Annotated in this window: 868 protein-coding genes, 9 tRNA genes, 21 pseudogenes and 2 riboswitches (1 of these 900 running past the window's edge); of the genes and pseudogenes, 423 read left to right on the top strand and 475 right to left on the bottom strand. The window is 67.2% G+C overall.

The window, feature by feature from the left end:
- The 3 genes from LPB142_RS04405 to LPB142_RS04395 all read left to right on the top strand — a co-directional run.
- A protein-coding gene (locus LPB142_RS04405) for a BMP family ABC transporter substrate-binding protein (protein ID WP_071165632.1) crosses the window boundary here: on the top strand, positions 1 to 279 show its 3' end. 804 nt of this gene lie to the left of the window's left edge; only the last 279 of its 1,083 coding nucleotides appear in the window; the start codon falls outside the window, past its left edge; the stop codon is at positions 277 to 279.
- A gap of 164 nt (positions 280 to 443) precedes the next feature.
- The gene (locus LPB142_RS04400; RefSeq protein WP_071165631.1) at positions 444 to 2,198 is read left to right on the top strand and encodes an OmpA family protein; all 1,755 of its coding nucleotides are present in this window, start codon (positions 444 to 446) and stop codon (positions 2,196 to 2,198) included.
- Between the two features lie 213 nt (positions 2,199 to 2,411).
- Positions 2,412 to 3,695, top strand: coding sequence for an NAD(P)/FAD-dependent oxidoreductase (locus LPB142_RS04395; protein WP_071165630.1), 1,284 nt, complete (start codon positions 2,412 to 2,414; stop codon positions 3,693 to 3,695).
- Between the two features lie 184 nt (positions 3,696 to 3,879).
- Here the strand turns inward: LPB142_RS04395 and LPB142_RS04390 are convergent, their stop codons facing one another.
- Positions 3,880 to 5,397, bottom strand: coding sequence for a pyruvate kinase (locus LPB142_RS04390; protein WP_071165629.1), 1,518 nt, complete (start codon positions 5,395 to 5,397; stop codon positions 3,880 to 3,882).
- Between the two features lie 189 nt (positions 5,398 to 5,586).
- On the opposite strand from LPB142_RS04390, the gene LPB142_RS04385 reads away from it, so the two are divergent.
- Both LPB142_RS04385 and ptsP read left to right on the top strand, forming a co-directional pair.
- Entirely contained in the window at positions 5,587 to 6,849 is a 1,263-nt protein-coding gene (locus tag LPB142_RS04385; RefSeq protein WP_071167122.1) for an aspartate kinase, read from the top strand.
- Positions 6,850 to 6,888: 39 nt separating this feature from the next.
- Entirely contained in the window at positions 6,889 to 9,129 is a 2,241-nt protein-coding gene (gene ptsP, locus LPB142_RS04380) for a phosphoenolpyruvate--protein phosphotransferase (RefSeq protein ID WP_071165628.1), read from the top strand.
- Between the two features lie 123 nt (positions 9,130 to 9,252).
- Here ptsP and LPB142_RS04375 read toward each other — a convergent pair whose 3' ends face one another.
- Both LPB142_RS04375 and LPB142_RS04370 read right to left on the bottom strand, forming a co-directional pair.
- Entirely contained in the window at positions 9,253 to 10,005 is a 753-nt protein-coding gene (locus tag LPB142_RS04375) for an EcsC family protein (RefSeq protein WP_068766017.1), read from the bottom strand.
- A gap of 32 nt (positions 10,006 to 10,037) precedes the next feature.
- Complete coding sequence (locus LPB142_RS04370; RefSeq protein ID WP_068766018.1) at positions 10,038 to 10,523, bottom strand: GNAT family N-acetyltransferase; 486 nt, start codon at positions 10,521 to 10,523, stop codon at positions 10,038 to 10,040.
- A 76-nt stretch (positions 10,524 to 10,599) separates the two neighbouring features.
- Between LPB142_RS04370 and LPB142_RS04365 the strand changes: the two genes are divergently transcribed.
- The 3 genes from LPB142_RS04365 to LPB142_RS04355 all read left to right on the top strand — a co-directional run bounded on the left by LPB142_RS04365 (position 10,600) and on the right by LPB142_RS04355 (position 12,671).
- A complete protein-coding gene (locus tag LPB142_RS04365) occupies positions 10,600 to 11,199 on the top strand; it encodes a flavin reductase family protein (RefSeq protein ID WP_068766019.1) in 600 nt (199 codons plus the stop codon).
- A gap of 64 nt (positions 11,200 to 11,263) precedes the next feature.
- Positions 11,264 to 12,136: an S-methyl-5'-thioadenosine phosphorylase gene (locus LPB142_RS04360; protein WP_068766020.1), complete on the top strand. Its 873-nt coding sequence runs from the start codon at positions 11,264 to 11,266 to the stop codon at positions 12,134 to 12,136.
- 4 nt (positions 12,137 to 12,140) lie between these two features.
- The gene (locus tag LPB142_RS04355; protein ID WP_071165627.1) at positions 12,141 to 12,671 is read left to right on the top strand and encodes an adenine phosphoribosyltransferase; all 531 of its coding nucleotides are present in this window, start codon (positions 12,141 to 12,143) and stop codon (positions 12,669 to 12,671) included.
- A 147-nt stretch (positions 12,672 to 12,818) separates the two neighbouring features.
- Here the strand turns inward: LPB142_RS04355 and LPB142_RS04350 are convergent, their stop codons facing one another.
- Genes LPB142_RS04350 through thrC form a run of 4 tightly spaced genes read right to left on the bottom strand, consistent with a single transcriptional unit; the run spans position 12,819 to position 17,514 of the window.
- Positions 12,819 to 14,222: an FAD-binding oxidoreductase gene (locus LPB142_RS04350; protein WP_071165626.1), complete on the bottom strand. Its 1,404-nt coding sequence runs from the start codon at positions 14,220 to 14,222 to the stop codon at positions 12,819 to 12,821.
- A gap of 60 nt (positions 14,223 to 14,282) precedes the next feature.
- On the bottom strand, positions 14,283 to 14,867 hold the full coding sequence (locus LPB142_RS04345; RefSeq protein WP_068766023.1) for a GNAT family N-acetyltransferase: 585 nt from the start codon (positions 14,865 to 14,867) through the stop codon (positions 14,283 to 14,285).
- Positions 14,867 to 16,075, bottom strand: a complete 1,209-nt coding sequence (locus tag LPB142_RS04340; protein WP_068766050.1) for a M16 family metallopeptidase — start codon at positions 16,073 to 16,075, stop codon at positions 14,867 to 14,869. The genes LPB142_RS04345 and LPB142_RS04340 overlap by 1 nt, the downstream gene beginning before the upstream one ends.
- A gap of 47 nt (positions 16,076 to 16,122) precedes the next feature.
- Entirely contained in the window at positions 16,123 to 17,514 is a 1,392-nt protein-coding gene (gene thrC, locus LPB142_RS04335) for a threonine synthase (protein WP_071165625.1), read from the bottom strand.
- 147 nt (positions 17,515 to 17,661) lie between these two features.
- Between thrC and tldD the strand changes: the two genes are divergently transcribed.
- The 8 genes from tldD to LPB142_RS04295 all read left to right on the top strand — a co-directional run bounded on the left by tldD (position 17,662) and on the right by LPB142_RS04295 (position 27,847).
- Positions 17,662 to 19,083 (top strand): metalloprotease TldD, encoded by a 1,422-nt coding sequence (gene tldD, locus LPB142_RS04330; RefSeq protein ID WP_071165624.1) that lies wholly within the window; start codon positions 17,662 to 17,664, stop codon positions 19,081 to 19,083.
- A gap of 204 nt (positions 19,084 to 19,287) precedes the next feature.
- Positions 19,288 to 20,427 (top strand): DNA-processing protein DprA, encoded by a 1,140-nt coding sequence (dprA, locus tag LPB142_RS04325; protein ID WP_071167121.1) that lies wholly within the window; start codon positions 19,288 to 19,290, stop codon positions 20,425 to 20,427.
- An 86-nt stretch (positions 20,428 to 20,513) separates the two neighbouring features.
- Positions 20,514 to 23,132 (top strand): type I DNA topoisomerase, encoded by a 2,619-nt coding sequence (gene topA, locus LPB142_RS04320; protein ID WP_071167120.1) that lies wholly within the window; start codon positions 20,514 to 20,516, stop codon positions 23,130 to 23,132.
- 152 nt (positions 23,133 to 23,284) lie between these two features.
- Positions 23,285 to 23,989, top strand: a complete 705-nt coding sequence (locus LPB142_RS04315) for a CoA transferase subunit A (RefSeq protein WP_071165623.1) — start codon at positions 23,285 to 23,287, stop codon at positions 23,987 to 23,989.
- Positions 23,989 to 24,633 carry a 3-oxoacid CoA-transferase subunit B gene (locus LPB142_RS04310; protein WP_068766028.1) on the top strand — a complete coding sequence of 215 codons (645 nt, stop codon included), beginning with the start codon at positions 23,989 to 23,991 and terminating at the stop codon, positions 24,631 to 24,633. The genes LPB142_RS04315 and LPB142_RS04310 overlap by 1 nt, the downstream gene beginning before the upstream one ends.
- A gap of 186 nt (positions 24,634 to 24,819) precedes the next feature.
- Positions 24,820 to 25,821, top strand: coding sequence for a lysylphosphatidylglycerol synthase transmembrane domain-containing protein (locus tag LPB142_RS04305; protein WP_071165622.1), 1,002 nt, complete (start codon positions 24,820 to 24,822; stop codon positions 25,819 to 25,821).
- A complete protein-coding gene (locus tag LPB142_RS04300; RefSeq protein ID WP_071165621.1) occupies positions 25,818 to 27,113 on the top strand; it encodes an FAD-binding oxidoreductase in 1,296 nt (431 codons plus the stop codon). Before LPB142_RS04305 ends, LPB142_RS04300 begins: the two co-directional genes overlap by 4 nt.
- Positions 27,113 to 27,847 carry an SDR family NAD(P)-dependent oxidoreductase gene (locus LPB142_RS04295; RefSeq protein WP_071167119.1) on the top strand — a complete coding sequence of 245 codons (735 nt, stop codon included), beginning with the start codon at positions 27,113 to 27,115 and terminating at the stop codon, positions 27,845 to 27,847. The genes LPB142_RS04300 and LPB142_RS04295 overlap by 1 nt, the downstream gene beginning before the upstream one ends.
- 83 nt (positions 27,848 to 27,930) lie before the next feature.
- Here the strand turns inward: LPB142_RS04295 and LPB142_RS04290 are convergent, their stop codons facing one another.
- Both LPB142_RS04290 and LPB142_RS04285 read right to left on the bottom strand, forming a co-directional pair.
- Positions 27,931 to 29,361: a UbiA family prenyltransferase gene (locus LPB142_RS04290; protein ID WP_071165620.1), complete on the bottom strand. Its 1,431-nt coding sequence runs from the start codon at positions 29,359 to 29,361 to the stop codon at positions 27,931 to 27,933.
- Between the two features lie 2 nt (positions 29,362 to 29,363).
- Positions 29,364 to 30,245 (bottom strand): lytic transglycosylase domain-containing protein, encoded by an 882-nt coding sequence (locus LPB142_RS04285; RefSeq protein WP_071165619.1) that lies wholly within the window; start codon positions 30,243 to 30,245, stop codon positions 29,364 to 29,366.
- Positions 30,246 to 30,591: 346 nt separating this feature from the next.
- Between LPB142_RS04285 and LPB142_RS04280 the strand changes: the two genes are divergently transcribed.
- From LPB142_RS04280 to LPB142_RS04230, 12 genes are all read left to right on the top strand, one after another.
- A complete protein-coding gene (locus tag LPB142_RS04280; RefSeq protein WP_068766033.1) occupies positions 30,592 to 30,783 on the top strand; it encodes a hypothetical protein in 192 nt (63 codons plus the stop codon).
- Between the two features lie 241 nt (positions 30,784 to 31,024).
- On the top strand, positions 31,025 to 31,225 hold the full coding sequence (locus LPB142_RS19320) for a hypothetical protein (protein ID WP_156506821.1): 201 nt from the start codon (positions 31,025 to 31,027) through the stop codon (positions 31,223 to 31,225).
- A gap of 80 nt (positions 31,226 to 31,305) precedes the next feature.
- The gene (cpaB, locus tag LPB142_RS04275; RefSeq protein WP_071165618.1) at positions 31,306 to 32,175 is read left to right on the top strand and encodes a Flp pilus assembly protein CpaB; all 870 of its coding nucleotides are present in this window, start codon (positions 31,306 to 31,308) and stop codon (positions 32,173 to 32,175) included.
- A gap of 174 nt (positions 32,176 to 32,349) precedes the next feature.
- Positions 32,350 to 33,774, top strand: a complete 1,425-nt coding sequence (locus tag LPB142_RS04270; RefSeq protein WP_068766035.1) for a type II and III secretion system protein family protein — start codon at positions 32,350 to 32,352, stop codon at positions 33,772 to 33,774.
- A 14-nt stretch (positions 33,775 to 33,788) separates the two neighbouring features.
- Positions 33,789 to 34,436, top strand: a complete 648-nt coding sequence (locus LPB142_RS04265; protein WP_068766053.1) for an OmpA family protein — start codon at positions 33,789 to 33,791, stop codon at positions 34,434 to 34,436.
- A gap of 237 nt (positions 34,437 to 34,673) precedes the next feature.
- A complete protein-coding gene (locus tag LPB142_RS04260) occupies positions 34,674 to 35,936 on the top strand; it encodes an AAA family ATPase (protein ID WP_071165617.1) in 1,263 nt (420 codons plus the stop codon).
- Positions 35,937 to 35,956: 20 nt separating this feature from the next.
- On the top strand, positions 35,957 to 37,408 hold the full coding sequence (locus LPB142_RS04255) for a CpaF family protein (protein WP_071165616.1): 1,452 nt from the start codon (positions 35,957 to 35,959) through the stop codon (positions 37,406 to 37,408).
- 8 nt (positions 37,409 to 37,416) lie between these two features.
- Positions 37,417 to 38,382: a type II secretion system F family protein gene (locus LPB142_RS04250; RefSeq protein ID WP_156506822.1), complete on the top strand. Its 966-nt coding sequence runs from the start codon at positions 37,417 to 37,419 to the stop codon at positions 38,380 to 38,382.
- 9 nt (positions 38,383 to 38,391) lie between these two features.
- Positions 38,392 to 39,402 (top strand): type II secretion system F family protein, encoded by a 1,011-nt coding sequence (locus LPB142_RS04245; RefSeq protein ID WP_068766038.1) that lies wholly within the window; start codon positions 38,392 to 38,394, stop codon positions 39,400 to 39,402.
- Between the two features lie 9 nt (positions 39,403 to 39,411).
- Positions 39,412 to 39,996 carry a tetratricopeptide repeat protein gene (locus tag LPB142_RS04240; RefSeq protein WP_071165615.1) on the top strand — a complete coding sequence of 195 codons (585 nt, stop codon included), beginning with the start codon at positions 39,412 to 39,414 and terminating at the stop codon, positions 39,994 to 39,996.
- Between the two features lie 22 nt (positions 39,997 to 40,018).
- The gene (locus tag LPB142_RS04235) at positions 40,019 to 40,879 is read left to right on the top strand and encodes a tetratricopeptide repeat protein (RefSeq protein WP_071165614.1); all 861 of its coding nucleotides are present in this window, start codon (positions 40,019 to 40,021) and stop codon (positions 40,877 to 40,879) included.
- Between the two features lie 3 nt (positions 40,880 to 40,882).
- Complete coding sequence (locus LPB142_RS04230; RefSeq protein ID WP_071165613.1) at positions 40,883 to 41,386, top strand: prepilin peptidase; 504 nt, start codon at positions 40,883 to 40,885, stop codon at positions 41,384 to 41,386.
- 9 nt (positions 41,387 to 41,395) lie between these two features.
- Here the strand turns inward: LPB142_RS04230 and LPB142_RS04225 are convergent, their stop codons facing one another.
- On the bottom strand, positions 41,396 to 43,063 hold the full coding sequence (locus LPB142_RS04225; RefSeq protein ID WP_156894317.1) for a hypothetical protein: 1,668 nt from the start codon (positions 43,061 to 43,063) through the stop codon (positions 41,396 to 41,398).
- Between the two features lie 157 nt (positions 43,064 to 43,220).
- On the opposite strand from LPB142_RS04225, the gene LPB142_RS04220 reads away from it, so the two are divergent.
- Entirely contained in the window at positions 43,221 to 44,531 is a 1,311-nt protein-coding gene (locus LPB142_RS04220) for an ATPase (protein WP_071167118.1), read from the top strand.
- A gap of 6 nt (positions 44,532 to 44,537) precedes the next feature.
- On the opposite strand, the gene LPB142_RS04215 is transcribed toward LPB142_RS04220, so the two are convergent.
- The 17 genes from LPB142_RS04215 to LPB142_RS04135 form a co-directional block, all read right to left on the bottom strand.
- Positions 44,538 to 45,323, bottom strand: coding sequence for a LytTR family DNA-binding domain-containing protein (locus LPB142_RS04215; protein WP_198037865.1), 786 nt, complete (start codon positions 45,321 to 45,323; stop codon positions 44,538 to 44,540).
- 131 nt (positions 45,324 to 45,454) lie between these two features.
- Positions 45,455 to 46,345, bottom strand: coding sequence for a bifunctional methylenetetrahydrofolate dehydrogenase/methenyltetrahydrofolate cyclohydrolase FolD (folD, locus tag LPB142_RS04210; RefSeq protein ID WP_071165610.1), 891 nt, complete (start codon positions 46,343 to 46,345; stop codon positions 45,455 to 45,457).
- A complete protein-coding gene (locus tag LPB142_RS04205; protein ID WP_068767114.1) occupies positions 46,342 to 46,647 on the bottom strand; it encodes a chorismate mutase in 306 nt (101 codons plus the stop codon). The genes folD and LPB142_RS04205 overlap by 4 nt, the downstream gene beginning before the upstream one ends.
- Before the next feature lie 40 nt (positions 46,648 to 46,687).
- Positions 46,688 to 48,370 (bottom strand): formate--tetrahydrofolate ligase, encoded by a 1,683-nt coding sequence (locus LPB142_RS04200; RefSeq protein WP_068767251.1) that lies wholly within the window; start codon positions 48,368 to 48,370, stop codon positions 46,688 to 46,690.
- A 97-nt stretch (positions 48,371 to 48,467) separates the two neighbouring features.
- Positions 48,468 to 49,055: an MOSC domain-containing protein gene (locus LPB142_RS04195; protein ID WP_071165609.1), complete on the bottom strand. Its 588-nt coding sequence runs from the start codon at positions 49,053 to 49,055 to the stop codon at positions 48,468 to 48,470.
- Complete coding sequence (locus LPB142_RS04190) at positions 49,055 to 49,849, bottom strand: methyltransferase domain-containing protein (RefSeq protein WP_071165608.1); 795 nt, start codon at positions 49,847 to 49,849, stop codon at positions 49,055 to 49,057. Before LPB142_RS04190 ends, LPB142_RS04195 begins: the two co-directional genes overlap by 1 nt.
- A gap of 51 nt (positions 49,850 to 49,900) precedes the next feature.
- Entirely contained in the window at positions 49,901 to 51,781 is a 1,881-nt protein-coding gene (gene ftsH, locus LPB142_RS04185; protein ID WP_068767117.1) for an ATP-dependent zinc metalloprotease FtsH, read from the bottom strand.
- A gap of 78 nt (positions 51,782 to 51,859) precedes the next feature.
- Positions 51,860 to 53,077: a tRNA lysidine(34) synthetase TilS gene (tilS, locus tag LPB142_RS04180; RefSeq protein WP_071165607.1), complete on the bottom strand. Its 1,218-nt coding sequence runs from the start codon at positions 53,075 to 53,077 to the stop codon at positions 51,860 to 51,862.
- On the bottom strand, positions 53,074 to 53,916 hold the full coding sequence (ybgF, locus tag LPB142_RS04175; RefSeq protein ID WP_071165606.1) for a tol-pal system protein YbgF: 843 nt from the start codon (positions 53,914 to 53,916) through the stop codon (positions 53,074 to 53,076). Before ybgF ends, tilS begins: the two co-directional genes overlap by 4 nt.
- 4 nt (positions 53,917 to 53,920) lie before the next feature.
- Entirely contained in the window at positions 53,921 to 54,442 is a 522-nt protein-coding gene (pal, locus tag LPB142_RS04170; RefSeq protein ID WP_068767120.1) for a peptidoglycan-associated lipoprotein Pal, read from the bottom strand.
- 62 nt (positions 54,443 to 54,504) lie between these two features.
- Positions 54,505 to 55,824, bottom strand: a complete 1,320-nt coding sequence (gene tolB, locus LPB142_RS04165; RefSeq protein ID WP_156894316.1) for a Tol-Pal system beta propeller repeat protein TolB — start codon at positions 55,822 to 55,824, stop codon at positions 54,505 to 54,507.
- Positions 55,825 to 55,934: 110 nt separating this feature from the next.
- Positions 55,935 to 57,197 carry a hypothetical protein gene (locus LPB142_RS04160; RefSeq protein WP_071165605.1) on the bottom strand — a complete coding sequence of 421 codons (1,263 nt, stop codon included), beginning with the start codon at positions 57,195 to 57,197 and terminating at the stop codon, positions 55,935 to 55,937.
- 21 nt (positions 57,198 to 57,218) lie between these two features.
- On the bottom strand, positions 57,219 to 57,728 hold the full coding sequence (locus tag LPB142_RS04155; RefSeq protein WP_068767122.1) for an ExbD/TolR family protein: 510 nt from the start codon (positions 57,726 to 57,728) through the stop codon (positions 57,219 to 57,221).
- A 3-nt stretch (positions 57,729 to 57,731) separates the two neighbouring features.
- Positions 57,732 to 58,427 carry a protein TolQ gene (tolQ, locus tag LPB142_RS04150; RefSeq protein WP_068767123.1) on the bottom strand — a complete coding sequence of 232 codons (696 nt, stop codon included), beginning with the start codon at positions 58,425 to 58,427 and terminating at the stop codon, positions 57,732 to 57,734.
- A gap of 114 nt (positions 58,428 to 58,541) precedes the next feature.
- The gene (gene ybgC / locus LPB142_RS04145; RefSeq protein WP_068767124.1) at positions 58,542 to 58,943 is read right to left on the bottom strand and encodes a tol-pal system-associated acyl-CoA thioesterase; all 402 of its coding nucleotides are present in this window, start codon (positions 58,941 to 58,943) and stop codon (positions 58,542 to 58,544) included.
- Positions 58,940 to 59,572: a hypothetical protein gene (locus LPB142_RS04140; RefSeq protein WP_068767125.1), complete on the bottom strand. Its 633-nt coding sequence runs from the start codon at positions 59,570 to 59,572 to the stop codon at positions 58,940 to 58,942. Before LPB142_RS04140 ends, ybgC begins: the two co-directional genes overlap by 4 nt.
- 28 nt (positions 59,573 to 59,600) lie before the next feature.
- Positions 59,601 to 60,188: a TetR family transcriptional regulator gene (locus tag LPB142_RS04135; RefSeq protein ID WP_068767126.1), complete on the bottom strand. Its 588-nt coding sequence runs from the start codon at positions 60,186 to 60,188 to the stop codon at positions 59,601 to 59,603.
- Positions 60,189 to 60,320: 132 nt separating this feature from the next.
- On the opposite strand from LPB142_RS04135, the gene LPB142_RS04130 reads away from it, so the two are divergent.
- From LPB142_RS04130 to LPB142_RS04045, 18 genes are all read left to right on the top strand, one after another.
- On the top strand, positions 60,321 to 60,536 hold the full coding sequence (locus tag LPB142_RS04130; protein WP_071165604.1) for a hypothetical protein: 216 nt from the start codon (positions 60,321 to 60,323) through the stop codon (positions 60,534 to 60,536).
- A gap of 92 nt (positions 60,537 to 60,628) precedes the next feature.
- Positions 60,629 to 61,930 (top strand): homoserine dehydrogenase, encoded by a 1,302-nt coding sequence (locus tag LPB142_RS04125; RefSeq protein ID WP_068767128.1) that lies wholly within the window; start codon positions 60,629 to 60,631, stop codon positions 61,928 to 61,930.
- Positions 61,931 to 62,046: 116 nt separating this feature from the next.
- Entirely contained in the window at positions 62,047 to 63,012 is a 966-nt protein-coding gene (glpX, locus tag LPB142_RS04120) for a class II fructose-bisphosphatase (RefSeq protein WP_068767129.1), read from the top strand.
- Between the two features lie 189 nt (positions 63,013 to 63,201).
- Positions 63,202 to 64,947, top strand: coding sequence for a single-stranded-DNA-specific exonuclease RecJ (recJ, locus tag LPB142_RS04115; RefSeq protein ID WP_068767130.1), 1,746 nt, complete (start codon positions 63,202 to 63,204; stop codon positions 64,945 to 64,947).
- 124 nt (positions 64,948 to 65,071) lie between these two features.
- A tRNA-Glu gene (locus LPB142_RS04110) sits at positions 65,072 to 65,146 on the top strand.
- 20 nt (positions 65,147 to 65,166) lie between these two features.
- Positions 65,167 to 65,241, top strand: a tRNA-Glu gene (locus LPB142_RS04105).
- Positions 65,242 to 65,446: 205 nt separating this feature from the next.
- Entirely contained in the window at positions 65,447 to 66,016 is a 570-nt protein-coding gene (locus tag LPB142_RS04100) for a hypothetical protein (protein WP_071165603.1), read from the top strand.
- A 3-nt stretch (positions 66,017 to 66,019) separates the two neighbouring features.
- Complete coding sequence (locus LPB142_RS04095; RefSeq protein ID WP_156894315.1) at positions 66,020 to 66,472, top strand: hypothetical protein; 453 nt, start codon at positions 66,020 to 66,022, stop codon at positions 66,470 to 66,472.
- A 2-nt stretch (positions 66,473 to 66,474) separates the two neighbouring features.
- On the top strand, positions 66,475 to 66,726 hold the full coding sequence (locus LPB142_RS04090; RefSeq protein WP_071165601.1) for a hypothetical protein: 252 nt from the start codon (positions 66,475 to 66,477) through the stop codon (positions 66,724 to 66,726).
- Between the two features lies 1 nt (position 66,727).
- The gene (locus LPB142_RS04085; protein ID WP_071165600.1) at positions 66,728 to 67,219 is read left to right on the top strand and encodes a terminase small subunit; all 492 of its coding nucleotides are present in this window, start codon (positions 66,728 to 66,730) and stop codon (positions 67,217 to 67,219) included.
- On the top strand, positions 67,216 to 67,743 hold the full coding sequence (locus LPB142_RS04080; RefSeq protein ID WP_071165599.1) for a hypothetical protein: 528 nt from the start codon (positions 67,216 to 67,218) through the stop codon (positions 67,741 to 67,743). The genes LPB142_RS04085 and LPB142_RS04080 overlap by 4 nt, the downstream gene beginning before the upstream one ends.
- On the top strand, positions 67,740 to 68,093 hold the full coding sequence (locus tag LPB142_RS04075; protein WP_156894314.1) for a hypothetical protein: 354 nt from the start codon (positions 67,740 to 67,742) through the stop codon (positions 68,091 to 68,093). The genes LPB142_RS04080 and LPB142_RS04075 overlap by 4 nt, the downstream gene beginning before the upstream one ends.
- Before the next feature lie 133 nt (positions 68,094 to 68,226).
- Positions 68,227 to 68,478 carry a hypothetical protein gene (locus LPB142_RS04070; protein WP_071165597.1) on the top strand — a complete coding sequence of 84 codons (252 nt, stop codon included), beginning with the start codon at positions 68,227 to 68,229 and terminating at the stop codon, positions 68,476 to 68,478.
- A 24-nt stretch (positions 68,479 to 68,502) separates the two neighbouring features.
- Positions 68,503 to 68,721, top strand: coding sequence for a hypothetical protein (locus tag LPB142_RS04065; protein ID WP_071165596.1), 219 nt, complete (start codon positions 68,503 to 68,505; stop codon positions 68,719 to 68,721).
- Positions 68,722 to 68,758: 37 nt separating this feature from the next.
- Positions 68,759 to 69,124: a hypothetical protein gene (locus LPB142_RS04060; protein WP_071165595.1), complete on the top strand. Its 366-nt coding sequence runs from the start codon at positions 68,759 to 68,761 to the stop codon at positions 69,122 to 69,124.
- Complete coding sequence (locus LPB142_RS04055; RefSeq protein WP_071165594.1) at positions 69,124 to 69,432, top strand: hypothetical protein; 309 nt, start codon at positions 69,124 to 69,126, stop codon at positions 69,430 to 69,432. Before LPB142_RS04060 ends, LPB142_RS04055 begins: the two co-directional genes overlap by 1 nt.
- A 207-nt stretch (positions 69,433 to 69,639) precedes the next feature.
- Entirely contained in the window at positions 69,640 to 70,053 is a 414-nt protein-coding gene (locus LPB142_RS04050) for a hypothetical protein (RefSeq protein ID WP_156894313.1), read from the top strand.
- Complete coding sequence (locus LPB142_RS04045) at positions 70,050 to 73,160, top strand: bifunctional DNA primase/polymerase (protein ID WP_071165592.1); 3,111 nt, start codon at positions 70,050 to 70,052, stop codon at positions 73,158 to 73,160. The genes LPB142_RS04050 and LPB142_RS04045 overlap by 4 nt, the downstream gene beginning before the upstream one ends.
- Before the next feature lie 359 nt (positions 73,161 to 73,519).
- Here the strand turns inward: LPB142_RS04045 and LPB142_RS04040 are convergent, their stop codons facing one another.
- Positions 73,520 to 74,254, bottom strand: a complete 735-nt coding sequence (locus tag LPB142_RS04040; protein WP_198037864.1) for a hypothetical protein — start codon at positions 74,252 to 74,254, stop codon at positions 73,520 to 73,522.
- Positions 74,255 to 74,256: 2 nt separating this feature from the next.
- Positions 74,257 to 75,444 (bottom strand): DNA cytosine methyltransferase, encoded by a 1,188-nt coding sequence (locus LPB142_RS04035; protein WP_198037863.1) that lies wholly within the window; start codon positions 75,442 to 75,444, stop codon positions 74,257 to 74,259.
- A gap of 136 nt (positions 75,445 to 75,580) precedes the next feature.
- Here LPB142_RS04035 and LPB142_RS04030 point away from each other — a divergent pair, with 136 nt between their 5' ends.
- Positions 75,581 to 75,964 (top strand): hypothetical protein, encoded by a 384-nt coding sequence (locus LPB142_RS04030; RefSeq protein WP_071165590.1) that lies wholly within the window; start codon positions 75,581 to 75,583, stop codon positions 75,962 to 75,964.
- A gap of 1,635 nt (positions 75,965 to 77,599) precedes the next feature.
- Positions 77,600 to 77,962 carry a hypothetical protein gene (locus tag LPB142_RS04025; protein WP_071165589.1) on the top strand — a complete coding sequence of 121 codons (363 nt, stop codon included), beginning with the start codon at positions 77,600 to 77,602 and terminating at the stop codon, positions 77,960 to 77,962.
- Positions 77,963 to 78,119: 157 nt separating this feature from the next.
- Here LPB142_RS04025 and LPB142_RS04020 read toward each other — a convergent pair whose 3' ends face one another.
- The 5 genes from LPB142_RS04020 to LPB142_RS04000 all read right to left on the bottom strand — a co-directional run bounded on the left by LPB142_RS04020 (position 78,120) and on the right by LPB142_RS04000 (position 81,952).
- Positions 78,120 to 78,509: a hypothetical protein gene (locus LPB142_RS04020; protein ID WP_071165588.1), complete on the bottom strand. Its 390-nt coding sequence runs from the start codon at positions 78,507 to 78,509 to the stop codon at positions 78,120 to 78,122.
- 93 nt (positions 78,510 to 78,602) lie between these two features.
- On the bottom strand, positions 78,603 to 79,946 hold the full coding sequence (locus tag LPB142_RS04015; RefSeq protein WP_071165587.1) for a tyrosine-type recombinase/integrase: 1,344 nt from the start codon (positions 79,944 to 79,946) through the stop codon (positions 78,603 to 78,605).
- A gap of 548 nt (positions 79,947 to 80,494) precedes the next feature.
- A complete protein-coding gene (locus LPB142_RS04010; RefSeq protein WP_068767131.1) occupies positions 80,495 to 80,749 on the bottom strand; it encodes a DUF6455 family protein in 255 nt (84 codons plus the stop codon).
- Complete coding sequence (locus LPB142_RS04005; RefSeq protein WP_068767132.1) at positions 80,749 to 81,060, bottom strand: DUF6455 family protein; 312 nt, start codon at positions 81,058 to 81,060, stop codon at positions 80,749 to 80,751. The genes LPB142_RS04010 and LPB142_RS04005 overlap by 1 nt, the downstream gene beginning before the upstream one ends.
- Before the next feature lie 157 nt (positions 81,061 to 81,217).
- Positions 81,218 to 81,952: a M48 family metallopeptidase gene (locus tag LPB142_RS04000; RefSeq protein ID WP_068767133.1), complete on the bottom strand. Its 735-nt coding sequence runs from the start codon at positions 81,950 to 81,952 to the stop codon at positions 81,218 to 81,220.
- A gap of 132 nt (positions 81,953 to 82,084) precedes the next feature.
- On the opposite strand from LPB142_RS04000, the gene LPB142_RS03995 reads away from it, so the two are divergent.
- Entirely contained in the window at positions 82,085 to 82,336 is a 252-nt protein-coding gene (locus LPB142_RS03995) for a hypothetical protein (RefSeq protein WP_071165586.1), read from the top strand.
- Between the two features lie 39 nt (positions 82,337 to 82,375).
- Here the strand turns inward: LPB142_RS03995 and LPB142_RS03990 are convergent, their stop codons facing one another.
- Together LPB142_RS03990 and LPB142_RS03985 are read right to left on the bottom strand one after the other, a co-directional pair.
- Positions 82,376 to 82,936: a CHAP domain-containing protein gene (locus LPB142_RS03990; protein WP_068767135.1), complete on the bottom strand. Its 561-nt coding sequence runs from the start codon at positions 82,934 to 82,936 to the stop codon at positions 82,376 to 82,378.
- Positions 82,937 to 83,153: 217 nt separating this feature from the next.
- A complete protein-coding gene (locus LPB142_RS03985) occupies positions 83,154 to 83,402 on the bottom strand; it encodes a DUF167 domain-containing protein (RefSeq protein ID WP_068767136.1) in 249 nt (82 codons plus the stop codon).
- A 42-nt stretch (positions 83,403 to 83,444) separates the two neighbouring features.
- Here LPB142_RS03985 and LPB142_RS03980 point away from each other — a divergent pair, with 42 nt between their 5' ends.
- The 3 genes from LPB142_RS03980 to LPB142_RS03970 are packed head-to-tail and all read left to right on the top strand — an operon-like array spanning position 83,445 to position 85,886.
- Positions 83,445 to 84,536 (top strand): class II histone deacetylase, encoded by a 1,092-nt coding sequence (locus LPB142_RS03980; protein WP_071165585.1) that lies wholly within the window; start codon positions 83,445 to 83,447, stop codon positions 84,534 to 84,536.
- A gap of 58 nt (positions 84,537 to 84,594) precedes the next feature.
- Entirely contained in the window at positions 84,595 to 85,200 is a 606-nt protein-coding gene (locus tag LPB142_RS03975) for a nitroreductase family protein (RefSeq protein ID WP_068767138.1), read from the top strand.
- On the top strand, positions 85,197 to 85,886 hold the full coding sequence (locus LPB142_RS03970) for an EI24 domain-containing protein (RefSeq protein WP_071165584.1): 690 nt from the start codon (positions 85,197 to 85,199) through the stop codon (positions 85,884 to 85,886). The genes LPB142_RS03975 and LPB142_RS03970 overlap by 4 nt, the downstream gene beginning before the upstream one ends.
- 76 nt (positions 85,887 to 85,962) lie before the next feature.
- Here the strand turns inward: LPB142_RS03970 and mce are convergent, their stop codons facing one another.
- Complete coding sequence (gene mce, locus LPB142_RS03965) at positions 85,963 to 86,367, bottom strand: methylmalonyl-CoA epimerase (RefSeq protein WP_068767140.1); 405 nt, start codon at positions 86,365 to 86,367, stop codon at positions 85,963 to 85,965.
- Positions 86,368 to 86,510: 143 nt separating this feature from the next.
- Between mce and LPB142_RS03960 the strand changes: the two genes are divergently transcribed.
- On the top strand, positions 86,511 to 87,218 hold the full coding sequence (locus LPB142_RS03960; protein WP_068767141.1) for a response regulator: 708 nt from the start codon (positions 86,511 to 86,513) through the stop codon (positions 87,216 to 87,218).
- A 2-nt stretch (positions 87,219 to 87,220) separates the two neighbouring features.
- Here the strand turns inward: LPB142_RS03960 and LPB142_RS03955 are convergent, their stop codons facing one another.
- On the bottom strand, positions 87,221 to 87,931 hold the full coding sequence (locus LPB142_RS03955) for a GNAT family N-acetyltransferase (RefSeq protein ID WP_068767142.1): 711 nt from the start codon (positions 87,929 to 87,931) through the stop codon (positions 87,221 to 87,223).
- A 138-nt stretch (positions 87,932 to 88,069) separates the two neighbouring features.
- Between LPB142_RS03955 and LPB142_RS19765 the strand changes: the two genes are divergently transcribed.
- Positions 88,070 to 88,204, top strand: coding sequence for a hypothetical protein (locus LPB142_RS19765; protein ID WP_269635427.1), 135 nt, complete (start codon positions 88,070 to 88,072; stop codon positions 88,202 to 88,204).
- A gap of 50 nt (positions 88,205 to 88,254) precedes the next feature.
- On the opposite strand, the gene aspS is transcribed toward LPB142_RS19765, so the two are convergent.
- A complete protein-coding gene (aspS, locus tag LPB142_RS03950) occupies positions 88,255 to 90,036 on the bottom strand; it encodes an aspartate--tRNA ligase (RefSeq protein ID WP_068767143.1) in 1,782 nt (593 codons plus the stop codon).
- 192 nt (positions 90,037 to 90,228) lie between these two features.
- Here aspS and LPB142_RS03945 point away from each other — a divergent pair, with 192 nt between their 5' ends.
- Together LPB142_RS03945 and carB are read left to right on the top strand one after the other, a co-directional pair.
- Positions 90,229 to 91,506 (top strand): glycosyltransferase family 87 protein, encoded by a 1,278-nt coding sequence (locus LPB142_RS03945; RefSeq protein ID WP_198037862.1) that lies wholly within the window; start codon positions 90,229 to 90,231, stop codon positions 91,504 to 91,506.
- A 129-nt stretch (positions 91,507 to 91,635) separates the two neighbouring features.
- Complete coding sequence (gene carB / locus LPB142_RS03940) at positions 91,636 to 94,968, top strand: carbamoyl-phosphate synthase large subunit (RefSeq protein ID WP_071165582.1); 3,333 nt, start codon at positions 91,636 to 91,638, stop codon at positions 94,966 to 94,968.
- A gap of 50 nt (positions 94,969 to 95,018) precedes the next feature.
- On the opposite strand, the gene LPB142_RS19760 is transcribed toward carB, so the two are convergent.
- The gene (locus LPB142_RS19760; RefSeq protein ID WP_269635426.1) at positions 95,019 to 95,147 is read right to left on the bottom strand and encodes a hypothetical protein; all 129 of its coding nucleotides are present in this window, start codon (positions 95,145 to 95,147) and stop codon (positions 95,019 to 95,021) included.
- Positions 95,148 to 95,188: 41 nt separating this feature from the next.
- Here LPB142_RS19760 and LPB142_RS03935 point away from each other — a divergent pair, with 41 nt between their 5' ends.
- From LPB142_RS03935 to LPB142_RS03920, 4 genes are all read left to right on the top strand, one after another.
- A complete protein-coding gene (locus LPB142_RS03935) occupies positions 95,189 to 96,262 on the top strand; it encodes an NAD(P)/FAD-dependent oxidoreductase (RefSeq protein WP_071165581.1) in 1,074 nt (357 codons plus the stop codon).
- A gap of 91 nt (positions 96,263 to 96,353) precedes the next feature.
- The gene (locus LPB142_RS03930; protein ID WP_068767253.1) at positions 96,354 to 96,698 is read left to right on the top strand and encodes a carboxymuconolactone decarboxylase family protein; all 345 of its coding nucleotides are present in this window, start codon (positions 96,354 to 96,356) and stop codon (positions 96,696 to 96,698) included.
- 89 nt (positions 96,699 to 96,787) lie between these two features.
- Positions 96,788 to 97,327, top strand: coding sequence for an EF-hand domain-containing protein (locus tag LPB142_RS03925; protein WP_071165580.1), 540 nt, complete (start codon positions 96,788 to 96,790; stop codon positions 97,325 to 97,327).
- A gap of 98 nt (positions 97,328 to 97,425) precedes the next feature.
- Entirely contained in the window at positions 97,426 to 98,259 is an 834-nt protein-coding gene (locus LPB142_RS03920; RefSeq protein WP_394328606.1) for a GH25 family lysozyme, read from the top strand.
- Between the two features lie 193 nt (positions 98,260 to 98,452).
- On the opposite strand, the gene LPB142_RS03915 is transcribed toward LPB142_RS03920, so the two are convergent.
- A complete protein-coding gene (locus tag LPB142_RS03915; protein WP_071165579.1) occupies positions 98,453 to 100,954 on the bottom strand; it encodes a GcvT family protein in 2,502 nt (833 codons plus the stop codon).
- A gap of 220 nt (positions 100,955 to 101,174) precedes the next feature.
- On the opposite strand from LPB142_RS03915, the gene LPB142_RS03910 reads away from it, so the two are divergent.
- The gene (locus LPB142_RS03910; protein ID WP_071165578.1) at positions 101,175 to 101,987 is read left to right on the top strand and encodes a hypothetical protein; all 813 of its coding nucleotides are present in this window, start codon (positions 101,175 to 101,177) and stop codon (positions 101,985 to 101,987) included.
- A gap of 56 nt (positions 101,988 to 102,043) precedes the next feature.
- Here LPB142_RS03910 and LPB142_RS03905 read toward each other — a convergent pair whose 3' ends face one another.
- Entirely contained in the window at positions 102,044 to 103,030 is a 987-nt protein-coding gene (locus LPB142_RS03905) for a 2-hydroxyacid dehydrogenase (RefSeq protein WP_156894311.1), read from the bottom strand.
- 170 nt (positions 103,031 to 103,200) lie between these two features.
- Between LPB142_RS03905 and LPB142_RS03900 the strand changes: the two genes are divergently transcribed.
- Entirely contained in the window at positions 103,201 to 103,797 is a 597-nt protein-coding gene (locus tag LPB142_RS03900) for an SH3 domain-containing protein (protein WP_068767151.1), read from the top strand.
- 49 nt (positions 103,798 to 103,846) lie between these two features.
- The gene (locus LPB142_RS03895; protein ID WP_071165576.1) at positions 103,847 to 104,734 is read left to right on the top strand and encodes a cation diffusion facilitator family transporter; all 888 of its coding nucleotides are present in this window, start codon (positions 103,847 to 103,849) and stop codon (positions 104,732 to 104,734) included.
- A 108-nt stretch (positions 104,735 to 104,842) separates the two neighbouring features.
- Here the strand turns inward: LPB142_RS03895 and LPB142_RS03890 are convergent, their stop codons facing one another.
- From LPB142_RS03890 to LPB142_RS03865, 6 genes are all read right to left on the bottom strand, one after another.
- Positions 104,843 to 106,861: a M3 family metallopeptidase gene (locus LPB142_RS03890; protein WP_071165575.1), complete on the bottom strand. Its 2,019-nt coding sequence runs from the start codon at positions 106,859 to 106,861 to the stop codon at positions 104,843 to 104,845.
- Positions 106,862 to 106,915: 54 nt separating this feature from the next.
- The gene (locus LPB142_RS03885) at positions 106,916 to 107,950 is read right to left on the bottom strand and encodes a HesA/MoeB/ThiF family protein (protein ID WP_071165574.1); all 1,035 of its coding nucleotides are present in this window, start codon (positions 107,948 to 107,950) and stop codon (positions 106,916 to 106,918) included.
- 3 nt (positions 107,951 to 107,953) lie between these two features.
- Entirely contained in the window at positions 107,954 to 108,421 is a 468-nt protein-coding gene (gene dut, locus LPB142_RS03880; protein WP_197474257.1) for a dUTP diphosphatase, read from the bottom strand.
- A gap of 110 nt (positions 108,422 to 108,531) precedes the next feature.
- Positions 108,532 to 109,734, bottom strand: coding sequence for a bifunctional phosphopantothenoylcysteine decarboxylase/phosphopantothenate--cysteine ligase CoaBC (coaBC, locus tag LPB142_RS03875; protein WP_071165573.1), 1,203 nt, complete (start codon positions 109,732 to 109,734; stop codon positions 108,532 to 108,534).
- Between the two features lie 51 nt (positions 109,735 to 109,785).
- Positions 109,786 to 110,610, bottom strand: coding sequence for a ChaN family lipoprotein (locus LPB142_RS03870; protein WP_071165572.1), 825 nt, complete (start codon positions 110,608 to 110,610; stop codon positions 109,786 to 109,788).
- A complete protein-coding gene (locus tag LPB142_RS03865) occupies positions 110,607 to 111,485 on the bottom strand; it encodes an RNA polymerase factor sigma-32 (RefSeq protein ID WP_071165571.1) in 879 nt (292 codons plus the stop codon). The genes LPB142_RS03870 and LPB142_RS03865 overlap by 4 nt, the downstream gene beginning before the upstream one ends.
- Positions 111,486 to 111,665: 180 nt before the next feature.
- On the opposite strand from LPB142_RS03865, the gene LPB142_RS03860 reads away from it, so the two are divergent.
- Complete coding sequence (locus tag LPB142_RS03860) at positions 111,666 to 112,550, top strand: glutathione S-transferase N-terminal domain-containing protein (RefSeq protein ID WP_071167114.1); 885 nt, start codon at positions 111,666 to 111,668, stop codon at positions 112,548 to 112,550.
- A 39-nt stretch (positions 112,551 to 112,589) separates the two neighbouring features.
- The gene (locus tag LPB142_RS03855) at positions 112,590 to 114,101 is read left to right on the top strand and encodes a YifB family Mg chelatase-like AAA ATPase (RefSeq protein ID WP_071165570.1); all 1,512 of its coding nucleotides are present in this window, start codon (positions 112,590 to 112,592) and stop codon (positions 114,099 to 114,101) included.
- Here the strand turns inward: LPB142_RS03855 and LPB142_RS03850 are convergent.
- The 4 genes from LPB142_RS03850 to rsmI are packed head-to-tail and all read right to left on the bottom strand — an operon-like array spanning position 114,082 to position 117,258.
- Entirely contained in the window at positions 114,082 to 114,993 is a 912-nt protein-coding gene (locus tag LPB142_RS03850) for an alpha/beta hydrolase (protein WP_071165569.1), read from the bottom strand. The two genes, LPB142_RS03855 and LPB142_RS03850, sit on opposite strands and share 20 nt — an antisense overlap.
- Entirely contained in the window at positions 114,990 to 115,937 is a 948-nt protein-coding gene (gene gshB, locus LPB142_RS03845; RefSeq protein WP_068767160.1) for a glutathione synthase, read from the bottom strand. The genes LPB142_RS03850 and gshB overlap by 4 nt, the downstream gene beginning before the upstream one ends.
- Before the next feature lie 59 nt (positions 115,938 to 115,996).
- Entirely contained in the window at positions 115,997 to 116,356 is a 360-nt protein-coding gene (locus LPB142_RS03840) for a YraN family protein (RefSeq protein WP_071165568.1), read from the bottom strand.
- A complete protein-coding gene (rsmI, locus tag LPB142_RS03835) occupies positions 116,353 to 117,258 on the bottom strand; it encodes a 16S rRNA (cytidine(1402)-2'-O)-methyltransferase (protein ID WP_071165567.1) in 906 nt (301 codons plus the stop codon). The genes LPB142_RS03840 and rsmI overlap by 4 nt, the downstream gene beginning before the upstream one ends.
- Before the next feature lie 100 nt (positions 117,259 to 117,358).
- Between rsmI and LPB142_RS03830 the strand changes: the two genes are divergently transcribed.
- The 3 genes from LPB142_RS03830 to murJ all read left to right on the top strand — a co-directional run bounded on the left by LPB142_RS03830 (position 117,359) and on the right by murJ (position 122,930).
- Positions 117,359 to 118,540 carry a penicillin-binding protein activator gene (locus LPB142_RS03830; RefSeq protein WP_071165566.1) on the top strand — a complete coding sequence of 394 codons (1,182 nt, stop codon included), beginning with the start codon at positions 117,359 to 117,361 and terminating at the stop codon, positions 118,538 to 118,540.
- A 79-nt stretch (positions 118,541 to 118,619) separates the two neighbouring features.
- Positions 118,620 to 121,382: a [protein-PII] uridylyltransferase gene (locus LPB142_RS03825; RefSeq protein ID WP_071165565.1), complete on the top strand. Its 2,763-nt coding sequence runs from the start codon at positions 118,620 to 118,622 to the stop codon at positions 121,380 to 121,382.
- Positions 121,383 to 122,930, top strand: a complete 1,548-nt coding sequence (gene murJ, locus LPB142_RS03820; protein WP_071165564.1) for a murein biosynthesis integral membrane protein MurJ — start codon at positions 121,383 to 121,385, stop codon at positions 122,928 to 122,930.
- On the opposite strand, the gene LPB142_RS03815 is transcribed toward murJ, so the two are convergent.
- A complete protein-coding gene (locus LPB142_RS03815) occupies positions 122,931 to 123,614 on the bottom strand; it encodes a rhomboid family intramembrane serine protease (protein ID WP_071165563.1) in 684 nt (227 codons plus the stop codon).
- Positions 123,615 to 123,708: 94 nt separating this feature from the next.
- On the opposite strand from LPB142_RS03815, the gene trpS reads away from it, so the two are divergent.
- The gene (trpS, locus tag LPB142_RS03810; RefSeq protein WP_071165562.1) at positions 123,709 to 124,749 is read left to right on the top strand and encodes a tryptophan--tRNA ligase; all 1,041 of its coding nucleotides are present in this window, start codon (positions 123,709 to 123,711) and stop codon (positions 124,747 to 124,749) included.
- A 106-nt stretch (positions 124,750 to 124,855) separates the two neighbouring features.
- On the opposite strand, the gene LPB142_RS03805 is transcribed toward trpS, so the two are convergent.
- From LPB142_RS03805 to LPB142_RS03795, 3 genes are read right to left on the bottom strand one after another with little or no spacing between them, the layout of a single operon-like run.
- A complete protein-coding gene (locus LPB142_RS03805; protein ID WP_071165561.1) occupies positions 124,856 to 126,184 on the bottom strand; it encodes an MATE family efflux transporter in 1,329 nt (442 codons plus the stop codon).
- A 1-nt stretch (position 126,185) separates the two neighbouring features.
- On the bottom strand, positions 126,186 to 126,698 hold the full coding sequence (locus tag LPB142_RS03800; RefSeq protein WP_068767169.1) for a PaaI family thioesterase: 513 nt from the start codon (positions 126,696 to 126,698) through the stop codon (positions 126,186 to 126,188).
- Positions 126,695 to 127,165, bottom strand: a complete 471-nt coding sequence (locus LPB142_RS03795; protein WP_231879067.1) for a PaaI family thioesterase — start codon at positions 127,163 to 127,165, stop codon at positions 126,695 to 126,697. The genes LPB142_RS03800 and LPB142_RS03795 overlap by 4 nt, the downstream gene beginning before the upstream one ends.
- A gap of 201 nt (positions 127,166 to 127,366) precedes the next feature.
- Here LPB142_RS03795 and LPB142_RS03790 point away from each other — a divergent pair, with 201 nt between their 5' ends.
- The 3 genes from LPB142_RS03790 (at position 127,367) to LPB142_RS03780 (ending at position 130,180) form a co-directional block, all read left to right on the top strand.
- Positions 127,367 to 127,735 (top strand): MerR family transcriptional regulator, encoded by a 369-nt coding sequence (locus LPB142_RS03790; RefSeq protein WP_068767170.1) that lies wholly within the window; start codon positions 127,367 to 127,369, stop codon positions 127,733 to 127,735.
- A 249-nt stretch (positions 127,736 to 127,984) separates the two neighbouring features.
- Complete coding sequence (locus LPB142_RS03785) at positions 127,985 to 128,383, top strand: MerR family transcriptional regulator (RefSeq protein ID WP_071165560.1); 399 nt, start codon at positions 127,985 to 127,987, stop codon at positions 128,381 to 128,383.
- Between the two features lie 21 nt (positions 128,384 to 128,404).
- Positions 128,405 to 130,180 carry an acyl-CoA dehydrogenase C-terminal domain-containing protein gene (locus tag LPB142_RS03780; RefSeq protein WP_071165559.1) on the top strand — a complete coding sequence of 592 codons (1,776 nt, stop codon included), beginning with the start codon at positions 128,405 to 128,407 and terminating at the stop codon, positions 130,178 to 130,180.
- A gap of 185 nt (positions 130,181 to 130,365) precedes the next feature.
- Here the strand turns inward: LPB142_RS03780 and LPB142_RS18940 are convergent, their stop codons facing one another.
- Both LPB142_RS18940 and LPB142_RS03770 read right to left on the bottom strand, forming a co-directional pair.
- Positions 130,366 to 130,680 carry a hypothetical protein gene (locus LPB142_RS18940; RefSeq protein WP_156506903.1) on the bottom strand — a complete coding sequence of 105 codons (315 nt, stop codon included), beginning with the start codon at positions 130,678 to 130,680 and terminating at the stop codon, positions 130,366 to 130,368.
- A gap of 142 nt (positions 130,681 to 130,822) precedes the next feature.
- Complete coding sequence (locus LPB142_RS03770; RefSeq protein ID WP_068767258.1) at positions 130,823 to 131,191, bottom strand: hypothetical protein; 369 nt, start codon at positions 131,189 to 131,191, stop codon at positions 130,823 to 130,825.
- A gap of 129 nt (positions 131,192 to 131,320) precedes the next feature.
- On the opposite strand from LPB142_RS03770, the gene LPB142_RS03765 reads away from it, so the two are divergent.
- The 5 genes from LPB142_RS03765 (at position 131,321) to LPB142_RS03745 (ending at position 136,395) form a co-directional block, all read left to right on the top strand.
- Positions 131,321 to 131,761, top strand: a complete 441-nt coding sequence (locus LPB142_RS03765; RefSeq protein ID WP_068767174.1) for a GFA family protein — start codon at positions 131,321 to 131,323, stop codon at positions 131,759 to 131,761.
- The gene (locus LPB142_RS03760) at positions 131,761 to 131,973 is read left to right on the top strand and encodes a hypothetical protein (protein ID WP_068767175.1); all 213 of its coding nucleotides are present in this window, start codon (positions 131,761 to 131,763) and stop codon (positions 131,971 to 131,973) included. The genes LPB142_RS03765 and LPB142_RS03760 overlap by 1 nt, the downstream gene beginning before the upstream one ends.
- 362 nt (positions 131,974 to 132,335) lie before the next feature.
- Positions 132,336 to 132,968, top strand: a complete 633-nt coding sequence (locus LPB142_RS03755; protein ID WP_071165558.1) for a glutathione S-transferase family protein — start codon at positions 132,336 to 132,338, stop codon at positions 132,966 to 132,968.
- Between the two features lie 9 nt (positions 132,969 to 132,977).
- The gene (locus LPB142_RS03750) at positions 132,978 to 134,189 is read left to right on the top strand and encodes an acetyl-CoA C-acetyltransferase (RefSeq protein WP_071165557.1); all 1,212 of its coding nucleotides are present in this window, start codon (positions 132,978 to 132,980) and stop codon (positions 134,187 to 134,189) included.
- 16 nt (positions 134,190 to 134,205) lie between these two features.
- The gene (locus tag LPB142_RS03745; RefSeq protein ID WP_071165556.1) at positions 134,206 to 136,395 is read left to right on the top strand and encodes a 3-hydroxyacyl-CoA dehydrogenase NAD-binding domain-containing protein; all 2,190 of its coding nucleotides are present in this window, start codon (positions 134,206 to 134,208) and stop codon (positions 136,393 to 136,395) included.
- A 78-nt stretch (positions 136,396 to 136,473) separates the two neighbouring features.
- Here the strand turns inward: LPB142_RS03745 and LPB142_RS03740 are convergent, their stop codons facing one another.
- The 3 genes from LPB142_RS03740 to LPB142_RS03730 all read right to left on the bottom strand — a co-directional run bounded on the left by LPB142_RS03740 (position 136,474) and on the right by LPB142_RS03730 (position 138,872).
- Positions 136,474 to 137,133, bottom strand: a complete 660-nt coding sequence (locus LPB142_RS03740) for a Hint domain-containing protein (RefSeq protein WP_071165555.1) — start codon at positions 137,131 to 137,133, stop codon at positions 136,474 to 136,476.
- Positions 137,134 to 137,327: 194 nt separating this feature from the next.
- Positions 137,328 to 137,972, bottom strand: coding sequence for a sulfotransferase family 2 domain-containing protein (locus LPB142_RS03735; RefSeq protein WP_071165554.1), 645 nt, complete (start codon positions 137,970 to 137,972; stop codon positions 137,328 to 137,330).
- A 9-nt stretch (positions 137,973 to 137,981) separates the two neighbouring features.
- Entirely contained in the window at positions 137,982 to 138,872 is an 891-nt protein-coding gene (locus tag LPB142_RS03730) for a DMT family transporter (protein WP_232230959.1), read from the bottom strand.
- A 128-nt stretch (positions 138,873 to 139,000) separates the two neighbouring features.
- Here LPB142_RS03730 and LPB142_RS03725 point away from each other — a divergent pair, with 128 nt between their 5' ends.
- Positions 139,001 to 140,626 carry an AMP-binding protein gene (locus LPB142_RS03725; protein ID WP_071165553.1) on the top strand — a complete coding sequence of 542 codons (1,626 nt, stop codon included), beginning with the start codon at positions 139,001 to 139,003 and terminating at the stop codon, positions 140,624 to 140,626.
- A 121-nt stretch (positions 140,627 to 140,747) separates the two neighbouring features.
- Positions 140,748 to 141,764 (top strand): hypothetical protein, encoded by a 1,017-nt coding sequence (locus LPB142_RS03720; protein WP_071165552.1) that lies wholly within the window; start codon positions 140,748 to 140,750, stop codon positions 141,762 to 141,764.
- A 2-nt stretch (positions 141,765 to 141,766) separates the two neighbouring features.
- Here the strand turns inward: LPB142_RS03720 and LPB142_RS03715 are convergent, their stop codons facing one another.
- The 5 genes from LPB142_RS03715 to LPB142_RS03695 all read right to left on the bottom strand — a co-directional run bounded on the left by LPB142_RS03715 (position 141,767) and on the right by LPB142_RS03695 (position 146,943).
- Positions 141,767 to 143,296: an SPOR domain-containing protein gene (locus LPB142_RS03715; RefSeq protein ID WP_071165551.1), complete on the bottom strand. Its 1,530-nt coding sequence runs from the start codon at positions 143,294 to 143,296 to the stop codon at positions 141,767 to 141,769.
- 65 nt (positions 143,297 to 143,361) lie between these two features.
- A complete protein-coding gene (gene upp / locus LPB142_RS03710; protein ID WP_068767185.1) occupies positions 143,362 to 143,994 on the bottom strand; it encodes a uracil phosphoribosyltransferase in 633 nt (210 codons plus the stop codon).
- A 23-nt stretch (positions 143,995 to 144,017) separates the two neighbouring features.
- Positions 144,018 to 145,232, bottom strand: a complete 1,215-nt coding sequence (locus tag LPB142_RS03705) for a phosphopentomutase (RefSeq protein WP_068767186.1) — start codon at positions 145,230 to 145,232, stop codon at positions 144,018 to 144,020.
- On the bottom strand, positions 145,229 to 146,551 hold the full coding sequence (locus tag LPB142_RS03700; protein ID WP_071165550.1) for a thymidine phosphorylase: 1,323 nt from the start codon (positions 146,549 to 146,551) through the stop codon (positions 145,229 to 145,231). Before LPB142_RS03700 ends, LPB142_RS03705 begins: the two co-directional genes overlap by 4 nt.
- Positions 146,551 to 146,943, bottom strand: a complete 393-nt coding sequence (locus tag LPB142_RS03695) for a cytidine deaminase (protein ID WP_071165549.1) — start codon at positions 146,941 to 146,943, stop codon at positions 146,551 to 146,553. Before LPB142_RS03695 ends, LPB142_RS03700 begins: the two co-directional genes overlap by 1 nt.
- Positions 146,944 to 147,143: 200 nt before the next feature.
- Between LPB142_RS03695 and LPB142_RS03690 the strand changes: the two genes are divergently transcribed.
- The 4 genes from LPB142_RS03690 (at position 147,144) to LPB142_RS03675 (ending at position 154,673) form a co-directional block, all read left to right on the top strand.
- Positions 147,144 to 149,423: an NADP-dependent malic enzyme gene (locus LPB142_RS03690; RefSeq protein WP_071165548.1), complete on the top strand. Its 2,280-nt coding sequence runs from the start codon at positions 147,144 to 147,146 to the stop codon at positions 149,421 to 149,423.
- Between the two features lie 233 nt (positions 149,424 to 149,656).
- Positions 149,657 to 151,552 (top strand): propionate-CoA ligase PrpE, encoded by a 1,896-nt coding sequence (gene prpE, locus LPB142_RS03685; protein WP_071165547.1) that lies wholly within the window; start codon positions 149,657 to 149,659, stop codon positions 151,550 to 151,552.
- A gap of 146 nt (positions 151,553 to 151,698) precedes the next feature.
- On the top strand, positions 151,699 to 153,288 hold the full coding sequence (locus LPB142_RS03680) for a hybrid sensor histidine kinase/response regulator (protein ID WP_071165546.1): 1,590 nt from the start codon (positions 151,699 to 151,701) through the stop codon (positions 153,286 to 153,288).
- Positions 153,285 to 154,673, top strand: coding sequence for a sigma-54-dependent transcriptional regulator (locus LPB142_RS03675; protein ID WP_071165545.1), 1,389 nt, complete (start codon positions 153,285 to 153,287; stop codon positions 154,671 to 154,673). Before LPB142_RS03680 ends, LPB142_RS03675 begins: the two co-directional genes overlap by 4 nt.
- Positions 154,674 to 154,676: 3 nt before the next feature.
- On the opposite strand, the gene LPB142_RS03670 is transcribed toward LPB142_RS03675, so the two are convergent.
- On the bottom strand, positions 154,677 to 155,438 hold the full coding sequence (locus LPB142_RS03670) for an NAD kinase (RefSeq protein ID WP_071167112.1): 762 nt from the start codon (positions 155,436 to 155,438) through the stop codon (positions 154,677 to 154,679).
- A gap of 169 nt (positions 155,439 to 155,607) precedes the next feature.
- Between LPB142_RS03670 and glyA the strand changes: the two genes are divergently transcribed.
- Positions 155,608 to 156,900, top strand: coding sequence for a serine hydroxymethyltransferase (glyA, locus tag LPB142_RS03665; protein WP_068767193.1), 1,293 nt, complete (start codon positions 155,608 to 155,610; stop codon positions 156,898 to 156,900).
- 47 nt (positions 156,901 to 156,947) lie between these two features.
- On the opposite strand, the gene LPB142_RS03660 is transcribed toward glyA, so the two are convergent.
- Complete coding sequence (locus LPB142_RS03660; RefSeq protein ID WP_071165544.1) at positions 156,948 to 157,319, bottom strand: hypothetical protein; 372 nt, start codon at positions 157,317 to 157,319, stop codon at positions 156,948 to 156,950.
- 65 nt (positions 157,320 to 157,384) lie between these two features.
- On the opposite strand from LPB142_RS03660, the gene LPB142_RS03655 reads away from it, so the two are divergent.
- On the top strand, positions 157,385 to 158,152 hold the full coding sequence (locus tag LPB142_RS03655) for an alpha/beta fold hydrolase (protein ID WP_071165543.1): 768 nt from the start codon (positions 157,385 to 157,387) through the stop codon (positions 158,150 to 158,152).
- Positions 158,153 to 158,167: 15 nt separating this feature from the next.
- Here LPB142_RS03655 and LPB142_RS03650 read toward each other — a convergent pair whose 3' ends face one another.
- From LPB142_RS03650 to LPB142_RS03635, 4 genes are all read right to left on the bottom strand, one after another.
- Positions 158,168 to 158,659: a cytochrome b gene (locus tag LPB142_RS03650; RefSeq protein WP_197474256.1), complete on the bottom strand. Its 492-nt coding sequence runs from the start codon at positions 158,657 to 158,659 to the stop codon at positions 158,168 to 158,170.
- 75 nt (positions 158,660 to 158,734) lie between these two features.
- On the bottom strand, positions 158,735 to 158,920 hold the full coding sequence (locus tag LPB142_RS03645) for a hypothetical protein (RefSeq protein WP_068767260.1): 186 nt from the start codon (positions 158,918 to 158,920) through the stop codon (positions 158,735 to 158,737).
- 131 nt (positions 158,921 to 159,051) lie between these two features.
- Positions 159,052 to 159,414, bottom strand: coding sequence for a hypothetical protein (locus tag LPB142_RS03640; protein WP_068767197.1), 363 nt, complete (start codon positions 159,412 to 159,414; stop codon positions 159,052 to 159,054).
- Between the two features lie 65 nt (positions 159,415 to 159,479).
- Positions 159,480 to 159,806, bottom strand: coding sequence for a hypothetical protein (locus LPB142_RS03635; RefSeq protein WP_156894309.1), 327 nt, complete (start codon positions 159,804 to 159,806; stop codon positions 159,480 to 159,482).
- A 336-nt stretch (positions 159,807 to 160,142) separates the two neighbouring features.
- On the opposite strand from LPB142_RS03635, the gene LPB142_RS03630 reads away from it, so the two are divergent.
- The 7 genes from LPB142_RS03630 (at position 160,143) to metG (ending at position 169,288) form a co-directional block, all read left to right on the top strand.
- Entirely contained in the window at positions 160,143 to 161,249 is a 1,107-nt protein-coding gene (locus LPB142_RS03630; protein ID WP_071165541.1) for an efflux RND transporter periplasmic adaptor subunit, read from the top strand.
- Positions 161,250 to 161,258: 9 nt separating this feature from the next.
- The gene (locus LPB142_RS03625) at positions 161,259 to 164,327 is read left to right on the top strand and encodes an efflux RND transporter permease subunit (protein ID WP_068767200.1); all 3,069 of its coding nucleotides are present in this window, start codon (positions 161,259 to 161,261) and stop codon (positions 164,325 to 164,327) included.
- A gap of 164 nt (positions 164,328 to 164,491) precedes the next feature.
- Positions 164,492 to 165,712, top strand: coding sequence for a 3-deoxy-D-manno-octulosonic acid transferase (locus LPB142_RS03620; protein ID WP_083392739.1), 1,221 nt, complete (start codon positions 164,492 to 164,494; stop codon positions 165,710 to 165,712).
- Positions 165,713 to 165,838: 126 nt separating this feature from the next.
- Entirely contained in the window at positions 165,839 to 166,282 is a 444-nt protein-coding gene (locus LPB142_RS03615; protein WP_232230958.1) for an NUDIX hydrolase, read from the top strand.
- 58 nt (positions 166,283 to 166,340) lie between these two features.
- Positions 166,341 to 166,760: a DUF1178 family protein gene (locus tag LPB142_RS03610; RefSeq protein WP_068767202.1), complete on the top strand. Its 420-nt coding sequence runs from the start codon at positions 166,341 to 166,343 to the stop codon at positions 166,758 to 166,760.
- 77 nt (positions 166,761 to 166,837) lie between these two features.
- On the top strand, positions 166,838 to 167,482 hold the full coding sequence (locus LPB142_RS03605) for an SDR family NAD(P)-dependent oxidoreductase (RefSeq protein ID WP_068767203.1): 645 nt from the start codon (positions 166,838 to 166,840) through the stop codon (positions 167,480 to 167,482).
- A gap of 84 nt (positions 167,483 to 167,566) precedes the next feature.
- On the top strand, positions 167,567 to 169,288 hold the full coding sequence (metG, locus tag LPB142_RS03600; protein WP_071165539.1) for a methionine--tRNA ligase: 1,722 nt from the start codon (positions 167,567 to 167,569) through the stop codon (positions 169,286 to 169,288).
- Between the two features lie 137 nt (positions 169,289 to 169,425).
- Here metG and LPB142_RS03595 read toward each other — a convergent pair whose 3' ends face one another.
- The 5 genes from LPB142_RS03595 to LPB142_RS03575 form a co-directional block, all read right to left on the bottom strand.
- Complete coding sequence (locus tag LPB142_RS03595) at positions 169,426 to 169,911, bottom strand: holin family protein (RefSeq protein WP_068767205.1); 486 nt, start codon at positions 169,909 to 169,911, stop codon at positions 169,426 to 169,428.
- Positions 169,902 to 170,513, bottom strand: a complete 612-nt coding sequence (locus tag LPB142_RS03590) for a holin-associated N-acetylmuramidase (protein ID WP_071165538.1) — start codon at positions 170,511 to 170,513, stop codon at positions 169,902 to 169,904. Before LPB142_RS03590 ends, LPB142_RS03595 begins: the two co-directional genes overlap by 10 nt.
- Before the next feature lie 72 nt (positions 170,514 to 170,585).
- Complete coding sequence (ccmE, locus tag LPB142_RS03585; RefSeq protein WP_068767207.1) at positions 170,586 to 171,029, bottom strand: cytochrome c maturation protein CcmE; 444 nt, start codon at positions 171,027 to 171,029, stop codon at positions 170,586 to 170,588.
- Between the two features lie 68 nt (positions 171,030 to 171,097).
- Positions 171,098 to 172,126 (bottom strand): N-acetyl-gamma-glutamyl-phosphate reductase, encoded by a 1,029-nt coding sequence (gene argC, locus LPB142_RS03580; protein WP_071165537.1) that lies wholly within the window; start codon positions 172,124 to 172,126, stop codon positions 171,098 to 171,100.
- A gap of 24 nt (positions 172,127 to 172,150) precedes the next feature.
- A complete protein-coding gene (locus LPB142_RS03575; protein ID WP_071165536.1) occupies positions 172,151 to 172,963 on the bottom strand; it encodes a glutamate racemase in 813 nt (270 codons plus the stop codon).
- Between the two features lie 260 nt (positions 172,964 to 173,223).
- Between LPB142_RS03575 and LPB142_RS03570 the strand changes: the two genes are divergently transcribed.
- The 5 genes from LPB142_RS03570 (at position 173,224) to grxD (ending at position 178,207) form a co-directional block, all read left to right on the top strand.
- A complete protein-coding gene (locus tag LPB142_RS03570) occupies positions 173,224 to 174,132 on the top strand; it encodes a LysR family transcriptional regulator (RefSeq protein ID WP_068767210.1) in 909 nt (302 codons plus the stop codon).
- A gap of 341 nt (positions 174,133 to 174,473) precedes the next feature.
- Entirely contained in the window at positions 174,474 to 175,043 is a 570-nt protein-coding gene (locus tag LPB142_RS03565; protein ID WP_071165535.1) for a hypothetical protein, read from the top strand.
- 134 nt (positions 175,044 to 175,177) lie between these two features.
- A complete protein-coding gene (gene purL, locus LPB142_RS03560) occupies positions 175,178 to 177,340 on the top strand; it encodes a phosphoribosylformylglycinamidine synthase subunit PurL (RefSeq protein ID WP_068767212.1) in 2,163 nt (720 codons plus the stop codon).
- 232 nt (positions 177,341 to 177,572) lie between these two features.
- On the top strand, positions 177,573 to 177,812 hold the full coding sequence (locus tag LPB142_RS03555) for a BolA/IbaG family iron-sulfur metabolism protein (protein ID WP_068767213.1): 240 nt from the start codon (positions 177,573 to 177,575) through the stop codon (positions 177,810 to 177,812).
- Between the two features lie 35 nt (positions 177,813 to 177,847).
- Entirely contained in the window at positions 177,848 to 178,207 is a 360-nt protein-coding gene (grxD, locus tag LPB142_RS03550; RefSeq protein ID WP_068767214.1) for a Grx4 family monothiol glutaredoxin, read from the top strand.
- A 46-nt stretch (positions 178,208 to 178,253) separates the two neighbouring features.
- Here grxD and LPB142_RS03545 read toward each other — a convergent pair whose 3' ends face one another.
- Positions 178,254 to 178,586 (bottom strand): hypothetical protein, encoded by a 333-nt coding sequence (locus tag LPB142_RS03545; protein ID WP_156506906.1) that lies wholly within the window; start codon positions 178,584 to 178,586, stop codon positions 178,254 to 178,256.
- A gap of 131 nt (positions 178,587 to 178,717) precedes the next feature.
- Here LPB142_RS03545 and deoC point away from each other — a divergent pair, with 131 nt between their 5' ends.
- Both deoC and LPB142_RS03535 read left to right on the top strand, forming a co-directional pair.
- Positions 178,718 to 179,677, top strand: coding sequence for a deoxyribose-phosphate aldolase (deoC, locus tag LPB142_RS03540; protein WP_068767216.1), 960 nt, complete (start codon positions 178,718 to 178,720; stop codon positions 179,675 to 179,677).
- A gap of 7 nt (positions 179,678 to 179,684) precedes the next feature.
- Positions 179,685 to 181,427, top strand: coding sequence for an aldehyde dehydrogenase family protein (locus LPB142_RS03535; RefSeq protein WP_071165534.1), 1,743 nt, complete (start codon positions 179,685 to 179,687; stop codon positions 181,425 to 181,427).
- Here LPB142_RS03535 and LPB142_RS03530 read toward each other — a convergent pair whose 3' ends face one another.
- The 5 genes from LPB142_RS03530 to nth all read right to left on the bottom strand — a co-directional run bounded on the left by LPB142_RS03530 (position 181,428) and on the right by nth (position 184,500).
- Entirely contained in the window at positions 181,428 to 182,087 is a 660-nt protein-coding gene (locus tag LPB142_RS03530; protein ID WP_071165533.1) for a DUF1523 family protein, read from the bottom strand.
- A gap of 7 nt (positions 182,088 to 182,094) precedes the next feature.
- Positions 182,095 to 182,370 (bottom strand): hypothetical protein, encoded by a 276-nt coding sequence (locus LPB142_RS03525; RefSeq protein WP_083392586.1) that lies wholly within the window; start codon positions 182,368 to 182,370, stop codon positions 182,095 to 182,097.
- Positions 182,367 to 182,666, bottom strand: coding sequence for a hypothetical protein (locus LPB142_RS03520; protein ID WP_068767219.1), 300 nt, complete (start codon positions 182,664 to 182,666; stop codon positions 182,367 to 182,369). Before LPB142_RS03520 ends, LPB142_RS03525 begins: the two co-directional genes overlap by 4 nt.
- A 209-nt stretch (positions 182,667 to 182,875) precedes the next feature.
- Positions 182,876 to 183,859, bottom strand: a complete 984-nt coding sequence (locus LPB142_RS03515) for an adenosine kinase (protein WP_071165532.1) — start codon at positions 183,857 to 183,859, stop codon at positions 182,876 to 182,878.
- The gene (nth, locus tag LPB142_RS03510) at positions 183,856 to 184,500 is read right to left on the bottom strand and encodes an endonuclease III (protein WP_071165531.1); all 645 of its coding nucleotides are present in this window, start codon (positions 184,498 to 184,500) and stop codon (positions 183,856 to 183,858) included. Before nth ends, LPB142_RS03515 begins: the two co-directional genes overlap by 4 nt.
- 152 nt (positions 184,501 to 184,652) lie before the next feature.
- Here nth and LPB142_RS03505 point away from each other — a divergent pair, with 152 nt between their 5' ends.
- The 4 genes from LPB142_RS03505 (at position 184,653) to LPB142_RS03490 (ending at position 188,182) form a co-directional block, all read left to right on the top strand.
- On the top strand, positions 184,653 to 185,588 hold the full coding sequence (locus tag LPB142_RS03505) for a Hint domain-containing protein (protein WP_071165530.1): 936 nt from the start codon (positions 184,653 to 184,655) through the stop codon (positions 185,586 to 185,588).
- Between the two features lie 70 nt (positions 185,589 to 185,658).
- The gene (locus LPB142_RS03500) at positions 185,659 to 186,528 is read left to right on the top strand and encodes a methylated-DNA--[protein]-cysteine S-methyltransferase (RefSeq protein ID WP_071165529.1); all 870 of its coding nucleotides are present in this window, start codon (positions 185,659 to 185,661) and stop codon (positions 186,526 to 186,528) included.
- A gap of 105 nt (positions 186,529 to 186,633) precedes the next feature.
- Positions 186,634 to 187,302, top strand: a complete 669-nt coding sequence (locus LPB142_RS03495; RefSeq protein WP_068767224.1) for an OmpA family protein — start codon at positions 186,634 to 186,636, stop codon at positions 187,300 to 187,302.
- Between the two features lie 112 nt (positions 187,303 to 187,414).
- The gene (locus tag LPB142_RS03490; RefSeq protein WP_068767225.1) at positions 187,415 to 188,182 is read left to right on the top strand and encodes a FadR/GntR family transcriptional regulator; all 768 of its coding nucleotides are present in this window, start codon (positions 187,415 to 187,417) and stop codon (positions 188,180 to 188,182) included.
- Positions 188,183 to 188,228: 46 nt separating this feature from the next.
- On the opposite strand, the gene LPB142_RS03485 is transcribed toward LPB142_RS03490, so the two are convergent.
- The 5 genes from LPB142_RS03485 to LPB142_RS03465 all read right to left on the bottom strand — a co-directional run bounded on the left by LPB142_RS03485 (position 188,229) and on the right by LPB142_RS03465 (position 190,854).
- A complete protein-coding gene (locus tag LPB142_RS03485; protein ID WP_068767226.1) occupies positions 188,229 to 188,789 on the bottom strand; it encodes a F0F1 ATP synthase subunit B in 561 nt (186 codons plus the stop codon).
- 1 nt (position 188,790) lies between these two features.
- Entirely contained in the window at positions 188,791 to 189,351 is a 561-nt protein-coding gene (locus LPB142_RS03480; RefSeq protein WP_068767227.1) for a F0F1 ATP synthase subunit B', read from the bottom strand.
- A gap of 92 nt (positions 189,352 to 189,443) precedes the next feature.
- A complete protein-coding gene (locus tag LPB142_RS03475) occupies positions 189,444 to 189,680 on the bottom strand; it encodes a F0F1 ATP synthase subunit C (RefSeq protein ID WP_009157477.1) in 237 nt (78 codons plus the stop codon).
- 59 nt (positions 189,681 to 189,739) lie between these two features.
- Entirely contained in the window at positions 189,740 to 190,507 is a 768-nt protein-coding gene (locus LPB142_RS03470; protein ID WP_071165528.1) for a F0F1 ATP synthase subunit A, read from the bottom strand.
- A 2-nt stretch (positions 190,508 to 190,509) separates the two neighbouring features.
- Positions 190,510 to 190,854, bottom strand: coding sequence for an AtpZ/AtpI family protein (locus LPB142_RS03465; protein WP_068767229.1), 345 nt, complete (start codon positions 190,852 to 190,854; stop codon positions 190,510 to 190,512).
- Positions 190,855 to 191,068: 214 nt separating this feature from the next.
- On the opposite strand from LPB142_RS03465, the gene LPB142_RS03460 reads away from it, so the two are divergent.
- The gene (locus LPB142_RS03460) at positions 191,069 to 191,419 is read left to right on the top strand and encodes an ArsR/SmtB family transcription factor (RefSeq protein ID WP_071165527.1); all 351 of its coding nucleotides are present in this window, start codon (positions 191,069 to 191,071) and stop codon (positions 191,417 to 191,419) included.
- 7 nt (positions 191,420 to 191,426) lie between these two features.
- Here LPB142_RS03460 and LPB142_RS03455 read toward each other — a convergent pair whose 3' ends face one another.
- From LPB142_RS03455 to LPB142_RS03410, 11 genes are all read right to left on the bottom strand, one after another.
- Complete coding sequence (locus tag LPB142_RS03455; RefSeq protein WP_071167109.1) at positions 191,427 to 192,284, bottom strand: urea carboxylase-associated family protein; 858 nt, start codon at positions 192,282 to 192,284, stop codon at positions 191,427 to 191,429.
- Between the two features lie 99 nt (positions 192,285 to 192,383).
- Complete coding sequence (locus LPB142_RS18935; protein WP_156894307.1) at positions 192,384 to 192,560, bottom strand: hypothetical protein; 177 nt, start codon at positions 192,558 to 192,560, stop codon at positions 192,384 to 192,386.
- A gap of 170 nt (positions 192,561 to 192,730) precedes the next feature.
- Positions 192,731 to 193,507: a succinate dehydrogenase iron-sulfur subunit gene (locus LPB142_RS03450; protein WP_068767231.1), complete on the bottom strand. Its 777-nt coding sequence runs from the start codon at positions 193,505 to 193,507 to the stop codon at positions 192,731 to 192,733.
- 3 nt (positions 193,508 to 193,510) lie between these two features.
- Positions 193,511 to 193,822, bottom strand: coding sequence for a hypothetical protein (locus LPB142_RS03445; protein ID WP_071165526.1), 312 nt, complete (start codon positions 193,820 to 193,822; stop codon positions 193,511 to 193,513).
- Positions 193,822 to 195,627 carry a succinate dehydrogenase flavoprotein subunit gene (sdhA, locus tag LPB142_RS03440; RefSeq protein ID WP_068767233.1) on the bottom strand — a complete coding sequence of 602 codons (1,806 nt, stop codon included), beginning with the start codon at positions 195,625 to 195,627 and terminating at the stop codon, positions 193,822 to 193,824. The genes LPB142_RS03445 and sdhA overlap by 1 nt, the downstream gene beginning before the upstream one ends.
- Positions 195,628 to 195,642: 15 nt before the next feature.
- Positions 195,643 to 196,044, bottom strand: a complete 402-nt coding sequence (locus LPB142_RS03435) for a succinate dehydrogenase, hydrophobic membrane anchor protein (RefSeq protein ID WP_071165525.1) — start codon at positions 196,042 to 196,044, stop codon at positions 195,643 to 195,645.
- 10 nt (positions 196,045 to 196,054) lie between these two features.
- Positions 196,055 to 196,438 (bottom strand): succinate dehydrogenase, cytochrome b556 subunit, encoded by a 384-nt coding sequence (sdhC, locus tag LPB142_RS03430; RefSeq protein WP_071165524.1) that lies wholly within the window; start codon positions 196,436 to 196,438, stop codon positions 196,055 to 196,057.
- 359 nt (positions 196,439 to 196,797) lie between these two features.
- On the bottom strand, positions 196,798 to 197,838 hold the full coding sequence (locus LPB142_RS03425; protein ID WP_068767264.1) for a MaoC family dehydratase: 1,041 nt from the start codon (positions 197,836 to 197,838) through the stop codon (positions 196,798 to 196,800).
- Entirely contained in the window at positions 197,838 to 198,041 is a 204-nt protein-coding gene (locus LPB142_RS03420; RefSeq protein WP_068767236.1) for a DUF1737 domain-containing protein, read from the bottom strand. Before LPB142_RS03420 ends, LPB142_RS03425 begins: the two co-directional genes overlap by 1 nt.
- Before the next feature lie 3 nt (positions 198,042 to 198,044).
- Complete coding sequence (locus LPB142_RS03415; protein WP_071165523.1) at positions 198,045 to 198,590, bottom strand: NnrU family protein; 546 nt, start codon at positions 198,588 to 198,590, stop codon at positions 198,045 to 198,047.
- A gap of 10 nt (positions 198,591 to 198,600) precedes the next feature.
- Positions 198,601 to 199,464 (bottom strand): HpcH/HpaI aldolase/citrate lyase family protein, encoded by an 864-nt coding sequence (locus LPB142_RS03410; protein WP_071165522.1) that lies wholly within the window; start codon positions 199,462 to 199,464, stop codon positions 198,601 to 198,603.
- Between the two features lie 269 nt (positions 199,465 to 199,733).
- On the opposite strand from LPB142_RS03410, the gene LPB142_RS03405 reads away from it, so the two are divergent.
- Together LPB142_RS03405 and mdh are read left to right on the top strand one after the other, a co-directional pair.
- A complete protein-coding gene (locus LPB142_RS03405; RefSeq protein ID WP_068767239.1) occupies positions 199,734 to 200,060 on the top strand; it encodes a hypothetical protein in 327 nt (108 codons plus the stop codon).
- Between the two features lie 203 nt (positions 200,061 to 200,263).
- On the top strand, positions 200,264 to 201,226 hold the full coding sequence (mdh, locus tag LPB142_RS03400) for a malate dehydrogenase (RefSeq protein WP_071165521.1): 963 nt from the start codon (positions 200,264 to 200,266) through the stop codon (positions 201,224 to 201,226).
- 49 nt (positions 201,227 to 201,275) lie between these two features.
- On the opposite strand, the gene LPB142_RS03395 is transcribed toward mdh, so the two are convergent.
- The gene (locus LPB142_RS03395; RefSeq protein ID WP_071165520.1) at positions 201,276 to 202,331 is read right to left on the bottom strand and encodes a glycosyltransferase family 2 protein; all 1,056 of its coding nucleotides are present in this window, start codon (positions 202,329 to 202,331) and stop codon (positions 201,276 to 201,278) included.
- A 239-nt stretch (positions 202,332 to 202,570) separates the two neighbouring features.
- Between LPB142_RS03395 and sucC the strand changes: the two genes are divergently transcribed.
- The 8 genes from sucC (at position 202,571) to lpdA (ending at position 212,044) form a co-directional block, all read left to right on the top strand.
- A complete protein-coding gene (sucC, locus tag LPB142_RS03390) occupies positions 202,571 to 203,764 on the top strand; it encodes an ADP-forming succinate--CoA ligase subunit beta (RefSeq protein WP_068767242.1) in 1,194 nt (397 codons plus the stop codon).
- Positions 203,764 to 204,222 (top strand): hypothetical protein, encoded by a 459-nt coding sequence (locus tag LPB142_RS03385; protein ID WP_068767243.1) that lies wholly within the window; start codon positions 203,764 to 203,766, stop codon positions 204,220 to 204,222. The genes sucC and LPB142_RS03385 overlap by 1 nt, the downstream gene beginning before the upstream one ends.
- 11 nt (positions 204,223 to 204,233) lie before the next feature.
- Positions 204,234 to 205,121, top strand: coding sequence for a succinate--CoA ligase subunit alpha (gene sucD / locus LPB142_RS03380; protein ID WP_068767244.1), 888 nt, complete (start codon positions 204,234 to 204,236; stop codon positions 205,119 to 205,121).
- A gap of 124 nt (positions 205,122 to 205,245) precedes the next feature.
- Positions 205,246 to 205,602: a hypothetical protein gene (locus LPB142_RS03375; protein ID WP_071165519.1), complete on the top strand. Its 357-nt coding sequence runs from the start codon at positions 205,246 to 205,248 to the stop codon at positions 205,600 to 205,602.
- An 8-nt stretch (positions 205,603 to 205,610) separates the two neighbouring features.
- Positions 205,611 to 205,982, top strand: coding sequence for a hypothetical protein (locus LPB142_RS03370; RefSeq protein ID WP_071165518.1), 372 nt, complete (start codon positions 205,611 to 205,613; stop codon positions 205,980 to 205,982).
- 49 nt (positions 205,983 to 206,031) lie between these two features.
- The gene (locus LPB142_RS03365; RefSeq protein ID WP_071165517.1) at positions 206,032 to 209,001 is read left to right on the top strand and encodes a 2-oxoglutarate dehydrogenase E1 component; all 2,970 of its coding nucleotides are present in this window, start codon (positions 206,032 to 206,034) and stop codon (positions 208,999 to 209,001) included.
- Between the two features lie 3 nt (positions 209,002 to 209,004).
- A complete protein-coding gene (odhB, locus tag LPB142_RS03360) occupies positions 209,005 to 210,534 on the top strand; it encodes a 2-oxoglutarate dehydrogenase complex dihydrolipoyllysine-residue succinyltransferase (protein ID WP_071165516.1) in 1,530 nt (509 codons plus the stop codon).
- A gap of 121 nt (positions 210,535 to 210,655) precedes the next feature.
- Entirely contained in the window at positions 210,656 to 212,044 is a 1,389-nt protein-coding gene (lpdA, locus tag LPB142_RS03355) for a dihydrolipoyl dehydrogenase (protein ID WP_071165515.1), read from the top strand.
- Between the two features lie 178 nt (positions 212,045 to 212,222).
- Here the strand turns inward: lpdA and LPB142_RS03350 are convergent, their stop codons facing one another.
- The 4 genes from LPB142_RS03350 to LPB142_RS03330 form a co-directional block, all read right to left on the bottom strand.
- Positions 212,223 to 212,723: an acyl-CoA thioesterase gene (locus tag LPB142_RS03350; RefSeq protein WP_156894306.1), complete on the bottom strand. Its 501-nt coding sequence runs from the start codon at positions 212,721 to 212,723 to the stop codon at positions 212,223 to 212,225.
- Positions 212,724 to 212,732: 9 nt separating this feature from the next.
- Positions 212,733 to 213,380, bottom strand: a complete 648-nt coding sequence (locus LPB142_RS03345; RefSeq protein ID WP_068767250.1) for a GntR family transcriptional regulator — start codon at positions 213,378 to 213,380, stop codon at positions 212,733 to 212,735.
- A 67-nt stretch (positions 213,381 to 213,447) separates the two neighbouring features.
- Positions 213,448 to 214,601, bottom strand: a protein-coding gene (locus LPB142_RS03340) for an IS3 family transposase (RefSeq protein WP_156894286.1) whose coding sequence is annotated in 2 segments (ribosomal slippage) — positions 213,448 to 214,355 and positions 214,355 to 214,601 — 1,155 coding nt in all. Because the reading frame shifts where the segments join, the coding sequence is not laid out codon by codon here.
- Positions 214,602 to 214,685: 84 nt separating this feature from the next.
- Positions 214,686 to 215,378: a M48 family metallopeptidase gene (locus LPB142_RS03330; RefSeq protein ID WP_068768114.1), complete on the bottom strand. Its 693-nt coding sequence runs from the start codon at positions 215,376 to 215,378 to the stop codon at positions 214,686 to 214,688.
- A gap of 134 nt (positions 215,379 to 215,512) precedes the next feature.
- On the opposite strand from LPB142_RS03330, the gene LPB142_RS03325 reads away from it, so the two are divergent.
- Positions 215,513 to 215,839 (top strand): TIGR02300 family protein, encoded by a 327-nt coding sequence (locus LPB142_RS03325; RefSeq protein WP_071165514.1) that lies wholly within the window; start codon positions 215,513 to 215,515, stop codon positions 215,837 to 215,839.
- 188 nt (positions 215,840 to 216,027) lie between these two features.
- Positions 216,028 to 216,103: transfer RNA gene (locus LPB142_RS03320), tRNA-Ala, on the top strand.
- 81 nt (positions 216,104 to 216,184) lie between these two features.
- Here LPB142_RS03320 and LPB142_RS18930 read toward each other — a convergent pair.
- The 3 genes from LPB142_RS18930 to LPB142_RS03305 all read right to left on the bottom strand — a co-directional run bounded on the left by LPB142_RS18930 (position 216,185) and on the right by LPB142_RS03305 (position 218,233).
- Positions 216,185 to 216,598 (bottom strand): hypothetical protein, encoded by a 414-nt coding sequence (locus tag LPB142_RS18930; protein ID WP_197474306.1) that lies wholly within the window; start codon positions 216,596 to 216,598, stop codon positions 216,185 to 216,187.
- Positions 216,599 to 216,679: 81 nt separating this feature from the next.
- Positions 216,680 to 217,437 (bottom strand): IS5 family transposase gene (locus LPB142_RS18350; RefSeq protein WP_156894305.1). Its coding sequence is split into 2 segments (ribosomal slippage): positions 216,680 to 217,116 and positions 217,116 to 217,437, totalling 759 coding nucleotides; the frame shifts between segments, so codons are not numbered across the junction.
- Between the two features lie 151 nt (positions 217,438 to 217,588).
- Entirely contained in the window at positions 217,589 to 218,233 is a 645-nt protein-coding gene (locus LPB142_RS03305; RefSeq protein ID WP_083392584.1) for a hypothetical protein, read from the bottom strand.
- Positions 218,234 to 218,417: 184 nt separating this feature from the next.
- Between LPB142_RS03305 and istA (LPB142_RS03300) the strand changes: the two genes are divergently transcribed.
- From istA (LPB142_RS03300) to LPB142_RS03260, 9 genes and pseudogenes are all read left to right on the top strand, one after another.
- The gene (gene istA, locus LPB142_RS03300) at positions 218,418 to 219,905 is read left to right on the top strand and encodes an IS21 family transposase (protein WP_071165182.1); all 1,488 of its coding nucleotides are present in this window, start codon (positions 218,418 to 218,420) and stop codon (positions 219,903 to 219,905) included.
- A complete protein-coding gene (gene istB / locus LPB142_RS03295) occupies positions 219,902 to 220,666 on the top strand; it encodes an IS21-like element helper ATPase IstB (RefSeq protein ID WP_071165181.1) in 765 nt (254 codons plus the stop codon). Before istA (LPB142_RS03300) ends, istB (LPB142_RS03295) begins: the two co-directional genes overlap by 4 nt.
- A 341-nt stretch (positions 220,667 to 221,007) precedes the next feature.
- A complete protein-coding gene (locus LPB142_RS03290; protein ID WP_068767994.1) occupies positions 221,008 to 221,880 on the top strand; it encodes a LysR family transcriptional regulator in 873 nt (290 codons plus the stop codon).
- Positions 221,881 to 221,947: 67 nt separating this feature from the next.
- Positions 221,948 to 222,055, top strand: a pseudogene (locus LPB142_RS18345) (transposase); the annotation flags it as partial.
- A 68-nt stretch (positions 222,056 to 222,123) separates the two neighbouring features.
- A protein-coding gene (locus tag LPB142_RS03280; protein ID WP_156894304.1) for an IS3 family transposase occupies positions 222,124 to 223,277 on the top strand; the annotation gives its coding sequence in 2 pieces (ribosomal slippage) (positions 222,124 to 222,370 and positions 222,370 to 223,277; 1,155 coding nt in all).
- 35 nt (positions 223,278 to 223,312) lie between these two features.
- Entirely contained in the window at positions 223,313 to 223,771 is a 459-nt protein-coding gene (locus LPB142_RS03275; protein WP_071165511.1) for a helix-turn-helix transcriptional regulator, read from the top strand.
- Positions 223,705 to 224,208: a hypothetical protein gene (locus tag LPB142_RS03270; protein WP_198037861.1), complete on the top strand. Its 504-nt coding sequence runs from the start codon at positions 223,705 to 223,707 to the stop codon at positions 224,206 to 224,208. Before LPB142_RS03275 ends, LPB142_RS03270 begins: the two co-directional genes overlap by 67 nt.
- A 52-nt stretch (positions 224,209 to 224,260) precedes the next feature.
- On the top strand, positions 224,261 to 224,812 hold the full coding sequence (locus LPB142_RS03265; RefSeq protein ID WP_156894303.1) for a hypothetical protein: 552 nt from the start codon (positions 224,261 to 224,263) through the stop codon (positions 224,810 to 224,812).
- A 126-nt stretch (positions 224,813 to 224,938) separates the two neighbouring features.
- Positions 224,939 to 226,177 (top strand): TMEM43 family protein, encoded by a 1,239-nt coding sequence (locus LPB142_RS03260; RefSeq protein WP_071165508.1) that lies wholly within the window; start codon positions 224,939 to 224,941, stop codon positions 226,175 to 226,177.
- 45 nt (positions 226,178 to 226,222) lie between these two features.
- Here LPB142_RS03260 and LPB142_RS03255 read toward each other — a convergent pair whose 3' ends face one another.
- From LPB142_RS03255 to LPB142_RS03180, 16 genes are all read right to left on the bottom strand, one after another.
- Entirely contained in the window at positions 226,223 to 227,275 is a 1,053-nt protein-coding gene (locus tag LPB142_RS03255; RefSeq protein ID WP_071165507.1) for a 2,3-butanediol dehydrogenase, read from the bottom strand.
- 63 nt (positions 227,276 to 227,338) lie between these two features.
- Complete coding sequence (locus LPB142_RS03250; protein ID WP_071165506.1) at positions 227,339 to 229,138, bottom strand: NAD(P)/FAD-dependent oxidoreductase; 1,800 nt, start codon at positions 229,136 to 229,138, stop codon at positions 227,339 to 227,341.
- Between the two features lie 139 nt (positions 229,139 to 229,277).
- Complete coding sequence (locus LPB142_RS03245) at positions 229,278 to 231,047, bottom strand: sigma-54-dependent Fis family transcriptional regulator (protein ID WP_071165505.1); 1,770 nt, start codon at positions 231,045 to 231,047, stop codon at positions 229,278 to 229,280.
- 87 nt (positions 231,048 to 231,134) lie between these two features.
- Positions 231,135 to 234,443: an error-prone DNA polymerase gene (locus tag LPB142_RS03240; protein ID WP_068766076.1), complete on the bottom strand. Its 3,309-nt coding sequence runs from the start codon at positions 234,441 to 234,443 to the stop codon at positions 231,135 to 231,137.
- On the bottom strand, positions 234,440 to 235,894 hold the full coding sequence (locus LPB142_RS03235; RefSeq protein WP_071165504.1) for a Y-family DNA polymerase: 1,455 nt from the start codon (positions 235,892 to 235,894) through the stop codon (positions 234,440 to 234,442). Before LPB142_RS03235 ends, LPB142_RS03240 begins: the two co-directional genes overlap by 4 nt.
- Positions 235,836 to 236,390 carry an ImuA family protein gene (locus tag LPB142_RS03230; protein WP_071165503.1) on the bottom strand — a complete coding sequence of 185 codons (555 nt, stop codon included), beginning with the start codon at positions 236,388 to 236,390 and terminating at the stop codon, positions 235,836 to 235,838. Before LPB142_RS03230 ends, LPB142_RS03235 begins: the two co-directional genes overlap by 59 nt.
- Positions 236,391 to 236,428: 38 nt before the next feature.
- A complete protein-coding gene (locus tag LPB142_RS03225) occupies positions 236,429 to 239,542 on the bottom strand; it encodes an efflux RND transporter permease subunit (protein WP_071165502.1) in 3,114 nt (1,037 codons plus the stop codon).
- Positions 239,539 to 240,888 carry an efflux RND transporter periplasmic adaptor subunit gene (locus LPB142_RS03220; protein ID WP_083392583.1) on the bottom strand — a complete coding sequence of 450 codons (1,350 nt, stop codon included), beginning with the start codon at positions 240,886 to 240,888 and terminating at the stop codon, positions 239,539 to 239,541. Before LPB142_RS03220 ends, LPB142_RS03225 begins: the two co-directional genes overlap by 4 nt.
- 127 nt (positions 240,889 to 241,015) lie before the next feature.
- Positions 241,016 to 241,942 (bottom strand): carbohydrate kinase family protein, encoded by a 927-nt coding sequence (locus LPB142_RS03215; RefSeq protein ID WP_071165500.1) that lies wholly within the window; start codon positions 241,940 to 241,942, stop codon positions 241,016 to 241,018.
- Between the two features lie 11 nt (positions 241,943 to 241,953).
- Positions 241,954 to 243,429: a mannitol dehydrogenase family protein gene (locus LPB142_RS03210; RefSeq protein ID WP_071165499.1), complete on the bottom strand. Its 1,476-nt coding sequence runs from the start codon at positions 243,427 to 243,429 to the stop codon at positions 241,954 to 241,956.
- Between the two features lie 2 nt (positions 243,430 to 243,431).
- Positions 243,432 to 244,205 (bottom strand): L-iditol 2-dehydrogenase, encoded by a 774-nt coding sequence (locus LPB142_RS03205; protein ID WP_071165498.1) that lies wholly within the window; start codon positions 244,203 to 244,205, stop codon positions 243,432 to 243,434.
- Positions 244,202 to 245,206, bottom strand: coding sequence for an ABC transporter ATP-binding protein (locus LPB142_RS03200; RefSeq protein WP_071165497.1), 1,005 nt, complete (start codon positions 245,204 to 245,206; stop codon positions 244,202 to 244,204). Before LPB142_RS03200 ends, LPB142_RS03205 begins: the two co-directional genes overlap by 4 nt.
- Positions 245,207 to 245,216: 10 nt before the next feature.
- The gene (locus tag LPB142_RS03195) at positions 245,217 to 246,047 is read right to left on the bottom strand and encodes a carbohydrate ABC transporter permease (RefSeq protein WP_071165496.1); all 831 of its coding nucleotides are present in this window, start codon (positions 246,045 to 246,047) and stop codon (positions 245,217 to 245,219) included.
- 9 nt (positions 246,048 to 246,056) lie between these two features.
- A complete protein-coding gene (locus LPB142_RS03190) occupies positions 246,057 to 246,926 on the bottom strand; it encodes a carbohydrate ABC transporter permease (RefSeq protein ID WP_071165495.1) in 870 nt (289 codons plus the stop codon).
- A 78-nt stretch (positions 246,927 to 247,004) separates the two neighbouring features.
- The gene (locus LPB142_RS03185) at positions 247,005 to 248,309 is read right to left on the bottom strand and encodes an ABC transporter substrate-binding protein (protein ID WP_071165494.1); all 1,305 of its coding nucleotides are present in this window, start codon (positions 248,307 to 248,309) and stop codon (positions 247,005 to 247,007) included.
- 106 nt (positions 248,310 to 248,415) lie between these two features.
- Positions 248,416 to 249,441 carry a LacI family DNA-binding transcriptional regulator gene (locus LPB142_RS03180; RefSeq protein WP_071165493.1) on the bottom strand — a complete coding sequence of 342 codons (1,026 nt, stop codon included), beginning with the start codon at positions 249,439 to 249,441 and terminating at the stop codon, positions 248,416 to 248,418.
- A 190-nt stretch (positions 249,442 to 249,631) separates the two neighbouring features.
- Here LPB142_RS03180 and LPB142_RS03175 point away from each other — a divergent pair, with 190 nt between their 5' ends.
- The 4 genes from LPB142_RS03175 to LPB142_RS03160 all read left to right on the top strand — a co-directional run bounded on the left by LPB142_RS03175 (position 249,632) and on the right by LPB142_RS03160 (position 253,088).
- Positions 249,632 to 251,593: a heme lyase CcmF/NrfE family subunit gene (locus LPB142_RS03175; protein WP_071165492.1), complete on the top strand. Its 1,962-nt coding sequence runs from the start codon at positions 249,632 to 249,634 to the stop codon at positions 251,591 to 251,593.
- 3 nt (positions 251,594 to 251,596) lie between these two features.
- Positions 251,597 to 252,058, top strand: coding sequence for a cytochrome c-type biogenesis protein (locus LPB142_RS03170; RefSeq protein WP_068766089.1), 462 nt, complete (start codon positions 251,597 to 251,599; stop codon positions 252,056 to 252,058).
- Between the two features lie 128 nt (positions 252,059 to 252,186).
- Positions 252,187 to 252,963, top strand: a complete 777-nt coding sequence (locus LPB142_RS03165) for an enoyl-CoA hydratase-related protein (RefSeq protein WP_071165491.1) — start codon at positions 252,187 to 252,189, stop codon at positions 252,961 to 252,963.
- A gap of 41 nt (positions 252,964 to 253,004) precedes the next feature.
- A tRNA-Leu gene (locus LPB142_RS03160) sits at positions 253,005 to 253,088 on the top strand.
- Positions 253,089 to 253,579: 491 nt separating this feature from the next.
- Here the strand turns inward: LPB142_RS03160 and ettA are convergent.
- Complete coding sequence (gene ettA, locus LPB142_RS03155) at positions 253,580 to 255,235, bottom strand: energy-dependent translational throttle protein EttA (RefSeq protein ID WP_068766493.1); 1,656 nt, start codon at positions 255,233 to 255,235, stop codon at positions 253,580 to 253,582.
- A gap of 276 nt (positions 255,236 to 255,511) precedes the next feature.
- On the opposite strand from ettA, the gene LPB142_RS03150 reads away from it, so the two are divergent.
- The 3 genes from LPB142_RS03150 (at position 255,512) to LPB142_RS03140 (ending at position 257,262) form a co-directional block, all read left to right on the top strand.
- On the top strand, positions 255,512 to 255,937 hold the full coding sequence (locus LPB142_RS03150; RefSeq protein ID WP_156894302.1) for a hypothetical protein: 426 nt from the start codon (positions 255,512 to 255,514) through the stop codon (positions 255,935 to 255,937).
- Positions 255,938 to 256,038: 101 nt separating this feature from the next.
- Positions 256,039 to 256,614 carry a hypothetical protein gene (locus LPB142_RS03145; protein ID WP_156894301.1) on the top strand — a complete coding sequence of 192 codons (576 nt, stop codon included), beginning with the start codon at positions 256,039 to 256,041 and terminating at the stop codon, positions 256,612 to 256,614.
- Between the two features lie 228 nt (positions 256,615 to 256,842).
- Complete coding sequence (locus LPB142_RS03140; protein ID WP_071165488.1) at positions 256,843 to 257,262, top strand: hypothetical protein; 420 nt, start codon at positions 256,843 to 256,845, stop codon at positions 257,260 to 257,262.
- Between the two features lie 51 nt (positions 257,263 to 257,313).
- On the opposite strand, the gene rimO is transcribed toward LPB142_RS03140, so the two are convergent.
- Positions 257,314 to 258,708 (bottom strand): 30S ribosomal protein S12 methylthiotransferase RimO, encoded by a 1,395-nt coding sequence (gene rimO / locus LPB142_RS03135; protein ID WP_071167106.1) that lies wholly within the window; start codon positions 258,706 to 258,708, stop codon positions 257,314 to 257,316.
- Positions 258,709 to 258,807: 99 nt separating this feature from the next.
- A complete protein-coding gene (locus LPB142_RS03130; protein ID WP_068766094.1) occupies positions 258,808 to 259,476 on the bottom strand; it encodes a GcrA family cell cycle regulator in 669 nt (222 codons plus the stop codon).
- A 431-nt stretch (positions 259,477 to 259,907) separates the two neighbouring features.
- On the opposite strand from LPB142_RS03130, the gene LPB142_RS03125 reads away from it, so the two are divergent.
- Positions 259,908 to 261,089 carry an aspartate aminotransferase family protein gene (locus LPB142_RS03125; protein ID WP_068766095.1) on the top strand — a complete coding sequence of 394 codons (1,182 nt, stop codon included), beginning with the start codon at positions 259,908 to 259,910 and terminating at the stop codon, positions 261,087 to 261,089.
- A gap of 70 nt (positions 261,090 to 261,159) precedes the next feature.
- Positions 261,160 to 262,086 (top strand): ornithine carbamoyltransferase, encoded by a 927-nt coding sequence (argF, locus tag LPB142_RS03120; protein ID WP_068766096.1) that lies wholly within the window; start codon positions 261,160 to 261,162, stop codon positions 262,084 to 262,086.
- A gap of 145 nt (positions 262,087 to 262,231) precedes the next feature.
- On the opposite strand, the gene hrpB is transcribed toward argF, so the two are convergent.
- Together hrpB and LPB142_RS03110 are read right to left on the bottom strand one after the other, a co-directional pair.
- Positions 262,232 to 264,670 carry an ATP-dependent helicase HrpB gene (gene hrpB, locus LPB142_RS03115; protein ID WP_071165487.1) on the bottom strand — a complete coding sequence of 813 codons (2,439 nt, stop codon included), beginning with the start codon at positions 264,668 to 264,670 and terminating at the stop codon, positions 262,232 to 262,234.
- A 6-nt stretch (positions 264,671 to 264,676) separates the two neighbouring features.
- The gene (locus LPB142_RS03110) at positions 264,677 to 265,420 is read right to left on the bottom strand and encodes a DUF3108 domain-containing protein (RefSeq protein ID WP_232230957.1); all 744 of its coding nucleotides are present in this window, start codon (positions 265,418 to 265,420) and stop codon (positions 264,677 to 264,679) included.
- 119 nt (positions 265,421 to 265,539) lie between these two features.
- On the opposite strand from LPB142_RS03110, the gene meaB reads away from it, so the two are divergent.
- Positions 265,540 to 266,526, top strand: coding sequence for a methylmalonyl Co-A mutase-associated GTPase MeaB (gene meaB / locus LPB142_RS03105; RefSeq protein WP_068766098.1), 987 nt, complete (start codon positions 265,540 to 265,542; stop codon positions 266,524 to 266,526).
- 300 nt (positions 266,527 to 266,826) lie between these two features.
- Here meaB and LPB142_RS03100 read toward each other — a convergent pair whose 3' ends face one another.
- The 3 genes from LPB142_RS03100 to LPB142_RS03090 form a co-directional block, all read right to left on the bottom strand.
- The gene (locus LPB142_RS03100) at positions 266,827 to 267,180 is read right to left on the bottom strand and encodes a hypothetical protein (RefSeq protein ID WP_068766099.1); all 354 of its coding nucleotides are present in this window, start codon (positions 267,178 to 267,180) and stop codon (positions 266,827 to 266,829) included.
- A 128-nt stretch (positions 267,181 to 267,308) separates the two neighbouring features.
- Positions 267,309 to 267,596 carry a 50S ribosomal protein L28 gene (gene rpmB / locus LPB142_RS03095; protein ID WP_068766100.1) on the bottom strand — a complete coding sequence of 96 codons (288 nt, stop codon included), beginning with the start codon at positions 267,594 to 267,596 and terminating at the stop codon, positions 267,309 to 267,311.
- Between the two features lie 147 nt (positions 267,597 to 267,743).
- Positions 267,744 to 268,433 (bottom strand): NAD-dependent deacylase, encoded by a 690-nt coding sequence (locus LPB142_RS03090; RefSeq protein WP_068766101.1) that lies wholly within the window; start codon positions 268,431 to 268,433, stop codon positions 267,744 to 267,746.
- A 27-nt stretch (positions 268,434 to 268,460) separates the two neighbouring features.
- Between LPB142_RS03090 and LPB142_RS03085 the strand changes: the two genes are divergently transcribed.
- Positions 268,461 to 268,910, top strand: a complete 450-nt coding sequence (locus LPB142_RS03085; RefSeq protein ID WP_068766102.1) for a low molecular weight protein-tyrosine-phosphatase — start codon at positions 268,461 to 268,463, stop codon at positions 268,908 to 268,910.
- Here LPB142_RS03085 and LPB142_RS03080 read toward each other — a convergent pair.
- The 4 genes from LPB142_RS03080 to LPB142_RS03065 form a co-directional block, all read right to left on the bottom strand.
- Positions 268,895 to 269,197, bottom strand: coding sequence for a hypothetical protein (locus tag LPB142_RS03080; protein WP_071165486.1), 303 nt, complete (start codon positions 269,195 to 269,197; stop codon positions 268,895 to 268,897). The two genes, LPB142_RS03085 and LPB142_RS03080, sit on opposite strands and share 16 nt — an antisense overlap.
- A 181-nt stretch (positions 269,198 to 269,378) precedes the next feature.
- Complete coding sequence (locus LPB142_RS03075; protein WP_068766496.1) at positions 269,379 to 269,567, bottom strand: heavy-metal-associated domain-containing protein; 189 nt, start codon at positions 269,565 to 269,567, stop codon at positions 269,379 to 269,381.
- Positions 269,568 to 269,636: 69 nt separating this feature from the next.
- The gene (locus tag LPB142_RS03070) at positions 269,637 to 270,077 is read right to left on the bottom strand and encodes an Lrp/AsnC family transcriptional regulator (protein ID WP_156894299.1); all 441 of its coding nucleotides are present in this window, start codon (positions 270,075 to 270,077) and stop codon (positions 269,637 to 269,639) included.
- 39 nt (positions 270,078 to 270,116) lie between these two features.
- Complete coding sequence (locus LPB142_RS03065; protein ID WP_071167104.1) at positions 270,117 to 271,400, bottom strand: 4-aminobutyrate--2-oxoglutarate transaminase; 1,284 nt, start codon at positions 271,398 to 271,400, stop codon at positions 270,117 to 270,119.
- Positions 271,401 to 271,510: 110 nt separating this feature from the next.
- On the opposite strand from LPB142_RS03065, the gene LPB142_RS03060 reads away from it, so the two are divergent.
- From LPB142_RS03060 to LPB142_RS03050, 3 genes are all read left to right on the top strand, one after another.
- Complete coding sequence (locus LPB142_RS03060) at positions 271,511 to 272,329, top strand: MerR family transcriptional regulator (protein WP_071165484.1); 819 nt, start codon at positions 271,511 to 271,513, stop codon at positions 272,327 to 272,329.
- 71 nt (positions 272,330 to 272,400) lie between these two features.
- Positions 272,401 to 272,808 carry an META domain-containing protein gene (locus LPB142_RS03055; RefSeq protein WP_198037859.1) on the top strand — a complete coding sequence of 136 codons (408 nt, stop codon included), beginning with the start codon at positions 272,401 to 272,403 and terminating at the stop codon, positions 272,806 to 272,808.
- A gap of 39 nt (positions 272,809 to 272,847) precedes the next feature.
- On the top strand, positions 272,848 to 273,579 hold the full coding sequence (locus LPB142_RS03050) for a rhomboid family intramembrane serine protease (RefSeq protein ID WP_071165482.1): 732 nt from the start codon (positions 272,848 to 272,850) through the stop codon (positions 273,577 to 273,579).
- On the opposite strand, the gene LPB142_RS03045 is transcribed toward LPB142_RS03050, so the two are convergent.
- The 8 genes from LPB142_RS03045 to pyk form a co-directional block, all read right to left on the bottom strand.
- A complete protein-coding gene (locus LPB142_RS03045; RefSeq protein WP_071165481.1) occupies positions 273,576 to 275,180 on the bottom strand; it encodes a GMC family oxidoreductase in 1,605 nt (534 codons plus the stop codon). The genes LPB142_RS03050 and LPB142_RS03045 overlap by 4 nt on opposite strands.
- A 63-nt stretch (positions 275,181 to 275,243) precedes the next feature.
- On the bottom strand, positions 275,244 to 277,667 hold the full coding sequence (gene pheT / locus LPB142_RS03040) for a phenylalanine--tRNA ligase subunit beta (RefSeq protein WP_071167103.1): 2,424 nt from the start codon (positions 277,665 to 277,667) through the stop codon (positions 275,244 to 275,246).
- A complete protein-coding gene (locus tag LPB142_RS03035; protein ID WP_156894298.1) occupies positions 277,664 to 278,302 on the bottom strand; it encodes a hypothetical protein in 639 nt (212 codons plus the stop codon). The genes pheT and LPB142_RS03035 overlap by 4 nt, the downstream gene beginning before the upstream one ends.
- The gene (pheS, locus tag LPB142_RS03030; RefSeq protein WP_449314191.1) at positions 278,299 to 279,363 is read right to left on the bottom strand and encodes a phenylalanine--tRNA ligase subunit alpha; all 1,065 of its coding nucleotides are present in this window, start codon (positions 279,361 to 279,363) and stop codon (positions 278,299 to 278,301) included. Before pheS ends, LPB142_RS03035 begins: the two co-directional genes overlap by 4 nt.
- A 144-nt stretch (positions 279,364 to 279,507) precedes the next feature.
- Positions 279,508 to 279,873 (bottom strand): 50S ribosomal protein L20, encoded by a 366-nt coding sequence (rplT, locus tag LPB142_RS03025; RefSeq protein ID WP_071165478.1) that lies wholly within the window; start codon positions 279,871 to 279,873, stop codon positions 279,508 to 279,510.
- A 16-nt stretch (positions 279,874 to 279,889) separates the two neighbouring features.
- A complete protein-coding gene (gene rpmI / locus LPB142_RS03020; RefSeq protein ID WP_068766498.1) occupies positions 279,890 to 280,090 on the bottom strand; it encodes a 50S ribosomal protein L35 in 201 nt (66 codons plus the stop codon).
- 148 nt (positions 280,091 to 280,238) lie between these two features.
- Positions 280,239 to 280,463: a hypothetical protein gene (locus LPB142_RS03015; protein WP_068766112.1), complete on the bottom strand. Its 225-nt coding sequence runs from the start codon at positions 280,461 to 280,463 to the stop codon at positions 280,239 to 280,241.
- 33 nt (positions 280,464 to 280,496) lie between these two features.
- Positions 280,497 to 281,942 carry a pyruvate kinase gene (gene pyk / locus LPB142_RS03010; protein ID WP_068766113.1) on the bottom strand — a complete coding sequence of 482 codons (1,446 nt, stop codon included), beginning with the start codon at positions 281,940 to 281,942 and terminating at the stop codon, positions 280,497 to 280,499.
- A 130-nt stretch (positions 281,943 to 282,072) separates the two neighbouring features.
- On the opposite strand from pyk, the gene LPB142_RS03005 reads away from it, so the two are divergent.
- From LPB142_RS03005 to LPB142_RS02995, 3 genes are all read left to right on the top strand, one after another.
- Positions 282,073 to 282,816 carry an N-formylglutamate amidohydrolase gene (locus LPB142_RS03005; RefSeq protein ID WP_071165477.1) on the top strand — a complete coding sequence of 248 codons (744 nt, stop codon included), beginning with the start codon at positions 282,073 to 282,075 and terminating at the stop codon, positions 282,814 to 282,816.
- A gap of 113 nt (positions 282,817 to 282,929) precedes the next feature.
- Positions 282,930 to 283,856, top strand: a complete 927-nt coding sequence (locus LPB142_RS03000; protein WP_071165476.1) for a calcium-binding protein — start codon at positions 282,930 to 282,932, stop codon at positions 283,854 to 283,856.
- 179 nt (positions 283,857 to 284,035) lie between these two features.
- Complete coding sequence (locus LPB142_RS02995) at positions 284,036 to 284,461, top strand: hypothetical protein (protein ID WP_156894297.1); 426 nt, start codon at positions 284,036 to 284,038, stop codon at positions 284,459 to 284,461.
- A 68-nt stretch (positions 284,462 to 284,529) separates the two neighbouring features.
- Here the strand turns inward: LPB142_RS02995 and LPB142_RS02990 are convergent, their stop codons facing one another.
- The 3 genes from LPB142_RS02990 to dgcN all read right to left on the bottom strand — a co-directional run bounded on the left by LPB142_RS02990 (position 284,530) and on the right by dgcN (position 287,442).
- A complete protein-coding gene (locus LPB142_RS02990; protein ID WP_071165474.1) occupies positions 284,530 to 285,390 on the bottom strand; it encodes a D-amino-acid transaminase in 861 nt (286 codons plus the stop codon).
- Between the two features lie 13 nt (positions 285,391 to 285,403).
- The gene (dgcA, locus tag LPB142_RS02985) at positions 285,404 to 286,366 is read right to left on the bottom strand and encodes an N-acetyl-D-Glu racemase DgcA (RefSeq protein ID WP_071165473.1); all 963 of its coding nucleotides are present in this window, start codon (positions 286,364 to 286,366) and stop codon (positions 285,404 to 285,406) included.
- Between the two features lie 74 nt (positions 286,367 to 286,440).
- Positions 286,441 to 287,442, bottom strand: a complete 1,002-nt coding sequence (dgcN, locus tag LPB142_RS02980; RefSeq protein WP_071167102.1) for an N-acetyltransferase DgcN — start codon at positions 287,440 to 287,442, stop codon at positions 286,441 to 286,443.
- Positions 287,443 to 287,729: 287 nt separating this feature from the next.
- Between dgcN and LPB142_RS02975 the strand changes: the two genes are divergently transcribed.
- From LPB142_RS02975 to LPB142_RS02965, 3 genes are all read left to right on the top strand, one after another.
- Positions 287,730 to 288,686, top strand: coding sequence for an L-malyl-CoA/beta-methylmalyl-CoA lyase (locus LPB142_RS02975; RefSeq protein ID WP_068766119.1), 957 nt, complete (start codon positions 287,730 to 287,732; stop codon positions 288,684 to 288,686).
- A 190-nt stretch (positions 288,687 to 288,876) separates the two neighbouring features.
- Positions 288,877 to 289,839, top strand: a complete 963-nt coding sequence (locus LPB142_RS02970) for an acetyl-CoA carboxylase carboxyltransferase subunit alpha (RefSeq protein ID WP_071165472.1) — start codon at positions 288,877 to 288,879, stop codon at positions 289,837 to 289,839.
- Complete coding sequence (locus LPB142_RS02965; RefSeq protein WP_068766121.1) at positions 289,836 to 290,150, top strand: DMT family transporter; 315 nt, start codon at positions 289,836 to 289,838, stop codon at positions 290,148 to 290,150. The genes LPB142_RS02970 and LPB142_RS02965 overlap by 4 nt, the downstream gene beginning before the upstream one ends.
- Here LPB142_RS02965 and LPB142_RS02960 read toward each other — a convergent pair.
- Genes LPB142_RS02960 through LPB142_RS02950 form a run of 3 tightly spaced genes read right to left on the bottom strand, consistent with a single transcriptional unit; the run spans position 290,137 to position 292,478 of the window.
- The gene (locus LPB142_RS02960) at positions 290,137 to 290,904 is read right to left on the bottom strand and encodes a lysophospholipid acyltransferase family protein (RefSeq protein WP_071165471.1); all 768 of its coding nucleotides are present in this window, start codon (positions 290,902 to 290,904) and stop codon (positions 290,137 to 290,139) included. The genes LPB142_RS02965 and LPB142_RS02960 overlap by 14 nt on opposite strands.
- A 9-nt stretch (positions 290,905 to 290,913) precedes the next feature.
- Positions 290,914 to 291,807 (bottom strand): cell division protein FtsX, encoded by an 894-nt coding sequence (locus LPB142_RS02955; RefSeq protein WP_068766123.1) that lies wholly within the window; start codon positions 291,805 to 291,807, stop codon positions 290,914 to 290,916.
- Positions 291,807 to 292,478, bottom strand: a complete 672-nt coding sequence (locus tag LPB142_RS02950) for a cell division ATP-binding protein FtsE (protein WP_068766124.1) — start codon at positions 292,476 to 292,478, stop codon at positions 291,807 to 291,809. The genes LPB142_RS02955 and LPB142_RS02950 overlap by 1 nt, the downstream gene beginning before the upstream one ends.
- Positions 292,479 to 292,622: 144 nt before the next feature.
- Here LPB142_RS02950 and LPB142_RS02945 point away from each other — a divergent pair, with 144 nt between their 5' ends.
- Positions 292,623 to 293,639, top strand: a complete 1,017-nt coding sequence (locus LPB142_RS02945) for a zinc-ribbon domain-containing protein (protein ID WP_071165470.1) — start codon at positions 292,623 to 292,625, stop codon at positions 293,637 to 293,639.
- Here LPB142_RS02945 and LPB142_RS02940 read toward each other — a convergent pair whose 3' ends face one another.
- From LPB142_RS02940 to argH, 4 genes are all read right to left on the bottom strand, one after another.
- Positions 293,640 to 296,153: a DUF4175 domain-containing protein gene (locus LPB142_RS02940; protein WP_071165469.1), complete on the bottom strand. Its 2,514-nt coding sequence runs from the start codon at positions 296,151 to 296,153 to the stop codon at positions 293,640 to 293,642. It lies immediately after the preceding gene.
- Positions 296,154 to 296,177: 24 nt separating this feature from the next.
- On the bottom strand, positions 296,178 to 297,443 hold the full coding sequence (gene lysA, locus LPB142_RS02935; RefSeq protein WP_071165468.1) for a diaminopimelate decarboxylase: 1,266 nt from the start codon (positions 297,441 to 297,443) through the stop codon (positions 296,178 to 296,180).
- A complete protein-coding gene (locus LPB142_RS02930; protein ID WP_071165467.1) occupies positions 297,443 to 297,697 on the bottom strand; it encodes a DUF2834 domain-containing protein in 255 nt (84 codons plus the stop codon). Before LPB142_RS02930 ends, lysA begins: the two co-directional genes overlap by 1 nt.
- 96 nt (positions 297,698 to 297,793) lie before the next feature.
- Entirely contained in the window at positions 297,794 to 299,194 is a 1,401-nt protein-coding gene (gene argH, locus LPB142_RS02925) for an argininosuccinate lyase (protein WP_071165466.1), read from the bottom strand.
- A gap of 25 nt (positions 299,195 to 299,219) precedes the next feature.
- On the opposite strand from argH, the gene LPB142_RS02920 reads away from it, so the two are divergent.
- The gene (locus tag LPB142_RS02920) at positions 299,220 to 299,762 is read left to right on the top strand and encodes a TlpA disulfide reductase family protein (RefSeq protein ID WP_156894296.1); all 543 of its coding nucleotides are present in this window, start codon (positions 299,220 to 299,222) and stop codon (positions 299,760 to 299,762) included.
- A 3-nt stretch (positions 299,763 to 299,765) separates the two neighbouring features.
- Here the strand turns inward: LPB142_RS02920 and LPB142_RS02915 are convergent, their stop codons facing one another.
- The gene (locus LPB142_RS02915) at positions 299,766 to 301,001 is read right to left on the bottom strand and encodes a PAS domain-containing protein (RefSeq protein WP_071165464.1); all 1,236 of its coding nucleotides are present in this window, start codon (positions 300,999 to 301,001) and stop codon (positions 299,766 to 299,768) included.
- Between the two features lie 165 nt (positions 301,002 to 301,166).
- Between LPB142_RS02915 and LPB142_RS02910 the strand changes: the two genes are divergently transcribed.
- From LPB142_RS02910 to yddG, 4 genes are all read left to right on the top strand, one after another.
- Positions 301,167 to 302,006 (top strand): EAL domain-containing protein, encoded by an 840-nt coding sequence (locus LPB142_RS02910; RefSeq protein ID WP_071165463.1) that lies wholly within the window; start codon positions 301,167 to 301,169, stop codon positions 302,004 to 302,006.
- Positions 302,007 to 302,188: 182 nt separating this feature from the next.
- Positions 302,189 to 303,364: an acetyl-CoA C-acetyltransferase gene (locus tag LPB142_RS02905; RefSeq protein WP_068766133.1), complete on the top strand. Its 1,176-nt coding sequence runs from the start codon at positions 302,189 to 302,191 to the stop codon at positions 303,362 to 303,364.
- A 107-nt stretch (positions 303,365 to 303,471) separates the two neighbouring features.
- Positions 303,472 to 304,194, top strand: coding sequence for a beta-ketoacyl-ACP reductase (phbB, locus tag LPB142_RS02900; RefSeq protein ID WP_068766134.1), 723 nt, complete (start codon positions 303,472 to 303,474; stop codon positions 304,192 to 304,194).
- Between the two features lie 63 nt (positions 304,195 to 304,257).
- Positions 304,258 to 305,121, top strand: a complete 864-nt coding sequence (gene yddG, locus LPB142_RS02895; RefSeq protein ID WP_071165462.1) for an aromatic amino acid exporter YddG — start codon at positions 304,258 to 304,260, stop codon at positions 305,119 to 305,121.
- Positions 305,122 to 305,156: 35 nt separating this feature from the next.
- On the opposite strand, the gene LPB142_RS02890 is transcribed toward yddG, so the two are convergent.
- The 3 genes from LPB142_RS02890 to LPB142_RS02880 all read right to left on the bottom strand — a co-directional run bounded on the left by LPB142_RS02890 (position 305,157) and on the right by LPB142_RS02880 (position 306,415).
- On the bottom strand, positions 305,157 to 305,324 hold the full coding sequence (locus LPB142_RS02890) for a YdcH family protein (RefSeq protein ID WP_071165461.1): 168 nt from the start codon (positions 305,322 to 305,324) through the stop codon (positions 305,157 to 305,159).
- Between the two features lie 117 nt (positions 305,325 to 305,441).
- On the bottom strand, positions 305,442 to 306,203 hold the full coding sequence (locus tag LPB142_RS02885; protein WP_071165460.1) for a tRNA1(Val) (adenine(37)-N6)-methyltransferase: 762 nt from the start codon (positions 306,201 to 306,203) through the stop codon (positions 305,442 to 305,444).
- Positions 306,203 to 306,415 carry a putative signal transducing protein gene (locus tag LPB142_RS02880; RefSeq protein ID WP_071165459.1) on the bottom strand — a complete coding sequence of 71 codons (213 nt, stop codon included), beginning with the start codon at positions 306,413 to 306,415 and terminating at the stop codon, positions 306,203 to 306,205. The genes LPB142_RS02885 and LPB142_RS02880 overlap by 1 nt, the downstream gene beginning before the upstream one ends.
- 74 nt (positions 306,416 to 306,489) lie before the next feature.
- Between LPB142_RS02880 and LPB142_RS02875 the strand changes: the two genes are divergently transcribed.
- Positions 306,490 to 307,491, top strand: coding sequence for a polyprenyl synthetase family protein (locus LPB142_RS02875; RefSeq protein WP_068766500.1), 1,002 nt, complete (start codon positions 306,490 to 306,492; stop codon positions 307,489 to 307,491).
- 66 nt (positions 307,492 to 307,557) lie between these two features.
- On the opposite strand, the gene LPB142_RS02870 is transcribed toward LPB142_RS02875, so the two are convergent.
- The 4 genes from LPB142_RS02870 to LPB142_RS02855 all read right to left on the bottom strand — a co-directional run bounded on the left by LPB142_RS02870 (position 307,558) and on the right by LPB142_RS02855 (position 312,961).
- Positions 307,558 to 308,448, bottom strand: a complete 891-nt coding sequence (locus LPB142_RS02870) for a 4-(cytidine 5'-diphospho)-2-C-methyl-D-erythritol kinase (protein WP_071165458.1) — start codon at positions 308,446 to 308,448, stop codon at positions 307,558 to 307,560.
- Positions 308,445 to 310,145, bottom strand: coding sequence for a tetratricopeptide repeat protein (locus LPB142_RS02865; RefSeq protein ID WP_071165457.1), 1,701 nt, complete (start codon positions 310,143 to 310,145; stop codon positions 308,445 to 308,447). The genes LPB142_RS02870 and LPB142_RS02865 overlap by 4 nt, the downstream gene beginning before the upstream one ends.
- Positions 310,146 to 310,261: 116 nt before the next feature.
- Positions 310,262 to 311,908, bottom strand: a complete 1,647-nt coding sequence (locus LPB142_RS02860) for an electron transfer flavoprotein-ubiquinone oxidoreductase (RefSeq protein WP_071165456.1) — start codon at positions 311,906 to 311,908, stop codon at positions 310,262 to 310,264.
- Positions 311,909 to 311,959: 51 nt separating this feature from the next.
- The gene (locus LPB142_RS02855; protein WP_082872917.1) at positions 311,960 to 312,961 is read right to left on the bottom strand and encodes a phosphatase PAP2 family protein; all 1,002 of its coding nucleotides are present in this window, start codon (positions 312,959 to 312,961) and stop codon (positions 311,960 to 311,962) included.
- A gap of 140 nt (positions 312,962 to 313,101) precedes the next feature.
- On the opposite strand from LPB142_RS02855, the gene greA reads away from it, so the two are divergent.
- Both greA and LPB142_RS02845 read left to right on the top strand, forming a co-directional pair.
- Positions 313,102 to 313,572: a transcription elongation factor GreA gene (gene greA, locus LPB142_RS02850; protein ID WP_068766142.1), complete on the top strand. Its 471-nt coding sequence runs from the start codon at positions 313,102 to 313,104 to the stop codon at positions 313,570 to 313,572.
- 27 nt (positions 313,573 to 313,599) lie between these two features.
- Positions 313,600 to 314,643, top strand: coding sequence for a hypothetical protein (locus tag LPB142_RS02845; protein ID WP_156894295.1), 1,044 nt, complete (start codon positions 313,600 to 313,602; stop codon positions 314,641 to 314,643).
- 2 nt (positions 314,644 to 314,645) lie between these two features.
- On the opposite strand, the gene LPB142_RS02840 is transcribed toward LPB142_RS02845, so the two are convergent.
- A complete protein-coding gene (locus LPB142_RS02840) occupies positions 314,646 to 315,236 on the bottom strand; it encodes a GNAT family N-acetyltransferase (protein WP_068766144.1) in 591 nt (196 codons plus the stop codon).
- Complete coding sequence (gene mobA / locus LPB142_RS02835; RefSeq protein ID WP_071167101.1) at positions 315,233 to 315,775, bottom strand: molybdenum cofactor guanylyltransferase MobA; 543 nt, start codon at positions 315,773 to 315,775, stop codon at positions 315,233 to 315,235. The genes LPB142_RS02840 and mobA overlap by 4 nt, the downstream gene beginning before the upstream one ends.
- 143 nt (positions 315,776 to 315,918) lie before the next feature.
- Here mobA and LPB142_RS02830 point away from each other — a divergent pair, with 143 nt between their 5' ends.
- The gene (locus LPB142_RS02830; protein WP_071165454.1) at positions 315,919 to 316,632 is read left to right on the top strand and encodes an AzlC family ABC transporter permease; all 714 of its coding nucleotides are present in this window, start codon (positions 315,919 to 315,921) and stop codon (positions 316,630 to 316,632) included.
- Positions 316,629 to 316,961, top strand: a complete 333-nt coding sequence (locus LPB142_RS02825) for an AzlD domain-containing protein (RefSeq protein WP_071165453.1) — start codon at positions 316,629 to 316,631, stop codon at positions 316,959 to 316,961. The genes LPB142_RS02830 and LPB142_RS02825 overlap by 4 nt, the downstream gene beginning before the upstream one ends.
- A 3-nt stretch (positions 316,962 to 316,964) precedes the next feature.
- Here LPB142_RS02825 and LPB142_RS02820 read toward each other — a convergent pair whose 3' ends face one another.
- The 3 genes from LPB142_RS02820 to LPB142_RS02810 form a co-directional block, all read right to left on the bottom strand.
- Entirely contained in the window at positions 316,965 to 317,594 is a 630-nt protein-coding gene (locus LPB142_RS02820; RefSeq protein WP_071165452.1) for a hypothetical protein, read from the bottom strand.
- 136 nt (positions 317,595 to 317,730) lie between these two features.
- Positions 317,731 to 318,777: an MBL fold metallo-hydrolase gene (locus tag LPB142_RS02815; protein ID WP_232230956.1), complete on the bottom strand. Its 1,047-nt coding sequence runs from the start codon at positions 318,775 to 318,777 to the stop codon at positions 317,731 to 317,733.
- A complete protein-coding gene (locus LPB142_RS02810) occupies positions 318,774 to 320,465 on the bottom strand; it encodes an acyl-CoA dehydrogenase (RefSeq protein WP_071165451.1) in 1,692 nt (563 codons plus the stop codon). Before LPB142_RS02810 ends, LPB142_RS02815 begins: the two co-directional genes overlap by 4 nt.
- Before the next feature lie 121 nt (positions 320,466 to 320,586).
- On the opposite strand from LPB142_RS02810, the gene LPB142_RS02805 reads away from it, so the two are divergent.
- The gene (locus LPB142_RS02805) at positions 320,587 to 321,546 is read left to right on the top strand and encodes an L-threonylcarbamoyladenylate synthase (protein ID WP_068766149.1); all 960 of its coding nucleotides are present in this window, start codon (positions 320,587 to 320,589) and stop codon (positions 321,544 to 321,546) included.
- A gap of 122 nt (positions 321,547 to 321,668) precedes the next feature.
- On the opposite strand, the gene LPB142_RS02800 is transcribed toward LPB142_RS02805, so the two are convergent.
- The gene (locus tag LPB142_RS02800) at positions 321,669 to 322,229 is read right to left on the bottom strand and encodes a YqgE/AlgH family protein (RefSeq protein WP_068766503.1); all 561 of its coding nucleotides are present in this window, start codon (positions 322,227 to 322,229) and stop codon (positions 321,669 to 321,671) included.
- A 155-nt stretch (positions 322,230 to 322,384) separates the two neighbouring features.
- On the opposite strand from LPB142_RS02800, the gene LPB142_RS02795 reads away from it, so the two are divergent.
- Complete coding sequence (locus LPB142_RS02795) at positions 322,385 to 323,173, top strand: protein-disulfide reductase DsbD domain-containing protein (RefSeq protein WP_071165450.1); 789 nt, start codon at positions 322,385 to 322,387, stop codon at positions 323,171 to 323,173.
- Here LPB142_RS02795 and LPB142_RS02790 read toward each other — a convergent pair.
- The 3 genes from LPB142_RS02790 to LPB142_RS02780 form a co-directional block, all read right to left on the bottom strand.
- Positions 323,154 to 326,582, bottom strand: coding sequence for an efflux RND transporter permease subunit (locus LPB142_RS02790; protein WP_083392578.1), 3,429 nt, complete (start codon positions 326,580 to 326,582; stop codon positions 323,154 to 323,156). The two genes, LPB142_RS02795 and LPB142_RS02790, sit on opposite strands and share 20 nt — an antisense overlap.
- A 1-nt stretch (position 326,583) precedes the next feature.
- Positions 326,584 to 327,876 (bottom strand): efflux RND transporter periplasmic adaptor subunit, encoded by a 1,293-nt coding sequence (locus LPB142_RS02785; RefSeq protein WP_071165449.1) that lies wholly within the window; start codon positions 327,874 to 327,876, stop codon positions 326,584 to 326,586.
- Between the two features lie 108 nt (positions 327,877 to 327,984).
- On the bottom strand, positions 327,985 to 328,806 hold the full coding sequence (locus tag LPB142_RS02780; RefSeq protein WP_071165448.1) for a uracil-DNA glycosylase: 822 nt from the start codon (positions 328,804 to 328,806) through the stop codon (positions 327,985 to 327,987).
- Positions 328,807 to 328,914: 108 nt separating this feature from the next.
- Between LPB142_RS02780 and LPB142_RS02775 the strand changes: the two genes are divergently transcribed.
- Genes LPB142_RS02775 through plsY form a run of 5 tightly spaced genes read left to right on the top strand, consistent with a single transcriptional unit; the run spans position 328,915 to position 332,814 of the window.
- Entirely contained in the window at positions 328,915 to 329,880 is a 966-nt protein-coding gene (locus tag LPB142_RS02775) for an aspartate carbamoyltransferase catalytic subunit (protein ID WP_068766153.1), read from the top strand.
- A complete protein-coding gene (locus tag LPB142_RS02770) occupies positions 329,873 to 330,358 on the top strand; it encodes a hypothetical protein (RefSeq protein ID WP_071165447.1) in 486 nt (161 codons plus the stop codon). Before LPB142_RS02775 ends, LPB142_RS02770 begins: the two co-directional genes overlap by 8 nt.
- Entirely contained in the window at positions 330,355 to 330,912 is a 558-nt protein-coding gene (locus tag LPB142_RS02765) for a hypothetical protein (protein ID WP_071165446.1), read from the top strand. Before LPB142_RS02770 ends, LPB142_RS02765 begins: the two co-directional genes overlap by 4 nt.
- A 30-nt stretch (positions 330,913 to 330,942) precedes the next feature.
- Positions 330,943 to 332,220, top strand: coding sequence for a dihydroorotase (gene pyrC, locus LPB142_RS02760; RefSeq protein WP_071167098.1), 1,278 nt, complete (start codon positions 330,943 to 330,945; stop codon positions 332,218 to 332,220).
- 3 nt (positions 332,221 to 332,223) lie between these two features.
- On the top strand, positions 332,224 to 332,814 hold the full coding sequence (plsY, locus tag LPB142_RS02755; RefSeq protein ID WP_068766157.1) for a glycerol-3-phosphate 1-O-acyltransferase PlsY: 591 nt from the start codon (positions 332,224 to 332,226) through the stop codon (positions 332,812 to 332,814).
- Here plsY and LPB142_RS02750 read toward each other — a convergent pair whose 3' ends face one another.
- The 9 genes from LPB142_RS02750 to LPB142_RS02710 all read right to left on the bottom strand — a co-directional run bounded on the left by LPB142_RS02750 (position 332,815) and on the right by LPB142_RS02710 (position 340,221).
- On the bottom strand, positions 332,815 to 333,258 hold the full coding sequence (locus LPB142_RS02750; protein WP_071165445.1) for a molybdenum cofactor biosynthesis protein MoaE: 444 nt from the start codon (positions 333,256 to 333,258) through the stop codon (positions 332,815 to 332,817).
- Position 333,259: 1 nt separating this feature from the next.
- The gene (moaD, locus tag LPB142_RS02745) at positions 333,260 to 333,508 is read right to left on the bottom strand and encodes a molybdopterin converting factor subunit 1 (RefSeq protein WP_071165444.1); all 249 of its coding nucleotides are present in this window, start codon (positions 333,506 to 333,508) and stop codon (positions 333,260 to 333,262) included.
- Complete coding sequence (pgsA, locus tag LPB142_RS02740; RefSeq protein ID WP_071165443.1) at positions 333,501 to 334,130, bottom strand: CDP-diacylglycerol--glycerol-3-phosphate 3-phosphatidyltransferase; 630 nt, start codon at positions 334,128 to 334,130, stop codon at positions 333,501 to 333,503. The genes moaD and pgsA overlap by 8 nt, the downstream gene beginning before the upstream one ends.
- Positions 334,131 to 334,175: 45 nt before the next feature.
- Complete coding sequence (locus LPB142_RS02735; RefSeq protein ID WP_071165442.1) at positions 334,176 to 335,228, bottom strand: lysine-2,3-aminomutase-like protein; 1,053 nt, start codon at positions 335,226 to 335,228, stop codon at positions 334,176 to 334,178.
- Positions 335,229 to 335,261: 33 nt separating this feature from the next.
- Entirely contained in the window at positions 335,262 to 337,136 is a 1,875-nt protein-coding gene (gene uvrC / locus LPB142_RS02730; RefSeq protein ID WP_071167097.1) for an excinuclease ABC subunit UvrC, read from the bottom strand.
- Between the two features lie 330 nt (positions 337,137 to 337,466).
- A complete protein-coding gene (locus LPB142_RS02725) occupies positions 337,467 to 338,243 on the bottom strand; it encodes an SDR family oxidoreductase (RefSeq protein ID WP_071165441.1) in 777 nt (258 codons plus the stop codon).
- A 10-nt stretch (positions 338,244 to 338,253) separates the two neighbouring features.
- The gene (locus LPB142_RS02720) at positions 338,254 to 339,207 is read right to left on the bottom strand and encodes a calcium/sodium antiporter (protein ID WP_071165440.1); all 954 of its coding nucleotides are present in this window, start codon (positions 339,205 to 339,207) and stop codon (positions 338,254 to 338,256) included.
- Complete coding sequence (locus LPB142_RS02715) at positions 339,208 to 339,387, bottom strand: hypothetical protein (RefSeq protein WP_071165439.1); 180 nt, start codon at positions 339,385 to 339,387, stop codon at positions 339,208 to 339,210.
- Positions 339,388 to 340,221, bottom strand: coding sequence for a S49 family peptidase (locus tag LPB142_RS02710; protein ID WP_232230955.1), 834 nt, complete (start codon positions 340,219 to 340,221; stop codon positions 339,388 to 339,390).
- Between the two features lie 96 nt (positions 340,222 to 340,317).
- On the opposite strand from LPB142_RS02710, the gene LPB142_RS02705 reads away from it, so the two are divergent.
- The 6 genes from LPB142_RS02705 (at position 340,318) to LPB142_RS02680 (ending at position 347,087) form a co-directional block, all read left to right on the top strand.
- Positions 340,318 to 341,190: a LysR family transcriptional regulator gene (locus tag LPB142_RS02705; RefSeq protein ID WP_071165438.1), complete on the top strand. Its 873-nt coding sequence runs from the start codon at positions 340,318 to 340,320 to the stop codon at positions 341,188 to 341,190.
- An 87-nt stretch (positions 341,191 to 341,277) separates the two neighbouring features.
- Positions 341,278 to 341,730: an NAD(P)H-dependent oxidoreductase subunit E gene (locus LPB142_RS02700; protein ID WP_068766166.1), complete on the top strand. Its 453-nt coding sequence runs from the start codon at positions 341,278 to 341,280 to the stop codon at positions 341,728 to 341,730.
- Complete coding sequence (locus LPB142_RS02695; RefSeq protein WP_071165437.1) at positions 341,727 to 343,253, top strand: formate dehydrogenase beta subunit; 1,527 nt, start codon at positions 341,727 to 341,729, stop codon at positions 343,251 to 343,253. The genes LPB142_RS02700 and LPB142_RS02695 overlap by 4 nt, the downstream gene beginning before the upstream one ends.
- Complete coding sequence (gene fdhF, locus LPB142_RS02690) at positions 343,250 to 346,114, top strand: formate dehydrogenase subunit alpha (protein ID WP_071165436.1); 2,865 nt, start codon at positions 343,250 to 343,252, stop codon at positions 346,112 to 346,114. The genes LPB142_RS02695 and fdhF overlap by 4 nt, the downstream gene beginning before the upstream one ends.
- Positions 346,111 to 346,869 carry a formate dehydrogenase accessory sulfurtransferase FdhD gene (gene fdhD / locus LPB142_RS02685; RefSeq protein ID WP_071165435.1) on the top strand — a complete coding sequence of 253 codons (759 nt, stop codon included), beginning with the start codon at positions 346,111 to 346,113 and terminating at the stop codon, positions 346,867 to 346,869. The genes fdhF and fdhD overlap by 4 nt, the downstream gene beginning before the upstream one ends.
- On the top strand, positions 346,866 to 347,087 hold the full coding sequence (locus tag LPB142_RS02680; protein ID WP_068766170.1) for a formate dehydrogenase subunit delta: 222 nt from the start codon (positions 346,866 to 346,868) through the stop codon (positions 347,085 to 347,087). Before fdhD ends, LPB142_RS02680 begins: the two co-directional genes overlap by 4 nt.
- A 7-nt stretch (positions 347,088 to 347,094) precedes the next feature.
- Here the strand turns inward: LPB142_RS02680 and LPB142_RS02675 are convergent, their stop codons facing one another.
- From LPB142_RS02675 to ubiA, 3 genes are all read right to left on the bottom strand, one after another.
- Entirely contained in the window at positions 347,095 to 347,424 is a 330-nt protein-coding gene (locus LPB142_RS02675) for a hypothetical protein (protein ID WP_068766171.1), read from the bottom strand.
- An 18-nt stretch (positions 347,425 to 347,442) separates the two neighbouring features.
- The gene (locus LPB142_RS02670) at positions 347,443 to 349,650 is read right to left on the bottom strand and encodes an OmpA family protein (RefSeq protein WP_071165434.1); all 2,208 of its coding nucleotides are present in this window, start codon (positions 349,648 to 349,650) and stop codon (positions 347,443 to 347,445) included.
- Between the two features lie 61 nt (positions 349,651 to 349,711).
- The gene (ubiA, locus tag LPB142_RS02665; protein ID WP_071165433.1) at positions 349,712 to 350,677 is read right to left on the bottom strand and encodes a 4-hydroxybenzoate octaprenyltransferase; all 966 of its coding nucleotides are present in this window, start codon (positions 350,675 to 350,677) and stop codon (positions 349,712 to 349,714) included.
- Between the two features lie 12 nt (positions 350,678 to 350,689).
- Between ubiA and LPB142_RS02660 the strand changes: the two genes are divergently transcribed.
- From LPB142_RS02660 to LPB142_RS02650, 3 genes are all read left to right on the top strand, one after another.
- Positions 350,690 to 351,424, top strand: coding sequence for a 16S rRNA (uracil(1498)-N(3))-methyltransferase (locus LPB142_RS02660; RefSeq protein WP_071165432.1), 735 nt, complete (start codon positions 350,690 to 350,692; stop codon positions 351,422 to 351,424).
- Positions 351,421 to 351,915, top strand: a complete 495-nt coding sequence (locus LPB142_RS02655) for a hypothetical protein (RefSeq protein WP_071167095.1) — start codon at positions 351,421 to 351,423, stop codon at positions 351,913 to 351,915. The genes LPB142_RS02660 and LPB142_RS02655 overlap by 4 nt, the downstream gene beginning before the upstream one ends.
- A 69-nt stretch (positions 351,916 to 351,984) precedes the next feature.
- Positions 351,985 to 353,355 carry a glutamate--cysteine ligase gene (locus tag LPB142_RS02650; protein ID WP_071165431.1) on the top strand — a complete coding sequence of 457 codons (1,371 nt, stop codon included), beginning with the start codon at positions 351,985 to 351,987 and terminating at the stop codon, positions 353,353 to 353,355.
- 103 nt (positions 353,356 to 353,458) lie between these two features.
- On the opposite strand, the gene LPB142_RS02645 is transcribed toward LPB142_RS02650, so the two are convergent.
- Both LPB142_RS02645 and LPB142_RS02640 read right to left on the bottom strand, forming a co-directional pair.
- A complete protein-coding gene (locus LPB142_RS02645) occupies positions 353,459 to 353,905 on the bottom strand; it encodes a DUF805 domain-containing protein (protein ID WP_068766176.1) in 447 nt (148 codons plus the stop codon).
- Between the two features lie 55 nt (positions 353,906 to 353,960).
- Entirely contained in the window at positions 353,961 to 355,004 is a 1,044-nt protein-coding gene (locus LPB142_RS02640) for an NAD(P)/FAD-dependent oxidoreductase (RefSeq protein WP_068766177.1), read from the bottom strand.
- Positions 355,005 to 355,057: 53 nt separating this feature from the next.
- On the opposite strand from LPB142_RS02640, the gene mnmD reads away from it, so the two are divergent.
- Together mnmD and LPB142_RS02630 are read left to right on the top strand one after the other, a co-directional pair.
- Complete coding sequence (gene mnmD / locus LPB142_RS02635) at positions 355,058 to 355,726, top strand: tRNA (5-methylaminomethyl-2-thiouridine)(34)-methyltransferase MnmD (protein WP_068766178.1); 669 nt, start codon at positions 355,058 to 355,060, stop codon at positions 355,724 to 355,726.
- A complete protein-coding gene (locus LPB142_RS02630; protein WP_071165430.1) occupies positions 355,723 to 356,592 on the top strand; it encodes a DMT family transporter in 870 nt (289 codons plus the stop codon). The genes mnmD and LPB142_RS02630 overlap by 4 nt, the downstream gene beginning before the upstream one ends.
- Here LPB142_RS02630 and LPB142_RS02625 read toward each other — a convergent pair.
- Positions 356,589 to 358,526, bottom strand: coding sequence for a lytic transglycosylase domain-containing protein (locus LPB142_RS02625; RefSeq protein WP_156894294.1), 1,938 nt, complete (start codon positions 358,524 to 358,526; stop codon positions 356,589 to 356,591). The two genes, LPB142_RS02630 and LPB142_RS02625, sit on opposite strands and share 4 nt — an antisense overlap.
- 139 nt (positions 358,527 to 358,665) lie before the next feature.
- On the opposite strand from LPB142_RS02625, the gene dapA reads away from it, so the two are divergent.
- Positions 358,666 to 359,538: a 4-hydroxy-tetrahydrodipicolinate synthase gene (gene dapA / locus LPB142_RS02620; protein WP_071165428.1), complete on the top strand. Its 873-nt coding sequence runs from the start codon at positions 358,666 to 358,668 to the stop codon at positions 359,536 to 359,538.
- 128 nt (positions 359,539 to 359,666) lie between these two features.
- Here the strand turns inward: dapA and LPB142_RS02615 are convergent, their stop codons facing one another.
- The gene (locus LPB142_RS02615) at positions 359,667 to 360,239 is read right to left on the bottom strand and encodes an FMN-dependent NADH-azoreductase (RefSeq protein ID WP_068766182.1); all 573 of its coding nucleotides are present in this window, start codon (positions 360,237 to 360,239) and stop codon (positions 359,667 to 359,669) included.
- Between the two features lie 105 nt (positions 360,240 to 360,344).
- Here LPB142_RS02615 and LPB142_RS02610 point away from each other — a divergent pair, with 105 nt between their 5' ends.
- The gene (locus LPB142_RS02610) at positions 360,345 to 361,229 is read left to right on the top strand and encodes a LysR family transcriptional regulator (RefSeq protein ID WP_068766183.1); all 885 of its coding nucleotides are present in this window, start codon (positions 360,345 to 360,347) and stop codon (positions 361,227 to 361,229) included.
- Here LPB142_RS02610 and LPB142_RS02605 read toward each other — a convergent pair whose 3' ends face one another.
- From LPB142_RS02605 to LPB142_RS02590, 4 genes are read right to left on the bottom strand one after another with little or no spacing between them, the layout of a single operon-like run.
- Complete coding sequence (locus LPB142_RS02605; RefSeq protein ID WP_071167094.1) at positions 361,230 to 362,483, bottom strand: OpgC family protein; 1,254 nt, start codon at positions 362,481 to 362,483, stop codon at positions 361,230 to 361,232.
- Positions 362,476 to 364,266: a glucans biosynthesis glucosyltransferase MdoH gene (gene mdoH, locus LPB142_RS02600; protein ID WP_068766185.1), complete on the bottom strand. Its 1,791-nt coding sequence runs from the start codon at positions 364,264 to 364,266 to the stop codon at positions 362,476 to 362,478. The genes LPB142_RS02605 and mdoH overlap by 8 nt, the downstream gene beginning before the upstream one ends.
- 4 nt (positions 364,267 to 364,270) lie before the next feature.
- Positions 364,271 to 364,477, bottom strand: a complete 207-nt coding sequence (locus tag LPB142_RS02595; RefSeq protein WP_068766186.1) for a hypothetical protein — start codon at positions 364,475 to 364,477, stop codon at positions 364,271 to 364,273.
- The gene (locus tag LPB142_RS02590) at positions 364,474 to 366,117 is read right to left on the bottom strand and encodes a glucan biosynthesis protein (protein WP_071165427.1); all 1,644 of its coding nucleotides are present in this window, start codon (positions 366,115 to 366,117) and stop codon (positions 364,474 to 364,476) included. The genes LPB142_RS02595 and LPB142_RS02590 overlap by 4 nt, the downstream gene beginning before the upstream one ends.
- Before the next feature lie 470 nt (positions 366,118 to 366,587).
- On the opposite strand from LPB142_RS02590, the gene LPB142_RS02585 reads away from it, so the two are divergent.
- The 11 genes from LPB142_RS02585 (at position 366,588) to LPB142_RS02535 (ending at position 378,416) form a co-directional block, all read left to right on the top strand.
- On the top strand, positions 366,588 to 369,515 hold the full coding sequence (locus LPB142_RS02585) for a monovalent cation/H+ antiporter subunit A (protein WP_083392575.1): 2,928 nt from the start codon (positions 366,588 to 366,590) through the stop codon (positions 369,513 to 369,515).
- Positions 369,515 to 369,862 carry a Na+/H+ antiporter subunit C gene (locus tag LPB142_RS02580; RefSeq protein WP_068766188.1) on the top strand — a complete coding sequence of 116 codons (348 nt, stop codon included), beginning with the start codon at positions 369,515 to 369,517 and terminating at the stop codon, positions 369,860 to 369,862. Before LPB142_RS02585 ends, LPB142_RS02580 begins: the two co-directional genes overlap by 1 nt.
- Positions 369,863 to 369,864: 2 nt before the next feature.
- Entirely contained in the window at positions 369,865 to 371,463 is a 1,599-nt protein-coding gene (locus LPB142_RS02575; protein WP_071165426.1) for a monovalent cation/H+ antiporter subunit D, read from the top strand.
- An 11-nt stretch (positions 371,464 to 371,474) separates the two neighbouring features.
- The gene (locus LPB142_RS02570) at positions 371,475 to 371,966 is read left to right on the top strand and encodes a Na+/H+ antiporter subunit E (RefSeq protein ID WP_068766190.1); all 492 of its coding nucleotides are present in this window, start codon (positions 371,475 to 371,477) and stop codon (positions 371,964 to 371,966) included.
- Complete coding sequence (locus LPB142_RS02565) at positions 371,963 to 372,232, top strand: K+/H+ antiporter subunit F (protein WP_068766191.1); 270 nt, start codon at positions 371,963 to 371,965, stop codon at positions 372,230 to 372,232. Before LPB142_RS02570 ends, LPB142_RS02565 begins: the two co-directional genes overlap by 4 nt.
- 7 nt (positions 372,233 to 372,239) lie before the next feature.
- The gene (locus LPB142_RS02560; RefSeq protein ID WP_068766508.1) at positions 372,240 to 372,653 is read left to right on the top strand and encodes a Na+/H+ antiporter subunit G; all 414 of its coding nucleotides are present in this window, start codon (positions 372,240 to 372,242) and stop codon (positions 372,651 to 372,653) included.
- A 49-nt stretch (positions 372,654 to 372,702) separates the two neighbouring features.
- Positions 372,703 to 374,073 (top strand): aspartate aminotransferase family protein, encoded by a 1,371-nt coding sequence (locus LPB142_RS02555; RefSeq protein WP_071165425.1) that lies wholly within the window; start codon positions 372,703 to 372,705, stop codon positions 374,071 to 374,073.
- 1 nt (position 374,074) lies between these two features.
- Entirely contained in the window at positions 374,075 to 375,457 is a 1,383-nt protein-coding gene (locus LPB142_RS02550) for a glutamine synthetase family protein (RefSeq protein ID WP_071165424.1), read from the top strand.
- A gap of 127 nt (positions 375,458 to 375,584) precedes the next feature.
- Complete coding sequence (locus tag LPB142_RS02545; protein WP_071165423.1) at positions 375,585 to 376,199, top strand: helix-turn-helix domain-containing protein; 615 nt, start codon at positions 375,585 to 375,587, stop codon at positions 376,197 to 376,199.
- A 10-nt stretch (positions 376,200 to 376,209) separates the two neighbouring features.
- Complete coding sequence (locus LPB142_RS02540) at positions 376,210 to 377,466, top strand: FAD-dependent oxidoreductase (RefSeq protein WP_071165422.1); 1,257 nt, start codon at positions 376,210 to 376,212, stop codon at positions 377,464 to 377,466.
- Positions 377,467 to 377,477: 11 nt separating this feature from the next.
- Positions 377,478 to 378,416 carry an ornithine cyclodeaminase family protein gene (locus tag LPB142_RS02535; protein ID WP_156894293.1) on the top strand — a complete coding sequence of 313 codons (939 nt, stop codon included), beginning with the start codon at positions 377,478 to 377,480 and terminating at the stop codon, positions 378,414 to 378,416.
- A 3-nt stretch (positions 378,417 to 378,419) separates the two neighbouring features.
- Here LPB142_RS02535 and LPB142_RS02530 read toward each other — a convergent pair whose 3' ends face one another.
- The 5 genes from LPB142_RS02530 to LPB142_RS02510 all read right to left on the bottom strand — a co-directional run bounded on the left by LPB142_RS02530 (position 378,420) and on the right by LPB142_RS02510 (position 382,424).
- Positions 378,420 to 379,328: a LysR family transcriptional regulator gene (locus LPB142_RS02530; RefSeq protein ID WP_068766197.1), complete on the bottom strand. Its 909-nt coding sequence runs from the start codon at positions 379,326 to 379,328 to the stop codon at positions 378,420 to 378,422.
- Positions 379,329 to 379,406: 78 nt separating this feature from the next.
- Positions 379,407 to 380,075 carry an amino acid ABC transporter permease gene (locus LPB142_RS02525; RefSeq protein WP_198037857.1) on the bottom strand — a complete coding sequence of 223 codons (669 nt, stop codon included), beginning with the start codon at positions 380,073 to 380,075 and terminating at the stop codon, positions 379,407 to 379,409.
- Between the two features lie 12 nt (positions 380,076 to 380,087).
- A complete protein-coding gene (locus LPB142_RS02520) occupies positions 380,088 to 380,756 on the bottom strand; it encodes an amino acid ABC transporter permease (protein WP_071165420.1) in 669 nt (222 codons plus the stop codon).
- Between the two features lie 3 nt (positions 380,757 to 380,759).
- The gene (locus tag LPB142_RS02515; RefSeq protein ID WP_068766199.1) at positions 380,760 to 381,521 is read right to left on the bottom strand and encodes an amino acid ABC transporter ATP-binding protein; all 762 of its coding nucleotides are present in this window, start codon (positions 381,519 to 381,521) and stop codon (positions 380,760 to 380,762) included.
- A gap of 57 nt (positions 381,522 to 381,578) precedes the next feature.
- A complete protein-coding gene (locus LPB142_RS02510; protein WP_071165419.1) occupies positions 381,579 to 382,424 on the bottom strand; it encodes a substrate-binding periplasmic protein in 846 nt (281 codons plus the stop codon).
- 478 nt (positions 382,425 to 382,902) lie between these two features.
- Here LPB142_RS02510 and LPB142_RS02505 point away from each other — a divergent pair, with 478 nt between their 5' ends.
- The 4 genes from LPB142_RS02505 to LPB142_RS02490 are packed head-to-tail and all read left to right on the top strand — an operon-like array spanning position 382,903 to position 388,374.
- On the top strand, positions 382,903 to 384,186 hold the full coding sequence (locus LPB142_RS02505; protein ID WP_071165418.1) for an NAD(P)/FAD-dependent oxidoreductase: 1,284 nt from the start codon (positions 382,903 to 382,905) through the stop codon (positions 384,184 to 384,186).
- 3 nt (positions 384,187 to 384,189) lie between these two features.
- On the top strand, positions 384,190 to 385,602 hold the full coding sequence (locus LPB142_RS02500) for a hypothetical protein (protein ID WP_232230954.1): 1,413 nt from the start codon (positions 384,190 to 384,192) through the stop codon (positions 385,600 to 385,602).
- A 20-nt stretch (positions 385,603 to 385,622) separates the two neighbouring features.
- Positions 385,623 to 387,134, top strand: a complete 1,512-nt coding sequence (gene amaB, locus LPB142_RS02495) for an L-piperidine-6-carboxylate dehydrogenase (RefSeq protein ID WP_071165417.1) — start codon at positions 385,623 to 385,625, stop codon at positions 387,132 to 387,134.
- A gap of 7 nt (positions 387,135 to 387,141) precedes the next feature.
- Entirely contained in the window at positions 387,142 to 388,374 is a 1,233-nt protein-coding gene (locus LPB142_RS02490) for a pyridoxal phosphate-dependent aminotransferase (protein ID WP_071165416.1), read from the top strand.
- Positions 388,375 to 388,404: 30 nt separating this feature from the next.
- Here the strand turns inward: LPB142_RS02490 and LPB142_RS02485 are convergent, their stop codons facing one another.
- From LPB142_RS02485 to LPB142_RS02465, 5 genes are all read right to left on the bottom strand, one after another.
- A complete protein-coding gene (locus tag LPB142_RS02485) occupies positions 388,405 to 389,502 on the bottom strand; it encodes a flagellar basal body P-ring protein FlgI (RefSeq protein ID WP_071165415.1) in 1,098 nt (365 codons plus the stop codon).
- A complete protein-coding gene (locus LPB142_RS02480) occupies positions 389,502 to 390,515 on the bottom strand; it encodes a flagellin (RefSeq protein WP_071165414.1) in 1,014 nt (337 codons plus the stop codon). Before LPB142_RS02480 ends, LPB142_RS02485 begins: the two co-directional genes overlap by 1 nt.
- Position 390,516: 1 nt before the next feature.
- Positions 390,517 to 391,971: a flagellar hook-associated protein FlgK gene (gene flgK, locus LPB142_RS02475; protein ID WP_071165413.1), complete on the bottom strand. Its 1,455-nt coding sequence runs from the start codon at positions 391,969 to 391,971 to the stop codon at positions 390,517 to 390,519.
- Positions 391,972 to 391,998: 27 nt separating this feature from the next.
- A complete protein-coding gene (locus tag LPB142_RS02470) occupies positions 391,999 to 393,339 on the bottom strand; it encodes a flagellar hook protein FlgE (protein WP_068766207.1) in 1,341 nt (446 codons plus the stop codon).
- A gap of 99 nt (positions 393,340 to 393,438) precedes the next feature.
- Complete coding sequence (locus LPB142_RS02465) at positions 393,439 to 394,308, bottom strand: flagellar motor protein MotB (protein ID WP_071165412.1); 870 nt, start codon at positions 394,306 to 394,308, stop codon at positions 393,439 to 393,441.
- Between the two features lie 125 nt (positions 394,309 to 394,433).
- On the opposite strand from LPB142_RS02465, the gene LPB142_RS02460 reads away from it, so the two are divergent.
- From LPB142_RS02460 to LPB142_RS02445, 4 genes are read left to right on the top strand one after another with little or no spacing between them, the layout of a single operon-like run.
- Positions 394,434 to 395,054 (top strand): paraquat-inducible protein A, encoded by a 621-nt coding sequence (locus LPB142_RS02460; RefSeq protein ID WP_071165411.1) that lies wholly within the window; start codon positions 394,434 to 394,436, stop codon positions 395,052 to 395,054.
- A complete protein-coding gene (locus LPB142_RS02455) occupies positions 395,021 to 395,668 on the top strand; it encodes a paraquat-inducible protein A (RefSeq protein WP_071165410.1) in 648 nt (215 codons plus the stop codon). Before LPB142_RS02460 ends, LPB142_RS02455 begins: the two co-directional genes overlap by 34 nt.
- Positions 395,665 to 397,695, top strand: coding sequence for a PqiB family protein (locus tag LPB142_RS02450; protein WP_083392573.1), 2,031 nt, complete (start codon positions 395,665 to 395,667; stop codon positions 397,693 to 397,695). Before LPB142_RS02455 ends, LPB142_RS02450 begins: the two co-directional genes overlap by 4 nt.
- A gap of 11 nt (positions 397,696 to 397,706) precedes the next feature.
- Complete coding sequence (locus LPB142_RS02445; protein ID WP_068766211.1) at positions 397,707 to 398,282, top strand: PqiC family protein; 576 nt, start codon at positions 397,707 to 397,709, stop codon at positions 398,280 to 398,282.
- On the opposite strand, the gene LPB142_RS02440 is transcribed toward LPB142_RS02445, so the two are convergent.
- Complete coding sequence (locus tag LPB142_RS02440) at positions 398,279 to 398,827, bottom strand: flavin reductase family protein (protein WP_071165409.1); 549 nt, start codon at positions 398,825 to 398,827, stop codon at positions 398,279 to 398,281. The two genes, LPB142_RS02445 and LPB142_RS02440, sit on opposite strands and share 4 nt — an antisense overlap.
- Before the next feature lie 156 nt (positions 398,828 to 398,983).
- Between LPB142_RS02440 and LPB142_RS02435 the strand changes: the two genes are divergently transcribed.
- Positions 398,984 to 399,532, top strand: a complete 549-nt coding sequence (locus LPB142_RS02435; protein WP_198037856.1) for a GNAT family N-acetyltransferase — start codon at positions 398,984 to 398,986, stop codon at positions 399,530 to 399,532.
- Here LPB142_RS02435 and cobF read toward each other — a convergent pair.
- From cobF to cbiE, 7 genes are all read right to left on the bottom strand, one after another.
- The gene (cobF, locus tag LPB142_RS02430; RefSeq protein ID WP_068766213.1) at positions 399,514 to 400,281 is read right to left on the bottom strand and encodes a precorrin-6A synthase (deacetylating); all 768 of its coding nucleotides are present in this window, start codon (positions 400,279 to 400,281) and stop codon (positions 399,514 to 399,516) included. The genes LPB142_RS02435 and cobF overlap by 19 nt on opposite strands.
- Before the next feature lie 63 nt (positions 400,282 to 400,344).
- Entirely contained in the window at positions 400,345 to 401,010 is a 666-nt protein-coding gene (locus tag LPB142_RS02425; RefSeq protein WP_068766214.1) for an energy-coupling factor ABC transporter permease, read from the bottom strand.
- Between the two features lie 31 nt (positions 401,011 to 401,041).
- A riboswitch (cobalamin riboswitch) is annotated at positions 401,042 to 401,257 on the bottom strand.
- Positions 401,258 to 401,275: 18 nt separating this feature from the next.
- The gene (gene cobA / locus LPB142_RS02420; RefSeq protein WP_068766215.1) at positions 401,276 to 401,998 is read right to left on the bottom strand and encodes a uroporphyrinogen-III C-methyltransferase; all 723 of its coding nucleotides are present in this window, start codon (positions 401,996 to 401,998) and stop codon (positions 401,276 to 401,278) included.
- Positions 401,995 to 403,299, bottom strand: coding sequence for a cobyrinate a,c-diamide synthase (locus tag LPB142_RS02415; RefSeq protein WP_071165407.1), 1,305 nt, complete (start codon positions 403,297 to 403,299; stop codon positions 401,995 to 401,997). The genes cobA and LPB142_RS02415 overlap by 4 nt, the downstream gene beginning before the upstream one ends.
- The gene (cobM, locus tag LPB142_RS02410; RefSeq protein WP_071165406.1) at positions 403,296 to 404,084 is read right to left on the bottom strand and encodes a precorrin-4 C(11)-methyltransferase; all 789 of its coding nucleotides are present in this window, start codon (positions 404,082 to 404,084) and stop codon (positions 403,296 to 403,298) included. Before cobM ends, LPB142_RS02415 begins: the two co-directional genes overlap by 4 nt.
- The gene (locus LPB142_RS02405; protein ID WP_156894292.1) at positions 404,081 to 404,461 is read right to left on the bottom strand and encodes a cobalamin biosynthesis protein; all 381 of its coding nucleotides are present in this window, start codon (positions 404,459 to 404,461) and stop codon (positions 404,081 to 404,083) included. The genes cobM and LPB142_RS02405 overlap by 4 nt, the downstream gene beginning before the upstream one ends.
- On the bottom strand, positions 404,443 to 405,633 hold the full coding sequence (gene cbiE / locus LPB142_RS02400; RefSeq protein ID WP_071165404.1) for a precorrin-6y C5,15-methyltransferase (decarboxylating) subunit CbiE: 1,191 nt from the start codon (positions 405,631 to 405,633) through the stop codon (positions 404,443 to 404,445). The genes LPB142_RS02405 and cbiE overlap by 19 nt, the downstream gene beginning before the upstream one ends.
- Here cbiE and LPB142_RS02395 point away from each other — a divergent pair.
- Complete coding sequence (locus LPB142_RS02395) at positions 405,632 to 406,387, top strand: cobalt-precorrin-6A reductase (protein WP_071165403.1); 756 nt, start codon at positions 405,632 to 405,634, stop codon at positions 406,385 to 406,387. The genes cbiE and LPB142_RS02395 overlap by 2 nt on opposite strands.
- On the opposite strand, the gene cobJ is transcribed toward LPB142_RS02395, so the two are convergent.
- The 7 genes from cobJ to LPB142_RS02360 are packed head-to-tail and all read right to left on the bottom strand — an operon-like array spanning position 406,360 to position 414,281.
- Positions 406,360 to 407,097, bottom strand: coding sequence for a precorrin-3B C(17)-methyltransferase (gene cobJ / locus LPB142_RS02390; protein ID WP_071165402.1), 738 nt, complete (start codon positions 407,095 to 407,097; stop codon positions 406,360 to 406,362). The two genes, LPB142_RS02395 and cobJ, sit on opposite strands and share 28 nt — an antisense overlap.
- Complete coding sequence (locus tag LPB142_RS02385; protein ID WP_071165401.1) at positions 407,094 to 407,834, bottom strand: precorrin-2 C(20)-methyltransferase; 741 nt, start codon at positions 407,832 to 407,834, stop codon at positions 407,094 to 407,096. Before LPB142_RS02385 ends, cobJ begins: the two co-directional genes overlap by 4 nt.
- Positions 407,835 to 407,837: 3 nt before the next feature.
- Positions 407,838 to 408,467, bottom strand: a complete 630-nt coding sequence (locus tag LPB142_RS02380) for a precorrin-8X methylmutase (protein WP_068766222.1) — start codon at positions 408,465 to 408,467, stop codon at positions 407,838 to 407,840.
- Entirely contained in the window at positions 408,467 to 409,594 is a 1,128-nt protein-coding gene (gene cobG / locus LPB142_RS02375; protein WP_071165400.1) for a precorrin-3B synthase, read from the bottom strand. Before cobG ends, LPB142_RS02380 begins: the two co-directional genes overlap by 1 nt.
- On the bottom strand, positions 409,591 to 412,815 hold the full coding sequence (gene cobN / locus LPB142_RS02370) for a cobaltochelatase subunit CobN (protein WP_071165399.1): 3,225 nt from the start codon (positions 412,813 to 412,815) through the stop codon (positions 409,591 to 409,593). The genes cobG and cobN overlap by 4 nt, the downstream gene beginning before the upstream one ends.
- Positions 412,815 to 413,861 (bottom strand): cobalamin biosynthesis protein CobW, encoded by a 1,047-nt coding sequence (cobW, locus tag LPB142_RS02365; RefSeq protein WP_071165398.1) that lies wholly within the window; start codon positions 413,859 to 413,861, stop codon positions 412,815 to 412,817. The genes cobN and cobW overlap by 1 nt, the downstream gene beginning before the upstream one ends.
- A 3-nt stretch (positions 413,862 to 413,864) precedes the next feature.
- Positions 413,865 to 414,281 (bottom strand): DUF1636 family protein, encoded by a 417-nt coding sequence (locus LPB142_RS02360; RefSeq protein WP_082872927.1) that lies wholly within the window; start codon positions 414,279 to 414,281, stop codon positions 413,865 to 413,867.
- An 83-nt stretch (positions 414,282 to 414,364) separates the two neighbouring features.
- Positions 414,365 to 414,594, bottom strand: a riboswitch (cobalamin riboswitch).
- 39 nt (positions 414,595 to 414,633) lie between these two features.
- On the opposite strand from LPB142_RS02360, the gene cobO reads away from it, so the two are divergent.
- Both cobO and LPB142_RS02350 read left to right on the top strand, forming a co-directional pair.
- On the top strand, positions 414,634 to 415,260 hold the full coding sequence (gene cobO / locus LPB142_RS02355; RefSeq protein WP_071165397.1) for a cob(I)yrinic acid a,c-diamide adenosyltransferase: 627 nt from the start codon (positions 414,634 to 414,636) through the stop codon (positions 415,258 to 415,260).
- Between the two features lie 274 nt (positions 415,261 to 415,534).
- Complete coding sequence (locus tag LPB142_RS02350; protein WP_071165396.1) at positions 415,535 to 416,980, top strand: cobyric acid synthase; 1,446 nt, start codon at positions 415,535 to 415,537, stop codon at positions 416,978 to 416,980.
- Here LPB142_RS02350 and bluB read toward each other — a convergent pair.
- From bluB to LPB142_RS02325, 5 genes are read right to left on the bottom strand one after another with little or no spacing between them, the layout of a single operon-like run.
- Positions 416,977 to 417,600: a 5,6-dimethylbenzimidazole synthase gene (gene bluB, locus LPB142_RS02345; RefSeq protein WP_071165395.1), complete on the bottom strand. Its 624-nt coding sequence runs from the start codon at positions 417,598 to 417,600 to the stop codon at positions 416,977 to 416,979. The two genes, LPB142_RS02350 and bluB, sit on opposite strands and share 4 nt — an antisense overlap.
- Positions 417,600 to 418,550: a threonine-phosphate decarboxylase CobD gene (gene cobD, locus LPB142_RS02340; protein WP_071165394.1), complete on the bottom strand. Its 951-nt coding sequence runs from the start codon at positions 418,548 to 418,550 to the stop codon at positions 417,600 to 417,602. The genes bluB and cobD overlap by 1 nt, the downstream gene beginning before the upstream one ends.
- The gene (gene cbiB, locus LPB142_RS02335) at positions 418,550 to 419,488 is read right to left on the bottom strand and encodes an adenosylcobinamide-phosphate synthase CbiB (RefSeq protein WP_071165393.1); all 939 of its coding nucleotides are present in this window, start codon (positions 419,486 to 419,488) and stop codon (positions 418,550 to 418,552) included. The genes cobD and cbiB overlap by 1 nt, the downstream gene beginning before the upstream one ends.
- Complete coding sequence (locus tag LPB142_RS02330) at positions 419,485 to 420,279, bottom strand: hypothetical protein (RefSeq protein ID WP_071165392.1); 795 nt, start codon at positions 420,277 to 420,279, stop codon at positions 419,485 to 419,487. The genes cbiB and LPB142_RS02330 overlap by 4 nt, the downstream gene beginning before the upstream one ends.
- A complete protein-coding gene (locus tag LPB142_RS02325; RefSeq protein WP_071165391.1) occupies positions 420,270 to 420,845 on the bottom strand; it encodes a histidine phosphatase family protein in 576 nt (191 codons plus the stop codon). The genes LPB142_RS02330 and LPB142_RS02325 overlap by 10 nt, the downstream gene beginning before the upstream one ends.
- A gap of 67 nt (positions 420,846 to 420,912) precedes the next feature.
- Here LPB142_RS02325 and cobU point away from each other — a divergent pair, with 67 nt between their 5' ends.
- From cobU to cobS, 3 genes are read left to right on the top strand one after another with little or no spacing between them, the layout of a single operon-like run.
- Positions 420,913 to 421,416 (top strand): bifunctional adenosylcobinamide kinase/adenosylcobinamide-phosphate guanylyltransferase, encoded by a 504-nt coding sequence (gene cobU, locus LPB142_RS02320; protein ID WP_068766232.1) that lies wholly within the window; start codon positions 420,913 to 420,915, stop codon positions 421,414 to 421,416.
- Complete coding sequence (gene cobT, locus LPB142_RS02315) at positions 421,413 to 422,420, top strand: nicotinate-nucleotide--dimethylbenzimidazole phosphoribosyltransferase (RefSeq protein WP_071165390.1); 1,008 nt, start codon at positions 421,413 to 421,415, stop codon at positions 422,418 to 422,420. Before cobU ends, cobT begins: the two co-directional genes overlap by 4 nt.
- Complete coding sequence (gene cobS / locus LPB142_RS02310; protein WP_071165389.1) at positions 422,417 to 423,157, top strand: adenosylcobinamide-GDP ribazoletransferase; 741 nt, start codon at positions 422,417 to 422,419, stop codon at positions 423,155 to 423,157. Before cobT ends, cobS begins: the two co-directional genes overlap by 4 nt.
- On the opposite strand, the gene LPB142_RS02305 is transcribed toward cobS, so the two are convergent.
- The gene (locus tag LPB142_RS02305) at positions 423,154 to 425,478 is read right to left on the bottom strand and encodes a Tex family protein (protein ID WP_071165388.1); all 2,325 of its coding nucleotides are present in this window, start codon (positions 425,476 to 425,478) and stop codon (positions 423,154 to 423,156) included. The genes cobS and LPB142_RS02305 overlap by 4 nt on opposite strands.
- Before the next feature lie 117 nt (positions 425,479 to 425,595).
- Between LPB142_RS02305 and LPB142_RS02300 the strand changes: the two genes are divergently transcribed.
- The 5 genes from LPB142_RS02300 to LPB142_RS18920 all read left to right on the top strand — a co-directional run bounded on the left by LPB142_RS02300 (position 425,596) and on the right by LPB142_RS18920 (position 427,400).
- Positions 425,596 to 425,832, top strand: coding sequence for a GlsB/YeaQ/YmgE family stress response membrane protein (locus tag LPB142_RS02300; RefSeq protein ID WP_068766236.1), 237 nt, complete (start codon positions 425,596 to 425,598; stop codon positions 425,830 to 425,832).
- Entirely contained in the window at positions 425,832 to 425,984 is a 153-nt protein-coding gene (locus tag LPB142_RS18925; RefSeq protein WP_156506840.1) for a hypothetical protein, read from the top strand. Before LPB142_RS02300 ends, LPB142_RS18925 begins: the two co-directional genes overlap by 1 nt.
- A gap of 19 nt (positions 425,985 to 426,003) precedes the next feature.
- Entirely contained in the window at positions 426,004 to 426,885 is an 882-nt protein-coding gene (locus LPB142_RS02295; RefSeq protein ID WP_068766237.1) for an SPFH domain-containing protein, read from the top strand.
- Complete coding sequence (locus LPB142_RS02290; RefSeq protein WP_071165387.1) at positions 426,885 to 427,157, top strand: NfeD family protein; 273 nt, start codon at positions 426,885 to 426,887, stop codon at positions 427,155 to 427,157. Before LPB142_RS02295 ends, LPB142_RS02290 begins: the two co-directional genes overlap by 1 nt.
- 75 nt (positions 427,158 to 427,232) lie before the next feature.
- A complete protein-coding gene (locus tag LPB142_RS18920; RefSeq protein WP_156506841.1) occupies positions 427,233 to 427,400 on the top strand; it encodes a hypothetical protein in 168 nt (55 codons plus the stop codon).
- Positions 427,401 to 427,451: 51 nt separating this feature from the next.
- On the opposite strand, the gene pyrF is transcribed toward LPB142_RS18920, so the two are convergent.
- Positions 427,452 to 428,162, bottom strand: a complete 711-nt coding sequence (gene pyrF / locus LPB142_RS02285; protein WP_071165386.1) for an orotidine-5'-phosphate decarboxylase — start codon at positions 428,160 to 428,162, stop codon at positions 427,452 to 427,454.
- Between the two features lie 291 nt (positions 428,163 to 428,453).
- On the bottom strand, positions 428,454 to 428,663 hold the full coding sequence (locus tag LPB142_RS02280; RefSeq protein WP_071165385.1) for a hypothetical protein: 210 nt from the start codon (positions 428,661 to 428,663) through the stop codon (positions 428,454 to 428,456).
- 205 nt (positions 428,664 to 428,868) lie between these two features.
- Here LPB142_RS02280 and clpB point away from each other — a divergent pair, with 205 nt between their 5' ends.
- Positions 428,869 to 431,484, top strand: a complete 2,616-nt coding sequence (gene clpB / locus LPB142_RS02275; protein ID WP_071165384.1) for an ATP-dependent chaperone ClpB — start codon at positions 428,869 to 428,871, stop codon at positions 431,482 to 431,484.
- 170 nt (positions 431,485 to 431,654) lie between these two features.
- The gene (locus LPB142_RS02270; RefSeq protein ID WP_068766242.1) at positions 431,655 to 432,920 is read left to right on the top strand and encodes a DNA polymerase IV; all 1,266 of its coding nucleotides are present in this window, start codon (positions 431,655 to 431,657) and stop codon (positions 432,918 to 432,920) included.
- On the opposite strand, the gene LPB142_RS02265 is transcribed toward LPB142_RS02270, so the two are convergent.
- Entirely contained in the window at positions 432,921 to 433,790 is an 870-nt protein-coding gene (locus LPB142_RS02265; RefSeq protein WP_156506842.1) for an N-formylglutamate amidohydrolase, read from the bottom strand. It lies immediately after the preceding gene.
- Positions 433,791 to 433,949: 159 nt separating this feature from the next.
- Between LPB142_RS02265 and LPB142_RS02260 the strand changes: the two genes are divergently transcribed.
- Both LPB142_RS02260 and ykgO read left to right on the top strand, forming a co-directional pair.
- Positions 433,950 to 434,024, top strand: a tRNA-Val gene (locus LPB142_RS02260).
- Between the two features lie 64 nt (positions 434,025 to 434,088).
- A complete protein-coding gene (ykgO, locus tag LPB142_RS02255; RefSeq protein ID WP_013069105.1) occupies positions 434,089 to 434,214 on the top strand; it encodes a type B 50S ribosomal protein L36 in 126 nt (41 codons plus the stop codon).
- Between the two features lie 134 nt (positions 434,215 to 434,348).
- Here the strand turns inward: ykgO and LPB142_RS02250 are convergent, their stop codons facing one another.
- The 7 genes from LPB142_RS02250 to LPB142_RS02220 all read right to left on the bottom strand — a co-directional run bounded on the left by LPB142_RS02250 (position 434,349) and on the right by LPB142_RS02220 (position 442,816).
- Entirely contained in the window at positions 434,349 to 435,569 is a 1,221-nt protein-coding gene (locus LPB142_RS02250) for a phenylacetate--CoA ligase family protein (RefSeq protein ID WP_071165383.1), read from the bottom strand.
- Positions 435,570 to 435,640: 71 nt separating this feature from the next.
- A complete protein-coding gene (locus LPB142_RS02245; protein ID WP_068766244.1) occupies positions 435,641 to 436,462 on the bottom strand; it encodes an ABC transporter ATP-binding protein in 822 nt (273 codons plus the stop codon).
- A 56-nt stretch (positions 436,463 to 436,518) separates the two neighbouring features.
- Entirely contained in the window at positions 436,519 to 437,805 is a 1,287-nt protein-coding gene (locus tag LPB142_RS02240; protein ID WP_071165382.1) for an ABC transporter substrate-binding protein, read from the bottom strand.
- A 78-nt stretch (positions 437,806 to 437,883) separates the two neighbouring features.
- Positions 437,884 to 438,960, bottom strand: coding sequence for a branched-chain amino acid ABC transporter permease (locus tag LPB142_RS02235; RefSeq protein ID WP_068766246.1), 1,077 nt, complete (start codon positions 438,958 to 438,960; stop codon positions 437,884 to 437,886).
- Between the two features lie 57 nt (positions 438,961 to 439,017).
- Positions 439,018 to 440,004: a branched-chain amino acid ABC transporter permease gene (locus LPB142_RS02230; protein ID WP_071165381.1), complete on the bottom strand. Its 987-nt coding sequence runs from the start codon at positions 440,002 to 440,004 to the stop codon at positions 439,018 to 439,020.
- Between the two features lie 29 nt (positions 440,005 to 440,033).
- Complete coding sequence (locus LPB142_RS02225; protein ID WP_068766248.1) at positions 440,034 to 440,852, bottom strand: ABC transporter ATP-binding protein; 819 nt, start codon at positions 440,850 to 440,852, stop codon at positions 440,034 to 440,036.
- Positions 440,849 to 442,816 carry a long-chain fatty acid--CoA ligase gene (locus LPB142_RS02220; RefSeq protein WP_071165380.1) on the bottom strand — a complete coding sequence of 656 codons (1,968 nt, stop codon included), beginning with the start codon at positions 442,814 to 442,816 and terminating at the stop codon, positions 440,849 to 440,851. Before LPB142_RS02220 ends, LPB142_RS02225 begins: the two co-directional genes overlap by 4 nt.
- Positions 442,817 to 443,010: 194 nt before the next feature.
- Here LPB142_RS02220 and LPB142_RS02215 point away from each other — a divergent pair, with 194 nt between their 5' ends.
- From LPB142_RS02215 to LPB142_RS02200, 4 genes are read left to right on the top strand one after another with little or no spacing between them, the layout of a single operon-like run.
- A complete protein-coding gene (locus LPB142_RS02215) occupies positions 443,011 to 444,921 on the top strand; it encodes a hybrid sensor histidine kinase/response regulator (protein WP_071167090.1) in 1,911 nt (636 codons plus the stop codon).
- Positions 444,918 to 445,622, top strand: a complete 705-nt coding sequence (locus tag LPB142_RS02210) for a response regulator transcription factor (RefSeq protein WP_071165379.1) — start codon at positions 444,918 to 444,920, stop codon at positions 445,620 to 445,622. Before LPB142_RS02215 ends, LPB142_RS02210 begins: the two co-directional genes overlap by 4 nt.
- 55 nt (positions 445,623 to 445,677) lie before the next feature.
- Positions 445,678 to 445,914 carry a WGR domain-containing protein gene (locus LPB142_RS02205; protein WP_071165378.1) on the top strand — a complete coding sequence of 79 codons (237 nt, stop codon included), beginning with the start codon at positions 445,678 to 445,680 and terminating at the stop codon, positions 445,912 to 445,914.
- A gap of 11 nt (positions 445,915 to 445,925) precedes the next feature.
- Entirely contained in the window at positions 445,926 to 447,065 is a 1,140-nt protein-coding gene (locus tag LPB142_RS02200) for a saccharopine dehydrogenase C-terminal domain-containing protein (protein ID WP_071167089.1), read from the top strand.
- Between the two features lie 133 nt (positions 447,066 to 447,198).
- Here the strand turns inward: LPB142_RS02200 and LPB142_RS02195 are convergent, their stop codons facing one another.
- Genes LPB142_RS02195 through LPB142_RS02185 form a run of 3 tightly spaced genes read right to left on the bottom strand, consistent with a single transcriptional unit; the run spans position 447,199 to position 448,936 of the window.
- On the bottom strand, positions 447,199 to 447,852 hold the full coding sequence (locus LPB142_RS02195; protein WP_071165377.1) for a pseudouridine synthase: 654 nt from the start codon (positions 447,850 to 447,852) through the stop codon (positions 447,199 to 447,201).
- 36 nt (positions 447,853 to 447,888) lie between these two features.
- Positions 447,889 to 448,515: a LysE family translocator gene (locus LPB142_RS02190; RefSeq protein ID WP_082872928.1), complete on the bottom strand. Its 627-nt coding sequence runs from the start codon at positions 448,513 to 448,515 to the stop codon at positions 447,889 to 447,891.
- Positions 448,516 to 448,546: 31 nt separating this feature from the next.
- Positions 448,547 to 448,936 (bottom strand): RidA family protein, encoded by a 390-nt coding sequence (locus LPB142_RS02185; protein ID WP_071167088.1) that lies wholly within the window; start codon positions 448,934 to 448,936, stop codon positions 448,547 to 448,549.
- Between the two features lie 232 nt (positions 448,937 to 449,168).
- Here LPB142_RS02185 and LPB142_RS02180 point away from each other — a divergent pair, with 232 nt between their 5' ends.
- The 10 genes from LPB142_RS02180 to LPB142_RS02135 all read left to right on the top strand — a co-directional run bounded on the left by LPB142_RS02180 (position 449,169) and on the right by LPB142_RS02135 (position 457,516).
- On the top strand, positions 449,169 to 450,155 hold the full coding sequence (locus LPB142_RS02180) for an ABC transporter substrate-binding protein (protein ID WP_071165376.1): 987 nt from the start codon (positions 449,169 to 449,171) through the stop codon (positions 450,153 to 450,155).
- A 51-nt stretch (positions 450,156 to 450,206) separates the two neighbouring features.
- On the top strand, positions 450,207 to 450,995 hold the full coding sequence (locus LPB142_RS02175) for an ABC transporter ATP-binding protein (protein ID WP_071165375.1): 789 nt from the start codon (positions 450,207 to 450,209) through the stop codon (positions 450,993 to 450,995).
- Complete coding sequence (locus tag LPB142_RS02170) at positions 450,992 to 451,834, top strand: ABC transporter permease (RefSeq protein WP_071165374.1); 843 nt, start codon at positions 450,992 to 450,994, stop codon at positions 451,832 to 451,834. Before LPB142_RS02175 ends, LPB142_RS02170 begins: the two co-directional genes overlap by 4 nt.
- Positions 451,834 to 453,099, top strand: a complete 1,266-nt coding sequence (locus LPB142_RS02165) for a cytosine deaminase (RefSeq protein ID WP_071165373.1) — start codon at positions 451,834 to 451,836, stop codon at positions 453,097 to 453,099. Before LPB142_RS02170 ends, LPB142_RS02165 begins: the two co-directional genes overlap by 1 nt.
- Positions 453,096 to 454,490: an FAD-binding oxidoreductase gene (locus LPB142_RS02160; RefSeq protein ID WP_071165372.1), complete on the top strand. Its 1,395-nt coding sequence runs from the start codon at positions 453,096 to 453,098 to the stop codon at positions 454,488 to 454,490. Before LPB142_RS02165 ends, LPB142_RS02160 begins: the two co-directional genes overlap by 4 nt.
- Before the next feature lie 118 nt (positions 454,491 to 454,608).
- Positions 454,609 to 455,190, top strand: a complete 582-nt coding sequence (locus LPB142_RS02155; RefSeq protein ID WP_071165371.1) for an NAD(P)H-dependent oxidoreductase — start codon at positions 454,609 to 454,611, stop codon at positions 455,188 to 455,190.
- Complete coding sequence (locus LPB142_RS02150) at positions 455,190 to 455,810, top strand: NAD(P)H-dependent oxidoreductase (protein ID WP_071165370.1); 621 nt, start codon at positions 455,190 to 455,192, stop codon at positions 455,808 to 455,810. Before LPB142_RS02155 ends, LPB142_RS02150 begins: the two co-directional genes overlap by 1 nt.
- Entirely contained in the window at positions 455,807 to 456,598 is a 792-nt protein-coding gene (locus LPB142_RS02145; protein WP_068766263.1) for a creatininase family protein, read from the top strand. The genes LPB142_RS02150 and LPB142_RS02145 overlap by 4 nt, the downstream gene beginning before the upstream one ends.
- Positions 456,599 to 456,681: 83 nt before the next feature.
- Positions 456,682 to 457,029 (top strand): STAS domain-containing protein, encoded by a 348-nt coding sequence (locus tag LPB142_RS02140; RefSeq protein WP_068766264.1) that lies wholly within the window; start codon positions 456,682 to 456,684, stop codon positions 457,027 to 457,029.
- A complete protein-coding gene (locus LPB142_RS02135; RefSeq protein ID WP_082872929.1) occupies positions 457,019 to 457,516 on the top strand; it encodes an ATP-binding protein in 498 nt (165 codons plus the stop codon). Before LPB142_RS02140 ends, LPB142_RS02135 begins: the two co-directional genes overlap by 11 nt.
- Positions 457,517 to 457,522: 6 nt before the next feature.
- On the opposite strand, the gene hspQ is transcribed toward LPB142_RS02135, so the two are convergent.
- The gene (gene hspQ, locus LPB142_RS02130) at positions 457,523 to 457,849 is read right to left on the bottom strand and encodes a heat shock protein HspQ (RefSeq protein ID WP_068766519.1); all 327 of its coding nucleotides are present in this window, start codon (positions 457,847 to 457,849) and stop codon (positions 457,523 to 457,525) included.
- A gap of 179 nt (positions 457,850 to 458,028) precedes the next feature.
- On the opposite strand from hspQ, the gene LPB142_RS02125 reads away from it, so the two are divergent.
- Positions 458,029 to 458,607 carry a transglycosylase SLT domain-containing protein gene (locus LPB142_RS02125; protein ID WP_071165369.1) on the top strand — a complete coding sequence of 193 codons (579 nt, stop codon included), beginning with the start codon at positions 458,029 to 458,031 and terminating at the stop codon, positions 458,605 to 458,607.
- Here the strand turns inward: LPB142_RS02125 and LPB142_RS02120 are convergent, their stop codons facing one another.
- From LPB142_RS02120 to LPB142_RS02105, 4 genes are all read right to left on the bottom strand, one after another.
- Positions 458,608 to 459,204, bottom strand: coding sequence for a LolA family protein (locus tag LPB142_RS02120; RefSeq protein ID WP_068766266.1), 597 nt, complete (start codon positions 459,202 to 459,204; stop codon positions 458,608 to 458,610).
- A gap of 83 nt (positions 459,205 to 459,287) precedes the next feature.
- The gene (locus LPB142_RS02115; RefSeq protein ID WP_071165368.1) at positions 459,288 to 462,434 is read right to left on the bottom strand and encodes a DNA translocase FtsK; all 3,147 of its coding nucleotides are present in this window, start codon (positions 462,432 to 462,434) and stop codon (positions 459,288 to 459,290) included.
- A gap of 10 nt (positions 462,435 to 462,444) precedes the next feature.
- Complete coding sequence (locus LPB142_RS02110) at positions 462,445 to 463,623, bottom strand: aminotransferase class I/II-fold pyridoxal phosphate-dependent enzyme (RefSeq protein WP_071165367.1); 1,179 nt, start codon at positions 463,621 to 463,623, stop codon at positions 462,445 to 462,447.
- A gap of 117 nt (positions 463,624 to 463,740) precedes the next feature.
- Entirely contained in the window at positions 463,741 to 465,054 is a 1,314-nt protein-coding gene (locus LPB142_RS02105) for an amidase (protein WP_071165366.1), read from the bottom strand.
- A gap of 80 nt (positions 465,055 to 465,134) precedes the next feature.
- Here LPB142_RS02105 and LPB142_RS02100 point away from each other — a divergent pair, with 80 nt between their 5' ends.
- Positions 465,135 to 466,361: an FAD-dependent monooxygenase gene (locus tag LPB142_RS02100; RefSeq protein WP_071165365.1), complete on the top strand. Its 1,227-nt coding sequence runs from the start codon at positions 465,135 to 465,137 to the stop codon at positions 466,359 to 466,361.
- Here LPB142_RS02100 and LPB142_RS02095 read toward each other — a convergent pair.
- The 5 genes from LPB142_RS02095 to LPB142_RS02075 form a co-directional block, all read right to left on the bottom strand.
- A complete protein-coding gene (locus LPB142_RS02095) occupies positions 466,358 to 466,543 on the bottom strand; it encodes a Trm112 family protein (protein ID WP_068766271.1) in 186 nt (61 codons plus the stop codon). The genes LPB142_RS02100 and LPB142_RS02095 overlap by 4 nt on opposite strands.
- Positions 466,540 to 467,178, bottom strand: a complete 639-nt coding sequence (locus LPB142_RS02090) for an LON peptidase substrate-binding domain-containing protein (RefSeq protein WP_071165364.1) — start codon at positions 467,176 to 467,178, stop codon at positions 466,540 to 466,542. Before LPB142_RS02090 ends, LPB142_RS02095 begins: the two co-directional genes overlap by 4 nt.
- Positions 467,179 to 467,205: 27 nt before the next feature.
- Positions 467,206 to 468,105, bottom strand: a complete 900-nt coding sequence (trxA, locus tag LPB142_RS02085; RefSeq protein ID WP_071165363.1) for a thioredoxin — start codon at positions 468,103 to 468,105, stop codon at positions 467,206 to 467,208.
- A gap of 79 nt (positions 468,106 to 468,184) precedes the next feature.
- A complete protein-coding gene (locus tag LPB142_RS02080) occupies positions 468,185 to 468,973 on the bottom strand; it encodes an exodeoxyribonuclease III (RefSeq protein WP_071165362.1) in 789 nt (262 codons plus the stop codon).
- A gap of 167 nt (positions 468,974 to 469,140) precedes the next feature.
- Complete coding sequence (locus tag LPB142_RS02075; protein WP_068766275.1) at positions 469,141 to 470,577, bottom strand: aldehyde dehydrogenase family protein; 1,437 nt, start codon at positions 470,575 to 470,577, stop codon at positions 469,141 to 469,143.
- A 186-nt stretch (positions 470,578 to 470,763) separates the two neighbouring features.
- Between LPB142_RS02075 and LPB142_RS02070 the strand changes: the two genes are divergently transcribed.
- Positions 470,764 to 471,417 (top strand): peroxiredoxin, encoded by a 654-nt coding sequence (locus tag LPB142_RS02070; protein WP_068766276.1) that lies wholly within the window; start codon positions 470,764 to 470,766, stop codon positions 471,415 to 471,417.
- Here LPB142_RS02070 and LPB142_RS02065 read toward each other — a convergent pair whose 3' ends face one another.
- From LPB142_RS02065 to rbfA, 10 genes are all read right to left on the bottom strand, one after another.
- On the bottom strand, positions 471,418 to 472,179 hold the full coding sequence (locus LPB142_RS02065; protein ID WP_071165361.1) for a glycosyltransferase family 25 protein: 762 nt from the start codon (positions 472,177 to 472,179) through the stop codon (positions 471,418 to 471,420).
- Positions 472,180 to 472,926, bottom strand: a complete 747-nt coding sequence (locus LPB142_RS02060; RefSeq protein ID WP_071165360.1) for an FkbM family methyltransferase — start codon at positions 472,924 to 472,926, stop codon at positions 472,180 to 472,182.
- A complete protein-coding gene (locus LPB142_RS02055; RefSeq protein WP_071165359.1) occupies positions 472,923 to 473,798 on the bottom strand; it encodes a glycosyltransferase family 2 protein in 876 nt (291 codons plus the stop codon). The genes LPB142_RS02060 and LPB142_RS02055 overlap by 4 nt, the downstream gene beginning before the upstream one ends.
- Positions 473,799 to 473,860: 62 nt before the next feature.
- Complete coding sequence (pnp, locus tag LPB142_RS02050; protein WP_071165358.1) at positions 473,861 to 476,005, bottom strand: polyribonucleotide nucleotidyltransferase; 2,145 nt, start codon at positions 476,003 to 476,005, stop codon at positions 473,861 to 473,863.
- A gap of 169 nt (positions 476,006 to 476,174) precedes the next feature.
- Positions 476,175 to 476,501: a YnfA family protein gene (locus LPB142_RS02045; RefSeq protein ID WP_068766281.1), complete on the bottom strand. Its 327-nt coding sequence runs from the start codon at positions 476,499 to 476,501 to the stop codon at positions 476,175 to 476,177.
- Positions 476,502 to 476,604: 103 nt separating this feature from the next.
- On the bottom strand, positions 476,605 to 476,874 hold the full coding sequence (gene rpsO / locus LPB142_RS02040; RefSeq protein ID WP_068766282.1) for a 30S ribosomal protein S15: 270 nt from the start codon (positions 476,872 to 476,874) through the stop codon (positions 476,605 to 476,607).
- A gap of 148 nt (positions 476,875 to 477,022) precedes the next feature.
- Positions 477,023 to 478,147 (bottom strand): calcium-binding protein, encoded by a 1,125-nt coding sequence (locus LPB142_RS02035; RefSeq protein ID WP_068766520.1) that lies wholly within the window; start codon positions 478,145 to 478,147, stop codon positions 477,023 to 477,025.
- A 105-nt stretch (positions 478,148 to 478,252) separates the two neighbouring features.
- Positions 478,253 to 478,771, bottom strand: a complete 519-nt coding sequence (locus LPB142_RS02030; protein ID WP_071165357.1) for a DUF1643 domain-containing protein — start codon at positions 478,769 to 478,771, stop codon at positions 478,253 to 478,255.
- 7 nt (positions 478,772 to 478,778) lie between these two features.
- Positions 478,779 to 479,678: a tRNA pseudouridine(55) synthase TruB gene (truB, locus tag LPB142_RS02025; protein WP_071165356.1), complete on the bottom strand. Its 900-nt coding sequence runs from the start codon at positions 479,676 to 479,678 to the stop codon at positions 478,779 to 478,781.
- Positions 479,679 to 479,703: 25 nt separating this feature from the next.
- Positions 479,704 to 480,135, bottom strand: a complete 432-nt coding sequence (gene rbfA / locus LPB142_RS02020; protein WP_068766285.1) for a 30S ribosome-binding factor RbfA — start codon at positions 480,133 to 480,135, stop codon at positions 479,704 to 479,706.
- Positions 480,136 to 480,231: 96 nt separating this feature from the next.
- On the opposite strand from rbfA, the gene dapB reads away from it, so the two are divergent.
- Positions 480,232 to 481,041 (top strand): 4-hydroxy-tetrahydrodipicolinate reductase, encoded by an 810-nt coding sequence (dapB, locus tag LPB142_RS02015; protein WP_068766286.1) that lies wholly within the window; start codon positions 480,232 to 480,234, stop codon positions 481,039 to 481,041.
- 60 nt (positions 481,042 to 481,101) lie between these two features.
- Here dapB and LPB142_RS02010 read toward each other — a convergent pair whose 3' ends face one another.
- Positions 481,102 to 481,281 (bottom strand): DUF1674 domain-containing protein, encoded by a 180-nt coding sequence (locus tag LPB142_RS02010; RefSeq protein ID WP_068766287.1) that lies wholly within the window; start codon positions 481,279 to 481,281, stop codon positions 481,102 to 481,104.
- 74 nt (positions 481,282 to 481,355) lie between these two features.
- Here LPB142_RS02010 and LPB142_RS02005 point away from each other — a divergent pair, with 74 nt between their 5' ends.
- The 10 genes from LPB142_RS02005 (at position 481,356) to LPB142_RS01960 (ending at position 493,392) form a co-directional block, all read left to right on the top strand.
- The gene (locus tag LPB142_RS02005; RefSeq protein ID WP_071165355.1) at positions 481,356 to 482,627 is read left to right on the top strand and encodes an RsmB/NOP family class I SAM-dependent RNA methyltransferase; all 1,272 of its coding nucleotides are present in this window, start codon (positions 481,356 to 481,358) and stop codon (positions 482,625 to 482,627) included.
- Between the two features lie 71 nt (positions 482,628 to 482,698).
- The gene (locus LPB142_RS02000; protein WP_071165354.1) at positions 482,699 to 484,447 is read left to right on the top strand and encodes a heparinase II/III family protein; all 1,749 of its coding nucleotides are present in this window, start codon (positions 482,699 to 482,701) and stop codon (positions 484,445 to 484,447) included.
- Between the two features lie 17 nt (positions 484,448 to 484,464).
- Positions 484,465 to 486,051, top strand: coding sequence for a bifunctional phosphoribosylaminoimidazolecarboxamide formyltransferase/IMP cyclohydrolase (purH, locus tag LPB142_RS01995; RefSeq protein ID WP_071165353.1), 1,587 nt, complete (start codon positions 484,465 to 484,467; stop codon positions 486,049 to 486,051).
- Between the two features lie 50 nt (positions 486,052 to 486,101).
- On the top strand, positions 486,102 to 486,578 hold the full coding sequence (gene lspA / locus LPB142_RS01990) for a signal peptidase II (RefSeq protein WP_071165352.1): 477 nt from the start codon (positions 486,102 to 486,104) through the stop codon (positions 486,576 to 486,578).
- A 53-nt stretch (positions 486,579 to 486,631) separates the two neighbouring features.
- The gene (locus LPB142_RS01985; protein WP_071165351.1) at positions 486,632 to 487,192 is read left to right on the top strand and encodes a DUF3035 domain-containing protein; all 561 of its coding nucleotides are present in this window, start codon (positions 486,632 to 486,634) and stop codon (positions 487,190 to 487,192) included.
- 70 nt (positions 487,193 to 487,262) lie between these two features.
- Complete coding sequence (locus LPB142_RS01980; protein ID WP_071165350.1) at positions 487,263 to 488,627, top strand: M16 family metallopeptidase; 1,365 nt, start codon at positions 487,263 to 487,265, stop codon at positions 488,625 to 488,627.
- Positions 488,624 to 489,934: a M16 family metallopeptidase gene (locus LPB142_RS01975; RefSeq protein WP_071165349.1), complete on the top strand. Its 1,311-nt coding sequence runs from the start codon at positions 488,624 to 488,626 to the stop codon at positions 489,932 to 489,934. The genes LPB142_RS01980 and LPB142_RS01975 overlap by 4 nt, the downstream gene beginning before the upstream one ends.
- A 48-nt stretch (positions 489,935 to 489,982) precedes the next feature.
- A complete protein-coding gene (gene mutL / locus LPB142_RS01970; RefSeq protein WP_071165348.1) occupies positions 489,983 to 491,839 on the top strand; it encodes a DNA mismatch repair endonuclease MutL in 1,857 nt (618 codons plus the stop codon).
- On the top strand, positions 491,836 to 492,987 hold the full coding sequence (locus tag LPB142_RS01965) for a DNA recombination protein RmuC (RefSeq protein WP_071165347.1): 1,152 nt from the start codon (positions 491,836 to 491,838) through the stop codon (positions 492,985 to 492,987). Before mutL ends, LPB142_RS01965 begins: the two co-directional genes overlap by 4 nt.
- 60 nt (positions 492,988 to 493,047) lie before the next feature.
- The gene (locus tag LPB142_RS01960) at positions 493,048 to 493,392 is read left to right on the top strand and encodes a DUF3775 domain-containing protein (RefSeq protein ID WP_071165346.1); all 345 of its coding nucleotides are present in this window, start codon (positions 493,048 to 493,050) and stop codon (positions 493,390 to 493,392) included.
- 28 nt (positions 493,393 to 493,420) lie between these two features.
- Here LPB142_RS01960 and LPB142_RS01955 read toward each other — a convergent pair whose 3' ends face one another.
- Positions 493,421 to 494,107 (bottom strand): response regulator transcription factor, encoded by a 687-nt coding sequence (locus LPB142_RS01955; RefSeq protein ID WP_068766298.1) that lies wholly within the window; start codon positions 494,105 to 494,107, stop codon positions 493,421 to 493,423.
- 151 nt (positions 494,108 to 494,258) lie between these two features.
- Here LPB142_RS01955 and ribA point away from each other — a divergent pair, with 151 nt between their 5' ends.
- On the top strand, positions 494,259 to 495,338 hold the full coding sequence (gene ribA, locus LPB142_RS01950; RefSeq protein ID WP_071165345.1) for a GTP cyclohydrolase II: 1,080 nt from the start codon (positions 494,259 to 494,261) through the stop codon (positions 495,336 to 495,338).
- Positions 495,335 to 495,901, top strand: a complete 567-nt coding sequence (locus LPB142_RS01945) for a L,D-transpeptidase family protein (protein ID WP_071165344.1) — start codon at positions 495,335 to 495,337, stop codon at positions 495,899 to 495,901. The genes ribA and LPB142_RS01945 overlap by 4 nt, the downstream gene beginning before the upstream one ends.
- Positions 495,902 to 495,904: 3 nt before the next feature.
- On the opposite strand, the gene LPB142_RS01940 is transcribed toward LPB142_RS01945, so the two are convergent.
- Positions 495,905 to 496,564, bottom strand: a complete 660-nt coding sequence (locus tag LPB142_RS01940) for a YggS family pyridoxal phosphate-dependent enzyme (protein ID WP_071165343.1) — start codon at positions 496,562 to 496,564, stop codon at positions 495,905 to 495,907.
- A 94-nt stretch (positions 496,565 to 496,658) separates the two neighbouring features.
- Positions 496,659 to 497,588, bottom strand: a complete 930-nt coding sequence (locus LPB142_RS01935) for a porin (protein WP_071165342.1) — start codon at positions 497,586 to 497,588, stop codon at positions 496,659 to 496,661.
- 305 nt (positions 497,589 to 497,893) lie between these two features.
- Here LPB142_RS01935 and LPB142_RS01930 point away from each other — a divergent pair, with 305 nt between their 5' ends.
- From LPB142_RS01930 to LPB142_RS01900, 7 genes are all read left to right on the top strand, one after another.
- Positions 497,894 to 498,409, top strand: a complete 516-nt coding sequence (locus tag LPB142_RS01930; RefSeq protein WP_071165341.1) for a DUF3576 domain-containing protein — start codon at positions 497,894 to 497,896, stop codon at positions 498,407 to 498,409.
- A 114-nt stretch (positions 498,410 to 498,523) separates the two neighbouring features.
- A complete protein-coding gene (gene leuS, locus LPB142_RS01925; RefSeq protein ID WP_071165340.1) occupies positions 498,524 to 501,085 on the top strand; it encodes a leucine--tRNA ligase in 2,562 nt (853 codons plus the stop codon).
- Entirely contained in the window at positions 501,072 to 501,566 is a 495-nt protein-coding gene (gene lptE / locus LPB142_RS01920; protein WP_071165339.1) for an LPS assembly lipoprotein LptE, read from the top strand. The genes leuS and lptE overlap by 14 nt, the downstream gene beginning before the upstream one ends.
- Positions 501,563 to 502,585, top strand: coding sequence for a DNA polymerase III subunit delta (gene holA, locus LPB142_RS01915; protein ID WP_068766305.1), 1,023 nt, complete (start codon positions 501,563 to 501,565; stop codon positions 502,583 to 502,585). Before lptE ends, holA begins: the two co-directional genes overlap by 4 nt.
- A 54-nt stretch (positions 502,586 to 502,639) precedes the next feature.
- Complete coding sequence (locus LPB142_RS01910) at positions 502,640 to 503,953, top strand: mechanosensitive ion channel family protein (protein ID WP_068766306.1); 1,314 nt, start codon at positions 502,640 to 502,642, stop codon at positions 503,951 to 503,953.
- The gene (locus LPB142_RS01905) at positions 503,950 to 505,104 is read left to right on the top strand and encodes a TIGR03862 family flavoprotein (protein WP_068766307.1); all 1,155 of its coding nucleotides are present in this window, start codon (positions 503,950 to 503,952) and stop codon (positions 505,102 to 505,104) included. Before LPB142_RS01910 ends, LPB142_RS01905 begins: the two co-directional genes overlap by 4 nt.
- Before the next feature lie 71 nt (positions 505,105 to 505,175).
- A complete protein-coding gene (locus LPB142_RS01900) occupies positions 505,176 to 506,303 on the top strand; it encodes an NAD(P)/FAD-dependent oxidoreductase (protein WP_071165338.1) in 1,128 nt (375 codons plus the stop codon).
- Here the strand turns inward: LPB142_RS01900 and LPB142_RS01895 are convergent, their stop codons facing one another.
- Complete coding sequence (locus LPB142_RS01895) at positions 506,304 to 506,891, bottom strand: glutathione S-transferase family protein (RefSeq protein WP_071167087.1); 588 nt, start codon at positions 506,889 to 506,891, stop codon at positions 506,304 to 506,306.
- Positions 506,892 to 507,024: 133 nt separating this feature from the next.
- Between LPB142_RS01895 and LPB142_RS01890 the strand changes: the two genes are divergently transcribed.
- On the top strand, positions 507,025 to 508,284 hold the full coding sequence (locus tag LPB142_RS01890; protein ID WP_071167086.1) for an MFS transporter: 1,260 nt from the start codon (positions 507,025 to 507,027) through the stop codon (positions 508,282 to 508,284).
- Here LPB142_RS01890 and LPB142_RS01885 read toward each other — a convergent pair.
- The gene (locus LPB142_RS01885; RefSeq protein WP_071165337.1) at positions 508,245 to 509,081 is read right to left on the bottom strand and encodes an SDR family oxidoreductase; all 837 of its coding nucleotides are present in this window, start codon (positions 509,079 to 509,081) and stop codon (positions 508,245 to 508,247) included. The two genes, LPB142_RS01890 and LPB142_RS01885, sit on opposite strands and share 40 nt — an antisense overlap.
- Complete coding sequence (locus tag LPB142_RS01880; protein WP_071167085.1) at positions 509,078 to 509,380, bottom strand: SelT/SelW/SelH family protein; 303 nt, start codon at positions 509,378 to 509,380, stop codon at positions 509,078 to 509,080. The genes LPB142_RS01885 and LPB142_RS01880 overlap by 4 nt, the downstream gene beginning before the upstream one ends.
- Before the next feature lie 75 nt (positions 509,381 to 509,455).
- Here LPB142_RS01880 and LPB142_RS01875 point away from each other — a divergent pair, with 75 nt between their 5' ends.
- From LPB142_RS01875 to LPB142_RS01860, 4 genes are all read left to right on the top strand, one after another.
- Positions 509,456 to 511,258 (top strand): adenine deaminase, encoded by a 1,803-nt coding sequence (locus LPB142_RS01875; protein ID WP_071165336.1) that lies wholly within the window; start codon positions 509,456 to 509,458, stop codon positions 511,256 to 511,258.
- Positions 511,255 to 512,730 carry an AMP nucleosidase gene (locus LPB142_RS01870; protein ID WP_071165335.1) on the top strand — a complete coding sequence of 492 codons (1,476 nt, stop codon included), beginning with the start codon at positions 511,255 to 511,257 and terminating at the stop codon, positions 512,728 to 512,730. The genes LPB142_RS01875 and LPB142_RS01870 overlap by 4 nt, the downstream gene beginning before the upstream one ends.
- Positions 512,731 to 512,884: 154 nt before the next feature.
- Positions 512,885 to 513,172, top strand: a complete 288-nt coding sequence (locus LPB142_RS01865; protein WP_068766312.1) for an HU family DNA-binding protein — start codon at positions 512,885 to 512,887, stop codon at positions 513,170 to 513,172.
- 92 nt (positions 513,173 to 513,264) lie between these two features.
- Positions 513,265 to 514,128, top strand: a complete 864-nt coding sequence (locus LPB142_RS01860) for a DMT family transporter (RefSeq protein WP_071165334.1) — start codon at positions 513,265 to 513,267, stop codon at positions 514,126 to 514,128.
- Here the strand turns inward: LPB142_RS01860 and LPB142_RS01855 are convergent.
- Positions 514,125 to 514,688 (bottom strand): DUF4202 domain-containing protein, encoded by a 564-nt coding sequence (locus LPB142_RS01855; RefSeq protein ID WP_071165333.1) that lies wholly within the window; start codon positions 514,686 to 514,688, stop codon positions 514,125 to 514,127. The two genes, LPB142_RS01860 and LPB142_RS01855, sit on opposite strands and share 4 nt — an antisense overlap.
- Before the next feature lie 81 nt (positions 514,689 to 514,769).
- On the opposite strand from LPB142_RS01855, the gene LPB142_RS01850 reads away from it, so the two are divergent.
- On the top strand, positions 514,770 to 515,453 hold the full coding sequence (locus LPB142_RS01850; RefSeq protein ID WP_071165332.1) for an NnrU family protein: 684 nt from the start codon (positions 514,770 to 514,772) through the stop codon (positions 515,451 to 515,453).
- On the opposite strand, the gene LPB142_RS01845 is transcribed toward LPB142_RS01850, so the two are convergent.
- A complete protein-coding gene (locus tag LPB142_RS01845; RefSeq protein WP_068766316.1) occupies positions 515,450 to 516,709 on the bottom strand; it encodes a lytic murein transglycosylase in 1,260 nt (419 codons plus the stop codon). The two genes, LPB142_RS01850 and LPB142_RS01845, sit on opposite strands and share 4 nt — an antisense overlap.
- Positions 516,710 to 516,783: 74 nt before the next feature.
- Positions 516,784 to 517,137: a hypothetical protein gene (locus LPB142_RS01840; protein WP_068766525.1), complete on the bottom strand. Its 354-nt coding sequence runs from the start codon at positions 517,135 to 517,137 to the stop codon at positions 516,784 to 516,786.
- Between the two features lie 104 nt (positions 517,138 to 517,241).
- Here LPB142_RS01840 and LPB142_RS01835 point away from each other — a divergent pair, with 104 nt between their 5' ends.
- On the top strand, positions 517,242 to 517,874 hold the full coding sequence (locus LPB142_RS01835; RefSeq protein WP_068766317.1) for a hypothetical protein: 633 nt from the start codon (positions 517,242 to 517,244) through the stop codon (positions 517,872 to 517,874).
- Positions 517,875 to 517,927: 53 nt separating this feature from the next.
- Here LPB142_RS01835 and dapD read toward each other — a convergent pair whose 3' ends face one another.
- The gene (gene dapD / locus LPB142_RS01830; protein WP_068766318.1) at positions 517,928 to 518,755 is read right to left on the bottom strand and encodes a 2,3,4,5-tetrahydropyridine-2,6-dicarboxylate N-succinyltransferase; all 828 of its coding nucleotides are present in this window, start codon (positions 518,753 to 518,755) and stop codon (positions 517,928 to 517,930) included.
- Between the two features lie 89 nt (positions 518,756 to 518,844).
- Here dapD and LPB142_RS01825 point away from each other — a divergent pair, with 89 nt between their 5' ends.
- Both LPB142_RS01825 and LPB142_RS01820 read left to right on the top strand, forming a co-directional pair.
- Positions 518,845 to 519,669 (top strand): LOG family protein, encoded by an 825-nt coding sequence (locus LPB142_RS01825; protein ID WP_071165331.1) that lies wholly within the window; start codon positions 518,845 to 518,847, stop codon positions 519,667 to 519,669.
- A complete protein-coding gene (locus LPB142_RS01820; protein ID WP_071165330.1) occupies positions 519,666 to 521,219 on the top strand; it encodes an ArnT family glycosyltransferase in 1,554 nt (517 codons plus the stop codon). The genes LPB142_RS01825 and LPB142_RS01820 overlap by 4 nt, the downstream gene beginning before the upstream one ends.
- Before the next feature lie 59 nt (positions 521,220 to 521,278).
- On the opposite strand, the gene rlmN is transcribed toward LPB142_RS01820, so the two are convergent.
- Together rlmN and LPB142_RS01810 are read right to left on the bottom strand one after the other, a co-directional pair.
- A complete protein-coding gene (gene rlmN, locus LPB142_RS01815) occupies positions 521,279 to 522,460 on the bottom strand; it encodes a 23S rRNA (adenine(2503)-C(2))-methyltransferase RlmN (RefSeq protein ID WP_071165329.1) in 1,182 nt (393 codons plus the stop codon).
- A gap of 112 nt (positions 522,461 to 522,572) precedes the next feature.
- Positions 522,573 to 523,097 (bottom strand): invasion associated locus B family protein, encoded by a 525-nt coding sequence (locus LPB142_RS01810; protein WP_068766322.1) that lies wholly within the window; start codon positions 523,095 to 523,097, stop codon positions 522,573 to 522,575.
- Between the two features lie 166 nt (positions 523,098 to 523,263).
- Here LPB142_RS01810 and LPB142_RS01805 point away from each other — a divergent pair, with 166 nt between their 5' ends.
- Positions 523,264 to 524,253, top strand: coding sequence for an asparaginase (locus tag LPB142_RS01805; RefSeq protein ID WP_071165328.1), 990 nt, complete (start codon positions 523,264 to 523,266; stop codon positions 524,251 to 524,253).
- 68 nt (positions 524,254 to 524,321) lie between these two features.
- Here LPB142_RS01805 and LPB142_RS01800 read toward each other — a convergent pair whose 3' ends face one another.
- Positions 524,322 to 525,080 (bottom strand): TSUP family transporter, encoded by a 759-nt coding sequence (locus tag LPB142_RS01800; protein ID WP_068766324.1) that lies wholly within the window; start codon positions 525,078 to 525,080, stop codon positions 524,322 to 524,324.
- 112 nt (positions 525,081 to 525,192) lie between these two features.
- Between LPB142_RS01800 and LPB142_RS01795 the strand changes: the two genes are divergently transcribed.
- The 4 genes from LPB142_RS01795 (at position 525,193) to LPB142_RS01780 (ending at position 529,534) form a co-directional block, all read left to right on the top strand.
- Entirely contained in the window at positions 525,193 to 526,071 is an 879-nt protein-coding gene (locus LPB142_RS01795; RefSeq protein ID WP_071165327.1) for a CPBP family intramembrane glutamic endopeptidase, read from the top strand.
- A 68-nt stretch (positions 526,072 to 526,139) separates the two neighbouring features.
- Entirely contained in the window at positions 526,140 to 527,051 is a 912-nt protein-coding gene (gene accD, locus LPB142_RS01790) for an acetyl-CoA carboxylase, carboxyltransferase subunit beta (protein ID WP_071165326.1), read from the top strand.
- Positions 527,052 to 527,123: 72 nt separating this feature from the next.
- On the top strand, positions 527,124 to 528,404 hold the full coding sequence (locus LPB142_RS01785) for a bifunctional folylpolyglutamate synthase/dihydrofolate synthase (RefSeq protein ID WP_071165325.1): 1,281 nt from the start codon (positions 527,124 to 527,126) through the stop codon (positions 528,402 to 528,404).
- Positions 528,405 to 528,502: 98 nt separating this feature from the next.
- Positions 528,503 to 529,534: an LLM class flavin-dependent oxidoreductase gene (locus tag LPB142_RS01780; protein ID WP_071165324.1), complete on the top strand. Its 1,032-nt coding sequence runs from the start codon at positions 528,503 to 528,505 to the stop codon at positions 529,532 to 529,534.
- Here LPB142_RS01780 and zapE read toward each other — a convergent pair whose 3' ends face one another.
- Entirely contained in the window at positions 529,535 to 530,614 is a 1,080-nt protein-coding gene (gene zapE, locus LPB142_RS01775) for a cell division protein ZapE (protein WP_071165323.1), read from the bottom strand.
- Between the two features lie 126 nt (positions 530,615 to 530,740).
- Between zapE and LPB142_RS01770 the strand changes: the two genes are divergently transcribed.
- The 3 genes from LPB142_RS01770 to lpxK are packed head-to-tail and all read left to right on the top strand — an operon-like array spanning position 530,741 to position 533,205.
- On the top strand, positions 530,741 to 530,992 hold the full coding sequence (locus LPB142_RS01770; protein WP_071165322.1) for a DUF4170 domain-containing protein: 252 nt from the start codon (positions 530,741 to 530,743) through the stop codon (positions 530,990 to 530,992).
- A gap of 9 nt (positions 530,993 to 531,001) precedes the next feature.
- Complete coding sequence (locus tag LPB142_RS01765) at positions 531,002 to 532,225, top strand: 3-deoxy-D-manno-octulosonic acid transferase (protein WP_071165321.1); 1,224 nt, start codon at positions 531,002 to 531,004, stop codon at positions 532,223 to 532,225.
- On the top strand, positions 532,225 to 533,205 hold the full coding sequence (gene lpxK / locus LPB142_RS01760) for a tetraacyldisaccharide 4'-kinase (protein WP_071165320.1): 981 nt from the start codon (positions 532,225 to 532,227) through the stop codon (positions 533,203 to 533,205). Before LPB142_RS01765 ends, lpxK begins: the two co-directional genes overlap by 1 nt.
- A gap of 69 nt (positions 533,206 to 533,274) precedes the next feature.
- On the opposite strand, the gene LPB142_RS01755 is transcribed toward lpxK, so the two are convergent.
- Genes LPB142_RS01755 through LPB142_RS01745 form a run of 3 tightly spaced genes read right to left on the bottom strand, consistent with a single transcriptional unit; the run spans position 533,275 to position 535,634 of the window.
- Positions 533,275 to 534,420: a CaiB/BaiF CoA transferase family protein gene (locus LPB142_RS01755; protein WP_156894420.1), complete on the bottom strand. Its 1,146-nt coding sequence runs from the start codon at positions 534,418 to 534,420 to the stop codon at positions 533,275 to 533,277.
- Positions 534,417 to 535,073, bottom strand: coding sequence for a DsbA family protein (locus LPB142_RS01750; protein WP_071165318.1), 657 nt, complete (start codon positions 535,071 to 535,073; stop codon positions 534,417 to 534,419). The genes LPB142_RS01755 and LPB142_RS01750 overlap by 4 nt, the downstream gene beginning before the upstream one ends.
- Positions 535,074 to 535,076: 3 nt before the next feature.
- Positions 535,077 to 535,634: a DUF721 domain-containing protein gene (locus tag LPB142_RS01745; protein ID WP_068766335.1), complete on the bottom strand. Its 558-nt coding sequence runs from the start codon at positions 535,632 to 535,634 to the stop codon at positions 535,077 to 535,079.
- Positions 535,635 to 535,734: 100 nt separating this feature from the next.
- On the opposite strand from LPB142_RS01745, the gene LPB142_RS01740 reads away from it, so the two are divergent.
- Both LPB142_RS01740 and LPB142_RS01735 read left to right on the top strand, forming a co-directional pair.
- Complete coding sequence (locus tag LPB142_RS01740; RefSeq protein ID WP_071165317.1) at positions 535,735 to 536,790, top strand: A/G-specific adenine glycosylase; 1,056 nt, start codon at positions 535,735 to 535,737, stop codon at positions 536,788 to 536,790.
- Positions 536,791 to 536,842: 52 nt separating this feature from the next.
- The gene (locus tag LPB142_RS01735; RefSeq protein ID WP_071165316.1) at positions 536,843 to 537,985 is read left to right on the top strand and encodes an alkane 1-monooxygenase; all 1,143 of its coding nucleotides are present in this window, start codon (positions 536,843 to 536,845) and stop codon (positions 537,983 to 537,985) included.
- A 72-nt stretch (positions 537,986 to 538,057) separates the two neighbouring features.
- Here the strand turns inward: LPB142_RS01735 and LPB142_RS01730 are convergent, their stop codons facing one another.
- On the bottom strand, positions 538,058 to 538,693 hold the full coding sequence (locus LPB142_RS01730; RefSeq protein ID WP_071165315.1) for an alpha-ketoglutarate-dependent dioxygenase AlkB family protein: 636 nt from the start codon (positions 538,691 to 538,693) through the stop codon (positions 538,058 to 538,060).
- A gap of 172 nt (positions 538,694 to 538,865) precedes the next feature.
- Between LPB142_RS01730 and dnaK the strand changes: the two genes are divergently transcribed.
- The 3 genes from dnaK (at position 538,866) to radC (ending at position 542,851) form a co-directional block, all read left to right on the top strand.
- Positions 538,866 to 540,776 carry a molecular chaperone DnaK gene (gene dnaK / locus LPB142_RS01725; protein WP_071165314.1) on the top strand — a complete coding sequence of 637 codons (1,911 nt, stop codon included), beginning with the start codon at positions 538,866 to 538,868 and terminating at the stop codon, positions 540,774 to 540,776.
- 67 nt (positions 540,777 to 540,843) lie between these two features.
- Positions 540,844 to 541,995 (top strand): molecular chaperone DnaJ, encoded by a 1,152-nt coding sequence (dnaJ, locus tag LPB142_RS01720; protein ID WP_071165313.1) that lies wholly within the window; start codon positions 540,844 to 540,846, stop codon positions 541,993 to 541,995.
- An 88-nt stretch (positions 541,996 to 542,083) separates the two neighbouring features.
- Positions 542,084 to 542,851 (top strand): RadC family protein, encoded by a 768-nt coding sequence (gene radC, locus LPB142_RS01715; RefSeq protein WP_071165312.1) that lies wholly within the window; start codon positions 542,084 to 542,086, stop codon positions 542,849 to 542,851.
- A 3-nt stretch (positions 542,852 to 542,854) separates the two neighbouring features.
- Here the strand turns inward: radC and LPB142_RS01710 are convergent, their stop codons facing one another.
- Both LPB142_RS01710 and secA read right to left on the bottom strand, forming a co-directional pair.
- Positions 542,855 to 543,790, bottom strand: a complete 936-nt coding sequence (locus tag LPB142_RS01710; RefSeq protein WP_071165311.1) for a hypothetical protein — start codon at positions 543,788 to 543,790, stop codon at positions 542,855 to 542,857.
- 202 nt (positions 543,791 to 543,992) lie between these two features.
- Complete coding sequence (gene secA / locus LPB142_RS01705) at positions 543,993 to 546,704, bottom strand: preprotein translocase subunit SecA (protein WP_071165310.1); 2,712 nt, start codon at positions 546,702 to 546,704, stop codon at positions 543,993 to 543,995.
- 184 nt (positions 546,705 to 546,888) lie between these two features.
- On the opposite strand from secA, the gene LPB142_RS01700 reads away from it, so the two are divergent.
- The 3 genes from LPB142_RS01700 to LPB142_RS01690 all read left to right on the top strand — a co-directional run bounded on the left by LPB142_RS01700 (position 546,889) and on the right by LPB142_RS01690 (position 549,570).
- Positions 546,889 to 547,734, top strand: coding sequence for a peptidylprolyl isomerase (locus tag LPB142_RS01700; RefSeq protein ID WP_068766344.1), 846 nt, complete (start codon positions 546,889 to 546,891; stop codon positions 547,732 to 547,734).
- Positions 547,735 to 547,867: 133 nt separating this feature from the next.
- Entirely contained in the window at positions 547,868 to 549,127 is a 1,260-nt protein-coding gene (gene argJ / locus LPB142_RS01695) for a bifunctional glutamate N-acetyltransferase/amino-acid acetyltransferase ArgJ (RefSeq protein ID WP_068766526.1), read from the top strand.
- Complete coding sequence (locus tag LPB142_RS01690) at positions 549,124 to 549,570, top strand: (deoxy)nucleoside triphosphate pyrophosphohydrolase (RefSeq protein WP_071165309.1); 447 nt, start codon at positions 549,124 to 549,126, stop codon at positions 549,568 to 549,570. The genes argJ and LPB142_RS01690 overlap by 4 nt, the downstream gene beginning before the upstream one ends.
- 322 nt (positions 549,571 to 549,892) lie before the next feature.
- Here LPB142_RS01690 and infB read toward each other — a convergent pair whose 3' ends face one another.
- The 5 genes from infB to pip form a co-directional block, all read right to left on the bottom strand.
- A complete protein-coding gene (infB, locus tag LPB142_RS01685; RefSeq protein ID WP_068766346.1) occupies positions 549,893 to 552,421 on the bottom strand; it encodes a translation initiation factor IF-2 in 2,529 nt (842 codons plus the stop codon).
- Positions 552,418 to 553,047, bottom strand: a complete 630-nt coding sequence (locus tag LPB142_RS01680; protein ID WP_068766347.1) for an RNA-binding protein — start codon at positions 553,045 to 553,047, stop codon at positions 552,418 to 552,420. Before LPB142_RS01680 ends, infB begins: the two co-directional genes overlap by 4 nt.
- A 1-nt stretch (position 553,048) precedes the next feature.
- On the bottom strand, positions 553,049 to 554,653 hold the full coding sequence (nusA, locus tag LPB142_RS01675) for a transcription termination factor NusA (protein WP_071165308.1): 1,605 nt from the start codon (positions 554,651 to 554,653) through the stop codon (positions 553,049 to 553,051).
- A gap of 3 nt (positions 554,654 to 554,656) precedes the next feature.
- The gene (gene rimP / locus LPB142_RS01670) at positions 554,657 to 555,256 is read right to left on the bottom strand and encodes a ribosome maturation factor RimP (protein ID WP_068766349.1); all 600 of its coding nucleotides are present in this window, start codon (positions 555,254 to 555,256) and stop codon (positions 554,657 to 554,659) included.
- Between the two features lie 147 nt (positions 555,257 to 555,403).
- On the bottom strand, positions 555,404 to 556,375 hold the full coding sequence (gene pip, locus LPB142_RS01665; RefSeq protein WP_068766350.1) for a prolyl aminopeptidase: 972 nt from the start codon (positions 556,373 to 556,375) through the stop codon (positions 555,404 to 555,406).
- A 68-nt stretch (positions 556,376 to 556,443) separates the two neighbouring features.
- Here pip and ubiG point away from each other — a divergent pair, with 68 nt between their 5' ends.
- Complete coding sequence (gene ubiG / locus LPB142_RS01660; RefSeq protein WP_071165307.1) at positions 556,444 to 557,184, top strand: bifunctional 2-polyprenyl-6-hydroxyphenol methylase/3-demethylubiquinol 3-O-methyltransferase UbiG; 741 nt, start codon at positions 556,444 to 556,446, stop codon at positions 557,182 to 557,184.
- A 23-nt stretch (positions 557,185 to 557,207) separates the two neighbouring features.
- Here ubiG and LPB142_RS01655 read toward each other — a convergent pair whose 3' ends face one another.
- Positions 557,208 to 557,816 (bottom strand): L,D-transpeptidase, encoded by a 609-nt coding sequence (locus LPB142_RS01655; RefSeq protein ID WP_068766352.1) that lies wholly within the window; start codon positions 557,814 to 557,816, stop codon positions 557,208 to 557,210.
- A 170-nt stretch (positions 557,817 to 557,986) separates the two neighbouring features.
- Between LPB142_RS01655 and LPB142_RS01650 the strand changes: the two genes are divergently transcribed.
- Complete coding sequence (locus LPB142_RS01650; protein WP_068766353.1) at positions 557,987 to 558,496, top strand: CAP domain-containing protein; 510 nt, start codon at positions 557,987 to 557,989, stop codon at positions 558,494 to 558,496.
- A gap of 50 nt (positions 558,497 to 558,546) precedes the next feature.
- Here LPB142_RS01650 and LPB142_RS01645 read toward each other — a convergent pair whose 3' ends face one another.
- The 6 genes from LPB142_RS01645 to hslO form a co-directional block, all read right to left on the bottom strand.
- Positions 558,547 to 559,059, bottom strand: coding sequence for a L,D-transpeptidase family protein (locus LPB142_RS01645; protein WP_071165306.1), 513 nt, complete (start codon positions 559,057 to 559,059; stop codon positions 558,547 to 558,549).
- 65 nt (positions 559,060 to 559,124) lie between these two features.
- The gene (locus LPB142_RS01640) at positions 559,125 to 560,348 is read right to left on the bottom strand and encodes a class I SAM-dependent RNA methyltransferase (protein WP_071165305.1); all 1,224 of its coding nucleotides are present in this window, start codon (positions 560,346 to 560,348) and stop codon (positions 559,125 to 559,127) included.
- Between the two features lie 54 nt (positions 560,349 to 560,402).
- Complete coding sequence (locus LPB142_RS01635) at positions 560,403 to 562,223, bottom strand: ABC transporter ATP-binding protein (protein ID WP_071165304.1); 1,821 nt, start codon at positions 562,221 to 562,223, stop codon at positions 560,403 to 560,405.
- Between the two features lie 42 nt (positions 562,224 to 562,265).
- Complete coding sequence (locus tag LPB142_RS01630; protein WP_071165303.1) at positions 562,266 to 563,420, bottom strand: CCA tRNA nucleotidyltransferase; 1,155 nt, start codon at positions 563,418 to 563,420, stop codon at positions 562,266 to 562,268.
- Positions 563,417 to 564,010, bottom strand: coding sequence for a CoA pyrophosphatase (locus LPB142_RS01625; RefSeq protein WP_071165302.1), 594 nt, complete (start codon positions 564,008 to 564,010; stop codon positions 563,417 to 563,419). Before LPB142_RS01625 ends, LPB142_RS01630 begins: the two co-directional genes overlap by 4 nt.
- Positions 564,003 to 565,019: an Hsp33 family molecular chaperone HslO gene (hslO, locus tag LPB142_RS01620; protein ID WP_071165301.1), complete on the bottom strand. Its 1,017-nt coding sequence runs from the start codon at positions 565,017 to 565,019 to the stop codon at positions 564,003 to 564,005. The genes LPB142_RS01625 and hslO overlap by 8 nt, the downstream gene beginning before the upstream one ends.
- 96 nt (positions 565,020 to 565,115) lie before the next feature.
- On the opposite strand from hslO, the gene LPB142_RS01615 reads away from it, so the two are divergent.
- From LPB142_RS01615 to LPB142_RS01595, 5 genes are all read left to right on the top strand, one after another.
- Positions 565,116 to 565,559, top strand: coding sequence for an NUDIX hydrolase (locus LPB142_RS01615; protein ID WP_068766360.1), 444 nt, complete (start codon positions 565,116 to 565,118; stop codon positions 565,557 to 565,559).
- 313 nt (positions 565,560 to 565,872) lie between these two features.
- Entirely contained in the window at positions 565,873 to 569,343 is a 3,471-nt protein-coding gene (locus tag LPB142_RS01610; protein ID WP_071165300.1) for a beta strand repeat-containing protein, read from the top strand.
- Between the two features lie 10 nt (positions 569,344 to 569,353).
- On the top strand, positions 569,354 to 570,691 hold the full coding sequence (locus LPB142_RS01605; RefSeq protein WP_071167084.1) for a TolC family protein: 1,338 nt from the start codon (positions 569,354 to 569,356) through the stop codon (positions 570,689 to 570,691).
- Positions 570,692 to 570,720: 29 nt separating this feature from the next.
- Positions 570,721 to 572,952: an ATP-binding cassette domain-containing protein gene (locus tag LPB142_RS01600; RefSeq protein ID WP_232230953.1), complete on the top strand. Its 2,232-nt coding sequence runs from the start codon at positions 570,721 to 570,723 to the stop codon at positions 572,950 to 572,952.
- On the top strand, positions 572,949 to 574,121 hold the full coding sequence (locus LPB142_RS01595) for an HlyD family type I secretion periplasmic adaptor subunit (RefSeq protein ID WP_071165298.1): 1,173 nt from the start codon (positions 572,949 to 572,951) through the stop codon (positions 574,119 to 574,121). Before LPB142_RS01600 ends, LPB142_RS01595 begins: the two co-directional genes overlap by 4 nt.
- Here LPB142_RS01595 and LPB142_RS01590 read toward each other — a convergent pair.
- Positions 574,118 to 575,404 carry a PP2C family protein-serine/threonine phosphatase gene (locus LPB142_RS01590; protein WP_082872933.1) on the bottom strand — a complete coding sequence of 429 codons (1,287 nt, stop codon included), beginning with the start codon at positions 575,402 to 575,404 and terminating at the stop codon, positions 574,118 to 574,120. The two genes, LPB142_RS01595 and LPB142_RS01590, sit on opposite strands and share 4 nt — an antisense overlap.
- A gap of 144 nt (positions 575,405 to 575,548) precedes the next feature.
- On the opposite strand from LPB142_RS01590, the gene LPB142_RS01585 reads away from it, so the two are divergent.
- On the top strand, positions 575,549 to 575,878 hold the full coding sequence (locus LPB142_RS01585) for an Hpt domain-containing protein (RefSeq protein WP_068766529.1): 330 nt from the start codon (positions 575,549 to 575,551) through the stop codon (positions 575,876 to 575,878).
- Here LPB142_RS01585 and ilvA read toward each other — a convergent pair whose 3' ends face one another.
- Entirely contained in the window at positions 575,879 to 577,126 is a 1,248-nt protein-coding gene (ilvA, locus tag LPB142_RS01580) for a threonine ammonia-lyase IlvA (protein ID WP_068766364.1), read from the bottom strand.
- A 151-nt stretch (positions 577,127 to 577,277) separates the two neighbouring features.
- Between ilvA and LPB142_RS01575 the strand changes: the two genes are divergently transcribed.
- Positions 577,278 to 578,504: an argininosuccinate synthase gene (locus LPB142_RS01575; RefSeq protein ID WP_071165297.1), complete on the top strand. Its 1,227-nt coding sequence runs from the start codon at positions 577,278 to 577,280 to the stop codon at positions 578,502 to 578,504.
- A complete protein-coding gene (gene mog / locus LPB142_RS01570) occupies positions 578,501 to 579,028 on the top strand; it encodes a molybdopterin adenylyltransferase (protein WP_068766366.1) in 528 nt (175 codons plus the stop codon). The genes LPB142_RS01575 and mog overlap by 4 nt, the downstream gene beginning before the upstream one ends.
- 57 nt (positions 579,029 to 579,085) lie before the next feature.
- Here the strand turns inward: mog and hemH are convergent, their stop codons facing one another.
- Complete coding sequence (gene hemH, locus LPB142_RS01565; protein ID WP_083392568.1) at positions 579,086 to 580,135, bottom strand: ferrochelatase; 1,050 nt, start codon at positions 580,133 to 580,135, stop codon at positions 579,086 to 579,088.
- Between the two features lie 96 nt (positions 580,136 to 580,231).
- Here hemH and otsB point away from each other — a divergent pair, with 96 nt between their 5' ends.
- Both otsB and LPB142_RS01555 read left to right on the top strand, forming a co-directional pair.
- A complete protein-coding gene (otsB, locus tag LPB142_RS01560) occupies positions 580,232 to 580,969 on the top strand; it encodes a trehalose-phosphatase (RefSeq protein WP_071165296.1) in 738 nt (245 codons plus the stop codon).
- Positions 580,969 to 582,315, top strand: a complete 1,347-nt coding sequence (locus LPB142_RS01555) for an alpha,alpha-trehalose-phosphate synthase (UDP-forming) (RefSeq protein ID WP_071165295.1) — start codon at positions 580,969 to 580,971, stop codon at positions 582,313 to 582,315. Before otsB ends, LPB142_RS01555 begins: the two co-directional genes overlap by 1 nt.
- An 8-nt stretch (positions 582,316 to 582,323) precedes the next feature.
- Here the strand turns inward: LPB142_RS01555 and LPB142_RS01550 are convergent, their stop codons facing one another.
- Positions 582,324 to 583,157: a methyltransferase domain-containing protein gene (locus tag LPB142_RS01550; RefSeq protein WP_071165294.1), complete on the bottom strand. Its 834-nt coding sequence runs from the start codon at positions 583,155 to 583,157 to the stop codon at positions 582,324 to 582,326.
- Positions 583,158 to 583,191: 34 nt separating this feature from the next.
- Between LPB142_RS01550 and LPB142_RS01545 the strand changes: the two genes are divergently transcribed.
- From LPB142_RS01545 to LPB142_RS01530, 4 genes are read left to right on the top strand one after another with little or no spacing between them, the layout of a single operon-like run.
- Positions 583,192 to 583,929 (top strand): ComF family protein, encoded by a 738-nt coding sequence (locus LPB142_RS01545; protein WP_071167082.1) that lies wholly within the window; start codon positions 583,192 to 583,194, stop codon positions 583,927 to 583,929.
- A 33-nt stretch (positions 583,930 to 583,962) separates the two neighbouring features.
- Positions 583,963 to 584,220, top strand: a complete 258-nt coding sequence (grxC, locus tag LPB142_RS01540; protein ID WP_068766370.1) for a glutaredoxin 3 — start codon at positions 583,963 to 583,965, stop codon at positions 584,218 to 584,220.
- Positions 584,220 to 585,050, top strand: a complete 831-nt coding sequence (locus tag LPB142_RS01535) for a carbon-nitrogen hydrolase family protein (RefSeq protein WP_071165293.1) — start codon at positions 584,220 to 584,222, stop codon at positions 585,048 to 585,050. The genes grxC and LPB142_RS01535 overlap by 1 nt, the downstream gene beginning before the upstream one ends.
- The gene (locus LPB142_RS01530; protein WP_071165292.1) at positions 585,047 to 585,487 is read left to right on the top strand and encodes a MarR family winged helix-turn-helix transcriptional regulator; all 441 of its coding nucleotides are present in this window, start codon (positions 585,047 to 585,049) and stop codon (positions 585,485 to 585,487) included. The genes LPB142_RS01535 and LPB142_RS01530 overlap by 4 nt, the downstream gene beginning before the upstream one ends.
- A 205-nt stretch (positions 585,488 to 585,692) precedes the next feature.
- On the opposite strand, the gene LPB142_RS01525 is transcribed toward LPB142_RS01530, so the two are convergent.
- The 3 genes from LPB142_RS01525 to LPB142_RS01515 form a co-directional block, all read right to left on the bottom strand.
- Positions 585,693 to 586,808: a site-specific DNA-methyltransferase gene (locus tag LPB142_RS01525; RefSeq protein WP_071165291.1), complete on the bottom strand. Its 1,116-nt coding sequence runs from the start codon at positions 586,806 to 586,808 to the stop codon at positions 585,693 to 585,695.
- Positions 586,809 to 586,908: 100 nt separating this feature from the next.
- Positions 586,909 to 587,544, bottom strand: coding sequence for a ribonuclease HII (locus tag LPB142_RS01520; protein ID WP_068766374.1), 636 nt, complete (start codon positions 587,542 to 587,544; stop codon positions 586,909 to 586,911).
- A gap of 87 nt (positions 587,545 to 587,631) precedes the next feature.
- A complete protein-coding gene (locus LPB142_RS01515) occupies positions 587,632 to 588,072 on the bottom strand; it encodes a hypothetical protein (protein WP_068766375.1) in 441 nt (146 codons plus the stop codon).
- A 152-nt stretch (positions 588,073 to 588,224) separates the two neighbouring features.
- Between LPB142_RS01515 and LPB142_RS01510 the strand changes: the two genes are divergently transcribed.
- From LPB142_RS01510 to LPB142_RS01490, 5 genes are all read left to right on the top strand, one after another.
- Positions 588,225 to 588,506, top strand: coding sequence for a hypothetical protein (locus LPB142_RS01510; protein ID WP_394328603.1), 282 nt, complete (start codon positions 588,225 to 588,227; stop codon positions 588,504 to 588,506).
- Entirely contained in the window at positions 588,478 to 589,182 is a 705-nt protein-coding gene (locus tag LPB142_RS01505) for a winged helix-turn-helix domain-containing protein (protein WP_083392567.1), read from the top strand. The genes LPB142_RS01510 and LPB142_RS01505 overlap by 29 nt, the downstream gene beginning before the upstream one ends.
- A gap of 72 nt (positions 589,183 to 589,254) precedes the next feature.
- Positions 589,255 to 590,355 (top strand): carboxynorspermidine decarboxylase, encoded by a 1,101-nt coding sequence (locus LPB142_RS01500; RefSeq protein ID WP_071165290.1) that lies wholly within the window; start codon positions 589,255 to 589,257, stop codon positions 590,353 to 590,355.
- Positions 590,356 to 590,424: 69 nt separating this feature from the next.
- Complete coding sequence (locus LPB142_RS01495; protein WP_068766378.1) at positions 590,425 to 591,669, top strand: saccharopine dehydrogenase family protein; 1,245 nt, start codon at positions 590,425 to 590,427, stop codon at positions 591,667 to 591,669.
- Positions 591,670 to 591,918: 249 nt separating this feature from the next.
- The gene (locus tag LPB142_RS01490; protein WP_071165289.1) at positions 591,919 to 593,931 is read left to right on the top strand and encodes an acyltransferase family protein; all 2,013 of its coding nucleotides are present in this window, start codon (positions 591,919 to 591,921) and stop codon (positions 593,929 to 593,931) included.
- Between the two features lie 23 nt (positions 593,932 to 593,954).
- Here LPB142_RS01490 and LPB142_RS01485 read toward each other — a convergent pair.
- Positions 593,955 to 594,031: transfer RNA gene (locus LPB142_RS01485), tRNA-Arg, on the bottom strand.
- A 344-nt stretch (positions 594,032 to 594,375) separates the two neighbouring features.
- Between LPB142_RS01485 and LPB142_RS01480 the strand changes: the two genes are divergently transcribed.
- Positions 594,376 to 595,332, top strand: coding sequence for a LacI family DNA-binding transcriptional regulator (locus LPB142_RS01480; RefSeq protein WP_071165288.1), 957 nt, complete (start codon positions 594,376 to 594,378; stop codon positions 595,330 to 595,332).
- Positions 595,333 to 595,356: 24 nt separating this feature from the next.
- Here LPB142_RS01480 and LPB142_RS01475 read toward each other — a convergent pair whose 3' ends face one another.
- Complete coding sequence (locus LPB142_RS01475) at positions 595,357 to 596,178, bottom strand: ABC transporter permease (RefSeq protein WP_068766381.1); 822 nt, start codon at positions 596,176 to 596,178, stop codon at positions 595,357 to 595,359.
- 126 nt (positions 596,179 to 596,304) lie between these two features.
- Here LPB142_RS01475 and cysQ point away from each other — a divergent pair, with 126 nt between their 5' ends.
- The 9 genes from cysQ (at position 596,305) to LPB142_RS01430 (ending at position 606,564) form a co-directional block, all read left to right on the top strand.
- Positions 596,305 to 597,099, top strand: coding sequence for a 3'(2'),5'-bisphosphate nucleotidase CysQ (gene cysQ, locus LPB142_RS01470; RefSeq protein ID WP_068766382.1), 795 nt, complete (start codon positions 596,305 to 596,307; stop codon positions 597,097 to 597,099).
- Positions 597,099 to 597,899: a 3-deoxy-manno-octulosonate cytidylyltransferase gene (locus LPB142_RS01465; protein WP_068766383.1), complete on the top strand. Its 801-nt coding sequence runs from the start codon at positions 597,099 to 597,101 to the stop codon at positions 597,897 to 597,899. Before cysQ ends, LPB142_RS01465 begins: the two co-directional genes overlap by 1 nt.
- Complete coding sequence (locus LPB142_RS01460) at positions 597,896 to 599,122, top strand: glycosyltransferase family 2 protein (protein WP_071165287.1); 1,227 nt, start codon at positions 597,896 to 597,898, stop codon at positions 599,120 to 599,122. The genes LPB142_RS01465 and LPB142_RS01460 overlap by 4 nt, the downstream gene beginning before the upstream one ends.
- Positions 599,123 to 599,287: 165 nt before the next feature.
- Complete coding sequence (galU, locus tag LPB142_RS01455; protein ID WP_071165286.1) at positions 599,288 to 600,181, top strand: UTP--glucose-1-phosphate uridylyltransferase GalU; 894 nt, start codon at positions 599,288 to 599,290, stop codon at positions 600,179 to 600,181.
- A gap of 3 nt (positions 600,182 to 600,184) precedes the next feature.
- Positions 600,185 to 601,171: a UDP-glucose 4-epimerase GalE gene (gene galE, locus LPB142_RS01450; protein ID WP_071165285.1), complete on the top strand. Its 987-nt coding sequence runs from the start codon at positions 600,185 to 600,187 to the stop codon at positions 601,169 to 601,171.
- Entirely contained in the window at positions 601,161 to 602,396 is a 1,236-nt protein-coding gene (locus LPB142_RS01445; protein WP_156894291.1) for a glycosyltransferase family 4 protein, read from the top strand. The genes galE and LPB142_RS01445 overlap by 11 nt, the downstream gene beginning before the upstream one ends.
- Before the next feature lie 47 nt (positions 602,397 to 602,443).
- Positions 602,444 to 603,454 carry a glycosyltransferase family 2 protein gene (locus tag LPB142_RS01440; RefSeq protein WP_197474231.1) on the top strand — a complete coding sequence of 337 codons (1,011 nt, stop codon included), beginning with the start codon at positions 602,444 to 602,446 and terminating at the stop codon, positions 603,452 to 603,454.
- Between the two features lie 10 nt (positions 603,455 to 603,464).
- Positions 603,465 to 605,165, top strand: a complete 1,701-nt coding sequence (locus LPB142_RS01435) for a DUF5927 domain-containing protein (RefSeq protein ID WP_071165284.1) — start codon at positions 603,465 to 603,467, stop codon at positions 605,163 to 605,165.
- 1 nt (position 605,166) lies between these two features.
- Positions 605,167 to 606,564, top strand: coding sequence for a nodulation protein NodH (locus LPB142_RS01430; RefSeq protein ID WP_071165283.1), 1,398 nt, complete (start codon positions 605,167 to 605,169; stop codon positions 606,562 to 606,564).
- Here LPB142_RS01430 and LPB142_RS01425 read toward each other — a convergent pair whose 3' ends face one another.
- The 8 genes from LPB142_RS01425 to LPB142_RS01390 all read right to left on the bottom strand — a co-directional run bounded on the left by LPB142_RS01425 (position 606,565) and on the right by LPB142_RS01390 (position 611,497).
- The gene (locus LPB142_RS01425; protein ID WP_068766389.1) at positions 606,565 to 607,032 is read right to left on the bottom strand and encodes a PTS sugar transporter subunit IIA; all 468 of its coding nucleotides are present in this window, start codon (positions 607,030 to 607,032) and stop codon (positions 606,565 to 606,567) included.
- A gap of 33 nt (positions 607,033 to 607,065) precedes the next feature.
- Positions 607,066 to 607,638, bottom strand: coding sequence for a ribosome hibernation-promoting factor, HPF/YfiA family (hpf, locus tag LPB142_RS01420; RefSeq protein WP_068766390.1), 573 nt, complete (start codon positions 607,636 to 607,638; stop codon positions 607,066 to 607,068).
- Positions 607,639 to 607,862: 224 nt separating this feature from the next.
- On the bottom strand, positions 607,863 to 608,615 hold the full coding sequence (lptB, locus tag LPB142_RS01415; RefSeq protein WP_068766391.1) for an LPS export ABC transporter ATP-binding protein: 753 nt from the start codon (positions 608,613 to 608,615) through the stop codon (positions 607,863 to 607,865).
- Positions 608,615 to 609,097 (bottom strand): lipopolysaccharide transport periplasmic protein LptA, encoded by a 483-nt coding sequence (gene lptA / locus LPB142_RS01410; RefSeq protein WP_071165282.1) that lies wholly within the window; start codon positions 609,095 to 609,097, stop codon positions 608,615 to 608,617. Before lptA ends, lptB begins: the two co-directional genes overlap by 1 nt.
- 7 nt (positions 609,098 to 609,104) lie before the next feature.
- On the bottom strand, positions 609,105 to 609,701 hold the full coding sequence (gene lptC / locus LPB142_RS01405; protein WP_071165281.1) for an LPS export ABC transporter periplasmic protein LptC: 597 nt from the start codon (positions 609,699 to 609,701) through the stop codon (positions 609,105 to 609,107).
- The gene (locus LPB142_RS01400; protein ID WP_071165280.1) at positions 609,701 to 610,657 is read right to left on the bottom strand and encodes a KpsF/GutQ family sugar-phosphate isomerase; all 957 of its coding nucleotides are present in this window, start codon (positions 610,655 to 610,657) and stop codon (positions 609,701 to 609,703) included. Before LPB142_RS01400 ends, lptC begins: the two co-directional genes overlap by 1 nt.
- A complete protein-coding gene (locus tag LPB142_RS01395; RefSeq protein ID WP_071165279.1) occupies positions 610,638 to 611,252 on the bottom strand; it encodes a ribonuclease D in 615 nt (204 codons plus the stop codon). The genes LPB142_RS01400 and LPB142_RS01395 overlap by 20 nt, the downstream gene beginning before the upstream one ends.
- A 160-nt stretch (positions 611,253 to 611,412) precedes the next feature.
- Positions 611,413 to 611,497 (bottom strand) — tRNA-Leu (locus tag LPB142_RS01390).
- 169 nt (positions 611,498 to 611,666) lie between these two features.
- On the opposite strand from LPB142_RS01390, the gene LPB142_RS01385 reads away from it, so the two are divergent.
- The 7 genes and pseudogenes from LPB142_RS01385 (at position 611,667) to mtgA (ending at position 621,848) form a co-directional block, all read left to right on the top strand.
- A complete protein-coding gene (locus tag LPB142_RS01385) occupies positions 611,667 to 612,653 on the top strand; it encodes a complex I NDUFA9 subunit family protein (RefSeq protein ID WP_071165278.1) in 987 nt (328 codons plus the stop codon).
- Entirely contained in the window at positions 612,653 to 613,453 is an 801-nt protein-coding gene (locus LPB142_RS01380) for an undecaprenyl-diphosphate phosphatase (protein ID WP_068766397.1), read from the top strand. The genes LPB142_RS01385 and LPB142_RS01380 overlap by 1 nt, the downstream gene beginning before the upstream one ends.
- A gap of 162 nt (positions 613,454 to 613,615) precedes the next feature.
- Positions 613,616 to 615,049, top strand: coding sequence for an NAD(P)-dependent oxidoreductase (locus tag LPB142_RS01375; protein ID WP_068766398.1), 1,434 nt, complete (start codon positions 613,616 to 613,618; stop codon positions 615,047 to 615,049).
- Positions 615,050 to 615,079: 30 nt separating this feature from the next.
- The gene (locus LPB142_RS01370) at positions 615,080 to 615,793 is read left to right on the top strand and encodes a hypothetical protein (RefSeq protein WP_156894290.1); all 714 of its coding nucleotides are present in this window, start codon (positions 615,080 to 615,082) and stop codon (positions 615,791 to 615,793) included.
- 12 nt (positions 615,794 to 615,805) lie between these two features.
- Positions 615,806 to 620,344: a glutamate synthase large subunit gene (gltB, locus tag LPB142_RS01365; RefSeq protein ID WP_071165277.1), complete on the top strand. Its 4,539-nt coding sequence runs from the start codon at positions 615,806 to 615,808 to the stop codon at positions 620,342 to 620,344.
- Positions 620,345 to 620,447: 103 nt separating this feature from the next.
- Positions 620,448 to 621,026: a DUF1269 domain-containing protein gene (locus tag LPB142_RS01360; RefSeq protein ID WP_068766400.1), complete on the top strand. Its 579-nt coding sequence runs from the start codon at positions 620,448 to 620,450 to the stop codon at positions 621,024 to 621,026.
- Between the two features lie 79 nt (positions 621,027 to 621,105).
- Positions 621,106 to 621,848: pseudogene (gene mtgA / locus LPB142_RS01355) on the top strand (monofunctional biosynthetic peptidoglycan transglycosylase).
- Here the strand turns inward: mtgA and LPB142_RS01350 are convergent.
- A complete protein-coding gene (locus LPB142_RS01350) occupies positions 621,849 to 622,787 on the bottom strand; it encodes a glycosyltransferase (protein WP_071165276.1) in 939 nt (312 codons plus the stop codon).
- A gap of 154 nt (positions 622,788 to 622,941) precedes the next feature.
- Between LPB142_RS01350 and LPB142_RS01345 the strand changes: the two genes are divergently transcribed.
- Complete coding sequence (locus LPB142_RS01345) at positions 622,942 to 624,009, top strand: DUF2793 domain-containing protein (protein ID WP_068766403.1); 1,068 nt, start codon at positions 622,942 to 622,944, stop codon at positions 624,007 to 624,009.
- A gap of 128 nt (positions 624,010 to 624,137) precedes the next feature.
- Positions 624,138 to 625,109 (top strand): KpsF/GutQ family sugar-phosphate isomerase, encoded by a 972-nt coding sequence (locus LPB142_RS01340; protein WP_071165275.1) that lies wholly within the window; start codon positions 624,138 to 624,140, stop codon positions 625,107 to 625,109.
- Positions 625,110 to 625,112: 3 nt separating this feature from the next.
- On the opposite strand, the gene LPB142_RS01335 is transcribed toward LPB142_RS01340, so the two are convergent.
- From LPB142_RS01335 to LPB142_RS01290, 10 genes are all read right to left on the bottom strand, one after another.
- Positions 625,113 to 627,329, bottom strand: a complete 2,217-nt coding sequence (locus tag LPB142_RS01335; RefSeq protein ID WP_068766405.1) for a hypothetical protein — start codon at positions 627,327 to 627,329, stop codon at positions 625,113 to 625,115.
- Positions 627,330 to 627,375: 46 nt separating this feature from the next.
- On the bottom strand, positions 627,376 to 628,278 hold the full coding sequence (locus tag LPB142_RS01330) for a hypothetical protein (protein ID WP_156506847.1): 903 nt from the start codon (positions 628,276 to 628,278) through the stop codon (positions 627,376 to 627,378).
- Complete coding sequence (locus tag LPB142_RS01325) at positions 628,275 to 629,630, bottom strand: capsular polysaccharide export protein, LipB/KpsS family (protein ID WP_068766407.1); 1,356 nt, start codon at positions 629,628 to 629,630, stop codon at positions 628,275 to 628,277. Before LPB142_RS01325 ends, LPB142_RS01330 begins: the two co-directional genes overlap by 4 nt.
- 15 nt (positions 629,631 to 629,645) lie before the next feature.
- Positions 629,646 to 630,695 carry a glycosyltransferase family protein gene (locus LPB142_RS01320; protein ID WP_071165274.1) on the bottom strand — a complete coding sequence of 350 codons (1,050 nt, stop codon included), beginning with the start codon at positions 630,693 to 630,695 and terminating at the stop codon, positions 629,646 to 629,648.
- A gap of 78 nt (positions 630,696 to 630,773) precedes the next feature.
- Positions 630,774 to 631,655 (bottom strand): glucose-1-phosphate thymidylyltransferase RfbA, encoded by an 882-nt coding sequence (rfbA, locus tag LPB142_RS01315; protein ID WP_071165273.1) that lies wholly within the window; start codon positions 631,653 to 631,655, stop codon positions 630,774 to 630,776.
- Entirely contained in the window at positions 631,652 to 632,503 is an 852-nt protein-coding gene (gene rfbD, locus LPB142_RS01310) for a dTDP-4-dehydrorhamnose reductase (protein WP_071165272.1), read from the bottom strand. The genes rfbA and rfbD overlap by 4 nt, the downstream gene beginning before the upstream one ends.
- A complete protein-coding gene (gene rfbB / locus LPB142_RS01305) occupies positions 632,500 to 633,546 on the bottom strand; it encodes a dTDP-glucose 4,6-dehydratase (protein ID WP_071165271.1) in 1,047 nt (348 codons plus the stop codon). The genes rfbD and rfbB overlap by 4 nt, the downstream gene beginning before the upstream one ends.
- Before the next feature lie 2 nt (positions 633,547 to 633,548).
- Positions 633,549 to 634,109, bottom strand: coding sequence for a dTDP-4-dehydrorhamnose 3,5-epimerase (gene rfbC / locus LPB142_RS01300; RefSeq protein ID WP_068766412.1), 561 nt, complete (start codon positions 634,107 to 634,109; stop codon positions 633,549 to 633,551).
- 114 nt (positions 634,110 to 634,223) lie between these two features.
- The gene (locus LPB142_RS01295; RefSeq protein WP_071165270.1) at positions 634,224 to 635,120 is read right to left on the bottom strand and encodes a LysR family transcriptional regulator; all 897 of its coding nucleotides are present in this window, start codon (positions 635,118 to 635,120) and stop codon (positions 634,224 to 634,226) included.
- Between the two features lie 77 nt (positions 635,121 to 635,197).
- A complete protein-coding gene (locus tag LPB142_RS01290; RefSeq protein ID WP_232230952.1) occupies positions 635,198 to 636,109 on the bottom strand; it encodes a helix-turn-helix transcriptional regulator in 912 nt (303 codons plus the stop codon).
- A gap of 169 nt (positions 636,110 to 636,278) precedes the next feature.
- On the opposite strand from LPB142_RS01290, the gene LPB142_RS01285 reads away from it, so the two are divergent.
- Positions 636,279 to 636,899, top strand: coding sequence for a WYL domain-containing protein (locus tag LPB142_RS01285; protein ID WP_071165269.1), 621 nt, complete (start codon positions 636,279 to 636,281; stop codon positions 636,897 to 636,899).
- Here LPB142_RS01285 and LPB142_RS01280 read toward each other — a convergent pair.
- The 10 genes from LPB142_RS01280 to leuC all read right to left on the bottom strand — a co-directional run bounded on the left by LPB142_RS01280 (position 636,835) and on the right by leuC (position 645,998).
- Positions 636,835 to 637,581, bottom strand: coding sequence for a dimethylsulfonioproprionate lyase family protein (locus tag LPB142_RS01280; RefSeq protein WP_083392734.1), 747 nt, complete (start codon positions 637,579 to 637,581; stop codon positions 636,835 to 636,837). The genes LPB142_RS01285 and LPB142_RS01280 overlap by 65 nt on opposite strands.
- A complete protein-coding gene (gene acuI, locus LPB142_RS01275; protein ID WP_071165268.1) occupies positions 637,578 to 638,558 on the bottom strand; it encodes an acrylyl-CoA reductase (NADPH) in 981 nt (326 codons plus the stop codon). The genes LPB142_RS01280 and acuI overlap by 4 nt, the downstream gene beginning before the upstream one ends.
- 15 nt (positions 638,559 to 638,573) lie before the next feature.
- Positions 638,574 to 639,224, bottom strand: a complete 651-nt coding sequence (acuR, locus tag LPB142_RS01270; RefSeq protein WP_071165267.1) for an acrylate utilization transcriptional regulator AcuR — start codon at positions 639,222 to 639,224, stop codon at positions 638,574 to 638,576.
- A gap of 160 nt (positions 639,225 to 639,384) precedes the next feature.
- Positions 639,385 to 639,461: transfer RNA gene (locus LPB142_RS01265), tRNA-Pro, on the bottom strand.
- Between the two features lie 60 nt (positions 639,462 to 639,521).
- Positions 639,522 to 640,502: a DMT family transporter gene (locus LPB142_RS01260; protein ID WP_068766427.1), complete on the bottom strand. Its 981-nt coding sequence runs from the start codon at positions 640,500 to 640,502 to the stop codon at positions 639,522 to 639,524.
- A 107-nt stretch (positions 640,503 to 640,609) separates the two neighbouring features.
- Positions 640,610 to 641,713 (bottom strand): 3-isopropylmalate dehydrogenase, encoded by a 1,104-nt coding sequence (gene leuB / locus LPB142_RS01255; RefSeq protein WP_071165266.1) that lies wholly within the window; start codon positions 641,711 to 641,713, stop codon positions 640,610 to 640,612.
- A 92-nt stretch (positions 641,714 to 641,805) separates the two neighbouring features.
- Positions 641,806 to 642,819 (bottom strand): endonuclease/exonuclease/phosphatase family protein, encoded by a 1,014-nt coding sequence (locus LPB142_RS01250; RefSeq protein WP_232230949.1) that lies wholly within the window; start codon positions 642,817 to 642,819, stop codon positions 641,806 to 641,808.
- Positions 642,820 to 642,854: 35 nt separating this feature from the next.
- The gene (locus tag LPB142_RS01245) at positions 642,855 to 643,658 is read right to left on the bottom strand and encodes a hypothetical protein (protein WP_232230947.1); all 804 of its coding nucleotides are present in this window, start codon (positions 643,656 to 643,658) and stop codon (positions 642,855 to 642,857) included.
- 294 nt (positions 643,659 to 643,952) lie between these two features.
- A complete protein-coding gene (gene leuD, locus LPB142_RS01240; RefSeq protein WP_068766430.1) occupies positions 643,953 to 644,558 on the bottom strand; it encodes a 3-isopropylmalate dehydratase small subunit in 606 nt (201 codons plus the stop codon).
- A gap of 12 nt (positions 644,559 to 644,570) precedes the next feature.
- Positions 644,571 to 645,998 (bottom strand): 3-isopropylmalate dehydratase large subunit, encoded by a 1,428-nt coding sequence (leuC, locus tag LPB142_RS01235; RefSeq protein WP_068766431.1) that lies wholly within the window; start codon positions 645,996 to 645,998, stop codon positions 644,571 to 644,573.
- A 450-nt stretch (positions 645,999 to 646,448) separates the two neighbouring features.
- Between leuC and rsfS the strand changes: the two genes are divergently transcribed.
- The 6 genes from rsfS (at position 646,449) to LPB142_RS01205 (ending at position 654,683) form a co-directional block, all read left to right on the top strand.
- Positions 646,449 to 646,811 (top strand): ribosome silencing factor, encoded by a 363-nt coding sequence (gene rsfS / locus LPB142_RS01230; protein WP_068766540.1) that lies wholly within the window; start codon positions 646,449 to 646,451, stop codon positions 646,809 to 646,811.
- A gap of 3 nt (positions 646,812 to 646,814) precedes the next feature.
- Positions 646,815 to 647,282, top strand: coding sequence for a 23S rRNA (pseudouridine(1915)-N(3))-methyltransferase RlmH (gene rlmH, locus LPB142_RS01225; protein ID WP_071165264.1), 468 nt, complete (start codon positions 646,815 to 646,817; stop codon positions 647,280 to 647,282).
- A gap of 57 nt (positions 647,283 to 647,339) precedes the next feature.
- Entirely contained in the window at positions 647,340 to 647,729 is a 390-nt protein-coding gene (locus tag LPB142_RS01220) for a hypothetical protein (protein WP_071165263.1), read from the top strand.
- A 139-nt stretch (positions 647,730 to 647,868) separates the two neighbouring features.
- Entirely contained in the window at positions 647,869 to 650,337 is a 2,469-nt protein-coding gene (locus LPB142_RS01215) for a calcium-binding protein (RefSeq protein WP_156894289.1), read from the top strand.
- Between the two features lie 78 nt (positions 650,338 to 650,415).
- A complete protein-coding gene (locus LPB142_RS01210) occupies positions 650,416 to 653,430 on the top strand; it encodes a M10 family metallopeptidase C-terminal domain-containing protein (protein WP_198037855.1) in 3,015 nt (1,004 codons plus the stop codon).
- A gap of 140 nt (positions 653,431 to 653,570) precedes the next feature.
- Positions 653,571 to 654,683, top strand: a complete 1,113-nt coding sequence (locus tag LPB142_RS01205) for a polysaccharide biosynthesis/export family protein (protein ID WP_068766437.1) — start codon at positions 653,571 to 653,573, stop codon at positions 654,681 to 654,683.
- 21 nt (positions 654,684 to 654,704) lie between these two features.
- Here the strand turns inward: LPB142_RS01205 and LPB142_RS01200 are convergent, their stop codons facing one another.
- Positions 654,705 to 655,472, bottom strand: a complete 768-nt coding sequence (locus LPB142_RS01200) for a sulfotransferase family 2 domain-containing protein (RefSeq protein WP_068766438.1) — start codon at positions 655,470 to 655,472, stop codon at positions 654,705 to 654,707.
- A gap of 61 nt (positions 655,473 to 655,533) precedes the next feature.
- On the bottom strand, positions 655,534 to 656,349 hold the full coding sequence (locus LPB142_RS01195; RefSeq protein ID WP_082872941.1) for an ABC transporter permease: 816 nt from the start codon (positions 656,347 to 656,349) through the stop codon (positions 655,534 to 655,536).
- Between the two features lie 84 nt (positions 656,350 to 656,433).
- On the opposite strand from LPB142_RS01195, the gene LPB142_RS01190 reads away from it, so the two are divergent.
- Both LPB142_RS01190 and LPB142_RS01185 read left to right on the top strand, forming a co-directional pair.
- A complete protein-coding gene (locus LPB142_RS01190) occupies positions 656,434 to 657,621 on the top strand; it encodes a sugar transporter (RefSeq protein ID WP_231879010.1) in 1,188 nt (395 codons plus the stop codon).
- A gap of 25 nt (positions 657,622 to 657,646) precedes the next feature.
- Entirely contained in the window at positions 657,647 to 658,321 is a 675-nt protein-coding gene (locus LPB142_RS01185) for an ABC transporter ATP-binding protein (protein WP_068766543.1), read from the top strand.
- Here the strand turns inward: LPB142_RS01185 and LPB142_RS01180 are convergent, their stop codons facing one another.
- The 3 genes from LPB142_RS01180 to kdsA are packed head-to-tail and all read right to left on the bottom strand — an operon-like array spanning position 658,322 to position 662,329.
- Complete coding sequence (locus LPB142_RS01180) at positions 658,322 to 659,143, bottom strand: hypothetical protein (protein WP_071167075.1); 822 nt, start codon at positions 659,141 to 659,143, stop codon at positions 658,322 to 658,324.
- A 4-nt stretch (positions 659,144 to 659,147) separates the two neighbouring features.
- Positions 659,148 to 661,460 (bottom strand): rhamnosyltransferase WsaF family glycosyltransferase, encoded by a 2,313-nt coding sequence (locus LPB142_RS01175; protein WP_071165260.1) that lies wholly within the window; start codon positions 661,458 to 661,460, stop codon positions 659,148 to 659,150.
- A 38-nt stretch (positions 661,461 to 661,498) separates the two neighbouring features.
- Positions 661,499 to 662,329 (bottom strand): 3-deoxy-8-phosphooctulonate synthase, encoded by an 831-nt coding sequence (gene kdsA, locus LPB142_RS01170; protein WP_071165259.1) that lies wholly within the window; start codon positions 662,327 to 662,329, stop codon positions 661,499 to 661,501.
- A 161-nt stretch (positions 662,330 to 662,490) separates the two neighbouring features.
- Here kdsA and gpmI point away from each other — a divergent pair, with 161 nt between their 5' ends.
- From gpmI to LPB142_RS01150, 4 genes are read left to right on the top strand one after another with little or no spacing between them, the layout of a single operon-like run.
- Complete coding sequence (gpmI, locus tag LPB142_RS01165; protein WP_071167074.1) at positions 662,491 to 664,011, top strand: 2,3-bisphosphoglycerate-independent phosphoglycerate mutase; 1,521 nt, start codon at positions 662,491 to 662,493, stop codon at positions 664,009 to 664,011.
- A complete protein-coding gene (locus tag LPB142_RS01160; RefSeq protein ID WP_071165258.1) occupies positions 664,008 to 665,153 on the top strand; it encodes a murein hydrolase activator EnvC family protein in 1,146 nt (381 codons plus the stop codon). Before gpmI ends, LPB142_RS01160 begins: the two co-directional genes overlap by 4 nt.
- 2 nt (positions 665,154 to 665,155) lie before the next feature.
- Positions 665,156 to 666,529, top strand: a complete 1,374-nt coding sequence (locus LPB142_RS01155) for a S41 family peptidase (RefSeq protein ID WP_068766442.1) — start codon at positions 665,156 to 665,158, stop codon at positions 666,527 to 666,529.
- 42 nt (positions 666,530 to 666,571) lie between these two features.
- Positions 666,572 to 667,057: an RNA pyrophosphohydrolase gene (locus LPB142_RS01150; RefSeq protein WP_068766443.1), complete on the top strand. Its 486-nt coding sequence runs from the start codon at positions 666,572 to 666,574 to the stop codon at positions 667,055 to 667,057.
- A 6-nt stretch (positions 667,058 to 667,063) separates the two neighbouring features.
- Here LPB142_RS01150 and nadC read toward each other — a convergent pair whose 3' ends face one another.
- The 7 genes from nadC to LPB142_RS01115 form a co-directional block, all read right to left on the bottom strand.
- Entirely contained in the window at positions 667,064 to 667,906 is an 843-nt protein-coding gene (gene nadC, locus LPB142_RS01145; RefSeq protein ID WP_071165257.1) for a carboxylating nicotinate-nucleotide diphosphorylase, read from the bottom strand.
- The gene (locus LPB142_RS01140; protein WP_071165256.1) at positions 667,903 to 669,456 is read right to left on the bottom strand and encodes an L-aspartate oxidase; all 1,554 of its coding nucleotides are present in this window, start codon (positions 669,454 to 669,456) and stop codon (positions 667,903 to 667,905) included. Before LPB142_RS01140 ends, nadC begins: the two co-directional genes overlap by 4 nt.
- The gene (nadA, locus tag LPB142_RS01135) at positions 669,453 to 670,505 is read right to left on the bottom strand and encodes a quinolinate synthase NadA (protein ID WP_071165255.1); all 1,053 of its coding nucleotides are present in this window, start codon (positions 670,503 to 670,505) and stop codon (positions 669,453 to 669,455) included. The genes LPB142_RS01140 and nadA overlap by 4 nt, the downstream gene beginning before the upstream one ends.
- 107 nt (positions 670,506 to 670,612) lie before the next feature.
- The gene (dnaQ, locus tag LPB142_RS01130; RefSeq protein WP_071165254.1) at positions 670,613 to 671,302 is read right to left on the bottom strand and encodes a DNA polymerase III subunit epsilon; all 690 of its coding nucleotides are present in this window, start codon (positions 671,300 to 671,302) and stop codon (positions 670,613 to 670,615) included.
- The gene (coaE, locus tag LPB142_RS01125; RefSeq protein WP_071165253.1) at positions 671,295 to 671,891 is read right to left on the bottom strand and encodes a dephospho-CoA kinase; all 597 of its coding nucleotides are present in this window, start codon (positions 671,889 to 671,891) and stop codon (positions 671,295 to 671,297) included. Before coaE ends, dnaQ begins: the two co-directional genes overlap by 8 nt.
- A complete protein-coding gene (locus LPB142_RS01120; RefSeq protein ID WP_071165252.1) occupies positions 671,888 to 672,727 on the bottom strand; it encodes a shikimate dehydrogenase in 840 nt (279 codons plus the stop codon). Before LPB142_RS01120 ends, coaE begins: the two co-directional genes overlap by 4 nt.
- Positions 672,724 to 673,323: a Maf family protein gene (locus tag LPB142_RS01115; protein WP_071165251.1), complete on the bottom strand. Its 600-nt coding sequence runs from the start codon at positions 673,321 to 673,323 to the stop codon at positions 672,724 to 672,726. The genes LPB142_RS01120 and LPB142_RS01115 overlap by 4 nt, the downstream gene beginning before the upstream one ends.
- 399 nt (positions 673,324 to 673,722) lie before the next feature.
- Between LPB142_RS01115 and LPB142_RS01110 the strand changes: the two genes are divergently transcribed.
- From LPB142_RS01110 to LPB142_RS01080, 7 genes are all read left to right on the top strand, one after another.
- Positions 673,723 to 674,187, top strand: coding sequence for a CopD family protein (locus tag LPB142_RS01110; protein WP_071165250.1), 465 nt, complete (start codon positions 673,723 to 673,725; stop codon positions 674,185 to 674,187).
- A gap of 137 nt (positions 674,188 to 674,324) precedes the next feature.
- Positions 674,325 to 675,596 (top strand): transcription termination factor Rho, encoded by a 1,272-nt coding sequence (rho, locus tag LPB142_RS01105; RefSeq protein ID WP_068766452.1) that lies wholly within the window; start codon positions 674,325 to 674,327, stop codon positions 675,594 to 675,596.
- A gap of 15 nt (positions 675,597 to 675,611) precedes the next feature.
- On the top strand, positions 675,612 to 676,895 hold the full coding sequence (mnmE, locus tag LPB142_RS01100) for a tRNA uridine-5-carboxymethylaminomethyl(34) synthesis GTPase MnmE (protein ID WP_071165249.1): 1,284 nt from the start codon (positions 675,612 to 675,614) through the stop codon (positions 676,893 to 676,895).
- Positions 676,896 to 676,907: 12 nt separating this feature from the next.
- Positions 676,908 to 678,767, top strand: coding sequence for a tRNA uridine-5-carboxymethylaminomethyl(34) synthesis enzyme MnmG (gene mnmG, locus LPB142_RS01095; RefSeq protein ID WP_071167073.1), 1,860 nt, complete (start codon positions 676,908 to 676,910; stop codon positions 678,765 to 678,767).
- On the top strand, positions 678,764 to 679,393 hold the full coding sequence (gene rsmG / locus LPB142_RS01090) for a 16S rRNA (guanine(527)-N(7))-methyltransferase RsmG (protein WP_156506854.1): 630 nt from the start codon (positions 678,764 to 678,766) through the stop codon (positions 679,391 to 679,393). The genes mnmG and rsmG overlap by 4 nt, the downstream gene beginning before the upstream one ends.
- A complete protein-coding gene (locus tag LPB142_RS01085) occupies positions 679,386 to 680,198 on the top strand; it encodes a ParA family protein (RefSeq protein WP_068766454.1) in 813 nt (270 codons plus the stop codon). The genes rsmG and LPB142_RS01085 overlap by 8 nt, the downstream gene beginning before the upstream one ends.
- A 3-nt stretch (positions 680,199 to 680,201) precedes the next feature.
- Entirely contained in the window at positions 680,202 to 681,092 is an 891-nt protein-coding gene (locus LPB142_RS01080; protein WP_071165248.1) for a ParB/RepB/Spo0J family partition protein, read from the top strand.
- On the opposite strand, the gene hemW is transcribed toward LPB142_RS01080, so the two are convergent.
- Genes hemW through rph form a run of 4 tightly spaced genes read right to left on the bottom strand, consistent with a single transcriptional unit; the run spans position 681,089 to position 683,940 of the window.
- Positions 681,089 to 682,246, bottom strand: coding sequence for a radical SAM family heme chaperone HemW (gene hemW / locus LPB142_RS01075; RefSeq protein ID WP_071165247.1), 1,158 nt, complete (start codon positions 682,244 to 682,246; stop codon positions 681,089 to 681,091). The genes LPB142_RS01080 and hemW overlap by 4 nt on opposite strands.
- On the bottom strand, positions 682,243 to 682,620 hold the full coding sequence (locus LPB142_RS01070) for a RidA family protein (protein WP_071165246.1): 378 nt from the start codon (positions 682,618 to 682,620) through the stop codon (positions 682,243 to 682,245). Before LPB142_RS01070 ends, hemW begins: the two co-directional genes overlap by 4 nt.
- 1 nt (position 682,621) lies before the next feature.
- Positions 682,622 to 683,230 carry an RdgB/HAM1 family non-canonical purine NTP pyrophosphatase gene (gene rdgB, locus LPB142_RS01065; RefSeq protein WP_068766458.1) on the bottom strand — a complete coding sequence of 203 codons (609 nt, stop codon included), beginning with the start codon at positions 683,228 to 683,230 and terminating at the stop codon, positions 682,622 to 682,624.
- Positions 683,227 to 683,940 (bottom strand): ribonuclease PH, encoded by a 714-nt coding sequence (gene rph / locus LPB142_RS01060; RefSeq protein ID WP_068766459.1) that lies wholly within the window; start codon positions 683,938 to 683,940, stop codon positions 683,227 to 683,229. The genes rdgB and rph overlap by 4 nt, the downstream gene beginning before the upstream one ends.
- A gap of 115 nt (positions 683,941 to 684,055) precedes the next feature.
- Between rph and hrcA the strand changes: the two genes are divergently transcribed.
- Together hrcA and LPB142_RS01050 are read left to right on the top strand one after the other, a co-directional pair.
- A complete protein-coding gene (hrcA, locus tag LPB142_RS01055) occupies positions 684,056 to 685,117 on the top strand; it encodes a heat-inducible transcriptional repressor HrcA (RefSeq protein WP_068766460.1) in 1,062 nt (353 codons plus the stop codon).
- Positions 685,118 to 685,122: 5 nt separating this feature from the next.
- The gene (locus LPB142_RS01050) at positions 685,123 to 685,671 is read left to right on the top strand and encodes a nucleotide exchange factor GrpE (protein ID WP_071165245.1); all 549 of its coding nucleotides are present in this window, start codon (positions 685,123 to 685,125) and stop codon (positions 685,669 to 685,671) included.
- A gap of 65 nt (positions 685,672 to 685,736) precedes the next feature.
- Here the strand turns inward: LPB142_RS01050 and mutS are convergent, their stop codons facing one another.
- The gene (gene mutS, locus LPB142_RS01045; RefSeq protein WP_071165244.1) at positions 685,737 to 688,376 is read right to left on the bottom strand and encodes a DNA mismatch repair protein MutS; all 2,640 of its coding nucleotides are present in this window, start codon (positions 688,374 to 688,376) and stop codon (positions 685,737 to 685,739) included.
- A gap of 112 nt (positions 688,377 to 688,488) precedes the next feature.
- On the opposite strand from mutS, the gene LPB142_RS01040 reads away from it, so the two are divergent.
- Entirely contained in the window at positions 688,489 to 690,756 is a 2,268-nt protein-coding gene (locus LPB142_RS01040) for an NADP-dependent malic enzyme (RefSeq protein ID WP_071165243.1), read from the top strand.
- Between the two features lie 21 nt (positions 690,757 to 690,777).
- On the top strand, positions 690,778 to 691,665 hold the full coding sequence (locus tag LPB142_RS01035) for a ribokinase (RefSeq protein WP_071167072.1): 888 nt from the start codon (positions 690,778 to 690,780) through the stop codon (positions 691,663 to 691,665).
- Here the strand turns inward: LPB142_RS01035 and phoB are convergent.
- From phoB to tsaD, 11 genes and pseudogenes are all read right to left on the bottom strand, one after another.
- Positions 691,650 to 692,342 carry a phosphate regulon transcriptional regulator PhoB gene (gene phoB / locus LPB142_RS01030; protein ID WP_068766465.1) on the bottom strand — a complete coding sequence of 231 codons (693 nt, stop codon included), beginning with the start codon at positions 692,340 to 692,342 and terminating at the stop codon, positions 691,650 to 691,652. The genes LPB142_RS01035 and phoB overlap by 16 nt on opposite strands.
- A 3-nt stretch (positions 692,343 to 692,345) precedes the next feature.
- Positions 692,346 to 693,056 carry a phosphate signaling complex protein PhoU gene (gene phoU, locus LPB142_RS01025; RefSeq protein ID WP_071165242.1) on the bottom strand — a complete coding sequence of 237 codons (711 nt, stop codon included), beginning with the start codon at positions 693,054 to 693,056 and terminating at the stop codon, positions 692,346 to 692,348.
- Between the two features lie 11 nt (positions 693,057 to 693,067).
- A complete protein-coding gene (gene pstB, locus LPB142_RS01020; protein ID WP_068766467.1) occupies positions 693,068 to 693,865 on the bottom strand; it encodes a phosphate ABC transporter ATP-binding protein PstB in 798 nt (265 codons plus the stop codon).
- A 12-nt stretch (positions 693,866 to 693,877) separates the two neighbouring features.
- On the bottom strand, positions 693,878 to 695,212 hold the full coding sequence (pstA, locus tag LPB142_RS01015) for a phosphate ABC transporter permease PstA (RefSeq protein ID WP_071165241.1): 1,335 nt from the start codon (positions 695,210 to 695,212) through the stop codon (positions 693,878 to 693,880).
- Positions 695,209 to 696,669, bottom strand: a complete 1,461-nt coding sequence (pstC, locus tag LPB142_RS01010) for a phosphate ABC transporter permease subunit PstC (RefSeq protein ID WP_071167071.1) — start codon at positions 696,667 to 696,669, stop codon at positions 695,209 to 695,211. Before pstC ends, pstA begins: the two co-directional genes overlap by 4 nt.
- Before the next feature lie 52 nt (positions 696,670 to 696,721).
- Entirely contained in the window at positions 696,722 to 697,762 is a 1,041-nt protein-coding gene (locus LPB142_RS01005; protein WP_071165240.1) for a substrate-binding domain-containing protein, read from the bottom strand.
- A gap of 109 nt (positions 697,763 to 697,871) precedes the next feature.
- Positions 697,872 to 698,567 carry a CbiX/SirB N-terminal domain-containing protein gene (locus tag LPB142_RS01000; RefSeq protein ID WP_071165239.1) on the bottom strand — a complete coding sequence of 232 codons (696 nt, stop codon included), beginning with the start codon at positions 698,565 to 698,567 and terminating at the stop codon, positions 697,872 to 697,874.
- 266 nt (positions 698,568 to 698,833) lie between these two features.
- Positions 698,834 to 699,253: an EVE domain-containing protein gene (locus tag LPB142_RS00995; protein WP_068766471.1), complete on the bottom strand. Its 420-nt coding sequence runs from the start codon at positions 699,251 to 699,253 to the stop codon at positions 698,834 to 698,836.
- Positions 699,253 to 699,522 carry a YciI family protein gene (locus LPB142_RS00990; RefSeq protein ID WP_068766472.1) on the bottom strand — a complete coding sequence of 90 codons (270 nt, stop codon included), beginning with the start codon at positions 699,520 to 699,522 and terminating at the stop codon, positions 699,253 to 699,255. The genes LPB142_RS00995 and LPB142_RS00990 overlap by 1 nt, the downstream gene beginning before the upstream one ends.
- Before the next feature lies 1 nt (position 699,523).
- A pseudogene (locus LPB142_RS00985) lies at positions 699,524 to 700,478 on the bottom strand (NAD(P)H-dependent glycerol-3-phosphate dehydrogenase).
- Positions 700,475 to 701,569 (bottom strand): tRNA (adenosine(37)-N6)-threonylcarbamoyltransferase complex transferase subunit TsaD, encoded by a 1,095-nt coding sequence (gene tsaD / locus LPB142_RS00980; protein WP_071167070.1) that lies wholly within the window; start codon positions 701,567 to 701,569, stop codon positions 700,475 to 700,477. Before tsaD ends, LPB142_RS00985 begins: the two are co-directional and overlap by 4 nt.
- 72 nt (positions 701,570 to 701,641) lie before the next feature.
- On the opposite strand from tsaD, the gene LPB142_RS00975 reads away from it, so the two are divergent.
- The 6 genes from LPB142_RS00975 (at position 701,642) to LPB142_RS00950 (ending at position 706,734) form a co-directional block, all read left to right on the top strand.
- On the top strand, positions 701,642 to 702,367 hold the full coding sequence (locus LPB142_RS00975; protein ID WP_082872942.1) for a uroporphyrinogen-III synthase: 726 nt from the start codon (positions 701,642 to 701,644) through the stop codon (positions 702,365 to 702,367).
- Between the two features lie 64 nt (positions 702,368 to 702,431).
- A complete protein-coding gene (locus tag LPB142_RS00970) occupies positions 702,432 to 703,646 on the top strand; it encodes a COG4223 family protein (RefSeq protein ID WP_071165238.1) in 1,215 nt (404 codons plus the stop codon).
- Positions 703,647 to 703,656: 10 nt separating this feature from the next.
- The gene (locus LPB142_RS00965; protein ID WP_071165237.1) at positions 703,657 to 705,099 is read left to right on the top strand and encodes a heme biosynthesis protein HemY; all 1,443 of its coding nucleotides are present in this window, start codon (positions 703,657 to 703,659) and stop codon (positions 705,097 to 705,099) included.
- Between the two features lie 61 nt (positions 705,100 to 705,160).
- Positions 705,161 to 705,236 (top strand) — tRNA-Thr (locus LPB142_RS00960).
- A gap of 87 nt (positions 705,237 to 705,323) precedes the next feature.
- Positions 705,324 to 706,457: a tyrosine-type recombinase/integrase gene (locus tag LPB142_RS00955; protein WP_071165236.1), complete on the top strand. Its 1,134-nt coding sequence runs from the start codon at positions 705,324 to 705,326 to the stop codon at positions 706,455 to 706,457.
- A gap of 31 nt (positions 706,458 to 706,488) precedes the next feature.
- A complete protein-coding gene (locus LPB142_RS00950; RefSeq protein WP_068766477.1) occupies positions 706,489 to 706,734 on the top strand; it encodes a site-specific integrase in 246 nt (81 codons plus the stop codon).
- Positions 706,735 to 707,061: 327 nt separating this feature from the next.
- Here the strand turns inward: LPB142_RS00950 and LPB142_RS19925 are convergent, their stop codons facing one another.
- Positions 707,062 to 707,559 (bottom strand): phage antirepressor KilAC domain-containing protein, encoded by a 498-nt coding sequence (locus tag LPB142_RS19925; RefSeq protein ID WP_231879011.1) that lies wholly within the window; start codon positions 707,557 to 707,559, stop codon positions 707,062 to 707,064.
- Positions 707,557 to 707,772: pseudogene (locus LPB142_RS19510) on the bottom strand (IS66 family transposase); the annotation flags it as partial. The gene LPB142_RS19925 and the pseudogene LPB142_RS19510, both read right to left, overlap by 3 nt.
- On the opposite strand from LPB142_RS19510, the pseudogene LPB142_RS19505 reads away from it, so the two are divergent.
- Positions 707,749 to 708,105 (top strand): annotated as a pseudogene (locus LPB142_RS19505) (type IV secretion system protein); the annotation flags it as partial. The pseudogenes LPB142_RS19510 and LPB142_RS19505 sit on opposite strands and share 24 nt — an antisense overlap.
- Before the next feature lie 199 nt (positions 708,106 to 708,304).
- On the opposite strand, the gene iolB reads toward LPB142_RS19505, so the two are convergent.
- The 11 genes from iolB to LPB142_RS00885 form a co-directional block, all read right to left on the bottom strand.
- Complete coding sequence (gene iolB / locus LPB142_RS00935; RefSeq protein WP_068766480.1) at positions 708,305 to 709,114, bottom strand: 5-deoxy-glucuronate isomerase; 810 nt, start codon at positions 709,112 to 709,114, stop codon at positions 708,305 to 708,307.
- An 11-nt stretch (positions 709,115 to 709,125) separates the two neighbouring features.
- The gene (gene iolD, locus LPB142_RS00930; protein WP_068766481.1) at positions 709,126 to 710,979 is read right to left on the bottom strand and encodes a 3D-(3,5/4)-trihydroxycyclohexane-1,2-dione acylhydrolase (decyclizing); all 1,854 of its coding nucleotides are present in this window, start codon (positions 710,977 to 710,979) and stop codon (positions 709,126 to 709,128) included.
- Positions 710,979 to 712,904: a bifunctional 5-dehydro-2-deoxygluconokinase/5-dehydro-2-deoxyphosphogluconate aldolase gene (locus LPB142_RS00925; protein WP_068766482.1), complete on the bottom strand. Its 1,926-nt coding sequence runs from the start codon at positions 712,902 to 712,904 to the stop codon at positions 710,979 to 710,981. The genes iolD and LPB142_RS00925 overlap by 1 nt, the downstream gene beginning before the upstream one ends.
- A gap of 55 nt (positions 712,905 to 712,959) precedes the next feature.
- Entirely contained in the window at positions 712,960 to 713,244 is a 285-nt protein-coding gene (locus tag LPB142_RS00920; RefSeq protein WP_068766483.1) for a putative quinol monooxygenase, read from the bottom strand.
- Between the two features lie 72 nt (positions 713,245 to 713,316).
- Complete coding sequence (locus LPB142_RS00915; RefSeq protein ID WP_071165234.1) at positions 713,317 to 714,258, bottom strand: sugar phosphate isomerase/epimerase family protein; 942 nt, start codon at positions 714,256 to 714,258, stop codon at positions 713,317 to 713,319.
- Between the two features lie 20 nt (positions 714,259 to 714,278).
- Positions 714,279 to 715,280: a Gfo/Idh/MocA family oxidoreductase gene (locus LPB142_RS00910; RefSeq protein WP_068766485.1), complete on the bottom strand. Its 1,002-nt coding sequence runs from the start codon at positions 715,278 to 715,280 to the stop codon at positions 714,279 to 714,281.
- An 11-nt stretch (positions 715,281 to 715,291) separates the two neighbouring features.
- Entirely contained in the window at positions 715,292 to 716,188 is an 897-nt protein-coding gene (locus tag LPB142_RS00905) for a sugar phosphate isomerase/epimerase family protein (RefSeq protein ID WP_068766486.1), read from the bottom strand.
- 63 nt (positions 716,189 to 716,251) lie between these two features.
- Positions 716,252 to 717,064: an ATP-binding cassette domain-containing protein gene (locus LPB142_RS00900; protein ID WP_071165233.1), complete on the bottom strand. Its 813-nt coding sequence runs from the start codon at positions 717,062 to 717,064 to the stop codon at positions 716,252 to 716,254.
- Positions 717,065 to 717,075: 11 nt separating this feature from the next.
- The gene (locus LPB142_RS00895) at positions 717,076 to 718,071 is read right to left on the bottom strand and encodes an ABC transporter permease (protein ID WP_068766488.1); all 996 of its coding nucleotides are present in this window, start codon (positions 718,069 to 718,071) and stop codon (positions 717,076 to 717,078) included.
- 11 nt (positions 718,072 to 718,082) lie between these two features.
- The gene (locus tag LPB142_RS00890) at positions 718,083 to 719,051 is read right to left on the bottom strand and encodes an ABC transporter permease (RefSeq protein WP_068766551.1); all 969 of its coding nucleotides are present in this window, start codon (positions 719,049 to 719,051) and stop codon (positions 718,083 to 718,085) included.
- Between the two features lie 204 nt (positions 719,052 to 719,255).
- A complete protein-coding gene (locus tag LPB142_RS00885) occupies positions 719,256 to 720,230 on the bottom strand; it encodes a sugar ABC transporter substrate-binding protein (RefSeq protein WP_068766489.1) in 975 nt (324 codons plus the stop codon).
- Between the two features lie 157 nt (positions 720,231 to 720,387).
- Between LPB142_RS00885 and LPB142_RS00880 the strand changes: the two genes are divergently transcribed.
- The 3 genes and pseudogenes from LPB142_RS00880 to LPB142_RS00870 all read left to right on the top strand — a co-directional run.
- Positions 720,388 to 721,422: a LacI family DNA-binding transcriptional regulator gene (locus LPB142_RS00880; RefSeq protein WP_071165232.1), complete on the top strand. Its 1,035-nt coding sequence runs from the start codon at positions 720,388 to 720,390 to the stop codon at positions 721,420 to 721,422.
- 465 nt (positions 721,423 to 721,887) lie between these two features.
- On the top strand, positions 721,888 to 723,471 hold the full coding sequence (locus tag LPB142_RS00875; RefSeq protein WP_071165231.1) for an ABC-F family ATP-binding cassette domain-containing protein: 1,584 nt from the start codon (positions 721,888 to 721,890) through the stop codon (positions 723,469 to 723,471).
- Positions 723,472 to 723,995: 524 nt separating this feature from the next.
- Positions 723,996 to 725,000: pseudogene (locus LPB142_RS00870) on the top strand (IS256 family transposase); the annotation flags it as partial.
- Between the two features lie 45 nt (positions 725,001 to 725,045).
- On the opposite strand, the pseudogene LPB142_RS00865 reads toward LPB142_RS00870, so the two are convergent.
- Positions 725,046 to 725,255 (bottom strand): annotated as a pseudogene (locus LPB142_RS00865) (transposase); the annotation flags it as partial.
- A 130-nt stretch (positions 725,256 to 725,385) separates the two neighbouring features.
- On the opposite strand from LPB142_RS00865, the pseudogene LPB142_RS18330 reads away from it, so the two are divergent.
- Both LPB142_RS18330 and LPB142_RS00855 read left to right on the top strand, forming a co-directional pair.
- Positions 725,386 to 726,117, top strand: a pseudogene (locus tag LPB142_RS18330) (ISKra4 family transposase); the annotation flags it as partial.
- A 67-nt stretch (positions 726,118 to 726,184) separates the two neighbouring features.
- Positions 726,185 to 727,338, top strand: a protein-coding gene (locus LPB142_RS00855; protein WP_156894287.1) for an IS3 family transposase whose coding sequence is annotated in 2 segments (ribosomal slippage) — positions 726,185 to 726,431 and positions 726,431 to 727,338 — 1,155 coding nt in all. Because the reading frame shifts where the segments join, the coding sequence is not laid out codon by codon here.
- Here LPB142_RS00855 and LPB142_RS18325 read toward each other — a convergent pair.
- The 5 genes from LPB142_RS18325 to lhpI form a co-directional block, all read right to left on the bottom strand.
- On the bottom strand, positions 727,333 to 727,791 hold the full coding sequence (locus LPB142_RS18325; RefSeq protein ID WP_198037854.1) for a transposase family protein: 459 nt from the start codon (positions 727,789 to 727,791) through the stop codon (positions 727,333 to 727,335). The two genes, LPB142_RS00855 and LPB142_RS18325, sit on opposite strands and share 6 nt — an antisense overlap.
- 138 nt (positions 727,792 to 727,929) lie before the next feature.
- Positions 727,930 to 729,180 carry an NAD(P)/FAD-dependent oxidoreductase gene (locus LPB142_RS00850; RefSeq protein WP_068767886.1) on the bottom strand — a complete coding sequence of 417 codons (1,251 nt, stop codon included), beginning with the start codon at positions 729,178 to 729,180 and terminating at the stop codon, positions 727,930 to 727,932.
- A 61-nt stretch (positions 729,181 to 729,241) separates the two neighbouring features.
- Entirely contained in the window at positions 729,242 to 730,174 is a 933-nt protein-coding gene (locus LPB142_RS00845) for a 4-hydroxyproline epimerase (protein WP_068767887.1), read from the bottom strand.
- On the bottom strand, positions 730,165 to 731,124 hold the full coding sequence (locus tag LPB142_RS00840; protein ID WP_068767888.1) for a dihydrodipicolinate synthase family protein: 960 nt from the start codon (positions 731,122 to 731,124) through the stop codon (positions 730,165 to 730,167). Before LPB142_RS00840 ends, LPB142_RS00845 begins: the two co-directional genes overlap by 10 nt.
- Positions 731,125 to 731,190: 66 nt before the next feature.
- Positions 731,191 to 732,882, bottom strand: coding sequence for a cis-3-hydroxy-L-proline dehydratase (gene lhpI / locus LPB142_RS00835; RefSeq protein ID WP_071165228.1), 1,692 nt, complete (start codon positions 732,880 to 732,882; stop codon positions 731,191 to 731,193).
- A 173-nt stretch (positions 732,883 to 733,055) separates the two neighbouring features.
- On the opposite strand from lhpI, the gene LPB142_RS00830 reads away from it, so the two are divergent.
- Both LPB142_RS00830 and LPB142_RS00825 read left to right on the top strand, forming a co-directional pair.
- Positions 733,056 to 733,718, top strand: coding sequence for a helix-turn-helix domain-containing protein (locus LPB142_RS00830; protein WP_231879145.1), 663 nt, complete (start codon positions 733,056 to 733,058; stop codon positions 733,716 to 733,718).
- 34 nt (positions 733,719 to 733,752) lie between these two features.
- A complete protein-coding gene (locus tag LPB142_RS00825) occupies positions 733,753 to 734,790 on the top strand; it encodes an Ldh family oxidoreductase (RefSeq protein WP_068767891.1) in 1,038 nt (345 codons plus the stop codon).
- A gap of 87 nt (positions 734,791 to 734,877) precedes the next feature.
- Here the strand turns inward: LPB142_RS00825 and LPB142_RS00820 are convergent, their stop codons facing one another.
- The 4 genes from LPB142_RS00820 to LPB142_RS00805 form a co-directional block, all read right to left on the bottom strand.
- Positions 734,878 to 735,600 carry an amino acid ABC transporter ATP-binding protein gene (locus tag LPB142_RS00820; RefSeq protein WP_068767892.1) on the bottom strand — a complete coding sequence of 241 codons (723 nt, stop codon included), beginning with the start codon at positions 735,598 to 735,600 and terminating at the stop codon, positions 734,878 to 734,880.
- Positions 735,593 to 736,246, bottom strand: coding sequence for an amino acid ABC transporter permease (locus tag LPB142_RS00815; protein WP_068767893.1), 654 nt, complete (start codon positions 736,244 to 736,246; stop codon positions 735,593 to 735,595). The genes LPB142_RS00820 and LPB142_RS00815 overlap by 8 nt, the downstream gene beginning before the upstream one ends.
- A gap of 13 nt (positions 736,247 to 736,259) precedes the next feature.
- Positions 736,260 to 736,925 carry an amino acid ABC transporter permease gene (locus LPB142_RS00810; RefSeq protein ID WP_068767894.1) on the bottom strand — a complete coding sequence of 222 codons (666 nt, stop codon included), beginning with the start codon at positions 736,923 to 736,925 and terminating at the stop codon, positions 736,260 to 736,262.
- 78 nt (positions 736,926 to 737,003) lie between these two features.
- Positions 737,004 to 737,810, bottom strand: a complete 807-nt coding sequence (locus LPB142_RS00805) for an ABC transporter substrate-binding protein (protein WP_068767895.1) — start codon at positions 737,808 to 737,810, stop codon at positions 737,004 to 737,006.
- Positions 737,811 to 738,056: 246 nt separating this feature from the next.
- Here LPB142_RS00805 and LPB142_RS00800 point away from each other — a divergent pair, with 246 nt between their 5' ends.
- Complete coding sequence (locus LPB142_RS00800; RefSeq protein ID WP_071165227.1) at positions 738,057 to 739,571, top strand: aldehyde dehydrogenase (NADP(+)); 1,515 nt, start codon at positions 738,057 to 738,059, stop codon at positions 739,569 to 739,571.
- Positions 739,572 to 739,717: 146 nt separating this feature from the next.
- On the opposite strand, the gene LPB142_RS00795 is transcribed toward LPB142_RS00800, so the two are convergent.
- Positions 739,718 to 740,830, bottom strand: a complete 1,113-nt coding sequence (locus tag LPB142_RS00795) for a TRAP transporter large permease (RefSeq protein WP_071165226.1) — start codon at positions 740,828 to 740,830, stop codon at positions 739,718 to 739,720.
- 4 nt (positions 740,831 to 740,834) lie between these two features.
- Positions 740,835 to 741,356 (bottom strand): TRAP transporter small permease subunit, encoded by a 522-nt coding sequence (locus LPB142_RS00790; RefSeq protein WP_068767898.1) that lies wholly within the window; start codon positions 741,354 to 741,356, stop codon positions 740,835 to 740,837.
- Positions 741,357 to 741,582: 226 nt separating this feature from the next.
- Here LPB142_RS00790 and LPB142_RS18900 point away from each other — a divergent pair.
- Positions 741,583 to 741,705: pseudogene (locus LPB142_RS18900) on the top strand (IS256 family transposase); the annotation flags it as partial.
- Positions 741,706 to 742,078: 373 nt separating this feature from the next.
- Here LPB142_RS18900 and LPB142_RS00780 read toward each other — a convergent pair.
- Positions 742,079 to 742,441: a DUF5368 domain-containing protein gene (locus LPB142_RS00780; protein ID WP_068767900.1), complete on the bottom strand. Its 363-nt coding sequence runs from the start codon at positions 742,439 to 742,441 to the stop codon at positions 742,079 to 742,081.
- Between the two features lie 10 nt (positions 742,442 to 742,451).
- Positions 742,452 to 742,829, bottom strand: a complete 378-nt coding sequence (locus LPB142_RS00775; RefSeq protein WP_071165225.1) for a hypothetical protein — start codon at positions 742,827 to 742,829, stop codon at positions 742,452 to 742,454.
- On the opposite strand from LPB142_RS00775, the pseudogene LPB142_RS18895 reads away from it, so the two are divergent.
- Positions 742,813 to 742,959 (top strand): annotated as a pseudogene (locus LPB142_RS18895) (IS256 family transposase); the annotation flags it as partial. The gene LPB142_RS00775 and the pseudogene LPB142_RS18895 sit on opposite strands and share 17 nt — an antisense overlap.
- On the opposite strand, the gene LPB142_RS19920 reads toward LPB142_RS18895, so the two are convergent.
- The 4 genes and pseudogenes from LPB142_RS19920 to LPB142_RS00760 form a co-directional block, all read right to left on the bottom strand.
- Positions 742,960 to 743,307: a transposase gene (locus LPB142_RS19920; protein ID WP_394328612.1), complete on the bottom strand. Its 348-nt coding sequence runs from the start codon at positions 743,305 to 743,307 to the stop codon at positions 742,960 to 742,962.
- 195 nt (positions 743,308 to 743,502) lie between these two features.
- Positions 743,503 to 743,679, bottom strand: a pseudogene (locus LPB142_RS19915) (hypothetical protein); the annotation flags it as partial.
- 287 nt (positions 743,680 to 743,966) lie between these two features.
- Positions 743,967 to 744,905: an SDR family oxidoreductase gene (locus tag LPB142_RS00765; RefSeq protein ID WP_068768078.1), complete on the bottom strand. Its 939-nt coding sequence runs from the start codon at positions 744,903 to 744,905 to the stop codon at positions 743,967 to 743,969.
- A gap of 15 nt (positions 744,906 to 744,920) precedes the next feature.
- Positions 744,921 to 745,658: an SDR family oxidoreductase gene (locus tag LPB142_RS00760; protein WP_068768077.1), complete on the bottom strand. Its 738-nt coding sequence runs from the start codon at positions 745,656 to 745,658 to the stop codon at positions 744,921 to 744,923.
- Positions 745,659 to 745,773: 115 nt separating this feature from the next.
- On the opposite strand from LPB142_RS00760, the gene LPB142_RS00755 reads away from it, so the two are divergent.
- Positions 745,774 to 746,652, top strand: a complete 879-nt coding sequence (locus tag LPB142_RS00755) for a LysR family transcriptional regulator (RefSeq protein WP_068768076.1) — start codon at positions 745,774 to 745,776, stop codon at positions 746,650 to 746,652.
- 31 nt (positions 746,653 to 746,683) lie between these two features.
- Here the strand turns inward: LPB142_RS00755 and LPB142_RS00750 are convergent, their stop codons facing one another.
- On the bottom strand, positions 746,684 to 747,379 hold the full coding sequence (locus LPB142_RS00750; RefSeq protein WP_071165224.1) for a FadR/GntR family transcriptional regulator: 696 nt from the start codon (positions 747,377 to 747,379) through the stop codon (positions 746,684 to 746,686).
- 76 nt (positions 747,380 to 747,455) lie between these two features.
- Between LPB142_RS00750 and LPB142_RS00745 the strand changes: the two genes are divergently transcribed.
- Both LPB142_RS00745 and LPB142_RS00740 read left to right on the top strand, forming a co-directional pair.
- The gene (locus LPB142_RS00745) at positions 747,456 to 748,211 is read left to right on the top strand and encodes a sulfite exporter TauE/SafE family protein (RefSeq protein WP_068768074.1); all 756 of its coding nucleotides are present in this window, start codon (positions 747,456 to 747,458) and stop codon (positions 748,209 to 748,211) included.
- A 53-nt stretch (positions 748,212 to 748,264) separates the two neighbouring features.
- Positions 748,265 to 749,416, top strand: coding sequence for an HPP family protein (locus LPB142_RS00740; RefSeq protein ID WP_068768073.1), 1,152 nt, complete (start codon positions 748,265 to 748,267; stop codon positions 749,414 to 749,416).
- 27 nt (positions 749,417 to 749,443) lie between these two features.
- Here LPB142_RS00740 and LPB142_RS00735 read toward each other — a convergent pair whose 3' ends face one another.
- Genes LPB142_RS00735 through LPB142_RS00710 form a run of 6 tightly spaced genes read right to left on the bottom strand, consistent with a single transcriptional unit; the run spans position 749,444 to position 752,870 of the window.
- On the bottom strand, positions 749,444 to 750,151 hold the full coding sequence (locus tag LPB142_RS00735; protein ID WP_068768072.1) for a 5-formyltetrahydrofolate cyclo-ligase: 708 nt from the start codon (positions 750,149 to 750,151) through the stop codon (positions 749,444 to 749,446).
- Complete coding sequence (locus LPB142_RS00730; protein WP_232230938.1) at positions 750,148 to 751,125, bottom strand: NAD(P)H-dependent flavin oxidoreductase; 978 nt, start codon at positions 751,123 to 751,125, stop codon at positions 750,148 to 750,150. Before LPB142_RS00730 ends, LPB142_RS00735 begins: the two co-directional genes overlap by 4 nt.
- A 59-nt stretch (positions 751,126 to 751,184) precedes the next feature.
- Positions 751,185 to 751,589 (bottom strand): DUF488 domain-containing protein, encoded by a 405-nt coding sequence (locus tag LPB142_RS00725; RefSeq protein ID WP_068768070.1) that lies wholly within the window; start codon positions 751,587 to 751,589, stop codon positions 751,185 to 751,187.
- Entirely contained in the window at positions 751,589 to 751,933 is a 345-nt protein-coding gene (locus tag LPB142_RS00720) for a carboxymuconolactone decarboxylase family protein (RefSeq protein WP_068768069.1), read from the bottom strand. Before LPB142_RS00720 ends, LPB142_RS00725 begins: the two co-directional genes overlap by 1 nt.
- Positions 751,926 to 752,411, bottom strand: coding sequence for a hemerythrin domain-containing protein (locus LPB142_RS00715; protein ID WP_068768068.1), 486 nt, complete (start codon positions 752,409 to 752,411; stop codon positions 751,926 to 751,928). The genes LPB142_RS00720 and LPB142_RS00715 overlap by 8 nt, the downstream gene beginning before the upstream one ends.
- A 15-nt stretch (positions 752,412 to 752,426) precedes the next feature.
- On the bottom strand, positions 752,427 to 752,870 hold the full coding sequence (locus LPB142_RS00710; protein ID WP_068768067.1) for a group III truncated hemoglobin: 444 nt from the start codon (positions 752,868 to 752,870) through the stop codon (positions 752,427 to 752,429).
- 84 nt (positions 752,871 to 752,954) lie between these two features.
- Here LPB142_RS00710 and LPB142_RS00705 point away from each other — a divergent pair, with 84 nt between their 5' ends.
- Together LPB142_RS00705 and LPB142_RS00700 are read left to right on the top strand one after the other, a co-directional pair.
- A complete protein-coding gene (locus LPB142_RS00705) occupies positions 752,955 to 753,371 on the top strand; it encodes an RrF2 family transcriptional regulator (RefSeq protein WP_068768066.1) in 417 nt (138 codons plus the stop codon).
- Between the two features lie 160 nt (positions 753,372 to 753,531).
- Positions 753,532 to 754,516: pseudogene (locus tag LPB142_RS00700) on the top strand (IS5 family transposase).
- Positions 754,517 to 754,647: 131 nt separating this feature from the next.
- On the opposite strand, the gene LPB142_RS00695 reads toward LPB142_RS00700, so the two are convergent.
- The gene (locus LPB142_RS00695) at positions 754,648 to 755,061 is read right to left on the bottom strand and encodes an Rrf2 family transcriptional regulator (protein ID WP_068768065.1); all 414 of its coding nucleotides are present in this window, start codon (positions 755,059 to 755,061) and stop codon (positions 754,648 to 754,650) included.
- Between the two features lie 104 nt (positions 755,062 to 755,165).
- Between LPB142_RS00695 and LPB142_RS18315 the strand changes: the two genes are divergently transcribed.
- The 4 genes from LPB142_RS18315 to ubiV all read left to right on the top strand — a co-directional run bounded on the left by LPB142_RS18315 (position 755,166) and on the right by ubiV (position 758,078).
- Positions 755,166 to 755,468 carry a hemerythrin domain-containing protein gene (locus LPB142_RS18315; protein ID WP_083392559.1) on the top strand — a complete coding sequence of 101 codons (303 nt, stop codon included), beginning with the start codon at positions 755,166 to 755,168 and terminating at the stop codon, positions 755,466 to 755,468.
- 168 nt (positions 755,469 to 755,636) lie between these two features.
- Complete coding sequence (gene ubiT / locus LPB142_RS00690) at positions 755,637 to 756,143, top strand: ubiquinone anaerobic biosynthesis accessory factor UbiT (protein ID WP_071165222.1); 507 nt, start codon at positions 755,637 to 755,639, stop codon at positions 756,141 to 756,143.
- Positions 756,144 to 756,162: 19 nt separating this feature from the next.
- Positions 756,163 to 757,161: a ubiquinone anaerobic biosynthesis protein UbiU gene (gene ubiU / locus LPB142_RS00685; protein ID WP_068768063.1), complete on the top strand. Its 999-nt coding sequence runs from the start codon at positions 756,163 to 756,165 to the stop codon at positions 757,159 to 757,161.
- A gap of 5 nt (positions 757,162 to 757,166) precedes the next feature.
- Entirely contained in the window at positions 757,167 to 758,078 is a 912-nt protein-coding gene (gene ubiV, locus LPB142_RS00680; protein WP_231879178.1) for a ubiquinone anaerobic biosynthesis protein UbiV, read from the top strand.
- 97 nt (positions 758,079 to 758,175) lie between these two features.
- On the opposite strand, the gene LPB142_RS00675 is transcribed toward ubiV, so the two are convergent.
- The 9 genes and pseudogenes from LPB142_RS00675 to LPB142_RS19500 all read right to left on the bottom strand — a co-directional run.
- Positions 758,176 to 758,697 carry a DUF2478 domain-containing protein gene (locus LPB142_RS00675; RefSeq protein ID WP_068768061.1) on the bottom strand — a complete coding sequence of 174 codons (522 nt, stop codon included), beginning with the start codon at positions 758,695 to 758,697 and terminating at the stop codon, positions 758,176 to 758,178.
- A 7-nt stretch (positions 758,698 to 758,704) separates the two neighbouring features.
- Positions 758,705 to 759,910, bottom strand: coding sequence for a molybdopterin molybdotransferase MoeA (locus LPB142_RS00670; protein ID WP_083392557.1), 1,206 nt, complete (start codon positions 759,908 to 759,910; stop codon positions 758,705 to 758,707).
- 71 nt (positions 759,911 to 759,981) lie between these two features.
- The gene (locus tag LPB142_RS00665) at positions 759,982 to 760,599 is read right to left on the bottom strand and encodes a carbonic anhydrase (RefSeq protein WP_068768060.1); all 618 of its coding nucleotides are present in this window, start codon (positions 760,597 to 760,599) and stop codon (positions 759,982 to 759,984) included.
- Between the two features lie 4 nt (positions 760,600 to 760,603).
- Complete coding sequence (locus LPB142_RS00660) at positions 760,604 to 761,161, bottom strand: hemerythrin domain-containing protein (RefSeq protein WP_068768059.1); 558 nt, start codon at positions 761,159 to 761,161, stop codon at positions 760,604 to 760,606.
- A complete protein-coding gene (locus tag LPB142_RS00655; RefSeq protein ID WP_068768058.1) occupies positions 761,158 to 761,973 on the bottom strand; it encodes a peptidylprolyl isomerase in 816 nt (271 codons plus the stop codon). The genes LPB142_RS00660 and LPB142_RS00655 overlap by 4 nt, the downstream gene beginning before the upstream one ends.
- Before the next feature lie 5 nt (positions 761,974 to 761,978).
- Positions 761,979 to 762,689: a respiratory nitrate reductase subunit gamma gene (narI, locus tag LPB142_RS00650; RefSeq protein WP_071165221.1), complete on the bottom strand. Its 711-nt coding sequence runs from the start codon at positions 762,687 to 762,689 to the stop codon at positions 761,979 to 761,981.
- Positions 762,690 to 762,700: 11 nt separating this feature from the next.
- Entirely contained in the window at positions 762,701 to 763,420 is a 720-nt protein-coding gene (narJ, locus tag LPB142_RS00645; protein ID WP_068768056.1) for a nitrate reductase molybdenum cofactor assembly chaperone, read from the bottom strand.
- On the bottom strand, positions 763,420 to 764,130 hold the full coding sequence (locus tag LPB142_RS00640) for a nitrate reductase subunit beta (protein ID WP_231879186.1): 711 nt from the start codon (positions 764,128 to 764,130) through the stop codon (positions 763,420 to 763,422). Before LPB142_RS00640 ends, narJ begins: the two co-directional genes overlap by 1 nt.
- A gap of 60 nt (positions 764,131 to 764,190) precedes the next feature.
- Positions 764,191 to 764,430, bottom strand: a pseudogene (locus LPB142_RS19500) (4Fe-4S dicluster domain-containing protein); the annotation flags it as partial.
- On the opposite strand from LPB142_RS19500, the gene LPB142_RS00630 reads away from it, so the two are divergent.
- Positions 764,338 to 765,491, top strand: a protein-coding gene (locus tag LPB142_RS00630; RefSeq protein WP_156894286.1) for an IS3 family transposase whose coding sequence is annotated in 2 segments (ribosomal slippage) — positions 764,338 to 764,584 and positions 764,584 to 765,491 — 1,155 coding nt in all. Because the reading frame shifts where the segments join, the coding sequence is not laid out codon by codon here. The pseudogene LPB142_RS19500 and the gene LPB142_RS00630 sit on opposite strands and share 93 nt — an antisense overlap.
- A gap of 23 nt (positions 765,492 to 765,514) precedes the next feature.
- On the opposite strand, the gene LPB142_RS18890 is transcribed toward LPB142_RS00630, so the two are convergent.
- The 8 genes and pseudogenes from LPB142_RS18890 to LPB142_RS00605 all read right to left on the bottom strand — a co-directional run.
- Entirely contained in the window at positions 765,515 to 765,664 is a 150-nt protein-coding gene (locus LPB142_RS18890; protein WP_231879175.1) for an NnrS family protein, read from the bottom strand.
- A gap of 508 nt (positions 765,665 to 766,172) precedes the next feature.
- Positions 766,173 to 766,760: pseudogene (locus LPB142_RS19495) on the bottom strand (transposase); the annotation flags it as partial.
- 89 nt (positions 766,761 to 766,849) lie between these two features.
- Positions 766,850 to 767,542: an ABC transporter ATP-binding protein gene (locus LPB142_RS00625; protein WP_068768049.1), complete on the bottom strand. Its 693-nt coding sequence runs from the start codon at positions 767,540 to 767,542 to the stop codon at positions 766,850 to 766,852.
- Position 767,543: 1 nt separating this feature from the next.
- Positions 767,544 to 768,677, bottom strand: a complete 1,134-nt coding sequence (locus tag LPB142_RS00620) for an ABC transporter permease (RefSeq protein ID WP_068768050.1) — start codon at positions 768,675 to 768,677, stop codon at positions 767,544 to 767,546.
- The gene (locus LPB142_RS00615; protein ID WP_232230937.1) at positions 768,674 to 769,735 is read right to left on the bottom strand and encodes an efflux RND transporter periplasmic adaptor subunit; all 1,062 of its coding nucleotides are present in this window, start codon (positions 769,733 to 769,735) and stop codon (positions 768,674 to 768,676) included. Before LPB142_RS00615 ends, LPB142_RS00620 begins: the two co-directional genes overlap by 4 nt.
- A 76-nt stretch (positions 769,736 to 769,811) precedes the next feature.
- Positions 769,812 to 770,405 carry a TetR/AcrR family transcriptional regulator gene (locus LPB142_RS00610; RefSeq protein ID WP_068768052.1) on the bottom strand — a complete coding sequence of 198 codons (594 nt, stop codon included), beginning with the start codon at positions 770,403 to 770,405 and terminating at the stop codon, positions 769,812 to 769,814.
- Between the two features lie 180 nt (positions 770,406 to 770,585).
- Positions 770,586 to 770,756 (bottom strand): hypothetical protein, encoded by a 171-nt coding sequence (locus LPB142_RS18310; protein WP_231879176.1) that lies wholly within the window; start codon positions 770,754 to 770,756, stop codon positions 770,586 to 770,588.
- 627 nt (positions 770,757 to 771,383) lie between these two features.
- A pseudogene (locus LPB142_RS00605) lies at positions 771,384 to 772,163 on the bottom strand (IS3 family transposase); the annotation flags it as partial.
- 102 nt (positions 772,164 to 772,265) lie between these two features.
- On the opposite strand from LPB142_RS00605, the pseudogene LPB142_RS00600 reads away from it, so the two are divergent.
- A pseudogene (locus LPB142_RS00600) lies at positions 772,266 to 773,234 on the top strand (IS5 family transposase).
- A gap of 196 nt (positions 773,235 to 773,430) precedes the next feature.
- Here LPB142_RS00600 and LPB142_RS00595 read toward each other — a convergent pair.
- The gene (locus tag LPB142_RS00595) at positions 773,431 to 774,084 is read right to left on the bottom strand and encodes a hypothetical protein (protein WP_231879173.1); all 654 of its coding nucleotides are present in this window, start codon (positions 774,082 to 774,084) and stop codon (positions 773,431 to 773,433) included.
- 473 nt (positions 774,085 to 774,557) lie between these two features.
- Here LPB142_RS00595 and LPB142_RS00590 point away from each other — a divergent pair, with 473 nt between their 5' ends.
- On the top strand, positions 774,558 to 774,800 hold the full coding sequence (locus tag LPB142_RS00590) for a type II toxin-antitoxin system ParD family antitoxin (RefSeq protein WP_008336111.1): 243 nt from the start codon (positions 774,558 to 774,560) through the stop codon (positions 774,798 to 774,800).
- Between the two features lie 5 nt (positions 774,801 to 774,805).
- A complete protein-coding gene (locus tag LPB142_RS00585) occupies positions 774,806 to 775,126 on the top strand; it encodes a type II toxin-antitoxin system RelE/ParE family toxin (protein ID WP_068768148.1) in 321 nt (106 codons plus the stop codon).
- A gap of 14 nt (positions 775,127 to 775,140) precedes the next feature.
- Here the strand turns inward: LPB142_RS00585 and LPB142_RS00580 are convergent, their stop codons facing one another.
- Positions 775,141 to 775,368: a hypothetical protein gene (locus LPB142_RS00580; protein ID WP_068768149.1), complete on the bottom strand. Its 228-nt coding sequence runs from the start codon at positions 775,366 to 775,368 to the stop codon at positions 775,141 to 775,143.
- A 245-nt stretch (positions 775,369 to 775,613) separates the two neighbouring features.
- On the opposite strand from LPB142_RS00580, the gene LPB142_RS00575 reads away from it, so the two are divergent.
- The 6 genes and pseudogenes from LPB142_RS00575 to cydX all read left to right on the top strand — a co-directional run bounded on the left by LPB142_RS00575 (position 775,614) and on the right by cydX (position 778,533).
- The gene (locus LPB142_RS00575) at positions 775,614 to 775,940 is read left to right on the top strand and encodes a hypothetical protein (RefSeq protein ID WP_068765675.1); all 327 of its coding nucleotides are present in this window, start codon (positions 775,614 to 775,616) and stop codon (positions 775,938 to 775,940) included.
- The gene (locus LPB142_RS00570) at positions 775,897 to 776,580 is read left to right on the top strand and encodes a lytic transglycosylase domain-containing protein (protein WP_071165220.1); all 684 of its coding nucleotides are present in this window, start codon (positions 775,897 to 775,899) and stop codon (positions 776,578 to 776,580) included. Before LPB142_RS00575 ends, LPB142_RS00570 begins: the two co-directional genes overlap by 44 nt.
- On the top strand, positions 776,577 to 776,867 hold the full coding sequence (locus LPB142_RS00565) for a TrbC/VirB2 family protein (RefSeq protein ID WP_054540759.1): 291 nt from the start codon (positions 776,577 to 776,579) through the stop codon (positions 776,865 to 776,867). Before LPB142_RS00570 ends, LPB142_RS00565 begins: the two co-directional genes overlap by 4 nt.
- Positions 776,868 to 776,934: 67 nt before the next feature.
- Positions 776,935 to 777,992 (top strand): annotated as a pseudogene (locus LPB142_RS00560) (VirB4 family type IV secretion/conjugal transfer ATPase); the annotation flags it as partial.
- A gap of 55 nt (positions 777,993 to 778,047) precedes the next feature.
- Positions 778,048 to 778,362: pseudogene (locus LPB142_RS00555) on the top strand (DDE-type integrase/transposase/recombinase); the annotation flags it as partial.
- A 66-nt stretch (positions 778,363 to 778,428) separates the two neighbouring features.
- Positions 778,429 to 778,533, top strand: a complete 105-nt coding sequence (cydX, locus tag LPB142_RS18305; protein ID WP_082872876.1) for a cytochrome bd-I oxidase subunit CydX — start codon at positions 778,429 to 778,431, stop codon at positions 778,531 to 778,533.
- 6 nt (positions 778,534 to 778,539) lie between these two features.
- On the opposite strand, the gene LPB142_RS00550 is transcribed toward cydX, so the two are convergent.
- Positions 778,540 to 779,301: a DeoR/GlpR family DNA-binding transcription regulator gene (locus tag LPB142_RS00550; RefSeq protein ID WP_068765673.1), complete on the bottom strand. Its 762-nt coding sequence runs from the start codon at positions 779,299 to 779,301 to the stop codon at positions 778,540 to 778,542.
- 193 nt (positions 779,302 to 779,494) lie between these two features.
- Here LPB142_RS00550 and glpD point away from each other — a divergent pair, with 193 nt between their 5' ends.
- From glpD to LPB142_RS00500, 10 genes are all read left to right on the top strand, one after another.
- A complete protein-coding gene (gene glpD / locus LPB142_RS00545; RefSeq protein WP_068765672.1) occupies positions 779,495 to 781,063 on the top strand; it encodes a glycerol-3-phosphate dehydrogenase in 1,569 nt (522 codons plus the stop codon).
- 30 nt (positions 781,064 to 781,093) lie between these two features.
- On the top strand, positions 781,094 to 782,185 hold the full coding sequence (locus tag LPB142_RS00540) for an ABC transporter ATP-binding protein (protein WP_068765671.1): 1,092 nt from the start codon (positions 781,094 to 781,096) through the stop codon (positions 782,183 to 782,185).
- A gap of 8 nt (positions 782,186 to 782,193) precedes the next feature.
- Positions 782,194 to 783,273, top strand: coding sequence for an ABC transporter ATP-binding protein (locus tag LPB142_RS00535; RefSeq protein WP_068765670.1), 1,080 nt, complete (start codon positions 782,194 to 782,196; stop codon positions 783,271 to 783,273).
- Positions 783,273 to 784,145 (top strand): carbohydrate ABC transporter permease, encoded by an 873-nt coding sequence (locus tag LPB142_RS00530; protein WP_068765669.1) that lies wholly within the window; start codon positions 783,273 to 783,275, stop codon positions 784,143 to 784,145. The genes LPB142_RS00535 and LPB142_RS00530 overlap by 1 nt, the downstream gene beginning before the upstream one ends.
- On the top strand, positions 784,145 to 784,948 hold the full coding sequence (locus LPB142_RS00525) for a carbohydrate ABC transporter permease (protein ID WP_068765668.1): 804 nt from the start codon (positions 784,145 to 784,147) through the stop codon (positions 784,946 to 784,948). The genes LPB142_RS00530 and LPB142_RS00525 overlap by 1 nt, the downstream gene beginning before the upstream one ends.
- 12 nt (positions 784,949 to 784,960) lie before the next feature.
- A complete protein-coding gene (locus LPB142_RS00520; protein WP_068765667.1) occupies positions 784,961 to 785,233 on the top strand; it encodes a DUF2160 domain-containing protein in 273 nt (90 codons plus the stop codon).
- 46 nt (positions 785,234 to 785,279) lie between these two features.
- Positions 785,280 to 786,992, top strand: coding sequence for an ABC transporter substrate-binding protein (locus tag LPB142_RS00515; protein ID WP_156506793.1), 1,713 nt, complete (start codon positions 785,280 to 785,282; stop codon positions 786,990 to 786,992).
- Positions 786,993 to 787,070: 78 nt separating this feature from the next.
- Positions 787,071 to 788,570, top strand: a complete 1,500-nt coding sequence (glpK, locus tag LPB142_RS00510; RefSeq protein ID WP_071165219.1) for a glycerol kinase GlpK — start codon at positions 787,071 to 787,073, stop codon at positions 788,568 to 788,570.
- Between the two features lie 3 nt (positions 788,571 to 788,573).
- Complete coding sequence (locus LPB142_RS00505; protein ID WP_071165218.1) at positions 788,574 to 789,725, top strand: iron-containing alcohol dehydrogenase; 1,152 nt, start codon at positions 788,574 to 788,576, stop codon at positions 789,723 to 789,725.
- Between the two features lie 62 nt (positions 789,726 to 789,787).
- Positions 789,788 to 790,039 carry a LacI family DNA-binding transcriptional regulator gene (locus LPB142_RS00500; protein ID WP_068765664.1) on the top strand — a complete coding sequence of 84 codons (252 nt, stop codon included), beginning with the start codon at positions 789,788 to 789,790 and terminating at the stop codon, positions 790,037 to 790,039.
- A gap of 128 nt (positions 790,040 to 790,167) precedes the next feature.
- On the opposite strand, the gene LPB142_RS00495 is transcribed toward LPB142_RS00500, so the two are convergent.
- The 3 genes from LPB142_RS00495 to LPB142_RS00490 form a co-directional block, all read right to left on the bottom strand.
- Positions 790,168 to 790,641, bottom strand: a complete 474-nt coding sequence (locus LPB142_RS00495) for a HipA domain-containing protein (protein ID WP_068765663.1) — start codon at positions 790,639 to 790,641, stop codon at positions 790,168 to 790,170.
- 99 nt (positions 790,642 to 790,740) lie between these two features.
- Entirely contained in the window at positions 790,741 to 790,875 is a 135-nt protein-coding gene (locus tag LPB142_RS19750; RefSeq protein ID WP_269635393.1) for a hypothetical protein, read from the bottom strand.
- Positions 790,876 to 791,084: 209 nt separating this feature from the next.
- Entirely contained in the window at positions 791,085 to 791,750 is a 666-nt protein-coding gene (locus tag LPB142_RS00490; protein ID WP_068765662.1) for a recombinase family protein, read from the bottom strand.
- A gap of 613 nt (positions 791,751 to 792,363) precedes the next feature.
- Between LPB142_RS00490 and LPB142_RS00485 the strand changes: the two genes are divergently transcribed.
- The 4 genes from LPB142_RS00485 to LPB142_RS00470 are packed head-to-tail and all read left to right on the top strand — an operon-like array spanning position 792,364 to position 796,014.
- The gene (locus LPB142_RS00485) at positions 792,364 to 793,017 is read left to right on the top strand and encodes a CerR family C-terminal domain-containing protein (RefSeq protein ID WP_071165217.1); all 654 of its coding nucleotides are present in this window, start codon (positions 792,364 to 792,366) and stop codon (positions 793,015 to 793,017) included.
- Positions 793,014 to 793,964 (top strand): HlyD family secretion protein, encoded by a 951-nt coding sequence (locus tag LPB142_RS00480; RefSeq protein ID WP_071165216.1) that lies wholly within the window; start codon positions 793,014 to 793,016, stop codon positions 793,962 to 793,964. Before LPB142_RS00485 ends, LPB142_RS00480 begins: the two co-directional genes overlap by 4 nt.
- The gene (locus LPB142_RS00475; RefSeq protein ID WP_071165215.1) at positions 793,961 to 794,881 is read left to right on the top strand and encodes an ABC transporter ATP-binding protein; all 921 of its coding nucleotides are present in this window, start codon (positions 793,961 to 793,963) and stop codon (positions 794,879 to 794,881) included. Before LPB142_RS00480 ends, LPB142_RS00475 begins: the two co-directional genes overlap by 4 nt.
- A complete protein-coding gene (locus LPB142_RS00470; RefSeq protein WP_068765658.1) occupies positions 794,878 to 796,014 on the top strand; it encodes an ABC transporter permease in 1,137 nt (378 codons plus the stop codon). The genes LPB142_RS00475 and LPB142_RS00470 overlap by 4 nt, the downstream gene beginning before the upstream one ends.
- Here the strand turns inward: LPB142_RS00470 and LPB142_RS00465 are convergent, their stop codons facing one another.
- Both LPB142_RS00465 and LPB142_RS00460 read right to left on the bottom strand, forming a co-directional pair.
- Entirely contained in the window at positions 796,015 to 796,863 is an 849-nt protein-coding gene (locus LPB142_RS00465) for a universal stress protein (RefSeq protein WP_071165214.1), read from the bottom strand.
- Between the two features lie 9 nt (positions 796,864 to 796,872).
- On the bottom strand, positions 796,873 to 798,366 hold the full coding sequence (locus LPB142_RS00460; protein ID WP_232230935.1) for a SulP family inorganic anion transporter: 1,494 nt from the start codon (positions 798,364 to 798,366) through the stop codon (positions 796,873 to 796,875).
- A 173-nt stretch (positions 798,367 to 798,539) separates the two neighbouring features.
- On the opposite strand from LPB142_RS00460, the gene LPB142_RS00455 reads away from it, so the two are divergent.
- Entirely contained in the window at positions 798,540 to 799,394 is an 855-nt protein-coding gene (locus LPB142_RS00455; RefSeq protein WP_071165213.1) for a YihY/virulence factor BrkB family protein, read from the top strand.
- Here LPB142_RS00455 and LPB142_RS00450 read toward each other — a convergent pair.
- Positions 799,379 to 800,587 (bottom strand): acyl-CoA dehydrogenase, encoded by a 1,209-nt coding sequence (locus LPB142_RS00450; RefSeq protein WP_071165212.1) that lies wholly within the window; start codon positions 800,585 to 800,587, stop codon positions 799,379 to 799,381. The genes LPB142_RS00455 and LPB142_RS00450 overlap by 16 nt on opposite strands.
- A 90-nt stretch (positions 800,588 to 800,677) precedes the next feature.
- On the opposite strand from LPB142_RS00450, the gene LPB142_RS00445 reads away from it, so the two are divergent.
- Complete coding sequence (locus tag LPB142_RS00445) at positions 800,678 to 801,565, top strand: LysR family transcriptional regulator (RefSeq protein ID WP_068765654.1); 888 nt, start codon at positions 800,678 to 800,680, stop codon at positions 801,563 to 801,565.
- Here LPB142_RS00445 and LPB142_RS00440 read toward each other — a convergent pair.
- The 5 genes from LPB142_RS00440 to LPB142_RS00420 all read right to left on the bottom strand — a co-directional run bounded on the left by LPB142_RS00440 (position 801,559) and on the right by LPB142_RS00420 (position 808,706).
- A complete protein-coding gene (locus LPB142_RS00440) occupies positions 801,559 to 805,140 on the bottom strand; it encodes a translocation/assembly module TamB domain-containing protein (protein WP_071165211.1) in 3,582 nt (1,193 codons plus the stop codon). The genes LPB142_RS00445 and LPB142_RS00440 overlap by 7 nt on opposite strands.
- On the bottom strand, positions 805,140 to 806,933 hold the full coding sequence (locus LPB142_RS00435) for an autotransporter assembly complex protein TamA (protein WP_232230934.1): 1,794 nt from the start codon (positions 806,931 to 806,933) through the stop codon (positions 805,140 to 805,142). Before LPB142_RS00435 ends, LPB142_RS00440 begins: the two co-directional genes overlap by 1 nt.
- Before the next feature lie 98 nt (positions 806,934 to 807,031).
- Positions 807,032 to 807,562, bottom strand: coding sequence for an isopentenyl-diphosphate Delta-isomerase (gene idi, locus LPB142_RS00430; protein ID WP_071165209.1), 531 nt, complete (start codon positions 807,560 to 807,562; stop codon positions 807,032 to 807,034).
- Positions 807,563 to 807,668: 106 nt separating this feature from the next.
- Entirely contained in the window at positions 807,669 to 808,166 is a 498-nt protein-coding gene (gene secB / locus LPB142_RS00425; protein ID WP_068765650.1) for a protein-export chaperone SecB, read from the bottom strand.
- Positions 808,167 to 808,220: 54 nt separating this feature from the next.
- Positions 808,221 to 808,706, bottom strand: a complete 486-nt coding sequence (locus LPB142_RS00420) for an FxsA family protein (RefSeq protein ID WP_068765649.1) — start codon at positions 808,704 to 808,706, stop codon at positions 808,221 to 808,223.
- 112 nt (positions 808,707 to 808,818) lie between these two features.
- Between LPB142_RS00420 and LPB142_RS00415 the strand changes: the two genes are divergently transcribed.
- From LPB142_RS00415 to LPB142_RS00405, 3 genes are read left to right on the top strand one after another with little or no spacing between them, the layout of a single operon-like run.
- Positions 808,819 to 809,478, top strand: coding sequence for a Tim44/TimA family putative adaptor protein (locus LPB142_RS00415; RefSeq protein ID WP_068765648.1), 660 nt, complete (start codon positions 808,819 to 808,821; stop codon positions 809,476 to 809,478).
- A gap of 3 nt (positions 809,479 to 809,481) precedes the next feature.
- Positions 809,482 to 810,378, top strand: a complete 897-nt coding sequence (gene mltA, locus LPB142_RS00410) for a murein transglycosylase A (RefSeq protein ID WP_071165208.1) — start codon at positions 809,482 to 809,484, stop codon at positions 810,376 to 810,378.
- Positions 810,375 to 810,968, top strand: coding sequence for a Smr/MutS family protein (locus tag LPB142_RS00405; RefSeq protein WP_068765646.1), 594 nt, complete (start codon positions 810,375 to 810,377; stop codon positions 810,966 to 810,968). The genes mltA and LPB142_RS00405 overlap by 4 nt, the downstream gene beginning before the upstream one ends.
- Here the strand turns inward: LPB142_RS00405 and LPB142_RS00400 are convergent.
- Genes LPB142_RS00400 through hslV form a run of 3 tightly spaced genes read right to left on the bottom strand, consistent with a single transcriptional unit; the run spans position 810,965 to position 813,972 of the window.
- Complete coding sequence (locus tag LPB142_RS00400) at positions 810,965 to 812,056, bottom strand: alpha/beta hydrolase (protein WP_198037853.1); 1,092 nt, start codon at positions 812,054 to 812,056, stop codon at positions 810,965 to 810,967. The two genes, LPB142_RS00405 and LPB142_RS00400, sit on opposite strands and share 4 nt — an antisense overlap.
- Before the next feature lie 57 nt (positions 812,057 to 812,113).
- Positions 812,114 to 813,418 (bottom strand): ATP-dependent protease ATPase subunit HslU, encoded by a 1,305-nt coding sequence (gene hslU / locus LPB142_RS00395; RefSeq protein ID WP_071165206.1) that lies wholly within the window; start codon positions 813,416 to 813,418, stop codon positions 812,114 to 812,116.
- Positions 813,415 to 813,972, bottom strand: coding sequence for an ATP-dependent protease subunit HslV (gene hslV / locus LPB142_RS00390; protein ID WP_068765688.1), 558 nt, complete (start codon positions 813,970 to 813,972; stop codon positions 813,415 to 813,417). Before hslV ends, hslU begins: the two co-directional genes overlap by 4 nt.
- Before the next feature lie 87 nt (positions 813,973 to 814,059).
- Between hslV and LPB142_RS00385 the strand changes: the two genes are divergently transcribed.
- Positions 814,060 to 814,962 carry a hypothetical protein gene (locus tag LPB142_RS00385; RefSeq protein WP_068765643.1) on the top strand — a complete coding sequence of 301 codons (903 nt, stop codon included), beginning with the start codon at positions 814,060 to 814,062 and terminating at the stop codon, positions 814,960 to 814,962.
- Positions 814,963 to 815,004: 42 nt separating this feature from the next.
- Here the strand turns inward: LPB142_RS00385 and trxA (LPB142_RS00380) are convergent, their stop codons facing one another.
- The 8 genes from trxA (LPB142_RS00380) to regB all read right to left on the bottom strand — a co-directional run bounded on the left by trxA (LPB142_RS00380) (position 815,005) and on the right by regB (position 826,928).
- On the bottom strand, positions 815,005 to 815,325 hold the full coding sequence (gene trxA, locus LPB142_RS00380) for a thioredoxin (protein WP_068765642.1): 321 nt from the start codon (positions 815,323 to 815,325) through the stop codon (positions 815,005 to 815,007).
- 60 nt (positions 815,326 to 815,385) lie between these two features.
- Positions 815,386 to 818,760: a double-strand break repair helicase AddA gene (gene addA, locus LPB142_RS00375; protein ID WP_071165205.1), complete on the bottom strand. Its 3,375-nt coding sequence runs from the start codon at positions 818,758 to 818,760 to the stop codon at positions 815,386 to 815,388.
- Complete coding sequence (addB, locus tag LPB142_RS00370; RefSeq protein ID WP_071165204.1) at positions 818,757 to 821,690, bottom strand: double-strand break repair protein AddB; 2,934 nt, start codon at positions 821,688 to 821,690, stop codon at positions 818,757 to 818,759. The genes addA and addB overlap by 4 nt, the downstream gene beginning before the upstream one ends.
- Entirely contained in the window at positions 821,683 to 822,369 is a 687-nt protein-coding gene (locus tag LPB142_RS00365) for a nucleotidyltransferase family protein (RefSeq protein ID WP_071165203.1), read from the bottom strand. The genes addB and LPB142_RS00365 overlap by 8 nt, the downstream gene beginning before the upstream one ends.
- A complete protein-coding gene (locus LPB142_RS00360; RefSeq protein ID WP_068765638.1) occupies positions 822,366 to 823,346 on the bottom strand; it encodes an aminoglycoside phosphotransferase family protein in 981 nt (326 codons plus the stop codon). The genes LPB142_RS00365 and LPB142_RS00360 overlap by 4 nt, the downstream gene beginning before the upstream one ends.
- The gene (gene tsaE / locus LPB142_RS00355; RefSeq protein WP_082872874.1) at positions 823,339 to 823,827 is read right to left on the bottom strand and encodes a tRNA (adenosine(37)-N6)-threonylcarbamoyltransferase complex ATPase subunit type 1 TsaE; all 489 of its coding nucleotides are present in this window, start codon (positions 823,825 to 823,827) and stop codon (positions 823,339 to 823,341) included. The genes LPB142_RS00360 and tsaE overlap by 8 nt, the downstream gene beginning before the upstream one ends.
- Before the next feature lie 41 nt (positions 823,828 to 823,868).
- The gene (locus tag LPB142_RS00350) at positions 823,869 to 825,461 is read right to left on the bottom strand and encodes a PAS-domain containing protein (protein WP_071165202.1); all 1,593 of its coding nucleotides are present in this window, start codon (positions 825,459 to 825,461) and stop codon (positions 823,869 to 823,871) included.
- A 90-nt stretch (positions 825,462 to 825,551) separates the two neighbouring features.
- Positions 825,552 to 826,928 (bottom strand): sensor histidine kinase RegB, encoded by a 1,377-nt coding sequence (gene regB / locus LPB142_RS00345; protein WP_071167066.1) that lies wholly within the window; start codon positions 826,926 to 826,928, stop codon positions 825,552 to 825,554.
- Positions 826,929 to 827,045: 117 nt separating this feature from the next.
- Between regB and LPB142_RS00340 the strand changes: the two genes are divergently transcribed.
- The 3 genes from LPB142_RS00340 to LPB142_RS00330 all read left to right on the top strand — a co-directional run bounded on the left by LPB142_RS00340 (position 827,046) and on the right by LPB142_RS00330 (position 828,678).
- Positions 827,046 to 827,681 (top strand): SCO family protein, encoded by a 636-nt coding sequence (locus LPB142_RS00340; protein ID WP_071165201.1) that lies wholly within the window; start codon positions 827,046 to 827,048, stop codon positions 827,679 to 827,681.
- 65 nt (positions 827,682 to 827,746) lie between these two features.
- Positions 827,747 to 828,301 carry an ActR/PrrA/RegA family redox response regulator transcription factor gene (locus tag LPB142_RS00335; protein WP_071165200.1) on the top strand — a complete coding sequence of 185 codons (555 nt, stop codon included), beginning with the start codon at positions 827,747 to 827,749 and terminating at the stop codon, positions 828,299 to 828,301.
- 65 nt (positions 828,302 to 828,366) lie between these two features.
- A complete protein-coding gene (locus LPB142_RS00330; protein ID WP_071165199.1) occupies positions 828,367 to 828,678 on the top strand; it encodes an H-NS histone family protein in 312 nt (103 codons plus the stop codon).
- On the opposite strand, the gene LPB142_RS00325 is transcribed toward LPB142_RS00330, so the two are convergent.
- Positions 828,679 to 829,557, bottom strand: coding sequence for a LysR family transcriptional regulator (locus LPB142_RS00325; RefSeq protein ID WP_083392554.1), 879 nt, complete (start codon positions 829,555 to 829,557; stop codon positions 828,679 to 828,681).
- Positions 829,558 to 829,738: 181 nt separating this feature from the next.
- Entirely contained in the window at positions 829,739 to 830,329 is a 591-nt protein-coding gene (locus tag LPB142_RS00320; RefSeq protein ID WP_068765632.1) for an HD domain-containing protein, read from the bottom strand.
- Between the two features lie 114 nt (positions 830,330 to 830,443).
- On the opposite strand from LPB142_RS00320, the gene LPB142_RS00315 reads away from it, so the two are divergent.
- From LPB142_RS00315 to LPB142_RS00305, 3 genes are all read left to right on the top strand, one after another.
- Positions 830,444 to 830,920: a hypothetical protein gene (locus tag LPB142_RS00315; RefSeq protein WP_068765631.1), complete on the top strand. Its 477-nt coding sequence runs from the start codon at positions 830,444 to 830,446 to the stop codon at positions 830,918 to 830,920.
- Positions 830,921 to 830,987: 67 nt separating this feature from the next.
- The gene (gene ahcY / locus LPB142_RS00310) at positions 830,988 to 832,385 is read left to right on the top strand and encodes an adenosylhomocysteinase (protein WP_068765630.1); all 1,398 of its coding nucleotides are present in this window, start codon (positions 830,988 to 830,990) and stop codon (positions 832,383 to 832,385) included.
- A gap of 165 nt (positions 832,386 to 832,550) precedes the next feature.
- On the top strand, positions 832,551 to 832,892 hold the full coding sequence (locus LPB142_RS00305) for a DUF2853 family protein (RefSeq protein WP_068765629.1): 342 nt from the start codon (positions 832,551 to 832,553) through the stop codon (positions 832,890 to 832,892).
- A gap of 38 nt (positions 832,893 to 832,930) precedes the next feature.
- Here the strand turns inward: LPB142_RS00305 and LPB142_RS00300 are convergent, their stop codons facing one another.
- The gene (locus LPB142_RS00300; RefSeq protein ID WP_071165198.1) at positions 832,931 to 833,542 is read right to left on the bottom strand and encodes an enoyl-CoA hydratase/isomerase family protein; all 612 of its coding nucleotides are present in this window, start codon (positions 833,540 to 833,542) and stop codon (positions 832,931 to 832,933) included.
- Positions 833,543 to 833,652: 110 nt separating this feature from the next.
- Between LPB142_RS00300 and LPB142_RS00295 the strand changes: the two genes are divergently transcribed.
- The 8 genes from LPB142_RS00295 to LPB142_RS00260 all read left to right on the top strand — a co-directional run bounded on the left by LPB142_RS00295 (position 833,653) and on the right by LPB142_RS00260 (position 842,477).
- Positions 833,653 to 835,125: a DUF2125 domain-containing protein gene (locus LPB142_RS00295; RefSeq protein ID WP_156894285.1), complete on the top strand. Its 1,473-nt coding sequence runs from the start codon at positions 833,653 to 833,655 to the stop codon at positions 835,123 to 835,125.
- 59 nt (positions 835,126 to 835,184) lie between these two features.
- Positions 835,185 to 836,534, top strand: a complete 1,350-nt coding sequence (locus LPB142_RS00290) for a TldD/PmbA family protein (protein WP_071165196.1) — start codon at positions 835,185 to 835,187, stop codon at positions 836,532 to 836,534.
- Entirely contained in the window at positions 836,521 to 837,318 is a 798-nt protein-coding gene (locus LPB142_RS00285) for a 3'(2'),5'-bisphosphate nucleotidase CysQ (RefSeq protein WP_071165195.1), read from the top strand. The genes LPB142_RS00290 and LPB142_RS00285 overlap by 14 nt, the downstream gene beginning before the upstream one ends.
- A 78-nt stretch (positions 837,319 to 837,396) precedes the next feature.
- Positions 837,397 to 838,170, top strand: coding sequence for a transglycosylase SLT domain-containing protein (locus LPB142_RS00280; protein WP_071165194.1), 774 nt, complete (start codon positions 837,397 to 837,399; stop codon positions 838,168 to 838,170).
- Positions 838,170 to 840,257 (top strand): flagellar biosynthesis protein FlhA, encoded by a 2,088-nt coding sequence (gene flhA / locus LPB142_RS00275; RefSeq protein WP_071165193.1) that lies wholly within the window; start codon positions 838,170 to 838,172, stop codon positions 840,255 to 840,257. The genes LPB142_RS00280 and flhA overlap by 1 nt, the downstream gene beginning before the upstream one ends.
- Entirely contained in the window at positions 840,254 to 841,027 is a 774-nt protein-coding gene (locus LPB142_RS00270) for a flagellar biosynthetic protein FliR (RefSeq protein WP_068765622.1), read from the top strand. The genes flhA and LPB142_RS00270 overlap by 4 nt, the downstream gene beginning before the upstream one ends.
- Positions 841,024 to 842,109 carry an EscU/YscU/HrcU family type III secretion system export apparatus switch protein gene (locus LPB142_RS00265; RefSeq protein WP_068765621.1) on the top strand — a complete coding sequence of 362 codons (1,086 nt, stop codon included), beginning with the start codon at positions 841,024 to 841,026 and terminating at the stop codon, positions 842,107 to 842,109. The genes LPB142_RS00270 and LPB142_RS00265 overlap by 4 nt, the downstream gene beginning before the upstream one ends.
- A complete protein-coding gene (locus LPB142_RS00260; RefSeq protein ID WP_068765620.1) occupies positions 842,106 to 842,477 on the top strand; it encodes a hypothetical protein in 372 nt (123 codons plus the stop codon). Before LPB142_RS00265 ends, LPB142_RS00260 begins: the two co-directional genes overlap by 4 nt.
- A gap of 3 nt (positions 842,478 to 842,480) precedes the next feature.
- On the opposite strand, the gene LPB142_RS00255 is transcribed toward LPB142_RS00260, so the two are convergent.
- From LPB142_RS00255 to LPB142_RS00215, 9 genes are read right to left on the bottom strand one after another with little or no spacing between them, the layout of a single operon-like run.
- Entirely contained in the window at positions 842,481 to 842,981 is a 501-nt protein-coding gene (locus tag LPB142_RS00255) for a flagellar basal body-associated FliL family protein (RefSeq protein WP_068765619.1), read from the bottom strand.
- A 5-nt stretch (positions 842,982 to 842,986) separates the two neighbouring features.
- Positions 842,987 to 843,715 carry a flagellar basal body L-ring protein FlgH gene (flgH, locus tag LPB142_RS00250; RefSeq protein ID WP_071167064.1) on the bottom strand — a complete coding sequence of 243 codons (729 nt, stop codon included), beginning with the start codon at positions 843,713 to 843,715 and terminating at the stop codon, positions 842,987 to 842,989.
- Positions 843,716 to 843,732: 17 nt separating this feature from the next.
- Positions 843,733 to 844,152, bottom strand: coding sequence for a flagellar basal body P-ring formation chaperone FlgA (gene flgA, locus LPB142_RS00245; protein ID WP_068765618.1), 420 nt, complete (start codon positions 844,150 to 844,152; stop codon positions 843,733 to 843,735).
- Positions 844,152 to 844,937, bottom strand: a complete 786-nt coding sequence (gene flgG / locus LPB142_RS00240) for a flagellar basal-body rod protein FlgG (protein WP_068765617.1) — start codon at positions 844,935 to 844,937, stop codon at positions 844,152 to 844,154. Before flgG ends, flgA begins: the two co-directional genes overlap by 1 nt.
- Positions 844,938 to 844,949: 12 nt before the next feature.
- Positions 844,950 to 845,666 carry a flagellar hook-basal body complex protein gene (locus LPB142_RS00235; RefSeq protein ID WP_071165192.1) on the bottom strand — a complete coding sequence of 239 codons (717 nt, stop codon included), beginning with the start codon at positions 845,664 to 845,666 and terminating at the stop codon, positions 844,950 to 844,952.
- 3 nt (positions 845,667 to 845,669) lie between these two features.
- Positions 845,670 to 845,936: a flagellar biosynthetic protein FliQ gene (locus LPB142_RS00230; RefSeq protein WP_068765615.1), complete on the bottom strand. Its 267-nt coding sequence runs from the start codon at positions 845,934 to 845,936 to the stop codon at positions 845,670 to 845,672.
- Positions 845,937 to 845,939: 3 nt separating this feature from the next.
- Positions 845,940 to 846,233, bottom strand: coding sequence for a flagellar hook-basal body complex protein FliE (gene fliE / locus LPB142_RS00225; RefSeq protein ID WP_068765614.1), 294 nt, complete (start codon positions 846,231 to 846,233; stop codon positions 845,940 to 845,942).
- Between the two features lie 16 nt (positions 846,234 to 846,249).
- On the bottom strand, positions 846,250 to 846,642 hold the full coding sequence (flgC, locus tag LPB142_RS00220; RefSeq protein ID WP_071165191.1) for a flagellar basal body rod protein FlgC: 393 nt from the start codon (positions 846,640 to 846,642) through the stop codon (positions 846,250 to 846,252).
- Between the two features lie 2 nt (positions 846,643 to 846,644).
- Positions 846,645 to 847,031 (bottom strand): FlgB family protein, encoded by a 387-nt coding sequence (locus LPB142_RS00215; protein WP_071165190.1) that lies wholly within the window; start codon positions 847,029 to 847,031, stop codon positions 846,645 to 846,647.
- Positions 847,032 to 847,111: 80 nt separating this feature from the next.
- On the opposite strand from LPB142_RS00215, the gene LPB142_RS00210 reads away from it, so the two are divergent.
- Both LPB142_RS00210 and LPB142_RS00205 read left to right on the top strand, forming a co-directional pair.
- Complete coding sequence (locus tag LPB142_RS00210) at positions 847,112 to 848,428, top strand: FliI/YscN family ATPase (RefSeq protein WP_071165189.1); 1,317 nt, start codon at positions 847,112 to 847,114, stop codon at positions 848,426 to 848,428.
- A 31-nt stretch (positions 848,429 to 848,459) separates the two neighbouring features.
- Positions 848,460 to 849,263 (top strand): arsenate reductase/protein-tyrosine-phosphatase family protein, encoded by an 804-nt coding sequence (locus tag LPB142_RS00205; protein WP_071165188.1) that lies wholly within the window; start codon positions 848,460 to 848,462, stop codon positions 849,261 to 849,263.
- Here LPB142_RS00205 and LPB142_RS00200 read toward each other — a convergent pair.
- Positions 849,260 to 849,808, bottom strand: a complete 549-nt coding sequence (locus tag LPB142_RS00200; RefSeq protein ID WP_071167063.1) for a cupin domain-containing protein — start codon at positions 849,806 to 849,808, stop codon at positions 849,260 to 849,262. The two genes, LPB142_RS00205 and LPB142_RS00200, sit on opposite strands and share 4 nt — an antisense overlap.
- Before the next feature lie 163 nt (positions 849,809 to 849,971).
- Between LPB142_RS00200 and LPB142_RS00195 the strand changes: the two genes are divergently transcribed.
- Positions 849,972 to 851,345 (top strand): aminotransferase family protein, encoded by a 1,374-nt coding sequence (locus LPB142_RS00195; RefSeq protein WP_071165187.1) that lies wholly within the window; start codon positions 849,972 to 849,974, stop codon positions 851,343 to 851,345.
- A gap of 186 nt (positions 851,346 to 851,531) precedes the next feature.
- Positions 851,532 to 851,690 carry a hypothetical protein gene (locus LPB142_RS18880; protein WP_156506791.1) on the top strand — a complete coding sequence of 53 codons (159 nt, stop codon included), beginning with the start codon at positions 851,532 to 851,534 and terminating at the stop codon, positions 851,688 to 851,690.
- Between the two features lie 6 nt (positions 851,691 to 851,696).
- On the opposite strand, the gene LPB142_RS00190 is transcribed toward LPB142_RS18880, so the two are convergent.
- The 16 genes and pseudogenes from LPB142_RS00190 to LPB142_RS00115 form a co-directional block, all read right to left on the bottom strand.
- Positions 851,697 to 852,506 (bottom strand): division plane positioning ATPase MipZ, encoded by an 810-nt coding sequence (locus LPB142_RS00190; RefSeq protein WP_068765607.1) that lies wholly within the window; start codon positions 852,504 to 852,506, stop codon positions 851,697 to 851,699.
- A gap of 174 nt (positions 852,507 to 852,680) precedes the next feature.
- Positions 852,681 to 852,902 carry a 50S ribosomal protein L31 gene (gene rpmE / locus LPB142_RS00185; RefSeq protein WP_068765606.1) on the bottom strand — a complete coding sequence of 74 codons (222 nt, stop codon included), beginning with the start codon at positions 852,900 to 852,902 and terminating at the stop codon, positions 852,681 to 852,683.
- Positions 852,903 to 852,913: 11 nt separating this feature from the next.
- Positions 852,914 to 853,285 carry a 50S ribosomal protein L19 gene (gene rplS, locus LPB142_RS00180; RefSeq protein ID WP_068765605.1) on the bottom strand — a complete coding sequence of 124 codons (372 nt, stop codon included), beginning with the start codon at positions 853,283 to 853,285 and terminating at the stop codon, positions 852,914 to 852,916.
- Positions 853,286 to 853,516: 231 nt separating this feature from the next.
- Positions 853,517 to 854,386 carry a tRNA (guanosine(37)-N1)-methyltransferase TrmD gene (gene trmD / locus LPB142_RS00175; protein WP_082872872.1) on the bottom strand — a complete coding sequence of 290 codons (870 nt, stop codon included), beginning with the start codon at positions 854,384 to 854,386 and terminating at the stop codon, positions 853,517 to 853,519.
- Positions 854,379 to 855,185, bottom strand: a complete 807-nt coding sequence (locus tag LPB142_RS00170) for a hypothetical protein (protein WP_071165186.1) — start codon at positions 855,183 to 855,185, stop codon at positions 854,379 to 854,381. Before LPB142_RS00170 ends, trmD begins: the two co-directional genes overlap by 8 nt.
- A complete protein-coding gene (rimM, locus tag LPB142_RS00165; protein WP_068765603.1) occupies positions 855,182 to 855,691 on the bottom strand; it encodes a ribosome maturation factor RimM in 510 nt (169 codons plus the stop codon). The genes LPB142_RS00170 and rimM overlap by 4 nt, the downstream gene beginning before the upstream one ends.
- A gap of 77 nt (positions 855,692 to 855,768) precedes the next feature.
- Positions 855,769 to 856,122, bottom strand: a complete 354-nt coding sequence (rpsP, locus tag LPB142_RS00160; protein WP_068765602.1) for a 30S ribosomal protein S16 — start codon at positions 856,120 to 856,122, stop codon at positions 855,769 to 855,771.
- Positions 856,123 to 856,164: 42 nt separating this feature from the next.
- The gene (locus tag LPB142_RS00155) at positions 856,165 to 856,461 is read right to left on the bottom strand and encodes a chorismate mutase (protein WP_068765601.1); all 297 of its coding nucleotides are present in this window, start codon (positions 856,459 to 856,461) and stop codon (positions 856,165 to 856,167) included.
- Positions 856,458 to 856,997 (bottom strand): GNAT family N-acetyltransferase, encoded by a 540-nt coding sequence (locus tag LPB142_RS00150; RefSeq protein WP_068765600.1) that lies wholly within the window; start codon positions 856,995 to 856,997, stop codon positions 856,458 to 856,460. The genes LPB142_RS00155 and LPB142_RS00150 overlap by 4 nt, the downstream gene beginning before the upstream one ends.
- On the bottom strand, positions 856,994 to 857,536 hold the full coding sequence (locus LPB142_RS00145) for a GNAT family N-acetyltransferase (RefSeq protein WP_068765599.1): 543 nt from the start codon (positions 857,534 to 857,536) through the stop codon (positions 856,994 to 856,996). The genes LPB142_RS00150 and LPB142_RS00145 overlap by 4 nt, the downstream gene beginning before the upstream one ends.
- Complete coding sequence (gene ffh / locus LPB142_RS00140) at positions 857,533 to 859,044, bottom strand: signal recognition particle protein (RefSeq protein ID WP_071165185.1); 1,512 nt, start codon at positions 859,042 to 859,044, stop codon at positions 857,533 to 857,535. Before ffh ends, LPB142_RS00145 begins: the two co-directional genes overlap by 4 nt.
- Positions 859,045 to 859,262: 218 nt before the next feature.
- Entirely contained in the window at positions 859,263 to 861,527 is a 2,265-nt protein-coding gene (locus LPB142_RS00135) for a hypothetical protein (RefSeq protein ID WP_071165184.1), read from the bottom strand.
- Positions 861,524 to 862,393, bottom strand: coding sequence for a flagellar motor stator protein MotA (gene motA, locus LPB142_RS00130; RefSeq protein WP_068765596.1), 870 nt, complete (start codon positions 862,391 to 862,393; stop codon positions 861,524 to 861,526). Before motA ends, LPB142_RS00135 begins: the two co-directional genes overlap by 4 nt.
- A 61-nt stretch (positions 862,394 to 862,454) precedes the next feature.
- Positions 862,455 to 863,066 (bottom strand): MotE family protein, encoded by a 612-nt coding sequence (locus LPB142_RS00125; protein ID WP_068765595.1) that lies wholly within the window; start codon positions 863,064 to 863,066, stop codon positions 862,455 to 862,457.
- A complete protein-coding gene (locus LPB142_RS00120; protein WP_068765594.1) occupies positions 863,063 to 863,422 on the bottom strand; it encodes a hypothetical protein in 360 nt (119 codons plus the stop codon). The genes LPB142_RS00125 and LPB142_RS00120 overlap by 4 nt, the downstream gene beginning before the upstream one ends.
- Positions 863,423 to 863,433: 11 nt before the next feature.
- Positions 863,434 to 863,858 (bottom strand): annotated as a pseudogene (locus tag LPB142_RS00115) (flagellar basal body-associated FliL family protein).
- On the opposite strand from LPB142_RS00115, the gene LPB142_RS19490 reads away from it, so the two are divergent.
- From LPB142_RS19490 to LPB142_RS00080, 8 genes and pseudogenes are all read left to right on the top strand, one after another.
- On the top strand, positions 863,775 to 863,948 hold the full coding sequence (locus LPB142_RS19490; RefSeq protein WP_232231019.1) for a hypothetical protein: 174 nt from the start codon (positions 863,775 to 863,777) through the stop codon (positions 863,946 to 863,948). The pseudogene LPB142_RS00115 and the gene LPB142_RS19490 sit on opposite strands and share 84 nt — an antisense overlap.
- Positions 863,949 to 863,998: 50 nt before the next feature.
- Positions 863,999 to 865,669, top strand: a complete 1,671-nt coding sequence (gene fliF, locus LPB142_RS00110; RefSeq protein ID WP_071167062.1) for a flagellar basal-body MS-ring/collar protein FliF — start codon at positions 863,999 to 864,001, stop codon at positions 865,667 to 865,669.
- Positions 865,666 to 866,265 carry a FliH/SctL family protein gene (locus tag LPB142_RS00105; RefSeq protein ID WP_083392552.1) on the top strand — a complete coding sequence of 200 codons (600 nt, stop codon included), beginning with the start codon at positions 865,666 to 865,668 and terminating at the stop codon, positions 866,263 to 866,265. Before fliF ends, LPB142_RS00105 begins: the two co-directional genes overlap by 4 nt.
- Positions 866,258 to 866,539 carry a FliM/FliN family flagellar motor switch protein gene (locus LPB142_RS00100; RefSeq protein WP_068765592.1) on the top strand — a complete coding sequence of 94 codons (282 nt, stop codon included), beginning with the start codon at positions 866,258 to 866,260 and terminating at the stop codon, positions 866,537 to 866,539. Before LPB142_RS00105 ends, LPB142_RS00100 begins: the two co-directional genes overlap by 8 nt.
- Position 866,540: 1 nt before the next feature.
- Positions 866,541 to 866,756 (top strand): annotated as a pseudogene (locus LPB142_RS00095) (flagellar type III secretion system pore protein FliP); the annotation flags it as partial.
- A gap of 120 nt (positions 866,757 to 866,876) precedes the next feature.
- Positions 866,877 to 868,364, top strand: coding sequence for an IS21 family transposase (gene istA, locus LPB142_RS00090; RefSeq protein WP_071165182.1), 1,488 nt, complete (start codon positions 866,877 to 866,879; stop codon positions 868,362 to 868,364).
- On the top strand, positions 868,361 to 869,125 hold the full coding sequence (gene istB / locus LPB142_RS00085) for an IS21-like element helper ATPase IstB (protein WP_071165181.1): 765 nt from the start codon (positions 868,361 to 868,363) through the stop codon (positions 869,123 to 869,125). Before istA (LPB142_RS00090) ends, istB (LPB142_RS00085) begins: the two co-directional genes overlap by 4 nt.
- Before the next feature lie 166 nt (positions 869,126 to 869,291).
- Positions 869,292 to 869,798, top strand: a pseudogene (locus LPB142_RS00080) (flagellar type III secretion system pore protein FliP); the annotation flags it as partial.
- A gap of 25 nt (positions 869,799 to 869,823) precedes the next feature.
- Here the strand turns inward: LPB142_RS00080 and LPB142_RS00075 are convergent.
- The 8 genes from LPB142_RS00075 to LPB142_RS00040 form a co-directional block, all read right to left on the bottom strand.
- On the bottom strand, positions 869,824 to 872,484 hold the full coding sequence (locus tag LPB142_RS00075) for a nitrate reductase (RefSeq protein ID WP_232230931.1): 2,661 nt from the start codon (positions 872,482 to 872,484) through the stop codon (positions 869,824 to 869,826).
- On the bottom strand, positions 872,484 to 872,816 hold the full coding sequence (gene nirD, locus LPB142_RS00070; RefSeq protein ID WP_071165178.1) for a nitrite reductase small subunit NirD: 333 nt from the start codon (positions 872,814 to 872,816) through the stop codon (positions 872,484 to 872,486). The genes LPB142_RS00075 and nirD overlap by 1 nt, the downstream gene beginning before the upstream one ends.
- Positions 872,813 to 875,257, bottom strand: a complete 2,445-nt coding sequence (gene nirB / locus LPB142_RS00065; RefSeq protein ID WP_071165177.1) for a nitrite reductase large subunit NirB — start codon at positions 875,255 to 875,257, stop codon at positions 872,813 to 872,815. The genes nirD and nirB overlap by 4 nt, the downstream gene beginning before the upstream one ends.
- Positions 875,257 to 876,921 carry an ABC transporter ATP-binding protein gene (locus tag LPB142_RS00060; protein ID WP_071165176.1) on the bottom strand — a complete coding sequence of 555 codons (1,665 nt, stop codon included), beginning with the start codon at positions 876,919 to 876,921 and terminating at the stop codon, positions 875,257 to 875,259. The genes nirB and LPB142_RS00060 overlap by 1 nt, the downstream gene beginning before the upstream one ends.
- Positions 876,922 to 876,930: 9 nt before the next feature.
- Positions 876,931 to 878,022 carry an ABC transporter permease gene (locus tag LPB142_RS00055; RefSeq protein WP_071165175.1) on the bottom strand — a complete coding sequence of 364 codons (1,092 nt, stop codon included), beginning with the start codon at positions 878,020 to 878,022 and terminating at the stop codon, positions 876,931 to 876,933.
- A 58-nt stretch (positions 878,023 to 878,080) separates the two neighbouring features.
- The gene (locus LPB142_RS00050; RefSeq protein ID WP_071165174.1) at positions 878,081 to 879,445 is read right to left on the bottom strand and encodes a CmpA/NrtA family ABC transporter substrate-binding protein; all 1,365 of its coding nucleotides are present in this window, start codon (positions 879,443 to 879,445) and stop codon (positions 878,081 to 878,083) included.
- Between the two features lie 242 nt (positions 879,446 to 879,687).
- Positions 879,688 to 880,869, bottom strand: a complete 1,182-nt coding sequence (locus LPB142_RS00045) for an ABC transporter substrate-binding protein (RefSeq protein ID WP_071165173.1) — start codon at positions 880,867 to 880,869, stop codon at positions 879,688 to 879,690.
- A complete protein-coding gene (locus LPB142_RS00040) occupies positions 880,866 to 881,450 on the bottom strand; it encodes an ANTAR domain-containing response regulator (RefSeq protein ID WP_068765583.1) in 585 nt (194 codons plus the stop codon). The genes LPB142_RS00045 and LPB142_RS00040 overlap by 4 nt, the downstream gene beginning before the upstream one ends.
- Positions 881,451 to 881,639: 189 nt before the next feature.
- On the opposite strand from LPB142_RS00040, the gene LPB142_RS00035 reads away from it, so the two are divergent.
- From LPB142_RS00035 to LPB142_RS00025, 3 genes are read left to right on the top strand one after another with little or no spacing between them, the layout of a single operon-like run.
- Complete coding sequence (locus tag LPB142_RS00035; protein WP_071165172.1) at positions 881,640 to 882,896, top strand: efflux RND transporter periplasmic adaptor subunit; 1,257 nt, start codon at positions 881,640 to 881,642, stop codon at positions 882,894 to 882,896.
- Positions 882,893 to 883,597, top strand: a complete 705-nt coding sequence (locus LPB142_RS00030; RefSeq protein ID WP_068765581.1) for an ABC transporter ATP-binding protein — start codon at positions 882,893 to 882,895, stop codon at positions 883,595 to 883,597. Before LPB142_RS00035 ends, LPB142_RS00030 begins: the two co-directional genes overlap by 4 nt.
- Positions 883,587 to 884,792 (top strand): ABC transporter permease, encoded by a 1,206-nt coding sequence (locus LPB142_RS00025; protein WP_071165171.1) that lies wholly within the window; start codon positions 883,587 to 883,589, stop codon positions 884,790 to 884,792. Before LPB142_RS00030 ends, LPB142_RS00025 begins: the two co-directional genes overlap by 11 nt.
- Before the next feature lie 26 nt (positions 884,793 to 884,818).
- Here LPB142_RS00025 and gyrB read toward each other — a convergent pair whose 3' ends face one another.
- The 4 genes from gyrB to dnaA all read right to left on the bottom strand — a co-directional run bounded on the left by gyrB (position 884,819) and on the right by dnaA (position 891,047).
- Positions 884,819 to 887,269 carry a DNA topoisomerase (ATP-hydrolyzing) subunit B gene (gyrB, locus tag LPB142_RS00020; RefSeq protein WP_071165170.1) on the bottom strand — a complete coding sequence of 817 codons (2,451 nt, stop codon included), beginning with the start codon at positions 887,267 to 887,269 and terminating at the stop codon, positions 884,819 to 884,821.
- 80 nt (positions 887,270 to 887,349) lie between these two features.
- Positions 887,350 to 888,411: a DNA replication/repair protein RecF gene (recF, locus tag LPB142_RS00015; protein ID WP_071165169.1), complete on the bottom strand. Its 1,062-nt coding sequence runs from the start codon at positions 888,409 to 888,411 to the stop codon at positions 887,350 to 887,352.
- Positions 888,412 to 888,473: 62 nt separating this feature from the next.
- Complete coding sequence (dnaN, locus tag LPB142_RS00010; RefSeq protein WP_068765682.1) at positions 888,474 to 889,592, bottom strand: DNA polymerase III subunit beta; 1,119 nt, start codon at positions 889,590 to 889,592, stop codon at positions 888,474 to 888,476.
- A 93-nt stretch (positions 889,593 to 889,685) separates the two neighbouring features.
- Positions 889,686 to 891,047 carry a chromosomal replication initiator protein DnaA gene (gene dnaA / locus LPB142_RS00005; RefSeq protein ID WP_071167060.1) on the bottom strand — a complete coding sequence of 454 codons (1,362 nt, stop codon included), beginning with the start codon at positions 891,045 to 891,047 and terminating at the stop codon, positions 889,686 to 889,688.
- Positions 891,048 to 891,059: the final 12 nt, after the last annotated feature.

Raw genomic sequence — 891,059 nt, 5'->3', positions numbered from 1 at the left:
GCGCTCGATGGCAGCTGGAAGACGCAAGCGACCTGGGGCGGCATCGGCACCGGCATGGTCGGCATCGGCGAGATCACCTCGGAAGTGCCCGAAGAGGTCAAGGCCGAGGCGATGGCGCTCAAGGACAAGATCGGCGCGGGCGAGTATCACCCCTTCACCGGCCCGCTCAACAAGCAAGACGGCTCGGCCTGGCTTGCCGCGGGCGAGACCCCGGAGGATGGCGTGCTGGCGGGGATGAATTTCTTCGTCGAAGGGATCTCGGCCGAACTGCCGAAGTAATCGCGCAGCCTGCGGGCGGCGGAAGGCGGGCCCTCGGGCCCGCCTTTTTGGTTCGGCGGAAGCGCGCCGAGGCCCGCCCCCTCGCCGGGATGTGAGGAACCGCCCGCGCCCGGGCGCGTTACTCTCCCGATGTGCGGCACCGCGCCGCCAAGAGGGAGACCCCGATGAAACGCTTCAAGACCACCACCGCGCTCGTGGCGGGCCTTGCCACCCTGGCGCCGAGCTTTGCCCCCGCCCAGGGGCTGGCCACGGCCGCCTGCATCACCCAGAAAACCGCCGCGGGCGCGAGCCCCGAGGAGGCACGCGCCGCCTGCATGGGGGGCGGCGGGGCGGGCGGCGGGGCGGCCGAGACGGGCCGCGCCAAGGCCCCCGCGGCGTCCGAAGCCGCGCCTGCCCCCGAAGCCGCGCCCGAGGCGCAGCCCGAGAGCCCCGCGCGGAAGGTGAAAGAGCCGAAACCCGCGAAGACCGCCCCGGAAGCGGCCCCCACCCTCGCCCCCGAGGCCGCCCCCGCAGCCGGGGCTGAGCCCACGGTGGAGAGCGCCCCGGCCCCCGAGGCCGCGCCCGCGCAGGCGCCCGCCGCCGAGGAGCCCAAGCCCAAGAAGAAACCGAAGGCCGAGCCTGCCGCCGAGCCGGTGACCGCCGCGCCGACCGCGCCCGAGGCGCCGGCCGCGACCGCCGAACCCGCCCCCGAGGCAGCCCCCGCCCCGCAGACCGATGTCGAGGCGCTGCGCGCCCGTCTGGGCGGCGGCGAGGCGGCCCCCGCCCCGACCCGCAGCCCCGCTGAGGCCGAGAGCGTCCAGCAGCTCGAGACCGCGATCGAGGCCGCGGGCGCGGCCGAGACCGGCGCACCGGTGGCCAATGCCGCGCTCGAGGCCGGCACCGAGGCGGGCGCCGAGGCCCCCGCCGGCGCCACCGTCACCGAGGAGGTGATCACCGAGGAGACCGCGCGCAGCTCGGGCGAGGATTTCGGCTCGACGATCGCCACCACCGCGGCGCCCGCCGTCCCCGCGCCCCAACCCACCGCCAAGACCAAGGACAAGGGCCTCTCCGATGTCGAGAAGCTCGCGATCCTCGGGCTCGGCGCGCTCGCGGTCGGCACGCTTTTGACCAACGGCAGCGAGGTCGCGGCGAATTCGGGCGACCGGATCGTGGTGCAAAACCCCGACGGCACCTATCAGGTGATCAAGGACGACAATGCGCTCCTGCGTCAGCCGGGCTCGACGATGAGCACGCAGACCTTCCCCGATGGCTCGAGCCGCACGGTCTCGACCAAGGCCGATGGCACGCAGATCATCACCGTCTATGACGCCCAGCGCCGGATCGTGCAGCGCACGCGCATCGACCCGGACGGGCGGCGTTATGTCCTGATCGACGATGCGCAAGGCGCGGCGCCCGTGCAGGTCTCGACGCTGCCGCGCGCGAGCCTTGTCGCAGAGAGCACCGATGCCGAGGCGCTGGCGGCGGCGCTGGCGCGCGAGAGCGGCGCGGATCGGCGCTTCACGCTGGCGCAGGTGCGCCAGATCGCCCAGGTGCGCGCGCTCGCGCCGGCGGTGGCGGTGGAGAATGTGACCTTCGCCACCGGCTCCGCGGCGATCGCGCCCGAACAGGCGCGCCGCCTCGCCGCCCTTGGCGACACGATCCGCGCCGAGATCGCCCGCAACCCGCGCGAGATCTTCCTGATCGAGGGCCATACCGATGCGGTGGGCGATGCCGCCTACAACCTCGCGCTCTCGGACCGGCGGGCGGAATCGCTCGCGCTCGCGCTGAGCGAATATTTCGCGGTGCCGGCGGAGAACCTCGTCGTGCAGGGCTATGGCGAGCAGTTCCTCAAGGTCGACACCCAGGGCGCCTCGGAGGCCAACCGCCGGGTGAGCGTGCGCCGGATCACCGATCTGCTGCAGACGGCCTCGGCGCAGTAATCGCCCCCTCCCCGCTCTCGAAAGGCGCCCCCCCGGGGCGCCTTTTTGCGTTGGGCGCTTTTTTATTCGCTCTCACGGGAAATGACCTGAATCATTGTGCTTGACACAAGGCGCCTTCATATTCAGCTATGCGAATGAATACTGTCTGGTATGCAGACGTATACGAGACCGGAGGCGACCCACAATCGGGGCGACAGGGAGAGGGAGAGAGGAATGGCACATATCGTGGTGATCGGCGCGGGCCTTGGCGGCGCCATCATGGCTTACGAGCTGCGGGATTCGGTCCGCAAGGAAGACAAGATCACCGTCATCACCAAGGATCCGAAGTATCACTTCGTGCCGTCGAACCCCTGGGTCGCCGTCGGCTGGCGGGACCGGGAGGATATCACCGTCGACCTCGCGCCGACGATGAAGAAGAAGGGGATCGAGTTCATCCCGGTCGCGGCCGAGAAGCTCTACCCGGAGGAAAACCGCGTCCAGCTCGTCGATGGCCAGTCGATCAGCTATGATTATGCGGTGATCGCGACCGGCCCCGAGCTCGCCTTCGACGAGATCGAGGGCTTTGGCCCGGAGGGCTATACCCAGTCGATCTGCCACGTCGATCACGCCGAACATGCGCGCGATGTGTTCGAGAAATTCTGCAAGAACCCCGGCCCGATCATCATCGGCGCGGTGCAGGGCGCGAGCTGCTACGGCCCGGCCTATGAATTCACCTTCATCCTCGACACCGCGCTGCGCCGGCTCAAGATCCGCGATCAGGTGCCTATGACCTTCGTGACCTCGGAGCCCTATGTGGGCCATCTCGGGCTCGACGGGGTGGGCGACACCAAGGGCTTGCTCGAATCGAACATGCGCAACCGGCATATCAAGTTCATGACCTCCTGCCGGGTGAAGAAGGTCGAGGACGGCAAGATGGTCGTCGAGGAGATCGCCGAGGATGGCTCGGTGAAGGCCGAGAAGGAGCTGCCCTTCGGCTATGCGATGATGCTGCCGGCGTTCCGCGGCATTCCGGCGGTGTCGGGGATCGAGGGGCTGTCGAACCCGCGCGGCTTCACCATCGTCGACAAATATCAGCGCAACCCGAAGTATCAAAACATCTTCGCGGTCGGGGTCTGTGTCGCGATCCCGCCGATGGCGCCGACGCCGGTGCCCTGTGGCGTGCCCAAGACCGGCTTCATGATCGAGAGCATGGTGACCGCGACCGCCCATAACATCGGCAACCTCGTGCGCGGCGGCCAGCCCGACGAGGTCGGCACCTGGAACGCGGTCTGTCTGGCCGATTTCGGCGATCAGGGCATCGCGTTCGTCGCCCAGCCGCAGATCCCGCCGCGCAATGTCAACTGGTCGGCGCAGGGCAAATGGGTGCATTGGGCCAAGGAGGGGTTCGAGCGCTACTTCATGCACAAGCTGCGCAAGGGCACCTCGGAGACCTTCTACGAGCGGATCGCGATGAAAGCGCTCGGCATCGACAAGCTGAAGGCCACGAAAAAGGGCTGATCCCCGGGAGAGGAGGCGCGCGGGCCACGCGCGCTTGCGGGGACAGGTCCGCTGCGGCGGGCCGGGGCGGGCGCAAGCCCGCCTTTCCTTTTGGTGCCCGCCCGCCGGCCCCCAAAGGGAAAGGGCGGCCCCCCGGACCGCCCCCGGCGCCCCCTCAGGCCGCGCCCCCTCGCCCGATCCCCCCTCAGAGATCGTGCCAGAGCCCGAGCGCCCCGAGCCGGGGCGATTTCTTGTTGGAATGGCGGTCCATCCGCATCAGCACATCGCGCAGCACCGCCACCCCCTCGGCCAGATGCGGGCCCTTGTTGAGCATCACGCATTCCGCCCGCTGGCTCATCGCGGCATCGGTCATCTCGGCGCGGCTCGCCTGCCCCTCCTTGACCAGCCCCTCGAGCACCTGCGTCGCCCAGACCACCGGCACCTCGGCCGCCTCGCAGAGCCACAAGATCTCCTCCTGGATCTCGGTGAGCCGCTCGAAGCCGATCTCGACGGCGAGATCGCCGCGCGCGATCATCACGCCGACCGGCATCCGCCCGCCCGCCTCGACGATCAGCCCCGGCAGGTTGCGCAGGCCGAGCGGCGTCTCGATCTTGAGCATCAGCGCGGGCCAGTCCTGCGGCGGCCGGCCCGGCATCCGCTCCTCGATCGCGGCGAAGAGCGCGCGCAGATCAGCGCCGCTCTGCACGAAGCTGAAGCCGATGATATCGGCATGGCGCAGCGCGAAATCGAGCGCGCCGAGGTCGTCCTCGGTCAGCGCGGGCACCCGCAGATCGACGCCGGGCAGGTTCACGCCCTTCTCGGGGCGGATCCGCGCGCCCTTGCCGGGCGTCGAGGTCACCTCGCAGCTCACCCGCCCCGGCACGACCTCGGTCACGCGCGCGCGCAGCTTGCCGTCGTTGATCCAGACCGCCGCCCCCTCGGCCATCGCCGCCATCAGCGCCGGGTGGCTCAGCGTCGCCTGCACCCGGTCGTGCTTGCGCGCCTTCTTGCGGCCCGGCGCGAGCGTCTCGACGAAATCGAAGCTCTCGCCGACCTGCAGGCGCACATCCGCGCCATGCGCCGCCTCGATGCGCAGCTTCGGGCCCGCCAGATCGACCTGCACCGGCACCCGCCGGCCGAGCTCGGCGCCGATCCGGCGCGCATGCCCGATCATCGCGGCCCAGGCCTCGGGGCCGTCATGGGCGGAGTTGATGCGGAGACAATCGGCCCCCGCGGCGAGCAGCGCGCCGATCAACTCGGGCCCCTCGGCCGCGTCGGAGGGCAGCGTCACCATGACGCGGGTCGCCGGCGCGCCGCGGCGCGCGCCGAAGAGATGATCGCGCCGCGCCGCAAGCCGCGCGGGCCCGGCGGCGAAGATCTCGACGGGCGGATATTCCGCCGCGCCCTCGCCCCCGATCAGCGCGAGCGAGGCCAGAACCGCATCGACCGAGGCGCGCACATGGCTTTCCGCGCGGCCCAGCGAGCTCAACCCCAGCGAGGCCAAGGGCGCCTGAAACGGCACCAGATCGCCCCGCCGCAGCGCCAGATAATCGGCCAGATTGCGCGCCGAGGCCATGAACTCGGGCCGCAGGATCAGCGCATCCCAATGTTCGAGCGTCTCGCCCGCGCGCCGCGCCATATCGCCCCGCAACACCTCGAGCGCCCGATACAGCCCCCGCGCCTGCGCCCGCCGCTCGCGGGCCTCCACCTCGGCCAGACTCATTCGCTCCTCCCTGCGCGCAACCCATGCGCGACCGCTACGCGGCCCATGCAACATAAACGTGACGCGCCCGTGACAGCGAGGTTACGTTCCGTCGCACCCCGCCCGCCGCGCCCTCTTGCATGCGCGCCCCCCTTGCGTTAGCTGGGGCAGGATTTTGGCCGGCTTGGCCGGCGCTTCAGGGGGGGTATGATGCCGCTTCTCGTCATGAAATTCGGCGGCACTTCGGTTGCCGATCTCGACCGCATCAAGAACGCGGCCGAGAAGGTCAAACGCGAGGTTGAACGGGGCTATGACGTGATCGTCATCGTCTCGGCCATGTCGGGCAAGACCAATGAGCTCGTCGGCTGGGTCGAACAGACCTCGCCGCTCTATGACGCGCGCGAATATGACGCGGTCGTGGCCTCGGGCGAGAATGTCACCGCCGGGCTGATGGCGCTGCGCCTGCAGGAGATGGATGTCCCCGCGCGCAGCTGGCAGGGCTGGCAAGTGCCGATCAACACCACCTCGGCGCATAGCTCGGCGCGGTTCGTCTCGATCCCGCGCACCAATATCGACGCGAAATTCGCCGAAGGGATGAAGGTCGCGGTGGTTGCGGGCTTCCAGGGACTCTCGGCCGAGGGCCGGATCACCACGCTCGGCCGCGGCGGCTCGGACACGACCGCGGTGGCCTTCGCCGCCGCCTTCGGCGCGGAGCGCTGCGACATCTACACCGATGTGGACGGCGTCTACACCACCGACCCGCGGATCTCGTCGAAAGCGCGCAAGCTCGACAAGATCGCGTTTGAGGAAATGCTCGAACTCGCCTCGCTCGGCGCGAAAGTGCTGCAAACCCGCTCGGTCGAGCTGGCGATGCGTTACAATGTGCGCCTGCGGGTGCTGTCGTCCTTCGAGGACACCGACGAAAATTCTGGCACGCTTGTGTGCGGGGAGGAAGAAATCATGGAATCGAAAGTCGTCTCGGGCGTCGCCTATTCGCGCGATGAAGCCAAGATCACCCTCTTCACCATCGAAGACCGCCCCGGCGTCGCGCAGGCGATCTTCGGGCCGCTCTCGGATGCGGGCGTGAATGTCGACATGATCGTGCAGAACATCTCCGAGAAGGATTATGACGACAGCCACCCGGGCGCCGTCACCGACATGACCTTCTCCTGCCCGATCAACCAGGTCGCCCGCGCCAAGAAGGCGCTCGAGGAGGCCAAGGCCGCCGGGCTGATCAAATATGACGAGCTGATCATCGACACCGAGGTCGCCAAGGTCTCGGTCGTGGGGATCGGCATGCGCAGCCATGCCGGTGTCGCAGCGACCATGTTCAAGGCGCTCGCGGCCGAAAACGTCAATATCAAGGTCATCTCGACGTCGGAGATCAAGATTTCGGTGCTGATCGACCGGAAATATATGGAACTGGCCGTGCAGGCCCTCCATGATGCCTTTGAGCTGGAAAAATCGGCCTGATCCTGTCAGGCCCAGAGGGAGCGAGGCTGGGCAAGCGCGATGGGACTCCGCCGTGACAGCGACAGCCGCAGCCTGCTGCGGCGTCTGCGCGATACTCTGGCCACCCCGGGCGGTGGCCAGGATCGGCTCGACAAGATCACCCATCTGATCGCGGATTCGATGGGCACCCAGGTGTGCTCGATCTATCTGTTCCGCGACCGCGAGACGCTCGAACTTTGCGCCACCGAGGGGCTCAACCCCGAATCGGTCCACCAGACGCGGATGCGGCTCGGTGAGGGCCTCGTCGGGCGCGTGGCGCGGGCGGGCGCGCCGGTCAACACCGGCAACGCCCCCGCCGAGCCCGGCTTCCGCTACATGCCCGAGACCGGCGAAGAGATCTATTCGAGCTTCCTCGGCGTGCCGATTCAACGGGTTGGCGAGAAGCTCGGCGTGCTCGTCGTGCAGTCGCGCGAGGCGCGCGAATTCTCCGACGACGAGGTCTACGGGCTCGAGGTCGTTGCGATGGTGCTCGCCGAGATGACCGAACTGGGCGCCTTCACCGGCGAGGGCAACGGCATCGGCGCGACGCATCGCTTCCCGGTCCTGTTCCGCGGCGCGACCGGCCAGGAGGGCGCGGCGGAGGGGCATGTCTGGCTCCATGAGCCGCGGGTGGTGGTGACCAACCCGGTCGGCGACGACCCGGAGACCGAGACGCGGCGCCTCGAGGAGGCGGTGGTGCAGCTGCAGGCGCAGATCGACGAGATGCTCGAGACCGCCGCGACCGCCGACAAGGAACAGCGCCAGGTTCTCGAGACCTACAAGATGTTCGCCCATTCGCGCGGCTGGCTGCGGCGGATGCAGGAAGATATCGGGCTCGGGCTCTCGGCCGAGGCCGCGGTCGAGAAGGAGCAATCCACCGCCCGCGCGCGGCTCGAGCAATCGCCCGACCCTTACCTGCGCGAGCGGCTCAACGACCTCGACGACCTGTCGAACCGGCTGTTGCGGCTCCTGACCGGCCAGGGCAAGGATACCGGCGCCGAGCTGCCGCCCGACCCGGTGCTGGTGGCGCGCAATATCGGCCCGGCGGAGCTTCTGGAATATGGCCGCGCGCTCAAGGGCGTGGTGCTCGAGGAAGGCTCGGTGGGCAGCCATGCCGCGATCGTGGCGCGCGCGCTGTCGATCCCGCTGGTGATCCATGCGAGCCGGATCACCGCCGAGGCGCTCAACGGCGATCCGATCCTCGTCGACGGCGATCAGGGGATCGTGCACCTGCGCCCCGAGGATACCGTGGCCGCGGCCTTCCGCGACAAGATCGCGATGCAGGCCGAGGCGCAAAAGCGCTACGCCGATCTGCGCGAGCTGCCGGCCGAGGACCGCTCGGGGCGGGTGATCCGGCTGATGATGAACGCCGGGCTGATGGCCGATCTACCCTCGCTCACCGGGTCGGGCGCCGATGGCGTGGGCCTCTTCCGCACCGAGCTGCAATTCCTGATCCGCTCGCGGGTGCCGCGCCGGGCCGAGCTCGCCGCGCTTTACAAACGCGTCATGGATGCGGCGGGCGAAAAGCGCGTGCAGTTCCGCACCCTCGACATCGGCTCGGACAAGGTCCTGCCCTATATGAAGCCGCAAGACGAGCCGAACCCGGCGATGGGCTGGCGCGCGATCCGGGTCGGGCTCGACAAGCCGGGCGTGCTTCGGATGCAACTCCAGGCGCTGGTGCGCGCCGCCGAGGGCCGGCCGCTCTCGGTGATGTTCCCGTTCATCGCGACGCCGGAGGAGTTCTACACCGCCCGCGAGAGCCTCTTGCACGAGGTCGAGCGCGAGGCGAGCATGGGCCGCCCGGTGCCTGCGGATCTCAAGATCGGCGCGATGCTCGAGACCCCCTCGCTCGCCTTCGCGCCCGACAGTTTCTTCGAGACCTGCGATTTCATCTCGATCGGCGGCAATGACCTCAAGCAGTTCTTCTTCGCGGCCGACCGCGAGAATGAGCGCGTGCGGCGCCGCTATGACACGCTCGACACCTCGTTTTTGACCTTCATCGAGAAGATCGTGGCGCGCTGTGCGGCGCATGACACGCAGCTGAGCTTTTGCGGCGAGGATGCCGGGCGGCCGGTCGAGGCGCTGACCTTCGCGGCGCTCGGGCTCAAGACGCTGAGCATGCGCCCGGCCTCGATCGGGCCGGTCAAGCATCTGATCCGGCGGGCAAATCTCGCGGAACTGCGGGAGGTGATCCTGGCGGAGCGATCGGCTGGGGCGCAAAGCGTGCGGCCAGCGGTGATGCATTATCTCGCGGGCCTCTGAACCCGCCGCCCGCCCGGCCCAAGCGTCGGATTCGCGTATTTGTGCCAAGAAGAAGCGACAGGGGTTTCTTCTTGGTAAAAATACGCAAGCAACCGTGCCGCGGGCGCCGCGCCGGGCAGGGGCTCAGCCGAGCCGGGCGACGAGTTCCTCGCGCAGCATCCCCTCATCGAGGGCGCGATCGCGCGCGAGCGCCTTCAGCCCGAAATGGACATGGGCGATTTCCTGATAATAGCTGGTGAAGGCGTAGTTCACCGCCGCCCCCGCCACCGCGCCGAGGATCGGGGCCGCTTGCGCTGCGAGTTTCTGGCCGAGCACCGCGGCGAACCGTGGCGCGACCTTGGAGATCAGCCCGTGCAGCGCCGGCCCGGTCAGCGTCACCCGCGCCGAGAGGAAGCCCAGATCGGTGCCGTCATCGCGGCTCAGCGGCCCCGCCGAGGCGAAGACGCGCAGACATTCGAGCCGGATCTCGTCGCTTGCCGGGTCGAAGCCATGCTCGGCGGCGATGCCCTGGATCGCGCGCAGGAGCATCGTGACGGTGAAGGGCAGCTCGGCCAGCGCACCAGGCAGGCCGCCGACGCCCCCCGCCACGCCCATCGCAACGGTCAGCGTGCGGTTCACCCAATCGGGGCGGTCGGCGACCGCGCCGCGCGAGCGATGCGCTGCGTCGAAGGCAAGTTCGAGCGCGCGCGCCGTGGCGCCTTCGAGCCCGTCGCGCACCGGCCCGGGCAGTTTCGCGACCAGCCCCTCGGCCGAGCCGCCGACCAGCGCGATCACCTGCATGCCCACGCCCCCCGCCGCACGGTGGCGCCGCGCGAGCGCGTCGATCTCCGAGAGGGCGAGCGGGTCTTTCAGCGGCGGCAGGATCTCGGGGGTCATCGGTGTCTCCGGGTTACCCGCCCCATATGGGGTCAGGGAACGGCTTTTTCCACAGGGCCGCGCACGCCCTCCCAGGCGCCCGGTTGCAGCTCGAGCGCGAGCACCCGGTCGGGGTTGGTGGGCGGCGGCATGATCACGCCCTCGATCTTGGTGAAGCCAAAGCGGCGGTAATAGGGCTCGTCGCCGACGAGCAGCACCCGCTCCCAGCCGAGCTTGCGCGCCTCGCTCAGGCTTTCATGCATCAAGATCCCGCCGAGGCCCTCGCCCTGCCGCGTCGGGTGCACCGCGACGGGCCCGAGCAGTAGCACCCGCCGCCCGCCGACCTTCACCGGCCAGTAGCGGATCACCGCCGCCAGCACCCCATCTTCGCGCAGCGTCAGGCACAGCGGATGGACCTTCTCCACCCCGTCGCGCAGCCGGTAGGAGGAGAGCGCCGTGCGCCCGGGCGCGAAGCAAAGGTCGTAAAGCGCCTCCACCTCCCACCAATCGGCCTCGGTCTCTTCCTCGAGCTGATACACGCGCGCGCCTTTCCGAATCTCTCTTCAAACGCGCCTAACACGCGATAATGTCAGGTTCAAATCAAAGGAATGACCGATGTTCTATCGTCCGGCCGAGGGCCATGGCCTGCCCCATAACCCGTTCAACGCGATCGTCGCGCCGCGGCCGATCGCCTGGGTCGGCACGCGCGGCGCGCAGGGCGACAACCTCGCGCCCTATTCGTTTTTCAACGCCGTCGCCTATACCCCGCCGCAGGTGATCTTCGCCTCGACCTCGGCCAAACCCGACCGCGCCGGCACCAAGGATTCGGTCGCGCAGATCCGCGAAAGCGGGGTGTTTTCGATCTCGCTGGTGCCGCTTGCGATGATCGGGGCGATGAACGCGACGAGCGCGCCGCTCGCGGCGGGGGAGGATGAATTCGCCGCCGCCGGGGTCGCGAAGGCCGCCTGCGAGACGATCGATTGCCCTCGCGTGGCGGAGAGCTACGCGAGCCTCGAGTGCCGGCTCGTGCAGATCACGCCGCTTCTGGGGGAGGCGAATTTTCTCGTCCATGGCGAGGTGACGGGAGTGCATATCCGCCCCGATTGCCTGACTGAGGGGCGTTTTGCGCCGCCCGAACGGCTGGCGCGGCTGGGGTATCGCGATTATGGCGCGCTCACCGATCTCTTCGAGCTCGAGCGCCCGCCCGGCGGCTGAGCCCCCTTTCCTCCCCCGCCCCGCGGGCCTAAGCTCGGCCCCGCAACAGCGGTGGAGCGCACAGATGGACCGGATGATCGGGGTGATTGGCGGCTCGGGGATCTATGAGATCGCGGGGCTTTCGGAGGCGAGCTGGCAGCGGCTCGAGACACCCTTCGGCGCGCCTTCGGATGAGATCCTGACGGGCTTTCTCGACGGGATCCGCATGGCCTTCCTGCCCCGCCACGGCCGCGGCCATGTCCATACCCCGACAACCGTGCCCTACCGCGCCAATATCGCCGCGATGAAGATGATCGGGGTGACCGATCTGGTCGCGGTCTCGGCGGTGGGCTCGCTCAGGGAGGCCTATGCGCCGGGCGATTTTGTCGTTGTCGATCAATACATTGACCGCACCTTCGCGCGGGAGAAGACGTTCTTTGGCGAGGGGATGGTGGGCCATGTGCCCTTCGCCCACCCGACCTGCGCGCGCCTCTCCGAGGTCTGCACGGCGGCGGGGCGGGGGCTGGGGCTCACGCTGCACACGGGCGGCACCTATGTCGCGATGGAGGGGCCGCAGTTCTCGACGCTGGCCGAGAGCCGGCTTTACCGGAGCTGGGGGGCGGATGTGATCGGCATGACCGGCATGCCCGAGGCCAAGCTCGCCCGCGAGGCGGAGCTTTGCTATGCCTGCGTCGCGATGGTCACCGATTATGATTGCTGGCACCCCGATCATGACGCGGTTGACGTCGCGCAAGTCGTTGCCACGGCGATGAAAAATGCCGACAAGGCGCGGGCTTTGGTGGCGGCTCTGCCGGGGCTCTTGCAAGACGGGGCGGCGCCCTGCCCCTGCGGCTGTTCGCGCGCGCTCGATGGCGCGATCATGACCGCGCCGGGCAAGCGCTCGGCCGAGATGGCCGCCCGCCTCGCCCCCATCATGGCCCGCGTTCTAAAAGGCTAAGCCCATGAAAACCGTAAAAGATTACATCCGCACCATTGCCGATTTCCCGCATGAGGGGATCTTGTTTCGCGATGTGACCACGCTCTTTGCCGACCCGCGCGGCTTCCGCATGGCGGTCGATCAGATGCTGCACCCCTGGGCGGGGGCGCAGATCGACAAGATCGTCGGCCTCGAGGCGCGCGGCTTCATCCTCGGCGGCGCGATCGCGCATCAGCTCTCGAAGGGCTTCGTGCCGATCCGCAAGAAGGGCAAGCTGCCGGGGCAGACGATCAGCCAGGCCTACAAGCTCGAATATGGCGAGGCGATCATGGAGATGCATGAGGATGCGATCCAGCCGGGCGAGAAGGTGTTGATCGTCGATGATCTGCTGGCCACCGGGGGCACCTGCGGCGCGGGGATCAAGCTGATCGAGCGGCTGGGCGGCGAGATCGTCGGCTGCTCCTTCATCGTCGACCTGCCCGAGCTTGGCGGGCGCAAGTTGCTGGCGGAGATGGGCGTGCCGGTCTCGGTCCTGTGCGAATTCGAGGGGCTTTGAGACAATTCCGCGCAATTGGTTAGCGGCGGTAACCTGATCTTAACCCGACTCAGCGCATACCGGGCGGGCAAGATGGTTCGGCTGCTTGCAAACACGTGAACCAGATGCAAGGCGCCTCGCCCCGTCCCGGGCGGGGCGCCTTCCCATTCAGCCCCGCAAGACCGCGCCCGGGTTCAGAATCCCCCGCGGGTCCAGCGCGGCTTTCACCGCGCGCATCATGCTCAGCTTGGCCGGGTCCGCGTAGCGCTCCAGATCGCCGGTCTTGAGCCGCCCGATGCCATGCTCGGCCGAGACCGAGCCGTTGAAGCCCCCCACCACGAGATCATGCACCGCGCGCTTCACCGCCTCGCGCCGGTCGTCATACTCCGCGCGCGCCCGCCCCGGCGCGGGGAAGACGTTGTAATGCAGATTGCCGTCGCCGACATGGCCGAAACAGTTGATCCGAAAATCCCCCATCTCGCGCAGCATCTCGGTCGCCTCGGCTACAAATTGCGGGATATCGGCGACCGGCACCGAGATATCGTGGCTCGAGATCGCGCCGATCCGCCGGTTGGCGACCGGCAGGCTCTCGCGCAGCGCCCAGATCTGCGCCGCCTGCGCCCCCGATTGCGCGACCACCGCGTCGCTCACAAGCTCCCCCGCCGCCGCGAACAGATCGGCAAAAGCGGCCTCGACCGCCATCCCCGCAGGCAGGCCGAGCTCGATCAGCACCATCCAGTCGGGGTCCACGGCGAAGGGGAAATGCACCTCCGGCCCAACCTCGCGCAAGAACCCGAGCCCCTGCCGCGCGATCAACTCGAAGGCCGAGACGCAGCCCGCGAACCGCTCCTGCGCGAGGCCAAGGAGCGCCACCGCCGCCGCCGGGCTCGGCACCGCAAAAACCGCCACCCCCTCGACCGCGGGCGGCTCGAAAAGCCGCAACGCGGCCGCGGTGATCACGCCCAGCGTCCCCTCCGCCCCGATCAAAAGGTCGCGCAGATCATAGCCGGTGTTGTCCTTCCTGAGCCGCGTCAGCCCGTTCCAGACCGTGCCATCGGCCAGCACCGCCTCCACCCCCAGACACAGCGCGCGCGCATTGCCATAGCGCAGCACATGCACGCCCCCCGCATTCGTCGCCAGACAGCCGCCGATCTGCGCCGTGCCCTGGCTCGCGAGCGTCAGCGGAAACCGCCGCCCGACCGCGGCCGCATGGTCCTGCACCGCCTGCAAGCTCGCCCCCGCCCCGATCACCAGGCTCTGCGCATCAATCGCGCGCAGCCCCGCCATCCGCTCGAGGCTCAGGATCACCGGCGCCGGCCCCTCGGGCGCGATCTGCCCGCTGACGAGCCCGGTGCCGCCGCCATAGGGCACCACCCCCACCCCCGCCCCGTGACAGGCGCGCAACAGCCCCGCCACCTGCGCCGTCTCGGAGGGCTTCGCCAAGACCCCGCCCTGGCCGAAAAACCGCCCCCGCGGCTCCTCGAGATAGCGCGCCTCGACCGGCCCGAGCCAGAGCCCCGGCACCGCCGCCGCGAGCTCCGCCCCAAACTCCGCATCCGCCGCTCTCAGCATCCCGCTCTCCTTCAACGATGTCCAAATATCCCGGGGGAGGCGCAGCCGGGGGCGGAGCCCCTAACCCGCATCGGTCCGGCCGCGCCGGTCGGCCCGCAGATTGGAATAGAGCACATGATTGCGCCACCGCCCGTTGATCTGCAAATAGGCCTGCGCCACGCCCTCGTATTTGAAGCCGGATTTCTCCAAAACCCCACGCGAGGCGGCGTTTTCGGGCAGGCAGGCGGCCTCCAGCCGGCTCAGATCGAGCGCGCCGAACGCATGGGTCACCACCGCGCCGATCGCCTCGCGCATGAACCCCTGGCGGGCGTAACGCGCGCCGATCCAATAGCCCAGCGTGCCGGCCTGCGCCGGGCCGCGGCGGATCGAATCGAGCGTGATCGCGCCGATCACCCGCCCCTCGGCCTTCGAGATCAGAAACAGCGGCAGCGCCGTGCCCGCGGCCTCGGCGCGCGCGGCCCAATAGACGCGGTTGGTGAAGGCCTTGCGGCTGAGATGATCCGCCGACCAGGCGGGCTCCCAGGGCACCAGAAAGGCGCGGCTTTCGTCGCGCAGCACCGCCCAATCGCGGTAATCGGCGTGCTGCGGCAGCCGCAGCACCATCCGCGCGGTCTCGAGCTGCGGCTTGCGGCGCCGCCCGAGCATCAGGCCGCGAGCCTCGCGCGCAACGCCTCGAGCTCGGGCGCGGCCCCGACCGGCCCGTAAAGCGCGAGCGCCGTCTTCGCGCCCCCCGCCAGCCGCCCGGCATAATCGCGCACCGCCTCGCGGGTCACCGCATCGATGCGCGCCGACACTTCCTCGAGCCCCGGCACCCGGCCATAGATCGCAAGGTTGCGCGCCATCCGCTCGGCGCGGCTCGAGGCGCCCTCGAGCCCCATCAGCATCCCCGCCTTCATCTGCGCGCGCGCCCGCGCGACCTCGGCCTCGCTCATGTCATCGGCGGCGCGTTTGAGCTCGTCGATGGTCAGCCCCGCGAGCGCGGCGATCTCATCCTCGGAGGTGCCGGCATAGACCGTGACCATGCCGGTATCCTCATAGGCGCCGGCCTGCGCGAAGATCGTGTAGCACAGCCCCCGCTCCTCGCGGATCTTCTGGAACAGCCGCGAGGACATGCCGCCGCCCATCGCGGTCGCATAGACCTGCGCGGTATAGAGATCGGCGTCGCCATAGGCCGGCCCTTCGAGCGCGAGCGCAAAATGCGCCTGTTCGAGATCCTTGATCTCGCGCCGCTCCGAGCCCGACCAGAGCGCGCCCTCCTGCCCCGGCTGGATCACCGCCGAGAGCCCGCCGAAGATCGCCTCGGCCTGGCGCACGATCGTGTCGTGATCGACCGCGCCGGCCGCGGCGAGGATCATCTGGCCCGGCCCGTAATGCTCGCCCACGAAGCGCGACAGATCCTCGCGCCCGAACCTCGCGACCTTTTCCGAGGGGCCGAGGATCGTCCGCCCCATCGGCTGATCGGGATAGGCGGCCTCTTGCAGCCAGTCGAAGATGATGTCGTCGGGCGTGTCGAGCGCCTGGCCGATCTCTTGCAAGATCACGCCGCGTTCGACCTCGATCTCGCGCTGATCGAAGACCGGGTTGAGCACGATATCGGAGATCACATCGAGCGCGAGCGGCACATCGGCGCCCAGAACCCGCGCGTAATAGGCGGTCATCTCGCGCGAGGTATAGGCGTTGATATAGCCGCCGACATCCTCGATCGCCTCGGCGATCTGCAGCGCGCTGCGGGTCTTGGTGCCCTTGAAGGCCATATGTTCGAGGAAATGCGCGATGCCGTTTTGCTCGGGGCGCTCATTGCGCCCGCCGGCCATCACCCAGACCCCGATGGTGGCCGAGGCAAGCCCCGGCATGTTTTCGGTAATGATCCGCAGCCCGTTCGAGAGCGTCGTGATTTCAATCACTTGCGGCGCCTTTCCTGAATCAGCGCTTCGAGAGCGGCAAGGTCGTTGGGCACCCGCGTCACGCGTTCGGGGCGCTCGAAAAGGTCGGCCATCCGCGGCGGCAGGCCGGGGCGCAGCCCGGTCGCGGCCTCGACCGCATCGGGGAATTTCGCCGGATGCGCGGTGGCGAGCGTGATCATCGGCACCGGCGGCGCCGCATGGGCCGCGCCCACCCGCACGCCCACCGCCGAATGGGGGCACAAAAGCTCGCCCGAGCGGGCAAGCTCATCCGTGATGGTGGCCGAGGTCTCCTCCTCCGAAACGCGGCCCGAGGCATAGGTCTCGCGCAGGGCCTCCAGCGCGCCCTGGCTGACCGCGAAGCCGCCCTTGGTCTTGAGCTCGTCCATGAGCTGCGCGACCGCCGCCCCGTCGCGGCCATAGGCCCAAAACAGCGCGCGCTCGAAATTCGAGGAGATCTGGATATCCATCGAGGGCGAGATCGAGGGTTTCACCCCGTCCATCTCATAGCGCCCCGTGGTCAGGCAGCGGTGCAAGATGTCGTTCTGGTTGGTCGCGATCACCAGCCGCTCGATCGGCAGGCCCATTTCGCGCGCGATGAAGCCCGCGAAGATATCGCCGAAATTGCCGGTGGGCACGGTGAAGCTGACCTTGCGATGGGGCGCGCCGAGCGCCACCGCGGCGGTGAAATAATAGACCACCTGCGCCAGCACCCGCGCCCAGTTGATCGAATTGACCCCGGCGAGGCCCACGTCATCGCGGAACTCGAAGTGGTTGAACATGTCCTTCAGGCGGTTCTGGCAATCGTCGAAGGTGCCGTCGAGGGCGAGCGCATGGACGTTCGCCTCGGCGGGCGTGGTCATCTGGCGGCGCTGCACCTCGCTCACGCGGCCATGCGGGAACAGGATGAAGACATCGACGTTCTCGAGCCCGCGGAAGGCCTCGATCGCGGCCGAGCCGGTATCGCCCGAGGTCGCGCCGACGATGGTGATCCGCCGCCCCTCGCGCGCCAGCGCGATCTGGAAGAGCTGGCCGATGATCTGCATCGCGAAATCCTTGAACGCGAGCGTCGGGCCGTGGAAGAGCTCGAGGAGGAAGTGCCCCGCGTCGAGCTCGACGAGGGGGGCGCGGGCGATATGGCCAAAGCCCTCATAGGCGCGCGCGATGGCGCCGCGCAGCTCGGTCTCGGTGAAGCTTTCCGCCACAAAAGGCGCCATCACCCGATAGGCGACCTCTTCATAGCTCAGCCCCGCGAGGCCCGCGATCTCGTCCACGGTGAGGGTCGGCACGGTCTGGGGCACATAGAGCCCGCCATCACGGGCGAGGCCCGTCAGCATCGCCTCGGCGAAGGTCAGCTCGGGGGCCTGGCCCCGGGTCGAGATATAGCGCATCGGTCATCCTCGGAACTTTTGCCCCCCTCTACGCCATCGCCCGGGCGCTGTCACCCCACCGCGGGGGGCCGCGCGCGCGAAAAGCCGTGCTTTCCTTCGCCACCGGGCGCGTTATGTTCTGCGCCAAGCCACAGGAAAGGAACCGCCATGTCCGAAGACCGTTTCGCCCCCTTCGAGACCCAGATCGACGAGCAAGCCGCGCTCGCCACGTTGCGCGCGGCGACGGCGGGGGCGGAGGATGGCGAGCTCTTCCTCGAGCGGCGCCGCTCGGAGGCGCTGGTCTTCGATGACGGGCGGGTGAAGACGGCGTCTTACGACGCGGCGGAGGGCTTTGGCCTGCGCGCGGTGAAGGGCGAGGTCGCGGGCTATGCCCATTCGACCGAGATCTCGGAAAGCGCGCTCAAACGCGCGGCGGAGACCGCGCGGCTTGCGGTGGGCGATGGCGGCGGGGTGATGGCGCCGCCCCCGCCCGGCACCAACCGCCATCTCTATACCGACGCCGATCCGATGACCGACGCGCCCTTCGCGGCCAAGATCGACATCCTGCGCGAGATCGACGCCTTCGCGCGCGGCCTCGACAAGCGCGTGGTGCAGGTCGCGGCCTCGATGGCGGCGAGCCTGCAGGAGGTGTTCATCCTGCGCCCCGAGGGCGGGCTTGTCAGCGATATCCGCCCGATGGCGCGGCTCAACATCTCGGTCATCGTCGAGGAAAACGGCCGGCGCGAAAGCGGCAGCCATGGCGGCGGCGGGCGGTTCGGGCTCGCGGGGCTGATCGAGCCCGCCCATTGGCAGCCCGTCGCGCGCGAGGCGCTGCGCATCGCGCTCGTCAATCTCGTGGCCGAGCCCTGCCCCGCGGGGCAGTTCGATGTGGTGCTCGGGCCGGGCTGGCCGGGCGTGCTCCTCCATGAGGCGGTGGGCCACGGGCTCGAGGGCGATTTCAACCGCAAGAAAACCTCCGCCTTCGCCGGGCTGATGGGGCAACAGGTCGCCGCGAAGGGCGTCACCGTGCTCGATGACGGCACGATCCCCGACCGGCGCGGCTCGATCACCATCGACGACGAGGGCACACCCTCGGGGCGCAATGTGCTGATCGAGGACGGGGTGCTGGTGGGCTACATGCAAGACCGCCAGAACGCCCGGCTGATGGGCGTGGCGCCCACCGGCAACGGTCGGCGCGAGAGCTACGCCCATGCGCCGATGCCGCGGATGACCAACACCTACATGCTGGGCGGCGAGACCGACCCGAAGGCGATCCTCGCCGATCTCGCCGACGGGATCTATGCGGTGGGCTTTGGCGGCGGCCAGGTCGATATCACCAACGGCAAGTTCGTCTTCAACTGCACCGAGGCCTATCGGGTGAAGAACGGCCTCGTCGGCGCGCCGGTGAAGGGCGCCACGCTGATCGGCGACGGGCCGACCGCGATGCGCCAGATCCGCGCGATCGGCAATGACATGGCGCTCGACCCGGGCGTGGGCAATTGCGGCAAGGCGGGGCAATGGGTGCCGGTGGGGGTCGGCCAGCCGACGCTTCTGATCGGCGGGCTGACGGTCGGCGGCGCCGCCGCCTGAGCCCGTTTCAACGATGTCAAAATATCCCGGGGAGGCCGAGGCACAGCCTCGGCCGGGGCGGAGCCCCCGCGCCCGCGGAAAGACCTGCGCTTTTTCATCGAATTTCTCGAAAATTTTTGGAAATAGCCCACGAATCTCGGATTCGGTAACCACTTATTAACGTTAAGGGTGCAAAACAAAGGGGCGATTGAGGCGGAGGACTGGATGAAAACGCGTTTGTTTTCTTACCCCACCCCCTTCACCCCACCCACCACGGAAGAAGATGAACTCTCCGTCCTCCGCCTCTTTCGCTCCCGACGCGTCGGGCCCACCACCTTCCACAAATTGATCGCGGACCATGGCACGCCCGAGGCGGCGCTCGCCGCGCTGCCCGCGCTCGCCGCGGCGTCAGGCGCGCGCGATTACGCGCCCTGCCCCGAGGGCGTCGCGCGGGCCGAGCTCGCCGCAGGCCGCCGCGCCGGGGCGCGGCTGATCACCTGCCTCGACCCCGATTACCCCGCCGAGCTCGCCGATCTGGCCGATGCGCCGCCGGTGCTCTGGGCGCTCGGCCAGCGCGCGCTGCTCGCCCGCCCCCGCCTCGCCATCGTCGGCACCCGCAACGCCTCCTCGCTCGGGCTGCGCATGACCCGCAGCCTCGCCGCCGAGCTCGGCGCGCTCGGCTTTGTCATCGTCTCGGGCCTCGCCCGCGGCATCGACGCCGAGGCCCATCGCGCGGCCCTCGCCACCGGCACGATCGGCGTGCAGGCGGGCGGGATCGATGTCGTTTACCCGGCCGAAAACGCCGATCTGCACGCCGCGATGGCCGAGCGCGGGCTGCGGCTCTCCGAACTCCCCCCCGGCTTCGAGCCGCGCGCGCCGCATTTCCCGCAGCGCAATCGGATCATCGCGGGCCTCTCGCGCGCCACGATCGTGATCGAGGCCGCGCCGCGCTCGGGCAGCTTGCAGACCGCGCGGCTCGCCGCCGAACAGGGGCGCGAGGTGATGGCGGTGCCGGGTCACCCGCTCGACCCGCGCGCGAGCGGCTGCAACATGCTCCTGCGCGACGGTGCGACGCTCGTGCGCGGCGCGGAAGATGTCTGCGAGGCGCTGGGGATCGACTGGGCCCCGGCGCCTGCGGCCGCGCCCGCCCCCCCTGCCGAGCGCCCCGCCCCCGCCGCGCCGCCGCCGGGCACGAGCCTGCGCACCCTGATCCTCGCCGCCCTCGGCCCGAGCCCCACCCCCGAGGACGCGCTGATCCGCGCGCTGGCCGCGCCCACCGACCGCTTTCTCGCCGAAATCACCGCGCTCGAACTCGAGGGCCAGGTCCAGCGCCACCCCGGCGGCCAGCTCAGCCGCGTTTTCTGAGCCCGCGAGAGCGTCATTGACATTCCCCCCGCAAGGCCCACATCTTCCGCCCCCAAACAGAGCACCCGTGTATTGAAGAGGGCATGATGGCCGTCGTTGTCGTTGAATCTCCGGCTAAGGCCAAGACAATCAACAAATATCTTGGTTCCGATTACACGGTTCTGGCCTCGTTCGGGCATGTGCGCGACCTGCCGCCCAAGGATGGTTCGGTCGACCCCGAGCAGGATTTCGCGATGAAATGGGAGATCGCGAGCGATTCGAAGAAACACATCAAGGCGATTACCGATGCGCTGGCCGATGACGATGAGTTGATCCTCGCCACCGACCCTGATCGCGAGGGGGAGGCGATTTCGTGGCACCTCGAGCAGGCGCTCGAGAAGAAATTGAAGGGCAAGAAGGTCAGCCGCGTGACCTTCAACGCGATCACCAAATCGGCGATCACCGAGGCGATGAAACACCCGCGCAAGGTCGACGGCCCGCTCGTCGAGGCTTATCTCGCGCGCCGCGCGCTCGATTATCTGGTGGGGTTCAACCTCTCGCCGGTGCTCTGGCGCAAGCTGCCGGGGGCGAAATCGGCGGGGCGGGTGCAATCGGTCTGCCTGCGGCTGATCGTCGAGCGCGAGATGGAGATCGAGGCCTTCAGGGCGCGCGAATACTGGACGGTGACGGCCGAGCTCACCACGCCCCGCGGCCAGGTCTTCACCGCGCGGCTGACGGTTCTGGGCGGCAAGAAGCTCGACAAGTTCGACCTCGCGACCGCGACCGACGCCGAGCTCGCGGTGCAGGCGGTCTCCTCGCGCGCGCTCACCGTGAAATCGGTCGAGGCGAAACCCGCCACCCGCAACCCCTACCCGCCGTTCATGACCTCGACCCTGCAACAGGAGGCGAGCCGCAAGTTCGGCATGGGCGCCAAGGCCTGCATGTCGGCCGCGCAACGGCTCTACGAGGCGGGCTACATCACCTATATGCGGACCGACGGCATCGACATGGCGCCCGAGGCGGTGATGGCCGCGCGCGACGCGATCAAGGCGCGGTTCGGCGCGAATTACGTCCCCGCCTCGCCGCGGATGTACAAGAACAAGGCCAAGAACGCGCAGGAAGCGCACGAATGTATCCGCCCGACCGACATGAATCTCGGGCCGGAGAAGCTCAAGCTCGCCGATGATCAATGGAAGCTCTATGATCTGATCTGGAAGCGCACGATCGCGAGCCAGATGGCGGCGGCGGTGATGGAGCGCACGACGGTCGATGTGGGCTCCGCCGATGGGGAGGTCGAGCTGCGCGCGACCGGCCAGGTGGTCACTTTCGACGGCTTCCTCAAGGTCTATGATCAGGGCCGCGACGACGACGAGGGCGAGGACGGCGCGCGCCTGCCGCAGATCATGCAGGGCGAGGCGGCCGACAAACGCGCCATCACCCCCGAGCAGCATTTCACCCAGCCGCCGCCGCGCTACACCGAGGCGACGCTCGTCAAGCGCATGGAAGAGCTCGGCATCGGGCGCCCCTCGACCTATGCCTCGATCGTCACCACGATCCAGGACCGCGGCTATGTCCGCAAGGACAAGAACCGGCTGATCCCCGAGGATACCGGGCGGCTCGTCACCGCCTTCCTGAGCAATTATTTCCGCCGCTATGTGGAATATGATTTCACCGCCGATCTCGAGGATCAGCTCGATGACATCTCGGCGGGCGACCGCGATTACAAGGAAGTTCTCGCCCGGTTCTGGCGCGATTTCTCCGCAGCGCTCGGCGAGACCGCCGATCTGCGCATCGGCGAAGTCCTTGACAAGATTGATGAAGTTCTCTCGCCCCATCTCTACCCCGCGCGCCCCGATGGCGCGGACCCGCGCGAATGCCCGGTCTGCCACGCCGGCCGGCTGCATCTGAAGACCGCGCGCTCGGGCGGGGCCTTCATCGGCTGCGGCAACTACCCCGAATGCCGCTACACCCGCCCGCTCTCGGCGCCCGGCGATGACGAGACCGCCGCGCTCGACGGCAAGGTGCTCGGCCATGACGAGGGCCAGGCGATCACGCTGCGCATCGGCCGCTTCGGCCCCTATGTGCAAAAGGGCGAGCCCACCGAGGCGGTGCCGAAACCGCCGCGCTCGAGCCTGCCGAAGGGCTGGGCGCCGGAGTCGATCGACCTTGAGCGCGCGCTGCAACTCCTGAGCCTGCCGCGCCAGATCGGCCCCCACCCCGAGGATGGCGAACCCGTCGAGACCAACCTCGGCCGCTTCGGCCCCTATGTGAAATGGGGCAAGACCTATGCCAACCTCCCCGATGCCGAGGAGGTCTTCACCATCGGCATGAACCGCGCAGTGGAGCTTCTGGCGCTCAAACTCGCCCGCGGGCCCGGGCGCGGGGCGGCCACGCAACCGCTCAAGGAGCTCGGCGAGCACCCCGAGGGCGGCGCGGTGCAGGTGATGCCCGGCCGCTACGGGCCCTATGTCAAATGGGGCAAGGTGAATGCGACGCTGCCGAAGGACCTCGCCCCCGAGGAGGTGACGCTCGAAGCCGCGCTGCCGCTTCTCGAGGCCAAGGCCACCAAGGGCGGCAAGAAGAAAGCCGCGCCGAAGAAGGCCGCCGCCAAGCCCGCTGCCGAGAAGACGGCCGCGAAGAAACCGGCGGCGAAAAAGGCACCGGCCAAGAAGCCGGCCGCGAAGAAAGCCCCCGCCAAGAAGGCCGCCCCCGACGCCGAGGGCTGAGCCCTTCAACGATGCGCAAATATCCCCCGCGGAGCGTCCGCCCTCTCCCGGCGCGCCGCCCGCGGGGGCTTTGCGCTGCGCTGCCGCGCGGGCGCGATTGACAGCCCGCCCCCCCTTCGTCACAAATTCCCCGACGGAAACGGGAGGACTCTATGAAGAAGGTTTACGGTTCGGCGAAGGAGGCCCTCGACGGGCTCTTGTTCGACGGCATGTTCATCGCCGCGGGGGGCTTTGGGCTGTGCGGCATCCCCGAGCTGCTGATCGACGCGCTCGTTGAAAACGGGGTGAAGGATCTCACCATCGCCTCGAACAACTGCGGCGTCGACGGGTTCGGCCTCGGCAAGCTGCTCGACACGCGCCAGATCAAGAAGATGATCTCGTCCTATGTCGGCGAGAACGCGGAATTCATGCGCCAGTATCTCTCGGGCGAGCTCGAGCTCGAGTTCAACCCGCAAGGCACCTTGGCCGAGCGGATGCGCGCCGGCGGCGCCGGGATCCCGGGTTTCTACACCAAGACCGGCGTCGGCACCGTTGTCGCCGAGGGCAAGGAGCTCAAGGAGTTCGACGGCGAGACCTATGTGCTCGAGCGCGGCATCGTCGCCGATGTCTCGATCGTGAAGGCCTGGAAGGCCGATGAAAGCGGCAATGCGATCTTCCGCAAGACCGCGCGCAACTTCAACCCGCCGGCCGCGATGTGCGGCAAGGTCTGCGTGATGGAGGTCGAGGAGATCGTGCCCACCGGCTCGCTCGACCCCGATCTGATCCACCTGCCGGGGATCTATGTGCATCGCCTGATTCAGGGCACCCACGAAAAACGCATCGAACAGCGCACCGTGCGCAAGCGGGAGGCAGTGTGATGGCCGAATTCATCAAGGGCTGGGACCGCAACCAGATGGCCGCGCGCGCCGCGCAAGAGCTGCGCGACGGCACCTATGTGAACCTCGGGATCGGGATCCCGACTCTGGTGCCGAATTTCATCCCCGAGGGTGTGAACGTCACGCTGCAATCGGAAAACGGCATGCTCGGCATGGGCCCCTTCCCCTTTGAGGGCGAGGAAGACCCCGATCTGATCAATGCCGGCAAGCAGACGATCACCGAGCTGCCGCAGACCGCCTATTTCGACAGCGCGACCTCGTTTGGCATGATCCGCGGCGGCAAGATCGCGATGGCGATCCTCGGCGCAATGGAGGTCTCCGAGAAGGGGGATCTGGCGAACTGGATGATCCCGGGCAAGCTCGTCAAGGGCATGGGCGGCGCGATGGATCTCGTCGCGGGCGTCAAGCGCGTGGTGGTGGTGATGGATCACACCAACAAGCATGGCGAGTCGAAGGTGCTCAAGGACTGCACGCTGCCGCTGACCGGCAAGGGCGTCGTCGACCGGATCATCACCAATCTCGGCGTGCTCGATGTGACCCACAAGGGGCTGCATATCGTCGAGCTGGCCGAGGGCGTCACCGAGGCGCAGCTGCGCGCGGCGACCGAGGCGACGATCGTCGACTGAGCGGAGTGACGCGGATTGATGGGGGGCCCTGCCGGCGCGGCGGGGCCTCTTTTTTGGCTGTTGCTTGCGTATTTTTGCCAAGAAGAAACGGCAAGCTGGCGCCGGGCGGGGCCCGCGCGCGAGAATTGTTCACGAATTTTCAACAGCTCCATATTCCTGCCCGATTCTGTCGCTATGAGAGGGCCAATGATGAGCCTGACCTCCGATAAACCGGCGCCCCGGCGCGCCGCGTCCCGCCGCTGGCGGGATCGTCTGCTTCTGGCGGCGCTGCTCGTGCTGGTGGGGGCGGGGCTCGCGGGGCTGGCGGGCGCGACCGGCTGGGCGGAGAGCTGGGCGCAGATACGCGGGCTCTCGAATGCGCAGGTGGCGGGGCTTTTGGGCCTCTCGGCGCTCAATTATCTGCTGCGCGCGGGGCGGTGGCATCTTCTGGCGCGCCGGCTCGGGGTTCCGGTCGGGCCGGGGCAGAGCCTGCGCCATTATCTCGGAGGGTTTGCGATGTCGGTGACGCCGGGGCGGGTGGGCGAATTCGTGCGGATGCGCTGGATCGCGCGGGAGACGGGCTGGGCGGCCGAGCGCGCGGCGCCGCTCGCGCTGATGGACCGGGCCGGCGATCTCGCGGCGATGGCGGGGCTGATGGGGCTTTCGGTGGCGCTGGCCGCCGGGGGGGTGCGCGGGGCGGTGCCGGTGGCGGCCCTTGGCTTTGCGCTTGCGGTGATGGCGACGCGGCCGCGGCTTCTGGCGGGGGCGATCACGCTTGCGCATCGGGCTTTGGGGCGGGCGCCGCGGCTCTTTGCGCGCGCGCGGGGGGCGGCGCGTTTGCTCACGCGGTTCTCGCATGGTCCGACGCTCACGGTTGCGCTTTTGCTCGGGCTCGCGGGCTGGTTCGCCGAGGGCGTGGCCTTTCATCTTCTCCTCGGCTGGATGGGCGCCGAGATCCCGCTGTGGCGGGCGGTCGCGATCTTTCTCTTCGCGACGCTCGCGGGCGGGCTGACCGGCGCGCCGGGCGGCCTTGGCGGGGCCGAGGCGGCGATGGTGGCGCTCCTCTCGCTCGAGGGGGTGGGCTTGGAGATTTCGGTGCCGGCGACGGCGGTGATCCGGCTCACGACGCTCTGGTTCGCGATCGCGATCGGGCTCGTGGCCTTTCCGCTGGCCGAGCGCGCGGCCGGGAAAGCACAGGTGAGCCGATGAAATGGGTTGCACGAGATTATGCCGGTTGGGGCCGCGCCTTGCGCGCGCGCGGCGAGGTCGCCCGCCCCGAGACCCGCGCCGAGATCCTGGCCGAGGGCCCCGCCCCCGCTTTCGGGATGCGCCGGTCTTATGGCGATGCGGCGCTCAATTCCGGCGGGCGCGCGCTCGACATGAGCCGCCTCGACGCTTTCCTCGAGTTTGACGCGGAGACCGGCGTGCTCCATGTCGAGGCCGGCGCCCGGATCGGCGAGATCGCCGCCGCCTTCGCGCCCCGCGGCTGGATGCCCGCCGTGATGCCGGGCACGGGCTTTGCCACGGTGGGCGGCTGTATCGGCCAGGATATCCACGGCAAGAACCACCATCACGCGGGCACGTTCTGCGCCCATCTGACGGAAATCACGCTCCTGCAGGCGGGCGGGGTCGTCACCGCGACCCCGGGCACGGCGCTCTTCCGCGCCACCGCCGGCGGGCTCGGCCAGACCGGCACGATCCTCTCGGCCCGGCTGCGGCTGAAGCCCTGCGCGGGCGATGTGATGATCGTGACCGAGCGGCGCGCGCCCGATTGGGCGAGCCATCTCGCGATGCTCGACGCCTCGCAGGCGAGCTACACGGTGGGCTGGATCGACGCGACCGCGACGGGCGCGGCGCTCGGGCGCGGGATCGTCGAGGAGGGCGAGAACGGCCGGGGGCTGGCGCGCGGCGGCACCGGGCGGCTGACCGTGCCGCTCGAGGCGCCGCAGTTTGCGCTCGCCAAACCCGTCGTGCGCGCCTTCAACGAGGCCTATTTCCGGCGCGTGCCGGCGCGCGGGCGCACGGTGGTGCGGCCGATGGAGGTGTTCTTCTTCCCGCTCGACAAGATCCTCGACTGGAACCGCCTCTACGGCCGGCGCGGCTTTCATCAGTTCCAATGCGTCGTGCCCCTGGGCGCCGCGGGCGCGCTCAAGGGCATGCTCGAGGAGATCGCGGGCGCGGGGCTCGCCTCGCCGCTGGCGGTGCTCAAACGCATGGGGCCGGGGCGCGCGGGCTATCTGAGCTTCCCGATGGAGGGCTATACGCTGGCCATCGATTTCCCCAACCGCGATGCCGCGCGCGCGCTGATCAAGCGGCTCGAGGCACGCACCGCCGAGGCCGGCGGGCGGCTTTATTTCGCCAAGGACAGCCTCGCCGAGGGCGCGCAGATCCGCGCCATGTATCCCGAACTCGCCGATTGGCAGGCGGAGGTGGCGCGTGCCGACCCCGAGGGCCGCCTCACCACCGATCTCGTCCGTCGACTTCATCTGAGGACCGCATGATGACCCCTACCTGGATCGTTCTGGGCGCCGGCTCCGGCATGGCGCGCCCGCTTCTGCGCCGCTTCGCCGCGCAAGGCGCGCAGCTCTACCTGCTTGGCCGCCGGCCCGAGGCGCTGGAAGACATTGCCGAGGATTGCCGGCTGCGCGGGGCGCGCGCGGTCACCTGCCTTGCCTTCGATGCGCGCGAGACGGCGCCCTATGCGGCGCTTGTCGAGCGGCTCGCAGCCGAGGAGGGCGAGCTCAACGCGATCTCCTTCACCGGCTCGATGCCCGAACAGGCCGCAATCGACGCCGACCCCGATCTCATCGCCGGGGTGATCGCCGACAATTTCACCGGCCCGGCGATCTTCCTGCAACGCCTCGTGCCGGTGCTCGAGGCGCGCGGGCGCGGCACGGTGGTGGCAATCTCCTCGGTCGCGGGCGATCGCGGGCGGCTCGGAAATTATGTCTACGGCGCCGCCAAATCCGCGTTCTCGACCTGGGCCTCGGGGCTGCGCAACCGCGCGGCGCGCAAGGGCGTGCATGTGATGACAGTGAAGCCCGGCCCGGTCGACACGCCGATGACCTATGGGATGAAGCTGCCGTTCATGACCTCGCCCGAGGCGGTGGCGCAGGCGATCGAGACCGGCATCGCGCGGCGGCGCAACGTGATCTATGTCGCGCCGATCTGGCGGGTGATCATGACGGTGATCGCCCATATCCCCGAGGCGGTGTTCAAGAAGATGTCCTTCTGACTTCTTCTTGGCTCAAATACGCCCTTGCGCCGCCGGCCAAGGGCGGAATTTTGCGTATTTGGGCCAAGAAGAAACCAAGCGCCTCAGCCCCCGAACCACTGCGCCCAGAGCCCCGCCGCCCAGAACATCAGGCTCAGCGTCAGCATCGCGATGCCGAGGCCGAATTTGTCGCGCAGGGCGAAGACGATCGGGTCGTAATCCTGTTTGCCGAACCAGCCGAGCGCGACCATCCGCGCCAGCCACCAGCCCATCGGCACCATCGCCACCCAAAGCAGCCAGGTATCGGGGTAGAGCGCGCGGGCCTGCGGCGAGACCGAGTAGAGAAAGAAGATCACCAGCGCGCCGGTGACGCCGATCCCGGCGACGTTCAGCAGATCGCCGCGATCGGTGCGCCCGTAGCCGCGCCCGGGCAGGGGCGCGTCATCGGTGGCCAGCGTGAGCTCGGTCAGGCGTTTGACGCAGCCCAGCGCGATGAACACCGGGAAGATGAAGATCAGCATGTAGATCGAGACATCGACCTGCCCCGCCGCCGCGCCCGCCACCACGCGGATCGTATAGAGCGTGGCCAGCATCGCGATATCGACCCAGCGCATCCGCTTGAGTTTGAGCGAATAGGCGAGCGAGAGCCCCATATAGAGCGCCACGATCGCGAGGAAGCCGCCGTTGAGCGCCCCCGCGAGCCCGAGCGCAAGCGCCATCAGCCCCGCGCAGGCGATCATCCCCACCTTGATCGGCACCGCGCCCGAGGCGAAGGGGCGGCGGTTTTTCGTCGGGTGGAGCCGGTCGGCCTCGAGGTCGAGCAGATCGTTGACGATATAGATCGCGGAGGCCGCGGCCGAGAAGGCCACGATGCCGAGCAAGATCGGCACCAGCGTCGCCATGTCGAAGCGATGCGCCGCGATCAACGGCAAGAGCAGCAGCACGTTCTTGACCCATTGGTGCGGCCGCATCGCCTTGAGCAGCGCCGCCGGGCGCCAGCCGCCGGGGAGCTGTTGCACCGAGCGCCCGCGCGCGGGCAGCGCGCGCGCCGCCGGCACCTCGCCGACCACGAGGACGTTTTGCGCAACCTCCCAGACCGGCATGTCGGTGGCCTCGTTGCCCGCGTAATCGAACCCCTCGACGCCGAAGGCCTCGCAAAGCGCCTCGGCCTTGCGCGCGCCCTTGAGGTTCGTCACCCCATCCGAGGCGAAGACCCGCGCCGAGAGGCCGTAGGTCTCGGCGAGCGCCTGCACCTGACGGCGATCGGAGGCCGAGGCGAGGATCACCTCGCGCCCCTCCCCCGCCGAGGCGAGCGCAAGCTCGACCACCGCCGGGTTGACCGGCATCAGATCGAGCCGCATCGCGACCAGCCCCGCGAGCTCGGCCTTGAGCCGCGCCGGATCGCGCACAAACCGCAGCGCCCGCAGCGTGCCCAGCGGATCGCGCCCGAGCCCCGCCCAGAACGCCTCGAAGAGAAGATCCGTCTTCAGGAACGTCCCGTCGACGTCCAGCACCAGCGGCTTCGGATCGGACATGCTTACCCTTTCACGGCGAAAACGCAGCCGTCACTCACCAATTCGGGCGGCGACAGGCAGAGCCCGCGCGCCACCTGCCAGGCGGCCAGCACCTTGGGCACATAATCGCGCGTCTCGGCATAGGGCGGCACGCCGCCGTTGTTCTTCACCGCATTCTCGCCCGCGTTATAGGCGGCGATCACCATCAGCGGATCGTTGTCAAATTCTTTCATCAGCCAGTTGAGATAGGCCACGCCGCCCTTGATGTTCTGGGCCGGGTCGAGGCTGTCGCCGACGCGGAAGCGATCGGCCGTGGCGGGGATCAGCTGCATCAGCCCGACCGCCCCCGAGCGCGAGACCGCATCATGGCGCCCGCCCGATTCGGTCGAGATCACCGCGAGCACGAGCGCGGGCGAGACCTGCGTGCCGATCGTGGCGGAGAGGATCGCGCGACCATGGGCCTCGGCGATCTGTTGCAGATGCGCAAGGCGCGGCGCGCGCACGCTTTGCCCCGCGGGGCCGGTGCTGAGCGCCTCGATCGCCTTCGAGAACCGCCCCGAGCGGTCGCCGAGCGCGGGCGAGACCTGATCCCAATACCAGGCATAGGAGGCGGCCGCGGGGTTGGCGGTGCGCCCGCCGCCGGTCGCGGCGCCGATCGTCGCGGCGCCGGGGCCGACGGTCTCGGGGGTCAGCGGCGCAAAGGGGCGCGCGGCGGCCACCTCGAGCGCGCGGCGCTGCTCTTCGGGGTCGATCTGGATATTGATGAATCGCGTCGTGCCCGCTTTCGGCGGCAAGACGCGCTTGGCTTGATAATGATGGACCGTCGGAGAGGTGGTCTCCGCCGTCGAGGGCGCAGCCAAAACGGCTGCGCAGATCGCCAATGTCGCTGCCCGTATCTTGCGCATCTGCGCTTCCTGCTCTGCCCGGGGTTTTCCCCTTTTGGCGCAGTATCCCGGAATCAGCGGGAAAAATCCAGCAAAAGCCGGGAATCGGGGAACGATTCGCCCTCGGCGGGCCAGCGTGGAGGCCCGGAAAGCGAAGAGTCTGCACGGATCGTTAAAATTAATTATCTTTTACTTCAAATGGTTAGGTTAAATTTCCGAAGAAGATTAACACTTCCCAAAAACACCAAACCCTCGCCCCAATCCCGCCACGATCCGGGGGCCATATATACCCATACCGCGAGACAACGGACCAAGTTCAGAGGTGGTTCAGGGTAGCGCGGAGAAACCCAACCCAAGGAGAGACACCATGAAATTCTTCAAAATCACCCGCAAGTTCCACAACGAAGAAGACGGCGCTGTGACCGTTGACTGGGTCGTGCTGACCGCCGCCGTTGTGGGCATGGGTGCGATCGCTCTGACCGCGATCAAGACGCAAACCTCGGCCCTCTCGGGCAAGGTCGCTTCCTACATGTCGACCATCGAGATCAAGACCCAATAATCGGGTCGCTCAGGACTTGCACAGGGTTCTCCTGTGGGGGCCGCTCCGAAAGGGGCGGCCTTTCCCGTTTCCGGGCCCGGTTGTTGGCCCGGCTCCGGCGCCCCGCACCGCCTTGCGCCCAGCGCGCGTGAGCCTTGCGAATACCGAATACCGACCATCTATGCGCCCTAATTTCGCCGCGAACAGGGGCTAAACATGGCTTGAATACGGGGGAATTGTCATTAATGGGCAGGAGCGCAGTTTGAAAAGGCTTCGTATCATTGAGAAAATCACGCGCCGGATGCGCTCGGAAGACGGTGCGGTCACCGTCGACTGGGTGGTTCTCACGGCGGCGATCGTCGGCGTGGGCATGGCTTTCGGCTCGATGATCAGCGACCAGGCGATCGGGGTCGGCGACAAGGTCGCCAATCACATCTCGACCATCGAGGTCGTCACGGAGTAAGGAGGACCCGGCCCGCAGGGTCGGATCTGCCAGCCCGGCCCGTTTGGGACATGATCGGGCGTTTGTGAAAGGACGTGGGAATGCGGCTGATTGTCGTTTTGGTTCTTGCCCTGGGCATCGGGCTCGCGGGCCTCGCTGTCTACATGGCGCAAGGGCAGATCGCCCAGTTCCAGCACGAACGCGACATGCTGCTCGCCGCCCAGGCCAATGCGCCGCAGCTGGCGAGCATGGTCGTGGCGAAGAAGAAGCTCGAATACGGCCAGCGCTTCACGCAGGCCGATCTCGAGGTCATCCAGGTGCAGGCCGACAAGCGCCCCGAGGGGGCCTTCACGCGCGTCTCGGCGGCGCAGGGCACCCCGGAGGCGCAACACGCCGCCTTCCTCGAGGGCGAGACGCGGCCGCGCGCGGCGCTGCGCTCGATCGAGATCAATGAGCCGGTTCTGGCCTCGAAGGTCACCGAGCCGGGCGTCGATGCCGGGATCATGGCCAATCTGGCGCCCAACATGCGCGCCTTCACGATCCAGGTCGATGTCGCCTCGGGCGTGTCGGGCTTCTTGCGGCCGGGCAACATGGTCGATGTCTACTGGTCCGGCGCGATCGACAACACCCCGGTCACCAAGCTGATCCAGCCCAACCTGCGGCTGATCGCGATCGACCAGAGCGCGGACGCCGACCGCTCCGAGGAGACCAAGATCGCCCGCACGGTGACCGCCGAGGTCACCCCCGAGCAGGTCGCGGCCCTCACCCTCGCGCAATCGACCGGGCGGCTGACGCTCTCGCTCGTGGGCATGCAAGACACCACCCAGGTCGGCGCGATCGAGATCAACCGCGACAGCCTGCTCGGCATTCAGGCCGCCGAAGTGGTCAAGACCGAGGCGCCCAAGGTCTGCACGATCAAGACCCGCAAGGGCGGCGAGCTCGTCGAGACCGAGATCCCCTGCGCGCAGTGAGCCCTGAGCGGCGCCCGCCCCCGGCCGGCGCCGTTTCCTCAACTTCGGCTCCCAAGCGGTTGATTCTTGCAAAAATTTCTCTTTTCCGCCAAAGTGGTTGGCAATCAGGTATAAGTTCCCCCCAACGGACGGAAGATCCGGGGTGAGGCGCGTGATCAAAGAGGCAGGATCACAATGAAAATAAAGGCTTTCTTGCGAGCGCTGCTGCTCGGCGTCGCGTTGGGGACGATGAGCTTCGCGCCGGTTTCGGCCGAGACGCTGCGGGTGATGGCCGGCTCCTCCTCGAGCCCGCTCAACGTGCCGATGAACCGCGCGGTGGTGGTCGAAAGCGATCAGCCCTTTGCCGAACTCTCGATCGCGAACCCCGGCATCGCCGATATCACCACCCTCTCCGATCGCACGATCTACGTTCTGGGCAAGCTGCCCGGCCGCACGACGATGACCATCCTCGGCGCCGACGGCAAGCTGATCTCCAACGTCGAGGTGCAGGTCACCCCCGACATCGCCGAGTTCAAGGAACGCCTCAAACAGATCCTGCCCGGCGAGACGATCGAGGTGCGCACCGCCAATGACGGGATCGTGCTCTCGGGCACCGTGTCCTCGACCGCGAAACTCGACCGCGCGCTCGATCTGGCCAAACGCTATGCCGGCGACCGGGTCTCGAACCTGATGACGGTGGGCGGCACCCAGCAGGTCATGCTCAAGGTCCGCTTCGCCGAGATGCAGCGCTCGGTCTCGAAGAACCTGTCCTCCTCGCTCGGCGTGCGCGGCACGGTGGGCGGCGGCTCGGCGCAGACCGGCGTCGTCTCGGGCACCGGCAATTTCACCGGCGCCGGCGCGATCGACAACGCCTTCGATGGCGGCACGATGCCGATCAAAGCCTCCTCGGCCGGCGCGCTCGGGCTCGGCTTTACCGCGGGCAATCTCGAATTCGCGGTGCTGCTCGAGGCGCTCGAGGCGAAAGGCATGGTCCGCACGCTGGCCGAGCCGAACCTGACCGCGCTGTCCGGCCAGCAGGCGAAATTCCTCGCCGGCGGCGAATATCCGATCCCGGTGGTCGATAACGACTCCGTCTCGATCCAGTACAAACCCTTCGGCGTCGAGATGGCCTTCGTGCCGCGCGTCGTCGACGGCGATCTGATCAACCTCGAGATCTCGGCCGCCGTTTCGGCGATCGACACCACGGTGACGATGTCCTCGGGCGGCTTCTCGGTCAACGCGTTCAAGCGCCGCGAGACCTCGACCACGGTCGAGATGCGCGACGGCGAGAGCTTCGCGATCGCGGGGCTGTTGCAGGACGATTTCAACGATCTCAACAGCCAGATCCCGTGGCTTGGCGATGTGCCGGTGCTCGGCGCGCTGTTCCGCTCGGCCGAATATGAGCGCAAGCAATCCGAACTCGTGATCATCGTCACGCCGCATCTCGTCACGCCGACGCGGGGCGAGGCGCTGGCGCTGCCGACCGACCGGGTCCGCCCGCCGACCGAATCCGAGCTCTTCCTCTTTGGCAAGACCGCCGGCAGCAAGGCGCCCACCGGCGCGGCGGCCGAAGTGGCCAAGCAGGATTTCTCGGGCTCCTACGGCTATGTGATGGAGTGAGCGCGATGGCCAAGATGCGGTATGCGGTGCTTCTGACCACGGCGCTCGCGCTCGGCGCCTGCGCCAATGGCGGGCGGCAATTCGTCAGCGAGGCGGGCGCGGAGTTCGACACCGCGGGCTTTGGCAACGCGACGATGAACAACACGCTGGTGATGAGCGGCCAGCGCGATTTCGCGATCTCGCTGACCCGGAAATTCGCGGGCGATGTGCAGAACACGGTGAATTTCGCCTTCAACTCCGCGGTTCTCGACGGCCCCTCACAGGCGGTCTTGCGCCGTCAGGCGGACTGGATCCGCCAGTTCCCCGAAGTGCGTTTCCGCGTCTATGGCCACACCGATCTCGTCGGCTCGAACGCCTATAACAAGGCGCTCGGCCTGAAACGCGCCCAAGCGGTCGTGGCCTATCTCTCGAGCCAGGGGATCTCGCGCAGCCGTCTCGAGGCGGTTGTTTCCTTCGGCGAAACGCAGCCGCTGGTCTATACCGAGGCCCCGAACGAGAAGAACCGCCGCACCGTGACCGAGGTTTCGGGCCTGGTCAAACGCGGCCCGGCGCCGCTCAACGGCAAATATGCCGAGCTGATCTTCCGCGATTACGTGCAAAGCGCCGCGCCGGTGGCGCAGGTCGCGGCGCCGCAAATGGGCGGGGCTCCGGCGGGCGGCTGAGACGTTTCACATCCTCACCCCAATTGAGGGCGGGCTTTGGGAACAAAGCCCGCCCTTCGCTTTGATCGTCTCGCATTACCCCACAATTGGACCAGAGCGGCCCCAATCTCGCCAAGATTACCCGCGACTTTGGAGACAGTCAGAGAAGGCACGGCCGTGAGTCGTGCCCGGACCTGAGGCGCGACCCGACAGAAGTCGGTCAGGGCGCCCGGGCCGAGCAACAAAGGACGTGAGGCTATGAGTGCAGCAGTTAGTCTTTCCCCCGATCCCGCGCCGATTCTGGCGTGCACGGTCTCGCGCGACGTCTCGAATTTCGACCTCCTGATCGAGGATATGGAGAGCGAACTCGGCGAAAGCTGGGGCGATCTGAGCTTCGAGGATGCGGCGGTCTTTCTGACGCAGCCCGACGCGCAAAACCTTGAATTCATTGCGATTGCCATTGATGGCGAGGATGAGGGCGACATCAACCGGATCGCGGCGATCATCACCGGCGCGAAGGAGCGCGGGGTGCGCGTGATCTTGATCGCCGAGGAGGTCAGCCCGATCGCGCTGCACCAGCTGCTGCGGCTCGGCGCGGATGATTTCGTGCCCTATCCGCTGCCCGAAGGCGCGCTGCATGAAGCGATCGAGCGCCTCGGCCAAGGCGATGCGCCGCAGCTCCCGCCCCATGCCGAATCGCCCACCTTCAAGGTCAGCGGCGGGCGCGATGGCGCGGTCTTGGCGGTCCATGGGCTCGCCGGCGGCGTCGGCGCCACCACCTTCGCGGTCAACCTCGCCTGGGAGCTCGCGAGCGCCGGCGAGGGCAACAAGAAGGCCGCCTCCCCGCCGCCGCGGGTCTGCCTGCTCGATTTCGATTTCCAATATGGCTCGGCCTCGACCTATCTCGACCTGCCCCGCCGCGAGGTGGTCTTCGAGATGCTGACCGACACCGCGCATATGGATGCCGAGAGCTTCCAGGCCGCGCTTGTGACCTTCAACGACCGGCTCCACGTTCTGACCGCGCCGGCCGACATGCTGCCGCTCGACATTGTTTCGGGCGAGGATATCGAGCGCATCCTGGCGATGGCGCGGGCGCATTACGATTTTGTCGTGATCGACATGCCCACGACGGTGGTGAGCTGGACCGAGACCGTGCTGCATCAGGCGCATGTCTATTTCGGGCTGATCGAGCTCGACATGCGCTCGGCGCAAAACGCGCTGCGGATGATCCGGGCGCTCAAGGCCGAGGGGCTGCCGCTCGAGAAGATGCGCTATGTGCTCAACCGGGCGCCGAAATTTACCGATCTGACCGGCAAGAGCCGGATCAAGCGGCTGGCAGAAAGCCTTGATATCTCGATCGAATTGCAGCTCTCGGACGGCGGGCGCCCGGTCACGCAGGCCAATGACCATGGCCTGCCGCTCGCGGTGACCACGCCGAAACTGCCGCTGCGCAAGGAAATCCAGAAGCTCGCCCTGTCGCTGGCCGAGCTCGCCCAGAGCGCGGAAGCCGCGCAGGGGTAATTCAGCTTTCGGAGTTCGCCATGTTCTCGCGCTACAAAAAGACTGCTCCGGCCCCGAAGATCACCCCCGTTCAGGGGGCGACCCCGGCGCCGGCCGCGCCGCACCCTGCGCCCGCGGCCGCGCAGCCCACCGTCGCGCGCCGCGTGGCGCCGCCGCCGGCCACGGCCGCGCAGGCGGTGAGCTCTGACAAGGAGAAAAAGCGCAAGGAACGTCTGGGCGAGCTCAAGGTCGAGCTGCACAAGCGCCTGCTCGAAGATCTCAACCTCGCCGCGCTCGAACATGCCGCCGAGGCCGATCTGAAAGCCGAGATCGCCGCGATTTCCGCCGAGGCGATGAACGAGATGTCGGTCGCGCTCAACGCCACCGAACGCGCGCAGATCAACCAGGAGCTTTACGACGAGGTGATGGGCCTTGGCCCGCTCGAGCCGCTGCTCAAGGACGAGACGATCTCGGATATCCTCGTCAACGGGCCCCAGCAGATCTTCGTCGAACGCTCCGGCAAGCTGCAACTCTCGGATGTGACCTTCAAGGACGAGAAACACCTGCAGCGGATCATCGACAAGATCGTGTCGGCCGTGGGCCGGCGCGTCGATGAAAGCAACCCCTATGTCGACGCCCGTCTGGCGGATGGCTCGCGTTTCAACGCGATGGTGCCGCCGGTCGCGGTCGATGGTTCGCTCGTCTCGATCCGGAAATTCAAGAAGGACAAGCTCGGGATCGACGATCTCGTGCGCTTTGGCGCCTTCACCGAGGAAATGGCGGCCTACCTTCAGGCCGCCGTCTCGACCCGGCTCAATGTGATCGTCTCGGGCGGCACGGGCTCGGGCAAGACCACCACGCTGAACGCGCTCTCCTCCTTCATCGACAATTCCGAGCGGATCCTGACGATCGAAGACACCGCCGAACTTCAGCTCCAGCAGATCCACGTCGGCCGGATGGAAAGCCGCCCGCCCAACGTCGAGGGCAAGGGCGCGGTCACCCAGCGCGACTGTTTGCGCAACGCGCTGCGGATGCGCCCCGACCGGATCATCGTCGGCGAAACCCGCGGCGAGGAAGTCATCGACATGTTGCAGGCGATGAACACCGGCCACGACGGCTCGATGACCACGATCCACGCGAACTCCGCGCGCGACGGGGTCTCGCGTCTGGAGAACATGATCGCGATGTCGGGGATCGAGATGCCGATCAAGGCGGTGCGCTCGCAGATCGCCAGCGCGGTCAACCTGATCGTGCAGGCCTCGCGTCTGCAAGACGGCTCGCGGCGGATGACCTCGATCACCGAGATCACCGGCATGGAAGGCGAGGTGATCTCGATGCAGGAGATCTTCAAATACGAACGTCTCGGGCTCGCCCCCGATGGCAAGATCATCGGCCGCTTCACCGCGACCGGCGTGCGCTCGCATTTCTCCGACCGCTTCCGGCAGTGGGGCTATGACCTGCCCGCGTCGATCTACGAACCCGTTCAGGACTGAGGCCCGCCATGATTTCCGCAACCCCCGTCATCTACGGCCTGATCTTCGTCGCGGTGCTTTTGCTCGTCGAGGGGATCTATCTGCTGGTCTTCGGCAAGTCGATTTCGCTCAACAACCGGGTGAACCGGCGCCTCGAGATGCTCGAGAAGGGCACGCGGCGCGAAGAGGTGCTCGAACAGCTCCGCAAGGAAGCGACCCAGCACCTCAAGGTGCGCTCGGTGCCGCTCTATTCGATCCTCGCCAGCAAGGCGCAAAAGGCCAATATCGCGTTCTCGCCGCTCGCGCTCGTCGCGGTGATGGCGCTTTTGTGCTTCGTGGCCTTCCTCGGGCTGACGGTGGCCACGCAGGCGGCGCTCGCGATGCGGGTGATCCTCGCCACCGCGATGGGGGTCGGCGCGGTCTATTTCTGGGTCTCCTCGAAGGCCGCCAAACGCACCAAGATGGCCGAGGAGCAGCTCTCCGACGCGGTCGAGCTGATGGTGCGCAGCCTGCGGGTGGGGCACCCGTTCAGCTCGGCGATTCAGGCCGTGGCGAAGGAGATCCCCGATCCGCTCGGCACCGAATTCGGCATCATCGCCGATGAGGCGGCCTATGGGCGCAACGTGGCCGATGCGCTGCGCGAGATGGCCGAGCGGATGGACATGCAGGATTTGCGCTTCCTCGCCGTCGCGGTCTCGATCCAGCAACAATCGGGCGGCAACCTCGCCGAGGTGCTCGAGGGGCTCTCGAAGGTGATCCGCTCGCGGTTCCGGCTGATGCGGCGGGTGAAGGCGATCACCGCCGAGCCGAAATGGTCGGGGATGTTCCTGTCGGGCTTCCCGCTCGCGATCCTGGTGATCATTCAGGTCGCCGCGCCGAACTATTACGACAACGTCAAGGACACGCCCGCCTTCGTCCCTGCCGCGCTGATCGTCTTCGCGCTTTTGGGGGTGAACATGATGTTCATGAAGATCATGACCACGATCAAGGTCTGAGGTGCCGCCATGGATTTCTCCGCTCTCTCGCAACTGCTGACCGACAGGCTCGGGCCGATGGGGCCGATGCTGGCGCTGGTCGGGGTCGCGGCGCTCCTGATCCTCGCGGTGCTGCCGGTGCTGCTGAAAAAGCGCGACGACCCGTTCGCGAAGCTGCAGGCGCAGACCCGCGCCGCCGCGCGCGGGCCGGGCGGCGAGGGCGGCGCGAAAAAGCCCAAGGAGCAGCGGCTGCGCTATGATTCGGGCTCGGACAAGCTCGACAAATTCGCAGGTTTCCTCGAGCCGAAGACCCAGGAGGAGATGTCGGAGTCGAAGAAATGGCTCCAGCGCGCGGGCTATCGCGGCAAGAACGCGGTGCGCACCTTCCATGCGGTGCAAGTGATCCTCGGGCTCGGCCTGATGGCGGCGGGCGCGCTTTATGTGCTGATCTACAACGCCACCAACGAAGTGCCCTATGCGGGCAATATCGCCATCGCGATCGTGCTGATGCCGGGGGTGTTGGGCTATTACGCGCCCAAACGCTGGGTCGACAAACGGATCGCGGCGCGCACCGCCGAGATCCAGAACGGCTTTCCCGATGCGCTCGACATGCTGCTTGTCTGCGTCGAGGCGGGGCAATCGCTCGATCAGGGGATCATCCGCGTGGCCAAGGAGCTCGCCAGCTCCTACCCGGCGATGTCGGAGGAATTCGAGATGGTCGCCCATGAGATCAAGGCCGGCAAGGACAAGCCCTCGGTGCTGCGCGCCTTTGGCGAGCGCACCGGCGTGCCCGATGTGCAGAGCTTCGTGACGGTGATGATCCAGAGCCAGCAATTCGGCACCTCGATCGCCGAGGCGCTGCGCCTTTACGCGGCCGACATGCGCGACAAGCGCGTGATGCGCGCCGAGGAGGCGGCCAACAAGATCCCCACCAAGATGACGCTCGGCACGATGATGTTCACGGTGCCGCCGCTCCTGATCATCCTTGTCGGCCCCTCGGTCCATGATATGATCGAGAACTTCAAGAACATGAATCCCTGACGGGAGCCGATGCGCCCTGCCCTTTCGATCCTGCCGCCGGCCCTGCGGGCCGTGCTCGCCCTCGGCCTCGTGCTGGGGGCTTCGGCTTGCCTGCAAAGCCCGCTCAAGGGCGACCCGGCGAGCCCCTATGCGCCGGGGGCGGCGCGCGGCGAGGGGGTGGACGGGCTGATCGTCGGGCACCGGCTGATGGCGGCGGGGGAATATGAGCTCGCGCTTAAGGCCTATTACCGGGCGGCGGCGGAACATGGCACCTCGGTCGATGTGCTCTCCGCGATCGGCTCGGCCGATCTCAAGCTCGGCCGGCTCGGCCAGGCCGAACAGATCCTGCGCCGCGCGGTCGAGACCGACGAGACCTTCGTGCCGGCCTGGAACAACCTCGGCGTCGTGTTGATGGAGCGCGGCAAGGCCGCCGAGGCCGCGCGGGTGTTCCAGACCGCCTATGCGCTTGATAGTGGCGAATCGGACGCGATCCGGCAAAACCTGCGCCTTGCGCTCGCAAAAATGGAAAAACCGGATTATGCTCCGCCCGAGGACAAGAGTTTCTCGCTGGTCCGGCGGGGGGTGGGCGAATACCTCCTGCTGACCAAGCAATGAGGCACGAGCAAAAGGACGCAAAATGCGCCACCCTGTCATTCTCGCCGCCCTTTGCGGGGCGATGGCCCTGTCGGGCTGCATGGGCCGCGACGACGCCGAGGTGAGCCGCGCGCTCAAGAGCGTCAACGCGATCGACGAAAGCAACCTCTCCGATATCATGCTGACGGTCGGCGACCCGCGCGAGGCGGTGGCCTATTTCCAGCGCTCCTCAGCCGAGAACCCCGACCGGATCGACCTCAAGCGGGGCCTGGCGAAATCGCTGGTGCGGGCGAACCGCCCGGCCGAGGCGGTGACCGCCTGGTCGGAGGTGATCAAGATGCCGGGCACCAATTACGACGACAATGTCGCGCTCGCCGAGGCGCAGATCCGCGCCAATGAATGGCCCGCGGCCGAGGCCACGCTGAACACGATCCCGCCGACCCATGAGACCTTCGAGCGCTACAAGCTCGAGGCGATGGTGGCGGATTCGAAGAAGGACTGGAAGAAGGCCGACAGTTTCTACGAGACCGCCGCCGGGCTGACCACGCGGCCGAGCGGGGTGTTCAACAACTGGGGCTACTCAAAACTGACGCGGGGCGATGCCAAGGGCGCCGAGAAGCTCTTTGCTCAGGCGCTGACCTATGATCCGGGCTCGTTCACGACCAAGAACAACCTCGTTCTGGCCCGCGCGGCGCAGCGCAAATACGATCTGCCGGTCGTCGACATGACCCAGACCGAGCGCGCGCAGCTGCTTTACACGGCGGCGCTCTCGGCGATCAAACAGGGCGATGTGACGATCGGCAAGGGCCTGTTGCAGGACGCGATCGACACCCATCCGCAGTATTTCGAGGAGGCCGCGCGCGCGCTCGCGGCGCTCGACGCCAAGCCGCAGAAAAAGGCCTGAGCGATGCTGGGCCTCTCCGGTCAGACCGCCTCGCTCATCTTTCTGGTGCTGATCACGCCGATCTGCCTGTGGGTGGTGTTCACCGATCTGAAATACATGAAGATCCGCAACACGGCGGTGCTCGCGATGCTGGCGGTTTTCGCGGTGGGGGGGCTTTTCTTGATGCCCTTCGAGCTCTGGGCCTGGCGGTGGGTGAATTTCGCGGTGGTGCTGGGGGTCGGGTTCGTGCTCAACCTGATCGCGCATTTCGGCGCGGGGGATGCGAAATTCGCCGCCGCCGCCGCGCCTTTGGTGGCGGTCGAGCCGGATCATTTGCGGCTCGTGATGCTGCTTCTGTGCGCCTTTCTGCTCGCGGCTTTCACCGCGCACCGGCTGTTGCGCAAGATCCCCGCGGTGCGCGCGATGGCGCCCGATTGGGTGAGCTGGCAGCGCGCCGATTTCCCGATGGGGCTCGCGCTCGTCGGCACGATCTGGACCTATCTGGCGGTGCTGGCGGGGCTCATCTGACCCCCGCCGTTATCGCACCGGGCGCAGGAGCACCCAGCTCGCGCCGCGGGCCTCTTCCTCGAGCCGCCATCCCGCCTGCGCCACCGCCTCGAGCGCGGCGGCGCGCGCCGCGGCGCTGAGCGGGCAGAGCGGCACGAGCACATGCTCGGCCCCCGCAAGGCCCGGCGTGCCGCCGTAATACCAGGGCGTGCCCCCGGCAAGCGGCGGGAAATCCCCGTAAAGCCAGAGCGAGGAGAAGAGATCCGCAACGAAGATCTGTGCCCCGCCAAAGCCCGCCGCGCCGAGATCCTTCGCCCAAGTGTCAAAGACCGCGCCATAGCCCTGCCCGACCTCGCAGTCAGGCAGCGCCGCGCCGTTGAGCTCGGCCACCGCCTCGGTTTCCTGCGCCTCGGGGCGGATGTCTTGCGCCTTGAGAAGCGCGGCATAGGCGGCATAGGGCTGGCCGGGGCCGTCCGCCGGCCGGATCTCGGTCACATGATAGGCGCGCGCGCCCGAGACGAGCAGATCGGCATCCGCGGCGCGCTTGCCGATCATCGGCACGAGGCGGTCGGTCGGCGTGTTGAAATGGCGCAGCGGGCTCCAGAACAGGTTGATCGCCGAGGGCGCGCCGGCGGTCGCAAGCACCAGCGCCACCGCGCCGAGCCCCGCCGCGAGCGGCCAGCCCTCCGGGCTGCGCGCGCCCGGATCGGGGCGCAGCGTGATCGCGAAAGCGGCGAGCAGGATCAGCCATTGCGGGTCATTGCCCCAGTTCTGATAGGTGATATAGGCGAGCCCCGGCAGCGCAACGAGAAGCGCAAGCCCCTCGGTCTTGAACCCCGACTGACGCCAGTAGATCACCAGCGCGAGCGCGCCGAGCGAGCCCAGAAGATAGGGCGGCGCGGTGATGATCTCGGCATAATCGGCGCCGGGCGCGCCCCGGATCGTCGAGCGCGAGACCGCGAGCAGGTCGTGGACATAGGCCAGCCAATAGTCAAAGCCGAAGCCCGCCGTCATCGCCGCCGCGACCAAAAGCCCCGCGCCCAGCGCCAGCCCCAGCCGCGCCCAATCGCGCCGCAGCGCGAGCGCAAGGAAGATCGCGGGCGCGAGCGCCACGAAATAGGTCACCTTGGTGAGCGCAAGCCCCGCCAGCGCAAGCCCGATCACCGCCCCCTCGAGCGCGGGCCGCCCCCCCACCCCCGGCAGGGGCCGCAAGATCGCCAGCGGCAGCGCGAGATAGGCCAGCGCCCAGGCCCAGCGGTTGTAATGCATCGAGGGCGAGATCACCGCATTGGCCTCGCCATGGACGAGCGCGAGGCAGAGCCCCATCACATAGGCGCCAAAGGCGAGCCCGACCCAGCCCGGAAACCGGCTCCGCGCGACGAGGAGCGTGGGCAGCAAGAGCCCCAGCGCCACCGCGATCTGCGCGGCGAAGAAGGCGTGGCCGACGCCAAAGCCCGCCGCGACGAAAGCCGCGATCGGCCAGGTCGCGCCGATGCCGATCGGCGTCATGAAATCGAGATGCGGCACCTGCCCCGCGAGGCCCATCCGCAGCACCATATCGACAAGGTGCAGCGTATCGCCCTCATGCTTGCCGACCAGGAACGCGCCCTTGGCGAGCGCGAGCCCGCCGAGCACCGCCACCACGAGCCCCAGCACCGCCGCCAGCCGCCCCATGCCCACCGGCTCCATTCTGCTCATCCGTCCCAGCCTCTCCGCCGTTTTTCCCATTTTTGGCCACAATAGCCGCGCATCTTCGGCCTGTGAATTCAGTTAGGGGACAATTGCGCCGATGCTGCGGCGCCCCCGCGACAAAGTCACGACCGCCGCCAAAGGCCAAGAGCAGACAGGATCGAGCATGAACGAAATGGCCGCGAATGTGATGGCCCCGCCGCCGCCGAAGACCCTCGCGGAGGTCGGGATCAACATGGTGATGATGCGCGATCTGCTGCTCAAGACCATGTTCCGCACCAATGTCGATACCGTGACCGCGATCGGCAAGCTGATCGCGCTGCCGGTGACGCTCACGCAGGAGCTGATCGACCTCGCCCGCGGCCAGCGGCTGATCGAGGCGACCGGCACGCTGCATGCCAATTCCGGCGGCGAAATGGGCTTCCAGCTCACCGATGGCGGCAAGGCGCGCGCGCTCGATGCGCTCTCGCAATCGGAATATTACGGCGCCATGCCGGTGCCGCTCGAGATCTACCGCGAGCAGGTCAAACGCCAGTCGATCCGCAATATCCAGCTCACCCGCGGCCAGCTCACCTCGGCGATGGGCCATCTGATCTTGCCGCCCGATCTGATCAACCAGCTCGGGCCGGCGGTCTCCTCGGGGCGCTCGATCCTGATGTATGGCCCGCCCGGCAACGGCAAGAGCTCGATCTCGAACGGTATCCGCGACGCGCTCGGCGACAAGATCTATGTGCCGCGCGCGATCGAATATGCGGGCCAGGTTATCACCGTCTATGACCCGATCGTGCACTCCGCCGCGGAGGAATTCGAGGAAGACCGCGCCTCGCTGCGCCGCTCGGGCAACCGCTTCGACAGCCGCTATGTGCTCTGCGAGCGGCCGACGGTCATCACCGGGGGCGAGCTTTCGCTCGACATGCTCGATCTGACCTACAACCCCACCGCGCGCACCTATACCGCCCCCTTGCAGCTGAAAAGCTCCGGCGGCGTCTTCATCGTCGACGACCTTGGCCGCCAGGCCGAACCGCCGCAAAAGCTCGTCAACCGCTGGATCGTGCCGCTCGAGGAGAGCCGCGATATTCTCGCGCTGCAATCGGGCGAGAAATTCGAGGTGCCCTTCGACACGCTGGTGATCTTCTCGACCAACTTCCACCCCAACGAGATCTTCGACAAGGCGGCGCTGCGGCGGATCTTCTTCAAGATCAAGATCGACGGCCCGAACCAGGCCGATTTTCTCAAGATCTTCTCGCTGGTCGCGAAAAAGCGGAAGATGCCGCTCGATGAAAAGGCGCTGATCCACCTTTTGAAGGTGAAATACCCCACGATCAACAACGTCTATGCGAACTACCAGCCGATCTTCCTGATCGACCAGATGATCGCGATCTGTGAATTCGAGGGGATCCCCTATCAGATGACGCCCGAGCTGATCGACCGGGCCTGGTCGAACATGTTCGTACGCGACGAGGCGATCGAGCACTGAGGCCGCTCAGGCCTGATCGCCCTCGATCAGCCCGCGCGCGATCACCTGCGGCAGATAGGTCTTGGAGACCGGGATCTCGGCGCCGTCGCGCGTCTCGAGGATATGTTTGCCGCGCTCGCGCCGCACCCGCGCGACGGCGGCGTCGGCAACCCAATGCGAGCGGTGCACCTGCAGCCCCGGCACACCGTCGAGCTCGGCCATCGCATCGGCAAAGCGCATCAGCAGGCTCGCCTGACCGCGCTCGGTCACCACATCGACGTAATGATCGCGCACCTGCAGCCGCAGGAGCGGCGCCTGCACCCCGGGCTCAAGCCGCGCGAAGAGCCGCGGCCCGGGCGCACGCGCCGCGGGCGGCAGCAGGCGCGCCGGAACCAGCAGCCCGCCGGGCCGCAGAGAATGCCGCAACGCAGAAACCGACACCGAGACGAGGAACACATAGAGCGCCACCGTCCACAGGCTCGCGAGCCGCGCATCGGGGGGATCGATCAGCCGGTCGAGAAGCCAGATCGCGGGCGCCGAGAGGATCGCCGAGGCGAGAACCGCGATCAGCGCGATCTCGAGAAATATGTTGGTCACGCACAGGATCTGTTGCACGAGGACCCGCAAAGCGGCGCCGACGAGCACCCCCGCGCCGATCATCAGCGGCCAGAAAATCGCGCGCGCCCCGAGGGTTAGCCCGTCGGCCGTGCCAAAAGGCGCCGCCACGATGCTGAACACCGACATCACCGCCCAGATGATCGGCACAAACGGAACGAAGAGCGCCCGCTTGTGGGCTTCCCACAAAAAGGTCATCACAGCGACCCCCATTACCACTTACGGGGATGTGCTACAAAATCCGCACAAGGCACGCAATGCCGTGGCGTCAGGGAATGGCGTGACCTTGCGGCAGCCGCAGCATTTTCATGCCGCGGCGCAGCACAGGCTCAGGCGGTGAGGCCCTGCGGCTCGGGCAGGCCGTTGGCGCGGCAGAAGGCGGTGAGCGTATTGGCCAGAAGGCAGGCGATGGTCATCGGCCCGACGCCGCCCGGCACCGGCGTGATCGCGCCGGCGACCTCGACGGCGGAGGCGAAATCGACATCGCCCACCAGCTTCGTCTTGCCGTCGCGCTCGATGCGGTTGATGCCGACATCGATCACCGTCGCGCCCGGCTTGACCCAATCGCCCGGGATCATCTCGGGCCGGCCCACCGCCGCCACCAGAATATCCGCACCGCGGCACACCGAGGCGAGGTCCTTGGTGCGCGAATGCGCAATCGTCACCGTGCAGCTCTCGCCCAGCAAAAGCTGCGCCATCGGCTTGCCGACGATGTTCGAGCGCCCCACCACGACCGCGTTGAGCCCCGAGAGCGAGCCCAGATGGTCGCGCAGCATCATCAGGCAGCCCAGCGGCGTGCAGGGCACCATCGCCTTCTGCCCGGTGCCGAGCAGCCCGACGTTCGAGATATGAAACCCGTCGACATCCTTGGCCGGATCGATCGCATTGATCACCAGATCGGCGTCGAGATGGCCGGGCAGCGGCAGCTGCACCAGGATCCCGTGCACCGCCGGATCGGCGTTGAGTTTGCCAATCAGATCAAGGAGTTCCGCCTCCGAGGTGGTGGCGTCGAGCTTGTGCTCGAAGCTCGCCATCCCGGCCTCGCGGGTCTGGATGCCCTTGTTGCGGACGTAAACTTCCGAGGCCGGGTCCTCGCCCACCAGAACCACCGCAAGCCCCGGCGTCAGCCCCTGTTCCTCCTTCAGCCGCGTCACATGGCCCGCCACCTGCGCGCGCACATTGGCCGCAAAAGCCTTCCCGTCGATGATCGTTGCGGTCATTCCGCCTCTCCCTTGCCCAAAACCTTCTCCTCGCGCGCGATCGACCATTCGATCAGCCCGCGCCAGATCCCTTCCACCAGCGCCGGGTCGAGCCCGCGCGCCTGAGCCTCGGCCCGCACATTGTCGAGCACGGCATTCACGCGTGCGGTGATCCGCGCGGGCATTCCCTCGGCGGGCTTGAGCTCGGCGGCACGGTCGATCAGGCGCGCCCGGTCGGCGAGCATGGCGACGATCTTGGCATCATGCGCGTCGATTTCGGCGCGCAATTCGGCCATGGAGGCGATCTCACGGGGGTCTTTCATGGGCATCTCCTTCTCCCCCGCTCCTATCGCAGCCGCGCCCTCAGAACAAGCCGGCGATCCGCCCCTCCGCATCGAGCCCGATCGCCTTTGCCGCCGGATGGCGCGGCAGGCCGGGCATGGTCATGATCTCGCCGCAGATCGCGACGACAAACCCCGCGCCGGCCGAGAGCCGCACCTCGCGGATCGGCAGGGTATGGCCCTGCGGCGCGCCGGCGAGCCCCGGGTCGGAGCTGAAGGAATAGGGCGTTTTCGCCATGCAGACGGGCAGATCGCGATAGCCCGCCGCCTCCCAGGCGTGGAGCTGGGCGCGCACCGATTTGTCGGCCATCACCTCGCCCGCGTGGTAGATCCGCCGCGCGATCGTGTCGATCTTCTCGAAAAGCCCGAGATCGGCGGGGTAGAGCGGCGCGAAGGCCGCGCCCGCCTCGGCCAGCGCCACCACCTTGCGCGCCAGATCCTCGGCGCCTGCGCCGCCCTCGGCCCAGTGGCGCGCGACGATCGCCTCGACGCCCTGCTCGGCGGCAAAGGCCTGAATTTGCGCGATTTCTTCGGGCCGGTCGGCGCTGAAGGCGTTGATCGCCACCACCACCGGCACGCCAAAGCCCTTGGTATTGGCGATATGGCGGCCGAGATTGGCGCAGCCGCGGCGCAGCGCCTCGGGCGCCGGGGCGGAGAGCTCGGCCTTCGCCACCCCGCCCGCCGATTTCAGCGCCCGGATCGTCGCCACGATCACCGCCGCGGCCGGTTTCAGCCCGCCGATCCGGCATTTGATATCGAAGAATTTCTCCGCCCCGAGATCGGCGCCAAAGCCCGCCTCGGTGACCACATAATCGGCCAGCCCCAGCGCCGTGCGCGTCGCGATCAGCGTGTTGCAGCCATGCGCGATATTGGCAAAGGGCCCGCCATGGACGAAGGCGGGCGTGCCCTCGAGCGTCTGCACGAGATTGGGCAGGAGCGCGTCCTTCAGGAGCACCGTCATCGCCCCCGCCGCGCCCACCTCGGCGCAGGTCACCGGCGCGCGGTCGGGGCCATAGCCCACCACGATCCGCCCGAGCCGCGCCTCGAGATCTGCCAGATCGGTCGCGAGACAGAGGCAGGCCATCACCTCCGAAGCCGCGGTGATATCGAACCCCGCCTCATGGGCATAGCCGTTCGCCACGCCCCCAAGCCCCACGACAATCTCGCGCAGCGCCCGGTCGTTGACATCGAGCACGCGCCGCCACGTCACCCGGCGCGGGTCGATCGCGGGGGTGTTGCCCCAATAGATATGGTTGTCGACCATCGCCGCGAGCAGGTTATGCGCCGCCGTCACGGCATGAAAATCGCCGGTGAAATGCAGGTTCATCGCCTCCATCGGCACCACCTGCGCGCGCCCGCCGCCCGCCGCGCCGCCCTTCATGCCGAAATTCGGGCCAAGGCTCGCCTCGCGGATGCAGATCGCCGTGCGTTTGCCGATCCGCGCGAGCCCGTCGCCGAGGCCGACGGTGGTCGTGGTCTTGCCCTCGCCCGCGGCGGTGGGCGTGATCGCGGTGACGAGGATGAGCCGCCCCTCGCGCCCGCGCGGGGCGAGCGCGCCCGGGTCGACCTTGGCCTTGTCGCGCCCGAAGGGGATCAGCGCGGCCTCCGGGATGCCGAGTTTCGCCGCGATCTCGGGCATCGGCGCGAGGCGGGCGGCGCGGGCGATCTCGAGATCGCTTTGCGGGGCTTGAGGCGTGGCGGTCATGGGCTCCTCCTTGCGCAAGAGCCTAATCCATTCGCAAGCTGCTCAAAAAGCGGGAAACGACCGGCGCGCGCGCATTTCCGGCGCGCAGGCACCGGGCTCAGGCGTCGCGCAGGAATTCCCAGGCGCGCTGATCGGGGATGTGCAACGTCAGGCTCTGGCCGAGCTCGAGCACGCCCGGGCGCTCGACCCAGGCCACGACCCCGCGCCGGCCCGTCGCCGCGGGTTTGTAGCGCGCGCCGGTGCCGGGGTGATGATGCTCGATCACCTTGCCGGGCAGGACGCAGGCGCGGTTCTCCATATCGACGACGAGGGTCGCGCCATCGGGACCCTGCAGGCGCGAGGAGGGCGGCAGGTGGCTCAGATCGGGCAGCCCGCGCAGCACGATCGAAGCGCCGACCCATTCCGGCGCGACGCGGGGGATATGCAGCGCGAAGGCGGTTTCGGCGAGCTCTTCCTCGGAGAGGATCGAGATCTGGCGGGTGTTGGCGATCTCGGTGCCGAGCGGGTGTTGCGAGGTCACGCGCGAGCAGCTCGCCCGGGTGCGCCCGGCATGGCTCTCGCCCGCGGCGCCCTCGAAGCCGAGCTCCATCCGCTCGATCGGTTGCGAGGCGAGCCCCTGCCCCGCCGGCACGATGCCGAGGAACACGATCTCGCCGGAAAAGCGGGTGGCTTTGAGCGCCGGCATCAGGATACCTTCAACGTGAAGAACACCCGTCGGAACGGGAACAGGACCGAGCCGTCGGGCTCGGCGGGGTAAGCGGCGCCGAGCGCCTCGTCATAGCGGGCGAGAAGCCGCGCAAGCTCGGCCGGGTCGAGCTTTTCGGCAAAGGGGCGCAGCGTGGTCGATTCGGTGAAGCGGCGCACCGGGTGCCCGCCCTCCGCGGGGGCGAGGCGCTGGAGGTAATCGGTCTGCCAGACCTCGGCCGCGCCGAGCGGGGCGAGCAGGCGCGCGTAATCGGCAGGTTCGGCCACCGGGGGCGCCCAGGCCGCGAGATCGAAGCGGTCGGAGAACATCTCGGCGGCGAATTCGCGCAAGAACCGGTGCGAGGGGGCGAAATCCTGCCGCGGCATCTGCACCGCGAGCGTGCCGCCGGGCGCCAGACACCCCGCGAGGCGCGCGATCAGCCCGGCGTGATCGGGCAGCCAATGCAGCACGGCATTCGAGAAGATCAGCGCGGCGGGTTTGCGCGGCGCCCAAGTGGCGATATCGGCAAGGTCGCAGCGCCGATAGGCCCCGCAGGCCGCCGCCTCGACGAGCATCGCGGGCGAGGCATCGACGCCGAGGAGCTTGCGCGCAGGCCAGCGCGCCTTGAGCGCGGGCGCCACCGCCCCGGCCCCGCAGCCCAGATCGACCACCGCCCCCTTCTCGGGGAGCGCGCCAACCCGGGCCAGAAGATCGAGCGCCGGCCGGAGCCGGAGCCCGCCAAAGCGCGCATAAGCGGCCGGGTTCCAATCCCCATCTGCCTTGGCCTTGCCCATGCGCCCCCCTGCGTGACGGCCCGAAGCTGCGCCTCAGGCCCGTTCCCCGGATCAGACCGCCGGGCCGGCCTCATCCTGGGTCGATTTCGGCTTCGAGGAAACCGAGGGCAGGCTCACCGCGCTCACATCCTCGCCGCCATGGATCGGCTCGCCCGCCATCACCTTGCGGATCTCCTCGCCGGTCAGCGTCTCATATTCCAAGAGGCCCTGCGCCAGCCGCTCCCATTCCTCGCGGTTCTCCTCGAGGATCCGGCGTGCCTCGAGATAGCCGGTCTCGATCAGCCCGCGCACCTCGTCCTCGATCAGCTCCTTGGTCTTGGTCGAGACCGAGAACCCGCCGGTATTGCCCTGATAGCCCTCATGCGCCTCGGAGTAATCGATATTGCCGACCTTGTCCGACATCCCCCAGCGCATCACCATCGCCCGCGCAATCGCGCTGGCTTGCATGATATCGCCCGCCGGGCCGTTCGAGACATGCTCCTCGCCCCATTTCAGGATCTCGGCCGCCTTGCCCGCCATGGTCATGGCGATCTTCTGCTTGGCCTCGTCCTTGTGGTAGTTGAGCTTGTCCATCTCGGGCAGCGAGACCACCATGCCGAGCGCCTGCCCGCGCGGGATGATCGTCGCCTTGTAGACCGGGTCGCATTTCGGGAGTTTCAGCCCGACGAGCGCGTGGCCGGCCTCGTGATAGGCGGTCATTTCCTTCTGCTCGGGGGTCAGCACCATCGAGCGGCGCTCGACGCCGAGCATCACCTTGTCCTTGGCGTTCTCGAAATCTTCCATCGTCACGAACCGCCGCCCGACGCGCGCCGCCATCAGGGCGGCCTCGTTGACGAGGTTGGCGAGATCGGCGCCCGAGAAGCCCGGCGTGCCGCGCGCGATCACGCGCAGATCGACATCGGGCCCGGTCGGCACCTTGCGGGCGTGCACCGAGAGGATCTTCTCGCGGCCCTTGATATCGGGGTTGGGCACATGGATCTGGCGGTCGAAGCGGCCCGGGCGCAGCAGCGCGGGGTCGAGCACGTCGCGGCGGTTGGTCGCGGCGACGATGATGATGCCTTCATTCGCCTCGAAGCCGTCCATCTCGACGAGGAGTTGGTTGAGCGTCTGTTCGCGCTCGTCATTGCCGCCGCCGATGCCGACGCCGCGGGCGCGGCCCACCGCGTCGATCTCGTCGATGAAGACGATGCAAGGCGCGTTTTTCTTCGCCTGTTCGAACATGTCGCGCACGCGGCTCGCGCCGACGCCGACGAACATCTCGACGAAATCCGAGCCCGAGATGGTGAAGAACGGCACCCCCGCCTCGCCCGCGATGGCGCGCGCGAGCAGCGTCTTGCCGGTGCCGGGCGGGCCGACGAGCAGCGCGCCTTTCGGGATCTTGCCGCCGAGGCGCGAGAATTTCTGCGGGTTGCGCAGGAATTCGACGATTTCCTCGAGCTCCTCCTTGGCCTCGTCGATACCGGCCACATCGTCAAAGGTCACGCGGCCCTGCTTTTCGGTCAGCAGCTTGGCCTTCGATTTGCCAAAGCCCATCGCGCCGCCTTTGCCGCCGCCCTGCATGCGGTTCATGAAGAACACCCAGACGCCGATCAGCACGATGAACGGCACCCACATGCCCAGCAGCGACATGAAGCCCGACTGCGCCTGTTTCGTGACCCGCACCTGAATGCCCTTGTCGATCAAGGTCTTGGCGATCTCGTCGGCCTCGGGTTTCACGGTCGAGAAGGTCGAGCCATCGGCAACCTGATAGCGCACGTCCTCTCCATCGAGCTGCACCGACTTGACCTCGCCCTTGTCGACCTGCGCGATGAAATCCGAATAGGCCACCTGTTTCGAGTTCATCGACGTCTGGCCGTCGCCGAACAGGTTGAACAACGCCAGGATCAGCACGAAAAGCACGATCCAGAAGGCGAAATTGCGAGCATTGCCCAAGGGGGACCTCCAAAATTACGCTGGCCGCAGGCGGGGCTTGCAGCCGTTTTGTAGAAAATAGGGATTACGCGCGCAGGTTCAACGTCTGATTAGCGTTGCGTGAAAAGAGCCGCAGGCGGGCGTGGCGCGCCAGTCGCCCTCGGGGCGGGCGAGCGGCGCCGCGATGAGCGTCTCGCCGGCCCAGATCGCGGGGCTCGCGAGCAGGCTCGGGCGGGGCAGCGGGCCCGCGCGCCAGTCAGTGATCCGCGCAAGCCCCGCGGCGCCGAGCGGCCCGATCTCGAGCCCCGGCGCGGCCGGTCCGGCAAGGCGCCAGCGGTCCCAAAGCCCGGCCGCGGCGGGGGCGCGCGGCGCGCTGGCCGCGGCCTCGCGGGTGATCCGCAAGAGCCCGCGCGCGGCGGTGATCCGGCAGCCATGGAGCGTGGCGGGCCCGGGCGCCGCGACGATCCGCGCCAGCGCCGCGGCGCGCGGGCCATACGCCGCCCCCGCCACCCAGCGCAGCGCCGCGTTCAGAAGCCGACGCCGCCGCTCGGGCGCAAGCGCGGCAAGCGCAGCGCCGGCCACGACCAGATCGCCCGCCTCCTCGCGCAGGTTTTGCGCCGCCCAGCGGTAGAGATCCTCGGCAATCAGCGCCTCGGCGGCGGCCAGATGGGCGGTGACCTCGGCCAGCCCCTCGGCGGTGATCCCCACCGCCCCGAGCCCCGCCAGCGCCGCGCGCGCCCGCACCCGCGCAAACCGCGGGTCGCTGTTCGAGGGGTCTTCGACCCATGCGATGCCCTCGGCGGTCAGATGGGCGCGCAGCGCAGCGCGAGGGGCAGTCAGAAACGGCCGGTGCCAGAGCACCCCCTCCGCCACGAAGCGCCTGCGCATCCCCGCGAGCCCTTCGAGCCCCGCCCGACGGCCCAGCCGCATCAGAAAGGTCTCGGCCTGATCATCGGCGGTATGGCCGAGCGCGACATCGGTAATCCCCCGCCCGCGCGCCCAGCCGCCGATCAGCGACAGCCGCGCGCGCCTCGCCTGATCCATCAGATTGCCGGCCGGCGCGGGCCCCTCCCATCGCAAGATCTCGTGGGGGATACCGCGCGCCCCACAATAGGCGGCGACACCCGCGGCCTCTTGCGCGGCCTCGGGGCGCAGCCCGTGATCGACCGTCACCGCCGCCACGCGGTAATGGCGGGCGAGAAGCGACAGCGTCGCGAGCGAATCCGAGCCCCCCGAAACGGCAACCCCGACGCAGGCAGGCGCCGCGTCGGGGTCAAAGGCCGCACGGGCCAGAGCGTCGAGATCGGGCCCGCTCACGGGCAGCCGAGGCCCTGCATCGCGGTTTGCGCCTGCGTGGCGGCGGGCGCCGCGGGGAAGCGCACCGGCACCTGGCCGAGCGTGGCGCAGGCCTCGCTCTTCTGGCCAAGCGCGCCGAGCGACTGGCCAAGGCCGAGCAGGTTGTCGGGCGCGCGCGTGCCGGTCGGATCGGCCGAGAACGCATCGAGCCAGGCGCGCGCGGCGCCCGCGGTATCGCCTGCCTGACGCAGCGCATCGCCGCGCAGATACATCGCCTCGCCCGTCAGGGGGCCACCCGGATAGGTTTCGGCAAAGGTCGCAAACTGGTCAGCGGCGCCGCGAAAGTCACCCTGACCGAGCACCCCCTTGGCCCGGTCGAAATCGCTTTGCTCATTCATCGCGAGGGAGGAGGTGGCGGGCGCAGGCGCGGGCGTCGCGCCGGCCGCAGGCGCGGTCACCGGCGCCGAGGCCGGCGCGCCGCCGAGCGGCGTCTGGCCGATCGTCGAGACATCGCAGCCCTCTTCGAGCTCGCAGAGCCGGAACTCGAGATCGCCCAGCCGGTTCGAGCCATCCGAGACCACCCGGTCGATGCGGTTGCCGAGCTCTTCGGTGCGCGAGGTGAGCTGCGACAGCTCCGCCTCCATCGCATCCATCCGCTGCAGCGCCGAGGCGCCGCCGGCGGCCTGCATCCCCTGCGCGCCGGAGGCGACAAGCTCCTGACGCAGACCCTGGATCTCCCCCGCGAGGCTTTGCAGCTCCGCGCGGATATCGGCCAGCGTCTGCGCATCCGCCGCCATCGCCGGCGCGACCGGCGCGGCCAGCGCCAGCGCCAGCGCGCCCAGCTTCAGACCACGCCGCATCGGATCAGCTCCCCGCGCCGAGCGAGATCACGGTGACCGCGCGCCGGTTCTTGTAGTAGCATTCCTCGGTCGAGCAGACCGCGAGCGGGCGCTCCTTGCCATAGGAGACGGTGCGCAGACGGTTCGGCGCAACCCCTTGCGAGATCAGGAATTCCTGCGCGGCATTGGCGCGGCGCGCACCGAGCGCGAGGTTGTATTCGCGCGTGCCCTGTTCGTCGGCATGGCCTTCGATGATCGCGTTGTAATTGGTGTGGCCGTTGAGCCATTGCGCCTGCTGGGTCAGCGTCGCGCGCGCCTCGTCGGAGAGCGTCGACTGGTCGACCATGAAGTTCACCATATCGCCGATCTTCTGGTTGAAATAGGCCGGCGAGTTCGGGTCATTGATCGAACCCTGCGACACGCCGCCGTCGCCATAGGCGCCGCCCGGGTCCACAACGCCATTGCCGGCGCCGTATTTGTCGGGGTTGTTACAGGCCGCGAGGCCCAGCACGGTCAGCAGGAGCAGTGCTTTCGGAGCAAACGTCATTTCATTACCGCCTTTGTCTTGCCCATTTCGGGCATCGTATCAGGTTCAGACTGGATTGGGAATCAGGGCAGAAGCGGCGACCAGGCCGGGTCCGAGGCCCCGCCGATGCCATCGACCTTCTTGAGGTTGCGCCCCGAGATATCGACCGTATAGAGCCCCGCGCCGCCGCCCGCACCGGGGCTTTCGCGGGTGAACATGATCACCCGGCCGTTGGGCGACCAGGTCGGGCCCTCGTCGAGGAAGGAGGCGGTCAGGAGCCGCTCCTCCGAGCCATCGGTGCGCATCACGCCGATATGGAAGCGCCCGCCGGCCTGTTTGGTGAAGGCGATCAGATCGCCGCGCGGCGACCAGACCGGCGTGCCGTAGCGGCCGTCGCCAAACGAGATCCGGGTCGGCTCGCCGCCCGACGCGCTCATGATGTAGAGCTGCTGGGTGCCCGAGCGGTCGCTCTCGAAGACGATCCGCGACCCGTCGGGGCTATAGGAGGGCGCGGTTTCGATCGCGGGGGAATTCGTCAGCCGCACCGGCGCGCCGCCCGAGACCGACATCTTGTAAAGGTCGGTATTGCCGCCCTGCTCCATCGAATAGACGATCGAGGCGCCATCGGGCGAGAAGCGCGGCGCGAAGGTCATCGTGCCGGGCACTTCGGGCAGAAGCGTGCCCGCGACATTGCCGACATTGAGCAGCTTGATCCGCGGGAAGCCGGTCTCGAAAGTCGTGTAGAGCACCTTGTCCCCCGCCGGCGAGAACCGCGGCGCGAGCACGATCGCGCTCGAATCGGTGAGGTAATTCAGGTTCGCGCCGTCATAATCGGCCAGAGCGAGGCGTTTCTGGCGTTTATCCTTCGGGCCGGTTTCCGAGACGAAAACCACGCGGCTGTCGAAATAGCCACCCTCGCCGGTGATCCGGCTGTAGATCACGTCGGCGACCTTGTGCGCGAGGCGCCGCCAGCTTGCCGGCGAGGCGGCGAGTTGCTGGCCATCGCCGAGCTGTTGGCCCGAGTAGATGTCGAAGAGGCGGAATTTCACCACCACCTTGCCACCCTGCATCGACACCCCGCCGACGATCAGCGCCTGGGCGTTGATCGCCTGCCAGTCGGGGTAGCTCACCGGCGTCTCGAAGGCCGAGAAGCGCTGGATATGGGCGCTCTCGGGGATCTCGCGGAAGAGGCCGGTGCCGCTCAGATCGGCCGCGATCACCCGGGTGATGTCGCTCGCCATCTGCCCCGCATCGCCGGTTTCGGCCACGAAAGTCGGCAGCGCATAGGGCATCGGCTCGATCACCCCGTCGGTGATCTCGATATGCAGCGGGCCCTGTTGCGCCGCCGCGAGCCCCGGGCCGATCATCAGAGCGGCCAGCGCCGCCAGTGCAATCCGCATCATTCTTTTCTGTCCTCGAACGGGCGTTTCGCCCTTCTTACCTGTTTTCTGCACTGCGGCGCATCACATCCGCCGGAGCGCCTGCACTTTTCCCGAAAACCGCGGCGCGCGGGTCACTTCATCCGCATCTTCTCGGGGTTGAACACGATCTCGATCTGCTGCCACTGGCCGTATTTCTCGGCCGGCAGCGGGAAGCCATCCGAGCCGCAGCGCACGATCGCGCGGCGCCCGGCCTCATAGGCCTGTTTCGCCGCGGCCTCGGAGCCGCCCTCGAAGCCCACCATCTTGATCGTCGAGATGATCGGCTTGCCGTCCTCGGTCATGTCGACGCGCACGGTGACCGAGGTCCGCAGCGCCTCGGAGCTCAGCGCGCCGACGTTCCAGCAGGCCTTCACATCGACGATCAGCGCCTCTTTCTCGCCCGAGGTGATCGGCGGGCCCATCGCGGCGCGCCCCACCCCCCCGGTGCCGGTGGCCTCGGGGGCCTCGGTGGCGAGCGCCTCGCTGAGCGCGTCGGAGACCGAATCCTTCGCGCCGGTCTTGCTCGCGGCGGCGGGCTTCGTGCTCGGCGTCGCTTTCGCCGGGCTGTCCTGCGCGCCCTCGGCGGCGGCGGTCTTGGTCGCGGGTTTTTCCGGCGCGGGCGCGGGTTTGGCGGGTTTGGTGCGCGGGCGCGGCGAGGCGGCGGGCGCCGAGGTCTGCGGTTTTTCCTCGGTCGGCGTCGCTTCGGTCACGATCTCGGTGGCGGCCTCGGGGGGCGCCTCTTCCTGCTTCGGCTCGGGCTTTTTCTCGACCGGCTGCGGGGTTTCCTCGGGGCGCTCGGCGGGTTTGGCGAGCTCGGAGACCTTGGTATCGGGCTCGGGCGCCTCGGCGGCCACCGGCGCCACGCGCGGCGCGGGTTTGGGGCGCGGACGCGGCGACATATCGGGCGAGAGCGTGTCTTGCGGCTCCTCGACCGGCGGCATCATCGTCGGCGGAATTTCGGTGACCTGGGTCGGCTCGGGCGGCGCCAGATCGGTCAGATCGGGCTGCGGCTCGGGCTCGGGCGCGGGCTCGGCGGGCGCTTCGGGGGCGGGTTTGGCCTCCGGCGGCGGGCTTTGCTCGGGCGCGGTCTCGGCGGGCGCTTCGGGTTGCGCCTCGGCGGGCGCCTCGGTGGCGGGCTGTGCGGGGGCCTGCGGCTCGGACGGCGTGTCGGCCGCTTTCGGCGCGGCCGCCATCATCGCCTGGAAATCGCTCTCCGACATGACCGAAACCTCGGTCATCTGCACCGGCTCATTGGGATGGGGCTTGAACCATTCACCGCCCAGGATCACCCAGGCGATCACCCCGATATGGAGCGCCGCCGAGATCCCGGTCCCGATCTTGTCTGCCCTGTCCATGCGCATCTCGCGCCCCTGACCTCAGTTCGCCGCCGGCGCAGCCCCGGCCGGCGCAGGCGCCTGACCGCTGCCGAGGCTCGGCCCGCCCGGATCGGTGACCAGAACGATATTGTTGAACCCGCCGGCATTGAGCGCGCCCATCACCTGCACCACGCGGGCATATTCGATCCCGCCATCGGCGCGCAGATAGACCTTGTCGCTCTCGCGCTGGCCCGCAACGGCGGCGAGCCGGGTGACGAGCTCTTCCTCGGGCACCGGCTCGTTCATCAGCGAGATCGAGCCATCGAGCTGCAACGAGATCGTCAGCGGCTCTTCCTGCTCCGTCGGCACCGCCTTGGCGGCGGTCTTCGGCAGCTCGAGCGGCACGCCCACCGTCATCATCGGCGCGGCGACCATGAAGATGATCAGCAAAACCAGCATCACGTCGACCATCGGCGTGACGTTGATCTCGCTCATCGCGCCCTGGCCCGCGCGACCGCGCCGGCCCCGCCGTCCGCCGCCGCCCGATTTTTTCATCACCCCCGCGCCCATGGCTCAGGCGTCCAGCTGGCGCGAGAGGATGGTGGCGAACTCATCGGCGAAGGCGTCATAGCCCGCGAGGATCTTGTCGGCGTCGGCCGAGAGCTTGTTGTAGAAGATCACCGCCGGGATCGCGGCGAGAAGGCCGATCGCGGTGGCGACGAGCGCCTCCGAGATGCCCGGCGCCACGACCGCGAGCGAGGTATTTTGCGAAATCGCGATTTCCTCGAAGGCGACCTTGATCCCCCAGACCGTGCCGAACAGACCGACGAAAGGCGCGGTCGAGCCGACGGTGGCGAGGAAGGAGAGCCCCGAGTTCAGCGTCTCGGTTTCCTTGGCGATGGCGACGTTCATCGAGCGGTCGATGCGCGCCTGGGCGCCGGCGATCAGCTCGCCGTCCTGACGGTGGCTGCGGCGCCATTCGAGCATGCCGGCGGCGAAGATGCGCTGGCTCGGGCCATCGGGGTTCGGGCCGATCTGGTCGAAGAGCTCATCAAGCGGCTCGCCCGACCAGAAGGCGCGGTCGAAGGCGTCGGCCTCATGGCGCGCGGCGCGGAAGGTGATGAACTTGCGCACGATGATCGACCACGACCAGAAACTGGCGAAAGTCAGGAGCATCATCACGATCTTCACCGTGAAAGAGGCACGCAGAAAAAGGGCCAGCAGAGAAAAATCCATCTGCGGCGCCATGGTGAGGGCTTCGGTTTCCATATTCACTGCTCGCGAGTTGCGGCCACGTTTTGAGCGGCTCTTAGCAGTGATTCTATCCGAGGTTCAGGGGGGAAGCCAACACAACCACGTTATTTTGATGTCGCAAAAGCGGCTTCAATGCACGGGCGGCGCAAACTTTCGGCGCACATCCGCCGGAAGCCGGGTCGGCGCGCCGGTTTCGCTCAGGCAAACGATGGTCACGGTGGCGGTGAAAAGCTTCTCGGCGCCGCGCCAGACCGATTGATCGAGCACCAGCCGCGCGCCGGTTTCGGCGACCAGATCGGTCTTCACGGTGAGCTCGTCGTCATATTTCGCCGGGCGCAGGTAATCGGCCTCGACGCGGCGCACCGCGAAGACGATGCCGTGACCGCGTTTGAGCGCGGCCTGATCGATGCCGAGCGCGCGGACATATTCCGAGCGGCCGCGCTCGATAAATTTCAGGTAATTGGCGTAATAGACGATGCCGGCGAGGTCGGTATCCTCGTAATAGACCCGGATCGCGAGCTCATGGGTCATTGCGCGTCCTCCACCGGCTTGAGCCGCGCGGCAAGGCGCAGCGCATGGCTCGGGTCGCGCGCCGAGGCCGGCAGGACCCCATCATAGCCCGCCGCGATCAGCGCCGCGATCTCGGGGCGCAGCACCGTCACGCCCCGCGCCGAGGCGAGCGGCGCATGCTCAAGAAACGCCCGGTCGGACCAGAGCAGGATCATCTGCACCGCCTGATTGAGCGCGATCGTCTCGGCGGGCACCTCGTCGAGCGCGCCATCCATGCGGATGAAGCTGAAACAGGCCCGAATCGCGCCCTCGGCATCGAAGCGGAACACGCGATACTGGTTCGCGCCCGCATCATCGAGCCGCGCGACGAGATCGGAGAGCCCGTCGATCAGCTGATCGAGGTTGGGCACCTCGAGAAGCTCCTGCCAGTCGCGGAAGAAGAAGATCATCAGGTTCGCGCCGAGTTCGGGGTCGGTCTCGGCCATCTTGTGGCCCGCGAGCGTCACCACCGCCTCGACCGCGCCCTTGACGGTGGCGAGCGTGGCCGCATCGACGCCAAACACCACCGGCACGATCGGCCGCCCCCAGCGCGCGAAGAGATACTCGCCCCCGCCGCGGGTGAAGAGCGCCGCCACGGCCTCGGCTGTCATCAATGCTGCCATGTCTGTCCTCCCGCGCTCAGGCGCCGACCGCCTTGCGCACCATATCCCAATAGATATCCTCGACGGCGGCGCGGCCAAGGCGCCCGCCCTCGCGGAACCATGTATTCACCCCGGTCAGCATCGCGATGATCGCCATCGTGGCGAGTTTGGTATCGGGCACGAGGATCATCCCCGCCGCCTGCCCCGCCTTCAGGATCGTCTCGAGCTCGGTCTCATAGGCGCGCCGCAGGGCCTCGATCGCGGCGAAATTCTCCGGCCCGAGGTTGCGCAGCTCCATGTAGCTCAGGAACACCACCTCCGGGCGCTCGCCGTTGTAGCGGATGTGAAAGCGCACGAAAGCCTCGAGCGCCTCGAGCGGGCCCTGGCCGCGCGGCTCGGCCTGCCAGGCGGCGAGCAGCTCCTTCATATGCGTCTCGAGAAGCTGGAAGAGCAGCGTCTCCTTGTCGGGGGTGTAGAGGTAGAGCGCGCCCGCCTGCACCCCCACCGCCGCCGCGATCTGGCGCATCGAGACCGCCGCGAAGCCGTGGCGCGCGAAGAGCCGTTGCGCCTCGGCGCGGACCCTCGGGCCGGTGATTTCGGAATGTGAGCCGGTTTTGCGTGCCATGATGCGACGCTAGCCCAAGCGCGCGCCGGGTTCAAACGCTTCCGCTGCGGCGCGGCAATCGGGCGGGGGCGGGCTTGGCTCTGGCGCATCGGCGCGCGCCGCCCTATCTTGGCGCAAACTCCGAGGTGCCCCATGACGATCCGCCCTGCCCTTCTTTGCGCCGCGCTGGCCTGCGCGTCTCTCGCGGGCTGTTCGGCGGGCGACCCGGCCGCCTTTCCCGCGCTGATGCCCACCGCGCAGATCGAGGCGGAGGCCGCGGCCGAGCTCACCCCCCATCCCGCGCCGGGGCTCGAGGCGCGCGCGGCCAGCCTGCGCACCCGCGCGGCCTGGCTGCGCACCCAGAACTGAGCCGCCCAACCTGTCGCGCCACCTGCCGCGTTGCACGCGCGCCGCTTTCCCGCTAACAGGGCCGAAAGCCCTTAAACCAGACGAGGTTTCCCATGTCCGCGCCCGCTCAAGCCACTCCGCTCCGTCTCGGGATCGCGGGCCTCGGCACTGTCGGTATCGGCGTGGTGAAGATCGTGCAGCGTCACGCCGATCTGCTCGCCGCGCGGTCCGGGCGGCCGGTGGTGATCACCGCCGTCTGCGCGCGCGACCGCACCAAGAACCGCGACGCCGATCTGTCGGGCTATGCCTGGGAAACGGATGCGGTGGCGCTGGCCGGCCGCGACGATGTCGATGTTTTCGTCGAGCTGATGGGCGGCCATGAGGGCGCGGCGCGCCACGCGACCGAGGCCGCGCTGCGGGCGGGCAAGAATGTCGTGACCGCGAACAAGGCGCTGCTCGCCCATCACGGGCAGGAGCTGGCCGAAATGGCCGAGGCCGCGGGTGCGGTGATCCGCTTCGAGGCGGCGGTCGCGGGCGGGATCCCGGTGATCAAGGCGCTGACCGAGGGCCTCGCGGGCAACCAGATCCGCCGGGTGATGGGCGTCATGAACGGCACCTGCAACTATATCCTGACGCGGATGGAAACCGCGGGCCTGCCCTATGACACGGTCTTCGAGGAGGCCCGCCAGCTGGGCTATCTCGAGGCCGATCCGAACCTCGACGTTGGGGGGATCGACGCGGGCCACAAACTCGCCATCCTCGCCGCGATCGCCTTCGGCACGCGGGTGAGCTTCGAGGCGGTGAAGCTCGAGGGCATCGGCCGGATCTCGATCGACGATATCCGCCGCGCGGGCGACATGGGCTACAAGATCAAGCTCCTTGGCGTGGCGCAGATGACCGGGCGCGGGCTCGAGCAGCGCATGACGCCCTGCCTCGTGCCGGCGAGCTCGCCGCTCGGCCAGCTCCACGGCGGCACAAACATGGTGGTGATCGAGGGCGATTCGGTCGGCCAGATCGTGCTGCGCGGCGCGGGCGCGGGCGAGGGCCCGACGGCCAGCGCGGTGATGGGCGATGTGATGGATCTCGCGCGCGGGCTGAAGCTGCCGACCTTCGGGATGCCGGCGGCGCAACTGGCCGCGCCGACGCCCGCGGTGACCTCGGCGCCCGCCTCCTATTACCTGCGCCTGCACCTGCTCGACAAACCCGGCGCGCTCGCCAAGGTCGCGACCGTGCTCGGCGAGGCCGGCGTCTCGATCAGCCGGATGCGCCAATACGGCCATGACGACAGCGCCGCGCCGGTGCTGATCGTCACCCACAAGACCACCCCCGAGGCGATTTCCCTCGCGATCGCGGGCTTCCCGGCGACCGGCGTGGTCGAGGGCGAGCCCGTCGCGCTGCGCATCGAAGAGCTCTGAGCCCGAGAGCCGCGGGCGGCGCCGATTCCCGCCGCCCGTTAGCGTTTTCAGGGTTGTCACCCTGGAGGCAACGGGCTTAGCTGTGGCCAACCTGCTTTTGGACACAGGACGCCAAGATGACCCCCCCCACCGATTTCAATGACCGTATGCTCTCGCTGGGCCTCGCCCGCGTCTCCGAGGCGGCCGCCCATGCCTCCGCCCGGCTGATCGGCCGCGGCGATGAGAAAGCCGCCGACCAGGCGGCCGTCAACGCCATGCGCGACCAGCTCAACCAGCTCGACATCAAGGGCGTCGTGGTGATCGGCGAGGGCGAACGCGACGAGGCGCCGATGCTCTATATCGGCGAGGAAGTCGGCACCGGCCAGGGCCCGGCGGTGGATATCGCGCTCGACCCGCTCGAAGGCACCACGCTGACGGCGAAAGACATGCCCAACGCGCTGACCGTCGTCGCCATGGCGCCGCGCGGCACGCTTCTGCACGCGCCCGATGTCTACATGGACAAGCTCGCGATCGGCCCGGGCTATGCGAAAGATATCGTCTCGCTCGAAATGACCCCGACCGAGCGCGTGCTCGCGCTGGCCAAGGCGCAGGGCGTGAAGCCCGAGGATATCACCTGCTGCATCCTCGAACGCCCGCGCCACGAGGACCTGATCCGCGAAGTGCGCGAAACCGGCGCCGCGATCCGGCTGATCACCGATGGCGACGTGGCCGGCGTGATCCACTGCGCCGAACCCGATTTCACCGGGATCGACATGTATATGGGCTCGGGCGGCGCGCCGGAGGGCGTGCTGGCGGCCTCGGCGCTCAAATGCATGGGCGGCCAGATGTGGGGACGGCTCCTGTTCCGCAACGACGACGAACGCGGCCGCGCCGCCAAGGCCGGGATCACCGATCTCGACAAGATTTACACCCGCGACGAGTTGGTGAAATCGGACGTGATCTTCGCCGCGACCGGCGTGACCAACGGCTCGATCGTGCGCGGCGTCAAGCGCGAGCCGACCTATATCGAGACCGAAACGATCCTGATGCGCTCGAAAACCGGCTCGGTGCGGCGCGTGCTCTATCGCAACCCGGTCAAGTAAGACCGCCGCCGGGGGCGTACGCCGCCCCCGGACCCCCTGCGGGATATTTGGACATCACTGAAGGGGCGGCTCCCTGTTTTCAATGATGCCGAAATATCCCGGGGGGCTGCCTGCAAGGCAGCGGGGGCAGCGCCCCCTCGCCGCCCATCGGCTCTTCCCCCTCCTCCAGATTTGGCGTATTCCAAGGGCATGACCGCATTCCTTGGTGTAGAGAGAAGCCTCACTGACCGGCATTGGGTCGGCCCTTCGGCCGAGGCCGATCGGCTGGCCGAAGCGATGGCGCGCGATACGCGCCTGCCGTTGCCGCTCGCGCGGATCCTGGTGGCGCGCGGGGTTGGCCCCGGCGAGGCGGCGGGGTTTCTCGAGCCGACGTTGCGCGAGCTCCTGCCCGATCCGCGTGCGCTCAAGGATATGGAGGCGGCGGCGGCGCGGTTTCTCGCGGCGGTGAAATCGCGCGAGAAGATCGCGGTCTTTGCCGATTACGATGTCGATGGCGGGTCATCGGCGGCGCTTTTGCTGAGCTGGCTGCGGGCGATGGGGCGCGAGGCGACGCTCTATATCCCCGACCGGATCGACGAGGGCTATGGGCCCAATGTCCCCGCGATGGCGGGGCTCGCGCGCGAGCATGGGCTGATCGTCTGTGTCGATTGCGGCACGCTCAGCCATGAGCCGGTGGCGGCGGCGAAGGGCGCGGATGTGGTGATCCTCGACCACCACCTCGGGGCCGAGACGCTGCCGCCCGCGCTCGCCTGTGTGAACCCGAACCGGCAGGATGAAAGCGGCGATCTTGGTCATCTCTGCGCGGCCTCGGTGGTTTTCCTGATGCTCGTCGAGGCGAACCGGCAGCTGCGCGCCGACGGGGTGCAAGGCCCTGATCTGATGGCGCTTCTCGATCTCGTGGCGCTGGCGACGGTGGCCGATGTGGCGCCCCTGATCGGGGTCAACCGGGCCTTGGTGCGGCAGGGGCTGAAGGTGATGGCGCGGCGCGAGCGGCCGGGGCTTGTCGCGCTCGCCGATGTGGCGCGGATGGACCGCGCGCCGAGCGCCTATCATCTGGGCTTCCTGCTCGGGCCGCGGGTGAATGCGGGCGGGCGGATCGGCGCGGCCGATCTTGGCGCGCGGCTTCTGGCCACCACCGACCCCGCCGAGGCCGAGGCGCTGGCCGCGCGGCTCGACGCGCTCAACACCGAGCGGCGCGAGATCGAGAATCGGGTGCGCGAGGCGGCTCTGGCGCAGGCCGAGGCGCGCGGGCTCGAGGGGCCGCTCGTCTGGGCGGCGGGCGAGGGCTGGCACCCGGGCGTGGTCGGCATCGTCGCGGCGCGGCTCAAGGAGGCCACGAACCGCCCCGCGGTGGTGATCGGGCTCGAGGGCGGCGTCGGCAAGGGCTCGGCGCGCTCGGTCGCGGGGGTGGATCTTGGCGCGGCGGTGCAGCGGGTGGCGGCCGAGGGGCTTTTGCTGAAGGGCGGCGGGCACAAGATGGCGGCGGGGCTCACCGTCGCCGAGGATCAGCTCGAGCCCGCGATGGCGCGGCTCGCGGAGCTTCTGGCGCGGCAGGGCGCGGGCGCGGGCGGGCCGCGCGATCTGCGGCTCGACGGGATGCTCCTGCCCGGGGCCGCGACGCCCGCGCTGATCGAGGATCTCGAGCGCGCCGGCCCCTTCGGCCAGGGCGCGCCGGCGCCGCGATTCGCCTTCCCCGCGATGGAGATCCGCGCCCCCCGCCCGATCGGCGAGAGCCACCTGCGCTTCACCTTTTCCGACGGCATGGGCGCGCGGATCGACGCGGTGGCCTTCGGCGCCTTCGACGGCCCGCTCGGGCCCGCGCTCGCGAGCCCCGGCGCGGGGCGGTTCCACCTCGCGGGGCGGCTCGAAATCAACACCTGGGGCGGGCGCGCCAAGGTCCAGCTGCGCCTCGAAGACGCCGCCCGCGCGATTTGAGCGCGGCCAAACCCCTTGCGCCACAGCGCTTTCCGGCGTGGCGCGGGCGGTTTGAAAAAATTACGAAAAAACCTCTTGCGCGGTCCGGGCGGCTGCCGTATGAACCGCCCCACGCTGCAAGGCTGGCCCGTTCGTCTATCGGTTAGGACACCAGGTTTTCAACCTGGGAAGAGGGGTTCGACTCCCCTACGGGCTGCCACCTTGCAACGCGGTCGAAGTGGCCCGTTCGTCTATCGGTTAGGACACCAGGTTTTCAACCTGGGAAGAGGGGTTCGACTCCCCTACGGGCTGCCACTTACCTTCCCCAAGATGTTGATCTGAAAAGCCTTCCGCCCGAACGGGCTGGGGCCATGTACGTTTTGGTGTACACCTGCACGGTCGACTGACCGTAATCGCGCTCCCTCCCATCCAACCGCCCATCCATGAACCGTTCTGTTGGTCACCTTGACATTTTCAGCCATATGGTGTAATTTTATGCTACAGTAAATCAGGGAAGACCATGACCCACGAACGCATGACCATTAGCCTCTACGACGTGGCATCTGCGCTGAACGTCAGCGAAGCTGCTGCGCGCGGCTGGTTGCTGCGCAGCGGTGCCATCCCCCACTTCGCGCGGAGCCGCTATCCGGCCCTCATGCGGCCCGATGAGATTATTGTGAGGCTCCGGGGCGCGCGTAAGCGCGGCTGCACCAGCAACGAAGCCTTCGCCATTCTCCAGATCGACGCCCAACGTCGTGATGCCGAGCCGGGCATTCCGTTTGGGGCCGACTGTGAACGCCGCGCAGCCGAGCTGCGGGCCTGCCTGACCGAGCTTGAGCTTTCCCGGTACCTCGCGGTGCGCGGTGCACTGCACGCGGGGCTGATCGGTGCGCTCTGGGCCGAAGCATTCAAAGCCGACGTTGGCGTGCTGCTCGACCTCGCTCTGATCCATCCGAGCGTCATGCTTTACGTCTTCGGCGGCGACCATTCCGAACTGCCGCAATCCGCCGACGCGTGGCGGCATTGGGGCCACGCCTTCGCCGTCCCCCAGCTCGCCACCCTCCGCCACCTCCAGAAAGAAGCAGCCTGAACAATGACCAGCCAGTCTATTCAAACCATTGTCGAAGTACTCGGGCCGTCCAGCGTGACCGCCCTCGTCGAGGCCACGAACAAGATCGCCGTCGTCGCGGCCCATGAGCTGGGGCTGAACGACCTCACGCCTGACGAAATTGTGCAGATCGAAAGCGTGAAGCTCCACGTGCTGGCAGATATGGATGTCGACCTTTCGAAGGCCGTGAACGAGCTGCGGGCGATCCCCTCGGTCGCCGCCCGCCTCAAGGCGAAGGAAGACGCTGCCCGCGTTGCGCGGGGGCACGAGGATGCAATCGCCAACTTGCGCCCGTCCGAACGCATGACCTACGCGCGGCAGCACGGCCTGACCGGCACGTCGCCCGAGAAGCTGGTGGCCTCCGACCATGTGAATGTCCTGTCCAAGCTCGAAGGCAAGGCAAAACTCGATTACGCGCGGAAGCACGGGCTGGCCTGACCATGCACGCTATCGACGCCCTTCGCCGTCTGGCTCTCAGCTCTCATCACGCCTGCCGGGTCCTCGCCCGCGAGAATGACGTCGCTGCCGCGTTGGGCGACGGTGACAAGCTCGTCCGTGCCCTGCGCGCCGCGCGCCTGACCAGCACCGAGGTGCGGGACCTGATCGCGCCTCTCACGACGCCGGATTGCAATCCCACGCCTGTCACCGAGAACGAGGTCCAGACGGTCCTCATGCGCGCGGAGTTTGGCTGAAATGGCTCCGCGTGGGATCGACGTAGACTCGTACCGGGGCGAGACGCCCCTGCCGAACGAAAAGCACGAGAAGTTCTGTCAGGCCATGGCGACCGGGGCCGTGACCCAGTCGCGGGCAATTCAGGCAGCCTTTGGCGCGCGAAAATCTGCCGCGCAGATGGGGAACAACCTCCTGCGCCAGCCGCACGTCAAGGCCCGGATCGACTACCTGAAACGGGAGCGGGCCAGTCGGTGGGATGATTTCGAAGACGATGTCTTCGACGGCTTCGAAGAGCTGCTCAACGGCGTTCTGGACAATGTGGCTGAGCTGGTTCGGGCCTGTGACGGAAATGGCCTCGCCCGCGAAGCTGCGCAGGCCCGCGATGTGCTCACGACGATCTCCAGCCGCGTGCTGGCCCAACTGCACTCCCTGCGGGCGGCGGACAAACAGCGGGCGGTCCGAACCGACAACCTGATCCAGACTCTTGAATCGTTCTCGGTGGTGAAACAATGACCGGTAAGACCGTCCTCCAAAGCCGCCCGGCGTTGAAGCACTTGATGTCGACCGTTGCGCAGTCGTCGCGCGCTCTCAAGCGGCTTATGGCAGAGGCAAGGGCATCCGGCGATCCGGCGTCGGTGCTGCGCACCGCCCTGTCGGAAGCCTCGGTGGTGTCAAAGTCTGCCGTGCGCCTCGCCATCGAGATCGGGCGGATCGCAGACGAGAGTCCCGCCGAACTGGCCCGTCGCGGCCCGCCTGCTCACGCCTCTGCCGACATCCTTCCCCGCATCGAGGCGATCCTCGAATACCCCGCGCGTGTCGTGAACGACGTGATCTGGAACGATCTAGTCAACATGTTCGACGAAGCCGCAGCCGATCTGGAAGACCCGCGTGAGGCCTTTGCCGCCGCCGACAGCGTCTATCTGCTGGGAGGTCGGCACCCCGTGACGCGGCTGGAGCGACTGGAGCTGCTCGCGCTCGCCACGCCCCTGACCACCGCCGAAGCCGCCGATCTCCGCAACCTCAAGAATTCCGCATGACTGTCGAAAAGCCCCCGACTCCCGCCCTGCTCGACACCCTCCTGAACGACCCGCGAGCTTGCACGATCTTTGCGCATCGCGCGCTGATCTCCGCGAAAAAAGGTGACCGACCTCCGATGGATGTGCTGCTCGGCTGGCTCCGCCGCGAGGTGAAGGTCAAGGAAGCGCTCAACGCTGCCGAAGGGCTGCGCATGCGCGAGGTCGCAGAACTGGTCGAGGATGAAGTCCGCTTGAACGAGCAGGCAGCGGCTCGGGGCGCGCGTGAGCGCGCTATGCGTGAAGAAGCCGCAGCAAAGCTGCTGGAGGCTGCAGGGGGCGTTCTGCCCGATCTGCGCGAACGCTTCGCCTGACGCCAGCACAAGAACACGAGGTGGGCGAAACGCCCCTTCGTTGGGCCGCACCCTTGTTGGGGTCTTCTGGGGGTGCGGCCCACCCCGACATCTCGCGCCCAGAGACCCACCAACCACATCCAGTAGTACCACCATGACCCGTATTGAAGCAGTCCGCCACCTCATCATCAAATACCCGCAGGCCAGCCACTGGATGGCAGTCCGTTTTCCCGAGGATCGCGTCCTCAAGGACCGCCTGAACTGCATGAACTCGATGTTCCGGGCGCTCGTCGAAGGGCCGAAGCTCCGCGCCAGCCAGATTGCCCGCGAAATCGACGCCCTCAAGACCCGCGCGGGCTTCAAATCCGCCACGGACGAGCACGTGAAACTCGTCCGGTTCGCCTGACACACCTTAAAGGAGAAATTCGCCATGAGCGGATACGTCTACGCCGGTCGCCCCAACGTGCGCGGCATGTTCAATCACCCCGAGATCGAGGCCAAGGCCGACAAGGCCAAGGCGCTGTTTGACGCCGGAATCCCGGTGGTCTCGACCAACGACGGATTGGACTTCTACGCGACGAAGTCCCGCCCGCGCCCTCCGGCAGAACCCGTCGACGATGCCCCGCCCGACGAACCCACCATCGCCTGACCTTCCACCTCCAACCCAACCAGAACAGAGCAGAACTATGACGCTTGACCCGCACATTGCCGCCACCATGACGGCGGTCACCGAACAGCAGATCATCAAGGAGCTGACCGCCCTCGTCGGTGACGCCCTCCGCGAAATTCAGAGTCCGACGCGCCGGATCACGGTCAACGTCGATCAGGCCGAGTTGATCGAACTCATCGGCGCGAAGTACGCCCACATCGTCGCCCGCGCGGTCGGGTTCCAGCTTCGCGGTGGCGTTTGGACCAAGACCGCGCCCTTCCCCGAGGCCGAAGAGGAACTCGATCTCGACCTTCTGGCGGGTGACTTCCGCTCCGCCTTCAAGGCCATCGACCCGCTTGGACTGCTGCATCCCTTCGTCGCAGGGCGCGTGGGGACGTACTGATGGCCCGCGCACTTCACCTGATCGAACTTAACAAGCGCACCAAGGAGGCCGCGCTCGCCAAGAAGGAGCGAGACATGGCTCGCCGCCGTGGGGCCGCGATCCGCGAACTGTACTGGTCGGACGAAGAGATCGCCGCCGAGAACGAACGCCTCCGCGCCGAGATCGACCAGTGGATCGCTGAGGGGCGCGTGACCGTCTGCCCGGCTTTTGGCTTGAAGGGCGACCGTGCCGATCTGAAATCCGCCGCCGATGTCGCTCACGTGATGAAGAACTGGGTGATCACGGACGAAACCGACGCGGCGGCGTAAGCCTTAAAGTCGGCTTGAAGCCGAAAAACTGTTGTTTTTCAATAGCTTCTGGACAGAACGCCTGACATCGGGTAGAAAAAAGAAACCCCGACCTGCTGATGGACAGGCCGGGGGTGCAACGCAGAAGGAGCTACCGCGTTTGCGGTCTTGACGCTTGCATAAGGTAACACATTCCACCACGAAGACGCAACCCTAAAGGAGCAAATGATGCCGGAAACCAACACCACCACCACCACCAATCAGGGCAACCGCGCTCGCCGTGAGCGCCGTGGGCCGCGCGCGCCGGTTGCCGCCCCCGATCCTGCTGATCGGCGCACTGGTATTGACGCGATTTGTGTCGCGAATGAAAAGTTTCGCGACTACGTGACGGCGCGCGGTGGCGAAAAACCGAAGTCCAGCCTTTTCGATAGCGGACGTCTGGGTGAGCCGTTCAACGACTTCGAGGAAGGCGAACTTATCCGCCTCACGGCGGAACTCCATCGCAGCGCGTTGATGACGGTGGAAGACCACGATGAAGAGATCGCCCGTCTCGTAGGTATGATCTCCATGGCCGAGGAAATCGACAAGATGGCCTGTCGCATCCTCGGGCGGAACATTCGTGCCGTGGAGGTCAAGCAGTGACCACCGCTTTCAACTTCACCGATGAAATCCTCGCCGCGCTGGAAGCGGTCGAAGACGTCGACGACGGCGTCGAGCCTTCGCGCGAGATCAGCAGGAAGGTCGTCCAGAAGCCGAAGATTCCTGAGGACCGGCTTCCCTTGCCGCCCGGTGTTGGCGCTTTCGGGCTGCCCCCCAAGGCGTCTCTGTATCACACTGAACGGGCCGAGAACGCGCGTCAGCGCGCTGCCGTAGAAGTGTCGGACCAGCTCGACTTTGCTCGGGAGACCCTGATCCGCGCCGGTCTCAAGCGTGTGCATGTGGATATTCCCGACGCAGCCGACCACAATGTCATGACGTTGGCCTATGCGCTTCGGTATGCCGAGTGCGACCTGCACGTCGCGGATGCGTATGCAATCCACCCGGTCACGGGTCGCGGTATGAGCATCGCTGGCGATGCCAAGTCCCCTCTTGGCGCTGGTTGGCAGTCGCGTGCCAGCTCGGACCCCGACCAGATCGTCGCGTTCTGGACTGGTAAGGGCCGCTATCCCCCGAGCAAGAATGCCGACAAGGGGCGGCTCTACAAGCACGTCAACTTTGTGCGCAACGTGTCCATCGTGCTCCCCGAGGGCTGCGGCCTGTTCGTCCTCGACCTCGACGGCGAGAGCGGCGCGGCGGCTCTGGCTGAGCTGGTTGCACGCCACGGCGAACTGCCCCCGACCCCGCACAGCATCAGCGGCTCCGGCGGCGCGCATTACATCTTCCGGTCTTCCCGGACGATCCGCAACACCGCGTCCAAGATCGCACCCGGCGTCGACATTCGCGGTGAAGGCGGGCAGATCATCGCCGCGCCCTCGATCCACCATACCGGCAATTTCTATCGTTGGGCGGCAGGCCGCGCTCCGTGGGAATGCGAAATCGCGGATGCCCCGGAATGGTTGGAAGACCTCGCCTACGCGGCAATGAAGGAGACGACGGCGCGCGTGAAGAAGGAGCGTCGGGCTGAACGTGTCGCGCTCGGCAACGGCACGGCAACCGGTTTCGGCTTCGAAGCGTGGTGCGAGTTGATCGGCGACGGCGATGGCAAGCGCGGGTTCGACGACACGATCAACCGTGCGGCTTGCTCGTGGTGGCGCGAGAACCCCGATGGCGACGAGACCGAACTGATCGAAACCCTGCGCGACGTCATCCTTGCCGCTCCCTGCAAGGACGACCGCGTGGAACGGCGGTATGCAACCGACGACTACCTGATCGACCGCGTGGTGCGGGCGCGCGAGTACATCGAGGATCGGCGCGCGGCGGAAGAGGAAGCCGCGCGCGAAGAAGAAGCGGCTATCGAAGCCGCGCGTGCTATTCTGCGACAGCATCTGGTGACCGCCGACGGGAAGACGACCATCGCCGCTGACGCGGCCCAGGTCGCAATTTCCAAGCTGGTCGACGATGGCATCGACGCCGAAGATGCCGAGGCCTTCGTTGCAGAGGCAGCCGAGGACGTCATTCGTCAGCTCGAAGAGCGCGTTCGGGATCGGCAGGTCGACCCTGTGAAGGAAGAGAGCAAGGAGAGCATCCTTGCGCCGCTCTACGATGAGCGCCTCGTCGATGCTGACGGCTTCATGGTTCGACCCGCTGACAGCCCCAAGCTGTACAAGCACTACGGCATCGACCCCAAGATGAACAATGCCGAGGCGGTTATGCGGACGACCATCCGCGACCAGATCGTCGCCAACCTGAACCGGCGCGCCAGCTATGTCGTGATCGACGGGGAAGCCAAGTGGGCGATCCGGTCCGGTCGCGGCGAGCCTGTCCGTCTCTGGAAGGAGGCAACGCTGGGCAAGCTCTACATCAACCGTGGCGTCACGTACTGGGAGGGTGAAGGCGAAAAGGCAAAGTCCAAGACGATCAAGCCTGCGGAAGTGTTCGTGTACACGCGTCAGCGTGCGACCTACTTCGACACCTGCTTTGAGCCTGATCCCGTGAAGGCGAAGGCAGCAGAGGCTCGCGGCGCGTACAACCTGTGGACTGGCTTCGCCGTGCTGCCCAAGCCGGGCGACTGGTCGCTCTTGCGCGATCACATCCGCGATCAGCTCTGTGGCGGTGACAAGAACCTGTTCAACTGGGTCATGACGTGGCTCGCGTCCCTGTTTGCTCGTCCGGGTGTGAAGATTCCCAGCGCGATTGCGGTGCAGGGTGAACAGGGTACTGGCAAGAGCAAGGTCTTTGACTGGGTTCGCCGCGCCATCGGTGCATCCGCGATCAAGATCAGCAACGGGCGGCACCTGACCGGGAACTTCAACGCACACATGGATGGAAAGATTTTTATGGTGTGCGAGGAATCGTTCTGGGGCGGCGCGAAGAGTGACGCTGGAGTGATCAAGGACCTGATCAGCTCGGACACGCTGCAGATCGAGGGCAAGTTCGCCAACGTGGTTGAACGACCCAACTACGTGAACCTCGTGTTCATCTCGAACGATGAATGGATGATCCCGACCGACGCAGAGGATGCGCGCCGGTTCCTCGTGCTGACTTGTCTGCCGACGCGCAAGCAGGACGCCGCGTTCTTCGGGGCCATCGACGATCAGATGGAAAATGGCGGTCTCGAAGCCATGGTTCATGAGCTGACGAACTGGAACCCTGAGGCGGTGGATTTGACGTGGGACAGCCTTCGCAGTCCGATTGTTACTGAGGGCCTGCGTCAGCAGGTCGGGATGGGTCTCCGTGGTCCGATGGCGCGCCTTGCCGCCATTCTGGAAAGCGGGGAACTGGCAGGTCGGGAGACGGGTGGAGCGGAATTCTACTATCGGTTCCACGAGGACGAACCGACCTACGTTGCCCGGAGCCACCTTGTCTCGATCCTCCACCCGGAAACGGAAAAGGGCAACCTGAGCGCGGAGGTCAAGACGGCTATGGCGAAGCTGCTCGGCCCCGAGGCAAACGGCGGCGACAACAAGCGGCTGATCACCTACTTCGGCGGGTATCGGCGCGATGCCGGTCAGGACGCGGATGCTCTGTGCCGCGACGACCAGTTCGACGTGATCGACCTGCGCGTGCCCCTGCAGAAGAAGGATCGGTATGTCAAGATTCCGGCCCTGAAGGATGTACAGGAGACCCTCGCCGCGTTCGGGCGGGGGTAGAGACCCAGCTAGCGACCCAGCGACCCAGATGGCTGGGTCGCTGCTATCTTATTGGTTTTATTGATTTTTCAGGCCGGAAACCCAGCCAAACCCACGCGACCCACCCACCCGAAAATTCCTTGGGCTGGCGCGCGTGAGACCCAGAGACCCGACCCACCCAGCCGGATTTTACCCGCTGACCGCGCGGGAGGAGGACCCCTACGCCCCCTTCTTCCCTATATTACTTCTCTCTTTTCTATAAGAAGAAGAAAACTTGGGTCTCTTGGGTCTCTGGCTGTTTTTGCCAATGGAATAAGGGGTTCGGGGCGACCCAACCACGCGCGCAAAGCTGGGTCGCGGCTGGGTCGGCTGGGTCGCGGTCAGGTCGCCAACGGTGGCACCGTCGCGGCGTTCCCAAACGTCGGATCGAGTTGCCACGTCGCAAGCACCCGGCAGACGCTCTTGTTGATGTTCGCCAGCGTCACCTTGGCGTCAGACCGGTCGAGCTTCAGCGTGAAGTCGGGCGGGTTCTTTCCAACCGGGATGCCGATGGATGGACCATCCGGGGCGAACTCAGCTCGTGGAACGTCCGCCACCTGCGCCAAGAGCGCTGATGGAATTTCGACCAGTTCGTAGAAGGCGCGGTCCTTGAAGAGGCGGAGCTGGATGATGCTGTCGACGGCGGACGTGTAATCCGAGAACAGCCGCTTGGTGGCGTCCTCGCGCTGAGCCGCACCACGCATGTCCTGAATCCATGCAGCTTCGCACAGCTTCGAGATGTGGAGCGTGCCCACCCGAAGGTTGGCCGCAGCGGTGGACTTGAGGCTGATCTTCTGCCCGCCGATCTCGACATCCCAGAACCGATACCCATCAGGGGCGGGAGACACCGCGTGGCCCGCAGCTCTCGCGGCACGGATGAACGCAGCATCGAAGGACGACGTCGAAAGCGGCGCGCCGAGGAAGTAGTGGTTGATCAGCAGGGACGCCTGAAACTCTCTCGCGAACACATCCGAGATCAGCGCTGAAGCATGCGGAAACGCGGCCTGACATGGACCCCGCATGGCTGTCAGAAGTTCGTCGACGTAGCGCTGTTCGGTGGCATTCGGTGGTAACAACGTCAGGCAGCCTCACGGATAAGGTCGGTCGACCTGAGGCTGGTACTGGGAAGTACAAGCTCCTGCATGCCGGGCTGCTCGTTGGTGAGCATCCAGCGGCACAGGTGCGCCAACTGGTAAGAGATCATCGGAGGAACGGCGTCACCGATGTGGCGATAGACGTTTGACAGGGCCACCCCCCGGAAGTTGTAGTCGTACGGGAACCCGTTCAACACCGCCATCTCTGCGATGCTGCAGAGCCTGTCCTCGACCGGGTGGGCGTACCGACCATTGCCGATGTGCGCGCATTCCCGCTTGATGGTCGGTGCCGGGCGATCCCACGCCATGCGACCGTAGACATCTGGGTACGATCCGAACTTCCCGGCAGCAGCGATGCGCTTCATCGAACCGGTCATCAGCTCGTCAGCCTCCGGGTGTTCGAGAAGGTCCATCCACGATCCGCCGTCCTTGGGGATCGCGGCCAACCTGCGGCGCACCTCGTCCGATGAGAACCCCGGAAACCGCTTGTCGGCCTTGCGGGCTTTCGCCACTACCCCGAGCGCGCGACGGACGGTCATGGCTTCGCCCTTCACCGTCCAGCCGTCCCACATGCTTTCCAGCGTGTAGAGCGGCAGGCGTTCCTTTGCAGCGATCACGATGGACCGTTCACGTACCTGAGGCAGTCCGAACCGGTTCAGCATGTAGCTGCGTCCGAAGACGTTGTAGCCGCTTTCCTCCAAGCGCTGCCGGAAAGCCCGGTAGTGATGGACGAAGTTCCCCCGGATCAGCTCGCGGGCATTCTCCATGACCACGATGTCAGCATCGAGTGCCACAGCGAAATCCGCCGCCCGCGATACCAGACTGTTGCGGGCGTCGTCGCGCAGATGGTTGTCCGGGTTCGCACGGCTGAACCCAGTGCACGGCGGGCAGACGCTCAGGACATTGACCGCCTTGTCACCAATACCCAGAACCGAGCGGAGGTCTTCCGCCACAACCTCTGCGAGGTTAACCCGCGTCGGCGCGATGCCGATGTTGTTCTGGTAGGTCGAGTTGCACTGCAGCCGCCCGTCCCCAGCCGTGGGCTTCCCGATCTCCGCGTCGGCAGCCCCGATCATGTTGAACGCCCCATGCGCCTTGAAGCCATAGGACATACCCCCGGCTCCCGAGAACAGGTCGACGACATTCATCGAAACAGGCGTGCTACTGGTCATTTGATCTCCTTTCGTGTTGGTATCTGGATCGCGGGAAGGTGGCAACAATTTCCCCGATCCGGCGGCTTGCATACGCGTCGAAAGGCTATCATGATAATTGAAAATGACACGATGATTCGATTCTAAGGAGACCCACATGCCCGTCCACGAAATGCCAACCCCGTTCGGAGACCCGTCCCGTCCTGATACCGCCGTCCTGCTTGAAGTCAGCGTCTACGGCCCTTTGGTCAGTGAAGGCTTCCGTGACGATCTGTGCCAGATTCTGGAGCAAGATGGCTTCAAGCTGACGACTGGAGCCGAGCGCCCACTGGACCAATTCGACGACGGTCCCAGCTTCATGGTCATGATCAAGGTCGACCGCGCCATCGACGCCCTCATGCAAGCCGTCCGAAAGGTTTGCCCGCGTGGCGCGCTGCTCGACTTCAGGCTGATCGTGGAATGGAACCACAATGAAGAGGATGGCAGCATGGATTGGCAGGAGGTTTGCCTCGTGACCGAACCGGTGCCGGGCCTCATCTGACCTCCCAGAACCTCAGCCGACCTCCACGAACCTCACGCTACCGGCAGCCGCCTCCCTCGGGGCGGCTTCTCTGTGCGCCGCTGCACCAATTCTGGAAATTTGATCAAATTTCCGCAGAGACGCACACATCGGGGACCCATTGCAGTTTCGGACCAGCCCCCACCCTCCGCCAGACACATAGGTCACCCTTCCTGACCCATCGCGCTACCAGATGTGACGATTTGCCGGAGCGAGATGTGCCGATTTCAGCACCCAATTTGCTGCATCGCAGCATCGCATTCAACCGCTTGATTCTATTGGCCCGACCGCTGCATTTCGTCACATTGTACGTGACCTATTCAGGGAAATGGCACATCCGGGGCCGAGGGACCCCCTAGATTCAGGAGGGGGTAGGGCATTCCCAGCCAATCGAGGGACCCTTTCGGCAGAGGCCGGGACCCTCGGGGATTCCGATAGGCCCCCCTCGATTCCCCAGAAAATGCCCCCTTCCGCCACCCCCACATCTAGCCAGATTCACCCCGAATCGCCACCATCCCTAGTGCCGAATCAGACATTCGCCGCATTCAACGGGATCACTACACACTATCATGTAGTCGGTAGGCCTAGATACACATAATCTGGTAAGCCCCGCTGACGCGGGCCAACACCATCACCCCACCTTCCGAAGTCGCCCACGTCACCGGCCCAGCCCATCCATACCCATCCCAAATCACAGGCTTACTGCCATCCCGCCTGACCAGATCACCGACTTGGTCCGTGCCTGCCTAGCCGCCTTGGCGACATGGTCAGTCTGCCCGCGTCAGCGGGCCATGCCTTGCCCGTAGCACCTACCTACCCGGATCGTCAGCCAACCATTCCAGCCACCACACCCGCCTAACGGCGGGCCACCGGCAAGCCCGCAATGCCCGCTGACGCGGGGCCAGCAGCAAGTCCGCTGCTATCCAAGTCGCACAGCTCAAACCACGCAGACATGCCGCGCAGACGCGCTCAGAGCACGTGCTGGAAGGCCCTCAGGGGCGCTGTGGCGGTCAGTCGTCACGGATGGCGGCACAGGCCTGAGTGGGCGTCTGTGGCGCGCTGTGCGATGCTCTGGGACCAATCCTGTGCCCGAGGCAACGCTGGCAATGTGGCTGGGTGACTTGGTGGCGTGGTCGTGGCCCGCGTCAGCGGGCCTTGCCAATCTGCCCATATGGCCTCTCAGCATCGAGGCTCACGCCGTCGCCGTGCTCGTGCTCGGGTCACGACTGTCTGCAGCCCGCGCTCGAACTGGCGCGCAGTCGTTTTGGTGATCGCCCATTTTTTGTTTTGACGATCAGCCATTTTTGTTTTGGCGCTCGACCGTTTTTGATTCGACGCGCGACTGTTTTGACGGGAACCAGTTTTTACGGGAGTCCATTTTTATATTCCGGTTTTGACGAATCCGAATTTGCCCCCGCGCTGAGGTGCCCGGCTGGGCGCTGGCGCGCGCGGTCGTGCTCTGAGCACCTCGCCTCCGGCCCTGCCGCCCGACCGTCTGGCGCGCCGTCTGTAGCGTGCCGACCGGCTAGCGTTGAATCCGGCTATCCCATTGAATTAGATAGCGAATCATTCTGGTATTGTGTAGTATCGTGACACGATCAACAGAAGGAGTCAGTCATGATCGGTGACATCCAAGCCATGCTGAAAGAGGTGAAGGCGCTGGAACGGCGCGGCATATCCTGCCCGCGCGTCAACATGGCGGCACGCGCGGCAAAGGACGCCTTGCGCCACGCGACAATCGGGCAGGACGTTGAAAAGCTGACGGCCCAGCTCATGGACAAGGCGCAAGAGCTTGCCCGTCTGGAACGTCTTCAGGACCTTGCCAGCGCGCGCCGTCGCCTTGCCATCGCCCGCGCGTCTATCTGGAGTCCTGCCAGCACCACGGCGGCAATCGACTCCGCCGGGCACGCGCTGAAAGCGGCGCTGGATGACCTGAAAGAGCGCAAGGGAATCCGCCACGTGTTCCCCGCAATGGCCTAGCAAGGCGCGCGCGGGCGAGTCGACCTGACCCGCCCGCGCGACCCTTGACCGATACCGTTGCAAAAATAGCACAACGGGACCCTTGACGGGGTACCGGGAGGGGGCGGGTCGGGCGCGTAGGTACTGGAAATATGGGCTAGAAATCCGAAAGTGAATCTCAACTGCGGCGGGGCAGGACGTCGAAGAGGTGAGGGTCGCCCTTCCGATATTGCACGAGGAACCGCTCGACGGCGAACGTGAACCATCTGCTGAACGCCGCGAACTCAGACAGCGCGAAGACCTGCTCGTCCATCGCCGGAGGAAGCGCCAACCGGGGCGTCACGCGATCTCGATCCCGCTCTCTCGTCACTTCGGAGGGGACCTCAAGAAACGTCGCGGTCCATTGGCGCTGGAGGGCGATGCGAGCCACTTGCCGCAGCACGAATGCTTCATTCTCGCCTGCAGCGACAGCCGCATCCACGATTGGCTGCAGGCGCTCGTACAGATCGAGGGGCAAGGACACGGTCCTGACCTTGAGCTTTTCATTATCCGCCTTGGTCTTCGCCATCGGGCACCTCCACCGATGGCACCATAGCGGGCACAACGTGCCTTTTTCAACCACCCAGCCGCCCGCTTGCTCAGAGCACAACGTGGGCCACAATCAATCATCCGCAGGCTGACTGGCGTCGACCTCGCCCTCCAACCCATCGTATCGCGCCCATTCCTCGGCCTCGCGGAGCGTGCGCCCGTCTGCCAGCACGACCTCGTCCAGCCGGTCCAGAGCGCGCTGACGCGCGCCCGCAGCCATCCTCTGCGCCACCTCCTTCCCGACCACGAAATCGTTCCACGCCATCATCAGCTCAGCCCGATCCTCCAGCCGATCCTCTCGCCAGTATGCGCGCTCGACCTTCGTCCCTTTCGCAGAGACGTGCTGGATGCTGTGCTCCGCCAGATCGCGCGCCCAGCCATGTTTCGCAGCCCAGTCTCGGAAGGTGGAACGGAAGCCATGGGCAGTGGCAGGTCGCCCATCGGCATCCTTCCAACCGTTCTCTTCTAGCCACTTGTTCCACGTGTTCTCGCTGATGAAGCCCTTCTTCCAAGCGGTCGGGCTGTGGAAGATGTGCTTCTGCGTGCCGGTGGCCTTCTGTACGCGCTTTAGGACATCGGTCATTGGCCGCGTCAGCGGCACCCGGAAGCCTGCATTCCAGCCTTTCACGCGGCCCCGAGGCACGGTCCAGACGCCCGCATCGAAATCCACTTCACTCCACTCAGCCTTCGTCACGCAAGCAACCCTCAGCCCCGTCAGAATGATCATGCGCAGCCCCTCTCCCGCCACGCTGTCGAGCATGGAAACCCAAAGGTCGGGAGCCTGCGCCCATGGCAGCGACGGGTGGTGTTCTTCTTCCCATTCGACCTTGGGCAGCGCCTCGCGGGCCACGTCGATGATAAACGGATCGACGCGAGGGTCCTTGAACTTGGCGTGCGTCAGCACGAGCCGCAGCCGGGTCAGGATGCGCTTTGCCGTGGGGTATCCGGTTTCACCATCTCCAACGGCGTCCTTGCTCTTCCAGAGCGGCTTGAGTACCCGCACGACGTCCTCAGACGTCAGATCGGCTACGCCTTTGCTGCCGATCTTGGGAAAGGCGTGAATCTCGAACATTCTGATCCAGCCTTCCGCCTTGGCAAGGCCAGTGCATTTCAGCTTCCAGTACTCGCGAACCGCCTCTTCCACGGTGATCGACTGGCGCGCGGCTTGGCGCTTGGCCTTCACTGGATCGACGCCCGTAGACTTGAGGCCCCGCTTCTCGGCGGCGAGTTCACGGGCGCGGCTGAGGGAGACCTCAGGGTACGCCCCGAGGCTCATCCAGTTCGCCCGACCGTTGACGGTGTACCGGTAGAGCCAGCTCCCAGTTCCGCCCTTGCGCAGTTCGATGTAGAGTCCACCGCCATCACTGTGCCGCTTCCCGATGTCGAGGTTCGCGATCTGGTTTGCCTTGAGTTTCATGCCTGAAATCCATGTACGCCAAAATGTACAACCACATATGGTGTACAATGGCGAAATCAGCGAGAAAACCCCATATTTTGGGCCACTGTGACGGCGGTGGCTCCCCTACGGGCTGCCACGACTGAGCTGAAAAGCGGCGCTTCGGCGCCGCTTTTTGCATTTCTGCGCCGCGAGGGCGGCTCGCCTTGGCCGGGGCGATTTTGGTGATGGCCGTGATTCGGTTGCTGGCGCTCCGGCTTTATCGACACAAACGCGGCGCATGACCGAGACCCAGGCACTGACCTGGGCGAACCGAAGACGCGCGACAAGGATGTGCTGTCGAGGGTCGCAAGGCGCTTGCGCCGCGCGACCGCGGGCGGGCGTTGGCGCCGCCGGCGGGGCGCGATTTCGCCTCGAACGATCATCTCGGGCTGGCGGGCGGCGCGGGGCAGGTCTGGCTCGGGGGCGAGAGCGTCTCTTCGATGGGGGGCGACCGCGCGCCCCTGACAGGGTTACGCGCGGGCCGTGCGGCCCCTCACGCGGCGTCCCCCGGCAAGACGCGCCTTGGCTCAGCTCAACGCGCTGAGCTCGCGCAGGACGGCGGCGTTGGAGCACCAATCGGGCGCGGCGCCGCGGCCTTCCTCGGCGAGATAGGCGAGGCAGCCTTGCGACTTGTCGCAGTTGCGGCAGCGGTTCACCATCTGGGCGAAATCGGCCTGCGAGAGCAGCCCCTCATGCATCGCCTCGGAGAGGTTCACGCCGAGCCGGCGCGCCATGCCGCGCGTGATCCAGAAATGCAAATCCACATTGCCCTGAAAGCCCATCAGACACGTCCTCCAGCATCGGTTTCGGCCAGCCCCAACTCCTCGCGCAGGCGGGCCATCATCAGCTTGTTGTTGCAATAATGCGGCGCCTCGTCGACCGCGCCCGCCTGATCCTCGGGGGCCGGCTGTTCGGAGAGCCAATGCAGGCAGGCGCTCGGGTCATCGCAGCCCGCGCAGCGCACCACCGCCTCGCGCCAGCCCTCGCTCGAGAGCCGGCCCTTGGCCATCGCCTCGGTCAGATCGACGCCGAGCGTTTCCGCCATCCGGTTCATCAGCGCCGCATGGCGATTCAGCGTTCTGGCTCCGAACATCCCGTCCTCCTGTCGCAGTGGGTCCAAGATCCCCCTGCGTCAGGTCAGAAGCCATGATTCAGATCAAAACCCCGCCCCGCTTGCGGATTTGCGCCGCGCCGGGGCGGGTTTCGCGCTCAGGTTGCATGTATTTTGGGCGCCCGGCGAAGGGCCGGGCTCAGATCGTGCCGGCCTTGAGCTGCGCGACCGTGCGGCGCACGATATCGAGCCGGAGCCCGTTGGCCGGGTGGGTGCCGAGGAAGACATTGCCCGGGTCCGGCAGGCGGCGGAAGAATTCCGCGCCCTTGAGCGGGTCATAGCCCGCATCCCAGGTGATGATCGTGCCGAGCCGGTCGGCCTCGAGCTCGTAATCCTTGGAATAGGCGCGCCCGCCGACCTCGGCGCCGATGTCTTGCGCCTGCGAGATGCCCCGCGCATCGGCGCCCGAGGCCGCCGCCAGCACCCCCATGATCACCGCGCCCGCCGCCGCGTCCTGCGCCTTCGCGTCGAGATGGCCCATGATGAAATGCGCCGCCTCATGGCCCATCACGAAGGCGAGCTCGTCTTGATTGCGCACCGAGGCGATCAGCGCGAGGTTGAAGGCGAGGATCGGCCGGCCCTGACGGTCCTCGGTCTGGAAGGCGTTGGGCTCCTGACCGGGGCGGTCATCGACCATGATCTGATAATCGCAGCTGCGCCCCCTGGTGCGGGCCTGACATTCGCGCTCGATCTCGGGCTCCATATGCTGGGCGACCGAGATGAAATTCTGCGCGGCCTCGGCCGGGGTGAGCTCGGTCTCGACGCGCGCAGCGCTCGGGCCGGGGGCGGCGGCGCCCTGCGTCTGAGGGACCGAACAGGCCGCAAGCAGCACGAGAGAGAGAACCGCGCTGAGGCGGGTAACGGGGCGGGTCATCGATCCTCCGGGGAAGCTGGGCGCAGTTTAACGCGGCCCTTGGCGCCCGCAAGGGCTCGTCCGCCCGCGCGCCCCGGCCTCACCGAAATGTTTGCTCTTCCGCCGCCCGCCGGGCCGCGCTAGCCTGAGGGCATGTTTACCATCGAACACGAATTCGACGCCACCGTGATCACCCTCGTCGACGAGGGCGCCGATCCGCGCGACTATCTGCAAGAAGACATCACCATCCAATCCTTCGAGGATTGTGTCGTGGTCGAGCAGGTCGACGACCAGACCGAGAACGTGCAGCGCATCGTCTTCTCGCCCGCGCAGCTGCGCGAGCTGGCGGCGGCGCTCAACCTGCCCGAGGGGGTGTATCGGCTGCGGCAGGTCGAAAAGAAATAAGCCCGCCGAAGCGGGCTTTGTCGGGCGGCGCGCCCGGGCTTATTTCGAGATGAAGCCCGCGACCGGATAGGTGCGCGCGCCGGTGTTGGTGACCTTCACCTGGCTCCAGTCATTGGCTTTCGACACGTCGATCACCTTCATGCCGAGCGAGATCTGGTTGCGGCGCCAGTTCGCGTGATCGATCAGGATCTCGCGATCCGAAACCACCTTGGAGACCACCGCGACATGGCCGAGCGGCATCTTGCGGGTCGCCGAGAAGGCCATGACCGCGCCGACCTTGGGGGTATGGCTGCGCTGGTAGACGCCGGCGGCCTGCGACCACCAGGTCTTGGCATTGCCGCGCAGGTCGATGCCCGAGGCGTTGCGCGCGAAGGGCACGCACCAGACCCGCTGGCCGCGCGCGCGCAGTTCTTTCGCGATCGCCACCGCGCGGTCGCGGCGGGCCGGGTCGATCTGCTGGTGGGAGGAGGTCTCGGCGCGGGCGAAGTTCATCGCCTCCGCGCGCTCCGGCGCTTTCATCCCGCAAGCGCCCAGCGCGATCATCAGCGTCAGCATCAGCGGCAGGCGAAGGCGGCGGTTCGAAGCGGTGTCGGTGGTCATCAGTCCCAAAACTCGTATGGTTATTTTTGTGCTCGTTGGGCGGGTTTGTAACGGCGAATCCCGGCGCGCTTGAACCCCTTAGATCACGCGCCCCGCCCGAACCGGCGGATTCTTGCCACTTTGCCCGCCGCGCCGGGAACCGTCGCGCGGCGAAATGCGTTCGCGCCCGCGTTGCGCGGGGGCCGACAATCCTTCGTAAAATAAAGGGATTATCGCCTCAATCGAGACGAAACACCTTGTCGCGCGCGGTCTGCCCGCGGATCAGCGTGAGCCGGCTCTTGGCCACGCCCAGCGCCTTGGCGAGAAGCTTCACCACCTCGGCATTGGCCTTGCCATCCTCGGGAATCACCGTGACATAGACGCGCAACTGCCCGTCCTCGAGCACGATGCGGTTGCGCGAGGCCTTCGGCGTGACACGCAGCGCGATCTCGGCGCCGCTCTTGGCAAGGTGGCTCAGCTCGGTCATGGTCCCCCTTACCGCGCCCCCGCGCGGGGCGAAAGGAAAACCATGCGGACCGCCTTTTTTCACGATGAGCGCAGTTTTTGGCATGGCGGCGGCAATTACGCGCTGACGCTGCCGGTGGGGGGCTTCGTGCAGCCTGGCGGCGGCCTGCCGGAGAGCCCGGAGACGAAGCGGCGGCTGGTGAACCTGTTGCGCGTCTCGGGGTTGATGGCGGAGATCGACGCGGGCTCGGCGCCCGAGGCGACGCGCGCGGACCTCGCGCTCGTGCATCCGGTGAGCTATCTCGACGCGTTCAAGGCGGCCTCGGATGCGGGGGGCGGCGAGCTCGGGCTGCGCACGCCCTTCGGGCCGGGCGGTTATGAGCTCGCGGCGCTCTCGGCGGGGCTGGCGAAGGCGGCGGTCTTTGCGGTGCTCGAGGGGCGCGCGCAAAACGCCTATGCGCTGGCGCGTCCGCCGGGGCATCATTGTCTGCCCGATTGGCCGAACGGTTTTTGTCTGCTCAACAATATCGCGGTGGCGATCCGCGCGGCGCAGGCGGCGGGGCTGGTGCGGCGGGTGGCGGTGGTCGATTGGGATGTGCATCACGGCAATGGCACCGAGGCGATTTTCCTCGACGACCACGAGGTTCTGACGATCTCGCTGCATCAGGAATGGAACTATCCGCTCGACACCGGCGGGGCCGAGGTGCGCGGCGCGGGCGGCGCCAATCTCAACGTGCCGCTGCCGCCGGGCTGCGGCGAGGCGAGCTATCTCGAGGCCTGGGACCGGATCGTGGCGCCGGCGCTCGCGCGTCATGCGCCCGAGCTGATCGTGGTGGCCTGTGGCTATGACGCCTCGGCGATGGACCCGCTCGGGCGGATGCTGATGGGGGCGGAGGGGTTCCGGGCGCTGACGCTGCGGGCGATGGCCGCGGCCGAGGCGCTCTGTGGCGGGCGGCTCGCGATGACCCATGAGGGTGGCTATTCCGAGGTGCATGTGCCGTTTTGCGGCCATGCGGTGCTCGAGGCGCTGTCGGGGAGCCGGGTCGCCGCGCCCGACCCGCTCGCGCGCACCATCGCCGCGCGTCAGCCGGGCGCGCGCTGGGTTGCGCAGGTCTCCGGCTATCTGGCGGAACTCGCGGCGGATTTCGGGCTTTGAGCCGTTGCAATCGCCTGACCCCGCCCCGATATCAGGGGCGCAATTGAAGGAGAGTGCCATGGAGATTGCCCCCGGGGCCGTGAACCCCGCGATCCGCAATGAGGAGGCGCTGCGGTTCCTGCTAACCCGCCGCTCGCGCCCGCCCAAGACCCTCGCCGCGCCGGCGCCGGGGCGCGCGGAGATCCTCGAGATCCTGACCGCGGCGGCGCGGGTGCCCGATCATGGCAAGCTCGAGCCCTGGCGGTTCGTGGTGCTCGAGGGCGGCGCGCTCGCGCGGCTGGCGGGGGAGGCTGCGGCCTTTGCGCAGGCGCGCGGGCTGGCCGAGGATGTGGCGGCGAAGGGCGTGGGGCAATTCGCGCAAAGCCCGCTGTGCATCGCGGTGATCGCGGTGCCGCGGCCGACCGAGAAGGTGCCGACGGTGGAGCAGGAGCTCTCTGTCGGCGCGGCCTGCATGCAGCTTGTCAACGCCGCGCTCGCGGCCGGTTGGGGGGCGGGCTGGCTCACCGGCTGGGTCGCGCATGAGCGCGATTTCGCGGCCCCCGCCTTTGGGCTGGCGCCGGGCGAATGGGTCGCGGGGCTTGTGCATATCGGCACCGAGACCGCCGCCCCGCCGGAGCGCCCGCGCCCCGATCTCGAGGCCATCGTCAGCTGGAGAGACGCATGATTTTCAACGCTTTGTTCCTCGGCTGGGCGGATCTTTTCCGGCCCGGATCGGCGAAGGTTCTGGCCAAGGGGGTGGCGCTCGCGCTCGGGCTTCTGGTGGCGCTCTGGCTCGGGATGGTGCAGCTGATCGGGGCGTTCGTGCCCGATACGCTCAGCCTGCCCTGGATCGGGCCGATCGGCGGCATCGACGCGGTGCTGAGCTTTGCCTCGATCGGGGTGATGATCGTGGCCTCGATGTTCCTGATGGTGCCGGTGGCCTCGATCTTCACCGGGTTTTTCCTCGAGGATGTCGCCGAGATGGTCGAGGGGGCGCATTACCCCGGGCTCGCGCCGGTGCGCAAGCTGACGCTGGCGGAGACCTTTGGCGATTCGCTGCGGTTTTTTGGCGTGGTGGTGGGGGCGAACCTCGCGGCGCTGATCGTTTACCCCTTCGTGATCCCGCTGGCGCCGGTGTTGTTTTTCGGGCTGAACGGCTATCTGCTCGGGCGGGAATATTTCCAGATGGCGGCGGCGCGGCGGATGCATCGCGACGAGGTGCGCGCGCTTTATCAGCGCAACAAGATGACGATCTGGCTGGCGGGGGCGGCGATGGCGGTGCCGCTGTCGGTGCCGCTTCTGAACCTGACGGTGCCGGTGGTGGGGGCGGCGGCGTTCACGCATCTCTTTCACGCGCTGCGCGGGCGGTGAGCGCCGGGGCCCTGCCCCGGACCCCGGGATATTTCTGGCAAGATGAAGGGGCGCCGGGTGAGGCGCCCCTTGTCATTCAGACCTGTTCGAGTTCGATCAGGCAGCCGTTGAAATCCTTGGGGTGCAGGAACAGCACGGGTTTGCCATGGGCGCCGATCTTCGGCTCGCCGGTGCCGAGCACGCGCGCGCCTTCGGCCTTGAGTTTATCGCGCGCGGCGAGGATGTCTTCGACCTCGAAGCACATGTGGTGGATGCCGCCCGAGGGGTTTTTCTCGAGGAAGCCGTTGATCGGCGAGTTTTCCCCCAGCGGGTAGAGCAGCTCGATCTTGGTGTTGGGCAGCTCGATGAAGACGACGGTCACGCCGTGATCGGGCTCGTCTTGCGGGGCGCCGACCTTGGCGCCAAGCGTGTTGCGGTATTGCGCCGATGCGGCCTCGAGGTCGGGCACGGCGATGGCGACATGGTTCAAACGTCCGATCATGGGGGCCTCCTAAACTCCTGTGCCCTGATTAGGCGGCGCGCGGGTGCGACGCAAGCGCCGCGAACGCCGGGCTTAACGCTTCGTTAGGCAAATAGGGTCTTAACTCGGGAAACGATGCGAATCCCTCTGCCAAGGTGACGCCCATGACCGACGAACTCTCCGCCTTTCTGGCCGCCCGCCCGGCGACCGCGCAGCGCCCGCTTCTGGGTGTCACGGTGCTTGTGGTTGAAGACAGCCGTTTCGCCTCGGAGGCGATGCGCTTGCTCTGTTTGCGCTCCGGCGCGCGGATCCGGCGGGCGGATTGTCTGCGCTCGGCGCATCGGCATCTGACGACCTATCGCCCGGGGGTGGTGATCGTCGATCTCGGACTGCCCGATGGCTCGGGGGCGGATCTGATCCGCGAGATCAAGGCGATGAGCGCGCCGGTGCCGGCGGTGCTCGGGATTTCGGGCGACCCGGAGGTCGAGGCGGAGGCGATGGCGGCGGGGGCGGATGGGTTCCTCTCGAAGCCGGTCGAGAGTCTCGCGGTGTTCCAGCAGGCGGTTCTGGCGGTCTTGCCCGCGGAGATGCATGCGTTCGGGCCCCATGCCCTGCCCGATGAGCGGATCGCGCCTGACCCGATCGCGTTGCGCGACGATCTGAGCCATATCGCGGAGGTGCTCTCGAGCGGCTGCGAGCGGCCCGATTTCGGCTATGTCTCGCAATTCCTCGCCGGCGTGGCGCGTTCGGCGCATGATCCGGCGCTCGAGGATGCGGCGGTGGCGCTCGGCGCGGCGGAGCCGAGCGCGGCGGCGATCTCGCGCCTCAACGGGCTTGTGCAGGAGCGGCTCGCCGCGGGCTCGGGCTTTTGAGATCAGCCGCCGAGCGCGGGGTCGGAGGCGGCGCGCACGAGCCGGGTGAGGTCGGAGAGCCGTTCGATCTGCTGGCCCTCGGCGTCGAAATTCTCGGGCGCGAGCCAAGCCGCATAGGCCTCGCGCAGGGCGGGCCATTCGCGGTCGATGGCGGCGAACCAGGCGGTATCGCGGTTGCGGCCCTTGACCACGGTCGCTTGGCGGAAGATGCCCTCATAGCTCAGCCCGAGCCGCTCGGCCGCGCGCCGCGAGGGCAGGTTGAGCGCATCGCATTTCCATTCGAAGCGCCGATAGCCCGCGTCAAAGGCCCAGCCGATCAGCAGCATCATCGCCTCGCTCGCGGCGGGCGTGCGCTGCATCCGCGGGGCGAGGCAGATATGGCCCAGCTCGATCGAGCCCGAGGCCGGGGTGACGCGCAGATAGGCCATCACACCGCCGAGCTGCCCCGTCGCCTGATCGCGCAGCGCGAAGAAATACGGGTCCGCCTGCCCCGCCATCTCGCGCGCCCAGCGGATATAGGCGACCTCGGAGGCAAAGGGCCCGTAGGGCAGATAATCGAAGATCGCGTCATCCTCGGCATTGGCCCGGAAGAGCGCATGGGCATGGCCCTCCTCGAGCCGCTCGAGGCGCACATAACGCCCCTCGAGCTCGGAAAAATCGGGCGCGCGCGGGGGCACCCAGCCTGGCAGCTCTTCGCCGAAAGTCTTGTCCATGAAGGCACCTCCTTGGCGCCCACGCTAGCGCCCGGCGCGGGGCGGCGCAATTGCCTCCAAAGCGCACGATTGCGTTCCAAAACCTGCCGCAATTGCGCGCCAGTCTGGTCGGGATCCATGCTGCCACAAGGATGCAAGATGAAAGACCACGCGCTTCGCCTGATCAACAACCAGCGCCTGATCGAGGCCACCCACTGGACGGTGTTCACCCTCGGCGCGCTCAGCCTTGCGGTCTCGGTGACCGCGACGGCCGTCAACGTGCTGTTCTCGTAACTCTTTGAGCAGCAACGAAAAGGGCGCCCCGCGGGGCGCCCTTTCGCATCTCAGGCCTCTTTCGGCAGAACCCGCAGCCGCAGCTCGCGCAGCTGTTCGTTGGTGGGCTCGGAGGGCGCGTTCATCATCAGATCCTCGGCGCGCTGGTTCATCGGGAACATGATGACCTCGCGGATGTTGATCTCATCGGCGAGCAGCATCACGATCCGGTCGATGCCGGCCGCGCAGCCGCCGTGGGGCGGCGCGCCATATTTGAACGCTTTGACCATGCCGCCAAACCGCTTCTCGACCTCTTCCTTCGGATAGCCCGCGAGCTCGAAAGCCTTGTACATGATCGCCAGATCATGGTTGCGGATCGCGCCCGAGACCAGTTCATAGCCGTTGCAGGCGAGGTCGTATTGATAGCCGAGCACGTCGAGCGGGTTGCCGCTGAGCGCCTCGAGCCCGCCTTGCGGCATCGAGAAGGGGTTGTGCGAGAAGTCGATCTTGCCCTCGTCGGTCTTCTCATACATCGGGAAATCGACGATCCAGGCGAATTTGAACACGCCCTCTTCGGTCAGGCCAAGCTCGCGGCCGATCTCGTTGCGCGCGCGCCCCGCGACCGCCTCGAAGGTCTCGGGCTTGCCGCCGAGGAAGAAGGCCGCATCGCCCTCGCCGAGGCCGAGCTGCAGCCGGATCGCCTCGGTGCGTTCCGGCCCGATGTTCTTGGCCAGCGGCCCGGCGGCTTCCATCGCCCCGTCATCGCCCTTGCGCCAGAAGATATAGCCCATGCCCGGCAGGCCCTGCGATTGCGCAAAGGCGTTCATCCGGTCGCAGAACTTGCGCGAGCCGCCCGTCGGCGCCGGGATCGCGCGGATCTCGGTGCCCTCTTGTTCGAGCAGTTTGGCGAAGATCGCAAAGCCCGAGCCGGCGAAATGTTCGCTCACCACCTGCATCTTGATCGGGTTGCGCAGGTCGGGCTTGTCCGAGCCGTACCACAAGAGCGAGTCGCGGTAGGCGATGCGCGGCCACTCCGGGTCGACGCGCTTGCCGGCGCCGAATTCCTCGAACAGGCCCTGGATCACCGGCTGCACCGCGGCGAAGACATCTTCTTGCTCGATGAAGCTCATCTCGAGGTCGAGCTGGTAGAAATCGGTCGGCGAGCGGTCGGCGCGCGGGTCTTCGTCGCGGAAGCAGGGCGCGATCTGGAAGTAGCGGTCAAACCCCGCGACCATGATCAGCTGTTTGAACTGCTGCGGCGCCTGCGGCAGCGCGTAGAATTTGCCCGGGTGCAGACGCGAGGGCACGAGGAAGTCGCGCGCGCCTTCGGGCGAGGAGGCGGTGATGATCGGGGTCTGGAATTCGTTGAAGCCCGCATCCCACATCCGGTTGCGGATCGAGCGCACCACGTTCGAGCGCAACATCATCTTGTTGTGCAGCCCCTCGCGGCGCAGGTCGAGGAAGCGGTAGGTCAGGCGGGTTTCCTCGGGGTAGTCCTGCTCGCCGAAGACCGGCAGCGGCAGATCGCCCTCGACCGCGCCGAGCACCTCGACCGCGCGGGCGTAGACCTCGATCTCGCCGGTCGGGATCTTCGGGTTGATCAGGCTTTCGTCGCGCAGCTTCACGGTGCCGTCGATGCGGATCACCCATTCGGCGCGCACCTTTTCCAGCGCGGCAAAGGCGGCCGAGTCGCCGTCGCAGAGCACCTGGGTGATGCCGTAATGGTCGCGCAGGTCGATGAACAGCACGCCCCCGTGATCTCGCACGCGATGGACCCAGCCCGACAGACGGACGGTTTGCCCGGCATTGGCGGCGGTCAGTTCAGCGCAGGTATGGCTGCGATAGGCGTGCATCGGGCTCCCCTTTCAACGGGCTTGGGCGTCAGTCGGCCCGATACACCGCGCCCGCGCGGCAAAGTCAAGCGCAACAGGGGCCCGGCGGGCGGGGCGCGCGCAAAGCCGCGCGAGCTTTGGCGCCGCGGCGGGTTGCGCTCGGCGCCCAAGCCCGGCACCCTGCCCCAACCAAGCAGCCGCCCGACGAGCCCGATGACGCCCTCCGCCCCCCTCTCCTCTCGCGCCCGCGCGCTCGGTCTCCTTCTGTTGGCGCTCTGGGCGGCCTGGGCCTGGGCCTGGGCGAGCGGGATCTGGCACGCCGATCTCGCCGCGATCTGGTTTGCGGGCCATCTGCATGCCACCGGCGCCGACGATCTGATCTATGCCGCGCCCGATCTCTTCTTCGGCGGCACCCCGCCGGCCTGGGCGCCCTTGCAAGAGAGCCTCGGCGCGGATGCGCAAAACATCGCCTTTCCTTATATCTATCCGCCGCTCTGGGCCGGGATCGTGGCGCCCTTTGCCGAGGCGCTGAGCCCGCGGGGCTATTTCCGGCTGGTTCTGGCGGTTCATATCGCGATGCTGGCGGGCTCGGTGCTGATGGCCGAGCGGCTGGCGCGGCCCGGCTGGATGCCGCCTTTGGTCTTCATCGGCTGGGGCGTCGCGGGCCTGAGCGTGACCACGGTGGGCGACACGCTCTTGCTGCTCAACCAGCCCTCGATCACGGTGGCCTTTCTGACGCTCGCCGCGCTCAGCCTGATCGAGGCGCGCCCGCGTCTGGCGGGGCTCGCGCTGGCGGGGGCGGCGGCGATCAAGATCACCCCGATCGCCTTTGCCGCGCTCTTCGTGCAGGCGCGCCGGCCGGCGGCGCTCCTGCCCTTCGCGCTGGGGGTCGGCGCGCTGGCCATGGCGTCGGTCGCGCTGATGGGCTGGCCGCTGCACCGCGCCTTTCTCGAGCAGCTTGCGCGGGCGGGCGAGACCAGCGTGCTGATCAAGGTCAACCCCTCGCTGCGGGTGCTTGCGCTCGCGGCGGCCGATGGGCTCGGCCTCGCGCCGATGCAGATCCTGCTCGAGGATCGCGCGGGGGCGACGGTTCTGGTGGCGATGCCGGCCTGGCCGGGGCGGCTCGCGGCGGGGCTGGCGCTCGCGCTCGGCGTGCCGGCGCTCGCGCTCGCGGCGCGCCGGCATGGGCGGGCGGCGCGCACGCTCACCGCGCTCGGGCTTGCGCTCGGGATCTTTCTCTTCGGGCCGCTGTCGTGGCTGCATTACCTGCTGATCCCGATGCTCTTGCTGCCCGCGCTCGGCGCCACGCTCGGGCCGCGGCCGACCGGGGCGGTGATGCTCGCCGCGCTCGCGGTGCACAGCCGCGATCTGATGGCGCTTTACGGGCGCGGCGCGGAGGGCAGCCTCGCGCATGGCGCGGTGGTCTGCGGGTTCTGGCTGCTGGTGCTCGGCGCCACGCTGGTGGCCCTCTCCCGCTGCCCGCGCGACTGAAGAGACCCCCAAAAACCGAGTCTTTCACCCTTGCGCCGCGCGCCTCACTGACTATAACCCCCATCAATTTGCGCGGCCCCCAGCGGAGCCGCGCCGAGTGCTGCCGAACACATGACAAGGGGTCCCGCCATGCCGAAGAGAACCGACATCAAGTCCATCCTCATCATCGGCGCAGGGCCTATCGTGATCGGGCAAGCCTGCGAATTCGACTATTCGGGCGCCCAGGCCTGCAAGGCGCTGCGCGAAGAGGGCTACCGGGTGATCCTGGTGAACTCGAACCCCGCGACGATCATGACCGACCCGGAAATGGCCGATGCGACCTATATCGAGCCGATCACCCCCGAGGTCGTCGCCAAGATCATCGAGAAGGAACGCCCCGACGCGCTCCTGCCGACGATGGGCGGGCAGACCGGCCTGAACACCTCGCTTGCGCTGGCCGACATGGGGGTGCTGGAGAAATTCGGTGTCGAGCTGATCGGCGCGAACCGCGAAGCCATCGAAATGGCCGAGGACCGCAAGCTGTTCCGCGAGGCGATGGACCGGATCGGCCTCGAGAACCCGAAGGCCACGATCGTCGCCGCGCCGAAGCTCGAAAACGGCAAATATGACATCAACGCCGGGGTCGCCCAGGCGCTCGCCGATCTCGACCATATCGGCCTGCCGGCGATCATCCGCCCCGCCTTCACGCTCGGCGGCACCGGCGGCGGCGTCGCCTATAACCGCGACGATTACGAGCGCATCTGCCGCTCGGGCCTCGATGCCTCGCCGGTGGCGCAGATCCTCGTCGACGAGAGCCTGCTGGGCTGGAAAGAATATGAGATGGAGGTCGTGCGCGACCGCGCCGACAACGCGATCATCGTCTGTTCGATCGAGAACATCGACCCGATGGGCGTGCACACGGGCGACAGCATCACCGTCGCGCCGGCGCTGACGCTGACCGACAAGGAATATCAGATCATGCGCAACGGCTCGATCGCCGTTCTGCGCGAGATCGGCGTCGAGACCGGCGGCTCGAACGTGCAATGGGCGATCAACCCGGTCGACGGGCGGATGGTCGTGATCGAGATGAATCCGCGCGTCAGCCGCTCCTCGGCGCTGGCCTCGAAGGCGACCGGCTTCCCGATCGCCAAGATCGCGGCGAAGCTCGCGGTGGGCTATACGCTCGACGAGCTCGACAACGACATCACCAAGGTCACGCCGGCGAGCTTCGAGCCGACGATCGACTATGTCGTGACCAAGATCCCGCGCTTTGCCTTCGAGAAATTCCCGGGCTCGAAAGCCGAGCTGACCACCGCGATGAAATCGGTGGGCGAGGCGATGGCGATCGGGCGCAGCTTCCACGAATCGGTGCAAAAGGCGCTCGCCTCGATGGAAACCGGCCTGACCGGCTTTGACGAGATCGCGATCGAGGGCGCGCCGGACAAGGCCGCGGTGATCAAGGCGATCTCGAGCCAGACGCCCGACCGGCTGCGGCTGATCGCGCAGGCGATGCGCCACGGGCTGACCGATGACGAGATCGTCGCCGCGACCGCGTTCGATCCGTGGTTCCTCGCGCGGATCCGCGAGATCATCGACGCCGAGGCGGCTGTGCGCAAATCCGGCCTGCCGCTCGATGAAAAGGGGCTGCGCGCGCTCAAGATGATGGGCTTCACCGATGCCCGTCTCGCCAAGCTCACCGGCCGCGACGAGGCGCAGGTGCGCCGCGCGCGCCGCAACCTCGGCGTGAAGGCGGTGTTCAAGCGCATCGACACCTGCGCGGCCGAGTTCGAGGCGCAGACGCCCTACATGTATTCGACCTACGAAGCCCCCGCGATGGGCGATGTGGAATGCGAGGCCCGCCCGAGCGACCGCAAGAAGGTCGTGATCCTCGGCGGCGGCCCGAACCGGATCGGCCAGGGCATCGAGTTCGATTATTGCTGCTGCCACGCGTGCTTCTCGCTCTCGAAGGCGGGCTATGAGACGATCATGGTCAACTGCAACCCCGAGACCGTCTCGACCGACTATGACACCTCGGACCGGCTTTATTTCGAGCCGCTGACGCTCGAAAACGTGCTCGAGATCCTGCGTGTCGAGCAAGACAATGGCACGCTGCACGGCGTGATCGTGCAATTCGGCGGCCAGACGCCGCTCAAGCTCGCCAATGCGCTCGAGGCCGAGGGGATCCCGATCCTCGGCACCACGCCCGACGCGATCGACCTCGCCGAGGACCGCGAGCGCTTCCAGCGGCTCCTCAATGAGCTCGGCCTGAAACAGCCGGTCAACGGCATCGCGCATAGCGAGGCCGAGGCCTATGAGATCGCCGGCCGCGTCGGCTATCCGCTGGTGATCCGCCCCTCCTATGTGCTCGGCGGGCGCGCGATGGAAATCGTGCGCGATCTCGACCAGCTCAAGCGCTACATCAACACCGCGGTGGTGGTCTCGGGCTCGAGCCCGGTCCTGCTCGACAGCTATCTCTCCGGCGCGGTCGAGATCGACGTCGATGCGCTCTGCGACGGCAGCAATGTCCATGTCGCGGGGATCATGCAGCATATCGAGGAAGCGGGCGTCCACTCGGGCGACTCGGCCTGCTCGCTGCCGCCCTATTCGCTCTCGCGCGAGACGATCGCCGAGCTGAAGGCGCAGACGGTGAAGCTCGCGCTCGGGCTGAACGTCGTCGGCCTGATGAACGTGCAATTCGCGATCAAGGATGGCGTGATCTACGTTCTCGAGGTCAACCCGCGCGCCTCGCGCACCGTGCCCTTCGTCGCCAAGGCCACCGACAGCGCCATCGCCTCGATCGCGGCGCGGCTGATGGCGGGCGAGCCGCTCTCGAACTTCCCCGAGCGCGCGGCCTATCCCGAAGGCGTCGGCCCGGAAACGCCGCTGCCCTTCGCCGATCCGCTGACGCTGGCCGACCCGAACACGCCGTGGTTCTCGGTCAAGGAAGCGGTGCTGCCGTTTGCGCGCTTCCCGGGCGTCGATACGCTGCTCGGGCCGGAAATGCGCTCGACCGGCGAGGTGATGGGCTGGGATCGCAACTTCCCGCGCGCCTTCCTCAAGGCGCAGCTCGGCGCGGGCACCAAGCTGCCCGAAGAGGGCCGGGTGTTCCTCTCGATCAAGGATCCCGACAAATCGGCCGATCTCGCCGGCGCGGCGCGTGATCTGGTGAAGATGGGCTTTGCCCTCGTCGCCACGCGCGGCACGGCGGCCTGGCTCAAGGAGCATGGCGTCGAGGCCGAGGCGGTCAACAAGGTCTATGAGGGCCGCCCGAATATCGTCGACCGGCTGAAGAACGGCGATATTCAGCTGGTGATGAACACCACCGAGGGCAACCAGTCGATCTCCGACAGCCGCGAGATCCGCGCCGTCGCGCTTTACGACCACATCCCCTATTTCACCACCGCCGCCGCCTCGATCGCGGCCGTCGCGGCGATGAAATCGCGCGGTGAGGGCGAGATCTCGGTGCGGCCGCTGCAGGCCTGAGCCGGGGGGAAATGACAAGGGGCGCGCCCGCCGGCGCGCCCTTTTGCCTGTCAGATGAGCGGCACGAGCGGCACGCCGCCACAGGCCGCGAGCGCGAGCACCATCATCAGAGCCACCGTCACTTTCATGAAAACCTCCTGTCTCTCCCCCTGATCTGGGGCGCGGGGCGGCGCTGTCAACGCCCCTTCCCTTCCGGGGGGCTGGGGCGTAACCTGCCGCCATGACACATGATTTCCTGATCATCGGGGGTGGCGTCGCGGGGCTTTCCGCGGCCGCCCGGTTGGCGCCCGAGGGCGCGCTCGCGCTCTTGGAGGCCGAAGAGGCGCTGGGGTATCACGCCTCGGGCCGCTCGGCCGCGCTTTATGAGCCCCATTACGGCAACCCGGCGGTGGTCGCGCTGTCGCTGGCCTCGGGCGAGTATTACCACGGCTCGGGGCTGCTTTCGCCGCGGGGGGTGATGTTCCTCGATGGCCCCGATCAGGGCGCGCGGTTTCGCACCCATGTCGCGGAATTCGCGCTGACCGAGCTCAGCCTCGCGGAGGCGCGCGGCCTCTTCCCGATCCTCAACCCCGAGACAGTGGGCTTTGCCGCCCATGCGCCCTCGGCCTGGGATATCGACACCGACGCCTATCTGCAGCGCCTCGCGCGCGAGACCCGCGCCGCGGGCGGCGAGATCATCACCCGCGCCCGCGTCGAGCGGATCACCCGGCTGCCCGGCGGCTGGGAGATCGCCGCGGGCGAGCGGGTATTCCGCGCGCGGGTCTTGATCAACGCCGCCGGCGCCTGGGTCGACCGGGTCGCGGCGCTCGCCGGGGTGGCGCCTTTGGGCTTCACGCCGCTGCGCCGCTCGATGGCGCGGATCTCCCTGCCCGCGGGGCTCGACCCCGCCACCTGGCCGATGGTGATCGGCGGCGCGGAGGAATGGTATTGCAAGCCCGATGCCGGGGCGCTGATCGTCTCGCCCGCCGAGGAGGACCCGGCCGAGCCGCATGACGCTTTCGCCGACGATATGGTGCTCGCCGAGGGGCTTGCGCGCTATGAGGCGATGGTCAGCGCGCCGGTCACGCGGATGATCGCGAATTGGGCGGGGCTGCGCACCTTCTCGCCCGACCGCGCGCCGGTGATCGGCTTTGCGCCCGCCGAGCCCGGGTTCTTCTGGCTCGCCGGGCAAGGCGGCTATGGGTTCCAATCGGCGCCCGCGGCCTCGGCCTTGGCGGCGGCGCTTTTGTGCGGGCGCGCGCCGGATCTGGCGCCCGAGATCGTTGCGTCGGTTGCGCCGGGGCGTCTTACATAAACATTCAGATCACCCTATATGTTTGACGCAGGTCAATGCCGCGATGCGGCGGCGGTGCCACGAAAAGCGGATCAAGCATCAGGAGATGTCCATGAGCTATAAGGGTAAAATCGACGATATGCGCGGCGAGCTGCGCGTGATGAGCAAGCTGATTCCGGATGCCATGCAGGGCTTCGGCGTGCTCTCGAAAGCGGTGAAGGAAAACGGCCCGCTCGACGTGAAGGCGAAGGAATTCGTGGCCCTCGGCATGGCGGTCGTGCTGCGCTGCGAGCCCTGCATCAACTTCCATGTCGAGGCGCTGATGAAGGCGGGCGCCACCCGCGAGGAGCTTGGCGATGTGCTCGCCATGGCGATCCAGATGGGCGGCGGCCCGGGCGTGATGTATGCGGGCCATGCGCTCGCCTGCTGGGATGAGCTCGCCGCCGCGCAGGCCTGAGCCCCTCCCCTGCGACACGTTGTCAGGCCCTCGGCGGAAGTCGGGGGCCTTTCCGTTTCATATTCAGATGTCATCGAAAGGACTTCCCGATGAAACGCCTTCTCCCCCTCGCCGCCGCCGCCCTCGCCCTCAGCGCGGGGCTCGCGCAGGCGCAAACCTTTGTTCCGGGCGAGCAATTCATAGCCGTCTGGGATCTCGACAGCGATGGCAAGGTGACCCTCGCCGAGGCGCGCGAACAGCGCGGCAATATCTTCGCGATGTTCGACGAGAACGGCGACGGCAAATTCGAGGCCGCCGAATATGCGCTGATCGACGAGCACAAGGCGATGGAGGCCGAGGCCGGCATGGGCCCGGGCCACAACATGCCCGAAGGCATGACCCCGCCCGCCGGGCGCGGCCCGGGGCAAGGCATGGGCCAGGGAAAGGGCCAGGGCCGCGGCATGGCGCCGATCGACCCGCAGACCGGCTTTGACCGCCCCGCCGCCGAGATGATGGGCATGTTCGACGCCAACCGCGACGGCACCGTCACCCAGGAAGAATTCGTCGCGGGCACCGACGGCTGGTTCGCGATGCGCGACCGCGACGGCGACAGCGTGCTCACCACCGCCGATTTCGGCCCGGGGCGCTGAGCCCTCGCGCATCCGTGAGCCCGAACCGCCCGGCTGCCGCGTGACAGCCGGGCGTTTTTCCGCTCCCCTGAGGAAAACGGGGGCAGATGATGCGAAACATGATTCGGTGGGCAGGCGCGGCGCTTGTGGTGGCGGCGGTTCTGGCGGGCTGCGGCGGTGGGCGCCACGATGCGGGGCCGCGCAAGGGCGCGCTGATGGCGCCCGAGGCGCTGGATGCGGCGAGCTATCGCGCGCCCGGCATCCCCGCGCGCTTTGGCGATATCTCGCCCCATGACTGGACCGGCCTGACCCCGGCCAATTACCCGATCCACGGCATCGACGCCTCGCGCTATCAAGGCGCGATCGATTTCGCCACGGCGCGGCGCGCAGGCGTCAGCTTCGCCTGGTTGAAGGGCACCGAGGGCGGCGACCGGGTCGACCCGGGCTACGAGATGAACGCCGCCGCCGCGCGCGCGGCCGGGGTGCCGGTCGGCGCCTATCACTTCTATTATTTCTGCCGCCCGGCGTCGGAGCAGGCCGATTGGTTCATCCGCAACATCCCGAAACAGAAGGGCGATTTGCCCCCGGTTCTCGATATCGAGTGGAATTCGACCTCGCCGAGCTGTCAGCTGCGCCCGCCGGCGGAAACCGTGCGCGCGGAGATGGCGGTGTTTCTCAACGCGCTCGCGCGGCATTACGGCACCCGGCCGGTGGTCTATACCACCCCCGATTTCTACGCCGAGAATGACCTGGGCCAGATGTCGGGCGTCGAGTTCTGGCTGCGCTCGGTCGCGGGGCACCCGACCGACCGCTACCCGGGCGAGCGCTGGTCGTTTTGGCAATATTCCGGCACCGGCGTCGTGCCCGGGGTCGGCGGCACGAGCGATCTCAACGCGTTTGCGGGCTCGGCCGAGGCCTGGGCGGGCTGGCTCGCCGAGCGCCGCCAGCGCTGAGCGCCGCGGGGGGAAGGCAGACCCGCTGGCGCCCGCTCACAGAGACCTGCGGGATCGCGATGATCGAGGGCGAACCGCCGCATGTCGTCACCGATGAGCGGTTTCGCCGCGTCGGCACGCGCGGGGTCACCGGGCGGCTCTGAACGCAAAAGGCCCCGCGCGATGCGGGGCCTTTCGGGTTTGAGGGGCGGCCTCAGCCGTCGATGCGGATGCGCGCGTTGGTCGGGTCATGCGGGCTGTCTTCGGCGACGACCGCATCCCATTCCTGCAGCTGCATCTTGACCTTGAGCTTGGTGCCGACCTCGGCGAGATCGGGGCGGACATAGCCCATGCCGATCTGCTTGCCGAAGGCCACCGAATAGCCGCCCGAGGTCAGGCGCCCGATCTTCTCGCCGTTGAGCAGGAGCGCTTCCTTGCCCCAGGGGTCGGCATCCGCCGGCCCGTCGATCAGCAGCGTGACGCATTTCGCGCGGATGCCGGTGTCGAGCATCGCCTGCTTGCCGCGGAACTCCTTCTCGAGGTCGACGAAGCGATCGAGACCGGCTTCGAGCGGGGTCGCGTCACGGCCGAGCTCCGAGCCGAAGGCGCGGTAGCTCTTCTCCTGACGCAGCCAGTTCTGCGCGCGCGCGCCGACCGGCTTGAGCCCGTGTTTCTCGCCCGCTTTCATCAAGAGATCCCAGAGGTAGCGGCCGAATTCGATCGGGTAGTGCAGCTCCCAGCCGAGCTCGCCCGTATAGGCCACGCGCACCGCGCGCACCGGGCACATGCCGAGCTCGATGTCGCGGTAGCTCAGCCAGGGGAAGCGCTTGTTCGACAGAACCGTCGCCGCCTCGGCATCGCAAACCACTTCGTTGAGGATCGACCGCGCCGTCGGCCCGGCGAGCGCGAAGACGCCCCATTGCGTGGTGACATCGTGGCAATCAATGTAACCGCCGCCCGCCGCCATGAAATCCTCGATGGATTTCTTCAGGAAATCAGCGTCATACGAGGTCCAGGCGCCGGCCGAGATCAGGTAATATTCGTTCTCCTTGAGGCGCACGATCGTGTATTCGGTGCGGGTGGTGCCGGCATCGGTGAGCGCATAGGTCAGGTTGATGCGGCCGACCTTCGGCAGCTTGTTGCAGGTGAAATGGTCGAGGAAGGCGGTCGCGCCGGGGCCACGCACGAGGTGCTTGGTAAAGGCCGAGGCGTCGATGATGCCGCAGGTCGAGCGCACGGCCTCGGCTTCGGCCTTGGCGAATTCCCACCACGCGCCGCGACGGAAGCTGCGCGCGTTGTGGTCGAAATCGGCGGGCGCGCCGACGGGGCCGTAGTAGTTCGGGCGTTCCCAGCCGTTCACCTGACCCATTTGCGCGCCGAGCGCGATCTGGCGGTCATAGGCGGGGGCGGTGCGCAGCGGGCGCGCGGCCTCGCGCTCCTCATCGGGGTGGTGCAGGATGAAGACGTGCTCATAGCACTCTTCGTTCTTCTTCACCGCATATTCCGAGGTCATCCAGTCGCCGTAGCGTTTCGGGTCGAGCGAGGCCATGTCGATCTCGGCTTCGCCATTGACCATCATCTGCGCGAGATAATAGCCGGTGCCGCCCGCGGCGGTGATCCCGAAGGAGAAGCCCTCCGCGAGCCACATGTTGCGCAGCCCCGGCGCCGGGCCGACGAGCGGGTTGCCGTCGGGGGTGTAGCAGATCGGGCCGTTGAAATCGTCCTTGAGGCCCGCGACTTCCGAGCTCGGGATACGGTGGAGCATCGACATGTATTCGGCCTCGATGCGCTCGAGATCGAGCGGGAAGAGGTCGGCGCGGAAGCTGTCGGGCACGCCATAGCGGAAGCAGGCGGGCGCGTTGCGCTCATAGGGGCCGAGGATCCAGCCGCCGCGCTCTTCGCGGACATACCATTTCGCATCGGCATCGCGCAGAACCGGGTGCTCGGGGTTGCCCGCCGCACGCCAGGCGACGAGCGCCGGATCGGGCTCGGTCACGATATATTGGTGCTCGACCGGGATCGCGGGGATCTTGATGCCCAGCAGTTTCGCGGTGCGCTGCGCGTGGTTGCCGGTCGCGGTGACGACATGTTCGGCATGAACCTCGATCAGCTCGCCCGAGCCGACCAGGTTGCCGCCCTTTTCGACCATCTGCTCGAGGGTGACGACCCATTCCGAGCCGGTCCAGCGGTAGGCGTTGACCTGCATCTTGCGGACCACCTCGACGCCGAGCTGGCGGGCGCCCTTGGCCATCGCCTGGGTCACGTCGGCGGGGTTGATGTAGCCATCTTGCGGGTGGAAGAGCGCGCCCTTGAGATCCTCGGTGCGCACCAGCGGCCAGCGCTCCTTGATCTGCGCGGGGGTGAGGAATTCATGATAGACCCCCGCGGTCTCGGCGACCGAGGAGTAGAGCATGTATTCGTCCATCCGCTCCTGGGTCTGCGCCATGCGCAGGTTGCCGCAGATCGAGAAGCCCGCGTTCAGCCCGGTTTCGGCCTCCAGCGTCTTGTAGAAATCCACCGAGTATTTGTGGATATGGGTGGTCGCGTAGCTCATGTTGAAGAGCGGCAGCAGGCCCGCGGCGTGCCAAGTCGAGCCCGAGGTCAGCTCGTCGCGCTCGACTTGCAAAACCTCCCAGCCGGCCTTGGCGAGGTGATAGGCGATCGAGCAGCCGACGGCACCGCCGCCGACGACAAGCGCTTTGACATGGGTTTTCATGAAGCAGGACTCCGCAGATGTTTTCCCCGTTGTGACAGAGTGACACGGCCTAGCGGCCCCGCGCCCGACTTTTTCGCGACAAAAACGACATGCGGGCGGTCGTCGCGCTCTCGTGAGGTTTACCAATGATTCAGGATTCGCGTGATTGTGCCGCTGTCCGGGGGTATGACGAGATTGAATAAAATTCGCGTAAAACGCGCGGCGTAGCACCGAGGTTGAGATGTTGCTCGCCAGCTATCTTCTGGCCCTGTTTCGGGCCATCCTGACCCCGCCCGCGTCGCAAACCTCGACGAGCGGCGCCCAGCCGAGCGCGCAGCCGAGCCCGCAGACCACCCCCGGCACCACCGCGCAGGGCACGCCCGCGCCGGTCACCACCGCGCCCACCGAGACCGGCCAGATCGGGCTGGTGATCGAATCGGCGCTCGGCGGTGGCGAGACGCAGACCACCGGCTCGAGCACCCAGACCCCGGCGCAGATCGCCGTGGCGATCACCCCGCCCGGCCCCGCCGCCCAGAGCCAAGCAACGGCAGGCCAGGCAACAGCGGGCCAGGCCGCAACGCCTGGCGCCAATGCGAACGCTTCCGCAGGCCCCGCCGCCGCCGCAAACGCATCCGCAAACGCCGGCTCCGCCGCGCTGACCGGCACCCAGAAGGCCGCCTCGAAGGTTTCAAACGCCACCGCCGCCGCGATCTTGCAAGCGCGCCTGCAAGCGCTCGCCGAGGCGCAGGCCGCCGCCCAGACCGCCGGCACGCCGATGGGCGAGGACGAGATCACCAGCTCGCTCGCGCAGATCCTTGGCGATCTGCCGGGGCTGAACGAAGCCGGCGCGCGCGCCTATGCCGAGGCGGGCGTGCAGCGGGCGCGGCGGGAGCAGTTGCTCTCGCGGATCGGCGCGGCGGCCTCGAGTGGCGCGGGCCCGCTCGAGGCGCTGATGATGGGCAACGAGACCCCGGCCGCGCAGGCCGCCTACAAGCTCATTTCGCAGATCCCCGGCGCGGCGAGCGCGCTCGACATGCCGCTCGGCCGGCGCTGAGCGAAAAAGGCGCGGCGCCTCCCCGCGCCGCGCCTCCCCCTGCCCTGCAAGCCCTCTCAGACCATCGCGGGCACGACCAGATCCGGCGGCCGGTGGCCATCGGCGAAGGTCTTGATATTGATGATGACTTTCTCGCCCATCTCGGCGCGGCCCTCGACCGTGGCCGAGCCCATATGCGGCAACAGCACGACATTGGGCAGGGTGCGCAGCTCGGGGTTGAGCTCGGCGCCGCGCTCGAAGACATCGAGCCCCGCGCCCGCGATCTCGCCCGCCTTCAGCCCCCGCACCAGCGCGTTCTCGTCGATCACCTCGCCGCGCGAGGTGTTCACGATCACCGCGGTCGGCTTGAGCATCTTCAGCCGGCGCGCGTTGAGCAGGTGGAAGGTCGAGGGCGTGTGCGGGCAGTTGACCGAGATCACATCCATCCGCGCGACCATCTGGTCGATGCTCTCCCAATAGGTCGCCTCGAATTCGGCCTCGGTCTCGGGGCGCAGGCGGCGACGGTTGTGGTAGTGGATCTGCATCCCGAAGGCGCGGGCGCGGCGCGCCACGGCCTGGCCGATACGGCCCATGCCGAGGATGCCGAGCCGCTTGCCGCCGATCCGCCCGCCCAGGAACGCGGTGGGCGACCAGCCCGTCCAGCTGCCCGATTGCATCGCCGCGAGCCCTTCCGGGATCCGCCGGGTGACGCCCAGGATCAGCCCCATCACCATATCGGCGGTGTCCTCGGTCACCACGCCCGGCGTGTTGGAGACCAGCACGCCGCGCTGGCGCGCCGAGGCCACGTCGATATGGTCGACGCCGGCGCCGTAATTGGCGATCAGCCGCAGCCGGTCGCCCGCCTGCGCGAGCATGTTTGCATCGATATGATCGGTCAGGGTGGGGACCAGAACATCGGCGCGCGCCATCGCCGCGACCAGCTCCTCACGGGTCATCGGCGTATCTTCGGCGCGCAGTTCGACATCGAACAGTTCCTTCATCCGGGTCTCGACGACCTCGGGCAACCGTCGCGTCACGACAACACTCAGCCGCGGTGCGGGCATGGTTGGATCTCCTCTCTTCCAAACGCCTGTGCTTGGGTGCAAACTGCCCATCAACGGGGCAAGACACAAGGCCCTGAGAGAGCGGAAATGGCGTTTTTTATCGTTTTGACGCAATTTTGTTGCGCGAACGATTCTTGCGCGGCTCAAAACCGAGGCAGATCGAGGCGGAAATGACACAGCGGACGGCATCGCGCGGCAAGCATTGGGGCGCGGCACTGGCAGGGGCGGGAGTCGCGCTTGCGCTGGCGCTCGGGGCAGCGCGGGCGCAGGAGGCCGAGGACGAGAGCGCGCCGCCCGATGATCTCGCCGTGGCGCAGGCGGTGGCGGCGCAAAAGGCCGGGCGCGGGCCGGTGACGAACCTGCCCCTGCCGCGGTTTGTCTCGCTCAAGGGCTCGGAGGGCAATGCGCGCCGCGGCCCCTCGCTCAGCCACCGGATCGACTGGGTCTTCACCCATGCCGGGATGCCGCTCAAGGTCACCGCCGAATTCGGCCATTGGCGCCGCGTCGAGGACCGCGACGGCGCGGGCGGCTGGGTGCATTACTCGCTGATCTCCGGGGTGCGCACGGTGATCGTGCAAAAGGACATGGCCGAGCTCCATGCCCGCCCCGATGCGCGTTCGGCGGTTACCGCGCTGGCCGAGGATGGCGCGATCGCCAAGCTCGGCGAATGCCAGATCGACTGGTGCGAGATCCAGTCCGAAGAGGCCGAGGGCTGGATCACCAAGGCCGAAATCTGGGGCGTGGGGCCCGAGGAAATCCGTGACTAAGCGCGCGTGAGGCGTTAGGCAGGGGCCCCGGTATCGAATCTCCCCCGCCATGGCCGCCCCACAAGATCACACCCGTCTGAACCTCTCCGCAGGGCTCGCCTCCGTCACGGTGGCGGGGTTCCTCGTCGCGCTCAAGCTCTGGGCGCTGTGGACCACCGGCGCGCTCTCGATCGCGGCCTCGCTCGCGGATTCGGCGATGGATCTGCTGATCTCGGCCGCCGGGCTCGGCGCGATCATCTATGCCGCGCGGCCGGCCGATGAGGACCACGCCTTCGGCCACAGCTCGGTCGAGGATCTCGTCTCGCTCGGCCAGGCGCTGTTCGTGGCGGGCTCGGCGGGCGCGATTGCGGTGGCGGCGGTCTCGCGGCTCGTCTCGCCCGCCCCGCAGGCGCTCGCGCAAGAGGGCGCGGGGATCGCGGTGATGGCGGCCTCGGCGGCGGTGACGCTGTTTCTGGTGGGCTGGCAAAGCCGCGTCGCCAAGCGCACCGGCAACAAGGTCGTGGCGGCCGACATGCTTCATTATGTCGGCGATCTGATCCCGACGATCGGGGCGATGGTCGCGCTGTGGGTCTCGGAGCGGTTCGGCTGGACGCGGGTCGACAGCATCGTCGCGCTGGTCGCGGCGGCGATCATGCTGCGCGGGGCGGCGGAGATCGGGCTCGGGGCGTGGCACGCGCTGATGGACCGCGCGGCCTCGCCCGAGATCATCGCAGGGATCGCCGAGATCGCCCAGATCTGGCCCGGCGTGCGCGGTTTCCACGACCTCAAGACCCGCACCGCCGGCGCGCGGCTCTTCGTGCAGATCCATATCGAGCTCGATGGCGAGCAGAGCCTCGAGGCCGCGCATGAGATCGCCGCGAGCCTCAAGCGCGCGATCCTCGAGGCCTATCCGCAAGCGGATGTGATCATCCATATGGATGTCTGGAAACATCTCTGAGGCCGGGGGCGCCGCCCCCGGACCCCCGGGATATTTTTGGCAAGATGAAGGGAGGAGGTTCCCCTTCTTCTTGGCCCAAATACGCTCTTTGCGACAGCGGGGCCGGGATCAGGCCTCTTCAAGGAGGCCCCGGCCGCGCAGCAGCGCCTCGACGCCCGGCATCTTGCCGCGAAACGCGGTGTAGAGCTCGTCGGCCGGGCGCGAGCCGCCGGCCGAGAGGATGAATTCCTCCAGTTTTTGCGCGACTTCCGGGTTGAAGGCATCGCCGGTTTCCTCGAAGGCGGCGAAGGCATCGGCATCCATCACTTCCGACCACATGTAGCTGTAATAGCCCGCGGAATAGCCGTCGCCCGAGAAGACATGGGCGAAATGCGGTGTCGCGTGGCGCATGCGGATCGCTTTCGGCAGGCCGATCGCGGCGAGGATCTCGGCCTGTTTCGCCATCGGGTCTTGCGGCGCGGGGCCGTCGTGGAACTCGAGATCGACGAGCGCCGAGGCGATATATTCGACCGTCGCGAAGCCCTGATCATAGGTGCTCGCGGCGAGAAGTTTCTCGCGCAGCGCGGCGGGCATCGGCGCGCCGGTCTCGTAATGGCGGGCGTGGCGTTCGAGCACCTCGGGCACCTCGAGCCAATGTTCGTAAAGCTGGCTCGGGAGCTCGACGAAATCGCGCGCGACCGAGGTGCCGGAGATGAACTGATAGGTCACGTTCGAGAGCATCTGGTGGAGCGCATGGCCAAATTCATGGAAGAGCGTGCGCGCATCGTCATAGCTCAGGAGCGCCGGCGCGCCCTTGGTGAAGTTGCACACATTGACCACGATCGGCGCGACCTCGCCCGCGAGCCGGCTTTGCGAGCGCATCGCCGAGCACCAGGCGCCCGAGCGTTTCGAGCCGCGCGCGAAATAATCGCCAAAGAAAACAGCGATATGGCGGCCCTTGCGGGTGACCTCCCAGCCGCGGACATCGGGGTGGTAGAAGGGCCCCTCGAGCGGGCGGAACTCGAGCCCGAAGAGGCGCTGCGCGGTGTCGAAGGCCGCGCCGATCATCGCATCGAGCGAGAGATAGGGCTTGAGCGCGGCCTCGTCGAAATCATGTTCCGCGACGCGGCGTTTTTCCGAGTAATAGCGCCAATCCCAGGCCTCGAGATCGCCGTTGATGCCATCGGCATGCATCATCTGGGTGAGCTTGGCCGCATCGGCCTCGGCCTTGGCCTTGGCGGGCGCCCAGACGCGCATCAGAAGCGCGCGGACCTGATCGGGGCTTTTCGCCATCTCGGTTTCGAGCTTGTAGGCGGCGAAATTCGCATAGCCGAGGAGCTTGGCGCGCTCCTCGCGCAGCGCGAGGATCTCGGCGGCATTCGCGCGGTTGTCGCTCGCACCGCCGTTCGCGCCGCGCGCAACCCAGGCCTCATAGGCGATCTCGCGCAGCTCGCGGCGCGGCGAGAATTGCAGGAAGGGCACGATCAGCGAGCGGTTGAGGGTGAGGACCGGGCCGGGCTGGCCGCGCTCCTCGCCCGCGGCGCGCGCGGCCGCCACGACGAACTCGGGCAGGCCCTCGAGATCGGCCTCGGCAAGCGGGCGGAACCAGTCGCGTTCATCGGCGAGCAGGTTTTGCGAGAACGCGGTCGAGAGGACGGCGAGGCGCTCCTTGATCTCGGCCATGCGGGTGGCGGCGGCGCCCTTCAGCCCGGCGCCCGAGCGCACGAACATCTGGTGGTAGAGCTCGAGCACGCGCGCCTGTTCGGGGCTAAGGCCGAGGCTTTCGCGGGTATCCCAGAGCGTCGCGATGCGCGCATAAAGCGGGCCGTTCATCGTGACCTCGGAGGCGAAAGCCGCCATTTTCGGCGCCAGATCGCGCATCAGTGCCTCGCGCGCGGGCGTGCTGTCGGCGCCGGCGAGGTTGTAGAAAACGCCCGAAACCCGGTCGAGCAGCGCCTCGGCGCGCTCCATCGCCTCGATCGTATTGGCAAAGCTCGGCGCTTCGGGGTTGGCGGCGATCGCGGCGATATTGGCGCGCGCCTGCGCCAAGGCGGCGTCGAACGCGGGGCCGAAATCCTCATCCTTGAGCGCGGCGAAGGGCGGCAGGGCGAAGGGGCCGGTCCAGTCGGCCAGAAGCGGGTTGGTCATCGCGAGATCTCCTTTGCGGCCAAGCTAGGGCGGCGCGCGGCCGAGGGGAAGGGCTCACGCGGGGTTTTGATGGGCGCCGCAGACCGGGCAGCCCGCGCGCGGATGCACCGCGATCTGCCGGCTCTCGCCCCAGAGCGCGTCATAGATCATCAGCCGCCCCCGCGCCGAGGCGCCCGCGCGGGTGATCTCCTTGATCGCCTCGGTGGCCATCATCGCGCCGACAACGCCGGGCAGCGCGCCGACCACCCCCGCCTCGGCGCAAGAGGGCGCGAGCCCCAGCGCCGGCGCCTGCGGGAAGACACAGGCATAGCAGGGCGCACCCCGCGCCGGGTCATAGACTGAAAGCTGCCCCTCCCATTGCGCAATTGCGCCGGAAATCAAGGGCTTGCCCGCCGCGACACAGGCCGCGTTGACCAGATAGCGGGTCTCGAAATTGTCACAGCCGTCGATCACGAGATCATACTCCGCGATCAGTTCGGCCGCATCCGCCGGCCCGAGGCGGCGCCGGTAGGGGCGGATCTCGATGAACGGGTTGAGCGCGCGCAGCGCGGCCTCGGCCGAAAACACCTTCGGCACGCCGATATCGGCGTCGCGGTGCAGGACCTGGCGTTGCAGGTTCGAATTCGAGACCGTGTCATCATCGACGACGCCGATCACGCCCACCCCGGCCGCGGCGAGATAAAGCAGCACCGGCGAGCCGAGCCCCCCCGCGCCGATCACCAGAACCCGCGCCGCTTTCAGCCGCTTTTGCCCGGCGCCGCCGATCTCGCGCAACAGGATATGGCGCGCGTAACGGTCGAGCTCGGTCTCGGAGAAGGGGCCCTTCGCGGCCTCGGGCGCGGGGCGCGCCCGCGCGCGCAGCCGCCCGAGGCCCCAGCCATAAAGCCCGCCCAGCCCCGCCACGACACCAAGCGCCAGCCAGCCCGCGCGCGTGCCGCCGCCGATCTCGCGTAGAGGCCCCGCGGGCAGGAAGCTCGCCACGACAAAGCCGAGCCAGAGCGCCCCCGCCAAGGCCCAGAGCGCCCGCCGCCCGCGCCGCCAGAGCCCGCCCGCCACGCCAAGCCCGATCAGGAGCCAGAGCCCCCCCACCCTTCAGCCCCGCCCGGTCGAGCCGAAACCGCCCGCCCCGCGCGCGGTCTCGCCCAGGCCCTCGGCGATCTCGTAGCGCGCCTGAATGACCGGCGCGATCACCGCCTGCGCGATCCGCTCGCCATGGGTGATCAGGAAGGGCTCACTGCCGTAATTGATCAGCAAGACCCCCAGCGGCCCGCGATAATCGCAATCGATCGTGCCGGGCGTGTTGGGCAGGCTGATGCCGTGCTTGAGCGCAAGCCCCGAGCGCGGGCGGATCTGCATCTCGAAGCCCTCCGGGATCTCGACGCGCAGCCCCGTCGGGATCACCGCGCGCTGCATCGGGTAAAGCGTGAAGCCCGAAGCGCGATCCTCGGGCGCGAGATTGGCGCGCAGATCGGCCCCCGCCGCCCCCGCCGTTTCATAGCGCGGCAGAGCGACCTCCGGGTCCGCCCAATCCTCGCGCACAACCTTGATCACCGGCTCAATCATCTCGCCCTCCACCAGCCGCCCGCCCCGCCGTGCGGTCGGAATTTGCGTATTTGGGCCAAGAAGAAACCCGCAGCTTCTTCTTGGAAAAAATACGCAAAATCAACATCTCAATCCGCCGCCAGCGCCGCGGCGATGCGCGCGGCGAGCCGCCGGGCCACCTCATCCTTGCCCATCCGCGGCCAGGCCTCGGCGCCCGCGGCATCAATGATCGTCACCGCGTTTTCCGCCCCGCCCATGATCCCGGTCGCCGGGCTCACATCATTGGCCACGATCCAGTCGCAGCCCTTGCGCGCGCGCTTGGCCGCGGCATGGGCCTCGACGGTCTCGGTCTCGGCGGCGAAACCCACCACAAGCCGCGGTCGTCCGGCGGCCATTTTCGACACGGTGGCGAGAATATCGGGGTTTTCCGCGAAGTCGAGCGCGGGGGCGCGGCCCGAGCCATCCTTCTTCATCTTCTGCCCGGCGGCGTTTTCCACCCGCCAATCGGCCACCGCCGCGGCAAAGATCGCGGCCTCGGCGGGCAGCGCGGCCTCGACGGCGGCGAGCATCTCGCGCGCGGTCTCGACGCGGATCACCCGCACGCCTGCGGGCGGGGGCACGCTCGCCGGGCCGGTGACGAAGCTCACCTCGGCGCCCAGATCGCGCAGCGCGGCGGCGATCGCGGTGCCCTGCGCGCCCGAGGAGCGGTTCGCGATATAGCGCACCGGGTCGATCGGCTCATGGGTCGGGCCGGAGGTCACGAGGATGTGACGCCCCTTCAGCGGCCCCTCGGCCAGCGCTGCGGAAATCGCCGCGAGGATCTCGGCGGGCTCGGCCATCCGCCCCTCACCAAACTCGCCGCAGGCCATCGCGCCCGCGTTCGGCCCGACACAGCGCACCCCGTCGGCGGCAAGCTGGGCGCGGTTGCGGCGCGTCGCGGCATGCTCCCACATTCGCACATTCATCGCCGGCGCGATCAGCACCGGCTTGTCGGTCGCCAGAAGCAGCGTCGAGGCGAGATCATTGGCGAGCCCCGCCGCCATCTTCGCCATCAGATCCGCCGTCGCCGGCGCCACCACCACGAGATCGGCCGCGCGCGAGAGTTGGATATGGCCCATCTCGGCCTCGGTGGTGAGGTCGAAGAGCTCGGAATGGACCGGCGCACCGGCCAGCGCCGCGAGCGAGAGCGGCGTGACAAACTCGGCCCCCGCGCGGGTCAGAACCGGCGTGACCGAGGCCCCCGCGCCGCGCAGGCCCCGGATCAGCTCGGGCACCTTGATGGCCGCGATGCCGCCGCCGATGATCAGAAGAATTCGCTTACCCGCCAGCATCCGCCCCTCCGTTTGCCACAGCTTTAGGCGCGGGGGGCCGGGCGCGCAAGCTCACTGGAAGGCCTTGCAGGGGTCTTCGCGGGGCGTGGGGGGCGTCACGATCCACCAATCATAGGGCAGATCGGGGCCAACCGCCTCACCCGGCGCGGCCTCGAGCTGACCGAGCGAGACGACCCGCAGGCTCGGCACCGCCCGCGCGATCATCGCGGGCACGGCGCGGTCGTTCCTCGCATGGCCCGAGCCCGTGATCACCGCCACCGGCCCGCTCACCGCCTTCAGCGTGCGCACCGCGGTGCGGGCAAAGGCCGCGTCGCGCAGCCGCTGCGCCGCGACCATCCCGGGCAGGATCTCCTCAGGCAGCGCGCCGCAATGATCGGCCTGGGTCTCGGCCTCGAGCGCGGCCTGCTCCGCCGCCGGATAGGGCTGATCGAGCCCATAGCGCGCGGCATCCGGGCCAAAGACCCGCTCGAGCGGCTCGGCCATCGCGCGCCGCACCTCCTCGCGCGGGAGCGCCGCGCCGACGATCAGCGCCTCGGGCGCGGCGGCAAAGATCGGCGCGTAAATCGCGAAATCGGGCCAGCCCGCCTCCTCCCAGCCGAGCGCCTTGCCCAGCGCCGCCGGATCGCGCCGCAGCTCGGGCGTGACCTTGGCCGCCTGATCGGGGGTCAACATCTCGAAGACGAGCGCGCGCGGGCGCATCGCGGCCACCGCCGCGGCCTGGGCGAGATGATGCGCGGGGTTGTCATGGATCTCGCCGAGGACGGCAATCTCCGGCCGCGCCTCGGCGAGTTTCGCGGGCAGATCCGCGGGGGTGATTTCTTCGGCCGCCGCAGGCAGCGCGGCAAGGAAGGTTAACAGAGAGGCAAGCTTTTTCATGCGAAGAAGCTTGCAACCTCCTGCCCATGGGTTTCAAGGCTCTTGCGCATCTTGCCGAAGGCCTGCGCCTCGAGCTGACGCACGCGTTCCTTCGACAGACCGAGCTCCTGGCCCAAGCTTTCAAGGGTGCGCGGCTCCTCGATCAGGCGCCGTTCCGTGACAATATACCGCTCCCGATCGCTCAGCCGGCCCATCGCCTCGCCGAGCCAGCCGCGCATCAGCGCGCCGTCATGGCTGCCGGTGACCCGCTCCTCGGGGGTCTCGCCGTCGTCGGCCAGCGTCTCGACCCATTCGCGGCTCTCCTCCTCACCGCCCTGGGGCGTGTTGAGCGAGAAATCCGAGCCCGCAAGCCGGCCCTCCATCATCTCGACATCGGCGAGCGGCACGCCGATCAGCTCGGCGATGCGCTGGCGCACCTGCGCGCCATCGAGCGCCACGCCCTCGGCATCGGCCTCGCGCTCGACCTGCGCCTGAACCCGTTTCATGTTGAAAAACAATGACTTCTGCGAAGAGGTCGAGCCCGTGCGCACCATCGACCAGTTGCGCATGACGAATTCCTGGATCGAGGCCTTGATCCACCAGACCGCATAGGTCGAGAAGCGCACGCCGCGGTCGGGGTCGAACTTGTCGGCCGCCTTCATCAGCCCGAGCGAGGCCTCCTGGATCAGGTCGTTCATCGGCGCGCCATAGCGGCGGAATTTGGCCGCCATCGACACCGCAAGCCGCATGTAGGCCATCACGAGGCGATGCAGCGCCGCCTCATCGCGCCGGTCACGCCAGGCGCGCGCCAGTTCCGCCTCGGTCTCGGCGTCGAGAAATTCCGCACGCATCGCCTCGCGCGGCAGGCTTTCATCGGTCATTCCTTCGAGTGCCATCTCAGTCTCCCGGGTCTCCCAACCCACTTGTGGCGTGCTCAGCGCTAACATCATGGCGCAGAGCGGGCGGCTTGTCTTCCAGTTTAGAATGATTCTCACAAAAAAATGTTCCGCTGAAATGTGCGTTTCGGCGCTCACAAATCGGTGTTAGCCTGTCGGGATCGGTGTTGAGGGGTGATCATGGGCTATCAACTGGCGATCGGGGATCGGAGCTATTCGAGCTGGTCGCTGCGGGGCTGGCTGTTGTTTGCGCGCACGGGGATCCCGGTCACGGTCCTGACCGGGCGGCTTTACTCCCCTGATTTCAATGACTTGCTGAGCCGGTTCGCGCCCGCGCGGCTGGTGCCGGCGCTGCGGCTGCCCGATGGCACGATCATCGGCGAGACGCTCGCGATCGCCGAGACGCTGGCCGAGCGGCACCCCGAGGTCGGGCTCTGGCCCGCGGACCCGAGCGCGCGGGCGGTGGCGCGCTGGCTTGCGGCGGAGATGCATTCGGGCTTTTCGGCGCTGCGCAGCCATTGCCCGATGAACCTGCGGGTGAGCTATGTCGATTGCGCACCCCCCGATGAGGTGCTGCTCGATCTCGCGCGGATCAAGACGCTGTGGTCGATGGCGCGGGCGCGGTTCGGCGCCGGCGGGCCGTGGCTCTTTGGCCAATGGTGCGCGGCGGATGCGTTCTTTGCGCCGGTCGCGGCGCGGATCGCGGGGTATAACCTGCCGATCGGCGCGGAATTCGACAGCTATATCGAGGCGCAACTGACCGAGCCGAATTTCCGCCGCTGGCGCGCGATGGGGCTGGCGGAGGGGCAAGATCAGCCCTTCTACCGCCGCGACTGGCAGGCCCGGCCCTGGCCCGGCCCCGCGCCGCTCCCCGCGCGCGCGACCGAGGGCCCCTCGGTCAACACCGCCTGCCCTTATTCCGGCAAACCGGTCAGCGACTTTCTCGAATTCGACGGGCGGGTCTACGGCTTTTGCAACCCGTTTTGCCGCGACAAGACGCTCGCCGACCCCGCCGCCTGGCCGCAATTCATGGCGCTCGTGCGCGACAGCGTTAACCATTCTTAAAGAAGCCGCCGCTACGGTTAACCAAAACCGGGGGCAGGCATGGTCGCGAAAACCTATACCGTAGCGTTCGAAGGCGTCGAGGCGCGCCTCGTCGAGGTGCAATGCGCGCTCTCGCACGGGATGCCGGGCTTTGCCATCGTCGGGCTGCCCGACAAGGCGGTCTCCGAAGCGCGCGAGCGGGTGCGCGCGGCGCTTGGCGCGCTCGCCATCGCGCTGCCGATGAAGAAGATCACGGTCAATCTCTCGCCCGCCGATCTGCCGAAGGAAGGCTCGCATTTCGACCTGCCGATCGCGCTGGCGGTGCTTGCCGCGATCGAGATCCTGCCGCGCGAGGAGGTCGAAACGGTGGTCTCGATCGGCGAGCTCGCGCTCGACGGGCGGCTGATCGCGGTGGCGGGCGCGCTGCCCGCGGCGATGGCCGCGGCCGAGGAGGAGCGCGCGCTGATCTGCCCGAAATCTTGCGGGGCGGAGGCGGCCTGGGTCGCCGCGACCTCGGTGTTCGCGCCCGCGACCCTCAATGACGCGATCCGCCATCTGAGCCAGAAAGCCCCCCTGCCCCGCGCCCGCCCGGGCGAGGTCGCAGCCCCCGAGACCCTGCGCGACCTGCGCGACATCAAGGGCCAGGAGCGTGCCAAACGCGCGCTCGAGGTGGCCGCGGCGGGGCGCCACCACCTGATGATGATCGGCCCGCCGGGCGCCGGAAAATCCATGCTCGCAGCGCGCCTGCCCGGGATCTTGCCGCCGCTCAGCCCCGCCGAGGCGCTCGAAACCTCGATGATCCAGTCGCTCTCGGGGCTTTTGGCCGAGGGCGGGATCTCGCGCCAGCGCCCGTTCCGCGAGCCCCACCACACCGCCTCGATGGCGGCGATGATCGGCGGCGGGCGCGGCGCGCGGCCGGGCGAGGTCAGCCTGGCGCATAACGGCGTCTTGTTCATGGACGAATTCCCCGAATATCCGCGCGCCGTGCTCGAGACGCTGCGCCAGCCGCTCGAGACCGGCGAGGTGGTGGTGGCGCGCGCCAATGCCCATGTGCGCTACCCCTGCCGGTTCCTGCTGGTGGCGGCGGCAAATCCCTGTCGTTGCGGGCATTTGGGTGATGCGGCGCAGGCCTGTTCGCGCGCGCCCAACTGCGGGGCGGAGTATCTCGGGCGGATCTCCGGGCCGCTGATGGATCGGTTCGATCTGCGCATCGAGGTGCCGGCGGTGAGCCTCTCGGCCTTCGAGACGCCGCCCGCGGGTGACAGCTCGGCCACGGTGGCGCAGCGGGTGGCGCGGGCGCGCGCGGTGCAGGCGGCGCGGTTTGCGCAGGCGCCGGGCGTGCGGGTCAATGCCGAGGCCGAGGGCGCGCTTTTGGAAGAGATCGCCGCGCCCGATGCCGAGGGGCGCGCGCTGATGATGCGCGCGGCCGAGCGGATCGGGCTGACCGCGCGCGGCTATCACCGGATCTTGCGGGTCGCGCGCACGATCGCCGATCTCGACGGCTCGGAGGCGGTGCGCGTGCCCCATCTCGCCGAGGCGATCGGCTATCGGCTCAGCGGGGTGGCAGGCTGAGCATCTTGCGCGCCGCCGCGCCGGCCTCGGCCAGCGCCGCGCGGGCCTCGGGGATCCAGCCGTCGAACATCTGCCAGACATGCGGCGCGCCCGGCCAGACCTGGAGCGTGACCTCGGCGCCAAAGGAGCGCAGATGCGCCGCCATGCGCAGCGTGTCATCGCGCAAGATCTCGCTGTCGGAGCATTGCAGGAAAACCGGCGGGCAAGCGGGGAAGGCGGCGAAAAGGGGCGAGGCGGTGGCGGTGCGGGCCGGCGCCCCCTGCAAGTAGAATTGCGCGGCCTCCTCGAAGCGATGGGCCGGCAACATCGGGTCGCGGCCGGCGTTTTGCGCCAAAGACGCGCCCGCGCCCGACAGATCGGTCCAGGGCGAAAAGGCGATCAGCCCCGCCGGGGCTTCGCCCGTCTCGCACAGCCGCGCAAGAAGCGCGAGCGCCAGCCCGCCCCCCGCGCTATCGCCGCCGATCACGATATCGCGCCGCCCATAGCCCCGCGCCCGCAGGTCCCGCCAGGCCGCGATCGCATCCTCGAAGGCGGCTGGATGGGGCGCCTCGGGCGCCAACCGATAGCGCGGCACGACACATTCGACCCGCGCCAGCCGCGAAAGACGCGCAACCATTGGGGTATGGGTCTGCGGCGAGCCCGATATATAGCCGCCCCCATGAAAATAGAGACAGATCTTGCCCGAGGCCTGCCCCCGCCCGGAGCGGATCGACACCGCCCCGCCCGGCCCGATCGGCACCGCGACGACCACCGTACCCGGCGGGGCGCGCAACATCCGCGCACAGGCGCGCTCCATATCAAGGCGCGCCTGCCGCGGATCGGTCACCCGGGCGAAATAGCGCTTCGCGGTCAGCCGCAGCAGACCGTTGAGAAGCGCCTGCCGCCGGCTCACATCGCGGCCCGCTTGGCTTCGATCACCTGCCAGATCTTCTCGGCGATGTTGACGCCATCGAAGCGCTCAAGCTCCTGAATGCCGGTGGGCGAGGTCACGTTGATCTCGGTCAGCCAGTCGCCGATCACATCGATGCCGACAAAGATCTGTCCCTTTTCGCGCAAGACCGGCCCGATCGCTGCGCAGATCTCGCGATCCCGCGCGCTCAGGCCGACCTTCTCGGGCCGCCCGCCGACATGCATGTTGGAGCGCGTCTCCCCCGCCGCCGGCACCCGGTTGATCGCGCCAACCGGCTCGCCATCGACCAAGATGATCCGCTTGTCGCCCTGCACCACCGCCGGAACATATTTCTGCGCGATCAAAGGCTCGCGGTTGATGCCGGTAAAAAGCTCGTGCAACGAGGCGAGATTGCGGTCGTTCGGATCGAGCCGGAACACACCCGCCCCGCCATTGCCGTAAAGCGGCTTGAGGATGATGTCGCCATGCTCCGCCTTGAAGGCGCGAATCGCCTCGAGATCGCGCGCGATCAGGGTCGGCGGCGTCAGATCGGGAAAATTCAGAACGAGCAGCTTCTCGGGCGAGTTGCGCACCCAGAACGGGTCATTGACGACCAACGTCTGCGGATGGATCCGCTCGAGCACATGCGTCGTCGTGATATAGCCCATGTCGAAGGGCGGATCCTGCCGCAACCACACGACATCGAACCCCGCCAGATCCACCTCGGCTTCGTCACCCAGCGTGAAATGATCGCCAATCTTGCGACGCACCGTCAGCGGCCAGCCCCGCGCCAGAACCTTGCCCTCGCGGTAGATGAGCTTGTCCGGCGTGTAGTAAAAGAGCTCGTGCCCCCGCGCCTGCGCTTCCTCCGCCAGGCGGAAGGTGCTGTCGGCGTTGATATTGATGGATGCGATCGGATCCATCTGGATTGCAACTTTCAAGGCCATGGGCGCCCCCTTTCGTTGCGTCCTTGATGCCCGGTTCGGCACAGCGATGCAATCGCGCCTCAGTTGCCGTGATACGCGTTCTCGAGAATTTCAATTCGGCCCATCTCATCGACGAGCGCGAGATCGAACCGCACATTGATGTTTGCCGCGCCAAATTCCCGCGCGATGAACTCTTCGGCCGACAGGCAGATCCGCTGCATCTGCCGCTGCGAGAGGCGTTCGGCCGCCCAGGCGTGGGTCTTGGCTTGCTTCACTTCGACGAAGATCACCGTGTCTCCGTCGCGCGCGATCAGATCGATTTCGCCGCCGTATCTCCCACGCCAGCGATGTGCCGCGATTCGGTGGCCGGCACGCTCATAGAGATTGGCCACCTGCCCTTCGGCGGCGAGGCCGGCGTAGTAGGATCGTGCTCCGCTCATTCGTCCTTCTCCATCGCCAAAGCGGCCTGGTAGATCTCGCGCCGGGGCAGACCCAACGCTTCGGCCACCTCTGCCGCCGCATCTTTCACACTCATCCGCGCCAGTCTTTCCCGCAGCGCGGCCTCCACATCCTCTGGCCCGGCCTGTCGCCCGCGGGGGCGATCGATCAGCACCACGAACTCGCCCTTCGGGCTTTGCCCCGCGAATGCCTCTGCCAGTTCCGACAGCGTCCCGCGGCGCACCTCTTCAAATTTCTTCGTCAACTCGCGGCAGACCGCCGCCTGTCGATCTGTTCCGAAGGTTGTCACAAGATCGGTTAACATTTCACTGACGCGCTTGGGCGATTCATAAAAGATCAGCGTTGCCGGGATCGCCGCGAACTCCTTGAGCCATTTGCGCCGCGCACTCGCGGTGTTTGGCGGGAAGCCCGCGAAGAGGAAGCGATCCGAGGGCAGGCCCGAGACGGTCAGCGCCGCCAGCACTGCGGAGGGGCCGGGCGCGGCAAAGACCGGCACACCCGCCTCGATCGCCGCGCGGCCGAGCTGATAGCCCGGATCCGCAACGAGCGGCGTGCCCGCCTCGGAGGCATAGACGACCGAGCGGCCCTCCTCCAGCGCGCGCAGGATCCGCGGGCGGGCGGTGGCGCCGTTATGATCGTGATAGGAGACGAGCGGACGATCCCCCAAGGCGATGCCGTGGATCTCCATCAGATGGCGCAGGGTGCGGGTATCTTCGGCCGCGATCATCTCCGCCGAGGCGAGAATATCGAGCGCGCGCAAGGTGATGTCGCGCGCGGCCCCGATCGGGGTCGCAATGAAGTAGAGCCCCGGCCCGAGCGGCTTTCGCCCCGCGCCCGGCCCCGGTTGCGGCAAAGACCTGCCGGCCTCGTGCGTTTCGCTCATTGTCGTGCCTTTCGCTTTACCTGCCGCGTTTACTTCGCGCCGCGAAGCGCTTAGGGTTCGCGGGTATTTTACCCCAGCCCCCGGATCAGAGGCCTCGGTCATGTTTGCCACTTTACGTAAGCCCCGCAACCCGCTCTTGAGAATCGGCGCGCTTCTGTCTGCCGCATGGCTGGCGGCTTGCCAACCGATGGCGAGCGGGGGCTCGAACGGCGGGCAGACGATCGACACGGGCGCGCCGGTGCCGGTGGCGCTTCTGGTGCCGTCGGGCTCGGGCAATTCGGGCGATGAAACGCTCGCGGCCTCGCTCAAACAGGCCGCCGAGCTCGCGATCTCGGATCTCGAGGGCGTCAAGATCGACCTGCGCGTCTACAGCACCGCCGGCAATGCGGGCAAGGCCGCCGAGATGGCCTCGAAAGCCGTCGATGACGGCGCCAAGATCATCCTCGGGCCGGTCTTCGCCGAGGAGGCCAACGCCGCCGCCGTGGCCGTCGCGAGCCGCGATGTCAACGTGCTCTCCTTCTCGAACAACACCGATATCGCGGGGGGCAACCTCTTCGTGCTCGGCCTGACCTTCCCGAACACCGCCAACCGGCTGGCGAGCTATGCGGTCTCGCAGGGCAAGAAACGGGTGATGATCGTCAACGAGCAGACCACCGCCGGCGAGATCGGCGCGCGCGCCATTCAGGCGGCGGTGTCGCGCTCGGGCGGGCAGATCGTGGGCACCGCGACCTATCCGTTCTCGCAACAAGGCGTGGTCGATGCGGTCCCGGGGATCGCGGCGCGCGTCAAGGCGGGCGATGTCGATGCGCTGTTCATGACCGCGCGGACCGCGGGCGCGCTGCCGTTGCTGACGCAGCTTCTGCCTGAGCAGGGCGTCGACCCGGCGAAGACCAAGTTCCTCGGCCTGACGCGCTGGGATATCCCGACCGCGACGCTCTCGCTGCCGGGCACCCAGGGCGGCTGGTTCGCGCTGCCCGATCCGGCGCTCAACCAACAGTTCCAGTCGCGCTTCCAGGCCGCGTTCGGCGCTGCGCCGCATTCGATCGCCGGGCTCTCCTATGACGGCATCGCCGCGATCGGCGCGCTGGTCAAATCGGGCAATCAGAGCGCGCTGACCCGCTCGGCGCTGACCCAGGGCGCGGGCTTTGTGGGCGTCAACGGCATCTTCCGGCTGCGCCCCGATGGCACCAACGAGCGTGGCCTCGCCATCGCCGAGGTCCGCGCGGGCCAGGCCGTGGTGATCGACCCCGCCCCCCGCTCCTTTGGCGGCGCGGGGTTCTGACCCCGCCCCCCCCTTGCGGCGGCGCGGGCGGCCCCCGCGCTGACCGCGCTCCCGAGGCTTCTCAGCGAATGGCAAGACCGTGACCGATACGCCCCTTTCCGCCCCGGCAATCGCCGGGGCGCCGTTGCTTCTGTCTCATGACGCGCTGATCGCAACGCTCGAGACCGCGCTGAGCCCCGAGGCCGATGCGCGCGCGCTGCGCGCCGAAACGGTCGCTTTCCTGAACCGCGCCCGCGAGGAGGCCACCGCCTGGATCGAGGCCGATTTCCGCGGCCATCCGCGCTCGGCGCGCGAGACCGTCGCCCACTATGCGCTGATGACCGACGGGATCGTGCGCGCGGTGATGCATGTGGCGCGCACGAAGCTGCATCCGCTCGCCAACCCGACCGAGGCCGAGCGCCTCGCGGTGCTGGCGGTGGGGGGCTATGGCCGCGCCGAAATGGCGCCAGCCTCCGATGTCGATCTGCTGTTTCTGACGCCCTGGAAGATCACCCCCTGGGCCGAGGCGCTGATCGAATCGATGCTCTACATGCTGTGGGATCTCAAGCTCAAGGTCGGCCATGCCTCGCGCACGATCGACGATTGCCTGCGGCTCGGGCGCGAGGACATCACGATCCGCACCGCGCTTCTCGAGCAACGCCTCGTCGGCGGCGACAGCGCGCTCGCGGCCCAGCTCGAGGACCGGCTGCGCAACGATCTCTTCCGCACCACCGGGCCGGAATTCATCGAGGCGAAACTCGAGGAGCGCGCCCAGCGCCATCGCCGCCAGGGCGGCCAGCGCTATGTGCTCGAGCCCAATGTCAAGGAGGGCAAGGGCGGGCTGCGCGACCTGCAAACCCTCTACTGGATCGCGAAATACATCCACGGCGTGCACAAGGCGGCCGAGCTCGTGCCGCTCGGGGTCTTCACCGCCGAGGAATATCAGCGCTTCCGCGACGCGGAGGATTTCCTCTGGGCGGTGCGCTGCCATCTGCACCTGATCGCGCATCGCGCCGCCGATCAGCTCACCTTCGACATGCAGGTCGAGGTGGCCGCGCGGATGGGCTATGCCGATACCGCCGGGCGCCGCGCGGTCGAGGTCTTCATGCAGGCCTATTTCCGCCACGCGACGGTGGTGGGCGAGGTGACGCGGATCTTCCTCACCGCGCTCGAGGCCCAGCACGTCAAGCGCCCGCCGGTGCTCAAGCGGCTCTTCCGCCGCCGCAAGCCGCTCAAGGCGCCGTTTCTGGACGATAACGGCCGGATCAGCGTCTCCGACAAGCGCGCCTTCCTCGCCGATCCGCTCAACCTGCTGCGCATCTTCGAGGAGGCGCTGCGCACCGGCATGTTGATCCACCCCGATGCGATGCGGATCATCTCGGCCCATCTCGATCTGATCGACGACGAAGTGCGCGAGAACCGCGAGGCGCAGCGGATCTTCCTCGATCTGCTGCTCAAGCACGGCAACCCCGAGCGCAGCCTGCGCCGGATGAACGAGCTTGGCGTGCTCTCGGCCTTCATCCCCGAATTCGAGCCGATCGTGGCGATGATGCAGTTCAACATGTATCACAGCTACACGGTGGACGAACACACGATCCAGGTGGTCTCGACGCTCGCGCAAATCGAGCGCGGCGAGCTGGTCGAAGAGCTGCCGCTGAGCTCGCATATCCTGAAAGAGGGCGTCAGCCGGCGGGTGCTTTATGTGGCGCTCCTGCTCCATGATATCGGCAAGGGCCGGCCGGAGGATCACTCGATCCTCGGCGCGCAGATCTCGCGCAAGATCACCCCGCGGCTCGGGCTGAACGCCGAGGAATGTGAGACGGTGGAATGGCTGATCCGCCATCACCTCCTGATGTCCGATGTGGCGCAAAAACGCGATCTCTCCGACCCGCGCACGATCCGCGATTTCGCCAAGCTGGTGAAATCGAAGCGCCGGCTCGATCTGCTGACGGTGCTGACGGTGTGCGATATCCGCGGCGTCGGGCCCGATGTCTGGAACAACTGGAAGGCCACGCTGATCCGGCGGCTGCATTCCGATACCGCGCGCGCGCTCGAACATGGGCTCGAGGCGGTCAACCGCGAGCAACGCTCGAACGACGCCAAGCGCGCGCTGCGCGAGGCGCTCGGGGCCTGGGAGGCGAAGGATCTGCGCGCCGAGGCTGCGCGCCATTACGACCCCTATTGGCAGGGGCTCTCGACCGAGACCCATGTGATCTTTGCCGAGCTCTTGCGCGATCTGGGCGATAACGAGATCCGCATCGACCTGCACCCCGACCCCGACCATGACGCGACCCGCGCGGCCTTTGCGCTGGCCGATCACCCGGGGATCTTCTCGCGGCTCGCCGGGGCGCTGGCGCTCGTGGGCGCCAACGTGGTCGATGCGCGCACCTATACCTCGAAGGACGGCTATGCGACCGCGGTCTTCTGGATCCAGGATGCCGAGGGCCACCCCTATGAGGCCGCCCGCCTGCCGCGGCTGCGCCAGATGATCGACAAGACGCTGAAGGGCGAGGTGGTGGCGCGCGACGCGCTCAAGGACCGCGACAAGCTCAAGAAGCGCGAGCGCGAGTTCCGCTTCCCGACCCATGTCACCTTCGACAACGAGGGTTCGGATATCTACACGATCGTCGAGGTAGATACCCGCGACCGGCCCGGCCTGCTCTATGACCTGACCCGCGCGCTCGCGACCTCGAACATCTATATCGCCTCGGCCGTGATCGCGACCTATGGCGCGCAGGTGGTCGACACCTTCTACGTCAAGGACATGTTCGGCCTGAAGTTGCACGCGAAATCGAAGCAAGAGGCGCTCGACAAGCGCCTGCGCGAGGCGATCACCTCGGGCGCGAAACGGGCGGGCAACTGAATGCAGCCGATCCGCTTGCTGCGCGGCTTCCTGACGGTGGGGCTGTGGACGCTGGGGAGCCGCTTCCTCGGCTTTGCCCGCGACATGATGATCGCGGCCTATCTCGGCTCGGGCCCGGTGGCCGAGGCCTTCCTGGTGGCGTTTTCGCTGCCCAACATGTTCCGCCGGTTTTTCGCCGAGGGCGCCTTCAACATGGCCTTCGTGCCGATGTTCGCCAAGAAGCTCGAGGCGGGCGACGACCCGCAGGGCTTTGCGAAAGACGCCTTCAAGGGGCTTTCGGCGGTTTTGATGATCTTCACCGTGATCGGCACGCTGGCGATGCCCTGGCTGGTCTGGGCGATGGCGGCGGGGTTTGCGGGCGATGAGCGGTTCGGGCTGGCGGTCCTCTATGGCCAGATCGGCTTTTCCTATATCCTCTTCATCTCGCTCGTGGCGCTCCTCTCCGGGGTCTTGAACGCCTTTGGCCATTTCACCGAGGCCTCGCTGGTGCCGGTGCTGATGAACCTGCTGTTCATCCTCGCGATGTGGCTGGCGGCGGTCTTTGGCTGGGATATGGGGCTCACGCTCGCCTGGACGGTGCCGGTCACCGGGGTGGCGCAATTCGCCTTCACCTGGGTCTCGGCGCATAGGCTCGGCTATACGCTGCTGCCGGGCATTCCGCGGATGACCCCGGATCTGCGGCGCTTGCTGATCATTGCGGGGCCCGCGGTTCTGGCCGGGGGGGTGGTGCAGATCAACCTTCTCGTCGGGCGCCAGGTCGCCTCCTTCACCGAGGGCGCGGTCGCCTGGCTGAGCTACGCCGACCGGCTCTATCAGCTCCCCCTCGGCGTCGTGGGCATCGCGATCGGCACGGTGCTTCTGCCCGCGCTCTCGCGGCAATTGCGCGCGGGCGATCACGCCGCCGGGCGCGAGAGCTTCTCGCGCGGGGCGGAGTTTGCGCTCTTCCTGACGCTGCCCTCGGCGGTGGCGCTGGTGGTGATCTCGCAAGAGCTGATCTCGGTGCTCTACGACCGCGGCGCGTGGCGGGCGGAGGATACCACCGCCACGGCGCTCGCGCTCGCGGCCTATGGGCTCGGGCTGCCGGCTTTCGTGCTGCAAAAGGTGCTCCAGCCGCTCTACTACGCGCGCGAGGATACCCGCCGGCCGTTCTATTTCGCGGTGGTGTCGATGATCGTGAACGCGGGCTTTGCGGTGGGCATGATGCCGGTGATGGGCTTCATGGCGGCGGCTCTGGCCACCACCGTCTCGGGCTGGGTGATGGTCGGCCAGCTCTGGTGGGGGGCGCGCCACATGGGCGAGGCCGCGCGGCCCGATGCGCGGTTCTGGGCGCGGCTGTGGCGGATCGTGGCGGCCTCGGCCGCGATGGGGGCGCAGCTCTGGATGACCGCCGATTGGCTCGCGCCGATGCTGGCCGAGCGCGGCGCGCGCTGGGGCGCGCTCGGGCTGCTCTGCGGCTCGGGGATCGCGGTCTATTTCGGCCTCGGCGCGCTCATTGGCGCCTATCGCACGGGCGATCTGCGCCGGTTCCTGCGCCGCAAGGCGGGCTGATCAGCGCGCGCGCAGCTTCGCCAGCAGGTGCCGCCATCCGCCCGGCGCCACCACGAAGCTGAGCCCGAAGCCCGCCGCGAAACCGGAGAAATCGGCGATCCAGTCCGGGCGGCCGCCGAAGATCAGCCCGAAGAGAAGCTGGATCCCCATCAGCGCCGCGATCAGCGAAAACGCCCGCCCCGTCGGCGCGCGCGATTGCGCCAGCCGCATCCACAGGAGCCAGGTGAAGGCGCCCACCAGCCCATAGGCGCCCGGGTAGCCGCCAAAGAGCGCGCCCTGCGCGAAGGGCACCGCCGTGTAGACCAGCGCGCCCACCACGCTCGCGCCGAGGAACACCGCCGCCACCGCCCAGCCCGCGAAGATCTCGCCCACCATCTTGCCCAGCGCCAGGATGAACACGAGCACCATCAGCGCATGGGTCACCGAGCCATGAACGAACGGATAGGTCACAAAGCGCATCACATGCCACCACGGGTAGACGCCCTGCTCGACCATCGCCCGCGCGATATCGGGGTCGAAGGCGAAACGCTGCACCAGATCCATCCGCAGACCGATCGCGGAGGGGCCCAGAAGCCCCGCCTGCGCCGCCCCGAAGGCAAGCTCGCCCAAAAGGATCGGCATCGCCAGCAGCCAGACCACCGGCGGCAGGGGGTTGATCGGATGTTCGTCATAACCGTCGCGCATGGGGTCTCCCTTCCCGGGCGGGCGGCTTCGGTTGCCTCCCGCGCGCTTTAGCGATAAGCCCTCGGCATCCGATTTTCCAGCCCGGAGCCAAACCATGACCGACCAGCCTGCCGATCTCAACGCCAAGTTCAAACCGCGGATCTTTTCCGGGATCCAGCCCTCGGGCAACCTGACGCTGGGCAATTACCTCGGCGCCCTCAAGCGGTTCGCGCAAAAGCAAGATGAGGGGATCGAGACGATCTATTGCCTCGTCGATCTGCATGCGATCACGGTCTGGCAAGACCCCGAAGACCTCAAGCGCCAGACCCGCGAGGCGGCGGCGGCCTTCATCGCCTCGGGCGTCGACCCGACGCGCTCGGTGCTTTTCAATCAGAGCCAGGTCAGCGCGCATGCCGAGATGGGCTGGCTTCTCAACTGTGTCGCGCGGATGGGCTGGATGAACCGCATGACGCAGTGGAAGGACAAGGCCGGCAAGAGCGCGGAGAAACAATCGCTCGGGCTCTTCGCCTATCCCGCGCTGATGGCGGCCGATATCCTGACCTATCACGCGACGATGGTGCCGGTGGGCGAGGATCAGAAACAGCATGTCGAGCTGACCCGCGATATCGCGGCGAAGTTCAACCATGACTACAAGACCGATTTCTTCCCCTCGCCCGAGCCGCTGATCGAGGGGGTGGCGACGCGGGTGATGAGCCTGCGCGACGGCTCGAAGAAGATGTCGAAATCCGACCCGTCGGATGCGAGCCGGATCAACCTCACCGATGATGCCGACACGATCGCGAAGAAGTTCCGCAAGGCGGTGACCGACCCGGCCGAGCTGCCCTTCGAAATGGAAGGCCTCGAGGCGCGCCCCGAAGCGCGCAACCTCGTCAATATCTACGCCGCGCTCGCGGACATGAGCCCGGAGGCGGTGCTGGGCGAGTTTGGCGGCAAGGGCTTTGGCACGTTCAAACCCGCACTCGCCGATCTCGCGGTGGCGAAGCTCGAGCCGATCTCGCGCGAGATGGGGCGGCTGATGGCGGACCCGGCCGAGATCGACCGCACGCTCAGCGAGGGCGCCGCGCGCGCCCGCGCGATCGCGCAGCCGATCCTCGAGGAGACGCTCGACATCATGGGAATGATCCGCGGGCGGTAACGGCGGCGGGGGCGCCGCCCCCGCCCGTTCCGGGCCCCCCGGGATATTTCGACATCGTTGAAGGGGGGCCGCGCGCTCCCCTTCTTCTTGGCCCAAATACGCAAATTCAACGGCGGGCCTTGGCCTCGGCGCGGGGGTAGAGCGCGGCCATGGTCGCGGCACGGGCGATGTTGAGGCCCATCAGCGCGGCCCAGAGGCCGTGATTGCCAAAAAGCGGGATCAGCGCGGCGGCGAGCGCGGCATAGAGCGCGACCGAGGCGAGCATGGTGTTGCGCATCTCGCGGGTCAGGGTTGCGCCGATGAAGATGCCGTCGAACATCCAGCTTGCGACGCCGATCACCGGCGCGGCGACGAGCCAGGGAAGGTAAAGGCGCGCGGTATCGCGGATCTCGGGGGCGGGGGTCATCGCGTCGATGATCGCGGGGCCGGCCAGCGCGAAGAGCGCGGCAAGCAGGAGGGCGCCGCCCGCACCCCATTGGCTTGTCGCGATCGCCGCGCGGCGCGCCCGGGCCGGGGCGCGCGCGCCCACCGCCTGGCCGACGAGGCTTTCGGCGGCGAAGGCGAAGCCGTCGAGCGCATAGGCGGTGATCGACAGGAACTGGAGCAGGATCTGGTTTGCCGCGAGGGTGCGGTCGCCCTGCCCCGCGCCGAGGAAGGTGAACGCGGTGAAGGCGCCCTGCAGCGCCACCGAGCGGATCATGATATCGGTGTTGACCCGCGCCATCTGGCCGAGCCGCGCGCGGTCGAGAAGCGTGGCGAGGCGCATCGCACCCGGGCGCAGCGCCGCGCGCGCGAGCCAGAAGGCCAGAGCCAGCCCGCTGATCTCGGAGAGCAGCGTCGCCACCGCCACCCCCTTCACCCCGAGCCCGAGCCCCAGCACGAACCACAGATCGAGCGCGACATTCATGCCGTTCATCACCAGTTGCAGCGCAAGCACCGCGCGGGTGCGCTCCACCGCGATCAGCCAGCCGGTGAAGGCGTAAAGCGAGATCGTGGCGGGCGCGCCCCAGATCCGGATGGTGAGGTAATCGCGGGCGAGCGCCTCGACCTCGGGGCTCGCCGGCGCGAGGCGGAACGCCGCCCAGAAGAGCGGGCCTTGCAGCGCGATGAGCGCCATCGCGGCGAGAAAGGCCACGATCAGCGCGCGCCAGAGCCCGGCGGAGACCTCGGCCGCGTCGGCCTCGCCCGCGGCCTGGGCCACGAGGCCGGTCGTGCCCATCCGCAGGAAGCCGAAGACCCAGTAGAGCGCCGAGAGGATCACCGCGCCGACCCCCACCGCGCCGATCGGCGCCGCGGCGCCGAGTTGGCCCACGGTGCCGGTATCGACGAGGCCGAGCAGCGGCACCGTCGCATTCGAGAGCACGATCGGCGCCGCGATCTTGAGGATCCGGCGGTGGCTGAGCGGCGCCTCGGGCGACGGTCCGGGCGGGCTCACCTCAGCCCTCTTCGGGGGCGGGCATCAGGAAATGCCCGGTCGCCTGGGCGAAGGGCCGAGTGCGGTTATCCTGCCAGGCCTCGACATGAACCGAGGCATAGCGGCGCCCCGAGCGGTTCACCCGCGCCCGGGCATAGGCATCGCGCGGCAGCCCAGAGCGCAGATAATCCACAGAGAAATCAATGGTTTTCGGCATCCGCGGCAGATGCGCGGGATCGAGCTTGGTGAGATCGAAGCGCCCGGCCTCGAGATCTTCCCACAGCATCGACCAGCTCAGCTCCACCAGCGCCGCGACCTCGAGAAAGGCCGCCGTCACCCCGCCATGGAGCGCCGGCAGCATCGGGTTGCCGATCAGCTTCTCGTCAAAGGGCAAGGTCGCGGTCAGCTCGTCGCCGCGGCGGTCGAACTCGATACCGAGGAACCGGATATAGGGCACGCCGGAGACCAGCATCTTGAGCGCATTATCGCGGCGTTGCTTCACCACTTGCACGGGTTCGGGCTTCGGACGGCTCATTTCGCGCCCCCTTTGACACGTTCGACGGTGAAGGCGCCGGTGGCGGTCGCGACCGGCAGGCCGGCCTCCTCGTCGATGGCGGTGGCGCGCAGGAAGGCGACCGAGCGGGTGATATGATAGACCTCGGCGCGGGCGGTGATGCGCTGGCGGGGGGTGGCGGCGCGCATGTAATCGATGCGCAGGTCGATCGTCGCGGTGCCGGCGGGCGCGGCCGGGTGGCTCATCACCGCCGCCCCGCAGCAGGTATCCATCAAGGCCGAGATCGCGCCGCCCGAGATCACCCCGGTGCGCGGATCGCCGACGAGCCGCTCATCCCAGGGCATCGAGATCACCGCCTTGCCGCCGCCGATCTCCTCGAGCAGCATGCCCAGCGCATGGCTGTGCGGGATCGACTGGATGAACTGACGCGCAAGATCGAGTTTGGCGGCGTTTTCGGGGCTCATCGAGACCCCGCTGGAATCGGTCATGCTGTCTTCTCCGCTCCGGCCCGTGACCGGGCGACTATCCCGCGCGGGCGCCGGACGGGCAAGGGGCCGCCGCGCGCGCGGGGCGAGATTCCGTTGCGGCATATGCGAACGGGATCTGAACCGAAACGTCTGCCCATGCGGAAAGCATGTTGAAGCCCGCGCGACCAAGGTCTAGCTTGCACGCCAGGATGGAGGCGCAAGATGGCGGATGTTCTGAGCTTCAAGGAGATGTGCGCGCGGTTCGATGTCACGCCGCGCACGCTGCGCTATTACGAATATATCGAGCTTCTCTCGCCGCAAAAGGAGGGCCGATCGCGCTTCTACGGCCCGCGCGAGATCGCCCGGATGACGCTGATCCTGCGCGGGCGGCGGTTCGGATTCTCGCTCGAGGAGCTGCGCCAATGGCTGCTGATCTATGATCAGAAGGGCACCGACGAGCAAAACCGCGTCTGGGTCGAGCTCGCCGACCGGCAGCTTGGCGTGTTGATGGAGCAGCGCAACGAGCTCGACGTGGCGATCGCCGACCTCAAGGCGCTGCGCGACAATGTTGCGAAAATGGTGTCCTCCTGACGCCCAAAGCGGTTCGAATCAGCTTTGGCGCAGGGTTAAGCGGGGGCTCGGGCCCCCGTTTTGTTTTCGGAGCGGGGCGTCATTTCCCGATTGAAAATTGCTTTACCCCAAGGTCAATTTTTCCTGACATTACGTCAGCGTCACTGTGACGCCACGTTACGCTGACGCAAACGTCAACTTAGCTTGTAATGTGTCTGCGGAAACTGTGTCTGCCGCATCGCGTTACGTCGGGACAAGAGAGGCAGAGCGATGACTGAAGAGGTGATGACGATCCGCGAGATGTGCGACGCGTTCGATGTGACGCCGCGCACCTTGCGGTTTTACGAAAGCAAGGAACTGTTGTTCCCGATCCGCGAGGGCCAGAAGCGGCTCTTCACCCGGCGCGACCGGGCGCGGCTGAAACTGATCTTGCGCGGCAAGCGCTTCGGCTTCAGCCTCGAGGATATCCGCCAGCTGCTCGATCTCTACACGATGGGGGATCAGCAGAAGACCCAGCTCGCCGAGACGCTGAAAGTGGCGCGGCGGCGGATGGAGGAGATGGAGCAGCAGCGCGAGGAGCTTGGCCAGGCGATTGCCGAGCTGGCCGACCAGATCGATTGGGGCGAGCGCACGCTGGCGGGGGAGAGCCCGGAGCGCAGCGCGCTGTGAGACTGACTTAGGGAGGAAGACATGCCCGTTTATAACGCCAATACCAAGGACATGCAGTTCGTTCTGCATGAGGTTCTGAAAGTGTCCGAGGCCGGTGTGCCCGGCTATGAGGAGATGGACCGCGAGTTCACCGAGGCTGTCCTCGATGCCGCGGCGAAGGTTTCGGCCGAAGTGCTCGCGCCGCTCAATATCGTGGGCGATACCGAGGGCTGTGTGCTCGAAAACGGCGTCGTGCGCACGCCGACGGGCTTTGACGCCGCTTTCGAGGCGATGAAGGAGGGCGGCTGGACCGCGCTCGATTGCGACCCGGAATATGGCGGGCAGGGCATGCCCTATGTGCTCAACTGCGCGGTGGGCGAGATGTTCGTCTCGGCCAACATGGCGTTCAACATGTATCAGGGCCTGACGCATGGCGCCTATTCGGCGATCCACGCGCATGGCACGCCCGAGCAGAAGGCGAAATATCTGCCGAAGATGGTCTCGTGCGAATGGACCGGGACGATGAACCTGACCGAGCCGCATTGCGGCACCGACCTTGGGATGATGCGCACCAAGGCCGAGCCGCAGGACGACGGCTCCTACAAGATCACCGGCCAGAAGATCTTCATCTCGGCGGGCGACCATGATCTGGCCGAGAACATCATCCATCTGGTGCTCGCCAAGGCGCCCGGCGGCGGCGAAGGCACCAAGGGGATCTCGCTCTTCATCGTGCCGAAGTTCCTCGTCAACGAGGATGGCTCGCTTGGCGCGCGCAACGCGGTCTCGGTCGGCAAGATCGAGGAGAAGATGGGCATCCACGGCAACTCGACCTGCGTGCTGAACTATGACGGCGCGACGGGCTGGCTCTTGGGCGATCTGCACAAGGGCATGCGCGCGATGTTCACGATGATGAACGAGGCGCGTCTGGGCGTGGGCCTGCAAGGCTATGCGGTGGCCGAGGCCGCCTATCAGAACGCGCTCGCCTATGCCAAGGACCGTCTGCAGGGCCGCGCCGTGACCGGCACCGAGAACCCCGCGGGCCCGGCCGATCCGCTGATCGTGCACCCCGATATCCGCCGCTCGCTGATGGATCAGAAATCGTTCCTCGAGGGCGCGCGCGCCTTCACCTTCTGGGGCGCCTCGCTGATCGACCGCGCGCACAAGGCCGATGACGCGGCGGCCGAGGGGCTGATCTCGCTGATGACGCCGGTGCTCAAGGGCTTCCTGACCGACAAGGGCTTCGAGACCGCGGTGCTCGCCCAGCAGGTCTATGGCGGGCACGGCTACATCGAGGAATGGGGCATGTCGCAATTCGCGCGCGATGCGCGGATCACGATGATCTATGAGGGCGCGAACGGCGTGCAGGCGCTCGACCTCGTGGGCCGCAAGCTCGCGCAGGATGGCGGCAAGCATGTCATGGCCTTCTTCGAGATGGTCAAGGCCGAGTGCAAGGCCCATGACGCCGACGCGCGGATGGCGCCCTTCACCGATGCGCTGAAGACGGCCTCGAAGCAGCTTCAGGCGGCGGGGATGTTCTTCATGCAAAACGGCATGAAGAACCCGAATGCGGCGCTCTCGGGCAGCTATGACTTCATGCATCTGATGGGCCATGTCTGCCTCGGGCTGATGTGGACGCGGATGGCGAAGGCGGCTTATGCGGCGCTCGACACCGGCGCGAGCGATACCGCCTTCTACGAGGGCAAGATCGCCACCGGCCGCTATTACATGGCGCGGCAGATGCCGGCCTGCGCGATGCACCTGGCGCGGATCGAAAGCGGCGCGGACCCGGTCATGGCGCTGAGCGTCGATCAGTTCTGATCGGATCGACAGAGACGACAGCGGCGCCCCAAGGGGCGCCGTTTGCGTTTTTTGGGGGGGAATGACCGCTCCGAGCCCAGAGTACAGAATGCTGCGGAGTGCACGAATGGCTGTTTCGGAAGGCCCCCTGTTGAAACAACAATTCACCTAATTTCAAATTCAGCCTTTTTTGCTTCGATGTTCTCTCAATCCTCGTAGTATTCCGCAATCTCTTCAGCGGTCATTTCTCGGACGTTCCAACTCTCCGTTTGTGCATCGAGTTCTGCAATATGGTTGGCAGGCAACTCTTGCACTTTGAGTGGCAAGAGATAGCCAGTCATTGCACAGCTCTTACAAACCACAACTGCCGCATCTATTGCTTCTTGAGTATCGTGGTCATGCTCACCGCACATGAAGTCCCATTGACCCTCTGGACCATGTTCGATCAGTCTAAGGGGGCGTTCGTTGGTGTGCACGTGTCCGCACATAATTCCATGAACTTCGTGCTTATGATCGTTCATCACTGGCCTCAAAACATCTTCACAGTCATCCTCTTAATACAGGTCTCGGGCAAGATTACGGCAGCCAGTGTAGCCTCGAGACGCTCGTAAGCGGACATCTAGACAGAGATGCCCAGCGGCGGCTTCGTCCCGCACAGCCCCTTCAAAAATGCGCCTTCGCCTCATCCGGCTTGCCCGCCGCAATCGCGAGCACCCCGCCGAGCAGGCAAAATCCGATCGGGAACATGGTGAAGGCGCCAAAGCCGAAGGCATACCAGACAAGCGCCCCGCCCGCGAGCATCAGCCCCCCGCCCCAGAGCGCGCGGATCTTCGCCATCGCGCCCCCCGCGATCGCCATCATCGGCGCCAGAAAGCTCGCCGCGCGGATCAGGCCCGGGTTCTGCACCTGGCCGAACATCTCGCCCACCTCGGCATGGCTGCGCACGACCTCGGTGTAGCCGTAGCCGAAAAACCCCACCAGCATGGCCACCAGCCCTCCGATGATCCCCAGAACGAGGGCCGCGTTGCGCATCACACTCTCCCCGGGCCGGCGCGGCCCTGCCCCAGAGATAGGCGCGCGGGCGGGGCGGTTTCAAGGGCCGCTTTCGCGCTGGCATCGGCGCCGCGCAGGCCCTAGGCTCAGGCCAGAACGGAGAGCGAAATGGACCCAGACGAGAGCGAGTTTCCCGCCGTCCGCGGAGGCTGCCAATGCGGCGCGGTGCGCTATGAGCTCGCGGCCGGGCCCGCGCTTGCCTCGATCTGCCATTGCCGGATGTGCCAGCGCGCGACCGGCGGCCCCTTCGCAGCCCTCCTCAAGGTCGCCGCCGCCCGCGTCACCTGGCACGGCCCCCCCGCGGTCTTCCGCAGCTCCGATCTCGCCGAGCGCGGCTTTTGCGCAGCCTGCGGGACGCCACTCTTCTACCGCCAGATCGGCTCGGATGCGATCGAGCTGACCTCGGGCTCGCTGCCCGCCTCGGCGCCCTTCACCCCGGTGCAGCAATGGGGCATCGAGGGCCGCCACGGCTGGCTCTCGGGCCTCGCGATCCCGGGCGCGCAAACCACCGAGCGCGTGCGCGTCTCCCACCAATCCCCGGAGGACTGATGCCCAAACGCCTGCGCATGACCCGCCGCTTTCCGGTCTCGATGACCAATGACGCCTACCGCACGCTGCAACGCTTTGCCGCCGAGGCGGGGCTGAGCGCGGATGAGGCGCTCGTGTTCCTCTTCGAGCATTTCAACTCGGTCACCCATCACGAGAACCTGACCGCGCGGCTGCGGCTGTTCAAGGCCGAGCTCGAGGATCGCAAGGCCTGAGCGCCCGCCTGCCCCGGCGTCGAATTTGCGTATTTTTGCCAAGAAGAAACCAGGCGGGTTTTCTTCGGGGCAAAGGTGCGCCCCGGCCGAGGGGGTCGGTCCAACCCCAATATGAGAGCTTCACTCCCGACCGGGGCGGCTTCTCCTTGGGCGGTCATCGGCGCGCCCGCCTGTACCGCGCCCCCAGCTTCGCCAAACTTGGTTAACAAAGCCCTACGCTGCGTTTCTTCTTGGCAAAAATACGCAAATCCCCAGACTGGACGCAGCGACACGCCGATATGACGTTGCGCCATCTCGGGCGCGGGGGCCTTACGTTCGCGTCAGTTCGTGGCAATATGCCCGGGATCTTGGGAGGGATCAGCATGACCGCCAAACTTTATTGCTTCGGGGAATCGGGCAACGCCTACAAGGCCGCGCTGACGATGACGCTTGCGGGCTACCCCTGGGAGCCGGTCTTTGTCGATTTCTTCGGCGGCGAGACGCGGCGGCCCGACTATCTCGCGCTCAACGAGATGGGCGAGGCGCCGGTCTTCGTCGAGGGCGATCTGGTGCTCAGCCAATCGGCCGTGATTCAGCTCCATGTCGCCGAGGCGACCGGCAAGCTGATGGGCGCGCCGGGCGAGCGCGCCGAGGTGATGCGCTGGCTCTTCTGGGATAACCACAAGGGCAGCTCGCAGTTCGGCGCGCAGCGCTTCATGATGAATTTCCTGCCCGAGGCGAAGCGCCCCGAAGGCGCGATCGCTTGGCTCGGCGGGCGGGTGAAGGCCGCGCTCGCCACGCTCGAGACCCATCTCGCGACCCGCGACTGGATGGTCGGCGCGGGCCCGACGCTCGCCGATTGCGCCTGCTGTTCCTATCTCTACTACCCCGAGCCCTTCGGGTTCGCGCGGCAAGATTTCCCCGCCATCTCGGCCTGGCTCGACCGCATCGCGGCGCTGCCGGGCTGGCAACACCCTTATGACATGATGCCCGGCAACCCTGCGGACCGGGCCTGAGGAGGAAAGATGACCGAAGCCTATATCTATGACGCGTGCCGCACGCCGCGCGGCAAGGGCCGCCCGGATGGAAGCCTGCATGAAGTCACCTCGGTGGCGCTCTCGGCGCGGCTTCTGAACGCGGTCAAGGAACGCAACGGCCTCGAGGGCCATGCGGTCGAAGACGTGATCTGGGGCAATGTCACCCAGGTCGGCGAACAGGGCGGGTGCCTCGCGCGCTCGGCGGTGCTGCTCTCCGATCTCGATGAGCGGATCCCCGGCCTCGCGATCAACCGGTTCTGCGCCTCGGGCATGGAGGCGGTGAACCTTGCCGCCAACCAGGTCAAGGGCGGCGCGGGCCAGGCCTATATCGCCGGCGGCGTCGAGATGATGGGCCGGGTCGCGATGGGCTCGGATGGCGCGGCGATCGCCGTCGACCCTTCGCTCGCGATGAAGACCTATTTCGTTCCGCAGGGCATTTCGGCCGATATCATCGCGACCGAATACGGCTTCACCCGCGAGCAGGCCGATGCGCTCTCCGTGGAAAGCCAGCGCCGCGCGGCGGAGGCCTGGGCCGACAACCGGTTTGCCAAGTCGATCGTGCCGGTTCTCGACCAGAACGGCCTCGTGATCCTCGACCGCGATGAATACATGCGCCCCGGCACCCAGGTCGAAGACCTCGCCAAGCTCAAGCCCTCGTTCAAGGACATGGGCGAGATGATGCCCGGTTTCGACAAGGTGGCGATGCTGAAATACCCGCATCTGAAGGCGGTCAACCACATCCACCACGCCGGCAACTCCTCGGGGATCGTCGATGGCGCGGCGGCGGTGCTGATCGGCTCGAAGGAATTCGGCGAGGCCCACGGGCTCAAGCCGCGCGCGCGGATCCGCGCCACCGCCAAGATCGGCACCGACCCGACGATCATGCTCACCGGCCCGGTGCCGGTCACCGAGAAGATCCTCAAGGACTCGGGCCTCTCGATCAAGGATCTCGATCTCTTCGAGGTCAACGAGGCCTTCGCCTCGGTGGTGCTGCGCTTCATGCAGGCCTTCGACGTTTCGCCCGACAAGGTGAACGTGAACGGCGGCGCGATGGCGATGGGCCACCCGCTCGGCGCCACCGGCGCGATCATCATCGGCACGCTGCTCGATGAGCTCGAGCGGCGCGACCTGTCGATGGGCCTCGCCACGCTGTGCATCGCGTCCGGGATGGGCGCCGCCACGATCATTGAACGCGTCTGAGTCTGGGGAGAGACAAATGGCTGATTTTACCTACGAACTCGGCGCCGATGGCGTGGCCGTCATCACCTGGGACGTGCCCGGCAAATCGATGAACGTGATGAGCCTCGAGGGCTTTGCGCTCCTTGACAGCTTCATCGATCAGGCGCTGGCCGATGCGGCCGTGAAGGGCGTCGTGATCACCTCCGGCAAGAAGGATTTCGCCGGCGGCATGGATCTCAACGTCATCGCGCAGATGCGCGAAGGCGGCGCCGAGGCGATCTTCGCGGGCGTGATGCAGATGCACAAGGTGCTGCGCAAGATCGAGCGCGCGGGCATGGACCCGAAGACGCTGAAAGGGGGCAAGCCGATCGCGGCGGCGCTGCCGGGCACCGCGCTCGGCATCGGGCTCGAGCTGCCGCTCTCCACCCATCGGATCTTCGCCGCCGACAACCCGAAGGCCAAGATCGGCCTGCCGGAGATCATGGTCGGGATCTTCCCGGGCGCCGGGGGCACCACGCGGCTCGTGCGCAAGATGGGCGCGATGGTCGCGGCGCCGTTCCTGCTCGAGGGCAAGCTCTCCGACCCGAAGAAGGCCCGCGCGGCGGGGATCGTCGACGAGGTGGTCGAGGATCCGGTGGCGGCGGCCAAGGCCTGGGTTCTGGGCGCCTCGGACGCGGATCTCGTCAAGCCGTGGGACGCGAAGGGCTACAAGATGCCCGGCGGCGCGCCCTATCATCCGGCGGGGTTCATGACCTTCGTCGGCGCCAGCGCCATGGTCCATGGCAAGACCATGGGCGTCTATCCGGCGGCCAAGGCGCTCCTCTCGGCGGTCTATGAAGGCGCGCTCGTGCCCTTCGATCAGGCGCTCAAGATCGAGGCGCGCTGGTTCACCAAGGTTCTGATGAACCCCTCCTCGACGGCGATGATCCGCTCGCTCTTCATCAACAAGGAAGCGCTGGAGAAGGGCGCGAACCGCCCCGCCGTCGCCGATCAGACGGTGAAGAAGGTGGGCATCCTCGGCGCCGGCATGATGGGCGCGGGCATCGCCTATGTCTCGGCCAAGGCCGGCATCGAGGTGGTGCTGATCGACGCGGCTCAGGAGGCGGCGGACCGCGGCAAGGCCTATTCGACCGGGCTGATGGACAAGGCGATCAGCCGCAAGAAGGCCACCGAGGAGCAGAAGGAAGCCCTGCTCGCCAAGATCACCGCGACCACCGATTACGCCGCGCTCGCGGGCTGTGATCTGATCGTCGAGGCGGTGTTCGAGGACCCGACCGTGAAAGCCGGCGTCACCGCGCAGGCCGAAGCCGTGATCCCCGCCGATGCGGTCTTCGCGACCAACACCTCGACCCTGCCGATCTCGATGCTCGCCAAGGCCTCGGCCCGCCCCGAGCAATTCATCGGCATCCACTTCTTCTCGCCGGTCGACAAGATGCTCCTTGTCGAGATCATCAAGGGCGAGCAGACCGGGCCGGTCGCGGTCGCCAAGGCGCTCGATTTCGTGCGCCAGATCAAGAAGACCCCGATCGTGGTCAACGACGCGCGCTTCTTCTACGCCAACCGCTGCATCATCCCCTATATCAACGAGGGGATCCGCATGGTCGCCGAGGGCGTCTCGCCGACCTTGATCGAGAATGCGGCGAAGCTTCTGGGCATGCCGCTCGGGCCGCTGCAACTCGTCGATGAAACCTCGATCGACCTCGGCGTGAAGATCGCCAAGGCGACCAAGGCGGCGATGGGCGAGGCCTACCCGGATGCGGCGGTCGATGAGGTGCTGTTCTGGATGGCCGGCGAAGGCCGCCTCGGGCGCAAGAACAAGGCGGGCTTCTACACCTATGACGAGGCCGGCAAGCGCGGCGATTTCTGGGAGGGGCTTGCCGCCCAATACCCCGAGGCCGCCGAGCAGCCCGAGCTTGCGCAGGTGCAGCACCGTCTGATGATGGCGCAGGTGCTCGAGGCGGTGCGCGCGTTTGAACAAGGCGTGCTCGAGGATATCCGCGAAGGCGATGTCGGCGCGATCCTGGGCTGGGGCTTCGCGCCCTGGTCGGGCGGCCCGTTCTCCTGGCTCGATATCCTGGGTGCCGCGCGCGCGGTCGAGATCTGCGACGATCTCACCGCGGGCTTCGGGGCGCGGTTCGAGACGCCGGCGCTCTTGCGCGATCTGGCGGCGACGGGCGAGAGCTTCTACGGCCGCTATGGCGCGGGTCAGGCTGCGAAAGCGGCCTGAGCCCCCCCCCTTTTGAACGCTGAAAGCCGGGCCCCTGGGCCCGGCTTTTCATTTGGTCTCGCGCGTTTGGCGGGGCGCTCAGACGAGCGCGCCCTCCGCCTCGCCCAGCGATTTGACGATCGCGCGCGCCATGTCGAGCGGCAGCGCCGAGTAGAGCGCGCTGTCATCGAAGAGGTTGGTGACGGTGGTGCCATGGACCGAGCCGCAATGGATCATCCCAGTGCCATTGGCGTAGATCACTTCATCTTCCTCGAAGTGCAGCACGATCACTTCGACGCGCTGGTGCGGCGTGATCCGGTCGATGCCGCGGAAGCCTTCGAGCGCGGCAGCGGGGATCAGCGCGAAGGGGTCGCCAAAGACGCTCTCGGCGAGATCGCTTTCGACCAGCACATTCTGTTCGGGCAGGAGCAGCATCGGCGAGCCGTTGCCCAGCGCGCCGGTCGGCACCGCGAGCGGCATCAGATGGCGCGGGCAAGGGCTGGTGCCGGTCCAGAGCTGGCAGCGCGTGACCGAAACCACCGGGCGCAGGCCGTGATCGAAGGTCATCACCCTATCGCCCGCGGCCATCGCCTCGACCGGGCGCCAGCCCATCGCGGTGGCGATCCGGGTGCCGGCGACGAGGCCCTCGGCCTGACCCAGCCCCGAGGCGGCCCCGATCCATTGCTCGGCGATGAACCCGTCGAAAGCGGCGTCGTCTTCCCAGATACGGGCGCGTTTGGCAGCAGACAGTCCGAACATCGCTTGTTTCCCTCGTTGGTCCCGGGCGGCCCCGGCGCGTTTCCTGATGGGGCCATTTCGGGTGATTCAAAGGGATTTTTCGCGGCTTGATTAAGGCGCAATTCAGGCACTGTCGCCCCTGCCCCGCGCAATTTTGGCCGATCGGCGCGATTGTTGCGCGGCGCGCGCGCAATCCCCGGGAGCGCGGTAACCAGTCAGAAAGAATACTTAAAACGCGCGATATCTTCGGCACAGATCTCGGCCAGCAGCGCCGCATCCGCGTCGCTGTAATAGCGGCGCCAGTCGCGCGCGCGCGCCGACGCATTGGCGCGCCGCAGTGGCGTCACCCGAAAGCCCAGATGCGCCTCGAGCGCGGCGGCATCCTCCTCGAGATGCTCAAGGCGCAGAAACTGCCCCGCCTCCGGCCCGCCCGGCAGGCGCAGGTAGCTCCCGTAAGGCGCGGCGGCAAAGCTCGCCCGCGTCAGCGGCGCGGCGAGAAAGGCCGGGAACTCGGTCTCCTTGGCGAGCGCGACCGCCGGGTGGACGAAACTCTGCGCGCGCAGCCAATGGTAATAGCTCACCATCCGGTCCCAGGGGTTGCGCACCAGCGTGAAGGTGAACCAGGCCCGCGCCTCGGCTTCGGTATAAAGGCCAAGCGCATCGGCGAGCGTGCTGTGTTTCCAAAGCCGCCCGGCGGTTTGCGCGCCCGCAATCCGCGCCCGACGGCGGCGCGCTTTTGGGGTATCGCCGATCAGGATGTCATCGGCCATCGCCCGCGCCTCGAGCGCAAGGCTGAGCGCCGTGCCCCCGGTTTTCGGGATATGGACAAAGATGAAGCGGCGCCCGCGCGAGATGATCATGGCGCGACCTTAGCGCCCGCGCAGCACGATGAGGAGCCCCGCCAGCCAGATCAGCCCCATTCCGAGCCATTCGCGCGCCAGCGGCGCCTCGCCAAAGAGCACCCAGCCCCAGAGCGCCGCCGCCGGCAGCGCGACATATTCGAAGATCGAGGCGCGCGAGGGTTCGGTGAGCTGATAGCCGCGCACCATCAGCCCCACCGCGACGAGCGAGCCCACCGCCTGCACCGCGATCCACCACAGCGCCGTGCCCGAGGGCCAGGCCGGCCCGCGTAGGAGATACCCCGCCTCGAAGGGCATGTTAAAGGCCGCGGTCAGGCCCATGCCGATCAGCCCGAAAACCCCCATCGCGGCGAAGAACCCCGCCGTCATGGTCGTCGCGCTTTCCTGCGGGCACCATTCGCGCAGCGCGATATTGCCCAGCGCATAAAGCGCGCCGCCCAGAACCGGCACCGCCGCCGCCGGGCCGATGTTCATCACCTGCGGCCCGAGGATCATCAGCACCCCGGCAAAGCCGAGGCCCACCGCGATCATCCGCACCGGCCCGATCTGCGCGCCATAGACGAAGCGCGAAATCAGCAGCACGAAGATCGGCGCGGTGAAGAGCCCGGCCGAGACCTGCGGCACCGGCAAGAAGCCCAGCGCGCCGAAATAGCACATCATCGCCACGCCATGCACCGCCGAGCGCGCCGCCACCGCCCGCGCGTTCACCGGCCGCAGCCGCAAACCCAGGATCGGCGCCGCGAGCGCCAGCGCCACCGCCGCCATCGCGGTCCGCATGAGGTGAAATTGCCATAGCCCGATTTCGTTAGCGATAACGCGGACATGGTTGTCGGTATAGCCGATGATGACCGCATAAAGCCCGATCAGCAGCGCCGCTTTGAGAGTATGATTATCGTTCACGATGACGTAGCGTAATTTTCTTTCAGCGGCCCGGTGCCCCCCCTTCCCTTTCGCCGCGCCGCGCTCAATTATCTCCCCCGGAAACGACATTTTTTCCGACATCTGCGGATTACCTTGGGAGGATAGCGATGGGATGGTTGGCCGATGAAACCGGGCTGGAGAAATGCGCGGCAAACTTCGTGCCGCTCACGCCGCTCTCGCATCTGAACCGCGCGCTCGAGGTCTTCCCCGAACGCACCGCGATGATCTATGGCTCGATCCAGCGCAATTATGTGGAATTCCACGCGCGGGTAAGCCAGCTCGCCTCGGCGCTGAAGGAACGCGGCATCGCCTCGGGCGATGTGGTCGCCTCGATCTTGCCGAACTCCGGCCCGCAGCTTGAGGCGCATTTCGGCGTGCCGGCCTGTGGCGCGATCCTCAATGCGATCAACACGCGGCTCGATGTCGATACCGTCACCTATATCTTCGAACATTCCGGCGCGAAGATGGCGCTGGTGGACACCCAGTTCCTCAAGCTCGCCGAGGCCGCCTGCAAACAGATGCACGGCACGCCGCCGCAGATCATCGAGGTGGCCGACCCCGAGCATGGCTTCGAGCCCGGCGGGCATTACCTCGAATATGAAGAGCTCGTCGCGATGGGCGACCCGATGTTCGACTGGATCATGCCCGAGGATGAATGGGAATCGATCGCGCTGAACTATACCTCGGGCACCACCGGCAAGCCCAAGGGCGTGGTCTATCACCATCGCGGCGCCTATCTCGCGACGATGGGCAACGCGCTGTCGTGGCAGATGCAGATGTATCCGGTGCTGCTCACGATCGTGCCGCTCTTCCATTGCAACAGCTGGACCCATCCGTGGATGATGCCGATGCTCGGCGGCACGACCGTGTGCTGCCGCGATGTGACGGCGAAGGCGATCTATGACGCGATCGCCGATCATGGCGTGACCCATTTCGCCGGCGCGCCGATCGTTCTGAACACGATCATCAACTGCAAGGACAGCGACCGCCGCCCCTTCGACCATATCGTCGAAGTCTTCACCGCGGGCGCCCCGCCGCCGGCCGCGACGCTCGCCGCGATCGAGCCGCTGGGCTTCAACGTCACCCAGGTCTACGGCCTCACCGAGGTCTATGGCCCGGCGACCGCCTGCTACTGGAAACCGGCCTGGAACGGCATCGAGGGCCAGGAACGCGCCGATATCAAGGCCCGCACCGGGGTTCTGATGCCGATGGTCGAGACCGTCTCGGTCCATGACCACGGCCACGAGGTCGCCCGCGATGGCGTGCATCTGGGCGAGATCGTGATCCGCGGCAACTCGGTCATGAAGGGCTATTTCAAGAACCCGCAGGCGACGCAGGAGGCTTTCGAGGGCGGCTATTTCCGCTCGGGCGACATCGCCTTCATGCATGATGACGGCTACGTCAAGATCACCGACCGCGCCAAGGACATCATCATCTCGGGCGGCGAGAACGTCTCCTCGGTCGAGGTCGAGGGCGTGATCGCGGCGCACCCGGCGGTGTCGCTGTGCTCGGTGGTGGCCAAGCCCGACGAGAAATGGGGCGAGGTGCCCTGCGCCTTTGTCGAGCTCAAGGACGGCGCCGAGGTCACCGACAAGGAGATCATGGCCTTCTGCCGCGAGCGTCTGGCGGGCTTCAAGACCCCCAAACGCGTCGTCTTCGCCGATCTGCCGAAGACCTCGACCGGCAAGATCCAGAAGTTCGAGCTGCGCGCGGTGGCGAAGCTGCTCGACTGAGCCGATCTTGCGGCGGAAATCCGAGGGGGGCCCGGCGGCCCCCCTTTTCTTTCGGCCCGGCGCATTGACCCCGGGGCGGGTTCGTCTATCCTGCACGAAACGAGAGCAGATATAGGGCCGGATGACCGCACTCCCGCAATATGAACGGCTGGAAGCCCCCGCGATCTGGCGCGAGGGCCCGCTCGCGCAGCGCCGCGAGGTGATCGTCGTGTTCGGCGATGCGACGCTGATGATCGCGGACGGGCGCTCGGCGCGGGCGCTGACGCATTGGTCCTTGCCGGCGATGGTGCGGCGCAACCCGGGCAAGCGGCCGGCGATCTATGCGCCCTCCGAGGAAGAGGGCGAAGAGGTCGAGATCGACGATCCGGTGATGATCGGCGCGATCGAGAAGGTCCATGCGGTGCTCGAGGCGCGGCGCCCGCATCCGGGGCGGCTGCGCGGCTGGCTTGGCGGCGGGGCGGCGGCGGCGGCGCTGGCGCTGGCGGTGTTCTGGCTGCCCGGCGCGCTGATCGCGCAGGCCGCGCGGGTCGCGCCGGAGGCCAAACGTGTCGAGATCGGCCAGCAGGTTCTGGGCGAGTTGACCAAGCTCACCGGCCAGCCCTGTGCGAGCCGGGCGGGCACCCGCGCGCTCACCGCGCTCGCCGAGCGGATCGCCGGGCCGAGCGCGATCGCCGTTCTCCCCGAGGGGCTCAAGGGCGCGCGGCTTTTGCCGGGCAAGCTCGTGGTGATCGGGCGCGAGACGGTCGAGGGCCCTGATACGCCCGAGGTCGCGGCGGGCGAGATCATCGCGGCGAGCCTCGGCGCGGCGCAAGAGGACCCGCTCCTGCGGCTGCTGCGCTATGAGGGGGCGCGCGCGGCGTTCTGGCTGCTGACGACCGGCGATTTGCCCGAGACGGCGCTCGCGGGTTATGGCGAGGAGGTGCTCGCCAACCCGGCCCCGCCCCCCGCCGATGAGCCGCTGCTCGCAGCTTTTGCGGCGGCCGGGGTGTCCTCGACGCCCTATGCTTTCGCGCGCGACCCTTCGGGCGAGAGCGTGCTCGGGCTGATCGAGGCGGACCCGTTCAAGGGCCAGCCCGCGCCGCGGCCGGTGCTCGAAGATGCGCAATGGGTCGCCCTGCAGGGGATCTGCAGCGACTGATCTCAGCGGATGAAGGCGTCGGCAAAGCCCGAGGCCCGCGCCGAGGCGAGCGCCTGCGGCAGCGCCGCGCCGGTCAGCGGCCCGGCATAGACGATCGTGAGCTTGCCCGCCCGCGCTGTTGAGACCGGCAGACCGAGCGCCCGCAGCCGCGCTTTCGCGCCCTCGGCATTGCCGGGTTGGCCAAAACTGCCGACCTGCACGAAGCCGGTGGCGGCGATGGCGGGCGCGGCGGCCTTCACGACCGGCGCCGGCGGGGCGATGCGCGGGGCCGATTTGCTCGAGATCCGCGCCTCGGGGATCAGCGGCTGGGTCAGCGCTTGCGGCTGCGCGCCGGGGATCAGCTTGGCGGGCACGGTGTCGGTCCAGATCTGGCCCTGCATCGCATCGCCCGCCGCCGTGCGCGCGCCGCGATAGGGGTTCAGGCGGCCGTCATCGAAGGCCGGGCGGTAGCCGCTGAGCGATTTCGTCGAGACCTGCACCGGCGCGAGCGGGGCGACGTTGCTGGCGGCGTGGTTGACGTAAACACTGTCGGGAAGGGCATAGGGGCTGACATAGGCCGCGCGGCTCGGCGCGGGGGCCGGGGCGGCGGGGGCCGTCGGGGCGGCGGCGTAAACCGGCGCCGGGGCGGCCGCGACGGCGCCCGAGAGGCCCGCGACCTGCAGACCCGGCAGATTGGCGCGGTTGATGAAGGCGACCGGGTCGCCCCGCTCCGGCCCGCAGCGCAGCACGCGCCGGCCATCGGAGAGGAAATAGCGTTGCGCGACGGGCGCGCCGTTCGGGCAGGCGGCGGGGGCGGTCACGGTTTCCGAGCCGATGATGGTCACCGGGGTCGCGGCGGCGATGGCGACCGGGCTCGGCGCGGGCTGCGGCGCGACGACCGGCCTGGGCGCGGCGACGGTGGCCTGCGGCGTCGCGGCGATGCTGATCGCATAGGGAGAGACATAGCGGCCCGGCGCCGGCGCGGCGGCGGCCACCGGGGCGGGCGCGGGCGCGGGCACGACAGGTTTGGGCGGCGCAACCGCCATCTCGACCGGCGCAGCGGCTTTGCCGATCGTCGGCGGGGTGGTTTTCAGCGCGATCGTCGCCATCGGCGCGCCGACGCCCGGGGTGGGCGTGAAGGGCGAAACCGGGCGGGTCTGGGCCGGGGCGGGCGCGGGTTTGGCCGGGGCGGGCGCGGCCGCGATCACCGGCTTTGCGGGCGCGGCGGCCGGGGCCGGGGCGGGGGTCGGGGCGGGGGTCGGCGCCGGGGCGGGCGCCGATTTCGCGACGTCGATCACCGGCGCGCCGGGCGCGAGCGTGGGCTTGTAGCCGCACAGCTGCTTGCGATCGCGCGTCACCCGCGGCACCCAGCTCACCGAGGTGCCAAAGCCTGCGCGGACGAAGACACAGCCCGCGCTATCGACATATTGGCGGCCCTTGAAGCTCGGCGGCGGCACCTCGGTCGGCCCGTTGAGGTCCATGTCCGAGGCCAAAGCCGCCCCGCCCATCACCGCCAACACCATCGCCGAAGAGAGAAACCGCCCGAACCGCATTATCGCCCCCATGTCACCTATGGGCAAAATGCCGGAAGATTGTCGCTGAGTAAAGGAGAAAGGCTTTATTTAGTGCCGAACATGCGGTCGCCCGCATCCCCTAGCCCGGGGACAATATATCCATGATCGTTGAGATATTTGTCCACAGATGCTGTGACGATCGGCACATCCGGGTGGGCCTCTTTCATCCGCGCAACGCCCTCGGGCGCCGCCAGCAGGCACAGGAAGCGGATGTTCTTCGCGCCCTTCTCCTTCAAGAGGTCGATCGCCGCGACCGAGCTGTTGCCGGTGGCGAGCATCGGGTCGACGACGATGGTCAGGCGATCCTCGAGCTCGGCGGGCACCTTGCAGTAATATTGCACCGGCTTGAGCGTCTCGGGGTCGCGGTAGAGGCCGACAAAACCCACCCGCGCCGCCGGGATCAGCTCGAGGATGCCGTCGAGCAGGCCATTGCCCGCCCGCAGGATCGAGATCAGCGCGAGCTTCTTGCCATCAAGGATCGGCGCCTCCATCGGCTCGAGCGGCGTCTCGATCGATTTGGTGGTCAGCTCGAGCCCGCGGGTGACCTCATAGGCCAAGAGCAGGCTGATCTCGCGCAGGAGCCGCCGGAACGAGGCGGTGGAGGTGTCTTTCTCGCGCATCAGCGTCAGCTTGTGCTGCACGAGCGGGTGGTCCACAACGGTCAGATGTTCGGTCATATCCCTGTCCTTTGTCTTTGTTTTCATTCGATAAACGAGCGGCCCGGCCCCTCGGCCCCGAGCCCCAGATGCGCCGCCACCGAGGCCGCCACATCGACGTAACCCACCTGCCCCACGGCGCGCGCGCCATAGCCCCAGCCGAGCACCGGCACCCGCTCGCGGGTGTGGTCGGTGCCGGTCCAGCTCGGGTCGTTGCCATGGTCGGCGGTGAAGATCGCGAGATCGCCGTGGCCGAGACGCGCCAAAAATTCGCCCGCCCGCGCGTCGAACCACTCGAGCGCGCGGGCATAGCCCGAGATATCGCGGCGATGGCCGTAGAGGCTGTCGAATTCGACGAAATTGGCGAAGGTCAGGCTGCCCTCCTCGGCCTCGGTGGCGAGGCGGATCAGGTGATCCATCAGGTCGGCGTCGGATTTGCCCTTGTGCAGATGGCTGACGCCGCGGTGGCTGAAGATATCGCCGATCTTGCCGATCGCATGGGTGGTGCGGCCAGCGCGGGTGGCCCAATCGAGGAGCGTCGGCGCCGGCGGCGCGATGGCGAAATCGCGCCGGTTGGGGGTGCGGGTGAAGGCGCCGGGCGCGCCCACGAAGGGGCGCGCGATGACGCGGCCGACGCGCATCCCGTGCAGGATCGGCGCGACATCCTCGCAAAGCTTCAAAAGCCGCGCGAGGCCGAAGCTCTCCTCATGCGCGGCGATCTGGAAGACGCTGTCGGCGGAGGTGTAGCAGATCGGCCAGCCGGTGCGCAGATGCTCCGCGCCGAGGCGCTCGATGATCGCGGTGCCCGGCGCGTGGCAATTGCCCAAGATCCCCTCGGTGCCCGCCGCGCGGGCGACAGCGGCGACGAGATCGGGCGGGAAGCTGTTGGTAACGCTCGGGAAATAATGCCACTCCCAGGGCACGGGCACGCCGGCGAGCTCCCAGTGCCCCGACGGCGTATCCTTGCCTTTCGAGACCTCGTTGGCCGCGCCCCAGAGGCCCTGCGGCGCCGCATCGAGCCCCGCCGGGCGGGTGCCGGAGGCGAGTTCCGCCGCCGCGCCAAAGCCGAGCCGATCGAGCACCGGCAGCCGCAAGGGGCCCGTGCGGCCCTCCTCGGCGCGGCCCGCGGCGCAGGCCTCGGCGATATGGCCGAGCGTATTGGCGCCGGTATCGGGGCGGCCGTCGTTGAAGAAGCGCTCCGCGTCGCGCGCGCCGCCGATGCCGACGCTGTCCATCACGATCAGAAAGGCGCGGCTCATGCGACATCCTCCGGGCCGATGCGGTCATGGATCAGCGCGGGCTCCTCGGGCAGATCTTCGGCGAGTTCATAGGCCGCGAGCACCGCGCGCACCGCCTCCTCGGCCTTGGCCTCGGTGCTCGCATGGATCATCGCAAGCGGCTCGCCCGGCGCCATTTCCTCGCCGATCACCGCCAGCCCCGAGAGGCCGACCGCGGGGTTCACCTTGTCGGTGCCCACCAGCCGTCCGCCGCCCAGCCGCACCACCGCCTCGCCCAGCGCCCGCGCATTGACCCGCGCGACAAAGCCCGCGCGCGGGCTCGTCACCATGCGAAACACCGGCGCCGAGGGCAGCCGATCGGGGTAGCGCTCGACGAAATCGAGCGGCCCGCCGAGTGCCGCGACCATCCGCCCGAAGATCTCGGCCGCGCGCCCGCTCTCGAGCGCGGCGTCGATCATCGCGGCGCCTGCGTCGAGATCGGCGGCCTTGCCCGCCAGCACCAGCGCCTCGCCGCCAAGCGCCGCGGTGACATCCCAAAGCGCCTCGTTCACCGCCGAGCCGGTGAGACATTCCATCACCTCAAGCACCTCGAGCGCATTGCCCGCCGAATGCCCAAGGCTTTGATTCATATCGGTGATCAGCGCCGATGTCTTGCAGCCCGCGTCATTTGCGGTGCGCACCAGGCTCTCGGCCAGGGCGCGGGCCTCCTCGGCGCGCGCCATGAAGGCGCCCGAGCCCACCTTGACGTCGAGCACCAGCCCCCCGAGCCCCGCCGCGAGCTTTTTCGACAGGATCGAGGCGGTGATCAGGTCGATGCTCTCGACCGTGCCGGAGATATCGCGGATGCCGTAGAGGCGCTTGTCGGCCGGGGCGATCTCCTCGGTCGCGCCGACGATCGCGCAGCCGACCTCGGCCACCACCTTGCGCAGCGCCTCGACGCCGGGCAGCGCGCGATAGCCCGGGATCGCCTCCATCTTGTCAAGCGTGCCGCCGGTATGGCCCAGCCCGCGCCCCGAGATCATCGGCACGAAGACCCCGCAGGCCGCCAGCGCCGGCGCGAGCAGCAGCGAGACGGAATCGCCGATGCCGCCGGTCGAATGTTTGTCGATCACCGGGCCGGGCAGATCCCAGGCGAGCACCTGACCGGAATCGCGCATCGCGCGGGTCAGCGCGACGCGCCCCGCGGGGCCGATGCCCTTGAGCAGCACCGCCATCGCGAAGGCGCCCGCCTGCGCATCCGAGACCGCGCCGCTCGCAAGCCCTTGGGCGAACCAGCGCGCGGCCTCGGGCGCAAGCCCCGCGCCATCGCGCACCGCCATGATCACCGAACGCGCATCCATCAGCAATTTTCCATATGGCTCTGATCGAACCGGCCGGGCAAGAGATCGCCCACCGTGGTGTCGAGCCGCGCGCCCGAGAGGGTCGCGAGCGTCACCGGCACCTCGGCGCGGGCGAATTCGGCGAGCTTCTGGCGGCAGCCCCCGCAGGGCGGCACCGGGCTCGGGCTGTCGGCGATCACCGCGACCTCGGTGATCTCGGTCTCGCCCGCCGCCACCATCGCCGCGATCGCGCCGGCCTCGGCGCAGGTGCCCTCCGGGTAGGCCACGTTCTCGACATTCACGCCGCGATAGACCGCCCCCGAGGCCGCGCGCACCGCCGCGCCGACCTTGAAGCGCGAATAGGGCGCATAGGCATTTTCGCGCACCGCGCGGGCCTCTTCGAGAAGCGACATGGGCAGACCCCCTTGATTTGTCCAACCGTGATTTGTCCAAAAGGTTCATTTCCGACTCTGCGCCGGGCCGAGCGCCGATGCAAGCGCTGCCGCGTCGGCAGCCCCGCCCGCGCAAGGCCGCCTTGCGCGCCGGGCCGATCGCGCCTATTCCCCCGCGCAGGGAAATAGTTTAAGGCTAAACCAGTTTCTGGGAGGCAAACATGGAAGAGGCACGGCACGACGCCGCGCGCCACGCGGCGCTCGAGTATCACGAATTCCCCAAACCCGGGAAGCTGGAGATCCGGGCGACGAAGCCGCTCGCGAACGGGCGCGACCTGAGCCGCGCCTACAGCCCCGGGGTTGCGGAGGCCTGTCTCGAGATCAAGGCCGACCCTGCGACCGCGGCGCGCTATACCGCGCGGGGCAATCTTGTCGCGGTGGTCACCAACGGCACCGCCGTGCTGGGCCTTGGCAATATCGGCGCGCTGGCGGCCAAGCCCGTGATGGAGGGCAAGGCCGTGCTCTTCAAGAAATTCGCCAATATCGACGCCTTCGACATCGAGCTGAACCAGCCCGACCCGGAAAAGCTCGCCGAGATCGTCTGCGCGCTCGAGCCCTCCTTCGGGGCGATCAACCTCGAGGATATCAAGGCGCCCGATTGCTTCATCGTCGAGAAGATCTGCCGCGAGCGGATGAATATCCCGGTGTTCCACGATGACCAGCACGGCACCGCGATCGTGGTCGGGGCGGCGGCGACCAATGCGATGCATATCTCGGGCAAGCGTTTCGACGAGATCAAGATCGTCTCGACGGGCGGCGGCGCCGCCGGGATCGCCTGCCTCAACATGCTGCTCAAGCTCGGGGTGAAGCGCGAGAACGTCTGGCTGTGCGATATCCATGGCCTCGTCTACGAGGGCCGCACGGAGGATATGAACCCGCAAAAGGCGGCCTATGCGCAGGCCACCGACAAGCGCACGCTCGATGAGGTGATCGACGGGGCGGACATGTTCCTCGGGCTCTCGGGGCCGGGCGTGCTCAAGCCCGAGATGGTGGCGCGTATGGCGCCGCGGCCGGTGATCTTTGCGCTGGCGAACCCGACGCCGGAGATCCTGCCCGATGCGGTGCGCGCGGTCGCGCCCGAGGCGATCATCGCGACGGGGCGGTCGGATTTCCCCAATCAGGTCAACAACGTGCTCTGTTTCCCGTTCATCTTCCGCGGCGCGCTCGATGTCGGCGCCACGACGATCAACGACGAGATGCAGCTCGCCTGTATCGAGGGGATCGCGGCGCTGGCGCGGGCCACGACCTCGGCCGAGGCGGCGGCGGCCTATCGCGGCGAGCGGATGACCTTCGGGCCCGATTACCTGATCCCGAAACCTTTTGACCCGCGGCTGATCGGGGTGGTCTCCTCGGCGGTTGCGAAGGCCGCGATGGAGACCGGCGTCGCCACCCGCCCGATCGAGGATCTGGGCGCCTACAAGCGCGCGCTCGAGGGCTCGGTGTTCAAATCCGCCCTGCTGATGCGGCCGGTCTTCGAGGCCGCGGCCACCGTCAGCCGGCGGATCATCTTCGCCGAGGGCGAGAACGAGCGCGTGCTGCGCGCGGCCAATGCGATGCTCGAGGAAACCACCGACCGGCCGATCCTGATCGGGCGGCCCGAGGTGATCGCGGCGCGCTGCGAACGCGCGGGCCTGCCGATCCGGCCGGAGGCGGATTTCGAGATCGTGAACCCGGAAAACGACCCGCGCTACCGCGAGTATTGGGGCACCTATCACGAGCTGATGGCGCGCCGCGGCGTGACGCCGGACCTCGCCCGCGCGATCATGCGCACCAACACCACCGCGATCGCGGCGGTCGCGGTCTATCGGGGCGATGCCGACAGCATGATCTGCGGCACCTTCGGGCAATATCTGTGGCATCTCAACTACATCCGCCAGGTGCTCGCGCGCGACGGGCTGCACCCGGTCGGCGCGCTCAGCCTGATGATCCTCGAGGACGGGCCGCTCTTCATCGCCGATACCCATGTCCACCATGAGCCGACCCCGGCCGAGATCACCGCCACGGTGATCGGCGCGGCGCGGCATGTGCGCCGCTTCGGGCTCACGCCGAAGGTGGCGCTGTGCTCGCATAGCCAGTTCGGCAATCTCGACACCGATTCGGGGCGTCGGATGCGCGCCGCCCTCGAGATGCTCGACGCGCGCGAGCCCGATTTCGCCTATGAGGGCGAGATGCATATCGACGCGGCCCTCGACCCCGAGATCCGCGCGCGGCTGATGCCGGAGGCGCGGTTCGAGGGCTCGGCCAATGTGCTGATCTTCGCCAATACCGATGCGGCTTCGGGGGTGCGCAACATCCTCAAGGCGAAGGCCGGCGGGCTCGAGGTCGGGCCGATCCTGATGGGGATGGGCAACAAGGCCCATATCGTCACCCCCTCGATCACCACGCGGGGGCTGTTGAACATGTCGGCGCTGGCGGGCACGCCGGTGGCGCATTACGGCTGACGGCAGGTGGGGCGGCTTGCGGGCCGCCCCATGTTGCAAATCGTGGAAAATTTGCAAATCCGATATTCACGAAGCGTAACCCTGCATAGTGACGCAGGGTTTGCATAGATTTGCGGAGAGCTTCGGCGTAATTCTGCAAATATTTCGTATCAAAATGCCTCGGGGCCCTGCAACAATCTTGCGGGAATCTTTCCGCCTGCCTAACAAGCGTTCAAGCTTGGAGGAGGCACGCTATGGGATACACGGACGTCTACGCCAACTGGAAAGCCGACCCGAACGGGTTCTGGATGCAGGCAGCCGAAGCGATCGACTGGAATGAGAAGCCCTCGAAGGCGCTCTTCGACGACAACGCCCCGCTCTATGAATGGTTCTCGGACGGCATGGTCAACACCTGCTGGAACGCGGTCGACCGCCATGTTCTGGCCGGTCGCGGCGACCAGATCGCGATCATGCACGAAAGCCCGATCACCCATTCGACCAAGGGCATCACCTACAAGGAGCTGCAACAGCGCGTGGCCTCGCTCGCCGGCGCGCTGCGGATGCGCGGCGTCGAGAAGGGCGACCGGGTCATCATCTACATGCCGATGATCCCCGAGGCGCTCGAGGCGATGCTGGCCTGTGCGCGGCTTGGCGCGATCCATTCGGTGGTGTTCGGCGGCTTTGCGGCCCATGAGCTCGCGGTGCGGATCGACGATTGCCAGCCCAAGGCGATCATCGCGGCGTCGTGCGGGCTCGAGCCGAACCGCGTCGTGCATTACAAGCCGCTCCTCGATGCCGCCATCGACCAGGCCGAGCACAAGCCCGAGTTCTGCGTTATTTTCCAGCGCGAACAAGAGGTTGCCAAGCTCGTCGAGGGCCGCGATTTCTCCTGGCACGGGTTCCAGTATGGCGTGAAACCGGCCGATTGCGTGCCGGTCGAGGGCAACCACCCGGCCTATATCCTCTACACCTCGGGCACCACCGGCCAGCCGAAGGGCGTCGTGCGCCACACCGGCGGCCATCTCGTCGCGCTGAGCTGGACGATGAAGGCGATCTACAACATCGAGGCGGGGGATCGGTTCTGGGCCGCCTCCGACGTGGGTTGGGTCGTGGGCCACAGCTATATCTGCTACGGGCCGCTGATCGCGGGGGCGACCACGGTCGTCTTCGAGGGCAAGCCGGTCGGCACGCCGCATCCGGGCGTGTTCTGGCGGGTGATCCAGAACAACCGGATCAAGAGCTTCTTCACCGCGCCGACCGCGCTGCGCGCGATCAAGCGCGAAGACCCGACGGGCGAGTGGATCAAGCGCTACAAGCTGCATGACCTGCAAGCGCTGTTCCTCGCCGGCGAGCGGGCGGACCCGGACACCGTGAAATGGGCGCAGGAGCATCTGGGCGTGCCGGTCGTCGATCACTGGTGGCAGACCGAGACCGGCTGGGCGATCGCGGCGAACCCGATCGGCATCGAAGAGCTGCCGACCAAGATCGGCTCGCCCTCGGTGGCGATGCCGGGCTATGACGTGCAGGTGCTCGATGAGGGCGGCCATCCGCTCAAGCCGGGCGAGCTCGGCGCGATCGCGATCAAGCTGCCGCTGCCGCCCGGCACGCTGCCCACGCTCTGGAACGCCGAGGCGCGCTACAAGAAGAGCTATCTCGAGCATTTCCCGGGCTATTACGAGACCGGCGACGCGGGCTACATGGATGAGGACGGCTATCTCTACATCATGGCGCGCACCGATGACGTGATCAACGTCGCGGGCCACCGGCTCTCGACCGGGGCGATGGAGGAGGTTCTCGCCTCGCATCCCGATGTCGCCGAATGCGCGGTGATCGGCATTTCCGATGACCTCAAGGGCCAACAGCCGCTCGGGTTCCTGTGCCTCAACAAGGGCTGCGAGCGCGATCACAAGACGATCGTGAAGGAATGTGTGGGCCTCGTGCGCGATCAGATCGGCCCGGTTGCGGCCTTCAAGCTCGCCACCGTGGTCGACCGGCTGCCGAAGACGCGCTCGGGCAAGATCCTGCGCGGCACGATGGTCAAGATCGCCGATGGCGAGGCCTACAAGATGCCCGCCACCATCGACGACCCGGCGATTCTCGACGAGATCACCGAGGCGCTGAAGGCGATGGGCTTCCCCGCGGCCAAATAAATCAGCGGCGGGAACCGGAGTGCCCGGTTTCCGCCACATTTCCGCCCGATTTTTGCCGGGAACGGAAACAGAGATTTTCCCCCTATCTATTGCGTGGCGCTTGCAATGAATCCTTGAGGTCGGGATGATCCGCCAAAGGTTTCATCATGAATATAAACTCCGAAGCGCGTCGACAGAGCCCCGGCTCCCCCGAAGATCAAGCGCAACTGGCCCGCCTGCGGCTGATCGGCCATGATCTGCGCGCCGCTCTTTGCGATATTCTCGGCGGGCTTCGGCTCGTCTCGCACGATCGTCTCGATGATCCGACGCGGTTGCAGCTCGAGCGCGTGCGCGCCTCGGGCGAGCTTTTGGCGCGGCTGCTCGAGGAGGGGCTGACGCTTGTGGCCGAGCAGACCGGGATCGGCTCGGGCCCGGCGGTCGAGATTGCGGGGCTGCTTTACGATCTCGAGATGCGCTGGAAGGGCGCGGCGCGGGAAAAGGGGCTCGAGTTCCAGATCGCGCTGGCGCCCGATGTGCCCTCGCTGGTGCGGGTCGACCGGCTGGCGCTCGACCGTGCGCTCGGCAATATCCTGTCCAATGCGATCAAGTTCACCGATGCCGGTGCGGTGCGGGTGACGGTGGTGCTCGAGGGCGAGGAGGCCTTGCGGTTTTGCGTGGTCGATGACGGGCCGGGCTTTGGCGCGGAGCTCGCGCAGCTTGGCACCGCGGGGGCGCGCGGGGCGGCGGCGGACAAGCCGGGCGAAGGGCTTGGGCTGTTCATCGCCAAGGGGTTGGCGGCGCGGATGGGCGGGGCGCTTGAACTGGCCAACCGGGCGGAGGGCGGGGCCTGGGTCAGCCTGCGCGTGCCGATGTTGCGCCCGGTGCCGATGGCGCTCGCGCCGAGCACGCCGCTCCCCGATCTCGCCGGGCGGCGCATTCTCGTCGCCGAGGACAGCGAGACCAACCAGATCGTGCTCAGCCACATGCTCGCCGCGATGGGCACGCGCTGCGTGCTCGTCTCCGATGGCGAGGAGGCGCTCGCCGCGCTCGAGGCGGCGCCCTTCGACCTGGCGATCGTCGATATCGAGATGCCGCGGCTCTCGGGGATCGAGCTGATGCGGCTGGTGCGCGGGGGCGTGGTGGCGGGGGCCGAGGGCCTGCCGATCGTGGCCTGCACGGCCTATGTGCTGCGCGCCAACCGCGATGCGATCTATGCCGCCGGGGCGGATGCGATCATGGCCAAGCCGTTGATCGGGATGAGCCAGCTCTCCGCCGCGATCGACGAGGCGATGACGCGGGCGGGCCGGCGCGGCGGGCCCGGGGCGGCGGGGCCAGGCGGGGCGCCGGCGCAGGCCGCGGCCGAGGCGGGCGCGCAGGCGACGGGGGCGGCCGAGGCGGACGAGCTCGACACGGGCGAGCTCGAGCAACTTCTGGTCCTCGCCGGGCCGAGCGGCGCGCGCGAGCTTCTCAGCCGGCTGATCGCCGATCTCAAGCGCGTCGAGGGCGGGCTCGATATCGCCCTGCCCCACCCCGACATCGCCGCGATCCGCGCGCAGACCCATGTCCTGAGCTCGGTCGCGGGGGCGGTCGGCGCGATGGCGCTTTACCGCGCGACCGAGCGGCTCAACAGCGCCGCCCATGATGGCGAGGCCGAGGCGATCCGCATCGCGGGCCGGGCCGCGCTCGTGCAGATCGACCGGCTGATCCATTATGCCCAGCAGCAGGCCGCCGCGCGCCGCGAGGAGCCGCAGTCATGATCGCCCCGCTCGCTCCGACCGCGCTCGACGGCGGCCCGCCGGCCGATATCCTGCTCATCGAGGATACCGCGAGCCTGCGGATCATCTACGAAACCCACCTGCGCGCGGCGGGGCTCACCGTGCTTTCGGCGGGCAGCGCGGGCGAAGGGCTCGGGCTCTTTCGCAGCCCGGGCGCGGGGGTGGTGCTGCTGGATCTGATGCTGCCCGACCGCGACGGAATCTCGGTGCTGCAGGAGATGCTCGCGATCTGCCCGCAGGCGGCGGTGGTGGTGATCACCGCCGATCGCTCGATCGACCGGGCGGTGGCGGCGATGCGGGCGGGGGCGCAGGATTTCCTCGTCAAGCCGGTGAACGAGGCGCGGCTGATGGCGGCGATCCAGAATGCGCGCCACACGGCCGCGCTCGCGCTGCCGCCCGGCGCGCAGGAGATGCGCACCCCGGCGCCGGGCTTCATCGGCCAATCCGAGACGATGCAGCAGGTCTATGCGCGGATGCGCTCCTCGGCGCGCTCGATGGCGCCGGTGTTCATCACTGGCGAGAGCGGCACCGGCAAGGAGCTTTGCGCGCAGGCGATCCATGCGCTTTCGCCGCGCGGCGGCGCCGGCGCTTTCGTGCCGCTCGATTGCGGCGTGATCCCGCTCGACCGGCTCGAGATCGAGGTCTTCGGCCAGAGCCGCGGCGCGGGCGGGGCCGACAAGCCGGGCGCGGCGGAGCTCGCCGATGGCGGCACGCTGTTTCTCGACGAGATCTGCGAGCTCGATCTGAGCTTGCAAAGCAAGCTCCTGCGGTTCTTGCAAAGCGGCACGATCCGGCCGCTCGGCGCCGCCGAGGCGCGCAAGGTCGATGTGCGGGTGATCGCGGCCTCGACGCGCGATCCGCTGGTGGCGCTGCGCGAGGGGCGGCTGCGCGAGGATCTCTATTATCGGCTCCATGTGGTGCCGATCGCGCTGCCGCCGCTGCGGGCGCGGCGCGAGGATATCCCCGAGCTCGCGCGCGCGGCGCTGCGCCATTTCGCGAGCCTCGAGGGGCGCGGTTTCACCCGGCTGAGCGCGGGCGCCGAGGCGGCGCTTTGCGCGCAGGACTGGCCGGGCAATGTGCGCCAGCTGATGAATGTGATGCGCTCGGCGGCGGTGATGCATGACGGGCCGGAGCTGACCGAGGCGATGCTGCCGGCCGATCTGGCGCAGACCGCGGCGCCTCTCGAGCGCGCGCCCACCGACGCGCTGCGCGCCGATCTGGCGGGGCTCACGCTGGCCGAGATCGAGCGTTACGCGATCGAGGAGGCGCTGGCGCGCCACGACGGCTCGGTGCCGCGGGCCGCGCGCGAGCTCGGTGTGGCGCCCTCGACGCTTTACCGCAAGCTCGAGGCCTGGAAAGCGGGCTGAGCCTCAGGCGAATTGCTCGCGCATCAGCCGCTCCTCGAGGCCGTGGCCCGGGTCGAAGAGGATGCGGTGCTCGATCGCGGGTTCGGAGCAGACCTCGACCCATTCGACAGGCGCCACCGAGCGGCTGTCGGCATCGGCCATCACCGGGCGTTTCTCGGCCTCGAGCACGTCAAAGCGCACCACCGCGGTGGCCGGCAGAATCGCGCCGCGCCAGCGCCGGGGCCGGAAACTCGCGATGCCGGTGAGCGCGAGCACGCCCGAGCCGATCGGCAGGATCGGGCCATAGGCGGAGTAGTTGTAGGCGGTCGAGCCCGCCGGCGTGGAGACGATCGCGCCGTCGCAGATCAGCTCCTCCATCCGCACCTTGCCGTTGATCGAGATCCTGAGCTTGGCGGCCTGTGGCCCCGCGCGCAAGAGCGCCACCTCGTTGATCGCGAGCGCCTGATGCTGCGCCCCGCCGATGGTTTGCGCGCGCATCCGCAGCGGGTTGATCACCGCCTCCTCGGCCGCGGCGAGGCGCTCGGGCAGGCTCTCGGCGGCAAAATCGTTCATCAGGAAGCCGACCGAGCCGCGGTTCATCCCGTAGACCGGCAGCTCGGAGCCCTCATGGAGGCATTGCAGCATGAACCCGTCGCCGCCCAGCGCCACGATGACATCGGCCCGCGCGCGCGGCACCTGCCCGTAAAGCGCGGTGAGCTCGGCCAGCGCCGCCTGCGCCGTCTCGCTCGAGGAGGCCGCGAAATGGATGTGGTTGGGCCTGTTCACCTGCGCCTCCCCCGTTTCCCCCAAGGTGTGACAAGCGCCGATCGGAAACACAAGCGCGAATGGGCGCGCATTATGCCGCGCCAAAATGGCTTTATGTCGTTTTGAGCGCTTTCGGCGCCCAAGTTTCTGCGATAAACGGACGGCGAAAAATCCTTGTCTGGAGACGCCCATGACCGCCCAACGCGACGCTGGCTTCTTTACCGAAAGCCTTTCCACCCGTGACCCGGAGCTCTTCGGCTCGATCACCAACGAGCTCGGCCGCCAGCGCGACGAGATCGAGTTGATCGCCTCCGAAAACATCGTCTCGAAGGCGGTGATGGAGGCTCAGGGCTCGGTGATGACCAACAAATACGCCGAGGGCTACCCGGGCAAGCGCTACTACGGCGGCTGCCAGTTCGTCGACGTGGCCGAAAACCTCGCGATCGACCGCGCCAAGGCGCTGTTTGGCTGTGAGTTTGCCAACGTGCAGCCGAACTCGGGCAGCCAGGCCAACCAGGGCGTGTTCACCGCGCTGCTGAAGCCCGGCGACACCATCCTCGGCATGAACCTCGCCTCGGGCGGCCACCTGACCCACGGCGCGGCGCCGAACCAATCGGGCAAATGGTTCAACGCGGTGCAATACGGCGTGCGCAAGCAAGACAACCGGATCGATTACGACGAGGTCCGCGCGCTGGCCAAGGAGCACCAGCCGAAGCTGATCATCGCCGGCGGCTCGGCGATCCCGCGGCAGATCGATTTCGCCAAGTTCCGCGAGATCGCGGATGAGGTCGGCGCCTGGCTGATGGTCGACATGGCGCATTTCGCGGGCCTCGTGGCCGGCGGCCAGCACCCCTCGCCCTTCCCCTATGCGGATGTCGCGACCACCACCACCCACAAGACCCTGCGCGGCCCGCGTGGCGGCATGATCCTCACCAACAACGAGGAGATCGCCAAGAAAGTGAACTCGGCGATCTTCCCGGGGATCCAGGGCGGCCCGCTGATGCATGTGATCGCGGCGAAGGCGGTGGCCTTCGGCGAGGCGCTGCGCCCCGAGTTCAAGGCCTATGCCGAACAGGTCGTCAAGAACGCGCAAGCGCTCGCCGACGAGCTGATGAAGGGCGGCCTCGATATCGTCACCGGCGGCACCGACACCCATGTGATGCTCGTCGACCTGCGCCCGAAAGGCGTGAAGGGCAACGCCACCGAGAAGGCGCTCGGCCGCGCGCATATCACCTGCAACAAGAACGGCATCCCGTTCGACCCGGAAAAGCCGACCGTCACCTCGGGCGTGCGTCTGGGCACCCCGGCGGGCACCACCCGCGGCTTCGGCGAGGCGGAGTTCCGCGAAATCGGCCGTCTGATCGTCGAAGTGGTCGACGGGCTGGCCGCCAATGGCGAGGATGACAACGGCGCGGTCGAAGCGGCGGTGAAGGCCAAGGTCGAGGCGCTGTGCAAGCGCTTCCCGATCTACCCGACGCTCTGAGCGACGCGACAGACTGAGCGAAGGGCCCCCGCGGGGGCCCTTTTGCGTCAAAGCGCGCCGCGCAGGCTTTGCACCAGCAAGAGCATCGCGCCAAGCGCCAGCAGCCCGAGCGCGAGGCTCGCCAGCGCACCGAGGACGAGCCGCCCCACCCGCGCGCCGCCGTCGAGCGGCTGCAAATAGCGCAGCGCGATATCGTAAGCCGCTGAAATCGCGCCCATATCGCTTTGTTTGAGCAGCTTCGGCGAGGCCGCCATCGCCTCGGCCTGCGCCAAGAGCGCCACCGCCTTGCGCACCCGGCGGGGCAGCACGCGCGTGCGGCTCGCGAGCCGTTCGTCGAGCGTGCGCCCCTTCGCGCCCAGCCGTTCGGCCATGAGCTGCGAGATCCGGGCGGTCATCTGATGCACTGTGGTCGGGTTCATGGCCCCAGCCTAGCGCGCACGCGAACGGACTGGAAGAGCGCGCGCGCCCGCGTTAGGGTCGCGCCATGTTGAACATCGTCCTTCATGGCTCGCCCAGCGAGCACCCGCCGCTTGTGATCGTGCATGGGCTCTACGGCTCGGCGCGCAACTGGAATGTGATCGCCAAGCGCCTCTCGGCCGACCGCGAGGTGATCGCGGTCGATCAGCGCAACCATGGCGACAGCCCTTGGGCGCCGAGCCACAGCTATGCCGATATGGCCGCCGACTTGGCCGAGGTGATCGCGGCGCATGGCGGGCGGGCGGATGTGCTCGGCCATTCGATGGGCGGCAAGGCGGCGATGGTGCTGGCGCTCACGCGGCCCGAGATGGTGCGCCGGCTGGTGGTGGCGGATATGGCGCCCGTCGCCTATAGCCACGGGCCCGCGCATCTGGCGCTGCAACGCGCGATGCAGGTGCTTGATCTCGAGAATCTCACCCTGCGCTCGGAGGCGGATCGGCGGCTCGCGCAGGCGATCGACGACCCGGCGACGCGGGCGTTTTTGCTGCAATCGCTCGATCTGAAGGCGACCCCGCCGCGCTGGAAGCTCAATCTCGAGGTTCTGGGCGCCGAGATGGAGCAGATCCTCGGCTGGCCCGGCACGCCCGGCGTTTTCGAGGGGCCGGCGCTCTTCGTCTACGGGGCGCTGTCGAATTATCTGCGGGAAGAGGTCAAACCCGCGATTCTCGACCAGTTTCCGCAGGCGGAATTTGCCCGGATCGAGGGCGCCGGGCATTGGCTGCATGCCGAACGCCCGCGCGAATTCGAGGCGGAGGTGGCGGCCTTCATCGCCTGAAAGCCGCCGCTTGCGTCAATCGAGCGGGCGTTTCATCCGCTCCATGATGTTCGTTTTCAGCACGAACTGGTGGTAGAGCGCGCCGACGACATGCAGCCCGATCAGGATCAGCAGCGCGCCGGTCATGCCCTCATGGAGCTCGCCCGCCGCGCCGATCTTGCCAAACCACGCCAGCCCGCCGGAGATCACCAGCGCGATGGTCACGAGATAGAGCAGCCCGTGGGTGACTTTCGCGACGAGCTGGAGCGGCGGCGCCTCTTCGGCGGGCGGCAGCGGCGCGCCGCGGCTCATCCGCAGCTTCAGCCGCCAGGCCATCAGCGCGAGAATCAGGATGCCGCCGAAAACGTGCTGCGGCACGAGCGGGCCGGTGACCGCCTCCTCGCCGCGCATCACCGCGCGAAACGCCGTCCCGATCGCGTCGTTGAGACCGAATTGCAGCGCGATCAGCACCGCAACGATCCAATGCAGTGCGATTTGGGTCGCACTATACCCTTTGACTTGCGGCATGGGTCCCTCACTCATTGCGCAGGGGCAGCTTACCCCCGCGCGTGAGCTGAGGCCAGCCGCCCCGAGCGGGCTTGCTCAGACGTTTTCGTTGATCTGTTTGGCGACGATCCACGAGACGGGCAGCGCCGCCACGAAGCCGATCGCGGCTGCATAGATCATCGACATCGTGTCGAACTTGTTCATCGTCAGCGCGGCGGTGATCAAAATCCCCGCGAGCGTCGGGCCGGCGAGGGCGTAGATAATGCCGAAAAGGCGGATCATGGGGGCCTCCATCTGGGCGCGTTTCATGTATCGATGAATCACTTTTTATGAATGCCGATCTTTGATCTGCGTCAGATCCGGCGTCGCGCGCTTGCGACAGGAGGTCGCAGGCCCTACGCAAAATCAATCACTTAGCATTTCAGACGGAACCGCGCCTCGCCGGTATCGCCCGGCAGCGAGGGCGAGCGCTTCACCGCCTCGACCCGCAGCGTATAGGTATCGAGCGTCGCGACCACGCCGACCTCGTTGCCCACGACCTTGCAGCCCGTGGTCTGCTCCACCGCCGCCACCATCAGCCGTGGCACCGGGCCGTGCTGGTCGCGGCGCAGGTAATTCATGCGGATCACCTCGGCGAGCTCGTCCTTGTGGAAGACCACGAAGCGATAGCCCTCGAGGGTGATCTCATGGCGCTTTGCGCCGAAGAACTGCGGCGCGGGCGAGGCGCCGCAGGCCGCGAGTGCCAAGGTGACGATGATCCAGGCGAACCGATGCATGACCCTCTCCGTTTTTCGAGAGGGTGCGCGATCAAGGTTAATCTGCGGTTAACGGAGCTTGGCCGTCACTGCGCCGCTTGCTCGGCGCCAAAGCTCGGGCCCATCTGGCTCAGGCGCGCGAAATTGCCCGCCGTGTGGCGGCCGATCTCGCGCAGGCCCGCGTGCATAACCTCATCGGCGCTGCCACCGCGGATCGCGGCGAGCGTCGCGGCCTCGACAGCCTCCACCGCGGCTTGCGGCTTTTCGGCCACCATGCGCACGAATTCGGAGGGCGGCGTTTCCCAAAAACCGGCCATCCCGGCCAAACGCATCGCGATCACGGCTTGGGCTTCCATGCCGATCCGCGCCACTTCCAGCGTCAGGGACAGCGGCGCCAGAGGATCTACCAGCATCCTTATCACCCCTTCTCTTGTCGCCCCGAGGCGACGTTACCTGCTCAGGATGCGCCTAAAACATTAATTCGGCCTTATGAGGTCATTCTTCAGGCAAGGAAAGATCCTGACCGGGGTGACGCTACGAAAGTCGAAGGCCGGCTGCGCAAATTCACCGAGTCCTTGCGCCTATTGTGCGCACAAGAACATATTTTGCACGCGCAGAAATCTTGCCTTCAGCAGATTGTGAGCCAATTCTCACAGCACAGTGATTGACAGCCCCCGGCAATTATGAACCGAGTGGTTCAAATTTTGGCGGCGCCGCTCGCCTGCCCCTTGACCGCCCCTGGAGTGCCCATGTTCAAGCGTCTTCTCATCGCCATCATCCTGCTCGTCGTTGTGGGCGGCGGGATCGTCGGTTTCAACCTGTTCCGCTCGAAGATGATCGCGCAGTTCTTCGCCACGATGAAACCCGCCCCGGTGGTGGTGTCGGTGAGCGAGGCCAAGCCGGGCCCCTGGACGCCGGGGCTCGAGGCGATCGGCACCGCGACCGCCGCGCAGGGCGCCGATCTCTCCGTCGAGGCCGCCGGGATCGTCCGCGAGATCCTGTTCAAGGCGGGCGACACGGTCGAGAAGGGCCAGCTTCTGGTGCAAATCGACGACCGCCAGGAGCGCGCCGACCTCGCCGCTGCGCAGGCCGCGCTCGAGCTCGCCGAGACCACCCTCAAGCGCGCGCGCGAGCTGCGCGAACGCGGCGTTTCGGCCACCAGCGCGCTCGACAGCGCCGAGGCCGAGGCGGTCTCGGCCCGCTCGACGGTCGCCAAGCTGCAAGCCGCGCTCGAGACCAAGCAGCTCACCGCGCCCTTCGCCGGCACGGTCGGGATCCCGAAGATCGAGGTCGGCCAATATGTGACCCCCGGCACCGAATTCGCCACCCTGCAGGACCGCACCAAGATGCGCGTCGATTTCTCGCTGACCGAACAGGATGCGAGCCTCGCGACGCCCGGCCTGCCGGTGACGGTGACCTCGGAGGTGGGCGATGTGACGCTCACCGGCACGGTTTCCGGCCTCGACCCGAAGATCGACCCGAATTCGCGCCTCGTCACGATCCGCGCCGAGGTGCCCGATGCTGAGGGCAAGCTCACCCCCGGCCAGTTCCTGCGCCTGCGCGTCTCGCTGCCCGAGGAGCAGGATATCATCGCGCTGCCGCAGACCGTGGTCAGCTCGACCCTCTATGGCGATTCGGTCTTCGTGGTGCGCAGCGAAAAGGCCGAGGACGGCACCGAAACGCTGATCGCCAAGCAGGTCTTCGTCAAACTCGGCCGCCGCGCCGCCGATCTCATCGAGGTGCGCGAGGGGCTCGTGGCGGGCGACAAGGTCGTCAACGCCGGCCAGAACCGGCTCAGCTCGGGCGCCGCGGTGACCCTCGAGGGCGCCCCCGCCCCGGCTCCGGCCGCGAACTGAGGACCCGACATGCATTTCACCGAACTCTTCATCCGCCGCCCGGTGCTCTCGACGGTGCTCGGCGCCTTCATGTTGCTCCTCGGCATTCAGGCGTTCTTCAACCTGCCGGTGCGCCAATACCCCGAGGTCGACGAGACCGTGGTGACGATCACCACGACCTATCCGGGCGCCGCGCCTGACCTCATTCAGGGCTTCATCACCGCGCCGATCGCGGCGGCGGTCGCGACGACCGAGAATATCGACTATGTGACCTCGTCGTCGCGGCCCTCGGCCTCGGTGGTGTCGGTCAACATGCGGCTCGGCGCCGACCCCGATGTCGCGCTCACCGATGTGCTGGCCAAGGTCCAGCAGGTGCGCTCGACCCTGCCCTCCGACGCCAAGGATCCGGTGATCGTCAAGGGCACGGGGCGGACCTTCGCGCTGCTCTATCTCGCCGCGCTCAACCCCAACATGACGCCCGAGCAGCTCACCGAATATCTCGAGCGGGTGATCCGGCCGCGGATGTCGACGATCCCCGGCGTGGCCGAGATCTCGATCATCGGCGCCTCGAATTACGCGATGCGCGTCTGGCTCGACCCCGACAAGCTCGCCGCGCGCGGCGTGACGGCGGCGGAGGTCTATGCCGCGATCTCGGCCTCGAACTTCCTCTCGGCGCCGGGCTCGACGGAAAATGATTTCTACGCCCAGTCGATCACGCTGAAATCCACCTTGCAAACCCCGGAGGCCTTCGGCGCGATGCCGCTGCGGGCGGAGGGCGATGCGGTGGTGCGGCTGCGCGATGTCGCCCGCGTCGAGCTCGCCTCGGACGAATCGGGCGAGATCGTGACCTTCAACGGCCAGACCGGCACCTTCATCGGCGTCTCGCCCACCCCTTCGGCGAACCCGCTCGACGTGGCGGCGGCCGTGGTCGCGGAGCTCCCCGCGATCAACTCCGCACTGCCCGAGGGGATGACGATCGAGCTCGTCTACGATTCGACCGAGACGATCTCGGCCTCGATCAACGAAGTGTTCCACACCATCGCCGAAGCGGTCGCGATCGTGGTCGTGGTGATCTTGCTCTTCCTCGGCTCGCTGCGCTCGGTGCTGATGCCGCTCGTCACGATCCCGCTCTCGCTGATCGGGGTGATGGCGGTTCTGCTGGCGCTTGGCTATTCGATCAACCTGCTGACGCTTCTGGCCATGGTGCTCGCGATCGGCCTCGTGGTCGATGACGCGATCGTGGTGGTGGAGAACATCCACCGCCATATCGAGGACGGGATGAAGCCGATCCCGGCCGCGGTGCAGGGGATGAAGGAGATCACCGGCCCGGTCATCGCGATGACGATCACGCTCGCCGCGGTGCTCTCGCCGCTGGGCTTCACCGGCGGGCTGACCGGCGCGCTCTTCAAGGAGTTCGCCTTCACCCTGGCGGGCTCGGTGATCCTGTCGGGGATCATCGCGCTCACCATCACGCCGATGATGTCGGGGCGGATCCTGATCGAGGGCCACAGCTCGGGCTTCCAGGCCTGGGTCGACCGCACCTTCGACAAGATCGCGGGCTTCTATGAGCGGCGCGTCGATGGCTCGCTCGATTACCGGATCATCACCGGCCTCGTGATCGTGGTTCTGGTCGGCGTGATGGGCTTCATGTTCACCCGCACCTCGACCGAGCTCGCCCCCGAGGAAGATCAGGGCGCGCTCTTCGCGATCCTGAACGGGCCGCGCTATGCGACCTCGGATTATACCGCGAAATATATCGAGCAGATCAGCGCCGCGACGGACGACATCTCCGAGGTGCGCACGAAATTCTCGATCGCGGGCTTTGGCGGCGATGACAGCCAGGGCATCCATATCTGGGCGCTCAAGGACTGGGCCGATCGCGACCGCAGCCAGAAGGAGATCCAGACCGAGATCCAGGGCGCGCTCGACAAATCGACCGGGCTGAAGGGCTTTGCCTTCGCGCCGCCCACCCTGCCGGGCACCGGCGGCGGGCTGCCGATCTCGGTGGTGCTGCAGTCGATCCACTCCGCCGACCGCGTCTCCGAGGTCGCCGAGGAGATCCGCCTGAAGGCGCAGCGCTCGGGCAAGTTCATCGTGGTGCAGAACTCGCTCAACTTCGACGCCCCCGAGGCGCGGGTCACGATCGACCGCGACCGGGCCGCGACGCTGAACGTGCCGGTCTCCGATATCGGCACGACGCTCGGCCTGCTCGTCGGCGGCGCCTCGATCGCGCAGTTCGACCGCGATTCGAACAGCTACGACATCATCACCCAGGTGCCGCAGAGCTTCCGCGCCAACCCCGAACAGCTCGGCTCCTATTTCGTGCGCGCCGCGACCGGCGACATGGTGCCGCTCTCCTCGGTGGTGAAGATCGAGACCGGCGTGCGCGCCGCCGCGATCGAGCAGTTCAACCAGCTCAACTCCGCCACCATCTCGGCGCTGCCGCTGCCCGGCCAATCGACCGGCGACGGGCTCGCGGAGATCGTCAAGATCGCGCAGGAGACGATGCCCGAGGGATTCTTCCTCGATTATTCGGGCCAGTCGCGCCTCGAGGTGAGCCAGGGCAACACGATCCTGATCGCCTTCGGCGCCGCCGTGCTGGTGATCTATCTCGTGCTCGCCGCGCAATTCGAGAGCTTCCGCGACCCGTTCATCATCATGATGACGGTGCCGCTGACGATCTTCGGCGCGATCTTGCCGCTCAACCTCGGGCTCGGCACGCTCAACATCTATAGCCAGGTGGGGCTGATCACGCTCGTCGGGCTGATCACCAAACACGGGATCCTGATGGTGGAATTCGCCAATCAGCAGCGCGAGGAACACGGCAAGACCCGCCGCGAGGCGATCGTGATCGCGGCGCGCACGCGACTGCGGCCGATCCTGATGACCACGGCGGCGATGGCGCTCGCGGTGATCCCGCTGGTGATCGCCGAAGGCGCGGGCGCGGCGGCGCGCGAGGCGATGGGGATCGTGATGTTCTCGGGCCTGATCATCGGCACGATGTTCACCCTCTTCGTGGTGCCGATGTTCTATACGCTGATCGCGCCCTCCGACAAAGCGATGCGGATCGCGCGCGAAAAACGGCTGGCGGCGGGCTGATCCCGGCGTTGAAAGAGGCGTATTTGAGCCAAGAAGAAGCCCATTGCGTTTCTTCTTGGCCAAAATACGCCGGGGGGTTCGGGGGGCAGCGCCCCCCGCCTTTTCGCCCTTGCATCCCCCGCGGCGCGCCGGTTTGATGGCGCCACTTCTCCCCCGGCCCGATGATGCTCCCCTATCGCCTTCTCCTCGCCCTTGCTTTGCCCCTTCTGCTGATGCGGCTCGTCTGGCGCGTCCTGCGCGGGGTGGAGAGCCGCGCCGATCTGGCCGAGCGGCTCGGCGGCGGGGCGGCGAGTGCGCCGGGCGCGCTTTGGCTCCATGCCGCCTCGAATGGTGAGCTGGCCTCGGCGCGGCCCTTGATCGAGGCGCTCTTGCGGCGCGCGCCCGGGCGGCGGCTCTTGATCACCACCAACACCCTCACCGCCCGCGCGCTGGCGCAAGGCTGGGCCGAGCTGCGGATCGAGGCACGGCTCGCGCCGCTCGATGCGCGCTGGATGCTCACGCGGTTTCTTGCCCGCCACCGGCCCGCGGCGCTGATCGTGGTCGAGAATGAGCTCTGGCCGAACCGGCTCGTGATGGCGCAGGCGCGGGGCGTGCCGGTCTTTGCGGTCGGCGCGCGGATCTCGGCGCGTTCGGCGCGGCGCTGGCGCAAGATCGGGCTCGGGCGGCGGATGATGCGGGCGCTCACCGCGCTTTCCGCCCAAGACCCGGCCTCGGAGGCCGAGTTCCGCGCACTCGGCCTGCCCGCGAAGCGCTGCCTGCCGCGGCTCAACCTCAAGACCGCCGTAGCGGCGCCCGCGCCCGCCGAGGTGCTGGAGTGGCCGCGCGCCGCGACGGTGCTCGCGGCGTCGACCCATGCGGGCGAGGAGGTGCTGATCCTGCGCGCCTTCGCCCGCGCCCGCGCCGCACGGCCGGGGCTGCGGCTGATCCTCGCGCCGCGCCACCCGCGCCGCGCCGCCGAGGTCGCGGGCGCGATTCGTGCGGCGGGGCTCGCCTTTGCGCAGCGCTCCGCCGGCGAGCCCCCCGAGGCGCCGGTCTATCTCGCCGATACGATGGGCGAGATGGCGAATTGGTATGCCTCGGCCGGGATCTGCATCATCGGCGGCACCTTTGCCCCCAAAGGCGGGCACACGCCCTTCGAGCCCGCCGCCTATGGCTGCGCGCTCGTCCACGGCCCCTCGGTCGAGAACCACGCCGAGGCCTTTGGCGCGCTCGATGCGGCGGGCGGGGCCTGGGCGGTGGCGCCCGAGGCGCTCGGGCCGCGGCTGATCGAGCTCGACGCGCGCCAGCAGGCGACGCTTGCCCGCGCGGCCTCGGCGGCGCTCGCCGCGCTTGGCTCGCACGACGGGCCGAACGCGCTCGCGCGCGAGATTCTCGAAAAGATCTGACAAATCCGGCGAAACCGTCATGCGGACGTTACGGAAAGGGGCTAGAAGCAGCGCCCAATCGCCTTATATTGAAGGGCGAACAAGGGCGCTTAAGCGCTGATTTGCCCAACAGGCACCGACATGAAGATGGAGCACAAACTTGCTCTTCTGCGCGCCGCAGAAGGGGCCGAGCCGGTTCAATTCGGCGCGCTCTGCACCCGCCGCAAGGCGGGCGCGGTGGAGGTCTTGCTGATCACCTCGCGCGATACCGGGCGCTGGGTGGTGCCGAAGGGCTGGGCGATGCCGGGGCGATCGGGCGCCGAAGCGGCGGTGATCGAGGCCTGGGAGGAAGCGGGCGTGGTCGGCGCGCTTGGCGGCCCCTCGACGGGCAGTTTCGTCTATCAGAAGATGCTCGGGATCGGGCTTTCCATGCCCTGCCGGGTGCAGCTCTACCCGGTGCGCGTCGAGCGGCTCGCCGCCGATTGGCCGGAAAAGGGCCAGCGGCGGCGCAAATGGTTCCGCGTGCAGAAGGCCGCCAAGCTCGTGCGCGAGCCCGAGCTCGCGGCGCTCTTGCGCGCGCTGGCGCGTTGAGCGCCTTGCAATCGGGCTGATTTCGCCTATCTCTTGGGCAGTTCCCCGCAGGTGCCCGATGATCCGTTACACGCTGAAATGCGATGCCGGCCACAGTTTCGAGAGCTGGTTCAAATCCGCCGACGCCTATGAGGCGCTCTCGGCGGAGGGGTTGGTGAGCTGTGCGGTTTGCGGCTCGGGGCGGGTCGAGAAGGCGCTGATGACCCCGCAGCTGCGCCCGCAAGGCGCCGCCACCGAGGCGCCGCTTGCGCCGAAAACCGAGGTCGAGGAGGCGCTCGCCGCGATGCGCCGCGAGATCGAGGCGAACTCCGATTATGTCGGGCTGAACTTCGCCGCCGAGGCGCGCGCGATGCATTCCGGCGCGGCGCCCGAGCGCGCGATCCATGGCGAGGCCCGCCCCGAGGAGGCGCGCGCGCTTCTGGAGGAGGGGGTGCCGGTCCTGCCGCTGCCGTTTTTGCCCACCCGCAAGGTGAATTAAACCAAGCCGCTGATTTCGCTTGAACTTCCTGCGGCGAAGCGCATCCTGAGAGGGTGCCACAGGCAGGGGAGGACGCCATGACCATTCTGATCACCGGGGCCAACCGCGGCATCGGCGAGGCCCTTTACGCGCATTACCGTGACGCCGGCGCGGCCGTTTTCGGCACCGCGCGCGCCCCGCAGGGCGAACTTTTGCCGCTCGATGTGACCGAGCCCGCCTCGGCCAAGGCGCTGGCGCGGCGGCTCAACGGGCTGCCGATCGGGCTTTTGGTGTGCAACGCCGGGATCTACCCCGACAAGGGCCAGACGCTCGACGAGGGCTATCGCGCCGCGCTCTGGGCGCAGGGCTTTGCCACCAATGTCACCGGCGTCTTCCTGACCATTCAGGCGCTCTTGCCGAACCTGCGCGCCGCGAAGGGCAAGATCGCGATCATCTCCTCGGCGATGGCCTCGGATGCGAACGCCCCGGGCGGCAGCTATATCTACCGCGCCTCGAAGGCGGCGGCGCTGAACCTTGGGCGCAACCTCGCGCGTGATCTGGCGGCCGACGGGATCTCGGTCGGCATCTATCACCCCGGCTGGGTGCAGACCGCGATGGGCGGGCCCGGCGCCGAGATCACCCCCGAACAATCGGCCGCGGGGCTCGCCGCACGGTTTGCCGCGCTCAGCCCGGCCACGAGCGGCTGCTTCGAGGGCTATGACGGCGCGCCCTGCCCGTTCTGAACCCTGCGCCAGAGGCCGCGAAGCCTCTGGCCATGCGGCCGCAAGCGCGCTAAACCCCCGGAAAATAGGATGAAGGACGGGACAATGGCGCGGCATCTGATCACTTCGGCAATCCCCTATATCAACGGCATCAAGCACCTGGGCAACCTCGTCGGCTCGCAGCTCCCCGCCGACCTCTTCGCGCGCTACCTGCGCGGGCGCGGCCATGAGGTGATGTTCATCTGCGCGACCGATGAGCACGGCACCCCCGCCGAGCTCGCCGCCGCCAAGGCCGGCAAGCCCGTCGCCGACTATTGCGCCGAAATGCATGACGTTCAGGCCCGGATCGCGCGCGGCTTCCGGCTCTCCTTCGACCATTTCGGCCGCTCCTCCTCGGCGCAGAACCGGGTGCTGACCCAACATTTCGCCAAGGTGCTCGCCGATCAGGGGCTGATCCGCGAAGTCGTTGAAAAACAGATGTATTCCATCGCGGATGGGCGCTTCCTGCCGGATCGCTACATCGAGGGCACCTGCCCGAACTGCGGCTATGACTCGGCCCGCGGCGACCAATGCGACAATTGCACCAAGCAGCTCGACCCGGTCGATCTGATCAACCCGCGCTCGGTGATCTCGGGCTCGACCGAGCTCGAGATGCGCGACACCAAACACCTGTTCCTGCGCCAATCGGCGATGAAGGAGAAGCTCGCCGCCTGGATCGACAGCAAGGCCGACTGGCCGGTGCTGACCACCTCGATCGCGAAGAAATGGCTCAACGACGGCGACGGGCTGCAAGACCGCGGCATCACCCGCGACCTCGCCTGGGGCGTACCCGCGCAATTCGAGGGCGCGCCCTGGGAGGGCATGGAGGGCAAGGTCTTCTACGTCTGGTTCGATGCGCCGATCGAATATATCGCCGCGACGCAGGAATGGGCCGACAAGACGGGCGGCGACTGGGCGCGCTGGTGGCGCACCGACAAGGGTGCGGACGAGGTGACCTACACCCAGTTCATGGGCAAGGACAACGTGCCCTTCCACACGATCGGCTTCCCCGCGACGATCCTCGGCGTCAATCAGGCCGAGGGCGAGGCCTGGAAGCTCGTCGATTACATCAAGTCGTTCAACTACCTGAACTATGATGGCGGCCAGTTCTCGACCTCGCGCGGGCGCGGCGTTTTCATGGATCAGGCGCTCGAGATCCTGCCCTCGGATTACTGGCGCTGGTGGCTGCTCAGCCATGCGCCGGAAAGCTCGGATGCCGAGTTCACCTGGGAGAATTTCCAGAGCTCGGTGAACAAGGATCTGGCCGATGTGCTGGGCAATTTCGTGAGCCGCATCACCAAATTCACCCGCTCGAAATTCGGCGAAGCGCTGCCCGAGGGCGGCGCCTGGGGTGAGCGGGAGGAGGCTCTCCTGGCCGAACTGACCGCGCGGCTGGCGGATTACGAGCGCTACATGGATGAAAAAGAGGTCCGCAAGGCGGCGGCGGAGCTGCGCGCGATCTGGGTCGCGGGGAATGAATATCTGCAATCGGCCGCGCCCTGGACGGTGTTCAAGACCGACCCGGCCCAGGCGGCCGCGCAGGCCCGCCTCGCCCTCAACCTCGTTCGGATCTACGCGATCCTGTCGGCGCCCTTCATTCCCGACGCGACCGAGATCATGCTGGAGGCGATGCAAACCGAGGATCGCAGCTGGCCCACCGACCTGCGCGCCGCGCTCACCGCCCTCCCCCCGGGCCATGCCTTCACCACGCCCGAGGTGCTCTTCCGCAAGGTCTCCGACGAAGAGCGCGAGGAGTGGCAAACCCGTTTCGCCGGCATCCGCACCTGACTGGGGGCTTTGCCCGCGCCCCTTCGGGGCTCCCCCGGGATCTTTGCACATCGTTGAATGCAGGGCGATATTCCCTTCAACGATGGACAAATATCCCGGGGGTGAGGGCGCAGCCCGAGGGGGCGGCGCCCTCTGCCTCAGCTTGCCGCCTGGCGCGCGCCGAGTTCGATCAGCGCGGCATTCTCCTCAGCCCCGGCGCTTGCGGTAGCCGGGGCGCCCGGAACGGGCTTGGTGCGAAAGTAATGCGCTTCGCGGGCCCCGAAATAGAAGCTCACGATCGCGCCGAGTAGCCACCAGAGCGGCTCGGGCACATAGTTGAGCCCGATCATCCGCTCCGAGAACCCCGCCGGATCGACCATCGCATAGATGAAGAGCGAGAGCGTGCCGAGCGCGAGCATCGGTCGGGGCATCCGGTTCAAGCCATTGACGAAGCGGTCGAAAAACCCGGGGCGGATATGTTGGAACTCGGCGCCATGCTCATCGAGCGCGGCCCGGTAGGCCGCCTGCGAGGCCTCCATCGTCTTCGTCGCATTGGGCACGAAGACCTCGGCCACCGCGGTCGCCGCATTGCCGAGCGCGGTCGTCGCCGCCGCACCGCCAAACACCTTGCTGATCAGCCCCATTTCGCCACCCTCGCCTTGTGCTGCGCCTCGGTCAGATGAAACCGCGGCGCGATGAATTCCTCGGCGCGGGTGATCCAGCCGCCCTTGCCGCCCTTTTTCGTCGTCGCGAATTTGCGGCTCGCGGGGCGGGCGTCGGCGAGGCTGTAGTAGTAGTTGCGCCGCTCGATCCCATAGGCATCGGCGATCAGATCGGGCGCGGCCTCCGCCGCCGCCTGCGCCGCCGCGATCGTCTGCGGCCCGATCACGCCATCCACAGCGACGCTCTGGCCCATCCGGTTCAGCAGCCTTTGCAGGATCTTGATCGCGTTCGCGCCGGCGTTGACATACATGTCGAAGACGCTCGCCTGCAGCGCCTCGGGCAGCGCGCCGATCTTCGGCGCCTCGAAGTAATGGCTCACAAAGATCTGCACCGCCTGCGCGCGGCTCAGCGCGCTGACATCGCGCGCGGTGATCTTGCCGTCATGGTTGAGGTCGAGCCCGAGACGCTGCATCGTGGCCAGCGTCACGCCATATTTCGTGGCCCCGCCCGGGTCGTCGGGGTCGTCGACAAAGCCGCCCTCGCGAGCGACGATCTCCTGCGCGATTTCTCTGACTGATTTCATGATCCAATTCCCCAAGCTCCCCCGGGAAACTGTCTCAAGCGGCGGTTAACGGCCCCGGAACGGGCCGCGCGCTCAGGAGTTCGGGTCCTTGTAGACGCCCTGTTCCTTCAGCGCATCGACGACTTCCTTGGGCATGTAGCTCTCGTCGTGCTTGGCGAGGATCTCCTTGGCGACGAAAGTATCGCCCTCCATCGAGCCGGTGCCGATCATGCCCTGATTCTCGCCGAAGAGATCGGGCAGCACGCCGGTGAAGCGCACCGGCACCGTCGCGCCGCCATCGGTGACCGCGAAGGTCACCGTCTCGCCCGCGCCGCGCTTGATCGAGCCCTTCTCGACCAACCCGCCGAGGCGGAAGACCTCGCCGGGTTTGGGCGGGTTCTCCGAGAGCTGCGAGGGCGCGCGGAAGAAATTGATCCCGTCGCGCATCGCGTAACCGATCATCGCGGTCGAGAGCGCCAGCGCCACCGCCGCCACCGCCAGAACCTGGATCCGACGTTTCTTCTTGAGGCTTTTCATTCGCGTTCCCTCCTCAATGCGGCGCTTATCGCGCCGCCCGTCCCTTGTTTCCCTGACTTAAATCAAGCTCACGGGAAGACCGGCGCGAGCATCAGCCCCGCGGTTTCCGGCAGCCCGAGCATCAGGTTGGCGTTCTGGATCGCCTGCCCCGAGGAGCCCTTGGTCAGGTTGTCGAGCGCCACCATGACGACGGCCCGGCCCGGGATCCGGTCGCCGATGACACCGACATGGACGAAATTGGAGCCTGCGATCGAGCGTGTCGAGGGGAGTGCGCCGAAAGGTAGCACCTCGAGGAAGGTCTCCTCGGCATAGCGCGCCGCCAGCGCCGCATGGATCGCCTCCGGCTCGCCGCGCACATAGGCGTCGACGAGGATGCCGCGGTTGAAGGGCATCAGGTGCGGCGTGAACTGGATCCGCACCGGGCGGCCCGCCAAGAGGCTGAATTCCTGATCGAATTCGCCCAGGTGGCGGTGCTTGCCGCCGGCCGAATAGGGCATCGTGCCGCCCGCGAGCTCGGCGTGGAGCAGGTTTTCCTTCAGCGAGCGCCCGGCGCCCGAAACGCCCGCCTTGAGGTCGATCACGATCTCGTCAAGATCGATCACCCCCGCCTCGATCAGCGGCCGGATCGCATATTGCCCGGCGGCCGCGTTGCAGCCGGTGCCCGCGCAAAGCCGCGCGCCGCGGATCTCGTCGCGGTAGAATTCGGTCAGCCCGTAAACTGCCTCTTTCTGCAGCTCGACCGCCGAATGCGGCTTGCCATACCATTTTTCATATTCCGCCGGGTCGCGCAGCCGGAAATCGGCCGAGAGATCGACGACCTTGAGGTCGCGCGGCAGCTCGGCGATCACCGCCTGGCTCGTCGCATGCGGCAGCGCGCAAAACGCCAGATCGACGGCGGAAAAATCGATCTCCTCGATTTTCACCAGATCGGGCAGGCCGAGATGGCGCAGATGCGGGAACACCTCGCCCATCGACATCCCCGCCTTGCGATCGCCCGAAAGCGCGACGATCTCCATTTCGGGATGGGTGGCGATGATCCGGGCGAGCTCTGCGCCGGTGTAGCCCGAGGCGCCGAGAATGGCGATTTTCTTGGTCATGTCGCGCTCCGTTCTGGGAGGGTTTCAGGCGGCTTCGAACCGGATCGGCCGGCGCAGGAACTGCGTCGCATGGGCCGAGACCGAGGCCGGATCGCCGGTGGTGAGGAATTTCGAGACGGTGCCCGGGCCGACGAATTCAGGCCGGCGGGTGAGGTAATCGGCAAGGCTCTCGGCGACCAGATTGGCCTGGCTATAGACCGTGACATTGGGGCCCAGCGCCTGCTGAAAGGTGTTTTGCATCAAGGGGTAATGCGTGCAGCCGAGGATTGCGGCCTCGGGGTGCGGCATCCGGCGCTTGAGCGCCTCGACATGGCTTTTCACCAGCGCCTCGGCCAGGATCTCATCGCCCGCCTCGATCGCATCGACGACGCCGCCGCAGGGTTGCGCCTCGACATCGACCCCGATCGCGCGGAAGGCAAGCTCGCGCTGGAAGGCGCGCGAGGCCACCGTCGCGGGGGTGGCGAACAGCGCCACATGTTTCACCGCAACCTCGCGCGGCGGCGAGTTGTCGCCCCATTTGCGCTCGGTCAGCGCCTCGATCATCGGCACGAAGACGCCCAGCACGCGCTTGTCTTTCGGGATCCAGCTTTCCTGCATGCGCTTGAGCGCGGCCGCCGAGGCGGTGTTGCACGCGAGGATCACCAGATCACAGCCCTCCGCCCAGAGCCGCTCGACCCCCGCGCAGGTCAGGTTGAAGATATCCTCGGCGTCGCGCACGCCGTAGGGCGCATGGGCGTTGTCGCCGTAATAGACGAAGGCCATCTCGGGCAGCCGCTGCGCGACCGCCGCATAGACCGTCAGCCCGCCCAGCCCGCTATCGAAAATCCCAACCGCCATGCCTGCCTCCCCGAGCCTCGCCGCCGGTCGCATCGCCGGGGCGGATGGCCCCTTCTAAGCCTCTCGCGGTGGGAAATAAACGCCCGAAATGCGTTCTGCCTGCGGTTTGGGCGGTTTGTGAACGCGCCCGGCGCCAAGGGCCGGGAAATGCCGAAATATCTTGGCCTCACAAGGATTTCAGACGAAACATGTTTGTTAATCCACGCTGGGTTAGGATAGAACTCGCGCGCCTGCCGCGTACCAGTATCGAGAGAGCCGCCATGGATTGGGACAAGCTGAGAATTTTTCACGCCGTGGCGGATGCCGGCTCGCTGACGCATGCGGGCGATGCGCTGCACCTGTCGCAATCGGCCGTCAGCCGGCAGATCCGGGCGCTCGAGGAGGCGCTTGGCACGACGCTCTTTCACCGCCATGCGCGCGGGCTGATCCTGACCGAACAGGGCGAACTGCTCTTCGAGGCGACCTCGACGATGGCGAAAAAGCTCGACAGCGCCGCGGCGCGGATCCGCGATTCCGAGGAGGAGGTCTTTGGCGAGCTGCGGGTGACGACGACGGTGGGCTTTGGCACGCTGTGGCTCGCGCCGCGGCTGGTGAAGCTCTACGAGCGCTACCCCGAGCTGAAGATCGACCTGCTGCTCGAGGAGCGTGTGCTCGATCTGCCGATGCGCGAGGCCGATGTCGCGATCCGCATGAAGGAGCCCGCGCAGGCGGATCTGATCCGCAAGCGGCTTCTCAACATCAAGATGCGCCTTTACGCCTCGCCCCAATATCTTGAGCGCGCAGGCCGCCCGCACCGGCTCGAAGATCTCGCCAAACATCGGCTGATCTGCCAGAACCCCGCGACCCCGCAGGTCTCCGCCGGCGCCCAGCTCGTGCAGCAGATCCTCGCGCAGGAGGTGCATTCGACGCTGACGGTGAACAACTATTTCGGCGTCTTGCAGGGCGTGTTGAACCATATCGGCATCGGCGTCCTGCCCGATTATCTCACCGTCGATTTCCCCGCGCTCGAACGCGTCCTGCCAGAGATCGAGTCGATCGAGGTGCCGGTGTTCCTCGCCTATCCCGAAGAGCTGCGCCAATCGCGCCGCGTCACCGCCTTCCGCGATTTCGTGCAGGAGGAAATCTCCGCCTACCGGCGCCAGCAAACCGGCGATCTGATCGGCGATTAACCAGCCATGCCGCAGCCGCATGGCTGATATGCTGCATGCGCAGCACGATTCTCCTTGAACGATTCACAAACCGCCCATAAATGCAGCATCGAAGCCGCTGATCAGAGGAAACTCTCAGCAGCTTCTACCTCCCTGTTGGACTAAGGCCGAGCTTCGTCTCGGCCATTTTTTTTGCCCAAGGCCCGGCGCAGCCCGGCCGGGGCGTTCCATCACGGTTTCTCACCTCTCGCTCACGCAAGCGTTTGCCCCCACGGCGGACCCATTTCCCGCCCGGCACGTTGGTGAGGCATCTGCGCCACCGATGGCGCTTCCCGATCGCAAGATTGCAAAGGAGAGAGACCATGAAACGTTCGACCCTTCTGATGAGCTCGATGATCACCGCCGGCGCCCTTGCCCTGCCCTTCGCCGCGCAGGCCAGTGACGCCGATGGCCAACACGGCCTGATCGATTACAAGATGGGCATCGCCTCGCAGCCGATGGCCGAGGCCCCGCAAAACGCCGGCGTCGTGGCGCCCAACCCCTCGCTCGGCTCGGATGCCGCGCTCTCGCAATACGGCATCGCCGATGTGAAGACCGGCGCCGCCGCCTCGGTCAAGACCTCGGACAACACCGCCGCGCTGCCGGTGAGCGAAGTGCTCGACGATCAGGCGGGCCTTGCCAAGAATGACGCCGATGCCGGCCAGCCCGGCGCGGTGGTGACCGCCGACGGCGGCGCGATCGGCTCGATCGAGCGCATCGTCCCGGGTGAGGCCGCCGATACCGTCTATATCCGCGTCTCGGACAATATCGAGAACCGCAAGGCCTCGGTCTTCAAGATCGACGTGCCGAAGGGCTCGGCGAGCCCCCAAGGCGTGCTGACCCTCGGCTATACGATGTCGGGTCTTCTCGAGATCCTCGACGCGCAGGTCTGAGCCGCGTCCGACCGGCTCGAAAGGGGTGGCGCAAGCCGCCCCTTTTCCTGTGGCGCCCCCTTTCCCAGCAAGGCGGTTTGGCCTAAAGAAAGCCAAACCCGGCACCCGCCGCGCCCGCGCTTTCGGAGGATTCCATGAACGAGCCGCAAATCACCCCAGACCTGATTGCCGCCCACGGCCTGAAGCCCGACGAATATCAGAGCCTGCTCGAGATCATGGGCCGCGAGCCGACCTTCACCGAGCTCGGCATCTTCTCGGCGATGTGGAACGAGCATTGCTCCTACAAGAGCTCGAAGAAATGGCTGCGCACGCTGCATACCACCGGCGATCAGGTGATCTGCGGCCCGGGCGAGAACGCGGGCGTGGTCGATATCGGCGACGGGCAGGCGGTGATCTTCAAGATGGAGAGCCACAACCACCCCTCCTATATCGAGCCCCATCAGGGCGCGGCGACCGGGGTGGGCGGCATCCTGCGCGATGTCTTCACGATGGGCGCGCGGCCGATCGCGGCGATGGACAGCCTCAGCTTCGGCCTGCCCTCGCATCCGAAAACCCCCCATCTCGTCAAGGGCGTGGTCGAGGGCGTGGGCTCCTACGGCAACTGCTTCGGCGTGCCGAACGTCGGCGGCGAAGTGCGCTTCCATGCCGCCTATAACGGCAACTGCCTCGTGAACGCCTTCGCCGCGGGCCTCGCCGATACCGACAAGATCTTCTACTGCGCGGCCTCGGGTGTGGGCATGCCGGTGGTTTATCTCGGCGCAAAGACCGGCCGCGATGGCGTCGGCGGCGCGACCATGGCCTCGGCCGAATTCGACGAGACGATCGAGGAGAAACGCCCGACCGTGCAAGTCGGCGACCCCTTCACCGAGAAATGCCTGATGGAAGCCTGCATGGAGCTGATGCGCACCGATGCGGTGATCTCGATCCAGGACATGGGCGCCGCGGGTCTGACCTGCTCGGCGGTCGAGATGGGCGACAAGGGGGGCCTCGGCATCAAGCTGCAACTCGACGCCGTGCCGCAGCGCGAAGCCAACATGACCGCCTATGAGATGATGCTCTCGGAAAGCCAGGAGCGGATGCTCATGGTGCTCAAGCCCGAGAAAGAGGATGTCGCCCGCGCGATCTTCGAGAAATGGGATCTCGATTTCGCCATCGTCGGCGAGACCATCGCCGAGGACCGCTTCCTGATCCTGCACGGCAATGATGTGAAGGCGGATATCCCGCTTTCGAAACTCTCCTCCGCCGCGCCCGAATATGACCGCCCTTGGGTCGAGACCCCGGCCGCCGCGCCGCTCACCGCGCTGCCCGAGATCGGCCCGATCGAGGCGCTCAAGGCGCTGATCGGCTCGCCGAACTATGCCGCGAAGAACTGGGTCTTCGAGCAATATGACACTCAGGTCATGGCCGATACCGTGCGCCGCCCGGGGATGGGCGCGGGCGTGGTGCGCGTGCATGGCACCGACAAGGCCGTGGCCTTCACCTCGGACGTGACCCCGCGCTACGTCAAGGCCAACCCCTATGAGGGCGGCAAACAGGCCGTCGCCGAGGCCTATCGCAACCTCTCCGCCGTCGGCGCGCTGCCCTTGGCCACCACCGACAACCTGAACTTCGGCAACCCCGAAAAGCCCGAGATCATGGGCCAGTTCGTCGGCGCGATCAAAGGCATCGGCGAGGCCTGCAAGGCGCTCGATTTCCCGATCGTCTCGGGTAACGTCTCGCTCTACAACGAGACCGACGGCTCGGGCATCTTGCCGACGCCGACGATCGGCGCGGTGGGCCTGCTGAAATCGCTCGACGATCTGATCGCCGGGCAGCCGGAGGCGGGCGATATCGCGCTGGTGATCGGCGTGAGCCACGGCCATCTCGGCCAATCGGCGCTGGCCTATGAGGCCTTCGGGATCGAAGCGGGCGATGCGCCGCATGTCGATCTGGCCGATGAGCGCAAGCATGGCGAATTCCTGCGCGCCAATGGCAAGCTCGTGAAAGCCGCGACCGATCTCGCCGATGGCGGGCTTGCCCTCGCGGCCTTCGAGATGGCCGAAGGCGCCGGCATCGGCGTGCAGCTCGACGCCGCCGATATCGGCACGCTCTTTGGCGAGGATCAGGCGCGCTATCTCGTCGCCTGCGACGCGGCCGGCGCCGATGCGCTCGAGGCGGCGGCGCGCGCGGCGGGCGTGCCGCTCGACCGCGTTGGCACCTTTGGCGGCGCCACCGTCGCCTTCGGTGCGGCCTCGGCGCCGCTCAAGGATCTCTCGACGCTCTACCGCAGCGCCTTTGCCGCCGCCGTCGAGGGCTGAGACCGCGGACGGGGGGCTTGCCGCCCCCCGCACCCCCCGCGCGTATTTTCGCCAAGAAGAAATGCAGAGCCCCGCCCTGGTTTCTTCTTGGTCCAAATACGCCCTTTCGCCGCCCGCCAGAGCCGCCGCGCCCGAGCGGCAGAGCGCCGCTCCCCCTTGCCGCCTCCTGCCCCAGAGCCTAGATTGGCCCCAAAGGACGCCAAGACGCCGTCCCGAGGACGAGGAGACGCCCATGCCGATGGAAGCCCATGATATCGAAGCCCTGATCCGCGAGGGGTTTCCCAATGCCAAGATCACCATCACCGATCTTGCCGGAGACGGGAATCACTGGGCGGCCGAGGTGATCGACGCTTCCTTCGCGGGCCTCAACCGCGTGCAACAGCAGCGTGCCGTCTTTGCCGCGCTGAAAGGCGCGATGGACGGGCCGAGCGCGCCGCTCCATGCGCTCGCGCTGACCACCAAGGCGCCGTAAGCGCCTCCCGAAGTTTCAAAGGAAGGACCTCCCCGATGACCGCGATCGACCAGATCAAGCAGGATATCGAAACCAACGACGTGGTGCTCTACATGAAGGGCACCAAGGAAATGCCGCAATGCGGGTTTTCCTCGCGCGTCGCGGGTGTGCTGAATTTCATGGGCGTGACCTACAAGGACGTGAACGTCCTCGCCGATGCCGACATCCGTCAGGGCATCAAGGATTTCTCCGACTGGCCGACGATCCCGCAGCTCTATGTGAAGGGCGAATTCGTCGGCGGCTGCGATATCGTCACCGAGATGACCCTCTCGGGCGAGCTCGACCAGCTCTTCGAGGCGAAGGGCGTGGCGTTCAACAAGGACGCCGCCGATCAGATCCGCGCCGCGAACGCCTGATCATTGCGAGAGTGCCTGAAAGCCCCGCCCCGGCGGGGCTTTTGCGTCAGAGCCGGGCGAAGAACGGATCCTGCTCCCAATAGGCGAGAAAATCCGCCGCGCGGGTGCGCGCAAGGCCGAGAAGCTGCATCGCGTAGAAATCGACACTGACGAGCGCGGCCAGCCGATAGCCGATCTCGGCGCCTTCGCGGGCGGGGCTTTCGGCGCTGAAATTCGCCTCGATCGCGGCGGCCGCGGCCACCAGCGAGAACCCGATCTCGAGCGGCGCCACATCGGGCCAGTGCGCGACCATCTCGCGCACCAGCGCCCGCCAGCCCTCGCCGGGCTCCATCAACCGTTCGATCGCGAAATTGACCCGATCGTCACCATTACCCACCATGCGCTGCCCCAAGGCCTCGTCTCTGCCCTGAGGTGACCGATCCCTTGCGTCAAGGCAATGAAAATCTCGCCCCGTTGCGGCGGCGTGCCGGGCGGGGTAGCCTGCGGGCCAGATGTCCCCGGAGCAGACCCATGGCCCATCCCCCCTCCGACAGCCGCAACCCCGGCATGCCGCTCGACCCGAGCTGGTTTCAGCGCGCCGCGGTGAACACCCCCGCCGTCGAGGCCCGCGCGGCCGAGCTTGGCGCGCGCCGCCCGCTTGTGGGCGCGCATCGGGCGGCCTGGCTCGTCAATGCGATCCGCTGCATGGATCTCACCACGCTTGCGGGCGATGATACCGAGGACCGCGTGGCGCGGCTGTGCGCCAAGGCGCGCGCACCGCTTGCGCCGGAGGTGGCCGAGGGGCTGGGCGTGGCCGGGCTGACGACCGGGGCGGTCTGTGTCTATCCGACGATGGTGGGCGCGGCGGTGCGGGCGCTGGCGGGCTCGGGCGTGCCGGTCGCCTCGGTGGCGACGGGCTTTCCCGCCGGGCTGATGCCGCTCGCGCTGCGCCTCGCCGAGATCCGCTATGCGGTCGAGGAGGGCGCCGCCGAGATCGACATCGTGATCACTCGCGCCCATGTGCTGCGCGCCGATTGGGCCGCGCTTTACGATGAGATCGCGGCGATGCGCGAGGCCTGCGGGGCGGCGCATCTCAAGGCGATTCTCGCGACCGGCGATCTGCAGACGCTGTCGAATGTCTACAAGGCCTCGATGGTGGCGATGCAGGCGGGCGCCGATTTCATCAAGACCTCGACCGGCAAGGAAGCGGTGAACGCGACGCTGCCGGTTTCGCTCACCATGGTGCGGGCGGCGCGCGATTATGGCGCGCGCACGGGCCATGCGGTGGGGTTCAAACCGGCCGGCGGCATGCGCAGCGCGGCCGATGCGATCGCCTGGCAGGTGCTGATGCGCGAGGAGCTGGGCGCGCGCTGGCTCCGCCCCGATCTCTTCCGCCTCGGCGCCTCCTCGATGCTCGCCGATATCGAAGCCGCACTCACCGCTTATGTCACCGGGCGCCCCGTCGCGCCCCAGAGCCTTGCACGCGCCTGAGGGAAAGATGCCGAACGTGACCGAACTTCTCGCCGAGATGGATTATGGCCCCGCCCCCGAAAGCGTCGCGGCCGCCCAAGACTGGATTGCCGCCGCCGGGCGGCTTGGCGGGGCGGGGGCGCCGGTCGCGCTCGTCTCGCCTGCGACCGGCGCGGCCTGGGCCGAAGTGGGCCTCGCCGATGCGGGCGAGATCGCCGCCGCCCTGACCCGCGCGCGCGCGGCGCAGCCCGGCTGGGCGGGGCGCGCCGACGCCGACCGCGCCGAGGCGCTGCGCCGCGCGGCGCTTGCGCTGGGCGCGCAAAGCCGGCTCCTGACCGAGCTCGAAACCCTCGGCACGGGCCGGGCGCTGCGCGAGATCGCGCGGGTGGATCTGCCGGCGGCGGAGGCCGCGCTTCTGGCCGCGGCGCGGCACGCCGAGGCGGGTGCGCCGCTTGCCCCGCGCGGCGCGATTTGCGCCACGCTCGCGCCCGCCGCACCGCTCCTGAGCCTTGTCGAGACGCTGGCCGAGACCTTGGCCGCGGGCGAGACGCTGGTCGCGCTCTGCCCGCCCGAGGCCGCGCCCGCGGCGCTCGCGCTCGCGCAAACGCTTGAAAACGCGGGGCTTCCCGAGGGGGCCCTCACCGTCCTGCCGGTTGCGGCTGCGCCCGTCTGCCCCGCCGATGCGCAGCTCAGCCCCCCTGAGGGCGCGGCGCGCCCGGCGCTGATCGTGCTGGCCGATGCCGATCTCGACGCCGCGGTCGAGGGGGTCGCGCGCGCGGTCTGGTCCGGCCTCGGGCAACTGCCCACCGCCTTTGGCCGGGTTCTGGTCGCCGAAGCCGTCGCCGAGGCGCTGACCGCGCGCCTCGCCCGCCGCCTCGCCACGCTGCGCTTGGGCGACCCGCTCGATGGCACGACCGACCTCGGCCCGCTCCGCTCCGCCGAGGCGCTCGAGGCGCTGCAATCTGCCCTCGAGGCCGCCGTCGCGGCGGGCGCCGCGCTGATCGAGGCCGAGGCCCCCACCCTGCCCGCGGGCGCCTATGCGCGCCCCGCGCTGCTCACCGGCGTTGCCCCCGCAAACCGCGCCTTCGGGCGCCCGCTCCTCGGCCCGGTCGCGACGCTCACCACCTTCCGCACCCCCGACGAGGCGGTCGATCTCGCCAACAACCTCGCCGAGGGCCGCGCCGTCTCGATCTGGAGCGAATCGCTCACCACCGTGCTCGACCTCGCCACCCGGGTCGCCGCGCGGCAGGTGTTCATCAATGAGATCGGCCTTGTCGGCCTCGCCGCCGAGGAGGCCAGCCCCCCCGAGACCGCCGACAAGGCGCTGCGCGCCGCCCTCGCCGCCGCCGAAAAAGCCGCGAGCTGGAGCGCGCTGTCGGGCGCCGAGCGGGCCGCGCGGCTGCGCGGCTTCGGCCCGGCACCGCTCGCCGAGGCGCCAAGCGGCGCGGCCGCGATCCCCGCGAAGGGGCGGATGGAAATTGACCTGCGCGCCCCCTTTGGCGTGGTCGCGCTCGAGGCGGCAAGCCTCGATCAGGCGCTCGCCGCCGTGGCGCTCGGCAATCGGGTGATCTGGGCGAGCGAGGCGCCGGAGGCGCGCGAGGCCGCCGCGCGGCTGCCCGCCGGGGTTCTGACCCTTCTGCCCGCAGGCACGCCGAGCCTCGGCGCGCCGGGGATCGCCGCCTGCCTGCGGCTCGCGCCCGGGCTCGCGGGGGGCGCGCTGGCCCGCGCGCTGACCCGCGCGCGGCGCATCACCCTGCCCTTCGGCGCCTGATCAGCGCCGCCCGAGCATCCAGTCGCGCAGCCGCCCAAGCACCCCCTTGGCGCGGCTGCCCGCGGCATCGGCCGCCTCCTCGACATCGTCCCAGGCCTCCTCGACATCCTCGAGAACCGGGTCGATCGAGCGCTCCTTGAACTGCAGCCACATCGCCCGAATGGTGAGCAAAATCAGCACCATGACGGTCAAAATCACGATATTGACCCAAGGGATGATCCGCACATCTGGCCCCGCGACCGCCTTGATCGAGACCGCATTGGGGAAGATCGACAGGAGCTCATTTCGCCAGCCGTAATGGGTGATCACCGCCCATTTCGGGTTCTCCGGCGAGGATTTCAGATCCTCGGCTTCCGCCAGAAGGCTCGCGGTATCGAATTTGAAATAGGGCGGCCAGTGCCAGCCGGTATCCTCATTGCGATAGACCATCGGCTTGCCGTTGGTGCGGATCGTCGAGATGAACTGCACATCGCGGTTGGTCAGCGTGCCCGACTGGTCATCCGGGGTCGACCAGAAGATGCTCGTCCAATCGCCGAGATCCTGCCGCTCCTGATAGGTGTTCACCACCCGCACGATGTCATGCTGGGGCAGCGTGTAATGCAAAAACCCGCCGATGATCAGCGCAACCAGCGCCCAGAACGTCCATTTCATATAGCGCATCTCACCCTCACGCGTAATTCACGAGATAAATCAAAAGCCCGATCACGACCGCCGGCAGGACAAGCACGCCCCACAGGAGCTTGCGGCGCAGGCTGTGCTCATAGTCCGCCATCCCCGCCTCGATGAAACGGTCGCGCGCAGCCGGCCCCTCGGCTTGCGGCGCCGTGTCCCAGTCCTTCTCGAGCGCCTCCCGGCGCAGCGAGCAGAAATAGATCAGGAGCGCCCAATAAGCCCCCCCCGCCAGCGCCGCCGCAAAAACCGCAAGGCGCAGGAAGCCGATCATCGCCGCGCCGCCACGATCCGCAGAAGCTTCACGAGAAGCGTGCCGACCAGAACCGGCGCCAGCGCGATGACATAAAGCGCCGCGAAAACCGCGCGCGGGGCGTGGCCGCCCTCGCAGGCGCCCGGCCCGAAGAAGTCGAGCGCAAAGCCGAGCCCGCAGTTCACCGCCGCACCGTAAAACGCCGGCACCAGCGCCCCGACCGGCACCAAAGCGATCGCCTTGGCCCATTGGAACCGCGACAGCCACACCGCCATGGCAAGCGCGATCACCCCGAAAAAGATCATGAACTGGCTCATCTGGCGTCTCCGTTACCCTTGCCTCGATCTGGGCTGCGCAGGGGGCAATGTCCAGCCCCCACGGCGTCGCGCCTGTGAAATCCCGTGCAGGGGGCGCTGCCCCCGGCTACGCCTCCCCCGGGATATTTATGCATCATTGAAACAAGCCCCCTGCCCTTCAATGATGCCCAAATATCCCGGGGGTCCGGGGGCCGCGCCCCCGGGGCCTGTCACAGCCCCTGCGCGCGGAAGAGGGCGCCGATATCGGTCTCGGGTCGGGCGCCGAAATGGCTGATCACCTCGGCCGCGGCGATGCAGCCCATCCGGCCTGCGACCTCGAGCGGGCGCCCCGTGGCACAGCCATAGAGGAAGCCCGCGGCGAATTGATCGCCCGCGCCGGTGGTGTCGACCGGGGTCACGCGATGCACCGGCACCTCGACGCGCTCGGCGCCGCGGATCAGCACGACATCGGTGCCGCCACGAGTGCAGACCACGAGGTCGCACTCCGCCGCCGCTTGTGCCAGCGCGCTGTCCAGATCGGTCTGGTAGAGCGATTCCCACTCACGTTCATTGCCGATCACATAATTCATCTCGTCGCGCAGGAGCCGGCGGAAGCTGTCGCGGTGGCGGTCCACGCAGAACGGATCGGAGAGCGAGATGCCCGCCTGACCGCCGGTGCGGCGCACCGCCTGGGCGGCCTTCAGGAACGCCGCCTTGCCGTGATCCTTGTCGAAGAGATAGCCCTCGAGGAACAGAAACTCGCAGCTCTCCACCACCTCGAGCGGCACATCCTCGGTCGAGACCTCGGCCGAGATGCCGAGATAGGTGTTCATCGAGCGCTCGCCGTCGGGGGTGACGAAGATCATCGAGCGCGAGGTCGGCAGATCGGCCGCGGCGACCGGCTTGTTGGGGAAATCCGTCCCCTCGCCCGCCAGAGCCGCATCATAGAACCGCCCGAGCACATCATCGCGCACCCGCCCGATATAGGCCGTGCGCAGGCCGAGATTGCCGATCCCCGCGATCGTGTTGCCGACCGAACCGCCCGCGGCCTGGGTGCGCTCGCCCATCGCGGCGTAAAGCTCCTCGGCGCGCTCGCGCTCGATGAGCTGCATGATCCCCTTCTCGATCCCCATCCGGGCGAGAAACGCGTCATCACATTGGGCGATCACATCGACGATGGCATTGCCGATGCCCACGACTTGATAGGTCTTCACGCGGTTTTCTCCTCGAATTGGCAGATATCACGGATCAGGCAGTCCGCGCAGCGCGGCTTGCGCGCGGTGCAGATATACCGCCCGTGCAGGATAAGCCAGTGGTGGGCGTGGCCCTGGTATTGCACCGGCACATTGTCCTCGATGGCGCGCTCGACCGCCTCGACGTCGCGGCCCGGGCAGAGGCCGGTGCGGTTGCCGATCCGGAAGATATGGGTGTCGACGGCCTGGGCGGGGTAATGAAACCAGATGTTGAGCACGACATTGGCGGTCTTGCGGCCGACGCCGGGCAGGCTCATCAGCGCCGCGCGCGAGGACGGCACCTCGCCGCCGAAGCGCTCGACGAGGATCTCGCTCAGCCGGATCACGTTCTTGGCCTTCTGGCGGAACAGGCCGATCGTCTTGATCTGCTCGGTCAGCCCATCGAGCCCGAGATCGAGCATCTTCTGCGGCGTGTCGGCGATCGCGAAGAGCCCGCGCGTGGCCTTGTTCACCCCCGCATCGGTCGCCTGCGCCGAGAGCGCGACCGCGACCAGAAGCGTGAAGGCGTTGGTATGGTCGAGCTCGCCCTTCGGCTCGGGCTCGGCGGCGGCAAACCGCGCGAAGACCTCGCTCATCCTTGCGTAATCGAGTTGTTTCATCATGGCCAAGCTATGCCCGCCCCCCGCGCGCCGGGCAAGAGCGCCGCGCCGATCTGCGGAATTTTGCACAAATTGCAGACAATCTTTCGGCGATCTTAACCCGTTGTTTCCCGAGTCGCGGCAAAACTGCCTCAGAAGCAAGGGCGGAGGCTTTGATGACACTCGGCTACCCGGTAGATGCGCTGGAGCAGGACCGCGAGGCGGGGCTGTGGCAGCTCGATGACCATTTCGACCACGAGATCGAAATGCTCGACCTTGTGCATGACAGCGGCGGTAGCCGGCTCGTCGATGTGACGGGCTGTGTCCGCGTCGCGGGGGTGCTGACGGCGGATATCCCGGTGCTGCTCGAACGCGCGGGCGGCGGCACGATCCGCCTCGACCGGATCGAGATCGATGGCCGGCTGGTGATGTTCCTGCCCAGCGAATACCTCACCCCGGGCGAGCTCTATCGCGAGGCCGCGCCGCTGGGCACCGGCGCGCGCCCGGCGAGCCCCGAGGAGATCGCGCTGATGCCCGCCTTCGGCGCCGGCACGATGATCGCCACCGATGACGGCCCGCAACCGATCGACTGGCTGCGCCCGGGCGACCGGGTGCTGACCCGCGACAACGGCTACCGCCCGCTTTTGTGGCTCGGCACCCACAACATGCCCCGCCGCGCGCCCGAGGCGACGCGCCCGCGCGCCGTCGCCGCCGAGGCCTTTGGCCCGCTGCAGCCCGAGCGCGATCTGCTGCTGAGCCCGCAAACCGGGATCTTGCTCGCGGGCGCCGATCTCGAGCTGTGGTTCGGGGAGAGCGAAATGTTTGCCGCCGCCGAGCATCTCGCGCCGCAGGCCGCGCCGGCGGAGGGCCATCGGACGCTCTACACGCTCCTCTTCGACACGCCCGAGGTGGTGCTCGCCGAGGGGCTCTGGGTGGCCTCCGTCCATGCCGATGCGAGTTTCGCGCAATTCCTGCCCGATCGGGTGCGCGCGGCGCTGATGGCGCGGCTCAAGACGGGCCACAAACTCGCCGCCCGCGCCACGCTCGCGGATTGGGAGGTCGCGATGTTCCGCCATGAGCGCACCGCCCGCAGCCAGCGCCTCGCCGCCTGAGGATTGCGCAGCTTTCGGGTCGCCGCCCGCGCGCGCGGGCGCTACTCTCCCCTGAAACCGGAGAGATGCGATGACAGAGGCCGAACAGAGCTACCATTACGCCGTGATCGCCCGGGCGATTGCCGAGATCGACGCGGCGCAGGCCGAGGGCCGCGCGCTCTCGCTCGAGGAGCTCGCCGCGCGGCTCGCGATGAGCCCGGCGCATTTTCAGCGCCTGTTCAGCGCCTGGGCCGGGGTTTCGCCGAAACGCTATCAGCAATATCTGACGCTCTCGCTCGCGCGGGAGTTGCTCGCGCGCAGCACGCCGGTAAGCGACACCGCCGCCCGGCTCGGCCTCTCGGGCAGCGCGCGGCTCCATGACCTGCTCCTGCGCTGGGAGGCGATGACGCCGGGCGAATTTGCCGCCGGGGCGGCGGGGCTCACCCTGCGCTGGGGCCGCTTCGCCTCGCCCTTCGGCGAGGCGCTGGCCGTGGCCACCCCGCGCGGGCTTTGCGGGCTCGCTTTCACCGCCGAAACCGGCTTCGAACCCGCCTTCGCTGATCTCACCGCGCGCTGGCCCAACGCCCGCCTCGTCGAAGACCCGGACTCGATCCGCCTCTGGGTCGAGGCCGCCCTTGGCGCGCGCGGCGAGGCGCCGATGGTGCTGATCGGCGCGCCCTTCCAGATCAAGGTCTGGGAGGCGCTGCTTGCGATTCCCTCGGGCGAGGTCACCACCTATTCCGCGCTCGCGGCGCGGATCGGCGCGCCCCGCGCCACCCGCGCAGTCGGCACCGCGGTCGGGCGCAACCCGCTCGCGCTCCTGATCCCCTGCCACCGCGCCTTGCGCAAATCGGGCGCGCTTGGCGGCTATCACTGGGGGCTCGGGGTCAAACGCGCGCTGCTGGCGCGCGAGGCCGCCCGCGCCGAGGCCGGCGCTCACGCCGCTCTCCCCGAGAAGTGATGCGCAATTTTCTGCCACCCGCATCGAATGGATAGAACAACCGCCGCGCGATCGGATAATGTAGCCCCGACGCCCCGGGGGTGGGGCCAATGTCATGAGGCAAAAATGTTCAAATCCAAAACCCTGATGCTCAGCGCCGCCGGTCTGATCGCGCTTGGCGCCTGCACGACCGGCACCATGAACACGGGCTATTCGAACACCGATCCGAACGCGAATCGCAACTCCGGCGCGATCACCGGCGCGCTGATCGGCGGCGTTTTCGGCGCCACCCGCAAGGGCGACGACAAGCTCGCCAAGGCCGCGGCCGGCGCCGTCGTCGGCGGGCTGATCGGCGGCGCGATCGGCTCTTCGCTCGACAAACAGGCGCAGGAGCTCCGTCGCGATCTCGATTCGAACGGCGTTTCGGTCGTGAACACCGGCGACCGCCTCGTCGTGACCATGCCGCAAGACGTGCTCTTCGCGACCGACAGCGCCGCGGTGCGCCCCGATCTGCAGCGCGATCTCTACACCCTCGCGGGCAGCCTCAACCGCTACCCCGACACCACCGTCGAGGTCGTCGGCCATACCGACAACACCGGCGACGCGGCCTATAACCAGCGCCTGTCGCAATCGCGCGCGACTTCGGTCTCCGAGATCCTGATCGGTGCGGGCGTGCCGCGCGGGCGCGTCGTGGCCTATGGCCGCGGTGAGGATCAGCCGATCGCGACCAACCTCACCCCGGAGGGGCGTGCGCAGAACCGGCGCGTGGAATTCATCATCCGCCCGAACACCTGACGCAACGCAGCCGCGGTTCAGACCGGCCGGGCCCGCGCCTGGCCGGTTTTTTCGTGGAATCGCGTTGGCAAAGCCCGCGACCGGTCATATTTCTGAACCGGAGGGGGACATTATGCCATTTCAGAAGATCGAATCGGAAAAGCTCGCCGCCGCCGTCGTTCGTCAGATCGAGGGGCTGATCTTGCAGGGCATCTTGCGCCCGGGCGAGCGCCTGCCCTCGGAGCGCGAGCTCTCCGAGCGGCTCGACGTCTCGCGTCCGAGCCTGCGCGAAGCGGTGGCCGAGCTGCAGGAGGCGGGGCTTTTGACCACCCGCGCGGGCTCGGGGATCTTCGTCGCCGATGTGCTCGGCTCGGCCTTTTCGCCCGCGCTGATCCGGCTCTTCGCCCATAATGACGACGCAGTTTTCGACTATCTCTCGTTTCGCCGCGATATCGAGGGGCTCGCCGCCGAACGCGCCGCGCGGCTCGGCTCGGACACCGATCTCGAGGTGATCGACACGCTTTTCCGGCGCATGGAGGCCGCGCATTCCAAGCGAAACCCCTCCGACGAGGCCGAGCTCGACGCGCAGTTCCACATGGCGATCGTCGAGGCGAGCCATAATGTCATCATGCTGCACATGATGCGCGCGATGTTCGATCTGTTGCAGGAGGGCGTGTTCTACAACCGCCAGGTGATGTTCCGCAATCGGCCGACGCGCGACGCGCTCCTCGAGCAGCACCGCGCCATCAATGCCGCGATCCAGACCCGCGACGGGGCGGCCGCGCGCGCGGCGGTCTCGGCGCATATGGATTTCGTCGAGCAGGCGCTCGGCGATCAGCGCAAGGCCGAGCGGCACGAGGCGCTGGCGCGGCTTCGGCTCCGCCACCAGAGCGACAAATGAAAAAACCCGGCCGAAAGGCCGGGTTTTCTCGATCTCGGGGTGCAGCTCAGTGCAGCCGGGTCTCGACTTCGGCAATCGCCGCGTCGATCAGCCCGGCCTGTTCGGCGGCGCCCATCTGCTTGGCAAGCACTTCACCCGCCGCAGCCACGGCCACCTGAACGGCGCGATCCTTGACCTCTTTCAGAGCCGAGGCCTCGGCCGAAGCGATCTGATCTTCCGCCGCCTTCAGACGCCGCGCGATCGAGTCGCGCAGATCGGCCTTGGCCTGCTCGGCCGCCGCCATCGCATCACGCTTCGCCGCCACGACGATCTCGTCGGCCTGCGCCTGCACGTCGCGCGCCTTGCGCTCGTAGCTGGCGAGGATCGACTGAGCCTCTTCGCGCAGTTCCCGGGCTTCTTCGAGGTCCGATTTGATCCCGGCAGCGCGTTTGTCGAGCTGCGCGCCGATCATGCCCGGCACCTTGAATTTGAAGAGCAGCCCGATGAACACCAGGAAGGCGATCAGGATGACGAAATACGGGTTGCGCAGCGACAGGAACGGGCCTTCGCTCGCAGCCAGAGCGGGCTGAGCGGCGAGAATGAGGAGGAATGCGAGTTTCTTCATCATCTTACCCTTTCAGCCGCGCACCGATGGCCGAAGCCAGCGCATCCGCATCGGCCTTGCCGCCCAGCACCGAGACGATCTCGGCGGCGGTGTCCTTGGCCACGGTTTCAACCGCAGCAAGAGCGCCCGCACGGATCTCGCCGATCCGGGCTTCCGACTCGGCGGCGCGCGCCGAGATTTCGGCATCGGCCTTGACCGTCGCCGCATCGAGCTCTTTCTGGATCTCGGCGCGGGTTTCAGCCACGATTTTCTGAGCCTGGGCGCGGGCATCGGCGAGGGCCTTTTCATAGGCGGCCTCGGCGTCCTTCGCCTTCAGCTTGTAGTCTTCGGCGGCGGCAATATCACCGGCGATGGTGCCCTGACGGTCCGCCAGCACGCCGGCAATGCGCGGCAGGGCGATACGCGAAAGCACCCAGTAGATCACGACCAGCGTCACCACGAGCCAGAAGATCTGGTTCGGGAAGGTCGAGAAATCGAGCTGCGGCATCCCGGCGGATTCAGCCGCGTGGCCAGCAGCCTCCGCAGCCCCGTGCGCCAGTTCGGCCGCTTCTTGTTCAGTTGCCATGTCGTCCCCCTCGGACCCTAAGTTCACGGACCCTTTGAGTTACCGGGTGGGCCCTGAGGAGCCCACCCGACCGCAAGGATTGCGAAAAGGGATCAGACGGCGAACATCAGCAGAAGCGCGACGAGGAACGAGAAGATCCCCAGAGCTTCGGCGAACGCGATGCCGATGAACAGCGTGGCGGTCTGGCCAGCGGCGGCCGACGGGTTGCGCAGCGCGCCCGACAGGAAGTTGCCGGCAACGTTGCCCACACCGACCGCAGCCCCGCCCATGCCCATGCAGGCCAGGCCAGCGCCGATGTAAGCACCCATTTGAACGATATCGCCTTCCATGTTCGTCACTCCTTGAGGTTGGAATTGGCTGAATTGTTAGATCGTCGAGCCTGAACCGCTTAGTGGTGCGGATGCAGAGCGTCTTTCAGATAGACGCAGGTCAGGATCGTGAAGACATAGGCCTGAATGAAGGCCACCAGCATCTCGAGACCATACATCGCGGTGATCGCGAGGATCGAGAGCGGGGTCACGGCGATACCGATCGCCGACATCAGGATGAGCGGCGCGAAGCCCGCGAACACTTCGATCACCGCGTGGCCGGCCATCATGTTGCCAGCAAGACGGATCGAGTGGCTGACGGGGCGCACGAAGTAGGAGATCACCTCGATGATCGCGAGGATCGGGCGCAGCGGCAGCGGCGCCGAGGACACCCAGAAGAGGCCAAGGAAGCCCGCGCCGTTCTTGACGAATCCGACCACGGTCACCGTCACGAAGACCAGCATCGCGAGAACCGCGGTCACCGCGATATGCGAGGTGGGGGTGAAGGCCATCGGGATCAGGCCGAGGAAGTTCGAGAACACGATGAAGAGGAACAGCGTGAAGATATAGGGGAAGAACTTCAGGCCATCCTTGCCCGCCACGTCCTCAACCATCTTGTGGATGAAGCCATAGGCCAGTTCCGCGATCGACTGGATCCGCGAGGGGACAACCGCGCGGCCACGGGTGCCGACAACGAGCAGCAGGATGATCGCGATGACACCGATCGCCATCCAGAGCGTGGCGTTGGTGGGCGTGTACCAATGGATCGGACCATCCCCGAACAGGGGGTGGATCTTGAACGGTTCCATCGGGTGGAACATCAGGCCTTCGCTCGCTTCTTCCGCCACGTCTATTTTCCCTCTTCATCGGCCACGCTTGCGGCCGGCCGTTCCTTGTTCATCTCTTGCGCCGTGCGCAGCATCACCCGCACCCCGGCAATCAGCCCGAGGATCGTGAACAGCATCATCAACCACGGCTTCGTCCCCAAAGTGACGTCGAGCCCGTATCCGATACCGAAGCCGATCCCCAGCCCCGAAACCATCTCGATCACCATGCGCCAGGCCATATTCGCCTGATCAAACTTGGCATCGACCCGCGGCTTGGGCGCCTCGACCGTCTTGCGCACCTTTGCGAGCTTACGTTCCAGCGCTTCGAGGCGTTCGGAATGAGGCTCGTCAGAGGGACGATCGGACATAGGCAGCCCCCGCGTTCAGTTGGCCCCGTGATAGTCGTCGCGAGACCGTGAGTCAACGCCGTTAGCGCCAGCTTAATCCGCGCCAAACCGTTGATTTGGCTATGTTTTGCAAATCACCTCGGCGAGAGCTCCCGCCCCTGCCCCCGATTCCGCCCGAAATTGGATATTCAACCGATCGGTTGATGTTTTTTCCGTGCTCTGCCAAGACTTGGCGATGACCCACGCGCCCGCCTCCCCGCTCGATGCGATTTTCGCCGCCCTCGCCGACCCGACCCGGCGCGCGATCCTGACGATGCTGCTCGAGGATGACATGGCGGTCACCGATGTCGCCGAGCCCTTCGAGATGTCGCTCGCGGCGATCTCGAAACATCTCGCGATCCTCGCAGAAGCCGGGCTGATCACCCAGGAAAAGCGCGGGCGGGTGAAATGGTGCAAGCTCGAGCCGCAGGCGCTGCGCGATGCGACCGTCTGGATCCAGAGCTTTGGTCAGTTCGAGCCCGTCGATCTGGACGCCTTCGAGCGGTTTCTCGAAAGCGAGCTGATCTCCGGGCTCGGGGGCGAGTAACCGCCGCTCAGCGCCCGTGGCTGCGGTCGTAGCCGCTCACCGCGGGCGCGACCCAACCCGCGGGCGGTGCCGCCGGGCGGTAGACCTCGACGAGGAGCGGATGGCAGGCGGCGGCGTCCGAGCTGTGCTCGGCCGAGCAATCGCCCCCCGGGCAGGCCGAGAGCACGCCGAGGAGGTCAATCTCGGCGAAGAACTCGAGAAAATCCCCCGGCCGCACCGGCGAGGCCTTCATGAAATACTGCCCGGTGTCGCGGCTGAAGCCGGTGCACATGAAGACGTTGAGCACATCATGCACGAGCGGCTCCGCCTCGACGAGCGTGAGGCCGCGCGCATCGGCCAGGGCCCGGGTCAGGTTCGAATGGCAGCAATGGTGATACTGCCCGCCCTGCGAGAGCAGACAATGGGTATAGGGGTCGCAGCGCGTGCCGATCACGTCATGGACCGCGCCGCCAAAGGCATCGAACCCATACCAATCGAGCGTATCCTCCGTGATCGTCGCCATCGGCCGCAGCGTCGGGAAGCCCGACCACATCCGGTCACCGGTGGACAGATGCGTGCCATGCAGCGCGCGGGTCTTGCCGGAATAGAACCGCTCCGCGAGATCGGCCGAGAACAGGTTGAGATCGCCGACCTGCGGCCCCTCGACCGAGACGATGCGGAAGAAATGCCCCGCGGGCACCTCGAAGGCGCCGGCCTCGCGCGCGGGCACCAGCGTTTCGGAGACCTTCTCCCACCCCGCCCGCGCGGCGCGCAGCGCGGCCAGATCGGGCTTCGGCAGCGTTTCGACCGGGTAGCAGATCACCGGCGCAATCGCCTTGCGGGCGGCGCCATCCACCGGGGCGGCATGTTCGGGGGCAGGTTTCATCGGGGGCTCCATCTGAGTCGCGCCCCCATCCTGCCGATTGGCTCAAAAAGGAAAAGGCCCCGGGGAGCGCCCGAGGCCTCATCTTGCGCGTTTTCGCACTCAGGCCGCGTAATATTGATACATCTGCTCGAGCGCCGAACGCTCTTCGGTCTCGACCGACACCGTCACCGCCGGCTCTTCCGGGGTGTAATAGGCATAGGCTTCCTCGAGCACACGCAGCGCGTCAATCGCCTTCTGGCGCAGATCCTTGGTCTGGAACGTGACGACTTTGGTCATTGGAACTCTCCTTTGATCGAGTTCCTCCCTGCGGGGCATATAGGGCCGCGGAGCCAATGGAGAAAGGGGAAAGTGCGAATTTTTCTGCGCCGCAGCATTTTCTGCCGCAACGTCACAAGGAAAAAGCCCCGAGCGATGCCCGGGGCCCAAATCTTGCGCGTCTCGCCCGCTCAATGGGCGCGGTTGACCTGCATCTTCTTGATCTCGGCGATCGCTTTGGCCGGGTTCAGGCCCTTCGGGCAGGTCTTGGTGCAGTTCATGATCGTGTGGCAGCGATAGAGCTTGAACGGGTCTTCGAGCGCGTCGAGACGCTCGCCGGTGGCTTCGTCGCGGCTGTCGATGATCCAGCGGTAGGCATGCAGGAGCGCCGCCGGCCCGAGATATTTGTCGCTGTTCCACCAGTAGCTCGGGCAGGAGGTCGAGCAGCTGGCGCACATCACGCATTCATAAAGACCGTCAAGTTTCTTGCGATCCTCGATCGACTGGCGCCATTCCTTCGCCGGCCGGTTGGTCTTGGTTTCGAGCCAGGGCATGATCGAGGCATGCTGGGCGTAGAAATGCGTCAGATCGGGCACGAGGTCCTTGACGACGGGCATGTGCGGCAGCGGGTAGATCTTCACATCGCCCTTGATCTCGTCGAGACCGTAGATGCAGGCGAGGTGGTTGCCGCCGTCGATGTTCATCGCGCAGGAGCCGCAGATGCCTTCGCGGCAGGAGCGGCGGAAGGTCAGCGTCGGGTCGATCTCGTTCTTGATCTTGATCAGCGCGTCGAGAACCATCGGGCCGCACTTGTCCATATCAAGGAAATAGGTGTCGACCCGCGGGTTTTCGCCGGTGTCCGGGTCCCAGCGGTAGATCTGGAACTTGCGGATGTTTTTCCCTTCCGGTTTCGGCCAGGTCTTGCCGACGCGGATTTTCGAGTTCTTGGGAAGCGTGAACTGAACCATGGTTTATCCCTTCCAGTCGGTTCGGGCGTAAAGCGGCCGCGTCGGCATGCGGCCGGATTTGTTGTAAACGCAGCGGTCGAAGGCCGCCGAGGGGTCGCCGTTGCCACCGATCGGCACGCCGATGTTGAGGCCGACCGAGGCGGTGGTCCGCGGACCACCCGAGGTCACCCCCAACCCGATCTCGCCGCTGATCGGCGCGCGCGGCCCAACGAGGCGGGCGCATTGCGCCTCGGCCTCCTGCACGGGGATGGGCGCGCAGGCCGCGAGCGCAACCGCGCCCGCCGCCAGGAGCCCATATGCCCGCGCAGCCCGCATCAGAAGGTCCGGGCCTTCGGCGCGATCGTGGCCAGCGAGATGCCGCCTTCGGCCTCGCTGGTCAGCGGGTCGGTGATCACCGGGCGATAGGTCAGATCGACCTGATTGCCCTCGACACGCATCACCGAGTGGATCCGCCAGTTCGCGTCGTCGCGGGTCGGGTAATCCTCGTGAGCATGGGCGCCGCGGCTCTCCTTGCGCGCCTCGGCGCCGACGATCGTCGCGAGCGCGTTGGGCATCAGGTTGGTGAGTTCGAGCGTCTCCATGAGATCCGAGTTCCAGATCAGCGAGCGGTCGGTGACCTTCAGATCGCCGAGCTTGGCGGCGATCGCCGTCATCTTCTCGACACCCTCTTTCAGCGTCTTGTCGGTGCGGAAGACGGCCGCGTCGGCCTGCATGGTCTTCTGCATCTCGAGGCGCAGATCGGCGGTCGCGATCGAGCCCTTGGCGTTGCGCAGCGCGTCGAACCGGTCGAAGGCCTTGTCGACCGAGGCCTGGTTCAGCACCGGGTTGGCCGAGGCCTTGTCGACGACCTGGCCGGCGCGGATCGCGGCGGCGCGGCCGAAGACCACGAGGTCGATCAGCGAGTTCGAGCCCAGACGGTTCGCGCCATGCACCGAGGCACAGCCCGCTTCGCCCACGGCCATCAGGCCCGGGACGACCGCGGTCGGGTTTTCCGGCGTCGGGTTGAGCACTTCGCCCCAATAGTTCGTCGGGATGCCGCCCATGTTGTAGTGGACCGTCGGCAGAACCGGGATCGGCTCCTTGGTGACATCGACGCCGGCGAAGATCTTCGCCGATTCCGAGATCCCCGGCAGACGCTCGGCCAGCGCCTCGGCGGGCAGGTGGCTGAGGTTGAGGAAGATGTGGTCCTTGCCCTCGCCCACGCCACGGCCCTCACGGATCTCCATGGTCATGCAGCGCGAGACATAGTCACGCGGCGCGAGGTCTTTGTAATGGGGCGCGTAACGCTCCATGAAGCGCTCGCCTTCGGAGTTGGTGAGATAGCCACCCTCGCCGCGCGCGCCTTCGGTGATCAGGCAGCCCGAGCCGTAGATCCCGGTCGGGTGGAACTGCACGAATTCCATGTCCTGCAGCGCGAGGCCTGCGCGCGCCACCATGCCGCCGCCGTCGCCGGTGCAGGTATGCGCCGAGGTCGCGGAGAAATAGGCGCGGCCGTAGCCGCCGGTCGCCAGAACCACCATCTTCGCGTTGAAGACGTGGAAGGTGCCGTCATCGAGTTTCCAGCACACGACGCCCTGGCACTGACCGTCTTCCGACATGATCAGGTCGATCGCGAAATATTCGATGAAGAATTCCGCGTTGTTCTTGAGCGACTGGCCGTAGAGCGTGTGCAGGATCGCGTGGCCGGTGCGGTCGGCGGCGGCGCAGGTGCGCTGCACCGGCGGGCCTTCGCCGAATTCGGTGGTGTGGCCGCCGAAGGGGCGCTGGTAGATCTTGCCCTCTTCGGTGCGCGAGAACGGCACGCCGTAATGCTCGAGCTCATAGACCGCGGCCGGGGCGGAGCGGGCGAGATATTCCATCGCGTCGGTGTCGCCGAGCCAGTCGGAGCCCTTCACGGTGTCATACATGTGCCACTGCCAGCTGTCCGGGCCCATGTTGCCGAGGCTGGCGGCGATGCCGCCCTGCGCCGCGACGGTGTGCGAGCGGGTCGGGAAGACCTTGGTCACGCAAGCGGTGCGCAGGCCCTGCTCGGCCATGCCGAGGGTCGCGCGGAGGCCCGCGCCGCCCGCGCCCACGACCACGACGTCATATTCATGCGTCTCGTAAGTGTAAGCTGCCATTTGTCAGGTCCTGTCTCAGTGCGGCATCAGTTCGAAGACGAAGCCGATCATGGTGAGTTTCGCGAGCGCGTAGAGCGCGCAGGCGATCACCGCGTAGGAAAGCGAATGCACGAAGATCACGAGGCCCTTGCGGGCGGTGCCGCGGGCGTAATCCTCGATCATCATCGTCGCGCCCTTGGCGAAGTGGCGCATGCCGACGACGACCACGAGCGCGGTCAGGATCGCCGGGAAGGGGCGCGAGAAGGTCGCGACGACGCCCTCGAGCGGCTGGCCCAGCGCGCGGCCGAAGACGATCAGGAAGGTCGGGACCAGGAAGGCCAGCGCGACCGCCGAGGCGGTCATGTACCAATGAGCTTCGGTGCCGGAATGCGCGGCGCCCTTGCCTTCGGCGCGTTTACGGTCGGTCAGGTAACGCATCGTCGCCTCCTCAGACCAGAATGATGGTGATGACGGTCAGCACGACCGAACCGATGATGCAGCCCCAGCCGAGCATCTCGGCGGTCTTGATGTCGAGGCCCTTGCCCGCATCGAAGTAGAGGTGCCGCAGACCGGCGAGATAATGATACCAGATCGCCCAGAGCGAGCCGGTGAAGACGAGATCGCCGAACCACGAGGTCGCCACCGCGTCCGCGACGCGGAAATAGGCGGGGCTCGTCGCCGCGGCGAGCAGCCACCACACCGCAAGGATCACGCCGACGATCAGCGCGTTGCCGGTGATCCGCGTGAGGATCGAGCTCACCGAGGTCATTTGCGGGCGGTAAATCTGCAGATGGGGGGAAAGGGGCCGTTCAACCCGTTTCACTTCAGCCATTTTGGGTCCCTCTGTCGCTAGGCCCCGATCAAGGATCGCGCGCGACGGATGCGGCGGGTCGGGGTTGGCCGGAATTGCGTCCCCTTAATACCGCCAAATTCGGCCAAGTCACGCATGGAGTAAGGCCAAATCGACAGTTTGATGACGCGGAAGGTGGAAAATACCCCTTTGTGATCACAAATTTTCGGCGTGTGATCACAGTTTTCGCCGCAGGACGCCCGATCCGGGGAGAAAGTGAGTCTCCCCTGCCCGAGGCTCCGGCTCGGTGGCCCGCGCCGGATTTTGCGTATTTTCACCAAGAAGAAGCGACGGGGTTTCTTCTTGGCCCAAATACGCAAATCCGGCGCCGGGCCCTGCGATCAGACCGGCATCAGCGCCCAATAATCGAGGTCGAGAAGCACCTCGGGGGCGTATTTGCCATCCTCGCCCTTGTAGGCGAAGGGCGCCGCGCCCTGTTTGGTGGCAACGAGCCTCAGCCGGATCGCGCCGACGCCCGGTGCCGCGGTCTCGGCCACGTCGAGCACCTCGGACCAGGCCTTCACCGTATCGCCCGCAAAACAGGGGTTGGCATGCGCGCCGCCGTTCAGCGCCACGATCATCTGCGCATTGGCCAGCCCGTTGAACGACAGCGCCCGCGCCATCGAGATCACATGGCCGCCGTAGATCAGCCGCTTGCCATCCTCGCGGAAGGTCGCGTCGAAATGGACCTTGGCGGTGTTCTGCCACAGCCGCGTCGCGATCATGTGCTCGGCTTCCTCGATCGTCACGCCGTCGACATGGTCGATCTTCTCGCCGATCTGGTAATCGCCCAGCCGATGCGGCTCGCCCGCGAGGGTGAAATCGTAGTTCGAGAAATCGAGCCCGGTCGGCACGACGAGATCCTTCGGATCGACGACCTTGGCGAGCGCGGGCACCACGGCCTCGGGCGCGGGGGCCGCGAGATCGCCTTTGCGCACCATCACCCAGCGGACGTACTCCATGACCTTGTGGTCATATTGGTTGAGCCCGGTGGTGCGGACGTAAACCACGCCCGATTTGCCGTTCGAGTTCTCCTTGAGGCCGATCACCTCGCTCTCCGAGCGCAGCGTATCGCCCGGATAGACGGGTTTGAGCCAGCGCCCCTCGGCGTAGCCAAGGTTCGCGACCGCATTGAGCGAGACATCGGGCACGGTCTTGCCGAAGACGACATGGAAGGCCGCCAGATCATCGATCGGCGCCGAGGGCAGGCCCGCCACGCGCGCGAATTCGTCGCTCGAGTAAAGCGCGCCGCGCGCGGGGTAGAGCGCGTGATACATCGCCCGCTCGCCGCCCGAAACGGTGCGCGGCACGGCATGGCGGATCACCTGGCCGACCTTGTAATCCTCGAAAAAGCGGCCCGGGTTGGTCTTGGCCTTGGTCATCATTGGTCTCCCAGTTTGAGGTCGGGGTGATAGTCACCCGGCACGACCTTGGTCACCGCCTGCGCACAGCGCATCACGCCCTTGGTTGCGTCAAAGGCATAGGACGGGTCGCCGTAAAGCTCCCAACCCTTTGAAAGTGCGAGCGAAACCTTATGGCAGAAGGCGGAGGTGTCATCCTCGGTCAGCAGTCGATAGAGTTTCATTTGTCACCCGAATGCAGGATAGCCGAGCGCGTAATGCACCCCGGCGATGGCGCCGTAGACGGCAAGCGTGCCGACCAGGGCGATGAGTTCCTTGCGCGCGCCGGCGGGAGCGGGCGGGGTCCAGCGCGCCTTCGAGCGGTTGATCAGGACGATCTCGGCCAGCGCCCAGAGCCCCATGCCCCCAAAGAGGACAAAGCTCGGCACATCGCCGTTCACCAAGAGATGCGCCCCCGCCCAGATCAGCACCGCAAGCAGCATCGGGTGGCGCAGCCGCCGCGCCAGCGCCGTCTTCATCCCCGCCGCGGCGAAGAAATAGACCGAGACCAGCATCGCGAGGTTCATCACCCCCACCGTCGGCGGCGTGCGCCCCCAGAAGACCGCGCCCTCCGCCATCCGATAGCCGAGCACCATCAGCACGAGCCCGGTAACGACGAGCCCGGCGACCATCGGCCGCTCGGCGCCCTGCAGCGCGCGGTGAAAGCCCGGCACCAGCCGTTTGGCGAGATGGGCGCCCGCCCAAAGGGCGACGCCGAGGATCAGAAGGAACATGGACAGCCTCTCAATTTGCCAGAGCGGCGATCGCCTCCGCCTTGGCGAGGATCTGCCGCGCGGTCACGATATGCAGATTTTCGACGATCCGGCCATCCACAACCGCGACACCGAGCCCCTGTTTCTCGGCCTCCTCGAAAGCCGCGATCTGGCGGCGCGCGAGGTCGATCTCGGCCTCCGACGGCGCGAAAGCGGCATTGGCGATCTCGAGCTGAGCGGGGTGGATCAGCGTCTTGCCGTCAAAGCCCATGTCGCGGCCCTGATCGCATTCGATCTTCAGCCCGTCCTCGTCCTTGAAAGCGTTGTAGACGCCGTCGACGATCACCTTGCCATAGGCCTTGGCCGCCAGAACGCAGGCGCCGAGCCCCGCCATCAGCGGCAGACGGTCGGCGCGGAAGCGGCATTGCAGCTCCTTGGCGAGGTCGTTGGTGCCCATCACCATCCCCTCGAGGCGCGGATGCGCGGCGATGTCCTGCGCGTTGAGCATACCGAGCGCGGTCTCCATCATCGCCCAGAGCGGCACGCTCGGGATCAGATCCGCCACCGCGTCGAGATCGGCGGTTTTCGAGACCTTCGGGATCAGGATCGCATCGACCTTTGCGCCCTCGCGGATCGCGGCGGCAAAGGCGAGCACGTCATCGCGGCCCCATTCGGTATCGAGCCCGTTGATCCGCACGATCCGCGCGCGGCCGCCGTAATCGGCCTCCTTCAGCGCCTTGGCGAGGATCCCGCGCGCATTGACCTTCTCGTCAATCGCCACCGCGTCCTCGAGGTCGAAGATGATCGCGTCACACACGAGGCCCGTCGCCTTCTCCAGCGCGCGCTCCTTCGAGCCGGGAATATACAGAACCGAACGGTAGGGGCGGGCAGTCATGATTCTCTCCTCGCAACAATCTTTCGCCAAAGATCACATCAGGGACAGAATCGGCAAGGGCTGATTTGCCGCGATGCAGAATTCCGCCCGGCTGTGCGGGAGGGATGGGCCGGATTTTGCGTATTTTTGCCAAGAAGAAGGAGATGCGTTTCTTCTTGGCTCAAATACGCAAATCCGGCGCCGGGGCAAAGCCGGAACGCCCGAGATGTTAACCAATTTTTGCGAGCTTCGGGCGCAGCCTGATCGGGCCTTCATCCCGGAGCCCCGCCATGCTGAAAGAATTCTACGCCCTCTCCTTCGGCTTCGCCGCGCTCATCTTGCTGCAGGCCCAGGGCGCCCATTCGCAACCTGCCGGGCAAATCCCCTGCGGCGCCCGCGCGGAGATCCTTGCGCAACTGGCCGATCGCTACCATGAGACGCGCCGCGCGATCGGGCTGGCGGCGAACAACACGCTGCTCGAGATCTTCGCCTCCGAGGAGAGTGGCAGCTTCACGATCCTCGCGACCGTGCCGGGCGGGCCGACCTGCCTGATCGCGGCGGGCGAGAATTTCGAGACCGTCGCCGAGCGGCTGCAACTCTCGGGCAAGACCACCTGAGCGAATCACCTCCGCGGCGCCATGGTCGCGGCGGTAGCGCGGTCACGCGCGCGCCCGCGCGCGGCATACAATTGCATACAACTCGCGACATTCCGGCGCCTCCCGGCCAGAGCCGCGCGGCCAGACCCTTGCCAGACTGGTCGCAAAGGGCTAACCCACTCCCGTCAGTTTCAACCCACCCATCCTGACTTTGGAGGAATTCCATGGCCCGACCCAAGATCGCCCTCATCGGCGCCGGCCAGATCGGCGGCACGCTCGCCCATCTCGCCGCGATCAAAGAACTCGGCGACGTCATCCTGTTCGACATCGCGGAAGGCACGCCTCAGGGCAAAGCTCTCGACATCGCCGAGTCGGGCCCGTCGGAAGGCTTCGACGCCGTGATGAAAGGCACCAACGACTACGCCGATATCGCGGGCGCCGACGTCTGCATCGTCACCGCCGGTGTGCCGCGCAAGCCCGGCATGTCGCGTGATGACCTGCTCGGCATCAACCTCAAGGTCATGAAATCGGTCGGCGAAGGCATCGGCAAACACGCCCCCAACGCCTTCGTGATCTGCATCACCAACCCGCTCGACGCGATGGTCTGGGCGCTGCAGCAATTCTCGGGCCTGCCGGTCGAGAAAGTCGTCGGCATGGCCGGCGTGCTCGATTCGGCGCGCTTCCGTCACTTCCTGTCGGTCGAGTTCAACGTCTCGATGAAAGACGTCACCGCCTTCGTGCTCGGCGGCCACGGCGACACCATGGTCCCGCTGTCGCGCTACTCGACCGTCGCCGGCATCCCGCTGCCGGATCTGGTCGAAATGGGCTGGACCACGCAAGAGAAGCTCGACGCGATCATCCAGCGCACCCGTGACGGCGGCGCCGAGATCGTTGGCCTGCTGAAAACCGGCTCGGCCTTCTATGCGCCCGCGACCTCGGCGATCGAGATGGCGGAAGCCTATCTCAAGGACCAAAAGCGCCTCCTGCCCTGCGCGGCCTATGTCAAGGGCGCCTTCGGCCTCGACGGCATGTATGTCGGCGTGCCGACGATCATCGGCGCCGGCGGCATCGAGAAAGTCGTCGACATCAAGCTGAACAAGGACGAGCAAGTCATGTTCGACAAGTCGGTCGACGCGGTCAAAGGCCTCGTCGAAGCCTGCAAGGGCATCGACCCGACGCTGGTCTGATCTCGATCCGAGACGATCTTCGGGGGGGCGTGGCGCGAGCCGCGCCCCTTTACTTTCGCATCAGGCTGAGCGCCGAAAAGCCCCAAAGCTCGCGCGCTTTCTCGATCAGGGCCGCCTCATGGCGCACCAGCGCCCGGTCGAAGGCCGCGGGCGAGAGATCCACCCGGTCGCCAAAGCGCGCCGCCACCACCGCCTCGACCCCGGTGTCGGTGCGGGTCAGGAGATCGCGCGCCTCGAGCGCCTTGGCCTCGGCCGGGCGCAGGCCCTGCACCTTCCACCAGAGCTTCTCGAGCGCCTCCGGATCGGCCGCGAGCTTCGCCGCATCCTCGAATTGCGCCGAGCGCGACCCGCCGTAGGAGGTCGGCTTGCCCCGCTCCTCGCGCGAGGCGCGGCGCAGCATCTTGAGGATGTAATGCAGCGGCGTCATCCCGTCGAAATGGCGCAGCCGGGCGTTATAGGAGGGCCGATAGGGCAACAGGCTCCGGCTCTCGTCCCAGTCGGGCAGCGGGTAATGCACGCCCACCGTATAGCCCTGCCCCGCCCGGGTGCAGCTCTTGCCCGCGATATGGCCGGCAAGGCCGCGGGTGAGATAGCGCGCGCGCTTGCCATAGACCGCCTCGCCCTCCTCCTCGAAGCCCTTCCAGGGGCTGCGGAAGGCGCCCTCGAACAGGCTTTTCGGCTTGCGGCGCAGGAAACAACGCTCCTCGACCTCGAGCTTGATCCAGGCCTTGCCCTCGCCCGCGGTGGCCAGATCGGCGGCAAAGGGCCGGCGCGGATGGACGAATTCATCGGCGTCGCAATGCACGAGCCAGTCCATCCCGGTCTCGGCCAGCGCGCGCGTGGCGTTATATTTCTGCCGCGCCTGATGGCGATCGGGGCGCTTGGCCTTCCAGCCGCGCGCCCAGCCGTCATCGCCCGAATGGCGCAGCCGCACCCCCTCCACCCCCGCCAGAAGCGCCTCGGCCTCGGGGTTCGGACGGTCGAGGAAGACGTTGATCTCCTCGGCGCCGACCGCCAGATGATGCGCGACAAAAGCCGCAACCAGCGCCGCCGGCTCGTCGATCGTCGCCACCACACCCCAGCGCGGCGCCCCGCTCTCCACCATGCTCGACCCCTCCAACCCTCTCGCCGAACTCTCGCAAAGCCCCCGCCGCGCCGCAAGTCGAGTCGTCTTCGCCCCCCGCTTTTCGCCGCGACGCAGCATTTGTGATCACACTTTTTCAGGCTGTGATCACAAACCGCAGATTTATCGCCGCCAACCCCCATTCGGGCGATTTATCGTTTTGATGCCCCGCGCGGATGTGCCACTACGGCTGCCAAATCGCACCAGCATGGGAAACAGCCATGAACATTCATGAATATCAGGCGAAGCAGCTCCTCAAGGGCTACGGCTGCCCCGTTTCGGACGGCGTCGCCGTTCTGAAAGCGGAAGACGCGAAAGCGGCGGCGGAGCAGCTTCCGGGCCCGCTCTGGGTCGTCAAGGCGCAAATCCACGCCGGCGGCCGCGGCAAAGGCAAGTTCAAGGAAGCCGATGCCGGCGAAAAAGGCGGCGTCCGCCTCGCGTTCTCGGCTGAGGAAGCCGCGGCTCTGACCCAGCAAATGCTCGGCAAGACCCTCGTGACCCACCAGACCGGCCCGGCCGGCAAACAGGTCAACCGCATCTATATCGAAGCCGGTTCGGACATCTCGCGCGAACTCTATCTCGCGCTGCTCGTCGACCGCTCGACCTCGCGCATCTCGGTCGTCTGCTCGACCGAAGGCGGCATGGACATCGAAGAAGTCGCGGCCTCGACCCCCGAGAAGATCCTGACCATCACGATCGACCCGGCGACCGGCTACATGCCGTTCCATGGCCGCCGTGTGGCCTTCGCGCTCGGCCTCGACGCCAACCAGACCAAGCAAATGGTCGGCCTCCTTGGCAAGCTCTACCAAGCCTTCGTCGAGAAGGACATGGAGATGCTCGAGATCAACCCGCTGATCGTCATGGAAGACGGCAATCTCAAGCTGCTCGACGCCAAGCTCGGCTTCGACGGCAACGCGATCTACCGCCACAAGGACGTGGCCGCGCTGCGCGACGAAACCGAAGAAGACCCCAAGGAGCTCGAAGCCTCGAAGTTCGACCTGAACTACATCGCGCTCGACGGTGAAATCGGCTGCATGGTGAACGGCGCGGGCCTCGCGATGGCCACCATGGACATCATCAAGCTCTACGGCGCGGAGCCGGCGAACTTCCTCGACGTGGGCGGCGGCGCCACCAAGGAGAAGGTCACCGAGGCGTTCAAGATCATCACCTCGGACCCGAACGTCAAAGGCATCCTGGTCAACATCTTCGGCGGCATCATGCGCTGCGACATCATCGCCGATGGCGTCATCGCCGCGGTGAAGGAAGTCGGGCTGCAGGTTCCGCTGGTGGTGCGCCTCGAGGGCACCAACGTCGAGCTGGGCAAGGAAATCATCAAGAATTCGGGCCTGAACGTGATCGCGGCGGACAACCTCGCCGACGGCGCGCAGAAAATCGTGAAAGCGGTGAAGGGCTGATGATGCGGGCCTTCGCCCCTCTTTGTATCGCCGCAGCGATGCTGGGCCTGAGTGGCCCGGCACTTGCGGAAGCGAGCACCGGCGCAAACATTGCTCACTTCCGCAAGGTTTGTCTGGCCAACGCGCCGGCCTTCGACAGCGCGGCGATCGAGGCGGCCGCCCAGAAAGAGATCTATCGGGCTGGTGATGCGACCGCGAGCGCTTCGGTGCATTGGAAGCAGGGCAAGTCTTGCTCCCTGCGGGCCCGCGTGGGCGCGTCACTCGCTCCGGTCGTCTCTGCGGTCGAAGCCGATCCGATTGTCCTCGAGACAATGAAGCGGCTCGGTGGTGGCGAGATCACCATGAAGAGGGTGAAGACGAAAGGCCTTCAATATCGTTTCACGACACCTGCCGGCAGGTTCGAGATGTCATTCACCTCGGACTACGCCAACCAGTCATTCAACTTCTCAAAACTCTAAGGGAGCCAGACATGGCGGTCCTCGTCAACAAATCCACCAAGGTCATCTGCCAGGGCTTCACCGGCTCGCAAGGCACCTTCCACTCGGAACAGGCGATCGCCTACGGCACCAAGATGGTCGGCGGCGTCACCCCGGGCAAGGGCGGCACCACCCACCTGAACCTGCCGGTGTTCAACTCGGTCCACGAAGCGAAAGCCGTGACCGGCGCGAACGCCACCGCGATCTACGTTCCGCCGCCGTTCGCCGCCGACTCGATCCTCGAGGCGATCGACGCCGAGATGGAACTGATCGTCTGCATCACCGAGGGGATCCCGGTCCTCGACATGATGAAGGTGAAGCGCGCGCTCGTGGACAGCAAATCGCGCCTGATCGGGCCGAACTGCCCGGGCGTGATCACCCCCGACGCCTGCAAGATCGGCATCATGCCGGGCCACATCCACCGCCGCGGGTCGGTCGGTGTCGTGTCGCGCTCGGGCACGCTGACCTATGAAGCCGTGAAACAGACCTCGGATCTCGGCCTCGGCCAATCCTCGGCCGTCGGCATCGGTGGCGACCCGATCAAGGGCACCGAGCATATCGACGTGCTCGACATGTTCCTCGACGACCCGGAAACCACCTCGATCATCATGATCGGCGAGATCGGTGGCTCGGCCGAAGAAGAAGCCGCGGAGTTCCTCAAGGAGCAGCGCAAGAAGGGCCGCTGGAAGCCGACCGCCGGCTTCATCGCGGGCCGCACCGCGCCTCCCGGCCGCCGGATGGGCCACGCCGGGGCGATCGTCTCGGGCGGCAAGGGCGATGCCGAGAGCAAGATCGAAGCGATGAAATCGGCCGGGATCGTCGTGGCGGAAAGCCCCGCGCATCTGGGCGAAGCCGTGATGAAAGCCATCAAGGGCGAATGATCTTCCGGGGAGGTCGCGGGCAACCGCGGCCTCCCATCCACTCACAAGTGCCGAGGGGGTCTCGGGCCCCCTTCGCCCTTCTGAGTGCACTCAAAGGCCGGTCGATCCGGGATGGGAGGATGTTATGACGTTTTCGATGACCACGAAGCTGATCGCGGTTGCGGCGCTGCCGCTGCTGGCGGCCTGCGGCGGCGGCGGCGATATCGCCGGGCCGGTTGCGCTCTCCGAACAATCGCTGGTCGCCCCCACCCCCGGCCCGATCACCACCCATCCGATCGTCGGGCGCTACAAGGTCCCCGCCGGCACCACGCCGACCGGCGACACCGGCTATGCGATGGCCAACACCACCCGCACCAACGCGACCATCGTCGATGGCACCGCGGCGCAATGCGGCCCGGCCAATTCGCCCGCCTATTCCGACGGTTGCGCCCATGCGGCGGGCCTGCCGGCGGCCTCGACCCCCTATCTGCCGGCGAACTGAGGCCCCCGATGTCGGTCATCCGCTTTAGCCTGAGCCTCGCCCTTGCGGGGCTGCTCGGGGCCTGCATGGCCCCGGGTGCCGGCCCCGCGACCCCCGGCGCCGAGGGCGATCTCGCCCCCGCCGTGCCGGTTGACCAACGCTCGCACGGCTATTTCGAGCAAGTCACCGGGATCAACGGCGATGCCGTCTCGGCGCTCTCGGGCGATGCCGGCCGCAGCTACATCTATTTCGACTTCTTCGCCGCCAACAAGGCCGCCGTTGCCGCCGCCCCCGCCAAGGTCTGCGCGGGCTACGGGCGCGGCCTGAAAGCCTCCCGCATGACCCTGCCCGCCGACCGCGAGCCGGGGATCAAGGTTCTCGTGGTGGACTGCGCAAGCTGATCCGCCCCCCGCCCCTCACTGGCCCCTCAGCCGCTTCAAGGATACCGTCATGAACGATCAATCCCCCAACGATCAGCTCCACGCCTCCAGCTTCCTGCAGGGCGCGAATGCCGATTACGTCGAGCAACTCTACGCCAATTACGCCGCCGATCCGTCCTCGGTCGATGCGAGCTGGGCGGCGTTCTTCGCTTCGCTCGGTGACGCCGAACTGGATGTGAAACACGCCGCTCAGGGCGCCTCCTGGGCGCGCGCCGACTGGCCGCTCGAGCCCGCGGGCGATCTGATGGGCGCGCTCACCGGCGAATGGCCTGCCGCCCCCGCCAAGGAAGGCAAGGCCGCCGGCGACAAGATCAAGGCCGCCGCCAAATCGCAAGGCGTCGAGCTCTCCGAAGAGGCCGTCAAACGCGCCGTGCTCGACAGCATCCGCGCGCTGATGATCATCCGCGCCTACCGGATCCGCGGCCACCTGATCGCCGACATCGACCCGCTCGGCATGCGCGACAAAACCCCGCATCCGGAACTCGACCCGCGCTCCTACGGCTTCACCGAGGCCGACATGGACCGCCCGATCTTCATCGACAACGTGCTGGGCATGGTCCATGCCTCGATGCGCCAGATCATCGACGTGCTGATCCGCACCTATTGCGGCACTTTCGCGCTGCAATACATGCATATCTCGAACCCCGAGGAAGCCGCCTGGCTGAAGGAGCGGATCGAGGGCTACGGCAAGGAAATCGCCTTCACCCGCGAAGGGCGCCGCGCGATCCTCAACAAGCTGGTCGAGGCCGAGGGCTTCGAAAAGTTCCTCCATGTCAAATACATGGGCACCAAGCGGTTCGGCCTCGACGGCGGTGAAGCGCTGATCCCGGCGATGGAACAGATCATCAAGCGCGGCGGCAATCTCGGCCTCAAGGAGGTCGTGATCGGCATGCCGCACCGCGGGCGTCTGAACATCCTCGCCAACGTGCTCTCCAAACCCTACCGCGCGATCTTCCACGAATTCCAGGGCGGCTCCTACAAGCCCGATGACGTGGATGGCTCGGGCGACGTGAAATACCACCTCGGCGCCTCGGCCGACCGCACCTTCGACGGCCATACCGTCCACCTCAGCCTGACCGCCAACCCCTCGCACCTCGAGGCGGTGAACCCGGTCGTGCTCGGCAAGGTCCGCGCCAAGCAGGACCAGCTCGCCGATGAGGACCGCACCCAGGTGCTGCCGATCCTGCTCCACGGCGACGCGGCGTTCGCCGGCCAGGGCGTTGTGGCGGAATGTCTCCAGCTCTCGGGGATCAAGGGCCATCGCACCGGCGGCTGCATCCATATCGTGGTGAACAACCAGATCGGCTTCACCACCGCGCCGCATTTCTCGCGCACCTCGCCCTATCCGACCGATATCGCGCTGATGGTGGAAGCGCCGATCTTCCACGTCAACGGCGATGACCCGGAGGCGGTCGTGCACGCCGCCAAGGTCGCGACCGAGTTCCGCCAGAAGTTCCACAAGGATGTCGTCATCGACATCTTCTGCTATCGCCGCTTCGGTCACAACGAAGGCGACGAGCCGATGTTCACCAACCCGCAGATGTATAAAAACATCAAGGGCCACAAGACGACGCTGCAACTCTACACCGAGCGGCTGGTCGCCGACGGGCTGATCCCGGAAGGCGAGATCGAGGACATGAAGGCGGCCTTCCAGGCCAAGCTCAACGAAGATTTCGAGGCCGGCAAGCAGTTCAAGCCGAACAAGGCCGACTGGCTCGATGGCCGCTGGAAACACCTCGACCGCGAGAAGGCCGATTACGACGCGGGCGTCACGCCGGTCTCGCCCGAGACCTTCGCCGAAGTGGGCGCGGCGCTGACCTCCTATCCGTCGGATTTCGACATCCACAAGACCGTCGCGCGCCAGCTCGACGCGAAGAAGAAGATGTTCGAGACCGGCGCGGGCTTCGATTGGGCGACCGGCGAAGCGCTCGCCTTCGGCACGCTGCTCTCGGAGGGCTTCGCCGTCCGTCTCTCGGGCCAGGACTGCACCCGCGGCACCTTCTCGCAGCGCCATTCGGGGCTGATCGACCAGGCGACCGAAGAGCGCTACTACCCGCTCAACCACATCAAGCCCGGCCAGGCGCGCTATGAGGTCATCGACTCGATGCTCTCGGAATATGCGGTGCTCGGGTTCGAATATGGCTATTCGCTCGCGGAACCGAACGCGCTGACCCTCTGGGAGGCCCAGTTCGGCGATTTCGCCAACGGCGCGCAGATCATGTTCGACCAGTTCATCAACTCGGGCGAGCGCAAATGGCTGCGGATGTCGGGGCTTGTGTGCCTCTTGCCGCATGGCTTCGAGGGCCAGGGCCCCGAGCACAGCTCGGCGCGCCTCGAGCGCTTCTTGCAGCTCTCGGCCGAGGATAACTGGATCGTCGCCAATGTCTCGACCCCGGCGAACTACTTCCACATCCTGCGCCGCCAGATCCATCGCAACTTCCGCAAGCCCTTGATCCTGATGACGCCGAAATCGCTCCTGCGTCACCCGCTGTGCGTGTCGAAGGCCGAGGAATTCACCACCGGCTCGTTCTTCCGCCGGGTGATGTGGGATGACGCCGACGTGCAGCAAAAGCACGGCAATTCGGAGTTCCGCGTGAAGCCCGATGCCGAGATCAAGCGCGTCGTGATCTGCTCGGGCAAGGTCTATTACGACCTGCTGGCCGAGCGCGACAAGCGCGGCCTCGAGGATGTCTACATCCTGCGCCTCGAACAGTTCTACCCGTTCCCGGCGCATTCGATGGTCACCGAACTCTCGCGCTTCAAGGATGCCGAGGTGATCTGGTGCCAGGAAGAGCCGAAGAACCAGGGCGCCTGGACCTTCGTCGAGCCGAACATCGAATGGGTGCTCTCGAAGATCGACGCCAAGCACAGCCGCGCGCGTTATGCCGGCCGTGCGGCCTCGGCCTCGCCCGCGACGGGTCTCGCCTCGCGCCACAAGGCCGAGCAGGAGGCGCTCGTCCACGACGCGCTGGAGGGCTGATCGATGGCGATCGAGGTTCGCGTTCCCACGCTCGGCGAAAGCGTCTCGGAGGCGACCGTGGCCACCTGGTTCAAGAAACCGGGGGATGCGGTCGCGGCCGACGAGATGCTGTGCGAGCTCGAGACCGACAAGGTGACGGTCGAGGTCCCCGCCCCGGCGGCGGGGGTGCTCGGCGAGATCGTTGCCGCCGAGGGCGAGACGGTGGGCGTGAACGCCCTGCTCGCCGTGCTGACCGAAGCGGGCGCCGCGGCTGCGGCCCCTGCCCAACCCAAATCCGAAGGCGCGAGCCCCTCTGCAAGCGCGCCGCAATCCAATGAGGTCAAAATGACGGACGTGATGGTGCCCGCCCTGGGCGAAAGCGTGTCGGAAGCCACGGTTTCCACCTGGTTCAAGAAAGTGGGCGATGTGGTCGCGCAAGACGAGATGCTGTGCGAGCTCGAAACCGACAAGGTGTCGGTCGAGGTTCCCTCGCCGGTCGCGGGCGTCCTGACCGAGATCCTCGCGCCGGAAGGCACCACCGTGGATGCCGCGGCGAAACTCGCCGTGGTGGCCGAAGGCGCCTCGGCGGGCGCCGCGGCTCCGGCGGCGGCCCCTGCGGCGGCGCCCGCCCCGGCGGCCCCGCCCGCGGGCAAGGATGTCGAGGATGCGCCCTCGGCCAAGAAGGCGATGGCGGAAGCCGGCCTGACGCCCGCGCAGGTGCAAGGCTCGGGCCGCGATGGCCGGATCATGAAGGAAGACGTGGCCGCGGCCGCGGCGAAACCCGCCGCCCCCGCCGTCTCGATCGCGCCCGCCCCGGCCTCGGCGCCGCGCGCCCCGGTTCTGGCCGATGACGCCGCCCGCGAAGAGCGCGTCAAGATGACCCGCCTGCGCGCCACCATCGCGCGCCGCCTGAAGGACGCGCAAAACACCGCCGCGATGCTGACGACCTACAACGAGGTCGACATGTCGGGCGTCATGGCGCTGCGCAACGAATACAAGGACGCCTTCGAGAAGAAACACGGCGTGCGCATGGGCTTCATGTCGTTCTTCACCAAGGCCTGCTGCCACGCGCTCAAGGAGGTGCCGGAAGTCAACGCCGAGATCGACGGCGGCGATATCGTCTACAAGCACTACGTCCACATGGGCGTCGCTGCGGGCACGCCCACGGGCCTCGTCGTTCCGGTCATCCGCGACGCCGACCAGATGTCCTTCGCCGACATCGAGAAGGCGATCGCCGACAAGGGCAAGCGCGCCCGTGACGGCAAGCTGACCATGGCGGAAATGCAAGGCGGCACCTTCACGATCTCGAACGGCGGCGTCTATGGCTCGCTGATGTCCTCGCCGATCCTCAACCCGCCGCAATCGGGCATCCTCGGCATGCACAAGATCCAGGATCGCCCGGTCGTCGTGAACGGCCAGATCGTCATCCGCCCGATGATGTATCTCGCCCTCTCCTACGATCACCGGATCGTCGACGGCAAAGGCGCGGTGACCTTCCTCGTCCGCGTCAAGGAAGCGCTGGAAGACCCGCGCCGCCTGCTGCTCGACCTCTGATCGAACCCCGGGGCGGCCGCTGCGCCGCCCCTTTCCTCTCTCCGCTCCCCTTTCATCTTGCATGAAATATCCCGGGGGGCGCGGGGGGCAGCGCCCCCCGCCCTGCCAAAGGATCAAAACAATGGCTGAATTTGATGTGATCGTGATCGGCGGCGGCCCGGGCGGCTATGTCTGCGCGATCCGCTGCGCCCAACTCGGGCTGAAAACCGCCTGTGTCGAGGGCCGTGGCGCGCTCGGCGGCACCTGCCTCAACGTCGGCTGCATCCCCTCCAAGGCGCTGCTGAACGCCACCCATCACCTGCACGAGGTTCACGAGAACTTCGAGAAAATGGGCCTGATGGGCGCCAAGGTCAAAGTCGACTGGGCGAAGATGCAGGACTACAAGCAAGACGTCATCACCGGCAACACCAAGGGCATCGAGTTCCTCTTCAAGAAGAATAAGGTCACCTATCTGCAAGGCTGGGGCTCGATCCCGGCCGCGGGCCAGGTCAAGGTCGGCGACGAGATCCACACCGCCAAGTCGATCGTCATCGCCACCGGCTCCGAGCCCGCCTCGCTGCCCGGCATCGAGATCGACGAGGAAACCGTGGTGACCTCGACCGGCGCGCTCTCGCTGCCGAAGATCCCGAAATCGATGGTGGTGATCGGCGCCGGCGTGATCGGCCTCGAGATGGGCTCGGTCTATGCGCGCCTCGGCGCCGAGGTGACGGTCGTCGAATATCTCGACGCGATCACCCCCGGCATGGACGGCGAGGTCGCCAAATCCTTCCAGAAGATCCTCGCCAAACAGGGGATCAAATTCGTGCTCGGCGCCGCGGTGCAGGGCGTCGAGAAGGCCAAGGGCAAGAACATCGTGCGCTACAAGCTGCGCAAGGATGAGAGCGAAGCCGCGCTCGAGGCCGAGGTCGTGCTCGTCGCGACCGGCCGCAAGCCCTATACCGCGGGCCTCGGGCTCGAGGCGGTGGGCGTCGAGATGCTGCCGCGCGGCCAGGTGAAGACCGATGCGCATTGGGCGACCAATGTGAAGGGCATCTACGCGATCGGCGATGCGATCGTCGGCCCGATGCTCGCCCACAAGGCCGAGGACGAGGGCATGGCCGTCGCCGAGGTGATCGCGGGCAAACATGGCCACGTCAATTACGACGTGATCCCCGGCGTGATCTACACCACCCCCGAGGTCGCCTCGGTCGGCAAGACCGAAGAGGTGCTCAAGCAGGAAGGCCGCGCCTACAAGGTCGGCAAGTTCTCCTTCATGGGCAACGGCCGCGCGAAGGCCGTGTTCCAGGCCGATGGCTTCGTCAAGATGATCGTCGATGCCGCCACCGACCGGATCCTCGGCTGCCACATCATCGGGCCGGGCGCGGGCGACATGATCCACGAGATCTGCGTCGCGATGGAATTCGGCGCCTCGGCGCAGGATGTCGCGCTGACCTGCCACGCCCACCCGACCTATTCGGAAGCGGTGCGCGAAGCGGCGCTCGCCTGCGGCGACGGTGCGATCCACGCCTGATCGGGCGCTCTCGATGCGGAAAAGGCGGCCTCCGGGCCGCCTTTTTCATGCGCCTCGCGCGAGGGAACCCCGGCGACATTGGGGGAACATCGCCGGGGCCTATCCGCGCGGCACGCGAGGCGCCGCCAGGGTTTGTGCGGATCCTCGTCCTACGCGGCCCAAAGCGCTTTCTGTCGCGTCATTTCGCTTCGCGCGCGGCTTTTTCCATCCGCTCGGCAAAGTCGCGCCGCAGGCTCTTGCGCACCTCGGCCGCGCGCCAGCGGTGGTGCTCGATCTCGGTCTCGGGCGCAAGGCGCGGCACCTCGACGGGGCGGCCCTCCTCATCCACGGCGACCATGGTGAAATAACAGCTGTTGGTATGCCGGCGCAGCCCGGTGCGGATATTCTCCGCCTCGACGCGGATGCCGATCTCCATCGAGGAGCGCCCGGTGTGGTTCACGGTGGCGGCAAAGCGCACCAACTCGCCCACATGGATCGGCTGCTTGAACGTCACCTGATCGACCGAGAGCGTCACCGCATAGCGCCCCGAATAGCGCGAGGCGAGCGAGAAAGCGACCCGGTCGAGCCAGTTCAAGAGCGCCCCGCCATGCACCTTGCCCGAGAAATTCGCGAGGTCGGGCGTCATCAGCACCGTCATCTCGAGCGTCTTGCGCTCGTCCTCGCTCAGCGACTCACCCATTTTGCCCCCTCAGGTTGCCAGATGCCGCAGGCCCTGCGTGACATCGGTGCGCACCGCCAGCCGCAGCGAGGGCTCATCCCCCGCCCGCAGCGCGGCGAGAATCATCCGGTGGTGGCGCGGCGGCTCGTTGCGCTGCATCCGCCCGTAAAGCGCGCGCATCGTCGGCCCGAGCTGGAGCCAAACGGTCTCGATCACCGCGAGCATGGCGGGCGCCTGAGCGCGCAGGTAAAGCGTGCGGTGGAACTCGAGATTGGTGCGGATATAGGCCACCGCATCATGTTTCGCGACCGCCTCGGCATTGGCGGTATTGATCGCCGAGAGCCGGTCGATCAGCGCCAGATGCGCCCGCGGCAAGGCCCGCGAGGCGAGCTCCGGCTCGATCAGCGCGCGCAGCGCGGCGAGCTCCTCGATCCGCTCGTTGGAGAGCTCGGGCGTCGTCACCCGCCCCGAGGAGGACAGCATCAGCGCCCCCTCCGCCACCAGCCGCCGCAGCGCCTCGCGCGCGGGCGTCATCGACACGCCGAATTGCTTGGCCAACCCCCGCAGCGTCAGCGGCTGCCCCGGCATCAGCTCGCCATGCATGATCTGCTGGCGCAGCTGGCGGTAGAGCCGGTCATGGGCGGCGGTCTCGATCGGGCGAGTGGTGAGCGTGGTCATGCGGATATGTGATCACAAATCCGCGCCCCGTCAATGCCCCCTGACCTGCCCCCCGGTCGTCCCTCGTTCATGACGAGAGTCCTTGGGGATGATATTGGTTGGTTTCGGGTGTGGCAAGCGCGCCGGGCGCGGAGCCCTCAGATTGCTCAAGCGCCCGGCGCGCTTCTGCCGGGGTCTTGTTGGCCAGCGAGGAATGCGGCCTGACGTTGTTGTAGTCGTAGCGCCAGAGTGCCAGCTTGCGGCGGGCATCGGCCAGGCTGTCGAAGATCTCCTCGTTCAGGCATTCGTCGCGCAGGCTGCCGTTGAAGCTCTCGATGAATCCGTTCTGCTGCGGCTTGCCCGGATCGATGTAGTGCCATTCGACGCCGTTCTCGTTAGCCCATTTCAGGATGGCCTTGCTGGTGAACTCGGTGCCATTGTCAGAAACGATGCAAGCGGGTTTGCCGTAAATCCTGACCAGCGCATCGAGTTCCCGCGCCACTCTGGCCCCCGAGATGCTGGTGTCGGCAATCAGGGCAAGGTTCTCGCGGCAGCGATCGTCGTTGACGGCCAGGATGCGGAACTTGCGGCAGGCCCCGAACGTGTCGGATAGGAAGTCCAAAGACCACCGCTGGTTCGGGCGCAATGGCACCGGCATCGGCGTTCGGCTGCCGCGCGCCCGTTTGCGGCCACGGCGTCGACGCACCGACAGGCCCTCTTCCCGGTAGATGCGGTAGAGCTTCTTTTCGTTCATGATCATGCCCTTGCGCTCCAGCAGGATACCCACGCGCCGGTAGCCGAAGCGACGGCGCTTCTCGACGATCTTGTGCATCGCCTCACGGATTTCCGGGTTATCGGGCGGCCTGTCACGCCGCACCGTCTTCGGATCGACACCGATCAGGACGCAGGCCCGGCGTTGAGAGATCGGATGATCCCTCATCGCCCGCAGCACCGCGTCCCGCCGTTGCACCGGTGTCGTCAGGGCTTTCCCAAGAGATCCTTCAGAACCACGTTGTCCAGCATCGCATCCGCCAGAAGGCGCTTCAGCTTCGCGTTCTCGTCCTCGAGCTGCTTCAGCCGCTTGGCGTCCGACAGGTCCATCCCGCCATACTTCGCCTTGAGCTTGTAGAACGTCGCGGGGCTCAACCCGTGCTTCCGGCAAAGCTCGGAAGTCGGCAAACCCGCCTCCTGCTCCTTGATCATCCCGATAATCTGCGCCTCGGTGAACCGGCTTTTCCTCATGTCGTCTGCTCCTTCTCAGGTTGGGCAGACTCTACATCACAGCGAGGGAACTTCCGGGGGGCAGGTCACCCCGTCAATGCCCCCTCAGTCGCGGAAGCGCACCGCATGCAGCGCCGCCCCCTCGCGCTTGAGCCAGCCGCGCTCGGCCTCGTATCCCGGGCGCAGCCGCGCCACCACCGCCCAGAAATCGGGCGAGTGGTTCATCTCGGCCAGATGCGCGACCTCATGCGCGGCGACGTAATCGAGCACCCCGGGCGGCGCCATGATCAGCCGCCAGCTATAGCTGAGCGAGCCATCGACCGCGCAGGAACCCCAGCGCGAGCGCGTATCGCGCAGCGTGATGCGCCGGAAGGGGCGGCCCAGGCGCGCGGCGTAATGCTCGCTCGCCGCCTGCAAGCGCAGCCGCGCGGCATGTTTGAAATAGGCCTCGAGGCGGGCGCCGAGCCGCTCCTCCCCCGGCGGGGCGATGATCTCGCGCGCCTCGATCCGCACCGCCCGCACCGCGCCCTCGACGATTTGCCGCGCAACCCCCTCGAAGGGGATCTCCGCGCCAAAGCCCACCCCTTGCCGCGCCGGCATCCGCGCCAGCGCCGCGGCGAGCCAATCGGCCTGCTCCCGCGCGAAAGCCAGCGCCTCGACCTCGCGCGCACGGGCCGGCAGCGTCAGCGTCACCGCGCCATCGACGCGCGAGACGCGCAGGCTGAAACGCCGCGCCCGCGCCGAGCGACGCAGCGTCAGCTCGATCACACGCGCATCGGGCAAGATCAGACGGGTCATTCCGGGCTCCGGGCGGCGTGGGCGGGCCTTCGGCGGCGGCGCGCCGGATTTGCCGCGAAAAGGCTTTGACACCCCGCCGCCATTGTGGCAGGTGGCTTCGACTCTCAATATCAGAGCGATGCCAGGAGAATTCCATGCCGAAAGAGGAATGGGGCGTCAAGCGCCTCTGCCCGCATTGCGCGAGCCGGTTCTACGATCTGGGCAAAGACCCGATGACCTGCCCGGTCTGCACCAACAGCTTCACGCTGGACAGCCTCACCGCGGGCCGCGGTCGCACGCTCGTCGCCGACAAGAGCGCGAGCCGCGAGCGCGAGATCGACGTGGACGATCTGGCCGATGAGGATCTCGACGACGACGCCGCCGATGTGGAACTCGACGATGATCTGCTCGAGGACGATGACGATGACAACGTCTCGCTCGACGATATCGCCGATGTGAGCGCCGGCGAAGAAGACAACTAATCCCCTCGAAACAGGGGAAAAAGCCGGGCGCGGACGCCAGTTCCGCGCCCGGCTTTTTGCTGCGCCCGAGGCGCGCCGGGGCCCCGAAATATTTTCACCGCCCCACGAATTTTCCTCTTGCGCCCCCCGCGGCCGGGCCGTATACGACCCCCCACGCAGGGACGGCAACGCCCTTGCAGACCTCCGGTGGGGCCATAGCTCAGTTGGGAGAGCGCTTGAATGGCATTCAAGAGGTCAGGGGTTCGACCCCCCTTGGCTCCACCAATAAAAACAAAGACTTGCGAAGCAAAAAGCCCCGCCACTTCGGCGGGGTTTTGCTTTGGGGGTAACATCTGGGGTAACAGGTCAGCCCTTGCCCCGCCCCGGTGGCAGGGTCATCGTTCCCGCCGTCCAGCGCGCCGCCGTGGCGCAGGCTTTGCCGCAGAATCTTTGCCCCTGCCTTCCCTTGAACATCGCGCCGCAATGAGCGCAGGGCTTGGGCTCGATCGGTGCGGCCTTGTGACCGCATTGCACCGAACAGAACCTTTGCGCGTCGCGGTGAGCAAAGAACGGTTTGCCGCAATGCGCGCACGTCTTCTCGCGTTTGCCGCGCGCATAAGCCCTGCTCGCCCGTCTCTGGCAAAGCTTGCTGCAATAGATCTTGTCGGCGCGAACGTCATCGGATACCGGCCCGCCACACATCGGGCAAATGCGCCCCTTGCGCGCCTCGGCCCGCGCCTGCCTGACAAGGGCATGGGTTGCCGCGTTCTTGCACTTCATCGAGCAATACATCCGCCGCGCCGTCGCGCCCTCGGGGAGAGGTCCGCCGCACCATTCACATTCGGCGCCTAGGGTCAGGACTCATAACCAATAGATGACGGTTGTTGCGAGGGCGATGGCAGACAGGAAGACCTTCGGACACCTGTCGTATCGTGTCGCAACGCGTCGCCAATCCTTTAGCCTGCCGAACATGATCTCGATCCGGTTCCGGCGTTTGTAGCGGCGCTTGTCGTATTTCACCGCCTTCTTGCGCTGCTTACGGCCAGGGATGCAGGCGCGTATCCCCTTGTCTTTCAATGCTTCTCTGAACCAGTCGGCATCATACCCCCGATCGCCGAGCAGCCAATCGACCTTCGGCAGGCTGCTGAGCAGCGCTCGCGCGCCGATGTAGTCGCTGACTTGTCCGGCGGTGGCGAAGAGGTTGAGCGGCCGGCCCTGGCTGTCGCAGATAGCGTGCAGTTTAGTGTTCATGCCGCCCTTCGTCCGACCGATCAGGCGTCCACGCCCCCCTTTTTCACGCCCAAACTGGTCGCTGTTCGGTGGGCCCTGAGGTAGGTCGCGTCGATCATCACGGTCTTCGTCTCGCTGTGCTCGGCAGCCAGACCGGCCATCATTCGCGCGAAGATGCCCTTGTCGCTCCATCGTTTCCAACGGTTGTAGAGCGTCTTGTGTGGACCGTAGGCGATGGGGGCATCCCGCCACCGCAAGCCGTTGCGATTGATGAAGATAATCCCACTCAGCACACGTCGGTCATCGACGCGTGGCCTGCCGTGTGACTTGGGAAAGAAGGGCTCAAGACGCGCCATCTGGGCGTCGGTCAGCCAAAACAGATCAGACATGTTCACCGCTCGTTTTCGAACCGTGAATCATGCCATCCCTTGGAAATCAATGGGTCCTGACCCTAGTCGGCCGCTTTGGCATGATCTCAATGAAAACAGCGAAGCGCCCGATGGGTTGCACCGGGCACTTCTTTCTCAGAGCAACTCAAGATTACTTGGCAGCGAGGATGTCGAAATTGCGGACGTTTGCCACAACACCATCGTCCCATCCGCCTGAGACCAACTCTGAAGCCTTTGCATTCAGGAGTCCGGCGACCTGTCCGGCAAAATGCGCTTCGCGGCCAGAGTTGTCGGCAAAGATGTCGAAGATGGCAAAGTTGCTCTCGTCAATTTGCAGCGCCGCCCAGAACAATGTCTTGGGTTCGGTATCTGCGACGATGGGGCCGGCGGCGGTCAGCAAAGCTGCCAATTCTGGACCTTTACCTGGAGCAGCTTCGAGCTTGATGTACGTTGCGGTCGTTGCCGTGTAGAGATCAACCGGCGCCTTTACCGACAGGACATCGGAGTTGTTGATATTCGCCACAACACCGTCTTCCCATCCTCCGTTGACCAAGGCGTCGGCATTTTGGTTCAAAGCCGCAGCAACCGCTCCTGAAAAGTGAGCATCGCGTGCGTCTTCGTCTACGAAGATGTCAAAGATTGCGAGCGTATCATCGGCTTGCAGAGCGAACCACAGTACAGTGCCCGGCTCTGTTTCTCGCACGATAGGTGCAGCACCAGCCAAAAACTCCGCGAAGGCTCCGGTCTGGCCTTCGGCGGCCGGCATGGCGATGTAGCTGGCAGCATGATTTTCCATTGGATTGTCCTGTGCAGTTGCAGAAGTTGTGATCAGAGCCAGTGCGGCGAATATCGGAAGGATTTTGGAAACGGCGGTGCAAAATTAGGCCACGGTAGCGGCGGGATCGTCTCGCTGCGGGCGGAGTAAAATCCTGCCACTTTTCCCTTCTTGCGGCAGCAGGGAGGGTGGGGAGATTTATACCGTGGAACTTTACAAGAAGGTTCGCTTGGCGTGTGCCGAGGGCATGAGCGCGCGGGCGGCGGCGAAGCATTTCAACATTTCGCGCGGGACGGTTGAGAAGATGTTGGCCTTCTCGGTGCCGCCTGGCTACCGGCGGGACAAGCCGATCAGGCGGCCGAAGCTGGACGGGTTCACCGAGTTCATTGACGCCTGGCTTGAAGCCGACAAGGCGGTGCATCGCAAGCAGCGTCATACGGCCAAGCGGATATGGGAACGGCTTCAGGCCGAGCATGGCTTCACCGGCGGCTATACGATCGTCAAGGATTACGTGCGTGAGCGTGAGCGGCGGACACGGGAGATGTTCGTGCCACTGGCCCATCCGCCGGGCCATGCTCAGGCCGATTTTGGCGAAGCGGTCGTCGTCATCGCCGGTGTCGAGCAGAAGGCGCATTTCTTTGTCATCGACCTGCCGCACAGCGATGCCTATTTCGTCCGGGCCTATCCGGCGGCGACGGCGGAGGCCTGGATAGACGGGCATGTCCGCGCCTTTGCCTTCTTCGGCGGGGTGCCGCAGTCGGTGCTCTACGATAACGACCGCTGCCTGGTCTCGAAGATCCAGCCAGATGGCACGCGCATCCGCGCCACGCTGTTCAGCGGCTTGCAGTCGCATTACCTGTTTCGGGATCGCTATGGTCGGCCCGGGAAGGGGAACGACAAGGGCGCTGTCGAGGGGATGGTCGGCTACGCCCGCCGCAACCACATGGTGCCGATCCCCCACTTTGCCAGTTGGGACGCCTTCAACGCCGACCTTGAAGGGCAGTGCTGCGCACGCCTCACGCGCATTCTTCGGGGTCACAAGGAGACGATCGGCGAGAGGCTGCAGCGCGATCTGGCGGCGATGCGCCCATTGCCTACTGCCCCGTTCGACGCCTGCGACCAAGCGAGCGGCAGGGTCAGCTCGCAGTCGCTCGTGCGCTATGACACCAACGATTACTCGGTCCCGGTCGCCTATGGCCATCAGGATGTCTGGATCCGCGGCTATGTCGATGAGGTCGTGATCGGCTGTCGCGGGGAGGTGATCGCCCGACACCCGCGCTGTTACGATCGCGAGGACATGATCTTCGACCCGGTTCACTACCTCCCGCTGATCGAGCGCAAGATCAATGCCTTGGACCAGGCTGCGCCTCTGGCGGAATGGGACCTGCCCGAAGAGTTCCAGACTTTGCGCCGCCTGATGGAGGCGCGCATGCTCAAGATGGGGCGCCGCGAGTATGTGCAGGTGCTGCGGCTGCTTGAGACCTTTGGCATGGATGACCTGCATGCCGCCGTGAAGAAGGCCCTGAAGCTGGGCGCGGTCGGCTTTGACGCCGTGAAGCACCTCGTGCTTTGCCAGGTCGAGAAGCGCCCCCCAAGGCTTGATCTCGATGTCTACCCCTACCTGCCGCGGGCGAACGTCGAGACGACGCGTGCGGCCAGCTACATGGCCTTGATGTCGGAGGCGGCGGAATGAGCGAGGCTCCGAAGATCCTGCTTGCCCACCATCTGAAGACGCTGAAGCTGCCCACCTTCCTGCGGGAACACGAGAAGGTTGCGCGCCAATGCGCCGCCGAAGGGTTGGACCATGTCCAATTCCTGTCGCGCCTCGTTGAACTGGAACTCATTGACCGCGAGCGGCGGATGGTCGAGCGCCGCATCAAGGCTGCGAAGTTCCCGGCCACCAAAAGCCTCGACAGCTTCGACTTCAAGGCGATCCCGAAGCTGAACAAGATGCAGGTGCTGGAACTGGCGCGCTGCGAATGGATCGAACGGCGTGAGAACGTGATCGCCCTTGGCCCCAGCGGAACCGGCAAGACCCACATTGCCTTGGGCCTCGGGTTGGCGGCCTGCCAGAAGGGCATGTCTGTCAGCTTCACCACCGCCGCCGCGCTGGTCAACGAGCTGATGGAGGCGCGAGACGAACGTCGGCTGCTGCGCGTCCAGAAGCAGATGGCTGCCGTCAAGCTGCTGATCATCGACGAGCTCGGGTTCGTGCCCCTGTCAAAGACCGGCGCCGAGCTGCTTTTTGAGATGATCTCCCAGCGCTACGAGCGCGGTGCCACGCTGATCACCAGCAATCTGCCCTTCGATGAATGGACCGAGACCTTCGGCACCGAGCGGCTGACCGGCGCGCTCCTCGACCGGTTGACCCACCACGTCAACATCCTCGAGATGAACGGCGAAAGCTATCGCCTCGCGCAAAGTCGCGCGCGCAAGACCGGCGACAACACCTGATCCAAAGTATCAGACTTGGACCTGACGGTCCAAGGCGGCCAGTCACCCGCAAGCTATATGGAGAGCGCGGCTGACTGGCCGCCGCCCATCAGCCGCGTCTCGCGCAAACCCAAAGTGGCCCAATTTTGCGCCGCCCCGTGGCCCAATTTTACTCCGCCGTTGACAGGATTTTCATGTTCATGGTCGTCCCCTGACTTGAAGTTCGTCGTGTTTGGTTTCGATGCACTCTTGTCCCATGGCGGATGGGTCGGACTCCAATTCCGAAGTTCTATTTTTTGATAGACATGGACTATGGAGGTTGCTTTGATGGCCTGCGTTGGAATCTGGTGGAGAATGCGGCGATGGAAATGAACCAGATCAGGTATTTTCTCGCTGTCTGCGAGCACCGAAACTTCACCCACGCAGCCAGTGCCTCCAATGTGTCCCAACCTTCCTTGACGACTGCGATCAAGAAGCTTGAAGACGAGCTTGGAGGTGAGCTGTTTGTCAGGGACCGTGCAGGATGCAGGCTTACAGCCCTCGGGAAACTCATGCAGCCAAGGCTGCAGAGGATTTACGATGAGACGCGCCAGGCGAAGGCTGAGGCGGTCCGTCACATGCGTTTGGAGCGGGTTCCAATCTCTGTCGGTGTCGGCGAAACGATTGGCCACAACCTGATATCGGCAGCTATGGAGCGTACGCGTAAGCGATTACCGCAAGCCGAGATCGAATTGATTGTTGCATCATCCTCCGAGCTTCTTGCCGGGTTGCGAGACGGAAAACTTGACGTTGTCGTCACCGCAGAGAAGGTCAGTGAAGACCTCTATCGCATAGACCGTCTCTATGAAGAGGACTACAAGGTCGTAATGTCGAAGTCGCATCCGTTGTCTGAACAAGATGCAATTTCTCTTTCGGCTCTCGCAAAAACCGACATGCTCGACCGACTAAATTGCGAAATGCGGGACGCTTTGCATGGGACTTGCGCAGATCATGGTCATGAACTCTACGCGGCGTATCGGTCCAACCGCGTGGATTGGTTAGTTGAACTTGCTCGGCAAGGGTCAGGTGCGCTGATCTTGCCGGCCACTGCTATTCCTGCGGACATGGGACTGGTGTCGAAGCCCATCGAGGGCCTTCAATTATCGAGAACTGTTCTGGCCCTCCGATATCGGCATCAAACGTCGAGACCAGAGACAAATGATCTGATCCGCGAGATGATGCGGACGCCGATGTAGTGAGGTCGGCAGTCGACATTCGCCCATGGTGCAGCATTCGTCACGTTGGGCTCAGACTAGGGTCGCCGACTTGATGGACGCAAGCGAAGACGACGTGCTCGCCTACATGGCCTTCCCCCGGCAGCACCGCACCAAGCTGCACAGCACGAACCCGATCGAGCGCCTGAACAAGGAGTGACCTGCCCCCCGGAAGTTCCCTCGCTGTGATGTAGAGTCTGCCCAACCTGAGAAGGAGCAGACGACATGAGGAAAAGCCGGTTCACCGAGGCGCAGATTATCGGGATGATCAAGGAGCAGGAGGCGGGTTTGCCGACTTCCGAGCTTTGCCGGAAGCACGGGTTGAGCCCCGCGACGTTCTACAAGCTCAAGGCGAAGTATGGCGGGATGGACCTGTCGGACGCCAAGCGGCTGAAGCAGCTCGAGGACGAGAACGCGAAGCTGAAGCGCCTTCTGGCGGATGCGATGCTGGACAACGTGGTTCTGAAGGATCTCTTGGGAAAGCCCTGACGACACCGGTGCAACGGCGGGAGGCGGTGCTGCGGGCGATGAGGGATCATCCGATCTCTCAACGCCGGGCCTGCGTCCTGATCGGTGTCGATCCGAAGACGGTGCGGCGTGACAGGCCGCTCGATAACCCGGAAATCCGTGAGGCGATGCACAAGATCGTCGAGAAGCGCCGTCGCTTCGGCTACCGGCGCGTGGGTATCCTGCTGGAGCGCAAGGGCATGATCATGAACGAAAAGAAGCTCTACCGCATCTACCGGGAAGAGGGCCTGTCGGTGCGTCGACGCCGTGGCCGCAAACGGGCGCGCGGCAGCCGAACGCCGATGCCGGTGCCATTGCGCCCGAACCAGCGGTGGTCTTTGGACTTCCTATCCGACACGTTCGGGGCCTGCCGCAAGTTCCGCATCCTGGCCGTCAACGACGATCGCTGCCGCGAGAACCTTGCCCTGATTGCCGACACCAGCATCTCGGGGGCCAGAGTGGCGCGGGAACTCGATGCGCTGGTCAGGATTTACGGCAAACCCGCTTGCATCGTTTCTGACAATGGCACCGAGTTCACCAGCAAGGCCATTCTGAAATGGGCTAACGAGAACGGCGTCGAATGGCACTACATCGATCCGGGCAAGCCGCAGCAGAACGGATTCATCGAGAGCTTCAACGGCAGCCTGCGCGACGAATGCCTGAACGAGGAGATCTTCGACAGCCTGGCCGATGCCCGCCGCAAGCTGGCACTCTGGCGCTACGACTACAACAACGTCAGGCCGCATTCCTCGCTGGCCAACAAGACCCCGGCAGAAGCGCGCCGGGCGCTTGAGCAATCTGAGGGCTCCGCGCCCGGCGCGCTTGCCACACCCGAAACCAACCAATATCAACCCCAAGGACTCTCGTCATGAACGAGGGACGACCGGGGGCAGGTCACTGATTCGGGATGGTGGAGCTCGGTTGGCGGCTGACGCCGCAAGAGGCGCGGGTCGCGCTCGAGGTGATGCATGGCCACACCCCGCAGCAGATCGCCGGGAAGCTCGGGCTCTCGATCAACACCGTGCGCAGCCATCTCGCGCAGGCCTGTGCCAAGACCGAAACCGCCGGCAAGGCCGAGCTCGCCGCGGCGCTGCATCGCTCGCCGCTGGGCTGGCTGGTCGCCTCGGAGAGCACCGGCCCGGGTGGGAGCGCAGGTGGGGCGCGGGTGGGGGCGCGGAGCCCGCGCTCGCCGCCGCCGCCGCCCCCACGCCGCTGCGGCGGCTTCATTCAAACGGATGAGGGCGGCGCGGGCCTGAGCGGGCAGGCTGGGCGGACCCGATCCGCAGCCAGAGGCCCCCGATGTCGCTCCCGCCCTTTCGCCGCCGCCGCTTTCCGGTGCTGCTCGTTCTGCTGTGCGCCGTCCTGACGCTCGCCTTCGGGGGCGCGGCCGGGGGGCTTCTCGTCTCCGGCGCGCCGCCCGCGCAGGCGGGGCTGTTCGGCGGGTTCTTCGCGATCGCGCTCGCGGGGTTTCTGTGGCTGGCCGATCTCGAGCGGTTCAGCCTCGATGCGACCACCGGCGAAGCCCGCGTCGCCCGGCGCAGCCTGATCCGGCGGCGCGAGATCGTGGTGCCCCTGGCGCAGGTGGCGCGGGTCGCGACCCAGTCGCGCAGCGTGCATTCCCAGCGCAACGACGCCGACATGGTGCATTGGAACCGGATCGACCGGCCGGTTCTGATCACCCCCGACGGGCGCCGCCATCCGATCTTCAACGCCCATCGGGGCGGCGAGAGCGCCGCCGATCTGGCGCAGCAGGCGAACGCCTGGCTCGCCGAGGAGCGCGCGCGCGGCGCCTCATCCAAATGAATGACCGCCCCCGGGCGCGCCGGCGCTAGCCTGAGCGAAAGGAGATCCGACCATGAACTGTCCCGCTTTGCCCGCCCTTGCCCTGCTGAGCCTGAGCGCCGGGCTTGCCGCCGCGCAGACCCCGCCCGAGGCGATCGTCGCGCCCGGGATCTATGCCGCGATGCAGGCGCCCGTCGATGTGACCGCCCTGCCGCCCGCCGCCCTCGAGCAGGGCGCGAAGCTGTGCAAGAACACCCCGTCGCTGGTCTACGCCGACGGGCTGATGCGGGCGCTGAAACCCGCCGACATGGAGGCCGCGGTGGCGGGCGGGCCGTTCTTTGTGCGCGCGGGCGGGATGCGCTGCCCGCAGATGGGCGGCACCGAGGTCGCCTGCCGCTCGATCGAGGGCGCGCAGGACCGCCCCGGCGAGATGCTCAGCGTCACCTTCACCGCGCTCGAGGCGGGGGCCTATCGGCTCGGCCTCGCCGGGCGCAGCTTTGCCATCGTGCTCATGCCCTGTGAAGCGCAGCTTTTCGATATCGAGGGGCCGGGCGGGCGCAATGTGCTCGATGACCTGCTCAAACGCGATGATGGCGGCCCCGCCATCCCGCGCCCGACCCCGTGAGCCCCCCAGACCCCGACCCCCAGACCCGACCGAAAGGACAGCCCATGACCCGTTGTGAAGCGCCCCCCCAGCCCCGTCCCGCGCCCGCCCGCGCGCCGCGCCACCTTGCCGCAGCGGAGGCGCGCCATGGCTGATCAGGTGACGCGCGTCACGACCCACTCCTGGGGGTCGCGGCTTGGCAAGGCGGTGGGCGGCACCCTCGCGGGCATCGGGCTGGTCCTCGGCGCGATCGGCGCGCTCGCCTGGAACGAGAACCGCGCGGTGATGACCGAGCGGGCGCTGAACGAGGGCGCGGGTGCGGTGATCTCGCTCGACGAGAACGGCTATGCGCCGCCGCCCTACCCCGATGATTTCCTCACCACCGGGCAGCTGATCCATGCCACCGGCCGGCTCGAGGTGTTCAACAACCTCTATCTGACCGACGATTTCACCCTGCCCGGCGGCGTGCCGCAGACCGCGACCCGGCTCGACCGGGTGGTGGAGATGTATCAATGGCAGGAGAGCCAGAAATCCGAGACCCGCACCCTGCTCGGCGGCGGCACCGAAACGGTGACCACCTACAGCTATGGCAAGGGCTGGTCGGAGCGCGCGGCGGAGTCGGGCGCTTTCGCCGAGCCGACCGGGCATCAGAACCCGCCGATGCCCTTCGAGAGCGAGAGCTACAGCCATGACCGCAAGCTCGTGGTGGGCGAGAGCGAATGGTATCTGCCCGCCGCGCAGGTCTCGCAGATCGGCGAGGTGGCGCCGGTGACCCTGAGCGAGGCCGATGCCGAGAGCCTGGCGGGCTCGCTGCAGACCGCCAAGCCGGTGCGGCTGTCGCAAAACGCGCTCTATGTCGGGCGCGATCCGCTGCGCCCCGAGATCGGCGATCTGCGCATCAGCTACCGCGCGGCGCGCGCCGACACCGCCTCGGTGGTGGCCAAGGATACCGGCGCGATGATGCTGGAGCCGTTCGAGACCTCGAACGGGCGCGAGATCTTCCTGGTGCGGGCGGGCGCGGTCAGCGCTGCGGCGATGTTCGATCAGGCGCAGGCCGACAACCGCACGCTGAGCTGGCTGTGGCGCGGGGGTGGCGTGTTTGCGATGTTCGTGGGCTTCGGGATGGTGTTCGGGCTCTTGGGCGTGATCGGCGATGTGATCCCGGTGCTGGGCAGTGTGCTGCGCGCGGGGACGGGGTTGCTGGCCGGGGCGCTGACGCTGATCCTCGCGCCGCTCGTGATCGGGCTGAGCTGGATCGCGGTGCGGCCGATGCTGGCGGCGGGGCTGATCGGCGCGGGGGTGGTGCTCGGCGGGGTGCTGCTGTGGCTCTCGCGGCGCAAGGCGGCCAAGGCGGCCGCGGCGCAGGCCGAGCCCGCCCAGGCCTGAGCCGCACCTAGGCGCGAGGCGGCGGACCGCCTCGCGCGATATTGCTCAATCGGGCGCCTTGACCAGAATTTTCACCTGCGATTTTTCCGCCACCAGCGCCTCGAAGCCCTGCGCGACGATCTCGTCGAGCGGGATGCGCTTGGTGACGAGCTTTTCGGCGCTGAAATAGCCCTGCCCCATCAGCTCCATCACCGCCGGGTAGATGTGGCGATAGGCGATGGTGCCTTGCAGCTGGCGCTCCTTGAGCACGACCGTATTGGGGTGGAAGGCCGCGTCGCCCTCCCAGATCGAGACGATCAGGGTCTGCCCCTCGTGGCGGGTGCACTCGATGCATTGCGGCAAGACCCGCGGCACCCCGGTCACCTCGAAGGCGACCTGCACGCCGCCGGTCGCGGCGCGGATCTGCGCGACCGGGTCTTCCGTCATCGGGTCGATCACCCGCGTCGCGCCGAGTTCGAGCGCCTTTTGCCGCCGCTCGGGCGAGGGTTCGACGACATGGATCTGCGCCGCCCCCGCCACCCGCAGCGCCTCGACGACCAAAAGCCCGATCGGCCCGGCGCCGAACACCGCCGCGCTATCGCCCGGCTTGATCTTCGACATCCGCACCGCATGGAGCGCCACCGCCGCGGGTTCGACCAGCGCGCCCTGCTCCATCGAGAGCCCGTCGGGCATCTTGTGGACCATCCGCGCGGGCACCACCGAGGTCGCGGCGAACCCGCCATGCCCGCCCGAGAGGCCGACGAAGCCGAGGCTGTCGCAGAGATTGTATTTGCCCTCGAGGCAGGCCGGGCAGGTGCCGCAGGCGAAGATCGGCTCGATCGCGACGCGGTCGCCGAGGGCGAGCCCGGTGACGCCCTCGCCGAGGCCGGAGACGGTGCCGCAATATTCATGGCCCATGGTGATCGGCGCCTGATCGGCGCTGAGCGGATGGGGCGCGCCCACCGGGATGAAGATCGGCCCGGCGAGATATTCATGCAGGTCGCTGCCGCAGATCCCGGTCCAGGCGACCTTGATCGCGACCTCGCCGGGGCCGGGGGTGGGGGTCTCGATCTCTTCGACGCGAATGTCCTTCACGCCATGCCAACGCGCGGCTTTCATCGCAAAACTCCTGTGGTGTGGGGAAAGGGCCCCCGGCCGCGCGGGCCGGGGGCGGAAGCGGCATCAGGACAGGTGATGGACTTCTTGCAGCCCATAGACCGGGGTCTCGAGCCCCTCCATCCGCGCCTTGAGTTGCAGCGCGAGATAGAGCGAATAGTGCCGCGACTGATGCAGGTTGCCGCCGTGGAACCAGAGGTTCTCCTGCTGGGTCGGCTTCCACATGTTGCGCTGTTCGCCCTCCCAGGGGCCGGGGTCCTTGGTGGTATCGGAGCCGAGCCCCCAGACCTTGCCGACCTTGTCGGCGACCTCCTGGCTGATCAGATCCGCCGCCCAGCCGTTCATCGAGCCGAACCCCGTCGCCAGCACCACCAGATCGGCGGGCAGGCGCGTGCCATCGGCGAGCACCACCGCATCTTCCTCGAAATGGTCGATGCCGCCCTTGGCGAGCTTGACCTCGCCGTCGATGATCAGCTGGCTGGCGCCGACGTCGATGTAATAGCCCGAGCCGCGGCGCAGGTATTTCATGAACAGCCCCGAGCCATCATCGCCCCAGTCGAGCTCGAAGCCCGCCTTTTCCAGCCCGGCGTAGAAGTCGGCATCGCGCGCGCGCATCTGGTCATAAAGCGGGATCTGGAATTCATGCATGATCTTGTAGGGCAGCGAGGCGAAGATCATATCGGCTTTCTCGGTGGTCACGCCATTGGCGAGCGCCTCCTCGGAGTAGAGCGCGCCCAGCCCGATCTCCATCAGGCTGTCGGAGCGCACGATATGGGTGGAGGAGCGCTGCACCATGGTCACATCCGCCTCCCCCTCCCAAAGCGCGGCGCAGATGTCATGGGCGGAGTTGTTCGAGCCGATCACCACCGCTTTCTTGCCCGCCCAGCCATCGGGGCCGCGGTGCTGCGAGGAATGCTGGATCGTGCCCTTGAAGCGCTCCATGCCGGGGAAGCGCGGCAGGTTCGGCTTGCCCGACATGCCGGTGGCCAGCACGAGCTGCGTCGGGCGCAGCGTCACCGCCTCGCCATCGCGGTTGACCTCGACCGTCCAGGTTTTCGTGGCCTCGTCATAGCGCGCCCGCGTCACCTCCGAGCGCGACCAATAGGGGATCTCCATCACCTTGGTATACATCTCGAGCCAGTCGCCGACCTTGTCCTTGGGGGTGAACACCGGCCAGTTGTCGGGGAATTTGATATAGGGCAGGTGGTCATACCAGATCGGGTCATGCAGGCAGAGCGACTTGTAGCGGCTCCGCCACTGATCGCCGGGGCGGTCATGCTTGTCGAGCACGAGCGCGGGCACGCCGAGCTGGCGCAGCCGCGCGCCAAGCGCGATGCCGCCCTGCCCGCCGCCGATGATCACCACATAGGGCTGGGTGGTATAGCCAAGCGCCGCCTCCTCCTCCGCGCGCCGTTCGGCCCAGGAGCTGCGGTTCTTCTGCGCGCCATGTTCGGCGCCCATCGGCCGGCGCTTGCCGCGCGGCTCCTCGAAGCCCTTGAGCTCCTGCAGCGCGGTGAGCAGCGTCCAGATCCGGCCGTCGCGCAGCCGCAGCAGGCCCCAGCCGCGGCCGACCCTGGTCTCGAAGGTGATCCAGGCGGTGACCACGCCGCCCTCCTCGGCGGGCAGCTCGCCGGTCTGGATCTGGAAATTGCCGATCCGGGTCTGGGCGAGCTGGTGGCCCAGCATGTCGGCAACGCCGCCCGGGCCCTCGACGGTCTTCAGGTTCCAGCTCACCGCAACGAGGTCGCGCCAATAGCTGTCGGTGGCAAAGAGCGCCGCGGCGCGGTCGATATCGCCGCTCTCCAGCGCGGCATTCAGGCTGTCGAGGACCTCCTGGGTCTGATGGGTCGCAGTCAGATCAAGCATCGCGTCTCCTCCCTTGCGCGTGTCTCAGGAGGGATATCAGCGGCGAAAAAGGCCCCGATCCATGGGCTTTGCGTGCAAGCGGGGCGAAAAACCCGGCGCCGCGGCGCGGCATGTTGCGCGCGCAACCGGGGCGCAACGTTCAGCCGGGCGGCTGCAACCCGGCGGCGCGGATCCGGCGCAGGATCGTCGAGCGGTTGACCCCGAGCCGGCGGGCGGCGCGCGCCATGTTCCACTCGCAGGCGGCGAGCACCTGTTCGAGCGACTCGCCCGCCGCAGCGGCCGGCGGCGCCAGGGGGCCAGACGCCAAGGGCCCGGGCGCCAAGGGGCTGGGCGCGACCGGCGCGGGCAGGTCATGCAGGTCGATCACCGGCCCGTCGCACAGCGCCGCGGCGACATCGAGCACCTGCTCGAGCTCGCGGATATTGCCCGGCCAGCTGCGCGCCATCAGCTCGGCCCGCGCCGAGGGCGAGAGGCGGACCGCATCGGCGGCGTGGCGGCGCAGGTGGCGCTCCATCAGCCAGCCCAGATCGCGCCGCATCCGCAAGGGCGGCACGCTGAGCACCGCCCCCGCGAGCCGGTGAAACAGCGTCCGCGGCAGCGCCACCCGCGCGGGCTCGAGGCAACAGGTGGAGAGCGGGCGCAGATCGGGCTGACGGTCGAGCAGCCCGGCGAGCGCGGTGGCGGTCTCGGGGGCGAGATCCTCGATCCGGCGCAGCAGGAGCGTGCTCGGCCCCGCCAGCGCCTGACAGGCCGCGCCCAGCGCCGCCGCGCTCAGCCCGGCGCAATCGAGGCTGAGAAAGCCCTGCGCCTTGCTGGTCATGTGGATGGCGCGCGCGAGGCGGGTCTTGCCGGTGCCGGTCTCCCCCGCGATCAGCAGCGGCACCGTGCCGGGCGCGAGCCGCTCGGCCTGATCGAGCAGCCGCGCCATCGCCGGATCGCCGCCCGAGAGCCCCGCGAGCGCGCCGCCCGAGCGCATCCGCGGCAAAGCCTGGCGCGGCGCCTTCGGCGCGATCGCATGACCAAAGAGCGCGCCGCCGTCGCGGGTTTCGATCACGCGCTCCTCGGTGGGGCGGTCGCGCATCAGATCGGGCAGGTCATCGACGCTGACGCCGAGCACCTCGTCGATGCGGTGGCCGAGGATCGCGCCGCCCTCGGGGAACAGCCGCCGCGCGGCGCTGGTATAGCCGAGCACCCGCCCCGAGCCGTCGAGGCGCACCGCGACCTCCGGGTCGACATCGAGAAATTCGGGGCTCGAGGAGAGCCGCAAGACCCAGTCGCGCGGGCTCTCGGCCATCAGATTGGCCATCTCGACGCGGCGCGCGGCGGTGGTCACGAGGCTCATCGCGAGGCTCTGGCTGGTCTTGGGCGCGGGCGAGCGCAAAAGCGAGATATCGAGCACCGCGGCGAGCTGGCCGAGGCTGTCGAAGATCGGCGCGGCGGTGCAGGAGAGCGCGGTATGGGCATTGCCGAAATGGTCGTCCTGATGGACGGTCACCGGCGCCTGGGTGATGATGCAGGCGCCAACCCCGCAGGTGCCGGCGAGATCCTCCGACCAGTTCGAGCCCAGATAGAGCCCCGCCGAGCGCAGATCCTCGGTGAAGAGATCATCGCCGAAGAAATCGACGCAGACGCCCTTGGCATCGGTCAGCAGCAAGACGTAATTCTGCCCCGCCACCTGCCGAAACAGCGATTGCAGCCCCGAGCGCGCCGCGGCGATCATCCATTCGGCCTGTTTGCGGTGCTCGCGCAGCTCGGCCTCGGTGACGATATGGGCCGGGTCGGCGCGCATCGGGTCCATGCCGTAAAGCTCGACACAGCGCCGCCAGGAGGCGGAGACAAAGCTGTCCCGCCCCGTCGGGTTGCCCTCCAGAACCCGCTCGATCTCCTCGACATGCCGTGCGTGCTTCATCGCGCGCAGCCTCCCTGGCGCGACTGTAGCACGAGATTTCCGCCGCGCAGCCCAGACGATGGTCGCAAGCGCGGGATCCCGCCGGGCTCAGCGGAAATCGCGGCTCGGGAACAGGCGTTTGGCCTGTTCGCGCGGGTGGCGGGCGCGCGGGGCGGGCCGCGGCGGGCGCGGCGCGTCATCGGCCTGCGGGCCGGTCAGGCCGATCACCTCGGGCAGCGGGTGGCCCAGATCGGCGAGGCGATGGGAGAGATCCTCGATCTCCTCGGCGATCAGATGCACGACGATCCCCTCGCGCTCCAGCCGGCCGGTGACGCGCAGGAGCCGCCCGCCCATCACCGCGCGGCGAAACCGGGCGAAGACCTTTTTCCAGATCACGATATTGCTGACGCCGGTTTCATCTTCGAGGGTGAGAAACACCACCCCCGAGGCGGTGCCGGGGCGCTGGCGGGTGATGACGAGGCCGCAGACCGTGGTGCGGCGCAAGGGCGCCGTGGCCAGCGCATCATGGCGGGTCAGGCCGGGCATCGAGGGGCGCAACAGCTCCATCGGATGGGCGCGCAGGGTCAGCCGCGTGGCGATGTAATCCTCGACCACCTCCTCGCCCAGATGCATCTGCGGCAGGCTGACCGCGGGCTCATGGATCGCCTCGCCGTCGAGCGGGTCGTTGAACAGCGGCAGTTGCGCGGGCGCCCGGATCGCGCGCACCTGCCAGAGCGCATCGCGCCGGGTCAAGCCCATCGCCGCGAAAGCATCGGCCTCGGCGAGCCGTTCGAGCGCAGCCGGCGCCACCTGCGCGCGCAGCCAGACGCTCTCGGGGTCGCGGTAGCCGTTGGCGCGCGCCGCGGCGATGCGGGCGGCGTCCTCCTGCCGGAAGCCCTTGATCTGGCGAAACCCGAGCCGCAGCGCCAGCGCGCCATCGGCGCGGCGCTCGAGCGTATTGTCCCAGGCGCTGTGGTTGACGCAGATCGGGCGGACCTCGACCTGATGCTCGCGCGCGTCGCGCACGATCTGGGCGGGGGCGTAAAAGCCCATCGGCTGGGCATTGAGCAGCGCGCAGGCGAAGATCGCCGGGTGGTGGCATTTCAGCCAGGCCGAGACATAGACCAGAAGCGCGAAGGCCGCGGCATGGCTCTCGGGGAAGCCGTAATCGGCAAAGCCCTCGATCTGGCCAAAACAGCGCGCCGCGACCTCGGGGCTGTAGCCATTCGCCAGCATCCCGGCGATGAACGTGTCGCGGTGCTCGCCGATCGTGCCCATCCGGCGGAAGCTGGCCAGCGAGCGGCGCAGATGGTCGGCCGCTTCGGCGCTGTAGCCCGCGCCCACCACCGCGATCTGCAACGCCTGTTCCTGAAAGAGCGGCACGCCGAGGGTGCGGCGGGTGACCTCCTCGAGCGCGGGGCCGAAGGGTTCGGGCGCCTCGAGGCCCTGGCGGCGGCGGATATAGGGCTGGACCATGCCGCCCTGAATGGGCCCGGGGCGCACGATCGCCACCTCGATCACGAGGTCGTAAAACTCGCGCGGCTTCATCCGCGGCAGGAAATTCATCTGCGCGCGGCTTTCCACCTGAAAGACGCCGACCGCATCGGCGCGCTGCAACATGCGGTAGGTCTCGGGGTCTTCGGGCGGCACGGTGGCGAGCGTGAGCGCGCGCCGCTCATGCTGGGCGAGCAGCGCGAAGGCCTTGCGGATGCAGCTGAGCATGCCGAGCGCCAGAATATCGACCTTGAGGATGCCCAGCGTGTCGATGTCGTCCTTGTCCCATTCGATCAAGGTGCGATCGGCCATCGCGGCATTCTCGATCGGGCAGAGCTCATCGAGCCGGCCGCGGGTGATCACGAAACCGCCGACATGTTGCGACAGGTGGCGCGGAAAGCCGATGATCTCGCCGATCAGGCGCAGGGTCTGGGCGAGCCGCCGGTCGCCCGGGTCGAGGCCGAGCTCGCGGATCCGCTCGGGGGCGGGGCCCGCGGAGGACGAGCCCCAGATCTGGCCCGAGAGGCCCGCCGTCACGTCCTGGCTCAGCCCCATCACCTTGCCCACCTCGCGGATCGCGGCGCGGGTGCGGAAATGGATCACGGTCGCGCAGAGCCCGGCGCGGTGGCGGCCGTAGCGGGCGTAGATCCACTGGATCACCTCCTCGCGCCGCTCATGTTCGAAATCGACGTCGATATCGGGCGGCTCGCCGCGGTGGCGCGAGATGAAACGCTCGAAGACCATGCCGATCATCTCGGGGGCGACATCGGTGATGCCGAGCAGGTAGCACAGGATCGAATTGGCCGCCGAGCCGCGGCCCTGACACAGGATCCCGCGCGAGCGGGCGAACTGCACGATATCGTGGACGGTCAGGAAATAGGCCGGGTAGTTCAGCTCCGCGACGACGGCGAGCTCCTTGGCGAGCAGCCTGCGCGCCTTTTCGGTCGGGCCGGCGGGGTAGCGCCGCGCGAGGCCCTCCTGCGCGAGCCGGGTCAGCCGCGCCATCGGGGTCTCGCCGCCCTCGGCGGTCTCGTCGGGGTATTGGTAGCTCAGCTCGGAGAGATCGAAGCCGCAGCGGGTGGCGATCTCGAGCGTGCGGCGCAGCGCGGCGGGGTGGTCGTGGAAGAGGCGCTGCATGTCGGGCGCGCCTTTCAGGCGGCGCTCGGCATTGGGCAGGGCGCGGGTGCCGATCGTGTCGATCGTGCAGCCCTCGCGCAGGCAGGTCAGCACATCGGCGAGCTGGCGGCGCGCGGCGCGGTGCATCAGCACATCGCCCACCGCCACCATCGGCGTGGCGCAGCGCAGCGCGAGCGCCGCACAGGCCGCGAGCCAGGCCTGATCCGAGCCATCATAGCGCGGCGCGGCGCCGAGATAGACATCGCCCGGAAACCGCCGCCGCAGGGTCTGAAGATCGGCGCCGGCCTGCGTCAGATCGCGGGGCAGCCCGATCAGGATCAGCCCGGCGCCGCCCTCCAGCAGATCGGCGAGATCGAGGTGGCAGCCGCCCTTCTCCGCGCGCCGCTTGCCCAGCGTCAGGAGCCGGCAGAGCCGCTGATAGGCCGCCAGATCGGTCGGCAGCGCGAGCCAATCGAGCGCGCTGTCGCGCAGCACGAGGCGGGTGCCCACGATCAGCCGCGGCAGGCGCGGCGCGGCCGGGCGGGGGATATCCTGCGGCGCGCCGATCTCCTGGCGCGAGCAGCTGTCGAGGCGGTGCTGCGAGCGGATCCGCACCGCCTCGGCGGCCTCGTCGCGCAGGATCTGAAGCGCGCGGAAGGCCCGCACCACCCCCGCGAGCGAGTTGCGATCGGTGATCGCGATCGCCTCGAGGCCGAGCTCGGCGGCGCGGGTGACCAGCTCCTCGGGGTGCGAGGCGCCGGTCAGGAAGGTGAAATTCGAGGTGACACAAAGCTCGGCGTAGCTCATGCGAATTCCCCCTGCACGAACCAGCCGGGGGCTTGCGGCGTGTAGAACATCCACAGCCGCCGCCCCTCTTCGGTCTCGACCTGCCAGTAATCGCGCAGCCCGCCCCGCCAGGCGTCATCGGGCAGCCACCATTCCGGCGCGATCCGCTCCGGGCCGGTGGCGCGGCCGGTGGTGAGCGCCATGCGCCGCCAGCGGAACCGGCGCGGCGGGCGCGGGCCGGTGGCGTCGACGGGCTCGGGCGCAAACAGCCACAGCGGCCGCGGGCGCGCCGGAGCCCAGCCCCCCTCGGGGGTGGAAAACGCCGCCGGGGCGAGGGTGAAGCTGCGCTCGGGGATATGGCTGTCGGCAGGCAGGAAGCGCAGCACATTCTCCAGCCCGATGCGGGTGCCGATCCGGGTGATCAGATCCTCGAGCCGGCCGGGGTCATGGCGGCGCTCGGCGCCCAGCTGCTCGGGGGGGAGCGGCTCGACCTGCACCGCCTCGAGGCGCATCTGCTCGATGCCGAACCCCGCATCGACCCCCTCCACCGCGCGCTGAAACAGCGGCGCGATCCGCGCCGGGTCGCGCAGCGGGCGCGCCAGACGCAGCTCCACCTCGCGCGCATCGCCATCGACCCGGCGCAGGGTCAGGCACAGAACCCGCGCCCCGGCCTGATGCGCCTGCAACTTGTCGCACAGCCGCCCGAGCAGCCGCCCGAGCCCGGCCATGACATCGTCCACCAGCCCGATCGGCTCGGGCAGGCTCAGGCGCACGGCGTAATGGGGCGGCTCGGCCTCGGGGCAGATCTGCTCGGGCTGGCGGCCGAGCGCCTGATCGAGCCGCGCCAGCAGCCCCGGCCCGAAGCGGCGCGCGAGCGGGGCGCGCGGGCTCTCGGCGAGCTGACCGATGCGGCGCAGGCCCATCCGTTGCAACCCCGTCACCGTCTCGGGCTCCAGCCGCAGCGCCGCCACCGGCAGCCCCTCGAGCGCCGCCCCCTCGCCGTAATGGGCCCGCGCCCAGGCCGCGCCGCGCGTCGCGCCCAGACCGATGCGCACCGCAAGGCCCGCCCGCTCCAGCCGCGCGCGCAGCGTCGCGATCAGCGCCGCCTCGCCGCCCCACAGATGGGCCGAGCCGGTGATGTCGAGCACCAACCCGTCGGGGGTTTCGGGCCCGACCCAGGGGCACCAGCGCGTCGCCCAGCGCCGCAGCAAGACCGCGAATCGCTGATCGGCGAGCGGATCGGCCGGGCGGCTGGCGAGATCGGGGCAAAAGGCGCGCGCATCGGCAAACGGCATCCCGCGCGCGAGCCCGCAGCCGAGCGCCGCCTCGTTCAGGCAATAGACCCGCTCCGCGCCGCCCTGGCGCAGGGTCAGGACGAACGGCCCCTCGAGCGGGCGCGCGCGCAGAGCCCGGTCACTCGCGAACCGGGGAAACCACAGCGACACGATGCGCCTGCGGGTCCCATCGAACATGCCAGGCTCCAGTTGTTCCTGATTTGTTCTTGATAAGCCGCCAGAGCTGACGAGTCGAGTCCTGCGCATCGAAACTGGGGGTGCACTGCCAGCGCGTCTCGGCGGCGTTCGAGCCCATGCCCTCGGGGATCAGGCACAGCCCGGTCGCGCGCCCTGCCCCCGCGGCGAGTTGCAGCCGCCGCCCCTCGCGCAGGTCGAGCGCGCGCGTCACCTCGAGCACGACGAGGGGCACCGCGCCATCCTTGAGCGCCTCCTCCGCCACGCCAAGCGCATCGGCCTGATCGGCGGGGCGGGCGAGCAGGACCCGCCCGGGGTCGAGGACCGGGGCGAGGCCCACGGGGTTCAGGATCTCGGGGCGCCAGGCCTCGCGGATCCAGAGCACGGGGCCCTCCGCCATCGACGCCGCAATCGCGGCAAAGCCCGCGGCGCCGGGGCCGAAGGCCTCATGCACGCGGCCGGCGCGCAGCGGCAGGGAGGGGAGCGAGGGCATAAACATTGCACGAACATACCCCAGCCGCGCCGCGTTTCAAAGGCTCATCCCGCGGCGGGGCTCGCCGCCTCGCGATCGGCGACCGAGACCCCGAAATCCTCGAGAATCGCGAGGATCGCGGGGGTGACGACCAGCGACAGGAGCGTCGCCGAGGTCAGCCCGAAGGCGAGGCTCGCCACGATCGGGCGCAGGAATTGCGCCTGAGTCGATTGCTCGAAGAGGAGCGGGCCGAGCCCCACGACCGTGGTCAGCGAGGTCAGGAAGATCGCGCGGAAGCGGTCGCGCACCGCCTCGGTGCCCGCCTCGAGGATCGAGGCCCCCGCCGCGCGGCGCTCGCCGATGAAAGCGTCGAGCAGGATCGAGTTGTTGACCACCACGCCCGCGAGCGTGGCCAGCCCGACGAGGCTCGGCAACGAGATCTGCAACCCGAGCGCCAGATGCCCCCACATCACCCCGATCAGGCTGAGCGGCACCGCCGCGATCACCGCGAGCGGGCGGATGAAGCTCGACAGCGTGAAGGCGAGCAGCAGATAGACGCCGAGCGCCCCGGCCGCCATGTTGCGCGCAAGCGAGGCGCCGGTGGTCGCGGTATCTTGCTCCTCGCCCAGCACGACGACCTTCACGCCGGGGCGCTTCTCGGCCAGACCGGGCAGATACTCGGCCCGCATCGCCGCCATCAGCTCGCGCGCATTGGCCCGCGCGGGGTCGATCGTGCCCTGCACCGAAACCGCGCGCACGCCGTCGACATGGGTGATGGTGCTGTAGCCGCGGGTCTCCTCGACCGTGGCCACCGCCGAGAGCGGCACCAGCGCGCCGCCCGCCCCCGGCACCCGCAGCGCCAGCACATCGCCGATATCGCGCCGCTCGCGTGCCGCGAGGCGGGCGACGACATCGATCTGGCCATGGGCATCGGCGAAGCTGTAGGCGCTGTCGCCGCGGAAGGCCGCGCGCAGCTCGCCCGCGAGCGCGGCGGGCGTCACGCCAAGCAGGTTCGCGGCATCGGGTTTCATCCGCACCACGAGCTCGGGCTTGCCCGCCTGCAGATCGAAGGCGACATCGCGCACCCCGTCAAAGCCGCGGAAGAACTTGCGCAGCTCGCGCGCGGTCTGGGCCAGCTCCTCGAGGTTCTCGCCCTCGATGAGCAGGTCGATCGGCTTGCCGCCGGCGCCGCGCTCCTTGTCGGTGATGCGGAAGGCGTCCATGTCGGGCATCTGGCCGACGAGCTTCTTCCAATCGTCGAGCACGGTGCCCACCGCGGTGGTGCGCACCCCTGCGGGCAGGAGCGCGGCGCTGACGGTGGCCATGTTCGGCCCGCTCGAGGGGCTGTCGGCGTTCATCCCATAGGTGATGGTATAGGAGAGCACGAGCGGCTGGCCGTCGGGCTGCTCGGGGGACCAATCGGCGTTGAGCTGCTCGAGCGCCTTGACGACCCGTGCCACCCGCGCCTCGGTGCGCGCGAGCGGCGCGCCCTCGGCGAGCAGAAGCCGCGCCTCGACGGTATCGCTCTCGAGCGTCGGGAAGCTCTGGAACTTGATGAACCCGCCGGTGAAGGGCGCGACCGAGAGCGCCACCAGCGCCGCCGCGAGGCCAAGCGTGAGATAGCGCCCGCGGATCGCGCGCGCGGCGAGCGGCACGACGACCCCGTCGCGGAAGCGCTCGAACGCGCCGTTCACCGCCCGCCCCACCGGCCCCGGGCGCAGGTCATGGCCGAGCGAATGGCGCATATGCGCGGGCAGGATCAGGAAGGCCTCGATCAGCGAGACGGTGAGCGTGATCAGAAGCACGATCGGGATATATTTCAAAAGCGCGCCGATCGTGCCGGTCAGGAAGCTCAAGGGCCCGATCACCATCGCGGTGGTCAGGAACGAGGCAAACACCCCCGGCCCGACCTGTTTGACGCCGTTGATCGCGGCCAGGGCGGCGCTCTCGCCCGCCTGCCGGCGGCGCACGATGTTTTCCGAGATGACGATGGCGTCATCCATCAACAGCCCCGTCGCCACCAGCAGCGCGACCATGGTCATCATGTTGACGGTATAGCCCAGCAGCTGCATCGCGAAGATCGCGCCGAGGAAGCTCACCGGCAGGCCCATCGCCACCCAAAACGACATCCGCAGCCCGAAGAAGAGCCACATCGCGACGAAGACGAGGATCAGCCCCTGCACGCCGTTGGTGCCGATGATCCGCAGCCGCTCGACGATGTTCGAGGTCGAATCCTGCGAGATCGCGAGGGCGATGCCGGCGGGGGCCTCGGCCTGGGCGCGGGCGATTTGCGCATCGAGCGCGGCGCGCACCTTCAGCGCATCCTGCGCGGCGGTTTTCGAGACAGCGACGATCGCGGCGCGCTGGCCGTTGAAGAAGCTCGCCTGCGAGGGGTCGTCGAAGCCCGGGGTGAGGGTGGCGACATCGCCGAGCCGCACCTGGCCGCCCGAGGCGGCGCCGGCGAGCGGGATCTGCGCGAGCTCGCGCGGCGTGCGTTTCTCGCCCAGGAAGCGGATCGCGGTGTCGCCCGCGGCGCCCTCGAGGGTGCCCGCGGGCATGTCGAGGCTGTAGCGGGCGAGCGCGCTCGCTATGCTCGTCATGTCGAGCCCGTAGCGCTCCAGCGCGGCGCGGTCGAATTCCACCGCGATTTCCCGGTCGGAAAAGCCGTTCACATCGACCAGCGCGATGCCCGGATCGGCGCGCAGCCGGTCGGCGAGCTCTTGGGCATAGGCGTAGAGAACGGCCGGGTCCTCGGCGCCGGTGACGGCCACCGAGGCGACCGAGGCGGTGCGCTCCACGACCTGCACGAGCGGCGCATCGGCCTTCTCGGGGAAGCTGGTGATCGCGTCGATGCTGTCCTTTATGTCATTGTAAAAGCGCGTCATATCCGCGCCCTCGATAATCTCGGCGGTGATCTGGGCGGCGTTTTCGCGCGCCAGGCAGGTGAGCTTGGCGAGGTTCTCGACCTTCATCAGCTGCGGGTCGGCGACGGTGCAGATCCCGGTCTCGACCTCGGCGGGCGCGGCGCCGGGGTAGGGGATGCGCACCGAGACCTCGGCGGGGGGCGTCGCGGGGAAGGTGTCGCGTTGCAGGCCGGGCAGCGCGAGCAACCCGAGCCCCCCGATCGCGATCATCAGGATATTGGCGGCGGTTCGATGGCCGGCGAAGAGGCGGATCATTGGGTCGCCCCCTCAGCCGCTTTCTTGCCCGCGCCCGTGCCCGCGCCCGTCGGAGCGGCGCCCGGCGCCTGGCCCAGCGCCTCGGCCTGCAGCGCGGCCTTGCGCGCGGCATCCTCGACCGGCTTGACCGCCATCCCCGGCACCGCGATCGAGGGGTCGGTGATGACGAGCTGCTCGCCCTCGGCCAGCCCCGCGCTCACCACCGCCAGATCGCCCGAGGCGAAGCTCGTCTTGACCGGGCGTTTCTCGAGCACCCCGTCCTTGACCACGAGCGCCGCACCGTTGACCACGGCCTCCGCCGGCACCACGAGCGCGGGGCGCTTGGGCGCGAAGAGCTCGACCTCGACAACCATGTTGCGCCGCAGCGGCGGGCGCTCGCCCGCGACGCTCTGGCCGAGCGGATCGGTCACGCGCACCACGACCGGCGCGCTTTGCGTCGTCGCGTCGATCGCATCGCCCATCCGCACCACCTCGGCCTTCCAGAACACCGGATGCTCGGCGCCCGGCAGCGTGACGCGCGCCTTGAGATCGGACACCTGCGTGCCCTCGCCCACCAGCCGCAGCAGCGGCCCGATCCGGCCGATCGGGAATTGCGCCGCGATTTCAACGGCCTCCACCCCTTCGCCCGAGAGCAGAACCTGCCCGCGGCTGACATATTGGCCGAGATCGGCGGCAAGCTCGGTCACCCGCAGATCATAGGGCGCGGTGATCTGCGCAAAGCCGATCGCGCGGCGGATCGTCTCGGCCTGAGTGGCCAGAACCTCGCGCTCGGCGGCGTTCAGGGCGAGCTGGCTCTCGAGCTCGATCACCTTGGTGCGGGTGCTGAGCTCCTGCCGGCGGGTCGTCTCGAGGGTCGCCTGCGTCACAACGCCCTGCGCGGCGAGCTTGTCCTGGCGCGCCAGATCCTGCTGGGCGAGATCGAGATCGGAGCGCGCGAGCGCAAGGCTCGCCTCGACGGTCTGATCCTTGACCCGCGAGGCGGCGAGCTGGGCGTCGATATTGGCCAGATCGAGCTTGAGATCGCTGTCATCGAGGGTGAAGAGCGCAGCGCCCGCCTTGACGACATCGCCCGCCGCCAGCGGCGCCGCGATCTGCACGATTTCGCCCTCGACCCGCGCCACCGCGCGCCATTCGCGCACCGGCGCCACCGTGCCATAGCCCGAGACCCGCGCCATCAGATCGAGCGGCGCAAGCGTCATCACCCGCACCAGAACGGGCGGCCGGCTGGCCGCGACGGGCTCCGGCAAGGTTCTGAGTTTGCCCGCAAAAATCACCGCGCCCACGCCGATTGCCAGCGGCACCGCGACCATCAGCGCGCGCCCGACCCCTTGGCCAAATCGTGCCATTTCCGTCTCCTCTGCCCCGTTCAACCGGAAGCATACATTCGCATTTGTGTATGCGATACCTTTGAGACGCGGTTTCCCGTCGCGCCGGCCGCTGCGCCGGATCGCCGCAGGCCGCGCGGGAGGAGGATCAGAGCTCGTGCACCCAGGGCGGGTTGGCGCCCGCGCGCGCCACCGTCACCGCCGCGACCCGCGCACCAAAGCGCAGCGCCGCCTCGGCCGCCGCGGGCGCAAGCGTCGCGAGGCGGGATTTTTCGAGCAAGCCTTGCCGGGCGAGCTCGGCCAGAACGCCCGCGTTGAACGTATCGCCCGCGCCGACGGTATCGACCACGGTGGCGGGGCGCGCAGGCACCGCGACCTCGGCGCCGCCGGGCAGGACCGCCACCGCCCCCGCCGCGCCGCGCGTGACGATCACCACCGCCGGGCCCGCCGCCTGCAGCGCGCGGGCCTTTTCGACGAGCGGCGCCGCGCCCGGTTCGAGCCAGTCGAGATCCTCATCGGAGACCTTGAGGATATCGGCGCGCGCGATCATGGCCCCGAGCCGGGCGCGGTAGCGCGGCGCATCCGCGATGAACCCGGGACGGATGTTGGGGTCGATCATCACCGCGCGCCCGGCGCCCTCGCGCGCGAGGAGCGCGGCATAGGCCTCGGCGCCGGGCTCGCAAGCGAGGCTGATCCCGCCGAAAAAGAGCGCGGTGACCTCGGGGCCGAGGGCGGGCATATCCTCGGGCTCGATCATCCGCCCGGCGGAATTTTCATCGTAAAACCGGTAACTTGCCTGGCCGTTGGTGAGCTGTACGAAGGCGAGCGTGGTGGGCCGGTCGCTCAGGATCGCATGGCGCGTCTCGACATGCGACGCGGCAAGCGCCGCCGCGAGGCGCGCGCCGAACATGTCGCGCGAGAGCCCGGTCAGGAGCCCCGCCGCCGCGCCGAGCCGGCCGAGCGCGATGGCCGTGTTGAACACCGCCCCGCCGGGGTAGGGCACGAAGCCCTCGCCCCCCGCGACCGTCGGCTCGGGGATCATGTCGATCAGCGCTTCACCACAGCACAGGATCATCGGCGGTCCTTTCACGGGGCAAGATAGGCGTCGAGCGCGGCCTCGGTGCCCCGATCCCAGATCAGCCGCAGCCAGCGCGCGAAAGCCTCGGCGAAACGCGGCTGATCCGCAAGATCGCCGTAGATCTGGGGCATCGCGAGCCAGGCCTGCGGGTCGGCCTTGGCCGCCGCCGCGCGGGCGGTCAGATCGGCCCAGAGCGGGTCATTGGGCAGGATCACCGAGCCATCCTCGCGGGTGCCCGCGCACATCCGCGCCCAGAGCGCCTCGACGAGCGCGAGCCCTTCGATGGGCGTGCCGGCCGCGAGGCCTGCGCGCAGGATCGGGTGCAGAAAGCCGGTGTGGCGGGCGCTGCCGTCAAAGGCCACGCGGCGGGTGGTGTCGAGGATGCGCGGGTTGGAAAACCGCCGCTCGATCAGATCGACATAGGCTTCCGGGGTGCGGCCGGGCACCGCGCGCACATGCGGCACGATTTCCTCGATCTCGAGCTTGCGGAAGAGGCCGTGGATCTTCGGATGCGCCATGCAGCCCGAGATCGTCTCGATGGACATGAGCTCGCCCGGGGTCGCGATCACCTGATGGCCCGCGTTCAGGATGCGGATCTTCATCGCCTCATAGGCGTGGACATCGGCCGAGAAGGTCGCGCCCGCGCGGTCCCAATCGGGGCGGCCGGCGCAGAAATCGTCCTCGATCACCCATTGGCGGAAGGTCTCATGGGTGACCGGCGCGGCGTCCTCGATGCCGAGGCGGGCGGCCAGCGCGAGCTCGGCCGGGCCGGTGGCGGGCACGATGCAATCGACCATGGAATTCGGGAAGCTGGCGTTTGCCGCGATCCAGTCGGCGAGCCCCGGGTCGGAGAGCCGCGCGAGCGAGACCACCGTCTGGCGCAAGATCGCGCCGTTGCCTTGCAGGTTGTCGCAGCTTTGCCCGGTGAAGGGGCCGAGCCCGCGCGCGCGGCGCAGCGCGAGCGCCGCGACCATCGCGCCGAAGGCGGTGCGCGGGGTCTCGGGGTGGGCGGCGTCGTGGAGGATATCGGGGTGGGTCGCGTCGAAGCCCTTGGTCGCGGGGTCGATGTAATAGCCGCCCTCGGTGACGGTCAGCGCGACGATGCGGATATCGGGCGCGGCCATCCGCGCGATCAGCGGCCCGTTGCCCTCGACCACGGGCAGGTAGTCGATCATCGCGCCGACGACCTCGGCCGAGACCCCGGCGGGGTCGAGCGCGATCAGCGTGGTGAGGTAATCCTGCGCGGCGAGGCGCAGGCGCATCGCCTCGTCATAGGGGCGCACGCCCGCGCCGATGATCGCCCAATCCTGCGCAAGGCCTTGTTGCATGAGCCGGTGCAGATACCAGGCCTGGTGGGCGCGGTGAAAATTGCCCAGCCCGATATGCACGATCCCGGCGCCGAGCCGGGCGCGGTCATAGGTGGGGCGCGCGACCCCTTCGGGCAGCGCCGCGAGCGTCGCGTTCGAGAGTTTCATCGGGCTCATCCTCAGCTCATCCATTGTCCGCCGTCCACGTTGTAGGTCTGCGCGACGATGTAATCGGCCTCCGCCGTCGCGAGGAAAATCGCCATGCCGGTGAGATCGGCGGGGCGGCCCATCCGGCCGAAGGGCACGCCTGCGCCGACCTCGCGCTTCTTCTGGCCAAGCGGCTTGTTTTCATATTTCGCGAAGAAGGCGTCGACGCCGTCCCAATGCTCGCCCTCGACCACGCCCGGCGCGATCGCGTTGACGTTGATGCCGTGGCGGATCAGGTCGAGCCCGGCCGATTGGGTCAGGCTGATCACCGCGGCCTTGGTGGCGCAATAGGCGGCGACGAGCGCCTCGCCGCGCCGGCCGGCCTGGCTCGCCATGTTGATGATCTTGCCGCCCTGCCCGCGCGCGATCATGCCCCGCGCGACCGCTTGCAGGGTGAAGAACGTGCCCGCGACATTGATCGCGAAGACGCGCTCGAAATCGGCGCGGGTGATCTCGACGATCGGGGCGGCGGTGAAGATCGCGGCGTTGTTGATCAAGATGTCAATGCCGCCGAGCGTGGCCTCGGCCTCGGCGACGGCGGCGGCGATGCTCGCCTCGCGCGTCACATCCATCTCGATCGCGACCGCGCCGGGGCCGAGCTCGGCGGCGCTCTGGCGCGCGCGGGCGATGTCGATATCGGCGAGCGCGACGCGCGCGCCCTCGGCCAGATAGGCGCGCGCGAAATCGCGCCCGATGCCGCGCGCAGCCCCGGTGATCAGGGCGGTTTTTCCCGCAAGCCGCCTCATTCGATCCGCCCCCCCGCGGCATCGAAGCGGTGCAGATGCTCGGTGCGCGGGCTCAGATAGACCCGCGCGCCATAGGCGAAGGCGCGCTCGCCAGGGGCGCGCACGGTGATCGGCGCCTCGAAGGCCGGGCAATGCAGGTGGAAGAACGTATCCGAGCCGAGATGTTCGGAGACGCCGACGGTGCCCTCCCACAGGCCCGCGGCCTCGGAAATCTCGAGATGTTCGGGGCGGATGCCGATCGTGGCTGCGCCGAATTTCGCGGCCTCCGGGCCCGAGATCAGGTTCATCTTCGGCGAGCCGATGAAGCCCGCGACGAAGGTGTTGCAGGGGCGGCGGTAGAGCTCGAGGGGCGAGCCCACCTGTTCGATCCGGCCGGCCTGCAAGACCACGATCTTGTCGGCCATGGTCATCGCCTCGACCTGATCATGGGTGACATAGATCATCGTTGTTTTCAGGCGTTTGTGCAGCTCGGAGATCTCGAGGCGCATGCCCACGCGCAGCGCCGCATCGAGGTTCGAGAGCGGCTCGTCGAAGAGAAAGGCCTGCGGCTCGCGCACGATCGCGCGGCCGATGGCGACGCGCTGGCGCTGGCCGCCCGAAAGCTGGCCGGGGCGGCGGTCGAGATAGGAAGTGAGGTTGAGCACCTCGGCGGCCTGGGCCACGCGGCGCTCCTGCTCGGCCTTGTCGAGCCCGGCCATCTTCAGCGGGAAGGCGATGTTCTTGCGCACAGACATATGGGGGTAGAGCGCGTAGCTTTGAAACACCATCGCCAGGCCGCGCTTGGCGGGCGGGATCGTGGTGGCATCGGCGCCGTCGATCAAGACCTCGCCGCCCGAGACATCCTCGAGCCCCGCGATCAGCCGCAGGAGCGTCGATTTCCCGCAGCCCGAGGGGCCGACGAAGACCGTGAACTCGCCATCTTCGATGGTCAGATCGAGCGGCGGGATCACATGGACATTGCCGAAGGATTTGGCGACCCGGTTGAGTTGTATCCGTCCCATCTCGGTTCCTTTATTTCACCGCGCCGAAGGTCAGGCCGCGGACGAGTTGTTTCTGGCTGAACCAGCCCATGACGAGGATCGGCGCGATCGCCATCACGGAAGCCGCCGAAAGTTTTGCGTAGAAGAGCCCCTCGGGCGAGGAATAGGAGGCGATGAAGGCGGTCAGCGGCCCGGCCTTGGCGGCGGTGAGCTTGAGCGTCCAGAAGGCCTCGTTCCAGGCGAGGATGACGTTGAGAAGCACCGTCGAGGCGAGCCCGGGCAGCGCCATCGGGGTGAGCACATGGAGCACCTCCTCGCGCAGGCCCGCGCCATCCATCCGCGCGGCCTCGAGGATCTCGCCGGGGATCTCGCGGAAATAGGTGTAGAGCATCCAGATGATGATCGGCAGGTTGATCAGCATCAGCACGATCACGAGGCCGATGCGGGTATCGAGCAGGTGCAGGCTGATGAACATCAGATAGATCGGGTAGAGCACCCCCACCGCCGGCAGCATCTTGGTCGAGAGCATCCACATCAGGATGTCTTTGGTGCGCGCCGAGGGCACGAAGGCCATCGCCCAGGCCGCCGGCACCGCGACCAGAAGGCCCAGCAGCGTCGAGCCGAGCGAGATCACCACCGAATTGGTGAAATGGCCGAAGTAATCCGAGCGGCCCTGCACGATCTGATAGCTCTCGAGCGTCCAGGGCGCGCGCAGCACCTCGAGCGGGGAGAGGATCGCGGCGCCCTCGGATTTGAACGACAGGATGAAGATCCACAGGATCGGGAAGAAGAGGATCAGCCCGATCGTCCAGGCGATCAGCGTGTTGAGAGCCTTGCGGCGGGGGGTGACAGCGCGGGCCATGGTCTCTCCTCAGGCGTCGAGGTTCTTGCCGACGATGCGCATCAGGAACATCGCGACGATATTGGCGAGGATGATCGCATAGACGCCGCCGGCCGAGCCGAGGCCGACATTCTGGCTCTCCAGCACGCGCTGGTAGATCAGATAGGTCAGCGTCTTCGAGCCGAAGGAGCCCTGCGTGGTGACGAAGATCTCGGCGAAGATGCCCAACAGGAAAATCGTCTGGATCAAGAGCACGACGGTCATCGCGCGGCTCAGATGCGGCAAGATGATATGGACGAACCGCGAGGGCCAGCGCGCGCCATCCATCTCGGCGGCTTCGAGCTGTTCCTGATCGAGCGACTGGATCGCGGTGAGCAGGATCAGCGTCGCGAAGGGCAGCCACTCCCACGAGACGATGGTGATGATCGAGCCGAGCGAATGCTGGCTGAGGAATTCGATCGGCGCGAGGCCGAGCGCGCGCAGCACATGGGCGAAAAAGCCGTTCACCGGGTCCATGAACATGTTCTTCCACAGAAGCGCCGAGACGGTGGGCATCACGAAGAAGGGCGCGATCACCAGCACCCGCACCGCGCCCTGCCCCCACATCGGCTGATCGAGGATCAGCGCGAGCCCGACGCCGAGGATCAGCGTGATCGCGAGCACGCCGCCGACGATGATCAGCGTCACCTGCACCGCCGGCCAGAAGGCATCCGAGGTGACGAAGCGGATGTAATTGTCGAAGCCCACCCAATCTTGCGCGACATCGGGGCGCAGCGGCAGGTATTTGCGGAAGGAGAAGTAGAGCGTCATCACGAGCGGCACGAGCATCCAGCCCAGCAGCAACGTGACGGCCGGCGCCATCATCAGACGGGCGGCGGAGCGGGAATGTTGGGTGGCCATGGCGAAGGCTCCTGGACGGGGCTGTCGGGTCGGGGCGGTCGGATCGGGGGGCGCGCGCGGCGCCCCCCGCCTTGGGGCTCAGTAGCCCGCGGCTTCCATCGCGTCGGTGGTCAGCGCCTGGGCCTTGGCCAGGGCCTCCTCCACCGATTGCTGCCCGGCATAGGCGGCGGCGAATTCCTGGCTGACCTCGGTCGCGATCCCGGCAAATTCGGGGATCGCGGCGAATTGCACGCCGACATAGGGCACCGGCTCGACGGTCGGGTGCGCCGGGTCGGCCGTCAGGATCGACTCGAGCGTCATCTTCGCGAAGGGCACCTTCATGTATTCGGGGTTTTCATAAAGCGAGCTGCGCGCGCCGGGCGGCACATTGGCCCAGCCCTCTTTCGCCGCGACCTGCTCGATATAGCCCTTCGAGGTGGCCCATTCGATGAACTGCTTGGCGGCATCGGCCTTTTGCGTGCCCGCCGGGATCGCCAGCGCCCAGGCCCAGAGCCAGTTGCCGTTCTTCTCCACGCCCTCCTTATGCGGCGCGAGCGCGAAGCCCACATGGTCGGCCACGGTCGATTCCTTCGGGTTGGTCACGAAAGAGGCCGCGACCGTCGCGTCGATCCACATGCCGCATTTGCCCTGCTGGAAGAGCGACAGGTTCTCGTTGAAGCCGTTGGTGGCGTAACCCTGCGGCCCCGAGGCATCCATCATCCCCTTGAAGAAGTTGATCGTTTCGGCCCATTGCGGGGTGTCGAACTGCGCTTTCCACTCCATGTCGAACCAGCGCGCGCCAAAGGAATTGGCCATCGCGGTGATGAAGGCGCCGCCCTCGCCCCAGCCCGCCTTGCCGCGCAGACAGATGCCGTTCACATCCGCGCCGCGGTCGGTCATCTTGGCCGCGGCCTCGCGGATGAACTCCCAGGTCGGGCTCTCAGGCATGGTGAGCCCCGCCTTCTCCATCAGGTCGGCGCGATACATGATCATCGAGCTTTCGCCGTAGAAGGGCGCGGCATAAAGCGTGCCGTCATAGGAAAGCCCGCCCGCCATCGCCGGCAGGATATCGGCCGCGTCATACTCCGCCGAGAGGTCGTTGAGCGGCACCAGCCAGCCGTTCTTGCCCCAGATCGGCGTCTCGTACATGCCGATCGTCATGATGTCGAACTGGCCGCCCTTGGTGGTGATATCGGTCGTAACCCGCTCGCGCAGGACGTTTTCCTCGAGCGTGACCCATTCGACCTCGATGCCGGTCGCTTTGGTGAATTCGGCCGTGTAGCCCTGCATCCGGATCATGTCGCCGTTGTTGACGGTCGCGACGGTGATCTTTTCGGCCTGCGCCGCGCCGGCGGTGATCAGCGTGAGCGCCGTCGCCGCACGAAATGCGTTCTTCAGATACATCTCTTTCCTCCCAAGACGTTGATGTATGTCTCCTCAACGCAAAACCTAGGAGGTAATCGGGCGCGCCGTCAATTGTATTTTTACGCGCGGAAATTTTAAACGTGACTCACGCAGAGTCGCGCATCACCAACCGCCCCTCGAAGAGCAGCGTTTCGCGAGGCTTTTCAGCACCTTCGATGGCCCGGAACAGGATCTCCGCCGCCGAGCGCGAGATCGCGTCGTAATCCTGCGCGATGGTGGTCAGCGGCGGGCAGGTGTAGCGCGAGAACGGGTGATCGTCCTGCCCGGCGACCCGGATCCGACTGCCCGAATCGCGCCCGACCTGAATCTTGCTCTCATAACAGGCGGTCAGAAAGCCGATCGCGAGCCGGTCGTTCGAGCACAGGACGGTGTTGGTGGTGAACTGCCCCGCGGCGAGCGCCTTGAGCCCGCCGCGCCGGCCGATCTCCTCGAAGGACCAGCCCTCGCCCTCGACCTGCACGACCCGCGGCTCCTGGCCGAAGCGCTCCATCGCCTGGATATAGCCCAGCCGCCGGCGGTTCGCGTTCGGGTTGGCGGGGTTTTTCATCTCGAAAAAACAAGGCGGTTCGCCGGTCCGGCAGAGATAATCGACGATCAGCATCGCGAATTGGCGGTTGTCCGAGCCGACGAAGGCGAGACCGAGATCGGCGGGCGCATTGTCGAACAGCACCGTCGGCACGTCGCGGCAAAAGCTCTCGATCGCGGCGCGATCCGAGCCGCGCCCGAGCGGCGCGAGCAACACCCCGGCCGGCTTCATCGCCCGCAGCGTCTCGAGGATCTCGTTCTCCAAAGCCCGCGAGCCATGCGCGCTGAACAGCGTCGGCCGATAGCCCGCCGCGATGCAATGCTGCTCGGCCTTGCGCGCCAGTTCGGCGAAAAACGGGTCGGCCAGATAGGGCACCACGATGCCGACATTCTTCGTCAGCTTGCGGTTCTGGTTCACCGCGAAGATATTCGGGCGATAGTCATAGCGCTCGAGCGCCTTCTCGATGCGCGCCCGCGTCGAGGGCCGCACGCTCTCCGGGTCGTTGAAATATTTCGAGACCGTCGGGCGGGAAATGCCGACGCGGGCGGCGAATTCTTCCATGTTGCGGACCTTGGTGGTTCCCATCGCTTCCCCCGATCTTTCCCCTCACTTTACATCATCTTACCGCGCGAAAATTTCAAATGCGACCTTTTCTTGCGCCGCCCGAGGGGCCCGATAACCAGATCGTGCCCGCGCCGGCGCGACAATCGCGCGCATCCTCCTTGGCCCCGGGGCGCGGGGCCTCTATGATCGCCCGCGCGAACAGGAGGTTCCCATGATTGCTGAGCTCGGCCACTTTGCCCTGATCCTCGCCTTTTGCGTTGCGATCGTGCAGGCACTCGTTCCCCTCATCGGGGCCCAGAAGAACTGGTCGGGCTGGATGGCCGTGGCCGAGCCCGCGGCCTCGGCGCAGTTTCTGCTGATCGCGCTCGCCTTCGGGGCGCTGACGCATGGCTTCGTGACCTCGGATTTCTCGCTGCGGCTGGTCTATGAGAACTCCCATACCGACAAGCCGATGCTCTATAAAATCTCCGGCGTCTGGGGCAACCATGAGGGCTCGATGCTGCTGTGGGTGCTGACGCTGGCGCTCTTCGGGGCGGCGGCGGCCTGGTTTGGCGGCGCGCTGCCGCCGCGGCTCAAGGCGCGGGTGCTGGCGGTTCAGGCCTGGATCGGGGTGGCCTTCCTCGGCTTCATCCTGTTCACCTCGAACCCGTTTCTGCGCCTGCCCGAGGCGCCGTTCAACGGCCGCGATCTCAACCCGCTCCTGCAAGACCCGGGCCTCGCCTTCCATCCGCCCTTCCTCTATCTCGGCTATGTCGGGCTCTCGATGGCGTTTTCCTTCGCGGTGGCCGCGCTGATCGAGGGGCGGGTCGATGCCGCCTGGGCGCGCTGGGTGCGGCCCTGGACGCTCGCCGCCTGGATCTTCCTGACGATCGGCATCGCGCTGGGCTCGTGGTGGGCCTATTACGAGCTCGGCTGGGGCGGCTTCTGGTTCTGGGATCCGGTCGAGAACGCCTCCTTCATGCCCTGGCTGCTGGCGGCGGCGCTCCTGCATTCCGCGATCGTGGTGGAGAAACGCGAGGCGCTGAAGAGCTGGACGATTCTCCTCGCGATCATGGCCTTCGGCTTCTCGCTGATCGGCACGTTCATCGTGCGCTCAGGCGTCATCACCTCGGTCCACAGCTTCGCCAACGACCCCGAGCGCGGGGTGTTCATCCTCGGCATCCTCGCCTTCTTCGTCGGCGGCGCGCTCACCCTTTACGCCGCGCGGGCGAGCGAGATGCAGGCCAAGGGCGTGTTCTCGATGGTCTCGCGCGAGACGGCGCTGGTGATCAACAACATCCTGCTCGCGGTCTCGGCGCTTGTCGTCTTCGTCGGCACGGTCTGGCCGCTGGTGGCGGAAATGGCCTGGGGGCGCAAGCTCTCGGTCGGCGCGCCGTTCTTTGAAAAGGCCTTCACGCCCTTCATGATCGCGCTGGCGATCGTGCTGCCCCTGGGCGCGATGATGCCATGGAAACGCGCGCGGCTGGGCAAGCTCGTGCGCCCGCTGGCGCCGGCTTTCGTGCTGGCGCTCGCCTGTGCGGGGCTTGCGTGGTCGCTCGAGACGGGGCGGACGCTCCTTGCGATGGTGGCGACGGGGCTCGGCTCCTGGATCATCTTCGGCGCGATGGCCGATCTTTGGGTGCGCGCCGGGCGCAAGGCTGCGCGGCTGATGCGTCTGCCGCGCGCCGATTGGGGCAAGGCCGCCGCGCATTCGGGGCTCGGCATCGTGTTCACCGGGATCGGGCTTTTGATGGCGGGTCAGGTCGAGGATATCCGCGTGGCGCAGATCGGCCAGCCCTTCGTGGTTGCGGGCTATCAGATCACCCTCGACAAGGTCGAGGAGGTCGAGGGCCCGAACTATACCTCGCATACCGCGACGCTGCGCGTCGAGCAGGACGGGCGGCTGATCACCACGCTGCACCCGGAAAAGCGCGCCTACCCGGTGCAGGCGATGCCGACCACCGAGGCCGATATCGACAACGGCTTCCTGCGCGACATCTATCTGGTGATCGGCGATCCGCAGGACGGCGGCGGCTGGGCGGTGCGCACCTATATCAAGCCTTTCGCCAACTGGATCTGGGCGGGCTGTCTGATGATGGCGTTTGGCGGGCTTTTGAGCCTCTCTGACCGGCGCTACCGCGTGGCGGCCGGGGCGCGCAAATCGGCCCCTCTGGCCGCAACCCCGGCGGAGTGAGCCATGCTGAAGACCCTGCTTCTGAGTTCCGTCCTGGCGCTGTCGGTCCTGCCGGCCTTTGCGGTGCAGCCCGATGAGGTGCTGCCCGATGCCGCGCTCGAGAAACGCGCGCGGGTGATCAGCCAGGTGCTGCGCTGCCCGGTCTGTCAGGGCGAGAACATCGACGAATCGAACGCCGAGGTCTCGCGCGATCTGCGGGTTCTGGTGCGCGAGCGGCTCGTCGCGGGCGACAGCGACAGCGAGGTGCTCGATTACATCACCGACCGCTATGGCGAATATGTGCTTTTCGAGCCGGAGAAGACCGGCGCGAACCTGATCCTCTATTATGCGGGGCCGGCGGTTTTGCTGATCGCGCTGGGCGGGGCGTTTGTCTATCTGCGCGGGCGGCGCACGGGCAGCGAGGCGCCGGTCGAGGCGCTCTCCGAGGAGGAAAAGGCGCGGATCGACGAGCTTATGAAAAGCTGAAGATTGCGTATTTTTGCCAAGAAGAAGCCGCAGCGGAGGCGCGCGGACGGGGCGGCGTGACGCAGGGTTTGGCTTTTCGCGCGGGCGCGGGCGCGGCATCTTGTGGTGCACAGGCAAGGGAGGAGCCAATGCCCTATCAGGCGATCCGATACGAGGTTTCGGAGGGGATGGCGGTGATCACGCTCAACCGCCCCGAGGTGATGAATGCGCTCAACACGCAGATGCGGGTCGAGCTGCTCGAGGCGCTCAAGCGCGCGGCGGATGAGGCGCGGGTGATCGTGCTGACCGGCGCGGGGCGGGCGTTTTGCTCGGGGCAGGATCTCGGCGATGGCGCGGCGGTGGCGGGGCTCGGGCTCGAGCGGGTGCTGCGCGAGGAATATGAGCCGGTTCTGAAGGCGATCTATTCTTGCCCGGTGCCGGTGATCTCGGCGGTGAATGGCGCGGCGGCGGGGGCTGGGGCGAACCTTGCGCTCGCGGCCGATGTGGTGATCGCGGCGCAATCGGCGGTGTTCTTGCAGGCTTTCACGCGGATCGGGCTGATGCCGGATGCGGGCGGCACCTATTGGCTGCCGCGCCAGGCGGGGTTCGCGCGCGCGATGGGGATGGCGCTCTTTGCCGAACCGGTGAGCGCGGAGAAGGCGGTGTCCTGGGGGATGATCTGGGAGGCGGTGCCCGATGTCGATTTCGAGCACCATTGGCGCGCGCGGGCGGCGCATCTGGCCAAGGGGCCGACGGCGGCTTATGGGGCGGTGAAGGCCGCGCTGCGCGAGAGCTATTCCGCGACGCTTTCCGAGCAGCTCGACCGCGAGGCGGAGCTGCAGGGTCAGCTCGGCGTGACGCGCGATTTCCGCGAGGGGGTGCAGGCCTTCCTCGAGAAGCGCGCGCCGAAGTTCGAGGGCCGCTGAGGCTTTTCAAGGCCTGCGCCGCGGGGTAAGCCTTGCCCCGTGGCGGCGTGGTGGAATGGTAGACACCGGCGACTTAAAATCGCCTTCCCTCTGGAGTGCGGGTTCGAGTCCCGCCGCCGCCACCAGAGCGCCCCTTGAAATCGCGGGGCCCGGCCCCCAGCTATGGATCAGCGCAAGACGCGCGAACCGCCCTTGGGCGGTTTTTTCTTTTGATCAGGTGTTTGAGATGACTTTTAAAGGCAGAATTGAAGTAAAATTGTCGCGGCAAGAGCTCTCCGCGTGGCTGGATGTCGCCGTCAGCCCGCGCGCGGTATCGGTCACGGACCCAATGCATGCGCAGAACAATCCCGCGATCTACTCAGGCGGGGAGTGGGAGCGCCCGCTCGATCTCGTCTTTGGCGGGGCCTATTGTGTGCTTTGCGCTCCGGTTCAGGAGTGTCTGCAGAACATGTTGGAGGCGTGCCAAGAGGGGCTGATGACCCAACAGGCGTTGGACCGGCGCTGCGCGGAGATCTCGAGGGTCACGCAAGCCGTCACGCGCGCCCTTGAACGGAATCGGCTCTTGGACCCCTAACTCTGACAAGAAAAAGGGGCGCCCTGCGGCGCCCCCCTGACCTTATCGCGTGAACTTCTTGTATTTCACGCGCTTGGGTTCGACCGCATCCGGGCCAAGCCGGCGGATCTTGTCGTTCTCGTAATCCTCGAAGTTGCCCTCGAAGAATTCGACATGCGCATCGCCCTCGAAGGCGAGGATATGGGTGCACAGGCGGTCGAGGAAGAAGCGGTCGTGCGAGATGATCACCGCGCAGCCCGCGAAATCTTCGATCGCCGCTTCCAGCGCCTGCAGCGTTTCCACGTCGAGGTCGTTGGTCGGTTCGTCGAGAAGCAGCACGTTGCCGCCCGATTTCAGCAGTTTCGCCATGTGCACGCGGTTGCGTTCCCCGCCCGAGAGCAGGCCGACCTTCTTCTGCTGGTCGGCGCCCTTGAAGTTGAACGCGCCGACATAGCTGCGGCTCGCCACGGTCGCATCGCCGAGCTGGATCAGCTCCGCCCCGCCCGAGATCTCTTCCCAGACGTTCTTCTCCGGGTCGAGCGCGTCGCGCGACTGGTCGACATAGGCGAGCTTGACGGTATCGCCCACGGTGATCGTGCCCTCATCGGGCTGCTCGGCGCCGACGATCATCTTGATCAGCGTCGATTTGCCCGCGCCGTTCGGCCCGATCACGCCCAGGATCCCGCCCGGCGGCAGGCTGAACGACAGGTTCTCGATCAGGAGCTTGTCGCCCATGTGCTTTTTCAGGTTCTCGACCTCGATCACCTTCGAGCCAAGCCGCGGGCCGTTCGGGATGATGATCTGCGCCTTGCCGACGCGGTCCTTGACGCCCTCGTCGGCCATCTTCTCATAGGCCGCGATCCGGGCTTTCGACTTGGCCTGACGGGCCTTGGCGCCGGCGCGGATCCACTCGAGCTCCTTCTCCATGACCTTCTGCTTGGCCTTGTCCTCGCGGGCTTCCTGCTCGAGGCGCTTGGCCTTCTGCTCGAGCCAGCTCGAATAATTGCCCTCATAGGGGATGCCGCGGCCGCGTTCGAGCTCGAGGATCCAGGAGGTGATGTCGTCGAGGAAATAGCGGTCGTGGGTCACGCACAGGATCGTGCCCTTGTACTCGATCAGGTGCTTTTGCAGCCAGGCGATGGTCTCGGCGTCGAGGTGGTTGGTCGGCTCGTCGAGCAGCAGCATGTCGGGCGCCTCGAGCAGCAGCTTGCACAGCGCCACGCGGCGTTTCTCGCCGCCCGAGAGGCTCGCGACATTGGCGTCATCGGGCGGGCAGCGCAGCGCCTCGAGGGCGATATCGACCTGGCTGTCGAGATCCCACAGGTTCTCGGCGTCGATCTCGTCTTGCAGGCGCGCCATTTCCTCGGCGGTCTCGTCCGAGTAATTCATCGCGAGTTCATTGTAGCGCTCGAGCTTGGCGGTCTTCTCCGCGACGCCTTCCATGACGTTTTCGCGCACGGTCTTCGACTCGTCGAGCTGCGGCTCCTGCGCGAGATAGCCGACCTTGGCGCCTTTCGCGGCCCAGGCCTCGCCCTGAAAATCCTTGTCCATGCCGGCCATGATCTTGAGCAGCGTGGATTTCCCCGCGCCGTTGACGCCGACCACGCCGATCTTCACCCCGGGCAGGAAGTTCAGACGGATGTTCTCAAAGCATTTCTTGCCGCCCGGATAGGTCTTCGAGACGCCATCCATGTGGTAGACATATTGATACGAAGCCATTTCGCGCACCTTTCGGGGTATTTCGGGTTACCCGCTAGATAGGGGAAAGCCGCCCGCGAGGGAAGGGGCGAGCGCGCCGCGGCACGCGCGTCTAGAGGGCTGTGCCGGCGCGCCAAGGGCGGCTGACGAAAGCGTTACACCGCAAATTTGCACAACTGTTGGCATTTTGCGGCAGTTTTCAGCGCTGACGAACGGATATATCTCCATCCCCACAGAGCGAACGAACCCGCTCGGACATCATAACCGGCTGAAAAGCCTGAAAGAATGGAGACTGAAATGAAACGCAACGTGACCCTCTCGGCGATTGCCCTCGTGTTCTCGGCGGGCTTGGCTTCGGCGGCGGAAATCAACCCGGGCGTGGCCCAACTCGCCGCCCAACTGGGCGTCAGCGCCTCGGAGTATACGGTGGTGGAGCTCAACCAACTCGCCGCGGCGAAACGCGATGGCGACCAGAGCACTGTCGATTTCCTCCTCTCGCACTTCAACCGCGCCGCTGAGGGTGCGGCTTCGGTGAACCCCGGCAAGGCGCAATTCGCCGCCCAGCTCGGGGTGGATGCCTCGCAATATACCGGCGCCGAGCTGCAACAGATCCTGAATGCGCGCCGCGATGGCGATCTGCAGGCGGAAGCCTTCGTGCGCTCGCACACCAACCGTCAGACCTATGATATCGCCCCGCAACCGGCCCGTGGCCGCGACGCGTGAGATCTGACGCCAACTCTGGCGAGGCGGCCCCTTCGGGGGCCGTTTTGCTTTTCGGGGCGCGCGCGCCTATGATCCTCGCCGATTCTGGTGAGGATTTTTCTATGACTCGATTGATGGCGAGCTGTCTGGCGCTGATGCTCGGCGCGACGATGGCCGGGGCGCAGGTCAGCGTTCAGAACTACGAAGCCCCCGGCAACCTCGCGCCGACTCAGAACCGCGGCTGTATCACGCTGGCGCAGGCCGACCCGGGGCTGAGCCCGCCCGATCTGGCGCTGAGCGTGCTCGCCTGCGCGCGCAAGAACCGCCCCGCCGATGCCGCCGCGCTGTGGGATCTGATGATCGCGCGCGGGATGTTCGACACCGAGCGGGTGACCGACAAGACCGCCCATCAGGCGGTCGATGTGCTCGCGATGCAAACCAGCGCCGAACTCAGCCCGGCCCAGCTCAGCAAGATCTCCGCCGAGCAGAAACGCCTGGTGCCGCCCGGCCGCCCCGCCGAGGCCGCCTTTTGCGCCCAGCTGCAGGCCCTCGGCGCCCCGCGCCACGACCCGACCTGGATGACAGCGCATGGCATGCAGGCGTTTCGCGCGCCCGGCAAGCCCGCCCTCGCGCGCAATTTCAACGCCGAGAAGGCCTGGAAAACCGCCTTGAACAGCGTCCTGCGCTGCGCCAACTGAAGCCCACGCCGCGCGACCTCGGGGCCCCTTCGGGGGCCTTTTTCATGCCGCGCGGGGCACGGCTCCGTCGCTCACATTCGCGTTCACTTGGTTCGTATTTGCACATTACATTGGTCAAACATTGCCGTTTTCCGCATCAGCGATCAGATCTATCTCAGTGTCACGAAGCGAAACGAACCGCTCCAGCAAGTTAACCGCCTGATATGGCAACAGAATTGGAGACAGACCATGAAACGCAATCTGACGCTCAGCGCCCTCGCCCTGATCCTGACCGCCGGCGTCGCCGGCGCCGCCGAAGTGACCCCCGGCGTGGCGCAAATCGCCGCTCAGCTCGGCGTGAACGCGGCCGATTACACCGCCCCCGAGCTGGGCGCGATGATCGCGGCGAAGGAAAACGGCCAACAAGGCACCTATGCCTATTTCCTCAACCATGTGAACCGTGAGCCCGAAGCGACCGTCAACGCCGGCAAGGCGCAATTCGCGGCGCAGCTCGGCGTCAACCCGGCCGATTACACCGGCGCCGAGCTGCAAATGATCTCGGATGCGAAACGCGCCGGCGACACGCAAGCGCTCGACTATGTGCTCTCGCACACCAACCGCAAGACCTACGATATCGCCCCGCAACCGGCGATGGGCCGCGACGCCTGATCGCCTGCGCCTGCCCCTCAGAGAGCGGCCCCTTCGGGGGCCGTTGTCTTGTCAGACGAGACGCCCCCAGAGGTCGTATTCGCTGGCTTCCTCGACCTCGACGGTGACCATGTCGCCCGGGGCGAGCCCCTCGAACCCCTCGTCGATGAAGAGATTGCCGTCGATTTCCGGCGCATCGGCCCGGGTGCGGCAGGTCGCGCCCTCGCCGTCCACCGCATCGACGATCACCTGCTCGGTCGCGCCCACGCGCGCCTCGAGCTTGGCGGCGGAAATCTCCTGCGCCTTCTCCATGAACCGCTCCCACCGCTCCTGCTTGAGCTCGGGCGCGATATGGCCGGGCAGCTCGCTCGAGCGCGCGCCCGCGACATTTTCATACTGGAAACAGCCGACGCGATCGAGCTGGGCCTCGTCCATCCAGTCGAGGAGATACTGGAACTCCTCTTCCGTCTCGCCCGGATAGCCCACGATGAAGGTCGAACGCAGGATGATCTCCGGGCAATCGCGCCGCCAGGCCGCGATCTCGTCGAGCGTCTTCGCCGAAGCCGCGGGCCGCGCCATGCGCTTGAGCACCTCCGGGTGGGCATGCTGGAACGGAATGTCGAGATAGGGCAGCGCCAACCCCTCCGCCATCAGCGGCACGAGATCGCGCACATGCGGATAGGGATAGACATAATGGAGCCGCAGCCAGGCCCCCGCATCGCGCGCCATCTTGCCCATCTCGCGGGTCAGATCGGTGATATGCGTGCGCACCTCGCCGCCCTTCCAGGGCGCCAAATCATGTTTGCGATCAACCCCATAGGCCGACGTATCCTGGCTGATCACCAACAGCTCGCGCACGCCCGCGTCGAGAAGCTTCTCTGCCTCGCGCAACACCGCATGCGCCGGCCGCGACACGAGCCGCCCCCGCATGTCCGGGATGATGCAGAACTTGCAATGGTGGTTGCAGCCCTCGGAAATCTTGAGATAGCTGTAATGGCGCGGCGTGAGCTTGACGCCGGTGGGCGGCAACAGGTCGATGAACGGGTCGGGCGCCGGCGGCACCGCCCCATGCACCGCGTCGAGCACCTGCTCGAACTGCTCGGGCCCGGTGACGGCCAACACCTTCGGATGCACCCCGGTGATGAACTCCGGATCCGCGCCCAGACAGCCGGTCACGATCACCTTGCCGTTTTCCTTCAGCGCCTCACCAATCGCCTCGAGGCTCTCGGCCTTGGCCGAATCAAGAAACCCGCAGGTATTGACGATCACCGCCTCGGCGCCGGTGTAATCGGGCGAGATCGCATAACCCTCGGCGCGCAGCCGCGTCAGGATCCGCTCGCTGTCGACCAAAGCCTTCGGACAGCCGAGCGAGACCATCCCGATCGTCGGCTGACCCGGGCGCGGCGCCTCGTCGATCCGCGCTTTCGGCGCAAGATCAGGGCGCAGGTTCGGGGGGTTCTGGCTCATCGCTTCCCTCTCAAAGGCAAAGGCGAGCCGCGCGACCCGCCCTTTCATCTTGCCACAAATATCCCGGGGGTCCGGGGGCGGCGCCCCCGGCACCCTGGTTCAGCGCCGACGGTCGCGCCGCGCGCTCATCGGCTGGAAGGCCACGCCCACATGCGCCTCGCAATAGGGCTTGCCCGGCTGCGACGGCAGCCCGCAGAAATAGAAATTATCCGTCGCCGGGTCGCCGATCGGCCATTTGCAGGTCCGCTCGGTGAGCTCCATCAGCCCGAGCTTGCGGGCCCGTTTCTCGACCTCGCCAACCTTGGCCAGCGCCTCGGGGCTGATCTCATTGGCCGAGGGCTGCGGCGGCAGGGGCTGGCCCGCCGGGATGATCGGCTTGCGCAGCGCAGGCGTCATCGCGGGCGCGGCGGCCACCGGCTCGGGGCGGGCCGCGCTGTTGGCGGGCGCGGGCTGCGGCGCAGGCTGGGCCGCGGCGGGCGCGGGCGCAGGCGCCGCCGGGGCGGCCGCGGCCGGCTGCGGCGCGGGTTTGGGCGCGGGCTCGGGGCGGCGCGCCTCGGGCGCAGGTTTGGGCGCGGGCGGCGCCACGGGGGCGGCGGGCGCGGGCGCGGCGGGCGCATCCCCCACCCGGTTCGACAGCCCCAGACGGTGCACCTTGCCGATCACGGCATTGCGGGTCACCCCGCCCAGCTCTTTGGCGATCTGGCTGGCCGATTGGCCCTCGGACCACATCTTCTTGAGGAGTTCGACGCGCTCATCGGTCCAGGACATGGTCACCCTTTCGCTCTCTTTGCCAACCCGACACGGGCAGACCCTACGGCTTTCGCCATTCTAATGCGGACGCAGTGAGATACAAGCGCCGCCCCCGGATTTCAACCCCGCGGCGGATTGCCCTTTGACAAAAGCGCCGCCCGGGGCTACCCCACGGCCATGATCAAACGGACCGCCCTCCTTGCCCGTCCCCGACGTCGCGCCCGCGCCTGACGTCCGATCCCCCGTGGCCGCAGGCCACAAACCTTCAGCAGAGCCGTGGCCGCAGGCCACAAACCTTCAGAAGACCCGTGGCCGCAGGCCACAAACCCCGCAAGGATCCCGTGGCCAAAGGCCACACAGCCTTCAAAACAAGCGCAAATCCCGGCCAAAGCCGTTGACAGCCCATCGGGGCTCAGGCACCCCTTGGCCTTCCCTACCGGAGACATCCCATGATTTCCTCGATCCTGCCGACCTATAACCGCGCGCCGCTTGCCTTCGTCAAAGGCGCTGGCTCCTGGCTGGAGGCCGCGGACGGCAGCCGATATCTCGACATGGGCGCCGGGATCGCGGTGAACGCGCTCGGCCATGCTGCGCCCGAACTGGTCGCGGCGCTCGGCGAACAGGCGCAAAAACTCTGGCATGTCTCGAACCTCTACCAGATCCCCGAGCAACAACGCCTCGCCGACCAGCTCGTGGCCGCGACCTTCGCCGATACCGTGTTCTTCACCAATTCGGGCACTGAGGCCTGCGAGCTCGCCGTCAAGATGGCGCGCAAATACTGGTATGAGAAAGGCGCCCCCGAGCGGGTCGAGATCCTGACCTTCGCGGGCGCCTTCCATGGCCGCTCCTCGGCGGCGATCGCGGCGGCGGGCTCGGAGAAAATGGTCAAGGGCTTCGGCCCGCTCCTGCCCGGCTTTGTCCACCTGCCCTGGGATGACCTCGAGGCGGTGAAAGCCGCGATGGGCCCCAACACCGCCGCGATCCTGATCGAGCCGGTGCAGGGCGAGGGCGGCATCCGCCCGGCCTCCGACGCCTTCCTGAAAGCGCTCAAGGACATCTCCGCCGAAACCGGCACGCTTCTGATCTTCGACGAGGTGCAATGCGGCATGGGCCGCACGGGGCGGCTCTTCGCGCATGAATGGGCCGGCATCACCCCCGATATCATGATGGTCGCCAAAGGCATCGGCGGCGGCTTCCCGCTCGGCGCGGTGCTGGCCACCGAAGCGGCGGCCTCGGGCATGGTCGCGGGCACCCATGGCTCGACCTATGGCGGCAACCCGCTCGGCTGCGCGGTCGGCGCGAAGGTGATGGAGATCGTCTCCACCCCCGAATTCCTCGCCGAGGTGAACGCGCGCGCGGGCTTCCTGCGCCAAAAGCTCGAGGCGCTGGTCGCCGCGCACCCCGGCGTCTTCTCCGAGGTCCGCGGCCAGGGGCTGATGCTCGGGCTGAAATGCCTGCCCGCGCCGGGCGATGTCGTGGCCGCGGCCTATGCCCAGAACCTGCTCACCGTGCCCGCCGCCGATAACGTGCTGCGGCTCCTGCCCGCGCTCAATATCTCCGAGGCGGACATGGCCGAAGCCGTCGCCCGCCTCGACGCCGCCGCCACCGCACTTGAACAGAAACCGGCCTGATTTCTTCTTGGCCCCAATACGCCGGGGGTCCGGGGGCAGCGCCCCCGGCGCCGCCGGGAAAGCAAAGCACATGACCCATTTTCTCGATATCCACACCACCAGCCCCGAAGACCTGCGCAAGATGATCGACTCGGCGCGCGCCATGAAGGACGCCCGCCAGGGCCTCCCGAAAGGCGCCCCCGATGAGGATGCGCCGCTCAAAGGCCATATGGTCGCGCTGATCTTCGAGAAACCCTCGACCCGAACCCGGGTGAGCTTCGATGTGGGCGTGCGCCAGATGGGCGGCCAGACGATGGTGCTCTCGGGCAAGGAAATGCAACTCGGCCATGGCGAGACGATCGCCGATACCGCGCGGGTGCTCTCGCGCTATGTCGATCTGATCATGATCCGCACCTTCGAGGAGGCAACGCTGCTCGAGATGGCCGAATATGCCTCCGTGCCGGTGATCAACGGGCTGACGAACCGCACCCACCCCTGCCAGATCATGGCCGATATCATGACCTATGAAGAACACCGCGGCCCGATCGCCGGGCGCAAGGTGGTCTGGTCGGGCGACGGCAACAACGTCTGCGCCTCTTTCCTGCAGGCGGCCGGGCAATTCGGCTTCGACCTCACCTTCACCGGCCCGCAAACCCTTGACCCGGAACGCGAATGGGTCGACTTCGCGCGCGCCAAAGGGGTCAATGTCGAGATCGAGCGCGATCCGGCGAAAGCGGTGTCCGGCGCCGATCTCGTCGTCACCGATACCTGGGTGTCGATGCATGACCCGGAATCGGCGAAAGAGCGGCGCCACAATCAGCTCCGCCCCTATCAGGTCAACGAAGAGCTGATGGCCAAGGCCAAACCCGACGCGCTCTTCATGCATTGCCTGCCCGCGCATCGCAACGATGAGGCCACCTCGGCGGTGATGGACGGGCCCCATTCGGTGATTTTCGACGAAGCGGAAAACCGGCTCCATGCGCAAAAGGCGATCATGCGCTGGTGCTTGGGCAAGTGATCTGACCCAGCGTGGAGGGGGGCGCTGCCCCCCGCCCGTTCCGGGCTCCCCCCGGGATATTTCTGGCAAGATGAAGTGTGGTCCTTTCATCTTGCCAGAAATATCCCGGGGGTGAATGCCGAAGGCAGAGGGGGCAGCGCCCCCTTCAGGTGCCGCGCGGCTTGGCGCGGGTCGTCGGATCGGCTTCGCGCGGGTTTTCCGGCCAGGGGTGGCGGGGGTAGCGGCCGCGCATCTCCTTGCGGACCTCGGCATAGGAGCCCTCCCAGAACCCGGGTAGATCCATCGTCACCTGAATGGGCTTCATCCCCGGCGAGAGGAGCGAGATCCTGAGCGGGTGGCGCTTCGGGCCGACCGTCGGATGCGTGGTCACGCCATACATCTCGGGCAGTTTCACCTCGATCGCGGGCGCCTCGCCGGAATAATCGATCGGCACGCGCCGGCCGAGCGGCGTGGTGAAATGGCTCGGCGCGAGGCGGTCGAGGAGCGCGGTCTGATCCCAGTCGAGTTGCGCTTTCAGCGCCTCGGTCAGGTCAAGCGCCCGCAGATCGGCCTCGGTGCGTTTGCCGGAAAGGAAGGGCAGGAGCGCCTCGCCCGCGAGCAGCGCTTCGTCCGACAGATCCGGCAGATCGGCACCATCGGCGCGCAGAATCTCGACCCGCGCGCGCAGCCGCGCCGCCGCCGGGCTGAGCGTCAGCCCGATCTGGCGCAGCCCCTCGAGCGCGCCGCGCGCCAGCGCCGCGGGCGGCGCCTCGGGCCAGTGGCGATCATCGAGCACCAGCGCGCCGAAGCGCTCCTGTTTGCGCGCGATCACCCGGCCCTCGCGCTTCGACCATTCGCAGACCTCGACCCAGGCGATCTGATCGGCGTAAAGCCCGCGCAGCTCGGCCTCGGAGAGCGCCGTGCCCTGGCGCAGCCGCGCCTCGCGCGGGTCGCCGTCGAGATCGGTCGCCACGATCAGCCGCGCGCGGCCCAGCGCCTCGCCCTCCGCCGCGATCGCGCCCTTGCCGCCCGAGAGAACATAGCGCGGCGCATCGCCCTTGCGGCGCAGCCCGATCCGGTCGGGATAGGCCAGCGCGGCCATCTCGGCGGGGGAATAGCCACCCGCGCCGGTCACCAGTTTCGCCAGCCGCCTGGCCTCGGTGCGGGCGCGCTCGAGCGTGCTGCGGTGCACGGGCCAGGGGTGCTCGGCCTCAAATTTCCTCGCGTTTTCAAAGGCCGAGAGCCGCAGGGTGAGCTCGGCGGGCGCGCCCTTGAGCAAATCGCGCTCGGCCAGAAGGGCCGCGAGCGGCGCGGCCTCCGGGCCTGCGGTCACGAGCATATGCCCCAGCCGCGGATGCAGCGGCAAGCGCGCGAGCGCGCGGCCATGGGCGGTGATCCGGCCGCCCGGATCGAGCGCGCCGAGCCCCGCGAGCAGCGCGCGCGCCTCGGCGAGCGCGGGCCCTGGCGGCGGGGTGAGAAAGGCCAGATCGGAGCCATCCGAGCCCCAGAGCGCGAGCTCGAGCGCGAGGCCCGCGAGATCGGCCACCGCGATTTCGGGCGGCGCAAAGCCCGGCAGCGCGCCCTCCTCGCCCTTCGTCCAGAGCCGGTAGCAGACCCCTTCGGCCACCCGCCCCGCCCGACCGTGCCGCTGCTCGGCCTCGGCGCGCGAGGCGCGCTCCGTCACCAGCCGCGCCATGCCCGAGGCCGGGTCGAACCGGAGCCGCCGCGCGCGCCCGGCATCGACCACGACGCGGATATCCTCGATGGTGAGCGAGGTTTCCGCGATCGAGGTGGCGAGCACGACCTTGCGCCCCGCGGCCACCGGCGCGATCGCGGCGCGCTGGCGGGCGAACTCCATCGCGCCGAAGAGCGGGCGCAGCACGACCTCGGGGCCGAGCCGCGGGGCGAGCAGCGCCTCGACGCGGCGGATCTCGCCCTCGCCGGGCAGAAACACGAGCACGCCGCCCGTGGTCTCGGCGAGCGCCTCCTCGACCAGCCCCGCCACCGCCGCCTCGAGCCGCAGCCCCGCGGCGAGCGGCCGCCCGAGCCAGCGCGTTTCGACCGGGAAGGCGCGCCCCTCGGAGACCACGATCGGCGCCCCCTCGAGCAGCGCCGCCACCGGCTCGGCATCGAGCGTCGCCGACATCACCACGATCGCGAGATCGGGGCGCAGCGCGCCGCGCGCCTCCCAGGTCAGCGCGAGGCCAAGATCGGCGTTGAGCGAGCGTTCATGGAATTCGTCGAAGATCACGCAGCCGATGCCGGAGAGCTCCGGGTCCGATTGCAGCATCCTCGTCAAGATCCCCTCGGTGACGACCTCGATGCGCGTCGCGCGCGAGGTTTTCGCCTCGCCGCGGATCCGGTAGCCGACCGTCTCGCCCACCGCCTCGCCCAGGGTCTCGGCCATCCGCTCGGCGGCCGCGCGCGCAGCGAGGCGGCGCGGCTCGAGCATGACGATCTTGCCGGTGATCTGACCGAGGAGCGCGAGCGGCACCCGCGTCGTCTTGCCCGCGCCGGGCGGCGCCATCAAAACAGCCCGCCCCGCCCGCGCAAGCGCGTCGGTCAGCGCAGGCAGCGCATCATCTATCGGCAAACGGTCGGTCACGCCGCCTTATCGCCGTTTCAGACGGCCTTGTCCAAGGATCGTATCGGTCGAAATCTCGATCACCTGCAGCCGCGCGCCATCGGGGGTCGGCGCATAGGTCAGCGTGAAGGGGAAGCGGCTCTTCTCGGCCATATCCTCGGGCGAGAACCCCTCAAGCCGGCGATATTCGCCCTTGCAGACGACACCCTCGCCCGCGGCCTGCGGCGCCTCGAGGCGGACCTGGCTGCGCTTCGAGCCGTCATACATCTTCACGTCGAGCTTGCAGGCCTCGGCGCGGTCGACATCGCGCAGGACGGCGTAAAGCGCGGTCAGCGGGTCGATGGTGCCGCCCTGATTTGCGGGCTCGACATCGAGCGCGCCGGGGGTGCGCGGCGGGTTGCGGGTCACCGAGACCGGCGTGCCGGCCTTGTAGATGATCCCGTGGTCGATCACCTTGCCGTTGCGCTGCGCGGTTTCGGAATATTTGAGCGGCGTGAAGCGGCCCGCGCGGAAGCTGCCCGAGACCGCGGCGTCATGGCGCAGCTTTTTCAGCATGCCGACGAGGCCGGTGGTTTGCAGCGTGCCGGTCGCGCCATAGCTCGCGCCCTCGATCTTGCCGTTGATCGACAGCTGGCCCGCCGTAACCCCTTTCAAGATCACATCAAAAACGATGCGATCGGTCTGATCGGCCTGCGCGGGCAAGCTCAGCGCCAGAAGCCCGGCGAGGCTCAGCGCGGCGGTTTTGCGGATCAGGGTGCGAACGGTCGACACGGGCGTTCCTCCGGCAAATCGGTGTTCGGTCTGGACATACACCGCCCGGAAGAGGCAAGAAACGGCAAACCGCCTCACTCTTCCTGACGGTTTCGTGACCCCATGACCGAAGGCCTCCGATGACCGCATCTCTCCTGCCCGACTTCGCCGCCAAGATCCTCGCCGGGGACCGCCGCGCGCTGGCCCGCGCGATCACGCTGGTCGAATCGGCCCGCGCCGATCATCGCGCGCAGGCCGCCGCGCTCTTGGAGGCGCTGGCGCCAGCCGGGCGGCAGGCGCTGCGCATCGGGCTGTCGGGCACGCCGGGGGTGGGCAAATCGACCTTCATCGAGAGCTTCGGCACGATGCTGATCGGCCAGGGGCTGAAGGTTGCGGTGCTCGCGGTCGACCCGAGCTCGGCGCGCTCGGGCGGCTCGATCCTCGGCGACAAGACCCGGATGGAGCGGCTCTCGCGCGAGCCCAACGCCTTCATCCGCCCCTCGCCGAGCCAGGCGCATCTGGGGGGCGTCGCGCGGCGCACCCGCGAGGCGGTCAGCCTGTGTGAGGCGGCGGGGTTCGATGTGGTGTTGATCGAGACGGTCGGCGTCGGCCAGTCGGAGACGCTGGTCGCGGAGATGACCGATCTCTTCATCCTGCTGATGGCGCCGGCGGGGGGCGACGAGCTGCAGGGCGTGAAGCGCGGGATCATGGAAATGGCGGATATGATCCTCGTGAACAAGGCCGATGGCGATCTCAAGCCCGCCGCGATGCGCACCGTGGGCGATTATGCCGGCGCGCTGCGGCTCTTGCGCAAGCGCGGGCAAGACCCGGAGGGCTTCCCCAAGGCGCTGCCGGTCTCGGCGCTCGAGGAGCAGGGGCTGATCAAGGCCTGGGAGGAGATGCGGACGCTTGCCGACTGGCGCCGCGAGAACGGCCATTTCGAGCGCCGCCGGGCGGCGCAGGCGCGGCACTGGTTCGAGAGCGAAGTGCGCGAGGGGTTGCTCGCGCGGCTCCATACCGACCCGGAGATCCGCGCGCGGATGCAGGCGCTCGGCGCCGCCGTGTCGGCGGGAGAGGCCGCGCCCGCGACCGCCGCGGCCGAGATGCTCTCCACGCTCGGCCTCTGACAAGAGCTTGATCGCAAAGCAAAAGCCCCGTGGCCGGCCCGCGGGGCTTTGCGCATCTCCCCGTTGCGACGAAGGGCATAGGCGCAACGGGGAGGCCGATCTGACGCCCTCGGGAAAAGGCGTTGCTCGCAAGGGGCTCGTCGGGAACCGAGCCCCGGGCGCCCCGCGGCACGGGGCCGCCGGGCGGGTGTCTTGGGGCCAGAGCCGGGCATCGGGACAAATGCCGGACCGGGCCGCGGCTCGGGAAAGCCGCCTCAGACTGGCAAGGGGAAACGCACACTTGCCGGGCGCAAACGCGCCTCAGGCGGCGGTGGGCGGGTCGCGCGCCCGCGGCTGGGGCGCCGCCAGACCGGCACTGAGCACCACGGCAAGCGGCTCGAGACGCAGGCCCTGACCCTCGGGACGCGTGAGCGTCGGGGCCGGCGTGTCGAGCGCCGCCATGAGCCCCAGAACCATGTCGGGGCACAGATGAACCGGGCCCACGGGCTCGCCATTCTCATCGACCTGGATCGTGGTAATTCCATAGCCGGTGCAGATGACGAACTCGCCCGCGACGCGTGTCTGCCCCCGGGCCACCGCCATCGTGAGGCTGGTGACCGAGAGGATTGCCGACAGCAGGATCGCTAGGGCGCTCTGGGCAAATCTGCGGTTCATGGCGCCACTTTAGCGCGCGCGGCCCCCGCGTTCCATGCGCAAAGTCAAGAAACCCGCCTTGCGGCTGCGGCAAAAAAGCAAAAGCCGCGCCATGAGGCGGGGCTTTCGGATCGGCACGGTCGTGCGACTCAGGCGGCGGCCTGAGCCTTCACGATGGCTTTCTTGATCTTCAGCGCGTTGACCGAGAGCTCGGTGTCGTCGGCTTTCATCAGGAAGGCGTCGAGGCCCCCGCGATGGTCGACCGAGCGCAGGCCGGCGGCCGAAATGCGCAGTTTGAACGACTGGCCCAGAACGTCAGAGATCAGGGTGACATCGTTGAGGTTCGGCAGGAAGCGGCGACGCGTCTTGTTGTTCGCGTGGCTCACGTTGTTGCCCGTGGTCGGGCCCTTGCCGGTCAGTTCGCAGACGCGCGACATGGCATCAATCCTTCGTTTCACGGGGCGCGTGTCCGCCCGTTTCTCAACACAAACGAGCACCGCAAAGGCGGCGCCCGGAAATCCGTTTGGGGGGCATAAGAGGAAAGCCGCGGCGCGTCAAGCGATTCATGGCGCCTGCGCGCGGTTTCAGGCCAGAATCCCGGCAACCCAGGCCGGAACGATCCGCGTCGCCGGGCCGTGGAGCGCGTGATCGAAATAGGCGCTGCCCGCGGAGGGCTCGAGATTGAGCTCGAGCGTGGCGATACCGGCGTGGCGCGCATCGGCCACGAAGCCCGCCGCCGGGTAGACATTGCCCGAAGTGCCGATCGACACGAAGAGATCTGCCGCGCGCAAGGCCGTCCAGATTTCCTCCATCTGGTAGGGCATCTCGCCGAACCACACAATATCCGGGCGTTCCGCCGTCGCGCCACAGGCGGGGCAACAATCGCCCCGCGCCATCACCGCCGGGCTCGGCCAACGGTGCCCGCAGGCCGCGCAGAGCGCGCCGGTCAGCGTGCCATGCATATGGATGACGTTGCGCGAGCCGCCGCGCTCATGCAGGTCGTCGACGTTTTGCGTGACGATCAGAACCTCGTGGCGGCCATCCGATTCGAGCGCGGCCAGCGCGCGATGCGCGGCGTTGGGCTCGGCCGCGGCCGCCGCCGCGCGGCGCTCATTGTAGAACCGCAGCACGAGATCGGGGTCGCGCGCAAAGCCCTCCGGCGTCGCGACATCCTCGACGTGATGCTCCTCCCAAAGCCCGTCCGAGGCGCGAAAGGTGCGAATCCCGCTCTCCGCCGAAATCCCCGCCCCGGTCAGAATCACGATCTTGGCCATCCGCCCCTCCTCCGTTAACCTTTCCCTATGCGTATCCTGTTTCTCTGCCTTGGCAATATCTGCCGCTCCCCCGCCGCCGAAGGCGTGTTTCGCAAACTGGCCGCCGAGGCGGGCCTTGCGGTCAAGGCCGACAGCGCCGGAACCGGCGATTGGCACGCGGGCGAGCCGCCCTATGGCCCGATGCAGGCCGCGGCGCGGGCGCGCGGCTATGACCTCGCGGCCCTGCGCGCGCGCCAGATCCGCGCCGCGGATTTCGCGGAATTCGAGCTGATTCTCGCGATGGACAGCCAGAACCTGCGCGATGCGCGCCGGATCGCGCCCAAGGGCGCACGGGCCGAGCTGCGGCTTTTCTTGCAAAATGAAAAGGGGTCGCAGGATGTCCCCGACCCCTATTACACGCGCGATTTCGACGGCTGCCTCGATCTGATCGAGGCCGGCGCGCGGCGGCTGATCGCCGAGCTTCAGTTGCTGCAGTAGTTCTCGGCGGCGCCGGCGAACTGCTTGTAGCGCGCCCAGAAGGCCTCGTCCGAGGCGCTGTCCGACATCCGCACCTGCTGCGCCATGTCGGGGTCTTTGAAGAACTTGGCCGCGCGGCGTTGGTCGGATTTGCTCAGCGTCATATCCGCGACGCGCTGCACGCAGCCGCACAGCTCGCGGTTGGCGGCGGAGCGGCCGGTTTTCAGGCAGGCGCTGTCGATGGCGCCGGCAAGCGCCTGGCTCGTGCCCAGAGCGACGAAAGCCGCCGCAAGGAGGGAAATTTTCATGGTTCTGTCCCGTTACTGCCTCGGAGGGGCGAGGGTTGATCCCTGCCCGCGATTGCGCGTTATTTTACGCGGTTTTGCAACAATTCTCAATCTCTTGCGCGGATTTTTGCCGACCCCGCGCAACGGCCACAGGCGCCGCAATCCCTTGCGGCGCCCGGGCGTTTCGCCCCCAGATCAGGGGTTATTCGACGATTTCGGCCTCATAGCCCGCCGCCTTCAGCGCGGCCAGAACGGTCGCCTCGGGCAGGCCGTTGACCTCGACCTCGCGGTCTTCGAGACTCACCACGGCCTTGCCGCCGACCTCGGTGATCGCGGCCTCGACGGCGGCCTTGCAATGGCCGCAGGTCATGTTCGGAACGGAAAGGATCATCTGCGCCTCCAAAGTTGCGCCCAAGATCTGCGCCCGCCGGGGGCGCAGGTCAAGAGCCCCGCGCATGGTTCAGAGCCGCGCGGCGGGTTTGCGGGTCGAGAGTTGCAGGTTGGTCTCCGAGCGCGACACCCCCTCGATCCGGCGGATCGCAAGCAGCGTCTCGTCGAGCTCGGGCAGGCCGCGCGCGCCGATTTCCACGATCAGATCCCACTGGCCGTTGGTGGTATGCACCGCCTGAACCTGCGGCAGGCCGAGCAGGCGGCTCATCACCCGCTCGGTGCCGCGGCCTTCGATGGCGAGCATCATCAGCCCCCGCACCGGCGCCAGAGCGGCGTCGGAGCGGGTCTGAACGGTGAAGCCCTCGATCTCGCCACGGGCGACGAGCCGCTCGATCCGCGCGCGGACGGTGGCCCGCGAGAGGCCGAGCTGAACGGCGAGATCCGAGACCGCCGCGCGGCCGTCACGCCGCAGGGCGGCGATCAGGCGCTGGTCGGTTTCGTCGAGTCGCATCGGCGCAATCTCGGCGCGCGGCCCCTCGCCCCACATGGCTCAGCCCTTCGCCGCGAGGATCGACGCCTCGAGGATCTCGAGGGCTTCCTCGAAGACCGGCTCGGGGATGGTGAGCGGCGCGAGGAAGCGGATCACGTTGCCGTAAACGCCGCACGACAGCAGGATCAGCCCGCGGTCGAGCGCCTCGGCCAGAACGCGTTTGACGAAATCCGGGTTCGGAGTGTCGGTGCCCGCGACGTTGAATTCGACCGCGTTCATGAAGCCCGGGCCGCGGATCTCGACGATTTCCGGCACTTGATCGGCGATCGCGGCGAGGCGCTGCTTGAGGCGCGCGCCGAGGCGTTCGGCGCGGGCGGGCAGGTCTTCTTCCTCGATCACGTCGAGCACGGCATTGGCCGCGGCGACGCCGAGCGGGTTGCCGGCATAGGTGCCGCCGAGGCCGCCCGGCTGGGCGTGATCCATGATTTCGGCGCGCCCGGTGACCGCCGAGATCGGCAGACCGCCGCCGAGGCCCTTGGCCATGGTGGTGATATCGGCGGCGACGCCGTGGTGCTCCATCGCGAAGAGCTTGCCGGTGCGGGCAAAGCCGGTCTGCACTTCATCGGCGATCATCACGATGCCATGTTTGTCGCAGATCTCGCGGATCTTCTTCATGAAGCCTTCGGGTGCGGGCACGAAGCCGCCCTCGCCCTGCACCGGCTCGAGGATGATCGCGGCAACGCGCGAGGGCTCGACATCGGCCTTGAAGAGGCGCTCGAGCGAGGCGATCGCGTCCTCCATCGACACGCCATGCAGCGCGTTCGGGTAGGGCAGGTGCCAGACATCGTTCATCATCGGGCCGAAACCGGCCTTGTAGGGCTGGACCTTGCCGGTCAGCGTCATGGTCATGAAGGTCCGGCCATGGAAGCCGCCGGCGAAGGCGATGACGCCCGCGCGGCCGGTGTAGTGACGCGCGATCTTGATCGCGTTTTCAACGGCTTCGGCGCCGGTGGTGGTGAAGATCGTCTTCTTGGTGAAATCGCCCGGAACCTTGGCGTTCAGCCGTTCGGCGAGCACGACGTAGTTCTCATAGGGCACGACCTGGTGGCAGGTGTGGGTGAAGGCGTCGAGCTGGGCCTTGACGGCTTCGATCACCTTCGGGTGGCGGTGGCCGGTGTTCACCACCGCGATGCCGGCGGCGAAATCGATGAAACGGGTGCCGTTCTTGTCCCAGATCTCGGCATTTTCCGCGCGGGCGGCGTAGATCTGGGTGGACATGCCGACGCCTTTGGCGATGGCGGCGTCCTTGCGGGCGGAAAGTTCGGGCGAGGTCTGGACAGTCATGGGAAGCTCCGATTCGAGATGCCCCACCATCTCACTTTACATTTTTTCTGCAAGAAATTTCTTGCAGCTTTCCGTGGCGCGGCGCATCCTTGCCTTGTAAGGCTGAAAAAATGACCGACTCGACCCTCGATCCCCATGATGAGCCGACCTTCCGCGTGACCGAAGCGGCGCGCGCGGCGGGCGTTGCGCCCTCGACGCTGCGGCTGTGGGAGACGCAGGGCCTTGTCGCGCCCGCGCGCCGGGCCTCGGGGCAGCGGCTCTATTCGGCAGCCGATGTCGCGCGGTTGCAGCGGATCTCGTTTTTGCGCCGCGAGGCGGGGCTGAACCCGGCCGCGATCCGCGCCACCCTCGAGGCCGAGGCCACCCCCGCCGCCGAGCCCGCGATCACCAATGAGCCGATGGGCGCCGCGCTGCGCCAGCTGCGCCAAAGCCGCGGCGAGACCCTCGAGGCGGTGGCGCAGGCGCTCGGCGTCTCGGCCTCCGCGCTCTCCACGCTCGAGCGCACCGGCGCGGGGGTGAGCTTCAAGACCCTCGCCGATCTCGCGCAATATTACGGCACCACGGTCTCGGCGCTCTCGGGCCAGGATGCGCCGGGCGGCGCGGTGGTGCGCGCGCAGGCCGCGCGGATCTGGCCGATGCCGGTCGAGGGGGTGCGCGTCGAGGTGCTGGCCGAGGGCCGCCGCCAGATGGATTGTCACCGCTTCATCCTCGCCCCCGGCGCCACCTCGCAGGGCGGCTATGACCACGAGGGCGAGGAATTCATCACCGTGATCGAGGGGCGTTTCCGCATCACCCTCGACGCGAGCGAGCATTATGAGCTCGGCCCCGGCGATTCGATCTATTTCGAGAGCCGCCGCCCGCATGAATGGTCGAACGCCGCCGATGGCCAAACGGTGCTGATCTGGATCAACACGCCGCCGACCTTCTGACACGGTTGCGTGAGGCCCTTGCGGCGCCCGGCCCCGGCGCGCATGGTCGGCCAAAGCCCGAAGGCCCGATGATGAAACTTGCTCCCGCCCTAGCGTTCGCGCTTCTCGCCCTTGCCGCCTGCCGCGAGGAGGCGCCCGCCGACCCGCTCGCCGCGCTGCCGGTGGGGGGCGAATGGCGGGTGACCGAGCTTGCGGGCGCGCCGGTGCCCGCGGGCGTTCCGGTCACGCTCGGCCGCCCCGAGGCGGGGCTGATCGCGGGCTCCTCGGGCTGCAACCGCTATAACGCGCGCATCGAGCCGCGCGAGGGCAAGCTGCATTTCGGCGCGCTCGCCGGCACGCGGATGATGTGCCCGCCCGAGGTGATGGCGGTCGAACAGGCCTTCCACTCGACCTTCACCCGCATCGATGGCGCGCGGATGGCGGGCGAGGTGCTCGAGCTGACCCGCGGCGAGACGGTGGTTTTGCGCGCGCTGCGCTGAGCCGCTTGACGGCGCGGCGCCGATCGCCACACTCGGCCCATGTTCCCGATCCGCGATCATAACCCCTCGACGCGCACGCCCTGGGTCACCCGGGCAATCATCCTGCTCAACATCGCGATCTTCGCGCTGACCTCGCCCGCGCTTGGCGACATGACCGACCTGTGGGCCGAAGGCGCGCTCTACCCCGCCGCGATCATGCAGGGCGTCTACCTGCAGGGGCTGGTGACCCATATGTTCCTGCATGCGGGGCTGATGCATATCGCGGGCAACATGCTCTTCCTGTGGGTCTTTGGCGACAACCTCGAGGATCAGCTCGGCCATGGCCGGTTTCTCGCCTTCTACCTCGCCTGCGGGCTGGCGGCGGCGGGCGCGCAGATCGCGATCGAGCCCTTGAGCGCGGTGCCGATGGTCGGCGCCTCGGGGGCGATCGCGGGGGTGATGGGCGGCTATCTGCTCCTCTTCCCGCGCGCGCGGGTCGATGTGATCTTCATTTTCATCATCTTTTTCAAGATCTTCCCGATCCCGGCCTGGGTGATCCTCGGGATCTGGTTCGGGATGCAGCTGCTCAACGGCACCGCGATGACGGCGGGCGACGGGGTCGCCTATTGGGCCCATATCGGCGGGTTCGTGGCGGGGGTCGTGCTGATCTGGCCGTTCTGGGCGGCGCGCGGCGGGCGGGCGTTCTGGGCCGAGAATGCCGGGCGCCCGCCGCATCCGCATCTCGATTATGCCCGCACGCGGATCCCCGTCGTGCCGCGCCGGCGCCGTTAACGGGCCCGCGCGATCATGTCGGCGGCGCGTTCCGCGATCATGATCGTCGGCGCGTTGGTATTGCCGCCGATCAGCCGCGGCATCACCGAGGCATCGACCACCCGCAGCCCCGCCACCCCCCGCACCCGCAGCTCCGGGTCCACCACCGCGCCGCTGTCGGTGCCCATCCGGCAGGTGCCGACCGGGTGATAGATCGTGTCGGCGCGGGCGCGGATATCGGCCATCAGCGCCGCCTCCGAGCCATCATGCCGGTAAAGCCGCCGCCCCCGCCAGGGCGCGAGCGGCGCCGCCGTGCAGATCCGCTCGAGCGCCCGCGCCGCGCCCAGCATCGCGGCGCCGTCGCGCGGGTCGGAGAGGAAGGCCGGGTCGATGCGCGGCGCGGCGCGCGGGTCGGCCGAGCCAAGCCCCACCGTGCCGCGCGAGAACGGCCGCAGCTGACAGATATGGCACGACCAACCGTCGGCGAGATGGGGTTTGCGCATATGCTGATCGACGATGCCGACGACGAAATGGAGCTGCAGATCGGGCCGCGCGAGGCCGGGATCGGAGCGCAGAAACGCCGCGCCCTCGGCCATCGGCGAGGCAAAGAGCCCCTCGCCCTCGCGCCGCCAGAGCCCCGCCGCCCGCGCGAGCCGCATCAGCCCCGCGGGGTTGAGCCCGACGACATCGGGCCGCGGCGAGGTGTAGGAGATCGTATAATCGAGGTGGTCTTGCAGGTTCTGCCCGACGCCGGGCAGCACCTGCACCGGCGCGATGCCATGGGCGCGCAGCTCCTCCTCCGGGCCGATGCCGGAGAGCATCAGGAGCTGCGGCGAGCCAAAGGCGCCGGCCGCGAGGATCACCTCGCGCCGCGCCTCGAGCCGGATCCGCCGCCCGCCCCGCCGCACCAACGCCCCCACCGCGCGACCGCCCTCGACCAAGACCCGCTCGGCGCGGGTTTGGGTCATCACGGTGAGGTTCGCCCGCCCGAGCACCGGGTGCAGATAGGCCGCCGCCGCGGAACAGCGCTCGCCCTTGCGGGGGCCGTCCCAGAATTGCGTGACCTGATAGAGCCCGGCGCCCTCCTGCTCGGCCCCGTTGAAATCGGCGTTCGGCGCGAGGCCCACTTCGGCGCAGGCCTCGATGAAGGCGCGCGTCGCGGGGCGCGGGCGGCGCTGATCGCCGACCTGCAGGGGCCCGGCATCGCCATGATAGGCGTCGGCGCCGCGCATGTTGCGCTCGGCGCGCTTGAAATAGGGCAGACAGGCGGCCCAATCCCAGCCTTCTGCGCCAAGCTCGGCCCATTCGTCATAATCGGCGGGCAGGCCGCGAATATAGAGCATCGCGTTGATCGCCGAAGAGCCGCCCAAGCCCCGCCCGCGCGGCTGAAAGCCCCGCCGCCCGTTCAGCCCCGGCTGCGGCACCGTCTTGAGCGCCCAGTTGTGGATCGGCGGCCGCCCCGGCACCATCGCCGCCACCAAGGCCGGCGCGCGCACGAAAATATCGCGCGCCCGCGTGCCCGCCTCTACGAGGCACACGCTCACCCCCGCATCCTCGCTCAGACGCGCGGCCAAAGTGGCGCCGGCCGAACCGCCGCCCAGGATCACATAGTCGAAAATCATGAGGCTCCTCCCCTCGGGGAAGAGCCTATCGCCTTTTTGCGCCCCGCAAAGCGTGACGTGCAGTTACTTGCGCAGCGCGCCGCCGGTGGCCTTGGTGACCTTCTCGACGATCTTGGCGGAGACCGCCTCGATCTCGGCATCGGTCAGGCTCTTGTCCTTGGGCTGGATCCGCACCGCGAGCGCGATCGACTTCTTGCCCGCGCCCATCTGCTCCTCGGCTTTCGGGCCGGTGAACTGGTCGAAGACCGAAACCTCGGCGATCAGCGCCTTGTCCGCGCCGAGCGCCGCGTTGACCGCGGTCAGCGCCTCGGTGCCGGCATCGACGACGAAGGCGAAATCGCGCTCGACCGCGTGCAGATCCGAGATCGCGAGCGCCGGCCGCGTGGGCGTCTTGGCTTTCGGGAAGGGCACCGCCTCGAGCCGGATCGTGAAGGCAACCGCCGCCCCCTTCACGCCCATCTCGCGCAGAACCTTCGGATGAACCTCGCCAAAGGTCGCGAGCACATTCGGCCCGAGCGCGACATTGCCGGCGCGGCCCGGGTGCCACCAGCCCTCGAGCTTGCGGTTGATCTGCACCCGCGCGGGCGCGCCGATCGCGGCCAGAACCGCCTCGGCATCGGCCTTGGCATCATAGAGATCGACCGGCCGACGCGAGCCCCAGGGGTCGCGCGGCGCCGCGGCGCCGACCAGAAGCCCGGTCGCATAGATCGCCTGATCGCCCGGCTCGCCGCCCGAGAACGCCGGCCCCACCTCGAAGAGCGCAAGATCAGCAAAGCCGCGCGCCTGGTTGCGCGCCGCCGCCGCCAGAAGGCCCGGCAGCAGATCGGGGCGCATATGGGTCATTTCCGACGAAATCGGGTTCTCGATCCGCGTGGCCTCGGCGCCGCCCCCAAAGAGCGCGGCCGATTTCGCATCGATGAAGCTGTAGGTCACGCATTCATTGTAGCCCAGCGCCGCGATCGTGCGCCGCGCGGTCTTCTCGCGGACCTGCGCAGGCGTCAGGATCGGCCCCGGCACGCCCGAGGTCTCGCGCGCCATCGGGATGCCCTTGAGCTTGGTCAGCGAGGCGATCCGCGCGACTTCCTCGACGAGATCGGCCTCGCCGAGGATATCGGGGCGCCAGCTCGGCGGCGTGACCATCTCGCCCGCAAGCGTGAAGCCCAGCGCCTCAAGCGTCGCGCGTTGCTCCTCGGCGGGGATCTCCATGCCGACGAGGCTGATCACGCGCGCCGGGTCGAGCTTGTAGGCGCGGGTCACATCGGGCACCGCGCCATCGCTGACCACCTCGGAGGCCTCGCCGCCGCACAGATCCAGCACCATCTGCGTCGCGAGCTCGAGCCCCGCGGCGGTGAAGGCCGGGTCCACGCCGCGCTCGAAGCGATAGCGCGCATCCGAGTTGATCTTCAGCGCGCGGCCGGTCGCGGCGATGGTGATCGGGTCCCAATAGGCGCTTTCGAGGAAGACATCGACGGTCTCCTCGCCGGCGCCGGAAAGCTCGCCCCCCATGATCCCGGCGAGGCTCTCGACGCCCGCCGCATCCTTGATCACCATCATGCCCGCGCGCAGGCCATAGGTCTTGCCGTCGAGCGCGAGGAACTCCTCGCCGCCCTGCGCGGGCTCGATGCGCAGCACGCCGCCCTTCACCTTCGCCGCGTCGAAGACATGCAGCGGGCGGTTCAGGTCATAGGTGAAGAAGTTGGTGATATCGACCAGCGCCGAGATCGGGCGCAGCCCGATCGACAGCAGCCGCGCCTGCAGCCAGGCCGGGCTCGGGCCGTTCTTCACGCCGCGGATCACCCGGCCGGCAAAGAACGGGCAGCCCTTTTCCTTCAGCTCGGGCGCGATTTCCACCGCGATCGGCGAGGCAAAGCCGCCCGGCACCGGCTCGACCGCAAGCGGCTTGAGCCGCCCCACGCCCCGCGCCGCGAGATCGCGCGCAACCCCGCGCACGCCCAGCGCATCGGGGCGGTTCGGGGTGATCTTGATATGGATCATCGGGTCGACCGCCTCGGGGCGGTTCTCGGCGAGCCAGTCGATGAACCGGCTGCCGACCTCGGAATTGAGGCTGTCCTCGGGCAGCTCGATGATGCCGTTATGCTCGTCGGAGAGCTCGAGCTCGCGCTCGGAGCACATCATCCCGTGGCTCTCGACGCCGCGGATCTTGCCGACGCCGAGCGTGACATCGATGCCGGGCACATAATCGCCGGGCTTGGCCAAGACGACGGTGATCCCCGCCCGCGCATTCGGCGCGCCGCAGACGATGGTCTTCTCGCCCTCATCGGTCAGCACGGTGCAGACCCGCAGCTTGTCGGCATCGGGGTGTTTCTCGGCGTGGAGCACCTTGGCGATGGTGAAGGGGGCGAGCTTCGCGCCCGGGTTCACGACCTCCTCGACCTCGAGCCCGAGATCGGTGAGCGCCTCGGCGATCTCGTCCACGGTGGCCGAGGTGTCGAGATGGTCTTTCAGCCAGGAGAGGGTGAATTTCATTTGGTTCTCCATTCGAGGCGCATGAGCGGAATCAGCAGCTCACGCAATTCTTGGTCATGTTCCGTTATCTTCTTGGCAGGCGCCGGGCCGAGGGTGCCGATGCCAAGCTGCCCCGTCACAAAACCGCGAATCTCGGGGGGGGCGCTTTCCCAACGGGTCGAAATTTGGACTGCTATTTTAGCCGCGCCCTCAAGCTCACTCAGAAGCTGCTTAATCGCCTCAATTGATGCTCGCATCTGCGGCGTAGCTGCGCCCAACGCCTGCAACCTTACGTGCTCGATATCAATTTCACGCCTCTGAGGGCCAATACGGTTTACGCATTCCAAGGCATGCTGCCCGATCACATTGACCGCTGTGCCAGTGGGTGTGCCCTCGCCAACCACGTGGGTTAACGCCAGCCGAACAAGCCATTCAATTTCTTGAGAGGCGGCCGAGATTCTATCTGCGACCTCAGCCACTCGATTTTTAAGCACCTGGTCACGCCACGACATCCATTGCCGGTAGGTCACGACCGCGGCAAAAACCGCAACCAACGCAGTTGCCACGGATGCAAGTTCAGCCCACCAAGACATCTCAGTGAACTGTGGCCCAAAATCGCGGCACACGTTTTCACATGCCGTGATCGTCTCACTCACTTACTCAACCCCCCGAACACCGTCGGCAGGTCCAGCGCCTGGAACCCGTAGTGACGCAGCCAGCGCAGGTCGGATTCAAAGAAGGCCCGCAGGTCCGGGATCCCGTATTTCAGCATCGCGAGGCGGTCGATCCCCATGCCGAAGGCAAAGCCCTGCCATTCGGTCGGGTCGATCCCGCCCGCGGCCAGAACCTTCGGCTGCATCATGCCCGAGCCCAGGATCTCCATCCAGGAATTGCCCTCGCCGATCTTCAGCTGGCCGCCTTCCCACGAACAGCGGATATCGACCTCGGCCGAGGGTTCGGTGAAGGGGAAATGCGAGGCGCGGAAGCGCAGCTCGACCGAGGGCACCTCGAAGAAGGTCTTGCAGAACTCTTCCAGCACCCATTTCAGGTTCGCCATCGAGATATCGCGGCCGATCGCCATGCCCTCGACCTGGTGGAACATCGGCGCATGGGTCTGGTCCATGTCCATCCGGTAGACGCGGCCCGGCGCGATCACCCGCACCGGCGCGCCGCGTTCCTGCATCGCGCGGATCTGCACGGGGCTCGTATGGGTGCGCAGCACATGCGGCGGGCGCGGGTCGGCGGGGTCGCGCGCCATGAAGAAGGTGTCGTGCTCTTGCCGGGCGGGGTGTTCGGGCGCGATGTTGAGCGCGTCGAAATTATACCAATCGCTCTCGATCTGCGGCCCCTCGGCCACCGCAAAGCCCATATCGGCGAAGATCGCGGTGACCTCGTCCATCACCTGGCTGACCGGGTGGATGGTGCCGGTGCGGCGCGGCCGGCCCGGCAGGGTGACATCGAGCCACTCGCCCTTGAGACGCGCATCGAGCGCGGCATCGGCCAGCGCCTCTTTCTTGGCGCGCAGCGCCGCGTCGATCTCGGTCTTGAGCAGGTTGAGGCCTGCGCCGACGGTCTGGCGCTCCTCCGGGCTCATCTGGCCGAGCTCGCGCATCTTCAGGCTGATCTCGCCCTTCTTGCCGAGCGCGGCGAGACGCAGCTCCTCGAGGCTCGCCTCATCGGCGGCCTGCGCGATCCCGTCGAGATATTTGGCCTTCATCAGCTCGAGCGCGGTCATCAGATCTCTCCTTCGGTGGTCGGGGGAGTGCTAGCCCCGCCCCGGCCCGATTTCAAGCGTGGGAACGAAAAACCCCGCGACGGCGAAGCGCCGCGCGGGGTCCGATTTGCAAATCCCGTGAGGGAATTACGCAGCCGCGGCAGCCTTCGCCTTTTCGACGATGGCGCCAAAGGCTTCCGGCTCGTGGATCGCGAGATCGGCGAGGACTTTGCGGTCCACTTCGATGCCGGCGAGCGCGAGGCCGTTGATGAAGCGCGAGTAGGTCATCTCGGCGTCGAAGGCGCGGACAGCGGCGTTGATCCGCTGGATCCACAGAGCGCGGAAGTTGCGCTTGCGGGCCTTGCGGTCGCGGGTCGCGTACTGGTTGGCCTTGTCGACGGCCTGGGTGGCGGTGCGGAAGTTGCGCGAACGGGCCGAGTAGTAGCCTTTCGCCTTCTTCAGAACTTTCTTGTGCGAGGCGTGGGTAACCTTGCCGGATTTAACGCGGGACATGTTTCAAGCCTCCAGTTCAGCGATTGTAGGGCATGTATTTCTTGACGATCTTGGCGTCGCAATCCGCCAGAACCATCGTGCCCGCGGTGTCGCGGATGAACTTGGTGGAGCGCTTGATCATGCCGTGGCGCTTACCCGCCGGGCCGACCTTCACTTTGCCAGTCGCAGTGAATTTGAACCGCTTTTTCGCAGCGGATTTCGTCTTCATCTTGGGCATTTCCATCTCCTCTTTCGAGTGGATTTTCACGCGACTCGGCATGCCACTCTGGCCGGACGCGCGGGTTCATAGGGGGGTGCGCATACAGGGGGCGCGGGGCTTTGGCAAGGGGGCCCGGGCGAAAAGCGCGCGAAATACGCCAAAAGGCTCAGCGCAGCCAGCCCGCGACCACCCGCGCCACGACATCGGGGATCTGCCCGGGCGCATAGCCGCCCGGCTTGGTGAGCATCGCAAAGACGATCAGCCCGCCGCCGACCATGAAGCCCACCGTCGCCGCGCGCGGCGGGCGGCCCTCCGCCATCGCCGAGATCACCGCCGGGATCGCGATCACCGCAACCATCAGGCCGAGAACGAGCAGGCTGTCGGGGCCCATGACATAACCTCTTTGACCGATAATCCGGCGAGGTTACTCCGGGTCGGTGCGGAAGATCAACCGCTCGTCACAGGGCGCCACGCGCAAGATGTTGGTGGTGCCCTGCACGTTGAAGGGCACGCCCGCGATCACGACGATCTGGTTCGTCTCATCGGCAAAGCCGAAATCGCGCGCCGCGCGGGCGGCGTTGACCACCGCCATCTTGAAGCGCTCCACCTCCTCGCAGCGCACCGCATGCACCCCCCACCACAGGCAGGTCTTGCGCAGCGTCTTGACGATCGGCGAAAGCGCGATGATCGGCACGCGAGGGCGTTCGCGCGCGATCAGATGCACGGTCTTGCCCGATTGGGTGTAGCAGCAGATCGCGGAAATATCGGTCGTCTCGGCGATCTCGCGGGCGGCGGCGACGATACCATCGGCGATGGTCTGGCGCGCGGCGGTGCGCGAGGCCTCGATGATCTCGCGGAAGGTCGGGTCGCTCTCGACGCTCTGCGCGACGGCGTTCATCGTCGAGACCGCATCGACGGGGTAGCGCCCGGCGGCGGATTCGGCCGAGAGCATCACCGCATCGGCGCCCTCATAGATCGCGGTGGCGACATCGGAGACCTCGGCGCGGGTCGGCATCGGGCTCTCGATCATGCTCTCCAGCATCTGCGTGGCCACGATCACGGGCTTGGCCGCCGCGCGGCATTTGCGCACGAGGCGTTTCTGGATCGGCGGCACCGCCTGCACCGGCAGCTCGACGCCAAGATCGCCGCGCGCGACCATGATCCCGTCGGAGACCTTGAGGATCTCGTCAAAGGCCTTCTCGGCGGCGGGTTTTTCGATCTTCGAGAGCACGGCGGCGCGGCCGCGGGCGAGCTCCTTGGCCTCGATCACGTCCTCGGGGCGCTGCACGAAGCTCAGCGCCAGCCAGTCGACCCCCATCTCGCAGGCGAATTCGAGATCGGCGCGGTCCTTGTCGGACAGCGCCGCGAGCGGCAGCACCACATCGGGCACGTTCACGCCCTTGCGGTTCGAGATCGTGCCGCCGACGGTCACGGTGCAATCGGCGAAATCGGGGCCGCAGCGTTCGACCCGCATGCGGATCTTGCCGTCATTGACCAAAAGCCGCGTGCCGGGCACGAGGGCCGCGAAAATCTCCGGATGGGGCAGGCAGACGCGGTGGCCATCGCCCTCGGTCGGGTCGAGATCGAAGCGGAAGAGATCGCCCTCCTCGAGATCGGCCGCGCCGGCGGAGAAGGTGCCGACCCGCAGCTTCGGCCCCTGCAAATCGGCCAGAACCGCGATCGGGCGGCCGAGATCGGTCTCGATCTTGCGGATGATGTCATAGCGCACGCGGTGCTCGGCGTGGCTGCCGTGGCTCATGTTGAGCCGGAACACATCGGCGCCGGCCTCGAAGAGCGCCCGGATCGTCTTGTAATCGGCCGAGGCCGGGCCCAGCGTGGCCACGATCTTCACATTGCGCAGACGTCTCATGCTCTTCGGCTCCCTGCCATCTCGTCGAATTTTACCGCTAACATCTATGTCCAAGAAAAGTGTGAAGCGCAACTGGCCCCCTCGGGCGTTCTGACGTAAACCCTTCGTGACAGAACCGGACGACAGAGCGATGACGCCCCATCCCGCCTTTCATATCCTCGGGCCCGAGCGCCCCTCGCGCTGGCTGGTGACGGTCGATCATGCCACCAACCGCGTGCCCGATTGGGTGGCGGGCGGCGATCTCGGCATCGCGCCCGAGGATATGGCGCGCCATATCGCCTATGATCCGGGCGCGCTGGGGGTCGGGCGCGCGCTGGCCGAGGCGCTCGATGCGCCGCTGATCTGGAGCGATTTCTCCCGCCTCGTGATCGACCCGAACCGCGGCGAGGATGACCCGACGCTGGTCATGCAGCTCTACGACGGCACGGTGATCCCGGCCAACCGGGGGATCGCGGCGGGGGCCGTCGAGGCGCGGCTCGCGCGGCTCCATCGCCCCTATCACGCGGCGCTCGCCGATCTCGCCGGGCGGCGCCCCGATACCGCGATCTGCGCGATCCACAGCTTCACGCCCTGCCTGCGCGGGCGCGCGCCGCGGCCCTGGCAGGTGGGGGTGCTGTCCTCGCATCGCGACCGGCGCCTCGCGGTGCCGCTGATCGCGGCCTTGCGCGCGCAGGGGCTCTGCGTGGGCGACAACGAGCCCTATGACGGCCATCTCGACGGCGACAGCATCGACCGCCACGCGCTCTCGCCGGGGCGGCCGAATGTGCTGATCGAGGTCCGCAACGACCTGATCGCCGATGCGGCCAGCCAGCTCGACTGGGGCCTGCGGCTGGCGCCGGTGGTGGCCAAGGTGCTCGCCGACAGCGGCCTCTGAGAAACGATCCGCGCGCGCGGGCGCGATTGTTTCCGCCGCAGGCCGGTACGCGCCATCATGGTTGACAAAACCCTGATTTCGGCCCCTGTCTGAGCCATTCTTTGGGGGATTTCATGGGCTTCATCCTTTTGATGTCGCTGCTGCCGATGGCGCTTGTCGCCTGGGCGGTGGATGCGAGCAACGACGACGACGAGACCAGCGAGCCGGAAACTCCGGGCGAGGAGATCGTGGCCAATCAGGGCACGCTGACGACCGGCACCGCGGGCGATGACACGATCACCGGCGAGGTCGGGCGCGGCGCCGTTACCGGCCTTGGCGGCGATGACGAGATCCGCCTCGGCGCGACCGATGACGGCAACGCCAATTCGGTCGCCGATGAGGCGCTGAGCGATCTGATCGCGAGTTTCTCGGTCGATGAGGCGGGCGATGTGATGGAGGCGCTGCGCGATCTTTCCGTCTTCGGCGCCGACGGCGGCGCGGGCGACGATTACATCGACGCGGGCCATGGCGCCGATACGGTGACCGGCGGCGCGGGCGATGACACGCTGCGCGGCAATCTCGGCGACGATCTGCTGGTCGATGCCTATGGCGCGGACAGCCTCTCGGGCGGCTATGGCGACGATCTGCTGGTGGCGGTCGATGCGCAGGCGCAGGCGGGGGCCGATGTGCTCGACGGCGGCGCGAATGACGATCTGCTCTGGGGTGATGCGGGCGATACGATGACCGGCGGCACGGGCGATGATACGTTCATGGTGCCCTGGACCTCGGGCGATGCGCCGGTGACGATCACCGATTTCGCCCCCGGCTATCTCTCCGGCACCGACGAGCCCGCCGAGAACGTGCTGATCGCCCTCGACAGCTGGTCCGACACGCAGAGCTTCACCGTCGTGCCCACCGAGACCGGCATGGCGGTCAAGATCGACGGCGAGGTGGTGGCGCAGCTCACCGGCGTCGTGTTTTCGGATTGGACCGGGCAGGATGTCTTCGCGCTCGACATGTCGACGGGCGCTGTGCTTTCGCCGATCTATGTGAACGTCTGATCGCGGACGGGGGACAATCCGGCGCAGAGCCGGGATTGTCCCCCGCCGAGCCCATAATGCAAGGTTTCATTGACCAAAAATGCCTTGCCGCAGGGCCGCCCGGCGCGCATCTTTGCGTTGAAATCATGGGGTTTCGGATGTTTTCGCTCTTTCTCGCACTCACTTTTGCGGTTGTTTTGATGACCTGGGCCGAGCTTTCCGCGCCTGACCGCCCGGCGCGGCGCGCCGCGGCGCCTGCCCCCGGCCCCACGCCCGCGCCCGAGATGACCGCCGTGCCCGCCTGGCCCGGCGCGTCCGCCCCGCCCCCCGCGCCCATCGACGAGACCGAGGCGCTGATCGCCCGGCTGACCGCCGCGCTCGCCGCCGCCCCCGAGGCCCCCGCCGAGGATCTGCCCCGCGTCGGCGATTTCGCCCCCGGCGACCGGATCGAGCTCGAACTGCCCGCCGGCGTGCCCGCGCCCCGCGCGATCCGCTTCGCGCCGAGCCCCTGCGGGCGCGATTCGATCGCGCTTTTCGACGAGACCGCCGAACTCGTGATCGAGAACACCCGCCCTGAGACCCTCACCCCCGCGATCTTCGAGTTCCGCAGCCTGCAGGCCGCCTGAGCGGCCAAGCAGGCACGAAAAAGCCCCGGTCAGGGCTGTGACCGGGGCTTTTCTCGTCTCTTGCGATCTCAGATCGCGGTTTTCGCGCTTTCCTCGAGATAGATCTCGCGCAGCCGTTTCGACACCGGGCCGGGCTTGCCCGTGCCAAGCTCGACCCCGTCGACCTCGACGATCGGCATCACGAAAGCCGAGGCCGAGGTGTAGAAAGCCTCATCAGCGGCCTGCGCCTCGGCGATGGTGAAGGGGCGCTCGACCACCTCCATCTGCGCCTCGGCGGCCATTTTCAGAACCGAAGCCCGGGTGATCCCGTGCAGGATGTCGTTCGAGAGCTGGCGGGTGATGATCTTGCCATCCTTGACGATATAGCAGTTGTTCGACGAGCCCTCGGTGACGAAGCCATCCTCGACGAACCAGGCGTCTTCCTTGCCGGCCTTCTCGGCGGCCATCTTGGCCATCGACGCGTAGAGGAGTTGCACGGTCTTGATATCGCGGCGGTGCCAGCGCAGATCGGGGACCGAGATCACGCGGATGCCCTTCTCGGCCTTCGGGTCGTTCGCAAGGCCCGGCTTCGACTGGGTGTAGAGCACGACGGTCGGCGGGGTGCCGGCCGGCGGATAATGGAAATCGCGGTCGCCCGCATTGCCGCGGGTGACCTGCAGATAGATCCCGCCATCGACGAGCTCATTGCGCTTGAGCAGCTCCCGGTGGATCGCGAGCCATTCCTCGCGGCTGATCTCGCACACCATCTCCAGCTCGCGCAGCGACCGCTCGAGCCGCGTCATGTGGCCCTCGAACTCGAGCAGCTTGCCACCGAGCACCGAGGTCACCTCATAGACCGCATCGCCCATCACGAAGCCGCGGTCGAAGATCGAAACCTGCGCCTCTTCCTCGGGCAGATATTCCCCATTGAGATAGACAATCCGGCTCATGCGTCTCTCCTTGTCAGCCCCAGAGCGCCGCGTCCGGGGGGTAAACCTTGCCCGCCTCGTAGGTGAGGGGGTTTTCCCGGTCTTCTGCCAGAAGCAGCGGCCCGTCAAGGTCCACGATCTGCGCACCCTGCGCCACCAGCACCGCCGGCGCCATCGCAAGGCTCGATCCGACCATGCAGCCGACCATCACCCCATAGCCCTCGGCGCGCGCCAGATCGCGCAGCGCCAGCGCCTCGGTCAGCCCGCCGGTCTTGTCGAGCTTGATGTTGATCATGTCATATTTGCCCGCCAGATGGCCGAGCGAGGCCCGGTCATGGCAGCTCTCATCGGCACAAACCGGCACCGGCCGCGCGAGCCCGAGAAGCGCCCCATCCGCCGCCGCCGGCAAGGGCTGCTCGACCAGCGCGACGCCAAGCCGCAACAGATGCGGCGCCAGATCGCGGTAGACCTCCGCCGTCCAGCCCTCATTGGCGTCAACGATGATCCGCGCCCCCGGCGCCCCCGCCCGCACCGCCTCGAGACGGGGCATGTCATCGGGCGTGCCGAGCTTGATCTTCAAAAGCGGACGATGCGCATGGCGCGCCGCGGCCGCGCGCATGTTCTCCGGCGTGTCGAGCGAAAGCGTATAGGCACAGGTCTCCGGCCCCGGCGCGGCCAGCCCGGCCAGCTCCCAGACCCGCCGCCCCGCCGCCTTCGCCTCGAGATCCCACAGCGCACAATCGACCGCATTGCGCGCCGCCCCGGGCGGCAAAGCCTCTTGCAACGCGGCGCGGCCGATCCCCTCGGGCAGCCCCTCGATCTGCGCCGCCACGCTCTCGAGGCTCTCGCCATAGCGCGCATAGGGCACACATTCGCCCCAGCCCGTCAGCCCCCCGCGCGTCACCCGCACGGTCAGAACCTTCGCCTCGGTCCGCGAGCCGCGCGAGATCGTGAAAACCTCGGCCAGCCGGAACACATCCGCCGTCACAGAGAGCATGCCCCCCCCCCCTTTCATCTTGCCCCAAATATCCCCGCCGGAGGCTCCCGCCCCCGGCCCCGGGCGCGACCCTCTCAGATCGCGGCGAGCGCGTCCACGAGCTTCTCGGCGCCAAAACGGAACGGGTCGGTCGCGGGCAGGCCCATCTCCGCCTCGAGCCCGGCGAGATAGGCGCGCGCCTCATCCTCGGCCATATGCTGGGTGTTTACCGAGATCCCCACCACCTGACAGGCCGGGTTCGCCACCCGCGCGAGCGCCAGCGCCGTATCCCGCAGCGCCGGCAGCGACGGCAGCGTGTAGCCCGGCAGCCCCCGCATATGCGGCCGCGTCGGCTCATGGCAGAGCACCAGCGCATCGGGCTGCCCGCCATGCACCAAGGCCATCGTCACCCCCGAATAGCTGACGTGGAAGAGGCTCCCCTGCCCCTCGATCAGATCCCAGTGATCGGCGTCATTGTCGGGCGTCAGCCATTCGACCGACCCCGCCATGAAATCCGCGATCACCGCATCGAGCGGCACGCCATCGCCGGTGATCAGGATGCCGGTCTGCCCCGTCGCGCGGAAACTCGCCTTCATCCCCCGCGCGCGCATCTCCTTCTCCATGCAGAGCGCCGTATACATCTTGCCCACCGAACAATCGGTGCCCACCGCCAGCATCCGCTTGCCCGAGCGTTTGATGCCATTGGCGATCTGATAGGCGACCGAAGGCACCCGCACGTCATGCAGCTCGCGCCCGCAGGCCTTCGCCACCGCCACGAGCTCGGGCTCGTCGCGCAGCAGGTTATGCAGCCCTGAGGCCAGATCGAACCCCTCCTCGAGCGCCTGCACCAGAACCTTCTTCCACGCCGGCGAGATCACGCCGCCGCGGTTGGCCACGCCAATCACCAGCGTCTTCGCCCCCGCGGCCTTGGCGGTGGCGAGGTTCATGTCCGGCAGGCCCATATCGGCCTTGCAGCCCTCCATCCGGTATTGGCCGAGCGCATATTCCGGGCGCCAATCCTTGATCCCCTGCGCGACCTTCGCCGCGAGCTGGTCGGGCGCATCGCCCAGAAACAGGAGATAGGGGGTCTCGATCAGCGACATTTCGGGCTCCGTGTTGGCAAATCGTTGGGTGTCCTTTGCCGAAAGGATAGCGCGCCGGGGCGGAATTTTCTGGGAAATCCAAACCTCTGGCCGGCCAATGAACGAAGATTTCCCCGCAAACCCCGCCCCGCGCCGAAGATTTGTGCGCCCGACGCCGCAAGCGCAGCAGAACCGCCTTCGCGCGCGCAGCGATTCTGCACCCGCGAAGGGCGCTTGAAATCTCGCGCGCAACAATATATCACGCCGACAACAAAACCCGAAACATCATTGCGAGAGACCCCATGAGCTTCCGCGTTCAACCCGCCGCCCCCGCCCGTCCGAACCGCTGCCAACTCTTCGGGCCCGGCTCGCGCCCCGCGATCTTCGAGAAAATGGCGCAATCGGCCGCCGATGTGATCAACCTCGATCTCGAGGATTCGGTCGCCCCGGACGACAAGGCCCAGGCGCGGCGCAACATCATCGCGGCGTCCCATGACATCGACTGGAACACCAAATACCTCTCGGTGCGGATCAACGGCCTCGACACGCCCTATTGGTATCGCGATGTCGTCGAGCTGCTCGAAGAGGGCTCGGAGCGGATCGACCAGATCATGATCCCGAAGGTCGGCTGCGCGGCCGATGTCTATGCGGTCGACGCGCTCGTCACCGCGATCGAGGCCGCCAAGGGCCGCAAGAAGCGGATCTCGCTCGAGGTGATCATCGAGAGCGCCGCGGGCATCGCCCATGTCGAGGAAATCGCGGCCTCCTCGCCGCGGCTGCAGGCGATGAGCCTCGGCGCGGCCGATTTCGCCGCCTCGATGGGCATGGCCACCACCGGCATCGGCGGCACCCAGGAAAACTACTATATGCTGCGCGAGGGCGCGAAATACTGGTCGGACCCGTGGCATTGGGCGCAGGCCGCGATCGTCGCCGCCTGCCGCACCCATGGCATCCTGCCGGTCGACGGCCCGTTTGGCGATTTCTCCGATGACGAGGGCTTCCGCGCGCAGGCGCTGCGCTCGGCGACGCTCGGCATGGTCGGCAAATGGGCGATCCACCCGAAACAGGTCGCGCTCTCCAACGAGGTCTTCACCCCCTCCGAGGCGGCGGTGACCGAAGCGCGCGAGATCCTCGCCGCGATGGAGAAAGCCAAGGCCGAAGGCGCCGGCGCCACGGTTTACAAGGGCCGTCTCGTCGATATCGCCTCGATCCGGCAAGCAGAGGTTATTGTCAGACAGTCGGAAATGATCAAAGGTTAAATTCCTGCGAATCACGCATCCCGGAGCAGTGGGGAGGGGAGGCCCTGCTGCATGAGGGAACAGGGGCGCCCCGGTCGAGGACCGGGGCGTTTCCGTCTGATCGGCGGCGCGGCGGCGCGATTCCCCTTGCGTCAGTTGCAATTCTCGCCCGCGGCCTTCATATAGGCGCAAAGCTGACCGGAGGGATCCGATGACGACCTATCTCGAGTTCGAAAAACCGCTCGCGGAAATGGAGGGCAAGGCGGAAGAGCTGCGCGCTCTGGCCCGGCAAAGCGAGGGAATGGATGTCGAGAAAGAGGCCGCCGCGCTCGACAAGAAGGCGCAGCAGGTGCTCAAGGATCTCTACAAGGATCTCTCGCCCTGGCGCAAATGTCAGGTCGCGCGCCACCCCGACCGGCCGCATTGCAAGGATTACATCGACGCGCTCTTCACCGAATACACGCCGCTCGCGGGCGACCGCAATTTCGCCGATGACCATGCGGTGATGGGCGGCCTTGCGCGGTTCAACGACCAGCCGGTGATGGTGATCGGCCATGAGAAGGGCCACGACACGACCAGCCGCATCGCGCGCAATTTCGGCATGGCGCGTCCGGAGGGCTATCGCAAGGCGATCCGGCTGATGGATATGGCGGACCGCTTCGGGCTGCCCGTCGTGACGCTGATCGACACGCCCGGCGCCTACCCCGGCAAGGGCGCCGAGGAGCGCGGCCAATCCGAGGCGATCGCGCGCTCGACGGAGAAATGTCTGCAAATCGGCGTGCCGCTCGTTTCGGTGATCATCGGCGAGGGCGGCTCGGGCGGCGCGGTGGCTTTCGCGACCGCCGACCGGATCGCGATGCTCGAACATTCGGTCTATTCGGTGATCTCGCCGGAGGGCTGCGCCTCGATCCTGTGGAAGGATGCCGAGAAGATGCGCGAGGCCGCCGAGGCGCTGCGCCTGACCGCGCAGGATCTCAAGAAGCTCGCGGTGATCGACCGGATCATCAAGGAGCCGCTCGGCGGCGCGCAGCGCGACCGCGCCGCGGCGATCGGGGCGGTGGGCTCGGAGCTCGCGCTGATGCTGGGCGAGCTGGCTGGCAAGAAACGCGCCGAGCTGATCAAGGAACGGCGGCGCAAGTTCCTCGACATGGGCTCGAAAGGGCTCGCGGCGTGAACCCCTGGGTCCTGCTGACGCTCGCGGGGCTTCTGGAATGCGCCTGGGCGCTCGGGCTGAAATATTCTGATGGCTTCACCCGGCCGATCCCCTCGGCGCTGACGCTGATCGGCGCGACGGCGAGCTTTTTCATGCTGGCGCAGGCGATGAAGGCGCTGCCGGTGGGCACGGCCTATGCGGTCTGGACGGGCATCGGCGCGCTCGGCACGGCGATCCTCGCGGTCTATCTCTTCTCCGAGCCGGTGAACGCGCTGCGGGTGCTTGGCGTCGGGCTGATCGTGGCGGGGATCGCGGCGCTCAAGCTCGCGTAAAGCCCGCCTCGGCCATCAGCCGGTCGGACGCGCCCTCGACCTCGGCCTCGAGCCGCGCGACGAGCTCGGCCGGGCTCAGCCCGGGCGCGATCGGCGCGAGATATTCCACCACCGCGCAGCCCGACAGGATCGGGAAGCCGCGTTTCGACCAGAAGAGCCCGACATTCGTCGCCACCGGCACCACCGGCAGGCCCGTCGCCTCGTAAAGCGCGCCGATCCCGGGCTTGTAGCGGCGTTTCTCGCCCGGGCGGGTGCGGGTGCCCTCAGGGTAGACGATGAGCTGGCCGAGGCCACGCGCCTGCGCCGCCTTGACGCCCTCGAGCATCACCTTGAGCGCCTCGGAGCCGCGCGAGCGGTCGATCGGGATACAGCCCGCCTGATGCGCGAACCAGCCCATCACCGGCACATTCAGGATCTGTTTCTTCATGATGAAGGCGCGCCGCGGGGCGTGCTGCGCGATGATCAGAATATCGAAGAAAGACTGATGCTTGGCGCCGATCAGGCAATCCTGTTGCGGCGGCGTGCCGCGCAGCTCATAGCGCAGCCCGCACCACAGCCGCGCCGCGAAGAGGAGCTGCGCCGACCAGATATCCGCCACCCGGTGCACGCCGTCGCGGCCGCGCTGCGGCACCTGGAAGAGGATCCCCCAAAGCCCGATGAGCAGCGTCGCGAGCACGATATGGAGGTAGAAGATCACCGTCCGCGGATAGCTCAGAAGCGTGACCTTGCCCGGTTTGGAAGCCTGTTGCGCCATCTCGTCTCCTCAACGCACGTTTCTGAGCATGCGGAACGCCGCATGGCGCGTCGCGCCCCAGGCCACCGCCGCCGCCAACCCCGGCAGCACGAGCGGCCAGAGCCAACCCCAGCCCGCAAAGCCGAGCCCGGTCAGGAAGCCCCCCGCCTCATCCGTCGCGGGCAGCGCCGCGACCGCGAGCATACCGAGCGCCGTGCCCGCCGCCGCGCCCATCAGCCCGCGCGCGGTAAAGCGGCGCACGAAAGCCCGCGCGATATAGGCATCGCGCGCGCCGACGAGCCGCAGCGTGCGGATCACCTGAGCATTGGCGGCGAGCGCCGCCTGCGCGGCGAGCGTGATCATCCCCGCCATCGCCGCCCCGATCAGCAAAAGCGAGAGAAGCCCGAAGAGCCGCAGCCGCTCCGCCGCGGCCACCAGCGGGCGGCGCCAGCGGGTATGGTCATCGAGCACCGCGCCGGGCGCCTCCGCCGCAAGCCGCAGCCGCAGCCCCTCGGCATCCATCCCGCTCGCGGTCTCGGTCAGCTCGACGAGCTTGGGCAGAGGCAGGCTCGCCACCGGCAGATCGGGCCCGAACCACGGGTCGAGCAGGGTCTTCATCTCGCCGTCGTCGAGCGCGCGGAAACTCTCCACCCCCGGCGTCGTCGCCAGCGTGTCGAGCACCGCCTTGAGCTGGGTCTCCATCTGTTCGGGCGGCGCCGAGAGCCGGATCGTGGCAGACCGCGCGAGCGCCTCGGACCAGCGGTCCGCGAGCCGCCCGGTGGCAAGCGACAGCGCCAGCGCGAAGACCGCCAGAAACGCCATCGCCGCGGCGGTCAGCACGGTCAGCCGCGCGGTGAAGCCGGTCGGCGGCACGACCCGGTCGGCGGCCGCGATCTCGGCGCGCAAAAGCGTCAGCACCCGCATCACAGATCCGCCCCCGCCAGTTGCAGCCGCCGGTTCGCGATCCGCAGCACCCGCGCCGCGACCTGGCTTTTCGCGGTGCGGATCAGGTTGAGATCATGGGTGGCGATCACCACGGTCTTGCCCATCCGGTTGAGCTCCATGAGCAGCGACAAAAGCCGCAGCGACATCTCCCAGTCGAGGTTGCCGGTCGGCTCGTCGGCGAGGATGACCTCGGGCGACATCATCACCGCGCGCGCGAGCGCGGCGCGCTGGCGCTCGCCGCCGGAGAGCTGCGGCGGCAGCGCGCCCGCCTGCGCCTTCAGCCCGACCCAGGACAGAAGCTCGCGCAGCTCGGCCGGATCGGCGCTCTTGCCCGCCACGGTCAGCGGCAGCGCGACGTTTTCCGCAAGCGGCAGGTGGTCGAGAAACTGGCAATCCTGATGCACGACGCCAATGCGCTGGCGGATCGCGGCGGTCGCGTCGCGGCTCATCACCCGGGCGTCCTGGCCAAAGAGGGTGAGCTGGCCCGCGGAGGGGGTCAGCTCGGCATAGCAGAGCTTGAGGAAGGTGGTCTTGCCCGAGCCCGAGGGCCCGGTCAGGAAATGGAACGACCCCGGCACGAGCTTGAGCGTCATGTCGGAGAGCAGCTCGCTCCCCCCGTAACTCATCGCCACATTTTGCAGCTCGATCACTGCCCCGCCCCTTCTGATTGTGCCTTCGCGGCAATCCGGGCCCGCTAAGGTCGCGCAAAGCCTTGGAGAACCGATTTGTGCTTGCTACAACAAGTGAAATTGGATTGCCAGAATGGCGATCAGAGGGCGTGAGGTGGAATTCGCATGCGGCTGATCTGCCCGAACTGCGGGGCACAATACGAAGTCGAGGCCAGCGTGATCCCGGAGGCGGGGCGCGATGTGCAATGTTCGGCCTGCGGCAAGGTCTGGTTCCAGCCCGGCGCAGAGGCGCTCGCGGCGGCCACGGTCGAGCCCTCGCTCGCGCCGGAGCCGGAGGACTGGGAGGCGCCGGAGGAGGCGGAGGCGGAAGTCTGGGAGGCGGAGCCAGAGCCCGAGGCAGAGCCTGAAGCGGAGCCCGAAGCGGAGCCGGAGCCCGAAGAGCCCGAAGCCGCCCCGAGCGCCGAAGCCGATGCGGTCGACGAAGCGGTGAGCGCGCTCTTGAGCGAGGAGACCCCAGACGAGCCCGCAGAAGACACCGAAGCGCCCGAGCTCACCCCCGCGCCGGTGCCCGGCCAGACCCCGCGCCGCGCGCTCGATGACAGTTTGCTCGCGATCTTGCGCGAGGAGGCCGAACGCGAGGCCGCCGCGCGCCGCGATGAGGGCACCGCGCTCGTCGAGACGCAAGAAGAGATGAACCTCGAGCCGCTCGCCGCCCGCGCCGCGAGCCGCGCGGCGGCGAAACTCGCCGAGAGCGCGCGCCCCGCGACGCCCGCCCCTGCCCCCGTCGAGAGCGAGGAGCGCTACGCCGAGCTCTTCGAGGAGGAGGCGGGCGAGGACGCGCAGGCCCATACCTCGCGCCGCGAGCGCCTGCCCGATATCGAGGAAATCAACTCGACCCTGCGCGCCACCTCGGACCGCGCGGGCGAGGCCGCCGCGATCGACGCGCCGCAGACCCGCGCCGAGCGCAACCGCGCGGGCTTCCGCACCGGGTTCAGCTCGGTTCTCGCGCTCGGCTGTGCGGCGGCGCTGCTTTACGTCTTCTCGGCGCAGATCGGGCGCCTCGTGCCGCCGCTCGCGCCGATGCTGGCGGGCTATAGCGCGACGGTCGATCAAGGGCGGATCTGGCTCGACGGCCAGTTGCGCGCCGCCATCGAGCAGATGCAGGACAAGCCCGCGAACTGATCAGAAGGCCTCGAGGAGGCGGCGCAGGTAGTCGCGCTCCTCCTCCGGGCGCAGCCGCTCGCCGGTGCGCCGACGGATCTCGTCGAGCAGATCGCGCGCGCGGCGATAGACATCCTCGGCGCCGAGCATCTCGTCTTGCGCGCCGAACTGGTTGCCATCGCCGAGGTTGCGCCCGAGCGGGTCGCGCGGCATCTCGCGCGCGCCCGCGCCGCCCGTCGCATCGCCAAGCTGCTGGCCGCCGGGCTCGCCCGCCTGCCGGCCCTGCTCCTCGGCCATCGCCTCGCCATAGCGGCGCATCCCCTCGCGCAGGGCCTCGATTGCATCGGCCTGACGGTCGATCGCGGTGCTGTCATCGCCCTGACGCAAGGCCTCCTCGGCCTCCTCCATCGCGCGCCCGGCCTCGTCGAGACGCTGCCGCGCAGCCTCGCCCGCCTCGGAGCCGAGCCGCGGCATCAGCCCCTGTTGCTGGCCAAGCTCGCGGCGCAAGGCGCGCTGGCGGCTGGCGAGATCGCCCTGGCCCTGACCTTCCGCGCCCTGGCCTTCGGCGCCCTCGCCCTGCGGCCCCGGCTCGGCACCCTCGGGCGCGAAGGGCTGGCCAAAGCCCTCCTGCATCTGCTTGAAGGCCTCGTCGGAGAGCTCCTGCTGGTTGCGCAGCGTCTCGCTCAGACCCTTCATCGTCGGGTCCGCCTGCCCCTCGCCGCCCTGCTGACGGCTGACCTCGAGGTTCTCGAGCATCCGCGAGAGCTGCTCGAGCATCTCCTGCGCCTCGGCCATCTTGCCCTCCTCCATCAGCTTCTGGATCTGGTCCATCATCTGCTGGATCTGGTCGCCGGTGATCTGCTGGCTCGGCGCCTCGCGGCCAAATTGCGGGCCCTCCTCGGGCTTGGCGCGCTCGGCCAACATCTCGATATAGCGGTCGGTCGCCTCCTTCAGCTCCTGCATGAGCTTGGCGATCTCGTCCTTCGAGGCGCCGTTGCGGATCGCCTCGGAAAGCCGCGCCTGCGCCTGCTGCATCGCGGCGAGCGCATCGGCGAGCCCGCCGTCCTCGAGCTCCTCGGCGAGCGTCCAGAGCGCCTCGGCGATCTCGTCGCGCGCGGCCTCCTCGAGCGGCCCCGCCTCGAGCCGCAGCGCGATGAGCCGCACCGTGCCGGCCTGCGCGGGGCTCGGGAACAGCGTCTCGGGCCGGTGCGAGACCGCCCGCAGCGCGCCCGCCACCGCCCGCGCATTCGCCCGCGACCACAGAAGATCGCGCCGCGCCTCGATCAGCGCCGCCGCGAGCGGGTCGAAAAACCGCCGCCCGGGCAGATCGAGCGCCTGCGGCCCCGAGCTGCCCGCCTGCCCGCGACCGTCCTCGACCTCGAGTTCCATCACCACCGGCAGGTTCGCCCAAGGGTGCTTCGCGGCATCCTCGACCAGCGTCTGAATGAAATCGGCGCGGCTCCCCGAGATCGGCAGAGGCAGATCGAAGACGAGATCGGCGCGCAGCTCGGGCGCGGCGGCAAGGCCATAGCGACGGCTCACCCCGCCGAGATCGAGCGTGATCCGCGCCCGCCCGGCGGTCACGGCGTAATCGTCAAAGGCGTGAAAGGCCTGCGCGAGCTTGCCATCGGCGCGCCGCTCGGCGAGGTTCACCAGCTCGACCGCGGGCGCGGCATCGGGCACAACCGTGACCGTGAGCGACCGCCCCGCCGCACCGCCGATCTCGATCGCGCCGGAGCGCTCGGCCTCGAATTCGCGCTTTTGCAGCGCCGCCTGATCCTCGGCCTGGGCGGGCGCGGCCGGGTTCGAGACGCTTTCCGAAAACGGCACCGCCCCCGGCGCGCCATAGAAGCGGAACGCGAAGCGGCTGCCCTCGGGCACGGAAATTTCGTTTTCTGTCAGACTGTTGAGATAGATCCCGGGCTTGCCCGTATAGCGCGGCGGCGAGACCCAGCCCTCCCAGCTCGGGCCCATCGCCGCCTCGACCGCGCCGGGGCCGAAGGGCGCGGAAGGGTCGAGCATCCGCGCGGGCGCGCCGAAGATCAGCGCAAGCGCGAGCGCGGTGAGCGCGGTGAGGCGCAGCGCGAACGGGTCGCGCGGCGCGAGATCGGGCGCGGGCGCGGGCGCGCGGGCGCCCGCCGCGGCCGCGGCCATCCGCGCGCGATGCGCCGCCCAAAGCGCGCGCGCCGCCGGGTCTGCCCCGCCCAAAGCCATGACATCGCTCAGCGCCGCGATCGGCCGCCCGGGCAGGCGCGCATCGAGCCGCGCGAGACCCTCGGCGCGAGACGGCCAGCGAAACCGCCAAAGCCCCCAGCCCGCCGCGAGAGCCGCCGCCGCGAGCACACCCCAGAGCGCCGGCGCCCAAAGCCCGAAGGCGCCAAAACCCGCCGCAGCAAACCCCGCCGCCACGATCGAGACAAACGGCCAGAACGCCCGCGCCGCCCGCTCGGCCACCATCGCCGCGCGGGTCATCGCAAGCGGGCGCGCCAGCGCGGTCAACGGATCGTCAGGCGAAAGATCGGGGCGCGGCACCATCGGTCCTTTCCGGCCCCGCGATGCTCAGAGCCACTCGGGGATGCTATCGCGCGCGAGCATTTCCTCAAAGCTCGGTCTGCGCCGGATGACAGCGAAGTGATCCCCCTGCACCAGAACCTCGGGGATCAGCGGGCGCGAGTTATACTCCGACGACATCACCGCCCCGTAAGCCCCCGCGGAGCGGAAGGCCACGAGATCGCCCGGCGCGAGCGGCGTCAGATCGCGGCCCTTGGCGAAGGTATCCCCCGTCTCGCAGACCGGCCCGACCACGTCGAAGGCCGCGGGCTCGGTGCCCGGCGCGGGCTCGATCACCGGCACGATATCGTGCCAGGCATCATACATCGAGGGCCGCACGAGATCGTTCATCGCCGCATCGACGATCAGAAAATCGCGCCCCTCGCCCTCCTTGAGATAGATCACCGAGGCGACCATGATCCCGGCATTGCCCGAGATCAGCCGCCCGGGCTCGATCTCGATCTCGCAGCCCAGATCGCCGAGCACGCGCTTGACGAGCGCGCCATATTCGACCGGCAAGGGCGGCGCGGTGTTCGAGCGCTCATAGGGGATGCCAAGCCCGCCGCCCAGATCGAGCCGCGTGATCGCATGACCATCTTCGCGCAGCGCAAGGGTGAGCTCGCGCACCTTCTCGAAGGCCGCCTCGAAGGGCGCGAGATCGGTGAGCTGCGAGCCGATATGGACATCGACACCGACGACGCGGATGCCCGGCAGCGCGGCCGCCTGCGCGTAAACCGCGCGCGCCTTGGCGATCGGGATGCCGAATTTGTTCTCGGATTTGCCGGTGGCGATCTTCGCATGGGTCTTGGCGTCGACATCGGGGTTCACGCGGAGCGCGATCGGCGCCTCGAGGCCCATGCCGGCGGCGATCTCCGAGATCGCGAGGAGCTCGGGCTCGCTTTCCACGTTGAACTGGCGGATGCCGCCCTCGAGCACGAGGCGGATCTCCTCGCGGGTCTTGCCGACGCCGGAAAAGACGATCCGCTCGCCGGGCACGCCGGCGGCCCGCGCGCGCCGATATTCGCCGCCCGAGACCACATCCATCCCCGCGCCGAGATCGCCCAGAAGCTTCAGCACCGCGAGGTTCGAATTCGACTTGATCGCGAAACAGACGAGGTGGTCGGTGCCCGCCAAAGCCTCGTCGAAGAGCCGGAAATGGCGCGTCAGCGTCGCCGCCGAATAGACGTAGAACGGCGTTCCGACCGCGGCCGCGATCTCCGGCAGGGCCACGTCTTCGGCGTGCAACACACCGTCTTTATAGAGGAAATGATCCATCAGCTGATCTTCCGGGTGCGAAGGAAAAGATAGAGCGGCAAAGCGGGTGCGAGGCCAAATAACAGCCCGAGCGGCAAGACGACAAGCGCAATCCAGTTGCGCCGCACCATCACCTCGGCGCCGACCCAGAGCGCCGCGGCGAGGGCGGCCAGCGTCTCGGGCCCCAGCGCCCAGCGCCCGAGCCCCCAGCCCGGCGCCGCGAGCCAGAACGCGCCGAGGGCCGCCGCGAGGTAGATCAGCCGCAGCCCCGACATCTCAGCGCGCCCGCTCGATCTGCGAGGGTGGCACCGGCGGGCCATCGACCCCGCAACCGGCCAGCGCCGCGAGCGCCAGCGCGAGCAGGACCGCCCTCACGCGAGGCGCTCCTTCCAGCGGGCGATCTGCGCGCGGACCTGATCGGGGGCGGTGCCGCCGTAGGATTGCCGCGAGGCGACCGAATTATGCACGCCAAGGACGCCGAAGATCCGCTCATCGATCGCCGGGTTGACCGAGCGCATCTCCTCGAGGCTGAGGTCGGGCAGATCGCAGCCCTTGGCCTCGGCCATGGCGACGAGGGTGCCGGTGACGTGGTGTGCGTCGCGGAACGGCAGGCCCGCCTCGCGCACCAGCCAATCGGCCAGATCGGTCGCGGTCGAGAAGCCCGACGAGGCCGCGGCCTCGAGCTTGGCGCGGTTCACGGTAAGATCCGAGATCATCCCGGTCATCGCGGCGAGCGCGAGCATCAAGTTGTCGGCGGCGTCGAAGACCTGCTCCTTGTCCTCCTGCATGTCCTTCGAATAGGCGAGCGGCAGCCCCTTCATCACCGTGAAGAGCGCCACCGTCGCGCCCATGATCCGGCCGATTTTCGCGCGGATCAGCTCGGCGGCGTCGGGGTTGCGCTTTTGCGGCATGATCGAGGAGCCGGTCGACCATTTGTCCGACATCGCGACGAAGCGGAACTGCGCCGAGGACCAGATCACCAGCTCCTCGGCGAGGCGCGACAGGTGCACCGAGGCGATGGTGGCCGCCGAGAGGAATTCGAGCGCGAAATCGCGGTCCGAGACGGCGTCGAGCGAATTCGCCATCGGCCGGTCGAAGCCCAGCGCCTCGGCGGTCATGTGGCGGTCGATCGCAAAGCCCGTGCCGGCCAGCGCGGCGGCGCCCAGGGGGCTCTCGTTCATCCGTTTGCGGGCGTCGGCAAAGCGGTTCTGATCGCGGGCGAACATCTCGACATAGGCCATCATGTGGTGGCCCCAGGTCACCGGCTGGGCGGTTTGCAGGTGGGTGAAGCCCGGCATCACCCAATCGGCGCCCGCCTCGGCCTGCGCCAGAAGCGCCCGGATCAGCCCGTCGAAGGCGGCGATCGCGGCATCGGCCTGATCGCGGACCCAGAGGCGGAAATCGGTCGCGACCTGATCATTGCGCGAACGCGCGGTATGGAGCCGGCCGGCGGGCTCGCCGATCAGCGCCTTGAGGCGCGATTCGACATTCATGTGGATGTCTTCGAGCGCGGTCGAGAACGGGAAATCGCCCGCTTCGATCTCTGACAAGACCGTGAGCAGGCCTTCCCGGATCGCCTCGGCATCGCTAGAAGTGAGGATGCCCGTCGCCGCAAGCATGGCGGCATGGGCCCGGCTGCCACGGATATCTTGCGCGTAGAGCCGCTTGTCGAAGCCGATCGAGGCGTTGATCGCCTCCATGATCGCGTCCGGCCCTGCGGCGAAACGCCCGCCCCACATCGCGTTGGAGGCTTTATCCTTGCTGTCGGTCATGGTCTGGCCCTTTGTCGGAGGCAAAATGCTGCGGTTTCTCGTCCTTTATCTCGCCCTGAGCCTGGGTGCAAACGCTGCCCTCGCCGCCGACCTCGCGCCGCTCAAGCAGGGCGAGATGAAGAAGCTCGTGACCTATGAGGAGCCGATTGCGACCTCGGAGGTGCCGTTTGTCGACCCGCAAGGCGCCGAGCACAGCCTCGCGGAGTATCGGGGCAAGGTGGTGGTGCTGAATTTCTGGGCGACCTGGTGCGCGCCCTGCCGCGAGGAAATGCCCTCGCTCGACCGCCTTCAAGCGCGGCTTGGCGGTGCGGATATGCAGGTCGTGACCGTGGCGACGGGGCGTAACTCCCTGCCGCAGATCGAGAAATTCTTCGCAGAGGCCGGGGTGAGCCAGCTGCCGGTGCTGCTCGATGACCGGCAGGCGCTGGCGCGGTCGATGGGCGTGCTGGGGCTGCCGGTGACGGTGCTGATCGACCGCGACGGGCGCGAGGTCGCGCGGCTGATCGGCGGCGCGGAATGGGACTCGCCGGAGGCCCTTGCGGTGATCGACGCCCTCACCGCGCGCTGAGGGTCACTCGCGCGTGGTGCGCAGATAGGTGCTCATCGTGTTTTCGATGGTCTCCGAGAGTTGCATGATGCTTTCGAGTCGTTCCTTGATATCGGCGTGGAAGCTGTCGAGCTGATCGATGGTGGCGGAGAGGCCGCCGTTGAGATCGCGCATCCGGCCGCATTCGACGCGACCCAGCACCCGGATCGTATCGAGGCCGAGCATCTGGCGGCGGATCTCGGCGCTGGAGCGGTTGAGCGCCCGCGCGAGTTCGGTCGCCTTTTCCATGGCCTGACGACCATCCGAGGTGCAGGTCCGCTCGAGCCCCTCCAGCTCCTCGCGCTCGAATACCCAATCGACCCCCTCGACCGGCTCGGCCGCAACGAAGGTCCGGTTCAGCTCCGAAAGCACCCGGTTGCAGCCCATCAGAAACAGCGCGCGCGCCACTTCGCGGGACATCTTGTCACAGAGATTGCCGTCGCCCGCGACGAAGCTGCGCAGCCGCTCCGAGATCACCACCGATGAGGCGCGATAATTCTCCGAGATTGCCGAGACCGGCCCGCCCGAGGGCTCGAGCCGCGAGGCGACGATGCGCATGTTGTTCGGGATCGACTGCAACGCCTCGAAACTGCGCAGCAGCTTGACCTGTTGCGCGGTGGAGCGCTCCAGCGCCTCGTTCATTTCGAGAAGGATCTGCGTGCGCCCATCCTTTTCGCGGCGCAGCGCGGCATCGCGCGCGGCGAGTTCCTGACCGAGGGCGAAGGCCATGAAGCTCGTGTAGCTCGAGAACCCGCTCATCTGCGCGACCTGGCGCAGATTGGCCGCCGAGGTCTCGATGTCGATGTTTTCGGCGCGCTCGCGCTGCGAATAGCTCTCATACCAGCTGCGGACCTTCTCGAACGTCTCGCTCGAGGGCTTCAGGCGCACCGAGATATAGCCATCGTTCAGCGGCATGACGACCGCGAAGACCCAGTAGAACTCCCCGCTTTTGGTGCGATTCTTGACATAGGCGCCCATCGGGTTGCCCTTCTGGATGGCGTCCCACAGGATGCGGAACACCGCGCGCGGGGTATCGGGGTGGCGCACGATCCGATGCGGCGCGCCGATCAGTTCCGGCCACTCGAATCCGCTGATTCTCTGGAAGACATCATTGCCCGAGCGGATCACCCCTCGCGGATCCGTGCGCGAATAAAACAGCTCCTCGAAGGCGAAACTGGCCTCACCGATCTGCTGCCGGATGACAGTGGTATGCGCGTTCATGGATCCTCCGCGAGCAAAGACGCAGGGGCACCGTAGCGCGACAGAGTTACCGGCGAGTTTACATCCGCGGATCTGCGCAATTAACCAAAGCGGAAATTAATCATGGGGCTTTACCTGTTCTTAGAGGGTTTGCGCGAAGGTGGGGGAGCCGTGATGGAGTAACAGATGTCGAAACGCGAATTTCCTCAGGGTGAACCTCTCGACCCCGGGTTGGTCAGCCCGCTGGATTTTGCCGTCGCGCAACGCGATCGCGAAACCCTGACGATGGTGCGTGAGGCGGTTGAGCGTCGAGACGTTCTGCTTGCCTTTCAACCGGTTGTGCAAACCAAACGCCCTGACCGGCCGGCCTTTTACGAAGGGCTGATCCGGGTTCTCGACCGCAATGGCCGGGTGATTCCCGCCAAGGATTTCATCGACACTGTCGAAACCACCGAATTGGGCCGCAAGATCGACTGTCTGGCGTTGGAGATGGGGCTCTATTCGCTCACGCAAGACCCGAATCTGCGCCTCGCGGTCAACATGTCGGCGCGCTCGATCGGCTATCCGGAGTGGATGAAGACCCTCAACAAGGGCCTCGCGTTGGACGAAACCGCCGCCGAACGGCTGATCCTCGAGATCACCGAGAGCTCGGCGATGCGGATGCCCGAGCTCGTGACCGTCTTCATGCAGGATCTGCAGGCGCGCGGGGTCAGCTTTGCGCTCGATGACTTCGGGGCGGGCTATACCTCCTTCCGCTATCTGCGTGAGTTCTATTTCGACATCCTCAAGATCGACGGGCAGTTCATTCAGGATATCGCCTCGAACCCCGACAACCGGGTGCTGACCGAGGCGCTGATCTCGGTGGCGCAGCATTTCGACATGTTCACCGTCGCCGAGGGGGTCGAAAAGGCCGAAGATGCGGCGCTTTTGACCGAGCTCGGGATCGACTGCATGCAGGGCTATTATTTCGGCGCGCCGACGATCATGCCGCCCTGGAGAACCGCCGAAACCGCCATGCGGGCCTGATTTGGCCCCTGATCGCGCGCGAGGGCAATGTTGTGCTCCGGGCGCGACACTATCGCGCAATATAATTGCCAAAGCGCGGCCGATTTTCCCGCAATTTTCCTTGACCTACCCTCTCCTTAGGGCATCCTGCACCGCGGCACAGGGGGGAATTCGCCCCCTGAATTCCTATGAGGAGAGGATTCATGACCAATGTCGTCATCGTCTCGGCGGGCCGCACCGCCGTGGGCAGTTTCAATGGTTCGTTCGCCAACACCCCCGCGCATGAGCTCGGCGCGGCGGTGATCGAGGCGGTCGTCGCCCGCGCCGGCATCGACAAATCCGAGGTCTCGGAAACCATCCTCGGCCAAGTGCTCACCGCCGGCCAAGGCCAGAACCCCGCCCGTCAGGCCCATATCAAGGCCGGCCTGCCGATCGAATCCGCCGCCTGGAGCATCAACCAGGTCTGCGGCTCGGGCCTGCGCTCGGTCGCGCTCGCGGCGCAACACATCATCTGCGGCGATGCGGGCATCGTGATCGCCGGCGGTCAGGAAAGCATGTCGCTGAGCCCCCATGTCGCGCATCTGCGCACGGGCCAGAAGATGGGCGACATGAAAATGATCGACTCGATGATCAAGGACGGCCTGTGGGATGCCTTCAACGGCTACCACATGGGCATCACCGCCGAGAACGTCGCCGCGCAATGGGGCATCTCGCGCGAGATGCAGGACGAATTCGCCCTCGCCTCGCAAAACAAGGCCGAAGCCGCTCAAAAGGCTGGCAAATTCGTCGACGAGATCATCCCCTTCACGATCAAGACCCGCAAGGGCGACATCGTCGTCGATGCCGATGAATACATCCGCCACGGCGCCACGATCGAATCGATGCAGAAGCTCAAGCCCGCCTTCACCAAGGAAGGCACCGTGACCGCCGGCAACGCCTCGGGGATCAACGACGGCGCCGCCGCCGTGCTCTTGATGAGCGAAGAGGAAGCGGCGAAGCGCGGCCTGACGCCGCTCGCGCGGATCGCCTCCTACGCGACCGCCGGGCTCGACCCCTCGATCATGGGCTGCGGCCCGATCCCGTCGTCGCGCAAGGCGCTCGAGAAGGCCGGCTGGAAGGCCAGCGATCTCGACCTGATCGAGGCGAACGAGGCCTTCGCGGCACAGGCCTGCGCGGTCAACAAGGACATGGGCTGGGATGTCTCGAAGGTGAACGTGAACGGCGGCGCGATCGCGATCGGCCACCCGATCGGCGCCTCGGGCGCGCGGATCCTGAACACGCTGCTGTTCGAAATGAAGCGTTCGGGCGCCAAGAAGGGCCTCGCGACGCTGTGCATCGGCGGCGGCATGGGCGTGGCGATGTGTCTCGAGGGCCTCTGATCCGACTTTAGTCGCGATATTTGAAAATCGGTCGCGCAAGAATGTTGCGCGACCAGTTCAGTTTCGGTAACAGCGTTTCAACGGCATTCGATCCAGGAGGAGGAATCATGTCTCGAGTAGCTCTGGTCACCGGTGGCTCGCGCGGTATTGGCGCGGCAATTTCGATGGCGCTCAAGGAAGCTGGTTACACCGTGGCGGCGAACTACGCCGGCAACGATGAAGCGGCGGCGAAATTCACCGCGGAAACCGGCATCAAGACCTACAAATGGTCGGTCGCCGATTACGACGCTTGCGCGGCCGGCATCGCGCAGGTGGAGGCCGATCTCGGCCCGATCGACGTTCTGGTGAACAATGCGGGCATCACCCGCGACGCGCCCTTCCACAAGATGACCCGCGATCAGTGGAAAGAGGTGATGGACACGAACCTCTCGGGCGTGTTCAACATGACCCACCCGCTCTGGAACGGCATGCGCGAGCGCAAATTCGGCCGGATCGTCAATATCTCGTCGATCAACGGGCAGAAGGGCCAGTTCGGCCAAGCCAACTATTCGGCGGCGAAGGCGGGCGACATCGGCTTCACCAAGGCCCTGGCGCAGGAAGGCGCGCGCGCCGGCATCACCGTGAACGTGATCTGCCCGGGCTATATCGCCACCGAGATGGTGATGGCGGTGCCGGAAAAGGTCCGCGAATCGATCATCGCGACGATCCCGGTCGGCCGTCTCGGCTCGCCGGAGGATATCGCGCGCTGCGTGGTGTTCCTGGCCTCGGATGACGCGGGTTTCATCACCGGCTCGACGATTACCGCGAACGGCGGTCAATATCTGACCTGAGCCCCTTGGCAAATCCGCGAGAGGCCCGCATCTTGCGGGCCTCTTTGCATTTCAGGAGCCCCCATGTCGCGCCCGCAAGCCACGCTCATCGGTTTTTCCGCCGTCGCGCTCTGGGCGCTGCTCGCGCTCTTTACCGTCGGCTCGGCGCCGGTGCCGCCTTTGCAGCTCAACGCGATCTGCTTCGCGATCGGGGGCGCGATCGGGCTCGTCTGGGTCGGGGTGAGCGAAGGGTTCGGGGTGCTGCGGCAGATCTCCTGGAAGGTCTATGCCTTTGGAACGGCGGCGCTTTTTGGCTACCATCTGCTCTATTTCTCGGCCCTGCGCCTCGCGCCCCCGGCCGAGGCGAGCCTGATCGCCTATCTCTGGCCGCTGCTGATCGTGCTGTTTTCCGGCTTGCTGCCGGGTGAGCGGCTCCGCCCGCTGCATATCCTCGGCGCGCTGATCGCCTTCGCGGGCGCAGCGCTGATCGTGGCGCGCGGCGGGGTCTCGGCCTCGGCCAGCGCGCTGCCCGGCTATGGGCTTGCGCTGCTCTGCGCGCTCACCTGGTCGAGCTATTCGCTGATTTCGCGCCGCCTCGGCTCGGTGCCCACGGCGGCGGTCGCGGTCTATTGCCTCGCGACGGCGGTGCTGTCGGCGGGCGCGCATCTTGCGCTCGAGGAAACGATCTGGCCCAGCACGGCGCTCGGCTGGGGCTCGGTGCTCGCTCTGGGGATCGGGCCGGTGGGGCTGGCCTTCTACACCTGGGATATCGGCGTGAAACGCGGCGATATCCAGTTGCTCGGCACGGCCTCTTACGCCGCACCGCTGCTTTCAACCCTGGTCTTGGTGAGTTTCGGCGTTGCGGCCGCCAGCGTCATCCTTGTTCTGGCGGCCGCAATGATCGCTGCCGGGGCCCTTCTCGCCGCCATGGCAAGCAGATCTCGGTAGCCCGACCGCGGGGGCCGGGGAAAATTCTGTCGCGCTTACGCCTGTTCGAGCCGGGCGATTTCTTCCTTGATGCGGAGTTTCTGCTTCTTCAGCGCCGAGACGTGAAGATCACTGATGCCGGGGCTGCGGGTCGCCTTTTCGACCTCGGCCGACAATGCCTCATGTTTCCTGCGAAGTTCGGTAATATGCGAACCCAGCGACATGGCAGTCTCCTCTCCTGTTGACGTAACTTGATTGCAGCATAGAATTTGAGTCGTGTCACGCGGTTGTCGTAGAGCTGCGACACAATTGCAGATTTGCGGCGAAATATTGCGAAAGCCTTAAGGCGTTATGCGCAATTCTTCGCCGCGCCGCAGCACGCTCCGCGCAATACTCGTCAAATCTTCGGCATCTGCGGCGTGATGCGCCGCCTCATGCAGCACGAGCGGCGCCAAGAGCCGCAGCGGCCCGCGCCCGCCCTTGCGCGCCTGCACGATGACCCGCCCGGCCGGCCGCCCCACCCGCGGCGCGATCGGCAGCACCGTGACCGAGCCCGCCCCCGCCCCGAGCGCCGCGAGCAGATCGGCCAGCCGGTCGGCATTCTGGATCAGGGTGATCGTGCCGCCGGGGTGCAGCCGTTTCAGCCCCTGCCGCACCCAATCCGCGAGCGGCGTCTCCTCGCGCTGCGCGCGCTCGCGCCCGGCGTTGCGCGCCGCGGTGCCCGAGGCGGGCGCGAAATAGGGCGGGTTGGCGATCACATGATCGAAGCTCTGCGCGCGCAGCGCCGCGGGCATCCGCGCCAGATCCCCCTCGAAGACATCAAACCCCACGCCGTTGCGCGCGGCATTCTCGCGGGCAAGCTGCGCATAGGCCGGTTGCAGCTCGAGCCCGACGAGCCGCGCCCCCGCCACCCGCCAGCCCAGGCACAGGCTCGCCACCCCCGCCCCGCAGCCGAGCTCCAGCACCCCCTGCCCCGCCTTTGCCGGACAAGCCGCCGCGAGCAGCACCGGATCCATCGCCGCGCGGTAGCCCGCCCGCGGCTGGGCGATCGTCAGCCGGCCATCGAGAAAGCGGTCGAGCGTGAGATCCTCGGGCGCGAACATCAATCCGCCCCGATGTCATTGTCGCGCAAGATCGCGCAGGCGCGGAAGTGGTCGCGCGGGTGCACCATCAGCCGGCGCGGCAATATGCCGAGCCCCCCTTCGAGCACGCTCATATGGACGTCCCATTCAAAGGTCGTTATACCCTCGCCCTCAAGAAGGGCGCTCGCCATGGCCAGTTTGACAGGATCCGTGCTGCGCAAAAGCTCTTTCATATCCCTTCACTTAGGGGCAAGCTCACGCCCTGTCGAGACAGGGTTTGCGACACGGGAGACCGGAAGGAAGAATGATGAGCCTCGATGAAAAGGCCACGAAACCGCATGATCGGCTGGCGCTTGCGCTCTCCGAGGATATGGCGGCGGTCAATGCCCTGATCCGTGACCGGATGGCCTCGGAACATGCGCCGCGGATCCCCGAGATCACCGCGCATCTGGTCGAGGCGGGGGGCAAGCGGCTGCGCCCGATGCTGACGCTCGCGGCGGCGCGGATCTTCGGTTACGAGGGGCCGTTCCATGTCCATCTGGCGGCGACGGTCGAGTTCATCCATACCGCGACGCTTCTGCATGACGATGTGGTCGACGAGAGCAAGCAGCGCCGTGGCCGGCCGACGGCGAACCTGTTGTGGGATAACAAAAGCTCGGTTCTGGTGGGGGATTATCTGCTCGCCCGCGCGTTCCAGCTGATGACCGACACGAACAATATCCGCGTGCTTGCGATCCTCGCCAATGCTTCGGCGGTGATCTCCGAGGGCGAGGTGTTGCAGCTTTCGGCGGCGCAGGATCTGGCCACCGATGAGGCGATCTATCTGCAGGTGATCCGCGGCAAGACGGCGGCGCTGTTCTCGGCGGCGACCGAGGTGGGCGGCGTGATCGCGGGGGCGAGCGAGGCGCAGGTGAAGGCGCTCTTCGAGTTTGGCGATGCGCTTGGCGTGGCGTTCCAGATGGTCGATGATCTTCTCGATTACGGCGGGGCGAGCGAGACGATCGGCAAGAATGTCGGCGACGATTTCCGCGAGGGCAAGATCACGCTGCCGGTGATCAAGGCGGTGGCGGCGGCCGATGCCGAGGAGCGGGCGTTCTGGGTGCGGGTCATCGAGAAGGGCAAGCAGGAAGACGGCGATCTCGAGCAGGCGCTCGGGTTGATGGCCAAGCATGGCGCGCTCGAGGCGACCAAGGCGGCGGCGCTGGAATGGGCGGCGAAGGCGAAGGCGGCGCTGGCCGAGCTGCCGGCGCATGAGCTGCGCGACATGCTCGCCGATCTCACCGATTACGTCGTGGCTCGGCTGCGCTGAGGGAGAGGGGGCGCCGCCCCCGCTGCCCTTTGGGCAGCCCCCCGGGATATTTTTGGCAAGATGAAATCAGAGGGGCTGCGGGCGCGCGGCCTCTTCCTGGTTGCCGAGCGTGCCGGAGGCGCTCCACCAGGCGGGATGCGCGGCGGCGAGGCGGGCCTCGGCGGCCTTGGCCTCGGCCAGCGTTTCAAAGAGCGCAAAGCAGGTTGCCCCGGAGCCCGACATCCGCGCGAGGCGCGCGCCGGGGAGCGCCTCGAGCGCGGCGAGCACGTCGGCGATGACCGGGGCGGCGGCGATGGCGGGGGGTTCGAGATCATTGCGCTGGGTGGCGAGCCAGGCGATGCAGGCGCGGGTATCGGCGAAGGCGGGGATCGGGTCGATCGGCGGATTGTCCTTCCGCGTCAGGGCTTTGAAGACTGTGGGCGTGGGCACTTCGACGCGCGGATTGACGAGGAGCGCGGGCAGGGGTGGCAGGGTGACCGGCGCCAGATGCTCGCCGATGCCGGTGGCGCGGGCGGGGTGCGGGGCGAAGCACATCGGCAGATCGGCGCCGAGCGCGGCGAGATCGAGATCGAGCGCGCCCGCCCGGAGCCGCCCCGCCGCGAGCTGCCCCGAGAGCCCCGCGAGCGCCAGCGCGCCGCGGATCGCCGCCGTCGCATCGGAGGAGCCGCCGCCGATCCCCGAGGCCGCCGGGAGATGTTTGACAAGCCGCATCCGCGCCGCGCCGAGCCCGGTCGCCGCCAGCGCCTTCCAGACGAGGTTGCGCGCATCGGCGGGCACGCCGGCCGCCTCCGGCCCCGCGACGGTGAGCGAGATTTCCTCGGCCGGTGCGATCTCCAGCCGGTCGCCGAAGGGCGCGAAGCTCACCAGGCTATCGAGCAGGTGATAGCCATCGGCGCGCTGCCCCGTCACATGCAGCGCGAGATTGACCTTGGCGGGCGCGAGGACGGCGAGGCTCATTTCGCCGGGTGCAGCGGCGCCGCGCCTTCCTCGGCGAGCACCTTGTCGAGGCCGACCTCGAGTTTGCGGCGCACGCGGTCCATGTCGAGCTCCTCGCCCGGGCCGAAGCTGAGCGCGCGTTTCCATTGGAACTCGGCTTCGCGCTTGCGACCCACGGCCCAGTAGACATCGCCGAGGTGATCATTCACCAGCGGGTCGACCGCCTCGAGCTCGACCGCGCGTTCCATCTGCGCGACCGCCTCGTCATAGCGGCCGAGCCGGTAGAGCGCCCAGCCGAGGCTGTCGACGATATAGCCCTCATCGGGGCGCGCCTTCACCGCGCGCTCGATCATGCCGAGCGCCTCGTCGAGGTTTTCCTTCTTCTCGACGTAGGAATAGCCCAGATAGTTGAGCACCGCCGGCTGATCGGGGCTGAGCTCCAGCGCCTTGCGGAAATCGGCCTCGGCCTTGTCCCAGGCGTCGGAGCGCTCCTCGGAGATCCCGCGCGCGTAGAAGGTGAACCAGTCGCCCTCGCTCGGGCTCTCGATCAGCGCGATCGCCTTGTCATAGGCGGGCACGGCCTCCTTGAAGCGCTTCTCGCGGCGCAGCGTATCGCCGAGCGTGAGCCAGGCGCCGCCAAGGTCGGGGTTGGTGCGGGTCAGCTTCTCGAGCACCTCGATCGCGGCCTCGGTGCGTTCGTCGCGCACCATCGCATCGGCCCGGCCAAGCTCGGCCGCGGGGAAGGCGGGGCTCGTCGTCGGGATCTGCGCATAGGTCTCGATCGCCATGTCATAGCGCCCCTGCGCCTGAAAGAGCGAGGCGGTGAGCAAGATCGCATCGGTATGATCGGCGCGCAGATATGTGGCGAGCCGCGCCTGCACGAGGGTGAACGGGTCGGGCGCGTCCGAGGCGAGCACCGAGGCGAGCGAATAGAACACTTCCGCCATGCCATCGCGCGCGGAGGAGACGACCGTGAAGGGCAGCGCCTCGCCCGCCGCGAGGCGCGCGCGGATCTCGGTCAGCTCGGGGTCGAGATCGGGGCCGAAGACCGCGTCGATCAGCGCCACCGCATCGGGCGCGCGTTCGATCTGCGAGAGGATCTGCACATGGGCGAGCACGCCGCGGCGCGAGGAGCGGATCGCATCGCCCTCCGGGCCCGCGAAGATCGCGTCGGCGCCCTCGAAATCGCCCACCGAGGCGAGCGCGAGCGCCTTGTGATATTGGGCGAAGGCGGCAAGGCCCTGCTCCTTGGCAAGCGCGTCGAACTCCTTGGTGGCCTCCGACATCTGCCCCGCCCCGGCCAGGCCCCAGGCGCGCAACAGCCCCGCGACGAGCTTGCCCGGATCGGCGCCGGCCTCGAGCAGGGCCACCACGCCCGCGAAATCCTCGCGCTGGCCGGCCTCGGCGAGAAGCATCATCGCGGCGATCTGGCTGCCCTCCTTGGGCGCGCCCATCGCCTGCGCGAGCGGCACCGCGGCCGCGTAATCGCCCAGGATAATCTGGTTCATCAGCGCCACTTCGGCGAATTCCGGGCTCTTCGGATCGGCCTGGAGGAGCCGCGCGTAATAGCCCGCCGCCGCGCGGTAATCATTGTCCGCCCCCGCCAGCCGCGCCGCGAGATAGGCGCCTGCCGGGGCCTCCGCCGCGGCCGGCACAGCGAGAGCCGAGCCAAGGAGCGCGAGGATCAGGGCGGAGCGGAGCTTCGAGAAATCAGGCACAGCGGTTCCTTCAGGTGATTTGGTCCGAGGGTAACGACCCCACCGGCGCAAAGCAATCGGGGGGCGCGATCCGCACCCCCCGCAAAGCGGCGACACACGCCGAAGTGACGACCCGGTTACATGTTCGGGTAGTTCGGGCCATCGCCGCCCTGCGGCGTGGTCCAGGTGATGTTCTGCGACGGATCCTTGATGTCGCAGGTCTTGCAGTGCACGCAGTTCTGGAAGTTGATCTGGAAGCGCGGGCCATTCTCGCCCTCGAGCACCTCATAGACGCCCGCCGGGCAGTAGCGCTGCGCGGGCTCGGCGTATTTCGCGAGGTTGACCGAGATCGGGACCTGCGGATCCTTGAGCTTCAGGTGGCAGGGCTGGCTTTCTTCATGGTTGGTGAAGGAATAGGCCACGTTGGTCAGCCGGTCGAAGCTGATCTTGCCATCGGGCTTGGGGTAGTCGATCGGCTTGAAGTTCTTCGCCTCGCCGGTATGGGCGGCGTCGTTCTTGCCGTGTTTGAGCGTGCCGAAGAACGAGAAGCCGAAGAGGTTGTTCGTCCACATGTCGAGCCCGCCCAGCACGAGCGAGGGCAGCATCCCCCAATGCGACCACATCGGTTTGATGTTGCGCACTTTCTTGAGGTCATCCGCGATCGGGCCGGAGCGCAGGTCGGTTTCATATTCGACCAGCTCGTCGCCCTCGCGCCCGGCCTTGATCGCCGCCGCCGCCGCTTCGGCCGCCGCGATGCCCGAGAGCATGGCGTTGTGGTTGCCCTTGATGCGCGGCACGTTGACGAGCCCCGCCGCACAGCCCAAGAGCACCGCCCCCGGCGCGGTCAGTTTCGGGATCGACTGCCAGCCGCCCTCCGAGATCGCCCGCGCGCCGTAAGCCACGCGCTTGCCGCCCTCGAGAAGCTCGGCCACCATCGGGTGATGCTTGAAGCGCTGGAACTCCATATAGGGGAAGAGATAGGGGTTTTCGTAGTTCAGGTGCACCACGAAGCCGATGAAGACCTGATTGTTTTCAAGGTGATAGATGAACGACCCGCCGCCCGCGTTGGAGCCCAGCGGCCAGCCCATCGTATGGGTGACGGTGCCCTCGCGGTGCTTCTTCGGGTCGATTTCCCAGATCTCTTTCATGCCGAGGCCGAATTTCTGCGGGCATTTGCCCTTCGAGAGATCGAACTTCGCCATGACTTCCTTGGTCAGCGAGCCGCGCACGCCTTCCGAGAGGAACACATATTTGCCGCGCAGCTCCATGCCCGGCTCATAGCTCGGCCCCGGCGTGCCATCGGCCTCGAGGCCCATCTCGCCCGCGACGACGCCGGCCACCCGGTCGCCCTCCCAGACGATCTCGCTCGCCGCCATGCCCGGGAAGATCTCGACGCCGAGCTCTTCGGCCTGCTCGGCCATCCAGCGGCAGACATTCGCCATCGAGACGATGTATTTGCCGTGGTTCGACATCAGGGGCGGCATCGGCCAGTTCGGGATCCGCATCTCGCCGGCCGGCCCGAGGATGTAGAAATTGTCGTGCTTGACCTCGGTCTTGATCGGCGCGCCCTTTTCGCGCCAATCGGGGATCAGCTTGTCGAGGCCGCAGGTGTCGAGCACCGCGCCCGACAGGATATGCGCGCCGACCTCCGAGCCCTTCTCGAGCACGACGACGTTCAGCTCGGGGTCGATCTGCTTCAGCCGGATCGCCGCAGAGAGGCCCGAGGGGCCCCCGCCAACGATCACCACATCATATTCCATCGACTCGCGTTCGATCTCGGCCATACCTCGGCTCCTTCGGCTTGCTTTCAGCGTGCTCTCGCGCCCGTTGCTAACTTACCTGACGGAACGAAGCAATTGTGACGCTGCGAAGCCGCGCAACTTTGTTTCGCTTTTAGGGCGCGCGAGACGGTGCGCGAGACGGTTGCCGACCCAAACGACACCAATCGCGGCATAGGCATCGAGCGCGTAGTGATAGCCCGAATAGATCGAGATCACGAAGATCGCCGCGAGGAAGGCCGCCCCGAAGGGCGCGAGCCAGCGGCTGCGCTCGGCGGCGTAAAGCGCGACGAGGGTCGCGAGCGCGACATGCATCGAGGGGAAGGCCGAGATCCCGAGGCCGAGATCGAGCCCGCCGCCCTCCCAGCGCGCCCAGAGCATGTCCTGCAAATGCCCGAGCGCGGTCGCGGCGAAGCCCGAGCTTGCCAGCGCCGCATCGAGCCCGGCGAAGCGCTCCGAGCCGAGCAGCCGGTCGTAATAGACCGGCCCGACCGAGGCGCCGAGCGTGGCGAGCAGATTGCCGACCACCAGCCAGGCCGCGAAATAGAGCCAGATATAGCGCCGCGCGCGGCCCGCGTCGGGGTCGGTCGCGTAGACGAGGATCGGGAAGGTGGTCGCGAAGAAGCCCCAGAGCTTGAAATAGACAAAGGGCATCGCGCCAGTGAGCCCCGGCCCGATCAGCCGATGCGCGATCTCCCAGGGGTCGTGGCCGAAATGCAGCCAGCGGTCGAACGCGGCGAGCGCCGGGTCCGCGTAATAGGGGATCATCGCCGGGATCGCGTTCTTGAAGAAGGAAAAGCCGAGCTGCAACACCACCGCCGCAACGAGAAGCGCCCCGATCCCGGCCAGCCGCGCCCGCGCCTGCCGCCAGCCGAGCGCGAGCACCACCCCGAGCATCAGCGGCGCGATCAGCAGGCTGCGCCCGAGCACCCGGTCGGACGCGTTCCAGAGCCAGCTGAGGGATTCGCCGATCAGCCGAGCCGCGTCGTCATAAAGCCAGCCGGTGAGCGCCACCGCCCCCGCCGCGTAGATCAGCACCGCCGCCAAAACCGTTCTCATGCCTGCGCCACCCTTGCCCTGCCCCGAGCCTAGCCCCCCGATGGGGCGAAATTTGGGCGCGGGCCTTGACTCCGGCCCGTCTTGGCGGATTTACACTCGACCTCAAAGCAATTTGCCAGCAGCTCAGAGCAGGGGCTCCCATGGAAAAGATTCCGATGACGCGCGCCGGGTACGACGTGCTCGACGACGAACTCAAAGGCCTGAAAACGGTCGAACGCCCCGCGGTGATCAAGGCGATCGCCGAGGCGCGCGAACATGGCGATCTGTCGGAAAACGCCGAATATCATGCCGCGCGCGAGCGTCAGAGCTTTGTCGAGGGCCGGATCAAGGAGCTCGAGTCGATCCTCGGCCGCGCCGAGGTGATCGACACCGCCAAGCTCTCGGGCTCGGTGAAATTCGGCGCGACGGTGGCCCTCGTGGACGAAGACACCGGCGAGGAGCGCACCTATCAGATCGTCGGCGAGGCCGAGGCAGATCTCGAGCGCGGGCTTTTGAACATCAAATCGCCCCTCGCGCGGGCGCTGATCGGCAAGGACGAGGGCGACAGCGTCGAAGTTCGCACCCCGGGCGGCGCGAAGGCTTACGAAATCCTCTCGGTTCGGTATATTTGACCGATCCAAGCTGAAAGGCTGTCCGGCATGAGCGAGCCTGCCCCGGAACGGACCGGTGAGACCGCCCCGATCGCGGGCGTGCCGGCGCGGCTTGAGGCGGCGCCGAAGCTGATCTCGCGCAGCGAGGTGATCGCGCTTGCGCTCAGCGCGGGCTGGCTGGCGCTGGTCGGGCTCTTCTGGCTGACGCTGCCCGAGCCGCCGCCCGGGCAGGAAACCGATGCGCTCTCGCTGGTGATGACGCTCGTTGCGATCGGGCTGCCGATCGTGATGATCTGGGTCGCGGCGGTCACCGCGCGCACCGCGCGCGAGATGCGCGCCGAGGCGCAGGCGCTGAAGGCCACCGTCGAGGCGATGCGCGCGGCCTGGCTGGCGCAGAACCAGTCGCGCGCGGGCCAGCGGGTGGAGAAGAAGCTCGACGAGATCGCCGCCGCCGCGCGTCAGGCCGAGACCGCGATCGTCACCTTCACCTCGCGCCGCGACACCCATGTCACCCAGCCCTCCGCCGACCGCAAGGCCGCGCTGACCGCGCCGCGCATGCCCGCGCCGGGCGAGGATCAGCCCGCGCTCGCGCTCGGCACGCCGGCCGATGCGCTGGCGCAGCCGGTGTCGGTGGCCGATTTCATCTGTGCGCTGAATTTCCCCGATAACGCCGAGGATCGCGAGGGCTTCCGCGCGCTGCGCCGCGCGCTCGAGGACCGCACGATGGCGAAGCTGATCCGCGCGGCGCAAGATGTGCTCAACCTGCTCTCGCAAGACGGCATCTACATGGATGACCTCAAGCCCGACCGTGCCCGCCCGGAACTCTGGCGCCGCTTTGCCCATGGCGAGCGCGGCCGCGAGATGGCGGCGCTCGGCGGGGTGCGCGACCGCTCGTCGCTGGCGCTCACGGCCGGGCGGATGCGCGGCGACACGATCTTCCGCGACGCGGCGCATCACTTCCTGCGCCAGTTCGACCGCACCTTCTCCGAATTCGAGCAAAACGCCTCGGATCAGGAGATCGCCGAGCTGGCCGAGACCCGCACCGCGCGCGCCTTCATGCTGCTTGGCCGGGTGACCGGCACGTTTGACTGAGATCAGAGCGCGCGGACCATCACGAAAGCGGTGTGGAAATCGAAGATCGCCTGGGTCAGGCGGCTCTCGCTGCGCTCGGTGACGCGAAAGCCGAGGCGCTCGTAAAGCGCGCGGGCGCGCAGGTTTTCGCCCACCACATCGAGGCGCAGCTCGGCAAAACCGCGGGTGCGGGCCTCGCGCGCGAGCGCCTCGATCAGCGCCGCGCCGACCCCCACCCCGCGCCAGCCCTCCGCCACCGCGAGCCCGTCGACGATCATCGCGCGCGGCGGCAGCGCGGTGGCGAGCACGCCCAGCGCCAGCGCCCGCCAGGCCGCGCCGAACCTCCCGTAGACCGCCCGCAGATCGCCCCGCGTGCCGCCCACGAACGAGCCCGAGCGCGTGCGATAGCCGATCACGCCGACGATATTGCCCGCCGCATCCGAGGCCGAGATCACATGGTTTTCGCTCATCACCCGCTCGATGAAGGTCAGCGCGGCGCGCTCGGGGCCCATCACGCGGCCGAGTTTCGGGCCGAAGGCCTGCCAGTAGAGCTGCGCGGCCTGCATCCTCTGGGCGGGGGCGACGCCGTGGCGCAGCGTGAACTCCCGGCTCATCGGGCGCCCTCCGCGGCCAGGCGCGCGGCGGCGGCGGCGAGGTCTTCGGGGGTGTTGAGGTTGGCAAACGGGTCCGGCGGGGCGGCAAATTCGACCGGATGCGCGCCGGAAAGGGCGGCCCGCATCCGCCGCTCGCCGCCCGCAAAGCGCGCCGCAAGCGCGCCCCGTGCCGCGCAGGGCCAAAGCGCCGCGGTCGGGTGATCGCGCCCGCCCGCGCGGGCATAGGCGCCGCCCGGATGCGCCGCGAGCCGCGCGACCAGATCCTCGGGCAGGAAAGGCGTATCGCAGGCCACCGTCACCAGAGCCTCGGCGCCAATGTCCTCGGCCCAAGCCAGCCCCGCGAGCACGCCCGAGAGCGGCCCCTCGCCCCGCGTGCCGGGCGCATCGGCCAGAACCGGCAAGCCCAGCCCCGCATAGACCCCCGCCGGGCCATTGGCCGAGAGCGCCAGCGCCCCCACCTGAGGCCCGAGCCGGCCCGCGACATGCGCGGCAAGCGGGCGCCCGCCGAGATCGAGCAGCGCCTTCTCGACGCCGCCCATCCGCCGCCCCTGCCCACCGGCCAGTATCAGACCCGCGATCACCGCCGCCCCCCGGCCGAATTGAACCCGTTACAATAGGGCGCTTGGCGCGCCCTGCTCTCGCGCCTAGAACTGCCGTAACCCGCTGCGCGAGACAAGTCCGAATGAGCTCCTCCAACCTCTCCGCCGCCTATTGGCGCGGTTTCCGCCATGGCCTGCCGTTTTTGCTCGTCATCGTGCCTTTCGGCGTGCTTTTCGGCGTGGCCGGCACCGAGGCCGGGCTCAACCTCGCCGAGGTGATGGGCTTTTCGATCCTGGTGATCGCGGGGGCCTCGCAATTCACCGCGGTGCAGCTGATGAGCGATCATGCGCCGGTGATCCTCGTGCTTCTGACCTCGCTCGCGGTGAACCTGCGCATGGCGATGTATTCGGCCTCGCTCGCGCCGCATCTGGGGGCGGCGAGCCGCTGGCATAAATCTCTGGTGGCCTATTTCATGGTCGATCAGGCCTATGCGATGGCGATCGCCGATTATGAGCGCGCGCCCGAGCAGAGCCTCGCGGAGAAGCTCGCCTATTACGCGGGGGTCTGCACGCCGATCTGCCCGCAATGGTATGTCTCGACGCTGGCGGGCGCGGTTCTGGGCGCGGCGATCCCGGCGGAATTCGCGCTCGATTTCGCGGCGCCGATCACCTTCCTCGCGATGCTGGGCCCGGCGCTGCGCAGCTTCGCCCATGTCGCGGCGGCGGCGGTCTCGGTGGGGGTGGCGCTCGCGCTCGCCTTCCTGCCCTCGGGGCTCGGGCTCCTGATCGCGGCGGTGGCGGCGATGGGGACGGGCGCGCAGGTCGAGCTCTGGATGGCGCGGGGGGCCGCGCGATGACCGGCTACAGCCCGCTCGAGATCTGGACGATCATCATCGTGATGGGGATCGGCACGTTTTTCCTGCGCTATTCCTTCCTTGGCCTCGCGGGTAAGCGGCCGCTGCCGGCCTGGGCGCTGCGCTATCTGCGCTATACGCCGGTCGCGGTGCTGCCGGGGCTGGTCGCGCCGCTGGTCATCTGGCCGACCGCGACGGGCGGCGCCTTCGACCCCGCGCGGCTGATCGCGGCGGTGGTCACGATCGCGGTGGGCGTGCTCAGCCGCAACACCCTCGCCGCGATCCTCGGCGGGCTCGCGGCGCTTTATCTCGGGCTCTGGCTGATCGGCTGAGGCTCAGAACCGCTCCGGCGCGCCGTGTTTGGCGATTTCCTGCTCGACCATCAGAACCCCCGAATTGTCATCGGGGTCGTTGTCGTAATGGTCGTCGGTGGTCACGCCGGGCAGCTTGCCGAAGGCGGCGGAGAGTTTGAGCGGCATCATCGTGCGCGGGATGCTCTCGAAGCCCGGCACATCATGCAAGATCCCCGAGACGGAGGAGGCGCAGAACATCTGGCCGACCGGCCCCGCGGCCTCGGCGCGCGCGCGGATCAGCTCGGCCTGTTCGAGCGTCACCGGCACCTTCTGCTCGCGCACGAACCAGGTCTCGCGGGCGTGGTAATCGATGTAGAATTTGTACATCCGCTCGGTGATGCCGTAATCGACATCGTTGCGCTCGGGCACCCAGGGGTGATACCAGCTGCCCGCCGGGTCGAAGATCACCCGCTGCGTGCCGTCGATCATCAGCGCCGAATGGCCGCCGCCGCCGGTGGTCGTGCCGATCACGGTGAAGAGCGTCACCGAGGGCGGCTCGCCGCTGACGAAGGCCGCCTCACGCACCGCCTCGTCGGAGGCCCAGACATGTTTGCCGCCCTCGCAAGCGGCCAGAAACAGCGGCAAAGCCAAACAGATGATAAGTCGGCGCATCTGCCTGACCTCCTCGTGAACCCGGTGACATGTCGGCGCGCCGACCCGCCCTGAAAACACCAGATCGGGCGCGGGTTCAACCGCTGCGCGGCGGCGCGGGCGAGAAAGCCGCGCGCTGTTCTCTCGGCGCAACGCCTCAGACGAGGCGCCAGAGCCAGGGCCCCGCGGCGCTCTCCTCGCGCGTGACCTCGCCGCGGTGCATCAGATGGTTGAGATGCGCCACCGCCTCGACCAGCGCGAGCCCATATTCCGCCTCGCCGATCGGGCGTTTGAAGAGCGCGGGGAAACAGCCGGTCGCCGCGCGCGGCCCCTCGGCCAGCAGCCCGCGCAGCCGGGCGAGCGCGCCCTCGTGGTTCTCGATCATCTGCCGCAGCCGCAGCGGCAACCCGGTGAAGGGCAGCTTGTGGCCGGGCAAAACGAGGTGCCGCGCCTCGGCGAGCGGCTGAAAACGGCGGCAGCTTTCGAGCCAATCGGCCACCGGGTCGGCCAGCGGCTCGGTCGCATAGACGCCCAGATTGGCCGAGATCGAGGGCATAAGCTGATCGCCGCCGAGGATCAGATCATCGTCCTCGGACCAGAGCGTCGCATGGTCGGGCGCATGGCCTTCGCCCACCCGCACCCGCCAGCGCCGCCCCGCCGCCGCGATCACATCGCCCTCGACGATCCGGGTGAAGCCCAAGGGCAGCGGGTGCACGCAATCGGCGAAGTTGAAGGGCCGCTCGGCCGCGCGGCGGGCGTGGATTTCCGGGTCCATCCCGGCGCGGCGCCAGAACTCGAGCGTTTCGGCGACCGGCAGCGGGTGCACATCGAGCGTCAGCATCCGCGCGAAGAGCCAGGAGGTGCGGGTGGTGAGGAGTTCGGCGCCGCGCGCCTGCAACCAGCCCGCGAGGCCGATATGATCGGGGTGGTAATGGGTGACGATGACGCGGCCCACGGGCCGCCCGCCCAAGGGCCCGGCGATCAGCGCCTCGAGCGCGGCGCGCCCGGCGCGGGTATCCATCCCGGGGTCGACGAGCGTCCAGCTCTCGCCCTCGTCGAGCGCGAAAGCGTTGACGTGATCGAGCGCCATCGGCAAAGGCAGACGCGCCCAGAGAACTCCGGGCGCGATCTCGAGGGCCTCACCAAAGGCCGGCGGCTCGGGGAAGGGGTAGCTCAGCCCCCCTCGCCCGGGCGCCTTGCTCACAGGCCGAGATCTTCGGCGCTCAGAGCATAGAGCCCCGCCGCGCCTTCCTTGGCCTCGGCCAGCGCCGCGGCATATTGCGGCAGCAGGCGCTTGATATAAACCGCGGCGAGCTTGGCATAGGCCGAGCCCTCGCCGCCGGCGAGCGCCGCACGCAGGTGGTAATGCGCGCCCAGAACCCGCGCGAAGGCGCGCAAGTAAGCGACCGAGCCGGCGAAGCGGTCCTGGATATCCTGGCCCAGCAGGAATTCGGTATGCTCGCGCAGCGATTCCGCCGCCTCCCAGACCGCCTCGGCGAGATCCGGCATGGTCTCGCGCGCGGCCTTGGCCTCGTCCTCAACCTCTTGCAGGAGCCGGAACGCCGCCTTGCCCTCATCCATCATCTTGCGGCCGACGAGGTCCATCGACTGGATGCCGTTGGTGCCCTCATAGATCGCGGTGACGCGCACGTCGCGGTAGAATTGCGCCGCGCCGGTCTCCTCGATGAAGCCCATGCCGCCATGAACCTGGATCCCTTGGTCGGACACCCACATGCCGACATCGGTGCCATAGGCTTTGGCGATCGGCGTCAGCAGCGCCGCGCGCGCCGCCCAATGCGCGTCCTTCAGCGCATGGCCAAGGTCGATCGAAACCGCGCAAGCCAGTGCGATCGAGCGCGCGGCGAACACCTCGGCCTTCATCTCGGCGAGCATCCGGCGCACATCGGCATGCTCGATGATCGGCTTGAACTGCACCCGGTCGCGGGCATATTCGAGCGCCTTCTGATAGGCGCCCTCGGCCACCCCGATCCCCTGCACGCCGACGTTCAGCCGCGCGTTGTTCATCATCGTGAACATCGCGGCCATGCCCTTGTTCGGCCCGTCGATCATCCAGCCCTTCGCGCCCTCGAAGCTCATCACGCAGGTCGGCGAGCCATGCAGACCCATCTTGTGCTCGAGCGACACGACCTTGAGCGAGTTCGCAACCCCCGGGTTGCCGTTCTCGTCGGGGATATATTTCGGCACCATGAAGAGCGAGATCCCCTTCGTGCCCGGCGCGCCATCGGGCAGACGGGCGAGCACCAGGTGGCAGACGTTCTCGGTGAGATCCGAATCACCCCAGGAGATGAAGATCTTCTGGCCGGTCACCGCATAGGTGCCATCGCCCAGCGGCTCGGCCTTCGAGCGCAGTGCGCCCACATCGGAACCCGCCTGCGGCTCGGTCAGGTTCATCGTGCCCGACCAGACCCCCGAGGCGAGCTTCGGCATGTAAAGCGCCTTGATCTCGTCCGAGGCGTGATGCTCGAGCGCGTCGAGCTGGCCCTGGGTCAGAAGCGGGTTGAGCTGGAGCGCGAGGTTCGCCCCCGACATCATGTCATTGACCGCGATCGAGAGCGTCAGCGGCAGGCCCATGCCGCCAAATTCCTCCGGCGCCGCGATACCGACCCAGCCGCCCTCGGCGATCTGCTCATAGGCCTCCTTGAAGCCCGGCGAGGACCGCACGACCCCGTTTTCCAGCTTGGCCGGGTGCAGATCGCCATTGCGCAGAAGCGGCGCCATCACCTCGTCACAGAGCTTGGCGGCCTCCGTCAGGATCGCCTCGACCGTCTCGCCGGTGGCCTCGGCGAATTTCTCGGTGGCGCTCAAGGACTCCATCGGCACGACCTTGTCGAGAATGAAACGCAATTCGGCGACGGGCGAACGGTACGGCATTGGCTACTCCCCTGCGCGCGGCTTGGCAAAAGGCGGCGGCGCGCGTATGTCCTAAAATCACGGGGCCAAGTTACCGCAAGGTCAGGCCCCTTCAACCGCAACGCAGCGTCACGAACCGCCGATGTCTCTGATAACCCAACGTCTCGCGGCCGATGCGCCGGGCCTGGCCGCCGCGGCGGTGGCGCTGCGTGCGGGCGATCTCGTCGCCTTCCCGACCGAAACGGTCTATGGCTTGGGCGGCGATGCGCGCTCGGGCGCGGCGGTCGCGCGCATTTACGAGGCCAAGGGCCGGCCCCGGTTCAACCCGCTGATCGCCCATCTGCCCTCGCTCGAAGCGGCGGAAAAGATTGCGGTTTTCTCCGATGAGGCGCGCGCGCTGGCCCGCGCCTTCTGGCCCGGGCCGCTGACGCTGGTGCTGCCGCTGCGCGCCGAGGCCGGGATCTCCGATCTCGTCACCGCCGGGCTCGAAACGGTCGCGATCCGGGTGCCCGCCCATCCGGTCGCGCGCGCGCTCCTCGAGGCCTTCGGCGGCCCGCTCGCCGCGCCCTCCGCCAACCCCTCGGGCAAGGTCAGCCCGACCACCGCCGATCATGTCCTCGAAGGCCTCTCGGGCAGGATCGCGGCGGTGGTCGATGGCGGGCCCTGCGCGGTGGGGGTCGAGTCGACGATCCTGTCGCTCGCGCCGCCCCGGCTGCTGCGACCCGGCGGGCTGCCGGCCGAGGCACTCGAGGCCGCGCTGGGCCAGCCGCTCGAAGCCGGCGGCGATGCCGCCAAACCAAATGCGCCCGGCCAGCTCACCTCGCATTACGCGCCCGGCGCTGCGGTGCGCCTCGCGGCCGCGGAAAAACGCCTCGGCGAGATCTATCTCGGCTTCGGCCCCGGCCCCGCGGCCGATCTGACGCTCTCCGCCTCGGGCGATCTCGTCGAGGCCGCCGCCGCCCTCTTCGGCGCCCTGCGCGAGGCCGACAAACTCGCCCGCACGCGCGGCGCCCAAACCATCGCCGTCGCCCCCGTCCCCGATCACGGACTTGGCCGCGCGATCAACGACCGGCTCCGCCGCGCCGCCGCGCCGCGCCCCTGAGCGCACGGCGTCCTTTCATCTTGCCAAAAATATCCCGGGGGGTCCGCAGGACGGGGGCAGAGCCCCCTCCCCGCTCGAAATTGGCCCCGCTCGAAATTGGCCCCGCTCAGACAAGCCCCCGCTCAGGCATGCCCCGCCGCCGCCGAGAGCGTGCGCGGATCAATCCCCATCCCGGCCAGCGCGCGCGTCCACTTCGTCGCGTGATCGCCGTCGAGCGCAAGCCCCGGATCGCCCTCGGCAATCAACCAGCCGTTGTCGAGGATCTCCGCCTCGAGCTGCCCCGGCCCCCAGCCCGCATAGCCGAGCGCCAGCACCGCCTGCTCAGGCCCCATCCCCGCGGCAATATCCTCGAGAATATCGCGCGTCGCGGTCATCGAGAGCCCCTCGCTGACCTTCATCGCATGCTCGCCCCCGCGCCATTCGGGGCTGTGGAGCACGAACCCCCGCCCGGTCTCGACCGGCCCGCCAAACAGGATCGGCGCCCGATCCGGCCGGTCCGAGGCCGCCATCTGGATCCCGAGCTGCCCCAGAAGGTCGCCCATCCCGGGCTTCGGCAAGGGCTTGTTGACGATCAGCCCCATCGCCCCCTCAGGGCTATGCGCACAAATCGCCACCACCGAATGTTCAAACCGCGCGTCGCCCATCCCGGGCATCGCAATCAGAAGCTTCCCCGTCAGATCCATCGCCGCCTCCACCTGTGGCCTCCCCCCTAACCTGTGCCCGCGCCCCGCGCCGATCAAGCCCCCGCAGGCGCCCCCCCTGTGACAAAGCTGCACATAACGGCGAACTGGCGCGTTTGTGACTTTGCCTGCCCCCCTTCGCGGCGGTATCCGAAGGTATGTTCAGATTTGCGCCCCTTCCGATCGCTCTCCTGCTGGCCGCGCCGCTGGCCGCGCAAGACGCCCCGCTGCCGCCCGGCATGGCGGGGGTCGAGCTCTTGCAGGGCTGGCAAACCCCCTCGGGCGAGCGGATCTCGGCGCTGCGCATCGCGCTCGATCAGGGCTGGAAAACCTATTGGCGCAGCCCCGGCGATGCCGGCATCCCGCCGATCCTGAATTTCGCGAGTTCGGAAAATGTCGCGGGCGTCGAGGTCCACTGGCCCGCGCCCGAGGTCTTCGACCAGAACGGGCTGCGCTCGGTGGGCTATCATAACGAGCTGATCTTGCCGCTCGAGATCACCCCCGCCGACCCGCGCCGACCCGTCGAGCTCTCGGCCAATCTCGAGATGGGGATCTGCCACGATATCTGCGTGCCGGTCTCGGTCGCGGTCTCGCGCGATCTCTTCGGCCCCGGCGCGCCCGATCCGATGATCAACGCCGCGCTGACCGAGCAACCCCGGCAGATGCCGGGCGGCGCGCGCTGCGCCGTCGAGCCGATCCGCGACGGGATGCGGGTCACCGCCCGGATCACCCTGCCGCCCGAGGCAGATCAGGTGGCGCTCTTTGAGCTGCGCTCGACGCCGATGTGGGTCTCGGAATCGGTGGCGCATCGCGAGGGCGATACCCTCGTCGCGATGGCGGAATTCGTGCCGGAAAATGCCCAGCCCTTCGCGCTCGATCAGCGCGATCTGCGGATCACCGTGCTCTCCGAGGCCGGCGCGGTCGAGTTCAACGGCTGCCCCGAATGAGCCCGACCCGGCCGCGCAGGTAGCGTGGCGCAAAGGCCCCCGCGGCCAGCGCGATCCCGCCCGCAAGCCCCGCGAAGAGCCCGAGCGCGCCGCCCACCCCCTCGCCCGCGAGCATCGCCCGACCGAGCGTCGCGGCAAAGGCCAGCACCACCGCCCCACTCGCCCCCCAGAGCACCGCGCGCAGCCCCGGCACCCGCGCGCCGAGCCGCATCGCCTGCACCTGGCGGGTGATGTCGAGCTGCACCGCGAGCATCGCCGGCACAACCACCAGCACGATCACCATCCCGAACCCCAACCCATAGACGAGCGTGATCACCGTGGGCTTGAGAAACAGCGCCTGGCTCGAGGTCTCGTACAAGAGCGGCGCGAGCCCCAGAACCGTGGTCGCCGTGGTCAAGAGCACCGGCCGCAGCCGATCCGCCACCGCATCGACGATCGCCGGCACGACCCCGCGCCGCGCGGCATATTCATCCACCGTCGAGATCAGCACGATCGCATCGTTGATGATGATCCCCGACATGCCGAGCGCGCCGACGACGGCAAACATCGACATCGGCAGATCCCACAGGTAATGCCCCCAGATCGCGCCGACGAGCCCGAAGGGGATCACCGACATCACCACCATCGGCCGCGTCCAGCTCGCAAAGATCCAGGCCAGCACGATATAGATCCCGATGAGACAAAGCCCGAGCCCGAGCATCGCATCGGCCATGAAATCGCGCTCCTGCTCGGCGGCGCCCGAGAGCATCCAGACCACGCCTCGCTCCTCGGCGATGCGCGGCAAGATCTCGGTCTCGAGCGCGCGGGTGATCGCATTGGCGCGCTCGGGGTCGTCCTCGGAGATATCGCCAGTGACCGCGACGAGCCGCAGCCCGTCCTCGCGGCGGATCGTCGAGAAGCCGGTTTCGGCGCGCAGCGTGACGATATCGGAGAGCGGCACCCAGCCGCCCGCGGGGGTGCGCATCTGCATCCGCTCGATGAAATCGGCGGCGCGTTCCGCCTCGGGCATCTCGACCCGGATCGCGGCCGAGCGCACGCCATCGGGGTAGGTCGCGGCCTCGGTGCCATTGAGGCGCGCGCGCAATTCGCGCGAGAGCGCATCGGTATCGAAGCCCAGCGCCGCGCCCTGCGGCGTGAGGTCGAGGATCAGCTCCTCCTTGTCATAGGCGAGGTTATCCTCCACCGCCGAAACCTCGGGGAAGGCCGCCAGCGCGGTCTTGAGATCCTCGGCCGCGGCCTTCAGCACCCGGCTTTCGGCGCCCGAAAACTGCACCGAGAGCCCGTCACTCGCGGGCCCGATGCCATAGCTGCGGAAGCTCAGCTCCTCGAGCAGCGGGTGGCGCTCGGCCCGCTCTTGCAGGCGCGCGACGAAATCGGCGCTGGAATAGGGGCGGTCATCGGCGTCGATCAGCTCGACCGAGATCGCGCCCAGGAGATCGGTATCCTTGCTGTCGGCCGAGGCCAGCGCGCGCCCCGAGGCGCCGCCGATCTGCGCCAGCGCATAGAGCACGGGGTTGGTGCCATATTCGGCCTCATAGCTTTGGCCCACCGCCTCGACCGCGGCCTGCAATGCGCGCATCTGCGCCGCGGTATCGGCGCGCGCGGCCCCCGCGACCATCGAAAAGCTGCCGGTCACGGTCGATTGCTCGGGCGCCGAGAAGAACCGCCACTGCACCTTGCCCGAGATCAGCAGCGCCACCTGCGAGGCCAGGAGCGCGATACAAAGCGCGATCACCGCATAGCGCGCGCGCACCACCGCCCGGGTGAAGGGCCGCATCAGCCGCACCCGCACCCATTCGAGGCCGATATTGACCTTGCGCGAGGGCCAGTCATACCAGCGGCCCTCGGCGGTATGGCTCAGCGCATGGGCCATGTGGTTGGGCAGAATGAGAAAACATTCGATCAGCGAAGCCGAAAGCACGGCGATCACGGTGAAGGGGATGTCGTAGATCATCGTCCCCATCTGCCCGCCGATCAGGATCAGCGCGGCGAAGGCGATGATCGTGGTCAGCGTCGAGGCGAAGACCGGCGCCGCCATCCGCCGCGCGCCCTGTTCGGCGGCGAGCACCGGGTGTTCGCCAAGCTCGCGGGCGCGGAAATCGGCGTGTTCGCCCACCACGATCGCGTCATCGACGACGATCCCGAGGGTCAGGATCAGCGCGAAGATCGAGATCATGTTGATCGTCATGCCGGAGAAATACATCACCGCCAGAGCCGCCGCCATCGAGGTCGGGATGCCCATCGCGACCCAGAAGGCCGTGCGCGCGTTGAGGAAGAGAAAGAGCAACAGAAGCACCAGCGCGAGGCCCTGGATGCCGTTGCCCACAAGCAGGTTGAGCCGGTCGAGGATCAGGTTCGAGCGGGTGCGCACCAGGTCGATCGTGGTGCCCGCGGGCAGCGTCGGGCGCATCTCGGCGACGGTTTTCTCAACCGCGCGTTGCAGCGCGATCGCATCGCCCGCCGCCGAACGCGAGACATTGATCGTCATCGCGGGCTGTTGACCGACGAAATAGGCGCGCGCCCGGTCGACCCCCTCGGGGCGGATCGTGGCGACATCACCGAGGAGAAGCTGCGAGCCATCCGCATTCGAGCGCAGCACGAGCCGGGCGAGGTCACGCGCCTCGCGCCGCTCCTCGCCGGTGCGCACGCGCGCCGCCCCCCCCGCGACATCGCCCGCCGGGCTCGTCGCCGCCTCGGCGCCGATCACCGCCGCGATCTGCGCGAGCGTGACATCATGTTTCATCATCGCCGGCGTCGAGACCTCGACGATCGTGCGCGGCGCGGCGAAGCCCTGCACCGTGGTGCGCGTCACCCCCGCGCCGTAAAACCGCACGACGAGCTCATCGGTCAGCCGGCCGAGCTGTTCGGGCGCGAGCGGGCCGGTCACGACGACATCGGTCACCGTATCGCGCCAGACGCCGCGGGTGACCTCGGGCGCCTCGGCGGCCTCGGGCAGGTCGGCGGCGGTGGTGATCGCCTGTTCGACATCGCTCACCGCGCGGCCCATATCCCAGCCCGGCTCGAATTCGAGCGTGATCCGCGCCGAGCCCTCGGTCGCGCGGCTCTCCGAGCTCGCCACCCCTTCGACCGCGATCAGCGAGGGTTCGAGCACCTGCACGATGGCGCGGTCGACATCCTCGGCGCCCGCGCCCTCCCAGGTGACGGCGACCTCGACCTCCTCGGTGACCGAATCGGGGAAGAACTGCGCGCGCATCTTCGGCATCACCGCGAGGCCGGCGCACAGGAGCACCACGAGCAGGATATTGGCGAGCGTGCGGTGGCGGGTGAAGAGGCCGATCAGCCCGCGCGCGGGCGGCAGCTCGCCACCGGCGGCGACGAAGCCGCCTGCGCTGCGGGCGGCGTCTCGGGCGGCGGCATTGGCCGCGCGGGCGATCTCCTGCTCGTCCATCTCAGCCCCCCGTTGGCGCGCCCGGGCGCATCGGGCGCAGCTTGAGCCCCGCGCCCAAGAGAGGCGTGCGCTCGGCCACGATCTCCTGCCCCGGCGCGAGGCCCGCAGCGCGGATGATCACCGCATCGCCCTGCCGGCGCAGGATCTCGACGGGCGCCTCGACGAGCCGATCCTCGGGACCGAGGAGCAGCACCTTGCCATCGCCCCCCACCGCCGCCGCCGGCACTTCGGCCACGTTCTCGAGCGGCGGCTCGCTCAGATGCACGGTCACGAAATCGCCCGGCCGCAGCCCCGCCGCGCCCGGATCGACCTGCGCGAAGAGAAGCCGCCCGGCGAGGCCCTCGCCGGTCTCGGCGCCCACCCGCACGAGCCGCGCAGGCAGCTCGAGCGCGCGGCCCTGCAGATCGAGCCGCACCCGCACATCGGCCGGGATCAGCACCCCCGCCGCATCGGTCAGCCGCGCAAATTGCGCGTTCGAGACCCGGAAGGCGACCTCGAGCGCGCGCGGGTCAATCAACTCGCCGAGCATTTCATTGGTCGAGACGAGCCCGCCGCGCACCGCGCTGACATTGGCGAGCTGGCCGGCAAATTCGGCGCGGATCTCGGTCTCCGCAAGCCGCCGCTCGGCCTCGGAAAGCGCGATGCGCGCGCGCGCGAGGGCGGTTTCGGCCTGATCGCGGGCGGCCTCGGCCGAGGACAGCGCCGAGCGTTTCGACAGAACCGCCTGATCGGCCGCGCTCTGCGCGAGCTCGGCGGCCTCGGTATCGACCGCGCGCCCGATGCCGCGCGCGTCGATCGCGCGCTGGCGCTCGAGCGCCAAGCCGCGCAGCTCGGCCTGGCGGACCACCGCCGCGAGATCATCGCCCGCGATCTCCACCGTGCGCCGCGCCAGCGCCAGCGCCGCCTCGGCCTCGGAGACGGTAGCGGCGGCTGAATCGCGCGCCGCGCGCGCCTCGGCCGGGTCAAGCCGCACCAGAAGCGTGCCCGCGGCGACCTGCGCGCCCTCGGCGAATTCGGGCGCGAGCTCGGCCACCGTGCCCGCCGCCGCGGCCCGCAGCTCGAGCCGGCGCGCGGCGCGCACCTCGCCATAGGCGGTGAGTTCGGGCGTGATCTGACGGAAGTCGAGCGCGAGCACATTGGCCGCGAAGACCCGCTCGCGCGCCATCCCCGGCCCCGGCCCCTTCGCCGCGCGCGCCGCGAGCGCCGCGCTGATCGCATAGCCCGCCGCCGCCAGAAGCCCCAGCGTCAGCGCCAGCAGAAACAGCCCCGTCAGGCTGCGCGTCAGAAACCGCATCGACCCTCCTCATTGCGGGCGGCTCGTGGCCCGCGCTTTCCGTTTACGGTCACGATAGCGACGATCCTACGCGGCGGAAGGCCGCGCCGGCCCGAAATCACGCAATCGTCAGCCCGCCGCATCGAGCCGCGCGCGCAGGCTCAGCAGATCCGCCCAGGCCTCGCGCTTGGCCGCGGGCTGGCGCAAGAGATAGGCGGGGTGGGTCATCGGCAAGGCGGGCCGGCCAAAGGCCTCGGCCCAGGTGCCGCGCAGCCGCAAGATGCCGCGCTGGCCCAGCGCCGCCGCGCAGGCCGCATTGCCCATCAACACGATCAGATCGGGGTCGGCAAGCTCGACATGGCGCGCCAGAAACGGCAGCATCTGCGCGATCTCGGCGGGCTCGGGGTCGCGGTTGCCCGGCGGGCGCCAGGGCAGGACATTGGTGATATAAAGCGCGGCCAGCGCATCGGGCGCCCCGCGCGCCAGCCCGATCGCGCCGAACATCCGGTCGAGAAGCTGGCCCGCGCGGCCGACGAAGGGCTTGCCCTGCAAATCCTCGTCGCGGCCGGGCGCCTCGCCGATGATCATCACCCGCGCGCCCGGGTTGCCATCGGCAAAGACCGTGCTCCGCGCGCCCTTCTTCAGATCACAGAGCTCATACCCCGCGACCGCCTCGGCCAGCGCGGCGAGATCGCGCGCCGCGCCTGCCGCCGCCCGCGCCACCGCCACCGGATCGGGCCCCTCGACCACCCGCAAGACCGGCGCCGCGGCCGCCCCCCCGGGTGCTGCCTCCCGCGCGGGCGGGGCCGGCGCCGCGGGCCGCGCCAGCGCCTCGGGCAGCCCATAGGCATCGACCGGCTCATCGAGCACAGCCGCATCCACCCCGAGCTCGATCTGCCATTCGAGCGCGGCGAGGGCGGCGTAATAATCAATCTCGGCGCGACTCTCCATCGCGCCAAGCTAAAGCGCCCCCCGCCCAAGGTAAAGCCGCCGCCCTTCGCGCTTTACGCGCGCCCCCGCATTTGCCATATACGGCCCCGGACAACATCGGAGGCCGCGATGACATTCCGCGCAAGGCACCTTCTGGGCATCGAACATCTCAGCCAGGAGGACATCCGCACCGTCCTCGATCTGGCCGACCGCTATGTCGACCTCAACCGCCGCACGGTGAAACGCACCGATGTGCTGGCGGGGCTCACCCAGATCAACATGTTCTTCGAGAATTCGACGCGCACGCAATCGAGCTTCGAGCTCGCGGGCAAGCGGCTCGGCGCGGATGTGATGAACATGTCGATGCAGAATTCGAGCGTGAAGAAGGGCGAGACGCTGATCGACACGGCGCTGACGCTCAACGCGATGCACCCCGATCTGCTGGTGGTGCGCCACCCCCATTCCGGCGCGGTCGACCTGCTCGCGCAGAAGGTCAATTGCGCGGTGATCAACGCGGGCGATGGCAAGCACGAGCACCCGACGCAGGCGCTGCTCGATGCGCTGACGATCAAGCGCGCCAAGGGCCGGATCCAGCGCCTCACCGTCGCGATCTGCGGCGATGTCGCCCATAGCCGGGTGGCGCGCTCGAACCTGATCCTGCTCGGCAAGATGGAAAACCGGGTGCGCCTCGTCGGGCCGCCGACGCTGATGCCCGCGGGGATCGGCGAGTTCGGCTGCGAGGTCTATGACGACATGCGCGCGGGGCTCGAGGGCGCCGATGTGGTGATGATGCTGCGGCTGCAACGCGAGCGGATGGACGGCGGCTTCATCCCCTCGGAGCGCGAATATTTCCACCGCTACGGGCTCGACGCCGAGAAGCTCGCCTGCGCGAAACCCGATGCGATCGTGATGCACCCTGGGCCGATGAACCGCGGCGTCGAGATCGACGGCACGATCGCCGATGACATCAACCGCTCGGTCATTCAGGAGCAGGTCGAGATGGGCGTGGCGGTGCGGATGGCGGTGATGGATCTTCTGGCGCAGAACCTGCGCGCCGAGCGGGGCCGGGCGCTGGTCGAGGGGCAATATGTCTGAGATCCGCCGCGACGAGGTTCACAACTACCGCCCCGGCCCCGACAGCGAGGCGCCGCTCGACGAGGGCGAGAAAGTGCTCGCGACCTATGCCCCCGACCCGCGCCGCTATTGGGTCGATGCGGGCTGGATCACGGCGATCACGATCGTGCTGGTGGCGGTGATCCTCTATTTCATGGGCAATTTCGATCAGCTCCCGATCGCCGCGCCCGCGATCGTGATCGGCATGGTGGCGCGCACGGCCTGGTTTCGCTCCGAGGTCTTCGCGCGGCGCTGGCGGCTGACGCAAAAGCGGCTCGTCGGGCCGCAGGGGCGCGCGGTGATGCTGCTCGAGATCAAGACCGTGCGGCGGCTGATGGGCGATGTGCAGATCGTCACCACCTCGGGGGCCAAGCACCTGATCAAACATCTCGCCGATGGCGCGGCGGTGGTGGCCGAGATCGAGGCGGCGCGCGCCAAACGCGCCAAGGTGGCGCGATGAGCGCGGCGCGCTGGGAAGACTACTTCCTGCCCGGAGAAACCCTCCTGTGGCAAGGCGCGCCCCTGCCCGGCATCCATCGCTGGGCGCCGCATCTGCTCTACATGCTGCTCGGCGTGCCGTTTTTCGCGGCGGGCCTCTGGCTGACCTATCACACCGCGCGCTTCGGCCTTCTCGAGGCCGCGACCGTGCTCGACCGGCTCGGCGCTTTCGTGGGCTTCTGCTTCGGGCTGCCATTTCTGGGCATCGGGCTCTTCTGCCTGATCGGCCAATGGCTGATGGCGGTGCTCGCGCACAAGCGGGTGCGCTATGCGCTCTCCTCCCGCGCGGCCTATATCGCGCGCCGCTATTGGGGGCGCGCGCTCTCGGTCTACCCGATCCAGAAAAGCGGCGAGCTCGAGCTCAGGACCACCCGCCGCGCCGGCTCTGTCTGGTTCCACAGCCAGTCCCTCGAGGACAGCGACGGCGAGCACAAGACCTTCCGCGCCGGTTTCGAAAACATCGCGGAGGCGGAGCAGGTGCTCCGGCTCCTGCGGCAAATCCAGATGCAGTCATGACCGCCCGCACCTGTTTCCATGAGGCTCCCGATGACCCTGTTCTTTGAAAACGCCCGCCTGATCGACCCCGAGGCCCTGACCGAGACCCGCGCCAATCTCGTCGTCGACAACGGCATCATCGCCGCGATCGGCGCGATGGCGGCGCCGGCGGGCGCCGAGGTGGTCGATTGCGGCGGCCTCTGCCTCGCGCCGGGGATCGTCGATATCGGCGTCAAGATCGGCGAGCCGGGCGAGCGCCACCGCGAGAGCTTCCGCACCGCCGGGCGCGCGGCCGCCGCCGGCGGCGTCACCACGGTGATCGCCCGGCCCGATACCCTGCCCGCGATCGACACGCCCGAGACGCTCGAATTCGTGACCCGCCGCGCGGCGGAGGCGCCGGTGCGGATCCGCCACATGGCGGCGCTGACCAAGGCCCGCGAGGGCCGCGAGATGACCGAGATCGGCTTTTTGCTCGATGCGGGCGCGGTGGCCTTCACCGACGCCGATGCGGTCACCACCGACGCCAAGGTGCTCTCGCGCGCCTTCACCTATGCGCGCAGCCTCGGCGCGCTGGTGATCGGTCACCCGCAGGAGCCCGGCCTCTCGGCGGGCGCGGCCTGCACCTCGGGGAAATTCGCCAGCCTGCGCGGCCTGCCCGGCGTCAGCCCGATGGCCGAGCGGATCGGGCTCGAGCGCGACCTCGCCCTCGTCGAGATGACGGGCGTGCGCTATCACGCCGATCAGATCACCACCGCGCGCGCACTGCCCGCGCTCGCCCGTGCCAAGGAGGCCGGGCTCGATGTCACCGCGGGGATCTCGATCCATCACCTCACGCTCAACGAATTCGACGTGGGCGATTACCGCACCTTCTTCAAGCTCACCCCGCCGCTGCGCTCGGAGGAAGACCGCCTCGCGATGGTCGCGGCGCTCGCCGATGGGGTGATCGACATCATCTCCTCGATGCACACGCCCGCCGATGAGGAAAGCAAGCGCCTGCCCTTCGAGGCGGCGTCTTCGGGCGCGGTCGGGCTCGAGACCTTCCTGCCCGCGGCGCTGCGGCTTTACCACGCGGGCGCGCTCAGCCTGCCGCAGCTCTTCCGGGCGATGGCGCTCAACCCCGCGCGCCGGCTCGGCCTCGCGCAGGGCCGCATCGCCGAGGGCGCGCCGGCCGATCTCGTGCTCTTCGACCCCGATGCGCCCTTCGTGCTCGACCGTTTCTCGCTGCAGTCGAAATCGAAGAACACCCCGTTCGACGGCGCCCGGATGGAGGGCCGCGTGCGCGCGACCTTCGTCGCCGGGCGCAAGGTCTTTGACGCGGCGGAGGGCTGAGCGATGGATCTGACCTCTCTCGCGGCGCTGATCGGCGGCTATCTGCTCGGCTCGGTGCCCTTCGGCCTCGTGATCACCCGCGCGCTCGGGCTTGGCGATCTGCGCCAGATCGGCTCGGGCAATATCGGCGCGACCAATGTCCTGCGCACCGGCCACAAGGGCGCGGCCCTCGCCACGCTCCTGCTCGACAGCGGCAAGGGCGCGATCGCGGTCCTGCTCGCGCGGGCGCTCTTTGGCGAGGCGGAGGCCGAGCTTGCGGGCGTGGCGGCCTTCTTCGGGCATTGCTTCCCGGTCTGGCTGCGCTTTCAGGGCGGCAAGGGGGTTGCGACCTTCCTCGGCACGCTGATCGCGCTGGCCTGGCCGGTGGGGCTCGTGGCTTGCGCGAGCTGGCTCGCGGCGGCGGCCGCGTTCCGCATCTCCTCGCTCTCGGCGCTGATCGCGGCGCTGGTGGCGAGCGGCTTTGCCTGGTTTACCGGGCCCGCGGGGCTCGCCATCGCGGCGAGCCTGATGACGGCGGTCGTCTTCTGGCGCCACCGGCCCAATATCGCGCGGATCCTCGCCGGGACCGAGCCGAAGATCGGCAAGAAGGGCTGATCACCAGCGTTTGAGCGCGGCCTCGTCGGCGTCCTTGGCGGCGACCCATCCGGTCTCGCCGCCGGGGCCATGTTCCTTCTTCCAGAAGGGCGCGCGGGATTTCAGGTAATCCATCAGGAATTCCGCCGCCTCGAAGGCCGCGACGCGGTGGCGTGCGGCGGTGGCGACCATCATGATCGCCTCGCCCACCGCAAGCCGCCCATGGCGGTGGATCACCAGACAGTCCGCGAGCGCCCAGCGCGCCACGGCCTCCTCGGCGATCTTGGCGATCGCGCGTTCGGTCATGCCGGGGTAATGTTCGAGCTCGAGCGCCTCAAGCGCGCCGGTATCGTCGCGCACCAGCCCGGTGAAGGTCACGACCGCGCCGATATCGGCCCGGCCCGCGCCAAAGGCGGCGATCTCGGCGCCCGCGTCGAAGGGGGCCTCCTGCACCGAGATCTTCATCTCAGCCGCCCGTCATCGGCGGAAAGAACGCCACCTCGCGCACGCCCGCGAGCGGCGCGTCGAACTCGGCGAGCTCCTGATCGAGCGCCACGCGCAGCGCGCCGAGGTCGGCGAAGGCCGCCGCGTACCGCGGCTCGCGCGCGGCAAGCTCGGCGACGAGATCCGCCACCGTCGCGGCGCCGGTCTCGACGCGCTCGCGCGGCAGGCCGATCCGCTCGCGCACCCAGGCGAAATAGACGACCTCAACCATGGCGATGGTCCTTGAGGTAGGGCCGCGCCTTGGAGAAATAATCCCAGCCGGTGATCGCGGTCAAAAGCGCCGCCACCCAGATCAGCCCGAGCCCGACATGGTTGGCCATATCGGCCGGCGACAGCCCCGAGGGCAGATCGCCCTCGCCCGCCCGCGGCGCGCGCCCCTGTTCGAGGTAATTCAGCCCGGTGCCCAGAAACAGCACCGCAATCGCGATCATCTGCGTCGTGGTCTTCCATTTCGCGAGCTTGGTGACCTTCAGCCGCCCGGCATCGGCGCCCAGATATTCGCGCAGCCCCGAAACGAAGACCTCGCGGAAGAGGATCACGGTCGCGGGCAGGATCAGCCAGGGGTTCATGCCCGAATAGCCGGTCAGCACCACCAGCGCGATCACCACCATCGCCTTGTCGGCGATCGGGTCGAGCATCGCGCCGAACTTGCTTTCCTGTTTCCACAGCCGCGCGAGATAGCCATCGAACCAGTCGGTGACGGCGGCGAGAATGAACAGGATCAGCGCGAACCAATCCGCCCAGGGCCGGTGGAAATAGAGAAACATCACCGCCACGCCGGGCGCGGCGAGGAGGCGAAGCAGGGTGAGGATATTGGGCACGGTCCAGGTCATGAGGCGCACCCTACCCGCGGCCTGCCGCAAGGAAAAGGGGGTGCGTCAGCGTGGCGGGTCGATGTAATCGTGAACGCGGCCCTGCCAATCGCGCACGCGCCAGGTGCCGGGGGCGGCGCCGGGGGTGAAATGATCGGCGGTGATCGGCGCCTTGCCGAAGCCGCCGGGAATGTCGAGGACATAGCTCGGCAGCGCGGTGCCGCTCAGATGGCCGCGCAGGGCCGCCATCAAGGCGCGGCCCTCGTCGATCGTGGTGCGGAACTGCGAGGTGCCGGGGGCGAGGTCGCAATGGTGCAGGTAATAGGGTTTGACGCGCAGGCTCAAAAGCGCCCGGAAGAGCCCTGCGAGCGCCTCGACCGAATCGTTCACCCCGCGGAGCAGCACCGATTGCGAGAGCATCGGCACGCCGGCGGCGGCGAGCCGGCCGAGTGCCGCGCGCGCGGGCGCGGTGAGCTCCTGCGCGTGATTTGTGTGCACCACCAGCCAGAGCGCGGGCCGCGCCCGCCCGAGCGCGGCAAGCAGATCCGCGTCGATCCGCTCAGGCGCGACCACCGGCACCCGGCTGTGGATGCGGATCAGATCGACGCTCTCGATCGCCGAGAGCCGGTCGATCACCGCGCCGAGGCGGCGGGGCGAGAGGGTCAGCGGATCCCCCCCGGTCAGGATCACCTCGCGGATCGCGGGATGCGCGGCGATATAGCCCAGCGCCCCGTCGAGCGCGGGCTCGGCGAGCGGGCCGGTCTCGCCCACCGTCTCGCGGCGGAAACAGAACCGGCAGTAGACGTCGCAGGTCTTGGTGATGTGCAAGATCACCCGGTCGGGGTAGCGATGCGTCAGGCCCGGCACCGGCTCATGCACCGCGTCACCGATCGGGTCGGCCAGCTCCTCGGGGCGGGTGACGAGCTCGGCCGATGTCGGCACGAATTGCGCCGCCACCGCATCGCCCGGCGCGGTGATCGCGGCCTGCATGGCGGGGGTGATGCGGATCTTGAACCCCTCGGCCACCGCGCGCAGATCCTCGGCCGCGGTCTCGGGGGCGAGACCGGCGGCGATCAGCTCTTCGGGGCGCGTAAGCGCGAGGGGGGCGGTGTCCTTCATGGCGCGCCGCGCTACGCCGCGCGGGGGCGCACGTCAACCCCGCTCATTGAAGTAGTTCCAGATCGTCTCGGCCATCGCCTGGCTGATCCCGGGCGCCTCCATCAGATCGGTGAGCCCCGCGCGGCTGACCGCCTTGGCCGAGCCGAAATGCGCCAGAAGCGCGCGCTTGCGGGTCGCGCCCACGCCCGGGATCTCGTCGAGCGGGTTGGCGAGCGTCGCTTTCGCGCGCTTGGCCCGATGCGCGCCGATCGCCCAGCGGTGGGCCTCGTCGCGCAGCCGCTGGATGTAATAGAGCACCGGATCCTGCCGCGGCAGCGCGAAGGGCCGCTGCCCGATCCGGTGGAATTCCTCCTTGCCCAGATCGCGGTCGATGCCCTTGGCGACCCCCACCATCGGGATACCGCTCACCCCCATCTCGACGAGGATCTCCTGCACCGCCGAAACCTGCCCCGCGCCGCCGTCGATCAGCAAGAGATCGGGCCAGGCGTCACTCTTGCGCTCGGGGTCCTCCTTCAAAAGCCGCCCGAACCGCCGCGTCATGACCTCCTTCATCATCCCGAAGTCATCGCCCGGCGTCAGATCCTCGCCCTTGATGTTCCATTTGCGATACTGGCTTTTCAGGAACCCCTCGGCCCCCGCGACGATCATCCCGCCGACCGCATGGGCGCCCTGGATATGCGAGTTGTCATAGACCTCGATCCGCGCGGGCGGGCCGGCAAGACCGAAAGCCTCGGCCACGCCCTTCAGAAGCCGCGCCTGCGCCGCGCTCTCCGACATCCGCCGCCCGAGGCTCTCGCGGGCGTTGCGCAGGGCGTTCTCGACCAGCTCGGCCTTCTCGCCGCGCTTGGGCAGAGCGATCTCGACCCGGTGGCCCGCCTTGCCCGCCAGCGCCGCCTCCATCAGATCGAGATCCTCGATCGGATGGCTGAGCAAGATCAGCCGCGGCGGCTCCTTGGTGTCGTAGAACTGGCCCAGAAACGCCTCGAGCACCTCGGCCTCCTCGGCGCCCGAGCCGGTCTTGGGGTAGAAATCGTGGTTGCCCCAGCTTTGATGGGCGCGGATGAAGAACACCTGCACACAGGCCTGCCCGCCCTCCATATGCACCGCCACGACATCGGCCTCGGCCACCGTGCGCGGGTTGATGCCCTGCGCCTGCTGCACCGTCGTCAGCGCCCCGATCCGGTCGCGCAGCGCCGCGGCGCGCTCGAACTCCAGCGCCTCGGAGGCCGCGCTCATCTCCGCCGCGAGCTCCTTCTGGATCGCGGTCGACTTGCCCTCGAGAAACCGCTCCGCATCGGCCACGGTGCGCGCATAATCCGCCTCCGAGATCTTGCCCACACAGGGCCCCGAGCAGCGCTTGATCTGATATTGCAGGCAGGGCCGCGTGCGCGAGGCGAACATCGCATCTGAGCAATTGCGCAGCTGGAACACCCGCTCGAGATGGTTGAGCGTGCGGTTGACCGCCGCGGCCGAGGCGAAGGGCCCGAAATAGGCGCCCTTGACCGAGCGCGCGCCGCGGTGCTTGCGGATCTCGGGGAAGGCGTGGCCCTTGTCGATGACGATATAGGGGAAGCTCTTGTCGTCGCGCAAAAGCACGTTGTAGCGCGGCTTGAGCTGCTTGATCAGGTTCTGTTCGAGCAATAGCGCCTCGGTCTCGGTGCGCGTCGTCAGGAACATCATGTAGCGCGTTTCCGAGATCATCCGCGCGATCCGCCCGGAATGGCCGGAGGGGCGCGCATAGTTCGACACCCGCGCCTTCAGGTTGCGCGCCTTGCCGACGTAGAGCACCTCCTGATTGGCGTTCAGCATCCGGTAGACGCCGGGCGAGCCATCGAGCCGGGTGACGTAATCTGCGATCAGCGCATGGCCGGTCAGCCGCGGCAGCATGGCTTGCGCGGGCTCGGGCATGTCGTCGGCGTCAGGCGGATCGGAGGGGCTCATGGGCGGGGTCGATTCTCGGTCGGGTCTGCAATCTTAGCGTGTCGAGTTCAAGAGAAAAGCTGTCCACGGTTTTTGTGGATAACTCTGTTGGGAAGTTCCGGCGATCACGGAATTTGCCTTGTTTCGCGGGGGGCTCCACGGGTTGCCTAAAATTTAGGCGAATTTGTAACCCGTTGAAATTGCTTCGCATTATTTCGGGTCCGCGGCAAACCCCTGAAACTATTGAGAGATTCGTAACGAGTTTGTTACAGCGCCCCGCAAAGTGGACAAGTTGCCGCGGCCTTGACGTAGCGTGCGCTACTCGACGCCCAGAACGTCCGGCGTTTTCCAGCCCAGATGCTGGCCGCCGTCGATGCACAGAAGCTGGCCGGTGACCGCCGGCGCGTCGAGAAAATAGCCCAGCGCCGCGCAGATATCGGCCTCATCGGCGCCGCGTTCGAGGATCGTGGCGGCGCGCTGGCGGGCGAAATGGCTGTCGCTTTGCCGCGCGCCCTGCAGCGTCGGGCCCGGGCCGATCGCGTTCACGCGGATCTCCGGGGCGAGCGCCTGCGCGGCGGTGCGGGTCAGCGACCAGAGCGCGGCCTTCGCCAGCGAATAGGTCATGAATTCCGGGGTGGGTTTGAGCACCCGCTGGTCGATCATGTTGACGACGAGCGAGGTCGCGCGCGGCTCGGGGCCGGAGCGGTCGGCGCGCGGCGCCTGCGCGGCGAAGGCCTGGGTCAGCACGAAGGGCGCGCGCAGGTTCGAGCCGAAATGGCGGTCCCAGCTCTCCCGCGTGGCGCTGGCGAGGCTGTCATATTCGAAGATCGAGGCGTTGTTGATCAGCACCCCGAGCGGCCCGCCCAGCGTCTCGGCGGCGGCGGGCAAGAGCGCCGCCGTCGCCGCCTCGTCGAGCAGATCCGCGCTGAGCGTGACCGCGCGCACGCCAAACGCACGCGCCTCGGCGGCGGTGGCCTCGGCGGCTTCGGCCGAGCCGTGGTAGTGGATCGCGACATCATGGCCGCGCCCGGCGAGATGGAGCGCCATCGCCCGGCCCAGCCGTTTCGCGCCCCCGGTGATCAATGCGCGCGCCATGATGCCTCCTTTAGACCGCGTTGCCGTTCATCAAGACCCATACATAGGCCGCATAAATCGCGATCAAGCCCACACCGATCATCCGGGTGAACGGCCAGCGGTAGAAGATGAACGGCGCGATCAGCACCGCGACGCCGAGCATCACCCACAGGTCGAGCCGCAGCATCACCGGCGGCACCGGCATCTGGCCGACGAGCCCCGCGACGCCCAAAATCCCCAGCAGGTTGAAGATGTTGGAGCCGATGACATTGCCGAGCGCCATATCGGCGCGGCCCTTGATCGCGGCGGTGATCGAGGTGGCAAGCTCGGGCAGCGAGGTGCCGACGGCGACGAGGGTCAGGCCGATCACCGCCTCGGAGATGCCGAAATCGCGCGCGATCGCGCTCGCGCCATCGACGAGGAAATCCGCGCCAAACGGCAGGCCGGTGAGCCCGAGCGCGAGGAACATCAAGATCTTGCCCCAGCCCATATGGGCATCGGCGCCCTCGATCTCCTCCTCCTCGCGCGCCGCACGATGGGCGAGCGCCTGGCGGATCTGCCGGGTGAGGATCAGGCCGAGCGCGCCGAGCAAGAGCAGCGCATGCGTCCAGCCGATCGGGCCCATGAAGGCCAGCACGATGAACAGCACACTCGCGCCCAGCATGATCAGATAGCTCTCGCGCACATCGGCCTCGGAGGTGCGGATCGCCGCGATCACCGCCGGAATGCCCAGCACCAGAAGGATGTTGGCGGTGTTCGAGCCGATCACATTGCCCAGCGCGATCGCGGGCTGATCGCGCAGGACCGCCGCGACCGAGACCATCATCTCGGGCGCCGAGGTGCCGAAGGCCACCACCGTCAGCCCGACGATCAGCCCCGGGATCCCGAGCCGCAGCGCGAGGTTCACCGCGCCGCGCACGAGGAAATCCCCCGCCACGACCAGAAGCCCCAGACCGGCGGCGATTTTCAATAGATCAATGAGCACTCAACTCTCCCTGGATTTCCCGCAAGGGCATGGCCCCGCGCCGATTTTCGGGCGCCCGCAGGCCGGGCACACCCGCCCGATCGCGCGCCGCCCACCCCGCCCGCCCGGCAGGCGCAGCTTGCCGAACATCGCCAGCACCGCCATCACCACCAGAAAAAGCGTCATTCCCTTGATCAGCATTCAGAGCCCATAGCGCGCCCAAAGCGCGCGCTCCTCCGCAGTTTCGAGCGCCGCGCCCGCGATCTCCTGCCCGAGCCCCGCGCCGAAGCTCGCGCCGAGCCGGCGCAGAAGCGGGCGGCGCAGGCCATAGGGCACGATCCGCACCTTCTCGCCGTAAAGCTCCTTGAGCTTGGGCACCGGATGGCCGAGCCCGTCGATCAGCCCGGTGGCGAGCGCCTGTCGCCCCGTCCAGATCTCGCCGGTGAAGAGATCCCCCTCGGCCAGCCGCGCGCCGCGCCGGGCGCGCACATGGTCGCGGAAACTCTCGTGGATATCCTCCAAAAGCCGGGTCAGCCGCGCGACATCTTCGGGCTTTTCCGGGCGGAACGGGTCGAGGAAGCTCTTCGAGCCGCCCGCGGTATGCACCCGCCGCTCGATCCCGTGGCGCGCGATCAGCCCCTCGAGCCCGAAGCCCGAGGAAATCACCCCGATCGAGCCCACGACCGAGCTCGCATCGGCCCAGATATCATCGGCCGCGCAGGCCAGCCAATAGCCGCCCGAGGCCGCCATATCCTCGACGAAAGCATGGACCTTGACGCCGGTTTCCTCGGCCAGCCGCCGGATCCGCGCCGCGATCAGCGCCGATTGCACCGGCGAGCCGCCGGGCGAGTTGATCACCAGCGCCACCGCCGCCGGTTTGCCCTTGCGGAAGGCGCGCTCGATCATCGGCGCGAGCGCCGCGTCGGAGAGCCCCTGCGCGCCGGGCCGCGTGGCGCCGATCGTGCCGGTCAGGCGCAGCATCGCCACGCGCGGCGGGGCTTTGCGCCCGAAACGGAGAAGGTCTGCAAGTTTCATGCCTCCGATGTAGGCGGGGCGCCGCGGCGGAACAACCACCCGGGCGGGAAAATCGCGCCTCTGGCGCGGGCGCGGGGGGCGCGTTAGGCTCGCGCCATGATCGACAAGCTCGAAATGTTCATGGCTTTGGCGCGCGAGGGGCATTTTGGCCGCGCGGCCGCCGCGCATGGGGTGACGCAGCCGACGCTGAGCTCGGCGATCCGGGCGCTCGAGGAGAGCCTCGGCGTGCAGCTCGTGCTGCGCGGGGCGCGCTATCAGGGGCTCACGCCCGAGGGGCAGCGCGTGCTCGACCATGCCCGCCGGATCGTCGGCGAGGCGCGGCTGATGCAGGAGGAGATGCGCGACGCGCGCCGCGGCGTGGCGGGGCATCTGCGCATCGGCGTGATCCCGACCGCGCTGCCGCGGATCGCGCGGCTGACCGCGCCCTATCTCGCGCGCAACCCGGCGGCGCGGGTCAGCCTGCTGTCGCGCTCATCGGCCGAGATCCGCCACGGGCTCGCCGCGCAGGAGCTCGACGCGGGCGTGACCTATCTGGGCGGCGCAGACCCGGGGCGGTTCGAGGAAATCGCGCTCTGGACCGAGCGCTATCGCCTCGTCGAGCCGGGCACGACCGCCGAGCCTTTGACCTGGGCCGAGGCGGCGACGCGGCCCTTGTGCCTGCTCACCCCCGAGATGCAGAACCGCCAGCTGATCGACGCGCATCTGGCCGAGGCGGGCGCCGAAGCCGCGGCGCGGGTCGAGTCGAATTCGACGATCGCGCTCCTGAGCCATCTCGCCACCGGCGATTGGGCGGCGATCCTGGCGGAGGCGCTGTGCGAGGGCTTCGCGCTGCCGCCCGGCTGTGTCGCGCATCCGCTCGAGGCGCCGGTGGCGGCGCATCCCGTCGGCCTCGTGGTGGTGCAGCGCGCGCTCCATACGCCGAGCCTGCGGGCGCTGATCGCACAGGCGCACAGGCTTTCAGAGCGATAGGTTTTCTCTATCACCTGACGGAATGCGCGAATTGCTTTGCCTATCAAGCCGCGCTAACGGGGAATGAGCCAACCGAGGAGGACAGCCATGACGCCAGAGCCGCAGCTCGCGCAGATCTTGCAAGCCCATGCCGGGCGCGAAGGCGCGCTCTTGCCGATCTTGCATGATGTGCAGGCGGCGTTCGGCTATGTCCCCGAGGAGGTTTACGCCCCGATCGGCGCCGCGCTGAAGCTCAGCCGGGCCGAGGTTGCGGGCGTGGTGGGCTTCTATCACGATTTCCGCGCGGCGCCTGCGGGGCGGCATGTGATCAAGCTGTGCCGCGCCGAGGCCTGTCAGGCGATGGGCGGCGCCGCGACGCAAAGCGCGCTTGAGGCGGCGCTTGGCCAGAAGCTCGGCGAGACGAAGAACGGCGTGACGCTGGAGGCGGTCTATTGCCTCGGGCTTTGTGCCTGCGCGCCGGCGGCGCTGGTGAATGGGGCGCCGCGCGGGCGGCTGGATGCGGCGGCGGCGCAGGCGCTGGCGGGCGAGGTGCGGGCATGAAGATCTGGGTTCCCTCCGACGCGGCCGCGCGCGCCTGTGGCGCGGATGCGCTGGTGCCGGCGATTGTCGCCGAGGCGGCGCGCCGCGGCATCGCGGTCGAGATCGCGCGCAACGGCTCGCGCGGGATGGTCTGGCTCGAGCCCTTGGTCGAGATCGAGACGCCCGCGGGCCGGATCGGCTTTGGCCCGATGACGCTTGCCGATGTGCCCGCGCTTTTCGAGGCGCCCGAGGCGCACCCGAAGGCGCAGGGCCTCGTCGAGGAGATCGCCTTCTTCAAGCGCCAGACCCGGCTGACCTTCGCGCGCTGCGGGCGGATCGACCCGCTCGACCTCGCGGCCTATGAGGCCGAGGGCGGCCTCGCGGGCCTGCGCGCGGCGCTGGCGCTGCAACCCGAGGCGGTGGTCGATGTGGTCGCGGCCTCGGGCTTGCGCGGGCGCGGCGGCGCGGGTTTCCCGACGGGGATCAAATGGCGCACCGTGCTCCATGCGAAAGCGGCGCGCAAATATATCGTGTGCAACGCCGATGAGGGCGATTCGGGCTCCTTTGCCGACCGGATGCTGATGGAGGGCGACCCGTTCTGCCTGATCGAGGGGATGGCGATCGCCGGCCTCGCGACCGGGGCGGTGCAGGGCTATGTCTATATCCGCTCGGAATACCCCGACGCGATCGCGGTGATGCGCGCGGCGGTGGAGCGGGCGCGCGCGGCGGGCATGCTGGGCGAGAGCCTGCTCGGCTCGGGGCGCGCCTTCGACATGGAGATCCGCGAGGGCGCGGGGGCCTATGTCTGCGGCGAGGAGACCTCGCTGCTCAACTCGCTCGAGGGCAAGCGCGGCGTGGTGCGCGCCAAGCCGCCGCTGCCCGCGCTCGAGGGGTTCCTCGGCCGCCCGACGGTGGTCAACAACGTGCTCTCGCTGGCGGCGGTGCCGTGGATCCTCGCGAACGGCCCGGAGGCCTATCATGCGATCGGCATCAACCGCTCGCGCGGGACGATCCCTCTCCAAATCGCGGGGAATGTGCGCTTTGGCGGGCTTTTCGAGACCGGCTTCGGGATCACGCTGGGCGAGATCGTCGAGGAGATCGGCGGCGGCACGGCCTCGGGGCGGCCGGTGAAGGCGGTGCAGGTGGGCGGGCCCTTGGGCGCCTATCACCCGCGCGGCGATTACGATCTGCCGTTCTGCTACGAGAGCTTCGCCGAGCAGAAGGGGCTGGTGGGCCATGCGGGGCTCGTCGTGCATGACGAGGGCGCCGATATGCTCGGGCTCGCGCGTTTCGCGATGGAGTTCTGCGCGGTCGAGAGCTGCGGCAAATGCACGCCCTGCCGGATCGGCGCGGTGCGCGGCGTCGAGACGCTCGACCGGGTGCGGGCGGGCGATGCGGCGGCGATCCCGCTCCTTGAAGACCTCTGCCATACGATGAAACTCGGCTCGCTCTGTGCGCTCGGCGGCTTCACGCCCTATCCGGTGCTCTCCGCGCTTGCCCATTTTCCTGAAGAATTCACCCCCGTCCGGGAGGCCGCCGAATGAAGGATTTCATCATCCCCACCAAGGACATGGGCACGCCCGCGCGGAAGGGCGCGCCGGTCAGGCTGACGATCGACGGCGTGGCGGTCACGGTGCCTGCGGGCACCTCGGTGATGCGCGCCGCCGCCGAGGCCGGGATCTCGATCCCGAAGCTCTGCGCAACCGACAGCCTCGAGCCGATCGGCTCGTGCCGGCTCTGCATGGTCGAGATCGACGGCATGCGCGGCACGCCGGCCTCTTGCACCACGCCCGTGCATGAGGGGATGCAGGTCCATACCCAGACCGAGGGGCTGACCCGCCTGCGCCGCGGGGTGATGGAGCTCTATATCTCCGACCACCCGCTCGATTGCCTGACCTGCGCGGCCAACGGCGATTGCGAGTTGCAGGACATGGCCGGCGCGGTCGGCCTGCGCGAGGTGCGCTACAGCGGCACCGAAAACCACTTCCAGCCGCGCCAGAACGGCGAGGCGAACCCGCTCTATATCGCCAAGGACACCTCGAACCCCTATTTCAGCTACGACCCGGCGAAATGTATCGTCTGCATGCGCTGCGTGCGGGCCTGCGAGGAGGTGCAGGGCACCTTCGCGCTGACCATCGAGGGGCGCGGGTTCGATGCCCGGATCTCGACCGCGGCGCCCGATTTCCTCTCCTCCGATTGCGTGAGCTGCGGCGCCTGCGTGCAGGCCTGCCCGACGGCGACGCTGGTCGAGACCTCGGTCGAGGCGATCGGCACGCCGGAGCGCTCGGTGGTGACCACCTGCGCCTATTGCGGGGTGGGCTGCTCCTTCGAGGCGCAGATGCGCGGCGAGGAGCTGGTGCGGATGGTGCCCTGGAAGGACGGCAAGGCCAACCGCGGCCATAGCTGCGTGAAGGGCCGCTTCGCCTATGGCTATGCCAAGCATCAGGACCGGATCCTGAAGCCGATGATCCGCGAGGCGACCACCGAGCCGTGGCGCGAGGTGAGCTGGGAGGAGGCGCTGGCCTTCACCGCCGGGCGGATCGAGGCGATCCGCGCCGCGCATGGCAAGGATGCGCTCGGCGTCATCACCTCCTCGCGCTGCACCAACGAGGAGACCTTCCTCGTGCAGAAACTCGCCCGCGCGGTCTTCGGCACCAACAACACCGACACCTGCGCGCGGGTCTGCCATTCGCCCACCGGCTATGGGCTGAAGCAGACTTTCGGCACCTCGGCTGGCACGCAAGATTTTGATTCGGTTGAAGAAACCGATCTCGCCCTGGTGATCGGCGCGAACCCGACCGACGGCCACCCGGTGTTTGCGAGCCGGCTGCGCAAGCGGCTGCGGCAGGGCGCGGGGCTGATCGTCATCGACCCGCGGCGGATTGATCTGCTCGAGACCGCACATCGCGGCGAGGCGCGGCATCTGGCGCTGCGCCCGGGCACCAACGTGGCCGTTCTGACCGCGATGGCGCATGTGATCGTGACCGAGAAGCTCTATGATGCCGCCTTCATCGCCGAGCGGTGCGAGCAAGACGCCTGGGAGGATTACGCCGAGTTTGTCTCTGCGCCCGATTATGCCCCCGAGGCGGTGGCCGAGCTGACCGGCGTGAGCGCGCAGGCCCTGCGCGAGGCCGCGCGCGCCTATGCTGCGGCGCCCAATGCCTCGATCTATTACGGCCTCGGCGTGACCGAGCACAGCCAGGGCTCGACCACGGTGATCGCGATCGCGAACCTCGCGATGATGACCGGCAATATCGGCCGCCCCGGTGTCGGCGTGAACCCGCTGCGCGGGCAGAATAACGTGCAGGGCTCGTGCGACATGGGCTCCTTCCCGCATGAGCTGCCGGGCTATCGCCATGTCTCGGACCCCGCCGCGCGGGCGGTCTTCGAGGCGGCCTGGGGCGTCACGCTCGACCCCGAACCGGGGCTGCGGATCCCCAACATGCTCGACGCCGCGGTCGGCGGGCGCTTCAAGGCGCTCTACGTCCAGGGCGAGGATATCCTGCAATCGGACCCCGACACCCGCCATGTCGCGGCGGGGCTCGCGGCGATGGATTGCGTGATCGTCCACGATCTCTTCCTCAACGAGACCGCCAATTACGCCCATGTCTTCCTGCCGGGCTCGACCTTCCTCGAGAAGGACGGCACCTTCACCAACGCCGAGCGGCGGATCAACCGCGTGCGGCGCGTGATGCGCCCGCGGGCGGGCTACGCCGATTGGGAGGTGACGCAGATGCTCGCCAATGCGCTCGGCGCGGGCTGGGCCTATACCCACCCCGAGGAGATCATGGCCGAGATCGCGGCGACGACGCCGGGCTTTGCCGGGGTCAGCTATGCGATGCTCGACGAACGCGGCTCGGTGCAATGGCCCTGCAACGCGGCGGCGCCCGAGGGCTCGCCGATCATGCATATCGACGGCTTCGTGCGCGGCCGCGGGCGGTTCATCCGCACCGCCTATGTCGCGACCGAGGAACGCACCGGCCCGCGCTTCCCGCTGCTGCTGACCACCGGGCGGATCCTGAGCCAGTATAACGTCGGCGCGCAGACCCGGCGCACCGAGAACGTGCTCTGGCATGGCGAGGACCGGCTCGAGATCCACCCCCATGACGCGGAAACGCGGGGGATCAAGGAGGGCGATTGGGTGCGGCTGGCGAGCCGGGCGGGCGAGACGAGCCTGCGCGCCACCGTCACCGACCGGGTGGCGCCGGGGGTTGTCTACACGACCTTCCACCACCCCGATACGCAGGCCAATGTGGTGACCACCGACAATTCCGACTGGGCCACCAACTGCCCCGAATACAAGGTCACCGCGGTGCAGGTGGGGCTCTCGAACGGCCCCTCCGACTGGCAGGCGCGCTACACCGCCCAGGCCACGGCCGCGCGGCGGATCGAGGCGGCGGAATGAGCCTGCCCGCAGGCGCGGCGCGCGAGGGCTCCGAGGTTCTGGCCGAGGAGACCCCGGTTGCGCTCGTCTATGACGGGGTGACGCAGGCGGTGATGATGGCGACGCCCGCCGATCTCGAGGATTTCCTTCTCGGGTTCGCGCTCTCCGAGGGGTTGATCGAGACCCCGGCCGAGCTCACCCGCCGCGAGATCGTGGCGCGCGAGGCGGGGATCGAGGCGCGCGGCTGGCTCGCGGCGGGGCCCGGCGCGCGGTTCGCGGCGCGCAGGCGGGCGATGGCGGGGCCGGTGGGCTGCGGGCTGTGCGGGCTCGAGAGCCTGACCGAGGCGCTGCGGCCCTTGCCGGTGCGCGCGCCGGGGGGCCGGGTTTCGGCCGGCGGGGCGGCCGCGGCGCTGACTGGCTTGCGCGCCGCGCAACGGCTGCAAGATGCGACGCGGGGCGTGCATGCGGCGGGGTTCTGGACCGAGGCCGAGGGGCTGATCGCGATCCGCGAGGATGTCGGGCGCCACAACGCGCTTGATAAACTCGCCGGCGCGCTCGCGGGCGCGGGGCGCGGGGCGGCCGAGGGCGCGCTGGTGATGACCTCGCGCGTGTCGGTCGATCTGGTGCAGAAGGCGGCGACCCTTGGCGCGGCGGCGCTGATCGCGCCATCGGCGCCCACCGCCCTTGCCGTCGCCCAGGCCCGCGCGGCCGGGCTGCGGCTCATCGCCCGCGCCCCCGCGCAGGGCGCGCTCATCGATTACACGGAGCCCCCATGACCGCCGACACCCAAGCCGACAAACTGATCCGCATGGCCAATCAGATCGCGACCTTCTTCGAGGTGCAGCCCGGCGACCGGGCCGAGGCGGTGGCCGCCCATATCAACGACAACTGGTCCGCGCCGATGCGCGCCGAACTTCTGGACGCGCTCGCGGCGCCGGAGCTCAAGGCGCTGGTGCGCGAGGCGGCGCCGCTGATCCTGCGCGCGCGGCGCTGAGGGGGGCTCAGCCCTTCTCCTGCAACCGCTCGATATAGGCGCGCAGCTCTTCGGCCTCGTGGCGCGCATCGCGCAGCCCGTCCATCGCTGCGCGCAGCTCGGCCTCGGTCTGGTTGATCTGGTTGACCAGCTCGGCCTCGCGATTTTCGAAATAGATCAACGCCTGATCGCGGGTCTCCTCGGCCTCGTGGAGCGCCTGCGCCATCTGTTCGAGCTCGCCCATATCGGCCTGGGTGACGCGGCTCATCCGGTTGATCAGCCAGGACGCCAGCCAGCCGAGCGCGAAGAAGACGAACAGGATGATCGCGGTGGCGATGACGAATTCGGTGCGGTTCATATGCGGCTCCTGTCGGGCTCAGTTACGCGCCGGGCGCGGCTTGGGGCGGGCGGGCGATGTGTCGGCGGGTGCGACCGGGATCTCGATCGCGGGGTCCTGCGCGGCGGCAACCTCGGGCGGCAGATCGGCCGCGGGCGTATCGGCGGGCGCGGTCTCCGGGGCGGGCTCCGGGGTGGGCGCGGTGGCGGGCTCTGCAACGGCCTCCGCGGCGGGCTCTGCCGGCGCTTCGGCGGGCGCCTCGGCGGCGGCGGCCGCGCCCTCGGGGATCGGCGGCGCATCGTCCATCGTGCCGCCCTGCTCCATCGGGCCCGCATCCTCGGTGTCGAACTCGAGCGCGGCATCATCGCCTTGCAAGGCGCTCACCCCCTCGGGGGCAAGCTTCGGCGCGGGCAGAACCTCGAGCTTGGCCTCGCCCACCGGCTTTTCATCGAGCAGCACGAATTCGATCCGCCGATTGGCCTCGCGACCCTCCTCGGTGCCGTTATCAGCGATCGGCTGGCTCTCGCCATAGCCCTTCGCGGTGATATTGCCGGTCAGCACCCGGCGCGTGCGCAGCGCGCTCAGCACTGCCGCCGCCCGCGCCTGCGAGAGCTCCTGGTTCATCGCCTCGCTGCCCTGGCTGTCGGTATGGCCGGCGAGCTCCATGCGGTAATTCTCGCAGCCCTTCATCGCCGTGACCAGCGCCTCGACCGGCTTCTCGCCCTCGGCCGCGATCTTGGCCGAGCCGGGCTCGAAGGTGATCTTGTGATCGGCGAGAACCGCGTTCAGCCGCGCCACGCAGCTCGCCCCGTCGGGCAGCGAAAGCGCCGGGTCGAGCCGCGCATCATAGCGCAGCGCAAGGTCGATCGGCGCCGCCTCGCCAAGGCCGCGCGCGAGGATCCGCGCGATGATGTCGGAGGCCTGCTTGTTGCCGCTGATCCCCTCGACCGAGACGAGATCGGGGCGCACCACGACCTTGCCCTCCTCGAGCTGCGCGAGCGCCTCGAGCCCGGCGAGCGTGCGCGCGGGCCAGCCCGCCGGCAGATCGCCATCGACCCGCGTGCCGCCATAGACCGCATCCGAGCCGAACCGCGCGCGGGCGAAATTCTCCACCGCATCGCGCTGGCGCGCATCGAGCACGCGGCCGCGCAGATCGACCTTGCCCTCGGGGCTCAGCGTCGCGGTGAACTCGGGCACGGCGCCGGCGGCGGCCTCTGTCTTCTGCAGCTCGGCCTTCAGCGAGAACACCTCGGGCAGGTTCGATTCGAGCTCGCCCACCACCTTGTCGAAGGCCGCGGGCGCCACCGTATCGGCGGCCGAGAGCACGATATCGGCGTCCGAGAAGGTCACCGTGCCCGCGCCGAGCTCCTTGAGCGCGCCGATCGCCATCGCGCTCGCGGCGCCCCAATCGGGCGAGGGCGTGCCCATGCCGATCGTGCAGCCGAGCGTGCCCTTCGCGCCCGCCTCGCGCGCGGCGGCGAGGATCCGGTCGCGGGCGCGCGCGGTATCGGCCGAACAGGCGTCAAAGCGCGGGCCCTCGGCATCCATCACGAAACGCAGCGTGAAGGGCGTGATCACCGGGCGCGGCGCGGCGATGTCGAATTTCACCTTCAGATCGGCCGGGCGGCGGCGCGCCAGAGAGGTCTCGACGCGGGCTTTCTCGGCGGGGCTGTCGGTGATCGCCTCAACCGCGACCGCGCCGGGGTCGACCGAGATCTTCGCGCGCGGCAGGGTCTTCAGCGTCTCGAGCGCGAAATCCATCGCGAGCTCCCAGCCCTGCGGCACCGGGTAATCGGCGGCCTCGAGCATATCGGTGACCTTGCCATCGGCCGCCACCGTTTTCAGCCCCTCGACCAGCGCGGCGCGGTCGAGCGTGCTCGGCACGAGGCCAATGAGCGAGATCCCGTCATCATTGCGCAGCACCTCGAGCGAGAAGGCCGGCGGCGCGATCGCATCGGTGTTCTCGACATCGGTGTTGTCGAGGATCCGCGCGGCATCGACGATCCGGCTCGCCACCGTCACCGCCCGGAACCGCGCGGCCTCGGAGGGCGCGGTGCCCTGCAACACCACCTGCAAGCCGTCGGTATAGACCGAGACCCAGCCGTGGCCGTTTTCCTCCATCGCGAGGCGGATATCCTTGCGGGTGCGCATCTCGATCACGGTCGCCGAGCCCCCCGCGATGAACCCCGAAAGCACGAAGGCGGCAAGGAACGCGGCGGCGGTGAGGATCGTGGCGCGCTTGGGCATCAGCTCGGAGGCTCCGTCGTTTGGGTCGCCCTCTCTTAAGCGGCGCGCCCGCGTGGATCAATCAGACGATTGCGGCGGCGGCAAGAAACAGCGCAACGATCAGCCCGGTATCGCGGTTGGCGCGGAAAAGCCGCAGGCAGGTTTCGGTGTCGTCGATGTCGAGCCGGCGCAATTGCCACAGCATATGCCAGCCAAACGCCCAGGGCGCCGCAATGGCCAGCGCGAGCGTCAGCGGCGGCGCATCGGGCAAAAGCGCCACCAGCACCCCCGCCGCCATCAGCCCCACCGAGACCACCAGAAACCCGGTCAGCCAATGGGCCGAATCCTCGCCAAAGAGCCGCGCGGTGGATTTCACCCCGATCAGCGCGTCGTCTTCCTTGTCCTGATGGGCGTAGATCGTGTCGTAGAAGAGCGTCCAGACGAGGCCCGAGAGGTAGAGCAGCACAGCCCCCGCCGAGAGCGAGCCGGCATGCGCCGTCCAGCCGACCAGCGCGCCCCAGTTGAAGGCGATGCCGAGGAAGGCCTGCGGCCACCAGGTGAAGCGTTTGGCGAAGGGATAGACCGCGACCGGCAAGAGCGCGACCACGCCAAGCACGATCGAGGCGGTGTTGAAGCTGAGCAGGATCGCCGCCGAGACCCCCACCTGCACGACGAGCCAGAGGAGCGCCTGACGCACCGTGACCTGCCCCGAGGGGATCGGCCGCGAGCGGGTGCGCGCCACCGCGGCGTCGAACTTGCGGTCGGTGATGTCGTTCCAGGTGCAGCCCGCGCCGCGCATCAAGAACGCCCCCGCCGCGCAGGCGAGCGCGAGCCACAGATCTGAGAGCCGCGGCGCATCGGCGGCGGCGGCAAGCGCGATCCCCCACCAGCAGGGCAACAGCAAGAGCCACGTCCCGATCGGCCGATCGGCGCGCGAGAGCCGCAGATAGGGCCGCCAGGACGCCGGCGCCCAATGGTCCACCCAATTGCCGCGGACCGCATCGGCCACGCGGCCATGCGCCTCTGGCGTTTCTTGCGTCGGGGTCATAGATTTCGCCTCATGGAACTCATTGAACGCGCCAAGATCAGACTTTGTGTAGACCACCCTTTGGGGGAGGGAAAGACCGTGCCGCTCGACGAGGCGCAGGCGCATTACCTCTTCGCGGTGATGCGGCTCGGGCCCGGCGCGCGGGTCGCGCTGTTCAACGGGGCGGATGGCGAATGGACCGCCGAGGTCACCGAGGCCGCCAAGAAACGCGGCACGCTCCTGTGTCTGGGCCTCGCCGCGCCGCAGCTCTCGCCGCCCGATCTGTGGCTCCTCTTCGCGCCGATCAAGAAGGAGCGCACCGATTTCATCGTCGAGAAGGCGACCGAGCTCGGCTGTGCGCGGGTTCTGCCGGTGGCGACCGAGTTCACCAACGCCGGCCGGATCCGGCAGGATCGGTTGCAGGCCCATGCGCTCGAGGCGGCCGAGCAATGTCTGGGCACCTATGTGCCCGAGGTGGCCGATCTCGAGCCGCTGCGCAAGGTGCTCGCGGGCTGGGATCCGGCGCGGCGGATCCTGTGGGCCGATGAGAGCCTCGTGGGGCCGGCCGAGACGCTGGCGGGGCTCGCGCCCGGGCCCTGGGCGATCTTGATCGGGCCGGAGGGCGGGTTCTCCGAGGCCGAGCGCGCCGCGCTGCGGGCGCTGCCCTTTGTGACGCCGGTCTCGCTCGGGCCACGGATCCTGCGCGCCGATACCGCGGCCTGCGCGGCGATCACGCTGTGGCAGGCCGCGCTCGGGGATTGGCGGTGATCCGCCCCGAGCTCGCCGCCCGGCTCACGCGCCACCGCGAGACGCTGGCGGCGGCGGGGCTCGGGGTGTTCGGGCTCTGGGTGGCGGCGCAGGGCGGCTATCTGCTCCCCCCGCTCGGGCTCGGTCTCGCGGCGCTCGGCGCGGCCTGGGGGCTGATGGCCTGGCGGCGGGCGCGGTTTTCGCGGCCGGTGGCAACGCCGGGGCTTGTCGACCTCGATGAGGGGCGGGTGGGCTATTATGGCGCGGGTCAGGGGCTTGGCGGCTATATCGCGCTCGAAGACCTCTCCGAGATCCGGCTTTTGCATCTGCGCGGCGCGCATTACTGGCGGCTGAAGAGCGCAACCGGCGAGGCGGTGTTGATCCCGGTGGCCGCGACCGGCTCGGAAAAGCTCTATGATGCTTTCGCCAGCCTGCCCGGCATCGACATGGGCGCGCTCACCGCCGCGCTCGATCGGCGCGTGGCCGCACAGAGCCTGTGGCGGCGGCCGTGATGCAACGCCTTGACTCGGCCCCGCGTTAGCGCCACCTCTTCCTCCCGGTTCCACAAGAAAGGCGAGCCCATGTCCATTCCTCAGCAGGGCGGTGGCCCGATCGAGCGCTTCGAGCAGCTCGCCGAATTCCTCGCCTCGGGCGAGAAGCCGCGCGAGGCCTGGCGGATCGGGACCGAGCACGAGAAATTCGGCTATCTCGCCGATACCAAGGCGCCGCTGCCCTATGAGGGGGAGCGCTCGGTGCGCGCCATGCTCGAGGGGCTGCGCGATGCCTTTGGCTGGGAGGAGGTGCTCGAGGGCGGCAAGATCATCGGCCTGACCAAGGACGGCGCCAATGTCAGCCTCGAACCGGGCGGCCAGCTCGAGCTCTCCGGCGCGCCTCTGGAGACGATCCATGACACCTGCCGCGAGGTGGGCGAGCACCTGCGCGAGGTCCATCAGATCGCCGACCGGATCGGCGCGCGGTTCATCGGGCTCGGCGCGGCGCCGATCTGGGGCGCGGGCGAGATGCCGATGATGCCGAAGGGCCGCTACCGGCTGATGACCGATTACATGGACCGCGTCGGCACGATGGGCAAGACGATGATGTATCGGACCTGCACCGTGCAGGTGAACCTCGATTTCGCCTCCGAGGCGGATATGGTGCAGAAGATGCGCGTGGCGCTCGCGCTGCAACCCGTCGCCACCGCGCTCTTCGCCAATTCGCCCTTCCTCGATGGCAAGCCCAATGGCTACAAATCCTGGCGCGCGCATGTCTGGCAAAACCTCGATGCCGCGCGCACCGGGATGCTGCCCTTCATGTTCGACGACGGCGCGGGCTATGAGGCCTATGTCGATTACGTCCTCGATGTGCCGATGTATTTCGTCTATCGTGACGGCAAATATATCAACGCGCTCGGCCAGAGCTTCCGCGATTTCCTGAAGGGCGAGCTGCCCGCGCTACCCGGCGAGAAGCCGACGCTCTCGGATTGGGCCGACCATCTGACCACCGTCTTCCCCGAGGCGCGCTCGAAGAAATATATCGAGATGCGCGGCGCCGATGGCGGGCCGTGGCGGCGGCTCTGTGCGCTGCCGGCGTTCTGGGTCGGGCTCATGTATGATCAGGGCGCGCTCGATGCGGCCTGGGATCTGGTCAAGGGCTGGGATGACGAGACCCGCGAGGGCCTGCGCCGCGCGGCCTCGAAAGACGCGCTGCAGGGCGAATTCGCCGGGATCAAGATGCATGATCTCGCGCGCGAGGTGGTGGCGATCTCGCAGGCCGGGCTGAAGGCGCGCGCGCGCCCCGGGGCGGATGGGCTGATCCCCGACGAGAGCCATTTCCTCAATGCGCTCGAGGAATCGATCGCGACGGGGCAGGTGCCGGCCGATGAGCTTCTGGCGCGCTATCACGGCGATTGGGGCGGCGATCTGAGCCGGATCTACGCGGAGTACAGCTACTGAGCCGCGCGCCCGGCCCCGGCCGGGTCATGCGTATTTGGACCAAGAAGAAGGGAGGGGCGCGCCCTTTCCGTTTCTTCTTGGCGAAAATACGCAAATCCTGCGCTCAGGACAGGCCCGGCGGCGGGGTCTCGCTCGGGCCCCAGGGGTTGGTGGGGGTGGCGCGCCCGCCAAAGCGGTTTGCGCCCGGCTGCGAGGGCTGCACGAAGAAGTACAGCAGCACGAGAAAGCCCACCAGCGGCAGAAAGCTGATCAAGAGCCACCAGCCCGATTTGTCGAGATCATGCAGCCGGCGCACCCCGACCGACAGCATCGGCAGGAAGATCGCGAGCGAAAAGAGCGCCCCGAGCGGCCCGCCATCCTGGCTGTAGCTGAAAAAGCCCGGGCCCTGCATCGCGCGGCCGGTGTGGAAGAGCATGTTGTCGATCACGCCAAACACGATCTGGCCAAGCAGCCCGAAGAGCACGAACCACCAATATTCCGACCGCGTGGCGCGGCCAGAGAAGGTGACGTATTTCTTCAGGCAAGTGCGAACGGCGGTTTGAAAATCCATCTGTCCCTCCGGGGTTATGCTGCAAAGGTGGGGCCGCGCGCGCCGCGATGCAAGCTCAGAGATTATCTTCGACGCGGAAGCCCTCGGGGATCGTGTCGCGCCCCTCGAGGACGAGATCAGCCATCACCTGCGCGACCTTCGGCGCCATGCCAAAGCCGATCTTGAAGCCGCCATTGGCGATGAAATGGCCCGGGCGGCCCGGCCAGGGGCCGAGCATCGGCGCGCGGCTGCGCGCACGCGGGCGCACGCCGGCCCAGCGGTCGACCACCTCGGCCCCCGCCAGCGCCGGGCAGAGCGCGCGGGCTTTCTCGATGAGCGTGTCGAGCTGCTCGTCCGGGGTGCCCGGCGCGTCGAAGTCGCGCTCCGAGGTTGAGCCGATCGCCACCGTGCCATCGGCATGGGGCACGATATGGACGCTCTCGGCATAGATCTGCGGCACCGCGCCCGCATCATGGCGCAGGAGCGCCGATTGCCCCTTCACCCCGGTGCCGAGCGGTTTGCCAAACGCCGCGGAAAGCTCGGCGAGCCCCTGCCAGCCGGTCGCATGGATGACCGGGCCGATCTCCTCGCCCGCGCCGATCACGATCTCGCCGCCGAGCGCGGTGATCGCGGCGGCCAGCGCGGCGCCGGCCGCGCGGGGGCTGGCGCGGGCGGTGAGCGTATCATGCACCACAAGCCCGGTGGGCGAGAGCGGCGCGAAGGCGAATTCCTCCGCCCGCGCCACGCGCCAGCGCGCCGCCCCCGCCCAATGCGCCTCGGCGCCCGCCGCGCGTTCGCGCGCGCGCGCCACCGCCGCCGCATCGGCGAGCGGCTGGATCCGGCCGAGCCGCGCATAGCCCGGGTCGCGCCCGCCCACCTGCGCCACCTCCGCCCAGAACGCCTCGGCCATCAGCAGGCTCTCGAGCTGGAACTGTTTCTTCGGGTTCCAATGCTCGGGCACATGCGGCGCGAGCGCGCCCACCGTGCCCCCCGAGGCCCCCGCGCCGACCCGCGCCGCCTCGATCACCCGCACCCGCAGCCCCCGCCGCGCCAGCTCGAACGCGCAGGCCAGCCCGAAGACCCCGGCGCCGCGCAGGCTCACCCATTCGCCCCTTGCCATTCCCCCGCCCTTTCGTCACTCTCCGCGCGTTTTCCTCCTCAGGCCTACCCCCGATGTCCCTCCCTGACCAGAGCCAAGCCGCGCTTGATTGGCGCGATGGCAGCCTCCCGGTTTCGACCCGCTTCGACGACCCCTATTTCTCGCTCGCGGGAGGGCTCGCCGAGACCCGCCATGTGTTTCTGGCCGGCAATGACCTGCCCGCGCGGCTTTGCCCCGGGTTTCAGGTGGCCGAGCTCGGCTTTGGCACCGGGCTCAACCTGATCGCGCTCTCGCTCGCCGCCGGGCCGGTGCCGGTGCGCTTCACCTCCTTCGAGGCCTTCCCGATGTCGGCCGCCGAGATCGCCCGCGCGCTCACCGCCTTCCCGGAGGCCGAGGCCGCCGCGGGGCCGTTCCTCGCGGCCTGGGCGCGGGGCGAGACGCGCTTCACGCTCGGCGCGGTCGAGGCGGAGGTGATCCTCGGCGACGCGCGCGAGACCCTGCCCGCCTGGTCCGGCGCGGCGGATGCGTGGTTTCTCGACGGCTTCTCGCCCGCGAAAAACCCCGAGCTCTGGGGCGAGGATCTGATGGCCGAGGTCGGCCGCCATACCGCGCCGGGCGGCAGTTTCGCGACCTATACCGCGGCAGGCTTCGTGCGGCGCGGCCTCGCGGCGGCGGGGTTCGCGGTCAGCCGCGCGCCGGGTTACGCGGGCAAGCGCCACATGAGCCGGGGGGCGCGCGCATGACCGCGCAAAACACCCGCGCGGGGATCGTCATGATGATCGCCGCAACCTTCATCTTCGCGATGCAGGACGGGATCTCGCGCCATCTCGCCGGCGCCTACAACACCTATATGGTGGTGATGGTGCGCTACTGGTTCTTCGCGGCCTTCGTGATCGCGGTGGCGGCGCGGCGGCCGGGGGGCCTGCGGGCGATGGCGCGGGTGGCGCATCCGGGCTGGCAGGCGCTGCGCGCGGTGCTGCTCGTCGTCGAGATCTATGTGATGATCGCGGCCTTCATCCGGCTCGGGCTGATCGACACCCATGCGGTCTTCATCTCCTATCCGCTCCTGATCGCGGCGCTCTCCGGGCCGATCCTGGGCGAGAAGGTCGGCTGGCGGCGCTGGGCGGCGATCGGGGCGGGGTTTCTGGGCATCCTCGTCGTGCTCGAACCGGGCGGCGGCATGTTCACCCCCGCGGCGCTGATCCCGCTGGCGGCGGCCAGCATGTTCGCCGTCTACAGCCTCGCCACGCGCTACGTCTCGCGCCGCGATTCGGGCGAGGTGTCGTTCTTCTGGACGGGCGTGCTCGGCGCGGCCTTTGCCACCGCGGTCGGCCTCTGGTTCTGGCAGCCGATGAGCGCGGGCGATTGGGGCTGGATGGCGCTTCTCTGCGTCACCGCGGTGGTGGCGCATGGGCTTTTGATCCGCGCCTATGAGGTGGCCGAGGCCTCGGCGCTGCAACCCTTCGCCTATCTGCAACTCGTCTGGGGCGCGGGTATCGGGATGAGCGTCTTTGGCGATGTGCTGCGCCCGAATGTGGCGCTCGGCGCCGCGATCGTGGTCGGCGCGGGGCTCTTCACGCTCTGGCGGGCGCGCCGCGCGGGCGCTTAAGGCGCGATCCCGCGCAGCTCCTCGGTGAAGCGCACCGCCGGTTTGCCCAGCCGCGCGCGATAGACCGGCAGGCTCTCGGCCACCCGCATGACGTAATTGCGCGTCTCGGTGAAGGGGATCATCTCGACCCAATCGACGAGATCGACCGTCGGGCTGCGCGGGTCGCCCCGCTCCTCGATCCAGCGGCGCGGGCGCCCGGGCCCGGCGTTATACCCCGCCGCGACCAAGATCGGCGAGGCGCCGAATTCCTCGCGCAACTGCGCCAGATACGCCCCGCCGAGCCGCGCGTTATAGGTCGGGTCGGTGGTCAGGCGGGCAAGGTCATAGGGCTGGCCGAGCTTCTCGGCCATCATCTTCGCGGTGCCCGGCATCAGCTGCATCAGACCGCGCGCGCCGACATGGCTGATCACCGCCGGGTCGAACTCGCTCTCGCGCCGCGCGATCGAGAGCGCGAGCTCCTCGGGCACGCCGAGATCATGGGTGGTCAGATCCGGGATCGGGTAATAGGCGGGCACGAGCACCTGCCCCGCGCTGGCGCCGCGCTTGGCGAGCCCCAGCGCCAGATGCGCATCGCGCCAGCCCAGCGCCAGCGCCGCCATCGGGCCGATCTGATCGGCGGGCTGGCTCTCCTCGAGATGCAGAAGGAAACGCCGCGCGAGCTCCTCCTGCCCCGCGTCATGCAAAAGCGCCGCCGCCTCGAAGACCGAGCTTTGCGTGAAGGGCGCGCCGCGCCACTCGGGCAGAGCGGGGGGCGCCGCGAAGGCCGGGTCGAGGGCCACGCCCGCGCGCTCGGCCGCGAGCAGGCCATAAAACGCCGTCTGGTGGCGCGCGCCCTCGCGGAAGGCGGCCTGCGCCTCGCCCGGACGGCCCAGAACCTCGAGCGCGCGGCCGCGCCAATAGGCCCCGCGCGACACGCTGATCGGGCTCGCGACGGCGCCCGAAAACGCCTCGAAATGTTTGAGCGCGACCGGCGCATCGCCGAGCTTGAGCGCGGCATAGCCCGCCAGCCATTCGAGCTCGGCATAATCCGAGCCGCGATCGGTGAGCCGGTGGCGCGCGGCGATCTTGTAGGCGAGATGCGCATCGCCCGCGCGCAGGAACCAGCGCGCGAGATTGGCGCGCAGATCGACCCAAAGCGCGGGGTCGCCCAAGGTCTCGGCATCGGTCGAACGCTCGAGGATCAGCGCCGCGGCATCGGCCTCGAGATCATTGCGCCAGCGCCAGAGCGCGCGATCAAACGCGAGCCCCGCCGAGCCCGCCATATGCTCGGGCACCGCCTTGATCAGCGTATCGACCCCGCTCGCGCGCGCCTGAAGCGCGATCCGCGCCGCCGCCACCGCGCGGGTGCCCGCGGTCACCAGAGGCAACATCCGCCGCGCCTGGGTCAGCTCGCCGCGGTCGAGCATCGCCTGCATCCGCCCGCCATGATGGGGCGCGACGAGATCGCCGTGGCGGGCGAGAAACTCGGCCTGCTCGGCCTCCTCGAGCGCGAGGCCCCGCCAGGCGGCCTCGGCGGCGCGCGCGGCATCGGCCCCCCGGCCCGCGGCCTGATAGGCCCCGATCAGCGCGAGCGCCCCCGCCCCGGTCTGCGGCGCGGCGCCGGCGAAATAGGCGATCACCTCATCGGGGCGCGCGCCGGCAAGCTGCGCCTCGCCCTTCTTGCGCAAGAGCTCCATCCCCGGCCAATCGCCCCGGCGCGCGACGAAATCGGCGTAATCGGCGAAGGCCCCCTCGCCCGCGCGCAGCCGGTGCCAGGTGACGATATCGAAGCTCAAGGGCCCGGTCATCCGCGCGCCCGCCTCGGCCTTGGCCCAATCGCGCGCGCTCACCGCCACCATCGCATCGGCAAGGCCGCGCGCCTCTTCTGCGCCCGAGGGCGGCGCGAAAGCAAGGGTCGCGGCCAGCGCGGCCGCAAGGGTCAGGGGTCGGATCATGGGCTCTGCTCTTTGTTTTGCCAAAGCCTGCCCCGACCCGCGCGCGGGCGCAATTCACAAGTTGGCAAGCGCGCGCGCCTCGCCTATGGTCCGCGCGATTTCAACCGGGCGAATCCGCCCGCACACTCAGGAGCGTGTCATGTTCAAAGGGTCCTTCCCCGCACTCATCACGCCGTTCAAGAACGGCGAGCTGGATCTCGACACGCTCAAGAAACTTGTCGAATGGCATATCGCCGAGGGCAGCCATGGGCTCGTGCCGGTCGGCACCACCGGCGAGAGCCCGACGCTGAGCCATGACGAGCACAATCGCGTGATCGAAGAGGTGGTGAAAGCCGCCGCGGGGCGGCTCAAGGTGATCGCGGGCGCGGGCTCGAACGCCACCGCCGAGGGGATCGAGCTGATCCGCCACGCCCAGGACGCCGGCGCCGATGCCGCGCTCGTCGTGACGCCCTATTACAACAAGCCGACCCAGGGCGGCATGATCGCGCATTTCACCGCGATGCATGATGCCTGCGACCTGCCGATCATCATCTACAACATCCCGGGCCGCTCGGTCGTCGACATGAGCCCCGAGACGATGGGCGAACTCGCGAAACTGCCGCGCATCATCGGCGTGAAGGACGCGACCGGCGATCTCGCGCGCGTGGCGAAACAGCGCATGACCTGCGGCACGGACTTCATCCAACTCTCGGGCGAGGATGCGACCGCGGTCGGCTTCAACGCGATGGGCGGGGTGGGCTGCATCTCGGTCACTGCGAACGTCGCGCCGAAGCTCTGCGCGCAGATGCAGGAAGCGACGCTCGCGGGCGATTACGCCAAGGCGCTGGAGTATCAGGACAAGCTGATGCCGCTCCATATCGCGATCTTCCTCGAGCCGGGGGTGGCCGGGGCGAAATATGCGCTCTCGAAGCTCGGCATGTGCGCGGCCGAGGTGCGGCTGCCGCTGACCGAGCTTTCCGACGCGACCAAGGCGAAGATCGACGCGGCGATGGAATTTGCCGGGCTGATCTGAGCCCCGCAGCCTCCACAAAATCAAAGGTCTGCAAAGTAAAAGGCCGGAGCTCGCGCTCCGGCCTTCTCATTTGCGGGCCCCCGATCGGCTGAACACGGGAGAATGACCGGGGCCCCGCGGGGGAGGGCTCAGGCGGCCAGCGCGGCGATCTGCGCCTCGGCGCGGGCCACGGCGGCCGCCTCGTCCACGGCGACGCCCTCGGCGGCCACGAAGCTCACATCGGTGATGCCGATGAAGCCGAGAACCTGCTTGATATAGGCGGTGGCGAGGTCATAGGCCGAGCCGAGCGGCACGCCGCCCGAGGCATAGGCCACGATCACGCGTTTGGCGCCGACGAGGCCTTGCGGGCCGGCTTCGGTATATTGGAAGGTCTCGCCCACGCGGCAGATCTGGTCGATCCAGGCCTTGAGCGGGCCGGTCACGCCGAAGTTGTAGATCGGCGCGCCGATGACGATCACCTCGGCGGCCTTGATCTCGGCGATCAGTTCATCCGAGAGCGCGAGCGTGGCGTTTTGCTCGGCGGTGCGGGCGTCCTTGGGGGTATAGGCCGCGCCGATCCAGGTGCCGTCGATCAGCGGGATCGAGGTGGTGTCGCGCTCGGTGACGGTGCCGCCGAGTTTCGCGACGATCTCGTCGGTGAGTTTGCGGGTGACCGAGGCCGGGCCTTTGATCGAACTGTCGATCTTGAGAATCTTCGTCATGGGAGGGCTCCAGGGGGAGGATGTTTGCAATTGCGGCAAGGATTCACTCTTGCGGTCATGAACGCAATTGGCATGATCGCGCACGGGATGTTCGCAGGTGCACAAATGGGTTTTGACAACTGGGATGAGATTCGCACCGCCTATCAGGTGGCGCGCGTGGGCACGGTTTCGGGCGCGGCGGAGGTGCTTGGCGTGCACCATGCCACGGTGATCCGCCATGTCGATGCGCTCGAGGAGCGGCTCGGCACCAAGCTCTTTCAGCGCCACCCGCGCGGCTATACGCCGACCGAGGCGGGCCAGCAGCTCCTCGCCGTCGGGCAGGCCACCGAGGATCAGTTCGCCCAGCTCGCGGCGCGGATCGCGGGGGCGGGCGAGGAGGTCTCGGGCGAGCTGATCATCACCTCGCTGCCGACGCTTTCGGGTTTCGTTCTGCCCGCGCTTTCGGAGCTGATGCAAGATCACCCCGGGCTCAAGCTGCATTATCTGACCGATCTGCGGGTGTTCCGGCTCGAATATGGCGAGGCGCATGTCGCGATCCGCGCCGGCGGGCGGCCGACCGAGCCCGACAACGTGGTGCAGCCGCTCGGCGCGCATCAGGCGGCGCTCTATGCCTCGGCGGAGTATATCGAGCGCCACGGCCAGCCCGATCCGGCCAATCTCGCCGGCCATCGCTTCATCGGCCCAGAGCAGCGCGACAGCCGCGCGCCGTTCTTCCGCTGGATGGCCGACAATGTGCCGCCCGCGCAGGTGGTGTTCCGCGCCAATGACCCCGAGGGCCAGCAGGCGGCGGTGCGCAACGGCATCGGGCTGGGCTTTGTGCCCGCGCTCGAGGGGCGGGCCGATCCGCGGCTCATCGAGGTGATGGGGCCGCGGCCGGAGTGGGAATCGCCGCTGTGGCTGGTGAGCCATGTCGATTTGCACCGCACGCCCAAGGTTCAGGCCGCGCTGAAGGCGCTCAAGGCACGGGCCGCGCGCTGCGAGATGCTCTGATCAGGGCGCGTTGCGCGCCGCCCAGCGCGATTCCGGGATCGGCATGTCGCTCAGCGCGCGCGGGTTGGGCGCCGGGGGCGGCGCGCCGATCGCGGCGCCGGGGCCCGAACCGGGCGCAGCCGCGCGCTTGTCGACCTCGCGCAGCCAGTCGCGCACCGAGGCCAGCGCATATTGGATCGCGAGCCCGCCGAGGATCAGCACGCTATCTTGCGCAAAACCGCCCGGATGCACCTCTTTCACCGCCTGCGAGAAGATCGCGAGGATCGTGCCGGTGGCGAAGACCGGCAGGCTGTGGCGGCCGAGCTTGCGCACCGGCGCCATCGCCCGCGAGGCGGCGATCCGCGGCACGATGCCGGGCAGGCTCAGGATATAGGCCAGCGACAGGATATGCAGCAGCCGCGGCCCCGAGACATAGGTCTTGTCGAAATCGACGAGGAAGAACGGCACGCCCCAGTTGCGCAGATGCCAGACGACATGGCCGAGCGCGCCCATCAGATACTCGGATTTCACCCAGATCGCGCAGAGCAGGAGCCAGGCCGCCGCCGGCCAGACGAGCCAGGGTTTCACCGGCACGAAGCGGGTGCCGCCGCGCAGCGCGAGGCCCGTCAGGATGCCGATCGAGAAGATCAGCTGCCAGGCGAGCGGGTTGAAGAACCAGCCGCCCTCGAACGGATAATTCGGCAGATCGAGCCGGAAGAGCCCGGTCACGCACCACATCGCGATGGTGAAGGCGAGAAGCCCCATCGGGCTGCGCTGGCCGAGGCGGATCAGGAAGGGCGCGCCAAGCAGCAACACCGCATACATCGGCAAGATGTTCACATAGCCGATCTGATGGCCGAGCGTCGCGATCCCGATCAGGAAGGCGAAGGGGTCATCGCGGAGCGGCATCAGCGCGTTGCGGTCGAGAAGCGCCGCCCCGTCAAACCATTTCACCGCGGCCGAGATGATCGCGATCGCCCAGGCGGCGGTCATCAGGTGGACGAGATAGAGCAGCCAGGACCGCCCCCAGATCTTGCGCACCGAGGGCACATTGAGCCCGCCGGCGAGCTTCGGCCCATAGGCGAGCGCGGCGGCGCAGCCCGACATGAAGACGAAGCCCTCGGCGGCGTCGGAATGGCCGAAATTGCGCGAGGTGATCAGCTCGTAGAGCGTGCCGGGCACGTGGTTGAGATAGATCATCACGAGGCTCAGGCCCCGGAAGAAATCGAGGCGCGGATCGCGCGCGCCGCTCGGCAGGGGGGTCTTGTCAGGCATGGGCTTTCTCGGGGGCGGCGGCGTCGGGGGCACCATGCTCGAGCGCGGCGGTCCAATCAGCGAAGATCTTGTCATGGAGCAGCATGACGGGCGCAGGGGAATATTCCGTCGGCACTCCCATCAGCCGGCCCGTCGAGGGGCGCGAGGACCACGACAGCAGCACCGGCGCGAAGATCATCGGCAGGCCGACAGGCAGGAGCCACAGCAACAGCCCCGGCGCGAAGAGATAGGTCGCGATCAGCCCGAGCAGGCCGATGGTCACGATCCAATGCGCGGCGGCGAAGGATTCCGAGAGGCTCAGCGTGCCGTCGCCGCGGTTGTTGGTGGGCCAGCCGCCATCCCGGCCGAGCAGCACCTGAAACACCGAGCGGGTCGCATACATCAGGAGCACCGGCGCGGTGAGCGAGGAAAAGGCGAGCTCCCCCAGCGTCGAGAGGAAGGCAAGCCCCGCCCCGCCGAAGCCCTTCGCGCGCCCCGTCCAGGACGCCCGCGCCGCGATCAGGATCTTGGGCAGGAGCAGCAGACCGAAGATGCCGATCGCGAGGCCGATCGCCTTGGAGGCGGCCGAGGGCGGGAAATAGGGGAAGGGCCAGTAGGGCTCGGGGAAGTAATCGGGCGGCGGCGCCAGCAGCGGCGCGGCGATCGAGGCGAGGATGAAGCCGAGCCAGAACAGCGGCGCGATATAGGCCATGATCCCCTGCGCGAAGACGAACCGCGACCAGGCCCGCAGCCCCGGCGCGCCGATGATGCGCGAATGTTGCAAGTTGCCCTGGCACCAGCGCCGGTCGCGCTTGGCATGGTCGACGATATTCTCGGGGCCTTCCTCGAAGGAGCCGCCCAGATCATCATCGAGCCGCACGATCCAGCGCGCGCGCGCCAGAAGCGCCGCCTCGACGTAATCGTGGCTCATCACATGGCCACCAAAGGGCGGGCGCCCGCGCAAGGGCGGCAGGCCACAGCTCTCGGCGAAGGCGCGCACCCGCACGATGGCGTTATGGCCCCAGAACGGGCCGGTCTCGCCCTGCATCATGGCGAGGCCGCGCGCGAAGATCGGCGAGAAGAACGAGGCGGAGAATTGCATCGCGCGACCAAAGCGCGAGCGGGCGCGGATCACCTTGGGCAGGGTCTGCAACAGCCCGAGCCGCGGCTCGGCCTCCATCCGGCGGATCATCTGGAGGATCGTCTCCCCCTCCATCAGGCTGTCGGCATCGAGGATCACGGCGTAATCATAGGCGCCGCCCGAGCGGGTGATGAAATCCTCGATATTGCCGGCCTTCTTGCCGGTGTTCATCTCGCGGCGGCGGTAGAAGAACCGCCCCATGCCGTTGCGGTCCTCGACGAGGTGCGCGAAGAGCTGGAGCTCGCGGCGCGCGATGGTGTCGTTGCGGGTATCGGAGAGGATCGCGAAATGGATCTCGGCCGGGTCGCCGATCGCGGCGAGCGAGGCGTCCATCGCGGCCACGCGCGAGAAGGTGGCGAGCGGGTCCTCGTTATAGACCGGCATCAAGACCGCGGTGCGGCCGCGGATCGGGGCGGCGGGGTCATAGGCGGGCGGGCGGGCAAACGAGGTCAGCCCGATCAGCGCCTGGATCGCCCCCCAGGCGAGCCAGAGCGTCGAGATCAGGATCAGGAGCGCGCGCAGGATATCGAGCGCATCGAGCCCGTCGGCATCGCCAAACTGCAGGAAAAGCCAAAACGCGCCCAGACCTGCGACGAGGCTGAGCGCGATCGCGATGCCGCGCAGGGCGATCAGCCCGGCGCGCGCCTTGGGGCCCGCGGACATCGTGTCAGAGGCCGGCGGTCGGGGCAGCCGGGCGGTGCGGCAGCAGGGCCGAGACGAGGCGGCGCCACAGGCCCGTCCCGGCTTCGATCACCTGCGGCGGCATGGCGAGCGGCGCCTGCGGCAAGGCGCAGGGCCCCGCGACGAGCTCCGCCGGGGTCAGCGACCGCGGCTCGGCGACAGCGGCCGCGCGAAGAGTTTGAGATGCGGTCATGCCTTGATCCATTGATAGAGCCAGGTTTCAGTCAGCTTGCGTCCGTAACCCGCAATATGGGCATTCAGTTCCACGGTTGCATCCTTGGGGGCTGCGACATCGAGTACCAGCCGCCAGATATCCGTGCCCCAGATATGCGAGAGCGTCTGGGTCTTGATCTCGCCATTGACGACATTGGTGACGATCTTGAGATCGTCGCCCACGTCGCCCGGCAGGTTGCCAAGCAGTCCGCCCTTGAAATCAATGACGAATTTGCGCGTGCCCTCGGTGTTCTCGACGCCGGAGACGCCGCCGATGCCGGCGCGGGTCTCGAGCACATAGGCGCGGTCGTCGCTCTCGTCATAGGGCAGATCGCCCCAGCGCAGCCGATAGGCGAATTCGCGCGTATCGCCGGCCTTGGCGGGGGCCTCGGGCACCCAGAAGGCGACGATATTGTCGTTGACCTCGAGATCGGAGGGGATCTCGACCAGCCGGATCGCGCCGCGGCCCCAATCGCCCTGCGGCTCGACGATGCAGGACGGGCGGCGCTCGTAGAAGGCGGCGGCGTCCTGATAGTGATCGAACTCGCGGTCGCGCTGATAGAGGCCGAAGCTCTTCGGCGCGGTCTCGGAGAAATAGCTCGAGGCGAGGCGCGGCGGGTTCGCGAGCGGGCGCCAGAGCAGATCGCCGTCCGCCCGGGTGATGCCGAGCCCGTCGCTGTCATGCACATTCGGGCGGAAATCGTCGAAGGCGTGGCGGTTGCGCTCGGCGAAGAGGAACATCGAGGTCAGCGGCGCAACGCCGAGCTGCTCGACATCGGCGCGGAAATAGAGCCGCGCGGTGACGTCCATCGCGGTTTCCTCGCCCGGGTGGATCACGAAGCGATAGGCGCCGGTGAGCGAGGCGCTCTCCATCGCGGCATGGACGATGATCGTATCGGCGCCGGGCTCGGGGCGCTCCACATAGAAACGGGTGAAGCGCGGGAATTCCTCGGCGACCGACATGCCGGTGTTGAGCGCAAGCCCCCGCGCCGAGAGCCCGTAGGCCGAGTTGCGGCCGAGCGCGCGGAAATAGGAGGCGCCCTGGAAGGCGACCAGCTCGTCGAAGACATCGGGGCGGTTGAGCGGCGTATGGAGCCGGAACCCCGCCACGCCCGGCAGGACCGCATGTTCGGGGACATGCTGGCGCGCCTCGCGCTCATAGATGAAATCGTCGGTGTCGAAGCCCATCAGCCGCGCCTGGCCGCCGGCGACCTCGTAAAGCAGCACCGGCTCGCGGAAGAGCCAGCCCATGTGGAAGGCGTGGAGCTGGAACTCCGAGCCCTCGATGTCGTTGAACCGCGCGCGCTCCGGGTTGAAGCGGATCAGGCGGTAATCATCATAGGTCAGGTTCGCCACGAAGCTCTGCGGCACCTCGACGGGCAAGGCCGGCTGGGTGGCGAGCTGGCGCATCTCCTCGGAGAGGCCATCGAAGCTGAACGGCTGCTGCGGCGCGGCGGCGGGTTCGGCGGGCGTTTCGGCCGGCGCGGGGGCGGCCGTTTCCTGAGCGCGCGCGATGCGCGGCAGGGCGGTCGTCGAGGCCAGGAAAGCCCCCGCACCAAGCCCTGCGAGCAGGCGGCGACGGGTCAGCGGAAGGTCGGTGGTGGATCGGGCGGCAGACATTTATTTTCCAAGCGATCTCAGATAGTTCTTAAGGCCGCCAAAAGGCAGCCTTCTTGCCAATTCCTTAGGCATAGCGCCGAAAAACTTGCAAGAGAGCATTGTGTTACAGACCCGTCAACTGAACGTTATAGCGCGGCATTCCGCGTAATGTTGCCGCCGGGATACGGCCCCCCGGCGGGTTCTTGCTCATTCTGCGGCCGCAAAGGTATTTTATGTCGCACCGCCTTGCGTCGCGTGAGGGGAAAATCGGCCGTTCCGCCCCCCCGCGCGGGGGTGAGTCGCGGCGCGGGCGGCGGTTCGGGGGGCCTCGGGCCGCGAGATTCGCCCGCCGGGCCGTTTTCGCGGCCAGTTTGCCTTGACAGGCGCGGCTGTGATCCTCACTTAAAGTAAACTCACCGCCATATCGGCGTAGCCCCCGGGGCGCGCTTCAAGGCCCGCCACAGAACGGACCCGAAAGAACGGACGCGAATATGTCGCCTGCCCTGATTGCCGCCTTGCCCTTCCTCGGGGCGCTGCTCCCCGGCCTGCTGATCCGCACCGGCCGCACCAACACCGCCTTCGCCGCCGGGCTGACCACCGGGCTTGCGCTTCTCGGGCTGCTGTTGCACCTGCCCGAGGTGCTCGCGGGCGGGGTCGTGAAAAGCCAGATCGACTGGCTCCCCGCGATCGGGCTCAACGCGCATTTCATGATCGACGGTCTGGGCATGCTGTTTGCCACGCTGATCCTCGGGATTGGCCTGCTGATCATCCTCTATGCGCGTTACTATCTGGTGAAGACCGATCCGGCGGGGCAGTTCTACACCTATCTGCTGCTCTTCCAGGGCGCGATGGTGGGCATCGTCCTGTCCGATAACATCTTGCTTTTGCTGATTTTCTGGGAGCTCACCTCGCTCAGCTCCTTCCTGCTGATCGGCTTTTGGAAGCACCTGCCCGAGGGCCGTCAGGGCGCGCGGATGGCGCTCACCGTGACCGGGCTCGGCGGGCTGTCGATGATCGCGGGGATGCTGATCCTCGGCCATATCGCGGGCAGCTACAACATCTCCGAGATCTTGCAGCACCGCGAGGCGATCCAGTCCTCGGAGCTCTACCTGCCCGCGCTGCTTCTGATCCTCGGCGGCGCCTTCACCAAATCGGCGCAGTTCCCGTTCCATTTCTGGCTGCCGCACGCGATGGCCGCGCCGACGCCGGTGTCGGCCTATCTGCATTCGGCCACGATGGTGAAGGCGGGGCTGTTCCTGATGGCGCGGCTCTGGCCGGTGCTCGCGGGGACGCCCGAATGGTTCTATATCGTGGCGACGGTGGGCCTCGTCACCATGCTGATCGGCGCGAAGATCGCGATCTTCAAGGATGACCTGAAGGCGCTGCTCGCTTTCTCGACCGTCTCGCATCTCGGCCTGATCACCTTCCTTCTGGGCCTTGGCACCAAGGCCGCGGCGGTGGCGGCGGTGTTCCACATCGTCAACCACGCGACCTTCAAGGCCGCGCTGTTCATGTCGGCCGGGATCGTCGATCACGAGACCCATACCCGCGATCTCTCGCGGCTGGGCGGTCTGCGCCATCTGATGCCGATCACCGCGACGATCGCGACGCTCGCCGCGCTCTCGATGGCGGGGATCCCGCTCTTCAACGGGTTCCTCTCGAAGGAGATGATGCTCGAGGAGGCCGCGCATACCGTCTGGGCGGGGGTGCCGTGGCTCGTGCCGGCGGTGGCGGCGCTCGCGGCGGTGTTCTCGGCGGCCTATTCCTTCCGCTTCATCCAGCACGGCTTCTTCGGCCCGGTGCGCGACGATTACCCCCTCAAACCCCATGATCCGAGCTTCGGCATGTGGGCAAGCCCGGCGTTTCTCGTCGTGCTGGTGGTGCTGATCGGGCTGATGCCGATGACCTTCGCGGGCTGGATCGTCGAGATGGCGGCCAATGCGGTCGTCGGCGGCGATCTGCACATGCACCCGATCAAACATTGGCACGGCTTCACCCCGGCGCTGGCGATGTCGCTGGTGGCGGTGATCGGCGGCCTCGCGATCCTTGCGGGCTTTGCGCCGCTCAAGCGGCTGTGGGAAGCGACCCCGCGCCCCGAGGCGAAGGCGATCTTCGACGCGATCGTGGGCGTGGCCGCGCGGGCGGCCACCGCGCTCACCGCGGGGCTCCATAACGGCGCGATGGCGCGCTATCTGATGCTCTTCACGCTCGGCGCGCTCGGCGCCGGGGTCTGGGCCTGGATGGGCGGCACGCAGGGCCCCGTGCTGCGCGAGATGCTGCCGGTGACGCCGGTCGCGGTGGTGGGCTGGCTGATGGCGGTGGTGGCCACGGGCTGCGTGATCGCCTTCCACCACAACCGCTTCCTCGCGCTCGTGCTGATCTCGATCGTCGGGCTGATCGTCTCGATCAGCTTCCTCTATCTCTCCGCGCCCGATCTTGCGCTGACGCAGATCTCGGTCGAGGTGGTCACCGCCGTGCTGATGCTGCTCGCGCTCAACTTCCTGCCGAAGACCACCAAGGTCGAATCCTCGAAACTCAAGATCGGCTTCGACGCGACGGTGGCGATCGCCGCCGGGCTCGCGGTCGGCGGGCTGATCTATGCGCTCCTGATGCGCGATTTCGCCTTCCCGACGATGGCCGCCTATCACCTCGCGAAATCCTATGAGCTCGGCGGCGGCGATAACGTCGTCAACGTGATTCTGGTCGATTTCCGCGGCTATGATACATATGGCGAGGTCACAGTGCTCGGCATTGCGGCGCTCTCGATCTTCGCGCTGACCGAGGCGCTCCTGAACGGCACCGCCTCGCGCAAGCTGATCGCCTGGCGCCCCGACATGGTGCGCGGCGGCGACAAGCACCCGCTGATCCTCTTGGTGGCGACGCGGGTGATGATGCCGATCGCGCTGCTTGTGGGGGTGTTCATCTTCCTGCGCGGGCACAACCTGCCGGGCGGGGGCTTCATCGCCGGGCTCGTCGTCTCGATCGCGCTGGTGATGCAATACATGGCCTCGGGCTTTGCCTGGACCCAGGCGCGCCAGAAGGTCTATTACCACGCGCTGATCGCGATGGGGGTGCTCGCCGCCGGGGTGACCGGCGCGGGGGCGTGGTTCAACGGGATGCCGTTCCTGACCTCCGATTTCGGCTATGTCAAACTGCCCGGGCTCGAGAAATTCGAGCTGGCCACCGCGGCGGGGTTCGACCTTGGCGTGTTCCTCGGTGTGGTCGGCTCGGTGATGCTGGCGCTTGGCGGGCTGAGCCGGCTGGCGCGGCGCGCGGCGGCCATGGATGAAGAACGCGGCGCCCATATCGTGGCCGAAAAGCCCGAGGCGCGCGAGGTCGCGGCGGCGGCCTCGGTGGCCTACCCCGACGGCACCCCCCTGCCCCGGCGCTGGCTTGCCGCGCGAGAGGAGAAACGCTGATGGAAGCTCTTGTCGCAAGCGCGATCGGCCTGATGACGGCAGCGGGGATCTACCTGATCTTGCGGCTGCGCACCTTCCCGGTGGTTCTGGGGATGTCGCTTCTGTCCTATGCGGTCAACGTCTTCCTGTTCGCGACCGGCCGGCTCGCGGTCAACATGCCGCCGATCCTCGAACATGCGGGCGCGGCGACCCCGGGCTATACCGACCCGGTGCCGCAGGCGCTCGTGCTCACCGCGATCGTGATTTCCTTCGGGATGACGGCGGTCGTCGTGATGCTCTCGCTCGGCGCCTTCATCGAGGCGGGCGATGACAGTATCGACCTCGGGCCGGAGGAGAAAACGAAATGACGATGGCCGATCTGATCGTCGCGCCGGTGGTTCTGCCGGCCTTTCTGGCGCCCCTGATCGTGCTGTGGATGCGCTTCGATCTGCGCACGCAGCGGGTGTTCTCGGTGGCCGGGATGGTGGTTTTGCTCGCGCTCGCGCTCGGGCTGGCGGCCTCGGCGAGCCTCAACCCGCCGCAGGTCTATCGGCTGGGCAACTGGGAGGCGCCCTTCGGGATCGTGCTGGTGCTCGACCGGCTCTCGGCGCTGATGCTGGTGCTGACGGCGGCGCTCGGGCTGGCGGTCGTGCTCTATGCGATCGGCTCGGGCTGGGACAAGCGCGGCTGGCATTTCCACTCGCTGATGCAGTTCCAGATGATGGGGATCAACGGCGCCTTCCTCACCGGCGACGCCTTCAACCTCTTTGTTTTCTTTGAGGTTTTGCTGATCGCCTCCTATGGCCTCATGATCCATGCGGGCGGCGAGCGGCGGCTCAAGGCGGGGGTGCAATATGTCGTCTACAACCTCGCCGGCTCGACGCTCTTCCTGATCGCGCTCGGCACGATCTATTCGGTGACCGGCTCGCTCTCGATGGCCGATCTGGCGCAGAAGGTCGCGGTGATGCCCGCCTCGGAGACTGGGCTCTTGCGCGTCGGCGCGGCGCTTTTGATGATCGTCTTCGCGGTCAAGGCGGCGCTGGTGCCGTTCCAGTTCTGGCTGCCCGCGACCTATACCAACGCGCCGGGCCCCGTCGCGGCACTCTTCGCGATCATGACCAAGGTCGGCGTCTACGCGATCATCCGCTTCTACACGCTCGTCTTCCCGATGGGCGGCACGATCGGCGCGCTGGCGCAGGAGGTGCTGTTGCCCGCGGCGGCGGTGAGCCTCGTGATCGGCATGGTGGGCGTGCTGGGCGCGCGCGATCTGGGGCGGACGGTGGCCTATGCGGTGATCGGCTCGGTCGGCACGATGATGCTGGCGTTTGCGCAATTCACCGAGCTCGCGACCGGCGCGGGGCTTTACTACATGGTCCATTCGACGCTCGCCGCGGCCGCGCTCTTCCTGATCACCGATCTCGTGCGCGAGCGGCGCGGCGCGCTTGGCCTCTCGATCTCGCCCTCGGCGCCGATCCGGGCCAACGGGCTGATCGCGGCGTTCTTCTTTGCTGGCGCGATCGCGATGGCGGGGATGCCGCCGCTCTCGGGCTTCCTCGGCAAGCTGATGATCCTCGAGGCCACGCGCGGGGTCTGGTGGCTCTGGGCTGTGGTGCTGGTGACCTCGCTGATCGCGATCGTGGGGTTTGCGCGGGCGGGCTCGACGGTGTTCTGGAAGGCCTATGCGGTCGAGGGTGAGGCGCCCGACGCGCCGCGCGACGCCTCGGCGCCGGGGCTTGCCTTCACCGCAGCGGGTGGCCTCCTCGCCGGGCTCGTCGCGCTGACGCTCTTTGCCGGCCCGGCCAGCGCCTGGCTCAACGCCACCGCCGCGCAGCTTTACACGCCGCAGGCCTATATCTCGGCGGTGATGGACGGCGCCTATGAGCGCGCCTGGTCGGCGACCTCGGGGCATGAAGCCGCCGAGAGCCATGCCGCAGAACCGGGCGCCGCGGCGCCTGACGCCGGTCATTGAGGGGGGATGCGATGATCAAGAAAATCCTGCCGCACCCGCATCTGACCGTGCTCCTGACGGTGGTCTGGCTGCTTTTGGCCAATGCCTATACGATCAATTCGCTGGTCTTCGGGCTGATCATGGGGGTGGTGATCCCGCTGATCACCGCGCCCTATTGGCCCGACCGGCCGATCATCCGCAACGTGCCCAAGATCGCCGAATATGTGCTGATCGTGCTTTGGGACATCCTGAAATCGAACTTCATCGTCGCGAAGATCGTGCTCTTCCTGCCGAAGTCGAAGCTGCAACCCGCCTGGGTCACGGTGCCGCTCGATGTGCAGGAGCCCGAGGCGGTCACGGTGCTCGCGGGCACGATCACGATGACGCCGGGCACGCTGACGGCCGAGCTTTCGGCCGATGGCCACAGCCTGCTCGTCCATTGTCTGCACGCCCCAGACCCCGCCGGCGTGCGCGAGGAAATCAAGGAGCGCTACGAGCGCCGGCTGAAGGAGATTTTCGAATGATCGGCTATGCGCTGGCTTTCGCGATCGGCTGTTTTGCGCTCGCGCTCTTGTTCAACCTTTACCGCGTGGTGCGCGCGCCGGGCGTCACCGACCGGATCCTCGCGCTCGATACGATGGCGGTCAACGCGATCGCGCTGATCGTGCTCTTCGGGATCCAGGAGGGCACCGCGATCTTCTTCGAGGCCTCGATCCTCTACGCGATGACCGGCTTCGTGGCGACCGTGGCTTACGCGAAATTCCTGCTGCGCGGCGATATCATCGAGTGAGGGCATGATGGAACTCTTCTGGGAACTCCTCGTCTCGGGCCTCCTGGTGGTCGGCGGCTTCTTCGGCCTCGTGGGCAGCTACGGGCTCGTCAAACTCCCCGATCCGATGACGCGGCTGCATGCGCCGACCAAGGCCGCCACGCTCGGCGTCGGCTCGGTGCTGATCGCCTCGATGGTCTATTTCGCGGCCTTCAAGGGGCAGGTCACGGCCCATGAGCTGATGGTGACGCTGTTTTTGTTCCTGACCGCGCCGGTCACCGCGCATTTCATCGCCAAGGCGAACATGCTGCGCGACCACCGCCCCGAGGATCTGCCGCGCCCCGAGGGCGAGGGCGATTGGGCGGTCTACACGCCGATGTCGGACACCTCCGCCGAGGAGCTCGTCGAGACGCCCGAGCTCACCGATGAGGACCGCCGTTGACGCCACGCGCGCGCCGTGATTGGCTCGCGCCAGCCAAGCGGAGGGGATCATGGGCGAGGCGCTGATCGGCGGCGTATCCATCAAGCGGATTGAGGCGTTCGCGGCACGCGAGGCGGCGGCCTACGCGGCGGCGCGCCCGCGCACCCGCGCGGCGCTGGCCGAGGGCGCGGGCGCCTTTCTCGACGGCGTTCCGATGCATTGGATGCGCGACTGGCCGCAGCCCTTCCCGATGCTGGTGGCCCGCGCGCGCGGCGCCCGGATCGAAGACCTCGACGGCCACAAGATCGACGATTTCTGTCTGGGCGATACCGGCTCGATGTTCGGCCATTCGCCCGCCCCGGTGGCCCGCGCGATCCGCGCGCAGGCGGGCCGCGGGCTGACCTATATGCTGCCCACCGAGGACGCGCTGGCGGCCGGGCGGCTCCTGACCGAGCGGTTCGGGCCGATGCTCTGGCAGATCGCCACCACCGCGACCGACGCCAACCGCAACGCGATCCGCGTGGCGCGGGCGGTGACGGGGCGCGCGAAAGTGCTCGTCTTCAACGGCTGCTATCATGGCACGGTCGAGGATGTGATGGTGCGCCGCCGTGAGGGCCGGACCGAGGCGCGCCCCGGCCTCGTGGGCCAGGTCGCCGACCTCACCCGCCTCGCGGTCGCCGCCGAGTTCAACGACCTCGCCTCGGTCGAGGCGGCGCTCGCCGGGGGCGATATCGCCGCGATCCTGACCGAGCCGGTGATGACCAATTCCTGCATGGTGCTGCCCGAACCCGGGTTCCATGCCGGGCTGCGCGACCTCGCCTCGCGCTTTGGCGCGCTTTTGATCATCGACGAGACCCACACGATCTCCTCGGGGCTGGGGGGCTATACCCGCACCCATGGGCTCGAGCCCGATATCTTCGTCACCGGCAAATGCGTGGCGGGCGGGGTCGCGACCGCGATCTGGGGCCTCTCGCGCGAAACCGCGCGGCGCTTTGGCGTTTATGATGCCGCCCGCGCGCCCGGCCATTCGGGCATGGGCACCACCCTGTCCGCCAACCCGCTGCAATTCGCAGCGCTCCGCGCCACCCTCGCCGAGGTGATGACGCCGGAGAACTACGCCCGGATGGAGGCGGGCGCCGCGCGATTGAGCGCGGGGCTCACAAAGGCGGTGACGCGGGTGGGCGCGCCTTGGCACGTGGTGCGCGTCGGCGCGCGGGTGGAATTCATCTGCGCCCCCGGCCCCCTGAAAAACGGCATCGAGGCCGAGGCGGCGCATAAACCCGCCCTCGAGGCCGCGATCCATCAGGGGCTTCTGAACCGCGGTTCTCTGATCGCGCCGTTCCACAATATGATGCTGATCAGCCCCGCCACCTCGCGCGCACAGATCGACCGCCTCGTCGCGGCCTTCGCCGAGGTTCTGGGGCAGCTATTCGAGACCTGACATGACCGACCTTTCCCCCTCCGGCTCCTCCGTCCGCGAGGCCGAACTCTTCCTCGAAGCCCATCCCGAGATCGAGGCCTTCGACATCGTGCTGCATGATGCCAACGGCATCGGCCGCGGCAAGATCATCCGCCGCCACGAGCTTCTGGGCCTCTACAAATCCGGCCGCCACCTGCCGATCTCGATCCTCGGGCTCGATATCGTCGGCGAGGATGTCCATGAAACCGGGCTGATCTGGGATCAGGGCGATGGCGATCTGCGCGCCTGGCCGATCCCGGGCTCGCTCAAGCCGCTGCATGGCACCACCCCGCCGCGCGGCGAGCTTCTGATGTCGATGTATCACCTCGACGGCGCCGAGATGACCTCGGACCCGCGTCATGCTTTGGCGCGGCAGGTCAAGGCGATGGCGGCCGAGGGGCTTTACCCGGCGGGCGCTTTCGAGCTCGAATTCTTCCTCCTCGACCCCGATCGCGCGCAGGGCGTGCGCCCGGCGGCGGCGGTGCTCGACGGGCGGCGCTCGGACTGGACCGAGGTCTATTCGGTCGACCATCTGCACGGGATGCAGCCGCTCTTCTCCGATATCTACCGCGCGGCGGAGGCGATGGGGATCAAGGCCGAGACGGTGATTTCGGAATATGCGCCCGGCCAATATGAGCTGACGCTGCATTACCGCACCGATGTGATGGAGGCCGCCGACGATCTCGTGCGGCTCAAGCGGATCGTGCGGATGCAGGCGCGCCGGCATGGCGTGGTGGCCTGTTTCATGGCCAAGCCGATCGAGAAATACGCAGGCTCCGGGATGCATTTCCATGTCTCGCTTTGCGATGCCGAGGGGCGCAATATCTTCGCCGAGGCCATCGAGGGCGAATGGACCGACACGATCCGCCACGCGATCGGCGGGCTGCGCGAGACGATGGGCGAATCGATGCTCGTCTTCGCGCCGCATGCGAATTCCTGGCGCCGGTTCGCCAATCAGAGCTACGCCCCGGTCAGCCCGAGCTGGGGGGTGAACAACCGCTCGGTGGCGCTGCGGATCCCGGCGGGCGACATCAAGGCGCGGCGCGTCGAGCATCGTCCCTCGGGGGTCGATGCGAACCCCTATCTGGTCGCCGCGACGATCCTTGCCGGCATCCGCCACGGGCTGAAGAACCGCATCGACCCGGGCCCGGAGACCACCGGCAACGGCTATGAGGGCGGCGACGACCTGCCGATCCCGGGCGATTGGCGCGAGGCGATCGCGGCGGCGACGGCGTCCGCGTTCCTCAAGGATGCGCTCGGCGAGGACATGCACCGCACCTTCACCGCGATCAAGGCCGCCGAATATCAGCGCGTCGCGCGCTGGATCGCGGATGTGGATTACGAGCTCTACCTGCACACCGTCTGACGGCCGATCTGCACAAATTTCAGGCATCCGCGGGGGGCGCCCCCTCGCGGATGTTTTCGTTTGCGGATATTTGTTGCGGATACGCAAATTTGTTGCGTATCTAGCGCAAACCGCCCCGGAGCCCGCCATGTGGAAAACCGAAATCCGTGCGCTGAACGAGACCCCCGCCGAGACCGGGCCGGTCGATATCGGCGCCAATCTCAAGGCGCTGCGGCTGGCGCGCGGGCGCACGCTGGCGGCGGCGGCGGCGCAATGCGGGGTTTCGGCCGCGACGCTGTCGCGCATCGAGAACGGCCAGCTTTCGCCCACTTTCGATGTCGTCTCGAAGATCACCGAGGGCTTTGGCGTCGGGCTGCGCGAGCTCTTGTCCTTCAAGGCGCGGCAGGGGTTCGCGGGCTGGCGGGCGCTGACGCGGGCGGGTGAGGGGCGGGTCGTCGAGACGCCGCATTACCGGCTCGAGCTCTTGGGCGAAGAGGTGGCGGCGAAGCCCTATCTCGTCTTCCGCGCCGAGATCCTCGCCCGCGCGCGCGAGGACTTCGAGGCGCTGCAGGCCCATCCGGGGCAGGAACAGGTGATCGTGCAATCGGGGCGCGTGCAGGTCTGGACCGAACATTACGCGCCCGTCGAGCTCGGCCCGGGCGACAGCTTCGCCTTCGACAGCGCGATGGGCCATGCGCTGGTGTCGCTGAGCCCCGAGCCGGCGGTGGTTTTGTGGGTCTGCGACGCGCGCGAGACCCGGTAAGGAGAGAGAGATGAGCGATCCGGTGGTGGTGATTGGCGCGGGCGTGGTGGGGGTGATGACCGCCCGCGCGCTGCGCCTGCGAGGCGCCGAGGTGGTGGTGGTGGACGCGCTGCCGGGCGCGGCGGAGATGTGTTCGCGCGGCAATGCGGGGATGCTGGCGGTGGGCCATGCGAAGGCCTGGGCCGAGCCCGCGGCGATCCCGGCGCTCCTGCGCGCGCTGGTCGGGCGCGAGCCCTCGGTCAAGGTCACGCGGCCCTTCGACCCGGCGCTCTGGCGCTGGGGGGTGGAGTTCCTCCGCCATTGCACCCCCGCCGCAAACGCGCGCAACACCTCGGCCGAGCAGCGGCTGAGCCGGTTCAGCCGCGACCGGCTCGCCGCCGCCGAGGCCGAGATGGGCCTGCCGGTCGACACCTGGCACGAGGGCGCGCTCTATCTCTTCCAGGATGCAGCGCAATTCGCCCGCTACCGCGCGAAACTGCCCGAGGGCGGCGAGATCACCGCGCTGAGCCGCGAGGAGTTGGTCGCGCGCGAGCCGAGCCTTGCGGCGATGGGCGAGCGGCTCGCGGGCGGGCTCTTGAGCCGGATCGACTCGGTGGGCGATTGCGCGCTCTTCACCCGGCGCACGGCGGCCTGGCTCGGCGGCGCGGGCGTGGCCATGCGCTTCGAGACGCGGGTGACGGGCTTTGCCCAAAGCCTCGGACGGATCACCGCGGTCGAGACCGATCGCGGGCCGATCGCCTGCTCGGCGGTGGTGCTCGCCACCGGGGTCGAGACGGCCGACCTCACCCGCCCCTTGGGCTTCGTGCCGCAGATCTACCCGGTGAAGGGCTATTCCGGCACCTGGCGGATCACCGACCCCGCCGGCGTGCCGCGGCTGCCCTTCGTCGACGAGACCGAGCTTCTCGCCGTTGCCAATTACGGCGACCGGCTGCGCGTCACCGCGATCGCCGAATTCGCCGGTCGCGACCGCAGCCTGCCGCCCGCGCGCACCGCGCTCCTTGACGCCTATGTCCGCCGCCGCTTTGGCGCCGCGGTCGATCTCGAGACCCCGGAATTCTGGACCGGCCTGCGCCCCACGACGCCGGCGGGCCCGCCCTATCTTGGCCGCGTGCGCACCCATTCGAACCTCTGGATCAACGCCGGGCACGGCCAGCTCGGCTGGACGATGAGCCTCGGCGCGGGCGAGATTCTGGCGCAGGCGATGGCCGGTGAACCGCCCGCGCTGCGCGATATTTCCTCGCGCGCGCGCTGGCTTGACGCGATCTGAAGGAGAGAGAGATGCGAGTTCTGAGCCTTGAAGACACCCGGGCCGCGCTGCCCTTTGGCGCGTTGATCGCGGCGCTCGATGCGGGGTTCCGCGCGGGCGCCGAGGTGCCGCTGCGCCACCATCATTTCATGAAGACCCCGGGCGCGGCGGATGATGTGCTGCTCCTGATGCCGGCCTGGCAGCAGGCGGGTTGGGGCGGCGTCAAGATCGTCAACGTGCATCCGGGCAACGCCGGGCGCGGGCTGCCGGCGATCGCCTCGAGCTATATCCTCTTCGACCGGCTGACGGGGGTGCACAAGCTGCTCCTTGACGGGGGCGAGCTGACCGCGCGGCGCACGGCGGCCGCCTCGGCGCTCGCCGCCAAGCGCCTCGCGCGGCCCGAGAGCCGCAAGATGCTGATCGTGGGCGCGGGGCGCGTGGGGGCGAACCTCGCCTGGGCCTACCGCGCGGCCTTCGCCATCGAGGAGATCGAGATCTGGTCGCGCACCGCGGCTTCGGCCGAGGCGCTCGCGGTCGAGCTGCGCCGCGGCGGGCTCAATGCGCGGGCGGTGCCCGATCTCGAGGCCGCGGTGAAGCGCGCCGAGATCATCTCCTGCGCGACGCTCTCGCGCGCGCCGCTGATCGAGGGGGAATGGCTGCAACCGGGCCAGCATATCGACCTGATCGGCTCCTTCACGCCCGAGATGCGCGAGGCCGATGACGAGGTTCTGGCGCGGGCGCGGATCTTCCTCGACACCGATCACGCGATGGTCGAGAGCGGCGATATCGCGATCCCGCTGGCCTCGGGGGCGATCTCGAAGGCCGATATCGAGGGCACGCTCGCGGGGCTTTGCCGGGACGATCTGCGCCCGCGCGCCTCGGCCGAGGAGATCACGCTCTTCAAGGGCGTGGGCTCTGCGATCGAGGATCTGGCGGCGGCCGTTCTGGCCTATGAGAGCCTCACGGCCTGAGCCTCAGGCCCGCGCCGCCTCGAAGGCGCGGGCCTCCCCCACCAGCCAATCGGCGAACTGGCGCAGCGGCTCGTAATCGCCCTGATCGCGCGGCCAGCAGAGGTAATAGGCCTCATCCGAGCGCATCGGCGCATCAAACGCGCGCACGAGCCGCCCCGCGGCGATCTCATCCTCGATCAGAAAGGTCGGCAGGAGCGCGACGCCGAGCCCGGCCGCGGCGGCCTGCGCGGCGGTGGCGAATTGGTCAAAGAGCATGCCGTGGACATTCTCGGCATCGACCCCGTTGCGGGCGAAATATTTCTCCCAGGCATCGGGGCGCGAGGTCAGATGCAGGAGCGGCGCGGCGCGCAGATCGGCGGGCGCGCCAAAGCCGAACCGCGCCGCCATCGCCGGCGAACAGGCGGGCACGACATCTTCGCCCATCAGATAGGTGAAGGCCGCGCCGGGCCAATCGGTGCGCCCGAAATGGATCGCGGCATCGACCGTCTCGGCGGAGAAATCGAACTGCGTCAGCCGGGTGACGAGGTTGATCGTGATCCCCGGATTGGCGGCCAGAAACGCCGGCAGCCGCGGCGCGAGCCAACGCGTGCCGAAGGTCGGCAAGATCGCGAGCGAGAGCGTGCCGCCATGTGGGTTGGCGCGCAGGTTCATCGAGGCCTGCGAGATCTTTTGCAGCGCCTCGCGCACCTCGCGGGCATAGGTCGCCCCGCCATGGGTCAGCCGGATCGTCTGTTTCTCGCGGTGAAAGAGCACGGTGCCGAGCTGTTCCTCGAGCGCGCGGATCTGGCGCGAGACGGCGCTTTGGGTGAGCGAGAGCTCGGCCGCGGCGCCGGTGATCGATTGCAGCCGCGCCGCCGCCTCGAAGGCTTGCAAAAGCGAGAGCGAGGGCAGGAAACGGCGCGGGGTTTTCATCAGCAGGGCTCCGAGAGAGACCTGCCTGATGTCGCGCGGCCCCCGCGGCGAGACAAGCATTTTCTGCCCCCCGCCCGCTCAGACCGCCAGCCGGCGCAGGATCCGCGCCTCGACGCGCCCCACCACCCGGGTCAGCGGGAAGGCCACCACGAAATAGATGATCGCCACCGCGGTCAGCATCTCGACGGGCCGGCCGGTGCGGTTCGAGATCGAGGAGCCGATGAACATCAGATCGGCCATGCCCACCGCCGAGATCAGCGCGCTTTCCTTGAAGAGCGCGACCGCGTTCGACAAAAGCGTCGGGATCGCGCGCAGGAGCGCCTGCGGCATCACCACCCAGAGCGCCAGGCTCAGCCCGGTGATGCCGAGCGCGCGGCAGGTGTCATATTGCTCGCGCGGGATCGATTTCAGGCTGGCGCGGAAGGTCTCGGAGGTGATCGCCCCGGCGTAGAGCGAGAGCGCGATGACGGCGGAGGCGAAGTTGCCGGGCTCAAACCCCAAGAGAAGCGGCAGGCAATAGAAGATCCAGAAGAGCTGGATCAGCACCGGCGTGCCGCGGAAGAGCTCGACATAGAGCACCGCGAGGGCACGCAGCGGCGCGAACCGCGCGCGGCGCGCCTGCGAGGTCAGGAAGCCCAGCGCGACGCCCAGCACCAGACAGATCAGCGTCAGCCGCAGGCTCATCCACAGCCCGATCAGGAGCGCATCCCAATATTTCAGCGGCAGGGTCGGGTCGAAATGCATCATGGCGGGGCTCCCTCAGGCCTGGACGCGGTCGAACCGCGCCTCGATGCGCTGCACGATCAGCGAGATCGGCGCGGAGATCGCGAAATAGATCAGCGCGACGACGGTATAGGTCTCGATCGGGCGATAGGTCTCGGTGGCGAGCATCTTGCCCTCATACATCAGGTCCGGGATCGCCACGAGCGCGACCAGCGCGCTTTGCTGGAAGATGGTGATGCCGTTGGTCATCAGCACCGGCAGCGCGGCGCGCAGCGCATGGGGCAAGATCACATGGCGCACCCGCGTCCAGCCCGAGAGCCCGAGCGCGGAGCAGGCGTCATATTGCTCGCGCGGCACCGACTGGATCGCGGCGCGGTAGCCCTCGGCGTTGAAGGCGGCGAGGTTCAGCCCGAGCGCCAGCACCCCCATCACCATCGGATCGACGAAGAGGTTGAAGAGGATCGGCACGCAGTAGAAAAACCACACCACCTGGATCAGCACCGGGGTGCAGCGAAACACCTCGACGAGCGCCGAGGCCGGCGCCCGCAGCGCCACCGTGCGCGCCCGCAGCATCAGCGCGATGACAAAGCCGAGGCTCAGCCCGATCAGATTGGCCAGCACCGTGAGCTCGAGCGAGATCAGGAGCCCCTGGCCGAGCTTGTCGAGGTTTTGCCAGACGTAGAAGAATTGCAGGTCATAATTCATGGCTCATTTCTTCCGCGCAAAGACCCGCTCGACGAATTCGCGCGTGCGCGCGACCTGCGGCGCGTCGAGCACCTGTTCGGGCGGGCCATCCTCGACCACCACGCCGCCCGCGGCAAAGACCACGCGGCTCGCGATATTGCGGGCGAAATGCATGTCATGGGTGACGATCATCATCGGCATGCCCGCCGCGGCGAGCTCCATCATCACCGCCTCGACCTCGGCCACGAGCTCGGGGTCGAGCGCCGAGGTCACCTCGTCGAAGAGCAAGAGATCCGGGTCGAGCATCAGCGCGCGGGCGATCGCGACGCGCTGCTTTTGGCCGCCGGAGAGCTGCGAGGGATAGGCGCGGGCCTTGGCGGCGAGGCCGAAGCGGGTCAGCAGGGCCATCGCCTTTTCCTCGGCCTCGGCGCGCGAGGTGCCGCGGGTCTTGATCGGCGCGAGCGTCAGGTTGCGCAGGATGTCGAGATGCGGGAAGAGGGTGTAATGCTGGAACACCATGCCCACGCGCGCCTGCAACTTGCGCTCGATCCGGGTCTTTCCGCCATCGCGGAAGATATAGGGCTTGCCGTCGAGATAGACATCGCCGCCGACGATCTCCTCGAGCCCCATCACGATGCGCAGAAGCGTCGACTTGCCCCCGCCGGAGGGGCCGATGATCACCAGCCGGTCGCCGCGATCCATCGAGAGGCTGAGCCCCTTGAAGATCTCCAGATCGCCGTAGGATTTGTGCAGGTTGTGGATTTTGAGGAGCTTGTCCTGAACCATCGTCTTTGCTCTTGCGCTGGGGGGGCAGGCGGGTTGCCCCGCCCGCCGGTTTCGCGGTTACTGGCCCTCGGCCAGAACCTCCTGGACGGCCTTGTCGACGAGGGCCTCGACATGGCCGGTCGCGACCTTCTCCTCAATGAAGATGTTGAGGGCGGCGATATCCTTGGCCGGGAAGGCGGCGTTCAGGCCAAAGCCGATGCCCTGTTTCGAGATTGCCGGCTGCGGCGCGAGATCGACCGCCCAATCCTTGTTGGCGGCGATGAACAGGCGGTTGGTGTCCGAGGGGTCGGCCAGCACATCGGCGCGGCGCGACATCACCGCAAGGCGCGCCTCATCCGAGGACGGCAGGCGCACGACCTTGGCGTTTTTCACCAAGGGGCTGACCGATTTGTCCATCGCGGTGCCGGAGACGACGGCGATGGTGATGTCTTCCTTGTCGAGATCGGCAAGGCCCTTCGCGTCGGCCGGGATCTTCGGGTTGTCCTTGTTGTAGAGGAGCGTGATTTCATAGGGCACCGCCGGGTCCGAGAAGGCGATGGCGAGGGCGCGGGTCGGCGTGCGGTTGAGCGCGAGCGAGAGATCCCATTTGCCGGTCTGCACGCCCGCGACGATGTTGTCCCAGGTGGTGTCGACGAATTCGACCGGCACGTTGAGCACCTCTTCGCCGAATTCGCGGCACAGATCGGCGAAGAAGCCGCTGTAGTCGCCGGTGACCGGGTCGCGCATCACATAGGGCGGGAAGACGGCCGCGCCGCAGCGCAGCTTGCCCGCGGCCTGCACGCCCGCCCAGCCCTCTTCGGGCGATTGCGCGGCGGCGGGGGTGGCGAGCGGGGCGGCAAGGGCGGCGGCGACGAGGCCGCCAAGGGCGAGACGGCGCAGCGCGAAGGGAAGCGGATGGGTCACGGATATCTCCCTGAAGATTGGACAGGCCCCGGTCTCTTGCCGTGGGCTTGGTCTTCAAAGGCCCCGGTCGCGCGGGCGGAACAATCAAGCGATGCGCAAAAAATCATTCCATTTGAGAATGACTTTGTGGGATAACCTTGCAAAACGGGCGGTTAGCGCCGCGCTGCGGCATGACGTTTTGAGCAGATATTTTGCCGATTTTGCGAGTGATTAAAGTTTCAGCGCTTTCAATCTGGCGGTGATTGATTCTTGAACGCCACAAAAACGCTCTAAAATCAACGAAATGCCGGGCCTCCCCCGATGTTTCGCCCGGTCGCACGCCGTTTCCCGCCGATCGTATTCGGAATGACCGCGCCCCGCGCGAGACATTCCACATCGGAATGACGTGTGACGCACACAGAACTGGAATTCGGCGCCGATTTCGGGCACCCCTTGGGCGGCGGCAGATGGGCCGCACGTCTGATCCCGGAGCCTCACGATGCTTAACGATCCTCTCAGCCACGGCCTTTGGGAGCTCTCCGCCCCCCCTGCCCCGGCACTCACCGCCCTCTCCGGCGCGGCCGAGACCGAGGTCGCGATCATCGGCGCGGGCTATACCGGGCTGTCGGCGGCGCTGCATCTGGCTCAAGCGGGGGTTTCGGTGACGATCCTCGAGGCGGTCGAGCCGGGCTTTGGCGGCGCGGGGCGCAATGTCGGGCTGGTCAATGCCGGGATGTGGGTGATGCCCGAGGAGCTGCCCAATGCGCTCGGCGCGGAGTATGGCGCGCGGCTTCTGGAATTTCTCGGCAATGCGCCGGGCGAGGTGTTCTCGATCGTCAAGCGCCATGGTCTCGACTGCGAGGCGGTGCATAACGGCACGCTGCATCTGGCGGTCGGGCGCAAGGGGCTGGCGGAGGTCTCCGACCGGATGCGGCAATGGCAGGCGCGCGGCGCGCCGGTCGAGCTGCTCGACGCGGCCGAGACCCGGCGGCGCGTCGGCGGCGGGCGCTACAGGGGCGCGCTGCTCGATCATCGCGCGGGCACGATCCAGCCGCTCGCCTATGCCCGCGGGCTCGCCCATGCGGCGATCAAGGCGGGGGCGGTGATCCATGCGAGCTCGCCGGTGAGCGGCATCGCGCGGGCGGGGGCCGATTGGGTCTTGCGCACCCCGGGCGGCACGATGAAGGCGAAATGGCTGATCCCGGCCTCGGACGCCTATACCGAAAAGGTCTTCCCCGAGATCGTTCAGGAACAGGTGATCCTGCCCTATTTCAACATGTCGACGCCGGTCCTGCCCGAGGCGCTGCGCGCCGCGATCCTGCCGGGCGGCGAGGGCTGCTGGGATACGCCCGATGTGCTCTCGTCGTTCCGGATGGACAAGATGGGGCGGCTCGTCTTCGGCTCGGTCGGCCGGCTCGGCGGGCTCGATCGCGCCACGCATCGCGCCTGGGCGCTGCGCGCGATGCACAAGATCTTCCCGCAGCTCGCGGGCGTGGGCTTCGAGACCGAATGGTGGGGCCGGATCGGGATGACCGCGAACAACCTGCCGCGGCTGCATGTCTTTGGCGAGCGCGCGCTGACGTTTTGCGGCTACAACGGCCGCGGGATCGCGCCGGGCACGGTCTTTGGCAAGGCGCTCGCGCGGCATATCCTGTGCGATCTGCCGCTCGAGGCGATGCCTTTGCCGGTCACCAAGGTCGAAACCGCGGCGCTGCGCGAGGCGAAATTCGCCTATTACGCGGCGGGCGCGGGGCTGAAGCATTTCGTCTCGGACCGGGTCTGAGCGATGCAGAGCGGGGTCACGATGGCGGCGCGCGGTGCGGGGCTGCGCCGGGTCTCGGGCGGGCTTGCGGTCGTGATGATCGCGGGGCTTCTGGCCGGGCAGATCGGCGCGCGTCTCTGGCCCGAGCTCGCGGCGCTGAACGGGCTCGCGGCGGCGGCGGCGGTCGCGCTTGCGCTCTTGCGGCTCGGCGCGGTGAACAAGATCGCCCGGGTCTTCGCGATCGGCGCGCTGGTCGTGGCGGCGACGGTGGCGCTCACCGCGCCCGAAGCCTTGCCCGCGATGGAACGCGCGCTGATGCAGGGCACGGCGTTTTCGGCCTTTCTGACCACGCTCGGGCTGATCCGCGCGCCGGTGCGCGCCTCGAAGGTGATCGGCGCGGCGGCGGCGCAGCTCTTCGCCTTCCCCGCCCGGATGCGCGCGGCGGCGATGACCTTCGGCGCGCAATTCCTCTCGGTTCTGTTCAACATCGGCACGATCGGGATGATGTCCGATATCGCCGCCGACCATGCCGCGCGGGCGCGCGCGGAGGGCAAGCCCGGCCTCGACCCGGGCCCGGTCACGCTCGCGGCGCTGCGCGGCACGCTCCTGATGACGGTCTGGAACCCGATCGGGGTGGGCTTTGCGATCGTGACCTCGGCGATCCCGGCGCTCGATCCGGTGGTGTTTCTCGGGGTGAGCTTCGGCGCCGCGATGCTCGTCTCGCTCGGCGCGCTGGCCTTTGACCGCGGCGCCACCGCGCCCGACCCGGAAAGCACAGCGCCCGCGGGCGGGGCCCGGGCGCTCGGCGCGATCCTCGCCGGGGTGGCGGGGCTGATCGCGGTGACGCTCGCGCTCCACCGCGCGCTCGATGTGAGCTTCCTCGTCGCGGCCTGCCTCGTGCTGCCGCTCCTCGCCCTGCTCTGGCCGATCCTCGAGCCCGCCGCCCGCCCGGCCCGCCGGCAAAACCCGCTCGACACGCTCGCCGAGGCCTCGAGCACGATGGCGAACGAGGCGACGATCTTCCTCGCCGCGGCGGTGATCGGGGCGGGCGTCTCGCTCGCGCTCAACGCGCTCGGCATCGGCGCGCTGATCGAAAGCGGCGCGCTGCCCGCGCTCGCGATCATCCTCGGCTGCCTCGTGCTGATCCCGCTCGCCGGCGCCGCGCTCATCCCCCATTCGATCGTGATGGTGATGGCCGCGCAGCTCTTCGGCGCGGGGCCGGTCGGCGCCGCCCACCCGCTCTCGCTCGCGCTCGCGCTCTGCTTTGCCTGGGCGCTCGCGATCTCCGCCTCGCCGATCTCGGCGATGTCGATCATCACCGGCCGCGCGCTCGGGCTCTCCCCCGCGCGGGTGACCTTCACGATCAACCGCGGCTTTACCCTCTACGGCCTCGCCCTCGCGGCGGCGCTCGTCACCCTCATCCATTTCGTCGAATAAGACCCACAGGAAGGACCCCCATGTCGCTTGCAACCGAAGCCAAAACGCTCCTCGATCAGCTCGGCGTCGATGCCGCTCTCTATACCGGCGGGCCGATGGCCAGCTTCAGCCCGGTGACCGGCGAGCAGATCGGCGCCCTGGTGACCGACACCCCCGCCACCGCCGAGGCCGCGATCGCGCGCGCCAAGGTGGCGTTCAAGGCCTGGCGCGAGGTGCCCGCGCCCAAGCGCGGCGAGCTCGTGCGGCTTCTGGGCGAGGAGCTGCGCGCCGCGAAGGACGCGCTCGGCCGTCTCGTCTCGATCGAGGCCGGCAAGAGCCCGTCCGAGGGCCTCGGCGAGGTGCAGGAGATGATCGACATCTGCGATTTCGCGGTCGGCCTCTCGCGCCAGCTTTACGGCCTGACCATCGCGACCGAGCGCCCGGGCCACCGGATGATGGAAACCTGGCACCCGCTCGGCGTCGTCGGCGTGATCTCGGCCTTCAACTTCCCGGTCGCGGTCTGGTCGTGGAACACCGCGCTCGCGCTCGTGTGCGGCAACAGCGTGATCTGGAAACCCTCGGAAAAGACGCCGCTCACCGCGCTTGCGAGCCAGGCGATCCTCGAACGCGCGCTGGCGCGGTTCGGCGCGGCGCCGGCAGATCTCTCGCAGGTGCTGATCGGCGCGGGCGATGTCGGCAACACGCTCGTCGAGAGCCATGATGTCGCGCTGATCTCGGCCACTGGCTCGACCCGCATGGGCCGGATCGTCGGGCCGAAGGTCGCGGCGCGGTTCGGGCGCTCGATCCTCGAGCTCGGCGGCAACAACGCGGGCATCGTCTGCCCCTCGGCCGATCTCGACATGGCGCTGCGCGCGGTCGCCTTCGGCGCGATGGGCACGGCGGGCCAACGCTGCACCACGATGCGCCGGCTCTTCGTGCATGAGAGCGTCTATGACGCGCTGGTGCCGCGGCTGATCAAGGCCTATGCGAGCGTTTCGGTGGGCAACCCGCTCGAGACGCAGGCGCTCGTCGGGCCGCTGATCGACAAGCTCGCCTTCGACGCGATGCAGAGCGCGCTCGAGGCCGCGCGGGCGGCGGGCGGCAAGGTCCATGGCGGGGCGCGCGCCTCGGTCGCCTCGAACGCGGCCTATTATGTGCACCCGGCCTTGGTCGAAATGCCCGAGCAAACCGGGCCGGTTCTCGAAGAGACCTTCGCGCCGATCCTTTATGTCATGAAATACAATGACTTCGATGCCGTGCTCGAGAGCCACAACGCGGTCGGCGCGGGGCTGAGCTCGTCGATCTTCACGCTCGACATGCGCGAGATGGAGACCTTCCTGTCGGCGCGCGGCTCGGATTGCGGGATCGCCAATGTCAATATCGGCACCTCGGGCGCCGAGATCGGCGGCGCGTTCGGCGGCGAGAAAGAGACCGGCGGCGGGCGCGAGAGCGGCTCGGATGCGTGGAAGGGCTACATGCGCCGCGCGACCAATACGATCAACTTCTCGCGCGAGCTGCCGCTGGCGCAGGGCGTCGTTTTCGATATCGACTGAGGCGGGCATGACCGAAAAATTCAATGAAACGGCCGGGTTCGTCCCGGCCGATCGGATCGCCACGCTCGGCGTTTCCGAGATCTTGCAGATCGGCGCGCGCGCCGGCGCGCTCAAACGCGCGGGGCGACCGATGATCATCCTCGGCGCGGGCGAGCCCGATTTCGACACTCCCGAGCATGTGAAAGAGGCCGCGAGTGCCGCGATGGCGCTCGGCCAGACGAAATACACCGCGCTTGACGGTACGCCCGAGCTGAAAGCCGCGATCGCCGAGAAGTTCCGGCGCGAGAACGGGGTCGTTTATGGGCCCGCAGAGATCACTGTCGCGGCGGGGGCCAAGCAGATCCTGTTCAACGCCTTCATGGCGAGCCTCAACCCGGGCGATGAGGTGATCATCCCGACGCCGTGCTGGACCTCGTATTTCGACATCGTGCAGATCGCGGGCGGCGTGCCGGTCGCGGTGCCTTGCGACGGCGCGCAGGGGTTCCGACTCTCGGCCGAGGATCTCGCCGCCGCGATCACGCCGCGCACGCGATGGGTCTTGCTCAACTCGCCCTCGAACCCGACGGGCGCGGCCTATGCGGAGGCGGATTACCGGCCGCTGCTCGAGGTGCTGCTCGGGCGTCCGCAGATCTGGCTGATGGTCGACGACATGTATGAGCATATCGTTTACGACGGTTTCCGGTTCGTGACGCCTGCGGCGTTGGAACCGCGGCTGAAGGATCGGATCCTGACGGTGAACGGGGTCTCGAAGGCCTATGCGATGACCGGTTGGCGGATCGGTTATGCCGGCGGGCCCGAGGCGCTGATCAAGGCGATGGCGGTGGTGCAGAGCCAGTCGACCTCCTGCCCAAGCTCGATCAGCCAGGCGGGCGCGCTCGCCGCCTTGACCGGGCCGCAGGACTATCTGGCCGAGCGCGCCGCGAGTTTCCAGAAGCGGCGCGACATGGTGGTGGGGGCGTTGAACGCGATCCCGGGGATCAGCTGTCGCGTGCCCGAGGGGGCGTTTTATACCTTCGCCTCCTGCGCAGGCGTGATCGGGAAAACGACCCCGTCGGGGCGGGTGATCGACTCGGATCGGGCATTTTGCGCCTGGCTTCTGGAGGAGGCCGATGTCGCGATGGTGCCCGGCGCCGCCTTTGGCCTCTCGCCCTATTTCCGGATCTCCTACGCGACCTCGGAGGCGGAGTTGCGCAGCGCGCTGGACCGGATCACCGCCGCCTGCGCCGGGCTTGCAGGTTGAGAGCCGCCCGGCGCTCCGGCTTCGCGCCGCTCAGTTCACCACGAATTCGGCGTGGAGCGCACCGGCCGAGTTGATACTCTTGAGGATATCGATCATGTCGCGCGGGCTCACGCCAAGGGCGTTGAGCCCCGCGACGACCTCGGAAAGCGAACTGCCCTCGGCCACCTCCGCCATATGGATGCCGGGGTTTTCCTGGATCGAGGCTTGGGTGCGCGGGACGACAACGGTTTGCCCCTCGGCAAAGGGGTTCGGCTGCACCACGAGCGGCGCCTCCTCGACCCGCAGCGTCAGGTTCCCCTGGCTGACCGCGACGCGGGAGATGCGCACGTCATCCCCCATGACGATCGTCCCCGAGCGTTGATCGACGACGACGCGCGCGCGCCGCTCGGGCTCGACCGGGATGTTCTCGAGCCGCCCCAACACATGCGCCGCCGAGCGCATGTTGGCCCGCGGGATATCGACCGCAACGGTGCCAGCGTCCTGCATGGTCGCGACCCGGCTGCCGAATTCCTTGTTGATCGCCTGTTCGATACGCCCGGCGGTGGTGAAATCGGGCGTGCGCAGGGCCAGGCGAACCGTTTGCAAGCTGTTGAGCTCAAAGGCGATTTCTCGCTCGATGCGACCGCCCCCGGGGATCGAGCCGGAGGTCGGCACGCCTTGAACGACGGACGCGCCCTGCCCCTCCGCAGACACGCCGCCAGCGATGATCGTGCCCTGCGCGACGGCGTAGATCTCACCATCTGCCGCGTTCAGCGGCGTCATGATCAGCGTCCCGCCCAGCAGACTTTTGGCATCACCGATGGCAGAGACCGTGACATCGACCTTGCTCCCCGCCCGCGCGAAGGGGGGCAGCGTCGCGGTCACCATGACCGCCGCGACGTTCTTTGGTCGGAATTGCTCGCCGGTAACGTTAACGCCAAGCCGCTCGAGGATATTGGACATGATATCCTCGGTGAAGGGCGAGTTGCGGATGCCATCGCCCGTGCCATTGAGGCCGACCACCAAGCCGTAACCGACGAGATCGTTGCCGCGAACCCCGTCGAACTCGACGAGATCCTTGATGCGGATGGGCGCGGCAGAGGCGAGGGCCGGCAGCAGCGCGAGGACGAGAGCGAGGAGGAGTTTCATCACAGATAATCCGCCAAGGAGAGCGACGAGAGTCGCGCGGTCAAGGTATAGAGGGTTTCAAGCTGCGATTGCGCCGCCTCGAGCGCCGTCGCGCTGTCGTAGGGGTCGGCGCCGATCAAATTGGTGCGGGCGATTTCGAGCGACGATTTCTCGGCGGCATTCTGGGTCTGGGCATCGGAGATGCGGCCCTGAACACTGCCCACGCCGGCCTGCAGGGAGGCAAGCGTGCTGCCCGCCGCGACAATCCGCTCCCCGGAGGCTTGCGCGAGCTCGGAGTGGATGGTGAAATCGGAACCGACGTAGTTGTTGCTCACCAATGCGGCGAGGGCAAAGCCGGCGAGAGCCTCCCGAATCTCCGGATCGACGGCACGCATCTGCAGCTTGACGGTCTGGCCATCGGCCACGCGGATCGGACCGAGCTCGGACTGGCTGCCGTGGTAGGATTGGTCGATGAACCCACCATCACCCGGATCGGCCATGAACCAGGCCTCGACCGCCGCCTCGATATCAGCAGAGGTTGTCAGGCCGGCAACATGCGCGCCCAGCGCACTCAGAATATCTTCGGCCGCGTCGAGGGGCTTCGTATCGGTCGCCGTGCCGGAGAAGACATAGCGCCCGGAGACATTGGTGTTCAGCGCATCCACGATCGAGGAGAACATGTCGCTGGCGGTGGCGACCGTGGTGTTGACGAGGGTCGGCGTCGAGCTCGTCGCAGCCGACATCAGGCTCACCCCGATTTCGCTCGCCGAGGTGCGCATCAGATCGAGACTGTTTTGCATGGCATCGGCGAAGATCCCCGCCTCGGCCGTCGCCTGATCGTAAGAGGCGATCGCGGAGATCGAGCGGTTGATCGAGGAGAGCATCGTGAAATCGCCCCCGACGGCTTTTCCGACGTCTTTCTGAATGCCGGTCACGACCTCCTCCGAGAGGCGGTTGAGCGTGGTTTTCAGCTGCGTATTATGGAGCCGCATCTGATAGGTCTGAGCCATGTCGCCGACGGAAATGTAATTCATCTTACCAGCTCAACAGTTGCTGCATGAGTTCATCCAAGGTCTTGATAACGCGCGCATTTGCGGCATAGGCCTGTTCGACCTTGAGCAGAGTTTGCAGCTCGTAATCGGTGTCGACCCCATCGGCGAGGGCCATCTCGTTCAGGGTTTCCTGCCGCGCGGTGGTGTAGGACTGCACGGTTTCCGAAGCCTGGCGATCGCTCGAGACAGAGGAAAGCAGATCGGACACGAGCCCGGAGGCGCTGCGCATCGAGAGGCCGAAATCGCCGGAAGCGGGCACGCGCTCGGTGTTGAGCGCGTCGCTGAGCGCGACGAGCAGGGTCGAGTTTCCGACATCGCCCGGGGTTGTCGCGCCCATACCGTCGCGAAGGCGCCAAAGCGCACCGCCCTGTTCCGGATCTGCGGCGGCGTTGATTTCGATCCGCCCGGCAAGCCCGACCTCGAGGCTTGCATCGAAGACCGCCCCGCCATCCGTGAAAGGCCCGGGCGTCGTGGCGGTGAGGGTCGGGTCCACCGCGCTGTCGGAAAACCGTTCGATCAGATCCCGCGCGACCGCGTCGATCTGGCTTTGAACCTCGGGGGCAAGCTCGTCGCGCACCGCGAACATGGCCCCGAGGGTTCCGCCCCCCAGGACGCCATCGTCGGCGGGAGAAACCGCCATCCCGTTGATCGTCAACCCGCTCAACGCGCCATTTTCGCGGGTCATGCCGGCGGTGATCACCGGGGTCGGGGTGAAGCCGATCTCCGCCGGGTTCCCCTCGAGCAAGATCGCGCCGCCGGTGGTGTAAAGGACGATCTGGTCATTATCGCGCTGCAACTGGCGCACCGGAACGATCTCGGACACCTTGTCGACGAGGGCCTGGCGCTGATCGAGGAGCGCGGTCGCATCGCTGCCAGAGCTGCGGACCGCGAGGATCTTCGCGTTGAGCTCATCGATCTGAGTGAGTGACTGGTTGAGCGTATCGACCTGCGCCGAGATCGATTTGTCCGCATTCATGCGAATTTGCATCAGCCCGTCGGACATCTCGTTGAGCTGATCGGAGACGTTTCGCGCGCTCGAAAGCACGGCCGACAGCCGCGATTCACTCTCCGGCATCGAGGCGGCGGTGATCAGGCTCGAATCGAGGGTTGCGAGGCGCGACGAGAGCGAGCTGGCATCCTCGGGCGTGCCGATCATCTCTTCGATCTGGGCGTAGAAATCCGTGCGGGCCGTCGCATTGCTGGCGGCCGCCGTGGCGATGCGGCGATCTTGCAAGACCGGCTCATTCACCGACCGATTGACGCCAACGACCTTGACGCCGGCGCCATTGCCGCCGACCGACTGCGCGACGAGAGAAATCTCCCGCCGCGCATAGCCTTCGGTCAGCGCATTCGCAGTGTTCGAGGAGACGACATCGGCCATTCGGGCTGCTGCGGTCAGCCCGGAGAGTGCGTTCGAAAGGGATCCCGAAATGCTCATCTGTCAGCCTCCGCGCCGAGCGTCACCTCAGCGCTTGATGTTGGTCGTCTCCTGCAGCATCTCGTCCACGGTCTGAATGACCTTGGCGTTCGAGGAATAGGCGCGCTGCGTCTGGATCAGGTTGGTCAACTCCTGTGCCACATCGACGGCGGAACCCTCACGGGCATAGCCCTCGACCGTGCCGGTGGGGCCGTCGCCGGCATCCCACAGGAAGAAGGAGCCCGAGGTCGGCGAGACCTGATAGGTCTGGTTATCGAGCGCCGTCAGGCCGTTGGGGTTGGGCACATCGACAAGCGGGATCTGGTAGACGGTCCGGATGAACCCGGTGTCATAGGTCGCCTTGATGAACCCGTTTTCATCGATCTCCACCGCAGTCAGGTTACCCACGGGCGAGCCGTCCTTCACGATCGAGGTCGGCGCGAAATCGGTGGCGAGCTGGGTCAGGCCATTGGTGTCCCCGATCTTGCCGATCGTCAGGGTGAGCGTTTGCAGCCCCTCCGCGACGGGCAGCGTCAAGGTTCCGTTCGCACCGTCATAGACCGCGCCGGAAACGGTCGTCACCGAGGACAGCGTGCCGCCATTCACGCTCGTATTGTCGAAGGTCAGGGTATATTCGCCCAGGATGCTCTCATCGACCCCGGCGGTCGAGGCGTCATCAAGCGTCGCGGAATCGCGGATCACCATCGTCCATTGGTTCGACGAGCCCGAGGCCGGCACGACCGGCGTGAAGGTGACATCGAGGGTCTCGGAGTTACCGAGGTTGCCGAAATACTCCACCGAGAGCGGCAGCGTCTCGCCGGTCGAATCGGATTCCGTCTGCCAGGAGGGCAGGTTGACGCCGAGGTTCATCGTCGTGGTCGGGTCGCCCGCGGTCTGGTTGGCGTTGATCACCACCGGCTGCAGGCCCGAGGTCGTATCCCGCGGCAGGGTCGGGATCGAGCCATCGGCGTTCGCGGGCCAGCCCATCAGCACCAGCCCGGAATCGGTGCGCAGCACGCCCTCGCTGTCGGTGTGGAAAGACCCGGTCGTCGTCATCAAAAGCGGCTGATCGCCGAAGGTATTTTCGATCTGGGTGGTCGTGGCGACCGGCAGGAACCCGCGCCCCGACACCGCGAGGTCCATCGCGTTCGAGGTCGAGACGAGCGAGCCGCGCTCATCGATCAGCCGCGCGGTCGAGGCGCGCACGCCCCCCGCCGAATAGGTCCCCGAGTTGCGCGCCTGATTGAGCACCATGCTCTCGAAATCGGCGGTCGCTCGTTTATAGCCATAGGTCCCGGAGTTCGCGATGTTATCCGAGATCGTCGCAAGACGAGTGGCGTTGGCGGCAAGACCGGCAACGCCCGCGTTGAGCGAAGAGGAAATGGACATGAAAGCGCCTTTCTGCTGCTGCGTCCCTCGATCAGACTGCAGCTTGCCGCACGCACTCTTAATATCCCCCTAACAGGTCAAATTTATCTCGCCTTGGCGTCACTTCCCGTTGCGCAGCAAGATCAGCTCGAGCCGGTTGTTGCGCACCGCCATCGGATGTTGCGAGGCGGGCCGGCGATCGGCGAACCCCGTCACCCGATCGACCCGCATCTTGTCGAGCCCATCGGCCTCAAGAAGCTGGCGCATCGCCTGAGCCCTCGCAAGGGATAGATCCCAGACCGGGTTTTGCCGCAACATCTCGGGGTAGGACTTGCTATAACCGTTCAGCGCGACCGGGTTCTTCACCAGCCCGAACACCCGCACCAACATCTTCGAGATCTCGCGCAGAACCGGCTGCGGCTCATCGGTCTCGCCGACGAACAGCGGCTCCTCCTCGAGGTCGAAAAACTCGACGATCAGCCCCTCATCGGTCACCCGAGTGACGATGTGGCGCGCGAGGTTTTCCGTCACCATCGACTCACCGCCGACCCCGGCCAGCGCCTGTTGCAGATCGCGCGCGGCCTTCTCGAGCTGCGCGGTCTCCTCGGCTTTCGCGGCCTCCTCCTTCTTGTCGGCCGCCGCCTCGCCCTGCTGGCCCTTGGCCTGACGCTCCTGCGCGGGCTTTTGCGCGCTCGCGCCGGTGCCGGTTTGCGCCACCTGATCCTCGGAGAAGACGGAATCGCCCCCGAAGGCGCCCTCGCCCCCGCCGGAGATCCGGTTGATCGGGATCGTCGGATTGAAATAATCCGCAAGCCCCTTGCGTTGTTTTTCCGTCGTTGCGTTCAACAGCCACATCAGCAGAAAGAAGGCCATCATGGCGGTCACGAAGTCGGCATAGGCCACTTTCCACGCCCCACCGTGGTGCCCGTCGCCGCCGACGACCTTCTTGCGTTTGATGATGACTGGCGCCGCATTTTCACGCGCGCTCATCCCACCACCTCTTTTCACCCGGGATCAGGTGTAGCACGGTCCTGTTAATGTGCGCTTAAAGGGTAAAATGCCGGGTTTTTCCGCTGGAGGCTTGCCTCGCCGCGCGCGGCGTCTATTTTCGAGCCATGTCCAGCCCCGCCCCCCTCGATCAGCTGATCGCCTGCCCCTCTTGCGATGCGCTGCACCGCTCCGCCCGGCTGGGCGAGAGCGAGCGCGCCGCCTGCGCGCGCTGCGGCACGCTCCTGATCACGCCGCGGGCGCGGTCGTTTCTGCATGTGATCGCGCTCGCCTTCACGGCGATGATCCTGATGATCGCGGCGATCTTCTTTCCGTTCCTGAAGATCTCGGCGCAGGGGTTTTCGCACGCAAGCTCGGTCTTCGAGGTGGCGATGGCGTTTTCCGAGGGCTTCCTTGCGCCCTTGGCCTTCGCGGTCTTGATGCTGATCGTCGGGCTGCCGATCCTGCGGTTCGGGGCGCTGATCTATGTGCTCTGGCCGCTGGCCAATGCCCGCCCCGCCTGGCCGCACGCGGCGCAGGCCTTTCGTCTCGCCGAGGAGCTCGAGCCCTGGTCGATGGCCGAGATCTTCATCATCGGCACCGCGGTCGCGCTGGTGAAGATCGGCGGGCTCGCCTCGGTCTCGCTCGGGCCGGCGTTCTGGGCGTTTTGCGCGCTCATCATCGTGACGGCGCTGAAAAACGCCTTCCTCAGCCAATGGACGATATGGGACGCGATCGGCAGGAAATGACCGTGCTCACCGCGCGCGATGCGGGGCTGGTGGGGTGCACGCGCTGCGGGCGGGTCTGGCCCGAGGGCACGGCGGAGTGCGGGCGCTGTGGCGCGCGGCTGCACCCGGTCGACGGGCGCGGGCTGCAACGGGTCTGGGCCTGGTGGCTGGCGGGGCTGATCTTCTACATCCCCGCGAACCTCACGCCGATGCTGCGCACCGCCACGCTCACCGGACATCAGGAAAACACCATCCTCGGCGGCGTGGTCGAGCTCGTCGCCCATGGCAGCTATTTCGTCGCCGCGATCGTGTTCCTCGCCTCGATCGTGATCCCGATCTCGAAATTTCTCGCCATCGCCTATCTGGCGCTCTCGGTCGGCAATGAACGCCGCGCCGGCGCGCATCCGCATCTTCATCTCTACGAAGTCGTCGAATTCATTGGCCGCTGGTCGATGATCGACGTATTCGTGGTGGCAATTCTCTCGGCGCTGGTGCAACTGGGCACCGTCGCCTCGATCCATCCGGGGCCCGCTGCGGCCTCCTTCGCGCTCTCGGTTGCGCTCACCATGCTCTCGGCGCAAAGTTTCGACCCGCGGCTGATCTGGCGCGGCCCCGCAAGGACGACAGGACCATGACCGACACACCCGAGCAAAACGCCCCCGCCGAGCTGGTCACGAGCCCCGCGCCGAACCCGATCTGGACGCGGCTGTCGGTGATCTGGCTGGTGCCGCTTCTGGCGCTGGCGATCACGCTGGGCGTGGCTTGGAAGGCCTATGCCGACCGCGGCGTGCTGATCGAGATCGATTTCGCCGATGCGACCGGGCTGCACCCGGGCGAGACGCCGCTGAAATTCCGCGAGGTCGAGGTCGGCAAGGTCGAAACGGTGGGCTTCTCGCCCGATCTGAAATCGGTGCGGGTGAAGATCCGCGTCGACAAGGATGTCGCGCATTTCATCGACAGCGAGGCGCGGTTCTGGCTGGTGCGCCCGCAGGTCTCCGCGCAGGGGATCTCGCGGCTCGACACGGTGCTCTCGGGCACCTTCGTCGAGGGCTATTGGGATGCCGAACCGAAGGGCGAGGCCAAGCTCTTCAACGGCCTCGACAAGCCGCCGATCACGCCCGACCCGACCAAGGGCACCCGCGTCGAGCTGCGCGCCGAGGATGCGGGCGGGCTCGTCGAAGGGGCGCCGGTGCTGTTTCGCGGGGTCACCGTCGGGCGGATCCAGAACCTGCGGCTCAACGCCGCCGACTCGGGCGTGATCGTCGATGCCTTCATCGACGCCCCCCATGACAAGCGCCTGACCACCGCGACGCGGTTTTGGGATACCTCGGGCGTGTCGGTCTCGCTCGGGCCCTCGGGGGTGAGCCTCGATGTCCGCTCGCTGGCCTCGCTGGTGCAGGGCGGGATCGAGTTCGACACCTTCGCGACCGGCGGCAGCTTCATCCAGAACGGCTTTCCGTTCCGCCTCTACCCCTCGGTCGAGGCCGCGCGCGGCTCGATCTTCGGCAATGATATCGCCGAGCCCGCGCGCTACACGCTCCTCTTTGACGATGCCGTCCAAGGCATCGAGCGCGGCACCAAGGTGCAGTTCCGCGGCGTCGAGGCGGGCGAGGTCTCCGATATCTCGATCAAGGTCGAGACCGATGCGCAGGGCAACCGCTTCGCCCAGCAACAGATCGTCATCGCCCTCTCGCCCGAGCGGCTCGGCCTTGCGCGCGGCTCGGATGCGCAATCGGTCACCGATTTCCTCGAGGGCGAGGTCGCGACGGGGCTGCGCGCGCGGGTGGCCGGCGTCGGTATCCTCGGCACGACGCTGATCATCGAGCTCACCGATGTGCCCGATGTGCCGAGCGCGACGATGAACCTGACCAACCAGCCCTACCCGACGATCCCGACGACGCGGCCGAAGGACAACGACCTCGCCACGTCGGCGCAGGGCGTGTTCAAGCGCATCGACGCGCTGCCGATCGAAGAGCTGATGAATTCCGCGATCCGCGCGCTCGATGGCGTGGCGGCGGTGGCCGAGAGCGAGGAGACGCGCGCGGTGCCGGGCGAGCTCGCGGGGCTTCTCGAGCAGCTGCGCACGCTCACCGAGGAGCTCAACAAGGGCGGCGCCGCCGAGAAGACGCTGGCGGCGATCGACGGCGTGACCGAGGCGGCGAGCAGCGTTCTGGTCGAGTTCGACGGGCTCAACGAGACGCTCGATTCGCTCGACAAGGCGGCGCAGGCGGCTGCCGAGATCCCGATGGCCGATATCGGCGCGAAGGTCGACGGCATCTTGGGCGATATCCGCGCGATGCTGGGCTCGGAGGGCGCCGACCGGCTGCCCAAGGCGCTTTCGGCGACGCTCGAGCAATCCGCCGCGCTGCTCGAGGAGCTGCGCGCCGGCGGGGCGGCCGAGAAGCTCAACGCCACGCTCGTCGCCGCGCAGGATGCCGCGAGCGCGATCGGCGATGCCTCCGACCGGCTGCCCGCGCTCACCGCCAAGCTCGAGAGCCTCGTGACCACCGCCGAGAAGCTCGTCGCGAGCTATGGCGAGCGCTCCGCCTTCAACGCCGAAGTGCTTGATACAATGCGCGAAATGCGCCGCGCCACGGCGGCGTTCGGCTCGCTCGCGCGGATGATCGAACGTAACCCGCGCGCCTTCATTCTCGGCCGCTGAGAGGATTGACCATGACCCGTTTGCTGATCCTGAGCCTCGCCGCCGCCGGTCTGCTGGCCGGTTGCTCCGACCCGACGGCGACCGCGCGCTACCCGATCGCGCCGGCGCCGGCGGCCAAGGCGCTGCCCGACAAGCTCGGTCAGGCGGAGCTGCGCGAGGTCTCCTTGCCGCAATATGCCTCGGGGCAGGAGATCGCCTGGCAAACTACGGATGGCGCGCTGCGCTCGAGCCCGGACAATATCTGGGCCGATGACCCGCCGCGCGCGGTGACGCTCGCGCTCGCGCGGCAGATCTCGGAGATCTCCGGCGCGACGGTGATCGCCGAGCCCTGGCCGCTCTCGGATGGGCCGGCGCGGCGCATCGAGGTGCGGGTGGCGCAGCTGATGGCGCGGGCCGATGGCGTGCTGGTGCTCGAGGGCACCTATTACGTCACCCCGGCCGATCTCGGCGGCGGGCGCGATCTGGTGCGGAATTTTGCGCTTTCGGTGCCGATCGAGGGCGAGGACAAGGCCGCGCCGGGCGCGATCGCGGCGGCGCAATCGCGCGCGGTGGCGATGCTGGCCGAGCGGATCGCGCGGCTCGATTAATCGGCGATGAAGGCCCCGTAGCGCCCGCGCGAGAACACGAGCGGCGCGCCTTCGGCAAGGCAGAACCGCGCGACGCGGCCGATGATGATCGTATGATCGCCGCCCTCATGGGTGGCCTCGGTGATACATTCGAACCGCGCCAGCGTCCCCGCGATCACCGGCACGTTCTCGGCGTTGCGCGCGGTCTCGAGCCCCTCGAAGCCGAGCCCGCCGCGGGTGAAGCGCTCGGCGATCGGGCGCTGATCGGCGCCGAGCACATGGATCGCGAAGGCGGGCGCGGCGGAGAAATGCGCATGCCGCAGCGAGCTGCGCGCCGCCGACCACAGGACCAGCGCCGGGTCGAGCGAGACCGAGGCGAAGCTGTTCACGGTGATGCCGACGGGCGCCTCGCCCCCCGCCTCGCAGGCGGTGACCACCGTCACCCCGGTCGCGAAAGCGCCGAGCGCATCGCGCAGGAGCCGCGGCTGCGCGGGGTCCGGCACATGCCCCGCGCCCGCCCGCTCGGCCCGGTCCACCGCTTGTTCGATCTTGATGCTGTCGCCCATCTCGGCCTCCCTTTCCCCCTAGATACCCCGCGCGGGCAGAAGGGCAACCCCTGCGCGCCGCTCATGGCTGCTTTGCGCCTTCTTCCCTTGGCTTTCTGCGCTGCAGCATTATATCGCCGCGTGGGGAGGCATGAATGGCGGAGACTGTCCATGCCGATGAGCGCAACTCTTCTGAAATCGACCCTCCAGTTCCCGGCGCCACGCGCGGGCTGGGGAGGTCTTGCTGGCTTACGGCGGCTGTTCGCGCCGCAAGAGCCGGGGCCGGCGCAGCCGCTGGGCCCGCGCGACACCGGGCTCGTGATCTTGCATTTCGCCACGCTTGACACGGCCGACCGGATCGCGCGGTTCAACGCGAACCTGCGGTTTGACGCGCTCTCGGCGCGGTATCGGGCGCTCGACTGGGCGAGCTATCGGGTGCTTGGTGTGCGGCTCGGGCGGCGGCTGATCGCGGTGGCCGAGCTCGCGCCCACGCAGCTCGACGGCCGCCCCGCGCGCGAGCTCGCGCTTTCCGTGCAGGGGCCCTGGCAACACAGCGGCGTGGGCGAGCGGCTGATGCGCGCGGCGCTGGCGGACTGTCACGCCGAGGGGGTGCCGATGGTGGTCTTCACCACCGCGCAGAACCACGGCATGATCCACCTCGCCGAGAAATTCGGCGGCGCGGCGCAGAGCCTCGGCCCCGATCTGCGTTACACTTTCGCGCCCTGAGCGCGGCGCAGCAGGTAGATATCCATCACCCAGCCATGCTCGGCCCGGGCTGCGGCGCGGGTCGCGCGGATCTCCTCGGCGAGCTCGGCCAAGGGCCCGGCGCGCAGGATCTCTTCGCGCATGCCGACAAAGGCGCCCCACCAGATCTCGATCCCCCGCGGGTCGAGATGGCTGAAGGAGCAGTCGCCATCGAGCATCACCACCGCGGTATCGGCGCCCGGCGGAAAGCCCGCCTCGCGGATCTGGCGCCCCGTGGTGATGACGACCGGCGCGCCGATCTCGTTGAGCGGGATCGCATGGGCCGCGCAAAGCGCCTGGATCGCGGTGATGCCGGGGATCACGCGGGTGCGCACCGCCATCCGCCGGCCGAGCCGCTCGGCGAGCCGCAGCGTGCTGTCGTAAAGCGAGGGGTCGCCCCAGACCAGCAGCGCCACCCGGCCCGCTACGCCGAGCCCCGCGCGGATCTCGCGCTCCCAGACCTCGGCGATCGCGTCATGCCAGTCATCGACGCCCTGTCGGTAGGACGGGTTCGCCGCATCGCGCACCGGCAGCGCGAATTCCACCACCTTCACCCCCGGCCGGGTGACATGCGCGGCACAAATCTCCCGGCGCAGCCCGGCCAGATCGGATTTCTCCGCGCCCTTGAGCGGGATCAGGATCAGATCGGCCTCGTTCATCGCCCGCGCGGCCTCAAGCGTCAGATGCTCCGGGTTGCCGGTGCCAATACCGATCAGGGTCAGCTCGATCATCTCAACCTCACGAAAAAGGGGGGCCTGAGCCCCCCTGTAGCGCCCCTTGCGGGGGAGAAAAAGTCAGGCGAAGAGCCGCGGCGTGACCAGGCCCGAGCCTTCGAGGCCGCGGATCCGCTTGGCGGCGGCGAGCAGCGCGAGGTCGACCAGCGGCTCGATCAGCACGACCGTCATATAGGCCGCCCCGAAGGTCGCCACCGAGGAGAACGCCGCCGCGCCCTGGCCGTAGAAGGCCCAGAAGGCGACCCAGGCGACGATCCCGCCCTGATAGGCGGTCGAGAGCGCGAGCGCCTGGCGGTAGCTCAGCTCGACATAGGCGGTGCCCGGCGCGATCAAGCGCTTGGCGAGCATCTGCAGCCCGAAGAGCGGCACGAGCAGCGTGGTGACGTTCATGCCGTATTGCGGCAGATCGAAGGGCGCGAAGAAGAGCCCCTGGATCAGCAGGCCAAGCGCCAGGCCGATCGCGGCGGGCGCCGCGCCGAGCATCAGAAAGAGGCTCGAGCCGAGGATCAGGTGGACCTCCGAGACGCCGACGGGCGCATGCGGCAGGATCTGGAAGAAGGTGAAGACGGCCGCCGTCGCCATCGCCGAGCGCGCGAGAAGCGAGCCCACGCCCTGCTCGCGCAGCGTGGCAATGGCGGTTTTGACGGTGAAGGTGGCCGCGGCGGCGGCGGTGGCATAGCTCAGCACGATTTTCGCGCCGGTCACGATACCCGGTTCGATATGCATATCAGGTCTCCCGTGCCGTCACACCCGACGGCGGTTGAAATGGCTGTCGGCCGGTCTCCTGGCTCGCGGGTCGCTGCACCTCTTCGCCTTCCCGGGCGCCTGCCCAGTGGCCAGTGAAGGGCGCTCGCCGCATACAGTCGCGGGGGCGGCCGGGGCTTCGGGCGCCGCATTGGGTCCGCCCTTCCCCGTTCCCGATTGAGCCCTGCGCTTTGCGCATTGGTGGGCACCAAACAGGCCCTCAGCTAACCGTCACGGGGCCGTCACGTCAAGCGAGATCCGCAAGCGGGCCGTAGAGAATGAGCGCGGGGTGATCCGAGCGCGCGCCCTCGAGCCGCGCGGCGAGATCGGCGACGGTGGCGCGGGTGATCGCCTGCTCGGGGTGGCCCACCGCCTCGGCCAGCATCGCGGGGGTATCGGGCGCGAGCCCATGCGCGATCAGCCCCGCAGCGAGGCGCGGAAAGGTGCGTTTGCCCATGAAAACCACGGTCGTCGCCGCGCCATCGGCGAGCGCGGCCCAGTTGATCGTCTCGGGCAGGCCGCCGGTGATATCGGCGCCGGTGACGAATTGCACCCGCCGCGCGGTGAGCCGCCGCGTCAGCGGGATCCCCGCCGCCGCCGCCGCCGCGCAGGCCGAGGGCACGCCGGGGATGATCTCGCTTTCGATCCCCGCCGCGCGCAGGGCGGTGAGCTCTTCCTCGAGCCGCCCGAAGATCCCCGAATCGCCTGATTTCAACCGCACGACGCGCTTGCCCGCCGCCGCATGCTCGACGAGGAGCGCGTTGACATGCTCCTGTTTGGCCGAGGGCTTGCCCGCGCGTTTGCCGACCGCGATCAGCTCCGCCTGCGCGCCCGCATGGCCCAGAACCGGCCCCGAGGCGAGGTCGTCAAAGAGCACCACATCGGCGCGTTTGAGCCGGTCGACGGCTTTCAGCGTGATCAGATCGGGGTCGCCGGGGCCCGAGGAGACGAAGGAAACGAAACCGCTCATGACTGGGCCTCCGCGATGAGGTGAAAGAAGGTGCCGCTGACCGGGCCCCGGGTCGAGCCGGTCTCGGCGACCGGGGCGCCGGTGGCGTCGGTGACGCGCGCAAGGGGGGCGTCGGGCTGGGCGAGGATGGTGGCGTAATGGAACTCATGGCCGCGCAGGCGCGCGCCAGCGGCCTGGCCGGGCAGCGGCGCGGCAAGCTCGGCCAGCCGGTAGCCCAGATGCATCTTGCGTTTGGCAAAGGAGGTCTCGAGCCCGAGAAGCCCCAACATCTCGTGGCGGGTGCCTGCGGCATCCACCAGCCCTGCGCCGAGCACCATATAGCCGCCGCATTCGCCATGAACCGGGCGGGTGGCGGCAAAGGCGCGCATCGCGGCGCGGAACCGCCCCGCCGCGGCGAGGCGCCCGGCGTGCAGCTCGGGGTAGCCGCCGGGCAGCCAGACGAGATCGGCGCTCGGATCGGGGGCCTCGTCGGCGAGCGGCGAGAACGGCAGGAGCGTCGCGCCGCCCGCGCGCCAGGCCTCGATCAGATGCGGATAGAGGAAGGAAAACGCCGCATCGCGGGCGAGCGCGATGCGTCCCGCGGGGGGCGCCGCGCGGGGGGGCGCGGGCGCAGGCGGCGCGCCCGCCGCGGCGAGCGCCTCGATCCGGTCGAGATCACAATGCGCCGCGACGATCCGCCCGGCCTCGGCGAGAAGGGCGGCAAGCCCCTCGGTCTCCTCGGCCTGCACGAGGCCCAGATGCCGCTCCGGCAGCGCGATCCCCGCCGCGCGCGGCAAGGCGCCCAGAACCTCGATCCCCGCCTCGGCGAAGCCTGCGCGCACCAGCGCCTCATGCCGGGCCGAGGCGAGCTTGTTGAGCACCACCCCCGCCACCCGCACCCCCGGCCGCATCCGCGCAAAGCCCAGCGCCACCGCCGCCGCCGATTGCGCCTGCCCCGAGACATCGAGGACGAGCACCACCGGCCAGCCCATCAGCGCCGCGATATCCGCGCTCGCCCCGGTGCCGGCCTCGCCGCGCGCGGCCACCCCGTCGAAGAGCCCCATCGCCCCCTCGGCCACGATCAGATCGGCCTGCCGCGCCGCCAGATGCGCGAGCGCCCCCGGCGTCATCGCCCAGGCATCAAGGTTGAAGCTCGCCCGCCCCGCGGCGGCGGCGTGAAACGCCGGGTCGATGTAATCGGGGCCGCATTTGAACGGCTGCACCGCCCGCCCCCGCGCGCGCAGGGCCGCCAGCAGCCCGAGCGTCAGCGTGGTCTTGCCGGTGCCCGAGGCGGGCGCGGAGATGACGAGCCCCGGGGTCATTCCGGCGCGGTCTCGGGGAAGCGCGGCGCGGTGCCGACGGGGCGATAGCGGCGGTCATAATCGCCCGCGTAAAGGCGGCTTTCGTCGAACGCCTCCGCGCCGAGCGAGCGCCCGACGAGAATGAGCGCGGTGCGCTCGAGCTCGGGGCCGAGGCTGGCCTCGATCGTGCCAAGCGTGGCGCGCACCACCCGCTCATCGGGCCAGCTCGCGCGCCAGACCACCGCGACCGGGCAATCGGCGCCATAGTGCGGGATCAGCTCGGCCAGCACCTCGCCGAGCACATGGATCGAGAGATGGATCGCGAGCACCGCCCCGGTCGCGGCAAAGGCGGCGAGCGTCTCGCGCTCGGGCATCGCGCTCGCCCGCCCCGGCGTGCGCGTCAGCACCACCGATTGCACCACCCCGGGCAGGGTCAGCTCCGCGCCGAGCCGCGCGGCCGCGGCGGCGAAAGAGGGCACCCCCGGCGTCACATCATAACCGATGCCGAGCGCGCGCAGCCGGCGCAGCTGTTCGCCCATCGCCGACCAGACGGACAGATCGCCCGAATGGAGCCGCGCGACATCGAGCCCCGCGGCATCGGCGGCCACGATCTCGGCGATGATCTCGTCGAGGCTCAGGGGCGCGGTGTTGACGATCCGCGCGCCGGGCGGGCAATGCGCGAGCAACGCCTCGGGCACCAGGCTGCCTGCGTAAAGACAGACCGGCGAGGCCGCGATCAGATCGCGCCCGCGCAGGGTGATCAGATCCGCCGCCCCGGGCCCCGCCCCGATGAAATGCACCGTCATTGCGCCTCTCCTTCCACGCCTGCGCCCGCGACCGCGAGCGTCAGCCGCCCGGCCACGACCCTGCGCGCCATTACCAGTTTTGCGCCGCGCCCGCCAAGGGCTTCAACCCCTTTGAGCGCCGCGGCCTCTGCAAGCGAGCCGGTGCCGAAGCGGCCGACCACCCGCGCTGAAACGCTGGGCGTTTCGACCCCCGCGACCGCGACGGCGAGCACCGGCAGCCCGAGCCCCGCCGCGAGCCCCTCGAGCGCCGCGGCCTTCTCCGCCACCGTCGCCAAGGCCGCGACCGGCCCCGCGCCCTCAAGCGCCGCGACGAGATCTGCGGGCGCGGCGCCCGCACGAAAACCCACCCCCGCGACCCTCACAGCACCACGCTCCATTGCACCACCGGCCGCGCCGAGGCCCAGCCGCGCATCCCCCCCAAGGGCGCCGCCTGCGCAAGCTCGATGCGCAAGAGCGCCCCGCCCCGCGCGGCATGCAGCCCCGCCAGCAGCGCCTCGGTCTCGAGCGTGACACCATTCGCCACCAGCCGCGTGCCGGGCGCGAGCCGCGCGAAGAGCGCCTCATAAACCGCCGCCGAGCCGCCCCCGCCAACAAACACCGCCGCGGGCGCGGGCAGCCCGCCCAGCGCCTCGGGCGCCCGCCCCGACACCGCTTGCATCCGCCCGCCAAGGCCGAAGCGCGCGATATTTTCCGCGATCGTGGCGAGGCGGTCGGCGCGCGGCTCGATGGTGATCGCGCGCCCGCCGGCGAGGCACCACTCGACCGAGACCGAGCCCGAGCCGCCGCCGATATCCCACAAAAGCTCGCCCGGCCGGGGCCCGAGCGCCGAAAGCGTCAGCGCGCGCACCGGGCGTTTGGTGATCTGGCCGTCATGGGCGAAGGCCTCGTCGGGCAGCCCCGAGGCGCGCGCAAGCCCGAAGCCCGGCGCCAGATCCGCGCCCTCGATCGCCACCGCGACGGGGGCGGAAATCTCCGCAAGATCAAAGGCATCGGCGCGCGCGGCGCGGATCCGCTCCGCCGGCCCGCCGAGCCGTTCGAGCAGCGTCAGCCGCGCAGCCCCCGCGCCGACCGAGGTGAGCCACCCCGCCAGATCGCCCGCCGCCGCCCCATCGCGCAGCGTCGCCACGATCCGCGCGCCGCGGTGCAGATGCGGCCAGAGCCGCTCAAAAGGCGCGGCATGGAGCGCGAGCGCCGTGATCTCCTCGACCCGCCAGCCCATCCGCGCACAGGCGAGCGACACCCCCCCCGCCACCGGGATCGCGCGCCATTCGCCGGGCGAAAGCGCCTCGGCCAGCATCGACCCCGCCCCGAACCAGAACGGGTCGCCCGAGGCCAGCACCACCACCGCGCGCCCGCGCAAGCCCAGCACCGGCGCGATATCGAAGGGCACGGGCCAGGCCCGCCCGCGCCCGCCCGCGCCGACGAGATCGAGATGGCGCGGCCCGCCGAAGATCACCTCGGCGCGCGCGATCGCCGCACGGCTTGCATCGCCCAGCCCTTCGAGGCCATCTTCGCCCAGACCGACAATCGTGAGCCACGGATCAGCCATGACGCGCCTCCTCCTGCTCGGCGGCACCACCGAAGCCAGCCGCCTCGCCGCCGAAATCGCGAAGACCCGCCTCGCCGCGATCTTCTCCTATGCCGGCCGGACGGAGACGCCGCGCGCCCAGCCGCTGCCGATGCGGGTGGGCGGGTTTGGCGGCGTCGCGGGGCTCGTCGATTATATCACGCGCGAGCAGATCACCCATGTGATCGACGCGACCCACCCCTTCGCCGCGCAGATGAGCACGCACGCGATCGAGGCCTGCGCGCGGACCGGCACGGCGCTCCTCGCGCTCGAGCGCGCGCCCTGGGTCGCGGGGCCGGGCGATATCTGGACCCATGTGCCGAGCCTCGCCGCGGCGGTGGCCGCGCTGCCGCAGGCGCCCGCGCGGGTGTTCCTCGCGATCGGCAAGCAGCATGTCGCGGCGTTTGATGCCGCACCGCAGCATCATTACCTTCTGCGCCTCGTCGATCCGCCCGAGGGGCCGCTCGGCCTGCCCGATGCGGAGGCGGTGATCGCGCGCGGGCCTTTCGATGCGGCGGGCGACGAGGCGCTGCTCAAGGCCCATCGCATCACCCATATCGTCGCCAAGAACGCCGGCGGCGCGGGGGCCGAGGCGAAGCTCATCGCGGCGCGCGCGCTTGGGCTGCCGGTGATCTTGGTGGATCGACCGGCACTCGGGCCGCGGGCGCGGGCCGAGAGCGTCGCCGAGGCGATGGCCTGGCTCGCGGCTCATGGCGCGACCGACCGCGGCGTGTAGACCCAACGCCCGACGCGCCGGGTCGCCGAATTGCCGACCAGAACCACGGTGCGCATATCGGCCATCTCGGGGGTCGCCTCGGCCAGCGTCACCACGCCGATCGCCTCCTCGGGCGTCGAGACCGCGCGGGCGAAGATCACCAGCCGCCCGGGCTCGCATTCCTCGCGCAAGATCTCCAGCACGCGGGCGAATTGATGCGGCCGCGACCGCGAGCGCGGGTTGTAGAAGCCCATCGCGAAATCCCCCCGCGCGGCGTGGCGCAGGCGGGTTTCGACCACCTCGAAGGGCTTGAGGTTGTCGCTCAGGTTGATCGCGCAGAAATCATGGCCCAAGGGCGCGCCCGCCCGCGCCGCGGCGGCGAGCATGGCGGTGATGCCGGGCAGGATGCGGATCTCGAGCCCCTGAAACTCGGGCGCGATTTCCAGCGCCTCGAAAAGCGCCGAGGCCATGGCAAAGACCCCCGGGTCGCCCGAGGAGACCACCACCACCCGCCGCCCCGCCGCCGCAATCTCGAGCGCGGCGCGCGCGCGGTCGAGCTCGACACGGTTGTCGGAGGGGTGCAGCCGGAGCCCCGCGCGCGGCGCCACCCGCGCCACATAGGGGATATAGCCCACGACATCGCTCGCCTCGGCGAGCGCCGCCGCAACCTCGGGCGTCACCAGATCCTCGGCGCCCGGCCCGAGCCCCGCCACCACCAGCCAGCCGCTCATTCCGCCGCCTCCGCCGCCACCGGGCGCCGGCCTTCGCCATGCACCAGAACGATCGCGAAATAGGGGCAATCGTGGTCCTCGACCTGCGCGAGGCGCTCGATGCGCTGACCGGGCATCGTGCCGCGCTCGACGAGCCAGGCCTCGCCCAGCCGCCCGGCCGCCGCCAGCGCGCGTTTCACCTTGGGCAGGTTGCGCCCGGTTTTCATGATCACCAGCGCATCCGAGCCGCTGGCATGGGCGATCAGTTCATCCTCGGGCAGCGTCCCCATCAGCACCGAGAGCACATCGTCGCCCCAGGTGATCGGCTGGCCGGTGACGTTCCAGCAGCCGGTCATGCCGGTGATACCCGGGATCACGTCGATCCGCACCCGGTCCTTGAGGCGGATGTAGAGATGCATGAACGAGCCGTAGAAGAAGGGGTCGCCCTCGCACAGAACGACGATCTCCTCGGTCTCGGCAAGGGTCGCGAGGCGCGCCGCCCAGTCGTCGTAGAAGGCGGCGAGCAGGCGGTTATACTCGGGGCTGTCGAAGGGGATCTCGGTCGTGACCGGGTATTCCATCGGATATTCGACCGCGCCCGGGGCGATCATGCCCTCGACGATGCGGCGCGCCTGACCGGCGCGGCCGGCCTTGCGGAAATAGGCGATGTGGCCTGCGGCGCGGATCGCCCGGTCGGATTTCACCGACATCAGATCGGGGTCGCCGGGGCCGAGCCCCGCACAGATGATCCGGCCCATGGGTTACTCCTTTCGGCTGGCAAGCGCGTTGACGGCGGCCACGGTGATCGCCGAGCCACCGAGCCGCCCCTCGATCGCCATCGCGGGCACGGGGGCCTCCGCCATCAGCGCGGCTTTCGATTCCGCCGCGCCGATGAAGCCCACCGGGCAGCCGATGATCGCCGCGGGGCGCGGGCAGGCCGGGTCCTCGAGCATGTTGAGAAGGTGAAAGAGCGCGGTCGGCGCATTGCCGATCGCCACCACCGCGCCGGCGAGATCGGCCCGCCAGAGCTCGAGCGCGGCGGCCGAGCGCGTGTTGCCCATCTCGCGCGCGAGATCGGGCACGCGCGGGTCCTGGAGCGTGCAGATCACCCGGTTTTGCGCCGGCAGCCGCGCCCGCGTGATCCCCTCGGAGACCATCCGCGCATCGCACAGGATCGGCGCACCCGCCTCGAGCGCGGCCCGCGCGGCGATGGCGAAGCCGGGGGTGAAGCGGGCATGGGCCTCGAGCCCGACCATCCCCGCGGCATGGATCATCCGCACCACGACGACCTCTTCCTCCGGCGTGAAACGGGCGAGGTCGGCCTCGGCGCGGATCGTGGCGAAGGATTGCTCGTAGATCTTCGCGCCGTCCTTCTCATAGGCGTGGGGCATCAGGAAAACTCCGGTAAATCAACAAGATCCGCGGGCGCGAGCCCGGTGCGTGAGGGGGGATCGGCGGCCGTGCCGCCGCGGATGAGGTCAAAGCCCGCGCCCGTCGCGGTGAGCGTCAGATCCGCCCGCGCGGGCCAGCCGCAGCCCTTGGCGCAGCCCGAGACATGGAGCACCTGCCCCCCCGGCACCCGCGGCGCGAGCGCACGCGCGAGATCGCGGGTCGGCGCGGCGGCCTGCAGGCAGCCGGGCGCGCCGGTGCAGGCATGGACCCGCAGCAGCGCCGAGCCCGGGTCGGTGATCAGCCCGGGCAGATCGGGCATCGCCTCCAGCCCCTCGACGAGCAGCATCCGCCACGGCGTGACCCGCAGCGCCCCGAGATCGCCCAGCGCGGCGAAGGTCTCGGCCTGCATCTGGCCGAATTCGAAGCCCACCAGCGCGCCCTGCGGGGTCAGCCCCGGCCCGGGCGGCGCGAGCGCGGGCGCCGGCGCGCGCGTCGCGCCCGCCGGCCGCGCGCCCCGCGCGATCAGCGCCGCCATCCGGCCCCGCCCCTCGGTCACCCCGCCCGCCTCGAGAAACCAGCGCGCGAGATCCAGCGCCGCCTCGGGCGCCTCCTCGGGGCTGACCGGCCGGCCCAGATCCATCCCCGCCGCGCGCAGCACGAGCCCGCCCGCCGCATCGCGCTCGAGCCGGATATCGGCGGGGGTCTCGGCCATCACCGGCGCGGGCCCGCAATCGAGCATGAAGCCGAATTTGCCCGGCAGAGCGGGCGCCTCGGCCAGCGCCTCGGCAAAGGCCCGCGCCAGCGCATCGGTCACCCCGTCGGCGAAAGGCGTCACAATCAGGTTGCGCCTGGCCTCGCGCGCGACATCGGCGTCGATCAGCCCGGCGGCGGTCAGCTCGGCGATCAGCGCGCCATGGGTCTCGGGCCGCACCCCGCGCAGCTGCACATTGGCGCGCCCCGACAGATCGATCAGCCCGTTGCCATGCGCCCGCGCGGCCCGCGCGATCGCTGCGGCCTGCGCGCGGCTCACCCGCCCGCCCGGCACCCGCACCCGCACCACCAGCCCATCGCCCGATTGCATCGGCCGCAGCGCCCCGGGGCACCAGCCCATCACCTTGAAACTCATGGGTTTTCCTCCAGAGATGCCGCGATGGAATTGCGCCGCGTGGCCCAGAGCCCGGCCTCCGCCAGCCGCCGGAAGAGATCGCGCATCGCGCCAAGCGCCTCCGGGTTTTCGCGCGCGAGAAAGGCCGTGACCTCGGCGCGGCCGAGCGTCGCCTCGTGGTAGAGGTCGAACAGATGCGCCGGCACGACCTGCGCGAGATGGGCGAAGGCGGCCATGTGATCGAGCGTCGCCGCGATCTCGGCCGCGCCGCGGAAGCCATGCGCCATCATCCCCTCGACCCAGGCCGGGTTGGCGGCGCGCGCGCGGGTGACGCGGGCGATCTCCTCGGTCAGCGTGCGGGCGCGGGGGCGGTCGGGGCGGGTCGCGTCGAGGTGGTAAAGCGCGGGCGCGGGCGCGCCGAGCCGGGCCAGCGCCGCGGCAAAGCCCGCCTCATGGGCGGCGTAATCGGCGGCGAGCAAGACATCGCTTTCCGGCAGATCCTGCGCATGGACGAAACTGTCCGCGCCGCGCAGCCGCGCCTCGAGGCCCGCGCGATCGGCGCGCGATTGGCCATCCGCCCCGATCGCATGCGAGGAGGCCGCGAGCCAGGCCTCGCCCGCGGCGGCGCGCGCCGCTTCGGTAAAGGCCTCGAGCGCGGCGCCCATGCCGAGCCCGTATTGCCCCGGCGCCGGGCCGAAAACGCGCGGCGCGCGGGCGCGGTAGGGGTTGTCCCCCACCGCCTCGTCGCGCGCGGCGAGCGCGCCCGCGCCGGTCTCGAAGAGCTGCGCGAGCCCCGGGAAGACATCGCGAAAGAGCCCCGAGACCCGCAGCGTGACATCAATCCGCGGCCGCCCGAGGAGCGCGAGCGGCACCACCTCGACCCCCGAGACCCGCCCCGAAGCCGCGTCCCAGACCGGCTTCAGCCCCGCCAGATGCAGCGCCATCGCGAAGTCCTCGCCGCTGGTGCGCATCGTCGCCGAGCCCCACAGATCGATCACCAGCCCGCGCGGCCAATCGCCATGGTCTTGCAGATGTTTGCGCAGGAGCTCCTCGGCGAGCTTGACGCCCTGGGCCTGCGCGGCGCGGCTCGGCACGGCGCGCGGGTCGACCGAGAAGAGGTTGCGCCCGGTCGGCAGCACATCGGCGCGCCCCCGCGCGGGCGAGCCCGAGGGCCCGGGCGCCACCCGCGCGCCGCCAAGCGCGGCGAGCAGGCCCGCGCGCTCCTCGGGCCCGCAGGCGCCCTGGCCAAACACATGCAGCCCCTCGCCGAACTGGCTTTCCTTGATATCGCAGACGAAGCGGTCGATGCGGGTGATCGCCTCGGCGGCGGAGGCGCCCGGCGGCAGGCCGAGATCGGCCTCCACCCCGGCGGCGCGGGCCTCGGCGCGGATATCGGCGATCAGCCGGTCGCGGCGGGCGGGGTCGAGGCCGTCGGCGGTGGAATATTCGTCCAGAAGCCGCTCGAGATGGGTCATCCCCGCGGGCAGGGTGGCGGCGCGCTGCGGCGGCGGCAGGTGGCCGAGCGTGACCGCGCCGATCCGACGTTTGGCCTGCGCGGCCTCGCCCGGGTCGTTGACGATGAACGGGTAGATCACCGGCAACGCGCCGGTCAGCGCCTCGGGCCAGCACCCGCCCGAGAGCGCGACCGCCTTGCCCGGCAACCACTCGAGCGTGCCATGCGCGCCCATGTGGAGGAGCGCATGGGGCGCGCTCTGGGCGAGCCAGAGGTAGAAGGCGACATAGGCGTGGCGCGGCGTGCGGGTGAGGTCGTGATACTCGTCATCGCGGGCCCGGGGCGCGCCGCGCTCGGGTTGCAAAGCGATGGTGACCGCGCCACGGGAGAGCGCGGCGAAGTGGAAGGCGCCGTCGGCGAAGGCCGGGTCGGCCTCGGGGGCGCCATGGGCCGCGGTGAGGGCGGCGCGCAGGCTCTCGGGCAGGGTGGCGAGCGCGGCCTCGTAGTCCGCGAGCGGGAAGGCGACCCGCGCCTCGGCCAGCGTGGCGAGCGGCGCGCCGGGGGCGACCGCATAGCCCTCGGCCGCGAGCGTCTCGAGCAGCGCCTCGGCCGAGGCCAGCGCATCGAGGCCGACCGCATGGGCCATCTGCCAGGGCCGCCCCGGATAGGTCGAGAGCACCAGCGCGAGGCGGCGCGCGGGCGCGGGCGTGGCCGCGAGCCGCAGCCAGCCGCCCACCCGCGCCACGATCGCGGCGATGCGCTCGGGCTCGGCGCGGTGAGCAAAGCGGGCATATTCGAGATCGGGGTCGCGGCGGGCGGGTTGCTTGAACGAGGCGACGCCGGCGAAGATCCGGCCATCGACCTCGGGCAGCACGACATGCATGGCGAGATCGGCAGGCGAGAGGCCGCGCTCGGCCTCGGCCCAATCGCGTCGCCGCGCGGTCGAGAGCGCGACCTGGAAGACCGGGCAGGCGAAGGCGTCGAAGGGCGTATTGCCGCTCGGCCCCTGCGCCGAAAAGGCGGTCGCGTTGACCACCGCGCGGGGCGCGAGCCCCTGGGCGCCGAGCCAGCCGGCAAAGCCCGGCGCCTTCAGCGAGGGCGCAAAGACCCCCAGCGCCGAGACCCCCGCCGCGCGAAACGCCGCGATCAGCGCATCGACCGGGGCGGTATCGGCGGCGGTGAGATAGGAGCGGTAGAAGCTCACCAGCACTTCCGCCGGGCCCGCCGCACAAACGCCCGCGGCCGGGTCGTAAAAGCCGAACTCGGGGATCTCGGTCGCGCCTTCGGGCGCCTCGGCCGCGAGCCCCGCCGCGCGCGCAAGCTCGGCCAGCGCCGCCTGCGCCGCCACCGCGCCGCCCGCATCGCACAGATCCTTCAACCGCCGCAGCACGGCGACGGGCAGCGTCGAGACCTCATCGAGGCGCGGGTCCGCGCGCCCATCGGCCGGCAGAACCGCGAGCGCGATCCCCCGCCTGCGCGCCAGATCCTGCACCGAGGCGAGGCCATAGGGCCAGTAAGCCTCGCCGCCGATCAGCCGGATCAGCACCGCCTTCGCCCCCACGAGCGTTTGCTCGACATAGGTATCGACCGAGATCGGATGGCGCAGCGCGACGAGATTGGCCAGCCGCAGCCTCGGCAAGCCCCCCTGCGCCCGCTGCCAGCCCGCCGCGAAAGCCCCCAGATCGCTATCGGAAAACGACAGCACGACCAGATCCGCGGGCGTCTGCCCCAGATCGGTCGGCACGGCGCTTTCCTCGAGCCCGTGGCTTTCGCGGAAGACGACATGCATCAGCCGGCCGCGCCTTCCATCAACACCGCGCGGATCGCGGCCTCGTTCACATCGTCATGCTCGGCGATGACGACGAGCGCGGTGCGGCGCGGGTCGGCGCCCCAGGGGCGGTCGAATTGCTGGCGCACGCGCTCGCCCACCGCCTGCACGAGCAGCCGCATCGGCTTGCCCAACACCGCGACATGGCCCTTCACGCGCAAGATGTTCTGCTCGCGCGCGAGCCGCTCGATCGCGGCGACAAGACGCGCCGGGTCGGCGATTTCGGGCAGCTCGATCACCACCGTGTCGAAATCGTCATGCTCGTGATCGCCGTGGTCATCATGGTGCGAGGGGCGCGCGGCGAGGTCGTCCTCGGCCGCGGCGCCGAGCCCGAGGATCACCTGCGGGTCGATCACGCCCTCGGTCATCGCGAGGATCGGCAGTTTGCGCGGCGCCTCGGCCTCGATCGCGGCGCGGGCGGCGGCAAGCCCCGCCTCGCCCGCCAGATCGGCCTTCGACAGGAGCACGATATCGGCGCAGGCGATCTGATCCTCGAAGACCTCGGAGAGCGGCGTCTCGTGGTCGATGCTGTCATCGGCGGCGCGCTGGGCATCGACGGCCGCGACATCGGGGGCGAAGCGCCCCGCCGCCACCGCCTCGGCATCGGCGAGCGCAATCACGCCATCGACCGTGATCTTCGAGCGGATCGCGGGCCAGTCGAAGGCCTTCAGGAGCGGTTTCGGGAGCGCCAGCCCCGAGGTCTCGATCAGGATGTGATCGGGGCGCTTGGGCCGCGCCATCAGCGCCTCGATCGTCGGGATGAAATCATCGGCCACCGTGCAGCAGATACAGCCATTGGCGAGCTCGACGATGTTCTCGTCGGGGCAGTTCTCATCGGCGCATTGGCGCAGGATCTCGCCATCGACGCCCACCGTGCCGAACTCGTTGACGAGCACGGCGAGGGTCTTGCCCTGCGGGTTCGCCATCAGATGCCGGATCAGCGTGGTCTTGCCCGCGCCGAGAAAGCCGGTGATCACGGTCACGGGGATTTTGGTCAGATCGGTCATCGCTCACTCCTGCGGGGGGATACGGGCAAGGCTTTGCTTGCGGAAGATTTCGGGGCGCTCGCGCCAGGGCACGAGGCCATCGGCGCAGGCGGCATAGCGCGCGGCACCGGCGAGGATCTCGGCGGCGTCATGGGCCGAGAGGCGGCCGTAGACATAGCTCCATTTGCCCGGCGCCGAGAGCGCGACGGCGCAGCCCTGGCTGCAGGCCGAGAGGCATTCGACGGGGCGCAGCGTGACGCCCTCGGGCAGGGCGGCGGCGCTCAGCGCCTCATAGAGGCGCGCGCCCGGGCGGGTGCCGTCGGCGCCGATGGCGAGCGGGCAGCCCGCGCAATTGCCGGCCGCAGGGCCGCCGAGGTCGCAGCCCGCGCAAGCCGTTTCGGCGGCGCGGCAGGTGGTGCAGACATGAAGCACGGCAGACATGGCGCGGCCCCTCTTCTTGGCATGGGGGCATGGGCCAGAGGGGGGCAAAGCCCACCTGCCGGTCGCGGAACACCCCGTCCGCCCGTTACATCGATGCGCGGGCAGGTCTCCCGGCTTGCGGATCTCGGGCCCCCGGGTTGGGTCGGCCCTGCGGTCACCCCACCTTCCCAGCCTCAGCCAGTGGTCGGGGCGACCTCTCCGGTCACGGTCGCGGGGGCGGCTGCGCTTCGGGATCGGACCGTTCCTGGTCGCAAACCCTGTCGCATTCCCTCTTCACCTGTCATAGGACAGGACCAGCGCGCTTCCTCCCTGAGCGAGCCGCCCCCCTTTGTCAAGAACGAGGACCGCCGCAATGACGACAGAATCCGACGCCCAGGCCGAATCGCAGCGCCACGCCAGCAAGATGGCCAAGAAGAAGGCCGCCCGCGACAAGATCATGGCGACGAAAGAGGGCGAAAAGGGGCTGATCATCGTCCATACCGGGCCGGGCAAGGGCAAGTCCTCCTCGGGGTTCGGGATGATCCTGCGCTGCATCGCACATGGCATGCCCTGCGCGGTGGTGCAGTTCATCAAGGGCGCCTGGGAGACCGGCGAGCGGCGCCTGCTGACCGAAAATTTTGGCGATCTGTGCCAGTTTCACGCGATGGGCGAAGGCTTTACCTGGGAAACGCAGGACCGCGCGCGCGATATCGCCGCGGCCAAGGCCGGCTGGGAAAAGGCCAAGGAGCTGATCCACGACCCGCGGATCCGGATGGTCCTGCTCGATGAGATCAACATCGCGCTGCGTTATGATTACCTCGAGCTTGACGAGGTGCTGGCCTTCCTGCGCGCGGAAAAGCCGCCGCTCACCCATGTCGTGCTGACCGGGCGCAACGCGGCCGAGGGGCTGATCGAGGCGGCCGATCTGGTGACCGAGATGACGCTGGTGAAACACCCGTTCCGCTCCGGGATCAAGGGGCAGCCGGGCGTGGAATTCTGACGCCGCGAAGACGGAGAGCGCCGGGGGCGCCGCCCCCGGACCCCCGGGATATTTCTGGCAAGATGAAATGTAAGGGTTTGTTAAGGATGATCTGGCACCCTTTTTCTACGGTACAGGGAGGGATCCCGATGACCGTGCAAGGTGAAAGCGCCGCGTCTCCCCCGGTTCTCCGGCCCGAGGCGCGGCGCCCGTCCGCCCTCCCTTTCATCTTGCCAATAAATATCCCCGCCGGAGGCTCCCGAACTCTCAACTGGCGCGCGGCTGGAGGGCGGCGATGACGGCGATCATGATTCAGGGGGCGGGCTCGAATGTCGGCAAGTCGATGCTGGTGGCGGGGCTGTGCCGGGCGGCGGTGCGGCGGGGCCTGAGCGTGGCGCCATTCAAGCCGCAGAACATGTCGAACAACGCCGCGGTGACGGCGGACGGCGGCGAGATCGGGCGGGCGCAAGCCTTGCAGGCGCGGGCCGCGGGGCTCGAGCCCATGGTCGACATGAACCCGATCCTCTTGAAGCCGGAGAGCGAGCTTGGTGCGCAGGTCGTGGTGCAGGGGCGGCGGCTGACGACCACGCGGGCGCGGGAATATTGGGCGCTCAAGCCGCAGCTGATGGGCGCTGTGCTCGAGAGTTTCGGGCGGCTGAAGGCGGCGCATGATCTGGTGATCGTCGAGGGCGCGGGCTCGCCGGCGGAGGTCAATCTGCGGGCGGGCGATATTGCCAACATGGGCTTTGCGCGGGCGGCCGATGTGCCGGTCGTGCTTGCCGGCGACATCGACCGGGGCGGGGTGATCGCGCAGATCGTCGGCACGCAGGCGGTGCTGGACCCGGCCGATGCGGCGATGATCGAGGGCTTTCTGATCAACAAGTTCCGCGGCGATCCGAGCCTCTTTGACGATGGCTATCGGATGATCGAGGCGCGCACCGGCTGGCGCGGGTTCGGGGTTTTGCCGTGGTTTGCGCAGGCGCATCTGCTGCCCGCCGAGGACGCGCTCGACCTCGCCTCGGGGCCCTTGGGCGGGGGGGTGAAGATCGCCTGTCTGACGCTCTCGCGGATTGCGAATTTCGATGATCTCGATCCGCTGAAGGCCGAGCCCGGGGTCGATCTGATCATGGTGCGGCCGGGCGAGGCGATCCCGGGCGATGCGCGGCTGGTGATCTTGCCCGGGTCGAAATCGACGCGGGGCGATCTCGACTTTCTGCGCGCGCAGGGCTGGGATATCGACCTTGCGGCGCATGTGCGGCGTGGCGGGCATGTGCTGGGTATCTGCGGCGGCTACCAGATGCTGGGGAGGTTCGTCGACGATCCGCAAGGGATTGAGGGCGCGCCGGGGCGCACGCCGGGGCTCGGGCTTCTCGATGTGGAAACCGTGATGACGCCCGACAAGCGCCTGACGCGGACCGAGGCGGTGCATGCGCCCACCGGGCTCGCGATCTCGGGCTATGAGATCCACATCGGGCGCACCGAGGGCGCCGACCGGGCGCGCCCGTTTGCGCGGATCGGCGGCGCGCCGGAGGGGGCGACCTCGGCCGACGGGCGGGTGACGGGCAGCTACCTGCACGGGATGTTCGCGCAAGACGCTTTCCGCGCGGCCTATCTGGCGCAGATCGGCGTCGCGGCGTCGGGCCGCTCGCAGGGCGCGAGCGTCGAGGCCGCGCTCGATGCGCTCGCCGATCATCTCGAGGCGCATCTCGATGTGGGGGGGCTTCTCGGCCTCGCCCGCTAGATCTTGTCCCAGACGGTCGGCGCATTTTCCTGCCAGCCGGCGCGGTGCAGAAGCGGCGTGTCGTCGGTGAACTCGGGGTGCCCGATGCAGAGCCAGGCCGCGAATTCCCAGCCCGCCGGCGCGCCGACTGCGCGCGCCACCGCCTCCGGGTCGAGGATCGAGACCATGCCGAGCCCGAGGTTCTCGGCCCGCGCCGCGAGCCAGAGCGTGTAGATCGCCATCGCGGTCGATTGGCGCAGCGTCTCGGGCATGGTGAGACGGCCAAGGCGGTGGCCCGCCTCCGGGTCGGTGACGGTGAAAACCGCGAGCTGCACGGGGGCGGCATCCATGCCTTGCAGCTTGAGCTGGGCATAGGCCGAGGCGCGCGCGCCCGCGTATTGGCCGGCGGCCTCGGCGTTGCAACGCTCGAAAATCGCCCGCACCTCGGCGCGGATCGCGGGGCTCTCCACGCGCATCACCCGCCAGGGGCGCGCATTGCCGACCGAGGGCGCGCAATCCATCGCGGCGCGCAGCCGCTCGAGCACCGGCTCGGCGACCGGATCGGGGCGAAAATGGCGCACATCGCGGCGCCAGCGCAAAATCCGCGCGAGCGCCTCGCGCGCGAGGTCATCGAATTCCATCAGACGAGCGCCTCCTCCAGCCGCTGCCATTCCGCGCCGCCGCCCGGCAGGCCGAGCCGGATCCAGCGGGGCGAATAGGGAAAGATCCGCGACCAGATCCGCGCCCGGGCGAGCCGGTCCTGCGCCGCGGCGGCGTCGGGCGTGTCATAGCTGCGAAAGAGCGCCGTGCCGCCGACGAGGCGCCAGCCCGCGCGGGCGGCGAGCGCGTCGATCCGCGCCGCCTCGGCGGTGAGCCGCGCGATCGTGGCCGCGCGCCAGGCGGTATCGGCGAGCGCCACGCGCCCGATCTCGATCGCCGCGCCCGAGACCGGCCAGGGCCCGGCCATCTCGGCGAGCCCGGCGATCCGCGCCGCGGGGCCGAAGGCGAAGCCGAGCCGCAGCCCAGCGAGCCCCCAGAACTTGCCAAACGAGCGCAGCACGAGGATCTCGCCCGGGTCGGCAAGCAGCGACAGCCCCGGCACCGGGTCGGCGAAGCTCTCATCGACGACAAGCTGGCCGACGCGGGGCGCAAGCGCGCGCAGCGCGGCGGGCGCATGGGTGCGGCCATCGGGGTTGTTGGGGTTCACCACCACGGCGAGATCGGCGCCCGCGAGACCTTCGAGCGTCTCCACCTCCTCGACCGCCCAACCGCCCGCCCGCAGGCTCGCGGCATGTTCGTTATAGGTGGGCCCAAGCACCCGCGCCCGCCCGGGGCCAAGCAGACGCGGCAAGAGCTGGATCGCGGCCTGCGCGCCTGCGAGCGCGACGCCCGGCGCCTCGGTGCCGAAGGCCGCGCGCGCCGCGGCGATCAGGCCCGCCTTGGCCTCGGCCGTGGGCAGCATCGTCCAGGCCTCGGGCGAGAGCGCGGGCAGCGGATAGGGCACGCGGTTGATGCCGGTCGAGAGGTCGATCCAATCGGCGCCGCCATACGCGGCCCGCGCCTGATCGATATTGCCGCCATGGTCGCGCATCAGATCCCCCCCGCCGCGGCGAGCGCGATCAGCGCAACGCCCAGAGCCATCGCCCGGGCGTATAGCGCAAGTCCGCGCGCGAGGTCAGCCGGAAACGGATCGGGGCAGGTGCCGTTGAGCCAGGGCTCCTCGGCGACCCGATCGGCATAGACGCGCGGGCCCGAGAGCCGCACACCGAGCGCGCCGGCCATCGCGGCCTCGGGCCAGCCGGCGTTGGGCGAGCGGTGGGCGCGCGCGTCGCGGGCCATCACCCGCAGCCCGCGCCCGGGCCGCCCCGAGGCCAGCGCAAAGAGCAGCCCGGTGAGCCGCGCGGGGATCAGGTTCACCCAATCGTCGATCCGCGCCGAGGCCCAGCCGAAGGCCTCATGGCGCGGCGTGCGGTGGCCGATCATCGAATCGAGCGTGTTGATCGCCTTGTAGGCCGCGATCCCGGGCAGGCCCGCGACCACGCCCCAGAAAAGCGGCGCGACGATGCCGTCGGAGCTGTTCTCGGCGAGGCTCTCGAGGGCCGCGCGCGCCACGCCCGCGCTGTCGAGGCGCGAGGGGTCGCGCCCGACGATCATCGCGACGGCCTGACGCGCGGCGGGGATATCGCCGGCGAGAAGCGGGCGCGCGACGGCCGCGACATGTTCATGCATCGAGCGGATCGCGACGAGCGGCCAGGCGAGCACCCCGCCGAGCACCACGCCCCAAACCCCCTCGGGCAGGAGCGCCTGCGCGAGGCCGCCCACCCCGGCGGCGAGCCCGATCACCACCGCCGCCGCCAGCACGCCCCGCGCGCGCCGCGGCCGGCCCGGCCGGTTGAGCCGACGATCGAGCGCGCCGATCAGCCGCCCGAGCCAGGTCACCGGATGGCCGATCCGCGCGTAAAGCGCCCCCGGCCAGCCAAAGGCGAGATCGCACGCGACCGCGACCAGCATCATCCCCGCGAAACTCATGCCGAGCCCCCCCGAAACACCCGCACCCCGCGCAGCCCCGCCGCACGCAGCCCCGCCGCCGCGCCCTCGGGCACCGTGCCGGGCGCGTAAATCAACCCGCGCGCGGCGCCAGTATGCGCCATGCACCACCCGAGCGCGCCAAACCGCTGCGCAAGCCCTGCCACAGGATCGCCCGCGGGGCCCCGCCGCGCGAGGCTGCGCGCGGCGCTTTCCGAGGCCAAAGCGGCAAAATCACCAAGCGCGCGCGCGCCCTGCCAGGCCGCCACGAGATCGGAAATATCGGCGAAATCGCTGTCCTTGGCATCGGTCGCGCGCGGCGGGCCCCAAAAGCCGCCAAGCACCTCGAACCGCGGCAGCGCCGGCAGGAGCGCGAGCGCCCGCCCCGCGCGCGAGGCCCACAAGAGCCGCTCGGGCGCGGGAAACATCAGCGGATCGGAGGCGCCCTCGACCGCGACACAGGCCGCCGCGAGATCCTCCGCCGCGCCCCGCCAGCCGGCAAGCGCGGCGAGCGCAACGAGGCTCGCCGTCGAGACGCCAGTGCCGCAGCCGGGCTCGGCCAGCGGCCGCATCGCGACCCGCCCGGGCGCCGCGAGGCCCAGCGCGCGCAGGAGCGCAAGCCCCCGCCCCGGCGCGCCCGCGCGGTGCAGCGCAAGCCCCCGCCCAGGCCGACACCCCGCCACCACGCCAAGATCGGCGCAGGGCAGCGTCACCAGAACCACCGGCCCGCAGGCGCCGAGCCGCCCCTGGATCAGCTCGCCGAAATGCCCCGGCACGCGCAGGTTCAGCCGCATCGCCGGTTGACCTCCGCGACCGACCAGCCCCCGCCCGCGACCACGATCCGGGTCAGCGAGAGCGGCGCCACCTGAAACGCGAGCCCGCCCGCGACCGCCCCCACCGCCCGCGACAAAGCCGCGCGCACCACCCCCGCATGAGCCACGAGCGCCACCCGCCCGCCGCGCGCCGCGAGATCGTCAAACCCCGGCGCAAGGCGCGCGCAAAGCTCGGCGAAACTCTCGCCGCCGGGGGGCCGATGCGCCGCCAGGGCCTCGCCCGAGAGCGGGCCGATATCGGGCAGATCCGCAAAGGGCAGCCCCTCCCAATCGCCGAAATCCTGCTCCCAGAACCGCGCATCGAGCTCGGGCGCGCGGCCGGGCCAAAGCGCGCCGGCCGTCTGCACACAGCGCAGCGCCGGGCTCGCGACGAGCGCATCCACGGCCCCCGCCGCCGCCGCCAGCGCCGCAAACGCCGCCGCGTCGGAACAATCCGCCGGCACATCGCGCCGCCCCGCCAGCCGCCCGCCGTTGATCTGCGGCGCATGGCGGATCAACAGGATTTCCGTCGCGCCCCCTTCGGCCATGGTCGCATTTCTCCTTCCGTCCCGGCGCCGTTTCTGCTTTGTCAGCGCCGAAGGAACAAGAGGCACGATGACTCGCACCATCCTCGTCACCGGCGGCGCCCGCTCGGGCAAGAGCCACATCGCCGAAGCGCGGACGCTCGACCTCGGGCGCCCCGCCGTCTATATCGCAACGGCGCAGGCTTTCGACAGCGAAATGGAGGCCCGGATCGCCGAGCATCAGGCCCGGCGCGGCCCGGAATGGATCACCCATAGCGAACCGCTCGACCTCGTGGGCGCGCTGCGCGTCACCGACGGGCGCCCGCGGCTCGTCGATTGCCTGACGCTGTGGCTCACGAACCTCATGCTCGGCGGCCATGACTGGCGCGCCGCGGGCCGCGCGCTGATCGCCGCGCTGCCCGAGCAGAGGGCGCCGGTCGTCTTCGTCACCAATGAGCTCGGCGCCGGGATCGTCCCGGAAAACCGGCTCGCCCGTGAGTTCCGCGACGCCGCGGGGCTTCTCAACCAATGGGTCGCGGCAGCGGCGGAGGAAGTCACCCTCGCCGTCTGCGGCCTGCCACTGAAGGTCAAATGATGGAATTCACCGCGCTTTCGCAGATCGCTTCGCTCGCCGATACCCTGCCTGTGGCCGATAGCGCCGCCCGCGAGGCTGCGCTGGCGCGGCAAAACAGCCTGACGAAACCGCCGGGCTCGCTTGGGCGGCTCGAGGAGCTGGCGATCTTCATGGCGGGCTGGCGGGCAACCGCGCGCCCCGTGATCAAGAAGGCGCAAGCCGTTGTTTTCGCCGGGAATCACGGCATTTGCGCGCAGGGGGTGAACCCCTATCCGCAGGAAGTCACCAAGCAGATGGTGGCGAATTTCGAACATGGCGGCGCCTCGATCAACCAGCTGTGCCGCGCCAATGGCGCCGCGCTCTCGGTCGTCGCGCTCGATCTCGACACCCCGACCGCCGATTTCACCCAAGGCCCCGCGATGACCGAGGCCGAGACGCTCGAGGCGATGACCCGCGGCGCGGCGGCGGTGGATCCGACGGCGGATGTGCTGATCCTCGGCGAGATGGGGATCGGCAATTCGACGATCGCGGCGGCGCTGGCCTCGGCGCTCTTCGGGGCGACGCCGGCGGAATGGGTCGGGCCCGGCACCGGCTCGGATGCCGAGGGCATCGCGCGCAAGATCGCCGCGATCGAGGCGGGGCTCGCGCGTCACGGTGGGCTCTCGGCGATGGAGACGCTCGCGGCGCTCGGCGGGCGCGAGCAGGCGGCGATCTGCGGCGCGGTTCTGGCGGCGCGGGCGGCGCATATCCCGGTGATCCTCGACGGGTTCATCTGCACCGCGGCGGCGGCGGTGCTCTACGCGGCCGACCCGCGGCTCCTTGACCATTGCCTCGTCGGCCATGCCTCGGCCGAGCCCGGCCACCGTCGGCTGCTCGCCGCGATCGGGCAAAAACCGGTACTGGAATTCGACATGCGGCTCGGCGAGGGCTCGGGGGCGGCGCTGGCGCTCGGCATCCTGCGCGCGGCGCTCGAGGTGCATAACGGCATGGCGACCTTCGGCGAGGCCGGGGTTTCCGACAAATGATCCGCGCCCGGCTCGCCGAGGTGCAGCTCGCGGTGATGCTGCTGACGCGGCTGCCGGCGGGGCGGCTTGGCGAGCCGGTGCCGGCGCTCGGGGCGGCGGTCTGGGCGTTTCCGCTGGCAGGGCTGGCGGTGGGCGGGATCGGCGCGGCGGTTCTGCTCGCGGCGCTGGCGGCGGGGCTCGCGGCGCCTCTGGCCGCGGGGCTCGCGCTCGGGGCGCAGATGCTCGCGACCGGGGGGCTGCATGAGGACGGGCTCGCCGATCTTGCCGACGGGTTCTGGGGCGGGCGCGACCCCGCGCGGCGGCTCGAGATCATGCGCGATTCGCGGATCGGCTCCTATGGCACGCTGGCGCTGATCGTTTCGGTCGGGCTGCGCTGGCAGGCCGTCGCGGCGCTGGCCGAGACACCGGGGCGGGCGGCGCTCGCGCTGATCGCGGTGGCGATGACGAGCCGCGTCGCCTCGGCGATGCTGCTTGCGCTGATGCCGCCGGCGCGGGCCGATGGGCTCGGGCGCGCGGCCGCGGGCGCGGGGCTCGCGGGCGCGCTGGTCGCGGCGGGGCTCGCCGGGGGGCCGGCGCTCTTCCTCGCGGGGATGGCGGGCGCGATGGCGGTGCAGGCGCTTGTCACGCTTGGCCTTGCGCGGCTCGCGCGCGCCAAGATCGGCGGGCAGACGGGCGATGTGCTCGGCGCCGCCCAACAGCTCGCCGAGATCGCCGCGCTGCTGACGCTCGCGCGTTAACGCTTCTTCAGCGCATCCATCAGCGCCGCCCCGAACGCGCCCGTGGAGGCGCCCTTCGGCCCGGCCTGCATCGGGCCGCGCGGGGCGCCGCCGCCGCCCTTGCCCTTCGGCGCGCCCGTCGCGGGCCCGCGCGCGGCGCGCTCCTCGCGCGCGCTGGTGCCGCCATCCTTGCGCATCGTCAGCCCGATCCGCTTGCGCGGCACATCGACCTCGACCACCGTCACCCGCACCACATCGCCCGCTTTCACGACCTCATGGGGGTCTTTGACGAACCGATCGGCGAGCTGGCTGACATGCACGAGCCCATCCTGATGCACGCCGATATCGACGAAGGCGCCGAAGGCCGCGACATTCGTGACCGTGCCCTCGAGCACCATCCCGGGTTTGAGGTCGGTGATCATCTCGACCCCCTCGGCAAAGCTCGCGGTCTTGAAATCGGGGCGCGGGTCGCGGCCGGGTTTCTCGAGCTCGGCCAAGATGTCGCGCACGGTCGGCAGGCCGAAATCCGCGGTCACGAAATCCTCCGCGCGCAACCGTTTGAGCGCGGAGCTGTCGCCCATCAAGGCGCGGATGTCGCGCCCGCAGGCGGAGACGATTTTGCGCGCAACATCATAGGCTTCCGGGTGCACGGCGGAGGCATCGAGCGGCTCCTTGCCATCGCGGATCCGCAAGAAGCCCGCGCATTGCTCGAACGCCCGCGGCCCGAGCCGCGCGACCTTGAGAAGCTCGCGCCGCGAGGCAAAGGCGCCATGCTCGTCGCGATGCGCGACGATCGCTTCGGCCAGCCCCGGCCCGAGCCCCGAGACATGCGCCAGAAGCGGCGCCGAGGCGGTGTTGAGATCGACGCCGACCGCGTTCACCGCATCCTCGACCACCCCTTCGAGCGCATGGCCGAGCTTCGATTGATCGACGTCATGCTGATACTGCCCGACGCCAATCGACTTCGGCTCGATCTTGACCAACTCGGCCAGCGGGTCTTGCAGGCGCCGCGCGATCGAGACCGCGCCGCGCAGCGACACGTCGAGCCCGGGGAATTCGCGCGCGGCGAGCTCCGAGGCCGAATAGACCGAGGCACCCGCCTCCGAGACCACGACCTTCACCGGCGCCTTCACCCCCGCGGGCAGCGCCTTCAGCAGGTCGGCGACCATCTTCTCGGTCTCGCGACTGGCGGTGCCATTGCCGATCGCGATCAGCTCGACCCCATGGCGCGCGATCAGCGCCATCAGCGTGGCCTGCGCGCCGCGCAGATCCATCTTCGGCTGGAACGGATAGACCGTCGCGGTCTCCAGAAGCTTGCCGGTGGCATCGACGACGGCCACCTTGACGCCCGTGCGGATCCCCGGATCGAGCCCCATCGTGGTGCGCGCCCCGGCCGGCGCGGCCAGAAGCAAATCCTTGAGATTGCGCGCAAAAACCCGGATCGCTTCATCTTGCGCGCGGCCGCGCAGATCGCCCAGCAGGTCGAGCATCATCGACAGCGACAGCTTCACCCGCCAGGTCCAGCCCGCGGTTTTGCGCAGCCACTCATCGCCCTTGCCGCCCCCCCGCGCCTCGAGCACCGCCGCGACCATCGCCTCGGCCCGCGCCACGCCCTCTTCATCGGGCGCGATATCGAGCGTCACGATCCCCTCGTTCGAGGCGCGCAGCATCGCCAGCGCCCGGTGCGAGGGCACATCGGCCCAGCGCTCGCGGTGGTCGAAATAATCGGAGAATTTCGCGCCCTCGGCCTCCTTGCCGGCGACGACCTTGGCGGTCAGGAACGCCTCGCGGTGCAGATAGGCGCGCAAGGCCCCCAGAAGCTCGGCGTTCTCGGTCAGGCTCTCGGCGACGATATCGCGCGCGCCGGTCAGCGCGTCCTTCACGCTCGGCACCGCCTCCGAAAGGTAGCCCGCGGCGAGCGCCTCGGGGTCGGCCATCCGGTCGGCCAGGATCGCCTCGACCAGCGGCCCGAGGCCGTTTTCGCGCGCGATCATCGCCTTGGTGCGGCGCTTGGGCTTGAAGGGGAGGTAGATGTCCTCGAGCTCGGCCTTGGTCACCGCGCGGGCGAGGCGGGTGGCGAGGTCGTCGGTCAGCTTGCCCTGCTCGTCGATCGATTTCACGATCGCGGCGCGGCGGGCCTCCATCTCGCGCAAATAGGCGAGGCGGTCGGCGAGGGTGCGCAGCTGGGTATCGTCGAGCCCGCCGGTGACCTCCTTGCGGTAGCGCGCCACGAAGGGCACGGTCGCGCCCCCGTCGAGCAGGCCGACCGCCGCGGTGACCTGATCTGCGCGGGCGCCGATCTCTTGCGCGATGGTTGCGGCGATACGGGCTTCGGCGATCACGGGCGGCCTCCTGCATTGATCCGGGCGGCCTTCATAGCCGCGCGGGGCGCGCGCGCCAAGCCCTTCCCAACGCGCGCTCGAGGCCCCATATTGAGGGCGCAATCGCCCGAGGGCCGCATGTCGCTTGTCGCACTCCTCATCATCGGCGCCGCCGCCGGTTTTCTCGCCACCCGCCTGATGAAGATCGAGGCGGATATCCCCACGACGGTGGCGGTGGGGGTGATCGGCGCGCTGGTCGGCGGGCTCGTGCTGCGGTTCTTGACGATGGTCGGCGGCTGGATGGCGGGTTTCGTCGGCGCGGTGGCGGGGGCGGCGCTGATCTTGTGGCTCTGGCGCCGCTACGGGGGGAGATGATGCCGGTTCTTGCCTTTCTCGGCCTTGGCGCCACCCGGGTGGCCGGCATCGCCTTCGCGGTGGTGCTGTGGCTTGCGACGCGGCCCGGCGGCTGGGCGGTGATCGCGGCGGGCGCGCTCGTGGCGGTCAAACTTCTTCCCGAACATCATTAGTTATTTCAAGGAGTTGCCTGTGTATTCCGAAACCCTCTCCGGCGGCGATATCGTCCTTCTCGCGCTCACCGGCTTTGTCATCCTGTGCGTCTTCCTCGGCGTGCGGATCGTGCCGCAATCCGAAAAACATGTGGTCGAGCGGTTTGGCCGGCTGCGCGCGGTGCTCGGGCCCGGGATCAACTTCATCGTGCCGTTCCTCGACCGGGTGGCGCATAAAATCTCGATCCTCGAGCGCCAGTTGCCCTCGACGCGGCAGGACGCGATCACCGCCGACAACGTGCTCGTGCAGGTCGAGACCTCGGTCTTTTACCGCATCATCGAGCCGGAAAAGACCGTCTACCGGATCCGCGATGTCGATGCCGCGATCTCGACGACGGTCGCGGGGATCGTGCGCTCCGAGATCGGCAAGATGGAGCTCGACACGGTGCAATCGAACCGCGCGGGGCTGATCGGCACGATCCAGTCGAGCCTTGCCAATGTCGTCGATGACTGGGGGATCGAGGTGACGCGGGCCGAGATCCTCGATGTGAACCTCGATGAGGCGACGCGGGCGGCGATGTTGCAGCAGCTCAACGCCGAGCGGGCGCGGCGCGCGCAGGTGACCGAGGCTGAGGGCCGCAAGCGCGCGGTCGAATTGCAGGCCGATGGCGAGCTTTACGCCGCCGAACAGGCCGCCAAGGCGCGCCGGGTTCTGGCCGATGCCGAGGCCTATGCGACCGGGGTGATCGCCGAGGCGATCGCGCAAAACGGGCTCGAGGCCGCGCAATATCAGGTCGCGCTGAAACAGGTCGAGGCGCTGACGACGGTGGGCCAGGGCGAGGGCAAACAGGTCGTGCTGTTGCCCGCGGCCGCGCTCGATGCGTTTTCGAACGCGTTTTCGCTGATGAAGGGGAAGGCGTGATGCTCTGGCAGGAAGCGTGGCTCTGGATCGCGGCGGGGATCGTGCTCGGCATCCTCGAGATGCTGGTGGCGGGGTTCGTGCTGCTGGGCTTTGCGATCGGGGCGGTTGTGGTGGGGTTCCTCGTCTGGCTGGGGGTGCTGGGGGCGAGCCTGCCGCCGCTTCTGCTGGTTGCGGCGGCGACGGCGCTGCCGGTCTGGCTCGTCGCGCGGCGGCTGGCGGGGGTGCGCGCCGGGCAGAGCAAGCTCTGGGATCGCGATATCAACGAGAATTGAGGTCTGACGCGCGCGAGGGGCTGGATTTTCGCGCGCGCGCGTCTTAGGGAGGCGCAAACGCTTCAGGAGAGACGCATGAGCAACAAGGACTTCCCGCGCGAGGCCGAAGGTCTCGCTTTCGTCGTCAAATCGGTGACCGTGGCGCTGGTCGCGCTCGTCGCCTATCTGTTCATCGCCAACCCGATGGCGGGCGATTCGAGCTCGACCACGAGCGCGACCGTGCACCATAGCGCCGCGCACTGAGCGCCGCGCCCCGGTGCGATGAGGCGGCCCCCGGGCCGCCTTTTTCTTTGCTCAGACGCCGGCGATCTCGGCCAGAATCGCCTGCGCGGCGGCGAGCGGGTCTTCGGCCTTCCAGATCGGGCGGCCGACGACGAGGTGATCGGCCCCCGCGCCGAGCGCCGAGGCCGGGGTCTCCACCCGCTTCTGATCGCCGAGCGCCGCGCCCGTCGGGCGCACGCCCGGGGTGACGATCAGCTTGCCCTTCGCCTCGGGCAGCGCGCGGATCACCGCGGCCTCCTGCGGGCTCGCGATCACGCCATCGGCGCCCGCCTCGAAAGCGCGCCCCGCGCGTTCGGTCACGAGATCGGCGATCGCGCCCTCCTTGATCAGCGCGCCGTCGAGATCGGCCCGGTCGAGCGAGGTCAGGATCGTCACCGCGAGGATCTTCATCTCCTTGCCGGCGGCGCCCTGTTTGGCGGCCTTCACGACATAGGGGTCGCCGTGGACGGTCAGGAAATCGAGGTCATATTGCGCAAGGCCGCGCACCGCGTTCTCGACGGTGGCGCCGATGTCGAAGAGCTTCATGTCGAGGAAGATCTTCTTGCCGAATTCGAGCTTGAGCTCATTGGCGAGCGCCAGCCCGCCGCCGGTCAGCATGCCAAGGCCGATCTTGTAGAAGGAGACCGAGGCGCCCAGCGTCTTGGCGAGGCCGAGGCCCTCGAGCGCGTTGGGGACATCGAGCGCGACGATCAGGCGGTCGTCGGCGGGCAGAAGAGCGGTCATGGCGGATCTCCGGTGAGCTGGCGAGGGGCGCGGCCTGGGCGCAGGCCTGCGGACAAACGCCTGCCTTTTGCGCCGCAAAACCCGCCCGGTCAAGGGAAAGCGGCCTTTCCGGACAGGCCAAAGGGCCCAGACAGGCCAAAGGGCGGTAGGAGCCGCATCCTGCGCCCCCCCGCCCGCCCTTGGACCCGAGCCCGGACCCGTTTCGGGGCCCCGCTCAGGATCTGTGCCCAGATCCCCCTCCGACCTGACTTCGGAGCGTTTCGTCCGCGGGCCTTCTGGCCGCAGGTTATCTCAATAGCGGTCGATGCCGCGCCGCCGCGCCTCGCGCATCAAGGCCCGCACGAGCCGCTCATGGCTCAGATCGGGGTGCGCATAGACCCGCACCGGCACCCGCAGCGGCGCGGGCATGACCGGGGCGAAAAACTCCACCACCGCCTCGAAGCGGCGCCGCGCGGCGTTATAGACCAGCTCGGCGATACGGGTGGCAAAGGTCTGGATCATCGGCGGCCTCCTCTGTTGCATTTACCTTGAACGAAATTAGTTTCCATTTCGTTCCTTCCGCCGGGCCCGTGCGAAAAATCTGTGGCCAGAAGGTCGCAGCCCCTTGAACCGGGCGCGGCGCGGGGCCAACTTTCTTGCAAGACCCGGCCAGTGGCGTGCCGATTGGGCGCTGCGTTTTCCGGGGGCTTCAGCAAAGGAGATACCGATGAACATGGAGAAGTTCACGGAGCGGTCGCGCGGTTTTATCCAATCCGCTCAGACAATTGCGATGCGTGAGGGGCACCAGCGCGTGGTGCCGGAGCATCTGCTCAAGGCCTTGATGGATGACGAACAGGGGCTCGCGTCGAACCTGATCCGGCGTGCGGGCGGCGAGCCTGCGCGGGTGACCGAGGCGGTCGATCTCGCGGTCTCGAAGCTGCCGAAGGTTTCGGGCGGCGACGGGCAGGTTTATGTCGAGCAAAGCCTCGTGCGGGTGCTCGACGAGGCCGAGACGATCGCCAAGAAGGCGGGCGACAGTTTCGTGCCGGTCGAGCGGATCCTCATGGCGCTCGCGATGGTCAACACCCGCGCCAAGGATTGCCTCGATCAGGGCGCGGTCACCGCGCAAAAGCTCAACAGCGCGATCAACGATCTGCGCAAGGGTCGCACCGCCGATTCGGCCTCGGCCGAGGAGGGCTATGACGCGCTCAAGAAATATGCCCGCGACCTGACCGCCGCCGCCGAGGAAGGCAAGATCGACCCGATCATCGGCCGCGACGACGAGATCCGGCGCACCATGCAGGTGCTCTCGCGCCGCACCAAGAACAACCCGGTGCTGATCGGGGAACCCGGCGTCGGCAAAACCGCGATCGCCGAGGGCCTTGCTCTGCGGATCATCAACGGCGACGTGCCCGAGAGCCTGCGCAACAAGAAGCTCCTCGCGCTCGACATGGGCGCGCTGATCGCGGGGGCGAAATATCGCGGCGAGTTCGAGGAGCGGCTGAAGGCGATCTTGAAGGAGATCGAGGCGGCCGCGGGCGAGATCATTCTCTTCATCGACGAGATGCACACGCTGGTCGGCGCGGGCAAATCGGACGGCGCGATGGATGCGGCGAACCTGATCAAGCCGGCGCTGGCGCGCGGTGAGCTGCATTGCGTGGGCGCCACCACGCTCGATGAATATCGCAAATATGTCGAGAAGGATGCGGCCCTTGCGCGGCGGTTCCAGCCGGTGATGGTCGAGGAGCCGACCGTCGAGGACACGATCTCGATCCTGCGGGGCATCAAGGAGAAATACGAGCTGCACCATGGCGTGCGGATCTCCGACTCGGCTCTGGTGGCGGCGGCGACGCTCTCGCATCGCTACATCACCGACCGGTTCCTGCCCGACAAGGCGATCGACCTCGTGGACGAGGCGGCGAGCCGTCTGCGGATGGAGGTCGACAGCAAGCCCGAGGAGCTCGACGCGCTCGACCGGCAGATCCTGCAGATGCAGATCGAGGCCGAGGCGCTCAAGCGCGAGGATGATGCGGCCTCGAAGGACCGGCTCGAGAAGATCGAGAAGGATCTGGCCGAGTTGCAGGACCGTGCCGCGGCGATGACCGCGAAATGGCAGGCCGAGCGCGACAAGCTCGAGGCGAGCCGCGATGTGAAGGAGCAGCTCGACCGCGCCCGCGCCGAGCTCGATCAGGCCAAGCGCGAGGGCAATTTCGCAAAGGCCGGCGAGCTGCAATACGGGCGGATCCCGGAGCTCGAGAAGCGCTTGGCGGAGGCCGAGGAGAAAGAGGACGGCCAGATGGTCGAGGAGGCCGTGCGGCCCGAGCAGATCGCCGAGGTGGTGGAGCGCTGGACCGGCATCCCGACCTCGAAGATGCTCGAGGGCGAGCGGGAGAAACTCCTCAAGATGGAAGAGGAGCTGCACAAGCGCGTCATCGGCCAGGATGCGGCGATCACCGCGGTGTCGAACGCGGTGCGGCGCGCGCGCGCGGGGCTCAATGACGAGAACCGGCCGCTCGGCTCGTTCCTGTTCCTCGGGCCGACGGGTGTGGGCAAGACCGAGCTGACGAAGGCGGTCGCCGAATATCTCTTCGACGATGACACGGCGATGGTGCGCATCGACATGTCGGAGTTCATGGAGAAACATTCGGTCGCGCGGCTGATCGGGGCGCCTCCGGGCTATGTCGGCTATGATGAGGGGGGCGTTCTGACCGAAGCGGTGCGGCGCCGGCCCTATCAGGTCGTGCTCTTCGACGAGGTCGAGAAGGCGCACCCGGATGTCTTCAACGTGCTCCTGCAGGTGCTCGATGATGGCGTTCTGACCGATGGTCAGGGCCGCACGGTCGACTTCAAGCAGACGCTGATCGTGCTGACCTCGAACCTCGGAAGCCAGGCGCTCAGCCATCTGCCGGAGGGCGCCTCGAGCGAGGATGCCAAGGCCGAGGTGATGGAGGCGGTGCGGGCGCATTTCCGCCCCGAGTTCCTGAACCGGCTCGACGAGATGGTGATCTTCGACCGGCTGACGCGGGCCAATATGGACGGGATCGTCGCGATCCAGCTCAAGCGGCTCGAGAAACGTCTGGCGGCGCGCAAGATCGCGCTCGATCTCGACGCGGCCGCGCAGATGTGGCTGGCGGACGAGGGCTACGACCCGGTCTATGGCGCGCGCCCGCTCAAGCGCGTGATCCAGCGCGCGTTGCAAGACCCGCTGGCCGAGCTGATCCTGAGCGGGGCGGTGCGCGACGGCGAGGTGATCAAGGTCTCGGCCGATGCGAGCGGGCTGATCGTCGGCGGCAAGGTTCAGGCCTCCAGCCGCGAAAAGCCGGCCGCGGCGCCGGTGCACTGATCGAAGGGGGCGGGGAAACCCGCCCCTTTCCTTTTGGGGCCGTCGCGGGGGGCGCTGCCCCCGTCCTGCGGACTCCCCCGGGATATTTTTGGCAAGATGAAAGCCCCTTCTTCTTGGCCCAAATACGCATCCCCCTCGCCGCTTGCACACAGGCGCGGTAGAGTGGCGCCATGCCTGCGCTGTGCCGAGATTGTCTGAGCGTTTTCGATGGCGCGCCCGCGCGTTGCCCGGCCTGTGGGCGGGGGCGGGTTCTGGCGCATCCTGAGCTCTTTTCGCTCTCGATCGCGCATCTCGATTGCGACAGTTTCTATGCCTCGGTGGAGAAGCGCGACGCGCCCGAGCTCGGGTCGAAGCCGGTGATCGTGGGGGGCGGCACGCGGGGCGTGGTCTCGACCTGTTGTTATATCGCGCGGATCTCGGGGGTACGCTCGGCGATGCCGATGTATCAGGCGCTCAAGCTCTGTCCCGATGCGGTGGTGATCCGGCCGCGGATGGCGCATTACGCCGGGGTTTCGGCGGCGATCGGGGCAAAGATGCGCGCGCTGACGCCGCTGGTCGAGCCGCTCTCGCTCGATGAGGCGTTTCTCGATCTGACCGGCACCGAGCGGCTGCATGGGGCGCCGCCGGCGGTTTTGATGGCGCGGCTCGCGCGCGAGATCGAGGCGGAGATCGGGGTGACGGCTTCGGTCGGGCTCTCGCACAACAAGTTTCTGGCCAAGATCGCCTCGGATCTCGACAAGCCGCGCGGGTTTTCGGTGATCGGGCGGGGGGAGACGGAGGAGTTCCTGCGCGACAAGCCGGTGTCGCTCCTGTGGGGGGTGGGGGCGGCGACGCGGGCGATGCTCGGGCGGGCGGGGTTGCGCACGCTGGCCGATATCCGCCGGGCGGGGCGCGAGGCGATGGTGGCGCGCTTTGGGCAGAGCGGGGCGCGGCTGCATGCGCTGGCGATGGGGCAGGATGCGCGCCGGGTGAGCCCCGATGAGCCGCTCAAATCGGTCTCGCATGAGACCACCTTCGAGGCGGATCTGAGCGATCGCGCCGCGCTGAAGGCGCAGCTTTGGCATATGTGCGACAAGACCGCCGCGCGGATGAAGGCCAAGGGTCTCGCGGGGCGGGTGGTGGTGTTGAAGCTGCGGCGGGCGGATTTCTCGGCGCTTTCGCGGCAGCATCGGCTGAGCGAGCCCTCGCAGCTCGCCGATACGCTCTACCGCGAGGCAGAGCGGCTTTTCGATGCGCTCGAGGAGCGCGGGCCGTTTCGGCTGATCGGGGCGGGCTATGGCGAGCTCACCCCGGCCGATGGGCGCGACCCGATCGGCGATCTGCTCGACCCGCAGGCAGGCGCGCGCGCCGGGGCCGAGCGGGCGGCGGATGCGATTCGGGCGAAATTCGGCGCCGGGGCGATCGGGCTGGGGCGCGGGTTCAAGCGCGAGGGCTGATCACTCGGCCGCGAGGCGCCCCCCCTCGGCGCCGATCGCGGCAAGGCTCGCCACCGCGCGGGCCATCAGCGCCGCGAAGGGGCCAAAGCGCAGCCCGGGGCGCACGGTCGCTTCATCGAGGTAGAGCGCGCGCGAGATTTCGACCTGCACGACCTCGATCCCCTCGGCGGGGCGGCCGTAGCGCGCGGCGATATAGGCGCCCGCGAAGGGGGCGTTGCGCGCCACCCGCAGCCCGAGCCCGGTGAAGACCTCCTCGATGGCGGCGACGGTGGCCGCGCGCGCCGAGGCGCCGTAGCGGTCGCCCAGCACGATCTCGGGGGCGCCGCGCGGGCCCGGCTCGATCGCCTCGGAGGGCATCGAATGCATGTCGAGGAGAATCGCCCGGCCAAAGCGCGCGCGGGTTTCCTCGAGGAGCGCGCCGAGTGCGTCGTGATAGGGGCGCCAGGCCTCGGCGAGGCGCGCCTCGGCATCGGCGAGACCGATCTTGCCCGAATAGATCGCGCGGCTGCCCGAGACCACGCGGGGAATCACCCCCAGCCCCGCCGCGACGCGCGGCCCGCTGCCCGCACGGCGGCCGAGATCCTCGATCAGCGCCGGGTCGAGCTCATCGGGCGCGCGGTTGAGATCGACCCAGGCGCGCGGCAGCCGCGCCGCGATCAGCGCCGCGCCGACCCCGGGCGCGGTCTCGAGGAGGCGGTCGACATAAGCATCCTCGGAGGAGCGCAGCGATTCGGGCGAGAGCGCCGTGCGCGCGCGCAATGCGGCCGGATAATCGCGCCCGGAATGGGGCGAGGCGAAGACCACCGCGCTTTGCGCAGGCGCGGGGCGCCAGAGGCGATAGGCCGGGGTCTCGGTCAGGGCTGCGGGCATTGTCTCTCCGATTTTCGCCCCCAGACTACACCGATTTGATTTCTCTCCAAAACCCTCTTGCATGCGCCGCCGACTCTGCTTATAGACCCGCTCACCGACGCGGTTCTCCCGCGTCTTTTCTTTCGGGAAGAGACGAGAGGCGAGAATCACCGAGGATGTGGGCGGTTAGCTCAGCGGTAGAGCACTACGTTGACATCGTAGTGGCCACTGGTTCGATCCCAGTACCGCCCACCATTCACCGCTCCCGCAAGGGGGTAAAAGCTCAAGGCGCACGCGCGCCGCGAAAAGGAGATGACCTATGAAGGTTCGTAACTCGCTCCGCTCGCTCAAGCAGCGTCATCGCGATTGCCAGATCGTGCGCCGCAAGGGCCGCGTCTATGTGATCAACAAGACGCAGAAGCGCTTCAAGGCCCGTCAGGGCTGAGGCACTCGAGCCACGGATTTCAAGGCCGCGCTGGGGAAACCCGCGCGGCCTTTTCCTTTTGCCGGAAGGGGGGCTCTGCCCCCGGGCCGAGGCAGAGCCTCGGCCTCCCCCGGGATATTTTCACATCGTTGAAATCAGTCGTATTTGCGCAGATCGTCGATGACCTTGCCGTCATTGGGCAGCGAGCCGGGTGGCACCAGTTCGATCGTGCCCTTCAGTTTGAGCGCCGAGACGATGCCGGCGGCGTAGCGCGCAGGCGCGTCGGCCTCGGTCTCGATGCGCACGGTCATCGCATCCATCTCGCCCTCGCGGGTGGCGATGACGCGGGCGCGGGTGACCTCGGGGTGGGCGGCGACGAAGGCTGCGACCTGTTCGGGGCGCACGAACATGCCCTTGATCTTGGTGGTCTGATCGGCGCGGCCCATCCAGCCCTTGATGCGCCGGTTGGTGCGCCCGCAGGGGCTCTCGCCGGGCAGGATCGCGCTCAGATCGCCGGTGGCGAAGCGCACCAGCGGGTAATCGGGGTTGAGCGTGGTCACCACGACCTCGCCGACCTCGCCATCGGGGACCGGGTCGCCGGTGCCGGGGCGGACGATCTCGACGATCACGCCCTCGTCGAGGATCATCCCCTCCATCGCCTCCGTTTCGTAGGCGATATTGCCCAGATCGGCGGTGGCGTAGCATTGCAGGCAGGTGATGCCGCGCTCGGCATATTCGGCGCGCAGGCTCGGGAAGAGCGCGCCGCCGCCGACCGCGGCGCGGGTGATCGCGAGGCGTTCGCCCATCTCATGGGCCTTGTCGAGGATCACCTTCAGATAATCGGGGGTGCCGGAATAGACGGTGGTGCCGATATCGACCGCGGCGCGGACCTGAAGCTCGGTCTGGCCGGTGCCTGCGGGCAGGACGGCCGCGCCCACCGCGCGCGCGCCGCTCTCGAAGATCATCCCCGCGGGGGTGAGGTGATAGCCGAAGCAGTTCTGCACGATATCGCCCTGCCCCACCCCGCAGGCATGCAGGAAGCGGCCCATCCGCCACCAGTCATGGCGCATCTCGCCCGGCTCGTAGATCGGGCCGGGGCTCTGGAAGATATGGGCGAAGGCGGCGGCGGGTTTCACCGTCATGCCGCCAAAGGGCGAGGCGGTTTTCTGCGCCGCGCTCAGATCGGATTTGCGCAGCACCGGCAGTTTCGCCAGCGCCTCGGCCGAGGTCACCGTGGCCGGATCGAGAGCGCCCAGATGCGCCGCGAGCCCCGGGGTGCTGAGCGCCCGCGCGAGCACCTCGGGCAACACCCGGGAGAGCGCGGCCGCGCGCTCATCGGCGGAGCGGGTTTCGAGACTGTCATAGTAGCGGCTCATCCGGGCCCTCATCCTTGCAGCGGGCTGCGCGAAAATGCTGCGCAGCAATCTTTTCGTTTCAACGGGTTGGATCAGGCGAGCCAGCGCTTGCGGCGGCGGTAGCTGCGCACATCGCGGAAGCTCTTGCGGCCGTCGTCGGACATGCCGAGGTAGAATTCCTTGACGTCGGGGTTCTCGCGCAGCGCCTGCGCCGGGCCATCCATCACCACGCGGCCGCTCTCGAGGATATAGCCGTAATGGGCGTAGCGCAGCGCGACGTTGGTGTTTTGCTCGGCGAGCAGGAAGGTCACGCCCTCGCCCTCGTTCACCGCTTTCACGATCTCGAAGATCTGCTCGACGAGCTGCGGCGCGAGGCCCATCGAGGGCTCGTCGAGCAAGATCGTCTCGGGGCGGCTCATCAGCGCGCGGCCCATCGCGACCATCTGTTGCTCGCCGCCCGAAGTATAGCCGGCCTGGCTCTTGCGGCGCTCCTTGAGGCGGGGGAAATAGCTGTAGACCATCTCGAGATCGCGGGCGATCGCGGCGCGGCCATCGGTGCGGGTATAGGCGCCGGTGAGCAGGTTGTCCTCGACGGTGAGATGTTCGAAGCAATGCCGCCCCTCCATCACCTGGATCACGCCCTTGCGCACGAGATCGGCGGGCGCCATGTCCTGCACGCGCTCGCCGCGGTAGAGGATCGAGCCCTTGGTGACCTCGCCGCGTTCGGATTTGAGCAGGTTCGAGACGGCTTTCAGCGTGGTGGTCTTGCCCGCGCCATTGCCGCCCAGAAGCGCGGTGATGCCGCCCTTGGGCACGCTCAGGCTGACGCCTTTGAGCACCAGGATGACGTGGTTGTAGATCACCTCGATGTTGTTCACTTCGAGCAGGGTCTCGGTCTTGGCGGCGTCGAGCATGATGGTCTCCCTCGGGGTGGTCCCCGGCCGCGTTGCGGGCGGCCGGGGAGATCGGCTTAGTTGCAGCGCTCGGTGATGCCCGATTCCTTGGCGAAGGCCGCGGAATCCTCGGCGATCAGCGGGTCGACCACATCGGCATCGGCGGTGATCCAGTCGGAGACCGCGCCCCAGGTCTTGGCGCCCGCATCCCATTGCAGGATCATCGCCGAGCCCGGGCCGCCATGGTCGGCGCAGCTCGCCGCGATCGGCTGGGCGAAGTTCGGCAGGCCGAGCTCGGTCAGCCGCGCTTCGGTGAGGTTGAGGTTCTCGAAGCCCTCGCGCACCTCCTCGGGGGTGACCGCCGCATGGCCCGCGCGCGCCTGCGCCTCGCGGATCGCCTCGGAGATGATCATCGCCGCATACATGCCGCGCGAGTAGAGCACCGAGCCGAGCTCATCGGCCGCGCCCGTCGATTTGCCCGCGTCGAAGACGTATTTCTTCAGATCCTGATAGACCGGGTATTCGGCGCCGACGCCGTGGAACGAGATCGACTTGTAGCCGTTCGCGCCCGCGCCCGCCGGGCCCACGTCATTCTCCGAGCCCGACCACCAGATGCCGATGAAATTCTCCATCGGGAACTTGATGTTCACGGCTTCCTGGATGGCGACCTGGTTCATCACGCCCCAGCCATACATGATGACGTAATCGGGCTTGTCGCGGCGGATTTGCAGCCACTGCGATTTCTGCTCCTGGCCGGGGCTGTCGACGGGGATCGTCGAGAGCGTGAAGCCGTGTTTCTTCGAGAGCTCCTCGAGGGTGCGGATCGGCTCCTTGCCATAGGCGGAGTTGTGGAACACCAGCGCGACCTTCTTGCCGTTCAGATCGCCGCCGTTCTGATCGAGCAGATATTTGATCGCGACCGAGGCGCCGTCCCAGTAGTTCGCCGGGTAGTTGAAGACCCATTCGAAGACCTTGCCGTTCGCCGCCGAGGTGCGCCCGTAGCCCGGGGTGTAGAGCACATGCTTGTCGGCGGTGACCTTCGGGATCAGCTGATAGGTGATGCCGGTCGAGAGCGGGTTATAGGCGAGCGCGCCCTGACCCTTGGTGCTCTCGTAACATTCGACGCCCTTCTCGGTGTTATAGGCGGTCTCGCATTCCGGCACGACGATCTTCTCGCCGCCGATGCCGCCATCGCGCTCGTTCAGGAGCGTGAAGTAATCGTTGAACCCGTCGGCATAGGGGATGCCGTTGGCGGCATAGGGCCCGGTGCGATAGCTCAGGTTCGGCACGACCAGATCGGCGAAAGCCGGGGTCGAGGTTGCGGCGATGGCCGCGGCCGCAAGCGCGGCGAAGGTGGTCTTCATACGTTTATCCTCCCAGAACGTATTCGGATTTTCAGGTTTGGCCGGTTGCCCGGTCTGTCGAAAGGGTGCCCGCCCCGCTCAATGCGGGAAGGGCCAGAGCCGCAGCTTCTCCTTCGCCACACGCCACAGCTGCGCGAGCCCATGCGGTTCGGCGATCAGGAAGATCACGATGAGCGCGCCCACGATCATCAGCTCGATATGGGCGGCAAGGTCGGTCGGCCAGCCGAGCGTGCCGACGAGAAGGTTCTTCAGAAGCACCGGCAGAAGCACCAGGAACGCCGCCCCCGCGAAGGAGCCGAAGATCGAGCCGAGGCCCCCGATGATCACCATGAAGAGGATCAGGAAGGACTTCTGGATGCCGAAGGCCTCGCCCACCTCGGCCGCGCCGAGATAGACCGCGAAGAAGAGCGCGCCCGCGATGCCGATGAAGAAGGACGAGACCGCGAAAGCCGTGATCTTGGCCGAGAGCGGGTTCACCCCGATGATCTCGGCGGCGATGTCCATATCGCGGATCGCCATCCATTTGCGCCCGACCGTGCCGCGGGTGAGGTTGCGCGCCACCACGGCCACGATCGTCAGCATCACGAGGCAGAACATGTATTTCGCCATCGCCGAGGTCTGCGCGCCGGTGACGAAGACGCCGAAGATCGTGCGGTCGGGGGCGTTGATCTGCCCGGACGCCGAATAGTTGTAAAACCACGGCACCTTGTTGAAGAGCCACACCAGGAAGAACTGCGCCGCGAGCGTCGCCACCGCGAGGTAGAAGCCCTTGATGCGCAGCGAGGGCAGCCCGAAGAGCACGCCGACCGCCGCCGTGATGCCGCCCGCGATCAGCACATGGATGAAGACCGAGACCTCGGGGAAGGCGGTCATCAGCTTGTAGACGGCGTAAGCGCCCACCGCCATGAACCCGCCGGTGCCGAGCGAGACCTGCCCCGCGTAGCCCACCAGGATATTGAGCCCGATCGCCGCGATCGCATAGATCAGGAACGGCACGAAGACCGCATTCGCCCAGTAATCATTGATCAGGAGCGGGATCACCCCATAGGCCACGGCGAGCACCGCATAAAAGCGCAGCCGGTCGAACTTGATCGGGAAGGTCTGGTTATCCTCCCGGTAGCTGGTCTTGAAATCACCTGCCTCACGATAGAACATCCGCTCAGCTCCCCGTCGTCTGCGGCCCGTGGGCCAGATTGAATTGAACGTTCATGCTCACACCCGCTCGATGATCTTTTCGCCAAAGAGGCCCTGCGGACGGAACACGAGGAACAGGAGCGCCAGCACATAGGCGAACCAGTTTTCCGTTGCGCCGCCGATCAGGGGGCCGGCGAAGAATTCGAAGAGTTTCTCGCCCACCCCGATGATCAGCCCGCCGACGATAGCGCCCGGGATCGAGGTGAACCCCCCCAGCATCAAGACCGGCAGCGCCTTCAGCGCGATCAGCGAGAGCGAGAATTGCACCCCCGATTTCGAGCCCCACATGATCCCGGCGACAAGCGCGACGAAGCCCGCGATGGACCACACGAGGATCCAGATGAAGCGCAGCGAGATCCCGACCGAGAGCGCGGCCTGGTGGTCATCGGCCACCGCGCGCAGCGCCCGGCCCTGTTTGGAATACTGGCTGAAGAGGGTCAGCGCGGTCACCAGCGCCACCGCCACCACGGTCGCCACGATATCGAGGTTGTCGATGAAGAACCCATAGCCGAAGAGGCTGTCGGTCAGGCCCTCGACGGTCTCCGAGATCCCCTGCGGCAGGCCGACATCGAGCTTCTTGATATCGGCGCCCCACATCACATCGCCAAACCCCTCGAGGAAATAGGCCATCCCGATCGTCGCCATGAAGAGGATGATCGGCGGCTGGTTGACGAGGTGTTTGAGCACGAGCTTCTCGATCGCGAGTGCGAGCAGGACCATCACGCCGAGCGTCAGCAAGATCGCAAGCAGCGAGGGCACGGTCCAGCCGAAGCTCTCGACATGGAGCCCGGTCATCGCATTGATCAGATGGGCGAAGGGCACCTGGCCTTGCTGGATGCCGACCAGCGTCAGCGCGGCGAAGAGCGCCAGCACCCCTTGCGCATAGTTGAAGATCCCCGAGGCCTTGTAGATCAGCACGAAGCCCAGCGCGACGAGCGCATACATGACCCCGGCCATCAGCCCGTTGAGCGTCACTTCCATTGCGAACAGCAGTTGATCAGGCATGACGGCCCCCCTTCGGTTCAGTGGTCAGATCAGTCATGGGCGACCCCCAGATAGGCGTCGATCACGGCCTGGTTGTTGCGGATCTCGTCGGGCGGGCCGTCGCCGATCTTCTTGCCGTAATCCATCACGACAACGCGGTCCGACAGATCCATCACCACGCCCATGTCATGTTCGATCAGCACGATCGTGGTGCCGAATTCGTCGTTCACATCGAGGATGAAGCGGCACATGTCCTCCTTCTCCTCGACGTTCATCCCCGCCATCGGCTCATCGAGCAGCAGCATCTTCGGCTCGGCCGCGAGCGCGCGGGCGAGCTCGACGCGCTTCTTGAGGCCATAGGGCAGCCGCCCCACCGGCGTCTTGCGGATCGCCTGGATCTCGAGGAAGTCGATGATCTTCTCGACCTTCTCGCGATGCGCCTCTTCCTCCTTCGAGGCGCCGCCCCACCACATCGCCTGGCTCAGGAGCCCCGATTTCATCAAGGTCAGCCGCCCGGTCATGATATTGTCGAGCACCGACATCCCGTCGAAGAGCGCGATGTTCTGGAAGGTGCGCGCGATGCCCATCCGGGCGACCTGATAGGGGCGCATCGGCCCACGCTGATAGCCCTTGTACCAGACGCCCCCCTCGGTCGGCGTGTAGAAGCCCGAGATCACGTTCAGCATCGAGGATTTCCCCGCGCCGTTCGGCCCGATGATCGCGCGGATCTCGCCGTCGCGGATGTCGAAGCTGATATCCTTGATCGCCACCACGCCGCCAAAGCGCAGGGTGATGTTGCGCAGCTCCATCAACGTGCCGCCGATCTTGCGGCCGTCGGCGGTGATATATCCCTCTGACATGGCGTTCATTCTGCGGCGATCCTCTGTTCGGGGGCGACCGAGGCATCGGCAAGGCGCAGCGTGGCCTTGATCGCGCCCTTGCGGCCGTCCTCGTAGGTCACTTCGGTCTCGGTGTAGATGCTGTCGCGCCCGTCATAGAGCGCCTCGATCAGGTCGGCGTATTTCTCCGCCACGATGTTGCGGCGCACCTTGCGGGTGCGGGTCATCTCGCCGTCATCGGCGTCGAGCTCCTTGTGCAGGATCAAGAAGCGATGGATCTGGCAGCCCGCGAGCATCGGGTCTTGCGCGACCGAGGCGTTCACCTCGTCGATATGGCGCCCGATCATCTCATAGACCTTCGGATGGCCGGCGAGCTCCTGATAGCTCGCATAGGCGATGTTGTTGCGCTCGGCCCAGTTGCCGACCGCGGTCAGGTCGATGTTGATGAAGGCGGTGCAGCGATCACGTCCCGCGCCAAAGACGACGGCCTCAAGGATGTTGGGGTAGAACTTGAGCTTGTTTTCCACGTATTTCGGGGCGAACAGCCGTCCGTCGGCCATTTTGCCGACATCCTTGGCGCGGTCGATGATCCGAAGATGGCCGGTGCCCTCTTCGAAGAAGCCTGCATCCCCGGTCGCGACCCAGCCCTCGGCGTCCTTGGTCGAGGCGGTGCTGTCGGGGTTGTTGTAATATTCCACGAAGGTGCCGGGCGAGCGGTAATAGACCTCGCCGGTCTCGCCGATTTTGACCTCGACGCCGGGCGAGGGCACGCCCACGGTATCGGAGCGCACCTGACCGTCGGGCTGCTGGGTGATGAACACCGAAGCCTCGGTCTGGCCATAGAGCTGTTTGAGGTTGATGCCGAGCGAGCGGTAGAAATCGAAGATCTCCGGCCCGATCGCCTCGCCCGCGGTATAGCCCACCCGCACCCGCGAGAAGCCGAGCGCGTTCTTCAGCGGCCCGTAGATCGCGAGCTCGCCCAGCGCGTAGCGCAGCCGCTCCACCGCGCCCACCGGCTTGCCATCGAGCACCCGCGGCCCGATCTTGCGCGCCAGCGCCATGTAATGGTCAAAGAGCCATTTCTTCACCCGACCCGCGTCTTCCATGCGGATCATGACATTGGTGAGCTGCCCCTCGAAGACCCGCGGCGGCGCGAAGAAATAGGTCGGCCCGATCTCGCGCAGATCCGACATCATCGTCGCGGCGTTTTCCGGGCAGTTGACGGTGAAGCCCGCCCAATAGGCCTGACCGATCGAGAAGATGAAATCGCCCACCCAGGCCATCGGCAGATAGGCCAGAACCTCTTCCATCCGCGTCAGGCGGTCGAAGTCGCAGCTGTTCTTGGCGGTCTCGATGATGTTGCGGTTCGAGAGCACCACGCCCTTCGGCTTGCCCGTCGTGCCCGAGGTGTAGAGCATCACGCAGGTGCTGTCATAGGTCAGCTCGGCGATGCGCCGGTCGAGCTCCTCGTCATAGCGGTAGTGGCTCGCGCGGCCGGTGGCGATCACATCCTCGAGCGCGTTCATCCGGCTGTGGTCATATTTCCGCATGCCGCGCTTGTCGGTATACATCACCTGCTCGATCGTGTGGATCCGGTCCTCGACCTCGACGACCTTGTCGACCTGTTCCTGATCGCCGCAGATCACGAAGCGCGCGCCGCAATGGCCGAGCACATAGGCCATCTCCTCGGCCACCGCATCCTGATAGAGCGGCACCGGCACCGCGCCGCACATCTGCGCCGCGACCATCGCCCAGTAATGCGCCGGGCGGTTGCGCCCGATGATCGCGATATGGTCCCCGCGCTCGACGCCGAGATCCATGAACCCCAGCGCCATCGCCCGGATCTCGGCCGCGGCCTGCGCCCAGCTCCAGACCTGCCAGATCCCGAATTCCTTTTCCCGATACGCCGGATAGCCGCCGTAACGCGCCACGTTCCGCGCCAAAAGCGCAGGAATCGACTGCGGAGTGCTCTCCGCCGCCCTTGCGTCAGCCATATGTCCTCCCTCGTGCCGGTCACCCGGCCTCTCCCCGTGCGGCGGGGGGCTCCTCAACCGCCCCGCTGCCTTGGGCTGACCCTGACGACGAAGTTTTGCGGCACTTTTACCAAAATCTTACGAATCCTTGTCGCGCCGATTTCGGGCTTTTTCCGCGGGCGGCGGGGTGTTAGCCCTTGGGCCGGGAGGACGGGATGCAAAGCGAGGACACACGCCAGAGGCTGACGCAGGCCGGGCTCAACCTGATCGGTCAGGCGCTCTCGATCTTCGATCGCGATCTGCGGCTCGTCGTCTCGAACGAGCAATACCGGCGCATGTTCGACCTGCCCGAGGAGCTGACCCGCCCCGGCACGCCCTTCGAGGAGACGATCCGCTTTCTCGTCGAGCGCGGCGAATATGGCGCGCCCGAGGATCTCGAGCTCGAGGTCCTGCGCCGCGTCGAACAGGCCCGCCATTTCCAGCCCCATTACATGGAGCGCACCCGCACCAACGGCCGCACGATCTCGGTCGAGGGGGCGCCCCTGCCGCAGGGGGGCTGGGTCACGGTCTATACCGACATCACCGAGATCAAGCGTCAGGAGGCGCTCTTGCGCGCCCGCTCCGAGGAGCTGTCCGAGCGCGTCCTCGAGGATGCCGAGCGGCTGGCGGCGGCGAACCGTGCGCTTGGCGCGACCAATGCCGCGCTCGAGGAGGCACAGCGCGAGCTGACCGCGATCGAGGCGCGCACGCGGCAGGTGACCGAGATGATGCCGGCCCATATCGCCCATATGGATCGCGATTTCGTCTATACGTTCTCGAACCGGCGGCTGACCGCGGTGATGCCGGGCTCGCTCGATGATCCGGTGGGCCAGCCCGCGGCGAGCGCGCTTGGCGCGGTCACTTTCGCGCGACTCAAGCCCGGCTTCGAGCGGGCGCTCGTGGGCGAGGCGAATGTGCAGGAGATCACCCATGCGCCCTCGGGTCGGCGGATCCGCGTCGCGCTGACCCCCGATCGCGCCCCCGATGGCGCGGTGCAGGGCGTCTATATCCTCTCGACCGATGTCACGCTGGAGACCCAGACCCGCGCCGCCCTCGCGCAAAGCGCCAAACGCGAGCTCGCCGCGCAGCTGACCTCGGGGCTCGCGCATGATTTCGCCAATATCCTGACGATCATCCTCGGGCTGCAAGGCCGGCTCGAACGCGCCCGCGATCTGCCGCCCGAGGCGCGCGAGGCGGTGCGCGCCACGCTCGCGGCGGCGCGGCGCGGCGGCGCGCTTCTCGACCGGATCGCTGCGATCTCGGGCAAGCGCGCGCTGCGCCCCCAGGCGGTCGAGCTGCGCCCGCTGATCGAGGATCTCGCGGCGATGGCGCGGCCGAGCCTTGGCGATCACGTCACGCTCGAGACCTTCGTCGGCGGGATCCCGGGCGCGGTGCTGCTCGACCCCGGCCAGATCCAGGACAGCCTTCTGAACCTGATGCTCAACGCCCGCGACGCGATGGGCCCGCGCGGCGGACGGATCCGCGTCGAGGTGCATCCGGTGCGCGACACCTGGATCGAGATCATGGTCTCCGACACCGGGCCCGGGTTCTCGCGCGAGGCGCTCGAGCACGCGCTCGAGCCGTTCTTCACCACGAAAGGCGGCGAGGGCTCGGGGCTCGGGCTCTCGATGGTCTATGACCAGACGAAACTCGCCGGCGGCACGCTGCGCCTCGAAAACCCGATCGAGGGCGGCGCGCGGATCACGCTGCGCCTGCCGATGCGCCGCCCCGCCGCGCCCGCCGCGCCGACGCTCGTGCTGCTTGTCGAGGACAACCCCGAGATCCGCGCCGGCACCCGCGAGATGCTCTGCGCGATGGATCACACGGTGATCGAGGCGGCGAGCGTGGCCGAAGCCGAGGCGCTGCTCGCGCTGCCCGATATCGGGCTCGTGCTCTCCGATATCCAGCTCGCCGGCGCCGAGACCGGCGTCGATCTGGCGCGGCGGATCGGCGCGCGGCTGCCGGTGGTGCTGATGACCTCGCTGCCGCCGGGCAACGACCTGCGCGCCGCGGCGCCCTGTGCGGTGCTGCAAAAACCCTTCGACGCGGCGACCCTTGCCGCCACCCTTGCCGGAGCCCGCACATGACCGCGCCCCATGTCGCCATTCTCGACGACGAACCCGAGATCCGCCGGATGCTCGCCGAAACCCTGACCGAGGCGGGTTTTCGCACCACGACCTATGGCCGCGCCACCGAATTCGAGGCCGCGCTGAAACGCACCGCCTTCGATGCCTGCCTCGTCGATCTCGGCCTGCCCGACCGCGACGGGCTGGCGCTCGTGCATCGGCTCGCGCTCGAATCGGGCGCGGCGATCATCATCATCTCCGGGCGCGCGCAGGTGCAGGACCGGGTGACCGGGCTCGAACTTGGCGCGGATGATTACATCATCAAACCCTTCGATCCCGCCGAGGTGGTGGCGCGGCTGCGCGCGCGGCTGCGCAAGCCCCGCGCCGAGGCCGCCCCCGCCGCCCAGATCGCCCATTTCGCCGGTTGGCGCGCGGCCTTCGACCGCTATGTGCTGATCGACGCCGAGGGCCGCGAGACCCCGTTCAGCCATGCCGAGGGCGAGGTGCTGCGGCTCTTTCTCGACGCGCCGAACCGGCTTCTGACCCGCGCGCAGATGCAAGAAAACCTCGGCGGCATCGCGGGGGAGAGCTTCGACCGGGCGATGGATGTGCGGATCTCGCGGCTGCGCACCAAGCTCGGCGAGGACCCGAAGAACCCGCGGCTGATCAAGACGATCTACGGCGCGGGCTATATCTTTCTGGGCGAGGTCCGCTGGGAGTGATTTTGCGCTGGCATCCGGGGCGGGGTTCTGATTCCCTGCCTCAGAAAGGCCCGCCATGCTCACCATCTTGCTCCATCGCCCCACCGCCCGCAGCTTCTACCGCGTTGAAATCACGGATAATCTCTTCGGGGAATATTCGGTCTTGCGCGAATGGGGCCGGGCCGGGCGGCGCGCGGGCGCGCGGGTGAACTGGTTTGGCAACCTGCGCGAGGCGGCACAGGCGGCGGATCGCTGGCGCGGCCGGGCGATCGCACGCGGCTACCGGCTGAGCGAGCGCGCGGTCGCGCCATGAAGGAGACGGGGATGCGCGTTCACTGGTGCGGGACGGGGCTGAGCTCGGGGCCGGGGCTGCGCCGGCTGATCGACGCGGGGCACGCGCTCACCGTCTGGACGATCGACGAGCCCGCGGCCTATGCGCTGCTCGAAGGGCGCGCGGCCGAGATCGCGCGCTTCTCGCTCGAGGGCTTGGGCGCGGCCACGCAACCGGGCGATGTGATCGTCTCGATGCTGCCGCCCGACATGCACCATGAACTCGCCCAGATCGCGCTCGCCCATGGCGCGCATTTCGCCTGCTCCTCCTATCTCTCGCACGGGCTGCGCCGGCTCGATGACGCGGCAAGGGCGGCGGGGCTGAGCTTCGTCGCCGAGGTCGGACTCGACCCGGGGATCGACCATCTGATGGCCCATGATCTCGTCGCCGATTACCTCGCGAGCGCCGCTTTCGCGCCGGGCAACACGCTCTCCTTCCAAAGCTATTGCGGCGGCGTGCCCGCGCACCCCAACGCGTTTCGCTACAAATTCAGCTGGTCGCCGCTCGGCGTGTTGCGGGCGCTGAAATCGCCCTCGCGCTCGATCCGGCATTTCTCGGAGCTGAGCGTGAAACGCCCCTGGGAGGCGGTGAGCCGCTACGACGCGCCGCTGCCGCGCCCGGAGACCTTCGAGGTCTACCCCAACCGCGACAGCCTGCCCTTCCTGCACGAATACCGCTTCGATCCGGCCTGGAAGATCGAGGATTTCGTGCGCGGCACGATCCGGCTGATGGGCTGGGCAGAGGCCTGGGAGCCGGTGTTCCGCGCGCTTGAAGATGAGGGGCCCGAGGCCGAGGAGCGCCTCGCGACCCTCGCCGATGAGCTCTGGCGCGCCTACCCTTACGAGGCGGGCGAGCCCGATCGCGCGGTTCTGGTCGTGTCGCTTGCCGCCAAGGCCGAGGGGCGGCCGGTCTGGCAGAAATCCTGGGTGCTCGACGCACAGGGCGATGCGCGCGGCTCGGCGATGGCGCGGCTCGTGTCGGGGACGGTGTCGCTCGCGGTCGAATCGATCCTGCGCCATGAGATGCCGGCGGGCGTGCATCCCGCGCCGCATGATCCGAAGCTCGTGAAAAGCTGGCTCGGCGCGCTTGAACGCGAGGCGCAATACCTCGCAAAGCTCGATCACCTTGGCTGAAGCCGGGGGCGTGCGCCGCCCCCGGACCCCCTGCGGGATATTTTTGCATCATTGAAGGAGAAACCCCTCGTTTCAACGATGTCCAAATATCCCGGGGTGAGGCCGCAGGCCGAGGGGCAGAGCCCCTGAACGCTCAGAACGGGCAGGGCGCGGTGAATGTCATATGTGCGCCGCCATCGGGATGGCGGATGCGCAGGCTCTCGGCATGGAGCATCAGGCGCGGGAAATCGCGCCCCGGCCCCTCGGCGTAAAGCGGATCGCCGAGGATCGCATGGCCGAGCTCGCGCATATGCACGCGCAGCTGGTGGCTGCGGCCGGTCAGCGGGGTGAGGCGCACCCGCGTCGTGCCATCCGGGTCGTGGCGCAGCACTCGCCAATCGGTCTGGGCGGGTTTGCCGGTCTCGAAATTCACATGTTGTTTCGGGCGGTTCGGCCAATCGACGATGAGCGGCAGATCGACCCGCCCCTCCTTTGGCGCCAGATGCCCCCAGAGCCGCGCGAGGTAGTGTTTCTTCGTCTGGCGGTTCTCGAATTGCAGCCCGAGGTGGCGCTGCGCATGGGGCGTCAGCCCGAAGATCATCACCCCCGAGGTATCCATGTCGAGCCGGTGCACGAGCAAGATCTCGGGGAAGGCGCCGCGCAGCCGCTCGATCAGGCAATCGGCCTTGTCCTCGCCCTTGCCGGGCACCGACAGGAGCCCCGCGGGCTTGTCGACGACAAGGATCTCGTGATCGGCATGGATCACGCGGGGCTGCTCGGCCGTGGGGGTATAGACGAAATCGTTCATGGCGCGGAGATGGCCCGGGCGGGGCGCGAAATCAAGTCAGTCGATGACGAGCCGCGCCGCGAGCCCGCCAAAGAGCAGCGCCGCGAAGCGGTTGAGAAGCCGCATCCGCCGCGCGAGCCGGGCGCCGAGCCAGCCGGCCGTCGCGCCGTAGATCGCGGTGAGCACGGTGCCGGTGCAGACCACGATCGCGCCGAGGATCAGGATCTGCTGCCAGATCGGGCCGATCTTCGGGTCGGTGAACTGCGGCAGATAGGCCAGCATGAAGAGCATGACCTTGGGGTTCATCAGGTTGTTCAGAAGCCCGCGCCGGAAGGCCGCGCGCACGCTCAGCGCGCCGCCGACATGATCGGGCGAGACCGGCACCGCGCGCCAGGTCGACCAGGCGATCCACAAGAGATAGGCCGCGCCGAAATAGCGCACGATCAGCAGCGTCCCCGGATGTGCCGCGACCAGCGCGCCAAGGCCAAAGGCCGTCGCGCAGCTGTGAAACACCCCGCCGAGCCCCGCGCCGAACCCCGCCACCGCGCCGACCCTGGGCCCGCCCTGAAGCCCCGAGGCCACCGCGAAGAGCACATCGGACCCCGGCGTCAGGCTGAGCACCAGCGCGCCCGCGAGAAACGCCAAGAGCGTCGCCGTCGGAAAGGCCATCAACGTATCCCACATGTCCGCGCTCCTCGTTTTGCGCGACGCTATCTCACGGCGCGGCCGCCGTCACCTCGACTTCGACGAGAAATTCGGCCCGTGTGAAGCCCGACACGATCACCAGCGTCGAGACCGGCAGGCGGGCCACCCCGGCGAGCCATTCATCGCGCGCGGCCATATAGGGGGCGAAATGCGCGCGCTCGGTAACGAAGGCGTTGATCCGCAGCACATCGGCCGGGCCCATCCCCGCCTGCGCGAGAATCGCCGCGCAATTGGCAAAACAGAGCCGCGCCTGGGCGCCGATATCGGGCGGCGCGCGGTCATCGGCGCCGAGCCCGAGCTGGCCCGAGGTGGTCACGAATCGCCACCCCGGCGGCACCTCGACGCCATGGGCATAGCGGCCGAAGGGCGGGCGGATCTCGGGGGGGGTCAGCTCTCTCATCGCGGTCTCCTCTTCGGGCCGAGCCTGCCGGGGGCGGGGGCGACTCACCAGCATTCTTGACCAAAGGGCCAAAATATTTCGCCTGCGCCGAAATTTCCGGCGCGCTGCGGGAAAATCCGCCCAATGGCCGGGCGCGGCTGAAATCTTCGGGCGAATTTTCATTCTCGCCCCTGAGCGGCGCGCGGGCGCGGCCTAGTGTTGGGGGCGAACATCTCACATCCCCGGAGCCCCCATGACAAAATTCGCTCTCGCCCTTCTGATCGGCGCCACCGCGGCCGGCGCCGCCGCCGCCAACACGCCCGTGACCTTCGGCACGAACTGGCTCGCACAGGCCGAACATGGCGGGTTCTATCAGGCGGTGGCGGACGGCACCTATGCGGCCTGCGGGCTCGATGTCACGATCCAGCCGGGCGGGCCGCAGGTGAACAACCGCGCGCTGATGCTGGCGGGCAAGATCGATTTCAACATGGGCGGCAGCCTGCTCGAGCAATTCTCGGCGGTGCAGGAGGGGATCCCGGTGGTGGCCGTCGCGGCGAGTTTCCAGAAGGAGCCGCAGGTGATCCTGACCCATCCGGGCAAGGCCAAGAATTTCGAAGATTTGAAAAACTTGAAACTTTACCTCGGTGATGCGGGCTATGCTTCCTATTACCAGTGGATGATCAACGCCTTTGGTTTCACCCCCGAGCAGCGGCAGGTCTACACCTTCAACCCGGCGCCGTTCATCGCGGACCCGGAGAGCGGCATGCAGGGCTATCTCTCCTCCGAGCCCCTGATGGTCGAGAAGGAGGGCGGGTTCAAACCCGATGTCTGGCTGCTCGCCGATCAGGGCTATTCGAGCTATTCGACGCTGATCGAGACGATGGCCGACACGATCGCCACGAAGCCCGAGGTGGTGAGCTGTTTCGTCGATGGCTCGATCAAGGGCTGGTACAGCTATCTCTATGGCGACAACTCGGCCGCCAATGCGATGATCAAGAAAGACAACCCCGACATGACCGACGAGCAGATCGCCTTCGGCATCGAGCAGATGAAGGCCGCGGGGATCGTCGATTCGGGCGAGGCGCTCGAGACCGGGATCGGCACGATGACGGACGCCCATATCAAGGACTTCTTCGACAAGATGGTCGCGGCGGGCGTGGTGCCGGCCGATCTCGAGTATACCAAGGCCTACACGCTTGAGTTCGTGAACAAAGGCGTCGGGATGGATCTCAAGAAGTAAGGCCTTGGGCGGGCCTTCGGGCCCGCTTTCGCGAAGGGGAAGGGTGCACCGATGGTGGTGACGTGGCGCCGGCCGAAGCCTCTGGGCGAGCGGCCGAAGCTGATGGAGATCGCGGGCGTCGACAAGGTCTTCGGCGGCGATGTTCTGGCGCTTCAGGAGATGAACCTTGTCGTGAACGAGGGCGATTTCATCTCGCTGCTCGGGCCTTCGGGCTGCGGGAAATCGACCGCGCTGCGGCTGATTGCGGGGCTGATGCACCCGACGCGCGGGCAGATCGCCTGGGCGAGCGGCGAGGCGGAGATCGGCGTGGTGTTTCAGGAGCCGACGCTGATGCCCTGGGCCACGGTCGAGCAGAATGTCTATCTGCCGTTTCGCCTCAAGGGCCGCAGTTTCGCCGAAGTCGCGCAGGATATTCACCTCGCGCTGAAACTCGTCGGCCTCGAAGCTTTCGCGAAATCCTATCCGCGCGAGCTCTCCGGCGGGATGAAGATGCGGGTCTCGATCGCGCGGGCGATGGTGACGCGGCCGAAGCTGATCTTGATGGATGAGCCCTTCGCCGCGCTCGACGAGATCACCCGCCACAAGCTCAACAAGGATCTGCTCGAGCTGAAGGAGAAGATCGCCTCGACGGTGATCTTCGTCACCCATTCGGTGTTTGAATCGGTGTTTCTGAGCGACCGGATCGTGGTGATGGCGGCGCGGCCGGGGCGGGTGGCGCGCGAGCTCACCGTCGACGCCCCCTACCCCCGCGGCGAGGCGTTCCGCACCTCGGCCGAATATGCCGCGCTGTGCCGGACGGCCTCGGATGCGCTCCATGCCGCGATGGGAGAGACCGCATGAGCCTCGTCGAACCCCTGCGCGACGCCGATGAGATCGCCCGCGCCCGCGCGCGGCGGCGCGAGAAGATCGCGCGCTGGGCGCTGCCCGCGCTGACGGTGGCGCTGATGATCCTGCTGTGGGACCGGATCGTCGTCTGGAACGCGATCCCGCATTATATCCTGCCCGCGCCCGGGCTCGTGGCGGAGACCCTGGTGAAGGATTTCCCGATCCTCGGCCCGGCGCTTCTCGTCACGCTGCAAATCACCCTCGCCGCGCTCGCCGTGGCGGTGATCGGCGGGGTGGGGCTCGCGGTGCTCTTCTCGCTCTCGCGTTGGGCGGAGATGTGCTTTTACCCTTTCGCGGTGGTCTTGCAGGTCACCCCGGTCGTCTCGATCGCGCCCCTGATCTTCATCTATGTCGATAACCGCATCGTCGGGCTGCTGCTCTGCGCCTGGCTCGTGGCCTTCTTCCCGATCCTGTCGAACACCACCCTCGGGCTCAACTCGACCGACCACAACCTGCGCGATCTCTACAAGATCTACGGCGCGACGCGCTGGCAGCGGCTGCGCTATCTGCAACTGCCGACGGCGCTGCCCTATTTCCTCGGGGGCTTGCGGATCGCGGGCGGGCTGAGCCTGATCGGCGCGGTGGTGGCCGAATATGTCGCCGGCACCGGCGGCATCGGCTCGGGGCTCGCGTTTCGCATCCTCGAGGCGGGCTATCGGCTCAATATCCCGCGGATGTTTGCCGCGCTTGTGCTGATCGCGCTCACCGGCGTGGTGATCTTCGCGGTGCTCAGCCTCGTCACGCATCTGCTTCTTCACAAATGGCACGAAAGTGCCCTCAAACGGGAGATTTGATGGATTTCCGCGTTCTGCCCAGCGGCACGTATCGTCTGTTGAACCTGAAGACCCCGGCCTGCCTCCTCGATCAAGATGGCGATCTCGTGCGGCTCGATCTGAGCATCGCCGAGGGCCGGATCGTGGCCGAGACCGGCCCCTGCCCCGAGATCGACATGGGCGGCGCGATGGTGTTTCCGGCCTTTGTCGACATGCATACCCATCTCGACAAGGGCCATATCTGGCCGCGCGCGGCCAACCCCGATGGCACCTTCGGCGGGGCGCTCGCGAGCGTGGGCGCGGACCGGGTGGCGAATTGGTCGGCCGCCGATGTCGCCGCGCGGATGGAGTTTTCGTTGCGCTGCGCCTATGCGCATGGCACCCGCGCGATCCGCACCCATCTCGACAGCCTCGCGCCGCAAGACGAAATCTCCTTCCCGGTCTTTGCCGAGATGCGCGATCGCTGGGCGGGGCGGATCGAGCTGCAGGGCGCCTGCCTCGTGCCGATCGATCTGGTCGATGCGGGCGGGCCCTTTGCGCGCACCGCCGAGATCGTCGCGGCCTCGGGGGGCGTGCTTGGCTGCGTCACCTACCCGCAGCCCGATCTCAAACGCCGCCTGCGGGCGTTTTTCGACCATGCCGTGCGGCACGAGCTCGATACCGATTTCCATGTTGACGAGACCGGCGACCCGAGCGTGGCGACGCTGCGCGCGATTGCCGAGGTGGTGCTCGAGACGGGCTTTACCGGGCGCGTGACGGTCGGCCATTGCTGCTCGCTCGCGGTGCAGGAGGAGGCCGAGGCCGAGAAGACCCTCGATCTGGTGGCGCGCGCCGGGCTCGATGTCGTCAGCCTGCCGATGTGCAACATGTATCTGCAAGACCGCGTGGCGGGCCGCACGCCGCGCTGGCGGGGGGTGACGCTCGTGCATGAGATGGCCGCGCGCGGGATCAATGTGAGCTTTGCCTCCGACAACACGCGCGACCCGTTCTATGCCTATGGCGATCTCGACATGCTCGAGGTGATGCGCGAGGCCACGCGGATCGCGCATCTCGATCATGCCGGCGCCGCCTGGCCGCGGGCCTTTGTCTCGAACCCCGCGGCGGCCTGCGGGGTGGCGCCGCCCTCGCTCGCCCCCGGCGCGCCCGCCGATCTCGTGATCACCCGCGCGCGCAGCTGGAGCGAGCTTTTCGCCCGCCCGCAAGCCGACCGGATCGTTCTGCGCGCCGGCCGCCAGATCGACCGAACCCTGCCCGATTATGCCGAACTCGATGGATTGATGTCATGAACCTCGCCGCCGCCAAAGCCGCCCTCGCCCATCTCGACCTCGATGAAAACCCCGCCTCGGTGAAATCGAAAAGCCGCGATTTCTTCTGGTATTCGCCGGTTCTGAAGGCCCGGCTCGATCATGTCGTGGCCGATTTCGTGGTCTCGCCGCGCTCGGAGGCCGAGGTGATCGAGGTGCTGCGCACCTGTTACGCCCATGACGTGCCGGTCACCGTGCGCGGCGCGGGCACCGGCAATTACGGTCAGGCGATGCCGCTCGCGGGCGGCTGCGTGATGCATCTCAAACATCTCGACAAGATCCGCGAGATCGCGCCCGGGCGCGTGGTGGCCGAGCCCGGGATCGTGATCCGCGAGCTCGATGCGCAGACCCGCGCGGCCTCGGGGCAGGAACTGCGGATGATGCCCTCGACGGCGGCGACCGCGACGCTCGGCGGGTTCATCGCGGGGGGCTCGGGGGGCGTCGGCTCGGTGCGCTGGGGCGCGCTGCGCGATCTGGGCAATATCATCCGGCTGCGGGTGGTGACGATGGAGGCCGAGCCGCAGATCCACGAGTTCACCGGCGAGGAGCTGCACCGCGTCAGCCATGCCTATGGCACGAATGGCATCATCACCGAGATCGAGATGCCGCTCGCGCCCGCCTATGACTGGGTGTCGGGCTTCGTCACCCTGCCCGATTTCGAGATGGCCGCCGCCTTTGGCGCGGCGCTGGCCGCCGAGGACGGGATCCTCCTCAAGCTCGTCACCGTCTGCGAGGCGCCGATCGCCGAGGCCTATTTCCAGCGCTTCAAGGGCCATGTCACGCCTGAGGACACCACCGCCATCGTGATGGTCGCGCCCCATGCGATGCCCGCCTTCGAGACCTTCCTCGCGCGCTGGCCCGCGGCGAAGCTGATCTTCCGCTCGGACGCTCCCGACTGGGCGCGCGACCCGGGGCCCGCTTATGAATACGGCTGGAACCACACCACGCTGCGCGCGCTCAAGGTCGAGCCGCGGATCACCTATCTTCAGGTGCGCTATCACGGCCCCGATTACCTCGAGACGATCGCCCGCGTGCGCGCGCATTTCGGCTCGGAGCTGATGCAGCATCTCGAAGTGATGCGGGAAAACGGCCAGATAATCTATGCGGGGCTGACGCTCGTGCGTTTCACCACCGAGGAGCGGCTCGAGGACATCGTGCGGATCCATGAGGATATGGGCGCGATGATCTTCAACCCGCATCGCTACACGCTCGAGGAAGGCGGGCGCCAATCCGCCGATGCACGCCAGCTCGCTTTCAAGCGCGAGGCCGATCCGAAGGGCCTGCTGAACCCCGGCAAAATGATCGCCTGGGATGTGCCCGACTGGTCCTATGAGACGATCTATGCCTATGCGGGGATGAGGGCCGCGCAATGACCTGCCCGCGGCGCCCAGCCCGACCGACAGATTTTGCGTATTTTTGCCAAGAAGAAACTGCGGGCTTCTTCTTGGTCCAAATACGCAGCGACCTCCCCCACGCGCGCAGGAGGCAGGCATGACGCGCGCGCTTGTTCTCTTTGCCCATCCCTGCCCCGAGAGCTTCTCGGCGAGCCTGCACCGCACCGTGGTCGAGCGCCTGACTGCGCGGGGTTGGGAGGTCGATGATTGCGACCTCAACGCCGAGGGGTTCAGCCCGGTCCTGACCGAGGCTGAGCGGCGCGATTATCATGATCTTTCGGCCAATACCGGCCCGGTCGCGCCCTATGTCGAGCGGGTTCGCGCGGCGCAAGCGCTGGTGCTGGTCTTCCCGGTCTGGAATTTCGGCTATCCGGCTATTTTGAAAGGGTTTTTCGACCGTGTGTTCCTGCCCGGCGTGTCGTTTCGGATGGAGAACGGCCTCGTGAAACCGGCGCTGACGCAGATCCGCAAGCTCGCCGCGGTGACGACCTATGGCGGCTCGCGCTGGCGGACTTTCGGGGCGGGCGATCCGCCGCGCAAGGTGGTCAGCCGGGCGCTGCGCTACGCGACCCAGGCGGAAACGCTGCGCTATCTCGCGCTTTACGACATGAACCGCGCGAGCGATGCGAAGCGCGCCGCGTTCCTTGCCCGCGTGGGCGCCGAGATGGAGCGGCTCTGATGCGTGCGCTTGTCGTTTACTGCCATCCGCAGGAAGGCTCGTTCAACGCCTCGATCCGCGATCTGGTACTCGAAAAGCTCCGCCGCGCGGGGGCCGAGGTGCGGCTTCTCGACCTTTACGCGCGCGGCTTCTCGCCGGTGCTGAGCCCGCCCGAATGGCAGGGCTATCTCGATTGCCCCGGCAATATCGCGCCGGTCGATGAGGATGTCGCGGCGATCCGTTGGTGCGATACGCTGATCTTCGTTTACCCGACCTGGTGGTATGGGTTGCCGGCGATGCTCAAGGGCTGGCTCGACCGGGTGCTGTTGCCCGATGTCGCCTTCCTGATGCCCGATGCGATGAACGCCACGATCCGCCCGGGGCTGCGCCATATCACCCGGCTTGGGGTCTTCACCACCGGCGGCGCGTCGCGGCTTTTGACCTTCTTCATCGGCGCGCCGGGCAAGCGCACGCTGATGCGCGGGGTCGGGCTGCTCTGTGCGCGGCGCAAGCGCACCGCCTTCGCGATGCATTACCTGATGGACAGCTCGACCCCAACCACCCGCGCGCGCCACCTCAAGCGCGTCGCCCGCCAGATGGACCGTCTGATCGGCCAGACCCCGAAGGAGACCCGGCCATGAGCCGCACCGATTGGGCGCAGTTTCGCGCGCCGGAATTTCAGACGATCGACCCGATGCGCACGATCGCGATCCTGCCGGTGGCGGCGATCGAGCAGCATGGCCCGCATCTGCCGGTGGGGACCGATACGCTGATCATGGAGGGGATGCTGGCCGAGCTGCGCCGGCAGGGGACGGGCGAGGATCTCGATCTGCGGATCTTGCCGGTGCAGGCGGTGGGCAAGTCGAACGAGCATCTGTGGGCCGCGGGCACCGTGACGCTCAGCGCGGAGACGGCGCTGCGGGTCTGGACCGAGATCGGGCTCTCGGTCGCGCGGGCGGGGATTCGCAAGATCGTGCTGGTCAACAGCCATGGTGGCAATGTCGATCTCGTCTCGATCCTCGCGCGTGAGCTGCGGGTGCGGGCGGGGATGCTCGCGGTGAAATGCCAGTGGACGGCCTTTGGCCAGCCCGAGGGGCTCTATGGGCCGCGCGAGCGCGCCTTCGGGATCCATGGCGGCGATATGGAGACCTCTTTGATGCTCGCCTTCGCGCCCGAAACGGTCGATATGGCGGCCGCGCGCGATTTCCCTTCGAGCGCCGAGGGGGCGGAGATTTCTCCCATTGGGCCAATATCTTACGGCTGGATCGCCTCGGATCTGAACCCGGCAGGAACGGTCGGCGATGCGGCGGCGGCGAGTGCCGAAAAGGGCCGCGCGACGGCGGCGCATCAGGTCGCGGGCTTTGTCGATCTGTTGCACAAAGTGGCCGCGCATTCGCTCGAGGGCTTCGCGCCGGTCACCGCGGGATAGCGAAAATTGCTTATATCCGGATACGGAATGGTAAGTATTGGCGGCTAGTCTGACGGCAGGGAAACCGAAGTCGGAGCCTCAAGATGAACCTGTATGCCGAAGCTCGGAGTGGTGCACTCGTCGTTCGTGTCGACGAGGAGCGGCTCGACGCAGCGATTGCGATCCGCTTCAAGGATCAGATGCGCGAAGTTGCGTCGCAGCCTTCGCCGCGCATCATTCTCGACATGAGTCGGGTCGAATTTCTCGACAGCTCCGGCCTTGGGGCGGTGGTCGCGGTGATGAAAGCCCTCGCGCCCAACCGCAAGCTCGAGCTCGCCGGGCTGACGCCGAATGTGGAAAAGGTGTTCCGCCTGACCCGGATGGATTCGGTCTTCCGCATTCACAGCAGCGCAGGCGAGGCCGCATCGGAGGGGATCCGGAATGCTGGCTAACCGCAGCGCGACCTCCAAACCGCGTCCGGGGCGCGATGCCGAGCGACCCGAAGCGCAGATTTTCCACCACAGCTTTCCGGCCGAGCCGCTCGCTGTGCGCAGTGCGCTGCGCGCAGCCCTTGCGCGTTTCTACCGCCAGCTTTCCCTCGATGAATCGGGCACGCTGGAGCTCGTTCTGGCCGAAGTTCTGAACAATATCGTCGAACATGGCTATGGCGAGAGCGGCGAGGGGACGATCACCCTTTCGATCGTGCGCGACCGGCGCGGGCTGAGTTGTTCGGTCAGCGATGACGGCGTCGAGTTGCCCGGCGATTGCCTCGTGCCGCATGCCGATGGCGAGGCCCAGCGCCCGCGCCCCGAACATCTGCCCGAGGGCGGTTTCGGCTGGTTCCTGATCCGCGATCTGGTCGAAGATCTCGGCTATCACCGCGCAAATGGCCGCAACCTGCTGGCGTTCCGCCTGCCGCTGCGCCCGCCGAAGGAGTGAGGACGCTCAGTTGAGCTGGAATTGAAGCGGATAGCGCCCGTCTTCGAAATCCCCGAAGAGATCGCCGAGGTCCGGGTGGTCGACAGGTTCGCCCGAATAATCCGCCACCAGATTTTGCTCGGAGACATAGGCCACATAGTAGCTGTTATCGTTCTCGGCGAGCAGATGGTAGAAGGGCTGATTCTTGGCCGGGCGGCTGTCCTCGGGAATGGCGTCATACCACTCCTGCGTGTTGGAAAACATCGCATCGACATCAAACACCACGCCGCGAAACGGGTGTTTGCGGTGACGGACAATCTGACCGATGTGATATTTCGCGTGCGTCGTATGCATCTCGGCCCCCATGGGCTTTAAGTAATCCCTAACCTATCCCCTGTCCATAATTCAGCCATAATTGGCGCGGAAACAATCTGTGGACCTGAGGCCAACAACCTCGGCCAAACGGATTGTGATTTCCTCCGGCCGCAAAAACGCGTAAAATAGCGGAAAATAGCCAAACGGCCAGAGCAGTCATGAAAAACATCCTGAAGCTGAGCCTCGTGCTGCTGATCGCAGCATGTGGGGGTGGGTCTTCGAAAGCCCCCCGAAATCTTGATAACGCATGCCTTCTGGCGCGCGAGAAGCCGGCCTATTACTCCGCCATGCGCAAGACCGAGGCGCGCTGGGGTGTGCCCGTCCATGTGCAGATGGCGACGATCCATCAGGAATCGCGTTTCATCGGCACGGCGAAAACGCCGCACAAATGGGCGCTCGGCGTGATCCCGATCGGGCGGCAGAGCTCGGCCTATGGCTATAGCCAGGCGCTCGACGCGACCTGGGATGAATACCGCAAGGACACCCGCCGCTTTGGCGCCAAGCGCACCCGGATCCAGGACGCGACCGATTTCATGGGCTGGTACATGGCCGGCTCGAGCGAGCGGCTCGGGATCTCGAAATGGGACGCGCGCAGCCAATATCTCGCCTATCACGAGGGGCGCTCGGGCTTTGCCAAGGGCAGCTACCAGTCGAAAGCCTGGCTCGTCGCGGTCGCCGACAAGGTCGACGCGCGCGCGCAGATGTACCGCAGCCAGCTGAACGGCTGCGGCAAGTGATCACTTCCGCTTGTTGGTCTCGTTCACGATGCTGAACAGGCTCGGCGCGATCGTGACGCCCTTTTTCATCTCGCCAAGGATTACAGTGGTCTGACCGCCGCTGTCATCGGTGATCACCCATTGCCGCAGCTCGGTCGGCTTGGCGGTGAACACGAGCTTGATCGTGCCGTAATCGGGGTGCTCAGGGTCTTGCGCGGTGACGCTCGTGGTCTTGTCGTCGGCGGTATGGCCCACCACCATCTTCGCCCGCGCGAGATCGACCGTCTCCGCGAGAATCAGGTTCAGCGGCGTTTTCGAGAGCGGATATTGCTCCGGCCCCATGTTCGATTTCGGGTCGAAGATCGCGACCTGCCCGCCCGAGGCCATCACCAGCGTCTTGTCCTTGTCATATTCGAACCGCACCCGGCCGGGCCGTTGCAGATACATCTTGCCGGTCGAGACCGAGCCATCGGCGTTCACCTGGGTGAAGCTCGCCTCGGCGGTCTTGAGGCCGTTGAGATAGGAGGAGAGCTCGCCCAGCGGGATCTTCTCGGCCAGAGCCGGAACCGCGAGGGCAAGCGTGAAGACGGGCGCGAGGGCGAAACGAAGCAGGGTCATGGCCGTGACTGTAACGCGCCCGCGCAAAAGAGAAAGCCCCGCCGGATCACATCCCGCGGGGCCTGTCTCACGTTTTTGCCAGATCACTGTTCGGGCACGAGGATCTCGCGCTTGCCGACATGGTTGGCCGGGCTCACGACGCCCTGATCCTCCATCTGCTCGACGAGCCGCGCGGCCTTGTTATAGCCGATGCCGAGCTTGCGCTGGATATAGGAGGTCGAGCATTTGCGATCCTTGATGACGATCGCGACGGCGGTGTCGTAAAGCGCGTTCTCGACATCGTCGCTGCCCGAGCTGAGGCCGAGCACCTGGTCGATATCGCTCGCGACCTCGTCATCGGGCCCCTCGACCACGCCCGACATATATTCCGGCGGGCCGAAGCTCTTGAGATGGGTGACGATTTCCTCGACCTCTTCGTCCGAGACGAAGGGCCCGTGGATCCGGGTGATGCGCGAGCCCGCGCCCATGTAGAGCATGTCGCCCATGCCGAGGAGCTGCTCGGCGCCCTGCTCGCCCAGGATCGTGCGGCTGTCGATCTTCGAAGTCACCTGGAAGGAGATCCGGGTGGGGAAGTTCGCCTTGATCGTGCCGGTGATGACATCGACCGAGGGGCGCTGCGTGGCCATGATCAGGTGGATGCCCGACGCCCGCGCCATCTGTGCAAGCCGTTGAATACAGGCCTCGATTTCCTTGCCCGCGACCATCATCAGATCGGCCATCTCGTCGACGATGACGACGATATAGGGGAAGGGTTGGGGCTGGAATTCATCGGTCTCGAAGATCGGCTCGCCGGTTTCCTCGTCAAAGCCCGTCTGCACGGTGCGCTTGAACATCTCGCCGCGCTCCATCGCCTCGCGGACGCGGCCGTTGTAGCCCTCGATGTTGCGCACGCCCATCTTCGACATCTTGCGGTAGCGCTCCTCCATCTCGCCCACCACCCATTTCAGCGCGACGACGGCCTTTTTCGGGTCGGTCACGACGGGGGAGAGCAGATGCGGGATACCGTCATAGACGCTGAGTTCGAGCATCTTCGGGTCGATCATGATCAGCCGGCATTCCTCGGGCGAGAGCTTGTAGAGGAGCGACAGGATCATCGTGTTGATCGCCACCGATTTGCCCGAGCCGGTGGTCCCGGCGATCAGGAGGTGGGGCATCTTGGCGAGGTTCGCGATCACCGCTTCGCCGCCGATATCCTTGCCGAGCGCGAGCGGCAGGCGCATGTTGCTGTCGCCGAAATCGCGCGCCGACAGGATCTCGCGCAGCACCACCTTCTCGCGATGCGCGTTGGGCAGTTCGATCCCGATCACCGAGCGCCCCGGCACCGTCGAGACCCGCGCCGAGAGCGCCGACATCGAGCGCGCGATATCGTCGGCAAGGCCGATCACGCGGCTGGCCTTCAGCCCCGGCGCCGGTTCGAGCTCATACATGGTCACGACCGGCCCCGGGCGCACCGAGACGATCTCGCCCTTCACGCCGTAATCGTCGAGCACGTTCTCGAGCATCCGCGCGTTTTCCTCGAGCGCCTCGTCGGAGAGCGCGTGGCGCTGGATCGAGACCGGGTTGGTCAGCAGGCTGAGCGGCGGCGCCTCATAGGCGGGGTGCGCGGGCGCCTCGAAGCGCAGCTTCGGCTGGGCCTCGGCGATCGCCTGTTTCGAGGGCGCGGCGACCTTGCGGGCGGGCGCGACCACGCGGCGCTCGGGCGTCGGCGCGGCCGGGATCACCTGACGGTTCAGCTCGCCGCGCGTCGCGACGAGCGGCGCCGCGGCCGGCATCGGCGGGATCTCGTCGTCGAGATCGGCAAAGGCGTTCTCGTCGAAGGCGCTGTCTTCCATCGACCAGTCATCGGCGATCTCGAAGGGCGGATCGTCCTGCACGAGATGCGCGGGGACGTAATCATAGGCCTCCGGTTCATAGGCCGCGGGCGCGGGCTCGAACTCGGGCAGGAAGGCGCTCGGCGCATGGGGCACCGGTGCGGGGGCCGCCATCATCGGCGTCGGGGCCGGCTTCGCCGCGGGCGCGGCCATGCCGGGCATGAAGCGGGGCTTGGCTTGCAGCGGCGGCTCGGCGCGTTTGACGGGCGCGGGCGCGGGCGCAGGCTTGGCGCCCCGCGCCAGACGGCTCGCCACCGCCGCGAGAACCGAGGCCGGCGCGAGCGGCGCGGGCGCAGGTTGCGGCGCGGGTTGCGGGGCGGGCGCCATGATCCGCGGCTCGGCCACCAGAGGCGCCTCATAGACCGGCGCGGGCGGGGTCGCGCGGGTCTTCACCGCCTCGGCGATGCGCGCGCTGATCCGGTCGGGCGTGGGCGCGGCGGGCGCGTCATAGCGCCAATGTTGCTCGGGCTCGACGAGCTCGGGCTCGAGATCTTCGAGCGGCAGATACATCTCGGGCTCGGGCGCGCGGCGCACCCGCGAGAGCATCGAGGGCCGCGCGGCGGGCGCGGGTTGCGGCGCCATGCCGGGCTCGTCGGTCCAGGCTTGCTGCGCCTCCCAGGCGGCATAATCGGCGGCGCGCTCGGCCGCCTCGAGGCGGCGCTGACGCGCGCGGTCTGCCGCCTCGCGCGCGGCGCGCACCGAGGCCGAGGCGCCCTTGCCCGCGAGCGTGAGCAACGTCGCATAGACCGCGACCGAGCCGAGGATCAAAAAGCGCAAGATCGCCTGCCATTCGGCGCGGTCAAAGCCCAGCACGAAGGAGCTCATCGCCAGCGCCGCCACCGCCAGCACGACGGAGAGCAGTTTCAGCCCGATCGAGCCCGAGACCGGCGTGACGCCGAGCAGCGAGCCCGCGATCATGTCGCCGAAATGGCCGCCAAGGCCGAAGGCCTGCCCCCATTCCGCCCCCGGCACCAGAAGCGCCGCATAGACCGAGGCCACCGCCACCGCGATCGGCAGGAAAATCGCCCGGCCCGAGGCGCGCTCCTCGCCGCGATGGGTGATGAACCGCACGCCCCAGGCGAGCAGGCCGAGCGGCAAGAGCCACGCGCCATAGCCCACGATCACCATCAAAGGCGAAGCGATCCCCGCCCCGATCCGGCCCAGCCAGTTCTGCGCAGGCGCATCCGAGGCCGCCATCCAGCTCGGATCTTCGGGCGAATAGCTCGCCAGCATCATCGCCGCGATCACCCCCAGAGCGACCAGACCGCCGCCCAGAAGCTCCTTGCCGCGACGCTCCAGAATGGCCTGCGTATTCTGGTCCAGAAGCGGATCGCGCTGCCTTACCTGATAAGATGCCATGTGCCCGTCCTCACGCATAGAGGCAGTCACGGAGCCGCTGGAGCCCGCGCTGCGTTTCTTCTTTTGGGGCGACGAGAGCCACCCGAATATAACCCTTGCCGGGGTTTTCCCCCGCCACCTCGCGCGAGAGATAGGCGCCGGGCAGAACCCGCACCCCGGTCTCGCGCCAGAGTTTCAGCGCCGCCGCCTCGCCATCCTCGACCGGAAGCCACAGGAAGAACCCGGCATCGGGGAGCTGGAAGCTGTTGACACCGCTGAAGATTTCCTCGGCGATCGCATATTTCTCGGCATAGAGCGCGCGGTTCTCGATGACATGCGCCTCGTCCGCCCAGGCCACCTCCGACACCCGCTGCACCGGCAGAGGCAGCGGCGCCCCGGCATAGGCGCGCAGCTGGCGGATGCGGCGGATCGACTCGGGCCCGCCCGCGCAAAAGCCCGAGCGCAGCCCCGGCAGGTTCGAGCGTTTCGAGAGCGAATGGAAGATCACCACGCGCTCGGGGTCGGCGCCGATCCTGGCCGCCACTTCGAGCGCGCCGGGCGGCGGCTCGGTGCGCCACAGCTCCGAATAGCATTCATCGGCGAAAATCTGGAAATCATGTTTCTCGGCGAGCCCGATCAGCGTCTCGAGATAGGCCCGCGAGGCGACCGCGCCCTGCGGGTTCGCGGGCGAGCACAGATAGGCGATCGCGGTGCGGTCGAGCACCTCGGCGGGCAGGCTCGCGTAATCGGGCAGAAAGCCGGTCTCGGCACTGGCGGGCACGAAAACGGGCTCGGCGCCCACCGTCGCGGCGGCCACGGCATAGACCTGATAGAACGGGTTGGGGATCAGAACGACCGGACGGCGGCCGCGTTTTTCCTCGGGGCAGAGCGCCACGGCGGCGTTGTAAAGCCCCTCGCGGGTGCCGTTGAGCGCCATGATCCGCCCGGGCGCGAGATCGACGCCAAAGCGCCGGTCGATCCAGCCCGCGATCGCCGCGAGCAGCTCGGGCGTGCCCTCATTGACCGGATATTTCCCAAATTCTGCAATATGTTGCGCCAGAACCGGCGCAACGAAGCCGGGCAGCGCATGGCGCGGCTCGCCAATCGTCATGGCGATTTGTTCGCCGCCGGGGGCGTGCTCGTCAAGAAGCGCCCGCAGCCGCGGAAACGCATATTCGGGCAGGTTCGAGAACCGCTCGGGAAACGCCATCTGTGCCTCAATCTCGGGGTCATTTCGCCCCGTTTCCCCGGAGGTTACAGGCTCGGCCGCGGCGCGTCCAGAAAAAGCGCCGCCGCCCGCGCGCAACCTGCGGAAGATTGTGGCATTTCAGCCAAGTGCGGCCTCGGCGGCCTGGCCGAGCCGCAATAGCGCCGCCTCGCCGCCCGGGCGGCCCATCAGGCTGATGCCGCACATCGGCTCGCCGGTGGGCAGGGTCAGCACGCACAGCCCGAAGATATTGCCGATCCGGGTGTTGCGCAGCGCGAGCAGGTTTTCGGAGGCGAAATAGGCCGGGTCGGTGAGCAGCCGGCGCGCATCGGGCGGCAGGATCGGCGAGGTCGGCACGAGCACCGCATCATAGCCCGCCGTGGCCTCGGCCCAGGCCGCGCGATAGCCCGCAAGCGCCTCCCAGGCGGCGACATAATCGGCCGCCAGGATCCCCGCGCCGCCGCGGAACCGCTCGAGGATCACCGGATACATCTTCTCTGGCGCGGCCTCGATCACCTCTTTCCAGATCCCGTAAGCCTCTGGCGCGAAAAGGATCCCCGAGAGATCCATCGCCGGCCGAACCATCGGCAACGCGCGCCGCTCGATGCGCGCGCCGCCGCGCCCGAGCCGTTCGACCGCCGCCTCGAAGCCGCGCGCGGGCGCCTCGCGGGTGCCCTCGAAGGGCAGCCCCTCGAGCACCAGAAGCCGCGCCCCCGCGAGGCGCGCGCCACGCAGATCGGGCGCCGGGCGCCCCTCGAGCACCGCCAGAACCTCGGCGCAATCCTCGACGGTGCGCGCGAGCGGCCCGACCGTATCGAAGCGGTTGCACAGCGGCACGACGCCCTGGGTCGAGACCCGGCCATGGGTGGTTTTCAGCCCGACGAGCTCGTTCCAGGCCGAGGGGATGCGCACCGAGCCGCCGGTATCGGAGCCCACCGCGGCCGCCGCGAGGCCGCGTTTCACCGAGACCGCCGCGCCCGAGCTCGACCCGCCCGGCGCGAGATGCGGCACGATCGCATTGGGCGGCGTCGCGGTCATCGGGTTCACGCCGAGGCCGGAGAACGCGAGCTCGGTCATATGGGTCTTGCCAAGGCAGACCGTGCCCGCAAGCGTCGCCTGCGCGAGAACGGCGGCGTCCTCCTCGGGGATCCGCCCCTCGAGAAGCTGCGAGCCCGCCTCGGTCGCCACGCCCGCGCTGTCGAACAGATCCTTCCAGCTCAGCGCCACCCCGTCGAGAAGCCCGCGCCGCACGCCCGCGCGCGCCCGCGCCCGCGCCGCCATCGCCTCGGCGCGCGCGCGTTTCGGCGTCAGCCGCGCATAGACATCGGGCGCGCCCGCCGCGGCCTCGAGATAGGCCTCGGCCATGTCCACCGGGCAGAGCTTGCCCGCCGCAATCGCCCGCCCCTGTTCCGCCGCGCTCTTGAACCGATCCATCCGCACCTCCTTGGCCTCGGCCGAGGCTAGCGACAGAGGCGCGCATGGACAATCCCGCCGATCGCGCCATAGTAACGCCCATGAAACACGATTCCGATATTCTCATCGCCGGGGGTGGCCTCAATGGCCCGGCGCTCGCGCTCGCGCTGGCTGGCGCGGGGCTTTCCGTGACCGTGGTCGATGCGGCGCCCGCGCGCGCCCGCGCCGCCGATGAATTCGACGGGCGCGCCTATGCGCTCGCGCTCGCCTCGCAAAAGCTCCTCGCGGCGATCGGGGTCTGGCCTGCGGTCGCGCAGTCGGCGCAGCCGATGATGGAGGTGAAAGCCGCCGATGGCCGCCCGGGCGAGGGCGCGGCGCCGTTCTTTCTGCATTTCGACGCGCGCGAGCTCGATCAGGCGCCGGTGGGCTACATGCTCGAGGACCGCTTCCTCTACCGCGCCTTTCTCGACGCGATGGAGGCGAGCCCGGCGATCACGCTGATCCATGAGACCGCGATCACCGCGCAAGACGTCGTCCCCGGCGGCATCCGAGCGACGCTTTCGGACGGGCGGATGCTCGGCGCAAGGCTCCTCGTCGGCGCCGATGGCCGCCGCTCGGGCGTGGCCGAACGCGCAGGCATCGGGCGCGAGGGCTGGGGCTATGGCCAGACCGCGCTCGTCGCCGCGCTCGACCATGAGCGCCCGCATAACGGCATCGCGCATCAGTTCTTCATGACGAGCGGGCCGCTCGCGATCTTGCCGCTGCCGGGCAACCGCAGCTCGATCGTCTGGTCGGAGACCGACGCCAACGCCAAGCGCATCGCGGCGCTCCCGGATGCCGATTTTCTCGCGATCCTGCGGCCGCGCTTTGGCGATTTCCTGGGCGAAATCCGGCTCGCGGGGCCGCGGTTCAGCTACCCGCTCAACCTCACGCTCGCGCGGGCCTATGCGGCGCCGCGGGTGGCGCTGATCGGCGATGCGGCGCATGGCGTGCACCCGATCGCGGGTCAGGGGCTGAACCTCGGGCTGCGCGATGTGGCCGCGCTGGCGGAGATTCTGGTCGAGGCGATGCGGCGGGGCGAGGATCTCGGCGCGCTCGACGTGCTGGAGCGCTATCAGGGCTGGCGGCGGTTCGATTCGACGGCGCTCGCGCTCGGGATGGATAGCGTCAACAAGCTGTTTTCAAACGATAATCCGATCCTGCGGGCGGGGCGCGATCTCGGCATGGGCGTCGTCAACGCGATCCCGGGCCTGCGGCAGGGGTTCATGCGCCAAGCCGCCGGGCTCTCGGGCCCGCTGCCGCGGCTGATGCAGGGCCGCGCGCTTTAATCGAGCGCGCGCGCCTCGTCGACGAGCATGATCGGGATACCGCCGCGGATCGGGAAGGCCAGATGCGCGGCGCGCGAGACGAGCTCCTGACGCTCGGCGTCATAGCTGAGCGGCCCTTGGGTCACCGGGCAGACCAGCGCCTCGAGCATGCGCCGGTCGAAGAGCGGTTTCGCCTCGGTCATTGCATCCCCTCCTCGCCGCAACCGCGCAGCGCGAATTCCATCAGCGCCGCCAACGTCTCGCGCCGGCCGGTCAGATCGGGCGCCTCGAGCAGCGCCTGTTTATCCTCGGGTTCGAGCGGCAACAGCATCGCGAGCGAGTTGATCAGCAGCTCCTCCTCGGCATCCTTCATCGCCTCCCAATCGGTATCGAGCCCGCGCGCCCCGAAATAGCGGCACAAAAGCCCCATGAACGGGTCGCGATCAAAGCCCGGGTCATGTTCGGCGGGGCCGATATCGCGGGCGAAATCCGCCCAGCTCACGCGGGCGCGGCGATAGGGGGTGAAGCCCTCGATCTCCTCGATCACGCGGTAGCGCGAGATCCCCGAGAGGGTGATCATGTAGCGCCCGTCCTCGGTCTCGGAAAAGCCGGTCAGCCGCCCCACGCAGCCGATCGCGCTCAGTTTCTCCGCCCCGCCCGGGCAGCGGCGCGGCTGGATCATACCGATCAGTCGCGCGCGGGTCTTCAGACAATCCTCGATCATCTGCAGATAGCGCGGCTCGAAGATATGGAGCGGCAAGCGCCCCCGAGGCAGCAAAAGCGCCCCGGAAAGCGGGAAGATCGGGATCACATCGGGAAGGTCGCCGGGGTTCATCATGGCAGACCACTTAGGGCGCGCGGCCGCTCAGGCAAATACCATCGACGAGAGCTTGCGCCGGCCCTTGAGCACGATCGGGTCATTGGGCTTGAGCGCGTCGAAGATGGTGAAAAGCTGGGTCTTCGCGGCGCCCTCGTTCCATTCGCGGTCGCGGCGGAAGAGCTCGAGAAGCTGGTCGACCGCCTCCTCGATCTGGCCGCCGGCATGCAGCGCCTGGGCATAATCGAAGCGCGCCTGCGCATCCGCCGGATCGGCCTCGACCGCCGATTTCAGCGCATCGAGCGGGCCCGCCTTCTCGGCCTGACGGGCGAGCGCAACCTGCGCGCGCGCCGCCTCGACCGGCGCAGAGGCGGCGATCTTCGCGGGCACACCGGCAAGGAAAGCCTCGGCCTGATCGAGATTGCCAAGCGCCAGATGCGCGCGCACGAGCCCGCCATAGGCCTCGGCGTTCTCGCCATCCTCCTCGAGGATCGCGGCGAAAGTCTCGGCCGCGTCCACCGCGGCGCCCTCGGCCAGCATCTCCTCGGCGGCGGCCACCGCATCCGCGAGGCCCCCGTCGCCCGCCAGCGCGGCGAGCTTCTCGACGAATTTCTTCAGCTCCGAGGCCGGCAGCGCGCCCTGGAACCCGTCGACCGGCTGGCCCTGCCAGAAGGCATAGACCGTCGGGATCGACTGCACCCGCATCTGGCCCGCGATCATCTGGTTTTCATCGACATTGACCTTGGCCATCACGACCTTGCCCTTGGCCTCCTGCACCGCCGCCTCGAGCGCCGGCCCGAGCTGACGGCAGGGCCCGCACCAGGGCGCCCAGAAATCGACGATCACCGGCACGGTCATCGACTTGTCGACGACCTCGGCCATGAAATTGGCCTCACTCACATCGGTGACGAGCTGCGTCGGCGCGGGGGTTGCATCGGTTCCAAACATGGCGCGATCCTCCTCGGAATGGGTTGCCCCCTATATGCGCGCGAAGCCGCGCGCCGCCAAGGGGGCAGGCGGAAATGTCTCACAAATCAAAGGTCGCGAAGACCGGCGCATGATCGGAGGGCTGCTCCCAGCCGCGCACCGCGCGCAAGATCCGGCTGCCGCGCGCGGCGGGCGCGATATCGGGGGTCGCCCAGACATGATCGAGCCGGCGGCCCTTGTCGGCGGTGTCCCAATCGGGCGAGCGATAGCTCCACCACGAATAGAGCCGCCCCTCGGGGATATCTTGCCGCGTGACATCGACCCAATCGCCCGCCGCCATCACCTGCGCCAGATGCTCGACCTCGATCGGCGTGTGGCTGACGATCTTCAGGAGCGCCTTGTGGTTCCAGACATCATCCTCGCGCGGCGCAATATTGAGATCGCCCACCAGGATCGCGCGCGCGGGGCGGTTGGCCGCGAAATCATCGCGCATATGGGTCAGGAAATCGAGCTTCTGGCCGAATTTCTCGTTCACCGCGCGGTCGGGCACATCGCCACCCGCGGGGACATAGAAGTTGTGGACGGTGACGCCATTGGCGAGCCGCCCGGCGATATGGCGCGCGTGGCCGAGCCCCGCGTAATCGCCCGCCCTGACCTCCTCGATCGGCATCTTGGAGAAGATCGCGACACCGTTGTAGCCCTTCTGCCCGCGCGCGACGACATGCTCGTAGCCCAGCGCGCGGAACTGCTCCATCGGGATCTTCTCGACCGGGCTCTTGCATTCCTGCAAGCAGAGCACATCGGGCGCCTCGTCGCGCATCAGCCGACACACGAGCGCCTCGCGCAGGCGGACCGAGTTGATGTTCCAGGTGGCAAGGGTGAAGGTCATCGGCGTCTCCTCGAATAGGGCGCGATACTGGCCCGCGGCGTTGGCGCGCGCAACCCGAAGCCTGCGCAAGCGGCGAGGAAGGATGCGTATTTGAACCAAGAAGAAACCCTGTCGCTTCTTCTTGGCCCAAATACGCCCTTGCGACCTCTCCGCCTGCGCGGCGCTGGTCAGTCGGCCCAGCCGCCGATCGATTTGACGGTGCAGAATTCCTCGATGCCCCAGCGCCCGCCCTCGCGTGCGAGCCCCGAAGCGCCGACGCCGCCGAAAGGCGCGCCCGCGCCGCGGCTTTGGCCGTTGATCTGCACCATGCCGGCGTTGAGCGCGCGTGCGAGGCGGCGGATCCGCGCCGGGTCTTGCGTCTGGGCGTAGTTCGTCAGGCCATAGGGCGTGTCATTGGCCAGCGCGAGCGCCTCTTCCTCGGTGTCGAAGGGCATGATCGAGAGCACCGGCCCGAAGATTTCCTCGCGCATGATCGTCATCTCGGGCGTGCAATCGGCGAAGATCGTGGGGCGCACGTAATAGCCCTTGTTGAGCCCCTCCGGCCGGCCAAGGCCGCCCGCGATCAGCCGCGCGCCCTCCTTGATGCCGCTCTCGATCAGGCCCTGGATCTTGTCGAACTGCGATTTGTTGATCACCGGGCCGATATGGCGGCCCTCTTCATCGGGCGGGCCGACGCGGGTTTCGGCGGCGGTTGCGGCGGCGATCTCGAGGGCGGTTTCGTAATAGCTGCGCTCGACGAGCATCCGGCTCGGGGCGTTGCAGCTCTGGCCCGAGTTCTCGAACATGTGCCGCACGCCGCGTTTGACGGCTTTCTCATCGCAATCGGCGAAGACGAGGTTGGCGCCCTTGCCGCCGAGTTCGAGGCAGACGCGTTTGAGCGTCTCGGCGGCGGCGAGCGAGATCGCCTTGCCGGCGCGGGTCGAGCCGGTGAAGGAGATCATCGCGATATCGGGGTGGTGCGAGAGCTGCGAGCCGACGCCGAGACCATCGCCGTTCACGAGGTTGAACACCCCCGCGGGCACCCCCGCCTCGGCCACGAATTCCGCAAACAGCAGCGAGCTCAGCGGCGCCTCCTCGGAGGGTTTGAGCACCATCGTGCAGCCCGCGATCAGCGCCGGGATCACCTTTAGCGTGACCTGGTTCATCGGCCAGTTCCAGGGCGTGATCAGCCCCACCACGCCGATCGGCTCATAGGCGATCATCGCGCCCGGGGTGCCATCGCCGAGCGGGTGGATCCACTCGAATTCTTTCGCGGCCTTTATGAAATTCGAGATATGCCAGGTGCCGGCGCCGGCCTGATCCTCGCGCGCGAGCTTGATCGGCGCGCCCATCTCGAGGCTCATTGCCTGAGCCATTTCCTCGTAGCGGGCCTGATAGATCTCGAGGATCTTCTCGACATAGCCCAGCCGCACCGCCGGATCGGTCGCGCGCCAGCCGGGCAGCGCGGCCTTGGCTGCGGCCACCGCGGCCTCGGTATCGGCCCGGTCGCCCAGCGAGATCACCGCGCAGGGCTCCTCGGTGGCGGGGTTGATGACGTGGTAATCCCGCGCCGCGGCGGGGGCGACCCATTGGCCGTCGATATAGAATTCGCGCTTGGTGAGCATGGTGACCTCCTGTTGCCCCGCAGCCTGTCACCCGGTTTCACAAAGCGCAACGGGGCGGGAGATAATTCTATCGCCCGCCAGCCAGGCGCAACGTCTTCCCGATCTTTTGGCGCGATTGCGGCGGGGGGTGAAATATTCTCCCGCATCGCCTAGGTATATCGCAGACTTCAAGCCAAGGAGCGGATCATGGCCCTGCGTATCAACGACATCGCCCCCGATTTCACCGCCGACTCGACCGCCGGCAAAATCTCCCTGCATGACTGGATCGGCGACAGCTACGCGATCCTGTTCTCGCATCCGAAGGATTTCACCCCGGTCTGCACGACCGAGTTCAGCGCCGTCGCCCAGCTCGTGCCCGAGTTCGAGGCCCGCAACACCAAGGTGCTCGGCGTGTCGGTGGATACCGTCGAGGAACACCTGAAATGGAAGCACGACATCGCCCAGGTCGCGGGCGTGCCGGCGAATTTCCCGATCATCGACGACACCTCGCTCGCGGTCTCGAAGGCCTATGACATGCTGCCCGCCGAGGCCTATCTGCCCGAGGGCCGCACGCCCGCGAACACCGCCACCGTGCGCACCGTGTTCATCATCGGCCCGGACAAGAAGATCCGCCTGATGATGATCTACCCGATGTCGGTGGGCCGCAACTTCGCCGAGATCCTGCGTGCGCTCGATGCGGTGCGCGCCACCGATGGCGTGCCCTTCGCCACCCCCGCCAACTGGGTGCCGGGGCAGGACGTGATCCTCGCGCTTTCCGTGCCGACCGAAGAGGGGCGCGCGAAATTCGGGGAGGTGGATGTGAAGCTGCCCTACCTGCGCTTCGTCAAGCAGCCCGCCTGATCAGCGAACCAGCCCGGTTTTGTGCGCCCAGGCCCAGAGCTTGTTGCGCCAAAGCCGGCGCTGTTTGGCCAGACCGTAATTCCACCCGCGCCGGTATGCGCCGCGCGCGGGTTTTGCGTCGCGCGGGGTGTCGTCGATGACGCTCGCCGCATCGGTCACCCGCGCCAGCGGCGGCGCGAAGGCCAGCCCCCCGCCCGCCCGGCACAGCCAGTTTTGCAACGCATTATCGACCGGCGCGCCGATCCGGGCGCTCAGCGCGAGAAACTCCGCCGCTGCCGCGCGGCTCCAGAGGATCGCGAAAGCCCCCATCGGCGCGTAATGCGCCGCGACGAGCTGATGGCCGCCGAACCGCGCGAGCGGCGTGGCAAAGCGCAGCTCCGGGTGGCCGATGTTGATCAACCGCCAGCCCGGGCGCGCCGCGAGCCAGTCCAGCGCCGCGCCGAGCACCTCGGCGGTTTCGGGCAGGAGCTCGGCATCATCCTCGAGCACGAGCCCGAAGGCCGCCCCGCTCGCCAAAAAGGCCTCGAGCGCGCGGCGGTGGCTCTTGAAACAGCCGATCTCGCCCCCCATCAGCTCGCGGCCCATCTCGGCGCGCGCAGCAGGGGCGTCATAATCCGGGTCGGCCTCGGGCGGGCGGAGCCGGCCATCGACCGCCGCCACCCGGGAAAACCCGATCCCGCAGGCCGCGAGGTTCTGCGCGATCTCGCTCAGGCGGTCGTCGGAGCCATCGAGATTGATGACGAAAGCGTCGAAGGGCGGCACTCAGACCCCCGCGCCGCGCCGGAAACAGATCACCTGCTCGGAGTTCGAGACCTCGGTGAGGCCCGCCGCCTCGATCCGCGCGACCATCGCCGCCAGATCGGCCGCGCCGCCGGGGTAGACCTTGGGGTGGGTTTCGAGCACGAGCAGCGTGATACGCTCGAGGATGCCGGTCGCGGCCTCGGCGGCGAAAAGCGCGATCTCGCCGCCCTCGATATCACAGACGAGCGCGAAGGGCCCCTCGGGCAGGCGCGCGGCGAGCTGCGAGAGGGTGACCGCGGGCACGGTGAAGCCATCCTCGCCCGGGCGCGCGACATGGCCGACATGGGCGTTGTGGCCGCGGGCAAAGGTCACCGTGGCCGCGCCGGAATAATCGACCGCCGCCTCGACCACATCGGTCGCGCCCGGCGCGGCCGCGCGGGTGGCATTGGCGCCGCAGATCTTCGCGAGATCAGGGTTCGCCTCGACGACGACATGGCGCGCCTCGGGCCCGATCCGGCTGCGGATCAGCGCCGAAACCACGCCCATGCAGCCGCCCAGCTCGATCACATTTGTGCCCGGCGCGAGATAACGGGTGACCATCTCGGCCTCCGGCGCCTCATAGGGGCGGCCCTTGGCGAGCAGATAGCGGATCGCGAGATCGGCATCGGCGGGGATGTGCACCGGCACACCATGGGGCGCGAAATCCTCCGAGGATTTGCCCGTCACCTGCCGCAGCCAAAGATAGAACCGGCGCCGTAGCTGTTTCATTCGTCGCTCAACCTCTCGAAACTCTTGTGGCCGAGGCTCGCATGAATGATGCCTTTCAGAAAGGCCCATTGCTTCGCGCGCTTGCGGCGCGACAAGATGACCACCGGGGAAATGGCTTGCAGGCTGGCCTGGATCAGCGCGCGGGTGCGGGCGAAGGCCATGCCATGTTTGCGCGCGGCGTAAACGCGCGAGTGGCCCATGTGCCAGGCCTTCAGCGCGGCGACCTCGGCGCTGCGGGCCGAGGACGAGCCGCCGCCATGGCGCACCAGCGCATCGCGGATGAACATCAAGGGCCCACGCTTGGCGAGGTTCAGCGCGAGATCGTCATCCTCGTGGAAGAGGAAAATCTCCGGGTCGAACCCGCCCACGGCCTCGAAATCGGCCCGGCGCATGAACATCGCGGCGCCGGAGAGCACGCTGACCTCGCGGTCAGCGGCGGGCCAGCCGCGCTCCATCCACTGCGCGCGCGGCAGAAGGTAGCTCTTGCGCTTGAAGAAGGGCTTGCCGTCATCGCCCTCGATGCGCGGGTTGAAGCCGGTCGCGCGGGGGTAGCGCTCGGCCGCGGCGACGAGCTGGTCGAGCGTGTCAGGCATCAAGAGCGCATCGGGGTTGAGGAAGAGCAGAAACTCGGTCGTGGCCAGTGCCGCGCCGCGGTTGCAGGCGATGCCGAAGCCCTCGTTGACCTTGCTCTCGATCAGCCGCGCGCCATGCCGGGCGCAGAGCGCGCGCAGCGGTTCGAGCTCGGTCGAGGCATTGTCGACCACCACCACCGGCGTGCCCTCGGGCACCGAGGCGAGCATCGCGGGCAGCACGCGCAGACTGTTGTAGGAGACGGCGACGATGGTCACGCGGTCTTTGGCAGAAAGGGTCATCGGTCGCTCATGAAAAATGCCCGGGGAACTTACCCCGGGCATCTGATTAAGGAAAGAGGGGCTTATTCCTCTTCTTTTTCCCGCTTCTCGACCGGCACTTCTTCGCCGGTTTCCTGGTCGACCATCTTCATGCCGAGGCGGACCTTGCCGCGATCGTCGAAGCCGAGCAGTTTCACCCAGACTTCCTGACCTTCCTTCAGCGCATCCGACGGATGGTTCAGGCGCTTGTTGGCGATCTGGCTGACATGCACGAGGCCGTCACGCTTGCCGAAGAAGTTCACGAAGGCGCCGAAATCGACGAGCTTCACGACCTTGCCGCGATAGACCTTGCCTTCTTCCGGCTCCGCCACGATCGAATAGATCATGTCATAGGCCTTCTTGATGGCCTCGCCGTTGGCCGAAGCGATCTTGATGATGCCGTCGTCGTTGATGTCGACCTTGGCGCCCGAGACCTCGACGATCTCGCGGATCACCTTGCCGCCCGAGCCGATCACTTCACGGATCTTGTCGGTCGGGATCTGCATGGTCTCGATGCGGGGCGCATGGGCCGAGAATTCCTGACGGCCGGCCGAGAGGGCCTTGTTCATCTCGCCAAGGATGTGCATCCGGCCATCTTTCGCCTGCGCGAGCGCCTGCTCCATGATCTCGGGCGTGATGCCCGCGACCTTGATGTCCATCTGCAGCGAGGTGATGCCGGCTTCGGTGCCCGCGACCTTGAAGTCCATGTCGCCGAGGTGATCCTCGTCGCCGAGGATGTCGGTCAGCACCGCCCATTTGCCGTCGTCCTCGAGGATCAGGCCCATGGCCACACCCGCGACCGGCGCCTTCAGCGGCACGCCCGCATCCATCATCGACAGCGAGCCGCCGCAGACCGACGCCATCGACGAGGAGCCGTTCGACTCGGTGATCTCGGAGACCACGCGGATCGTGTAGGGGAAGTCGGTCGCCGCCGGCAGAACCGCTTGCAGCGCGCGCCAAGCGAGCTTGCCGTGGCCGATTTCGCGGCGGCCGGGCGAGCCCACGCGACCCACTTCGCCGACCGAATAGGGCGGGAAGTTGTAGTGCAGCAGGAAGTTCGAGCGGTAGTTGCCGTTCAGCGCGTCGATGATCTGTTCGTCATCGCCGGTGCCGAGCGTGGTGACCACGAGGCCCTGGGTCTCGCCGCGGGTGAACAGCGCCGAGCCGTGGGTGCGGGGCAGCAGGCCCACTTCCGCCACGATCGGGCGCACGGTCTTGGTGTCACGGCCGTCGATGCGCGCGCCACCGTTGATGATGTCACCGCGCAGGATCGACGATTCGAGCTTCTTGAAGGCCGAGCCGAGGTTCGCGTCAGCCAGATCTTCCTCGCTGAGCTTGCTCTTGATCAGCTCGCGGGCAGCGGCGATCGCATTGGTGCGCTCTTGCTTGTCCTTGATCCCGAAGGCGGCGCGCATCTCGGTTTCGCCGGCGGCTTTCACCTTGGCGTAGAGATCGGCGTAATCGGGGGCTTGGAAGTTGAAGGGCTCTTTCGCGGCAACTTCGGCGAGGTCGATGATCAGGTCGATCACCGGCTGCATCGCGTCATGGCCGAACTTCACGGCGCCCAGCATCTCGGCTTCGGTCAGCTCATAGGCTTCCGATTCCACCATCATCACGGCGTCCTTGGTGCCGGCGATGACGAGGTCGAGGCGCTGCTCGGGGTTGTCGCGCAGCTTGGTCATGTCGTCCATGGCCGGGTTCAGCACATATTCGCCATCGACGAAACCGACGCGCGCGGCGCCGATCGGGCCCATGAACGGCACGCCCGAGATCGTCAGCGCGGCCGAGGCGGCGATCATCGCGACGATATCCGGGTCATTGACGAGGTCGCAGCTGAGCACGGTCGCCATCACCAGAACTTCGTTCTTGAAGCCCGGGACGAACAGCGGACGGCAGGGACGGTCGATCAGACGCGAGACCAGCGTTTCCTTCTCCGAAGGACGGGCTTCGCGCTTGAAGAAGCCGCCCGGGATCTTGCCGGCGGCGTAGTATTTTTCCTGGTAGTGAACCGTGAGCGGGAAGAAATCCTGACCCGGCTTCGGTTCCTTGGCGAAGGTGACGTTGGCCATGACCGAGGTCTCGCCCAGCGTGGCGATGACCGAGCCATCCGCCTGACGGGCGACCTTGCCGGTTTCCAGCGTCAGCGTCTCTTCGCCCCACTGGATCGATTTTTTCGTAACGTTGAACATTCAGCGTATCCTATGAGGGAGCTCCCCGGGCCCTCCCGGTCTCCCGTTTGCATGGCGGCCCCATTGCCGCCGCCCCCAATCCTTAATGCATGTGCCCGGGGGCCTTGGGCGTCACGTCGCAGATGGGCAGGCCCATACAGGAAAACAAGGGTTTTGGGAAGCGCCGAGTTCAGCCCCCGCGCGGCCCCCAGAGGATCAAGGCCGCCCCCAGAAGGCAGATCCCGCCCCCCAGAACATCCCACAGATCGGGGCGTTGGCCCTCGACAAACCACATCCAGCCCAGCGAGGCGAGAATATAGACCCCGCCATAGATCGCATAGGCGCGCCCGGCCGCCTCGGCGGGGCTCAGCGTCAAGAGCCCGGCGAAAACCGCCAGCGAGACCAGCCCCGGGCCGAGCCAGAGCGCCGACTGCCCCTCGCGCAGCCACAGCCAGACGGCGAAACAGCCGAAGATCTCCGCGAGGGCGGCGGCGAGGTAAAGCGGGAAGGCGGTCATCGGGGCTCCGAAAGCATCACGCGCAGGGTTGCCACAAACCGTCCGCCGCGCAAAGCAAAACGCCCGGCCTTGCGACCGGGCGTCTCGTCCGCAGGGCGGAAAATCAGCGGCGGATGCCGAGGCGCTGGATCAGCGACTGGTAACGCGCTTCTTCTTTCTTCTTGAGGTAGTCGAGCAGCTTGCGGCGCTGCGCGACGAGCATCAGCAGACCACGACGCGAATGGTTGTCTTTCTTGTGGGTCTTGAAGTGCTCGGTCAGGTTCGCGATACGCTTGGTCAGGATCGCAACCTGGACTTCCGGCGAACCGGTGTCGCCTTCCTTGGTCGCATATTCCTTGATCAGGGCGTTCTTGTCTTCGACGGTGATCGACATCGGGATCTCCTAAGTTAGAGGGTGAAGGCTCAAGCCGGGATGTCGTCCAGCAAGGTCCATGGCTCCGCCGACTCGCGGCGGATGCGCGCGTATAGGCAAAAAGCACCGAAAATGGAAGCCCGAACTGCGGCGCAGCCCGGGCTTTCGGTCACAGATAGGCGAATTCCGAGGGCGTCACGAGGACGATATCGTCGCTGGTCAGCCCCTCGGCATCGAGCACCTCGGCGAGCTTCACGCCATTGAGCACGATCCACATCGCGCCATCGGTCTCGGAGGGTTCGAGCGTCAGCTCCGGGTCTTCGCCGCTGTCGGGGTCGTAGACCACCGCGATCTGATCGGCGCCGGGCTCGAAATCGGCAATCGTCGCCGGGTCGGCCGGGTCGATCCACTCGCCGAGCGCGAAAAGGTCACCGCCTTCATTGCCAGAGGCCCAATCACCCGTTCCCGTCAGCAACGTGTCCGCCCCCTCTCCGCCATTGAGATAATCCCGTCCGTCGAGATCAGTCTCACCGCTTTCGCCCCCTCGCACAAGCCCGTCGATCAGGTCGTTGCCATCGCCGCCGAAGAGCTCGTCGGTGCCCAGACCGCCGCTGAGCGTGTCGTCGCCGTCATTGCCCTCGAGGCTGTCATCGCCCGCATCGCCGAGAAGCGAATCCGCCCCCTGACCGCCGGAGAGCGCATCATCCCCCTCGCCGCCGGCAAGCCGGTCATCGCCAAAGGCGCCGGTCAGGCTGTCATCGCCCGCGCCGCCGGAGAGATTGTCATCGCCGTCCTCGCCCGCGAGCCTGTCCTCGCCCTCGCCGCCGATCAGCGTGTCATCGCCCGCGCCGCCCGCGAGCCGATCCTCGCCCGCATCGCCCGAGAGGATGTCATCGCCGTCATAGCCGTTCATCTGATCATCCCCCTCGAGCCCCTCGAGGCGATCATTCGCCCCGTCACCCCAGAGGATATCCGAGCCCGCGCTCGGCGCCGGGCTGTCGGGCGCCTCGGGCGTCTCGAGGCCGGGCACCGTGGTCACGGTGTCGCTCTCATCCTCGAGATCGGCCTCGTCCTGCCCGCGCAGATCCGCCTCCGGCGCCGGGCCGGGTGCAGCGCCGGTGTCATCGGGCGTGATCTCGTCCAGCAAATCCCCCGCGCCCTCGGGCACGATGTCTTGAGTGTCCTCGGCGCCGTCGTCGGTCTCGACGTCAGCATCCCCCTCGGACCCGTCCGGCAGTAGCGCTATAGATGCGCCAGCCACCAACAGGCCCACCAAGCCGGTTAGCATAAGCATGGCAATTTTCCCCATTCACCGAGGAGAACATTACCAGAAAATTCCCTACCAAAACCAGAACGTCTGCGGGAATTTTGATAAATGGTTAACGTGTCGCACCCAAGCTCAGGCCCAAAGCTCCGGCTGGCGGTCATAGCCGATGTAGAGCGGATGCTTGGGCGCGCCGGCCTTGGTCAGGCCCAGATGATGCAACGCCCGCCCCGAGCCGCGCAGCAGCGCCTCGACCGCCGCGCCGCGCCCCAGATGCGCGCCATGCGCCCCCCAGGCGCAGATGATCCGGTCGCCCGCCCCCGCGGCCCATTCGAGGCTCTCGCGGATCGCGGCGTCGTTGCCGGGGCCCACCGGGTCGGCCTGCGCGCGCATCACCTTCGGGTCGGTGGCGCGATAGGCGAAGATATTGGTCACCCGGAACCCGCCAAAGCCCAGCGCCCGCGCGCGCCGCTCGCAGCGCTCCACCGTCGGGTCGTTTTGCACCTCGGTCGCGGTCGAGGGGTTGAGCAGGATGAACAGCGCGCGCGGCCGGCTCTCATCCCAGACGCGCGTGAGCAGGTAACGATACCGCTCGCAGTCGGAATAGAGCGCGATCGAGGCGGCGTCCCCCTTCTGATGGCTGCGGGTGATCATCGCCGCCTCAGAGGTTGAAAACGCGGCTCGGATGCAGCTCGGCGCCCATCAGCCGCCCGACCGCGACCGGCTTGCCCTCATAGCTCGCCCAGGCCTCCTCGCCATATTCGCCCGCGCCGATCACCATCCCTGGGTTGCCATGACGGAGCCGCACCGCGCCCTCGGCGGTGGCCCGCACCTCGGGCAGATCGAAGAGCCCCATCTCGAGCGGGCGCAGATGCGCGTCGAGCTCGGGGCTGCGCGCGAGCCGGTCGATCTCCTCGAGCGAGATCCCCGCCTCGGCATCGAACGGCCCCGACCAGAGCCGGCGCAGCCAGAGCACATGGCCAAGCGAGCCGAGCGCCCGCCCCAGATCGCGCGCGATCGAGCGCACATAACCGCCCTTGCCGCAGACCATCTCGAGCTCGACCGTATCGGCGTCGATCCGCGCGATCATCTCGAGGCTCTCGACATAAAGCGGCCGCGCGGCGAGATCCATCGCCTCGCCCTCGCGCGCCAGATCATAGGCGCGCGCGCCCTCGACCTTGACGGCGGAAAACTGCGGCGGCACCTGCTCAATCTCGCCCACGAACGCGCCCAGAGCGGCGCGGATCGCCGCATCGTCGGGCCGGATCGCGGAGGTCTCGATCACCTCGCCCTCGGCGTCGTCGGTGGTCGTCGCCGTCCCCAGCCGCACCTGAAACCGATAGCATTTGAGCGCCTCGGTCAGATAGCTCACCGTCTTCGTGGCCTCGCCCAGCGCCACCGCCAGAACCCCCGTCGCCGCCGGGTCGAGCGTGCCCGCATGCCCCGCCTTCTTCGCGTCGAGCGCCCAGCGCACCTTGCCGACCACCGCCGTCGAGGTCACCCCCGCCGGTTTGTCGACGATCAGCCAGCCGGAAATCTCGCGACCCTTCTTGCGCGCCATCGCCTTGTCCTCTCTCGGGGGCGGATCACTCCGCGTCGTCATCCTCGTCGCGCTGCGCGATATCGCGCTGCACGGTCTCGTCGGAGAACATCCGGCGCGTCTCATCGAGCCGGTCGAAGGTCTCATCGAGCCGGAACCGCAGCTCGGGCGCGAATTTCAGCGTCAGATCCTGCGCAACCAGATGGCGCAGCTCGCGCGAATTGCGCCGCAGCGCGAGCAGCATCGCCTCCGCCGCCTCGCCGCCCAGCGTCGCCCCCAGCGGCGCGACATAAACGGTGGCTACCTTGAGATCGGGCGAGCAGCGCACCTCGCCCACCGTGACGAGCATCCGCCCGAGATCGGGGTCATGCACATCGCCACGGATCAGCACATCGGAAAGCCGCCGCCGGATCAGTTCACCGACGCGCAGCTGACGTTGAGACGGGCCATCGCCCGAGGAAAAACGGTTCTTTGCCATGCCCCGCACATACTGCTTTGCGCCCCGCCCCGCAACGGGCCTTTGCCAAGCCCGCCCGCCCGCGCTAGAAGCGGGCCAAAGAGAAGGAGAGCGAGAATGACCGACCTGCCGGGTATCGTGATCACCGGAGCCTCGGGCCGCATGGGCCGGATGCTGTGCGCCACCGTGGCCGCCTCCGACAAGGCCCGCCTCGCCGGCGCGATCGAGCGCAAGGGCCACGCCTGGATCGGCCGCGATCTGGGCGAAGCCTTGGGCGGCGCGCCCAATGGCGTGATCGTCACCGATGACCCGCTCGACGCCTTCGCCAAGGCCCAGGCGGTGATCGATTTCACCGCCCCCGCCGCCACCATCGAATTTGCGAAAATCGCGGCTCAGGCGCGCTGCGTGCATGTGATCGGCACCACGGGCTTCGAAACCGCCGATCTCGACGCGCTCGCCCCCGCCGCCCGCCATGCCGTGCAGATCCGCGCAGGCAACATGAGCCTCGGCGTCAACCTCTTGACCCAGCTCGCAAAAAAGGTGGCCCAAGCGCTCGATGCCGATTGGGATATCGAGGTGATCGAAGCCCATCATAACAAGAAGGTCGATGCCCCCTCGGGCACCGCGCTGATGCTCGGCCGCGCCGCCGCCGAGGGCCGCGGCTTCGTCCTCGAGGACAACATGGAATCGGGCCGCCACGGCATCACCGGCGCCCGCACCCCGGGCGCCATCGGCTTCTCGGCGATCCGCGGCGGCGATATCGTCGGCGAACATGACGTGCTCTTCGCCACCGCCGGCGAGCGCATCGTGCTGCGCCACATCGCCACCGACCGCGCGATCTTCGCCCGCGGCGCGCTGAAAGCCGCGCTCTGGGGCCAGGACAAAAAGCCCGGCCAATACGACATGATCGACGTCCTGGGCCTCTGACCCTTCAACGATGTGAAAATATCCCGGGGGTCCGGGGGCGGCGCCCCCGGCCACATCGCCTCAGAAATCGATGGCGATTCCCTTTTTCTCCCAATCGCCAAAGCGCACCGGCTCCGGCCCGTCCCGGCCCCCGAGCTCGGGCGCAAGCTCAAGCGCCTTCGCCGCGCGCCGCCGCTCCTCGGCCTCCGCCAAAGCCCGCTGCGCCGCCGGCGGCAGATCCTTTTTCTCACTTTCCGACATCGTGCTTTCCTTGTCTCGGACCCGCGTCTGATATAGGCCCGGAGCCCAGCCAAAACAAGCGAAAGGCCCCTGCCATGACCACCCCCGACAGCGCGCGCGCCGCCGCCCTGGGCCTGATCGCCGGCGTCACCGAAGCGCACGAGACCCTCGCCGATCAGATCGCCGCGGGCGCGCTCGCAGCCCTCCCCCCGCCCGACCGCGCCCGCGCCCAGCGCCTCGCAACGACCACCCTGCGCCATCTCGCGCAGGCCGATGCGATGCTCAAACCGCATCTGCGCCGCCGCCCCTCGGCCGATATCCTCGCGCTCCTGCGTCTCGCCACCGTCGAGCTCTGCGCCGAAGGCGCGGCGCCCCATGGCGTCGTGAACGCGGCCGTCACGCTGACCCGCGCGGGCGGGCGGCGCACCGAGAGCTTCGCGGGGCTGGTGAACGCGGTGCTGCGCAAGATCGCCGCCGAGACCGAGCGCTGGGCCGCCCTGCCCGCGCCCGAGCTGCCGGGCTGGCTGCGCGGGCGGCTGATGTCGGCCTATGGCAAGGCCGCGGTGCAGCGGATGGAGGCCGCCCATCTCGCCGGCGCGCCGCTTGATCTGAGCGCCAAAACGCCCGCCGAGGCCGCAGAGGCGCTCGGCGCCGAGATCCTGCCCACCGGCTCGCTGCGGCTTGCCACCGGCGCGCAGGTGTCCGAGCTGCCGGGCTTTGCCGAGGGCGCCTGGTGGGTGCAAGATGCCGCCGCGGCGCTCGCTGCGCGCGCGCTCGCGCCGGCGCCGGGCGCGCGGGTGCTCGATCTTTGCGCCGCGCCCGGCGGCAAGACGCTGCAACTCGCCGCGATGGGCGCCGAGGTCACCGCGCTCGATATCTCCGCCCCGCGCCTCGCCCGCGTCGCGGAAAACCTCGCCCGCACCGGGCTGCGCGCCACGATCCTCGCCGCCGATGCGCTCAGCTTCGCCCCCGAGGCGCCCTTCGACGCGATCTTGCTCGACGCGCCCTGCTCGGCCACCGGCACGATCCGGCGCCACCCGGACCTGCCCTTCGTGAAGACCGCCGCCGGCATCAAGGAGCTCGTCGCGCTGCAGGCGGCGCTTCTCGACCGGGCGCTCGGCTGGCTCGCGCCGGGCGGGCGGCTGACCTATTGCACCTGCTCGCTCCTGCCCGAGGAGGGCGAGGCGCAGATCCGCGCGGCGCTCGCGCGCCACCCGGGCCTGACCGTCACGCCGCCCGAGATCGCCGGGGTCGAGCCGGGCTGGATCACCCCCGAGGGCGGGCTGCGCCTGCGCCCCGATTACTGGCCCGAGCGCGGCGGGATGGACGGGTTCTACATCGCCAATCTGAGCCTTCCCGCGGCGTAATCGGGCGGTGACAGGGGGCGGCGCCTTCACTATGGTGCCGCCGAATTCAGGCTTCCGCGAATGGGCGAGAGATGACCAAAGAGCGCGCGCGACACTCGGCAGGCAGCGGGGCGATGAACCGTCTCGCGGCGCTGCGTGCCGCCCGCGCGCGCCCCGCGACGGGGTTTGTCAGCCAGCCCGAGCCCCGCACCATCGGCTCCTACGCGCGCGGCAAGCAGCTGATCGCAGGGAATTTTCTCCTCGCGGGCTATCTGATCGAGGGGCCGGGGCTGTCCGCCTGGGATCTGCCGATGCCGGACCCGAGCTTCGAGGCGGCGCTGCATGGCTGCATCTGGCTCGATGATCTGGCCGCGGTGGGCGACCGCGCCGCGCGGGAACGCGCGCAGGCCTGGGTCTTCGAGTGGATCGCGCGGTTTGGCGCAGGCCGCGGCCCGGGCTGGACGCCCGATCTCACCGGGCGGCGGCTGATCCGCTGGATCAACCATGCGATCTTGCTGCTCAACGGGCGCGAGCGCGCGCAGGCCGATGCGTTTTTCCGCGCGCTCGGCGCCCAGACGCTGTTTCTGTCGAAACGCTGGCGCTCGGCGAGCCCGGGCCTGCCGCGGTTCGAGGCGCTGACCGGGCTGATCTACGCAGGGCTCTCGCTGACCGGGATGGAGCGGCTCGCGCCCCCCGCCGCCGAGGCGCTGGCGCGCGAATGTGCCGCGCAGGTCGATGCCGAGGGCGGGATCCCGACGCGCAATCCCGAGGAGCTGCTCGAGGTGCTGACGCTGCTGACCTGGGCGGCGGATGCGCTGCGCGGCGCGGGGCGCGCGCCGGCGCCCGCCCATCTCGAGGCGATTGCGCGAATCGCCCCCACGCTGCGGGCGCTGCGCCATGCCGACGGGGGGCTTGCGCGGTTTCATGGCGGCGGGCGGGGCGCCGAGGGGCGGCTCGATCAGGCGCTCGCGGCCTCGGGCGTGCGCGCAGCGCCCCCCGAGGGCCGCGCGATGGGCTTTGCGCGGCTCAGCGCGGGGCGCACGAGCCTCATTCTCGACGCCGCGCGCCCGCCGCAGGGCCCCGCCTCGGGCAACGCCCATGCCTCGACGCTCGCCTTCGAGATGACCTCGGGGCGCCGGCCGCTGATCGTCAACTGCGGCTCGGGCGCGATCTTCGGGCGCGAATGGCAGCGCGCGGGCCGCGCCACGGCGAGCCATTCGACGCTCGCGATCGAGGGGTTCTCCTCCGCGCGCCTCGGCCCCGAGCCGCGGCAGGGCCACCCGGGGGCGGCGCTCCTCGATGAAACGCCGACCGAGGTCTGGGTGCGGCCCGAGGGCGACCCCGCCCACCATATCTTGGCGGGCCACAACGGCTATTCCCCCACCCATGGCATGACCCACACCCGCGAGCTCGCCCTCACCCCCGATGGCACCAGCCTCGCCGGGATCGACACGCTCGGCGCGATGACGCCCGAGGACCGCAAGCGCTTCGAGGTGATCTTCGCGCGCGAGGGGCTGCGCGGGATCCCGTTCCAGATCCGCTTCCACCTGCACCCCGACGCCGACGCCACCCTCGACATGGGCGGCACCGCGGTTTCGGTCGCGCTGAAATCCGGCGAGATCTGGATCTTCCGCCATGACGGGGTGGCCGATCTCGCGCTCTCGCCCTCGGTCTATCTCGAACCCGGCCGGCTGCGCCCGCGCGGCGCGCTGCAAATCGTGCTTTCTGCGCGGGTTTTGGATTATGCCTGCCAGATTGGCTGGACCTTGGCCAAAGCACAGGCTACCCCCGCAGCGATTCCCGAGCCCGGCCGCGCCGGACCCGCACCCTCCGACTTCTGACCAAAGGACTGCCAGCCGTGACCAGAACCGTCCCCCTGCAACGCGCCCTGATCTCCGTTTCCGACAAGACCGGGCTGATCGATTTCGCCCGCTCGCTTTCCGCGCGCGGGGTTGAGCTGCTCTCGACGGGCGGCACGGCGAAGGCGCTGCGCGAGGCGGGGCTGAGCGTGCGCGATGTGGCCGAGGTCACCGGCTTCCCCGAGATGATGGACGGCCGGGTGAAGACGCTGCATCCGAAGGTCCATGGCGGGCTTCTGGCGCTGCGCGACAATGATGAACATCTGGCCGCGATGCGCGCCCATGACATCCTCGAGATCGACCTGCTGGTCGTGAACCTCTACCCGTTCGAGGCGACGGTGGCCAAGGGCGCCGAGTATGACGATTGCATCGAGAATATCGATATCGGCGGCCCGGCGATGATCCGCGCGGCCTCGAAGAACCATGCTTTCGTCGCGACCGTGGTCGATGTCGAGGATTATGACGCGGTTCTCAAAGAGCTCGACGCCCATGACGGCGCGACCTCCTACGCCTTCCGCCAGCGGCTGGCGCAGATCGCCTATGCCCGCACCGCGGCCTATGACGCGGCGGTCTCGAGCTGGATGGCGGCGGCGATCGGCGAGGAAACCCCGCGGCGGCGCGCCTTCGCCGGCACGCTGGCGCAGAGCCTGCGCTACGGCGAGAACCCGCATCAATCGGCGGCCTTCTATCTCGACGGCTCGATGCGCCCGGGCGTGGCCACCGCCAAACAGCTCCAGGGCAAGGAGCTGAGCTACAACAACATCAACGATACCGACGCGGCCTTTGAGCTCGTGGCGGAATTCGGCACCGACAAACCCGCCTGCGCGATCATCAAACACGCCAACCCCTGCGGCGTGGCCACCGGGGCCAATCTGATCGAGGCCTATACCCGCGCGTTCGACTGCGACCGCACCTCGGCCTTTGGCGGCATCATCGCGCTGAACCAGACGCTCGACGCCGCCACCGCCGAAGAGATCTGCAAGATCTTCACCGAGGTCGTGATCGCGCCGGAGGCCACTGACGAGGCCAAGGCGATCTTCGCGGCGAAGAAGAACCTGCGTCTGCTGACCACCGGCGCGCTGCCCGATCCGCGCGCGGCGATCACCACCTATCGTCAGGTCGCTGGCGGCTTCCTCGTGCAGGGCAAGGACAATGGCGCGATCAGCCTCGATGACCTCAAGGTCGTGACCGAGCGCCAGCCGACCGAGGCCGAGCTGAAAGACCTGCTCTTCGCCTGGAAGGTCGCCAAACACGTCAAGTCGAACGCGATCATCTATGTCAAGGATGGCGCCACCGTGGGCGTGGGCGCGGGCCAGATGAGCCGCGTCGACAGCACCCGGATCGCGGCGCGCAAGGCCGAGGACATGGCCGAGGCGATGGGCCTCGCCGCGCCGCTGACGCAAGGCTCGGTCGTCGCCTCGGACGCGTTCTTCCCCTTCGCCGACGGTCTGATCACCGCCGCCGAAGCCGGCGCCACTGCGATCATCCAGCCGGGTGGCTCGATGCGCGACCAGGAGGTCATCGACGCCGCCAACGAGCGCGGGCTGGCGATGGTCTTCACCGGGATGCGGCACTTCCGCCATTGATCGAACGGCCCGCGCGCGCGCCGCGCGGGCCCTTTCCAACGGGGGGCGTCATGCGTCTGACGGCACGGGTTGCGGCAGTCATTCTGCTGCTCGACCAGATCTCGAAATACCTCGTGGTGCAGGGGCTCGATCTCGCCAATCGCGGCGCGATCGATGTGCTGCCGCCGTGGCTGAACTTCCGCATGGCCTGGAACCGCGGCGTCAACTTCGGGCTCTTCTCGGGCGAGACCGATCTCACCCGCTGGGGGCTGATTCTCGTCGCGCTGGTCATTGCGGGCTGGGTCTGGCGCTGGATCGCGCGGCCGGGCCACGGGCGCGCGGCGCAGGCCTCGGCGGGGCTTTTGATCGGCGGCGCGCTCGGCAATGTGATCGACCGGCTCACCTATGGCGCGGTGGCCGATTTTCTCAACATGTCCTTGCCGGGCTGGGCCAACCCCTATTCGTTCAACGTCGCCGATATCGCGATTTTCGCCGGCGCCGGCGGATTGATGCTCTTTGCCGCCGAGAAGCCGAAAACCGAGGCGTGACGCGCGCGCGCGGATCGGCTAAGACAGGCAGGAAACGTTCCAAGGGGGATCTCATGCAGGCAGCTTTCGCAAAGCTCGGGGTGGCAGTTCTGGCCGTTCTGGCGCTGTCGGCGTGTAGCGGCGAGGGGGATCCCAAGCTGATGAACCTGCGGTCCTCGACGCCGGGGCCCGATGAATTCGGGATCTTGCCGACGAAGCCGCTCGAGATGCCCAAGAGCTTCTCCGAGCTGCCGGCGCCGACTCCGGGCGGCACCAATATCACCGACCCGCAGCCGATGGCCGATGCCGTCGCCGCGCTTGGCGGCAACCCCGCGCGGCTCGAGCCCGGCACCGGCGTCTCGGCGGCCGATGGCGCGCTTTTGGCGCGGGCGGGGCGGTTTGGCACCGAGGCCGGGATCCGCAGCCAGCTCGCCGCCGAAGACCTCCAATATCGGCGCGACAACGACGGGAGGCTGATCGAGCGGCTGTTTGACGTGAACGTCTATTTCCGCGCCTATGAGCCGATGTCGCTCGACCAGCTCGCCGAGCTCGAACGCTGGCGCAAGCTCGGGCTGCGCACGCCGGCCGCGCCGGTGGATGGCGTGGCGCAGGCCAACGTCACCAAGGCGCCCTGATCAACACTCCGTCACCTGACTTGCGGCGGCGCGGTTTCGCCGTAAGTTGGGCGCGAAGACGGAGGACCCCATGCGCATTCTACTCGCCCCGGCGCTTTGCCTCGCGATGGCCGTTCCGGCGCTCGCCGGCGATGTGACGCATTTCACGCTCGACAATGGCCTCGAGGCGGTGGTGATCGAGGATCATCGCGCGCCGGTGGTGGTGCAGATGGTGTGGTACAAGGCCGGCGCCGCCGATGAGGTCCGCGGCAAATCGGGCATCGCGCATTACCTCGAACATCTGATGTTCAAGGGCACCGATCAGATGGCCTCGGGGGAGCTCTCGAAGACCGTCTCGGCCAATGGCGGCTCCGACAACGCCTTCACCAGCGCCGATTATACCGCCTATTATCAACGGATTGCCGCCGACCGGCTGGGGCTCGTGATGAAGATGGAGGCGGATCGGATGCGCCATCTGAAGATCTCGCCCGATGATTGGAAGACCGAGCGCGACGTGATCCTCGAGGAGCGCGCCCAGCGCACCGACAGCGACCCGGGCGCGCTTTTCTCCGAGCAGCGCAACGCCGCGCAATATCTCAACTCGCCCTATGGCACGCCGATCATCGGCTGGCGTCAGGAGATGGAGGCGCTGACCCGCGACGACGCGATCGCCTGGTACAAGCGCTATTACGCGCCCAACAATGCGGTTCTGGTGGTGGCGGGCGATGTCACGCCCGATCAGGTCAAGGCGCTCGCGGCCGAATATTACGGCCCGCTCGAACCCTCCGCCGATATCCCGCCGCGCGCCCGCCCGCAGGAGCCCCCGCAGCTCGCCGAGCGGCGGCTGCGCTTCGAGGATGCGCGCGTGGCGCAGCCGCTGCTGACGCGCAGCTACCTCGCGCCCGAGCGCAACCCGGGCGATCAGAAGGAGGCCGCGGCGCTGACCATTCTCGCCGAGATCCTCGGCGGCAATCCGCAAACCTCGGTGCTGGCGCGCAAGCTGATCTTCGGAGCGGGCACGGCGATCTATGCCTCGGCCTTCTATGACGGCATGTCGATCGACAAAACGAGCTTTGCGCTTTCGGTGATGCCGGCCAATGACACGAGCCTCGAGGAGGCCGAAGCGGGCCTCGACCGGGCGCTCGGCGAGTTTCTGAAAGAGGGGATCGACGACGCGCAGTTCGAGCGGATCCGCACCCAGATCCGCGCCGCGGAGGTCTATGCCGAGGACAATACCGAGGGCCTCGCGCAGCGCTATGGCGAGGCGCTGGCCTCGGGGTTCACGATCGCGGATGTGCAAAGCTGGCCCGAGGATCTGATGTCGGTAACCGAGGAGGATGTGATGACCGCCGCGCGCAAGCTCTTTGACAAACGCGCCTCGGTGACCGGCTATCTGACCCGGCCCGCGCCGCCTGCCGCCCCCGCCGAAGCCCCCGCCGCGGAGGTCACGCAATGATCCGCTTCCTCCTCGCCGCGCTCACTGCGCTCACCCTCGCCGCCCCGGCCCGCGCCCTCGAGATCCAGGAGGTGACCTCGCCGGGCGGGCTCAAGGCCTGGCTCGTCGAGGCCCATGACATCCCCTTCACCGCGCTCGAGATCCGCTTTCGCGGCGGCGCGAGCCTCGATGCCGAGGGCAAGCGCGGCGCGATCAACCTGATGACCGCCACGCTCGAGGAAGGCGCCGGCCCGATGGACAGCCAGGCCTTCGCCGAAGCCACCGAAAGCCTCGGCGCGCAGTTCAGCTTCGATGTCGATGACGACAGCCTGAACATCTCGGCCCGGCTGCTGAGCGAAAACCGCGACAAGGCCACCGATGTGCTGCGCGAGGCGCTGATCAACCCGCGCTTCGATCCGGTGGCGGTGGACCGGGTGCGCGCGCAAGTGCTGGCGATCATCGCCTCCGATGCGCAAGACCCGAACGCGATCGCGGGCCTCGCCTTCCGCAAGCTCGCCTTTGGCGACCACCCCTATGGCAGCTCGCTCAACGGCACGCCGGAGAGCGTCAAGGCGCTCACCCGCGAGGACATGTTCGACGCGAAAGCCCGCGTGATGGCGCGCGACCGGGTGGTGATCTCGGCGGTGGGCGACATCACCCCCGAAGAGCTCGGCCCGATGCTCGATCATCTCCTGGGCGAGCTGCCCGCGACCGGCGCCCCCCTGCCCGCGCCCGCGACTTTCCTCGCCACGGGCGGCACCACCGTGATCCCCTTCGACACGCCGCAATCGGTCGTCGTCTTCGCCGAGCAAGGCATCGGCATGGACGACCCGGATTTCTTCGCCGCCTATGTGCTCAACCAGATCCTCGGCGCGGGCGGGTTTTCCTCGCGGCTGATGGAGGAGGTGCGCGAGAAACGCGGGCTGACCTACGGCATCTACACCTATCTCGCGACCAAAGACCTCTCGAACCTCTGGCAGGGCAGCTTCGCCTCGGCCAATGAGAAGGTCGCCGAGGCGATCGAGGTGACGAAGGCCGAATGGGCGCGCATCGCCACCGGCAAGGTCAGCGATCAGGAGCTTAAGGACGCCAAGACCTATCTGACCGGCGCCTATCCGCTGCGCTTTGATGGCAACGGCCAGATCGCCGCGATCCTCGCCGGGATGCAGCTTTCCCATATGCCGATCGATTACGCCAACACCCGCAACGAGAAGGTCGAGGCGGTGACGAAAGCCGATCTCGCGCGGGTGGCGGGGCGGCTTTTGAAGGCCGAGGATCTGCGCTTTGTGGTGGTGGGCAAGCCGGTCGGGCTCGAGAGCACGAACTGAGCCGCGAATCTCTTGGGCTTCCCGCCGGGGCGTGCTACCCCTTGTGGGATGAACACCCAAGCCCCCCAGATAGGCGCCCACCGCCCCGTCATCCGCCAGCTCGATGACGCCGCCGCGAACCGTATCGCGGCGGGCGAGGTGGTCGAACGCCCCGCCTCCGCGGTCAAGGAACTCGTCGAGAACGCGCTCGACGCGGGCGCGCGGCGGATCGAGATCGCGGTGGCCGATGGCGGCAAGACGCTGATCCGGATCACCGATGACGGCTGCGGGATGACGGCGGAGGATCTGCCGCTCGCGATGAGCCGCCACGCCACCTCTAAGATCGACGGCTCGGATCTCCTCAACATCCACACCTTCGGCTTTCGCGGCGAGGCGCTGCCCTCGCTCGGCGCGGTCGGGCGGCTGAGCATCACCTCGCGCGCCGAGGGGTTCGAGGCCGCCACGATCACCGTCGCGGGCGGCGCGATCGGCCCGGTGCGGCCCGCCGCGCTGAACCGCGGCACCGTGGTCGAGCTGCGCGACCTCTTCTACGCCACGCCCGCGCGGCTGAAATTCCTGCGCACCGACCGCGCCGAGATGGGCGCGATCACGGATGTCGTCAAGCGCCTCGCGATGGCCGAGCCCTATGTCAGCTTCCGCCTGATCGATGCCTCGGGCGCGCAGGACCGCGAGATTTTCCGCGCCGATGCCGAGCAGGGCGAGCTTTTCGGCGCGCTCTCGGGGCGGCTCGGGCGGGTGCTCGGCCGCGCGTTTTCGGAAAACGCGCTCGCCATCGACGCCGAGCGCGAGGGGATCCGGCTGAAGGGGTTCGCCGCGCTGCCGACCTATTCGCGCGGCGCCGCGGTCGAGCAGTTTCTCTTCGTCAACGGCCGCCCGGTGCGCGACAAGATGCTGATCGGGGCGCTCCGCGCGGCCTATATGGATTTCCTCTCGCGCGAGCGCCATCCCGCGGCGGTCTTGTTCCTGACCTGCGACCCCGAGCGCGTCGATGTCAACGTCCACCCCGCGAAGGCCGAGGTGCGGTTTCGCGAATCGGGCGTGGCGCGCGGGCTGATCGTCTCGGCCCTGCGTCATGCGCTGGCCGAGGCGGGGCACCGGGCGTCCTCGACGGTGGCCACCGCGACGCTCGGCGCGATGCGGCCCGAGCCCGCCTTCGAGGCGCCGCGGATCTATCAGATGGATCGCCCGAGCCTTGGCGCGCGCATCGCGAGCTATAGCGCGCAGGCGCCCGCTTTCGACGAGGCCCCCCGCGGCTTCGAGATGCCGGTGATCGCGCCCTCGGCGCGGGTGGCCGAGCCCGCGCCCCCCGCGCCCGAGCTGACCCAGGCGCCGCTTGGCGCCGCGCGCGCGCAGGTCCATGAGAATTACATCATCGCCCAGACCGAGCGCGGCATCGTCATCGTCGACCAGCATGCCGCCCATGAGCGCCTCGTCTATGAACGCCTCAAGCGCCAGATGGCGGAAAACGGCGTGCCCGCGCAGGCGCTGCTGATCCCCGAGATCGTCGAGCTTTCCGACGCCGAGGCCGCGCGGCTTCTCGACTTCGCCGAGCCTCTGGCGCGGCTTGGCCTTGTCATCGAGCCCTTCGGCGGCGGCGCGCTCGCGGTGCGCGAGACCCCGGCGATCCTGGGCGAGATCAACGCGGGCGCGCTCTTGCGCGATGTGCTCGACGAGCTTGCCGACCTCGGCGACAGCCAGCTCTTGCAGGCCAAGATCGAGGCGGTTCTGAGCCGGATGGCCTGTCACGGCTCGGTCCGCTCGGGGCGGCAGATGCGCGTCGAGGAGATGAACGCGCTCCTGCGCGAGATGGAAGCGACGCCGCATTCGGGGCAGTGCAACCACGGCCGCCCGACCTATGTCGAGCTCAAACTCTCTGATATCGAACGACTTTTCGGACGCACATGACGCTTGGCCCCCATCAGATCGACCTCACCGACCCGCTGATCGTGGCGGCGCTTGCGGCCTGCGCGCTGGTGCTCTTGCTGCTGGTCCTCGTGCTGCGCACCGCCGCGCGTTCGGCCCGGGCGATCGACCCGCTCGCAGGCGGGATGATGCAACTCGCCAACCGGGTGCAGGCGCTCTCCGATGGTCAGCAACAGCTCGCCGGCGGGCTTCACCATGTCTCCGAGGCGCAGGCCTCGAGCCAGGCGCGCGTGCTGCAGCTGATGGAACACCGCCTCGCCGAGGTCAACCGCGCGATGACCGAGAGCCTGCACGGCACCGCCACCCGCACCGCGCGCTCGCTCGGCGAGCTGCAACAGCGCCTCGAGGCGATCGACAAGGCGCAGGCCAATATCGAGAAGCTCTCGGGCAATGTCCTCGGCCTGCAAGACATCCTCTCGAACAAGCAGACCCGCGGCGCCTTCGGCGAGATCCAGCTCCACGACATCGTGCAAAAGGCGTTGCCCTCCGACAGTTTCACCATGCAGGCGACGCTCTCGAACGGCCGGCGCGCCGATTGCCTCGTGCATCTGCCCAACCCGCCCGGCCCGATCGTCATCGACAGCAAATTCCCCCTCGAGGCCTATGAGGCGCTGCGCCGCGCCGAGACGCCCGCGGCGCTGACCGAGGCGCAACGCGCCATGCGCACCGCTGTGCGCGCCCATATCCGCGCGATCTCGGATCGCTACATCCTCGAGGGCGAAACCGCCGAGGGGGCGCTGATGTTCCTGCCCTCCGAGGCGGTCTATGCCGAGCTCCACGCGAATTTCCCCGAGCTCGTGCGCGAGGGCTTCGACGCGAAGGTCTGGATCGTCTCGCCCACCACCTGCATGGCGACGCTGACGACGATGCGCGCGGTTCTCAAAGACGCGCGGATGCGCGAGCAGGCCGGCGCGATCCGGCGCGAACTTTCGCTCCTTTACGCCGATGTCGACCGGCTCGGCACCCGCGTGGGCAACCTCGATCGCCACTTCTCGCAGGCCGCCAAGGATATCGAGGAGATCAAGATCTCCGCCGAGAAAGCCGGCAAACGCGCCCACCGTCTCGATAATTTCGATTTCGAGGAGCTCGCGCCCGAGGCCGCCGCGCCGCTGCTCGAGCTCAAATCCTGAAACTTGCCGCTTGCACGCGCCGCGATCCGGCGCGAGACTGAGACGAGAACGGAGGACGTCATGCTGCCCATCAGCCCGTCGAAAATCGCCCATGTCATCATTCGCGCGCGCAAGTTCGACGCGGATGTTCCCGGCTCCGGCCAGGCGCGCGAGCTGCGGGCCTTCATCGCGGGGCTGAATGAGGAAGAGAAGGCCGCGCTGACCGCCGTGATGTGGATCGGCCGCGAGACCTTCGACGCGAGCGAATTCGACGAGGCCTATGAGACCGCGGTGACCGAGGCCACGGCACCGACCGAGGATTACCTCCTCGGCGTGCCGATGCTCGCCGATCACCTCGAGGACGGGCTCAACGCGCTCGGCGTCTCGCTCGAAGAGGCCGAGGAAGACATCTACCCGAGCGTGTGACGAAAACGGGGGCCGAAGCCCCCGCCTGTCAGACCATCAGCCGATAGCCACCCGATTCGGTGACCAGAAGCCGCGCGTTCGAGGGATCGGGCTCGATCTTCTGACGCAGCCGGTAGATATGGGTCTCGAGCGTATGGGTCGTGACCCCGGCGTTATAGCCCCAGACCTCGTGCAGCAGCACATCGCGCGCCACCACGCCATCGGTCGCGCGGTAGAGGAACTTGAGGATATTGGTTTCCTTCTCGGTCAGCCGGATCTTGCGATCCTTGGCGTCGACGAGCATCTTCATCGCCGGTTTGAACGTATACGGCCCGAGCTGGAAGACCGCGTCCTCGCTCTGCTCATGGGTGCGCAATTGCGCGCGCAGCCGCGCCAGCAGAACCGGGAATTTGAACGGCTTGGTGACGTAATCATTCGCCCCCGAATCGAGCCCGAGGATCGTATCGGCATCGGTATCATGGCCGGTCAGCATCACGATCGGGCATTTCACGCCCTGCTTGCGCAGCTTCTTGCACAGCTCGCGCCCGTCGGTATCGGGCAGCCCCACATCGAGCACCACCAAATCGTAAAGCGCGGCTTTCGCCTTCTCCACGCCCTCCGCGCCCGAGCCCGCCTCGAACACCTCGAAATCATCGGTGGCGATCAGCTGCTCGGCCAGCGCCTCGCGCAGATCGGTATCGTCATCGACGAGAAGGATCTTCTTCAGTCCTGCCATCGGTGCCTCCTGTTCTTCGTCACCTGTGTCGTTGCGCTGAAGCTGAGGCCTGATCACATCCGCGACAAGGGGGGTGAAATCTTTCTCACGCGGAGGTGACGCGCGGACGGGATATGTTTCAATTTGTTACGCCCGGCGCTATGTCTTTGCCATGGAACAGATCCTCTCCCTTGGGCCGACGCCCGCCGAACGCCTCAACCGCGCCCGCGCCGATCTGCGCATGGGCCTGCCGGTGGTGCTCTCCGGGGTCTGCCTTGCGGTGGCAGTCGAGACGCTGAGCGCGGCGCGGCTGGCGGCGCTGCGCGGGCTCGGGCGGCCGGTTCTGGCGCTGACCTCGTGGCGGGCCGAGACGCTGAAAGCGCGGGTCTATGACGGGGATCTCGCCCGCGTGCGGGTGCCCGAGGACGCCGATCTCGCCTGGTTGCAGGCGCTCGCTGACCCGGCCGATGATCTCAGGATGCCGATGAAGGGCCCGCTGGCGAGCGAGCGCGAGGGCGATGCGGGGCTCGCGCGCGCCGCGATCGCGCTGGCGAAATCGGCGCATCTTCTGCCCGCGGCGCTGCTTGTGCCGCTCACCGGCCCGGCGCCCGAGGGGCTGACCGCGCTCGATGCCGCGCAGGCGCTGCGCGAGATCGCCGCCGAGACAGTGCTCGCGCCGGTCTCCGCCGCCCGCGTGCCGATGCGCGCCGCCGAGAAGGGCCGGCTCCATATCTTCCGCCCCGATGACGGCGGCGAAGAGCATTACGCGATCGAGATCGGCGCGCCCGCGCGCGACAAGCCGGTGCTCGCGCGGCTGCATTCGGCCTGTTTCACCGGCGACGTGCTCGGCTCGCTCAAATGCGATTGCGGCCCCCAGCTCGACGCCGCGCTGACCCAGATGGGCCATGAGGGCGCGGGGGTGCTCCTCTACCTCAACCAGGAGGGGCGCGGCATCGGGCTGGCCAACAAGATGCGCGCCTATTCCCTGCAAGATCAAGGCTTTGACACGGTCGAGGCGAACCATCGGCTGGGCTTCGAGGATGATGAGCGCGATTTCCGCATCGGTGCGGCGCTTCTGAAAAAGCTCGGCTTTGCGCAGGTGCGGCTCCTGACCAACAACCCCGCCAAGGTGCGCATGCTCGAGGCCAATGGCGTCCATGTCGCCGAGCGGGTGCCGCTCAAGGTGGGCTTGAGCCGCCACAACGCCGCCTATCTGGCCACCAAAGCCGCGAAATCGGGGCATATCCTGTGATCCGGCTGAGCCCGCAAGGTCTGCGCACCGGCAACCGGGTTCTGCCCTGCGAAATCGGCCGCGGCGGGCTCTCACGCAGCAAACGCGAGGGCGATGGCGCAACGCCGGTCGGCCGCCTCACCGTCCTCGAAATGCTCTGGCGCCCCGACCGGCTGGCGCAACCCGCGCCCTGGGCCCGCCCGATCGGCCCGCGCGATCTGTGGTGCGACGCGCCCGACCACCCGGCCTACAATCAGCCCGTCCGCGCCCCCTTTGCGGCCAGCCACGAGCGCCTGCGCCGCGCTGACCCGCTCTATGATATCGTGCTGGTCACCGACTGGAACTACCCCGAGGCCACCCCCCACGCAGGCTCGGCGATCTTCCTCCACCAGCGCCGCCGCCCGGGCTTCCCCACCGCCGGCTGCATCGCCCTCGCGCGCAAGGATCTGCTCTGGCTCGCCGCCCGCCTCGCGCCCGGCACCGAAATCCTGGTCCCGGATCTCGCCTGCTTTCATCTTGCCCAAAATATCCCGGGGTCCGGGGCAGCGCCCCGGTCCGGCCTCGCCCCCCGCGACAAGGCCTGAGCCTCAGCGCGCGCCATAATCCCGCGCGCCGAAAATCGCCGAGCCGACCCGCACATGGGTCGCCCCCGCCGCAATCGCCGCCTCGAAATCCGAGCTCATCCCCATCGAGAGCCCCGCCAGACCATTGCGCGCCGCCATCTCCGCGAGCATCGCGAAATGCGGGCCCGCATCCTCGCCCTCGGGCGGGATGCACATCAGCCCGACAACCGGCAGATCCTTCGCTCGCGCCTCGGCCACAAAGCCGTCGACCTCCGCCGGCAGAACCCCCGCCTTTTGCGGCTCGGCGCCGGTATTGACCTGCACGAAAAGCTCCGGGCTCGCGCCGCGCGCCTGCGCGAGGCTCGCGAGCTTCACCGCCAGCGAAGGCCGGTCGAGCGTATGGATCGCCTCGAAAAGCTCCACCGCGAGCTTGGCCTTGTTGGTCTGCAAGGGCCCGATCATATGCACCGCGACCTCGGGGAATTCCGCGCGCCAGGCGGGCCATTTGCCCGCCGCTTCCTGCACGTAATTCTCGCCAAAGAGCCGATGCCCCGCGCGCAGCACCGCCTCGACCCGCTCGCTCGGCTGCACCTTCGACACCGCGATCAGCTTGACCGACCCGGGCGCGCGCCCCGCCGCCGCCTCTGCCGCCGCGACCCGCGCGGCAATCTCGCTCAGACCCATCTGGCCCTCCTTTTGCCCCCAGATAAACCGCCGGGCGCAAAAATGAAAAGAGCGGGCGCAAGGCCCGCTCTTCCCAAGATCCAATCCGGAAGGATTAGAACTTGAACTTCACACCGAGGTCGGCGGTCGGGTCGGTGTTGGCCAGATCGTCGTCCGAGATGCCGCCGACGATCGAAGCGCCGCCGCCGAGGTCGTACGAAGCGCCGAGGCCGTACCAGGTCACGTCGCCACCAGCGGTGAACTCAGCTTTCTGCACGTAGCCGAGGACGGTGGTCGCGCCGAACTTCGAGGTCACGCCCAGGCCGAAGGCTTGGTCAACCGGGTTCTGCTTGCCGCCTTTGGCGAAGTAAGCTTTGACCGAGGTGTCGCCGAAGGTCGCAACACCGGCGAGCTCGCCTTGGGTGTAGTCAACGCCAGCAACGCCGCCGACGTCTTCCAGCATTTCGTAGCCGAAGCCGACGGTGTAGTTTTCGTAGGTGTAAGCACCGGCGACCGCATATTCTTGCTGGTCGTTGACCGAGCCCAGTTTGCCGTCCGACATCGACGCCGCGATCGAGATCGGGCCGGTCGAGTAGGTGTACAGGACGACCGGGTTGCCGGCCAGGGTGGTCACGCCGTCACCGGTCAGGTACGGAATGTCGTTTTCGAGGCCGCCAGCCGACGTGAGGTCGGTGTAGCCAACTTCCGGCAGGTCGCCGAACAGGGCTTCCGGAGCCGAAACGGCGTCGCCCATTTCGATTTTGCCGAACGCGCCCGAAACGTAGACCGAGCCTTCCGAACCGTAGGCAGCGCCGTTGTCCAGGACCGAGTCACCGGCTTGGTCAGCGCGGAACGAACCGCCGAACTCGATGCCGTTGTCGGTGGTGCCCGAGAGCGTGAAGGTCACGCGAGCGCGGCTGGAGAAGTTCCAGTCGGCGCCGTTGTAGACGATACCCATACGGCCGTCGCCCGAGAGCGAGACTTCAGCGGCAGCGACGCCAGCGGTCATAACCAGAGCGGTCGTCGCGAAGAGAACCTTTTTCATCGTTTTCCCTCATTGTCTTTAAGGTAAACCCCAACTCAGGGAAATCCGAATTGGGTATGGCGGTGTTTTCGCCCCTGCGGCCCCGCAATGCAACGAAAACGACCGGGAAAATCAGATTGCCCGAAGGCGTGGTGCAGTCTTGCCACAGTCTCGCCGGGCCGGCGGCGCCGGTTCGGCCCGCGCGGGCCTGCGCGCGCCCCGCACACGGGCGCAGCCCCGCGCGCGGGCCGAAATCCCTTGTCGCCCTGCGGGGCATCGGCTAGAGACATTCCATGCGAGACTGAGGCCTTAGGGGGCAGCGAGCCATGACGATCCGACCCATCATCCGTGCCGGCGCCTTGATCGGGCTGTGCGTCGCGCTCTCGGCCTGCGGCGATTCGACGAGCCGGATGTTCTCCTGGGGCGGGCCGCGCACCGCGGAAAAGCCCGGCGAGGCGAAAGTCACCGCGACGCGCGAGAATGAGGTCAACCAGGGCGGCTCGACCGTCTGGGATCTGTTCGGCAACAACGACCAGCCCGACGTGAAGATCGAGGTCAACAAATACCTCTGGCAGGCCTCGCTCGAAGTGCTCGATTTCCTGCCGATTCAGTCGGTCGACCCGTTCTCCGGGCTGATCGTGACCGGCTATGGCACCCCGCCGGGCGGCGGGCGCGCCTACAAGGCGACGATCATGGTCACCGACCCGGCGCTTGATGCGCGCAGCCTGAAGGTCTCGCTCGAGAGCCGCGGCGGCGCGGTTTCGCCCGATACCGTGCGCGCCGTCGAGGATGCGATCCTGACCCGCGCGCGCCAGATCCGGATCCGCGATTCGAAGCTCTGAGGCCCCGCGCGGCGCCTTTCTCATGCGATTTTGAGCCCGGGCGCGGGCTCCTCTCTGGACCTCGCCCCGCCCCCCGGTGTAGCAACCGGGCAGATTTCCGCATGAGGGACCGAGATGACGCGCTACGAACCGAGCCAGACCGAGACGAAATGGCAAGCCGCCTGGGACGAGGCCGGCGTCTTCACCGCGCGGCATGACCCGAGCCGGCCGAAATATTACGTCCTCGAGATGTTCCCCTACCCCTCGGGGCGGATCCACATGGGCCATGTGCGCAACTACACGATGGGCGATGTGGTGGCGCGCACGAAAATGGCGCAGGGCTTCTCGGTGCTGCATCCGATGGGCTGGGACGCCTTCGGGATGCCCGCCGAAAACGCCGCGATGGAGCGCGGCGGCCATCCGAAGGACTGGACCTACGGCAATATCGCCGACATGCGCGGCCAGATGAAGCCGCTCGGGCTCTCGATCGACTGGTCGCGCGAATTCGCCACCTGCGACCCGGAATATTACGGCCAGCAACAGGCGATGTTCATCGACATGCTCGAGGCGGGCCTCGTCTACCGCAAGAACGCGGTGGTGAACTGGGACCCGGTCGACATGACCGTGCTCGCCAATGAACAGGTGATCGACGGCTGCGGCTGGCGCTCGGGGGCGCCGGTCGAGCGCAAGGAGCTCACCCAGTGGTTCTTCCGGATCTCGGATTTCGCGGGCGATCTGCTCTCGGCGCTCGACGGGCTCAAGGATTGGCCCGAGAAGGTGCGCACCATGCAGGCCAACTGGATCGGCCAGTCGCGCGGGCTGCAATTCGCCTTCTCGACGGTGGGCGCGCCCGAGGGCTTCGACCGGCTCGAGGTCTATACCACGCGCCCCGATACGCTGATGGGCGCGAGCTTCGCCGCGATCTCGCCCGACCATCCGCTCGCCAAACATCTCGAGCGCCACGACCCGGAGATGGCCGCCTTCATCGCCGAATGCCGCAAGGGCGGCACCACCGAGGAAGCCATTGAAACGGCGGAGAAACTCGGCCGCGATACCGGCATCCGCGTGCGCCACCCGCTCGACGAGGCCTGGGAGCTGCCGGTCTATATCGCCAATTTCATCCTGATGGATTACGGCACCGGCGCGATCTTCGGCTGCCCCGCGCATGACGCGCGCGACTTCGAATTCGCCACCAAATACGGCCTGCCGATCCATTCGGTGTTCCGCCCCGAGAGCGACGAAACCGCCGAGGCCGATCTTGTGCCCGCCGAGGAATTCGTGCCGCTCAAATCCGAGCGCGTGCACTATATCCGCGGCTTTGCGGGCGCGGCGGTGCAGACCGGCGAAGAGGCGATCGCGGCCGCCATCGCGTTTTGCGAAGAGCGCGGCATCGGCCAGGGCGTGACCAAATATCGCCTGCGCGATTGGGGCCTGTCGCGGCAGCGCTACTGGGGCTGCCCGATCCCGGTGGTGCATTGTGCCGCCTGCGGCGTGGTGCCCGAGAAGAAAGAGAACCTGCCGGTTCGCCTGCCCGATGATGTCACCTTCGACAAGCCCGGCAACCCGCTCGACCGCCACCCGAGCTGGCGCGATTGTGCCTGCCCGGTCTGCGGCGCGCCGGCCAAGCGCGAAACCGACACGATGGATACTTTCGTCGATTCGTCTTGGTATTACGCGCGCTTCACCAGCCCGCGCGCGGCCACGCCCACCGTCGCCGAGGAAACCGAGTATTGGATGAACGTCGATCAATATATCGGCGGCATCGAGCATGCGATCTTGCACCTGCTCTACTCGCGCTTCTTTGCCCGCGCGATGCAGGCGACCGGCCACCTGCCCGCCAAAGCGATCGAGCCGTTCAACGCGCTCTTCACGCAGGGCATGGTCACGCATGAGATCTACATGACCCGCGACACCAACGGCCGGCCGGTCTATCACCTGCCCGAGGAGGTCGAGGACGGCAAGCTGCGCGCCACCGGCGAGGCGGTCGAGATCATCCCCTCGGCGAAGATGTCGAAATCGAAGAAGAACGTCGTCGATCCGATGAACATCATCGCCTCCTTCGGCGCCGATACCGCGCGATTCTTCGTGATGTCGGACAGCCCGCCCGAGCGCGATGTCGAATGGACCGCGGCGGGCGCCGAGGCGACCTCGAAATTCCTCGCGCGGGTCTGGCGGATCGCGTCGGAGATCGCCGAGGGCGCGGGCGGCGAGGAAGGGCCCGAAGATCTCGCGCTGCGGAAGGCCGCGCACAAGGCGGTCGACGAGATCACCCGCTCGATCGAGGGCTTTGCCTTCAACAAGGCGGTGGCGGCGATCTACGGGCTGACCAATACGCTGTCGAAATCCACCGCCTCGAACGGCGCCAAACGCGAGGCGATGAAGCTGATGGCGCAGCTGATGGGGCCGATGGTGCCGCACCTGGCCGAGGATATCTGGGCGCTCCTGGGCGGCGCGGGCTTTGTCGTCACCGCGCCCTGGCCGAAGGCCGACCCGGCGCTTCTGGTCGAGGATGAGGTCACGCTGCCGATCCAGATCAACGGCAAGCGCCGCGGCGAGATCACCGTTCCCAAGGACATGCCGAAGGAAGAGGTTGAAAAGCGCGTTCTGGCGGATGAAGCTGTGCTCAAGGCGCTGGCCGGGGCCGCGCCGAAGAAGCTGATCGTGGTGCCGGGGCGGATCGTCAATGTGGTCATCTGACCGGAGAGCATTTCTCGGGCTCGCGGGGGCGCTTGCGCTCGCGGGCTGCGGGTTCACGCCGGCCTATGGGCCCGCGGGCGGCGGGCGCGTTCTGTTGGGCGGGGTCGCCCCCGATGCGCCGGAAAGCCGCGACGATTTCGCGCTGGTGCGGCGGCTCTCCGAGCGGCTCGGGCCGGTCGAGACGCCGCGGTTCCGCCTCGCCTACAAGGTCTCGACCGATGTTCTGGGCCAGGCGATCACGCCCGAAAACGCCACGACGCGCTATTCGCTGACCGGGCTCGTCGATTACACGCTCCATGATGGCGGCTCGGATGCGGTGCTGCTGACCGGGCGCGTGACCTCCTTCACCTCGTGGTCGGCGACGGGCTCCACCGTGGCCACCCAGGCCGCCGAGGACGATGCGCATGAGCGGCTGATGCGGATGCTCGCCGATCAGATCGTGACCCGGCTGCTCGCGCAGGCGGGCTCGCTGCCGCAATGAAGCTCGCCGGGCTCGCCGCGACGCGCTATTTCGCGCGCCCCGAGCCGGAGCGGACGGGCCTGCTGATCTTTGGCGCCGATGCGATGCGGGTGGCGCTGCGCCGCCAGGAGGTGATCGCCGCGCTGATCGGCCCCGAGGGCGAGGCGGAGATGCGGCTGAGCCGGATCCCGGCCGCCGATCTGCGCCGCGACGGGGCGGTGCTGCTCGATGCGGTGAAGGCGGTGGGGTTCTTCCCCGGGCCGCGGGTGGCCTTTCTCGAGGATGCGACCGATGCGCTCGCGCCGGCGGTCGAGGCGGCGGTGGCCGCGTGGCGCCCGGGCGATGCGCAGATCGTCGTGACCGCGGGCTCGCTGACCGCGAAATCCGCGCTGCGCAAGGTTTTTGAAGGCCATTCAAACGCTTACGCCATCGGCATCTATGATGATCCGCCCTCGCGCGAGGAGATCGAGGAGGTGCTGAAGAAGGCCGGCCTGCGCGATATCTCGCAAGGCGCGATGACCGATCTTCTGGCGCTGGCGAAGGCGCTCGACCCGGGCGATTTCCGCCAGACGGTCGAGAAGGTCGCGCTTTACAAATATGGCGATGCGAGCCCGCTCGAGCCCGCCGATGTGGCCGCCTGCGCGCCCGCGACGCTCGAGGCCGAGGTCGATGACGTGCTCAACATCGTCGCCGAGGGCCGCGCGCAGGAGCTCGGGCTGACGATGCGGCGGATCGAGGGGCAGGGCGTGCAGCCGGTGCAATTGGCCATCGCCGCGCTGCGCCATTTCCGCGCGCTGCATTTCGCGGCCTCTGATCCGGGCGGCCCGGGCGCGGGGCTGCAACGGATGCGCCCGCCGGTCTTTGGCCCCCGCCGCGACCGGATGCAGCGGCAGGCGCAGGCCTGGGGGATGTTCCGCCTCGAGGAGGCGCTCAAGCTCCTCGTCGAGACCGATCTCACCCTGCGCTCGGCCTCGCGGGCGCCGCAGATGGCGCTTCTGGAGCGCGCGCTGATGCGGCTGGCGATGATGGCGCGGCGCTGAGCCATTGCCGCGCGGGCGCGGGCATGCGATCTGTGCGGCAAGGACGGAGGCCCCATGGATACGCTCGCGCCGCTTTTGAGCAAACTCGACCCGATCATCGGCCCTTGGCTGGCCACCGCGCGCGATTGGGCGACAAGCCCGGCCGCCTGGTCGCAATTCGTGGCTCTGGTGCTCGCCTGGGCGCTGGCGGTGGGGCTCGGGCGGCGGCTCGGGCCGCGGCTTGGCGCGCTGATCGCGCCGAAGGCCGAGGCGCGCGGGCTGATCGCGCAGGCGCGGCGCTGGTCGCTCTTGCTGCTGCCGCTTCTGGTGCCGCTGCTCGCCTATGGGCTGACCGCGCTCGGCGAGGCCTTCACCCGCTCGCTCTTCGGCTCGGGCGCGGTGATCGCCTTTGGCAAGCGGGTGTTTTTGTTCCTCGCGGTGCGCGCCTTCGTGCGCGATATCCTGACCGAGCCGTTCTTGCGGCTTCTGGGGCGCTATATCCTGCTCCCGGCGGCGGCGCTCTATGCGCTCGGCCTGCTCGGGCCGATCACGCTCTGGCTCGAGAGCCTGACGATCGAGCTCGGCAATATCCATTTCTCGGTGATGGCGCTCATCCGCGGGGCGGTGGCGGGGGCGCTGCTGTTCTGGCTGGGCTCCTGGTCGAACCGGCAAAGCGCCGATTACATCCGCGCGCAAGATGGCCTGCGCCCGGCGACGCGCGCGCTCGCGACCAAGGCGGCGGAGATGGCGATCTTCGGCGCGGCCTTCCTGCTTTTGATGTCGATCATGGGGATCGACCTGACCGCCGTCGCGGTCCTGGGCGGCGCGCTTGGCGTCGGCATCGGGCTTGGCCTGCAACAGATCGCGGCGAATTTCATCTCGGGCGTGATCCTCCTCGTCGAGGGCCAGACCACGGTCGGCGATTATGTCGAGCTCGATGGCGGCGAGAAGGGCACGATCGTGAAGATGACCGCGCGCGCCTGTGTCCTCGAGACCTTCGACGGCAAATGGATCGTGGTGCCGAACGAGCATTTCATCACCTCGCGGGTGATCAACTACTCCGATCAGGGCTCGGCCAACCGCTATGATGTGAGCTTTCAGGTCAGCTATGACACCGATCTCGAGCGGCTGGCGGAGGTGGTCCTGCCGGCGGTGGAGGCGCTGCCCTTCGTGCTGAAATCGCCCGAGGGCCCCGATCTCGAGCTCGCCGGTTTTGGCGAGAGCGGGGTCGATTTCACCTTGGAATATTGGGTGAACGGCATCGACGACGGCAAGAACAAATACGCAAGTCAGGTGCGGTTCGCGGTCTGGGGGGCGCTGAAGGCGGCGGGGGTCGAGATGCCCTATCCGCATCGGGTCGTCGAGCTGCGGCAGGGCGCGGGCGCATGAGCGCGCTTGTCATCGGGGCGGGGCCGGCGGGGCTGATGGCGGCCGAGGAGCTCGCCCGCGCGGGGCGGCGCGTGGTGGTGGCCGAGGCCAAGCCCACGCCCGCGCGCAAGTTTCTGATGGCGGGGAAATCGGGGCTCAACCTGACCCGGGTCGCGCCCGATTTCGCCGCCGCCTATCGCAGCGACTGGATGGGGGAGATCGTCGCGGGCTTTGGCCCCGAGGCGGTGCAGGACTTTGCCCGCGGGCTCGGGGTCGAGCTTTTCGTGGGCTCGACGGGGCGGGTGTTTCCGGTCGGCATGAAGGCCTCGCCGATGCTGCGGGCCTGGCTCGGGCGGCTGGCCGGGATGGGGGTCGAGATCCGCACGCGCTGGCGCTGGAGCGGGTTTGCGGGCGCCGCTTTCGCCTTTGAAACGCCTCAGGGCCCGCGCGAGATCACGCCCGAGGTCACGGTTCTGGCGCTCGGCGGGGCGAGCTGGCCGCGGCTTGGCTCGGATGCGGCCTGGGTGCCGTGGCTGGCCGAAAAGGGTGTCGAGATCGCGCCGTTCCGCCCCGCGAACATGGGCTTTTCGGTCGCCTGGTCGGCGCATATGGCGCCGCATTTCGGCCAGCCGGTGAAGGGCGCGGGGCTGATCACCGCCGCGGGGATGAGCCGGGGCGAATTCGTCGTCTCCGCGCGCGGGCTCGAGGGCGGCGGGATCTATGCGATCTCGGCCGAGCTGCGCGAGGGCAGCCCGCTCGCGCTCGATCTCGCCCCCGATCTCGGGCTCGAGGCGCTCGCCCATCGCCTCGCGCGGGTCTCGCCGCGCGAGAGCCTCGCCAACCGGCTGCGCAAGGCGCTCAAATTCGATCCGCTGCGGGTCGCGCTCCTGAACGAATGGGGCCGGCCGCTGCCCTCCGACCCGATGGCGCTGGCGCGGCGGATCAAGGATCTGCCGGTGCGCCACAGCGGGCCGCGCCCGATCGCCGAGGCGATCTCCTCGGCGGGCGGTGTGCGGCGCGCGAGCCTGACCGAGGGGCTCGAGCTCACCGCCCTGCCCGGCGTCTTCGCCGCCGGCGAGATGCTGGATTGGGAGGCGCCGACGGGCGGCTACCTGCTCACCGGCTGTTTCGCGACCGGGGCCCATGCCGGGCGCGCGGCGGCGGCGCGCTAGGCGCAGAGCGCCCTTGCCGCGGCGCGGCGGAAAAGATACATACCATTCATTGAATATATGAGGGCGGTGCCATGACCCATATCGCGATTCTCGGCTCGGGCTTTGCCGCCCTGACCGCTGTGCGCCAGCTCCGCCGCCGCGGGGTGAGCGCGAAGATCACCGTGATCTCGCCGCGCGATGCGCTGCATTACCTGCCCTCGACGATCTGGCTGCCCGCAGGGCTGCGCACGGCGGAGGGGCTGAAGCTGCCGCTCGGGCGGTTCTTCGCGCGCCACAACGTCACCCATCTGGCCGCCACCGTCACCGGGCTGAACGCCGCCGCGCGGGTCGTCGAGACCGATCAGGGCCCGGTCGAGGCCGATCACATCATCATCGCGACGGGCGGGCGGTTCCTGCGCAAGCTGCCGGGGATCGAGAATGCGATCATCCCCTGCGAGGGCATCGCCTCCGCCGAGGCGATCGCGGCGCGGCTCGCGGCGCTCGATGGCGGCACGATCGCGATCGGCATGGCCACCAACCCGAACGAGCCGGGCGCGATCCGCGGCGGGCCGATGTTCGAATATCTCTTCATCCTCGACACCCTCCTGCGCAAACAGGGCCGGCGCGAGCGGTTCAATTTCGTGTTCTTCTCGCCCTCGCCCCGGCCCGGGCAGCGGCTGGGCGAAAAGGCCGTCGACGGGATCCTCGCCGAGATGCGCCGGCGCGGGGTGACCACGCATCTGGGCCACAAGATGGTGCGGATCGAGCCGGGCAAGATCGTCACCGAGGGCGGCGAGATCGCGGCCGATCTGATCCTCTTCCAGCCCGGCATGACCGGCCTTGCCTGGTTTGCCGAGACCGACCTGCCGCTCTCGCCGGGCGGGATGATCCAGGGCGATGAGCTGTGCCGCGTCGTCGGCCGCCCGGGCGTCTGGGTGGCGGGCGATGCGGGCAGCTTCCCGGGCCCCGACTGGCTGCCCAAACAGGCCCACCAGGCCGATCTGCAAGCTAAGGCGCTGGCCGACAACATCGCCGATCTCCTCGCCGGCAAGGCGCCGTCGCGGCGCTTCACGCCGGAGCTGATCTGCATCATGGATTCGCTCGACAGCGGGATGCTCGTCTTCCGCCGCGGGCGGATCAACCTCGTGCTGCCCGCGCTCAAGCCGCTCCATTGGCTCAAGCGCGCCTTCGAGAATCACTACCTCAAGGCCTATCGCTGATCAGCGCGCCGCGGCCCGCTGATAGGCCGGCCGCGCCCGCATCTGCGCCTGGAACTCGCTCAGCCGATGCTCGACGATCGGGAATTTCGCGCCCAGCGCCCAGTCGAGACAATGGCCGAGCAAGATATCGGGCACGGTCATCTCGGCGCCCATGATGAACGGCCCCTCGCCCATCCGCGCCACCAGCGTATGTTGCGCGCGCTCGAATTCCCAGCGCAGCGAATTCTTGATCCCGGCCTCGCGCAGCTCCTCGGGCAGCACGAAGGTATGGCGCGCCGCGAGCCAGAGCGCGGCGTCGAATTCATCGAGCAGGAATTGCGTCAGGCTGTCCTGACGGGCGCGGGCGAGCGTGCCGGCGGGGTGGGTGAAGGCGCCGTGGCGGTCGGCCAGAAACTGCACGATCGCGGTCGAATCGAGCACCGGCGTGCCATCGACGATCAAGACCGGCACCTTGCCCGCCGGGTTGACCGCCGTCACCCCCTCCGAGCGCGGCGCGGCGTTGACATGCTCATAGGGCTGGCCGAGCTCCTCGAGCATCCACAAGACCCGAAAGGCGCGCGAGCGCCCGGTGCCGATGACGGTATACATGATCACCTCCCCGTTTCGGTCCATTGGGCCACGGCCTCGGGCGGCGCGCAAGGTGATTGTTCCGGGAACAATCGCGCCGTTGACGGGGGCGGCGGGGCGTGGCGAAGTGTCGCTCCTGACCTCGGAGAGCGCCATGACCAAAGCCCGCCTGTTCACCCCCGTGCTGATCGGGGGCGCGATCATCTTGATGCTGAGTTTCGCCGTGCGGGCCTCCTTTGGCGTCTTCCAGATCCCGATCGCGGCGGAATTCGGCTGGCCGCGGGCGGAGTTCTCGCTCGCCATCGCGATCCAGAACCTCGCCTGGGGGATCGGTCAGCCGATCTTCGGCGCGCTGGCCGAGCGCTTTGGCGACCGGCGCGCGATCATCGTGGGGGCGCTGATGTATGCGGCGGGGCTGGTGCTCTCGGCCTTCGCCACCGCGCCCTGGCAGCACGACCTGCTCGAGATCTTCGTGGGCTTCGGCATCGCGGGCACCGGCTTTGGGGTGATCCTCGCGGTGGTCGGGCGCGCGAGCTCGGATGAGAACCGCTCGCTCGCGCTCGGCATCGCCACCGCGGCGGGCTCGGCGGGGCAGGTCTTTGGCGCGCCGGTGGCCGAGATGCTCTTGGGCGCCTTCCCCTGGCAGACGGTGTTCGTGATCTTCGCGGGCGTGATCCTCGCCTCGCTCTTTGCCCTGCCGATGCTGCGCAGCCCGGCCCGCGCGAGCCGCGCCGAGCTCGAGGAAAGCCTCGGCACGGTGCTGGTGCGCGCCTTCCGCGACCCGTCCTACACGCTGATTTTCCTCGGCTTTTTCTCCTGCGGCTATCAGCTCGCCTTCATCACCGCGCATTTCCCCGCGATGATCACCGAGATGTGCGGCGCGGTGCCGCCGGGCAGCATGCTCGCCGCGGTCGGGATCTCGACGCAATCGGCGCTCGGCGCGGCGGCGATCTCGGTCATCGGGCTGGCCAATATCGCGGGCTCGATCGCGGCGGGCTGGGCGGGCAAGCGCTGGTCGAAGAAATACCTGCTCGCCGGGGTCTATACGCTGCGCACGATCGCGGCGGCGGTGTTCATCCTCGTGCCGATGACGCCCGCGACGGTGCTCATCTTCTCGCTGGTGATGGGGGCGCTCTGGCTCGCGACGGTGCCGCTCACCTCGGGGCTTGTCGCCTATATCTACGGGCTGCGCTACATGGGCACGCTTTACGGCTTTGTCTTCCTCAGCCACCAGATCGGCGCCTTCCTCGGTGTGTGGCTCGGCGGCAAGCTCTATGACATCTACGGCAATTACACGATGGTCTGGTGGGTGGGCGTGGGCGTCGGCGCGTTCTCGGCGCTCGTGCATCTGCCGGTGCGCGAGCGGCCGATGGATCAGCCCTCCTGCGCGAGCGCGCTCAGCCCCGCGCGGTAATCGGGGTAAAGGAGCCGCACGCCGAGCTCGGCCTTGATCCGGGCGTTCGAGACGCGCTTGCTCTCGGCGTAGAAGCTGCGCGCCATCGGGCTCATCGCGGCCTCGTCATAGGCCACCTCGGGCGGCACCGGCAGGCCGAGAAGCTCGGCGGCAAAGCCGAGCACATCCTCGGGCGGCGCGGGTTCGTCGTCGCAAACGTTGTAGACGCGCCCCGGGTTCGGCTGCGCGATCGAGGCCTCGAGCACCGCCGCGATATCGGCGACATGGATGCGCGAGAACACCTGGCCGGGTTTGACGATCCGCCGCGCGGTGCCGTCGATGACCTTCTGGAAGGGGCCGCGCCCGGGGCCATAGATCCCCGCGAGGCGGAAGATATGCGGCGCGAGCCCGGGGATCGCCTGCCACTCGGCCTCGGCGGCGACGCGGGCGCGGCCGCGCGCGGTGGCGGGGGTGAGGGGCGTCTCCTCATCGACCCAATCGCCGCCGTGATCGCCATAGACACCGACCGTCGAGAGATAGCCCACCCACTCAAACCGCGCCGCCGCGATCGCGTCGCGATGGGCGGCGAGCACCGGGTCGCCCGCGGGCCCCGGCGCGATCGAGCTGAGCAGATGCGTGGCCTCGGCGAAGGGCAGATCCTCGCCCGGCCAGATCCGCGCCTCCACCCCTTCGGCGGCAAGCGCGCGCGCGCCCTCGGCGGTGCGGGTCGTGCCGATCACCCGCCAGCCCTGCGCCAGCAGCCGCCGCCCGAGCGCGCGCGCCGAATAGCCATGCCCGAGGCTCAGCAGCGTCTTCATGCGCCCTCTCCCGTCTTGCGGTCGTTGTGGCCGAGGCCGCGCCCCGGCTCGATCACGTCGCGCAGCCGTTGTTTCAGCTCGCGCGCCTCGGGGAAACCGCCGTCGCGCTTTCGCTCCCAGATCAGTTCGCCGTCGACCCGCACCTCATAGACCCCGCCGTAACCGGGCACGAGCGCGACCTCGCCCAGGCTCTCGCCGAAGGTCGAAAGGAGCTCCTGCGCCATCCAGCCGGCGCGCAGAAGCCAGTTGCAGCCGGTGCAATAGGTGATCGTGATGCGGGGTTTGTGTGCCTCGGTCATGGCGCGACGATAGCGCGGGGCGGCGGTCATCACAACGTCACTTGCGCGGCGCGGGCGGCGGTGGCACCCTGAGACATGGACCAGAAATATACTTTGAAATCATGGCCCGAAGCGGCGCCGCGTCTGATCGCGGTGGCGGCGGGGCGCGCGGCGGCCGATCTCGTGATCCGGGGCGGCAGATGGGTGAACGTGCAAAGCCGCGAGGTGCTCGAGGGCTATGACATCGCGGTGGCCGAGGGCCGCTTTGCCGCGATCGCGCCCGACCTCTCCGCCGCGATCGGGCCGCAGACGCAGGTGATCGAGGCGCGCGGGCGCTACATGGTGCCGGGGCTCTGTGATGCGCATATGCATATCGAGAGCGGGATGCTGACGCCCGCCGAATTCGCGGCCGCCGTGATCCCGCATGGCACGACGACGATGTTCACCGACCCCCATGAGATCGCCAATGTGCTCGGCCTCGAGGGCGTGCGGATGATGCATGACGAGGCGCTGATGCAGCCGGTCAACATCTTCACCCAGATGCCGTCTTGCGCGCCCTCGGCGCCGGGGCTCGAGACCACGGGCTTCGAGATCACCCCCGAGGATGTCGCGCAGGCGATGTCCTGGCCGGGGATCATCGGGCTCGGCGAGATGATGAATTTCCCCGGCGTGGTGAATGCCGATCCGAAGATGCTGGCCGAGATCGCGGCGGTGCAGCGCGCGGGCAAGACCGTCGGCGGGCATTACGCCAGCCCCGATCTCGGCGCGCCGTTTCGCGCCTATGCGGCGGGCGGGCCGGCCGATGACCATGAGGGCACCTGCGAGGCCGATGCGGTGGCGCGGGTGCGGCAGGGGATGCGGGCGATGATGCGGCTCGGCTCGGCCTGGTATGATGTCGCGACGCAAATCACCGCGGTGACCGAGAAGGGCCTCGACCCGCGCAATTTCATCCTGTGCACCGATGATTGCCATTCCGGCACGCTGGTCCACGAGGGGCATATGAACCGCGTCTACGCCCATGCGGTGGCCTGCGGGGCCGAGCCGCTTGTGGCCTTGCAGATGTGCACGGTGAATACCGCGAGCCATTTCGGCCTCGAGCGCGAGCTGGGCAGCATCGCGCCGGGGCGGCGGGCCGATCTGATCCTGACCTCGGATCTCGCGACGCTGCCGGTCGAGATGGTGATCGCGCGGGGGCGCGTGGTGGCCGAGGGCGGCAAGCTCCTGGCCCACTGCCCGCATTACGACTGGCCCGAGAGTGCGCGCCGGACCGTGCATCTGGGCCGCCGGCTCGGGGCCGAGGATTTCGCGATCACCGCGCCCGAGGGGGCCAACACCGTTACCGCGCGGGTGATCGGCGTGATCGAGAATCAGGCGCCGACGAAGGCGCTCACCGCCGAGATGGAGGTGCGCGACGGGCGCGTCGAGGCCGACCCCGCGCGCGATCTGGCGCAGATCGCGCTGGTCGAGCGCCACCGCGGCACCGGCGCCGTGGTCAACGGCTTCGTCTCGGGCTTTGGCTACACGGGGCGGATGGCGATCGGCTCGACCGTCGCCCATGACAGCCACCACATGATCGTCGTCGGCACCGACCGCGAGATGATGGCGGCCTGCGCAAACCGGCTGGGCGAGATGGGCGGCGGTATCAGCGTCTGGAAGGACGGCGCCGAGATCGCCTCGGTGGCGCTGCCGATCGCGGGGCTGATGTCGGATGCGCCCGCAGCCGAAGTCGCCGCCGCCGCGGGGCGGATGGTCGCGGCGATGGCCGAGTGCGGCTGCGCGCTCAACAACGCCTATATGCAACATTCGCTCCTCGCGCTCGTCGTCATCCCCGAGATCCGGATCTCGGATCTGGGGCTTGTCGATGTGACGCGATTCGAGCTGACGGAGCTCTTCGAATGAGGGATGCGCTGACGATCCTGACCCCGCACCCGCGCGAGCCGGAGTTCTTCACCGATGCCCATGAGGCGGTGGCGCGGCTCGAGGCGCTTTATGCCGAGGCGACCGGGTTTCTCTTGCAGAAGTTCAACGAAACCCTCGCCGCAGGCCGGCCGGCGGCGCGGTTTCGGGCGTTTTACCCCGAGGTGCGGGTCGCCGTCGCCTCGCATCTGAAGGGCGATGCGCGGCTCAGCTTCGGCCATGTCGCGCTGCCCGGGGTCTATGCGGCGACGATCACCCGCCCCGATCTCTTCCGCAATTATCTCGTGCAACAGCTCGGGCTCTTGATCCGCAACCATGGCGTGCCGGTGCAGGTCGGCGCCTCGGCGACGCCGATCCCGGTGCATTTCGCGGTGGCCGCGCATCCCGAGGTCAGCGTGCCGCAAGAGGGGGTCCTGGGCTTTTCGCTGCGCGATGTCTTCGACGTGCCCGAGCTTGCGACGATGAACGACGATATCGTCAACGGCGTGGCGGGCCCGAACCCCGATGGCTCGGGGCATCTGGCGCCGTTCACCGCGCAGCGGGTCGATTATTCGCTCGCGCGGCTGAGCCATTACACCGCGACCGCCGCCGAGCATTTCCAGAACCATGTGCTCTTCACGAACTATCAGTTCTACGTCGATGAGTTCGAGAAGATCGCGCGCGAGATGCTCGCCGACCCCGCCTTGGGCTACTCGGCCTTCGTCGCGCCGGGCAATTGCGAGATCACCGATCCGGGCGCGCCGATCCCGGCGCTCGCGAAGCTGCCGCAGATGCCCGCCTATCATATCAAGCGCCCCGACGGGAACGGCATCACGCTGGTCAATATCGGGGTTGGCCCCTCGAATGCGAAGACCGCGACCGACCATATCGCGGTGCTGCGCCCGCATGCCTGGCTGATGGTCGGCCATTGTGCGGGGCTGCGCAACTCGCAAAGCCTTGGCGATTTCGTGCTCGCCCATGCGTATTTGCGCGAGGATCATGTGCTCGATGACGACCTGCCGGTCTGGGTGCCGATCCCGGCGCTGGCGGAGGTGCAGGTCGCGCTGCAGGAGGCGGTGGCGGAGGTCACGCGGCTCGAGGGCTATGAGCTCAAGCGGATCATGCGCACCGGCACCGTCGCCACGATCGACAACCGCAACTGGGAGCTGCGCGACCAATCCGGCCCGGTGCATCGGCTCAGCCAGTCGCGCGCCGTCGCGCTCGATATGGAGAGCGCCACGATCGCGGCCAACGGGTTCCGCTTCCGGGTGCCTTACGGCACGCTTCTGTGCGTCTCGGACAAACCGCTCCATGGCGAGCTGAAACTGCCCGGCATGGCGAGCGAATTTTACCGCACGCAGGTCGCCAATCACCTGCGGATCGGGATCCGCGCGATGGAAAAGCTGCGCGAGATGCCGCTCGAGCGGATCCACAGCCGGAAGTTGCGCAGTTTCGAGGAAACCGCCTTCCTCTGACGCCGCGGCGCGGCGTGAACCGGGCGGCGAAATCCCGACCATCCGGGCGAAAAAGGCTTGCCTTGGCCTTGAAAAGCGTGTGTTAGAGGCGGACGAAGCCGTGCGACACGGCCTGAATTCGCCCCGGCATAAGGGGCAAGCGAGAGGAATATCGATGTCGAAACCGATGACCAAGACCCAACTCGTGGCCGCGCTGGCCGATGCGATGGGCTCGGACAAGAAAACCGCTTCGGCCGCGCTGGACGCCGTCGCCAATGTGATCACCGCCGAAGTCGCCCAGGGTGGCGCGGTCACCCTGCCGGGCATCGGCAAGGTCTATTGCAAGGCCCGCCCGGAGCGTCAGGTCCGCAATCCGGCCACCGGCGAAACCAAGACGAAGCCGGCCGACAAGCAGGTCAAGGTCACGATCGCGAAAGCGCTGAAAGACAGCGTCAACGCCTGATCGGGGCGCGCGCCCCCTTGCGGGGGCTGTGCAACAGGATAGGGTCGCCCTGCGAACAGGGCGGCCTTTTTCTTTGGTCGGAAAGGAACGGGATGGATTTCAAGGCGATCGCGATGGGGCTGGCCTTCGCGCTGATGTGGTCTTCGGCCTTCACCTCGGCGCGGATGATCGTCGCAGATGCACCGCCGATGGCGGCGCTGGCGCTGCGGTTTCTCGTCTCCGGGCTGATCGGGGTGGGGATCGCGCTCGCGGTCGGCCAGAGCTGGCGGCTGAGCCGGGCGCAATGGCGCGCGACGCTGATCTTCGGGCTTTGCCAGAACGCGCTTTACCTCGGGCTGAATTTCGTTGCGATGCAATGGGTTCAGGCTTCGGTCGCCTCGATCATCGCCTCGACGATGCCGCTGATGGTGGCGGGGCTCGGCTGGGCGGTGTTTGGCGACCGGGTGCGGCCGCTCGGCGTGGCGGGCTTGGGCGCGGGGGTCGTGGGCGTCGCGATCATCATGGGCGCGCGGCTCTCGGGCGGGGTCGACCCGGTCGGCATGGCGCTGTGTTTCGCCGGCGCGCTGGCGCTCTCGATCGCCACGCTGAGCGTGCGCGGCGCGGCCTCGGGCGGCAATGTGATGATGATCGTGGGCTTGCAGATGTTCGTCGGCGCCGCGATCCTCGCCTCGGCCTCGGCCGCAATCGAGACCTGGGAAGTCACCTGGAGCGCGCGGCTCGTCTGGGCCTTCCTCTACACCACGCTGATCCCCGGCGTGCTCGCGACCTGGGTCTGGTTCAAGCTCGTCGGCCGGATCGGCGCGGTCAAGGCCGCGACCTTCCACTTCCTCAACCCGTTCTTCGGCGTGGCGATCGCGGCGCTCGTGCTGGGCGAGCGGCTCGGCGCGCTCGATCTCCTCGGCGTGGCGGTGATCGCGGGCGGCATCCTGGCGGTGCAGCTCTCCAAACAGGCTTAATCGCGGAAGGCCGCTGCGAAGGGCTCGGGCAGGGCGAACTCGGCCAGCGCCCGCGCCCGCCCCTCGGGCGACATCTTGCGCGCGGTCTTCTCGACGATCTTCAGGAGCGCCTCGGGCGATTGGCTGGGCGCGAAGGGCGCGAAATAGTGGCGCAGGAAGGTGAAGCAGATCACATCCTCGAGCGCCTGCACCTCCGGGTCGCGCTTGATCCCCTCCTTGCGCAGCATCCGCCCCGCGGCCTCGACCGCCGCGTCGTCATAGCCCGCCGCGCGCATGATCCCCATCACCCGCTCGGCGTGGCGCCGGCCCTGTTCGCGGCGCCAGTCGAGATAGCCCGCCCGGCCCTCGGGGTAATCGGCCCGCGGCAGGAGCCAGCGCTCGATATGCTGGCCGCGCGCGGCGATCTGCAGCGCCTCGGAGGCATCGGGGAAGAGCCGCGCGAGTTCGGCGCTCATCCGCTCGCCATAAAGCCGCGCGGCGGGCTGGCCCTCCTCGCGCGCCGGGTCGGCGGCGTTCGCTTCGTCGATCGCGGCGAGCGCGCGGGCAAGGGGGCTGGTCATGGCGGCGATCCCGGGTGATTTTGGTCAAGGTTGGCGCCCATCTTTTCGCGTATCGCAGGCGGGTGCAAGGAGGGGCGGCGCATGGCCTGGGCAGAATTCATCCTCGCGTGGGCGGCGTTCATGGCCTCGCATCTGATCCCGGCGAACCCGCGGCTGAAGGCGCGCGCGGTGGCGCTTTTCGGGCCGCGGGGCTGGGTCTGGGCCTTCAGCCTCGGCTCGACGGCGCTCCTTTTCTGGCTGATCTTCGCCGCCGGGCGCGCGCCCTATGTCGAGCTCTGGGCGCAGGCGGGCTGGATGCGCTGGATGGTCAACCTGGTGATGCCGCTGGCGATCGCGCTCGGCACTTTCGGGGTCGGCGCGGCCAATCCCTTCGCCTTCGAGGGCCGCGCGGCGGGCTTCGACCCGGAGCGCCCCGGTATCGTGGGCGTCGTGCGCCAGCCGCTTCTGTGGGCGCTACTGCTGTGGTCGGGCGCGCATCTGATCGCGAATGGCGATCTGGCGCATGTGATCCTCTTCGGGGCGTTTGCCGTCTTTTCGGCGAGCGGCGCGCGGGCGATGGAGACGCGCAAGCGCCGGCTCTGGGGCGCGGCCGAGTTCGACCGCCGCGCCGCGCGCAGCTCGGCTCTGCCCTTCGCGGCGCTACTGAGCGGGCGCTGGCGGCCCCGGCGGGGGCCCTCGCTCACCCGCCTCGTGCTCGCGGCCCTGATCTGGGCCGCGCTCTGGCATCTGCATGCGCCGGTGATCGGCCTCTCGCCCGCGCCTTAACGCAGCGCCTCGAGGAGCTTGCGCGAGGGGTAGCCATCGGCCTCGCGGCCATTGGCGCGCTGCCAGGCGAGGATCGCGTTGGTCGTGTTCGGCCCGATGATCCCGTCATCGCCCTGGGTATCATAGCCCAGCGCGGTGAGCCGGCGTTGCAGCTCCTGCCGCTCGACCAGCGTCAGGGCATTCGCGTCGCGCGGCCAGGGGTGCAGGAACGGCCCCTGCCCCTTGATCCGGTCGGAGAGGTGGCCCACCCCGATCACATAGGCGTCGGCGTTGTTGTAGCGCGAGATCGCCCGGAAGTTCCCGAAGATCATCAGCGCGGGCCCCTGCGCGCCCGCCGGCAGCAAGATCGAGGCGGGGCCGTAATTGCCCACCGTGCCGCCGCCCGCCGCGCGCACGCCCAGCGCCGCCCACTCCGCCGGGCTCTTCTTCGTGCCCTTGCCGCTCAGCGCGTAGTTGAAGCCCGCCGGCAGCGTGACCTCCACCCCCCAGGGCTGGCCCTTCGCCCAGCCCGAGCGCGCGAGATAGGCCGCCGTCGAGGCGAGCGCGTCGGCGGGGTTGTCCGACCAGATGTCGCGCTTGCCGTCGCCGGTGAAATCGACCGCGAAGGCGAGATAGGAGGTCGGGATGAACTGCGTGTGGCCCATCGCGCCCGCCCAGGAGCCGGTCATGTGCCGCGCATCGGTATCGCCCGCCTGGATGATCTGGAGCGCCGCGAGGAACTGGCTGGCGAAGAACGCGCCGCGCCGGCCGTCATAGGCGAGCGTGGCGAGCGCGGGCAGGATCAGGGTCGAGCCGCGGCGGTTGCCGAAGTTCGATTCCATCCCCCAGACCGCGACCACGACCTCCTTCTCCACGCCGTAGCGCGCCTCGATCTCGCGCAGCAGCGCCGCATGGCTGCGCAGCATCTCGCGGCCGGTCTCGATGCGGGTATCGGAGGCGGCGCTGTCGAGGTAATCCCAGATCGCCTTGGTGAATTCGGCCTGATTGCGGTCGCGCTCGATGACCTTGGGGTTGTAGCGGATCTCGGCGGTGGCGCGCGCCCAGGTCGCCTCGGTGATCCCGGCGGCCATGGCGCGGGGCTTGAAGGCGGCGAGCCAGCTCTGGAAGGCGGCTTCGGTCGCCGGGTCCGCCGGCGGGATTTCGTCGATCATCTGCGCACCGGGGCTGGTCTTGGCGCCCGCCCCCGGCCCGCCGCAGGCGCTCAGGCCCACAAAGGCGGCGAGGGAGAGAGTGAGAATGGGTTTGAGGATGGTCATGGCCTGCTCGCTGTTCGTTATTTCGAAACAGTGTAGCAGGCCTTGGCGCGCGCACAACCGAGGCGCGCGCGGGGTTACCGATCTTCGCCGAAGAAGGGCGTCATCTGCACCACGATGACCGAGTTTTCATCGAGCGCGCGCTGCGCGAGCTCGCGCTCCTCGGCGTCGATCTCCTCGCCCTGGGCCTCGCGCTCGGCGATCGTGCCGTAGCCGGTCACATCGAGCGGCGCGAGATCGGCCTGTTTCAGGATCGCGACGGTTTCGCGCACGGCCTCGGCCTCGTCGACTCCGGAGGCATAGCACAGGATCCCCGCCCCGGTCGCGCCCTTGGGCAGGCCGTCATTGTCATGCCGGCCGACCTCGACGAGCAGGGTATAGACCTGCTGCGGGCGCTTCACCTTGGCGGGTTTTTCGGGTGTGTCAGACATCGCGGCCTCCGGCATTTGCCCCCGCCTCGCCTGCATCGGCGATTGAGTCAAGAGCGGATCGGTGCTTTCTAGGCGCGACCATGATTGTGACAAGGATTTCCGCAATGCGTTTTCTCTCGCCCGTTCTGCCGGCGCTGGCCGGTCTGATGATGCTCTCGGCCTGTATCGACGCCGATGTGACGATGGATTTCAGCGATGGCGAGACGATGCAGGGCGGGGTCGAGACGAGTTTTGCACGCGAGTTGTTCGACATGATGGGCAAAAGCCCCGCGGACGCCTGCCCGGGGGGGGAGGCGAACCTGACGAAGAAAGACTTCACCTGCCGCACCCATGGCGAAACGACGATCGCCAAATTGCTGGAGCAGGGCGCGCCGCAGATCGGGCAGAACGATTTCGACCCCGCCGCCGCGGCCCGATTTGAGCGGGTGGACGACAATCACATCCGCATCACGTTCGATTTTTCCGAACTCTCGAAAAATGGCAAGAAACCCGATCCGGAAGACCTCGGCGGAATGGAGGACATGATCCGCGCCGCGCTGGCGGGCCATTCCTTCAGCTTCCATATCCGGGCCTACAAGATCACCTCGACCACCGGCACCCTGTCCGAGGATGGCACCGAGGCAAGCCTGGTGATCCCGGTCGCCACCTTCCTCGACCCCGAACCCGATCTGGGCCCGGCCTTCGTCACCGAGGTCCAGCTGAAACAGCAGTGCACCTTGTGGATCTTCTGCGACTGACATGAAAAAGGCCCGCCACCGGGGCGGGCCTTTCGCATCCGATGCGGCCGCGATCAGTCGCGCAGCAGTTCGTTGATGCCGGTCTTCGAGCGGGTCTGCGCATCGACGCGCTTCACGATCACCGCGCAATAGAGGTTGATGCCGTTCTTCGAGGGCATCGAGCCGGAGACCACGACCGAATAGGGCGGCACTTCGCCATACATGACCTCGCCGCTCTCGCGGTCGACGATCTTGGTCGATTTGCCGATATAGACGCCCATGCCGAGCACCGAGCCCTCGCGGATGATGCAGCCCTCGACCACCTCGGAGCGCGCGCCGATGAAGCAGTTGTCCTCGATGATCGTCGGGCCCGCCTGCATCGGCTCGAGCACGCCGCCGATGCCGACGCCGCCCGAGAGATGCACGTTCTTGCCGATCTGCGCGCAGGAGCCCACCGTCGCCCAGGTGTCGACCATCGTGCCCTCGCCGACATAGGCGCCGAGGTTGACGAAGGAGGGCATCAGCACCACGCCCGGCGCGATATAGGCCGAGCGGCGCACGACGCAGTTGGGCACCGCACGGAAGCCCGCGGTCTTCCATTCCGCCTCGCCCCAGCCGGCGAATTTGCTGTCGACCTTGTCCCACCAGGAGCTGCCCTGCGGCCCGCCCGATTGCAGCTCCATGTCCTTCAGCCGGAAGCCGAGCAGCACCGCCTTCTTGGCCCATTGGTTGACATGCCAGGTGCCGTCCTCGAGCCGCTCGGCCACCCGCAGCTTGCCGCTGTCGAGCGCGTTCAGCGTGTCGAGGATCGCCTCGCGGGTCGCGCCCTTGGTCTGCGGGGTGATCGTGTCGCGGGTTTCCCAGGCGACGTCGATGGCGGCTTCGAGCGCGGAATAGGGCATGAAGGGGCTCCCTCTGAAATAGGTTTCAAGTGGCTTTTACGGGCTTCCTTCTATAGTGGAAAGGTAAAACCGCATCACGGCAGGACAGCATGAGCGAAGAGACCCGTAGCCACACGTTCCGCGATTCGATCGAGGATGCGCGCGCCGCGCGGCGTATCCCCGATACCCCGCAAACCCGCGCCCCGGCCTATAAACTCGCCTTCATCGACGATGATTTCATGATGCGCCCGGAGCTGCGCCCGGTGCGGTTGCAGCTCGAGCTTCTGAAGCCGCAGATGATCCTCGATGAACGGGGGATCAACTCGACGGTGGTGATGTTTGGCGGCGCGCGGATCCCCGCGCCCGAGGCGGCCGAGGGGGCGCGCACGCCGGGGCTGGCGGAGCTCAGCCATTTCTACGAGGAGGCGCGCAAATTCGCCGCCGCGATCACCGCGCGCAGCCTTGCGAAATATGGCCGCGAGATGGTGGTTTGCACCGGCGGCGGCCCGGGCGTGATGGAGGCGGGCAACCGCGGCGCCCATGAGGCTGGGGGCCAGTCGATCGGGCTCAACATCCTCCTGCCGCATGAACAGGCGCCGAACCATTTCGTCACCCCGGATCTGTCGTTCAACTTCCATTACTTCGCGATCCGCAAGATGCATTTCCTGATGCGCGCCAAGGCGATCACCGTCTTCCCGGGCGGGTTCGGCACGCTCGACGAGATGTTCGAGGCGCTGACGCTGATCCAGACGCGGCGGATGCGGCGGATCCCGTTCATCCTCTTCGGGGTCGATTTCTGGAAGAAGGTGATCAACTGGGAAAGCCTCGCCGAGGCGGGCACGATCTCGCCCGCCGATCTCGAGCTGATCAGCTTTGTCGAGACCGCCGAGGAGGCCCTCGCGATCATCGACGGCTGGGATTACGGGTGCGAATGATGCGCGCGCGGGGGGTTGCGCTGGCGGCGCTCGGGGCTTTTGCGGCGGTCTCGGTGGCGGGGGTGCTGTTGCGTCCGCTGATCCCGATCGACGAGACGCGCTATGTCGATGTGGCCTGGGAGATGCACCAGACCGGGCAGTGGCTGCTGCCGACGAAGAATCACACGCTTTATACCGACAAGCCGCCGCTGCTGTTCTGGCTGATCAACCTCGTGTGGTCGGTGTTCGGGGTGAGCGGGGTGGCCGCGCGGCTGGTCGGGCCGGCCTTCGGGCTGGCGATGGTGGCCGGCGTCTGGGCGCTCGGGCGCAGGCTCTGGGACGGGCGCACCGGCGCCACCGCGGCGGCCGTGCTGGCGGGGATGGTGGTGTTTCTCGCCTATGGCGGGGCGACGATGTTCGACACGATGCTCGGCTGCGCGACGCTCATCGGGGTCGCGGCGCTGTGGCGCGCGATGGGGCGGGCGGAGCTCGATCTGCCGGGCTGGCTCGGCTTTGGCTTTGCCATTGCGATGGGGGTCTATGCCAAGGGGCCGGTGATCTTCCTGCATCTGATGCCCGCGCTGCTCGCCGCGCCGCTCTGGGCCGATCCGGCCACGCGGCCGCGCGTGGGCGTGATCGGGCGCGGGGTCGGGCTGGCCTTTGCGCTCGCGCTCGGGCTCGTGGCGCTCTGGGTGGTGCCGGCCGCGATTGCGGGCGGGCCGGAGTATCGCCACATGATCTTGTGGGAGCAAACCGCCGGGCGGACGGTCAATTCCTTCGCCCATGCGCGGCCGTGGTATTGGCTGATCGCGCTGATGCCGGTGATCCTCTACCCGTGGATCTGGTCGGGGGCGCTGTGGCGCGGGCTCGTGCGGTTGCGGCTTTCGGATCGGTCGTTGCGGCTCGCGCTCGTCTGGGCGGGGGCGGGGGTGGCGCTCTTCTCGCTCGTCTCGGGCAAGCAGGTGCATTACCTGATCCCCGAACTGCCGGCGGTGGCGCTGATCTTCGCGCGCGCGCTGATCGCGGCGGAGGAGGCGGGGCTTGCGCGGCGCAACTGGCTCGCGGCGGGGCTCGCGGTTGCGCTCGGCGGCGGGCTGATCGCGGCCGCGCTGGGCCTTGTCGGCGACCCGCGGCTGAGCGCGCAGCTCGCGCCGTCCTGGGTGGTGATCGCGATCGCGGGCGGGCTGGCCGTCGCGGCGATCGCGGCGCTGCGGCTGCCGGTGGTGGCGAGCTCCACCGCGATCGGGCTTGCGCTCATCCTCGCGCTCAACCTGGTGATCGGGCTCACCGGGCTCGGCCGCGGCTATGACAGCGCAGTGATCGCGGCCAAGATCGCGCCGCGCGAAGCCGCCGGGATCGCGGTCATCGCCCGCCAGTATCACGAGGAATTCGGCTTCGAGGCGCGGCTGACAGGGCCGGTCGCCCTCCCCGCGCATGACGAGGCCGGGGCCTGGCTCGCGGCGCATCCGGGCGGCGTGCTGCTCGCCGAATGCGCCTTCGCGCCCTTGCCGCTCGAAGGCGCCGAGGTGGTCGATTTCAACGGCACCGATTGGTGCCTCTGGCGCGGCTGAGTTTCTTCTTGGCCCAAATACGCAAACCCCGGCCGCGCCCCAGGCGCCCGGGGTGATCCTCAGAGCCCGGCCTCGGCCTCGATCTCGGCACGCGATTTGCGCGCGCGTTCGGTCGCCGATTTGAGCTGCCCGCAGGCCGCCATGATATCCTCGCCCCGCGGCGTGCGGATCGGCGCGGCGTAACCCGCCTTGTAGACGATATCGGCAAAAGCCTCGATCCGCTCCCAATCCGAGCGCTGATAGGGGGAGCCCGGCCATTCGTTGAACGGGATCAGGTTGATCTTCGCCGGGATCCCGCGGATCAGCTTCACCAGCCGGCGCGCATCCTCATCGGTATCGTTCACGCCCTTGAGCATGACATATTCGAAGGTGATCCGCTCGCTGTTCGACAGCCGCGGATACTCGCGCAGCGTGTCGAGCAGCGTCGCGATGTTCCACTTCTTGTTGACCGGCACGAGACGGTCGCGCACCTCATCGGTCGTGGCATGGAAGCTCACCGCCAGCAGACAGCCGATCTCCTCGGCGGTCTTGGCGATCTCCGGCACGATCCCGCTCGTCGAGAGCGTGATCCGCCGGCGCGAGAGCGAGATCCCCTCGCCATCCATCACCACCTTCATCGCATCGCGCACATTCTCGAAATTGTAGAGCGGCTCGCCCATCCCCATCAGAACGACATTCGACACCAGCCGCGTCTCATCCTTCGGCGCGCCCGGCTCGGGCCATTCGCCCAGATCGTCGCGCGCCACCATCACCTGCCCCACGATCTCGCCCGCGGTCAGGTTGCGCACCAGCTTCTGCGTGCCGGTATGGCAGAACGAACAGGTCAGCGTGCAGCCCACCTGGCTGGAGATGCAGAGCGTGCCGCGGGTTTCCTCGGGGATATAGACGACCTCGACCTCATGCCCGCCGGCGATGCGCAGCAGATATTTGCGCGTGCCGTCCATCGAGACCTGCCGCGTCACCAACTCGGGCACCGCGATCTCGAACCGCGCGTCGAGGAAGGCGCGGTAATCCTTCGCGAGGTTGGTCATCGCCGCGAAATCGCGCACGCCCCAATGGTAGATCCATTGCCAGATCTGCCCGACCCGCATCTTGGCCTGTTTCTCCGGCGTGCCGGCGGCGATCAGCGTCTCGCGCAATTGCTCGCGCGTCAGGCCCACGAGGTTCACCTTGCCGCCCTCGGGCAGCTTGCGCGGGATCGTGTGCACGTCCTGGGTGATCGGTGCGGTGGGCTCGGTCATGGCTCTGTCCAATGCTGGGGAGGCGCTTCATATAGGGGATTCGCGGGCCCACGGGTAGCCCACAAATGCAAAGACCCCGGCGAACCGGGGCCCTGTCGCGCGCAAAACCCGCTTATTTGCAGCGGGTCGCCGCTTCCTCCATCGCCGCGGTGAAGCCCATCAGCGAGAATTTGTCCTTGGTGATCGTGCCGCGGCCCGAGCGCGCCGAGAGCGTCACATCCGCCCCGCCCTTGAGCGCGGCGACGATCTTGGCGTCCTCCTCGGGCGAGCCTGCCCAGGCGCCTTCGCCATCGGTGAAGAGGGTGAATTTCTGGCCGTTGTTCACCACCATGTCGACGGTCGAGCCATTGGCGAAGGGATAGCCGCCCATGAACGACACCTCACCGGCCTTGCCCGGGCGGAAGGTCACGAAGAGCAGAATATCGCCGCGGCGCACCTGAACGGGCTTGCCGTCCTTGGAGTTCACCGTCTCGACCGGCTTCGACACGCCCCAGCATTCCTTCGGGCTGTCTTCGACGAAGACGCTCCAGTCGGTCTTGGCGGCCACGCGGTTGGTGGTCTGCTGCGCGCCTGCGGCGCCCGCGAAAAGGGCGGTCGCGGCCAGCACCGTCATGCCCTTGAGAACGAAAGTCTTCATGGTTACAGCCTCCAGCTGCCTGATGCCTCTGCCCCGCCGCGCGGGCCTTTGGCCCTTTTTTACAATGGCGGATGCGATTTCAACTCGATATCCCACAGATAACGTAAAAGTGCCGGTGGGGAAAAGCCCCCATGGCGGGATTTCGCGCATGCGTGAGGAGAGAGACATGGTTGCGGTGCCGATGATCGAGTTGTGGCGGGGCGGGATGCTCGAATCGGTGCATGCCGGGCATGCGGTGATCTACGGGCCGGGCGGCATCGAGGCGGCCTGGGGCGCGCCCGAAACGGTGATCTTCCCGCGCTCGTCGTGCAAGATGCTGCAGGCGCTGCCGCTGCTCGAAAGCGGGGCGGCCGCGGCGGCGGGGCTGAGCGAGCGCCAACTCGCACTCGCCTGCGCGAGCCATTCGGGCGGGGCGATGCACGCGCAGGCGGTCGAGGCCTGGCTCGGCGCGCTGGGCCTCGGCGAGCGCGATCTGCGCTGCGGCTGCCATATGCCCTGGGATCGCGACGAGGCCAAACGCCTGACCTGCTCCGATACCGCCCCCTGCCAGCTCCACAACAATTGCTCGGGCAAACACGCGGGCTTCCTGACGCTCAACCGCCATCTCGGCGGCGGCTCCGAATATGTCGAGCTCGATCACCCGGTGCAGGTCGCGGTGAAAGCCGCCTTCGAGGAGGTCACCGGGGAAACCTCGCCCGGCTACGGGATCGACGGCTGCTCGGCGCCCAATTTCGCCTGCACGGTGACCGGCCTTGCCCGCGCGATGCAGCTCTTCGCCGCCGCCAACCCCGAGGGCGGCCCGCGCGAGGCCGCCGCCGCGCGGCTCGCCCGCGCCATGGCCGCCTTCCCCGAGATGGTCGCGGGCGAGGGGCGCGCCTGCACCGATCTGATGCGCGCCATGGGCGGCAAGGTCGCGGTCAAGACCGGCGCCGAGGCGGTGTTCATCGCGATCCTCCCCGAGCAAAAACGCGGCATCGCGCTGAAGATCGTCGATGGCGGCACCCGCGCCGCCGAAGCCGCGATCACCGCGCTGCTGGTCAAACTCGGCGCGCTCGACCCCGCCCATCCGGTCGTCGAGAAACTGATCCCCACCGCCCAGAAAAACTGGCGCGGCTTCGTCACCGGCCAGATGCGCCGCGCCCCCGGCTTCGCCTGACCCTTTCATCTTGCCAAAAATATCCCCGCCGGAGGCTCCCGTCCCTGCAACGGGCGCCCCGGCCGGGCTCAGATCATCTGCCAGATCAGCCGCACCGCCAGCGCCGTCGAGGTCACCACAAGCAGCGGCTTGATCACCTTCGCCCCGACCCGCATCGCCAGCCGCGCCCCCAGCCGCGCCCCCGCCATCTGCGCCAACCCCATCGCGAGCCCGGTGATCCACCACGGCGCCCCCACCGCCGCAAAGGCCACCAGCCCCCCCATGTTCGAGGCGAAATTTAGCAATTTCGTATGCGCCGTGGCCTTCAACACCCCATATCCCGCAAGGCTGACGAAACCGATCATGTAGAACGCCCCCGCCCCCGGCCCGACCAGCCCGTCATAAAACCCGATCAAGGGCACCACAAAGGCCGTGAAACTCGCCGGCCGGATCCGCTCGGCCCGGTCGGTATCATCCAGCCCCTTCTTGAAGGCGAAAAACCCCGCGATCGCGATCAGGATCACCGGCAGCGCCAGCCGCAGCCCCTCGGTCGGGATCCGCGCGACCAAAAGCGCGCCGCACAGCCCCGCCACGAAGGCCAGCCCCGCCGCACGGATCTGGCGGCGCAAATCGACATGCCCGCGCGCCGCATAAGAAACCGCCGCCGTCGCCGCCCCGAACGCGCCCTGCACCTTGTTGGTCGAGAGCGCCTCGAGCGGGCTCGCCCCCGCCAGGAGCAGAACCGGCAGCGTGATCAGCCCGCCGCCCCCCGCGATACTGTCGACAAAGCCTGCCGCAAAGGCCGCCGCGACCAGCATCGCCGCCACATCCAACGAAACCTCGAACATCCCGCCCCCCGATCCGAAGCCCCTTTCATCCGCCCGCCCCGGGCCAAAGTAAACCCCGCTTGTGAGCCCCCGCCGCCGGGGCTAGGCTCGCCCCATCCGACCCCGAGGGCCCATGACCTACCCCCGCCTTGCCCATTTCATCGCCCCCGCCCGGGCGCGCGCCGAACTCTGGCGCACCCTGCTCGGCCTCACCGGGGTCGTGGTGCTCTATTATTCGGCGCTCTTCGTCGCGATGGCGTTTGTGGTGGCGGCCTTGGGCGACGGGCGGCTGATGGCGCTCCTGCGCAATGTCCTGGGCGGTTCGACACCCTTCGGCCTCTCGCTGACGCTCGCGAGCTTCCTGCCGATGGCGGCGGCGGTGATCTTCGTCGCCCGCGCGCTCCATGCCCGGCGGCTCCTCACCCTGACCGGCCCCGGCGCGGGGGCGGCCTTCGCCCGGGTGATCGGCCCGCTCGTCGGGCTGCAGATCGCGCTTCTCGTCCTCCAGCTCGGCGGGCCCGATATCGGCCGCGCCACGCCGCTCGCCACGCTCCTGCGCTGGCTGCCGCTCGCGGGGCCGCTTCTCTTCCTCCAGGTCGCGGCCGAAGAACTCGTCTTCCGCGGCTATCTGCTGCAACAGATGGCGGCGCGGTTCCGCAGCCCGCTCGCCTGGATGATCCTGCCCTCGGCGCTCTTCGGCGCGCTCCATTACGATGCCGCGAGCTTCGGCCCGGCGGCGATCTTCCCGGCACTCTGGGCGGCGGTGTTCGGCTGCCTCGCCGCGGATCTCACCGCCCGCACCGGCAATCTCGGCGCCGCCCTCGCGCTGCATCTGGCCACCAATATCGGCGCGATCTTCCTCGTCGGGCTTTACGGCAACCTCGACGGGCTCGCGCTCTACACGCTGGTCCTCAACACCCGCGACATCGCCGCGATCGCGCCCTACATGGCCTGCGATTTCGCGCTTCTCCTCGTGAACTGGCTGATGATCCGCGTGCTCCTGCGCGTCTGATTGCAATTTCCCGCCGCGCGGCTTATCTGGGGGCGACGTGACGGAAGGCGCAAAGGGGGCCACAGCCAATGAACTGGATCTCGAACTACGTCCGCCCGAAGATCAACTCGCTGTTTTCGCGCCGCGAGGTGCCGGAGAATCTTTGGACGAAATGCCCCGAATGCGGCACGATGCTGTTCCACCGCGAACTGGCCGACAACCTCAACGTCTGCACCAATTGCGATCACCATATGGCGATCACGCCGCGCGAACGCTTCGCCAAGCTCTTTGACGGCGGCATCTTCTCCGAGGTCAAGGTCCCCGAGCCGATCGCCGACCCGCTGCAATTCCGCGATCAGAAGAAATACCCCGACCGGATGAAAGCCGCGCAGAAATCGACCGGCGAGAAAGAGGCGATGCTGGTGGCCGAGGGCGAGATCGCCCGCACCCCGATCGTCGCCGCCGCGCAGGATTTCTCCTTCATGGGCGGCTCGATGGGCATGTATGTCGGCAACGCCATCGTCGCCGCCGCCGAACGCGCGGTGAAACTCAAACGCCCGCTCGTGCTCTTCTCGGCCGCCGGCGGCGCACGGATGCAAGAGGGGATCCTCTCGCTGATGCAGATGCCGCGCACCACCGTCGCCGTGCAGATGCTCAAGGAAGCCAAACTGCCCTATATCGTGGTGCTCACCCACCCCACGACCGGCGGCGTCACCGCCTCCTATGCGATGCTGGGCGATGTCCAGATCGCCGAGCCGAACGCGCTGATCTGCTTCGCCGGGCCCCGCGTCATCGAACAGACGATCCGCGAGAAACTCCCCGAGGGCTTCCAGCGCGCCGAATATCTGCTCGATCACGGCATGCTCGACCGCGTGACGCATCGCAAGAAACTCCGCGAGGAACTCGTCACCATCTTGCGGATGCTCACCAACCAGTCGCCCGCGGTGATGGGCGATCTGCCCGCCCCCACTGACGCCGTCGACAAACCCGCCAAGGCCTGATCCTTTCATCTTGCCCCAAATATCCTGGGGGTCCGGGGGCAAAGTCCCCGGCCTTTCCAAACGTGAGGCCCCATGTCCGCTCCCGACAGCTCCGATATCATCCTCACCCGGCTGATGAGCCTGCACCCGAAGGTGATCGACCTCACCCTCGAGCGCATGCACCGCATCCTCGCCGCGCTCGGCCACCCCGAGGCGGCGATCCCCCCCGCGATCCATATCGCCGGCACCAACGGCAAGGGCTCGACGCAAGCGATGATCCGCGCCGGCCTCGAGGCCGCGGGCCAGCGCGTCCATGCCTATACCTCGCCGCATCTGGCGCGCTTTCATGAACGCATCCGCCTCGCCGGGGCGCTGATCTCCGAACCCGCGCTCGCCGCGCTCCTCGATGAATGCGAGGCGCAAAACGGCGGCACCCAGATCACCTTCTTCGAGATCACCACCGCCGCGGCCTTTCTGGCCTTCGCCCGCACGCCGGCCGATTACACCCTCCTCGAGGTCGGCCTCGGCGGGCGGCTCGATGCGACCAATGTGATCGAGCGCCCCGCGCTCACGATCATCACCCCGGTCTCGATCGACCATCAGCAATTCCTCGGCGAGACCCTGCCCGAGATCGCGGGCGAAAAGGCCGGGATCCTCAAGCGCGGCGTGCCCTGCGTGGTCGGCCCGCAGGCACCCGAGGGGCTCGCGGTGATCGAGGCGCGCGCCGCGCGGCTCGGCGCGCCGCTCTTTGTCCACGGCCAACATTGGCATGCGTTCGAGGAACGCGGCCGGCTCGTCTACCAGGATGAAAACGGGCTGCTCGATTTGCCGCTGCCCGCCCTGCCCGGCCCCCATCAGATCGAGAACGCCGGCGCCGCGATTGCCGCGCTGCGGGTGCTCGGCTTTGACGAGGCGGCCTGCGAGGCCGCCGTCACCCGCGCCGAATGGCCCGCCCGGATGCAACGCCTGCGCCGCGGGCCCTTGGCGGAAAGTGCGCCGGGGGTCGAGCTCTGGCTCGATGGCGGGCACAACCCGGCGGGCGGGGCGGCGGTGGCGGCGACGCTCGCGCGGATGCCCCCGCGCCCGACGCATCTGATCTGCGGGATGCTCAACACCAAGGATGTCGCGGGCTACATGCGCCCGCTCGCCGCCCAGGCCGCGAGCCTCACCGCCGTCGCTATCCCGGGCGAGCCCAATACGCTCCCCGCCGAGGTCACCGCCGAGGCCGCCACGCGCGCGGGTCTCGCCGAGGTCACGACCGCCCCCTCGGTCGCCGAGGCGCTCGCCCGGATCGCCGCGCACGACCCGGCGGCGCGGGTGCTGATCTGCGGCTCGCTCTATCTCGCCGGGCAGGTGCTCAAGGAAAACGGCTGAGCCCGGCGCGCGTTTTCGCCGGGGTCTCTGTGCGCCCACGCGCCTAGCGCGGGCCACCGGGCGCGCTTATCTTGGCGCTTGCACAGAAGGAGCCCGCCATGACCGCCCCCCTCGAATTCGGCCTCGATACTTTCGGCGACATCACCCGCGACACGAGCGGCCTGCGCCCCGCCGCCCAAGTCCTGCGCGACACGCTCGCGGAGGCCGAGCTCGCCGACCGGGTGGGGCTCGATTATTTCGGCCTCGGCGAACATCACCGCGCCGATTTCGCGATCTCCTCGACCGAGCCGCTGCTTGGCGCGATCCTGGCGCGCACCACGCGGATCAAGGCGGGCACCTCGGTCACGGTGCTGTCCTCCGATGACCCGATCCGGCTCTTCCAACGGCTCTCGACGCTCGACGCGCTGTTCCCCGGGCGCGCCGAAATCACCATCGGGCGCGGCTCCTTCACCGAGAGCTTCCCGCTCTTCGGCCATGCGCTCGACGATTACGAGACGCTCTTCGAGGAGAAATCGCAGCTCCTGCATCGGCTGATCACGCAGGAGAAGGTCTCGATCGAGGGGCGCCACCTGCCGCGGCTGAAAAACGTCACCGTCCACCCCCGCCCCGAGCGCCCGCTCACCGTCTGGCGCGGCGTCGGCGGCAGCCCGAATTCGGTCGTCGAGGCGGCGGCGATGTCGATGCCGCTGATGATGGCGATCATCGGCGGCGATGCGCTGCGGTTCCGGCCGCTGGTCGAGCTTTACGCCCGCGTGCGCGCGCAGATGGGCGAGGCGATGCTGCCCTTGGGCGTGCATTCGCCGGGCCATATCGCGGCGAGCGATGCGCAGGCGCGCGACGAATTCTTTCCCGCTTACGCCGAGATGCACAGCGCGATCGGGCGCAGCCGCGGCTGGCCGCCGCTCTCGCGCGCGGCGTTCGAGGCCGAGATCGAGCAGGGCTCGCTCTACGTCGGCGCGCCCGACACGGTGGCGGCGAAAATCGCGCGCACGGTCAACGGCTTGGGGCTCTCACGCTTCACGCTGAAATATAGCGCGGGCCCGCAAGACCCGGCGAGCCTCTCCCGCACGATCGAGCTTTACGGCACCGAGGTCGCGCCGCGGGTGCGGGCGCTGCTCGCGCAGGGCTGATCAGGCCTGCGCCGCCCAATCGGCCGATTGCATCTCGCGCAGCCGGCTTGCGGTGCGCTCGAATTCGAAGGTGCCCTCGCCCGCGCGGTAAAGCACCTCGGGTTCGGCCGCCGCCGAGCAGATCAGCCGCACCTTCGCCTCGTAAAGCGCGTCGATCAGCGTGACGAAGCGCTTGGCCTCGTTGAACCGCGCGGCGGAGAGCTGCGGGATATCGTCGATCATCAAGACCCGCACCGCGCCCGCGAGCGCGAGATAATCCGCCGGCCCCAGCATCGCGCCGCAGAGCGCATCAAAGCCCGTGCGCCCGACGCCGTTGTGGAAATGCTCGACCACGACCTCGCGGCCTTTCACATGCAAAACCAGCCGGTTGGCCTCGTCATGGCCGGTCAGCTCATCCCAGAGCGCATCCATATCCGCCCGCGCCTGCGCGCCCAGCGGCGTGAAATAGACCTGCGCGCCGGAGAGCCGGTGCTGGCGGTAATCGGTCTCCGAGGCGATCTCATGGACATCGAGGCGCGCGCGCAACATGCCGATGAAGGGCACGAAGAGTTGCCGGTTCAGCCCGTTCTTGTAGAGCTCTTCGGGCACCCGGTTCGAGGTGGTGACGACCGTCACCCCGGCGGCGAAGAGCAGCTCGAAGAGCCGCCCGACGATCATCGCATCGGCGATATCGGTGATCTGCATCTCGTCGAAGCAGAGAAGCCGGATCTCGGCCGCGATCTCCTTGGCGACCGGGGCGATGGCGTCCTCGACCCTGGCGCGGCGGGCGGTCTCGATCTTGGCCTGCACCTCCTGCATGAAGGCATGGAAATGCACCCGCCGCTTGGGCGCCGCGACCGCATCGCAGAAGAGATCCATCAGCATGGATTTGCCGCGCCCGACCCCGCCCCAGAGGTAGAGCCCGCGCACCGGCTCGGGGGGCTTCGTGAAGAGGCCGAAGAGGCCGGATTTCTTCACCGGCGCCTCGAGGCCCGCGCGCACGCGTTCGAGCATCGGCAGGACCGCGCGTTGGGCCGCATCGGCATGGATATCGCCCGCGGCGACGCGCGCGTCATAGATCTGGGTCAGAGTCGCTGTCATGGCGCCTTGGTATATGCTGCGCGCGCGAAAGAAAAGCGCCGCCGCCGCGCCGGGGCCAGCAAACGCTTGTCGCGCGGGGGCGCTTCCACTAGTGTCGCGAGCCGCAACAGGATGCCCGGAGGAGCCATGTCCAAGACCCCGCAACGCCTTCACCTCGTCTTTGGCGGCGAGCTGATCGACCCGCAGCGCAACGAGTTCAAGGATGTCGAGAAGATCCATGTCGTGGGCATCTTCCCGAATTACGCCGCCGCCCATGCCGCCTGGAAGGCCGAGGCCCAGCGCACCGTCGACGACGCCCACACCCGCTATTTCATCGCCCACCTGCACCGGCTGCGCGATGAGGAGATGGCGGCCGCGGCCGAAGATCAGGGGCGCTGAGCCCCCCCGATGCGCCGGTCGTTTCTGCTGTGGCTGCGTCTGACGCTGGCCGGGCTGCGCAAGCCCGGGCCCTTGGCGTTGCGCGCCGCGCAGGTGGAGCGCCCGGCGGGTCCGCTCGTGTGGCTCGTGCTGAGCGAGGGCACCGAGGCGGATGCGGCGCTCGTCGCGCGCCGGCTCGGGCAGTTGCGCGCGGGGCTGCGGCTGCGGGTGAGCGCGCCGGGGGCCGCGCCCGCCGCCGCGCTCTGGCCCAAGGGCACCGAGACCTTCGCCGCCCCCGAGGAAAGCCCCGCCGGGATCGCCCGGCTGCTCGCGCGCTGGCGGCCCGATCTGATCGTTCTGGTCGGCAATGACCTGCCCGCGGCGGTGATCTGCGGGGCGGGGAAGGTGCCGGTGATGCTCGTCGATGCCTGCCCCGGCGCGGCGGCGCGCCCGCTTCTGTTGCGCGGCCAACAGCGCGCGCTTCTCGGGCGGCTGAGCCGGATCCTGACCCGCGACCCGGCGAGCTCGGTCGCGCTCAAGCGCCTCGGCGCCGACCCCGCGAAGGTCGAGATCGGCGGGATCCTGGCCGAGCCGCCGGTGCCGCTGCGCTGCTCCGATCCCGAGCGCGCCTCGATCGCGCAGGGGCTGCGGGCGCGGCCGGTCTGGCTCGCGACGGCGGTGCCCGAGGCCGAGATCGAGACGGTGCTCGCCGCCCATACCCATGCGCTGCGGCTCGCGCATCGGATGTTGCTGATCCTCGCGCCCGATGCGCAAGAGGATGCGGTGGCGCTGGCTGCCCGGCTCGAGGGTGAGGGCTGGGCCGTCGGGCGGCGCTCGCTCGAGGGCGAGCCCGATGCCGAGATGCAGGTCTTTCTGGCCGATGATCCGGGCGATTACGGGCTCTGGTATCGGCTCGCGCCGGTCACCTATATGGGCGGCACCTTCACCGGCGCGGCGTATCATGCGCGCTCGCCGCTCGAGCCCGCGGCGCTTGGCTCGGCGATCATCCACGGGCCGCGGACCGCGCCCTTCACCCCCGATTACACCCGCCTGACCGAAGCCCGCGCCGCCCGCGCGGTGGCCTCGGAGGCCCAGCTCGGCGAGGCAGTGGCGGATCTGCTCGCCCCCGACCGCGCCGCGATCCTGGCGCATAACGCCTGGGCGGTGACCTCGGGCGGGGCCGGTGCGGTCGAGGCCGTCGCGCGCGCGATCCTGACCGAGCTCGATGCCGCGCGCGGATCGGAGAGAGAGTGATGGGCGCACCGCTGTTCTGGTATGGCCCCGCGGGCCTCATGGCGCGGCTCTTGGCGCCGCTCGGCGCGCTCTACGCCGCCGCCACCGCGCGGCGCGTCGCGCGGCCGGGGGTGAAGCTGCCGGTGCCGGTGATCTGCGTGGGCAACCTCAACGCCGGCGGCACCGGCAAGACGCCGACGGTGATCGCGCTGGTGCAACTTCTCGCCGCGCGGGGGGTTGCCGCCCATGTCGTCAGCCGCGGCCATGGCGGGCGCCTCGCCGGGCCGGTGCGGGTCATCGAGGGGCAGCACAGCGCCGAGGAAACCGGCGACGAGCCGCTCCTGATCGCCGCCTTCGCGCCGACCTGGGTCGCCAAGGACCGCGCCGCCGGGGCGCGCGCGGCGATCGCGGCGGGGGCACAGGCGATCGTGCTCGATGACGGCCACCAGAACCCGGCGCTCGTCAAGGATCTCACGCTGATCACGGTCGATGCGGTCAAGGGCTTCGGCAACGGGCTCTGCCTGCCCGCCGGCCCCCTGCGCGAGCCGGTCGCGGCGGGGCTCGCCCGCGCCGATCTGCTGCTCTCGATCGGCCCGCCCGCGGCGCAGACGGCGTTCTCCGCGCGCTGGGGCGCCGCGCTCCCCCTCCCGCATCTGACCGGGGCGCTCGCGCCTTTGCAAACCGGGATGGATTGGCAAGGCCTGCGCGTTCTCGCCTTCGCCGGCATTGGCCACCCGGAAAAATTCTTCGCGACGCTGCGCGGGCTCGGCGCCGATCTGGTCCGCGCCGAACCGCTCGAGGATCACCAACCCTTCACCCCGCGCCTGCTCACCCGCCTCGAGACCGAGGCGCGGCTGCTCGGCGCCCAACTCGTCACCACCGAAAAAGACGCCGCCCGCATGCCCGCGCGCTTCCGCCCGCAGGTGCTCGCCCTGCCGGTGCGCCTCCAGATCGACGACCCGCGCCCGCTCGAGACCCGCCTCGCCGCGCTCGGCCTCTGATTTCAACGATGCCGAAATATCCCGGGGGGCCGAGGCGCAGCCTTGGCGGGGGCAGCGCCCCCTCCGCCCTCAGGCCTCGAGCGACATCTCCGCCACCACCTCGTCCTGATGCTGCCCCAGCCGCGGCGAGGGCCGATCGAGCGCCAGCTCCGCCCCCGAGAAGCGGATCGGCAGCCGCACCCCCGGCACCCCTTCGGGCGCAATCTGCATCCCCCGCGCGACGATCTGCGGATCGGCAAAGACATCGCCCATCTCGTTGATCGGCCCGGCGGGCACCCCCTTCGCCTCACAAGCCGCAAGCAGATCGGCGCGGCTGAAGCCCCGGGTCTTCTCGGAGATCAGGCCGCTCAGCGCCTCGCGATTGGCGATCCGGTCGGCGTTGGTGAGATAGTCAGGCGCCTCCGCCAGCGCCTCGAGCCCGAGGATCGTGCAGAGCTTGCGATATTGCCCGTCATTGCCGGTGGCCAGAATCACATGCCCGTCGGCGCAGGGGAAAACCGCATAGGGCACGAGATTGGGGTGGGCGTTGCCCATCCGCTTGGGCGAAACCCCGGTCGCGAGGAAATTCATCGCCTGGTTCGCCATCACCGCGCTCGCGACATCGAAAAGCGCCATGTCGACATGCTGCCCCTCGCCGGTCACGGCGCGCTGATGCACCGCGGCGAGGATCCCGACCGCGGCATAAACGCCGGTGAACACATCGGTCACCGCCACGCCCACCTTCTGCGGCTCGCCCTCGGCGGGGCCCGTCACGCTCATCAGCCCGGACATGCCCTGGATGATGTAATCATAGCCCGCTCGGTGCGCATAGGGCCCGTTCTGACCAAAGCCCGTCACCGAGCAATAGATCAGCCGCGGGTTGACCGCCCGCAGGCTCGCATAATCGAGCCCGTATTTCGCGAGCCCGCCCACCTTGAAATTCTCGATCAGGATATCGGCCTCGGCCACCAGCGCGCGCACGAAAGCCTGCCCCTCGGGGGTGCGGAAATCGGCGGTGACCGAGCGCTTGCCGCGGTTGGCGGCGTGGAAATAGGCCGCGCTCGTCTCGCCGGCGTGCTCGATGAAGGGCGGGCCCCAGCGACGGGTATCGTCGCCCTCGGGGGCCTCCACCTTGATCACATCGGCGCCCAGATCGGCGAGGATCTGGCCGGCCCAGGGGCCCGCCAGAATCCGCGCCAGTTCAACGACTTTCAGACCGGCAAGAGGCGTCATCAGAGCTTCGCTTCGATCAGGGTCTTGAGCTCTTCCCACGGCATGTTCGAGAATTTCTCGCCGTTGATGACGAGCGTGGGGGTGGCGTTGATGTCGTCGGCGGTGGCGTTCTTCTGATAGGTCGCGACCATCGCCTCCATGCGTTTTTGATCGGTCATGCAGGCTTCGATCTGCTCCTGGCCGAGGCCCGCCTTCAGGCCGATCTTGCGCAGATTCGCCGCGATCGTGGCCTCGGTGCCGTCGCCGATCCAGTCTTGCTGGCTGTCATAGATCATGCCGCTGATCGCGTGGTATTTCAGATCCCCCCCGCAGCCCGCGATCAGCCCTGCCCAAAGGCCGAACTTGTCGAAATAGACCTCGCGGTGGATGAAGCGCACCTTGCCGGTGTCGATGAACTCGGCCTTCAGGCGCGGGTAGATCTCCTTGTGCCAGGTCGCGCAATGCGGGCAGGTGTAGGAGGCATATTCGACCACCGTCACCGGCGCCTCGGCGGCACCTTGGGCGATATCGGGCAGGGTCTCGATATTGGCGAGCTCTTCGGCGTTCGCGGGGAGCGAGAAGCCGGTCTGCGCGCCGGGGCGGGAGGCAATGATGCCCCCGATTGCGGCGATCATCGCGGCCCCGGAGATCCCGAGGAGGAGAGAACGTCGATTCATCTGTCAGCCTTTCTTGGTGTCGCTGCGGGCCGCGGCCCGGGTCAGGATGTTTTGTGCGAGCTGCTCGAGGGCGGCGCGCAGGCCCGGGTCCGAGGCGCCCTCGACGCTCGCCTGCGCGCGGGCGGTGAGCTCGGGCGAGGGCGGCGGTTTCGGGGCCTTGGGGGCGGGGGTGAACTCGGCCTGCCCCTCGGCAAAGCCGATCGGCGCGGTCTGGGTGAGGATCACCTTCGAGATCGCGTTATAGCCGTAGCAGGCGTTGACGCGCTCGCGGATCGTGGGGAGCTGCATCTGCAACATCGGCCCCGAGGCGCCTTGCGCGAGCAGCGTCAGCGTGGCGCCGAGCCCGGTTTTCGAATAGCCGATCTTGACCGGACGGGTTTGCGCCGCGATCTCCTCGCCGACCACCTCGGCCCAATGGGTGAGCAGTTTCGAGACCGCAAAGCCGCGGCTCTCGCCGGCCTGACGGATGCGCTCGCGCAAAAGCCCGCTCGCCGCCTCAAAGCCGCGCATCCGCCGCTCGGGGCGGCGCTCGGGGCCTTTGGTGGGGGGGGCGGGGGTCATGCGGGCTGTCTTTCCTTCGGGGCGGGCCTATCTTATGGCGCGTATCTTATGCGGCATGGGGGGCTTTGCCAGCCCATAGCTCGAAACGGAGGCATAAAGATTGCGTGACGGGGACGAAAGCGCAGCGAGCGCGGCGCTTTTGCGCTGGTATGACGGGGCGGCGCGGGTGATGCCGTGGCGCATCGGGCCGGCCGAGCGGGCGGCGGGGGCGCGCCCCGACCCCTATCGCGTCTGGCTCTCCGAGGTGATGTTGCAACAAACCACCGTCGCCGCGGTGCGCGGATATTTTCGCGCCTTTACAGAGCGTTGGCCGAGTGTCGAGGCGCTGGCCGCGGCCGAGGATGGCGATGTGATGGCCGAATGGGCGGGGCTTGGCTATTACGCCCGGGCGCGCAATCTCCTGAAATGCGCCCGCGCGGTGGCGGCCGAGCATGGCGGGCGCTTCCCCGAGACCGAGGCGGGGCTGCGCGCGCTGCCCGGCATCGGGCCCTACACGGCGGCGGCGGTGGCGGCGATCGCGTTTGACCGGCCCGCGGTGGTGGTCGATGGCAATGTCGAGCGGGTGGTGGCGCGGCTCTGGGCGGTCGAGGCGCCGCTGCCGGGCGCGAAGCCGCGGCTGACCGAGCTTGCCGGGCGGATCACGCCCGCGGCACGGCCCGGCGATCATGCACAGGCGATGATGGATCTCGGCGCGACGATCTGCACGCCGCGCAAGCCCGCCTGTGCGCTCTGCCCGCTGGCCGGGTTCTGCGCGGGGCGGATGATCGCCGAGACCCTGCCGCGCAAGGCGCCCAAACCCGAGAAACCCACGCGGCGCGGCTTTGCCTATGTGGCGGTGGGGCCGGCGGGCGAGGTGTTGCTCGAGCGGCGCCCCGAGAAGGGGCTGCTGGGCGGCACGCTCGGCTTTCCGGGCTCGGATTGGACCGAGACGCCCGCCCCCCGCCCGCCCTTCGCGGCCGACTGGCGCGCCGCCCCCGCCGCCGTGCGCCATACCTTCACGCATTTCCACCTCGAGCTGCAGGTGATGGTGGCCGAGCCCGCCGCCCCGCCGCCCGGCGCCACCCCGCGCGCGGGGTTCCGCCCCGCCGATCTGCCGACGCTGATGCGCAAGGTCTGGGATGCGGCGCAGGGCGCGCTTTCGTCGCAAGCGGAGTGATTGCGGCGGGCGCGCGCGCGGCTATCATGGCCCAAAGGCCACAGAGGTGCCCATGTCCAGCCGAGAAGAGATCCGCCGCCCGAGCCACGCCCTGCCCTTCTGGGTCTCGCTCGGCACGCTGCCGCTCGCGGCGGTGGAAGCCTGGTTCGGGGGCTGGACGCTGCTTCTGCTGCCGACCTATGCGTGGTGGTCGGTGACGCTCCTCGACCGGGTGCTCGGCCGCAACGAGGATCAACCCGATGTCGACACGCCGACCGCCGATCTCTTCTGGTATCGGCTGATCACGCTGATCTGGTTCCCGATTCAGGCGGCGGTGATCTATGGGGTGATCTGGTGGGTGACGCATACCGATCACCTGAGCGGGGTCGAAATCGTCGCGCTGTTCTTCGGGGTCGGCGTGATCTCGGGCACGATCGGCATCGTCTACAGCCATGAGCTGATGCATCAGCGCACCCGGGTCGAGCGCTGGCTCGGCGATCTCTTGCTCGCCACCGTGCTCTATTCGCATTTCCGCACCGAGCATCTCCTTGTCCATCACCTCTGGGTCGGCACGCCGCGCGATGCGGTCACCGCGCGCTATAACGAGGGGTTTCACCGGTTCTTCTGGCGGGTGCTGTTCGAATGCCCGCGCTCGGCCTGGCGGGCGGAGGCGCGGATGCTGGCGCGCGCCGGGCGGCCGGTGTGGCACCGCACCAACCCGTTCTGGCGCTACGCGGCGCTGCAGGGGCTGGCGCTCGGCGCGGCACTCGCGGTCGGCGGCTGGGCGGGGGTCGGGCTCTTCTTGCTCCAGGCCTTTTTCGCGGTCTGGCAGCTCGAGCTGACGAATTACGTCGAGCATTACGGGCTGACGCGCGAATATCTCGGCGAGGGGCGCTATGAACATGTCCTGCCGCGCCATAGCTGGAACGCCGATCACATGGCGTCGAACTGGCTCCTGATCAACCTGCAGCGCCATTCCGACCATCATTACAAACCCGACCGGCGCTTCCCGCTCCTGCAGACCTATTCCGCCGAGGAGGCGCCGCAGCTGCCGTTTGGCTACCCGGCGATGACCGCGCTCGCGATGGTGCCGCCTTTGTGGCGGCGGCGGATGAACCCACGGGTGCGGGCCTGGCGGGCGAAATATTACCCCCATATCGAGGATTGGACGCCCTACAAGGCGGGCACCACCCCGATGCCGCGCGGCTCCGTGTGAGACCTGGGAGTGCGTATTTTTGCCAAGAAGAAACGGGGTGGGTTTCTTCTTGGTCCAAATACGCAAAATCCGTCAGCGCACCACGCGCAGCGTCAGGTTGATGCGCCCGCCTTGGGCCAGGAGCGGCGAGGTCGCGGGCGCGATCCGGTCGACGCCGTGATAGCGCAGCCGCGCGGGCCCGCCCATCACCAGCACGTCGCCCGAGCGCAGCCACAGGCTCGCCGTCGACCCGCCGCGGGTTTCGTTGCCGATGCGGAAGAGCGCGTCATCGCCGAGCGAGATCGAGACGACGGGCTGGGTGAAATCGGCCTCGTCGCGGTCCTGATGGAGGCCCATTTTCGCGCCCTCGCCGTAGAAGTTCAGGAGGCAGCATTCCGGCGCGCGGGCCTCGGGCGCGACCGCCGCCCACACCGCGAGAACGCTTTGCGGGATCGCGGGCCAGGGCGCGCCGGCGGGATGGGTCTCGGCATAGCGGTAGCCGCGCCGGTCGGAGACCCAGCCAAACCGCCCCGCCGAGGTCATCCGCACCGACATCGGCCGCCCCGAGGGCGTCACCGGCGAAAAGAGCGGCGCGGCGGCCACCACCGCGCGCAGATCGGCGACCATCGCCGCCTGTTCGGCGCCGCTCAGCCAGCCCGGATAATGCAGAAAGCCGCGGATTTCCTGCGGCGCGGGGCGCGAAATCGGGCAATCGGCAGATTCTGTCATTTGTTGCGATCTTCCTCGAGCACGGTTCTTGCAGGGCTTCCGGCCCCTCCTTATATACGCCGGGAAGCCGCGAAAGCATCTAGCCTGGCGGTCCGAATTGAAACCCTGGGATAGGGGTCGGGGGCCTGATTGGACCCGCACCCCGCCGTATCGCCAAAGAAGAGGTATACACATGGCCAAAGTCATCGGGATCGACCTCGGGACCACGAACTCCTGCGTCGCCATCATGGACGGTTCGCAACCCCGCGTGATCGAGAACTCGGAAGGGGCGCGCACCACGCCTTCGATCGTCGCTTTCACCGACAGCGAGCGCCTCGTCGGCCAGCCGGCCAAGCGTCAGGCTGTCACCAACCCCGCCAACACCGTCTTCGCCGTCAAGCGCCTGATCGGGCGCCGGGTGACCGATGCCGAGGTCGAGAAGGACCGCAAGCTCGTCCCCTATTCGATCGTCGACGGCGGCAATGGCGACGCCTGGGTCGAGGTGAAGGGGGAGAAATTCTCGCCCGCGCAGGTCTCGGCCGTCATTCTGCAGAAGATGAAGGAAACCGCCGAGAGCTATCTTGGCGAGAGCGTGACGCAGGCCGTCATCACCGTTCCGGCCTATTTCAACGACGCGCAGCGTCAGGCCACCAAGGACGCGGGCAAGATCGCGGGCCTTGAGGTTCTGCGGATCATCAACGAGCCGACGGCGGCCGCGCTCGCCTATGGTCTCGACAAGAAAGAATCGAAAACCATCGCGGTCTATGACCTCGGCGGCGGCACTTTCGACATCACCATCCTCGAGATCGACGACGGTCTCTTCGAGGTGAAATCGACCAACGGCGACACCTTCCTCGGTGGCGAAGACTTCGACATGCGGATCGTGAACTACCTCGCCGAGGAGTTCAAAAAGGAGCATGGCGTCGACCTGACCAAGGACAAGATGGCGCTGCAACGGCTGAAGGAAGCCGCGGAAAAGGCCAAGATCGAGCTTTCGTCGAGCCAGCAGACCGAGATCAACCAGCCGTTCATCTCGATGGATGCCTCCTCGGGCACGCCGCTGCACATGGTCATGAAGCTGACCCGCGCCAAGCTGGAAAGCCTCGTGGGCGATCTGGTCAAGGCCTCGCTGAAGCCCTGCGCCGCGGCGCTGAAGGATGCGGGCGTCTCGAAGGACGAGATCGACGAGGTCGTGCTCGTCGGCGGGATGACCCGGATGCCGAAAGTCGTCGAAGAGGTCACCAAGTTCTTCGGCAAGGAGCCGCACAAGGGCGTGAACCCCGATGAAGTCGTGGCGCTCGGCGCGGCGATCCAGGCGGGCGTCCTGCAAGGCGACGTGAAGGATGTGGTCCTGCTCGACGTGACGCCGCTCTCGCTCGGGATCGAGACGCTCGGCGGGGTCTTCACCCGTCTGATCGACCGCAACACCACGATCCCGACCAAGAAGAGCCAGATCTTCTCGACCGCCGAGGACAACCAGAACGCGGTGACGATCCGGGTCTTCCAGGGCGAGCGCGAGATGGCGGCCGACAACAAGATGCTCGGCATGTTCAACCTCGAAGACATCCCGCCGGCGCCGCGCGGCATGCCGCAGATCGAGGTGACCTTCGACATCGACGCCAACGGCATCGTCTCGGTCTCGGCCAAGGACAAGGGCACCGGCAAGTCGCAGAACATCACGATCCAGGCCTCGGGCGGGCTCTCGGATGACGAGATCGACAAGATGGTCAAGGACGCCGAGGCGAATGCCGAAGCCGACAAGGCCCGCAAGGAGCTCGTCGAGACCAAGAACCAGGGCGAAAGCCTGCTGCATTCGACCCGCAAATCGGTCGAGGAGCATGGCGACAAGGTCGATGGGTCGACCGTCGAGGTGATCGAGCTGGCGTGCAATGCGCTCGAAGAGGCGCTGAAGTCGGAAGAGCCGGGCAAGATCAAGGGCGCGATCAGCAACCTGACCGATGCCGCGATGAAGCTCGGCGAGGCGATCTACAAGGCGCAGGCGGCCACCGCCGAGCCGGGCGCCGAGGAAGACGGCCCGCAGGGCGTGGACGACGATATCGTCGACGCCGATTTCGAGGACATGGGCGAAGACAAGCGCAAGTAAGCGCATGGCGAACCTGAGGAGCGGGCCCCCTGGGGCCCGTTCCCCTGTTCTCTGAAAGGGGTCAGCAATGGCAAAACGCGACTTCTACGAGGTTCTCGGCATCGCCAAGGGCGCCTCGGCTGACGAGATCAAGAAGGCCTATCGCACCAAGGCGAAAGAGCTTCACCCCGACCGCAACCAGGACAACCCCGACGCCGAGTCTCAGTTCAAGGAAGTGAACGAGGCCTATGACGTGCTCAAGGACGCCGACAAGAAGGCGGCCTATGATCTTTATGGGCATGCGGCGTTCGAGGGCGGCATGGGCGGCGGCGGCGGGCCGCGCGGCGGCTATGCGCAGGGCGATTTCGCCTCGGCCTTCTCGGATGTGTTCGAAGATCTCTTCGGCGATTTCATGGGCGGGCGCGGACCCGGCGGCGGCGGGCGTTCGCGCGCGCAACGCGGCTCGGATCTGCGCTACAACCTGCGGATCAGCCTCGAGGAGGCCTACAAGGGCGCGCAGAAGACGATCACCGTGCCCGGCTCGTCGCAATGCAGCTCCTGCAACGGCACCGGCGCCGAGGGCGGCGCGGAGCCGCAAAGCTGCCCGACCTGTTCGGGGCTTGGCAAGGTGCGGGCGCAAAACGGTTTCTTCACGGTCGAGCGGACCTGCCCGACCTGTGCGGGCGCGGGGCAAGTGGTGAAGAACCCCTGCCGGTCGTGCCATGGCACCGGGCGGGTGGAGAAAGAGCGCACGCTCTCGGTCAACATCCCCGCGGGCGTCGAGACCGGCACCCGGATCCGGCTTGCGGGCGAGGGCGAGGCCGGCATGCGCGGCGGCCCGGCGGGCGATCTCTACATCTTCATCGAGGTGCGCGAGCACGCGATCTTCCAGCGTGACGGGATCAGCCTCTATTGCCATGTGCCGGTCAGCATGGCCTCGGCCGCGCTCGGCGGCGAGGTCGAGGTGCCGACGATCGACGGCGGCCGCAGCCGGGTGAAGATCCCGGCGGGGTCGCAATCGGGGCGGCAGATGCGGCTGCGCGGCAAGGGGATGCCGGCGCTGCGCGGCGGGGCGGTCGGCGATATGGTGATCGAACTGGCGGTGGAAACCCCGGTGAACCTGACTGCGCGGCAGAAGGAGCTCCTGCGCGAATTCGAGAAGATCGAGGCCGAGAACAACCCCGTCGGGGCGACGTTCTTCAAGAAGGTCAAGAGCTTCTGGGAAAGCATGAAAGGTTGAGAGCGGCGCCTTCGGGCGCCGTTTTTGCGTATTTGGGCCAAGAAGAAGCGTTAACGTTTTCTTCACCATGTTGACGGAGGCTGGGGGGATGAAACCCCGCGATTCCGCCTTTCATGAAGCCCCGATGCCGCTCTTCGGCGATGCCGATGAAGCGGTGCCGGTGGTGATGCCGGCGGGGCGGTTGCCCTCTTATATCGCCGATCATCGCAAGCGCCTGCGGGCGCGGTTCATGGAGGGCGGTGCGCAGGCGCTGCCCGATTACGAGATGTTGGAGCTGGTGCTGTTCCGCGCGATCCCGCGACAGGATGTGAAGCCGCTTGCGCATCGGCTGATCGAGGTGTTTGGCGATTTCGGGCGGGTCGTTTCGGCGCCGCCGGCGCGGCTGATGGAGGTCACGGGCGTCGGCGAGGCGGTGGTGCAGGAGCTCAAGATCGTCGAGGCGGCGGCGCAGCGGCTGGCGCGGGCGAAGGTGTTGCACCGGCCGGTGCTGTCATCCTGGGCGGCGTTGCTCGAATATTGCCACACGGCGATGGCGCATCGCGAGACCGAGCAGTTCCGCGTGCTGTATCTCGACCGGCGCAACATCCTGATCGCCGATGAGGAGCAGGCGCGCGGGACGGTCGATCATGTGCCGGTTTATCCGCGCGAGGTGGTGAAGCGGGCGCTGGAGGTGAATGCCTCGGCGCTGATCCTCGTGCACAACCACCCCTCGGGCGACCCGACGCCCTCGCCGGCCGATCTCGCGATGACCGAGCAGATCCAGACCGCTTGCGAGGCGCTGGGGCTCGTGCTGCACGACCATCTGATCATCGGCAAGAGCCGGGAGCTGAGCTTCCGCGCGGAGGGGTATCTCTGAGGCTCAGTTCGCCGCGGCGAGCGAGAGCGGCAGGGCGGGCAGCTCCATCAGCACCGCGCCTTCGGGCTCGTCGCAGCCGGGCAGCGCGAGGCTGAGCGTCTCGGGCCCGGCGGTGCGGCCGGCGAGGACGCGCGTCACGGCGGCCTCGAGATCCTGCCCGCAGCTCGCGGCATCGACGCGCGCCTCGAGCTCGAAACGTTGATCGGTCATGCCGGCGGGGGCGGTATAGACCTGCGCATGAGTGCCCTCGGGGCGGTCGCCGAGCGCGGTGAGATAGCCGCCGAGATCGGTTTCGGGGGTGCGCGGCCGGTCGGCGGCGATATGGCCCGCGCCGCCATGGGCCGAGCCGTATTCATAGATATTGAGCCCGGCCTCGGCGGCGCCCTGCCAGACCAGAACGACCCGGTTGAGCGCCTCGAGGCCGGTGACCGAGGCGCTGGCCTCGAGGGTTTCGTCGGGGCCGAGGCGCGCGCTGAGCCGGGCCCGCGCGGCGAGCGCGGGGATCGTGCCCGTCCAGTCGCCCTGCGGATCCAGCGTGGCGGTAAAGCGCAGCGCGCCTTGCGCGATCTCCACGCTCTGCCCGGCCCGGCACGGCGCATGCAGCGCGACGGCGAGCATCGCGGAGGGGGCCGGGGTGAGCGTCAGGGCCGCGGGATCACAATGCGAGAAGCTCGCCTCCGGCGCCTCGGTGAGCGCGGCGAGCCGGACCCCGCCATCGGCGGCAATCGCGCGCGCGGGCAGGCTCGGGAGCTCGGCGGTGCTGCCGATCCGGGCGGAGAGTTGCGTGACATTGGCGAGCGTCACGAGGCGGGGATTGGCGGCCACGGCGGTGGGTTCCGGGCCCAGCGTATTGGCCGATTGCATCACATGGCCCGTCGCGGCGGCGAGCAGGAACGTCGCGCCGACCATCATCACATTGCGCAGAGTTTGCCTGTTCATCTCCGCCTCCAGCCGAATCCCTCGTCTTTTCAAAGGCTAGGGGCGGAAAAGGGCAAAGCGATGACCCGGTTGTGGCAATGTTTCCATTTTTTAAACCTTTTCACCGCCCCAGATCTGGGAGGCAAGGCGTTGGAAACACTCCAGATATGGAAAGCGGCCCCGAGGTCGCCCCCGGAGCCGCCTTGTCCATGCCGCAATCGTCTCAGAGACGGCCGTGGCAGTGTTTGAACTTCTCGCCCGAGCCACAGGGGCAGGGATCATTGCGCGAGGGCTCGCCCCAGGTCGAGGGGTCTTTCGGGTCGAAGCCCGGCCGCGCGGCGGCGGGTTCGGGGGCCGCCGGGGCGGGGGCCGGCGCCGGGGCCGTGCCGGGCTCGGCGGGCGCGGGCGGCGCGAGGCCGGCCTGTTGGGCGAGGATCGCGGCGCGCTCTTCCTCGGTCAGCGGGCGGATCTGGGCGAGACGTTTGGTCACCTCCGAGCGCAGCCCGTCGAGCATCGTCTCGAAGAGCTGGAAGCTCTCGGTCTTGTATTCCGACAGCGGGTCGCGCTGCGCATAGCCGCGGAAGCCGATGACCGAGCGCAGATGCTCGAGCGTGACGAGGTGCTCGCGCCATTTCGTGTCGATCGTCTGCAGCAGCACCTGTTTCTCGATCAGCCGCATCGTCGGCGCGCCAAAGCCCTCGGCCTTCTCGGCCATATAGGCATCGGTCGCCTTCTCGATACGCTCGCGCAGCGCGTCCTGATCGACGCCCTCTTCCGCCGCCCAGGCCGGGATCGGCAGATCGACGTTCAGCTCGGCGAGGACCGCGGCCTGAAGGCCTGCGGCATCCCATTGATCAGCATAGCTTTTCGGCGGGGCATATTGATCGACCAGATCGTCGATCACCTGATAGCGCATATCCTGCGCGATCTCGGCGATATCCTCGGCCTGCATGATCTCGCGGCGCTGGCTGAAGATCGCCTTGCGCTGATCGTTCATCACATCGTCGAATTTCAGAAGCTGTTTGCGGATGTCGAAGTTGCGGCCCTCGACCTTCGCCTGGGCGCGTTCGAGCGATTTGTTCACCCAGGGGTGCACGATCGCCTCGCCGTCCTTCATGCCGAGCTTCGAGAGCACCGAATCGAGTTTGTCGGAGCCGAAGATCCGCATCAGATCGTCTTCGAGCGAGAGGAAGAACAGCGAGCGCCCCGGGTCGCCCTGACGGCCCGAGCGGCCGCGCAGCTGGTTGTCGATGCGGCGGCTTTCGTGGCGCTCGGTGGCCAGAACGAAGAGCCCGCCGGCCTCGAGCACGCGCTTTTTCTCCTCGGCGTGTTCGGCCTCGATGCGCGCGCGCACCTGGTCGGGGTCGGCCTCGGGGTTGGCGGCGAGCTCGGCGAGCACCTTCATCTCGACATTGCCGCCGAGCTGGATATCGGTGCCGCGGCCGGCCATGTTGGTGGCGATGGTCACCGCGCCGAGGCGGCCGGCATCGGCGACGATCTGGGCTTCCTGCGCGTGCTGGCGGGCGTTGAGGACGTTATGGGGGATGCCCTCGGCCTTCAGCATCTCCGAGAGCATCTCGGATTTCTCGATCGAGGTGGTGCCGACGAGGATCGGCTGGCCCTTCTCATGGGCTTTCTTGATCGCCTCGATCACGGCGGCGTATTTCTCGCGCGCGGTGCGGTAGACGCGGTCGTGTTCGTCCTTGCGCTGCACCGGGCGGTTGGTGGGCACCTCGACGACGCCGAGGCTGTAGATCTCGGCGAATTCCTCGGCCTCGGTGGCGGCGGTGCCGGTCATGCCGCCGAGCTTTTCATAGAGGCGGAAGTAGTTCTGGAAGGTGACCGAGGCGAGCGTGACGTTCTCGGGCTGGATCTGCACGCCCTCTTTCGCCTCGATCGCCTGATGGAGCCCGTCGGAGAGGCGGCGGCCCTTCATCATCCGGCCGGTGAATTCGTCGATCAGCACGATCTCGCCGCCCTGCACCACATAGTTCTGATCCTTGTGGAAGAGCTTGTGGGCGCGCAGGGCCTGCGTGACGTGGTGGACGATCGTGGTGCTTTCCGGGTCGTAGAGCGACTGGCCCTCGGGCAGCACGCCGTCTTCGCGCAGACGGCGTTCGATGAATTCATTGCCCTCTTCGGTATAGGTCGCGTTGCGGCCCTTTTCGTCGAGGGTGAAATGCTCGGGCGCGAGCTCGGGGATATATTTGTCGAGCGTGATGTAGAGCTCGGAGCGGTCCTGCGAGGGGCCCGAGATGATCAGGGGCGTGCGCGCCTCGTCGATCAGGATGCTGTCCACCTCGTCGACGATGGCGAAGAAATGGCCGCGCTGCATCATCTCCTCGACCGAGCCCTTCATGTTGTCGCGAAGGTAGTCGAAGCCGAGCTCGTTGTTGGTGGCGTAGGTGATGTCGGCGGCATAGGCCACGCGCTTTTGCTCATCGGGCTGGAAGGGCACGACGACGCCGGTGGTCAGGCCGAGCGCGCCATAGACCTTGCTCATCCATTCCGCGTCGCGGCTGGCGAGGTAATCGTTGACGGTGACCACATGCACGCCCTTGCCGGCGAGCGCGTTGAGATAGGCCGGGAAGGTGGCGACGAGGGTCTTGCCCTCGCCCGTCTTCATCTCGGCGATATTGCCCTGATGGAGGAAGATCCCGCCCATCAGCTGCGTGTCGAAGGCGCGCAGGCCGAGCGCGCGGCGCGCCGCCTCGCGGCAATTGGCGAAGGCCTCGGGGAGCAGCGCGTCGAGGCTCTCGCCGCTTTGGGCGCGGCCTTGCAGCTCGCGGGTTTTCTCGATGATCCCGGCATCGGAGAGTTTCTCGAACTCCGGCTCGAGCGCGTTGATCTTGGCGACCAGGGGGCGCACCGATTTCACCTTGCGGTCATTCGGGGTTCCGAAGACCTTTTTTGCGAGAGTTCCGAGGCCCAGCATGTTTTCTCCGCGGGTTCGTCTGACCAAATCGTGTGCAAAGCGGCCTTGCCGTGTTCCGAAGGGCCGCCTAGAACGGCTATCGAATACGGGGCGCGCCTGCTTTCACAGGACTTAGGCGATGTAAGGGGCCGCCGGGAGAGTGTCAACGCCGCGGGGTGCCGCGGCCCCATATGGAGTGGCTTTGATGCCGAAACTCACGAAGATTCTTGGTGCGGCGACGCTGGTTCTGACGCTGGCCGGTGCGGCGCAGGCCGAGGGTCTGAAGGCCGATCAGGTGGTGGCGACGGTGAACGGCAAGGATATCACGCTCGGTCAGATGCTGGTCGTGCATGACAGCCTGCCCGCCGAATATCTCAGCCTGCCCGATGACGTGCTCTTCAACGGCATTCTCGAGCAGCTGATCCAGCAGACCGCGCTCTCCGAGATCGGCGAGGGGATGATGACCCACCGCGACGAGATCGCGCTCGAGGTCGACCGGCGCGCCTATCTGGCCAATTCGGTGCTCGATTTCACCGCCAAGGGCGCGGCCACCGAGGAAAAGGTGATGGAGGCCTACAAGATCCGCTACGCCGAGGCCGAGCCCTCGCGCGAGTATCACGCGGCCCATATCATCGTCGACACCAAGGAAGAGGCCGAGAAGATCAAGGCCGAGATCGACGGCGGCGCCGATTTCGCCGAGGAAGCCAAGAAGAACTCGAAAGATGGCGCGGCGGCCAATGGCGGCGATCTGGGCTGGTTCGGGCTCAAAGCGATGGTGCAGCCCTTTGCCGACGCGATCGCCGGCATGAAAGACGGCGAGATCGCCGGGCCGGTGCAGACCGAATATGGCTGGCATGTGATCAAGCTCTATGAATCGCGGCTGGCCGATGCGCCGAAGATCGAGGACGTGCGCGCCGAGATCGAGGGCGATCTGCGGCAGGAAGCCGTCGAGAAACGCGTGAAAGACACGATTTCGGCCGCCAAGGTCGAGAAGATGACCGATGGGATCGACCCGGCCGTCCTGAAGGACGCGACGGTTCTCGGCCAGTAACGCGCGGGAGGCGGCGATGGCGAAGAAGACGGAACTGAAGGCCAAGATCGAAAAGCTCAAGGCCAAGGTGAAGAAGCTCAAGGGCGATCTGGGCCATGTGGCCGAGGAGGTCGCGGGCGAGGTCGGCGCGGTGATGACCAAGGTCAAGGCCGCGAACCCCGTCTCGCCGCTGGCGCCGGCGCGGTTCCCCGATCTGCCGGTGATCGAGGGCGTCGAATTCGCCGCCGCGCCCGCCGGCGTGCGCTATGCGGGGCGCACCGATGTGATGCTGGCCAAGATCGCGCCGGGCGCGGCGATCGCGGGGGTGTTCACCACCTCCTCGACGCGGGCGGCCTGCGTGCTCGATTGTCAGGAAAAGCTGAAAGCGCGCGTGCCTGCCGATGCGGGTGCGGCGATCGTGGTGAACTCGGGCAATGCCAACGCCTTTACCGGCGCGCTGGGTCAGGAAGCGGTGGATGCGGTGACCGGCGCGGTGGCGCAGGCGCTCGGGATGCCGGCGAGCCGGGTGTTCTCCTCCTCGACCGGGGTGATCGGCGAGCCGCTGCCCTATGAGCGGATCACGGCCGCGATCCCGGCGCTGACGGCCGCGCTCGACGCCGGCGGCATCGAGGCGGCGGCGCGCGCGATCATGACGACCGACACCTTCCCGAAAGGCGCCGCGGCCGAGATCGAGGGCGAAGGCGGCGTGATCAAGATCGCCGGGATCGCCAAGGGCTCGGGGATGATCGCGCCGAATATGGCGACGATGCTGGTCTATATCTTCACCGATGCGAAGATCCCGGCGAAGAACCTGCAAAAGATGCTCTCGCGCAATGTCGACGAGACCTTCAACGCGATCACCGTCGACAGCGACACCTCGACCTCGGATGCGCTGATCGTGGCGGCGACGGGGCGTTCGGCGGCGGCGGAGATCACCGATCTGCGCTCGAAGGTCGCGCGCGATTTCGAGGCGGCGCTGCATGGCGTGATGCTCGATCTGGCGCAGCAGGTGGTCAAGGATGGCGAGGGCGCGACGAAATTCGTCGAGGTGCGCGTGAGCGGCGCCGAGACGGCGGAGGATGCGCATAAGGTCGCGATGGCGGTGGCGAATTCGCCGCTGGTGAAGACCGCGATCGCGGGGCAGGATGCGAACTGGGGCCGGGTTGTGGCCGCGGTCGGTAAATCCGGCGCGAAGGCGGATCGCGACAAGCTGCGGATCAGCTTTGGCGACATGGTTCTGGCGGAGAATGGCTGGCGGGTGCCGGATTACTCCGAAGAGGCGGCGAGCGCCTATATGAAGGGGCAGGAGCTCGTGATCGGGGTAGATCTTGGGCTCGGCAAGGCGAAGAAATCGGTCTGGACCTGCGATCTGACGCACCGCTACATCGATATCAACGCGGATTATCGCTCGTGAGCGGCGGCTGCGGCCCGGAGGGGGCGCCCCCGCCCCCCGCGCCTGCGCGGATCATTCTGGTCGCGGCCGTGGCGCTGATCGACCCCGACGGGCGGGTGCTTCTGGCGCAGCGCCCGGAGGGGAAATCGCTTGCGGGGCTGTGGGAGTTCCCCGGCGGCAAGGTCGAGCCGGGCGAGAGCCCGGAGACCGCGCTGATCCGCGAGCTGCATGAGGAGCTCGGCATCGACACCTGGCACAGCTGCCTCGCGCCGCTGACCTTTGCGAGCCATGCCTATGACGATTTTCATCTGCTGATGCCGCTTTATGCCTGTCGTCGCTGGGAGGGGATCGCGCATCCGCGGGAGGGGCAGAGGCTCGCCTGGGTGCGGCCGAACGACCTGCGCAGCTATCCGATGCCGCCCGCGGATGAGCCCTTGATCCCGATTCTGCGCGATTGGCTGTAATATTCGGTTAGTTTGCGCCCGCGGCATCGCAATATTATTTCGAGAAGCGGCGTTTTGTTGTTTACTCTTCGTAAATAATTTGCGACTACCGTGGAAGCAGATGAGATTTGGGAGGATGTCTGATGCTGCGGACTATCACTGTCGGAAGCTGCGTCTCGGTCCAGGGGACGTTTGAGGCTCAGCTCGATAACGGCAAGATCGTGGTCCGGGTCGATGATCGGCTGTATGCCGGGCGGCCCGTTTCCCGGAAAGCCGCTTGAGGAATGCAAAAAGGGGGGCTCGCGCCCCCCTTTTTCAATTCTGATGCGCGGGGAGGCAGCCCTTACAGGCTGCGCTCCACTTCCTCGCGCTCGAAGATCTCGATGACATCGCCCGGGCGGATATCGTCGTAGTTCTCGAAGGCCATCCCGCATTCCTGGCCGGAGATGACTTCCTTGACCTCGTCCTTGAAGCGCTTGAGGGTCTTGAGCGTCCCCTCGTGCACCACGACATCGTCGCGCAGCAGGCGCACGCCGGCCGAACGGCGCGCAACGCCCTCGGTGACCAAGCAGCCCGCGACCTTGCCGACGCCGGAGACCTTGAAGACCTCCTTGATCGCGGCATAGCCGATGAAGTTCTCGCGAACCTCGTTCTTGAGCAGGCCCGAAGCGGCGGCTTTGATGTCGTCAACCAGATCGTAGATGATCGAGTAGTAGCGGATCTCGACGCCCTTCTGGTTCGCCGAGGCGCGGGCCGGGGCGTTGGCGCGGACGTTGAAGCCGATGACCGGCGCGCCCGAAGCCTCGGCGAGGCCGATATCGCTCTCGGTGATCGCGCCGACACCCGAATGGATGACGCGCACGCGCACCTCTTCGTTGCCGATCTTCTCGAGCGCCTGAACGATCGCCTCGGTCGAGCCCTGCACGTCGGCTTTGACGACGACCGGCAGCTCGGCGACGTTTTCGTCGGCCTTGGCCTTCGCCATGAGCTGTTCGAGCGTGGTCGCGGCACCGGCGGCGGCGCGTTTGTCGCGCGCGGTCTGGATCCGGTAATCGGCGATCTCGCGGGCCTGGGCCTCGGTCTCGACAACGTTGAGCACGTCGCCCGCCTCCGGGGTGCCGTTGAGGCCGAGCACTTCGACCGGGACCGACGGGCCCGCCTCATCGACGCGCTCGCCCTTGTCGTTGATCAGCGCGCGGACCTTGCCCCACTGCTCGCCGACGACGAAGATGTCGCCTTTCTTGAGCGTGCCGTGCTGCACGAGAACGGTCGCGACCGGGCCGCGGCCCACGTCGAGTTTCGCTTCGATAACAGCCCCTTGCGCGGCGCGATGGGGGTTGGCCTTGAGCTCGAGGATCTCGGCTTGCAGCGCGATCGCCTCGAGCAGGCTGTCTAGCCCCATGCGGGTCTTGGCCGAAACCTCGACCGTCTGGACCTCGCCGCCCATCTCTTCGACGACGACTTCATGTTGCAGCAGATCGGTGCGGACCTTTTGCGGGTTCGCCGAGGGCTTGTCGCATTTGTTGATCGCCACGATCATCGGCACGCCGGCCGCTTTCGCGTGGTTGATCGCCTCGATGGTCTGCGGCATGACCGCGTCATCGGCGGCCACGACGAGCACGACGATATCGGTCACCTGGGCGCCGCGGGCGCGCATCGAGGTGAAGGCCGCGTGGCCGGGGGTGTCGAGGAAGGTCAGCACCGCGCCGGTCGCCGTCGTCACCTGATAGGCGCCGATGTGCTGCGTGATGCCGCCGGCCTCGCCCGAGACCACGTTGGTCTGGCGGATCGCGTCGAGCAGCGAGGTCTTGCCGTGGTCGACGTGGCCCATGATCGTGATGATCGGCGGGCGCGAGACCAGATCCTCGGCCTTGTCCTCGACGGTATCGATGACCTGTTCGACATCGGCGTCCGAGACGCGGACGGCTTTATGGCCGAATTCCTCGATGATGAGCTCGGCGGTATCGGCGTCGAGGGTCTGGTTGGCGGTGACCATCATGCCCATCTTCATCAGCGCCTTCACCACATCGGCGGCGCGTTCGGCCATCCGGTTGGCAAGTTCGGAGACGACGATGGTTTCCGGCAACTGCACGTCGCGGACCATCTTCTCGGCCTTCTGGCCAAAGCCCATGGCTTTCTGGCGGGCCTTCTCCTGCTTGCGCTTCATCGCGGCGAGCGAGCGCTGACGGCCGCCTTCGCCTTCGATCTCGCTCAGCGAGAGCTTGCCCGAGCGGCGGCCTTCGTCGCCCTTGCCGCGGGTGTTGCCGCGGTCCGGGGTCGCGCTGGCGCGGTCATCGCGGTCGCGGTCGGTCTTGCGCGGGCCGGTCGTCGAGACGCCTTTCGTCGCGGCGCGCGCGGCGGCGGCCTCGGCGGCGGCCGGGTCGACCGGGGCGGCATCGGCCTTGGGAGCGGCCTTGCGAACCTCTTCCTTCTTCTTCTCGCGCAGTTCGGCCTCGCGCTTCTTGCGCTCTTCCTCTTCCTGCTTGAGACGCATCGCCTCTTCGCGCTCGCGCTCTTCGCGTTCCTTGGCCTCGGCCTCGGCGCGACGGCGCTCGCGTTCTTCCTCGCGGGCCTTTTCATCGGCGACACGTTGCGCGGCCTCTTCGACCTCGCGGGCCTTGGCGGCCTGCAACGCCTTCAGGCGGCGCTCCATTTCCGCATCCGAGATGCCGGCAGGGCGTTTGGACGGGTCGCCCAGATGAGGCGAACCGCCAGCTTTCTGGCCAGCCGCGCCGGGCTTCGGCACGACCACCTTCTTGCGCTTGGTCTCGACCACCACGCTTTTCGTGCGGCCATGGGAGAAGCTCTGCTTCACCTGACCGGGGCGCGCGCCGCCAAGACCCAAGGGTTTTTTACCGTCCGTATCGCTCATGCCGTCTTCATATCCTTCCAGGCGGGCTTGCCGCCGTCCTGCTTGCGCATGCCCGCAAGCCTTGCCGCTTCGTCTATAACACGTCGGGTGAGTCCGCCAGCCGCAAGCGCGCCGTGTATGGCATGATCGCGGCCGAAAGCCAAACCCAATTCCGAACTTGTCAGGCAGCCGAACCAGCGCCCGCCTTCGGGCGTCCAGAGCTTGCCTTTTCCGCGTTCCGAGCCGTCGGAGGCCTGGAACAGTACTTTTGCGCGTCCCTCGGCGAGCCAGCCCTTGACCTTCTCGAAGCCGATGACGGCCTTACCCGCCTTGCGCTCGAGAGAGATAAGCTCGATCACGCGGTGCGCAAGCCCTGCCTCGACCATATCGGCCAGATTTTCCGGCGCCTTCGCGGGCGCCTTGGCGGCGCGCGCAAACAACCCCTTGGTCGCCGCCTTCTCGATCGCGTCGCGATCGGCGGTGACCCAGATCCCCCGGCCCGGCAGTTTCTCCGCCAGATCGGGGTAGATCAGCCCGTCGGGGCCGAGCACAAAGCGCACCAGCCCGGCCTTGGGCTGCACGTCACCCGTGACGATGCAGCGCCGTTCCGGCTCGATACGCGTGTTTTCCCGGCCCCCGCGGCTCATCTTATTCCTCGACCTCTTCCTCTTCGGCCTCGTCCTCGGCCTCGAGCTCCGACGGATCGACCCAGCCGAGCTGGATCCGCGCGGTCATGATCAGCGCCTGCGCATCTTCGAGCGAGAGATCGAATTTCTCGAGAATCCCGTCGTCCTTGGTGCGCTTGCCCTCGACCGTGGTCCAGCCGCCGGCGAGCTCCCAATCCGCGCAGGTCGCGAAATCTTCGAGCGTCTTGATGCCGTCCTTGGCCAGCGCCTCGATCATCTGGGGCGTCAGGCCCTCGAAATCGAAGAGCGACTGTTCGACGCCCATTTCCTTCGCGGCTTCGATCGCCTTGCGGTTCTGCTCCTCGATGAAGTCGCGGGCGCGGGCCTGCAGCTCCTCGGCGGTGCCTTCGTCCACGCCCTCGATCGACAGCAGCTCGTCGAGATCGACATAGGCCACTTCCTCGAGGTTGGTGAAGCCCTCGGCCACCAGCAGTTGCGCGAAGAATTCGTCGAGATCGAGCGCGTCGACGAAGAGCTTGGTGCGCTCGGCGAATTCGGCCTGACGGCGGCTCGATTCCTCGGCCTCGGTCAGGATGTCGATGTCGAGCCCGGTGAGCTGGCTGGCCAGACGCACGTTCTGACCGCGCCGGCCGATGGCGAGCGAGAGCTGTTCATCGGGGACCACGACCTCGATCTTGCCGGCGTCTTCGTCGACGACGACCTTCGAGACCTCGGCCGGTTGCAGCGCGTTGACGAGGAAGGTCGCCTGATCTTCATTCCACGGAATGATGTCGATCTTTTCGCCCTGAAGCTCGCCCACGACCGCCTGCACGCGCGAGCCGCGCATCCCGACGCAGGCGCCGACCGGGTCGATCGAATTGTCATAGGAGATCACGGCGATCTTGGCGCGCGAGCCCGGGTCGCGGGCGACGGCCTTGATCTCGATGATGCCATCATAGATCTCGGGCACTTCCATCTTGAAGAGCTCGGCCATGAACTGCGGATCGGTGCGCGACAGGAAGACCTGCGGGCCACGGGTCTCGCGGCGCACGTCTTTGACATAGGCGCGGATGCGGTCGTTCGGGCGATAGCTCTCGCGGCCGATCTTCTCGTTGCGGCGCAAGATCGCTTCGCCACGGCCGATATCGACGATGATATTGCCGTATTCCTCGCGCTTGACGACGCCGTTGATGATCGTGCCCTTGCGGTCCTTGAACTCGTCGAACTGACGGTCGCGCTCGGCCTCGCGGACGCGCTGCAAGATCACCTGCTTGGCCGATTGCGCGGCGATGCGGCCGAGATCGACGGGCGGAACCTCGTCGATGATCTCGTCGCCGACCTGCGGATCGGGCTTGTATTGCTTGGCCTGGGCCACGGTCAGCTCAGCCTGGTAATTCTCGAGCGCCTCATCCTCGACGACGGTGCGCACGCGGGTGAAGGTGGCGCGGCCGGTCTTGCGGTCGATATGGACGCGGATGTCCATCTCCGAGCCGTAGCGCGATTTCGCCGCCCGGGCGAGGCTGTCTTCCATCGCCTGGATCACCAGATCCGGGTCGATCATCTTCTCGCGCGCCACCGCCTCGGCGGTTTGCAGAAGTTCCAGCTGGTTGGCAGAGGTGATTGCCATCTCTCAGATCTCCTCGTCGGGGGAATTCTTGTCGTCTTCTTCGGTTTCGATATCGTCGAACTGGCTCTCGTCGATGAGGCCGGCATCCTTGCGCTGGCGCAGCATCTCGGCGATCAGCTCGTCGGTGAGCACAAGTTTGGCATCGGAGAGCCAGTCGAAATTGAGGCCGATGGTGATCGTCTCACCATGGTCCTCGATCTCGAGCAGAACCTCGTCGCCCTCGGTGCCGCGCAGCAGGCCCTTGAAGCGGCGGCGCCCGTCGATCTGTTCGGTGGTCTCGATCTTGACCTCGTAGCCTTCCCAGGCGTCGAAATCCTTGAGCCGGGTCAGCGGCCGGTCGATGCCGGGCGAGGAGACCTCGAGGGTATAATTGTCCTCGATCGGGTCTTCGACGTCGAGAACGGCGGAAACGGCGGTCGAGATCGCGGCGCAATCGTCGACATCGATGCCGCCCTCGGGGCGGTCGGCCATGATCTGCAGGAGCGGATGGCGCCCGCCTTGCAGGCGGATACGCACCAGCTCGAAGCCGAGCCCCTCGATGGTGGGGCCGACGATCTCGGCGAGGCGCCGGTCGATGGCGGTTTTGGCGATGAGGTCGGTCATTCCGATCCTTGAAACAAAAAACGGGCCCTTGCGGCCCGTCACACTTCTCCGGTGGGCGTCAGGTTTGGACCCCGGCGCGCCGCTGTTGAGGGGGATATAGGGCAAGCGCCCCTTGTTTGCAAGAAAAATGCGCGCGGCGCGGATCTGTCAGCCGCGCATCCGGTCCATGGTCTGCACGAGCGCCGCGCTGATCCCCGGCTCGGAGAGCGCATGACCCGCCGCCGGCACCATCCGCAGCCGCGCGCGTTTCCAGCCCTGGGCGAGCTCATAGCTCGAGATCGGCGGGCAGATCATGTCCATCCGCCCCTGCACGATGGTGGCGGGGATATGTTCGATGCGCTTGCGGTCGCGCAGGATCTGGCCGTCTTCCTCGAGGAAGGCGCCGTTGAGGAAATAATGGTTCTCGAGGCGCGAGAAGGCGCGGGCGTAATCGGGCGGGGCCTCGCCGGGCAGGCCGTCGTAATCCACGCTGGCCAAAGCGTTTTCCCACAAAGCCCAGTGCCGGCCATAGCGGGCTTCTTCCATGTAATCGCCGGAAAACAGCCGCTTGTGATAGGCGGTGATCAGATCGCCGCGCTCGGCCGGCGGGATCGGCGCGCAGAAATCGTGCCACAGCTCGGGGAAGAACTGCCCCGCGCCGCCGCCGTAGAACCACTCGAGCTCGCGGCGCATCGCGAGGAACACCCCGCGCAGGACCAACGCCTCGACGCGCTCGGGGTGGGTTTCGGCATAGAGGAGCGCGAGCGTGGCGCCCCAGCTGCCGCCGAACACCACCCAGGAGGCGATGTCGAGCTCGCGCCGGATCCGCTCCATGTCGTTGATCAGATCCCAGGTGGTATTGGCCTCGACCGAGGCATGGGGGCGCGAGAGCCCGCAGCCGCGTTGATCGAAGAGAATCACCCGGTAATGCGCCGGGTCGAAATAGCGCCGCATCTGCGGGCTCGAACCGCCGCCGGGCCCGCCATGGCAAACGACGACCGGGCGCCCCTGCGGATGGCCCGATTGCTCGACGTAGATCTTGTGGCCGTCGCCCATATCCAGAAGCCGTCGATCGAAGGCTTCGATCGGCGGGTAAAGAAAGGCGCTCGATGTGCGCTTTTGCCCTGCGGTTCTGTCCATGATCGGACTATATAACGGCAATGCCGCGCCGACCATGGGGCGCGGGAGGGAATTCGAAAGGCACAGGCATGAGCGCACAAAGCAGCATCGACCCGGGCGAAGTGGCCAAATTCGAGGCGATGGCCGCCGAATGGTGGGATCCGAATGGCAAGTTCAAGCCGCTGCACATGCTCAACCCCTGCCGGCTGGATTACCTCACCGCGCAGATCGCGGCGCAGTTCGGGCGCGATCTGCGCGCGCCGCGGCCCTTCGAGGGGCTGACGATTCTCGATATCGGCTGCGGCGGGGGCTTGCTCTCCGAGCCGATGGCGCGGCTCGGCGCGACCGTCGTGGGCGCGGATGCGGCCGAGGGCAACCTGCCCGTCGCGCGGCTTCATGCCGAGCAATCCGGGCTCGAGATCGATTACCGTCACACCACCGCGGAGGCGATCGCCGCGGGGGCGGAGCGGTTCGACGTGGTGATGGCGATGGAGATCGTCGAACATGTCGCGGTGCCGCAGGCGTTCATCTCGACCTGCGCCGAGCTCGTCAAACCAGGCGGGCTGATGCTGTGCTCGACGCTCAACCGCAACCCGAAGAGCTATCTGGTGGCGATTCTCGGCGCCGAGCGGGTGATGCGCTGGCTGCCGGTGGGCACGCATGAATGGTCGAAATTCATCACCCCCGACGAGCTTTACGCGCTGATCCGCGCTGCGGGGCTCGAGCCTGTCGACCGCAAGGGGATGGTCTTCAACCCGATCACCTGGCGCTGGTCGATCTCCGAGCGCGACCTCTCGGTCAATTACGCCACCGCCAGCGTGAAACGATAAGGGGCGCCGCAGCGCCCCTTTTTTCAGATCAGGATCACCTGGGTGCCGACCTTGGCATAGCCGAAGAGTTCCTTGATGTGCTCGTTATAGAGGCCGATGCAGCCGTTCGAGGATTTGCGGCCGATCTTGCGCGTGTCGTGGGTGCCGTGGATGCGGTAATACTGCCACGAGAGGTAGAGCGCATGGGTGCCGAGCGGGTTGTCGGGGCCGGCGGGCACGAAATCGGGCCAATCGGGGTTGCGCTGTTTCATCGAGGGGGTGGGCGACCAGGTCGGCCCCTCGACCTTGCGGATCACCTCGGTGCGGCCGCGGCGGGTCAGCTCCTCGGAGGCGGGCACCGAGGTCGGGAACAGCCGGTAGACCGACTGATCCTCGGACCAGAAATGCAGGCAGCGCGAGATCGTATCGACGAGGATCGCGCCGTTCGTGGTGTTCGAGAAATAGGGCCGCCAGTCGAGCTCGCGGAAGCTCGAGATATTGCGGCGCATGTTGGTGTTGGCGGTCTCCTCATGCGTCTCCAGCCCGGCGTCGAGCGCCTGGGCGAAAACGGCCGGGGCCGCGAGGCTGGCGCCTGCCAGGGCAGCCGTGCCGAGGAAGGCGCGACGATCGAGATATTTGCGCGCGTTGGTCATTGAGAACTCCGTTCCGGCCCCCCACCGGGCCGATTCCGGCGCAGCATTATTGCGCCTTTGCCGCAGGTGCAAATCAAACCTGCGTCAGAAGGCGGTTTCACGAAACTGTGGGTTTGCGCGTCTTCAAGCGAGTGTGTATGGCTCGCGGATCAATTCTGGGGGTCTGATCCATGAAATCCGTTATCGCAGCCGCCTTTGTGGGGATGATGGCGCTCTCGGCCTGCGCGCCGGAGGGACCGAAGCTCGGCCCCGATGGCCAGCCGCTCCCCGAGCTTTACACGATCACCAAGAAAGACGCCGAGGTGATCCCGCAGCGTGTGCTCGAATCGGTCAACAGCCTGCGCGCCGCGCGTGGCACCGCGCCGCTCGTGCTCAACCCGAGCCTGACCGCCGCCGCGACCGCGCATTCGGCCGATATGGCGGCGCAGAACCGGCCCTGGCACTGGGGCTCGGACGGCTCCTCGCCGCTCGACCGGGCCAAGCGCGCGGGCTATCCGGGCGAGGTCGTGGGCGAGAATATCTCGGAGACCTATGAGACCGAGATCCAGACGCTTTCGGCCTGGATGGGGCTCGCCGATACCCGCGACGTGATCTTGAACCCGGCCGCCTCGCAGATGGGCTTTGGCTGGTTCCAGGAGCCCTCGGGCAAGATCTGGTGGACGCTGGTGACGGGCCGCTGAGGCCCCGCGCCGCCGGAAATGAACAAGGGCCCCCGCGGGGGCCCTTTTCGTTACGGGAAGATCCAGATGCCGGTGCCCGGCGTGATCATCGAATAGATCTCTTCGATCTCGTCATCGGTGACCGCGATGCAGCCCGCCGTCCAATCCTTGCCGCGGCCGCGGTTCTTGCCGGCCTGACCGTGGATGAAGATATCGCCGCCCGGGCGCTTGCCCTGCGATTCGGCGAAGGCCACGTCCTGTTCGTTCGGGTAGGAGATGCCGAGCGAGAGGTGATAGGCCGAGTTCGGGTTGCGGTGGCTGATCAGGTAATAGCCCTCGGGGGTCTTGCCATCGCCCTCGAAACGTTTCGGGCCGGTCGGGTTGCCGCCCAGCCCGATCTTGTATTTCTTGATCACCTTCGGGCCCGAGAGCAGATACATCTTCCGCTCGCCCTTGAAGACCTGAATTTGCGTGACCCGGGGGCCGTTGTAGCGGCGGAACTTGCCGCCGGCGCTGTCGCCCCCGCCGCAAGCGGCCAGAAGCGCGGCCGTGGAAAGCCCGAGAAGAAGCGTGCGGCGCTGCATGATGATCCTGTGAACCTGCTCGTTTTTCCGAAATCTACCGCAGAGTCCGGTTTTGCGGAAGGCTGCTAGCGCCGGGTGAAGCGCGCCGCAAGCTCGATATGCGAGGACCAGCGGAACTGATCCACGACGATCAGATCGGCGATTTCGAAGCCCGCGGCGGTGAGCGCCGCCGCATCGCGGGCGAAACTGACCGGATTGCAGGAAACATAGGCGAGGTTGCGCGTTTTCGAGGCACAAATCTGTTGAACCTGCGCCTCCGCGCCGGCGCGCGGCGGGTCGATCACGATTGCGTCATAGCGCGCGAGCTCATCGGGCAAAAGCGGGCGACGGAAGAGATCGCGCACCTCGTGGGTCACGCGCTTGAGGCCCTGCGCCGTGCGCCAGCCGCGGTCGAGCGCCTCGAGCATCGGCGCGGAACTTTCCACCGCATGGATCTCGGCCTCGTCGGCCAGCGCCAGCGCAAAGGTGCCGCAGCCCGCGAAGAGATCGGCCACGCGCGCCGCGCCCTTGGTGGCCGCGCGCACGAAGGCCACAAGTGCGGCCTCGCCCGCATCGGTCGCCTGCAGGAAGGCGCCGGGCGGCGGGGTGACGCGGGCGCGCCCGAAGGCCTGACGGGCGGGGCGGCGCTCGGCCACGGTCTCGCCCTCCCAGCTCAGCCGGGCGAGATCATGGCGCGTCGCGAGATCGGAGAGCGCCTCGAAGAGCGCCCGGTCCATCGGCTTGCCGCCGCGCGCGGCGATCTCGACCCCCGCCTCGGAGAGGGTCAGCGCGAAACTCACCTCGCCCTTGCGCGAGGCGCCAAGCGCGGTCGCGGCCTCGACCGCCGGGATCGCTTCCATCAGCTCGGGGCGCAGGATCAGACAGCCGGGCACCTCGACGAGCGTTTCGGAGGCGCGGGCATGGAAGCCGACGAGCACGCCCTTCTTGGTGCGCCGCCCCGAGAGCGTGGCGCGCCGGCGCGAATGCAGCGGCGAGGTCTCGACGCGGGCGACCTTGGCCGCGATGCCGCGCCCGGCCAGGGCGGTCTCGACGACGCTCGCCTTCCAACCCGCCACGAAGTCATCGGAGCCATGTTGCAGCACGCAGCCGCCGCAGGCCCGGTAATGCGGGCACGGCGGTTTGACGCGCGCGGCGGAGGGGGTCTCGATCTTGGGGCTCGCGATGCGGCCCGCCTCGGGCTCGCCCTCGATCACCTCGCCCGGCAGGACCATCGGCGCGTGAATGGCGCCCTCGGGCCCCTGGCCCACCCCGTCGGCATGCAGCGAAAGTCTCTCGATCGTCAGGCGCATGGCTCTCTCCTTCTCGGGCGCCCGATTACGCGCTCGCGCGGGCCGCGCCAAGCGTTATTGCGCCTCCTCCTCATCGGTGCCGAGAAAGCCGCCCGATTGCCGGCTCCAGTAGCGCGCGTAAAGCCCGCCCTTGGCGAGGAGCTCGGCATGCGAGCCGACCTCGACGATGCGCCCGGCTTCGAGGACGAAGATCCGGTCCATCTGGGCGATGGTGGAGAGGCGGTGGGCGATGGCGAGGACGGTTTTCCCGGCCATGATTCGACCCAATGCCAGCTGAATCGCGGCCTCGACCTCGCTGTCGAGCGCCGAGGTCGCCTCGTCGAGGACAAGGATCGGCGCGTCCTTCAGGAAGGCGCGGGCGAGCGCGATGCGCTGGCGCTGGCCGCCCGAGAGTTTGACGCCGCGCTCACCCAGCGCCGCCTCATAGCCGCGCTTGCCGTTGTGATCGACGAGGCCCTCGATGAACTCATGCGCCTCGGCGGCCTTGGCGGCGGCGATCATCTCGGCCTCGGTCGCATCGGGGCGGCCATAGAGGATGTTCTCGCGCGCCGAGCGGTTGAACATCGCGGTCTCCTGCGTGACCATCGCGATCTGCCGGCGCAGGCTCTCCTGCGTAACCTTTCGGATATCGGTCCCGTCGAGCAAAACAGACCCTGTTTCGGCGTCATAGAGCCTTAGCAGCAGCGAAACGAGGGTCGATTTCCCCGCCCCCGAGGCGCCCACGATGCCGATCCGCTCGCCCGGTTTGATGGTGAAATCGAGCCCTTCGACGCCGCCGCTCTGGCGCCCATAGGCGAAGCCGACCTGATCGAAGCGGATCTCGCCCGAGACGCGGCCGAGCGAGACGGCATCGGGCGCATCGGTCAGCGCATGGGCGACGGCGAGCGTGCGCATCCCGTCCTCGACCTCGCCGATATTGCCCCACATCGCCATCAGCGCCTGCGAGACCCAGCCCGACATCTGCGCGATGCGGATCGCGATCGCACCGGCGGCGGCGATATCGCCCGCGGTGGCGGCGCCGCGCGCCCACATCGTCACCGCAGCCCCGACGAGCACCACCGGCAAGAGCCCCGAAAACGCCATCTGTGTGGCCCGATACCATGTCTGCACCGTGCCAAATTCGCGCGCGCGGGTGCGGAAGGTGGCCATCGCGCCGAGCGCGGCGCGGTCTTCGTGCTCCGCATGGGCGAAGAGCTTGACGGTCTTGATGTTGGTGATCGTGTCGACGACCTGGCCGGTGACCATCGCCCGCGCCGAGGCGCGCTCCTTCGATCGCGCGCGCACCTGCGGCAGAAAGACCCGGATCAGCGCGAAATAGCCGAACATCCACAGCGCCAGCGCAATCGCGCCAAAAGGGTCTATTCCAGCCAAAAGCGCCACCGATCCGAGGATCGAGGCGAGCGCGAACATCACCGTGTTGACCATCTCCGAGGCAACATCGGTGACGGCGCGGGCGGTCTGCATCTGCTTTTGCGCGATGCGGCCGGCGAAGTCGTTGTCGAAGAAGGTGACCGATTGGCCCATGGTCCAGCGATGCAGCCGGGAGAGCACGAGCGGCAGGATATTGGGGTTGATGAGCAGGTTCGAGCTCGCCGAGGAGGCGCCGAAGGCCAGCGGGCGGAGCACGAGGTAAAAGAGCACGAATCCGGCGGCGAGGGGCCAATGCTGCGCCAGACCGACACCGGGATCGGCGCCGGCAACGCGGTCGATGACGAGGCCGAGAAGCCAGGCCGAAACCACCTCCATCGACCCTGCTACAGCGGAAAACGCCCCGGAAACGAGCAGCGCAGGCCAGGCGCCATGCAGGCTCCAGCGGAAGAAGGCGCCAAGGCGGGCGGGCGGGGGGCCATCGGCCGGGCGGAAGGCATCAATCATCGGTCTCTCTCGGTTACCCGCTGGATATAGCCCCACGGCGCCTCAGGAAAAGCGCGCGAGAAGGGCTTCGCGGGAGAGGGTGAAATCGGAGGCGAGCCAGCGGGCCTCGATCTCCTTCAGGGCGCCGCCGAGCGCCGGGCCGGACAGGGCGGGCATGAGGTCGGCGGCGGTCACCGGCAGGCGCGCAGCAGCGCCGCGGGCGATCGCCGCTTGCCAACCCGCCGCCATCTCCTGCCCGAGCGACGCCGAGAGGATGAGCGCGGCATCTCGGGCGGCCTGCGGGCCAAACCGATAGGCCGATTGCGCAAGCGGCAAGCCCGCCTCCAGCGCGGCATGGATCTGGGCCAGCGCGCGGGTCTCGGATTTCGACAGGCGCAGTGCCTCAGAAGGCTCTATTCCGCCCAAAATCGCCAATCTTCGCAGAAAATCGGGCGCCAAATCCGCCTCAAGATGCACGAGCGGCGCCAGACCGCGGGCCTCCGCCCCCGGCAGGACACGGGCGAGGACACCTGCCGCCTGCATCGCCGCGACCGCAGGCGCCGGATCCCGCGCGGCGAGCAATTTGCGCATCTCATGCCCGACGCGTTCCCGCGAAAGCGTCTCTATTCCAGCGCAATTCGCCGCACAGGCCGCGAGCCCTTCGGCATCGGGGCCCTGCGCCGGGTCGGCATACCAGGCCGTGAACCGGAAGAACCGCAGGATACGGAGGTAATCCTCCTGAATCCGGGCCTCGGGGGCGCCGACAAAGCGCAGCCGACGCGCGGCGAGATCGTCGAGCCCCTCGCCCAGCGGATCCAGAACGGAGCCATCCGCGCGCGCATAGAGCGCGTTCATCGTGAAGTCGCGGCGCGCGGCGTCCTCGGCGATATCGCTGGAGAAAGCGACCGTCGCATGGCGCCCATTCGTCTCTATATCACGGCGAAACGTGGTAATTTCATGCGGTTCGTGATCCGCGACGACGGTCACGGTGCCGTGCTCGATCCCGGTCGGGATGACCTTGAGACCGGCGTTCTGCGCCAATGTGATCACACGTTCCGGCAGGGCATCCGTCGCGATATCCATATCGCTCACCGGCGCCCCGATCAGGTCATTGCGCACGCAGCCGCCCACCAGATAGGCCTGATGCCCGCCCGCCTCGAGCATCCGCAAGACACGTTGGACATGCCCCGCCTGAACCCAGTCGCCGCGCAGTTTCATGGCGTCATCCGATCACTCAGCGCCCGGAGCATGCGGGCCGTCGCCCCCCAGATATAGTAGGGCCCATAAGGCGCGACGTAATATTTACGCCAAACTCTCTGCCAACGCCGCCGCTCAACCCGGAAGTTTTCGGGCGCGATATGGCCGAGCGGCACGGTGAAGACCTCTTCGACCTCGCCGGCCTCGGGGCGCGGGGTGAAGTGTGTGATCACACGCGCGAGAATGGGCGTGACGAGAAAGCCGGTCACGGTTTCATGCGGCTCGAGACGGCCGAGAACCGCGACCGCTTCGGAGGGCAGGCCGATTTCCTCGCGCGCCTCGCGCACGGCGGCGGCCTCGAGGCTCGCGTCCTCGGGGTCCAGTTTGCCGCCCGGGAAGGCGATCTGGCCGGGATGATGCTTGAGATGGGAGGCGCGTTTGGTGAGGTAAAGCCGCACCCCTTCGGGCGCGGCTTCAAAGGCCACCAACACCGCCGCAGGGCGCAATTTTCGACCCTGTTGCAGCGTAATTTCAGGGTTCAGGTCGTAATCCGACGAGGGCCGCCCCGGACGGGCCAGAGCGGCCAGAACCGGGGCAAGCGGGTCACTCATCGGCGGGCTCCCTGGCGCTGCCGTCGGGGTTCACCACCGCCTCGAAGCCGAGGCTCTTCGGGTCGAACTCGTAATGCGCGCCGCAGAACTGGCAATCGGCGGTGACCTTGCCATCTTCGGTGGTCATATGGCCGATATCCTTGGCCGAGTAGATCGAGAGCGTGCCGCGCACCCGGTCCTCCGAGCAGGTGCAGCCGAATTCGACCCGCTGCGGGTCAAACACGCGCGGCGCTTCCTCATGGAAGAGGCGGACGAGCAGCTCGGTGGGCTGCACGGTCGGGCCGATCAGCTCGAGCTCCTCGACGGTGCCGAGCAGGTGGTTCACCCGGCCCCAGTTTTCCTCCTCATCGCCCTCGAGGATATCGCCATGCTGCAAGAGCCCGGCCTCGCCCGACCCCTCCTTGGCGGCGAAGGGCGAAGCCTTCGGCATCACCTGGATCATCACGCCACCGGCGCGCCAGCGCTCCGGCTGGCCGGGCAAGGTGGTGCGCCCGTAGGAGAGGGCAAAGCGGGTCGGAAGCTGCTCGGATTGGGCGAAATACGTCTCTGCACAGGCGGAAAGCGAGCCTCCGGCGAGCGGCGTGATGCCTTGATAGGGCAGCGTCCCCTCGCCCTGATCGATCAGGATCGCGAAATAGCCCTCGCCGATCTGGCTGAACGGATCGGCCTCCGGGTCGAGCCGCTCGGCGTCGAAGCTCGCCCAGCCGCGGATGCGGGCGGGTTGGCCGTCGTCGGTCGGGCCGTAATAATCGGTCGCGAGGATGCGGATCGGCCCCTTGCCGCGGATCTGCAGCGAGAGCTTCCAGCGCAGCTTGATCGTCTGGCCGATCAGCGCGGTGAGCAGCGCCACCTCCGCCACCAGCGCCTCGACGATCGGCGGGTAGTTATGTTGGGCGAGGACTTTCTCCAGAACGCCGTCGAGCCGGGCAACGCGGCCGCGCACATCGGAGCGGTCGAGCTGAAACGGCAGGACGGTATCGTCCCAGGCGATTTGCGAAAGCGTGGTCATTCGGTTTCCTTGGGGGTTTTCCATCAGCCCGAAGGCTGGCATACCGCGCCTATATAGGCAGGGCAACCGAAAGACCCAAGGGGCGAGGAGGCCGGGATGATCCGCAGATTTGGCGAGGCGATTGTGCGTGAGCGCGCCTATAAGCGGCGGCCCGGGGTCTATGCCGTGCTGGTGCGCGGCGGCGAGGTGCTCGTCACCCATCAGGCGCGGCCGGTGCCGGAATATCAGCTGCCCGGCGGCGGGATCGACCCGGGCGAGCACCCGATCGCGGCGCTGCATCGCGAGGTTTACGAGGAGACCGGCTGGCGGATCGCGCCGCCGCAGCGGATCGGCGCCTATCGGCGCTTCACCTATATGCCCGAATACGACATTTGGGCCGAGAAGCTCTGCACGATCTACGTCGCGCGGCCGGTGCTGCGGCTCGGGCCGCCGAGCGAGCCGGGGCACAGCGCGGTCTGGATGGCGCCGGCGGAGGCGGCCGAGCTTTTGGGCAACGCGGGCGACCGCGCCTACCTCGCTTGGGTTTTCTCTGGCAAATAGGTCACACTCGCGCCACGCCGCGCCCAGATTTAGCGCCGAGCACCAATATTGGGCGAAATGGTTAATAAAACATCTAGAATTAGGGGGTAATTTCAGTTATCCCCAGAAGTAGCAGTTAAAGCCGACCGTAGAGTCCGGCGTTTTTTTGAGGCGGAGTAGTAGTATGGTAAAGTCGGTTGACTTTGCCGTCCGTGATGTCATGGGCGGCGTGTCGCGTGGGGTGGTTTCCGGGGATGGCGCGAGCGATTTCATCTAGGTCGGGGCCGGCGACAACATTTCTCTCAATCTGAGAAAAACCAGCATTCTCAAATATGTGCATGACGGCGAGGATCTTCAGATCGTGCTCGTCGATGGTCGGACGATCACGCTTGCGGGCTTTTTTGACGCGCCCGCCGGGGTTGAGAACCGGCTGTTCATCTCGGCCGACGGGGAAATCACGCCGGTGACCCTCGAAGAGACCGGCGACGGGGTGATTTTCGCGGAATATGGCGCCCCGGAGCTTCTGGGAAAATGGAGCCTGAACGATCAGCTGGCCTTCTATGAGGGCGAGGATCTGCTGGCGGGCGCGGTGGATGACGACACGACCGGGATGGCCGCCTTTGCGCCGGCGGTTCTGGGCGGGCTCGGCACGGCCGGGGTCGCGGCGGGGGCGGGGCTTGTCGGCCTCGGGCTGCTGGCGGGCGGCGGCGATGATACCACGCGCACCGATCCGACCGATGGCGGCGGCGGCGATGGCGGCGGCGATGGCGGCGGCGATGGCGACGGCGACGGCGATGGCGACGGCGATGGCGACGGCGATGGCGACGGCGACGGCGATGGCGGCGGTGATGGCGGCGGCGATGGCGGCGGCGATGGCGGCGGCGATGGCGACGGCGGCGGCGACGGCGGCGGCGACGGCGGCGGCGACGGCGATGGCGACGGTGACGGCGATGGCGGCGGCGATGGCGACGGCGACGGCGATGGCGGCGGCGATGGCGGCGGCGATGGCGACGGTGACGGCGATGGCGGCGGCGATGGCGATGGCGATGGCGATGGCGATGGCGATGGCGATGGCGATGGCGATGGCGATGGCGATGGCGATGGCGATGGCGATGGCGATGGCGATGGCGATGGCGATGGCGATGGCGATGGCGATGGCGATGGCGATGGTGATGGCGATGGTGGCCCCATCGTGCCGACTGTCAACAACCCCGATGCCCATGACACCCTGACCACCAACACCGAAAACCCGAGCGCGACGGTCTCGGGCACCGGCGAGGCGGGGTCGACCGTTGTCGTGCTGCTTGGCGGCCAGACGGCCGAGACCACGGTCGGCGCGGACGGCACCTGGGAGGTCTCCTTCGAGGGCACCACCCTGCCCGCCGACGGCGATTATACCTCGACGGTCTTCGTGACCGCGCCCGATGGCACGCTCTATGAGCTCGACGGGCCGGATTTCCTGATCGACATGACGCCGCCGCCGGTGGCGATCACCGAGGGCGCGGAATCGACCGGCGACATCGAAAACCTTGAGGAATATCAAGACGGTATCACCGTGGCCGGCTCGGGCGAGCCGGGCGCTGCGGTTACCGTCGAGGTCTCGGGCGAGAGCCAGTCGACCACGGTTGCGGCCGATGGCAGCTGGAGCGTGACCTTCACCACCGATCAGCTCCCGCCGGGCGAATACAGCGCCGAGATGACCGTCACCTCGACCGATGTGAACGGCAATGTGACCACGATCACCGATACGCTGATCGTCGACACCGTGCCGAACGCGATCGATTTCGACACGGTTGCGGGCGATAATGTCGTCAACGCGGTCGAGATCGCGGGCAATGTCGTGGTTTCGGGCACCTCGATCCCGGGCGCGGTTCTGGCGGTGACGCTCGAGGGCGTGACCCATCAGGCGACGGTGGATACCGATGGCACCTGGTCGGTGAGCTATGCGCCGGGCGAGCTGCCCTCGGGGAGCTATGCCACGACGATCACCGCGACCACGATCGACCCGGCCGAGAACGCCTCGAGCGCGAGCTATGCGATCACCATCGACACCGAGGCGCAGGTTGCCTTCGACCTCACCCCGGTGACGGCGGACGGGGTCGTGAACGCCGCCGAGGCGGCCTCGGGCTTCACGCTGACCGGCACCTCGGAGCCCGGTTCGAGCGTTCTGGTGACGCTGGGCGGGGCGACGGTGACGGCCACGGTCGCCGCGAACGGCACCTGGAGCGCGGATTTCTCGGGCACCGGCCTGACCACCGGCAGCTATACCGCGACGGTTTCGGCCACCGATATCTATGGTAACACCGCCAGCGCGACCCGAGATGTTGTGGTCGACAGCGAAACCTCGGTGGCCTTCAACGCCACCCAGGCCGGCGATAACAAGATCAGCGGCGCCGAGGCGCAGGCCGGCGTGGTGCTCAGCGGCACCGCCGAGGCGGGCGCGAGCGTGGCGGTGACCTTCGAGGGCACGACCCATACCGTGACCGCGGGCACCGATGGCGCCTGGAGCGCGACCTTCACCGCCGCCGAGGTGCCCGCGGGCACCTACAGCTCCACGGCGACGGTGGTGGCGACCGATCTGGCGGGCAACACCGCCACCGCGAGCCATGTGGTCGCCGTCGATACCGAGGTCACCGACCTCACCCACGCCACCGCGACGCCGAACGCGATCAAGGCCGATGGCGTGGTCAACGCGGCGGAGGCGGCGGGCGGGCTTGTCGTGACGGGCACCGTCGAGGCGGGCTCGAGCGTGATGGTCCAGATCGGCAACGGCGCGGCGGTGGCGGCGAAGGTGGCGGCCGATGGCAGCTGGAGCGCGACGATCCCGGCGGCGCAATTGCCCGCGAACGAGGTCTCGAACGTCGCGCTCAAGGTCACCGCGACGGACGCGCTCGGCAATACAGCGACGCAATCGAGCACCGTCAATTTCGACACGGTGGTGACCAATTTCGTGCCCTCCGCCACGGTTTCGGGCGATGATGTGGTCAACGCGCAGGAAGCGGCGCAGGGCTTTGTGCTGACCGGCACGGTCGAGCCCGGCGCGACCGTGGTCGTGACGCTCGCAAGCGGCGCGACCGGCACGGCGACGGCGGGGGCGAACGGCCAATGGGCGGTGACCTTCCACGGCGGCGACCTGACCGGCACCGCCGGCACGATGACCTATTCGGTCAACGCCACCGACCTTTACGGCAACACGGCCTCGGCCACGGGCGATTTCTCCTATGATCTCGTCGCGCCCGACTCGCCCGATATCATCGCCTTCACCCGCGATACCGGGGCGCTTCTGGGGATCCGCACCGATGTCGGCGAGGGGGCCTATGAGATTTCGGCGGTCGCCGCGAACGGCACGGTCGATGCGATCGAGGAGAGCCATTACATCAACTCGAACGCGGGCTACGGCGCCTATGACTTCTACGAGACGGTGCCGAATGGCTCCTATCTCGTCGTCTCGGATACCGATGGCGCCGGCAACGAGACCTCGACGCTTCTGGTGGTGGACAACACCGCCGCGGTGACGGTCGATCTCGAGCGCACCGGGCTGACCGAGTTCGATTTCGGCACGATCGACCTGAGCTTCGCCCCGCAGGCGCAGCTCACGATCACCGAGGCGCAGCTCATCGAGCTGACCGGGCCGGATAATACCCTGATCATTCAGGGGGATGCGGCGGATCATGTGACCGCGATCGGGGCGCAGGACAGCGGGCTCGATACGGTGATCGGCGGCCATACCTACAGCGTCTACACGCTGGGCGATGACGGGGCGAGCCTGGTCATCGACGATCTGATCACCACCCAGACGATCTGAGGTGGGGATCATGACCCGGAAAAGCCGCCCCGCGCCGCTTTCCCGGGCCAGGCAAACGGCCCGGGCGCTCACCTTGGTGGGCGCCTTGGCGAGCCTGGCGGGATGTATCGAGGGAACCCCCTTTCCGACCGGCCGCTCGCCGTTCAGCGCCTCCGAGCCGGGCGCGCTGACCCCGGGCAAGCCGGGCACCACGGCGCAAACCTCGCTGATCATCGCCGATCTGGCGGGGCGGCGCTCAGCGGTTGCGGGCGGGGGGTATGGCGCCGTCGCGCAGGCGGTGCTGACGAATTCCAGGGGCTCCGCGCAATCGGAACTGCGGGTCGCGCGGCTGACCGCGAAGGCCAAGGCGAAGAACTGGCTGCCGCAGATCGGGCCGAGCGTGAGCCTGACCTCGCTGGGCGATCTGGCGACGCAGCTGGTGATGGAGCAGGTGTTCTTCGACAATGGCGCGAAGAAGGCCGAGCGCGATTTCGCGGCCGCCGATGTCGAGGTGGCGGCGGTGACGCTCTCGCGCGAGCTCAACGATACCGTTTATGACGGGCTGAAATACTACGTCACGGCGCTGAAGGCGCGCGATCAGGGCGCGGTGGCGGCGCGCTCGGCGGCGAAGATCGGCGCCTATGAGGCGATCATGCGCGAGCGGGTCGCGGGCGGGATCTCGGATATGACCGAGGCGCGGGTTCTGGCGCAAAAGCTCGCCGAGATGCAGGCGACGGCGGCGGCCGACCGCGACGCCGCCGCGACCGCCGAGGCGCAGCTTGGCGCGATGACCGGGGCGCCGGTGGCGCTGGCGGGCCTGGGCGCGGTGGCTTTGCCGGGGGCGCTGCCCGAGGCGCTCGCGGTGAAGGAGGCCGAGGGCGAGAAGGCGCGCACCATCGCCCAGGCGAAGATGGAGCAGGCCGCGCTCCTGCCCGGGTTGACCGGGGTGGCGACGGCCGGGCGCGGCAAGCCCGACCTTGGGCTCAGCCTCGGCACGAGCGGGCTTTGGGGCTTTGGCACCAAGGACACGATCGCGGCGCTCAAGGCGACCGAGGAGGCCGCAGGCGCACGGGTCGAGCGCGCGCGTCAGGAGGCGGAGCAGAGCCTGACCGCGCTGCGGGCGCGGCGCGAGGCGCTGGTTGCGAAAGAGGCGCGCGACGGGGCGGTGGTGGCCGAAACCGCCGATGCGCTCGAGATGTTCACCGAGCAATATCGGATGGGCGGGCGCACGCTGATGGAGCTCGTGACCATGTATGAAAACTACGCCAACATGGCCCATGCCCAGACCGGGCTCAAATATGACATCGCGCTGATAGAGCTGGAAATCGCGCGCGAATACGGGATATTGGTGGACGGTAGCAGCATTTAACAAGGTCTTGGGGGTTGGCGGAGCGGATTTTGGCGTTTGACATCAACGCAGCCCGCGTCAGCGGGGTGGCTGATGGTGCGCCGCCGAGACCCACGCCGACCGCCTCCGCGGGCCCCCGCGCGCCCGGCCGCGCCAAGGCCCGGGCCGAGCTCGCCGCGGCCTATGCGGGGCTTTTGGGCGCCGAATTGCCCGCCGCCGATATCCTCGAGCAGATGCTCCTCGCGGTGGGCGAGGCGACGGCGGCGCTGACCGGGGCCGCGGGCGGCGAGATCGCGCCCGAACATATCGCCGCGGTGCTGCGGGTGGCGGGCATGACGGCGGCCGTCGAAGAGCTCGACCGGCTGACCCCCGGACAATGGCCTGCGCTCGCGCAGATGACCTCGGGGCAGATGGTCCTCGTCATCGCGCAGGAGGGCGGCACGCTTTTCGTCTATGACAAGACCTGCCCCGATCAGCGCGCCGAGGTGCAGATCGCCGATTTCGCCCCCTATTTCTCGGGCAAGATCATCCGCGCGCGCAGCTCGCTCAAACAGCTCGAGGAACGCCACGCGCTCACCGCCGATCGCGCGCATTGGTTCTGGGGCGCCTTCCGCGCCCAGCGCCGCGCCTTTGCCGAGGTGGCGCTCGGCTCGCTTTTCGCCAATATCCTCGCGGTCGCGGTGGCGATGTTCTCGCTGCAGGTCTACGACCGGGTGATCCCGCATCAATCGGAAAGCACGCTCTGGGTGCTGGCGCTTGGCGCGTTTCTGGCGCTCGCGCTCGAGATGGCGCTGAAACTCGCGCGCTCGGGGCTGATGGACATGGCCGGGCGGCGGATCGAGCTCTCGGTGCAGGGGCTGCTCATGGAGCGGCTCTTGGGCATGAAGGCCGCGCCGGGGCGGCGCTCGCCCTCGCAGCTCTTCTCGGCGATGCGCGAATTTTCCTCGGTGCGCGAGTTCTTCACCGCCTCGACGATCGGCACGCTCGCCGATATCCCGTTCATCTTCGTCTTTTTCGCGCTCGTCGCCTCGATCGGGGGCAATCTCGTCTGGGTGCTGGTCGCCGGCGCGATCTTGATGGTGCTCCCGGGGTTTCTGTTCCAAAAACGGATGATCGCGCTGACGCAATCGACCCAAGGCGCCTCGGCGCGGGCGGCGAAGCTGTTGCATGAGGCGATCTACGAGCATGAAACCGTCTCGACCGCGCGCGGCGCGGACCGCTTCAAGCGGATCTGGGAGGAGCTGATCACCCTTTCCGCGGTGAAAAGCTCCGAGCAGCGCAAGCTCAGCGGCGCGCTCACCTATTGGGCGCAGATGATCCAGCAGGCCACATATATTGCGGCGGTCGTGATCGGCACCTACAAGGTCTTCGATGGCGAATTCACCGTGGGCTCGATCATCGCGATCGGGATCCTGACCTCGCGCACGCTCGCGCCGCTCACCCAGCTCTCCGCGACGCTGGCGCGCTGGTCGAATGTGCGCGCCGCCCTCGAGGGGCTCGACGCGATCGCCGAGGCCGATCAGGTTCAGGCCGAGGGCCGCAGCTATCTGCGCGCCGAGCGGATCTCGGGCGATTACGAGCTGCGCCAGCTCAGCTTCAAATACGACCCCGACGGCGCGACGCAGGTCGATATCCCGGCGCTGCGGATCCCCGCGGGGCAGCGCGTCGCGGTGCTCGGCGCCAATGGCTCGGGCAAATCGACGCTGCTCAAGCTCTTCGCCGGGCTCTATGAGCCGCAGGGCGGGCGGATCTTGCTCGACGGGGTCGATATCGGCCAGCTCCACCCGCGCGATCTGCGCCGGGCGGTGGGCTATCTCGGCCAGGATGTGCGGCTCTTCTCGGGCAGTTTGCGCGACAACCTCAACCTCACCCAGCTCGAACGCGACGAGACGCGCCTCTATGCCGCGCTCGATTTCGCCGGGCTCGGGCCCTTCGTGCGCAGCCATCCGCGCGGGCTCGACCTCGAGCTGCGCGACGGCGGCGAGGGGCTCTCGGTCGGGCAGCGGCAATCGATCGGCTGGGCGCGGCTGTGGCTGCAAGACCCGACGGTGGTGATCCTCGATGAGCCGACGGCGGCGCTCGACACCACGCTCGAGACGACGCTGGTGAGCCGGCTGGAGAGCTGGCTCGCGGGGCGCACCGCGATCATCGCGACGCATCGGGTGCCGATCCTCGCGCTGACGGCGCGGACGTTGATCTTGCAAAACGGCAAGATGGCGGTCGACGGGCCGCGCGACGCGGTGCTGGCGCATCTGACCAAGGCGAAGGCGGGCGGCGCATGAGCACGGTCGACCCGGCGATGCTGGCGGGCAAACACCGGCGGATGAGCGTCACGATCTGGCTGATCGCGGTGGTGGTGCTGGTGTTTCTGGGCTGGGCCTCGGTGGCTTGGGTCGACCAGATCGTGCGCGGCCCGGGCGAGATCGTGTCCTCCTCGAAGCCGCAGATCATCCAGAACCTCGAGGGCGGGATCTTGGCGCAGCTCGAGGTCTCGGAGGGCGATGTGGTCGAGCCGGGCACCGTTCTGGCGCGACTCTACGGCACCCAATATCAGACGCAAGTCGATGATCTCGATGAGAAAATCGCCGCGATGGAGATCCGGCAGCTGCGCCTTGAGGCGGAGATGGCGGGGGTCGATCAGTTCGAGGTGAGCGCCGCGCAGGAGGCGCTCGTGCCCGAGATCGTGGCCTCGGAGCGCACGTTGCTGACCGCGCGGCTCGAGGATTATCAGGGCCGCAAGAAGGGCGCCGAGGCGGTGGTGAAACAGGCCCGGACGGAACGCGATCTGCTCGAGAAGATGTATCAGCGCGAGGTTGCTTCGCTGATCGAGCTGACGCGGGCGCGCAAGGTGGCCTCCGATGCGGAGAAGGGGCTCGGCGAGATCGTCACCCAGGCCGAGCTCGAACGCGCATCGGACTATTCCGACACGCTCAAGGAACTCAGCGCGCTGCGCCAGCAGCTGCGGCTGTCGGAGGATCAGCTCGACCGCACGGTGCTGACCGCGCCGATGAAGGGGATCGTCAACAAGCTCTCGATCACCACGATCGGCGGGGTGGTGCGGCCCGGCGAGGAGATCATGCAGATCATCCCGCTCGACGAGGAGCTGTTCGTGGAGGCGCAGATCGCGCCGAAAGATATCGCGAATGTGCGGCCCGGGCAGGATGCGACGATCAAGCTCTCGGCCTATGATTACACGATTTACGGCAGTTTGCAGGGCAAGGTGCAGGTGGTCTCGGCCGATACGTTCAAGGACGAGCGCAAACCCGATGGCGACCCGCATTACAAGGTGACGCTGCGGGTGGATCTGGCGAACCTGACCGAGCGGCAGCGCGCGCTCGAGATCCGGCCGGGGATGCAGGCGACGGTCGAGCTGCACACCGGCGAGAAGACGATCCTGCAATATCTGCTCAAGCCGCTCTACAAATCGCGCGAGGCTTTGCGCGAGCCTTAACCGACGTTTTCCTTGGCGCCGTCGAATTCGAAGAACACCGCCGAGACATCATCGACGAGGTTGCCGTTCGAGAAGGTTTCGATATCCCAGTAGATCGCGTCGAGGAAGGCCGCGCCGCGCATGGCGGCGGATTTGCGTATGATCTGCGCGAGGCCCGATTCGCCGAGCATGTCGCCGGCGGGGTCGGTCGCCTCGGTGATGCCATCCGACATCAGAAAGAGCCGGTCGCCGGGTTTGAGATGGGTGGTGATCGTGTCATAGTCAGCGCCCTCGATCAGCCCGACCGGCAAGCCGCCGGCGCCGAGGAACTCGACCTCGCCGCTCGCGCGTTGCACCGCCGGATAGGGGTGGCCGGCCTGCACGATCTCGACCTTGCCGGAGATCAGGTCGATATCGGCGTAAATCAGGGTGAAATAGCTCTCGGTCTGCATTTCCTCGAGCACGAGCGTGTTCAGATAGGCGGCGAGCTCGCCCGGCGGGCGCGCGTCATAGATGCCGAATTCGCTCTGGATCAGGGCGATGTTCTGATCGGGCGAGGAGCCGGAGAGATAGCCCGCGAGTCGCGCCGTCATCAGCGCCGAGGTGATGCCATGGCCCGAGACATCGATCCCGTAGACCCCCACCCGGCGCGCGTTGATCGGGAAGAAGCCGACCAGATCGCCGCCGACATGGCCCGAGGGGCGCAGCATCAGCGAGACCTCGGCATTGCCGAAGGAGCGGTGGCGCTCCTTGACGAGGCTCTGTTGCAGCTTGCAGGCCTCGGTCAGATCGCGGTCGATGACGTCGTAAAGGCCCTGAAGCTCGGTCAGAGTCGAGGAGAGGAGGCGGTTCTTCTCCTTCAGCTCATGTTCCATGACGAGGATCCGCTCGCCCGCGCTCAGCCGCGCGCGCAGCTCATCGCCGTTGACGGGCTTCGAGAGAAAATCATCCGCGCCGCTCTCAAGCCCTTGGGCAACCTCGTTTTTTTCGGTCTTCGAGGTGAGCAGGATGAAATAGCCATACCCCGCCCTGTCCATCTTGCGGAAGGCGCGGCAGAAATCGAGGCCGGTCATGCCGGGCATCATCCAGTCCGACAGGACGATATCGGGCTCACATTCGGCGCAGATCCGCAGCGCCTCCTCGGCGGAGCTCGCCTCCATCACATCATAGCCCGAGCGGGTCAGCTGAACGGTCAGGATGCGGCGTTGCATGCGGCTGTCATCGACGACGAGCACGCGCCGCGGCGTGCCGTTCCGGGCGGTGGGCCCGTATCCGATGAGTTGCTGCGAGGAGTCGCGCACCATGAAACCGTCAATTGAAACCTTTGCGAAGATCCTGACGCGAGGGCTTTAACATCCGGTGAACAGCGTAAAGAATACGGGGGTTAAACACTCCGAAATCTTTGCCCCGTACCGTCAAGGGCGGTGAAGGATTCTGTGGAGGTGGCCATGATAGATTGGCAACGGGTGGTCGAATTGCGCTCAGAGATTGGGCCGGAAGGATTCGACGAAGTGCTTGAGCTGTTTCTGGATGAGGTCGAGGGCGTTGTCATGCGCCTCGGGCAACGTCGCGAAAAGCTCGAAGATGAGCTGCATTTCCTGAAGGGATCGGCGTGGAACCTCGGGTTCGCGGCCTTCGGGGCGATGTGTCAGGATGGCGAACGCAAGGCGGTCGCCGGGCGCTCGGACGAGATCGATGTCCCGGCGATCCTCGATTGTTACGGCAAGTCGAAGGAGATTTTCCTCGGCAAGCTCGATGAGGTCTTCGCCGCCGCCTGATCAGATCAGGAATTCGGCGAGCGCCTCATCCTCGGTGATGTCGCGGTAGGTGAACCCCGCCGCGTCGAGCTGGTCGGTGAGGCGCGTGAAGCTCGCCGCCTGTTTCGTCTCGATCCCGATCAGGACCGAGCCGAAGTTGCGGGCGGATTTCTTGAGATATTCGAACCGGGCGATATCGTCGTCCGGTCCGAGCATTTGCAGAAACTCGCGCAGCGCGCCGGGGCGCTGGGGCATCCGCAGGATGAAATATTTCTTCAGGCCGGAGTAGCGCTGCGCGCGTTCCTTGACCTCGGGCAGGCGCTCGAAATCGAAATTGCCCCCCGAAGTGACACAGACCACGGTCTTGCCGCGGATCGTCTCGGCGAGCTCGGGCAGCACGTCGATCGAGAGCGCGCCGGCGGGTTCGAGCACGATCCCCTCGACGTTGAGCATCTCGAGCATGGTCACGCAGATCCGGTCTTCGGGGGCGCGCAGGATCATCTCGGGCGTGACCCAATCGAGCGCGCGGAACGGCGTCGCGCCGATACGCGCAACCGCGGCGCCGTCGACGAAACTATTGATATGTTTGAGCGTTACCGGCTCGCGCGCGGCGACGGCGGCGGTGAGGCTCGCGCCGCCCAAGGGCTCGACGAAGCGGAACACGGCCCCCGGGGCGGTGGCGCGCAGATAGCCGGTGACGCCCGCCGCGAGGCCGCCGCCGCCGACCGGCAGGATCACCAGATCGGGCGCGCGGGTGAGCTGATCGAGGATCTCGACGCCGACCGAGGCCTGGCCCTCGATCACATCGGGGTCGTCGAAGGGCGCGAGGAAATAGGCGCCCACTTCGGCGCAATAGGCCTGCGAGGCGGCGAGCGTCTGGTCGAAATAATCGCCCGTCAGCACCACCTCGATCGCATCGCCGCCGAAGGTCTTGGTCTTGTCGATCTTTTGCTGGGGCGTGGTGACCGGCATGAAGATCGTGCCTTTCACGCCGAAATGGCGGCAGGCGAAGGCCACGCCCTGCGCATGGTTGCCCGCGCTCGCGCAGACGAAATGCGCCGCCCCCGGCTCGCGCTCGCGCAGCTTGCGCATCGCGGTGAAGGCGCCGCGGATCTTGTAGCTGCGCACCGGCGTCAGATCCTCGCGCTTGAGCCAGATATCGGCGTCGAAGCGCTTGGAAAGATGGTCGTTGCGCTGCAACGGCGTGGCCGGAAAGAGGCTGCGCAGGGCGCGCGCGGCGGCGAGGGCTTCGAGGGCGAATTGGGTCATGGCGCAGCTTTGGCGCCGAACGGGACGCCGCGCAAGGGGGCGCGGCTTGTATCGGGCACAATTGAGCCGCGCAAACCGCGCCGGAGCCCTTGAGAAACAGGTGAAAACGTCCTATCCCCCCCGCTGAATGTGCATCAGCCGGAGGCAACCCATGTCCGCTCCCAAGAAAGTCGTGCTCGCCTATTCGGGTGGCCTCGACACCTCGATCATCCTGAAATGGCTGCAGACCGAATACGGCTGCGAGGTGGTCACCTTCACCGCCGACCTCGGTCAGGGCGAGGAGCTGGAGCCGGCGCGCGCCAAGGCCGAACTGCTGGGCATCAAGCCCGAGAACATCCATATCGTCGACCTGCGCGAAGAATTCGTGCGCGATTTCGTCTTCCCGATGTTCCGCGCCAATGCGGTCTATGAGGGGCTCTACCTGCTCGGCACCTCGATCGCGCGGCCGCTGATCTCGAAATATCTCGTCGAGATCGCCCAAGCCTCGGGTGCCGATGCGGTGGCCCATGGTGCGACCGGCAAAGGCAACGACCAGGTCCGCTTCGAGCTGGGCGTGGCCGCCCTCGACCCCGCGATCAAGGTGATCGCGCCCTGGCGGCTCTGGGATCTGACCTCGCGCACCAAGCTGATCGAATTCGCCGAGCTGAACCAGATCCCGATCGCCAAGAACAAGCGCGGCGAGGCGCCGTTCTCGGTCGATGCGAACCTGCTGCACACCTCCTCCGAGGGCACGGTTCTGGAAAACCCGGCCGAAGAGGCGCCCGATTACGTCGCCCAGCGCATCGTTGCGGTCGAGGATGCGCCCGATGAGGCAGAGTTCATCGAAGTGACCTTCGAGAAGGGCGATGCGGTCGCGATCAACGGCGAGGCGATGTCGCCCGCGACGATCCTGACGAAGCTCAACGAGCTCGGCGGCAAACACGGCATCGGGCTTCTCGATTTCGTCGAAAACCGCTTTGTCGGCATGAAATCGCGTGGCGTCTACGAGACCCCCGGCGGCACGATCCTGCTCGAAGCCCACCGTGGCATCGAACAGATCACCCTCGACAGCGGCGCGGGCCACCTGAAGGATTCGATCATGCCGCGCTATGCGGAACTGGTCTACAACGGCTTCTGGTTCTCGCCCGAGCGCGAGGCGCTGCAGGCGCTGATCGACAAGACCCAGGAATATGTCTCGGGCACCGTGCGGCTCAAGCTCTACAAGGGCGTGGCGCGGACCGTGGCGCGCTGGTCGGATTATTCGCTCTATTCCGAGAAGCACGTCACCTTCGAGGAAGACGCGGGCGCCTATGATCAACGCGATGCGGCCGGGTTCATCCACCTGAACGCGCTGCGCCTGAAGCTGATCGCGACCCGCAACGCGCGCGTGAAGAAATGAGCGTCCGGGCCGCCATTGTCACCGTCTCCGACCGCGCCAGCCGCGGCGAATATGAGGATAAGGGCGGCCCCGGCTGCGAAGACTGGCTGCGCGGCGTGGTGACCACGCCGCTCCTCCTCACCCGGCACATCATCCCCGATGGCCGCGACAGCGTCGCCCGAATGCTGCGCCAGCTGGTCGCGGAACAGGCCGCGCTGATCCTCGTCACCGGCGGCACCGGCCCCGCCCCGCGCGATGAAACCCCCGAAGGCGTCGCCGATGTGATCGAGAAGGAACTCGCCGGTTTCGGCGAGGAAATGCGCCGCGCCTCGCTCCTCGAGGTGCCTACCGCGATCCTCTCACGCCAGACCGCCGGCATCGCCGGCCAGAGCCTGATCATCACGCTCCCCGGCAAACCCTCCGCCATCGCGACCTGCCTCAACGCGGTCTTCGCGGCCGTGCCCTATTGCCTCGATCTGATCGGCGCAGGCTTCATCGACACCGATCCTGCCAAGATCGCGGCCTTCCGCCCGAAGGCGAAATAACCCTTTCATCTTGCCTCAAATATCCCGGGGTGCGGGGCAGAGCCCCGCTCCGCCCCCTCAGCCGATCCAGCCCGCGAGATTGTCCCCCACCAGATCCATCAGCGCCGCGATATGCAGATCGTCGTCGTTGAGACAGGGGATATAGGTGAAGCTCTCCCCCCCCGCATGCTCGAACGCCTCGCGGATCTCGCCGTTGATCTCCTCCAGTGTCTCGATGCAATCCGCCGAAAACGCCGGCGAAATCACCGCGATATTCTTCTTGCCGGCCTTCGCGAGCTCGGCGACATGCTCGACCGTGTAGGGCTTGAGCCATTCCTCGCGCCCAAAGACCGATTGGAACGTCGTGTCGATATCGCCCTTCTCCCAGCCCAGCCGCTCCCGCAACAGCCGCGAGGTCTTCTGACACTGACAATGGTAGGGGTCGCCCTCCATCAGATAGCGCTTGGGCATGCCGTGATACGAGGCCACAAGCACATCGGGCCGCCGCGGCAGCGTCGCATAGACCCGCTCGACAGACGCAGCCAGCGCCTCGATATAGCTCGGCCGGTCGAAATACTCCGGCGCAATCCGCACCGCGGGCTGGCGCTTTTGCTTCATCAGCGCGCGGAAGAACTGATCATTCGCCGTGGCCGAAGTCGCGCCCGCATATTGCGGATAAAGCGGCACGAACAGGATCTTCTCGCAGCCCGCCTGCACCATCCGATCGACCACCGACTCGGTCGAGGGGTTGCCGTAACGCATGCAGAAATCGACCATCACCTCGGCGCCATAGCGCGCCGCCACCGCCGCGCGGAGCTTGGCGACCTGCTGCTTGGTGATCGTCATCAGCGGGCTCTCATTCGCCTCATTGTTCCAGATCGAGCGGTAGTTCTTGCCCGAGGTGAAGGGCCGCTTGCTCAGGATGATCAACTGCAACAGCGGCTGCCATTTCCACGCCGGAAAATCGATCACCCGCTTATCCGAGAGAAATTCGTTCAGATAGCGCCGCATCGACCAGTAATCGGTGGCGTCCGGCGTGCCGAGATTGGCCACCAGAAGCCCGATCTTGGCCGCCTTCACGGGCGGATGGTCGGCGGGGGCATGGGCAAGGCGCGGGTTTGCGGTCATTTTCTTGTCCTTTTTTCGGAACCATCCCCGACTTATCGCGTTTTCGCGGTGCGTCAATGCATCCCTTTCAAAACGAAGAGACTGACACAGCCAGATATGCCCCTGTTCACCGAGCCGCTCCTCGCCCCGCCGCCGCCCCTCGATATCGCCCGCGATGCGCTGTTTCTCGATTTCGATGGCACCCTCGTCGAGATCGCCCCGCGCCCCGATGCGATCACGCTGCCACCCGGCCTTGCCGCCCGGCTCGCGGCGCTGGAAGGCGCCCTCGGAGGGGCTTTTGCGCTGGTTTCGGGTCGAAATCTTGCGGAACTGGTGCGCTATCTCGACGGCTTCGGCGGGCTGATCATCGGCGGTCACGGCGCCGAGGCGCGCGGGCTTTCGGGCGCCGATACGCCGCCCCCGGAGGCTCTGGCGGCGCTGCAATCGCGCATGTCGGCCTTCGCGCGGGCAGAACGGCTGCTTTACGAGCCCAAAGCCCATGGCGCGGCGCTGCATTACCGCAGCCGGCCCGACTTCGGCCCCGAAGTTGAGGCCTTCATTCAGTCTCTACTCCAGCAGTTTTCGGGTTTTTCGGTGCAGCCCGCGAAGATGGCCTATGAGCTGCGCCCGGCCTCTGCGTCGAAAGATCGCGCCCTCGCCCGGCTTTGGGATCTGCCCCGCTTTGCCGGGCGCAGGCCGGTGTTTCTGGGCGATGACACGACCGATGAGCCCGCCATCGCCTGGGCCGCGGCGCAGGGGGGCTATGGCGTCAAGGTCGGCCCGGGGGAGACGGCGGCGCGCTATCGGCTGGCGGACCCGGCGGCGGTGCTTTCCTGGCTCGAGGGGGGCGCGTGATGGGCCGACTCATCTGTCTTTCCAACCGCATCCCGCTCGGCCCCACGCCCTCGGGCGGGCTCGTCGTGGCGCTCGGCGATGCGCTGACCGAACGCGGTGGCATCTGGATCGGAACCTCTGGAAACGTCTCTGATACGCCGGAACAGAGCCTGAAAGAGATCGAGGGCGGGCCCTTCCGGCGGCTCTGTTTCGACCTCAGCCCCGAGGAACAGGCGAATTATTACCACGGCTATGCCAATTCGGTGCTCTGGCCGCTGTTTCACGGGCGGACCGATCTGCTCGATATCCGTGGCGAGTATCTGGCGACCTACAAGGAGACGAACCGGCGCCTCGCGAAGCTGCTTTTGGCCATGTTAGAGCCTGATGACAGGATCTGGGTGCATGATTTTCACCTTCTGCCGCTGGCCTATGATCTGCGCCAGCTCGGGGCGAAGAACCGGATGGGGTTCTTCCTGCACACGCCCTTCCCGACGCCGCTCGCGCTCCAGGCGCTGCCCAATGGCGCCGAGCTCTGTCAGTGGCTCGCGGCCTATGAGCTGGTCGGGTTGCAGGCCGAGCGCGATGTGAAGAACTGCACCGATGCGATGGTCGAGATCGGCGGCGCGAGCGAGCTTTCCGGCGGGTTCGTGCATCTCGCCCCGCGCCAGCCCCGGATCGCCGCCTTCCCGATCGCGATCGACGCGCGCGACTTCGCCGAGCTCGCCGCGGCGGAGATCGATAAGCTGCCCGCCGGGATCCGCAAGGCCGAGCGGCGGCTGATGGTCGGCGTCGACCGGCTCGATTACACCAAGGGCGTGCCGCAACGGTTCCGCGCTTTTGGCGAGTTTCTGGCCCGTCAGGAGGATTGGCACCGGCATGTCTCGCTGATCCAGATCTCGCCCCCGACCCGTGAGGGGGTGGCCGCTTATGACTCGATTCGGGCTGAAACAGAGTCTCTTTCGGGCCCTATCAACGGCACTTATGCCGATATCACCTGGGCGCCGATCCGGTTCATCAACCGGCCCGTGCCGCGCGAGATGTTGGCGGGGCTTTACCGGGCGGCGGATATCGGGCTCGTGACGCCGCTGATGGATGGGATGAACCTGGTTGCGAAGGAATATGTCGCAGCCCAGGACCCCGCGAACCCGGGCGTGCTGATCCTGAGCCAGTTTGCCGGCGCCGCCGAGCAGATGGGCGAGGCCTTGATCGTGAACCCTCATGACCCCGAGCAGATGGCGGGAGCGATGTTGACCGCGCTGACCATGCCGCTGGCCGAGCGACGCCGGCGGCATGAGGCGCTGATGACCACGCTTTCGCGGCGCGACGTGCATTGGTGGTCGCGCGGGTTTCTCACCGCTTTGGGCTGAGACAGGGTCTATTTCGGCGCTTTATCGCCCGACGGCAGCTCGCAGGTGTTGAGCGCATCCGCCAGCCTTTGCATCGCGGAACCGGGGCGGAGCGGCTTTTGCTGGCTCTCATGCGGCTTCCAGCCGGTCAACCAAACCATGTCGAAACTGGCCCGAACCCGGCCATCGGGCTCGGAAAACGCCTGGGCATAGCGGCGCATCGCTTCTGTGATCACAGCGCGGGGGGTGAAATTACGCCGGCGCGCGGCGAGCGCATTCGCCTCGCCCATCGCGCGCAGATCAGCCAGCAGCCGCAGCGGATCGGCATAGGTCACCTTGCGCAAGACGCTATCGGCCACCGGCAGCGCGAGCCCCCCGCGTTGCAACAGCGCGCCGAGGTCGCGGATCTCGCCCATCGGCAGAACCCGCGGGCTGAGCCCGCCAGTCACCGCGGCCTCCGCCTCGGCCAGCGCCGCGCGCAGCTCGGAGAGCGTCTGGCCGCCGAACATCACCGCGAGAAAAAGCCCGTCGGGGCGCAGCGCGCGCGCGCATTGCACGATCTGCCCGACCGGGTCATTGGCCCAATGCAGGCACATCGCATGGACCACGAGATCATGCGCGCCGGGGGTAAGATCGAGCAGCTCGTCATCGGCGACGATCTTCGCCCCGGGCAGGATTTTCTGCCACGGGCCGGGGAAATTCGTCACGATCGCCGGGTCTGTAAACGTTCTGTTAACCTCGTTCAGCCTTTCCTCAAGCTCGACGGCCGCGTCCTCGTGCAAAAACAGCGCGGGGTCGGCGGCGGCTCGGGAACGGTTGCGCAGGAGCGCGGCTCGGTCGGTGAGTTGGGGCGGAGTGGTCATGATGGGGCTGGACATTACGGCGGTTCGCGAGGGGATGCTAGCGGGGATCCGGCTGGCTTCAACGGCGGCGATGCAGACCGTGTTTCCGCCGCGCTGTATCGCCTGTGGCGAGCGGGTCGAGGGCGAGTTCGGGCTTTGCGGGGCGTGCTGGGGCGAGACGAGCTTCATACTCGGGCTCGCCTGCGATTGCTGCGGGGCGCCGCTGCCGGGGGAGGAGGCGGAGCAGGTTCTGTGCGATGAGTGCCTGCGCGCGCCCCGCGCGTGGGAGCGGGGGCGGGCGGCCATGGTCTATTCCGGCACCGGGCGGCGGCTGGTCCTGGCGTTCAAACATGGCGATCGGCTGGATCTGACGCGGCCGCTTTCGGGCTGGATGCACCGCGCCGCCGGGCCGATCCTCGAGCCAGGGATGATCGTCGCGCCGGTGCCTCTGCATCGGCTGCGGCTCTTGAAGCGGCGCTATAACCAATCGGCGCTGCTGGCCAAGGCGGTGGCGCGGCAGGCGGGGCTCGACTGTCTGCCCGATCTTTTCGAGCGCACCCGCGCCACGCCCCCGCAAGAGGGGCTGAGCGCCGCCGCGCGGGCCGAAAACCTCGCCGGCGCCATCGCTCTGCGGCCGAAATACCGCGCGCAGATCGCGGGGCGGGCGGTCCTGATCGTCGATGATGTGCTGACTACCGGCGCCACGCTCACCGCCACGGCAGAGGCCGCGCGCGAGGCCGGGGCGCAAAAAGTCGTGGTGCTGACACTGGCGCGCGTTGCGAAAGAGCCCTAAATCCTCCTATCCTGACAGGGTAAAGAGGACATCATGAAACGCGTCGAGATCTACACCACCCGCACCTGCCCCTATTGCATCGCCGCCAAGGACCTGCTCGCGCGCAAGGGCGTCGCCTTCGAGGAGACCGATGTCGGCGCGGATCCGGCGCTGCGCGTCGCGATGATGGAGCGCGCGGGCGGGCGACGCACGGTGCCGCAGATCTTCATCGGCGGGCAGCATGTCGGCGGCTGTGACGATATCCACGCGCTCGACGCGGCGGGCAAACTCGACCCGATGCTGGCCGATTGATGAAGGCCGCGCTCGTCCAGCTTTCGGTTTCCGATGATCCGGCGGCCAACCTGCCGGTGACGGTGGGCTTCGTGCGCGAGGCGGCCGCGGCGGGCGCGGGCATTGTGCTGACGCCGGAATGCACGAACATGCTCTCCTCGGACCGGGCGCTGCAGCAGGCTCTGTTGCGGCCCGAAGAGGCGGATGAGACCCTGGCCGCTCTGCGCGCCGAGGCGGCGGCGGCGCGGGTCTGGCTGCTGATCGGCTCGCTCGGGATCAAGACGGGCGATGCCGATGGGCGGTTTGCCAACCGCTCCTTCCTGATCGCGCCCGATGGCGCCATCGCCGCGCGCTATGACAAGATCCACATGTTCGACGTCGATGTCTCGCCGACCGAGCGCTACCGCGAATCGGAGGGCTACCGGCCCGGCACGCGGGCGGTGGTGGCGGATGCGGGCTTTGCGCGGCTCGGGATGGCGATCTGTTACGATCTGCGCTTCCCGCAGCTTTTCCGCCGCCTCTCGCACGGCGGGGCGGAGATCCTGACCCTGCCCGCGGCCTTCAATGACACCACGGGTGCCGCGCATTGGGAGAGCCTGATCCGCGCGCGGGCGATCGAGAACACCTGTTTCGTGCTGGCGCCGGCGCAATGCGGCACCCATGCCGCGCATGGCGGCAAGCCGCGCAAGACCTGGGGGCATAGCCTCGCCGTGGCGCCCTGGGGCGAGGTTCTGGCCGATGGCGGCACCGAGCCGGGGGTGACGCTCGTCGATCTGGACCTTGCGCGCGTCGCCCAGGCCCGCGCCCGCGTGCCCTCGATCACCCATGACCGCGCCTTCGAGGGCCCATGAGCGACGGATCGGACCCGCTTGCCGCGACCCTCTTCGCCGAGGTCTTCATGGTCGACCAGCTCGCGCGCAACCTTGTGAGCCGGGCTCTGCCGAAGGGCATGGAGATCTCGCATTTCTCGGTGCTCAACCATCTCGCCCATATCGGCGAGGAGCGCACGCCCGCCCAGCTCGCCGCGACCTTCCACGTCACCCGCGGCGCGATGACCAACACGCTCTCGAAGCTCGAATGGGCCGGGCATATCCATATCCGCCCCGACTGGGACGATGCGCGGCGCAAATTCGTCTCGATCTCGCCCGCCGGGCGTCAGGCGCGTGATGCGGCGCTGGCGGCGTTCATGCCGGTGATCGCGGATGTGGTGCGCGCGCTCGGGCCCGAGAAGGTGCGCGCGACGCTGCCGATCCTGCGCGAATTGCGCGCGCATCTCGAGACAGACTGAGAGCCCGGTGGTGAGCGCCGGGGGCGCCGCCCCCGGACCCCCGGCGTATTTTCACCAAGAAGAAGCAGCCGTTTCTTCTTGGCCCAAATACGCCCGCCGGAGGCTTAAGTCAAAAGACCCCGCCGAGCGAACGGCGGGGCAAGGTCGCACCTATGGGCGGACCACGGGTGCTGGCGGTAACGGTAACGGAGAGATCGGGGGCCCGTCAGTTCGGGCGCCCCTCCATTTCGGCGCGGATCTGTTGGCGCAGCAGGTCGATGGGCACCAGTTTGCCCTCGCGCTTGAAGTGCCAATAGGTCCAGCCGTTGCACGAGGGCGCGCCTTCGAGATGTGCGCCCACTTGGTGGATGGAGCCTTTCACGTCATTTCCGACGAGCGTGCCATCGGCGCGAACCTTTGCTTTGAAACGGTTGCCGATGGAAAAGAGCTCCTCGCCCGGGCGCAGCATGCCGCGCTCGACGAGCTGGCCGAAGGGAACGCGCGGTTCTGCGCGCTTCGAGCCGGTGATTTCGAGAGCTTCGCGATCGAATTTGCGAATTTTCTCGAGGCGCTTTTGCGCCGCGAGGCGATAGGCCTCCTCGCGCTCGATGCCGATATATTCACGGCCGAGCATCTTGGCGACCGCACCCGTGGTGCCGGTGCCGAAGAACGGGTCGAGCACCACGTCGCCGGGGTTGGTGGTGCCGAGAATGATGCGATGCAAGAGCGCTTCGGGCTTTTGCGTCGGGTGGGCCTTGTCGCCCTGGTCGTCCTTGAGGCGCTCATTGCCGGTGCAGATCGGGATCACCCAATCCGAGCGCATCTGCACGCCTTCGTTGAGCGCCTTCAGCGCCTCATAGTTGAAGGTGTATTTCGCACCCTCCCCCTTCGAGGCCCAGATCAGCGTCTCATGGGCGTTGGTCAGCCGCTTGCCGCGGAAATTCGGCATCGGGTTCGATTTGCGCCAGACCACGTCGTTGAGGATCCAGTAGCCCTGGTTTTGCAGCTCGGCGCCGAGGCGGAAGACGTTGTGATAGGAGCCGATCACCCAGATCGCGCCATTGGGCTTGAGCAGCCGCCGCGCGGCGGCGAGCCAGTCGCGGGTGAACTGGTCATAGGCCGAGAAGGAGGAGAACTGGTCCCAGGCGTCGTCGACGGCATCGACCTTGGAGTTATCCGGCCGGTGCAGATCGCCGCGGAGCTGCAGGTTGTAGGGCGGATCGGCGAAGATCAGATCCACGCTCGCCTCGGGCAAGCTGTTCATGATCTCGATACAATCGCCCGGAAGGATCTGGTTGAGCGGGAGCGCCGCCTGCCCCGCAGTCGTTTTGGTTTTTGTCATCTCTGCCTCGTTGGTCCCGGTCTGCTCGGGTGTCGACTTGTGCCGATCTATGGGGTCAAAGATGAGTCAAACCGGATTCGCCGTCAAATTCTTTTTTGAATCAAGGGGTTACAGTTTTTGCTTGGCACAAGATGTTGTGCACGGGCCGGAAGGAACGCCTATGAACGGGGGTAACCCCCAAATCTAGGAGCGCGCTCAGATGGTCTTTTGTCGGGTAGCCCGCGTTTTTCTCCCAGCCGTAGCCGGGGTATTGTTGCGCCAAATCCACCATGAGGCGATCGCGCGCCTCTTTCGCCAGGATCGAGGCCGCCGCGATCGAGACGGAGCGCGCGTCGCCCTTCACCAGGGCCTCGGCCGAGAGGCCGAGATCGCGCGGCAGGCGGTTGCCATCGACGAGCACATGCCCGGGCGCGCGCGCGAGCCCCGCCACCGCGCGGCACATCGCCAGATGGCTCGCCTGCAAGATATTGAGCGCGTCGATTTCCTCGACGCTCGCATGGGCGATGCAATAATCGGCGCTCGCCACGATCTCCTCGAAGAGCTCGGCGCGGCGCCGCGCACTCAGCTTCTTCGAATCATTGAGCCCCTCGGGGATCCGCGCCGGGTCGAGCACCACCGCCGCCGCCGTCACCGGGCCACACAGCGGGCCGCGGCCAACCTCATCGACCCCCGCGACGCGCGCAAATCCGCGCGCCTGCGCGGCCAGTTCAAAGGAATAATCGGGTTTGTCTGCCATGCGCTTTCCTGCCGCGCCGCGCTCGGGCGCGCAACGAAAAAGCGCGCGGGGGACGGAGCCCCGCGCGCCCTCACGACCCCGCCCCCCTCAGCGACGCAGGAAATAGGGGTCGTGGATATCGCGCCGGCCATCGCGGTCGGCGCGCTCATGGCCCCAGTCGCGGCGGTCGCGGTCACGATAGCCGTCGCGGCCCCCGTCACGACGCGGGTCGCAGCCCGCGCCATAGCGCTCGGTCCGGCGGCCATGGCGGTCAGTCTCGATGCGAATCACGCAGGTCTCGCGGTGCCGGTCGCGATAGACCGGCCCGCCCCAGGCGGGCTCGCGGCGCGGCGGCTCGACCCGGCGGGGCGGCGCGGAATGGCTGTCGCCCCCCGCGATCGCGGCAAGCGCGCCGAGGCCCAGAACGAGGCCCAGCGCGGTGCGGTCATCGCGGTCGAGCGCGGCGGCGGGGCTGGCGGCGAGCGGGCTGAGCGCGAGCGCCCCCACCAGCGCGGCGGCGGTCAGACGCGGGAAGGGAAAACGGATCATCGGGGACCTCCTTGGGCATGGCCCGGTTGCGATGCCCCGACCCTCGGCCCGCGCCCCCCGGCCGCGCAATATCAGCCCCCTGTTATCCGATAGCAGCCCGCCAAGGGCCTTTGGTTCTTGCATAACATCGCCCCGCGGCGCAGCTTGGGCGCATGATGAAACCGCTCGCCCTTGCTCTTGCGCTCCTGGCCGCAGCCCCCGCTCAGGCCGCCTGCTACGCCGATTACAAGGCCAAGCAGGACAGCCCGCTCAGGCTGCATTATGGCGTGGCCGAGCTCCCCGACGCGGCCTGTTCGCCACAGGCGGCCGCCCGCGCATTGGGCCCGCGGCTGGCGCGCGATGGCTGGACCTTGCTCACCATCCTGTCCATTTTCGGCCCCGAGGGTTTGGAGCAGAGAAAAGCCAGTGCCGGGCCGTATTTCCTTCGTTACTGAGAGCCTGCGGCGGGGCAACCGCGCGGTGCTCTGGGGGGTTGTCGCGATCGCGGCGATCCTCGCGCTGGCGGCGGCGGGGCTGTTCGTGGCGCTGCCCGACGCCGGCGCCTTCAACGCGCGCGTCGAGCAGATCTTCGTGGCCAACAACGCGCTGACCGGCGCGACCGAGATCCGGCTTCTCGAGGTGCTCGCGCAATCGGGCACGGCCTTTGCCGAGGTGCTCTCCTCCTACCGGGTGATCATCTTCATCCTGCTGCTCTTCGCGACCGCGCTGATGGTGGCGGCGCTGGTGCTCTTGGTCACGCTGATCGGCATGAACCGGCGGATGAGCGAGATCCACCGCGCCGGGATCGAGGTGCAGAGCCTGCGGATCCTGCGCGGCGAGAACGCGGTCTTGCTCAACGACATGGCCTTCACCCTCACCCCCGCCGCGATCGAGACCCTCGCGGTGCTCGCCGAGGCGCGGATGGATGACGAGATCCTCTCGGGCGCCGAGATCGAGGCGGTGATCTCGGGGCGCGCGGCGGCGGACTGCGACGAGGCGGCGGGCGCGACGCGCATCAAGCGGCTGCGCGACGGCCTTGGCAACCAGCTCGTCGCCGAGCTTCTGGTGCGCAACATTTCACGCAAGGGTTACACTTTGGCGGTTAGCAAGGAGGCGATCCGCGTCGACTGACCCCATTTTCCTTGCAGCGCTTGGGGGTTGGCCCTATATCGCGGCTTCGTTTTGCCGCCTCGGGGGGAGCTCATGATTCCGACGCCCTACTACCTGATCGACGAAGCCAGCCTTCTCGAAAACATGCGCAAGATCGAGCGGCTCTGCACGCTCTCGGGCGCGAAGGCTCTGCTTGCGCTCAAATGTTTCGCGACCTGGGGCGCGTTCGACACGATGCGGCCCTATATGGCGGGCACCACCTCGAGCTCGCTCTTCGAGCTGCGGCTGGGGCGCGAGAAATTCGGCAAGGAGACCCACGCCTATTCGGTCGCCTGGTCGGACGCCGAGATCGACGAGGCGATTTCCTACGCCGACAAGATCATCTTCAACTCGCTCGGCCAGCTCGACCGCTTTGGCGAGAAAGCCGCGCATATCGAGATGGGCCTGCGGCTCAACCCGCGCTTCTCGACCTCGGGCTTCGATCTGGCCGACCCGGCGCGGCCGTTCTCGCGGCTGGGCGAATGGGATCTGGCGCGCCTCGAGGCGGCGCTGCCGCGGATCTCGGGGGTGATGATCCATTACAACTGCGAGAATCGCGATTTCGATCTGTTCAGCGAACAGCTCACCCGGATCGAGACCGAATTCGGCGATTTCCTGAAGAAGCTGAAATGGGTCTCGCTCGGCGGCGGCATCCATTTCACCGGCGAGGGCTATCCGATCGAGGCGCTGGCGGCGCGGCTGAAGGCGTTCTCCGAGGCGCTCGGCGTGCAGGTCTATCTCGAGCCCGGCGAGGCCTCGATCACCCGGACCGCAAGCCTCGAGGTCTCGGTGCTCGACATCATCGACAACGGCAAGAAGGTCGCGATCGTCGACAGCTCGATCGAGGCGCATATGCTCGATCTGCTGATCTACCGCGAGACCGCGAAGCTGCCGCAAGAGGGCGATTTCGAGTATCAGATCGCGGGCAAGACCTGTCTGGCGGGCGATATCTTCGGCGATGCGCGCTTTGCGGCGCCGCTCGCCGTGGGCGACCGCGTGTCGATCGCCGATGCGGCGGGCTATACGATGGTCAAGAAGAACTGGTTCAACGGCGTCAACATGCCCTCGATCGCGATCCGTCGCGCCGATGGCAACGGCACCGTCGAGCTCGTGCGCGAATTTACCTATGAGGATTACCTGTCCTCCCTGTCGTGAGGTTTCGGCCTCTTTCCCGGGCCTGAACAGCCCCCTTCCCCTGTCCTGTGATCGAAGGAGACAGCAGAAGTGAAACGAAACGTGCTCATCATCGGTGCCGGTGGCGTCGCTCAGGTCGTGGCGCATAAATGCGCGCAAAACAACGACATTCTGGGCGAGCTGCATATCGCCTCGCGGACCCGCGCGAAATGCGATGCGATCATCGAGGGCGTTGTGGCGAAGGGCGCGATGAAGGTGCCGGGCACGTTTTCGAGCCATGCGGTCGATGCGATGGACAGCGCCGCGGTGGCCGCGCTGATCCGCGACACGGGCGCCGAGATCGTGATCAACGTGGGCTCGTCCTTCGTCAACATGACCGTGCTCGATGCCTGTCTCGAGACGGGCGCGGCCTATATCGACACCGCGATCCATGAAGACCCGAAGAAGATCTGCGAGGCGCCGCCGTGGTATGGCAACTACGAGTGGAAGAAGCGCGATCTGTGCGCGGCGAAGGGCGTCACCGCGATCCTCGGCGCGGGGTTCGACCCGGGCGTGGTGAACGCCTATGCGCGATTCGCGGCCGATCAGATGGATGAGGTCACCTCGATCGACATCGTCGATATCAACGCGGGCTCGCACGGGCGCTATTTCGCGACGAATTTCGACCCGGAGATCAACTTCCGCGAATTCACCGGCACGGTTTATTCCTGGCAGAACGGCGGCTGGCAGGAGAACGCGATGTTCGAGGTCGGCCAGGATTGGGATCTGCCGGTGGTGGGCACCTGCCGGGCCTATCTCTCGGGCCATGACGAGGTGCATTCGCTCGCCGCGAATTACCCCAAGGCCGATGTGCGGTTCTGGATGGGCTTTGGCGCGCATTACATCAACGTCTTCACCGTGCTGAAGAACCTCGGGCTCCTGTCGGAGCAGCCGGTGAAGACCGCCGAGGGGCTCGAGGTGGTGCCGCTGAAGGTGGTGAAGGCGGTTCTGCCCGATCCGGCCTCGCTCGCGCCGGATTATACCGGCAAGACCTGCATCGGCGATGTGGTGAAGGGCGTGAAGGACGGCAAGCCGGTCGAGCTGTTCGTCTACAACGTCGCCGATCACAAGGAGGCCTATGAGGAGGTCGGCTCGCAGGGCATCTCCTATACCGCGGGCGTGCCGGTGGTGGCGGCGGCGATGCTGGTGGCCTCGGGCGAATGGGATGCGAAGACGATGAAGAACGTCGAGGAGCTCGATCCCAAGCCTTTCCTGACCATCCTCGACCGGATCGGCCTGCCGACGCGGGTGCAGATCGGCGGCCTCGGCGGCGAGGACCGCGCCTGGAACGCCTAAGCAAAAGGCCCGCTCCGGCGGGCCTTTTCTTTGCGGGGGCGAGGCAGGCCGCGACCTTTCAAACCGGCTGCGAAGGCGACGTGACGCAGGGGGAATGCCCAGAAACCGGGCGCGGCGCGCGCGCGGCCCGAGATCGGCGCGGCAGCGGCCTTGCCTACGCGTCATCTGTTCGTTTAGCAACCTCCTGACCCTATTCACCGGAGCCCGAGTGCATGACGCCCACCTGCCTACCAGCCTCACATTGACGGGTTGCGGACCTTCGCGGTTCTCGCCGTTCTCTGGGCGCATTTTTGCATCCCCGGCCTGCCCGGCGGGTTCCTCGGCGTCGACGTCTTCTTCGTCATCAGCGGCTTTCTCATCACCCGGCTGATCCTGAGCGAGAAGGATCGCACCGGGCGGTTCAGCTACAGCCGCTTCTACCTGCGCCGTCTGCGCCGGTTGATGCCCGCCGCGCTCGCCACCGTTGCGGCCTCGCTGGTGCTTTTCTATCCGGTTCTCGGCGCCAAGGATCTGGTCAGCTTCCTGCGCTCGGTGCCGTTCTCGATCGCGCCGCTCGCGAATATCAACCTCTACCGCGAGATCGGCTATTTCGACACCGCGGCGCAGATGAAACCGCTGCTGCATTTCTGGTCGCTCGCCGTCGAGGAACAGTTCTATTTCTTCTGGCCGACGGTCCTGCTGGCGGTCTATCGCTGGCCGCGGCTGCTCCATTCGATCGCCTTGATCGTGTTGCTGGTGAGCCTCGCCATCGCGCAGATCTGGCTCTCGAGCGACCCGAGCGCGGCCTATTATCTGCTGCCCTCGCGCGCCTTCGAGCTGATGATCGGGGCCTCGCTGGCGCTCGCCTTTCACCTCGAGGGGGCGCGCCGCCGGATCCTTGCGACGCGCGCGGCGCCGTGGATCGCGGCGGGCGGGATGGCGGCGATCTTGCTCAGCTATGCGCTGATCGACGAGCATATGCCGCTGCCCGGGGTGCTGAGCCTCGGCGCGTGCCTCGGCACGGCCGCGGTCATCGCCTTTGGCGACAAAGGGCCGGTCGGGCGGGTGCTGATGGCGCGCCCGGTGGTCTGGATCGGGCTGATCAGCTATTCGCTCTATCTCGTTCACTGGCCGATCTACGTCTATGTCCGCTATCGGCTTCCCGATCCGCCCTCGGTGCCGTTGAGCATTGCCCTCGTCGGGGTCTCGATCGCGGTGGCCGCGCTCAGCTATGCGCTGATCGAAAAACCCCTCCGGCACCCGGCGCCGGCGGGCAAGCGTTGGGGAAACCTGCCCTTTCTGGCGGGGACGCTGGTGGCCGCCGGTGTTCTGATCGGCCCGACGGTTGCCTACAAAGTCCTGCCGGGCACCCGCACGCCGGCCTATCTCGCCGAGCTTTCCCGGCCGGACGTTGCGGTGCGCTCCGAGACCTTCCGCTATGCCCCCGAGGCGGCCGGAAAGCCGCTGAACGTCACCCGCTTCACCCCCGCAAGCCCGGGCCCGGTGAAGGTTCTCGTGATCGGCGACAGCCACGCCGGGCATCTCAGCTTCGGGCTTCGGGATCTGCTCGCGCCGCTGGGGGTTCGGGTCGATCTGGCCAACCTGACCAGTTGCCCGCCGCTTTTTGGCGTCACGGTCCAGGATGACACGAATACCGAGGCAAGGGCGCGGTGCAGCGCCACGAACCCGAGCCTGCGTGCGCTCGCGACCAGCGGCGATTATGATGTGGTCATGCTGGCGTCGCGCTGGGCGCTGGCGAGCGGCGAGACCGCAGTGGGCGCGCAGCGGCTGCGCCATGCCAACTATGTGCGGATCGGTGAGACGCAGCCCGCGCTCTCGATGGCCGGGTCGCGCGCGGTGCTCGACGAGGCCTTGGCCGATACGGTTCAGCAGATCCGGCAAGCCGGGGCGCGCGTCGTCCTGCTCGGGCAGGTGCCGCCGACGGGGAACGATCTGACGCAGTGCCAGGCGCTGTTTCCCTGGGCACGCGAGAACATCCCCCCGAGCAGCCGCTGCGCCCCGCTCTCCGCCGCGGCGATCCATGAACGGCTCGCCTATCCCGACACGCGCCTGGCAAAGGCGGCCAACGGCGAGGATGTGCTGTTCATCGGCTCCGAGAGGTTCTTCTGCGACGACGCAACCTGCCGCATCCGAACCCCGGGCACCGACGAGATGATCTACAACGATTCCGACCATCTGACGAAAGCGGGCAGCGTGTTTTACCTCGATGCGCTGATCCGTCAGTGCGGCCTTGTCGACTTCCTGAAGCGGGCGCGCGACTGACGTCCGCCCGGCCAGCGGGAGGGTGGTGACCCCGACAGGATTTGAACCTGTAACCTGCCCCTTAGGAGGGGGCTGCTCTATCCAGTTGAGCCACGGGGCCACTGCCCCCTTATTGCGGGCAAGGCGCTGTCGCGCAAGGTGGCGCGAGAAAAACCCGTCAACGCAGCAAAAAGGGGAGCGGCCCGCTTGCCGCTCCCCCTCATTGATCCCAGGCCCATGATCGGAGTCTACACATAGTCTGGTCTGCGGCTTTGGAGTTTTCGGAGTCTATTTCCTCCGCCGTTATCGCTAACATAGCGCTTGCCAGATCCTTGCGCAAGAGAAATATTTGGGTCAAAGCAAAGAGAGCTCCAAAGAAAGGCCATCATCGTGCCCCGTCCTCCTGTGGATCCCCGCCGACCGCTGACGCTCCGCGACGTATCGGAGGCCTCCGGGGTCTCGGAAATGACGGTGAGCCGGGTGCTGCGAAACCGTGGCGATGTTTCGGAGGCGACCCGCGAGAAGGTGCTCGAGGCGGCCAAGGCGCTCGGCTATGTGCCCAACAAGATCGCGGGGGCGCTCGCCTCGCAGCGCGTAAATCTTGTGGGGATCGTCATCCCCTCGCTCTCCAACCTGGTGTTCCCCGAGGTGCTTTCGGGGATCTCGGAGGAGCTCGAGGACACCGGGTTGCAGCCGGTCGTGGGGGTCACGAACTACTCCCCCGACAAGGAGGAGGCGGTGCTTTACGAGATGCTGTCGTGGCGGCCCTCGGGGGTGATCATCGCCGGGCTCGAACATACCGAGGCCGCGCGGGCGATGCTGGAAAACGCCGGTGTGCCGGTTGTCGAGATCATGGATGTCGATGGCGCGGGGGTTGATTCGGTCGTGGGCATCTCGCATCGGCGCGCGGGGCGGCACATGGCCGAGGCGATCGTGGCGGCGGGTTATCGGCGGATCGGCTTTCTCGGCACGAAGATGCCCGAGGACCACCGGGCGCGCAAACGCCTCGAGGGGTTCGAGGAGGGGCTGGCGGCGGCGGGGCTCGCGCTGGCCGACAGCGAGTTCTATCAGGGCGGTTCTGCGCTCCTGAAGGGGCGCGAGATGACCGAGGCGATTCTCAAGCGCACCCCCGATCTCGATTTCCTCTATTATTCCAACGATATGATCGGCGCGGGCGGGCTCTTGTGGTGCCTGGAGAACGGCTATGACGTGCCGGGTAAGCTGGGTCTGGCGGGGTTCAACGGGGTCGATCTGCTCGACGGGCTGCCGCGCAAGCTCGCAACGATGGATGCCTGCCGGCGCGAGATCGGGCGCAAGGCGGCCGAGATCGTGGCCGGGCGGCCCCATAGCGGGGCGATCGGCGGCGAGGTGATCGAGCTCGAGCCGGTGATCGAATTCGGCGACACGATCCGCAAGCTCTGAGCGGGCGGCGATTCGCCCGCCGCTTCAGCGCTTCGCGCCCCAGCTGATCGAGGCATATTGGCGGGTGTAATATTCCCCCATCAGCCCGAGCATCAGCAGCGCAAGCGCCACATAGAGCGGATATTCCCAGTTCGAATAATGCGGGTTGTAGTTGATGAACGTATAGCCGCGCGCCTGATCGATGGTGTGGAAGAGCGGGTTCCAGTTGAACAGCACCAACATCTTGTGCGGCAGGGTATTGGCGAGGAACATCTTGCCCGAGGCGATCATGTTCGCGCGCGAATAGATCTGCTGGACGATCGAGACGACATCGGGCGCCCAGGGCTTTATCGCGAGGAATACCAGCCCGATCGCGAGCCCGACGAACCACGACAGCAGCAGCATCGCCATGGCGCCGACCCAGTCATAAATCTCGATCGGCGTGAAGGCGGCGTGGTAGAGATAGAGCACCACCACCACCGAGAGCACCTGGATATAGAGCACGCCCAGCGCCGCCGAGGTGATCGAGACTGCGGTGGTCATCGGCGCGTGTTTCATCATCTGCGAGGTCGGCCCCTCGGCGGCGAAGACCGCGCCCATCGTCTTGGTATGGGTCAGGAACAGGAAGATCCCGCTCATCACATAGAGCAGGAAATCGCCGCGCACCGAATTGCCGCGCAGGCCGAAGACGAAGAACATCACATAGAAGACGAGGACGAGCATCACCGTCTGAAAGATGTTCATCAGGAGGCCGTAGATCGCGTTGCCATGCGATTTGCGGATCTGGCGCACGGTGGCGTGGTAGATCAGCTCCAGCATGCTGAAGGTGGATCCGAGGGTCGAATTGCTGCGTTCTGCTCTGAACATGGCCCTGCCGTTTTGGCGCTTCGACGAGATTATGCCCCGGAAAACTTGCCGTTCCCTTAGCGTGGCATCATAAGATCAAGGGAACAACATGGCAATCGGGCCGGATCAGGGCCGAATGGAGGAAAAATGGACTTCGATCGTCTTGTCAATGTGATGCGCCGCCTTGCGCTGGAGGCCGGCGACAAGATCATGGAGATCTACAATTCCCCCGATTTCGAGGTGAAGACGAAATCCGATGCCTCGCCGGTGACCGAGGCCGATGAGGCCGCCGATGCGCTGATCTCGGCGGGTCTGGCGGAGGCGTTCCCGGCGATGGCGCTGGTGACCGAGGAGCAGGCGGCGAGCCATGCGCAGGCGGTCTCGACCTTCCTGATCGTCGATCCCCTTGATGGCACGAAGGAATTTGTCCAGCGTCGCGGCGATTTCACGGTCAATATCGCCTATGTCGAGAACGGCGTGCCGCTGCGGGGCGTGGTCTATGCGCCGGCCAAGGGGCGGCTCTTCTATACGCTCGCCGATGGCCGTTCGGTCGAAGAGACCGGCGCTTTCGACAAGGAGGTGATCGGCCCGCAGACCCCGATCACCGTCTCGGTGCCCGACAATCGCGGGCTGATGGTGGTGGCCTCGAAATCGCACCGCGATCAGGCGACCGATGATTACATCGCGCAATATGCCGTGAAGGACATGACCTCGGCGGGCTCGTCGCTGAAATTCTGTCTGGTGGCGACGGGCGAGGCCGATCTCTACCCGCGGCTTGGCCGCACGATGGAATGGGATACCGCGGCGGGCGATGCGGTTTTGCGCGGCGCGGGCGGCGAGATGGTGCGATTCGATGACCACAGCCCCTTCACCTATGGCAAGGAAGGCTTCGCAAACCCGTTCTTCATCGCCTTTGCTCCCGGCGTTCTTCTGGTGAAATGATGTCTGTCCTGATCGTGATTCCGGCGCGCTATGCGTCGACCCGCTACCCCGCCAAACCCCTCGTCGCCCTGACCGGCGCGAGCGGCGTGGCCAAGACCCTGATCCAGCGCAGCTGGGAGGCCGCGATGGCGGTCAAGGGCGTCGACCGCGTCGTCGTCGCCACCGATGATGACCGCATCAAGGCCGAGGCCGAGCGCTTCGGCGCCGAGGTGGTGATGACCTCGGTCGATTGCGCCAACGGCACCGAGCGCTGCGCCGAGGCCTATGCCAATATCGGCGGCGGCTATGACATCGTCGTCAACCTGCAAGGCGATGCGCCGCTCACCCCGGCCTGGTTCATCGAGGATCTGATCAAGGGCCTCGAGGCCAACCCCTGGGCCGAGCTCGCCACCCCGGTTCTGCGCTGCGAGGGCGCGATGCTCGCCAGCCTGCGCGAAGACCGCGCCCAGGGCCGCGTCGGCGGCACCACCGCGGTCTTCGGCGCCGGCAACCGCGGGCTCTACTTCTCCAAGGAAGTGATCCCCTACACCGGCAAGGGCTATGGCCCCGCCGAGCCGACGCCGGTCTTCCACCATGTCGGCGTCTACGCCTACCGCCCCGAGACGCTGGCGGCCTATCCGAGCTGGCCGGTCGGGCCGCTCGAGACGCTCGAGGGCCTCGAGCAGCTGCGCTTCCTCGAGAACGGCCGCGCGGTGCTCTGCGCCGAGGTCGAGGCGCGCGGGCGCGAGTTCTGGGAGCTCAACAACCCCTCCGATGTCGCCCGGATCGAGGCGATGATGGCGGGCATGGGCCTCGAATGAGTGATTCGGCGGCGCGGACGAGCGTGATTGTCGTCTCGCGCCACCGGCCCGATGCGCTGGCCCGGCTGTTGACCGCGCTGGGCCAGCTCGACCACCCTGATTTCGAGGTGATCGTGGTCGCGGACCCGGCGGGCATCGCGGTTTGCGCGGGGCGGCCGGTGAAGACGGTGGCGTTTGACGCGGCCAATATCTCGGCCGCGCGCAATGCGGGGCTCGCGCAGGCCGCGGCGCCGGTTGTCGCCTTCATCGACGATGATGCGGTGCCCGAGCCGACCTGGCTCACGCGCCTGAGCGCGCCGTTTGCCGACCCGCGGGTGGTGGCGGCGGGGGGGTTCGTGCGCGGGCGCAATGGCATTTCCTTTCAGTGGAAGGCGAGCTGGACCGATGTCTGGGGCTATCATCACCCGCTCGAGGTCGATGAGGCGGCGCCCAGCCTGCATACCCCCGGCGCGCGGGTCGTGCGCACCGAGGGCACCAACAGCGCCTTTCGCCGCGAGGGTCTGCTGCGGCTCGGAGGCTTCGACCCGGCGTTCCGGTTCTACCTCGACGAGACCGATCTCAACATGCGACTCGCCGCCGAGGGGGGGCTGACCGCGATCGTGCCCGAGGCGCAGGTGCATCACGGCTTTGCCGCCTCGGCGCGCCGCTCGGTCGACCGCGCGCCCACCGATCTGAGCGAGATCGGCGCGTCCTCGATGCTGTTTTGGCGCAAATATGCCCCCGATGGCCCCGATTTCACCGAGGCGAGGGCGCGGCTCCTCGCGGCGCAGCGCGCGCGGCTGCTGGGTTATATGGTCGGCGGCGGGCTTGAGCCGCAGGAGATCGCGGGGCTGTTGCGCAGCCTCGAGGCGGGGCTTGCCGAGGGGGCGGCGCGCCCGCTCACGGCGCTGGCGCCGATCGCGCCCGCGGGCGCCGCGTTCCTGCCCTTCCCCGCGGGGCCCCGCCCCTGCCGCACGATCGCGGGCCGCGTCTGGCAGGCCTGGCGCAAGCGCCCCGCCGCCGCCCGCGCCGCCGCCCGCGGCGAGATCGTCACGCTCCTGCTTTTCGGGCCCTCGGTGCGCCGCCACCGGCTCTGGTTCCACCCGGATGGTTATTGGGAGCAGAACGGCGGGCTCTGGGGCCGGGCCGAACGCGAGGAGCAGCGATTCCAGCCGGTCTCCTTCGCCGCCCGCGTGGCGCGCGAACGCGCCCGCGTCGCGCGATTTCGGTGCCCGGCGCGGTGAGCGCGTGCACAGCGTGAGAATTGTTTGCGCAAACGGTCATCTGATAGGCACAAATTTGCGTTAACGTTTACCCATGAGGGGGCGGCGCCTTGTTTTGCCCCTGCAAACAAAGCTACAATTCCCGGGCAGTGGCGGCATTTTGTCGCCAACCAATTTAGGTGAGTTATGAAACGCAAGGTCACGAAGGCGATTTTTCCTGTCGCCGGTCTGGGCACCCGCTTCCTTCCCGCGACGAAGTCGATCCCGAAAGAGATCCTGACGCTCGTCGACAAGCCGCTGATCCAATATGCGATCGACGAGGCGCGCGCGGCGGGCATCAAGGAGTTCATCTTCGTCACCTCGCGCGGCAAATCGGCGCTTGAGGATTATTTCGACGATGCGCCCGAGCTCGAAGCCTCGCTGCGCAAGAAGGGCAAGACCGACCTTCTCGAGACGCTGAAAACCACCAACATGGATTCGGGCGCGATCGCCTATGTGCGGCAGAACCGCCCGCTCGGGCTTGGCCATGCGGTCTGGTGTGCGCGCCGGATGCTCGGCAACGAACCCTTCGCCGTGCTGCTCACCGATGACGTCATCGCCGCCGACAAACCCTGTCTGCAGCAGATGATGGAAGCCTATCAGGAGACCGGCGGCAACGTCGTCGCCGCGATGGAAGTGCCGCAGGAGCGCACCTCCTCCTACGGGATCCTCGACATCGAGGACGACATGGGCGCGATGGTCAAGGTCAAGGGCATGGTCGAGAAGCCGAAGGCCGAAGAGGCGCCCTCGAACCTCGCGGTGATCGGGCGCTATATCCTGACCCCGCAGGTCATGCAGAACCTCAACAAGAAGAAAGAGGGCGCCGGCGGCGAGATCCAGCTCACCGACGCGATCGCCGAGGAGATCGAAAAGGGCAACCCGGTCTATGGCTTCCGCTTCCGCGGGCAGCGCTATGACTGCGGCTCGAAGGCGGGCTTCCTGCAGGCGACGGTGGCTTTCGGCCTCGCCCGCGAGGATCTGCGCGACGAATTCGGCGATTACCTGAGCGACATCATGGCGATGCGCACGGCCGCGGAATAACGGATGGCGAAGCACGTTCTGGTCACGGGGGGCGCGGGCTACATCGGCTCGCATGCCTGCAAGGCGTTGCGGGCGGCGGGCTATGTGCCGGTCACCTATGACAGCTTCGTCACCGGCTGGCGCGAGGCGGTCAAGTTCGGCCCTCTCGAAGAGGGCGATCTGGCCGATCGCGCGCGGCTCGACGAGGTCTTCGCCAAGTGGAAGCCCGTCGCGGTGATGCATTTCGCCGCGCTCAGCCTCGTCGGCGAATCGATGAAGGACCCGGGCAAATACTGGCGCGGGAACGTGCTCTCCTCTCTCACGCTGATCGAGGCGGCGGTTGCGGCCGGCTGCCTCGATTTCGTCTTCTCCTCGACCTGCGCGACCTATGGCGACCAGGATGGCGTGGTGCTCGACGAGGGCACGCGTCAGGCGCCGATCAACGCCTATGGCGGCTCGAAACGCGCCATCGAGGACATGCTGCGCGATTTCGGCGCGAGCCACGGGCTCAACTCGGTGATCTTCCGCTATTTCAACGTGGCGGGCTGCGACCCGGAGGCGGAGGTCGGCGAGTTCCACCGCCCCGAGACCCATCTGATCCCGCTGATGCTCGATGCGATCGACGGCCGGCGCCCGGCGCTCACCGTCTTCGGCTCGGATTACGCGACGCCCGACGGCACCTGCATCCGCGATTACGTCCATGTCTCCGACCTCGTGGACGCCCATGTGCTCGGGCTGCAATGGCTCGAGGCGGGCAAGGGCTCCGAGATCTTCTGCCTCGGCACCGGCAAGGGCTTTTCGGTGCGCGAGGTGATTGCCGCCTCCCGCGCGGTGACCAACCGCGAGGTGCCGATCACCGAGGGCGACCGGCGGCCGGGCGATGCGGCGGTGCTGGTCTCGGGCTCGACCAAGGCGCTCGAGACGCTCGGCTGGGCGCCCAAGCGCGCCGATCTCGCGACGATGATCGCCGATGCCTGGCGTTGGCATCAAACCGGCAGCTATGAGAGCTGAGCCCGCCGCGCGACTGCTCGATATCACGCGGCTTGTCTCGCGCGTTGGCCTCGGGCCGTTGACCGGGGTGGACCGGGTCGAGATGGCCTATCTGCAGGCGCTCTGCCGCGCGCCGGTGCCGCTCTATCTCTTGTGCCGCACCTCTTACGGGTTCCTCCTCCTGCCGGGCAAGGCGGCGGAGATCCTGCTCGCGGGGCTGAGCGCGCCCGAGACGCTGCCCTGCCCGGCCTGGATCGACCGGCTGCGCGGGCGGTTCACGGCGCGGGCGCGGCTCGAGGCGGCGTTGCGGGCGCGGGCGATGGCGCGGGCGGGGCATCGGGGGCTCACCGGGCTTCTCGCGCGCAACCTGCCGCAGCCGGCGAGCTATCTCAACGTCGGGCAGACGACGCTGCGCCCGGAGACCCTGCGGCGGCTCAAGCGCGTGCCGGGGCTGCGCGCGGGTGTGATGATCCACGACACGATCCCGCTCGATTTCCCGCAATTTGCCAACGAGGGCGAGCCGGAGCGGTTTCGCGCCGCGCTTGCGGCCGCGGCGGCGCAGGCGGATGTCTTGATCTGCAATTCGGCGGCCACGGCGGCCGATGTCGCGCGCCATGCGCCCGCGGCGGCGGGGCGGTGTCTCGTTGCGCCGCTGGGGGTCGATCTGGTGGCGCCCGAGCCCGCCGCGATCCCGGCCGATCTCGATCTGATGCCCGATTATTTCGTGACGCTCGGCACGATCGAGCCGCGCAAGAACCACGCGGTCCTGCTCGACGCCTGGGAGGAGATCTTGCGCCGCAAGGGGCCGGAGGCGGCGCCGCGGCTTCTGATCCTCGGGCGGCGCGGCTGGCGCAACGCCGAAGTTTTTGCGCGGCTCGACCATCTCGGGGCCCTCAAGGGCGTGGTGCATGAGCTCGCAGGGCTCAGCGATGGCGCTGTCGCGGCGCTGGTGGCGGGGGCGCATGCGCTTTTGATGCCCTCGCGCGCGGAAGGATTCGGGCTGCCGCTCCTCGAGGCCGCCGGGCGCGGCACGAAGGTGATCGCCGCGCCGCTGCCTGTCACGGGGGAATTGCTTGGCAATAGAGCCATTTACGCAAACCCCGACGACAGCTATGATTGGGCGACAAAGATAATGGAACTGGCCGAGGAAAATCGGGCTGGTCACGGGGCGGTCGGGGAAAAATCGGACAGGATTGTCATCCCGACATGGACAGACCATTTCAATCTCGTCTTAAACAAGATGTGAGAGAAACAATCTGAACCCCTGCGACAAGCCTGCGGGAGAGGGTCGGAGTGAGCATTCGGACGTCATATCGCCTGCGCCTCAAACGCAAGCGTTTCCTGTTCCGCGCGTTTCGCAAACGCCGCGAGCTGACGGCTGTTGCCGAGCGCACCGGCGCGATCCGCAAGGGCGATGTGCTCGCCTTCGTCACGCTGCGCAATGAGCGGATCCGGCTGCCGTTCTTCCTGCGCTATTACCGCGAGCTCGGGATCGGGCATTTCCTGATCGTCGACAACGGCTCGGACGACGGCTCGGCCGAGTATCTCGCCGCGCAGGAGGATGTCTCGCTCTGGCGGACCGAGGCGAGCTACAAGCGCTCGCGTTTCGGGGTCGACTGGATGAACTGGCTCTTGCGCAAATACGGCACCGGGCATTGGACGCTGACGGTCGACCCGGATGAGTTCTTCGTCTACCCGTTTTGCGACACCCGGCCGATCAACGCGCTGACCGACTGGCTCGACACCTATCACATCCGCTCTTTCCCGGCGATGTTGCTCGACATGTATCCCAAGGGCCCGATCGATGCCGAGCCCTATCGCGAGGGGCAGGACCCGTTCGAGATCGCCTGCTGGTTCGACAGCGGGAATTACATGATTTCCAAAAATACGGAATTTCACAACCTCTGGATCCAGGGCGGGCCGCGGGCAAGAATGTTCTTTGCGGACAAGCCCTTGGCGGCGCCTTCGCTGAACAAGATCCCGCTGGTGAAATGGGAGAAGGGCTTCGCTTTCGCCTCCTCGACCCATATGATCCTGCCGCGCGGGCTGAATACGGTTTATGACGAATGGGGCGGCGAGAAGGCGTCGGGCTGTCTGCTCCATGCGAAATTCCTCTCGCCGCTGACCGCCAAGGTCGCCGAGGAGCTCGAGCGGCGCGAACATTTCGCCGGCTCGCGCGAATACAAGGCCTATTCCGACAAGCTCGCGCGCGAGCCCGATCTGTGGTGCAAATGGTCGGAGAAATATATCAACTGGCGCCAGCTCGAGATCCTCGGGCTGATGTCGAAGGGCAACTGGGCGTGAGGGGGCGCGGGTGACGGTCGGCTTCATCATGATGTGCCACACGGCGCTCGACCGGGCCGCGCAGGTCGCGCGCTACTGGGCCGAACATGACGCGCCGGTGGTCATCCATGTCGACAAGCGCGTGCCCGCGCATGAATTCGGCGCGCTCGGGCGCAGCCTGGCCGATCTGCCCAATGTCTCCTTCTGCAAGCGGTTCAAATGCGATTGGGGCACCTGGTCGCTCGTCGCCGCGGCGCAGGCGGGGGCCGAGCAGATGCTCGCGCGCCATGAGGAGGTGCGCCATGTCTACCTCGCCTCGGGGGCCTGCCTGCCGCTGCGCCCGGTGCAGGAGCTCACCGATTATCTCGACGCCCGCCCGCAGACCGATTTCATCGAGAGCGTGACGACCGCCGATGTCGGCTGGACGGTCGGCGGCATCGACATGGAGCGCTTCACGCTGCGCTTCCCGTTCTCATGGAAGACCCAGCGGCGGCTCTTCGACCGCTATGTCGCGCTCCAGCGCCGGCTCGGCCTGAAACGGCGGATCCCCGACGGGCTGGTGCCGCATCTGGGCAGCCAATGGTGGTGCCTGACCCGCCAGACGCTCAGCGCGATCTTGCAAGACCCCGAGCGCCCGGCCTACGACCGCTATTTCAAGAAGGTCTGGATCCCCGACGAGAGCTATTTCCAGACGCTCGCGCGGCTCTATGCCACCTCGATCGAGAGCCGCTCGCTCACGCTCTCGAAGTTCGATTTCCAGGGCAAGCCGCATATCTTCTACGACGATCACCTGCAGCTCCTGCGCCGGTCGGATTGTTTTGTCGCGCGCAAGATCTGGCCCAAGGCCGACCGGCTCTACAGCGCGTTTCTGTCGCCGCGCGCGGCCTCCGAGACCCCCGCCGAGCCGAACCCCGCCAAGATCGACCGGCTGTTCTCGAAGGCGGTCGAGCGGCGCACGAAGGGCCGCCCGGGCCTTTACATGCAAAGCCGCTTCCCGCTGAAAGACCGCGAAAACGGCAAGACCTCGGCGCCCTATTCGGTGTTTCAGGGCTTCACCGACCTCTTCGAGAATTTCGAGGGGTGGCTCTCGAAACATGTCGGCGCGCGGGTGCATGGGCACCTTTTCGCGCCCGAGCGCGCCGAATTTGCCGGCGGCGACGCGATGTTCAACGGCTGTCTGCCCGATTCGGCGATCTTGCGCGATTACAACCCGCGCGCCTTCCTGACCAATGTGATCTGGAACTCGCGCGGCGAGCGGCAGTGTTTCATGTATTCGCCGCGCGACACGCAGAAGGATATCGACTGGTTCACCGCGACCGACCCGAATGCGCAGATCTCGGTGATCACCGGCGCCTGGGCGGTGCCGCTGTTCCGCTCGAACCTGAATTTCGCCGAGATCCGGCGCGAGGCGGCGCGGCTGCAAAATATCGAGCTCGCGCATGTGACGATCCTGCGCTCGATGTATGTGAAGGCGCGGGTGCGGATCTGGACGATGGCGGATTTCATCGAGAACCCGATGGAGCCCCTGCAGACGATCATCGACGAGATCAGCCCGCGCGCGACGCGGCGGCTGACCGAGGCGCCGCAGATGGTCGACCTGACCGGCTTCGGGCAATTCCTGCAGAATTTGAAAAACCAGGGGATGCAGCCGCGGCTGATGGGGGATTTCCCCGTCGGCGGCGACCCGCGCCCCAATTCCCTGCGCCGCGGGCGCCCCTATCTTGTGAAGTGACATGCCGAATTTCGAGAGCTTCGTGATTTTCGCCGAGATGCGCACCGGCTCGAACCTGCTCGAGGCGGCGCTGAACGAGCTCAAGGGGGTGTGTTGCCACGGCGAGGCGTTCAACCCGGCGCTGATCGGCTATCCGAAACGGGCGGAGCTTCTGGGCGTGAGCATGGCCGAGCGCGACGCCGATCCGCATGAGCTGTGGCGGCGGATCCGGCGGGCCGAGGGGCTCAACGGCTGTCGCTATTTCCACGACCATGACCCGCGCGTGCTCGACGAGATGCTCGCCGACCGGCGCTGTGCCAAGATCGTGCTGACGCGCAACCCGATCGAGAGCTATGTGAGCCTGAAGATCGCGCGGGCGACGGGGCAATGGAAGCTCGGCGATGCGCGCCACCGCAAGGCGGCGCAGGCGCTCTTTGACGCGGGCGAGTTCGAGGCGCATCTGGGCGAGCTGCAGGCGTTTCAGATCCGGCTGATGCATGGGTTGCAGGTGAGCGGCCAGACGGCGTTTTACATCGATTACGAGGATGCGCAGGATCTTGGCGTGCTGAACGGGCTGGCGGAATGGCTGGGCGTGGCCGACCGGCTCGAGGCGCTGCCCTCGAGCCTCGTGCCGCAAAACCCCGAGCCCTTGGAGGCGAAGGTCGGCAATTTCCCGGCGATGGAGGCGTCGCTGGCGCGGATGGACCGTTTCAACCTCTCGCGCACGCCGAATTTCGAGCCGCGCCGGGGGCCCAATGTGCCCGGCTTCGTGGCGTGCAAGGAGGCGGGGCTGCTTTACATGCCGATCCGGCCCGCGCTCGATGCGCCGGTGCGCGATTGGCTGGCGAAGATCGGGCCGCTCGAGGAGGCGTTTTCGCAAAAGACCCTGCGGCAATGGAAGCGCCGCCACCCGGGGCATCGCAGTTTCGCGGTGCTGCGCCACCCGTTGATGCGGGCGCATCTGGCCTTTGCGGCGGTGCTCGCCTGGCCGGGGATGGCGGAGACGCGGGCGGTGTTGCGCAAGACCTACAAGCTGCCGCTGCCCGAGGAGGGCAAGGCGCTCGGCGCGGGGGATTATGGCGCGGCGCTCTTGGCGTGGCTGCGCTGGCTCAAGGCCAATCTGAATGCGCAGACGAGCCTGCCGGTGCAGGCGATCTGGGCGAGCCAGTCGGCGATGGTGCAGGCCTTTGCCGGGTTTTCCGCGCCCGATCTGCTGGCGCGGGAGGAGAGCCTCGCGGAGGATCTGGCCTATCTGGCGCGCGCCGCCGGGGTCGCGGCGCCGGCCTTTGCCGCGCCCGAGGCCGATACCGCGCCGGTCAAGCTCGCCTCCGTCTGGACCGACGAGCTCGAGGCGGCCGCGCGCGAGGCTTACACGCGCGATTTCATGCAATTCGGGTTCGGGGCGTGGCGGGCGGCCTGATCAGGCCGCTTGCGCGCCGCCCTGCGCCGCGGTCAGCACCGCATGCAGCGCCGCCGGATCGGTATTGGCGCGCAGTTTCGCACAGGTTTCGGCGTTGCGCATGGTCCGCGAGACGAGCGCCAGCGCCTTGAGATGATCGACGCCCGAATCCTTCGGCGCGAAGAGCGCGAAGACGAGATCGACGGGCAGACGATCCACCGCATCGAAATCGAGCGATTTTTCCAGCCGCAGGAACACCCCCACGACCGTTTTCAGCCCATGCAGACGCGCATGCGGCAGCGCGACCCCATGGCCGACGCCGGTCGGCCCGAGGGTTTCGCGCTCCTGCAGCGCGTCCACGGTCTGGGTGGCATCCAGCCCGTAGGCTGAATGCGCGATATCACCGAGATCCTGAAACAGGCGCTTCTTGCTCGTCACATTGGCCAGCACCTTGACGGCGCCCGGCTTGAGCAGGGTGGAAAGATCCATCTGTCCTTTTTCCGCGCCTGCCATGTCAGGCGCTCACTTGCTGTTGCGCGGGTCGATCCAGCCGACATGGCCGTCTTCACGGCGATAGACGACATTGACCCCGCCATGTTTCTCGTTGCGGAACACGAGCAACGGCTTGTCGGAGAGCTCCATCTGCATCACCGCCTCGCCGACCGAGATCGTGGGGACCTTGGTCTCCATCTCGGCCACGATCACGGGAGCGAGGCTGTCGCCCTCGGCCGACTCGTCATCTTCCGCGGCGAGCACATACAGCCCGGCTGCGTCGAATTCAACAGGTTGTGAACGCTCGCGGTGGTGGTCTTTCAGGCGGCGTTTGTGGCGGCGCAGCTGCTTGTCCATTTTCTCGCGGCATTGATCGAAAGCCGCATAGACTTCGGTCGCGTGGCCGGTCGCCGTGGCGGTCAGCCCGGTCGACAGGTGCACGGTCGCCTCGCACAGGAACTCATGCGCATTGCGCGAAAATACCACGGTCGCATCGGTGGGACGTTGCATGTATTTGTCCACCGTTTCGCCGAGTTCAGACTTCACATGGGATTGCAGAGCTTCACCCACGTCGAGCTGTTTTCCGCTGATCTGATACCGCATGGCTTCTCCTTCACGTCAGTGGCCGGAACCGGGATGACACATCCAGGTTTCCGTCCGGTTAAATGCTTGAAAGGGGGTCTGCGGAAAGGCCGCCGGGCAATGGCTGAGCCCTGCCGGAATCGGCGGAAAGGGAGCTCGGGCAATGGGGCCATGTTCACGCATTTGTCTCATTTGGGAACGGTTTGAGGAGGGTGTCAACGGGTCACTTTCGCCGCAGCGCAGCGTCAGATGATCCGGAAATTCTGGCCGAGGTAGACGCGGCGCACATTCTCGTCGCGCACCACCTCGTCGGTCGTGCCCGACATCAACACCTTGCCGTCGTGCAGAATATAGGCGCGGTCCACGATTTCGAGGGTTTCGCGGACGTTGTGATCGGTGATCAGCACGCCAAGGCCGCGCTCCTTGAGCTGGGCGACGAGGGCGCGGATCTCGCCCACCGCGATCGGGTCGACGCCGGCGAAGGGTTCGTCAAGCAGCAGATATTTCGGATCGGCCGCGAGGCAGCGCGCGATTTCGACGCGCCGCCGCTCGCCGCCCGAGAGCGCAAGCGCCGGGGCGTGGCGCAAATGGCCGATCGAGAAATCGCCCAAGAGCTCCTCGAGGCGCTCGCGGCGCTTGTGCGGGGTTTCCTCGGCGATCTCGAGGACGGCCATGATGTTTTGCTCGACCGAGAGGCCGCGGAAGATCGAGGCCTCCTGCGGCAGGTAGCCGATGCCGAGCTTGGCGCGGCGATACATCGGCAGGCCGGTGACCTCGCGCCCGTCGATCAGAACCTGGCCCGCATCGGGGGTGATCAGGCCGGCGATATTGTAAAAGCAGGTGGTCTTGCCCGAGCCGTTCGGGCCGAGCAGCGCCACAACCTCGCCGCGGTTGAGATCGAGCGAGACATCGCGGATCACCGGGCGTTTGCGGTAGCTCTTGCGCAGTTTGACCACGCGCAGGCCGCCCGTCCCCTCGGCAAGGCTCAGATCGGCCATCAGTTGGCTCCCGGCTGCAAGATCGTGCGCACGCGGCCGTCCATCTGGCCGGTACCGGTCTTCAGATCGACGGCGAGTTTCTGGCCGGACATGACATTCTCGCCCTGGGTCATCAAGACATCGCCGGTCATCACGAGCTGGCCGGAGGTGACCTCATAGACCGCCTCGCGCGCCTCGGCGGCCTCGGTGGCGGAGGCGAGCATCACCCCGCCCGAGGCATGGAGCCGGGCGATCCTGGTGCGGTCGGCGCCATATTCGACCTCGACGGTGGCGGCCTTCAGGCGCATGTCGCCTTGCGAGATCACCACATTGCCGGTGAAGACGGCGGTGCCATCGGCCTGGTTGACCGTGAGGCTGTCGGCCGAGACCTCGACCGCGGCGGCGGTATCGGCGCGCAGGCCGGCGAAGGCCACCTGCTGCGCGCTGGCGGGCAGCGGCGCAAGCATCAGGAAAACGGCCAGAAGGCGGGACGGAAGCGCCATGATTACCTCACTCTTGCGGCTGATATAGCAGCCGAACGTGGCCGTTGAAAACCAGATCCTGCGCGCCGCTCTCGGAGGTGCCAAGGCGCATCTGATCGGCGGTGATCGTGCCGAAGGGCCCCTCGGCGCGCACGGGCTCGGGCGCGGTCAGCGCGGTGCGGTCGGTCGCGACCTCGAGCTTCGTCGTCGCGAGCCGGTAGCCCGAGGAGGTCTGCACGGTGACCTGATCGCTGAGCACGATCGCGCCCGAGCCCGGGTCGATACGCCCCGCCTTCGCGGCGAGATCGGCGGTGAAGCCGCCCGGCGTCTCGAGTTTCGCCTTCAGATCGGCGGCGGAGGCGCCCGCGCCATCGGTATCGGGGCGGGCGGCGGCCGCGGTCACGGTGAGCGCCGCGCCATCCTCGGTCATGCCCGAATATTCCGGCGCGGTCATGCGCTGCTCGCGCGCGAGCTCGGCGACATCGACCTTGGCGTAAAGCTGGGCCATCTCCGGGTCGGCCTTGCCGGAGAAGAGAAACAGCACCGACAGAAGCGCCAGCGCGCTCAGCGGCAGGGCGACCTTGGCCCAGGCCACCAGCATCGAATGGCGGTTGTCGTAATGCATCAGGCCACCCCGGCGCGCAGAAGATCGTGGATATGCAAGATGCCGACCGGGCGCGCGCCGTCCAGCACGAAAAGGCAGGTGATCTTGCGATCGTTCATCAGCGCGACGGCGGCCTCGGCCAGCGCCCCGGGGCCGATGGTGCGCGGCGCGCGGGTCATCACCTCGGCCGCGGTATGGGTCAGAAGGCCGTCCATGTGGCGGCGTAGATCGCCGTCGGTGATGATGCCGGTGAGCGCGCCGGTGGCATCGGTCACGCCGACGACGCCAAAGCCCTTGCGCGAGATCTCGAGAAGCGCCTCGGACATCGGCGCGGTCTCGGGCACGAGCGGCAGCTCGGCATGCATCAGATCGCCGACCTTGGCGAGCCGCGCGCCGAGTTTGCCGCCCGGATGGAAGGCGCGGAAATGTTCGGGGGTGAACTTGCGATGTTCCATCAGCGCGATCGCCAGCGCATCGCCGAGCGCGAGCGTCATCGTCGTCGAGGTGGTCGGCACGATGCCCGAGCCGCAGGCCTCGGGCGCGCGCGGCAGCACGAGCGCGACATCGGCCTGGCGTAGCAGCGTCGACTCGGGGCGCGAGGCGACGCCGATCAGCGGGATCGCGAAGCGCCTTGTATGGGCGATGAGATCGGCAAGCTCCGGCGTCTCGCCGGAATTGGAGAGCACGAGCGCGACATCGGCCGCGGTGACCATGCCGAGATCGCCATGGCTCGCCTCGGCGGGGTGGACGAATTGCGCGGGCGTGCCGGTCGAGGCCAGTGTCGCCGCGATCTTGCGCCCGATATGGCCCGATTTTCCCATGCCCGAGACGATCACCCGCCCCTTGGCGCCGAGGATCAGCTCGACCGCCGCACCAAAGCCCGCGTCGAGCGTCTCGGAGAGCTGGCGCAGCCCCTCGATCTCGTCGGCGATGACGCGCCGGGCGGTGGCGAGGTATTCAGTGGTGGAAGATGTCATTTGGCTCCTCCCAGCCGAGCAGATCGAGCCGCGCCCGGGTGGGCAGGAAATCGAAGCAGGCCTGCGCCAGATCGGTGCGCCCCTCGCGCGCCAGCCGCTCGGCCAGAACCGCGCGCAGCTTGTGGAGATACAGCACATCGGAGGCGGCATAGTCGAGCTGCGCCTGGGTCAGCTCGGGCGCGCCCCAATCCGAGGTCTGCTGCTGTTTCGAGATATCGACGCCGACGAGCTCTTGCAGGAGATATTTCAGCCCCTGCCGGTCGGTATAGGTGCGCACCATCTTCGAGGCGATCTTGGTGCAGAAGACCGGCGCGGTGACCACCCCGAAGGCGTTGTAGAGCGCGGCGATATCGAATCGGGCGAAATGGAAGAGCTTTTCGGTGCCCGGATCGGCGAGCAACCGGCACAGGCGCGGCGCCTCGGTCTGGCCGCGGGCGATCTGCACGAGATGGGCCGAGCCGTCGCCCGCCGAGAGCTGCACGAGGCAGAGCCGGTCGCGGCGCGGATCGAGGCCCATGGTCTCGGTGTCGATGGCGACGATGGGCCCGAGATCGAGGCCCTCGGGCAGGTCGTTGCGATGCAGATGAATGGCCACGCCGGATCCTTTCGGTCTTTCGCCGCGAGATATAAGCGGTTTGGGCGGGCTTTGCCACAGGGGCCGCGCCGGGCCGGCAAGCCTTGGCCGAGGGCCAGCGGGGGGCGGAAAACGAAAAACCCTCGCCGGAGCGAGGGTCTTGCGAAACTCCCGAGGGAGTTGGTGCCCAGAAGAGGACTCGAACCTCCACGCCTTGCGGCACACGGACCTGAACCGTGCGCGTCTACCAATTCCGCCACCTGGGCCGGTGATGTGGGGGCGATGTATCCGGGCCGGCGGGGGCTGTCAACGGGGCATCGCAAGATTTTCGCATCTTCTCGATTTCCGGCCCGCCGAGGCGCCCTAGGGCCTTGTTTGAATAGGGGCTTGGCGCTAATCAGGGTGCGACGAATTGAAACGGAGAGGCCTCAGCCCATGTCGAAGCTGGTCACGATCTACGGCGGTTCTGGGTTTGTCGGGCGGTATATCGCGCGACGCATGGCGAAAGAGGGCTGGCGCGTGCGCGTCGCCGTCCGCCGCCCGAACGAGGCGCTCTTCGTGAAAACCTACGGCGCCGTGGGGCAGGTCGAGCCCGTTCTGTGCAACATCCGCGATCATATCAGCGTGCGCGCCGCGATGAAGGGCGCCGATGCGGTGATCAACTGCGTGGGCATCCTGGTGCCGCAGGGCGCCAACCGCTTCCAGGCGGTGCAGGCCGAGGGCGCCACCCTGATCGCGCGAATCGCCGCCAAGGAAGGCGTCAAATCGCTCGTGCAGATCTCGGCGATCGGCGCGGATGCGGCGGCCGACAGCGATTACGCCAAGACCAAGGCCGCGGGCGAGGCGGGGGTGCTCAAATACTTCCCCTCGGCGATGATCCTGCGCCCCTCGGTGATCTTCGGCACCGAGGATCAGTTCTTCAACAAATTCGCCGCGATGGTGAAATTCGGGCCCGTGCTGCCGATCTTCGGCGGCGCGACGAAATTCCAGCCCGTCTGGGTCGATGACGTGGCCAAGGCCGCGGTGCTCGGCGCCGAGGGCAAGGCGCAGGGCATCTATGAGCTCGGCGGCCCCGATGTCGACACGTTCAAGGGCCTGATGGAGCGGATGCTCAAGATCATCAACCGCCACCGCTATGTGATCTCGCTGCCGGGCTTTGTCGCGGGCGCGATCGCGACGGCGGGCGATGCGGTGCAGATGCTGACCGGCGGGCTGATCACCAACAAGATCCTGACCAATGACCAGATCGCCAACCTCAAGCGCGACAATGTCGTCTCCGAGGGCGCCAAGACCTTCGCCGATCTCGGCATCAAACCGACGCCGATGGGCGCGGTGCTGCCCGATTACCTCTGGCCGTTCCGGCCCGACGGGCAATATGACGCGATCAAGGCTTCGGCGAAGAACCTGCGCAAGTCGTCGTGATGAGCCAGAGCCTGATCGCGGCGATCCTCGGTCTGCTCGAAGGGCTCACCGAGTTCATCCCCGTTTCCTCGACCGGCCACATCCTGTTGGCCGGTCATTTTCTTGGCTTCAACTCGACGGGCAAGACCTTCGAGGTGGTGATCCAGCTCGGCGCGATCCTCGCGATCCTCGGGGTCTATGCGGGGCGGCTCGTGCATGTCTTCGCCTCGGCGCCGCATGATCCGGCGGCGCGGCGGTTCATCGGCTCGGTTCTGCTCGCCTTCCTGCCGGCGGTGGCGATCGGCGTCGCGGCACATGACATCATCAAGCAGGTGCTCTTCGAGACGCCGATGCTGATCGCGGTGATGCTGATCCTCGGCGGGATCATCCTCGTCTGGGTCGACAAGCTCGACCTGCCGGTGCGGGTCGATGATGCGCAGGCGCTCTCGCTCGGCACGGCGTTCAAGATCGGCCTCTTCCAATGTCTCGCGATGATCCCGGGCGTGTCGCGCTCGGGCTCGACGATTGTCGGCGCGATGGTGATGGGCGTGTCGAAACGCGCGGCGGCGGAGTTCAGCTTCTTCCTCTCCATGCCGACGATGGCGGGGGCTTTCGCCTATGATCTCTACAAGAGCCGCGATCTGCTGAGCTGGGATGACATGAATCTGATCGCGATCGGCTTCGTGGCGGCCTTCCTCGCGGCGATTTTCGTGGTGCGGGGGCTGCTTGGCTTCGTCAGCCGGCATGGCTACGGGCTCTTCGGCTGGTGGCGAATCATCGTCGGCAGCCTGGCTTTGGGCGCGCTATTGTTGGGTTTCTGACCGAAAGGTCAGCTCGTGTTACCTAAAATCGGCGCTCCGAGGCGCTACATGTGCGCTTCGGTCGCATATTTTCCGGTTTTAGGTCACCATTGCTGACTTTTATTCCTTTTCGACCCGGTTTAGAACTGCGCCCAGACCCATTTCCGTCAGGGAGGCGCAGCCATGGCCCAGCAACGTATGCTCAAATTCGTCAAGACGGCGAAGGAGACTCCCGAGAAGCGCGACGCGAGCGTGCGCTCCCATGACTTCCACGAGATCTATCGCGAATTCGCCGATGCGAAAGCGGCCGAGCAGGCCTCGCGCTGCTCGCAATGCGGGGTGCCCTATTGCCATTCGCATTGCCCGCTGCACAACAACATCCCCGACTGGCTGCGGCTGACCGCCGAGGGCCGCCTCGAGGAGGCCTATGCGATCAGCCAGGCCACCAACACCTTCCCCGAGATCTGCGGCCGGATCTGCCCGCAGGACCGTCTGTGCGAGGGCAATTGCGTCATCGAGCAATCGGGCCACGGCACGGTCACGATCGGCGCGATCGAGAAATACATCACCGATACCGCCTGGGACATGGGCTGGGTGAAGCCGGTCAAGCCGGGCGTCGAGCGCGCCGAGTCGATCGGCATCATCGGCGCGGGCCCGGGGGGCCTTGCGGCGGCGGATGCGGCGCGGCGCGCGGGGCTGCAGGTCACCGTCTATGACCGTTACGACCGCGCCGGCGGTCTGCTGACCTACGGGATCCCGGGCTTCAAGCTCGAGAAAGATGTCGTCATGGCGCGGATCAAGCAGCTCGAAGAGGGCGGCGTCGAATTCGTGATGAACTGCAAGGTCGGCGAGGATATCTCCTTCGACGCGATCCGCGGCAAGCATGATGCGGTGCTGATCGCGACGGGCGTCTACAAGACGCGCGACCTGCGCGACCCGGGTGCGGACGCCGAGGGGATCATCCGCGCGATCGATTACCTCACCGTCTCGAACAAGCTCAGCTTCGGCGACGATGTGCCCGAGTTCACCGACGGCACCTATAATGCCGAGGGCAAGAACGTGGTCGTCATCGGCGGCGGCGACACGGCGATGGACTGTGTGCGCACGGCGATCCGTCAGGGCGCGAAATCGGTGAAATGCCTCTATCGCCGCGACCGCGCCAACATGCCCGGCTCGCAGCGCGAGGTGCAGAACGCCGAGGAAGAGGGCGTCGAATTCGTCTGGATGGCGGCGCCGAAGGGCTTTTCGGGCAACCCGGTGGCCTCGGTCACGGTGCAGCGCATGAAGCTCGGCCAGCCCGATGCGACGGGCCGTCAGGCGCCCGAGCCGATCGAGGGCGGGATCTATGAGGAGCCCGCCGAGATGGTGATCAAGGCGCTCGGCTTCGAGCCCGAGGATCTGCCCAAGCTCTGGGGCGTCGAGGGGCTGGACGTGACCCGCTGGGGCACGATCAAGGCCGATTTCAAGACCCATATGACCAGCCTGCCCGGCGTTTTCGCGGTGGGCGACATCGTGCGGGGCGCGAGCCTCGTGGTCTGGGCGATCCGTGACGGGCGCGAAGCCGCCGACGAGATCGTGAAATTCCTCGATGCGACGGCTTCGGTGGCGGCGCAATAAGCGCGGCCGGGCCAACGGAAGGGTATCAGGGTGCGTGCATCTTTGGCGACCTGGGCGATGATCGGGGGGCTTTTGGCCCCGGGTCTCGCCTGCGCGGGGGGCTTCACCCCGCCGCCGGGCTGTGAGCTCGAGATGACGGTGCAGATGCACAATTGTCAGGTCTCGAACCATTACCGTTGCGCGGGCGATGCGCCCGGGCTGCGCACGATCGCCTATGCCGATGGCCAGGGGGTCTATTTCATCTCGCAGATCGATGACGAGACGCGTTGGGTCGAGAGTTTCGCGCCCGACACCGGCGAGATCGATCAGCTCGATGAGGCGGGCTCGGCCGATCATGCCTCGTTCAGCGCGCTCTTGGCCGAGGGGGTGGATGAATATGACTTCATCACCCGCACGAACTTCGGCGAGGTACGGCGCAACATCGGCTCCGACCGTCTGACCGGCGAGAGCGTGGTGATCGACGGGGTGGCGCTGGAGCGTATCGCCTTTGATCTGACCACCGAGGACGGCGCGGGCAACCTCGTCTCGCGCCGCTCCGGTCGCCAATACATCAGCCGCGAGCTGCGGCTGTTCTTCTCCGATACCGAGGCCTTCGAGAACGCCTATGGCGACAAGACCTCGACCTTCGACGGGCCGGTGAGTTTCGCCTTCCCCGGCGACGCGGACTTCGGCGAGGACAAACCGAAATATGATTGCGACATGCTGATGACCGGCCTGTCGCCCGACATTCGACCCACTCTCTGAGGAGGCACTGACATGACGAAATATGATGAAGCCTGGGTTGCCGCCGAGGAAGCCAAGCGCAAGTGGATGGACGAGAACTCGCTGTTCAAGATGGACGACGAGAAATCCTCCTGCGGGGTGGGTCTGGTGGTGTCGATCGACGGCAAGGCCTCGCGCAAGGTCGTCGAGAACGGGATCGAGGCGCTGAAGGCGATCTGGCACCGCGGCGCGGTCGATGCCGATGGCAAGACCGGCGATGGCGCGGGGATCCATGTGCAGATCCCGGTGCCGTTCTTCTACGACCAGATCCGCCGCACCGGCCATGAGCCGGACATGGAGAAGAAGGTCGCCGTCGGGCAGATCTTCCTGCCGCGCACCGATTTCGGCGCGCAGGAGCGCTGCCGCACGATCGTGGAGAGCGAAGTGCTCCGCATGGGGCATTACATCTATGGCTGGCGCCATGTGCCGGTGAATACCGAGGTGCTCGGCGAGAAGGCCAATGCGACGCGCCCCGAGATCGAGCAGATCCTGATCCGCTGTGAGAAGGACATCGACGACGAGCAATTCGAGCGCGAGCTCTACATCATCCGCCGCCGGATCGAGAAAGCCGCGATCGCGGCGCAGATCGCGGGGCTCTACATCTGCTCGCTGTCGACGCGCTCGATCATCTACAAGGGGATGATGCTGGCCGAGCAGGTCGCGGAATTCTACCCCGACCTGAAGGACAAGCGCTTCGAGAGCGCCTTCGCGATCTATCACCAGCGCTATTCGACCAACACCTTCCCGCAATGGTGGCTGGCGCAGCCGTTCCGGATGCTCGCGCATAACGGCGAGATCAACACGATCAAGGGCAACATCAACTGGATGAAGAGCCACGAGATCCGGATGGCGTCGAACACCTTCGGCGAGGCGGCCGAGGACATCAAGCCGATCATCCCGGCCGGCGCGTCGGACAGTGGCGCGCTCGATGCGGTGTTCGAGGTGATGGTGCGCTCGGGCCGCTCGGCGCCGATGACCAAGACGATGCTGGTGCCGGAGGCCTGGTCGAAGGCCACCACCGACATGCCGAAGGCGTGGCAGGACATGTATGCCTATTGCAACTCGGTGATGGAGCCTTGGGACGGCCCGGCGGCGCTGGCGATGACCGATGGCAAATGGGTCTGCGGCGGGCTTGACCGCAACGGCCTGCGCCCGATGCGCTATGTGATCACCGGCGAGGGCATGCTGATCGCGGGCTCGGAGGTCGGCATGGTGCCGGTCGACGAGATGAACGTGATCGAGAAGGGCGCGCTCGGGCCGGGGCAGATGATCGCGGTCGATATGCGCGAGGGCAAGCTCTACCACGACAAGGACATCAAGGACCGGCTCGCCAACAGCCAGCCCTTCGGCGAATGGGTCGAGAAGGTCGTCGATCTGAACGCGCTGATGCGCGATGTGCCGGAAAAGGCGATCCACGCGGGCGCCGATCTGCGCCGCCGTCAGATCGCGGCGGGCTATTCGGTCGAGGAGCTCGAGCAGATCCTCGCGCCGATGGCCGAGGACGGCAAGGAAGCGGTCGCCTCGATGGGCGATGACACGCCGCCGGCGGTGCTCTCGAAGCAATACCGCCCGCTGTCGCATTTCTTCCGGCAGAACTTCAGCCAGGTCACCAACCCGCCGATCGACAGCCTGCGCGAAAGCCGGGTGATGTCGCTCAAGACGCGCTTTGGCAACCTCAAGAACGTGCTCGACGAGGACAGCTCGCAGACCGAGATCCTGATCCTCGAGAGCCCGTTCATCGCCAATGCCGAATACGAGCAGATGATGAAGCAGTTCGGCGCGACGGTGACGGTGATCGACTGCACCTTCCCCGCCGGCGCCGATCAGGAAGCGCTGCGCGAGGGGCTGGAGCGGATCCGCGCCGAGGCCGAGGACGCAGTGCGCTCGGGCGCGCTGCATCTGGTGCTCTCGGATGAGGCGCAGGGCCCCGAGAAGATCGCGATGCCGATGATCCTCGCGACGAGCGCGGTACATTCGTGGCTGACCCGCAAGGGGCTGCGGACCTTCACCTCGATCAACGTGCGCGCGGCCGAATGTATCGACAGCCATTATTTCGCGGTTCTGATCGGGTCGGGCGCGACCACGGTGAACCCCTATCTGGCGCAAGACAGCATCGCCGACCGGATCGAGCGCGGCCTTCTCGAGGGCTCGCTCGTCGACAACATGCGCCGCTATCGCGATGCGATCGACGCGGGGCTCTTGAAGATCATGTCGAAGATGGGGATCTCGATCATCTCCTCCTATCGCGGCGGGTTGAACTTCGAGGCGGTGGGGCTGTCGCGCGCGATGGTGGCCGAATATTTCCCGGGGATGCATTCGCGGATCTCGGGGATCGGTCTGCACGGCATCCAGCACAAGCTCGAAGAGGTCCACGCCAAGGGCTGGAAGGGCGGTCAGGACGTGCTCCCGATCGGCGGCTTCTACAAGTCGCGTCGCACCGGCGAGAAACACGCCTGGGAAGCGCAGACGATGCACCTGCTGCAATCGGCCTGCGACCGGGCGAGCTATGATCTGTGGAAGCAATATTCCGCGATGATGCGGGCGAACCCGCCGATCCATATCCGCGATCTGCTGGATGTGAAGGTTCTGGGCAAGCCGGTGCCGATCGAGGAGGTCGAATCGATCACCTCGATCCGCAAGCGGTTCGTGACGCCGGGGATGTCGCTCGGGGCGCTCTCGCCCGAGGCGCACAAGCTCCTCAACGTCGCGATGAACCGGATCGGCGCGAAATCGGACAGCGGTGAGGGCGGTGAGGATCCGGCGCATTTCGTGCCCGAGCCGAACGGCGACAACCCCTCGGCGAAGATCAAGCAGGTGGCTTCGGGGCGTTTCGGCGTGACCGCCGAATATCTCAACCACTGCGAGGAGCTCGAGATCAAGGTGGCCCAGGGCGCCAAGCCCGGCGAGGGCGGCCAGCTGCCGGGGATGAAGGTCACCGACCTGATCGCGCGGCTGCGCCATGCGACGAAGGGCGTGACGCTGATCTCGCCGCCGCCGCACCACGACATCTACTCGATCGAAGACCTCGCGCAGCTGATCTACGACCTCAAGCAGATCAACCCGCGCTGCAAGGTCACCGTGAAGCTGGTGGCCTCCTCGGGCGTCGGCACGATCGCGGCGGGCGTGGCCAAGGCGAAGGCCGATATCATCCTGATCTCGGGCCACAACGGCGGCACCGGCGCCTCGCCGGCGACCTCGATCAAATATGCGGGTCTGCCGTGGGAGATGGGTCTGACCGAGGCGCATCAGGTTCTGGCGATGAACAAGCTGCGTGACCGGGTCACGCTGCGCACCGATGGCGGTCTGCGGACCGGCCGCGATATCGTCATGGCCGCGATGATGGGCGCCGAGGAATATGGCATCGGCACCGCGGCGCTGATCGCGATGGGCTGCATCATGGTCCGTCAGTGTCAGTCGAACACCTGCCCGGTGGGGGTCTGCACCCAGGATCCGGCGCTGCGCGCGAAGTTCACGGGCTCGGCCGACAAGGTCGTGAACCTGATCACCTTCTACGCGCAGGAGGTTCGCGAGATCCTCGCCTCGATCGGGGCGCGGTCGATGGACGAGATCATCGGGCGTGCCGATCTGCTCACGCAGGTCAGCCGTGGCTCGGCCTTCCTCGATGACCTCGACCTGAACCCGCTCCTGATCACCGTCGATGGCTGGGACAAGATCGTCTACGACCGCTCGAAGCCGCGCAACTATGTCCCCGATACGCTCGATGCCGAGATCATCAAGGACGGCCACCGCTTCTTCGAGGAAGGCGAGAAGATGCAGCTCTCCTATGCGGTGCGCAACACGCTGCGCACCATCGGGACGCGCGCCTCGAGCCATATCGTCAAGAACTTCGGGATGCGCAACGCGCTGCAGCCCGACCATCTGACGGTCAAGCTCACCGGCTCGTGCGGGCAATCGCTGGGCGCCTTCGCGGCGCCGGGGCTGAAGATCGAGGTCTCGGGCGACGCGAACGACTATGTCGCCAAGGGGCTCTCGGGCGGGATCATCGTGGTGCGGCCGCCGATGGCGAGCCCGCTCGTCGCGAGCGAGAACACGATCATCGGCAACACCGTGCTCTACGGCGCGACGGATGGCTATCTCTTCGCCGCAGGCCGCGCGGGCGAGCGTTTCGCGGTGCGCAACTCGGGGGCGAAGGTGGTCGTCGAGGGCTGCGGCTCGAACGGTTGTGAATACATGACCGGCGGTGTGGCGGTGATCCTTGGCCGGATCGGCGCGAACTTCGGCGCGGGCATGACCGGCGGCATGGCCTATCTCTACGACCCGGAGGGGCTCGCGGAGGATTACATGAACCTCGAAAGCCTCGTCACCTGCGGGCTCGGCCACAGCCATTGGGAGCATCAGCTCAAGGGCCTGATCGAGCGCCACGCCAAGGAAACCGGCTCGCGCAAGGCGGCGGATATCTTGCAAAACTGGGAGGCCGAGCGCGCCAACTTCCTGCAGGTCTGCCCGAAGGAGATGCTCGCGCATCTGCCCTTCCCGCTGACCGATGAGCCGGCGGCGATGCCGGCCGAGTAAGCGGCTTTCCCCCGGCCGGGGGAACTTCCGCGGGATGCGAGAGTTGTCAGGGCGGGGCCAATGGCCTCGCCCTTGTCATTCGCAGCCCTGAAAGGAGGGACAGATGACCGAACTCCTGGTTCTGGCTTTCGACACGCAAGACGACGCATTCGCGATGCGCAAGCGGATGGAGACGCTGACCCGCGAGGGGTTTCTCGATACCCGTGACATGGTCGTGGTGACGCGCGATGGCGCGGGCAAGGTGCGGCTGCATCAGCAGGTGAACCTGCCGGTGACCGGCGCGGCGGGGGGCTCGATCTGGGGCGCGGTGATCGGCGCGGTGTTTCTCAGCCCGGTCGCGGGCGCGGCGATCGGCGCGGGGGTGGGCGCGCTGGCGGGGCTCGCCTCCGATATCGGGATCAACGACGAGTTCATGCGCGCGGTCTCGGATGCGCTGCCGCCCGAGGGGGCGGCGCTCTTCGTGCTCCTGCGGCGGGTGGGGGCGCAGGAGACGCTCAAGCGGATGCGCAATCTCGGCGCGACCGGGCGCGAGCTCTCGACGCCGCTCGACCTCGATGCGGCGCCGGTCAGCCAGCTGCGCGAGAGCCTTGCGCAGGGCGGGACGATCGCGCTCTCCGGCCAGCAGATCGGCCAGGGGATGATCGGCCGGCTCGGGCGGATCGTGGGCACCAGCGCCTATTGACCGGGCGCGGGCGGCGCGAATTTTCCGGCGCCGCCCGGTCAGGCTTGACCATCCCGGCCGGGCCGTGACTTATGGCGCCATGGCGCAGAGAAAGACCCCCGTGCAGAAGGCCGTGGCCCGCTCGAAAGCCCGCAATCGCGGGATTTTCGCCAATGCGATCGCGCTGGCGGTGCGCTGGCTGACGCGACTCGGGCTGATCGGGGGGCGGTGGCGCTGGCGCTGGTGGTGCTCTATTCCTTCCTCAACCCGCCGACGACGCTGACGATGGTGCTCGAGGCGCGGCGGATCGGGGCGGTCGATCAGCAATGGGCCTCGATGGACGAGATCGCGCCGGTGATGCGCCGCGCGGTGGTGGCGGCGGAGGATGCGAATTTCTGCCAGCACTGGGGCTTTGACATGCGCGCGATCCGGCAGGCGCTCGATGAGGGGGCGGGGCGCGGGGCTTCGACGATCACCCAGCAGGTGGTCAAGAACGTGTTTCTCTGGCAGGGGCGGAGCTGGCTGCGCAAGGCGCTCGAGGCGGTGCTGACGCCGGCGGTCGAGGCGGTCTGGACGAAGCGGCGGATCCTCGAGGTCTATCTCAATGTGGCGGAGTTCGACGAGGGCGTGTTCGGGGTGGATGCGGCGGCGTTTCGCTATTTCCGCACGACGCCCGACAAGCTGACCGCGCGGCAGGCCTCGCTTCTGGCCGCGGTTCTGCCCGATCCGAAGGGGCGCTCGGCGGCACGGCCCTCGGGCTTCGTGTCGCGGCGGGCGCATGCGATCCAGGATGGCGCCGACACGATCCGGGCGGATGGCCGCGCGGAGTGTTTCAGCGACTGATCACAGCAGACCGAAGAGCGCCGAGACCCAGAGCGCGATCGTGCTGACGCGGGTCTGGCGGTAAAGGCCGAGCGGCGCGAGCCCCGCGACGCGGCCGAGCGCCTTGCGGGTGCGCAGCGCGACGAAGGCGTCGAAGAGGGCCTGGTTTTCCGGGGTGAAGCGGTGGCGCGAGCCGGTGAGCGCGGCGATGTTGATCGTGTTCCACTCGCGCAGCGTGCCACGCAGAAGCATCGCGAAGCGGCGCGCCTGGGCGCGGCGGCTATCATTCGCGCCGATCTCGTTGGCGGCGTGCTGGCGGTAGAGAAGCGTCGGCGTGTCGTCATGGACGATGCGCCCGCCGCAGCCCGAGACGACCTGATAGACCCACCAATCATGGACGACGACCTCGCCCGCCTCGACGGCGGCGGCGCAGATCAGCCGCGCGCCGGCGGCGTCGAGCAGGATCGTGTTGCCCGCGACGACGTTTTGCACGAGCGCGTTGCGGAAGCCCAAGGGCCGCGGGCGCGGCACCGAGAGACGGTGGTTGTGGAGCTCGTGATCGGTGATCAGGGTGCGGCTGCAATAAAGGCCGATGTGGTTTTTCGGGTCGGCGCGGCGCAGCGCCGCCACCCCGCGCGCGAGCCGGTCGAGGAGCCAGACGTCATCCTGATCGGAGAAGGCGAGCCAGGCGCCCTCGGGGGCGAGCTCGCGCGCGGCGCGCACCAGCGCCATGAAATTCGCGGCCGCGCCCCGGCCCGGGCCGTCGATCACCTGCACGCGGTGGCCCTCGGCGGCGAAGGTGGCGAGGATCTCGCGGGTGGCATCGCGCGAGCCGTCATCGCCGACGAGGAGCGACCAGTTGCGGTGGCTCTGGCGGGCGAAGCTGTCGAGCTGTTCGCGCAGACATTCGGCGCCGTTATAGGTCGCCATCAGGATCACGACATGCGGCTCGGTGTGCATCGTCCTTGGTCCCTGACTGGCCTCTCTGCCGCTTCCTAGCCCCTCGCCGGGCGCGTTTCAACCGCCGCGCAACGGCAGCGCACGGTGGTTTAAGCGCCTCTCAAACCGGGGTTTCTACACTCGGCCCCTGATCCCCCAGATTTCAGGACTCATCATGGCCGACACTTCCGCAATCCTCTCCCTGCCCTATATCCTGCCCTCGCAGGCGCAAAAGCATGTCACCCATAACGAAGCGTTGCGGCTCCTCGATGTCATGGTGCAGCTCGCCGTGGAGGCCTTTGACGCGCAGGTGCCGCCCGCCAGCCCGACCGAGGGCGAGGTCTACGCGCTCGGCACCGGCACCTCGGGCGCCTGGGCGGGCCAGGATGGCAAGATCGCCGCCTGGCTCGACGGTGCCTGGACCTTCCTCGCGCCGCGCGCGGGCTGGATCGGCGCGACCCCGACGGGCGAGCTGCGGGTCTTCGACGGCAGCGGCTGGATCACGCCGGGGCTCGAGCTTCAGGGCCTCGAGAGCCTCGGCATCAACACCACCGCCGATCTGACCAACCGCCTCGCGGTGGCCTCGGCGGCGACGCTTCTGACCCATGCGGGCGCGGGCCATCAGCTCAAGATCAACAAGGCGAGCGCCGGCGATACGGCGAGCCTTCTCTTCCAGTCGAACTGGTCGGGGCGCGCGGAGATGGGGATCGTCGGCTCGGACGCTTTCGAGATCAAGGTGAGCGCCGATGGGTCGAGCTTTGTCACCGCGCTGAGTTTCGCGCCGGCGACGGGCTATGCCACCGGCGAGGCCGTGCAGCAAAGCGCAACCGACACCACCGCCGGGCGGCTGATGCGCGCCGATTACGGCTATAGCCGCGGCAATCTGCTCGGCACGGTCAGCCAGACCGCGGGCGTGCCCACCGGCGCGGTGATCGAGCGCACCACCGGCGCCAACGGCAGCACCGTGCGCTTTGCCGATGGCACGATGATCTGCACCCATTCGCTGAGCTTCGCCTCGACCGCGACGGCGACCGGGGCGCTCTTCACCTCGGCCTCGCAGGCCTGGACCTTCCCCGCGACCTTCGCGGTCACGCCGACGGTCACCGGGGCGGCGAGCACGCTCACCCGCTGGGTCGCGATCGGCACGACCTCGACCACCTCGGCCAATGTCGCGGTGCTGTCCTCGGTCACCTCGGCCACCGCGGCGACGGCGCGGCTGATGGCGGTCGGGCGCTGGTTCTGAGCCAGGATCGGCGGCCAATTGCCTCGGGGCGGGCCTTTTGGGCCCGTCCGGGTTCCCTAACGGGGGCGTGGTTGTTATAGCCGGAGTGTTCGCGCCATTGCCGCGCGGAGTTTACGGTGAGACGATTGATGACGAACAGCCTTTCCAGCCCCCGCCCGATTGCCGATATCTGGCGCCATGTCCTGCACACCGAGAGCGAGGCGCTTGCGCTGATGGCGGCGCAGATGCCAGCGGATTTCGAGCCGTTCGTGCAGAAGATCCTGGCCTCGAAGGGGCGGCTGATCGTTTCGGGGATCGGGAAATCGGGCCATATCGGGCGCAAGATCACCGCGACGCTGGCCTCGACGGGGACGCCCGCGCATTTCGTCCATGCCGCCGAGGCGAGCCATGGCGACCTTGGCATGGTCACGCAAAACGACATCAGCCTGTTGATCTCGAACTCGGGCGAGACGGCGGAGCTGCGCGATATCGTGGCCCATACCCGGCGGTTCTCGATCCCGATGGCGGCGATTTCCTCGCGCGAGGGCAGCACCCTGATGAAGGCCGCCGATTACCGGCTGCTGTTGCCCGCCGCGCCGGAGGCCTGTTCGATCGGCATGGCGCCGACCACTTCGACGACGCTGACGCTTGCGCTCGGCGATGCGCTGGCGGTGGCCCTGATGGAGAGCCGGCAGTTCCTGCCCGAGGATTTCCGCGTCTTCCACCCCGGCGGCAAGCTCGGCGCGCAGATGGCCACCGTGGGCCAGCTGATGCACAAGGGCGAGGCGATGCCGCTGGTCGAAGCCGGCGCCTCGATGAGCGAGACGCTGCTGGTGATGACCTCGAAGGGCTTCGGGATCGCGGGCGTGGTGGCCGAGGGGCGGCTCGTCGGCGTGATCTCGGACGGCGATCTGCGGCGCAAGATGGACGGGCTGATGAGCCATCGCGCGGGCGAGGTCGCCAACCCGAAGCCGATCACCGTCTCGGCCGATCTGCTCGCCGCGCAGGCGCTCGCGCGGATGAACGCGAGCAAGATCGGCGCGCTCGTCGTCGTCGACGCGGAGCAGGCGCCGATCGGGGTGTTGCACATCCACGACCTGCTGCGCGCCGGCGTCGCCTGAGCCTCAGGCGGTGCCGACGAGGGCCGCGTGGAGCGTCTCGAAATAGCTCTGCGCGAACTCGGAGCGGGGCGAGAGGATCGCCCGGTAGGCCTCGAGGAACTCCGGCGTCACCGCCTCGGCAGAGAGCCCCTTGAGCAGCGGATAGAGCGCGAAACCATGCGCCTCGGTATCGGCGGTGACCGCGCTCAGGTAGCGCTCGGCATTGCCGCTGAGCAAGAGATCGGGGCGGATCAGCTCGACCATCTCCGGGTGCAGGAAGCGCGTGCGCAGGCACACCACGCGCCCGAAGACGCCGCTCAGATGCGCCAGCATCAGCCGGAAGAAGCTGTCGCCGAAGATCAGCACCGTCTTTTGCACCGGCGCCTCGGGCGAGATCACGATATCCACCGCGCCGTCATTGGCCGCGGTGAAGCCGTGGAAACCGCGATAGGGCCAGCCCGGCACGAGCTTCTTCATGGATTGCTTGCGCGGCGGGGTGAGCTTCGAGCCGAGATCGCCGGTCGAGATCAGATCGCGGGTGATCCGCGCCCCGATCGCATCGAGCGCGGGCTCGGCGGCGACCCCGAGGCGGGCAAGCATCTCGCGCAGAACGGTGAGCGAGCCGTGATCGGTGAGATGGGTGTCGAGCGGGCAATAGGGCTCGGCGCACTCCTCGCGCAAGCGCTCCGCCGGGAACAGCACCGCCCCGCGCAGCGCCGGATCGAGCGCCGCGAGATAGGTCTCGCCGAGGCTGTTGAGCGGGCGCACCGGGAATTCCTCGCGCAGAACGCTCTGTTTGTCGGGGAAGATCACATGCAGATAGGGCGCGCCGATCCGCGCCGCGAGCTGCGCGCGCCCGGCGATATTGGCCTCGAAATTCGCCAGCGATTGCGCCGTCGGGGTGGCTTTGCCGGTGATGTAATCGAGCACCCGATGCCCGCCCGCGATCAGGAAGGCCATGCCGCGGCTGGTGACGAGAACGCCGTTGTCCATCTTCCAGCTCATGCCATGGGCGGCGCCCTCGGCGGGTTGCACGGCCTGCCCCGCGGGCAGCGGCGCGGCGAAGATCTCGCCCGCGCGCTCGATGACATGGGCGAGGCCGCGGCCGTTCGGCTCGCCGCGCAGGCCGATCTCGATCAGCTCGCGCAGGCCGGTGAGCGCGCAGCCGAAGCTCTCCGCGATCAGCTCCTCGGGGGCGGGCTCGACCGCGCGCGGGGAGGTGAACTTCGTCGTGGTGAAGAGCTGGCTGATGCTCGATTCCCACGGGAAATACGCGATCTGCGCGGGCGGGGCGCCGGCCTCGAACGCCGCCTTGAGGCGCGGCGTGGCCTCGAAGAAGGCCTCGGGCGTGGGGTGATGCGAGACGAAGAGGAAATGCTGATAGGCGCCCGGCTGCGGCCCCTCGCGCCAGAGCTGGGTGGCGCGGATATGGATGTTCTGCGCCTCGAAGCGCTTGAGCCCGGAGGCGCCGAGCGTGCGGCGCAAGATGTCGATCCAGATCGAATCGCCGGCGACCAGCAAGGGTTTGTTGTTCACCAGCCGCAGGAATTTCGCCAACAGATCCGCCTCGAAGGCGGTGCGCGCGCGGTCGAAGGCGGGGCGCACGCCGATCCGGTCGCGGATCAGCGCGGTCAGGAACAGATAGCCGACCTGGCTCGGGTGGTTGCTGTCATCGATGAAAAGCCGCGAGAGCTCGCCCAGCGGCAGATCGAAGAGCCCCTCGAGCGCGACGAGCTCGGCGCCGCGCCCCGCGCCGGGGAAATCGCGCCCCCAGGAGGGGTGGTCGAACACCCCCTCGACCATGTGGCGGCGCATCATCATATCGCTCACGCGGCGGCCGATCTGATCCCAGTAGATCACCCGAACCGCCGGGCCGAAGGCCCCCAGATAGCGGTCGATCGCGGCCTCGACGCGCGCGGCCATGCGCAGATCGCACTCGCGGGTGCACATCGGGCGCTTGATCGAATCATAGCCATCGGCAAAGGGGTAATCGGCGGCGTGTTCGGGCTCATGCGCGCAGATCTCATTGCCAAAGCGGGTATCGCCCACGAGCAGCACGACCTCGGTCTCGCCCGGCACGAAGGCCGCCGAGGCCTCCTCGAACAGCCGCTTCGACCAGATCGGCGCGCCGCCGAAGCCGAGCATCTGCACCCCCGCGCCCAGACCCGGGATCGCGGTCTTCTCGATATTCTTCTGCCAGCGCTGAATATGCGACGGCCCCACGATCAGGGTCTTCTTCACCGGCTTTTGCTCCCCCGCGATCTTGCGCGCAAAATGGTTTGCCTGCTCAAATGAGTTTCGGAACGATCCGGCGCAGGCCGCGCGGGCGCTGCACCGGGCGGATCGCGGCGATCGCGTCGCCGCCGTCCTCGGAGAGCACCACAAGCTCCAGCCCCTCTTGCGAGAGCGCGCCAAGGCCCGGGATCGTGCGCTTGATCTGGAAGCCGAACTCCTGCGAGGCGCCCTCGGTGTGGAACTCCATCGCGATATCGGGGCGCGGCACCGTGCAGCGGATCGGCAGCATCAGCACCGTGCCCGCATGGCCAAGCGCCACCATCAGCTTGCGGCGCGGCGAATCCGAGGCGATCGCCCAGCCGCGCAGCGCGACGCTATCGCCCTCGATCTGGATCTCGTCGACGAAAGCCTTGATGCCATGGGCATGGACAAAGCTCCTCTCGCCGATCCGCGGGCCCTTCACGGTGACGGCGTTGCGCGTCACCGCATAGGTCGAGGTGCGGTAGAACGGCGGCTTCACATCCGAGACGCAATCGCCCTCGAACACATGCACCCCCGTCGAGGTCACGCCGAGGAACACGGCCTTGTCGGTATCGAACACCGGCTGCGCCAGCGGCGCGCGCAGGCTGAAGCCGCAATTGTCATAGGTCAGCAGCAGCTTGCGCCGCACATCGACCCGCTCGACCGGCTTGGCCATCGGCAACAGCCGCCCGTTGACCAGCCCAAAGAGCCGCTTGATCGGCTCGTTGGAGATCGGCGTGACGATCCAGCCATCGGCGAGGAAGGTCTTGTTGATATAGCGGCAGGTGTCGAGATGGGCGCGCAGCGGCTCGCCCGCGTCGCGCGGCAATTCGATGTCCTTGCCGGTCACCACCACACGATCGGCCAGAACCTCGGCCGCCATCCCCAGCGCGGCCGCTTCCTCGAACTGCCGCAAAACCCGCATCGTAATCATACCGCCACCCCAATCGCCTTGCGCAGAAAATCGCGTTGCCCCCAGGTATCCCAGGCCACGCCCTCGAGCATCTCGCGCACCCAGCCGAACTCCTCGAGCTGCGGGTGCTCGCGCCAGATCTTGAGCCGCTTGACGAGCTCCAGCCCGAGCCGGCGTTGCAGCGGGAAGGCGCAGGCGAGCATGTAGGTCGCGATATAGCGGCGGTTTTGCTTGAACTGCGCATCGAGCTCGGCATCGACGAAACAGCGGATCGCCTCGGTCAGGCTCGGCAGCCCGCCCTTGGGCGCGTAGCAGGCCCGCCCCATCACCACCACCGGCGTCTCGAGCATCAGCGCCTCGAAGCCCACGCTGCTGTTGTTGGTCACCACCAGATCCACCGCCTTCAGCATCGGCAGATATTCATTCGGATCGCTGTTTTCCTCGAGCACGAGGATCTCGGACTGCTTGCGATATTTCTCGATCACCTTGCGCTGCTCGTTCATCACATAACCGCCGCGCAACAGCGCATGGGGATGCGGCTTGAGGATCACATGGAACCCCGCCTGAAGCAGCGGCTCGACCGTCGCCGCGGCAAAGGCCTCGACGGTGTCGAAATCCGAATAGAGGATCTGGTTGGCGTCATCGGCCAGCTGCAAGGGCACCAGAGCCTTGCGCCCGGGCCGGTCGAAGAACGCCCGCATCGCCTGCCCCATCGGATGAAAGAGCGCGTTCGGGATCACCGTGTTCTGCACCCCGATCGCCATCTCCTCGTTGAGCAGCATCGGCAGAAGCCGCAGATGCAGCGGCTTGAGGATCTCGCGCAGCTGCCCGATCTCCATATCCGCGATGCTCGCCGAGCCGTTGACCCCCATCGGGTCGATCAGCAGCGATTTGAGGAACGGCGCGCGCATGCTCGCAAGCTCGAAGAACGCCACCTGCGCCCCGAATTCGCGCGCCGCCTCGCGCACCGGCATGCTCTCGCCCCAACAGACGATCACGTCGAAATCGAATTCGGTTTCCTTGATCCGGCGCAGGATATCGACATAGGCTTGGGTGAGCGGGCTTTGCGGTTCGGTCATCAGGGTGATCCAGTCCTTGATCCCCTGCCCCATCCACATCCGGGCGGTGTCCTCGATCATCTCCTGCTCGGCGAGCGTCGGCTGCAAGATGAAGGGCCAATCCTCGTAATTGGCGTCGAAGCCCACCGTCGAGACGAAATGGTTGGAGAACACCCGCGCCTCGACATCTTGCAAGATCTCATCGCCGAAATAGTTGATCTCGCGGGCGATGGCGCGGAACTGATCGAACGGCATCTTGTGCGAGGTGAAGCTGTCGCGCAGGCCGTGGGGCTCGACATAGAACAGGATTTTCATCGGTTTAGCCCCTCGTTACGACCCAACGGTTTCCAGGAATTTCACCAGCCGCTCCGCCTCGACCGAGGTCGAGAAACGCTCGCGGATCCGCTCCTGCTGATGGCGGGTGATCGCCTCGCCATGCGGCATCGCGAGCGCCTGGCGGACGCCGTCATACCAGCCCTCCTCCGTCTCGACCGGGATCAGCCGGTCATCGGCGATGCGCATGATATCGGGGATCGGGGTGGCGACGGTGGCCGCGCCGACGAGCGAGGCCTCGAGATATTTGATCCCCGATTTCGAGATCGTGAACGGGTTCATATGCAGCGGCGCGATGGTCACACAGCAGGTCGCATAGGCGCGGATCATCTCGGCATAGCTCATCCGCCGCGTCGTCGTCACCTTGCAGGCCTTGGCGATGACATCGGGCACCTCGACGGTCTCGACACAGAAGAACTCCGCCCCCGCCTCGGCGAGCGCGGGCGCAATATAGGGCGCGATCGCCATCAGGTCGGGCGCGTGGCTCGCCCCGCCCGCGAAATAGCCCAGCCGCAGCGGCTCGCGGTCGATCGTCTCGGTGCACATCCGCGCGAGGTAAAGCATCTCGTCGGAAACGGCATTGTATTGCACATGCACCTCGGCCGCGCCCAGCGCCGCGCGGATCCGGTCGGCGAGCGGGTCGGTCGAGGAGATGAACCGATCGAAGAAATACATCGCCTGCGCGTAATTGTAGGGCCGCGAGGCGAGGATCTTGTGCTGGTTGACCGCAAGCCCGCGGAAGTTCGATTGCCGCAGCATCTCGATATCGAAGAAGAGGTCGTCATAGGAGGCGACACAGGGCAGGCCGAGCTGGCGGGCGGTCGAATGCAGCTCGAGGAACTTGTCGGAGAACTGCGGGCGGAAGAAGATGATCCGGTCGTAGTCGCTCAGCTCCTCGGGGTCGACGGTGCTGAAATGCATCACCGAAGTATGCATGCCGCGCCGGCGCAGCGCCTCGGCGGGGTGGAAGCAGCGGTAAAACACGGATGGGTCTGCGTAAATCCGGTCGGACGGATAGCTGCTCCAGACGAGAAAAAGCACACGCATCAAAAATTCCTCACATCACGCCGCCCGAGCGAGCCCCGACGGGAAAGATCGTTGCGGGGGCCGTCACAGCCCTCGCGCTCAGCGCTTTTCGCGCAAGAGGCTCAGAAGATATTTGCCGTAATCGTTCTTCTTGAGCGGCTCGGCCATCTTCTGCAGCGCCTCGGCGGTGATCCAGCCGGCCTCGAAGGCGATCTCCTCGGGGCAGCCGCTCTGCACGCCTTGGCGCTTCGAGAGGGTGCGCACGAAATTGCCCGCATCGAGCAGGCTGCCGTGGGTGCCGGTATCGAGCCAGGCATAGCCGCGGCCCATCCGCTCGACCGAGAGCGTGCCATCCTTGAGATAGCTTTCCAGCAGCGTGACGATCTCGAGCTCGCCCCGGGGCGAGGGTTTGACCTCACGCGCGCGGCGCGGCGCATCGCCGTCGAGGAAGTAAAGCCCGGTCACCGCGTAATTCGACGGCGGCACCTCGGGTTTCTCGATGATCTCCTCGACGGTGCCGGCCGCGTCGAATTTCACCACGCCGTAACGCTCCGGGTCGGCGACCCGATAGCCAAAGACTGTGCCGCCGGTTTCCTTGCGGTCAGCCTCGGCCAAGAGCTCGGGCAGGCCGTGGCCGAAGAAGATATTGTCGCCCAGCACCATCGCCGAAGGCGCGCCGGCGAGGAAATCTTCGGCGAGGATATAGGCCTGCGCCAGCCCGTCGGGCGAGGGTTGGGTGATCCATTCGATGGTCAGGCCCCATTGGCTGCCATCGCCGATCAGGCGCTTGAATTGCTCCTGATCCTGCGGCGTGGTGATGATCGCGATCTCGCGGATGCCGGTCAGCATCAGCACCGAGAGCGGGTAATAGATCATCGGCTTGTCATAGATCGGCATGAGCTGTTTCGAGACAGCCATGGTGACCGGGTAGAGGCGGGTGCCGGAGCCGCCGGCGAGGATGATGCCCTTGCGCTTGGTCATTTCTTAATTTCCAGAATTTTCAAAATATCAGAGAGCTCGGCTTTCCAGTCGGGCCGGGCGATGCCGAAGGTCTCGGCGGTGCGGGCGCAATCCATGCGCGAGTTGGACGGGCGCTTGGCGGGCGTCGGATAGGCCGCGGAGGGGATATCCTCGACCGTGGTCGCGCGGCCGGCCTGCGCAAAGATCTCGCGGGCGAAATCGGCCCAGCTGACATCGGGCGCGCCGGAGAAATGATAGGTGCCGCTTTTCGCCGGATCGGCGGCGAGCTGGCGGGCGATCTCGAGACAGGCCGCGGCGATCGCGCGCGCGGGCGTCGGGCCGCCGATCTGATCGGCCACCACGGTCAGATGCGCGCGCGTTTCCGAAAGCCGCAGCATGGTCTTCACGAAATTCGCGCCATGGGCCGAAAAAACCCAGGAGGTGCGCAAGATCGCATGAACGCCGCCCGCCGCGCGCACGCCCTCTTCGCCCACGAGCTTCGAGCGGCCATAAGCGCCAAGCGGCGCGGTCGGGTGGTCGACCGCGAAGGGCGTCTCGCCCGCGCCGTCAAAGACATAATCGGTCGAGATATGGACAAAGGGCACGCCCAGCGCCGCGCAGGCCCGGGCCATCGCCGCCGGCGCCGCGCCGTTCACCACCGTCGCCGCCACTTCCTCCGCCTCGGCCTTGTCGACCGCGGTCCAGGCCGCCGCGTTGATCGCCGCCGCGGGCTTCGCCGCCGCAATCGCCGCCGCACAGGCCGCCGGGTCCATCAGATCGGCCTGATCGCGGCCGAGATAGACCGCCTCGGGCGCCAGAGCCTGAAGCTCGGTCGCGACCTGCCCCGTCTTGCCGAAAACCAGGATCATGCTTTGCCCAACCGCTGACCGACGCCCTCGCGGCCCTGCAGCGCGCGCCACCAGGCCTCGTTGTCGAGATACCATTGCACCGTTTTCTCGAGCCCCTCCTCGACCGTGACGCTCGGCCGCCAGCCGAGCTCGGCGCGGATCCGGCTCGGGTCGATCGCATAGCGCGCGTCATGGCCCGGGCGGTCGGTCACGAAGGTGATCTGATCGGCGTAGGAGCCCGCCGCCTTCGGGCGCAGCCGGTCGAGAATCCCGCAGAGCGTCTTCACCAGCTCGAGGTTGGTGCGCTCATTCTCGCCGCCGATATTGTAGCTGCGGCCCACCGCGCCTTTCTCGACGACAAGGAGCAGCGCATCGGCATGATCCTCGACATAGAGCCAGTCGCGGATGTTCGAGCCATCGCCATAGATCGGCAGGGCCTTGCCCGCGAGCGCGTTGAGGATGATCACCGGGATCAGCTTCTCGGGGAAGTGGAAGGGCCCGTAATTGTTCGAGCAATTGGTCAGAACGACCGGCAGGCCATAGGTCTCGTGCCAGGCGCGGACGAGATGGTCCGACGAGGCTTTCGAGGCCGAATAGGGCGAGCGCGGGTCATAGGGCGTGTCTTCGGTGAATTTCACCGCCGGGTCAGCGGGCAGCGAGCCGAAGACCTCATCGGTCGAGATATGATGGAAGCGGAAGCTCTCCGGGCGGCCCTTCGCCTCCCAATAGCTGCGCGCGGCCTGCAACATGTTATACGTGCCCATCACATTGGTCTCGATGAACACGCCCGGCCCGTCGATCGAGCGGTCGACATGGCTCTCGGCGGCCAGATGCATCACCGCATCGGGCTGATGCGCCTCGAACACGCGCGCGAGCGCGGCCGGGTCGCGGATATCGGCCTGCTCGAAGGCGTAGAGCGGGCTGTCGGCCACGCTCGCGACATTCTCGAGGCAGGCGGCATAGGTCAGCGCATCGAGGTTGACGACCGAATGGCCGCGCGCGACGGCCAGACGCACCACCGCCGAGCCAATGAACCCCGCGCCGCCGGTAACCAGAATCTTCATCTTCAAACCTCGTAATCGAAGGGCGAGGCAAACTCGGCGAATGCCTGCGCCTTCTCGTCTTTTTCGGAAATGATCGGGGTGATGCCGCTCAGCGGCCAGGCGATGCCGCAGCTATCCCAATGGACCGAGCCGTCGCACTCGGGCGCATAATGATCGGTGCATTTGTAGACGATCTCGCTGTCGGGCTCGAGCGTCATGAAGCCATGCAGGAACCCCGCCGGGATCCAGAGCTGGCGGCCGTTCTCGAAGCTCAGCTCCTCGCCGACCCATTGGCCATAGGTGGGCGAGCCCTTGCGCGCATCGACCGCCACGTCAAAGATCCGCCCGCGGCCGCAGCGCACGAGCTTGCCCTGCGCATGGGGGGGCGATTGGAAATGCAGCCCGCGCACCGTGCCCACCTCGCGCGAGAGCGAATGGTTGTCCTGCACAAACTCGGGCAGATGCACGCCCTCGGCCTCGAGCGTCTTGCGGTTCCAGCTTTCCGAGAAGAACCCGCGATGATCGCCGAAGCGTTTTGGCGTGAGGATCAGCACTCCCTGCAGGTTGGTTTTCTCTACCTTCATGCTGGTTCCCCCGTCTGATCCGCAAGTTCTTTAAACCTTGCGGAATTTATATCGGTCAAGGCGCGTCAGTTCTACCCAAAAGGCGCAGGCGGGAAGGCGCCGGTGTCGCAGAGGTCACAGGACGCCGGCGTGGCGGATATCCTCGGCGGCAAACTCGATGAGCGCGCGGATCTTGCGCGGCAGGGCCCGGCCCTCGAGATAGACCGCGCTGATCGGCGTGCTGTCGCCGGTATGGCCCGCAAGCAGCGGCACGAGCGCGCCGGTTTCCAGCCGGTCGCCCAGCGCAAACCGCGGCACATAGGCGATGCCGCGCCCGGCCTCGGCCAGCGTGCTCGCCGCGCTGGCGGAGTTCACATGAAACCGCCCCTGCACGGTCACCGCCTGTTCGCGCCCCTCGGCGTGAAACACCCAGCGGCGCGGATTGCGGCGGTTGGTGTCGACGATACAGCCATGCGCCGCGAGATCCTCGGGCGTGCGCGGCGCGCCATGGGCGGCGAGGTAGTCGGGGCTCGCCACCAGGGCCGAGCTCAGCGCGCCGAGCTTGCGCTCCTTGAGCGAGAGCATCTCCGAGCGCCCGATCCGAAAGGCGAGGTCGATCCCCTCGCTCGCGAGATCGGCGTAGCGGTCATTCAGCCGCAGATCGAAGCTCAGCCCCGGGTTGGCTTGGGCAAACCGCCCCAGCATCCCGCCGACATAGATCTCGCCGAAGGTCACCGGCGCCGAGATCCGGATCACCCCGGTGAACCCGCGCGAGCCTTCCGCGACCTCGGCCAAGAGCGCGTCGACCTCATCGAGCAGCGCCGGCGCGCGCGCGAGCAGATCATGCCCCGCCGGCGTCAGCCCCACCCGCCGCGTGGTGCGCTGAAACAGCCGCACGCCGAGCCGCGCCTCCAGCTCGGCGACATATTTCGAGGTCAGCCGGTTCGAGACGCCAAGCTGATCGGCGGCGCCGGTGAAAGAGCCGGTCTGGGCGGTGGCGACAAAGGCGCGCAGCTCGTCGAGGACATCCATGGGATTGCGAATGCTCCGGGGATAGTGCCGCCGCATCATCCGCCATGCGGGGGCAATCTGCAAGCCAGCCCGCCCGCTCAGGGCATCGCGGTGAAATCCGATCGCCGGTGCCCCTCGACGAGAGCGCGCAGGCCCTCGGGCGCCAAGACCTCGACCGCATCGCCCCATTGGTAGAGATGCCAGGCCATTTCCAGCCATCCCGCCGCCTGAAAGCGCACGATCAGCCCGCCGTCGGGTTGCGGCTCGAGCACCTGCGAGGGGTGAAACCGGAAGCCCGCGGCGCGGCTCGCCGCCTTGGGCGAGAACCGCCAGACCACCTCGCCAAATTGCGCCGGATCCTGCCAGACGCCAAAGGATTGCGCCGCGAACCGCTCCATCGAGAAGCCGCGCTCCATCGCAAAGCTCTCGTCGAGCACCTCGGCGGTGAGGATCTGATCGAGGCGAAAGCTGCGGATCGAGCCGCCCTTGGCCGGGTCGCGCGCAACGAGATAGGTGCGGTGGCCCATCAGGACGCCATGGGGTTCGAGGATCCGCGGCGCGGTGTCTGCGCTCTTGTATCTGACCCGCAGCCGGAACGGGCCGCGCAGGGATTCGGTGATCGCATCGAGCAGATCGGGGGCGAGGCTGACCTTTGGCCCCGGGCGGGTGACGCTCGCCAGAGCCGAGAGCACCGCCTCGGCATCGGCCTCCGCGCGCGCGGCGTCGCGGGGGGTGAGCCGCGCGAGGAGCGTTTCGCGCAGATCGGCGAGCGCCTGCCGGTGCCGCAGCCGGCCCGTGCTCGCCGCCTCGCGCTCGGCGATCTCGAGCGCCTCGAGCGCGGGCTCCGGGCGCGGTTGCAGCCGGTCGAGCCCCGGCGCCTCGATCCGCCAGCGCCGCTTGCGATCCTCGCCGTCAAGGCGCGCGACATTGGCGAAGCTGTCCTCGAGCGCATCGGTCATCCGCTGCGCGGTGCGGTGCGAAACGCCGAATTCCTCCATGATGTCTTGCAAGGAGAGCCCCCCGCGCCGCCGCGAGCCGGGCCAGGCGGATCAGATCCTGCGCTTTGGAAAAGGACAAGAGCCACCCCGCCAGCATTTGACACCCTTTGAGGCTAAAGCTGATCGCCGGGTCTGTCGAGGCGATTCCCCCCGCGGATCCGGTCCAAGGAGGGTGATCATCATGTGGTCGCAAGACGCGCGTTCCCGGTTTCCGGTTCTGACCCGCCGAGCGCTTGGCGCGCGGCTGGCGGGGGTGGCGGCGTTGGGGTTTGGCGGGCGGGCGGCGGCGGCGGGCCCCGCGCCGGCCGCGCTCGATGCCGATCTGCGCGACGCGGCGCTGCGCGGGTTTGCGCTGGCGGCGCATCGGGGCGATCCCGTCGGTGCGGCGGCGGCGCAGGCCGCTCTGGCGCGGCTCGGCGACACCGATCCCGAGGCGGCGCTGCTCGGCCGGCTCTATCAGTTGCTCGATGTGCGCCCCTCGGCCTGGTGGCCCGAGGGCCTGCCCGCGGCGGCCGAGGCCGATCTGGCCGCGCTGCACGGGGCGATCCGGGCTTGCGCGCCGGTGGCCTTCGACTACACCGATCTTTCCGGCGCCCAAACCACCCGCGAGGTCTTGCCGCTTGCGCTCGTGCATCCGCCGCAGGGCGTGAAACTGCTGGCCTGGTGCGAGACCCGCGCGGGGTTTCGGCAGTTCTTCGTGCGCGCGATCTCGGGCCTCACGCTCCGGCCGGGCGATTTCACCGCGCGTCGGATAGCGCTGTTGCAGGGGCTGCTCGAGAAGGAGACCGGCGCGGCGAGCTGAGCTTCATGCCCGGCTGGCTCAGCCGCGCTTCCGGCCCGATCCAGGCATAGGCCAGCAGGCAGGGGCTCAGCTCGTCGGTGGTGATCCGGTGTTCGAGGCCCGGCCGGTTGAAGATCAGCGACCCCGGCGCATGGACGGCCGCATCGTTCTGGGACCAGGCCCCCGCGACCGAGATATAGCTCTCCTCGATCTCCTTGTGGCTGTGTTGCGGGTAGGTGGTGCCCGGCGCGAAGAGCACAAAGCCGAGGATCAGCCGCTCGGCGCGGATCGGCCCCCGCGGCCCGAGGATCTCGCAATAGGCATATTTGCGCGCGAGCGCCTTCGGAACCTTCTCATAGCCATATTCCCAAGTGAGCCCGTCGGCGACCCGCGCCAGCGCCCGCGACAGGCCCTGCCCCGCGCCCCGTTCGCCAAGATCGAGCGCACGGCCGAGATGGGCCGTGACCGGCTTGACCTCGGGCGGGCGCCCCGAGATCTCGGGGTTGGCATCGAGGATCATCGCAAGCGCGTCGCGCACGCGTTTGCGATGCGCGCGGATCGGCCCGCTGCCCCCCGCCGAGCCCTGCCGGTAGAGCGCGTCGAACTCCTCAAGCAGGTAGAGCCAGTCGGGGCAATCCGTCAGGCGCGGCCCTTGTGCGCAATCGGTCGGGGGGCGGCATCCGGCGCTCTCCCGGCGGGTCAGGGGGTGACCGGGATGACGATGCGGCCGCGCACCGCCCCGTCGAGGAATTTCGGCGCGGTGTCGATGACCTCGGCGAAGGCGAGTTCGGTCGTCATCTCCTCGAGCTTGGCCAGATCGAGATCGCGGGCGAGCCGCGCCCAGGCGGCGAGGCGGTCGGGCTTGGGGCACATGACGCTATCGACCCCGGCGAGCGTCACGCCGCGCAGGATGAAGGGCGCCACCGAGGCGGGCAGATCCATCCCCGCCGCCAGACCGCAGGCCGCAACCACGCCGCGGTATTTCATCATCGAGAGCATGTTCGCGAGCACCGTGCTGCCCGCGACATCGATGCCGCCGGCCCAGCGCTCGCGCCCCAGAGGCCGGACCTTGCCGGTCAGCTCGCTGCGGTCGATCACCGAAGCGGCGCCGAGGCCGCGCAGATAGTCCGCCTCGGCGGCGCGCCCGGTGACCGCCGCGACCTCGTAGCCCTGCGCGGCCAGAAGCGCCACCGCCACGCTGCCGACACCGCCGGCGGCGCCGCTCACGACGATCTCGCCGTCGCCGGGCCGGACACCGTGCCGCTCGAGCGCCAGAACGCAGAGCATGGCCGTATACCCCGCCGTGCCGATCGCCGCGGCCTGCCGCAGATCGAGCGAGGCGGGCAGCGGCACGAGCCAGTCGCCGCGAACCCGCGCCCGTTCGGCCAGCCCGCCCCAATGCGTCTCCCCCACGCCCCAGCCATTCAGGATGACCCGATCGCCCGGCTTGAAATCGGCATGGCGGCTCTCGGCCACGGTGCCCGTGAAATCGATCCCCGGCACCATCGGGAAGCGCCGCACGACCGGCGCCTTGCCGGTGATCGCGAGCGCATCCTTGTAGTTCAGCGTCGAATAGGCGACCTCGACGAGCACATCGCCCTCGGGCAGCTGGTCCTCGGCGACATCGGTCAGCGAAACGGCCTGCGTGTCTTCGGCTTTCTCGATCAGTATGGCTTTCATGGTCCTCTCCCTGCGTCAGTCCGGGGTCCGCGTCTCGAAGAGGCGGACGAATGTGGTGGTGAAACTGCGCAGCGGATCGGCGCGCAGCTCGAGCTTGGCGCGCAAGATCGCGCCCTCCCAGCCGATCCAGAAGGCCTCGGCAAGGCGGTCGGGATCCTGCGCGGCGCCGAGCTCGCCGCAGGCCTGCGCCTCGCGCAACAGCCGCGCCGTGCGGCTTTGCCATCGCTCCAGAACCGCGATGAGCGCGCCGCGAAAATCGTCCGGCAAGGCGCCCATCTCCTGCCCGAGGTTGCCGACGAGACATCCGCGCCGGAAGCCGTGGCGCGCCATACCGTCCTCGGCCATGCGGGTGAACCGGCGCAGCCGCTCCAGGGGCGTCGGGCCATCCGCGAGGAAAGCCCGATCGAGAAGGCGGGCGAAATAGCTGTCATAGGCCGCAATCAGCGCGAGACCGAAATCGGCCTTGCTGCGGAAGTGGTGGTAGAAGCTGCCCTTGGGAATTTTCGCGCCCGCGAGGATCTCGTCGACCCCGACCGAGGAATATCCGCGCTCGGTCAGATGCGCGAGCCCGGCGCGGATCAGCGCCTGACGCGTTTGCGAGGCGTCGGGCGCGGCCCGCGGGCGGCCGCGGCGAGGCTTTTGGGCAAGCGGGTCTGTGGCGGTCATGCCGATTTAATAGACCATCCCGTCTATTAAATCAAGACGGCCGGGATAGCGGCCCCCAGAGCCCGGAACCGCGCGCAGAACCGCACGGGGCCCGGAACGCCGAAAAGCCCTGCCTTCGGAACCGAAGGGCAAGGCCATGTGCAAGAAGATGCGGGAAAATTGGTCGGAGCGAGAGGATTCGAACCTCCGACCCCCTGCTCCCGAAGCAGGTGCGCTACCAGGCTGCGCTACGCTCCGACCGTGTGGGCGGGAACTACCCAACCGGCGCGGCATTTGCAAGGGGGTAATTGCGCAAATTCAGCCGCGGCGCGAATTCCTTGCGCCGAGGCCCAGCGCGCGGCTGATCAGCGAGGCGCGCGGGGTGCTCACCGTCTCGGCGCGGCCGCGGGTTTCGAGGACGGGGGTGTTCTGCCCGGCGTTCGCGGTCGCCTCGCGGAACACGATATAGACCCCCGAGGCGATCACCACCGCCGCGCCGAGCATCGTCGGCCCGTCGACCGGCTCGCCGAACAGGAACCAGCCGTAGAACACCGCCCAGATGATCTGCGAATATTGCATCGGCGCGACGATCGCCGCCTCACCGGCGCGATAGGCGAGGATCTGCAGGAAGGAGGCGAAGAGCCCGAAGAGCGCGATCACCGCCATCAGCCCCATATCGCCAAGCTCGAGCGGCACCCAGACCGCCGGCAGCGCCACCCCCATCGCAGCGATATTGCCCAGCAGCGGCGACAAGAGCAGCACCACCGTGCGCTCATCGCCGCCGATCTTGCGCACCGAGATCGCCGCCACCGCCCCGGTCAGCGCCGCCACGATCGCCGAGAGATGGCCAAGGCCGAGCTCGGCCTGACCCGGGCGCACCACGATCAGCACGCCCACCAGCCCGACCACCACCGCCGCCCAGCGATGCGCCCCGACCTTCTCGCCCAGCACCGGGATCGCGAGGATGGTGATCAGGAGCGGCGTGGCGAAGAGGATCGGGTAGACCTGCGCGAGCGGCAGATGCGAGAAGGCGTAAAAGGCCGAGACGCCGGTGATCACCGTGGTCGTGGCGCGCAGCGTCACCCACCAGGGATGGATCGGCCGCAGATGGCCCTCGCGTTTGTCCTGCAGCAGAATCATCGAGATCAGCGGGAAGCTCAGCAGCGCCGCGAAGAACACGATCTGGATCGCGGAATAGCGCTCGCCGAGCGTTTTCACGATCGCGTCGTGGCTGGCGTAGATCGCCATCGCGAGCAGCGCATAGGCCGCGCCCTTGGCGTTGGATTTCGCGCTCTGCATCGTCACCTCCGGTATCGCAAACATAGCCACAGCCGGGCGAAAAGGGGAACCCCCGCAAAGCAAAACGGCGCGGAACCCCGCGCCGTTCCACGAAAATTTCGCGCGCCTCAGAGGCTCGCGTCGAGCGCTTCGATGATCTTGTCGCCCATCTGCGCGGTCGAAACCGGGGTGCCGCCCTCCGGGCCCATCAGATCGGCGGTGCGCACGCCATCGGCGAGCACCTTCTCGACGGCCTTCTCGAGGCGGGTGGCCTCTTCGCCCTGATCGAAGCTGTAGCGCAGCGCCATCGCGAAGCTGAGGATGCAGGCGATCGGGTTGGCCTTGCCCTGGCCGGCGATATCGGGGGCCGAGCCGTGCACGGGCTCATACATCGCCTTCGGCCGGCCGTTCGCCATCGGCGCGCCGAGCGAGGCCGAGGGCAGCATGCCGAGCGAGCCGGTCAGCATCGCGGCGCAATCCGAGAGGATATCGCCAAAGAGGTTGTCGGTGACGATCACGTCGAACTGTTTGGGCCAGCGCACGAGCTGCATCGCGCCGTTGTCGGCATACATATGCGAGAGCTCCACCTCGGGGTAGTCGGCGCCGACGCGGGTGACAACCTCGCGCCACAGGATCCCCGATTCCATCACATTGGCCTTCTCCATCGAGCAGACCTTCTTGTTGCGGCGCATCGCGAGCTCAAAGGCCGAGCGCGCCACGCGCTCCACCTCGGCTTCGGTGTAACGTTGGGTGTTGATGCCCACGCGCTCGCCGTTTTCCTCGAAGATGCCGCGCGGCGTGCCGAAATAGACCCCCGAGGTCAGCTCGCGCACGATCATGATATCGAGGCCCGCGACCACGTCTTTCTTCAGCGAGGAGAAATCCGCCAGCGCGTCGAAACATTGCGCGGGGCGGAGGTTGGCGTAGAGATCCATCTCCTTGCGCAGGCGCAGCAGGCCGCGCTCGGGCTTCACCGAGAAATCGAGCACATCGTATTTCGGGCCGCCCACGGCGCCGAGCAGAACCGCATCCACCTCTTGCGCCTTGGCCATCGTCGCATCGGCCAGCGGCACGCCATGCACATCATAGGCCGCGCCGCCCACGAGGTCTTCGGAGACGTCGAAGGCGAGCCCGCGCTTGTCGCCATACCACGAGATGATCTTTTTCACCTCAGCCATGACTTCCTGGCCGATGCCATCGCCGGGGAGGATGAGGATAGAGGGGTTCGACATGCCGTTTTCTCCAACGCCTATTGGGTTGGAAGCGGCCTATCCAATGCCCGCCCCCGGGTCAAGGCCGGGTCAAGCGAAGGGGGCGAAAAGGCTCAGGGAAAGGCGAGATCGACCCAGACGAGGCGGTGGCGCGAGGCGGTCTCGGCGGCGGCGGCGCCGGGGGCGCCCGGGGCGGGCCAATAGACCCCGGCGCCTTCGATGCGCAGCCCCGCCGAGGGCAGGACGTAATCCACCCGCAGATTGCCCGGCGGGTCGGGGTAATCGGCGGTATCGAGGGCGGGGTCGCCCTTCTGGCCCGGGTCGGCCGCCGCCGCCCCGCCCGCGGAGGCCGGGCGCGGGTCTTGCAGCCGCGGATCGGCGAGCAGCGCGGTGAGCGCCTCGGGGCGGCCCTCGCCATCCGCCGGGTCGAGGTTGGCATCGCCCAGAACCACGAAAGGCGGCGCGGGGGGCGCTTCGCCCAGCCGGCCGTCGAGGTAAAGCCGCCAGAACGCCGCCTCATCATGGTTGCGCCGGCCGTTGCGGTCCTCGGGCCCGTCGAACACCGGCGGCGTGGCGGCAAAGGCGAGAAGATGCAGCGCCGAGCCATCCGCGCGCCGCAGGGGCAGATCCCAATGCGCCACCGTCGAGAGGCGCTGCACCGCGCGCGCCTCGGGCGAGAGCCCCGCGCCCTCGATCAGCGCGCCGGGCAGGTCGCGCCAGGCCAGCGTCGAGAAATCCCGCGCGCGCTCCGTCTCGATCGGCAGCCGCGAGAGCAGCGCCATCCCGCCTTGCCCCGTGAACCGGCCATAGCCCTGCGCATCGCGCCCCTCGCCCAGCCGGCCGTTGCCATCGAGATCGAGCCCGGTCGCGAGGCCCGCATTCGTCGGCGGCGCGAAGCGATAGGGGTAGCCCTGCCCCGCCGCCGCCAGCCGCGCCTCGAAAGCCGCCAGAGCCCGGCCCTCGAAATCCCAGTCAAAGCCGGTGATCAGCAAGATATCCGGGGCGGTCGCGGTGATCACCTCGATCGCGGCGGCGATCTGCTTGTCCTTGCCGCTCTCGATATCGCGCCACAGAAGGCCCGGGCCCTTGCGGCTGAGCTCGGCCGACCAGGTCGCCACGCGCAGCACTTCCGCCCCCGCGGGCCCGGCCAGCAGCGCCGCGATCAGGCCGGCTGATAGCCCTGCTCGCCCGCGCTCATGCGGCGTTTTTCCTCGATCAGCCCGGCCACGCGCCCCATCGCAAGGCCGCGCATCAACAGGCTCAAAGGCAGGAAGCACCATGCGGTCACCGTCCAGATCATCGTTTGCGGGGCGTCGAGCGTGATCGGCGAGAACATCACCGACACCGTCTTGATAAACGCCGGCAGCAGGAAGGGCAAAAGAAAGCCCAGCGCCAGGTTGCCCCAGGCATCGCGGCGCAACCGCTCGACGACATCGCCGCCCGCGGTCGGGTCGAAGGTCGGCAGGTTGACCCAGACGTTGAAGCCCTGCGGCTGCAGCGGCCAGCCGCCAAAGCGCATCGTCAGCCCGAAGACGAGCAGGGCGACGAGCGAGATCAGATGCCCCACCCCGCCGATCGTGCGCAGCCGCTCCACCGTTTCGGGGGCGGCATCGGGCGGCAGCATCAGCGTCAGCACCCGCACCGGGCTATAGGGGATGTCGATCAGCCGGCCGACCTTCATGCCCAGGAGATCGAGAAACTGGCTGAGCGTGGTCGGCGCGGTCTCGGCGCGAAACACCGTCGCGCCATAGAGCACGATCGCGAAGAGCGCGATGAACCGCAGCCGGTTGAACGGCGGCGCGTCGCGAAACTCGATCAGGCCGGGATAGACGGAGGCATATTCAAAGAGCGTCAGCGCGCCGGCGAAAAGCGCGATCAACGCGACGATCTGGCCGGTATCCATGGAGATCGACGGCAGCATCAGCGACGGAGTCGTGATCACCATGGCCACCATCACGGCACGCATCAGCGCACCCAGAATCCGAGAGATCACTGCCCTACCCTCAACCATGGTCGACCCCGATACGATGCCGGCGCCTTTTCCCACGTTCTGCCCGCCAATTGTGGCGGCATGCCTCATTCTTGCCCCAATTTCGCCCATTTCACAGCCCCGTGCAATGTCTCTTGAAGGAAGACGCCCGAAATCCGGCCATTTCTGGGTCAAACTGGTGCCTCGCTGCATCAATCCTGCGGCAAGAATAAGGCCGCCCAGGGGGCGGCCCAAGATATTGTGCAAGTCGCGGTGAACGCACCCAGAGCCTCAGACCCAGGGGCGCGATTGCGCGGCCTGCGCCTCGAAGCTGTCGATCGCCGCGGCCTTCTCGAGCGTCAGCCCGATATCGTCGAGCCCCTCGATCAGGCAGTGCTTCTTGAACGGATCGACCTCGAAGTCGATCACGGTGCCGTCCGAGGTGGTGATCTGCTGCGCCTCGAGATCAACGGTCATCCGCGCGTTCGAGCCCTTCTCGGCGTCTTTCATCAACAGGTCGACCTGCTCTTGAGGCAGCACGATCGGCAGCATGCCGTTCTTGAAGCAGTTGTTGAAGAAGATGTCGGCGAAGGAGGTCGAGACGATCACCTTGATGCCGAAATCCGCCAGCGCCCAGGGCGCATGCTCGCGCGAGGAGCCGCAGCCGAAGTTGTCGCCCGCGATCAGGATCGAGGCGTTGCGGTATTGCGGCTTGTTGAGCACGAAATCGGGCAGCTCGTTGCCCGCGCGGTCATAGCGCATCTCGTCGAAGAGGTTCACACCGAGACCCGAGCGCTTGATCGTCTTGAGGAAGACCTTCGGGATGATCATGTCGGTGTCGATGTTGACGAGCGGCATGGGCGCCGCGATGCCGGTCAGTTTTTCGAACTTTTGCATGGTCGGTGCTCCTCAGGCGGTTTCTTTCGCGGCCATCAGCGCGCGGACATCGGTCAGCTTGCCGGTGATCGCGGCGGCGGCGGCCATCGCGGGGCTCAGCAGGTGGGTGCGGCCCTTGTAGCCCTGACGGCCCTCGAAGTTGCGGTTCGAGGTCGAGGCGCAGCGCTCGTATTCGGCGAGCTGGTCGGGGTTCATCGCGAGGCACATCGAGCAGCCCGCCATCCGCCATTCAAAGCCCGCATCGGTGAAGATCTTGTCGAGACCCTCTTCCTCGGCCTGATAGCGCACGAGGCCCGAGCCCGGCACCACCATCGCGCGCACGCCCGGCGCGAGCTTGTTGCCCTTCACCACCTCGGCGGCGGCGCGCAGGTCTTCGATGCGGCCGTTGGTGCACGAGCCGATGAACACCACGTCGATCTTGATGTCGGTCAGCTTCTGGCCGGGCTCAAGGCCCATGTAGTCGAGCGAGCGTTTCACCGCCTCGACCTTGCCGCCGGTGAAGCTCTCCGGCGCGGGGACAACCCCCGAGATCGGCAGCACGTCCTCGGGCGAGGTGCCCCAGGTCACGACCGGCTCGATATCTTCGGCGGCGATGGTCACGACCTTGTCGAAATGCGCGCCCTCATCGGTGTAGAGCGTCTTCCACCAATTCAGCGCGGCCTCGAACTGCGCGCCTTTCGGGGCGTGCGGGCGGCCTTTGACGTATTCGAAGGTCTTTTCGTCGGGCGCGATCAGGCCCGCGCGCGCGCCGCCTTCGATCGCCATGTTGCAGACCGTCATGCGGCCTTCCATCGACAGATCGCGGATCGCTTCGCCGCAATATTCGATGACATAGCCGGTGCCGCCGGCGGTGCCGGTATGGCCGATGACCGCGAGCGTGATGTCCTTGGCGGTGACGCCGGGCTTCAGCTTGCCGGTGATCTCCACCTTCATGTTCTTCGATTTCTTCTGGATCAGCGTCTGGGTGGCGAGCACATGCTCGACCTCCGAGGTGCCGATGCCATGCGCGAGCGCGCCGAAAGCGCCATGCGTCGCGGTGTGGCTGTCGCCGCAGACGACCGTCATGCCCGGCAGGGTCCAGCCCTGTTCCGGGCCGACGATATGCACGATGCCCTGACGGATATCGGAGACCGGGTAGTAGTTCACGCCGAAATCGCGCGCGTTCTTGTCGAGCGCCTCGACCTGGATGCGGCTTTCCTCGTTCTCGATCACGCCCGAGGCGCGATCGGTCGTGGTCGGCACGTTATGGTCCGGCACGGCGATGGTCTTTTCCGGCGCGCGCACCTTGCGGCCCGTCATGCGCAGGCCCTCGAAGGCCTGCGGGCTCGTCACTTCATGGACGAGGTGGCGGTCGATATAGAGCAGGCAGGTGCCGTCGGCGTCTTCGGAGACGACATGGGCGTCCCAGATCTTGTCATAGAGGGTTTTCGGAGCGGACATGGCTCTCACTTTCGATAGCTAGGTAACCTGGATCGGGGAACGGCGGGCGGGCAAGCGGCCGCCGTGGGCGACAAGGGCGCGCGAAACGCCCCCGCGCCGACATCAAAGTCGGGCGAGGATGGAGCGGCTCTCGCCGTAGAATCGCTCCCGCAGGCGGGCGCGGTCATCCATGTCGAAAATCGTCGTCATGGCGCGCGATATAGGGGATCGGCCCGCCCGGGGCAAGAAAATCTAAGGGAAGAGGGGCTGACCTTACCGCACGCCCTTGACATTCGCCCGCCGATGGCAGACCGGGGCCGCAAACGCCCGCGGAGTTGAGATTCCGGGGGTGCGATGCTATTTTGAAGTTACGCCCAGCGCCGGGGCCTGACGGCGCGTGACCCCTTGGAGGACTATGTCCTGTCTCATCTCTCTCTCGCGGCCTCTGATGCGGGCGCAATGGTGGCGCGCATGACGGCCGATCTGAAAGACGCCGAAGTCTCGAGCGACCAGATCCTGGCGCGCGTGCTGACCTCTCTCGACGACGACAAGGCCGAGGAAATCGTCACCATCGACCTGCGCGGGCGCTCGTCGATCGCCGATTACATGGTGATCTGCTCGGGCCGCAGCTCGCGGCAGGTCGGCGCCATCGCCGAGAAACTGACCGAGCGGCTGAAGGAAGAGTTCGGCCGGATCTGCAAGATCGAGGGCAAGGATCAGGGCGACTGGGTCTTGATCGACACGCAGGACGTGATCGTCCATGTGTTCCGCCCCGAAGTGCGCGAGTTCTACCAGCTCGAGAAAATGTGGATGCCGACGGGCGCCCCGGTCTGAGGCATGAAGCTCGCGATCTGCGCCGTGGGGCGGCTGCGCAAAAGCCCCGAGCTCGCGCTGATCGAGGATTATCTGGAGAGGTTCGGCAAGGCCGGCCGGGCGATGGGGCTCGGGCCGGCCTCTGTCATCGAGGTCGAGGACAAGAAGAACCTCGGCATGGAGGCGGAGGCGGCGCTGATCGAGCGCGCGGTGCTGCCCGGCTCGGTGCTGGTCACGCTCGATGAGCGCGGCGATCTGGTCAGCTCGCCCGAATTTGCCGCGCGGCTCGGCGGCTGGCGCGATGCGGCGCGCGATGTGACCTTTGTCATCGGCGGCGCCGACGGGATCGCGCCAGGCCTGCGCGCCAAGGCGGATTGGTCGCTCAGCTTCGGGCGGATGGTCTGGCCGCATATGCTGGTGCGGGTGATGCTCGCCGAACAGCTCTACCGCGCCGGGCAGATTCTCGCCGGCACCCCCTATCACCGCGTCTGAGGCTTGCTGCGGCCCCGGCTTTGCGGCACCCTCGCCCGAGCCGCAAAGGAGCCCGCCATGACCCGCAAGGCCGCCGCCCTGATCACCGCCGCCAGCCTGCTCGCCGCCCCCGCCGCCCAGGCGATGGGCGATGCGATCACACCGCTCCGGCTCGGCTGCCGCACGGAAAGCGCCAAGGCGCGGGTCGATGACGAGATCTGCACGCTGTTTCTCGAACGCGTCGCGGCGCGCTACCCGAACCACGATCTGCAACTGATCGGCGCGGGGGCGGGGGCGGATCTGACGCTCGTGCTGCTCGATGCGAGCGCGCAGAGCTTCTCGGCGCGGGTCGATCATGCGCAGGGCCCGGGCGAGCCCCTGGGCACGATGCGCCGCGGCGCGCCGCTCGACCGGGCCGCGCGCGCCCAGCTTCTCGACCAGCTTCTGGCCGCCACGCCGACCCCCTGACCGGGGCCTGACAGATCGGGCGCATTTGGCTCGAACTGTTCTTAAAGGCCACCCTGAGGCCACATTCTCGCACCCGCGATAGCCGCGCCAAACCGGTAAATCCATCACCAGTGTGGGGGCACACTTGGGGTGAAGGACCATGGCATCAGGGGTGGTGGGCATGGGCACTCAGTTCGGCGGCGGGTTGGACCTGCCCGCTGGACAAGCGTCCATTTGGGTGAGCGGCAGCGCCGCCAATCCGCAGATTACGGTGGCCGATTACAGCTTCGGCACCAGCTATATTTTCGACATCGGTGCGACCGGCGCGCTGAGCGGGGCGGGGGAGCGCGTCCACCTGACCGAGACCCGGATCGCAACGACGATCAACGGCGTTTCAGGCAGCCTCTCGAGCGCCGCGATCGAGGACGCCCGTGCCGATCTCGCGCAGGGCGGCACCAGCGCGCGGCTCGGCTTTCTCGACCCGCTCGCCAACCAATCCCAGGCGATCAGCCTGCTCGCGGGCGAGATCGAGGGGAAATTCGTGGTGATCGCGGCGCCGGCCGAGGGCGCGGGCTTCACCGTCTATGGCTGGAACGACAAGAAATCGGTGGTCAGCACGATTCAGGCCGTCGCCGACAGCACGGCCACCTATCTCGACCGGGTCTCCGACATCGCGCTGGTGCAATCGGGGGGGGCGAGCTTCCTCTTCGCGGGCTCGGCCACCGAACATGGCGTGAGCGGGTTCGAGATCGACGCGACCGGCCATGTAACCGCCGTCGAGAGCCTCGGCAAACCCGACTCCGTGCCGATCCAGACGGTCACCGCGCTCGGCTCGGCCACGATCGGCACGCAGGGGTTTCTCGTCGTCGCGGCGAGCGGCTCGTCGAGTCTGACGGTGATGAAGGTCGGCGCCGATGGCAGCCTCGATGTCACCGATCATGTGATCGACGACCTCAACACCCGCTTTCAGGGCGTCACCCAGCTCGAGGTGATCACCGTCGACGACCATGTCTTCGTGCTCGCCACCGGCATGGATGACGGGATCACGCTCTTCGAGCTGACCCCGGAGGGGCGGCTCGTGCTGATCAACAGCCTCGCCGATAGCGACGATCTCGTGCTCGACGGGGTGACGAGCCTCGCCGCGGTCGAGGTCGGCGACGCGATCCAGATTTTCACCACCGCGGCGGGCGAGGCGGGGCTGGGCCAGTTCAAGATCGACATCTCGAACCTCGGCGCGGTGACCTCGCAGGGCTCGGGCAAGCTCACCGGCACCGCGGGCGACGATGTGCTCGCGCTGACCACCGGCGCGGGGCAGATCCTCGCGGGGGCGGGCAATGATATCCTGAGCGACGGGCCGGGCGCGGATACGCTGCAAGGCGGCGCCGGGCAGGATATCTTCGTGCTGAGCCTCGACGGCAAGACCGACACGATCTCGGATGTGACGCCCGGGCAGGACCTGATCGACATCTCCGGCTGGCCGATGATCTATGCGGCAAGTCAGGCGAACTTCACCGCGACTGCGACGGGCGGCACGCTGAGCTTTGGCGACGAGGTGCTCGTGCTCTTCAGCGCCTCGGGCAAGCCTTTGACCGCGGCGGATATTTCGGCGCTGATCCCGTTCGTGACGAGCCATGTCAAGGTGGTGGAACAACCGCTTCAGGTGAGCGAGCCCGAACCCGTGCCGGAGCCAGACCCCCCGCCGGAGCCAGAACCCGAGCCCGAGCCCGAGGGGCCGGTGGCGCTCACCCTCCTCGGCACGCCGAGCGCCGATAGCCTCGTCGGCGGCGAGGCGGGCGATCTGATCGACGGCGATGAGGGCAACGACCTGCTCTATGGCAACGGCGGCGATGACTGGCTCGTCGGGCGCGGCGGCAATGACAGCATCTACGCCGGGGCGGGCAATGATGCGGTGGCCGCGGCGGAGGGCGATGACCTCATCTATGGCGGCGCGGGCCACGACAATATCGGCGCGGGCACCGGCGACGACACCGTCTTCGGCGAGACCGGCAATGACACGATCGGCGGCGGCGCGGGGCTCGATTCGCTGCGCGGCGGCGACGACAATGACGCGATCAGCGGCGGGCCCGATGCCGATATTCTCTTCGGCGACGCGGGCAACGATTCGATCGCGGGCAGTTTCGGCAACGACACCGTCGACGGCGGCGACGGCGATGACGACCTCGGCGGCGGCACCGGGCGCGACACATTGATCGGCGGCGCCGGCAACGACCGGCTCGGCGGCGGCGAGGGCGACGATTCACTCTCGGGCAACGCCGGCAACGATTTCATCGCCGGCGGCGGGCGCAACGACACGCTCTCGGGCGGCGCGGGCGTGGATTCGCTCAACGGCGGCGAGGGCGATGACCTGCTCACCGGCGGCGACGGCGCGGATACCTTCATCTTCAACGACTTGATCGACGGCGAATACGACACGATCACCGATTTCGAGGACGGGCTCGACAAGATCCGCCTGAGCGGCATCGACCCCGCGGCCAGCGGCGGCCGGTTCGGCGCGCTCACCCTGACCTCGGTCAGCGGCGGCACGGTGGTGAGCTACCACGGCCACGAAATCCTGCTCGAGGGCGTCGTCAAGGCGGATCTCTCGGCGGATGACTTCATATTCGTCTGAAAGGTAGGGTTTTTCGCCTTTGAGATGAGCAATCTTATCGGCTAGGCTCACGGGTGCGTTACCCGAGGGAAGATGATTATGAGCCTTGATTTCTCGTCCAAAGCGAGCCTGTCGGACGACAGCCTGACGCGCGATGCCGCGCTGACCGAAAGCACCGACGCCGCGGCCTCGACCGCGACCTCCTACACGCTGGCGGTCGACGATACGGTCACCGGGCATGTCGGCACCTCGGGCGACAAGGATTGGTACAAGGTCACGCTGACCGCGGGCGAGGGCTATGTGTTCTCGGCCTGGGGCGCCACCGGCCAGAGCACCGGCGTGGATGACACCCTGCTCTCCGTCTACAATTCGAACGGCACGCTGATCGCCTCGAATGACGATGTCACGAGCTACAACCGCTTCTCGCTGATCGATTTCACCGCAAGCTACAGCGGCACCTATTACGTCGCCGTCGGCGCCTATGGCAGCGAGACCGGCGCCTATACGCTGCAGGTCGCCGATGATGTCTACACGCCCGAGCAGATCTCCTCCTACACCGTCGATTTCGACTGGGGGATCTCGGCGCCGATCCATTTCGACGCCGAGGCGGGCGATACGATCACCGTCAACATCACCGGCCTGACCGCCGACGCCAAACAGCTCGCGCTCTGGGCGCTCGAGGCCTGGTCGATCGCCACCGGGATCACCTTCACCACGACCACGAGCGCGACCGCCAATATCATCTTCGACGATACCGAAAGCGGCGCCTTCGCCGGCCCGGTCAGCTACAACCCGAACACCGGGATCCTGACGCAGGCCTCGGTCAATGTCGGCGCCGATTGGGTCGCCTATTACGGCTCCACGATCGACAGCTATTCCTTCCAGACCTATATCCACGAGATCGGCCATGCGCTCGGGCTCGGCCATACCGGCCCCTATGACGGCTCGGCGACCTATGGCACCGACAATGCCTATCTGAACGACAGCACGGTCTATTCGATCATGTCGTATTTCAGCCCCGAGGAAAACACGACGATCGACGGCGACTTCCTGTCGGTGATCACGCCGATGATGTCCGATTACATCTCGATGGAAACCCTCTACGGCGGCGGCAGCACCGCCTATTCCGGCAACACCACCTGGGGCGCGAATTCGAACGTCGGCGGTTACCTCGGCGAGATCTTCGGGATGATCTTCGACGGCGACGCGGTCGACAGCGACCTCTACGCCGGCGCCGAGATTGTCTTCACCATCTATGATACCGGCGGCTATGACACGCTCGATGTCTCGGTGTTCAGCACCGATCAGGTGATCGACCTGACCCCGGAGGGGATCTCCGACATCGACGGCGTGCTCAACAGCATGACCATCGCCTCGGGCACGATCGTCGAGGCGGTGCTCTCCGGCGCGGGCGATGATACGATCACCGGCAACAGCGCCAACAACTCGATCGACGCGGGCACCGGCAATGACGTGGTCGACGGCGGCGCGGGCAGCGACACCGCGGTGATCGCCGGCACGATGGCGGCGGCGACGGTCACGGTTCTCTCCTCGGGGCTGCGGATCGTCTCGGCCGATGGCACCGATCTCTTCACCAATGTCGAATATTTCCAGTTCGCCGACGGCACCTACAGCTATGCCCAGCTCACCGGCGAGGATACCGGCGGCGGCGGCTCGGGCGATGGCGTCGAGCTCGGCGATGATACCGAGACCGAGGATCAGTATCTCACCGGCGGCACCGGCGACGACACGATTTATGGCGGCGCGGGCGATGACCTGCTCACCGGCAATGAGGGCGATGACGAGATCTATGGCTCGAGCGGCGACGATGGTCTGCGCGGCAATTCCGGCGCCGATACGATCGACGGCGGCGCGGGCAACGACAACATCTCGGGCTCGGACGGCAACGATATCCTCGACGGCGGCGACGGCGACGACCTGATGGGCGGCGGGCTCGACAACGATTCGATGTCGGGCGGCACCGGCAATGATTTCATGGGCGGCGGCATGGGCAATGACACCGTGTCGGGCGATGGCGGCAACGACACCGTCAACGGCGGCGCGGGCGACGACCTCATGATGGGCGAGACCGGCAACGACATCATGGGCGCGAGCTTCGGCAACGACACGCTCGACGGCGGCGAGGGCGCCGATGCGATGGGCGGCGGCTCGGGGCGCGATTACCTCTGGGGCGGCTCGGGCGACGACTCGATCGGCGGCGGCGAGGGCGATGACACGATCAACGGGCTCGGCGGCGATGACCTGCTCTCCGGCGGCGACGGCAACGATCTGCTCTCCGGCGGTGACGGCAATGACGGTCTGCAAGGCCAGGGCGGCAATGACACGCTGGTCGGCGGCAACGGCAACGACAACCTCGCGGCCTCGGACGGCGATGACATGCTGCAAGGCGACGCCGGCGATGACCTGATGGGCGGCGGCACCGGCAATGACTCCATGGACGGCGGCGACGGCAACGACTTCATGGGCGGCGGCATGGATAACGACACCATGACCGGCGGCACCGGCAACGACACCGTCAACGGCGGCGCCGGCAATGACTCCATGGACGGCGGCGACGGCAACGACATCATGGGCGCGAGCTTCGGCAACGACACCCTGATGGGCGGCACCGGCAACGACGACATGGGCGGCGGCACCGGGCGCGACTATCTCACCGGCAACGGCGGCAACGACTCGATCGGCGGCGGCGAAGGTGACGATACGATCTTCGGCGGCGCGGGCGACGACTTCCTCGCCGGCGGCGGGCGCCATGACCTGATCGACGGCGGCCTGGGCGATGACGTGATCAACGGCGGTCAGGGCGACGACACCATGACCGGCGGCGACGGCGCGGATGTCTTCGTGTTCAACGGCATGATCGACGGCGATGTCGACACGATCCTCGACTTCGAGGATGGCGTGGACATGTTCCGCATCTCCGGCGTCGAAAACGCGCCTGGCTCGGGCATGAACGGCTATGTCGCGGCCCTCAACATCACCAACACCACCATCGACGGCGAGGCCGGTGTCTCGATGACCTATGGCGGTCAGGTGATCTATGTGGTCGGCGTCAGCGCCGCCGAGCTGACCAAGGACGATTTCATCTTCGCCTGATCCCGGCGCCGACTTATCCACAGAGGCGGGCCTTCGGGCCCGCCTTTTCTGTGGAAGATCTCGCCGATGCAGAATTTTCGGCTGGCAATTCGGGCGGTCATGATTAGAACGGAGCTGTCTCATGGTCTGGGGGGATCGTATTGAGCCGCTTGCTTACCACCGTCGGCTTCACGCTGACGATCCTTGTTGCTGCGTCCTGCACGACCCCTCGGGGGGCGGCGCTGACGCGTGAAATCGTCCGCGAGGAAACCGCGCCGGATCAAGATTTTGCGGTGATGCGCGTCGGTCGCGACAATATCGCGCAGATCCAGGCCTTTCCGCGCACCGGCCCCTCGGGCGGGGCGAACTGGCCCGGCCCGCATCGGGGCGCCGATACCGGCGTGATCGAGACGGGCGACACGCTCGATCTGATGGTCTGGGACAGCCAGGAAAACTCGCTGCTGACGCAAAACGCCAGCCGCAGCTCGACCATGAAAGGCCTGGTCGTCACCGAATCCGGCGATGTCTTCGTGCCCTATATCGACAGCGTTTTCGTGCGCGGGCTGACGCCGACGCAGGCGCGGGCCAAGATCCAGAAGGCGCTCGAGCCGATCTCGCCCACCGCGCAGGTCCAGCTCAACGTGACCCAGGGCCGGCTCAACACCGTCGACGTGGTCTCGGGCGTGGCCAAGCCGGGCAGCTTCCCGCTCGCTGATCGCAACACCTCGGTGCTCAGCGTGATCGCGCAGGCCGGCGGTATCCCGGCCAATCTGCGCAACCCCGAGGTGCGGCTGATCCGCGCGGGCAAGACCTATCGGATCCCGGCGCGCGAGCTGCTCTCGGATGCCTCGAGAAACATCCCCGTGCGCGGCAATGACAAGATCGTGGTGGCGGCGGATGAGCGTTACTTCACCGCGATCGGCGCCACCGGCAGCGAGGAGATCGTCTATTTCTCCAAGGCCCGGCTCACCGCGCTCGAGGCGCTGGCCGAGATCGGCGGGCTTGCCGATACCCGCGCCGATCCGAAGGGGCTGATCGTTCTGCGCGAATATCCGGCCTCGGCGGTCAAACCCGGCGGGCCCGAGCGCGCGCAGATGATCTTCGCCTTCGATCTGACCTCGGCGGACGGGCTCTTTGCGGCGCGCAAGTTCCAGATCAACCCCGAGGATACGGTCGTTGCGACCGAGGCCTCGCTCACCATGACGCGCAATGTGCTCTCGGTGATCGGCTCGGTTCTCGGCACGGCGCGCACCGCCACCTTGATCTCCGAATGATCCCTTCCGGCGCCCGCAGCCTCAGCGCTGCGGGGCCCCGGGCGGGTAGCCCAACATCTCGAAATCGACGCCATAGAGCCGCTCGAGCCGCGCAAGCGTCGCCGGCGCGATGAAATTCTCATAGCCGAAGTTCAGCCCCGAGACCTCGCGCGCGGGGCGGTCGCCGAGATAGCCCTGATGGCGCTCGGCGGCGATCTTGGTGCGGTTGAGCGTGCGCGGCTCATGGGTCAGGCCGAGCTCGGCGCAAAGCTCGGCGAGCTCGGCATCGAGGTTCTCGACATGCACGATCCGGTCATAGCGAAAGCCGCGCTCGCGCAGGAGCGGCGGCACCTGGGTTTCCCAATGGCCGTTGATCGGGATATGCGGCTTCTCGGCGAGATCGGCGCGCATCGCGGCGACGGTATCGAGGAACTGCTCATAGGTGATGATGTTATCCTCGGTCGTCTGACCGGTGATCTCGCAGAACTTGTCATGGAGCACCTGCGCGAAGGGCTCGAGATCGGCGCGGGTCATCAGGCGTTTGTCGCGGTAGACGAGGAACTTGTTGAAATAGGCGCTGATCGAGCGGGTGACCGGGTGGCGCGCGAGGATCACCGCGCGGTAGCCGCGCTTCTCGATCGCCTCGAGGCATTTCTGATAGGGCGCGCTGGTGGTGTGGAAATGGCTTTTCGCGGCCGGGCGCTCGGGCATGTTATCGGCGAGCAGGTTGAACAGCGTCGTGCAGGCGGCCTTTTGCGACCAGAAAAACACCGTCTTGTGGGGATCGTCGATATAACCGCGCCAGCCCATGGAGCCCTCCTCTTTGATCTCGGGCTAGCAAACCGGCGGGGCCGGGGCAACCGCTCTGCGCTCAGAAGTTCACGATGTCGCGGTGATACCGGCGCAGCAGCAACAGCCCGGCGGCGAAGGTCACGGCCGACACGGTGAACACATAGAGCGGCGAGACATAGGCGCCGTCATAGGTGGCGTAAAAGCCCTTGCGCGCCTGGCCGATGATATGGACGAGCGGGTTCCACCACAGCCAGCCGCGATAGGGCTCGGGGATGGAATCGAAGATGTAGAAGATGCACGACACGATGAAGAGCGGCCGCGTGATCACCGCCCAGGCGCGTTCCCACAAAGGGTAGCTCGAGAGCAGGAAGCAATTGAGCGTGCCGATCCCGAGGCCGAGCGCGAAGGCCATGGCGAAGGCCAGAAAGATCGCCGGCAGGTCGATGATCGCGTTGAGGCGGAAGACCAGGAAGATCAGCCCGTAGACGATCACCGCCACCATGACGAAGGTCAGCGCGTTGATCAGGAACCGCGCCACGATCGCGTCGATGAAGGTCACGCCGGGGTAGAACATCAGCGATTTCGAGAACCTGAGCGAGACCGAGATCTTCTGGCCGATATCCATATAGGCCATGAACGGCAGGATGCCCGAGGCGTAGAACAGCGGGAAGTTCGTGCCGATCGGCGGCGCCCGGAAGGCGAAGGAAAAGATGAAGGTCATCAGCATGATGCCCGCCACCGGCTCGAGCACGGCCCACAGATAGCCCAGCATCGAGCGGCCATAGGTCGTGCTCATCTCGCGCAGCATCAGCGCCGCGATGGTGCGCGCGGTGGCGAGGCTGCGGGGGCGTTGCGGGGCGCGCAGGCCCGGCGAGGGAAGTGCCGATTGAGTCATGGTGAAAAGTGACGTAACACAGTTGCCGAGATCTGCAAATCAGCAGAGTGAGCCGCTTTCGCCAACGATACGAACAGGTTTTCCGTGACTGATCCCGCCGAGGCGCCCGCGTCGCACCCCACTCGTCTGGCCGCCGCCGCGGCAAAGAAGCTCAAGCTCAAGGTGCGCCCGCCGGCCCAATTCGCGCGGCTGCAACGGCGCCACAAGCTCCTCGCGGCGTCTTTTGCGGCGGTGGTGGTGGCGCCGGTGCTGCTCGCGGGGCTCTATCTCTACGCGATCGCCAATGACCAGTTCGCCAGCCGCGTCGGCTTTTCGGTGCGCCGCGAGGAGGCAGGCTCCGCCGTCGAGATGCTCGGCGGGATCGCGCAGCTCTCAGGCTCGAGCTCGTCGGATACCGATATCCTTTACGAATACATCCGCAGCGAGGCGATGGTGCGCGCGATCAATGCGCGGATCGACCTGATGACGGTCTTTGCCAACCCGGGCGACCCGGTGTTCTCGATCGGCTCGGATGCGCGGATCGAGCAGATGCTCGCCTTCTGGAAGCGGATGGTCGATGTCTTCTACGACAGCTCGGCCGGGCTGATCGAGATCCGGGTGCTCGCCTTCGACCCCGAGGATGCGCAGCAGATCGCCACCGCGATCGCCGACGAGAGCAGCAAGATGATCAACCAGCTCTCCGCGATCGCGCGCGAGGATGCGACGCGCTACGCCCGCGAGGATCTCGACCAGGCCGTCGCCTCGCTCAAGGAGGCGCGCTCGGCGATCACCCAGTTCCGCGTGCGCAGCCAGATCGTCGACCCGCAGGCGAATGTGCAGGGCCGGATGGGGATCCTCAACAACCTGCAAGAACGCCTCGCCAGCGCGATGATCGAGCTCGACATGCTCGCCAAGGACGACCCGCGCCGCGGCGAGTTGCAGCAGCGCATCGATGTCATCCGCGGTCGCATCGCCGATGAGCGCAGCGAATTCGGCCGCGCCGAGCAGGAAAACCCGGACAATCTCGCCAATCTGATCAACGAATATGAATCGCTCACCGTCGATCAGGCCTTTGCCGAGAAGCGCTATCTGACCGCGCTTGCGACCTATGATGCGGCGGTGGCCGAGGCACAGCGCAAGTCGCGGTATCTCGCGATCCATATCCCGCCGACGCGGGCGGAAACCTCGGAATATCCGCGCCGCTTCGTGATCCTCTCGGCGCTTGCGGGGCTCTTGTTCGTCGCCTGGTCGATCATGGCGATGATCTATTATTCGCTTCGCGACCGGCGTTGATCCGATGATCGCGGGCGAGACGCCGATGATCGAGCTGCGCAACGTCTGCAAGACGTATGTGACGAACGGCCGGCGCAAGATCGTGGCGCAAAATGTCAACGCGATCTTCCCGGCGCGGCGCGCGGTGGCGGTTCTGGGGCGCAACGGGGCGGGGAAATCGACGCTTCTGCGGATGATCTCCGGCGCGATGGAGCCCGATAGCGGCGAGGTCGTGCGCCATGGCACGGTCTCCTGGCCGGTGGGCTTTGCGGGCAGTTTCCACCAGGATCTCACCGGGCTGCAAAACGTGCGCTTCATCGCGCGGGTCTACGGCGTCGATACCGATGAGCTGGTCGATTTCGTCGCCGATTTCGCCGAGCTCGGGCAGCATTTCAACCTGCCGGTGCGCAGCTATTCCTCGGGGATGAAATCGCGCCTCGCCTTCGGGGTGTCGATGGGGATCCATTTCGACACCTATCTCGTCGACGAGGTCACCGCGGTGGGCGATGCCTCGTTCAAGCGCAAATCCGAGGCGCTGTTTCAGCAGCGGATCTCGCAAAGCGCGGCGGTGATGGTCACCCATACGATGGGCCAGGTGCGACGGCTGTGCCACCACGCGGGCGTGCTCGAGAACGGCGTCTTCCATTTCTATGAAGATGTGGAGGACGCCATCGCCCATCATGAGCGGCTGATGGGCGGCGACGACAAGGGCGACGAGTGATCAGCCCCTGCGGCGGTTGTCGAAGCCGAATTCGCTGAGCAGAACCTCGTTTTGCGGGGCGAATTGCTCCTCGGCGAAGGCGATGCGCTCGGGGCTCTTGCCGGCGTCGCGCTCGGCGGTCTTGTGGAAGGCCGCGCGCAGCATGTCGCGGATCTCGCCATCCGAGATCTTCGGGTTGCGCATCGCCTCGGCGATCCGGTCGCAATCCTCCATCCGCAGCGACGGGTTGGTCAGCGCGCTCGGCACCTCCCAGCTCGCCAACGCCTGCGGCCCGATCAGCCCCTCGATCACCGGGCGGATCTCGCGGTGGCTGGCGAGGATGATCTTCCGGGCGGGGAAGCGCGCGCCCCAGTTGCGGGCATAGAGCGCGGGTTTCATCGTCGAGGCGCGGCGGATGGTGAAATCGCGGAAGGTCATGCCGTTATAGGGCTCGCGCGTTTTCAGATAGGTCTCGAAATGCTGTTTCATGAACTGCGAGTAATCGCCGAACATGAATTCGCTGAACGGGCGCAGGAACATGATCACCTGCACCTCGATCCCGGCCTTGGCGGCGATCGCGTGCAGCGCATCGCCCTTTTTCGGCATCGAGAAGAGATCCTCGTGGCTGAGCACGACGGTGTGGATCCCCGGGGTGAACCAGCCGAGCACGGTCGCGGCGTCGAGCTCGGCGAGGGCGGCGGCGTTGCCCGGGTGGGTGCCCGCGGGTTTGGGGTAGCTCACCCCGGCGGCGCGCAGGCTCTCGCCGTTATGGGCCATCACCTGTTGCAGGTAGGTCGAGCCGCATTTGGGCGAGCCAACGTGGAGCAGGATCCGTTTCGTCATCGTCTTATCCATTCTGTCGGGGCAGGTCGGCCGCGAGGCGGTCGGCGAGGAGGTCGATCATCTCATCGGGCGGCAGGCCAAGCGCCTTGAGGTCGATCGCGCGCTCGGCCTCCTCGACCGGGGCCATCGCCCAGGCGCGGCGCAGCGCGGCGGTCAGCTCATCGGCGTCGGGCGTGGCCGAGACGATCGCGGGGCTGAGCGTGGAGAGGTCTTTCGGGCCGAAGCTGTTGGTCACGACGCGCACGCCCGAGGCCGCCATCTCGATCGGCGGGTGGCTCGGGTGGGGCGAATACATCAGCGAGAGGCCGAGATCGAGGCCCCGCAGGAAACCCGGATATTCCTCCCAGGGCAGCTTGCCGTGGCTCGCGAGCGTCAGCCCGTTGGGCAGGCTCACCGGCGCGTGGCGCAGCCCGACGGAGATCAGCTCGATGTCCTCGGGGCCGAGATTTTCGGCCTCGATGAAACGCGCGAGCACCTCGATCGCCATCGCATACATGTTGCGCGGCACCTCGGGGCGGCCGTAAAGCGCGAGCCGGCGCGGACCGCGGCGCGGCGGGCGGGCGCCGGTCGCGTAGCGGGCGATCTCGATCGCGGGGTGGAAGCACAGCGGCGCCTGCGTGCCGAGGCGATAGCCCTTTTCGGCCATGAAATCGCGCAGGAGCGAGGTGTTGTAGATCGGCTCGAAGGGCAGCGCATAGCTCGCCACCGCATCGGCATATTCCGGGCCCCAGGCGTAGAAATTGGGCTCGTAATCCTGGATCAGGTAGTGGAAGCGGCGCGCGGTGAAGCCGTGGCGGGCGATCAGCTCCTGCGCGACATGGGCGGTCCACCAGGCGGTGGCGAGGAAGAGATCGCCCGGGTGCGCGGGGATCGTTTCGCTCTGCACCCCGCAATGGAGCGCGATGCGGTCGGCGACCTCGAGGCCCGCGGCGGGGCTGAGGCGGCGCAGAACGAAGCTGCGCGAGGCGCCTTGCGAGGAGATCGGCAGATCGGTCGCGATGAAGGTGACGCGATAGCCGCGCTCGGCCAGCCCCACGCCGATGTCGATCGCGGTGAGGATGCCCGCGAAGATCTCGGTCGGGTTCAGGGTCGGCACGAGGACGGTGAAGCTCGGCGCGGGGGCGGTGAACTCGGGCGTCCAGCGCGGGCGTTTGCGCAGGTCGGTCAGGGTCTCGAATTTCACCGGCTTCGAGGAGGGCCCGCCCTCGAGCGAGGGGTGGCGGGGCGCGACGCCCGGCGAGAGTGAGTAGAGCCGTTCGTCAAAGGCCTCGAGCGCCTCGGTCATGCCGCGCGTCAGGCTGATGCGCAGCGCCCAGACGAGGCGGCCGACATGCACCGTGCCGAAGCCCAGCGCGATCCGGGCGAGGCCGAATTTGCCGCGCGCGGCGAGCGAGATCGCGTCGCGCAGGAAGCTCAGCCCGCCGCGGCGGCGCGCCAGATAGGGGCGCAGGGGCGCCAGATGCGCCTCGCCATGGGCGAGCTCGCCCGCGGCGGAAACCTCGGCGAGGCGGCCGTCGACGCTCTGCGCGAGATAGCGCGCGAGCGCGTAGCTCGCCGCCTCGCGGCGCAGCCACATGCCGTTGAGGCCGCGCAAGCGTTTGAAAAGGCGCGGGCGGGCGGCGTCGGAGCGGTCGACCGCGCCGATCGTGTTGGCGCCGTGCTGGCGGTAATCGACGAGCGGTTCGGGGATCAGCCGCACCCCGCCCAGCGCCGCGGCGACGAGGCCGAGCCAGAGGTCATGGTAGAAATGCACGCCGCTTTGCTGCGGGAAGGGCAGGGCGATCTCGACGACCCGGCGGCGCATCAGCACGGTCATGCCGGTGATGTTGTTGCGGTAGAGCAGCCCGCGCAGGCCCGGCGCGCGGGCGCGTTTTTCGAAGGCGAACATCGAGGGGGCGATCACCGCGCCCGCGCCATCGACGAGGCGCGCATCGGAATGGACGAGATCGGCGCCGCTGGCGCGCAGCTCGGCCACCCCGCGCGAGAGGCGGTTCGGGTGCCAGATGTCGTCCTGGTCGCACAGCGCGAAGAGCGCGTCCTCGGCGCCCTCCTTGCGGGCGAGGAACAGCGCCTCGGCAAGGCCCGCCTCGAAGCCGCGCACGGCGTCGAGCGTCTCGCCGGGGACATGGATATGCGGGTCGGCGAGGCCCACTTCGGCGCAGAGCGCGCGCACAAGGTCGGCCGAGACGCGATCGGAGATCACCGCGACGAGGCGGTGATCGCGGTGGTCTTGCGCGGCGATCGAGGCGAGCTGCGCGGCGAGGAAATCCCGGTTCGGCCGGAAGACGGCAAGAACGAGATAAACGCGGTCGGTCATTTGGTCGGCGGCTCGCTGTTGGGGCTGGCGGCGCGGGCTCAGAGGCCCTTTTGCAGCGCGTCGAAGGCGCGCAGCTTCGCGATCAGGGCGCCCATCTGGTCCACCGGGATCATGTTCGGCCCATCCGAGGGCGCGTTGTCGGGGTCTTCATGGGTCTCGATGAAGAGCGCCGAGACGCCGACCGCGCAGGCCGCGCGCGCGAGCACGGGCGCGAATTCGCGCTGGCCGCCCGAGGTCATGCCCTGGCCGCCCGGCTGTTGCACCGAATGGGTCGCGTCGAAAACCACCGGGTAGCCGGTCGCCGCCATGATCGGCAGGCCGCGGAAATCGGTCACGAGGGTGTTGTAGCCAAAGGAGGTGCCGCGGTCGCACAGCATGATGCGCTCATTGCCGGTCGAGGCGATCTTCTCGGCGACATTGCCCATATCCCACGGCGCGAGGAACTGGCCCTTCTTGACGTTGATCGCGCAGCCGGTCTCGCCCGCGGCGAGCAGAAGATCTGTCTGGCGGCACAGGAACGCGGGGATCTGCAGCACATCGACCACCGCGCCGGCGGGGGCGCATTGGGCGGCGTCATGGACATCGGTCAGGATCGGGCAGCCGAATTCATCGCGGATCTTCGCGAGGATCTCGAGGCCCTTCTCCATGCCCAGCCCGCGCTGGGTCTTGATCGAGGAGCGGTTGGCCTTGTCGTAGCTGGCCTTGAAGATGAATTTCGTGCCGGTGGGCGCGCAGGCCTCGGCGATTTTCTCGGCCATCATCCGGGCGTGGTCATAGCTCTCGAGCTGGCACGGGCCGGTGATCAGCGCGAAGGGCTCATTGCCCCCGATGGCGATATCGCCGACGGTCACGATCTTGGGGCTGGTCATCGGGGTCTCCTTTACGCGCAAACTGTTTCCCGCTGCTTAGCAAGTCTGCGCCCCGATGAAAAGGAAAGCGCGCGGGGGCTTGCGGGTTTTGGCACATTGGCCGCAGTTGCCGATTTCGCCGCAGGCGCGTAAGGAGAAGCAGGATCTTGATGGAGGCCGCGATGACCCGTCCGAAACCCGTTGTTCTGTGCATTCTCGATGGCTGGGGCGAACGCGCCGAGGTCGAGGGCAACGCCCCCGCGCAGGCCCGCACGCCGAACCTCGACCGCGTTTTCGCGACCTGCCCGAAGGCGACGCTGATCACCCATGGCCCCGATGTCGGGCTGCCGACCGGGCAGATGGGCAACTCCGAGGTGGGCCACACCAATATCGGCGCGGGGCGCGTCGTGGCGATGGATCTCGGCCAGATCGACCTCGCGATCGAGGACGGGTCGTTCTACCGCAACGAGGCGATCCTCGATTTCATCGCCAAGGTGAAGGCCGCGGGCGGGCGGGCGCATCTGATGGGGGTGATCTCGGATGGCGGGGTGCATGGCCATATCGAGCACACGCTTGCGGCCTGCAAGGCGGTGGCGGAGGCGGGCGTGCCGGTTGTGGTCCATGCGATCACCGACGGGCGCGACGTGGCCCCCGACAGCGCGGCGCGCTTCATCGACGATTTCGTGGCGCGGCTGCCGGCGGGCTGCACGATCGGCACGGTGATCGGGCGCTATTGGGCGATGGACCGCGACAACCGCTGGGAGCGGGTGGGGCTCGCCTATGACGCGATGGTCAAGGCCGAGGGGCTGACGGCGGCGAGCGCGGCCGAGGCGGTGGCGCAATCTTATGCCAAGGGCGAGATGGATGAATTCATCAAGCCGACCGTGATCGGCGATTATGCGGGCACGGCGGATGGCGACGGGGTCTTCTGTCTGAATTTCCGCGCCGACCGGGCGCGCGAGATCCTGCGCGCGCTGGCCGAGCCGGGGTTTGCCGAGCTTGATATCTCGGCGCGGCCGCGCTGGTCGGCGCTTCTTGGCATGGTCGAATATTCGGTCGACCACAACGCCTATATGGCGACGGCCTACCCCAAGCGCGATATCGTCAACACGCTGGGCGAATGGGTCTCGAAACAGGGGCTGACGCAGTTCCACCTGGCCGAGACCGAGAAATACCCCCATGTCACCTTCTTCCTGAACGGCGGCAAGGAGGCGCCTTGGGCGGGCGAGGATCGGTTCATGCCGAAATCGCCCAAGGTTGCGACCTATGATCTGCAACCCGAGATGAGCGCGCCGGAGGTCACCGACAAATTCGTCGAGGCGATCGAGAAGGGCTATGACCTGATCGTGGTGAACTATGCCAACCCCGATATGGTCGGCCATACCGGCAGCCTGCCCGCGGCGATTGCGGCCTGCGAGGAGATCGACCGCGATCTCGGGCGGGTTCTGGCGGCGCTGGAGGCGGCGGGGGGCGCGATGATCATCACCGCCGACCACGGCAATTGCGAGACGATGATCGACCCGGTGACGGGCGGGCCGCATACCGCGCATACCACCAACCTCGTGCCGGTGGCGCTGGTGGGCGGGCCGGCGGGGGCGCGGCTGCACAAGGGGCGGCTTGCCGATCTCGCGCCGACGCTGCTTGATCTGATGGGGCTCGACGTGCCGCCCGAGATGACCGGCAAGACGCTGATCGAGCGCTGATGCGGGGCGCGGTTCTCGCTTGGGTTCTCAGCGCGGGGGCGGCCCTGGCCAGCCCCGCGGCCGATAGCGCACTGAAGGCGGCCGAGGATCTGCGCGCCTCGATCGCGGCGCTGGATGCGGCCAAGACCAAGGCCGACCGGATCGCGGCGCTGAGCGAGACGATCAGCGCCTATGAGGCGGGGCTTGGCGCGCTGCGCGACGGGCTGCGGCGCGCGGCGATCCGCGAGGGCGAGATCGAGGCGGGGTTCGACGCCAAACGCGAGGAGATCGGCCGGCTTTTAGGGGTGATGAGCACGATGGAGCGCTCCGAGGGGCCGCTTTTGTTGCTGCACCCGGCGGGGCCCTTGGGCTCGGCGCGTTCGGGGATGGTGCTGAGCGCGGTGACGCCCGCGCTGCAGGCCGAGGCGGAGGCGATGCGCGGCGATCTCGAGGAGATCCGCACGCTGCAAGATCTGCAGATGAACGCCAAGAAGACGCTGGAACAGGGTCTGTTCTCGGTGCAATCGGCGCGCACGGCGCTCTCCGAGGCGGTGGCCGAGCGCGCGGCGCTGCCGGGGCGGTATCTTGAAGACCCGGAGGAGCTGCGCAAGCTCGTGGAAAGCGCCGATACGCTCGAGGGCTTTGCCACGGGGCTGGCCGATCTCGACAGCGACATCGGCGCGCCGCTCGAGGATTTCGCCGGCGCCGAGGGCACGCTCAGCCTGCCGGTGATGGGCTCGGTGCTGCGCCGGTTCAACGAGGCCGATGCCGCGGGGATCCGCCGCCCGGGGCTCTTGATCGCGACGGCGCCCGCCGCGCTCGTCACCGCGCCCTGGCCCGCGACGATCCGATATCGGGGGCCGCTTCTCGACTACGGAAATGTGATGATCCTCGAGCCCGCGGAGGGCTATCTTCTGGTTCTGGCCGGGCTCGGCACCGTCTATGGTGAGACCGGAGACGTGTTGCCGCGCGGGGCGCCGATCGGGTTGATGGGCGGCACCGAGCCCAGCGCGGAAGAATTCGGGGCGGATTTCATTCGTTCGGCGCAGAAAGGCGGTGGCGCCGGGCGGACGGAGACGCTTTATATGGAACTCAGGAAGGGCGACACGCCCGTGGACCCGGCCGCGTGGTTCACCCAGACGAAAGACCAGGACAAGGGTTGAGGATGAAAAAGTTCGTTATGGCCGCGCTTGGCGGCACCGTGGCCGGGGTGGTGCTCTCGACGCAGATCGCGGCGCCGCTTCTGGCTGATGAGGCCGCCAAACCCGGCTCGGTCTACGAGCAGCTCAACCTTTTTGGCGATATCTTCGAGCGGATCCGCACCGATTACGTCGAGCAGGTCGATGACAAGAAGCTCATCGAGGCGGCGATCAACGGGATGTTGAGCTCGCTCGACCCGCATTCGAGCTATCTGCCGCCCGATGATTACGACGACATGCGCGTGCAGACGCGCGGCTCCTTCGGCGGGCTCGGGATCGAGGTCACCCAGGAGGACGGCTTCGTCAAGGTCGTCTCGCCGATGGATGGCACGCCGGCGGCGGCGGCGGGCATCCAGTCGGGCGATTTCATCACCCAGGTCGATGGCGAGACGCTGATGGGGCTGACGCTCGATCAGGCGGTGGAGAAGATGCGCGGGCCGGTCGGCTCGGAGCTCACCGTGACGATCGCGCGCGAGGGCACGCCCGAGCCCTTCGACGTGACGCTGACGCGCGACACGATCAAGCTCACCGCGGTGAAGGGGCGGCTCGAGGGCAGCACGGTTGTGCTGCGGGTGACCACCTTCAACGACCAGACCTATCCGAACCTCGAGGCGAGCCTGAAGAAGGCGGTCGAGGAGGCCGGCGGCATCGACAAGGTGACAGGCTTCGTCATCGACCTGCGCAACAACCCGGGCGGGCTGCTCACGCAGGCGATCGCGGTGTCGGACGCGTTCCTCGACAAGGGCGAGATCGTCTCGACGCGCGGGCGCAAGGCCGAGGAGAGCGAGCGGTTCAATGCGACGCCGGGCGACCTCGCGCAGGGCAAGCCGATTGTCGTTCTGATCAACGGCGGGTCGGCTTCGGCCTCCGAGATCGTGACCGGGGCGCTGCAGGACCATCGCCGCGCGATCGTCGTCGGCACCAAGAGCTTCGGCAAGGGCTCGGTGCAGACGGTGATCCCGATCCAGGGCGAGGGCGCGATGCGGCTGACCACGGCGCGCTATTACACGCCCTCGGGGCGCTCGATCCAGGCGCTCGGCATTGCGCCCGATATCGTGGTGGCGCAGCCCGCGGCGAAACCCGAGGCCGAGACCGAGGACGAGGCCCATCAGACCACCTCGGAAGCCGATCTGCGCGGCGTGCTGACCAATGACTCGATGACCGAGGATGAGAAGAAGCAGGCCGAGGAGGAGCGCAAGAAGGCCGAGGAGGCCGCCAAGCTGCGCGTCGAGGATTATCAGCTCGCCTATGCGATCGACATCCTCAAGGGCTTCTCGGCGATTTCGGTCGAACAGGCCCCCACCGAGGCCGCGCCGGCCGAGAAGGCCCCGGCGAATTGATCCACGGGGGCCTTCGGGCCCCCTGTCTTCAGGAATGAGACGATGACCCCTGACGAAATTTCTGCCCTGCCGTATCGCAAGAACGTGGGGGTTGTTTTGGTGAACCAACAAGGGCTTGTGTTCACCGGCCAGCGCATCGACAACCCCGGCGCCGCCTGGCAGATGCCGCAGGGGGGCATCGACGAGGGCGAAAAGCCGAAAGAGGCCGCGCTGCGCGAGCTGTTCGAGGAGACCGGCGTGCGCGCCGATCTGGTCGAGAAGATCGCCAAGACGCGCGACTGGGTGACCTATGATCTGCCGGCCGATCTGGTCGGCAATATCTGGAAGGGCCGCTACCGGGGCCAGAAGCAGAAATGGTTCCTGTTCCGCTTTCTGGGCCAGGACAGCGATGTGAATATCGCGACCGAGCACCCGGAATTCTCGGTCTGGGCCTGGAAGCCGCATACCGAGGTGATCGAGGGGATCGTGCCGTTCAAACGCGCGGTCTACGAGGCGGTTTTCGACGAATTTCGAGACTATTTCGGCTGAAATCGCTCAGAAATCGAGGCCGAGGTCGAGCGTGCGCGCCGAATGGGTGAGCGCGCCCGAGGAGATGTAATCCACCCCCGTCGCGGCGACCTCGGCGATGCGCTCGAGCTTCATGTTGCCCGAGGCCTCGAGCACGACGCGCCCGGCGTTGAGCGCCACCGCGGCGCGCAGGGTGGCCGTATCCATATTGTCGAGCAAGATCACATCGGCGCCGCCGACGGCGAGGGCCTCTTCCATCTGCGCGAGGGTGTCGACCTCGAGTTCGACGCGCATCATGTGGCTGCGCGCCGCTTTCGCGGCCTCGAGAACGGCGCGGATGCCGCCGGCGGCGGCGATATGGTTATCCTTGATCAGGATCGCATCGGAGAGGCCGAACCGGTGGTTCGAGCCGCCGCCATGGGTGACGGCGAGTTTTTCGACGATGCGCAGGCCCGGGGTGGTCTTGCGGGTGCAGGTGATGCGGGTCGCGGTGCCGCGGGTTTGGGCGACGAAGGCGGCGGTGAGGGTGGCGATGCCGGTCAGGCGGCCCGCGAAATTGAGCGCGACGCGCTCGCCCATCAGGATCGAGGCGGCTTCGCCCTCGATGGTCATCAGGGTTTGGCCCGGCACGCAGGGCGCGCCATCGGCGACGCAGGTTTCGACCTTGAGCGCGGGGTCGACGAGGCGGAAGGCGAGCGCGGCGATCTGCATCCCCGAGACCACGCCGGCCTCGCGCGCGTTGAGCCGGGCGGTATAGCGCAGCCCGGCGGGCACCACCGCGCGGGTGGTGACATCGCCCATCGGCGTCAGGTCTTCCATGAGCGCGGCGCGGACGAGCGGTTCGAGGATGAAATCGGGGAGCGTCGTCATCTTACCTCCAGCGCGCGGGCGCGGATCTCGAGCGCCTCGGCAAGGGTGATATGGGTGCGTTGGGCCAGAACAGGGTCTGTTTGCGGGAAATCGGCGCGGAAATGGCCGCCGCGGCTTTCCTCGCGTTTGAGCGCGGCGGCGGCGATCAGGGTGGCGGTGGCGGTCATGTTGCGCATCGCCTCGCAGGCGGCGTCGGCCTCGACCTCGGCGATCACGCGCAGCGCCTCTGTCAGGCCCGCGGCGTCGCGCACCACGCCGACGCCGTCGGTCATCGCGCGGCGCATCCGGGCGACGGCGGTTTCATCGACCACGCAGCCGCCGGGCGGGAAATCGAGCGCGACCTCGGGGGTTTCGGCGGGGGCGGGCAGGGCAGCCGCGATCCCCTCGGCGCAGATTTTCGCGAAGACCAGCGCCTCGAGAAGGCCGTTCGAGGCGAGGCGGTTGGCGCCATGGAGCCCGGTCGAGGAGGCCTCGCCGCAGACCCAGAGCCGGCCAAGCGAGGCACGGCCCGCGGTATCCACATCGACGCCGCCCATATGGTAATGCGCCGCGGCGGCGACCGGGATCGGGCACGAAACAGGGTCTATTCCAGCGCGTTTGCAGGCTTGGGCGACGGCGGGGAAGCGGGTCAGCACCTCCTCGCCCAGCGCTGCGCGGGTGTCGAGGGCGGGCTCGCGGCCGGCCTGGCGCTCGAGGTAGACCGCGCGGGCGACGATATCGCGGGGGGCGAGTTCGGCGAGTTCGTGGACGGCGGGCATGAAGCGTTCGCCGCGCGCGTTGACGAGGATCGCGCCTTCGCCGCGCAGGGCCTCGGTCGCGAGGGGGGCGGGGTCTTCGCCGGTGGCGATCGCGGTCGGGTGGAACTGCACGAATTCCGGGTCGGCGATACGGGCGCCGGCGCGGGCGGCCATGCCGATCACCTGACCGCGGATGCGCGGGGGGTTCGTGGTCACGGCGAAAAGCCCGCCCGAGCCGCCGCCCGCAAGGAGCACCGCCGGGGTGCGGATCAGCAGCCGGCCCGAGGGCTCGCGCGCTTTTTCGACCCAGACGCCGGTGACCTGGCCGTTTTCGACCTCGAGCCCGGAGGCGAGAACCCCCTCGGCGACCTGCACGGAGGGGGTGGCGCGGACCTCGGCGATCAGGGTCTGCATGATCTCATGGCCGGCCTGGTCGCCCTTGACGCGGACGACGCGGGCGACCGAATGGGCGGCCTCGCGCGACATGACATAGCCGCCCTCGGCGTCGCGGTCGAAGGGGGTGCCAAGCGCGGTGAGGTCTAGGATATGGTGGCGCGCCTCGGCGGTGACGAGCCGCGCGACGGCGGGGTCGACGGTGCCGGCGCCGGCATATTCGGTATCGCGGGCGTGGGATTCGGAGCTGTCCGAGGCGGCCATGGCGGCGGCCACGCCGCCTTGAGCCCAGGCCGAGGAGGCGCCCTCGCCCAGGGTCTCGGGCGAGATCACCAGAACCGGCCGCGGCGCCAGTTTCAACGCCGCATAAAGCGCGCCAAGCCCCGCGCCGACGATCAGGACGCGATCGGTGGTGATCACTTCGCGACCGCCCGCGAGAGTTCGATCATCCGCTCGACCGCGATGCGCGCCTTGGCGGCGATCTCGGGGGCGACGAAGACCTCGGGCCCGTCGGTATGCAGAGACCAGAGGATTTTCTCGAGCGTGATCTTCTTCATGTAGGGGCACATATTGCAGGGCCCCACAAAATCTACCTCGGGCAGCGCGTCGGAGATATTCGACGCCATCGAGCATTCGGTGACGAGCATCGCCTTTTGCGGCTTCTCGCGGGCGACGTAATCGATGATCCCCGAGGTCGAGCCGGAGAAATCCGACGCGGCGACGACCGAGGGCGGGCATTCGGGATGCGCGATCACGCGGGTGTCGGGGTTCCATTTGCGGAACTCGGTGATGTCCTCGGTGGTATATTGTTCATGCACGATGCACGAGCCCGCCCACCAGACCACCTTCTTGTGCGGCACCTGGCGGGCGACGTTTTGCGCCAGATATTGGTCGGGGGTCATGATGATCGTCTCCTCGGGGAGCGCGGCGACGATCTGCGCGGCGTTCGAGGAGGTGCAGCAGATATCCGAGGCGGCCTTCACCTCGGCGGTGGTGTTGACGTAGCTGACCACCGGCGCGCCGGGATATTGGGCGCGCATCGTGGCGATGCCCTCTGCGGTGATCGATTCCGCCAGCGAACAGCCCGCCGCCATATCGGGGATCAGGACGCGCTTGGCCGGGTTCAGGATCTTCGAGGTCTCGGCCATGAAATGCACGCCGCATTGCACGATCGTCCCGGCCTCGACCTTGGTGGCCTCGATGGCGAGTTGCAGGCTGTCGCCCACGACATCGGCGACGCCGTGGTAGATCTCGGGCGTCATGTAGTTATGGGCGAGGATGACCGCGTTTTTCTCGGCCTTCAGGCGGTTGATTGCGCGGATATAGGGCGCGTGGCGGGCGAAATCCGCGAGCGGCACGACCCGATCCATCCGGGCGTGGATCTCGCGCATCTCTTCGGCAAGTTGCATCGAGGGCGCGAGGTCATAGGCCCCGGCCAGCGTCGCACGCATCGCAGCAAAGTCCAGCATGGGTCCCTCCCCCAAAACCGAGAACGGGTTGCATGTAAGGGCAATGCGCCGAGGGTTAAATGGGAAAATTGCGCGGAGGGGTGCAATTATGACAATTTTGCTGCGCCTCAGCGGTTCCAGATCGCTTTTTCGCCAAGCTTGGCGACGAAGGCGGCATGGGCCTCGGCCTCGGCATCGGTCAGGCGCGAGGGCAGGGCGACGGGGCGCGGGAAGGCGCGCCATTCCTCGGCGGGGCCTGCGTTTTTGGCCGGAACAGGGTCGATCGAGAGGCCAAAGCCTGGCTGGCGGCCGCCGATCAGCTCGAGATAGACATCGGCGAGGATCTCGCTGTCGAGGAGCGCGCCGTGGAGGGTGCGCGAGGAATTGTCGATGTTGAAGCGCCGGCAGAGCGCGTCGAGCGAGGCGGGCGAGCCCGGGAAGCGGCGCCGCGCCATCATCAGCGTATCGAGCGCGCGATCGGCGGCGATCAGCGGTTTCTTCGCCCAGCTGAGCTCGGCGTTGAGGAATTTCATGTCGAAGGCGGCGTTGTGGATGACGAGCTTCGCGTCCGGGCCGATGAAATCGAGGAAATCCTGCGCGATCTCGGCGAATTTCGGTTTGTCGCGCAGGAAGTCGTCGCCCAGCCCATGGACCTGGAAGGCCTCCATCGGCATGGCGCGTTCGGGGTTGATATATTGGTGATAGGTGCGGCCGGTGGGCATGTGGTTGAAGAGCTCGACCGCGCCGATTTCGACGATGCGGTGGCCTTCAGAGGGCTCAAAGCCGGTGGTTTCGGTATCGAGGACGATCTCACGCATGGCGGCTCCGGATCTCTTTGATCAGCGCGCGGACGGCGGCGCGGGTTTCATCGAGGCTGTGGGTTTCGATGACGTGATGGGCGCGGGCGCGTTTGGCCGCGTCGGGGAGCTGGCGGTCGAGGATCAGATCGAGCTGGGCCTCGGTCATCTGGCCGCGGGCGAGAACGCGGGCGCGTTGCACCGGCGCGGGGACGGAGACGACGAGCACCGCGTCGCAGAGCTGATCGGCGCCGGTCTCGAAGAGGAGGGGGATGTCGAGAAGGATCAGATCGGCCTCGGCATGGGCGGCGATGAAGGCCTCGCGGGCGGCGGTGGTGAGCGGGTGAACGATGGATTCAAGCCGCGATAGAGCCGCTTTTTCGGCATGCAGCGCCTCGCGCAGGCGGGCGCGATCGACCGCGCCCTCGACCACTGCGCCGGGGAAGGCGGCGGCGATCGGCGCCACCGCCGCGCCGCCCGGGGCGTAAAGCGCGTGAACTGTCGCATCGGCATCCCAGACCGGCACGCCCTCTTCGGCGAACATCTTCGCCGTGGTCGATTTGCCCATGCCGATCGAGCCGGTCAGGCCGAGGAGAAAGGGGCGGCTCATGCGCCGAGCACCGCGGCGCGCAGATCGGCGGTGACCTCGGGGCGGTGGCCGAACCAGCGCTCGAACCCGGGCACGGCCTGGTGCAGGAGCATGCCGAGCCCGTCGACCACGGTGCAGCCCATCGCCTCGGCCTCGGCAAGGAGCTTGGTTTTCAGCGGCGTGTAGACGACATCGGTCACCACCGCGCGGGGGTTGAGCGCGTCGAGCGGCACGCGGAATTCGGCCTTGCCAGCCATGCCGAGCGAGGAGGTGTTCACCACCGTCAGCGCGTCCTCGAGCATGTTGCCGGCCTGCACCCAATCATAGACGACGACGCGGGCGCCGAACTCGGCGCGCAGCGTCTCGGCGCGGGCGCGGGTGCGGTTGGAGAGCCGGATCTCCGGGCAGCCCATTTCGAGAAGCGAGGCGACGATGGCGCGCGCAGCGCCCCCCGCGCCGATCACCGCGGCGGGGGCCTCGGCGGGTTTCCAGTTGGGCGCAGCCTCGCGCAGGTTCGCGATGAAGCCATAGCCGTCGGTGTTATCGGCGTGGATCTTGCCATCGGCCCGGAAGATCAGCGTATTCGCCGCGCCGATCAGCGCCGCGCGATCCGAGATCACATCGGCGAAGGCGAGCACGGCCTCCTTGTGCGGGATCGTGACATTGCAGCCGACAAACCCCGCCTTCGGCAGCGCGCGCAGCACGATCTCGAGATCGCCCTCGGCGATATCCATCGGGATATAATGGCCGCGAATGCCGTATTTCTTCAGCCAGAACCCATGCAGCGCGGGCGAGCGCGAATGGGCGACGGGCGAGCCGATGACGCCGGCGAGCGGGATCCGGGGGTGGTCGGTCATGTGGTCAGATCTCCTCGGGCGCGAAGCCAGTTCAGGAATTCGATGAGCGGCAGGCCCAGAACCGCAAAGTAATCGCCTTCGACGGCGGAGAAAAGCCGCACGCCCTCTTCCTCGAGTTTGTAGCAGCCCACCGCGTGGCGGATGCTCTCCCAGTTGCGGGCGATATAGTCGGCGATGAAGGGCTCGGAGAGCTCGTGCATCTTGAGGCGGACCTCGGCGACATGGCGCCAGAGCGGTTTGCCATCGCGCAAGACGACGAGGGCGGAGAGCAGGCGATGGGTCTGGCCCGAGAGCGCGCGCAGCTGTTCGGCGGCGTCCTCCGGCGTTTCGGGTTTGGCGAAGACGCGGCCCTTGAGCTCGAGCACCTGATCGGCGCCGAGCGTCAGCGCGCCGGGGTTGGCGGCGGAGACCTTGGCGGCCTTCATCTCGGCCAGCGCATCGGCAAGATCGCGCGGGCGGGCGCCCTCGGCCTCGAGCGCGGCGCGGATCATCCCCTCGTCGATGCGGGCGGGGCGGGTGGTCACCTCGAAGCCCGCGTTGCGCAACAGCGTGGCGCGGATTTGCGATTGCGAGGCGAGGAGGAGGGGGAGGCTCATGGGGATAACTCGCGGGAGAAGCGCAGGGGAAAGTCTGGGGATGGGTCTGCGATATCTGTTTCCTCCCCAATCCGGGGCGGTTTTGTCAAGGAAACCTTAATCTTTTCCCGCTGTGGGCGGGGGCCCGGGCGGGCTGTGGGCTTTCGCCGCACGGGGGCGGGTCATTTCGCGAACATCCACAGGGCGGCGGAAAATTGGCAGGCGCGCAACGCGCTGAAATCGCGCGATTTTTCGGAACATATCCCAAGACGGGGAGAGGCGGGCGCAGAGTTTTCCCGGCTGGGGACAGAGGCGGGAGAAGCCGGTAATCCACATGACCCACAGGCCCTACAATCATCATCATCTTTTCTTTCTTTAAAGAATTTTATTAAGAAGAAGCGGCTGAACCCGGAGGCGCCCATGTTCGACTTTCTCGCGGATTTCTATCTCTGGACGAAAAGCCTGCATGTGATGTCGGTGCTCGCCTGGATGGCGGGGCTGTTCTATCTGCCGCGGCTCTTCGTCTATCACGTCGAGGGGCTGCAAAAGCGCGGCGTGGTGCGCGAGAGCGAGATGGAGATGCTGTTTCGCCATCAGGAGCGGCTCCTCTACAAGGCGATCATGCAGCCGGCGATGATCTCGAGTTGGCTCTTCGGGGTGCTGTTGGTGCTGACGCCCGGGGTGGTGCAATGGGATATGATCTGGCCCTGGACGAAGGCGGCCTCGATCCTGGGCATGACCTGGTTTCATTTCTGGTGCGGGGGCGCGCGGCTGCGGCTGGCCGAGGGGGTGAACACCCTGACGGGGCGGCAGTTCCGGATGATGAACGAGGTGCCGACGCTGTTCATGATCGTCATCGTGCTCTCGGTGATCCTGAAATTCTGAGGATTCATTGACTCGAAACCGCTTCGCGCGTAAATCCTCGGCCAAGCCCCGGCCGTCCGGCCGATCGGTTCTTCGGAAGACATGTTGAATTTTCGCGCCGGCCCTCGGGGGTAACGGCGCCTTCAGGGGGTTTGCCCATGAGCACGGAACGTCTGAATCTCGCCGACCTCAAGGCGAAGAGCCCCAAGGAACTCCTCGCGCTGGCTGAGGAATGGGAGATCGAAAACGCCTCGACGATGCGCAAGGGCGAGATGATGTTCTCGATCCTGAAGGAAAGCGCCGAGGACGATATCGTGATCGGCGGCGATGGCGTGCTCGAGGTTCTGCAAGACGGGTTCGGCTTCCTGCGCTCGCCCGAGGCGAACTATCTGCCGGGCCCCGATGACATCTATGTCTCGCCCGAGATGATCCGCCAATACAGCCTGCGCACCGGCGATACGGTCGAGGGGATCATCCGCGCGCCGGGGGAAAATGAGCGCTATTTCGCGCTGACTGGGGTCGAGAAGATCAACTTCGAGGACCCGGAGCGCGCGCGCCACAAGGTCAGCTTCGACAACCTGACGCCGCTTTACCCCGATGAGCGGCTGAAGATGGAGATCGAGGATCCGACGATCAAGGACCGTTCGGCGCGGATCATCGACCTCGTGGCGCCGATCGGCAAGGGCCAGCGGAGCTTGATCGTGGCGCCGCCGCGCACCGGTAAGACGGTGCTCTTGCAAAACATCGCACATTCGATCGAGGTCAATCACCCGGAATGCTATCTGATCGTTCTGCTGATCGACGAGCGCCCGGAAGAGGTCACTGACATGCAGCGCTCGGTGAAGGGCGAGGTGATTTCCTCGACCTTCGACGAGCCGGCGACGCGGCACGTTGCGGTCGCGGAAATGGTGATCGAGAAGGCCAAGCGGCTCGTTGAGCACAAGCGCGACGTGGTGATCTTGCTCGATTCGATCACGCGTCTCGGGCGGGCTTACAACACCGTGGTGCCGAGCTCGGGCAAGGTGCTGACCGGCGGTGTGGATGCGAACGCGCTGCAACGGCCGAAGCGGTTCTTCGGCGCGGCGCGGAACATCGAAGAGGGCGGCTCGCTGACCATCATCGCGACCGCGCTGATCGATACCGGCTCGCGGATGGACGAGGTGATTTTCGAGGAATTCAAGGGCACCGGCAACAGCGAGATCGTGCTCGACCGCAAGGTCGCCGACAAGCGCGTGTTCCCGGCGATGGATATTCTCAAATCGGGGACGCGGAAGGAAGACCTGCTCACCGATCAGAAGGATCTGCAAAAGACCTATCTGCTGCGCCGCATCCTCAACCCGATGGGCACGACCGATGCGATCGAATTCCTGATCTCGAAGCTCAAGCAGACGAAGACCAACGGCGAATTCTTCGACTCGATGAACGGCTGACGCCCGGAGGGGCTCATGGACACGATCTTTGCCCTGGCCACGGCCCGCGGAAAGGCGGGCGTGGCGGTCATTCGCATTTCCGGGCCGCGGGCCTTTGCGGCGGCCGAGAGCCTGGCCGGGCGGCTGCCCGCGCCGCGCAGGGCGGGGCTGCGGCATCTGCGGCTCGGGGCGGAGGCGCTCGACGAGGCGGTGGTGTTGTGCTTCGAGGCGGGGGCGAGTTTCACCGGCGAGGAAGTGGCGGAGCTGCATCTCCATGGCGCGGTGGCGACGGTTTCGGTTGTTTTGCGGGCTTTGGGCGCGGTTGAGGGGCTGCGGCTGGCGGAGCCGGGCGAGTTCACGCGGCGGGCGTTGGAGAACGGGCGGCTCGATCTTGCGCAGGTCGAGGGGCTTTCCGATCTGATCGAGGCGGAGACCGAGGCGCAGCGCAAGCAGGCGTTGCGGGTGTTGTCGGGCGCGGTGGGCGAGGTTGTCGAGGCGTGGCGGGCGAAGCTCGTGCGGGCGGCGGCGCTGATCGAGGCGACGATCGATTTTGCCGATGAAGAGGTGCCGGTCGATGTTTCGCCCGAGGTTCTCGAGCTGATTGGCGAGGTTTCGGGCGCGGTGCGGGCGGAGATCGGCCGGCTCGGCGCTGCGGAGCGGATCCGTGAGGGGTTCGAGGTGGCGATTGTCGGGCGGCCGAACGCGGGGAAATCGACGCTCTTGAACGCGCTGGCGGGGCGCGAGGCGGCGATCACCTCGGAGATTGCGGGGACGACGCGCGATGTGATCGAGGTGCGGATGGATCTCGGCGGGCTGGCGGTGACGCTGCTGGATACCGCGGGGCTGCGCGAGACCGAGGATGTCGTCGAGGCGATCGGGGTGGAGCGCGCGGTGAGCCGGGCGGAGGCCGCCGATCTGCGGATTTTCCTGCTCGATCGGGAGGAGATCCCGCTGATTGCGCCGCGGGACGGTGATCTTCTCGTGCAGGGCAAGGCCGATTTGCACCCGGCCGAGGGGCTCGCGATCTCCGGGAAAACCGGCGCGGGGGTCGATGCGCTGGTGGCGGCGGTGACCGAGCGGCTGACCGAGCGGGCGGCGGGCGCGGGCGTGATGTCGCGTGAGCGGCACCGCGAGGCGCTTGCGCGGGCGATTCGGTCTTTGGAATCGGCGCGGGATGAGGTATTGCGCGGGGGTGAGCGGGCCGAGCTCGCCGCGGAGGGCTTGCGCCAGGCCGCGCGCGCGTTGGAGTCGCTTGTGGGGCGGGTGGATGTTGAGCATCTGCTCGACGAGATTTTCGCCAGTTTCTGCATCGGCAAGTAAGGAGTGTTTCACGTGAAACATTTTGACGTCATCGTCGTCGGCGGCGGTCATGCCGGCACCGAGGCGGCCCATGCCGCGGCGCGGATGGGGGCGCGGACCGCGCTTGTGACGCTGCGGGCCGATGGGCTGGGCGTTATGTCGTGCAACCCGGCGATCGGGGGGCTCGGCAAGGGGCATCTCGTGCGCGAGATCGATGCGCTCGACGGCGTGATGGGTCGGGCCGCCGATATGGCCGGGATCCAGTTCCGGCTGCTCAACCGGCGCAAGGGGCCGGCGGTGCAGGGGCCGCGCGCGCAGGCCGACCGCAAGCTTTACCGCCAGGCGATCCAGGCGATGACCGCGGCGCAGCCGAACCTTGAGGTGATCGAGGGGGAGGTTGCGGAGCTTCTGGGCGGCGCGCGGGTGAGTGGGGTGCGGCTCGCGGACGGGTCCGAGATCGCGACGCGGGCGGTGATTTTGACGACGGGGACGTTCCTCGGCGGGCTGATCCATATCGGCGATCAGAAGCGGCCGGGCGGGCGGATGGGCGATAGCCCGTCGAACGCGCTTTCGGCGAATTTGCGCGATCTGGGGGTGCAACTCGGGCGGCTGAAAACCGGCACGCCGCCGCGGCTCGACGGCAAGACGATCCGCTGGGATGCGCTCGAGATGCAGCCGGGCGATGACGCGCCGGAGGTGTTTTCCTTCCTTAACGCCAAGCCTTTCGCGCGGCAGATCGCCTGCGGGATCACCCACACGAATGAGCGCACGCATGAGATCATCCGCGAGAATCTGAGCCGCTCGGCGATGTATGGCGGGCATATCGAGGGGGTTGGCCCGCGCTATTGCCCGTCGATCGAGGACAAGATCGTGCGCTTTGCCGACAAGACCTCGCATCAGGTGTTTCTGGAGCCCGAGGGGCTCGACGACGATACGGTCTATCCGAATGGGATTTCGACCTCGCTTCCGGCCGATGTGCAGGAGGCTTATGTGCGCTCGATGTTCGGGCTGGAGGAGGTGCGCATCCTGCAGCCGGGCTATGCGATCGAATATGATTACGTCGACCCGCGGTCGCTGACGCAGCACCTGCAATTGCGCGCGATCGAGGGTCTGTTCCTTGCCGGGCAGATCAACGGCACGACCGGCTATGAAGAGGCGGGGGCGCAGGGGCTGGTGGCCGGGTTGAACGCGGCGCGGCTGGCGCTGGGGCAAGATCTTGTGGGGTTTAGCCGTACGAACAGCTATATCGGCGTCATGATCGACGATCTGACGACGCGGGGGGTGACGGAGCCTTATCGGATGTTCACCTCGCGGGCGGAGTTCCGGCTCCTGCTGCGCGCCGATAACGCCGATCAGCGGCTGACCGGGTTTGGTGTTGAGCTGGGTTGTGTGGGCGAGGCGCGCGCGCGGGTGTTTGGCGAGAAGATGGAGGCGCTGGAGGCTGGCCGGGGCCTGATGAATGCGCTGACCTTGTCGCCGAAAGAGGCCGCCGGCCATGGGCTGAAGCTGAACCAGGACGGCGCGCGGCGGAGCGTGTTTTCGCTCCTGTCTTTCCCGGATATCGAGCTCGACGATCTCACCGCGATCTTCCCCGAGCTTGGCGCGCTCTCGCCCGAGATCGCCGGGCAGCTCGCGAAGGACGCGCTTTACGCGAATTATGTTGAGCGGCAGGAGCGCGATGTTGCGGCGATGAAGCGCGACGAGAGCTGGGAAATTCCGGCGGATTTCGATTATTCCGCGCTGTCGGGGCTTTCGAATGAGCTGAAGCTGAAGCTGAGCCGCGCACGGCCGCTGACGCTCGGGCAGGCCGCGCGGGTGGATAGCGTGACGCCGGCGGCGTTGACGCTGATCCTTGCGAAATTGCGCCAACGTCAGCGGCAGCAGACGGCATGAGCGAGATGGCTCACGACCTTCGCCTCCCGGGCCTCGATGTTTCACGTGAAACAATTGCGCGTCTGGAGCAGTATGAGGCGCTTCTCAAAAAGTGGAATCCGGCGATCAATCTGGTTTCCGCGCCGACTTTGGCGCAGGTTTGGGATCGGCATTTCCTCGATTCCGCGCAGATTTTCGCAATCGCACGCCCAAAATCCGGGCTCTGGGCGGACTTGGGCAGCGGCGGAGGCTTTCCCGGCCTTGTTCTTGCCGTTCTCGCGAAGGAATTTGCGCCCGATCTCAAGCTGACCCTTGTTGAAAGCGATCATCGTAAATCGGCCTTCCTGATGACGGTCGCGCGCGAGCTCGGCCTATCGGTGCAGGTTATCGCGAAGCGAATCGAGGCGGCGCCGGCGCTTGCGGCGGAGTATCTCAGCGCCCGCGCGCTCGCCTCGCTCGAGGCGCTTCTGGGCTTTTGCGAGTTGCATCTGGCGCCCGGCGGCACCGCTTATTTTCCAAAGGGCGCGCAGTGGAAAGAAGAGCTTTCCGCGGCGCAGAAAATCTGGTCCTTTGACTGCAAGGCCCATCCGAGCGTGACAGATTCGGAGGCCGCAATTCTCGAAATCACAGGAGTTCGGCGTGTCTGATCTCACGCGTCTGCCCGGGCCGAAAATCATCGCCATCGCCAACCAGAAGGGGGGCGTGGGCAAAACCACGACTGCGATCAACCTCGCGGCGGCGCTTGTCGAGCAGGGGCGGCGCGTGCTCCTGGTCGATCTCGATCCGCAGGGTAACGCCTCGACGGGCCTCGGTGTTGACGCCGATGACCGCGAATATACCACCTATGACCTGCTTCTCGACGAAGCGCCGCTGGCCAAGGTGATTCGGCCGAGCACGCTCGCGGGGCTCTGGATCTGCCCGGCGACGACCGATCTCTCTTCGGCGGATATGGAGCTTGTCTCGAAGGAAAAGCGCAGCTTTCTGCTGCATGATGCGCTGCGCCAGCCCGATATCGACGGCTACGCGCTTGATTATGTGCTGATCGATTGCCCGCCGTCGCTCAGCCTGCTGACGGTGAACGCGATGGTCGCGGCCCATTCGGTTCTGGTGCCGCTTCAGGCGGAATTTTACGCGCTCGAAGGCTTGTCGCAGCTGATGCTGACGATCCGGGAGGTGCGGCAGAGCGGAAACCCGAACCTGCGTATCGAGGGGGTTGTCCTCACGATGTATGATGTGCGCAACAACCTCTCACAACAGGTTGAGGCGGATGCGCGCGGAACGCTGGGCGAGCTCGTGTTCCGAACGATGATTCCGCGCAATGTGCGGATTTCGGAAGCGCCGTCCTATGCGCTTCCGGTGCTCAATTATGACAGCAGCTCGCGCGGGTCGGAGGCCTATCGGGCGCTGGCGCGGGAGCTGATGGCGCGCCATGGCGCCGAGGCGAGGGGGTAAGCGATGAGCGAGAAAAAGGTTGAGCGGCGCGGGCTTGGGCGGGGGTTGTCGGCGCTGATGGCGGATATCAACATCGCGCCGTCCGAGCCGGAGGCCGGGCCGCGCCGCGCCGAGCAGATGATCGCGATCGAGAAGATCGAGCCGAACCCCGATCAGCCGCGGCGTGAATTTCAGCCCGAGGCGCTCGAGGAGCTGGCCGCCTCGATCCGCGAAAAGGGCGTGATTCAGCCGCTGATCGTGCGCGCGCATCCGAAAAAACCGGGCCATTACGAGATTGTCGCGGGGGAGCGGCGCTGGCGCGCCTCGCAGCTCGCGCGGCTGCATGAGCTGCCGGTGATCGTGCGCGAATTCGATGATGTCGAGGTGCTCGAGGTCGCGATCATCGAGAACATCCAGCGCGCGGATCTGAATGCGCTGGAGGAGGCGCAGGCCTATCGGCAGTTGATGGAGCGGTTCGGCCATACCCAGGAAAAGGTCGCCGATGCGATGTCTAAGAGCCGCAGCCATATCGCGAACCTGCTGCGTCTCTTGCAGCTTCCGGCGGAGGTTCAGGATCTGCTGCGCGAGGGGCGTCTTTCGGCGGGCCATGCGCGGGCGATGATCACCGCGCCCGACCCGGTGAAATTGGCGCGCGAAACCGTGCAAAAGGGGCTTTCCGTGCGCGAGGTCGAGCGGCTGAGCAAGCAGGCGCAGGAGAAGCCGCGCACCGCTGCGCCGCGGCCGAAGGCCGAGAAAGACGCCGATACCCGCGCGCTCGAGGCGGATCTCTCCGCGTCGATCGGGATGAAGGTCACGATCGATCATTCCGGCGAAAATGGTGGCACGCTGACGGTGCGCTATGGCTCGCTCGATGATCTCGATCTGCTCTGTCAGGCGATCAGCGGGCTGCGTTAAGGCATCAGCTCGCGGATCACGCCGTTCAGCACGGCCCTTCCTGCGCGGGTGGGGCAAATTCGACCCTGTTCCAGCGTAATCAGCCCGAGATTTTCGAGGTTGTTGAGCGTCTCCGGGTCAAAATCCGCGCCGCTCAGCGCCTGATACCGGGCGATATCGAGCCCCTCGCGCAGGCGCAGATTGAAAAGCAGGAATTCGGTGACCTGTTCTTCGCGCGGAAGGGCCTCGCGGCTGGCCTCGCCCGAACCGTTTTTCTCCACCGCCGCGAGCCAGGCCCCGGGCGCGCGCGGCGTATCGGTCGCGTGGCGCGTGCCGTTCAGCGTCAGCCGCCCATGCGCCCCGGGGCCGATGCCGACATAATCGCCATAGCGCCAGTAGATCAGGTTGTGAAGGCTTTCCGCCCCCTCGCGTGCGTGATTCGAAACCTCATAGGCCGGCAGCCCATTCGCCTCGCAAATCTCCTGCGTCATCTCGTAGAGATCGGCGGCCTTGTCGTCATCGGGCAGGCCGCGCAGCTTGCCCGCCGCATGGCGCGCACCAAAGGCGGTGCCGTCCTCGATGGTGAGCTGATAGAGCGAGAAGTGATCGACCGCCATCGCCGCCGCCTCGCGCAGTTCGGTCGCCCAGGCCTCGGGCGTTTGATCTTGCCGGGCATAGATCAGATCGAAGCTCACCCGGTTGAAATGCGCGCGCGCGATATCGAAGGCCGCGCGCCCCTCGGCGGCGGTATGCATCCGGCCGAGGCGGCGCAGATCCTCGTCATTGAGCGCCTGCATCCCCATCGAAACCCGGTTCACCCCGGCCTCGGAATAGGCTCTGAACCGGCCGGATTCGATACTTGTGGGGTTCGCCTCGAGGGTGATCTCGATGTCATTCGCGAGCGGCCAGGTCGCGCGGATCTTCTCGAGAATGCTCGCGACGAGCTCCGGCTCCATCAGAGAGGGCGTGCCGCCGCCGAAGAAGACCGAGTTGAGAACCCGGCCCCCGGTCTCGCGTCCGGCGCGCTCGATCTCGCTCAAATAGGCTCTATTCCAGCGGGATTGATCGATTTCCGCGGCCACATGGCTGTTGAAATCGCAGTAGGGGCATTTCGAGGCGCAAAACGGCCAATGCAGGTAGAGCCCGAACCCGCCGTTTCGCCAATCCTCGGTCATCCCTTGAAGGCCGTCACTTCGATCTCGATCTTCATCGCCGGGTTGACGAGCCCCGCCACGATCATCGTCGCCGCCGGGCGGATCTCGCCGAAGGCCTCGCCGAGCGCGGGGGCGATCTCTTCCATCAGGCTCGCATCGGTGATGATGTAAGTCGCGCGCACGACGGTTTCGAGACCGAAGCCCGCGCCCTCGAGCACCGTTTTGATCGTCGCGAGCGTGTTGCGGGCTTGTTCGAGCGCGCTTTCGGGGAAGGTTTTCGTCACCGGGTCGGCGCCGGTCGTGCCGGCGACAAAGCACCAATCGCCCTGCACAACCGCGCGGGAATAGCCGAGTTTGGGTTCGTAGGGCGAGCCGCCCGAGATATTTTTCCGCATGTCAGGCCTCGAAACAGGTGACCAGCTTGCGGAACGCATCCGCGCGATGGCTGATTTCATTTTTCTGCGCCGGGTCCATCTCGGCGAAGGTGATCTCATGGCCCTCGGGCTGGAACATCGGGTCGTAGCCGTGGCCCTGGGCGCCGCGCATCGGCCAGACGAGCTGGCCCTCGGCCTTACCCTCGAAAACCTCGTCATGCCCGTCGGGCCAGGCCAGAACCAGCGTCGAGCGGAACCGCGCGGTGCGGGGCTCCGGCGCGCCGATCTTCTCGCATTCGGCCCAGGTCCGCTCCATCGCCATGACGAAATCGCGGCCATTGGGCGTTTCGGCCCAATCGGCGGTGTAGACGCCGGGCGCGCCGCCGAGCGCATCGACCTCGATCCCGCTATCATCGGAGAGCGCGGGCAGCCCGGTCGCGCGGGCCGCGGCATGGGCCTTGATCCGGGCGTTGCCGACAAAAGTCGTCTCTGTTTCGGCGGGTTCGGGCAGGTTCATCTCGCCCGCGCCGACGACTTCGATCCCGTAGGGCCCGAGAAGCGCGCGCATCTCCTCGAGCTTGCCCTTGTTATGGGTCGCGACCAGAAGCCGCTTTTCGGCGAACTTTCTCATGCCACGGCGGCCTTTTGCGCGGCGACGAGCTGGGCGATGCCGGCCTCGGCGAGATCGAGGAGCTTGGTCATCTCGTCGCGCGAAAACGTCGCGCCCTCGGCCGACATTTGCACCTCGATGAGCCGGCCCGCGCCGGTCAGGATGAAGTTGCCGTCGGTGCCCGCCTCGCTGTCCTCTGCGTAGTCGAGGTCGCAGACCGGCTGGCCGGCGTAGATCCCGCAGCTCACCGCCGCGACATGGTCGATCAGCGGGTCGGAGACCACGATCCCGGCCTTCATCAGCTTGTTGACCGCGAGCCGCAGCGCCACCCAACCGCCGGTGATCGAGGCGCAGCGGGTGCCGCCATCGGCCTGGATCACGTCGCAGTCGATCACGATCTGCCGCTCGCCGAGCGCCGAGCGATCGACGCCCGCGCGCAAGGCCCGGCCGATCAGGCGCTGGATCTCCTGGGTGCGGCCCGATTGCTTGCCCGCGGCGGCCTCGCGGCGGGTGCGCGAATTGGTGGCGCGGGGCAGCATGCCATATTCCGCCGTGACCCAGCCGAGCCCCGTGCCCTTCAGGAACGACGGCGCGCGATCCTCGATCGTGGCGGTGCACAGAACATGCGTGTCGCCCATCTTGATCAGGCAGGAGCCCTCGGCATGTTTCGTGACCCCGGTCTCGATTGAAATCGGGCGCATATCGCTTAAATTCCGGCCGGAGGGGCGCATGAGAAGTCCTTTCGTTGTTTTGTCCCATTTGAGCCCGCGCGCCCCGCGATGCAAGCCCCGACGGCGCCGATTGACGCGGGCGGGGTGGGGGTCTTAACTGAGCGCAGAGAACGCCATGACCGACAAAACCACGCTTCTGACCGAACTCAACGACCGCTCGCGGGAGGTTTTCCGCCGGGTGGTCGAGGGCTATCTGGAGACCGGCGACCCGGTCGGCTCGCGCACGCTGACGCGCAGCATGAGCGAGCGGCTCTCGGCGGCGACGATCCGCAACGTGATGCAGGATCTCGAATATCTCGGCTTGCTGAACAGCCCGCATATCTCGGCCGGGCGGATCCCGACGCAGCTCGGGCTGCGGATGTTCGTCGACGGGATCCTGGAGATCAGCGAGCCCGCGGCCTCGGATCGGGCCGCGATCGAGGCGACGATGGGCGAGGGCGGGGCCGATGTCGGCTCGCTGCTCGATCGGGTGGGGGCGGCGCTCTCGGGGGTGACGCATGGCGCGTCTTTGGTGCTCACGCCCAAGCATGAGGCGCCGATCCGGCATATCGAATTCGTCTCTCTTTCGGCGGAAAGGGCGCTTGTCGTGCTGGTTTTCGGGGATGGGCAGGTGGAGAACCGCGTGTTCACGCCCCCCGCCGGGCAGACGCCCTCCTCGATGCGGGAGGCTGCGAATTTTCTCAACGCGATCGCCGAGGGACGGACGCTGTCCGAGCTGCGCACCCAGATCGGCCGCGAGATCGCCGCGCGGCGGATGGAGCTCGACAAGCTCGCCGCGGATCTGGTGGAATCGGGGCTGGCGCAATGGGAGGACCGGGGCGAGCCCTATGAGCGGCTGATCGTGCGCGGGCGCGCCAATCTGCTCGGCCAGGAGGGCGATCTCGAGCAGGTCCGCAGCCTGTTTGACGATCTCGAGCGCAAACGCGATATCGCCGAATTCCTCGATCTGGCCGAGGCGGGCGACGGTGTGCGCATTTTTATCGGCTCGGAGAACAAACTCTTCTCACTTACGGGTTCATCTTTGGTGGTCTCTCCCTATATGAACGCGGAACGGAAGATTATCGGCGCGGTGGGCGTGATCGGGCCCACGCGGCTCAATTATGGGCGGATCGTGCCGATCGTCGATTATACAGCGCAGCTGGTTGGGCGGATGTTGTCCGGCCAGGGCAAGAGGTGAGACGCATGAGCGAGAAAAAAGACGAGATGGCGGCGGATCAGGCGCAGGTTGGCGAGGAATTAGAGGATATTCTGGCCGAGAGCGTGGATGAGCTGGAGGCGCTGCGCGCCGAGCGGGACGAGCTGCGCGATCGGCTGATGCGGGCCTTTGCCGAGGCAGAGAATGCGCGCAAGCGGGCGGAGCGGGATCGTCGCGAGGCCGAGCAATATGGCGGCTCGAAACTCGCGCGCGATATGCTGCCGGTCTATGATGCGATGCGGCGTGCGCTCGATACGGTGCCCGAGGAGCTGCGCGTGCAGGCCAAGGCGCTGATCGACGGGGTCGAGCTGACGCAGCGCGAGTTGCTCAACGTGTTTGCGCGGCACGGGATTGTGGCGGTTGCGCCGAAGGTGGGCGACAAGTTCGACCCGCAGATCCATGAGGCGATGTTCGAGGCGCCGGTGCCGGGGACGGTTGCGGGCGATATCATTCAGGTGATGGATGACGGGTTCCTGCTGCATGAGCGGCTGTTGCGGCCGGCGAAGGTCGGCGTTTCGTCGATGCCGAAGGGCTGAGAGCGTGGCGAGGCCGGGGGTTTTGCACCCCCGGACCCCCGCAGGATATTTAAGGCAAGATGAAATCAGAGCTTGAGCTGGGCGCGGAGGGCGTAGAGCGCCTCGAGTGCCTCGCGCGGGGTCATTTCATCGGGGTTCAGGCTGCGTAGGGTTTCTTCCACGGCGCTCGGCGCGGGTTTTTCGACGCGGGGCGGCGGCGCGGCCGAGAACAGCGGCAGATCATCGATCACCATCTGTTTCTTGGCGCCGCCCTCGCGCTCGCCCTTTTCCAGCGCATCGAGCACGACCCGCGCCCGCGCGACGACAGTCTCGGGCAGGCCGGCAAGGCGCGCGACCTGCACGCCGTAGGAGCGATCGGCGGCGCCCTTGCGCACCTCGTGGAGGAAAATCACCTCGCCGTCCCATTCCTTGACCGCGACGGTGGCGTTCTCGACGCCGGCGAGTTTCGCGGAAAGTGCTGTCATTTCATGGTAATGCGTGGCGAAGAGGGCGCGGCAGCGGTTCGTGCCGTGCAGGTGCTCCATCACCGCCCAGGCGATCGAGAGGCCGTCATAGGTCGCCGTGCCGCGGCCGATTTCATCGAGGATCACGAGCGCGCGGTCATCCGCCTGGTTCAGGATCGCGGCGGTTTCGACCATCTCGACCATGAAGGTCGAGCGGCCGCGCGCGAGGTCATCGGCGGCGCCGACGCGCGAGAAAAGCTGGCTGACGAGGCCGATATGGGCGCGCCGCGCCGGGACAAACGAGCCCGCCTGCGCGAGGAGCGCGATGATCGCGTTTTGCCGCAGGAAGGTCGACTTGCCCGCCATGTTCGGGCCGGTGAGCAGCCAGATCGCGGGGGTTTCGCCCGTGGTCAGCGCGCAATCATTGGCGATGAAGGGCTCGCGGGCGCGTTTGAGGGCGGCCTCGACGACGGGGTGGCGCCCGGCCTCGATATCGAAGGCGCGGGAGGCGTCGATTTGTGGCTCGACCCAGCCTTCGCCGGCGGCGAGATCGGCAAAGGCGGTGGCGAGGTCGATCTCCGCGAGCGCGCGCGAGGCTTCGCCGATCGGCCCGGCGTGGTCGAGAATCGCTGCTTTCAGGCTGTCATAGAGCCGCTTTTCGATCTCGAGCGCGCGCGCTCCGGCGTTCAGGATCCGGGTTTCGAGCTCGCTGAGCTCGAGCGTCGTGAAGCGCACCTGGTTTGCGGTGGTCTGCCGGTGGATGAAACGTTCGCTCAGCGGCGGGTTCAGCATCTTCTCGGCATGGGTCGCGGTAGTCTCGATGAAATAGCCAAGCACGTTGTTATGCTTGATCTTGAGGGAGGTGATCCCAGTTTCATCAATATATTGCGCCTGCATCCGCGCTATAACGCCGCGACCCTCGTCGCGCAGCTGGCGGGTCTGGTCGAGATCGGGCTCGTAGCCGGGCGCGATGAAACCGCCATCGCGCGCCAGAAGCGGCGGCTCGGCCACGAGCGCCGCCTCGAGCAGCGCCACGAGCGTCTCATGCCCGACGAGCGCCGAGGCCGCGTTGCGCAAGAGCGCGGGTGCGTCGGTCTGGGCAAGGCGCGCGGAGATCGCGCTGGCCTGGGTGAGCCCCGCGCGGATCGCGGTCATGTCGCGCGGGCCGCCACGGTCGAGCGCGAGGCGGGAGAGCGCCCGATCCATATCCGGGCAGCGGCGCAGATCGGCGCGCAGATCCTCGGAAAAGCGGCTCTGTTCCAGCAGAAAACGGATGGTTTCATGCCGCGCATGGATCTGGCCGAGATCGCGCGAGGGGGCGGAGATGCGCCGCTCGAGGAGCCGCGCGCCGCCGGCCGTGACGGTGCGGTCGATCACATGCAGAAGCGATCCCTCGCGCCCGCCAGAGAGCGCCTGAGTCAGCTCGAGGTTGCGCCGGGTCGCGGCGTCGATCTGCATCAGCGCGCCGCTATCCTCGCGCAAGGGCCGGCGCAGGAGCGGCAGTTTGCCCCGCTGGGTCAGGTCGAGATAATCGACAATCGCGCCCATCGCCGAAATCTCGGCGCGCGAGAAGGTGCCAAACGCATCGAGCGAGCCCACGCCGAAGAGATCGCAAAGCCGCTTCTCGGCCCCCTGGCTATCGAAGCTCGACCGCGCCAGCGGCGTCAGCGCGGCCCGCAAATCAGAGACGATTCCGGCGCAATCTTGCTCTTTCAGCTCGCTCACCAGCACCTCGCGCGGGGCCAGCCGCGCGAGCTCCGGTCCGAGCCGCAGGAGCGGGCAGGGCATTACCCGGAAATCACCCGTCGAGATATCGACCCAGGCGAGCGCGGCTTCCTCGCGCAGCTCGGCCCAGGCGGCGAGGAAATTGTGCCGCCGCGCCTCGAGCAGGCTTTCCTCGGTCAGCGTGCCCGGCGTCACCAGCCGCACGACATCGCGCTTCACCACCGATTTCGCGCCGCGTTTCTTGGCCTCGGCGGGGTCTTCGAGCTGCTCGGCGATGGCCACGCGAAACCCCTTGCGGATCAGCGTGAGCAGATAGCCCTCGGCGGCATGGACCGGCACGCCGCACATCGGGATCTCTTCGCCCAGATGCAGGCCGCGTTTCGTCAGCGCGATATCGAGCGCCGCCGCCGCCGCCACCGCATCGTCGAAGAACATCTCGTAGAAATCGCCCATGCGATAAAACAGGAGCGCCCCCGGGTTCGCTTCCTTGATCCCGAGATATTGCGCCATCATCGGCGTGACGGTCGGTTCTGACATGCGGTCCCCCTGCTTTCGCGCGACCCTACAAAAGGGTGAATCAAGGTGCAAATCCATTGAGGCGCGCGCCGCTTCTCGCTAAGAGGGGCGGGCTTTCAGGAGGAGCGGCCCCATGTCCACCAAGAACCGCATCACGCCCGAAGAGGCGTTGGCCTATCACATCGACCCGCGCCCGGGCAAATATGACATCGTCGCTTCCAAGCCGATGACGACCCAGCGCGATTTGTCGTTGGCCTATAGCCCCGGGGTTGCGGTTCCCGTCGAGGCGATCGCCGAGCGCCCCGAGACCGCCTATGACTATACCGTCAAGGGCAACATGGTGGCGGTCGTGTCGAACGGCACCGCGATCCTCGGGCTCGGCAATCTCGGCGCGCTGGCCTCCAAGCCGGTGATGGAGGGCAAGGCGGTGCTCTTCAAGCGCTTCGCCGATGTCAACGCCATCGATATCGAGCTCGACACCGAGGACCCCGACGAGATCATCAAGGCGGTGAGCCTGATGGGCCCGACCTTTGGCGGCATCAACCTCGAGGATATCAAGGCGCCCGAGTGTTTCATCATCGAGCAGCGGCTGAAGGAAATCATGGACATCCCGGTGTTCCACGATGACCAGCACGGCACGGCGGTGATCTGCGCGGCGGGGCTGATCAACGCGCTCGAGATCTCGGGCAAGAAGATCGAGGATTGCAAGATCGTGCTGAACGGCGCGGGGGCGGCCGGCATCGCCTGTCTCGAGCTGATCAAGGCGATGGGCGCCAAGCATGACAATTGCATCATGTGCGACACCAAGGGCGTGATCTATCAGGGCCGCACCGAGGGCATGAACCAGTGGAAATCGGCCCATGCCGCGGCGACCGAGGCGCGCACGCTCGAAGAGGCGATGGTCGGGGCTGATGTGTTCCTCGGCGTCTCGGCCAAGGGCGCGGTGACGCCCGAGATGGTCGCCGCGATGGCCGACAACCCGGTGATCTTCGCGATGGCGAACCCTGACCCGGAGATCACCCCGGAAGAGGCCCATGCCGTGCGCGCCGATGCGATCGTGGCGACGGGCCGGTCGGATTACCCCAACCAGGTCAACAACGTTCTCGGCTTCCCCTATCTGTTCCGGGGCGCGCTCGATATCCACGCCCGCGCGATCAACGATGAGATGAAGATCGCCTGCGCGAAGGCGCTTGCGGCGCTCGCGCGTGAGGATGTGCCCGATGAGGTGGCGGTGGCCTATGGCCGCAAGCTGACGTTTGGGCGCGATTACATCATCCCGACGCCGTTTGACCCGCGGCTGATCCACGTTATCCCGCCGGCGGTGGCGAAAGCGGGGATGGATACCGGCGTGGCGCGCCGCCCGATCATCGATATGGAGGCCTATGCCCATAGTCTGAAGGCGCGGATGGACCCGACCGCCTCGATTCTGCAAGGCATCCACGCCCGGGCGCGTCAGGCGCAGGCGACGATGATCTTCGCCGAGGGCGACGAGCCGCGCGTGCTGCGCGCCGCGGTCGCCTATCAGCGCGGTGGCATGGGCCGTGCGCTGGTCGTCGGGCGCGAGGCCGATGTGCGCGAAAAGCTCGAGTCGGTTGGTCTGGGTGACGCGTATCGCGAGCTGACCGTGGTGAACTCGGTCAATTCCAAACATATCGAGACCTACAAGGATTTCCTCTACAGCCGCCTGCAACGCCAGGGCTATGACCGCCACGAAGCGACCAAGCTCGCGATGCGCGACCGCCATGTGTTTGCGGCGCTGATGCTCGCGCATGGGCATGGCGACGGCATGATCACCGGGGTGACGCGCAAATCGGCGCATGTGCTCGAGGCGATCAACAAGGTCTTCGACGCGAAACCCTCGGACGGCGCGGTGGGCATCACGGCGGTTCTGAACAAGGGCAAGATCGTGCTGATCGGCGACACGCTGGTGCATGAATGGCCCGATGAAAACGACCTGGCCGATATCGCGACGCGGGGCGCGCAGGTGGCGCGCGGGCTCGGGCTCGATCCGCGGGTGGCGTTCGTCTCGTTCTCGACCTTCGGCTATCCGGTGTCGGAACGCGCGACGAAGATGCATATCGCGCCGCAGGTGCTCGACAAGCGCGGCGCCGATTTTGAGTATGACGGCGAAATGGCGGTGGATGTGGCGCTGAACCCCGAGGTGATGGCGCAATATCCGTTCTGTCGCCTCTCGGGGCCCGCGAATATCCTTGTGGTGCCGGCGCGGCATTCGGCCTCGATCTCGGTCAAGCTGATGCAGGAGATGGCCGGCGCAACGGTGATCGGCCCGATCCTGACCGGGATCCCGGCGCCGTTGCAGATCTGCTCGACGGTGTCGACGGTGAATGACATCCTCAACATGGCGGCGATCGCGGCCTGCCGGCTCGGCCAGGCGAAATAAGCCGTCGCGCCGGAGGTGGCGATGACGATCTACAATCTGGGCTCGATCAACGCCGATCATCTCTATCGGCTCGATCACCTGCCGCGGCCGGGGGAAACTCTGGCCGCGCTCTCTTATGCGCGGGGGCTTGGCGGCAAGGGCGCGAATCAGTCTGTCGCGGCGGCGCGGGCGGGCGGCGCGGTGCGCCATATCGGGGCGCTGGGCGCCGATGGGGCCTGGATGCGCGCGCGGCTTGTTGCGGCGGGGGTCGAGTGTTCGGCGGTGGCCGAGGTTGCGGGCGCCTCGGGCCATGCGATCATCACGGTCGATGCGGCGGGCGAGAATGCGATCGTGCTGCACCCGGGTGCGAACCGTGTGATCACAGGGGAAACGGTGCGCGCGGCGCTTGCGGGCGCGGGGCCGGGCGATTGGCTGATCGTGCAAAACGAGACCTCGGCGCAGATAGAGGCGGGGCAAATCGCGCTGGAACAGGGTCTGAAACTGATCTATTCCGCCGCGCCGTTCGAGGCCGGGGCGGCGCGGGCGATGTTGCCCTTCACCTGGCTCCTGATCCTCAACGAGATCGAGGCCGAGCAGCTTTGCGCGGCGCTGGGCGTGGGGCTGGGCGACTTGCCGGTGCCGCATGTGCTCGTCACGCTCGGGGCGCGCGGCGCGGTCTGGCATGACCTTGGCGCGGGCGCCGAGGTGCGGGTGCCGGCCTTTGCGGTTGCGGCGCGCGATACCACCGGCGCGGGCGATACCTTTGCGGGCTATCTCGTCGCGGGGCTGGCCGAAGGCCGGGCGCCGGCGGCGGCGATGCGGCTTGCGGCGGCGGCCGCGGCGGTGAAAGTGACACGGGCGGGCACCGCCGATGCGATCCCCGCCCGCGAAGAGGTCGAAGCCTTTCTCGCCGCTCAGCCGAGCGCGTAACCCGTGCCGCGCACGGTGCGCACCGGATCGTCGCCGCCGTTGACCATCAGCGCCTTGCGCAGCCGGCCGACATGGACGTCGATCGTGCGGGTATCGACATAGATGTCGCGCCCCCAGACCCGGTCGAGCAATTGGTCGCGCGTCCAGACCCGGCCGGGTTTCTCCATCAGCGTCGAGAGGAGCCGGAACTCCGTCGGGCCGAGTTTCAGCGGCTGGCCGTCGCGGAACACCCGGTGCTCGCCCGCGTCGAGGATGATATCCTCATATTGCAGCCGCTCGCCCATGGTCGCGGGGCGGGTGCGGCGCAGCTGGGTGCGCAGCCGCGCCATCAGCTCGACAACCGAATAGGGTTTGACGACGTAATCATCCGCGCCGGTCTCGAGGCCGCGCACGCGGTCGGCCTCCTCGGAGCGCGCCGAGAGCATGATGATCGGGATCGAGCGGGTCTCGGGGCTGGCCTTCACCCGCCGGCAGATCTCGATCCCCGAGACATTGGGCAGCATCCAGTCGAGCACGATCAGATCGGGCTTTTCCTCGCGCACCATGAGAAGCGCCTCATCGCCGTTCACCGCCATGACGACGCGGAACCCCTCCGCCTCGAGGTTGTATTGCAGGACTTCGCGCTGGGCCGATTCGTCCTCGACCACCAGCACGCAGGGCTGTTGGGCGGGGCTCATCGCTTAGCGCTCCGCCGCGTCAAAGGGGGTGACGCTTTCGCTTTTCGGGCGGCTTTCCTCGGGCATCTCGCCGGTGACGAGATAGATTACCTGTTCGGCGATCGAGGTGGCGTGGTCGCCCATCCGCTCGATGTTCTTGGCGATGAAATGCAGGTGCATGCAGGCGGTGATGTTGCGCGGATCCTCGAGCATGTAGGTCAGGAATTCGCGGAACAGCGCGTTATACATCTGGTCGATCTCGACATCGCGGGCGCGCACATCGGCGGCGAGCACGGCGTCGCGCTGGATGTAGCTGTCGATCGCGTCCTTGAGCATGGTCTCGCTGGCCTGGGCCATGCGGCGGATCGCCCCGGAGGAGCCGTTGATCGCCGGCATCGACATCAAGAGTTGCGCGCGTTTGGCGATGTTCTTGGCGTAATCGCCGACGCGCTCGAGGCTGCCCGCGATCTTGATCACGGTGAGCGCCACGCGCAGGTCGCTCGCGGCGGGCGAGCGCAGCGCGATCAGCCGCGCGGCCTCTTCGTTGATCTTCTCCTCGAGCCCGTCGACCGCCTTGTCGCGCTTGCGCACGGCTTCGGCGAGCTCTTCGTCACGGGTTTCGAGCGCGGCGGCGCTGTCGAGGATCTGGGCCTCGACCATGCCGCCCATTTTCACCACGAGCGCCTGAACGGCCTCGAGATCACGGTCGAATGCGGAAAGGATATGCTGGCTCATCTGGGTCTCCGTCAGCCGATCCGGCCGGTGATATAGCTCTCGGTGCGCGGATCGTGCGGGTTCGTGAAGATCTGCGTGGTGTCGCCGAATTCGACGAGATTGCCGAGGTGGAAGAAGGCGGTGCGCTGGCTGACGCGGGCGGCCTGTTGCATCGAGTGCGTCACGATCACCACCGAGAAATTCTCGCGCAGCTCGTCGATCAGCTCCTCGACCTGCGCCGTCGCGATCGGGTCGAGCGCCGAGCAGGGTTCGTCCATCAGGAGCACCTCGGGCGAGGTGGCCACCGCGCGGGCGATGCACAGACGCTGTTGCTGGCCGCCGGAAAGGCCGGTGCCGGGCTCCTGAATGCGGTCCTTGACCTCGTTCCAGAGCGCGGCCTTGCGCAGCGAGCTTTCCACGATCTCGTCGAGCTCGGCTTTCGAGCGGGTCAGGCCGTGGATGCGCGGGCCATAGGCCACGTTGTCATAGATCGATTTCGGGAAGGGGTTTGGCTTTTGGAAGACCATCCCCACCTTGGCGCGCAGCTGCACCGGGTCGACCTTGCGGTCATAGATATTCTCGCCATCGAGCAGGATTTCCCCCTCGACGCGGCAGATGTCGATCGTGTCGTTCATCCGGTTGAGCGTGCGCAGGAAGGTCGATTTCCCGCAGCCCGACGGGCCGATGAAGGCGGTGACGGTCTTGTCGAGGATCTCGATGTTGACATCCTTGATCGCGTGGGAGGCGCCGTAATAGACCTGCACATCCTTGGCGGAGATCTTGATTTCACTGGCCTGCACGGCGTTCTCCATTCGAGTCATTACGTTCATGATCGGCTCTCCTTACCAGCGCCGTTCGAATTTGCGCCGCAGCACAACCGCGAGCGAGTTCATTACGAGAAGGAAGATCATCAGCACGATGATGGCCCCCGAGGCGCGTTCGGTAAAGGCGGGGTCCGCGCGCTGGGTCCAGCTGTAGATCTGCACCGGGATCGCCGAGGCCGGGTCGAAGAAGCCCTCGGGCGGCGCGGCGGGGTAATCGCGCACGAAGGCGACCATGCCGATCAGCAGCAGCGGCGCGGTTTCGCCGAGCGCCTGCGCGAGGCCGATGATCGCGCCGGTCAGGATCCCCGGGGTCGCGAGCGGCAGGACGTGGTGGAACACGGTCTGCATCTTCGAGGCGCCGACGCCGAGTGCTGCGTCCTTGATCGAGGGCGGCACCGATTTGAGCGCGGCGCGCGCCGGGATGATGATCCGCGGCAGGGTCATCAGCGTGAGCACCAGCCCGCCCACCACCGGCGAGCTCTGCGGCATCCCGGCGAAGTTGATGAAGGCGGCGAGGCCGAGGATCCCGAAGACGATCGAGGGCACCGCGGCGAGGTTCGAGATATTCACCTCGATCAGGTCGGTGATCCAGTTTTTCGGCGCGAATTCCTCGAGATAGATCGAGGCCGCGACCCCGATCGGCAGCGAGAGGACCAGCACGATCAGCATCATATAGGCCGAGCCGAGCACCGCCACGCCCAGGCCCGCGGCCTCGGGGCGCAGCTCGGAGGCGTCGGGCGCGGTGATGAAGCCGAGGTTGAAGCCCATCGACATCAGCCCCGCATCGCGCATCGCCTGCGCGAGGGTGAGCTGTTCGGGCGAGATATTGCTGTCGAGGGCGGCGCTTTCCATCGTGACGCGGCCCTTGAAGAAGCCATCCACCCGGCCGTTCGCGAGCACGTTGAAGGTGATCGTCTGGCCGATCAGATCGGGGTGGGCGAGCACCTTGTTGCGCAGCTGCGCGGGGGCCTCTTTCGAGATCAGCCCGGCGATGTCCTTGGGTTTCATCCCCGCGGGCGCGAGGCCCTTCTCGGTGACTTCCTGGATCAGCGCGGTCTCGAGGAGCTTGGCGTAGCCCACCGTCGTGACCTTGGCGAGATCGGCCGGGTCGCGCGCGCCCTTCTTGTCGAGCACCTTCTCGTCGAGTGTGACGGTGAGGTCCATCGTGGTCTGGCGGAACGCGCTGAGCCCCGAGCCGAGGATCGAGCCGAGAAGCAGCAGGAGCGCGAGCACCCCGAAGGCCACCGTCGCCATGCCATAGAAGCGGAAGCGCTTCTCGGCGGCGTTGCGGCGTTTGGTGCGGGCGTCGGTGCGGTAAAGCGAGGAGCCGGTGTTGGTCGCTTCGAGCGTCATTCGTATTGCTCCCGATATTTGCGCACGATGTAGAGCGCGAGAACGTTGAGGCACAGCGTGAAGACAAAGAGCGTCAGCCCGAGCGCGAAGGCGACGAGCGTCTCCGGCGAGGCGAATTCGGTATCGCCGGTGAGCTGGCTGACGATCTTCACGGTGACGGTGGTCATCGCCTCGAAGGGGTTGAGCGACATCTTCGCCGCCGCCCCCGCGCCGAGCACCACGATCATCGTCTCGCCGATGGCGCGCGAGGCCGCGAGCAGGATCGCGCCGACGATGCCGGGCAGCGCGGCGGGCAAGATCACCTGTTTCACGGTTTCCGATTGCGTCGCGCCAAGCCCGTAGGAGCCGTCGCGCAGCGATTGCGGCACCGCGTTGATGATGTCATCGGAGAGCGAGGAGACGAAGGGGATCAGCATGATGCCCATGACGAGGCCCGCGGTCAGAACCGAGCTCGAGGAGGAGCCAAGCCCCAGCGGCGCGGCGAAATAATCGCGCAGGAGCGGCCCCACCGTGATCAGCGCGAAGAGGCCGTAGACGATCGTCGGGATCCCGGCGAGGAGTTCGAGCATGGGCTTCGCGGTGGCGCGGATCTTCTTGGGCGCATATTCGGCGAGATAGATCGCCGAGAAGATCCCCACCGGCACCGCGACGAAGAGCGCGATGAAGGAGACATAGAGCGTGCCCCAGATCAGCGGCAGGATGCCGAGATCGGAGCCGCCGCCGAATTTCGGGTTCCAGGTCGCGGAGAAGAAGAACTTGTCGAGCGGGTAGAGGCGGAAGAAATGCACCGTCTCGAAGACGAGCGAGAGCACGATGCCCACCGTCGTCAGGATCGCGACGAGCGAGGCGCCGATCAGGAGCCAGCGCACGAAGGTTTCCGAGACGTTGCGGGCGCGGAACTCGGCGGTGATCCGGGTCAGCGCGAAGGCCATGCCGGCCAGCGCCAGTGCCAGCGTCAGCACGCTCATCGCGGTGGCGCCGGCGGCGGTCATGTCGCGGTAGGTCTTGGCGGCCTCGAACACGCCGGGGCGGATCGTGTCGCCCACCGCAACGCCCACCGTGGCGAGGCGGCCGCGGATATCGCTCAGATCGGCGCGCATGTTGGTCAGGGCGTCCTCGCTCAGCGCGCCTTGCGCGGCGATCAGGTCAAGCCCGCCCGCGATGCGGCGCACGTCGCTCATCACCAGCGACAGGCTCGAGCCCTCGGGGATATCGGCGGAGGTGAGATGCGCGCTCACCCGGCTCTCGATGAGCGCGGGCTGCACGAGGATCCACAGGCCGAGCACGACAAGCGCGGGCACGGCGGTGAACAGGAAAACGGATTGCCCGTAATAGCCGGGCAGGGAGTGGAGCCGCCGCGCGTCTCCCCCTGCTTTCTTCAGCGCGAGGCGGCGGCCGATCACATAGCCGATGCCTGCGAGCGCGATCACGATCAGGGTCAGGATACCGAGGCTCATCATATCTCTCCCGGAGGGAAAAGGTGGCGCCCGAAGGCGCCACCCGGAAGTCTTAGTTCAGCGGGCCCATCGGGGTCTCGGCCGCGACCATCTCCTGGGTCTTGGCGAGCTCCGGGTCCGACACGAGGCCGTAGGCGGCCAGCGGGCCTTCCGGGCCGGCCATATCGTCCGACACGAAGAACTCGATGTATTCCTTCAGGCCGGGGATGACGCCGATATGCGCTTTCTTGACGTAGAAGTAGAGCGGACGCGAGACCGGATAGTCGCCCGAGGCGATGGTCTCGGTCGAGGGCACGATGCCGTCCATGGTCGCGACTTTCAGCTTGTCGGTGTTGTTCTGGTAGAACGACAGGCCGAACACGCCGATCGCGTTCTTGTTGGCGTCGATGCGCGACAGGGTCTCGGTGTAGTCGCCGTCGATGTCGACCGAAACGCCGTCGGTGCGCAGGTCGAGGCACTTCTTGGCGCCTTCTTTCTCGTCGCCGCCCGCGGCTTCGACGAATTTCGCCAGCGCGCCGGTGGCTTCACAGCCGGCTTCGAGCACCTTGGTGTCGAACACTTCACGGGTGCCGTGCTTGGTGCCCGGGATGAAGGCGAGGATGTCTTGCGCCGGGAGCGCGGCGTTCACATCGGCCCAGGTCTTCGCGGTGTTGGCGACGAGCGCGCCGTCCTTGACGACATTGGCGGCGATCGCGTTGTACCAATCCGAGGGGGTGAAGGCGAAATCGGCGCCGCCGATATCCGAGGCGAAGACGATCCCGTCATAGCCGAAGCGGACTTCCATGATCTCGTTCACGCCGTTCTGGGCGCAGAGGTCGATGTCCGATTGCTTGATGCGCGAGGACGAGTTCGCGATGTCGATGGTGTTTTCGCCAACGCCTTCGCAGAGCTTCTTGCGGCCAGCGCCCGAACCACCCGATTCGACCACCGGGGTCGGGAAATCGAAGTTCTCGCCAAAGGCTTCGGCGACGATCGTGGCATAGGGCAGCACGGTCGAGGAGCCGGCCGACTGGACTTGGTCACGGGCGAGGGCACCCGAAGCCGAGGCGGCGACGATCGCCAGGGCCGAGACGGTGTATTTCACGGTTTTCATGGATCACTCCTGAACTGTCTTGCACAGGCCGGGCTGGCCTTGGGGCCCCTCGTAGGTGCCGACGGTGACGCTTATGCAAATGTTGTGTGACAGTCGTGTGACAATGCCGTCACGGCGCCTCGGCGCGCGCGATTGCCGCGGCGATCAGCTCCGCGGTGCCCGGATGCGCCCCGATCGGATCAAGGAGAACGCCGTCGAACCCGGCCTCGGCGAGCGCCTGCGGGATATCCTCGGCGACATGGCCCGCGCGCAGCGCAAAGAACGGCAGGCAAACCCCGCCGGGCGATTCGCGCGCGATATCGACAAGGAACGGCGGCTCCTCGATCAGCGCGACCCGCACTCGCCAGAACGGCAACCGCCGGCGTAGGGTCTCGGCCATCGCATAGGTCGTATCCTTCGATTTCCGCGCGACCTTGGAGCCATGGCCGACCAGGATCAGATCGCTCGAATTCGGCTCTATTCCGGCGGTTTTCGCCCCCGCGAGACAATCGCGCGCGATCAGATCGGGCAGGCCGGGCTCCAGCCCGAGCGGCCGCAGGTAGCGCACCTCGACGCCCAGCTCGGCGATCCGCCGCGGCATCTCGCGCCGGGTGAACCAGCCTTCGGCCATGAAGAACGGGTAGATCAGCGGGCGCTCGAGCCCGTCGAGCGCGCGGGCCAGGGCGCCCGGGCTTGCGAGCGTCGCGCCGCGGATCTCATCGCCGGGGCAAAGCGCGCCGAGCCGCGCCACCAGCGCCTGCAGCGCGGCTTCCTGCGGTTCGGGCTCGGAGGGCGAGCCATGGGCAACGAGAACGACCTGTTTCATGGCTCGGAGCTTAGCGCCTTTGTCATGCGCGGCAATGGCGGCGCGGAAGGTTTACAAAATCTAAACCTTAACCAATTGAAAATACGTCATATTGTCGGGATTCAGGGCTTGAGACGAATCGAGAACTCGCCTAAAACCAACTTACCGGCCAGGAAGGCCAGGACCCAATAGACAGTTTCACGTGTGGTGCGTAGGGGAGCACGTGGGGTGAAGGAGGGTCCTGGTAGGGGTGCCGGGGCCCTCCTCGTTTTTCGGGGCGGCTGCGCTCAGGGGTCGATCCCGCCGAGCGCGCAGATGATCTTCCATTCCTCGTCCGTCACCGGCTGCACCGAAAGCCGCATCGAGGTCACCAGCGCCATCTTGTCGAGCCGGCTATCCGCCTTGACCTCCGCGAGCGTCACCGGCCGCACCAGCGGCTTCACCGCCTTGATATCCACGCAATCCCAGCGCGGGTCGTCGGTGGTCGAATCGGGGTGGCTCTCGGCACAGACCTCGACCACGCCGACGATCTCCTTGCCGATGTTCGAATGGTAGAAGAACCCGCGATCGCCGATTTTCATCGCGCGCATGTTGTTGCGCGCGAGATAGTTGCGCACGCCGTCCCATTGCTCGCCCGCCTCACCGCGCGCGACCTGCTGGTCCCAGGACCATTTGTTCGGCTCGGATTTGAAGAGCCAATACGCCATCAGCCGATCACCTTCTTCCATTCGGTGACCGAAACGCTCTCGAAGAGCCCCGCCTTGGCATAGGGGTCAGCCGCGGCCCAGGCCTGTGCGGCGGCGAGGTCTTCGGTCTCGACGATCACCAGCGAGCCGCACATCTGCCCCTCTTCGAGGAACGGCCCGGCCATTTTCACCACGCCCGTCGCCTCGATATAGGCGAGGTGGTCGGCGCGGGTGTCGAGCCGGGTTTGCAACGCGCCGGCCTTGTCGCGGCAGATGATGGCGAAAAGCATGTCATTCCTCCTTGAGCGGGCGCGAAAGCAGCGCCTGAATTGCATCTGAAACGGTGATCTTGTGCTCGGTCAGCGCGGCGATCATCGCCGCGACCGGCATCTCGATATGGGCGTTTTGCGCCAGAATAGAGACTGCTTTGGCGGTGGCGACGCCTTCGACCGTGGTGCTTGTGTCAAAGGCCTGCCCGGCGCCGAGCGCGATCCCGTAGCGGAAGTTGCGCGATTGCGTCGAGGTGCAGGTCAGCACGAGATCGCCAAAGCCCGAAAGCCCGGCGAGGGTCTCGGCGCGCGCGCCCATCGCGATGGCGATCCGGCTGATCTCGGCAAAGCCCCGGGTCATCAGCGCCGCGCGCGCCGAATCGCCAAGCCCCGCGCCGATCACCACCCCCGCGGCGATCGCGATGACGTTCTTCAGCGCGCCGCCGAGCTCGGCGCCGGTGGTGTCGGTCGTGCGGTAAAGCCGCAGCGTGGGGGTCGAAAGCGCGTGCTGGAGGTCTTCGCAGGGGCTCGCGCAGGCCAGAGTCAAAGCGGTGGGCAAGCCGCGCGCAATATCGGCGGCAAAGCTCGGCCCGGTCAGGATCGCGGCGCGCGCGCCGGGGGCTGCGGCCTCGATCAGCGCGGTCGGCCCGCGGCCGGTGGCAAGGTCGATCCCCTTCGAGCAGGCGACGAGCGTCTTGCCCCCAAGCCGCGCGGCGTTTGCGGTGAGAAAGGGCGACATCTGCTGCATCGGCATCGCCAGAAGCAGCGTCTCGGCCTGCGTTGCGGCCTCGATTTCCGCCGTAACAGAGACGTTTTCGGGCAGAGTCACCCCGGCGAGGCGCTTGGCGTTTTCACGCGACGCGCCCATCTGCGACATGCGCCCCGTCGCGCGCCCAGAGCATCACGGGCCCGTTCTGCGCGAGGCTGACGGCCAGCGCGGTGCCAAAAGCGCCCGCGCCGAGGACGGTCACGCTCATGCTTTCGCCCCCTTCTTGCCGGAGCCAACGAGCGCCGGCGCGCTGCGGTCGAGCGGCCAGCGCGGCCGGGCGAGCAGATCCATCCCGTCGCGCGCCCCCATGCGGAACCGCTCGATCCCGGCGAAGGCGATCATCGCGGCGTTATCGGTGCACAGCCGCAGCGGCGGCGCGGTGAATCGCACGCCGAGCTTGGCGCAAACCGTCTCTAACTCGGCCCGAAGCGCCTTGTTTGCCGCGACGCCCCCCGCCACGGCAAAGACCGGCTCACCGGGCGCCTGCGCGAGATAAATCGCCAGCGCGCGGCGGGATTTCTCCGCCAGAACATCGCGCACCGCGGCCTGAAAGCTCGCGCAGAGATCGGCGCGCACCTGCCGCGGCAGGCCGCCATGCTCCGCCACCGCCGCATCCCGCGCCCGCAGGAGCGCGGTCTTCAGCCCGGAAAACGACATGTCACACCCCGGCCGATCAAGCAGCGGGCGCGGAAGCGCAAAGGCGCGCGCGTTGCCGGTGGCGGCCTCCGCCTCGACCGCGGGGCCGCCGGGCTGCGGCAGGCCAAGAAGTTTCGCCGTTTTATCAAAGGCTTCGCCAGGCGCATCGTCGATCGTGCCGCCAAGGCGGGTGAATTCTTCCGGCCCGTGGGCGATCAGAAACTGACAATGCCCGCCGGAGACCAGCAGCATCAGATACGGAAAGGCGATGCCGTCGGTCAGCCGCGGCGTCAGCGCATGGCCCGCGAGATGGTTGACCCCCACAAGCGGCAGCCCGGCGCCCGCGGCAATACCCTTGGCGCACATCACGCCCGACATCACCCCGCCGATCAGCCCCGGCCCCGCCGTCACCGCCACGCCGTCCAGATCGCCGAGCCTCACCCCCGCGCCCGCCAGCGCCTCCTCGACACAGAGGTCGAGCTTCTCGGCATGGGCGCGCGCGGCGATTTCGGGCACGACGCCGCCAAAGGCCGCGTGCAGCTCGGTCTGCCCGGCGACCACCGAGGCCAGGATCTCCGTGCCCTCCGGCCCGCTGCGCACCACCGCCGCCGCGGTATCGTCGCAGCTCGACTCCAGCCCGAGAAATGTCAGCACCTGTGTCATATCGCTCCGGTTGCGGTGGCCTTTCATCGCAGGTAACACCGGGGCAGGCATCGCACAATCCCGGGGCTGCCCGTGACCGCGCAAAGTGACACCCGTCCGACGATCCTGCTGACCCGCCCGGAGGCGGCCTCGCGGCGCTGTGCCGCCGAGATCGCCGCGCGCTTCGGCGAAGATCTGCCGGTTCTGATCGCTCCCTTGATGGAAATCGTCGCGCTCCCCGCGGAGATCCCGCCGGCGCGAGAGGTGATTTTCACCTCGCAAAACGCGGTGGCGCCGTTTGTCGCGCGTTCGCCGGCGGCGGGGCGGCGGGCCTATTGTGTGGGGGGCAAAACCGCCGCGGCGGCGCGGCGCGCGGGGTTCGAGACGCTCGAGGGGCAGGGCGATGCGCGCGGGCTCTTGCCGCTGATCAGGGCGCAGCATCGCGGCGGCGGGCTTGTCCATGCGCGCGGTGAGGAGGTGGCGGTTCCGCTCGCAGATCTGCTCAATTCCGCTGAAATAGAGACGAAAGAGGTGGTGGTTTACCGACAGCAGGCCTGTGCGCTCGAGCCCGCGATCCGGGCGCAGCTCGCGCGGGCGGGGCTGGTGGTCGCGCCGCTCTTCTCGCCGCGCTCGGCCGATCGGCTGGTGCAGGAGCTTGGCGATTGGCGCGGGCGGATCTGGGTCGCGGCGATCAGCGCGACGGTGGCCGAGCGGGCCGGGCCGCTGCGCCCGGAGCGGCTTGAGGTCGCGGAGCGGCCCGATCTGCGCGGCGTTCTCGAGGCGCTGACGCGGCTTATTGGCCCAGCCAAGGCGGGTTGAGCCCTCGGGCCGCGGCGCCTAGACTGACGCGAGACGAAATTCTGGATGGTCAAGGGGGGATGACATGGCTGAGTCGGATCGGGAGAAGCCGGAGGCTGAGGGCGTTCCGGTGATCGTCATCCCGGAGGTCAAGGCGGATACGGTCGAGGAGGCCCCCAAGGACATCGAGCCGCCGCTCGAGGCCGAGCCCGCGCCGGAGCCGGAGCGCGAGATCGGGCCTGAGGCGCCGAAGGCCGAGGCGCCGGCCCCGGTTGCGGCACCGTCGCGAGGCGGGTTCGTGCCGATGGCGCTGGGCGGGGTGGTTGCGGCGGCGCTGGGCGCGGGGGCGGTGATCTATGCGCTTCCGAAGCTGCCCGAGGGGCTCAAGGCGATGTTGCCGCTCACCGCGCCGGCGGCGGATCCGGCGCCATTTCAGGCCGAAATAGAGACGCAAAACGCCAAGATCGAGGCGCTGACCCAAGAGCTTGCCGCGCTGCGGGCGGCGGCTCCGGCGGCGCCGGATCTGTCGGGCGTTCAGGCGGCGCTCGATGAGGTTTCGGCCTCGGTGCGGGCGGTGCGCGAGGCGCAAGAGGCGCTCGCTGGGCGGGTCGCGGCGCTTGAGCAGATGCCGCTGGGCGAGGGCGGTGTGGCGCCGGCGGCGTTGCAGGCGCTGCAGGCGCAGCTTGATGCCTTGCGCGGCGAATTGGCGGGCGCGGCCCCGGCGGGCGAGGCGGCGCAGCAGGCGATCGCGGCCGCCGCCGCCGCGGCCGAGCAGCGGATTTCCGAGGCCGAGGCGCAGGCCGCGCAGATGCGCGCCGAGACCGAGGCCGCGGCGAAGAAGGTGATGGCGGAGGCGGCCGTTGCGCGGCTCAAGGCGGCCTTCGAATCGGGCGCTTCGCTCGCCGTGCCGCTCGCGGATCTGACGGCGGCCGGGGTCGCGGCGCCCGCCGAGCTCGGCGGTGAGATCGCCAGCGTCGGCGCGCTGCAAGCCGCCTTCCCCGAGGCGGCGCGGCAGGCGCTTGCGGTTGCGCGCAAGGAAACCGCGGGCGAGGGGCTCGACAAGATGAAGGCCTTCTTGATGGCGCAGCTCGGGGCGCGGTCGGTCGCGCCGCGGGCGGGCGAGGATGCCGATGCGGTGCTCTCGCGGGCGCAGGCGGCGGTCGAGGGGGGCGATTTTGCCGCCGCGCTGGCCGAGATCGAGACGCTGCCGCCGGCGGCGCAGGCCCCGCTCGCCGATTGGGCGGCCCAGGCGAAGGCGCGGCTCGCGGCGCAGGCGGCGCTGCAGGCGCTCGGCCAATAAGGAGACGGCGATGATCTGGTCTTTCATTAAAATTGCGCTGTTTCTCATCATCGTCGCGGGGCTGACGCTCGGCGCCACGCATCTGGCCGAAAGCGCCGAGGGGATCCGCATCACCGCGCTCGGGATGGAATTCACGCTCGGGCCGTTGCAGGCGGTGATCGTGGCGCTCCTGACCTTTATCGCGGTCTGGGTGGTGATCAAGATCGTGGGGTTCCTGGTCGCGTTCCTGCGCTTCCTGAGCGGCGATGAAACCGCGATCAGCCGCTATTTCGACCGCAACCGCGAGCGCAAGGGTTTCGAGGCGCTGGCCGAGGGGATGATGGCGGTCGCCTCGGGCGAGGGGCGGCTTGCCCTCTCCAAGGCGGCGCGGGCGGAGCGGTTTCTGCGCCGGCCGGAGCTGACCAACCTGCTGACCGCGCAGGCGGCCGAGATGGTCGGCGATACCCGCCGCGCGACCGAGGTTTACAAGCGTCTTCTGGCCGATAACCGCACCCGTTTTGTGGCGGTTCAGGGTCTGATGAAGCAAAAGCTCGCCGAGGGCGACACGGCGACGGCGCTGAAGCTCGCCGAGAAGGCCTATGCGCTCAAGCCCAAGCATGAGGGCGTGCAGGACACGCTGCTCGCGCTGCAAACCGCGAAGGGCGATTGGCACGGTGCGCGCAATGTTCTGAACACCAAGGTGCGGCAGGGGCTGTTGCCGAAGGATGTCCACAAGCGGCGCGATGCGGTTTTGGCACTGCAGGAGGCGAAGGGGGTCTTCGAGGAGGGTGCTTCGATCGAGGCCCGCGAGGCGGCGATCGCGGCGAACAAATCCTCGCCCGATCTGATCCCGGCGGCGGTGATGGCGGCGCGCGCCTATATCGACCGCGCCAACCCGAAGGCCGCCGCGCGGGTCGTGCTGAAGGCCTGGGCCGCGCAGCCGCACCCCGATCTCGCGGCGGTTTTTGCCGAGATCGCGCCCGAGGAAAGCCCCTCTGCGCGGCTCAAGCGGTTCGAGAAGCTGCTCGCCGCGCGGCCCGATCATGAGGAAACCAAGCTGCTCCTCGCCGAGCTCAACATCGCGGCGGAGGATTTCCCGGCGGCGCGGCGCGCGCTCGGCGATCTCGTCGAGAGCCATCCGACGGCGCGGGTGCTGACCATCATGGCGGCGGTCGAGCGGGGCGAGGGCGCCGATGACGCGGTGGTGCGCGGCTGGCTGACGCGGGCGCTCAGCGCGCCGCGCGGGCCGCAATGGTGCTGCGACAAATGTCAGAATATCCAGGCGGACTGGGCGCCGGTGTGTGACAATTGCGGCGGGTTCGACACGCTGAGCTGGCGCGAGCCGCAGCAGACGATCGCGCCTTTGCCGCATGGGGCGGAGATGCTGCCGCTGATCGTCGGGCGCCCAAGCGGGCCCGCGCCGGAGGAGGCCGAGGTGATTGATCTCGACGCCGAGGCGCCGCCCAAGACTTGAGGGCGAAATGAAAATTAGGGCTACACATCGGCTCCGGGGCATGCTATCCGCGCGCCACCGGGCCGGTGTAGCTCAGCTGGTAGAGCACGTCATTCGTAATGATGGGGTCGGGGGTTCGAGTCCCTTCACCGGCACCATTTACCCGAAACAAAGGGTAAATGAGTCAAAGATTTCCGTGACATAGCGTTCCGTGTGGTGCACTTCTTGGCACACACGGAGCACACATGGGACTTGTTTTGAAGTACGTTGAGCGCACCAAGGCCGGAACTTTCCAGTATCGCCGGAGAGTGCCCAAGGACGTTGCCGCAGCGATCACGAAGCGCGAGTTCAAACGGAAGCTGGGTGATTCGGAGAAACAAGCCCTCTCCGCCTATCCCCGCTACCATGCCGAAGTTGAACGCGAGATTGCCGAGGCCAAACGGCGGCTTGCCGAGGCCGTGGCTGCGTCTTCACCGGATGCGTCGGACCGTGCAGCCCATGCCGAGGCGCTGCGCCGTCGGGCCGAGATGGTTGAACTCGGGGCGACGGCAGAAGAGCTAGAGCTTGCTGCCGATGCGCTGGCGGACAGCTTCCCGCAAGACGGTTATGAGCCCCTCGGAGCGCCCCCTGTTGCGCGCCACACGGTCAACCTTCTGCGCCTCGGGCCGAAGCGATACCCTGCCCCCGCGGCCACGCTAGGGGACGCCAAGCGTCTATACCTCGCAGAGAGGGCGAAGGGCGATGAAAGTCCCGGAGAATTGCAGAGGTTCGCGGTGCGGATTGACCGGGTTGTGGGCTATGCCTGTGCGGCCCTCGGCGCTGACCCCGTTCTTGTGGACCTGACGCGCGATGACGCCCGGAAGGTCCGTGATTACATGCCGGGCCGGGTCAAGGAAAACGGCGAGAAGATCAGCCCCGCCTCGGTCGGGCGTGACCTGAACGGGCTGAACGCCGTGATCAACTTCGCGGCCACGGAGTTCCCCCTTCCGGCGACCTTTCTGAACCCGTTCAACAAGCTCACTCTGGGCGCCGTGCGGGGCCGTGCGTCGGAGGGGGAGAAGCGCGACCCGCTACCGGACCCCGTGCTTCGGAAAGTCAGGGAGCGGCTCACGAGCCACGCTAGGGCCGACTTGGCGCTGATATGGCGCATCCTTGAGGGCACCGGGTGTCGTCTGGCCGAGGTCACGGGGCTGCGGGTCGAGGACATGGCGACGGGCGGAGATTTCCCGCATATCAAGGTGACATGGCACGAGAACCGGAGGCTTAAGACCGAAGCTTCTCGCCGTTCCGTTCCCCTCGTCGGAGACGCTCTGGAAGCCGCCAAGGAGGCCCTTGCGCTGCCCCGAGAGGGCCCTCCTGTTCCCTGCCTATGCCTCTGAGGGGGGCGCTGACGCGGCCTCCGCATCGTTGATGAAGCACCTGCGCACCGTGACCAAAGACCCCAAGCATGTTGTCCATTCGCTTCGCCACAACATGAAGGACCGCCTCATTCTGGCCGAGGTGTCGTCGCTGGACCAAAACCTTATCCTCGGTCATGCCCTCGGGAGCATGGGGGATCGGGTCTATGGCGGCGATGTTGCGAAACTGCGCCAGACCACGAAGGCGATGCGCAAGGCGTTGGGATTGCCCGCCGTGGACGCGGAGGCCCAACCGTAAGGCGTTGGGACGGTCGGCGCTAGTGAAAAAATAGAGGCCCCGGAAGGAGCTTCGTTGCGTTGTCTGGGGGAGAGGAGGGAGGAGTGGGAGGCGCTCACAGGACGCTGGACATGTCCTAGCCTGGCCACTCACTTTGGGCATCCCGTAACATGTTATCTATCATGTAAAGGGGGGGCTCCCTCCTATGCTGTGTGGTAATTGAATCCCAGGGGTCAGGAAGAGCGCATACCCTCTCCGTCAATCCCTGATCTGCCATCCCAGACGAGATAGTCAGAAGGAGCACACCTCCTCCGTCCCTGCTCCCGCTGCCCCGCGATCAGGAGCCCCCTAGGCGCGCTTCTGAGCCTTGATCCGGGCGAGATAGGCGAGACCCTTGGGCGTTACCACGGGGGTTGAGTGGACGCGCCCTCGGGTGTCCGTGTGGGTCCGCGTGTCCATATAGCCGGGGCGCAAGGCGGCTGCGGTGGCCTGACGGTTTTTGCCCTTCGTGACCCATTTGCGATGCTCAAGGGAGCCGTAGAGGTCCGCCCGCTTCGCTTTCAGGGCCTTGGCGGCCTCGGTGACGGTCATTGACCCCGTGGCTTCCTCAATCACCGCGAAGGCGTCGGCCTTGGGCTTCGCGGCCTCAAACATCGCCCTGAACCCGTCCGCTTTCGCTTGCAGGGCGGCCATAACGTGCATCGTCGCAGCGGCAAGGCCAGCCTCGGTGGTCACGTCGAAGGCTTCTTCACCGCGCACATAAGAGCCCGTCTTGCGGATTGTGGGCAGGACCGTCCCGACGACCCATTCCTCGAAGCGTTCGGCGCTGGGCAGTTTCGAGCGCATGACGAGGCGGTAGAGGTCGCGCTCGGGAATGAGCATGTAGCTCATCGCCTTGCCGAGGTCGGTTTTGCTCGAGACCCGCTTGGCCTGGGCCGCGAGCCAGAGGAAGAACGCGTCCACCAACGGGCGGGACAGGTCCTGCCGCATCGCCCGGCGTCGATCGGGCGCGGCGCCGCGGATGGCATCCTCGATCTTGTAAAGCGCGGCGATCCGAACTCGGCAACCAACATCGGCTCGCTCGTGCCGTTCTTCGTCATGGTTTTCCTGGCCAAAGGATTTGTAGCAGCAACGCCCCTGATCGTGCGGGGGATCTCCGGGAACCTGATGGTGGCGGCCGCGCCCGCCGTTGTCGCTGGATCGACAGGAATTTTGCGCGGGATCTCCAATACCGGCGGCGTGAAGGGCAGGGCGCGGATCGGAGCGCTAACGACAGGCGAAGCGATCGGGCGAGGTGCGGTTCAGACACCTGCCGCCGTGCGGAGCGCTGCGGCAACGGCAAGCGCGCAGGTGGTACGGATGGCCGAGAGGGCGAAGCGGTTGGGGCAGTGAAGTCCAACGCAGCGTCGCAACGATGCGTTCTTATCGACATGAAGGGCGGAAAGCGGTCGTTCGCTGCGGTAGCGGCGAGTGTCCATTCTTACGCCGACCGTTACACCCCTCTACTCCTAAACTTTCGAGAGGGGCATAACGATCCGAGGTCGCCTCGAGCGCCGGTGCGCATGCTGCTTCCCGTGAAGTTCCCGCCAGATCACTTGGCGTCGCGCGCCATGATCCATTCGCTCGCGGGATCGGGGATGAAACGCCAGTTGCGGCGTGGGCCGGCCATGACGTTCAGGTAGTAAAGCTCGAACCCATAGGGCGCGCCGCAGGGGTGATGGCCGCGCGGCACGCAAACGACATCGCCATCGCTGACCGCCATCGTTTCGCCGAGCGTGCCGTCCTCGGTATAGACCCGCTGCACCGCCCAGCCCTGCGCCGGGTTCAGCCGGTGATAATAGGTCTCTTCGAGATAGGTGATGCGGGGGAAGTCGTCCTCGTCATGGCGATGGCTTGGATAGCTCGACCAGTGGCCCGCGGGGGTGAAGACCTCGGTGACCAGCAGGCTGTCGCAGTAATCCTCGGCCTCCATCGCAATATTGTTGATGTAGCGCGTGTTGGTGCCCTTACCGCGCTCGGTCAGCGAGATGCCGTCGGGCCCGATCCGCCGCGCGGGGTGCCCGCCCTTGCCGGGTGCGGCACAGATGGCGATCGTGCAGTCGGTTTCCGCCACCGCGGCCCAGTCCTGCCCGTTCGGCACATAAAGGCAATGCGGCGGCGTCTTCTCAAACACATCCATCCGCTCGCCCAGAACGCCCCAGTCCTGCCCTGCTGCCGTGACCTTGGCCTTGCCCTCGACCATCACCAGGATCACCTCGGTCGATCCGGTCGCCTCGGCCGCGCTCTCGCCTGCCCGCAGCCGGTAAAGCGAGAAGCCGACATAACGCCAGCCGGCAGTCGCGGGGGTGATCTCATGCACCTTGCCGTGGGTGCCAAAAGGTTTGCGCAGCAGATCGGGCATCGTCTCTCTCCTCAGTTCAACAGCCGCGCATTGGCGATCTGGGTCAGGTATTCCTCGAAGCGGTCGCGTTGCTTTTGACGCTCGGACACCTGCGGCACCGCCACGTCCCAGAAGAAGCCATGCTCGCCCGCGGTGGTCTGCAAGCCGGTGCCGGGGAAGTCCTTGGCCACAGTGTCGATCACGATCACGGTGGGGATGTCGCGCGCGCGGGCCGCTGCGATCTCGGCCTCGAGCGCGTCGGTGCCTGCGGCCTTGACCGCATAGGCCCCCATCGCGCGGGCATGGGCCACATAGTCGATTTCAGGCTGCACCTCGATGTTGCAATCGACATACATGTTGTTGAAGGGCTCGCCGCCGCAGCCCATCGTCTGCAGCCGGTTGATACAGCCATAGCCGCGGTTGTCGGTCAGCACGACGGTGAAGGGGATGCGCCGCATCACTGCCGTGGCGAGTTCGGCATTCGCCATCATGTAGCTGCCATCGCCGACGAAGCAGATCACCTCGCGGTCCGGCCGCGCGAGCTTGAGGCCCATCGCGCCGGCCACCTCGTAGCCCATGCAGCTATAGCCGTATTCCATGTGATAGCCGCCCTGCGAGGGTTTCCACAGCAGCTTGAGCGCGCCGGGCATCGTACCCGCGGCGCACATCGCGATGGCGCTCTCGCCGGTTGCGCGCTGCACCGCGCCGATCACCTGTCCGTCGGTCGGTTTGGCGGCCTGATCCTCGGGGCGCGCGCAATAGGCATCGACCGCGCGCAGCCAGTCGGCGCGGGCCTCGGCATCGGGGGCCTCGGCCCGGTATTCGCCCAAGGCTTCGGTCAGTGCCTCGAGCGCGACCTTGGCGTCGGCGACAAGGCTTTCGGCGCCATGCTTGGCTGCATCATAGCCGTGGATGTTGATCGAGACGAGCTGCGCCTCGGGCCCGAACAGCGTGCGCGAGCCAGTGGTGAAATCTTGGAATCGCGTGCCGATGCCGATCACCAGATCGGCCGCGCTCGACGCCGCATTCGCCGCCGCCGACCCATCGACACCGCTCGCACCGAAGTTCATCGGATGGCTCTGCGGCAGGCTCGACTTGCCCGCCTGCGTCTCGGCCACCGGGATCGCGTGACGCGTGGCGAAGTCTGCAAGCACCGCCTCGGCGCCCGAATAGATCACCCCGCCGCCCGCGATGATCACCGGGCGTTTGGCCGAGCGGATCAGATCCGCGACGCGGGCCAGTTCCCCCGCATCGGGCGCGGGGCGGCGAATGTGCCAGACCCGCGGCGCGAAGAACTCCACCGGGTAATCATAGGCCTCGGCCTGCGTGTCCTGACAGAACGCCAGACAGACCGGCCCGCAATTGGCCGGATCGGTCATGACCCGTAGCGCGCGGGGCAGCGCGCTGAGCAGATGCTCGGGGCGCGAAATCCGGTCGAAATAACGCACCACCGGCTTGAAGCAATCGTTGGCGCTGATGGTGCCATCGTCGAAATCCTCGACCTGTTGCAGCACTGGATCGGGGCGGCGCGTGGCGAAGACATCGCCCGCCACGATCAGAAGCGGCAGCCGGTTCACATGTGCAAGCGCCGCCGCCGTGACCACATTGGTCGAGCCCGGCCCGATCGAGCTCGTGACGGCATGCGCCTGCCGCCGCCCGCGCCCCTTGGCGAAGGCGATCGCGGCATGGGCCATGGTCTGCTCGTTCTGTCCGCGCCAGGTCGGGAAGGTCGCCTTGCGCGAATGCAGCGCCTCGCCGATCCCCGCCACGTTGCCATGGCCGAAGATCGCCCACATTCCCTCGATGAAGCGGTCGCCCTCGGCGTTGAACTGCACCTCGAGCCAACGCACCATCGCCTGCGCGGCCGTCAAACGGATCGTTTCCATCACGCTGCCTTTCCAGTTGCGCGGGTCCGCGCCTCGTCCCAGATCCCGCAGAGCCGCGCATAGCGCCGCGCCATCTCGGCCACGGCGGCCGCGTCGGTCATCTCGCCCTTCATCCAGCCGCGTGCGACATCGCCGAAGATCGTGCGCCCGACGGCGAAGCCCTTGACCATCGGGAAGGCGGCGGCGACCGCGAAGCTCGCGGCGAGTTCTGCCTCGGGTGCATCGAGCCCGAGCACGACGATGCCGCGGGTGTGGGGGTCATAGTGTCCGATGGCGGCACAGGCTTCGGCCCACTCAGCCCGTGTCGCCATCGGTTCCAGCTTCCACCAGTCGGGGTAGATGCCCGCCTCGTAGAATTGCCGGATCAGGGTTGCCGTCGTCGCCTCGGTCACCGGGGCGACTTTCGAGGGGATGATTTCCAGCAAGAATTCCAGATTGTTGCGACGCGCGGCCTCGAACAGGCGCTTCACCGTCGCCTCCTGACCCGCGCGCGTGGCCGCGTCGTCGGTCGGGTGGCAGAAGCACAGCACCTTGACCACATCCTCGCGCGCCCATTGCACAAGCCCGCCGCAATCGGCCCCCAGTTCGGGTTCGAGGGTCAGCGGCCGCGAGCCCGGCCATTCGCAGGGACGCCCGATCCACAGCCCCGTGCCAGAGGCCGCATGCAGCGCGCGACGGCCGATCCGGTTGTCGCAGAGGATCCCGTAGCCCGGGCGCCCGGCCTGCACCTCGCGCGCCGCATCCAGGCACAGCTCCTTGAAGGCGCCGCCCTTGGCCGGGGTGTAGCCCGCCATTTCCTCGAGTTGCAGCCGGTGGTCGAAGGCGAAGATCCGGTAATCGTCCCAGTCGGGCAGGCCGCGGCGTGCGCGGTTCGTGGACCAGTGGATCTGTTCGAGATCGGTGTCGTTGCGCAGATCGGGGCGGATGACGCCGCGCTTGAGGAAGAACTCAAGCTCCGCCAGCGAGGGATAGGCGGGCGTGCAGCCATGGCGGCTAACCGCGAAGGCGCCACAGGCATTGGCGTATTCGAGCGCCTTCGGCCAGCTTTCGCCATCGAGCCAACCCTTCATCAGGCCCGAGAAGAAGCCATCGCCGGCGCCCAGCACGTTGAAGACCTCGATCGGGAAACCCGGCCCGGTCTGGCCGTCATCGAGGCTGTCGGGGATCGCGCCCTCGAACGCCACGGCCCCCTTGGCGCCACGCTTGCACACCAGCACCGCCGCGCTGACCGCGCGCACCGCGCGCAGCGCCGCGATCGTGTCGGTGGTGCCGCCCGCGATGTGGAATTCCTCCTCGGTGCCGACGATCAGGTCGAAGAAATGCAGGCTCGCTTGCAGCTTCGCCGTCACTGCGGCGCTTTCGACAAACCGGCTTTCGCCGTCGCCATGACCGGCCACACCCCAGAGGTTCGGACGATAGTCGATGTCGAGCGCGGTCTTGGCCCCATACTCGCGCGCGAGTTCCAGCGCCTTGAGGACCGCCGCCTCGGTGCGCGGATTCGACAGATGCGTGCCGGTGGCCAGAACCGAGCGGGTGTCGGCGATCAGCGCGGGGTCGATGTCGTCCTCGCACAGCGCCATGTCGGCGCAATTCTCGCGATAGAAGATCAGGGGGAATTGTTCCTCGTCGCGGATCCCGAGGATCACCAGCGCGGTCAGCCGCTCGGGGTCGGTCGCCACACCGCGCACGTCCACGCCCTCGCGCACCAGTTGCTCGCGGATGAAACGGCCCATGTGCTCGTCGCCCACCCGCGTGATCAGCCCCGATTTCAGCCCGAGCCGCGCCGTGCCGCAGGCGATGTTGGTGGGCGAGCCGCCGATATATTTCTCGAAGGAGCCCATATCCTCCAGCCGCCCGCCGATCTGCGCGCCATAAAGATCGACGCCAGCGCGGCCGATCGTGATCACATCGAGGGTCTTGGTCATCTTCGCGGTCCCTGAAGTTGGTTGGAGTGCGCGGGCGCGTTCGGCGCCGGGCGTGTCAGTCGGCGGGGTTGATCGTTTCGAAGACCAGCCGCTCGTGGAATTGCTCGTGGAAGGCGATGAAGCGCTTCGTATGCTCCTGCTCCATATGGAAGGCATGCGCGGCCTCATCGACCCAGGCCTCGACGAAGACCATCCGGTCGGGGTTGTCGGTACAGGCGTAGAGGTCATAGGCGATGCAGCCCGGTTCGGCGCGGGTGGCGGCCTGCGCCTCGGGGGCGCGTTCGAGGATCTTGGCGCGCGCGCCGGGCGTGACGTCGAGGGTGATGATGAACTTGTACATCCGCAGTCTCCTTCAGATGGGCCGGTCCCGGGCCGGGGGGAGGAGGGTAGAGGCCCGGGACCGGTGTCTCGATCAGCGCGAGATCGTGGCTTGCAGCGCGTCGATCGAGGATTGGATGCCGGCCTCGGTCGACATGGTGAAATCTTCCATCTCAAGCGAAACCCAGCCGTTGTAGCCGCACATCCGCACGACCGAGAAGAACTCCTTCCACCATTGCAGGTCACGACCCGCGCCGACGGCGACGTAGTTCCAGGCGCGGTTGGCGACGTCGGTCACGTCCTTGAGTTCCAGAAGCCCGTTCACGTCGCATAGGCCGCGCTCGATACGGGTATCCTTGCCGTGGCAGTGATGGATGGCTTTGCCCAGTGCGCGGGCCGAGGCGATGGGTTCGGCGCCCATCCACATCAGGTGGCTGGGGTCGAGGTTCATGCCGACCATCTCGCCCACTTCATTGCGCAGGCGGAACAGGGTTTCCGGGTTCCACACCAGCATCGCCGAGAAGTTCTCGAGCGCGTAGCGCTTGATCCCGGCCTTCTTGCCGAAATCGACGAGGTCGTGCCACAACGGGAAGGCTCGGCCCTCCCACTGATAGCGGTCGCGCTCGGGCATCTCGTCGGGCCAGCTTTTGGTATAGACCAGCCAGTTCGGCACGGTGTCGCCCGGTGCCGCCTCGGGCAGGCCCGACATCGTGACGATGGTCTCGACGCCGATCTCGCCCGCGAGCGTGATCGTCTCCTTCATCTCTTTCAGATGCCGCGTGCCCATCGCGCCCGGATCGAGCGGGTTGGCCGAGCAGTTGAGCGCCGCGATCGAGAGCCCGCGCGCCTCGATCTCCTTGAGCTTGCTCTTCAGCAGGCCCTTGTCGGCCAGAAGTTCGTCGGCGCGGAAATGCGGGCCCTTGGACCAGCCGCCGCCGGTCATCTCGATGCCCTCGACACCGAGTTTGACGCATTTATCGAGCATCTCGGTGAAGGAGAGGTTCCCCATCACATCGGTGCAGATCGAAAGTTTCATCGCAGGTCTCCTTGCACCGATCAGTTGTAGAGTGCGGGTTTGTCGATCATCGTCACGGGCTCGCGCGCGCCGCTGTCGACGGCACGCAGCGCCGCATCGGCGACCAGGGTCGCGGCATAGCCGTCCCAAGCGCTCGGGCCCGTGGCCGTGCCCGCGCCTGCCGCGACGATCCATTCGCGGAATTCCTGGTCATAGGCTTCGATGAACCGCTCGCGCCAATCCTCGGGGATCGCCTGACGGATGCCATTCGCGTCGGTCACCACCGCCGCGGGGCGGTTCGGCAGCGCGGCGATGCCGTTCTCGCAGCTCACCTCGCCGCGGATGTCGTAGCCGTAGCCGATGTTCACCGAGATCTCGACATCGACGATCGCCTCGGAGGCCATGTGCAGCATGACCATCACCGGGTCGCGCAGATCGCGGCCCCGGGTCGAGCGGCGCGGCACGCGGACCTCGACGGCGCTCACCTCATCGCTGAGCAACCAGCGCGAGATATCCGCGTCATGCACCAGCGTGTCGTTGAGCGGCATTTCCGAGGTGTAAAGCCCCTCGGGGACGGAGGCGTTGCGGTGCTTGGAGTAATACATCAAGGGCGCGCCGAGGGTGCCGCCGTCGATCACGCGCTTGAGCCGCCGGTAATCGGCGTCGAACCGGCGCATGAAGCCCACCTGCACCAGACGGCGACCGAAGGCTACCTCGGCCTCGATCACCTTGAGTGCTGCGGCCTCGGAGGTGACCATCGGCTTTTCGCAAAAGACCGGCTTGCCCGCCGCGATGCAGGCCAGCAGCTGCGCTTCATGCGCGGGGCCCCAGGAACAGATCACCACCGCCTGCACCTCGGGCGCGGTGATCAGCGCCTCAGGGGTCTCGTAGACCGTCGCGCCCGCAGGGGCCGCCGATTTCGCCCTCGCAAGGTCAATATCGGTGACGCCCGCCACTTCGACCCCCGACAGAACCTGGGTCAGCCGGCGGATGTGGTCCTGACCGATCATCCCCGTGCCGATGACTCCGACTTTCAGTGCCATGTCAGGCATCCTTATTTGAAATGTTTGTCGAGATAGCGTTTCGTTTCCGCCAGCATGAAGCGCGCGCTGTCCTCGGCGCGGTCTTCCCAGGCGAAAACGCAGTTCGACAGAACCCCGTCGAACTTCATGTCGGCCAGCGTCGCGAAGAACACGTCCCAGTCGATCTCGCCTTGGCCGAAATCAAGGTGCTGGTGGACGCGGACCTTGGACTCGGGCGGGTTCACGATATAGCGCAGCTCGGACGACTTGTTGTGGTCATAGGTGTCGGCAAGCCGCACATGTTCCAAGAGCCCCTCGGTCGCGCGCAGGTTCGACACCATGTCGGGTCCATAGAAGAACGTATGCGGCGCGATGAACGAGGCGCGCACCATCGGCGAATTGATCGTCTTGATGATGTCGATCGCGGGATGGATATTCTCGATCCAGTCTTCTGGATGGGCCTCAAGCGACAACTTGATGCCTTCGCGTTCGAGGATCGGCACAAGGATGTCCATCGCGCGGAAGAACTGCCCCTCGCAGACCTCGGGGCGATGCAGGCCGGACCGGTCGTTCAGGCTGCGGTTGGGCGAGCCGCCGCGGCCGAACTCCGAGACGAACATCGGGCATTCCAGCTCCACCGCGAAGTTGATCGCGCGCTTCCAGTTGTCGATGGCCATGTCCCATTCATCGGCATAGGGGCTGGCCCAGCGATACATCGGCTGCAACGTGGCAAGGCCCACATTGTTGTCGCGCAGAGCTTTCTTGAAGCTTTGGATCTTCTCCGGATAAAGCTTCGGCCGCGTCCACCACGAGAAGAAATCCGGGCGCGGGGACATCTCGACGTGATCATATCCGAGTTCCGCAACCTTGCGGATCGTATCCTCGAGCGAGAGATGCCGGATCATGTGCGGGTCAAGCGTGTGTTTCATCTGGTTTACCTGAAAGAAGGGGGGGCGTCCGCGCTGGCGGGCATCCGATGGGCAGCAAGGGGGTCAAGCGACGGTGCTGGCGGTGTCGCTGGTGTTTTCGTAATCGTTCAGATGCGCATCGAGATCGGCCAGCGCCTCGCCGCCGGCCATCAGATCGGTGATCTCTTCGCGGCTCTTGTCGCCGCGCACGAAATTGGCAGCGACGGTGCCGCGGATCAGCACGGCATATTGATCGCCAACCGCCATCGCATGGGTTACCTGATGGGTGATGAAGATCACCGCGATGCCGCGCTTCTTTGCCTCGAGCACGATGCGCAGAACGTGGCTCGACTGCTTCACGCCAAGCGCGGCGGTGGGTTCGTCGAGGATCAGCACCCGCGCGCCGAAATGCACGGCGCGCGCGATGGCAAGAGACTGACGTTCCCCGCCCGACAGCCCGCCGATCAGCCGGTCGCCGTCGTCGATGCGGGTGATGCCGAAGCTCTGCACCGCTTTCACCGCGACCTCGTTGGCGGTCTTGCGGTCGAAGACCTTGAACGGCCCCCAGCCCTTGGTCGGCTCCATGCCCACGAAGAAGCTGCGCCCGATCGTCATCAGGGGAAAGGTGCCGCCGAACTGGTGCACGGTGGCGATGCCGCGGTCGGTGGCATCCTTGGGGCGCTCGAAAAGCACCTCTTGCCCATCCATCAGCATCTGCCCCGAGGTCGGCTTGTGCACCCCCGCCAGCGTGCGGATCAGCGTCGATTTGCCCGCGCCGTTGTCGCCCAGCAGGCACAGAACCTCGCCCGCATTCACCTTGAGCGAAATTTCATGCAGCACGTCGATCGGACCGAAGGACTTGTTGACGTTGCGCAGTTCGAGAACCGGAGTGGTCATGTCGAAGCTCCTCACTTCTTCTTGCGCGGCGCGTAGGACAGCGCCATGTCGCGGAATGCGTTGTTCATCAGGACGGCGACCAGAAGCATCACGCCGATGATCAGCGCCGACCAGTTGCGGTCGAGCTGGGTGAAGTAGATGCCCTGGCTGACGACGGCGAAGGTGAGCGTGCCGATGAAGATGCCCAGCACCGAGCCGAAGCCCCCGGTCAGCAGCACACCACCCACCACCACCGAAACCACAGCGTTGAAGATGTAGTTCATGCCGCCCGAAACCTGGGCCGAGTTGAACAGGATCGCGCCACACATCCCCACGAAGCTCGCCGAGGTCGAGGACAGCACGAAGAGGCCGATGGTCATCTTGTCGGTCGGGATCCCCGCATTGCGCGCGCTTTCCTTGTCGCCGCCCATCGCGAAGAGCCAGTTGCCGAGCGGGCTCTTGTGGATCACGAACCACAGCACCGCGGCAAAGCCGATCCACCACAGGATGATCACCTGATAGTTGCCGGCGATCAGCGTGCCGAAGAGCGTCTTGGCCCAGTCCGGCGCGGCGAGCGGCACCGAGGCGGCGCCGGTCAGCAGCACCGAGCCCGAGAGCACGAGCCCCTGCATCGCGACCAGCGTGGCCAGCGTGATGATCAGCGACGGCACCGAGGTCTTGACCGTCAGCAGCCCGTTGATCAGGCCAACCAGAACCCCTAGCCCCAGAGCCGCGGCGATGCCGACCACAATCGGCGCACCATAATAACCCGAGACGATCGCAACGCTCATCGAACCCGCGGGGATCATCGCGCCGATCGAGATATCGAGCTCGCCTGCGATCATCAAAAGGCCCACGGGCAGCGCGACGATGCCAAGGTTGGCGGCGAAGTTCACCCAGCTTGCAGCCCCCGCGAACTTGCCCAGATCGGCGCCCCCGAAGATCACGAAGAACAGGGCGACGGCGATCAGGCTCAGAACGGCGCCCGCTTCGGGCTTGCGCAGAAAGGATCCGAAAGAAAGAGACATGGCTGTGATCCTCATTTCTTCTTCTTGGAGTAGCTCAGCGCCATCTGGCGGAAGGTGTCGTTCATCAGAACCGCCACTAGCAGCAGCGCGCCGATGATGACCGAGCCGAGATTGGGGTCGAAGCCGGTGAAATAGATGCCCTGGTTCACCATCGAGAAGGTGATCGTGCCGAGCACGATGCCCATCACCGAACCAAAGCCTCCGGTCAGCAGCACCCCGCCGATGACGACGCACATGATCGAGTTGAAGATGAAGCTCTGCCCGCCTGCGACCTGCGCGCTTTGATAGACCATCGCCTGACCGACGCCGACGAAGGCCGCGGAAAAGCCCGAAAGCATGAAGAGCCCGATGGTCAGTTTTTCGGTCGGAATACCGGCGTTCCTCGCCGAAACCTTGTCGCCGCCAAGCGCATAGATCCAGTTGCCGATCGGCGCGAAATGCAGCGCGAAACCGATGATCGCGATGAAGCCGATCCACCAGAAAACGGTGACCTGGAACATCCCGCCGACGAAGCCGCCGAGGATCGCCTTGAAGAACGGCGAGGGCACGATCGAGGTCGAAGTCGAGCCGGTCAGCAGCACCGCAAGCCCCAGCGTCAGCCCCATCACCGCGAACATCGTGCCGATCGTCACGATCAGCGAGGGCACGCCGGTGCGGTTGACCGCATAGCCGTTGACGAAGCCCACCGCGGTGCCCATCGCCAGCGCGGCCAAGATGCCGATAATCTCGGGCAATCCGTAGTAGCCGGAAATGATCGCGACAGTGAGCGATGAGGCCGGAATGACCGAGCCGATCGACAGATCGAGCTCGCCCGCGATCATCAAAAGGCCGATCGGCAGCGCGACGATGCCGATTTCGGCGGCGACGTTGAGCCAGCTTGCGGTGCCCGCGGCCGAGGCGAAGATGCCGCCCGCCGAGATCAGGAAAAAGGCGAAGACCGCGACGAGGCCCAGCAGCGAGCCGGCCTCTGGGCGTCGCATCGCGCGCCCCAACGCGGCGCCGATCCCTCCGGAGGAGGCGGCCGCTGATTTGCGTGTGTCGGTGGCGGCGGATGCCATTGTGGATCTCCCTGGTCGTCCGAAGGCCGTGAGCGACCCGGTTTCGCGCGGCGCGAAACGGGGGTCGGCGTGGGGACCACCCGGCATCGCGCCGGATGGACCTGTGTCAGGATCGGAAGGGTGGCCTCAGCGGGTGCCCGCCTTGACGCCGGCCGCGGTCGCATCGACGTTGGTCGCATCGACGATGCCCGGGCCGGTCAGGATCTCGCGGGTCGGGATCTGCAGGCCATAGTTCACATAGCCATTGAGCATCGCGACGGCGAGATAGCCCTGCATGTAGCCCTGCTGGTCGATCGCGCAGGCCTGCTTGTCGGCCTTGATGTTGTCGAGGATCGCTTCGTTGAAGTTGATCCCGCAGACCGCAACCTGCCCGGTCTTGCCCGCTTGTTGGATCCCCGAGATCGCGGCATTCGCGTCGACGTCGCTGACGGTGAAGACGGCGTTGATTTCGGGGTGCTGCAGCAGGTGCGCCCGCACCGCCTGAGCCACCGCCGTTTGCGAGCCGAACGAGGTCGCGGGCAGCGGCAGAACCTCACCGCTGCCCCCCGCGCCGGTGATCCCCTCGACAAAGCCACCGCAGAAGGCTTCGACGTTGGCGGCGCCCGGCAGCGTGTTCACGCACAGACCGTTGCTGTTGCCCTTGCCCGCCAGATAGACGCCCGCGGCCTTGCCGGCCTCGTGGTCATCCGAGCCGACATAGTTCATCGCATCCAGACGGTCGGCCGCTTCGAGACCGCCAGCGTTGTAGATGATCAGCGGAATGCCCGCCGCGCGCACCGCCTGGAAAGCCGGATCCATCGCCTCGGGCACCCAGTCGGGACCAACGATGGCATCCGCGCCCTGATCGATGGCCTGGCGGATCAGCTCGGCCGCGTCGACGCCGAGGTTGTCATAGTTCTGCGGGCCGAGCCAGGTGACCGAGCCACCCTGTTCCTTGACCACGATGCCGGCATCTTCAGCGCCGCGCTTCACGATCGACCAGAACGGGTCGTCGGGCTTGCCGCCCACGACGAAGATATCCGCGGCCATGACGGCGGTCGCCGCGCAACCTGCGATGATGGCAGTCGTAGCTGTTGCCGCAAAACGGCTGAATTTGGTCATGTCGATTTCCTCCCTTTCCCATCTGTTGACGGGAACTCCTCGTGACAAATTTCCTAGATGAAGCTTGAAAATTATGAAATGAATAAAGTTGATCATCTCAGTGAATGTATCATAAAATGTCATTCATGATGATACGAACGCGGACGGGAGGAACAGCATGAGCAGGCCGACAATCGCCGACCTGGCCGAAGAGGCGGGCGTGTCCATTTCGACCGTCAACCGCATCATCGCGGGTTCTGCCTCGGTCAAGGGTGCGACCATGCAACGTGTCCAAGCCGCCGCCGAAAAGATCGGGTTCTACGGGATCGCGACGATCGAGGACCGGGTGCGGAAATCCGCGCCGCATTACCGGCTGGGCTTTCTGCTGCAACAGTCGAGTCGTGAGATTTATCAAGTCTTTGGCCGCAAGGTCGTGGCCGCCTGTCATGAGCGGCGCGACGAGATGATCCATCCCACGGTGGACTTCGTCGACCTGCTGACCCCGGAGAATATCGCGGCGCGTCTCAAGGCACTCGCGGCCAATAATGACGCGGTTGCACTGATCGCCGCAGATCACCCGCTGATCGCCCAGGCGATCCGCGAATTGCGCGAGGCCGGCAAGCCGGTCGTGGCCTACATCACCGACCAGTCCGCGCCTGAGCGGGCGGCCTATGTCGGGGCCGACAACTGGAAGCTCGGGCGAACCGCGGCCTACCTGATCGCTCAGATGACCTCGTCGCCCGGCCGAATCGCGGTCTTCATTGGCAATCACCGCTACCAATGTCAGGACGTGGCCGATGCCGCCCTGCGCTCCTATATGCGCGAGAACGCCCCCCACCTGAGCGTCGATGACTGCCGGCCGACTCACGAAGAGGCCTCCGAGGCCTATGCGATGGTCAAGGAGTTGCTCGCGTCGAGCGACGATCTTGTCGGGATCATGCTCAATGGCGGCGGCATCTCCGGTGTCCTGCGTGCCCTGCGTGAGGTTCCCGAAGAGCGCCGCCGCGGTATCCGCCTGATCTGCCGCGATATCGGCCCGGAGATTCGCAAGGGATTGTCGGAGGGGCTGATCACCGCGGCATTATGCCATCCGCTGGAACAGATCTCGGCGGCGCTCGTGCAAACGATGATTGAAGCGATCGCGCAGGGCGACAATACGATCACCGTGCAGCGCACGATCCCGTTTGAGATCATCACACCCGCAAATATTTAGCGATCAATGCTATCGACCTCTTCACCTCGGGAGCGGAGAGCGCCGCCTTCCTCGTCCACGTCGCGGTAGCGACGGAAGAAGTCAAACATCAAGCGCCGATATTTTCATACCAAGCCGAGAACGGCGCGCTTCAGGGAGGCTACACGAAGGCGCACCACCACCATTCGGCGGCAGGATTTGACTTCCAATTGACATGGAAAGGTCGCGCAAAAAGCCGCCGCTCGCTAGGCCTGCAACGAATGTCGGCTATGGGCCGGCAGCGCCGTCGACCACTGTCAGCCGGTCGGCGGCGCTCACCGCGCTGCCGCAAGTGCGGCTCGAGCCCAAAGGCGCGGTTGGCGCTGGCTTGCGAAACTGCCGAGTGGCCCCTATCTTCAAGGGACACTGCCACCGGAGTTGCCATCACCATGGACCTGACCCTCGCCGCCTTCACCCCTTCGGTTTCGCTGCGAGACGTTTTGACCCATGCCTGCATCCACTTCCCTCTCCGGCCTGTCTTGGCCCACGCCTGACGGCACGCCGCTCCTGACCAACCTCACCCTGAGCTTCGGCTCGGAGCGCACCGGCCTCGTCGGGCGCAATGGCGCGGGCAAGAGCACCCTGCTGCGCCTCATCTCGGGCGATCTTGCCCCTGCTTCCGGGCTGGTGCGCGCCACCGGCTCCATCGCGATGATGCGCCAGGATGCGATCGGGCAGCCATATGACACCATTGCCGATCTTTTCGGCGTGCGGCCCGCGCTCGATCTGCTTGACCGGGCGGAGGCAGGACTTGCGGGGGAAGGCGAGCTGGCCGATGCAGACTGGACCTTGCCCGCACGGATCGAGGGGGCGCTTTTGCGCTGTGGTCTGTCAGTTGGGCCGCAGACACCGCTCGGGACACTATCGGGCGGGCAGCGCAGCCGGGCCGCGCTTGCCGCCCTGATCCTTGCCGAGCCGGATTTTCTGTTGCTGGATGAACCCACGAACAATCTCGACCGTGCGGGGCGCAAGGCGGTGATCGACCTCCTCCGCGGCTGGACCGGAGGGGCGATCGTCGCCAGCCATGATCGCGAGCTCCTGGAGGAAATGGACGCCATTGTCGAACTCACCTCGCTTGGCGCGGCCCGGTATGGCGGGAATTACAGCGATTTCCGACAGCGCAAGGACACCGAGCTCGACGCGGCGGCGCGTGAGCTTGCGCACGCGGAGAAAGCCCGCACCGAGGCTGCCCGACGCGCGCAGCAGGCGAGCGAACGCAAGGCCCGCAAGGACAGCGCCGGACACCGCGCGTGGGCACGGGGCGATCAGCCGAAAATCCTGATGGACGCCGCCAAGGGGCGTGCCGAGGCGTCGGGCGGTGCCGGTGCGCGCCTGCGCGACGCCCGGCGCGAGGCCGCGGAGGAGAAGCTGTCCGCCGCCCGCGAAAAGATCGAAATCCTGCAACCCCTGCGCATGGACATCCCCCCGACCAGCCTTGCGACCGGCAGAACGGTGCTGCGATTGGAGAGCGTGACCGGCGGCTATCCTCCCGCTCCTCCTCTGATCCGCGACCTGTCGCTCAACATCGCCGGCCCCGAGCGCATTGTCATCGCCGGGCCGAATGGCAGCGGAAAGACGACGCTTCTGAAGATCATCACCGGGCAGATCCCGCCGCAAAGTGGCCTCGTGGAGCTTTCGGTTCCGTTCGCCCTCCTCGATCAGCATGTCCAGCGGCTCGACCCGGCCCTGTCCCTGCGCGACAATTTCCGTCGCCTCAATCCCGTGGCGGATCCGCATATGGCTCATGCGGCACTGGCCCGGTTCGGTTTCCGCGCGACGGATGCTTTGCGGTGCGCGGGAGAGTTGAGCGGGGGCGAGCGTCTGCGCGCGGGTCTGGCCTGTGCCCTCGGAGCAACCCCGCCGCCGCCGTTGCTGATCCTGGACGAGCCGACCAATCACCTTGATCTCGATGGTATCGCAGCACTTGAGGCTGCGCTTGCAGCTTATGATGGGGCAGTTTTGGCGATCAGCCATGACACGGCATTCCTTGGATCGCTCGCACCGGACAGGACGATCGATCTCGGGGCGTGACCGCGTTCCCCCAACAGCGACATTCGGCCTGAGGTTTTCTGCGCCAGGCCATGACTGACCGCTTCGGGAAAGCCGCGCTGCGGCGTAGGTGTCACCCCGACCGGCGGCTTAGGGCCGGTCACGCAAACTCGGCAATGATGGCTCTTGTCGTCTGAACCGCCGTCGCCAGCTCGGTCTTCTCCGCCTCCTTAAGCCCCAGAGCTGCCAGATCGAATGACAATTGACGTGACCCACCTCCACTAGCTCCCGCGCGAGCCGCTCGACCCCGCGCACGATTTGACCGCGAAGGCGTGGAACTCTGCGTATTCGATGCGGGCATCTCCGCCGTTGCCGGTGAGGTCGCTATCTCAGAACCATTTGCGCCTGCGGCCGCCCGCACTTCCTGCAGCTCCTGCTTCAGCTTCTCGACCGTCTCGCGAGTCTCGGACATCTGTCGGTCCCGCCGAAGGCCGTCCTCGTCCGGATATGGGAAGCTTCCCGATTGACCGGCGTGCAGAACCTTCAACACCGGGTCCTCGAAATACTTGGGCACGCTGAACCTTCGGGTGCCGAAGCTCCGGCAGGGCAGCTACTTCCCCGGCTTCCTGGAGGCTCGCAAGACTTCGGAGCAGGCGCTGGTGGCGGTGATACAGGAGGCCTGGATCAGCGGCGTCTCCACCCGCCGGGTCGACGACCTGGTGCAGGCGATGGGGCTCTCCGGCATCTCGAAGAGCACGGTGTCGAAGCTCTGCAAGGACATCGATGAACGGGTCGGCGAGTTCCTGAACCGTCCGCTCGCCGGCGACTGGCCCTCTGTTTGGCTCGACGCCACCTATCTCAAGCAGCGCCAAGGCGGGCGCATCGTCTCGGTTGCGGCCATAATCGCGGTGGCGGCCAACACCGAGGGGCGTCGCGAGATCATCGGCCTGGGCATCGGTCCCTCCGAAGCCGAGACCTTCTGGACCGACTTCCTGAGATCGCTGCGCGCCCGGGGGCTGGGCGGCGTCCGGCTGGTGATCAGCGATGCCCACACCGGCCTCAAGGCCGCCATTGCCCGCGTCTTCGAGGCGACCTGGCAGCGCTGCCGGGTGCACTGGATGCGCAACGCGCTCGCTCACGTGTCGAAGGGCCAGCACACCGTTGTGGCCGCGGCGATCCGGCAGGCCTTCGACCAGCCCGACCGAAAGCATGCCGGCGAGACCTGGCGCCACGTGGCGAGCCAGTTCCGCGCCCGCTGGCCCAAGCTCGTCGACTTGATGGACGCAAGCGAACACGACGTGCTCGCCTACATGGCCTTCCCCCGGCAGCACCGCACCAAGCTGCACAGCACGAACCCGATCGAGCGCCTGAACAAGGAGGTGAAGCGCCGCGCTGACGTCGTCGGCATCTTCCCGAACGAGGCCTCGATCCTGCGCCTCATCGGCGCCGTGCTGTTCGAGCAGAACGACGAATGGCAGACCTCGAGCCGCTACATGATGGTCGAGGCCTTCGCCCAGATCGACAAGGAGGAGATCGACCCCATTCTCAGCATCACAACGAAAGCCGCCTGATCATGACCTCAGGCCACCAGGGAAATTACACCAGCTTGACGGACGTGACCCCAAACGGGTATCGAGAGTGCGCTCTCGATACCCGTTGCGCCAGGTTGTGCGCTCGCCGCTGCGTTCGTGCCGGCCGGCGCCGATCAGGCCGTCGACATCGGCCTCCATGATCAGCTGAAGCACGGCCTCGGCGATGCTGCGCAGGAAGTCTCCCTGATCGTGCTTTGCCAGAAGCTCGGACTGGTCCATGTTGGTCTTGGTCATCGGGGTCTCCGTGTGGTCCGTGGTTGAAGTCGCCAAACTCCACCTCGACCATACACCTCGATGGCCACCCGGGATTACACCGTCGACGGCGATGAAATTACACCACGTCCGCGGACACTAACGCCGATTCTTCCCGGACCGATCAACACCTCAATTACAGCGCCTTCAAGCCGAGCTTGGGGCGCGGCATTCGTTTCGAGAAGCTGCGCGTATCATGGAGATATTTCTGCCTTGCGCCAAGCAGGCGAATACTTCGGTACGCAATCGTCTCGGCAAGATCGCCAAGGAAATCGGCGATAGCGAGTATGCGGAACCGGTTGTCTCGTCAGCAGAAAAGAACGCAACTCCGATGACGGTCTTTCTGGACGGTGCACATATTCGATGTAGGCCGGAATACCAGAAGCGGCACCTTGATGTTGTGGTGGGTAAGATCGAGAGCGCGCAAATGTCCCGTCGTTTCGGGCTTGTACAGCAAGCGGCTCAATCTCCATCCAGGCAAGTACGGCAAGACCTTCAAGACACTGGCTGGGACGGTGAGAGCCCAGTTACCGTGATTTCGGATGGAGAACCGGCATTGCCCAATCTCGTGCGCTACGCCGTCGGCGGGCCAGTTCGCCATATCCTCGATTGGTGGCACATCTCGATGCGGGTCAAACATGTCGAGAACGCCGTAAGGGGGCTACTGCAGACCAAGAGTTTCTCTGGCATACCTGTGTTGTTCGAACGCCCCGCAGAGCGATTACGATGGTATCTTTGGCATGGTAAGGTTCGAGTGGGCACTACGAGCCTTCAGTGGCTGGTGACCGATTGCGAGCGGCTTTGCAAAGATGACCCCGAAGTGCGCGACGCGGCTACGCGTGTTGACCTGCCCCCCGGAAGTTCCCTCGCTGTGATGTAGAGTCTGCCCAACCTGAGAAGGAGCAGACGACATGAGGAAAAGCCGGTTCACCGAGGCGCAGATTATCGGGATGCTCAAGGAGCAGGAGGCGGGTTTGCCGACTTCCGAGCTTTGCCGGAAGCACGGGTTGAGCCCCGCGACGTTCTACAAGCTCAAGGCGAAGTATGGCGGGATGGACCTGTCGGACGCCAAGCGGCTGAAGCAGCTCGAGGACGAGAACGCGAAGCTGAAGCGCCTTCTGGCGGATGCGATGCTGGACAACGTGGTTCTGAAGGATCTCTTGGGAAAGCCCTGACGACACCGGTGCAACGGCGGGACGCGGTGCTGCGGGCGATGAGGGATCATCCGATCTCTCAACGCCGGGCCTGCGTCCTGATCGGTGTCGATCCGAAGACGGTGCGGCGTGACAGGCCGCCCGATAACCCGGAAATCCGTGAGGCGATGCACAAGATCGCCGAGAAGCGCCGTCGCTTCGGCTACCGGCGCGTGGGTATCCTGCTGGAGCGCAAGGGCATGATCATGAACGAAAAGAAGCTCTACCGCATCTACCGGGAAGAGGGCCTGTCGGTGCGTCGACGCCGTGGCCGCAAACGGGCGCGCGGCAGCCGAACGCCGATGCCGGTGCCATTGCGCCCGAACCAGTGGTGGTCTTTGGACTTCCTATCCGACACGTTCGGGGCCTGCCGCAAGTTCCGCATCCTGGCCGTCAACGACGATCGCTGCCGCGAGAACCTTGCCCTGATTGCCGACACCAGCATCTCGGGGGCCAGAGTGGCGCGGGAACTCGATGCGCTGGTCAGGATTTACGGCAAACCCGCTTGCATCGTTTCTGACAATGGCACCGAGTTCACCAGCAAGGCCATCCTGAAATGGGCTAACGAGAACGGCGTCGAATGGCACTACATCGATCCGGGCAAGCCGCAGCAGAACGGATTCATCGAGAGCTTCAACGGCAGCCTGCGCGACGAATGCCTGAACGAGGAGATCTTCGACAGCCTGGCCGATGCCCGCCGCAAGCTGGCACTCTGGCGCTACGACTACAACAACGTCAGGCCGCATTCCTCGCTGGCCAACAAGACCCCGGCAGAAGCGCGCCGGGCGCTTGAGCAATCTGAGGGCTCCGCGCCCGGCGCGCTTGCCACACCCGAAACCAACCAATATCATCCCCAAGGACTCTCGTCATGAACGAGGGACGACCGGGGGGCAGGTCATCTTCAACTGCCTGAGCACCGTGTCATCGCTGATCCCAAGGCCCAAGCGGTGCAAGAGCCGCTCGGCCGGCCGCCCGCCGGTCGCATGCCCAAGATGGCCGACAATCTCCCCGACACGCGAAGTACGACGTGCAAATGGACGCGCAATCGAGGCGATTTGGTCCGAGAATGTCCGGCGTGGGCAAGCGGGTGCCTGACATCGCCAACGGCAAATTGCGAGATCAACCGTTACCTTGTCTCCATGCGCGGGATAATCCTGCAGCCGCCGACGCCGCCAGCCGTGATGTCGGCGTGAATGCAATCCACAGTCTGGGCAAATGCCGTTGGGCGCAAAGACGCCAGATACAATCCACCCACCGCTTTCACTTCGCTCAACGCTTTGAACGGCAACATCGCTCCCGGGCGACCAGTGCTTCTTCGAACTCACAACTATCCCTCCTGAATTTTCCAGCTTTAGGATAGTTGCGCCACACAAAGTGAGGCAGAACCGATTTAAGGGCAACGCGACACTTGGGGGCAGGGCCGCGCGCCCTGACCTCAGGTTTTTGCAGCAGGTCGTGGGCCGTCAGAAACGCTGCGCAGCGAAGGGTGCGAGCGAGATCGGCGGGGCGCGCCGTGCGGCAAGGCTCGCGACCAGTTCCGCCGTTCCCGCGGATTGGGTCAGGCCGAGATGTCCGTGCCCGAAGGCGTAGATCACCCGCTCGGCGCCGGGCGCCCGCCCGATGACCGGCAGGCTGTCCGGCAGCGAGGGGCGGAACCCCATCCATTGCGTCCCCCCCGTCGGATCGAAGCCGGGCAGGAATTCGACGGTCTTGCGCACCAGAAGTTCCGCGCGCTTGTAGTTCGGCGGCAGTTTCAGCCCGCCGAGCTCGACCGCGCCCCCGACCCGCAGCCCGTCGCCGATCCGGCTGACGACGAAGCCGTGGTTCGAGAAGGTCAGATGCGTGCGCAGATCGAAGCTCGCCGTCGGGAAGGTCGTATTGTAGCCGCGTTCCGTGTCGAGCGGGATCCGGTCGCCGAGCATCCGCGCGATCTGGTGCGACCAGGCGCCGGTCGCGACGACGAGTTGATCGGCGCGCAAAGTGCCGGCCCCTGTCGTGACCTCGACGCCATCCGCGCCCGCGCTCACGCCCGTGACCTCGGCGATCTCGATCACGCCGCCGGCCGCGACGAAGGCGCGTGCCAGATGCTCGGTCCAGAGCGCGGGATCGACCGTGTTCATCCAGTCGGGCGTATATCCCGCATGGGTGAAGCGCGGGCTGAGCCCCGGCTGGATTTCCGCAATCGCCTCGGGGCGCTCGAACAGGCTGAAGGCGATGCCGTGACGGCGGCGCTGTTCCCAAGCGGGCAGGGTCGCCTCGAACTGGGCGCGGCTTTCATAGACCTGAAGCTGGCCATCGCGGCGCATCAGAGGCTCGCCCGAGACCCGCGCGATCAGACGCTCGAGCGCCTGCTGCGAAAGCTGCATCAGGCCGGACTGGGCGTTCACCGCCGCATCGTAGCGCGATTTCGCGGTGGCCCGCCAGAAATGCAGCATCCAAGGCAGGATCTGCAGCGCATAGGCCGGGCGCAGCGACAGCGGCCCTAGCGGATCGAGCAGCCATTTGGGCGCCTTGCGCATGATGCCGGGGGTTGCGAGCGGCTCGACCTCGGCGAAGGCGAAGGCACCGGCATTGCCGCGCGAGGTTTCGGCGGCGATGCCCTTGCGATCGAGAAGGCGCACCCGGTGCCGGTCCGCCTGCAGCGCAAGGGCGGTGGTCACGCCGATGATTCCCGCGCCGATGACAAGGATTTCGTTTCGGGTCTGATGGCTCATTGCAGCTCTCGATCGCTTTGAAAACGAAGGTGCTCCCGGCGCGGGGCGCCAGGAGGAGAAGTCAGAGGGTGATCCCCTGCCGGAACGGATCCTGTTCCAGGAAGATCAGCGTGCTTTCCGCCATGACATAGGCCCGGCCGGTGATCGAGGGGATTACGCCGCCGTTCGGCCCCTTGCGCCACGACAGGCGATAGGTGCTGCCGATCACGCTTTCCTGCACGATCTCCTCACCCTCGGCCAGACGCCCCGCTGCGGCGAGACAGGCCAGCCGCGCCGAGCTGCCGGTGCCGCAGGGCGAGCGGTCATAGGCATCGTCGGGGCAGAGCACGAAGTTGCGGCTGTGACCCTCGGGGGTTTCGGCGGGGCCGTAGAAGATTACGTGATCGACCGGCATGCCGCCATCGCCGCCCAAGCCCAGGGCCCGCAGCGTCTCGCGCACCGCGACGGTGACATCGGTCAGTTGACGGATGTTCGACGAGGTGACGGGGATCGGGCTCGGATCGACGAGGAAGAAACAGTTGCCGCCATAGGCGATGTCGCCCGTGACCGCGCCGATGCCCTCGATCTCGACCGAGACATCCGTGCAGATGCGGCGGCTCTCGATATTGGTCACCTTGACGGTATTCGCGTCGAGCACGTCAACCGTCACCACGCCGACCGGGGTCTCGATCCGGCTTTCGCCGAGCCCGATGCGCCCCATGTGCACGAGCGTCACCGCAAGCCCGATCGTGCCATGGCCGCACATGCCCAGCACGGCCTCGGCGTCGAAATAGATCACGCCGGTCACGCAGCTCGGATCGACCGGCTCGACCAGCAGCGCACAGACCATCGCCGCCTGACCGCGCGGCTCGAGGATGACCGAGCGGTAGAAATCGCGATACTCGGTCGCCAGCCGCGCCGCGCGCTCGGCCAGCGGCCCGGACCCGAGGTCCGGACCGCCGTCGAGGATCACGCGCGTGGGCTCGCCCCCGGTGTGACTGTCGATCACATGCATTCAGTGATCACCCCGCCCTGTTTCGACCAGTTCGCGAACCAGGCGTTGAACTGATGGAACTGCGTCTCGCAGAACTTCGCCTGCGAGGGCGAGAGCGCGTCGGTTTCGTTGAAGTTGAGCGCGTATTCCGCCTCGCCCTTCAGCACCATCAGATGCTTGAAGTAGAGCACGAGATCGACGCCTTCGTCGAATTTCGCGAGCACCGAGAAGGCCTCGGCCAGCTCGCGGGCGCGCAGATCCGCCTCGGGGCAGCCTTCGGCCGCGCGGCGCGAGAGCGCAACCTGCAGCAGCGCCACCTCGGGGAAGATCGTGCCGATGCCGGTGATCGTGCCGACCGCGCCGCATTTGACGAAGCCGTGGTAGACCTCGGTATCGACGCCGACCATCAGGATCACTTCGTCATCTTGCGACGTGATATGCTCGGCCGCATAGCTCAGATCGGCCTTGCCGCCGAATTCCTTGAAACCGATCAGGTTCTTGTGCTCGGCCCGCAGCGCGAAGAACAGGTCCGCCTTGGTCGCATAGCCGTAGTAGGGGCTGTTGTAGATGATCGCGGGAACATCGGGCGCGGCGTCGAGGATCGCCTTGAAGTGGTTGCGCTGAGCCGCAACCGACAGCCCACGCGACAGGACGCGGGGGATGACCATCAGACCGGCCGCGCCGATCTTCTGCGCATGGGCGGCATGGGCGACGGCGGATTTGGTGTTGATCGCGCCGGTGCCGACGATGACCGGCACGCCGGCCTTGGTCAGACGCTCGACGCCCTCCATCCGCTGTTCGTCGGTCAGCAGCGGCCAGTCCCCGCACGAGCCGCAATAGACCACGCCGGACATGCCCGCGGCGATCATCTCCTGACCCTTGCGCACCAGCGCATCGAAGTCGGGTTGCAGGTCGGCAGTGCAAGGCGTCAGCAGCGCGGGGATCGTGCCGAAAAACACATCTTTGTTCATGGGTGGCTCCGTTTGTTATCTGGATTCGAGTGGGAGGAAGGCAGTCGCACGCGCTGCCCTGTTCGGTCAGGTCTGCGCCGTGGCAATCCACGCGGGCGGCGTCGCAGGGGCGAGGCCGGTCCGCGCACTCTCGGCGCATTGCGCGAGCGATCCGAAGCGGACCGTGCGATTGCTCAGCCCCGGCGCGTAATGCGCGTATTTGCCGGAATTGGTCATCAGCACCTTGGCCTGCGGCGGAAAGACAGGTTCGGAGATCGAGCACCAGCACAGGTCGGGGATGATCCTGACGCCTGCGGCCGCGAGCCGGTCCTTGACGCCGTTCGCCGCAATCTCGCCCAGCGTGCCCCGCCCAAGCGTGACGATGGTCGTCACCTTCGGGTCGACATGGGTGCCATCCATCAGCTGCGCAAACGCGGCGCATTCAGCGGCTGAGAAATGCGGGCTGCCAAGCGCCACCAGATCCACCTGTTCGTCGCCCAGATTGAACTCGCGCCACAGGCGGGCGAAGTCCTCGGGGCCGAGCGTGACATGATCGGCCTCGGGCGCGGGGGTGAGATCTGCCTCGGGTGTGACGCCCGCGACATGCAGCATCGGCGAGGCCGAGGTCGTGCCATAGGCGGCGCAGAGTGCCTTGAGATCATCTTCCGACGGTGCGGTATCTTCGAGCCCCCGGATCAGCGGAATGCGGTCCGGTGCGGCCTGACCCACGAGCCAGCCGAGCATCGGCCAGAAGGCATCGTCGGCGCCGACCGGGCGCACCACATCGATGATCCGTCGCGGCGCGCGGTTGTGCTCGAGATAGACACCCACCTGCGCGGTGCGGCCGGTCAAGGCAATGCAGAGATCCATGAAATCCGCGTGCTTCACGGTGCGCGCGCCCAGCACGCTGTTGGCATAGAGCACAGCGTTGCTTTCGGCCCAGGCGATGTCCTCGCCCGCGGTGGGGCGATCGGCCAGCAGATAGGGCGCGCAGGTAAAGCTCGGACGTGCCCCCATCTCGAGATAGGCATCGGCCAGCTGCGCGGCGGGCGCCCCGAAGGCCGCATCGACGCCTTGGGCGCGCCAGTTGGCATGGTCGACGGAAATCGCGTTCATCGTGGTCGGCACCCGCACCCGCCCGCCTTTGTCCGCCATCGCTCGGGCGAATGTCAGGAAGGCGGGGCTTGCGTAGATGCAGCCGTCGATGTGAACGCGGCTCACGTCGGTCAGGCGGGGCGCGCCCTGCGCCGTGGCCATGGTGGTGATGATCTCCATCGCGAGCTGCGCGGCCGGTCCGTATTCGCCCGCGAGGAAGGCGCGGTCACCTTCGGTCAGTTCGAGGGCGTCGGCCGATCCCGCGGGTTCGAGCGGCCAGACATGTCCCCCGGCTTTCAGATGTGTGGGGGTGATCTCGGCCTCGGTTTCACGGGCAAGCGCGTCATATTCGGCGGCTGTCAGGCGCAGCACGGCAATCGCGTGGCCGAAGAGCCGCCCCGCGACCAACGCGCCAAGCGTCAGGATGTCCTCGCCTTCACGGAAGATCAGCGCGCGCGGTGCCGCCCCGGCGAAGGCGAGGCCCAGCAACACACCACTTCCGGTACACGACCCGCGGCTGGTCGGCATCATCACGACGTGCCCGGCCAGCGACCGGCCATGCTGCGGGTGGTGGGCATCGACGATCTCGCCCGTCGCGGGATTCACGCCGCCCCAGACGCTGAGCCCCTCCTCGCAGACGAGAAGCGGGCCGTGAACTGATGCAGGGACGATCGATGTCGCCATGAGTCACCTCGTCGCCTTCCAAAAAATCGGCATTCTGCTCAGTTCGCCCATGGCGTCATCGCAGGAACCGACTTTGGGATTCTCTTTTTCATGGACGGATTGCTAATGTTGCACTCGCCATGGAAATATGCTTAAACGATCACAACTGGTAAGAAAAGAAAAATATGACGCAAATGGAAAAATCTTCCCGTGACGACGCCGAACTTGACGCGGCCAATGATGATTGGGAAGCCGAACGCCTGCAACTGCGCTCGGATCTGGGTAGCCGGATGAAGGCGGTGCGTCAGGCTTGCGGGCTCACGCTCGAGGTTGCGGCGCAGCGGAGCGGGCTTGCACTCTCGACGATCCACAAGATCGAGAATGGTCGCGTTTCACCCAGCTATGAGAATCTGGTCCGAATCGCGCGTGCCTACGACATCGGGATGGAGCGGCTGTTCTCGTCCGATCACGAGGCGCATCAGACGACGCGCATGACCGTGACCAAGGCGGGGCAGGGGCGCAAGGTGCGCGCCAAGCATTTCGAATACGAGGTGCTGTGCAACGCGCTCGCCGAGAAAAAGATCATCCCGCTGGTCACGCTGGTCGAGAAACGCGCGCCACTGGCCCCCGAAGACCTCGAGTCGCATGCCGGCGAGGAGACGCTCTATGTCCTGTCGGGGCGGATCGAGCTTGTGGTCGAGCACTATGAACCTGTCGTGCTCGAACCCGGAGATTGCGCCTATTTCGACAGCACGCTCAAGCACGGGCTGCGCGCACTCGACGACGACGAGGCCCGCATCTTCTGGGCCTGCACCTATATCGACGTGGACAAGAAGGTCGCGAACGACCCGGCTTGACCGCACAACACCTACCGAAGGAGCCTTGCCGACCATGGCCGAGCCGCATGTCATTTCCTACGAAGCGCTTCTCGCGCGGGTCCAGACGATCTTCGAGCGCGCCGGTGTGCGCCCCGAAAGCGCGCAGGCGGTGGCCCGGGTGATCGTCGCGGGCGAACGCGACAACTGCAAATCGCATGGGATCTATCGCATCGAGGGCTGCCTGCGGGTATTGGCGGCAGGCAAGGTTTCGCCCGATGCGGAGCCGGAAATCCACGACGCGGGCAAATCGGTGATCGAGGTCGACGCGCGGGGCGGTTTTTCGAACCCGGCGTTCTATGCCGCCAAGGATCTGCTCGCCGAACGGGCGCGCGAAACGGGACTCGCCGCGCTCGTGATCCGCGACTGTCTGCATTTCTCGGCGCTCTGGCATGATGTCGAGGCGCTGGCCGAAGAGGGGCTCGCCTCGCTCTCGATGTGTCCGAGCTATTCCTTCGTTGCGCCCGCGGGCGGCAAGGAGCCGCTTCTGGGCACCAACCCGATCGCCTTCGGCTGGCCGCGCCCGGGCGCGCACCCCTATGTGTTCGACTTCGCGACCAGCGTTGCGGCACGCGGCGAGATCGAATTGCACCGCCGCGCCGGCAAGCCGATCCCCGAGGGCTGGGCCGTTGATCGCGAGGGCAATCCGACGACCGACCCCGACGCCGCGCTCGACGGCGCGATGCTGACTTTCGGCGGGCACAAGGGGTCGGCGATCTCGACGATGGTCGAGCTGCTGTCGGGCGCGATGCTGGGTGAATTCATGAGCAAGGAGGCGCTCGACTTCATGGGCGGCACCGATCTGCTGCCGCGCCACGGGGCGCTGGTTCTGGCGCTCGACCCGCAGAGCTTCGCCGCGCGCAGCGGGCGTGATCCTATCGTCGAGGGCGAGAAGTTGCTGACCGCGATCGGGGCGCAGGGCGCACGCCTGCCGTCCGAGCGCCGGTTCGAGGCGCGCCGCAAGGCGATGGCCGAGGGGATCGCGCTGAGCGCGGCCGAGATGGCGCAACTCGATCGGTTCGAGGCAAGCGGTCTCGCCCCCGTCGACGCCTGATCCGATCCGTCCGAATGGCAAAAGGCGCGGGAACACCCCCGCGCCTTTTCCTTTGGGTGGGGAAGGGGCTTGGCCCCTGCCGCTGTCTTAGCGCACGCTTGCCAGAAACTTCTGGGTTTCCGGGTGCTGCGGGTTGCCAAAGATCTGATCCGGTGCGCCGATCTCGGCCATGATGCCCTTGTGGAAATAGGCGACCCGGTCCGACACGTCACGCGCGAAGGCCATCTCATGCGTCACGCAGATCATGGTCATGCCTTCCTCGGCCAGCATCTTCAGCGTTTCGAGCACCTCACCCACCAGTTGCGGATCGAGCGCGGAGGTCACCTCGTCGAACAGCATGTAATCGGGCGACATCGCCAGCGCCCGGGCGATCGCCATGCGCTGTTGCTGCCCGCCAGACAGGCGACCCGGGTAGGTGGTCAGCTTTTCGCCCAGCCCGACGTGCTTGAGTTGCTTCTCGGCGATCGCCTCGGCCTCGGCCTTGCCCAGACCCAGCACCTTGCGCGGCGCGAGGGTCACGTTCTCCAGCACGGTCAGATGCGGGAAGGCGTTCCACTGCTGGAAGACGATGCCGATCTTTTGCCGCAGTTTGTTGAGGTTGGTCGACTTGGCATGGACCTCGACGCCATCGACCATGATCTTGCCGGAATCGATCGGTTCGAGCCCGTTGATGCAGGTCAGCAGCGTCGACTTGCCCGAGCCAGAGCCGCCGATGATGGTGACCACCTCGCCGCTCTGGACGGTCAGGTCGATGCCCTTGAGAACCTCGAGCTGGCCAAAGGATTTGTGGACGTTCTGGATCTCAATCATTGGACCACCTTTTTTCGAGATAACCGCCGAACCGGGCAAGCGGGAAGCTGATGAGGAAGTAGAAGGCACCGCAGATCATCAGAAGGAACAGCGGCTCCTGCAGGCGCGTGATGAGGATCTGGGTCGATTTCAGAAGCTCGGTCACCTGCACGACATAGACGAGCGCCGAGTCCTTCATGACGCCGAGCGCAAGGCCGATCCACGAGGGCAGCGCGACCCGCGTGGCCAGAGGCATCACGATGTAGCGCATCTCCTGCAGCCAGCTCATGCCGAGCGAGCGCGCCGCGCGCCGGGTCGTGGCGGGCACCGCGTCGATGCCGCTGCGCACGATCTCGGTGCAATAGGCGGCCGTGTAAAGCGAGAGCACCATGCAGGCGATGGTGAAGCCCGACAGTTGCAGGCGCAGCACCATGCCCATGAAGGCATTGCCCAGCACCAGCTGAATGAGCAGCGGCACCGAGCGGAAGATGTCGAGGAAGAACGTCAGCGGCGTCGCCAGAACGGCCCCGAGCTGAACCCGGATCACCCCGAAGAGGATGCCGAGCGCGGTCCCGATCGTGACCGAGATCGCCGTGACGAAGATCGTCATTCCCGCGCCCTTGGCGAGGAAGATCAGATCGGCAGAGGTGAGGGCGGTATCGAACATGGTCGTGTCTCCCTCAATACCGGAACAGGCGCGCGGCAATCAGGCGCGCGCCGAGCGTGATGATCTTGGTGATGACGTAGAAGATGACCGCGGCAATAGCGAACAGCTCGAACGTGCGGAAGGTAAGCGCGTTCAGATCCTGCGTGACACCATAGAGGTCGGTGTTCATGCCGACGGTGACTCCGAGTGATGTCATCAGCACGGCCCAGACCACCTGGTTGGTCATCGGCAGGAAGGAGATGCGCAGCATCTGCGGCAGGATGATGTAGCGGAATGCCTGAAGCTGGGACATGCCCAGCGAACGGCCCGCGCGCGTCTGCGTGTGGGGAATGGCCTTGAGCGCGCCGCGGAAGTTCTCGGCGAGATAGCCCGCGTTGTTGAAGGTGATCCCGATCAGCAGCGAGACGAAGGGGCTGAGGTGGATGCCGAAAGTGGCGATCCCGAAATGCGCCATGTAGATCTGGAACAGGGCGGGGGTGTTGCGCGCGATCTCGACCCAGCTGGTCGCGACGGCGCGCAGTGGGCGAGAGCCGGAGAGGCGCAGCAGGGTCAGAAGGATGGCGAAAGCGATGCCGATCAGCATCGACAGCACCGCCACTTCCATCGTCACCACCGCACCGTCCAGCATCTTGGGAAGCCGGGCAAGCGCCTGGTTCCACTGGAAGGTATATCCGAACATTGCTGTGTCCTGCCTGATGGGATGCAGAAGGAAAGGCGGCGCGAGCTTCCCCGCGCCGCCTTCGTTTCCGGCGTCCGATTAGCGATAGGCGTTCGGAACCGTCAAGGACGGGAGCTCACCGCCGACCCACTTTTCATAAAGCTCGGCATAGCGGCCGGTGCGGATCTGCTGGTTCACGAACAGGTTCAGATAGTTGATCAGACCGTATTCGTTGCGGTTGGTGAACAGCGCGACATAGTCGGTGTCGAAGGGCGCTTTGCCGACCACCGAAACCCCGGGGAAGTTGCCGGTCTTGACGTTGGCCATTGCCACGGTCGAGGTCGAGACGGTCGCGTCGAGTTGGCCCTGGCTGAGCGCGAGGAAGACGTCGGCCTGGGTCTGATAGGGACGGAACGAGCCTTCACCCCATTCGGCGACCTGCTTTTCCAGCGCGATGGCCTCATAGGTGCCGGCGACGGCGCCCACGGTGTGACCTTTCATCCCTTCGTAGGAGGTGATGCCCGATTTCTCGTTGGCGGTGACGGCCATTTCAAAGGCGAAGTAGGGGATCGAGAAGCCGACGGTCTTTGCGCGCTCGAGCGTGTCCGAGGTCGAGGCGACACCGACATCGACGCGGCCCGACATCAGCGCGGGGATGCGCTCGGGAAAGGGCGTTTCGACGATCTCGGCCTTGACGCCAAGCGCCGCGGCGAGGTCGTTGCAGTAGTCAACGTCGAAGCCGATCGGCTCGTTGCTCGCGTCGCGGCTGCCCATCGGCGGGAAGTCGAGCACGACGGCGCAACGCAGCGTGCCCGAGGCGATGATGTCGTCGAGTTTGTCCGCACGGGCGGCGCCGGCAATCGCGGTCCCGGCGATCAGCGCGGCGATCATGGTGATCTTGTTCATTGTTGAACCCCTCTGTTGATTCTTTGGTCGACTGTGGCGATCTTCTACTTTGAGAGAATAAATAGTCAAATAAGAAAAATGCTGGCGAAAAAAGAAAATTCTTGCTAGGTGCAGGCCGTGGCCTAAAGCACTGAATTCTGGCGGCGAAAACGCCGCGCCGCAGAGTGGCAACAAGTCAAATACGAAGTGGCGGCGCATTTCCGAGAACCGGAACCCCGCGCGCCAGCATCAAGGGAAGGGCTCCAGATGACTTTCGAACCCCATGGCAAGCACCTGATCGCGGGATCGTGGATCGCAACCGCTCAGACGTTCCGGTCGGAACCCGCACACGGCCCGGCGCATGAATTTTCGGTCGGAACGCCCGAGTTGGTGGATCAGGCGGTCCGCGCGGCCGAGGAGGCGTTCTGGACCTATGGCTACACGACGCGCGAGGCGCGGGCGGAGTTTCTGGACGCCATCGCAGACGAGATCGAGGCCCGCGCCGAGGCGATCACCGAGATCGGCACGCAGGAAACCGGCCTGCCCGAGGCGCGCCTGAATGGCGAGCGCGGGCGCACCACGGGGCAGCTGCGGCTCTTTGCGAGCCATATCCGCACGGGCGACTATCTCGACCGCCGCCACGATGTCGCGTTGCCTGATCGCGCGCCGCTGCCGCGCCCGGATCTGCGCATGATGCAGCGCCCGATCGGCCCGGTTGCGGTCTTTGGCGCGTCGAACTTCCCGCTGGCCTTCTCGACCGCGGGTGGCGATACTGCGGCGGCGCTTGCTGCGGGCTGTCCGGTCGTGGTCAAGGGGCACGGCGCGCATCCCGGCACGGGCGAGATCATCGCCGAGGCGATCCTTGCGGCGATCAACACGTGCGCTATGCCCAAAGGGGTCTTCTCGCTCGTGCAGGGCGGCAAGCGCGATGTCGGGCAGGCGCTGGTGCAGCACCCGCTGATCAAGGCGGTTGGGTTCACCGGCTCGCTGGCCGGCGGTCGCGCCCTGTTCGACCTTTGTGCACAGCGCCCCGAACCGATCCCTTTCTTCGGGGAACTCGGATCGGTCAACCCGATGTTCATGTTGCCCGCCGCGATCGCCAGCCGGGGGGCTGATCTCGGCCGTGCCTGGGCGGCTTCGCTTGCGATGGGCGCGGGTCAGTTCTGCACCAACCCCGGGATCGCGGTGGTGATCGAGGGCAGCGAGGCGGACGCCTTTGTCGAGGCCGCGCGCGTCGCGCTGTCCGAAACCGGTGCGCAGGTGATGCTGACCGAGGGGATCGCGGCCGCCTATGCCCGCGGTGCCGACAAGATGGGCAAGCAGGCCGGGGTGCAGGATCTGCTGACCTCGATGTGCGACCGGCGCGAGGCAAAGCCCTTCCTGTTCCGCGTCTCGGCGCAGGACTGGATGGGCAACCATGCTCTCGCCGAGGAGGTGTTCGGCCCGCTTGGGCTAGTTGTCGTGGCGCGCGACGTGGATGAGATGCTGGACGTCGCGCACAGCTTCGGCGGACAGCTGACCGCGACGCTGCATATGGATGCGGCGGACGCGACCCTGGCGCGGCGGCTCATGCCGATCCTTGAGCGCAAGGCCGGGCGTGTGCTGGCAAACGGCTTCCCGACCGGCGTGGAGGTTTGCGACAGCATGGTGCATGGTGGGCCTTATCCGGCCTCGACGAACTTCGGGGCGACCTCGGTCGGAACCTTGTCGATCCGTCGCTTCCTGCGCCCGGTCTGCTATCAAAACATCCCGGCGGCCCTGCTGCCGGAGGATCTGGCGTAACTCGATACGATTGCCCGGGGGCCTGAGAAGATCGGGCCCCCGATCCTTTGGGGCCGAGATCCCGGGCGAGTAGGAGCAGCGGCAAAAACGATGGCGCGCCCTGATACAGGGCACGCCATTTTATTTCGGAGCTCTGACCCGGATCGTCAGAAGCCTTCGATCTGATCGGGCAGCCACGTGGCGATCGCCGGGAAGAGTGCGACGATCGCCAGCGTCACAAGCTGCAGGAAGATGAAGGGCAAGACGCCGCGATACATCTGCCCATAGGTCATGTCCGGTGGTGCGATGGATTTCAGATAGAAGATCGACGAGGCCATCGGTGGCGTCAGATAGCTGGTCTGGATCACGATGATGACCATGGTTCCGAACCAGACCGGATCGATCCCCGCCTGCCGGACGAAGGGCGTGAAGAGCGGCACGCAGATCAGCACGTTCGCCGTCCAGTCCAGCACAAAACCCAGCAGCAGCACGATGACGAGGAAGAAGACGATCACCCCGACCTCGCCGAAGCCCGCACTTTCGACGGCGCTGCGGATCAGGCGCGAGCCGCCATTGGCCGCGAAGGTGCCCATGAACATCGTGCCCGCCGCCACGATCAGCAGGATCATCGCCGAGATCCGAACGGTGATCTTGAGCGCCTCGCGCAGCATCCCGATGCTGAAGCGCCCGTAGAAGACGCAGACCACGAGCGCGCCAAGCGCCCCCACCGCGGCGGCCTCGGTCGGCGAGGCGATCCCCGCCAGCAACTCGCCCACCGAGATCTGTGCGAGCGAGGCATACATCACCGCAATGACCGAGGGCGGGATCATCGTGCCGAGCGAGCCGCCCGCGCAGATCGTCCCTGCGATCAGGCTGTTGTTGTAGCGATAGCGTTGCATCGCCGGGATCGCCATCATGCCGATCATCACCTCGACGGCACCCACGACACCAGCGGCCGCGGCAAAGACCGCGCCCATGGCGATGGTGGCGACCGCGAGGCCGCCGGGCAGACGGCCAAGCCAGATCTGCATGACCTTGAACAGCCGTTCGGCAATTCCCGAACGTTCGAGGATCGCGCCCATCAGCACGAACATCGGAATGGCGGCCAGGATGAAGTTCGTCGCCGCCGAGTAGAACGATCCATAGAGCTGGCCGAAGACGTTTGGACCAAAGGCGACGAGCCCGGCGCCCGCAGAGACGATCGCGAGTGAAAAGGCGACGGGAATGCCCGCAAGCACGAGTGCGAACAGGGCCGGAAACATGAGGGCGGCAACGGTCATCGGATCAGGCCTTGAGTTCGAAATCGGTATCGGTGGAGTCTTGGCGCAGGATGGCGCGCAGCCCATGCACGGCAATCTGCAACGTCAGCGCCAGAAGCCCGAGCGCCAGCAGCCCGTAGAACGGCCACATCAGCGGTGCCCAGGGGCTGACCATCTCGACTTCGGCGGTTTGCCAGGCGCGCCAGGCGCGGCGGATCGCGAAATCGCTCAGCATCGTGAAGATCGGCGTCAGCATCAGCAGGAACACGACCCCCTCGACGGCGCGACGCAGGCCCGCGGGCATCTTCTGCGCGAGGAAGTCGATGCGCACATGCGCGTCCTCGCGCAGGGCATTGGCCGCGCCCAGGATGAACAGCGTGCCCGTGCACATGTAGGAAATGTCGAAGGCCCAGATCGTGGGCGCCGAGAACACATAGCGCGCCGCGACCTCGTAGATCATGGACACGACCAGAACCAGTGTCACCAGATCCGCGATGCGCGAAAGGATCGCCGAGATCCGGTCAACGATAGTCAAGAGTGTCGTCATGGGGAGCGTCCTGAGGAAGGTGGTCCGGGCCCCGAAGGGCCCGGAGGTTGTGCAACCGGATCAGTTCTGGTTGCGGATCAGATAGGAGCTTTCAGCCGGCCGGCGTTAGTGTCCGCGGACGTGGTGTAATTTCATCGCCGTCGACGGTGTAATCCCGGGTGGCCATCGAGGTGTATGGTCGAGGTGGAGTTTGGCGACTTCAACCACGGACCACACGGAGACCCCGATGACCAAGACCAACATGGACCAGTCCGAGCTTCTGGCAAAGCACGATCAGGGAGACTTCCTGCGCAGCATCGCCGAGGCCGTGCTTCAGCTGATCATGGAGGCCGATGTCGACGGATTGCTGGCGCTTATCACGATGTCCCGCCGATGGGACGCGATATCTATCGATTTGTTGGCGACTTCTTCACAAACCACATAATAGGTGACGCGAGCGCGCAGGACGGTGTGGATATTGGCGTGGAGATAGATACGTCCCCGATCACCGCGCCGCCGGCGCCGGATCAGCCCTGATCTCGCTGCGGTCGTGCCCGCCCGCGCTGCAATCGGCGGCGACCTGGGCCGAGCGTCTGGTCCTTGTCGGGGTCCGCTCCAGCCGGCCGTCCGGCCCCGGCTTAGACCGAGCGGCCGAAATGGCCCTGCGCGCGGGGAGGCCCGGGGCCATGGAAAAGGCGGCCCGAGGGCCGCCTTTGGGCGTGTCGCTAGGTCGAAGCGGCAGGTCAGCCGTTGTCTTTCGGGCTCTTGCCCGCCACCAGCGCCTGCACCGTGTAGACGAGGATCGCGAGCCCGACCGCGCCCATGCCCGCGACGCCGAGCAGCACGATCCAGTCGATCGGCCCGCCGATATCGCCAAGGCCCGAATGGGTCACCCATTGCACGAAGACCACGGCGGCAACCGCCCCCACCGGCATGAACAGTTGCGCGGTCAGGAATTTGCGCGCCGACAGGTGGCGGTCGCGGATCAGCACGAAGATATAGGCCAGCGTGATCCCGGCCGCGACCGCGACCATGGTCCAGAACAGGCCCCGGCCGAAGATCTCCTCGAAAACCGCGATCAGGGTTTGCAGCGTCAGTTCCTTCATGATCCTCTCCTCAGGCCTTGCCGCGCAGCATCGCGTTATAGGTGGGTTTGAGCGCGATTTCCTTCATCAGCCAGGAAATCCACAGCTCCTCGAGCGGCGCGATCACCCCGGGGAAGGAGGGGGTGAGGTTGTTCTTGTAATCGAATTCGATCAGCATCGCGCGGCCGATCTTGGTGATCATCGGGCAGGAGGTGTAGCCGTTGTAGACCTCGGTGCCCTGCCGCCCGGCGATCTCGGAGACCAGATGGTCCTCGACCACGGCGACTTGCCATTTCACGCTGGCGGCGGTCTTGCCCTTGGGCACGCCGTTGATGTCGCCCACGCCGAAGACATTGGGGTAGCGCAGATGGCGCAAGGTGCCCTGATCGACCTCGATCCAGCGCCTCATCGGCGCCGTGCTGTTCGAGCAGAACGACGAATGGCAGACCTCGAGCCGCTACATGATGGTCGAGGCCTTCGCCCAGATCGACAAGGAGGAGATCGACCCCATTCTCAGCATCACAACGAAAGCCGCCTGATCATGACCTCAGGCCACCAGGGAAATTACACCAGCTTGACGGACGTGACCCCTGCGGTGCCCCTTGCCGTGCAGACTGGGCGTAAAGACCGCACCGATCTCTGCTGATCACTTCCACCTCGGGGTGTCGCTTCAGCCAGTTGGTGCAGCTGACAACATCTCCATCCTCAAGAATGTCGATCACCACGCGACGCTCCAAATCGACAATGATCGTGCCGTAGGTCTGCGACTTCCGCCAGCTCCAGTCGTCGATTCCGATGGCCCTCGGCGGCTCGGCGATGTCTTGAGCACGCTTCTTCAACTGCCTGAGCACCGTGTCATCGCTGATCCCAAGGCCCAAGCGGTGCAAGAGCCGCTCGGCCGGCCGCCCGCCGGTCGCATGCCCAAGATGGCCGACAATCTCCCCGACACGCGAAGTACGACGTGCAAATGGACGCGCAATCGAGGCGATTTGGTCCGAGAATGTCCGGCGTGGGCAAGCGGGTGCCTGACATCGCCAACGGCAAATTGCGAGATCAACCGTTACCTTGTCTCCATGCGCGGGATAATCCTGCAGCCGCCGACGCCGCCAGCCGTGATGTCGGCGTGAATGCAATCCACAGTCTGGGCAAATGCCGTCGGGCGCAAAGACGCCAGATACAATCCACCCACCGCTTTCACTTCGCTCAACGCTTTGAACGGCAACATCGCTCCCGGGCGACCAGTGCTTCTTCGAACTCACAACTATCCCTCCTGAATTTTCCAGCTTTAGGATAGTTGCGCCACACAAAGTGAGGCAGAACCGGTTAAAGGCGAAAGGCTCTAGCGGTGCAGGAGGCGATCAACGAGGCGGTTACGTCGAGACATTCAGTTGTGCGCGAAGTCCTTCCCGACATATCGAGGCGCGGCATCGCAATAGACCCTGACAAAAGGCCGGCGGTATACGCCGCCGGCCCAGTCCAACAGGGAGGTAGATGCGTCACACGGGTGCCGCATCGGTTTCCACCGTCGACCTTTAATGCGAGAAAATCAACAAATTGCGGGCTTTCCGCGTCTGACCCTGCAAGCCCGTTGCCGGACCGCCACTTTCAGCAAATCGCCCAGCCCGACCCGATGCAGCATCTCGGCGCGCAGCCGGTCAAGCACGGCGAAGCCGACATCGGCGCCGTCGGCGGCCGGGTCCAAATGCAACCGGAAGGGCCGTGGGCCTGCCGGTTTCGCGACGACTCCGGCGATGAGCTCCGCCACATCCGCGGGGTCGGCGTCCTCGGGAACGATCTCGCCAAAGGCCCTCTGCACGGTTTCGCCAAAGTTCGCGTAGGGGCCAGCCTCGTATTCGGCGAGGCGCGCCTCATCCGCCGGATGGCCCGCATGAGCGAAATGGTTGGTCCCCTTGGTGAAGGCGCCCGGGACGACGATGGTGGTCTCGATGCCCCAGCGGGTCAGTTCCCGCGCGTAGGACGTGGCGAGCGAATCCATCGCCGCCTTGGCCGCGAAATAGGGCGCCAGGTAGGGCGGCACCCCGCCAGCCGAGCTGGAACTGGAAACCCAGACCAAGAGTCCCTCGCCACGCTGGCGCATATGGGGCAGGGCGGCACGGTTCAGCCGCTTCGTGCCCAGGACGTTCACGTCATATTGCTGGGCCAGCTGCTCGGCGGTGAAGGCCTCGTCAGGGCCGAACATCATATGTCCTGCGTTGTGAACCAGCACGTCGATATGTCCGGCCTCGGCGATGACCGTGGCGACGGCGCCCTCGACCGAGCTTTCAGCCTGAATGTCAAGTTCCAGCGGCCGCAGGTCGATGCCTTCGGCCCGGGAAATCCTGCGTAGTTCTTCTGCGTTGCCCGCATTGCGCCCTGAGGTGTCGCGCATTGAGGCATAGACGGTGTCACCACCGCGCGCGAGGGCCAGCGAGGTCAGGCGGCCAAAGCCGCTCGACGCGCCGGTGACGAGGATGATCTTTTGCATCGTCAGGCTCCCCACTTAAACCATGCCGCCATTGGCGCGCAGGGTCTGGCCGTTTATCCAGCCGCCGTCCGGGCCGACGAGGAAGGAAACCGCGTTGGCGATGTCTTCGGGCTGGCCCAGGCGCTCGAGCGGGTTGGCCTTCGAGAGCTTCTCGATGCGCTCCGCCGGTTTACCCTTGAGGAACAGATCGGTGCCGGTCGGCCCAGGCGCCACGGCGTTGACGGTGATCGACTTGCCGCGCAGCTCCTTCGCTAGCACGGCCGTCAGGGTTTCGACGGCCGATTTGGTGGCGGCGTAGATGCCGTAGGTCTCGAACTTCGTGCCGACCACCGACGTCGAGAAGTTCACGATCCGCCCGCCGTCGCGCAGGCGGTTCGCGGCCTCGCGCATGGTGTTGATCGAGCCCTTGAGATTGATGCCGATCTGACTGTCGATCAGCGCGTCATCCGAGTCCGCCATTGTTGCGAGCTTCATGATCCCGGCGTTGTTGATCAGAACGTCGACGCCGCCGAAGGCTTCCTCGGCCTTGTTGAACATCGCGCGGACGGCGGCGGCATCCGACACGTCGGCCCTGGCCGCGACGGCCCGTCCGCCCGCAGCCTCGATTCGGCGGACGGTCTCGTTCGCGGCGTCTTCGTTGCCGGCATAGTTGACGATCACGGTGAAGCCGTCACGGGCCAGGCGTTCGGACACAGCCGCGCCGATGCCTCGCGAACCGCCGGTGACGAGGGCTACTTTGGAGGGATTGCTCATGGGTGTCTCCTGTGCGTTGGGGCGGGTGTTCCGCTGATGAGGGGAGAGATAGATGATGACTTCTGCCGGATAATCAGGCATTCCTTGTCATCATAATTCAGGATGTACGAATAATATGGACAGGCTGGACGCCATGCGCGTCTTCATCCGGGTTGCGGAGCGGCGCAGCTTCACCCTTGCCGCAGCCGATCTGGGCCTGCCGCGCTCAAGTGTGACCGAGGCGGTCAAGCAGCTGGAAGCACGGCTCGGCGTGCCGCTCCTGCAGCGCACCACCCGGAGTGTCAGCACGACGCTGGACGGCGAAGCCTATCTCGGACGGTGCCGTCGGATTCTGGGCGATGTCGAGGATGCGGAAAGCGCCTTTTCCGGGACTGAACCGTCCGGGCTGTTGCGGATCGACGTGCATGGCACCCTGGCGCGGCATTTCATCCTGCCGCGCCTGCCTGAGTTTCTGGAACGTCATCCTGGGATCGAGGTCTATATGAGCGAGAACGACCGTTACGTCGATCTCGTGCGCGAAGGTTTCGACTGCGTCGTTCGGGTCGGGGAGTTGCAGGACAGCGACATGATCGCCCGGCGCATCGCCTTGCTGGAGGAAGTCACCCTGGCTTCACCCGGCTATCTCCACCGCCACGGCACCCCCGATAGCCTCGATTCTCTGGAGGGGCATGTGATGGTCGGTTTCCGGTCCAGTGCGACGGGTGGCCTTCTGCCGCTGGAGTTCACGGTGAAGGGGCGACGCAGGGAGGTGAGCTTGCCCACGCGGCTCTCGGTCAACGCCGCAGAAAGCTATATCGACGCGGCACGCCTTGGCTTCGGTCTTGTTCAGATGCCGCGCTACCATGCCGAGGTGGCCTTGGCCGCCGGTGAGTTGGTCGAGGTTCTGACCGATTTTCCGCCGTCACCCCCGCCGGTTTCCGTCCTCTACCCACGCAACCGGCAACTCTCCCCCCGCCTGCGGGTGTTTCTCGATTGGTTAGGGGCAGTGTTCTGAAGGCGCAGGGCCGGGAGGAGCGGCACCGCCCTCAGCGCGGCAGACCGGACCCGCGCATGGCCGTGAAGATCGTCTGCAGATGCCTGCGCATGGCATCCGAAGCGGCGTCGGCCGCGCCCCGTTGAATGCAGGCGACCACCTCCTCATGCTGTAGGCTGTGGCGTTCGGTGAATTCGGCGACACCGAGTTTTCGGTAGGTGACTTCCCATTCGCGCTGCCAGGCCGCATGGCGGCGCGCGCCCGCGAGATAGTCGAGAAGGCCAAGCAGGATGGGATTGCCTGTTACCTCTGCGATACCACGGTGAAAGGCGGCGTCGAGCCGTTCGCAGTCGGCCCGGGTTGCGGCACGGCGGCCCCGGTCAACCAGATCGGAAAGATAGGCGATCTGGGCAGGGGTCGTGAGCGCAGCAGCCTCGGCGGCGACCGAGGGTTCGAGGGTCAGGCGCGCCTGCATCAGTTGAAGCGGTGAGGCGCCTTGCACCAGAATGGTCCCGCGCACAGGGTGGCCCAGCGGGCGCGGGCCAAGAAACGTGCCTTGCCCGACGTGCCGCCAGAAATCGCCCGCGTACTCCAGCTCGGCCAAAGCCTTGCGCAGCGTCTCACGGCTGCACCCCAACAGATGCGCCATCTCCCGCTCCGGCGGCAGTTGCCCGCCCGGAGCGATGGCCGCCGCCGCGCAATAATCGCGCAGCGCCTCCACAATCTGTCGGGTTCGCTTCGTGGTCATTTGTGCCCCCATACAGACCAATTTGCAGACCAATCCGGCATCATGCAACAGCGGCGCGGCTTGAAGGAGAACGAACATGCTGACAGGTATCATACTCGTCTTGGCCGGCCTGGGCGCCGGTGCGCTCAATGCCATCGCAGGCGGAGGCACCTTTCTGACGTTTCCGGCCCTTGTCTGGGCCGGTGTGCCGCCGATCATGGCAAATGCGACCGCGACCTTTGCCGCCCTTCCGGGCTATGTTGGCAGCGCCTGGGCCTATCGCACGGATATCGATCGTGGCGGGAAACCTCCTCTCGCCCATCTTGTCGGCACGGCGATCGTCGGGGGGCTAGCAGGCGCTGGTCTGCTGCTGGTCACGCCGGAAGAGCTGTTCTCGGGCGTGGTGCCCTGGCTTTTGTTGATGGCGACTCTGGCCTTTGCCACCGGGCCGTCTTTCGTTCGGTGTCTCGCGAAGTCCGGGCACGAGACGTCCAGCCCCGCCGCACTTGCTCTTGTGTTCGTGGTCTCGGTCTATGGCGGCTATTTCAACGGTGGCCTCGGCATCATGCTGCTGGCGGCTTTCGGCGTCATCGGCATGACCGACCTGCACAGGATGAACGGATTGAAGAACCTGATGTCCGTGGTCCTGTCGGTGGTCTCGGTCACGACATATGCCGTTGCGGGCCTGATCGACTGGGGCAACTTGCTGATCGTCGGTCTGTCCTGCGCCATGGGCGGATACATCGGCGCTGTTCTGGCAAGACGGGTGCGGAACACGGCCGTGCTGCGCCTGTTCATTATCGCAATCGGCCTGATCATGGCGGTTGCCTTCTTTATGCGCCCCGCAGGTTGATCTTTTGTCAAACCGGTGAAACTTTCGGCAAAAACTGATCTTGAGGCGTCGCGTTGCACATTCTGAAATCACTTGGCCCGGCGGTGGCCCGCGTTCCAGCCAGGGAGGCGCTGCGCGCGGGGCTTGGCGCGCTGATCGGATTGGGGTTGAGCGGGTTGTTCCTGTTGTCGCCCGCCGTCGATCTCGACCTTGGCCTTTATCTCGTCGCGCCCTTTGGGGCGTCCTCCGTTCTCCTCTTCGCCGTTCCGAACAGCCCCCTTGCACAGCCATGGTCGGCGATTGTCGGCAATACCGTCGCGGCCCTCGTCGGGGTTGCAGTCTGCCTTCTCGTCACGGACCCCGTCTTGCGCATCGCGCTCGCCGTCGGGCTCGCCATCACCGCAACCATCCTGTGCCGCGCAGTCCATCCGCCCGCCGGCGCCGTCGCCATGACCGCGGCGATGTCCCCCGACGCCGTCGCGCATCTGGGGTTCTGGTTCGCCCTGACGCCGATCGCGTTCGGAACCATCGCGCTGGTCCTGCTGGCAACCCTCTACGCGCGGCTGACGGGGCGCCGCTATCCGTTCCGGCAATTCGACGATCCCAGTACCCATGGGACCGCAGATCGCAATCCGACCGAGCGCCTCGGGCTTTCGGAAGAGGAGCTGACCGGGATTCTCGAACGCTATCGCCAGTCGTTCAACCTCGGCGTGGAGGACCTGGCCCGGCTAATCGGGGCCGCAGAACTGCAGGCGGCGGCGCATTCTTCAGGCCCGTTGACTGCGCAGGACATCATGTCGCGCAATCTCGTCACTGTCACGTCGAACACCCCATTGGGCGAAATCGCGGATCTGTTCCGGCAGCATCACTTCACATCGCTGCCGGTCGTCGGCGTGGATCAAACCTTCCTGGGCGTGATCTTCCAGATACATCTCATCAGCCAAGCCCGCGACGATGCCCTGCGCCTTGATCGCGGCTTTCGGGCAACGTTCCGCAGGTTGTTGGATCGGGACCGGGAAAGACCGATGACCGCCGCCGATATCATGAGCGTCGCCGGGCCGCGCGCCACCGGCGCCACCCCGATCGGGGCCTTGCTGCCAATGATGGCCGACGGAGATACGGATGCCGTTCCGGTCCTCGAATACGGCAAGATCGTCGGCATTGTCACTCGGACCGACCTCGTGGCGGCGCTGTCGCGTAGCGCGGCGCGCGCCGGGAGCGTCTGACCGGGTCCCCGATGAATTGAATGTGGCTCAGACCACGTCTCTGATTGCCTGGACCCCGTTCTCGGTCACGATGAGATCAAGCGGGATGTCATGAGGTTGCGGGTAGATGGTCTGAAGGCGCGCCTCTTGAAACCCGATACCGACGACAAAAGGTTTCGGTTTCAGCACGGCCAAAGTTCGGTCGAAATAGCCCCCGCCATATCCGAGGCGATAGCCTTCTGCGGTCCAGCCGACGAGCGGCGCAAGCGCGATGTCGGGCGTCACGACGGTCGCGTCCGAGGGCGGAACGGGAATGTTCCAATCTCCGCGCACCATGCGCGTTTCGGGCGTCCAGCGGCGAAAGGTGAGCGGGGCCGCCCTGGTTTCGACCAGCGGAAGGGCGACGGTTATACCGGCCTTGTGAAGCTCTGCCATCAGCGGGCGCAGGTCGGGTTCGCCCTTGATCGGCCAGTAGGCAGAAAAGACCTTACCCTGCGCCCCGCCGAAACGGTCTTGCAACACCTGCCGCAGATGCCCGGTCAGCGCCTCGCCGATCTCCTTGCGCTCTGCAACCGACAGTGCCAGACGCGCGGCGCGCAGGCGGGCGCGTTCGGCCTTGCGCCAACGCGCGACATCACGTGCCTGTTCGGGATCAACGGCCAGCGGATCGAAATAATCCGGGGCGACCTCGGCGGCATAGCAGGGTGGCGAGGAAAAGCCGCTTTGGCAGCGGAAGCTCTTGAAGTCGTCGCTCATGTCATCGCCTTGAAACCGTTTCGCTCCGTCCCCTCGAGGATACGCCGGGCCTGCGCGATCATGGCGTTCAGGCGCGCGGCCGCAGGGGCGATATCGGGGATATTTCCCGCGCCCTGACCGGAATAGAGCGCCATCGCTTCGAGATCGCCGGTTGTGGTGCGCAAGGGTGAATCCGTGCTGAAGCGCAGGCGGGGCTGATCGTCGTCATGGGCGATGGTCTCGCGCGGCAGGCTGTCCGGGTCGTGACCCAGGTAATTGCCCTTGAGACCCTCCGTCACGCTGTTGCCGATCACCCGCACCGCAGCGCCCTTGGGCCAGTTCAGAACGAACACATCGGTCAGCACCGTATCCTCGCCCGTGGCCTCGACGATGCGGGATTTGTGATAGGAATGCGCAAAGGATTCTTCGGTCGCCAGAAAGGCGGTGCCGCATTGCACGCCGCTGGCCCCGATCGCCAATGCGGCGGCAAGCCCTTCGCCCGTCGCGATCCCGCCCGAGACCACGACCGGCAGGTCGGTCCCGGCCAGTATCCGTTCCGCCAGCCCGAAGGCGGGACTTCGTCCGTGCACATGGCCGCCCGCCTCGATCCCCTGTGCGATGATCACATCCGCCCCGGCCGCTTCGGCCATCCGCGCGGCGGCCTCCGTTCCGACCTGATGCAATACGAGACATCCCGCGTCTTTCACCCGCGCCACCACATCCGGCATCACATCCCAGAAAAAGCAGAAGGCCGTCACGCCAAGATCGAGGCAACAGGCGATCTGCGCCTCAAGCAACTGCGAGTCGGTCGCCGCCGGGATCAGATTGACGGCAAAGGGCCGGTCCGTTGCCGCCTGCATCGCGGTGACCTCCCGTGTGATCAGGTCGATGGGTTCGCGCACCATGCCCAACATCCCGTAGCCGCCCGCATTGGCCACCGCCGCCGCCAGTTCCCATCGGGAAACGCCGCCCATGCCCGCCAGCAGAATGGGCACCTCGCATCCAAGCAGATCGCAAAGCGGCGTTCGCAGAGGTTCCGCACTATGTTGGTCTGTCATTTTTTTCCCTCCCTTTCCAACCATCGGCGCAGGCAGTCCCGCAGCACGACGGCGTTATTGTGTTCCTCGTCCTTAGAGGCATAGAGCAGCGTGACGACATCGCCCTGCGCGTATCCGGCAAGCTCACACACCAAATCTTCGCGCGTGGCGAGTTCCTCTTGATAACGCTTGCTGAATTCCCGCCACCGATCGGGATTGGCATGAAACCAGTGCCGCAACGCATCGCTCGGAGCGATCTCCTTGCACCATTGAAACAGTCGGGCGCGGTCCTTCGCCACGCCGCGGGGCCAAAGCCGATCGACCAGAATCCGCTTGCCGTCCGAGACCCGCGCCGCGCGATAAATCCGCTTGATGCGGATGCGCCCGGCGGGGGTGTCGGAGACGGACGGTCGGGGCGGCATCAGCTGTCCCTTTGGCCCGTGTCGCCGATCATCTCCACCGCCTTCAGCGCGTGGGCCCAGGCCGCCCCGGCGCGCATTTCGGACGCAACCCAGATGGCTTCCATGATCTGTTCGCCCGAGGCCCCCTCACGTTTGGCCGCCTTGACATGGCCCTCGATGCACCACGGGCATTGGGTCACATGCGCCACGGCCACCGCGATGAGCTGCTTGGTGCGTGTATCGAGCGCCCCTTCGGCGAACACCGCTTTCGAGAACGCGCGGAATGCGTCTTCGGTATCGGGTGCCAGGGCATGACGCCGGTCGACAAGGTCCCTGGTGGGTTTTGGGAGGTGTAGCTCAGACATGGCCTGTCTCCCGCGTTTCGAATTGCGGAAACAGCACATCGTTTTCCAGCCGGATATGCTCTTCGAGGTCGTCAAGGAATTCACCGACCCCGGTATAAAGCCGCGTCCAGCTTCGGCAGGCGCCGTCCGGCAATGTCAGGTTGTTGGTCAGGTGCCGGATTTGGCCGACTTCGGCTTCGTGGTCGTCATGATCCGCGCGCATCGCCGCAATCGGCGCATCCAGCCCCGCCGCCGCGTTGCGAATGGCGGGGAACAGGATCAGTTCCTCTTTCTTCATGTGAACTTCCAGATCACCGATCATCCGGTGCAAAAGGTCGGCCAATCCCGCGGGAACATCCGTTTGCCCGGCATGGACCGCTTCGACCTTTTCCGACAGGGTCGCCAGTTCGGGAAGCTGGGCACGGTGTTTTGCGTGATACTCGGTCTCGATGAAACTGGTCAGCTCGCTCGGGTCTTGCGGGGGCAGTGGTTTTGTCATGTTCGTATCCTCGGGTCAGAGCAGTGATGGAATTGTCCGGGGCTTCGCATCCTCGACCGCCATATGCAGCGAACGCGCGATCCGCTCGGCGCGTTCGATGACATGCGCCGCGCCTTCGGGCGGGCAGGTTTCGGCCGCGGTTTCGCGAAACAGCACCAGCCAGCGCTCGAAATGATCCCAGTCCACGGGCAGTCCGACATGGGCCGGCACCGGTGCACCATGATAGCGACCGGTCATCAGCGCGACCGAGGACCAGAAATCCACCATGCGTTCCAGGTGCGGGCCCCAGTCGGTAATACGGGCCGCGAAGATCGGCCCGAGAACGGCGTCGGTGCGCACCTTGTCATAGAAGCGATGCACCAGTTCGGTCAGCTTGTCTTCGTCCAGCCCGGTCCGCGCCATGATCTCGGCGGTCATTTGTGGGCGGACGGAAATGATCTGGGGATCGGCAGATGACATGGAATCCTCAAGAATTTGAGCTTGAGTCTGATGCTATCTTCGATAAATAGGTATTGTAAATACTGATTTGAAAAACGGAGCGACATGAACCTCACCTCTTTTACAGACTATGGGCTCCGAATGCTGATGCGGATGGCGAGTGCGCCCGACCGGGCTTTCTCGACCGCCGATCTGGCCGAGGAGTTCAAACTGTCACGCAACCACCTGAGCAAGATCATGCAGCGGCTCGCACAAGGCGGGATCGTCGAGACCCGGCGAGGGGTGAACGGCGGCGCGGTCTTGCGGTCCAACCCCGCCGAGATCCGGCTTGGCAACGTCGTGCGGCTGCTCGAACAGGGGCAGGCGCTGGTCGAGTGTTTCGGGCCGGATGGAGGAAACTGCTTAATCGACGGGTGTTGCCGCCTGAAGGCCCGGCTTCGGCAGGCTGAGGTCAGCTTCATCGAGGATCTGAACAGATCGAGCCTCGCGGATATCGCATTGCCCGAACGGGTCGCCGCGTGACGACAAAAGGCAGACCGAGATGACCGCAATCCCGTCCGTACAGCCCGTCACGACGCAAGCCCTATCACGCCGCCGCCCGTCCTGTGCCGCAGTCAAACGCGGGTGGAGACCTCCGAAGACGACCTACAAGACCACCAACTGGCAAAGCTACAATCAGGCGGTGAGGCAGCGCGGATCACTGACCGTTTGGTTCGATCCCTCGATGCAGTGGGAAGCCATTCCGTCGGGGCGTCGGGACCGTCAGCAGGCCTATAGCGACGCGGCGATCCAGGCCTGTCTCACCCTCAAGATCCTCCTCGGGCTGCCGCTCCGCCACATCGAGCCTTGGGAACGCCACTGGTCCGAGTGACCATGGCGAGGAGGGTTCGTGGCGAGCCTGCTCGAACTGTCTGGGCTCGGCTGGTCCGTGCCGCACTTCAGCACTCTGTCACGCCGCCAGAAAATCTTGAACGTGACCATTCCGTATCGCGGCTCGAAGGGGCAGCTGCACCTGCTAGTGGACAGCACCGGCATCAAGGTGGAAGGCGAAGGCGAGTGGCACACGCTCAAGCATGGCGGCTCGAAACGGCGTGTGTGGCGCAAGGTCCACCTCGGAATCGACGAGGAAACATTGGAAATCCGGGCCGTCGAGGTCACGTCCAGCAATGTCGGCGATGTCGAGCCGGTAAGCGCCACCGGTTAGAGCGAACCGGAGAGGGATGCTGCCGGACCTGCTTGCCAAGATCCCGGCGGAGGAAGAGATCGCCACCGTCACCGCCGACGGTGCCTATGACACCCGCACCTGCCACGACGCCATCGCCGCCCGCGAGGCTGCAGCGTTCAGGCATTCCTTCGGACCGGTGGCAGTCATGCCCTCACTCCCGCCGAGACGGAGTGCCAGGCCCTGGAAGCCGGACTCGGCAGGAGCCCGCGCACGCAACGAGATCCTGCGATCATCGAAGCACTTGGGCCGGGCACTCTGGCGGAACTGGAGCGGGTACCACCGCCGCAGCAGGGTCGAAACAAAAATGAACAGCGTGAAGCTGCTCGACCAACGGTTGATGTCGCGGGACTTTGACCGCCAGGTGGCAGAGGTCCAGATACGCGCGGTGGTCCTCAACCGCTTCACGGCACTCGGCATCCCGATGACCGTGGCCGCGGGATAAGTGTATCCGGGGAAAGGGGAAGTGCGATCATCAGCTGATTTGCGCAACAGCGCCGCCGACCGGTTGCGAAACCCGGACATGACGATGGCTATCCCGCGCCTCCAGGCCACCAACAGGGTCCAGACGGCCGGTTATGCTTGTTGAGGGCGATAGACGCAATCTGCCAACGAACTGCGGTTGAGATCTGCAAGGAAGGCGGCTTCGGCGCCGGCGAGGCGCGCCTTCAGGCGGCAGTGTGGTGTCAGCGTGCAGGCCGCCCCCCCGGGTTGGAAACACTCGACCAGCGCTTGATCAGCCTCGAGGTAGGCAACAACATCGCCTAACCGGATGTCCTCGGGGCGCCGTGCGAGCGTCGCTCCGCCGCCGCCGCCCCGCCGCGTTTCCAGGTAGCCAGCGCCAGAAAGCGACGAGATCACCTTTGCAAGATGATTGCGCGACACACGGAATTCATCCGCCAGTTCCGCCGTGGTGAAGGCGCGGTCGGGGCTGCCAGCCATCCGCATGAGAACGCGCAGTCCGAAATCGGTAAAGGACGTGAGGCGCAAGAAGTCGCTCCTTGATTTGGTATTTACAGTGCGCATTTAGGGGCTATAATCAGCATATCAAATGCCGATTGCATTGGACACCCCTTGATCCCGAAAGCTCTGCCATGACCGCCCCTACCGCCGAAGCCCCCACCGAGACAGGCGCCCTGATCGATCACATCCTGTCGCGCTATCACGAGCGTCACCGCTTAGAATTGCCCGGTCTGCTGGACCTCGCCGAAAAAGTCGGCAGGGTTCATGCGACGGATCACCAATGCCCGAAAGATCTGGCACAGTCCCTGACCGCTCTTGGCCGCGAGTTGGAGGGCCATATGGCGAAGGAAGAGATGATCCTCTTTCCGGCGATGCGGGCGGGCGGGGGGGGCAGGCATCGGGCCGCCGGTTGCAGTGATGCGCGCCGAGCATGACGACCACGCCGAAGCGACCGAGCGGATCCGCAAAATGACCGGCAACCTGACACCCCCGGATCACGCTTGCGGGTCGTGGCGGGCGCCGGTTTCCGCCGCGATCTCCGGCGGGTGCCGCGTGGCCATCCGCGCCGGCTCTGACCCGTGGGCAAAACGAAAGCCTCGGTCATGAGCGCAAGCCCCGATACTTTGCCCCGCACGCCGCGCCCGGGCGTGTCAGCGATGGCCCGGCTGTCCTGCCTGATCGTGCAGCCGGTCCTGACCAGGGTGGTGCGGCGTATCGCCAAGCGGCATCCGTCGCTTTTCGCGCGGCTCGGACCGCATCAGGGGACCGATTTCGTGATCGACCCGGTGGAATTGCCCTTTGCCCTGCACCTGCGACCTGATCCGCAGGCGCTGGTGTTTCGGGCCGTCCCGCGCGGTGCGACGCCTGAGGCGGGCGCCACAATTCGCGGTAAGTTCATGTTGCTTCTGGAGTTGGTCGACTCTGAAGAGGATGGCGATGCCGCGTTCTTCTCCCGTGATCTTGAGGTCACAGGCGACACCGAAGCCGTCGTGCGGCTTCGCAATGCCCTCGACGATGTCGATGGGTCCATCGCCGAGGAAACCGCCGAGATGTTCGGCCCGCCCGGCCGCGCCATTCTGGCAAGACTGCGCCGCGCCTATCCAACGTGAAGAAAGGACCTCTCGCCCCATGAGTCTCGCCGAACTGATCTGCCCGGCCGGCACGCCCGCCGCCCTGCGCACCGCCGTCGATGCCGGCGCCGATGCAGTGTATTGCGGCTTTCAGGATGCCACCAACGCGCGCAACTTCCCCGGATTGAATTTCACGCCGGAGGAACTGGCGGCATCGGTCGCCTATGCCCATGACAAGGGCACCAAGGTGTTGCTGGCATTGAATACCTATCCGCCTGCGGGCAAGGTCGATCTGTGGCGGCAGGCCGCCGATACAGGCGCGCGGCTGGGGGTCGATGCCTTCATCGTCGCGGATATGGGCGTGGCCGATTACATCGCGCGCACCCATCCGGGCGTCCGTCTGCACCTCTCGGTTCAGGCTGCCGCCTCCAGTCCCGAGGCGATCCGGTATTATTGCGAGAATTTCGCGGTGAAGCGCGTCGTGCTGCCGCGGATCCTGACGATCCCCGAGATCCGCGAGATCCGCAAGGAAATCCCCTGCGAGATCGAGACCTTTATCTTCGGCAATCACGGGCTGATGGTCGAGGGCCGGTGCAGTCTGACCAACTACCTCACGGGGCAATCGACCAACATGGATGGGGTGTGCTCACCCGCCTCGGATGTCGAATACCGGCGCCACGAGGACGGATCGATGTCCTCGCAGCTTGCTGGGTTCACCATCGACTGTTTCGGGCCCGACGAAAAGGCGGGCTACCCGACGATCTGCAAGGGGCGCTACACCGCGCCACACCGCTCTGAGGGATATTATGCCTTTGAGGAGCCGATCAGCCTGAACCTGTCCCGGCTGCTTCCCGATCTGATCGACGCCGGCGTTCACGCCTTCAAGATCGAAGGGCGCCAGCGCTCCAAGAGCTATGTGCGGGGCGTGGTGTCGGCCTTCCGGCAGGCCGTTGACGACATCCGCGCCGGTCGGCAGGCGAATATCGCCGATCTGGTTGCCCTGACCGAAGGGCAGAAGCAGACCCAGGGCGCGTTCGAGACGAAGAAATGGCGGTGAGTGACATGACGAAATTGACCCTTGGCCCGATCGCCTATCACTGGTCCACCGAGGCGCGGCGCGCGTTCTACGCGCGCATTGCCGACGAGGCGCCGATCGACGAGGTCTATCTGGGGGAGGTGATCTGCTCCAAGCGCGCACCGTTTCACGAAGCCGATCTACCCGCGATCATCGAACGGCTGCAACGGGGCGGCAAGACGGTGATCCTGTCGTCGCTGGCCGAGGTGATGCTGAAGCGCGAACGCAAGGCCACGGCCGACCTCGCCGCAATGGACACCCCCGAGATCGAGATCAACAACGCGGCGGGTCTGTTTGCCCGGGGCCAGCGCCCGCATCGCGTCGGTCCGTTCATGAATGCCTACAACGAGGCGACGATCGCCTGGATGGCGGGGCAGGGGGCCACGCATGTCTGTCTGCCCGCGGAGTTGCCCGCGCCCTCGATCGCCGTTGCGGCGGAGGCCGCGCGTGCGCTTGGCCTTGGGGTCGAGGTGCAGGTCTTCGGCAGGGCTTCGCTCGCGGTCTCGGCGCGATGCTATCACGCGCGTGCCCATGGTCGGACCAAGGACAATTGCCAGTTCGTTTGCGAGGACGATCCCGACGGCATGCCGCTGCGCACCACCGATGACCGCCCGATTCTGCGCGTCAACGGCATTCAGACCCAGTCGGAAAGCTACATCGACCTGCTGCCCGAAGCCGCTCAGATGATCACACAGGGAGTCACCCATCTGCGGCTGATGCCTCAGGCGGTGGACATGGTTGCGGTGGCGGCGCTGTTTCGGGATGTTCTGGACGGCACCCGCGCGCCGGGAGCCGCGGAAACCATTCTGCGCGAGCTGTGCGACGGAGTTTCGTTTTCCAACGGCTTCTTCTATGGCCAGGCAGGGTATCGGCGCATTGCCGCCGCGGCCCCGGCCTGATCACCGCAAGACCCGTCATCAGCCCCCTCAGCCCGCACCCGGGGCTGCAGCGGGCAGGGGGGGCAGGTCACCCTTGCCTGGCTAAGGGGCGCAGCCCTCAGGCGGCCGTCGTGCGCGCCTCCAGATGCGTCCTCAGCCAGGCGTCCAGCGCCGGAAACTCGGGTGGCAAAGCGAAAGCGAACTCACCCGCAAACTCCAAGAAAGCCTCTTTGTTCAACGCATTGAGGCCGACCAGGATCGGGATGTCCGCAGCAAGTGCGGTCGCGATAATCGGACGGAAACCGCGCCCTTCGGCTTCGTGCTTGCCGAACTTGTTCACGATCAGGCAATCGGCCCCCTTGGCGAGCTCGGCTTCCACAAGGCCCACCGCTGTTTCAAGCGCCGCCGGGTCGAGACGGCATCCCCTAGAGGCCGCGCCCAGAGACTGCGAGATGCGGATCGTCACGCCCTCGGGTAGCACCTTGACGTCCATGTCGCAGGGACCGGCGCTTTCGCGCTCGGCATTGATTTGAACCGTCCCGACCGGGCGGTAGCCCTGTTGGATCAGGGAAGACGCCAGACGATGCAGCATCAGATTCGTATCGCCGCGCCCAGGTGCCATCGTATATCCGATCTTCATTGCGTCCTCATGCTCGGTTAAAGGGCTGGAATTCCAGCAATGCGCCTTCGGGCAGCCGGTCTGTTTCAGCCGGAATGAATATCAAACCATCCGCGCCGGGCAGGTCCGCGACATGCGCGGAATTGACGGTGTTTCCAAAGTCCACGATCTCACGCCCTTCCGAATCGAACCCCATGAGGCGTGCAGGGCGCACTTCACATCGCCCGGGTTTGCGGAAGATAGGCTTGCCTGCGACGACATGACGACGCCTCTGCACCGCGATCTGCCGCCCCGAAAGGATATCCAGCAGGGGCAATCCGAAGACATGCCAGATGACCAATGCCGACAGTGGATTGCCCGGGAGGCCAAGCCAACTTGCCGTCCCGATCTGTCCGAAACTGACGGGTTTGCCCGGCTTGATGGCAACACCGCTGAAGTGAGCCGTCGCTTCCAGCCCGTCGAGCACCGGTTTGACGTGATCTTCCTCTCCCACAGAGATGCCGCCCGTCGTGACGATCAGATCCGCGGTCTTGGCCATGTCGGCAAGGGCCCGGCGCAGATGGGTGCGGTCGTCCGCGCCCTGCATGACATCGATGAAATGGATGTCCGGCCGTGACAGCTCGGACGAAAGCATCGGCGAGTTGATGTCCCAAATCTCGGCCGCGCCCCGGTTCGCCCCGGCTGGCCGGACTTCGCTGCCCGTGACGAGTAGGGCGACCCGCACCGGGCGGATCAGATGCACGCGGGCGGCACCCGCAGCGGCACATGCCGCGATTTCACGAGGGCCAAGCCTTGATCCCGCCTCCAGAACGGTCTGGCCGGGACGCATGTCACCGCCGGCACGGCGAATGTTCAGGCCGGGTTGGGGACGTCGGTTGAGGATCACCAGATTGCCGTCGCGCGCGACGTGCTCCTGGGGCACCACGGCATCCGCTCCGAGTGGAACTGGCGCGCCGGTGAAGATCTGTGCGGCGGTCCCACCGGTCACTCGCCCGGTGCAATCTGCACCGGCTGGAATACGCTGTGTGACAGGCAATCTCCAAGGACCCTCACCCCATAGGGCGGCACTGTCGACTGCATAACCGTCCATTGCGGAACTGTCGAACGGCGGGGTCATCGTGGCCGCCAATACGGGGTCTGCAAGGACGCGCCCGGTCGCCAAGGATAGCGCTTCTGTCTCTGTGCCGGTGATGGGGTGCGCATGCTCTCCAAGCCGCCGCAAGGCTTCGTCCATCTAAATCAGCGGCGATGCGCCGTTGGAGATTTCACATCCACAACGCCCATTCTCGAATTCCTGGATCGCCTTCATGGCCTTGTCCTTTCGACGAAGTGGCCCGGCCCAGTGGAGCAATCGAGGTCCCGCAACCTGCCATCCTTCAAGCCGTAGATCAGTCCGTGCACGCGCACATCCGCACCGCGGGACCATGCATTTTGCAAAATCGGGGTCTCGGACACCCGTTTTACGCCTTCGACGACGTTCAGCTCGGCCAACTTGTCGCGGCGCGTTTCATCGCTGCTGCAGGCCGCGAGGTCCACGGCGAAAGCGCGTGCAAGGCGCCGGATTGGCTCGAGCCAGTGATCGGACAACCCGTGCGGCAGGTCTTCGGTTGCGGCCTTGACCCCGCCGCAGCCGTAGTGTCCGCAGACGATTATTTCTTGCACCTTCAACGTCTCGACGGCGAATTCCAGAGCAGACAGGAGGTTGAGATCCGCAGAATGCACCACATTCGCAATGTTGCGGTGCACGAAGACCTCCCCGGGATCGAGGCCCGCAACGACATTGGCCGGGACGCGGCTGTCCGAGCAACCAATCCAGAAGAATTCCGGAGCCTGCAACGCGGCAAGGCGCGCAAAATAGCCGGGATCGGCCTCATTGCGCGCCGCTGCCCATGCGATGTTTCGTGCAAGCAACGTTTCCAGCATGGGATTACACTTGCATATCCTCGATCCGCCGCCGGATCATGGCGCTCCTCAGCCGGACAATATCATCACCGGTCAGCCTTGCTTTCGCGATCGGCAAGACGATCGCGTTCTCCACGATGAGATGGCGGCGCAGGCGATCGGCGAAGTCGCGCAGCGCGGTGGCCTCGTCGTCTTTGGCAGCTCGCTTATCATCGTGCATCTCCGTGAGCACGGTCCGCAGGCGCGGGCACAGCTCGCTCAGCGTTTGATGCTCGGCCTTCAGCCGCTCGAGCGTTGGCCCGATGTCGTCTTCCGGGGCGCACCGGACCAGCAGCATGCCCTGCAACTCGTCATCCTCGTCATGGATCAAGAGCCCGATCTCGTGATCGAGGAAGCGCAGCAGCCGCGCGATTTCGACGGGGTCCGGCAGCGAGCTGTGCGAAATCCGCTCCATCAACTCGCAGACCGCACGCATATGCATGTGATCTTCGTGGATGAATTCGAGAGGATCCTGGAGCAGGTCCAGATCGGTCGGGTCCTGTTCGCTATCGCCGCGTCGGGTATTGGACAGACGGTTCTTCATGATTTCTCTCCTGGGGCGCGGCGTCCAAGCTCGGCTCCGGATATCTGGGCAGAGGCGACGAGCCGATCCGCGAATGCCCGGGCGTTGCGCGCCCAAGCCGCTTTTTCCATGGCCTCAGCAATCTTCGATCGCACGGTTCCAAAGGGGAGCACCGCCCCCTCGGCGATGGCGTCCATGCGGATCACGTGCCAACCGTGCCGTGTGAGGACTGGCTTCGAACTGATTTCACCTTCCTTCATCTTGCGCAGAGCCGCTTCGAACTCGGGCACGGTGTCCCCCGGTCCGAGTTGTCCGAGCGTGCCACCCGACGATTTCGATCCGCAGTCGCTGTGCGCCGATGCCAGCCGCGCGAAACGTCCGGGGTCTTCTGCCACACGGGCGAGAAGACCTGCCGCCCGCGCCCGGGCCGCCACGCGTTCGTTCTCGTTTCGGGGATCACAGGCGCAGAGGATATGGGAAACCTCCCAGAGCGGCGGGGAACGAAACCGCCCGGGGTCGCGCGCCCATTCCCTGCGGATGTCGTCCTCGGTTGGCGCGGATACCTCGACCTCGGCGTCGAGAAGGCCCCGGATGAGGGCCTCTTCCCCGGTTTCAAAGCGTCCCGGCCCGACCTCGGCCGGTTCCGCCCGTATCCCGCGCTGCCGGGCCTCCTGCAGGAGAAGCGTGCGCATGGCGACCGCATTCGCCGCCTGGCGCCAGGCAATGCCGGGTTTCCCGGAGGGCGCCGGATGGTTCTGCGCTTCGTTGGCCACCACCGAATGGGGGACGAGCTCGCCATTGACGACAAGATCGGGATAGAGCTGTGCGTTCATTGCGCTTACTCCGCCGGATGGCGCGGCGCCTGACGGCGTGAGCGCACGATCTGATAGCCGGTGCGGGTCAGCAGATACCGCACGGGCGCCGCAAACCCCGAGAGAATGTGCACCAGCCGGGTGAAGGGGAAGACGAGGAAGATCGTCAGCCCCAGAACGATGTGCAGCTTGTAGATCAGCGGCTCATCCGCGATATGCGCGGCATTGCCGCTCTGGAAGGTGAAGACACCCTGAGCCCAGTTCATGAAGTTGATCACGCTGCCATGTTCGGCGGTGGCGATGGAATAGGGGACGCTGATCAGGCCAAGGGCGAGCTGCGCCACCAGCATCAGCAAGATCGTGATGTCCCAGAAGCTGGAGGTGTCGCGGATCCGCGGCTCCGTCAGCCGACGGTGCGCCAGCATCAGCGCGCCGATGATCGCGACGATACCGGCAATGCCGCCAGCGATTGCAGCCAGCAATTGCTTGGCTTCGGCGTGAATGCCGATCGCCTCGTAGACCTGGTGCGGGACCAGGAGGCCGAAGAAGTGTCCGAAGAAAATGAACAGGACGCCGATATGAAACAGGATAGACCCGACCATCAGTTGCTTGCGCCGCAGCAACTGACTGGACGAGGATTTCCAGGTGAACGGGTCCCGGTCATATCGGGCGATCGAGCCGACGATCATGATCGAGAGGGCGATATAGGGATATATGCCAAAGAAGAAATCGTTCATTTCAGCCTCCGTTACTCGGCCGTCGCGCGCGGCGCGGGATTGATCGGAACATCCATCTGCGCGAGCATGTCGCGGACTTGCGGGCATCCTCCATTCGGGTCGGGACCGAAACGCACCTCGCTTTCCTCCCAGACCTTATCGAGTGCTTCGAGGTCGTCGGCGTCGATGTCGGGCTGATCCAGAAGCTCGGCAACCGCGGCCTGATCCGGCGCACCGCCAGAACGCTGGAAAAGAGCGGCGAACACGACGGCATAAGGGCTTTCGCGCCGGACAAGCCGGGCGGTCAGGGCCTCGAATATATGCGCCGCGTCCGCCAAAGTTTCCTGTGCTTCGACAAAGGGACGCGTCGACAGGAATTCCAGCAACACCGGCAGGTGATCAGGCAGTTCCGTGGTGGCCGGTTCATACCCGCCGTCACGATAGGCTTCCAGCAGCGAGACCATCGCGCCACCCCGGTCACGGCTTTCGCCGTGGACATGTTCGAACAGGTTCAGGGACAAGGCGCGCGAGCGGTCAAACAGCATCACATACTGCTCTTGCAGCTCATAGAGGTCGCGTGTCGCCAACTGGCTCGTGAGCGGGCGCAGCGCGCGCCGCGCCGCGGCGGTCAGACGCGACTCCGAGGCGAGAACGCCGCTGATTTCGGGCATTGCCTGTTGCAGTTCCCGCGTCGGATAGCTCAGGATCAGGGACATGGCCTTGAGCGTGCGGTCTTGAGGCGACAATGACATCAGCGCACCTCCTGCGGCATCTTGAGCGGCTTCTTGGAGCCACCGAACAGCGACGCCTTGGAGATGCCGGTGGAGCATCCGTTGCTATCGGTGAAGCCGCAGCCGCCCCGCAGATCATAGGCTTCCTCGACCTGTTCACGATGCGTAGTGGGAATGACGAATCGGTCCTCGTAATCGGCCAGCGCCATGATGCGATACATGTCCTCGATGACTTGGCCCGAGAGCCCGACGCGTGCGGCGACGGCCTCGTCGATCACACCATCGACACTCTTGGCTCGCATGTAGGCGCGCATGGCCAGCATGCGCTCCAGGGCGCGGGCGATCGGCTTTTCGTCGCCTGCCGTCAGCATGTTGGCGAGATAGCGCAGCGGGATGCGCAGGTTCTTCACGTCCGGCATGGCGCCATCCATCCCGATGGCCCCCGCCTCGGCGGCGTTCTGGATCGGAGAGAGCGGGGGGATGTACCACACCATCGGAAGCGTCCGGTATTCGGGGTGCAACGGGAAGGCGACCTTCCACTCCATCGCCATCTTCCAGATCGGGCTTTCCTGGGCGGCCTTGATCCAGTCTTGCGGAATGCCCTGCTTTTGCGCCTCGGCGATGACGGCAGGGTCTTTGGGGTCAAGGAACACGCCGAGCTGCGCGTCATAGAGATCCATCTTGTCGGCCGCGTTCGCCGCCTCGACGATCTTGTCGGCGTCATAGAGCATCACGCCGAGATATCGGATGCGCCCCACGCAGGTTTCCGAACATACCGTCGGGTTGCCGCTTTCGATCCGGGGATAGCACAGCGTGCATTTCTCGGATTTTCCGGTCGACCAGTTGTAGTAGACCTTCTTGTAGGGGCAGTGACCTGCCCCCCGGAAGTTCCCTCGCTGTGATGTAGAGTCTGCCCAACCTGAGAAGGAGCAGACGACATGAGGAAAAGCCGGTTCACCGAGGCGCAGATTATCGGGATGATCAAGGAGCAGGAGGCGGGTTTGCCGACTTCCGAGCTTTGCCGGAAGCACGGGTTGAGCCCCGCGACGTTCTACAAGCTCAAGGCGAAGTATGGCGGGATGGACCTGTCGGACGCCAAGCGGCTGAAGCAGCTCGAGGACGAGAACGCGAAGCTGAAGCGCCTTCTGGCGGATGCGATGCTGGACAACGTGGTTCTGAAGGATCTCTTGGGAAAGCCCTGACGACACCGGTGCAACGGCGGGACGCGGTGCTGCGGGCGATGAGGGATCATCCGATCTCTCAACGCCGGGCCTGCGTCCTGATCGGTGTCGATCCGAAGACGGTGCGGCGTGACAGGCCGCCCGATAACCCGGAAATCCGTGAGGCGATGCACAAGATCGTCGAGAAGCGCCGTCGCTTCGGCTACCGGCGCGTGGGTATCCTGCTGGAGCGCAAGGGCATGATCATGAACGAAAAGAAGCTCTACCGCATCTACCGGGAAGAGGGCCTGTCGGTGCGTCGACGCCGTGGCCGCAAACGGGCGCGCGGCAGCCGAACGCCGATGCCGGTGCCATTGCGCCCGAACCAGCGGTGGTCTTTGGACTTCCTATCCGACACGTTCGGGGCCTGCCGCAAGTTCCGCATCCTGGCCGTCAACGACGATCGCTGCCGCGAGAACCTTGCCCTGATTGCCGACACCAGCATCTCGGGGGCCAGAGTGGCGCGGGAACTCGATGCGCTGGTCAGGATTTACGGCAAACCCGCTTGCATCGTTTCTGACAATGGCACCGAGTTCACCAGCAAGGCCATCCTGAAATGGGCTAACGAGAACGGCGTCGAATGGCACTACATCGATCCGGGCAAGCCGCAGCAGAACGGATTCATCGAGAGCTTCAACGGCAGCCTGCGCGACGAATGCCTGAACGAGGAGATCTTCGACAGCCTGGCCGATGCCCGCCGCAAGCTGGCACTCTGGCGCTACGACTACAACAACGTCAGGCCGCATTCCTCGCTGGCCAACAAGACCCCGGCAGAAGCGCGCCGGGCGCTTGAGCAATCTGAGGGCTCCGCGCCCGGCGCGCTTGCCACACCCGAAACCAACCAATATCATCCCCAAGGACTCTCGTCATGAACGAGGGACGACCGGGGGGCAGGTCACACGGGATCGAAGCGTATCGGTAGCTCCGCCGCACCTGAGAGCATCAGGAGCCACAGCGTCATCGCACTCGCAGCCCATAGTCCGGCCCCGAGAAAGAAGGGGCGAAACCCAAAGGTCAGGAGGGCTGGACCGTTCCAGGTCCGCATCTGTTCCGAGCTTGTCGTCATGTCAGGTCTCGTTCCGTCTGTGCTTCGGCCTCGGTCAAGATCAGGTCGAGGCGGATATCATGGGATGGTGGATGGATCGCGATAAGTCGCGCCGCCTGAAGCTCACCCCCGACATCGAAAGGTCTCGGCCTGGGAGCCGCAAGCGTCCGGTCGAAGGAGCCCTCCGTCATAGCCGAGGCGATCGCCGTCCGCCCTCCAGCCGGCGAGGAGGGGCAAGCACGAGGTCGGGCGTGACGGCGAGGGCGTCCGGGGGATATTCCAGCAGCTGCGTATCATGCGGATTTTGGGCGCCCAGCGGCGAACGGTAAGGGGGGGCGCCCTGGTTTGGGAAGATGCGGCGGAGGGCATGGGATTCTCACGAGCTTGAACTTGAGTCTCATGCTATCTTCGATGAAATGGTATTTCAAATACCAATTTTGTGAATGCGAGACGGGCCGTTGTTGTGCCAATCAACGTACGGGCTGACGGTCTCCTTTCCCGTCTCCCTTCAGACAATAGCCTCAATCTTGGCGCGGCCGAGGGCCGGGAAGCAGTTCATCACTGAGCGGCAGGCGCCACCGGTTCGACCACAGCCGCGAAGGATGCGGATCTGGATTTCGGCGGCCTGGCGGTCAGGGCCTCGCGACATGATCCGCTCGCCAAAGAGCTTCAGGCGCTTCATCTGAGCCTCGCCCCGATTTCGGACGCGATAGTCAGTCCATCGATTCCAGGGCGCTCTTCCAAGGCGTCGCGTCGCGTGCAAGATCTCGTTCTAGGCTGAGGCTGTGGGGCAACCCTCTTTCCAGCTGCGCCCGTTCCGGCGGATCGGCATGAGAGTCTCGGTCCATGATCGCACCATGGCATCGTCGCGTGTCATGGGCGCCGTCCGCGATGAGGGTGGCGATCGCCGCATCTCGGGAATTTACTCTAGCACCGCGAGCAGGAAAGGGCTGCCTCCGTGACGGCTCGAGGTGGAGTCGACTGCGCGTATGTTGCCGGTTTTCGTGTCCAAGGCGATGTGGACCTTCCTCCGTTGCCTACGTCGCGACGGCCCGTGTTTGCGAGCCAGCCATTCGCTATCCGCGCAGAACATGACGCTGGGAATCGGGGGGGCGCATCCTGGCGTGTTGCCTGGACCACGCGTTTCACCGCGCCCCAAGCCTCCCGGGTTGGCTGCCGCGTGCCTTACTCCGTGCTCAGGCGCCCATCGCGCAGATGGATCAGCCGATCGAAGCGGTCGAAGATTTTCTCGTCATGGGTCACGGTGAGAATGCAGGCCTCCTGCTCGACGGCGAGCTTGCGCAGCAAATCCATCACGAGTTGCGCCCTTACGGAATCGAGGGCCGCCGTCGGCTCGTCGGCAAGAATGATCCGCGGCCGGTTCGCCAATGCGCGCGCAATCGCAACGCGCTGCGCTTCGCCGCCCGACAGATGGGCAGGCTTGACCCGCGCCCGATGCCCCACCTCGAGATACTCCAGCAAGTCGCGCGCGCGGGCTTTCGACGCAGCCGGCGTCGATCCCGCCAGATCGAGCACCAGCGCGACATTCTCCTCGGCGGTGAGGAAGGGAAGCAGGTTGTGCGCCTGAAAGATGAAGCCGATCTTGTCCAGACGCAGGCGCCGCAGGTTGCCGCGCAGCCACCGGCCGTCGAACACTGTTTCGCCATCGAGCACAAGCCGGCCGGCCGAGGGATCGACGATGCAGCCGATGATATTGAGCAGCGTGGTCTTGCCCGAGCCCGAGGGGCCGAGCATCGCCACCACCTCGCCCGCACGGATCTGCAAATCGACCGCGCGCAGGGCATCGACGCGGGCTTCGCCCTCGCCGTAATGCTTGGCCACACCCGACACCTCGACGAGAAGATCACCGATCGCCATCTCAGCCTCCGAGCGCGGTCGCCGGATCGACCTTGAGCGCGGCGCGGATTCCCAATCCGGATGCCAGGATGCAAACGAAGATGATGATCCCGAAAAGCACCAAAGCGTTGGTTGGCTCCAGAACCACCCGACGCGGAAAATTGTCTTTCACCAGCAGGATCAGCGACAGCCCGATCGCCCACCCCGAGGCGCCCAGGATCAAGGCTTGCTGCACGATCAGACCGAGGATCGTGCGATCCGGCGCGCCGATCAGCTTGAGCGTCGCGATCTGTTTTAGCTTCTCCATCGTCATGGTATAGATGATCAGCGCGATCACCACGGCCGAGACGCTGAGCAATATCCCCAGAAACAGCCCGATCTGGCGGCGCGCGCGATCCACGACCGACGCGAGCAACAGCTCTTCTTGCTGCGCCTGGGTCAGAGCGCCCAAATGTTTCCATTGCCGGATCGTTGCCGCAACCCGCGTGACATCGGCATCCGGCTCGATCCGCGCGATGACCGCGGCCACTGTGCTGGTATCAGGCGCAGCCGCCCCGCGCGCGGCCCGGACCCTCTCGGCGGCGGGATCGAGCTCGCTTTGCAGGGCCATCGCATCGGACAAGGTCATGAAGACCGCGGGATCGCCGCCGGAATTCATCGCATTTTCCGTCAGCCCCACGACGCTGAACCGGTTGCGTCCCAGACGGATCGTATCTCCGACCGTAAGCCCCGACTTGCGATCGGCGACCAATTCGTAATGACTGCGCCCTAGGCCCCGCCCGTCGACGAGAGTGGGAGGGCCTCCGGGATGGCCGCGCTCGTAACCGATGACATATAGCCGGAGCGTCTGCGCCCCGTGCCGGGCCTCGATCGTCTGATAGGTGATCGCGCCTGCCTCGGCGATCCCCGGAAGGCGCGCAACCGCATCACGGGTCGAGGCGGGCAACGCAGAGGCCTCGGCAAAGGGCCCCTGAGTGTTCGCCTCGACGATCCAGAGATCTGCGCGCGGGGACTTCACCGCAGCAAGCGCATCCGACACCAGACCATTATAGATCCCGATCATCGCCAGCACGACGGTCATCAACAGCCCTAACCCAAAGCAGGTCAGGACAAAACGAAACAGGCTGTGCCGGATGTCCTTGAGCGCGAGCGTCATGCGCCGGCCTCGATGCGGACCTTGCGGCCCTCGACCGCGCCCTTCGGAACCGGAGAGATGACCTTCGCGCCGTCCGGCAGACCGCCTGTCACCTCCGCGCGCCCCAAATCGTCACGCGCCCCGAACTGCACCTTTGCCCGTGCGAGCGCACCATCTTGCGTGATCCAGATCGTTCCCGAGGCGCCATCGAAACCCGCGATATCGACCTCTGGCACCATCAGGGCCCGATCTCGATGACCGATGGCGACCAAGACCTCAGCCTGTTCGCCAAGATACATTTCGGCGGGGCAGTCGGAACAGGTGAGCCACACCTTGCGCTCCTCGTTGACGCGGTCACTCTCCAATCCGATACGCGCTATTTCCCCGTGAAACGCCTGCTGCGGGCGCGAGCGAAGACGGATGCTTCCCCGTTGCCCCAGCGCAAGCTGCCCCGCGCGCTCTTCGTCGATATAGGCTTGGATCCAGATCGTTTGCGGATCAATCAGGCTGAAGATCGTGTCCCCCGCCTTGACCACGGTCCCGGCCTCGGCCTTGCGCGCAATGATCAGGGCGTCATAGGGCGCGGTGAGGGCGTGCTGATCGAGAAGCGTGTGGGCCGAGCGCAAGTTCGCGTCTGCCTCGGCCAGTTGCGCGCGCAGCACCATCAGCTCGGCCTCCGCCACCGCGAGATCGGCGCGCGCGACATCGAGATCACGCTGTGCCTCCTCAGCGTTTTGCTTCGAGGCCCGGTCGGCGCGCGCCAGTTCCTGCTGGCGCGCATTGGCCGCTTCTCGCTGCGACAGAACCGCCTGAGCCCGGGGCAGAGCAGCCTCCGCCTTGGCGAGCGCCGCGCGCGCGGCGGCCACCCCGGCCCCGGCCTGGAGAACGCGAGCCTGTTGCTCCTCGGAATGCAGCACGGCCAGTTCCTGCCCGGCCGCAACACGATCCCCCGCATCGGCGGACAAGCTCTGCACCGCGCCACCGAGCTCGAAACCAACGGCGCTCAGCACACGCGCCTCGACATTTCCAAGACCATAAATCCGAAGCGTGAGGTCCGTCTGCGGCGCGAGCACCTGCACCGGCAGCGGTCTTTGGCGCATCCCCCAGAGCCCCCCCGCCAGCGCTATTGCAGCGACACCGAGGACAAACCAACTCCTACGCATCTCTCCGCGATCCTTCCTGCCGTTGCAGCAGGCGCAACTGCACATCGAGCAGCGCCAGCCCCGTTTCTTCCATGGATGTCTTGCGCTCCCCGAGGGCCCATCTGATCGCGGCACCCTGGACAAGCGAGCTCAGCAGATGGGCGATATCACGCGGCACGAGTTCGGCCGGGATCCGTCCTTGCGCCTGAGCCGCAGCGAGGTCCGCCGCAAGCATTTCGTGAAATGCGCCGAGGCGTTCCTGGAAGGCGCCGCGCAGCACCTCATTCTCGATCGTCAATTCGCGCGAGAACAGAAGCATCGGGATCGCCGGCGTGCGCGCAATCACCGCAAGCTGCGCCGCCACCAACGCCCGCACCCGCTCCAGCGGATCCGACACATCTTCGAGGGCCGCCCCCCAAGCCGTCGCGAGCGTGTCGGTGACCTGTTCGGCGACGGCTGCCCATAGCTCTGCCTTGGATGGGAAGTGCCGAAACAGCGCCGCCTGGGTCACCCCGATCCGTTCTGCAACCGCAGCTGTGGTCACCCGATCCGGGCCGATCCGGTCAGCCATCTCGAGAACGGTCGCGACGATCTCGGCCTTGCGCATGTCTGCTGATTTTCGCATCATCCGGCATCAATTAGTTAGTGATCGAACACTTACTAGCAGTCATCTCGCAGAACGTCAATCGAGTCTTCGACCTGGCTCTGAGCCTGTGGCCGCCAAGTGTCGCGCCCTACGTTCCCGCAACTCGCTAAGCCGCCTTGATCAGCCGAGAGGCGCGGCAGATCAGCGGACGGGATCCTCGCCATGGCGCCCGGGTATCGAGGTGGCAGTTGCCGGCCTTCGGGATCCGTCCCAGCCTTCCCTTGCGCCGCTCGAATGGGACCGGGGCGTCACGTCGAGCAAGGCTGCGTAATCGCGACCGCTTCTGAAGGAGCTCACGTCTGGTATCGTCACGGCGAAGGCTCTGGACGAGATCGCGCCGACCCCGGGCACCGTTGCCAGACGGCGTGCAAGCGCGTCACCGGCGTGCACCTCGCCGATCCGTGGGGCCAGGTCCTCGATCTAATCCTGCGTGCCCCGGAACTGTGCCGCCAGCCTGTCCACAACACTGGTCGCGCGGCGTCTGGCAGGTTTTAAGCAGAAGCAAGCAGGCGCTCGATGTTGAGGATCGTTGTTCTATGGACGGCTCCTTTCGGGGCGCTGTATCCAGACCCATCCGGGCACAATGCGATGCTGTGGGTCGGGCCATCCACACCATCAGTGGCGGGCTATCCCACATTATTATTGCGCGGATGGAGTGCGTGGTCGTGGCGCAGCCGTGACGCACTTGTCCCATAATGAATGCTTCATTCCATTCCAGCGAATGGAGCCCACCGTCAACCGTGGGAACAAACCTCGTGCCCTTTGGGGGCTGACCAACCTCTGGAGTTAAATGCGAGGTGTGTGTGGTTCGAAAATCGGGTTTTCCAAACGACGACAACGAGTTACATTGCTCTGCGAGCTTGGGGATCTGGCGTTCGACCAATCGCAGGTATCGTTGGTTGTACGCCCCCGCAACCAAACTGAATAGCCCCATGTTTCCTAGACACCTGCCTCGTTCAGTTTCTGCCGCCTAGTTTCGAAGTCAACGGGCGACAGCATGCCGTTGTTCGTGTGCTTGCGCTTCGGGTTGTAGAACATCTCGATGTACTCGAACACGTCCTGCCTTGCGGCTTCGCGGGTCAGGTAGGTGCGTCGTCGGATGCGTTCCCGCTTCAGGAGCTTGAAGAAGCTTTCGGCCACCGCATTGTCATGGCAGTTCCCACGGCGGCTCATGCTGGCTTCCAGATTGTGTTGGCTGAGGAACAGCTGCCATTCGCGGCTGGTGAACTGCGATCCCTGGTCGGAATGGATCATCACCTTGGCCTTGGGTTTTCGTCGCCAGACGGCCGCTAGCAGGGCCTGCAGGGCGAGGTCGGTCGTCATGCGAGGCTGGGCCGACCAGCCGACCACGCGCCGCGAGAACAGATCAATCACCACCGCCAGATACAGCCACCCCTCGTGGGTCTTGATATAAGTGATGTCCGTCACCCAGACTTTGTCGGGCGTATCCACCTCGAACTGCCGATCCAGGGTGTTGGACGCGACGACAGCGGGCTCCCCGCCATAGCGACCGGGGCGGCGCTTGTAGCCGACCTGTGCCATGATGCCTGCAATGCCAGCCAGCCGGGCGACCCGGTTCTCGGAAACCTGCTCTCCCTGATCACGTAGATCATCGGCCAGCTTGCGATAGCCATAGACCTTGCCGCTGTCGCACCAGGCCTGCCGGATCAGTTCCGTCTGGCGCGCATCGTCCTGCGCGCGGCGGCTTAACGGTTCCTTAGGCTCCAGACCCATTGCTTTCAGGCATTTTGCGTGATTCAGGGCGTTGTTGCGCAAATCTAGGGGATTCATCTCGTGAACCCAGCATGCTAGCCGGGCAGCATGAGCAGACCTCCGAAGCCGACCTACAAGACCACCAACTGGCGCAGCTACAATCAGGCGCTGAGGCGGCGCGGATCGCTGACCGTCTGGTTCGATCCCTTGATGCAATGGGAAGCGGCGCCGTCCGGGCGGCGCGGTCGCCAGCAAACCTATAGCGACGCCGCAATCCAGGCCTGTCTCACCCTCAAGGTCCTCCTGGGCTGCCGCTCCGCCAGACGACGGGGTTCGTGGCGAGCCTGCTGGAACTGTCCGGGCTGGGGTGGTCCGTGCCTGACTTCAGCACGCTGTCACGTCGTCAGAAGACCTTGGACATCAGCATCCCGTATCGCGGCTCCAAGGAGGCGCTTCACCTGCTAGTGGACAGCACCGGCATCAAGGTGGAGGGCGAAGGCGAGTGGCACACGCTCAAGCATGGCGGCTCGAAACGGCGTGTGTGGCGCAAGGTCCACCTCGGGATCGACGAGCAAACATTGGAAATCCGGGCCGTCGAGGTCACGTCCAGCAATGTCGGCGATGTCGAGCCGGTAAGCGCCACCGGTTAGAGCGAACCGGAGAGGGATGCTGCCAGATCTGCTCGCCCAGATTCCGGCGGAGGAGGAGATCGCCACGGTGACGGCCGACGGCGCCTACGACACGCGCGCCTGCCAAGATGCCATCGCCGCCCGTGACGCGGCAGCGGTCATTCCGCCGAGGCGGACCGCGATGCCATGGAAGCCGGACACTGCCGGAGCCCGGGCGCGCAACGAAATCCTGCGGGCGTCAAAGCACCTGGGCAGGGCGCTCTGGCGGAACTGGAGCGGGTACCACCGCCGCAGCCGGGTCGAAACGAAAATGAACTGCGTGAAGCAGCTCGGCCAGCGGCTGATGTCACGGGACTTCGACCGCCAAGTGGCAGAGGTCCAGATCCGCGCGGCGGTCATGAACCGCTTCACGGCTCTCGGCATCCCGATGACCGTGGCCCCAGGATAGGTGTGTCTGGGGAAAGGGGGACTGCGGTCACCAGCTGATTTGTCCAACAACGCCTCTCGGTAGGAAACGGCGTAGCGAACATGAAGAACACCGCATGCAGGATCACGGACTGGCGTCGTCTCCTTTTCGGGGGTTTTGCACAGCCCCCAGTGCGGGGTTGTGAGGACGCGCGCATTGAAACCGCGCGCAGATTTTGTCAGTAGCGAACTTCTTCAGAACCATAGTTCCCGGCGTGATCGCGCCAGTCGACGAAGACGGAGCGGTAGAAGTAGCTGCCGCATCCATTCGGGATGCTCAGGCCGGATGCGGCCGGCACCTGGCCCACGGTGGATCTTGTCCATCGGTAATCGCCCTGCACGCCGTAGGACCCCAACCGCGTGGAGTCGCCGCGATTGCAGTCACCATCTCGGTTTTCGTGCTGCCGGTACTGGATGTGATACACGCGAATGCTGCGAACGAAGTCAAAGGCGTCGCCCGAGATGTCGATGTCGGCTTGTTCATCCGCCTGGACGCGAACAAGGGGTATCGGAGTCGATACCTGCGGTTCGGGCGGATCGCGGAACGTGATGTCATAAAGGCGTTCCATAGGCGACAACGGACTTGGTTCGTTGAACGACACACCCATCGGACACCGCCAGATTTGTAAGGGTGGCTCGATCGGCCATGGTGTGATCCGCCGAATGAAGACCGCTCTGGCATGTGCGCAGGGCGCGGAGGCAGGCCAGCCGCCCGCAAGGCAGAGGAGGATCGCACAGTCCACCTGATAGGCCTGAGCCGGACCTGACGAGGCCATTAGTCCGGATATGCTTAGTGCCGTGGCTGTAGCCACGCCGTGGATCACGTGCTTCATGATGCCGACTCCATCTATAATGGCGCAGCGACACGAAACAACATTAATGATAGCAAGGAGATTTGATTGATGGTGGCATGCGATTGTTCGCTTGTGTCGCGTGATGGCTTCCAAGATCTGACGCCGGTTTGGGCTCTTGAGGCGTCTTGAAAGCGGCCAAAATTGCGGCTTCATTTCACGTTAGATGCCAAACAAACATTTGCGAAAAAAGGAAAATGTGGTGTTTCCATGCGGCCACGAAAGCGGTCACGGAAGAACAGACCGCATGAGCCCGTCAAACGGCGTGTCGCAGCGCCCATGGTCCCAGGAAGGGCAGTGTCGGAAAACGGTAGGGCTTGGTTCCACGGCTGGAATCCGGGAACGGAAGGGCGGGTGGAGCAACGATCCTGTGTAGTGGCCTATGTTGGGATCGAACATGCGCTTGAAGATTTATGTCAGTATCTGATACGATTGAGCATGGATAGGAGAGTCTGATGCCAAACGTCCACCTGACCGAACCGATGCAGAAATATGTGCAGGCACAGATCGAGTCCGGCGCCTACGCCAATCTGAGCGAAGTCGTGCGCGCCGGAGTAAGAATGCTGATGGAGAAGGATGGCGCACGGCAGTTCTATGCCCTCAAGGCCGATCTCGAGATGGCAGCCACCCTGGCCGAAAATGGGGATTTCGCCGAGTTCGATGCCCAAGCCTTCGAGCCGGATGCGTTTGATCGCTGACCCACATGACGATTCGGCTTTCCGGTCAGGCCAAGTCGGACCTTGAAGAGATACGGGCCTACACCGTCGAGACCTGGGGCAGGGACCAATGGCTCGTCTATTACCGCCAGTTGGTCACCGCCTTCGAGCGGATCACCGGGGATTCCGACGCGGGCCGGGACAGGAGTCTCTTTGTCCCGGGGATGCGGTCCGTCAATTGCCAGCGTCACGTGATCTTCTACAAGCGGCTCGATGCGGCGGATGGCGCGGCAGTCATCCTGCGCATCGTGCATCAGCGCCGCAACATGCCCGCACTCGTCTACTACGAGGATCTCGACGGCGGTTAAGCCCATGCGTTTGCTCAGTCCAATAGCTCGATCAGTGTTCCATAGTCTTCACTGACCTCGCGCGCCTCCTGAAACGCCCGTTGGCGCTCGGCATCAAGACAGCGGAAATATTCCTGAATGTCGGCAATGTAGCCCTCGAAATCAGAACGCAGCAGATCGGCATAGGCACGAATGTCTTCTCGCGACTGAGGCAAGAACGGTCGCTCGGGAGGTACGCAATCCGCAGCCGCGGCTATCGGCATGCTTCCAAGCAGGAGCGCGAACAGCAACGGTGCGTTGCGCGCAATAAACAAGCGCAGGGCAAAACTCCTTTGCCGCCTTTAAGATTATCATTCTGTCGGCTATCACCGTTATCGGAGCAAGGCGAACTTCGTCAACACGTTATTATTGTCTTGCTATCATTAATGTTGTTTTGTATCGCTCACGGTGTTGCGACCCCGTGGGCCTGATACTGCACCCAGGCAGAACAAGGACCCAAGGGAAGGCCATGATAGAAGAAGCCCCGAATGTGGTTACAGAAGACGGACTGCGCGGCTTGCTCGCCGAGGGCTACCTCATTGAGGTGGTCTGCAAGGAGAGAGCTTCGAGGCGCCATAACAGCTGGTACGGCTCGTGGGTCATCCGCGCCGTCGCCACTGATGGGCGTGACGACAAAATGCTCGTCACCAGCCGAAGCGTCCTCAAGCTCCGCGACTTCAAAACCATCGTTGGTCTTGTCAGTTTCCTGGCCGACATGGGCTGTACGACGGCGAGCATCCCACTTGAAGAAGGTGGCCGCGAACGCCACGCCGCGCCGCCTAGCAAAGGCAGCTGACCGCGCAACTGCGCTCGTCGTTGCTTTGGGTAGAGGCGTTTGTTCCGCGCCCCCGGCCCTGGCCGACGGTTTCATCTTCCAGGTCCGCTCAGACGGCCAATTGATTTCCTCTTCTCAAGAGGCAAACGGGCGCCTTTTTCTCTTCGCAAAACCTCGCGTTCCTGACGCAACGAGCGAGCCAGCGATCCCGGCTCCATCTGCCGCCCGCGCCACCCCAGAAATCCTCCATGCGATCGAGACCACGGCTCTACGGTATGCCGGGCATGGCGCGCTGCGTCGCGCGGGGCTATCCGTCACTGATTGGGCGCTCCTTTACCGGGCCAACATCGAAGTCGAGAGCGCATACAATCCCGCAGCGCGTAGCCCTGTCGGTGCCATAGGCCTTGGACAGCGTATGCCGGATACCGCACGCGACCTCGGCGTCGACCCACATGACATTGCGCAGAACCTCGACGGATCAGCCCGCTACCTGCTGATGATGCTCGACCAGTTCGGCGAGGGCTCTCTGGCCCTTGCGGCCTACAACGCTGGTCCGGAGGCGGTCACACGCCACGGCGGCATTCCCCCTTTTCGCGAAACCCAAGGGCATGTGGCCCGTGTGACTGCCGTGTTTGAGCGGCTCAGAGGAGATCTTTCATGACATCGAGACCTTCGATCGTCGCGCTCGGCGCGATGGCCCTTATCGTGCTGGCGGGTCCAGCGCTTGCACAGAGCATCGACCTTTCGCCGGTACAGACCCTGCTTCAAGGCATTGTCGATGCGATCACCGGTCCCTTGGGGATCGTGATTGGCACGCTCGCCCTGATCGGGGTGTTCCTTTCCTGGCTCTTTGGCATCCTCGACTTCCGTCAGGCGCTCTGGGTCGTGGTTGCAATCGCCGGCATCGCCGCAGCACCCACCATCGTCGCCGCCATCTGGACGACCTGAGCAAGACCGATGTCCGACCAGTCTCGCGTGTTCATCGGCCTTCTCAGGCCACCCAAGCTGATGGGCTTTGCGCGACAAGACGCTGACCCTGACGGTGCTGAAGCGACCTGAGACCGGCAGCCGCTTGCCGTTCGGACTTGGGGCGTCTCGCTCGCGACATGCGGCGGACACGACCCGCCGCTTGCGTAAGCTCGACGAGGTCGTCGGGTTCCCCCTGTCGTCCTTCGATGAGCTGAAGCCCCGCCTGCTGGCCGCCAGCACCGGCGAACTTCTGGGCTTCCTTGGCTCCCTCAACACCGGCGAGGAGCACCCGCTCTTCCCGCGGTCGCGCCTCGGCGTGATTGCTGAGGATGTCGCCAATACCCGCGTCACCTTCCGCGGCACGACTATCGCCCTTTCCGACGGCGCCGTCGGCAACAAGCTCGGCGCGATCTTCGCGGTGAAGAACTATCCCGCCAAGACCGACAGCCTGATGCTCGACGAGCCGAACCTGCCCGTCGACATGGTGGTCACCCACTCCTTCGTGGCCGTAAACCCAAACATCATGGCAGGCCGGATCAAGCGGCAATTGCGCCTGATGCAGGCCGCCAATGACGGGGCCGTCAGCCTCGCCCAGGAACTGGAACTCGCCCAAGACGATCTTGAATCCAAACGCCTGATCTTCGGCGAGCACCACATGACCGTGGCGATCTATGCCCGCACCCAGACGGCGCTTGACGACATCGCGGCCGAAATCCGCAACATCTCCGCCACCTCCGGCATCAACCTGATCTCGGAAGCCTTCGGCGCGCGGGCGCATTTCATGGCGCAGCATCCCGGCAATACCGGGGCGCGAAGCCGCAAGGCTGCCATCACGAACCACAACTTCGCCGATCTCGCTACCTTCCACCGCACGCCGTTTGGCAGGCCGGCAGGGAAGTCCCCTGGGGCGTTCCGATCACGCTTTTTCCCACACCCGAGCGCAGCGGGTTTCGCTTCAACTTCCACGAACAGGGCGCGCCGGATCGCGAGCCCACGGGAGGCCACACGCTGATCCTCGGCCGTCCCGGCTCCGGCAAATCCGTCCTGGCGGCTTTCCTGATGACGATGGCCCGCCGCGCCGGTGCGCGGGTCTTCGTATTCGACTAGGGTCAGGACTCATAACCAATAGATGACGGTTGCTGCGAGGGCGATGGCAGGGCCCCGCGTCATCGTGACGGACAAGCTGCGCAGCTACGGCGCGGCCCTGCGGCAGCTCGGGCTGAACGTGGATCACCGGGCGCACAAGGGACTGAACAATCGTATTGAGGGATCGCACAGACCCACGCGAAAGCGCGCGAAAATCCAGGGCCGTTTCAAATCGGCAAGGCAGGCGCAAAGGTTCCTCTGCGCCCACGATGAAACCGCCAATCTGTTCCGCCCTCGCCGCCACAAGATGACCGCCTCCAGATACCGTCAGAGCCTCGCCGCCGCATTCGAGCGCTGGAACGACTGTGCGAAAAGCATGGCCGCGTGACAGAAGGTAGCCCACTCCTACTTTCGATCCCGGGCAACAACTTGACGATCCCGGTATTTTGCTTGGATCCTTGGCCTCCCGCTCGCTGCCATTTTCGCAGTGATGGCCGCCATGTGGCAGGAAATCCGTGAAGACGAGCGCCTTCTGGCGCAAAAATCACCGCGCGCTTAGCCCCGCTCAGCCGCAGATGCGCACTTCGGTGCCCCACTCGCGGCAGCGTTTCTCCAGTGCGGGCGGCAAGGCCTCGTCGATGAACACCGTATCGATCTCTTCGAGCGAGGCCAGCCGCACGGGCGCGGAGCGCGCGAGCTTGCTCGAATCGGTCACGAGGAACGATTTACGCGCTTGCCGCAAGATCATCCGGCTCACGCGGATCTCGGCCAGATCGTAATCCAGCAGATCGCCTTCCTCATCGAGCGCGGAGGCACCGATCACCGCGAAATCAACTTTGAACTGGCTCATGAAATCGGCCGTCAAATCACCGACCAAGCCCCCATCAGAGCGCCGGAGCGAGCCGCCGGCCACCATGATCTCGCAGCTCTCATTGGCAAGCAAGATATTGGCCACGTTGATATTATTCGTCACCACCGTGATGTTGCGATGATGCAGGAGTTCGCGGGCCACGGCTTCGGTGGTGGTGCCGAGGTTGAGGATCAGCGACGAGTTATCGGGGATCATTTGCGCGCAGGCCCGCGCGATGGCGAGCTTCGCGCTTTCATGCATGCGCCGACGTTCCTCATAGGCGAAATTGCTCACCCCCGTGCGGATCACCGCGCCGCCATGCACACGGTCCAACAACCCCTCCTCCGCCAATTCCGATAGGTCGCGCCGGATGGTTTGCAGCGAGACTCTGAAGCGTTCGGCCAGCGTTTCCACCACCACACGCCCTTCGGTGCGCGCGATTTCAAGAATTTCGGTCTGTCGGAAGTTATGTGCCATGGAGCCCCCCTCTTTCCCTGCTGCCACAGCTTGCGCGATTTGTCACCCTTGTCTTCCGCCGCATGCGCGGAATGCGTTGCTGCGCGCGCGAAGTGGCGCGCAAAAAATCAAAACGAACAAAAACGAAAATGAATTATTGACAAGCGAGGGCGAAACGCGCTCTTTGGGCAGCGTAGCGAGGGGAGACGCTGTCGTGACCACCACTGAACTCCAGCCTGTTGATCTGTTCGTCATTGGCGGCGGCATCAATGGATGCGGCATCGCCCGTGATGCGGCTGGGCGTGGCCTCACGGTGATGCTGGCCGAGAAGGGCGATCTGGCCCAAGCCACCTCCTCCGCCTCGACCAAGCTGTTTCATGGCGGGTTGCGCTATCTCGAATTCTTCGAGTTCCGCCTCGTGCGCGAAGCCCTCGAAGAGCGCGAAACCTTGCTGAAGGCGATGCCCCATATCTCTTGGCCGATGCGCTTCGTGCTGCCCTACCATGCCGATATGCGCTTCGAGAGCAGCACGCCCACCTCGCGCCTGCTCACGCTGTTCATGCCGTGGATGAAAGGCCGCCGCCCCGCGTGGCTGATCCGCCTCGGGCTCTACCTCTATGACACGCTGGGCGGACGCGAGATCCTGCCCGGAACGCGCACCCTCGACCTCACAAAAGAGGTTTACGGTCAGCCCCTTAAGAAGAAATTCCGTAAGGCATTCGAATATTCCGATTGCTGGGTGCAGGACTCGCGCCTCGTCGTTCTGAACGCCCGCGATGCGCAGGCGCGCGGCGCAACAATTCTGACACGCACCGAGGTGATCCGCGCCAAACGCGAAGGCGAGCTCTGGGCGGTAACGCTGCGCGACACGGCAGGGACCGAGGCCATCCATTACGCCCGTGCACTGGTGAATGCGGCAGGGCCTTGGGTTGATCGGCTCTTGGACGAGCAGATCGGGCTCACGCACAGCCATTCGATCCGGCTCGTGCGCGGAAGCCATATCGTCGTTCCGAAACTCTACGACCACGACCGCTGCTATTTCTTCCAAGGCGAAGACGGTCGCATCATCTTCGCCATTCCTTATGAGCAGGATTTCACCCTGATCGGCACCACCGATCAGGACCATGAGGGCGCACCGGAAGCCGCCGCCTGCTCGCAAGCCGAAGCCGATTATCTGCGCGCTTTCGCCGCGACCTATTTCGAAACATCGATCAGCGCGGATCAGATCGTCTGGACCTATTCCGGCGTGCGCCCGCTATACAATGACAGTGCGAGCTCGGCCACGGCCGCGACCCGCGATTATGTGCTCGCGGTCGACCAGCAGGGGGCGCCCTTGCTGAATGTGTTCGGCGGGAAGATCACCACCTACCGCCGCTTGGCCGAGAGCGGCATGGCAAAACTTTCGCCATTCTTCAACGGGTTGAAGCCAAACTGGACCGCCGGCGTGCCGCTGCCGGGCGCAGGCTTCGCGCCCGAGGAGACCACAGCCGAAACGGCGCGGCTCGCAGCAGACTACCCCTTCCTCGGGCAGGCTTGGGCCGAGCGTTTGTTCCGGCATTACGGGCTGGAAGCACGCGCGATTTTGCGTGACGCTGCGCGAATTGAAGATTTGGGTACAAATTTCGGCGCGACTTTGACGCAAGCCGAAGTAGACTGGCTGATGGATCAGGAATGGGCCCGCACCGTGGAGGACGTTGTGTGGCGCCGGACCAAACTGGGGCTCCGCCTCAGCGAGACGGAAAAGACCGCACTCGGCGCCTATATGGCGGCGCGCGCGAAATAAGGCCGTGCTCAACGCGGCTCGGGAGGACATATGACACTGGAACTCAAAGGCGTTTCGAGTTCCGTGGAGGGCCGGAGTCACATCCACCCCACGGACCTGACGCTGCAAAAAGGCACGATGAACGTGCTGCTCGGGCCGACGCTCTCGGGCAAGACCTCGTTGATGCGCCTGATGGCGGGGCTCGATCAGCCCAGCTCCGGCCGCGTCTTCTGGGAAGGCCGCGATGTGACGGGCCAGCGGGTGCAGGAGCGCCGCGTGGCCATGGTCTACCAGCAGTTCATCAACTATCCGGCGATGACCGTTTACGACAACATCGCCTCGCCGCTGCGGATCCAGGGCGCGTCGAAATCCGAGATCGATCGCCGCGTGCATGAAGCGGCCGCGCTGATGAAGCTCGACCAGATGCTCACCCGCAAGCCGCTTGAGCTCTCGGGCGGCCAGCAACAGCGCTGCGCATTGGCGCGGGCCCTTGTGAAGGGCGCAGGCCTCGTCTTGCTCGACGAGCCGCTGGCGAACCTCGATTACAAGCTGCGCGAGGAATTGCGCGTGGAGATCCCGAAGATCTTCGAGAAATCGGGCGCGATTTTCGTCTATGCCACCACGGAGCCTGAAGAGGCGCTTCTCTTGGGCGGCCACACCGCCACGCTATGGGAGGGCCGTGTCACCCAGTTCGGCCGCACCGCCGAAGTCTACCGCCAACCCTGCGACATGACGACTGCGCGCGTGTTCTCCGACCCGCCGATGAATTTCGCGCGCGTCGAGAAACGGGGCCATCGCCTCGCGTTCGGGCAAGGGGTGAATGCCCCCGCAGACGGGGTGTTCGCCAACCTGCCGGACGGGATCTACCGCGCGGGCTTCCGCCCCAACCATCTCGAGATCGCGGGTCATCACTCGGGCAGCGCGATCGAACTGCCCTGCACCATTCGCGGCACCGAGGTGACTGGCTCCGAGACCTTCCTGCATCTCAGCCACGGGTCTGACCAATGGGTCGGGCTGGTGCACGGGGTGCATGCGCTGGACGCCGGTGCGGCTTTGACCTGCGCCCTCGACCCCTCCTTCCTCTATCTCTTCACCGAGGACGGGCAGCTTGCCGCCCCCGCCTCCTATGCCTTCGCGGCCTGAGGCGGACCATGGCACAGATCACCCTGCAAAACCTCGCCCACAGCTACAAACCCAACGCCAGCTCCGACGCCGATTTCGCGCTCAAAGCCTTGGATCACGTCTGGCAGAATGGCGGCGCCTACGCGCTCCTCGGCTCCTCGGGCTGCGGGAAATCTACACTTCTCAACATCATCTCGGGTTTGCTCCGCCCCAGCCACGGCCGTGTGCTCTTCGGCGACCGCGACGTGACCGAAGCCGCCACCGCCGAGCGCAACATCGCGCAGGTGTTCCAGTTCCCCGTGGTCTACGACACGATGACCGTGGGCGAGAACCTCGCCTTCCCGCTGCGCAACCGCGGCATGGATCCCGCCTATATCGCCGGACGCGTGCAAGAGATCGCGCGGATGATCGGGATGGAGGAGATCCTCAAGCAAAAAGCGCGCGGCCTCACCGCCGACGCCAAGCAGAAAATCTCGCTCGGGCGCGGCATGGTGCGCGAGGATGTGAACGCGATCTTGTTTGACGAGCCGCTCACCGTCATCGATCCGCATATGAAATTCGAGCTGCGCACCCAGCTCAAGGCCCTGCACCGCGCTTTCGGGCACACGATGATCTATGTGACCCATGACCAGACCGAGGCGCTCACCTTCGCCGACAAGGTGGTGGTCATGTATGATGGGCGCGTGGTGCAGATGGGCACACCCGAAGAGCTGTTCGAGCGGCCGGCGCATAGCTTCGTGGGCTATTTCATCGGCTCGCCGGGGATGAATTTCTTTGATGCCAAAATCGAGGGCCAACGCGCCTTCGTGCAAGGCGTCGAGGTGCCTCTGGGCGCGGCCTACGGGCCAGTTTCAGGCCGCGCCCAGATCGGCATCCGTCCCGAATTCTGCGTTCTCGCCCGCGAAGGCGGCCTGCCCTTCCAGATCCAGCGCATTGAGGATGTGGGACGCCACCGCATCATCCGCGGGACCTGCGGGGACGTGTCGGTGAACGTGACCTTGCCCGAAGGCATGGCCATCGACGCTGAGGCCACTCGGCTCCTCTTCGCGCCCGAGAAGATCAACGTCTACGCCGATGACTGGCGCATCGCCCCGCAGGGAGAGCAGTGATGGACAAGACCCTCAACAACAAGGCCTGGTTCCTCGTCCTGCCGGTTCTGCTGCTCGTGGCCTTCTCGGCCGTGGTGCCGCTGATGACGGTGGTGAACTATTCGGTGCAAGACACCTTCGGCAACAACGAGTTCTTCTGGGCGGGCCTCGACTGGTTCGACGAGATGCTCCATTCGGAACGGATGTGGGATGCGCTCGGCCGTCAGGCGATGTTCACCGCGATCATTCTCGCCATCGAGGTGCCGCTCGGCATTTTCGTGGCGCTCAATATGCCCAAGCGCGGGTTCTGGGCCTCGTTCTGCCTCGTCACCATGGCGCTGCCGCTGCTGATCCCGTTCAACGTGGTGGGCACGATCTGGCAGATCTTCGGCCGCGTCGACATCGGGCTTTTGGGCCATACGCTCGCTGCGCTCGGCATCGACTACAACTACACCAATGATGCGCTGGATGCTTGGGCCACCGTGATCACCATGGATGTCTGGCACTGGACCTCGCTGGTGGCGCTTCTGGCCTATGCCGGCCTGCAATCGATCCCCGAGGCCTATTACCAAGCCGCCAAGATCGATCAGGCCACGCGCTGGGCGGTGTTCCGCTTCATCGAGCTTCCCAAGATGCAGGGCGTGCTGCTGATCGCTGTGTTGCTGCGCTTCATGGACAGCTTCATGATCTATACTGAGCCCTTCGTCGTCACCGGCGGCGGCCCCGGCAATGCCACCACCTTCCTGTCCATCGACCTCGTGAAAATGGCCATCGGGCAATTCGATCTCGGGCCCGCAGCCGCCTTCTCGATCATGTATTTCCTCGTGATCCTGCTGATCTCTTGGGTGTTCTACACGGTCATGACCAATCTCGACAAAGCGGAGGGCAAGTGATGCGCATCCCGACCCGAGGCCTCGTGATGGCCGCCTATCTCACCTTCCTGATGATCCCGATCTACTGGCTGGTGAACATGAGCCTGAAGACCAACACCGAGATCACCGGTGCCTTCACGCTCTGGCCCGAAACCCTCACCTTCGCGAACTACCTGACGATCCTGACCGATCCGAGCTGGTATATGGGCTATGTGAACTCGCTGATCTATGTGGTGCTCAACACCGTCATCTCGATCAGCGTGGCGCTGCCCGCCGCCTATGCCTTCTCGCGCTACCGGTTCTTGGGCGATAAGCACCTGTTCTTCTGGCTGCTCACCAACCGGATGGCCCCGCCTGCGGTTTTCGCGCTGCCCTTCTTCCAGCTCTATTCCTCGGTTGGCCTGTTTGACACCCATATCGCTGTGGCGCTTGCGCATTGCCTCTTCAACGTGCCACTCGCGGTCTGGATCCTTGAAGGTTTCATGCGCGGCGTGCCCAAGGAAATCGACGAGACCGCCTATATCGACGGCTATTCCTTCCCCGCCTTCTTCGGGAAGATCTTCCTGCCGCTGATTGCCTCGGGTGTGGGGGTGGCTGCCTTCTTCTGCTTCATGTTCTCGTGGGTCGAGCTGCTCCTGTCGCGCACCCTCACCTCGGTGAACGCAAAGCCGATCGCCGCCACGATGACGCGCACCGTCTCCGCCTCCGGCATGGATTGGGGCGTGCTCGCCGCCGCGGGCGTGCTCACCATCATCCCCGGTGCGCTCGTGATCTATTTCGTCCGCAACTACATTGCCAAGGGCTTTGCCCTCGGCCGGGTTTGAGGAGATTTCACAATGGCTTGGATGGCCTGGACCCTGCCGACCGCCGCCTTCTTCGGCACCATCGCCCTGCTTTTGGCGCTGTTCACGGTGCTGGCGATCAAATTCCCCGAAACGCCCCGCCTTGGCATCTTGCGTTTCGAAACAACCCGTGGCGACCGGCTGTTCATCAGCCTGCTGGGATCGGGGTTCATCAACCTGATCTGGCTCGCCACCATGGGTGCCCCGCTCTGGGGGGCGCTCGCCCTGTGCCTCGTCTTCGCCTTCGCGGTTTTCGCTTGGGTCTGACGCACGACTATCACCTCGCAGCTCAAAAATTCTCAGGGAGGAGAACATGAAACTGCATCTGACCACCGCCATGGCGCTTGCGCTGATGGCAACCGCACCGGCCTACGCCGGAATCGAAGAGGGCAAAGCCTTCCTCGACAGCGAAATTGGTGATCTCTCGGCGCTCTCGCGCGCCGATCAGGAAGCCGAGTTGCAATGGTTCGTCGACGCGGCCAAGCCCTATGAGGGCATGGAAATCAAGGTCGTCTCCGAGACCATTGCCACCCATGAGTATGAATCGAAAGTGCTGGCTCCGGCCTTCACCGCGCTCACCGGCATCAAGGTCACCCATGACCTGATCGGCGAAGGGGACGTCGTCGAGAAACTGCAAACCCAGATGCAGTCGGGCGAGAACATCTATGACGCTTACATCAACGACAGCGACCTGATCGGCACCCATTGGCGCTACAAGCAGGCCCGCAACCTCACCGAGTGGATGGCAGGCGACGGCAAAGCGGTCACCAACCCCGGTCTCGATCTGGCCGACTTCATCGGCACCAAATTCACCACCGGTCCGGACGGCAAGCTTTACCAGCTTCCCGACCAGCAGTTCGCCAACCTCTACTGGTTCCGTCAGGACTGGTTCTCCGACGAGAAAACCAAGGCTGATTTCAAAGCCAAATACGGCTATGACCTCGGCGTTCCGGTGAACTGGTCGGCCTATGAGGACATCGCGGAATTCTTCACCGGCCGTGACATGAGCTACATCGGCGGTCCGGCCAAGGTCTATGGCCACATGGACTATGGCAAGAAAGACCCGAGCCTCGGCTGGCGCTTCACCGATGCCTGGCTCTCGATGGCCGGTGCCGGCGACAAGGGCGAGCCGAACGGCCTTCCGGTCGATGAATGGGGCATCCGCGTCAACGAGAAGTCGCAGCCGGTGGGCTCTTGCGTCGCCCGTGGCGGCGATACCAATGGCCCCGCTGCCGTCTACTCGATCGAGAAATACATCGACTGGCTCACCAAATACGCGCCTCCGGCAGCCGCAGGCATGGTCTTCTCGGAAGCCGGTCCGGTTCCGGCGCAGGGCGAAGTGGCACAGCAGATGTTCTGGTACACCGCCTTCACCGCTGACATGGTCAAGGATGGCCTGCCCGTGGTGAACGAGGATGGCACGCCGAAATGGCGCATGGCCCCCTCGCCGCATGGCGCCTATTGGGAAGAGGGCATGAAGGTCGGCTATCAGGACGCAGGCTCCTGGACGCTGATGGAAAGCACCCCCGTGGACCGCGCGCAGGCCGCATGGCTCTACGCGCAATTCGTGACCTCCAAAACGGTGGATGTGAAGAAATCGCATGTGGGCCTAACCTTCATCCGCGAATCCTCGATCCAGCACCCGTCCTTCACCGAACGCGCGCCCAAGCTTGGCGGTCTGGTCGAGTTCTACCGCTCGCCCGCCCGTGTGGCATGGTCGCCCACCGGCACCAACGTGCCCGACTATCCGAAGCTGGCGCAGCTCTGGTGGCAAAATATCGGTGACGCCTCCTCGGGCGCCAAAACCCCGCAAGAGGCGATGGACAGCCTCTGCGCCGAGCAAGAGAAGGTGCTTGCCCGCCTTGAGCGCGCTGGCGTGCAAGGCGATCTGGGGCCGAAGCTCAACGAGGAAATGGATGCGCAATACTGGTTCGACCAGCCGGGCGCACCCAAGCCGAAGCTCGAGAACGAGCGCGAGGAGCCGAAGACCGTTGCCTATGACGATCTGATCGCGTCCTGGAAATAACCAAGCAGGGGGCGGGGTTTACGCCTCGCCCCCATGCAGATTAGGCTCAGACCACACGACGAGACCCGGGGGGGGGGCATGGACTATATTCTCGCAATCGACCAAGGTACGACCTCGTCGCGCGCCATCATTTTTGACGCAGCGCTCACGCCCATCGCCTCCGCCCAAGAAGAATTCCCCCAGCATTTCCCCGCTTCGGGCTGGGTCGAGCATGATCCGGCTGATCTGTGGTCAACGGTGGCTGCCACCAGCCGTGCCGCTCTAGAGCGCGCGGGGCTCGACGCCAGCGCCATCCGCGCCATCGGCATCACCAACCAGCGCGAGACGACACTGGTCTGGGATCGGCACACCGGCCTTCCGGTCTACAACGCCATCGTCTGGCAAGACCGCCGCACCTCCGAGCTGTGCACCACCCTGCGCGAGGAGGGGTTCGAGGAGATCATCACCGAAAAAACCGGCCTGCTCTGCGACCCCTATTTCTCCGCCACCAAACTGGCTTGGATCCTCGATACGGTAGAGGGCGCCCGCGCCCGCGCCGAGGCCGGCGATCTGTTGTTTGGCACCGTTGACAGCTACCTGATCTGGAAGCTCACCGGCGGGCGCGTGCATGCCACGGACGCGACGAATGCCGCGCGCACCATGCTCTTCGATATCCGCAACCTGCGCTGGTCCTCGACGATCTGCGCAAGGCTCGGCATCCCGATGCGGATGCTGCCCGAAGTCCGCGATTGCGCGGCCGATTTCGGGCGCACCCGTGCCGATCTCTTCGGCGTCGAAATTCCGATCCTCGGCGTGGCGGGCGATCAGCAGGCCGCCACGGTGGGGCAGGCCTGCTTCGCACCCGGCATGATGAAATCGACCTATGGCACCGGCTGCTTCGCGCTCCTCAACACGGGCGCAACGCCGCTGCGCTCGAAAAACCGTATGCTCACCACCATCGCCTATCAACTCGACGGCAAGCCCACCTATGCCATTGAAGGCGCGATCTTTATCGCCGGTGCCGTGGTGCAATGGCTGCGTGACGGTTTGCAGATCATCCGCTCCGCCTCCGAGACCCAAAGCCTCGCGCAGGCCGCCGATCCGGCTCAGGATGTGGTGCTTGTGCCCGCCTTCACCGGCCTCGGCGCGCCCTATTGGAACGCCGAATGCCGTGGCGCGAGCTTCGGCCTCACCCGCGCCACCGGCCCCAAGGAAATCGCTCGCGCGGCGCTGGAAAGTGTGGGCTTCCAGACCCGTGATCTTTGGTCGGCGATGCAGGATGATTGGGCGGCCAGCGGCCTCGCCTCGGCGCAAACCACCTTGCGTGTGGATGGTGGCATGACCGCGAATGATTGGGCCATGCAATTCCTCGCCGATATTCTCGGCGCCGCTGTGGACCGACCTGCTGTGCTGGAGACCACGGCGAAAGGCGTCGCCTGGCTCGCAGGCTACAAGGCAGGCCTTTGCGCCTCTCCGGAGGCCTTCGCGGCAGAATGGGCAGTCGAGCGCACGTTCACACCGCAGATGGATGAGCCTGAGCGCGCGCAGCGCTACAGCCGCTGGCAACGCGCCATTCACGCAACATTGGACTTCGGCTGACCGATGTTCGGCGCGCTTCTCACCCCCGAACGCCTCTCGCTCACCCGCGGCTGCAGTGCCGCCCTGCCCCGAGAGGCGGCGCGCTTTGGCACGCGTGCAGCTCTCGTGCACTCGGCCTCGCTGCCGAAGGCCAGATTGCATCCGATGTTTGACGGGCTCACGGCGGCCGGGATCACGGTGCAAGGCTACGCGTCCTCCGGCGAGCCGGATTTTGCCGGCCTTACCGCAGCGCTGCACCATCTCAAGCCCTTCGATCCGGACTTGGTCATCGCGGTCGGCGGCGGTGCGACCATCGATCTGGCCAAGGCCATTGCCGCGCTGCTGCCCGCCACGGGCGATCTGCTCCGGCATTTCGAGATCGTGGGCGCGGGTGCGCCGCTCGAAGCGGCCCCCCTGCCGATGATCGCGCTCCCCACGACGGCAGGCACCGGCGCTGAGGCCACGAAAAACGCCGTGATCGCGTTCCCCGACCACCGCCTCAAGGTCAGCCTGCGCGATGAACGCATGATCCCGCGGCTGGCGCTTGTGGATCCTGCCCTCACCGACGGCTGCCCGCGTTCGGTGACGCTCGCATCCGGCTTCGATGCGCTGACACAGGTGATCGAACCCTATCTCTGCGCCCGCGCCACCGCGCTCACGGACGCGCTTTGCCGCGATGCCATTCCCCGCGCGATCCCGGCCCTGCGTCGCCTGAAGGAGGGCGAAGATCCGCAGGCACGCGACGAGATGGCCCGCGTGTCGCTCTTCGGCGGCATCGCCTTGGCCAACGCGGGCCTTGGCGCGGTGCATGGCTTTGCGGGCCCGCTCGGCGGCCAGCTCGGGGCCGCCCATGGCGCGCTTTGCGGCCGGCTTTTGCCGGAAGTCCTGATCGAGAACCGGGCCGCGCTCGGCGCAGACCAGAGCGCGATGGCGGCGCGGTTCGGGGAGGTCGATCATTGGCTTGCCGAAGGCCTTGGCGCGGAGGCTGGCGCGGGCTTTTCCGCGCTGCGTGCCTTTGCCGATGCGTGCGGCCTGCCACGGCTCGCGGCCCTCGGTCTCAGGTCCGAAGCTTTCGCGGAAGCAATCCGCGCCGCCAAAAGTGCCTCCTCCATGCGGGCGAATCCGGTCGTGCTGTCGGACGCTGCACTCGAAGCCATTCTTATACGCGCGCTCTGAGGCAGAGGTTGCGGGCGCTCGGATTGGCGCATACCCTGAGGCGATAGCCTCAGGATCCTCACATGAAACGCGCCAAGATTGACGATATTGCCCGTGAGGCCGGCGTCAGCCGCGCCACGGTGGACCGCGTGATCCATGGCCGCGTGAATGTGCGCTCGGAGACCGCGCAAAAGGTGGCGGCCGCCGCACGCAGGCTCGGCTTCTATGCCACGGGGCTGATAGACCGCAGCCTGGAAAAACCGCTCCCGAAGTCAAAAATACTGGCTTTGAAGGCCTCGATATGCGCGGCTAACTCTTTGATATTATGTCGCTAGCCAATCTGGCGCGTCTCGGTCTCTCCCAAACTTTTGGCGGCTACGTCCCCAAATGTGCCACCCAAATTACGCTAGTTTCGGGAGCGAGCCGCGGAGTTGGAGAGGCGAAGCCGGCATCAAGACTACTGTCAGCCGGCCGCGACCAGTTTCTCGAGGCGCGTTTGCAGGCCCGCTGCGACTGCGGAGGTAAGCCCCTCTGGGAAGTCGGCGGGCAGGTCGGCAAAGGTCTTGTCGAGTGCTTCAGTAGCTTGCGCGTGGATCTCGTCGAACAGGCTCTGAATGGCTTCTCGGGAGAGCCCCGCCTGTGTGCCAGTTTCAACGAAATGGTGCCCGAGCACTTCATTGACCTTATAGTGGCGCGATTTTCCCACCCGCATCGAGAGGCGGAAACTTCTGTGGTCGAGCTGGCGCGCATCCAGCAGCGGCTGGGTCGTCAGCACGTCATACAGGGGGCTGAGGCGAAAACGTCCGCCCGGCAGGAGGCCCAAGCTGAAGTTCTTGGCATGGCCATCGGTCGCTCCGATCAGCCAAAACAGGATCGTGGCTTTAAAGAAATCGCGCCGATCTTTGGTTGGCTCGTCGCTGACGCTCAAGAGCTTCATGATCTCGACGATCCCAGGCCCGCCATCGCTTTGTTATTTCAGCGTCGCCGGTCACGTCCGTCAAGCTGGTGTAATTTCCCTGGTGGCCTGAGGTCATGATCAGGCGGCTTTCGTTGTGATGCTGAGAATGGGGTCGATCGGGTGGTTCTCCCGCGCAGTCTCGGCAATGCGGTCATGGGCGGCGACCAAGAGGGCGGCGAGGGAGGCGGTCTGGGTGTTAGGGGTGGAATTCATAGTGTGCGTCCTTGCGGGGTTGTCTCTGCGGCCCAGGTAGGAGCCCCGCTAGAGTCCTGTAAATGTTAGGTTCTTCGGAAATCGGATGTGAAACCTGGTGCGGATTGAGTCCGCTCAAGGGCTTGGCGCCGCCGCGGGCACAGATTGATTCATTTCGCCGCAGGTCTGGGCTCGAAGAAAAAGACAGATAGCGAGAGGAATAGTTGCATTTACGCAACAGTCCCCAGCCGGTCCAGAACCCGCTTGACCTGTGTCGCGGTCCAGACCCCGCCCCGAGGTGTCGCTATGCCAGCCCCACCTAGGGCCTCTGCGATCTGCGCCAAGGTGGCCCCCGAGGCGCGCATGGGCTGCACCATCGGGCGCACCCGCTCGGCAAAGCTGCGGGCGTCACGCTGGATAGCCTCGTTGCGCTTGCCGGTGGCGTCCCTGAGCCCGCCCAGCTTCTGACCCCGGGCCTTCGCCTCGGCCAGTGCGGCCTTGGTGCGCAGCGAGATGAAGTCCCGTTCCTGTTCCGCCAGCGCGGCATAGATATGAAGCTGGAATTTGTCAGCGTTCGGCATGGAAGCCACCCGCAGCTTGACCTTGGGGTCATCCATCAGCGCGGCGATGAAGGACACGCGGCGGGACAGGCGGTCCAGCTTGGCAACCAGCAACTCGGCCCCGGTGCGGCGGCACAGGTCCAGCGCCTTGCCCAGTTCGGGCCTGTCGTTGTCCCGCCCTGAGGTCACGTCAAGGAACTCGCCCAGAACCTCGAAGGGCGTCTCGGCATAGTTGGAAAGGTAGAGGTCAATGTCCCGGCTCTGGGCCTCAAGCCCCAGCCCGGAGCGGCCTTGTTCTTCAGTGCTGACACGGCGGTAAGTGACGAACTGGCGCACGGCTGCGGCCCCCTGTTTGATCTGTCGGGGGCAAGGTGAGGCGGAGAATATCAAATGTCAACGTTCGTTGTGAATGTAAAATGGTGAGCGCGGATCTGTTGGCACCGATGCTGAAGGTGCGCCTATTTGGGTGTTCGGGGTTGCCGGGGCGTGTCGGGTCTGCCGTCGAAGTCATGTCCGCCGTGCGTCTTGGCGGGATTGGAAAGGGGGTGGGGGTTGCCTTCTGGTGGCTCGGCAAGTGCGGGGCGCGGGGTGGCACGGGGGGATGCGCGGCGCATCAATTCGGTCGAGGTGCCGTCTCAGATTTTTCCGGCGAAATGTGCGACCCGGTGCAGAATTTGCGCTGGCGCTAGCGGGGCGCTTGTCCTAGCGTCGGCACACAAACTGACCACGCCAAGCACACACCGAAAATCTGCGGAACGCAAAGAAAGTCGTAAGTCTTTGAAAGGTCATTAAATATAGCCGATATAGTCGGTTTGATTTAATGCAGATACGCCCTTCACCGGCACCACGAAATTCAGGCGGTTGGTTGTCGCAAGACACCAGCCGCCTTTTTCATTTGCGCGGCGGGCGGCGCGGGTCTAGCTTCAATCAAACGATTGATTGAGTCGCCATGCTGAACGCCGACCCCCCTCTCGAAGAACCCCAGGGCACCGTGCGCGCGTTGCTCGAGGCGGGGCTCTTGCTGTTCGGCACGCAAGGCTTCGCGGGCACCTCGACGCGCGATCTGGCCGCGCGGGCGCAGACCAATGTCGCCTCGATCGCCTATCATTTCGGCGGCAAGGAGGGGCTGCGCGAGGCCTGCGCGCGCGAGTTCGTGCGCCGCCTCGGCGCGGTTTTCGCGCAGATCCCGCCGCTCGCCGAGCAAAGCCCGGAGGCCGCGGCCGAGGCGATCCGCCAGATCCTGCGGCAGATGGCGCGGTTTGCGCTCACCTCCGAGGCCGCGCGGGCGCTCGTCAGCTTTGCGCTGCGCGAGATCGCCGAGAACGGGCGCAGCGCCGAGATCATTTACGAGAACCTGATCCGCCATGTGCAGGAGCGGCTCTGCGCCCTCTGGGCGATGGCGACGGGCGAGGACCCGGGCGCCGAATCGGTGCGGCTGCGGGTGTTCACCTTTCTCGGGCAGATGCTCTACTTCCGGATCGGCGGGCCGATCGTCACGCGCCATCTCGGCTGGGCCGAGATCGGGCCGGAGGAGGCGGAGCGGATCCTCGACATTCTGATCGGCAATTTCGACGCGGCCCTCGCGGCGGCGAGGAGGACATGATGTTTCTATGTGGAATTGGGCTGGTTTCGGGTCTGATTTCGGCCTGCGCGGCGCCGGAGCCGCTGGCGACGGGCTATGTCGAGGGGGAGTATGTGCGGGTGGCGCCGGTCGCGGTGGCGCAGGTCGAGAGCCTTGCGGTGGCGCGCGGGTCGCGGTTTGTGAAGGGCGATGTTCTGGGCGAGATGGAGCGGCGCGACGCGCTGATCGCGCAGCGTCAGGCGGAGGCCGCCTTGGCCGCGGCGCGGGCCACGCTCGAGAACCTGCGCGAGGGCGCGCGGCCCGAGGAGATCCGGGTGATCGAGGCATCGCTCGTCTCGGCGCGGGCGTCTTTGGCGGAACATGAGCGCAGCCTCGCGCGGGTCACGGCGCTGGCCGACAAGGGCTCGGCGGCGCAATCGGCGCGCGAGGATGCGGCGACCGCGGTCTCGGTCGCGCAGGCGAAAGTGGCGGAAATAGAGGCTAATCTGGCGGTGGCGCGGCTGCCGGCGCGGGCCCAGCAGATCGCCGGCGCCGAGGCCAATGTCCGTGCGGCGGAGGAGGCGCTGGCGGCGGCGCGCTGGGCTTTGGAGAAGCGCGCGCTCGTGGCGCCGGCGGATGGGGTGGTGAGCGATGTGATCCGCCTGCCCGGCGAGATCGCGGGGCCCTCGGCGCCGGTGCTGACGATCCTGCCAGATGGGGCGGTGAAGCTGCGCCTTTATGTGCCCGAGGCGCAGATCGCCGGCCTCGCGCCGGGGCGCGCGCTTGCGGTCGAATGTGACGGCTGCGCGGAGGGGATCCGGGCGCGGGTGAGCTATATTGCCGACGGGCCCGAGTTCACGCCGCCGGTGATCTACTCGCTGCAAAACCGCCAGAAGCTCGTCTACATGGTCGAGGCGCGGCCCGAGGGGGCTGTGGCGCTCAAGCCCGGGCAGATCGTCTCGGTCGGCTTGATCGAGGCCGGAAAATGAGCGCGGCGCCCGCGATTTCGGTGACCGATCTCGTCAAGCGCTACGGCGCGCGGACGGTGGTCGACCGCGTTTCGCTCGAGGTGGCGCGGGGCGAGATCGTCGGGTTTCTGGGCCCGAACGGCTCGGGCAAGACCACGACGATCCGGATGATGTGTGGCTTGCTCACCCCAGATGGCGGGGTGGGAAACGTGCTCGGCCACGATATCTTGCGCGATCAGCGCCAGATCAAGCGCGAGGTCGGCTATATGACCCAGCGCTTCAGCTTCTATGAGGATCTCACCATCGAGGAGAACCTCCAGTTCGTCGCGGGGATCTTCGGGCTGGGCGCCGCGGCGGTGCGCGACACGCTGGCCGATCTCGGGCTGAGCTCGCGCAAGGGCCAGCTCGCGGGCTCGCTCTCGGGGGGCTGGAAACAGCGGCTCGCGCTCGCGGCCTGTATCATGCACCGCCCGCAGCTTCTGATGCTCGACGAGCCGACCGCGGGCGTCGACCCGAAGGCGCGGCGCGAGTTCTGGGACGAGATCCACCAGCGCGCGGCCGACGGGCTGACGGTGCTCGTCTCGACCCATTACATGGACGAGGCCGAGCGCTGTCACCGGATCAATTATATCGCCTATGGCAAGCTCATCACCCATGGCACGGTGGCCGAGGTGGTGCGCGATGCGGGGCTGACGACCTTTGTTCTCGAGGGGCCGCGGGTCGCCGAGGCGCAAAGGATGCTCGCCCGCGCGCCCGGCGTCGACCAGGTCGCGCCCTATGGGAACACGCTCCATGTCATCGGGCGCGAGGCGGGCGCGCTCGAGGCTGCGGCGCGCGAGGCCGCTGCGGCGACCGGGTGCCGCCTCTCGCCCGCCGAAACCAGCCTTGAGGATGTGTTCATCCAGCTCATGGGCGCCGCCACGGATAACATGCAATGAGCCGCTTTCTCTCGCTGCGCCGGCTGCGCACCATCATCCGCAAGGAAGCGATCCAGATGCGCCGCGACCGGATCACCTTCGCGATGATGCTCGGCGTGCCGCTGATGCAGCTGATGCTCTTCGGGTTTGCGATCAACAATGATCCGAAGGGCCTGCCGGCGGCGCTGGTGGCGCCGGTGCAGGACCGTTACACCCGCGCGATCGTCTCCGCGCTCGAGCTCACCGGCTATTATCGGTTCACCGCGCCGAACGCGAGCGCGGCGGAGGCCGAGGCGATGATCGCGGCGGGGGAGGTGAGCTTTGTCGTGACCGTGCCCTCGGATTTCGGGCGCCGGGTGGAGCGGGGCGAGCGGCCGCAGATCCTCGTCGAGGCGGATGCCTCGGACCCGGCGGTGGCCTCCGGCGCGATCGGCACATTGGGCACGGTGGCGGCGCAGGCGCTCTTGCGCGAACAGGGCACAGAGGCCGCGGCGGCGGCGGCCGCGACACAAAATCTCGAGGTCGTGACCCATAAGCGCTACAATCCCGAGGGGGTCACCGCCTATAATATCGTGCCGGGCCTGCTGGGCGTCATCTTGCAGATGACCATGGTGATGATGACCGCGATGGCGCTGACCCGCGAGACCGAGCGCGGCACGATGGAGAACCTGCTGTCGATGCCGGTCACGCCGATCGAGATCATGCTGGGCAAGGTCTTGCCGTTTTTCGTGGTCGGCGCGGTGCAGGTGGTGGTGATCCTGACGGCGGCGAAGGTGATCTTCGGCGTGCCTTTCGTGGGCAGCCTCGGCCTGCTGATCGGCGGGGTCTTCATCTTCGTGATGGCGCTGGTGATCCTCGGCTATGTCTTCTCGACGCTCGCCAAGACGCAGATGCAGGCGATGCAGCTCACCTTCTTCTATTTCCTGCCCTCGATCCTGCTCTCGGGGTTCATGTTCCCCTTCGCGGGGATGCCGGTCTGGGCGCGCGCGATCGGCGAGACCCTGCCGTTGACGCATTTTCTGCGCCTCGTGCGGGGGGTGATGCTGAAGGGCGCGACGCTGTGGGACGTCGCGCAGCCGATGGTGGTGCTTGCGGGGTTCGTGGTGATTTTCGCCGCGCTCGCGCTCAGCCGGTTCCGCCAGACGCTCGACTGATCAGCGCATCAACAGGAGCGGCACCTTGCAGGAGCGGATCATCGCCGTGGTCGTCGAGCCGATGATCAGGTTGCGGATCCGCGAGTGCCCATAGGCGCCCATCACCACCATCTCGAAGCCCTCGTCCTCGACGAGCTTGCCGAGCACCGCATCCGGGCTGCCGGGCAGGAGACGGGTTTCCGCCTCGATCCCGGCGGCGGCAAGGAGGGCTTGGGCGTCCTTCAGGCTGCGCCGCGCCATCGGGCTATCGGCGCCGACGCGGACGACCAGAACCTTGAGCCCGGCAAAGAGCGGCGAGCGCGAGAGGTGATCAACCGCCTTCATCGCCGAGGGGCCGCCGTCATAGGCGATCAGCACCTTTTCGACCGGCTTGAAGGCGCGCGCGCAGACGAGCACGGGTTTCTTCGCCGCGCGGACGATGCGTTCGAGGTTCGAGCCGAGATGCTCCATCGCCATGTCGGCGTTGACCCCGCGCTTGCCGATCAGGATCACGCGCGCGTCGTCTTCGCGCTCGGCGAGCGTTTCGAGCAGCTCGCCCTGGCGCAGCTCGGTGGTGACATTGGCCACCCCCGCGCGGGCCATGATCTCGGCGGCGTCGTCGAGGATCGCGCGGCCGCGATGGGCGACGAGCTTGGCGCGCTGTTCATCGAGCGTGGCGAGTTCCGCCATCAGCGCCGAGCGCGCGCCGAGCTCGATCTGGCCCGAGAGATCGGAGGGCGCGGCGCCCGCGCGGCCGAGCAGGTGGATGATCTCGACCGGCGCGTCGATGCGCCCGGCGACCCAGGCCGCGGTCTCGCAGATGCTGGCGGAATAGATCGAGCCGTCGATGAAGGCGATGATCTTGCTCATGGGGTCCTCTCAATGCGCCAGAATCTTGTCGGCGGCGCCGGGTTTGTCATGTATCGCTAGCTTGTCGACGAGCGTTTCGGAAGCCTCGTTGAGGCCCGTCACGCGCACCGTCGCGCCTTCGCGGCGGAATTTCAACACCGCCATATCCAGCGCCGCGATCGAGGAGATATCCCAGATATGCGCGCGCGAGACGTCGATCACCACCTCCTCGAGGATTTCGCGGAAATCGAAGGCGGCCATGAAGGCCTCGGTCGAGGCGTAGAAGAGCTGGCCCTCGACGACATAGGTGCGGGTGCGGCCATCGGCGGAGAGCTCGGAGCGGGTGCGGAAGAGCTGGGCGATCTTGGCGGAGAAGAAGATCCCCGAAAGGAGCACCCCCGCGAGCACGCCGAGCCCGAGGTTATGGGTCCAGACCACGGTGACCACGGTCGCGAGCATCACCGCCGAGGAGGAGCGCGGGTGGCTGCGCAGATCGCGCAGCGAGGACCAGGAGAAGGTGCCGACCGAGACCATGATCATGATCGCGACGAGGGCGGGCATCGGGATCTGGCTGACCCAATCGCCCAAGGCCACGCAAAAGACGAGCAGCATTACCCCTGCGACGAAGGTCGACAGCCGCCCGCGCCCGCCCGATTTCACGTTGATCATGCTCTGCCCGATCATCGCGCAGCCCGCCATGCCGCCGATGAAGCCGGTGCCGAAATTGGCAAGCCCCTGGCCGATGCACTCCATGTTGCGGTCCGAGCGGGTGTCGGTGAGGTCGTCGACGAGGTTTTGCGTCATCAGGCTCTCGAGCAGGCCCACCACCGCAACCGCGAGCGAATAGGGGAAGATGATCGCCAGCGTCTCGAAGGTCAGCGGGATATCGGGGAGCAGGAAGACCGGCAGCGTATCGGGGAGCGCGCCCATGTCGCCCACGGTATGGACATCGAGCCCGAGGCCGAGGGTGAGCGCGGTGAGCGCCACGATCGCCACGAGCGGCGAGGGCACGGCGCGGGTGAGGCGCGGGAAGAGGTAGATGATCGCGAGCGCGGCGGCCACGAGCGGGTAGGTCAGGACCGGCACGCGGCGCGGGTCGAGCTCGGGGAGCTGTGCGAGGAAGATCAGGATCGCGAGCGCGTTCACAAAGCCGGTCATCACCGATTTCGAGACGTATTTCATCACGAATCCGAGCCGCAGGAGCCCCGCGCCGATTTGCAAAACGCCAGTCAGGATCGTCGCGGCGAGCAGATATTGCAGCCCGTGATCACGCACCAGCGTCACCATCAGCACCGCCGTCGCCGCCGTCGCCGCCGAGATCATCCCCGGCCGGCCGCCGGCGATCGCTGTGATCACAGCGATCGAGAAGCTCGCGTAGAGGCCGACTTTCGGGTCTACTCCGGCGATAATCGAGAAAGCGATGGCCTCGGGGATCAGCGCGAGGGCGACAACGAGGCCCGAGAGAATGTCGGCGCGCGGCGCGGCGAGCCACTGGCGGCGATAGCGTTCAAAGGAAAACGTCAAAATCCTGTCCCTTGCCGCGCCGAGGAGGGCGGTCATCTGATCGAGGCTGCGGGGATCGGCCGGGGAGAGGCCGGGTTTCTTCGGGCTTAAAGGCTGGGGGCGGGCTTGCCAACCCGCCTTGGCGTTGCGGATCGGGCGCGCATCGGCCAAGGTGGCGCAAAAGGGGGGGGGCAATGGCGGCGCTTGCGGGGTTCTTGTGGCGGTTCATCGACCGGCTGGTCGCGACCAATCTCTCGCTGACCGCCGCGGGGGTGGCGTTTTACGCGATGCTGGCGGTGTTCCCCGGGATCACGGCGACCATCGGCATCTGGAGCGCCTTCGCCGACCCCGGCGTGATCCAATCCTATCTGCGGGTGGCCGATGATTTCATCCCGCCCGAGGCCTTCGAGATCCTCAACAGCCAGATCATGGCGCTTCTGGTGGTGCCGCGCGAGGCGCTGGGCTGGAAGACGCTGGTCTCGATCGGGGTTGCGCTGTTCTCGACGCGGGCGGGGGTGGGCGCGCTGATCACGGCGCTCAACGTCATCCACGGCACGCGGCCGCGCAACACGGTCTGGAGCTATGTCTTCGGGTTTCTGATGACGCTGGCGCTTGTCGCGGTGATGCTCGCGGCGCTGGCGACGATTGTCGTCGTGCCGATCGCGATCAACTTCCTGCCGTTCCATTGGCTGACGGATTGGCTCTCGTCGGGGCTGCCCTGGGGGGCGATGCTGCTCTTGATGTTCACCGCGCTCGGCATCCTCTACCGCTACGGGCCGAACACGGCGGGCAAGCGCGATCCGATCCTGACCTGGGGGGCGGTGCTGGCGACGCTGGTCTGGGCGGCGGCCTCGCTCGGGCTGACCTTTTACCTTGCGAATTTCGGCGCCTATAACAAGGTCTACGGCTCGATCGGGGCGGTGATCGCGCTGATGATGTGGCTCTATTTCTGCACGTTTTCGGTGCTTTTGGGGGCGGCGCTGAACGCCGAGCTCGCCTCCGGGACGGCGCCCCCGAAGGGGCGCCCCGTGGATCAGAAGAAGGCCTGAAGCCCGGTGATCGCGCGGCCGAGGATCAGCGCATGCACGTCATGGGTGCCCTCATAGGTGTTCACCGTCTCGAGGTTGACCATGTGGCGGATCACCTGGAACTCGCCCGAAATGCCGTTGCCGCCATGCATGTCGCGGGCGTTGCGCGCGATCTCGAGCGCCTTGCCGCAGTTGTTGCGCTTGATGATCGAGATCATCTCCGGCGCGGCATTCGCGTCATCCATCAGCCGGCCGACCTGCAGACAGGCCTGCAGCCCGAGCGAGATGTCGGTGAGCATATTGGCGAGCTTGAGCTGGAAGATCTGGGTCTGTGCCAGCGGTTTGTTGAACTGTTTGCGGTCGAGCCCGTATTGGCGCGCGGCATGGAAGCAGAACTCGCCCGCGCCCATCACGCCCCAGGCGATGCCGTAGCGCGCCCGGTTGAGGCAGCCGAACGGCCCCTTGAGCCCCTCGACATTCGGCAGCAGCGCGTCTTCGCCGACCTCGACCCCCTCCATCACGATCTCGCCGGTGATCGAGGCGCGCAGGCTGAGCTTGTTGGCGATCTTCGGCGCGGAGAGGCCTTTGAGACCCTTTTCCAGCACAAAACCGCGGATCTTGCCGCCATGGGCCTCGGATTTCGCCCAGACCACGAAGACATCCGCGATCGGCGCGTTCGAGATCCACATCTTGGTGCCATTGAGCACATAGCCGTTGGCGGTTTTCTTCGCCGTGGTCTTCAGGCTCGCCGGGTCCGAGCCCGCATCCGGCTCGGTCAGGCCGAAACAGCCGATCCACTCCCCCGAGGCGAGCTTGGGCAGATATTTGCGCCGCTGCTCCTCCGAGCCATAGGCGTAGATCGGATACATCACGAGGCTCGACTGCACCGACATCATCGAGCGATAGCCCGAATCGACCCGCTCAATCTCCCGCGCGACGAGGCCATAGGCCACATACGAGGCGCCGAGCCCGCCGTATTCCTCGGGCACGGTCACGCCAAGAAGCCCCATCTCGCCCATTTCGCGGAAGATCGCAGGGTCGGTTTCTTCCTTGGCAAAGGCCTCGATCACGCGCGGTTGCAGCTTTTCTTGCGCATAAGCGCGCGCCGCATCGCGCAGCATCCGCTCTTCTTCGGTCAGCTGCCCGTCGAGGCGGAAGGGGTCTTCCCAGTCGAAACGACCGAGATCAGGGGCATCTTTGGGTTTCAGGCTCATCGGATCCTCCGGTTCTTTGATGCTTTTTGCGCCTTTTTTAGCTGGCAATCCAACGCTATTCTGGCCTTAATCAATGCATAAAGCTCATAGATGACCCTCCCGCGCCGCTACTTGCCCTCGATCTCGCAACTCTCCGCCTTCGAGGCGGTCTGTCGGCTCGGCTCGACCGCGGCGGCGGCGCGTGAGCTCAACCTGACCCAAGGTGCGGTCAGTCGGCTTGTCCAGCATCTCGAGGGGCAGCTCGGCCAGACGCTGTTTCGGCGCGAGGGGCGGCGGCTCGTGCCGAGCGAGCCCGCGCTCGTCTATGCGCGCGAGGTGCGCAAGGGGCTCGAGCTGATCGCGCGGGCCTCGCTCGGGCTGCGGGCCAACCCGGGGGGCGGGGTGCTCAACCTCGCGATTCTGCCGACCTTCGGCACGCGCTGGCTCGCGCCACGGCTGGGCGATTTTCTGGCGAAGAACCCGGGCGTGACGCTCAATCTCGGCACCCGGATGCGGCCCTTCGATTTCGCGACCGAGAGCTTCGACGCCGCGATCCATTTCGGCACGCGGCCCTGGCCGGGGGCGGAGCATCTGCCGCTTTTCGAGGAGCGTTTGCTGCCGGTTTGCGCGCCGGGTTACGCGGCGGCGCACCCGATGCTGGGCCCGAATGATCTGCAAGAACAGGCTCTATTACAGCTTGAATCGCGCCCGAATGCCTGGGGGGCGTGGTTTGCGCAAAACGGTGTCGAGCGGCCGCGGATCCAGGGGATGATGTTCGATCAATTCGCGCCGATGATGCAGGCGGCGGTGCATGGCGTGGGCGTCGCGCTGTTGCCGGAGTTTCTGGCGCAGCCCGAGATCGAAGAGGGCCGGCTCGTGCGTGCGCCCGGTGGGCCGGTCTCGGGGATCGGCTCCTATTATCTCGTCTGGCCGAGCGAGGGGCCAAGCCCGCCCGCGCTCGAGGCCTTCAAGATCTGGATCGCGGGCGCGGCTCAATAATCCTTCTCGAAGTAGATCCCAAGCCCGCTTGTGCCGTCCGAGCCCACCGTGCCGCGCGCGGTCAGGTTGCGGGTCACGTCGAGGTTCAGGTTGATCTCCGTCGTGCCGCCGCTGCCGATCGCGACATCGGTATAGAGGTTTTGCGACAGATATTTGCCGACGCGCAGCGTGGTCGCCCCGGTCTCGTCGGCGCCAACGTCGAGATCGTCGAGGCCGAACCCTTGCCGCAGTTTCGAGACGATCCCGTCGCCGCCCTTGCCGGCGAGCGAGGCGACGGCGGAGGCGAGTTGGGCGGCCTGAAAGGCGGAAAGATTGCTGAGCCCGTGGTTGAAAAGCAGCCGGGCGAGCACCTCTTCCTCGGGCAGTTCGGGCGCGGAGGTGATGGTGAGCGCGGGCTCCGAGGCGGGCCCTTCGAGCGCGAGTGTGATCACATAATCCTCCTGCTCGGTCGTTGCCTTGAACATGATCCAGGGCACCAGCGCCCCTTGCAACGCCACCTGGCCCTCGCTCAGCGTGAACCGCTTGGCGAGAATGTCGAGCCGGCCGCGGATCAGGGAGAATTCGCCGATCGGCACGATGTTGGAGGTGGTGCCGCTCAGCCGCAGGCTGCCGCCGAGCTCGGCATCGAGGCCGCGCCCGCGCACGAAGATCTGGTTGGGCGCGTCAATGGTCACGTCGAGGCCGAGTCCGGCCGAGTTAGAGCCTGTTTTGGAGCTTTCCGTCTTGAGAATACCGGCGCGGACACGGGTCGCGCGCGCGGCGGTGGGCTCGTTGATGTGGCTGACCTCGGGGATCGCGGAGGTGCCGCCGACACTCGCGCTGGGGACGCGGATCTCGGTTTTGTCGAGGGTCAGCCGGCCGCTGAGCCGCGCGTTCGACGGCAGCGTTCCGGCAAGTTGCAGCGCGCCGGAGATGCGGGTGTCATAAAGCTCGGGGTCGCGCAGCCGGGCGCGATCGAGTGTGATCACAAGGTCGCTGCGCAGGGGCGCGGCGAGCGAGATAGGCCCGCTGAGGGTGAGCGCGCCGCCGCCTTCGATCCCGGCGCGGGCATCGAGAGTGAGCTGCCCGGAGGCCAGCGCGGCCTGCGCGTCGATATTCTCGAGCGCGAGGCCTAGCGCGGGGGCGACGAGGCGCGCGCCGCTGGTCGTGATCTTGCCGCTCAGCGCGTCGAGCCCCGGCGCGCCGGCCAGCCGCAGATCGAAGCTGAGCGGCCCCTGAACCGAGCGGGGGGCGATGAAGCTATTGGCGAGGGCGGCCTCGGCCTTGCCGGTCACCGTCAAATCCGCCCGCGCGAAGGTCTGATCGAGCGTGCCGGCGATTTTTGCGGAGCTATTGCCCGGCCCGGTCGCCGCCAGATCGAGCCGATATCGGCCATTTTCGTCGACCGCGATGCCGCTGAGCCGCAGCGGGCCGGGGAAGCCCGGTGCGAGAAGTGCCGCGTTCGCGAGCTCTGCGGCGAGGGTGAGATCCGTGCGCCCGGCGCCCGGTTTGCCAGCGCCCTTGATGGTGAGCTGCGGCGTTTTCAGATCGAGTGCCTGCAGGGAAATTCGTCCGTCGGAGCGCAGGGCCTTGGCGGAAAACTGGCTCTGTCCCGCCAGAATCCGGTCCAACGCATCGGTGCCGATGGCCAGACCCGCGCCGGTCCCGGTGAGTTCGATCTCCTGGCCGGCGGCGGTTTCGGCAAGGCTTGCCTTGGCCTCGAGCGCGCCGCGCAGACCGCCGCCCATCACCGAGAGATCGGCCAGTTTTGCCGTCGCGCTGAGCTGGTTTTCGCCGGTTTTCAACAGGCCGGCGGCTTCGGCCGTGAAAGTGGTGGCATTCGCGGTGATTTTGCGCAGGGCGAGGCCGTTTTCGTCGCGTCGGGCCGAGAGGGCCAGGCGCGAGACGCCTTTGAGGAGGTTGTCGAGGCGCGGCTCATTCAGGGCGAGATTGGTGCCGACGAGTTCGGCGGAGAGATCGAAGGCGCCGGTCAGCACGGTGGCCGAGCCGCGCACCGCGCCCTCGATCGCGCCGTCCAGCGGGCGCTTGGCGAGGCGCGAGAGGTTGCGCAGCGCGCTGTGCGCCACGGTGACCTCGCCGGTCGCGATCAGGCCCTTCGAAAGATCGGCAAGCTGCACGCGGCCATCGAGCACCATGTCGCGCGCCTCGAGATGGAGCAGCGGCAGGTTCAGAGGCCCGCCTTTTTGCCAAAACAGGGTCGATTTTGCCGTGATCCGAGGCCCGATCGCCTCGCTCAGCGCGGGGTCGGTCAGGGCGATGTTCTCCGCCGCGAGGCGCAGGGTGCCGCCCAGCGTCGGGCGCGTGCCGTCGGGCTGGCCGATCCGGCCGGAGCCGCTCAGAAGCACGCGGCCGACCGTGCCTTCCGCGCGGCGCAGCGCCGCGATATCCCCGTCGATCCGCCAGCCATCGCCGGTTTTCTGGTCGTAGCGCAGATGGAGATTGGCCGATCTCACCCAGGTTTTCGCGCCGTTGAGCGGCAGGAGGATGTCCCCCTCGCCCTCGGTGGCGATCTTGAGGCCGAGATCGGCGGTTTCCGGCAGGCCCGAGGGCAGCAGGCGCGCCGCGCCGGTGAGTTCGACTGCCGCGCCCGTGAAGGTGAGGTCCGAGAGGGCGAGCGCGCCGGTTGTGCTGCGCCGCGCGGTGACGCTCAGACGGGCGGCGGGGCCGAAGAAATCGCGGTATTCGGGCAGGAATAGAGCCGAAATATCGCCCTGCAGCTTGGCGTCGATCTGGCTTGCGAGCCCCTCTTTCGCGAGCGCCGCGCCTGAGGTTACGCTCACCTCGCCGCTGACCCGGCGGGTGCCGTCGGTGCTCAGCGCGATGCCGGCGGCGTAATTGCTGATCGGGCCCGCGCCGGAGACTGCGAGGGTCATCGCCGGTGCGCCGGGCAGCCCGAGCCGCGTCGCGAGAAAGCCGCCCGCCCCCTCATCGACGAGGAAATCGAGCGAGAGTTGCTGGCTGGTGTTGGCATAGCCGGCGGTGAGGGTGATCAGGCCCTTTTTCCCGTCGATGCGCTCAAGCCGCAGATTGGCGTTGCCGGCGCCGCCCGCGAGCGACATCGCGCCACTGAGCGAGACCGACATCGCCTCGCCGAGAACCGGTGCGCCCAGGGTGAGTTTGTCGGCGCGGATCTTGCCGATATCGACCGAGAGCGGCAGGTCGGGGAGGGCGAAGGGTTTGGCCTCGGGCGCGGGGGTCTGCGCGGCGCTGCCGGGCAGGCGCGGCAGGTCGATCTCGGCGGCGCTGAGCTCATCGATCTTGATGTGGCCGGCGAGAATTGCGGCTCTATTCCACGCCAAAGCGCCGTTTTTGATGGTGATCCAGGTGCCGTTTTCATCGGCGATGCTGAGCGTGTCGAAGGTTGCGCGCGACGAGAGCGCGCCGGCGAAGCCTTCGAGGCGGATGCTGCGGCCGGCGCCGGAGAGTTTGTCCTCGATCAACGCGGTGAGATAATCGCGGTCGCGGGCGGTTTCCTCGGCGGAGACGGCGGGTGCGGCGGGGGCGGGGGTGCTGTCCTGGGCGACGGCGGCGAGCGGCGCGAGGGCGAGCAGCAGCAGGGCGAGATATTTGCGCATCAGAAAGCCTGCCCGATTCCGAGGTAGATCTGGGCGCCGTCGCGGGTCGAGCCGCTGACGGGGCCGGCGATGTCGAGGCGGATCGGGCCGATGCCGGTCTTGTAGCGCAGGCCGATGCCCGCGCCGGAATGCCACTCGCCCGAGGTGTAATCCGATAGGCCGATGTAGCCCGCGTCGGCGAAGGCGACGAGGCCGATGGATTTGGTCACCCCGCTGCGCAGCTCGCCCGAGAAGCCGAGGAAACGCGCGCCGCCGCTGCGCAGGGTGCCGCCGTTCAGCACGTTGACGCCGAGCGATTCGAAGGGTTGGCCGCGCACGGTGCCGCCGCCGCCCGAGTAGAAGAGATAGTCGCGCGGCGTGTCCTCGAGGCTCGGGCCGAAGACGCCGCCGATCTGGGCGCGGCCGGCGAGGACGAAGCGCGCCTCGGCATCGAGCGCGCGATAGGCGCGGAAATCGCCCGAAAGGCGCGCGCCGGAGCCGGTGTCGCTCAGCCCGTAGAAGGGGGTGAGCTCGAGTTTGCCGTAATAGCCGCGGGTGGCGTCGGTGGCGCTGTCGCGGTTGTCCCAGGTGGCGGTCAGCGGCAGGGCGATCTGGCGGAAGAAGGTCTGGCCGCTCGCATCGGTCACCTTCGACCAGCCGTAGGCGACCCCGGCCGAGCCGGTCAGGCGCGGGTTGAAGATATGATCCAGGCCGAAACCGAGACGAAAACTGGTCTCGTCATAGTCATCCCCGCTGGTCTTCTCGAGCAGGGTTTCGAGATAGGCGGAGGTGTCGGGGGTGAAGGTCGCGGGGCGGTCGAGGCGCGCGCCGAGGCTGTAATCGGCCGCGCCATTGGTGCCGCCGATGCCGGTCACTTCGGCGTCGAAGCGCAGCCGTTCGCCGCCGCCCAGAAGGTTGCGGTGCAGCCAGTAGCCCGAGAGGTTCAGGCCCTCGGTTGTGGATAACTCGGCACCGAAGCCGAAGCGGCGGGGCTTTTCCTCGACCACGGCGAGGGTGGTGTCGAGGGTGTTGCCCGGGCCGATCGCCTCATCCTCGGTCAGGCTGACGGAGGAGAAGATGCCGGTGCGGCGCAGGCGGGTGCGGACCTCGTCGAGCCGCTCGGGGGAGTAGCGTTTGCCTGCGGGGAAGCCCGCGATCGCGGCGATCCGCTCGGGGCGCATCCGCTCATAGCCCTGCATCTGCATCTTGCCGAAGGTCAGAACCGGGCCCGGGTCGAGGGTGATGCGGGCGTCGAGGGTGGCGTCGCGGTGCTGCGCGGTGAGGCTTTGCGCGGCGACGCGGGCCTTGGCGTGGCCATCGTCGCGCCAGCCCTCGACGGCGGCGGTCGCGGCTTTCACGATCACGCCCGAGCTTGCGATCTGGCCCGCGCGATAGCCCTCGGGGAGCACGGTTTTGGCTGCAACAGGGTCGATTTCGGCGCGGGAGAAGTGGAACTGCGGGCCCGGGATCACGGTGATCGCGACGCTGTCGAGGCGGGTGGGGATATTGAGCGCGGCGATCTCGGCGGCTTCGCGGCCGTTCACCCGGATCGAGATGACCGGGCCGTAATAGCCCTCATCATAAAGCGCACCGATCAGGCGGGCGTAATCGGCGCGGGCTGCGGCGAAGATCTCCTGGATATCGGTGGTGCCCTGATCCTGGGCGGCCTGGGTCAGCGAGGCGGCCTTGAGGCGCGTTTGCAGCGCCGCGCCGGCGCCGGGGGCCTCGAAGCTGAACCCGTCAAAAGCCTGCGCCGACCCGGCCACCGCCAGAGCCACCGCCGCGCCCGCACAGATCGTCGCAAGTTTCCGCACACCCAACCCCTCTCGCATCCCGGGGCAGAGTCGCAGCATTGGCGGGGGAATTCCAGAGCGAAGCCGCCCTTTCGGCGCATTTCGGCCAAGCTGCGGGCTCAGCTGCGCAAAAGCGTGCCGAAGATGCGGTCCATGTGGCTCGAGAGGTAAAGCGCGAGCCATTGCGAGAAGCGGGCGGGGTGGCGTTTGACCTCGGCCGCGAGGTCATAGAGCCCGACCCAGCGGATATCCTCGACCTCCTCCGGGTCCGGCGCGATCGCCATGCCGGGGCGGGCATAGGCGAGGTAGATCTCGACGACCTCATGCTCGATCAACCCGCCGCCGACATCGGCGCGATATTCGAGCCGGTCGGCATGGGCGGGGTAGAGGCCGGTGATCCCGAGCTCTTCGCGCAGGCGGCGCACGGCACATTCCTCCGGGCGCTCGCCCCATTGCGGATGGGTGCAGCAGGTGTTCGACCACAGGCCCGCCGAATGATATTTGCCCGCCGCGCGGCGCTGGATCAGCACCTTCTCGCCGTCCATCACGAAGATCGACACCGCCTTGTGGCGGAGCCCCTTGCGGTGCACCTCCAGCTTGTCGACGGGGGTCAGCTCATCGCCGACCCAGGCGGGAATTTGTTCGGTCATGCTCCGGTCCGGAAATTGAGGACGCCGCCGTAGCATGAAGCACGGCGGCGTCAACGTCATGTGGTCACCTTGTCCCTGAGGCAGCTTGCCGCGCCCCCGGGGCCGATCAGGAGACCGGCGCGTCGGCCGGGCGCTGGGCCTCGGCGCGGCGGGCGAGTTCGGCGCGGTAGAGCTGCACGAAATCGACCATGTCGAGGTTGAAGGGCGGGAAGCCGCCGTCGCGGGTCACGTCCGAGACAATTCGCCGCACGAAGGGGAAGAGCTGGCGCGGGCATTCGATCAGCAGGAACGGGTGCATCTGGTCTTCCGGGATGCCCTCGATGTGGAAGATCCCGCCGTAATCGACCTCGAGCAGGTAAAGCGGCGCGTTGGTGGCCTTGTTGGTCGAGGTCACCTTGAACTTGGTGATCACCTCATACTGATTTTCCTGCGCGCGTTTGCGGGCGTCGAGGCTGACCTGCACCTGCATTTCGGGCTGCACATCGGCCGATTGCAGGCCCTTTTGTGCCACGACATTCTCAAACGACATGTCGCGGACGAATTGCGCGAGGATCTGCATCTTCATGAGCGGCTGCTGCGGGGCGCCGTTGGTTTCTTCGGTCATCTGTCTCTCTCCCGAATTGGTTTGAGAGAGGTGTAGCACCCGCGCGGGCGCGCCTCAATGCCGTGTCCAGCCGGAGTTCCCCCGCGGCGGCAGGTTTTGCGGCTCAAGCTCGATGAAATCGCCGTCGATTACGCCGGGGCCGGGGGGCGGGCTTTGCCGGGTCTCGAAGCCCGTGCCCATCGTGAAGCTCTGCACCTGCACGCGTTTGGCCACCGCGCGCATCACCGCCTCGCGCACCGGCGGGATCAGAAGAGCGAGCCCGCAGGCATCGGTGAAGAACCCCGGTGTGAGCAAGAGCGCGCCGGCGAAGAGGATCATCGCGCCATGGGCGAGCGGCGCGGTCGGGTCGCGCATCTCGGCCAGCGCGCGGCGCAGATCGTTCATCACCAGCGCGCCCTGGCTGCGCACCAAAGCGGTGCCCGCGATCGCCGTCGCGACAACGATCGCCAGCGTCGGCCAGAGCCCGATCAGCCCGCCGACCTGGATGAACAGCCCGATCTCGATCACCGGCACGGCGAGAAACGCCAGAAAGATCCACATTTTGCCTCTTCTCCTCAGGTTTTGCGCGCGCCGGGCGGCGGTGGACTTGAATCTGCCCTTGCCCTACATAGGTGGGGAGAGCACAGATACCAACACCGCGTCCGAGAGGCCCATGTCCAACGCCGTCATTCAGCTCATCGTCCTCGCGGCTATCGCGATCTTTCTGATCATCCGGCTCAAGAACGTGCTGGGCACGCGCGATGGCTATGAAGACCCGGTGGTGCCGATGGCGCGCCCCGAGCCCGCCGCGCGGCAAGGATTCGAGGTGATCGAGGGCGGGCCGGATGCCGATATCGCCGATCATGTGGCGCTCGATTCGCCCGCGGGCCAGGCGCTTGCCAAGATGAAGGCCGCCGAGCCGAGCTTCTCGGTCAACGCCTTCCTGCAAGGCGCGCGCGGCGCTTATGAGATGATCCTGATGGCCTTCGAGACCGGCGATCTGGAGAAGGTGCGCCCGTTCCTCGCGCCCGAGGTCTTCGCGGCCTTTGATGGCGTGGTGCAGGATCGGCTGGCCAAGGGGCTGAAAACCGAGGCGGAATTCGTCGGCCTGCGCGAGCTTGTGCTGCAAAACGCCGAGTTCGACCCGGCCTCGCGCGAGGGCGAGATCACCGTGCGCTTCGGCGGCGAGCTGATCTCGGTGGTGCGCGATGGGGCCGGCGCGGTGGTCGAGGGCGACCCGCGCAGCCCCCGCAAACAGCGCGATATCTGGACCTTCGCGCGCAAGATGGGCGCCTCCGACCCGAACTGGCAGCTCGTCGCGACGGGCGGCTGAGCGATGCGCCCGCTCGACTGGGCCGAGATCGAGGGTTGGGAGACCGAGGATCACGCCGCCGCTTGGGCGGCGTTTTCCGTGACGGCCGATCTCTTCGGCTGGGCGGGGCCCACCCCCGCGCCGGGCGCAGAAAAGGCTCTGTTCCAGCGGTTTTTCGCGCCTTTCGAGATCGTCCCGGCGGGCGCGGCGCATTACACGGGCTATTATGAGCCTGAGCTCGAGGCCGCGCGCGCGCCCGATGCGCGGTTTTGCGCCCCGCTCTATGGCCCGCCCGAGGGGGTGGAGCCGGGCGCGCTTTGGCACAGCCGGGCCGAGATCGTGGCGGGCGATCTGCTGCGCGGGCGCGAGATCGCCTATGTCGAAAGCGCGCTCGAGGCGTTTTTGGCGCAGGTGCAGGGCTCGGTGCGGCTGCGGCTGGTGGAGGGCGGGTGCCTGCGGCTCGGGTTCGCGGGCAAGAACGGCCATCCCTATCGCTCGATCGGGGCGGAGCTCATCCGCCGCGGCGTGGCGCCTGCGGGCGAGATGACGCCCGAGCGGATCCGCCTCTGGGCCGCCGAAAACCCCGGCGAGGTTGCGGGCCTGCTCGCTCATAACCCGTCTTTTGTCTATTTCCGCGTTCTCGATCTGCCCGCGGATCAGGGGCCGCTTGGCGCGATGGGCCGGCCGGTGACGCCGGGCCGCAGCCTCGCGGTCGACCCGGAGATCGTGCCGCTCGGCAGCCCGGTCTGGGTCGAGTGCCCCGGCGTGGCGCCCGGGCTGCGGATCGCGCAGGATATCGGCTCGGCGATCAAGGGGCCGGGGCGGGGGGATCTCTTCTTCGGCTCGGGGCCGGAGGCGGGGCGAAAGGCGGGGGCGGTGAACCACGCGGGTCGGATGATCGTGCTGCGGAGGGTCGCATGAGCCGGCGCCGCAAGCTCACCCCGGAGGAGCGCGAGCTCTGGTCCCGCGTCGCCTCGACGGCGAAGGCGTTCCACCCGAAACGCGCGCATTTGGCCGAAACAGAGCCTGTTTTGCCGGTTCAACCGCCGCCGAAAAAGCCGCGCCCCGAGGTCAAGGATTTCCAGATCGGCCAATCCGCGCCGGATTTCGCCTTTCGCCACGATCTCGCCCCCTCGATCTCGGAGCAGCTCGCCCGGCAGCCGGTGGTGATGGACCGCAAGGCGCATCGCAACATGACCCGCGGCAAGCTCGAGCCCGAGGCGAAGATCGACCTGCATGGCATGACGCTCGCGCAGGCGCACCCGGAGCTGATCTCGTTTCTCTTGCGCGCGCAGGATCGCGGCTGCCGGCTCGCGCTTGTGATCACAGGCAAGGGCAAGCGCGGCCTGGATGACGGGCCGATCCCGCAAAGACAGGGCGTCCTGCGCCATCAGGTGCCGCATTGGCTGCGCCTGCCGCCGCTCGGGGCGGTGGTGATGCAGGTCTCCGAGGCGCATCTCAAGCACGGCGGCTCGGGCGCCTATTACGTCTATCTGCGCAAGAAGGGCTAGTTCGCCAGCGCTTCGACCGGGGTCAGGATGATCTGCGTCGCGCTTTGCACCGAGAGGACGACGCCCGAGAAAAGATCCGAGCGGCCCGCCTGTTCGCCCTCGAGCACGGTCGCCACGCGGCGGATCTGCGAGAGCATCTTGATCAGCGCGGGGCTGTCGCCGACGTTGAAATGCCCGGCGTTGACGTCAAAGGCGCCGACATCGATCATCGTGACCTTGAGATCGGCGACCTGCTTGACATCGGTGAGGTTGCCAAGGCGGTTGGTATCGCCGCTGATCCGCGCCGAGAGGCCGAGCGCGCGATCCTTCTGCGAGGTGAAGATGAAGAAGGGCTGCGGCAGGCGGCCGACGGTATGAGCCTGGGCGCGGAAGACATCGACATCGATATCGGGGGAGATCAGCACAACCCCGGAAAGCGCCGAAAGAGTGTCTGTTTTGCGCGCGAGGGCGAGCTGGCGCAGGGTCTCCATGGTCAGTGCTGCGCCCATCGAATGACCGACGACGAGGATCTCGCGCGCACCCGCGGCCCGCAGCTCGCTCAGCAGCTCCGCCAGCCCATCGCGCGCGAAGAGAGCCGAATCCCGGTCATAGGCATAGCCCAGCACGCTGCCGCGCGAGGGCCAGGAATAATGCACGAGCGTCTCGGTCATCTCGAAATCGGCGCCAAGTTGTGCGAGCCGCAGGACGCCCTCGGGGAAATTGGTGTTGTAGCCATGCACGAAGACGATCGCCCTGCCGTGGCGGTGTGCCAGATCGCGGCGCAGATCGTCGCGGAAGGCGCGCGCGCTCGGGTAGTGGTCGCGCGCGGCGACGAGGAAATCGGTCTGCGGATCGGGGGCGCGGCCCGGCGCGGGGAAGGTGATGGTGCCGGGTTTGCGCGCGGGCGGCTGGGTGATGTCGTAGCGCAGCCGGGTCAGGGTCTCGCTGCGGTCGAAGGCCTGCGGGAGCGATTGATCGACCACCTCCGCGCGCGAGGTGCCGATGAAGATCGACCGGGCGGGCAGGCCGGTGTCGGGGGCATCGATGAGTTGCCCGCGCGGGGCGCAGGCGGCGAGCGTGATCAGGACGAGGGCGAGGACGATGCGCAAGGGGGGCTCCGGGTTCCGCGGGAGGATACCAGAGCCCCTAGTGCAGTCCAGTGACGTTTAAAGAACGTAACGGCTCAGATCGGCCGAGCGCGCGAGGTTGCCCAGATGCGCCTCGACATAGGCCGCATCGACTGTGATCACATCGCCGGAGCGATCCGGGGCGGTGAAGGAGAGCTCCTCGAAGACGCGTTCCATGATGGTATAGAGCCTTCTCGCGCCGATATTCTCGACGGTTCGGTTGACCTCCGCCGCGATCCGGGCGAGCGCGGCGATGCCGTCCTCGGTGAAGCTGACGCTGACCTGCTCGGTCGCCATCAGGGCGCTGTATTGGCGGGTGAGGGCGTTGTCGGTCTCGGTCAGGATGCGGGCGAAATCACCCTCGGTCAGCGCCTGAAGCTCCACCCGGATCGGCAGGCGGCCCTGAAGCTCGGGCAGGAGATCCGAGGGTTTGGCGATGTGGAAGGCGCCCGAGGCGATGAAGAGGATGTGGTCGGTCTTGACCGGGCCGAGCTTGGTCGAGACCGTGGTGCCCTCGATCAGCGGCAGCAGATCGCGCTGCACCCCCTCGCGCGAGACATCGGCGCCGCGGGTCTCGGCGCGGGCGGCGACCTTGTCGATCTCGTCGATGAAGACGATGCCGGATTGTTGCACCGCCTCGAGCGCGGCGGCCTTCACCGTCTCGTCGTCGAGGAGCTTGTCGGCCTCCTCCGAGATCAAGACCTCATAGCTCTCGGCGACACTCATCTTGCGCCGGGTGCGCCGCGCGCCGCCGAAGGCCTTGAAGAGATCCTGCAGACCCTGCATCTGCATCTCCATCCCCGGCTGACCGCCCATCATGCCGATCGGCATCTGCGCCGCCTCGGCCACCTCGACCTCGATCATCTTGTCGTCGAGCTCGCCATCGCGCAGCTTGCGGCGGAACATCTCGCGCGTGCTTTCCCGTGCATCAGAGCCTGCGAGGGCCTCGATCACCCGGTCCTCGGCGGCCTTGTGGGCGCGCGCCTTGACCTCCTCGCGCATATGCTCGCGGGTCTCGACCATCGCGACATCGGCGAGGTCGCGGATGATCTGCTCGACATCGCGGCCGACATAGCCGACCTCGGTGAATTTCGTCGCCTCGACCTTGAGGAAGGGCGCGCGGGCGAGCTTGGCCAGGCGGCGCGAGATCTCGGTCTTGCCGACGCCGGTCGGGCCGATCATCAGGATGTTCTTGGGGTAAACCTCTTCGCGCAGGCCGGCGTCGAGCTGCTTGCGCCGCCAGCGGTTGCGCAGGGCCACGGCGACGGCGCGCTTGGCCTCGGCCTGGCCGATGATGAAGCGATCAAGCTCCGAGACGATCTCGCGGGGCGTCAGGTCGGTCATTTCGAAATCCTCTCAACGGTGAGATTTCCGTTGGTATAGACACAGATATCGGCGGCGATCGCCATCGCCTTGCGGGCGACCTCCTCGGCCTCGAGATCGGTGTCCATCAAGGCCCGCGCTGCGGCGAGCGCGTAATTCCCGCCCGAGCCGATCGCGGCGACATCATGTTCGGGCTCGAGCACGTCGCCCGCCCCTGTGATCACAAAAAGATCGGCGCCATCGGTCACGATCAGCATCGCCTCGAGATTGCGCAGATATTTGTCCATCCGCCAGTCCTTGGCGAGCTCGACACAGGCGCGGGCGAGCTGGCCGGGGGCGGATTCGAGTTTCTTTTCAAGCCGTTCGAGCAGGGTGAACGCATCCGCGGTGGAGCCGGCAAAGCCCGCCACCACATCGCGCCCGCCGGGGCTGAGCCGGCGCACCTTGCGCGCGGTGCCCTTGATGACCGTCTGGCCGAGGCTCACCTGCCCGTCGCCCGCCACCACGACCTCGCCGCCCTTGCGCACGCCGATGATCGTCGTGCCGTGCCATCCGGGGAATTTCTCGTCCGCCATGCGATCCTCCATTTGCGCAAGATATGTGCCGTGCCGGGGCGCCATGCAAGGCTTGCCCGGGCGCGGGGGCGAAGATACGCTCGCCCCATGCCCGCGCCCGAGACCCTCTGGATCTATCTCGATGAGCCGACCCTGCACCGGGTCGAGCGCGCAGAACATCATTTTTTCAAGCGCTTGATCGGGGCGGTGGAGGCGGCGGGCTGGCAGGTCGCGCTGCGCGAAAGCACCCTCGCCGAGGAGGCCGCGGCGCCCGAGCGGCCGGGCTACGCGCTCTATCATATGGAGGCGCCGACGCATGCGCGGGCGCTGACCTGCCGGCGGGCCTATATCGGCGCGTTCTGGCGCATCGAGGCGCAGGCCGAGCGTTGGGAGTGGCCGATCGCCCGGGCGGAGTTCCGGCCCGAAGAGGTGGATGCCCGGCGCGCGGAGAATTTCGCGAATTACTGGCGAAAACGGCTCTATTCCGGCGCGAATCCGGGGGATGACGGGTTCATTTTCCTGCCGCTGCAAGGCCGTTTGCTCGGCCCGCGCGGCTTTCAGGCGCTCGGCCCGCTCGAGATGATCGCCGAGACGCTGGCACGGGCCGACCTGCCGATCCGCGCGCGGCTGCACCCGCGGGAGAGTTACCTTCCCGAGGAGCTCGACGCGCTGGCCGAGATCGCCGCGCGCGAGCCGCGGTTTACGCTGGTGAGCGCGCCCGCCCGCGATCTCCTGGCCCGCTGCCGGATGGTGGTGACGCAAAACAGCAGCCTCGCCTTCGAGGGCTTCTTGCTCCACAAACCCGCGATCGTGTTTGCGCAGATCGATTTTCACCATATCGCGCGCTCGGTCCCGCGCGATGGTCTCGAGGCGGCCTTCTCGCCCGCCCCCGTGCCGGAGTTTGACCGCTATATGCTGTGGTTCTTGAAAGAGACGGCCCTGAATGCGGGGGCACCGGAGTTCGAGGCGCAGCTCCTCCTGCGTTTGCGCGCCGCCGGTTGGCCGATATGAAAAAGGCGCCCGAAGGCGCCTTTCGCGGAGGTCGTGACGGGCTCAGAGCTCCGATTCGATCCAGGATTGCAGGGCCGCTTTCGGCGCCGCGCCCACTTTGTTCGAGACAACCTGACCGTTCTTGAACATGAACAGCGCCGGGATGCCGCGCACGCCGAGAACCGCCGGGCTATCGGGGTTTTCGTCGACATTGACCTTCACGATCTTGATCTTGCCCGACATTTCCTCCGACAGCTCCTCGAGCGCCGGGCCGATCATGCGGCACGGGCCGCACCATTCGGCCCAGAAATCGACGATCACGGGGACATCGGATTTGCGCACTTCCTCGTCGAAAGTGGCGTCGGTGACTTTGACGGTTGCCATGGGTCTCTCCTGGAATTCTGGTTGCGGGGAAGGTAGGCCCCACCCCGGGGCGCGTCAAGATCAGGTGGCTGTTCGGATTGCCGCATCTAGCTGTGCGTCGGTGAGCGGCATGAGCGTGCAGTTGCGGGTCCACAGGATCAGGCAGTCGATCGCCCGCCCGGGGTAGATCTGGCGCAGCGCGGCGCGGTAGGCGGCCATTTGGCGCAGGATGCCCAGAGGCACCTGTGCCGCGCTGCGGGGGACGACGGCGTTTGACTTGTAATCGAGAACGCGGACGCGGTCTTTTGTGATCACAAGGCGGTCGATCGTGCCGTGGATCCGCGCGCCGCCGAGCTCGTCGAGCGCTGCGGTCAGTTCAACCTCGGCAAGCGCGCCGGGGGCGAGGAACTCCGCCATCTCCGGGCTGGCCAAAACGCGGCCGGTTTCCGCAAGAATCGTCTCTATTTCGGCCGAATTTGCGGGGTATCCGGCGAGCGAGAGGATCTTTGGCGCTTGCTCAGGCCATTGTTCCGGGGCGAGGCCCGGAAGGTGCTCGAGAAGCAGGTGAAGCTGTGTTCCGCGTCGCTTGCCGCTGTCATCGCCAAGCGCCAAAGCCTCCCCGGCGAGGGCTTTCTCACCGCCGAGATCAGAGGGAGACAGCGCGCGCGGGCGCTTCTCGGGCCGGGGCGCGGGTCGCAGCGCCCAATCCGGGATCTCCTCGGTCGCCGCAACGGCTTGCCGCACCACGGCGGCGCCCGGGGGCGGCCAGTCTCCATGGCTGTAACGGCGGATCTCGCCGATCTCGCGGGCCGCGTGCGAGAGCGCCGAAATCGTCTCTGCGCCGGCCTTTTCGAGGCCATCCGCCACGAGACTATACCAGCTGTCGCCGGCTTGACCTGTCTCGCCGGCCGCCGCCATGATCAGCCATTTCTCCGCGCGCGTGAGCGCCACATAGAGCAGCCGGAGCCGCTCCTCCTGCTCGGCCTGCACAACGGCCTCGCGCGCCTTGGCGAGGGGCGGCGGCATCTCTTCGGCCGAGGTCGCCCAAGCGGCCATGGTCTCGAGCTGAAGGATCTGACGCGCGCGCGGCGGGCGCGGCTTGGCGGTATCGGGCAGGATGACGATCGGCGCCTCGAGCCCCTTCGCGCCATGCACCGTCATCACCCGGATCGCGCGCCCGCCGCTCTCCAGCTGCCGCTTCACGGCGATATCGTCCGCCCCGAGCCAGCCCAGAAACCCGGTCAGACTCGGCGTTTCGCGCTGTTCATAGATCAGCGCCTGCGAGAGCAACTCGTCGATCCCGTCTTCGACCTCCACCCCGAGCCGCGCCACCAGCCGGTGCCGCGCGCCATGCCCGGAGAGGATCCGCTCGATCAGGTCAAAGGGGCGCAGAAAATCGGTGTGGTCGAGCAAATCTTGCAAGATCGCGACGGAATCGAGACTGATTTCGCTCTTGCGCAGCGCCTCCCAGAGGTAGCCTTTGCGCGGCTGGGCGAGGCGGAAAAGCATGTCCTCCGACCAGCCGAAGATCGGCGAGCGCAGCGCCTCGGCGAGCGCGAGGTCGTCCTCGGGCGTGGCGAGGAAGGTCAAGAGCGAGACGATATCCTTCACCGCGAGCTCCGAGCCGAGCTGCATCCGGTCGACGCCGGCCACCTCGAGCCCCGCCGCCTTGCAGGCCCGGATCAGCTCCGCGAAGAGCTCCTTGCGGCTCTGCACGAGGATCAGGAAATCGCCCTCATGCACCGGGCGCGCGCCCTCGGCTGTCGGGATTTGCACGCCCTGATCGATCATCGCGCGGATCTCGGCGGCGACGGCGCGGGCGAGCGCGATTCGGGCATCGTTCTCGGCGGGTTGGTCGACGGGCTGCCACCAGGGGCCCTCTTCGGGCTTGGCGCCTTGCGCGACCGGCTCCCAGAGATCGACCCGGCCGGGGAGGAACTCGTGGAAGGCGATATGTTCGGGCGGCCCGCCGAGGCCGCTCAGCCCGGGCGCGGCGAAGGTCAGGTCGGTCAGGCGCAAGATCGCCTGGGAGGACCGGAAGGAATGGAGCAGCGCCGTGGTCTGCAAGGGCCTGCGGGCGGCGGCGAATTTCTCCGAAAAGTGGCTCTGCATCGCCTGAAAACGCGCGAGATCGGCCCCCTGGAAGGAGTAGATCGACTGCTTCCGGTCGCCGACCACGAAGATCGTCCGCCGCACATCGCGCGCGCCTTGGCCCGAGGTGAATTCATCGGTCAGCCGCTCGATGACGGCCCATTGGCCCGGGCTCGTGTCCTGCGCTTCGTCGACGAGGATATGGTCGATACCGCCGTCGAGCCGGAACAGGACCCACTGCGCCACCGAGGGGTCGGAGAGCAGGTCGCGCGCGCGCGCGATCAGGTCCTCGAAATCAAGCCAGCCCTGCGCGGCCTTTCGTGCGGCGAGTTTGGGCAGAAGGGCGCGGGCGAGGTCGTGCAAGGCCGCGGTGCGCTCGGCCGTGGCGAGGGCGAGGCGGCGCGGCCGGGCCTCGGCAACGCGTGCGATCAGGTCGTTGAGCGCCTCGACATAGCTCGCGGCGGGGCCGGCGCGCATCGCCTTTGTCGGCACCGCGTCGATCTTCGGGCCGAAGGGGTTGGCGGCGCTCTTCCCGTAGAGCAGCACGCCTTCGAGCCTGAGCAAGGCGCCCATGTCGAGGGTGGTGATCGTCGCAAGGGCCTGGCCGAGCTTCAGGTCGTTCTTTTCGGCCTTCAGCAGAGGCACCGTGAGATCTTGCAAAAGCCGCAGATCCCCGGGCGCGAAGGTCTCGGCCAGAAGCGCGCTTTCGCTGAAATCCGCCGGCAGATCGAGCGCCGCGAAGATCCCTTCTCGGTCGAGATCGGGGGGGAAAGCGTCTCTATTCTGGCTGATTGCGGCTAAAACCGCGGGCAGGTTGGTGTCGGTGCACAGCCGCACGAAGCGGTCGAAGACAGCGCGATCCGGCCCCGCGGCGATTTCCTCGAGCAGATCTTCGCGCAGCCGCGCCGCCGAGCGGTCATCGAGCTCCGCGAAGCCGTGGGCCACCCCCGCCTCGAGCGGAAAGCGCCGCAACAGAGCCGCACAGAAGGAGTGGATCGTCTGAATCTTCAGCCCGCCCGGGGTCTCGATCGCCTGCGCAAAGAGCCGCCGCGCGCGCAACAGAAGATCGGGCGTGATCGTCAGATCCTCGCCGAGCTTCGCGAGCTCCCCCCGCAGCGCCCGATCCTCGAGCATCGCCCAATCCCCCAGCCGCCGCAGCAGCCGGTTTTGCATCTCCGAGGCCGCTGCCTTGGTGTAGGTCAGGCACAGGATCCGCTGCGGCTCGGTCCCCGAAAGCAACAGCCGCGCCACCCGATCGGTCAGAACCTTGGTCTTGCCCGAGCCCGCATTGGCCGAGAGCCAGGTCGATTCCGTGGGGTTGGCGGCCGTGATCTGGCGCAGCGAGGCTTCGTGAAGGCCGCTCATCCCACATCCTCCCCGTCCGCCGCCGCGGTCATATCCCATTCGCCAAAGCGGGAAAGATGGTCGTAATCGCTGACAGTTTTCTGCTCGAAAAGCGCGCGGCGCGCCGAAAAGCCCTGTTTCGGGTCGAGATAGGCGGCAATCAACTGCTCCAACCTCTCCCAGACCCCCTCAACCGTTTCGCTGGGAAGCTGGACATCGCGACATTCCCCCTCGCCGCCGAGGCGGATATAGGTCATCGCGGCAACCTCGCGGGGGCCGAGATCGGTGAAGGCGCCGCGCGCCGCCATCGCCGCCTCGAGCGGGAGCTGTTTGTCAAAGGCTTCGACCTGCGGGTTCGAGGGAAGATCCCCGGATTTGTAGTCGTAGATCTGCACCGCGCCATCGGCGAGAACATCGATGCGGTCGGGCTTCGCGGTGAGCGTGAAAAGCGTGTTTTTCAGTGAAACAGAGCCTTTCTTCTCGATAAGCGCCGGGGTGCCGCGCGCGGCCCGCAGGGTCTCGTCGCGCACGAATTTCTGTGCGATCCGCGTGATGCGGCTGAGCCAGAGGCGGCGGGCGCTGGGCCAGGGGACGGTTTCATCGAGCACGGTTTGCGCGATGCCGAGCAGCCGCTCCACCCCGCTCTCGAGGCTTTCCTCGGGCGGGCGCTCCTTGACGAAGGTCTCGACGATCAGGTGCAGCGCCTGCCCGCGCAGCCGTGGGTCGGGGCTTGGCCGCAGCGGATCGAGCGGTTTGAGGCGCAAGATCCGGCCGGCGTAGACCGCGTAGGGGTCGCGGATCAGCGTCTTGATCGCGGTTACGGGGAGCTCGCGCGGGCGGGCCTCGGCGGGCGGGCGGGGCGCGGGGCGCGTTGCAGGGGCGGGGCGCTCGGTCGGTGTTGCGAGCGCGCGCGCGAGCCGCAGCCACGCCTCGCCCCGCGCCTCCATCGCCTTGAGCGCCTCCTGTCCGCCCTGTTCGGGCAAGCCGTTGAGCAGGTTGGTCAGCCGGTTGAGCCAGCGCGAGGGGATCGTCTCGGCCTCGGCATCGCGCCGCGAGCGGGTCAGCACCACCTCCGGCGCACCAAGCGCGATCTGGAAGTCATGCGCGGCGAGGCCGATCTGGCGTTCGGGCAATAAAAGGCCGAGATCGAGCCGCATTTTGCGGCTGAGCCAGGGGTCGGGGGCGGCTGTCGCCGGCCAGCTCCCCTCGTTCAGCCCCGCCATGATGACGAGATCGGCGTCATGCGCCCGGGCCTCGAGGGTGCCCAGAATGGTGACATCGGGGTGCGCGGTCAGGGTCTGGCGGAGGCTGACCTGTTGGAAGAGCCGGGTGAGGAGCTCGGCGTAATCCGAGGCGGAGTAGCTGCCCGCATGGGGCGCCTCGCGGGCCAGCTCCTCGAGGATCGCAAGGCTCTGACCGCCCGCCTCGGTCAGCCAAAGTTCGGAGGCCTCGACCTGCCCGCCCGGCCCCGCCGCGAGGCTCGTCGCGAGCCGCAAATGTGTCTCTATACAGGCGGAAAGCGGGGCTATCGGCGCGGTCTCGACCCCCTCCATCGTCGCGATCAGCCACTCCACCCAGCGCGCGCGATCCGGGTCCGCCGCCTTCACCCAGGCGCGCAGCGTCGCCGGATCGGGAAAAGCGGGGCCATTGCGGCGCATATGGATCTCGAGCTCGCGCGTGTAGCGCAGATGCAGCCCACGTTGCGTCGAGCCGGTCGCGGTCAGCGGATGTTTGAGCGCGATCAGCAGCGCCTCGAGCGAGAGCGGTTTGCCCCGCATCTGCGCGAGATGGCGCAAAAACCGCCCCGGCGCGGAGTGATGCAGCGGGTTGCCGGCGCTGTCATCGGCGATCACCCCCCACCGCGCGAGCGCCGCGCTGACACGCCGGGTGAGCGTGCGATCGGGCGAGATCAGAGCCGCTTTCTGCCCGGTCTCGACGGCTTTGCGCAGGATCAAAGCGATCGCATCCGCCTCGGCGCGGGGGGTTGGCGCGGTGATCAGGCTCAGCCCCTCGCAGGCGGGCGCGAGCGGGCCCAGCGTCGGGCCTTCCGCAAGCCATTGATCGGTGACCGGCGCCGGCCGCAGCGCCATGGAGAGCAGCGCGTTGCGCGCGGGATGCGCGGGCGCGGCGCTGTGCCAGCGAGTGACCTCCACGGGCGCGACGGCGAGATCGCGCAGCAGGCAATGCAGCCGATACTGCGGGTGATCCTCGAGCGGCGTGGCCCCGGAATCGAGACTATTCCAGCTCGATTCCGGCAAGGTCTCATCAAATCCCGGGAGCACGACGGCCCCCTTGGGCAGGGCCGCGACCGCCTTGAGAAAGAGCGCCGTCGCGCCGCGAGACCCGGTCGAGCCCGCGATGATGACCGGATGTTCGGGCGGCGTGATCTGCCAGGCCGCGATTTGCGCCTCGATGGCGAGCCGCTGGCGGGCGTCGGTGTCGGGCGGGCTCTCGGCATCAAAAAAGCGCGCCACGATCCGAATGAAGGCGAGGCTCCGGCGCCAATGCTCGGCATGGGTTTCGCTGATTTCGAGCGCGTCGAAGGCCTCGGGGGAGATCCCCTGATCATGCATCTCGGCCATCAGGGTGGCGAGGCTGTCGGCAAGGCCGAAGACCCCCATCCCCGCCTCGAACCCCGGCAGGCGCGCGACCACGGTTTGAACGAGCTGGGCGAGTTCGAGGCGGCGGCGCAGGCCGGAAACGGGCACGGGGAGGGTGAGGAATGGCTGGCGCGCGACATCGGTGATCAGCCGCAAGCGCGGCAGGAGAACGGCGCCGTGGCGGTCGAATTCGTCGCGGACCCGGCGCTGCATCCGCCCGGAGTTCAGGTAGATTTCGCAGCGCGCGATGTCTTCAGGCGGCGCATCCGCCATCCGCTCGAGGAAGCCCGCCACGAAATTGCGGGCGAAATCGACCCCGATCGGGAGTTGAAAGAGGCCGCGCTCAATCATGGCGCAGCATGGTTTCGGCGAGCGCGATGCTCTCGGGGCGCCCGACATCGCACCAGCCGCCGCGATGCACGATCCCGAAGACCCGGCCCTGCGCGAGCAGCTTGTCCCAAAGCAGGTTGAGCGAGAAGGCGGGCGCCGAAATCGTCTCTATTCCGGCGGGATTGATGATTTGCGCGCCGGTGTAGACATAGCCGGGGCCGCGGCGGATCCGGCCATCGGGATCGAGCGAGAAGTCGCCCGCGCCGCGATAGCCGAGCGCCTCTTCGCAAGGGATCAGGGCGAGAAGCGCCGACATCTGCTCCGGCTCCCAGGCGGCGCGGAGTTTTGTGATCACATTTTCGCCGCTCCAGATGGCGTCGGTGTTCAGGGTAAAGACCGGGCCGGGGCCGAGCAGGGGCAGGGCCGCGCGCAGGCCGCCGCCGGTCTCGAGGATTTGTGCGGTTTCGTCGGCGATAATCGTCTCTGTTCCAGCGAAATGCGCCACGATCTGATCGGCGCGGTAGTGCACGTTCGCGACGATCCGCGCGACGCCGGCCGCGCGCGCGAGATCGACCGCGTGGTCGATGAGCGGTTTGCCGGCGACGGGGATCAGCGGCTTGGGCATCGTGTCGGTCAGGGGGGCCATGCGCGTTCCGAAACCGGCGGCGAAGAGCATCAGGGCGGTCGGGGCTTGGGTCATGAGCGCTGGATCTGTTCAAGGAGTTCGGCGGTCGGCGCGGGATAGGCCGCCGCAACGGTTCTGGCGATGTCGGTGAGGGCGGGATGCGCGAGGTTGCGCTCTATATAGCGGTGAACGCGGGGCATCAACGCGAGATAAAGTGGTTTCTCGAGAGAGGTGGCCAGGCGGGCAAAGACCCCGAGGATGCGCAGGCCGCGCTGGGCGCCGAGCAGGGCGTAAAGCGCGCCGAACCGCTCTGCCTCAAGCCCGGCGGCCTCGGCATAGCGGCGGGTTTCGCGCGCCTCGATCGCGGGCGCCACATCGCGGCGCGCATCTTGCAGCGCGGAAACGAGATCATAGGCGGGGTGCCCGGCGACTGCGTCCTGAAAATCGAGCAGGCCAAGCCGCGCCGCGCCGACCCGTTCGGGGAGCCACAGCGCGTTCTCGGCATGAAAATCGCGCAGGCACAGGACCGGCGTTTCCTGATTGAGGCGGGCATAGCTGCGGGAGATGAGCTCGGGCAGCGCGAGCGCCGCTTCGCGCGAAAGGGTCGGGTAATGATCGGCGGTGAGGGTGAGCAGCGCGCCCAGCGCCGGGCCGTCGAGGGGGGCGAGGAAGGCCGGCGCCGGGCGGCGATGGAGGTCGAGGAGGAACCCCGTGACCTCGGCGTAGAGCGTGGCTTCGCGGCCGGGGTCGGCGAGGATCAGCCGCGAGAGCAGGTCATCGCCGAGGTCTTCGAGCAAGAGCAGCCCGCGTTCGGGGGCCTGCGCGAGGATGGCGGGGGCGGAAAACCCTTCGTTGAGAAGCCATTGAGCGATTTGCACGAAGCGCGGGGTGTCGCCGGCGGGCGGGGCGTCCATCAAGACGGCGCGGTCCTCGCCGCGGGTGAGGCGCTCATAGCGGCGGGCCGACGCATCGCCGGCGAGGGGGGTGCGGTGGGCCGTTGCCCAGCCGGCGGCCGCCAGAAAGGCGGATATTTCGGCGGCGCGCTCACCCATCTTGCGTGCCCTTCAGCGCCGAGAGGCGCGCGGCCCAGGCGGGCGGGCCCGAGAGCGCGACGCGCCGCGTCTCGCCGCCGGGCGTCGCCTCGAAGCGCAGGGTCAGCGCCTTGGCCGGGGTGAGATCGCCGAGCCGTTCGGGCCATTCGATCAGGCAGATCGCCTCGTCGAACGCGTCTTCGAGGCCGAGCTCGATCGCCTCGTCGGGGTGGCTCAGCCGATAGAGGTCGGCGTGCCAGATCTCGGGCTCGGCGCCGTAGACCTGCACGAGGGTGAAGGTGGGCGAGGGGATATCCTCCACCTCCCCGCGCGCGGCCAGCCGGGCGGTGATCAGCGCGCGGGCGAAATGGGTCTTGCCGGCGCCGATCGGCCCTTCGAGGAGCAGCACATCCCCCGGCCCGAGCTGCGGGGCGAGGGTTTCGCCCAGCCGGGTGGTGGCATCGGCGTCGGGCAGATCGAGGTGGAGAAAAGGTTCAGGCATGGGCGCAGTTTTACCCCGCCCGGTGCCCGCCGCAAGCCGTATCAGCTCAGCGCGCTGCCCATCTGTCGCGGCGCGCTGCTTTGGCTGATCATGCGCGGGGCGGCGGTCTCCAGCACGGTGAAGGCCGCGATCATCGAGCCGCCGTTCATCGGTGCGAAGCGGCAGCGCAGCTTGCGCCCGTCGAGCAGCCTCACCTCGCCGCTCAGCTCATCGCGCTCGCCGATCCGGGTCGAGAAGCTGCGCGCCGCGCTCCACAGATCGGTCGTTTCGCTCTGGCTTTGCCAGATCCGCACCGCGTCATGGACGGTGACCCGGCCGAGGGTGGTTTCCGGCTCCACGTCCCAGAGCTTGCCATAAGCCGCGTTCGAGAGGCTCAGCTCGCCCGAGGGCAGGAAGACCGCGACCGCCTCGCTCATCAGATCGAGCACCTCATGGCCCATCTCGAGCTCGGCGCGGAAGCGGCGGGTGAGCGAGACCTCGGAGGAGATGTCCTCGAAGAGGAAGGCCACGGCGCCATCGGGGTGCGGGCGGCCGGTGACACGGTAGGTCTGGCCCGAGGGCAGCGTCCAGGTCTCGGAGTGGAAGCCCGCCGCGGCGGCCTGTTCGAGCTCGGTCATCTGCAGGCGCCAGCTGCGGTAATCCTTCGGCTCGGGCATCATCCGCGCCTCGCGCAGCCGGTCGAGGAAGGCGTAGAGCGTCGGGCGGGCGGAGAGGAACTCCGGCCCGAGTTGCAGCAGGTCGATAAGCGCGGGGTTGAAGAGTTGCAGCTGACGCTGACGGTCGAAGATCGCGAGGCCGATCGGCAGGTCGGCGAAGGTCTTGGTCAGGGTCTGGACGAAATCGCGCAGCGCTTTCTCGGCGCGCACCGCGGCATCGGCGGGCAGCGCGAAATGCAGCATCCCGCCCTCGATCGGGTAGGAGTGGCAATCATACCAGGTGCTGCGGTCCTCGCCCTCGACAAGGCGCATCCGCCGAGCGCTGGAAATCGCGCTTTGCCCAAGCTCGAAGAGCTTCGGCAGCGGCCAGACAAGCGCCTCGTCGGTGGTCTCGAGCGCGCCCGAGCGCAGGATATAGGCGCGGTTCGCCCAGGTCAGCACGCCGCGCTCATCCTCGCGCCAGACCAGCGCGGGCAGCCGGTCGAGCGTATGGCGCAGCGTATCGAGCTCATCTTCCAGCGCGCGCTGCGAGAGCCCGTCGACCAGGATCCCGCGGCCCTCGGCCTCCGGGTCGATCAGCGTGATCCGCGCGAGCCCGTTCACATCATCGGCGATCAGCCGCAGCTGCCCCTGCCCCTCGGCGGGCCTGGCGGAGAGCTCGAGATGGCCCTTCTCGGCGAGGCTCGCGATCGCGGTTTCGAAATTCTCGAACCGCGGCGCGATGAAGGCCGACAGCCGCGCCCAATCGCTCAGCGCCATCGGCGCGGCCTCGAGCAGCGCGCGGGCCGGCGCGGTCGCGTCGATCAGCTCCTGATCGTCGAAGAGAAAGATCGTCTGCTCCAGCACCGGGTGCGAGCTCGCCAGAGCGCGGGCCTCGCGTTGGCGCCCGGTCGTGATCGCGATCACCGCAAGCGCGAGAAGCGCCGAGCCGACCGACGTCAGCACGATGAGCACCGCTTGCATCCACTGGATATGCATGACCTTGGCCTTTCCAACCTGTCCGTGTGGATAAGTTGCTGCCGGAATGGTTAATTCACGGTTAAGCCTAACAAAGGATTTACCGGGCGCTCAGGAAATAATCCGCTGGTTCTCGCCAAGCCCTTGAGTTTCCTGCGCGACCAGCCGCGCGGCGGGCCAGATCGCCTCGACAAGCGCCCCCGAGCGCGCCGGATGATCGCTTTCGCGGCGGAATGTTTCCGGCCCGTTGCCGAATCGCAGCTGCGCGCCGGTGCGCTCCAGCAGCGTTTTCGCGATGAAGAGGCCAAGCCCCATCCCCTCGTATTCGGGCCGATCGGTCGAGCGGTTGTGCAGGAAGGGGTCGCCGATCCGGTCGAGAACGCCGGGCGCATAGCCCTTGCCATCGTCGCAGACCCGCACCGTGATCGTCCGCTCGCTCCATTCCGCATCGACCCAAACCGTCGTCTGGGCGAAATCCACCGCGTTCTGGATCAGGTTGCGCAGCGCGTGGATCAGCTCGGGGTAGCGGTAGATCGTGGGCTGACGATCCGAGGCGCCGGCGGCCGGGATCACGTCGAAATAGATCTGCTTGCCGCGTTCGAGATGCGGCTCGGCGGCCTCGCGCAGCACCGCCAGAAGCGGCGCCGAGCGCAGGTGCAGGTCGTCCTTCCCCGCCCGGCCCATCGAGCGCAGGATATCGCGGCAGCGGTCCGCCTGCTCGCGGATCAGGAGCGCGTCGGCATGCAGATCCTCGCGCCCGTCGAGCTCATCGGCGAGCTCGGAGGAGACGAGCTTGATCGTCGCGAGCGGGGTGCCGAGCTCATGCGCCGCCGCCGCCACCACGCCGCCCAGATCGGTGAGCTTTTGCTCCCGCGCAAGCGCGAGCTGCGTCGCCAGAAGCGCGTCGCTCATCGCGTGGATCTCATGCGCGATCCGGTGCGCATAGGCGCCCAGAAAGGCAACCCCGATCACGATCGCGAGCCAGAAGCCGAACTCGATCATCCGCGGCACCTCAACGGCCTGCCCGCCCCGCGTCACCAAGGGCAGATGCAGCCACCCCGCCAGCGTCACCACCGCGATCGTCGCCACCCCGAGCAGGATCGTCGGCGCGCGCTGCAAGGCGGTGGCGGCGATGGTCACCGGCACGAGGATCAGGAGCGCAAACGGGTTGTTCAGCCCGCCGGTGAGCGCCAGAAGCGCGCCAAGCTGCACGGTATCGAACAAAAGCGCCGCGGTGAGCTCGGCCTGAGTCAGCCGGCGGCTCTTCGGATAGAGGAAGATCGCGGTCAGGTTCGCCGCCACCGAGGCCCCCACCGTCGCCAGACACAGCGGCAGGTTCAGGTCGATCTCATAGAGCCAGGCGGCCATGAAAATCGCGCCGAGCTGCCCCACGATCGCCGTCCAGCGCAGGAAAATCAACGTCCTGAGCCGCACCCAGTCGCGATGGCCCTCGGTAAACCCGAGCCCGGTTTGCAGCCGATCCGGCATCGTCATCCTCCGCCCGCGCGCGATGCTGGGGCCCGATGTCACATTTTTAATCCAGCGTCTTGATAATAACCTGCGCCCGCGCGATCAATGAAAGACACAGGACGACAGGACGAACTCATGGCTTTTTCTGCCCGAACCGCGGCCGCCGCCGCCGTGGCCCTCGCCGTCGCAGGCCTTGGCGCGACATGGTATTTCTCGCAATCCGCCGCCGATGATGCCTTTGCGCAATGCCGTCGCGGGGTTGCCCCGGCCGCCGGCCAGATCGGCGGGGCCTTCACGCTGGTGAACCAGGACGGCAAGACCGTCACCGATGCCGATGTGATCACCAAGCCGAGCCTCGTCTATTTCGGCTACACCTATTGCCCCGATGTCTGCCCGCTCGACAATGCCCGCAACGCCGAGGCCGTGACGCTCCTCGATGAGCGCGGCTATGATGTGCAGCCGGTGTTCATCTCGGTCGATACCGACCGCGACACGCCTGAGACGATGCGCGAATTCGCCGCGATGCTGCATCCGAAGATGATCGGCCTGACCGGCTCGCCCGAGCAGATCTCGGCGGCCTCGAAAGCCTATCGCACCTATTTCAAGGTCCAGGATCCGGGCGACCCCTACACGCTGATCGACCACTCGACGCAGAGCTATCTGGTGTTCCCCAAGCTCGGCTTCGTCGAGTTCTTCAACCGCGACACCACCGCCGAGGAGATGACCGAGAGCGTCGCCTGTTTCGTCGATGCGTGGAAAGCGCAGCAATAATCCGGGTTTGACCTGCGGGGCCGGGGCGCCTAGAACCGCAAGAGGACATATTCAGGGGAGGCAATATGGCCGAGGATGATTTCGCCGAACTCGGGGCTGACCGCAGCTTGCTGCTGGTGGATGACGACGTGCCCTTCCTGACGCGCCTTGCGCGGGCGATGGAAAAGCGCGGCTTCCAGACCGAGACGGCCGAGACCGTCGCCGCCGGCAAGGCGATCGCCCAGAGCCGCCCGCCGGCCTATGCGGTGGTCGATCTGCGGCTCGAGGATGGCAACGGGCTCGATGTGGTCGAGCTTTTGCGCGAGCGCCGCCCCGATGCGCGGATCGTCGTGCTGACCGGCTACGGCGCGATCGCGACGGCGGTGGCCGCGGTGAAAATGGGCGCGACGGATTATCTCTCCAAGCCCGCCGACGCCAATGACATCACCAATGCGCTTTTGGCAAAAGGCGAGACCCTGCCGCCGCCGCCGGAAAACCCGATGAGCGCGGATCGCGTGCGCTGGGAGCATATTCAGCGGGTTTATGAGCTTTGCGATCGCAATGTCTCGGAAACTGCGCGGCGGTTGAATATGCATCGGCGCACCCTGCAGCGTATTTTGGCGAAACGCAGCCCGAAATAACGCAATCCATTTGCCATTTGCAAAGTTCGGCGTATTTTCCTCCGAGGCAACTTGGAGGAAAACCCATGGATATCAATCTCGAGATCCTGTCGCTCGCGGAGCTGAAGACGCTGCGCACGAAAGTCGATCGCGCGATTGCGAGCTATGAAGATCGCAAGAAAAAGGAAGCGCTCGCCGAATTGGAAGAAGCGGCGCGGAAAATGGGCTATTCGCTCGGTGAATTGACCGGCATGGCGGGCAAGCCGCGCAAGGCCGTCGCGCCGAAATATGCCAACCCCGCCGATGCGACGCAGACCTGGACGGGCCGCGGGCGCAAGCCGGGCTGGGTTCTGGCCGCGCTCGCGGCGGGCAAGTCGCTGGACGATCTGGCGATCTGATCAGGCTTCGGCCTTCAGCCAATCGATGAAAATCCGCGCGGCCGGGCTCAAGGGGCCCGGCGGGCGCACCACATAATAGCCCATCTTGTCATCGGCCAATTCGTGGATTTTCACGAGCCAGCCGATTTTCAGATCTTCCTCGATCAGGGATTCGGTCTCGAGATGCAGGCCAATTCCCTCGCGCGCGGCGGCCAGCGCGAGTTCCTCATTCGGGAAATCGATGAATTTCATCGCCGCCGGTTTTAACCCGATGGATTCCAATAATTGCATCTGTTCGGGCCAATCGCCTTCGCGCACCCAGGGCATCACCGCCATTTCGCGCAGCGAAAGCTTTTTTCGCCCATGCAGCAATTCCGGCGCCGCCACGACGATTTGCGGCGCGGCGGTGAGAAACTCCGATATCACCCCCGCCCAGCGCCCGGTGCCAAAGCGGATCCCGAGATTGGCGCCCGCCTCGCGCAAATCAATCGTGCGGGGCTCCGGCAAAAGCGAGAGCGCGATTTCGGGGTGTTTCTTCCAGAATTTCGCAAGCCGCGGCATCAGCCATTCCGAGGCGAAGGCCGGCGGCAGGGTGACGGTGAGCGGGCGCTGGCCGCCTTGGGCCCGCAGCGCCTCGATCGCGCCCTGGATCATCGTGAACCCGTCGCCCAGCGCCGCGGCGAGCCGCTCGCCCTCCGGCGTCAGCCGCAGCGCGCGCCCCTCGCGCCACACGAGCGGCGCGCCGAGCTCGCCTTCGAGCGCGCGAACCTGCTGCGCGACGGCGGCATGGGTGACGTTGAGCCGGCGCGCGGCGGCGCTGAAGCCCCCCTCGCGGGCGGTCACCGCAAAGGCCCGCAGCGCCGTGAGCGGCGGCATCTTGCGCCAGTCAATTTCACTCATCTGTTAGCTCAGCTTTCAGTAATGATAAAATTCCTGACTCGCAAAACAGCGCAGGTCAAGGCAAATAGGCGCCATGATGATAACATCGGAGATCAGAGAATGATCCGGATTCTTGCAGAAGTGTTCACTCTTGCCGTGGGTGGCATGGCGCCGCAAGCGCCCCGCAAGCGCGTCGAAAAGTTCACGCGCTGATTTCGGCCAGAAGAGCATGGTGACGCGCGGTATACTCCGCGCGCACCTCGGGGGGCGGGCGCAGGCGGATCGCGAGCCCCCGGATCAGCCCCGCATCGGGGCGCCCGAAGAGTTTATCCGCCTCAGCCGCTGAAAACCCCGCGATCTGTTCGGCCTCGAGACGGGCCGAGACGAGATCCGCCGCCTTGATCGCTTTCTTGATCGGGGCGGGCAGGGTGGCGGGCAGCCCAAAGCGCAGATGCACCGCCGCGGTCAGCCGCCGGTCGAGCTCGCCATAACTCGCGCCGATCGCCGCTTTCACCGGGCTGATCATGTCGCCCAGCACATATTCCGGCGCATCATGGAGCAGCGCCGCGAGCCGCCAGCGCGCCCCGATCCCCGGGTTGGCGCGGGCGAAAAGCTCCTCCACCAGAAGCGAATGTTCCGCCACCGAATAGGCGTGATCGCCCGTCGTCTGGCCGTTCCAGCGCGCCACGAAGGCCAGCCCATGCGCGATATCCTCGATCTCGATATCCATCGGCGTCGGGTCGAGCAGATCCAGCCTGCGCCCCGACAGCATCCTTTGCCACGCCCGCTTCATTCCTGCCTCCGCATCGCTCCCGTTTAGCTAACGGCTCCTCACGAGGCTGTAAACCGGCGGAACCCGTGGCCGCCGCGCGGCGTTGGCCTCCCGAACAACAGGAAAGGGCACGCCATGAAGACGGGGTTTCTCCTGAAGACGACGGCGGCGGTGACGGCTGCGATGATCGCCGCGCCGCTTGCGCTTGCGATGACGCGCGCGGATCTTGCGCCCGCGCCGAGCGCCGAGGCGCCGGGCCTTGGCCGGCCGATGGATGACCACGGCCCCGATATCGCTTATGGCGATCTCTCGGTCTTTGACACGATCACCGAGATCGGCGAGGCGCAATCGCCCAATGTCCCCTATTGCGACACCCGCGCCGAGATGCGCGCCGTTCTTGCGCAGGATTTCGGCGAGAGCGCCCGGCTCACCCATCCGCTCGAGGGGCGCCGCTCGGTCGAGCTCTGGGCCTCGGAGGCCGAGGGCACCTGGACTGCGCTCTATACCCGCGCCGACGGGGTGTCCTGCGTCGTCTCCTCCGGGATCGACTGGGCGCGCGGCAGCGATGCGCTCGCGTTGATGGAGCGCGAGGCGCTGATCCCGGCGGGGTGATCGCGGTAATTGTCCGGCAAGGCTTTGAGTGCTACATAGCGCCCCAAACAGATATTGGGGAGCCGACATGGCCGATTACATCGTCAAGGACATCGCGCTTGCCGCCTTCGGGCGCAAGGAGCTCGACATCGCCGAAACCGAAATGCCGGGCCTGATGGCGTGCCGCGCGGAATTCGGCGCGAGCCAGCCGCTCAAGGGCGCGCGCATCGCGGGCTCGCTGCACATGACCATCCAGACCGCCGTGCTGATCGAGACGCTCAAAGCGCTCGGCGCGGATGTGCGCTGGGCCTCGTGCAACATCTTCTCGACCCAAGATCACGCGGCGGCGGCGATCGCGGCGGGCGGCACGCCGGTCTTCGCGATCAAGGGCGAAACCCTTGAGCAATACTGGGAATATACCGACAAGATCTTCCAGTTCGGCGGCGAGGGCGGCACCTGCAACATGATCCTCGACGATGGCGGCGACGCCACGCTCTACATCTTGCTTGGCGCGCGTGTCGAGGCGGGCGAGACCGGGCTGATCGAGGTTCCGACCTCGGAGGAAGAAGTTTGCCTCTTCAACCAGATCAAGAAGCGCCTCGCCGCGAGCCCGGGCTGGTTCACCAAGCAGCGTGACGCGATCAAGGGCGTGTCGGAGGAGACCACCACCGGCGTGCACCGTCTTTATGACCTGCACAAGAAGGGCCTGCTGCCCTTCCCGGCGATCAACGTCAACGACAGCGTCACCAAGTCGAAATTCGACAACAAATACGGCTGCAAGGAATCGCTGGTCGACGGCATCCGCCGCGCCACCGATGTGATGATGGCGGGCAAGGTCGCGGTCGTGTGCGGCTATGGCGATGTGGGCAAGGGCTCGGCGGCCAGCCTGCGCGGCGCGGGGGCGCGCGTGAAGGTGACCGAGGTCGACCCGATCTGCGCGCTGCAAGCGGCGATGGACGGGTTCGAGGTCGTCGTGCTCGAGGATGTCGTGGCCTCGGCCGATATCTTCATCACCACCACCGGCAACAAGGACGTGATCCGCATCGAGCATATGCGCGAGATGAAGGATATGGCGATCGTCGGCAACATCGGCCACTTCGACAACGAGATCCAGGTCGCGGCGCTCAAGAACCACAAATGGACCAACATCAAGGACCAGGTGGACATGATCGAGATGCCCTCGGGCGCGCGGATCATCCTGCTCTCGGAAGGCCGTCTCTTGAACCTCGGCAACGCGACCGGCCATCCGAGCTTCGTGATGTCGGCCTCGTTCACCAACCAGGTTCTGGCGCAGATCGAGCTCTTCACCAAGGGCGACGAGTATCAGCCGGGCGTTTACATCCTGCCCAAGGCGCTCGACGAGAAGGTCGCGCGGCTGCATCTCGAGCGCATCGGCGTCAAGCTGACCGAGCTGCGCCCCGATCAGGCCGAATATATCGGCGTCACCGTCGAGGGCCCGTTCAAGCCGGAGCATTACCGCTACTGAGCGGCCGGCAGATTTGCGAGAGGGGCGGGGAAACCCGCCCCTTTTTCGTTCGGGGGAGGGGTGCGACAGAATTCCCTTGGCCTGCCGCGCGGTTTTCTCCTAGGCTCGGGGCAATTGGGGCGGCACGTCTCCCCCGGGGGCGGGCCCAGAACTGGGAGTGATTTCATGGGAAAACGTGACGAGCTGATCGCCAAATATGCCGACGATCTGCAAAACAAATGCGGCATGACCCCGGATATGGATCTGCTGACCAAGGTCACCATCGGCTGCGGCCCGGCGATCTACAACGCGGATTCCGCGACGGTTGCCGCCTCGGATCCGGCCGAGCTCGAGACCGTGAAAACCAATTTCCTGATCAAGAAGCTCGGTCTCGCCGATGGGCCGGAGCTGATGGATGCGATCGATGCGGTGATCGAGACCTATGGCCGTTCGGAGCGCAACAAATACCGCGCGGTGGTCTATTACATGCTGGTCAAACAATTCCGCAAGGAAGCGGTTTACGCCTGATCGGCGGGCGCCCGGGGGCCTGCCCCGGGCGCCGCGTCTCAGATCAGCGCCTTGATCCCGGCGACATGGGCGGCGGTGGCCGCGCGCGCGTCGGCGGCCAGCGTCGCGACGGTGTCCGCCATCGCCTCGGGCGCGACGATCCGGTCGATGAGCCCCCAGGCGAGCGCCTCCTCGGCCTCGATCCTCTGCCCCGCCATCAAGATCATCTTGGCCCGCGCTGGCCCGATCAGCGCGGCAAGGCGCCTCGGGTCCGAGGGCTGCGGCAGGAAGCCGAGTTTCATCACCGGATAGAAGAACTTTGCCCCCGCCACCGCGAGGCGCAGATCACAGGCGAGCACCATCCCCATCGCGCCGCCCGCGAGCGTGCCGTTGAGCGCCGCGATCGTGAGGCAGGGCAGGCCCGCGATCGCGCCCGAGAGCCGCTCCCACACCGGGTCGGTCGCGAGCCCGGCGCGCGCCTCGTCGAGATCGGCCCCCGCCGAGAAGACCTTGCCCTCGCCGCGCAGCACGAAGACCCGCGCGCCCTCGGCAGCGGCGCGCTCGGCGGCCTCGGCGATTTCGGCAAGCATCGCGCGGGTCAGCGAATTGGCTTTCTCGGGGCGGTCGATGGTGACGGTCCAAAGCCCGTCGGCGATCTCGAGGCGGATCATGGCAACTCCTGCGGTCACGGTTTCTCTATACCTAACAAGCCCGCCGGGCCTTGACCATCGCCCAGCGCGCAGGGAGGATACGCCGCGATGACCGTGCAAGGAGAGCTACCGTGTCCGTTACCAAACTCGCAGGGCTGGGAACCTGTTTCATGCTGCTCGGGACGAGCGCGCTCCATGCCGATGTGAGCGCGGGCGAGGTCTGGCAGGCGTGGCTCGGCCAGTATCGCGCGGCGGGCTACACGGTCACCAGCAAGTCGGAAACCCAGTCGGGCGATACGCTGACGATCTCGGAGCTGGCGCTGACCCAATCGGCCGATGGCGCGACCTTCAAGCTGATGGTGCCCGAGCTCACGCTGCGCGAGATGGGCGACGGCACGGTCGAGGCGCGCGCCTCGCAGGAGATGACGGCCGAGGCCAATGTGACCGCGCCCGACGAGCCGCCGACCGAGATGGATATCAAGATCCGTCAGGCCGATGCGGTGGCGATCATTTCCGGCACGCCCGAGAACCTCGCCTATCAGCTCACCGCGCCCGAGATCGTTGTCGAGGCCGAGCAGGTTGCGGGCGAGGGGTCGGCGCAGCCGGTCAAGATCTCGCTCGCCGCGACCGGGCTGAGCGGCGCCTATTCGGTCGTGCAGGAGGCGGGGCAGAAGATCACCTCCGATATGAAGCTCTCGGGCGTCAAGCTGATCGCGAGCGGCGATGATCCGCAAAACGGTGGCAGTTTCGCGCTCGATGCCGATATCGCCGATGTGAAGATGACCGCCGCGGCCGAGCTGCCGCCGGGCTACAAATTCGATCCGAACACCGCGGTGCCGCCGGCGGTCGACAGCGTGGTGACCACCGGCGCCGCGCATCTGAGCCTTGATGCGAAGGATGCCGAGGGGCCGGTGACGCTCAAGAGCGCGAGCGAATCGACCCGGATCGAGGCGAAGGTGACCGCGGGCGAGATGCATTATCTGACCGCGGCGCAGAATTCGCGCATCGAGATGGCCACGCCGCAGCTGCCCGCCGAGGTCTCGGCCGAGATCGCCGCGACGAGCTTCGAGATCGGCATGCCGCTGGCGAAAGCCGATGTGGCCTCGCCCTTTGTCGGCAAGGTTGCGCTCGAGGGGCTGACGGTCTCCGAGGGGGTCTGGGCGATGATCGACCCGGGCCAGCAGCTGCCGCGCGACCCGGCGACGCTGATCGTCGATCTGAGCGGCAAGATGCGCCCGACGATGGATCTGTTCTCGGCCGCGGCTGAGGCGCAGCCGATGCCGCCGGTGGAGATCGAGGCGCTCGATATCAACCGGGTGCAGCTCACGCTCGCGGGGGCCGAGCTTGGCGGGAAAGGCGCGCTGAGCTTCGACAACGCCACCGGCGTGCCGGTGCCGCTCGGCGCGATCGACCTGAGCCTGACCGGCGCCAACGGGCTGATGGACAAGCTCACCACCATGGGCTTCCTGCCGCAGGATCAGGCGATGTTCGCCAAGATGATGCTCGGGCTTTACGCGGTGCCGACCGGGGCCGATGCGATGAGCTCGAAAATCGAGTTCAAGGAAGGCGGGCAAATCCTCGCCAACGGTCAGCGGATCCAGTAAGAGAGCCGCAAGGCAGGTCGCCCGGGCCTTCGGGCGGCCTTTTCGTTTCAGGGGGTTCCATGTCCGAGCACAGCTTGTTCGATCTGACCGAGGCGCTTTTGGCGGCGGCGCGCAAGGCGGGCGCGGAGGCGGCCGATGCGATCGCGGTGGATGGGCGCGCGGTGTCGATCGATGTGCGCGCGGGGGCGCTCGAGCAGGCCGAGCGGGCCGAGGGCGTGGAGATCGGGCTGCGGGTGTTGATCGGCGGGCGGCAGGCCTGCGTTTCGGCCTCCGATGTCTCGGCGCGGACGATGGGCGATATGGCCGAGCGGGCGGTGGCGATGGCGCGGCTCGCGCCGGAGGATCCCTATGCCGGGCTCGCCGCGCCCGAAGATCTCGCAACCTCTTGGGATATCTCGGTTTTCGAGCTTGAGGATTTCGCCGAAGACCCCGCGTCGCAGGCGCTTGAGCGCGATGCGCTGGAGGCGGAGGCCGCCGCGCTTTCGGTCGCCGGCGTGGCGCAGGTGCAATCGGCCTCGGCCTCGTTTACCCGCCGGCGCGTGCATTTCGCCGCGACGAACGGCTTTTCGGGCGGCTACGGGCGCAGCTCGCGCTCGATCTCGGCCGTGGCGATCTCGGGCGAGGGGCTCGGGATGGAGCGCGACTGGGCCGCCGAGAGCCGCACCTTTCAGGCCGATCTGCCCGCCGCCGCCGAGATCGGCCGCCTCGCGGGCGAGCGCGCCGTTTCCCGCGCCGCGCCGCGCCGCCCCAAGACCGGCAGCTACCCGATCCTTTTTGACGAGCGGATCTCGGGTAGCCTGATCTCGCATCTCCTCGCCGCGATCAACGGCTCGGCGATTTCGCGCGGCGCCTCGTGGCTGCGCGACGCGATGGAGACGCAGGTTCTGCCCGCGGGGATGTCGCTGATCGAGGAGCCGCATCGGCCGCGGATCTCGGGTTCGCGCCCCTTCGATGCCGAGGGTCTGCCGACCTCGCGGCGGGTGATCGTCGAGGATGGCGTGCTGAAGAGCTGGACGCTCGATCTCGCCACCGCGCGCAAACTCGGCCTGCAAAGCACCGCGAACGCCGGGCGCGGCCCGTCCTCGCCGCCGGTGCCCGGGGTGGGCAATGTCACGCTGACGCCGGGGCTGGCCAGCCGCGAAGACCTTTTGCGCGAGATGGGCACGGGGCTTTTGATCACCTCCTTCATCGGCGCCACGATCAACGCCAATACCGGCGATTATTCGCGCGGGGCCTCGGGGTTCTGGGTCGAGAACGGCGAGATCCTCTATCCGGTCAATGAATGCACGGTGGCGGGCAATCTCCATGACATCCTGCGCCGGATCATCCCGGCCAATGACGCGCGCGCGCATCTGAGCCATCTGGTGCCCTCGCTTCTGGTCGAGGGGCTGACGCTTGCAGGCGAATGACCATGAAGCCGATCTCGCGCTTCTGACCGAGGCGGCGCGGGCGGCGGGCGAGATTGCGCTCAAATATTGGCGGCGCGCGCCCGCGGCCTGGGACAAGGGCGATGGCGCGGGGCCGGTGTCGGAGGCCGATCTCGCGGTCAACGAGATGCTCGAGGCCGAGCTTGGCGCGGCGCGGCCCGGCTATGGCTGGCTCTCCGAGGAGAGCGCGGACAACCCCGCGCGGCTGGGTGCGGAGCGGGTGTTCATCGTCGATCCGATCGACGGCACGCGGGCGTTTCTGGCCGATGAGGGCGGGTTTGCCCATGCGCTCGCGGTGGTCGAGGCGGGGCGTGTGGTCGCAGGGGTGGTGCATCTGCCAGCCCTCGGGCTGACCTATGCGGCCCATGCGGCGGGGCCCGCGCTGCTCAACGGCGCGCCGATTGCCCCGAGCGCCGCGACCCGCGTCGAGGGGGCCTCGGTGCTCACCTCGAAGCTCTCGGATGCCGCCTCGAACTGGCGCAACGGCGAGCCGGGCTATCGGCGCAGCTTCCGCCCGTCGCTTGCCTGGCGTCTATGTCTTGTGGCTGAGGGGAAGTTCGACGCCACGATCTCGTTGCGGCCCTGCTGGGAATGGGACATCGCCGCCGCCAGCCTGATCGCGGAGCGGGCCGGGGCTCTCGCGACCGACCGGGCCGGCCGGGCGCTCGGCTTCAACGGGGCGCATGCGCAAAACAACGGGCTGATCGTGGCGCCGCCCGCGCTGCACGCCGATTTCCTCGCCCATCTGCGGCCCTGGCCGCTCTGACCGGCCGGCGGTTACCTTTTCTAAAGACTCTCGCCCTAGCCTGAGCGCAGCAAGAATTGCGTTTACGGGGCGAATCCCATGTCGATCCTTTGGCGACTCATTTTGTTTGTCATGGCTCTGTGCGGGTTCGCCCTGCCGCAGATCGCATTTGCGACCAACATCGGCCTCTCCCAAACCTGCGAACAGGTCGCGACGGAAGCCTCGCGCCGCACCGGCGTGCCGGTTTCCGTGCTCAAGGCGATCTCGCTGACCGAAACCGGGCGCAAGCTCGAGGGGCGTTTCGTGCCCTGGCCCTGGACGGTGAACATGGAGGGCGAGGGGCATTGGTTCGACACGCTCGACGAGGCCCGCGCCTATGTCTTCAAGGAGTTCAAGCGCGGCGCGCGCAGCTTCGATGTCGGCTGCTTCCAGATCAATTACAAATGGCACAACGAGGCGTTTTCCTCGATCGACGAGATGTTCGATCCGCTCTCGAACGCGCTTTATGCGGCGAAGTTCCTGGGCGAGCTCTATCAGGAGATGGGCAACTGGAACGCGGCGGCGGGGGCCTATCACTCGCGCACGAAGGAAAACGCCGATAAATATTCGGCCCGCTTTGCCGAGTTGCGCCAGCGCTATGCCGGGGAGGATGGCAACACGCCGATGCTTGCCCAGGCGCAGGGCGGCTATGGCGATATTCCCGAGATCCCCGATATCGTTGCGGTCGCCAATGGCGCGGTCGAGGTTGCGCCGCCGCGGGTCAATACCTACCCGCTCCTGCAACGGGCCGAAGGCGCGCAGGCGCCGCCGCTCGGGGGCGCGTCGGGCGCGAGCCTCTTTGCCTCCGCGCTGCAGAAGGTCGAGGTCAACTGATGCTGCGCCTGAGTATGCGCGACGTATTCCAGCCGACGATCCTGCTCGCGCTCGCGCTGATGGCGGTCATCGTGATGATGATCCTGCCGGTGCCGTCCTGGGTGCTCGATGTCGGCCTCGCGACCTCCTTCGCGATCGCGATCCTGATCTTCACCGTGACCCTGTTCATCGAGCGCCCGCTGGATTTCTCCGCCTTCCCGACGGTGCTGCTCGCCTCGCTGATGCTGCGGCTCTCGCTCAACGTCTCTTCGACGAAGCTGATCATCGGCCAGGGCCATACCGGCACCGGCGCCGCGGGCGATGTGATCCAGGGCTTTGCCAATTTCATCATGGGCGGGTCGGTGCTGATCGGCCTTGTGGTCTTTGGCGTGATCCTGATCGTGAACTTCATCGTGATCACCAAGGGCGCCGGCCGGATGGCCGAGGTCGGCGCGCGTTTCGCCCTCGATGCGATGCCCGGCAAACAGCTCGCCATCGACGCCGACATGAACGCCGGCGCCATCGATCACGCCGAGGCCCGCGCCCGGCGCGAGCGCGAACAGGCGGAGACGACCTTCTTCGGCTCGCTCGATGGCGCGTCGAAATTCGTCAAGGGCGACGCGGTTGCCGGCCTGATGATCACGATGCTGAACCTCGTGATGGGGCTGATCATCGGCACGATGGTCCATGGCATGCCCGTCGGCCGCGCGCTCGAGACCTATGCGATCCTGACCGTTGGCGATGGTCTCGTCAGCCAGATCCCGGCGGTGATCATTTCGATCGCCTCCGCGATCTTGCTCTCGCGCGGCGGTGCGAAGGGCTCGGCCGATCACGATCTCTTCCAACAGCTTGGCAAATACCCGCCGGCGCTGATCACGGTGGCCGTGCTCATGGCGCTCTTTGCGCTCGTGCCGGGTCTGCCTTTTGTGCCCTTCATGATCGGGGCGATGGTGCTCGGCGGCGCGGGCTATCTGCTCAAACAGGCCGATCTCAAGCGCCAGCGCCGCGAAGCGATGAAGATGCCTCTGCCCAGCGAGCCCGCGAAAAAGAAGTCGCTCGGCGATGTGCTTGATGTCGATGATATTCATGTCGAATTCGCGCCGGATCTGGTTGCCATGGCGCTCGATCCTGCGACCGGGCTCGATGCTCGGATCGCGAATATGCGCAACCATGTCGCGGCCTCCTATGGGCTGATCCTGCCCGAGATCCGGCTGACCGATGACGGCTCGCTCGGGCATGGTGTCTATCGGATCCGCATCCAGGGCGTCGAACAGGCGAAGGACCACCTGCGCCCCGAGGGGGTGCTTGCGCTGATCGCCGACAACCGCGAGTTTCTGCCCCCCGGCGAAGATGTGCGCGAGCCCGTTTATGGCGCTCCGGCCCGTTGGATCCCGGCGGCCGAGCAAGAGGAGGCGGCGCTCTCGGGCTCGACCGTCGTGACCCCGACCGAGGTTCTCGCGACCCATCTGCTCGAGGTGATCAAACGCAACTTCGGGCGGCTGATGAGCCTGCGGGCCTTGCGCAGACTGCTGGAGGAAACCTGCAATCTCTCGGACCCGGTGCGCGCCGATGCCAACCGCCGGATCCTCGACGAGTTGATCCCCGACAAGGTTCCGATCGACCTTCTCCTTTCGGTCTTGCGCCTGCTTCTCGAGGAGCGCGTCTCGATCCGCAATCTTCTCCTCATCGTCGAGGCGATCGCCGAGGCGCGGAACCTGCAATCGCCCGAGGCGATCTGTGAACATGTGCGCCAGCGGCTCGGGTTCCAGCTGATCGCGGATTATCGCCGCGACGATGGCACTTTGCCGCTTCTGCAGCTGGCACCGGAGTGGGAGGATACGTTCACCGCCTACCAATTGCCGAATGATCGCGGCGCCGGCGATATCGCCCTGCCCCCGGACAAATTCAATCGCCTCGTCAACAATATCGCGGAGAAGGTGGCGCGGGCGAGCGAGAGCGGTGTCTTCCCCGCTCTGATCACCTCGACCCGACGTCGACGGTTCCTGAAAACGGTGCTGGCCGCCAAGGGGATGTCGACGCCGGTTCTCAGCTTTGAGGAAATCGGGCTCGACGCAAAACCCGCGATGGTGGGCGTGGTGCCGGTATGATCGAGGCGCTCGCCGAACTTCTGCAGATTTCACAGCAGGCCCTGCTGATCGGGTTTGCGGTGTTCTTGCGGATCGGGAGTGCGATGGCGTTGCTGCCGGCCTTTGGCGAGCAAACGGTTCCGAACCGCGTCAAACTGGTGCTCGGCTTTTCGTTCACGCTCATCGTGGCGCCGGCGGTCGCGCCCGATCTCTTCGCCTTTCAGGGCCGTTTTCCGCCAACCTGGTTCATCGCGGAAATCATGATCGGCCTGATGCTGGGGATCTTGCTGCGTCTCTTCATCATCGCGCTGCAGACGGCGGGCGCCATCGCCGCGCAGGCGACCTCGCTCTCGCAGCTTTTCGGGGGCAGCACCGGCGAGCCGCAGCCGGCCGTGGGGCATCTTCTGGCGATCGCGGGGCTTGCGCTGGCGGTGCAGCTTGGCTTGCATGTGAAGCTCGCGGCGCTATTCATCGGGTCTTACGACGCGCTGCCGCCGGGCGCGATCCCGGACGCCGATCTGATCAAGGCCTGGGGGCTTTCCGGGGTCGCGCAAACCTTCGGTTTGAGCTTTTCGATCGCGGCGCCGTTCGTCCTGGCGGGGCTCGTCTATAACGTCGCGCTCGGGGCGATCAACCGAGCGATGCCACAGCTGATGGTGGCTTTTGTCGGCGCGCCGGCGCTGACGGCGGGCGGGCTCGTCTTGCTGTTCCTCGCGGTGCCGACGGGGCTCATCGTCTGGCATGATGCGTTTGATGCGTTCGTGGCCAACCCGTTTCAGGTGGCGCCATGAGCGAGGAAGACGACAGCGAAAAGGAGTTTGAGCCAACACAGCACAAGCTCGACGAGGCCCGAAAACGCGGCGATCTGGTCAAATCGACGGAGATCTCGGTTGCGGCGGCCTATGCTGGGGTGCTGGTCGCGGCCCTCGGGCTCGGCACCGCGAGCTTTCGCGCCTTTGGCGAGCGCGCGATGGTTCTGATCGATCAGGCCGAGTCTCTGTCGCATCTCATCTTGGCCGATGGCAGCGGCGCGACCGGCGCGATGATCGGCGGGTTCGTTCTCGCGATTGCGCCTTGGTTCGTGCTGCCGATGATCCTGGTCATGGTGTCGTTGCTCGCGCAGCGCGCTCTGGTCTTCGCGCCCGAAAAGCTGATGCCAAAGCTCAGCAGGATCGATCCGATCAGCAATGCGGGGCAGAAATTCGGGCGGAGCGGGCTTTTCGAATTTGCCAAGAGCACCGTGAAACTCGTGATCATCGGGATCATCCTGGGCAAATTCCTGCTCGATCGCATGGACACGATCTTGCTGTCGCAACGGCTCAGCGCGCCGATTGCGACGGTCACGCTGCTCGAGATGCTGAAAGATTTTCTGATCCTGCTGATCCTGATCGCGGTGGTCATCGGCGGCGTCGATTACCTCTGGCAACGCGCGGAATTTCAGCGCCGCAACCGGATGACTCGCAAGGAGCTCATGGATGAGATGAAGCAATCCGAGGGCGATCCCCATATGAAGGCGCAGCGGCGCCAGCGCGGGATCGCGATTGCGATGAATCAGATGATCAGCGACGTCAAGAAAGCCGATGTCGTCGTGGTCAACCCGACCCATTATGCGGTTGCGTTGCAGTGGGAGCGCAAGAGCGGTCGCGCGCCGACCTGTCTTGCCAAAGGCGTGGACGAGATTGCCGCGCGGATCCGGGAGGTGGCGATGGAGAATGGCGTGCCGATCCACTCCGACCCGCCGACGGCGCGCGCGATGTATGCCACGGTCGAGGTCGGTCAGGAGATCCGCCCGGAGCACTACAAGCCCGTTGCCGCGGCCATCCGGTTCGCCGAGAAGATGCGCCGCCGTGCCAAAGAGCGGGGGGCAAGATGAGCTCGATGAAACGGCTTCAGGCGCTACGCCGAATCGCCCAGATCAAGCAGGATATCGAGCTCGCCCGGCTCGCGGCCCTCGCGGCAGAAGAACGCGGGATCAAGATGGAGCAGGAATCGCTTCGAGAGGATCTGCGCAGCGCGTGGCGCGTGACTGAGACGGCGCCGGAAACGGGGGTTGTCGCCATGCAGTTCGGGCGCTGGGTTGATCAGCGTCAGACGGTCCTCGCGCAGGAGGCTGCGCGTCTCTCGGCGCAGCTTGAAGCGCAGCGCGCGGCGTCGGTAAAAGCGCTCGGTCGCGCCGAGGTCATGAAGAAGCTCATGGAAAAGAGCCGCAATGAGATTGCAGCCCTCAAGTCTCGCGGTTGAGATTTACTTGTTGTCCTGCCGGACGATGTCCGAGATCAGCACGGCTTTGACCGACTCACCCAGAGATTGCCGCGCGGCCTCGAGCAGCGCGACGCGCAGGTCATCCATGTTGCTGGTCTCGGTGAAGGTGCCGCGGAAACCACCGGCATTCGCGTGATCAAACAGAACCTGCAAGAACAGATCGCGCAGTTTTGGCTCGACGGCATAGACCTTTTCGGTCGAGCCGATCGTGACCTCGAGGTTCAGCGAGAGAATGATGAGCGCGGTGACCGAGCCGGACTCGACGATCGGCACGACGAACTGGTTATTAAGCTTAACATATTCGACGGTCGGCTCCCCGGGAGGCACCTCCTCGCCATGGCTCTCCGTCGGCGCAGGGGGCACCTCTCCGCAGGGGTTTTCGGCGAGCTTTTCCTCGGGGGGCGGGCGCAGGAAATATCCCGCACCTCCGCCGAGCGCGAGGCCGATGACGGCCAGAAGAATTGGAATGATCTTGCCCATCATGCGCCTCAGAACGGCAAGAGCACGTCGGCGATCTGCTGCCCGATCCGCGGCTGTTGCACATCGGTGATTTGTCCGCGTCCGCCGTAGGAGATCCGCGCGCCGGCGATCTTGTCATAGGTGATTTCGTTTTGACGGCTGACATCTTCGGGCCGGACGAAGCCGGTCACGATCAGCTCGCGCACTTCGTAATTCACGCGAACCTCCTGGCTGCCCTGGATGCGCAAGATCCCGTTGGGCAGGCGGTCGAGCACGGTCGCGGCGACGCGCAGCGTGAGCTTTTCCTTGCGGCTGACGCTGCCGTTGCCTTTGTAGGAGGAGCTCGAATTCGTCGAATAGGCGTCGGCCATGCTCGCGCCGGTAGGCAAATTCTCGTCGATGCGCTGCGGAATGCCGAGCATCGAGGGGATGCCCATCGAATCGGATCCCGCGCGGCTCCGGCCGGTCGAGTTCGAGATTTCGGCTTTGTCGTCGATCTCGATCACTACGGTCATGATGTCGCCGCGCTGCGCCGCGCGCCGGTCGCCCAGCAGTGAGCCGCGCGTGCCCGACCAGAGCGAGGCTTGCTCGGCGGGGGCGGCGGCGCCGACCGTGGTCTCCGGCATCGGCACGGTGTTCATCGCGAAAAACTCATTGCCGGTTTCCACCGGGGTGAAATCGGGGGCTTTGCCAACATCTTCAAGGCGCTGGCAGGCCACGAGCGAGGTCGACAGGAGAAGAATCAGGAGGGGACGCATGGTTTCGGCTTTCATGTTCATTCAACAAACGCGGTGCCATCCGCTGCTATTCTGGCGTAGACGATGGTTTTCGAGGCGGCATTCATGACGCGGATCACGTCGCCCGCGCCGCCGCGCTCCAGCGCGCGGCCTTCGGTCTGGATATTCAGGCCGCGTTTTCGGTAGGCGAGCGGGATCAGTTGATTGCGCTCGACGAGGGTTGGCGGGCCGAGATCCTCGGCGCGCACCGGGCGGCCGGCGTAGAGCGCCACGCGGGTTTCGAGGCCGATGGCTTCCTCGGGATGGGTCAGGGCGCCGATCACCGTCTCGTTGCTCAACGTGACATGCTCGGGGGTGATCAACGTATGGGCGCGGATCGTTGCCGTGGCGATGACCGACTCGGCCGCGGCGGGCAGGGCTCCGAGGGCCAGGGCCAGCAAAACAAGGGGTTTCAGCATCACCGCACCTGTGTCGTTGCGCCAAGCATCTGGTCGGCGGCGGTGATCACCTTGGCGTTCAGCTCGTAGCCGCGCTGGGCCTTGATGAGCTCGGTGATTTCCCGCACCGGATCGACCGAGCTTTCCTCGAGATAGCCTTGGCGCAACGTGCCAAGCCCGTTCTCGCCGGGGTTTGAAACCTGCGCGGCGCCGGAGGCGGGGGTCTCGAGAAAGAGGTTCGAGCCGATGGCTTCGAGGCCCTTTTCGTTGGTGAAGCCCGCGAGCGTGAGCTGGCCGAGGAGCTGCGGATCCACCTGATTGGTGAAATAGGCGTAGACCTCGCCGGCGGCATTGATCGCGAGGCTGCGCGTGTCATCGGGGATGGTGATGCCGGGGACGACGGGGTAGCCGTCGGAGGTGACGATCTGCCCATCGGGGGAGCGTTTGAGGGCGCCATCGCGGGTGTAGGCGGAGACGCCGGAGGGCATGGTGACCTCGAGGTAGCCAAAGCCGTCGATCGCGACATCGAGATCGCCGCCGGTCGAGGAGAGCGAGCCTTGCGAGAGGTTCACGGTGACCGCCGAGGGGCGCACGCCGAGGCCGAGTTGCACGCCGGCGGGGACCACGGTGCCGTCGTTGGCGGTGATCGTGCCGGGGCGGGTCAGCTGTTGATAATGCAGGTCGGCGAATTCGGCGCGGCGGGCGTTGTAGCCCGTCGTCGACATGTTCGCGAGGTTGTTCGAGATGACTTCGACCCGCATTTGTTGGGCGCTCATCCCGGTGGCGGCGATTTGCAGGGCGCGCATGGTCAGGCCTCCTTATCGGCTGAGCGTCGAGATGACGCTGCGGATGCGTTCGTCTTCACGGTCGAGGAAGGTCTGGCCCATTTCATAGGCGCGCTGGACCTCGATCATGCGGGTGATTTCCGAGACGGGGTTGACGTTTGATTCTTCCACATAGCCCTGCAGGAGGGTTGCGCCCTCGGCGGGTTCGGCGCCGGCCTCGATGCTGAAACGGGTGCCGCCGGTGTGGACGAGGCCGTTCGGGTCGCTGGGCAAATAGACGCCGACCTGGGAGAGCAGGTTGCCGTCGGCCGAGAGGGTGCCATCTTGCGCGAGCGAGATGGTTTTCGCATCGGGCGGCACGAAGATCGGGCCGCCGCCGTTGTCGAGGAGGCGGTAGCCGTCGGGGGTCACGAGCTCGCCTTCGGGGCTTGGCGTGAAGGAGCCCGCGCGGGTGAGCTGATTGCCCTGCGGCGTTTCGATCATGAAGTAACCCTCACCTTCGATCGCGAAATCGAAGGTGCCGCCGGTGGCGGCGAGGGGGCCCTGGGCGGTGTTGATATTGCGGCCATGGGCGAAGGCCATCGAGAGCGATTCTTGCTGCCCCTCGAGATTGGCGACATGTTCGGAGAAGATCACGCCCTCGCGGCGAAAGCCCGTGGTCGAGACGTTCGCGATGTTGTTCGCGACGGTCTGCATCTCTTGCATCAGGCCCGATTGGCGCGCGAGGGTGGCGTAGATCGCATTATCCATGGCTCAGCCCCCCGCGATCATCGGGATGATTCGGGTGGTGAAGAAATCCACCAGCGTGTCCGACATGAAGGACATCGAGACCCAGAAAACGACCAGCATCGCGCCGACCTTGGGCACGAAGGTGAGCGTCATTTCCTGCACCGAGGTGAGCGCCTGGAAGAGGCCGATCGCCACGCCGGCGATCAGCGCGACGGCGAGCATCGGGGTCGAGATGATCACCGCGATCCAGAGGCCTTGACGCATGGTGTCGAAAAAAACCGTTTCCTGCATGGCTTACACCGGCATCCTGAGGATTTCCTGGTAGGCCTCGACGACCTTGTTGCGCAGTGTCACCGCGGTTTCGACCGCGAGCTCGGTCTGCGCGAGCGCCTGCACGAGCGAATGCGGGTCGGCATCGCCCACCATCGCGGATTTCGCGGTTTCCTCGCCGTTGCGCAGGGTGTCGGCAAAGCTCGACGCGGCTTTGGAAAACGCGCTTTGCTCAGAGCCCGAAGCCTCCGGGCGCGGGGCCGCGGCGTTGCGGGCCTGAGCATAGCCTTGCGTGGCAAAAGAGGTTCTCACATCCATTCTGGATCTCCTCTAATCAGCGGCGAAGGATATCGAGCAGATCCGACGACATTTGCCGCGTCTGGTCGAACATCCGAAGATTCGCCTCGTAGCTGCGCTGCGCTTCGCGCGCGTCAGCGATTTCAACCACCAGATCGACATTCGAGCCGTCATAGTAGCCGTTGTCATCGGCCAGAGGGTGACCCGGGTCATAGATCCGGGTGAGCTCCTTCTGGTCGAGGTCCACCTTGCCCAGCGTGACTTTGCCGGTCTTCTGCCCGCCTTCGATAACCTCTTCAAAAGAAGCGGTTTTTCGATGGTAGCCGGGGGTATCTGCGTTGGCGATATTCTCCGAGACATGGCGCAGTCGGAGCGACTGGGCCTTCATCCCGGAGGCGGCGAGGGAAAGGGTGCTGGAAAAATCCGACATGGTCAGGTCCGCCCGAGGCTGGTGCGCAGGATGCCCATCGAGGTCTTGTAGATGGTGAGCGCGAGGTCGTGCTGCCGCTTGGCATTCACGCTCGAGACCATCTCCTCCTCGAGGGATACGGCGTTGCCGTTGGGCGACATCGCGCTTTGATCGGCGCGCGCCCGGATTTCTGCGCTGTAAGTGGTATCCGCGCCGATGTGGCCCGACCGCGTCTTGCGCAGGCCGGCGGCATCGTCGCTCTCATAGGTATCGGCGAAGGTCGCGACATCGCGGGCGACATAGCCGGGCGTATCGGCGTTGGCGATGTTCTGCGTCACCGCGGTCTGGCGCAGGCTCGCATTGCTCGCCATAGCCTGAGCCATTTGCATGATCTCGAGTTTCTCGAACATCGGGGTTTCTCCTCCGAGCTATCAACTAAGGCTTAAGAGAGAATCGTTTAGAAAAGGTTTCGACAGCTCAGGAGGCCAGAATGGCATTCGAAGGATTCGACCTGCTCCGCGCGGAGATTTCAGATATTGGCGCCATCCGGCCGGTGGGCCGCGTGTTCGAGGTGAACCGGGGGACGATCGATGTCTCCGGCCTTTCCAGCCGCGCGGCGCTGGGCGACAGGGCGGTGATCCGCTGTCAATCCGGGCGCGAGATCGGCGCCGAGGTGCTCACCTTGCGGCGCGGGGCGGTCACGCTTCTGGCCGATGGCGCGATCGACGGGATCGCGATGGGCGATCAGGTCGAGCTTCTGGGCCAGACCGGGATCGCGCCGGATGATTCCTGGGTCGGGCGGATCGTCGATGCTTTCGGGCAGCCGCTCGATGGCCGGCCCCTGATGCGCGGAGCGGTGGAGCGGTCGCTGCGCGCGAGCCCGCCCGCCGCGGCGCAAAGGCGGCGGCTGGGCGAGCGGGTCGAGACCGGGCTTTCGGTGTTCAACACGCTGCTTCCTCTCGTGCGCGGGCAGCGGATCGGGCTTTTCGCGGGCTCCGGCGTGGGCAAATCCTCGCTGCTGGCCAAGCTCGCGCGCGGGGTGTCGGCCGATGTGGTGGTGATCGCGCTGGTGGGCGAACGCGGGCGCGAGCTGCGCGAGTTTGTCGAGAAGGTGCTCGGCCCCGAGGGGATGGCGCGCTCGGTGATCGTGGCGGCGACCTCGGATCAATCGCCGCTCGTGCGGCGGCGCTGTGCCTGGGCGGCGATGACGGTGGCCGAGCATTTCCGCGATCAGGGCAAGCATGTGCTCTTCCTCGCCGATTCGGTGACGCGCTTTGCCGAGGCGCATCGCGAGGTTGCGCTCGCGGCGGGCGAGCCGCCGAGCCTGCGGGGCTTTCCGCCCTCGACCTCGCATTCGATCATGTCGCTGGCCGAGCGCGCCGGGCCGGGCCTCGAGGGGGCGGGGGATATCACCGCGATCTTCTCGGTTCTCGTCGCGGGCTCGGATATGGATGAGCCGGTCGCCGATATCCTGCGCGGCGTGCTCGACGGCCACGTCGTGCTGGATCGCGCGATTGCCGAGCGCGGGCGGTTCCCGGCGATTGATCTCTTGCGCTCGGTGTCGCGTTCGCTCCCCGATGCGGCGACGGCGGAGGAAAACCGGCTGATCGGTGCAGCGCGGCGGCTTCTGGGCGCCTATGCCAACGCCGAAATGATGATCCAGGCGGGGCTTTATGCCCATGGCTCCGACGCGCAGATCGACAAGGCGATCGCGGTTTACCCCGATCTCGACCAATTCATCGCGCGCGAGGAAGAGGTCGATACCGGCGCGAGCTTCACCCGCTTGGCGGAGATCCTTCGACTTTGAACGAATCGGCTATTTCTGATATCTGTGAAATATGGAAACAGATATCACCGCCCCGCTCTCCGCCCTCAGCCACCCCGGCCGGCTCGAGGTGTTCCGCCTGTTGATGCGCCGCTACCCGCAATCGGTGCGTGCGGGCGAGATCGCGCAGGCGCTCGACACCCGGCCGAGCACGGTTTCGGCCTATCTCGCCGCGCTGATGCAGGCCGGGTTGATCACCCAGCGGCGCGAGAGCACGACGCTTCTCTATCGCGCGGCGCTGGGGCCTTTGCGCGCGATGGTGGGGGAGTTTCTCGAGACGAGCTGCGCGGGGCGGGTCGATCTGGTGCCGCCCGCGGCACAGTTTCCGCAGGCGCGGCGGCTCGGGCTGCTATTCATCGGGCAGGGAAATGCGGCGCGATCCCTGATGGCCGAGGCTTTGTTGCGCGCGCGCGGTGCGGATCGCTTCCACGCCTATTCGGCGGGCGTGGCGCCGGCCGAGGCGCCGAGCCCCCATGCGCTCGACGTTTTGCGCGCCCATGGGGTCGAGGCCGGGCGGCTCGTGCCGCGGGGGCTGGCGGAATTTGTCGACCGGGCCGCGGTGCAGATCGACATCGTGATCACGCTGAGCGATGCGGCCGCGACGGCGCTGCGCGGGCCTTGGCCCGGCGGGCCGGTGCGCAGCCATTGGGGCTTGGCCGACCCGGCGCGCGCCGAGGGCACGGGGGCCGAGCGGCGCGGGGTCTTTGAGGCCGCGTTCGAACAGATCGAGGGGCGGATCGCCAAGCTCGCCGCGCTGCCCGTCGGCACGTTCGGGCGCGGCGCGCTGCAACAGGCGCTCGACGAGATCGGCGCTTAGAAGGTCGGCGGGGTGCAGGCGCTGACGACGTGGCAGGGCTCGGGCCCGACCGCGCGGAACCGGTGCGGGCGGTCGCTCTCGAAGGCATAGGCATCGCCCGGGCCGAGCACCTTGCGCTGGCCGTCGACGGTGACCTCGAGCCGGCCCGAGAGGATGATCCCGGCCTCTTCGCCCTGATGGGTGAGCGGCACGCGGCCGGTATCGGCGCCGGGCTGGTAGATCTCGCGCAACATCTGCAACGCGCGGCCCGCCCGCGGCTCGCCGACCTGACGGTAGGAGATCGGGCCCTTGCCGATCTCGACGAGCTCTTCGGCGGCGAAGAAGAACCGCCGCGGCGCATCCGGCTCAAAGGCGAAGAACTCCGCCAGCCCGATCGGCAGCCCGTCGAGGATGCGCTTGAGCGCGCCGACCGAGGGGTTGATCGTGTTCGATTCGATCAGCGAGATCGTCGAATTCGGCACGCCGACGCGTTTTGCCAGCGCGCGTTGCGACAGGTTGCGCGCCTCGCGCAGCGCGCGCAGCCTGCCGCCGATGTTCACATCCATGACCATGCCCATTTGTTCTGTTCAATATCTGCTAATCTTGTGTTTGCAGATCCATAAAAATCAAGCCCTTGACGGCAGCAAGAAACAGAATTGCGCCGGGGGCAGAACCGTGGCGAGGTGGAGGCTTGAACCGCCGCGCGCCGGCCCCTTCAGGACGCTTCCGATGAACCTTTCCACCAACGATCTGCGCCATGTGATCGAGGCCGACAAGGCCCATGTCTGGCACCACCTCTTCCAGCACAAGGCGCTCGAGACCGTCGACCCGCGGGTGATCATCGAGGGCAAGGGGATCCGGGTCTGGGATGCGACCGGCGCCGAGATGATCGACGCGGTTTCGGGCGGCGTCTGGACGGTGAACGTCGGCTACGGCCGCGAGAGCATCGCGAACGCCGTGCGCGATCAGCTGATCAAGATGAACTATTTCGCCGGTGCGGCGGGCTCGATCCCCGGCGCGCTCTTCGCCGAGAAGCTGATCTCGAAGATGCCGGGGCAGAGCCGCGTCTATTATTCCAACTCCGGCTCGGAGGCGAACGAGAAGGTCTTCAAGATGGTGCGCCAGATCTCGGCGCGGCATTACGGCGGCAAGAAGAACAAGATCCTGTTCCGCGAGCGCGATTATCACGGCACCACGATCGGGGTTCTGGCGGCCTGCGGCCAGCCCGAGCGCGCGGCGATGTATGGGCCCTTCCCCGGCGGCTTCGTGCAGGTGCCGCATTGCCTCGAATATCGCAAGCAATGGGATGTCGAGAACTACGGCGAGCGCGCGGCGGATGCGATCGAGGAGGTGATCCTGCGCGAGGGGCCCGAGACCATCGGCCTGCTCTGCCTCGAGCCGATCACCGCGGGCGGCGGCGTCATCACGCCCCCCGAGGGCTATTGGGCGCGCGTGCAGGAGATCTGCCGCAAATATGATATCTTGCTGCATATCGACGAGGTCGTGTGCGGGCTGGGGCGCACCGGCACCTGGTTTGGCTATCAGAACTACGGCATCGAGCCCGATTTCGTGACCATGGCGAAGGGCGTCGCCTCGGGCTATGCGGCGATTTCCTGCACCACCACCACCGAGCGCGTCTTCGAGATGTTCAAGGATGACGCGGCCGACCCGATGAGCCATTTCCGCGATATCTCGACCTTCGGCGGCTGCACCTCGGGCCCGGCGGCGGCGCTCGAGAACATGCGGATCATCGAGGACGAGAACCTGCTCGAAAATACCCTCGCGATGGGCGAGCGGCTGATGGGCAACCTCTTGGCGCTGCAGGAAAAACACGCGGTGATCGGCGATGTGCGCGGCAAGGGCCTGTTCCAGGGCGCCGAGCTCGTGACCGACCGCAAGACCAAGGAGCCGGTTGCCGAGAAGCTCTGCCAGCAGGTCGTGGCCGAGGCGAGCAAGCGCGGCGTGATCATCGGGGTGACCAACCGCTCGCTGCCGGGGTTCAACAACACGCTCTGCCTGAGCCCGGCGCTGATCGCGACGGCCGATGATATCGACCAGATCACCCATGCGATCGACGGCGCGCTGACGGCGGTTTTCGGCTGAGATCCGGGACATTCGGCGACGGCGGCTCTTCGGGGCCGCCGTTTTGCTTTGCGGAATTCTCCGAAAATGCGAGGGAAAACGCGGCCTCGGCGCCCGATTGCCAAGGGAATTTCCCGCGCTGGCCGCATTTGCGGCGCAATTCCTTACGAAGGTTGAAGACAAGAAACCAAAGCCTCGGAGGAAGCCATGGCCCACGTTTACGCGATCTTCGCCCGGATTGGCCTGTTTGACGGCGGCCGCGATGCGCTGCTCGAGGCGCGCTTTGCGGCGCTGACGACGCGCCAGGCGCGTCTGGCCTCGCGCAAACGCGTTTCGCCGTTCAAATTCGTTTCGAAAGCGGCCTGAGGCGGCTCAGAAATTCACCTCGACCCCGGGCAGACGCAGCTCTTTCATCAGATCGCGCAGCTCCTGCCGGGCGGCGACGTTGGAGATGTTGAGGTTCTCGACGCCCACGTCGCGCAGGTCGAGCAGCGTCAGCCCGCGGGGGAAGAGCTCGCGGAAGATCACGCGCTCCGAAAAGCCCGGCGCCACGCGGAAGCCGATCCGCTTCGAGAGCTGTTCGAGCGCCTCGCCGACCTTGCGTTTGTTGTGCATCTGCTGCGCGCCGAGGCGGTTGCGCAGCACGATCCAGTCGATCGGCTTGAGGCCCGCGCGGGCGCGCAATTGCCGCGCCGACCAGACCATTTCCGAATAGATCGAGGGGCCGACGACCTTGCCGGTCTCGGCATCGGTGCGCGCCAGCAGGTCGAAATCGATGAAGCTGTCGTTGAGCGGCGTGATCAGCGTATCGGCGAGCGAATGGGCGACCTGGCTGAGGCGGGTATGCGAGCCGGGGCAGTCGATCACGATGAAATCGCAGATCGGTTCGAGCTCGGCCACCGCGCTCGAGAGGCGATGGTCATAGGGGTTCTCGCCCTCGGGGAGCGTCGCCGGGTCGACCTCGGGCAGCAGGCGGTAATCGGGGGTGGGCAGGTTCAGCCCCTCGCGTTCGGCGAAGGCGCGGCGGTTCTCGATATAGCGGCCGAAGCTGCGCTGGCGCAGGTCGAGATCGAGCGCGCCGACCTTGTGGCCCATCCGCGCGAGGGCGGTGGCGACATGCATGCAGGTCGTCGACTTGCCCGAGCCGCCCTTTTCGTTGCCGGTCACGATGATATGCGCCACGTCTCTCACCCCGTCATCTCGCGCCTCGCGCGCGTTGCGACACTATAGGTGGCCGGAGCTACCGAGGAAAGCGGCTCCGCGCAAGGGGGCGCACAAGTCGCGCCGCCGTGCCAGCCGCGCCACATAGCAAAAGGGCGCCCGCGGGGGCGCCCTTCGCAAACAGTCGCGGTCGGATCAGAAGCCGAGGCCCGCGTATTTGTTCTTGAACTTCGACACGCGGCCGCCGGTGTCCATCAGCTTGGCCGAGCCGCCGGTCCAGGCGGGGTGCGAGGTCGGGTCGATGTCGAGCGACATGGTGTCGCCTTCTTTGCCCCAGGTCGAGCGGGTCTGATATTCGGACCCGTCGGTCATCTTGATGTTGATGAAGTGATACTTCGGGTGGATGTCGGCTTTCATCGGTCCGCTCCTCAGGCCTTGGCTTTGTAGTTGCTGTCTTCGGCGATACGGGCCGATTTGCCGCGACGCGAGCGCAGGTAGTAGAGCTTGGCGCGACGCACACGGCCACGACGCACGACTTCGATCGAGTCGATGTTGGTCGAGTAGAGCGGGAAGACGCGCTCGACGCCTTCGCCGAAGGAGATCTTGCGCACGGTGAACGACGCCGCGAGGGTCGAGCCGCCTTTGCGGGCGATGCAGACGCCTTCATACATCTGCACGCGCGAACGGGTGCCTTCGGTCACTTTGTAACCGACGCGGATGGTGTCGCCGGCCTTGAAATCCGGGATGTTCTTGCCGAGGGCGGCGATTTGTTCCGCCTCGAGTTGCGCGATCAGGTTCATCGCATGTCCTTTCGTTGCTCGCGGTAGGTCCGCGATGGTCTGAGCGCCTCAGAGCTCTCGGTCTTCCCTCGGGTCCGGGGCTTGCCCGCCCGCCAGAGATAAGGCTTCGTTTTTCGTCCTGGCCTCAGGCCTTGCCCCGTGGAAGAACCGGCGCATCGGCAAAAGGCATCACGGTCCGGCTGGCAGATTCTGCCCCGAACCCGCGCCGTATATGCGCGCGCGGGGCGCCGGTCAAGCCTCTTGCGGGGGCTCCGCGGCCTTTCTGCGTTGGCGTTTTGGCTTTTCCGGCGGCAGGGTGGCGGCATAGGCCTCCCACATGTCGGGGCGGCGTTCGCGGGTCAGGGCCTCGGCCTCGGCGCGGCGCCATTTCGCGATCTCGCCATGGTGGCCGGAGTTCAGAACGGCCGGGATCTCGCGGCCCTCCCATTCCGCCGGGCGGGTGTATTGGGGGTATTCCAGAAGGCCCGAGGAGTGGCTCTCCTCCTCGGTCGAGACGGCGTTGCCGAGCACCTTCGGGATCAGCCGCACCGTCGCGTCGAGCACCACCTGCGCCGCGATCTCGCCGCCGGTCAGGACGAAATCGCCGATCGAGACCTCCTCGATGCCGTAATGGTCGAGCACCCGCTGATCGACGCCCTCGAAACGCCCGCAGAGGATCGTCATCCCCTCGGCCTCGGCAAAGCGGCGCGCCATGGCTTGTGTGAAGCGCTCGCCGCGGGGCGACATGTAGACGACGGGCCAGCGCGCGCGGTCCACCGGCGTGCCGATCGCGGCCTGGTCGAGCGCCGGGCCCACGACATCGGCGCGCAGCACCATCCCCGCGCCGCCGCCCGCGGGCGTGTCATCGACGTTGCGGTGCTTGCCGATCCCGAAGGGCCGCAGCTCGATCGTCTCGAGCGCCCAGAGCCCCATGTCGAGCGCCTTGCCGGTCAGGCTCAGGCCCAGCGTACCGGGGAAGGCATCGGCGAAAAGCGTCACGATCTTCGCCGTCCACGCGCCCTTCAGGCGTTGCTCGGCGCCGAGCTCGCGCGGTTTCAGCGAGGCGGAGATGCTCAGCCGGCCATGCGACTTGAGCGGGAGTTTGGGGGCGTCATCACTCATACGGGGTCCGCGAATGCAAAAGCGCGTCCTTGCGCCGTTTCAGCTCGGCCTTGTCGGAGATTTCGCGGTTGAGCGCAAGAAAAGCCTCCGAAAGCGCAGGCGGGTTGCCGATATTCGTGCGCCGCGCGGGCGGCAGCGCGGCGATCTCCGCCTCGCTCAGCCCGATCAGCCGCAGCGCCGCCGCCGCGGGCCCTTGGGGCAGGGGGGTGAGATCCTCGAGCCAGGCGGTCTCGACCGGGGTCGGCGCAAGCGCGCGGGCGAGGAGGGCGGCTTCCTCCTCCAGCGACGGCGTATCTTTCATCATTTCCAGAAATTCGGACATATCATGCCTGATCTGAATCGAGCGCACGACATGCCCCCAGACCGAGCGCAACCAGCTTTCCCGCCGCCGCAAAGTGTAGAGAAACACGATCTGAGCTTGCGGGCCAAAGCGGCGGCGCAGCTCATCGCGGGTGATCTTCGCAAGCGGGATCGCGGCGCGATCATAGCCCGAAACGAGGCCCGTCAGCGGCCGTCGATGCCCTGGCATGATCCCGCTAAAGCCCTCCCAAGACAGGAAAATCTGATCGTCGTCAGGGAGGCCCGCGAGAAAGGCCCGCAGCGCGCGCCGAAACCGCCAACGCCGCCAGAGCGAGGGCCGAAACCCGAAAGCGCGCGTCGCGTAGCCGACCTCGGGGAAATCTTCCTTCAGATAGATCGCGGCGCGTTCGCGTAGCTCCGCGCGATGGTGGCGCAGATAGTCTTGCAGACTGGAGGTGCCGGTCTTGTGAAAGCCCGCATGCACCACAATCCGGGTCATTCGGCCTCCTCGGGCGGGTCGGCGACGATGCGCCCGGCCTTCAGATCGACGGTGGGGACCACCGTGCGCGTGAAGGGCAGCATCAGCGTCGTGCGGCGTCCCGGCGCATAGATCTCGAGGATGTCGCCCGCGCCGAAATTCTGCACCGCGCGCACCTTGCCGAGCGCCGCGCCGCCGGTGTCGAAGACCTCGAGCCCGATCAGATCGCTGTGGTAGAACTCGTCATCGGGGAGCGAGGGCAGCCGGTCGCGATCGGCCCAGAGGGTGACGCCCTTGAGCGCATCGGCCTCTTCCTTGGTCGCGACGCCGCTCAGCCGCGCGCCCAAGCCCCCGGTCACCGCGCGGGTCAGCCGCACGGTGAAGCTGCGCGCGCCGTCCTCGCTGTAGAGCGGGCCGTAGGCGGCGATATCCTCGGGCATGGTGCAAAAGCTCTTGAGCCGCAACTCGCCCTTCACGCCGAACGAGCCGGCAATCGCGCCGACGCAGATACGATCGGGTTTCGGCATGGGGCCTCCTTTTATGACACGGGCCGGACATTGCTGCCCGGCCCATATTTCTAGCCAAACTCAGAGAGTTGACCAGATTATTCTTCAGCGCCGGCGGCAGCCTTGGCGGCTTTTTCCTCGGCGCGTTTCTTCGCCTTGGCGCCCGGCTCGGCTTTCTTCATGTTCTTGCGCTCGGTTTTCGCGAGAACGCCAGCGGCTTCGAGGAAGCGCGCAACGCGGTCGGTCGGCTGGGCGCCCTGGCCGAGCCAGTATTGCACGCGCTCCATGTTCATCTTGACGCGCTCTTCCGAGTCTTTCGCGAGCAGCGGGTTGTAGGTGCCCAGCTTCTCGAGGAAGCGGCCGTCGCGCGGCATGCGCGAATCGGTCGCGACGATCGCGTAGTGCGGGCGTTTTTTCGAGCCGCCACGGGCGAGACGGATTTTCATAGCCATGGTGTTTCTCCTTTGGATGGCTGTTTGCGGGCTAAACGCCCGTCATTTCTGGAATTTTTCGTGGTGCCGGATGACTTCCGAGATCACGAAGTTGAGGAATTTGCGGGCGAATTCGGGGTCGAGGTCGGCCTCTTTCGCCAGCCGTTCAAGCCGCTCGATCTGCTGCGCCTCGCGGGCGGGGTCAGACGGCGGAAGGTCGTGCTCGGCCTTCAGGCGCCCCACGGATTGGGTGTGCTTGAAGCGCTCGGCGAGCGTATAGACGAGGATCGCATCGAGCCGGTCGATCGAGGCGCGATGTTCCTTGAGCAGAGCGGCGGCGCGGGAAACGGCGTCGGTCATGCGAGATCCTCCGGTTTGGGGTGTCGGTAGACGGTGATCGGCGGCGTACCCGGGAAGGGCGCGGCGGCGTCGGGGGTCGCGCCAAGCCGGCGGGCGAGCGCGACCGAGCGGGTGTTCTCCGGGTCGATGTAGCTCACCGCGGTCTGCCAGCCGAGGATGCGGAAGGCGTGGTCGCGCGCGAGCCGCGCGGCCTCGGCCATGATCCCGCGACCCTCGTGTTCCGGCGCCCAGATCGACCAGGCGATCTCGAATTCCGGCCAGTTGATCGGCGCCCAGGGGCCGACGAGGCCGAGCCCGCGGTCGCTTTGCTGCGTCGTGATGACGAAGGGCCCCCAGCCGCGCAGCACCCAATGGCCGATCACGCCGGCCCAGCCGCGCCAGGCGGCCTCCTCGGTCGGCGTGCCCTCGGGGCGGATCCATTGCCCGCGCGCGGAGAGGAAAAAGTCGCGCCAATGCGCCCAGTCGCGCGCCGCGGGGGCGCGCAGGACGAGGCGGTCGGTCTCGAGAACCGGGGTGGGCGACAGCGCGACGGTCATGCCGCCCCCGCTTTCAGCGCGGCGGGCGCGGGGTGGCGCCAGACCTGCATCGGGCCCTGCCGCTCATGCTGGAAGACGCCCTCGCGGATCGCGCCGAGCCGCTCGGCCACCGCCATCGAGGCGGTATTGCCCGGTTTGATCACGCTGATCAGCGTCGGCAGGCCCATCGCCTCATAGGCATGGGCCCGCACCGCGCGCCCCGCCTCGGTGGCGAAACCGCGGCCCTCGAAGCCGTTGAAGAGATCCCAGCCGAGCTCGATCTCGGGCCAGCCCTCGGGGTTGAACAGACCGACCATGCCCGCGGTGAGGCCGGTCGCCTTTTCCTCGACGATCCAGCGGCCATAGCCGCGCAGGAGCCAATGCCCGGTCTCCATCGCGAGGATCCGCCAGGCGAGCTCGGGCGTCGTCGGGCCGCCGACAAAGCGGGCGCGCTCCGAGCCGTAGAAGTCCGCGAACGTCTTGAAATCGCTCTCGCGCGGGGCGCGGAGCACGAGACGTTCGGTCTCGATCACCGGGATATGGAACACCCCGTCGGTCATTTCTTCTTGCCGAGCCCCAGACCCGAGAGCCCGCCCGGCAGACCAAGCCCGCCAAGCCCCGGCAGACCGCCCATGCCGCCCGGCATTTTCGAGCCGAGCGCCTTGGCGGCCTCTTCGACCTGCGCGGGGTCCATGTTGGCGAGATCGGGCATACCGCCCTTGCCGCCCATCATCTTCACCGCCTGTTTGAGCATGCCGCCTTTGCCCATCTTGCCGATTTTCTTCATCGTATCAGCCATTTGGCGGTGCATTTTCAGCAGGCGGTTGAGCTCGGCCACGTCGAGACCCGCGCCCGCCGCGATCCGTTTCTTGCGGCTGGCCTGCAGGAGATCAGGGTTGGCGCGCTCTTTCTTGGTCATCGAGTTGATCAGCGCGATCTGACGGCGCACCGAGGTGTCGTCGAAGCCCGCGGCCTCGGCGGCCTTGGCCATCTTGCCCATGCCCGGCATCATCGACATGACGCCCTGCATGCCGCCCATCTTGAGCATCTGCTCGAGCTGGCCCTTCATGTCGTTCATGTTGAACAGGCCCTTGGCGAAGCGTTTCGCCATCCGCTCGGCCTGTTCGGCCTCGAGCGTTTCTTGCGCCTTTTCAACGAGGGCGACGATATCGCCCATGCCGAGGATGCGGCCCGCGATCCGGCTCGCCTCGAAGGTTTCGAGCGCGTCCATCTTCTCGCCGAGGCCGACGAAGCGGATCGGCTTGCCGGTGGTGGCGCGCATCGAGAGCGCCGCGCCGCCGCGGCCGTCGCCATCCATCCGGGTCAGGACGACGCCGGAGATGCCGACCTTGTCCTCGAATTCCTGCGCGACCTCGACCGCGACCTGGCCGGTGAGGCCGTCGACGACGAGCAGCGTCTCGCGCGGGGTGACCGCGTCGCGCACGGCCTGGACCTCGTCCATCAGGACTTCGTCGATGTGGAGCCGGCCCGCGGTGTCGAGCATGTAGACGTCATAGCCGCCGAGCGTCGCCTGTTGCTTGGCGCGTTTGGCGATCTGGACGGCGGTTTCTCCCTTCACGATCGGCAGCGTGTCGACGCCGACCTGGGTGCCGAGGATGGCGAGCTGTTCCATCGCGGCCGGGCGATAGATGTCGAGCGAGGCCATGAGCACGCGCTTGCCGTTGCGCTCCTTGAGGCGGCGGGCGAGTTTCGCGGTCGTGGTGGTTTTGCCCGAGCCCTGCAGGCCGACCATCAGGATCGGCGCGGGCGGGTTGTCGATTTTCAGCGCATCGGCCTCGCCTTCGCCCGAGAGCATCGCGACGAGCTCGTCATGGACGATTTTCACGACCTGCTGGCCGGGGGTGATCGATTTGGTGACCGAGGCGCCGGTGGCCTTGGCCTCGACCTTCTTGATGAAATCGCGCGCAACCGGGAGCGAGACGTCGGCCTCGAGCAGCGCAACGCGCACTTCGCGCAGCGCGGTGCGCACGTCATCGGCCGACAGGGCGCCCTGTTTCGTCAGGCGCTCAAAGACGCCGCCAAGGCGTTCGGAGAGACTTTCGAACATGTGCACCTCCTCAGGTGGGCCGAAACCGACCGGACAAACGACAAGCGCACCAGTGGGCGCAACGCGCTGACTGGTGGCGATCCCCGCGTCATGCAGGGACCGGAGGGGACTGCCTCCGGGGAATCTCGGGTTGCTTATGCAAAATGGCGCGTGGAGTCAACCTTTGCTGCGGTTTCGTGGGTGGTTGACGGCGGCGGCGGGCAAGTCAGCTGGCGGGTCTACTGATCCTCGGTCGAAAGTTTGTCCATGAGCGCACCGAAAGCCTCGCGCTCCGCTTTGCTCTGTTCGAGAAGAGAGCGGGATTTCGTGAGCAGGCCTTGTTCCGGCGCGGGGTCGGTCTCGGGGGTTGCCGGTGGCGCAAGCCCGTAAAGCTCGACGATCCGCTGTTGTTCCTCGGCCCCGCCCGCGCCAACGCTGGCCCAATCGCCGGCGCGCCAGGCCTCGGCGACGGCCGCTTCGGAGTTTCCGGCTTTGCGAAACGCGGCCTGCGCCGCCATATGTTCGCCCAAGGCTTTCAGCGCCTGCGCGCGCAGTTCCTCCGCTTCCGGGGAGGGCACACCATCCAGATGCGCGAGCGCGGACGGCGCGTCATGATCTTCGAGCGCGGCGCGCGCCAGAAGAACGCGCCCCGCGTCGAAAGAGAAAGCCTCGGCGCCAAGCGCGGCTCTCGCGGCGCGACCAAAGCCTTGATCCAGAAGGCGATTTGCCAGTTTTACGCGCAGATCTCGCGACAGGGCCGCCGTAGGCACACGGCGGCTTTGCGCGAAATAGCTCCGCAAGAAGATCGCATCGTCAGGCACATCCGCCAGTTGGGCGAACAGATCTCGAGTGGTTTCCTGTTGAAGCGCCTGCTCCTTGCCCTCCGGCCAGGATTGCATCGCCGAGAAGGCTTCCCCGAAACGGCCCACCGAGCCGAGACCGAGCATATGCGCGCGCAGCAGCGCGATCCCGTCGTCAGAGGGAAGAAGCTCGTAAGCGAGCCCTCCGGTCTGATCGATCGTCGCATCGTCGACCGCTTCCCCCCGCTCGAGGCGCCCCTGGACCAGAAGAATCAACGCGGTAAGAGCCGCATTGTCGTTGTTCTTGACCAGTTTTTCCAAGAGCGGTTCGGCTTTCTCGGGGGCCCCTTCGGCATGGGCCACCCTCGCCTCCACGAGATTGAGCGTTTCCGAAGGTTGCCCGGAACCGCGTTGCAGAGCGAGGCGAATAGAATCCGCGATGTCAGGGGCACCGATGGCGATCAACCGCTCGACCAGCCGTTCCCCAATGATGGTGCGCAACACTGGCGGCAGGGAGGAATAGGCCCTTTGAATGGCGCCAACGTTGTAATCGCTTCGCAATTTTGGAGACTCACTGGCCAGCAGCGCCCAAAGCGCGACTTTTCCATCGCAGCCGCCCATCTTGCGCAGATCGGATTGCTCGCCGACGGGTTGTTCGTCGACAAGCTTCGCGAGTTCGTTGATCGGAGCGCTTTGATCCGGCGGGATGTCGAGGCTCTGCAGGACCGAGCGCGCTTCGAAGCCGAACCCATATGCCACGTAGATCTGCGCGAGTTTGATCGCGTCCGCAACTTGCGGCTCGTCGAACTCTCCAACGAGCGCCCGTCTTGCCTCACCGATTTGCGTTTCCGGTGGGCGGTCATCAATCCATGACGCGGGATCGACATCCGTGTCATCCCAACAGCCCGCGCCGCTGTCGCTGAAAGAAGTTCCCAGCGCGAGGTCGAGTGTTTCGCGATCGATCGCGGTCTCGGATTGGATGGCGATATGGTCCGCGGCGCGATAGGTCGGCTCCTCTGACGGAGCGGGGGGCTGGGTCTCGCTTGTTTCGGTGCCGGGGGCCTTCGGTATCTCGTGTTTAGGGATATCGAGGCTGAGCAGCCCCTGCGACGCGGCGCGGCTCAGTTGTTCGAGAAGCTCTGATTCTGCCTTCTGGATGCGCGGATCAGGGGCCTCCAGGGGGAGGGCTGCGCGCGCCGTCGTCTCGGGGGACGTCTCGGCGCTTTCCAGACTTTCCGTTACCGGGAAACTGCGACTTTGCAAGAACTTGTCAAGGTTCGGTGCAAGCGGCCGGCTCGGCATCGGCAAGGCCACCTGGTTCTGAGATCGCTCCTGCAGGGGTTGGGGGCGTGTCCCCTCGCGAAAGTCGATGACGACCGGCCCATCCGAAAGCTGGAATGCTTCGGCGACAACAGTCTCGGGGATACTGAAGCTGAGCCCCTTGCCTGCATTCTCGGCGGAGATGCCTTGCACGCGGGTTTTCGGGATGAAACGGAAAACGTTAGTTAAATCATAGTCATGCTTTGCGCCCGGGGTCTCAAGTCGATAGCCGCGCTCATCCGCCTCGAGCGTCCAGGTGCTGCCAGCCGGCAACATCACGACCAGCCGGGTGAATTCTTCATGCTCGCCCGAGCGCACCAGAACCTCTTGGCCGAAGGCTGGCACCGCCAGAACAAGAAGGGCTGCTGTGAGGAGCGATTTCATGCGGCCTCCGATTTCACCGCCTTGAGGGCTTCCTCCAGGTCGGAAAAGCTCGGCCGGATATGATGCGGCGTGTTCTGGCGACCAACCTCGATGCAGATGTTGGTGGCGTGATTGTGCAGGTTCGCGACCAGTACCTCCCGAATCAGCTTGTAGAAATGGCTGTCCTCCTCGATCACGGCCTTGATGCGCGTTGCGAAAGGCGCCACGAACCCGTAAGCGAGAAAAACGCCCAGAAATGTGCCGACGAGCGCGCCACCGATCATCTTGCCAAGGATTTCGGGCGGTTGGTCAATCGAGGCCATGGTCTTGATAACGCCCAAGACCGCGGCGACGATCCCAAGGGCTGGCATGGCATCTGCGATTGACTGGATCGCATGGCTCGAATGCATGGCGTGGTGGAAGTTGGCGTCGAGTTGCTTTTCGAGCACCTCTTCCACCTGATGGGGGTCATCGTAGTTCATCGATGCGGACCGCATCGTGTCACAGATCATCTCGATCGCTTCATGGTCGCCGAGGATCTTCGGATATTTTCCGAAGATCGAGGAGTTCTCCGGCGCTTCGATGTGCTCTTCGATCGCGACCGGGTTTTGACGGGCAAGGCGGATCAGTTCGAAGAGAAGGCACAGAAGGTCACGGTAGTCGCCGGGTTTCCACTTTGGTCCTTTGAAAACCTTGCCGACGTCTTTCAGCGTATGCTTGATGGCCGCAAGATCATTGGAGAGCACGAAGGAGCCAGCGGCGGCACCGCCGATCATGATGAACTCGAAAGGCAGGGCTTTCAGAATGATCCCCATCTTCCCGCCCGCGGCGACATAGCCGCCAAAGACCATCACGAAGATGATCACGATGCCGACAATACCAATCATCGGGCTGCCTCCTTGAATTTTCCTGATCGTGTCAGATTGTCGTTAACAAAGCCTGATCAGATCAATTTTTCGGGGCATTTGCGTTGCGCCCCGCCATGATCACGCTGATCGAATACGCCGTCTTTGGGTCAAGCCCGGCGAGAACCGCCGCAGCCGCATCGGGACGCATGCGGGCCAGGAAGCCTGCTGCGAAATCCGGAGCCATTTCCTCGAACAGCGGCGCGGCCTCCTTTGGCTTCATGTTCTCGTAAAGGGTCACGAGCCGGGTCACATCCGCATCCGCGGCGCTGTCTGCGATCGCAACGGTCTTGGCCAGCTCCTCCTCCGCAGCCTTCAGCTCTACCAGCCGCGTTTCGAGCTGCTTTTGGGCGAGCTTCACCGCTTGATCGCGGTCGGCCAACAAACCTTCTCGCTCCGCCAGCCGTTTTTCACGCGCCTGAATCTCGGACAGAAGCGCGAGCGTTCCGGCATCCGTCGTACATTCCTGCTGCGCCTCATCTGCCGTTGCGGTCGGCTCGGCGGCGCGCGCGAGGGCTGCGCCGACGCCATTTCCGAGCCGGATCAAGCCGGCGGACAGAAAGAGAGTCGCGATCAGGATGAGACTGCCACGTCCGGGCCTGAACTTGCGTTTACGCTTGGCTGGTGAGGGTTTCGAGGCGGGTTTCGGCTTCATTCTGCGGCCTCCAGATCATTGGTCCGCCCGCGCCGCCGAACCACCCGGTGGCGCCGTGAGTCGGTATCGGAGTCGGGAAGATCGTGCAGGGAGGCGAGCATGATCTCGAGTCTCTCGGCACCGTTTTCGGCGCGCTCGGTCAGGGCCTTCAACTGCTCCGCAGAGGCGGCTGCCGTCGCCTGGGCACGCACGAGCGCCTTTGTCATGTCGTCAACCTGCGCCGAGAGCACCGCGATCGCCCCGCCCATGCCGCTTTCGAGCTGGTTGAAGCGGGTGAGTCGCCGCGACAGAACGATGCAATAGACTGCGGCGGCCAAGGCGGCGGCGCCCAGCAGGATATCGGAAATCAGTTGCATGGGCGTCCTCCTCAGTTCAGCACGAATTCGATGACGAGAAGATCGTTGACGCGACCCTCCCCCACGACGATCTGGATCCGGCGCAGCATCTGCGCGCGCATCCGGAAGAGCGCGGTTCTATCCTCCAGTTCGGAGACCTCGATTGCGCGCAGGTAACCGTTGAGAATATCCATGATCCGCGGCTTCAGAAGCTCTACATCCTTTTGATATTGAAGGGGAACTTCGAGCTGCGCGGAGAATCGCAGATGCCGCGCATTGCCGCCGGAAAGCGAAATCACCATCGGGTCCAGGGGCACGAAGGCGATCGCGGGAAGCGCCTCGGGTGTGTGTTCCTCGGCGGGGGGGCCTCTTCATGCGCGCCACCGCCCAGGATCATCCCGGAATACACCGCAAAAAATGCCCCGCCCCCAAGCGCCAGCATCAGCACAAGACCGATGATGAGCGGGAGCTTCGACTTCTTCTTGGGGGCCTCTTCGCCCTCGATCGCTGGTTCAGACATGGCGTCACCGATTTCTTCGTCGCTTAACGCTATACCCCGAGATCCACTAACCGATTGTTAAGGCCAATCTGAGAATGATGGCCAAGACGACAGGGCAGAAGTCCAATCGCAGGAGGTGGATCTTGCAACAGCTGATGGCCGTTTGGCAGGCACTCGACACGCGTCGGCGCATCATCGTGGCGGGGGCGACAGCTCTCATGTTTGCGGCCGTTCTTGCGCTTTCGAGCGTAGCGTCCAGGCCGGATATGGCTTTGCTTTACGCGGGGCTCGAGGGGGCGCAGGCCGGTGAGGTTGTGGCGGCGCTAGAACAGCGTGGCGCGAAATATGAGGTGCGGGGCGATTCCATTTACGTCGAGGCGCCGATGCGCGACGAATTGCGGATGAATCTCGCCGCGGAAGGGCTGCCGGCGACCGGCGGCGCGGGCTATGAGCTCCTCGATTCGCTTTCGGGTTTCGGGACGACGTCGCAGATGTTCGATGCTGCCTATTGGCGCGCGAAGGAAGGCGAGCTCGCTCGGACCATCGTGTCGAACCCTGCTATCCGCTCTGCGCGCGTGCACATCGCGAACCCGGTCGGCAAGCCTTTTCAGAAGGATCTTCACCCCTCGGCCTCGGTAACGGTCATCACCGCGACCGGAACATTGCCGCCGAATCAGGCGAAGGCCCTGAAATATCTTGTGTCTTCAGCGGTTTCCGGGATGACCCCGGAAGATGTCTCGGTGATCGACGGCGCCGGAGGGCTGATTTCCTCGGGTGATGAGGGCACGCCTGCGCAGGCAGGAGAGGATCGCGCGGCGGAGCTCAAGCGGAATGTGGAGCGTTTGCTGGAGGCCCGCGTGGGCTATGGAAAAGCCGTTGTCGAGGTTTCGGTCGAGACGGCCACGGAGCGCGAGGCAATCACCGAGCGTCTCTTCGACCCCGAAAAACGCGTCGCGATCTCGACCGATACGGAGGAGCGCAGCAATAGCGCCGATGATACCAAGCCCGGCTCGGTGACGGTTGCCTCGAATCTGCCCGAAGGAGCGGGTGGCGCCGGCGGCAAGTCGCAAAGCAATTCCTCCGAGACGCGGGAGCGGACCAATTACGAGGTTTCCGAGACTACGCGCGAGGTCTTGCGAGCGCCGGGGGCGATCAAGCGTCTTACGGTGGCTGTTCTGGTTGACGGTGTCGAGGCAACGGATGCGAATGGGGCGACCACCTGGCAACCCCGCCCGGATGAAGAGTTGACCGCGCTGCGCGAGCTTGTCGCATCGGCCGTTGGCTTCGACGAGCAGCGCGGGGACGTGATTACCCTGCGCTCGATGGTGTTCACGCCCGCGCCCGAAGCCGGCAGCGAAGCGACGGCGAGCTTCCTCCCCTTGGCCAATCTGAACATCATGCAGTTGATTCAGGTTGCGGTCCTCGCAATCGTCGCGCTGGTCCTGGGTCTGTTCGTCATGCGTCCGATCCTCACGCAACCGGCGCGCGACGCCGTCGCCGAGCTTCCGCCGCCAGCGCGGAGCGGTGAAGAGTTCCCGGCGTTGACGGGTGAAATCGCGGAGGATGACCTGCCGATGGGCGATATGGCCGTGGTTTCCGACTTCAACCTCGGGGATCTGCAAATGCCGATGGCGATGGGCCCCGGGTTCGGAGATGACTCCGTCGATGCGGATCCGGTCGCCCGACTGAAACGCCTCATTGAAGAACGTCAGGCCGAGACCGTCGAGATTCTCCGCAGCTGGATGGAAGATCAGGAGGAGAAAGCGTGACGCAGAATCGCTTGAAACTACAGTCCTTCGAGATTGCGGAGGTGCCTTCGCCGCAGATCTCCCTTGATCCCGCTGAGTTTGAGGAGGCGCGTTTGGCCGCCTTCGAAAAAGGTTACACTGCAGGCTGGGATGATGCGATTGCCGCGCAAGACTCGGAGGCAGCGCGTTTGCGCGCTGATCTGGGTCAGAATCTGCGAGATCTGTCCTTCACCTACCATGATGTGCGGCAGCATGTCCTGAGTGCGCTGAAGCCGCTCCTCGAAGATATGGCCGCAAAAGTTCTGCCGGTCGTCGCGCGCGAAACGCTTGCGCCGATCATCGCGGAACAACTCGCTCCGCTGGCGGAGAGTTTGGCCTCGACCCCAATCACGGTTGTCAGCAATCCGCTCGCCATGCCGCAAATCCGCGAGATTCTCTCGGCGGAAACCGAATTGCCGCTGGTATTTCAAGCGGAGCCGACGCTCGGCGAGAGCCAAGTCTATCTTCGCTTCACCGAGACGGAAACCTGCATCGACCTCGATGGTGTGATCGCGCTCATTCAAGAGGCGATCGCGACCTATTTCAATACGCAATCCAAGGAGCAAGCTCATGGATGACAGCTTCAAAGCGGATGGTCACAGCGGAAACCCGTTCTCTCAGGTTCCCATCGAGATCACCATTTCCGTCGGCAAGGCCCGCCCGTTGATCCGCGACCTGCTTCGCATGAAGCAGGATGCCATTCTCCCTCTCGATCGGCGGGTCGACGACCCGGTCGAGCTTTACGTCGGCGATAAATTGATCGCGCGCGGTGAGTTGACCGAGATTGAAGGTGATAGTGGGCAGCTTGCGGTGCGGCTCACCGAGGTCGTCGATCTGCAGAACGGCCTCTGATATGCGTCTCGTCCTGATATTAACGTTAATTCTGGTGGCCAGCCCGGCGGCCGCACAGCAGATCTCCTTCGATCTCGCGGGGTCTGAAAGCCTCGCCGGCCGGTCGATGTTGCTGATTGCCGCGATCACGCTTCTCAGCATCGCGCCAGGCCTCGCGATCATGGTGACCTGTTTCCCGTTTATCGTAACGGTCTTGTCGCTCTTGCGCCAAGCCATGGTGGAAACGGCGGTGCAAAATTAGGCCACGGTAGCGGCGGGATCGTCTCGCTGCGGGCGGAGTAAAATCCTGCCACTTTTCCCTTCTTGCGGCAGCAGGGAGGGTGGGGAGATTTATACCGTGGAACTTTACAAGAAGGTTCGCTTGGCGTGTGCCGAGGGCATGAGCGCGCGGGCGGCGGCGAAGCATTTCAACATTTCGCGCGGGACGGTTGAGAAGATGTTGGCCTTCTCGGTGCCGCCTGGCTACCGGCGGGACAAGCCGATCAGGCGGCCGAAGCTGGACGGGTTCACCGAGTTCATTGACGCCTGGCTTGAAGCCGACAAGGCGGTGCATCGCAAGCAGCGTCATACGGCCAAGCGGATATGGGAACGGCTTCAGGCCGAGCATGGCTTCACCGGCGGCTATACGATCGTCAAGGATTACGTGCGTGAGCGTGAGCGGCGGACACGGGAGATGTTCGTGCCACTGGCCCATCCGCCGGGCCATGCTCAGGCCGATTTTGGCGAAGCGGTCGTCGTCATCGCCGGTGTCGAGCAGAAGGCGCATTTCTTTGTCATCGACCTGCCGCACAGCGATGCCTATTTCGTCCGGGCCTATCCGGCGGCGACGGCGGAGGCCTGGATAGACGGGCATGTCCGCGCCTTTGCCTTCTTCGGCGGGGTGCCGCAGTCGGTGCTCTACGATAACGACCGCTGCCTGGTCTCGAAGATCCAGCCAGATGGCACGCGCATCCGCGCCACGCTGTTCAGCGGCTTGCAGTCGCATTACCTGTTTCGGGATCGCTATGGTCGGCCCGGGAAGGGGAACGACAAGGGCGCTGTCGAGGGGATGGTCGGCTACGCCCGCCGCAACCACATGGTGCCGATCCCCCACTTTGCCAGTTGGGACGCCTTCAACGCCGACCTTGAAGGGCAGTGCTGCGCACGCCTCACGCGCATTCTTCGGGGTCACAAGGAGACGATCGGCGAGAGGCTGCAGCGCGATCTGGCGGCGATGCGCCCATTGCCTACTGCCCCGTTCGACGCCTGCGACCAAGCGAGCGGCAGGGTCAGCTCGCAGTCGCTCGTGCGCTATGACACCAACGATTACTCGGTCCCGGTCGCCTATGGCCATCAGGATGTCTGGATCCGCGGCTATGTCGATGAGGTCGTGATCGGCTGTCGCGGGGAGGTGATCGCCCGACACCCGCGCTGTTACGATCGCGAGGACATGATCTTCGACCCGGTTCACTACCTCCCGCTGATCGAGCGCAAGATCAATGCCTTGGACCAGGCTGCGCCTCTGGCGGAATGGGACCTGCCCGAAGAGTTCCAGACTTTGCGCCGCCTGATGGAGGCGCGCATGCTCAAGATGGGGCGCCGCGAGTATGTGCAGGTGCTGCGGCTGCTTGAGACCTTTGGCATGGATGACCTGCATGCCGCCGTGAAGAAGGCCCTGAAGCTGGGCGCGGTCGGCTTTGACGCCGTGAAGCACCTCGTGCTTTGCCAGGTCGAGAAGCGCCCCCCAAGGCTTGATCTCGATGTCTACCCCTACCTGCCGCGGGCGAACGTCGAGACGACGCGTGCGGCCAGCTACATGGCCTTGATGTCGGAGGCGGCGGAATGAGCGAGGCTCCGAAGATCCTGCTTGCCCACCATCTGAAGACGCTGAAGCTGCCCACCTTCCTGCGGGAACACGAGAAGGTTGCGCGCCAATGCGCCGCCGAAGGGTTGGACCATGTCCAATTCCTGTCGCGCCTCGTTGAACTGGAACTCATTGACCGCGAGCGGCGGATGGTCGAGCGCCGCATCAAGGCTGCGAAGTTCCCGGCCACCAAAAGCCTCGACAGCTTCGACTTCAAGGCGATCCCGAAGCTGAACAAGATGCAGGTGCTGGAACTGGCGCGCTGCGAATGGATCGAACGGCGTGAGAACGTGATCGCCCTTGGCCCCAGCGGAACCGGCAAGACCCACATTGCCTTGGGCCTCGGGTTGGCGGCCTGCCAGAAGGGCATGTCTGTCAGCTTCACCACCGCCGCCGCGCTGGTCAACGAGCTGATGGAGGCGCGAGACGAACGTCGGCTGCTGCGCGTCCAGAAGCAGATGGCTGCCGTCAAGCTGCTGATCATCGACGAGCTCGGGTTCGTGCCCCTGTCAAAGACCGGCGCCGAGCTGCTTTTTGAGATGATCTCCCAGCGCTACGAGCGCGGTGCCACGCTGATCACCAGCAATCTGCCCTTCGATGAATGGACCGAGACCTTCGGCACCGAGCGGCTGACCGGCGCGCTCCTCGACCGGTTGACCCACCACGTCAACATCCTCGAGATGAACGGCGAAAGCTATCGCCTCGCGCAAAGTCGCGCGCGCAAGACCGGCGACAACACCTGATCCAAAGTATCAGACTTGGACCTGACGGTCCAAGGCGGCCAGTCACCCGCAAGCTATATGGAGAGCGCGGCTGACTGGCCGCCGCCCATCAGCCGCGTCTCGCGCAAACCCAAAGTGGCCCAATTTTGCGCCGCCCCGTGGCCCAATTTTACTCCGCCGTTGACACATGGGGTTGCAGCAATCACCACCCAATATGCTGATCATCAGTCTCGCGCTTTTCCTGACTTGGTTCATCATGGAGCCGGTCTTCATGCAGAGCTGGACGACAGGGATCGAGCCGTTGGTTAACGGCCAGCTCGAGCTCGCACCGGCCTTCGACCTTGCCATGGCACCCTTCCGGGGCTTCATGGCAAACCGCGTCGACACCGATACCTTCGCGACGTTTTCCGCCCTGCGCGACGGAGTGCCGTTCGTCGGCGAACTGAAAGACGCCCCGCTCTCGACGCTCGTTCCGTCTTTCATGCTGTCGGAGATCACGCGCGCTTTCGAAATCGGGTTCCTAGTCTATCTCCCGTTCCTGATCATAGATCTTGTGGTCTCGGCCATTCTGATGTCGATGGGTATGATGATGGTGCCCCCGGCGGTGGTCGCCATGCCCTTCAAACTCGCCTTTTTCGTCGTAGCGAATGGCTGGGTTCTGATCTCTGATGCCCTGGTCAGAAGTTACCTCTAGAGACGGGTTCACGGGGCAAGCCGTCTCATTCGGCGGCCTTTGGCTGGCTGAACCGATTGATCAGATTGGCGAGCTCCGGCCTGCAGGAGCCACAGGAGGTTCCCGCGCCGAGCGCCTCCCCCAAGGCCGCAACCGTTAACGCGTGGCCACTCTTGATCGCGCGGCGAATTTGGTTCAGCCCGACGTTCAGGCAGGCGCAGATCGTCGGGCCCGGATCTGGCGCATCCGCCCCCGGCCGCCCGGCGAGCACTATCGGCGCATTCTCTCCCCCCACCTTGTTGACGATATGGCTGCGCGCCAGGGAAATCGGCTCCGGCCCGACAAAAATTGCGGCCAGCAGGCGCCCCGCATCATGGAATGCGATCCGAGCCGTCCCGCGGGCGGCGTCGATCACGGTCGCAACCTCGGCATCGGGCAGGGAAAAAAGCGCGCGCGCCTCTTCCACCCAATCCTCCGGCGCCGCGTCTCCGGCCAGCTCCATGCGCCATCCGGTCGCGGAGCGCACTTTGGTCCAATAGCGTGACTTCGGAAATGGTTCGGTCGCCCCGGCGACCGCAAAGGCATGCCAGCGCGCTTGGAATGGGGTGATCGAAACCGCCGTTGCCTTGCTTTCCGGCTGCCCGGAAACCGGATCCGTCACCGCGCTCACAACCGCATCGATACGCGCGGCCGAGGCGGTTTCGCCGGTCCAGTGCATCGGCGCGAAAACCTCGCCCGGGCGCACCGCATCCGAAAGATAGACCCGCAGCAGGGCTTCACCATCTGCGCTGGCTACCCGCGCGATGCCCGCCGCCTCGAGCCCGACCCTGGCGGCATCGTCCGGATGGATCTCGAGATAGGGCTCCCCGAGATGTTGATTGAGGCGGGCCGATTTTGCGGTGCGCGTCATCGTGTGCCACTGGTCGCGCGTCCGGCCGGTGTTGAGACGAAACGGAAATTCCGCCGAAATCCGAGAGACCGGGGCGCGCGGCGTCACGGCGATCATGCGCGCTTTGCCATCGGGCGTATAGAACTGGCCATCCGCAAAAAATCGCCCGCCCTTGCGCCCGGGCCCCTGTGGCCAGACGAAGGGTTCAAGCGCGGCATAATCCGGCAGGGATATTTCTGAATATTCGGAAATATCGAAATCAACGCCTAGCCGACCGCCCACCCCGCTCAACGCCGCGTATTCGGCAAAAACCTCGGCCGGTGAGGTCCAACAGAACTCCCCACGCCAACCCATCCGCTGCCCGACCTCGGCCAGAATGCGCCAATCATGCCGAGCCCCCCCGGGCGCCGGCAGCACGCGCCGCTGCCGCGAGATCCGCCGCTCGGAATTTGTCACGGTGCCATCCTTCTCGCCCCAGGCCGTCGCCGGCAGGAGAACATGCGCGAGCGCGGCGGTATCGGTGCGCGCCGTGACATCGCTCACCACGACGAAATCGCACCCCCGCAGCGCCGCGCGCACCGCATCGGCATCGGGCATCGAGACGACCGGGTTGGTGTGGATGATCCAGATCGCCCTGATCTTGCCGTTGCCCACCGCGCGGAACATGTCCACGGCCTTCAGCCCCGCCGCCTCGGGCATCGCGGGCGCGCGCCAGAAATCCTGCACCGCGGCGCGATGGGTCGGGTTTTCGAGATCCATGTGGCAGGCGAGCATGTTCGCCAGCCCGCCAACCTCACGCCCGCCCATCGCGTTGGGCTGGCCGGTGATCGAAAACGGGCCCATCCCGGGCTGCCCGATCCGCCCCGTCGCGAGATGACAATTCAAGATCGCGTTCACCTTGTCGGTGCCCGAGGAGCTCTGGTTGATCCCCTGGCTATAGACCGTCACGACCTTCTCGGTGCCGATCCAGAGGTCGCAAAACCGCGCCAACTCCGCGTTCGAGACCCCGCTCATCGCCGGGTCCGAGGCCTCGGCCGCCGCGAGCGCCGCGTCAAAGCCGGTCACATGGGCGAGATACGCGCGGTCGACCGCGCCGCGCCGGGCGATTTCGGCCAGAAGCGCGTTGAAGATCGCGGCATCGCCCCCCGAGGCCACTGCAAGATGCAGATCGGCGATGTCGCAGGTGGCCGTGCGCCGCGGGTCGATCACCACAACGCGCATCTCGGGGCGCGCGGCTTTCGCGGCGACGAGGCGTTGGTAAAGCACCGGGTGGCACCAGGCGAGGTTCGAGCCGGTCAGCACCACGAGATCGGCAAGCTCAAGATCCTCATAAAGCCCCGGCACCGTATCCGTGCCGAAGGCGCGGCGATGCCCGGCCACCGAAGACGCCATGCAAAGCCTTGAATTCGTGTCGATATTCGCCGAGCCGATGAACCCCTTCATCAGCTTGTTGGCGACATAGTAATCCTCGGTCAGGAGCTGCCCCGAGACATAAAACGCCACCGAATCCGGGCCATGCTCCGCGATCGTCTCGGTAAACCGCCGCGCCACGAGCTCGAGCGCCTCGTCCCAGCCCGCCTCGCGCCCGTCGATCTGCGGCGCCAGAAGCCGGTCCTCGAGGCCCAGCGTCTCGGCCAGCGCCGTGCCTTTCGAGCACAGCCGCCCGTAATTCGCCGGATGCTCCGGGTCGCCCTTGACGACGATCTCCCCCGCGCCATCGCGCCCGATCAGAACCCCGCAGCCCACCCCGCAATAGGGGCAGGTCGAGCGCGTCATCGACGCAGGATCGGGGCGGGCGGCACGCGGGGGGCGGGTCATCAGGCGGCACTCCGGGCAGTGAGGCGGCGCGCGTCGAGCAGGATGCGGCCGTTTTCAACGCGGGCGGGATAGGTGGCCACATGGCCCTGGTCGGCGCCCTGCGCCTCGCCCGAGGACATGTCGAAGACCCACGAATGCAGCGGGCAGGTCACCGAATGGCCATGCACGATGCCTTCCGAGAGCGGCCCGCCCTTGTGCGGGCAGCGGTCGTCGAGCGCGAAGACCTGATCATCGCCGGTGCGGAACACCGCCACGCAGCCCTGCGCCGTTTTCACCACGCGCGCGCCTTGCGCCGGGATCTCCTCCAGCGCGCCAATATCCACCCAGCTCATTGTGCCGCCTCCACAAGGGTAAGATCCGCGATCGGGGCCCATTTCGCCCGCTCGGAAGGTTTCGCATGTTCCGCCCAGGGGTCGGTGCGATAGACCGACTGGGAGATCTCGAACCGCTCGGCCAGCGCGCGCCGGTTCGCGAGATCCTCGACGACCTGCGCCTTGCACCACTCGAGCCCGACCTTCGCCAGCCATTTGTAGATCCGGTGCAGGTAGCGCGCGTTCTCGCGGTAGAGCTGGGTGAAGGCGGCGATGATCTCCATCACCTCGTCCTCGGTCGCGACCGTGCACAGAAGCTCGGTCTCCTTGACCTCCATCCCCGCCGCGCCGCCGACCACGATCTGATAGCCGCTCTCGACACAGACCACGCCGATATCCTTGCAGGTCGCCTCGGCGCAGTTGCGCGGGCAGCCGGTGACCGCGAGCTTGAGCTTGTGCGGCGTCCACGAGCCCCAGAGCATCTTCTCGAGCCTGATCCCGAGGCCGGTCGAATCCTGCGTGCCAAAGCGGCAGAACTCGGTGCCGACACAGGTCTTCACCGTGCGCAGCCCCTTGGTATAGGCATGCCCCGAGACCATGCCCGCCGCGTTCAGATCCGCCCAGATCGCCGGCAGATCCTCCTTCTTCACGCCCAGAAGGTCGATCCGCTGGCCGCCGGTCATCTTCACCATCGGCACGTCGTATTTCTCCGCCGCATCGGCGATCGCGCGCAGCTCGGCGGGCGTGGTGACCCCCCCCCACATCCGCGGAACGACCGAATAGGTGCCGTCCTTCTGGATATTGGCGTGGTTGCGTTCGTTGACGAAGCGCGCCTGGCGGTCGTCCTTGTATTCGAGCGGCCAGTCGGCGAGCAGGTAGTAGTTCAGCGCCGGCCGGCACGAGGCGCAGCCATCGGGCGTTTTCCAGCCGAGCTCCTGCATCACCGCCGGCATCGATTTGAGCGCTTTCGACTTGATCAGGAGCCGCACATCCTCATGGGTGAGCTCGGTGCATTTGCACATCGGCGTCGCGCTCGGCAGGACGAAGGCATCGCCCATCGTCACCGCCATCACCTGCTCGACGAGCCCGGTGCAGCTGCCGCAGGAGGCCGAGGCCTTGGTGCTCGCCTTGATCGCGTCGAGGGTCGTCGCGCCGTTCTGGATCGCTTCGACGATCTTGCCTTTGCACACGCCGTTGCAGCCGCAAATCTCCGCCTCAGGCGGCAAGGCTGCAACGGCTGCCAGAGGGTCCGAGGAGGCGCCCCCCTGGAAGCTCGGCCCGAAAATCAGCGTGTCGCGCATCGCCGAGACATCGGTGCCGTCCTTGATCAGCCCGAAGAACCAGTTGCCATCCGCCGTATCGCCATACATCACCGCGCCGACGAGCCGATCGCCCTCGAGCACGAGGCGTTTGTAGACCCCGCGGCCGGGGTCGCGGAACACGATATCCTCGCGGCCCGGCGCCTCGGCGAAATCGCCCGCCGAGAAGAGATCGCAGCCGGTGACCTTGAGCTTCGTCGAGACCTCGCGCGCGACATAGGCCGCGGCCTCGCCCTGCAGGGTTTTCGCAAGCACTTTCGCCTGGTCATAAAGCGGCGCGACGAGGCCGAAGATCTGGCCGTTATGCTCGATACATTCGCCGAGCGCGAAGATCGAAGCATCGGAGGTGACCATCGCGTCATCGACGATGATCCCGCGGCCGCAGTCGAGCCCGGCCTCCTTGCCGAGCGTGACCCCCGGGCGGATGCCCACCGCCATCACCAGACTATCGCAGGGCAGCTCGCGCCCGTCCTTGAGCTTGAGCGCGCGGACATGGCCGTCTTCGCCCAGGATCTCCTCGGAATTGGCCTCGCAGAGCACCTCGATGCCCCGATCCTCGAGCGCTTTCTTCAGCAGATAGCCCGCCGAGGCGTCGAGCTGGCGCTCCATCAGGTGGCCCATGATATGGACCACGGTCACCTCCATGCCGCGCAGCTTGAGCCCCGCCGCCGCCTCGAGGCCGAGGAGCCCGCCGCCGATCACCACCGCGCGCCCGCCCTTGTCGGCCGCCGCGATCATCGCATTGGTATCCTCGAGGTCGCGATAGGCGACCACGCCCTTGAGCTGATGGCCCGGCATCGGGATGATGAAGGGCGTCGAGCCGGTCGCGAGGACGAGCTTGTCATAAGCCACCTCGCCCTTCTCGCCGACCACGATCTTGGCCGCGCGGTCGATCGCGACGACCTTCTCGCCAAAGCGGGTGTGCACGCCCTGCGCCGCATACCAGGCCTCGTCATGGGTGACGATGTCCTCGAAGGTCTTTTCCCCCGAGAGCACCGGCGAGAGCATGATGCGGTTGTAATTGCCGCGCGGTTCGGCGTTGAACAGCGTGACCTCATAGGCGCCGGGCGCCTCTTCGAACAGGTGCTCGAGCATCCGGCCAGAGGCCATACCGGCACCGATGACAACCAGTTTCTGGGCCATTAGGCAGCATCCTTCTTATGTGCGCCGTGTTCATATTCTTCAAGGAAATCGAGGACTTCCTGGCGGTAATGGTAATAATCGGGGTGGTCGAGCAGCGCCTTGCGGGTGCGCGGACGCGGCAGGCCGACCTCGGTGATCTTGCCGATCGTGGCGCGCGGGCCGTTGGTCATCATCACCACGCGGTCGGCGAGCAGGATCGCCTCGTCGACATCATGGGTGACGCAGATCGCGGTGACATTGGTGCGCGACCAGACCTCCATCAGCACCTCCTGCAGCTCCCAGCGGGTGAGGCTGTCGAGCATCCCGAAGGGCTCGTCGAGCAGCAGCAGTTTCGGCGAGAGCGCGAAGGCGCGGGCGATGCCGACACGCTGGCGCATGCCGTTCGACATCGAGGAGGCGGGTTTGTCCATGCTGTCGGCAAGGCCCACGCGCTCGAGGTAATATTCCACGACCTCCTGACGCTCGGCCTGGCTGGCCTTCGGGTAGACCTTGTCGACGCCGATCGCGACGTTCTCCTTGGCGGTGAGCCAGGGGAAGAGGTTGGGCGATTGGAACACCACCGCGCGCTCGGGGTCGGCGCCCTCGACATGCACGCCATCGAGCTTGATCGCACCCTTGGAGATCGAGTTGAGGCCCGCGGTCATCGTCAGAACCGTCGATTTGCCGCAGCCCGAATGCCCGATCAGCGAGATGAACTCGCCCTTTTTCACGGTCAGGTTGAAATCCTCGACCACGGTCAGCGGGCCTTTCGGCGTCGGGTAGATCTTGTAGAGCTGCGAGAATTGCAGGTAGCGGTCGTCGGCGAGGCTCTGGGCGACCGAGGCGTCGGCATAGGCCTTGGGCATCGCGTGGCGCGGCGTTACGTCGGGCAGGCGGCGGGTTTCCTCGGCCTTGCCCTGAATGCCGACATCCATCAGGTAAGTCGTGACCGCGGCGCGCAGGCGCATGAATTCCGGGTCTTCGTTCATCCCCGAGCGGTCGCGCGGGCGGGCAAGGCCCACCTCGAACATCTCGCCGAGCGTGCCATCGGGGTTTAGGCAGACGATCCGGTCGGCGAGCACCAGCGCCTCGTCCACGTCATTGGTGATCAAGATCGCGGTGCGGCGGTCGGCCTCCCAGATCTGCTCGATCTCGGTGGCGACATTGGCGCGGGTGAGCGCGTCGAGCGCCGAGAGCGGCTCGTCCATCAAGAGCACCTCGGGTTTCATCGCGAGCGCCCGGGCCACCGCGACGCGCTGGCGCATGCCGCCCGAGAGCTCGGCCGGGCGGCGCTCGACCGCGTGCGACAGGCCCACCATCTTGATCGCCTCGGCGACGATCCGGGCGCGCTCGTCTTTCGATTTCTTGCCATGCACCGCCTCGACGGCGAGGGCGATATTCCCCTCGACGGTCAGCCAGGGCATCAGCGCGTAGCTTTGGAACACGAGCCCGCGGTCGGGGCCCGGGCCGGTGACCGGCGCGCCCTTGAAGATGACCTCGCCGCGGTCGGGCCGCTCAAGCCCGGCGATCAGGTTGATCAGCGTGGTCTTGCCCGAGCCCGAGAAGCCGAGGATCACGAGGAACTCGCCTTCCCGGACCGAGAGCGAGATGTTCTTGAGAACATGGGTCGCATGCGCGCCCTCGCCGAAGCTCTTGGAGACGTTTTTCAGCTCAAGATAGGACATCTGTTCCCCTCAGCGGTTGTTCGAGAAGGTGAAGAGCGACTGGAGCGCGAACATCACGCGGTCGAGCAGGAAGCCGATGATGCCGATGGTGAAGACCGCGACCATGATCCGGGCGAGCGACTGCGAGGAGCCGTTCTGGAACTCATCCCAGACGAATTTGCCAAGGCCGGGGTTCTGCGCCAGCATCTCGGCGGCGATCAGCACCATCCAACCCACGCCCAGGCTGAGCCGCAGGCCGGTGAAGATCAGCGGCAGCGCCGAGGGCAGAACCAGCCGGGTGATCTTCTTCCGGGGCGAAAGTTTGAGCACTTTCGAGACGTTGACCAGATCCTTGTCGATCGAGGCGACGCCGAGCGAGGTGTTGATCAGCGTCGGCCAGAGCGAGCAGAGCGTCACGGTGACGGCCGAGATGATGAAGCTCTTGGGCAGCGCGTCCGAGCCGCCGACATAGACCGCCGAGACGACCATCGTCACGATCGGCAGCCAGGCGAGCGGCGAGACCGGCTTGAAGACCTGCACCAGCGGGTTGATCGCGGCATTGGCGGTGGGCGAGAGGCCCGCGACGATGCCGAGCGGCACGGCGACCACGGTGCCGATCAGGAAGCCGAAGAACACGGTCTGGATCGAGGTCCAGATCTGTTGGTAATAGGTCGGCTTGCCGGTGTATTGGCGCGTTTTCACCTTGCCGGTCTTGCCCTCGGCCGTGAGCTTGGCGTTGCGCTCATCCTGACGGGCGTAGAAATCGGCCTCCTTGGCCTTCTCGGTCATCGCGTCCTGGTGCAGCACGCCGACCTGTTCCCACACCGCCGCAGGGCCGGGGATCGCGCCGAGCGAGGTCTGCACCATCGGCGCGAGGGCCGACCAGAGCGCGAGGAAGGCCGCGATCGCGACGACCGGCACGCCGAGCAGGCGCCAGATATCCTTGAGCTGGCTGCGCGGCGTATCGCCGGCGGCGAGCCGCAGGATCGGGGTCAGCCAGGGCAGGCCGAGCACCTTGAACCAGCCGTCGAGCCGGGAGATGCGGGCAAACCGTTTGGCCCGGCGGTCTTCGCGCGCCTTCGAGGCGGCGGCGTTGGTGGCAATGGGGTCAATCGCGGTCATGGTCTTGTCCTGGCTGAGAATGGCGGGGAGGGGGCGCCCCGCAGGGCGCCCGGCAGGGTCAGTTCGCGACGACTTCGCCGCCCGAGACGGTTTCACCGTCCTTCAGGCCGATGGTCAGGCTGTCGAGATAGGCGTTGGGCTGGTGGCCGTCGTAGGGCACGCCGTCGATGATGTCGGCCGCCGGGGTCGGCTCACGATAGCCATCGGCGTCGAAATCGAAGGCCTCGGCCGGCAGGGTGCCGTCCTCGATCAGCGATTTCGCGGCTGCTTCATAGATATCGGGGCGGTAGACCTTCTTGGCGGTCTCGTCATACCACGCATCGGGCTTGGCTTCGGCGATCTGGCCCCAGCGGCGCATCTGGGTCAGATACCACACCGCGTCCGAGTAATAGGGGAAGGTCGCGTTGTAGCGGAAGAACACGTTGAAATCGGGCACCTCGCGCTTGTCGCCCTTTTCATATTCGAACGTGCCGGTCATCGAATTCGCGATCACCGCCTTGTCGGCGCCGACATATTCGGGGCGCGACAGGATCTCCACCGCCTCGGCGCGGTTGGCGTTCATGTCCGCGTCGAGCCATTCGGCGGCACGGATCAGCGCGCGGGTCAGCGCCTTCACGGTTTCCGGGTTCTCGTCGTTGAAGGCCGCGGTGACGCCAAAGACCTTCTCGGGGTTGTTCTTCCAGATCTCGTAATCGGTCACGACCGGCACGCCGATCCCCTTGAACACAGCCGCCTGGTTCCAGGGCTCGCCCACCGAATAGCCATGGATCGTGCCGGCCTCGAGGGTCGCGGGCATCTGCGGGGGCGGCGTGACCGAGAGCAGCGCATCGGCGCCGATCTGGCCCGAGACATCCTCGGGGCTGTAGAGGCCCGGGTTGATCCCGCCCGCGGCGAGCCAGTAGCGCAGCTCGTAGTTATGGGGCGAGACCGGGAACACCATGCCCATGTTGAAGGGCTTGCCCTCTGCCTTGAACGTCTCGATCACCGGCTTGAGCGCGGCGGCCGAGATCGGGTGCTTGGGCTTGCCGTCGGCGCCCATCTCGACATGGGGCTTCATCATCTCCCAGATCTCGTTCGAGACGGTGATGCCGTTGCCGTTGAGGTCCATCGAGAAGGGGGTGATGATGTCGCCCTTGGTGCCGTAGCCGATGGTCGCCGCGGTCGGCTGACCGGCGAGCATATGCGCGCCATCGAGCTCGCCCGAGATCACGCGGTCGAGCAGAACCTTCCAGTTCGACTGGGCCTCGAGCGTCACGAACAGGCCCTCATCCTCGAAGAAGCCCTTTTCCTTGGCGATCGCGAGCGGCGCCATGTCGGTCAACTTGATGAAGCCGAGCGTCAGTTCGTCCTTCTCGACATCGAACGCCATCGCCGGGGCGGCAAGGATCGTCGAGGTCAGCAGCAGAGTGGCAAAACGTTTCATGGTGTCCCTGTTGGTGTCGCGGTGTGTCGGTGGGCGAAAAAGAAAAAGCCGCTCAATCGGTCTTCACGGGAGGAGAAGAAGACCAGATCGAACGGCTTTGTTCGGTATCCCCTGCGTCGGGGATGCTTTGGGCGGAGCACATCGTTGCGCTCTCGCGTTACCCTAGTGATGCCGTTGCCGCGGCGCAGCGTCAATAAATCGCAGGGGGATTTCTGCCCGGCGGCGCGGGGCTGCGTAAATTTTCAGCCGACCGGGGCCGCGGGGTCAAAAACCCGGCAGTCGAAGAACTGATCGACGGGGAGAATCATCCGCCCGCGTTCGGAGGAGACCGCCGTCGGCGCCGCCAGCGCGCCTTCGAGCTTCTCCGAAGCGCCGGGCAGATCGGCCCCCGCGCCGCGCAGATGCAGCCGGTAAAGATCGGCGCGGAACACGGCGGCGGCCTTCTTCGCGGCCTCGGCCGGGTCGAGCCCGTGGCGCGCGGCGAGGCGCGTTCCGATCCAGGCGGCCTGGCTGCGCCAGGGGAAGGTCGCGGCCCCCGAGTAGAACTCGATCAGCCCGGGCACCGCGCGTTCCTCGCCCGAGGGCGAGATCAGCATCCGCCCCGACAGCGCGCGGTCGATGATCTCGGGCGCGATCGGCAGCCGGTCGGGGCCGGAGAGGATATCGGAGACGAGAAAACGGTTGCCCGGATCGCCGAGCCAGCGGCAGGCCCGCCAGACCGCGCGCATCATCCGCCCGGCGAGATCGGGGTTTTCATCGGCCCAGCCGCGCCGCACCGCGAGCACCTTCTCGGGCGAGAAGGCCCAGATCGCGGTGCCGGGCAGCAAGAGCTCACCCACGCCGCGCTCGACCGCGTAGGAGCCCCAGGGCTCGCCCACCGCGAAAGCGTCGATCTCGTCGGCCTCCATCGCCTGCGCCATCATCGCCGGCGGCACGGTATGGATCGAGAATTCCGCCGGCAGTTTCTGCCCGAGATTCTCGAGCCAGTACTGCACGAGCTCCATATGCATCGAGAAGGGGAAGGGCACCCCGATCCGCAGCCGCCCGCCCGCCGCCGCCAGAAGCGCGCGCCCCGCGGCGTAAGGGTCGCGGAAGTCAAAGCCGAAGCCCGCGCCGCGCATCTTCGCCGCGAGCCGGGGCGAGACGCCGATCACATCGCCATTGGCGTTGAGCAGTTGCAGCGCGTCGAACTCGACCCGCGCGCCGCCGAGCCCCAGCGCCAGCGCCACCGGCACCGGCGCGAGCATCTGCGCCCCATCGACCATGCCAAGCGCGAGCATATCGCGCAGCGCCGACCACGAGGGCGCGGGATGGAGCGCGAGATCGAGCCCCTCCTGTTCGGCAAAGCCGAGCGCCTTGGCGATGAACAGGGGCGCCGCATCGACCAGCGGCAGATAGCCCATCCGCACCGGCAGCACGCTCATTTGAGAAGCTCCGCCGCGGTGACGAGCGCTTGCGCCACATCGCCGATCTTCTTGCCCTGCGCCATCGCGGTCTTGCGCAGGAGCGCATAGGCCTCCTCCTCGGGGATATTGCGCGCGCGCATCAACAGGCCCTTGGCGCGGTCGATCACCTTGCGCTCCTCGAGCGCGCGGCGCGTGGCGGCCAGCTCGGCGCGCATCTTCTGCACCATCTGGAACCGCGCGATCGTGGCGTCGAGGATCGGCTTGATCCGCTCGGGGCGCAGCCCGTCGACGACATAGGCCGAAACGCCCGCCTCGATCGCCGCCTGGGTCAGCCCGCCATCCGAGCGGTCGACGAACATCGCCACCGGCCGCTCCATCGGCGAGGTCGCGAGCGTCAGCTCCTCGATCATGTCGCGCGAGGGCGAGGCGAGGTCGATCAGCACGAGATCAGGGCTGCGCTCGGCGATCCGCCGCGCCAGCCCGCTTTCATCGCCAATCACCATGACATCATGTTCGCCCGCCTCGCGCAGCCCGTCGACGATCATATGGGCGCGTTCACGGTCTTTCTCGACGACGATGATGGAGAGCGGTCTGGTCATTTCGGCCTCGTTTGCCCAAGGTTTGGGCGGGCTGCGGCGCGCTGACAAGAGAATTTCCCGGTTTTTGGCGCGCCGGCGCGGCTCAGGCGGCGCGTTGCGCGGCAAACGCGCGCCCGGCGCCCAATTTCCGGGCGCGTCGGAAAAGGCGGGCGGGCGCGTAATAGGCTTGAACGGCAAGGAGAGGCAGAGATGGCGGACAAGACGCGCGAGGAGATCGCCCGGACATTGGCGGCGGGGCGTGCGACGGGGCGTGGGCGGGTCTGGCTCGGCGTGGGGCTCGTGGCGGCGGTGGCGCTGGGCGGGTGGCTCGCGCTTGGGCCCGGCTCCGGCGCGGGCGGGGTGAGCTACACGACCGAAGCCGCGACGCGGGGCGATCTGACGGTGACGGTCACCGCGACCGGCACGGTGCAGCCGACGACCGAGGTCGAGGTTTCCTCGGAGCTTTCCGGCACGCTCGCCACGGTCGAGGTCGATTACAATGACGCGGTCGAGGTCGGGCAGGTTCTCGCGCGGCTCGACGATACGAAATTCAAGGCGCAGGTCGCCAATGCCGAGGCCGCGCTCGCCTCGGCGCGCGCCCAGCTCGCGCAGGCCGAAGCCACCGAGACCGAGACCCGCGCGATCTATGATGCGCAAAAGGCGCTCGCCGACCGGGGCGTGGTCAAGCACACCGATTTCGTGACCTATGAGGCGAATTACCTGCGCGCGCAGGCCTCCGTCGAGGCGGCGCAGGCGGCGCTGACGCTCGCGCAGGCGAACCTCGCGCTCGAGCAAGATGACCTCGACAAATCGGTGATCCGCTCGCCGATCAAGGGGGTGGTGCTCGACCGCGCCTATTCGGCCGGGCAGATCGTCGCGGCCTCGCTCAATGCGCCGACGCTCTTCACGCTGGCCGAGGATCTGCGCGAGATGGAGGTGCAGGTCGATATCGACGAGGCCGATATCGGGGTGGTGAAGGTCGGCGACAGCGCGCGCTTCACGGTCGATGCCTATAGCGGGCGGGCGTTTCCGGCGGTGATCAAACAGGTGCGCTACGCCCCCGAGGAGACCGATGACGTGGTGACCTACAAGGCGGTTCTGACGGTGGATAACGCCGATCTCGTGCTGCGCCCGGGGATGACCGCGACCGCGACGATCACCGTTGCCGAGGCGCAAGATGTGCTGATGGTGCCCAATGCCGCGCTGCGCTATGCGCCGCCGCAGGCCGAGACCGCGACGGGCGGCGGCGCGGGCGGGCTTGTGGGGCTGGTGATGCCGCGCCCGCCGGGGCAGAGCGGCCAGGCCACCAAGACCAGCGACAAGACGATCTGGGTGCTGCGCGCGGGCGTGCCGACCGAGATCGCGGTGACGCCCGGCGCGACGGATGGCAAGCGCACGATCGTCACCGCCGAGGGGCTCGCGGCGGGGGATCTGGTGATCACCGATCAGCGCGAGGCGGCGCAATGACCGCGCCCATCGAGCTGATCGGCATCACGCGGACCTATGGCGAGGGCGAGGCGATGGTGCGCGCGCTCGACGGGATCGACCTCAGGATCGAGGCGGGCGAGTTCGTCGCGATCATGGGGCCCTCGGGATCGGGCAAGTCGACGGCGATGAACATCATCGGCTGTCTCGACCGGCCGAGCGCGGGGCAATATCTCTTCAACGGCGTCGAGGTGGCCCGCCTCGATCAGGATCAGCGCGCGCTTCTGCGCCGCCATTATCTTGGTTTCGTGTTTCAGGGCTTCAACCTCCTGGCCCGGACAACCGCGCTGGAAAACGTCGAATTGCCGTTGATTTACAAGGGGATGGCGAAGGCCGAGCGGATCGCTCTGGCGCGCGATGCGCTCCATAAGGTCGGGCTCGACGGGCGCGAGGATCACACGCCCGCGCAGCTTTCCGGCGGCCAGCAGCAGCGCGTCGCGATCGCGCGGGCGCTGGTCAGCCAGCCGATGGTGATGCTCGCCGACGAGCCCACCGGCAACCTCGATACCAAGCGTTCGGTCGAGATCATGGAGCTGATGCAGCGGCTCAATCGCGAGGAGGGGCTGACGATCGTGATGGTCACCCATGAGGAGGATATGGCCGCCTATGCGAGCCGGCTGGTGGTGTTCACCGATGGCCGGGTCGTGCGCGACGAGAAGGTGGAGGCCCGTCATGCTCTTTGAAACCGTCCGCCTCGCGCTGACCGCGATCATCCGCAACGCGCTGCGCTCGTTTCTCACCGTGCTCGGCGTGGTGATCGGGGTGGCGGCGGTGATCGCGATGGTCACGGTGGGGCAGGGCTCCTCCGAACAGGTCGCGGCCAATGTCGAGGCGCTGGGCACCGATGTGCTGATCTTGCGCCCCGGTGCGCGGATGATGGGGCCCGGCGCGCGCGACAATGCGCCCGCCTTCAAGCTCGCCGATGTCGAGGCGCTCGAGGGGCTTGGCGCGCTCAGCGCGGTGGCGCCGGTGGTCTCGACCTCGGAAACCGCGGTCTTCGGCAACGCCAACCGCACCACCACCGTCACCGGCACCACCTCGGCCTGGCTCGAGATCGGCGGATGGGAGATCGCGCGCGGCCGCGCCTTCACCGCGACCGAGGACAAATCGGGCGCCAATGTCTGCATCATCGGCGAGACGGTGCGCACCACGCTGTTCGGCGCCACCGACCCGACCGGCGAGACGATCCGCGTGAAGGCGGTCTCGTGTCAGGTGATCGGGCTCTTGACGGCGAAGGGCGCGGGCTCGTTCGGGCAGGATCAGGACGATATCGTGGTGATGCCGGTGCGCACGGTGCAACGCCGGCTGGTCGGCGCGCAGGATGTCGCCTCGATCAGCCTGCAGGTGGCGCCCGGCGCCTCGACCGACCGCGCGATCGCCGATGTCCAGACCCTGATGCGCGAGCGCCGCCGCATCGCGATCGGCGAGGACGACAATTTCTCGGTCACCGACATGAAGGAGATCGCCTCGATGCTGAACTCGGTCAACACGGTGCTGACCGGGCTCTTGTCCTCGGTGGCGGCGGTGAGCCTGCTTGTCGGCGGGATCGGGATCATGAACATCATGCTCGTCTCGGTCACCGAACGCACGCGCGAGATCGGCATTCGCCTCGCGGTGGGGGCGCAGGCGCGGCAGGTGCTGACGCAGTTTCTGGTTGAGGCGGTGGTGCTCTCGGTGCTCGGCGGGGTGCTCGGCATCGTGACCGGGCTCGCGCTCGCGGCGGTGGCGGCGCAGATCATGGCGATCCCCTTCGCGCCGAGCCTTGGCGTGGTGGCGATGGCCTTCGGCTTCTCGGCGCTGGTGGGGGTGATCTTCGGCTATTTCCCGGCGCGCGCGGCCGCTCGGCTCGACCCGATCGACGCGCTGCGCCATCAATGAAAAGGGCGCCCCGGGGCGCCCTTTGATCAGAAGTCGAGGTTTTCGACGCTGAGCGCGTTTTGCTGGATGAAGTCGCGGCGCGGCTCCACCACATCGCCCATCAGCTTGGTGAAGATGTCGTCGGCCTCGGCCACGTCGTCGATCTTGACCTGAAGGAGCGTGCGCGCCGAGGGGTCGAGCGTGGTTTCCCAAAGCTGCTCGGGGTTCATCTCGCCCAAGCCCTTGTAGCGTTGCAGCGTCAGCCCCTTTTCGCCCTCGGCCAAGATCGCGTCGAGCAGGTCGAGCGGCCCGTGCAGAAGCTGGCTGCGGTCCTTGCGCACGAGCTTGGCGGGGGTGCCGTAGGTGTCGCGCAGATCCTGGGTATATTGGCCAAGACGCCGCGCCTCGCCCGAGCGCAGCACCGCGCCATCGAGCACCCGATGTTCCTCGACCCCGCGCAGCACCCGCGCGAGCCGCAGCCCGTGGTCCTGCGTCGGCCGCCCCGACCAGCCGCGCTCATATTCGAGCGCGATCTCGTCGAGCCGGGTCGCCACCGCATCGGCCACGCCCTGCGGATCGGCCTCCATCGCGCCGGTCAGCATCGCCCCCGCGATCGCGGCCTGTTCGAGAATGTTGCGCGGGTAATGCGTCGGGAAGGAGCCGAGGATGCGCTTGATCACGCGGGCCTCCTCGACGACGCGCAAAAGGTCTTGGCCCGAGATTTCCTCGCCAGTGCCGAGCCGCAGGATCGCGCCCTCAACCCCTTGATGCACAAGGTAATCATCGAGCGCGTTCTGGTCCTTGAGATAGACCTCGGATTTGCCGCGCGCGACTTTGTAGAGCGGCGGCTGGGCGATGTAGAGATAGCCGTGCTCGATCAGCTCGGGCATCTGGCGGAAGAAGAAGGTCAGCAGCAGCGTGCGGATATGGGCGCCATCGACGTCGGCGTCGGTCATGATGACGATCTTGTGGTAGCGCAGCTTGGCGAGGTTGAACTCATCGCGGCCGATGCCGGTGCCGAGCGCGGTGATCAGCGTGCCGATCTGGTCGGAGCTCAGCATCCGGTCAAAGCGCGCGCGCTCGACGTTGAGGATCTTGCCGCGCAGGGGCAGCACGGCCTGGTTCTTCCGCTCGCGGCCCTGTTTGGCCGAGCCGCCGGCCGAATCCCCTTCGACGAGGAAAAGCTCGGAGAGCGCGGGGTCTTTTTCCTGACAATCGGCGAGCTTGCCGGGCAGGCTCGCGACATCCATCGCGGTCTTGCGGCGCGTCAGCTCGCGCGCCTTGCGCGCCGCCTCGCGGGCAAGCGCGGCCTCGATGATCTTGCCGACGATCTGCTTGGCCTCGGCGGGGTGCTCCTCGAACCATTCGCCGAGCTTTTCGTTGACCAGGTTCTCGACCGCCGGGCGGACCTCGGAGGAGACGAGCTTGTCCTTGGTTTGGCTGGAGAATTTCGGATCCGGCACCTTGACCGAGAGCACGCAGGTCAGCCCCTCGCGCGCGTCATCGCCGGTGAAATCGATCTTCTCTTTCTTGGCGATGCCGCTGTCCTGGGCGTATTTCGTCAAGGTCCGCGTCAGCGCGCCGCGCAGGCCCGCGAGATGGGTGCCGCCGTCGCGCTGGGGGATGTTGTTGGTGAAGGGCAGCACGCTTTCATGGTAGCTGTCGTTCCACCACAGCGCCACCTCGACGCCGATGCCGCGCACCTCGCCGATCATGTAGATCGGCTCGGGCATCACCGGGGTTTTCGAGCGGTCGAGATATTTGACGAATTCGCGCACGCCGCCGTCGTAATGCAGCTCGATGCGTAGCGGCTCGGCGGGGCGTTCGTCCTCGAGGATGATCCGCACGCCAGAGTTCAGGAACGCGAGCTCGCGCAGGCGGGTCTCGAGCGTCTTGAAGACGTAATCGAGGTTCGAGAAGGTGCCCTCGGGGTCGGTGGCCTTGGACGAGGCCATGAAGCGCACCTCGGTGCCCTTCTCGCCCGGCGCATCGCCGATCTCGCGGACATGCTCGACACATTCGCCCTTCTCGAAGCGGGCGAAATAGACCTTGTCGTTGCGCCAGACCTTCAGCTCGAGCCAATCGGAGAGCGCGTTCACCACCGAGACGCCGACCCCGTGCAGACCGCCCGAGACCTTGTAGGCGTTGCCGCCCTCATCGGTGTTGTTGAATTTGCCGCCCGCGTGCAGCTGCGTCATGATCACCTCGGCGGCGGAAACGCCCTCCTCGGGGTGCATGTCGACCGGGATCCCGCGGCCGTTGTCGCGCACCGAGACCGAGCTGTCGGCATGGATTTTCACCGCGACGTAGTTGGCATGGCCCGCGAGCGCCTCGTCGATGCCGTTATCGACGACCTCATAGACCATGTGATGCAGGCCCGAGCCATCGTCGGTATCGCCGATATACATGCCCGGCCGTTTGCGGACCGCCTCCAAGCCCTTGAGAACCTTGATGGAATCGGCGCCGTATTCGGCTTTTTTCGGGGTCGTCTCGGTCATGCCTGCTGATCCTGTTACTTGCCCGCGATTTATAGGGGTTTGACGCGGGAATGTCACGCCAAAGCCACAAGATTTGGGGCTCAGGCGGGGGCGCGTTCCGCAACGGTTGAGAGGCCGGCGGTCTCGCTGACCTCCCAGAAGCGGCCGCGCGCGCCCAAGCTGTCGAAAAGCTCGGCGCCGGTGCCGGTCATCGCGGCCTGGGCGGGCAGCGCGCAGATCTCGTCGTAGAGCGCCGCGCGGCGGGCGGCGTCGAGATGGGCGGCGACCTCGTCGAGCAAAACCACCACCGCCTCGCCCGAGAGCGCGCGTGCATTGGCGAGGACGAGCGAGATCAGGAGCGCCTTTTGCTCGCCGGTCGAGCACAGCGCCGCGGGGATCTCCTTCTCGGCGTAAACCGCCTCGAGATCGGCGCGGTGCGGGCCCTCGAGGGTGCGCCCGGCGGCCATGTCGCGCCGGCGCCCCTCGGCCAGAGCGGTGGCCAGATCCTCGGCGCCGCCCTGGGTGATCGCAAGCCGCGCGGCGGGGAAGGCGGTGGCCGCCCCCGCCTGCGCCGCGCCGATCCGCGCCAGCGCCTCGGCCCGATGCGCCGCGATCTGCGCGCCCGCCTCGGCCATCTGCCCCTCGAGCGCCTGATACCAGCGCGCGTCGCGGGCCTCTTCCTTCAACAGCCGGTTGCGTTCACGCATCGCCTTTTCATAGGCGAGCGTGGCCTCGGCATGGGCCGGAAAGAACGAGAGCGTCACCCGGTCGAGAAACCGCCGCCGCCCCTCGGCGCCCTCGATCCAGAGCCGATCCATCGCCGGCACGAGCCAGAGAACCCGCAAGATCCGCGCCAGCGCCACCTGCGGCGCGAGCTTGCCATCGATGCGCACCTCACGCGCCGCGCCGGGGAGCGCCGAGGTCTCGATCTCATGGGGCTCAGTCTCGGCGCGGATCTTCCAGCCGACAGCCTCGGCGCGCCGCATCAGCTCCTCACTGCCCGCGCGCCGCAACCCGCGGCCCGGGCTCAACAGCGAGAGCGCCTCCAAGATATTGGTTTTGCCCGCGCCATTCGCCCCATATATCGCGGCTGGCCGGCCATCAAAGGCCAGCGCGGAGCGCCGATGCGAACGGAACTGCAACAGGTTCAGCTCCCGCAGCATCGGCCCCTCTTCTTCTTGGCAAAAATACGCAAATCCCCGCGAGGGGCTTGCGCTGCCCGTTCTCAGACGCGCATCGGCATCACGACATAGACCGCCGAGGTATCATTGCCCTCGCGCATCAGCGTCGGATCGCCCGCCGAGTTGAACAGGAACACGGCGTTCTCGCGGTCCACCTGGCTCGCGATCTCGAGCAGATATTTCGCGTTGAAACCGATCTCGAGCCGCTCATCGGCATAAGCCACGGCAAGCTCTTCCTCCGCCGCGCCGGCATCGGGGGCATTGACGGACAGCACCAGCCGATCCTCATCGAGCGCGAGCTTCACCGCGCGCGAGCGCTCCGACGACACCGTCGCCACGCGGTCCACCGCCTTGGCGAACTCGCTCGCATCGACCTCGAGGCGGCGGGTGTTGCCCATCGGGATCACGCGCGTGTAATCGGGGAAGGTGCCGTCGATGACCTTCGAGGTCAGCGTGATCACCGGGGTCGCGAAGCGCACCTTGGTTTCCGAAACAGAGACGGCGATATCGGCATCATCATCGTCGAGGAGCTTGCGCAGCTCGTTCACCGTCTTGCGCGGCACGATCACGCCGGGCATGCCCTGCGCGCCCTCGGGCAGCGCCGCGTCGATCCGCGCGAGCCGGTGGCCATCGGTCGCGACACAGCGCAGCGCCGGGCCCTCCTCGCCGGTCGCCACATGCATGTAGACGCCGTTGAGATAATAGCGGGTCTCTTCCGTCGAGATCGCGAATTTCGACTTGTCGAAGAGGCGCTTGAGCACGCCCGCCTTGGCGGCGAAATTCGCGGAATATTCCGAGCTCGCCATCACCGGGAAATCTTCGCGCGGCAGGGTGGCGAGGTTGAAGCTCGAGCGCCCGGCCTGGATGGTGAGCCGCCCCGCCGCCGGATCATCGGTCAGCGAAATCAGCGCGCCATCGGGCAGTTTGCGCACGATTTCATGCAGCATCACCGCCGAAACCGTGGTCGCGCCGGCGCGTTCGACCTGCGCGGGGGCCTTGTCGACCACCTCGATATCGAGGTCGGTCGCGCGGAAGGAGACGGTATCGCCCTCCGCCTCGATCAGCACATTCGCGAGGATCGGGATCGTGTTGCGCCGCTCGACGACCGACTGAGCCTGAGCCACGGCCTTGAGAAGCGCGGCACGTTCGATGCTGAATTTCATATCCATCCCTCACGGCGGACCGGCAGGAGAACCCCTGCGCGGATCAAGTTTTTACGGACATTCGGCCGGATCGGGCCGGGCGTCAAGCCTAGCTCAGCTTTCGAGCAGCCGCTTGAGGAGAACGATGTCCTCGGCGAGCTGCCGATCGGCGCCCTGAAGCTCCTCGATCTTGCGGATCCCGTGCATGATCGTGGTGTGATCGCGCCCGCCGAAGCGGCGCCCGATCTCGGGGAGCGAGCGGGTGGTGAGCTGCTTGGCGAGATACATCGCCACCTGCCGCGGACGGGCGATGGTGCGCACGCGCTTGGGCCCGATCATGTCGGAGAGGCGGACGTTGTAATGCTCCGCCACTTTACGCTGGATCTCCTCGATGGTGACCTTGCGGTCGGAGACGCGCAGGATATCGGTGAGGCATTCCTGCGCCAGATCGAGGGTGATCTCGCGGCCGACGAGCGAGGCGAAGGCGAAAAGCCGGGTCAGCGCGCCTTCGAGCACGCGGACGTTCGTCGTGATCCGATGCGCGAGGAATTCGAGCACGCCCTCGGCGATTTGCAGGCCCGGATATTGCGCGCGATAGGCCTCGGTCTTGGTCTGGAGGATGCCCAGCCGCAGCTCGTAATCGGTCGGGTGCAGGTCGACCACGAGGCCGCATTGCAGGCGCGACTTGATCCGCTCCTCGAGATCCTTGATCTCGCCCGGCGCGCGGTCGGCGGAGATCACGATCTGTTTGCCCTGATCGACCAAGGCGTTGAACGTGTGGAAGAATTCTTCCTGAGTCGAATCCTTGCCGGCGATGAATTGCACGTCATCGACCATCAGCACGTCGACCGAGCGGAACATCTCCTTGAAATCCATGATCTGGCGTTCGCGCAGGGCCTGAACGAAGCGATACATGAATTGCTCGGCCGAGAGGTAGAGCACGCGCGCCTCGGGGCGGCGGATCGAGAGCTCATGGGCGATGGCGTGCATCAGGTGGGTCTTGCCGAGGCCAACGCCGCCATAGAGGAAGAGCGGGTTGAAGGTCACCGGGCCGCCCTCGGCCACGCGGCGCGCAGCGGCATGGGCGAGCTCGTTCGGTTTGCCGACGACGAAGCTGTCGAAGGTGAAGCGCGCATCGAGCGGCGCGCCGGGCAGATCGGCCGCCTCGGTGGCGCGGGCGGGCGCACGGCGGGCGGCGGCGGGTTTTGCCACCTCGGCGGCGGGAATCGGGCGCGCATCGGGGACGCGAATCTCGAGCCGCTCGGCCACGATCCCGGCCACGCGCAGCTCGCGCAGGATCTGGTCGGCGAAATTGCGCGACACCCAGTCACGCAGGAATTTGGTCGGCGCCTCGACGGCGACGATGCCCTCGCTCAGCTCCAGCGGTTTGAGCGGCGCGATCCAGGTCGTGTAGTTGTTCTTGCCAACAGTCTTGAGAAGTTCATTGCACACCTGCCCCCAGGTTTCTTCGGTCATGTTCTTGCCTAT

Source organism: Rhodobacter xanthinilyticus (assembly GCF_001856665.1).
GTDB classification, from domain to species: Bacteria; Pseudomonadota; Alphaproteobacteria; order Rhodobacterales; family Rhodobacteraceae; genus Rhodobacter; species Rhodobacter xanthinilyticus.
Note: the sequence above shows the minus strand (reverse complement) of the source record. Positions and strands in the feature narration are given on the sequence as shown.

Coding starts and splice junctions, on each gene's coding strand:
- LPB142_RS04400 (WP_071165631.1), top strand. CDS start 444: ATGAAACGCTTCAAGACCACCACCGCGCTCGTGGCGGGCCTTGCCACC.
- LPB142_RS04395 (WP_071165630.1), top strand. CDS start 2,412: ATGGCACATATCGTGGTGATCGGCGCGGGCCTTGGCGGCGCCATCATG.
- LPB142_RS04390 (WP_071165629.1), bottom strand. CDS start 5,397: ATGAGTCTGGCCGAGGTGGAGGCCCGCGAGCGGCGGGCGCAGGCGCGG.
- LPB142_RS04385 (WP_071167122.1), top strand. CDS start 5,587: ATGCCGCTTCTCGTCATGAAATTCGGCGGCACTTCGGTTGCCGATCTC.
- ptsP (WP_071165628.1), top strand. CDS start 6,889: ATGGGACTCCGCCGTGACAGCGACAGCCGCAGCCTGCTGCGGCGTCTG.
- LPB142_RS04375 (WP_068766017.1), bottom strand. CDS start 10,005: ATGACCCCCGAGATCCTGCCGCCGCTGAAAGACCCGCTCGCCCTCTCG.
- LPB142_RS04365 (WP_068766019.1), top strand. CDS start 10,600: ATGTTCTATCGTCCGGCCGAGGGCCATGGCCTGCCCCATAACCCGTTC.
- LPB142_RS04360 (WP_068766020.1), top strand. CDS start 11,264: ATGGACCGGATGATCGGGGTGATTGGCGGCTCGGGGATCTATGAGATC.
- LPB142_RS04355 (WP_071165627.1), top strand. CDS start 12,141: ATGAAAACCGTAAAAGATTACATCCGCACCATTGCCGATTTCCCGCAT.
- LPB142_RS04350 (WP_071165626.1), bottom strand. CDS start 14,222: ATGCTGAGAGCGGCGGATGCGGAGTTTGGGGCGGAGCTCGCGGCGGCG.
- LPB142_RS04345 (WP_068766023.1), bottom strand. CDS start 14,867: ATGCTCGGGCGGCGCCGCAAGCCGCAGCTCGAGACCGCGCGGATGGTG.
- LPB142_RS04340 (WP_068766050.1), bottom strand. CDS start 16,075: ATGCCGGGGCTTGCCTCGGCCACCATCGGGGTCTGGGTGATGGCCGGC.
- thrC (WP_071165625.1), bottom strand. CDS start 17,514: ATGCGCTATATCTCGACCCGGGGCCAGGCCCCCGAGCTGACCTTCGCC.
- tldD (WP_071165624.1), top strand. CDS start 17,662: ATGTCCGAAGACCGTTTCGCCCCCTTCGAGACCCAGATCGACGAGCAA.
- dprA (WP_071167121.1), top strand. CDS start 19,288: ATGAAAACGCGTTTGTTTTCTTACCCCACCCCCTTCACCCCACCCACC.
- topA (WP_071167120.1), top strand. CDS start 20,514: ATGGCCGTCGTTGTCGTTGAATCTCCGGCTAAGGCCAAGACAATCAAC.
- LPB142_RS04315 (WP_071165623.1), top strand. CDS start 23,285: ATGAAGAAGGTTTACGGTTCGGCGAAGGAGGCCCTCGACGGGCTCTTG.
- LPB142_RS04310 (WP_068766028.1), top strand. CDS start 23,989: ATGGCCGAATTCATCAAGGGCTGGGACCGCAACCAGATGGCCGCGCGC.
- LPB142_RS04305 (WP_071165622.1), top strand. CDS start 24,820: ATGATGAGCCTGACCTCCGATAAACCGGCGCCCCGGCGCGCCGCGTCC.
- LPB142_RS04300 (WP_071165621.1), top strand. CDS start 25,818: ATGAAATGGGTTGCACGAGATTATGCCGGTTGGGGCCGCGCCTTGCGC.
- LPB142_RS04295 (WP_071167119.1), top strand. CDS start 27,113: ATGACCCCTACCTGGATCGTTCTGGGCGCCGGCTCCGGCATGGCGCGC.
- LPB142_RS04290 (WP_071165620.1), bottom strand. CDS start 29,361: ATGTCCGATCCGAAGCCGCTGGTGCTGGACGTCGACGGGACGTTCCTG.
- LPB142_RS04285 (WP_071165619.1), bottom strand. CDS start 30,245: ATGCGCAAGATACGGGCAGCGACATTGGCGATCTGCGCAGCCGTTTTG.
- LPB142_RS04280 (WP_068766033.1), top strand. CDS start 30,592: ATGAAATTCTTCAAAATCACCCGCAAGTTCCACAACGAAGAAGACGGC.
- cpaB (WP_071165618.1), top strand. CDS start 31,306: ATGCGGCTGATTGTCGTTTTGGTTCTTGCCCTGGGCATCGGGCTCGCG.
- LPB142_RS04270 (WP_068766035.1), top strand. CDS start 32,350: ATGAAAATAAAGGCTTTCTTGCGAGCGCTGCTGCTCGGCGTCGCGTTG.
- LPB142_RS04265 (WP_068766053.1), top strand. CDS start 33,789: ATGCGGTATGCGGTGCTTCTGACCACGGCGCTCGCGCTCGGCGCCTGC.
- LPB142_RS04260 (WP_071165617.1), top strand. CDS start 34,674: ATGAGTGCAGCAGTTAGTCTTTCCCCCGATCCCGCGCCGATTCTGGCG.
- LPB142_RS04255 (WP_071165616.1), top strand. CDS start 35,957: ATGTTCTCGCGCTACAAAAAGACTGCTCCGGCCCCGAAGATCACCCCC.
- LPB142_RS04250 (WP_156506822.1), top strand. CDS start 37,417: ATGATTTCCGCAACCCCCGTCATCTACGGCCTGATCTTCGTCGCGGTG.
- LPB142_RS04245 (WP_068766038.1), top strand. CDS start 38,392: ATGGATTTCTCCGCTCTCTCGCAACTGCTGACCGACAGGCTCGGGCCG.
- LPB142_RS04240 (WP_071165615.1), top strand. CDS start 39,412: ATGCGCCCTGCCCTTTCGATCCTGCCGCCGGCCCTGCGGGCCGTGCTC.
- LPB142_RS04235 (WP_071165614.1), top strand. CDS start 40,019: ATGCGCCACCCTGTCATTCTCGCCGCCCTTTGCGGGGCGATGGCCCTG.
- LPB142_RS04230 (WP_071165613.1), top strand. CDS start 40,883: ATGCTGGGCCTCTCCGGTCAGACCGCCTCGCTCATCTTTCTGGTGCTG.
- LPB142_RS04225 (WP_156894317.1), bottom strand. CDS start 43,063: ATGAGCAGAATGGAGCCGGTGGGCATGGGGCGGCTGGCGGCGGTGCTG.
- LPB142_RS04220 (WP_071167118.1), top strand. CDS start 43,221: ATGAACGAAATGGCCGCGAATGTGATGGCCCCGCCGCCGCCGAAGACC.
- LPB142_RS04215 (WP_198037865.1), bottom strand. CDS start 45,323: ATGACCTTTTTGTGGGAAGCCCACAAGCGGGCGCTCTTCGTTCCGTTT.
- folD (WP_071165610.1), bottom strand. CDS start 46,345: ATGACCGCAACGATCATCGACGGGAAGGCTTTTGCGGCCAATGTGCGC.
- LPB142_RS04205 (WP_068767114.1), bottom strand. CDS start 46,647: ATGAAAGACCCCCGTGAGATCGCCTCCATGGCCGAATTGCGCGCCGAA.
- LPB142_RS04200 (WP_068767251.1), bottom strand. CDS start 48,370: ATGACCGCCACGCCTCAAGCCCCGCAAAGCGATCTCGAGATCGCCCGC.
- LPB142_RS04195 (WP_071165609.1), bottom strand. CDS start 49,055: ATGCCGGCGCTCAAAGCCACCCGCTTTTCCGGCGAGATCGTGTTCCTC.
- LPB142_RS04190 (WP_071165608.1), bottom strand. CDS start 49,849: ATGGGCAAGGCCAAGGCAGATGGGGATTGGAACCCGGCCGCTTATGCG.
- ybgF (WP_071165606.1), bottom strand. CDS start 53,916: ATGCGGCGTGGTCTGAAGCTGGGCGCGCTGGCGCTGGCGCTGGCCGCG.
- pal (WP_068767120.1), bottom strand. CDS start 54,442: ATGACGTTTGCTCCGAAAGCACTGCTCCTGCTGACCGTGCTGGGCCTC.
- tolB (WP_156894316.1), bottom strand. CDS start 55,824: ATGATGCGGATTGCACTGGCGGCGCTGGCCGCTCTGATGATCGGCCCG.
- LPB142_RS04160 (WP_071165605.1), bottom strand. CDS start 57,197: ATGGACAGGGCAGACAAGATCGGGACCGGGATCTCGGCGGCGCTCCAT.
- LPB142_RS04155 (WP_068767122.1), bottom strand. CDS start 57,728: ATGGGCGCGGGGGTGATGAAAAAATCGGGCGGCGGCGGACGGCGGGGC.
- tolQ (WP_068767123.1), bottom strand. CDS start 58,427: ATGGAAACCGAAGCCCTCACCATGGCGCCGCAGATGGATTTTTCTCTG.
- ybgC (WP_068767124.1), bottom strand. CDS start 58,943: ATGACCCATGAGCTCGCGATCCGGGTCTATTACGAGGATACCGACCTC.
- LPB142_RS04140 (WP_068767125.1), bottom strand. CDS start 59,572: ATGACAGCCGAGGCCGTGGCGGCGCTCTTCACCCGCGGCGGGGGCGAG.
- LPB142_RS04135 (WP_068767126.1), bottom strand. CDS start 60,188: ATGGCACGCAAAACCGGCTCACATTCCGAAATCACCGGCCCGAGGGTC.
- LPB142_RS04130 (WP_071165604.1), top strand. CDS start 60,321: ATGACGATCCGCCCTGCCCTTCTTTGCGCCGCGCTGGCCTGCGCGTCT.
- LPB142_RS04125 (WP_068767128.1), top strand. CDS start 60,629: ATGTCCGCGCCCGCTCAAGCCACTCCGCTCCGTCTCGGGATCGCGGGC.
- glpX (WP_068767129.1), top strand. CDS start 62,047: ATGACCCCCCCCACCGATTTCAATGACCGTATGCTCTCGCTGGGCCTC.
- recJ (WP_068767130.1), top strand. CDS start 63,202: ATGACCGCATTCCTTGGTGTAGAGAGAAGCCTCACTGACCGGCATTGG.
- LPB142_RS04100 (WP_071165603.1), top strand. CDS start 65,447: ATGACCCACGAACGCATGACCATTAGCCTCTACGACGTGGCATCTGCG.
- LPB142_RS04095 (WP_156894315.1), top strand. CDS start 66,020: ATGACCAGCCAGTCTATTCAAACCATTGTCGAAGTACTCGGGCCGTCC.
- LPB142_RS04090 (WP_071165601.1), top strand. CDS start 66,475: ATGCACGCTATCGACGCCCTTCGCCGTCTGGCTCTCAGCTCTCATCAC.
- LPB142_RS04085 (WP_071165600.1), top strand. CDS start 66,728: ATGGCTCCGCGTGGGATCGACGTAGACTCGTACCGGGGCGAGACGCCC.
- LPB142_RS04080 (WP_071165599.1), top strand. CDS start 67,216: ATGACCGGTAAGACCGTCCTCCAAAGCCGCCCGGCGTTGAAGCACTTG.
- LPB142_RS04075 (WP_156894314.1), top strand. CDS start 67,740: ATGACTGTCGAAAAGCCCCCGACTCCCGCCCTGCTCGACACCCTCCTG.
- LPB142_RS04070 (WP_071165597.1), top strand. CDS start 68,227: ATGACCCGTATTGAAGCAGTCCGCCACCTCATCATCAAATACCCGCAG.
- LPB142_RS04065 (WP_071165596.1), top strand. CDS start 68,503: ATGAGCGGATACGTCTACGCCGGTCGCCCCAACGTGCGCGGCATGTTC.
- LPB142_RS04060 (WP_071165595.1), top strand. CDS start 68,759: ATGACGCTTGACCCGCACATTGCCGCCACCATGACGGCGGTCACCGAA.
- LPB142_RS04055 (WP_071165594.1), top strand. CDS start 69,124: ATGGCCCGCGCACTTCACCTGATCGAACTTAACAAGCGCACCAAGGAG.
- LPB142_RS04050 (WP_156894313.1), top strand. CDS start 69,640: ATGCCGGAAACCAACACCACCACCACCACCAATCAGGGCAACCGCGCT.
- LPB142_RS04035 (WP_198037863.1), bottom strand. CDS start 75,444: ATGACCAGTAGCACGCCTGTTTCGATGAATGTCGTCGACCTGTTCTCG.
- LPB142_RS04030 (WP_071165590.1), top strand. CDS start 75,581: ATGCCCGTCCACGAAATGCCAACCCCGTTCGGAGACCCGTCCCGTCCT.
- LPB142_RS04025 (WP_071165589.1), top strand. CDS start 77,600: ATGATCGGTGACATCCAAGCCATGCTGAAAGAGGTGAAGGCGCTGGAA.
- LPB142_RS04020 (WP_071165588.1), bottom strand. CDS start 78,509: ATGGCGAAGACCAAGGCGGATAATGAAAAGCTCAAGGTCAGGACCGTG.
- LPB142_RS04015 (WP_071165587.1), bottom strand. CDS start 79,946: ATGAAACTCAAGGCAAACCAGATCGCGAACCTCGACATCGGGAAGCGG.
- LPB142_RS04010 (WP_068767131.1), bottom strand. CDS start 80,749: ATGGGCTTTCAGGGCAATGTGGATTTGCATTTCTGGATCACGCGCGGC.
- LPB142_RS04005 (WP_068767132.1), bottom strand. CDS start 81,060: ATGTTCGGAGCCAGAACGCTGAATCGCCATGCGGCGCTGATGAACCGG.
- LPB142_RS04000 (WP_068767133.1), bottom strand. CDS start 81,952: ATGACCCGCCCCGTTACCCGCCTCAGCGCGGTTCTCTCTCTCGTGCTG.
- LPB142_RS03995 (WP_071165586.1), top strand. CDS start 82,085: ATGTTTACCATCGAACACGAATTCGACGCCACCGTGATCACCCTCGTC.
- LPB142_RS03990 (WP_068767135.1), bottom strand. CDS start 82,936: ATGACCACCGACACCGCTTCGAACCGCCGCCTTCGCCTGCCGCTGATG.
- LPB142_RS03985 (WP_068767136.1), bottom strand. CDS start 83,402: ATGACCGAGCTGAGCCACCTTGCCAAGAGCGGCGCCGAGATCGCGCTG.
- LPB142_RS03980 (WP_071165585.1), top strand. CDS start 83,445: ATGCGGACCGCCTTTTTTCACGATGAGCGCAGTTTTTGGCATGGCGGC.
- LPB142_RS03975 (WP_068767138.1), top strand. CDS start 84,595: ATGGAGATTGCCCCCGGGGCCGTGAACCCCGCGATCCGCAATGAGGAG.
- LPB142_RS03970 (WP_071165584.1), top strand. CDS start 85,197: ATGATTTTCAACGCTTTGTTCCTCGGCTGGGCGGATCTTTTCCGGCCC.
- mce (WP_068767140.1), bottom strand. CDS start 86,367: ATGATCGGACGTTTGAACCATGTCGCCATCGCCGTGCCCGACCTCGAG.
- LPB142_RS03960 (WP_068767141.1), top strand. CDS start 86,511: ATGACCGACGAACTCTCCGCCTTTCTGGCCGCCCGCCCGGCGACCGCG.
- LPB142_RS03955 (WP_068767142.1), bottom strand. CDS start 87,931: ATGGACAAGACTTTCGGCGAAGAGCTGCCAGGCTGGGTGCCCCCGCGC.
- LPB142_RS19765 (WP_269635427.1), top strand. CDS start 88,070: ATGAAAGACCACGCGCTTCGCCTGATCAACAACCAGCGCCTGATCGAG.
- aspS (WP_068767143.1), bottom strand. CDS start 90,036: ATGCACGCCTATCGCAGCCATACCTGCGCTGAACTGACCGCCGCCAAT.
- LPB142_RS03945 (WP_198037862.1), top strand. CDS start 90,229: ATGACGCCCTCCGCCCCCCTCTCCTCTCGCGCCCGCGCGCTCGGTCTC.
- carB (WP_071165582.1), top strand. CDS start 91,636: ATGCCGAAGAGAACCGACATCAAGTCCATCCTCATCATCGGCGCAGGG.
- LPB142_RS03935 (WP_071165581.1), top strand. CDS start 95,189: ATGACACATGATTTCCTGATCATCGGGGGTGGCGTCGCGGGGCTTTCC.
- LPB142_RS03930 (WP_068767253.1), top strand. CDS start 96,354: ATGAGCTATAAGGGTAAAATCGACGATATGCGCGGCGAGCTGCGCGTG.
- LPB142_RS03925 (WP_071165580.1), top strand. CDS start 96,788: ATGAAACGCCTTCTCCCCCTCGCCGCCGCCGCCCTCGCCCTCAGCGCG.
- LPB142_RS03920 (WP_394328606.1), top strand. CDS start 97,426: ATGATTCGGTGGGCAGGCGCGGCGCTTGTGGTGGCGGCGGTTCTGGCG.
- LPB142_RS03915 (WP_071165579.1), bottom strand. CDS start 100,954: ATGAAAACCCATGTCAAAGCGCTTGTCGTCGGCGGCGGTGCCGTCGGC.
- LPB142_RS03910 (WP_071165578.1), top strand. CDS start 101,175: ATGTTGCTCGCCAGCTATCTTCTGGCCCTGTTTCGGGCCATCCTGACC.
- LPB142_RS03905 (WP_156894311.1), bottom strand. CDS start 103,030: ATGCCCGCACCGCGGCTGAGTGTTGTCGTGACGCGACGGTTGCCCGAG.
- LPB142_RS03900 (WP_068767151.1), top strand. CDS start 103,201: ATGACACAGCGGACGGCATCGCGCGGCAAGCATTGGGGCGCGGCACTG.
- LPB142_RS03895 (WP_071165576.1), top strand. CDS start 103,847: ATGGCCGCCCCACAAGATCACACCCGTCTGAACCTCTCCGCAGGGCTC.
- LPB142_RS03890 (WP_071165575.1), bottom strand. CDS start 106,861: ATGACCAACCCGCTTCTGGCCGACTGGACCGGCCCCTTCGCCCTGCCG.
- coaBC (WP_071165573.1), bottom strand. CDS start 109,734: ATGCTGGCGGGTAAGCGAATTCTTCTGATCATCGGCGGCGGCATCGCG.
- LPB142_RS03870 (WP_071165572.1), bottom strand. CDS start 110,610: ATGAAAAAGCTTGCCTCTCTGTTAACCTTCCTTGCCGCGCTGCCTGCG.
- LPB142_RS03865 (WP_071165571.1), bottom strand. CDS start 111,485: ATGGCACTCGAAGGAATGACCGATGAAAGCCTGCCGCGCGAGGCGATG.
- LPB142_RS03860 (WP_071167114.1), top strand. CDS start 111,666: ATGGGCTATCAACTGGCGATCGGGGATCGGAGCTATTCGAGCTGGTCG.
- LPB142_RS03855 (WP_071165570.1), top strand. CDS start 112,590: ATGGTCGCGAAAACCTATACCGTAGCGTTCGAAGGCGTCGAGGCGCGC.
- gshB (WP_068767160.1), bottom strand. CDS start 115,937: ATGGCCTTGAAAGTTGCAATCCAGATGGATCCGATCGCATCCATCAAT.
- LPB142_RS03840 (WP_071165568.1), bottom strand. CDS start 116,356: ATGAGCGGAGCACGATCCTACTACGCCGGCCTCGCCGCCGAAGGGCAG.
- rsmI (WP_071165567.1), bottom strand. CDS start 117,258: ATGAGCGAAACGCACGAGGCCGGCAGGTCTTTGCCGCAACCGGGGCCG.
- LPB142_RS03830 (WP_071165566.1), top strand. CDS start 117,359: ATGTTTGCCACTTTACGTAAGCCCCGCAACCCGCTCTTGAGAATCGGC.
- murJ (WP_071165564.1), top strand. CDS start 121,383: ATGCAGCCGATCCGCTTGCTGCGCGGCTTCCTGACGGTGGGGCTGTGG.
- LPB142_RS03815 (WP_071165563.1), bottom strand. CDS start 123,614: ATGCGCGACGGTTATGACGAACATCCGATCAACCCCCTGCCGCCGGTG.
- trpS (WP_071165562.1), top strand. CDS start 123,709: ATGACCGACCAGCCTGCCGATCTCAACGCCAAGTTCAAACCGCGGATC.
- LPB142_RS03800 (WP_068767169.1), bottom strand. CDS start 126,698: ATGAGCCGTCCGAAGCCCGAACCCGTGCAAGTGGTGAAGCAACGCCGC.
- LPB142_RS03795 (WP_231879067.1), bottom strand. CDS start 127,165: ATGACCGATTCCAGCGGGGTCTCGATGAGCCCCGAAAACGCCGCCAAA.
- LPB142_RS03790 (WP_068767170.1), top strand. CDS start 127,367: ATGGCGGATGTTCTGAGCTTCAAGGAGATGTGCGCGCGGTTCGATGTC.
- LPB142_RS03785 (WP_071165560.1), top strand. CDS start 127,985: ATGACTGAAGAGGTGATGACGATCCGCGAGATGTGCGACGCGTTCGAT.
- LPB142_RS03780 (WP_071165559.1), top strand. CDS start 128,405: ATGCCCGTTTATAACGCCAATACCAAGGACATGCAGTTCGTTCTGCAT.
- LPB142_RS18940 (WP_156506903.1), bottom strand. CDS start 130,680: ATGAACGATCATAAGCACGAAGTTCATGGAATTATGTGCGGACACGTG.
- LPB142_RS03770 (WP_068767258.1), bottom strand. CDS start 131,191: ATGCGCAACGCGGCCCTCGTTCTGGGGATCATCGGAGGGCTGGTGGCC.
- LPB142_RS03765 (WP_068767174.1), top strand. CDS start 131,321: ATGGACCCAGACGAGAGCGAGTTTCCCGCCGTCCGCGGAGGCTGCCAA.
- LPB142_RS03760 (WP_068767175.1), top strand. CDS start 131,761: ATGCCCAAACGCCTGCGCATGACCCGCCGCTTTCCGGTCTCGATGACC.
- LPB142_RS03755 (WP_071165558.1), top strand. CDS start 132,336: ATGACCGCCAAACTTTATTGCTTCGGGGAATCGGGCAACGCCTACAAG.
- LPB142_RS03750 (WP_071165557.1), top strand. CDS start 132,978: ATGACCGAAGCCTATATCTATGACGCGTGCCGCACGCCGCGCGGCAAG.
- LPB142_RS03745 (WP_071165556.1), top strand. CDS start 134,206: ATGGCTGATTTTACCTACGAACTCGGCGCCGATGGCGTGGCCGTCATC.
- LPB142_RS03740 (WP_071165555.1), bottom strand. CDS start 137,133: ATGTTCGGACTGTCTGCTGCCAAACGCGCCCGTATCTGGGAAGACGAC.
- LPB142_RS03735 (WP_071165554.1), bottom strand. CDS start 137,972: ATGATCATCTCGCGCGGGCGCCGCTTCATCTTTGTCCATATCCCGAAA.
- LPB142_RS03725 (WP_071165553.1), top strand. CDS start 139,001: ATGGGATGGTTGGCCGATGAAACCGGGCTGGAGAAATGCGCGGCAAAC.
- LPB142_RS03720 (WP_071165552.1), top strand. CDS start 140,748: ATGACCGCACTCCCGCAATATGAACGGCTGGAAGCCCCCGCGATCTGG.
- LPB142_RS03715 (WP_071165551.1), bottom strand. CDS start 143,296: ATGCGGTTCGGGCGGTTTCTCTCTTCGGCGATGGTGTTGGCGGTGATG.
- upp (WP_068767185.1), bottom strand. CDS start 143,994: ATGACCGAACATCTGACCGTTGTGGACCACCCGCTCGTGCAGCACAAG.
- LPB142_RS03705 (WP_068767186.1), bottom strand. CDS start 145,232: ATGAGCCGCGCCTTTCTGATCGTGATGGACAGCGTCGGCATCGGCGGC.
- LPB142_RS03700 (WP_071165550.1), bottom strand. CDS start 146,551: ATGGATGCGCGTTCGGTGATCATGGCGGTGCGCGATGGCGCGGGGCTT.
- LPB142_RS03695 (WP_071165549.1), bottom strand. CDS start 146,943: ATGTCGCTTCTCGAAGAGGCCCGCGCGGTGCGCGAAAATGCCTATGCG.
- LPB142_RS03690 (WP_071165548.1), top strand. CDS start 147,144: ATGGAAGAGGCACGGCACGACGCCGCGCGCCACGCGGCGCTCGAGTAT.
- prpE (WP_071165547.1), top strand. CDS start 149,657: ATGGGATACACGGACGTCTACGCCAACTGGAAAGCCGACCCGAACGGG.
- LPB142_RS03680 (WP_071165546.1), top strand. CDS start 151,699: ATGAATATAAACTCCGAAGCGCGTCGACAGAGCCCCGGCTCCCCCGAA.
- LPB142_RS03675 (WP_071165545.1), top strand. CDS start 153,285: ATGATCGCCCCGCTCGCTCCGACCGCGCTCGACGGCGGCCCGCCGGCC.
- glyA (WP_068767193.1), top strand. CDS start 155,608: ATGACCGCCCAACGCGACGCTGGCTTCTTTACCGAAAGCCTTTCCACC.
- LPB142_RS03660 (WP_071165544.1), bottom strand. CDS start 157,319: ATGAACCCGACCACAGTGCATCAGATGACCGCCCGGATCTCGCAGCTC.
- LPB142_RS03655 (WP_071165543.1), top strand. CDS start 157,385: ATGTTGAACATCGTCCTTCATGGCTCGCCCAGCGAGCACCCGCCGCTT.
- LPB142_RS03650 (WP_197474256.1), bottom strand. CDS start 158,659: ATGCCGCAAGTCAAAGGGTATAGTGCGACCCAAATCGCACTGCATTGG.
- LPB142_RS03645 (WP_068767260.1), bottom strand. CDS start 158,920: ATGATCCGCCTTTTCGGCATTATCTACGCCCTCGCCGGCCCGACGCTC.
- LPB142_RS03640 (WP_068767197.1), bottom strand. CDS start 159,414: ATGCATCGGTTCGCCTGGATCATCGTCACCTTGGCACTCGCGGCCTGC.
- LPB142_RS03635 (WP_156894309.1), bottom strand. CDS start 159,806: ATGCTGGTAGATCCTCTGGCGCCGCTGTCCCTGACGCTGGAAGTGGCG.
- LPB142_RS03630 (WP_071165541.1), top strand. CDS start 160,143: ATGTTCAAGCGTCTTCTCATCGCCATCATCCTGCTCGTCGTTGTGGGC.
- LPB142_RS03625 (WP_068767200.1), top strand. CDS start 161,259: ATGCATTTCACCGAACTCTTCATCCGCCGCCCGGTGCTCTCGACGGTG.
- LPB142_RS03620 (WP_083392739.1), top strand. CDS start 164,492: ATGCTCCCCTATCGCCTTCTCCTCGCCCTTGCTTTGCCCCTTCTGCTG.
- LPB142_RS03615 (WP_232230958.1), top strand. CDS start 165,839: ATGGAGCACAAACTTGCTCTTCTGCGCGCCGCAGAAGGGGCCGAGCCG.
- LPB142_RS03610 (WP_068767202.1), top strand. CDS start 166,341: ATGATCCGTTACACGCTGAAATGCGATGCCGGCCACAGTTTCGAGAGC.
- LPB142_RS03605 (WP_068767203.1), top strand. CDS start 166,838: ATGACCATTCTGATCACCGGGGCCAACCGCGGCATCGGCGAGGCCCTT.
- metG (WP_071165539.1), top strand. CDS start 167,567: ATGGCGCGGCATCTGATCACTTCGGCAATCCCCTATATCAACGGCATC.
- LPB142_RS03595 (WP_068767205.1), bottom strand. CDS start 169,911: ATGGGGCTGATCAGCAAGGTGTTTGGCGGTGCGGCGGCGACGACCGCG.
- LPB142_RS03590 (WP_071165538.1), bottom strand. CDS start 170,513: ATGAAATCAGTCAGAGAAATCGCGCAGGAGATCGTCGCTCGCGAGGGC.
- ccmE (WP_068767207.1), bottom strand. CDS start 171,029: ATGAAAAGCCTCAAGAAGAAACGTCGGATCCAGGTTCTGGCGGTGGCG.
- argC (WP_071165537.1), bottom strand. CDS start 172,126: ATGACCAAGAAAATCGCCATTCTCGGCGCCTCGGGCTACACCGGCGCA.
- LPB142_RS03575 (WP_071165536.1), bottom strand. CDS start 172,963: ATGGCGGTTGGGATTTTCGATAGCGGGCTGGGCGGGCTGACGGTCTAT.
- LPB142_RS03570 (WP_068767210.1), top strand. CDS start 173,224: ATGGATTGGGACAAGCTGAGAATTTTTCACGCCGTGGCGGATGCCGGC.
- LPB142_RS03565 (WP_071165535.1), top strand. CDS start 174,474: ATGAAACGTTCGACCCTTCTGATGAGCTCGATGATCACCGCCGGCGCC.
- purL (WP_068767212.1), top strand. CDS start 175,178: ATGAACGAGCCGCAAATCACCCCAGACCTGATTGCCGCCCACGGCCTG.
- LPB142_RS03555 (WP_068767213.1), top strand. CDS start 177,573: ATGCCGATGGAAGCCCATGATATCGAAGCCCTGATCCGCGAGGGGTTT.
- grxD (WP_068767214.1), top strand. CDS start 177,848: ATGACCGCGATCGACCAGATCAAGCAGGATATCGAAACCAACGACGTG.
- LPB142_RS03545 (WP_156506906.1), bottom strand. CDS start 178,586: ATGGTGGGTAATGGTGACGATCGGGTCAATTTCGCGATCGAACGGTTG.
- deoC (WP_068767216.1), top strand. CDS start 178,718: ATGGCCCATCCCCCCTCCGACAGCCGCAACCCCGGCATGCCGCTCGAC.
- LPB142_RS03535 (WP_071165534.1), top strand. CDS start 179,685: ATGCCGAACGTGACCGAACTTCTCGCCGAGATGGATTATGGCCCCGCC.
- LPB142_RS03530 (WP_071165533.1), bottom strand. CDS start 182,087: ATGCGCTATATGAAATGGACGTTCTGGGCGCTGGTTGCGCTGATCATC.
- LPB142_RS03525 (WP_083392586.1), bottom strand. CDS start 182,370: ATGATCGGCTTCCTGCGCCTTGCGGTTTTTGCGGCGGCGCTGGCGGGG.
- LPB142_RS03520 (WP_068767219.1), bottom strand. CDS start 182,666: ATGAGCCAGTTCATGATCTTTTTCGGGGTGATCGCGCTTGCCATGGCG.
- nth (WP_071165531.1), bottom strand. CDS start 184,500: ATGATGAAACAACTCGATTACGCAAGGATGAGCGAGGTCTTCGCGCGG.
- LPB142_RS03505 (WP_071165530.1), top strand. CDS start 184,653: ATGACACTCGGCTACCCGGTAGATGCGCTGGAGCAGGACCGCGAGGCG.
- LPB142_RS03500 (WP_071165529.1), top strand. CDS start 185,659: ATGACAGAGGCCGAACAGAGCTACCATTACGCCGTGATCGCCCGGGCG.
- LPB142_RS03495 (WP_068767224.1), top strand. CDS start 186,634: ATGTTCAAATCCAAAACCCTGATGCTCAGCGCCGCCGGTCTGATCGCG.
- LPB142_RS03490 (WP_068767225.1), top strand. CDS start 187,415: ATGCCATTTCAGAAGATCGAATCGGAAAAGCTCGCCGCCGCCGTCGTT.
- LPB142_RS03485 (WP_068767226.1), bottom strand. CDS start 188,789: ATGATGAAGAAACTCGCATTCCTCCTCATTCTCGCCGCTCAGCCCGCT.
- LPB142_RS03480 (WP_068767227.1), bottom strand. CDS start 189,351: ATGGCAACTGAACAAGAAGCGGCCGAACTGGCGCACGGGGCTGCGGAG.
- LPB142_RS03475 (WP_009157477.1), bottom strand. CDS start 189,680: ATGGAAGGCGATATCGTTCAAATGGGTGCTTACATCGGCGCTGGCCTG.
- LPB142_RS03465 (WP_068767229.1), bottom strand. CDS start 190,854: ATGTCCGATCGTCCCTCTGACGAGCCTCATTCCGAACGCCTCGAAGCG.
- LPB142_RS03460 (WP_071165527.1), top strand. CDS start 191,069: ATGACCCACGCGCCCGCCTCCCCGCTCGATGCGATTTTCGCCGCCCTC.
- LPB142_RS03455 (WP_071167109.1), bottom strand. CDS start 192,284: ATGAAACCTGCCCCCGAACATGCCGCCCCGGTGGATGGCGCCGCCCGC.
- LPB142_RS18935 (WP_156894307.1), bottom strand. CDS start 192,560: ATGACCAAAGTCGTCACGTTCCAGACCAAGGATCTGCGCCAGAAGGCG.
- LPB142_RS03450 (WP_068767231.1), bottom strand. CDS start 193,507: ATGGTTCAGTTCACGCTTCCCAAGAACTCGAAAATCCGCGTCGGCAAG.
- LPB142_RS03445 (WP_071165526.1), bottom strand. CDS start 193,822: ATGCGGGCTGCGCGGGCATATGGGCTCCTGGCGGCGGGCGCGGTTGCG.
- sdhA (WP_068767233.1), bottom strand. CDS start 195,627: ATGGCAGCTTACACTTACGAGACGCATGAATATGACGTCGTGGTCGTG.
- LPB142_RS03435 (WP_071165525.1), bottom strand. CDS start 196,044: ATGCGTTACCTGACCGACCGTAAACGCGCCGAAGGCAAGGGCGCCGCG.
- sdhC (WP_071165524.1), bottom strand. CDS start 196,438: ATGGCTGAAGTGAAACGGGTTGAACGGCCCCTTTCCCCCCATCTGCAG.
- LPB142_RS03425 (WP_068767264.1), bottom strand. CDS start 197,838: ATGACCAAGGCCAAGACCAACCCGGGCCGCTTTTTCGAGGATTACAAG.
- LPB142_RS03420 (WP_068767236.1), bottom strand. CDS start 198,041: ATGAAACTCTATCGACTGCTGACCGAGGATGACACCTCCGCCTTCTGC.
- LPB142_RS03415 (WP_071165523.1), bottom strand. CDS start 198,590: ATGTTCCTTCTGATCCTCGGCGTCGCCCTTTGGGCGGGCGCCCATCTC.
- LPB142_RS03410 (WP_071165522.1), bottom strand. CDS start 199,464: ATGACTGCCCGCCCCTACCGTTCGGTTCTGTATATTCCCGGCTCGAAG.
- LPB142_RS03405 (WP_068767239.1), top strand. CDS start 199,734: ATGCTGAAAGAATTCTACGCCCTCTCCTTCGGCTTCGCCGCGCTCATC.
- mdh (WP_071165521.1), top strand. CDS start 200,264: ATGGCCCGACCCAAGATCGCCCTCATCGGCGCCGGCCAGATCGGCGGC.
- LPB142_RS03395 (WP_071165520.1), bottom strand. CDS start 202,331: ATGGTGGAGAGCGGGGCGCCGCGCTGGGGTGTGGTGGCGACGATCGAC.
- sucC (WP_068767242.1), top strand. CDS start 202,571: ATGAACATTCATGAATATCAGGCGAAGCAGCTCCTCAAGGGCTACGGC.
- LPB142_RS03385 (WP_068767243.1), top strand. CDS start 203,764: ATGATGCGGGCCTTCGCCCCTCTTTGTATCGCCGCAGCGATGCTGGGC.
- sucD (WP_068767244.1), top strand. CDS start 204,234: ATGGCGGTCCTCGTCAACAAATCCACCAAGGTCATCTGCCAGGGCTTC.
- LPB142_RS03375 (WP_071165519.1), top strand. CDS start 205,246: ATGACGTTTTCGATGACCACGAAGCTGATCGCGGTTGCGGCGCTGCCG.
- LPB142_RS03370 (WP_071165518.1), top strand. CDS start 205,611: ATGTCGGTCATCCGCTTTAGCCTGAGCCTCGCCCTTGCGGGGCTGCTC.
- LPB142_RS03365 (WP_071165517.1), top strand. CDS start 206,032: ATGAACGATCAATCCCCCAACGATCAGCTCCACGCCTCCAGCTTCCTG.
- odhB (WP_071165516.1), top strand. CDS start 209,005: ATGGCGATCGAGGTTCGCGTTCCCACGCTCGGCGAAAGCGTCTCGGAG.
- lpdA (WP_071165515.1), top strand. CDS start 210,656: ATGGCTGAATTTGATGTGATCGTGATCGGCGGCGGCCCGGGCGGCTAT.
- LPB142_RS03350 (WP_156894306.1), bottom strand. CDS start 212,723: ATGGGTGAGTCGCTGAGCGAGGACGAGCGCAAGACGCTCGAGATGACG.
- LPB142_RS03345 (WP_068767250.1), bottom strand. CDS start 213,380: ATGACCACGCTCACCACTCGCCCGATCGAGACCGCCGCCCATGACCGG.
- LPB142_RS03330 (WP_068768114.1), bottom strand. CDS start 215,378: ATGACCCGTCTGATCTTGCCCGATGCGCGTGTGATCGAGCTGACGCTG.
- LPB142_RS03325 (WP_071165514.1), top strand. CDS start 215,513: ATGCCGAAAGAGGAATGGGGCGTCAAGCGCCTCTGCCCGCATTGCGCG.
- LPB142_RS18930 (WP_197474306.1), bottom strand. CDS start 216,598: ATGAAGTGCAAGAACGCGGCAACCCATGCCCTTGTCAGGCAGGCGCGG.
- LPB142_RS03305 (WP_083392584.1), bottom strand. CDS start 218,233: ATGGAAAATCATGCTGCCAGCTACATCGCCATGCCGGCCGCCGAAGGC.
- istB (WP_071165181.1), top strand. CDS start 219,902: ATGAGCGAGGCTCCGAAGATCCTGCTTGCCCACCATCTGAAGACGCTG.
- LPB142_RS03290 (WP_068767994.1), top strand. CDS start 221,008: ATGGAAATGAACCAGATCAGGTATTTTCTCGCTGTCTGCGAGCACCGA.
- LPB142_RS03275 (WP_071165511.1), top strand. CDS start 223,313: ATGGTGGAGCTCGGTTGGCGGCTGACGCCGCAAGAGGCGCGGGTCGCG.
- LPB142_RS03270 (WP_198037861.1), top strand. CDS start 223,705: ATGTCGCTCCCGCCCTTTCGCCGCCGCCGCTTTCCGGTGCTGCTCGTT.
- LPB142_RS03265 (WP_156894303.1), top strand. CDS start 224,261: ATGAACTGTCCCGCTTTGCCCGCCCTTGCCCTGCTGAGCCTGAGCGCC.
- LPB142_RS03260 (WP_071165508.1), top strand. CDS start 224,939: ATGGCTGATCAGGTGACGCGCGTCACGACCCACTCCTGGGGGTCGCGG.
- LPB142_RS03255 (WP_071165507.1), bottom strand. CDS start 227,275: ATGAAAGCCGCGCGTTGGCATGGCGTGAAGGACATTCGCGTCGAAGAG.
- LPB142_RS03250 (WP_071165506.1), bottom strand. CDS start 229,138: ATGCTTGATCTGACTGCGACCCATCAGACCCAGGAGGTCCTCGACAGC.
- LPB142_RS03245 (WP_071165505.1), bottom strand. CDS start 231,047: ATGAAGCACGCACGGCATGTCGAGGAGATCGAGCGGGTTCTGGAGGGC.
- LPB142_RS03240 (WP_068766076.1), bottom strand. CDS start 234,443: ATGAGCTACGCCGAGCTTTGTGTCACCTCGAATTTCACCTTCCTGACC.
- LPB142_RS03235 (WP_071165504.1), bottom strand. CDS start 235,894: ATGTTCGATGGGACCCGCAGGCGCATCGTGTCGCTGTGGTTTCCCCGG.
- LPB142_RS03230 (WP_071165503.1), bottom strand. CDS start 236,390: ATGTTTATGCCCTCGCTCCCCTCCCTGCCGCTGCGCGCCGGCCGCGTG.
- LPB142_RS03225 (WP_071165502.1), bottom strand. CDS start 239,542: ATGATCCGCCTCTTCGCCGGCCATCGAACCGCCGCCAATATCCTGATG.
- LPB142_RS03220 (WP_083392583.1), bottom strand. CDS start 240,888: ATGGCACGATTTGGCCAAGGGGTCGGGCGCGCGCTGATGGTCGCGGTG.
- LPB142_RS03215 (WP_071165500.1), bottom strand. CDS start 241,942: ATGATCCTGTGCTGTGGTGAAGCGCTGATCGACATGATCCCCGAGCCG.
- LPB142_RS03210 (WP_071165499.1), bottom strand. CDS start 243,429: ATGAGCCCGATGAAACTCTCGAACGCGACGCTCGCGGCGCTGCCCGAA.
- LPB142_RS03205 (WP_071165498.1), bottom strand. CDS start 244,205: ATGAGGCGGCTTGCGGGAAAAACCGCCCTGATCACCGGGGCTGCGCGC.
- LPB142_RS03200 (WP_071165497.1), bottom strand. CDS start 245,206: ATGGGACGGATACAACTCAACCGGGTCGCCAAATCCTTCGGCAATGTC.
- LPB142_RS03195 (WP_071165496.1), bottom strand. CDS start 246,047: ATGGCCCGCGCTGTCACCCCCCGCCGCAAGGCTCTCAACACGCTGATC.
- LPB142_RS03190 (WP_071165495.1), bottom strand. CDS start 246,926: ATGGCCACCCAACATTCCCGCTCCGCCGCCCGTCTGATGATGGCGCCG.
- LPB142_RS03185 (WP_071165494.1), bottom strand. CDS start 248,309: ATGTATCTGAAGAACGCATTTCGTGCGGCGACGGCGCTCACGCTGATC.
- LPB142_RS03180 (WP_071165493.1), bottom strand. CDS start 249,441: ATGGGAACCACCAAGGTCCGCAACATGGAAGAATTCGCCGCCCGCGTC.
- LPB142_RS03175 (WP_071165492.1), top strand. CDS start 249,632: ATGATTGCTGAGCTCGGCCACTTTGCCCTGATCCTCGCCTTTTGCGTT.
- LPB142_RS03170 (WP_068766089.1), top strand. CDS start 251,597: ATGCTGAAGACCCTGCTTCTGAGTTCCGTCCTGGCGCTGTCGGTCCTG.
- LPB142_RS03165 (WP_071165491.1), top strand. CDS start 252,187: ATGCCCTATCAGGCGATCCGATACGAGGTTTCGGAGGGGATGGCGGTG.
- ettA (WP_068766493.1), bottom strand. CDS start 255,235: ATGGCTTCGTATCAATATGTCTACCACATGGATGGCGTCTCGAAGACC.
- LPB142_RS03150 (WP_156894302.1), top strand. CDS start 255,512: ATGAAACGCAACGTGACCCTCTCGGCGATTGCCCTCGTGTTCTCGGCG.
- LPB142_RS03145 (WP_156894301.1), top strand. CDS start 256,039: ATGACTCGATTGATGGCGAGCTGTCTGGCGCTGATGCTCGGCGCGACG.
- LPB142_RS03140 (WP_071165488.1), top strand. CDS start 256,843: ATGAAACGCAATCTGACGCTCAGCGCCCTCGCCCTGATCCTGACCGCC.
- rimO (WP_071167106.1), bottom strand. CDS start 258,708: ATGAGCCAGAACCCCCCGAACCTGCGCCCTGATCTTGCGCCGAAAGCG.
- LPB142_RS03130 (WP_068766094.1), bottom strand. CDS start 259,476: ATGTCCTGGACCGATGAGCGCGTCGAACTCCTCAAGAAGATGTGGTCC.
- LPB142_RS03125 (WP_068766095.1), top strand. CDS start 259,908: ATGATTTCCTCGATCCTGCCGACCTATAACCGCGCGCCGCTTGCCTTC.
- argF (WP_068766096.1), top strand. CDS start 261,160: ATGACCCATTTTCTCGATATCCACACCACCAGCCCCGAAGACCTGCGC.
- meaB (WP_068766098.1), top strand. CDS start 265,540: ATGACCGCATCTCTCCTGCCCGACTTCGCCGCCAAGATCCTCGCCGGG.
- LPB142_RS03100 (WP_068766099.1), bottom strand. CDS start 267,180: ATGAACCGCAGATTTGCCCAGAGCGCCCTAGCGATCCTGCTGTCGGCA.
- rpmB (WP_068766100.1), bottom strand. CDS start 267,596: ATGTCGCGCGTCTGCGAACTGACCGGCAAGGGCCCGACCACGGGCAAC.
- LPB142_RS03090 (WP_068766101.1), bottom strand. CDS start 268,433: ATGGCCAAGATCGTGATTCTGACCGGGGCGGGGATTTCGGCGGAGAGC.
- LPB142_RS03085 (WP_068766102.1), top strand. CDS start 268,461: ATGCGTATCCTGTTTCTCTGCCTTGGCAATATCTGCCGCTCCCCCGCC.
- LPB142_RS03080 (WP_071165486.1), bottom strand. CDS start 269,197: ATGAAAATTTCCCTCCTTGCGGCGGCTTTCGTCGCTCTGGGCACGAGC.
- LPB142_RS03075 (WP_068766496.1), bottom strand. CDS start 269,567: ATGATCCTTTCCGTTCCGAACATGACCTGCGGCCATTGCAAGGCCGCC.
- LPB142_RS03070 (WP_156894299.1), bottom strand. CDS start 270,077: ATGCGACTCGACGAAACCGACCAGCGCCTGATCGCCGCCCTGCGGCGT.
- LPB142_RS03065 (WP_071167104.1), bottom strand. CDS start 271,400: ATGACTGTCCAGACCTCGCCCGAACTTTCCGCCCGCAAGGACGCCGCC.
- LPB142_RS03060 (WP_071165484.1), top strand. CDS start 271,511: ATGACCGACTCGACCCTCGATCCCCATGATGAGCCGACCTTCCGCGTG.
- LPB142_RS03055 (WP_198037859.1), top strand. CDS start 272,401: ATGAAACTTGCTCCCGCCCTAGCGTTCGCGCTTCTCGCCCTTGCCGCC.
- LPB142_RS03050 (WP_071165482.1), top strand. CDS start 272,848: ATGTTCCCGATCCGCGATCATAACCCCTCGACGCGCACGCCCTGGGTC.
- LPB142_RS03045 (WP_071165481.1), bottom strand. CDS start 275,180: ATGATTTTCGACTATGTGATCCTGGGCGGCGGTTCGGCCGGCGCCACT.
- pheT (WP_071167103.1), bottom strand. CDS start 277,667: ATGAAATTCACCCTCTCCTGGCTGAAAGACCATCTCGACACCTCGGCC.
- pheS (WP_449314191.1), bottom strand. CDS start 279,363: ATGAAGGCCAAATATCTCGACGGGATCGCGCAGGCCGCCGATGAGGCG.
- rplT (WP_071165478.1), bottom strand. CDS start 279,873: ATGTCCCGCGTTAAATCCGGCAAGGTTACCCACGCCTCGCACAAGAAA.
- rpmI (WP_068766498.1), bottom strand. CDS start 280,090: ATGCCCAAGATGAAGACGAAATCCGCTGCGAAAAAGCGGTTCAAATTC.
- LPB142_RS03015 (WP_068766112.1), bottom strand. CDS start 280,463: ATGGGCCCCGACAGCCTGCTCGTTCTCGGCCTGATGGTTGCGGTGATC.
- pyk (WP_068766113.1), bottom strand. CDS start 281,942: ATGAGACGTCTGCGCAATGTGAAGATCGTGGCCACGCTGGGCCCGGCC.
- LPB142_RS03005 (WP_071165477.1), top strand. CDS start 282,073: ATGACGCCCCATCCCGCCTTTCATATCCTCGGGCCCGAGCGCCCCTCG.
- LPB142_RS03000 (WP_071165476.1), top strand. CDS start 282,930: ATGGGCTTCATCCTTTTGATGTCGCTGCTGCCGATGGCGCTTGTCGCC.
- LPB142_RS02995 (WP_156894297.1), top strand. CDS start 284,036: ATGACCTGGGCCGAGCTTTCCGCGCCTGACCGCCCGGCGCGGCGCGCC.
- LPB142_RS02990 (WP_071165474.1), bottom strand. CDS start 285,390: ATGAGCCGGATTGTCTATCTCAATGGGGAATATCTGCCCGAGGAAGAG.
- dgcA (WP_071165473.1), bottom strand. CDS start 286,366: ATGCTCTCTGTGACGGCGGATGTGTTCCGGCTGGCCGAGGTTTTCACG.
- LPB142_RS02975 (WP_068766119.1), top strand. CDS start 287,730: ATGAGCTTCCGCGTTCAACCCGCCGCCCCCGCCCGTCCGAACCGCTGC.
- LPB142_RS02970 (WP_071165472.1), top strand. CDS start 288,877: ATGACGACCTATCTCGAGTTCGAAAAACCGCTCGCGGAAATGGAGGGC.
- LPB142_RS02960 (WP_071165471.1), bottom strand. CDS start 290,904: ATGGCGCAACAGGCTTCCAAACCGGGCAAGGTCACGCTTCTGAGCTAT.
- LPB142_RS02955 (WP_068766123.1), bottom strand. CDS start 291,807: ATGCGGGTGCTGACGCTTTTGCGCGCCGAGATCGCGGCCGCCGACCGG.
- LPB142_RS02945 (WP_071165470.1), top strand. CDS start 292,623: ATGCGGCTGATCTGCCCGAACTGCGGGGCACAATACGAAGTCGAGGCC.
- LPB142_RS02940 (WP_071165469.1), bottom strand. CDS start 296,153: ATGGTGCCGCGCCCCGATCTTTCGCCTGACGATCCGTTGACCGCGCTG.
- lysA (WP_071165468.1), bottom strand. CDS start 297,443: ATGGATCATTTCCTCTATAAAGACGGTGTGTTGCACGCCGAAGACGTG.
- LPB142_RS02930 (WP_071165467.1), bottom strand. CDS start 297,697: ATGTCGGGGCTGCGGCTGATCTACCTCGCGGCGGCCCTCGGCGCGTTC.
- argH (WP_071165466.1), bottom strand. CDS start 299,194: ATGACCGACAGCAAGGATAAAGCCTCCAACGCGATGTGGGGCGGGCGT.
- LPB142_RS02920 (WP_156894296.1), top strand. CDS start 299,220: ATGCTGCGGTTTCTCGTCCTTTATCTCGCCCTGAGCCTGGGTGCAAAC.
- LPB142_RS02915 (WP_071165464.1), bottom strand. CDS start 301,001: ATGAACGCGCATACCACTGTCATCCGGCAGCAGATCGGTGAGGCCAGT.
- LPB142_RS02910 (WP_071165463.1), top strand. CDS start 301,167: ATGTCGAAACGCGAATTTCCTCAGGGTGAACCTCTCGACCCCGGGTTG.
- LPB142_RS02905 (WP_068766133.1), top strand. CDS start 302,189: ATGACCAATGTCGTCATCGTCTCGGCGGGCCGCACCGCCGTGGGCAGT.
- phbB (WP_068766134.1), top strand. CDS start 303,472: ATGTCTCGAGTAGCTCTGGTCACCGGTGGCTCGCGCGGTATTGGCGCG.
- yddG (WP_071165462.1), top strand. CDS start 304,258: ATGTCGCGCCCGCAAGCCACGCTCATCGGTTTTTCCGCCGTCGCGCTC.
- LPB142_RS02890 (WP_071165461.1), bottom strand. CDS start 305,324: ATGTCGCTGGGTTCGCATATTACCGAACTTCGCAGGAAACATGAGGCA.
- LPB142_RS02885 (WP_071165460.1), bottom strand. CDS start 306,203: ATGTTCGCGCCCGAGGATCTCACGCTCGACCGCTTTCTCGATGGCCGG.
- LPB142_RS02880 (WP_071165459.1), bottom strand. CDS start 306,415: ATGAAAGAGCTTTTGCGCAGCACGGATCCTGTCAAACTGGCCATGGCG.
- LPB142_RS02875 (WP_068766500.1), top strand. CDS start 306,490: ATGAGCCTCGATGAAAAGGCCACGAAACCGCATGATCGGCTGGCGCTT.
- LPB142_RS02870 (WP_071165458.1), bottom strand. CDS start 308,448: ATGAGCCTCGCCGTCCTCGCGCCCGCCAAGGTCAATCTCGCGCTGCAT.
- LPB142_RS02860 (WP_071165456.1), bottom strand. CDS start 311,908: ATGGCCGAGATCGAACGCGAGTCGATGGAATATGATGTGGTGATCGTT.
- LPB142_RS02855 (WP_082872917.1), bottom strand. CDS start 312,961: ATGAGAACGGTTTTGGCGGCGGTGCTGATCTACGCGGCGGGGGCGGTG.
- greA (WP_068766142.1), top strand. CDS start 313,102: ATGGAAAAGATTCCGATGACGCGCGCCGGGTACGACGTGCTCGACGAC.
- LPB142_RS02845 (WP_156894295.1), top strand. CDS start 313,600: ATGAGCGAGCCTGCCCCGGAACGGACCGGTGAGACCGCCCCGATCGCG.
- LPB142_RS02840 (WP_068766144.1), bottom strand. CDS start 315,236: ATGAGCCGGGAGTTCACGCTGCGCCACGGCGTCGCCCCCGCCCAGAGG.
- mobA (WP_071167101.1), bottom strand. CDS start 315,775: ATGGGCGGCGTCGAGAAGGCGCTGCTCGATCTCGGCGGGCGCCCGCTT.
- LPB142_RS02830 (WP_071165454.1), top strand. CDS start 315,919: ATGAGCTCCTCCAACCTCTCCGCCGCCTATTGGCGCGGTTTCCGCCAT.
- LPB142_RS02825 (WP_071165453.1), top strand. CDS start 316,629: ATGACCGGCTACAGCCCGCTCGAGATCTGGACGATCATCATCGTGATG.
- LPB142_RS02820 (WP_071165452.1), bottom strand. CDS start 317,594: ATGCGCCGACTTATCATCTGTTTGGCTTTGCCGCTGTTTCTGGCCGCT.
- LPB142_RS02810 (WP_071165451.1), bottom strand. CDS start 320,465: ATGCCGTACCGTTCGCCCGTCGCCGAATTGCGTTTCATTCTCGACAAG.
- LPB142_RS02805 (WP_068766149.1), top strand. CDS start 320,587: ATGTCTCTGATAACCCAACGTCTCGCGGCCGATGCGCCGGGCCTGGCC.
- LPB142_RS02800 (WP_068766503.1), bottom strand. CDS start 322,229: ATGGATCTGACGGGGAAGCTTCTGATTGCGATGCCCGGGATGGGCGAC.
- LPB142_RS02795 (WP_071165450.1), top strand. CDS start 322,385: ATGTTCAGATTTGCGCCCCTTCCGATCGCTCTCCTGCTGGCCGCGCCG.
- LPB142_RS02790 (WP_083392578.1), bottom strand. CDS start 326,582: ATGGACGAGCAGGAGATCGCCCGCGCGGCCAATGCCGCCGCCCGAGAC.
- LPB142_RS02785 (WP_071165449.1), bottom strand. CDS start 327,876: ATGCGGTTTCTGACGCGCAGCCTGACGGGGCTGTTTCTGCTGGCGCTG.
- LPB142_RS02780 (WP_071165448.1), bottom strand. CDS start 328,806: ATGGAGAGTCGCGCCGAGATTGATTATTACGCCGCCCTCGCCGCGCTC.
- LPB142_RS02775 (WP_068766153.1), top strand. CDS start 328,915: ATGACATTCCGCGCAAGGCACCTTCTGGGCATCGAACATCTCAGCCAG.
- LPB142_RS02770 (WP_071165447.1), top strand. CDS start 329,873: ATGTCTGAGATCCGCCGCGACGAGGTTCACAACTACCGCCCCGGCCCC.
- LPB142_RS02765 (WP_071165446.1), top strand. CDS start 330,355: ATGAGCGCGGCGCGCTGGGAAGACTACTTCCTGCCCGGAGAAACCCTC.
- pyrC (WP_071167098.1), top strand. CDS start 330,943: ATGACCCTGTTCTTTGAAAACGCCCGCCTGATCGACCCCGAGGCCCTG.
- plsY (WP_068766157.1), top strand. CDS start 332,224: ATGGATCTGACCTCTCTCGCGGCGCTGATCGGCGGCTATCTGCTCGGC.
- LPB142_RS02750 (WP_071165445.1), bottom strand. CDS start 333,258: ATGAAGATCTCGGTGCAGGAGGCCCCCTTCGACGCGGGCGCCGAGATC.
- moaD (WP_071165444.1), bottom strand. CDS start 333,508: ATGGTTGAGGTCGTCTATTTCGCCTGGGTGCGCGAGCGGATCGGCCTG.
- pgsA (WP_071165443.1), bottom strand. CDS start 334,130: ATGACCTGGACCGTGCCCAATATCCTCACCCTGCTTCGCCTCCTCGCC.
- LPB142_RS02735 (WP_071165442.1), bottom strand. CDS start 335,228: ATGAAGGACACCGCCCCCCTCGCGCTTACGCGCCCCGAAGAGCTGATC.
- uvrC (WP_071167097.1), bottom strand. CDS start 337,136: ATGCCCGAGCCCGCGCAAGCCATGCTGCCGCGGCTGACCGGCCATGCG.
- LPB142_RS02725 (WP_071165441.1), bottom strand. CDS start 338,243: ATGGCGCGCGCATTGATCACCGGGGGCGCGAAACGGCTGGGCCGGGCG.
- LPB142_RS02715 (WP_071165439.1), bottom strand. CDS start 339,387: ATGCTGATCAAGGGAATGACGCTTTTTCTGGTGGTGATGGCGGTGCTG.
- LPB142_RS02710 (WP_232230955.1), bottom strand. CDS start 340,221: ATGAAACTTGCAGACCTTCTCCGTTTCGGGCGCAAAGCCCCGCCGCGC.
- LPB142_RS02705 (WP_071165438.1), top strand. CDS start 340,318: ATGATCGACAAGCTCGAAATGTTCATGGCTTTGGCGCGCGAGGGGCAT.
- LPB142_RS02700 (WP_068766166.1), top strand. CDS start 341,278: ATGACGCCAGAGCCGCAGCTCGCGCAGATCTTGCAAGCCCATGCCGGG.
- LPB142_RS02695 (WP_071165437.1), top strand. CDS start 341,727: ATGAAGATCTGGGTTCCCTCCGACGCGGCCGCGCGCGCCTGTGGCGCG.
- fdhF (WP_071165436.1), top strand. CDS start 343,250: ATGAAGGATTTCATCATCCCCACCAAGGACATGGGCACGCCCGCGCGG.
- fdhD (WP_071165435.1), top strand. CDS start 346,111: ATGAGCCTGCCCGCAGGCGCGGCGCGCGAGGGCTCCGAGGTTCTGGCC.
- LPB142_RS02680 (WP_068766170.1), top strand. CDS start 346,866: ATGACCGCCGACACCCAAGCCGACAAACTGATCCGCATGGCCAATCAG.
- LPB142_RS02675 (WP_068766171.1), bottom strand. CDS start 347,424: ATGAACCGCACCGAATTCGTCATCGCCACCGCGATCATCCTGTTCGTC.
- LPB142_RS02670 (WP_071165434.1), bottom strand. CDS start 349,650: ATGCCCAAGCGCGCCACGATCCTCACCGCCGCCGCGTTCCTTGCCGCC.
- ubiA (WP_071165433.1), bottom strand. CDS start 350,677: ATGACCCCGACGCAAGAAACGCCAGAGGCGCATGGCCGCGTGGCCGAT.
- LPB142_RS02660 (WP_071165432.1), top strand. CDS start 350,690: ATGGAACTCATTGAACGCGCCAAGATCAGACTTTGTGTAGACCACCCT.
- LPB142_RS02650 (WP_071165431.1), top strand. CDS start 351,985: ATGTCCATTCCTCAGCAGGGCGGTGGCCCGATCGAGCGCTTCGAGCAG.
- LPB142_RS02645 (WP_068766176.1), bottom strand. CDS start 353,905: ATGGATTTTCAAACCGCCGTTCGCACTTGCCTGAAGAAATACGTCACC.
- LPB142_RS02640 (WP_068766177.1), bottom strand. CDS start 355,004: ATGGCAAGGGGCGAATGGGTGAGCCTGCGCGGCGCCGGGGTCTTCGGG.
- mnmD (WP_068766178.1), top strand. CDS start 355,058: ATGTCCCTCCCTGACCAGAGCCAAGCCGCGCTTGATTGGCGCGATGGC.
- LPB142_RS02630 (WP_071165430.1), top strand. CDS start 355,723: ATGACCGCGCAAAACACCCGCGCGGGGATCGTCATGATGATCGCCGCA.
- LPB142_RS02625 (WP_156894294.1), bottom strand. CDS start 358,526: ATGATCCGACCCCTGACCCTTGCGGCCGCGCTGGCCGCGACCCTTGCT.
- dapA (WP_071165428.1), top strand. CDS start 358,666: ATGTTCAAAGGGTCCTTCCCCGCACTCATCACGCCGTTCAAGAACGGC.
- LPB142_RS02615 (WP_068766182.1), bottom strand. CDS start 360,239: ATGACGAAGATTCTCAAGATCGACAGTTCGATCAAAGGCCCGGCCTCG.
- LPB142_RS02610 (WP_068766183.1), top strand. CDS start 360,345: ATGGGTTTTGACAACTGGGATGAGATTCGCACCGCCTATCAGGTGGCG.
- LPB142_RS02605 (WP_071167094.1), bottom strand. CDS start 362,483: ATGCCTGACAAGACCCCCCTGCCGAGCGGCGCGCGCGATCCGCGCCTC.
- mdoH (WP_068766185.1), bottom strand. CDS start 364,266: ATGTCCGCGGGCCCCAAGGCGCGCGCCGGGCTGATCGCCCTGCGCGGC.
- LPB142_RS02595 (WP_068766186.1), bottom strand. CDS start 364,477: ATGACCGCATCTCAAACTCTTCGCGCGGCCGCTGTCGCCGAGCCGCGG.
- LPB142_RS02590 (WP_071165427.1), bottom strand. CDS start 366,117: ATGTCTGCCGCCCGATCCACCACCGACCTTCCGCTGACCCGTCGCCGC.
- LPB142_RS02585 (WP_083392575.1), top strand. CDS start 366,588: ATGTCGCCTGCCCTGATTGCCGCCTTGCCCTTCCTCGGGGCGCTGCTC.
- LPB142_RS02580 (WP_068766188.1), top strand. CDS start 369,515: ATGGAAGCTCTTGTCGCAAGCGCGATCGGCCTGATGACGGCAGCGGGG.
- LPB142_RS02575 (WP_071165426.1), top strand. CDS start 369,865: ATGGCCGATCTGATCGTCGCGCCGGTGGTTCTGCCGGCCTTTCTGGCG.
- LPB142_RS02570 (WP_068766190.1), top strand. CDS start 371,475: ATGATCAAGAAAATCCTGCCGCACCCGCATCTGACCGTGCTCCTGACG.
- LPB142_RS02565 (WP_068766191.1), top strand. CDS start 371,963: ATGATCGGCTATGCGCTGGCTTTCGCGATCGGCTGTTTTGCGCTCGCG.
- LPB142_RS02560 (WP_068766508.1), top strand. CDS start 372,240: ATGGAACTCTTCTGGGAACTCCTCGTCTCGGGCCTCCTGGTGGTCGGC.
- LPB142_RS02555 (WP_071165425.1), top strand. CDS start 372,703: ATGGGCGAGGCGCTGATCGGCGGCGTATCCATCAAGCGGATTGAGGCG.
- LPB142_RS02550 (WP_071165424.1), top strand. CDS start 374,075: ATGACCGACCTTTCCCCCTCCGGCTCCTCCGTCCGCGAGGCCGAACTC.
- LPB142_RS02545 (WP_071165423.1), top strand. CDS start 375,585: ATGTGGAAAACCGAAATCCGTGCGCTGAACGAGACCCCCGCCGAGACC.
- LPB142_RS02540 (WP_071165422.1), top strand. CDS start 376,210: ATGAGCGATCCGGTGGTGGTGATTGGCGCGGGCGTGGTGGGGGTGATG.
- LPB142_RS02535 (WP_156894293.1), top strand. CDS start 377,478: ATGCGAGTTCTGAGCCTTGAAGACACCCGGGCCGCGCTGCCCTTTGGC.
- LPB142_RS02530 (WP_068766197.1), bottom strand. CDS start 379,328: ATGAAAACCCCGCGCCGTTTCCTGCCCTCGCTCTCGCTTTTGCAAGCC.
- LPB142_RS02525 (WP_198037857.1), bottom strand. CDS start 380,075: ATGATGCATTTCGACCCGACCCTGCCGCTGAAATATTGGGATGCGCTC.
- LPB142_RS02520 (WP_071165420.1), bottom strand. CDS start 380,756: ATGAATTATGACCTGCAATTCTTCTACGTCTGGCAAAACCTCGACAAG.
- LPB142_RS02515 (WP_068766199.1), bottom strand. CDS start 381,521: ATGGTTCAGGACAAGCTCCTCAAAATCCACAACCTGCACAAATCCTAC.
- LPB142_RS02505 (WP_071165418.1), top strand. CDS start 382,903: ATGCTTAACGATCCTCTCAGCCACGGCCTTTGGGAGCTCTCCGCCCCC.
- LPB142_RS02500 (WP_232230954.1), top strand. CDS start 384,190: ATGCAGAGCGGGGTCACGATGGCGGCGCGCGGTGCGGGGCTGCGCCGG.
- amaB (WP_071165417.1), top strand. CDS start 385,623: ATGTCGCTTGCAACCGAAGCCAAAACGCTCCTCGATCAGCTCGGCGTC.
- LPB142_RS02490 (WP_071165416.1), top strand. CDS start 387,142: ATGACCGAAAAATTCAATGAAACGGCCGGGTTCGTCCCGGCCGATCGG.
- LPB142_RS02485 (WP_071165415.1), bottom strand. CDS start 389,502: ATGAAACTCCTCCTCGCTCTCGTCCTCGCGCTGCTGCCGGCCCTCGCC.
- LPB142_RS02480 (WP_071165414.1), bottom strand. CDS start 390,515: ATGAATTACATTTCCGTCGGCGACATGGCTCAGACCTATCAGATGCGG.
- flgK (WP_071165413.1), bottom strand. CDS start 391,971: ATGAGCATTTCGGGATCCCTTTCGAACGCACTCTCCGGGCTGACCGCA.
- LPB142_RS02470 (WP_068766207.1), bottom strand. CDS start 393,339: ATGTCCATTTCCTCTTCGCTCAACGCGGGCGTTGCCGGTCTTGCCGCC.
- LPB142_RS02465 (WP_071165412.1), bottom strand. CDS start 394,308: ATGAGCGCGCGTGAAAATGCGGCGCCAGTCATCATCAAACGCAAGAAG.
- LPB142_RS02460 (WP_071165411.1), top strand. CDS start 394,434: ATGTCCAGCCCCGCCCCCCTCGATCAGCTGATCGCCTGCCCCTCTTGC.
- LPB142_RS02455 (WP_071165410.1), top strand. CDS start 395,021: ATGGACGATATGGGACGCGATCGGCAGGAAATGACCGTGCTCACCGCG.
- LPB142_RS02450 (WP_083392573.1), top strand. CDS start 395,665: ATGACCGACACACCCGAGCAAAACGCCCCCGCCGAGCTGGTCACGAGC.
- LPB142_RS02445 (WP_068766211.1), top strand. CDS start 397,707: ATGACCCGTTTGCTGATCCTGAGCCTCGCCGCCGCCGGTCTGCTGGCC.
- LPB142_RS02440 (WP_071165409.1), bottom strand. CDS start 398,827: ATGGGCGACAGCATCAAGATCGAACAAGCGGTGGACCGGGCCGAGCGG.
- LPB142_RS02435 (WP_198037856.1), top strand. CDS start 398,984: ATGAGCGCAACTCTTCTGAAATCGACCCTCCAGTTCCCGGCGCCACGC.
- cobF (WP_068766213.1), bottom strand. CDS start 400,281: ATGATCGAGCTGACCCTGATCGGTATTGGCACCGGCAACCCGGAGCAT.
- LPB142_RS02425 (WP_068766214.1), bottom strand. CDS start 401,010: ATGCATATCGAACCGGGTATCGTGACCGGCGCGAAAATCGTGCTGAGC.
- cobA (WP_068766215.1), bottom strand. CDS start 401,998: ATGAGCGGTTTCGTTTCCTTCGTCTCCTCGGGCCCCGGCGACCCCGAT.
- LPB142_RS02415 (WP_071165407.1), bottom strand. CDS start 403,299: ATGACCCCGGGGCTCGTCATCTCCGCGCCCGCCTCGGGCACCGGCAAG.
- cobM (WP_071165406.1), bottom strand. CDS start 404,084: ATGACGGTGCATTTCATCGGGGCGGGGCCCGGGGCGGCGGATCTGATC.
- LPB142_RS02405 (WP_156894292.1), bottom strand. CDS start 404,461: ATGGAGCGTGGTGCTGTGAGGGTCGCGGGGGTGGGTTTTCGTGCGGGC.
- LPB142_RS02395 (WP_071165403.1), top strand. CDS start 405,632: ATGACGCGCCTCCTCCTGCTCGGCGGCACCACCGAAGCCAGCCGCCTC.
- cbiE (WP_071165404.1), bottom strand. CDS start 405,633: ATGGCTGATCCGTGGCTCACGATTGTCGGTCTGGGCGAAGATGGCCTC.
- cobJ (WP_071165402.1), bottom strand. CDS start 407,097: ATGAGCGGCTGGCTGGTGGTGGCGGGGCTCGGGCCGGGCGCCGAGGAT.
- LPB142_RS02385 (WP_071165401.1), bottom strand. CDS start 407,834: ATGGGCCGGATCATCTGTGCGGGGCTCGGCCCCGGCGACCCCGATCTG.
- LPB142_RS02380 (WP_068766222.1), bottom strand. CDS start 408,467: ATGCCCCACGCCTATGAGAAGGACGGCGCGAAGATCTACGAGCAATCC.
- cobG (WP_071165400.1), bottom strand. CDS start 409,594: ATGAGTTTCAAGGTGATGGGCTGGTGCCCCGGGGCGCTGCGGCCGATG.
- cobN (WP_071165399.1), bottom strand. CDS start 412,815: ATGCATGTCGTCTTCCGCGAAAGCCACGGGCTCGAGGAAAGCGCCGTG.
- cobW (WP_071165398.1), bottom strand. CDS start 413,861: ATGACCGATCTGACCAAAATCCCCGTGACCGTGATCACCGGCTTTCTC.
- LPB142_RS02360 (WP_082872927.1), bottom strand. CDS start 414,281: ATGTCTGCCGTGCTTCATGTCTGCACCACCTGCCGCGCCGCCGAAACG.
- cobO (WP_071165397.1), top strand. CDS start 414,634: ATGACGACAGAATCCGACGCCCAGGCCGAATCGCAGCGCCACGCCAGC.
- LPB142_RS02350 (WP_071165396.1), top strand. CDS start 415,535: ATGACGGCGATCATGATTCAGGGGGCGGGCTCGAATGTCGGCAAGTCG.
- bluB (WP_071165395.1), bottom strand. CDS start 417,600: ATGGAATTCGATGACCTCGCGCGCGAGGCGCTCGCGCGGATTTTGCGC.
- cobD (WP_071165394.1), bottom strand. CDS start 418,550: ATGCGCGACCATGGCGGCAATATCGATCAGGCGCGGGCCGCGTATGGC.
- cbiB (WP_071165393.1), bottom strand. CDS start 419,488: ATGAGTTTCGCGGGGATGATGCTGGTCGCGGTCGCGTGCGATCTCGCC.
- LPB142_RS02330 (WP_071165392.1), bottom strand. CDS start 420,279: ATGCGGCTGAACCTGCGCGTGCCGGGGCATTTCGGCGAGCTGATCCAG.
- LPB142_RS02325 (WP_071165391.1), bottom strand. CDS start 420,845: ATGGCCGAAGGGGGCGCGACGGAAATCCTGTTGATCCGCCATGCGCCG.
- cobU (WP_068766232.1), top strand. CDS start 420,913: ATGACTCGCACCATCCTCGTCACCGGCGGCGCCCGCTCGGGCAAGAGC.
- cobT (WP_071165390.1), top strand. CDS start 421,413: ATGATGGAATTCACCGCGCTTTCGCAGATCGCTTCGCTCGCCGATACC.
- cobS (WP_071165389.1), top strand. CDS start 422,417: ATGATCCGCGCCCGGCTCGCCGAGGTGCAGCTCGCGGTGATGCTGCTG.
- LPB142_RS02300 (WP_068766236.1), top strand. CDS start 425,596: ATGTCGCTTGTCGCACTCCTCATCATCGGCGCCGCCGCCGGTTTTCTC.
- LPB142_RS18925 (WP_156506840.1), top strand. CDS start 425,832: ATGCCGGTTCTTGCCTTTCTCGGCCTTGGCGCCACCCGGGTGGCCGGC.
- LPB142_RS02290 (WP_071165387.1), top strand. CDS start 426,885: ATGCTCTGGCAGGAAGCGTGGCTCTGGATCGCGGCGGGGATCGTGCTC.
- LPB142_RS18920 (WP_156506841.1), top strand. CDS start 427,233: ATGAGCAACAAGGACTTCCCGCGCGAGGCCGAAGGTCTCGCTTTCGTC.
- pyrF (WP_071165386.1), bottom strand. CDS start 428,162: ATGACCGCTCTTCTGCCCGCCGACGACCGCCTGATCGTCGCGCTCGAT.
- LPB142_RS02280 (WP_071165385.1), bottom strand. CDS start 428,663: ATGATCCAGACCTTTGCCACCCGTATCGCCGAGCTGGTCTATAACGCC.
- clpB (WP_071165384.1), top strand. CDS start 428,869: ATGAACATGGAGAAGTTCACGGAGCGGTCGCGCGGTTTTATCCAATCC.
- LPB142_RS02270 (WP_068766242.1), top strand. CDS start 431,655: ATGCCTGCGCTGTGCCGAGATTGTCTGAGCGTTTTCGATGGCGCGCCC.
- LPB142_RS02265 (WP_156506842.1), bottom strand. CDS start 433,790: ATGCCCGCAGCCCTGACCGAGACCCCGGCCTATCGCCTCTGGCGCCCC.
- ykgO (WP_013069105.1), top strand. CDS start 434,089: ATGAAGGTTCGTAACTCGCTCCGCTCGCTCAAGCAGCGTCATCGCGAT.
- LPB142_RS02250 (WP_071165383.1), bottom strand. CDS start 435,569: ATGAGCCGCTACTATGACAGTCTCGAAACCCGCTCCGCCGATGAGCGC.
- LPB142_RS02245 (WP_068766244.1), bottom strand. CDS start 436,462: ATGCTCGACGCCGCCAAGACCGAGACCCTGCTCGAAGTGAACAACATC.
- LPB142_RS02240 (WP_071165382.1), bottom strand. CDS start 437,805: ATGAAGACCACCTTCGCCGCGCTTGCGGCCGCGGCCATCGCCGCAACC.
- LPB142_RS02235 (WP_068766246.1), bottom strand. CDS start 438,960: ATGTTCTATCGTGAGGCAGGTGATTTCAAGACCAGCTACCGGGAGGAT.
- LPB142_RS02230 (WP_071165381.1), bottom strand. CDS start 440,004: ATGCCTGATCAACTGCTGTTCGCAATGGAAGTGACGCTCAACGGGCTG.
- LPB142_RS02225 (WP_068766248.1), bottom strand. CDS start 440,852: ATGAACGCCATGTCAGAGGGATATATCACCGCCGACGGCCGCAAGATC.
- LPB142_RS02220 (WP_071165380.1), bottom strand. CDS start 442,816: ATGGCTGACGCAAGGGCGGCGGAGAGCACTCCGCAGTCGATTCCTGCG.
- LPB142_RS02215 (WP_071167090.1), top strand. CDS start 443,011: ATGCAAAGCGAGGACACACGCCAGAGGCTGACGCAGGCCGGGCTCAAC.
- LPB142_RS02210 (WP_071165379.1), top strand. CDS start 444,918: ATGACCGCGCCCCATGTCGCCATTCTCGACGACGAACCCGAGATCCGC.
- LPB142_RS02205 (WP_071165378.1), top strand. CDS start 445,678: ATGCTCACCATCTTGCTCCATCGCCCCACCGCCCGCAGCTTCTACCGC.
- LPB142_RS02200 (WP_071167089.1), top strand. CDS start 445,926: ATGCGCGTTCACTGGTGCGGGACGGGGCTGAGCTCGGGGCCGGGGCTG.
- LPB142_RS02195 (WP_071165377.1), bottom strand. CDS start 447,852: ATGAACGATTTCGTCTATACCCCCACGGCCGAGCAGCCCCGCGTGATC.
- LPB142_RS02190 (WP_082872928.1), bottom strand. CDS start 448,515: ATGTGGGATACGTTGATGGCCTTTCCGACGGCGACGCTCTTGGCGTTT.
- LPB142_RS02185 (WP_071167088.1), bottom strand. CDS start 448,936: ATGAGAGAGCTGACCCCCCCCGAGATCCGCCCGCCCTTCGGCCGCTAT.
- LPB142_RS02180 (WP_071165376.1), top strand. CDS start 449,169: ATGACAAAATTCGCTCTCGCCCTTCTGATCGGCGCCACCGCGGCCGGC.
- LPB142_RS02175 (WP_071165375.1), top strand. CDS start 450,207: ATGGTGGTGACGTGGCGCCGGCCGAAGCCTCTGGGCGAGCGGCCGAAG.
- LPB142_RS02170 (WP_071165374.1), top strand. CDS start 450,992: ATGAGCCTCGTCGAACCCCTGCGCGACGCCGATGAGATCGCCCGCGCC.
- LPB142_RS02165 (WP_071165373.1), top strand. CDS start 451,834: ATGGATTTCCGCGTTCTGCCCAGCGGCACGTATCGTCTGTTGAACCTG.
- LPB142_RS02160 (WP_071165372.1), top strand. CDS start 453,096: ATGAACCTCGCCGCCGCCAAAGCCGCCCTCGCCCATCTCGACCTCGAT.
- LPB142_RS02155 (WP_071165371.1), top strand. CDS start 454,609: ATGACGCGCGCGCTTGTTCTCTTTGCCCATCCCTGCCCCGAGAGCTTC.
- LPB142_RS02150 (WP_071165370.1), top strand. CDS start 455,190: ATGCGTGCGCTTGTCGTTTACTGCCATCCGCAGGAAGGCTCGTTCAAC.
- LPB142_RS02145 (WP_068766263.1), top strand. CDS start 455,807: ATGAGCCGCACCGATTGGGCGCAGTTTCGCGCGCCGGAATTTCAGACG.
- LPB142_RS02140 (WP_068766264.1), top strand. CDS start 456,682: ATGAACCTGTATGCCGAAGCTCGGAGTGGTGCACTCGTCGTTCGTGTC.
- LPB142_RS02135 (WP_082872929.1), top strand. CDS start 457,019: ATGCTGGCTAACCGCAGCGCGACCTCCAAACCGCGTCCGGGGCGCGAT.
- hspQ (WP_068766519.1), bottom strand. CDS start 457,849: ATGCATACGACGCACGCGAAATATCACATCGGTCAGATTGTCCGTCAC.
- LPB142_RS02125 (WP_071165369.1), top strand. CDS start 458,029: ATGAAAAACATCCTGAAGCTGAGCCTCGTGCTGCTGATCGCAGCATGT.
- LPB142_RS02120 (WP_068766266.1), bottom strand. CDS start 459,204: ATGACCCTGCTTCGTTTCGCCCTCGCGCCCGTCTTCACGCTTGCCCTC.
- LPB142_RS02115 (WP_071165368.1), bottom strand. CDS start 462,434: ATGGCATCTTATCAGGTAAGGCAGCGCGATCCGCTTCTGGACCAGAAT.
- LPB142_RS02110 (WP_071165367.1), bottom strand. CDS start 463,623: ATGGCGTTTCCCGAGCGGTTCTCGAACCTGCCCGAATATGCGTTTCCG.
- LPB142_RS02105 (WP_071165366.1), bottom strand. CDS start 465,054: ATGGATCGGTTCAAGAGCGCGGCGGAACAGGGGCGGGCGATTGCGGCG.
- LPB142_RS02100 (WP_071165365.1), top strand. CDS start 465,135: ATGAAACACGATTCCGATATTCTCATCGCCGGGGGTGGCCTCAATGGC.
- LPB142_RS02095 (WP_068766271.1), bottom strand. CDS start 466,543: ATGACCGAGGCGAAACCGCTCTTCGACCGGCGCATGCTCGAGGCGCTG.
- LPB142_RS02090 (WP_071165364.1), bottom strand. CDS start 467,178: ATGATGAACCCCGGCGACCTTCCCGATGTGATCCCGATCTTCCCGCTT.
- trxA (WP_071165363.1), bottom strand. CDS start 468,105: ATGTTTGGAACCGATGCAACCCCCGCGCCGACGCAGCTCGTCACCGAT.
- LPB142_RS02080 (WP_071165362.1), bottom strand. CDS start 468,973: ATGACCTTCACCCTTGCCACCTGGAACATCAACTCGGTCCGCCTGCGC.
- LPB142_RS02075 (WP_068766275.1), bottom strand. CDS start 470,577: ATGCTCACCAAGCGCGAATTCTATATCGACGGCCAATGGGTCGCCCCC.
- LPB142_RS02070 (WP_068766276.1), top strand. CDS start 470,764: ATGGCCCTGCGTATCAACGACATCGCCCCCGATTTCACCGCCGACTCG.
- LPB142_RS02060 (WP_071165360.1), bottom strand. CDS start 472,926: ATGAAACAGCTACGGCGCCGGTTCTATCTTTGGCTGCGGCAGGTGACG.
- LPB142_RS02055 (WP_071165359.1), bottom strand. CDS start 473,798: ATGACCCTTTCTGCCAAAGACCGCGTGACCATCGTCGCCGTCTCCTAC.
- pnp (WP_071165358.1), bottom strand. CDS start 476,005: ATGTTCAACGTTACGAAAAAATCGATCCAGTGGGGCGAAGAGACGCTG.
- LPB142_RS02045 (WP_068766281.1), bottom strand. CDS start 476,501: ATGACCGCCTTCCCGCTTTACCTCGCCGCCGCCCTCGCGGAGATCTTC.
- rpsO (WP_068766282.1), bottom strand. CDS start 476,874: ATGTCGATCACCGTCGAAGACAAGAACGCCCTGATCAAGGAATATGCG.
- LPB142_RS02035 (WP_068766520.1), bottom strand. CDS start 478,147: ATGCTTATGCTAACCGGCTTGGTGGGCCTGTTGGTGGCTGGCGCATCT.
- LPB142_RS02030 (WP_071165357.1), bottom strand. CDS start 478,771: ATGATCACCCGCAGCCATCAGAAGGGGGACGCCGCCTCGATCGCGCTC.
- truB (WP_071165356.1), bottom strand. CDS start 479,678: ATGGCGCGCAAGAAGGGTCGCGAGATTTCCGGCTGGCTGATCGTCGAC.
- rbfA (WP_068766285.1), bottom strand. CDS start 480,135: ATGGCAAAGAACCGTTTTTCCTCGGGCGATGGCCCGTCTCAACGTCAG.
- dapB (WP_068766286.1), top strand. CDS start 480,232: ATGACCGACCTGCCGGGTATCGTGATCACCGGAGCCTCGGGCCGCATG.
- LPB142_RS02010 (WP_068766287.1), bottom strand. CDS start 481,281: ATGTCGGAAAGTGAGAAAAAGGATCTGCCGCCGGCGGCGCAGCGGGCT.
- LPB142_RS02005 (WP_071165355.1), top strand. CDS start 481,356: ATGACCACCCCCGACAGCGCGCGCGCCGCCGCCCTGGGCCTGATCGCC.
- LPB142_RS02000 (WP_071165354.1), top strand. CDS start 482,699: ATGACCAAAGAGCGCGCGCGACACTCGGCAGGCAGCGGGGCGATGAAC.
- lspA (WP_071165352.1), top strand. CDS start 486,102: ATGCGTCTGACGGCACGGGTTGCGGCAGTCATTCTGCTGCTCGACCAG.
- LPB142_RS01985 (WP_071165351.1), top strand. CDS start 486,632: ATGCAGGCAGCTTTCGCAAAGCTCGGGGTGGCAGTTCTGGCCGTTCTG.
- LPB142_RS01980 (WP_071165350.1), top strand. CDS start 487,263: ATGCGCATTCTACTCGCCCCGGCGCTTTGCCTCGCGATGGCCGTTCCG.
- LPB142_RS01975 (WP_071165349.1), top strand. CDS start 488,624: ATGATCCGCTTCCTCCTCGCCGCGCTCACTGCGCTCACCCTCGCCGCC.
- mutL (WP_071165348.1), top strand. CDS start 489,983: ATGAACACCCAAGCCCCCCAGATAGGCGCCCACCGCCCCGTCATCCGC.
- LPB142_RS01965 (WP_071165347.1), top strand. CDS start 491,836: ATGACGCTTGGCCCCCATCAGATCGACCTCACCGACCCGCTGATCGTG.
- LPB142_RS01960 (WP_071165346.1), top strand. CDS start 493,048: ATGCTGCCCATCAGCCCGTCGAAAATCGCCCATGTCATCATTCGCGCG.
- LPB142_RS01955 (WP_068766298.1), bottom strand. CDS start 494,107: ATGGCAGGACTGAAGAAGATCCTTCTCGTCGATGACGATACCGATCTG.
- ribA (WP_071165345.1), top strand. CDS start 494,259: ATGGAACAGATCCTCTCCCTTGGGCCGACGCCCGCCGAACGCCTCAAC.
- LPB142_RS01940 (WP_071165343.1), bottom strand. CDS start 496,564: ATGGGTCTGAGCGAGATTGCCGCGCGGGTCGCGGCGGCAGAGGCGGCG.
- LPB142_RS01935 (WP_071165342.1), bottom strand. CDS start 497,588: ATGAAAAAGGTTCTCTTCGCGACGACCGCTCTGGTTATGACCGCTGGC.
- LPB142_RS01930 (WP_071165341.1), top strand. CDS start 497,894: ATGACGATCCGACCCATCATCCGTGCCGGCGCCTTGATCGGGCTGTGC.
- leuS (WP_071165340.1), top strand. CDS start 498,524: ATGACGCGCTACGAACCGAGCCAGACCGAGACGAAATGGCAAGCCGCC.
- lptE (WP_071165339.1), top strand. CDS start 501,072: ATGTGGTCATCTGACCGGAGAGCATTTCTCGGGCTCGCGGGGGCGCTT.
- holA (WP_068766305.1), top strand. CDS start 501,563: ATGAAGCTCGCCGGGCTCGCCGCGACGCGCTATTTCGCGCGCCCCGAG.
- LPB142_RS01910 (WP_068766306.1), top strand. CDS start 502,640: ATGGATACGCTCGCGCCGCTTTTGAGCAAACTCGACCCGATCATCGGC.
- LPB142_RS01905 (WP_068766307.1), top strand. CDS start 503,950: ATGAGCGCGCTTGTCATCGGGGCGGGGCCGGCGGGGCTGATGGCGGCC.
- LPB142_RS01900 (WP_071165338.1), top strand. CDS start 505,176: ATGACCCATATCGCGATTCTCGGCTCGGGCTTTGCCGCCCTGACCGCT.
- LPB142_RS01895 (WP_071167087.1), bottom strand. CDS start 506,891: ATGTATACCGTCATCGGCACCGGGCGCTCGCGCGCCTTTCGGGTCTTG.
- LPB142_RS01890 (WP_071167086.1), top strand. CDS start 507,025: ATGACCAAAGCCCGCCTGTTCACCCCCGTGCTGATCGGGGGCGCGATC.
- LPB142_RS01885 (WP_071165337.1), bottom strand. CDS start 509,081: ATGAAGACGCTGCTGAGCCTCGGGCATGGCTATTCGGCGCGCGCGCTC.
- LPB142_RS01880 (WP_071167085.1), bottom strand. CDS start 509,380: ATGACCGAGGCACACAAACCCCGCATCACGATCACCTATTGCACCGGC.
- LPB142_RS01875 (WP_071165336.1), top strand. CDS start 509,456: ATGGACCAGAAATATACTTTGAAATCATGGCCCGAAGCGGCGCCGCGT.
- LPB142_RS01870 (WP_071165335.1), top strand. CDS start 511,255: ATGAGGGATGCGCTGACGATCCTGACCCCGCACCCGCGCGAGCCGGAG.
- LPB142_RS01865 (WP_068766312.1), top strand. CDS start 512,885: ATGTCGAAACCGATGACCAAGACCCAACTCGTGGCCGCGCTGGCCGAT.
- LPB142_RS01860 (WP_071165334.1), top strand. CDS start 513,265: ATGGATTTCAAGGCGATCGCGATGGGGCTGGCCTTCGCGCTGATGTGG.
- LPB142_RS01855 (WP_071165333.1), bottom strand. CDS start 514,688: ATGACCAGCCCCCTTGCCCGCGCGCTCGCCGCGATCGACGAAGCGAAC.
- LPB142_RS01850 (WP_071165332.1), top strand. CDS start 514,770: ATGGCCTGGGCAGAATTCATCCTCGCGTGGGCGGCGTTCATGGCCTCG.
- LPB142_RS01845 (WP_068766316.1), bottom strand. CDS start 516,709: ATGACCATCCTCAAACCCATTCTCACTCTCTCCCTCGCCGCCTTTGTG.
- LPB142_RS01840 (WP_068766525.1), bottom strand. CDS start 517,137: ATGTCTGACACACCCGAAAAACCCGCCAAGGTGAAGCGCCCGCAGCAG.
- LPB142_RS01835 (WP_068766317.1), top strand. CDS start 517,242: ATGCGTTTTCTCTCGCCCGTTCTGCCGGCGCTGGCCGGTCTGATGATG.
- dapD (WP_068766318.1), bottom strand. CDS start 518,755: ATGCCCTATTCCGCGCTCGAAGCCGCCATCGACGTCGCCTGGGAAACC.
- LPB142_RS01825 (WP_071165331.1), top strand. CDS start 518,845: ATGAGCGAAGAGACCCGTAGCCACACGTTCCGCGATTCGATCGAGGAT.
- LPB142_RS01820 (WP_071165330.1), top strand. CDS start 519,666: ATGATGCGCGCGCGGGGGGTTGCGCTGGCGGCGCTCGGGGCTTTTGCG.
- rlmN (WP_071165329.1), bottom strand. CDS start 522,460: ATGACCGAGCCCACCGCACCGATCACCCAGGACGTGCACACGATCCCG.
- LPB142_RS01810 (WP_068766322.1), bottom strand. CDS start 523,097: ATGAAGACTTTCGTTCTCAAGGGCATGACGGTGCTGGCCGCGACCGCC.
- LPB142_RS01805 (WP_071165328.1), top strand. CDS start 523,264: ATGGTTGCGGTGCCGATGATCGAGTTGTGGCGGGGCGGGATGCTCGAA.
- LPB142_RS01800 (WP_068766324.1), bottom strand. CDS start 525,080: ATGTTCGAGGTTTCGTTGGATGTGGCGGCGATGCTGGTCGCGGCGGCC.
- LPB142_RS01795 (WP_071165327.1), top strand. CDS start 525,193: ATGACCTACCCCCGCCTTGCCCATTTCATCGCCCCCGCCCGGGCGCGC.
- accD (WP_071165326.1), top strand. CDS start 526,140: ATGAACTGGATCTCGAACTACGTCCGCCCGAAGATCAACTCGCTGTTT.
- LPB142_RS01785 (WP_071165325.1), top strand. CDS start 527,124: ATGTCCGCTCCCGACAGCTCCGATATCATCCTCACCCGGCTGATGAGC.
- LPB142_RS01780 (WP_071165324.1), top strand. CDS start 528,503: ATGACCGCCCCCCTCGAATTCGGCCTCGATACTTTCGGCGACATCACC.
- zapE (WP_071165323.1), bottom strand. CDS start 530,614: ATGACAGCGACTCTGACCCAGATCTATGACGCGCGCGTCGCCGCGGGC.
- LPB142_RS01770 (WP_071165322.1), top strand. CDS start 530,741: ATGTCCAAGACCCCGCAACGCCTTCACCTCGTCTTTGGCGGCGAGCTG.
- LPB142_RS01765 (WP_071165321.1), top strand. CDS start 531,002: ATGCGCCGGTCGTTTCTGCTGTGGCTGCGTCTGACGCTGGCCGGGCTG.
- lpxK (WP_071165320.1), top strand. CDS start 532,225: ATGGGCGCACCGCTGTTCTGGTATGGCCCCGCGGGCCTCATGGCGCGG.
- LPB142_RS01750 (WP_071165318.1), bottom strand. CDS start 535,073: ATGAATCGACGTTCTCTCCTCCTCGGGATCTCCGGGGCCGCGATGATC.
- LPB142_RS01745 (WP_068766335.1), bottom strand. CDS start 535,634: ATGACCCCCGCCCCCCCCACCAAAGGCCCCGAGCGCCGCCCCGAGCGG.
- LPB142_RS01735 (WP_071165316.1), top strand. CDS start 536,843: ATGTCCAGCCGAGAAGAGATCCGCCGCCCGAGCCACGCCCTGCCCTTC.
- LPB142_RS01730 (WP_071165315.1), bottom strand. CDS start 538,693: ATGACAGAATCTGCCGATTGCCCGATTTCGCGCCCCGCGCCGCAGGAA.
- dnaK (WP_071165314.1), top strand. CDS start 538,866: ATGGCCAAAGTCATCGGGATCGACCTCGGGACCACGAACTCCTGCGTC.
- dnaJ (WP_071165313.1), top strand. CDS start 540,844: ATGGCAAAACGCGACTTCTACGAGGTTCTCGGCATCGCCAAGGGCGCC.
- radC (WP_071165312.1), top strand. CDS start 542,084: ATGAAACCCCGCGATTCCGCCTTTCATGAAGCCCCGATGCCGCTCTTC.
- LPB142_RS01710 (WP_071165311.1), bottom strand. CDS start 543,790: ATGAACAGGCAAACTCTGCGCAATGTGATGATGGTCGGCGCGACGTTC.
- secA (WP_071165310.1), bottom strand. CDS start 546,704: ATGCTGGGCCTCGGAACTCTCGCAAAAAAGGTCTTCGGAACCCCGAAT.
- LPB142_RS01700 (WP_068766344.1), top strand. CDS start 546,889: ATGCCGAAACTCACGAAGATTCTTGGTGCGGCGACGCTGGTTCTGACG.
- argJ (WP_068766526.1), top strand. CDS start 547,868: ATGACCAAGGTCAAGGCCGCGAACCCCGTCTCGCCGCTGGCGCCGGCG.
- infB (WP_068766346.1), bottom strand. CDS start 552,421: ATGAGCGATACGGACGGTAAAAAACCCTTGGGTCTTGGCGGCGCGCGC.
- LPB142_RS01680 (WP_068766347.1), bottom strand. CDS start 553,047: ATGAGCCGCGGGGGCCGGGAAAACACGCGTATCGAGCCGGAACGGCGC.
- nusA (WP_071165308.1), bottom strand. CDS start 554,653: ATGGCAATCACCTCTGCCAACCAGCTGGAACTTCTGCAAACCGCCGAG.
- rimP (WP_068766349.1), bottom strand. CDS start 555,256: ATGACCGACCTCATCGCCAAAACCGCCATCGACCGGCGCCTCGCCGAG.
- pip (WP_068766350.1), bottom strand. CDS start 556,375: ATGGACAGAACCGCAGGGCAAAAGCGCACATCGAGCGCCTTTCTTTAC.
- ubiG (WP_071165307.1), top strand. CDS start 556,444: ATGAGCGCACAAAGCAGCATCGACCCGGGCGAAGTGGCCAAATTCGAG.
- LPB142_RS01655 (WP_068766352.1), bottom strand. CDS start 557,816: ATGACCAACGCGCGCAAATATCTCGATCGTCGCGCCTTCCTCGGCACG.
- LPB142_RS01650 (WP_068766353.1), top strand. CDS start 557,987: ATGAAATCCGTTATCGCAGCCGCCTTTGTGGGGATGATGGCGCTCTCG.
- LPB142_RS01645 (WP_071165306.1), bottom strand. CDS start 559,059: ATGCAGCGCCGCACGCTTCTTCTCGGGCTTTCCACGGCCGCGCTTCTG.
- LPB142_RS01640 (WP_071165305.1), bottom strand. CDS start 560,348: ATGCGCCTGACGATCGAGAGACTTTCGCTGCATGCCGACGGGGTGGGC.
- LPB142_RS01635 (WP_071165304.1), bottom strand. CDS start 562,223: ATGATTGATGCCTTCCGCCCGGCCGATGGCCCCCCGCCCGCCCGCCTT.
- LPB142_RS01630 (WP_071165303.1), bottom strand. CDS start 563,420: ATGAAACTGCGCGGCGACTGGGTTCAGGCGGGGCATGTCCAACGTGTC.
- LPB142_RS01625 (WP_071165302.1), bottom strand. CDS start 564,010: ATGAGTGACCCGCTTGCCCCGGTTCTGGCCGCTCTGGCCCGTCCGGGG.
- hslO (WP_071165301.1), bottom strand. CDS start 565,019: ATGACCACGCTTTCGCAAATCGCCTGGGACGATACCGTCCTGCCGTTT.
- LPB142_RS01615 (WP_068766360.1), top strand. CDS start 565,116: ATGATCCGCAGATTTGGCGAGGCGATTGTGCGTGAGCGCGCCTATAAG.
- LPB142_RS01605 (WP_071167084.1), top strand. CDS start 569,354: ATGACCCGGAAAAGCCGCCCCGCGCCGCTTTCCCGGGCCAGGCAAACG.
- LPB142_RS01595 (WP_071165298.1), top strand. CDS start 572,949: ATGAGCACGGTCGACCCGGCGATGCTGGCGGGCAAACACCGGCGGATG.
- LPB142_RS01590 (WP_082872933.1), bottom strand. CDS start 575,404: ATGGTGCGCGACTCCTCGCAGCAACTCATCGGATACGGGCCCACCGCC.
- LPB142_RS01585 (WP_068766529.1), top strand. CDS start 575,549: ATGATAGATTGGCAACGGGTGGTCGAATTGCGCTCAGAGATTGGGCCG.
- ilvA (WP_068766364.1), bottom strand. CDS start 577,126: ATGACCCAATTCGCCCTCGAAGCCCTCGCCGCCGCGCGCGCCCTGCGC.
- LPB142_RS01575 (WP_071165297.1), top strand. CDS start 577,278: ATGTCCGCTCCCAAGAAAGTCGTGCTCGCCTATTCGGGTGGCCTCGAC.
- mog (WP_068766366.1), top strand. CDS start 578,501: ATGAGCGTCCGGGCCGCCATTGTCACCGTCTCCGACCGCGCCAGCCGC.
- hemH (WP_083392568.1), bottom strand. CDS start 580,135: ATGACCGCAAACCCGCGCCTTGCCCATGCCCCCGCCGACCATCCGCCC.
- otsB (WP_071165296.1), top strand. CDS start 580,232: ATGCCCCTGTTCACCGAGCCGCTCCTCGCCCCGCCGCCGCCCCTCGAT.
- LPB142_RS01555 (WP_071165295.1), top strand. CDS start 580,969: ATGGGCCGACTCATCTGTCTTTCCAACCGCATCCCGCTCGGCCCCACG.
- LPB142_RS01550 (WP_071165294.1), bottom strand. CDS start 583,157: ATGACCACTCCGCCCCAACTCACCGACCGAGCCGCGCTCCTGCGCAAC.
- LPB142_RS01545 (WP_071167082.1), top strand. CDS start 583,192: ATGCTAGCGGGGATCCGGCTGGCTTCAACGGCGGCGATGCAGACCGTG.
- grxC (WP_068766370.1), top strand. CDS start 583,963: ATGAAACGCGTCGAGATCTACACCACCCGCACCTGCCCCTATTGCATC.
- LPB142_RS01535 (WP_071165293.1), top strand. CDS start 584,220: ATGAAGGCCGCGCTCGTCCAGCTTTCGGTTTCCGATGATCCGGCGGCC.
- LPB142_RS01530 (WP_071165292.1), top strand. CDS start 585,047: ATGAGCGACGGATCGGACCCGCTTGCCGCGACCCTCTTCGCCGAGGTC.
- LPB142_RS01525 (WP_071165291.1), bottom strand. CDS start 586,808: ATGACAAAAACCAAAACGACTGCGGGGCAGGCGGCGCTCCCGCTCAAC.
- LPB142_RS01520 (WP_068766374.1), bottom strand. CDS start 587,544: ATGGCAGACAAACCCGATTATTCCTTTGAACTGGCCGCGCAGGCGCGC.
- LPB142_RS01515 (WP_068766375.1), bottom strand. CDS start 588,072: ATGATCCGTTTTCCCTTCCCGCGTCTGACCGCCGCCGCGCTGGTGGGG.
- LPB142_RS01510 (WP_394328603.1), top strand. CDS start 588,225: ATGATGAAACCGCTCGCCCTTGCTCTTGCGCTCCTGGCCGCAGCCCCC.
- LPB142_RS01500 (WP_071165290.1), top strand. CDS start 589,255: ATGATTCCGACGCCCTACTACCTGATCGACGAAGCCAGCCTTCTCGAA.
- LPB142_RS01480 (WP_071165288.1), top strand. CDS start 594,376: ATGACGGTGAGCCGGGTGCTGCGAAACCGTGGCGATGTTTCGGAGGCG.
- LPB142_RS01475 (WP_068766381.1), bottom strand. CDS start 596,178: ATGTTCAGAGCAGAACGCAGCAATTCGACCCTCGGATCCACCTTCAGC.
- cysQ (WP_068766382.1), top strand. CDS start 596,305: ATGGACTTCGATCGTCTTGTCAATGTGATGCGCCGCCTTGCGCTGGAG.
- LPB142_RS01465 (WP_068766383.1), top strand. CDS start 597,099: ATGTCTGTCCTGATCGTGATTCCGGCGCGCTATGCGTCGACCCGCTAC.
- LPB142_RS01460 (WP_071165287.1), top strand. CDS start 597,896: ATGAGTGATTCGGCGGCGCGGACGAGCGTGATTGTCGTCTCGCGCCAC.
- galU (WP_071165286.1), top strand. CDS start 599,288: ATGAAACGCAAGGTCACGAAGGCGATTTTTCCTGTCGCCGGTCTGGGC.
- galE (WP_071165285.1), top strand. CDS start 600,185: ATGGCGAAGCACGTTCTGGTCACGGGGGGCGCGGGCTACATCGGCTCG.
- LPB142_RS01445 (WP_156894291.1), top strand. CDS start 601,161: ATGAGAGCTGAGCCCGCCGCGCGACTGCTCGATATCACGCGGCTTGTC.
- LPB142_RS01430 (WP_071165283.1), top strand. CDS start 605,167: ATGCCGAATTTCGAGAGCTTCGTGATTTTCGCCGAGATGCGCACCGGC.
- LPB142_RS01425 (WP_068766389.1), bottom strand. CDS start 607,032: ATGGATCTTTCCACCCTGCTCAAGCCGGGCGCCGTCAAGGTGCTGGCC.
- hpf (WP_068766390.1), bottom strand. CDS start 607,638: ATGCGGTATCAGATCAGCGGAAAACAGCTCGACGTGGGTGAAGCTCTG.
- lptB (WP_068766391.1), bottom strand. CDS start 608,615: ATGGCCGATCTGAGCCTTGCCGAGGGGACGGGCGGCCTGCGCGTGGTC.
- lptA (WP_071165282.1), bottom strand. CDS start 609,097: ATGGCGCTTCCGTCCCGCCTTCTGGCCGTTTTCCTGATGCTTGCGCCG.
- lptC (WP_071165281.1), bottom strand. CDS start 609,701: ATGCATTACGACAACCGCCATTCGATGCTGGTGGCCTGGGCCAAGGTC.
- LPB142_RS01400 (WP_071165280.1), bottom strand. CDS start 610,657: ATGACATCTTCCACCACTGAATACCTCGCCACCGCCCGGCGCGTCATC.
- LPB142_RS01385 (WP_071165278.1), top strand. CDS start 611,667: ATGTCGAAGCTGGTCACGATCTACGGCGGTTCTGGGTTTGTCGGGCGG.
- LPB142_RS01380 (WP_068766397.1), top strand. CDS start 612,653: ATGAGCCAGAGCCTGATCGCGGCGATCCTCGGTCTGCTCGAAGGGCTC.
- LPB142_RS01375 (WP_068766398.1), top strand. CDS start 613,616: ATGGCCCAGCAACGTATGCTCAAATTCGTCAAGACGGCGAAGGAGACT.
- gltB (WP_071165277.1), top strand. CDS start 615,806: ATGACGAAATATGATGAAGCCTGGGTTGCCGCCGAGGAAGCCAAGCGC.
- LPB142_RS01360 (WP_068766400.1), top strand. CDS start 620,448: ATGACCGAACTCCTGGTTCTGGCTTTCGACACGCAAGACGACGCATTC.
- LPB142_RS01350 (WP_071165276.1), bottom strand. CDS start 622,787: ATGCACACCGAGCCGCATGTCGTGATCCTGATGGCGACCTATAACGGC.
- LPB142_RS01345 (WP_068766403.1), top strand. CDS start 622,942: ATGGCCGACACTTCCGCAATCCTCTCCCTGCCCTATATCCTGCCCTCG.
- LPB142_RS01340 (WP_071165275.1), top strand. CDS start 624,138: ATGACGAACAGCCTTTCCAGCCCCCGCCCGATTGCCGATATCTGGCGC.
- LPB142_RS01330 (WP_156506847.1), bottom strand. CDS start 628,278: ATGATTACGATGCGGGTTTTGCGGCAGTTCGAGGAAGCGGCCGCGCTG.
- LPB142_RS01325 (WP_068766407.1), bottom strand. CDS start 629,630: ATGAAAATCCTGTTCTATGTCGAGCCCCACGGCCTGCGCGACAGCTTC.
- LPB142_RS01320 (WP_071165274.1), bottom strand. CDS start 630,695: ATGCGTGTGCTTTTTCTCGTCTGGAGCAGCTATCCGTCCGACCGGATT.
- rfbA (WP_071165273.1), bottom strand. CDS start 631,655: ATGACCAAGCGCAAGGGCATCATCCTCGCCGGCGGCTCCGGCACCCGC.
- rfbD (WP_071165272.1), bottom strand. CDS start 632,503: ATGATCCTGGTTTTCGGCAAGACGGGGCAGGTCGCGACCGAGCTTCAG.
- rfbB (WP_071165271.1), bottom strand. CDS start 633,546: ATGAAGATTCTGGTTACCGGCGGCGCGGGGTTCATTGGCTCGGCGGTG.
- rfbC (WP_068766412.1), bottom strand. CDS start 634,109: ATGAAGGTAGAGAAAACCAACCTGCAGGGAGTGCTGATCCTCACGCCA.
- LPB142_RS01295 (WP_071165270.1), bottom strand. CDS start 635,120: ATGGATGTCCTCGACGAGCTGCGCGCCTTTGTCGCCACCGCCCAGACC.
- LPB142_RS01285 (WP_071165269.1), top strand. CDS start 636,279: ATGTGGTCGCAAGACGCGCGTTCCCGGTTTCCGGTTCTGACCCGCCGA.
- acuI (WP_071165268.1), bottom strand. CDS start 638,558: ATGAAAGCCATACTGATCGAGAAAGCCGAAGACACGCAGGCCGTTTCG.
- acuR (WP_071165267.1), bottom strand. CDS start 639,224: ATGACCGCCACAGACCCGCTTGCCCAAAAGCCTCGCCGCGGCCGCCCG.
- LPB142_RS01260 (WP_068766427.1), bottom strand. CDS start 640,502: ATGCAGAGCGCGAAATCCAACGCCAAGGGCGCGGCCTATGCGCTGCTC.
- leuB (WP_071165266.1), bottom strand. CDS start 641,713: ATGTCGAACCCCTCTATCCTCATCCTCCCCGGCGATGGCATCGGCCAG.
- LPB142_RS01245 (WP_232230947.1), bottom strand. CDS start 643,658: ATGCGTGCCGTGATGGTGGCCATGGTGATCACGACTCCGTCGCTGATG.
- leuD (WP_068766430.1), bottom strand. CDS start 644,558: ATGCAAAAGTTCGAAAAACTGACCGGCATCGCGGCGCCCATGCCGCTC.
- leuC (WP_068766431.1), bottom strand. CDS start 645,998: ATGTCCGCTCCGAAAACCCTCTATGACAAGATCTGGGACGCCCATGTC.
- rsfS (WP_068766540.1), top strand. CDS start 646,449: ATGACGGCCGATCTGAAAGACGCCGAAGTCTCGAGCGACCAGATCCTG.
- rlmH (WP_071165264.1), top strand. CDS start 646,815: ATGAAGCTCGCGATCTGCGCCGTGGGGCGGCTGCGCAAAAGCCCCGAG.
- LPB142_RS01220 (WP_071165263.1), top strand. CDS start 647,340: ATGACCCGCAAGGCCGCCGCCCTGATCACCGCCGCCAGCCTGCTCGCC.
- LPB142_RS01215 (WP_156894289.1), top strand. CDS start 647,869: ATGGCATCAGGGGTGGTGGGCATGGGCACTCAGTTCGGCGGCGGGTTG.
- LPB142_RS01210 (WP_198037855.1), top strand. CDS start 650,416: ATGAGCCTTGATTTCTCGTCCAAAGCGAGCCTGTCGGACGACAGCCTG.
- LPB142_RS01200 (WP_068766438.1), bottom strand. CDS start 655,472: ATGGGCTGGCGCGGTTATATCGACGATCCCCACAAGACGGTGTTTTTC.
- LPB142_RS01195 (WP_082872941.1), bottom strand. CDS start 656,349: ATGACTCAATCGGCACTTCCCTCGCCGGGCCTGCGCGCCCCGCAACGC.
- LPB142_RS01185 (WP_068766543.1), top strand. CDS start 657,647: ATGATCGAGCTGCGCAACGTCTGCAAGACGTATGTGACGAACGGCCGG.
- LPB142_RS01180 (WP_071167075.1), bottom strand. CDS start 659,143: ATGACGAAACGGATCCTGCTCCACGTTGGCTCGCCCAAATGCGGCTCG.
- LPB142_RS01175 (WP_071165260.1), bottom strand. CDS start 661,460: ATGACCGACCGCGTTTATCTCGTTCTTGCCGTCTTCCGGCCGAACCGG.
- kdsA (WP_071165259.1), bottom strand. CDS start 662,329: ATGACCAGCCCCAAGATCGTGACCGTCGGCGATATCGCCATCGGGGGC.
- gpmI (WP_071167074.1), top strand. CDS start 662,491: ATGACCCGTCCGAAACCCGTTGTTCTGTGCATTCTCGATGGCTGGGGC.
- LPB142_RS01155 (WP_068766442.1), top strand. CDS start 665,156: ATGAAAAAGTTCGTTATGGCCGCGCTTGGCGGCACCGTGGCCGGGGTG.
- LPB142_RS01150 (WP_068766443.1), top strand. CDS start 666,572: ATGACCCCTGACGAAATTTCTGCCCTGCCGTATCGCAAGAACGTGGGG.
- nadC (WP_071165257.1), bottom strand. CDS start 667,906: ATGACGACGCTCCCCGATTTCATCCTCGAACCGCTCGTCCGCGCCGCG.
- nadA (WP_071165255.1), bottom strand. CDS start 670,505: ATGCTGGACTTTGCTGCGATGCGTGCGACGCTGGCCGGGGCCTATGAC.
- dnaQ (WP_071165254.1), bottom strand. CDS start 671,302: ATGCGTGAGATCGTCCTCGATACCGAAACCACCGGCTTTGAGCCCTCT.
- coaE (WP_071165253.1), bottom strand. CDS start 671,891: ATGAGCCGCCCCTTTCTCCTCGGCCTGACCGGCTCGATCGGCATGGGC.
- LPB142_RS01120 (WP_071165252.1), bottom strand. CDS start 672,727: ATGACCGACCACCCCCGGATCCCGCTCGCCGGCGTCATCGGCTCGCCC.
- LPB142_RS01115 (WP_071165251.1), bottom strand. CDS start 673,323: ATGAGCCTCCCCCTCCTCCTCGCCTCGCAATCGCAAATCCGCGCCACG.
- LPB142_RS01110 (WP_071165250.1), top strand. CDS start 673,723: ATGTTCGACTTTCTCGCGGATTTCTATCTCTGGACGAAAAGCCTGCAT.
- rho (WP_068766452.1), top strand. CDS start 674,325: ATGAGCACGGAACGTCTGAATCTCGCCGACCTCAAGGCGAAGAGCCCC.
- mnmE (WP_071165249.1), top strand. CDS start 675,612: ATGGACACGATCTTTGCCCTGGCCACGGCCCGCGGAAAGGCGGGCGTG.
- rsmG (WP_156506854.1), top strand. CDS start 678,764: ATGAGCGAGATGGCTCACGACCTTCGCCTCCCGGGCCTCGATGTTTCA.
- LPB142_RS01080 (WP_071165248.1), top strand. CDS start 680,202: ATGAGCGAGAAAAAGGTTGAGCGGCGCGGGCTTGGGCGGGGGTTGTCG.
- hemW (WP_071165247.1), bottom strand. CDS start 682,246: ATGACCGAGGATTGGCGAAACGGCGGGTTCGGGCTCTACCTGCATTGG.
- LPB142_RS01070 (WP_071165246.1), bottom strand. CDS start 682,620: ATGCGGAAAAATATCTCGGGCGGCTCGCCCTACGAACCCAAACTCGGC.
- rdgB (WP_068766458.1), bottom strand. CDS start 683,230: ATGAGAAAGTTCGCCGAAAAGCGGCTTCTGGTCGCGACCCATAACAAG.
- rph (WP_068766459.1), bottom strand. CDS start 683,940: ATGCGCCCCTCCGGCCGGAATTTAAGCGATATGCGCCCGATTTCAATC.
- hrcA (WP_068766460.1), top strand. CDS start 684,056: ATGACCGACAAAACCACGCTTCTGACCGAACTCAACGACCGCTCGCGG.
- LPB142_RS01050 (WP_071165245.1), top strand. CDS start 685,123: ATGAGCGAGAAAAAAGACGAGATGGCGGCGGATCAGGCGCAGGTTGGC.
- mutS (WP_071165244.1), bottom strand. CDS start 688,376: ATGTCAGAACCGACCGTCACGCCGATGATGGCGCAATATCTCGGGATC.
- LPB142_RS01040 (WP_071165243.1), top strand. CDS start 688,489: ATGTCCACCAAGAACCGCATCACGCCCGAAGAGGCGTTGGCCTATCAC.
- LPB142_RS01035 (WP_071167072.1), top strand. CDS start 690,778: ATGACGATCTACAATCTGGGCTCGATCAACGCCGATCATCTCTATCGG.
- phoB (WP_068766465.1), bottom strand. CDS start 692,342: ATGAGCCCCGCCCAACAGCCCTGCGTGCTGGTGGTCGAGGACGAATCG.
- phoU (WP_071165242.1), bottom strand. CDS start 693,056: ATGAGCCAGCATATCCTTTCCGCATTCGACCGTGATCTCGAGGCCGTT.
- pstB (WP_068766467.1), bottom strand. CDS start 693,865: ATGAACGTAATGACTCGAATGGAGAACGCCGTGCAGGCCAGTGAAATC.
- pstA (WP_071165241.1), bottom strand. CDS start 695,212: ATGACGCTCGAAGCGACCAACACCGGCTCCTCGCTTTACCGCACCGAC.
- pstC (WP_071167071.1), bottom strand. CDS start 696,669: ATGAGCCTCGGTATCCTGACCCTGATCGTGATCGCGCTCGCAGGCATC.
- LPB142_RS01005 (WP_071165240.1), bottom strand. CDS start 697,762: ATGAAAACCGTGAAATACACCGTCTCGGCCCTGGCGATCGTCGCCGCC.
- LPB142_RS01000 (WP_071165239.1), bottom strand. CDS start 698,567: ATGAAACAGGTCGTTCTCGTTGCCCATGGCTCGCCCTCCGAGCCCGAA.
- LPB142_RS00995 (WP_068766471.1), bottom strand. CDS start 699,253: ATGGCGTATTGGCTCTTCAAATCCGAGCCGAACAAATGGTCCTGGGAC.
- LPB142_RS00990 (WP_068766472.1), bottom strand. CDS start 699,522: ATGCTTTTCGCCATCATCTGCCGCGACAAGGCCGGCGCGTTGCAAACC.
- tsaD (WP_071167070.1), bottom strand. CDS start 701,569: ATGACACAGGTGCTGACATTTCTCGGGCTGGAGTCGAGCTGCGACGAT.
- LPB142_RS00970 (WP_071165238.1), top strand. CDS start 702,432: ATGGCTGAGTCGGATCGGGAGAAGCCGGAGGCTGAGGGCGTTCCGGTG.
- LPB142_RS00965 (WP_071165237.1), top strand. CDS start 703,657: ATGATCTGGTCTTTCATTAAAATTGCGCTGTTTCTCATCATCGTCGCG.
- LPB142_RS00955 (WP_071165236.1), top strand. CDS start 705,324: ATGGGACTTGTTTTGAAGTACGTTGAGCGCACCAAGGCCGGAACTTTC.
- LPB142_RS00950 (WP_068766477.1), top strand. CDS start 706,489: ATGAAGCACCTGCGCACCGTGACCAAAGACCCCAAGCATGTTGTCCAT.
- LPB142_RS19925 (WP_231879011.1), bottom strand. CDS start 707,559: ATGCGCTCGAAACTGCCCAGCGCCGAACGCTTCGAGGAATGGGTCGTC.
- iolB (WP_068766480.1), bottom strand. CDS start 709,114: ATGCCCGATCTGCTGCGCAAACCTTTTGGCACCCACGGCAAGGTGCAT.
- iolD (WP_068766481.1), bottom strand. CDS start 710,979: ATGGAAACGATCCGTTTGACGGCCGCGCAGGCGATGGTGCGTTGGCTC.
- LPB142_RS00925 (WP_068766482.1), bottom strand. CDS start 712,904: ATGACCAAGACCCTCGATGTGATCACGATCGGCCGCGCTGGCGTCGAT.
- LPB142_RS00920 (WP_068766483.1), bottom strand. CDS start 713,244: ATGTACAAGTTCATCATCACCCTCGACGTCACGCCCGGCGCGCGCGCC.
- LPB142_RS00915 (WP_071165234.1), bottom strand. CDS start 714,258: ATGAAACTTTCGATCTGCACCGATGTGATGGGGAACCTCTCCTTCACC.
- LPB142_RS00910 (WP_068766485.1), bottom strand. CDS start 715,280: ATGGCACTGAAAGTCGGAGTCATCGGCACGGGGATGATCGGTCAGGAC.
- LPB142_RS00905 (WP_068766486.1), bottom strand. CDS start 716,188: ATGAAACACACGCTTGACCCGCACATGATCCGGCATCTCTCGCTCGAG.
- LPB142_RS00900 (WP_071165233.1), bottom strand. CDS start 717,064: ATGACCACTCCGGTTCTCGAACTGCGCAACGTCAACAAGTCCTTCGGT.
- LPB142_RS00895 (WP_068766488.1), bottom strand. CDS start 718,071: ATGTCTCTTTCTTTCGGATCCTTTCTGCGCAAGCCCGAAGCGGGCGCC.
- LPB142_RS00890 (WP_068766551.1), bottom strand. CDS start 719,051: ATGCGACGCCCAGAGGCCGGCTCGCTGCTGGGCCTCGTCGCGGTCTTC.
- LPB142_RS00885 (WP_068766489.1), bottom strand. CDS start 720,230: ATGACCAAATTCAGCCGTTTTGCGGCAACAGCTACGACTGCCATCATC.
- LPB142_RS00880 (WP_071165232.1), top strand. CDS start 720,388: ATGAGCAGGCCGACAATCGCCGACCTGGCCGAAGAGGCGGGCGTGTCC.
- LPB142_RS00875 (WP_071165231.1), top strand. CDS start 721,888: ATGCCTGCATCCACTTCCCTCTCCGGCCTGTCTTGGCCCACGCCTGAC.
- LPB142_RS00850 (WP_068767886.1), bottom strand. CDS start 729,180: ATGAGCCATCAGACCCGAAACGAAATCCTTGTCATCGGCGCGGGAATC.
- LPB142_RS00845 (WP_068767887.1), bottom strand. CDS start 730,174: ATGCATGTGATCGACAGTCACACCGGGGGCGAGCCCACGCGCGTGATC.
- LPB142_RS00840 (WP_068767888.1), bottom strand. CDS start 731,124: ATGAACAAAGATGTGTTTTTCGGCACGATCCCCGCGCTGCTGACGCCT.
- lhpI (WP_071165228.1), bottom strand. CDS start 732,882: ATGGCGACATCGATCGTCCCTGCATCAGTTCACGGCCCGCTTCTCGTC.
- LPB142_RS00830 (WP_231879145.1), top strand. CDS start 733,056: ATGGAAAAATCTTCCCGTGACGACGCCGAACTTGACGCGGCCAATGAT.
- LPB142_RS00825 (WP_068767891.1), top strand. CDS start 733,753: ATGGCCGAGCCGCATGTCATTTCCTACGAAGCGCTTCTCGCGCGGGTC.
- LPB142_RS00820 (WP_068767892.1), bottom strand. CDS start 735,600: ATGATTGAGATCCAGAACGTCCACAAATCCTTTGGCCAGCTCGAGGTT.
- LPB142_RS00815 (WP_068767893.1), bottom strand. CDS start 736,246: ATGTTCGATACCGCCCTCACCTCTGCCGATCTGATCTTCCTCGCCAAG.
- LPB142_RS00810 (WP_068767894.1), bottom strand. CDS start 736,925: ATGTTCGGATATACCTTCCAGTGGAACCAGGCGCTTGCCCGGCTTCCC.
- LPB142_RS00805 (WP_068767895.1), bottom strand. CDS start 737,810: ATGAACAAGATCACCATGATCGCCGCGCTGATCGCCGGGACCGCGATT.
- LPB142_RS00800 (WP_071165227.1), top strand. CDS start 738,057: ATGACTTTCGAACCCCATGGCAAGCACCTGATCGCGGGATCGTGGATC.
- LPB142_RS00795 (WP_071165226.1), bottom strand. CDS start 740,830: ATGACCGTTGCCGCCCTCATGTTTCCGGCCCTGTTCGCACTCGTGCTT.
- LPB142_RS00790 (WP_068767898.1), bottom strand. CDS start 741,356: ATGACGACACTCTTGACTATCGTTGACCGGATCTCGGCGATCCTTTCG.
- LPB142_RS00780 (WP_068767900.1), bottom strand. CDS start 742,441: ATGAAGGAACTGACGCTGCAAACCCTGATCGCGGTTTTCGAGGAGATC.
- LPB142_RS00775 (WP_071165225.1), bottom strand. CDS start 742,829: ATGAGGCGCTGGATCGAGGTCGATCAGGGCACCTTGCGCCATCTGCGC.
- LPB142_RS00765 (WP_068768078.1), bottom strand. CDS start 744,905: ATGCAAAAGATCATCCTCGTCACCGGCGCGTCGAGCGGCTTTGGCCGC.
- LPB142_RS00760 (WP_068768077.1), bottom strand. CDS start 745,658: ATGAGCAATCCCTCCAAAGTAGCCCTCGTCACCGGCGGTTCGCGAGGC.
- LPB142_RS00755 (WP_068768076.1), top strand. CDS start 745,774: ATGGACAGGCTGGACGCCATGCGCGTCTTCATCCGGGTTGCGGAGCGG.
- LPB142_RS00750 (WP_071165224.1), bottom strand. CDS start 747,379: ATGACCACGAAGCGAACCCGACAGATTGTGGAGGCGCTGCGCGATTAT.
- LPB142_RS00745 (WP_068768074.1), top strand. CDS start 747,456: ATGCTGACAGGTATCATACTCGTCTTGGCCGGCCTGGGCGCCGGTGCG.
- LPB142_RS00735 (WP_068768072.1), bottom strand. CDS start 750,151: ATGAGCGACGACTTCAAGAGCTTCCGCTGCCAAAGCGGCTTTTCCTCG.
- LPB142_RS00725 (WP_068768070.1), bottom strand. CDS start 751,589: ATGCCGCCCCGACCGTCCGTCTCCGACACCCCCGCCGGGCGCATCCGC.
- LPB142_RS00720 (WP_068768069.1), bottom strand. CDS start 751,933: ATGTCTGAGCTACACCTCCCAAAACCCACCAGGGACCTTGTCGACCGG.
- LPB142_RS00715 (WP_068768068.1), bottom strand. CDS start 752,411: ATGACAAAACCACTGCCCCCGCAAGACCCGAGCGAGCTGACCAGTTTC.
- LPB142_RS00710 (WP_068768067.1), bottom strand. CDS start 752,870: ATGTCATCTGCCGATCCCCAGATCATTTCCGTCCGCCCACAAATGACC.
- LPB142_RS00705 (WP_068768066.1), top strand. CDS start 752,955: ATGAACCTCACCTCTTTTACAGACTATGGGCTCCGAATGCTGATGCGG.
- LPB142_RS18315 (WP_083392559.1), top strand. CDS start 755,166: ATGACCGCCCCTACCGCCGAAGCCCCCACCGAGACAGGCGCCCTGATC.
- ubiT (WP_071165222.1), top strand. CDS start 755,637: ATGAGCGCAAGCCCCGATACTTTGCCCCGCACGCCGCGCCCGGGCGTG.
- ubiU (WP_068768063.1), top strand. CDS start 756,163: ATGAGTCTCGCCGAACTGATCTGCCCGGCCGGCACGCCCGCCGCCCTG.
- ubiV (WP_231879178.1), top strand. CDS start 757,167: ATGACGAAATTGACCCTTGGCCCGATCGCCTATCACTGGTCCACCGAG.
- LPB142_RS00675 (WP_068768061.1), bottom strand. CDS start 758,697: ATGAAGATCGGATATACGATGGCACCTGGGCGCGGCGATACGAATCTG.
- LPB142_RS00670 (WP_083392557.1), bottom strand. CDS start 759,910: ATGGACGAAGCCTTGCGGCGGCTTGGAGAGCATGCGCACCCCATCACC.
- LPB142_RS00665 (WP_068768060.1), bottom strand. CDS start 760,599: ATGCTGGAAACGTTGCTTGCACGAAACATCGCATGGGCAGCGGCGCGC.
- LPB142_RS00660 (WP_068768059.1), bottom strand. CDS start 761,161: ATGAAGAACCGTCTGTCCAATACCCGACGCGGCGATAGCGAACAGGAC.
- LPB142_RS00655 (WP_068768058.1), bottom strand. CDS start 761,973: ATGAACGCACAGCTCTATCCCGATCTTGTCGTCAATGGCGAGCTCGTC.
- narI (WP_071165221.1), bottom strand. CDS start 762,689: ATGAACGATTTCTTCTTTGGCATATATCCCTATATCGCCCTCTCGATC.
- narJ (WP_068768056.1), bottom strand. CDS start 763,420: ATGTCATTGTCGCCTCAAGACCGCACGCTCAAGGCCATGTCCCTGATC.
- LPB142_RS00640 (WP_231879186.1), bottom strand. CDS start 764,130: ATGCTCTATGACGCCGACAAGATCGTCGAGGCGGCGAACGCGGCCGAC.
- LPB142_RS18890 (WP_231879175.1), bottom strand. CDS start 765,664: ATGCGGACCTGGAACGGTCCAGCCCTCCTGACCTTTGGGTTTCGCCCC.
- LPB142_RS00625 (WP_068768049.1), bottom strand. CDS start 767,542: ATGGCGATCGGTGATCTTCTCGTCGAGGTGTCGGGTGTGGCCAAGCAT.
- LPB142_RS00620 (WP_068768050.1), bottom strand. CDS start 768,677: ATGACGCTCGCGCTCAAGGACATCCGGCACAGCCTGTTTCGTTTTGTC.
- LPB142_RS00610 (WP_068768052.1), bottom strand. CDS start 770,405: ATGCGCAAGGCCGAGATCGTCGCGACCGTTCTCGAGATGGCTGACCGG.
- LPB142_RS00595 (WP_231879173.1), bottom strand. CDS start 774,084: ATGAAGCACGTGATCCACGGCGTGGCTACAGCCACGGCACTAAGCATA.
- LPB142_RS00590 (WP_008336111.1), top strand. CDS start 774,558: ATGCCAAACGTCCACCTGACCGAACCGATGCAGAAATATGTGCAGGCA.
- LPB142_RS00585 (WP_068768148.1), top strand. CDS start 774,806: ATGACGATTCGGCTTTCCGGTCAGGCCAAGTCGGACCTTGAAGAGATA.
- LPB142_RS00580 (WP_068768149.1), bottom strand. CDS start 775,368: ATGCCGATAGCCGCGGCTGCGGATTGCGTACCTCCCGAGCGACCGTTC.
- LPB142_RS00575 (WP_068765675.1), top strand. CDS start 775,614: ATGATAGAAGAAGCCCCGAATGTGGTTACAGAAGACGGACTGCGCGGC.
- LPB142_RS00565 (WP_054540759.1), top strand. CDS start 776,577: ATGACATCGAGACCTTCGATCGTCGCGCTCGGCGCGATGGCCCTTATC.
- LPB142_RS00550 (WP_068765673.1), bottom strand. CDS start 779,301: ATGGCACATAACTTCCGACAGACCGAAATTCTTGAAATCGCGCGCACC.
- LPB142_RS00540 (WP_068765671.1), top strand. CDS start 781,094: ATGACACTGGAACTCAAAGGCGTTTCGAGTTCCGTGGAGGGCCGGAGT.
- LPB142_RS00535 (WP_068765670.1), top strand. CDS start 782,194: ATGGCACAGATCACCCTGCAAAACCTCGCCCACAGCTACAAACCCAAC.
- LPB142_RS00530 (WP_068765669.1), top strand. CDS start 783,273: ATGGACAAGACCCTCAACAACAAGGCCTGGTTCCTCGTCCTGCCGGTT.
- LPB142_RS00525 (WP_068765668.1), top strand. CDS start 784,145: ATGCGCATCCCGACCCGAGGCCTCGTGATGGCCGCCTATCTCACCTTC.
- LPB142_RS00520 (WP_068765667.1), top strand. CDS start 784,961: ATGGCTTGGATGGCCTGGACCCTGCCGACCGCCGCCTTCTTCGGCACC.
- LPB142_RS00515 (WP_156506793.1), top strand. CDS start 785,280: ATGAAACTGCATCTGACCACCGCCATGGCGCTTGCGCTGATGGCAACC.
- glpK (WP_071165219.1), top strand. CDS start 787,071: ATGGACTATATTCTCGCAATCGACCAAGGTACGACCTCGTCGCGCGCC.
- LPB142_RS00505 (WP_071165218.1), top strand. CDS start 788,574: ATGTTCGGCGCGCTTCTCACCCCCGAACGCCTCTCGCTCACCCGCGGC.
- LPB142_RS00500 (WP_068765664.1), top strand. CDS start 789,788: ATGAAACGCGCCAAGATTGACGATATTGCCCGTGAGGCCGGCGTCAGC.
- LPB142_RS00495 (WP_068765663.1), bottom strand. CDS start 790,641: ATGAAGCTCTTGAGCGTCAGCGACGAGCCAACCAAAGATCGGCGCGAT.
- LPB142_RS19750 (WP_269635393.1), bottom strand. CDS start 790,875: ATGAATTCCACCCCTAACACCCAGACCGCCTCCCTCGCCGCCCTCTTG.
- LPB142_RS00485 (WP_071165217.1), top strand. CDS start 792,364: ATGCTGAACGCCGACCCCCCTCTCGAAGAACCCCAGGGCACCGTGCGC.
- LPB142_RS00480 (WP_071165216.1), top strand. CDS start 793,014: ATGATGTTTCTATGTGGAATTGGGCTGGTTTCGGGTCTGATTTCGGCC.
- LPB142_RS00475 (WP_071165215.1), top strand. CDS start 793,961: ATGAGCGCGGCGCCCGCGATTTCGGTGACCGATCTCGTCAAGCGCTAC.
- LPB142_RS00470 (WP_068765658.1), top strand. CDS start 794,878: ATGAGCCGCTTTCTCTCGCTGCGCCGGCTGCGCACCATCATCCGCAAG.
- LPB142_RS00465 (WP_071165214.1), bottom strand. CDS start 796,863: ATGAGCAAGATCATCGCCTTCATCGACGGCTCGATCTATTCCGCCAGC.
- LPB142_RS00455 (WP_071165213.1), top strand. CDS start 798,540: ATGGCGGCGCTTGCGGGGTTCTTGTGGCGGTTCATCGACCGGCTGGTC.
- LPB142_RS00450 (WP_071165212.1), bottom strand. CDS start 800,587: ATGAGCCTGAAACCCAAAGATGCCCCTGATCTCGGTCGTTTCGACTGG.
- LPB142_RS00445 (WP_068765654.1), top strand. CDS start 800,678: ATGACCCTCCCGCGCCGCTACTTGCCCTCGATCTCGCAACTCTCCGCC.
- LPB142_RS00440 (WP_071165211.1), bottom strand. CDS start 805,140: ATGCGCAAATATCTCGCCCTGCTGCTGCTCGCCCTCGCGCCGCTCGCC.
- idi (WP_071165209.1), bottom strand. CDS start 807,562: ATGACCGAACAAATTCCCGCCTGGGTCGGCGATGAGCTGACCCCCGTC.
- secB (WP_068765650.1), bottom strand. CDS start 808,166: ATGACCGAAGAAACCAACGGCGCCCCGCAGCAGCCGCTCATGAAGATG.
- LPB142_RS00420 (WP_068765649.1), bottom strand. CDS start 808,706: ATGTGGATCTTTCTGGCGTTTCTCGCCGTGCCGGTGATCGAGATCGGG.
- LPB142_RS00415 (WP_068765648.1), top strand. CDS start 808,819: ATGTCCAACGCCGTCATTCAGCTCATCGTCCTCGCGGCTATCGCGATC.
- mltA (WP_071165208.1), top strand. CDS start 809,482: ATGCGCCCGCTCGACTGGGCCGAGATCGAGGGTTGGGAGACCGAGGAT.
- LPB142_RS00405 (WP_068765646.1), top strand. CDS start 810,375: ATGAGCCGGCGCCGCAAGCTCACCCCGGAGGAGCGCGAGCTCTGGTCC.
- hslU (WP_071165206.1), bottom strand. CDS start 813,418: ATGACCGACCTGACGCCCCGCGAGATCGTCTCGGAGCTTGATCGCTTC.
- hslV (WP_068765688.1), bottom strand. CDS start 813,972: ATGGCGGACGAGAAATTCCCCGGATGGCACGGCACGACGATCATCGGC.
- LPB142_RS00385 (WP_068765643.1), top strand. CDS start 814,060: ATGCCCGCGCCCGAGACCCTCTGGATCTATCTCGATGAGCCGACCCTG.
- trxA (WP_068765642.1), bottom strand. CDS start 815,325: ATGGCAACCGTCAAAGTCACCGACGCCACTTTCGACGAGGAAGTGCGC.
- addA (WP_071165205.1), bottom strand. CDS start 818,760: ATGAGCGGCCTTCACGAAGCCTCGCTGCGCCAGATCACGGCCGCCAAC.
- addB (WP_071165204.1), bottom strand. CDS start 821,690: ATGATTGAGCGCGGCCTCTTTCAACTCCCGATCGGGGTCGATTTCGCC.
- LPB142_RS00365 (WP_071165203.1), bottom strand. CDS start 822,369: ATGACCCAAGCCCCGACCGCCCTGATGCTCTTCGCCGCCGGTTTCGGA.
- LPB142_RS00360 (WP_068765638.1), bottom strand. CDS start 823,346: ATGGGTGAGCGCGCCGCCGAAATATCCGCCTTTCTGGCGGCCGCCGGC.
- tsaE (WP_082872874.1), bottom strand. CDS start 823,827: ATGCCTGAACCTTTTCTCCACCTCGATCTGCCCGACGCCGATGCCACC.
- LPB142_RS00350 (WP_071165202.1), bottom strand. CDS start 825,461: ATGCATATCCAGTGGATGCAAGCGGTGCTCATCGTGCTGACGTCGGTC.
- regB (WP_071167066.1), bottom strand. CDS start 826,928: ATGCCGGATCGGCTGCAAACCGGGCTCGGGTTTACCGAGGGCCATCGC.
- LPB142_RS00340 (WP_071165201.1), top strand. CDS start 827,046: ATGGCTTTTTCTGCCCGAACCGCGGCCGCCGCCGCCGTGGCCCTCGCC.
- LPB142_RS00335 (WP_071165200.1), top strand. CDS start 827,747: ATGGCCGAGGATGATTTCGCCGAACTCGGGGCTGACCGCAGCTTGCTG.
- LPB142_RS00330 (WP_071165199.1), top strand. CDS start 828,367: ATGGATATCAATCTCGAGATCCTGTCGCTCGCGGAGCTGAAGACGCTG.
- LPB142_RS00325 (WP_083392554.1), bottom strand. CDS start 829,557: ATGAGTGAAATTGACTGGCGCAAGATGCCGCCGCTCACGGCGCTGCGG.
- LPB142_RS00320 (WP_068765632.1), bottom strand. CDS start 830,329: ATGAAGCGGGCGTGGCAAAGGATGCTGTCGGGGCGCAGGCTGGATCTG.
- LPB142_RS00315 (WP_068765631.1), top strand. CDS start 830,444: ATGAAGACGGGGTTTCTCCTGAAGACGACGGCGGCGGTGACGGCTGCG.
- ahcY (WP_068765630.1), top strand. CDS start 830,988: ATGGCCGATTACATCGTCAAGGACATCGCGCTTGCCGCCTTCGGGCGC.
- LPB142_RS00305 (WP_068765629.1), top strand. CDS start 832,551: ATGGGAAAACGTGACGAGCTGATCGCCAAATATGCCGACGATCTGCAA.
- LPB142_RS00300 (WP_071165198.1), bottom strand. CDS start 833,542: ATGATCCGCCTCGAGATCGCCGACGGGCTTTGGACCGTCACCATCGAC.
- LPB142_RS00290 (WP_071165196.1), top strand. CDS start 835,185: ATGTCCGAGCACAGCTTGTTCGATCTGACCGAGGCGCTTTTGGCGGCG.
- LPB142_RS00280 (WP_071165194.1), top strand. CDS start 837,397: ATGTCGATCCTTTGGCGACTCATTTTGTTTGTCATGGCTCTGTGCGGG.
- flhA (WP_071165193.1), top strand. CDS start 838,170: ATGCTGCGCCTGAGTATGCGCGACGTATTCCAGCCGACGATCCTGCTC.
- LPB142_RS00270 (WP_068765622.1), top strand. CDS start 840,254: ATGATCGAGGCGCTCGCCGAACTTCTGCAGATTTCACAGCAGGCCCTG.
- LPB142_RS00265 (WP_068765621.1), top strand. CDS start 841,024: ATGAGCGAGGAAGACGACAGCGAAAAGGAGTTTGAGCCAACACAGCAC.
- LPB142_RS00260 (WP_068765620.1), top strand. CDS start 842,106: ATGAGCTCGATGAAACGGCTTCAGGCGCTACGCCGAATCGCCCAGATC.
- LPB142_RS00255 (WP_068765619.1), bottom strand. CDS start 842,981: ATGATGGGCAAGATCATTCCAATTCTTCTGGCCGTCATCGGCCTCGCG.
- flgH (WP_071167064.1), bottom strand. CDS start 843,715: ATGCGTCCCCTCCTGATTCTTCTCCTGTCGACCTCGCTCGTGGCCTGC.
- flgA (WP_068765618.1), bottom strand. CDS start 844,152: ATGCTGAAACCCCTTGTTTTGCTGGCCCTGGCCCTCGGAGCCCTGCCC.
- flgG (WP_068765617.1), bottom strand. CDS start 844,937: ATGCGCGCCCTGCAAATCGCCGCCACCGGGATGAGCGCCCAACAAATG.
- LPB142_RS00235 (WP_071165192.1), bottom strand. CDS start 845,666: ATGGATAATGCGATCTACGCCACCCTCGCGCGCCAATCGGGCCTGATG.
- LPB142_RS00230 (WP_068765615.1), bottom strand. CDS start 845,936: ATGCAGGAAACGGTTTTTTTCGACACCATGCGTCAAGGCCTCTGGATC.
- fliE (WP_068765614.1), bottom strand. CDS start 846,233: ATGGATGTGAGAACCTCTTTTGCCACGCAAGGCTATGCTCAGGCCCGC.
- flgC (WP_071165191.1), bottom strand. CDS start 846,642: ATGTCGGATTTTTCCAGCACCCTTTCCCTCGCCGCCTCCGGGATGAAG.
- LPB142_RS00215 (WP_071165190.1), bottom strand. CDS start 847,031: ATGTTCGAGAAACTCGAGATCATGCAAATGGCTCAGGCTATGGCGAGC.
- LPB142_RS00210 (WP_071165189.1), top strand. CDS start 847,112: ATGGCATTCGAAGGATTCGACCTGCTCCGCGCGGAGATTTCAGATATT.
- LPB142_RS00205 (WP_071165188.1), top strand. CDS start 848,460: ATGGAAACAGATATCACCGCCCCGCTCTCCGCCCTCAGCCACCCCGGC.
- LPB142_RS00200 (WP_071167063.1), bottom strand. CDS start 849,808: ATGGATGTGAACATCGGCGGCAGGCTGCGCGCGCTGCGCGAGGCGCGC.
- LPB142_RS00195 (WP_071165187.1), top strand. CDS start 849,972: ATGAACCTTTCCACCAACGATCTGCGCCATGTGATCGAGGCCGACAAG.
- LPB142_RS18880 (WP_156506791.1), top strand. CDS start 851,532: ATGGCCCACGTTTACGCGATCTTCGCCCGGATTGGCCTGTTTGACGGC.
- rpmE (WP_068765606.1), bottom strand. CDS start 852,902: ATGAAAGCCGACATCCACCCGAAGTATCACTTCATCAACATCAAGATG.
- rplS (WP_068765605.1), bottom strand. CDS start 853,285: ATGAACCTGATCGCGCAACTCGAGGCGGAACAAATCGCCGCCCTCGGC.
- trmD (WP_082872872.1), bottom strand. CDS start 854,386: ATGAGTGATGACGCCCCCAAACTCCCGCTCAAGTCGCATGGCCGGCTG.
- LPB142_RS00170 (WP_071165186.1), bottom strand. CDS start 855,185: ATGACCCGGATTGTGGTGCATGCGGGCTTTCACAAGACCGGCACCTCC.
- rimM (WP_068765603.1), bottom strand. CDS start 855,691: ATGCCGAAACCCGATCGTATCTGCGTCGGCGCGATTGCCGGCTCGTTC.
- rpsP (WP_068765602.1), bottom strand. CDS start 856,122: ATGGCTATGAAAATCCGTCTCGCCCGTGGCGGCTCGAAAAAACGCCCG.
- LPB142_RS00155 (WP_068765601.1), bottom strand. CDS start 856,461: ATGACCGACGCCGTTTCCCGCGCCGCCGCTCTGCTCAAGGAACATCGC.
- LPB142_RS00150 (WP_068765600.1), bottom strand. CDS start 856,997: ATGACCGTCGCGCTGTCGCCCACCCCGGTTCTCGAGACCGACCGCCTC.
- LPB142_RS00145 (WP_068765599.1), bottom strand. CDS start 857,536: ATGACCGACGGGGTGTTCCATATCCCGGTGATCGAGACCGAACGTCTC.
- ffh (WP_071165185.1), bottom strand. CDS start 859,044: ATGTTCGAAAGTCTCTCCGAACGCCTTGGCGGCGTCTTTGAGCGCCTG.
- LPB142_RS00135 (WP_071165184.1), bottom strand. CDS start 861,527: ATGAAATCGCTCCTCACAGCAGCCCTTCTTGTTCTGGCGGTGCCAGCC.
- motA (WP_068765596.1), bottom strand. CDS start 862,393: ATGATTGGTATTGTCGGCATCGTGATCATCTTCGTGATGGTCTTTGGC.
- LPB142_RS00125 (WP_068765595.1), bottom strand. CDS start 863,066: ATGAAGCCGAAACCCGCCTCGAAACCCTCACCAGCCAAGCGTAAACGC.
- LPB142_RS00120 (WP_068765594.1), bottom strand. CDS start 863,422: ATGCAACTGATTTCCGATATCCTGCTGGGCGCCGCCGCCTTGGCCGCC.
- LPB142_RS19490 (WP_232231019.1), top strand. CDS start 863,775: ATGCGCGCCACCGCCCAGGATCATCCCGGAATACACCGCAAAAAATGC.
- fliF (WP_071167062.1), top strand. CDS start 863,999: ATGGCCAAGACGACAGGGCAGAAGTCCAATCGCAGGAGGTGGATCTTG.
- LPB142_RS00100 (WP_068765592.1), top strand. CDS start 866,258: ATGGATGACAGCTTCAAAGCGGATGGTCACAGCGGAAACCCGTTCTCT.
- istB (WP_071165181.1), top strand. CDS start 868,361: ATGAGCGAGGCTCCGAAGATCCTGCTTGCCCACCATCTGAAGACGCTG.
- LPB142_RS00075 (WP_232230931.1), bottom strand. CDS start 872,484: ATGACCCGCCCCCCGCGTGCCGCCCGCCCCGATCCTGCGTCGATGACG.
- nirD (WP_071165178.1), bottom strand. CDS start 872,816: ATGAGCTGGGTGGATATTGGCGCGCTGGAGGAGATCCCGGCGCAAGGC.
- nirB (WP_071165177.1), bottom strand. CDS start 875,257: ATGGCCCAGAAACTGGTTGTCATCGGTGCCGGTATGGCCTCTGGCCGG.
- LPB142_RS00060 (WP_071165176.1), bottom strand. CDS start 876,921: ATGTCCTATCTTGAGCTGAAAAACGTCTCCAAGAGCTTCGGCGAGGGC.
- LPB142_RS00055 (WP_071165175.1), bottom strand. CDS start 878,022: ATGACCGCGATTGACCCCATTGCCACCAACGCCGCCGCCTCGAAGGCG.
- LPB142_RS00050 (WP_071165174.1), bottom strand. CDS start 879,445: ATGAAACGTTTTGCCACTCTGCTGCTGACCTCGACGATCCTTGCCGCC.
- LPB142_RS00045 (WP_071165173.1), bottom strand. CDS start 880,869: ATGAGCGTGCTGCCGGTGCGGATGGGCTATCTGCCGCTGGTCGATGCG.
- LPB142_RS00040 (WP_068765583.1), bottom strand. CDS start 881,450: ATGACCAGACCGCTCTCCATCATCGTCGTCGAGAAAGACCGTGAACGC.
- LPB142_RS00035 (WP_071165172.1), top strand. CDS start 881,640: ATGGCGGACAAGACGCGCGAGGAGATCGCCCGGACATTGGCGGCGGGG.
- LPB142_RS00030 (WP_068765581.1), top strand. CDS start 882,893: ATGACCGCGCCCATCGAGCTGATCGGCATCACGCGGACCTATGGCGAG.
- LPB142_RS00025 (WP_071165171.1), top strand. CDS start 883,587: ATGCTCTTTGAAACCGTCCGCCTCGCGCTGACCGCGATCATCCGCAAC.
- gyrB (WP_071165170.1), bottom strand. CDS start 887,269: ATGACCGAGACGACCCCGAAAAAAGCCGAATACGGCGCCGATTCCATC.
- recF (WP_071165169.1), bottom strand. CDS start 888,411: ATGCTGCGGGAGCTGAACCTGTTGCAGTTCCGTTCGCATCGGCGCTCC.
- dnaN (WP_068765682.1), bottom strand. CDS start 889,592: ATGAAATTCAGCATCGAACGTGCCGCGCTTCTCAAGGCCGTGGCTCAG.
- dnaA (WP_071167060.1), bottom strand. CDS start 891,047: ATGACCGAAGAAACCTGGGGGCAGGTGTGCAATGAACTTCTCAAGACT.